The 901,296-nt window shown below is 74.3% G+C and carries 852 protein-coding genes, 3 rRNA genes, 7 pseudogenes and 3 riboswitches (2 of these 865 only partly in view); of the genes and pseudogenes, 436 read left to right on the forward strand and 426 right to left on the reverse strand.

Annotated features, from left to right (window positions below; genetic code table 11):
- Positions 1–266, reverse strand: the start of a protein-coding gene (locus tag MF672_RS34395; RefSeq protein WP_242377394.1) for an NAD(+)/NADH kinase. 592 nt of this gene lie to the left of the window's left edge; the window shows 266 of its 858 coding nt (coding positions 1–266); the start codon lies at positions 264–266; the stop codon falls past the left edge of the window.
- Between the two features lie 43 nt (positions 267–309).
- Between MF672_RS34395 and MF672_RS34400 the strand changes: the two genes are divergently transcribed.
- Genes MF672_RS34400 through MF672_RS34415 form a run of 4 tightly spaced genes read left to right on the forward strand, consistent with a single transcriptional unit; the run spans position 310 to position 3,052 of the window.
- The gene (locus MF672_RS34400) at positions 310–1,176 is read left to right on the forward strand and encodes a DUF72 domain-containing protein (RefSeq protein WP_242377396.1); all 867 of its coding nucleotides are present in this window, start codon (positions 310–312) and stop codon (positions 1,174–1,176) included.
- Between the two features lie 20 nt (positions 1,177–1,196).
- Positions 1,197–1,646: a hypothetical protein gene (locus MF672_RS34405; protein ID WP_242377398.1), complete on the forward strand. Its 450-nt coding sequence runs from the start codon at positions 1,197–1,199 to the stop codon at positions 1,644–1,646.
- Between the two features lie 37 nt (positions 1,647–1,683).
- Positions 1,684–2,268 carry a hypothetical protein gene (locus MF672_RS34410; protein WP_242377400.1) on the forward strand — a complete coding sequence of 195 codons (585 nt, stop codon included), beginning with the start codon at positions 1,684–1,686 and terminating at the stop codon, positions 2,266–2,268.
- 40 nt (positions 2,269–2,308) lie between these two features.
- Entirely contained in the window at positions 2,309–3,052 is a 744-nt protein-coding gene (locus MF672_RS34415; protein WP_242377402.1) for a DUF427 domain-containing protein, read from the forward strand.
- On the opposite strand, the gene MF672_RS34420 is transcribed toward MF672_RS34415, so the two are convergent.
- Both MF672_RS34420 and MF672_RS34425 read right to left on the reverse strand, forming a co-directional pair.
- Positions 3,049–3,645 (reverse strand): TIGR03086 family metal-binding protein, encoded by a 597-nt coding sequence (locus MF672_RS34420; RefSeq protein ID WP_242377404.1) that lies wholly within the window; start codon positions 3,643–3,645, stop codon positions 3,049–3,051. The two genes, MF672_RS34415 and MF672_RS34420, sit on opposite strands and share 4 nt — an antisense overlap.
- The gene (locus MF672_RS34425) at positions 3,642–4,340 is read right to left on the reverse strand and encodes a TetR/AcrR family transcriptional regulator (protein WP_242377406.1); all 699 of its coding nucleotides are present in this window, start codon (positions 4,338–4,340) and stop codon (positions 3,642–3,644) included. Before MF672_RS34425 ends, MF672_RS34420 begins: the two co-directional genes overlap by 4 nt.
- 97 nt (positions 4,341–4,437) lie before the next feature.
- On the opposite strand from MF672_RS34425, the gene MF672_RS34430 reads away from it, so the two are divergent.
- Entirely contained in the window at positions 4,438–5,904 is a 1,467-nt protein-coding gene (locus tag MF672_RS34430) for an FAD-dependent monooxygenase (RefSeq protein ID WP_242377408.1), read from the forward strand.
- Here MF672_RS34430 and MF672_RS34435 read toward each other — a convergent pair.
- Genes MF672_RS34435 through MF672_RS34445 form a run of 3 tightly spaced genes read right to left on the reverse strand, consistent with a single transcriptional unit; the run spans position 5,894 to position 10,087 of the window.
- Positions 5,894–7,159 carry a M20/M25/M40 family metallo-hydrolase gene (locus tag MF672_RS34435; protein ID WP_242377410.1) on the reverse strand — a complete coding sequence of 422 codons (1,266 nt, stop codon included), beginning with the start codon at positions 7,157–7,159 and terminating at the stop codon, positions 5,894–5,896. The genes MF672_RS34430 and MF672_RS34435 overlap by 11 nt on opposite strands.
- Positions 7,156–9,033 carry a dipeptidyl-peptidase 5 gene (locus MF672_RS34440; RefSeq protein ID WP_242377412.1) on the reverse strand — a complete coding sequence of 626 codons (1,878 nt, stop codon included), beginning with the start codon at positions 9,031–9,033 and terminating at the stop codon, positions 7,156–7,158. The genes MF672_RS34435 and MF672_RS34440 overlap by 4 nt, the downstream gene beginning before the upstream one ends.
- Before the next feature lie 4 nt (positions 9,034–9,037).
- Positions 9,038–10,087: a C39 family peptidase gene (locus tag MF672_RS34445; protein WP_242377414.1), complete on the reverse strand. Its 1,050-nt coding sequence runs from the start codon at positions 10,085–10,087 to the stop codon at positions 9,038–9,040.
- A 101-nt stretch (positions 10,088–10,188) separates the two neighbouring features.
- On the opposite strand from MF672_RS34445, the gene MF672_RS34450 reads away from it, so the two are divergent.
- A complete protein-coding gene (locus MF672_RS34450; protein ID WP_242377416.1) occupies positions 10,189–11,550 on the forward strand; it encodes an SWIM zinc finger family protein in 1,362 nt (453 codons plus the stop codon).
- A gap of 236 nt (positions 11,551–11,786) precedes the next feature.
- Entirely contained in the window at positions 11,787–14,318 is a 2,532-nt protein-coding gene (locus tag MF672_RS34455; protein ID WP_242377418.1) for a DUF7824 domain-containing protein, read from the forward strand.
- Between the two features lie 167 nt (positions 14,319–14,485).
- On the opposite strand, the gene MF672_RS34460 is transcribed toward MF672_RS34455, so the two are convergent.
- Together MF672_RS34460 and MF672_RS34465 are read right to left on the reverse strand one after the other, a co-directional pair.
- Positions 14,486–15,595, reverse strand: coding sequence for a DUF5925 domain-containing protein (locus MF672_RS34460; RefSeq protein ID WP_242377420.1), 1,110 nt, complete (start codon positions 15,593–15,595; stop codon positions 14,486–14,488).
- A gap of 58 nt (positions 15,596–15,653) precedes the next feature.
- Complete coding sequence (locus MF672_RS34465; protein ID WP_242377423.1) at positions 15,654–17,111, reverse strand: serine/threonine protein kinase; 1,458 nt, start codon at positions 17,109–17,111, stop codon at positions 15,654–15,656.
- A 95-nt stretch (positions 17,112–17,206) separates the two neighbouring features.
- Here MF672_RS34465 and MF672_RS34470 point away from each other — a divergent pair, with 95 nt between their 5' ends.
- The 5 genes from MF672_RS34470 to scpA all read left to right on the forward strand — a co-directional run bounded on the left by MF672_RS34470 (position 17,207) and on the right by scpA (position 24,827).
- Complete coding sequence (locus MF672_RS34470) at positions 17,207–19,075, forward strand: CASTOR/POLLUX-related putative ion channel (RefSeq protein ID WP_242377425.1); 1,869 nt, start codon at positions 17,207–17,209, stop codon at positions 19,073–19,075.
- Between the two features lie 32 nt (positions 19,076–19,107).
- Entirely contained in the window at positions 19,108–20,046 is a 939-nt protein-coding gene (gene mtnA, locus MF672_RS34475) for an S-methyl-5-thioribose-1-phosphate isomerase (RefSeq protein ID WP_242377427.1), read from the forward strand.
- 84 nt (positions 20,047–20,130) lie between these two features.
- Entirely contained in the window at positions 20,131–20,907 is a 777-nt protein-coding gene (locus tag MF672_RS34480) for a peptidoglycan recognition protein family protein (protein ID WP_242377429.1), read from the forward strand.
- 57 nt (positions 20,908–20,964) lie between these two features.
- Positions 20,965–22,677 (forward strand): methylmalonyl-CoA mutase subunit beta, encoded by a 1,713-nt coding sequence (locus MF672_RS34485; RefSeq protein ID WP_242377431.1) that lies wholly within the window; start codon positions 20,965–20,967, stop codon positions 22,675–22,677.
- Positions 22,674–24,827 carry a methylmalonyl-CoA mutase gene (scpA, locus tag MF672_RS34490; RefSeq protein WP_242377434.1) on the forward strand — a complete coding sequence of 718 codons (2,154 nt, stop codon included), beginning with the start codon at positions 22,674–22,676 and terminating at the stop codon, positions 24,825–24,827. The genes MF672_RS34485 and scpA overlap by 4 nt, the downstream gene beginning before the upstream one ends.
- Here scpA and MF672_RS34495 read toward each other — a convergent pair.
- Both MF672_RS34495 and MF672_RS34500 read right to left on the reverse strand, forming a co-directional pair.
- Entirely contained in the window at positions 24,805–25,863 is a 1,059-nt protein-coding gene (locus MF672_RS34495) for a hypothetical protein (RefSeq protein WP_242377436.1), read from the reverse strand. The genes scpA and MF672_RS34495 overlap by 23 nt on opposite strands.
- Before the next feature lie 4 nt (positions 25,864–25,867).
- A complete protein-coding gene (locus tag MF672_RS34500; RefSeq protein WP_247815562.1) occupies positions 25,868–27,229 on the reverse strand; it encodes a serine/threonine-protein kinase in 1,362 nt (453 codons plus the stop codon).
- Between the two features lie 112 nt (positions 27,230–27,341).
- On the opposite strand from MF672_RS34500, the gene meaB reads away from it, so the two are divergent.
- The 5 genes from meaB (at position 27,342) to MF672_RS34525 (ending at position 32,503) form a co-directional block, all read left to right on the forward strand.
- The gene (gene meaB / locus MF672_RS34505) at positions 27,342–28,340 is read left to right on the forward strand and encodes a methylmalonyl Co-A mutase-associated GTPase MeaB (protein ID WP_242384093.1); all 999 of its coding nucleotides are present in this window, start codon (positions 27,342–27,344) and stop codon (positions 28,338–28,340) included.
- 108 nt (positions 28,341–28,448) lie between these two features.
- Entirely contained in the window at positions 28,449–28,991 is a 543-nt protein-coding gene (locus MF672_RS34510; protein ID WP_247815563.1) for a hypothetical protein, read from the forward strand.
- Positions 28,877–30,748: a CehA/McbA family metallohydrolase gene (locus MF672_RS34515; protein WP_247815564.1), complete on the forward strand. Its 1,872-nt coding sequence runs from the start codon at positions 28,877–28,879 to the stop codon at positions 30,746–30,748. The genes MF672_RS34510 and MF672_RS34515 overlap by 115 nt, the downstream gene beginning before the upstream one ends.
- 49 nt (positions 30,749–30,797) lie before the next feature.
- The gene (locus MF672_RS34520) at positions 30,798–31,418 is read left to right on the forward strand and encodes a TetR/AcrR family transcriptional regulator (RefSeq protein ID WP_242380219.1); all 621 of its coding nucleotides are present in this window, start codon (positions 30,798–30,800) and stop codon (positions 31,416–31,418) included.
- Positions 31,415–32,503, forward strand: a complete 1,089-nt coding sequence (locus tag MF672_RS34525) for an acyltransferase family protein (RefSeq protein WP_242380218.1) — start codon at positions 31,415–31,417, stop codon at positions 32,501–32,503. The genes MF672_RS34520 and MF672_RS34525 overlap by 4 nt, the downstream gene beginning before the upstream one ends.
- A 4-nt stretch (positions 32,504–32,507) precedes the next feature.
- Here MF672_RS34525 and MF672_RS34530 read toward each other — a convergent pair whose 3' ends face one another.
- Together MF672_RS34530 and MF672_RS34535 are read right to left on the reverse strand one after the other, a co-directional pair.
- Positions 32,508–34,265, reverse strand: coding sequence for an AMP-dependent synthetase/ligase (locus tag MF672_RS34530; protein ID WP_242380217.1), 1,758 nt, complete (start codon positions 34,263–34,265; stop codon positions 32,508–32,510).
- A 50-nt stretch (positions 34,266–34,315) separates the two neighbouring features.
- Positions 34,316–34,480: a hypothetical protein gene (locus tag MF672_RS34535; RefSeq protein ID WP_242380216.1), complete on the reverse strand. Its 165-nt coding sequence runs from the start codon at positions 34,478–34,480 to the stop codon at positions 34,316–34,318.
- Between the two features lie 327 nt (positions 34,481–34,807).
- Between MF672_RS34535 and MF672_RS34540 the strand changes: the two genes are divergently transcribed.
- Positions 34,808–36,406 (forward strand): ABC-F family ATP-binding cassette domain-containing protein, encoded by a 1,599-nt coding sequence (locus MF672_RS34540; protein ID WP_242380215.1) that lies wholly within the window; start codon positions 34,808–34,810, stop codon positions 36,404–36,406.
- Positions 36,407–36,474: 68 nt separating this feature from the next.
- Positions 36,475–37,431, forward strand: coding sequence for a hypothetical protein (locus MF672_RS34545; RefSeq protein ID WP_242380214.1), 957 nt, complete (start codon positions 36,475–36,477; stop codon positions 37,429–37,431).
- Positions 37,432–37,497: 66 nt separating this feature from the next.
- Here MF672_RS34545 and MF672_RS34550 read toward each other — a convergent pair whose 3' ends face one another.
- Both MF672_RS34550 and MF672_RS34555 read right to left on the reverse strand, forming a co-directional pair.
- A complete protein-coding gene (locus tag MF672_RS34550) occupies positions 37,498–37,758 on the reverse strand; it encodes a TFIIB-type zinc ribbon-containing protein (RefSeq protein ID WP_242380213.1) in 261 nt (86 codons plus the stop codon).
- 58 nt (positions 37,759–37,816) lie between these two features.
- Positions 37,817–38,671: a phosphotransferase gene (locus MF672_RS34555; RefSeq protein WP_242380212.1), complete on the reverse strand. Its 855-nt coding sequence runs from the start codon at positions 38,669–38,671 to the stop codon at positions 37,817–37,819.
- A 111-nt stretch (positions 38,672–38,782) separates the two neighbouring features.
- Here MF672_RS34555 and MF672_RS34560 point away from each other — a divergent pair, with 111 nt between their 5' ends.
- Complete coding sequence (locus MF672_RS34560; protein WP_242380211.1) at positions 38,783–39,676, forward strand: TIGR03619 family F420-dependent LLM class oxidoreductase; 894 nt, start codon at positions 38,783–38,785, stop codon at positions 39,674–39,676.
- Between the two features lie 45 nt (positions 39,677–39,721).
- On the opposite strand, the gene MF672_RS34565 is transcribed toward MF672_RS34560, so the two are convergent.
- Complete coding sequence (locus MF672_RS34565; protein ID WP_242380210.1) at positions 39,722–40,384, reverse strand: CGNR zinc finger domain-containing protein; 663 nt, start codon at positions 40,382–40,384, stop codon at positions 39,722–39,724.
- Positions 40,385–40,426: 42 nt separating this feature from the next.
- On the opposite strand from MF672_RS34565, the gene MF672_RS34570 reads away from it, so the two are divergent.
- The gene (locus tag MF672_RS34570) at positions 40,427–41,452 is read left to right on the forward strand and encodes a methyltransferase (RefSeq protein WP_242380209.1); all 1,026 of its coding nucleotides are present in this window, start codon (positions 40,427–40,429) and stop codon (positions 41,450–41,452) included.
- An 11-nt stretch (positions 41,453–41,463) separates the two neighbouring features.
- On the opposite strand, the gene MF672_RS34575 is transcribed toward MF672_RS34570, so the two are convergent.
- A complete protein-coding gene (locus tag MF672_RS34575; RefSeq protein WP_242380207.1) occupies positions 41,464–42,513 on the reverse strand; it encodes a serine hydrolase domain-containing protein in 1,050 nt (349 codons plus the stop codon).
- Positions 42,514–42,595: 82 nt separating this feature from the next.
- Positions 42,596–43,495, reverse strand: coding sequence for an N-acetylmuramic acid 6-phosphate etherase (murQ, locus tag MF672_RS34580; protein WP_242380206.1), 900 nt, complete (start codon positions 43,493–43,495; stop codon positions 42,596–42,598).
- A gap of 58 nt (positions 43,496–43,553) precedes the next feature.
- Here murQ and MF672_RS34585 point away from each other — a divergent pair, with 58 nt between their 5' ends.
- Positions 43,554–44,657, forward strand: coding sequence for an exo-beta-N-acetylmuramidase NamZ family protein (locus MF672_RS34585; RefSeq protein WP_242380205.1), 1,104 nt, complete (start codon positions 43,554–43,556; stop codon positions 44,655–44,657).
- Between the two features lie 2 nt (positions 44,658–44,659).
- Here the strand turns inward: MF672_RS34585 and MF672_RS34590 are convergent, their stop codons facing one another.
- From MF672_RS34590 to MF672_RS34625, 8 genes are all read right to left on the reverse strand, one after another.
- Entirely contained in the window at positions 44,660–45,520 is an 861-nt protein-coding gene (locus MF672_RS34590) for a GNAT family N-acetyltransferase (protein WP_242380204.1), read from the reverse strand.
- On the reverse strand, positions 45,517–46,542 hold the full coding sequence (locus tag MF672_RS34595) for an ABC transporter ATP-binding protein (RefSeq protein ID WP_242380203.1): 1,026 nt from the start codon (positions 46,540–46,542) through the stop codon (positions 45,517–45,519). The genes MF672_RS34590 and MF672_RS34595 overlap by 4 nt, the downstream gene beginning before the upstream one ends.
- Complete coding sequence (locus tag MF672_RS34600) at positions 46,539–47,555, reverse strand: ABC transporter ATP-binding protein (protein ID WP_242380201.1); 1,017 nt, start codon at positions 47,553–47,555, stop codon at positions 46,539–46,541. The genes MF672_RS34595 and MF672_RS34600 overlap by 4 nt, the downstream gene beginning before the upstream one ends.
- 5 nt (positions 47,556–47,560) lie before the next feature.
- Positions 47,561–48,466 carry an ABC transporter permease gene (locus MF672_RS34605; protein ID WP_242380200.1) on the reverse strand — a complete coding sequence of 302 codons (906 nt, stop codon included), beginning with the start codon at positions 48,464–48,466 and terminating at the stop codon, positions 47,561–47,563.
- Positions 48,463–49,470: an ABC transporter permease gene (locus tag MF672_RS34610; RefSeq protein WP_242380199.1), complete on the reverse strand. Its 1,008-nt coding sequence runs from the start codon at positions 49,468–49,470 to the stop codon at positions 48,463–48,465. Before MF672_RS34610 ends, MF672_RS34605 begins: the two co-directional genes overlap by 4 nt.
- Before the next feature lie 3 nt (positions 49,471–49,473).
- Positions 49,474–51,303, reverse strand: coding sequence for an ABC transporter substrate-binding protein (locus tag MF672_RS34615; RefSeq protein ID WP_242380197.1), 1,830 nt, complete (start codon positions 51,301–51,303; stop codon positions 49,474–49,476).
- A 145-nt stretch (positions 51,304–51,448) separates the two neighbouring features.
- On the reverse strand, positions 51,449–52,414 hold the full coding sequence (locus MF672_RS34620; RefSeq protein ID WP_242380195.1) for a zinc-dependent alcohol dehydrogenase family protein: 966 nt from the start codon (positions 52,412–52,414) through the stop codon (positions 51,449–51,451).
- A complete protein-coding gene (locus MF672_RS34625; protein ID WP_242380193.1) occupies positions 52,411–53,604 on the reverse strand; it encodes a M20 metallopeptidase family protein in 1,194 nt (397 codons plus the stop codon). Before MF672_RS34625 ends, MF672_RS34620 begins: the two co-directional genes overlap by 4 nt.
- 60 nt (positions 53,605–53,664) lie before the next feature.
- Here MF672_RS34625 and MF672_RS34630 point away from each other — a divergent pair, with 60 nt between their 5' ends.
- From MF672_RS34630 to MF672_RS34655, 6 genes are all read left to right on the forward strand, one after another.
- Positions 53,665–54,444 (forward strand): HAD-IIA family hydrolase, encoded by a 780-nt coding sequence (locus MF672_RS34630; protein WP_407654787.1) that lies wholly within the window; start codon positions 53,665–53,667, stop codon positions 54,442–54,444.
- 43 nt (positions 54,445–54,487) lie between these two features.
- Positions 54,488–55,111 carry a hypothetical protein gene (locus MF672_RS34635; protein ID WP_242380191.1) on the forward strand — a complete coding sequence of 208 codons (624 nt, stop codon included), beginning with the start codon at positions 54,488–54,490 and terminating at the stop codon, positions 55,109–55,111.
- 148 nt (positions 55,112–55,259) lie between these two features.
- On the forward strand, positions 55,260–55,718 hold the full coding sequence (locus tag MF672_RS34640; RefSeq protein ID WP_242380189.1) for a hypothetical protein: 459 nt from the start codon (positions 55,260–55,262) through the stop codon (positions 55,716–55,718).
- A gap of 131 nt (positions 55,719–55,849) precedes the next feature.
- On the forward strand, positions 55,850–56,776 hold the full coding sequence (locus tag MF672_RS34645) for an acyl-ACP desaturase (RefSeq protein ID WP_407654788.1): 927 nt from the start codon (positions 55,850–55,852) through the stop codon (positions 56,774–56,776).
- A gap of 63 nt (positions 56,777–56,839) precedes the next feature.
- Positions 56,840–58,903: an ABC1 kinase family protein gene (locus MF672_RS34650; protein ID WP_242380184.1), complete on the forward strand. Its 2,064-nt coding sequence runs from the start codon at positions 56,840–56,842 to the stop codon at positions 58,901–58,903.
- Between the two features lie 118 nt (positions 58,904–59,021).
- Positions 59,022–59,732 (forward strand): NADPH-dependent FMN reductase, encoded by a 711-nt coding sequence (locus MF672_RS34655; protein ID WP_242380182.1) that lies wholly within the window; start codon positions 59,022–59,024, stop codon positions 59,730–59,732.
- A 24-nt stretch (positions 59,733–59,756) separates the two neighbouring features.
- Here the strand turns inward: MF672_RS34655 and arfB are convergent, their stop codons facing one another.
- Complete coding sequence (gene arfB, locus MF672_RS34660; protein WP_242380180.1) at positions 59,757–60,164, reverse strand: alternative ribosome rescue aminoacyl-tRNA hydrolase ArfB; 408 nt, start codon at positions 60,162–60,164, stop codon at positions 59,757–59,759.
- 145 nt (positions 60,165–60,309) lie between these two features.
- Between arfB and MF672_RS34665 the strand changes: the two genes are divergently transcribed.
- Entirely contained in the window at positions 60,310–61,083 is a 774-nt protein-coding gene (locus MF672_RS34665; protein ID WP_242380178.1) for a hypothetical protein, read from the forward strand.
- Positions 61,084–61,117: 34 nt separating this feature from the next.
- Here MF672_RS34665 and MF672_RS34670 read toward each other — a convergent pair whose 3' ends face one another.
- Complete coding sequence (locus MF672_RS34670; protein WP_242380175.1) at positions 61,118–61,390, reverse strand: helix-turn-helix domain-containing protein; 273 nt, start codon at positions 61,388–61,390, stop codon at positions 61,118–61,120.
- Positions 61,391–61,548: 158 nt separating this feature from the next.
- On the opposite strand from MF672_RS34670, the gene MF672_RS34675 reads away from it, so the two are divergent.
- The 3 genes from MF672_RS34675 to MF672_RS34685 all read left to right on the forward strand — a co-directional run bounded on the left by MF672_RS34675 (position 61,549) and on the right by MF672_RS34685 (position 64,632).
- Entirely contained in the window at positions 61,549–62,364 is an 816-nt protein-coding gene (locus MF672_RS34675; protein WP_242380173.1) for a hypothetical protein, read from the forward strand.
- A complete protein-coding gene (locus tag MF672_RS34680) occupies positions 62,361–62,954 on the forward strand; it encodes an HAD family hydrolase (protein WP_242380171.1) in 594 nt (197 codons plus the stop codon). Before MF672_RS34675 ends, MF672_RS34680 begins: the two co-directional genes overlap by 4 nt.
- A 112-nt stretch (positions 62,955–63,066) precedes the next feature.
- Positions 63,067–64,632, forward strand: coding sequence for an alkaline phosphatase D family protein (locus tag MF672_RS34685; protein ID WP_242380169.1), 1,566 nt, complete (start codon positions 63,067–63,069; stop codon positions 64,630–64,632).
- Between the two features lie 179 nt (positions 64,633–64,811).
- On the opposite strand, the gene MF672_RS34690 is transcribed toward MF672_RS34685, so the two are convergent.
- Positions 64,812–66,113: an efflux RND transporter periplasmic adaptor subunit gene (locus tag MF672_RS34690; RefSeq protein WP_247815565.1), complete on the reverse strand. Its 1,302-nt coding sequence runs from the start codon at positions 66,111–66,113 to the stop codon at positions 64,812–64,814.
- A 1,087-nt stretch (positions 66,114–67,200) separates the two neighbouring features.
- On the opposite strand from MF672_RS34690, the gene MF672_RS34695 reads away from it, so the two are divergent.
- The 6 genes from MF672_RS34695 to MF672_RS34720 are packed head-to-tail and all read left to right on the forward strand — an operon-like array spanning position 67,201 to position 73,119.
- Positions 67,201–68,328: an efflux RND transporter periplasmic adaptor subunit gene (locus tag MF672_RS34695; RefSeq protein ID WP_247815566.1), complete on the forward strand. Its 1,128-nt coding sequence runs from the start codon at positions 67,201–67,203 to the stop codon at positions 68,326–68,328.
- Entirely contained in the window at positions 68,325–69,077 is a 753-nt protein-coding gene (locus MF672_RS34700) for an ABC transporter ATP-binding protein (RefSeq protein WP_242381018.1), read from the forward strand. Before MF672_RS34695 ends, MF672_RS34700 begins: the two co-directional genes overlap by 4 nt.
- Positions 69,074–70,330 carry an ABC transporter permease gene (locus tag MF672_RS34705; protein WP_242381017.1) on the forward strand — a complete coding sequence of 419 codons (1,257 nt, stop codon included), beginning with the start codon at positions 69,074–69,076 and terminating at the stop codon, positions 70,328–70,330. The genes MF672_RS34700 and MF672_RS34705 overlap by 4 nt, the downstream gene beginning before the upstream one ends.
- Positions 70,331–70,340: 10 nt before the next feature.
- The gene (locus tag MF672_RS34710; protein WP_242381016.1) at positions 70,341–70,904 is read left to right on the forward strand and encodes a hypothetical protein; all 564 of its coding nucleotides are present in this window, start codon (positions 70,341–70,343) and stop codon (positions 70,902–70,904) included.
- On the forward strand, positions 70,901–71,602 hold the full coding sequence (locus MF672_RS34715; protein ID WP_242381015.1) for a response regulator transcription factor: 702 nt from the start codon (positions 70,901–70,903) through the stop codon (positions 71,600–71,602). Before MF672_RS34710 ends, MF672_RS34715 begins: the two co-directional genes overlap by 4 nt.
- Before the next feature lie 41 nt (positions 71,603–71,643).
- Positions 71,644–73,119 carry a sensor histidine kinase gene (locus tag MF672_RS34720; RefSeq protein ID WP_242381014.1) on the forward strand — a complete coding sequence of 492 codons (1,476 nt, stop codon included), beginning with the start codon at positions 71,644–71,646 and terminating at the stop codon, positions 73,117–73,119.
- A gap of 24 nt (positions 73,120–73,143) precedes the next feature.
- Here MF672_RS34720 and MF672_RS34725 read toward each other — a convergent pair whose 3' ends face one another.
- Positions 73,144–74,526, reverse strand: coding sequence for an FG-GAP and VCBS repeat-containing protein (locus tag MF672_RS34725; protein WP_242381013.1), 1,383 nt, complete (start codon positions 74,524–74,526; stop codon positions 73,144–73,146).
- A 67-nt stretch (positions 74,527–74,593) separates the two neighbouring features.
- Between MF672_RS34725 and MF672_RS34730 the strand changes: the two genes are divergently transcribed.
- Positions 74,594–75,823: a cytochrome P450 gene (locus MF672_RS34730; protein ID WP_242381012.1), complete on the forward strand. Its 1,230-nt coding sequence runs from the start codon at positions 74,594–74,596 to the stop codon at positions 75,821–75,823.
- Between the two features lie 28 nt (positions 75,824–75,851).
- Here MF672_RS34730 and MF672_RS34735 read toward each other — a convergent pair whose 3' ends face one another.
- Entirely contained in the window at positions 75,852–77,246 is a 1,395-nt protein-coding gene (locus tag MF672_RS34735) for an MFS transporter (RefSeq protein WP_242381011.1), read from the reverse strand.
- Positions 77,247–77,409: 163 nt separating this feature from the next.
- Positions 77,410–78,018 carry a TetR/AcrR family transcriptional regulator gene (locus MF672_RS34740; RefSeq protein WP_242381010.1) on the reverse strand — a complete coding sequence of 203 codons (609 nt, stop codon included), beginning with the start codon at positions 78,016–78,018 and terminating at the stop codon, positions 77,410–77,412.
- Between the two features lie 84 nt (positions 78,019–78,102).
- On the opposite strand from MF672_RS34740, the pseudogene MF672_RS34745 reads away from it, so the two are divergent.
- From MF672_RS34745 to MF672_RS34755, 3 genes and pseudogenes are all read left to right on the forward strand, one after another.
- Positions 78,103–78,327 (forward strand): annotated as a pseudogene (locus tag MF672_RS34745) (Fic family protein); the annotation flags it as partial.
- Positions 78,328–78,431: 104 nt separating this feature from the next.
- Entirely contained in the window at positions 78,432–78,608 is a 177-nt protein-coding gene (locus MF672_RS34750) for an autophagy-related protein 27 (protein WP_242381024.1), read from the forward strand.
- A gap of 15 nt (positions 78,609–78,623) precedes the next feature.
- On the forward strand, positions 78,624–78,890 hold the full coding sequence (locus MF672_RS34755; RefSeq protein ID WP_242381023.1) for a hypothetical protein: 267 nt from the start codon (positions 78,624–78,626) through the stop codon (positions 78,888–78,890).
- Between the two features lie 217 nt (positions 78,891–79,107).
- Here the strand turns inward: MF672_RS34755 and MF672_RS34760 are convergent, their stop codons facing one another.
- The 4 genes from MF672_RS34760 to MF672_RS34775 all read right to left on the reverse strand — a co-directional run bounded on the left by MF672_RS34760 (position 79,108) and on the right by MF672_RS34775 (position 83,974).
- Complete coding sequence (locus MF672_RS34760; protein ID WP_242381009.1) at positions 79,108–79,758, reverse strand: biliverdin-producing heme oxygenase; 651 nt, start codon at positions 79,756–79,758, stop codon at positions 79,108–79,110.
- Between the two features lie 157 nt (positions 79,759–79,915).
- Complete coding sequence (locus MF672_RS34765; protein WP_242381008.1) at positions 79,916–81,277, reverse strand: phenylacetate--CoA ligase family protein; 1,362 nt, start codon at positions 81,275–81,277, stop codon at positions 79,916–79,918.
- A 417-nt stretch (positions 81,278–81,694) separates the two neighbouring features.
- Positions 81,695–82,360 carry a response regulator gene (locus tag MF672_RS34770; RefSeq protein ID WP_242381007.1) on the reverse strand — a complete coding sequence of 222 codons (666 nt, stop codon included), beginning with the start codon at positions 82,358–82,360 and terminating at the stop codon, positions 81,695–81,697.
- 42 nt (positions 82,361–82,402) lie between these two features.
- Positions 82,403–83,974 (reverse strand): sensor histidine kinase, encoded by a 1,572-nt coding sequence (locus tag MF672_RS34775; protein ID WP_242381022.1) that lies wholly within the window; start codon positions 83,972–83,974, stop codon positions 82,403–82,405.
- Positions 83,975–84,153: 179 nt separating this feature from the next.
- Between MF672_RS34775 and lon the strand changes: the two genes are divergently transcribed.
- The gene (gene lon / locus MF672_RS34780; RefSeq protein ID WP_242381006.1) at positions 84,154–86,511 is read left to right on the forward strand and encodes an endopeptidase La; all 2,358 of its coding nucleotides are present in this window, start codon (positions 84,154–84,156) and stop codon (positions 86,509–86,511) included.
- Positions 86,512–86,658: 147 nt separating this feature from the next.
- Here lon and MF672_RS34785 read toward each other — a convergent pair whose 3' ends face one another.
- Entirely contained in the window at positions 86,659–87,093 is a 435-nt protein-coding gene (locus tag MF672_RS34785) for a MarR family transcriptional regulator (protein ID WP_242381005.1), read from the reverse strand.
- A 40-nt stretch (positions 87,094–87,133) separates the two neighbouring features.
- Here MF672_RS34785 and MF672_RS34790 point away from each other — a divergent pair, with 40 nt between their 5' ends.
- The 6 genes from MF672_RS34790 (at position 87,134) to MF672_RS34815 (ending at position 93,952) form a co-directional block, all read left to right on the forward strand.
- Complete coding sequence (locus MF672_RS34790; protein WP_242381004.1) at positions 87,134–87,925, forward strand: SAM-dependent methyltransferase; 792 nt, start codon at positions 87,134–87,136, stop codon at positions 87,923–87,925.
- Positions 87,926–88,324: 399 nt separating this feature from the next.
- Positions 88,325–89,278: a methionine ABC transporter ATP-binding protein gene (locus MF672_RS34795; protein WP_242381003.1), complete on the forward strand. Its 954-nt coding sequence runs from the start codon at positions 88,325–88,327 to the stop codon at positions 89,276–89,278.
- The gene (locus MF672_RS34800) at positions 89,275–89,931 is read left to right on the forward strand and encodes a methionine ABC transporter permease (protein WP_242381002.1); all 657 of its coding nucleotides are present in this window, start codon (positions 89,275–89,277) and stop codon (positions 89,929–89,931) included. Before MF672_RS34795 ends, MF672_RS34800 begins: the two co-directional genes overlap by 4 nt.
- Positions 89,932–89,939: 8 nt before the next feature.
- Positions 89,940–90,776 (forward strand): MetQ/NlpA family ABC transporter substrate-binding protein, encoded by an 837-nt coding sequence (locus MF672_RS34805; RefSeq protein ID WP_242381001.1) that lies wholly within the window; start codon positions 89,940–89,942, stop codon positions 90,774–90,776.
- Between the two features lie 63 nt (positions 90,777–90,839).
- Positions 90,840–92,375 (forward strand): AMP-binding protein, encoded by a 1,536-nt coding sequence (locus MF672_RS34810; protein WP_242381000.1) that lies wholly within the window; start codon positions 90,840–90,842, stop codon positions 92,373–92,375.
- A gap of 335 nt (positions 92,376–92,710) precedes the next feature.
- The gene (locus MF672_RS34815; protein WP_302893328.1) at positions 92,711–93,952 is read left to right on the forward strand and encodes a S1C family serine protease; all 1,242 of its coding nucleotides are present in this window, start codon (positions 92,711–92,713) and stop codon (positions 93,950–93,952) included.
- A 68-nt stretch (positions 93,953–94,020) separates the two neighbouring features.
- On the opposite strand, the gene MF672_RS34820 is transcribed toward MF672_RS34815, so the two are convergent.
- The 8 genes from MF672_RS34820 to MF672_RS34855 form a co-directional block, all read right to left on the reverse strand.
- Entirely contained in the window at positions 94,021–94,761 is a 741-nt protein-coding gene (locus tag MF672_RS34820) for an ABC transporter permease (RefSeq protein WP_242380999.1), read from the reverse strand.
- Positions 94,754–95,644: an ABC transporter ATP-binding protein gene (locus tag MF672_RS34825; protein ID WP_242380998.1), complete on the reverse strand. Its 891-nt coding sequence runs from the start codon at positions 95,642–95,644 to the stop codon at positions 94,754–94,756. The genes MF672_RS34820 and MF672_RS34825 overlap by 8 nt, the downstream gene beginning before the upstream one ends.
- The gene (locus tag MF672_RS34830) at positions 95,641–95,967 is read right to left on the reverse strand and encodes a transcriptional regulator (protein WP_242380997.1); all 327 of its coding nucleotides are present in this window, start codon (positions 95,965–95,967) and stop codon (positions 95,641–95,643) included. The genes MF672_RS34825 and MF672_RS34830 overlap by 4 nt, the downstream gene beginning before the upstream one ends.
- Positions 95,964–96,587, reverse strand: coding sequence for a hypothetical protein (locus MF672_RS34835; RefSeq protein WP_242380996.1), 624 nt, complete (start codon positions 96,585–96,587; stop codon positions 95,964–95,966). Before MF672_RS34835 ends, MF672_RS34830 begins: the two co-directional genes overlap by 4 nt.
- 82 nt (positions 96,588–96,669) lie before the next feature.
- Positions 96,670–98,355: a thiol reductant ABC exporter subunit CydC gene (gene cydC, locus MF672_RS34840; protein WP_247815568.1), complete on the reverse strand. Its 1,686-nt coding sequence runs from the start codon at positions 98,353–98,355 to the stop codon at positions 96,670–96,672.
- On the reverse strand, positions 98,352–100,139 hold the full coding sequence (gene cydD / locus MF672_RS34845; RefSeq protein ID WP_242382724.1) for a thiol reductant ABC exporter subunit CydD: 1,788 nt from the start codon (positions 100,137–100,139) through the stop codon (positions 98,352–98,354). The genes cydC and cydD overlap by 4 nt, the downstream gene beginning before the upstream one ends.
- Positions 100,140–100,145: 6 nt before the next feature.
- A complete protein-coding gene (locus MF672_RS34850) occupies positions 100,146–100,910 on the reverse strand; it encodes a cytochrome d ubiquinol oxidase subunit II (protein WP_242382726.1) in 765 nt (254 codons plus the stop codon).
- A gap of 10 nt (positions 100,911–100,920) precedes the next feature.
- Entirely contained in the window at positions 100,921–102,087 is a 1,167-nt protein-coding gene (locus MF672_RS34855) for a cytochrome ubiquinol oxidase subunit I (RefSeq protein WP_242382728.1), read from the reverse strand.
- Between the two features lie 97 nt (positions 102,088–102,184).
- Between MF672_RS34855 and MF672_RS34860 the strand changes: the two genes are divergently transcribed.
- Entirely contained in the window at positions 102,185–102,508 is a 324-nt protein-coding gene (locus MF672_RS34860; protein WP_242382730.1) for a helix-turn-helix transcriptional regulator, read from the forward strand.
- 4 nt (positions 102,509–102,512) lie between these two features.
- Here the strand turns inward: MF672_RS34860 and MF672_RS34865 are convergent, their stop codons facing one another.
- Positions 102,513–103,181, reverse strand: coding sequence for a permease prefix domain 1-containing protein (locus tag MF672_RS34865; protein WP_242382732.1), 669 nt, complete (start codon positions 103,179–103,181; stop codon positions 102,513–102,515).
- Positions 103,182–103,284: 103 nt separating this feature from the next.
- Between MF672_RS34865 and MF672_RS34870 the strand changes: the two genes are divergently transcribed.
- From MF672_RS34870 to MF672_RS34880, 3 genes are read left to right on the forward strand one after another with little or no spacing between them, the layout of a single operon-like run.
- Positions 103,285–103,638 carry a VOC family protein gene (locus MF672_RS34870; RefSeq protein WP_242382733.1) on the forward strand — a complete coding sequence of 118 codons (354 nt, stop codon included), beginning with the start codon at positions 103,285–103,287 and terminating at the stop codon, positions 103,636–103,638.
- Complete coding sequence (locus tag MF672_RS34875) at positions 103,635–104,000, forward strand: ArsR/SmtB family transcription factor (protein ID WP_242382734.1); 366 nt, start codon at positions 103,635–103,637, stop codon at positions 103,998–104,000. Before MF672_RS34870 ends, MF672_RS34875 begins: the two co-directional genes overlap by 4 nt.
- Positions 103,975–104,424, forward strand: a complete 450-nt coding sequence (locus MF672_RS34880) for an SRPBCC family protein (RefSeq protein ID WP_242382735.1) — start codon at positions 103,975–103,977, stop codon at positions 104,422–104,424. Before MF672_RS34875 ends, MF672_RS34880 begins: the two co-directional genes overlap by 26 nt.
- Before the next feature lie 16 nt (positions 104,425–104,440).
- Here MF672_RS34880 and MF672_RS34885 read toward each other — a convergent pair whose 3' ends face one another.
- Positions 104,441–105,799: a pentapeptide repeat-containing protein gene (locus MF672_RS34885; RefSeq protein WP_242382737.1), complete on the reverse strand. Its 1,359-nt coding sequence runs from the start codon at positions 105,797–105,799 to the stop codon at positions 104,441–104,443.
- Between the two features lie 183 nt (positions 105,800–105,982).
- Here MF672_RS34885 and trxA point away from each other — a divergent pair, with 183 nt between their 5' ends.
- On the forward strand, positions 105,983–106,357 hold the full coding sequence (gene trxA / locus MF672_RS34890) for a thioredoxin (RefSeq protein WP_242382739.1): 375 nt from the start codon (positions 105,983–105,985) through the stop codon (positions 106,355–106,357).
- Positions 106,358–106,460: 103 nt separating this feature from the next.
- Here trxA and MF672_RS34895 read toward each other — a convergent pair whose 3' ends face one another.
- The 3 genes from MF672_RS34895 to MF672_RS34905 form a co-directional block, all read right to left on the reverse strand.
- On the reverse strand, positions 106,461–107,228 hold the full coding sequence (locus tag MF672_RS34895; protein WP_242382741.1) for an SAM-dependent methyltransferase: 768 nt from the start codon (positions 107,226–107,228) through the stop codon (positions 106,461–106,463).
- A gap of 168 nt (positions 107,229–107,396) precedes the next feature.
- Positions 107,397–108,734 carry a class II 3-deoxy-7-phosphoheptulonate synthase gene (locus MF672_RS34900; protein ID WP_242382742.1) on the reverse strand — a complete coding sequence of 446 codons (1,338 nt, stop codon included), beginning with the start codon at positions 108,732–108,734 and terminating at the stop codon, positions 107,397–107,399.
- 71 nt (positions 108,735–108,805) lie between these two features.
- Complete coding sequence (locus MF672_RS34905; RefSeq protein ID WP_242382744.1) at positions 108,806–110,023, reverse strand: FAD-dependent oxidoreductase; 1,218 nt, start codon at positions 110,021–110,023, stop codon at positions 108,806–108,808.
- Positions 110,024–110,144: 121 nt separating this feature from the next.
- Here MF672_RS34905 and MF672_RS34910 point away from each other — a divergent pair, with 121 nt between their 5' ends.
- A complete protein-coding gene (locus tag MF672_RS34910) occupies positions 110,145–111,212 on the forward strand; it encodes an anti-sigma factor (RefSeq protein ID WP_247815569.1) in 1,068 nt (355 codons plus the stop codon).
- 46 nt (positions 111,213–111,258) lie between these two features.
- Complete coding sequence (locus MF672_RS34915; RefSeq protein ID WP_242381205.1) at positions 111,259–113,502, forward strand: M64 family metallopeptidase; 2,244 nt, start codon at positions 111,259–111,261, stop codon at positions 113,500–113,502.
- On the opposite strand, the gene MF672_RS34920 is transcribed toward MF672_RS34915, so the two are convergent.
- The 7 genes from MF672_RS34920 to MF672_RS34950 all read right to left on the reverse strand — a co-directional run bounded on the left by MF672_RS34920 (position 113,446) and on the right by MF672_RS34950 (position 121,240).
- Positions 113,446–114,453 carry a phosphotransferase family protein gene (locus tag MF672_RS34920; RefSeq protein ID WP_242381206.1) on the reverse strand — a complete coding sequence of 336 codons (1,008 nt, stop codon included), beginning with the start codon at positions 114,451–114,453 and terminating at the stop codon, positions 113,446–113,448. The two genes, MF672_RS34915 and MF672_RS34920, sit on opposite strands and share 57 nt — an antisense overlap.
- Before the next feature lie 17 nt (positions 114,454–114,470).
- A complete protein-coding gene (locus MF672_RS34925) occupies positions 114,471–115,469 on the reverse strand; it encodes a LacI family DNA-binding transcriptional regulator (RefSeq protein WP_242381207.1) in 999 nt (332 codons plus the stop codon).
- A complete protein-coding gene (locus MF672_RS34930; RefSeq protein WP_242381208.1) occupies positions 115,450–116,859 on the reverse strand; it encodes a GH1 family beta-glucosidase in 1,410 nt (469 codons plus the stop codon). Before MF672_RS34930 ends, MF672_RS34925 begins: the two co-directional genes overlap by 20 nt.
- Positions 116,856–117,686 (reverse strand): carbohydrate ABC transporter permease, encoded by an 831-nt coding sequence (locus MF672_RS34935; protein WP_242381209.1) that lies wholly within the window; start codon positions 117,684–117,686, stop codon positions 116,856–116,858. Before MF672_RS34935 ends, MF672_RS34930 begins: the two co-directional genes overlap by 4 nt.
- Positions 117,683–118,639, reverse strand: coding sequence for a carbohydrate ABC transporter permease (locus tag MF672_RS34940; protein ID WP_242381210.1), 957 nt, complete (start codon positions 118,637–118,639; stop codon positions 117,683–117,685). Before MF672_RS34940 ends, MF672_RS34935 begins: the two co-directional genes overlap by 4 nt.
- Before the next feature lie 57 nt (positions 118,640–118,696).
- On the reverse strand, positions 118,697–120,037 hold the full coding sequence (locus MF672_RS34945) for an extracellular solute-binding protein (protein WP_242381211.1): 1,341 nt from the start codon (positions 120,035–120,037) through the stop codon (positions 118,697–118,699).
- 504 nt (positions 120,038–120,541) lie between these two features.
- Positions 120,542–121,240, reverse strand: a complete 699-nt coding sequence (locus MF672_RS34950; protein ID WP_242381212.1) for a GNAT family N-acetyltransferase — start codon at positions 121,238–121,240, stop codon at positions 120,542–120,544.
- A 177-nt stretch (positions 121,241–121,417) separates the two neighbouring features.
- Here MF672_RS34950 and MF672_RS34955 point away from each other — a divergent pair, with 177 nt between their 5' ends.
- Complete coding sequence (locus tag MF672_RS34955; RefSeq protein WP_242381213.1) at positions 121,418–122,329, forward strand: MBL fold metallo-hydrolase; 912 nt, start codon at positions 121,418–121,420, stop codon at positions 122,327–122,329.
- On the opposite strand, the gene MF672_RS34960 is transcribed toward MF672_RS34955, so the two are convergent.
- Both MF672_RS34960 and MF672_RS34965 read right to left on the reverse strand, forming a co-directional pair.
- On the reverse strand, positions 122,224–122,589 hold the full coding sequence (locus tag MF672_RS34960; protein WP_308210595.1) for an ArsR/SmtB family transcription factor: 366 nt from the start codon (positions 122,587–122,589) through the stop codon (positions 122,224–122,226). The two genes, MF672_RS34955 and MF672_RS34960, sit on opposite strands and share 106 nt — an antisense overlap.
- Complete coding sequence (locus MF672_RS34965; RefSeq protein ID WP_242381214.1) at positions 122,586–122,810, reverse strand: hypothetical protein; 225 nt, start codon at positions 122,808–122,810, stop codon at positions 122,586–122,588. Before MF672_RS34965 ends, MF672_RS34960 begins: the two co-directional genes overlap by 4 nt.
- Before the next feature lie 213 nt (positions 122,811–123,023).
- Between MF672_RS34965 and MF672_RS34970 the strand changes: the two genes are divergently transcribed.
- From MF672_RS34970 to MF672_RS35090, 25 genes are all read left to right on the forward strand, one after another.
- A complete protein-coding gene (locus tag MF672_RS34970) occupies positions 123,024–123,440 on the forward strand; it encodes an Hsp20/alpha crystallin family protein (RefSeq protein WP_242381215.1) in 417 nt (138 codons plus the stop codon).
- Positions 123,441–123,546: 106 nt separating this feature from the next.
- Positions 123,547–124,662: a universal stress protein gene (locus tag MF672_RS34975; protein ID WP_242381216.1), complete on the forward strand. Its 1,116-nt coding sequence runs from the start codon at positions 123,547–123,549 to the stop codon at positions 124,660–124,662.
- Positions 124,659–124,856 (forward strand): PLD nuclease N-terminal domain-containing protein, encoded by a 198-nt coding sequence (locus MF672_RS34980; RefSeq protein WP_242381217.1) that lies wholly within the window; start codon positions 124,659–124,661, stop codon positions 124,854–124,856. Before MF672_RS34975 ends, MF672_RS34980 begins: the two co-directional genes overlap by 4 nt.
- Positions 124,853–125,755 carry an ABC transporter ATP-binding protein gene (locus MF672_RS34985; protein ID WP_242381218.1) on the forward strand — a complete coding sequence of 301 codons (903 nt, stop codon included), beginning with the start codon at positions 124,853–124,855 and terminating at the stop codon, positions 125,753–125,755. Before MF672_RS34980 ends, MF672_RS34985 begins: the two co-directional genes overlap by 4 nt.
- Complete coding sequence (locus MF672_RS34990; protein ID WP_242381219.1) at positions 125,752–126,504, forward strand: hypothetical protein; 753 nt, start codon at positions 125,752–125,754, stop codon at positions 126,502–126,504. Before MF672_RS34985 ends, MF672_RS34990 begins: the two co-directional genes overlap by 4 nt.
- A 396-nt stretch (positions 126,505–126,900) precedes the next feature.
- Positions 126,901–128,043 (forward strand): site-2 protease family protein, encoded by a 1,143-nt coding sequence (locus MF672_RS34995; RefSeq protein ID WP_242381220.1) that lies wholly within the window; start codon positions 126,901–126,903, stop codon positions 128,041–128,043.
- Positions 128,044–128,156: 113 nt separating this feature from the next.
- Positions 128,157–128,981: a 2-oxo acid dehydrogenase subunit E2 gene (locus tag MF672_RS35000; RefSeq protein WP_242381221.1), complete on the forward strand. Its 825-nt coding sequence runs from the start codon at positions 128,157–128,159 to the stop codon at positions 128,979–128,981.
- 293 nt (positions 128,982–129,274) lie between these two features.
- Complete coding sequence (locus MF672_RS35005) at positions 129,275–129,799, forward strand: flavin reductase family protein (RefSeq protein ID WP_242381222.1); 525 nt, start codon at positions 129,275–129,277, stop codon at positions 129,797–129,799.
- A gap of 12 nt (positions 129,800–129,811) precedes the next feature.
- On the forward strand, positions 129,812–130,723 hold the full coding sequence (locus MF672_RS35010; protein ID WP_242381223.1) for a glutathione S-transferase C-terminal domain-containing protein: 912 nt from the start codon (positions 129,812–129,814) through the stop codon (positions 130,721–130,723).
- Positions 130,720–132,039, forward strand: coding sequence for an NtaA/DmoA family FMN-dependent monooxygenase (locus MF672_RS35015; RefSeq protein ID WP_242381224.1), 1,320 nt, complete (start codon positions 130,720–130,722; stop codon positions 132,037–132,039). The genes MF672_RS35010 and MF672_RS35015 overlap by 4 nt, the downstream gene beginning before the upstream one ends.
- Entirely contained in the window at positions 132,036–133,214 is a 1,179-nt protein-coding gene (locus MF672_RS35020; RefSeq protein WP_242381225.1) for an LLM class flavin-dependent oxidoreductase, read from the forward strand. Before MF672_RS35015 ends, MF672_RS35020 begins: the two co-directional genes overlap by 4 nt.
- A complete protein-coding gene (locus MF672_RS35025) occupies positions 133,211–134,251 on the forward strand; it encodes an LLM class flavin-dependent oxidoreductase (RefSeq protein WP_242381226.1) in 1,041 nt (346 codons plus the stop codon). The genes MF672_RS35020 and MF672_RS35025 overlap by 4 nt, the downstream gene beginning before the upstream one ends.
- The gene (locus MF672_RS35030) at positions 134,248–135,342 is read left to right on the forward strand and encodes an MsnO8 family LLM class oxidoreductase (protein WP_242381227.1); all 1,095 of its coding nucleotides are present in this window, start codon (positions 134,248–134,250) and stop codon (positions 135,340–135,342) included. The genes MF672_RS35025 and MF672_RS35030 overlap by 4 nt, the downstream gene beginning before the upstream one ends.
- Positions 135,339–136,940 carry an ABC transporter substrate-binding protein gene (locus MF672_RS35035; RefSeq protein ID WP_242381228.1) on the forward strand — a complete coding sequence of 534 codons (1,602 nt, stop codon included), beginning with the start codon at positions 135,339–135,341 and terminating at the stop codon, positions 136,938–136,940. The genes MF672_RS35030 and MF672_RS35035 overlap by 4 nt, the downstream gene beginning before the upstream one ends.
- Positions 136,937–137,842: an ABC transporter permease gene (locus tag MF672_RS35040; protein WP_242381229.1), complete on the forward strand. Its 906-nt coding sequence runs from the start codon at positions 136,937–136,939 to the stop codon at positions 137,840–137,842. The genes MF672_RS35035 and MF672_RS35040 overlap by 4 nt, the downstream gene beginning before the upstream one ends.
- Positions 137,843–137,849: 7 nt before the next feature.
- Complete coding sequence (locus MF672_RS35045; protein WP_247815570.1) at positions 137,850–138,740, forward strand: ABC transporter permease; 891 nt, start codon at positions 137,850–137,852, stop codon at positions 138,738–138,740.
- Positions 138,737–140,365, forward strand: coding sequence for a dipeptide ABC transporter ATP-binding protein (locus MF672_RS35050; protein ID WP_247815571.1), 1,629 nt, complete (start codon positions 138,737–138,739; stop codon positions 140,363–140,365). Before MF672_RS35045 ends, MF672_RS35050 begins: the two co-directional genes overlap by 4 nt.
- Positions 140,356–140,625, forward strand: coding sequence for a metal-sensitive transcriptional regulator (locus tag MF672_RS35055; RefSeq protein WP_242383922.1), 270 nt, complete (start codon positions 140,356–140,358; stop codon positions 140,623–140,625). Before MF672_RS35050 ends, MF672_RS35055 begins: the two co-directional genes overlap by 10 nt.
- 55 nt (positions 140,626–140,680) lie before the next feature.
- Positions 140,681–142,015, forward strand: a complete 1,335-nt coding sequence (locus MF672_RS35060) for a rhodanese-like domain-containing protein (RefSeq protein ID WP_247815572.1) — start codon at positions 140,681–140,683, stop codon at positions 142,013–142,015.
- Between the two features lie 91 nt (positions 142,016–142,106).
- Complete coding sequence (locus tag MF672_RS35065) at positions 142,107–143,297, forward strand: carboxylate-amine ligase (RefSeq protein ID WP_247815573.1); 1,191 nt, start codon at positions 142,107–142,109, stop codon at positions 143,295–143,297.
- A gap of 103 nt (positions 143,298–143,400) precedes the next feature.
- Complete coding sequence (locus MF672_RS35070) at positions 143,401–143,589, forward strand: hypothetical protein (RefSeq protein ID WP_242384188.1); 189 nt, start codon at positions 143,401–143,403, stop codon at positions 143,587–143,589.
- A 131-nt stretch (positions 143,590–143,720) separates the two neighbouring features.
- On the forward strand, positions 143,721–143,912 hold the full coding sequence (locus MF672_RS35075) for a DUF1918 domain-containing protein (protein WP_242384189.1): 192 nt from the start codon (positions 143,721–143,723) through the stop codon (positions 143,910–143,912).
- Complete coding sequence (locus tag MF672_RS35080) at positions 143,909–144,640, forward strand: wax ester/triacylglycerol synthase domain-containing protein (RefSeq protein WP_247815574.1); 732 nt, start codon at positions 143,909–143,911, stop codon at positions 144,638–144,640. The genes MF672_RS35075 and MF672_RS35080 overlap by 4 nt, the downstream gene beginning before the upstream one ends.
- Positions 144,641–144,727: 87 nt before the next feature.
- Positions 144,728–145,360 carry a WS/DGAT domain-containing protein gene (locus tag MF672_RS35085; protein ID WP_247815575.1) on the forward strand — a complete coding sequence of 211 codons (633 nt, stop codon included), beginning with the start codon at positions 144,728–144,730 and terminating at the stop codon, positions 145,358–145,360.
- Between the two features lie 129 nt (positions 145,361–145,489).
- Positions 145,490–146,329 carry a universal stress protein gene (locus tag MF672_RS35090; RefSeq protein WP_242381837.1) on the forward strand — a complete coding sequence of 280 codons (840 nt, stop codon included), beginning with the start codon at positions 145,490–145,492 and terminating at the stop codon, positions 146,327–146,329.
- Positions 146,330–146,401: 72 nt separating this feature from the next.
- On the opposite strand, the gene MF672_RS35095 is transcribed toward MF672_RS35090, so the two are convergent.
- From MF672_RS35095 to MF672_RS35105, 3 genes are all read right to left on the reverse strand, one after another.
- The gene (locus MF672_RS35095) at positions 146,402–146,794 is read right to left on the reverse strand and encodes a DUF4342 domain-containing protein (protein ID WP_242381836.1); all 393 of its coding nucleotides are present in this window, start codon (positions 146,792–146,794) and stop codon (positions 146,402–146,404) included.
- A gap of 127 nt (positions 146,795–146,921) precedes the next feature.
- Positions 146,922–147,545 carry a chemotaxis protein CheB gene (locus MF672_RS35100; RefSeq protein ID WP_242381835.1) on the reverse strand — a complete coding sequence of 208 codons (624 nt, stop codon included), beginning with the start codon at positions 147,543–147,545 and terminating at the stop codon, positions 146,922–146,924.
- A 74-nt stretch (positions 147,546–147,619) separates the two neighbouring features.
- A complete protein-coding gene (locus MF672_RS35105; protein ID WP_242381834.1) occupies positions 147,620–148,579 on the reverse strand; it encodes an Acg family FMN-binding oxidoreductase in 960 nt (319 codons plus the stop codon).
- A 187-nt stretch (positions 148,580–148,766) separates the two neighbouring features.
- Here MF672_RS35105 and MF672_RS35110 point away from each other — a divergent pair, with 187 nt between their 5' ends.
- Positions 148,767–149,807 carry an NAD(P)/FAD-dependent oxidoreductase gene (locus MF672_RS35110; protein WP_242381833.1) on the forward strand — a complete coding sequence of 347 codons (1,041 nt, stop codon included), beginning with the start codon at positions 148,767–148,769 and terminating at the stop codon, positions 149,805–149,807.
- A gap of 20 nt (positions 149,808–149,827) precedes the next feature.
- Entirely contained in the window at positions 149,828–150,940 is a 1,113-nt protein-coding gene (locus MF672_RS35115; RefSeq protein ID WP_242381832.1) for a Glu/Leu/Phe/Val family dehydrogenase, read from the forward strand.
- A 394-nt stretch (positions 150,941–151,334) separates the two neighbouring features.
- Here MF672_RS35115 and MF672_RS35120 read toward each other — a convergent pair.
- From MF672_RS35120 to MF672_RS35135, 4 genes and pseudogenes are all read right to left on the reverse strand, one after another.
- Positions 151,335–152,207 (reverse strand): annotated as a pseudogene (locus MF672_RS35120) (cysteine--tRNA ligase); the annotation flags it as partial.
- A gap of 11 nt (positions 152,208–152,218) precedes the next feature.
- Positions 152,219–152,689 carry an OsmC family protein gene (locus MF672_RS35125; protein ID WP_242381830.1) on the reverse strand — a complete coding sequence of 157 codons (471 nt, stop codon included), beginning with the start codon at positions 152,687–152,689 and terminating at the stop codon, positions 152,219–152,221.
- Between the two features lie 184 nt (positions 152,690–152,873).
- Positions 152,874–153,248, reverse strand: coding sequence for an STAS domain-containing protein (locus tag MF672_RS35130; RefSeq protein WP_242381829.1), 375 nt, complete (start codon positions 153,246–153,248; stop codon positions 152,874–152,876).
- 119 nt (positions 153,249–153,367) lie between these two features.
- Positions 153,368–154,651: an ArsB/NhaD family transporter gene (locus MF672_RS35135; RefSeq protein WP_242381828.1), complete on the reverse strand. Its 1,284-nt coding sequence runs from the start codon at positions 154,649–154,651 to the stop codon at positions 153,368–153,370.
- 159 nt (positions 154,652–154,810) lie between these two features.
- Between MF672_RS35135 and MF672_RS35140 the strand changes: the two genes are divergently transcribed.
- Positions 154,811–155,353 carry a hypothetical protein gene (locus MF672_RS35140; RefSeq protein WP_242381827.1) on the forward strand — a complete coding sequence of 181 codons (543 nt, stop codon included), beginning with the start codon at positions 154,811–154,813 and terminating at the stop codon, positions 155,351–155,353.
- 1 nt (position 155,354) lies between these two features.
- On the opposite strand, the gene MF672_RS35145 is transcribed toward MF672_RS35140, so the two are convergent.
- The 3 genes from MF672_RS35145 to MF672_RS35155 all read right to left on the reverse strand — a co-directional run bounded on the left by MF672_RS35145 (position 155,355) and on the right by MF672_RS35155 (position 160,836).
- Positions 155,355–156,380 (reverse strand): LacI family DNA-binding transcriptional regulator, encoded by a 1,026-nt coding sequence (locus MF672_RS35145; protein ID WP_242381826.1) that lies wholly within the window; start codon positions 156,378–156,380, stop codon positions 155,355–155,357.
- A gap of 230 nt (positions 156,381–156,610) precedes the next feature.
- On the reverse strand, positions 156,611–158,350 hold the full coding sequence (locus tag MF672_RS35150; RefSeq protein ID WP_242381825.1) for a carboxylesterase/lipase family protein: 1,740 nt from the start codon (positions 158,348–158,350) through the stop codon (positions 156,611–156,613).
- Complete coding sequence (locus MF672_RS35155) at positions 158,347–160,836, reverse strand: beta-glucosidase family protein (protein ID WP_242381824.1); 2,490 nt, start codon at positions 160,834–160,836, stop codon at positions 158,347–158,349. The genes MF672_RS35150 and MF672_RS35155 overlap by 4 nt, the downstream gene beginning before the upstream one ends.
- Before the next feature lie 218 nt (positions 160,837–161,054).
- Here MF672_RS35155 and MF672_RS35160 point away from each other — a divergent pair, with 218 nt between their 5' ends.
- The gene (locus MF672_RS35160) at positions 161,055–161,891 is read left to right on the forward strand and encodes an IclR family transcriptional regulator (RefSeq protein ID WP_242381823.1); all 837 of its coding nucleotides are present in this window, start codon (positions 161,055–161,057) and stop codon (positions 161,889–161,891) included.
- Positions 161,892–161,963: 72 nt separating this feature from the next.
- Here the strand turns inward: MF672_RS35160 and MF672_RS35165 are convergent, their stop codons facing one another.
- Positions 161,964–162,938: an aldo/keto reductase gene (locus MF672_RS35165; RefSeq protein ID WP_242381822.1), complete on the reverse strand. Its 975-nt coding sequence runs from the start codon at positions 162,936–162,938 to the stop codon at positions 161,964–161,966.
- Between the two features lie 129 nt (positions 162,939–163,067).
- On the opposite strand from MF672_RS35165, the gene MF672_RS35170 reads away from it, so the two are divergent.
- Positions 163,068–163,814 (forward strand): phytanoyl-CoA dioxygenase family protein, encoded by a 747-nt coding sequence (locus MF672_RS35170; protein WP_242381821.1) that lies wholly within the window; start codon positions 163,068–163,070, stop codon positions 163,812–163,814.
- Between the two features lie 10 nt (positions 163,815–163,824).
- On the opposite strand, the gene MF672_RS35175 is transcribed toward MF672_RS35170, so the two are convergent.
- The 6 genes from MF672_RS35175 to MF672_RS35200 all read right to left on the reverse strand — a co-directional run bounded on the left by MF672_RS35175 (position 163,825) and on the right by MF672_RS35200 (position 175,498).
- Entirely contained in the window at positions 163,825–166,239 is a 2,415-nt protein-coding gene (locus MF672_RS35175; RefSeq protein ID WP_247815576.1) for a SpoIIE family protein phosphatase, read from the reverse strand.
- A gap of 10 nt (positions 166,240–166,249) precedes the next feature.
- Complete coding sequence (locus MF672_RS35180) at positions 166,250–170,215, reverse strand: HAMP domain-containing hybrid sensor histidine kinase/response regulator (RefSeq protein WP_247815577.1); 3,966 nt, start codon at positions 170,213–170,215, stop codon at positions 166,250–166,252.
- 101 nt (positions 170,216–170,316) lie between these two features.
- Complete coding sequence (locus MF672_RS51545; protein WP_302893329.1) at positions 170,317–172,389, reverse strand: glycoside hydrolase family 2 protein; 2,073 nt, start codon at positions 172,387–172,389, stop codon at positions 170,317–170,319.
- 24 nt (positions 172,390–172,413) lie between these two features.
- Positions 172,414–173,256 carry a carbohydrate ABC transporter permease gene (locus tag MF672_RS35190; RefSeq protein ID WP_242381976.1) on the reverse strand — a complete coding sequence of 281 codons (843 nt, stop codon included), beginning with the start codon at positions 173,254–173,256 and terminating at the stop codon, positions 172,414–172,416.
- The gene (locus tag MF672_RS35195) at positions 173,256–174,119 is read right to left on the reverse strand and encodes a carbohydrate ABC transporter permease (protein WP_242381975.1); all 864 of its coding nucleotides are present in this window, start codon (positions 174,117–174,119) and stop codon (positions 173,256–173,258) included. The genes MF672_RS35190 and MF672_RS35195 overlap by 1 nt, the downstream gene beginning before the upstream one ends.
- The gene (locus tag MF672_RS35200) at positions 174,116–175,498 is read right to left on the reverse strand and encodes an ABC transporter substrate-binding protein (RefSeq protein WP_242381974.1); all 1,383 of its coding nucleotides are present in this window, start codon (positions 175,496–175,498) and stop codon (positions 174,116–174,118) included. Before MF672_RS35200 ends, MF672_RS35195 begins: the two co-directional genes overlap by 4 nt.
- 127 nt (positions 175,499–175,625) lie before the next feature.
- On the opposite strand from MF672_RS35200, the gene MF672_RS35205 reads away from it, so the two are divergent.
- Positions 175,626–176,645 (forward strand): LacI family DNA-binding transcriptional regulator, encoded by a 1,020-nt coding sequence (locus MF672_RS35205; RefSeq protein ID WP_242381973.1) that lies wholly within the window; start codon positions 175,626–175,628, stop codon positions 176,643–176,645.
- Between the two features lie 10 nt (positions 176,646–176,655).
- Here MF672_RS35205 and MF672_RS35210 read toward each other — a convergent pair whose 3' ends face one another.
- From MF672_RS35210 to MF672_RS35220, 3 genes are all read right to left on the reverse strand, one after another.
- Positions 176,656–177,021: an STAS domain-containing protein gene (locus MF672_RS35210; RefSeq protein ID WP_242381972.1), complete on the reverse strand. Its 366-nt coding sequence runs from the start codon at positions 177,019–177,021 to the stop codon at positions 176,656–176,658.
- 151 nt (positions 177,022–177,172) lie between these two features.
- Positions 177,173–178,642, reverse strand: coding sequence for an MFS transporter (locus MF672_RS35215; RefSeq protein WP_242381971.1), 1,470 nt, complete (start codon positions 178,640–178,642; stop codon positions 177,173–177,175).
- A 129-nt stretch (positions 178,643–178,771) separates the two neighbouring features.
- Entirely contained in the window at positions 178,772–179,365 is a 594-nt protein-coding gene (locus MF672_RS35220) for a TetR/AcrR family transcriptional regulator (protein ID WP_242381970.1), read from the reverse strand.
- An 89-nt stretch (positions 179,366–179,454) separates the two neighbouring features.
- Here MF672_RS35220 and MF672_RS35225 point away from each other — a divergent pair, with 89 nt between their 5' ends.
- Complete coding sequence (locus tag MF672_RS35225) at positions 179,455–180,186, forward strand: MerR family transcriptional regulator (protein WP_242381969.1); 732 nt, start codon at positions 179,455–179,457, stop codon at positions 180,184–180,186.
- 85 nt (positions 180,187–180,271) lie between these two features.
- Here the strand turns inward: MF672_RS35225 and MF672_RS35230 are convergent, their stop codons facing one another.
- The 6 genes from MF672_RS35230 to MF672_RS35255 form a co-directional block, all read right to left on the reverse strand.
- Positions 180,272–180,718: a CBS domain-containing protein gene (locus MF672_RS35230; RefSeq protein WP_242381968.1), complete on the reverse strand. Its 447-nt coding sequence runs from the start codon at positions 180,716–180,718 to the stop codon at positions 180,272–180,274.
- A 59-nt stretch (positions 180,719–180,777) separates the two neighbouring features.
- Entirely contained in the window at positions 180,778–181,440 is a 663-nt protein-coding gene (locus MF672_RS35235; RefSeq protein WP_242381967.1) for a potassium channel family protein, read from the reverse strand.
- Entirely contained in the window at positions 181,433–182,785 is a 1,353-nt protein-coding gene (locus MF672_RS35240; protein WP_242381966.1) for a TrkH family potassium uptake protein, read from the reverse strand. Before MF672_RS35240 ends, MF672_RS35235 begins: the two co-directional genes overlap by 8 nt.
- A gap of 176 nt (positions 182,786–182,961) precedes the next feature.
- On the reverse strand, positions 182,962–183,303 hold the full coding sequence (locus tag MF672_RS35245; RefSeq protein WP_242381965.1) for a DUF3140 domain-containing protein: 342 nt from the start codon (positions 183,301–183,303) through the stop codon (positions 182,962–182,964).
- Positions 183,300–183,536, reverse strand: a complete 237-nt coding sequence (locus MF672_RS35250) for a hypervirulence associated TUDOR domain-containing protein (RefSeq protein ID WP_242381964.1) — start codon at positions 183,534–183,536, stop codon at positions 183,300–183,302. The genes MF672_RS35245 and MF672_RS35250 overlap by 4 nt, the downstream gene beginning before the upstream one ends.
- A 58-nt stretch (positions 183,537–183,594) precedes the next feature.
- On the reverse strand, positions 183,595–184,749 hold the full coding sequence (locus tag MF672_RS35255) for an epoxide hydrolase family protein (protein ID WP_242381963.1): 1,155 nt from the start codon (positions 184,747–184,749) through the stop codon (positions 183,595–183,597).
- A gap of 63 nt (positions 184,750–184,812) precedes the next feature.
- On the opposite strand from MF672_RS35255, the pseudogene MF672_RS35260 reads away from it, so the two are divergent.
- Positions 184,813–185,802 (forward strand): annotated as a pseudogene (locus MF672_RS35260) (helix-turn-helix transcriptional regulator); the annotation flags it as partial.
- 146 nt (positions 185,803–185,948) lie between these two features.
- Positions 185,949–186,485, forward strand: coding sequence for a riboflavin biosynthesis intermediates N-glycosidase (gene ybiA / locus MF672_RS35270; RefSeq protein WP_242380754.1), 537 nt, complete (start codon positions 185,949–185,951; stop codon positions 186,483–186,485).
- An 88-nt stretch (positions 186,486–186,573) separates the two neighbouring features.
- Here ybiA and recD2 read toward each other — a convergent pair whose 3' ends face one another.
- The 3 genes from recD2 to MF672_RS35285 are packed head-to-tail and all read right to left on the reverse strand — an operon-like array spanning position 186,574 to position 191,016.
- Entirely contained in the window at positions 186,574–188,718 is a 2,145-nt protein-coding gene (gene recD2 / locus MF672_RS35275; RefSeq protein ID WP_242380755.1) for an SF1B family DNA helicase RecD2, read from the reverse strand.
- A 37-nt stretch (positions 188,719–188,755) separates the two neighbouring features.
- Positions 188,756–189,877: an erythromycin esterase family protein gene (locus MF672_RS35280; RefSeq protein ID WP_242380756.1), complete on the reverse strand. Its 1,122-nt coding sequence runs from the start codon at positions 189,875–189,877 to the stop codon at positions 188,756–188,758.
- Positions 189,874–191,016, reverse strand: a complete 1,143-nt coding sequence (locus MF672_RS35285) for an acetate/propionate family kinase (RefSeq protein WP_242380757.1) — start codon at positions 191,014–191,016, stop codon at positions 189,874–189,876. Before MF672_RS35285 ends, MF672_RS35280 begins: the two co-directional genes overlap by 4 nt.
- Before the next feature lie 114 nt (positions 191,017–191,130).
- Between MF672_RS35285 and MF672_RS35290 the strand changes: the two genes are divergently transcribed.
- The 4 genes from MF672_RS35290 to MF672_RS35305 all read left to right on the forward strand — a co-directional run bounded on the left by MF672_RS35290 (position 191,131) and on the right by MF672_RS35305 (position 195,262).
- Positions 191,131–191,631, forward strand: coding sequence for a (2Fe-2S)-binding protein (locus tag MF672_RS35290; RefSeq protein ID WP_242380758.1), 501 nt, complete (start codon positions 191,131–191,133; stop codon positions 191,629–191,631).
- The gene (locus MF672_RS35295) at positions 191,628–192,599 is read left to right on the forward strand and encodes an FAD binding domain-containing protein (protein WP_242380759.1); all 972 of its coding nucleotides are present in this window, start codon (positions 191,628–191,630) and stop codon (positions 192,597–192,599) included. Before MF672_RS35290 ends, MF672_RS35295 begins: the two co-directional genes overlap by 4 nt.
- On the forward strand, positions 192,596–194,626 hold the full coding sequence (locus tag MF672_RS35300) for a xanthine dehydrogenase family protein molybdopterin-binding subunit (protein WP_242380760.1): 2,031 nt from the start codon (positions 192,596–192,598) through the stop codon (positions 194,624–194,626). The genes MF672_RS35295 and MF672_RS35300 overlap by 4 nt, the downstream gene beginning before the upstream one ends.
- A gap of 63 nt (positions 194,627–194,689) precedes the next feature.
- Complete coding sequence (locus MF672_RS35305; protein ID WP_242380761.1) at positions 194,690–195,262, forward strand: DUF6328 family protein; 573 nt, start codon at positions 194,690–194,692, stop codon at positions 195,260–195,262.
- Here the strand turns inward: MF672_RS35305 and MF672_RS35310 are convergent.
- From MF672_RS35310 to MF672_RS35340, 7 genes are all read right to left on the reverse strand, one after another.
- The gene (locus tag MF672_RS35310) at positions 195,151–195,528 is read right to left on the reverse strand and encodes a cation:proton antiporter (RefSeq protein ID WP_242380762.1); all 378 of its coding nucleotides are present in this window, start codon (positions 195,526–195,528) and stop codon (positions 195,151–195,153) included. The two genes, MF672_RS35305 and MF672_RS35310, sit on opposite strands and share 112 nt — an antisense overlap.
- Positions 195,525–195,803, reverse strand: a complete 279-nt coding sequence (locus MF672_RS35315; protein WP_242380763.1) for an MrpF/PhaF family protein — start codon at positions 195,801–195,803, stop codon at positions 195,525–195,527. The genes MF672_RS35310 and MF672_RS35315 overlap by 4 nt, the downstream gene beginning before the upstream one ends.
- Positions 195,800–196,345, reverse strand: a complete 546-nt coding sequence (locus tag MF672_RS35320; protein ID WP_242380764.1) for a Na+/H+ antiporter subunit E — start codon at positions 196,343–196,345, stop codon at positions 195,800–195,802. Before MF672_RS35320 ends, MF672_RS35315 begins: the two co-directional genes overlap by 4 nt.
- On the reverse strand, positions 196,342–197,907 hold the full coding sequence (locus tag MF672_RS35325; protein WP_242380765.1) for a Na+/H+ antiporter subunit D: 1,566 nt from the start codon (positions 197,905–197,907) through the stop codon (positions 196,342–196,344). Before MF672_RS35325 ends, MF672_RS35320 begins: the two co-directional genes overlap by 4 nt.
- Before the next feature lie 133 nt (positions 197,908–198,040).
- Positions 198,041–198,850, reverse strand: coding sequence for a Na(+)/H(+) antiporter subunit C (locus MF672_RS35330; protein WP_242380766.1), 810 nt, complete (start codon positions 198,848–198,850; stop codon positions 198,041–198,043).
- Complete coding sequence (locus tag MF672_RS35335; protein ID WP_242380767.1) at positions 198,847–201,651, reverse strand: Na+/H+ antiporter subunit A; 2,805 nt, start codon at positions 201,649–201,651, stop codon at positions 198,847–198,849. The genes MF672_RS35330 and MF672_RS35335 overlap by 4 nt, the downstream gene beginning before the upstream one ends.
- Before the next feature lie 124 nt (positions 201,652–201,775).
- Positions 201,776–203,128 carry an alpha/beta hydrolase gene (locus MF672_RS35340; protein ID WP_242380768.1) on the reverse strand — a complete coding sequence of 451 codons (1,353 nt, stop codon included), beginning with the start codon at positions 203,126–203,128 and terminating at the stop codon, positions 201,776–201,778.
- A 157-nt stretch (positions 203,129–203,285) separates the two neighbouring features.
- On the opposite strand from MF672_RS35340, the gene MF672_RS35345 reads away from it, so the two are divergent.
- A complete protein-coding gene (locus tag MF672_RS35345) occupies positions 203,286–203,654 on the forward strand; it encodes a hypothetical protein (RefSeq protein ID WP_242380769.1) in 369 nt (122 codons plus the stop codon).
- Between the two features lie 15 nt (positions 203,655–203,669).
- Here MF672_RS35345 and MF672_RS35350 read toward each other — a convergent pair whose 3' ends face one another.
- Complete coding sequence (locus tag MF672_RS35350) at positions 203,670–204,230, reverse strand: AAA family ATPase (RefSeq protein WP_242380770.1); 561 nt, start codon at positions 204,228–204,230, stop codon at positions 203,670–203,672.
- Between the two features lie 714 nt (positions 204,231–204,944).
- On the opposite strand from MF672_RS35350, the pseudogene MF672_RS35355 reads away from it, so the two are divergent.
- From MF672_RS35355 to MF672_RS35365, 3 genes and pseudogenes are all read left to right on the forward strand, one after another.
- Positions 204,945–205,124 (forward strand): annotated as a pseudogene (locus tag MF672_RS35355) (hypothetical protein); the annotation flags it as partial.
- The gene (locus MF672_RS35360; RefSeq protein WP_242380772.1) at positions 205,121–205,468 is read left to right on the forward strand and encodes a helix-turn-helix domain-containing protein; all 348 of its coding nucleotides are present in this window, start codon (positions 205,121–205,123) and stop codon (positions 205,466–205,468) included. The pseudogene MF672_RS35355 and the gene MF672_RS35360, both read left to right, overlap by 4 nt.
- Positions 205,468–205,716, forward strand: a complete 249-nt coding sequence (locus tag MF672_RS35365; RefSeq protein WP_242380773.1) for a hypothetical protein — start codon at positions 205,468–205,470, stop codon at positions 205,714–205,716. The genes MF672_RS35360 and MF672_RS35365 overlap by 1 nt, the downstream gene beginning before the upstream one ends.
- Here MF672_RS35365 and MF672_RS35370 read toward each other — a convergent pair.
- Positions 205,688–205,891, reverse strand: a complete 204-nt coding sequence (locus tag MF672_RS35370; RefSeq protein WP_242380774.1) for a hypothetical protein — start codon at positions 205,889–205,891, stop codon at positions 205,688–205,690. The two genes, MF672_RS35365 and MF672_RS35370, sit on opposite strands and share 29 nt — an antisense overlap.
- Positions 205,892–206,866: 975 nt before the next feature.
- Between MF672_RS35370 and MF672_RS35375 the strand changes: the two genes are divergently transcribed.
- Together MF672_RS35375 and MF672_RS35380 are read left to right on the forward strand one after the other, a co-directional pair.
- Complete coding sequence (locus MF672_RS35375) at positions 206,867–207,451, forward strand: TetR/AcrR family transcriptional regulator (RefSeq protein WP_242380775.1); 585 nt, start codon at positions 206,867–206,869, stop codon at positions 207,449–207,451.
- On the forward strand, positions 207,448–208,209 hold the full coding sequence (locus MF672_RS35380; RefSeq protein WP_242380776.1) for an alpha/beta fold hydrolase: 762 nt from the start codon (positions 207,448–207,450) through the stop codon (positions 208,207–208,209). The genes MF672_RS35375 and MF672_RS35380 overlap by 4 nt, the downstream gene beginning before the upstream one ends.
- A 130-nt stretch (positions 208,210–208,339) precedes the next feature.
- On the opposite strand, the gene MF672_RS35385 is transcribed toward MF672_RS35380, so the two are convergent.
- Entirely contained in the window at positions 208,340–208,537 is a 198-nt protein-coding gene (locus MF672_RS35385) for a hypothetical protein (RefSeq protein ID WP_242380777.1), read from the reverse strand.
- Between the two features lie 212 nt (positions 208,538–208,749).
- The gene (locus tag MF672_RS35390) at positions 208,750–209,169 is read right to left on the reverse strand and encodes an SRPBCC family protein (protein WP_302893330.1); all 420 of its coding nucleotides are present in this window, start codon (positions 209,167–209,169) and stop codon (positions 208,750–208,752) included.
- Between the two features lie 139 nt (positions 209,170–209,308).
- Here MF672_RS35390 and MF672_RS35395 point away from each other — a divergent pair, with 139 nt between their 5' ends.
- Genes MF672_RS35395 through MF672_RS35405 form a run of 3 tightly spaced genes read left to right on the forward strand, consistent with a single transcriptional unit; the run spans position 209,309 to position 216,746 of the window.
- A complete protein-coding gene (locus MF672_RS35395) occupies positions 209,309–210,961 on the forward strand; it encodes a TIGR02677 family protein (RefSeq protein WP_242380779.1) in 1,653 nt (550 codons plus the stop codon).
- Positions 210,958–212,175, forward strand: a complete 1,218-nt coding sequence (locus tag MF672_RS35400; RefSeq protein ID WP_242380780.1) for a TIGR02678 family protein — start codon at positions 210,958–210,960, stop codon at positions 212,173–212,175. The genes MF672_RS35395 and MF672_RS35400 overlap by 4 nt, the downstream gene beginning before the upstream one ends.
- Positions 212,172–216,746, forward strand: coding sequence for a TIGR02680 family protein (locus MF672_RS35405; RefSeq protein WP_242380781.1), 4,575 nt, complete (start codon positions 212,172–212,174; stop codon positions 216,744–216,746). Before MF672_RS35400 ends, MF672_RS35405 begins: the two co-directional genes overlap by 4 nt.
- Positions 216,747–216,780: 34 nt before the next feature.
- Here the strand turns inward: MF672_RS35405 and MF672_RS35410 are convergent, their stop codons facing one another.
- Together MF672_RS35410 and MF672_RS35415 are read right to left on the reverse strand one after the other, a co-directional pair.
- A complete protein-coding gene (locus MF672_RS35410; RefSeq protein WP_247815578.1) occupies positions 216,781–219,921 on the reverse strand; it encodes a hypothetical protein in 3,141 nt (1,046 codons plus the stop codon).
- Between the two features lie 63 nt (positions 219,922–219,984).
- A complete protein-coding gene (locus MF672_RS35415; RefSeq protein WP_242383644.1) occupies positions 219,985–221,025 on the reverse strand; it encodes a carbohydrate kinase family protein in 1,041 nt (346 codons plus the stop codon).
- Between the two features lie 98 nt (positions 221,026–221,123).
- Between MF672_RS35415 and MF672_RS35420 the strand changes: the two genes are divergently transcribed.
- The 5 genes from MF672_RS35420 to MF672_RS35440 all read left to right on the forward strand — a co-directional run bounded on the left by MF672_RS35420 (position 221,124) and on the right by MF672_RS35440 (position 225,806).
- Positions 221,124–222,110 (forward strand): sugar ABC transporter substrate-binding protein, encoded by a 987-nt coding sequence (locus tag MF672_RS35420; protein WP_242383645.1) that lies wholly within the window; start codon positions 221,124–221,126, stop codon positions 222,108–222,110.
- Position 222,111: 1 nt separating this feature from the next.
- Positions 222,112–223,092 carry an ABC transporter permease gene (locus tag MF672_RS35425; RefSeq protein WP_242383646.1) on the forward strand — a complete coding sequence of 327 codons (981 nt, stop codon included), beginning with the start codon at positions 222,112–222,114 and terminating at the stop codon, positions 223,090–223,092.
- The gene (locus MF672_RS35430; RefSeq protein ID WP_242383647.1) at positions 223,089–223,910 is read left to right on the forward strand and encodes an ATP-binding cassette domain-containing protein; all 822 of its coding nucleotides are present in this window, start codon (positions 223,089–223,091) and stop codon (positions 223,908–223,910) included. Before MF672_RS35425 ends, MF672_RS35430 begins: the two co-directional genes overlap by 4 nt.
- A 43-nt stretch (positions 223,911–223,953) precedes the next feature.
- Complete coding sequence (locus MF672_RS35435) at positions 223,954–224,973, forward strand: LacI family DNA-binding transcriptional regulator (RefSeq protein WP_242383648.1); 1,020 nt, start codon at positions 223,954–223,956, stop codon at positions 224,971–224,973.
- A 113-nt stretch (positions 224,974–225,086) separates the two neighbouring features.
- Positions 225,087–225,806 (forward strand): dienelactone hydrolase family protein, encoded by a 720-nt coding sequence (locus tag MF672_RS35440; RefSeq protein ID WP_242383649.1) that lies wholly within the window; start codon positions 225,087–225,089, stop codon positions 225,804–225,806.
- Here the strand turns inward: MF672_RS35440 and MF672_RS35445 are convergent.
- The 6 genes from MF672_RS35445 to MF672_RS35470 form a co-directional block, all read right to left on the reverse strand.
- Positions 225,799–226,743, reverse strand: coding sequence for an alpha/beta fold hydrolase (locus MF672_RS35445; protein WP_247815579.1), 945 nt, complete (start codon positions 226,741–226,743; stop codon positions 225,799–225,801). The genes MF672_RS35440 and MF672_RS35445 overlap by 8 nt on opposite strands.
- A gap of 7 nt (positions 226,744–226,750) precedes the next feature.
- Positions 226,751–227,104 (reverse strand): VOC family protein, encoded by a 354-nt coding sequence (locus tag MF672_RS35450; protein WP_242384022.1) that lies wholly within the window; start codon positions 227,102–227,104, stop codon positions 226,751–226,753.
- A gap of 60 nt (positions 227,105–227,164) precedes the next feature.
- Positions 227,165–227,437, reverse strand: coding sequence for a DUF1876 domain-containing protein (locus tag MF672_RS35455; protein WP_242384021.1), 273 nt, complete (start codon positions 227,435–227,437; stop codon positions 227,165–227,167).
- A gap of 422 nt (positions 227,438–227,859) precedes the next feature.
- Complete coding sequence (locus tag MF672_RS35460) at positions 227,860–228,684, reverse strand: PIG-L family deacetylase (RefSeq protein ID WP_242384020.1); 825 nt, start codon at positions 228,682–228,684, stop codon at positions 227,860–227,862.
- Between the two features lie 157 nt (positions 228,685–228,841).
- Positions 228,842–230,257 carry a tyrosine-type recombinase/integrase gene (locus MF672_RS35465; protein WP_247815580.1) on the reverse strand — a complete coding sequence of 472 codons (1,416 nt, stop codon included), beginning with the start codon at positions 230,255–230,257 and terminating at the stop codon, positions 228,842–228,844.
- Between the two features lie 278 nt (positions 230,258–230,535).
- On the reverse strand, positions 230,536–231,927 hold the full coding sequence (locus tag MF672_RS35470; protein WP_242383382.1) for a tetratricopeptide repeat protein: 1,392 nt from the start codon (positions 231,925–231,927) through the stop codon (positions 230,536–230,538).
- A 93-nt stretch (positions 231,928–232,020) separates the two neighbouring features.
- Between MF672_RS35470 and MF672_RS35475 the strand changes: the two genes are divergently transcribed.
- Positions 232,021–232,830: a DUF1206 domain-containing protein gene (locus MF672_RS35475; RefSeq protein WP_242383383.1), complete on the forward strand. Its 810-nt coding sequence runs from the start codon at positions 232,021–232,023 to the stop codon at positions 232,828–232,830.
- A gap of 27 nt (positions 232,831–232,857) precedes the next feature.
- On the opposite strand, the gene MF672_RS35480 is transcribed toward MF672_RS35475, so the two are convergent.
- Positions 232,858–233,949, reverse strand: coding sequence for a glycerophosphodiester phosphodiesterase (locus MF672_RS35480; RefSeq protein WP_242383384.1), 1,092 nt, complete (start codon positions 233,947–233,949; stop codon positions 232,858–232,860).
- A 173-nt stretch (positions 233,950–234,122) separates the two neighbouring features.
- On the opposite strand from MF672_RS35480, the gene MF672_RS35485 reads away from it, so the two are divergent.
- Positions 234,123–235,481: an OFA family MFS transporter gene (locus tag MF672_RS35485; protein WP_242383385.1), complete on the forward strand. Its 1,359-nt coding sequence runs from the start codon at positions 234,123–234,125 to the stop codon at positions 235,479–235,481.
- Positions 235,478–235,585: an MFS transporter small subunit gene (locus MF672_RS52465; RefSeq protein WP_444861115.1), complete on the forward strand. Its 108-nt coding sequence runs from the start codon at positions 235,478–235,480 to the stop codon at positions 235,583–235,585. The genes MF672_RS35485 and MF672_RS52465 overlap by 4 nt, the downstream gene beginning before the upstream one ends.
- Before the next feature lie 3 nt (positions 235,586–235,588).
- Here MF672_RS52465 and MF672_RS35490 read toward each other — a convergent pair whose 3' ends face one another.
- The 4 genes from MF672_RS35490 to MF672_RS35505 are packed head-to-tail and all read right to left on the reverse strand — an operon-like array spanning position 235,589 to position 239,785.
- Entirely contained in the window at positions 235,589–236,434 is an 846-nt protein-coding gene (locus MF672_RS35490) for a carbohydrate ABC transporter permease (protein WP_242383386.1), read from the reverse strand.
- The gene (locus MF672_RS35495; protein WP_242383387.1) at positions 236,431–237,465 is read right to left on the reverse strand and encodes a carbohydrate ABC transporter permease; all 1,035 of its coding nucleotides are present in this window, start codon (positions 237,463–237,465) and stop codon (positions 236,431–236,433) included. Before MF672_RS35495 ends, MF672_RS35490 begins: the two co-directional genes overlap by 4 nt.
- Entirely contained in the window at positions 237,462–238,709 is a 1,248-nt protein-coding gene (locus MF672_RS35500) for a sugar ABC transporter substrate-binding protein (RefSeq protein WP_242383388.1), read from the reverse strand. The genes MF672_RS35495 and MF672_RS35500 overlap by 4 nt, the downstream gene beginning before the upstream one ends.
- A 29-nt stretch (positions 238,710–238,738) precedes the next feature.
- The gene (locus tag MF672_RS35505) at positions 238,739–239,785 is read right to left on the reverse strand and encodes a LacI family DNA-binding transcriptional regulator (RefSeq protein ID WP_247815581.1); all 1,047 of its coding nucleotides are present in this window, start codon (positions 239,783–239,785) and stop codon (positions 238,739–238,741) included.
- 123 nt (positions 239,786–239,908) lie between these two features.
- On the opposite strand from MF672_RS35505, the gene MF672_RS35510 reads away from it, so the two are divergent.
- Positions 239,909–241,960, forward strand: coding sequence for an amylo-alpha-1,6-glucosidase (locus tag MF672_RS35510; protein ID WP_242382541.1), 2,052 nt, complete (start codon positions 239,909–239,911; stop codon positions 241,958–241,960).
- Positions 241,961–242,056: 96 nt separating this feature from the next.
- Positions 242,057–244,147 carry an ATP-binding protein gene (locus MF672_RS35515; protein WP_242382539.1) on the forward strand — a complete coding sequence of 697 codons (2,091 nt, stop codon included), beginning with the start codon at positions 242,057–242,059 and terminating at the stop codon, positions 244,145–244,147.
- Here MF672_RS35515 and MF672_RS35520 read toward each other — a convergent pair.
- From MF672_RS35520 to MF672_RS35550, 7 genes are all read right to left on the reverse strand, one after another.
- Positions 244,125–245,492, reverse strand: a complete 1,368-nt coding sequence (locus tag MF672_RS35520; protein WP_242382538.1) for an amidase — start codon at positions 245,490–245,492, stop codon at positions 244,125–244,127. The genes MF672_RS35515 and MF672_RS35520 overlap by 23 nt on opposite strands.
- A 76-nt stretch (positions 245,493–245,568) precedes the next feature.
- On the reverse strand, positions 245,569–246,363 hold the full coding sequence (locus tag MF672_RS35525; RefSeq protein ID WP_242382536.1) for an amino acid ABC transporter permease: 795 nt from the start codon (positions 246,361–246,363) through the stop codon (positions 245,569–245,571).
- A complete protein-coding gene (locus MF672_RS35530) occupies positions 246,360–247,028 on the reverse strand; it encodes an amino acid ABC transporter permease (protein ID WP_242382535.1) in 669 nt (222 codons plus the stop codon). Before MF672_RS35530 ends, MF672_RS35525 begins: the two co-directional genes overlap by 4 nt.
- A 4-nt stretch (positions 247,029–247,032) precedes the next feature.
- Positions 247,033–247,860 carry a glutamate ABC transporter substrate-binding protein gene (locus tag MF672_RS35535; protein ID WP_242382534.1) on the reverse strand — a complete coding sequence of 276 codons (828 nt, stop codon included), beginning with the start codon at positions 247,858–247,860 and terminating at the stop codon, positions 247,033–247,035.
- A 25-nt stretch (positions 247,861–247,885) separates the two neighbouring features.
- Positions 247,886–248,629 (reverse strand): amino acid ABC transporter ATP-binding protein, encoded by a 744-nt coding sequence (locus tag MF672_RS35540; protein WP_302893331.1) that lies wholly within the window; start codon positions 248,627–248,629, stop codon positions 247,886–247,888.
- Positions 248,630–248,721: 92 nt separating this feature from the next.
- The gene (locus MF672_RS35545) at positions 248,722–249,582 is read right to left on the reverse strand and encodes a glutamate ABC transporter substrate-binding protein (RefSeq protein WP_242382533.1); all 861 of its coding nucleotides are present in this window, start codon (positions 249,580–249,582) and stop codon (positions 248,722–248,724) included.
- Positions 249,579–250,265: a response regulator gene (locus tag MF672_RS35550; protein WP_242382532.1), complete on the reverse strand. Its 687-nt coding sequence runs from the start codon at positions 250,263–250,265 to the stop codon at positions 249,579–249,581. The genes MF672_RS35545 and MF672_RS35550 overlap by 4 nt, the downstream gene beginning before the upstream one ends.
- A gap of 157 nt (positions 250,266–250,422) precedes the next feature.
- Between MF672_RS35550 and MF672_RS35555 the strand changes: the two genes are divergently transcribed.
- Complete coding sequence (locus MF672_RS35555; protein ID WP_242382531.1) at positions 250,423–253,302, forward strand: hybrid sensor histidine kinase/response regulator; 2,880 nt, start codon at positions 250,423–250,425, stop codon at positions 253,300–253,302.
- 66 nt (positions 253,303–253,368) lie between these two features.
- Here MF672_RS35555 and MF672_RS35560 read toward each other — a convergent pair whose 3' ends face one another.
- Positions 253,369–254,115: a hypothetical protein gene (locus tag MF672_RS35560; protein ID WP_247815582.1), complete on the reverse strand. Its 747-nt coding sequence runs from the start codon at positions 254,113–254,115 to the stop codon at positions 253,369–253,371.
- A 507-nt stretch (positions 254,116–254,622) separates the two neighbouring features.
- Between MF672_RS35560 and MF672_RS35565 the strand changes: the two genes are divergently transcribed.
- The 4 genes from MF672_RS35565 to MF672_RS35580 all read left to right on the forward strand — a co-directional run bounded on the left by MF672_RS35565 (position 254,623) and on the right by MF672_RS35580 (position 258,410).
- Positions 254,623–255,537, forward strand: coding sequence for an ABC transporter ATP-binding protein (locus tag MF672_RS35565; protein WP_242384111.1), 915 nt, complete (start codon positions 254,623–254,625; stop codon positions 255,535–255,537).
- 20 nt (positions 255,538–255,557) lie between these two features.
- Positions 255,558–256,427, forward strand: coding sequence for an ABC transporter permease (locus tag MF672_RS35570; RefSeq protein WP_247815583.1), 870 nt, complete (start codon positions 255,558–255,560; stop codon positions 256,425–256,427).
- Between the two features lie 76 nt (positions 256,428–256,503).
- The gene (locus MF672_RS35575; protein ID WP_247815584.1) at positions 256,504–257,775 is read left to right on the forward strand and encodes a sensor histidine kinase; all 1,272 of its coding nucleotides are present in this window, start codon (positions 256,504–256,506) and stop codon (positions 257,773–257,775) included.
- Positions 257,766–258,410, forward strand: coding sequence for a response regulator (locus tag MF672_RS35580; RefSeq protein WP_242383895.1), 645 nt, complete (start codon positions 257,766–257,768; stop codon positions 258,408–258,410). Before MF672_RS35575 ends, MF672_RS35580 begins: the two co-directional genes overlap by 10 nt.
- Here MF672_RS35580 and MF672_RS35585 read toward each other — a convergent pair.
- Together MF672_RS35585 and MF672_RS35590 are read right to left on the reverse strand one after the other, a co-directional pair.
- Positions 258,395–259,123, reverse strand: coding sequence for a sulfotransferase family protein (locus tag MF672_RS35585; protein WP_242383896.1), 729 nt, complete (start codon positions 259,121–259,123; stop codon positions 258,395–258,397). The genes MF672_RS35580 and MF672_RS35585 overlap by 16 nt on opposite strands.
- 91 nt (positions 259,124–259,214) lie before the next feature.
- Positions 259,215–259,979, reverse strand: coding sequence for a maleylpyruvate isomerase family mycothiol-dependent enzyme (locus tag MF672_RS35590; RefSeq protein WP_242383897.1), 765 nt, complete (start codon positions 259,977–259,979; stop codon positions 259,215–259,217).
- A gap of 68 nt (positions 259,980–260,047) precedes the next feature.
- On the opposite strand from MF672_RS35590, the gene MF672_RS35595 reads away from it, so the two are divergent.
- Together MF672_RS35595 and MF672_RS35600 are read left to right on the forward strand one after the other, a co-directional pair.
- Entirely contained in the window at positions 260,048–260,971 is a 924-nt protein-coding gene (locus tag MF672_RS35595; protein ID WP_242383898.1) for a MerR family transcriptional regulator, read from the forward strand.
- Positions 260,972–261,059: 88 nt separating this feature from the next.
- Positions 261,060–261,875 carry a transglutaminase family protein gene (locus tag MF672_RS35600; RefSeq protein ID WP_247815585.1) on the forward strand — a complete coding sequence of 272 codons (816 nt, stop codon included), beginning with the start codon at positions 261,060–261,062 and terminating at the stop codon, positions 261,873–261,875.
- Here MF672_RS35600 and MF672_RS35605 read toward each other — a convergent pair.
- Positions 261,853–262,755, reverse strand: a complete 903-nt coding sequence (locus MF672_RS35605) for a LysR family transcriptional regulator (RefSeq protein ID WP_247815586.1) — start codon at positions 262,753–262,755, stop codon at positions 261,853–261,855. The genes MF672_RS35600 and MF672_RS35605 overlap by 23 nt on opposite strands.
- 96 nt (positions 262,756–262,851) lie before the next feature.
- Between MF672_RS35605 and MF672_RS35610 the strand changes: the two genes are divergently transcribed.
- Positions 262,852–263,214, forward strand: a complete 363-nt coding sequence (locus MF672_RS35610) for a YybH family protein (protein ID WP_242376284.1) — start codon at positions 262,852–262,854, stop codon at positions 263,212–263,214.
- A 161-nt stretch (positions 263,215–263,375) separates the two neighbouring features.
- Positions 263,376–263,807 (forward strand): hypothetical protein, encoded by a 432-nt coding sequence (locus MF672_RS35615; protein ID WP_247815587.1) that lies wholly within the window; start codon positions 263,376–263,378, stop codon positions 263,805–263,807.
- Here MF672_RS35615 and MF672_RS35620 read toward each other — a convergent pair.
- A complete protein-coding gene (locus MF672_RS35620; RefSeq protein ID WP_242376286.1) occupies positions 263,761–265,143 on the reverse strand; it encodes an MFS transporter in 1,383 nt (460 codons plus the stop codon). The two genes, MF672_RS35615 and MF672_RS35620, sit on opposite strands and share 47 nt — an antisense overlap.
- A gap of 63 nt (positions 265,144–265,206) precedes the next feature.
- Between MF672_RS35620 and MF672_RS35625 the strand changes: the two genes are divergently transcribed.
- The 3 genes from MF672_RS35625 to MF672_RS35635 all read left to right on the forward strand — a co-directional run bounded on the left by MF672_RS35625 (position 265,207) and on the right by MF672_RS35635 (position 268,269).
- Entirely contained in the window at positions 265,207–266,193 is a 987-nt protein-coding gene (locus MF672_RS35625; protein ID WP_242376287.1) for a LysR family transcriptional regulator, read from the forward strand.
- Positions 266,190–266,525, forward strand: a complete 336-nt coding sequence (locus MF672_RS35630) for a hypothetical protein (RefSeq protein WP_242376288.1) — start codon at positions 266,190–266,192, stop codon at positions 266,523–266,525. The genes MF672_RS35625 and MF672_RS35630 overlap by 4 nt, the downstream gene beginning before the upstream one ends.
- Before the next feature lie 184 nt (positions 266,526–266,709).
- Entirely contained in the window at positions 266,710–268,269 is a 1,560-nt protein-coding gene (locus tag MF672_RS35635) for a benzoate-CoA ligase family protein (protein WP_242376289.1), read from the forward strand.
- Between the two features lie 55 nt (positions 268,270–268,324).
- Here the strand turns inward: MF672_RS35635 and MF672_RS35640 are convergent, their stop codons facing one another.
- The 6 genes from MF672_RS35640 to MF672_RS35665 all read right to left on the reverse strand — a co-directional run bounded on the left by MF672_RS35640 (position 268,325) and on the right by MF672_RS35665 (position 273,972).
- Entirely contained in the window at positions 268,325–268,969 is a 645-nt protein-coding gene (locus tag MF672_RS35640) for a class I SAM-dependent methyltransferase (RefSeq protein WP_242376290.1), read from the reverse strand.
- Between the two features lie 123 nt (positions 268,970–269,092).
- A complete protein-coding gene (locus tag MF672_RS35645; RefSeq protein ID WP_242376291.1) occupies positions 269,093–270,610 on the reverse strand; it encodes an acyl-CoA synthetase in 1,518 nt (505 codons plus the stop codon).
- Positions 270,611–270,673: 63 nt separating this feature from the next.
- On the reverse strand, positions 270,674–271,690 hold the full coding sequence (locus tag MF672_RS35650) for a hypothetical protein (RefSeq protein WP_242376292.1): 1,017 nt from the start codon (positions 271,688–271,690) through the stop codon (positions 270,674–270,676).
- Positions 271,687–272,166, reverse strand: coding sequence for a SigE family RNA polymerase sigma factor (locus tag MF672_RS35655; RefSeq protein WP_242376293.1), 480 nt, complete (start codon positions 272,164–272,166; stop codon positions 271,687–271,689). The genes MF672_RS35650 and MF672_RS35655 overlap by 4 nt, the downstream gene beginning before the upstream one ends.
- 73 nt (positions 272,167–272,239) lie before the next feature.
- Positions 272,240–273,199 (reverse strand): adenylate/guanylate cyclase domain-containing protein, encoded by a 960-nt coding sequence (locus MF672_RS35660; RefSeq protein WP_242376294.1) that lies wholly within the window; start codon positions 273,197–273,199, stop codon positions 272,240–272,242.
- A 29-nt stretch (positions 273,200–273,228) separates the two neighbouring features.
- Entirely contained in the window at positions 273,229–273,972 is a 744-nt protein-coding gene (locus MF672_RS35665; protein ID WP_242376295.1) for a FadR/GntR family transcriptional regulator, read from the reverse strand.
- Between the two features lie 88 nt (positions 273,973–274,060).
- Between MF672_RS35665 and MF672_RS35670 the strand changes: the two genes are divergently transcribed.
- The 8 genes from MF672_RS35670 to MF672_RS35705 are packed head-to-tail and all read left to right on the forward strand — an operon-like array spanning position 274,061 to position 282,762.
- Entirely contained in the window at positions 274,061–275,551 is a 1,491-nt protein-coding gene (locus MF672_RS35670; RefSeq protein WP_242376296.1) for an ABC transporter substrate-binding protein, read from the forward strand.
- 7 nt (positions 275,552–275,558) lie between these two features.
- Positions 275,559–276,506 (forward strand): ABC transporter permease, encoded by a 948-nt coding sequence (locus MF672_RS35675; protein WP_242376297.1) that lies wholly within the window; start codon positions 275,559–275,561, stop codon positions 276,504–276,506.
- Positions 276,503–277,336, forward strand: a complete 834-nt coding sequence (locus tag MF672_RS35680; protein ID WP_242376298.1) for an ABC transporter permease — start codon at positions 276,503–276,505, stop codon at positions 277,334–277,336. The genes MF672_RS35675 and MF672_RS35680 overlap by 4 nt, the downstream gene beginning before the upstream one ends.
- Positions 277,323–278,249, forward strand: a complete 927-nt coding sequence (locus MF672_RS35685) for an ABC transporter ATP-binding protein (RefSeq protein WP_242376299.1) — start codon at positions 277,323–277,325, stop codon at positions 278,247–278,249. Before MF672_RS35680 ends, MF672_RS35685 begins: the two co-directional genes overlap by 14 nt.
- Positions 278,218–279,018 (forward strand): ATP-binding cassette domain-containing protein, encoded by an 801-nt coding sequence (locus tag MF672_RS35690; protein ID WP_242376300.1) that lies wholly within the window; start codon positions 278,218–278,220, stop codon positions 279,016–279,018. The genes MF672_RS35685 and MF672_RS35690 overlap by 32 nt, the downstream gene beginning before the upstream one ends.
- Positions 279,015–280,217: a M20 family metallopeptidase gene (locus MF672_RS35695; RefSeq protein WP_242376301.1), complete on the forward strand. Its 1,203-nt coding sequence runs from the start codon at positions 279,015–279,017 to the stop codon at positions 280,215–280,217. Before MF672_RS35690 ends, MF672_RS35695 begins: the two co-directional genes overlap by 4 nt.
- Positions 280,217–281,338 carry a P1 family peptidase gene (locus MF672_RS35700; RefSeq protein WP_242376302.1) on the forward strand — a complete coding sequence of 374 codons (1,122 nt, stop codon included), beginning with the start codon at positions 280,217–280,219 and terminating at the stop codon, positions 281,336–281,338. The genes MF672_RS35695 and MF672_RS35700 overlap by 1 nt, the downstream gene beginning before the upstream one ends.
- Positions 281,335–282,762 carry an aldehyde dehydrogenase family protein gene (locus tag MF672_RS35705; RefSeq protein WP_242376303.1) on the forward strand — a complete coding sequence of 476 codons (1,428 nt, stop codon included), beginning with the start codon at positions 281,335–281,337 and terminating at the stop codon, positions 282,760–282,762. Before MF672_RS35700 ends, MF672_RS35705 begins: the two co-directional genes overlap by 4 nt.
- Before the next feature lie 105 nt (positions 282,763–282,867).
- Here the strand turns inward: MF672_RS35705 and MF672_RS35710 are convergent, their stop codons facing one another.
- Together MF672_RS35710 and MF672_RS35715 are read right to left on the reverse strand one after the other, a co-directional pair.
- Positions 282,868–283,431, reverse strand: coding sequence for a DUF4142 domain-containing protein (locus tag MF672_RS35710; RefSeq protein ID WP_242376304.1), 564 nt, complete (start codon positions 283,429–283,431; stop codon positions 282,868–282,870).
- Between the two features lie 62 nt (positions 283,432–283,493).
- A complete protein-coding gene (locus tag MF672_RS35715) occupies positions 283,494–284,255 on the reverse strand; it encodes an SDR family NAD(P)-dependent oxidoreductase (protein ID WP_242376305.1) in 762 nt (253 codons plus the stop codon).
- Between the two features lie 95 nt (positions 284,256–284,350).
- Here MF672_RS35715 and MF672_RS35720 point away from each other — a divergent pair, with 95 nt between their 5' ends.
- Positions 284,351–284,989: a class I SAM-dependent methyltransferase gene (locus tag MF672_RS35720; protein WP_242376306.1), complete on the forward strand. Its 639-nt coding sequence runs from the start codon at positions 284,351–284,353 to the stop codon at positions 284,987–284,989.
- A 64-nt stretch (positions 284,990–285,053) separates the two neighbouring features.
- Here the strand turns inward: MF672_RS35720 and MF672_RS35725 are convergent, their stop codons facing one another.
- Complete coding sequence (locus tag MF672_RS35725; RefSeq protein ID WP_242376307.1) at positions 285,054–285,641, reverse strand: GNAT family N-acetyltransferase; 588 nt, start codon at positions 285,639–285,641, stop codon at positions 285,054–285,056.
- A 169-nt stretch (positions 285,642–285,810) separates the two neighbouring features.
- Here MF672_RS35725 and MF672_RS35730 point away from each other — a divergent pair, with 169 nt between their 5' ends.
- Complete coding sequence (locus MF672_RS35730) at positions 285,811–286,005, forward strand: DUF1918 domain-containing protein (RefSeq protein ID WP_242376308.1); 195 nt, start codon at positions 285,811–285,813, stop codon at positions 286,003–286,005.
- Here MF672_RS35730 and MF672_RS35735 read toward each other — a convergent pair.
- Positions 285,957–286,541, reverse strand: a complete 585-nt coding sequence (locus tag MF672_RS35735) for a type II toxin-antitoxin system prevent-host-death family antitoxin (RefSeq protein WP_242376309.1) — start codon at positions 286,539–286,541, stop codon at positions 285,957–285,959. The genes MF672_RS35730 and MF672_RS35735 overlap by 49 nt on opposite strands.
- Before the next feature lie 127 nt (positions 286,542–286,668).
- On the opposite strand from MF672_RS35735, the gene MF672_RS35740 reads away from it, so the two are divergent.
- Positions 286,669–287,175: a methyltransferase family protein gene (locus MF672_RS35740; protein ID WP_242376310.1), complete on the forward strand. Its 507-nt coding sequence runs from the start codon at positions 286,669–286,671 to the stop codon at positions 287,173–287,175.
- Between the two features lie 67 nt (positions 287,176–287,242).
- On the opposite strand, the gene MF672_RS35745 is transcribed toward MF672_RS35740, so the two are convergent.
- Positions 287,243–288,268 carry a DUF2207 domain-containing protein gene (locus tag MF672_RS35745; protein WP_242376311.1) on the reverse strand — a complete coding sequence of 342 codons (1,026 nt, stop codon included), beginning with the start codon at positions 288,266–288,268 and terminating at the stop codon, positions 287,243–287,245.
- Between the two features lie 166 nt (positions 288,269–288,434).
- On the opposite strand from MF672_RS35745, the gene MF672_RS35750 reads away from it, so the two are divergent.
- Positions 288,435–288,830 (forward strand): DUF3052 family protein, encoded by a 396-nt coding sequence (locus MF672_RS35750; RefSeq protein ID WP_242376312.1) that lies wholly within the window; start codon positions 288,435–288,437, stop codon positions 288,828–288,830.
- Between the two features lie 115 nt (positions 288,831–288,945).
- On the opposite strand, the gene MF672_RS35755 is transcribed toward MF672_RS35750, so the two are convergent.
- Entirely contained in the window at positions 288,946–289,221 is a 276-nt protein-coding gene (locus tag MF672_RS35755) for a hypothetical protein (RefSeq protein ID WP_242376313.1), read from the reverse strand.
- Between the two features lie 146 nt (positions 289,222–289,367).
- Here MF672_RS35755 and MF672_RS35760 point away from each other — a divergent pair, with 146 nt between their 5' ends.
- Positions 289,368–290,354, forward strand: a complete 987-nt coding sequence (locus MF672_RS35760) for an acetylxylan esterase (RefSeq protein WP_242376314.1) — start codon at positions 289,368–289,370, stop codon at positions 290,352–290,354.
- Between the two features lie 45 nt (positions 290,355–290,399).
- Here MF672_RS35760 and MF672_RS35765 read toward each other — a convergent pair whose 3' ends face one another.
- The gene (locus MF672_RS35765; protein ID WP_242376315.1) at positions 290,400–290,687 is read right to left on the reverse strand and encodes a Fe-S cluster assembly protein HesB; all 288 of its coding nucleotides are present in this window, start codon (positions 290,685–290,687) and stop codon (positions 290,400–290,402) included.
- Between the two features lie 150 nt (positions 290,688–290,837).
- Here MF672_RS35765 and MF672_RS35770 point away from each other — a divergent pair, with 150 nt between their 5' ends.
- The 5 genes from MF672_RS35770 to MF672_RS35790 all read left to right on the forward strand — a co-directional run bounded on the left by MF672_RS35770 (position 290,838) and on the right by MF672_RS35790 (position 295,115).
- On the forward strand, positions 290,838–292,007 hold the full coding sequence (locus tag MF672_RS35770) for a methyltransferase domain-containing protein (RefSeq protein WP_242376316.1): 1,170 nt from the start codon (positions 290,838–290,840) through the stop codon (positions 292,005–292,007).
- A gap of 108 nt (positions 292,008–292,115) precedes the next feature.
- Positions 292,116–293,360: an erythromycin esterase family protein gene (locus tag MF672_RS35775; protein ID WP_242376317.1), complete on the forward strand. Its 1,245-nt coding sequence runs from the start codon at positions 292,116–292,118 to the stop codon at positions 293,358–293,360.
- A 107-nt stretch (positions 293,361–293,467) separates the two neighbouring features.
- Complete coding sequence (locus MF672_RS35780; protein WP_242376318.1) at positions 293,468–293,998, forward strand: DUF4142 domain-containing protein; 531 nt, start codon at positions 293,468–293,470, stop codon at positions 293,996–293,998.
- Positions 293,988–294,623 carry a hypothetical protein gene (locus MF672_RS35785; RefSeq protein ID WP_242376319.1) on the forward strand — a complete coding sequence of 212 codons (636 nt, stop codon included), beginning with the start codon at positions 293,988–293,990 and terminating at the stop codon, positions 294,621–294,623. Before MF672_RS35780 ends, MF672_RS35785 begins: the two co-directional genes overlap by 11 nt.
- A 126-nt stretch (positions 294,624–294,749) precedes the next feature.
- A complete protein-coding gene (locus MF672_RS35790) occupies positions 294,750–295,115 on the forward strand; it encodes a PRC-barrel domain-containing protein (RefSeq protein ID WP_242376320.1) in 366 nt (121 codons plus the stop codon).
- Positions 295,116–295,148: 33 nt separating this feature from the next.
- Here MF672_RS35790 and MF672_RS35795 read toward each other — a convergent pair whose 3' ends face one another.
- Positions 295,149–296,876: a sialidase family protein gene (locus tag MF672_RS35795; protein WP_242376321.1), complete on the reverse strand. Its 1,728-nt coding sequence runs from the start codon at positions 296,874–296,876 to the stop codon at positions 295,149–295,151.
- Positions 296,877–297,169: 293 nt separating this feature from the next.
- Between MF672_RS35795 and MF672_RS35800 the strand changes: the two genes are divergently transcribed.
- From MF672_RS35800 to MF672_RS35820, 5 genes are all read left to right on the forward strand, one after another.
- Positions 297,170–298,090 (forward strand): hypothetical protein, encoded by a 921-nt coding sequence (locus tag MF672_RS35800; protein ID WP_247815588.1) that lies wholly within the window; start codon positions 297,170–297,172, stop codon positions 298,088–298,090.
- Positions 298,091–298,164: 74 nt separating this feature from the next.
- The gene (locus MF672_RS35805) at positions 298,165–298,413 is read left to right on the forward strand and encodes a hypothetical protein (protein WP_242376323.1); all 249 of its coding nucleotides are present in this window, start codon (positions 298,165–298,167) and stop codon (positions 298,411–298,413) included.
- Positions 298,414–298,439: 26 nt separating this feature from the next.
- A complete protein-coding gene (locus tag MF672_RS35810) occupies positions 298,440–299,831 on the forward strand; it encodes an FAD-binding oxidoreductase (RefSeq protein WP_242376324.1) in 1,392 nt (463 codons plus the stop codon).
- 153 nt (positions 299,832–299,984) lie between these two features.
- Positions 299,985–301,511: an MFS transporter gene (locus MF672_RS35815; RefSeq protein WP_242376325.1), complete on the forward strand. Its 1,527-nt coding sequence runs from the start codon at positions 299,985–299,987 to the stop codon at positions 301,509–301,511.
- Positions 301,512–301,540: 29 nt separating this feature from the next.
- Positions 301,541–302,683, forward strand: a complete 1,143-nt coding sequence (locus tag MF672_RS35820) for an FAD-dependent oxidoreductase (protein WP_242376326.1) — start codon at positions 301,541–301,543, stop codon at positions 302,681–302,683.
- A 133-nt stretch (positions 302,684–302,816) separates the two neighbouring features.
- On the opposite strand, the gene MF672_RS35825 is transcribed toward MF672_RS35820, so the two are convergent.
- The 3 genes from MF672_RS35825 to MF672_RS35835 form a co-directional block, all read right to left on the reverse strand.
- Positions 302,817–303,107: a hypothetical protein gene (locus tag MF672_RS35825; RefSeq protein WP_242376327.1), complete on the reverse strand. Its 291-nt coding sequence runs from the start codon at positions 303,105–303,107 to the stop codon at positions 302,817–302,819.
- Positions 303,108–303,216: 109 nt separating this feature from the next.
- Positions 303,217–304,203: an aldo/keto reductase gene (locus tag MF672_RS35830; RefSeq protein WP_242376343.1), complete on the reverse strand. Its 987-nt coding sequence runs from the start codon at positions 304,201–304,203 to the stop codon at positions 303,217–303,219.
- Positions 304,204–304,223: 20 nt separating this feature from the next.
- A complete protein-coding gene (locus tag MF672_RS35835) occupies positions 304,224–304,820 on the reverse strand; it encodes an NADPH-dependent FMN reductase (RefSeq protein WP_242376328.1) in 597 nt (198 codons plus the stop codon).
- A 102-nt stretch (positions 304,821–304,922) separates the two neighbouring features.
- Here MF672_RS35835 and MF672_RS35840 point away from each other — a divergent pair, with 102 nt between their 5' ends.
- Positions 304,923–305,783: a helix-turn-helix domain-containing protein gene (locus tag MF672_RS35840; RefSeq protein WP_242376329.1), complete on the forward strand. Its 861-nt coding sequence runs from the start codon at positions 304,923–304,925 to the stop codon at positions 305,781–305,783.
- An 11-nt stretch (positions 305,784–305,794) separates the two neighbouring features.
- Here the strand turns inward: MF672_RS35840 and MF672_RS35845 are convergent, their stop codons facing one another.
- The 3 genes from MF672_RS35845 to MF672_RS35855 are packed head-to-tail and all read right to left on the reverse strand — an operon-like array spanning position 305,795 to position 308,083.
- The gene (locus tag MF672_RS35845) at positions 305,795–306,403 is read right to left on the reverse strand and encodes a pentapeptide repeat-containing protein (protein WP_242376330.1); all 609 of its coding nucleotides are present in this window, start codon (positions 306,401–306,403) and stop codon (positions 305,795–305,797) included.
- 17 nt (positions 306,404–306,420) lie between these two features.
- Positions 306,421–307,581, reverse strand: a complete 1,161-nt coding sequence (locus MF672_RS35850) for a cation:proton antiporter (protein ID WP_242376331.1) — start codon at positions 307,579–307,581, stop codon at positions 306,421–306,423.
- Between the two features lie 10 nt (positions 307,582–307,591).
- Entirely contained in the window at positions 307,592–308,083 is a 492-nt protein-coding gene (locus MF672_RS35855; protein ID WP_444861117.1) for a cation:proton antiporter regulatory subunit, read from the reverse strand.
- A gap of 163 nt (positions 308,084–308,246) precedes the next feature.
- Here MF672_RS35855 and MF672_RS35860 point away from each other — a divergent pair, with 163 nt between their 5' ends.
- From MF672_RS35860 to MF672_RS35870, 3 genes are all read left to right on the forward strand, one after another.
- Positions 308,247–308,891: a response regulator transcription factor gene (locus MF672_RS35860; RefSeq protein ID WP_242376332.1), complete on the forward strand. Its 645-nt coding sequence runs from the start codon at positions 308,247–308,249 to the stop codon at positions 308,889–308,891.
- A 147-nt stretch (positions 308,892–309,038) separates the two neighbouring features.
- A complete protein-coding gene (locus MF672_RS35865; RefSeq protein WP_242376333.1) occupies positions 309,039–309,440 on the forward strand; it encodes an ATP-binding protein in 402 nt (133 codons plus the stop codon).
- A 66-nt stretch (positions 309,441–309,506) separates the two neighbouring features.
- The gene (locus MF672_RS35870) at positions 309,507–310,556 is read left to right on the forward strand and encodes a PAS domain-containing sensor histidine kinase (protein ID WP_242376334.1); all 1,050 of its coding nucleotides are present in this window, start codon (positions 309,507–309,509) and stop codon (positions 310,554–310,556) included.
- 71 nt (positions 310,557–310,627) lie between these two features.
- Here MF672_RS35870 and MF672_RS35875 read toward each other — a convergent pair whose 3' ends face one another.
- Together MF672_RS35875 and MF672_RS35880 are read right to left on the reverse strand one after the other, a co-directional pair.
- Positions 310,628–311,806 carry an acetate/propionate family kinase gene (locus tag MF672_RS35875; RefSeq protein ID WP_242376335.1) on the reverse strand — a complete coding sequence of 393 codons (1,179 nt, stop codon included), beginning with the start codon at positions 311,804–311,806 and terminating at the stop codon, positions 310,628–310,630.
- Positions 311,782–314,085 carry a phosphoketolase family protein gene (locus tag MF672_RS35880; RefSeq protein WP_242376336.1) on the reverse strand — a complete coding sequence of 768 codons (2,304 nt, stop codon included), beginning with the start codon at positions 314,083–314,085 and terminating at the stop codon, positions 311,782–311,784. Before MF672_RS35880 ends, MF672_RS35875 begins: the two co-directional genes overlap by 25 nt.
- 218 nt (positions 314,086–314,303) lie before the next feature.
- Between MF672_RS35880 and pgi the strand changes: the two genes are divergently transcribed.
- The 3 genes from pgi to MF672_RS35895 all read left to right on the forward strand — a co-directional run bounded on the left by pgi (position 314,304) and on the right by MF672_RS35895 (position 317,042).
- On the forward strand, positions 314,304–315,935 hold the full coding sequence (gene pgi / locus MF672_RS35885; protein ID WP_242376337.1) for a glucose-6-phosphate isomerase: 1,632 nt from the start codon (positions 314,304–314,306) through the stop codon (positions 315,933–315,935).
- Between the two features lie 33 nt (positions 315,936–315,968).
- Positions 315,969–316,322 (forward strand): spore germination protein GerW family protein, encoded by a 354-nt coding sequence (locus MF672_RS35890; RefSeq protein WP_242376338.1) that lies wholly within the window; start codon positions 315,969–315,971, stop codon positions 316,320–316,322.
- A gap of 84 nt (positions 316,323–316,406) precedes the next feature.
- Positions 316,407–317,042: a LysE family translocator gene (locus tag MF672_RS35895; RefSeq protein WP_242376339.1), complete on the forward strand. Its 636-nt coding sequence runs from the start codon at positions 316,407–316,409 to the stop codon at positions 317,040–317,042.
- A 184-nt stretch (positions 317,043–317,226) separates the two neighbouring features.
- Here the strand turns inward: MF672_RS35895 and MF672_RS35900 are convergent, their stop codons facing one another.
- The 3 genes from MF672_RS35900 to pulA form a co-directional block, all read right to left on the reverse strand.
- A complete protein-coding gene (locus tag MF672_RS35900; RefSeq protein ID WP_242376340.1) occupies positions 317,227–317,952 on the reverse strand; it encodes a VIT1/CCC1 transporter family protein in 726 nt (241 codons plus the stop codon).
- Positions 317,953–318,510: 558 nt separating this feature from the next.
- Complete coding sequence (locus MF672_RS35905; RefSeq protein ID WP_242376341.1) at positions 318,511–319,122, reverse strand: hypothetical protein; 612 nt, start codon at positions 319,120–319,122, stop codon at positions 318,511–318,513.
- Between the two features lie 210 nt (positions 319,123–319,332).
- Positions 319,333–323,004: a pullulanase-type alpha-1,6-glucosidase gene (gene pulA / locus MF672_RS35910; protein WP_247815589.1), complete on the reverse strand. Its 3,672-nt coding sequence runs from the start codon at positions 323,002–323,004 to the stop codon at positions 319,333–319,335.
- A gap of 199 nt (positions 323,005–323,203) precedes the next feature.
- On the opposite strand from pulA, the gene MF672_RS35915 reads away from it, so the two are divergent.
- The 9 genes from MF672_RS35915 to MF672_RS35955 all read left to right on the forward strand — a co-directional run bounded on the left by MF672_RS35915 (position 323,204) and on the right by MF672_RS35955 (position 338,175).
- On the forward strand, positions 323,204–324,493 hold the full coding sequence (locus MF672_RS35915) for an extracellular solute-binding protein (RefSeq protein ID WP_242383760.1): 1,290 nt from the start codon (positions 323,204–323,206) through the stop codon (positions 324,491–324,493).
- A 3-nt stretch (positions 324,494–324,496) separates the two neighbouring features.
- Complete coding sequence (locus MF672_RS35920) at positions 324,497–325,486, forward strand: carbohydrate ABC transporter permease (RefSeq protein ID WP_242383761.1); 990 nt, start codon at positions 324,497–324,499, stop codon at positions 325,484–325,486.
- A complete protein-coding gene (locus MF672_RS35925) occupies positions 325,483–326,331 on the forward strand; it encodes a sugar ABC transporter permease (protein WP_242383762.1) in 849 nt (282 codons plus the stop codon). The genes MF672_RS35920 and MF672_RS35925 overlap by 4 nt, the downstream gene beginning before the upstream one ends.
- Before the next feature lie 68 nt (positions 326,332–326,399).
- Positions 326,400–328,136 carry an ABC transporter ATP-binding protein gene (locus MF672_RS35930; RefSeq protein ID WP_242383763.1) on the forward strand — a complete coding sequence of 579 codons (1,737 nt, stop codon included), beginning with the start codon at positions 326,400–326,402 and terminating at the stop codon, positions 328,134–328,136.
- 583 nt (positions 328,137–328,719) lie between these two features.
- Entirely contained in the window at positions 328,720–329,265 is a 546-nt protein-coding gene (locus MF672_RS35935; protein WP_247815590.1) for a hypothetical protein, read from the forward strand.
- A gap of 14 nt (positions 329,266–329,279) precedes the next feature.
- Complete coding sequence (locus MF672_RS35940) at positions 329,280–330,491, forward strand: hypothetical protein (RefSeq protein WP_247815591.1); 1,212 nt, start codon at positions 329,280–329,282, stop codon at positions 330,489–330,491.
- A 62-nt stretch (positions 330,492–330,553) separates the two neighbouring features.
- The gene (locus tag MF672_RS35945) at positions 330,554–333,958 is read left to right on the forward strand and encodes a phosphodiester glycosidase family protein (RefSeq protein WP_242383447.1); all 3,405 of its coding nucleotides are present in this window, start codon (positions 330,554–330,556) and stop codon (positions 333,956–333,958) included.
- A gap of 100 nt (positions 333,959–334,058) precedes the next feature.
- Positions 334,059–335,252: an amidohydrolase family protein gene (locus tag MF672_RS35950; RefSeq protein WP_247815592.1), complete on the forward strand. Its 1,194-nt coding sequence runs from the start codon at positions 334,059–334,061 to the stop codon at positions 335,250–335,252.
- Between the two features lie 34 nt (positions 335,253–335,286).
- Positions 335,287–338,175 (forward strand): glycoside hydrolase family 2 TIM barrel-domain containing protein, encoded by a 2,889-nt coding sequence (locus MF672_RS35955; protein WP_242383449.1) that lies wholly within the window; start codon positions 335,287–335,289, stop codon positions 338,173–338,175.
- Between the two features lie 129 nt (positions 338,176–338,304).
- On the opposite strand, the gene tuf is transcribed toward MF672_RS35955, so the two are convergent.
- The 14 genes from tuf to MF672_RS36020 all read right to left on the reverse strand — a co-directional run bounded on the left by tuf (position 338,305) and on the right by MF672_RS36020 (position 351,912).
- On the reverse strand, positions 338,305–339,465 hold the full coding sequence (gene tuf, locus MF672_RS35960; protein WP_242383545.1) for an elongation factor Tu: 1,161 nt from the start codon (positions 339,463–339,465) through the stop codon (positions 338,305–338,307).
- 211 nt (positions 339,466–339,676) lie between these two features.
- Complete coding sequence (locus MF672_RS35965; RefSeq protein WP_242383544.1) at positions 339,677–340,021, reverse strand: putative quinol monooxygenase; 345 nt, start codon at positions 340,019–340,021, stop codon at positions 339,677–339,679.
- Positions 340,022–340,061: 40 nt separating this feature from the next.
- Entirely contained in the window at positions 340,062–341,909 is a 1,848-nt protein-coding gene (gene menC, locus MF672_RS52470) for an o-succinylbenzoate synthase (RefSeq protein WP_247815593.1), read from the reverse strand.
- Positions 341,910–341,949: 40 nt separating this feature from the next.
- Entirely contained in the window at positions 341,950–342,573 is a 624-nt protein-coding gene (locus tag MF672_RS35975) for an acyclic terpene utilization AtuA family protein (RefSeq protein ID WP_247815594.1), read from the reverse strand.
- Between the two features lie 45 nt (positions 342,574–342,618).
- On the reverse strand, positions 342,619–343,848 hold the full coding sequence (locus MF672_RS35980) for a cation:proton antiporter (protein ID WP_328517133.1): 1,230 nt from the start codon (positions 343,846–343,848) through the stop codon (positions 342,619–342,621).
- Complete coding sequence (locus tag MF672_RS51985) at positions 343,740–344,204, reverse strand: cation:proton antiporter domain-containing protein (RefSeq protein ID WP_328517129.1); 465 nt, start codon at positions 344,202–344,204, stop codon at positions 343,740–343,742. Before MF672_RS51985 ends, MF672_RS35980 begins: the two co-directional genes overlap by 109 nt.
- A 45-nt stretch (positions 344,205–344,249) precedes the next feature.
- Positions 344,250–344,882: a vitamin K epoxide reductase family protein gene (locus MF672_RS35985; RefSeq protein ID WP_242383538.1), complete on the reverse strand. Its 633-nt coding sequence runs from the start codon at positions 344,880–344,882 to the stop codon at positions 344,250–344,252.
- Positions 344,879–345,640 carry a DsbA family protein gene (locus MF672_RS35990; RefSeq protein WP_242383537.1) on the reverse strand — a complete coding sequence of 254 codons (762 nt, stop codon included), beginning with the start codon at positions 345,638–345,640 and terminating at the stop codon, positions 344,879–344,881. Before MF672_RS35990 ends, MF672_RS35985 begins: the two co-directional genes overlap by 4 nt.
- Positions 345,641–345,754: 114 nt before the next feature.
- Positions 345,755–346,747 carry a M24 family metallopeptidase gene (locus tag MF672_RS35995; protein ID WP_247815595.1) on the reverse strand — a complete coding sequence of 331 codons (993 nt, stop codon included), beginning with the start codon at positions 346,745–346,747 and terminating at the stop codon, positions 345,755–345,757.
- Entirely contained in the window at positions 346,744–347,655 is a 912-nt protein-coding gene (locus MF672_RS36000) for an ABC transporter ATP-binding protein (RefSeq protein WP_242383781.1), read from the reverse strand. Before MF672_RS36000 ends, MF672_RS35995 begins: the two co-directional genes overlap by 4 nt.
- Complete coding sequence (locus MF672_RS36005; RefSeq protein WP_242383782.1) at positions 347,652–348,428, reverse strand: ABC transporter ATP-binding protein; 777 nt, start codon at positions 348,426–348,428, stop codon at positions 347,652–347,654. The genes MF672_RS36000 and MF672_RS36005 overlap by 4 nt, the downstream gene beginning before the upstream one ends.
- Complete coding sequence (locus tag MF672_RS36010) at positions 348,425–349,285, reverse strand: ABC transporter permease (RefSeq protein WP_242383783.1); 861 nt, start codon at positions 349,283–349,285, stop codon at positions 348,425–348,427. The genes MF672_RS36005 and MF672_RS36010 overlap by 4 nt, the downstream gene beginning before the upstream one ends.
- A complete protein-coding gene (locus MF672_RS36015; protein ID WP_242383784.1) occupies positions 349,282–350,331 on the reverse strand; it encodes an ABC transporter permease in 1,050 nt (349 codons plus the stop codon). The genes MF672_RS36010 and MF672_RS36015 overlap by 4 nt, the downstream gene beginning before the upstream one ends.
- A complete protein-coding gene (locus tag MF672_RS36020; RefSeq protein WP_242383785.1) occupies positions 350,332–351,912 on the reverse strand; it encodes an ABC transporter substrate-binding protein in 1,581 nt (526 codons plus the stop codon). It abuts the gene before it with no gap.
- Positions 351,913–352,023: 111 nt separating this feature from the next.
- Here MF672_RS36020 and MF672_RS36025 point away from each other — a divergent pair, with 111 nt between their 5' ends.
- Positions 352,024–352,662, forward strand: a complete 639-nt coding sequence (locus MF672_RS36025) for an Lrp/AsnC family transcriptional regulator (protein ID WP_242383786.1) — start codon at positions 352,024–352,026, stop codon at positions 352,660–352,662.
- 19 nt (positions 352,663–352,681) lie between these two features.
- On the opposite strand, the gene MF672_RS36030 is transcribed toward MF672_RS36025, so the two are convergent.
- Both MF672_RS36030 and MF672_RS51555 read right to left on the reverse strand, forming a co-directional pair.
- Positions 352,682–353,053, reverse strand: coding sequence for an avidin-fold protein (locus tag MF672_RS36030; protein ID WP_507161381.1), 372 nt, complete (start codon positions 353,051–353,053; stop codon positions 352,682–352,684).
- A gap of 76 nt (positions 353,054–353,129) precedes the next feature.
- Positions 353,130–355,865: a helix-turn-helix transcriptional regulator gene (locus MF672_RS51555; protein WP_302893332.1), complete on the reverse strand. Its 2,736-nt coding sequence runs from the start codon at positions 355,863–355,865 to the stop codon at positions 353,130–353,132.
- 178 nt (positions 355,866–356,043) lie between these two features.
- Here MF672_RS51555 and MF672_RS36050 point away from each other — a divergent pair, with 178 nt between their 5' ends.
- The 14 genes from MF672_RS36050 (at position 356,044) to MF672_RS36125 (ending at position 372,389) form a co-directional block, all read left to right on the forward strand.
- Positions 356,044–356,202, forward strand: a complete 159-nt coding sequence (locus MF672_RS36050) for a hypothetical protein (protein ID WP_242384043.1) — start codon at positions 356,044–356,046, stop codon at positions 356,200–356,202.
- Positions 356,203–356,579: 377 nt separating this feature from the next.
- Positions 356,580–357,347, forward strand: coding sequence for a bestrophin-like domain (locus MF672_RS36055; protein WP_242384044.1), 768 nt, complete (start codon positions 356,580–356,582; stop codon positions 357,345–357,347).
- 191 nt (positions 357,348–357,538) lie between these two features.
- Positions 357,539–358,300, forward strand: coding sequence for a hypothetical protein (locus tag MF672_RS36060; RefSeq protein ID WP_247815596.1), 762 nt, complete (start codon positions 357,539–357,541; stop codon positions 358,298–358,300).
- Positions 358,301–358,438: 138 nt separating this feature from the next.
- Positions 358,439–359,215 (forward strand): phosphotransferase enzyme family protein, encoded by a 777-nt coding sequence (locus tag MF672_RS36065; protein ID WP_242383956.1) that lies wholly within the window; start codon positions 358,439–358,441, stop codon positions 359,213–359,215.
- A gap of 499 nt (positions 359,216–359,714) precedes the next feature.
- Complete coding sequence (locus tag MF672_RS36070) at positions 359,715–360,809, forward strand: alpha/beta fold hydrolase (RefSeq protein WP_242383957.1); 1,095 nt, start codon at positions 359,715–359,717, stop codon at positions 360,807–360,809.
- Between the two features lies 1 nt (position 360,810).
- Positions 360,811–362,211, forward strand: coding sequence for an FAD-binding oxidoreductase (locus MF672_RS36075; RefSeq protein WP_242383958.1), 1,401 nt, complete (start codon positions 360,811–360,813; stop codon positions 362,209–362,211).
- A 907-nt stretch (positions 362,212–363,118) separates the two neighbouring features.
- Positions 363,119–363,706 (forward strand): hypothetical protein, encoded by a 588-nt coding sequence (locus MF672_RS36085; protein ID WP_242383994.1) that lies wholly within the window; start codon positions 363,119–363,121, stop codon positions 363,704–363,706.
- Between the two features lie 25 nt (positions 363,707–363,731).
- Positions 363,732–364,766 carry an NAD-dependent epimerase/dehydratase family protein gene (locus MF672_RS36090; protein ID WP_242383993.1) on the forward strand — a complete coding sequence of 345 codons (1,035 nt, stop codon included), beginning with the start codon at positions 363,732–363,734 and terminating at the stop codon, positions 364,764–364,766.
- Positions 364,763–366,526 (forward strand): GMC oxidoreductase, encoded by a 1,764-nt coding sequence (locus MF672_RS36095; RefSeq protein ID WP_247815597.1) that lies wholly within the window; start codon positions 364,763–364,765, stop codon positions 366,524–366,526. Before MF672_RS36090 ends, MF672_RS36095 begins: the two co-directional genes overlap by 4 nt.
- A gap of 13 nt (positions 366,527–366,539) precedes the next feature.
- Positions 366,540–367,631 (forward strand): hypothetical protein, encoded by a 1,092-nt coding sequence (locus MF672_RS36100; RefSeq protein ID WP_247815598.1) that lies wholly within the window; start codon positions 366,540–366,542, stop codon positions 367,629–367,631.
- A gap of 122 nt (positions 367,632–367,753) precedes the next feature.
- On the forward strand, positions 367,754–369,409 hold the full coding sequence (locus tag MF672_RS51560) for a serine/threonine-protein kinase (protein ID WP_302893333.1): 1,656 nt from the start codon (positions 367,754–367,756) through the stop codon (positions 369,407–369,409).
- Between the two features lie 91 nt (positions 369,410–369,500).
- Positions 369,501–370,535, forward strand: coding sequence for a coiled-coil domain-containing protein (locus MF672_RS36115; protein ID WP_242383696.1), 1,035 nt, complete (start codon positions 369,501–369,503; stop codon positions 370,533–370,535).
- A 207-nt stretch (positions 370,536–370,742) separates the two neighbouring features.
- Complete coding sequence (locus tag MF672_RS36120) at positions 370,743–371,183, forward strand: hypothetical protein (protein ID WP_242383695.1); 441 nt, start codon at positions 370,743–370,745, stop codon at positions 371,181–371,183.
- A 45-nt stretch (positions 371,184–371,228) separates the two neighbouring features.
- Positions 371,229–372,389, forward strand: coding sequence for an amidohydrolase family protein (locus MF672_RS36125; protein WP_242383694.1), 1,161 nt, complete (start codon positions 371,229–371,231; stop codon positions 372,387–372,389).
- Positions 372,390–372,477: 88 nt separating this feature from the next.
- On the opposite strand, the gene MF672_RS36130 is transcribed toward MF672_RS36125, so the two are convergent.
- The 7 genes from MF672_RS36130 to MF672_RS36160 all read right to left on the reverse strand — a co-directional run bounded on the left by MF672_RS36130 (position 372,478) and on the right by MF672_RS36160 (position 380,553).
- On the reverse strand, positions 372,478–373,392 hold the full coding sequence (locus MF672_RS36130; RefSeq protein WP_242383693.1) for a pirin family protein: 915 nt from the start codon (positions 373,390–373,392) through the stop codon (positions 372,478–372,480).
- 67 nt (positions 373,393–373,459) lie between these two features.
- Positions 373,460–374,572 (reverse strand): MBL fold metallo-hydrolase, encoded by a 1,113-nt coding sequence (locus MF672_RS36135; protein WP_242383692.1) that lies wholly within the window; start codon positions 374,570–374,572, stop codon positions 373,460–373,462.
- A gap of 125 nt (positions 374,573–374,697) precedes the next feature.
- Complete coding sequence (locus tag MF672_RS36140) at positions 374,698–376,149, reverse strand: carboxylesterase/lipase family protein (RefSeq protein ID WP_242383691.1); 1,452 nt, start codon at positions 376,147–376,149, stop codon at positions 374,698–374,700.
- 12 nt (positions 376,150–376,161) lie between these two features.
- Positions 376,162–376,908 carry a DUF3152 domain-containing protein gene (locus tag MF672_RS36145; RefSeq protein WP_247815599.1) on the reverse strand — a complete coding sequence of 249 codons (747 nt, stop codon included), beginning with the start codon at positions 376,906–376,908 and terminating at the stop codon, positions 376,162–376,164.
- 143 nt (positions 376,909–377,051) lie between these two features.
- Positions 377,052–378,416 (reverse strand): NAD(P)/FAD-dependent oxidoreductase, encoded by a 1,365-nt coding sequence (locus MF672_RS36150; protein ID WP_247815600.1) that lies wholly within the window; start codon positions 378,414–378,416, stop codon positions 377,052–377,054.
- Between the two features lie 311 nt (positions 378,417–378,727).
- Positions 378,728–379,165 carry a type II toxin-antitoxin system PemK/MazF family toxin gene (locus MF672_RS36155; protein ID WP_242375102.1) on the reverse strand — a complete coding sequence of 146 codons (438 nt, stop codon included), beginning with the start codon at positions 379,163–379,165 and terminating at the stop codon, positions 378,728–378,730.
- A gap of 68 nt (positions 379,166–379,233) precedes the next feature.
- Complete coding sequence (locus MF672_RS36160) at positions 379,234–380,553, reverse strand: helix-turn-helix domain-containing protein (protein WP_247815601.1); 1,320 nt, start codon at positions 380,551–380,553, stop codon at positions 379,234–379,236.
- A 203-nt stretch (positions 380,554–380,756) separates the two neighbouring features.
- On the opposite strand from MF672_RS36160, the gene MF672_RS36165 reads away from it, so the two are divergent.
- Positions 380,757–381,116 (forward strand): VOC family protein, encoded by a 360-nt coding sequence (locus MF672_RS36165; protein ID WP_242375101.1) that lies wholly within the window; start codon positions 380,757–380,759, stop codon positions 381,114–381,116.
- A 93-nt stretch (positions 381,117–381,209) separates the two neighbouring features.
- Positions 381,210–381,989, forward strand: a complete 780-nt coding sequence (locus tag MF672_RS36170; protein ID WP_242375100.1) for an acyl-CoA thioesterase domain-containing protein — start codon at positions 381,210–381,212, stop codon at positions 381,987–381,989.
- A gap of 30 nt (positions 381,990–382,019) precedes the next feature.
- Here the strand turns inward: MF672_RS36170 and gnd are convergent, their stop codons facing one another.
- Together gnd and MF672_RS36180 are read right to left on the reverse strand one after the other, a co-directional pair.
- Entirely contained in the window at positions 382,020–383,444 is a 1,425-nt protein-coding gene (gnd, locus tag MF672_RS36175) for an NADP-dependent phosphogluconate dehydrogenase (protein WP_242375099.1), read from the reverse strand.
- A 65-nt stretch (positions 383,445–383,509) separates the two neighbouring features.
- On the reverse strand, positions 383,510–384,202 hold the full coding sequence (locus MF672_RS36180; RefSeq protein ID WP_242375098.1) for an HAD family hydrolase: 693 nt from the start codon (positions 384,200–384,202) through the stop codon (positions 383,510–383,512).
- Between the two features lie 22 nt (positions 384,203–384,224).
- Here MF672_RS36180 and MF672_RS36185 point away from each other — a divergent pair, with 22 nt between their 5' ends.
- The 3 genes from MF672_RS36185 to MF672_RS36195 all read left to right on the forward strand — a co-directional run bounded on the left by MF672_RS36185 (position 384,225) and on the right by MF672_RS36195 (position 388,511).
- Positions 384,225–384,866 carry an SDR family oxidoreductase gene (locus MF672_RS36185; protein ID WP_242375097.1) on the forward strand — a complete coding sequence of 214 codons (642 nt, stop codon included), beginning with the start codon at positions 384,225–384,227 and terminating at the stop codon, positions 384,864–384,866.
- Positions 384,867–384,871: 5 nt separating this feature from the next.
- Positions 384,872–385,906 carry an aldo/keto reductase gene (locus tag MF672_RS36190; protein WP_302893334.1) on the forward strand — a complete coding sequence of 345 codons (1,035 nt, stop codon included), beginning with the start codon at positions 384,872–384,874 and terminating at the stop codon, positions 385,904–385,906.
- Positions 385,907–386,000: 94 nt separating this feature from the next.
- Positions 386,001–388,511, forward strand: coding sequence for an ATP-dependent Clp protease ATP-binding subunit (locus MF672_RS36195; protein ID WP_242375096.1), 2,511 nt, complete (start codon positions 386,001–386,003; stop codon positions 388,509–388,511).
- A 37-nt stretch (positions 388,512–388,548) separates the two neighbouring features.
- On the opposite strand, the gene ptsP is transcribed toward MF672_RS36195, so the two are convergent.
- The 8 genes from ptsP to MF672_RS36235 form a co-directional block, all read right to left on the reverse strand.
- Positions 388,549–390,276, reverse strand: a complete 1,728-nt coding sequence (gene ptsP / locus MF672_RS36200; RefSeq protein ID WP_242375095.1) for a phosphoenolpyruvate--protein phosphotransferase — start codon at positions 390,274–390,276, stop codon at positions 388,549–388,551.
- Entirely contained in the window at positions 390,269–390,556 is a 288-nt protein-coding gene (locus MF672_RS36205; protein WP_242375094.1) for an HPr family phosphocarrier protein, read from the reverse strand. Before MF672_RS36205 ends, ptsP begins: the two co-directional genes overlap by 8 nt.
- 19 nt (positions 390,557–390,575) lie before the next feature.
- Positions 390,576–391,580 carry a zinc-dependent dehydrogenase gene (locus MF672_RS36210; protein WP_242375093.1) on the reverse strand — a complete coding sequence of 335 codons (1,005 nt, stop codon included), beginning with the start codon at positions 391,578–391,580 and terminating at the stop codon, positions 390,576–390,578.
- Positions 391,577–392,005 carry a PTS mannitol transporter subunit IIA gene (locus MF672_RS36215; protein WP_242375092.1) on the reverse strand — a complete coding sequence of 143 codons (429 nt, stop codon included), beginning with the start codon at positions 392,003–392,005 and terminating at the stop codon, positions 391,577–391,579. The genes MF672_RS36210 and MF672_RS36215 overlap by 4 nt, the downstream gene beginning before the upstream one ends.
- The gene (locus tag MF672_RS36220; RefSeq protein WP_242375091.1) at positions 391,998–392,306 is read right to left on the reverse strand and encodes a PTS sugar transporter subunit IIBC family protein; all 309 of its coding nucleotides are present in this window, start codon (positions 392,304–392,306) and stop codon (positions 391,998–392,000) included. The genes MF672_RS36215 and MF672_RS36220 overlap by 8 nt, the downstream gene beginning before the upstream one ends.
- Before the next feature lie 3 nt (positions 392,307–392,309).
- Complete coding sequence (mtlA, locus tag MF672_RS36225; protein WP_242375090.1) at positions 392,310–393,431, reverse strand: mannitol-specific PTS transporter subunit IIC; 1,122 nt, start codon at positions 393,429–393,431, stop codon at positions 392,310–392,312.
- A gap of 121 nt (positions 393,432–393,552) precedes the next feature.
- Positions 393,553–394,692 (reverse strand): 1-phosphofructokinase family hexose kinase, encoded by a 1,140-nt coding sequence (locus tag MF672_RS36230; protein ID WP_242375089.1) that lies wholly within the window; start codon positions 394,690–394,692, stop codon positions 393,553–393,555.
- Entirely contained in the window at positions 394,689–395,450 is a 762-nt protein-coding gene (locus MF672_RS36235; RefSeq protein ID WP_242375088.1) for a DeoR/GlpR family DNA-binding transcription regulator, read from the reverse strand. Before MF672_RS36235 ends, MF672_RS36230 begins: the two co-directional genes overlap by 4 nt.
- A 102-nt stretch (positions 395,451–395,552) precedes the next feature.
- On the opposite strand from MF672_RS36235, the gene MF672_RS36240 reads away from it, so the two are divergent.
- Both MF672_RS36240 and MF672_RS36245 read left to right on the forward strand, forming a co-directional pair.
- Positions 395,553–396,419, forward strand: coding sequence for a serine hydrolase (locus MF672_RS36240; protein WP_242375087.1), 867 nt, complete (start codon positions 395,553–395,555; stop codon positions 396,417–396,419).
- Positions 396,420–396,486: 67 nt separating this feature from the next.
- Complete coding sequence (locus MF672_RS36245) at positions 396,487–397,380, forward strand: hypothetical protein (protein ID WP_242375086.1); 894 nt, start codon at positions 396,487–396,489, stop codon at positions 397,378–397,380.
- 84 nt (positions 397,381–397,464) lie between these two features.
- Here MF672_RS36245 and MF672_RS36250 read toward each other — a convergent pair whose 3' ends face one another.
- The 4 genes from MF672_RS36250 to MF672_RS36265 form a co-directional block, all read right to left on the reverse strand.
- The gene (locus tag MF672_RS36250) at positions 397,465–397,827 is read right to left on the reverse strand and encodes an MmcQ/YjbR family DNA-binding protein (protein WP_242375085.1); all 363 of its coding nucleotides are present in this window, start codon (positions 397,825–397,827) and stop codon (positions 397,465–397,467) included.
- A gap of 58 nt (positions 397,828–397,885) precedes the next feature.
- Positions 397,886–398,302: a CBS domain-containing protein gene (locus MF672_RS36255; protein WP_242375084.1), complete on the reverse strand. Its 417-nt coding sequence runs from the start codon at positions 398,300–398,302 to the stop codon at positions 397,886–397,888.
- Between the two features lie 71 nt (positions 398,303–398,373).
- A complete protein-coding gene (locus MF672_RS36260; protein WP_242375083.1) occupies positions 398,374–399,777 on the reverse strand; it encodes a pyridoxal phosphate-dependent decarboxylase family protein in 1,404 nt (467 codons plus the stop codon).
- Positions 399,778–399,823: 46 nt separating this feature from the next.
- Complete coding sequence (locus MF672_RS36265) at positions 399,824–400,447, reverse strand: helix-turn-helix domain-containing protein (RefSeq protein ID WP_242375082.1); 624 nt, start codon at positions 400,445–400,447, stop codon at positions 399,824–399,826.
- A gap of 147 nt (positions 400,448–400,594) precedes the next feature.
- Between MF672_RS36265 and MF672_RS36270 the strand changes: the two genes are divergently transcribed.
- Positions 400,595–401,401, forward strand: a complete 807-nt coding sequence (locus MF672_RS36270; protein WP_242375081.1) for a class I SAM-dependent methyltransferase — start codon at positions 400,595–400,597, stop codon at positions 401,399–401,401.
- A 73-nt stretch (positions 401,402–401,474) separates the two neighbouring features.
- Here the strand turns inward: MF672_RS36270 and MF672_RS36275 are convergent, their stop codons facing one another.
- Together MF672_RS36275 and MF672_RS36280 are read right to left on the reverse strand one after the other, a co-directional pair.
- A complete protein-coding gene (locus tag MF672_RS36275; protein ID WP_242375080.1) occupies positions 401,475–401,990 on the reverse strand; it encodes a hypothetical protein in 516 nt (171 codons plus the stop codon).
- 67 nt (positions 401,991–402,057) lie between these two features.
- Entirely contained in the window at positions 402,058–402,987 is a 930-nt protein-coding gene (locus tag MF672_RS36280; protein ID WP_242375079.1) for a hypothetical protein, read from the reverse strand.
- Positions 402,988–403,077: 90 nt separating this feature from the next.
- Here MF672_RS36280 and MF672_RS36285 point away from each other — a divergent pair, with 90 nt between their 5' ends.
- Positions 403,078–404,019 (forward strand): GNAT family N-acetyltransferase, encoded by a 942-nt coding sequence (locus tag MF672_RS36285; protein WP_242375078.1) that lies wholly within the window; start codon positions 403,078–403,080, stop codon positions 404,017–404,019.
- 36 nt (positions 404,020–404,055) lie between these two features.
- On the forward strand, positions 404,056–404,838 hold the full coding sequence (locus MF672_RS36290) for an arylamine N-acetyltransferase family protein (RefSeq protein ID WP_242375077.1): 783 nt from the start codon (positions 404,056–404,058) through the stop codon (positions 404,836–404,838).
- Here MF672_RS36290 and MF672_RS36295 read toward each other — a convergent pair.
- Together MF672_RS36295 and MF672_RS36300 are read right to left on the reverse strand one after the other, a co-directional pair.
- Entirely contained in the window at positions 404,828–405,577 is a 750-nt protein-coding gene (locus MF672_RS36295; protein ID WP_242375076.1) for a nucleotidyltransferase domain-containing protein, read from the reverse strand. The genes MF672_RS36290 and MF672_RS36295 overlap by 11 nt on opposite strands.
- A complete protein-coding gene (locus MF672_RS36300) occupies positions 405,574–406,215 on the reverse strand; it encodes a nucleotidyltransferase domain-containing protein (RefSeq protein ID WP_242375075.1) in 642 nt (213 codons plus the stop codon). Before MF672_RS36300 ends, MF672_RS36295 begins: the two co-directional genes overlap by 4 nt.
- 45 nt (positions 406,216–406,260) lie before the next feature.
- On the opposite strand from MF672_RS36300, the gene MF672_RS36305 reads away from it, so the two are divergent.
- The 5 genes from MF672_RS36305 (at position 406,261) to MF672_RS36325 (ending at position 414,017) form a co-directional block, all read left to right on the forward strand.
- Positions 406,261–408,153: a propionyl-CoA synthetase gene (locus tag MF672_RS36305; protein ID WP_242375074.1), complete on the forward strand. Its 1,893-nt coding sequence runs from the start codon at positions 406,261–406,263 to the stop codon at positions 408,151–408,153.
- A gap of 106 nt (positions 408,154–408,259) precedes the next feature.
- Complete coding sequence (locus MF672_RS36310; protein ID WP_242375073.1) at positions 408,260–411,130, forward strand: NACHT domain-containing protein; 2,871 nt, start codon at positions 408,260–408,262, stop codon at positions 411,128–411,130.
- A 106-nt stretch (positions 411,131–411,236) separates the two neighbouring features.
- Complete coding sequence (locus MF672_RS36315) at positions 411,237–412,130, forward strand: hypothetical protein (protein WP_242375072.1); 894 nt, start codon at positions 411,237–411,239, stop codon at positions 412,128–412,130.
- A gap of 24 nt (positions 412,131–412,154) precedes the next feature.
- Entirely contained in the window at positions 412,155–413,063 is a 909-nt protein-coding gene (locus MF672_RS36320) for a hypothetical protein (RefSeq protein ID WP_242375071.1), read from the forward strand.
- 21 nt (positions 413,064–413,084) lie between these two features.
- Positions 413,085–414,017: an AAA family ATPase gene (locus tag MF672_RS36325; protein ID WP_242375070.1), complete on the forward strand. Its 933-nt coding sequence runs from the start codon at positions 413,085–413,087 to the stop codon at positions 414,015–414,017.
- On the opposite strand, the gene MF672_RS36330 is transcribed toward MF672_RS36325, so the two are convergent.
- Both MF672_RS36330 and MF672_RS36335 read right to left on the reverse strand, forming a co-directional pair.
- Complete coding sequence (locus tag MF672_RS36330; protein WP_242375069.1) at positions 413,963–415,240, reverse strand: UDP-N-acetylglucosamine--N-acetylmuramyl-(pentapeptide) pyrophosphoryl-undecaprenol N-acetylglucosamine transferase; 1,278 nt, start codon at positions 415,238–415,240, stop codon at positions 413,963–413,965. The two genes, MF672_RS36325 and MF672_RS36330, sit on opposite strands and share 55 nt — an antisense overlap.
- A gap of 4 nt (positions 415,241–415,244) precedes the next feature.
- Positions 415,245–416,060 (reverse strand): formylglycine-generating enzyme family protein, encoded by an 816-nt coding sequence (locus tag MF672_RS36335; RefSeq protein ID WP_242375105.1) that lies wholly within the window; start codon positions 416,058–416,060, stop codon positions 415,245–415,247.
- A 144-nt stretch (positions 416,061–416,204) separates the two neighbouring features.
- Between MF672_RS36335 and MF672_RS36340 the strand changes: the two genes are divergently transcribed.
- From MF672_RS36340 to MF672_RS36350, 3 genes are all read left to right on the forward strand, one after another.
- Entirely contained in the window at positions 416,205–417,428 is a 1,224-nt protein-coding gene (locus MF672_RS36340; protein ID WP_242375068.1) for a cytochrome P450 family protein, read from the forward strand.
- Between the two features lie 9 nt (positions 417,429–417,437).
- Positions 417,438–418,397 (forward strand): Ppx/GppA family phosphatase, encoded by a 960-nt coding sequence (locus MF672_RS36345; protein WP_242375067.1) that lies wholly within the window; start codon positions 417,438–417,440, stop codon positions 418,395–418,397.
- A gap of 72 nt (positions 418,398–418,469) precedes the next feature.
- Positions 418,470–418,775 (forward strand): hypothetical protein, encoded by a 306-nt coding sequence (locus MF672_RS36350; RefSeq protein WP_242375066.1) that lies wholly within the window; start codon positions 418,470–418,472, stop codon positions 418,773–418,775.
- 189 nt (positions 418,776–418,964) lie between these two features.
- On the opposite strand, the gene MF672_RS36355 is transcribed toward MF672_RS36350, so the two are convergent.
- Positions 418,965–419,414 (reverse strand): ATP-binding protein, encoded by a 450-nt coding sequence (locus MF672_RS36355; protein ID WP_242375065.1) that lies wholly within the window; start codon positions 419,412–419,414, stop codon positions 418,965–418,967.
- Positions 419,415–419,499: 85 nt separating this feature from the next.
- On the reverse strand, positions 419,500–420,045 hold the full coding sequence (locus MF672_RS36360) for a TetR/AcrR family transcriptional regulator (protein ID WP_242375064.1): 546 nt from the start codon (positions 420,043–420,045) through the stop codon (positions 419,500–419,502).
- A gap of 97 nt (positions 420,046–420,142) precedes the next feature.
- On the opposite strand from MF672_RS36360, the gene MF672_RS36365 reads away from it, so the two are divergent.
- Positions 420,143–421,717, forward strand: a complete 1,575-nt coding sequence (locus tag MF672_RS36365; protein ID WP_242375063.1) for an MDR family MFS transporter — start codon at positions 420,143–420,145, stop codon at positions 421,715–421,717.
- Here the strand turns inward: MF672_RS36365 and MF672_RS36370 are convergent.
- On the reverse strand, positions 421,698–422,018 hold the full coding sequence (locus tag MF672_RS36370; protein ID WP_242375062.1) for an STAS domain-containing protein: 321 nt from the start codon (positions 422,016–422,018) through the stop codon (positions 421,698–421,700). The genes MF672_RS36365 and MF672_RS36370 overlap by 20 nt on opposite strands.
- Before the next feature lie 68 nt (positions 422,019–422,086).
- On the opposite strand from MF672_RS36370, the gene MF672_RS36375 reads away from it, so the two are divergent.
- Positions 422,087–423,016 carry a GNAT family N-acetyltransferase gene (locus tag MF672_RS36375; protein WP_242375061.1) on the forward strand — a complete coding sequence of 310 codons (930 nt, stop codon included), beginning with the start codon at positions 422,087–422,089 and terminating at the stop codon, positions 423,014–423,016.
- Positions 423,017–423,020: 4 nt separating this feature from the next.
- Here the strand turns inward: MF672_RS36375 and MF672_RS36380 are convergent, their stop codons facing one another.
- The 5 genes from MF672_RS36380 to MF672_RS36400 are packed head-to-tail and all read right to left on the reverse strand — an operon-like array spanning position 423,021 to position 428,429.
- Positions 423,021–424,307: a DEAD/DEAH box helicase family protein gene (locus tag MF672_RS36380; protein WP_242375060.1), complete on the reverse strand. Its 1,287-nt coding sequence runs from the start codon at positions 424,305–424,307 to the stop codon at positions 423,021–423,023.
- A complete protein-coding gene (locus MF672_RS36385) occupies positions 424,304–425,731 on the reverse strand; it encodes a serine/threonine-protein kinase (protein ID WP_242375059.1) in 1,428 nt (475 codons plus the stop codon). The genes MF672_RS36380 and MF672_RS36385 overlap by 4 nt, the downstream gene beginning before the upstream one ends.
- Positions 425,732–425,734: 3 nt before the next feature.
- Complete coding sequence (locus MF672_RS36390; RefSeq protein WP_242375058.1) at positions 425,735–426,895, reverse strand: hypothetical protein; 1,161 nt, start codon at positions 426,893–426,895, stop codon at positions 425,735–425,737.
- Entirely contained in the window at positions 426,892–427,668 is a 777-nt protein-coding gene (locus MF672_RS36395) for a hypothetical protein (protein ID WP_242375057.1), read from the reverse strand. The genes MF672_RS36390 and MF672_RS36395 overlap by 4 nt, the downstream gene beginning before the upstream one ends.
- Positions 427,669–427,727: 59 nt before the next feature.
- Positions 427,728–428,429 carry a class I SAM-dependent methyltransferase gene (locus MF672_RS36400; protein ID WP_242375056.1) on the reverse strand — a complete coding sequence of 234 codons (702 nt, stop codon included), beginning with the start codon at positions 428,427–428,429 and terminating at the stop codon, positions 427,728–427,730.
- 134 nt (positions 428,430–428,563) lie between these two features.
- Here MF672_RS36400 and MF672_RS36405 point away from each other — a divergent pair, with 134 nt between their 5' ends.
- A complete protein-coding gene (locus tag MF672_RS36405; RefSeq protein ID WP_247815602.1) occupies positions 428,564–428,926 on the forward strand; it encodes a hypothetical protein in 363 nt (120 codons plus the stop codon).
- Positions 428,927–429,005: 79 nt separating this feature from the next.
- Positions 429,006–429,620, forward strand: coding sequence for a TetR family transcriptional regulator (locus tag MF672_RS36410; RefSeq protein WP_242375054.1), 615 nt, complete (start codon positions 429,006–429,008; stop codon positions 429,618–429,620).
- Here the strand turns inward: MF672_RS36410 and MF672_RS36415 are convergent.
- From MF672_RS36415 to MF672_RS36435, 5 genes are all read right to left on the reverse strand, one after another.
- Complete coding sequence (locus tag MF672_RS36415; RefSeq protein WP_242375053.1) at positions 429,574–430,404, reverse strand: ABC transporter permease; 831 nt, start codon at positions 430,402–430,404, stop codon at positions 429,574–429,576. The two genes, MF672_RS36410 and MF672_RS36415, sit on opposite strands and share 47 nt — an antisense overlap.
- Positions 430,401–431,120: an ABC transporter ATP-binding protein gene (locus MF672_RS36420; RefSeq protein WP_242375052.1), complete on the reverse strand. Its 720-nt coding sequence runs from the start codon at positions 431,118–431,120 to the stop codon at positions 430,401–430,403. Before MF672_RS36420 ends, MF672_RS36415 begins: the two co-directional genes overlap by 4 nt.
- Positions 431,121–431,189: 69 nt before the next feature.
- Entirely contained in the window at positions 431,190–432,179 is a 990-nt protein-coding gene (locus MF672_RS36425) for a phosphotransferase family protein (protein WP_242375051.1), read from the reverse strand.
- Positions 432,176–433,366 (reverse strand): acyl-CoA dehydrogenase family protein, encoded by a 1,191-nt coding sequence (locus MF672_RS36430; protein ID WP_242375050.1) that lies wholly within the window; start codon positions 433,364–433,366, stop codon positions 432,176–432,178. The genes MF672_RS36425 and MF672_RS36430 overlap by 4 nt, the downstream gene beginning before the upstream one ends.
- Before the next feature lie 53 nt (positions 433,367–433,419).
- Entirely contained in the window at positions 433,420–434,202 is a 783-nt protein-coding gene (locus MF672_RS36435; RefSeq protein ID WP_242375049.1) for a CPBP family intramembrane glutamic endopeptidase, read from the reverse strand.
- 80 nt (positions 434,203–434,282) lie between these two features.
- Here MF672_RS36435 and MF672_RS36440 point away from each other — a divergent pair, with 80 nt between their 5' ends.
- The gene (locus tag MF672_RS36440) at positions 434,283–434,663 is read left to right on the forward strand and encodes a DUF6285 domain-containing protein (RefSeq protein ID WP_242375048.1); all 381 of its coding nucleotides are present in this window, start codon (positions 434,283–434,285) and stop codon (positions 434,661–434,663) included.
- 4 nt (positions 434,664–434,667) lie between these two features.
- Here MF672_RS36440 and mctP read toward each other — a convergent pair whose 3' ends face one another.
- The 4 genes from mctP to MF672_RS36460 form a co-directional block, all read right to left on the reverse strand.
- Complete coding sequence (gene mctP, locus MF672_RS36445) at positions 434,668–436,278, reverse strand: monocarboxylate uptake permease MctP (RefSeq protein WP_302893335.1); 1,611 nt, start codon at positions 436,276–436,278, stop codon at positions 434,668–434,670.
- The gene (locus MF672_RS36450; RefSeq protein ID WP_020539859.1) at positions 436,275–436,484 is read right to left on the reverse strand and encodes a DUF3311 domain-containing protein; all 210 of its coding nucleotides are present in this window, start codon (positions 436,482–436,484) and stop codon (positions 436,275–436,277) included. Before MF672_RS36450 ends, mctP begins: the two co-directional genes overlap by 4 nt.
- 238 nt (positions 436,485–436,722) lie before the next feature.
- The gene (locus MF672_RS36455) at positions 436,723–437,352 is read right to left on the reverse strand and encodes a carboxymuconolactone decarboxylase family protein (protein ID WP_242375047.1); all 630 of its coding nucleotides are present in this window, start codon (positions 437,350–437,352) and stop codon (positions 436,723–436,725) included.
- Positions 437,352–437,900, reverse strand: coding sequence for a VOC family protein (locus tag MF672_RS36460; protein WP_242375046.1), 549 nt, complete (start codon positions 437,898–437,900; stop codon positions 437,352–437,354). The genes MF672_RS36455 and MF672_RS36460 overlap by 1 nt, the downstream gene beginning before the upstream one ends.
- Before the next feature lie 78 nt (positions 437,901–437,978).
- Here MF672_RS36460 and MF672_RS36465 point away from each other — a divergent pair, with 78 nt between their 5' ends.
- Complete coding sequence (locus MF672_RS36465) at positions 437,979–438,869, forward strand: SDR family oxidoreductase (protein ID WP_242375045.1); 891 nt, start codon at positions 437,979–437,981, stop codon at positions 438,867–438,869.
- On the opposite strand, the gene MF672_RS36470 is transcribed toward MF672_RS36465, so the two are convergent.
- From MF672_RS36470 to MF672_RS36495, 6 genes are all read right to left on the reverse strand, one after another.
- On the reverse strand, positions 438,860–439,822 hold the full coding sequence (locus tag MF672_RS36470; protein WP_242375044.1) for a helix-turn-helix transcriptional regulator: 963 nt from the start codon (positions 439,820–439,822) through the stop codon (positions 438,860–438,862). The two genes, MF672_RS36465 and MF672_RS36470, sit on opposite strands and share 10 nt — an antisense overlap.
- Positions 439,804–441,381 (reverse strand): CocE/NonD family hydrolase, encoded by a 1,578-nt coding sequence (locus tag MF672_RS36475; protein ID WP_242375043.1) that lies wholly within the window; start codon positions 441,379–441,381, stop codon positions 439,804–439,806. Before MF672_RS36475 ends, MF672_RS36470 begins: the two co-directional genes overlap by 19 nt.
- Positions 441,382–441,462: 81 nt before the next feature.
- Positions 441,463–444,966 (reverse strand): S8 family serine peptidase, encoded by a 3,504-nt coding sequence (locus MF672_RS36480; RefSeq protein ID WP_242375042.1) that lies wholly within the window; start codon positions 444,964–444,966, stop codon positions 441,463–441,465.
- A gap of 126 nt (positions 444,967–445,092) precedes the next feature.
- Complete coding sequence (locus MF672_RS36485) at positions 445,093–446,535, reverse strand: glycosyltransferase family 39 protein (protein ID WP_242375041.1); 1,443 nt, start codon at positions 446,533–446,535, stop codon at positions 445,093–445,095.
- A gap of 56 nt (positions 446,536–446,591) precedes the next feature.
- On the reverse strand, positions 446,592–447,272 hold the full coding sequence (locus tag MF672_RS36490) for a TetR/AcrR family transcriptional regulator (RefSeq protein WP_242375040.1): 681 nt from the start codon (positions 447,270–447,272) through the stop codon (positions 446,592–446,594).
- 37 nt (positions 447,273–447,309) lie between these two features.
- The gene (locus MF672_RS36495) at positions 447,310–448,497 is read right to left on the reverse strand and encodes a cytochrome P450 (protein ID WP_242375039.1); all 1,188 of its coding nucleotides are present in this window, start codon (positions 448,495–448,497) and stop codon (positions 447,310–447,312) included.
- 259 nt (positions 448,498–448,756) lie between these two features.
- Here MF672_RS36495 and MF672_RS36500 point away from each other — a divergent pair, with 259 nt between their 5' ends.
- The 3 genes from MF672_RS36500 (at position 448,757) to thyX (ending at position 454,052) form a co-directional block, all read left to right on the forward strand.
- Entirely contained in the window at positions 448,757–450,883 is a 2,127-nt protein-coding gene (locus tag MF672_RS36500; protein WP_242375038.1) for an anthranilate synthase component I, read from the forward strand.
- A 313-nt stretch (positions 450,884–451,196) separates the two neighbouring features.
- Complete coding sequence (locus MF672_RS36505) at positions 451,197–453,182, forward strand: hypothetical protein (RefSeq protein WP_247815603.1); 1,986 nt, start codon at positions 451,197–451,199, stop codon at positions 453,180–453,182.
- A gap of 87 nt (positions 453,183–453,269) precedes the next feature.
- Positions 453,270–454,052: an FAD-dependent thymidylate synthase gene (gene thyX, locus MF672_RS36510; protein WP_242376718.1), complete on the forward strand. Its 783-nt coding sequence runs from the start codon at positions 453,270–453,272 to the stop codon at positions 454,050–454,052.
- 36 nt (positions 454,053–454,088) lie between these two features.
- On the opposite strand, the gene MF672_RS36515 is transcribed toward thyX, so the two are convergent.
- Positions 454,089–454,397 (reverse strand): ubiquitin family protein, encoded by a 309-nt coding sequence (locus tag MF672_RS36515; RefSeq protein WP_242376719.1) that lies wholly within the window; start codon positions 454,395–454,397, stop codon positions 454,089–454,091.
- 3 nt (positions 454,398–454,400) lie between these two features.
- On the reverse strand, positions 454,401–455,480 hold the full coding sequence (locus tag MF672_RS36520) for a WD40/YVTN/BNR-like repeat-containing protein (RefSeq protein WP_242376720.1): 1,080 nt from the start codon (positions 455,478–455,480) through the stop codon (positions 454,401–454,403).
- Positions 455,481–455,662: 182 nt separating this feature from the next.
- On the opposite strand from MF672_RS36520, the gene MF672_RS36525 reads away from it, so the two are divergent.
- Together MF672_RS36525 and MF672_RS36530 are read left to right on the forward strand one after the other, a co-directional pair.
- The gene (locus MF672_RS36525; RefSeq protein WP_247815604.1) at positions 455,663–460,897 is read left to right on the forward strand and encodes a tetratricopeptide repeat protein; all 5,235 of its coding nucleotides are present in this window, start codon (positions 455,663–455,665) and stop codon (positions 460,895–460,897) included.
- Between the two features lie 82 nt (positions 460,898–460,979).
- The gene (locus MF672_RS36530; RefSeq protein WP_242376721.1) at positions 460,980–461,777 is read left to right on the forward strand and encodes a helix-turn-helix domain-containing protein; all 798 of its coding nucleotides are present in this window, start codon (positions 460,980–460,982) and stop codon (positions 461,775–461,777) included.
- Positions 461,778–461,792: 15 nt separating this feature from the next.
- On the opposite strand, the gene MF672_RS36535 is transcribed toward MF672_RS36530, so the two are convergent.
- The 3 genes from MF672_RS36535 to MF672_RS36545 all read right to left on the reverse strand — a co-directional run bounded on the left by MF672_RS36535 (position 461,793) and on the right by MF672_RS36545 (position 466,531).
- Complete coding sequence (locus MF672_RS36535) at positions 461,793–463,289, reverse strand: sialidase family protein (RefSeq protein WP_242376722.1); 1,497 nt, start codon at positions 463,287–463,289, stop codon at positions 461,793–461,795.
- A gap of 66 nt (positions 463,290–463,355) precedes the next feature.
- Positions 463,356–465,245, reverse strand: a complete 1,890-nt coding sequence (locus MF672_RS36540; protein WP_242376723.1) for a sialidase family protein — start codon at positions 465,243–465,245, stop codon at positions 463,356–463,358.
- Positions 465,246–465,412: 167 nt separating this feature from the next.
- The gene (locus MF672_RS36545; protein WP_242376724.1) at positions 465,413–466,531 is read right to left on the reverse strand and encodes a globin domain-containing protein; all 1,119 of its coding nucleotides are present in this window, start codon (positions 466,529–466,531) and stop codon (positions 465,413–465,415) included.
- A 261-nt stretch (positions 466,532–466,792) separates the two neighbouring features.
- Here MF672_RS36545 and MF672_RS36550 point away from each other — a divergent pair, with 261 nt between their 5' ends.
- From MF672_RS36550 to MF672_RS36565, 4 genes are all read left to right on the forward strand, one after another.
- Complete coding sequence (locus MF672_RS36550; RefSeq protein WP_242376725.1) at positions 466,793–467,089, forward strand: hypothetical protein; 297 nt, start codon at positions 466,793–466,795, stop codon at positions 467,087–467,089.
- 189 nt (positions 467,090–467,278) lie between these two features.
- Positions 467,279–467,962 carry a gamma-glutamyl-gamma-aminobutyrate hydrolase family protein gene (locus MF672_RS36555; protein ID WP_242376726.1) on the forward strand — a complete coding sequence of 228 codons (684 nt, stop codon included), beginning with the start codon at positions 467,279–467,281 and terminating at the stop codon, positions 467,960–467,962.
- A 9-nt stretch (positions 467,963–467,971) separates the two neighbouring features.
- The gene (locus MF672_RS36560) at positions 467,972–468,901 is read left to right on the forward strand and encodes an alpha/beta hydrolase (RefSeq protein ID WP_242376727.1); all 930 of its coding nucleotides are present in this window, start codon (positions 467,972–467,974) and stop codon (positions 468,899–468,901) included.
- 24 nt (positions 468,902–468,925) lie between these two features.
- Positions 468,926–469,723, forward strand: a complete 798-nt coding sequence (locus MF672_RS36565) for an enoyl-CoA hydratase/isomerase family protein (RefSeq protein ID WP_242376728.1) — start codon at positions 468,926–468,928, stop codon at positions 469,721–469,723.
- A 420-nt stretch (positions 469,724–470,143) separates the two neighbouring features.
- Here the strand turns inward: MF672_RS36565 and MF672_RS36570 are convergent, their stop codons facing one another.
- Positions 470,144–470,734, reverse strand: a complete 591-nt coding sequence (locus tag MF672_RS36570) for a class I SAM-dependent methyltransferase (protein WP_242376729.1) — start codon at positions 470,732–470,734, stop codon at positions 470,144–470,146.
- Between the two features lie 128 nt (positions 470,735–470,862).
- On the opposite strand from MF672_RS36570, the gene MF672_RS36575 reads away from it, so the two are divergent.
- The 13 genes from MF672_RS36575 (at position 470,863) to MF672_RS36635 (ending at position 485,278) form a co-directional block, all read left to right on the forward strand.
- The gene (locus tag MF672_RS36575) at positions 470,863–472,455 is read left to right on the forward strand and encodes a sensor histidine kinase (RefSeq protein ID WP_242376730.1); all 1,593 of its coding nucleotides are present in this window, start codon (positions 470,863–470,865) and stop codon (positions 472,453–472,455) included.
- A complete protein-coding gene (locus MF672_RS36580; RefSeq protein WP_242376731.1) occupies positions 472,452–473,123 on the forward strand; it encodes a response regulator in 672 nt (223 codons plus the stop codon). Before MF672_RS36575 ends, MF672_RS36580 begins: the two co-directional genes overlap by 4 nt.
- Positions 473,124–473,253: 130 nt before the next feature.
- A complete protein-coding gene (locus MF672_RS36585) occupies positions 473,254–473,649 on the forward strand; it encodes a hypothetical protein (RefSeq protein ID WP_242376732.1) in 396 nt (131 codons plus the stop codon).
- A 10-nt stretch (positions 473,650–473,659) separates the two neighbouring features.
- Positions 473,660–474,253, forward strand: a complete 594-nt coding sequence (locus tag MF672_RS36590) for a phosphoribosylanthranilate isomerase (protein WP_242376734.1) — start codon at positions 473,660–473,662, stop codon at positions 474,251–474,253.
- An 81-nt stretch (positions 474,254–474,334) separates the two neighbouring features.
- Entirely contained in the window at positions 474,335–475,150 is an 816-nt protein-coding gene (locus MF672_RS36595) for a GNAT family N-acetyltransferase (protein WP_242376736.1), read from the forward strand.
- Positions 475,151–475,216: 66 nt separating this feature from the next.
- Positions 475,217–475,798, forward strand: coding sequence for a cardiolipin synthase ClsA (clsA, locus tag MF672_RS36600; protein WP_242376738.1), 582 nt, complete (start codon positions 475,217–475,219; stop codon positions 475,796–475,798).
- Positions 475,799–475,802: 4 nt separating this feature from the next.
- Positions 475,803–478,307, forward strand: coding sequence for a mannose-1-phosphate guanyltransferase (locus MF672_RS36605; protein ID WP_242376740.1), 2,505 nt, complete (start codon positions 475,803–475,805; stop codon positions 478,305–478,307).
- A gap of 281 nt (positions 478,308–478,588) precedes the next feature.
- Positions 478,589–479,101, forward strand: a complete 513-nt coding sequence (locus tag MF672_RS36610; RefSeq protein ID WP_242376742.1) for a double zinc ribbon and FHA domain-containing protein — start codon at positions 478,589–478,591, stop codon at positions 479,099–479,101.
- Positions 479,098–479,751 carry a transcriptional regulator FtsR gene (gene ftsR, locus MF672_RS36615; protein WP_242376744.1) on the forward strand — a complete coding sequence of 218 codons (654 nt, stop codon included), beginning with the start codon at positions 479,098–479,100 and terminating at the stop codon, positions 479,749–479,751. The genes MF672_RS36610 and ftsR overlap by 4 nt, the downstream gene beginning before the upstream one ends.
- A 130-nt stretch (positions 479,752–479,881) precedes the next feature.
- Positions 479,882–480,352, forward strand: a complete 471-nt coding sequence (locus MF672_RS36620; protein WP_242376746.1) for a bifunctional nuclease family protein — start codon at positions 479,882–479,884, stop codon at positions 480,350–480,352.
- A 147-nt stretch (positions 480,353–480,499) separates the two neighbouring features.
- The gene (locus MF672_RS36625) at positions 480,500–481,120 is read left to right on the forward strand and encodes a MerR family transcriptional regulator (RefSeq protein WP_242376748.1); all 621 of its coding nucleotides are present in this window, start codon (positions 480,500–480,502) and stop codon (positions 481,118–481,120) included.
- A 49-nt stretch (positions 481,121–481,169) separates the two neighbouring features.
- A riboswitch (glycine riboswitch) is annotated at positions 481,170–481,270 on the forward strand.
- Positions 481,271–481,382: riboswitch (glycine riboswitch) on the forward strand.
- 57 nt (positions 481,383–481,439) lie between these two features.
- Complete coding sequence (gene gcvP, locus MF672_RS36630; RefSeq protein WP_242376750.1) at positions 481,440–484,376, forward strand: aminomethyl-transferring glycine dehydrogenase; 2,937 nt, start codon at positions 481,440–481,442, stop codon at positions 484,374–484,376.
- 113 nt (positions 484,377–484,489) lie between these two features.
- Entirely contained in the window at positions 484,490–485,278 is a 789-nt protein-coding gene (locus tag MF672_RS36635; protein WP_242376752.1) for a tetratricopeptide repeat protein, read from the forward strand.
- Between the two features lie 321 nt (positions 485,279–485,599).
- On the opposite strand, the gene MF672_RS36640 is transcribed toward MF672_RS36635, so the two are convergent.
- On the reverse strand, positions 485,600–485,959 hold the full coding sequence (locus MF672_RS36640; protein WP_242376754.1) for a hypothetical protein: 360 nt from the start codon (positions 485,957–485,959) through the stop codon (positions 485,600–485,602).
- Between the two features lie 81 nt (positions 485,960–486,040).
- On the opposite strand from MF672_RS36640, the gene MF672_RS36645 reads away from it, so the two are divergent.
- The gene (locus tag MF672_RS36645; protein ID WP_242376756.1) at positions 486,041–486,640 is read left to right on the forward strand and encodes an alpha/beta hydrolase family protein; all 600 of its coding nucleotides are present in this window, start codon (positions 486,041–486,043) and stop codon (positions 486,638–486,640) included.
- A gap of 179 nt (positions 486,641–486,819) precedes the next feature.
- Here the strand turns inward: MF672_RS36645 and MF672_RS36650 are convergent, their stop codons facing one another.
- A complete protein-coding gene (locus MF672_RS36650; RefSeq protein WP_242376759.1) occupies positions 486,820–487,005 on the reverse strand; it encodes a DUF5999 family protein in 186 nt (61 codons plus the stop codon).
- Positions 487,006–487,203: 198 nt separating this feature from the next.
- Positions 487,204–487,764: a TetR/AcrR family transcriptional regulator C-terminal domain-containing protein gene (locus tag MF672_RS36655; protein WP_242376761.1), complete on the reverse strand. Its 561-nt coding sequence runs from the start codon at positions 487,762–487,764 to the stop codon at positions 487,204–487,206.
- Between the two features lie 213 nt (positions 487,765–487,977).
- Here MF672_RS36655 and MF672_RS51565 point away from each other — a divergent pair, with 213 nt between their 5' ends.
- Positions 487,978–490,950 carry a BTAD domain-containing putative transcriptional regulator gene (locus tag MF672_RS51565; protein WP_302893336.1) on the forward strand — a complete coding sequence of 991 codons (2,973 nt, stop codon included), beginning with the start codon at positions 487,978–487,980 and terminating at the stop codon, positions 490,948–490,950.
- Positions 490,951–490,965: 15 nt separating this feature from the next.
- Here MF672_RS51565 and MF672_RS36670 read toward each other — a convergent pair whose 3' ends face one another.
- Genes MF672_RS36670 through MF672_RS36680 form a run of 3 tightly spaced genes read right to left on the reverse strand, consistent with a single transcriptional unit; the run spans position 490,966 to position 494,794 of the window.
- A complete protein-coding gene (locus MF672_RS36670; protein WP_242376763.1) occupies positions 490,966–493,602 on the reverse strand; it encodes a S8 family serine peptidase in 2,637 nt (878 codons plus the stop codon).
- Between the two features lie 3 nt (positions 493,603–493,605).
- Positions 493,606–493,881, reverse strand: coding sequence for a hypothetical protein (locus MF672_RS36675; RefSeq protein WP_242376765.1), 276 nt, complete (start codon positions 493,879–493,881; stop codon positions 493,606–493,608).
- Positions 493,882–493,897: 16 nt separating this feature from the next.
- The gene (locus MF672_RS36680; RefSeq protein WP_242376768.1) at positions 493,898–494,794 is read right to left on the reverse strand and encodes a hypothetical protein; all 897 of its coding nucleotides are present in this window, start codon (positions 494,792–494,794) and stop codon (positions 493,898–493,900) included.
- A gap of 228 nt (positions 494,795–495,022) precedes the next feature.
- On the opposite strand from MF672_RS36680, the gene MF672_RS36685 reads away from it, so the two are divergent.
- Positions 495,023–495,421, forward strand: a complete 399-nt coding sequence (locus tag MF672_RS36685) for a hypothetical protein (RefSeq protein ID WP_242376770.1) — start codon at positions 495,023–495,025, stop codon at positions 495,419–495,421.
- A gap of 87 nt (positions 495,422–495,508) precedes the next feature.
- On the opposite strand, the gene MF672_RS36690 is transcribed toward MF672_RS36685, so the two are convergent.
- The 3 genes from MF672_RS36690 to MF672_RS36700 all read right to left on the reverse strand — a co-directional run bounded on the left by MF672_RS36690 (position 495,509) and on the right by MF672_RS36700 (position 498,617).
- Positions 495,509–496,918 (reverse strand): RNA polymerase sigma factor, encoded by a 1,410-nt coding sequence (locus tag MF672_RS36690; RefSeq protein ID WP_242376772.1) that lies wholly within the window; start codon positions 496,916–496,918, stop codon positions 495,509–495,511.
- 174 nt (positions 496,919–497,092) lie between these two features.
- Entirely contained in the window at positions 497,093–497,425 is a 333-nt protein-coding gene (locus MF672_RS36695; RefSeq protein ID WP_242376774.1) for a hypothetical protein, read from the reverse strand.
- A 43-nt stretch (positions 497,426–497,468) separates the two neighbouring features.
- On the reverse strand, positions 497,469–498,617 hold the full coding sequence (locus tag MF672_RS36700) for an AMP-binding protein (RefSeq protein WP_242376776.1): 1,149 nt from the start codon (positions 498,615–498,617) through the stop codon (positions 497,469–497,471).
- Between the two features lie 100 nt (positions 498,618–498,717).
- Between MF672_RS36700 and MF672_RS36705 the strand changes: the two genes are divergently transcribed.
- Entirely contained in the window at positions 498,718–499,611 is an 894-nt protein-coding gene (locus tag MF672_RS36705) for an o-succinylbenzoate synthase (RefSeq protein WP_242376778.1), read from the forward strand.
- Complete coding sequence (gene menD / locus MF672_RS36710) at positions 499,608–501,269, forward strand: 2-succinyl-5-enolpyruvyl-6-hydroxy-3-cyclohexene-1-carboxylic-acid synthase (protein ID WP_242376780.1); 1,662 nt, start codon at positions 499,608–499,610, stop codon at positions 501,267–501,269. Before MF672_RS36705 ends, menD begins: the two co-directional genes overlap by 4 nt.
- Before the next feature lie 32 nt (positions 501,270–501,301).
- Here the strand turns inward: menD and MF672_RS36715 are convergent, their stop codons facing one another.
- Positions 501,302–502,198, reverse strand: a complete 897-nt coding sequence (locus MF672_RS36715; RefSeq protein WP_242376793.1) for a 5'-3' exonuclease — start codon at positions 502,196–502,198, stop codon at positions 501,302–501,304.
- Positions 502,199–502,203: 5 nt separating this feature from the next.
- A complete protein-coding gene (locus tag MF672_RS36720; RefSeq protein WP_242376782.1) occupies positions 502,204–503,406 on the reverse strand; it encodes a PP2C family protein-serine/threonine phosphatase in 1,203 nt (400 codons plus the stop codon).
- Positions 503,407–503,546: 140 nt separating this feature from the next.
- On the opposite strand from MF672_RS36720, the gene MF672_RS36725 reads away from it, so the two are divergent.
- From MF672_RS36725 to MF672_RS36775, 10 genes are all read left to right on the forward strand, one after another.
- A complete protein-coding gene (locus MF672_RS36725) occupies positions 503,547–504,656 on the forward strand; it encodes a M24 family metallopeptidase (protein WP_242376785.1) in 1,110 nt (369 codons plus the stop codon).
- A 39-nt stretch (positions 504,657–504,695) separates the two neighbouring features.
- Entirely contained in the window at positions 504,696–505,469 is a 774-nt protein-coding gene (locus MF672_RS36730; protein WP_242376787.1) for a protein phosphatase 2C domain-containing protein, read from the forward strand.
- An 85-nt stretch (positions 505,470–505,554) separates the two neighbouring features.
- Positions 505,555–507,771, forward strand: coding sequence for an AAA family ATPase (locus tag MF672_RS51570; RefSeq protein WP_302893337.1), 2,217 nt, complete (start codon positions 505,555–505,557; stop codon positions 507,769–507,771).
- Positions 507,723–508,706, forward strand: a complete 984-nt coding sequence (locus MF672_RS36745) for a helix-turn-helix transcriptional regulator (RefSeq protein ID WP_247815606.1) — start codon at positions 507,723–507,725, stop codon at positions 508,704–508,706. Before MF672_RS51570 ends, MF672_RS36745 begins: the two co-directional genes overlap by 49 nt.
- 169 nt (positions 508,707–508,875) lie before the next feature.
- On the forward strand, positions 508,876–509,742 hold the full coding sequence (locus MF672_RS36750; RefSeq protein WP_242384040.1) for a terpene synthase family protein: 867 nt from the start codon (positions 508,876–508,878) through the stop codon (positions 509,740–509,742).
- A gap of 256 nt (positions 509,743–509,998) precedes the next feature.
- On the forward strand, positions 509,999–510,592 hold the full coding sequence (locus MF672_RS36755; RefSeq protein WP_242384039.1) for a GTP-binding protein: 594 nt from the start codon (positions 509,999–510,001) through the stop codon (positions 510,590–510,592).
- Between the two features lie 24 nt (positions 510,593–510,616).
- Positions 510,617–511,090, forward strand: a complete 474-nt coding sequence (locus tag MF672_RS36760; protein WP_242384038.1) for an Lrp/AsnC family transcriptional regulator — start codon at positions 510,617–510,619, stop codon at positions 511,088–511,090.
- A 179-nt stretch (positions 511,091–511,269) separates the two neighbouring features.
- The gene (locus MF672_RS36765; RefSeq protein WP_247815607.1) at positions 511,270–512,664 is read left to right on the forward strand and encodes a glycosyltransferase 87 family protein; all 1,395 of its coding nucleotides are present in this window, start codon (positions 511,270–511,272) and stop codon (positions 512,662–512,664) included.
- On the forward strand, positions 512,661–513,788 hold the full coding sequence (locus tag MF672_RS36770) for an L-talarate/galactarate dehydratase (protein ID WP_242379367.1): 1,128 nt from the start codon (positions 512,661–512,663) through the stop codon (positions 513,786–513,788). The genes MF672_RS36765 and MF672_RS36770 overlap by 4 nt, the downstream gene beginning before the upstream one ends.
- Positions 513,785–514,450: a FadR/GntR family transcriptional regulator gene (locus MF672_RS36775; protein WP_242379366.1), complete on the forward strand. Its 666-nt coding sequence runs from the start codon at positions 513,785–513,787 to the stop codon at positions 514,448–514,450. Before MF672_RS36770 ends, MF672_RS36775 begins: the two co-directional genes overlap by 4 nt.
- Positions 514,451–514,484: 34 nt before the next feature.
- Here the strand turns inward: MF672_RS36775 and MF672_RS36780 are convergent, their stop codons facing one another.
- From MF672_RS36780 to MF672_RS36805, 6 genes are read right to left on the reverse strand one after another with little or no spacing between them, the layout of a single operon-like run.
- Positions 514,485–515,537 carry an N-acetylglucosamine kinase gene (locus MF672_RS36780; protein WP_242379364.1) on the reverse strand — a complete coding sequence of 351 codons (1,053 nt, stop codon included), beginning with the start codon at positions 515,535–515,537 and terminating at the stop codon, positions 514,485–514,487.
- Positions 515,534–516,808, reverse strand: coding sequence for a family 4 glycosyl hydrolase (locus MF672_RS36785; RefSeq protein WP_242379363.1), 1,275 nt, complete (start codon positions 516,806–516,808; stop codon positions 515,534–515,536). Before MF672_RS36785 ends, MF672_RS36780 begins: the two co-directional genes overlap by 4 nt.
- The gene (locus MF672_RS36790) at positions 516,805–517,638 is read right to left on the reverse strand and encodes a carbohydrate ABC transporter permease (RefSeq protein WP_242379362.1); all 834 of its coding nucleotides are present in this window, start codon (positions 517,636–517,638) and stop codon (positions 516,805–516,807) included. Before MF672_RS36790 ends, MF672_RS36785 begins: the two co-directional genes overlap by 4 nt.
- On the reverse strand, positions 517,635–518,573 hold the full coding sequence (locus tag MF672_RS36795; protein ID WP_242379361.1) for a carbohydrate ABC transporter permease: 939 nt from the start codon (positions 518,571–518,573) through the stop codon (positions 517,635–517,637). The genes MF672_RS36790 and MF672_RS36795 overlap by 4 nt, the downstream gene beginning before the upstream one ends.
- A 2-nt stretch (positions 518,574–518,575) precedes the next feature.
- Complete coding sequence (locus MF672_RS36800; protein ID WP_242379360.1) at positions 518,576–519,916, reverse strand: ABC transporter substrate-binding protein; 1,341 nt, start codon at positions 519,914–519,916, stop codon at positions 518,576–518,578.
- 41 nt (positions 519,917–519,957) lie between these two features.
- Positions 519,958–521,157 carry an ROK family transcriptional regulator gene (locus MF672_RS36805; protein ID WP_242379359.1) on the reverse strand — a complete coding sequence of 400 codons (1,200 nt, stop codon included), beginning with the start codon at positions 521,155–521,157 and terminating at the stop codon, positions 519,958–519,960.
- A 204-nt stretch (positions 521,158–521,361) separates the two neighbouring features.
- Between MF672_RS36805 and MF672_RS36810 the strand changes: the two genes are divergently transcribed.
- From MF672_RS36810 to MF672_RS36835, 6 genes are all read left to right on the forward strand, one after another.
- Positions 521,362–523,692 carry a HelD family protein gene (locus MF672_RS36810; RefSeq protein WP_507161385.1) on the forward strand — a complete coding sequence of 777 codons (2,331 nt, stop codon included), beginning with the start codon at positions 521,362–521,364 and terminating at the stop codon, positions 523,690–523,692.
- A 519-nt stretch (positions 523,693–524,211) separates the two neighbouring features.
- Entirely contained in the window at positions 524,212–526,176 is a 1,965-nt protein-coding gene (gene lnt / locus MF672_RS36815) for an apolipoprotein N-acyltransferase (RefSeq protein ID WP_242379357.1), read from the forward strand.
- Positions 526,169–526,939, forward strand: a complete 771-nt coding sequence (locus MF672_RS36820) for a polyprenol monophosphomannose synthase (protein ID WP_407654789.1) — start codon at positions 526,169–526,171, stop codon at positions 526,937–526,939. Before lnt ends, MF672_RS36820 begins: the two co-directional genes overlap by 8 nt.
- 62 nt (positions 526,940–527,001) lie before the next feature.
- Positions 527,002–527,490: an FxsA family protein gene (locus MF672_RS36825; RefSeq protein ID WP_242379356.1), complete on the forward strand. Its 489-nt coding sequence runs from the start codon at positions 527,002–527,004 to the stop codon at positions 527,488–527,490.
- A gap of 64 nt (positions 527,491–527,554) precedes the next feature.
- The gene (locus MF672_RS36830) at positions 527,555–530,008 is read left to right on the forward strand and encodes a molybdopterin oxidoreductase family protein (protein ID WP_242379355.1); all 2,454 of its coding nucleotides are present in this window, start codon (positions 527,555–527,557) and stop codon (positions 530,006–530,008) included.
- Positions 530,005–530,487: a hypothetical protein gene (locus tag MF672_RS36835; RefSeq protein ID WP_242379354.1), complete on the forward strand. Its 483-nt coding sequence runs from the start codon at positions 530,005–530,007 to the stop codon at positions 530,485–530,487. The genes MF672_RS36830 and MF672_RS36835 overlap by 4 nt, the downstream gene beginning before the upstream one ends.
- Before the next feature lie 55 nt (positions 530,488–530,542).
- On the opposite strand, the gene MF672_RS36840 is transcribed toward MF672_RS36835, so the two are convergent.
- From MF672_RS36840 to MF672_RS36880, 9 genes are all read right to left on the reverse strand, one after another.
- A complete protein-coding gene (locus MF672_RS36840) occupies positions 530,543–530,887 on the reverse strand; it encodes an RNA polymerase-binding protein RbpA (protein ID WP_125637410.1) in 345 nt (114 codons plus the stop codon).
- Positions 530,888–531,009: 122 nt separating this feature from the next.
- On the reverse strand, positions 531,010–531,630 hold the full coding sequence (locus MF672_RS36845; protein ID WP_242379353.1) for a hypothetical protein: 621 nt from the start codon (positions 531,628–531,630) through the stop codon (positions 531,010–531,012).
- A gap of 117 nt (positions 531,631–531,747) precedes the next feature.
- On the reverse strand, positions 531,748–533,181 hold the full coding sequence (locus MF672_RS36850; RefSeq protein WP_242379352.1) for an MFS transporter: 1,434 nt from the start codon (positions 533,179–533,181) through the stop codon (positions 531,748–531,750).
- Positions 533,182–533,245: 64 nt separating this feature from the next.
- Positions 533,246–534,046 carry a glycerophosphodiester phosphodiesterase family protein gene (locus MF672_RS36855; RefSeq protein ID WP_242379351.1) on the reverse strand — a complete coding sequence of 267 codons (801 nt, stop codon included), beginning with the start codon at positions 534,044–534,046 and terminating at the stop codon, positions 533,246–533,248.
- A 36-nt stretch (positions 534,047–534,082) separates the two neighbouring features.
- A complete protein-coding gene (locus MF672_RS36860; protein ID WP_242379350.1) occupies positions 534,083–534,622 on the reverse strand; it encodes a TrmH family RNA methyltransferase in 540 nt (179 codons plus the stop codon).
- Positions 534,619–535,209 carry a class I SAM-dependent methyltransferase gene (locus tag MF672_RS36865; protein ID WP_242379348.1) on the reverse strand — a complete coding sequence of 197 codons (591 nt, stop codon included), beginning with the start codon at positions 535,207–535,209 and terminating at the stop codon, positions 534,619–534,621. The genes MF672_RS36860 and MF672_RS36865 overlap by 4 nt, the downstream gene beginning before the upstream one ends.
- An 11-nt stretch (positions 535,210–535,220) precedes the next feature.
- Positions 535,221–536,168: a VWA domain-containing protein gene (locus tag MF672_RS36870; protein ID WP_242379347.1), complete on the reverse strand. Its 948-nt coding sequence runs from the start codon at positions 536,166–536,168 to the stop codon at positions 535,221–535,223.
- Positions 536,165–537,112 carry a DUF58 domain-containing protein gene (locus MF672_RS36875; protein WP_242379346.1) on the reverse strand — a complete coding sequence of 316 codons (948 nt, stop codon included), beginning with the start codon at positions 537,110–537,112 and terminating at the stop codon, positions 536,165–536,167. The genes MF672_RS36870 and MF672_RS36875 overlap by 4 nt, the downstream gene beginning before the upstream one ends.
- Complete coding sequence (locus MF672_RS36880) at positions 537,109–538,110, reverse strand: AAA family ATPase (protein ID WP_242379345.1); 1,002 nt, start codon at positions 538,108–538,110, stop codon at positions 537,109–537,111. Before MF672_RS36880 ends, MF672_RS36875 begins: the two co-directional genes overlap by 4 nt.
- A 55-nt stretch (positions 538,111–538,165) precedes the next feature.
- Between MF672_RS36880 and MF672_RS36885 the strand changes: the two genes are divergently transcribed.
- Positions 538,166–538,948, forward strand: coding sequence for a hypothetical protein (locus MF672_RS36885; protein ID WP_242379344.1), 783 nt, complete (start codon positions 538,166–538,168; stop codon positions 538,946–538,948).
- Between the two features lie 43 nt (positions 538,949–538,991).
- Positions 538,992–539,852, forward strand: a complete 861-nt coding sequence (locus tag MF672_RS36890; RefSeq protein ID WP_242379342.1) for a DUF2268 domain-containing putative Zn-dependent protease — start codon at positions 538,992–538,994, stop codon at positions 539,850–539,852.
- Between the two features lie 17 nt (positions 539,853–539,869).
- Here MF672_RS36890 and MF672_RS36895 read toward each other — a convergent pair whose 3' ends face one another.
- Complete coding sequence (locus MF672_RS36895) at positions 539,870–540,520, reverse strand: response regulator transcription factor (protein WP_242379340.1); 651 nt, start codon at positions 540,518–540,520, stop codon at positions 539,870–539,872.
- Positions 540,517–542,346 carry a histidine kinase gene (locus tag MF672_RS36900; protein ID WP_242379338.1) on the reverse strand — a complete coding sequence of 610 codons (1,830 nt, stop codon included), beginning with the start codon at positions 542,344–542,346 and terminating at the stop codon, positions 540,517–540,519. Before MF672_RS36900 ends, MF672_RS36895 begins: the two co-directional genes overlap by 4 nt.
- A 144-nt stretch (positions 542,347–542,490) precedes the next feature.
- Between MF672_RS36900 and MF672_RS36905 the strand changes: the two genes are divergently transcribed.
- From MF672_RS36905 to MF672_RS36930, 6 genes are all read left to right on the forward strand, one after another.
- Positions 542,491–543,054: a ClpP family protease gene (locus tag MF672_RS36905; protein WP_242379336.1), complete on the forward strand. Its 564-nt coding sequence runs from the start codon at positions 542,491–542,493 to the stop codon at positions 543,052–543,054.
- A gap of 1 nt (position 543,055) precedes the next feature.
- Positions 543,056–543,673 carry an ATP-dependent Clp protease proteolytic subunit gene (locus MF672_RS36910; protein ID WP_242379333.1) on the forward strand — a complete coding sequence of 206 codons (618 nt, stop codon included), beginning with the start codon at positions 543,056–543,058 and terminating at the stop codon, positions 543,671–543,673.
- 316 nt (positions 543,674–543,989) lie between these two features.
- Entirely contained in the window at positions 543,990–544,880 is an 891-nt protein-coding gene (locus tag MF672_RS36915) for a polysaccharide deacetylase family protein (protein WP_242379332.1), read from the forward strand.
- Positions 544,877–545,260, forward strand: coding sequence for a ketopantoate reductase family protein (locus tag MF672_RS36920; protein ID WP_242379331.1), 384 nt, complete (start codon positions 544,877–544,879; stop codon positions 545,258–545,260). Before MF672_RS36915 ends, MF672_RS36920 begins: the two co-directional genes overlap by 4 nt.
- Positions 545,257–546,516 (forward strand): M20 family metallopeptidase, encoded by a 1,260-nt coding sequence (locus tag MF672_RS36925; RefSeq protein ID WP_242379330.1) that lies wholly within the window; start codon positions 545,257–545,259, stop codon positions 546,514–546,516. The genes MF672_RS36920 and MF672_RS36925 overlap by 4 nt, the downstream gene beginning before the upstream one ends.
- 75 nt (positions 546,517–546,591) lie before the next feature.
- Positions 546,592–547,356, forward strand: coding sequence for a sulfite exporter TauE/SafE family protein (locus MF672_RS36930; protein WP_242379329.1), 765 nt, complete (start codon positions 546,592–546,594; stop codon positions 547,354–547,356).
- Positions 547,357–547,364: 8 nt separating this feature from the next.
- Here MF672_RS36930 and MF672_RS36935 read toward each other — a convergent pair whose 3' ends face one another.
- Both MF672_RS36935 and MF672_RS36940 read right to left on the reverse strand, forming a co-directional pair.
- A complete protein-coding gene (locus tag MF672_RS36935; RefSeq protein WP_242379328.1) occupies positions 547,365–548,510 on the reverse strand; it encodes an MFS transporter in 1,146 nt (381 codons plus the stop codon).
- Positions 548,507–549,340 carry a DeoR/GlpR family DNA-binding transcription regulator gene (locus MF672_RS36940; protein WP_302893338.1) on the reverse strand — a complete coding sequence of 278 codons (834 nt, stop codon included), beginning with the start codon at positions 549,338–549,340 and terminating at the stop codon, positions 548,507–548,509. The genes MF672_RS36935 and MF672_RS36940 overlap by 4 nt, the downstream gene beginning before the upstream one ends.
- Before the next feature lie 44 nt (positions 549,341–549,384).
- Between MF672_RS36940 and MF672_RS36945 the strand changes: the two genes are divergently transcribed.
- The 3 genes from MF672_RS36945 to MF672_RS36955 are packed head-to-tail and all read left to right on the forward strand — an operon-like array spanning position 549,385 to position 551,263.
- Positions 549,385–550,356 carry a helix-turn-helix transcriptional regulator gene (locus MF672_RS36945; RefSeq protein ID WP_242379325.1) on the forward strand — a complete coding sequence of 324 codons (972 nt, stop codon included), beginning with the start codon at positions 549,385–549,387 and terminating at the stop codon, positions 550,354–550,356.
- 44 nt (positions 550,357–550,400) lie between these two features.
- The gene (locus MF672_RS36950; RefSeq protein ID WP_242379324.1) at positions 550,401–551,024 is read left to right on the forward strand and encodes a LysE family translocator; all 624 of its coding nucleotides are present in this window, start codon (positions 550,401–550,403) and stop codon (positions 551,022–551,024) included.
- 26 nt (positions 551,025–551,050) lie between these two features.
- Positions 551,051–551,263: a hypothetical protein gene (locus MF672_RS36955; RefSeq protein ID WP_242379323.1), complete on the forward strand. Its 213-nt coding sequence runs from the start codon at positions 551,051–551,053 to the stop codon at positions 551,261–551,263.
- 151 nt (positions 551,264–551,414) lie between these two features.
- Here the strand turns inward: MF672_RS36955 and MF672_RS36960 are convergent, their stop codons facing one another.
- From MF672_RS36960 to MF672_RS37000, 9 genes are all read right to left on the reverse strand, one after another.
- Entirely contained in the window at positions 551,415–551,774 is a 360-nt protein-coding gene (locus tag MF672_RS36960) for a spore germination protein GerW family protein (protein ID WP_242381738.1), read from the reverse strand.
- Positions 551,775–551,902: 128 nt separating this feature from the next.
- Positions 551,903–554,053, reverse strand: coding sequence for a peptidase domain-containing ABC transporter (locus tag MF672_RS36965; RefSeq protein ID WP_242381737.1), 2,151 nt, complete (start codon positions 554,051–554,053; stop codon positions 551,903–551,905).
- Positions 554,050–554,547, reverse strand: coding sequence for a hypothetical protein (locus tag MF672_RS36970; RefSeq protein ID WP_242381736.1), 498 nt, complete (start codon positions 554,545–554,547; stop codon positions 554,050–554,052). The genes MF672_RS36965 and MF672_RS36970 overlap by 4 nt, the downstream gene beginning before the upstream one ends.
- Positions 554,532–555,542: a TIGR04500 family putative peptide maturation system protein gene (locus MF672_RS36975; RefSeq protein ID WP_242381735.1), complete on the reverse strand. Its 1,011-nt coding sequence runs from the start codon at positions 555,540–555,542 to the stop codon at positions 554,532–554,534. Before MF672_RS36975 ends, MF672_RS36970 begins: the two co-directional genes overlap by 16 nt.
- Positions 555,539–556,561, reverse strand: coding sequence for an MvdC/MvdD family ATP grasp protein (locus MF672_RS36980; protein ID WP_242381734.1), 1,023 nt, complete (start codon positions 556,559–556,561; stop codon positions 555,539–555,541). Before MF672_RS36980 ends, MF672_RS36975 begins: the two co-directional genes overlap by 4 nt.
- A gap of 90 nt (positions 556,562–556,651) precedes the next feature.
- Complete coding sequence (locus MF672_RS36985; RefSeq protein WP_242381733.1) at positions 556,652–556,801, reverse strand: putative ATP-grasp target RiPP; 150 nt, start codon at positions 556,799–556,801, stop codon at positions 556,652–556,654.
- 149 nt (positions 556,802–556,950) lie between these two features.
- Positions 556,951–557,916, reverse strand: coding sequence for a GlxA family transcriptional regulator (locus tag MF672_RS36990; protein WP_242381732.1), 966 nt, complete (start codon positions 557,914–557,916; stop codon positions 556,951–556,953).
- A 160-nt stretch (positions 557,917–558,076) separates the two neighbouring features.
- Entirely contained in the window at positions 558,077–558,487 is a 411-nt protein-coding gene (locus MF672_RS36995; protein WP_242381731.1) for a transglutaminase domain-containing protein, read from the reverse strand.
- Between the two features lie 9 nt (positions 558,488–558,496).
- A complete protein-coding gene (locus tag MF672_RS37000) occupies positions 558,497–560,731 on the reverse strand; it encodes an MMPL family transporter (RefSeq protein WP_242381730.1) in 2,235 nt (744 codons plus the stop codon).
- Between the two features lie 75 nt (positions 560,732–560,806).
- On the opposite strand from MF672_RS37000, the gene MF672_RS37005 reads away from it, so the two are divergent.
- From MF672_RS37005 to MF672_RS37015, 3 genes are read left to right on the forward strand one after another with little or no spacing between them, the layout of a single operon-like run.
- Positions 560,807–561,295, forward strand: a complete 489-nt coding sequence (locus MF672_RS37005; RefSeq protein WP_242381729.1) for a MarR family winged helix-turn-helix transcriptional regulator — start codon at positions 560,807–560,809, stop codon at positions 561,293–561,295.
- 37 nt (positions 561,296–561,332) lie between these two features.
- On the forward strand, positions 561,333–561,851 hold the full coding sequence (locus MF672_RS37010) for an amino acid transporter (protein ID WP_242381728.1): 519 nt from the start codon (positions 561,333–561,335) through the stop codon (positions 561,849–561,851).
- 54 nt (positions 561,852–561,905) lie between these two features.
- Complete coding sequence (locus MF672_RS37015) at positions 561,906–562,367, forward strand: pyridoxamine 5'-phosphate oxidase family protein (RefSeq protein WP_242381727.1); 462 nt, start codon at positions 561,906–561,908, stop codon at positions 562,365–562,367.
- 40 nt (positions 562,368–562,407) lie between these two features.
- Here MF672_RS37015 and MF672_RS37020 read toward each other — a convergent pair whose 3' ends face one another.
- Complete coding sequence (locus MF672_RS37020) at positions 562,408–563,250, reverse strand: helix-turn-helix domain-containing protein (RefSeq protein WP_242381726.1); 843 nt, start codon at positions 563,248–563,250, stop codon at positions 562,408–562,410.
- Between the two features lie 103 nt (positions 563,251–563,353).
- Between MF672_RS37020 and MF672_RS37025 the strand changes: the two genes are divergently transcribed.
- The 6 genes from MF672_RS37025 (at position 563,354) to MF672_RS37050 (ending at position 570,323) form a co-directional block, all read left to right on the forward strand.
- Positions 563,354–564,061: an SDR family oxidoreductase gene (locus MF672_RS37025; protein ID WP_242381725.1), complete on the forward strand. Its 708-nt coding sequence runs from the start codon at positions 563,354–563,356 to the stop codon at positions 564,059–564,061.
- A gap of 418 nt (positions 564,062–564,479) precedes the next feature.
- Entirely contained in the window at positions 564,480–566,312 is a 1,833-nt protein-coding gene (locus MF672_RS37030; protein ID WP_242381724.1) for an ABC transporter substrate-binding protein, read from the forward strand.
- 57 nt (positions 566,313–566,369) lie between these two features.
- Positions 566,370–567,398 (forward strand): ABC transporter ATP-binding protein, encoded by a 1,029-nt coding sequence (locus tag MF672_RS37035; protein ID WP_242381723.1) that lies wholly within the window; start codon positions 566,370–566,372, stop codon positions 567,396–567,398.
- On the forward strand, positions 567,398–568,396 hold the full coding sequence (locus MF672_RS37040; RefSeq protein WP_242381739.1) for an ABC transporter ATP-binding protein: 999 nt from the start codon (positions 567,398–567,400) through the stop codon (positions 568,394–568,396). Before MF672_RS37035 ends, MF672_RS37040 begins: the two co-directional genes overlap by 1 nt.
- Positions 568,393–569,361, forward strand: a complete 969-nt coding sequence (locus MF672_RS37045) for an ABC transporter permease (protein WP_242381722.1) — start codon at positions 568,393–568,395, stop codon at positions 569,359–569,361. The genes MF672_RS37040 and MF672_RS37045 overlap by 4 nt, the downstream gene beginning before the upstream one ends.
- Positions 569,361–570,323, forward strand: coding sequence for an ABC transporter permease (locus MF672_RS37050; RefSeq protein WP_242381721.1), 963 nt, complete (start codon positions 569,361–569,363; stop codon positions 570,321–570,323). The genes MF672_RS37045 and MF672_RS37050 overlap by 1 nt, the downstream gene beginning before the upstream one ends.
- A gap of 14 nt (positions 570,324–570,337) precedes the next feature.
- Here the strand turns inward: MF672_RS37050 and MF672_RS37055 are convergent, their stop codons facing one another.
- The 5 genes from MF672_RS37055 to MF672_RS37075 form a co-directional block, all read right to left on the reverse strand.
- Positions 570,338–570,874, reverse strand: a complete 537-nt coding sequence (locus MF672_RS37055; RefSeq protein WP_242381720.1) for a hypothetical protein — start codon at positions 570,872–570,874, stop codon at positions 570,338–570,340.
- Between the two features lie 84 nt (positions 570,875–570,958).
- Entirely contained in the window at positions 570,959–571,399 is a 441-nt protein-coding gene (locus MF672_RS37060; protein WP_247815766.1) for a beta-class carbonic anhydrase, read from the reverse strand.
- 33 nt (positions 571,400–571,432) lie between these two features.
- Positions 571,433–572,227, reverse strand: a complete 795-nt coding sequence (locus tag MF672_RS37065; RefSeq protein ID WP_242381719.1) for a DUF1206 domain-containing protein — start codon at positions 572,225–572,227, stop codon at positions 571,433–571,435.
- A gap of 488 nt (positions 572,228–572,715) precedes the next feature.
- Positions 572,716–574,671 (reverse strand): SDR family oxidoreductase, encoded by a 1,956-nt coding sequence (locus MF672_RS52475; RefSeq protein ID WP_247815608.1) that lies wholly within the window; start codon positions 574,669–574,671, stop codon positions 572,716–572,718.
- A 2-nt stretch (positions 574,672–574,673) separates the two neighbouring features.
- Entirely contained in the window at positions 574,674–575,246 is a 573-nt protein-coding gene (locus tag MF672_RS37075) for a TetR/AcrR family transcriptional regulator (RefSeq protein WP_247815609.1), read from the reverse strand.
- A gap of 130 nt (positions 575,247–575,376) precedes the next feature.
- Here MF672_RS37075 and MF672_RS37080 point away from each other — a divergent pair, with 130 nt between their 5' ends.
- On the forward strand, positions 575,377–576,648 hold the full coding sequence (locus MF672_RS37080) for an NAD(P)/FAD-dependent oxidoreductase (RefSeq protein WP_247815610.1): 1,272 nt from the start codon (positions 575,377–575,379) through the stop codon (positions 576,646–576,648).
- 112 nt (positions 576,649–576,760) lie between these two features.
- Here MF672_RS37080 and MF672_RS37085 read toward each other — a convergent pair whose 3' ends face one another.
- On the reverse strand, positions 576,761–577,813 hold the full coding sequence (locus MF672_RS37085) for a hypothetical protein (protein ID WP_247815611.1): 1,053 nt from the start codon (positions 577,811–577,813) through the stop codon (positions 576,761–576,763).
- A 375-nt stretch (positions 577,814–578,188) separates the two neighbouring features.
- Here MF672_RS37085 and MF672_RS37090 point away from each other — a divergent pair, with 375 nt between their 5' ends.
- Entirely contained in the window at positions 578,189–578,410 is a 222-nt protein-coding gene (locus MF672_RS37090) for a hypothetical protein (RefSeq protein WP_247815612.1), read from the forward strand.
- Positions 578,411–578,679: 269 nt separating this feature from the next.
- Positions 578,680–579,126 (forward strand): SRPBCC family protein, encoded by a 447-nt coding sequence (locus MF672_RS37095; protein WP_242383986.1) that lies wholly within the window; start codon positions 578,680–578,682, stop codon positions 579,124–579,126.
- Between the two features lie 56 nt (positions 579,127–579,182).
- Here the strand turns inward: MF672_RS37095 and MF672_RS37100 are convergent, their stop codons facing one another.
- Positions 579,183–579,755 carry an NADPH-dependent FMN reductase gene (locus MF672_RS37100; RefSeq protein ID WP_242383987.1) on the reverse strand — a complete coding sequence of 191 codons (573 nt, stop codon included), beginning with the start codon at positions 579,753–579,755 and terminating at the stop codon, positions 579,183–579,185.
- 118 nt (positions 579,756–579,873) lie between these two features.
- Here MF672_RS37100 and MF672_RS37105 point away from each other — a divergent pair, with 118 nt between their 5' ends.
- The gene (locus MF672_RS37105) at positions 579,874–580,797 is read left to right on the forward strand and encodes an AraC family transcriptional regulator (protein ID WP_242383988.1); all 924 of its coding nucleotides are present in this window, start codon (positions 579,874–579,876) and stop codon (positions 580,795–580,797) included.
- A 24-nt stretch (positions 580,798–580,821) separates the two neighbouring features.
- On the opposite strand, the gene MF672_RS37110 is transcribed toward MF672_RS37105, so the two are convergent.
- Positions 580,822–581,514 (reverse strand): GNAT family N-acetyltransferase, encoded by a 693-nt coding sequence (locus MF672_RS37110; RefSeq protein ID WP_242383989.1) that lies wholly within the window; start codon positions 581,512–581,514, stop codon positions 580,822–580,824.
- A gap of 233 nt (positions 581,515–581,747) precedes the next feature.
- Between MF672_RS37110 and MF672_RS37115 the strand changes: the two genes are divergently transcribed.
- On the forward strand, positions 581,748–582,245 hold the full coding sequence (locus MF672_RS37115) for a hypothetical protein (protein ID WP_247815613.1): 498 nt from the start codon (positions 581,748–581,750) through the stop codon (positions 582,243–582,245).
- Between the two features lie 148 nt (positions 582,246–582,393).
- Here MF672_RS37115 and MF672_RS37120 read toward each other — a convergent pair whose 3' ends face one another.
- The 3 genes from MF672_RS37120 to MF672_RS37130 are packed head-to-tail and all read right to left on the reverse strand — an operon-like array spanning position 582,394 to position 584,248.
- Positions 582,394–583,257, reverse strand: a complete 864-nt coding sequence (locus MF672_RS37120) for an aldo/keto reductase (RefSeq protein WP_308210606.1) — start codon at positions 583,255–583,257, stop codon at positions 582,394–582,396.
- Positions 583,258–583,291: 34 nt separating this feature from the next.
- Positions 583,292–583,702: a hypothetical protein gene (locus MF672_RS37125; RefSeq protein WP_242384010.1), complete on the reverse strand. Its 411-nt coding sequence runs from the start codon at positions 583,700–583,702 to the stop codon at positions 583,292–583,294.
- A 42-nt stretch (positions 583,703–583,744) separates the two neighbouring features.
- Positions 583,745–584,248: a hypothetical protein gene (locus tag MF672_RS37130; protein ID WP_242384013.1), complete on the reverse strand. Its 504-nt coding sequence runs from the start codon at positions 584,246–584,248 to the stop codon at positions 583,745–583,747.
- A 200-nt stretch (positions 584,249–584,448) separates the two neighbouring features.
- On the opposite strand from MF672_RS37130, the gene MF672_RS37135 reads away from it, so the two are divergent.
- On the forward strand, positions 584,449–587,736 hold the full coding sequence (locus MF672_RS37135; RefSeq protein ID WP_247815614.1) for a WD40 repeat domain-containing serine/threonine-protein kinase: 3,288 nt from the start codon (positions 584,449–584,451) through the stop codon (positions 587,734–587,736).
- Positions 587,737–587,839: 103 nt separating this feature from the next.
- Here the strand turns inward: MF672_RS37135 and MF672_RS37140 are convergent, their stop codons facing one another.
- The 3 genes from MF672_RS37140 to MF672_RS37150 all read right to left on the reverse strand — a co-directional run bounded on the left by MF672_RS37140 (position 587,840) and on the right by MF672_RS37150 (position 590,338).
- Positions 587,840–588,349: a nitronate monooxygenase gene (locus MF672_RS37140; RefSeq protein ID WP_247815615.1), complete on the reverse strand. Its 510-nt coding sequence runs from the start codon at positions 588,347–588,349 to the stop codon at positions 587,840–587,842.
- Positions 588,307–588,798 carry a nitronate monooxygenase gene (locus MF672_RS37145; protein WP_247815616.1) on the reverse strand — a complete coding sequence of 164 codons (492 nt, stop codon included), beginning with the start codon at positions 588,796–588,798 and terminating at the stop codon, positions 588,307–588,309. Before MF672_RS37145 ends, MF672_RS37140 begins: the two co-directional genes overlap by 43 nt.
- Before the next feature lie 88 nt (positions 588,799–588,886).
- Positions 588,887–590,338 carry a hypothetical protein gene (locus tag MF672_RS37150; RefSeq protein ID WP_247815617.1) on the reverse strand — a complete coding sequence of 484 codons (1,452 nt, stop codon included), beginning with the start codon at positions 590,336–590,338 and terminating at the stop codon, positions 588,887–588,889.
- Positions 590,339–590,458: 120 nt separating this feature from the next.
- Between MF672_RS37150 and MF672_RS37155 the strand changes: the two genes are divergently transcribed.
- Both MF672_RS37155 and MF672_RS37160 read left to right on the forward strand, forming a co-directional pair.
- Positions 590,459–591,793 carry an NsdA family TPR-like regulatory protein gene (locus tag MF672_RS37155; RefSeq protein WP_247815618.1) on the forward strand — a complete coding sequence of 445 codons (1,335 nt, stop codon included), beginning with the start codon at positions 590,459–590,461 and terminating at the stop codon, positions 591,791–591,793.
- A 57-nt stretch (positions 591,794–591,850) separates the two neighbouring features.
- Positions 591,851–592,762 carry a class I SAM-dependent methyltransferase gene (locus MF672_RS37160; protein ID WP_242383622.1) on the forward strand — a complete coding sequence of 304 codons (912 nt, stop codon included), beginning with the start codon at positions 591,851–591,853 and terminating at the stop codon, positions 592,760–592,762.
- Positions 592,763–592,768: 6 nt separating this feature from the next.
- Here the strand turns inward: MF672_RS37160 and MF672_RS37165 are convergent, their stop codons facing one another.
- The 3 genes from MF672_RS37165 to MF672_RS37175 are packed head-to-tail and all read right to left on the reverse strand — an operon-like array spanning position 592,769 to position 594,851.
- Positions 592,769–593,620 carry a haloalkane dehalogenase gene (locus MF672_RS37165; RefSeq protein WP_247815619.1) on the reverse strand — a complete coding sequence of 284 codons (852 nt, stop codon included), beginning with the start codon at positions 593,618–593,620 and terminating at the stop codon, positions 592,769–592,771.
- Between the two features lie 14 nt (positions 593,621–593,634).
- Entirely contained in the window at positions 593,635–594,021 is a 387-nt protein-coding gene (locus MF672_RS37170; protein ID WP_242383621.1) for a pyridoxamine 5'-phosphate oxidase family protein, read from the reverse strand.
- Between the two features lie 14 nt (positions 594,022–594,035).
- The gene (locus tag MF672_RS37175; protein ID WP_242383620.1) at positions 594,036–594,851 is read right to left on the reverse strand and encodes an NAD(P)H-binding protein; all 816 of its coding nucleotides are present in this window, start codon (positions 594,849–594,851) and stop codon (positions 594,036–594,038) included.
- 86 nt (positions 594,852–594,937) lie between these two features.
- On the opposite strand from MF672_RS37175, the gene MF672_RS37180 reads away from it, so the two are divergent.
- The gene (locus MF672_RS37180) at positions 594,938–595,504 is read left to right on the forward strand and encodes a TetR/AcrR family transcriptional regulator (RefSeq protein ID WP_242383619.1); all 567 of its coding nucleotides are present in this window, start codon (positions 594,938–594,940) and stop codon (positions 595,502–595,504) included.
- Between the two features lie 145 nt (positions 595,505–595,649).
- Entirely contained in the window at positions 595,650–596,624 is a 975-nt protein-coding gene (locus MF672_RS37185) for a TauD/TfdA family dioxygenase (protein WP_242383618.1), read from the forward strand.
- Between the two features lie 10 nt (positions 596,625–596,634).
- Here the strand turns inward: MF672_RS37185 and MF672_RS37190 are convergent, their stop codons facing one another.
- Positions 596,635–597,282 (reverse strand): hypothetical protein, encoded by a 648-nt coding sequence (locus MF672_RS37190; protein WP_242383617.1) that lies wholly within the window; start codon positions 597,280–597,282, stop codon positions 596,635–596,637.
- Positions 597,283–597,324: 42 nt separating this feature from the next.
- Positions 597,325–598,266 (reverse strand): DUF418 domain-containing protein, encoded by a 942-nt coding sequence (locus tag MF672_RS37195; protein ID WP_242383616.1) that lies wholly within the window; start codon positions 598,264–598,266, stop codon positions 597,325–597,327.
- Positions 598,267–598,574: 308 nt separating this feature from the next.
- Here MF672_RS37195 and MF672_RS37200 point away from each other — a divergent pair, with 308 nt between their 5' ends.
- Both MF672_RS37200 and MF672_RS37205 read left to right on the forward strand, forming a co-directional pair.
- A complete protein-coding gene (locus MF672_RS37200) occupies positions 598,575–599,816 on the forward strand; it encodes a sensor histidine kinase (protein ID WP_247815620.1) in 1,242 nt (413 codons plus the stop codon).
- Positions 599,813–600,478 (forward strand): response regulator transcription factor, encoded by a 666-nt coding sequence (locus MF672_RS37205; RefSeq protein ID WP_242383410.1) that lies wholly within the window; start codon positions 599,813–599,815, stop codon positions 600,476–600,478. The genes MF672_RS37200 and MF672_RS37205 overlap by 4 nt, the downstream gene beginning before the upstream one ends.
- A 12-nt stretch (positions 600,479–600,490) precedes the next feature.
- On the opposite strand, the gene MF672_RS37210 is transcribed toward MF672_RS37205, so the two are convergent.
- The 3 genes from MF672_RS37210 to dnaE all read right to left on the reverse strand — a co-directional run bounded on the left by MF672_RS37210 (position 600,491) and on the right by dnaE (position 604,713).
- Entirely contained in the window at positions 600,491–600,736 is a 246-nt protein-coding gene (locus tag MF672_RS37210; RefSeq protein WP_242383411.1) for a hypothetical protein, read from the reverse strand.
- A gap of 81 nt (positions 600,737–600,817) precedes the next feature.
- Positions 600,818–601,168, reverse strand: coding sequence for a DUF6300 family protein (locus tag MF672_RS37215; RefSeq protein WP_302893339.1), 351 nt, complete (start codon positions 601,166–601,168; stop codon positions 600,818–600,820).
- On the reverse strand, positions 601,165–604,713 hold the full coding sequence (gene dnaE / locus MF672_RS37220) for a DNA polymerase III subunit alpha (protein ID WP_302893340.1): 3,549 nt from the start codon (positions 604,711–604,713) through the stop codon (positions 601,165–601,167). The genes MF672_RS37215 and dnaE overlap by 4 nt, the downstream gene beginning before the upstream one ends.
- Before the next feature lie 115 nt (positions 604,714–604,828).
- On the opposite strand from dnaE, the gene MF672_RS37225 reads away from it, so the two are divergent.
- Positions 604,829–605,764 (forward strand): LysR family transcriptional regulator, encoded by a 936-nt coding sequence (locus MF672_RS37225; protein ID WP_242383413.1) that lies wholly within the window; start codon positions 604,829–604,831, stop codon positions 605,762–605,764.
- Here the strand turns inward: MF672_RS37225 and MF672_RS37230 are convergent.
- On the reverse strand, positions 605,745–606,611 hold the full coding sequence (locus MF672_RS37230; protein WP_242383414.1) for a MerR family transcriptional regulator: 867 nt from the start codon (positions 606,609–606,611) through the stop codon (positions 605,745–605,747). The genes MF672_RS37225 and MF672_RS37230 overlap by 20 nt on opposite strands.
- Positions 606,612–606,830: 219 nt before the next feature.
- Between MF672_RS37230 and MF672_RS37235 the strand changes: the two genes are divergently transcribed.
- Positions 606,831–607,241 (forward strand): SDR family NAD(P)-dependent oxidoreductase, encoded by a 411-nt coding sequence (locus tag MF672_RS37235; RefSeq protein ID WP_242383415.1) that lies wholly within the window; start codon positions 606,831–606,833, stop codon positions 607,239–607,241.
- 32 nt (positions 607,242–607,273) lie between these two features.
- Positions 607,274–608,380: an alpha/beta fold hydrolase gene (locus tag MF672_RS37240; protein WP_247815622.1), complete on the forward strand. Its 1,107-nt coding sequence runs from the start codon at positions 607,274–607,276 to the stop codon at positions 608,378–608,380.
- A gap of 50 nt (positions 608,381–608,430) precedes the next feature.
- Here the strand turns inward: MF672_RS37240 and MF672_RS37245 are convergent, their stop codons facing one another.
- Together MF672_RS37245 and MF672_RS37250 are read right to left on the reverse strand one after the other, a co-directional pair.
- Positions 608,431–612,384: a hypothetical protein gene (locus MF672_RS37245; RefSeq protein ID WP_247815623.1), complete on the reverse strand. Its 3,954-nt coding sequence runs from the start codon at positions 612,382–612,384 to the stop codon at positions 608,431–608,433.
- Positions 612,385–612,514: 130 nt separating this feature from the next.
- Positions 612,515–613,096: a CGNR zinc finger domain-containing protein gene (locus tag MF672_RS37250; protein ID WP_242384149.1), complete on the reverse strand. Its 582-nt coding sequence runs from the start codon at positions 613,094–613,096 to the stop codon at positions 612,515–612,517.
- 86 nt (positions 613,097–613,182) lie between these two features.
- Between MF672_RS37250 and MF672_RS37255 the strand changes: the two genes are divergently transcribed.
- From MF672_RS37255 to MF672_RS37285, 7 genes are all read left to right on the forward strand, one after another.
- On the forward strand, positions 613,183–614,043 hold the full coding sequence (locus MF672_RS37255) for an MBL fold metallo-hydrolase (RefSeq protein ID WP_242384150.1): 861 nt from the start codon (positions 613,183–613,185) through the stop codon (positions 614,041–614,043).
- Positions 614,040–615,395, forward strand: coding sequence for an MFS transporter (locus MF672_RS37260; RefSeq protein ID WP_247815624.1), 1,356 nt, complete (start codon positions 614,040–614,042; stop codon positions 615,393–615,395). The genes MF672_RS37255 and MF672_RS37260 overlap by 4 nt, the downstream gene beginning before the upstream one ends.
- 315 nt (positions 615,396–615,710) lie before the next feature.
- Positions 615,711–616,535 carry a nitroreductase/quinone reductase family protein gene (locus tag MF672_RS37265; RefSeq protein ID WP_242383708.1) on the forward strand — a complete coding sequence of 275 codons (825 nt, stop codon included), beginning with the start codon at positions 615,711–615,713 and terminating at the stop codon, positions 616,533–616,535.
- 39 nt (positions 616,536–616,574) lie between these two features.
- Positions 616,575–617,228, forward strand: coding sequence for a TetR/AcrR family transcriptional regulator (locus MF672_RS37270; protein ID WP_242383709.1), 654 nt, complete (start codon positions 616,575–616,577; stop codon positions 617,226–617,228).
- Positions 617,216–617,494 (forward strand): DUF6204 family protein, encoded by a 279-nt coding sequence (locus MF672_RS37275; protein ID WP_242383710.1) that lies wholly within the window; start codon positions 617,216–617,218, stop codon positions 617,492–617,494. The genes MF672_RS37270 and MF672_RS37275 overlap by 13 nt, the downstream gene beginning before the upstream one ends.
- 34 nt (positions 617,495–617,528) lie before the next feature.
- Positions 617,529–618,095: a helix-turn-helix domain-containing protein gene (locus MF672_RS37280; RefSeq protein ID WP_242383711.1), complete on the forward strand. Its 567-nt coding sequence runs from the start codon at positions 617,529–617,531 to the stop codon at positions 618,093–618,095.
- 42 nt (positions 618,096–618,137) lie between these two features.
- The gene (locus tag MF672_RS37285) at positions 618,138–618,713 is read left to right on the forward strand and encodes a GNAT family N-acetyltransferase (protein ID WP_242383712.1); all 576 of its coding nucleotides are present in this window, start codon (positions 618,138–618,140) and stop codon (positions 618,711–618,713) included.
- Here the strand turns inward: MF672_RS37285 and MF672_RS37290 are convergent.
- Entirely contained in the window at positions 618,663–619,514 is an 852-nt protein-coding gene (locus MF672_RS37290; protein ID WP_242383713.1) for a MurR/RpiR family transcriptional regulator, read from the reverse strand. The two genes, MF672_RS37285 and MF672_RS37290, sit on opposite strands and share 51 nt — an antisense overlap.
- A gap of 65 nt (positions 619,515–619,579) precedes the next feature.
- Here MF672_RS37290 and thrC point away from each other — a divergent pair, with 65 nt between their 5' ends.
- From thrC to arsM, 9 genes are all read left to right on the forward strand, one after another.
- Positions 619,580–620,644: a threonine synthase gene (gene thrC, locus MF672_RS37295; protein ID WP_242383714.1), complete on the forward strand. Its 1,065-nt coding sequence runs from the start codon at positions 619,580–619,582 to the stop codon at positions 620,642–620,644.
- Between the two features lie 168 nt (positions 620,645–620,812).
- The gene (locus MF672_RS37300) at positions 620,813–621,517 is read left to right on the forward strand and encodes a DNA/RNA non-specific endonuclease (protein WP_242383715.1); all 705 of its coding nucleotides are present in this window, start codon (positions 620,813–620,815) and stop codon (positions 621,515–621,517) included.
- Positions 621,518–621,582: 65 nt separating this feature from the next.
- Positions 621,583–622,191 (forward strand): biotin transporter BioY, encoded by a 609-nt coding sequence (locus MF672_RS37305; RefSeq protein ID WP_242383716.1) that lies wholly within the window; start codon positions 621,583–621,585, stop codon positions 622,189–622,191.
- 7 nt (positions 622,192–622,198) lie between these two features.
- A complete protein-coding gene (locus tag MF672_RS37310; RefSeq protein WP_247815625.1) occupies positions 622,199–624,748 on the forward strand; it encodes an acetyl-CoA C-acyltransferase in 2,550 nt (849 codons plus the stop codon).
- Entirely contained in the window at positions 624,745–625,419 is a 675-nt protein-coding gene (locus tag MF672_RS37315; RefSeq protein WP_242383126.1) for an energy-coupling factor ABC transporter ATP-binding protein, read from the forward strand. The genes MF672_RS37310 and MF672_RS37315 overlap by 4 nt, the downstream gene beginning before the upstream one ends.
- Positions 625,416–626,021 carry an energy-coupling factor transporter transmembrane component T family protein gene (locus MF672_RS37320; protein ID WP_242383124.1) on the forward strand — a complete coding sequence of 202 codons (606 nt, stop codon included), beginning with the start codon at positions 625,416–625,418 and terminating at the stop codon, positions 626,019–626,021. The genes MF672_RS37315 and MF672_RS37320 overlap by 4 nt, the downstream gene beginning before the upstream one ends.
- Positions 626,022–626,078: 57 nt before the next feature.
- Positions 626,079–626,444, forward strand: coding sequence for an ArsR/SmtB family transcription factor (locus MF672_RS37325; RefSeq protein WP_242383122.1), 366 nt, complete (start codon positions 626,079–626,081; stop codon positions 626,442–626,444).
- Positions 626,431–627,045 (forward strand): SRPBCC family protein, encoded by a 615-nt coding sequence (locus tag MF672_RS37330; protein ID WP_242383120.1) that lies wholly within the window; start codon positions 626,431–626,433, stop codon positions 627,043–627,045. The genes MF672_RS37325 and MF672_RS37330 overlap by 14 nt, the downstream gene beginning before the upstream one ends.
- A 119-nt stretch (positions 627,046–627,164) precedes the next feature.
- Positions 627,165–627,899 carry an arsenite methyltransferase gene (gene arsM / locus MF672_RS37335; RefSeq protein ID WP_242383118.1) on the forward strand — a complete coding sequence of 245 codons (735 nt, stop codon included), beginning with the start codon at positions 627,165–627,167 and terminating at the stop codon, positions 627,897–627,899.
- Here the strand turns inward: arsM and MF672_RS51575 are convergent.
- Both MF672_RS51575 and MF672_RS37345 read right to left on the reverse strand, forming a co-directional pair.
- Positions 627,868–628,425, reverse strand: coding sequence for a ferritin family protein (locus tag MF672_RS51575; RefSeq protein ID WP_302893341.1), 558 nt, complete (start codon positions 628,423–628,425; stop codon positions 627,868–627,870). The two genes, arsM and MF672_RS51575, sit on opposite strands and share 32 nt — an antisense overlap.
- 14 nt (positions 628,426–628,439) lie before the next feature.
- Positions 628,440–629,129, reverse strand: a complete 690-nt coding sequence (locus MF672_RS37345; RefSeq protein WP_242383116.1) for an aquaporin — start codon at positions 629,127–629,129, stop codon at positions 628,440–628,442.
- Positions 629,130–629,261: 132 nt separating this feature from the next.
- On the opposite strand from MF672_RS37345, the gene MF672_RS37350 reads away from it, so the two are divergent.
- Positions 629,262–629,900: an NAD(P)-dependent oxidoreductase gene (locus MF672_RS37350; protein WP_242383115.1), complete on the forward strand. Its 639-nt coding sequence runs from the start codon at positions 629,262–629,264 to the stop codon at positions 629,898–629,900.
- A 24-nt stretch (positions 629,901–629,924) separates the two neighbouring features.
- Here MF672_RS37350 and MF672_RS37355 read toward each other — a convergent pair whose 3' ends face one another.
- The gene (locus tag MF672_RS37355) at positions 629,925–630,272 is read right to left on the reverse strand and encodes a YdeI/OmpD-associated family protein (protein ID WP_242383113.1); all 348 of its coding nucleotides are present in this window, start codon (positions 630,270–630,272) and stop codon (positions 629,925–629,927) included.
- Positions 630,273–630,333: 61 nt separating this feature from the next.
- Here MF672_RS37355 and MF672_RS37360 point away from each other — a divergent pair, with 61 nt between their 5' ends.
- The 7 genes from MF672_RS37360 (at position 630,334) to MF672_RS37395 (ending at position 635,763) form a co-directional block, all read left to right on the forward strand.
- Positions 630,334–631,350 carry a helix-turn-helix transcriptional regulator gene (locus MF672_RS37360; protein WP_242383111.1) on the forward strand — a complete coding sequence of 339 codons (1,017 nt, stop codon included), beginning with the start codon at positions 630,334–630,336 and terminating at the stop codon, positions 631,348–631,350.
- A gap of 70 nt (positions 631,351–631,420) precedes the next feature.
- Positions 631,421–632,038, forward strand: a complete 618-nt coding sequence (locus MF672_RS37365) for a DedA family protein (RefSeq protein WP_242383110.1) — start codon at positions 631,421–631,423, stop codon at positions 632,036–632,038.
- A complete protein-coding gene (locus tag MF672_RS37370) occupies positions 632,022–633,125 on the forward strand; it encodes a sensor histidine kinase (RefSeq protein WP_242383108.1) in 1,104 nt (367 codons plus the stop codon). Before MF672_RS37365 ends, MF672_RS37370 begins: the two co-directional genes overlap by 17 nt.
- Before the next feature lie 80 nt (positions 633,126–633,205).
- Positions 633,206–633,724, forward strand: a complete 519-nt coding sequence (locus MF672_RS37375; protein ID WP_242383106.1) for a pyridoxamine 5'-phosphate oxidase family protein — start codon at positions 633,206–633,208, stop codon at positions 633,722–633,724.
- A gap of 72 nt (positions 633,725–633,796) precedes the next feature.
- Positions 633,797–634,342, forward strand: a complete 546-nt coding sequence (locus tag MF672_RS37380) for a dihydrofolate reductase family protein (protein ID WP_242383104.1) — start codon at positions 633,797–633,799, stop codon at positions 634,340–634,342.
- Positions 634,343–634,344: 2 nt separating this feature from the next.
- Positions 634,345–634,743, forward strand: a complete 399-nt coding sequence (locus MF672_RS37385) for a hypothetical protein (RefSeq protein WP_242383102.1) — start codon at positions 634,345–634,347, stop codon at positions 634,741–634,743.
- A 741-nt stretch (positions 634,744–635,484) separates the two neighbouring features.
- Positions 635,485–635,763, forward strand: coding sequence for a GNAT family N-acetyltransferase (locus tag MF672_RS37395; RefSeq protein ID WP_328517130.1), 279 nt, complete (start codon positions 635,485–635,487; stop codon positions 635,761–635,763).
- Positions 635,764–635,799: 36 nt separating this feature from the next.
- Here MF672_RS37395 and MF672_RS37400 read toward each other — a convergent pair whose 3' ends face one another.
- Complete coding sequence (locus MF672_RS37400) at positions 635,800–636,144, reverse strand: hypothetical protein (protein WP_242382807.1); 345 nt, start codon at positions 636,142–636,144, stop codon at positions 635,800–635,802.
- Between the two features lie 49 nt (positions 636,145–636,193).
- Positions 636,194–636,517 (reverse strand): DMT family transporter, encoded by a 324-nt coding sequence (locus MF672_RS37405; RefSeq protein ID WP_242382806.1) that lies wholly within the window; start codon positions 636,515–636,517, stop codon positions 636,194–636,196.
- A 24-nt stretch (positions 636,518–636,541) separates the two neighbouring features.
- Positions 636,542–636,607, reverse strand: a riboswitch (guanidine-III (ykkC-III) riboswitch).
- A 200-nt stretch (positions 636,608–636,807) separates the two neighbouring features.
- On the opposite strand from MF672_RS37405, the gene MF672_RS37410 reads away from it, so the two are divergent.
- Complete coding sequence (locus tag MF672_RS37410) at positions 636,808–637,764, forward strand: NAD(P)-dependent oxidoreductase (RefSeq protein WP_242382805.1); 957 nt, start codon at positions 636,808–636,810, stop codon at positions 637,762–637,764.
- Here MF672_RS37410 and MF672_RS37415 read toward each other — a convergent pair.
- Positions 637,721–638,557 carry an AraC family transcriptional regulator gene (locus MF672_RS37415; RefSeq protein ID WP_242382803.1) on the reverse strand — a complete coding sequence of 279 codons (837 nt, stop codon included), beginning with the start codon at positions 638,555–638,557 and terminating at the stop codon, positions 637,721–637,723. The genes MF672_RS37410 and MF672_RS37415 overlap by 44 nt on opposite strands.
- Positions 638,558–638,638: 81 nt before the next feature.
- On the opposite strand from MF672_RS37415, the gene MF672_RS37420 reads away from it, so the two are divergent.
- Positions 638,639–639,097 (forward strand): SRPBCC family protein, encoded by a 459-nt coding sequence (locus MF672_RS37420; protein ID WP_242382801.1) that lies wholly within the window; start codon positions 638,639–638,641, stop codon positions 639,095–639,097.
- Between the two features lie 13 nt (positions 639,098–639,110).
- On the opposite strand, the gene MF672_RS37425 is transcribed toward MF672_RS37420, so the two are convergent.
- The gene (locus MF672_RS37425; RefSeq protein ID WP_242382799.1) at positions 639,111–640,154 is read right to left on the reverse strand and encodes a phosphotransferase; all 1,044 of its coding nucleotides are present in this window, start codon (positions 640,152–640,154) and stop codon (positions 639,111–639,113) included.
- Positions 640,155–640,202: 48 nt separating this feature from the next.
- Positions 640,203–640,910 carry a CTP synthase C-terminal region-related (seleno)protein gene (locus MF672_RS37430; protein WP_242382798.1) on the reverse strand — a complete coding sequence of 236 codons (708 nt, stop codon included), beginning with the start codon at positions 640,908–640,910 and terminating at the stop codon, positions 640,203–640,205.
- A gap of 70 nt (positions 640,911–640,980) precedes the next feature.
- On the opposite strand from MF672_RS37430, the gene MF672_RS37435 reads away from it, so the two are divergent.
- The 3 genes from MF672_RS37435 (at position 640,981) to MF672_RS37445 (ending at position 643,742) form a co-directional block, all read left to right on the forward strand.
- Entirely contained in the window at positions 640,981–641,868 is an 888-nt protein-coding gene (locus MF672_RS37435; RefSeq protein ID WP_247815628.1) for a LysR family transcriptional regulator, read from the forward strand.
- Positions 641,869–641,934: 66 nt separating this feature from the next.
- A complete protein-coding gene (locus tag MF672_RS37440; protein ID WP_242382795.1) occupies positions 641,935–642,909 on the forward strand; it encodes an ATP-binding cassette domain-containing protein in 975 nt (324 codons plus the stop codon).
- Positions 642,906–643,742: an ABC transporter permease gene (locus MF672_RS37445; RefSeq protein WP_242382794.1), complete on the forward strand. Its 837-nt coding sequence runs from the start codon at positions 642,906–642,908 to the stop codon at positions 643,740–643,742. The genes MF672_RS37440 and MF672_RS37445 overlap by 4 nt, the downstream gene beginning before the upstream one ends.
- 58 nt (positions 643,743–643,800) lie before the next feature.
- Here the strand turns inward: MF672_RS37445 and MF672_RS37450 are convergent, their stop codons facing one another.
- The gene (locus tag MF672_RS37450; RefSeq protein ID WP_242382792.1) at positions 643,801–644,262 is read right to left on the reverse strand and encodes a carboxymuconolactone decarboxylase family protein; all 462 of its coding nucleotides are present in this window, start codon (positions 644,260–644,262) and stop codon (positions 643,801–643,803) included.
- Positions 644,263–644,299: 37 nt separating this feature from the next.
- Between MF672_RS37450 and MF672_RS37455 the strand changes: the two genes are divergently transcribed.
- A complete protein-coding gene (locus MF672_RS37455; RefSeq protein ID WP_242382790.1) occupies positions 644,300–645,370 on the forward strand; it encodes a hypothetical protein in 1,071 nt (356 codons plus the stop codon).
- Positions 645,371–645,397: 27 nt separating this feature from the next.
- Here MF672_RS37455 and MF672_RS37460 read toward each other — a convergent pair whose 3' ends face one another.
- The 6 genes from MF672_RS37460 to MF672_RS37485 form a co-directional block, all read right to left on the reverse strand.
- Complete coding sequence (locus MF672_RS37460; protein WP_247815629.1) at positions 645,398–648,481, reverse strand: AfsR/SARP family transcriptional regulator; 3,084 nt, start codon at positions 648,479–648,481, stop codon at positions 645,398–645,400.
- A gap of 46 nt (positions 648,482–648,527) precedes the next feature.
- On the reverse strand, positions 648,528–649,859 hold the full coding sequence (locus MF672_RS37465; RefSeq protein WP_242381466.1) for a serine hydrolase domain-containing protein: 1,332 nt from the start codon (positions 649,857–649,859) through the stop codon (positions 648,528–648,530).
- Positions 649,860–649,893: 34 nt separating this feature from the next.
- Entirely contained in the window at positions 649,894–650,886 is a 993-nt protein-coding gene (locus tag MF672_RS37470) for a CE1 family esterase (RefSeq protein WP_242381465.1), read from the reverse strand.
- A 129-nt stretch (positions 650,887–651,015) separates the two neighbouring features.
- Entirely contained in the window at positions 651,016–651,897 is an 882-nt protein-coding gene (locus tag MF672_RS37475) for an SCO6745 family protein (RefSeq protein ID WP_242381464.1), read from the reverse strand.
- 90 nt (positions 651,898–651,987) lie between these two features.
- Positions 651,988–652,242 carry a hypothetical protein gene (locus MF672_RS37480; protein WP_242381463.1) on the reverse strand — a complete coding sequence of 85 codons (255 nt, stop codon included), beginning with the start codon at positions 652,240–652,242 and terminating at the stop codon, positions 651,988–651,990.
- A gap of 75 nt (positions 652,243–652,317) precedes the next feature.
- Positions 652,318–654,171 (reverse strand): rhamnogalacturonan lyase, encoded by a 1,854-nt coding sequence (locus MF672_RS37485; protein ID WP_302893342.1) that lies wholly within the window; start codon positions 654,169–654,171, stop codon positions 652,318–652,320.
- 280 nt (positions 654,172–654,451) lie between these two features.
- Here MF672_RS37485 and MF672_RS37490 point away from each other — a divergent pair, with 280 nt between their 5' ends.
- The 4 genes from MF672_RS37490 to MF672_RS37505 all read left to right on the forward strand — a co-directional run bounded on the left by MF672_RS37490 (position 654,452) and on the right by MF672_RS37505 (position 656,643).
- Positions 654,452–655,312 carry a TIGR03619 family F420-dependent LLM class oxidoreductase gene (locus tag MF672_RS37490; protein WP_242381462.1) on the forward strand — a complete coding sequence of 287 codons (861 nt, stop codon included), beginning with the start codon at positions 654,452–654,454 and terminating at the stop codon, positions 655,310–655,312.
- A gap of 102 nt (positions 655,313–655,414) precedes the next feature.
- Positions 655,415–655,627 (forward strand): PLDc N-terminal domain-containing protein, encoded by a 213-nt coding sequence (locus MF672_RS37495; protein WP_242381461.1) that lies wholly within the window; start codon positions 655,415–655,417, stop codon positions 655,625–655,627.
- Positions 655,624–656,130 (forward strand): universal stress protein, encoded by a 507-nt coding sequence (locus MF672_RS37500; protein WP_302893343.1) that lies wholly within the window; start codon positions 655,624–655,626, stop codon positions 656,128–656,130. Before MF672_RS37495 ends, MF672_RS37500 begins: the two co-directional genes overlap by 4 nt.
- Positions 656,131–656,175: 45 nt before the next feature.
- Positions 656,176–656,643, forward strand: coding sequence for an ATP-binding protein (locus MF672_RS37505; RefSeq protein WP_242381460.1), 468 nt, complete (start codon positions 656,176–656,178; stop codon positions 656,641–656,643).
- Positions 656,644–656,676: 33 nt separating this feature from the next.
- On the opposite strand, the gene MF672_RS37510 is transcribed toward MF672_RS37505, so the two are convergent.
- Positions 656,677–657,375 (reverse strand): CBS domain-containing protein, encoded by a 699-nt coding sequence (locus tag MF672_RS37510; RefSeq protein WP_242381459.1) that lies wholly within the window; start codon positions 657,373–657,375, stop codon positions 656,677–656,679.
- 188 nt (positions 657,376–657,563) lie between these two features.
- On the opposite strand from MF672_RS37510, the gene MF672_RS37515 reads away from it, so the two are divergent.
- Entirely contained in the window at positions 657,564–659,102 is a 1,539-nt protein-coding gene (locus MF672_RS37515) for an AMP-binding protein (RefSeq protein ID WP_242381458.1), read from the forward strand.
- Between the two features lie 2 nt (positions 659,103–659,104).
- Here the strand turns inward: MF672_RS37515 and MF672_RS37520 are convergent, their stop codons facing one another.
- A complete protein-coding gene (locus MF672_RS37520) occupies positions 659,105–659,545 on the reverse strand; it encodes a CBS domain-containing protein (protein WP_242381457.1) in 441 nt (146 codons plus the stop codon).
- A gap of 198 nt (positions 659,546–659,743) precedes the next feature.
- Here MF672_RS37520 and MF672_RS37525 point away from each other — a divergent pair, with 198 nt between their 5' ends.
- Positions 659,744–660,238, forward strand: coding sequence for a flavodoxin domain-containing protein (locus tag MF672_RS37525; protein WP_242381456.1), 495 nt, complete (start codon positions 659,744–659,746; stop codon positions 660,236–660,238).
- A gap of 44 nt (positions 660,239–660,282) precedes the next feature.
- Here MF672_RS37525 and MF672_RS37530 read toward each other — a convergent pair whose 3' ends face one another.
- Complete coding sequence (locus MF672_RS37530; RefSeq protein WP_242381455.1) at positions 660,283–661,173, reverse strand: SGNH/GDSL hydrolase family protein; 891 nt, start codon at positions 661,171–661,173, stop codon at positions 660,283–660,285.
- A 491-nt stretch (positions 661,174–661,664) separates the two neighbouring features.
- On the opposite strand from MF672_RS37530, the gene MF672_RS37535 reads away from it, so the two are divergent.
- The gene (locus MF672_RS37535; protein ID WP_247815630.1) at positions 661,665–663,857 is read left to right on the forward strand and encodes a DUF7824 domain-containing protein; all 2,193 of its coding nucleotides are present in this window, start codon (positions 661,665–661,667) and stop codon (positions 663,855–663,857) included.
- 51 nt (positions 663,858–663,908) lie between these two features.
- On the opposite strand, the gene MF672_RS37540 is transcribed toward MF672_RS37535, so the two are convergent.
- Positions 663,909–665,378: an FAD-dependent monooxygenase gene (locus tag MF672_RS37540; protein ID WP_242381453.1), complete on the reverse strand. Its 1,470-nt coding sequence runs from the start codon at positions 665,376–665,378 to the stop codon at positions 663,909–663,911.
- Between the two features lie 278 nt (positions 665,379–665,656).
- Here MF672_RS37540 and MF672_RS37545 point away from each other — a divergent pair, with 278 nt between their 5' ends.
- From MF672_RS37545 to MF672_RS37560, 3 genes are all read left to right on the forward strand, one after another.
- Positions 665,657–666,685, forward strand: coding sequence for a nuclear transport factor 2 family protein (locus MF672_RS37545; protein WP_242381452.1), 1,029 nt, complete (start codon positions 665,657–665,659; stop codon positions 666,683–666,685).
- A 112-nt stretch (positions 666,686–666,797) separates the two neighbouring features.
- Positions 666,798–669,503 (forward strand): ATP-binding protein, encoded by a 2,706-nt coding sequence (locus tag MF672_RS51580; RefSeq protein WP_302893344.1) that lies wholly within the window; start codon positions 666,798–666,800, stop codon positions 669,501–669,503.
- The gene (locus MF672_RS37560) at positions 669,500–669,775 is read left to right on the forward strand and encodes a hypothetical protein (protein ID WP_242381451.1); all 276 of its coding nucleotides are present in this window, start codon (positions 669,500–669,502) and stop codon (positions 669,773–669,775) included. The genes MF672_RS51580 and MF672_RS37560 overlap by 4 nt, the downstream gene beginning before the upstream one ends.
- Before the next feature lie 61 nt (positions 669,776–669,836).
- Here the strand turns inward: MF672_RS37560 and MF672_RS51585 are convergent, their stop codons facing one another.
- Positions 669,837–671,009, reverse strand: coding sequence for an alpha/beta hydrolase family protein (locus MF672_RS51585; RefSeq protein WP_302893345.1), 1,173 nt, complete (start codon positions 671,007–671,009; stop codon positions 669,837–669,839).
- Positions 671,010–671,079: 70 nt separating this feature from the next.
- Positions 671,080–671,553 (reverse strand): MarR family winged helix-turn-helix transcriptional regulator, encoded by a 474-nt coding sequence (locus MF672_RS37570; RefSeq protein WP_242381450.1) that lies wholly within the window; start codon positions 671,551–671,553, stop codon positions 671,080–671,082.
- Between the two features lie 79 nt (positions 671,554–671,632).
- Between MF672_RS37570 and wrbA the strand changes: the two genes are divergently transcribed.
- From wrbA to MF672_RS37595, 5 genes are all read left to right on the forward strand, one after another.
- Entirely contained in the window at positions 671,633–672,289 is a 657-nt protein-coding gene (wrbA, locus tag MF672_RS37575) for an NAD(P)H:quinone oxidoreductase (RefSeq protein ID WP_242381449.1), read from the forward strand.
- A 23-nt stretch (positions 672,290–672,312) separates the two neighbouring features.
- Entirely contained in the window at positions 672,313–673,740 is a 1,428-nt protein-coding gene (locus MF672_RS37580) for an MFS transporter (protein WP_247815631.1), read from the forward strand.
- Between the two features lie 83 nt (positions 673,741–673,823).
- Positions 673,824–674,618: an alpha/beta fold hydrolase gene (locus MF672_RS37585; RefSeq protein WP_242384081.1), complete on the forward strand. Its 795-nt coding sequence runs from the start codon at positions 673,824–673,826 to the stop codon at positions 674,616–674,618.
- A gap of 18 nt (positions 674,619–674,636) precedes the next feature.
- Complete coding sequence (locus tag MF672_RS37590) at positions 674,637–675,470, forward strand: helix-turn-helix domain-containing protein (protein ID WP_242384080.1); 834 nt, start codon at positions 674,637–674,639, stop codon at positions 675,468–675,470.
- Positions 675,471–675,520: 50 nt separating this feature from the next.
- Positions 675,521–675,694 (forward strand): hypothetical protein, encoded by a 174-nt coding sequence (locus tag MF672_RS37595; RefSeq protein ID WP_247815632.1) that lies wholly within the window; start codon positions 675,521–675,523, stop codon positions 675,692–675,694.
- A 254-nt stretch (positions 675,695–675,948) separates the two neighbouring features.
- Here MF672_RS37595 and MF672_RS37600 read toward each other — a convergent pair whose 3' ends face one another.
- Together MF672_RS37600 and MF672_RS37605 are read right to left on the reverse strand one after the other, a co-directional pair.
- A complete protein-coding gene (locus MF672_RS37600) occupies positions 675,949–676,140 on the reverse strand; it encodes a hypothetical protein (RefSeq protein WP_247815633.1) in 192 nt (63 codons plus the stop codon).
- A gap of 10 nt (positions 676,141–676,150) precedes the next feature.
- On the reverse strand, positions 676,151–676,414 hold the full coding sequence (locus MF672_RS37605; RefSeq protein ID WP_247815634.1) for a hypothetical protein: 264 nt from the start codon (positions 676,412–676,414) through the stop codon (positions 676,151–676,153).
- A 35-nt stretch (positions 676,415–676,449) separates the two neighbouring features.
- Between MF672_RS37605 and MF672_RS37610 the strand changes: the two genes are divergently transcribed.
- Together MF672_RS37610 and MF672_RS37615 are read left to right on the forward strand one after the other, a co-directional pair.
- The gene (locus MF672_RS37610) at positions 676,450–677,430 is read left to right on the forward strand and encodes an FUSC family protein (protein WP_247815635.1); all 981 of its coding nucleotides are present in this window, start codon (positions 676,450–676,452) and stop codon (positions 677,428–677,430) included.
- Between the two features lie 146 nt (positions 677,431–677,576).
- The gene (locus MF672_RS37615) at positions 677,577–678,092 is read left to right on the forward strand and encodes a MarR family winged helix-turn-helix transcriptional regulator (RefSeq protein ID WP_242383979.1); all 516 of its coding nucleotides are present in this window, start codon (positions 677,577–677,579) and stop codon (positions 678,090–678,092) included.
- A 58-nt stretch (positions 678,093–678,150) separates the two neighbouring features.
- Here the strand turns inward: MF672_RS37615 and MF672_RS37620 are convergent, their stop codons facing one another.
- From MF672_RS37620 to MF672_RS37635, 4 genes are all read right to left on the reverse strand, one after another.
- Entirely contained in the window at positions 678,151–678,471 is a 321-nt protein-coding gene (locus MF672_RS37620; RefSeq protein ID WP_247815636.1) for a tetratricopeptide repeat protein, read from the reverse strand.
- Positions 678,472–678,475: 4 nt separating this feature from the next.
- Complete coding sequence (locus MF672_RS37625) at positions 678,476–679,465, reverse strand: pirin family protein (RefSeq protein WP_242383981.1); 990 nt, start codon at positions 679,463–679,465, stop codon at positions 678,476–678,478.
- Positions 679,466–679,569: 104 nt separating this feature from the next.
- Positions 679,570–680,256: a response regulator transcription factor gene (locus MF672_RS37630; RefSeq protein ID WP_242383982.1), complete on the reverse strand. Its 687-nt coding sequence runs from the start codon at positions 680,254–680,256 to the stop codon at positions 679,570–679,572.
- Positions 680,253–681,338: a sensor histidine kinase gene (locus MF672_RS37635; RefSeq protein ID WP_247815637.1), complete on the reverse strand. Its 1,086-nt coding sequence runs from the start codon at positions 681,336–681,338 to the stop codon at positions 680,253–680,255. Before MF672_RS37635 ends, MF672_RS37630 begins: the two co-directional genes overlap by 4 nt.
- A 133-nt stretch (positions 681,339–681,471) precedes the next feature.
- Here MF672_RS37635 and MF672_RS37640 point away from each other — a divergent pair, with 133 nt between their 5' ends.
- The gene (locus MF672_RS37640) at positions 681,472–682,641 is read left to right on the forward strand and encodes a serine hydrolase domain-containing protein (RefSeq protein ID WP_302893346.1); all 1,170 of its coding nucleotides are present in this window, start codon (positions 681,472–681,474) and stop codon (positions 682,639–682,641) included.
- A 216-nt stretch (positions 682,642–682,857) separates the two neighbouring features.
- Here the strand turns inward: MF672_RS37640 and MF672_RS37645 are convergent, their stop codons facing one another.
- The 3 genes from MF672_RS37645 to MF672_RS52535 all read right to left on the reverse strand — a co-directional run bounded on the left by MF672_RS37645 (position 682,858) and on the right by MF672_RS52535 (position 685,853).
- Complete coding sequence (locus MF672_RS37645; RefSeq protein ID WP_247815638.1) at positions 682,858–683,685, reverse strand: DUF4328 domain-containing protein; 828 nt, start codon at positions 683,683–683,685, stop codon at positions 682,858–682,860.
- A gap of 381 nt (positions 683,686–684,066) precedes the next feature.
- Positions 684,067–684,246: a hypothetical protein gene (locus tag MF672_RS37650; RefSeq protein ID WP_247815639.1), complete on the reverse strand. Its 180-nt coding sequence runs from the start codon at positions 684,244–684,246 to the stop codon at positions 684,067–684,069.
- On the reverse strand, positions 684,243–685,853 hold the full coding sequence (locus MF672_RS52535; RefSeq protein ID WP_507161386.1) for an AI-2E family transporter: 1,611 nt from the start codon (positions 685,851–685,853) through the stop codon (positions 684,243–684,245). Before MF672_RS52535 ends, MF672_RS37650 begins: the two co-directional genes overlap by 4 nt.
- Before the next feature lie 455 nt (positions 685,854–686,308).
- Between MF672_RS52535 and MF672_RS37660 the strand changes: the two genes are divergently transcribed.
- The 4 genes from MF672_RS37660 (at position 686,309) to fxsT (MF672_RS37675) (ending at position 696,229) form a co-directional block, all read left to right on the forward strand.
- Positions 686,309–688,064: ribosomal RNA gene (locus MF672_RS37660) — 16S ribosomal RNA — on the forward strand.
- A gap of 298 nt (positions 688,065–688,362) precedes the next feature.
- Positions 688,363–691,467, forward strand: a 23S ribosomal RNA gene (locus MF672_RS37665).
- Between the two features lie 77 nt (positions 691,468–691,544).
- Positions 691,545–691,661 (forward strand): 5S ribosomal RNA (rrf, locus tag MF672_RS37670).
- Together the 16S, 23S and 5S rRNA genes form the textbook arrangement of a ribosomal RNA operon.
- 923 nt (positions 691,662–692,584) lie before the next feature.
- Positions 692,585–696,229: an FxSxx-COOH system tetratricopeptide repeat protein gene (fxsT, locus tag MF672_RS37675; RefSeq protein WP_302893393.1), complete on the forward strand. Its 3,645-nt coding sequence runs from the start codon at positions 692,585–692,587 to the stop codon at positions 696,227–696,229.
- A 43-nt stretch (positions 696,230–696,272) separates the two neighbouring features.
- On the opposite strand, the gene MF672_RS37685 is transcribed toward fxsT (MF672_RS37675), so the two are convergent.
- Positions 696,273–696,896, reverse strand: a complete 624-nt coding sequence (locus tag MF672_RS37685) for a LysE family translocator (protein WP_242382231.1) — start codon at positions 696,894–696,896, stop codon at positions 696,273–696,275.
- A gap of 83 nt (positions 696,897–696,979) precedes the next feature.
- Here MF672_RS37685 and MF672_RS37690 point away from each other — a divergent pair, with 83 nt between their 5' ends.
- Complete coding sequence (locus tag MF672_RS37690) at positions 696,980–697,432, forward strand: Lrp/AsnC family transcriptional regulator (RefSeq protein ID WP_242382230.1); 453 nt, start codon at positions 696,980–696,982, stop codon at positions 697,430–697,432.
- A gap of 2 nt (positions 697,433–697,434) precedes the next feature.
- On the opposite strand, the gene MF672_RS37695 is transcribed toward MF672_RS37690, so the two are convergent.
- Positions 697,435–698,913 (reverse strand): phosphodiester glycosidase family protein, encoded by a 1,479-nt coding sequence (locus MF672_RS37695; RefSeq protein ID WP_242382229.1) that lies wholly within the window; start codon positions 698,911–698,913, stop codon positions 697,435–697,437.
- Between the two features lie 259 nt (positions 698,914–699,172).
- Between MF672_RS37695 and trpS the strand changes: the two genes are divergently transcribed.
- Entirely contained in the window at positions 699,173–700,135 is a 963-nt protein-coding gene (gene trpS / locus MF672_RS37700) for a tryptophan--tRNA ligase (protein ID WP_242382228.1), read from the forward strand.
- A gap of 82 nt (positions 700,136–700,217) precedes the next feature.
- Here trpS and MF672_RS37705 read toward each other — a convergent pair whose 3' ends face one another.
- From MF672_RS37705 to MF672_RS37715, 3 genes are read right to left on the reverse strand one after another with little or no spacing between them, the layout of a single operon-like run.
- The gene (locus MF672_RS37705; RefSeq protein WP_242382227.1) at positions 700,218–701,837 is read right to left on the reverse strand and encodes a PucR family transcriptional regulator; all 1,620 of its coding nucleotides are present in this window, start codon (positions 701,835–701,837) and stop codon (positions 700,218–700,220) included.
- 57 nt (positions 701,838–701,894) lie between these two features.
- Positions 701,895–703,523 carry an AMP-binding protein gene (locus MF672_RS37710; RefSeq protein ID WP_242382226.1) on the reverse strand — a complete coding sequence of 543 codons (1,629 nt, stop codon included), beginning with the start codon at positions 703,521–703,523 and terminating at the stop codon, positions 701,895–701,897.
- A 31-nt stretch (positions 703,524–703,554) separates the two neighbouring features.
- A complete protein-coding gene (locus MF672_RS37715; protein WP_242382225.1) occupies positions 703,555–704,337 on the reverse strand; it encodes a TetR/AcrR family transcriptional regulator in 783 nt (260 codons plus the stop codon).
- Positions 704,338–704,393: 56 nt separating this feature from the next.
- On the opposite strand from MF672_RS37715, the gene MF672_RS37720 reads away from it, so the two are divergent.
- The 4 genes from MF672_RS37720 (at position 704,394) to MF672_RS37735 (ending at position 709,926) form a co-directional block, all read left to right on the forward strand.
- Positions 704,394–705,845 carry an MFS transporter gene (locus MF672_RS37720; RefSeq protein ID WP_242382224.1) on the forward strand — a complete coding sequence of 484 codons (1,452 nt, stop codon included), beginning with the start codon at positions 704,394–704,396 and terminating at the stop codon, positions 705,843–705,845.
- 68 nt (positions 705,846–705,913) lie between these two features.
- Positions 705,914–707,194: an aspartate aminotransferase family protein gene (locus tag MF672_RS37725; protein WP_242382223.1), complete on the forward strand. Its 1,281-nt coding sequence runs from the start codon at positions 705,914–705,916 to the stop codon at positions 707,192–707,194.
- Positions 707,191–708,699 (forward strand): CoA-acylating methylmalonate-semialdehyde dehydrogenase, encoded by a 1,509-nt coding sequence (locus MF672_RS37730; protein WP_242382222.1) that lies wholly within the window; start codon positions 707,191–707,193, stop codon positions 708,697–708,699. Before MF672_RS37725 ends, MF672_RS37730 begins: the two co-directional genes overlap by 4 nt.
- 84 nt (positions 708,700–708,783) lie before the next feature.
- Positions 708,784–709,926: an extracellular solute-binding protein gene (locus tag MF672_RS37735; RefSeq protein ID WP_242382221.1), complete on the forward strand. Its 1,143-nt coding sequence runs from the start codon at positions 708,784–708,786 to the stop codon at positions 709,924–709,926.
- Between the two features lie 24 nt (positions 709,927–709,950).
- Here the strand turns inward: MF672_RS37735 and MF672_RS37740 are convergent, their stop codons facing one another.
- Positions 709,951–710,151 carry a hypothetical protein gene (locus MF672_RS37740; protein WP_242382220.1) on the reverse strand — a complete coding sequence of 67 codons (201 nt, stop codon included), beginning with the start codon at positions 710,149–710,151 and terminating at the stop codon, positions 709,951–709,953.
- 208 nt (positions 710,152–710,359) lie between these two features.
- The gene (gabT, locus tag MF672_RS37745) at positions 710,360–711,688 is read right to left on the reverse strand and encodes a 4-aminobutyrate--2-oxoglutarate transaminase (RefSeq protein WP_242382219.1); all 1,329 of its coding nucleotides are present in this window, start codon (positions 711,686–711,688) and stop codon (positions 710,360–710,362) included.
- A gap of 92 nt (positions 711,689–711,780) precedes the next feature.
- On the opposite strand from gabT, the gene MF672_RS37750 reads away from it, so the two are divergent.
- On the forward strand, positions 711,781–713,553 hold the full coding sequence (locus MF672_RS37750) for a PucR family transcriptional regulator (protein ID WP_247815641.1): 1,773 nt from the start codon (positions 711,781–711,783) through the stop codon (positions 713,551–713,553).
- Here the strand turns inward: MF672_RS37750 and MF672_RS37755 are convergent.
- On the reverse strand, positions 713,513–714,145 hold the full coding sequence (locus MF672_RS37755; RefSeq protein WP_242375373.1) for a TetR/AcrR family transcriptional regulator: 633 nt from the start codon (positions 714,143–714,145) through the stop codon (positions 713,513–713,515). The genes MF672_RS37750 and MF672_RS37755 overlap by 41 nt on opposite strands.
- Before the next feature lie 291 nt (positions 714,146–714,436).
- Here MF672_RS37755 and MF672_RS37760 point away from each other — a divergent pair, with 291 nt between their 5' ends.
- Positions 714,437–715,864, forward strand: coding sequence for an aldehyde dehydrogenase family protein (locus tag MF672_RS37760; RefSeq protein WP_242375374.1), 1,428 nt, complete (start codon positions 714,437–714,439; stop codon positions 715,862–715,864).
- Here MF672_RS37760 and MF672_RS37765 read toward each other — a convergent pair.
- From MF672_RS37765 to dxr, 6 genes are all read right to left on the reverse strand, one after another.
- Entirely contained in the window at positions 715,854–716,297 is a 444-nt protein-coding gene (locus MF672_RS37765; RefSeq protein ID WP_242375375.1) for a nuclear transport factor 2 family protein, read from the reverse strand. The genes MF672_RS37760 and MF672_RS37765 overlap by 11 nt on opposite strands.
- Positions 716,298–716,353: 56 nt before the next feature.
- The gene (locus MF672_RS37770; protein ID WP_242375376.1) at positions 716,354–717,247 is read right to left on the reverse strand and encodes an aminoglycoside phosphotransferase family protein; all 894 of its coding nucleotides are present in this window, start codon (positions 717,245–717,247) and stop codon (positions 716,354–716,356) included.
- Between the two features lie 63 nt (positions 717,248–717,310).
- On the reverse strand, positions 717,311–717,847 hold the full coding sequence (locus tag MF672_RS37775) for a PIN domain-containing protein (RefSeq protein WP_242375377.1): 537 nt from the start codon (positions 717,845–717,847) through the stop codon (positions 717,311–717,313).
- Positions 717,844–718,965 carry a helix-turn-helix domain-containing protein gene (locus tag MF672_RS37780; RefSeq protein ID WP_242375378.1) on the reverse strand — a complete coding sequence of 374 codons (1,122 nt, stop codon included), beginning with the start codon at positions 718,963–718,965 and terminating at the stop codon, positions 717,844–717,846. The genes MF672_RS37775 and MF672_RS37780 overlap by 4 nt, the downstream gene beginning before the upstream one ends.
- 151 nt (positions 718,966–719,116) lie before the next feature.
- Positions 719,117–720,292 (reverse strand): flavodoxin-dependent (E)-4-hydroxy-3-methylbut-2-enyl-diphosphate synthase, encoded by a 1,176-nt coding sequence (ispG, locus tag MF672_RS37785; protein ID WP_242375379.1) that lies wholly within the window; start codon positions 720,290–720,292, stop codon positions 719,117–719,119.
- A gap of 39 nt (positions 720,293–720,331) precedes the next feature.
- Positions 720,332–721,522 (reverse strand): 1-deoxy-D-xylulose-5-phosphate reductoisomerase, encoded by a 1,191-nt coding sequence (gene dxr, locus MF672_RS37790; RefSeq protein ID WP_242375380.1) that lies wholly within the window; start codon positions 721,520–721,522, stop codon positions 720,332–720,334.
- A 196-nt stretch (positions 721,523–721,718) separates the two neighbouring features.
- Between dxr and MF672_RS37795 the strand changes: the two genes are divergently transcribed.
- The 5 genes from MF672_RS37795 (at position 721,719) to MF672_RS37815 (ending at position 727,629) form a co-directional block, all read left to right on the forward strand.
- Positions 721,719–722,684, forward strand: coding sequence for a trypsin-like serine peptidase (locus MF672_RS37795; protein WP_242375381.1), 966 nt, complete (start codon positions 721,719–721,721; stop codon positions 722,682–722,684).
- Positions 722,685–722,745: 61 nt separating this feature from the next.
- The gene (locus MF672_RS51590; RefSeq protein ID WP_302893347.1) at positions 722,746–724,011 is read left to right on the forward strand and encodes a trypsin-like serine peptidase; all 1,266 of its coding nucleotides are present in this window, start codon (positions 722,746–722,748) and stop codon (positions 724,009–724,011) included.
- A 125-nt stretch (positions 724,012–724,136) separates the two neighbouring features.
- The gene (locus MF672_RS37805; protein WP_242375382.1) at positions 724,137–725,840 is read left to right on the forward strand and encodes an alpha/beta hydrolase; all 1,704 of its coding nucleotides are present in this window, start codon (positions 724,137–724,139) and stop codon (positions 725,838–725,840) included.
- Positions 725,841–725,957: 117 nt separating this feature from the next.
- The gene (locus MF672_RS37810) at positions 725,958–726,800 is read left to right on the forward strand and encodes a GNAT family N-acetyltransferase (protein ID WP_242375439.1); all 843 of its coding nucleotides are present in this window, start codon (positions 725,958–725,960) and stop codon (positions 726,798–726,800) included.
- A gap of 10 nt (positions 726,801–726,810) precedes the next feature.
- Positions 726,811–727,629 (forward strand): NAD(P)H-binding protein, encoded by an 819-nt coding sequence (locus MF672_RS37815; protein ID WP_242375383.1) that lies wholly within the window; start codon positions 726,811–726,813, stop codon positions 727,627–727,629.
- Here MF672_RS37815 and MF672_RS37820 read toward each other — a convergent pair.
- From MF672_RS37820 to MF672_RS37835, 4 genes are all read right to left on the reverse strand, one after another.
- Positions 727,626–728,003: a DUF3037 domain-containing protein gene (locus MF672_RS37820; RefSeq protein WP_242375384.1), complete on the reverse strand. Its 378-nt coding sequence runs from the start codon at positions 728,001–728,003 to the stop codon at positions 727,626–727,628. The two genes, MF672_RS37815 and MF672_RS37820, sit on opposite strands and share 4 nt — an antisense overlap.
- A complete protein-coding gene (locus MF672_RS37825) occupies positions 728,000–728,809 on the reverse strand; it encodes a HipA family kinase (protein ID WP_242375385.1) in 810 nt (269 codons plus the stop codon). Before MF672_RS37825 ends, MF672_RS37820 begins: the two co-directional genes overlap by 4 nt.
- Before the next feature lie 87 nt (positions 728,810–728,896).
- A complete protein-coding gene (locus tag MF672_RS37830; protein ID WP_242375386.1) occupies positions 728,897–729,769 on the reverse strand; it encodes a TIGR03619 family F420-dependent LLM class oxidoreductase in 873 nt (290 codons plus the stop codon).
- The gene (locus tag MF672_RS37835) at positions 729,766–731,013 is read right to left on the reverse strand and encodes an LLM class flavin-dependent oxidoreductase (protein WP_242375387.1); all 1,248 of its coding nucleotides are present in this window, start codon (positions 731,011–731,013) and stop codon (positions 729,766–729,768) included. The genes MF672_RS37830 and MF672_RS37835 overlap by 4 nt, the downstream gene beginning before the upstream one ends.
- Positions 731,014–731,101: 88 nt before the next feature.
- On the opposite strand from MF672_RS37835, the gene MF672_RS37840 reads away from it, so the two are divergent.
- The 3 genes from MF672_RS37840 (at position 731,102) to MF672_RS37850 (ending at position 735,570) form a co-directional block, all read left to right on the forward strand.
- Positions 731,102–731,938, forward strand: a complete 837-nt coding sequence (locus MF672_RS37840) for an LLM class F420-dependent oxidoreductase (protein ID WP_242375388.1) — start codon at positions 731,102–731,104, stop codon at positions 731,936–731,938.
- Between the two features lie 9 nt (positions 731,939–731,947).
- Positions 731,948–733,354 (forward strand): serine/threonine-protein kinase, encoded by a 1,407-nt coding sequence (locus MF672_RS51595; RefSeq protein WP_302893348.1) that lies wholly within the window; start codon positions 731,948–731,950, stop codon positions 733,352–733,354.
- A 107-nt stretch (positions 733,355–733,461) separates the two neighbouring features.
- Complete coding sequence (locus tag MF672_RS37850) at positions 733,462–735,570, forward strand: protein kinase domain-containing protein (protein WP_242375389.1); 2,109 nt, start codon at positions 733,462–733,464, stop codon at positions 735,568–735,570.
- A gap of 9 nt (positions 735,571–735,579) precedes the next feature.
- Here MF672_RS37850 and MF672_RS37855 read toward each other — a convergent pair whose 3' ends face one another.
- The 4 genes from MF672_RS37855 to MF672_RS37870 are packed head-to-tail and all read right to left on the reverse strand — an operon-like array spanning position 735,580 to position 739,781.
- The gene (locus tag MF672_RS37855; protein WP_242375390.1) at positions 735,580–736,386 is read right to left on the reverse strand and encodes a carbohydrate ABC transporter permease; all 807 of its coding nucleotides are present in this window, start codon (positions 736,384–736,386) and stop codon (positions 735,580–735,582) included.
- Positions 736,376–737,281 carry a carbohydrate ABC transporter permease gene (locus MF672_RS37860; RefSeq protein WP_242375391.1) on the reverse strand — a complete coding sequence of 302 codons (906 nt, stop codon included), beginning with the start codon at positions 737,279–737,281 and terminating at the stop codon, positions 736,376–736,378. The genes MF672_RS37855 and MF672_RS37860 overlap by 11 nt, the downstream gene beginning before the upstream one ends.
- Positions 737,278–738,534: an ABC transporter substrate-binding protein gene (locus MF672_RS37865; protein ID WP_242375392.1), complete on the reverse strand. Its 1,257-nt coding sequence runs from the start codon at positions 738,532–738,534 to the stop codon at positions 737,278–737,280. Before MF672_RS37865 ends, MF672_RS37860 begins: the two co-directional genes overlap by 4 nt.
- A 26-nt stretch (positions 738,535–738,560) precedes the next feature.
- Positions 738,561–739,781, reverse strand: a complete 1,221-nt coding sequence (locus MF672_RS37870) for a Gfo/Idh/MocA family protein (protein ID WP_242375393.1) — start codon at positions 739,779–739,781, stop codon at positions 738,561–738,563.
- Positions 739,782–739,879: 98 nt separating this feature from the next.
- Here MF672_RS37870 and MF672_RS37875 point away from each other — a divergent pair, with 98 nt between their 5' ends.
- Positions 739,880–740,980: an ROK family transcriptional regulator gene (locus MF672_RS37875; protein WP_242375394.1), complete on the forward strand. Its 1,101-nt coding sequence runs from the start codon at positions 739,880–739,882 to the stop codon at positions 740,978–740,980.
- Here MF672_RS37875 and MF672_RS37880 read toward each other — a convergent pair whose 3' ends face one another.
- Positions 740,981–741,511, reverse strand: a complete 531-nt coding sequence (locus MF672_RS37880) for a TetR/AcrR family transcriptional regulator (RefSeq protein ID WP_242375395.1) — start codon at positions 741,509–741,511, stop codon at positions 740,981–740,983. It abuts the gene before it with no gap.
- Positions 741,512–741,611: 100 nt separating this feature from the next.
- Here MF672_RS37880 and MF672_RS37885 point away from each other — a divergent pair, with 100 nt between their 5' ends.
- Positions 741,612–743,834 (forward strand): MMPL family transporter, encoded by a 2,223-nt coding sequence (locus MF672_RS37885; RefSeq protein WP_242375396.1) that lies wholly within the window; start codon positions 741,612–741,614, stop codon positions 743,832–743,834.
- Positions 743,835–743,855: 21 nt separating this feature from the next.
- Here MF672_RS37885 and MF672_RS37890 read toward each other — a convergent pair whose 3' ends face one another.
- Genes MF672_RS37890 through MF672_RS37910 form a run of 5 tightly spaced genes read right to left on the reverse strand, consistent with a single transcriptional unit; the run spans position 743,856 to position 746,840 of the window.
- Positions 743,856–744,155, reverse strand: coding sequence for a hypothetical protein (locus MF672_RS37890; RefSeq protein WP_242375397.1), 300 nt, complete (start codon positions 744,153–744,155; stop codon positions 743,856–743,858).
- Positions 744,156–744,184: 29 nt separating this feature from the next.
- Complete coding sequence (locus tag MF672_RS37895; RefSeq protein ID WP_242375398.1) at positions 744,185–744,502, reverse strand: hypothetical protein; 318 nt, start codon at positions 744,500–744,502, stop codon at positions 744,185–744,187.
- Positions 744,503–744,555: 53 nt separating this feature from the next.
- On the reverse strand, positions 744,556–745,218 hold the full coding sequence (locus MF672_RS37900) for an ArsR/SmtB family transcription factor (protein WP_242375399.1): 663 nt from the start codon (positions 745,216–745,218) through the stop codon (positions 744,556–744,558).
- Positions 745,218–745,712, reverse strand: a complete 495-nt coding sequence (locus MF672_RS37905) for a cupin domain-containing protein (protein WP_242375400.1) — start codon at positions 745,710–745,712, stop codon at positions 745,218–745,220. Before MF672_RS37905 ends, MF672_RS37900 begins: the two co-directional genes overlap by 1 nt.
- A 39-nt stretch (positions 745,713–745,751) precedes the next feature.
- Entirely contained in the window at positions 745,752–746,840 is a 1,089-nt protein-coding gene (locus MF672_RS37910) for an alcohol dehydrogenase catalytic domain-containing protein (protein ID WP_242375401.1), read from the reverse strand.
- Positions 746,841–746,967: 127 nt separating this feature from the next.
- Here MF672_RS37910 and MF672_RS37915 point away from each other — a divergent pair, with 127 nt between their 5' ends.
- From MF672_RS37915 to MF672_RS37925, 3 genes are read left to right on the forward strand one after another with little or no spacing between them, the layout of a single operon-like run.
- Positions 746,968–748,230: an ABC transporter substrate-binding protein gene (locus MF672_RS37915; RefSeq protein ID WP_242375402.1), complete on the forward strand. Its 1,263-nt coding sequence runs from the start codon at positions 746,968–746,970 to the stop codon at positions 748,228–748,230.
- On the forward strand, positions 748,227–750,833 hold the full coding sequence (locus tag MF672_RS37920; protein ID WP_242375403.1) for an ABC transporter permease subunit: 2,607 nt from the start codon (positions 748,227–748,229) through the stop codon (positions 750,831–750,833). Before MF672_RS37915 ends, MF672_RS37920 begins: the two co-directional genes overlap by 4 nt.
- 1 nt (position 750,834) lies before the next feature.
- Positions 750,835–751,575 carry an ABC transporter ATP-binding protein gene (locus MF672_RS37925; RefSeq protein WP_242375404.1) on the forward strand — a complete coding sequence of 247 codons (741 nt, stop codon included), beginning with the start codon at positions 750,835–750,837 and terminating at the stop codon, positions 751,573–751,575.
- On the opposite strand, the gene MF672_RS37930 is transcribed toward MF672_RS37925, so the two are convergent.
- A complete protein-coding gene (locus tag MF672_RS37930) occupies positions 751,563–752,306 on the reverse strand; it encodes a dienelactone hydrolase family protein (protein ID WP_242375405.1) in 744 nt (247 codons plus the stop codon). The genes MF672_RS37925 and MF672_RS37930 overlap by 13 nt on opposite strands.
- 176 nt (positions 752,307–752,482) lie before the next feature.
- On the opposite strand from MF672_RS37930, the gene MF672_RS37935 reads away from it, so the two are divergent.
- On the forward strand, positions 752,483–753,454 hold the full coding sequence (locus MF672_RS37935; protein WP_242375406.1) for an alpha/beta hydrolase: 972 nt from the start codon (positions 752,483–752,485) through the stop codon (positions 753,452–753,454).
- A gap of 37 nt (positions 753,455–753,491) precedes the next feature.
- Here the strand turns inward: MF672_RS37935 and MF672_RS51600 are convergent, their stop codons facing one another.
- Positions 753,492–754,688: a helix-turn-helix domain-containing protein gene (locus MF672_RS51600; RefSeq protein WP_302893349.1), complete on the reverse strand. Its 1,197-nt coding sequence runs from the start codon at positions 754,686–754,688 to the stop codon at positions 753,492–753,494.
- A 52-nt stretch (positions 754,689–754,740) separates the two neighbouring features.
- Here MF672_RS51600 and MF672_RS37945 point away from each other — a divergent pair, with 52 nt between their 5' ends.
- From MF672_RS37945 to MF672_RS37955, 3 genes are read left to right on the forward strand one after another with little or no spacing between them, the layout of a single operon-like run.
- Positions 754,741–755,847 carry an acyl-CoA dehydrogenase family protein gene (locus tag MF672_RS37945; RefSeq protein ID WP_242375408.1) on the forward strand — a complete coding sequence of 369 codons (1,107 nt, stop codon included), beginning with the start codon at positions 754,741–754,743 and terminating at the stop codon, positions 755,845–755,847.
- The gene (locus MF672_RS37950) at positions 755,844–756,869 is read left to right on the forward strand and encodes an acyl-CoA dehydrogenase family protein (protein WP_242375409.1); all 1,026 of its coding nucleotides are present in this window, start codon (positions 755,844–755,846) and stop codon (positions 756,867–756,869) included. Before MF672_RS37945 ends, MF672_RS37950 begins: the two co-directional genes overlap by 4 nt.
- Positions 756,866–757,684 carry a TIGR03619 family F420-dependent LLM class oxidoreductase gene (locus MF672_RS37955; protein WP_242375410.1) on the forward strand — a complete coding sequence of 273 codons (819 nt, stop codon included), beginning with the start codon at positions 756,866–756,868 and terminating at the stop codon, positions 757,682–757,684. Before MF672_RS37950 ends, MF672_RS37955 begins: the two co-directional genes overlap by 4 nt.
- Positions 757,685–757,739: 55 nt before the next feature.
- Here MF672_RS37955 and MF672_RS37960 read toward each other — a convergent pair whose 3' ends face one another.
- The 7 genes from MF672_RS37960 to MF672_RS37990 form a co-directional block, all read right to left on the reverse strand.
- Positions 757,740–759,884, reverse strand: coding sequence for a CHAP domain-containing protein (locus MF672_RS37960; RefSeq protein WP_242375411.1), 2,145 nt, complete (start codon positions 759,882–759,884; stop codon positions 757,740–757,742).
- A gap of 267 nt (positions 759,885–760,151) precedes the next feature.
- On the reverse strand, positions 760,152–760,901 hold the full coding sequence (locus MF672_RS37965) for a glucose 1-dehydrogenase (protein WP_242375412.1): 750 nt from the start codon (positions 760,899–760,901) through the stop codon (positions 760,152–760,154).
- Positions 760,888–763,026, reverse strand: coding sequence for an acetate--CoA ligase family protein (locus MF672_RS37970; protein ID WP_302893350.1), 2,139 nt, complete (start codon positions 763,024–763,026; stop codon positions 760,888–760,890). The genes MF672_RS37965 and MF672_RS37970 overlap by 14 nt, the downstream gene beginning before the upstream one ends.
- Positions 763,023–764,543: a class I adenylate-forming enzyme family protein gene (locus MF672_RS37975; RefSeq protein ID WP_242375413.1), complete on the reverse strand. Its 1,521-nt coding sequence runs from the start codon at positions 764,541–764,543 to the stop codon at positions 763,023–763,025. Before MF672_RS37975 ends, MF672_RS37970 begins: the two co-directional genes overlap by 4 nt.
- A 37-nt stretch (positions 764,544–764,580) precedes the next feature.
- On the reverse strand, positions 764,581–764,904 hold the full coding sequence (locus MF672_RS37980; protein ID WP_308210610.1) for a VOC family protein: 324 nt from the start codon (positions 764,902–764,904) through the stop codon (positions 764,581–764,583).
- On the reverse strand, positions 764,901–765,287 hold the full coding sequence (locus MF672_RS37985; protein WP_242375414.1) for a Zn-ribbon domain-containing OB-fold protein: 387 nt from the start codon (positions 765,285–765,287) through the stop codon (positions 764,901–764,903). Before MF672_RS37985 ends, MF672_RS37980 begins: the two co-directional genes overlap by 4 nt.
- Before the next feature lie 49 nt (positions 765,288–765,336).
- Positions 765,337–767,232: a serine/threonine-protein kinase gene (locus tag MF672_RS37990; protein WP_242375415.1), complete on the reverse strand. Its 1,896-nt coding sequence runs from the start codon at positions 767,230–767,232 to the stop codon at positions 765,337–765,339.
- A gap of 191 nt (positions 767,233–767,423) precedes the next feature.
- Here MF672_RS37990 and MF672_RS37995 point away from each other — a divergent pair, with 191 nt between their 5' ends.
- Both MF672_RS37995 and MF672_RS38000 read left to right on the forward strand, forming a co-directional pair.
- Positions 767,424–768,014: a cysteine hydrolase family protein gene (locus MF672_RS37995; protein WP_242375416.1), complete on the forward strand. Its 591-nt coding sequence runs from the start codon at positions 767,424–767,426 to the stop codon at positions 768,012–768,014.
- 8 nt (positions 768,015–768,022) lie between these two features.
- Positions 768,023–768,760, forward strand: a complete 738-nt coding sequence (locus MF672_RS38000; RefSeq protein ID WP_242375442.1) for an SDR family NAD(P)-dependent oxidoreductase — start codon at positions 768,023–768,025, stop codon at positions 768,758–768,760.
- A gap of 5 nt (positions 768,761–768,765) precedes the next feature.
- On the opposite strand, the gene MF672_RS38005 is transcribed toward MF672_RS38000, so the two are convergent.
- Entirely contained in the window at positions 768,766–770,004 is a 1,239-nt protein-coding gene (locus tag MF672_RS38005; protein WP_242375417.1) for a serine hydrolase domain-containing protein, read from the reverse strand.
- Positions 770,005–770,033: 29 nt separating this feature from the next.
- Between MF672_RS38005 and MF672_RS38010 the strand changes: the two genes are divergently transcribed.
- Positions 770,034–770,942: a cyclase family protein gene (locus tag MF672_RS38010; RefSeq protein ID WP_242375418.1), complete on the forward strand. Its 909-nt coding sequence runs from the start codon at positions 770,034–770,036 to the stop codon at positions 770,940–770,942.
- Here the strand turns inward: MF672_RS38010 and MF672_RS38015 are convergent.
- Positions 770,939–772,081, reverse strand: coding sequence for a cytochrome P450 (locus MF672_RS38015; protein ID WP_242375419.1), 1,143 nt, complete (start codon positions 772,079–772,081; stop codon positions 770,939–770,941). The two genes, MF672_RS38010 and MF672_RS38015, sit on opposite strands and share 4 nt — an antisense overlap.
- 87 nt (positions 772,082–772,168) lie before the next feature.
- Between MF672_RS38015 and MF672_RS38020 the strand changes: the two genes are divergently transcribed.
- The gene (locus tag MF672_RS38020) at positions 772,169–772,798 is read left to right on the forward strand and encodes a TetR/AcrR family transcriptional regulator (RefSeq protein WP_242375420.1); all 630 of its coding nucleotides are present in this window, start codon (positions 772,169–772,171) and stop codon (positions 772,796–772,798) included.
- On the opposite strand, the gene MF672_RS38025 is transcribed toward MF672_RS38020, so the two are convergent.
- From MF672_RS38025 to MF672_RS38040, 4 genes are all read right to left on the reverse strand, one after another.
- Positions 772,756–774,267: an AMP-binding protein gene (locus tag MF672_RS38025; RefSeq protein ID WP_242375421.1), complete on the reverse strand. Its 1,512-nt coding sequence runs from the start codon at positions 774,265–774,267 to the stop codon at positions 772,756–772,758. The genes MF672_RS38020 and MF672_RS38025 overlap by 43 nt on opposite strands.
- A gap of 25 nt (positions 774,268–774,292) precedes the next feature.
- A complete protein-coding gene (locus MF672_RS38030) occupies positions 774,293–775,348 on the reverse strand; it encodes an LLM class flavin-dependent oxidoreductase (RefSeq protein WP_242375422.1) in 1,056 nt (351 codons plus the stop codon).
- Positions 775,349–775,822: 474 nt separating this feature from the next.
- Positions 775,823–776,047, reverse strand: coding sequence for a DUF397 domain-containing protein (locus MF672_RS38035; protein ID WP_242375423.1), 225 nt, complete (start codon positions 776,045–776,047; stop codon positions 775,823–775,825).
- The gene (locus MF672_RS38040) at positions 776,034–776,855 is read right to left on the reverse strand and encodes a helix-turn-helix domain-containing protein (protein ID WP_302893351.1); all 822 of its coding nucleotides are present in this window, start codon (positions 776,853–776,855) and stop codon (positions 776,034–776,036) included. Before MF672_RS38040 ends, MF672_RS38035 begins: the two co-directional genes overlap by 14 nt.
- 259 nt (positions 776,856–777,114) lie before the next feature.
- On the opposite strand from MF672_RS38040, the gene MF672_RS38045 reads away from it, so the two are divergent.
- Positions 777,115–777,507, forward strand: coding sequence for an ATP-binding protein (locus MF672_RS38045; protein ID WP_242375425.1), 393 nt, complete (start codon positions 777,115–777,117; stop codon positions 777,505–777,507).
- Positions 777,483–777,734: a hypothetical protein gene (locus MF672_RS38050; protein WP_247815642.1), complete on the forward strand. Its 252-nt coding sequence runs from the start codon at positions 777,483–777,485 to the stop codon at positions 777,732–777,734. Before MF672_RS38045 ends, MF672_RS38050 begins: the two co-directional genes overlap by 25 nt.
- Positions 777,735–777,840: 106 nt before the next feature.
- Here MF672_RS38050 and MF672_RS38055 read toward each other — a convergent pair whose 3' ends face one another.
- Positions 777,841–778,377, reverse strand: a complete 537-nt coding sequence (locus MF672_RS38055) for a GNAT family N-acetyltransferase (RefSeq protein WP_242375427.1) — start codon at positions 778,375–778,377, stop codon at positions 777,841–777,843.
- 104 nt (positions 778,378–778,481) lie between these two features.
- Between MF672_RS38055 and MF672_RS52295 the strand changes: the two are divergent.
- Positions 778,482–778,654: pseudogene (locus tag MF672_RS52295) on the forward strand (DUF5131 family protein); the annotation flags it as partial.
- Positions 778,655–778,702: 48 nt separating this feature from the next.
- Entirely contained in the window at positions 778,703–778,945 is a 243-nt protein-coding gene (locus tag MF672_RS38060) for a DUF5131 family protein (RefSeq protein WP_242375428.1), read from the forward strand.
- Between the two features lie 32 nt (positions 778,946–778,977).
- Here the strand turns inward: MF672_RS38060 and MF672_RS38065 are convergent, their stop codons facing one another.
- Positions 778,978–779,988: an effector-associated constant component EACC1 gene (locus MF672_RS38065; protein ID WP_242375429.1), complete on the reverse strand. Its 1,011-nt coding sequence runs from the start codon at positions 779,986–779,988 to the stop codon at positions 778,978–778,980.
- Between the two features lie 216 nt (positions 779,989–780,204).
- A complete protein-coding gene (locus MF672_RS38070; protein ID WP_242375430.1) occupies positions 780,205–780,675 on the reverse strand; it encodes a hypothetical protein in 471 nt (156 codons plus the stop codon).
- A gap of 206 nt (positions 780,676–780,881) precedes the next feature.
- Here MF672_RS38070 and MF672_RS38075 point away from each other — a divergent pair, with 206 nt between their 5' ends.
- Entirely contained in the window at positions 780,882–781,157 is a 276-nt protein-coding gene (locus MF672_RS38075) for a hypothetical protein (protein WP_242375431.1), read from the forward strand.
- Positions 781,158–781,258: 101 nt separating this feature from the next.
- On the opposite strand, the gene MF672_RS38080 is transcribed toward MF672_RS38075, so the two are convergent.
- The 4 genes from MF672_RS38080 to MF672_RS38095 form a co-directional block, all read right to left on the reverse strand.
- The gene (locus tag MF672_RS38080; protein ID WP_242375432.1) at positions 781,259–781,612 is read right to left on the reverse strand and encodes a hypothetical protein; all 354 of its coding nucleotides are present in this window, start codon (positions 781,610–781,612) and stop codon (positions 781,259–781,261) included.
- Between the two features lie 77 nt (positions 781,613–781,689).
- The gene (locus MF672_RS38085; protein ID WP_242375433.1) at positions 781,690–782,889 is read right to left on the reverse strand and encodes a helix-turn-helix domain-containing protein; all 1,200 of its coding nucleotides are present in this window, start codon (positions 782,887–782,889) and stop codon (positions 781,690–781,692) included.
- A 13-nt stretch (positions 782,890–782,902) separates the two neighbouring features.
- Positions 782,903–783,424, reverse strand: a complete 522-nt coding sequence (locus MF672_RS38090) for a flavoprotein (RefSeq protein WP_242375434.1) — start codon at positions 783,422–783,424, stop codon at positions 782,903–782,905.
- Between the two features lie 27 nt (positions 783,425–783,451).
- The gene (locus tag MF672_RS38095; protein WP_242375435.1) at positions 783,452–783,658 is read right to left on the reverse strand and encodes a sunset domain-containing protein; all 207 of its coding nucleotides are present in this window, start codon (positions 783,656–783,658) and stop codon (positions 783,452–783,454) included.
- 81 nt (positions 783,659–783,739) lie between these two features.
- Here MF672_RS38095 and MF672_RS38100 point away from each other — a divergent pair, with 81 nt between their 5' ends.
- Genes MF672_RS38100 through MF672_RS38115 form a run of 4 tightly spaced genes read left to right on the forward strand, consistent with a single transcriptional unit; the run spans position 783,740 to position 788,023 of the window.
- Positions 783,740–784,267, forward strand: coding sequence for a PadR family transcriptional regulator (locus tag MF672_RS38100; protein WP_242375436.1), 528 nt, complete (start codon positions 783,740–783,742; stop codon positions 784,265–784,267).
- On the forward strand, positions 784,264–784,965 hold the full coding sequence (locus tag MF672_RS38105; protein WP_242375437.1) for an ABC transporter ATP-binding protein: 702 nt from the start codon (positions 784,264–784,266) through the stop codon (positions 784,963–784,965). Before MF672_RS38100 ends, MF672_RS38105 begins: the two co-directional genes overlap by 4 nt.
- On the forward strand, positions 784,962–787,184 hold the full coding sequence (locus MF672_RS38110; protein ID WP_247815643.1) for an FtsX-like permease family protein: 2,223 nt from the start codon (positions 784,962–784,964) through the stop codon (positions 787,182–787,184). Before MF672_RS38105 ends, MF672_RS38110 begins: the two co-directional genes overlap by 4 nt.
- A 41-nt stretch (positions 787,185–787,225) precedes the next feature.
- Positions 787,226–788,023: a class I SAM-dependent methyltransferase gene (locus MF672_RS38115; protein ID WP_242382217.1), complete on the forward strand. Its 798-nt coding sequence runs from the start codon at positions 787,226–787,228 to the stop codon at positions 788,021–788,023.
- Here MF672_RS38115 and MF672_RS38120 read toward each other — a convergent pair.
- Positions 787,971–789,203, reverse strand: a complete 1,233-nt coding sequence (locus MF672_RS38120) for an MFS transporter (protein ID WP_242382216.1) — start codon at positions 789,201–789,203, stop codon at positions 787,971–787,973. The two genes, MF672_RS38115 and MF672_RS38120, sit on opposite strands and share 53 nt — an antisense overlap.
- Positions 789,204–789,276: 73 nt before the next feature.
- On the opposite strand from MF672_RS38120, the gene MF672_RS38125 reads away from it, so the two are divergent.
- Complete coding sequence (locus tag MF672_RS38125; protein WP_242382215.1) at positions 789,277–790,305, forward strand: ROK family transcriptional regulator; 1,029 nt, start codon at positions 789,277–789,279, stop codon at positions 790,303–790,305.
- On the opposite strand, the gene MF672_RS38130 is transcribed toward MF672_RS38125, so the two are convergent.
- On the reverse strand, positions 790,280–790,444 hold the full coding sequence (locus MF672_RS38130) for a hypothetical protein (protein WP_242382214.1): 165 nt from the start codon (positions 790,442–790,444) through the stop codon (positions 790,280–790,282). The two genes, MF672_RS38125 and MF672_RS38130, sit on opposite strands and share 26 nt — an antisense overlap.
- A 145-nt stretch (positions 790,445–790,589) precedes the next feature.
- Between MF672_RS38130 and MF672_RS38135 the strand changes: the two genes are divergently transcribed.
- On the forward strand, positions 790,590–790,859 hold the full coding sequence (locus tag MF672_RS38135; RefSeq protein WP_242382213.1) for a hypothetical protein: 270 nt from the start codon (positions 790,590–790,592) through the stop codon (positions 790,857–790,859).
- A gap of 46 nt (positions 790,860–790,905) precedes the next feature.
- On the opposite strand, the gene MF672_RS38140 is transcribed toward MF672_RS38135, so the two are convergent.
- From MF672_RS38140 to MF672_RS38155, 4 genes are all read right to left on the reverse strand, one after another.
- Positions 790,906–791,391: a hypothetical protein gene (locus MF672_RS38140; RefSeq protein WP_242382212.1), complete on the reverse strand. Its 486-nt coding sequence runs from the start codon at positions 791,389–791,391 to the stop codon at positions 790,906–790,908.
- A gap of 103 nt (positions 791,392–791,494) precedes the next feature.
- Positions 791,495–792,037 carry a hypothetical protein gene (locus MF672_RS38145; protein ID WP_242382211.1) on the reverse strand — a complete coding sequence of 181 codons (543 nt, stop codon included), beginning with the start codon at positions 792,035–792,037 and terminating at the stop codon, positions 791,495–791,497.
- 31 nt (positions 792,038–792,068) lie between these two features.
- On the reverse strand, positions 792,069–793,520 hold the full coding sequence (locus MF672_RS38150) for an ATP-binding protein (RefSeq protein ID WP_242382210.1): 1,452 nt from the start codon (positions 793,518–793,520) through the stop codon (positions 792,069–792,071).
- Complete coding sequence (locus tag MF672_RS38155) at positions 793,517–795,166, reverse strand: NAD(P)/FAD-dependent oxidoreductase (protein WP_242382209.1); 1,650 nt, start codon at positions 795,164–795,166, stop codon at positions 793,517–793,519. Before MF672_RS38155 ends, MF672_RS38150 begins: the two co-directional genes overlap by 4 nt.
- Before the next feature lie 85 nt (positions 795,167–795,251).
- Between MF672_RS38155 and MF672_RS38160 the strand changes: the two genes are divergently transcribed.
- Positions 795,252–795,824, forward strand: coding sequence for a TetR/AcrR family transcriptional regulator (locus MF672_RS38160; RefSeq protein WP_242382208.1), 573 nt, complete (start codon positions 795,252–795,254; stop codon positions 795,822–795,824).
- Positions 795,825–795,828: 4 nt separating this feature from the next.
- On the opposite strand, the gene MF672_RS38165 is transcribed toward MF672_RS38160, so the two are convergent.
- Genes MF672_RS38165 through MF672_RS38175 form a run of 3 tightly spaced genes read right to left on the reverse strand, consistent with a single transcriptional unit; the run spans position 795,829 to position 798,360 of the window.
- Positions 795,829–796,590, reverse strand: coding sequence for an SDR family NAD(P)-dependent oxidoreductase (locus MF672_RS38165; protein ID WP_242382207.1), 762 nt, complete (start codon positions 796,588–796,590; stop codon positions 795,829–795,831).
- A gap of 7 nt (positions 796,591–796,597) precedes the next feature.
- The gene (locus MF672_RS38170) at positions 796,598–797,494 is read right to left on the reverse strand and encodes an RNA polymerase sigma-70 factor (protein WP_242382206.1); all 897 of its coding nucleotides are present in this window, start codon (positions 797,492–797,494) and stop codon (positions 796,598–796,600) included.
- A complete protein-coding gene (locus MF672_RS38175; RefSeq protein ID WP_242382205.1) occupies positions 797,491–798,360 on the reverse strand; it encodes an NAD-dependent epimerase/dehydratase family protein in 870 nt (289 codons plus the stop codon). Before MF672_RS38175 ends, MF672_RS38170 begins: the two co-directional genes overlap by 4 nt.
- A 101-nt stretch (positions 798,361–798,461) precedes the next feature.
- Here MF672_RS38175 and MF672_RS38180 point away from each other — a divergent pair, with 101 nt between their 5' ends.
- Positions 798,462–799,136, forward strand: a complete 675-nt coding sequence (locus MF672_RS38180) for a ThuA domain-containing protein (protein ID WP_242382204.1) — start codon at positions 798,462–798,464, stop codon at positions 799,134–799,136.
- Positions 799,137–799,310: 174 nt separating this feature from the next.
- A complete protein-coding gene (locus tag MF672_RS38185; protein ID WP_242382203.1) occupies positions 799,311–800,195 on the forward strand; it encodes a hypothetical protein in 885 nt (294 codons plus the stop codon).
- Positions 800,196–800,203: 8 nt separating this feature from the next.
- Here MF672_RS38185 and MF672_RS38190 read toward each other — a convergent pair whose 3' ends face one another.
- Both MF672_RS38190 and MF672_RS38195 read right to left on the reverse strand, forming a co-directional pair.
- Complete coding sequence (locus tag MF672_RS38190; RefSeq protein WP_242382202.1) at positions 800,204–800,821, reverse strand: MerR family transcriptional regulator; 618 nt, start codon at positions 800,819–800,821, stop codon at positions 800,204–800,206.
- A gap of 15 nt (positions 800,822–800,836) precedes the next feature.
- Positions 800,837–801,685: a LysR family transcriptional regulator gene (locus MF672_RS38195; protein ID WP_242382201.1), complete on the reverse strand. Its 849-nt coding sequence runs from the start codon at positions 801,683–801,685 to the stop codon at positions 800,837–800,839.
- A 268-nt stretch (positions 801,686–801,953) separates the two neighbouring features.
- On the opposite strand from MF672_RS38195, the gene MF672_RS38200 reads away from it, so the two are divergent.
- Entirely contained in the window at positions 801,954–803,033 is a 1,080-nt protein-coding gene (locus MF672_RS38200) for a thiolase C-terminal domain-containing protein (RefSeq protein WP_242382200.1), read from the forward strand.
- Here MF672_RS38200 and MF672_RS38205 read toward each other — a convergent pair.
- Positions 803,023–804,036 (reverse strand): N-acetylglucosamine kinase, encoded by a 1,014-nt coding sequence (locus MF672_RS38205; RefSeq protein WP_247815644.1) that lies wholly within the window; start codon positions 804,034–804,036, stop codon positions 803,023–803,025. The genes MF672_RS38200 and MF672_RS38205 overlap by 11 nt on opposite strands.
- Positions 804,037–804,135: 99 nt before the next feature.
- On the opposite strand from MF672_RS38205, the pseudogene MF672_RS38210 reads away from it, so the two are divergent.
- The 6 genes and pseudogenes from MF672_RS38210 to MF672_RS38235 form a co-directional block, all read left to right on the forward strand.
- Positions 804,136–804,810: pseudogene (locus MF672_RS38210) on the forward strand (MurR/RpiR family transcriptional regulator); the annotation flags it as partial.
- A 151-nt stretch (positions 804,811–804,961) separates the two neighbouring features.
- Complete coding sequence (locus MF672_RS38215; protein ID WP_242383776.1) at positions 804,962–805,708, forward strand: sugar isomerase domain-containing protein; 747 nt, start codon at positions 804,962–804,964, stop codon at positions 805,706–805,708.
- A gap of 25 nt (positions 805,709–805,733) precedes the next feature.
- On the forward strand, positions 805,734–807,095 hold the full coding sequence (locus MF672_RS38220) for a cellulose binding domain-containing protein (RefSeq protein WP_242383777.1): 1,362 nt from the start codon (positions 805,734–805,736) through the stop codon (positions 807,093–807,095).
- A gap of 10 nt (positions 807,096–807,105) precedes the next feature.
- Positions 807,106–808,353 (forward strand): extracellular solute-binding protein, encoded by a 1,248-nt coding sequence (locus MF672_RS38225; RefSeq protein WP_242383778.1) that lies wholly within the window; start codon positions 807,106–807,108, stop codon positions 808,351–808,353.
- Positions 808,353–809,237, forward strand: coding sequence for a carbohydrate ABC transporter permease (locus tag MF672_RS38230; RefSeq protein ID WP_242383779.1), 885 nt, complete (start codon positions 808,353–808,355; stop codon positions 809,235–809,237). The genes MF672_RS38225 and MF672_RS38230 overlap by 1 nt, the downstream gene beginning before the upstream one ends.
- Positions 809,234–810,052, forward strand: coding sequence for a carbohydrate ABC transporter permease (locus MF672_RS38235; protein WP_242383780.1), 819 nt, complete (start codon positions 809,234–809,236; stop codon positions 810,050–810,052). The genes MF672_RS38230 and MF672_RS38235 overlap by 4 nt, the downstream gene beginning before the upstream one ends.
- A 22-nt stretch (positions 810,053–810,074) precedes the next feature.
- Here the strand turns inward: MF672_RS38235 and MF672_RS38240 are convergent, their stop codons facing one another.
- Positions 810,075–811,115, reverse strand: coding sequence for a BadF/BadG/BcrA/BcrD ATPase family protein (locus MF672_RS38240; protein WP_247815645.1), 1,041 nt, complete (start codon positions 811,113–811,115; stop codon positions 810,075–810,077).
- 79 nt (positions 811,116–811,194) lie between these two features.
- Between MF672_RS38240 and MF672_RS38245 the strand changes: the two genes are divergently transcribed.
- The 7 genes from MF672_RS38245 to MF672_RS38275 are packed head-to-tail and all read left to right on the forward strand — an operon-like array spanning position 811,195 to position 817,501.
- A complete protein-coding gene (locus MF672_RS38245; protein ID WP_242380003.1) occupies positions 811,195–812,064 on the forward strand; it encodes a MurR/RpiR family transcriptional regulator in 870 nt (289 codons plus the stop codon).
- Entirely contained in the window at positions 812,065–812,799 is a 735-nt protein-coding gene (locus MF672_RS38250; RefSeq protein WP_242380000.1) for a sugar isomerase domain-containing protein, read from the forward strand.
- 37 nt (positions 812,800–812,836) lie between these two features.
- A complete protein-coding gene (ngcE, locus tag MF672_RS38255; RefSeq protein WP_242379998.1) occupies positions 812,837–814,249 on the forward strand; it encodes an N-acetylglucosamine/diacetylchitobiose ABC transporter substrate-binding protein in 1,413 nt (470 codons plus the stop codon).
- Positions 814,249–815,160: a carbohydrate ABC transporter permease gene (locus tag MF672_RS38260; protein ID WP_242379996.1), complete on the forward strand. Its 912-nt coding sequence runs from the start codon at positions 814,249–814,251 to the stop codon at positions 815,158–815,160. Before ngcE ends, MF672_RS38260 begins: the two co-directional genes overlap by 1 nt.
- Entirely contained in the window at positions 815,160–816,050 is an 891-nt protein-coding gene (locus MF672_RS38265; RefSeq protein WP_242379993.1) for a carbohydrate ABC transporter permease, read from the forward strand. The genes MF672_RS38260 and MF672_RS38265 overlap by 1 nt, the downstream gene beginning before the upstream one ends.
- A 57-nt stretch (positions 816,051–816,107) precedes the next feature.
- Positions 816,108–816,953, forward strand: a complete 846-nt coding sequence (locus tag MF672_RS38270; protein WP_242379991.1) for a phosphotransferase family protein — start codon at positions 816,108–816,110, stop codon at positions 816,951–816,953.
- Positions 816,950–817,501, forward strand: coding sequence for a GNAT family N-acetyltransferase (locus MF672_RS38275; RefSeq protein WP_242379989.1), 552 nt, complete (start codon positions 816,950–816,952; stop codon positions 817,499–817,501). The genes MF672_RS38270 and MF672_RS38275 overlap by 4 nt, the downstream gene beginning before the upstream one ends.
- Here the strand turns inward: MF672_RS38275 and metE are convergent.
- A complete protein-coding gene (gene metE / locus MF672_RS51890) occupies positions 817,492–818,493 on the reverse strand; it encodes a 5-methyltetrahydropteroyltriglutamate--homocysteine S-methyltransferase (RefSeq protein WP_308210654.1) in 1,002 nt (333 codons plus the stop codon). The genes MF672_RS38275 and metE overlap by 10 nt on opposite strands.
- A complete protein-coding gene (locus tag MF672_RS51895) occupies positions 818,403–819,638 on the reverse strand; it encodes a hypothetical protein (RefSeq protein WP_308210611.1) in 1,236 nt (411 codons plus the stop codon). Before MF672_RS51895 ends, metE begins: the two co-directional genes overlap by 91 nt.
- Positions 819,639–819,722: 84 nt before the next feature.
- On the opposite strand from MF672_RS51895, the gene MF672_RS38285 reads away from it, so the two are divergent.
- Positions 819,723–820,562: a LysR family transcriptional regulator gene (locus MF672_RS38285; RefSeq protein ID WP_242380007.1), complete on the forward strand. Its 840-nt coding sequence runs from the start codon at positions 819,723–819,725 to the stop codon at positions 820,560–820,562.
- Here MF672_RS38285 and MF672_RS38290 read toward each other — a convergent pair whose 3' ends face one another.
- The 3 genes from MF672_RS38290 to MF672_RS38300 all read right to left on the reverse strand — a co-directional run bounded on the left by MF672_RS38290 (position 820,563) and on the right by MF672_RS38300 (position 824,026).
- Positions 820,563–821,234 carry a pentapeptide repeat-containing protein gene (locus MF672_RS38290; protein ID WP_242379984.1) on the reverse strand — a complete coding sequence of 224 codons (672 nt, stop codon included), beginning with the start codon at positions 821,232–821,234 and terminating at the stop codon, positions 820,563–820,565.
- Between the two features lie 89 nt (positions 821,235–821,323).
- Positions 821,324–822,802, reverse strand: coding sequence for a glycoside hydrolase family 3 protein (locus MF672_RS38295; RefSeq protein WP_242379982.1), 1,479 nt, complete (start codon positions 822,800–822,802; stop codon positions 821,324–821,326).
- Positions 822,803–822,868: 66 nt separating this feature from the next.
- Entirely contained in the window at positions 822,869–824,026 is a 1,158-nt protein-coding gene (locus tag MF672_RS38300; RefSeq protein ID WP_242379980.1) for an acetyl-CoA C-acetyltransferase, read from the reverse strand.
- Between the two features lie 97 nt (positions 824,027–824,123).
- Between MF672_RS38300 and MF672_RS38305 the strand changes: the two genes are divergently transcribed.
- Positions 824,124–824,792, forward strand: a complete 669-nt coding sequence (locus MF672_RS38305; protein WP_242379978.1) for a TetR/AcrR family transcriptional regulator — start codon at positions 824,124–824,126, stop codon at positions 824,790–824,792.
- Positions 824,789–825,469 (forward strand): DNA alkylation repair protein, encoded by a 681-nt coding sequence (locus MF672_RS38310; protein ID WP_242379976.1) that lies wholly within the window; start codon positions 824,789–824,791, stop codon positions 825,467–825,469. The genes MF672_RS38305 and MF672_RS38310 overlap by 4 nt, the downstream gene beginning before the upstream one ends.
- On the opposite strand, the gene MF672_RS38315 is transcribed toward MF672_RS38310, so the two are convergent.
- Genes MF672_RS38315 through MF672_RS38330 form a run of 4 tightly spaced genes read right to left on the reverse strand, consistent with a single transcriptional unit; the run spans position 825,429 to position 828,697 of the window.
- Positions 825,429–826,475: an NAD(P)H-dependent flavin oxidoreductase gene (locus MF672_RS38315; protein ID WP_242379974.1), complete on the reverse strand. Its 1,047-nt coding sequence runs from the start codon at positions 826,473–826,475 to the stop codon at positions 825,429–825,431. The genes MF672_RS38310 and MF672_RS38315 overlap by 41 nt on opposite strands.
- Positions 826,472–827,194 (reverse strand): CoA-transferase subunit beta, encoded by a 723-nt coding sequence (locus MF672_RS38320; protein WP_242379971.1) that lies wholly within the window; start codon positions 827,192–827,194, stop codon positions 826,472–826,474. The genes MF672_RS38315 and MF672_RS38320 overlap by 4 nt, the downstream gene beginning before the upstream one ends.
- Positions 827,178–827,945, reverse strand: a complete 768-nt coding sequence (locus MF672_RS38325; RefSeq protein ID WP_242380005.1) for a CoA transferase subunit A — start codon at positions 827,943–827,945, stop codon at positions 827,178–827,180. Before MF672_RS38325 ends, MF672_RS38320 begins: the two co-directional genes overlap by 17 nt.
- Positions 827,946–827,968: 23 nt before the next feature.
- On the reverse strand, positions 827,969–828,697 hold the full coding sequence (locus MF672_RS38330; RefSeq protein WP_242379969.1) for an enoyl-CoA hydratase family protein: 729 nt from the start codon (positions 828,695–828,697) through the stop codon (positions 827,969–827,971).
- A 64-nt stretch (positions 828,698–828,761) separates the two neighbouring features.
- Here MF672_RS38330 and MF672_RS38335 point away from each other — a divergent pair, with 64 nt between their 5' ends.
- On the forward strand, positions 828,762–829,496 hold the full coding sequence (locus MF672_RS38335; RefSeq protein WP_242379967.1) for an SDR family oxidoreductase: 735 nt from the start codon (positions 828,762–828,764) through the stop codon (positions 829,494–829,496).
- 16 nt (positions 829,497–829,512) lie between these two features.
- Here the strand turns inward: MF672_RS38335 and MF672_RS38340 are convergent, their stop codons facing one another.
- Positions 829,513–830,175 carry an NIPSNAP family protein gene (locus MF672_RS38340; protein WP_242379965.1) on the reverse strand — a complete coding sequence of 221 codons (663 nt, stop codon included), beginning with the start codon at positions 830,173–830,175 and terminating at the stop codon, positions 829,513–829,515.
- Positions 830,176–830,367: 192 nt separating this feature from the next.
- On the opposite strand from MF672_RS38340, the gene MF672_RS38345 reads away from it, so the two are divergent.
- The 3 genes from MF672_RS38345 to MF672_RS38355 all read left to right on the forward strand — a co-directional run bounded on the left by MF672_RS38345 (position 830,368) and on the right by MF672_RS38355 (position 831,812).
- Positions 830,368–830,643: a hypothetical protein gene (locus tag MF672_RS38345; RefSeq protein WP_242379963.1), complete on the forward strand. Its 276-nt coding sequence runs from the start codon at positions 830,368–830,370 to the stop codon at positions 830,641–830,643.
- Between the two features lie 20 nt (positions 830,644–830,663).
- Positions 830,664–830,924 (forward strand): hypothetical protein, encoded by a 261-nt coding sequence (locus MF672_RS38350; RefSeq protein ID WP_242379961.1) that lies wholly within the window; start codon positions 830,664–830,666, stop codon positions 830,922–830,924.
- Positions 830,925–831,002: 78 nt separating this feature from the next.
- Positions 831,003–831,812 (forward strand): ATP-grasp domain-containing protein, encoded by an 810-nt coding sequence (locus MF672_RS38355; RefSeq protein ID WP_242379959.1) that lies wholly within the window; start codon positions 831,003–831,005, stop codon positions 831,810–831,812.
- On the opposite strand, the gene MF672_RS38360 is transcribed toward MF672_RS38355, so the two are convergent.
- The 5 genes from MF672_RS38360 to MF672_RS38380 form a co-directional block, all read right to left on the reverse strand.
- Complete coding sequence (locus tag MF672_RS38360) at positions 831,813–832,559, reverse strand: SDR family oxidoreductase (protein ID WP_242379957.1); 747 nt, start codon at positions 832,557–832,559, stop codon at positions 831,813–831,815.
- A gap of 31 nt (positions 832,560–832,590) precedes the next feature.
- Positions 832,591–833,886: a DUF2252 domain-containing protein gene (locus tag MF672_RS38365; RefSeq protein ID WP_242379954.1), complete on the reverse strand. Its 1,296-nt coding sequence runs from the start codon at positions 833,884–833,886 to the stop codon at positions 832,591–832,593.
- Positions 833,887–833,949: 63 nt separating this feature from the next.
- Complete coding sequence (locus MF672_RS38370; protein WP_242379952.1) at positions 833,950–834,723, reverse strand: SDR family oxidoreductase; 774 nt, start codon at positions 834,721–834,723, stop codon at positions 833,950–833,952.
- Positions 834,724–834,734: 11 nt separating this feature from the next.
- Positions 834,735–835,868 carry an acyl-CoA dehydrogenase family protein gene (locus MF672_RS38375; protein ID WP_242379950.1) on the reverse strand — a complete coding sequence of 378 codons (1,134 nt, stop codon included), beginning with the start codon at positions 835,866–835,868 and terminating at the stop codon, positions 834,735–834,737.
- Entirely contained in the window at positions 835,865–836,377 is a 513-nt protein-coding gene (locus MF672_RS38380; RefSeq protein ID WP_242379948.1) for a flavin reductase family protein, read from the reverse strand. The genes MF672_RS38375 and MF672_RS38380 overlap by 4 nt, the downstream gene beginning before the upstream one ends.
- A 242-nt stretch (positions 836,378–836,619) precedes the next feature.
- Here MF672_RS38380 and MF672_RS38385 point away from each other — a divergent pair, with 242 nt between their 5' ends.
- The 4 genes from MF672_RS38385 to MF672_RS38400 all read left to right on the forward strand — a co-directional run bounded on the left by MF672_RS38385 (position 836,620) and on the right by MF672_RS38400 (position 840,591).
- Complete coding sequence (locus MF672_RS38385) at positions 836,620–837,789, forward strand: thiolase C-terminal domain-containing protein (protein WP_242379946.1); 1,170 nt, start codon at positions 836,620–836,622, stop codon at positions 837,787–837,789.
- A complete protein-coding gene (locus tag MF672_RS38390; protein WP_242379944.1) occupies positions 837,789–838,181 on the forward strand; it encodes a Zn-ribbon domain-containing OB-fold protein in 393 nt (130 codons plus the stop codon). Before MF672_RS38385 ends, MF672_RS38390 begins: the two co-directional genes overlap by 1 nt.
- 868 nt (positions 838,182–839,049) lie before the next feature.
- Entirely contained in the window at positions 839,050–839,787 is a 738-nt protein-coding gene (locus tag MF672_RS38395; RefSeq protein ID WP_242379942.1) for a GntR family transcriptional regulator, read from the forward strand.
- A gap of 198 nt (positions 839,788–839,985) precedes the next feature.
- Entirely contained in the window at positions 839,986–840,591 is a 606-nt protein-coding gene (locus tag MF672_RS38400) for a GNAT family N-acetyltransferase (protein ID WP_242379940.1), read from the forward strand.
- Between the two features lie 52 nt (positions 840,592–840,643).
- Here MF672_RS38400 and MF672_RS38405 read toward each other — a convergent pair whose 3' ends face one another.
- Positions 840,644–841,309: a helix-turn-helix domain-containing protein gene (locus MF672_RS38405; RefSeq protein WP_242379938.1), complete on the reverse strand. Its 666-nt coding sequence runs from the start codon at positions 841,307–841,309 to the stop codon at positions 840,644–840,646.
- 573 nt (positions 841,310–841,882) lie between these two features.
- On the opposite strand from MF672_RS38405, the gene MF672_RS38410 reads away from it, so the two are divergent.
- Positions 841,883–842,563: a copper homeostasis protein CutC gene (locus MF672_RS38410; RefSeq protein ID WP_242379936.1), complete on the forward strand. Its 681-nt coding sequence runs from the start codon at positions 841,883–841,885 to the stop codon at positions 842,561–842,563.
- A gap of 25 nt (positions 842,564–842,588) precedes the next feature.
- On the opposite strand, the gene MF672_RS38415 is transcribed toward MF672_RS38410, so the two are convergent.
- The 6 genes from MF672_RS38415 to MF672_RS38440 are packed head-to-tail and all read right to left on the reverse strand — an operon-like array spanning position 842,589 to position 849,988.
- Entirely contained in the window at positions 842,589–843,746 is a 1,158-nt protein-coding gene (locus MF672_RS38415) for a DUF6986 family protein (protein WP_242379934.1), read from the reverse strand.
- A complete protein-coding gene (locus MF672_RS38420; RefSeq protein ID WP_242379932.1) occupies positions 843,730–845,034 on the reverse strand; it encodes an FAD-dependent oxidoreductase in 1,305 nt (434 codons plus the stop codon). Before MF672_RS38420 ends, MF672_RS38415 begins: the two co-directional genes overlap by 17 nt.
- Positions 845,035–845,042: 8 nt before the next feature.
- Positions 845,043–846,245: a class I adenylate-forming enzyme family protein gene (locus MF672_RS38425; RefSeq protein ID WP_242379929.1), complete on the reverse strand. Its 1,203-nt coding sequence runs from the start codon at positions 846,243–846,245 to the stop codon at positions 845,043–845,045.
- 49 nt (positions 846,246–846,294) lie between these two features.
- A complete protein-coding gene (locus MF672_RS38430) occupies positions 846,295–847,854 on the reverse strand; it encodes an AMP-binding protein (protein ID WP_242379927.1) in 1,560 nt (519 codons plus the stop codon).
- An 8-nt stretch (positions 847,855–847,862) separates the two neighbouring features.
- The gene (locus MF672_RS38435) at positions 847,863–848,924 is read right to left on the reverse strand and encodes a hypothetical protein (protein ID WP_247815646.1); all 1,062 of its coding nucleotides are present in this window, start codon (positions 848,922–848,924) and stop codon (positions 847,863–847,865) included.
- Positions 848,921–849,988 (reverse strand): LLM class flavin-dependent oxidoreductase, encoded by a 1,068-nt coding sequence (locus tag MF672_RS38440; protein ID WP_242383427.1) that lies wholly within the window; start codon positions 849,986–849,988, stop codon positions 848,921–848,923. The genes MF672_RS38435 and MF672_RS38440 overlap by 4 nt, the downstream gene beginning before the upstream one ends.
- Before the next feature lie 94 nt (positions 849,989–850,082).
- Between MF672_RS38440 and MF672_RS38445 the strand changes: the two genes are divergently transcribed.
- Positions 850,083–850,583 carry a hypothetical protein gene (locus MF672_RS38445; RefSeq protein WP_242383426.1) on the forward strand — a complete coding sequence of 167 codons (501 nt, stop codon included), beginning with the start codon at positions 850,083–850,085 and terminating at the stop codon, positions 850,581–850,583.
- 10 nt (positions 850,584–850,593) lie between these two features.
- Here the strand turns inward: MF672_RS38445 and MF672_RS38450 are convergent, their stop codons facing one another.
- Positions 850,594–851,538, reverse strand: coding sequence for an acyl-CoA dehydrogenase family protein (locus tag MF672_RS38450; RefSeq protein WP_242383425.1), 945 nt, complete (start codon positions 851,536–851,538; stop codon positions 850,594–850,596).
- A 134-nt stretch (positions 851,539–851,672) separates the two neighbouring features.
- On the opposite strand from MF672_RS38450, the gene MF672_RS38455 reads away from it, so the two are divergent.
- Positions 851,673–852,344 (forward strand): hypothetical protein, encoded by a 672-nt coding sequence (locus tag MF672_RS38455; protein WP_242383424.1) that lies wholly within the window; start codon positions 851,673–851,675, stop codon positions 852,342–852,344.
- Positions 852,345–852,419: 75 nt separating this feature from the next.
- Positions 852,420–854,165 carry a proline--tRNA ligase gene (locus tag MF672_RS38460; RefSeq protein WP_242383423.1) on the forward strand — a complete coding sequence of 582 codons (1,746 nt, stop codon included), beginning with the start codon at positions 852,420–852,422 and terminating at the stop codon, positions 854,163–854,165.
- A 151-nt stretch (positions 854,166–854,316) separates the two neighbouring features.
- On the opposite strand, the gene MF672_RS38465 is transcribed toward MF672_RS38460, so the two are convergent.
- A complete protein-coding gene (locus MF672_RS38465) occupies positions 854,317–854,811 on the reverse strand; it encodes a ferritin-like domain-containing protein (RefSeq protein ID WP_242383422.1) in 495 nt (164 codons plus the stop codon).
- Between the two features lie 11 nt (positions 854,812–854,822).
- On the reverse strand, positions 854,823–855,311 hold the full coding sequence (locus MF672_RS38470; RefSeq protein ID WP_242383421.1) for a hypothetical protein: 489 nt from the start codon (positions 855,309–855,311) through the stop codon (positions 854,823–854,825).
- 221 nt (positions 855,312–855,532) lie between these two features.
- On the opposite strand from MF672_RS38470, the gene rimP reads away from it, so the two are divergent.
- From rimP to truB, 8 genes and pseudogenes are all read left to right on the forward strand, one after another.
- Complete coding sequence (rimP, locus tag MF672_RS38475) at positions 855,533–856,018, forward strand: ribosome maturation factor RimP (protein WP_242383420.1); 486 nt, start codon at positions 855,533–855,535, stop codon at positions 856,016–856,018.
- A gap of 12 nt (positions 856,019–856,030) precedes the next feature.
- Positions 856,031–857,035: a transcription termination factor NusA gene (gene nusA, locus MF672_RS38480; RefSeq protein ID WP_242383419.1), complete on the forward strand. Its 1,005-nt coding sequence runs from the start codon at positions 856,031–856,033 to the stop codon at positions 857,033–857,035.
- Positions 857,019–857,330, forward strand: a complete 312-nt coding sequence (locus MF672_RS38485; RefSeq protein WP_242383418.1) for a YlxR family protein — start codon at positions 857,019–857,021, stop codon at positions 857,328–857,330. Before nusA ends, MF672_RS38485 begins: the two co-directional genes overlap by 17 nt.
- A 112-nt stretch (positions 857,331–857,442) precedes the next feature.
- Positions 857,443–860,589: pseudogene (gene infB / locus MF672_RS52300) on the forward strand (translation initiation factor IF-2).
- 120 nt (positions 860,590–860,709) lie between these two features.
- Positions 860,710–861,006, forward strand: a complete 297-nt coding sequence (locus MF672_RS38500; RefSeq protein WP_242382015.1) for a DUF503 domain-containing protein — start codon at positions 860,710–860,712, stop codon at positions 861,004–861,006.
- A 39-nt stretch (positions 861,007–861,045) separates the two neighbouring features.
- Positions 861,046–861,549: a 30S ribosome-binding factor RbfA gene (gene rbfA, locus MF672_RS38505; protein WP_242382014.1), complete on the forward strand. Its 504-nt coding sequence runs from the start codon at positions 861,046–861,048 to the stop codon at positions 861,547–861,549.
- Positions 861,546–862,577 carry a DHH family phosphoesterase gene (locus MF672_RS38510; RefSeq protein WP_242382013.1) on the forward strand — a complete coding sequence of 344 codons (1,032 nt, stop codon included), beginning with the start codon at positions 861,546–861,548 and terminating at the stop codon, positions 862,575–862,577. The genes rbfA and MF672_RS38510 overlap by 4 nt, the downstream gene beginning before the upstream one ends.
- Entirely contained in the window at positions 862,578–863,471 is an 894-nt protein-coding gene (gene truB / locus MF672_RS38515) for a tRNA pseudouridine(55) synthase TruB (protein WP_242382012.1), read from the forward strand.
- On the opposite strand, the gene MF672_RS38520 is transcribed toward truB, so the two are convergent.
- Positions 863,468–864,499 carry a TRM11 family SAM-dependent methyltransferase gene (locus MF672_RS38520; RefSeq protein ID WP_242382011.1) on the reverse strand — a complete coding sequence of 344 codons (1,032 nt, stop codon included), beginning with the start codon at positions 864,497–864,499 and terminating at the stop codon, positions 863,468–863,470. The genes truB and MF672_RS38520 overlap by 4 nt on opposite strands.
- 81 nt (positions 864,500–864,580) lie before the next feature.
- Here MF672_RS38520 and MF672_RS38525 point away from each other — a divergent pair, with 81 nt between their 5' ends.
- The 6 genes from MF672_RS38525 to MF672_RS38550 all read left to right on the forward strand — a co-directional run bounded on the left by MF672_RS38525 (position 864,581) and on the right by MF672_RS38550 (position 871,470).
- A complete protein-coding gene (locus MF672_RS38525; protein ID WP_242382010.1) occupies positions 864,581–865,507 on the forward strand; it encodes a bifunctional riboflavin kinase/FAD synthetase in 927 nt (308 codons plus the stop codon).
- A 223-nt stretch (positions 865,508–865,730) separates the two neighbouring features.
- Positions 865,731–866,000, forward strand: coding sequence for a 30S ribosomal protein S15 (gene rpsO / locus MF672_RS38530; RefSeq protein ID WP_242382009.1), 270 nt, complete (start codon positions 865,731–865,733; stop codon positions 865,998–866,000).
- Positions 866,001–866,294: 294 nt separating this feature from the next.
- Positions 866,295–868,640, forward strand: coding sequence for a polyribonucleotide nucleotidyltransferase (locus MF672_RS38535; RefSeq protein ID WP_242382008.1), 2,346 nt, complete (start codon positions 866,295–866,297; stop codon positions 868,638–868,640).
- Complete coding sequence (locus MF672_RS38540; RefSeq protein ID WP_242382007.1) at positions 868,637–869,947, forward strand: M16 family metallopeptidase; 1,311 nt, start codon at positions 868,637–868,639, stop codon at positions 869,945–869,947. The genes MF672_RS38535 and MF672_RS38540 overlap by 4 nt, the downstream gene beginning before the upstream one ends.
- 67 nt (positions 869,948–870,014) lie before the next feature.
- Positions 870,015–870,752: a 4-hydroxy-tetrahydrodipicolinate reductase gene (dapB, locus tag MF672_RS38545; RefSeq protein ID WP_242382006.1), complete on the forward strand. Its 738-nt coding sequence runs from the start codon at positions 870,015–870,017 to the stop codon at positions 870,750–870,752.
- 175 nt (positions 870,753–870,927) lie between these two features.
- Complete coding sequence (locus MF672_RS38550; RefSeq protein ID WP_242382005.1) at positions 870,928–871,470, forward strand: GNAT family N-acetyltransferase; 543 nt, start codon at positions 870,928–870,930, stop codon at positions 871,468–871,470.
- Here MF672_RS38550 and MF672_RS38555 read toward each other — a convergent pair.
- Positions 871,411–872,160 carry an AAC(3) family N-acetyltransferase gene (locus tag MF672_RS38555; RefSeq protein WP_242382004.1) on the reverse strand — a complete coding sequence of 250 codons (750 nt, stop codon included), beginning with the start codon at positions 872,158–872,160 and terminating at the stop codon, positions 871,411–871,413. The two genes, MF672_RS38550 and MF672_RS38555, sit on opposite strands and share 60 nt — an antisense overlap.
- Before the next feature lie 307 nt (positions 872,161–872,467).
- Here MF672_RS38555 and MF672_RS38560 point away from each other — a divergent pair, with 307 nt between their 5' ends.
- Complete coding sequence (locus MF672_RS38560; protein WP_242382003.1) at positions 872,468–873,931, forward strand: MFS transporter; 1,464 nt, start codon at positions 872,468–872,470, stop codon at positions 873,929–873,931.
- Between the two features lie 22 nt (positions 873,932–873,953).
- On the opposite strand, the gene MF672_RS38565 is transcribed toward MF672_RS38560, so the two are convergent.
- Positions 873,954–874,100, reverse strand: coding sequence for an FxSxx-COOH-like cyclophane-containing RiPP peptide (locus tag MF672_RS38565; protein WP_242382002.1), 147 nt, complete (start codon positions 874,098–874,100; stop codon positions 873,954–873,956).
- Positions 874,101–874,262: 162 nt separating this feature from the next.
- Between MF672_RS38565 and fxsT (MF672_RS38570) the strand changes: the two genes are divergently transcribed.
- On the forward strand, positions 874,263–876,761 hold the full coding sequence (gene fxsT, locus MF672_RS38570; RefSeq protein WP_242382001.1) for an FxSxx-COOH system tetratricopeptide repeat protein: 2,499 nt from the start codon (positions 874,263–874,265) through the stop codon (positions 876,759–876,761).
- Here the strand turns inward: fxsT (MF672_RS38570) and MF672_RS38575 are convergent.
- From MF672_RS38575 to MF672_RS38610, 8 genes are all read right to left on the reverse strand, one after another.
- Positions 876,730–878,010 carry an HEXXH motif domain-containing protein gene (locus MF672_RS38575; RefSeq protein ID WP_247815648.1) on the reverse strand — a complete coding sequence of 427 codons (1,281 nt, stop codon included), beginning with the start codon at positions 878,008–878,010 and terminating at the stop codon, positions 876,730–876,732. The genes fxsT (MF672_RS38570) and MF672_RS38575 overlap by 32 nt on opposite strands.
- Entirely contained in the window at positions 878,007–879,239 is a 1,233-nt protein-coding gene (locus MF672_RS38580) for an FxsB family cyclophane-forming radical SAM/SPASM peptide maturase (RefSeq protein WP_308210612.1), read from the reverse strand. The genes MF672_RS38575 and MF672_RS38580 overlap by 4 nt, the downstream gene beginning before the upstream one ends.
- A gap of 156 nt (positions 879,240–879,395) precedes the next feature.
- Positions 879,396–880,112, reverse strand: a complete 717-nt coding sequence (locus MF672_RS38585) for a GAF and ANTAR domain-containing protein (RefSeq protein ID WP_242375184.1) — start codon at positions 880,110–880,112, stop codon at positions 879,396–879,398.
- Positions 880,113–880,190: 78 nt separating this feature from the next.
- Positions 880,191–881,201 carry an adenosine deaminase gene (gene add / locus MF672_RS38590; RefSeq protein WP_242375185.1) on the reverse strand — a complete coding sequence of 337 codons (1,011 nt, stop codon included), beginning with the start codon at positions 881,199–881,201 and terminating at the stop codon, positions 880,191–880,193.
- Positions 881,202–881,252: 51 nt separating this feature from the next.
- Positions 881,253–882,128 (reverse strand): 1,4-dihydroxy-2-naphthoate polyprenyltransferase, encoded by an 876-nt coding sequence (locus MF672_RS38595; protein WP_242375186.1) that lies wholly within the window; start codon positions 882,126–882,128, stop codon positions 881,253–881,255.
- An 8-nt stretch (positions 882,129–882,136) separates the two neighbouring features.
- Positions 882,137–882,745, reverse strand: coding sequence for a GNAT family N-acetyltransferase (locus MF672_RS38600; RefSeq protein ID WP_242375187.1), 609 nt, complete (start codon positions 882,743–882,745; stop codon positions 882,137–882,139).
- Positions 882,746–882,789: 44 nt separating this feature from the next.
- Positions 882,790–883,320, reverse strand: a complete 531-nt coding sequence (locus MF672_RS38605; RefSeq protein WP_242375188.1) for a CGNR zinc finger domain-containing protein — start codon at positions 883,318–883,320, stop codon at positions 882,790–882,792.
- A 58-nt stretch (positions 883,321–883,378) separates the two neighbouring features.
- On the reverse strand, positions 883,379–884,785 hold the full coding sequence (locus MF672_RS38610) for an aminotransferase-like domain-containing protein (RefSeq protein ID WP_242375189.1): 1,407 nt from the start codon (positions 884,783–884,785) through the stop codon (positions 883,379–883,381).
- Between MF672_RS38610 and MF672_RS38615 the strand changes: the two genes are divergently transcribed.
- Positions 884,784–885,791: a DMT family transporter gene (locus MF672_RS38615; RefSeq protein WP_242375190.1), complete on the forward strand. Its 1,008-nt coding sequence runs from the start codon at positions 884,784–884,786 to the stop codon at positions 885,789–885,791. The genes MF672_RS38610 and MF672_RS38615 overlap by 2 nt on opposite strands.
- A gap of 48 nt (positions 885,792–885,839) precedes the next feature.
- On the forward strand, positions 885,840–886,862 hold the full coding sequence (locus MF672_RS38620) for a hypothetical protein (RefSeq protein ID WP_242375191.1): 1,023 nt from the start codon (positions 885,840–885,842) through the stop codon (positions 886,860–886,862).
- Between the two features lie 185 nt (positions 886,863–887,047).
- Here MF672_RS38620 and MF672_RS38625 read toward each other — a convergent pair whose 3' ends face one another.
- Together MF672_RS38625 and MF672_RS38630 are read right to left on the reverse strand one after the other, a co-directional pair.
- Complete coding sequence (locus MF672_RS38625) at positions 887,048–887,293, reverse strand: winged helix-turn-helix domain-containing protein (protein WP_242375192.1); 246 nt, start codon at positions 887,291–887,293, stop codon at positions 887,048–887,050.
- A 129-nt stretch (positions 887,294–887,422) separates the two neighbouring features.
- Positions 887,423–887,692 carry a GntR family transcriptional regulator gene (locus MF672_RS38630; RefSeq protein WP_242375193.1) on the reverse strand — a complete coding sequence of 90 codons (270 nt, stop codon included), beginning with the start codon at positions 887,690–887,692 and terminating at the stop codon, positions 887,423–887,425.
- A gap of 171 nt (positions 887,693–887,863) precedes the next feature.
- Here MF672_RS38630 and MF672_RS38635 point away from each other — a divergent pair, with 171 nt between their 5' ends.
- The 6 genes from MF672_RS38635 (at position 887,864) to MF672_RS38660 (ending at position 892,587) form a co-directional block, all read left to right on the forward strand.
- Entirely contained in the window at positions 887,864–888,157 is a 294-nt protein-coding gene (locus MF672_RS38635) for a hypothetical protein (RefSeq protein WP_242375194.1), read from the forward strand.
- 109 nt (positions 888,158–888,266) lie between these two features.
- A complete protein-coding gene (locus MF672_RS38640; protein WP_242375195.1) occupies positions 888,267–889,421 on the forward strand; it encodes a hypothetical protein in 1,155 nt (384 codons plus the stop codon).
- On the forward strand, positions 889,418–889,636 hold the full coding sequence (locus MF672_RS38645; protein WP_242375196.1) for a hypothetical protein: 219 nt from the start codon (positions 889,418–889,420) through the stop codon (positions 889,634–889,636). The genes MF672_RS38640 and MF672_RS38645 overlap by 4 nt, the downstream gene beginning before the upstream one ends.
- Positions 889,636–889,950: a hypothetical protein gene (locus MF672_RS38650; protein WP_242375197.1), complete on the forward strand. Its 315-nt coding sequence runs from the start codon at positions 889,636–889,638 to the stop codon at positions 889,948–889,950. Before MF672_RS38645 ends, MF672_RS38650 begins: the two co-directional genes overlap by 1 nt.
- 13 nt (positions 889,951–889,963) lie before the next feature.
- A complete protein-coding gene (locus MF672_RS38655; protein WP_242375198.1) occupies positions 889,964–890,338 on the forward strand; it encodes a hypothetical protein in 375 nt (124 codons plus the stop codon).
- Entirely contained in the window at positions 890,338–892,587 is a 2,250-nt protein-coding gene (locus MF672_RS38660) for a DNA translocase FtsK (RefSeq protein ID WP_242375199.1), read from the forward strand. Before MF672_RS38655 ends, MF672_RS38660 begins: the two co-directional genes overlap by 1 nt.
- A gap of 233 nt (positions 892,588–892,820) precedes the next feature.
- Here the strand turns inward: MF672_RS38660 and MF672_RS38665 are convergent, their stop codons facing one another.
- Both MF672_RS38665 and MF672_RS38670 read right to left on the reverse strand, forming a co-directional pair.
- Positions 892,821–893,372, reverse strand: a complete 552-nt coding sequence (locus tag MF672_RS38665) for a GNAT family N-acetyltransferase (RefSeq protein ID WP_242375200.1) — start codon at positions 893,370–893,372, stop codon at positions 892,821–892,823.
- Between the two features lies 1 nt (position 893,373).
- Positions 893,374–894,708, reverse strand: a complete 1,335-nt coding sequence (locus MF672_RS38670) for a helix-turn-helix domain-containing protein (protein WP_242375201.1) — start codon at positions 894,706–894,708, stop codon at positions 893,374–893,376.
- A gap of 172 nt (positions 894,709–894,880) precedes the next feature.
- On the opposite strand from MF672_RS38670, the gene MF672_RS38675 reads away from it, so the two are divergent.
- From MF672_RS38675 to MF672_RS38695, 5 genes are all read left to right on the forward strand, one after another.
- Positions 894,881–895,210, forward strand: coding sequence for a hypothetical protein (locus tag MF672_RS38675; protein ID WP_242375202.1), 330 nt, complete (start codon positions 894,881–894,883; stop codon positions 895,208–895,210).
- Between the two features lie 165 nt (positions 895,211–895,375).
- Positions 895,376–895,642 (forward strand): hypothetical protein, encoded by a 267-nt coding sequence (locus tag MF672_RS38680; RefSeq protein ID WP_242375203.1) that lies wholly within the window; start codon positions 895,376–895,378, stop codon positions 895,640–895,642.
- 15 nt (positions 895,643–895,657) lie between these two features.
- On the forward strand, positions 895,658–896,128 hold the full coding sequence (locus MF672_RS38685; protein ID WP_242375204.1) for a glycine-rich domain-containing protein: 471 nt from the start codon (positions 895,658–895,660) through the stop codon (positions 896,126–896,128).
- A gap of 44 nt (positions 896,129–896,172) precedes the next feature.
- The gene (locus MF672_RS38690) at positions 896,173–897,033 is read left to right on the forward strand and encodes a phosphotransferase family protein (RefSeq protein WP_242375205.1); all 861 of its coding nucleotides are present in this window, start codon (positions 896,173–896,175) and stop codon (positions 897,031–897,033) included.
- 119 nt (positions 897,034–897,152) lie between these two features.
- Positions 897,153–897,317, forward strand: a complete 165-nt coding sequence (locus tag MF672_RS38695) for a hypothetical protein (RefSeq protein ID WP_242375206.1) — start codon at positions 897,153–897,155, stop codon at positions 897,315–897,317.
- 92 nt (positions 897,318–897,409) lie between these two features.
- On the opposite strand, the gene MF672_RS38700 is transcribed toward MF672_RS38695, so the two are convergent.
- The 5 genes from MF672_RS38700 to MF672_RS38720 form a co-directional block, all read right to left on the reverse strand.
- Complete coding sequence (locus tag MF672_RS38700; RefSeq protein WP_242375207.1) at positions 897,410–897,802, reverse strand: hypothetical protein; 393 nt, start codon at positions 897,800–897,802, stop codon at positions 897,410–897,412.
- Positions 897,803–897,930: 128 nt separating this feature from the next.
- Positions 897,931–898,722, reverse strand: a complete 792-nt coding sequence (locus tag MF672_RS38705; protein ID WP_247815649.1) for an N-acetylmuramoyl-L-alanine amidase — start codon at positions 898,720–898,722, stop codon at positions 897,931–897,933.
- The gene (locus MF672_RS38710) at positions 898,719–899,033 is read right to left on the reverse strand and encodes a putative phage holin (RefSeq protein WP_242375209.1); all 315 of its coding nucleotides are present in this window, start codon (positions 899,031–899,033) and stop codon (positions 898,719–898,721) included. The genes MF672_RS38705 and MF672_RS38710 overlap by 4 nt, the downstream gene beginning before the upstream one ends.
- Positions 899,026–899,235, reverse strand: coding sequence for a DUF7620 family protein (locus MF672_RS38715; protein WP_242375210.1), 210 nt, complete (start codon positions 899,233–899,235; stop codon positions 899,026–899,028). Before MF672_RS38715 ends, MF672_RS38710 begins: the two co-directional genes overlap by 8 nt.
- On the reverse strand, positions 899,232–899,558 hold the full coding sequence (locus tag MF672_RS38720; RefSeq protein WP_242375211.1) for a hypothetical protein: 327 nt from the start codon (positions 899,556–899,558) through the stop codon (positions 899,232–899,234). Before MF672_RS38720 ends, MF672_RS38715 begins: the two co-directional genes overlap by 4 nt.
- A gap of 109 nt (positions 899,559–899,667) precedes the next feature.
- Between MF672_RS38720 and MF672_RS38725 the strand changes: the two genes are divergently transcribed.
- Complete coding sequence (locus MF672_RS38725; RefSeq protein ID WP_242375212.1) at positions 899,668–900,414, forward strand: DUF4352 domain-containing protein; 747 nt, start codon at positions 899,668–899,670, stop codon at positions 900,412–900,414.
- Here the strand turns inward: MF672_RS38725 and MF672_RS38730 are convergent.
- Both MF672_RS38730 and MF672_RS38735 read right to left on the reverse strand, forming a co-directional pair.
- Entirely contained in the window at positions 900,407–900,577 is a 171-nt protein-coding gene (locus tag MF672_RS38730) for a hypothetical protein (protein WP_242375213.1), read from the reverse strand. The two genes, MF672_RS38725 and MF672_RS38730, sit on opposite strands and share 8 nt — an antisense overlap.
- Positions 900,570–901,296 carry the final stretch of a phage tail protein gene (locus tag MF672_RS38735; RefSeq protein ID WP_242375214.1) on the reverse strand. 2,342 nt of this gene lie beyond the right edge of the window, so the window shows 727 of its 3,069 coding nt (coding positions 2,343–3,069); its start codon lies beyond the right edge, outside the window; its stop codon occupies positions 900,570–900,572. Before MF672_RS38735 ends, MF672_RS38730 begins: the two co-directional genes overlap by 8 nt.

Here is a 901,296-nt window from a genome sequence, read left to right on the forward strand (position 1 = left end):
CCCAGGATGGGCGTGGGCCGCCCGGCCAGCAACCGCATGGTGCGCAGCATCGTGCCGTCGCCGCCGAGCCCCACCAGCAGGTCGGACCGTTCGACCAGGGCGTCGGCGTCCACCGGGACGGCGGTGCAGTCGATGCGCCCCACTTCCTCCGGCAGCCCCAGCACGGTGGCGCCCTTGCCGCCGGCCCAGCGCAGGATGGTGTCTATCGCCTTCTTGGAGTCGCGCTGCGGGTGCAACACCAGCCCGACCGTCCCGACCATGCCCATGGGGCCACCTTATGCGGTGGCCTTCCTCCGCTACCGTCGAGGGATGCGGCTTGCTGTGGGATGCGCGATGTGGACGCACGCGAAGTGGCCGGGCCGGTTCCTGCCGCCGCAGCTCCCGGCGGGGGAGCGGCTGCGCGCGTACGCGACCTGGTGCGACGCGGTGGAGGGGAACACGACCTTCTACGCCACCCCGTCGCGTGCGGCGGTGGAGTCGTGGGCGCGGCAGACGCCGCCGGGCTTCCGGTTCGTGGTGAAGCTCCCCAAGACGGTCACGCACGAGCGCCGGCTCGGCCCGGACGCCGACGAGCAGGTACGGGAGCTCCTGGCGGCGGCGGAGCCGCTGGAGTCGCGGGCCCACGCGCTCTGGGTGCAGCTCCCCGGCTCGTTCGGGCCCGCCGACCTGGGCGCGCTCTCGGCCTTCCTGCACCGCATGCCGCGTTCCTTCCGGTACGCGGTGGAGGTGCGGCACCCGGCGTTCTTCACCGACGCCCGCGCGGAGCGGCTGCTGGAGCGGGTGCTGGCTGCCGTGGACGCCGAATGGGTGCCGTTCGACACCACCGCCCTGTTCGCCGCCCCGCCCACCAGCGACGCCGAGCGCGACGCCTGGACGAAGAAGCCGCGCGTGCCGCGCCGCGCCCGGGCCCTGACCGCCCACCCGATCGTGCGCTACCTCGGCAGGGACGCCACGGAGCGGACGGTGGCGGGCTGGCGGCCGTGGGTGGACACGGTCGCCGGCTGGCTGGCCGAGGGACGCTCGCCGACGGTCTTCGTGCACACGCCGGACAACGCCGACGCGCCGGCCCTCGCCCGCCGCTTCCACGACGAGGTCCGGGCCCGGGTGCCCGGCCTGGAGCCGCTGCCCGAGCCGATGCCGCTGCCGGCGGAGGACGAGCCGCTGACCCTCTTCTGACCCTGCCCCTGGAGGCTCCCATGCCGCGCGACTTCTACGCAACCGTCGCCCAGATCCTGCCGGTGCTCCTGCTCGCCTTCGTCTGGGACTCGGGCTACCTGGCGCGGCTGCACGGCGAGCGGCGGTCGCACCGCAGGGCCGATCCGGTCAACGGGGTGCAGTTCTGGACCAAGCGGCGGGTGCGCCGGTACGCGCTGACGGTCACCACCGGCATCCTGCTCGACCTCGGGCTGTGCGCGCTGGTGCTGGCGGGCGCGGTGCCGGACCACGTCGTGGTGCGCGTGCTCGTGCTCGGCGGGCTCGGGCTCGCCCTGGTGACGCTGCTGACCCGGATCTCCGTCGACATCATCGCGGCCACCCAGGACGCGGCCACCCCGGAGGCCGTTCCTCTGGAGGCCCGGGCGGCGCCTGTCGTGTTGCCCGTCGTGACGCCCGCCGTGGCGGGCGAGACACGCGACGAACCTCTTTGATCAGCCCGGCCGCCATGATCGCGTAATCTTTCCTGACATGACGGCCGACTCCCTGGCGAAACGCGTGACGGACCTGCTGGCGCCCCAGGTGCTGGTGATCCTCATGCCGCCCGTCGTCGGCCTCATCGCGCAGGGCTGGGGCGGTGCCGCGTGGGGCCTGGTGGCGTCGGCGCTGTGCGGCGGGATCCCGGCGGCGGTCATCGCGGCCGGGGTGCGGTCGGGGCGGCTGGACTCCCACCACATCGTGGACCGGGCCCGGCGTGCCGGGCCGCTCACGGCGGCGATCGTGGCCGTGCTGGCGGCGCTGCTGCTGCTCGTGCTGCTGGGCGCGCCGCTGCTGCTGGTGGCCACGGTGACGGCGATGCTGGTGGCGCTGGCGGTGACCGTGCCGATCACGTTGCGGTGGAAGATCTCCTTCCACGCGGCCGTGTCGGCGGGCACGGTGGTGGTGCTGGCGTACGTGCTGCCGCCGGTGCCGACGTCGCTCGCCGGGGCGGCGGTCGTGGCGCTGGTGTGCTGGGCGCGGGTGCGGCTGGCGCACCACACGTGGCCGCAGGTCGTCGCGGGCGCGGCGGCGGGGGCGCTGACGACGTGGGCGACCCTGGCCGCGTTCGGGATGTAGTGCCCGGAATAGCCGGGTACGCGGCGGGGTTGCCGCGTTCATGGAAGCTGGAACCCGCGGCCGGGTGCGTGTCGAGCGCACGGCCAAGCGCGTGCGCACCTACCTGGGCGGCCGGGCGGTGGCCGACACCACCTCCGCCCTCCTGGTGTGGGAGGTCCCCTACTACCCCACCTACTACTTCCCCCTGACCGACGTGGACGGGTCCGCGCTGAAGGCGACCGGCGGGACCAGGCACTCGCCGTCGCGGGGCGAGGGCGTCGTGCACACCGTCACGAGCGGCACGGCCGAGGCCAGGGACGCGGCGCTGGTCTACCCGGACTCGCCGCTGGAGGAGATCCGCGGGCACGTGCGCTTCGAGTGGGACGCGATGGACGCCTGGTTCGAGGAGGACGAGGAGGTCTACGTCCACCCGCGCGACCCGTACACGCGGGTGGACATCCTGCCCAGCTCGCGGCACGTGCGGGTGGAGGTGGACGGCGTGACCGTGGCGGACTCGCGCGGCGCGCGCATCCTGTTCGAGACCGGGCTGCCCGCCCGCTACTACCTGCCGAAGACCGACGTCCGGCTCGACCTGCTGGAGCACACCGACACCGTCACCCGCTGCCCGTACAAGGGGACGGCCGAGTACTGGTCCGTCAACGGTGAGAAGGACCTGGCCTGGTCGTACCGGACGCCGCTGCCGGAGAGCGAGCGGATCGCCGGGCTGATCGCGTTCTACAACGAGAAGCTCGACATCTACGTAGACGGCGAGCTGCAGGAGCGGCCGAGGACCAAGTTCTCCTAACGCGTCCAGCGCGGGTCGCGGCCGAGGTAGCGCAGCAGCGCGGCCGCGTCGTCGTCGCCCTGCTCGGGGGCCAGGGCGGCGGCGTAGGCGCCCCAGGCGCGCAACGGCTCGACGATCTCGCGGGCCACCGTCATCAGCGGCCGGGCCAGCTCGGGGGTGAGCGGCGAGGGCGCGCCGGCCGCCATCGCGATGTCCCAGGCGTGCACGCCGGCGTCGAGGGCGCACGCCGCCATGCCGGACCAGGGCGCCATCTTGTGCGGCGGCACCGGGGTGGCGACCTCGGCGGCGTCGCGGTCGACGGCGGCCCAGGCGGCGGCCGAGCGGGTCAGCGCGGCCTCCAGGAACGCCCGCGGGTCGCCGTCGAGGTCGCCGGAGGGGGAGAAGGGGTCGAAGTCGGGGCCGGGCTCGCCGGTGAGGGCGGCGGCGAAGCCGATCTGGTCACCGGCGGCGTGCTGCAGGACGTGGGTGACGCTCCACCCGGCGCACGGCGTCGGCAGGCTCCAGCCGCCGTCGGGCACGGCGGCGACCGCCGCGCGGAGCGCCGCGTGGGCCTCGTCGAGAACGTCCCAGCCGCTGGTGGTGTTGCTGCTCATGGGTGAGCCCCCTTTCGTGGTGACTCCACTCTAGCAGAACGGAATGCTTTATTCCACTCCATCAGGCCGGTGATCACGACATCGAGAGCCTGCCGGAAATCCGCCTCCAGGTCCACCCCCCGCCGCGTGCCGCGCAGCAGCCGGCTGAAGTGCGGCAGCGCCTCCGCGTCCAGCTCGCGGACGTAGGCGTCCACCTGGCGGCTCCCCGCGTGCATGCCGGGGTCGCCGGTGAACCCGCCGGTGGACAGCAGCAGCGTGCCGAACACGACGCCGTTGACCGCGTTCAGCGCCCGCCAGGCGCCCACGTCGTCGAAGCCCGCCCCGTACAGCGCGCCGACCAGCGTGTCCAGCGGCCGGATCGCCCGTAGCGAGGTCGGGTTGACCTGGTCGGTGACCAGCGCGAGCGGCACCACCGGATGGCGGCTGAACGCCTGGTGCATGCTCAGCGCCAGCGCGCGCACCTGCTCGTGCCACGGCAGCCCGGGGTCGGGCGGATCCACCTCGGCGAAGACCCGTTCGACCAGGCCCTCGAGGAGGTCGGCCTTGCCGGCGACGTGGTTGTAGAGCGACATGGCCTCCACGCCGAGGGTCTTGGCCAGCCGCCGCATCGACAGCCCGTCCAGACCTTCGGCGTCGGCCAGCGCCAGGGCCGCGTCCAGGACCTTCTCCCTGTTCAGCGGCTCGCGCCTGGGCATCCGCGCACTCCTTCCCGTTGCCTCGTGTTGACAGAGCTTACGGTGTATGTGCTCTACTTACGACGTAAGCATACGCTGTAAGTAGAGGAGACGGATCATGGACGCGGACGTCCTCGTCGTCGGCGGCGGCCCGGTGGGGCTGCTGCTGGCCTGCGAGCTCAAGCTGGCCGGCGCCGACCCCCTGGTGCTGGAGGCGGCAGGAGCGGAGGAACGGCTCACCCGCAGCCTCGGGCTGCGCTCGCTCAACGCGCGCACCCTCCAGTCGCTCGCCCTGCGCGGCCTCGTCGAGCCCCTGGAACGCGAGCAGCAGGCCCTGCTCGACGCCCTCGCCGGGCAGCGCCCCCCGTCGGGGGAGGGCGCCGACGTCGTCGCCCTCATGACCGAGCTGCTGGGCAAGGGCCTGCTGCGCGGGCACTTCGCCGCGCTGCCGCTGCTCGACGAGAGCGGCGGCGCCGAGTACCTCATGCTCAAGCAGCACCGGCTGGAGGCCGTGCTCGCCGGCCGGGCCGCCGAGCTGGGCGTGCGGGTCCGGCACGCGTGCCCGGTCGCCGACGTCGCCCAGGACGCCGAGGGCGTCACCGCCGTGCTCGCCGGCGGCGGCACGCTGCGCGCGCCCTGGCTGGCGGGCTGCGACGGCGGCCGCAGCCGCGTCCGCAAGCGGGCGGGCTTCGCCTTCGAGGGCACCCCGCCGACCATGACCGGCCGCACCGCCCTGGCCGAGCTGGCCGACCCAGGCGCGCTCACCTCGTCGCTGCGGGGGCCGGGCGGGCTGGTCAACCTGTCGCTGGTGCCGGGCGAGATCGCCACCATCGAGTACGACGGCGGCCCCGACGACCGGGACGGCCCGATGACCGCCGCCGAGCTGGAGGGCAGCCTGCGCCGCGTCACCGGGCTGGAGGTGCGGGTCACGAGCGTGGCGGCCGGCATCCGCTACAGCGACAACACCCGCCACGCGGCCTCGTACCGCGAGGGCCGGATCCTGCTGGCGGGGGACGCCGCGCACGTGCACTCGCCGATCGGCGGTCAGGGCCTCAACCTGGGGCTGCAGGACGCGCTCAACCTCGGCTGGAAGCTGGGCCTGGTGGCCCGGGGCCGCGCGCCCGGGACGCTGCTCGACACCTACACCGCCGAGCGCCACCCGGTCGCCGCGCGGGTGCTGCGCAACACCCGGGCCCAGGTGGCGCTCATGCGCCCGGGAGCGCAGGTGGACGCGCTGCGCGAGGTGATGGCGGAGGTGCTGCGGCTGCCGGAGGCGGCGGCGTTCTTCGGCGCGATGGCCGACGGCACCGAGACCGCGCACGGCGGCGGCTTCCACGCCTACGGGGACCTGGCCCGCCTGCTGCACGACGGGCGCGGCCTGCTGCTCGACCCCGAGTGCGACCCCGGGAACGACGCCGGGAACGACGCCGGCGCGGCGTCCGGCCACCGCGACCGGGTGCGCGTGGCGCCCGGCGACGCCCTGCGGCTGGTGCGGCCGGACGGCTACCTCGCCTGGACGGGGGAGCGCGACGGGCTCGCCGCCGCGCTCACCGCCTGGTTCGGCCCGGCCTCGGTCAGCCGGTGAGCAGCCGGGTCAGGACGCGCACGCCGAACTCCAGGCCCTCCACCGGCACCCGCTCGTCCTTGCCGTGGAACATGCCGAAGTAGTCGAGGTCGGGCCGGAGCATGAGCGGCGCGAAGCCGTAGCCCTTGATGCCGATCCTGGCGAACGACTTGGCGTCGGTGCCGCCCGCCATCACGTACGGCACCGGCCGGGCGAGCGGGTCCTCGGCCGTCAGCGCCCCGGCCAGCTCGTCGAAGAACGGCGACGGGTACGGCGCGTCCGGCGCGTCCTCCAGGTTGACGAACTCGCGGGTGATCTTCGGCCCGAGCAGCTCGTCGATCGTCTCCAGGAACTCCTCCCGCAGCCCCGGCAGGTAACGCCCGTCCACGTGGGCCTCCGCCGTCGAGGGGACGACGTTGACCTTGTAGCCGGCGTCCAGCATGGTCGGGTTGGCGGAGTTGCGGATCTGGCTCTTGAACAGGCTGCCGAGCGGCCCGAGCCGGGCCGCCTCCTCGTCCAGGCGGTCCAGGTCGACCGGCTGCCCGGTGATCTCCGACAGGCTCCTCAGCAGCGCCGCGACCGACGGCGTGAGCCGCACCGGCCAGCGGTGCGAGGCCACCCGCGACAGCGCGTGCACCAGCGTGGCCACCGGGTTGTCCACCGGCGGGCGCGAGCCGTGCCCGGCCACGCCGTGCGCGGTCAGCTTCATCCAGGCGGTGCCGCGCTCGCCCACCGCGATCGGGTACACCCGGTGCCCGCCGGAGGCCACGCTGAAGCCGCCGGACTCGCTGATCGCCTCGCTGACGCCGTCGAACAGCTCGCGGTGCTCGCTCACCGCGTGCCGCGAGCCGTAGTCGCCGGTCGCCTCCTCGTCGGCGAGGAACGCCAGCACCAGGTCCCGCTTGGGACGCGCGCCGCGCGCCGCCAGCTCCAGCACCGCCGCCAGGGTCATCGCGCACGAGCCCTTCATGTCGACCGCGCCGCGGCCGTACACGCACTCGTCCACGATCTCGCCGGAGAACGGGTGCATCCGCCACTCCGCCGGGTCGGCGGGCACCACGTCCAGGTGGCCGTGGATGAGCAGCGCGTCCGGCGAGTCGCCGGCGATCCTCGCCACGACCGTGGTCCGCTTCGGCGCCGACTCGAACACGACCGGCTCCACACCGGCGTCGGCCAGCAGCGTGGCCGCGTACTCGGCCGCCGGGCGCTCGCCCGAACCGGGGTTGGTGGTGTCGAACCTGATCAGATCCGAGCAGATCTCGGCGACGCTCTTCACGCTCTTCCCTTCAGTGTCAGCGGCGGCACCTCGGGCGTCTCCAGGTCGAAGATCAGCCCGTAGAAGGCCAGCTCGGCCTCCAGCACCGCGACGATAGTCTCCTCCCTGCGCCAGCCGTGCTGCTCGCCGGGGAAGGTCAGCAGGGCCCACTCTTTGCCGTGCCTGTCCAGTTCGGCGGTGAAACGCTCGGCCTGGCTCACGTCCACGATGGCGTCCTCCAGGCCGTGCATCATCAGGCACGGGCCCGACGCGCGGTAGGCGTTGAGCAGCGGCGAACGCTCGGCGTAACGCTGCCGGGTCTCCGGCAGCGGCCCCACCAGGCCGTCGAGGTAGCGGGACTCGAAGTCGTGCGTCTCGGCCGCCCAGCTCTCCGGGTCGGTGATCGCGTAGTGGGCGACGCCGCCCGCGAACACGTCGCTGTGCACCAGCGCGGCGACCGTCGTCCAGCCGCCCGCGCTGCCGCCCCTGATCGCCAGCCGGGCGGCGTCGGCGCGGCCCAGCTCGACCAGGCCGCGCGCCACCTTGGCGCAGTCCTGCACGTCCACCACGCCCCACTGGTGGCGCAGCCGCTCCCGGTAGGCGCGGCCGTAGCCGGTCGAGCCGCCGTAGTTGACGACCGCCACGCCGATGCCGCGGCTGGTGAAGTAGGCGATCTCCAGGTCCAGCACGATCGGCATGTGGCCGGTGGGCCCGCCGTGCACGAAGATCACGTACGGGGCCGGGCCGGCCGGCGCGCCTGACGGCGGGTAGAGGTGCGCGTGCACGCCCTCGATCGTCACCGCCTCCGGCGTGGGCAGCAGCGCGCGGTCGGGCAGCGGCTTGGGCGCCGAGACCGCCTCGGCCGCGCCGCCGTCCAGGTCGAGCAGCACGACCTCCAGCGGCGTGTACGGCGTCGCCCGCACCGCGGCGGCCTTGCCGTCCGCCACCGAGATCGTCGAGGCCCAGTGCGTCACGTCCGCGCCGCCCAGCTCGCGCAGCGCGCCGGTGGCCGGGTCCAGCACGCCGAGCCGCCGGCGGTCGGCGGTGCCGTACACGGCGGCGAGCCGGCCGTCCGCCGCGACCGCGAAGAACGTGAGGCCCGGCTTCCAGGCGGCCGCGCCGAACTCCAGCTCCACCGGCGTCAGGTTCGTCGCGGGGGAGCCGTCCAGGGGGACGAGGTGGATGTTCCACCAGCCGCCCGGGTCGGTCACCGCGTACAGGCTCGCGTTGTCGCGCCACTCGGCCTGGGCCACCGACTCCTCGGGGCCGCCGGCCACGACGCGGTGCGGGCCGGCCGTGCCGTCCTCGCGCAGCGGCGCCACGCACAGCTCGGTGCCGTCCCAGGGCATGCTGGGGTGGTCCCAGCCGATCCAGGCCAGGTGCCGGCCGTCGGGCGACAGGCGCGGGTTCATCAGGAAACGCTGGGCCGCCGCCAGCACCCGGACCTCGCCGCCCGCCAGCGGCACCGCCACCAGGTCGCGCGCGTCCTCGACCTCGCGCACCGCCCACACCTCGGCGCGGCCCGGCGGCAGGTACAGGTCGGCGTAGCGGGCCGGGCCGGGCGGCGTGAGCGGCACCGGCTCGGCGTCGCCGTCGCGCCGGTAGAGGCGCTGGTCGGACCAGTTGGTGAAGACCAGGCCGCCGCCGTTCCCGTCGTCCGGCAGCGGGCGCCAGGAGCGGCCGCCGTACTCGACCACCCGGTTGCGGGCGTTCCAGCCGGGCGGCAGCGCGTCCGTACGCGTCCCGTCCGGCAGCCGGCGCACCACGCACCGGCGGCCGCCCTCGTGCGGGCGCGGCTCGTCCCACCACACCTCGACGCCGGCGGGCGTGGCCACCGCCTCCACCCACTGGGGGCCGCCGTCGGTACGGGCCACGTCGATCGGTCGAATGCTCATCAGCTCACCAATTGCCATACATGCTCGGAGGAAGGGGATGACCGGGCGGATGCAGGACGTACGCGATGCCGCCGCTGCCCGAGCCCCGCAGCCACACGTTCTCGAACGCTGCCCGCGGATGCACCCGCCGAACCTCGCCGCCCGGCACTGCGGGGTCGTGCACCACCACGTCGCCGCCGGCCGTGAAGCCGACCACGACGTGGATGTGGCCGTTCGTGGAGTAACCGGCGGCGGGCAGCTCGTGCGCGCGGAACGACTGCGACGTGATCACCGGGACGCCCGCCCGGACGAACGACTCCAGCTCCGCCGCCGACCGCAGCCGCGTCACGAAGCCCGCCAGCCCGTACCGGCCCGCGTAGGCCACGTTGAACGGCCAGTTGCCGGTGCCCTGGTAGCTCTCGTCGTAGGCGCCCATGGCGGCGTGGTCCACGACGGGGGCCGGGTCGTCCGCGCCCACCCACGCCAGCTCCTCCGGGCCGGGGCCGCGGCCCCAGAAGCCGAGCACCATGGCCGTCGAGGCCGGGCCGCACCAGTTGGCGCCGCCGCCGTCGAAACGCGGGTGGTGGCCGGCGTGGGCGTGCTGCCACAGGCGCGGCACCGCCAGCTCCACCGGCTCGGCGGCGAGCGGCGCGCTCGGCGCGACCGGGCGGCGCGGCACGGCCGAGGCCATCACGCCGAGCCCGGTCACCCGCGCCGGGCCGTGCCGGATGACGCGCACCTGGTAGGCGGTCACCGGGCTGCGCGCCACGAACGTGTCCACCGCCACGTCGCCGTGCTCGTCCCCCTGGCCGGGCACCGACGTGCGGGGGCCGCCGTGCTCGGACCAGCGCCCCATCACGTACCACTTGGTTAGGGCCCCTGAGGCGACCCTGGCCCGGAGCGCGACCTCGAGCCACGCGCCCGGCGGGGTGCGCGCGGTCCACGAGGGCACGAGCTGGGTGGCGGGGAAGCCGATCTCGCGCTCGTCGCCGTCCCACACCTCGCCCGCGGCCGGGGGCACGGCGAAGCGGGCGAAGGAGACGCGGGCGAGATCGACGGTGAGCACCAGGCACATTGTGCTTTCGGACCCGTTGTCGCACATCGGACGTTTTACGTACCGCTGCCTCCCTCCGGCGGCCCCCGATTGTGTCGGTGATCATCTCTATGGTTCGGGGCATGACCCAAGCCGTCCAGGCCTACTCCTACGCGGGCCCCTCCACCCTGACCGCCGACGGCAGGCTCGGCCTGTCGACCTCGGGCGGCACGGCGCTGTCCGGCCCGCAGGCGCACCCCCGCTTCTTCAGCGGCCTGCTCACGCACGCCGCCCCGGCCGCCGCCGGGCTGCTGGCCGTCGCCGACGTCGCGCTCACCCGCTACCACCAGCCCCGTCCCGGCTGGACCCGCGACCCGGTGGTGACCTGCGACGGAGACCGGCTCAGGTTCGAGTCGTTCTCCGCCTGCGGCGGCGTCTACGCCCGGCTCGACGTCCTGGAGCTCGACGGCGACGTCCTCGACCGGGGCACCACCAACGTCGACGTCAACGGCCCGCTGCGCGAGTCCCTGGCCAGGGTCGGCGGGCGCGACCCGCTGCACCTCGGCGTCGGCCCCGACGAGCTGACCGTCACCACCCTCGACGGGGCCGTGGTGGAGAAGAAGGTGCCGCTGCCCGAGCGGTGGCTGCGCGGGTTCGCCGAGGTGCAGGTGATCGCGGCCGGGTTCGACCTGCGGGCCGAGCTGGCGGGGCCGCAGGCGGTGCGCTTCCTGCGCTCGCTGCCGCGCGGCGCCAGGACCACCGTCTGGGCCGTCCCCGCCGGCCGCGACCTGCGGCTGTCCTCCGGGCCGGCGCGCGGCGGCGTCGGCCTGTCCGGCACCGGCCGGGTCGCCACCCTGCTGCCGCTGCTGCGCTTCGCGAAGAAGCTGCGCGTGTACGGGCCCGCCGACGGCTCCTCGGCGGCCGGCGCGTGGGAGCTGGAGCTGCCCGGCATGCGCTACACCCTGGCCGTCTCGCCCGAGCCGTGGCGCGGCTTCTCCGGCGAGGGCGCGGTCCTGTCCGACCTGGCCACCGACGAGGCCGCCGCCGACGCCGACGTGGTCGGGATGTTGCTCAACTTCGAGCCGACGGTCGAGCTCGGCCTGCTCGCCGACCGCGCCGGCCTGCCGGTCGAACGCGTCCGCGCCGCGCTCACCCAGCTCGGCACCGCCGGCCGCGTCGGCTACGACCTGCACGAGGCCGCCCACTTCCACCGCGAGCTGCCCTACGACCGCGACCAGGTCGCCCAGCTCAACCCCCGCCTCACCGCCGCCCGCCGGCTCGTGGCGTCGGGCGCGGTCCGCCTCGCGGGCGACACGGCCGAGGTCACCACCGACGGCGGGATGCGCCGGGTGCGCATCGCGTCCGGGGAGTGCACCTGCCCCTGGTGGTACGACCACCGGGGGTCGCGCGGCCCGTGCAAGCACGTCCTCGCCGCCCGCATCGCCGCCCGCCCCTCCTCGGCCGAGCCCGAGGGCGCGGCCCGACAGGGCACAGCGGCCCCATGACGCCCACCCACTCCCCGCCGGAACACGATCCGCCTGAGAGCGAGCGGTCCGGCGAGCCCTCCCATCCACTCACCGACGGGCAGGCCGGCGAGCCGCCTCATCCGTCCATTAGTGGAGGGGCCGTCGAGCCGCTTCATCCGCTCGCGGACGGGCAGGCCGTCGAGCCGCCTCATCCGTCCATAAACGGAGGGGCCGTCGAGCCGCTTCATCCGCTCGCGGACGGGTGGGCCAGCGAGTTGCCCCATCCGCTCGCGGACCAGTGGGCCGGCGAGCCGCCCGACGCCGCCCGGCTGCGCGCTGATCCCCGGCTCGACCACCTCGTCCGGCGGCTGTTTGAGCCCGGCGCGGGGCGCGCCGGCGGACCGCCGCGCGCCGGCCGGGCCGCCCTCGGCGCCTGGCTCACCGCGCTCACGACGCTCGCGGCCGAGGGCAGGATCGGCCGCGACCTGCTGCTCGACGGCTGCGTCCGCCGCTTCCTGCACGGCGGCCACGACGCCGGTCTGCGCTTCTTCGTCCGCCTGCACGAGTCGCTGGAGCCCACCCCCGACGAGGTGCGCGAGCGCGCCGGCGACTACCTGCGCCTGCTCCGCACCGGCTCCGGCTCCAGCCCCGTCGCCGGCCTGGCCTTGCGCCACCTGCGCCGGCTCACCGGGCTCGACGCGCGCGACGTGACGGACGCGGTGCGGGCCCTGCTGTCCCGGCCGGAACGCAAGCTGGTGGCGGCCGGGCTCGCCTGGCTCGACGAACTCGCCCGCACCCACCCGCCCGGCGACCGCGGCGGCAGCCTGGACGCGTTCGCGCCCGGGCTGGCGGCGGCGTTCGGCTGCCCGTCCGGTGACGTGCAAGGGCGCGCGGTACGGCTGGCGATCAAGTACGCGAAGCGGTTCGGCCCGGCGGGCGCTGAGGCCGTGCGCGCCGGGCTAGGCGCCCTGCCGCAGGACCTCGCGGAGACCCTGGCGGCCGCGTTCGGCGGCGAGACGCCCCCTGCCGGCGGCGACCTCGCGCTCGTTCCGCTGCCCGCCCCACGGCGGCTCCGGCCGCTGCCGCCCAGGCCGCGCACGCCCGCCGACCTCGCCCATCCGCCGCGCGGGGACGACTGGCAGGCCGCGGAGCGGTGGCTGGCCGGCGTCGTCCGGCTCCACGCCGAGGACCCCGGCGCGCTGGCCGCGGCCCTGTCCGGCCACGCCACGGCGACCCCCGGCCTGCGCGCCCCCGCTGCCCCTGCCTCGGCGGACCCGCCTGCCGCCCCCGGTCTGCCTGCCGCCTCCGGTCTGCCTGCCTCGGCGGACCCGCGTGCCTCAACCGACCTACGTGCCTCCGGCGACCCGCGTGCCTCAGCGGACCTACGTGCCTCCGCCGACGCGCCTGTCTCGGCCGGCCCGCCTGCCGCCTCCGGTCTGCGCGCTGCCACCGGCCTGCGCGTCCCCGGCGGGGTGCGCGTCCCCGGTGGGGTGCGCGTCCCCGGTGGGGTGCGCGTCCCCGGTGGGGTGCGCGGCGGCGGTGGGGTGCGGGTCGGCGGGGGCGTGCGGGGCGTGGGGGAGTGGGTGCGGCGGATCGTCGGGCTGCTCACCTCGCGCCCGGAACGGACGCCCCACGGCGAGGCGGGACCGGCGCCGCACAGGCTCCTGCTGCGGCGCTGGGCCGAGGTCCACGACGCGCTGCGTGACGGCACGTCGCCGCCGTACCTGCTGGCCGAGCCCACGGAGCCGACCGGGCACCTCGACCCGGCCGAGCTGGTCGCCCGGCTGGCGGGCTACCAGCGGGCGGGCGTCCGGGCGCTGCCCGCCGACCTGCAGCAGGCGCTGCTCCGGTTGCCCCGCGCCGTCCCGCCGGAGGTGGTGACGCGGGCCCGCGCCCTCACCTCGGAGGCGGGACGGGCGGCGGCCCGCTGGATGGACGGCGGCCGCCCCGAGCCGGCCACCACCTGGCCGGGCCGCCTCCGCGTCCGAGCGCGGGCCACCGGCCTGGCGCTGATCGACGACCTGTACGCGGCCCCACCGGCAGGACCGGTGGGGCCGGCGGGCCCGGCGGAGGGCGGGCAGGCCGTGGACCGCGGCGACCCGCCGGGCGACCACGGCGACCCAAGAGGCGACCGCGGCGACCCGCCGGGCGACCACGGCGACCCAAGAGGCGACCACGGTGACCCGCCGGGCGACCGCGGTGACTCGCCGGGCGATCACGGCGGGTCCCTGTCGTGGTGGCCCTACCTGATGCCGTCAGACCGGGAGGTCGTCGCCCGGCACTTCGCGCCCTACCTGCTGCGCCGCCCCGGGCGCGAGCATGTCGGGCCGCGGCAGGCGATCGCGCTCGCGGTGGCCGGGGGGCCGCCCGGTGACGGCGTCGCCCTCGTCCTGGCCCACGTCGTCGCGGACCGGACGGCGGGCGGCGCGGAGCGGCGGGCGGCGCCGGTGGTGGAGCTGGCGGCCCGCGGCGAGCTGGACGGGGCGCGGCTCGGCCGGCAGCTCGGCCTGTTGTCACGCGGGCCGTGGTTCAAGCCCGGCCCGGTGCTGGAGACGCTGGAGGCCGCGGCGGCGCTCGGGGCGCACCGGGAGGTGTGGCAGGTCGTGACCGGGTTCCTGGACGCCTTCCTGCCCGGGCCGGAGGAGCGGGCGACCGCCCGGCACACGCAGGCGCTGACGTTCGCCCTGCGCGCGGCGCGGTGGGCCGGGGCACGCGGCGCGGTGCCGTGCGTCGCGGAGATCGCCGCGCGGCGGGCGTCGAACAACTTCGTGCGTGAGGCGCGGCGGCTGCACACGTACCTCACCTGAGCGGCGGCGGGCGGCGGCGCTCACGGGCACCCCGGGAGCGAGCAGGATTCCGGGCCGCGCTGCCGGGCCGCGTCGCCGGGCAGATCGGTCGTCGGCGGCTCGGTGACCCCCCACGCAGGCCGGCGCGCCCGTGACGGCCTGCGTGGGGGGTCACGGGGTCGGGGGCGTCAGAGGTACAGGCCGGTGGACTCGTCGCCCTGGGCGGGGGTGAACTCGCGGCCGGCGCGCAGCGCGTACAGCTCCGCGAGGGTCGCCCCCGACGGCCCCACGCCGTCGGGCTTGCCGAGCCAGGCGACGGCCTCGTCCCTGCTCAGCGGGCCCACCTCGAGCTGGGTCAGGCAGCGGCCCGGGCGGACGACGGCCGGGTGGAGCCGGGCCAGGTCCTCGTTGGTGGTGATGGCCACCAGCACGTCGCGGCCCTGGCCGAGCAGGCCGTCGGTCAGGTTGAGCAGCCGCGACAGGCCCTGGCCCGCCTGCGCCTTCGCGCCGGAGCTGATCAGCTCGTCGCAGTCCTCCAGGACCAGCAGCCGCCACCGCTGCGTCTCCTCGTCGGTGTCGTAGCCGACGGCCACCTCCATCAGGTAGCCGGGCTCGTTGAACAGGCGCTCGGGGTCGAGGACGCAGTCGACCTGGCACCACTCCCGCCACTGCTTGGCCAGCGTGCGCAGCAGCGTGGTCTTGCCGGTGCCGGGCTGGCCGTGCAGCAGGATCAGGCGGCCGTTGACGTCCGCCGGGGTGATCGCCATCAGCCGGTCGAGGGCGGGACGGACCTTGCCGGAGTAGTTCTGGCTGATCTCCGGCCACGCCTGCGCGGTGATCGGCTTCTCCGAACGGGTGCCGCCGTGCGTGCCCCGCCACCAGAAGCCCATGTCGACGTGGTCGGCCTCGGGCACGGCCTCCTCCGCGCCCTCGATGCTCTCGTGCAGCACGGACTTGGCCAGCTCCTCGTTGACCGCCGTGACGCTGACCGTGGCGGTGCGGTTGCGGTGGCGGACCACGCGCAGCGTCCAGCCGTCGCCGCAGATGAGCCGCGACTCCGAGCCGTCCTCGACGCGGGCCGTGCGCAGCACCCGGCCGCCGGGCGGGGCGAGCGGGGCGTCGGGACGCACGCGCTCCAGGTTGGCCAGCCGGGACCACGGCTGCGCGCCCGTCGCGAACGGCGACAGCGCCAGGGCGTCGATCACGTCGATGGCGGAGTCGGCGTCGTCGATCCAGATGTTCATCGGAAGCTCCGAGGAGTCCGGGCTGGGGAACGGCACCTCCTTAATCACAGACATAACTTCCATGATCTGGTCCGGCGGCCCGGATGTCGAAGGTTTTTGCCTGCCGATCTGGTTAGTTCTTGCTGAGCGAACCCGTCTGGGTGACGAGGTTCAGGCCCGGGTCGTCGCGCCAGGTGTAGCCGAGCGTGCCGTCGGAGCGCAGGTCGAGCCAGATGGTGCCGGCGATGCAGCCGCCCTCGTTCGCGCCCAGGGAGAAGGTGAGCCGGGAGCTTTCGACCTTGGTGAGGGTGATGACGCCCTTGCACTCGGTGTCGTTGTTGTCCTCCCGCCATTCGGCGGTGGACTCGCCCGCCTTCAGGCGGACCCGGTTGTCGGCGCCGTCGCCGTCCATCGGGTTGGTGCTGGTGGTGTGACCCGCCCAGTCGCCCGCGAACGAGGCGGGGATCTTCAGCGCCCCCGCGCTCTTCGGGGTTTCGACGGCGGTGGCGGTGGCGATGGCGGTGGCGATGGCGGTGGCGGACGGGGCGGGCGTCGGGGACCGCATGGTTCCCATCCGGTCGCCGGGCGGGCGGTTCAGCAGGACGGCGGCGGTGCCGGCGGAGGCGGCGAGGACCGCCGCCACGGCGACCGCGCCCATGAGCACCCCCCGTGACCTGGGCCTGGGGCTGCCGGGCCGGGTGTCGGCGGGCGGGGACGGAACGCCGGTGTTCCCGTCGCCGGCGATACGCCGCGGGACCGGGCGCGGGGCCGGCGAGGCCGGTGGGCCGGTGGGGCGGGCGGTGGGGTTGACCAGGGCGACCATCAGTTGCTGAGCCGTCGGCCGCCGCCCCGGCTCCTTCGACAGGCACGCCGCCAGCAACCCCCGTAACCGCTCGGGCAGCGGCGCCAGGTCCGGCTCCGCGTGCAGCACCCGGTGCAGCACCGCCGGGACGGTGTCGGCCCCGAACGGGCTCACCCCCGTGCCCGCGTACACCATGGTGACCGCCCAGGCGAACACGTCGGAGGCGGCCGAGGCGGGCAGCCCGCCGATCTGCTCGGGCGCCAGGTAGGCGGGCGTGCCGATGATGCCGGACGTGAGCGTCGCCGCGCCCTCGGCCCGCGCGATGCCGAAGTCGACCACGCGCGGCCCGTCCGGCCCGAGCAGCACGTTGGCCGGCTTGAAGTCGCGGTGCACGACCCCGGCCGCGTGGATGGCGGCCAGGGCGGTCGCGGTGCCGACGGCCAGGCGTTCCAGCTCGCCGCCGCGCAGCGGGCCGCGCTCGCGCACCCGCTCGGCCAGCGACGGCCCGTCCACGTACTCGCTCACCACGTACGGCCGCGGCCCGTCGGGGGAGGCGTCGAGGACCCGCGCCGTGCAGAACGAGGCGATGCTCTCCAGCGCGTCGAGCTCGCGGGCGAGCCTGGCCCGCGTCTCGGGGTCGCCCGCGCTCAGCAGCTTGACCGCGACCGGCTCGCCGCCCCCCGCCGGACGGGCCAGGTAGACCACGCCCTGCCCGCCCTCGCCGAGCCGCCCGGCCAGCTGGTACCCGCCCAGCGTTCGCGGGTCGTCCGGGGTGAGGGGGCGCACCATGGCGGATACGTTACCGGTCTTCCTGCATCCGGGAAGATCGCCCGGTACCTTGTGTCGTTGGGTCAAATCACTCCTTACACGGAGGTATCGGGGAAGTGTCGAAGGTCACGTTCCGGGAACGGGCGCGGTACTGGTTCGACAACACGATGTCCAAGGGCACCGCCTCGCTCATCGGCTGGCTGGCGGTGGTGTCGGTCGGGCTCATCGTGGTCGTGGCCGCGCTCACCCTGTGGCTGGCGCCGGGGGAGCCGGACGGGGTGGCGCACGGGGGCCAGGTGCTCTGGATCGCCCTGATGCACGCGCTCACCCCGAGCAAGGTGGCCAGCGACAAGGGCTCGATCGCGTACATGACGGTGATGTTCGCCGGCTCGCTCGGCGGCCTGTTCATCGTGAGCATGCTCGTCGGCCTGCTGTCCAACGGGCTCAAGCAGAAGGTCGACCGGCTGCGCAGGGGCCGCTCGCGCATCGTGGAGTCCGGCCACACCGTCGTGCTCGGCTGGTCCGACCAGGTCTTCACGATCGTGGGCGAGCTGGTCAAGGCGCACGCCAGCCAGAAGAACTCGGCCATCGCCATCCTCGCCGACCGCGACAAGCTGGACATGGAGGAGGACATCCGCGAGCACGTCGGCGACCTCGGCCGCACCCGGCTGGTCTGCCGCACCGGCAGGCCCACGGAGCCGCACGACCTCGCGCTGATGAACCTGGCCGCCGCCCGCAGCGTCGTCGTGCTCTCGCCCGAGGGCGAGGACCCGGACGCGCACGTCATCAAGATCCTGCTCGCGCTGGCCAAGCGCGAGGGCGCGCACCCGCCGGTGGTGGCCGCGCTCACCTCCAGCCGCAACCTCGCCGCCGCCCGCCTGGCCGGCGGCCCCGACGTGCACCTGGTGGACTCCGACGACACCGCCGCCCGGCTCATCGTGCAGTCCTCGCGCCAGTCCGGCCTGTCGGTGGTCTGCATGGACCTGCTGAACTTCGACGGCGGCGAGATCTACATGCGCACCCCGAAGAAGCTCGTCGGCGTCACCTACGGCGAGGCGCTGCACGCCTACCAGACGGCCTCCGTCATCGGACTGCGCCGCCCGTCCGGCGTCGTGCTCAACCCGCCCTGCGACACCGTGATCGGCGCGGACGACCAGATCATCGTCATCGCCGCCGACGACTCCCACGTGCGCCTGGCCGCCGGCAAGCCGTCCGTGGACGAGTCCGCCGTGGTCGGGCCCGCCGCCCCGGCCGGCCCCGAGCCCGAGCGCACGCTGCTGCTCAACTGGAACGGCCGGGCCGAGCAGATCGTCCGCCTCCTCGACGCCTACGTGGCGCCCGGGTCGGTGCTGGAGATCGCCGCCGACCACCCGGGCGCGGGCGCCGGGCTGAGCGGGCTGCGCAACCTGACCGTCAACGTCAAGGACTGCGACACCACCGACCGGGTCGCGCTGGAGTCGCTCGGCGTCGGCGTCTTCCAGCACGTCATCGTCCTGTCCGACGACCGCTTCGACCCGCACCACAGCGACACGCGCACGCTCATGACGCTGCTGCAGCTCCGCGACATGCAGAGCGTGCTCGGCGAGCACTACTCGATCGTCAGCGAGATGCACGACGAGAACAACCGCGCCCTGGCCGAGGTCACCGAGGCCGACGACATCGTGATCAGCGACACGGTCATCGGCCTGCTGCTCGCGCAGCTCGCCGAGAACCGTCACCTGGCCGAGGTGTTCGGCTACCTCTTCGACTCGCGCGGCTCGGAGATCTACCCCCGGCCCGCCGGCCAGTACGTCAAACTGGGGACGAAGGTGACGTTCTCCACCGTCATCGAAGCCGCCAGGCGGCGCGGCGAGACCGCGATCGGCTACCGCAGCTCGGCCGGCCGCAACGACCCGCCGCACTACGGCATCGTCCTCAACCCGGGCAAGTCCGACCCGATCAGCTTCGCCGCGGGCGACGCGGTGATCGTTCTGGCCGAACACTGACCGGCGGGCGGGCACCGGCTACCGTGTGTCCCGTGAGGACCATCGACTGGGTGGACGGCGCGATCGAGCTGGTCGACCAGACGCTGCTGCCCGACAAGTGCGTGATGCTCCGCGTCCGCACCGTGGACGAGCTCGTCGAGGCCATCCGCCGGCTCGCCGTGCGCGGCGCGCCCGCGCTCGGCGTGGCGGGCGCGCTCGGCGTCGTGCTCGCCGGCGGCGACCAGGAGCAGATCGCCCGGCTGCGCGCCGCCCGCCCCACCGCGGTCAACCTGGCGAGAGGCGTCGACCGCGCCGCCGCCCGGCTCGGCGAGGGCCGCGCGGCCGTGCTCGCCGAGGCGCTGCGGCTGCGCGACGAGGACATCGCCGCCTGCCACGCCATGGGGGAGCGCGGCGCCGCCCTGCTGGAGGGCGAGCGGCTGCGGATCATGACCGTGTGCAACACCGGCGGGCTGGCCGCGGTCGAGCGCGGCACCGCGCTCGGCGTCGTGCAGACGCTGCACGAGCGCGGCCGGCTGGCCGAGGTGCTCGCGCTGGAGACCCGGCCGCTGCTCCAGGGCGCCCGGCTCACCACGTGGGAGCTGGCCAGGATGGGCGCGCCGCACCGGCTCGTCGCCGACTCGGCGGGGCCGTACCTGCTGGCCAGGGGCGGCGTGGACGCGGTGCTCATCGGCGCCGACCGCATCGCCGCCAACGGCGACACCGCCAACAAGATCGGCTCCTACGCCCTCGCGCTCGGCGCCGAGCGCGCCGGGGTGCCGTTCGTCGTCGTCGCGCCCGAGTCGACCATCGACCAGGACACCCCGACCGGCGAGCACATCGAGATCGAGGACCGCGGCGCCGAGGAGATCGTCGCGGTGCGCGGCGTGCGCCTCGCCCCGGAAGGGACGGACGCGCTCAACCCCGCCTTCGACGTCACCCCGCACGACCTCATCACCGCCATCGTGACCGAGCGCCGGGTGATCCGCCCGTAGCCAAATCCGCGATCTCCGGGACCTGCGGGGGCCTGCCTTGTTACGCTCAGTGTTCCCCGGCAACCGTCCGTCTCGGAGCCCGCCTTGGCCATCGACCTCGTGTTACGGCGCGACTGGAACGCCCGCGCCCCGCGCGGTGACTACACCCAGCTCGACTCCGCCAAAGGTGTCAAAGTGCACTACACCGGCGGCAGGGTCGATCCCGGCATCGTCAGCGACCACGACGAGTGCGTGGCGCTGGTGCGCTCGATCCAGGCGTACCACATGGACGGCAACGGCTGGATCGACATCGGCTACTCCTTCGTCGGCTGCCCGCACCGCAAGGTCTTCGAGGGGCGCGGGCTGCACCACCTGCCCGCCGCGAACGGCCCCGGGCTCAACGCCGGCCACTACGCCGTGCTCGGCCTGGTCGGCAACGCCGGGCTCGTGCAGCCCACCGACCCGATCCTGCACGCCATCCTCGACGCCGTCGACCACGTCCGGGCGCGCGGCGCCGCCGGCAAGGAGATCAAGGGGCACCGCGACGGCTACTCCACCGACTGCCCCGGCGACCCCCTGTACGCCTGGGTGCGCCGGGGCGCGCCGCGGCCCTCGGGCGGCGGCGCCCCGCCCCCGTCCGGTCCTGCCGCGCCGCCGTTCCCCGGCCGGTCGCTGTCCTACCCGCCGGTGATGCGCGGCGACGACGTGCTCACCTGGCAGACGCAGCTGCGCAAGCGTGGCTTCACGCTCGACGCCGACGGCGCCTACGGCCCCGCCTCGCGCGAGGCGTGCCTGGCCTTCCAGCGGCAGCAGGGCGTCACCGCCGACGGCGTCGTCGGCCCGGTCACCTGGCGGCTGACCTGGGAGGCGCCGCTCAGCTGACCGTGTCGGGGCCCCCTAGGGTTATGGCCGCCACCGGGTTCCGCCTACTATCCGAACATGGAACTCGCAGCGGGGTTCGCGCCCGCCACCCGGGACGACTGGAGGCAGCTGGCGGCGGCCGTCCTGCGCAAGTCCGGCATCGAGGCGGGCTCGCCGGAGGAGGCGCTGTCCACCCCCACCTACGACGGGCTGACGATCGCGCCCCTGTACGACCTCGACGACCTGCCCGGCGATCCCGGGCTGCCGGGCGCGCCGCCGTACGTGCGGGGCAGCCGCGCGGTGACCGGCTGGGACGTGCGGCAGCGGCACGCCGTGCCCGACCCCGAGGCGGTGCTGGCCGACCTGGAGAACGGCGTCACCTCGCTCTGGCTGGTCGTCGGCGACGACGCGATCCCGCCGGGCGCGCTGGCGGCCGTGCTGAAGGACGTCCACCTCGACCTCGCGCCGGTGGTGCTCCAGGCGGGCGAGCGGACCCGCGAGGCCGCCGAGGCGCTGCTCGCGCTCGCCGCCGGGCGCGGCGTCTCGCCGACCGGCAACCTGGGCGGCTCCGGCGCGGCGGGGGCGGAGCTGGCGGTGCGGTGCGTGGCCGACCACCCCGGGCTGCGGGCCGTCACGGTCGACGCCACCACCTGGCACGACGCGGGCGGCAGCGACGCCGAGGAGCTGGGCTGCTCGATCGCGCGGGGGGTCGCGGAGCTGCGGGAGCTCACCGGGGCCGGCCTCTCAGTTGAGCAAGCGCTAGGGCAAATCGAGTTCCGGTACGTCGCCACCGACGACCAGTTCGCCACCATCGCCAAGCTCCGCGCCGCCCGGCGGCTGTGGGCCAGGGTCGCCGAGGTCTGCGGCGCCCCCGCGCGCGGCGGCCAGCGGCAGCACGCCGTCACCAGCTCGGCCATGATGACCGCCCGCGACCCGTACGTGAACCTGCTGCGCACCACCGTCGCCTGCTTCGCCGCCGGTGTCGGCGGGGCCGGGGCCGTCACCGTGCAGCCGTTCGACGCCGCGCTGGGGCAGCCCGACGCCTTCTCCCGCCGCATCGCCCGCAACACCCAGTCCCTCCTGCTGGAGGAGGCGCACCTCGGCCGCGTGCTCGACCCGGCCGGCGGCTCCTGGTACGTCGAGCGCCGCACCGCCGACCTCGCCGAGCGCGCCTGGGCCTGGTTCCAGGAGATCGAGGCCGCCGGCGGCGCCGCCGCCGCCGCCGGGCTGATCGCCGGGCGCGTCGAGGCCACCCGCGCCCGCCGCGCCGCCGACATCGCGCACCGCCGCTTCCCGATCACCGGCGTCAGCGAGTTCCCCGACCTGGCGCAGAAGCCCGTCGCACGGCAGGGCGCGGGCCTGCCGGGGCCGCGCTACGCCGCCGAGTTCGAGGCGCTGCGCGACCTCGCCGACGCCCAGCCCGAACGGCCCAAGGTCTTCCTCGCCACCATCGGCCCCGTCGCCGCCCACACCGCGCGGGCCGCGTTCGCCGCCAACCTCTTCCAGGCGGGCGGCCTGGCCACCGAGAGCGCCGGGCCGGGCGCCGACCCCGGGCAGATCGCCACCGCCTTCGCCGTCAGCGGCGCCCGCGTCGCCTGCCTGTGCTCCAGCGACAAGCTGTACGCCGAGCACGCCGCCGCCGTGGCCGCCGCGCTCAGACGGGCCGGCGCCAGAAGGGTCTGGCTGGCCGGCAAGGGCGCCTACGACGGCGTGGACGCCAACCTCTACGCCGGCTGCGACGCGCTCGCCGTCCTGCGCACCACCTACGACGACCTGGAGGTCACCCGATGATCCCGGACTTCTCCGGCGTTCCGCTCAACGGGCTGGCGAAGGAGACCGGGCAGGAGCCCCAGCCCGGCGGCGAGACCTGGGAGACCCCCGAGGGCATCCCGGTCAAACCCCTCTACACCGCCCGCGACCTCGACGGCCTCGACTTCCTGCGCACCTACCCCGGCGCGGCCCCGTACCTGCGCGGGCCCTACCCCACCATGTACGTCAACCAGCCGTGGACCATCCGCCAGTACGCCGGCTTCTCCACCGCCGAGGACTCCAACGCCTTCTACCGCCGCAACCTCGCCGCCGGCCAGAAGGGCCTGTCGGTCGCCTTCGACCTCGCCACCCACCGCGGCTACGACTCCGACCACCCGCGCGTGGCCGGCGACGTCGGCATGGCCGGGGTCGCCATCGACTCCATCTACGACATGCGGATGCTCTTCGACGGCATCCCGCTGGACCGCATGTCGGTGTCGATGACCATGAACGGGGCCGTGCTGCCCGTCCTCGCCCTCTACATCGTGGCCGCCGAGGAGCAGGGCGTCGCGCCGGAGCAGCTCGCCGGGACCATCCAGAACGACATCCTCAAGGAGTTCATGGTCCGCAACACCTACATCTACCCGCCGGCCCCGTCCATGCGGATCATCTCCGACATCTTCGCCTACACCAGCGAGAAGATGCCGAAGTTCAACTCCATCAGCATCTCCGGCTACCACATCCAGGAGGCCGGGGCCACCTGCGACCTGGAGCTCGCCTACACCCTGGCCGACGGCGTGGAGTACCTGCGGGCCGGGGTCGCGGCCGGCATGGACGTGGACCGCTTCGCGCCCCGCCTGTCGTTCTTCTGGTGCATCGGCATGAACTTCTTCATGGAGGTCGCCAAGCTGCGGGCCGCGCGGCTGCTGTGGGCGCGGCTCGTGTCCGGGTTCGGGGCGAAGAACCCCAAGTCGCTGAGCCTGCGCACGCACAGCCAGACCTCCGGCTGGTCGCTCACCGCCCAGGACGTGTTCAACAACGTCGCGCGCACCTGCGTCGAGGCCATGGCCGCCACCCAGGGCCACACCCAGTCGCTGCACACCAACGCCCTGGACGAGGCCCTGGCCCTGCCCACCGACTTCTCCGCCCGCATCGCCCGCAACACCCAGATCCTGCTCCAGCAGGAGTCCGGCACCACCCGCGTCATCGACCCGTGGGGCGGCTCCTACTACGTCGAACGGCTCACCCACGACCTCGCCGAGCGCGCCTGGGCGCACATCGAGGAGGTCGAGGAGGCCGGCGGCATGGCCAGGGCCATCGAGGCCGGGCTGCCCAAGCTGCGCATCGAGGAGGCCGCCGCCCGCACCCAGGCCCGCATCGACTCGGGCCGGCAGCCCGTCATCGGGGTCAACAAGTACCGGGCCACCGGCGACGAGGACATCGAGGTGCTCAAGGTCGACAACAGCGCCGTCCGCGCCCAGCAGCTCGAGAAGCTGGCGCGGCTGCGCGCCGAGCGCGACGGCGACGCCGTGCGGCGCGCCCTCGACGCGCTCACCAAGGCCGCCGAGAACCCCCAGCCGGGCCTGGAGCACAACCTGCTCAAGCTGTCCGTGGACGCCGCCCGCGCCAAGGCCACCGTGGGGGAGATCTCCGAGGCGCTGGAGCGGGTGTTCGGGCGGCACGCCGAGCAGGTCCGTACCATCTCAGGGGTGTACCGCGACGAGTCCGGCCCGGCCGAGAACATCGAACGCGTCCGCCGCGCCTGCGCCGACTTCGAGCGCGCCGAGGGACGCCGGCCGCGCATCCTGGTCGCCAAGATGGGCCAGGACGGGCACGACCGGGGCCAGAAGGTGATCGCCACCGCCTTCGCCGACCTGGGCTTCGACGTGGACGTCGGCCCGCTGTTCCAGACGCCGGAGGAGGTCGCGCGGCAGGCCGTCGAGGCCGACGTGCACATCGTCGGCGTCTCGTCTCTGGCGGCCGGGCACCTGACGCTCGTGCCCGCGCTGCGCCGGGCGCTGGCCGACCTCGACGCCGGCGACGTCATGATCGTGGTCGGCGGCGTCATCCCGCCGGGCGACCACGACGAGCTGCGCGCCGCCGGCGCGTCCGCGATCTTCCCGCCCGGCACCGTGATCGCGGACGCCGCCCTCGGGCTGCTCGATCAGCTCACGCGCCGGCACACAGCGTGACGGTGACGGACCGCTGAACGACCACCGGGGCCGTGATGCGCAACGTCACGCGGTGCGTGGTGCCGCCCGTGCCCGTCGCGTCGCCGGTGCCGTCCTGCTCCTGGCCGGGCGTCGCGAGGTCGTCGGCGAGCCGGTCCGCCACGATGGCGGGCGGGGTCAGGTAGCGCCGGCCGTTCCCGGGGACGAGCGTCGTGGCGGCGGGGCCCGCGGCCGCGCCGTCCACCAGCCACGCGTAACGGATCGTCAGCGGGCCGCCGGTGCGCGCCACCAGGGCCTGGAGGGTGATCCCGCCGCCGGTCCAGCAGCCGCCCGCCCGGGTGCCGACGGGACGCAGCTGCAGGATCCGCAGCCGGGCGGCCGCGTCCTGGCCGCCGGTGGGAACGGCGCTCGGGGTGCCCTCCGACTGCGGGGTCGGGCGGGAGGTGCGGGTGCGGCCGGTCTTCGCGGCGGTCGGCCGGGAGGCGGGGGTGCCGGTGGCGGCGGCGTTCTCGGCCTTCGGGACGGGGTCGGTGGGGGTGAGCCAGACGATCGCGGCGGCCAGGGCCAGCACGGACACGCCCGAGACGGTCGCGATGAGCGCCGTCCTGGCCCGCCGCCCCCGGGCCGTCCCGTTCTTCCCGGCGCCGCCGTTCTTCCCGGTGCCGCCGGTCGCTGGGCCCGTGCCGCCGGTCGCGCCGGGCCCGGACCCGCCCGCCACCAGGATGTCGACGAACGCCGACCGCTGCCCGGCCTCGGCCCGCGCCTCCCCGGCTCCACCGGCCGCACCCGGGCCCTGCGGGGTCGCGTCGTGGAGGTGCGCCGTGCTCGTCGTCCCTTGACCCGCCGTCCGGACGGCGCCCGGCGCGGCGGGACGAGCCGCCCGGACCGGCTGGGCCGGGTCCTGCGGGTGGAACGGCCCGAAGCCCGACTCGGCGCCGAGCCCCGGCGCGGCGGAGGAGCCCCGCGCGGCGGAGGAGCCCGGTGCTGCGGTGGGGCCAGGTGCGGTGGGGCTGGGTGCGGTGAGGCCGGGCGCGGCGGTTGGGTTCGGCGCGGCCATGGGGCTAGGTGTGGTGGCGGGGCCGGGTGCGGCGTTCGGGCTCGGCGTGGTGGCGGGGCGGGCCGGGTGAGTGGCGCGCGGGCTCCGGGCCGGCGGGCGCTCCGCCGAACGGCGGGGCGAGGTCGCCGCGGCGCGGCAGGCGCGCCGGCTCCTCGTGGCGCAGCGGCTCGGCGTGCCAGCCGGCCCCCGGCTCCTCGTGGCGCGGCGACTCCGCGTGCCAGTCGGCCCCCGGCTCCTCGTGGCGCAGCGGCTCGGCGCGCCAGTCGCGCCCCGGCTCCTGGACCCGGCCTCCCGACCGGGAGGGGACGGGGTCGTCGAAGGGGAACGCCGGGAGCGGCGCGGTCCCCTGATCGTGAGGCGCCGCCAGCGGACCCCCGGGAAGCGGGGCGTCCGGGGGCACCGGGTAGGGGAGCGGGGCGGTGGGGAAGGCGGGATCGCGGTCGGCGGCCGGGGTGGCGAAGTCGTCGTCCGGCGGCGGCGCGGGAACGTGCCCCTGAACCACGGGCCCGACCGGGGCCGGGACCGGGACCGGGTGGCCCGGGGATGGGGATGGGGCCGCGGCCGGGTGGCCCGGGGATGGGGCGGGGCCGGCGCCGATGAGGCGGAGGAGCACGTCGCGCATCGCCGGCCGCGCCGCCGGATCCTTGGCCAGGCACGCGGCCACGACCTCCCGCAGCCCCCCGGGCAGCCCCTCCAGCCGCGGCTCGCCCCGCAGGATGCGCTCGATGACGGCGGGCAGCGAGTCGTCCCCGAACGGCGGCGTCCCGGTGGCCGCGAACCCGACGACCGACGCCCACGCGAACACGTCGGCCGGCGCCCCGCAGTCCTGCCCCGCGAGCTGTTCGGGCGCCATGTACGCGGGAGTCCCTGCGATGGCGCCGGTGGCGCTGGCCGCCGCCCCGTACGCCCCGGCGAGCCCGTAGTCGACCACCCGCGCCCCGCCGGCCCCGAGCAGCACGTTGGCCGGCTTGAGCGCCAGGTGCACGACCCCGGCCTGGTGCAGCGCGTCGAGCCCGGTCGCGACCGCGACGGCGAGCCGCGGCAGCTCCGCCGGGGGCGCGGGCGCGGCCTCCTGGAGGGAGGGCCCGTCCACGTACTCGCTCACGATGTACGGCCGCCCGCCGGTCGCCGCGTCGAGCACCCTGGCCAGGCAGAACGGCTGCACCCGCCGCGCCGCCGTCAGCTCCCTGACCAGCCGCTCGCGGTCGGCCGGCCCCTCGCGCAGCAGCTTGACGGCGACGGGGGTGCCGTCGCGGGCCTGGCCGAGGTAGACCACGCCGTGGCCGCCCGCGCCGAGCCGCCCGACCAGCCGGTAGGGTCCCGTCGCCGCCGGGTCGCCCTCGCGCAGGGGTTCGACGTTGGGCATGAGGGGAGTGACTCCTGTGACGGCTGAGAAGAGAACTCCAGCACCCTACTGGCAAAAGTCAAGATTTGTCAGAAGTTAGGCTGATCAACACAGAGAAAGAGAGGATGGCCGGGTGCACTCGCTGGAGGATTACGCCGACGGCGTCCGCGCGGGCTCGCGCACGTGGATCGCGCGGGCGATCACGCTGGTGGAGTCCACCAGGCCCGACCACATGGCCCTGGCCCAGCGCCTGCTGGTCGAGCTCACCCCGCTCACCGGGCACGCGCGCCGCGTCGGCGTGTCGGGCGTGCCGGGCGTGGGCAAGTCCACGTTCATCGACGCGCTCGGCACGATGCTGACCGGGCAGGGGCACAAGGTCGCCGTCCTGGCCGTCGATCCCTCCTCCACCCGCACGGGCGGCAGCATCCTCGGCGACAAGACCCGCATGGCCCGCCTGGCGGCCGACCCGGCGGCCTTCATCCGCCCCTCGCCCACCTCGGGCACGCTGGGCGGCGTCGCCAAGGCCACCAGGGAGGCGATGGTGGTGGTCGAGGCGGCCGGGTACGACGTGGTGCTGGTCGAGACCGTCGGCGTCGGGCAGTCGGAGACCGCCGTGGCCGACATGGTGGACACGTTCCTGCTGCTCACCCTGGCCCGCACCGGCGACCAGCTCCAGGGCATCAAGAAGGGCGTGCTGGAGCTGGCCGACGTCATCGCGGTCAACAAGGCCGACGGCGAGCACCAGCTCCCGGCCAGGAAGGCGGCCCGTGAGCTGGCCGGCGCGCTGCGCATGCTGCGCTCGGACAGCACGCCGCCGCCCGTCCTGACCTGCAGCGGCCAGACCGGCGAGGGCCTGGAGAAGCTGTGGCGGCAGGTCGTGGCGCACCAGGAGTCGGCCGACCTGGGAGCGAAGCGCCGCGCGCAGCAGGTGGGCTGGACCTGGACGCTGGTCCGCGAGCGGCTGCTCGCCGAGCTGCGCGACGACCCCGGGGTGGCCGCGATCAGGGACGAGGTGGAGCACGAGATCCTGGCGGGGACGCTGACCCCGGCCCTCGCCGCTGATCGCCTGCTCTCGGTTTTCACGCGCCCCTGTTCACGCCCCGCCGAAGGTGGCCCTGTCAACCCTGGGTGAAGGCTTCTTCCTCTCGGTGTGGGAGAACCGCCTCCGTACGCGATCTTCCGCTACGGCGGCCCCGTGACCCATGTCACGATGTCGCGGCGTCGAAGGTGGGGGAGGCCCATGAGTGCGGAACCGCTGCTGCCGCGAGAGGTCGCGGGAGCGCTGGAGGAGTACGGCCGGCTGCTGGGCGAGCACGGCATCACCTGGGGCGAGCCGGAGACCCCGTGCGTGAAGTTCTTCGCCCGCAGCCGGGTCCTGCCGCCCGAGCTGGCCGACCGGTTCTGGCGGCTGGTCTTCGACGCGGTCGCCGCGGAGCGGCCGGGCGAGGCCACCGACCGGATCGGCGCCCGCCTCGCCGAGACCGACTACGACATGGTGCTGCGCGACACCCTGGACGGCGAGCTGCCCGGCCACCTGGTCGCCCTCCGCCTCGGGCCGGACGGCCACCTGCTGGAGGGCGCCCCCCGCACGGTCCTGCTGCCGCCGCGGGTGGCCCCGGCCGGCGCCGGGCGGGCCCGGACGGGCCGCCGCGCCGGCCGCGTCCGCTGGTGGCACTGCCCGGCGGCGCCGCCCCCGCGCCCACCGGGACAGCCGCCCCCGCGCCCACTGGGACAGCCGCCCCCGCCCCCGCCGCCACCGGGACGGCCGCGCTGCGGGAGCTGACCGGTCTCCTCGCCCCGGCCGCGCCGCTGCCCGGCCGCGGCGAGGAGCGGATGTCGCTGCTCATCGACTCCGGCCGTGACGCGGACTGCCGGGTCGCCGTCGACGACACCGAGCGCGTGCTCGGCCCGTACGGCGCCTGGCTGGTCGAGGTGGACCACGACAGCATCGTCGTCGTGGACGGCGCCCGCGTCCGCCTGGACGCGCTCCTGCGCCCCACCGAGGCGGCCCGGCTGCGGCTGGTGGCGGGCATGCCGTGCCGGTGGAGCGTGACCGGCGAGGACGGCGCCGGCTGGTTCCCGCCCGACGTCCCGCACCGCCACGACTTCCACGGCCGCCCGTACTTCCACGGCGACGACCTGGTGGTCGACGTCCCCGCGCACCCGCTGACCGTCACCGTGACGCGCGGCATGGAGTACGGCGAGGCCGCCCTCGCGCTCACCCCCGTCCCCGGCGGCGAGCACCTGGTCGAGCTGACCCCGCGCCGCCTGTACGACGCCGCCGTCCGCGGCTGGTACGGCGGCGACCTGCACGCCCACCTCAACCGGGCCGGCGACCTGGTGGGCGTGCCCGCCGACGCCGCCGCCGCGCAGCACGGCGAGGACCTGCACGTGCTCAACCTGCTGGCCGGCAACGTGGCGGGCCGCCGGGTCTACGACCGCGAGGCCCTGGACCGCTGGACCGGCCGCGACCTGCCCTGGTCGGACGGCACGCACGTGGCCAGGATGGGCGTCGAGTACCGCAACGACCTGCTCGGCCACTTCTACGCCTTCGCCCCGCGCGCCGCCCCCGGCCGCTTCCACACCGGCTTCGCCGGCGACGACGACTGGCCGCCCAACGCCGACGGGCTGCGCGAGCTGCGCGGCCTCGGCGCGCTGGTCGGCTACAGCCACCCCTTCCATGCCGCCGCCCCTGACCCGGTGACCGACGGCGGCCCGCCGGCCGGCGTGCTGTCGCCGGTGCCGCGCGACTGCGCGGCCCGCGAGCTGGTCGCCGACGCCGCGCTCGGCCTCGTGGACAGCCTGGACGTGCTCACCCACGCCTCGATCCCGGCCACGGCCGCGGTCTACCGCAGGCTGGTCGGCGCGGGCAACCGGCTGGCGGTGACCGCCGGCACGGACGCGGTCATCTCCTTCACCCGCTCCGGCAGCCGGTCGAACCCGCCCGGCTGGGCCCGCGTCTACGCCCAGGTCGAGGGCGAGCTGACGGCCAGGTCGTTCGCGGCGGCGGTGCGCGCGGGCCGCACGTTCGCGACCACGGGGCCGTGGCTGGAGCTCAGCGTGGACGGCCTCGGCCCCGGCGGCGTCGTGCGCGCCCGCCGGGGGGACACGATCAGCGTCACCGCCACCGCCGTCGGCCCCGAGGTCGCCGCCGTGCGCATCCGCACCGCGGACGGGGTGCGGGCGGGCGCCGAGCGGCTGCCGTCCGGCGGCGGGCGGGCCGGGGCCGGCGACACGCTGACCGTGACGGCCGAGCTGCGCGTGGACGGGCCGACGTACGTGCTGGCCGAGGTGTTGTGCGACCCGCACCCGCGCACCCTCACCACCACCGGCTACGCCCTGACCAGCCCCGTCCACGTCGAGGTGGACGGCCGCCGGGTGGCCAGGCCCGAGGACGTGCGCTGGTGCCTGGACTGGCTGGACCTGCTGGAACGGCTGATCAGGCAGCACGCCCGGCTGGCCGGGCCGTACCAGTTCGGCGACCACGTCTCGCTGCTGGAGCAGGCGCGGGGCGTCTACCGGGCCCGGCTGTCCTGCTGAGTGGCCTCGCCCGCGCGCACCTCCTGGCCGAGTGTGCTAGATTTTGGCCATGCGGTCAGAAATTGGGCCCGACGGCCAGAAGTCGCGATCGTTCATCGAGGACGCCCGTCGCGCCCAGATCGTGGCCGCCGCCGTCGAGGTGATCGCCGAGGTCGGCTTCGCGCAGGCCTCGCTGGCCCGCATCGCCAAGCGGGCCGGCATCAGCAAGGGCCTGATCTCCTACCACTTCGCCGGCAAGGACGAGCTGATGGTCGAGGTGGTGGAGCGCACCTACGGCGCCATCGTCGAGCGCGTCGTCGCCGACATGCAGGGCGTCGAGTCGGCCAGGCAGCTCCTGCGGACCCAGGTCATGTCCGTCGCCGGCTACATGCGCGGCCATCGCAGCGAGCTCAAGGCGCTCGGCGAGATCTTCGGCAACCTGCGCGACGCCGACGGCGGCCTCCACTACGGCATCAAGAGCAACGAGGAGATCTACCGCGCGCTGGAGCAGATCTACCGCTTCGGCCAGTCCACCGGCGAGTTCCGCGAGTTCGACGTCCGGGTCATGGCCGTCACGCACTCCGCCTCGGTGGACGCGATGTTCGGCTACTGGGCCGCCAACCCCGACCACGACCTGGAGGCGCACGCGCGCCACCTGGCCGACCTTCTCGAAAGGGCGTGTGTCACATGAAGACAGAGGCCGCCGGCCTCCCCGTCGTCACCACCCGCATCGCCGCGATCGACAACCTGCGCGTCGTGCTCACCGCGCTGGTCGTCGCCCACCACGCCGCCGTCACCTACTCCCACATCCCGCTCTGGTACTACAACGAGCCGGCCAAGGACCCCTCCGCCGTCGGGCTCGACATCCTCATCACCGTCAACCAGGCGTTCTTCATGGGGTTCTTCTTCCTCATCTCGGGCTTCTTCACCCCAGGCTCCTACGACCGCAAGGGCGCGGGCCCGTTCCTGCGCGACCGGCTGATCCGGCTCGGCATCCCCCTGCTGGCCTACCTCCTGCTGCTGCGCCCGCTGGTCGAGCTCGGCATCTACGCCGAGCACCGCGACGTGCCGTACTGGCGGTTCTACCTCGCCACCTGGGACCCGGGGCCGATGTGGTTCGTCGAGGTGCTGATCGTCCTCGCGCTGGCGTACGCGGGATGGCGGGCGCTGCGGGCGCCGCTCGCCGCCCGCCCGGCCCCGCTGCGCCTCTGGCAGGTCGCGCTGTTCACGCTGGGGCTGGCCGTCGTCTGGTCCCTGTGGCGGATCGCGGTGCCGACCGGCACGTACGTGCCGGTGCTCGGCCTGCCGACGCCCGACTTCCTGCCGCAGTACGCGGCCATGTTCGTGCTCGGCTGCGTCGCCTGGCGGCGCGGCTGGTTCGAGACGCTGCCGAGGCGGGCGATCCCGGTCGCGTTCACCGCGGCCGGGGTCGCCACGCTCGCGCTGCTGCCGCTGGTGACCGGCGGCGGGCCGCTCGCCCAGCCGGCGCTCAGCCTGTGGCACGCCGTCTTCTCCGTCAGCGTGATCATCGGGCTCACGGTGTGGTTCAGGGAGCGGTGGAACCGGCAGGGGCCGCGCGGCCGGTTCCTGTCCCGCAACGCCTACACCGTCTACATCACCCACCCGCTCGTGCTCGTCGCCCTCGGCTGGGCGCTGCGCGGGCTGGCCGCGCCCGCCGCGGTCAAGTTCGCGGTCATGCTGGTGCTCGCGCTGCCCCTGTGCTGGGGGCTGGCCGCCCTCGTCCGGCGGCTGCCGGGCGCCGGGCGGGTGCTGTGAGCGCTCAGCCGTCGTAGAAGGAGTCGAGGGTGCCGCCGTGGCGCTCCTCGACGACCTTGCGGCGGATCTTGAGGCTGGCCGTCAGCTCGCCCGTCTCCACGGCGAAGTCCTCGGCCAGGATCGCGAACTTCTTGACCGTCGCGTAGCTGGCCTCGTCGGCGTTGACCTGGTCGATCGCCTTCTGGATCTCCTCGCGCATGCGCGGATGGCCGCGCAGCGCGTGGGGGTCGGCGGGCAGCGACTCGGCCTGCGCCCACGGCCCGGCCACCTCCATGTCGAGCGTCACCAGGGCGGTGACGAAGTTGCGCCGGTCGCCGTGCACGAACACGTGCGACACGTACGGGCAGGCCGCCTTGATCCGGCCCTCCAGGTAGGTCGGCGCGACGTACTTGCCGCCGGAGGTCTTGATCAGCTCCTTCTTGCGGTCGGTGATGCGCAGCCGGCCGGCCTCGTCCAGCTCGCCGATGTCGCCGGTGTGCAGCCAGCCGTCCTCCAGCGCCGCCGCCGTCTCCTCGGGCAGGCCGTGGTAGCCGCGCATGACGCCGCGTCCGCCGATGAGGATCTCGCCGTCGTCCGCGATGCGCACCTCGGTGCCGGGCAGCGGCGGGCCGACCGTGCCGAAGCGCACCGACCCGGGACGGTTGAGGAAGCTGCCCGCCGACGACTCGGTCAGCCCGTAGCCCTCGAGGATCGTCAGGCCGGCCGCGTCGAAGAACTCGGCGATCTCGGTGTTGAGCGGGGCCGCGCCCGAGATGAAGTACCGCACGCGACCGCCGAAGCGCTCCCTGAGCTTGGCGAAGACCAGGCGGTCGGCCAGGGCGTACTCGGCCCGGGTGGTGGCCGGCAGGCGGACGCCGCGCTGCCGGGCCCGGCTCACCCTGATGCCGGTCGCCCGCGCCCAGGAGAAGATCCGCGCCTTGACGCCGCCCTCGCGCCGCACGGTGGCGACCACGGTGTTGTGGATCTTCTCGAAGATGCGCGGCGCGGCGGCCATGATGGTGGGCCGCACCGCGCCCAGGTTCTCGGCGATCCTGTCGAGCCGGCCGTCGATCGCCGTCGCCACGCCGATGTCGATCATCACGACCTCCAGCAGCTTGCCGAACGAGTGCGACAGCGGCAGCCACAGGAAGTGCAGGTCGGCGGGGGAGAGGAGGTCGATGCGGCGCACCGCGCCGGCGGCGTACAGCCAGTTGTCGTGGGTCAGCTCCACGCCCTTGGGGCGGCCCGTGGTGCCGGAGGTGTAGATGAGGGTGGCCAGGTCGTCCTGGCCGATGGCGTCGACCATGGCGTCGTAGTCGCCCTCGGCGGCCGTCACCGCGTCGAGCCGCATCACCCAGCCGTCGTCGCTGGGTGAGCCGTCCACCACGATCACCTGCGTGACGTCCGGCAGCTCCTTCTGGACCGAGCGCAGCTTGGCCACCTGGTCGTCGTCCTCGGCCACGACGATCGTGCTGCCGGAGTCGGTGATGACGAAGGCCGCCTCGGCCGCCGTGTTGGACGGGTAGATGGTGGTCGTGGCCGCGCCGGTGGCCAGCACGGCGAGGTCGGTGAGGATCCACTCCAGCCGCGTGGAGCACAGGATCGACACCCGGCTGCCCGGCCCGGCCCCCAGCGCCGCGAGGCCGAGGGCCAGCTCGCGGACCCGCTCGCCCACCTCCCGCCAGGTCAGCGACCGCCAGCCGTCGCCGGCGGGCACGCGGTAGGCCTCCGCGTCGGGGGTGGCCGTGATCCGGTCGCGTAACAAGGCGGGAATGCTCGACATGCCTGACCTCCTGGGACGGTGTTGTGCCGACTCTAGGACGGGCGCCGCGCTCAGTCGACGGCCCGGCGGCGGGGCTGGACGGTGGTGACCGTTCCCGGGGTGCGCACCTCCCATGCGCCGCAGGCGCAGCGCAGGTAGGAGATGAGCCCTTCCGAGGTGCGGTGGGAGGAGACGATGGTCAGGGCCAGGGGGTCGTGCAGGTGTCTCGGGTGCATGATTCCAACCTGCTGTAAGGACCTTGTGCAGTACAACACTTACAGGCTGGCCGAATCGGGTTGCCGGACGAGCCGGTGATCGCCTAACCTGAGGAGGTCTTATCGCCGACCCACGGGGGCAGCCGACGTGAGGATCTGAGGCCGCGGGCACCGCGCCGTTCCGCCCTTCCACGGGCTTGCCGTGCGCACACCTGGACTTCAGCGACCTCCGGCGATCTCCTCGCCCCTCTGCCGTGGGCTCCGGCCCGCGCCTCCACGTGTCGCGCGCGTTCGCGGTGATTCCCGCCACGTCACGAAATGTCGACTTTTGTGATGGGGAGCCGCCTCATGTCTTATTTCATCGTCGCCGACCGCGTCAGCTTCTCCTGGCCGGACGGCACCCGGGTGCTCGACGGGCTCGACGCCGCCTTCCCGGCGGGCCGCACCGGCCTCATCGGGGTCAACGGGTCGGGCAAGTCCACCCTGCTGAAGATCATCGCCCGGGAGCTGACGCCGCACTCCGGCACGGTCACCGTCGCCGGCGACGTGGGGTACCTGCCCCAGAACGTGCCGCTCGCCGCCGCCCGCACCGTCTCCGACCTGCTGGAGATCAGCGGGAAGCGGGCCGCGCTGCACGCCGTCGAGCGCGGCGACACCGCCGAGGAGCACTTCGCCGCCATCGCCGACGACTGGGACGTCGAGGAGCGCGCCCGCGCCGAGCTGGACCGGCTCGGCCTCGGCCACGTCGGGCTGGACCGCACCGTCGGCACGCTGTCCGGCGGCGAGACCGTCATGGTCGCCCTCGCCGCCCAGCTCCTCAAGCGGCCCGGCGTGCTGCTGCTCGACGAGCCCACCAACAACCTCGACCTCGACGCGCGCGAGCGGCTCTACGCCGCCGTGTCGGCCTGGCCGGGGGTGCTCGTCGTGGTCAGCCACGACCGGGCGCTGCTGGAGCTCGTCGACCAGGTCGCCGAGCTGCGCGACGGCGTCGTGCGCCTGTACGGGGGCAACCTGACGGCCTACGAGGAGCAGGTCGCCGCCGAGCAGGAGGCCGCGCTGCGCACCGTGCGCAACGCCGAGGGCGAGGTGCGGCGCCAGCACCGCGACCTGGTCGGCTCCAGGGCGCGGGCCGACCGGAGCGTGCGCATCGGCAAGAAGGCCGTCGCCAACAACAAGGTGCCGAAGATCGCGGCGGGCGCCCTCAAGCGCAAGGCCCAGGTGACCGCGGGCAAGCAGCGCGCGCTGCACCTGGAGAAGCTGGAGCAGGCGCGCGACCGGCTCACCGAGGCCGAGCAGGCGGTACGGGACGAGGCGGAGATCCGGATCGAGCTGCCCGGCACCGAGGTGCCGGCCGGCCGCACGGTGCTCACGCTGCCGCTCGGCCAGCCCCCGGCCCCGCGCGAGCCGGAGGAGGGCGGCCGGCCGCCGCTGAGGATGCTGGAGATCCGCGGCCCCGAGCGGATCGCGCTGCTCGGGCCGAACGGCTCGGGCAAGACGACCCTGCTCAAGCGGATCGCCGCCGAGGGCGCCCACGTCCCGGTCGGCTACCTGCCGCAGCGGCTCGACCTGCTGGACGACGCGCTCAGCATCGTGGACAACGTCCGGGCGCTCGCGCCCGCGGCGCCGGTCAACGTGGTGCGGGCCCGGCTGGCGCGCTTCCTGTTCCGGGGCGAGCGGGCGGTCCAGGCGGTCGGCACGCTGTCGGGCGGCGAGCGGTTCCGCGCCACGCTGGCCGCGCTGCTGTCGGCCGAGCCGCCGCCGCAGCTCCTGCTGCTCGACGAGCCCACCAACAACCTCGACCTGGCCAGCGTCCGCCGCCTGTCGGAAGCGCTCGCGGCCTACCGGGGGGCGCTGATCGTGGCCGGTCACGACCTGCCGTTCCTGGAGACGCTCGGCATCACCAGGTGGCTGCGGCAGGACAGGGAGAGGGGGCTGACGGAGATGTGACCTGGCGGGCCGTCAATTGACGGGCGGGGAGCAACCGGGCGATAGTGTGGCAGGTGGCTTCACCCCGGTTGATCCCCTGCGTTCTCGCTCTCGCGACCCTCACCCTCAGCGCCTGCTCCTCCGCCGCGCCGACCCCTGAGGGCGGCTCCTCGACCGTCTCCGGCGTCGCCGGCGGCAAAGGCGGCGTCGGCGGCAGCGGCACGGCCTCGGCCCCGCCGAGCGCGCTCACGCCCGAGGCGTACAAGGCCGAGCTCGACGGCAGGCGCAAGCCCATGGCCGACGCGATCGACGCCCTCGCCGGCGCGCGCGGGGTCAAGACGCTGGGCCAGCGGGTGAGCAAGGCCGAGGAGACGCTGAGCGGGGCGGCCGAGGAGCTGGCCGCCCTCGCCCCGCCCGACGCCGTGCGGGCCCAGCACCAGCAGTACGTCACCAGCCTCCAGGACTTCGCCGCCGCGCTCGGCAGCACCGGCGGCAAGGTGGGCGCGCGCGACCTGTGCAGCTCCTCGGCCGTCCTGACCGACCTGAACGACAAGCTGAAGGCGCTGGACGAGGCGGGCGAGAACCTGCAGCGCGCCGGCGACTACCCGGCCGACGTGGTGGACGTGAAGGCCGGGCGCAAGCAGACCCGGCGGCTCGGCAACGGCTCGTTCGTCCGCAAGGGCTCGCTCGGCGGCCGCAGCTCCCTGGAGATCGACAACGGCGCCACCCGGGACGCGGTGGTGACCGTGATGCGCGGCGGCAGCAAGGCGTTCAGCGTGTACGTCCGCCGCAAGGCCACGTACAAGGTGAAGGGCGTGCGCGACGGCACGTACAAGATCTACTTCACGCACGGGGTGGACTGGGACGGCAAGAGCAAGGCGTTCACCCGCGAGTGCAGCTTCGAGCGGTTCCAGAAGTCGGTGACGTTCAAGACGACCGTCACGGCGACCCAGATCCGCTGGCACGACTGGCGCGTCACGCTGCACGCCATCTCCGGCGGCAACGCCCGCACCTCCGACGTGGACCCCGACAGCTTCCCGTCCTGAGCGCCGCCCCGCGCGGACGGCGGAGTCCGAGGGCCGCGCCCGGGGCGCGGCCCTCGGCGGCCGGAATCAGGTGGAGAACAGCATGCCCACCCAGCTGCGCTGGCGGTGGTGGCCGCCGTGGTGGTAGCCGCCGTGCGAGGGGGCGCCCCAGGCCGGCCCGGGGGCGGGCGGGGGCGGGGGAGCCGCGTGGTACTGCGACTCCATCCGGGTCAGCGTCTCCAGCTCGCCGTAGTCGAGGAAGATCCCGCGGCAGTTGTCGCACTGCTCGATGTGGACGCCGTTGCGCTCGTAGGTCCGCATGTTCCCGCGGCACTTGGGGCACTGCATGTAAGTCGCTCTCCTTGGCTTCAGGTCTCAGGGTGAAACCTACCGCGCGCAACCCCGCCTACGCTCTGACGATTCGGTTGCACGACTCGACCAACGAATGTTCGACCTCGTCGAGTTCCCGGCCCTCCCGCTCGGCGTTGACCACGGCCACGGCGGCCAGCTGGACGGTGAGCGCCCGCGCCGGGACGTCCAGCCGCGACCACGGGTCGGCGCCGCTGCCCAGCGCCGGCCCGCCCGCCCCCAGGTAGGCCCCCAGGAACCGCTCCCACACGGCCGGCTCCAGCAGCCCGGCGGCGTACCAGGCGGCCGGGCGGGCGAGGTCCCACGCCGGGTCGCCGACGCCCAGGTCGTCCACGTCGATCAGCAGCCACCGGTCGCGGCGCACGAGCTGCCCCAGGTGCCAGTCGCCGTGCGTGAGCAGCGCGGGCGCCGGCACCGGCGCGGGCAGCCCCTTGAACGCCCGCCGGATCAGCGCCTCCACCGGCCCGTCGCCGCCCATCCGCTCGACCGCGCGGGCGGCCCGCGCCGGGCCCCCGGCGGCCGGCAGGGCGGGCAGCAGCGTGAGCGGGACGGCGTGCAGCGCGGCCAGCAGCCGCGCCCCCTCCTCCCAGGGCGCGTCGTCGAGGTCGTCCTGCCGGACCGGCCGCCCGGCGGGCCAGACCGTGACCGCGCGGCCCCCGACCGTCAGCACCTCGGGGTCGAGCGGGGCCAGCATGACGGCGCTCACCGCGGGAGAGGCGGCGGCGCGTAACCGGACCCGCAGCTCGCCCGCGTCGTCGCGGGCCGAGTGGGCCTTGACCACCACCTCGCCCCTGCGCAGCACCACGACGTCGGTGCGCGTCGGATGCAACACGGGCGCGCCCGTGCCGCCGTAGGCGGCCGCTATCCCCGCCAGCTCCTCCTCAAGACCCACGCGTACAGCCTATTGTGCGGAAATGGGACCCCGTCCCGGAGACCGCCCGGTTCGCCGGGCTCCGAGGCGGCCGCGGCCGGGGCGGGAGCGGGCGTGGGCCAGACTGGGGGGATGAGAATCGGTTTCGCCGTCCCCCAGTCCGGCCCCTGGGCCACGCCCGAGAACATGCGCCGCGTCGCCACCCGGGCCGAGCAGCTCGGCTACCACGACCTCTGGACGTTCCAGCGCCTGCTCTACCCCGTGGGGCACGAGATGGGGCCGACCTACCGCAGCGTGCACGACCCCGTGGTGACGCTGGCCCACCTGTCGGCCGTGACGCACCGCGTCGGGCTCTGCGTCGCGGTGATCAACGCGTACGTGCAGCCGGTGGTGCTGGCCAAGCAGCTCGCCACGTTGCAGACGCTCTCCGGCGGCCGGCTCACGGCGGGCATCGGGCTCGGCTGGCTGCCGGAGGAGTTCGAGGCGGCCGGCACCGCCTTCGAGCGGCGCGGGCGGCGCGGCGAGGAGTTCGTCGAGGTGTTGCGCAAGGCGTGGCGCGACGACCCGGTGGAGCACGCGGGCCGCTTCTACCGCGTCCCGGCCGCGCACGTGGACCCCAAGCCGGTGCCGGGGCCGCCGCCGATCCTGCTCGGCGGCACCGCCGAGGTCGCGCTGCGCAGGGCGGCCCGGCTGGCCGACGGCTGGGTCAGCTCCAGCAGGGAGGACCTGACGGCGATCGCCGGGCGGGTGGAGCTGATCAAGGCGGAGCTGGCCGCGTCGGGGCGGGAGGCGAGCGGGTTCCGGTTCGTCTGCAGGGGCGTCACGCAGGTGCGCGACAAGCCCGGCGAGCGGCCGCTGACCGGCCCGTACGACAAGATCAGGGCGGACCTGGAGTCGCTGGCCGCGGCCGGGGTCACCGACGTCTTCCACGACCTCAACTTCGACCGCGAGTTCGTCACCCTGGACCCGGGCGAGGCCATGCGCCGCGCCGAGGAGGCCCTGGAGGCGCTGGCCCCGCGGCGCTGAGGGCCCGGCCGGTCCAGCGCCGCCCGTCCAGGAGCGCCGCCCCCTTCAGGAGCGCTGCCGGGCCCGGTAGGCGCTGGCCTTGGCGCGGTTCTGGCACGACAGGTCGCAGAAGCGGCGCGAGGCGTTGCGGGTGGAGTCGAAGAACACCAGGGAGCACCGCCCGGCCTGGCAGGCGCCGAGCCGGGCGGCCTGGCCGACGCCGATGACCATGGCGAGCGCCGTGCCCATGTCGGCCGCCCAGGCGTCGAGGAGCGTCGCGCCGGGCCGGTGGAAGGCGAGCACCGGCGAACGCTCCGCGCCGTCGTGCAGGTGGGGCACCGCCCCGTGGCGCACCAGCAGGTCGTTGAGCCGCGCCGAGGCGGCCCGGATGCCGACGCCATCACCGGACGCCGTCCCGGACGTCGGGCCGGACGTCGGGCCGGACGCTGGGCCGGGCGCTGTGCCGGATGCTGTGCCGAACACCGGGCGCAGGTCGGCGGCGACCTCCGCCAGCCCGGCCGCGTCGGCCTCGCTCGCCGTGACGCCCTCCGGGAGCAGGCCGGCCAGCGCGGCCAGCCGCTCGCGGCCGGTGCGCGGCGGGGTGACCTCCCGGCCATGAGCGGCGGTGACGGCCAGGCGGTTCACCAGCAGCACCGCCCGGTCGACCCAGCGGCCGACGTAGCTGTCTATCTCCTGTTGCCCGGTGATGCGCCAGGGATCTAGTGTCACCGCCACAGCGTACATAGACAGTGAGCATGGGAGAGGACCGTCATGACCGACGAGCGGGCGCCGCGCGTGCAGGACGTGCTGGACGCGTTCACGATGTACTCGGTGCTCCAGGCCGCGGTCCGCCTGTCGGTGCCCGACCTGCTGGCCGCCGGGCCGCGCACGGTGTCCGGGCTGGCCGACGGCGTGGCCGCCGCGACCGAGCACGGCCGGCCCGACGAGCGGCTGCTGGCCCGCCTGTTACGCGCCCTGCACCACCTGCGGCTGGTCGAGCGCGACGAGTCGGGCCGCTACTCGCTCACCGAGGAGGGCGCGCTGCTGACCACCGGCCGCCCCGACTCCCTGGCGCCGCAGACGCTGATCTGGGGCGAGGAGCTGTGGCGCGAGTCGGCCCACCTGCTGCACCGCACGATCGCGACCGGGGAGGCGGCCGCGCTCGGCTCGCTCGGCCACGCCTCGCCGTACGCCTACCTCCAGGCCCGGCCCGCGGCCGCCCGGCTGTTCCAGCGGCTCATGCGGGGCGTCACCGTCACGGTCGCCCGCGCCCTCACCGAGGAGCCGCTGCCGCCGGGCCGCGTCGCCGACATCGGCGGCGGCACCGGCGCGCTGCTGACCACCCTCGCCGCCGCGCACCCGGGCCTGCGGGCCACCCTGTTCGAGCTGCCCGAGGTGGCCGCCCAGGCGCTCGAGACGCTCGGCCAGGAGACGGGGATAGAGGTGGTGGCCGGCGACATGTTCACCGACCCGCTGCCGCAGGCCGGGCTGTACGTGCTCAGCAACGTGCTGCACAACTACGACGACGCGCGGGTGGCGGCGCTGCTGGCCCGGGTCGCGGACGCGATGGCGCCCGGCGGCCTGCTGTGGATCGTGGACGGCGTCCTGGAGGACGACCCGGTCCGCTCGACGACCGCGAGCGCGGCGCTGGACGTCATGATGCTCACGCTCTTCGCCGGCGGGCAGGAACGCACGATCGGGGAGCTGGGGGAGCTGCTGGCCGGCGCCGGGCTCGCCGTCGTCCGGACCCGCCCGCTGCCGCACGGCCGGCACCTGGTGGTCGCCCGCCCGGCCTGACCCGCCGCCCGTCAGCCGGTCGCGGACAGGCGCAGGGCCTCGGCGGCGACCGCGTGGCGGAGGTCGCGGATGCCGTCGCGGCCCCGCACCGGGTGCACGGCGTTGGTCAGCAGCACCACCGTGAGGCGGCGGCCGGGGTCCACGACGAGCGAGGTGCCGGTGAAGCCCGAGTGGCCGTACGAGCCCGTGAACGGCCCGGCGATGGCCGGGTCGCCGAGCCGCACCCCGAGCCCGTGCCGGAAGGGCGCGCCGGTCGCGCCCTGGTCGCGGGTCATCTCGGCCACGCTCTCCGGCCGCAGCACCGGCCCGCCGCCGCGGCGCAGCGTCTCGCCGAAGGCCAGCAGGTCGGCGGCGGTGGCGAACAGGCCCGCGTGCCCGGCCACGCCGCCCAGCGCGTACGCGGTCTCGTCGTGCACCTCGCCGCGCACGCAGCCGGGCCCCGGCCGCTCGGCCTTCCACTCGGTGGCCGCCACCCGGCCGGGGTCCCGGGGGCGGTAGCCGGTGTCGGGCAGGCCGAGCACGGCGGTCACCCGGTCGCGGACCAGCGCGTCGAGCGGCGCGCCCCCGGCCAGCTCGGCGATCCGGCCGGCCAGTACCATGCCGACGTCGCTGTAGAGGTACGGGCCGCCCACCGGGTGCGTGATCGGCGTGGCCGTCATCGCCGCCAGCCGCTCGGCGGCGGACGCGGCCGGCAGCTCCAGGTCGATGCGGCGGGTGGGCGGCAGGCCCGCGGTGTGCGTGAGCAGCCGGCGCGGCGTGATGCGGGCGTCGAGGCCGGGCAGCCAGGCGGCGGCCGGCTCGTCCAGGCCGAGCCGGCCCTCCTCGGCCAGGGAGAGCAGCACGGCCGTGGTGAACAGCTTGCTGACCGAGGCCAGGTCGAAGATCGAGCCGGGGAGCGCGGGCGGCCGGACCGCGGCCAGGGCGCCGGTGGCATCGGCGTAACGCACCAGCTCGCCCGCGGCGGCCGTGGCGGCGACCTCGCCGGCCACGGCGATCATCGCCACCGCGGCCGGGCAGACCCGCGGCACCACCCCCGCGAGGATCGCCGCAAGCCCGTCCATCGGTCCCTTCCCGCCGTCCACCCTCGCCCGTTCCCCTCTCCGGCCCCTCGCCCGTTCCCTGTCCAGCCCCCCGCGCGAGGGCTCAGCCGCTCAGCGCGTCACTCAGGCGCTCGCCGTGCGAGGCCAGCAGGGCGCGGGCGGCGTCGGCGTCGATGCCGTGCCGGATCATCAGGACCGCCACCTTCGTCCGCCCGCCGGCCGCGTCCAGCGCCGCCCCCGCCGTCTCCGGGTCGGCGCCCGTGATGTCGCGGACCATGCGCAGCGCCCGGTCCGCCAGCTTCGCGTTCATCGCCGACATCTCGACCATCTTGTTCCCGTAGGTGCGGCCGAGCTTGACCATGCTGATCGTGGAGATCATGTTGAGCACGAGCTTCTGGGCCGTGCCCGCCTTCAGCCGCGTCGAGCCGGTCACCACCTCGGGTCCCACGACCACCTCGATGGCGTGCTCGGCGGCGGCCGACAGCGGCGCGCCGTCGTTGCACGACAAGCCGACGGTGAGCGCGCCGCGGCCGGCCGCCTCCGCCAGCGCGCCCAGCACGAAAGGGGCTCGTCCGCTGGCGGAGACGCCGACCACGGAGTCCAGCGGGCCCACGTCCAGGTCCTTCAGGGCGGCGGCGCCCGCCTCGGCGTCGTCCTCCGCCCCCTCCACGGAGCGGGTCAGCGCCTCGGGCCCGCCCGCGATGACGCCCTGGACCAGCGACGGGTCCGTGCCGAACGTGGGCGGGCACTCGCTGGCGTCCAGCACGGCCAGGCGTCCCGACGTGCCGGCGCCGACGTAGAGGAGCCGGCCGCCCTGCGCCATGCGGGCGGAGATCGCGTCGACGGCGCCCGAGATCGCCGGGATGGCCACGGCCACGGCCGCCGGCACGGCGGCGTCGGCCTGGTTCATCAGTCGGGCGATCTGCTCCGTCGGCAGCCGGTCGATCTGGCTGTAGCGGGGATCGCTCTGCTCGGTGGACAGCTCGGGTAGCGGCTCAATCATGACGCTAATTTCCACCCTCTTCTTCCATCTTGTAAATATCTTTCACCACAATGGCTTCATGACTCTTGTGCGTACCGGAGCTGAACGGCTGGCGGCGGAACCCGCGCTCGCGGGAGGTACCCGCCTCGGCCTCGTCACGAACCCCACCGGCGTGCTGCCCGACCTGACCCCCACGGCGGAGGCGCTGCTGGCCGCCGGCGCGCCGCTGACCGCCCTGTTCGGCCCCGAGCACGGCCTGCGCGGCACCGCCCAGGCCGACGGCGGCGAGGCCGACGCCGTGGACGAACGCACCGGGCTGCCGGTGCACAACACCTACAAGCTGTCCGGCCGGGAGCTGGACGCGGCCGTGGCCGCCGCCGGCGTGGACACCCTGCTCTTCGACATCGCCGACGTGGGCGCGCGCTTCTACACCTACGTCTGGACGATGTACGACCTGCTGGCCTCGGCGGGCCGGCTCGGCCTGCGCTTCGTGGTGCTGGACCGGCCCAACCCGCTCGGCGGCGCCGTCACCGAGGGTCCGGAGCTGGACCCCGCCTACGCCAGTTTCGTCGGCCGCTTCCCCATCCCGGTGCGGCACGCGCTGACCGCCGGGGAGCTGGCCCGGCTGTTCGGGTTCGACGTGGACCTGACCGTCGTGGAGATGGAGGGCTGGCGGCGCGGCACGCCGTACGAGGCGACCGGCCTGCCCTGGGTGATGCCCTCGGTCAACATGCCGACCCCCGACACCGCCCTCGTCTACCCGGGCACCTGCCTGTTCGAGGGCACGAACTTCTCCGAGGGCCGCGGCACGACCCGGCCGTTCGAGCTGGTCGGGGCCCCGTACGCGGACGCCCGCCTGGCCCCCGCGCTCGCCGCGCTCGGCCTGCCCGGCGTGCGCTTCCGCGAGGTCTGGTTCACCCCCACCTTCCACAAGCACGCCGGGACGCCGGTGCGCGGCGTCCAGCTCCACGTGCACGACCGCGAGGCGTTCCAGCCGGTGCTGACCGGCGTGTCGATGCTGCACGTGGCCCGCGCCCTCTACCCGGACGACCTGCGCCTGCTGCCCACCCTGGACCACCTGTGGGGCTCCGGCGAGCTGACCCGGAGCCTGGAGGCCGGCGAGGACCCGCGCGAGCTGTGCCCCCCGCCGGGCACCCCTCAGGGACCGCTGCTCTACCGGTGACATCACGCCAGATCGCGCCGGTAGAGCCAGAAGACGCGCTCCGCCCGCGCGCCCACGGCCCGCGAGTAGAACCGCAACGGCCCGACCCAGCCGATCTGGGCGTCGGCCTGCCCGGCGGCCCGCTGCTCGGCCAGGCACCTGCGCAGCAGCACCCGGCCGAGCCCGAGCCCCCGGGCGGCCGGCGCGGTGCCCATCGGCCCGAACCAGGCAGGCCGCGCCCCCCAGGCGGCGAAGGCCAGGATCTCCCCGTCGCGCTCGGCGTAGTGCAGCCCGGAGGCGTTGGCCGCCTCCCACGCCCACCGCTCGTTCCAGTGCCGGGCGACGAACGCCGCCACCCGCTCCCGCTCGGCGCCGAGCGCCGCCCGCACCGCCACCCCGGCCCGCTCCAGCCGGGCGAGGTCGTCCTCGGTGCCCAGGTCGCCGGCCAGGTCGGCCGTCATGTTCCAGGCCACGTGGTAGCGCTCGTAGCCGAGGCTCTCGGCCAGGCAGGCGGCGGCGGTGTAGCGGACGTCCACGCCGGGCCAGGCGTAGCAGGGCGGGTTGCCGGCCCAGCGCGCCTCGCGGGCGCCGCGCTCGCGCAACCACTCCTCGGCCGCCCGCACCAGCGCCCGGCCGCGCCCCTCGCCCCGCGCGGACGGGTGCACCGCCAGCAGGTCGAGGTGCCCGGCCGCCGGGTCCTTGTCCGACAGCGACACCATCGCCACGCCGCCGTCCACCACCAGGGCGGTCCACGTGCGGGTGGCCGGCGGCCGGGACAGCCGCCCGACCAGCGCGGCCCCCTGCCCGGGGTCGAGCGTCAGCGCCGCCTCCGCGACCCGGGCCGCCTCCGCGAGCTCCGCGGGCCCCGCCTCGACGGCGATCACAGGGAAGAGCCCGCGGACGAGCTGACGGGACGCGCGATCACGCTGCGCCGCTCGGGGTAGAAGCACGCGTGCTCCTGCGGGATCCCCTCGGTGAGCTGCAGCAGCGGCCGCTCGGCGGTGCACCGCTCGCCGCGGAACGGGCAGCGGCGGGCGAACAGGCAGCCCTCGTCGGCCTGGCTCTCGTCCAGCGACTCCAGCGGCGTCACCGGCTGCTCGCCCGGCTGCTCCAGGCCGTGCAGCACGGGGATGGCCGACAGCAGCGCCTGCGTGTACGGGTGCACCGGGTCGGCGATCACCGTGTCCACCGGGCCGCGCTCGACCACCTGCCCCCGGTAGATCACGTACAGCTCGCCGTCGTCGCCGACGTAACGGGCGGTGGCCACGTCGTGCGTGATGAACAGCACGCTCACGCCCAGCCGCTCGCGCAGGTCCTTCAGCAGCGCCAGGATGCCGAGCCGCAGCGAGACGTCGATCATCGACACGGCCTCGTCGGCGACCAGCATCTCCGGGTCCACCGTCAGCGCCCGCGCGATGACCACCCGCTGCCGCATGCCGCCGGAGAGCTGGTGCGGGTAGCGCGACAGCACCGTGCCCGGGTCCAGCCCGACCAGCGACAGCACCTCGGCCGCCCGCTCCTCCATCCACGCCTTCGACCGGCCGGTCTGCCGCGCCCGCAGGGCGAGCGGCGCGTGCAGCGTCTGGTGGATGGTGCGGGTCGGGTTCAGCGCCGAGTACGGGTCCTGGTGGATCATCTGGATCTTGCGGAAGTGCGGCTGGCGCTGCTTGGGCCGCAGCCCCGACAGCTCGACGCCGTCGATGACGATCTCGCCCTCGTCGTGCGTCTCCAGCCCCGCGATGATCCGCCCCAGCGTGGTCTTGCCGCAGCCGGACTCCCCGATGAACGAGGCCGCCCCGCCCTTGGGGATGGCGAAGTCGACCCCGCGCAGCGCCCGCACCTCGCGGGCGCCGAGCACCTTGCCGCGCTGCTTGAACGTCTTGACGACACCGGTCCCGGTGATCACGCGTGCTCCTTCGTCGCGATGTCCTCGGCCCTCGGGGCGGGCGCGTGCACGGCGTGGCAGGCGACCACGCGCGGCCCGTCGGCGATCGCCTCGGGGTCCACGGTGTCGCACACGTCCATGCGCAGCGGGCAGCGCTCCCTGAACACGCAGCCCTCCTTCGGCACGGTCGCCAGCGTCGGCGGCCGGCCGGGCAGCGCCCGCGCCTCGTCGAGGTCGCCGGTCAGCCGGGGGATGGCCTGGATCAGGCCCCGCGTGTACGGGTGCCGCGGCGCCCCCAGCACCTCCCGCGTCGGCCCCTGCTCGACCAGCCGCCCGCCGTACATGACGGCCAGCCGGTCGGCGACCTCCGCCACCACGCCGATGTCGTGCGTGATGACCAGCGTGGTCAGCCCGCGCTCGGCGTGCACCTCGCGCACGATCTTCAGGATGTTGGCCTGGGTGATCATGTCGAGCGCGGTCGTCGGCTCGTCCAGCACCACCAGGTGGGCGTTGAGCACCAGCGCCAGCATGATGCCGACGCGCTGGCGCATGCCGCCCGACAGCTCGTGCTGGTGCGAGTCGAGCACTCTGGCCCCGTCGAGGCCCATGCGGCTCAGCAGCTCCTTCGCCTCGCGCACCAGGCCGCGCAGGTCGGCCACGCCGTGCGAGCGGCCGAGGTCGAGGAGCTGCTTGCCGACCGTCTTGAGCGGGTTGAGGGAGTTCTGGGCGGCCTGGAAGACGTAGCCGACGTGCGCGCCGCGGGCCTTGCGCAGGTCCTCGCCGCGCAGCCCGACCACGTCGCCGAGCCCGTCGATCTCCACGCTGCCGGCCGCGATCCGGCCGGGCGGCTGCACCGCGTTCAGCAGCGACAGCGCCAGCGTGGACTTGCCCGACCCGGACTCGCCCACGATGCCGGTGATCGAGCCCGGCTCCAGCGTCAGCGTGACGCCCCTGACCGCGGGCAGCTCCCCGGCGGGGGTCTTGTAGACGACCGTGAGGCCGTCGATGCGCACTCCCGGCGCTTGCTTGCTCACCTGCACTACTCCTCGCGCAGCCGGGGGTTGAAGATCTCGTCCATCGCGTCCACGACGAGCACGATGGCCAGCGTCAGCAGCAGGATCGCCAGCAGCGGCCCGAGCAGGTAGCCGATCGCGTTCGGGGTGATCAGCGCGCCCGCCTGGAACACGGCCAGGTTGAGCATGACGCCCCAGTTGTCCGACTCGTACGGCAGCACGCCCAGGAAGAACAGGCCGACCTGCGAGTAGACCGCGCCGGTGACCGCGATGAGCATGTTCATCGCGATGTACGGCGCCATGCTCGGCAGCAGCTCCTTGCCGATGATGTGCGTCGTGGACAGCCCGAGCCCGCGCGCCGCCTCGATGAAGCCGCGCTCGCGCAGCGACAACGTCTGCGAGCGCACCGCCCGCGCCACGCCGCCCCAGCCGAGCAGGCCGAGCACCAGGCCCATCTGCCACGGGCTGCCGAAGCGCCACACGGTGGCCAGCACCAGCAGCAGCGGCAGGCCGGGGATGGTGAGCTTCATGTCGGTCAGCCGCATGAGCACGGTGTCCCAGCGGCCCCGCTTGAAGCCGGAGAACAGGCCGATCGAGGTGCCGGCCACGACGGTGATGAGCGCGGTGATCGCCGCGGTCAGCAGCACGTACCGGGAGCCGGTGACGACCAGCGCGAGCACGTCGCGGCCCTGCGGGTCGGTGCCGAACCAGTGCTCGGCGCTCGGCGGCTGGGTGATCGCCGTGGGGTCGTTGGGCAGCGGGCTCGGCAGCAGCATCGGCCCGAGGACCGCCATGAGCACGAACGCGGCCAGGATGACCACGCCGACCAGGCGGCTCGGCTTGCGCCGCATCACCCGCCACACGCCGCGCCAGAAGTTGCGGCGCAGCGTCGAGGCGGCCGATCCGGTCTCGGGGATGAGCGTCGCGCTCACGAAACCTCCTCCCCGCTGCGCACCCGCGGGTCGATGACCGTGTAGAACAGGTCGGCGACGATGTTGGCGAGAATGGTGCCGACGGTGATGAGCAGGAACGCGCCGCCCATCAGAGCGTAGTCCCGGTCGTTGACGGCGCCGATGAGCAGCCAGCCGAGCCCGGGATAGTTGAAGATCTTCTCGATGAACACCGCGCCGCCGAGCAGCAGGCCCAGCGACAGGGCGAGCATGGTGAACAGCGGCAGGATCGCGTTGCGCGCGATGTAGCGGAAGACGATCGAGCGCTTCATGCCGCGCAGCTCGGCGGCCAGGATGAAGTCGTCGCCGAGCACGGTGACCACCGACGACTTCATCGCCAGGATCCAGCCGCCGTAGGCCGACAGCGCGTAGGTGAGCACCGGCAGCAGGGCGTGCTCGACGAGCGAGCCGAGGTAGCCGGCGTTCCAGCCGGGCTCGTAGAGGATGTCCACCGAGCCGTCCGCGGGCAGCACGCCGAGCAGCGTCGCGAAGATCATCGTGAGCAGCAGCGCCAGCACGTACTGCGGGACGCCGTGCAGCAGCGAGCCCGAGACGGACAGCGCGTCGCCGAGCCGGCCGGTGCGCTTGATCGCGGCGTACACGCCGAGGATGATCCCGACGAGGAAGCTCAGCAGCGTGCCGGCCAGCACGGGTAGAACGGTCCACTTGGCCGCGTCCGTCAGCACGTCGAGCACGGGGGTGCCGGGCCGGCTGACCGAGACGCCGAGGTCGAGGCGGAACAGGCCGCCGATGAACTCGGTGTACTGCTGCCACAGCGTGCCGTCCGGCTGGAAGCCGTACAGCACCTTGACGGCCTGGCGGGCGGCCTCCGGGGCCATGCCGCCCTCGACCAGCTTCTCGTAGCGGGCGGCCATGGGGTCGCCCGGGATGTTGTTGATGATGAAGAAACTGATCGTCGCGACGACCAGGATCATGACGAACCCGCGGGCCAGGTGGCCCGCGAGTCGCCGTGCGATGAGCGTCATAGGCTACTGCTTCGCCTTGATCAGACCTTGCTGGATCCACACGCCGGAGGGCAGCACGCCGGTGCCCATCCGCAGGATGGAGTCGTCGTGCGGCCAGCCGGTGAAGCGGCTGTTGTTGACGAACTGGGTGTTGACGTAGTCCCAGAGCTGGATGACCGGCAGGTCCTGGTTGGCGGCCTGCGCGAGCTGGGCCATGATCGGCTTGGCGGCCGCCTCGTCGGAGGAGTTCAGCTTGGCCGTCAGCTCACCCGGGTTGATCTTCTGGCCGCCGACCTCGATCTCCTCGGGGCCGCCCATCCAGTTGCCGTTCTTGCCGGGCGCGGAGTGCTCCACCTTGCCGGCCACGTTGGCCCAGCCGTTGGAGGCGCCGTAGAGGCGCTGGAAGATGTCGTACGGCGCGGGGCCGAGCGCCATCAGCCAGAAGCCGACCTCGTACTTGCCGGCGTTCAGCTCCTCCAGGTAGAGCGGGTAGTCCGCGGTCGTGACGACCTCGGCGTCCACGCCGGCCTTGACGAGCTGGCTCTTGATGTTCTCCTGCGCCGACAGCCAGTCGGAGAAGCCGGAGGGCGCGTGCATGGAGACCTTCCACGCCGAGCCGTCGGCGAGGGCCCACTTGCCGTCCTTCTTGACCAGGCCGGCCTGCTTGAACTCCGCCTCGGCCTTGGCCACGTCCGGCTTGTACTGCTCCAGCTTGGGCAGCGTGTCCGGGATCCACGCCTGGGCGGCCTTCTGGTGGATGCCGCTCGTGGTGAGCGCCGGGGTGCCGCCCTCGGGCGAGGCGACCTTGGTGACCTGGTCGCGGTCGATGAGGTAGGCCAGGCCGCGGCGCACGTGCACGTTGTCGTACGGCTTCTTGGACTGGTTGAAGGCCATGCCCACGGCGACCGGCGAGTAGCCCTTGATGACCTCGTTGCCGGGCGCCTGCTTGATCCGGTTCATCACGTCGGTCGGCGCGGCCGTGAAGCCGGCGTGGTCGAGCTTGCCGGCGATGAGGTAGTTCCAGATCTGCTCGTTGCCGGTGTAGTTGAGGAACTTCACCTGCGCCGGCGCGACGTTCGCGGCGTTGTAGAAGTACTTGTTCTTGACCAGCAGCGCCTCGGAGGGGTTGACCCGCTCCAGCACGAACGGCCCGGCGGAGACGTCCTTCGGCGGGGCGAAGGCGATGACCTTCTCACCCAGGCCGGTGATCTCCTCGCGGGCCTTCTCGGCGTCGGCGCCCTCGCCGCGGGCGGCCTTCAGCTTGTCCCAGAAGTCGGCCGGCAGCACGCTGCTCCACACGTGCGCGGGCAGGACGGTGGTGTCGAGGACGCCCCGGGCGAACTTGGGGCTCGGGTTGGCCATGTCCTGCGTGACCTTGACGGTCTGCGGGTCCACCACGGTCACCTCGGCGGCGGCGCCGGCCGCGCCGGGCGTGACGGAGAAGGCCGTGCTGCCCTGCGTGTAGGCGATGCCGATCGACAGCTTGACGTCGTCGGCGGTGACGGGCTTGCCGTCGGACCACTTCGCGTTCGGCTGGAGCTTCAGCGTGATGGCGGAGTTGTCGGGGGCGATCTCCCAGCTGGCCGCGATGCCGGGGAGGGCCTGGTTGGGGTCGGTGAGGTGGTTCTTGACCCAGCCGAGCTTCATGGAGCTGTAGCCCGGGAAGGAGTTGCCTTTGGGGTTGTACGGGTTGGCCGGGGCGGAAGCCTCCAGGCCCGGCCGGTTCACGTCGATGGTGGTGAAGAGCCCGCCACCGCCGCCCGTGCCGCCGGACTTGTTGGTCGAACCACCGCTGCACGCCGCTGTCGCGGCGGCAAGGCCCAGCAACGTCACTACCGCTGCCAGTCGCTTCATTTGCCGCTCCGGGGGATGTCTCAAGGGATTGACCGGACCTTACGATCGCGTCCGGAAGGCGTCAATAATCTCCAGAGACTGTGAGGCTAATGTAACTTTCCTTCATGAGTGTACGGAGTGGCGCTAAGCGCCATCAAGTAAAACTTCAGCCGACGAGCAGCACCGCCGCGCCGCTGACCTGGTCGTTCGCCAGATCGGTCAGCGCCCGGTCGGCCGCTTCAAGGGGATAGGGCGCCGTTGTCACGTGCGGCGGGTGCGCCAGCGCCAGCTCCAGGTACGCCCGCCCGTCGGCCCGCGTGTTGGCCGTGACGCTGCGCAGCGTGCGCTCCTGGAACAGGTGCCGCTCGTAGTTCAGCACCGGGATGTCGCTCAGGTGGATGCCGGCCACCGCCAGCGTGCCGCCCCGGTCCAGGGCCTCCAGCGCCGGCGGCACCAGGTCGCCGACCGGCGCGAACAGGATGGCCGCGTCCAGCGGCTCGGGCGGCCGGTCGCCCGCCGAGGCCGCGCCCAGCTCCAGCGCCAGCCGGCGGGAGGCGGCCGACCTGGTCACCGCGTGCACGGTCGCGCCCTGCGCGATGGCCGCCTGCGCCGTCAGGTGCGCCGAGGCGCCGAAGCCGTAGATGCCGAGCCGGCCGCCCGGCGGCAGGTCGCAGCGGGCCAGCGCCCGGTAGCCGATGATGCCCGCGCACAGCAGCGGGGCCAGGCGCTCGGCGGGCACGCCGTCCGGCAGGTCGTAGACGTAGTCCTCGGGCGCGACCAGGTACTCGGCGAACCCGCCGTCGGCGTCCCAGCCGGTGTAGGCGGAGGAGGGGCACAGGTTCTCCATGCCCCGCAGGCAGTAGCGGCACCTGCCGCAGGTGGAGCGGAGCCAGGCCACGCCGACCCGCCGGCCGCTGCCCTCGACCCGGCCCACCGCCTGGTGGCCGGGGGTGGTGCGCGGGCGGCGGGGGAGCAGGTCGCCCTCGGCCAGGTGCAGGTCCGTCCGGCACACGCCGCAGGCCTCCACCCGCACCAGCACCTCGCCGGGGCCCGGCTCGGGCACGTCCCGCTCGACCAGCTCCAGCGGGCCGGACGCCATCGGGCCCGGCTCGCGCACCACCCACGCCCTCATGCCGCGCTCAGCCTCGCCGCCGCCAGGGTGGCGTACAGGGCGGCCCCGTCGGTCAGGACCGCGTCGTCGAAGACCGCCTCGGGGGAGTGGTTGTAGGGGGCGGTGGCCGGGTCCCGGTCCGGCGGGCACGCCCCCAGGAACGTGAACGCGCCCGGTACCCGCTCCAGCACGTACGAGAAGTCCTCCGACCCCATCACCGGCTGCGGCGCGACGAAGTAGCGGCCGGGGCCGAACAGCTCGTCCGCGGTCCGCCCGACGAAGGCGGCCTCGTCGCCGTCGTTCACCGTCACCGGGTAGCCCATGCCGAACGACGTCTCGGCCGTCAGGCCGTGCGCCGCCGCGATCCCCTCGACCACCTCCACCAGCCGTCGCTTGACCAGCGTCCGGTTGTCCTTGCTGAACGTGCGCACGGTCGCCTCGAAGCGGGCCTCGTCCGGGATGACGTTGTCGGCCGAGCCGCCGTGGAAGCTGCCCACCGTCACCACCACGGGGTCGAACACGTCGAACGTCCTGGTCACCATCGTCTGCAGCGCGGTCACCATCTCGCAGCCCGCCTGGATCGGGTCCAGCGCCCGGTGCGGGCTCGACCCGTGGCCGCCGCGCCCCTTCACCGTCACGCAGAACACGTCGGCCGCCGCCATGATCGGCCCAGGCCGGGAGGTGAACAGCCCGGTCGGCAACATCGACGACACCACGTGCATCCCGTACGCCGCCACCGGCCGCGACCCCGCCGCCTCCAGCACGCCCTCGTCGATCATGTACTTGGCGCCCTCGTGGCCCTCCTCGCCCGGCTGGAACATGAAGACCACGTCGCCCGCCAGCTCGTCGCGCCGCGCGCTCAGCAGCCGCGCCGCGCCCGCCAGCATCGCGGTGTGCAGGTCGTGGCCGCAGGCGTGCATCTGGCCGGGCAGCTGGGAGACGTAGGGCAGGTCGTTCTTCTCCGTCACCGGCAGCGCGTCCATGTCGCCCCGCAGCAGCACCGCGGGCCCCGGCCGGCCGCCGCGCAGCACCGCCGTCACCGAGCTGAGCGCCGTGCCGGTCCTGATCTCCAGCGGCAGCCCGTCCAGCGCCGCCAGCACCTTCTCCTGGGTGCGGGGCAGGTGGAGGCCGAGCTCCGGCGTGGTGTGCAGCGAGTGCCTGAGCTGTACGAGTTCGTCCCGCATGTCCTGCGCGGATTCCATGAACGACATGAAGAACATTGTTCACCTACCGGCACGGAAGTCGACAAGGCGCGTCGGTACGATGGGCGGGTGACTCAGCGTAAGCGGATCGATTCCTGGTTGTCCGACATGGACGGCGTCCTCGTCCACGAGGGGCGGCCGGTGCCCGGGGCGGACGTGTTCATCAAGCGGCTCAGCGAGTCCGGCAAGAAGTTCCGGGTGCTGACCAACAACTCGATCTACACGCAGCGCGACCTGTCCGTGCGCCTGGCCGGCGCGGGCCTCGACGTGCCCGCCGAGTCCATCTGGACCTCCGCCCTGGCCACCGCCCAGTTCCTCGACGACCAGCGGCCGGGCGGGTCGGCGTACGTGATCGGCGAGGCGGGGCTCACCACCGCCCTGCACGAGGTCGGCTACGTCCTGACCGACCTCGACCCCGACTACGTCGTGCTCGGCGAGACCCGCACCTACAGCTTCACCCAGATCACCCGGGCCATCCGCCTCATCGAGAACGGCGCCCGCTTCATCGCCACCAACCCCGACCCCATCGGCCCCTCCACCGAGGGCTCCCTGCCCGCCTGCGGCGCGGTCGCCGCCCTCATCACCAAGGCCACCGGCGTCGCCCCCTACTTCGTCGGCAAGCCCAATCCCCGCATGATGCGCAGCGCGCTCAACGACATCGAGGCCCACAGCGAGACCACCGCGATGATCGGCGACCGCATGGACACCGACGTCGTCTCCGGCATGGAGGCGGGGCTCTACACGATCCTCGTCCTCACCGGCGTCACCCAGCGCGACCAGATCGACCGCTACCCCTACCGACCCTCGCTCGTCGTCGACTCGGTCGCCGACCTCATCGACCTCATCTGAACCTGACGGCTTCCGACAGGTACGACCGGCAGGCTGGGGCGTCATGAACCGCGTGTATCTGGAGACCGGCCCCAAGAAGGTGTTCGCCTGCTCGCTCGACTGGCCCGGCTGGGCCCGGGTGGACAAGGGCGAGGAGGCGGCCCTCGACCGCCTGGCGGACTACGCCGCCCGCTACCGCGCCGTCGCCGAGCGGGCCGGCGTGCCGTTCGCGCCGGGGGAGCCGGAGGTGGTGGCCCGGGTGCCGGGCACCCCCACCACCGACTTCGGCGCCCCGGCCGCCGTGCCGGAGCTGGACCTGGAGCCGGTGACCGCCGCCGAGGCCGAGCGGGACGTGGCGCTGATGCGCGCCGCCTGGGAGCTCTTCGACGAGGTCGCCGGCCTCGCCCCGGCGGAGCTGCGCAAGGGCCCGCGCGGCGGCGGGCGCGACCGGGACCGGGTCGTGGACCACGTGGTGGAGGCCGAACGCGCCTACGCGCGCAAGGTGGGGGTGCGGCACAAGCCGTACCGGACGGCGGGCGACCGGGACGCCATGCGCGAGGAGCTGGCCGCCACCCTCGCGCGTCCCTGGGGGCCGCCCCTGGCCACCGGCTGGCCGCCCCGCTACGCCCTGCGCCGCGTCGTCTGGCACGTCCTCGACCACCTCTGGGAGATCGAGGACAAGAGCTGAGCGTTCCCCGCCCGGCCGGGGGCTCCAGCATGTTCGTCCTCGACCCGCCCGATCTGCGGGAACCGGGGCCCGGGGGCGGGAGACGTGGTTACGATCGTTACGGAAAGCGATCGGGCGACCACGGATCCAAGGGAGAAGGCGGACGTGCGTGGATGTGGAGACGGAGATCCTCGACTTGAAGCTCCGTGTTGAGGACCTGGAGGTCGGCCGCGGCGCGCCGGACGCGGACCCGAACCCGGAGCTGGGCCGCCAGGCGGAGCTGCTGCGCGAGATCAACGACAGGACCCGGCACCTCCAGAAGGAGATAGCGGCGCTCCGCGGCCGCATCGGCGTCGTCGGCGCCGAGGTGGGCCAGGACATCGCGGCCCTGCAGACCGAGGTCGAGGGCGTGCGCCGGGCGATCGGCCCGCCCGCGCGGCCGTGCCCGGGCGGGTCCGCAGGCGTGTCCGCCGACGTGTCCGCCGACCTGAACGACCTGCGGACGGACGTGGCCGAAGGGCTCGACGGGGTGCGGGCCGAGATGGCTCAGGAGTTCGCGTCCGTGCGCTCCGAGATGCTCGACCTCGGCATCAAGCTCGACCGGTTACTGCACCGGCACGGCGACTGACCCGGACATGGCGGCACGTGGATGGACATAATTCACACCAAGTCATATACGCCCACCCTCTTTGACCGGTATGTCCTTCGGGTAGCCTAACCTACGGTACCGTAACCTGAAGGAGAAGATCTTTTATGGCGATGACTCAGACGGAACTGCTGCACGAGCTCGAGCCCGTGGTGGCCGGCGAGCTCGACCGCCACGAGAAGACGGCCAAGGAGTGGTTCCCGCACGAGTACATCCCGTGGAGCGAGGGCCGCGACTTCGACGGCATCTACGGGGGCGAGGCGTGGCAGGAAGGCGACTCGAAGATCCCCGAAGCGGCCCGCGTGTCGCTCGTCGTGAACCTCCTGACCGAGGACAACCTCCCCAGCTACCACCATGAGATCGCCACCACGTTCGGCCGCGACGGCGCGTGGGGCACCTGGGTGCACCGCTGGACGGCCGAGGAGGACCGGCACGGCACCGCGATCCGCGACTACCTGACCGTCACCCGCGCCGTCGACCCCGTCGCGCTGGAGCGGGCCAGGATGCACCACATGGCCCAGGGCTTCATCACCGAGTACAACACCATGCTCCAGCAGCTCGCCTACGTCTCCTTCCAGGAGCTGGCCACCCGCATCGCGCACCGCAACACCGGCAGGGCCTCCGGCGACGAGGGCTGCGAGCGGCTGCTCGCCCGCATCGCCGCCGACGAGAACCTGCACATGCTCTTCTACCGCAACCTGCTCAAGGCGGCCTTCGAGCTCGACCCGGGCCAGACGATGCGCGCGGTGACCGACGTCGTCACGACGTTCCAGATGCCGGGACAGGGCATGGAGGGCTTCGCCCGCAAGGCCATGATCATCGCCAACGAGGGCATCTACGACCTGCGGCTCCACCTCGACGACGTGCTCATGCCGGTGCTGCGGCAGTGGTCGGTGTTCGACAAGACCGGCCTCGGCCCCGAGGGGGAGCGGGCCCGCGAGGAGCTGGCCGCGTTCCTGGCCAAGACCGACGCGACGGCCACCAGGTTCGTCGAGCGCCGCGAGGAGCGCCGCGCCCGCCTCGCCGCCCGCCAGGGATGATCGCCCCAAGCCGGCGGCGCCGCGGATGATGGCGGCCGGCCGGACGTGCCATGATCCTGCCTCATGGACGTCCTGGCCCAGTTGTTCATCGCCCTGTCCGCGTTACTGACGATCATCCTGCTGGCCGTGATGGCGCAGCGGCTGCTGGGCGTCAGGTTCGGCGCGCTGCGCACGTTCGTGGCCGCGCTGGCCGCCTTCGCGCTGGCGCAGCCGGTGCTCACGCCGATCCTGGCGGCGTTCAAGGTCCCGGCGGACGGTCGCCTGCCGGACGCCGGGGCGCTGGGCGTCCTGCTGCTCCTCGTGATGGCCATGGTGCTCATCCCGATGGTGCTGCTCGTGCTGGCCGAGGCGCTGGTGCCGCCCGGCTCGGTGCCGGGCCCGGTGGAGCTGCTGCGGTCGGTGCGGGGACGCCTGTCGCGGGCCCGCCGCTACTCGCAGATCACCCGGATCGCCGTCAAGCACGGCCTCGGCCCCTACCTGCGCGGCCGGGGCGAGCGGCTGGACGACCGGCCCGGCAAGGTGCGCCTGGCCAGGTCCCTGCGCCTGGCGCTGGACGAGGGCGGCGTCACGTTCGTCAAGCTCGGCCAGGTCCTGTCCACCCGGCGTGACCTGCTGCCCCCCGAGTTCGTGGAGGAGCTCGGCCGGCTGCAGGACAAGGTCGCCCCGGCGCCGTGGACGCAGATCGAGCCGGTGCTCACCGAGGAGCTGGGCGGGCCGGTCGAGGAGGTCTTCGCCGCCGTCGAGCGGACGCCGCTGGCCGCCGCCTCCATCGGGCAGGTGCACGCCGCCCGGCTGCCCGGCGGCGAGGACGTCGTCGTCAAGGTGCGGCGGCCGGGCATCGAGGCGGCCGTGGGCAAGGACCTGGACATCGTCCGGCGGCTGGCGGCCACGCTGGAGTCCCGTACCCGGTGGGGGCGGTCGCTGGGCCTGCGGGACCTGGCGGAGGGGTTCGCGGCGGCCATCCGCGAGGAGCTGGACTTCCGGGTGGAGGCCGCCAACATGGCCGCCGTCACGACGGCGGCCGGCACGACGGGGGCCGGCACGACGGGGGCCGGCGCGACGGGGGCCCGCACGACGAGTGCCGGCACGACGGCCGCCGGAGCGGCCGGGAGCGCCGGGGACGGCCCGGCCGGCGGCGTCAGGTATCCGGCTCCGGTGCCCGTCCTGTGCACCGAGCGGGTCCTCGTCATGCGCCGCCTGTCCGGCCGCCCCGTCACCGAGGCCCCGCCCGAGGACGGCCCCCGCCTGGCCCGCGACCTGCTCGCCTGCCTGCTCCGCCAGATCCTCGTGGACGGCGTCTTCCACGCCGACCCGCACCCCGGCAACCTCATGCTGCTCGATGACGGCACCCTCGGCCTGCTCGACTTCGGCTCCGTCGGCCGCCTGGACGCCGCCGTCCGCTCGGCCCTGCAACGCTTCCTGCTCGCCATGAACCGCCAGGACCCGCTCGCCGTCACCGACGCCCTGCTGGAGGTCGTGCCCCGCCCCGAGGACATCGACGAGGCCGCCCTGGAACGCGCGCTCGGCCAGTTCATGGCCCGCCACCTCGGGCCCGGCATGGACAGCGTGCAGATGTTCACCGACCTGTTCAGGATCGTCACCGCGTACGGGCTGTCGATCCCGCCCGAGGTGGCCGCCGTCTTCCGGGCGCTGGCCACGCTGGAGGGCACGCTGGTGCGCCTGTCGCCCGGGTTCGACCTCATCGGCGAGGCCCGCGCGTTCGCCGGCCGGCACCTCGCCGAGCGCGCCGAGCCGGCCGCGATCAGGGAGACCGTCACGCAGGAGCTGGCCGCGCTGCTGCCGATGCTGCGCCGCCTGCCCCGCCGCGTCGAGCGCATCGCGAGCGCCGCCGAGCACGGCCGGCTGGCCCTGAACGTGCGGCTGCTGGCCGACGAGCGCGACCGCCGCTACCTGACCGGGCTGCTGCACCAGGTGCTGCTCACGGCGCTGGGGGCGACGGCGGGCGTCATGGCCGTCCTGCTGCTCGGCACCGGCGGCGGGCCGCAGATCATGACCGGCGTCTCGTTGTTCCACCTCATCGGCTACAACCTGCTGATGATCTCCGCGATCCTCGTGCTCCGGGTGCTCGCGCCGATCTTCCGACGTCACAGGAAGTTTGAAGATTAACTTCCGTCCCAGGGGTAGAGCTGCGGCGCGGGAACCACTTTTGACCGGGGCATGGTCTTGGACATCCCCGGCATCGGGCAGGTTTCCCGGTAACACCGGAACCCCTTGGGAGCAGAGGGTGAAAATCATCGGCATCGCCGCCGGCCTGCACGCCGGATCGTTCGTCAACAGGTTGCTGGGAGCGGCGGGCGGTGAGTTGCCCGAGGGCGTCGGATTCGAGGTGTGGTCCGGCCTGCGGCAGATGCCGCCGTACGAGGACGGGCCGGTGCCCGCCACCGCGCCCGCGCCGGTGCGGGAGCTGGCGGCGCTGGTCGCCGCGGCGGACGCGGTGATCGTGACGGCGCCCGAGCACAGCCTGCTGCCGGACGAGCTGATCGACACCCTGGACTGGCTGACGGCACGCGGCGCGCTGGCGGGCAAGCATGTGGCGGTGATGAGCGCGAGCGCCCGGGCGTGCGGGGCGATGTGGGCGCAGGCGGAGCTTTACAAGCGGCTGCAGACGGCCGGGGCGGTGGTGACGGGCGCGGAGCTGGTGATCCTGCCCGGCTGCCGGCATTTCGAGGAGGACGGCCGCCTCGCCGACCCGGTGTTGCGGGAGCAGGTGCGCGGGGTGATCGGGCGGCTGTGCCCGGCCGAGCTGCTGGAGCCCGCCGCCGCCGTCGAGCTGCTGGAACCCGCCGCCGAGCTGCTGGCGCCCGCCGCTGTCGAGCTGCTGGAGCCGGCCTCCGCCGAGGCGCTGGAGCCTGTCCTGGCCGACGTCCTCGAGCCCGCCCTGATGCCGATGCGCGAGCCGGGCCTCAACGTGCGCGAGCCCGCGCTGTCCCGCTGATCGGCAGCCGCCGCGGGCCCGGGATCAGAGGCCACGGCGCAGTCTCTTGACGTCGGAGCGTTGTTTTTTGGCGGCGATGCGGCGCTCGACCGAGCCCCTGCTGGGCTTGGTCGGGCGCCGCCGCTTGGGCGGCGGGGCGATCGCCTCGCGCAGCCGCTGAGCCAGCCGCTGCGTCGCGGCCTCCCGGTTCCTGAGCTGCGAACGGTACTCCGAAGCGGCGATCGTGATCGTGGCCGCGCCCAGCCGGTCGAGCGCCCGCTGCTTCAGCGCGGGCGGCAGCGCCGTGCTGGCCGCCACGTCGAAGGTCAGCTCTACCCGGCTGTCGGTGGTGTTGACACCCTGCCCGCCCGGGCCGGACGAACGCGAGAAGCGCCAGACGAGCTCGGCGTCGGGGATGACGACCGAGTCGTTGACGACCAGCGGGCCGGGCATGCGCGGGACTCCTGTCGGTGTGGATCTGCCTGTCGAAGGTGAATGTCACCGTATCCGGGTGGGATATGCCGTCCGCAACGGCATTTTCAATCACCGCCCCCGCTGCGACTATGGGAAGAACATCGCGGAGGAGGGGCGTATTTCCATGCAGCCTGTCGTCCAGGCGGGCCTCACGGTGGTGCTGGCCGTCGTCTCCGCCGTCGGGTTCCTGCTGCTGCGGTGTCAGGGCAAGGGGCGGCCGTTCGGGCCGGCGGGGTGGCGGCTGGCGCTCGCGATCACCATGCTGACCGGGCTGCTGTCCGCCGGGGTGGCGCTGGTGAGCGGCTGGCTGCTGAACGACTTCCTGGCCACCGCGCTCGGCGCCGCCGGGCCGAGCGGGCTGTGGCTGAGCCAGATGCGCGGCAAGGACGAGGAACGCCGGTCGCTGGGGCGCGAGGCGGCGACGTTCTGGCTGGTGTCGCTGCTGGCCAAGCTGGACCAGGCGATGGCCGAGGACCAGTGGGTGTGGTGCGAGCGCCGGGTCGACGACTCCTGGAACGTCTACGAGCTGAGCCTCGCCGCCCACCGTTACCACGAGCGCATCAACGAGCGCCTCACCCCGGAGGAGCGCCGCCGCGAGCGCATCCACGCCCGGCTGGACGCCATCGAGCGGCGGCTCGACGTGGCCGCGCTGATCGAGGACGGGGCGGCCCGGTCGAAGGTGTCCACCGCGCTCGGCAACTCGCGGCACACCCGGGCGGCCCGGTACGAGCGGTATCTGAACGATCTGCGCAGGCTGCACGGCGTGCTCAAGCACGACGCGGAGAGCGATCTGCTGCGGCTGCTGGCGGCCGGCTACCGGGCCGGCTACCGGTCGCTGCCGGCGTTCACGCCGCCCTCGCGCATCCGCGAGTCGGAGGCCGTCCGGCGGGCGCTCTGAGAGGCCGCGGGCGCTCTGAGAGGCCGCGGAGGCCCTAGGCGCTGGGGAAGGCGTCGGGGGAGCCCTCGGCGTCGCCGAGCGTGAACTCCAGGCGGGCCCCGAGCGCGTCGACCACGGCCCCGAGCGTGCGGAGCGTGAGGTTCTCGTCGCCGGACAGGATCTGGCTCACCCGCCCCGCGGACACGCCCATGGCGGCGGCGAGGTCGGCACGGGAGATCTTGTGCTCCCGCATGTACCAGGTGATCTCATCGACGACCTCTTGGGCGAAGCCGCCCACCTCGTCGCGCGTGCTCTGGCGTGGGGCCATGGCGGTCTCGCTCTCGGGACACCGACGTCTTCAGATGCCTCCACTTTAGCTCTACCTAAACCTTTAGGCAAGACTAAACTCCGACGGCCGCTTGACGGCCGCGTGCAAGCGGCGTAAGCCAGCATCGCGCAAGGACACGGGGACGTGAGGAGGCAAGGGTGGCGGTCATCGTCGGCGTGCACGGCATCGGCAAGTACAACTACTTCCTGGAGGCCGGGTCGGCGGCCGGGGCGGCGGAGGCCATGCGCCTCAAATGGGACCGCTACCTGCACGGGGCCCTCGGCGGCACCGGCGCCGGCACGTACTTCAGCGAGATCGCCTACTTCTCCCACCTGCTGAGCGACGGCCGGGCCAGGGCGGCCCGCTCGCTGGCCGCCCTGGACGCCCCCGCCCAGCAGGTCCTGGTGGAGTGGGCCCGCAACCGAGGGCTGGGCGAGCAGGTCACGGGCGCCCTCAAGACGTTCACCGGCTGGCTGCTCGCCCGGCTCGACGGCCGGTCGGCGGCCTTCGCCCAGCTCTTCGCGCCCGAGGTGGCGGCCTACCTCACCGACGAGGGCAAACGCGAGCGGTGCCGGGCGGCGGTGGCCGCGACGATCCGCCGCAACCGCCCCAAGGTGGTCATCGCACACTCCCTCGGGAGCGTCGTCGCGTACGAGACCCTGTGGGCCAACCCGGACCTGCGGATCGACCTGCTGATCACCCTCGGCAGCCCGCTCGGCATGCGCAACGTCGTCTTCGAACGGCTGCTGCCCGCCCCCATCAACGGCCGCGGCGAGCGGCCCCCCGGCGTGGCCCGCTGGGTCAACATCGCCGACAAGGACGACATCGCCGCCATCCCGCCCGGCCTCGGCGGCTGCTTCACCGGCGTGGACGTCGAGGAGCTGGTCAACCTCGACTGGATCGACTTCCACACCGCCGAGAAATATCTCGGCTGCCCCGCGCTCGACCCGCATCTGCGACCATTCCTGACATGACGTGGATCGTGTTCGACTACGGCGGCGTGTTGTCGCTGCCCCAGCCCGAGTCCGACGCCCGGGAGATGGCGCGCGCGGCGGACGCCGAGTTCGAGGCGTTCATCAGCGGCTACTGGCGGCACCGCCTCGACTACGACCAGGCCGTGCTGACCCCGCACGCCTACTGGTCGGCGGTGCTCGGCCGGCCCGTCACCCACTCCGAGGTCGCCCGCCTGGTCGCCATGGACGTGGCGAGCTGGGCGCACCCCAACGAGGACACCGTCGCCCTGCTCGGCGAGCTGCTGGCCGGCGGCCGCGACGTGGCGCTGCTGTCCAACGCGTCCGTCTGCGTCGGCGACGGCCTGGACGAGCTGCCCTGGATCGCCGCCATCGGCCGCCGCTTCTACAGCGGCCGGATGGGGCTGGTGAAACCGGAGCGGGAGATCTACGTCGAGGTCGCGCGCGAGCTCGGCGTCGCCCCCTCGGAGATCGTCTTCATCGACGACCGGCCCGAGAACGTCGAGGGCGCCGAGCGGGCGGGCCTGACCGGCGTGCACTTCACCGACGCCGCCGCACTCCGCGCCGCACTCCGGGCCGCCCTGCCCGCCTGACCGCTCCGCCGGGGATCGCCCGGATCGGGCGCGTGAGGACGACCGTTGCTGTTCACCGGGCCTTGACTCCCCGGTCACGGGCGAGTCAGCGCGGGCGGACATACCTGGGAACGTGGACCGCAGAGCCTTCCTGACAGCGGCGACAGCCGGCCTCCTCACCTCCCAGACCTGGGCCGCCCCCGCGTCGGCCCGCCCGTCCAGAACCCTCAGAGCCGACCCGTTCACGCTCGGCGTGGCCTCCGGCGACCCCTCAGCCGGCGGCTTCGTGCTGTGGACCCGGCTGGCCGTCGAGCCGCTCAGCGGCGACGGCCGCGGCGGCATGCCCGCCCGCGACGTCGAGGTGGACTGGCAGGTCGCGGCGGACGAGCGCTTCTCGACGATCGTGCGGTCCGGCACCGCGACCGCCCGGGCCCGCGACGCGCACAGCGTGCACGTCGAGCTGGACGGCCTGGAGCCGGGCCGCGACTACTTCTACCGCTTCCGCAGCGAGGGCCGCCTGTCCCCGGAGGGCCGCACCCGCACCACGCCCACCGGCGCGACGACGCCGCTCACCTTCGCCGTCGCCGCGTGCGCGCACTACGAGCACGGCTACTACACCGCCTACCGCCGCCTCGCCGAGCAGGAGCCCGACCTCGTCGTCTTCCTCGGCGACTACATGTACGAGTACGGCCCCAGCGGCTACACCGCGCTGGCCGGCCGCGTCCGCACCCACACGCCCGGCAAGTGCCGCACCCTGGCCGACTACCGCCTGCGGCACGCCCAGTACAAGAGCGACCACGACCTGCAGAAGGCGCACGCCACCGCGCCGTGGCTGGTCGCCTTCGACGACCACGAGATCGAGAACAACTGGGCCGGCTCGGTCTCCAGCACCGGCGAGGCCGATTTCGCCTCCCGCCGGGCGCAGGCCTTCCGCGCCTACTACGAGAACATGCCGCTGCGCCGCGGCAGCCTCCAGGGCGCGGTGCTGCGCGTGAACCGGCGCGTCTCCTGGGGCACGCTGGCCCGCTTCCACCTGCTCGACACCCGGCAGTTCCGCGACGACCAGGCGTGCCTGGACGGGGTCCGGGCCGGCTGCGACGAACGGCTCGCCGACCGGCGCACCCTGCTCGGCGCCGAGCAGTGGCGCTGGCTGGAGGACGGCCTGCGCGGCTCCACCACCCGCTGGAACCTGCTCGGCCAGCAGATCATGGTGGCCCAGCGCGACTACAAGATCGGCCCGGGCCGCGAGGTCAACCTGGACTCCTGGGACGGCTACGCCGCCGAGCGCACCCGCCTCCTGGGCGCCCTGTCCCGCACGCCGAACCCCGTGGTGCTGACCGGTGACGCCCACATGCACCACCTCGCCGAGCTCAAACCCGACTTCGACGACCCGGACTCGCCGGTCGTCGCGCGGGAGCTGGTGGCCTCGTCCGTCGCCAGCGACGGCGACGGCTACCGGGACCGGACGTGGATCGCCGAGGCCCTCCAGGAGAACCCGCACTTCTCCTACATCGACCAGCGCCGCGGCTACCTGATGGGCCGGCTCACCGCGGACGAGCTGTCGGTGGACTTCCGCACCCTCGACTACATCTCCCGGCGCGGCGCCCCGGCCAGGACCTCGCACACGCTCACCCTCCCGGCGGCCGAGGGCGCGCCGGGCGCGGCGCGGGCCGCGGCCGCGGCCCGGCCGGTTTCCTGAACGCCGGCTGGGAACGGGCTGAAGATCCGCTCAACCGGGACAGGAAGGGCCGGGCCGCGACCCAGGGGCAGGTCCACCCCTTTCCCGAGGCCGCGGGGGCGGGGCGGGCCCGGGTCGCGGCCCGGCGTCCGAGGGGCCGGGCGTCGTCGGGTGCCCGGCCAGATCAGGCGGCCGGGTCGTCAGGCGTCCGGCCAGGCGCCGTCGGGGAACTCGCCCGCGCCGCCGCTCGACACCACCACCTGGTCGCGCTCCGTCAGGCCCGAGGTGACCTCGACGTACTGGTCGCCGCGCACCCCGGTCCGCACCACCTTCGCCAGGTCACGGCCGCCGGAGCGGACGGTCACCACCTGCGTGCCGTCCGACCTGCTGCGGATCGCCGCCGCGGGCACGTACACGGCGTCCGCGGCCTCGTCCGTGGTGATCGTCACCGAGGCCGTCTGCCCCAGCATCAGGCCGGCCGGCGGCTCGTCGAAGGCCAGCGTGACCGAGTAGCGGACGAGCTGTCCGTCCGTCGTGGCGGTCGGCGCGATCGCCGTGACCGTGGCCGGGTACCGCTCGGCGCCGCGCGTGGCCAGCGTGACCTGCGCCTGCTGGCCGAGCTTCAGCCGGTTGACGTCGGACTCGGTGACCATGGCCTGGACCTGCAGCTCGTCCAGGTCGCCCAGGCTGACGAAGGTGCCGGTGCCCGCCGTGTCGCCGACTCCGCCCGCCACCGACAGCACCGTCCCCGCCACCGGGGCCACGATGCGGGTGGCCCGTACGGCGTCGGCGGCCTGCTCCACGGCCGCCTCGGCGCGGTCCACGTTCGCGGCGGCCTGCTCCTCGGAGGCGCCCCCGCCGTTCCCGCCGCCGGTCGTGCCGGTGCGGGGCGCGGTGCCGTCGCCGCCGCCGGTGGGGGCGCAGGCGCCCGTGCCCTGGCCGGGACGGGTGGCGCCGGACGACGCCTTCTTCGTCCCGGACGGCTTGGCGGACGGTTTCCCGGACGGTTTCGCCGACGGGCTCCTGGACGGCTGCGCCGACGGGGCCGCGGTGGGGGACGAGCCGCCGCCCGGCTGCGCGCCGCCGGTGGGCGTGCCGTTCCCGGTGCCGCCGTTCCCGGTGCCGCCGTTCCCCGTGCCGCCGTTCCCCGTGCCGCCCGTCGGGGTGGCGGTGACGGTCGCGGTGACCGTGACCGTGGCCGTCACGGTGGCGGTCACCGTCACCGTGGGCCGCGGCCCGGGGGCGGTGGGGCCGGTGGTGGGGCTCGTGGTGGGGCCCGTGGTGGGGCGTCCGGTCCTGGTCGGCGTGCTGGCCGGCGTCCGGGACGGGGCCGGGGCGGGGGTCGTGGCGACGCCGCGAGCCGCCGCGCGGGGCCCCGAAGGAGACGCGGAGGGGGACGCTGTGGGGGTCGCGGTGGGGGTCGCGGTGGGCGAGACCGACGGGCCGAGCAGCCCGCCCGCCGCGCCCCTGGCGGACGGCCCGGTCGTCGCGACGGCGTCCACGGTGCCGCCGGAGGGCCCGCCGCCGGTGGCCGCACTCCCGGTGGCCGCACTCCCGGTGGCCGCACTCCCGGAGGTCGCGCCCCCGGAGGTCGCGCCCCCGGAGGTCGCGCCCCCGGAGGAGGTGCCCCCGGAGGAGGTGCCCCCGGTGGGGGCGCCTTCGGTGGCCGCACGTCCGGTCGGCGGGTCGGCGGTGGTGCCGCCGTTGGCGACGGTGCCGTTGCCGGTGCTGGCGGTCGAGCCGCTGGTCGGGGCCTGGCCGCGGTGCCGGTGGGCGCGCCCGACGCGCCGCCGGTCGGCGCGGCGCTGCCCGTCGGCCGGCCGGAGGCGGCCCCGCTCGGCGCGGCGGACGCCCCACCGCCGGGAGCACAGGCAGCACCGCCGGTGCCGCCCGTTCCGCCCGTCGCGCCCGTTCCGCCCGTCGCGCCCGTTCCGCCGGTCCTGGCGGTGCCGCCCGTCGCGGAGGTGCCCGGTGAAGTGGCGCCGGTCGAAGTGGTGCCCGTGGAGGTGGTGCCCGTGGGAGTGGTGGTGCTCGCGGACGACGCCTTGTCCAGGGCCTCTTCCGCGGCCGCCAGGTCCGCCTTGGCCGCCTCGTACGCCTCCCGCGCCGCCCGCCCGTCGATCCGCGCCAGGACCTGGCCCTTCTTCACCTTGGTGCCCGCCTTGACGTACACCTTGGTCACGGTGCCGGAGGAGCCGAAGGCCAGGTCGCGGCGGGAGCCGTCCACGGTGTTGCCCGCGGCGCTCACCACCGCCGTGACCTGCCCGCGCCGCGCGGCGGCCAGCCGTACCTGCACGGCGGCCGGGGCGTCGTCGCGCAGCGCGAGCACGGCCACGCCCGACCCGGCGGCGAGCACGGCCAGGGCGAGCCCGCCCAGCGCGAATGTCCGTCTCATGGTGGATCATCCTGGCGAAGCAGGTTCGCGGCACGCTGCGAGGAGCCTCAGAGTTCTCTGTGTGCCCGCTCCGGCCCGCCCGCTGTCAGCGAACGTTCAGCTTGCTCGCGGCTGCGGCGCAGCCTTCTGTGCAAGGGTCACGGCTCGTGAAGGTGTCGAACAGGCGCAGATCGCGCAAGAGCCGCGGCGCGCTGATGACCAACGGAGCACTGGCGGTGCTCCTGCTGGGCGGGGCCGCGTTCGCCTACGCCCAGCTCGGTACGGGGGACGAGGCGGCGGGCGCGAGCGCCGTCCGGACGGTGACCGCGGGCCGCGGCACCGTCGTGGCCTCCGTGTCGGCCACGGGCGCGGTGGAGAGCGCCAAGTCCCGCGCCCTGTCCTTCGGCACGTCCGGCACGGTCGAGAAGATCTACGTCAAGGCCGGCGACAAGGTGGACAAGGGCGAGATCCTGGCCCGCCTGGACGACGACGCCGCCCAGGAGAGCCTGTCGGCCGCCAAGGCGAGCTACGACAGCGCCGTGGCCGACGGCACGGACACGGCCCAGCTGTACGCCGCCTACATCAAGGCCCGCAACACCTACCGCGACGCGCAGCGCACGGTCGCCGCGACCGTGCTGAAGGCCCCCTTCAGCGGCACGGTCACCGCCGTCAACGGCTCGGTGGGCGGCACGAGCAGCGGCAGCGCGAGCGGCGGCGGCAGCTCGGGCACAGGCCAGAGCGGCGGCCAGGCCCAGAGCACCGCCTCGTCCGGCTCCGGCTCCGCCTCCAGCGGCTTCGTCGAGCTCGCCGACACCGGGAAGCTGCAGCTCGTCGGCACCTTCACCGAGTCCGACGTGGGCAAGCTGAAGAAGGGCCAGAGCGCGACGATCACGTTCGACGCGCTGCCCGGTGTGACCGCCACCGGCGAGGTCACCCAGATCGAGCCGGTCGCCTCCACCAGCAACAACGTCGTGCAGTACCCGGTCACGGTGACCTTCACCGAGGTGCCGGACGAGGTCCGGCTGGGCCAGACCGCCACGGTCGAGGTCGTCACCGGCCGCGCCGAGAACGTCGTCACCGTCCCGTCCACCGCGATCTCCACCAGTGGCGGCCAGACCACCGTCACCGTGCTGAAGGACGGCCGCCAGAGCCGGACCCCGGTGGAGGTCGGCGTGCAGGGCACGACCTTGACCGAGATCAGGTCGGGCGTCTCCGAGGGCGACCAGATCGTGCCTCCGGTCTCCTCGTCCGGCACCACCCAGGGCGGCAACCAGCGCTTCGGCGGCGGCTTCCCCGGCGGCGGGATGCCGGGCGGCGGCGGCGTGCCGGGAGGCGGGCGATGACGGCCACCGAGCTGCGCGTGGTGGGCAAACCGCCGGTCCTGCGGGTGCGGAACCTGGTGAAGGAGTACGGCGAGGGCGACGCCCGGGTGCGCGCCCTGCGCGGCATCAGCCTGGACGTGGAGCAGGGCGACTACGTGGCCATCATGGGCGCCTCCGGCTCCGGCAAGTCGACGCTGATGAACATCCTCGGCTGCCTCGACGTGCCGACCTCCGGCACGTACCTGATCGACGGCGCCGACGTCGGCCGGCTGGACGAGCGGCAGCTCGCAATCCTGCGCAACCGCCGGGTCGGGTTCGTCTTCCAGTCCTTCAACCTCATCCCGCGCATGACCGCGCTGGCCAACGTCGAGCTGCCGCTCGTGTACGGCGGCGTCGGCCCGGCCGACCGGCGCGCCCGCGCGCTGGCCGCGCTGGAGCAGGTCGGCCTGAGCGACCGCGTGCACCACGAGCCGAACCAGCTCTCCGGCGGCCAGCAGCAGCGCGTCGCCGTGGCCAGGGCGCTGGTCACCGCGCCCGCCCTGCTGCTGGCCGACGAGCCCACCGGCAACCTGGACACCGCCTCCACCGGAGACGTGCTGCAGATCCTCGACCGGCTCAGCGACACCGGCCGCACGATCGTCCTCATCACCCACGAGGACGACGTGGCCGCGCACGCCAAGCGGGTGATCCGCCTGGTGGACGGCGAGATCGTCGAGGACCGGCGGCAGGCGCCGGTGGACGGCCCGCCCCCGAAGGCGGCCGTCAGATGAACCAGCTCGAGATCCTCCGCTTCGCGCTGCGCGGCCTGCTGGCCAACAAGATGCGCAGCGCGCTGACCACGCTCGGCATCCTCATCGGCGTCGCGGCGGTCATCCTGCTGGTCGCGGTCGGCGAGGGCTCCTCCCGCTCGATCCAGCAGAACATCCAGCGGCTCGGCGCGAACACGCTGACGATCTCCCCGTCGTTCTCCGGCGGCGGCGGAGGCGGCGGCGGGTTCCGGGGCGCGCCGGGCGGCGGCGGCAACACCGGCCCGCGCACCCAGGCCAGGCAGCTCAGCCTGGCCGACGCCAAGGCGCTGACCGACCGGACGCTCGCGCCGTCGGTCAAGAGCGTCTCGCCGGTGGTGACCGCCTCCTCCTCGACGGCCACGTACGGCCCCGCCAGCCACGCGATCGCCCAGTTCGTCGGCACCTACCCCAGCTACTTCGAGGCCGTGAACAAGCCCGTCGCCAAGGGCACCTACTTCTTCAACGACGACGTGCTGGCCGCCAGGAAGGTCGTGGTGCTCGGCCAGACCGTCGTGGAGGAGCTGTTCGGCGCGGTGGACCCGATCGGCAAGCAGGTCAGCGTGTCGGGCGTGCCGTTCACCGTGGTCGGCGTGCTGAAGGAGGCCGGCTCGACCGGCATGCAGGACGCCGACGACATCGCCGTGGCCCCGCTGCCGGCGGTGCAGCAGAGCCTCAGCGGGTTCGGCTCGTTGTCGCAGATCGTCGTCCAGGCGACCGGCGCCGGCACCACCACGACGGCGCAGTCCGAGGTCACGGCTATCCTCAACCAACGACACGGCATCACCAACAACAACCCCGACTACCGCGTGCTGAACCAGGCCACGTTGCAGGAGACCGTCAGTGAGGCGACCGGCACCTTCACCGTGCTGCTCGGCGCCGTCGCCGCGATCTCGCTGCTGGTCGGCGGCATCGGCATCACCAACATCATGCTGGTGACCGTCACCGAGCGCACCCGCGAGATCGGCATCCGCAAGGCGATCGGCGCCCCGCGGAGCGCGATCCTGGGCCAGTTCCTCATGGAGGCGACCCTGCTGAGCCTCGTGGGCGGGTTGTCCGGCGTGCTGGTGGCCTTCCTCGGCACCAGGCTCACCATCGCCGGCATCGAGCCGGTCCTCGTGCCGTCGTCGGTGGCGCTCGCCCTCGGCGTGTCGGTGGGGATCGGGTTGTTCTTCGGCAGTTATCCGGCGAACCGGGCGGCCAAGCTCCGGCCGATCCAGGCTCTGCGCCACGAATAAGGAGAGTCACATGTCGCAGCAGCTCGACTCCTCGCCGTTCCCCGACGACCTGGGCGAGGAACTGTCCGCCCAGCCCCGCCAGGGCATGTCGAAGCTCACGATGGCGCTGGCCGCCGGGGTGGTGCTGGTGGCCGGGATCCTCATCGGCATCCAGGCCGGCAAGCTGTTCGGCGGTGACGACGCCGGCGCCGCCGCCGCCGCGCCGGGCCAGCGCGCCATGGGCGGCGGGTACGCCCAGCAGCAGGGCGGCGCGCCGCCCGGGTACGGCCAGCGCGGGCAGAACGGCGGCTTCGGCGGCCAGGGCCAGCGCATGGGCGGCATGGGCGGCGGCACGTTCGGCACCGTCGAGAAGGTCGAGGACGGCAAGGTCTACGTCAAGACCATGGACGGCGCCACGGTCACCGTCACCACCACCGACCAGACCACCGTCCAGATCGCCAAGCCCGGCAAGGTCACCGACCTGGAGAAGGGCGGCAACGTCACGGTCCGCGGCCAGCAGGGCGGCGACGGCTCGGTGACGGCGACCTCGATCACCCAGGGCGGCCAGCAGTTCCCGGGAGGCGGCCCGCGATGAGCCGCCCCGAGCCCGAGGCCAGGCTGCTGGTGGTCGACGACGAGCCCAACATCAGGGAGCTGTTCTCGGCCAGCCTGCGCATGGCCGGGTTCGAGGTGCTGACCGCCGCCGACGGGCGGGAGGCGCTGCGGGTGGCCGAGGAGAGCACGCCCGACCTGGTGATGCTCGACGTCATGCTGCCCGACCTGGACGGCCTGACGGTCGCGGGCAGGCTGCGGTCCCGCGGCCGCCGGGTCCCGGTCCTGTTCGTGACCGCGAAGGACACGCCGGAGGACCGCCTCGCCGGGCTCGGCCTCGGCGAGGACTACGTCACCAAGCCGTTCAGCCTGGAGGAGGTCATCGCCCGCATCAGGGCCGTGCTGCGCCGCACCCGGCGCGGCACCCCGCCGCCCAACCGGTTGCGCGTCGCCGACCTGGAGCTGGACGAGGAGACCCACGAGGTGTGGCGCGACGGCCTGCCGGTGAAGCTGTCGCCGACGGAGTTCCGGCTGCTGCAGTACTTCATGCTCAACGCGGGACGGGTGCTGTCGAAGACCCAGATCCTCGACCACGTCTGGAACGGCGACTGGCGGACCGACGTCGGCCTCGTCGAGTCGTACGTCTCCTACCTGCGCCGCAAGGTGGACACCGGCGAGCGCAAGTACCTGCACACCCTCCGGGGCGTCGGCTACATCCTGCGCCCGCCGCGCGGCCTGTGAGCGGCGTACGGCCGGCGCGCCGCCCGCCCTGGGTGCGCGGCGTGCGCAAGCACCTGGCCAGGACGCCGCTGTGGGCCAGGCTGGTGTCGGCGACCCTGCTGCTGGTCACGCTGGCGATCACGCTGACCGGCCTGTTCGCCGTGCGGCTGCTGCGCGGCTACCTCGTCGAGCGGGTGGACCAGCAGCTCCACGCCGCCACCGGGCCGCGCGACACACCGCCGCCGCCGCCCGAGCCGCGGCCCGTGGGCAGCCGCCCGCAACGTTTCCTCGGCCTGTTCCACGTCGTGGTGCTGGACGCGAACGGCGTCCCGATCCGCACGCTCAGCGAGTCGACGGCCGCGCACACGCCCGCCCTGCCCCGGCTGGCCGCCGGCGACGTGGCCGCGCTGCGGGGCCGGCCGTTCACCGTCGAGTCGCGCGACCCCGGCGGCCCGAGCTGGCGGGTCGTCGCCGTCCCCGGGCGCGAGAACGAGAGCCGGGTGGTCGCCATCAACCTGGGCGACGTGGACGACACCGTCTCCCAGCTCGCCCTCATCGTGGCGGTGGGCGGCGGCGGCACCGTCGTGGTGCTCGGCTTCGCCTGCTGGTGGCTGGTGCGCCGCAGCCTGCGTCCGCTGCAGGAGATCTCCCGCACCGCCAACGACATCGCGGGCGGCGACCTGTCGCGCCGCGTCCCCCTCTGGCCCGGCACCACGGAGGTCGGCAAGCTCGGCCGTTCGCTCAACACCATGCTGGCCCGCATCGAGGACGCCGTGCGCGAGCGCGAGGAGGCCGCCGAGTCGGCCCGCCGCTCCGCGACCGCGGCCCGCCGCTCGGAGGAGCTGATGCGCCGCTTCATGGCCGACGCCTCGCACGAGCTGCGCACGCCGCTGACCTCGATCAGGGGGTTCGCCGAGCTGTACCGGCTGGCGGAGGAGAAGGACCTGGAGGAGGCGGTGCGGCTGCTCGGCCGCATCGAGGGGCAGGCGGCCCGGATGGGCCTGCTGGTGGAGGACATGCTGCTGCTGGCCCGCCTCGACCAGCGGCGCGCGCTGGCCACCCGGCCGGTCGACCTGCTCAGCCTGGCCGCCACCGCGGTCATCGACGCCCAGACGCTGGCGCCGGAGCGGCGTATCGAGCTGGTGCGGCTGTTCGACGGGGACGGCGACGTGCTCGTGACCGGGGACGAGACGCGCCTGGCGCAGGTGCTGGGCAACCTCGTCACCAACGCGCTCACCCACACGCCCGCGGGCACGCCGTTCCAGGTGCGCGTCGGGCTGGACGGCGACCAGGCCGTGGTGGAGGTCGCCGACGAGGGGCCCGGGTTCCCGCCCGAGGTGGCCGAGCGGGTGTTCGAGCGGTTCTACCGGGCCGATCCGGCGCGCAGCACGGGCGGGTCGGGGCTCGGGCTGTCCATCGCGGCGACGCTGGTGGAGGCGCACGGCGGGGTGATCGTGGCCGAGAGCGAGCCGGGCAAGGGGGCGCTGTTCCGGGTGATCCTGCCGGTGGACCCGCCGGCGCGCGAGCCCGTCACGTAGCCGCCACGGGCCTGGTGATGGGGGTCAGCCGAAGGCGTAGCCGTACAGGCCGGTGCCCTTGGCCAGCTCGCGGATCCTGCCGAGCCGCAGCCCCGCCTGGCGCGAGCCCGGCGCGTACAGCACCAGCCCCTGGTCGGGCGCGGCCACCACGAGCCCGTCGAGCGGCCGGCCCCGCTCCAGGGTGCGGAAGCGCCCGCCGCCGGGCAGCGCCGCCAGCGCGGCCCCGAAGTCGCGTCCCGAGCCCTTGAGCAGCAGGTTGCCCTCGCGGGTCAGCCCGCCGGCGGCGCGGCCCGCGAGCACCTGCACGGCGCGCTCGCCGGGCACGCCGATCGCCAGCTCGTCGCGGCCGTCGCCGTTGAAGTCGCCGGCGGCCAGCGCCGCGCCGAAGCGGTCGTAGTAGCGGGGCCTGCCCTCCAGGGTGTTCTGCGACCACGCCTCGCTCCGGCCGGTACGCAGGCCGGCGCGGGAGCCGTACAGGACGTCCACCGTGCCGTCGCCGTAGTCCATGGCCCGCTGGTTCGCGCTCAGGCCCTCGCCCGGGACGCCGATGGCGAGGTCGGCGCGGCCGTCGCCGTTGAAGTCGCCGGTGGCGAGCGCGGCGCCGAAGGCGTCCCACTTCTCGGCGGCGCCCTTGATGCCGGGGCTGCTCTGGGTGAGCTGCCTGGAGCGGCGGGCGCGCACGTCCAGCACCGTGACCGAGCCCTGGCCGTCCTGCGTGACGCTGTCGGCGGGGGCGCCGACGACCAGCTCGTCCTTGCCGTCGCCGTCGAAGTCGCCGGTGGCGAGCGCGGCGCCCCACTGGTCGGTGACGTGCGCGCTCTGCCGCACCCACGAGGTCTTCTGGGTGATCTGGTACGGCTTGCGGCCCTTCATCCAGTACACCGTGACCGAGCCGCCGGAGCGCTGGCTGGGCGCGCCGACGACCAGCTCGTCCTTGCCGTCGCCGTCGAGGTCCCCGGCGGTGAGCGCGGCCCCGAACCGGTCGCTGGACGGCTTGGCGAGCCGCAGCTCCTCGCCCTTGACCAGGCCGCCGGTGGTGCCGCGGAAGAGCTGGACGACGCCGTTGCCGTCGCCTCCCGGGACGCGCTCGCCGGTGAACTCCTCCGACACCCCGACGGCGAGGTCGGCGCACTCGTCCCCGTCGAAGTCGCCGACGGCGAGGGCGGAGCCGAAGGAGTCGCCCGGCTCCGCGCCCTCACCCTGCGTAAGGGTAGCCCTGACGCCGGAGCCGTACATGACGGTCACCGAGCCGGCCCGGTCGCGGTCGTAGGGGGCGGCGACGGCGAGGTCCGCGCGGCCGTCGCCGTCGAAGTCGAGCGGGTGCCCGCCGCACGAGCGGGCGGCGCCGCCGGCGAGCGGGTCGGCGGTGAGGGGGAGGACCAGGCAGGCGGCGAGCAGCGCGTTCATACCGCTAGTGATGTCCGCCCGGTGCGAACCTGGATTTAACGCCGCGGGAACGTGCCAGGATAGTCGGGTGGACATCGACCTCGCGGACTTGGACTTCTGGCGCAGACCGCTCAAGGAGCGCAACGAGGCGTTCGCCCGGCTCCGGCAGCTGGAGCATCCGGTGTTCTTCCCGGAGAAGAAAGTGCCCTTCCTGCGCTCGGGCAAGGGCTTCTACGCCCTGGTGCGGCACGCCGACGTGGTCGAGGCCAGCCGCAACGCCAAGGTCTTCTCCAGCGAGCCCGCGGTCACCAATCCCGAGCCGCCCGGCTGGGTGAAGCAGGTGTTCGGCGAGTCGATGGTCAACATGGACGACCCGCGCCACGCCCGGCTGCGCCGCATCGTGACCCGCTCGTTCAGCCCGAAGATGCTGGCCGGGCTGCAGAGCGACATCGAGGCCGCCTGCGCCCGCATCGTCGACGACGTCGTCAGGGACGGCCCCCGCGACTTCGTCCAGCAGGTCGCCGCCCGCCTGCCCATCCACGTCATCTGCGACATGCTGAACATTCCGCAGGAGTTGCGGGAGAAGGTCCACCAGCACGTCGACATCTCCACCGCCTACACCGGCGTGCGCCCCAGCCTGGCCCGCAGCGTCCAGATGGCCGGCCAGAACATGCTGGCCCTGCTCGCCCTCCAGCGCATGGTGATCAAGCTCGGCCACGAGCGCGTCGCCGAGCCCACGGGCGACCTCGTCTCGCTGCTGGTCAACGCCAACGTCGACGGCGAGAAGCTGACCGACAAGGAGCTCGGCTCGTTCTTCTCGCTGCTGCTCGTGGCGGGCAACGAGACCGCGCGCAACACCATGGCCCACGGCATCAAGCTCCTCACCGACAACCCGGCGCAGCGCGAGCTGCTGATGAGCGACTTCGACGCGCACATCGGCAACACCATCGAGGAGATGGTCCGCTACGTCTCGCCGATCATGCAGTTCCGCCGCACGGTCACCGAGGACTACACGCTGCGCGGGCTGGAGCTGAAGAAGGGCGACAAGGTCGTGCTCTTCTACGGCTCCGCCAACCGGGACGAGTCGGTCTTCCCCCACGCCGACACCTTCGACATCACCCGCGAGACCAAGCCGCACGTCGGCTTCGGCGGCCCCGGGCCGCACTTCTGCCTCGGCGCAAACCTCGCGCGGCAGGAGATGCGCACCATGTTCCGCGAGCTGCTGACCCGGCTGCCGGAGATCCGCTCGGTGGGCGAGCCGGAGCTGCTGCTGTCCAACTTCGACAACAGCGTCCGCAGCCAGCCCTTCACCTTCTGACGACGCGCCCCCCGCCGCGACCCGGCGGTCAGTCCGCGGCGAGCACGTTCGTCCTGATGGTGAGGAACGTGACCAGCGCCGACACCGCCATCATCGCCGCGCTGACCAGCATCGCGCTGCGGAAGCCCGCGTCGAACACCGGCGGGTTCTCGAACGCCTCGCCCACCAGCCCCACCAGCGGCGGCACGGCGGCCACCGCCAGCAGGCCGCCGGTGCGGGCCACCGCGTTGTTGACGCCGCTGGCGGTCCCCGCGTACCGCTCGTCGGCGGTGGCCAGCACGGTCGCCGTCAGCGGCGCCACCGCCGCCGACAGCCCGAGCCCGAACAAGGTCACCGCCGGCAGCACCTGCAGCGGGTACGACGCGCCGAACCCGATCGTGCTCATCGCCACGAACCCCGCCCCCGCCAGCAGGATGCCGAGCGTCATCGGCCAGCGGGGGCCGTACCGCTTGGCGACGTCCCCGGCCTTCGCCGACAGCAGCAGCATCAGCACCGTGGCCGGCAACATCGCCAGCCCCGCCGCGATCGGCGAGAAGCCCGACACCACCTGCAACTGCACGACCAGCAGGAAGAACACCACGCCCATGGCGGCGTACATGACGAGCGTCACGACGTTGACGGCCGTGAACACGTGGTTCCTGAACAGCCCGACCGGCACCAGCGCCTCCGGCGAGCGGCGCACCTCGACCGCCACGAACGCCGCCGCCAGCACCAGCCCGGCCGCCAGCGGCAGCGGCGCGCCCTTCTGGATCAGCCCGTACGTGATGCCCGCCAGCGCCAGGGCCGCCAGCGCCGAGCCCAGCACGTCGAACCGGCCGGCCGCCTGCTCGTCCCTGCTCTCCGGCACGTGCCGCAGCGCCACGAGCACCACGAGCGCCGCGAACGGCAGGTTGACCAGGAACGCCCACCGCCAGCCCACGCTCTGCACCAGCCAGCCGCCGAGCAGCGGCCCCGCCGCGCTGGCCACCCCGCCGAGCCCCGACCACGCCCCGACCGCCTTCGGCCGGTCCTCGCGCGCGAACGACGCCTGGATGATCGCCAGCGAGCCCGGCGTCAGCAGCGCGCCGCCGACGCCCTGGAGCGCGCGGGCGGCGATCAGGAACTCGATGTTCGGCGACAGGCCGCACAGCGCCGAGGCCACGGCGAACCAAACCGTGCCGATGACGAAGACGTTGCGCCGCCCGTACCGGTCGCCGAGCGAGCCGCCCAGCAGGATCAGCCCCGCCAGCGTCAACGTGTAGGCGTTGACCGTCCACTGCAGCCCGTCCATGCCCGCGTCCAGCTCGCGCCCCAGGAACGGCAGCGCGACGTTGACGACGGTGCTGTCGAGCAGGGCCAGCCCGGAGCCGAGCACGGTCGCGAGCAGCACCCACCGGCCGCGCGCCGACCCGAGCGCCAGATGTCCCCCCAAATCGGACGTCATGCGCCCAATCCTGTCACCACCCCCACCCCTGACGATCACCCACCCCCGCCACCCACCCGCTGCGACTCGCCGACGGCCGACGGGCCGACGGGCCGACGGGCCGACGGGCCGACGGGCCGGCTCACTGCCCGGGCGACTGCCGGGTGGCGACCTGCGACCTGGCTCAGTCCGCCGCCGACCGGCTGCCGAGCGCCCGCAGCACGAAGTCGCTCACCAGCCCCGCCGCCTCCTCGACCGACACGTTCCCGCTGATCAGCGGCACCCGCTCCGCCCCGATCACCGCCAGGATCATCCGCGCCGTGGCCGCCACGTCCACCACCCGGAAGTCCCCCGCGGCGGCCCCGCTCTCTAGGATCGCCACCAGCACCCGCTGCATGGGCGCGACGTGCTCGGCGAGCTGCTGGTAGGCGTCCGGCCCGAGCGCCGCGCTGAGATCGGCCGCCCCCGGATGCGGGTGCGCCAGCAGCCCTTCGAGCTGCAGCCGCACGTACCCCCGCAGCCGATCGGCCGGCGCGGCGTCCCCGGGCAGCTCCCGCTCCAAGCTGTCGATGAAGTAACGCGTCACCTGCTCGGTGAACGCCAGCAGCAGCGCCGCCTTGTCCGGGAAGTAGTTGTACAGCACGGTACGGGTGATGCCGGCCTCGCCCGCGACGTCGGTCATGGAGATCGCGTCGATGCCCTGTGTCCTGGACAGGCGCGCGACGGCCTGGAGGATGCGGTCGCGCGTCTGAGCACGATGCTCACCGATGGTGGCGGCCGAGATCCGGGGCATAAGCCCATGGTAGGCCCGCCCCCCTCCACGCCGCGGTCACCGATCCACTGGACAGATCCAGGTGGATGCTCCGGCCGTGCTTACATGAGCCATGCGGCGCCTGCCTTCCGCTACGACCTCGGCGTGCTCAAAGTGCGGCCTGGCAGCATCCATGTCCGGGACGCGTCGTCGGGGGCCGTGGTCTACGAGGGGCCCGACGCCGAAGCCGTACCCGCCCTCATGGACGAACTGGTCGGCTGGCTCAACGAAGGCGACCTCGACGCGCCGAGTTACGTGCGGGCCGCGATGGCGCACTTCAACCTGGTGAGCATCCACCCATGGCGGGACGGGAACGGCCGCATGTCGCGCGCGCTGCAGACCCTCATCCTCGGCCGTGACCAGATCCTGACACCGGAGTTCTCCTCCATCGAGGAATGGCTGGGGAGCAGCGCACCACGATCGAGTACTACGACGTCCTCGGCGCGGTGGGCGGCCGGGGGTGGGATCCCCACGGCGACACGCTCGACTGGGTGCGCTTCTGTCTCAAGGCGCATCACCTGCAGGCGCAGAGGGTCCGGCGCCGGTTGTCGGAGGCGGGGGAGATCTGGTGACTGCTGGAGGAGCAGGTGGACGGCGACGGGCTCAACACGCGCGCCTTGTACGAGGCGTTCGTCAGCCGCCGCCTGCGTCGCAGCCGCTACCATGCCGACGAGGACCTGAGCCAAGGCCAGGCGGCCCGCGACCTGCGCGACCTCACCGCCACGCGATGGCTCCAGCCGTACGGCGAGACGAAGGGCCGTCACTACGAGGCGGGGCGGCCGCGGCTGGGCCGGCTCAAAGCCGAGTTCGCCGAGCGCGTCACACCCCTGCGGGACCCGTACCGCGAGCTGTAGCGACCAGCGCCGCGCTGCCTCGCCGCCCCGATTCCCGTAGGACCGATGACGCGGCACCTGGCAAGCACGGCCGGGCGTCGGCTCAGGCCAGTGCCACGCCCAGGGATGTCCCGTACGCCCGGTCCCGTACGCCCTGTCCTGCCCGCGACTGCCGGCTGCTTGTCGCATACCGCCGCCCGATCGGGCGCGGGCCGCTCACCCGGGGGTCGTGGATGCGTCAGGCGGCGGTCCGGACGACGTGCAGCAGTTCGGTCAGGACTTCCGTGTTGAGCTGGTACGCCAGCTTGACCTCGCGGATCATCCGGCGGCGTTCGCGCTCGTCCAGGTCGAGGCCGAGGGTGTCCAGGCGGGCGCGGTACTCGTTCTTGAAGCGGGGGAGGCTGCCCAGCTCGTCGAAGAAGTAGAAGTCGACGCCGCCGCCCTTGCCGTAGCCGTAGATCTTCTGGAGCTCCATGCGGATGAACTGGCCGCCGGACAGGTCGCCGAGGTAGCGGGTGTAGTGGTGGGCGACGTAGCCGCAGGGCCAGTCGGCCACCTGCTGGATGCGGGCCACGAGGGTGCGCGTGGACTTGGAAGGGCTTATGCGGTCACGCCAGGACGGGCCGTAGATGGTCGACAGGTCACGTTCCAGCGCGGGCTCGCGGTACAGCTCGGGGAAGACGAACGCGCCGGCGACCGGGTGGTCGGCCAGGGCGCGGGACACACCGTCGAGGGCGACGTACGCGAAGTAGTGCTGGGCCACCATCTCGCCGTATTCGTGCTCCGTCAGGCGGCCGGCCATGAGCTCGCTGAGGTAGCCCTCGGACTCCGCTGACTGGTGGTCTCCCCAGGTGGCGTTCTTCAAGGTTTCGGAGAACGGCGTTGTCACGGTCCACCCTCAATCGCACAGTACTTTCATGACGAAGTGTCACAAACACGCGGATAACACGTCAACCCTTTGATGACACCATGTCATCAAAACCTACCTCCCTCTCCCTGTACCCGCTGACGTGGTCACTAGCTGGGGCGATCCGGTGGCGGAGCGGTCAGCGGGTGTAGCGGTGCTTGGCGCCCGGCGGGAAGTACTCCGGGTCGCCGCTCTCGCGCAGCCGGACGAACGGCATCTGCTGGGGCGCCGGCACGTACGCGGCGAACTCGCTGTTCAGACGCAGGAGCTGGGCCAGGATCGACTGGCCGACGGCCTGCGCGACCTCGTCGGACGGCTTCTCGCCCGGCATCAGCTCCACGGTGACGGTCAGATGCCGGTCGCGGCGGGCGTCCTCCGCCACCTCCACGACGAACTTGCCGGTCACCGCCCCCGCCACCTCCGGCTGCTCCAGGCCCACCGCGATGTTCTCCGGGTACACGTTCGCGCCGTAGTAGGAGACCGTGAAGTGGCTGCGGCCGAAGACGTACACGAAGGGCCGCTCGGCGCCGGGCGCCGACGGCTCGAACCCGTGGTCGCGGGCGAAGCCGAGCATGCGCGCGTACGGGAGCACGCCGCCCTGGTCGGCGATGTGATAGCGGATGAGCGGAATGCCGTTGTCGCCGGAGAACAGCAGCGTGCCCTCGTGCTCCTCGAAGAAGCGCACCTGCGGGTCGTACTGGAGGAGGGACGGCAGCCGGGACTCGCCGAACAGCTCCCTCGCCACATCGGGACGGGCCGCCAGGAAACGGCGCAACTCGACCGACAGCGGGGTCTCGTTGCCGAGGACACCCGCGTCGGCGGTGCCGTACAGGGAGGCGATCCCGCGCAGCGGGTCGGCGATGCCGGCGCGCTCGCACACCAGCGTGCGCCACTCCTCGCTGAAGACCTCGCCCGCCGTGACCAGCTTGAGGTTCCACTCAGGCCAGGGCAGGTCCTCGGTGTCGACGACGTTCTTCAGGAACGGCGGATAGCCGAGCAGGACGACCTGGTCGAAGTGCGGAGCCAGCTCGGGCAGCACCCGGGCGATCTCCCTGCGGTCGGTGCCGGGCGCGACGACCGTGATCGGGTAGCCGCGCTCGGCCAGGTGGCGGCAGCAGTTCACGGTGAACAGGCCGCCCACCCAGGTGCCGAGGGCGAAGCAGACCACGGCGAGCGTACGGCGTTCGGCGGCGGCGAAGGAGTCGCGGAAGACCTCCTCGAAGCGCGCGGCGATGACCCGCTCGTCGGACGCCGAACGCGGCCAGAACGACGGGACACCGGTCGAACCGGACGACACGGCGATCATGTCGCCGATCACGCCGTCCCGGCACAGGTCGGGCAGCGGGTGGCGGCGGACGTAGCCGTCCTTCGTGGTCATCGGCAGGCGCCGGAAGTCCTGCAGCGTCCGGACGCGGGCGGGGTCGACGCCGTGCTCGGCGAGGAACGCGCCGTAGGCGGGGACCGTTGTCGCCACGTGGTGGAAGAGCTCAACCGGATCCATCAGCCGACTGTACGACCCCTCCTCCCACCCCGCACCCACCTCCACCGCGAGCTCCCACCTCTCTCTCACGCTCCCGACCGCCCACCTCACGCTCCCCATCGCGTCGGCCCACTCACTGCTTCGACCGGATTCCCCATTGCTCCGGCCGGGCTTCCGTCTGTCCTGGCTGGGCTTCCGACGGCCCCAGCTGGATTTCCCACTGCCCAGCGGCGGTGTGGGATTCCGGGGCCTTGTCCGGCTGACAAGCCCCGGTCCGGGGGCATGGCCCGGCCGTCGTCCCGTCGTCCCGTCGTCCCGGCGGCCTGGGTGCCACGGCCCGGCTTACGGCGCTCAACATCGCCGTTGGCGCTCACCGCCGTTCGGTGTGTCCCGTCGTACTGCGCTCCGCCTCCGTTGGCTGCTGTCGGCTCCGGACGGTCATTCGCCGGGGCGCACCAGGCCGTTCTCGTACGCCCAGACGATGGCCTGTGCTCGGTCACGCAGCCCCAGCTTCATCAGCACGCGCCCCACATGCGTCTTCACCGTCTGCTCGGCCACGAAGAGCTTGCCGGCGATCTCCTGGTTGGACAGTGCCTGTGCGACCAGCGTGAGCACTTCCGTCTCCCGCTCGGTCAGCTCGGCCAGCCTGCGCCCGGCCGCCGTCGGGCGCGGTGCGCCCAGGCGGGCGAACTCGTGGATCAGCCGCCTGGTGATCTGCGGGGCGAGCAACGCGTCGCCGGCCGCCACCACCCGCACCGCCTCGGCGAGCTGCGCCGCCGAGGCGTCCTTCAGCAGGAAGCCGCTCGCTCCCGCGCGCAGCGCCTCGTACACGTAGTCGTCGAGGTCGAACGTCGTCAGGATCAGCACTTTCGGCGCGGACCGCGCGCGGCTCGACAACAGCTCCCTGGTGGCCTCAAGGCCGTTCATGACCGGCATCCGCACGTCCATGAGCACGACGTCCGGGGCGAGTTCGGCCGCGCGGCGGACGGCCTCCCGGCCGTCGGCCGCCTCGCCCACGACCTCGATGTCCGGCTGCCCGCTCAGGAACACCGTGAACCCGGTGCGCACCATGCCCTGGTCGTCAGCGATCAACACGCGGATCACCCGCGCCTCCCTCTTCCCGGTCAGGCCGTGCAAGCTTCGTCGTCATCGTGAAGACTCCTCCGTGACGGGGAGTCTCGCTCTCACCTCGAACCCTCCACCCGGCGCCGGGCCCGCCTCCAGGGCGCCGCCCAGCAGGGCCGCCCGTTCGCGCATGCCCACCAGGCCCTGCCCGGCGCCCGGCGGGCCGCCCGGCGCCGTTCCTGGGCCGTTGGCGACGCGTAACCGCAGCTCCTCGCCCTCACGGGCGAGCTCGATGGCCACGGCCGCGCCGGGTGCGTGCCGCATGACGTTGCTCAGCGACTCCTGGACGATCCGGTACGCCGACAGCCCCACCGCCGGGCCGAGCCCGTCCAGCGGGCCCGACCGTTTGACGACAACGGCCAGCCCGGCGGAGCGGGCGTTGGCGACCAGCTCGTCGACGCGGCCGAGCCCCGGCTGCGGCGTGGTCTCGGCACGGCCCTCCCCGTCGCGCAGGACCCCCAGCACCTGCCGCAGCTCGGCGATGGCCTCCAGCGACAGGTGCCTGATCTCCGCCAGGCCCGCCTCCAGCTGCGCCGGGTCGCCCTTGGCCTTGAGCGGGACGGCCTCCGCCTGGATCGCGATCACCGACATGTGGTGGGCGACCACGTCGTGCAGCTCGCGGGCGATGCGGGCGCGCTCCTGCAGCGCCGCCTGCGCGTCCTGTGCGAGCCGGCTGCGCCGCTCCTCCTCGGCGAGGCGGGAGGTGGCGGTGCGCCGCACCCGCACGTTGTGGCCGAACAGCACGACCACGGTCACCGCGACCGTGACGATCACCATCGAGTCGGGCTGCACGATCCACGCCGTCAGCACCGTGAGGACCCAGACCGCCAGCGTGATCCGCCGGTCGCAGCGTACGGCGACCGAGTAGAGCACGAGCAGGTAGGACAGGACCGTGGGCGCCGAGTACGGCGGATCGTTGGCGCCCGCCCGGATGCTGGTCCACAGGGCGACGGGCAGCAGCGCGAACGCCGTCCGCCAGGCGGCGAGGGGCCAGCGGTCGCGCAGCGCGATCGGCAGGGCGGCCGCGACGGCGTTGACGTAGGCGAACAGCTCCGCGATCGGGCCAGGGCCGGACGAGGGGACCGAGCCTCGCAGGATCAAGTCGAGCACCATCGACTGCGTGGCGCCGAACATCGCCAGGGCCAGTGCCAGCTCCGCCAGCTGCACGAGGCTGACGGTCTGAAGCGGGATGAGGCCCGTCAGAGAGGGAGGCACGGTGAGTGAGAGGCGGCGGGAGCGGGGTGGGGGCGGGTCGGCGTCGCCTCGGAACAGGGCGAGGGCGAAGGGGCGGATGGTCGCCGAGGTCAGCTTGTGCCAGCGGGAAGGGGGCGCTTCCTTCGGCCGGTCGCCGCCTGGCCGCTCGCGCCCCGGCTGGTTGCTGCCCGGCTGGTCGGAGTCCGGCCCGTCGCTGCCCGGCCCGTCGCTGTCCGGCCCGTCGCTGCCCGGTCCGCTGGAATCCGGTGCGCCGGAGTCCGGTTCGTTGAGGTCTGGTTCGTCGGGGCCTGGGGTGCCGTCGTCGGGGGCTGAGGAGGCTGTGGGGGTGGCGTCCGTGGGCGGTGGTGGGGGGTTGCGGGGGTGCCGCCGGAGGGACATCACGGGTCAAGGCTACGGACGCCGCACCTGCCCGTCGTCACCCCTTGGTTTGATTCCGTTCCTCAACCCGAGGTACTGCTTACATGATTACGATCGCCCTGAGCGAACATCACCAAGGAAGGGAACAACAGCAGGCTCCAATTGATTGAGTCGGTATAACTCAACCCTTTGGAGTTCGCATGAGTGAGAGCTTGACCCTCCCGGTCCTGCCGCTGGACGACGAGGTGGTCCTGCCGGGCATGGTGGTCCCGCTGGACCTGTCCGACTCCGAGGTGCGCGCTGCCATCGACGCGGCTCGTGCATCCGGTGGCAACAAGCCGCGGGTGCTCCTCGTTCCCCGCATCGACGGCCGCTACGGCGCCATCGGCGTCCGCGCCGTGGTGGAGCAGGTCGGGAGGCTGCCGGGCGGCGAGCCCGCCGCGGTCGTCCGCGGCGTGGACCGCGTCCGCGTGGGCACCGGCACGACCGGCCCCGGCGCCGCCCTCTGGGTCGAGGCGCACACGATCGACGCCGTCCCGGCGAGCGAGCGCGCGCACGAGCTGGCCAAGGAGTACAAGGCCCTGGCCACCACGATCTTGCAGAAGCGCGGCGCCTGGCAGGTGGTCGACCAGGTCAACCAGATCGACGACCCGTCGGTCCTGGCCGACAGCTCCGGCTACACCCCCTGGCTGTCCACGGCGCAGAAGGTCGAGCTGCTGGAGGCCGGCGACCCCGCCGACCGGCTGGCCAAGCTGATCGAGTGGTCCCGCGACCACCTCGCCGAGCTGGACGTCGCCGAGACGATCCGCAAGGACGTCCAGGAGGGCATGGAGAAGCAGCAGCGCGAGTTCCTGCTGCGCCAGCAGCTCGCCGCCGTCCGCAAGGAGCTCAAGGAGCTCAACGGCGACGCCGAGACCGAGGAGGAGGACTACCGGTCCCGCGTCGAGGCCGCCGACCTGCCCGAGAAGGTGCGCGAGGCCGCGCTCAAGGAGGTCGACAAGCTCGAGCGCACGCCCGACCAGTCGCCCGAGACCGGTTGGATCCGTACCTGGCTGGACACCGTCCTCGACATGCCGTGGAACGTCCGTACCGAGGACAACTACGACATCACCGGCGCGCGGGCCGTGCTCGACGCGGACCACACCGGCCTGAAGGACGTCAAGGACCGCATCATCGAGCACCTGGCCGTGCGCAAGCGCCGCCAGGACCGCGGCCTCGGCGTCGTCGGCGGCCGGCGCAGCGGCGCCGTGCTGGCCCTGGCCGGCCCTCCCGGAGTCGGCAAGACCTCGCTGGGCGAGTCCGTGGCCCGCGCGATGGGCCGCAAGTTCGTCCGCGTCGCGCTCGGCGGCGTCCGCGACGAGGCGGAGATCCGCGGCCACCGTCGCACGTACGTCGGCGCGCTGCCCGGCCGCATCGTCCGCGCGATCCGCGAGGCCGGCTCGATGAACCCGGTCGTCCTGCTCGACGAGGTCGACAAGGTCGGCGCCGACTACCGCGGCGACCCGACGGCCGCGCTGCTGGAGGTGCTCGACCCGGCGCAGAACCACACCTTCCGCGACCACTACCTGGAGGTCGAGCTCGACCTGTCGGACGTGCTCTTCCTGGCCACGGCCAACGTCCTGGAGGCCATCCCCGGCCCGCTGCTGGACCGCATGGAGATCGTCACCCTCGACGGCTACACCGAGGACGAGAAGGTGGCCATCGCCCGCGACCACCTGCTGCCGCGTCAGCGGGAGCTGGCCGGACTGACGGCCGAGGAGGTCGTGGTCGAGGAGGGCGCGCTGCGCAGGCTCGCCGCCGAGTACACCCGCGAGGCCGGCGTGCGCTCCCTGGAGCGGGCGGTCGGCCGGGTGCTGCGCAAGGTCGCGGCCAAGGACGAGCTGCCCGTCACCGTCGGCGAGGCCGACCTGGTCGAGTACCTCGGCAGGCCGCGGTTCGTGCCGGAGTCGTCGCTGCCGGAGACCGTCCAGCGCACCTCGGTGCCGGGCGTCGCGACGGGCCTGGCCGTCACCGGCGCCGGCGGCGACGTCCTGTACGTGGAGGCGTCGCTGGCCTACCCGGAGACCGGCGAGACCGGGCTCACGCTCACCGGCCAGCTCGGCGACGTGATGAAGGAGTCGGCCAGGATCGCGCTGTCCTACCTGCGCTCGCACGGCGCGGAGCTGGAGCTGCCGGTCACCGCGCTGAAGGACCGGTCGGTGCACGTGCACTTCCCGGCGGGCGCCGTCCCCAAGGACGGGCCGTCGGCGGGCGTGACGCTGACGACCGCGCTGGCCTCGCTGCTGTCCGGGCGGCTGGTCCGCAGCGACGTGGCCATGACCGGTGAGATCTCGCTGACCGGGCGGGTCCTGCCGATCGGCGGCGTCAAGCAGAAGCTGCTGGCCGCGCACCGGGCGGGCATCACCACCGTCCTCATCCCGGCCCGCAACGAGCCGGACCTGGACGACGTGCCCGAGGAGGTGCGCAACGAGCTGACCATCCACCCGGTCAGCGACGTGCGCGAGGTCCTGGACATCGCGCTCGCCCCGGCTCAGGTCGAGACGACTGTCGCGGCCTGACCCGCAGCAGCGGGATGGGTGCCCGAGCTGCCCGTCGTCCGAGGAGGACGGCGGGCAGCGGCATGTCGGCGGACGGGGGCGCGGCGGAGTCAAGGGAGGGGCGAGGCGGCCCCGGAGGGCGGTCTCCGGGGCCGGGTTCGCGGTGGGTCAGCCTTCGCCGTGGGAGTCGTCGGTGATCAGCAGGGACTCCAGCTCTGTCAGCAACGCCACCGCCCGCCCGGCGTCCGCCGGGTCGCGCAGCGCCTCGCGCAGTACCTCGTCCACCGGCGTGGTGGCCCGCCGGAAGAGCGCGTGCATGGCGACGTCGGCCACCTTGACCTGCGTCCGCCGCCCGTCCTCCGGGTCCTGGCCGGTCTCCAGGATGCCGCGCTCGCGCATCCGCGCCACCGACGCCGACACGTGGCTCTGGGCGAAGCCGGTGCGGGCCTGGATGTCCCGGACCGCGCTGCCCGGGTGCCGCAGCACGTCGACGAAGACGGCCTCCTCGCCGGGGGTGAGCACGGGCCGGCCCGTTCCGGTGTCCGTCGCCTTGGCCAGCTCCACCAGCCGCCGGCCCAGCCGGCGCATCCTCGCGATGTTCATGCCTGGCATATTACATCTCTAGCGATGTATCGTTGCCGATATGACTGAGCTTCCGGACGTGGCGAGGACGGCGATCGGCGCGGCCCGCCTCCGCGCGCAGGAGAGCGAGCGGCCCGACCGGCTCTTCGACGACCCCTACGCCAAGGCGTTCGCGACGGGCGAGGGACCGGTGCGCGAGCTGTTCGCCGACCATCTCGCCTTCCGCACCCGCTTCTTCGACGACCACCTCCTCGGCGCCGGCCTGAGCCAGGTGGTGCTGGTGGCCGCCGGGCTCGACAGCCGCGCCTACCGGCTGCCCTGGCCGCCCGGCCTGCGGCTGTTCGAGCTGGACCTGCCCGAGCTGCTGGCGTACAAGGACGGCGTGCTCGCCCGGCTGGGCGCCGAGCCGCGGTGCGAGCGCGTCCCCGTGCCCGTGGACCTGCGCGAGGACTGGCCGGCGGCGTTGCGCGCGGCCGGGTTCGACCCGGCGGTCCCGGCCGCCTGGCTGGCCGAGGGGCTGCTCATCTACCTGAGCGCGGCGGAGGCGGGGGAGCTGCTGACCCGGATCGGGGCCCTGGCCGCGCCCGGCAGCAGCCTGGCCTTCGAGCACGACGCCGGCGGCGCCGCCCGCCTGATGGCGGCGGCCCGCACCAGGCCGGCCATGGGCCGGCTGGCCGAGCTGTGGAAGGGCGGCCTCGGCGAGGACGCCCCCGCCTGGCTCGCCGCCCGCGGCTGGCGCCCGCGCACCGTCGGGCGGGCCGAGCTGGCCGAACGCTACGGCCGCCGCTGGGAGGGCGCCGGCGGCTTCCTCACCGCCCTGAGGCAGGGCCCGGCGGGTTCCCCGCCGCTCTGAGGCGGGTGCGGGCGGCTTCCTCGCCGTCCTGAGGCGAGGTCGGCGGCCTTCTCGCCGTCCTGAGGATCGGCCGGCGTGACGGAGATCACGCGAAGGGTGCGGAATAGGGGAATCTTCCCTGACCGTTAGCAACGGCGTGAACGAGGCATACGCGATCGACCACGGCGCCCGCCGGGCCGCCACGTGTTGTCGCATGCGTATGGGGCGAATGCCGGCCCGTTAGACGAGACCCGCCCGCCCGTTCCCCTCGATGTCGAAGGTCACCATGATCGCACCCGCTTTCGTGCTGCGCAGGCTGAGCCACCTGCCGTTCCACCCGGGCACCCGCTGACACCGGCCCCTTCTCCGGTGATGTCCGTCCACGCGGCCCCGGCCGCCCTCAGTCGTGGGGTCCTTCCAATGATCCAGGCTTCCGGCCTGCGCAAACAGTACGGCGACGTCGTCGCGCTCGACGGCGTCGACCTGACCGTGCGCGAAGGCGAGATCTTCGGCGTGCTCGGCCAGAGCGGCGCCGGCAAGAGCACGCTGCTGCGCTGCGTCAACCTGCTCGAACGCCCCGACGCGGGCACCGTCACCGTCGCCGGCCAGGACCTGACCGCGCTCCGTGACGCCGAGCTCAACCGCGCCCGCCGCCGCATCGGCATGATCCACCAGCACTTCGCGCTGCTGTCCTCGCGCACGGTCGCCGGCAACGTGGCCTTCCCCCTGGAGATCATGGGCGTGCCCAAGGCCGAGCGGGAGCGGCGGGTCGGCGAGCTGCTGGAGCTGGTCGGGCTGGAGGGCCGCGGCGGGCACCGCCCGCACCAGCTCTCCGGCGGCCAGAAGCAGCGCGTCGGCATCGCCAGGGCGCTGGCCGGCAACCCGTCGGTGCTGCTGTCGGACGAGGCCACCTCCGCGCTCGACCCGGCCACCACGCAGTCGATCCTGGCCCTGCTCAAGCGGCTCAACGCCGAGCTGGGCCTGACGATCCTGCTCATCACCCACGAGATGAACGTGGTCAAGAGCGTCTGCGACTCGGTCGCCATCATGACGGGCGGCCGCATCGAGGAGTCCGGCACCATCGCCGAGCTGGTCGCGACCCCCGGCTCCCGGCTGACCAGGGAGATCTTCCCGCTGCCCGAGCCGGCCCCGGCCGGTTCGGTGACGCTGACGTTCGCCGGTGACGCGGGCCGGCCCGTGGTGTCGGAGGTCGTGCGCGCGTTCGACGTGGACCTCAGCATCCTGGGCGGCTCGATCGAAGAGCTCGCCGGCGGCTCGGTCGGCCGGCTGCGGATCGCGCTGGAGGGCGCGGAGGCGGAGGCCGCGCTGGCGCACCTGCGCGCGTCCGGCGTGATCGTGGAGGAGGCCGCGTGAGCTGGGAGGAGATGCTGCCGCTGCTGTGGCCGGCGACGGTGGAGACGGCCCAGATGGTGGGCTGGTCCACGCTGTTCACCGTGCTGCTCGGGCTGCCGCTGGGGGTGGCGCTGGTGGTGCTCGACCGGGGCGGGCTGCGGCCGGCGCCCGCCGCGCGGGCGGCGCTGGGGTTCGTGGTCAACGTCGGGCGGTCGCTGCCGTTCATCGTGCTGATGATCGCGATCATCCCGTTCACCCGGCTCGTCGTCGGCACCACCATCGGGACGGCGGCCTTCGTCGTGCCGCTCACCGTCGGGGCGGTGCCGTTCTTCGCCCGCCTGGTGGAGACCGCGCTGCGCGAGGTCGGGACGGACGTCGTGCAGGCCGCCCAGGCCATGGGCGCGAGCCGGGCCGCCATCGTGCGCAAGGTGCTGCTGCCCGAGGCGCTGCCCGGCCTGGTCGCGGGGCTCACCGTGACCGTCGTCGCGCTGATCGGCTACTCCGCCATGGCCGGCACCCTCGGCGGCGGCGGCCTCGGCGACCTGGCCGTCCGCTACGGCTACCAGCGCTTCGAGACGCTGCTGATGATCGTCACCGTCGTGCTGCTGGTCGTCATCGTGCAACTGCTGCAGAGCCTGGGCGACTGGGTCGCCCGGCGCCTATCGCACAAGTAAGGAAAATCATGAGATTTCGCTATATCGCGGGTGCGGTCGCTCTGACCCTGTCGCTCGCCGCATGCGGCACGTCGCAGTCCGCGACGGGCGAGGCCGGCGCCAAGACCGCCGAGTCCGCCGACACCGTGCTCAAGGTGGGCGCCAGCCCCGTGCCGCACGCGGAGATCCTCAACTTCGTCAAGGAGAACCTGGCCCCCGCCGCCGGGATCAAGCTGGAGGTCGTCGAGTTCACCGACTACGTCCAGCCGAACGTGCAGCTCGACGAGGGGCAGCTCACCGCCAACTTCTTCCAGCACAAGCCCTACCTGGACGACTTCAACGCCTCCAAGGGCACCAAGCTGAGCTTCGTCACCCCGGTGCACCTGGAGCCGCTGGGCCTGTACTCCAGGAAGGTCACCGCGCTGTCCGCGCTGGCGAGCGGCGCCACCGTCGCGCTGCCCAACGACGCCACCAACCTCGGCCGGGCGCTCAAGCTGCTCGCCGACAACGGCGTGGTCACGCTCAAGGACGGCGTCGGCACCGCCGCCACCGAGCGCGACGTGACGGGCAACCCGAAGAACCTGCAGTTCAAGCCGCTGGAGGCGGCCCAGCTCCCGCGCTCGCTCGACGACGTGGACGCCGCCGTGATCAACGGCAACTACGCCCTGGAGGCCGGGCTCAAGCCCGCGAGCCAGGCGCTGGCGCTGGAGAAGACCGAGGGCAACCCGTACGTCAACGGCCTGGTCGTGCAGGCCGGCCACGAGAAGGACGCCAACATCGTCACCCTCGGCAAGCTGCTGCGGGACCCGAAGGTCAAGGAGTTCATCCAGCAGAAGTACCAGGGCTCGGTCATCCCCGCGCAGTGACGGCGGGCGGGCGGACCCGTCGCGTGCTGGCGGGCCGCCCGCTTACCGAATATCGTTCGGGTCATGCATCCGGGAGCCATCGCAGCCGTCACCCCCGACAAGCCCGCTGTGATCATGGCGGGCTCCGGACGGATCGTCACCTACCGCGAGCTGGACGAGGAGTCGAACCGGCTGGCGCACCTGTTCCGCGACGCCGGGCTGCGGCCCGGAGACCACGTCGCCTTCATGCTCGCCAACCACCCCCTCTTCCTGGCCGTGGCCTGGGCGGCGCACCGCTCGGGCCTCTACTACACGCCCATCAGCTCCCGGCTGCAGACCGACGAGCTGGCCTACATCGTCGACAACTGCGGCGCCCGCGTCTTCATCTCCAGCGCCGACCTCGCCCCCGTCGCCACCTCGATCACCGGCGCCACGCCAGGGGTCGAGCTGCGCCTGATGATCGACGGCACCGCCGAGGGCTTCCGCTCGTACGAGGAGGCGGTCGCCGACCGGCCCGTCACCCCCGTCGAGGACGAGTGCACCGGCGCCGACATGCTCTACTCCTCCGGCACCACCGGCCGCCCCAAGGGCGTCAAGCTGCCCGCCCCGCACGGGCCGCTGGAGGAGCCGGGCATGTTGTTCAAGCTGATCGAGGCGCTGTTCGCCCCGTCCGCCGACAGCGTGTACCTCTCGCCCGCGCCCCTCTACCACGCCGCGCCGCTGCGCTACTGCATGACCTTCCAGCGCCTCGGCGCCACGGTCGTGGTGATGGAGCGCTTCGACCCCGAGCAGTACCTGGCGCAGGTGGAGCGGCACAGGGTCACGCACTCGCAGCTCGTGCCGACCATGTTCATCAAGATGCTGAAGCTGCCGGAGGAGACCCGGCGCCGCTACGACCTGTCCTCGCTCAGGTACGCCATCCACGCCGCCGCCCCCTGCCCGGTGCCGGTCAAGGAGCAGATGATCGACTGGTGGGGCCCGATCATCCACGAGTACTACGCCGGCACCGAGGGCAACGGCTTCCTCTACGTCGGCCCCGAGGACTGGCTCAAGCACAAGGGCACGGTCGGCCGCTCGCTGCTCGGCGTCGTGCACATCTGTGACGAGAACGGCGACGACCTCCCGCCCGGCGAGCACGGCACCATCTTCTTCGAGAACGGCGGCCGCTTCGAGTACTACGGCGACCCGGCCAAGACCCGCTCCGCGCAGGACCCCAAGGGCCGCGGCTGGACCACCCTCGGCGACATCGGCTACCTGGACGAGGACGGCTTCCTCTACCTGACCGACCGCCGCTCGTACATGATCATCTCCGGCGGGGTGAACATCTACCCGCAGGAGGCCGAGAACGTGCTCTCGGTGCACCCCAAGGTCGCCGACGTGGCCGTCTTCGGGGTGCCGGACGAGGAGATGGGGGAGCAGGTCAAGGCCGTGGTGGAGCCGGTGTCCATGGCGGAGGCGGGGCCCGGGCTGGAGGCCGAGCTGATCGCGTACTGCCGGGACCGGCTGGCCCACTACAAGTGCCCCAGGTCCGTCGACTTCCGGCCCGAGCTGCCCCGGCACCCGACCGGCAAGCTCTACAAGCGGCTGCTCCGCGACGAGTACTGGCCGGCCCGCTCCTGACCTCCCGCCGCCCGGCCGGCTCCTGCCGCACAATGGGATCATGGGGAAGGACAGGATCGACAGGAGCCGGCTCAAGGTCACCAGCCGCGCGCAGATCGCCCGGTTACGCGTCCAGCGCGTCCGGGAGCGGGAGCGGCGCGAGGTCCCGTGACGGCGGGAGATCGCGCGTCGGCCGGACAGGCCCGCGCGAGCACGCTACAATGTGCGGCCGAAGCGGTTGCGACCAGCGCCGATAAGGTCGTCGTCAGCCTTCTCATCGAGTTCTGATCACCGGCTTAACCAGGTCTTACGCGCCCCTTGGCACTCTTGGGTGAGAGAACTCGAGGAGATGACAGATGGACGCGAACGAGCCTCGCGAGCAGGGCACCGGTTGGAGCCAGTTCGGCACCACCCCGCCGGCCGCCGGGGGCTTCCCCCGGCGGGACACGATCATCATGGAGCAGCCGCCCCCGCCGCCCCCCGCGCCGCCGAAGAAGCCCTTCTACGGCGGCAAGGCCGTCGCCGGGCTCGCCCTGGCGGCCGCGGCCATCGGCGGCGGCGTCGTGGGCGGCCTGGTCAGCAACGCGTTCCAGCCCGACCCCGTCTCCGTCACGACCACCACCAACCCCGGCACGCCCAGCCCCGTCTTCAAGACCACCTCCAGCGAGCTGACCGTCGCCCAGGTGGCGGCGAAGGTGCAGCCCAGCGTGGTGATGATCCAGGGGCAGACCGGTGAGGGCTCCGGCGTGGTGCTGTCGGAGGACGGCCTCATCCTGACCAACAACCACGTCGTCGTGGGGGCCGGGCAGGGCGGCGGGCAGATGACGGTCAAGTTCAGCGACGGCAGGACCGCCAAGGCCACCGTGGTCGGCACCGACCCGGCCACCGACCTCGCCGTCATCCGCGCCGAGGGCGTCTCCGGGCTCACCAAGGCCACGCTCGGCAACAGCGACCTGCTCAAGGTCGGCGACGACGTGCTGGCCATCGGCAGCCCGCTCGGCCTGGACGGCTCCGTCACCAAGGGCATCGTCAGCGCGCTCGACCGCACGCTCACCGTCGGCGGCGAGCAGCGCCAGCAGGTGCCGCCCGGCTGGGGCCAGGACCAGCAGACCCCCAGCGAGGAGCCGACGACGATCGGCGGCGCCATCCAGACCGACGCCTCCATCAACCCCGGCAACTCCGGCGGCGCCCTGGTCAACGCGGCCGGCGAGCTCGTCGGCATCAACACCGCCATCGCCTCCGAGGCGGCGGGCGGCGGCGTCGGCTTCGCCATCCCGGTCAACACCGCCAAGCAGGTGTCCGACCAGCTCATCAGCTCCGGCAAGGTCACCCACGCCTTCCTCGGCGTGAGCGTGACGGACGCGACCGGCGACGTCCCCGGCGCCCTGATCAGGGAGATCACCGCCGGAAGCCCCGCCGAGAAGGCCGGTCTGCGGCAGGGCGACGTCATCACCAAAATCAACGACAAGGCGGTTGACGGGGGCGATACGGTTGTCGGACAGGTCAGAGGTTTCAAACCCGGTCAAGCGGTCAAGATCACATATATGAGGGACGGGCAGGCGCACGACGCCACCGTCACCCTCGTCGAGAAGAAATAACAGGACCCCCTCTTGGACGGGTGTGCCGTTGAGATCGCTGCGGACTCGGCGGCACACCCCCCCGATCGTCAGGAGAAGCGCCGGCCCTCGTCGCGCCGGTAGGCCCAGGCCGCGGCCGCCGCGGTGGCGAGCGTCCACACCGCCAGCATGACCAGCGCCACCACGTCCGGGCGGGTGCCCGCGATGGCCCACCAGATCAGCTCGGCCGCGCCCCTGGTCGGCACGTACGGCGAGACGACGTTGATGAAGTCCGGCAGCACCTGCGGCGGCATCAGCAGCCCGCCCACGATCGCCATCGGGAAGAACAGCACCTGCGAGACCGCCATCGCGGCCTTCGACGACAGCGTGAACCCGATGAACAGCCCCATCAGCATGAACGGCACGCTGCCCGCCACCAGCGCGGCCAGCCCGAGCGCCAGCCGCCCCGGCGTGATCGTCGCCTCGGTGAACAGCGCGCCGACCGCGAGCACCGGCAGCACCGACACCAGCATGACGGCCAGGCGCGCCAGCATCCGCCCGGCGAAGCGGGGCAGCGGGCCGGCGGGCAGGGTGCGCAGGTACGGGTTCCACGGCAGCTCGCGATCCTGCGACACCGTCATGGCGAGCCCGATGAGCGCCGACGACATCGCCCCGAAGAACATCAGCCCGCCCGTGGCCGTGGTCGCGAGCGCCGGGTCCTGCCCGGTGAACGGCACCACGAACGCCACCATCGAGATGGCCGGGAACAACGCGCTGGCCAGCAGCCCTATCGGCACCCTGATCTCCTCGAGCAGGAGGTAGCGGGTGTGCGCGGCGACCAGGCTAGACATGGGCGATCTCCTCGGGGTTCGCGGTGAGGGTGAGGAAGGCTTCCTCCAGGGTGGTGGGCCTGATCTCCAGGCCGGAGAACGCGGCGCCGCTCCGCACCAGCTCGACGACCAGCCGGTCGGGGTCGGTGGTGAGCAGGTCCACGCGGCCGTCGTCGTGGCGCTCGGCGCTCAGCACGCCGGGCAGCTCGGGCAGGCCGGCGGCGGTGAGGGACACCTTGCGCACGCCCACCACGTCGCGCACGGCCGCGACCGTGTCGTCGGCCAGCACCCGTCCGTGGCCGACGACCACGACCCGCTCGGCCAGGGCCTCGATCTCCTCCAGGTAGTGGCTGGTCAGCAGCACGGTGCCGCCCTCGTCGTGGAAGGACCTGATGCCGTCCCACAACGTGCGCCGCGCCTCGACGTCGAGGCCGGTCGTGGGCTCGTCCAGGAACACCAGGCGGGGCCGGCCGACGAACGCCAGCGCCACGGCCAGCCGCCGCCGCTGCCCGCCGGACAGGCCGCCGACCTGCCGCCGCGCCAGGTCCTCCAGCCCGAACCTGGCCAGCAGCTCCGCCCGCGCCAGCGGCTCGGGGAAGTGCGCGCGGACGAAGTCGACGATCTCGCCGACGCGTAAGGTCTCGGGCAGCCCGGTCTCCTGCGGCGTGACGCCGATGCCGCGCCGCCGCGCCGGGTCGAGCGGGGAGCCGCCGAGCAGCTCCACCGTGCCCGAGGACGGCCTGCGCAGCCCGGCGAACAGGCTGATCAGCGTGGACTTGCCGGCGCCGTTCGGGCCGAGCAGGCCGACCAGCTCGCCCGCCCGGATGTCGAGCGAGACGCGGTCGAGGGCCAGGACGTCGCCGTAGCGGCGGGTCACCTCGCTGGCTCTGGCGAGGACCGTCATGTCGTTCCTTTCGTCGTGGGGTCGAGCAGGGCGCGGATGGCCCTGGTGTAGTCCTCGAAGGCCAGCCGCCCGCGCCGGGTCAGCGCCACGTACGTGACCGGCGTGCGGCCTCTGTGGGTCTTGGTGATGCGGACGTACTCCGCCTCCTCCAGCTTCGTCAGGTGCACCGACAGGTTGCCCGCCGTCATGCCGAGCAGGTCCTTCAGCGCGCCGAAGGTCATCTCGTCGCCGTCGCCGATGACGTTGAGCGCGGCGACCACCCGCAGCCTGGCCTGCGCGTGGATCACCGGGTCGAGCTCGGGCAGCGCTCCGTCCGCCGTCATGAGCGGCGCCTCCACCACAGGCCCGCGACGATGAACCCGCCGCCCAGCAGCACCGCGGTCAGCAGCGCGTGCCAGCCGGCGCCGAGCAGGACGCCGGCCACGTTGACGACGGCGGCCCAGACGCCGGCCAGGAACATCTGGCGGCTGTACCACAGGGCGCCGCCCACCATGTAGAGCACCGCGACGACGGTCAGCATGGAGCCGCCCCACAGCAGGTGGCTCTCCTCGGGCGGCAGCAGGGGCGCGAGCCGCACGTCGAGGACGGCGGTCACCATGATCCCGGCGAACCACGCCCAGCCGTACATCGAGCCCTTGGCCCGGGTGTCGCCGCGGAGCTGCCGGCTCATGCGGCCGAGGCCGTAGAAGGTCAGGAAGCCCGCGCCGACCTGGGCGATCGTCAGCACCAGCACCGCCTGCTGCTGGCTGATCGGCGCGTATGGCCGCGCGTCCAGGCCGAAGTGCAGGAACAGCGCCGTGAAGCCGATCAGCCAGGCGACGCCCCACGGCAGGTAGAGCAGGAGCGGGTCGACGTAGATGTGCCGGGCCGCGGCGGCCTGCTGCTCCTCGATGACGCGGAGCGTCTCCTCGGGGGTGGGGGCCCGCTCGTCGTCCTCCAGCATGCAAACTCCTCGGTCGTCCAAACTGGTTTGAATCGTAAACCTAATGGCGACGCAAACACAAGCCTGGACGGACGGAAGGGGCTTACCGCCGGGTGAGGACCTCGGACTCCCACAGGTCGCGGTAGTAGCCGGGGACGGCCACCAGCTCGTCGTGCCGGCCCCGCTGCGTGACGCGGCCCTCCTCCAGCACCACGACCTCGTCGACCGTCTCCAGGCCCTTCAGGCGGTGCGTGACCAGGAGCGTCGTGCGGTCGCTGGTGACGTCGAGCAGGTCGGCCATGAGGCGGTCGGCGGTCTCCTCGTCGAGGGCCTCGGCGGGCTCGTCGAGCAGGAGCACCGGCGGGTCGTACAGCAGGGCCCTGGCCAGCGCAAGCCGCTGGAGCTGGCCGCCGGAGACGGTCCTGCCGTCCTCGCCCAGCTCCGCGTCCCAGCCGGTGCGGGCCACCCAGTCGCCGAGGCGGGCGTCGTCCAGGGCCTGGCGCAGCCGCTCGTCGCCGGCGTCGGGGCCGGCCAGGCGGAGGTTGTCGCGCAGGGTGGTGCGGAAGATGTACGGGTCCTGGGTGAGGCCGGTCATGAGCGTGCGCACGTCGTCGCCGGCCAGGTCGCGGACGTCCACGCCGTTGACCGCGACACGCCCGGACTCCGGCTCCACGAGCCGCATCAGCGCCGCGAGCAGCGTGCTCTTGCCCGCGCCGCTCGGCCCGACGACGGCCACCCGCCGGCCGGGGGTCAGCCGCAGCGAGACGCCGTCCAGCGCGGCCCGCGCGCCCGGCTCGGCGGAGTGGCGGACGACCAGGTCCGTCACCTCGACGGTCAGCGGGGACCCCGGCAGGGGCGCGGGGACGGCGGGCTCGGCGACCGCCGGGGTCGCCGCGCGGACCTCGCGCAGGCGGCGCAGCGCCGCCGTGACGCCCGCCAGCCGCTCGCCCGCCGCCGCCAGCGGCAGCACCGGCTCGAACGCGACCAGCGAGGTCAGCGCGAGCACCGCCGTGCCCACCGAGCCGGCCCCCGCGGCCTGGGCGAGCAGCACCACGGCGGCCACGGTCAGGCCCTGGACGAGCGTGCCGCCGGCCAGCGCGGCCGCGTGGACGCGGGTCTGGCGGCGCTCCAGCCCGGCCAGCGCCTCGTCGGCGGCCTCCGCGCGGCGCAGCGCCGCCTCGTCCGCCCCGTACGCGGCCAGGTCCGCCGAGCCGTGCACCAGGTCGGCGACCCGGCCGGCCAGCTCGGCGCGGGCCGGTGCGATCCGCGCCGACCAGCGGCGGGCCGCGGCCGCGGTCGCCGCCGGCAGCGCGAGCCCGGCCAGCGCCAGCCCGGCCACCAGCGAGTCGCCCGCCACCGGCAGCACGGCGAGCCCGATCGCGACGGCGGCCAGCCCGGTCACGGCCGCCGCGGCGGCGGGCAGCAGGCAGCGCACCAGCAGGTCCTGCACCGCCTCGGTGTCGTCCACCATGCGGCTCAGCAGGTCGGCGCCGCCGTGACGGGGCCGCTGCGGCGGGATCAGCGCCTCGTACAGGTCCTCGCGGGTGCCCGCCTGGGCGCGCAGCGCCATGTCGTGGCCGGTGAGGCGTTCGGCGTAGCGGAAGACGCCCTTGCCGGTGGCGAAGGCCCGGGTCGCCACGATCGCCACGCTCAGCGCGGCCAGCGGCGGCTGCTGGGCGGCCCGGGTGATCAGCCAGGCCGCGGCGGCGATGAGGCCGAGCCCGGCCAGGTCCGCCGCCGCGCCCGCCAGCACGGCCCACAGCAGCCGCTTGCCCATGACGCGCCTCATGCCTCGCCCCCGCTCTCGGCCCGCACGGCCCCGCTTTCGGCCCGCACGGCCCCGCTTTCGGCCCGCACGGCCCCGCTCTCGGCCCGCACGGCCCCGGCCTGCTCCGGCTCCGCACCGCCCGGCCCCTCGTCCGGGGGGCCCGCGGTGTCGGCGACGACGCGGCCCGCGTGCAGGCGCACCACCCGGTCCGCCAGGTCGATCATGGCCGGCCGGTGCGCGACGATGATCGCCGTACGGCCCCTCGCCAGCTCGGCGGTCCCCGCCACCACGGCCGCCTCGCTCCGCCCGTCCAGCCGCGCCGTGGGCTCGTCCAGGAGCAGCACGGACGCCCCGGGCCGGCAGAAGGCGCGGGCCAGCGCCACGCGCTGGCGCTGCCCCGCCGACAGGTTCGCGCCCCGCTCGCCCAGCACCGTGCCGAAGCCCCGCGGGAGCGCGTCCACGAAGTCGGCGTGCGCCGCCGCGGCGGCCCGCCGCACGTCCTCGTCGGAGGCGGCCGGCGCGCCGAGGCGGATGTTGTCCGCGACCGACGCCGCGAACAGGTGCGGCCGCTGCGCCACGAACGCCAGCCGGGCCCGCCAGCCGGCCAGGTCCAGCTCGCGCAGGTCGGCGCCGTCCACGAGCACCCGGCCCGCGTCCGGCTCGACGAAGCCGAGCAGCAGGTGCAGCAGCGTGCTCTTGCCCCCGCCGCTCTCGCCCACCAGCGCGACCCGCTCGCCGGGCCGGACGGTCAGCGTGACGTCCTCCAGCGCGGCCGCGTCGCGTCCCGGGTAGCGGACGGTGACGTGCTCCAGCCGGATCTCCGGCGCCCCGGCGGCGGGCACGCCGCCGCGCCCGGCGGGGCGCGGCGGGTCGCCGGCGGTGTCCAGCACGGCGAAGGCCGCGTCGGCCGCCGCCACGCCCTCCATGGACGCGTGGAAGCGCGTCCCCATGGCCCGCAGCGGCAGGTACGCCTCCGGCGCCAGCAGCAGCACCAGCAGCCCGGTCGTGAGGTCCAGCGACCCGCCGAGCAGCCGCAGCCCGATCGGCACCGCCACCAGCGCCAGCGACAACGACGCGCACAGCTCCAGCACCAGCGACGACAGGAACGCCACCCGCAGCGTGCGCATCGTGGCGCTGCGATGGGCGTCGGCCACCTGCCGGATGACGCCGGCCTGGTAGCGGGCCCGGCCGAAGGCGCGCAGCGTGGGCAGCCCGCGCACCACGTCGAGGAAGTGCCCGCCGAGCCGCGCCAGCGCGCGGTACTGGCGCTCGGTGACGGCCTTGGTCGTCATGCCCACCAGGGCGCCGAAGACCGGGATGAGCGGCAGCGTGACCAGCACGATGACCGCGCTGGCGAGGTCGGCGGCGAACAGCCGGACCAGCACGGCCACCGGCACCACCGCGGCGACGGCGATCGACGGCAGGTAGCCGGTCAGGTAGGCGTCGAGGCCGTCGAGCCCGCGCCCGGCCAGCGTGACCAGCTCGCCCGAGCGGTGCGCGGCCAGCCGCCCGGGCCCCAGCTCGCGCAGCCGGGCCAGCAGCCGGTGGCGCAGCGCCGACTTCACGCCGGTGGCGGTGCGGCCCGCGAAGACGCCCTGCGTCCAGGCCAGCAGCGCCCGCACGCCGACGACGGCCGCCAGCGCGCCCAGCGCGGCGGCGGTGAACCGGCCGGACAGCACCCCGGCCAGCAGCTCGGCCTGCGCGAGCACGAGCAGCCCGGCCAGCACGGCCGCCGCCAGCGTGACGGCGAGGTGGCGGCGTACCGACCGCTCGGCCCGCATGAGCCGCAGGAGATCCTTGTGCACGTGCCCTCAGAAGAACGACGGGAGCCGGAAGGCGTCCTTGCCTGGCCGGAAAGTGCGCCATACCCATACTTGCGCGCCCAGCATGATGGGTGCGAACGGCAGGACCATGAGACTGAGCACATTCAACGTAGCCGCCGGCGCTGAGTGCTCGACCAGGTACGGCATCGCCCCCGCCAGCACCCCCGCCGCCGGCAGCGCCGCCGCCGCCCCGGACACCAGCAGCGCCCGCCCCGGCCGGGCCGCCCCGAAGCCGCCGGGGGCCCGCCAGGCCAGGAACGTCCACCCGTGCCAGGCGAACAGCAGCGTCACCACCACGCCCAGCATCAGCCCCACCGGGTTCACCGGCGAGGCGGCGAACCCGGTGGCGGCCGCGTACAGGGCCATGCCCCAGCCGAACGACAGGCCGAGCGAGCCGAACGCGATCAGGCCGTCCCACAGGCCGCGCCAGCGCGGCCCGTCGACCCGCCGGCGGAACCACAGCCCGGCGTCGCGCAGGATCCAGCTCAGCAGCATCGCCACCACGACCGGGTACAGCCCGAACAGCACCTTCCCCTCCAGCGCCGGGTAGGCGCCGAACAACGTCCCGGCCACGGCCACCAGCCACACCTCGTTGGCCAGCACGTACGGGGCGATCGCCGCCACCATGCGGTCGCGCCCCTCCCGGGTGCGTCCCAGCACCGGCAGCAGCAGCCCCACCCCGAGGTCGAAGCCCTCCAGCGCGAAGTAGCCGATCAGCAGCAGCGCGAAGAAGGCGAACCAGACGACGTCCATCACAGTCCTCCTAGAAGCTGAGCGCGGGAGCGCGCGTCTCGCCGGGCGCCCCGGCGCCGAGGTCGAGGTCGCGCGGCCCGCGCCGGATCACCCGCGCGATGAGCACGTAGTCGACGACCGCGAGCAGCCCCAGCACGCCCGCGAACCCGGCCAGCGAGGCGGCCACCATGCCCGGGGTCAGGCCGGGGGACAGGGCGTCGGCGACGGTGAGCCGGCCCCAGATCATCCACGGCTGCCGGCCGACCTCCCTGGCCACCCATCCGGCGATGGCCAGCACGAACGGCAGCGGCGTCATCGCGATCAGCAGCGGGTGCGTCCAGCGCCAGCGCGGCAGCCAGCGGATCACCGGCAGCAGGAAGAGCAGCACGACCAGCCCGAGCAGCTGCCCGATCTCCATCATGAGGGCCAGCCCGAGCGCCGCCCCGGTGTTGTCGAACTTGCCCTCCTGCACCCCGGCGAACTGCGCGTAGCCGAAGCCCATGGTGAACACGATGCCGATCGCGGCCGTCACCACGCCGAGCCGCATCGAGCGGGCGAAGAAGTCCTGGTGCTCGGTGCGCCGCCGCAGCTGGTAGGCGCTGGCGCCGATGAGCACCGTCCCGCCGGTGAACAGCCCGGCCGCCACGACGTGCGGGAAGGAGAAGACCAGCGCCTTGTTGGTCAGCAGGGCGCCGAAGTCCACCAGCTCCAGCCGGCCGCCGCGGGCCACGGCGCCCGCCGGGTTCTGCAGGAAGGAGTTGGCCATCATGATGAAGAAGGCGCTCGCGTACGCGGTCAGCGTCACGAGCCAGATGCACGCCAGGTGCAGCCACCGCGGCAGCCGCCCCCAGCCGAAGATCCACAGCCCGAGGAACGTGGACTCCAGGAAGAACGCCACCAGCGTCTCCATGGCGAGCGGTGCGCCGAACACGTCCCCCGCGTAGTGGGACAGGCCGCTCCACGCCAGCCCGAACTGGAACTCCATCACCAGCCCGGTCACGATGCCGAGCGCGTAGTTGATGACGTAGATCTGCCCCCAGAAGCGGGTCATCGCTTCGTGGCGCGGGCCGCCCGTCAGGGCCCAGCGGGTGTGCATGATCGCCACCAGCGGCGCCATCCCCAGCGTGAGCACGACGAACAGGAAGTGCAGCCCGCCGGTCACCGCGAACTGCGTGCGCGCCAGGTCGAGTACATCCATCACGACTCCGGTCGAGGTCGGTTGTTGTGTCTACCTACATATAGACAGCCTACATGTAGACTAGCTACATGCCGACCAGTTGCCTAAGATCTGAGACATGAATCCGGACGCGCTGCGCGGGCACATGGACGCGCTGCTGCTCTCAGTGCTGGAGCGGGAGCCGCTGCACGGCTACGCCATCATCGAGGCGCTGCAGGAACGCAGCGGGGGCGCGCTCAGCGTGCCGACGGGCACGGTCTACCCGGCGCTGCGCAGGCTGGAGCGCATCGGCCACCTGTCGAGCGAGTGGGCGACCGTGGGCGGGCGCAAGCGCCGCACCTACCGGCTGACGGAGTCGGGCAGGAAGCAGCTCGAAGGGGAGCGGTCGGCCTGGCGCGAGTTCGCCGCCGTGATCGGCGGCGTGCTGCGGCCCGAGACCTGAGCTCTCAGCAGGGGACGACCGTTGTGCGCGTGAGGCGCAGGCAGCGCGACGCCCCGTACATCTGGACGCCCCACAGCGCGGCGGTCACCAGGTTGGCCAGCAGCGCGGGCAGCGCCGCGAGCGTGTTGGGGTGGTCGGCGCCGTAGGTGAGCAGCAGGCCGAGCCCGGCCGTGACCGGCAGCGAGGCCCAGACGACCAGCGCCAGCGACCGGGTGAGCAGGCGGGGGCGGCGGATCCAGCGGGCGCCCCGGCCGAGCGCGAGCAGCACCAGCCCGCCGTAGAGGCCGACGCCGAGCTGGACGGCGTCGAGCAGCCGGGAGACCGGGCCGTACCAGTGGGGCTGGCGCAGCCAGGACGTCTCCGTCGCCGGGTAGATGCGCCACAGCACCGACCACATGAGCACCGTGACGGGCACGCTGATGAACAGCAGCACGCCGAGCCGGCGTCCCGCGGCGCAGGTCAGCTCGGCCTGGTAGCCCGGCGCGACCTCGGCGACCGGGCCGAACTCGGTCACCGCCGCCCGCTCCGCCTCGGCCCGGGGCAGGCCCTCGGCCTCCAGGGCGTCGGCGGTGTCGGTCAGGCTGTCGCGCGCCTCGACGACGAGGTCCCGCTTGGGCCCGGGCGGGCCGGCGAGAGCGCGGTCCAGCTCGGCCACGTAGTCGTCGATGCGCATGATCCTCATTCTACGGAGCGGCGGCTCGCCGGTCACTCCGGGGATCCCCTGATTTCCCGAAACCGGTTGTCATGTAGGAAAAAACCTACGTATAGTGTGCGACATGCTGATTTCCTCCATCGACACCGTCACCGTGCCCGTCGCCGACCAGGAGCGCGCGCTGGAGTTCTACGCCGGCGTGCTCGGGTTCGAGGTGCGCGCCGACAACCCGTTCCCCATGGGCCGCTGGCTCACCGTCGCCCCGAAGGGCGCCGCCACCGCGCTCCTGCTCGCCTCCTGGTTCCCGGACATGGCCCCGATCGGCGGCCTCGTCGTGGCCGCGCCCGACCTCGACGCGCTCGCCGCCCGGCTGCGCGAGCACGGCCTCGCCGCCGACGGCCCGAGCGACCAGCCCTGGGGACGGCAGCTGCTCTTCCACGACCCCTTCGGCAACGGCTTCGTCGCCTCGCAGGCATGAGCGCCGACCACGTCTTCGCCGCTCTGGCCAGCCCCGCCCGGCGCGAGCTGCTGCGCCTGCTGCTGGAGGAGGGCGGCCAGCCCGCCGGCCGGCTGGCCGAGCGGTTCGACATGAGCAGGCCCAGCGTGTCGGAGCACCTGAAGGTGCTCAAGGACGCCGGGCTGGTGGCCGAGACCCGCAAGGGCAGGGAGCGGCGCTACCGGCTGGAGCCGGCGCCGCTCATGGAGGTCCGCGACTGGCTCAGCCCCTACGAACGCTTCTGGCGCGAGCGCCTGAGCGCACTGAACACCCTGCTGGACGAGATGGAGGAGCTGGACGAGATGGAGGACGACGCCGATGCCGGCCCGGAGGAAGACCGATGAGGACCTGCGCGCGATCAGGCTCGACCAGTTCGTCGCGCACCCGCCCGCCAAGGTCTGGCGGGCGCTGACCGAGCCCGACCTGATCGCCAAGTGGCTGATGCCGGGCGACTTCAAGCCGGAGGTCGGGCACCGCTTCACCTTCACCACCACCCCGAGGAAGGCCGTCGGCTTCGACGGCGTCGTGCACTGCGAGGTGCTGGAGCTGGAGCCGGAGCGGCTGGTCAAGCTGAGCTGGAGCGACGGCGGGCGGGCCGACTGGACCGTCACCTGGCGCCTGGAGCCCGAGGGCCGGGGCACCCGGCTCTTCCTCGACCACGAGGGCTTCGACCCGGACGACGAGCTGCAGCAGATGTCGCGCCGGATCATGGGCGGCGGCTGGCGCTCCATGCCGGACCGGATCGCCGAGGTCGCCGCGACGCTCTGACCCCGGGCGGCCCGCGCTACCGGTGGACCACCGCGGCGTGACCGGTCGACGTCCACAACACGGCGACCGCGGCGATGGCGGCCAGCGTGGCGAACCAGCCGACCGTGCGCCCGAGGCGCAGGCCGTAGCCGAACAGCAGCCACGACACCGGCAGCCACCAGTGGTGACCGGCCCGGCGGCGCATCTCCATCGCGGCGAAGGCGAAGTCGGCGGAGGTGGCCCGGTCGCTGGGCCGCAGGCCGGCGTAGAGCACGGCCAGGTTGTCGGGCGTGACGCCGGCCCTGCCGGGGGCGGGCCCGCCGTCCCCGCCAGGCCCGGCGTACCGGTCGTACTCGTCGGCGAGGGCGCTGCGCCGGGAGAACCAGCGCAGCACCGGCCAGCGCAGGCTCACCCGCACCCCGCGCGGCGTGAGCGCGAACGTGCAGTCCTTGACCCGGACACCCGACGGGTGGGTGAGCCCGGCGAAGCGGCACGCCGACAGGTCCAGCCCGTGCAGCGCCAGGTCGGCGGCGTCCACCTGGCGCAGCGAGCTGAGCCCCGACCGGCCCCGGCCGCTCACCACGGCCGGGCCGCGCAGCACCGCGCCCTCCAGGTCGGCCGAGGAGTCGGTCAGCTTGACCGCGGTGGCGCCGGTGACCTCCACGCCGCGCAGGTCGAGGCCGCAGCGCGCCACCGACACGTCCAGCAGGCCGTCGGCGCGGGCGCGGGCCAGCGACAGCCGCGCGGTGGCCGACAGGTACGCGTCGGCCGCGAAGTGCGCCGCCTCGAACCCGGCCGTGCCGCTGACCTTGCGGAAGGACAGGGTGCGGCCGAAGCGCGCGCCGCGGAAGGCCGCCCCGTCGCCGAGCCGGGCGCCGTCGAAGGTGGCGTAGCCGTCGAACCTGGCCCGCTCGCACGACAGCCCGCGCCCGAAGACGGCCTGGCTGAACAGCGCGTCCCTGGACATGACGGCCCGGTCGAGCGAGACGTGGCCGCGCACGGCGACCCCGTGGAAGGACAGCTCGCGGGTGAAGCGGGCCCCGGCCAGCGAGACGTTGCCGTCGAAGCGGGCGCCGAAGAACGAGGCCAGCCGGTCGAACCTGGCCTCGTCGAGCGAGACGTCGCCGGTGAAGGTGACGCCCGACAGGCGGACGTCGCCGGTGAACCTGGCCCGGTCCAGCCGGGTGCGCCCCGGCCGGCCGCCGGCGGCCTCCAGGACCCTGGCCAGCAGGTCGCTGGTGATCGTCGTGCCGCGCAGGTCGAGCAGGCGGCCGGGAGCCAGGCAGGCGAGCGCCTCGGCCAGTTGTTCCGGTGACAGGTGGGCGAGGCAGAGGCCGGACGGCCGGTTAGCGATTCCGGTGCAGGCAGCCGAATACGCGCAGGTGACCCAGTCCATGCACTGCTCATACCCGCGTGCGCCGATGTCAAGGTTCGTCCTTTTATTGTTCTAACCACATTTACCTGGAAATATGCGGTCGAAAACCCTCCTGCCTGGCCTGGGGTGCGCGCATGGAATGCCAGGGACGGGTACGTGGTTGTGTGGGAAGCACAGCCTTCAACACAGAGCGAGGAGCCTTTTGTGGCGACCATCGAAGTAACCGAGAAGAACTTCAACGACATCGCCGACAAGGGGATCGTGCTGCTCGACTTCTGGGCGACCTGGTGCCCGCCGTGCAGGAAGTTCGGGCCGATCTTCGAGCAGGCCTCCGAGCAGCACTCCGACATCACGTTCGGCAAGATCGACACCGACGCCGAGCAGGCGCTCGCGCAGGGTTTCGACATCACCTCGATCCCCACGCTCATGGCCATCCGTGACGGCATCGTGGTCTTCGCCCAGGCCGGCGCCATCCCGGCCCCGGCGCTGGAGGACCTCATCCGGCAGGTCCGCGCCCTTGACATGGACGCCATCCGGGCCGAGCTCAGCGAGGAGCTGAAGAAGGCCGAGCAGAACTGACGCCGTCGGCGAGAACGAGAAAGCCCCGCCCTGAGGCGGGGCTTTTCCTGTGCGGCGCCGGGCCGGTTGCGGCGGCGGGCCGATCAGAGGCGTGCCGGGCCGGTCAGGGCTTGCGGCCGACGCCCACGTAGCCGAAGTCGACGCCGTTGCCCGGCGCCATCGGGTCGTCGGGACGCCAGCCCGCCGGGTACGTCAGCCCCGGCTCGACCAGCTCGTAACCTTCGAAGAAGCGCAGGACGCCGTCGCGGTCGCGCAGGTTGAGCGCGGCCGTGGCCTTGCGGTAGATCTCCAGCGCCTGCTCCGTGGTGTCCGGCGTGGCGTCCACGGCGTGGCTGATCACCAGGTGGCTGCCCGGGACGCTCGCCTCGCGCAGCTTCGCCACCACGTCGTAGGCCGGCTCGTCGGGGATGAAGTGCAGGATCGCCAGCGCCAGGAACGCCACTGGCTGCTTGAAGTCGACCAGCCCGGCGAGCTTGTCGAGCAGCGCGTCGGCCTCGCGCACGTCGGCCTGGAGGAAGTCGACGTTGTCCTTCCTGGCCAGCAGCGCCCGCCCGTGCACGCACACGACCGAGTCGTAGTCCACGTAGACGACGCGGGCCTCGGGGGCGATCTCATGGGTGTTGCCCTGGGTGGGCAGGCCGGCGCCCAGGTCGACGATCTGCCGCACGCCCTGGTCCACGAGATGACGGACCGCGCGGCGCAGGAACGCCCGGTTGGCGCGGGCCCCCTCCTTGGTGTGCGGGAAGTTCTTCAGGATCTGTTCCGCGGCCGCCCGGTCCGCCGCGAAGTTGTCCTTGCCGTCGAGGTAGTAGTCGTACATGCGCGCGACGTTGGGGACGTTGGGGTCCACCCCCTCCGGGGCACTGTCCACGATTGCTCCCATGCTTTCGCCTCTTTCGGGGCGATCATAGCCGCGCGGCCCCGTGGTCCACTCGAATATCGTTCGGCAACAGGGGGCAGTGAGACGTAGATCACCCTTGACCCGGCGCCCCGGCGGCGGCCCGGACCGGGCCCGCCGCCGGGGGAGTGAGCGCCCGGGTCAGCCGCGGTAGAGCTCCGCGACGCGGAAGGCGAGGTCGAGGGACTGGCTGCGGTTGAGGCGGGGGTCGCAGGCCGTCTCGTAGCGGGTGGCGAGGTCGGTCTCGACGATGCCGTGGCCACCGCCCACGCACTCGGTGACGTCGTCGCCGGTGAACTCGATGTGGATGCCGCCCGGGTGGGTGCCGAGCGAGCGGTGCACCTCGAAGAAGCCCGCCACCTCGTCGAGCACGTCGTCGAGCCGCCGCGTCTTGTGCCCGCTCGGCGCCTCGAACGTGTTGCCGTGCATCGGGTCGCAGATCCACGCCACCTGCGCCCCGGCCGCCGTGACCTCCTTGACCAGCGCGGGCAGGTGCTCGCGGATCTTGGTGGCGCCCATCCGGGTGATGAACGTGAGCCGCCCCGGCTCGTTGGCCGGGTTGAGCCGCTCGACCAGCGCCAGGGCCTCCTGCGGCGTCGTCGTCGGCCCGAGCTTGACGCCGATGGGGTTGCGGATGCGGGCGAAGAAGTCGACGTGCGCGCCGTCGAGCTGCCGGGTGCGCTCGCCGATCCAGACCATGTGCGCCGACACGTCGTACGGCAGCCCCGTGCGCGAGTCGATGCGGGTGAGCGCCCGGTCGTAGTCGAGGATCAGCGCCTCGTGCGAGGAGTAGAACTCGACCGTGTGGAACTCCTCCGGGTCGGCCCCGCAGGCCCGCATGAAGGCCAGCGCCTGGTCGATCTCCCTGGCCAGCTGCTCGTAGCGGCGGCCGGCCGGCGAGCCGGCCACGAAGTCCTGGTTCCAGGCGTGCACCTGCCGCAGGTCGGCGTAGCCGCCCTTGGTGAAGGCGCGCGCCAGGTTGAGCGTCACGGCCGAGGAGTGGTACGCCTTGAGCAGCCGCCACGGATCGGGCCTGCGGGACTCGGCGGTGAAGTCGAAGCCGTTGACCATGTCGCCGCGGTAGGCGGGCAGCTCGACGCCGTCGCGCACCTCCGTCGGCTTGGAGCGCGGCTTGGCGAACTGCCCGGCCACGCGGCCGATCTTGACGACCGGCACCTTGCCCGCGTAGGTCAGCACGATCGCCATCTGCAGCAACGTCTTCAGCTTGTTGCGGACGTTGTCGGCGGTCGCGCCGGAGAAGGTCTCGGCGCAGTCGCCGCCCTGCAGGACGAACGCCTCGCCGCGGGCGACGGCGGCCAGCTGGTCCTTCAGCTGGTCGCACTCGCCGGCGAACACCAAGGGAGGCAGGCCGCCGAGCTCGGCGACGACCTTGTCGAGCTCGCTGCGATCGGGCCAGTCGGGCTGCTGGGCCGCGGGGAGGGCTCGCCAGGAATCGAGATCCAGTAGATTGCTGCTCACGAGATACGAGGGTATTCCACGGAGCCGGTCGCTACCGACCCTGTTGTCCACGTTTTGGCCATCGCCTTGGCTCAGCGTTCGCCGGGCGCGGGCGCGACCTCCGGGGTCTCCACGTGCTCGGGCCGCACCCCCATCCCGACCAGGCGCGGCGCCAGCCGGTTGAGCAGCGGCACCCGCGTCACGTCGCGCGGCAGGGCGGAGGCGTCGAACCGGCCGCCCAGGGCCCGCCTGATGAGCAGGCGCTGGGCCACCCGCTGGGCCGTCTGCGTGATCACCGTGGCCGGCATGCGCCGCCGCTGCAGCCGGTGCAGCAGCGACTCGGGGATCGGCGCGCCGGCCCTCAGCGGGGCGGCGAGCAGGTTGGCGGTGGCCACCGCGTCCTGGACGGCGAGGTTGATCCCGACCCCGAACACCGGCGACATCGCGTGCGCGGCGTCGCCGATGCACAGGAAGCCGGGCCGGTGCCAGCGGCGCAGCCGGTCGACGGCCACGGTGAGCACGCTGACGTCGTCGTAGCCCTGGAGCTGCCCGACGCGGCCGGCGAGGAAGGGCAGCAGCCGCGCGACGGGCCGGCGCAGCGCCTCGATGCCGGCGGCCGTCAGCCGGTCGTAGCCGCCCTTAGGGATGAGGTAGGCGAGCTGCCAGTAGTCGACCCGGTTGATGCCGACCATCATGTGGCCGGGGGAGACGCGCAGGAACGTGTCCTCGGGGTCGCCGTCCGCGAAGGGCAGCCGGAACCACACCACGTCCATCGGCGCGCCCAGCTCCTTGGGGGCCAGGCCGGCCCGGCGGCGCAGCGCCGAGTGCCGGCCGTCGGCGGCCACCGTCAGGTCGGCGCGCAGCTCGTGCTCGCCGGAGTCGTCGCGGTAGCGCAGCCCGCGCACCGCGCCGCCCTCGCGGATCAGGTCGTACGCCTCGGCCCGCATCAGCAGCCGGAAGCCGGGGTAGCGGGCGGCCGCCGACGTGACGATGTTCAGGAAGTCCCACTGCGGGACGAAGGCGATGTAGTCGTAGGGCGGCGGCAGCCGGCGCAGGGACGCCAGCCTGATCGTGCCCTGGTCGGTGCGCAGCCCGAGGTCGCGCACCTTGCGGTGGGGCAGTTTCAGCAGCTCGCCGGCGAGCCCCAGCTCGTCGAGCACGCGCAGGGTCGAGGGGTGGATCGTGTCGCCGCGGAAGTCCCGCAGGAAGTCGGCGTGCTTCTCCAGGAGCGTGACCGGCACGCCCGCTCTGGCCAGCAGCAGGGCGAGCATCGCGCCCGCCGGGCCGCCGCCCGCTATCACGCATGTCATAATTCATCACCCGATGAGATTGTCGCAACGCCGGCGCGAAGAAGCAAGGGCCCCGTGCCATCCGGCGTGCCCGAGCGGCCGAAGTACATGCGTGAGCCGCCTCTCGCCTCGGAAGTGGACCATGAACGACGACCTCCACGCCCTCTCCGGCCCCTACGCCGTGCACGCGCTGCCGTACGGGGAGTGGGTGCTGTTCGAGGAGCACCTGCGCGGCTGCGGGACGTGCGGGACGGAGGTGCGGCGGCTGCGGGAGACGGCCGCGCGGCTGGCGGAGGCGGTGGCCGCGCCGCCGCCCCCGCCGCTGCGGACCCGCCTGCTCACCGCCGCCTACCGCCGCCGGCCCTGGCCGCCCGGCCTGCATGCAACGCCCGGGACCCCCTCCAGGCCCGCCCCCCGGCCCGTCCCCGGCCCCGACACGAGCCCCGACGCGAGCCCCGACGCGAGCCCGGACACCGGCCAGGGCGAGGCGAGGGCGGAGGCGCGAGAGCCGGGTGACGCCGACGCGGCGACGGTCGTCGAGTTGCCCCGCACGGCGGTCATGGCGAGGGCGCCTCAGGGGGCGGCGGCGCCGCGCGTGGAGGGGACGGCGGGCGCGGCCGGGGCGGTGCGGGCCCGGGGGCGGGCCTACCGGGCGGTGGCCGGGCTGGCGGCGGCGTGCGCGGCGGTCGCCGTCGGCCTCGGCGCGCTCGCCCTGGACGCCCGCCGCGACGCCGCCGGCCTCGCCGCCGTCAACCACCGGCTCAGCGACGCCAACGACCGCCTCATCGCGGCCAACGACCGGCTGAGCGCCGTCAACGAGCGCCTCACCGGCGTCAACGACCGCCTCGGCGCCGCCGGCCGGCAGGTCGTCGCCGTGTTGTCCGCGCCGGACGCGAGGACGGTCCGCCATCCGGCCACCTCGGGCGGCACCGCCACCCTGGTGCTCTCGCGCTCGGCGGCCCGCCTGCTGTTCACCACCTCCGGCCTGCCCGAGCTGCCCGCCTCGAAGGGCTACGAGCTGTGGCTGACGGGCCGGGACGGGCCGCGCCCGGCCGGGCTCCTGGGCCGCGCCGAGGAGGGCGTCACCGCGCCCGTGGTGGTCACGCCGCGTCCCGGCGAGGCGCGGGTGGCGCTCACGGTCGAGCCCGCGCGCGGCTCGCGGCGGCCGACCACCGCGCCGGTCCTGCTGGCGGACCTGCCCGGCGCGTGAAGGAGGACCCTGGGCAAAGATCGCTTTTCACGAGATAGTGCGAGACATGCGTAGATCAGCGGCCCTGCTCCCGGCCGTCGTCCTGCTGTGCGCGGCGCTGTCCCCGGCCCCGGCCGCCGCCGCGGAGCCCGGCGCCGCGACGGTCGTGCCCGTGCAGGTCACCGGCCCGCCGGCCAAGCGGTTCAACCTCATCGTCATGGGCGACGGCTACACCGAGGCCGACCAGGCGAAGTTCCGGGCCGACGTGGACCGGCACCTCAACGTCATGTGGTCGATCGAGCCGTTCAAGTCCTACCGGAACTACGTCAACGTCTACCGGATCGACATCGTCTCCGGCGAGTCCGGCGTCAGCTGCGACCCCGGCCTCGACGCCCCGCGCCGCACCACCCCGCTGAGCATGGGCTTCTGGGGCCGCTGCAACCCGGCGAGCGTCCAGCGCCTCATCACCATGGACAACGCCGCCGCCACCCGCTACGCCGACCTGGTGACCGGCGCCACGTCCGGCAACCGGCAGATCCTCGCCCTGGCCAACAGCGGCACCTACGGCGGCGCCGGCGGCTCGTACGCCACCGCCTCGGGCAGCAACAGCATGTCGGCCCTGATCAGCCCGCACGAGCTGGGCCACTCGCTGGGCGGCCTGCAGGACGAGTACGACTACTACCAGCGCGGCGTCCCCGGCGGCGCCTACACCGGCCCCGAGCCGGCCAGCGCCCACCACACCCTGCTCACCGAGCAACAGCTCCGCGACCAGCGGCGCAAGTGGTGGCGCTGGCTGGGCGAGCCGAGCGAGTCCGGCGGCCCGATCGGCCGCTACGAGGGCGGCCTCTACTACACGAGCGGCGTGTGGCGGCCGAGCGCGCACTCGATGATGAAGACCCTCGGCTACTACTACGACCAGGTCGCCCGCGAGGTGATGACGCAGCGCATCACCGCCAAGACCGCCGTCGTCCAGGACGCGACGCCGGCCGGCGCGCCCGTCGGGGCCGACCGGGTCCTGTGGGTGGAGCCGATGCGCCCGGTCAGCCACTCGCTGACGACCACCTGGAGCGTGGACGGCCGCGTCCTGCCCGGCGACCGCGACGCGCTCGACCTGCGCACGCTGGGTCTCGCGCCGGGCACGCACACGGTCACGGCCACCGTCGCCGACCCGACCGGCTTCGTCCGCGACCCGGCGATCAGGGCCGCGCTCACCGGCACCCGCACCTGGAGCGTGGACACCGCGCTCACCACCCCGCCCGACGGGACCGAGCCCGCCGTCGTCTCCTCGACGCCCACGGACCGGCCGCTCGGCCGCGCCGACGTCGTCCACGTCGAGACCACCCACCCCGCCGCGGAGATCCCCCGGATCACCTGGACGCTCGACGGGAAGGAGACCGAGGGCGGCACCGAGCTGGACCTCGGCGCGCTCGGCCTGGCGGCGGGCGGCCACACCCTCACCGCGTCGCTCGGCGGGCGCACGCTCACCTGGCAGGTCGACGCCGAGCCGCCGGTCACGGCGTACGAGCTGTCGCAGCCGCTGGCCCGCGCCGGCGACACCTACGTCTACAACGGCCCCTTCACCATGCGGCTCACCGGCGCCGACGACCGCGCCGGCCACGTGGTCGCGGAGTCGCGGGTGGACGGCGACGGCTGGTTCAACTACTTCGGCTGGCCCACCTCCTCCGAGCTGCCGTGGACGTTCTCCGAGCAGGGCACTGTCATCGACTCGCTGGTGTACGGCAAGCTGCCGCGCGGCCGCCACACGGTCGAGTACCGCTCGATCGACGCGGCCGGCAACACGGGCGCGGCGAGGAGCTTCACCGTCACCACGATCGCCCCGCCGCCCGCCTGCACCCGCACGCTCACCGGCGAGCACCGGGGCCCGCTGGCCGCCGCCGCCGGCGTCACCTGCCTCGACCACGCGCAGGTCACCGGCCCGGTCACGGTCCGCCCCGGCGCGTCGCTGGTGGCCACCGGCGGGCGCGTCACGGGCGCGCTGGCCGCCGCGGACCCGGCCGCCGTGCACCTGCTCGGCGCCCGCGTCGAGGGCGCGCTGACCGTCTCGGGGGCCGGGGAGCTGGTGGTCGTGGGAGCCGAGGTGCGCGGCGCGGCGCTGCTGACCGGCAACACCGCGCCGGTCCTGTCCGGCACCACGGTCAGGGGCGCGCTCGCCTGCTCGGGCAACACCGCCGCCCCCGCCGACCTCGGCGTCCCGAACGACCTGGCCGGCGCCGGGGCCGGGCAGTGCGGCCGGCTATCCCACGGCGTCCAGGGAGGGGCGTACGAGGCGGTCCAGCACCTGGGACAGTGAGCTGAAGGCCGCGTCGCGCAGCCTGGCGTACTCCTCCTCGGGATACTGGCGGGGCCCGTTCTCGGCCAGCAGGATCAGCGACAGGTAGGCCCGGTAGAGGTCGAGCCGGGTCAGCGCAGCGGGCGTCAGCTCCAGCGGCGTCACCTCGCGGTAGCCCGCCAGCAGCGGATCGTCCTCGCGCAGCTCGCCGAAGATGGTCGGCGTGACGAACTCGGCGACCGGGTCGCCCCAGAACGCCCGCTCGTGGTCGATGAGGGCCTGGATGCGGGGCGTGCCGCGCAGGTCGAGGAAGACGTTGCCCACCCACACGTCGAAGTGCACCAGGTGGGGGACCGTGACCTCGTCCAGCACGGGCGCGGCGGCCTCGAACACGGCCATGATCTGCGCGGCCGGCCGGGGCAGCGGAGTCGGCCAGCGCCCGGTGTCGGCGAGCAGCGCCCGCACCATCGCCAGGAACGCCTCCCGCCAGGTGGCGCCGGTGATGCCGGCGTGCGGGTAGCCGAACACCTCGCCGGTCACCCCGTTGAACCTGGCCAGCAGGCGGCCCAGCTCGCGGCGCAGCTCGGCGCCGCGGCCGGGGTCGACGGACTCCTGGGCCAGGTTCCACGAGACCCCGTCGAGCGCGGCCAGCATGAGGTAGTCGCCGCCGAGCACCGGGTCGTCGAACCCGGCGTGCAGCAGCCCGGCCACCGGCACGCCGGCGCCGGCCGCCAGCGCGATGGCGTCGGCCTCCGTGCGCAGCAGGTTGCGCTCGTAGCTGAGCTGCTCCAGCTCGGGCGGCGGGGCCACCTTCAGCACCACCTCGCGCCCGTCCAGCAGGGCCAGCCGCCACACCGCGTTGGCGTAGCCGTCGGTCAGCTCGGTGGCCGACGCGACGCCGGCGCCGAGGGCCCGCCGGGCCAGGGCGTCGAGCTCGGCGGGCGATAACCGGCGTTTGGTCCTGCTGTCCACGGGGCTCCTTCAGGGGGTCAGGCGGACTCCCGCCGGACGAGGTGGGTGTCGAGGATGACGACGGGCTGGCGCAGCTCCTCGCCGTTGATGCGGGCGACCAGGAGCTGCGCCATCTGCCGGCCCATGGCCTCCGTCGGCTGGTGGACGGTGGTGAGCGGCGGGTCGGCGTGCAGCGCGGCCTTGGAGTCGTCGAAGCCGATCACCGCGACGTCGTGCGGGATGCTGCGGCCCTCGGCCTTCAGCACCCGCATCGCGCCGAGCGCCATCGGGTCGGAGGCGGCGAAGACCGCGTCCAGCTCGGGATGGCGATGCAGCAGCTCCGCCATCGCCGCCGCGCCGCTCTGCTCCGAGAAGTCGCCGAAGGCGACCAGCTCGGACAGGCCCGAGGGCAGCAGCGCGTCGCGGTAGCCGGCCAGACGGTCGACGCCCACGCCCATGTCCTGGGGGCCGGCGATGGCCGCGATCGCGCCGCGGCCGAGGCTGAGCAGGTGCTTGACCGCCTGCCTGGCCCCGGCCCTGTTGTCCATGTCGACGTAGCTGTACGGATCGAGGCCGACGGGGCGGCCGCCGAGCACGGTCGGCACGCCCATCGCCTCCAGCCGGCCCGGCAGCGGATCGGCGCCGTGCAGCGACAGCAGCAGCACGCCGTCGACGTGCTGCCCCGTCAGGTAGTGCTCCAGCCGCGCGTGCTCCTCCGGGGTGCGCGCCATCGCCAGGATGAGCTGCAACCCGGTCTCGGCCAGCGCCGAGCCGATGCCGCGGATGGTGCCGGCGAAGTACGGCTCGTCGAACACCCTGAGCTGCGACTCCGACACCACCAGCGCCACCGTGTCCGTGCGGCGCGTCACCAGCGCGCGCGCCGCACGGTTGGGCACGTAGCCCAGCTCGCGAATGGCCAGCTCGACGGCCTCACGGGCCTTGGCGCTGACGTTCGGCGAGCCGTTGATGACCCTCGACACCGTGCCCCGGCCTACACCTGCCCGGGCCGCTACGGCCTCAAGAGTCGGTCGGTTCATGGGTTCTATTCTGCCGGATGATCTCCGCGTACCAGAGCGCGCTGTCCTTGAGCAGCCTCTCCTGGCTGTCGAAGTCCACGTGGACCAGGCCGAACCGCTTGCCGTAGCCCCACGCCCACTCGAAGTTGTCCATCAGCGACCAGGCGAAATACCCCTCCAGGGGCACGCCGGCGTCGATGGCCGCCTTGCACGCGCCGAGGTGCGCCTCGAAGTACGCGGTCCGCTGCGGGTCGTGCACGCGGCCGTCCTCGATGACGTCGTCGAACGCGGCGCCGTTCTCGGAGACCACCATCGGGACGCGCGGGTAGTCCCGCGCGACCCGGGTGAGGATCTCGACCAGGCCGCCCTCGTCGATCTCCCAGCCCATCGCCGTCACCGGGCGGCCCCCGTTGACGAACGACACGTGCTCGCTGCCGACCCACGGGGAACCCGAGTCCGTGGGGGCCGCCGCCGCCGACTGCCGGCCGCCTGGTGCTCCCGAGACCGTGAAGCGGCTGTAGTAGTTGACGAGCAGCACGTCGATGGGCGCGTTGATGGTCTTGAGGTCGCCCGGCCTGAGCCAGTCGAGGTCGCCGGGCAGGTCGGCCAGTACGTCCTCGGGGTAGCGGCCGAGCAGCAGCGCGTCCAGGAAGAAGCGGTTCTGCAGGCCGTCGATGCGGCGGGCCGCGTCCAGGTCCTCCGGGCTGTCGGTCTGCGGGCTGATCGCGTACAGGTTGACGCAGCCGCCGACGCGGCGCGCGCCCATCGCCTGCACGGCCAGGCCGTGCGCCAGGTTGAGGTGGTGCGCGCCCCTGATCGCGTTCTCGGGCTCGCGCCGGCCGGGGGCGTGCTCCCCGGAGGCGTAGCCGAGGAACGCGGCGCACCATGGCTCGTTGACGGTGCTGAAGGTGTGGACGTGGTCCTTCAGCGCCTCGTGGACGGTCGCGGCGTAGTCGGCGAAGCAGTGCGCGACGTCCCGGTTGGGCCAGCCGCCCTTGTCCTCCAGCTCCTGCGGCAGGTCCCAGTGGTAGAGGGTCAGCCACGGGTCGATGCCGTGCTCGCGCAGCTCGTCGCACAGGCGCTTGTAGAAGTCCAAGCCCTTCTGGTTGACCGGGCCCGAGCCGGTGGGCTGGATGCGCGGCCACGACACCGAGAAGCGGTAGGCGGTCAGGCCCAGGTCCGCCATGATCCCGACGTCCTCGCGGAAGCGGTGGTAGTGGTCGATCGCCACGTCCGCGTTGTGCCCGTTGAGGATCTTGCCCGGCGTCGCGGTGAAGGTGTCCCAGATCGAGGCGCCCCGCCCGTCCTCGGCGACGGCCCCTTCGATCTGGTACGCGGAGGTCGCCGCGCCGAACGCGAAGCCCGTGGGGAAGCGGAGCCCGGAACGCGTCTGTTCCTCTTGTGTCGTCACGCCTTGACCGCACCTTCCATGAGTCCGCCCACGATCTGACGGCCGAATGCGATGAATACTGCGACTAGCGGGATGATGGACAGCGCCGTGCCCGCGAAGATCAACGTGTAGTTCGTGGAGAACCGCGCGTTGAGCGAGGTGATCGCGATCTGCACGGTGGGGTTGTCCGGGGTGAGCACGATCAGCGGCCACATGAAGTCGTTCCACATGAGCATGAACGTGTTGATGCCGAGCACCGCCATGCCCGGCCGCACGGCCGGCAGCACGACGTTCCACCAGATGCGCAGCGTCGCCGCGCCGTCCACCCTGGCCGCCTCGACCAGCTCCATCGGCACGGCCTGGCGCGTGTACTGCGTCATGAGGAACACGCCGAACCCGTTGAGCAGGTACGGCAGGATGACCGCCTTGAGCGTGCCGGTCCACTCCAGGCTCACCATGAGCCGGTAGAGCGGCACCACGCCCATCTGCTGCAGCGGCACGGCCATCGTCAGCAGCACCAGCACGAGCAGCACGTTGCGGCCCTTGAAGGTCAGGTTCGCGAACGAGAAGCCGGCGAGGGTGGAGATGATGACGACGGAGACCGTCACCGTGGCGGCGACGATGAACGAGTTCGTCAGGCCCAGCAGGAACTTGGCGTCCTCGTTGTTGAGCACCGCGATGATGTTGTCGCCCAGGTTGCCGCCCGGCAGGAACGGCGGGGGCACCGCCACCGCGTCGGCGTTCGTGCGCGAGGCGATGACCAGCATCCAGTACAGCGGGAACGCCGACAGGACGATGGCCAGCGCCAGCATGACCCTGGTGAAGACGGTCGGAGACCAGTTGGTCATTTCGTGCCTCCGATCCTGCGCACGAACAGGAAGTTGATCGCGGCACCGATGAGGATGAGCAGGAACAGCAGCCAGGCGGCCGCGGCGGCGTAGCCGTAGTCGAACTCGCGGAAGCCCTGCTTGACGATGAACATGGCGACCGTCTGGAACTGGCCCTGCGAGCCGCCGTCGACGTTGCCGCCGTAGAAGGTGGTCGGCTCGGAGAACAGCGTCAGGCCGCCGATGGTGGAGTTCAGCACCACGAAGATGAGGGTCGGGCGCAGCATCGGCAGCGTGATCTGCCAGAACTGGCGGCGGCGCGAGGCGCCGTCGATCGCGGCGGCCTCGTACAGGTCGCGCGGGATCGTCTGCATGCCGGCCAGGAAGATGATCGCGTTGTAGCCGGTCCAGCGCCAGTCGACCATGGTGGCGATGGCCAGCCAGGACGGGACGCGCTCGGCCCGCCAGTTGACGGCGTCCACGCCGAACCAGCTCAGGATCCAGTTCACCAGGCCCCAGTCGCGGGCGAAGAGCTGGGTGAACACGACGGCGACCGCGACGACCGAGGTCACCAGCGGCAGCAGCACGCTCATGCGGATCGCGAGGCGGAACTTGAAGCGCTTGTTGAGCGCGTTGGCCAGGAACAGCGCGAACAGCATCTGCGGCACCGTGGCGATGAAGAACATGGCGACGGTGTTGACCACCGCGCGCCAGAAGTCCTCGTCGCCGAGCAGCGCGGTGTAGTTGCCCAGCCCGGTCCACTCGGTGGTGCCGGCCAGGTCGTAGTCGTAGAGCGAGTAGTAGAGCGTGAAGGCCAGCGGGAAGAGCCCGAAGGCGGCGAACAGCAGGAAGTACGGGGACACCAGGAAGTACGGCATCGCCTTGACGTCGAATCGCGAGCGCCAGCGGCGGCGGGCCGGGCGGGCACGGCGGCGGTGGCTCCGTGACCCGTCCCACGGGGTGTCGAGGCTCATAACAGACCTTTCAGCGGCAACATGCCCGGCCCGCTCGTGGCGGGCCGGGCGGGAGGATCAGCCCGCGGCCTTGACCGCGTCGTCGACCAGCTGCTGCCAGGCCTTGTCGTAGGGGACGGAGCCGTCGTCCATGCCCTGGATGACGGACTCGATGGCGTTCTTGACCTGGGCGTGCTTGACGCCGAGGAAGACCGGCTGGAGGGAGGCGGCGGACTTGGCGAAGATCTCACCGATGGGGGCGTCGTTGAAGAACTCGTTCTTCGCGCCCTGGACGGCCGGGTCCTGCTGGGCCTTGGTGTTGCTCGGCATGTTGCCGAAGTCGGTGAAGATGCTGGCCTCGGTCTGCGCCTGGGTCAGGTAGTCGGCCACCATGGCCGCTTCCTTCGGGTGCTTGGACTGCTTGGGCACGGCCAGCCAGGAGCCGCCCCAGTTGCCGCCGCCGCCGGGCACGGCCGCGACGTCCCACTTGCCCTTGCCGCCGTCGCCGGCGTTGCCGCTGACCACGCCGAGCATCCAGGACGGGCAGCCGACCGTGGCGAAGGCGCCCTTCTGGGTGCCCGCGGCCCACTCGTCGGTGAAGTTGCGCAGCTTGGCGGTCAGGCCCTGCTGGCTCATCTTCGAGGCGAAGTCGAAGGCGTTCTTGACCGCCGGGTTCTTGTCGACGATCAGGTTGTTCTGCTGGTCGAAGTAGGTGACGTTGCCGTTCTTGGCGGCCTCCTGGTACAGGTACACCTGGTACAGGGTGTTGGTGCCGTCAGTCCACTTCGTGTCCTTGACCTTGCCCTGGAACTGCTGGCCGACCTTGATGAACTCGTCCCACGTCGGCCACAGGGCGCTGACCTTGTCGCGCTCGCTCGGCAGGCCGGCCTTCTTGAACAGGTCGGCGCGGTAGCACAGGCTCATGCCGCCGATGTCGGTGCCGAGACCGAACACCTTGCCGTCAGCGGTGACGCCGTTCTCCCACTTCCAGGCGGGGAAGTCGGCCTTGCGGGAGTCCAGGCCGTACTCCTTCAGGTCGGCCCACCACTCGGGGTGCGCCTTGGCCAGGCCCATGCCGCCCTCGTCGATGCCGACCACGTCGCCCGCGCCCGTGCCGGACGTGAGCCACTGAATCATCTGCGGCCAGTACTGCTGCTCGAACTGGTCCGTCAGGTGCTCTTCCTTGATCTGGATGTCCTTGTGCTCGGCGTTCCACTTCGTGATGGCGTTCTTGTAGCCGAAGTTGCTGCCGCCGCCGAACGTCTGCACGCGGATGGTGACCGGTTCGGCCGCCCCGGACGAGGCGGGAGCGCTGGACTGCGAAGTGCCGCCGCCGCCGGAGCTGCAGGACGCCACGGTCAGCGCCGCCGCGGCGAGCACCGAGGCCGCGGTCAGACCGCGCCGCTTGCTGATCATCATGGTGGACCCCTTCTCGGGTGAATGTTGGGGGAGTGCACCGCGGCACGCGCTCCGCCGCGGTGGGAGTCTTTGGGAGCGCTCCCACAAAGGGTGCACTTGCCGTCGTTGCCCGTCAATCCACCGAAACGCAACCGTTACCTCTGGGGCGGTTTGTGACGGTGAAACGGGATTCGAGGGCGATAAGCACGCAAAAGGCGGATTGGGAGCGCTCCCATCACAACAGACACGTTTCGTGTCGGATGAAGGGCATGTCGCCCGTACGCAGGGCACTTGCTGCCCGTCACCCCGCCAGTCATCCACGTCGGACGGGCGGTTCCAACCGGGTCGCAACGAAGATCCAAGTCACTTGCAGCCGGCCGGTGGTGGAATCGCTGGCGGTTGCGGCGAAGGCGGCGCGGTCGGCTCGGGGTCCTCGGAGCGACGGCCGCGCCGGGGCCGCGTGAAACCGCTCACACGGGAACGCCCGGCCGTCCGGACCTCGCGCCGGGCGTTCCCCGAGGGGCGTCAGGACCGTCCACGCTCCTGTGGCGCGTCGCCGGAGGAGTGTCGAAGGTGCCGGTGGTCGCGGTCGAGCGCGATCGCCACCTCCGCGAGGCCCTGCCTGATCTGCGCCCGGCCGCCCGCGGCGCCGTCACCGCTCCCGTCGCCGGTCTCGTCGCCGGTCTCGTCGCCGGTCTCGTCGCCGGTCCCGTCGCCGGTCTCGCTGCCGGCCACCAGCGCCGCCACCGGCAGGTTGTCGGCCAGGTAGAGCGCGGTGAACGTGTCGTAGCCGCGGTCCAGCGCCGCCGTGGCCAGCAGCTCCACCAGGGCCGTCGCCAGGCCCGCCCGCCGCCACAGCGGATCCACGGCCACCGCCACCTCCGCCGTGCGGCCCGCCACCGGTTCGTAGCGCGCGATGGCCACGCCCCCGCCGGTCGCCGGGTCGAAGCCGACCAGCGCCAGCCGCCGGACGTAGTCCACCTCCGTCAGGTGCCGCAGCAGCCGCTCGGTCAGGGGCGGCGGGGAGCCCAGGAAGCGGCTGCGCAGCGTCTCGCCGTCCGCCTGCCGGATGGCCGTGGCCAGCGCGGGGGCGTCGCCCGGCACGATGGGCCGGACGAACACCGCCCTGCCGTCCGCCAGCGTGACCGTCCGCTCCAGAGCGCGCGGGTAACCGGGCGGACGGGTGCCGAGGGCAGCGTTCGGGGAACGATCCGTGGTTCTCATGGCGCACCTCCCTCACCGCCACTGTCCCGGGAGGCGGGACGCGGCGGGCAGGGACGTACGGGCCAGGACCGCAGGGACCTTCGCCCTCTCGTCGGGGCCGCCGCCGGATCGGGACCAACGGCCCTTCCCGTCGCCCGCTCCCGCGCCGATGGTGGGAGCACAGGAAGGGGGTGCGCGATGGCGGCAGCGTGTCCGCGCCCGGTGGAGATCGCCCCGGGCGTGCACCGGCTGGAGACCGGCCGGGGGCTCATGGAGGCGAACGTCTACCTCGTCCACTCCTCCGCCGGCGGCCTCGTCGTGGTCGACACGGCGTGGGCGGGCCGCGCGCCCGCCGTCCGCCGCGCCGCCGAGGCGGTCGCCCGGGGCCGGACGGAGGCCGTCCTGCTGACGCACGTCCACCCGGACCACTCGGGGGCGGCGGCGGCGCTGGCCCGGGCCTGGCGCGTGCCGGTGTACCTGCATCCGGAGGAGCTGCGCTTCGCGCCCGGCCGGTACCTGCCCGAGTTCGCGCACCCGCTGGACCGGCGCGTCGTCGCGCCCCTGATGCGGCTCGTGCCGGGCCGGCTGCGGGAGGCGGCCCGGGTCGAGGGCAGCCTGGAAGGGCTCGCCGTCGCGTACGAGCCGGGGCGGGGCGTGCCGTTCCTGCCCGGCTGGCGCTGCGTGCCGACGCCCGGCCACACGCCCGGCCACGTGGCGTTCTTCCGTCCTGAGGACGGGCTGCTGATCAGCGGCGACGCCGTCGTCACGGTCGAGCTGAACGCGCCGCTCCGCTTCCTGCGCGAGACCCGCGAGCTGTCCGGGCCGCCGCGCTGGACCACCTGGGACTGGGCGCGGGCGGCGGCCTCGGTCCGGGCGCTGGCGGCGCTACCGGTGCGGACGCTCGCCCCCGGCCACGGCCGCCCGCTCGCCCTCGACGGGGCCGCCCGCCTGCTCGCGCTCGCCGACCGGATGGAACGCGGCCGCCGGGCCCGCGTCCGGGCCGCTCACGACACCGGCTCCGGGCACAGGGTGACGGTGTGGCCGGTGGCGGCCAGCAGCTCCTCGGCGGAGGCGAGCAGGCCCATCAGCTCGGGCCGGGTCAGCGAGTAGAACGACTGCCGCCCTTCGGCCCGGTAGCCGACCAGGCCGCAGCCCCGCAGGCAGGCCAGGTGCTTGGAGACCGTGGACTGGGGCAGGCCGAGCCGGGCGGTCAGGTCGACGACGCGGGCCTCGCCCCGCGCCAGGGTCTGCAGGATGCGCAGGCGGGTCTCGTCGGACAACGAGTGGAAGAGCGCGGCGGCGGGCGACAGACCGGGCGCGGCGCGGGCGCCGGGACACCGGCCGCCGCCGGGATCGGCCGTCCGGTTCACGGCCGGCTCGTCCGCTCCGCCATCACCACGGTCAGCGGGTTGCGCACCGGGCCGAGGGCGCGGGCCGCCATGGGCGTCAGGATCACCACCAGGACCTCCGAGGGCAGCGTCGCCCACGCTAGCCGCACCGCCTCCGGCGTGTCGGCGGGCACCACGACCGCCCCCGCCAGCCCGAAGTCCAGCACCCTGGCCGACTCACCGAGCACCGCGATCCGACCCATCACGCCCTCCCGACGAGGAAGCCCCCGACCACCGGCCCGCCCCCGGCGGCGCCGCCGCCGAGGGACAGAGGTTGCCTACATGGGACCCCGCCGACCGCCGCCGGGACAGTGCCGAAGGGCCCTGGCGGATGGGGCCATCGTCCTCTTGGGCGGCCGGATCGCGGTGTGTGTGCTGGAGGTGAGGGTTCAGCGTCGAAGCGGGAGGAGGCCGCGATGAACCTGCCTGAGCGGAGGGACATGATGAGGTTCCCCTTCCCTGAGCTGTTCGAATGGCTGGAGCACCCGATGTTCGGGTTCCGGCCGTTCGGTCAGGTCGTGCGGATCGAGGACTACGTCGCCGACGGGCGCTACTTCGTACGGGCCGAGATGCCCGGGATCGACCCCGACAAGGACGTGGAGATCACCGTCCACGACGGGGTGCTGCACATCCGGGCCGAGAAGACGCACAAGGCCGCCGAGCCGCGTCGCTCGGAGTTCTCCTACGGCTCGCTCTACCGGGCGGTCACCCTGCCCGCCGGGGCCAAGGAGGACGACGTCAAGGCCACCTACAAGGGCGGGATCCTGGAGGTCAGCGTCGGGCTGGCCGAGAGCAGGAAGGCCGAGGGCCGGCGGATCGCCGTCGAGCACTGAGGCCGTACGGGAGCGCGGGCGGGGACCGGGACGAGCCCCTGCCCGCGCTCGCGTCGCCGGGGGCCGGGAAGCGGCCGCGCGGCGGTTCGTGGAGAGGAGGCCGGCGATGAGGATTCCGACGAGAGACCCGGCGGTCCGCCGACGGGTCGTGGCCGGCGTGGACGGCTCGGACGCGGCGAACCTGGCGCTGGACTGGGCGGCCGACGACGCCGCCAGGCGCGGGCTCGGTCTGCGGGTCGTGCACGTACGTGAGCCGTGGGCGGCCGAGCACCCCGTGACCGCCGCCTGGGCCCACCAGACGAGGACCGCCCAGGGCGAGGCGCTGCTGCACGCGGCCGTGGAGCGGGCCAGGGCACGCGTCCCCGGGCTGGAGCCGGAGAGCGTGCTGATCACCGGCGCGGTCCTCGAACGCCTGCGCACCGAGGCGGACACCGCCGACACCCTGGTGCTGGGCAGCTACGGGCTGGGCGGCCTGGCCGGGCTCGTGACGGGCTCGGCCGGCAACGCGCTGGCGGGCCACGTGCCCTGCCCGGTGGTGATCGTCAGGCAGCCGGACGGCTCGGCCGGCGACAAGGTCGTCGTGACCGGTGACAGGATCGTCGCGGGCCGGGGCGGCATGGCCGGAGGCGAGGTCGTCGCGGGCCGGGGCGGCGCGGCCGGTGGCGAGGTCGTCGCGGGCCGGGGCGGCATGGCCGGAGGCGAGGTGACCGGGGCCCGGGGCGGCATGGCCGGAGGCGAGGTCGTCGCGGGCTACGACGGGTCGGCCGACGCCGAGGCGGCGCTCGCCTACGCCGTGACGCAGGCCCGGGCGCGCGGTGTCCGGGTGCGCGCGGTCCACGCGGAGCAGGCGCTCGCGCTCGTCACGCCCTCGCTCGGCCGCCGGCCCGCGCCGCACCGCACGCTGTCGGCCACCCTGGAGGACCTGCTCGCGCCGTGGCGGGCCCGGCACCCCGACGTCGAGATCGTCGAGTCGCTGGTCGCCGGGCCGCCCGTGCAGGCCCTCGCCCGCGCCTCGCGCGGGGCCGCGCTGCTCGTGGTCGGCTGCCGCGGCCTCGGCGGGCTGTCGTCGGCGCTGCGCGGCTCGGTCAGCACGGGCCTGCTGCACCGGGCGCGCTGCCCGCTCGCCGTGGTCCGGGCGCCCCGTGCGGAGGATCAGGCGGAGGGCCGGGCGGAGGGCCGGGCGGAGGGCCGGGCGGCCTCGTCCGGAGGAGGCCGGCCATGAACCGCCTCGACATCCCGGTCGCGGCGCTCGCGCCGCTGGTCGTCGTCCTCGGGCTGTTCCTCGCCTACTGCCTGGTGGACCTGGCCCGGTCCCGGGTGCGTTACCTGCCCAAGTGGGCGTGGGCGCTGATCTGCGTCGCGTCCGTGCCGCTCGGCGGGATCGTCTACCTCCTCGTCGGGAGGGAGCCCCGGTGACGGGCCCCCGGGAGACGGCCGCCGTCGCGACGCACGGCCTGGACAAACGGTACGGGCCGCACGTCGCGCTGGCCGGGGTCGAGCTGGCCGTGCCCGAGGGCGCCGTCTACGGGCTCGTCGGCCCGAACGGAGCCGGCAAGACCACGCTGCTGGCCGTGCTGGCCGGGCTGCGCAGGCCGTCCGCCGGCCGGGTCGACCTCGCCGTGCCGCGCGGACGGGTGGCGTTGCTGCCCGACACGCCGCAGTTCGAGCCGTGGCTGACCGGCCGCGAGGTGGTGGCGCTGGCCCGGCGCCTCACCGCCCCCGGCGAGCCCGCGGGCCGCGAGGACGAGGTGCTGGCCGACGCCGAGCTGACCGCGGCGGCCGACCGGCGCGTCGGCGGCTACTCGCGCGGCATGCTGCAACGGCTCGGCCTGGCCGCCACCGTCGTCGGCCGGCCCGGGCTGCTGCTGCTCGACGAGCCCGCCTCCGCGCTCGACCCGGCGGGCCGGCGGGAGGTGCTCGACCTCATCGCGAACCTGCGCGGCAAGGCCACCGTGGTCCTGTCCAGCCACATCCTGGCCGACGTGCAGGAGGTGTGCGACACGGTCGGCATCCTGCGGGAGGGCCGGCTGCTGTTCCAGGGGCCGCTGGCCGAGCTGCTGGTGGGCCGGGCGGTGCCCGCCTACCTGGTGCGGTTGCGCCCGCCGGCCGCGCCCGCCGCCGCCGCGCTGCGCGGCCTCGGCTGGGTGCGCGGCGTCGAGGCGCTGGACGGGCAGCGGCTGCGCGTGACCGTCCGCAGCCTGGAGGAGGCGGAACGGCGGCTGCCCGGCGCGCTCGCGGACTGCGGCGCCCGCGTGGTGAGCCTCGCGCCCCAGGCCGCCGACCTGGAGGACGTGTTCCTGGAGCTGACGTCATGACCCTGTGGCGGCTGGAATGGCTGCGGCTGATCCGCACCCGGCGGCTGGTCGCCGTCCTCGGCGCGTACGTGTTCTTCGGCCTCACCGGCCCGCTGACCGCCCGCTACCTCAGCGAGATCCTGGGCCGGCTCGGCACCGGGGGCGTGCGGGTGGAGTTCCCGCCGCCCACGCCCGCCGACGGCGTCGCCCAGTTCACCGCGAACGCCTCCCAGATCGGCCTGCTGGTCGTGGTGCTGGTGGCCGCCGCGGCGCTGGCGTTCGACGCCCGCCGCGAGATGGCGGTCTTCCTGCGCACCCGGGTACGCGGCGCGGCCCCCATCCTGCTGCCCGCCTACCTGGTCACGACCGGGGCCGCCGCGGCGGGCCTGGTCCTCGGCGCGCTGGCCGCCTGGTACGAGACCGCCGTGCTCATCGGCCCCCTGCCGGCCGGGCCGATGCTGGCCGGGATGGCGTGCGGGGCGCTGTTCCTGGCGTTCGCGGTGGCGCTCACCGCGCTGGCCGCCGCGCTGACCCGGGGCGTGCTCGCCACGGCCGGCGCGACGCTGGCGGTCCTGCTCGCCGTGGCCGCCGTGGACGGGCTGACCGGCGCTCCCTGGCTGCCGACCCGGCTGGCGGGCGCGATGGAGGAGCTGGTGCGCGGCGGGCCGGGCGCGGGGCTGGGGCTGCTGCCGTGCGCCGGGCTGACGGCGGCCCTGGCGGCGGGCGCGCTCACCGGCGCGGTCCTGCTGGCCACCCGCCGCGAGATCTGACGGCCGCGCCCCGCCTCCCACCTCCCCACCTCCCCACCTCCGGACCTCGCACCCGCGCGCGGGAACGGGCCTCCCCGGCGGCCTCTTCGTGCCGCGCCAGGACGGCCGGCGTCTCCGCCCCAGGGGCGGTCGGCGCGAGGGTGAGTGGCGCGGGGGTGAGTGGCGCGGGGGTGAGTGGCGCGGGGGTGAGTGGCGCGGGGGTGAGTGGCGCGGGGGTGAGTGGCGCGGGGGTGAGTAGCGCGAGGGTGAGTGGCGCGAGGGTGAGTGGCGCGAGGGCGAGCGGCGCCAGGGTGAGTGGCGCCAGGGTGAGCGGCGCGGGCCCTGGGGCGAAAGTCCCGTCGGGGGTGGGCGGAACGCCTCTGGATCGGCTCGCCGGCCCCGGCCGATCATCGGCTCATGAGGCAGAGCCTGCGCCTCGGCCGGGTGGCCGGCGTCCCGGTCGGCGCTCACTGGTCCGCGCTCGGCGTCGTCCTGCTGGTGGCGGGGGTCCTCGGCGGCGTGGTGCTGCCGGCCGTCGCGCCCGGGTCAGGGCCGGCGGCGGACTGGGCCGCCGGCGTCGCGACCGGCCTGCTGCTGATGGCCTCGCTGCTGGCGCACGAGCTGGCCCACGCCCTGGTGGCGCGGCGTCGCGGCCTGGAGGTGGTGTCCGTCACGCTGTGGGTGCTGGGCGGCGTCACCGAGTTCCGCGGCGAGCCGCCGACGCCCAGGATCGAGCTGGAGACGGCCGTCGCCGGGCCCGTCACGAGCCTCGCGCTGGGCGGCCTCGCGCTCGCGGGCGGGACCCTGCTGCCCGCGACGGGGCCGGCGGGCCCCGCCGTGTCCTGGCTGGCGGCGATGAACCTGCTGATCGGCGCGTTCAACCTGCTGCCGGGCAGCCCGCTCGACGGCGGGCGGGTGCTGCACGCCCTGCTGTGGCGGCACTACGGCGACCGCGGGCGCGCGGACGCCGCCACGGCCCGCGCGGGCTACGGGCTCGGCGCCGGCCTGTCGCTGCTGGCGTTCGCCGCCATGTGGGCCTGGAACTGGCTCGCCGGCCTGTGGCTGCTGGTCACCGGCTGGTACATCATGACCGCGGCCAGGGGCGAGGCGACGGGCCGGGCCGCCCGGCAGGGGCTCGGCGGGGTGCTCGTCAGGGACGTGATGACGGCCGATCCCGATCTGGCGCCGTCCTGGATGAGCGTGCAGGACCTGGTCACCGGCGTGGTGCTCGGCTCCCGCCAGTCGGTCTTCCCCGTCGTCGGGTTCGCGGGGACGCCGGTCGGGGCCCTCTCGCTGGAGACGCTGCTCGCCGTGCCCCCGGCTCGCCGGGCCGCCACCCGGGTCGGGACGCTGACGGGCGGCCGGCCGGCGCCCCGGGTCGTGTCCCCGGACGACGCGGCCGTGACCCTCCTGGAGAGCGCCGGGCCGGCCGGGACGCGGGGCGGCCCGCTGCCGGCCGTGGTCGTCGAGGGCGGGCGGGTGGTCGGCATGGTCACCGCCGCCGACCTCGGGCGCATGGTCCAGCAGGCGCTGCTCAAGCCCCTCACCGCGATCCCCTGACCCGCGCGACCGCGTCCCCGGCCCAGGGCGGACGGCAGCAGGGGGCGGAGGTCCCGGGGGAGGGGGGACGTTCGGCCGGTGCGCGGCGCGTCCCCGCGGACTGCCATGGAGGTATGTCCCCACGCCTGAGCGGCTGGCGGCGGCTGGCGATGGCCGGCTGGCGCCCGCCCCGCGACCCCCAGTTCTACGGCGAGCTGGACCTGGACGCCACGCCCCTGCTCGCCTTCCAGGAGGACGTCAGGCAGGCGACGGGCGTGCGCGTCACGATGACGCACCTGGCCGGGCGGGCGGTGGCGCACGCCTTGGCGGCCGTCCCCGAGCTGCGCGTCCGCCTGGCCCGCGGCCGGCTGCGCCCGCGCGAGAGCGTGGACGTGTTCTTCATCGTGGCGACCGGCGGCGGCCACGAGCTGACCGGGCTGAAGGTCCGCGACGCCGACCGCAAGCCGGTCACCGCCGTCGCCGGGGAGCTGAGCGCCCGCCGCTCCAGGCTGGCCGAGGGCGTGGACCCCGAGCTGGGCCCGGCCAAGTCGCTGATGGCCCGCGTGCCGCGGTGGCTGCTGCGCCCGGCGCTGCTGCTGTCCGCCTGGCTCACCTCCGATCTCGACCTGGACCTGTCCCGGCTCGGCCTGCCCCGCCAGCCGTTCGGCGGCGCGATGGTCACGTCGGTGGGCATGTGGGGGATCGACCGCGCCTTCTCGCCGCTCGGCGACTTCTACCGGATCCCGGTGCTGGTGCTGGTCGGCGCGGTGCGGGAGCGGCCGGTGGCGGTGGCGGGCGAGGTCGTCGCCCGCCCGGTGCTGACGCTCACCGCGACCTTCGATCACCGCTACACCGACGGCTTCCACGCGGCCCGCTTCGCCGCCGCCGTCCAGGAGTACTGCGCGGATCCGGCCCGCTTCGAGCCACCAATTCCCGTTAAAACCAGTAGGGAATATTGACTTACGGCCGGGCGCGATCTAACGTCGAGGACATGAGCCAGGGCATCCTCCTGACCAGGCGCCCCCACGTGGACCACGGCCACGTCGCCAGCGCCCAGTGTCGCTGATCACGGACTCCGTCACCGCCCACCCACCCTCGTGCTCCGGCGTGGCCACCGCCGCCCACGCCCAGTCGCCAGGCGACGCCCACCGCGACCCGCGCCTGCCTCCCATGAGGAACCATCCGTGAGGAACCTTCTCGTGACCCAGCCTCCGACCATGTCCAGCGGCACGTCCCCGGCGGGGACGCGCGCATGACCCACACCCTGCCGGACGCCCGCACCGGCCGCCCCGTCACCGCCGACGACTTCCGGGAGGCCCTGGCCGTCCACGCCAGCGGCGTCGTCGTCATCACCGCCCAGCACGCCGGCGCCCCCGTCGGCCTGACCGCCACCTCCTTCTCCTCCGTCAGCCTCGACCCCCCGCTCGTCTCCTTCTACGTCGACCGCGCCTCCACCACCTGGCCGCGGCTCGGCGCCGCCGACCACTTCGCGGTCAACATCCTGGCCAGCGACCAGGCCGAGCTGGCCACCCGCTTCGCCCGCAAGGGCGTGGACCGCTTCGCCGAGCCCACCCGCTGGCGGGCCGGCCCGCTCGGCGCCCCGCTGCTGCAGGACGTCTCCGCCCACCTCATCTGCCTGCCGTACGAGACCGCCGACGTCGGCGACCACGTGCTGGTCGTGGGCCTGGTCGCCGAGGCCCGCGTGCACGGCGCCGGCCGGCCGCTGCTCTACCACCAGGGCCGCTTCGGCCGCTTCCTGGCCCACCCCGCATCCTGACCTGGAGCACGAGTGACCACCACCCTCCGGCAGCCGGTCTACGCCGGCCCCGTCGACCACGTCGCCTACGGCCACTACGGCCCCGGCCGCCTGCACCTGTCACCCGACTGGAACCGCCCCCTCTACCCCTTCCAGGGCCGCGTCACCGCCGACGGGTCGAGCGGCTTCCGCGCCGAGCCGGGCCGCTACCACCTCTACGTCGCCTGGGTCTGCCCGTACGCGCACCGCGCCGCCATCGTCCGCAAGCTCAAGGGCCTGGAGGACGTCGTGTCGCTGTCGTACGTGGACGACGAGCGCGACGGCCGCGGCTGGGCGTTCAGGGAACGCCGCGGCCCCGACCCGGTCAACGGCTTCACCCTGCTCGAACAGGCCTACGACGCCACCGAGAAGGGCTACGGCGGGCACATCTCGGTGCCCGTCCTGTGGGACCGGCACACCGGCGGCATCGTCAGCAACAACTTCCCCGACATCACGCTCGACCTCGCCACCCAGTTCGAGCGGTGGGCGGACACCTCGGTCGACCTGTACCCGGACGCCCTCCGTCCCGAGATCAACACCCTCAACGGCTGGATCTACCACGACGTGAACACCGGCGTCACCCGCGTGGCCCGCGCCGCCACCGAGGACGAGCGCGAGACCGAGCGCCACCGCGTCGTGGCCGCCCTGGAACGCCTCGACGAGCGCCTGGCCGAGCACCGCTTCCTGACCGGCGCCACCATCACCGAGGCCGACGTGCGGCTGTGGGTGACGCTGGCCAGGTTCGACGCCGAGCACAACCGCGGCCACCTGGTCAGCGAGCGCGAGCTGCGCGACTTCGAGCACCTGTGGCCCTACGCCCGCGACCTCTACCAGCGTCCCGCCTTCCGCGAGACGACCGAGGGCCTGCCCGCCGCCTGGGACCAGCCGCACGGGCGCGGCGCATGACCCGCCGCCGCGTGCACCTGGCCGCCCACTTCCCCGGCGTCAACAACACCACCGTCTGGGCCGACCCCCGCTCCGGCAGCCAGATCGCCTTCTCCTCCTTCGCCCACCTGGCGCGGACGGCCGAGCGCGGCGGGTTCGACTTCTTCTTCCTGGCCGAGGGGCTGCGGCTGCGCGAGCTGAAGGGCCGCATCCACGACCTGGACGTGGCCGGCCGCCCCGAGTCGCTGACCGTGCTCAGCGCGCTCGCCGCCGTGACCGACCGGCTCGGCCTCGCCGGCACCGTCAACGCCACCTTCAACGAGCCGTACGAGCTGGCCCGCCGCCTGGCCACGCTCGACCACCTGAGCGGCGGCCGGGCCGGGTGGAACGTGGTCACCACCTCCGACGCCTTCACCGGCGCGAACTTCCGCCGCGGCGGCTTCCTGGACCACGCCGACCGCTACGAGCGGGCGGCCGAGTTCGTGCGCCTGGCCCGCCGCCTGTGGGACTCCTGGGAGCCGGACGCGGTCGCCGCCGACCGGGAGGCCGGCGTGTTCGTCCGGCCCGGCTCGATCGGCGAGGTCGAGCACCGCGGCCGGCACTTCTCGATCCGCGGCCGGTTCACCCTGCCGCGCAGCCCGCAGGGCCGGCCGGTGATCATCCAGGCGGGCGACTCCGACGAGGGCAGGGAGTTCGCCGCCGCCGAGGCCGACGTCGTCTTCAGCAGGCACGGCGGCCTGGCCGAGGGCAAGGCGTTCTACGCCGACGTCAAGGCCCGCCTGGCCAGGTACGGCAGGAAGCCGCACCAGCTCAAGATCATGCCGGCGGCGACGTACGCGCTGGGCGACACCGAGGCGGAGGCCGCCGAGAACGCCGCCGTCATCCGCCGGCAGCAGGTGAGCCCCCAGACCGCGATCGCCTTCCTCGAGCAGGTGTGGGGCCGCGACCTGTCCGGCCACGACCCCGATGGACCGTTCCCCGCCGTCGAGCCCGACCTGTCCAGCGACCTCTCCCAGGGCCGGGTCGCGATCAAGGACCGGGCCGGGGTCGCCGCCCGCTGGCGGGCGCTCGCCGAGGAGAAGAAGCTCAGCATCCGCGAGCTGGTGATCGAGGTGACCGGCCGGCAGACGTTCGTCGGCACCCCGCAGAGCGTGGCCAGGCAGATCGACGAGCACGTCCAGGCCGGCGCCGCCGACGGCTTCATCCTGGTGCCCCACCTGACCCCCGGCGGTCTCGACGACTTCGTGGACCGCGTGGTGCCGCTGCTGCGCGAGCGCGGCGCCGTCCGCGCCGGCTACACCGGCACCACCCTGCGCGAACACCTGGAGCTGGAATGACCCTGCACCTCGCCGTGGCGCTGGACGGCGCGGGCTGGCACCCCGCCGCGTGGCGCGAGTCGCCGGCGGACGTCTTCTCCCCGGCCCACTGGGCGGGGCTGCTGGCCGAGGCCGAGCGCGGCCTGCTCGACCTCGTCACCATCGAGGACGCCCTCGGCCTGCAGTCCACCCTGCCCGACGGCCCCGACGACCGCACCGACCAGGTGCGCGGCCGGTTCGACGCGGTGCTGCTGGCCGCCCGGCTGGCCCCGCTCACCACCCGGATCGGGCTGGTGCCGACCGCCACCACCACGCACACCGAGCCGTTCCACGTCGCGATCGGCATCGCCACGCTCGACCACGTCAGCGGCGGCCGGGCCGGCTGGCGGCCCCAGGTCTCGCCCCGCGCGAGCGAGGCCGCGCACTTCGGCCGCCGCGAGTTCCCGCCGCTCGACCAGGTGCTGAACCGGCCCGGCGGCGCGGACCTGTCCGCCGACCCGCACGTGCGCGACCTGTTCGCCGAGGCGGCCGACGCCGTCGAGGTGGCCAGGCGGCTCTGGGACTCCTGGGAGGACGACGCCGAGATCCGCGACGTGGCCACCGGCCGCTTCCTGGACCGCGGCAAGCTGCACTACGCCGACTTCGCCGGGCGCTTCTTCTCCGTCAAGGGCCCCTCCATCACCCCCAGGCCGCCGCAGGGCCAGCCGGTGGTGGCCGCGCTGGCGCACGCGCGGCTGCCGTACGAGTTCGCCGCCCGCGCCGCGGACGTCGTCCTCGTCACGCCGCACTCCGCCGGGCAGGCCCGCGCCATCGTCGAGGAGGTCCGGGCCCTGTCGCCCGACCTGAAGATCTTCGCCGACCTGCTGGTGTTCCTCGACGAGGACGGCCAGGCCGCCCGCCGCCGCAAGGCCCGGCTCGACGAGCTCGACGGGGCCGAGCTCGCCTCCGACGCCGCGATCTTCACCGGCACCCCCGCCGAGCTGGCCGAGGTGCTGCTGGAGTGGCGGCGGACCGGGATCGAGGGCTTCCGGCTGCGGCCCGGCGCGCTGCCGCACGACCTGTTCCGCATCACCCGCGGGCTGACCGCCGAGCTGCGCCGCCGCGGCGCGTTCCGGCACGCCTACGAGGCCGCCACGCTGCGCGGCCTGCTCGGCCTGCCCCGCCCCGCCGGCAGGTACGCGGAGACGGCGCCGTGAAGTTCCTCGCCATCACCCTGATCGCGCACCACGACGACCGCTCGCCCACCGAACGCCTCCGCGAGGTCGTCGGCCACGCGGTGCTGGCCGAGGAGCTGGGCTTCGACGGGTTCGGGGTGGGGGAGCGGCACGAGCGGCCGTTCCTGTCCTCCTCGCCGCCGGTCGTGCTCAGCCACATCGCGGCCCGCACGTCCAGGATCCGGCTGTTCACCGCGGTCACGACGCTGAGCCTGCTCGACCCGGTGCGCGCCTTCGAGGACTACGCGACGCTCGACCACCTGTCCGGCGGCCGGCTGGAGCTGATCATCGGCAAGGGCAACGGGGCCGCGCAGGCGAAGCTGTTCGGCGTCACGCCCGAGGACCAGTGGGAGCGCAACCGGGAGGGCTACGAGCTGTTCCGCCGCCTGTGGCGGGAGGACCGGGTGACCTGGAGCGGCCGGTTCCGCCCGCCGCTGAGCGAGGCCGAGGCGCTGCCGCGCCCGCTCCAGCGGCCGATCCGGGTCTGGCACGGCAGCGCCACCAGCAGGGAGTCGGTCGACCTGGCCGCCCGCCACGGCGACCCGCTGTTCTCGGCCAACGTCACCCACCCCGTCGGCCCCTACGCCGAGCTGGTCGAGCACTACCGCGAACGCTGGGCCCACTACGGCCACGACCCCGCCGCCGCGCTGGTCGGCGCCGGCAGCGCCGGCTACTACGCGGCCCGCACGTCCCAGGAGGCGATCGCCACGTACCGGCCCGTCTTCGACGCCCGGGTGGCGCTGCAGCGCCGGCTCGGCCTGCCGGTGGTCTTCCCCACCCTGGAGGACGCCGTCCGGCGCGGCTCGATCCTGGTCGGCAGCCCGCAGCAGATCGTGGACAAGGTGCTGCGCTACCACAAGCGGCTCGGCCACGAGGTCATGCACCTGCCCGCCGACGCCGACGGGCTCACCCCCGGGCAGCACCGCGACGCGCTGGAGCTGTTCCAGGCCGAGATCGCGCCCGTGCTGCGCGCGGAGATCCCGAGCAGGCCCTTCCCCGGAGCCGGAGGCACGCCATGACCCTGTCCGTCCTCGACCTCGCCCCCGTCCCCTCCGGCGGGACCGTCGCCGGCGCGCTGCGCAACACCCTCGACCTGGCCAGGCACGCCGAACGGCTCGGCTACCGCCGCTACTGGGTGGCCGAGCACCACTTCGCGCCCGGCGTGGCCAGCTCGGCGCCGGCCGTGCTGGCGGCGCTGATCGCCGCCGCCACCACTCGCATCCGCGTCGGGTCGGGGGCGGTGCAGCTCGGCCACCAGACGCCGCTGTCGGCCGTCGAGCAGTTCGGCCTCATCGACGCGCTGCACCCCGGCCGGGTCGACCTCGGCATCGGCCGCTCCGGCCAGCGCCGCGCCGAGCTGGCCGCCGCCAATCCCGCGCTGGAGCGGCGGGACGCCAGGATCGTGGACGGGCTGCTCATCCCGCCGCCGTTCGACTGGTCCCGCCTGGCCAGGCACCCCCGCCTCGCCCACCAGGCCACGCTGCTCCAGCAGCCGGGCGCCCGCACGCCGGACTTCGCCGACCAGATCGACGAGGTCCTCGCCTTCCTGTCCGGCACCCACCAGGCCCGCGCGGTGCCCGGCGAGGGCGCCGACCTCCAGGTCTGGGTGCTCGGCAGCAGCGGCGGGCAGAGCGCCCGGGTGGCGGGGGAGCGGGGGCTGCCGTTCGCGGCCAACTACCACGTCAGCCCCTCCAGCGTGCTGGAGGCCGTGGACGCCTACCGCGAGGCGTTCAAGCCGTCCGCCGGGCTGGCCGAGCCGTACGTTGTCGTCTCGGCCGACGCCGTCGTGGCCGCCACCGAGGAGCGGGCCCGCGAGCTGGCCCGCCCGTACGGGCTGTGGGTGCGCAGCATCCGCAGCGGCGCCGGGGCCATCCCCTACCCGACGCCCGAGGAGGCCGCCGCGCACGTCTGGACCGACGCCGACCGCGAGCTGGTCAAGGACCGGCTCGACACCCAGTTCGTCGGCACGCCCGAGCAGGTCGCCGACGGGCTGCGGGTGCTGCGCCGGGTGACCGGGGCCGACGAGCTGCTGGTCACCACCATCACCCACGACCACGACGACCGCGTGCGCTCCTACGAGCTGCTCGCCGGAGCCTGGGAGCGGCCGTGAGACGCCTGATCGCCGCCGCGCTCCTGCTGCTGCCGCTCGCGGCCTGCGGGGCCCAGGCCGCGCCCGGGGCCGCCGCCGCGAGCCTCGTCTGGGCGATCGAGACCCAGCCGATCACCCTCAACCCGCAGCAGTGGGCGCAGAACAAGGTCCGGCTGCTGGTGTTCAACCAGTTCGACGCGCTGCTGTCGCGCGCCGCCGACGGCTCCTTCCACCCGTGGCTGGCCAAGGCGTGGCAGGTGTCGGCCGACGGCCGGACGTACACGCTGGACCTGCGCGAGGACGTCACCTTCCACGACGGCACCAGGTTCGACGCCGCCGCGGTCAAGGCCAACCTCGACCAGTTCCAGGTGCCCGGCTACAACGCCGCCGTCGCCGCGATCCAGCTCCACGCCTTCGACCGGGCCGAGGTGACCGGGCCGTACCGGCTGCGGATCACGCTCAAGGAGCCGGACGCGCTGTTCCTCGACTTCCTCGCCTCCCCCTACGCGGGCCAGGTGTCGCCGAAGTCGCTCAAGAACGCCAAGGACCTCAAGTTCGGCGGCCCCGACCTGGTCGGCACCGGGCCGTTCATCCTGGACCGGTACGTGCAGGGCCAGGAGATCCACTACCGCCGCAACCCCGCCTACGCCTGGCCGCCCGCCGGGGCCGCCCACCAGGGCCCCGCGCACCTCGCCGAGATCACCTACCGGTTCCTGGGCGAGGCCGCCGTCCGGGTGGGCGCGCTCACCTCCGGCCAGGTGCAGGTCATCGAGGGCGTCCCCGCCACCGAGGTGGCGCTGATCCGGAAGGACCCGCGGCTGACGCTCAAGACCTCGCTCAACTCCGGCACCGCCTACTCCTACTACTTCAACACCGATCACCCGCCCTTCGACGACCGGCGGGTCAGGGAGGCCTTCCGCGCGGCCGTGGACGTGGACGCCGTGCTCAAGGCCGTCTACCAGGGCACCGCCACCCGGGCGTGGAGCATCGTCGGGCAGAAGAGCCCCTTCTACGACGCCTCGCTCGAAGGCTCGTTCGGCGGCGACGCGGCCAAGGCCAACGCCCTGCTGGACGCGGCCGGCTGGACCGGGCGCGACGCCGAGGGCTACCGCACCAAGGACGGCAGGCGGCTGACCGTGCGCGAGGTCGCCTCGGCGCCGTTCGTCCGCGACCGCCGCGACGTGTTGTCCCAGGCCGTGCAGGCCCAGGTCAAGCAGCGCGCCGGCATCGACTTCCAGGTGCGGATCCTGGACCAGGGCGCCGCGCAGAAGGCCCTCGACGACGGCGCGTACGAGCTGTTCGGCAACTCCCGCGGCGACTCCGACGCCGGCGCCGCGCTCAACCTCATCCTCCCGGCCGGGGCCGCCATCAACCGCACCCACTTCAAGGACCCCCGGGTGGACAGGTGGCTCGCCGCCGCCTCCGCCACCTCCGACCAGGCCGAGCGCAAGGACCTCTACGTCAAGGCGCAGCGGGCCGCGGTGCGGGAGAACGCCGTCGTCTTCCCGCTGTACGTGCCCGCCGACCAGATCGCCGCCCACGGCAGCGTGCAGGGGCTCGGCTTCGACCCGGCCTCCGGCACCCCCGCGAGCGCGTACGACGTGCGGACCGGCACATGATCAAGCGGCTGGCCACCGGGCTCGGCGTGCTCTGGGCGGCGGCCACGGCCGCGTACCTGGCGCTGCTGCTCGCCCCCGGCGACACCGTGGACATCCTGGTCGGCGACGGTCCCGACACGCCGGAGATCCGGGCCCGGATCGTCGCCGAGTGGGGGCTCGACCGGCCCGAGATCGTCCAGTACCTGTCCTACCTGTGGCGGCTGCTGCACGGCGACCTCGGCCGCTCCTACCAGCTCCAGCGCGGCGTCGGCGAGATCCTGGCCGGGCAGGCCGGGCCCACCGCGCAGCTCACGCTGGCCGCGGCGGGCGCGGGGATCCTGCTGGCGGGGATCGTCGCGGTCGGCACGGCGGGCCGCGGCCGGTGGTGGCGCGGCGCGGCCTCGGCGGCCGAACTGGTGTCGGTGTCGGTGCCGCCGTTCCTCATCGGGATCGTGCTGCTGACGGTGTTCTCCTTCACGCTCGGCTGGTTCCCCGTCTCGGGCGCGGAGGGGGTACGGGCGCTGGTGCTGCCCGCGCTCGCGCTCGGGCTGCCCCTGGCGGGCGTGCTCGGGCAGGTGCTGCGCGGCGGGCTGGAACGGGCGCTGGAGCAGCCGTTCGCGGTGACGGCGCGGGCGCGCGGGCTCACCGAGCGGGCGCTGGTCGTCCGGCACGCGCTCCGGCACGCGCTCATCCCGGCCGTGACCATGGCGGGCTGGTTCATCGGGACGCTGCTGGGCGGGGCGGTGATCACCGAGGTGCTGTTCGGGCGGCCGGGGCTGGGCCAGGTGGCGACCCAGGCCGTGTCCGGGCGGGACCTGCCGGTGGTGATGGCGGTCGTGCTGCTGTCGGCCGTCGTGTACGTCGCCGTCAGCACCCTGCTCGACCTCGCCTACCGGCTCATCGACCCGCGGATCAGGGGGTGAGCCGCGGATGACCGCCCCTACCCGCGACACTCCCGCTTCCGACCCCCAGGTCACCCTCAGCCCTCCCGGCGTCGTCCGGCGGCGTGGCGGGGGCGGGCGGGGGCCGGGGTTCTGGGCGGCGGTGGCGTTCCTGGCGGTCCTGGGGGCGGCCGTGGCGGCGCCCGGGCTGCTGGCGGGGCAGGACCCGCTGGCCGCCGACCCCCTGGCCGCGCTCGCCCCGCCCGGCCCCGGCCACTGGCTCGGCGCCGACCATCTCGGCCGCGACGTGCTCGCGAGGGTCGTGCACGGCGCCCGCCACTCGCTCGGCATCGGCGCGGCGGCCACCGCGCTCGCCGTGTCGGCGGGCGTGCTGCTCGGCCTGGCCGCCGGGCTGGCCCCGGCCTGGCTGGACGAGACGCTGGCCCGGGCGTTCGACGTCCTGTCCACGCTGCCGGAGCTGCTGCTCGCCCTCCTCGTCGTGGCGATCACCGGCCCGGGCAGCGCCAACGTGGTCCTCGCGATCGCGGTCGCGCAGATCCCGGCCTACGCCCGCGTGATCCGCGCCCAGACCTTCGTCGTGCGCCGCGCCGGCTACGTCGAGCAGGCCGTCACCTTCGGCCGCCCCCGCCTGGCCGTCGTCCTCGGGCACGTGCTGCCGAACGTGCTCGGCCCGATCCCCGTCCTCGCCACGATCGGGCTCGGCACCGCCGTCATCGCCGGCTCCGGCCTCAGCTTCCTCGGCATGGGCCCGCAGCCGCCGGCCGCCGAGTGGGGCGCGATGCTCTCCGAGGCCCGCAACTACCTGCGGGTCGCCTGGTGGGAGGCGCTGTTCCCGGGCCTGGCGATCACGCTCACCGTCGCCTGCCTGACCGTCGCCGGGCGGCGCCTGCAACGCCGTTTCGAAGGGAGGACGCCATGACGGGCGCCCTGGTGTCCGTGGAGGACCTGCGCGTGGGCTTCGGCGGGCGCGAGGTCGTGCGCGGCGTGTCGCTGTCGGTCGCGCCCGGCGAGTGCGTGGCGGTCGTCGGCGAGTCGGGCTCGGGCAAGAGCGTCACCGCGCGCACGCTGCTCGGCCTGGCGGGGCCGGGGGCGGAGGTGCGGGCCGCGGCGTTCACCGTGGGCGGCCGGGACGCGCGCGCCTTCGGCCCCGGCGACTGGCGGCGGCTGCGCGGCCGCTTCGCCGGGCTCGTGCTCCAGGACGCGCTGGTCTCGCTCGACCCGCTGCGCACCGCCGGCGCGGAGATCGCGGAGGTGCTGGCCACGCACGGCGTCACGGCCAGGTCCGGCCGCGCCGCCCGCGTGCTGGAGCTGCTGGAGGCCGTCGGCGTGCCCGAGCCGGAGCTGCGCGCCGGGCAGCGGCCCCACCAGCTCTCCGGCGGGCTGCGGCAGCGCGTGCTCATCGCCTCGGCCGTCGCCGCCGACCCGGCCCTCATCATCGCCGACGAGCCCACGACCGCGCTCGACGTGACCGTGCAGGCCCAGATCCTGCGGCTGCTGGCCGAGCGCAAGGCCGCCGGCACCGCGCTGCTGCTGATCAGCCACGACCTCGCCGTGGTCGCCTCGATCGCCGACCGCGTCCTCGTCATGAAGGACGGCCGGGTCGTGGAGGCGGGCCGGGCGGCGGACGTGCTGGCCGCGCCCGCGCACGAGTACACCAGGTCGCTGCTGGCCGCCGTGCCGTCCGCGGCCTCGCGCGGCACCCGGCTGGCGACCGGCGGCCCGCTGCCGCGTCCCGCTCCCCGCGACGGCGCCGCGCCGGTGCTGGCCGGGACCGGGCTGGTCCGCTCGTACGGGCCGCGCCGGGCCGTGGACGAGGTCTCCTTCGCGCTGCGTCCCGGCGAGACCCTGGGCGTGGTCGGCGAGTCCGGCTCCGGCAAGACCACGCTCGCCCGGCTCGCGCTCGCCCTGCTCGAACCCGACCGCGGCGCGGTCACCCTGGACGGCGGGCCCTGGAGCGGCCTGCGGGAGAGCCGCCGCCGCCCGTCGCGGCCCCGCGTCCAGCTCGTCTCGCAGAACCCCCTGGACTCCTTCGACCCCCGGCACACCGTCGGCCGGCTGGTCGCCGAGCCGCTGCGGCTGCCGCGCCGCGAGCGCCGCGCCCGCGTGCTCGGCCTGCTGGAGCGGGTGGGCCTGCCGGCGGGGACCGCCGCCCGGCACCCGCGCGAGCTGTCCGGCGGGCAGCGTCAGCGCGTCGCCGTCGCGCGCGCCCTCGGCCCGCGCCCGGACGTGCTCGTCTGCGACGAGCCGGTGTCCGCGCTGGACGTCTCGGTGCAGGCCCAGGTGCTCGACCTGCTGGCGGACGTGCAGGCCGAGTACGGCACCGCGATGGTGTTCATCTCGCACGACCTGGGCGTGGTGCACCACGTCGCGGACCGGGTGCTGGTCATGAAGGACGGGCGGGTGGTGGAGGAGGGGGACGTGCGGGAGGTGTTCGCCGGGCCGCGGCACCCGTACACGCGGGAGCTGGTCGCCGCGGTGCCGCGCCTGCCCGCCCCCGCTTTGCTTCCCGATACCCCCAGGGGTACTGTGGAGGCATGGAGCTGAACGAGGGCATGGTGGGTGACGCGCTGACCCGGCTCAAGCGCGCCCACGGTCAACTGGCCGGCGTGATCGCGATGATCGAGGCGGGGGAGGACTGCACGAAGGTGCTCACCCAGCTCGCCGCCGTCTCCAAGGCCCTGGACCGGGCCGGCTTCAAGATCGTCGCCACCGGCCTGCGGCACTGCCAGGACGCCGAGCGGCAGGGCGGCGAGCCGCCCATGAGCGTCGCCGAGCTGGAGAAGCTGTTCCTGGCGCTCGCCTGACCCGCCGGACGGCCGTCCTGCGGGTAGGTGCCCGGGCATGGAGAGGAGCACGCGCATGGACGTCACGTCCTTCCGCACCCCCGGCCTGGGCGACCAGTCCCACCTGCTGACCCACGAGGGCGCCGGCGTCCTCGTCGACCCGCAGCGCGACGTCGGCCGTTTCCTGGACGCCGCCGCCGAGCGCGACGTCGAGCTGCGGTTCGTGCTGGAGACCCACCTGCACAACGACTACCTGTCCGGTGCCGCGGAGGCCGCCCGGCGCACCGGCGCCGAGCTGGTCCTGCCGGCCGCCGCGGCCCCCGCCTACCGGCACACGCCCGCCTTCCACCTGGAGGACCTCGACGGCGGCGCGGGCCTGACCGTCCGGCCCGTGCACACCCCCGGCCACACGCCCGAGCACACCAGCTACGTCGTGCTGGTCGACGGCGAGCCGGTCGCGGTCTTCTCCGGCGGCAGCCTGCTCGTCGCCACCGCCGGGCGGCCCGACCTGCTCGGCCCCGAACGGGCCCGCTCCCTCGCCCGCCTCCAGCACCTCTCGCTGCGCCGGCTGGCCGCCCTGCCGCCCGCGACGGAGCTGTACCCGACGCACGGCGCGGGCTCGTTCTGCACGGCGAGCGACGCCGGCCGCCACACCTCCACCATCGGGGCCGAGCTGAAGGACAACCCGCTGCTCGGCGTCGCCGACGCCGAGGAGTTCGCCGACCGGCTGCTGGCCGACCCCATGCCGATCCCGGCCTTCTACCGGCACATGGGGCCGGCCAACACGCTCGGCGTGCCTCCCATGCCGTCCGTCGCGGTGCCCGAGCTGGCCGAGCCGGCGCCCGGCAGCCACGTCGTGGACCTGCGGCCCCGCTCGTCGCAGGCGCGCGGCCGGCTGCCCGGCTCGTACGGCATCGAGCTGGACGACGACTTCGGCAGCTGGGCCGGCTGGCTGCTGCCGTACGGGGAGCCGGTCACGCTCGTGGCCGAGCCCGGCCAGGACACCGCCGAGGCCGTCACCCAGCTCGCCAGGATCGGCTTCGACGACGTGCGCGGCGTCGTGCGGCTGCCCGCCGGGGCGGGCGCGCCCGCGTACGAGCTGGCCGGGTTGCGGGACTTCGCGGAGCGGCTGCGGCGGCCCGGGGCGCAGCTCCTCGACGTGCGGATGCCGGGCGAGCGCGAGCAGGTCCGCGTCGAGGGGGCCGTCGAGCGGTTCCTGCCCGAGCTGTTCACCGAAGGCGTCCCCGACGCGCTCGACCCGGCGCGGCCCGTCCTCGTCGCCTGCGCCACCGGCCGCCGGGCGAGCATCGCCGCCGCCGAGCTGACCCGCCGGGGCTACCGGCCGGTCGTGCTCACCGGCGCCGGGATCGCCGAGCTCGCCGAGACCCTGCGGGTCTCCCCGGCCCCCTGACGCGGCCTCGCCGGCCGGTGGGCGAAAACCGCAGTTCAGCGGCGTAACCGGGACCTTCGCCCCTGCCCGCGCCACGCCGTACCGTCGCACGATGGGCGCACGAGGAAACGTTCCCGTTTTCCGCAGGGGAGGCGCGATGGACGCGGGCGGCACGTTCACCGCCGCGACGGCCACCGGCCCGTCGCGGCCCCGGGGCCCGCGGGCCGCGCGGCGGCTGACGCTCGGCGTGGAGGAGGAGTTCGTACTGCTCGGCCGGGCCGACGGCGCGCCCGCCCTGCGCGCCCCGGAGGTCCTGGCGCTGCTGGACGGCGACCCCCGGGTCAAGCACGAGCTCATGCGCTACCAGCTCGAAACCGTCACCGGCGTGTGCGAGAGCCTGGAGCAGGTGGGGGAGGAGCTGACCGCCATGCGGCTGCTGGCCGCCCGCGCGGCGGCCGAGGTGGGCTGCCACCTCGCCGCCACCGGGGTCGCGCCCCGGACGCCGCCCGGCCTGCCCGCCGTCACGCCCGACCCCCGCTACGCGGTGCTGGTCGAGCGCAGCAGGCCGCTGGCCGGCAGCTTCGGCACCTGCGGCTGCCACGTGCACGTCGGCATGCCCTCGCGCGAGCTGGGCGTGCGGATCCTCGCCCGGCTCCGGCCGCACCTGGCGACCCTGCTGGCCGTCAGCGCCAACTCGCCCGTCCAGGCCGACCGGGACACCGGCTGGGCCAGCCGCCGCTACCGCCTGTGGAGCCGCTTCCCGTCGGCCCGGCCGCCCGGGGTGTGGTGGTCGGCCGCCGACTACGACGCCGCCGTGGACCGCCTCCTGCGCACCGGCCGGGCCCTGGACGAGCGCGGCGTCTACTTCCACGCCCGCCTGTCGCCCCGCTACCCGACGATCGAGCTGCGCGTCATGGACACCTGCCTGTCGGCCGCCGACGCCGTCCTCGTCGCCGGGCTCGCCCGCGCGCTCGTCGCCCTCGCCATCGAGGACGAGGAGCGCGGCCTGCCCCTGCCCGCCCCGCGCCAGCACCGCGTCGTGCGGCAGCTGCGCGCCGCCGCCCGGCACGGGCTCGGCGCCCGCGCGCTGGACCCGTCCACCGGCCGCCCGGCCACCCACCGCCGGCTGCTCGCCGCCCTCGCCGACCGGCTGCCCGACCCCGACCCGGTGGCCCGGCTGCTCGACCGGCTCGCCCTGCACGGCACCGGCGCCGACCGCCAGCGCGCCCTGCTGGCCCGCGCCGCCGGGCCCGCCGACTTCGCCCGGCTGCTCGCCGGGGAGACCGTCCGGCAGGGCCGGTGACTTAGGTCACAGCGGGCGAGGTCGTTCGCCTCCGGTGACGAGAGGCCCGGAGGGGGAACCTGAACAGGTAGAGGAAGCACATGAGCGAACGAAGGTGATCGAGATGGCCGTCCTTCTTGGCATCGCGCCGGCCGGCACCGACTGTCTGAGCGAGTCCTATTTCGAACGGGCCGCCCGCGCGCTGGACGAGCACCAGGTCTCCCCGGGGCACGCGTGCGTCTCCTGCGGCGCCGCCTGGCCGTGCGGTCCCGCGCTGGGCGCCGCGTTCGTGCTGGAGATGCACGCCGCGTGAAGGCCGAAGGTCCCTCGCGGACAGGGAAGTCCGGCCCTGCCGGGCGGCCGCCCGCGACGGCACCGTGGCATTGACGGCCGTGGCATTGACGGCACGCGGCATTGAGGAAGCGGAGACGAGGAGGTCTCGTGATGAAGGCCAGTGCGGGAGACCGGCTCATCGTGGAGGGCACCTACGGAGGCGACGTCCGCAAGGAAGGGCTGATCATCCAGGTGGAGCACGCCGACGGCTCGCCGCCGTACCTGGTGCGGTGGCTGGAGGACGGGCACGAGAGCCTGGTGTATCCCGGTCCCGACGCCCGGATCGTCGCCGCGGCCCGATGAGGACCGCGCCGCGCCGCGCCCCCCGGCCGGGTGGGGCGCGGGCCGGGATCGACCGGGCGAGCTCCGGTGACCTGGCGATGCGGGCGGTGTCGGCCGGCGGGCGGGTGCCCGAGCAGTTCGGCGTGATCCTGCCGCTCGACGGCGCCCCCGACGCCGGACGGGTGTGCGCGGTGCTGGCCGAGCGGGTGCCGCTCGTGCCCCGGCTCCGGCAGCGGCTGGTGCGGGTGCCGTTCGGGTGCGGACGTCCGGTGTGGGTGGACGATCCGGGCTTCGACGTACGCGACCGGGTGCGGCGGCGCGCCTGCCCGCCGCCCGGCGACGAGCGGGCGCTGCTGGACCTGGCCGCCGAGCTGGCCGTCACGCCGCTGTCCCCGCCGGGCTGGGCCGCCACCGTGGTCACCGGGGTGGCGGGCGCGGCCACGGCGCTGATCATCGTTCTCGACCACGTCCTGGCGGACGGCGTCGGCGGCCTGGCCATCCTCGCGGCCCTCGTCGACCCCGCCCCGCCTGACGCCCCCGACGCCTCTGGCGCTCGCCCTGGCGTCCCGGAGGCGCCCGGCGCCCGCCCTGGCGTCCCGGAGGCACCGGGCGCGCGCCCTGATGCCCCGCGCGCCGCCGTGGCGTCCGGCGGGTGTTCCCAGGCGGCCGCCGTCGCGTCGGAGCCTGGCCGCCGAGGCGTTCGCCGAGCGGGCGCGGGTGGCCCGCCGCCTGGTCCGGTCCTGGCATGACGTGCACGGCGCCGTCACCGCCGCCCGGGCCGGCCGCGCCGCCCCTGCTCGCTGCTCGGCCCCACCGGCCCCCGGCGGCGGCTGGCCGTGGTCCGCGCCGACCTGGAGCAGGTGCGCGCGGCGGCGCACCGCTCGGCGGGCACCGTCAACGACGCCCTGCTCACGGCCGTCACCGGTGCCCTGCGCCGGCTGCTTGAGCGGCGCGGCGAGCACGTCACCACCCTGAACGTGCTGCTCCCCACGGCGGTGCGCGCCACCGCGGCCACCACGGAGTCGCTCGGCAACGAGCTGGCCGCGATCGTGGCGCCCCTGCCCGTCACCGGCGCGCCCCGCGACCGCCTGGCCCGGGTCGCCGACGTGATGGCCGCCCGCAAGCGCCTGCCCGCCGGCCCGCTCGCCAGGGACGTGGTCGCCCCGCTGTTCCGCCTGATGGCCGGCCTCGGCCTGCACAACAGGTACCTGCGCCGCCAGCGCCGCTTCCACACCCTGCTCAGCAACGTGCGCGGCCCGGCGACGGCCCTGTCCTTCGCCGGGGCGCGGATCACCGGCGCCGTCCCCGTCGCCGTGGGCGAGAGCGGCAACGTCACCGTCAGCTTCGGCGCCCTCTCCTACGCGGGCGTGCTCACCGTCGCCTGCGTCGCCGACCCCGCCCGCGTCCCGGAGCTGGACGAGCTCGCCGCCCTGGTCGGCGACGAGCTCGCCCGGCTCACCGCGGGCTGAGCGGCCGCGGGCGTCGTGCCCGGCGGGGCCGGGCGGACGGGACCAAGGACCCGCGTATCCGGGACCTCGTCCCCGGGCCGCCGGGCGCGCGCCGCGCGAGCCTGGAAGGGAGAGCGGAGGAGGTACGTGATGACCAGGCACATCATGGTCGGCGTGGACGGTTCCGCACCCGCGACGGCCGCCGTGGACTGGGCCGTGGCCGACGCCGGCGGCAGGGGGCTCGCGCTGCGCCTCGTGCACGTGTGCGAGCAGTGGCCCTACGGCCCGGACAGCATCGAGTACTGCGAGGGCACGCTGGCCGCGGCCGGCGACCGGGCCCGCGCCCTGGACCGCGGCGTCCAGGTGACGACCGACCTGCTGCCCGGCAACGTCATCGAGACCCTGATCAAGGAGTCGGCGGCGGCGGACACCGTGGTGCTGGGCAGCCGGGGCCTCGGCGGGTTCGCCGGGCTGATCCTCGGCTCGGTCGGCATGGGGCTGGCCGGGCACGCCGCCGGGCCGGTGGTGATCGTGCGCGGGCCCGCGCGGGCACGGCACGACCTGGTGGTCGTCGGCGACGACGGGTCGGAGCACTCGGCGGTGGCCGTGGAGTACGCGATCGAGCAGGCGCGGGCCCGCAACGCCGCGCTGCACGTGGTCTACGCCTGGCAGTCGCCGCTGATGTCGCCGTACGCGGCGGCGTACAACAGCCTGCTGGAGGAGGACTTCCAGCAGGCGGCGCGGGCGGCGGCCGAGCGGGTGGCGCCGTGGCGGGAGAAGAACCCCGACGTGCGGATCACCGACGAGCAGCTTCCCGGGCACCCGGTGAACGCCCTGATCAAGACGGGCGCGACCGCGGACCTGGTGGTCGTGGGCTCGCGCGGCCGGGGCGGTTTCGCCTCGGCGGTGCTCGGCTCCGTCAGCCACGCGGTGCTGCACCACGTGACCTGCCCGGTCGCGGTGATCAGGCCGCGCCACGACGGCAGGTGAGCGGCGGGCGCACGCGGACGCGCGCCGGGGCGGGTTCGTGGGCCCGTCCCGGCGCGCGTTCTTCCCGGGCCGTCAGGCCTGAGTGGCGCCGGCCTTGGCCGCCGGCTTGGCGGCCTGCACCGGCTTGGGGGTCTTCGGCTTCGGGGGCTCCGCCTTCGGGATCTCCGCCTTCGGAAGCTCGGCCGGGACCGTGGGGGCGGCCGGGGGCGCGGGCTCGTCCGGCTCGGCGGCCCGCTCGATCTGCAGCTTCCACTCGGCGGCCACGGCGGCCAGCGCGGCCGCGGCGGTCACGACGGGCGCCGCGACGAACGCCACCACGCCGAACGTCACCGGGACCTCCAGCACGGTCCGCCCGTGGGAGTCCTTCACGATCACGCGGCGGACGTTGCCCTCGTGGAGCAGGTGCTTGATCCGGCCGGCGAGCTCAGAGCCGCGTACTTTGACCTCTTCCTTCGTGACGGTCATCGTCGTGCTCCCCTTTCTTGTCTCACCCTTCCAGCCTCCGTCCGCCACGCCCGTACCGGAGGGGGCGAAGGACCCGACTCCGTGGCCCGGTGGTCCCGAACCGGGCACCGGGGGTCGGTGGGCGGGGTCAGAGCGCGGGGGCGCGCACCAGGGCCGACAGCAGCGCCGCCATGTCGCTCACCGCCAGCACGTGGTCCACGATGTCGTCCCGGCTGATCACGGCCTGCGGCATGGAGAAGTAGTCGCTGGAGGCGGCGTCGCTGGCGACGACCGTGCCGCCGAAACGGTGCACGGCCGTGGCCCCGGTCGCGCCGTCGGTGCCGTGCCCGGACAGGACCACCGCGATGGCGTCCGGGCCGCAGGCCAGCGCCAGGCTGGTCAGCAGCAGGTCGGCGGAGGGGCGGGGCGGCGGGGTCGGGCCCGACTCGATGAGCGCGAGCCGCCGGTCGGCGGTGACGAGCAGGTGGTGGCCGGGCGGCGCGACCACGACCCGGCCGGGTTCGAGCGGTTCGCCGTCCAGCGCCTGGGCCACGGGCAGGGCGGTGTGGCGGCGCAGGATCTCCGGCAGGAGGCTGGGGTAGGTGGGCGAGATGTGCTGCAGCACGATGACGGCGGCGGGCAGGCCGGCCGGCAGCCCGGCCAGGACCAGGCCCGTCGCGGCCAGGCCCCCGGCCGAGGACACGATGGCGACGACGGGGAACCTGCCGGGACGCGGCCGTCCGTTCTCCGGATGGACGGTTCCGGGCAGCATGCCAGCACCCCTCTCCTCCTTCGCCATTCTGCTCACCGCTCATCTCAGGCGGTAGGGCCGTAGGTCCTGAGGCGTCAGCCCGTCTCCGCCACGAGGTCGCCCGCCGGCCGCCGGGGCGCGCGGGCCACCACCGGCCCGTACCCGAGCCGTATGATCATCTGCGGGTGCCCGTGCCGGGTGCGCGGGTCCGCGCGCCGCCGCATGTCCCGCAGGTCCAGCGGCTGGTTCAGGAACGACGCCGACACCTGGTGCCCGGCCGCCACGAGCAGCACCCGCTGCAGCGCCTGCCCCGCCCGCAGCCAGTCCGGCGGCTCGTCCCCGGAGGTCGCCAGCACCGCGAGCTGCGGGCGCGGCTCGAACGCCGCCCCGCCCGAGCGGCGGCCGAAGTCCCGCACCGGGTCCATCACGGTGGTGGCCGCCGGGCCCTGCACGTACGAGGGCACGCCGTGCCCGCCGGTCCACGCCCGCAGCTCCGCCAGGTACTCCTTGTCGCGGGCCAGCTCGTCCTGGGCGATCGCGGCGTAGTCGAGCATGTCCATGGCCGAGCGCCGGTCCAGGACGATCAGCCTGGCCCGTTCGAGCGCCGCGGCCGTGCGCAGCTCCGACAGCACCGGCGCCGGGATCAGCCGCTCGGCGTACGGCCTGCGGCTGGTCCGCCGTACCGGGATGAGCTCGTACAGCTGCCTGGCCTCGGCGGAGGCCCGTACCCGCGTGCCGATCCGCACGGCGGCCAGCAGGTCCGGCCGCTCACGGGGGTCGGGCAGCAGCCGCACGGCGGGCGCGCGCCCGGCCGCCCGCGCCGCCATGCGCAGGTTGAACAGCGCGGCCCCGCAGCTCACGTGCAGGGAACGGCCGCGCGGGTCGCTCACCCGCAGCCAGCGGTCCCAGTCGGCCAGCAGCTCGACCAGCTCGCCGTGGAGCACCCGGAACCGCCACGGCTGCGTGTTGTTCACCGAGGGCGCCTGCCCGGCCGCCACGATCAGCCGCCTGATCGCGAGGTCGGCGGGGCGCGGAGTGGGATGTGACGTGAACATGACCTACCTCCCTGTTCCCACGCTGGTCATCGCGGCCGGCGGGGGACAGAGCCGGAGGTCCTGCCGAAGGTCCCGCCCCTTGGACGGGGACCAACGCCGCCGCGCCCGGGGACCTTCGCCCCGTTGCGGCGCGGCCCCCGCTTGGGAGGCTGGAAGCGGGGACGCCCGCCGGAAGGTCGTGATCGAGATGCGCGAGAAGGTCCTCGTACTGGGCGGCGGATTCGGCGGGCTCACCGCCGCGCTCCGCGTCAAGCGCGCGCTGGGGCAGGACGCCGACGTCACCGTGGTCTCGGCCGCCGACCGGTTCCTGTACACGCCGTCGCTCGCCCGGCTCCCGTTCGGCCGGCGGCGGCCGGAGGAGCTGGGCTTCCCGCTGGCGCCGACGTTGTGGATGCGCGAGGTGCGGTTCGCGCAGGCGACGGTGACCGCGATCGACCCGGCCGCCCGGCTGGTGCGGACCACGGCCGGCGAGCACCCCTACGACCACCTCGTCGTCGCCACCGGCTGCCGCGACGACCTCGCCGCCCTGCCGGGCCTGGCGGAGGCCGACGGCGCCTGGTCGGTCACGACCCTGGAGGGCGCCCTGCGGGCGGGGGAGGGCTGGCGGGCCTTCCTCGACGATCCCGGGCCCGTCGTGGTCGGCGCCGCGCAGGGCGCGTGCTGCCCCGGGCTCGCCCGCGCCTTCCTCGCCGCCCTGACGGCGGAGCTGCGGCGGGCCGGGCTGCGCGAGCGGACGCCCATCGCGTACGTGACCGCCGGCGGTGAGCGGCGGCTCGCGGCCGCGCTGGAGCGCCAGGGCGTGCAGGCCGTCACCGGCGCCGTCATGACCGAGGCCGCCCCCGGCAAGCTGCGGCTGGCCGACGGGACGACGCTGGCCTACGCGTACGCGATGATCGTGCCGCCCTCGGCCGGCCAGGACGTCGTGCGCGCCGTGCCCGGCCTGACCGACGCCAGGGGCTTCGTGCCCGTTCTGGACACCTGCCGGTCACGCGCCCACCCCGGCCTGTACGCCGTCGGCACGGCCACCGGCCCCGGGGCGGGGCCGCACGCCACCGCCCAGGCGCGCGTGGCGGCGGTCAACATCGCCGCCGCGATCCGCGGCGAGCCGCCCGCCGCCTACCGGCCGGGCCTCGCCGTCCCGGCGCCGCCGCGCTCGCGCGCCGCCGGAGCCCTGTTCGAGAAGTACTACCTCTGGAAGGCCAGGCACGGCTACGTACGGCTGCCGTGACGGCGGAGAAGGTGAGGGACTTGGTACGCGAGATCACAGCCGCGTGGCAGGCGGACGAGCTGGGACCGGCGAAGGTGGTGTTCCTGCGGCCGATGCCGCGGATGGCCGCCGTCGTCGTGATCGACAACGTCACGCTCGGGCCCGCGATCGGCGGGGTGCGGATGACGCCCACGGTGTCCGTCGCCGAGGTGGCCCGGCTGGCGCGGGCGATGACGCTGAAGAACGCCGCGGCGGGGCTGCCGCACGGGGGCGGCAAGTCGGGCATCTACCTCGCGCCCAGCATGGACGGCGCGCCGCGCGAGCGCGAGATGCGCGCCTTCGCCCGCGCCATCGAGCAGCTCACCGACTACATCCCCGGCCCCGACATGGGCACCGACGAGAGCTGCATGGCCGCCGTGCACGACGAGATCGGGCGCGCGGTGGGGCTGCCCGCGGTGCTCGGCGGCATCCCGCTCGACGAGCTGGGCGCCACCGGCCACGGCCTGGCCTGCTGCGCCGACGCGCTGGCCGCCGACAAGGTCCTGGAGCTGGACGGCGCCCGCGTGGTCGTGCAGGGGTTCGGCGCGGTCGGCGCGCACGCGGCGCGCTTCCTCGCCGAGCGCGGCGCGCGGGTGATCGCCGTGTCCGACGTGCTCGGGGCGACGTACCGGGCGAGCGGGCTGGACGTGCCCGCCCTGCTGGACGCCAAGCGGGCGGGGGAGCCGGTCGGCTCCTTCCGCGGCGGGGTGCGCTGCGAGCGCGACGACATCCTGTGGCTGGAGTGCGAGATCCTCGTCCCCGCCGCCGGGCCCGACGTCCTGACCGCGCACAACGCGGGACGGGTGCGCGCCAGGACCGTGCTGCAGGGGGCCAACATCCCGGCCACCGCCGAGGCGGAGCGCATCCTGCACCAGCGCGGGGTGCTGTGCGTGCCGGACATCATCGCCAACGCCGGGGGCGTCATCTGCGCGGCCGTCGAGCAGCGGGGCGGCGGCCGGGCGCAGGCGTTCGGCACCATCGAGGAGAAGATCCGGGCGAACACCGCCGAGCTGCTGGACCGGCTCGCGGCGGCCGACGTCGCGCCGCGCGAGGCGGCGACGGCGATGGCGCTGGACCGGCTGCGCACCGCCGCCGCCTACCGCCGCCACTTCTGACGGCCCCGGCGCCGCCCCTGCCCGCACCACGCCCGCCCTCGCCCGGCACCACCCGCGCCCGCACCAGGCCCGCCCTCGCCCGGCACCACCGCCTCGGCCGGCCGGGCTCGCGCTGCCGGGCTCGCGCTGCCGGGCTCGCGCGGTCAGGTGAGGGCGAGCACGCCGAGGACGGTACGGGCGGCGAGTCCGCCCTCGTCCTCGGCGATCGCCAGCGCCGCGGGCACGTCCCGGTCGTCCAGCAGGGCGCGGACCGCCGCCGCGCGGGCCGCCTCCGACGAGCCGGGCCGCCCGCCGCCGTGTGCAGCCGGTCCAGCCGGGCGGCGGCCGCCTCGGCCGCGCCCGGCGCGTAGTCCCAGTCCTGCCGCCATGGGTGGCCGAGCAGCATCAGGCGCAGCGCCGCCGCCGGATGGCGGGCCAGCAGGTCGGCGGTGAAGACCAGGTTCCCCGCCGACTTGGCCATCTTGGCGCCGTCCACCCGCACCACGCCGACGTGCAGCCAGGCCCGCGCGAACGGCCGCACCCCGGTCACCGCCTCGGCCATCGCCGCCTCGTAGGCGTGGTGGGGGAAGCGCAGGTCGCCGCCGCCGGCGTGCACGTCCAGCGCCGGGCCGAACGTGGTCAGCGCCATGGCCGCGCACTCCGCGTGCCAGCCCGGCCGGCCCGGCCCCCAGGGGCTCGGCCAGGCGGGGCCGTTGTCCCGGGACGGCAGCCAGACTGTCACGTCCAGCGGGTCCTTCTTGCCCGGGTCGTCCGGGTGGTCGCCGTACTCGGCCAGCAGCGGCAGCGCCGCCTCCCTGCCGAGCCCGGCCCGCTCGGGCACGCCCGCGCCCCGGAAACGCACGCCGCCGTCGCTGACGTAGGCGTGCCCGGCGTCCACCAGCGCGGCGGCCAGCGCGATGACCTGGGGGACGTGGTTGTGGGCGCGCGGCTCGTACGTCACCGGGGCCACGCCCAGCGCCGCCATGTCGTGCTCGAAGTGGAACTGCTGGACCGCGGCGAAGCTGTCGTACGGGCTGCCGGCCCGCCGCGCGGCGCTGGTCAGCACGTCGTCCACGTCGGTGACGTTGCGGCACACCTCGACGCGCACGCCCGCGTGCCGCAGCACCCGCGCCGCCGCGTCGGCCCACACGAACGTCCTGGCGTGCCCGAGATGCGTGGTGTCGTACGGGGTGATGCCGCACACGTACATGCGGGCCCGCCCGACGAGCGGCAGCCGCCGGCCGCCGAGCACCGGGGGCGGGCTGACGGGGCCGGTGAGGTGGGACATCCCGCTCCCCCTCACGCGTCCGCGCCGGTCAGCTCGACGACGACCTCGGGTGGCTGGTGCAGCGTGTTGTGCACGGTGCAGCGCGAGATCACGGCCAGGAACGCGGGCCGCCGCTCGGCCGGCAGCCCGGGCGCGGCCACCCGCAGCCGCACGGCGGCGACCCGGGCGGGCCGGTCGGCGGCCAGGCCGAAGTCGGCCGTCACCCGCAGCCCGTCCCGCGCCGCCCCGTGGCGGGACAGGAAGCGCCCGGCGTAGTACGCCACGCACGAGGCCAGGGAGGCGACGAACAGCTCGGTCGGCGTCGGGCCGCGGTCCGTCCCGCCGTCGCGGACCGGCTGGTCGGCCGTCAGCGTGTGGTCCCGCACAGTGATCGAGTAGGACTCGCCGCCGGTGTGCGCCACCTCGACCCGTCCGGGCGGCGCCTGGGCGGGCCGGGGCGGCGCGGGGGCCTGGGGGAGGGTCGTGGCGTTGCGGGCGTCCATGGTGATCTCCTTCGTTCGCCAGGGAACACGCGGTGACCCTTCAGGTGTAGGCCGGAGGAGGGGAGATGGGGAGGGCCCAAAGCCCTCACCGGCGCGCCTTCGGGCCCCCGCCCGCCCGCTCGCGGGCTCGCGGGGATCGGCGGGCCGGCCCGCCGGGTCAGCCGGGCGGGTCGGGCCCGTCAGGTCAGCCGGGCGGGTCCGGCGTGGTCAGGGCGGCGAGGCCCGCCTCGATCGTGGGCCGGTGCTCCAGGCCGGGCGCCCCGCCCGCGCCGAGCAGCGCGGCGCCGCCGGTGACCACCAGGCGGCCGCCCGCCCGCCGGGCCTCGCCGGTGGCCCAGCGCAGCACCTCGCAGCCCGGCTCGTCCAGCCCGGTCAGCCCGCCGAGGTCCACCACGACCGCCGGGACGGCCTGCGTGGCCAGCGTCTTCATCAGGTACATCCGGGTGATCTCCACCGGCGCGCCGGACAGCGGCCCGCCGAGCTCGATCAGCAGGATCTCCCCGCGGCTGCGGATCCTGATCGAGAAGTCGCCGGGGTCGTCGGGTGCGGTAGGTGCCATCGGTCAGGGCTCTCCAGGGGTCGGCGAAGACGTCGCCGACCAGACTTCCCGGCACACCCGCGACGACCATACCGGGCCCAGGCGGGAGACAGCAGCCGGATACCGGGTGAAGGCGCTCGTCACAGAAGGTAGCGCACCCACAGGTAGGGCGCGACCAGGGCGATGGTGACCACCGTCACGATGAGCCCGTATTTGGTGAACTGCCAGAAGCTGATCGGGGTGCCGTTGCGGGCGGCGATGCCGAGCACCACCACGTTGGCCGCCGCGCCGACGGCGGTGGCGTTGCCGCCCAGGTCGGCGCCGAAGGCCAGCGCCCACCACAGCGCCTGGTGCCCGCCCGGCGCGTGGACGAGCTGCTCCACGATCGGGCTCATCGTGGCGACGTACGGGATGTTGTCCACGATCGCCGACAGCACGCCCGACACGCCGAGCAGCCCCATCGTGGCCAGCTCGGGGCGGCCGGCGGTCGCCGACACGGCGGCCTGCGACAGCGCGCCGATCACCCCGGTCTCCACCAGGGACCCGACCATGACGAACAGCCCGGCGAAGAACACCAGCGTGGGCCACTCCACCTCGGCGATGGCCTGCTCGGTCGTCACCTTCGTGACCGCGACCAGCACGCCCGCGCCGAGCAGCGCGACGACGGACGGCTCATAGTGCAGCACCGGGTGCAGCACGAACGCCGCCATCACCAGCGCCAGCACCACCAGCGACTGCCACAGCAGCCGCCGGTCGCCGAGCGCCTCCCGCTCGTCCAGCTCCATGATCTCCGCCGCCCGCCCCGGGTCGTAGCGGAGGTGCCGGCCGAACATCAGCCGGCACAGCCCGACGAACACCGCCACCAGCACCACGACCATCGGCGCCATGTGCACGAGGAAGTCGTTGAACGTCAGGCCGCCCCGGCTGGCGATGATGATGTTCGGCGGGTCGCCGACCAGCGTCGCCGCGCCGCCGATGTTGGAGGCCATCGCCTCGGCGATGAGGAACGGCGCGGCGGGCAGCGCCAGCCGCTCGCACACCAGGAACGTCACCGGCGCGATGAGCAGCACGGTGGTCACGTTGTCGAGCAGCGCCGAGGCCGAAGCCGTGATGATCACGAGCAGCGCCATCAGCCGGAACGGCCGCCCGCGCGCCCGTTTGGCGGCCCAGATCGCCAGGAACTCGAAGACACCGGTCTCCTTCAGCACCCCGACGATGATCATCATGCCGAGCAGCAGGAAGATGACATTCCAGTCGACGCCGGTCTCCTGCGAGAAGAACGCCGGCCCGGCCGCGGTGGCGTGGATCAGCAGCATGATCCCCGCCCCGCCGAGCGCGGCCGCGACCCGGTGCACCTTCTCGGTGGCGATCAGCGCGTACGCGGCCAGGAAGACCGCCACGCTCACCCAGGAGAGCGCGCTCACGCGGCGAGCCGGTCACGGAACTGCACAGGCACATCCCTCTGCTCATAACGGACAAAGGACTCGCCGACCAGACTTCCCGGCACACCTCCCCTCAACCTATCAAGGAACGCCACCCCGGCGGGGCGTGGCAGCATGGGGGCGGGGGGAGGAGGGCGGGGCATGGCATTCGGGGTGCGCCAGTTCGAGCTGGCGCTGATGCATCGCATGCGCGACCTCGGCGCCGCCCGCGTCGAGGACGCGCTCCGGGCCATGGGCGTCACCCGCGCCGAGCTGCGGCAGGCGCACGCGCAGTGGACGGCGATGGCCCACTCGCCGCGGGCGCCCAAGGGGTGGCGGGCCTTCCGCGCGGTGCTCGGGCCGCCCGCGTACGAGGGGGCCCGGCGGGCCGGCAGCCTCACCTGCGACGTGGCCCGCTGGGCGCTGCCGTCGTGGCCGGACCTGCAGTTCGAGGTCCTGGCCGGGCCCGGCGGCGAGGTGTTGAACCAGTGGTTCGTGCGGCCCGGCGGCGGGCGGGCGCCGGCGTTCGCCGAGCTGACGCCGTGGAGCTGCGTGGTCGCCGACGTCGAGGCCGGCTTCGCCGACGTCTCCCACCTCGAGGGCCCGGCCCCCCACCACTGGACGGTCGGCTTCACGCACGAGGGCACGCGCTACCGCGCCCGCTTCGTCCACGGCCTCTACCAGCGCCTCGACCGCGCCGGCTGACTCACCCCGCCGGCGGGGCCGCGGCGCGGGCCGCCGTGGAGGTGCGCTCGACCAGCTCCGGCTGGAAGATCACGTGCCGGTGCTGGTGCCCCGAGGTCTGGTCGGCCTCCTCCAGCAGCATCAGCGTCGCGCTGTGCCCGATCTGCTCGCGCGGCTGCCGGATCGACGACAGCGGCACGGCGGCCGCGGCGGCGAAGTCGATGTCGTCGTAGCCGAGGATCGCCACGTCGTCGGGCACCCGCAGCCCGCGCTGCGTCAGCTCCTGCAGCACCCCCAGCGCCACCAGGTCGTTGCCGCAGAACACCGCCGTCGGCCGGGCCGCCGGCGACAGCTCGGCGATCTCGCGGCCCGCGGTGCGGCCGGTGGCGACGTTGAGGTCGGGCAGCCGGATGACGGTCAGCCGGGCCCGCTCGCCCAGCTCGCCCGCCAGCCCGTCGCGCCGGTCCTCCACCTGCCGCACGCTGAACGGGCCGCCCGCGTACGCGATGTGCCGGTGCCCCCGCTCCAGCAGGTGCCGCCCGGCCAGCCGGCCGCCGAGCACGTCGTCCACCGCGACCGCGCAGCCGTGGCTGACCCGCGAGGAGTTGTCGAACACCACGACCGGGATGCCGCGCGACACCAGCCGGTCCAGCCGCTCCCGCTGCCCCCGGTCGTTGACCGGCGTGATGAGCACGCCGAGCGGCCGCTGCTCCTCCAGCTCCTCCAGCAGCCGCTCCTCCCGCTCGGCGTCCTTGCTGCTGTTGAACACCATCACGGTCAGCTTGTCGCGCTGCGCGGCCGTCTCGACGCCGCTGAGCACGTCGATGAAGAACGGGTTGGCCAGGTCGAGCGCCACGACGGCGAGCGTGCGGCTGCGGCCCGCCCGCAACTGCCGGGCCGAGCCGTTGCGGACGTAGCCGAGCTGAGCGATCGCGGCCTGCACGCGCTCCCGGGTGTCGGGAGCCACCATGTCGGGACGGTTGAGCACGTTGCTCACGGTGCCGACGGAGACCCCGGCGAGGCGGGCGACCTCTTTGATGCTCGACATCGTTCCTCAGGTCGGGTGGGCGGGGGCACGGGCGACACGCCACCGGCGGACGGCCCTGACAGGCGGGGTTGAATCGTGTCAACGTGTGGAGTCGTCCGGAGCCTCACCTGGTTACCGCATCCACCGGCCTGATCATAGCTTATGTGATCGCGGCGGTGCTGAATCGTTTTACCCCGCTGCCCCGGCGGGCGGGGCGGGGCGGGGAACGGGGTTCGAGCATAGCGGGCCGGTCAGCGGCCGGCCCAGAGGTCACAGTGGTGCTCGGCGGACATGACGGACATCGGGACCGGGACCGAGCGGCCGCCCGCGCGCAGGGACAGCACCAGGGACGTCCCGTTCAGCGGCGGCCAGGGGGAGGAGCCCGCCGCGCGCGGCGCGCCGGCGCGGGTGAAGGAGCCCCAGTAGCCCACCATGTCCCGGGACAGCCGCCGCTCGGCCGCGTCGAACAGCGGCGCGATCGGGGTGCCGTTGTCGAAGCTCGGCCACAGGTACGCCAGCTCCGCCGCGTGCCCCGCCCCCCACACGTACCCGGCGGGCTCCGGCGACAGGCCCGGCCCGGTGCGGTGGTCGAAGCGGTAGGCGTGCACCCGCGTGTAGGCGGTCAGCTCCCCGGCCAGGCGCAGCGCCGGGCAGCCGCCGATGCCGGCCAGCAGCCCGGCGTCGGTGGCGATCGCGCCCGTCAGGTACGCGCCGGTGAACCGGTCCGGCCGGGCCGGCCACGGATAGCGGGCCAGGACGTCGGCCGCCCGGTCGCCGAACCCGGCCCGGACCCACTGCTCGTACTGCTCCCCGGTCCAGTCCAGGTTGCCCTGCGTGAAGGTGCGGCCCTCGTCCCGGTTGTAGCCGATCAGCAGCGGCACCCGCTGGAACCGGCCCGCCCGGACCGCCGTGTCGGGGTTCTCCGGCAGCGCCGGGGTGCCGTACAGGAAGGAGGCGTACTGCGGGCCGTCCACCAGCCGGGCCGGGCTCAGCGCGCGCAGGCACGCGGCGGCGGCCGCCGCGTCCGGGCAGCCCAGCGTGGCCGCGATCGACAGGCCCGCCTGCTCGCCGTCGGCGTAGGGGCGGGCCGGGCAGGAACCGCTCTGCAGGGCGGCCCGCTCGTACCGGCCGGCCGAGCCCGGCGCGGTGAGGTGGGCGCACACGGAGAAGGCGCCCGCCGACTCGCCGTCGATCGTCACGCGGCCGGGGTCGCCGCCGAACGCCGCGATGTCGCGGCGCACCCAGCGCAGCGCGGCCTGCTGGTCGAGCAGGCCGTAGTTCCCCGACCCACCCGCCTCGGCGGCCAGGGCCGGGTGGGCGAGGAAGCCGAAGACGCCGAGCCGGTAGTTGACGCTCACCACGACGACGTTCGCCCGCCGGGCGATCAGGCTGCCGTCATGCTGGTCGGCCGAGCCGTTCAGCAGGCCGCCGCCGTGGATCCAGAAGAGCACCGGCAGCCGCCGCCCGGGGCTCGTCGGCGCGGGGCTGAACACGTTGAGGTAGAGGCAGTCCTCGGTCTCGGAGCGGGGGCCGTTGCTGCTGGCGGCGGCGGGGCAGCGGGCGCCCCACGCGGCGGCGTCGCGCACGCCCGGCCAGGACGCGGCCGGCTGCGGCGCGCGCCAGCGCAGCCCGCCGACGGGCGGGGCGGCGTACGGCAGGGCGAGGAAACGGTCCACACCGCCGTCCCGCACCCCCCGCACCACCCCGCCCTCCACCCGCACCACCGGCCGTCCCGCACCCGAGCCGGTGGCCGTGTAGGAGCCGGTGGCCGTGTAGGAGGCGGTGGCCGTGTAGGAGGCGGTGGCCGTGTAGGAGGCGGTGCTCGCGTAGGGGGCGGTGCTCGTGTAGGGGGCGGTGCTCGTGTAGGAGACGGCGCTCGCGTCTGGGACGGCGCTCGCGGCTGGGACGGCGCTCGCGGCGGCCGGTAACGCGGGGAGCGGCAGGAGCGCCAGGGCGGCCGTCGCGAGCGCGATCGCGGGTGCCCGCCTCATCGCACCGTCACCTCCTGCCGCAGCCGCAGGTCCCGCGAGGACGCCCCGACCTCGACCGCGCGTCGCCCGGCGGCGCGCACCCACCGCCCGTCCCCCCAGTACCGCAGCGCCCGCCCCGGCACGGTCACCGTGACCCGCCGCCGCTCCCCGGGGGCGAGCCGGACCCGGGCGAAGGCCGCGAGCTGCCGCGGCGGCATGGGCACGGGCGGGCCCGCGGGCGGCGTCAGGTACACCTGCGCCACCTCGACGCCCTCCCGGCGTCCGGTGTTGGCCAGGGTGAAGGAGACGCTCAGCCCGTCACCGGCGGGCCGCACCGACAGCCCCGAGTAGCCGAAGCGGGTGTACGACAGCCCGTGCCCGAACGGGAACAGCGGCTCGATGCCGTGCGCGTCGTAGTGCCGGTACCCGACGAACACGCCCTCGCTGTAGAGCGCCGTGCCGTTCACGCCGGGATAGCGCTCCTGCGGGGCGGTCGGCGCGTCCTCGGCCCGCGCGGGGAACGTCACCGGCAGCTTCCCGCCCGGGACCGCCGCGCCCAGCAGCAGCTTCGCGGTCGCGTCCGCGCCCTCCTGCCCCGGGTACCACAGCTGCAGCACCGCCGGCACCCGCGCCAGCCACGGCATGAGCACCGGGTCGCCGGTGTTGAGCACGACGGCGGTGCGGGGGTTGGCCGCCGCGACCGCCTCGACGACCGGGTCCTGCGCCTTCGGCAGGGCGAGGCTCGCCCGGTCGGCGCCCTCCGTCCCCTCGTTGAAGGCGAACACGACCGCCGCCCGCGCCCCGCGCGCCAGCGCCGCCGCCTCCTCCAGGGCCTCCTGCCGCCGCTCGGGCGTGATCCAGGCCAGCCGGACCTGCAGCGGCGTCCCCGCCGTGCCGGCGGCGGTGACGCGGATCGCCGTGGCGCGCCCGCCCTCCAGCCGGACGGCCGCGCCGGCGTTGGCGAGCCCGTCCGTGGTCGCGATGAGGCTGCTGTTGCCGCCGAACAGCGCCCCGGCCGAGCCGATCCTGACGCCGTCCACGGTGAGCGTGATCGAGCCGCCGAACGACGGCGCGCCGCCCGCGCCCTGGACGCGCAGGTCGTAGTCGCCGCTCGCGGGAGCGGTGATCGTGCCGGTCCAGGTCCAGGACGAGTCGGCGGGCAGCGCGGCGTCGCCGGTGTGGTCCACCTGGGCGACGCTCTCCGGGTCGCCGCCCTGCTGGGTGCGCTGCAGCGACAGGGCGCTCGCCGGGACGGGCACGCCTTGGAGGTCGACGCCGGTGGCGAAGCGCACCTGCGCGCCGTGGCGGCGCAGCGCGGCGAGCGGGCTCTCCGCCGCCGCCGGGATCACGTGGGCGCTGCCGCCCCCGCCGACCAGCGGGCTCGCCGCGGTGGGGCCGATGACGGCCAGGTCCGCCGCGTCGGCCCGGCCGAGCGGCAGCAGGTCGCGCTCGTTGCGCAACAGCACCGCGCCGGCCAGCGCGACCTCCCGCGCCGTCGCCGCCCCCGCCGCCGGGTCGAACGCCGGTCGCGGCCGGCCCGCGCCGAGCAGCCCGAACCGGTCGAGCTGCAGCAGGACGCGGCGCACCGCCCGGTCCACGACGGACTCGGCGAGCCGCCCCGAGGCGACGGCGGCGACCAGGGCCGAGAAGTGCGTGCCGGAGGGCATCTCCATGTCGAGCCCGGCGGTGATCGCGGGCACGTCGCTGTGCGTGCCGCCCCAGTCGGACATCACCCAGCCGGGGAAACGCCAGTCGCCGCGCAGGATCTCGGTGAGCAGGCGCGGGTTCTCCGAGCAGTACAGGCCGTTGACGCGGTTGTAGGCGGCCATGACCGCGCCGGCGCCGGCCGCCATGGCCGCCTCGAACGCCGGCAGGTAGATCTCGCGCAGCGTGCGCTCGTCCACGCGCGCGTCCACGTTCTGGCGGCCGTTCTCGAAGTTGTTGGCCGCGTAGTGCTTGACGGTGGCGATCAGCCCCTCGCCCTGGATGCCGCGCACCTCGGCGGACACCATCGCGGCCGCCAGCACCGGGTCCTCGCCGAGGGTCTCGAAGTTGCGGCCCGCCTGGGGGACGCGCACGATGTTCGTCATCGGCGACAGCAGGACGTCCATGCCGAGGGCCCGGCCCTCCCGCCCGACGGCCGCGCCGAACCGGCGGGCGAGGTCCGGGGCGAACGTCGCGGCGAGCGCGACCGGCGCGGGCATCGCCGTGGCGCGCGCGGTGACCCGCACCCCGGCCGGGCCGTCGGACAGGCGAAGCTCGGGGATGCCGAGGCGGGGCACGCCGGGCACGTACCCGGCCTGGCCCTTGGAGGCGGGGTCGGTGGCGCCGTGCAGCAGCGACACCTTCTCCTCCAGCGTGAGCTGCCGCAGCAGGGCGTCCACGCCGGGCCGCCGCCCGGGGGCGCGGCCGGGCGCGGCCGGTGCGACGAGGGCGACGGCGGCGGCTCCGGCCAGCAGGCGGGCCGCGTCGCGGCGCGTCAGCGCGGGGTTGAGCGCTACAGCCATGGGACAGCTCCTTCGAGGGTGGGCTGACAGGCTCGGTTGCGCCCCGAAACATATGAGGGTGGCGGGGGCCTGGATACCGCTCTCTCCGTTGAACGGAAGACTTTCCGGCCGGACTTTTACCTGCGGCGCGGGGCTGGACCCGCACGGCGTGCCGGTTTACCGTGCCGCCAGAACCGGAGAAACCGGGCGAAGCGGTCGATCCCGGGAAGGCGACGACCATGACGACACCAGGGACCACACCCGGCAAGCGGGAAGACAGTGCCCCGGCCAAGGTCCACCGGGGGATGCGGCCGGCCGGGGAGCTGCCCGGGCCCGGCGGGCGGAGCGTCACCAGCCGGGTCCTCAGCGTGCTGGACGCCTTCTCCGGTGAGCGGCGCCGGATGTCCCTGTCCGACATCAGCCGGCGCACCGCGATGCCCTTGACGACCGCGTACCGGCTGGTCAGCGAGCTGGTGGCGTGGGGCGCGCTGGAGCGCGACCGGGACGGCCGCTACCAGATCGGGCTGCGCCTGTGGGAGGTGGCCGCGCTCGCGCCGCGCGGTCCTGGGCTGCGCGAGGCCGCGATGCCGTTCCTGGAGGACCTGTACGAGGCCACGCACCAGCACGTCCAGCTCGCCGTGCTGGACGGCGCCGACGTCGTGGTGCTGGAGCGGATCTCCGGGCGCGGCTCGGTCGGGGTGCGGGGCCGGGTGGGCGGCCGGCTGCCCGCGCACGCCACCGGGGTCGGGCTGGTGCTGCTCGCCTACGCGCCGCCCGAGGCGCAGGAGCGGTACCTCGCGGGGCCGCTGGTGGCCCTCACCGAGCGGACCGTCGCCGACCCCGGGCGGCTGCGGGCGGTGCTGGCCGGGGTGCGGCGCGACGGCTACGCGATCAGCGACCGGCAGGTCCAGCTGGACGCGGTGTCGGTGGCGGCGCCGGTGCGGGACGCGGCCGAAGGGGTGGTGGCGGCGCTGTCGGTCGTCGTCCGCGCCGGTGACCCGCAGCCGGGCGTCCTGGTGCCGCCCGTGGTCGCCGCCGCCCGCGGCGTCTCCCGCCGCCTCTCCTCCCGCGCCTGACCGTGCCCGTCCCTGACCGTGCCCGTCCCTGACCCCGCTCGCCCCTCGCCGCCCCTGGCCGCGCCCGCCCGGTCAGGCCGGGATGCCGGCCTCCTTCGCCGCGTGGTCGATGGCGGCGAGCTCGTCGTCGGTGAAGCCGAGCCGGTCCACGGCGGAGACGTTGGCCTCCAGCTGCTCGGGGCTGGACGCGCCGACCAGGACCGAGGTGACGCGCGGGTCGCGCAGCGCCCAGGCCAGCGCGAGCTGCGCGACCGTCTGCCCCCGCCCGGCCGCGATTCCCGCCAGCGCCCGCACGAACGCCAGCACCTCCGGCGTCACCCGGTCGGGCGTCAGGAAGCGCCCCTCGGCCGCGCGCGAGCCGGCCGGGATGCCGTCGAGGTAGCGGTCGGTGAGCAGCCCCTGCGCCAGCGGCGAGTACACCACGCAGCCCACGCCCTCGCTCTCCAGCACGCCGAGCAGCCGCTCCTCGATGCCGCGCTGGAGCAGCGAGTACGGCGGCTGGTGCACCAGCAGCGGGGTGCCGAGGCCGCGCAGCAGCCGGGCGATCTCCGCGGTGCGCTCGGGGGAGAAGTTGGACACGCCGGCGTAGAGGGCGCGGCCGGTGCGCACCATGTGGTCGAGCGTGGCGGCCTGCTCCTCCAGCGGCGTGTCCTCGTCGTCGCGGTGCAGGTAGAAGATGTCCACGTGGTCGAGGCCGAGGCGGGCCAGCGAGCGGTCGAGGGTGGCCAGCAGGTGCTTGCGGGAGTTGCCCTTGCCGTAGGGGCCGTCCCACATGGGGTTGCTGCCCTTGGTGGTGACGACCACCTCGTCCCGCAGCGACCTGGGGAAGATGCGGCCGAACGCGGCCTCGGCGGCGCCGATCGGCGGGCCGTACCTGTCGGCGATGTCGAAGTGGGTGATGCCCAGGTCCAGCGCCTTGTGCAGGATCGCGCGCTGGCTCTCGACGGGCTTGCCCTCGCCGAAGTTGTGCCACAGGCCGAGCGAGACGGCGGGCAGCAGCAGCCCGCTGCGACCGCACCTGCGGTACGGCTGGCGTTCGTAGTCCACGGTGACCCTTCCGCATGATCGCGATGAATCGTTTTACCAGCCACGTTACCGCAGGCCCTTCCTGGACGGAAAGCGCTTGCCAAGCTGGCGGGTCCCCCCATCCGCCGCCCCGGCTGGCATCCTTGAGCCATGACCGGACCGCCGTCACCGGCACGGCTCTACCACGATCAAGGCTACGTCCTGGTCAAGGGCCTGCTCAGCGCCGGCGAGGCGGAGACGTACCGGCAGGAGTGCCACGCGGTGCTGGCGCGGCTGCGCGGCGGCGACCCCACCTGGGGCAGCGCCCGCGCGCTCGCCGGCCGCCCCACCGAGCTGCGGCACTGCCACGACGCGCAGTTCCGCTCGGCGGCCTTCTCCCGGCTCATGCTCGACCCGCGCTTCACCGGCCTCGCGGCGGCCCTGATCGGCTCGGAGAACGTCCAGCTCCACCACACCAAGATCTTCGTCAAGCCGGCGTCGAACGGCTCGCCGTTCCCCCTGCACCAGGACTTCGCGCACTTCCCGCACACCCGGCACACGGTCGCCGCCGCCATCTTCCACTTCGACGACGCGCCCGAGGAGAAGGGCTGCGTCCGGGTGGTGCCGGGCAGCCACAAGGGCGGCCCGCTGCCGCACGTCGAGGAGGGCGGCTGGCACCTGCCGCCCGCGCGGTGGCCGCTGGAGGCCGCCGTGCCGGTCGAGGCCGAGGCCGGCGACGTGCTGTTCCTGTCCTACCTCACCGTGCACGGCTCCGGCGTCAACCGCTCGCCGGAGCCGCGCACGACCCTGCTCATCCAGTTCCGCGACCCCGAGGACCGGCCCGCCGACGACGTGCACCGCTCGCGCGGGCAGGGCATGATGCTGCGCGGCGTCGACCCGGCCGGGCCCGCGGGGTGAGCCGCGGCGTTCAGTGGAGCTGCACGCCGATGAGGCAGGTGTCGTCGTCGGTGTCGGAGTTGCAGTGGATGAGCAGGTCGTCCAGGCGGTGGTCCAGGGTGGCGGCGCCGCGGGCGGCGATGGCGAGCAGGCGGTCCTGGGCGTGGCGGAGGTTGTGGTCGCGCCGCTCGATGAGCCCGTCGGTGTAGAGCAGCAGGGTGTCCTCGGCGCGCAGGTCCAGGCGTCCCTCCTCGTAGACGGCGTCGGTGAACGCCCCCAGCAGCGGGCCCTTGATCATCGGCAGCTCGGAGCCGTCCGTGCCCCGCAGCAGGATCGGCGGCAGGTGCCCGGCCCTGGCCCAGGACAGGACCCGGCCCACCGGGTCGTACAGGCCGCACACCGCCGTGGCGGTCAGCCGGCCGGCGAGGTGGTGGGCGACGAGGTTGAGCCACGACATGAGCTGGGCGGGCCCGGCGCCGGTGGCGGCCAGCCCGCGCATGGCGTTGCGCAGCACCACCATGCCGGTGGCGGCCTCGACCCCGTGCCCGGCCACGTCGCCCACCGACAGCAGGATCTGCCGGGACGGCAGCTCGACCACGTCGTACCAGTCGCCGCCCACCAGGTGGTCCTTCTGCGCGGGCCGGTAGCGCACCGCGATGTGCAGCCCCGCCGAGTTCACCGTGCCGTGCGACGGCGGCATGATCGCGTGCTGGAGCTGCAGCGCCAGCCGGTTGCGCTCGGCCGACTGCTGCTCGGTGTGCGCGAGCTGGTCCCGGGTGACGGCCAGCGCCACCTCCGTCCAGTGCTGGGAGGAGATGTCCTGGTACGCGCCCCGCACCGCCATGAGCCGCCCGTCCGGCCCGAACACCGGCTCGGCGACCACCCGCATGTGCCGGGCCATGCCGTCCAGCCGCCGCAGCCGGAACGCGGCGGCGGCGAAGCGCCGGTGGTGCAGCACGGTCCGCAGGAAACGGCCGACGGCCACCTCGTCGTCGGGATGGGCGTGGTCGCGCAGCCGCTCCAGCGGCACCGGCGGCTCGCCCGGCGACAGGCCGTACAACGAGTAGAGCTGCGCGTTCCAGGTGATCTCGCCGGTGATCGCGTTCTCCTCGAACCCGCCGATGCGGCCGAGCCGCTGCGCGTGCTCCAGCAGCCCGGCCAGGCGGGCGTCCTCGTCGTGGTCGCGCCACACCAGCAGCACGCTCGCGCCGTGCCGGGTGATGCTGACGTCGGCGACGCCCGTCATGCTGAGCGGCAGCGGCATGCGCTCGGACCGGAACGGCTCGCCGGTCGCGTGCACCTGCTCGACCCGCCCGAACAGCCCGCCCGCCGCCAGCGGGAACGCCTCCAGCAGCAGCCCCCCGGCCTTGAACGGGTACGCCTCCAGCGCCTGCGCCCCCTCCAGCCGCCGGTTGACGTGCTGCACCCGGAAGTCGGCCGGCGCGCCCCGGCCGTCCAGGTGGGGCCGCAGCACCAGCGCCGGGTCCGGCAGCGCGTCGGCCAGGTCCACCAGCTCCGACAGCGCCGCGACGGCCTTGCCCGGCGGCTCGGCCGGCGGGTCCAGGGTGTGCGCGCACAGCTCGGCCAGCGCCTCGATCTGCCGCTCGATGCGGCGCGGCCCGGCCGGCAGCTCGTACGGCCAGCACAGCTCCAGCACGCCCAGCACCCGCCCGCCCGCGAGCATCGGCGCGGTCACCCGGCCGCCGCGCGACGGGCCGTGCCGGCCGATCGACGGCAGCGCGCCGCCGGCGTGCCAGATCGTGCGCCGCTCGGTCAGCGACCGCCCGGCCGGGGTCGCGACGCCGGGCGGCACGTGGTGCCAGCGCCGGGCCTCCTCCACGCCGAAGCCCGCGTACCCGGCCAGCGACAGCGAGGCGTCCGGCCCGGCCGCCCACACCGCGACCGCCGTCGCGCCGAGCGGCGGCAGCGCGTGCTCCAGCAGGGAGCGGGCCACGGCCTGGGTGTCGCCCGCGCCGAGCGCGGCGCTCTCGGCGGCGCGCAGCGGCACCGACGCCTCGGGCTCGTCCTTGGCGGCCTCGGTGATGCGGTCGCGGGCCGCCTGGTTGACCACGTCGGCGGCCAGCTCGACCTGTGACACGCCGCTCCTGCCCGCCAGCGTGGCCAGCTGCTCGGCCGCCTGCGCGGGGCCGCAGCGCAGCCGCTCGACCAGCACGCCCTTGGCCAGCTCGACCAGGGCGCGGTCGTCGGCGGCGCGGCGGGAGTCGGCCAGCTCGCGCCGCAGCCGCTCCACCGTGGCGGCCAGCCGGGCCAGGTCGCCGCCGTCGCCGTCGCCGTCGCCGTCGCGGTCGCGGTCGCTGTCGCCCTCACGGTCGCCGTCACGGTCGCCGTCCCCGGACTGGACCTCCTCGGGCGCCGCGTCCTCCGGGCCCACGTCCACGCCGTCGTTCACGCGGTCGTTCACGCGGTCGTTCACGCCGTCGTTCACGCTGTCCTCCTCATGAGGTCGCGGCCGGGTCCAGCCAGTACTGGATGCGGTCGATGAGATGGTCGGCGTCCACCGGCTTGGTGACGTAGTCGCTCGCCCCGGCGGCCAGGCTCTTCTCCTGGTCGCCGGGCATGGCCTTGGCCGTGACCGCGATGATGGGCAGGTCGGCGTACCGGGTCATGGACCGGATCGTCTCGGTCGCGGTGTAGCCGTCCATCTCCGGCATCATCACGTCCATGAGGATCAGGTCGGTCTCGGGGTGCGCGGTCAGGGTGTCGATGCCCTTGCGGCCGTTCTCGGCGTGCAGCACGTTGATGCCGTGGATCTCCAGCATGCTGGTGAGCGCGAAGAGGTTGCGGGCGTCGTCGTCGATGACCAGCACCGTACGGCCGGCCAGGGTGTTGTCGATCTCGCGGCCGGCCGCCGTCTCGACCGTCCCCGGCCGCACCAGCGGCAGCACGTCGCCCGGCTGGGCGGCGGTCAGGTGCAGGGCGATGCGCTCGCGCAGCTCGTCCAGGCTGGACAGCAGCTCCAGCGGCTGGTTGGCCAGGTGCACCTCGCGCTGCGGGTGCGAGCGCCAGTTGTTGTAGGCCAGCACCGGCACCCCCTCCAGGTGCGGCTCGCCGTCCATGCCCTCCAGCAGCCGGTACGCCGACAGGTCCGGCAGGTCGAGGTCGAGCACCACGCAGTGGCAACGCTCGTCGGCGAGCAGCCCCCGCGCCTCCTCGGCCCCGGCGGCCGTGACCAGCTCGAACGGCCCGCCCGCGCCCTGCGCGTTGGCGAGGTCGCCCATCACGCTCTCCACGACCAGCGCCAGCAGCCCGTGCCGGCGCTCCTCGACGACGACGAGCCGCCGCCGGCCCACCGGGGCCTCCACCTCGACGGGCGGCGACTGGCCCGCGTCGGGGGCGGGCACCGCGTCGAAGCCCGGCCGCGCCACCGGCAGGTACAACGTGAACACGCTGCCCTGCCCCGGCGTGCTCTGCACGGTGACCGCGCCGCCCAGCAGGTAGGCGATCTCGCGGGAGATCGACAGGCCGAGCCCGGTGCCGCCGTACTTGCGGCTGGTGGTGCCGTCGGCCTGCTGGAACGCCCCGAAGATGACTTCGAGCTGCTGCTCGGGGATGCCGACGCCGGTGTCGACGACCCGCAGCGCGAGCGCGGGCCCGTTGGCCCGGACCGAGACCGGCAGCTCGGCCGGCGAGGCCGGCTCGATGCGCAGCTCCACGCCGCCGGTCTCGGTGAACTTGACCGCGTTCGACAGCAGATTGCGCAGCACCTGGCGCAGCCGGGAGTCGTCGGTCAGCAGCTCGGCCGGCACGCCCGGCGCGGTGGTGACCCGGAAGTCCAGGCTCTTCTGGCTGGTCATCGGCCGGAAGGTGGCCTCGACGTAGTCGAGCAGCCGCCGCAGCGGCACCCATTCGGGGTTGACGTCCATCTTGCCCGCCTCGACCTTCGACAGGTCGAGGATGTCGTTGATGAGCTGCAGCAGGTCGGAGCCGGCCGAATGGATGATGCCGGCGTACTCGACCTGCTTGGAGGTGAGGTTGCGGGTGTGGTTCTGGGCGAGGAGCTGGGCCAGGATGAGCAGCGAGTTGAGCGGGGTGCGCAGCTCGTGGCTCATGTTGGCCAGGAACTCGCTCTTGTAGGTGGAGGCCAGCGAGAGCTGGTGCGCGCGGGTCTCCAGCTCCTGCCGGGCCTGCTCGATCTCCAGGTTCTTGGCCTCGATGTCCTGGTTCTGGCTGGCCAGCAGCCGGGCCTTCTCCTCCAGCTCGGCGTTGGAGCGTTGCAGCTCCTCCTGCTGGCTCTGCAGCTCCTCCGAGCGGGCCTGCAGCTCGGCGGCCAGGCGCTGCGACTCCTTCAGCAGCTCGTCGGTGCGGGCGTTGGCGACGATCGTGTTGAGGTTGACCCCGATCGTCTCCATGAGCTGTTCCAGGAACGCCAGGTGCACGGGCGTGAACTCCTGCACCGACGCCAGCTCGATCACGCCGAGCACCTGCTCCTCGACCACGATCGGCAGCACGATCACCGAGGCCGGGTCGGTGCGGCCGAGCCCGGAGGAGATGGTGATGTAGCCGTTCGGCAGGTCGCTCATGGCGATCGTGCGGCGGCTGCGGGCGGCCTGCCCGACCAGGGCCTCGCCCAGCCGGAAGCGGACCGGCCGGCCGGGGTCGGCGGGGTAGCCGTAGGCGCTGATGAGCTTCAGCTCGCTCTCCTCGGCCAGGAAGAACGCGCCGTACTGGGCCGAGACGAGCGGCGCCAGCTCGCTCATGACGAGCTCGGCGACGGTGGCGAGGTCGCGGTGGCCCTGCATGAGACGGGACATGCGGGCGAGGTTGGACTTCAGCCAGTCCTGCTGCTCGTTGGCCGTGGTGGTCTCGCGCAGCGACTTGACCATCGAGTTGATGTTGTCCTTGAGGTCGGCCAGCTCGCCCTCGGCGTCCACGGTGATCGAGCGGGTCAGGTCGCCCGAGGTGACCGCGCTGGTCACCTCGGCGATCGCGCGGACCTGCCGGGTCAGGTTGCCGGCCAGCTCGTTGACGTTCTCGGTCAGCCGCTTCCAGGTGCCCGAGACGCCCTCCACCTCGGCCTGGCCGCCGAGGCGGCCCTCCGAGCCGACCTCGCGCGCCACCCGGGTCACCTCGGCGGCGAACGACGACAGCTGGTCGACCATCGTGTTGATGGTGGTCTTCAGCTCCAGGATCTCGCCGCGCGCGTCCACGTCGATCTTGCGGGTCAGGTCGCCGCGCGCGACCGCGGTGGTGACCTGCGCGATGCTGCGCACCTGGTTGGTCAGGTTGTCGGCCATCGAGTTGACGTTGTCGGTCAGGTTCTTCCAGGTGCCGGCCACGTTCGGCACCCGGGCCTGGCCGCCGAGCTGGCCCTCGGTGCCGACCTCGCGGGCCACCCGGGTCACCTCGTCGGCGAACGCGCCGAGCGTGTCGACCATCGTGTTGATCGTCTGCGCCAGCGCGGCGACCTCGCCCTTGGCCTCGACGGTGATCTTCTGCGACAGGTCGCCGCGCGCCACCGCCGTGGCCACCTGCGCGATGCTCCGCACCTGGTTCGTCAGGTTGGAGGCCATGACGTTGACGTTCTCCGTCAGGTCCTTCCACGTCCCCGACACGCCCCGCACGGTTGCCTGGCCGCCCAGGTTGCCCTCGGTGCCGACCTCGCGCGCCACCCGGGTCACCTCGTCGGCGAACGACGAGAGCTGGTCGACCATCGTGTTGAGGGTGTTCTTCAGCTCCAGGATCTCGCCGCGCGCCGAGACCGTGATGCGCTGCGACAGGTCGCCGCGCGCGACGGCCGTGGCCACCTGCGAGATGTTGCGCACCTGGTCGGTGAGGTTGCCGGCCATGAAGTTCACCGAGTCGGTCAGCGCCCGCCAGGTGCCCGCTACCCCCTTGACGTCCGCCTGGCCGCCGAGCTGGCCCTCCGTGCCGACCTCGCGGGCGACCCTGGTCACCTCCTCGGCGAACGACGAGAGCTGGTCGACCATCGTGTTGACGGTGTTCTTCAGCTCCAGGATCTCGCCCCGGGCGTGCACGGTGATCTTCTGCGACAGGTCGCCCTGCGCCACCGCCGTGGTGACCTGGGCGATGCTGCGCACCTGGTCGGTGAGGTTGCCCGCCATGGCGTTGACCGACTCGGTGAGGTCCTTCCAGGTGCCCGACACCGCCGGCACGTCGGCCTGGCCGCCGAGCCGGCCCTCGGTGCCGACCTCGCGGGCCACCCGGGTGACCTCCGAGGTGAACAGCGAGAGCTGGTCCACCATGCCGTTGAACACCGAGGCGATCTCGCCGAGCAGCCCGTCGGCGTCGTCCTCGGGGAGCCGGGTGCGGAAGTCGCCGTCCCTGACCGCCGTCAGGCCCGCGAGGAGGCGCCGCAGGTCGGGCTCACCGACCTCGCCAGGGCCTCGGGCGCGCTTGCCGCGCGTGGTCGAACGGGACGTGCCGACGGTGGGGTCGCTCATGACCACTCCTCCGTAGTCGCCCGGGGCCTATACCTCAGGTGACGGAGAGACTAGCCGTAGTGGCCCCTCCCGCGGGCTAACCGCACGTTGTCATCCCCGTATCACACCCCGTGCATGTTCCCTGTGCGGGCGATCGCGACCGGATCGTCCCCGATGACCGGGTCGGTGCGGGTGTCCACGTCCACCGCCGAGCGGGCCAGCACCTCGCCGCCCGGGCCGGTCAGCGCCAGGTGCAGCCGCCCGCTCGGCCACCCGTCCGGCAGCGCGGCGCGGACCTCGGCGGGCGCGCCGAGCAGGAACGGCTTCGCCTCCGCGCGCGGCCCGTCCCGCCAGGCGGCCTCCGGGCCGGGGGCCGGGCCGAAGACCGGCGTCCAGGCGGTGCGCAGCCGCCCGCTGACCGGGCCGTCGCCGTGGTGCGACACCCGGACCGGCACCACGACCTCGCCCGACGCGCTCAGCAGGTCACGGCCGGGCGCCACCGGGACGACGTCCAGCACCAGCGTGGTCACGGCGTTGACCGCGGCCGGGTCCACGCCCGCCAGGTCCTTGGCCCGGCGCTCGAAGTCCAGCAGGCCCGCCGACTCGTGCTCGATGTCGTACAGCTCGGTGTAGACGTAGCCGGCCAGCCGGTCGTGGCGGCGCAGCTCCTGGGTCTGCCAGCGCAGGTGCCAGGCCCGTTCGACGCAGGTGAAGCCGCCGCCGTACTCGCTGTTGAGGTTGGGCAGGCCGCGCAGGGGCAGCCCGGGGACGCCGGCCAGCTTCTTGCGCACCACGAAGTCGGGGCCCAGCCGGACCGGGAAGTCGTCCTGCCCGCCGTCCAGCAGCGCGGCCACCGTGCGGCCCCAGGAGGCGGCCGACTCGTCGTAGTAGTGCCAGTCCAGCAGGTCCGTCCGCACGTGCGTCCAGCCGGAGTTGTCCACCGCGGGCCGACTCGGGTCGAGCGCCTTCAGCACCTCGTACGCCCGCGCCACCGCCTCCTGCTTGGCCGGGTCGCCCGGGACGTCCCAGTCCAGGCCCCACTCCTCGTTGTAGAGCCCCCAGATGACGATCGCGGGGGAGTTGCCGTCCCGCTCGACCATCGGCGCGATCTGCTCCTCGAACGCCGCCGCCGACCCCGCCGAGAACCGGCCGGTCGAGGCGGGCTCGGCCCACACCAGCATGCCGAGCACGTCGGCGTGGTAGGCGAAACGCGGGTCCTCCAGCTTCAGGTGCTTGCGCACCAGGTTGTAGCCGGCCGCGCGGGCCAGTTCGAGGTCGTGCCGGAGCGCGTCGTCGCTGGGCGCGGAGATGCCGGTGCGCGGCCAGTAGCCCTGGTCCAGCACGCCCCGCACGTACAGGCGGCGGCCGTTGAGGTACAGGTCCTCGCCGATCGCCTCCACGCGCCGCAGGCCGGTGTGGCAGGCCACCTCGTCCACGCCGTCGGCGGAGGTGAGGCGGGCGTCCACGTGGTAGAGGTGGGGGTCCTCCGGCGACCACAGGCGCGGCGCGGCGACCGGCAGCACGGCCCGCGCCACGCCGTCCTCGACCGGCACCTCCACCTCCGTGCCGGTGCCGCGCACCGTCAGCCGCAGCACGGCCGGCGACGGGCCCGCCACCCGCGCCTCCGCCTCGATCGCGTCCAGCCCCTCGGCGGGCCGCAGCCGCAGCGCGGCCAGGTGCGTGGCGGGCCTGGCCTCCAGCCAGACGCTCTGCCAGATGCCCGACGACGGGGTGAAGCAGACGCCGTCGTAGTCGTCGCGCGGCACGCTGCGCTGCTTGCCGTGCGGGATGTCCCGCTTGTCCGGCGGGGCCGAGACCCGCACCACGACCTCCTGCGGGCCGTCGCCGCGCAGCGCGCCGGTGACGTCGGCCTCGAACGGGGTGTAGCCGCCCCGGTGCGCCGCCACCTCGGCGCCGTTCACCCACACCGTGGCCTCGTGGTGGACGGCGCCGAAGTGCAGCACCACCCGCCGGCCCGCCCATCCCTCCGGCACCTCGAAGCGGCGGCGGTACCAGGCCACCGGCAGCCAGTGGGCCTCGATGCCCGAGGCCGGGGTCTCCCAGGCGAAGGGCACGGTGATGGTCCGGTCCCAGCCCGGCTCGGCGTCGGCCCGGAAGTCCCAGTCGCCGTTGAGGCTCGACCAGGAGTGCGACCGGTCGAAATGGGGCCGGGGATATTCCGCACGCGGCGTCATGATGCTCTCTTTCGTGACGGCGGGTCAGCCCTTGACGCTGCCCGCGAGGATGCCGTTGATGAAGTGGCGCTGCAGCAGCACGAAGATCACCAGCAGCGGCAGCATGGCGACGCTGCCGGCGGCCAGCAGCTCGCCCCACACGGTGGCGAAGTCCGCGCCGATGCGGTTGCCGGTGATGTTCTGCGCCAGGGTGGACAGCACCACCTGGAGGGTCTGGTGGGAGGTGTCGTTGACGGCGACGACCGGCCAGACGAAGTCGTTGTAGACGTTCATCGTGGTCAGCACGGCCAGCGCGGCCAGGCCGGGCCGGATCACCGGCAGCACGACCCTGGCGAAGATGCCGAACTCGCCCGCCCCGTCCACCCGGCCCGCGTCGATCAGCTCGTCCGGGATGGCGGCGATGGTCTGCCGCATCCAGAAGATGCTGAACGCGTCGATGCTGCCCGGCAGGATCAGCGCCCGGTAGGTGTTCACCCAGCCGAGCGCGCTCATCTCCAGCAGCAGCGGGATGATCAGCACCAGGGTCGGCAGCATCAGCGTCAGCAGCACCACGCCGAACAGCGCGTTCTTGCCGGGGAAGTCGTACTTGGCGAAGGCGTAGCCGGCCAGCGGGCAGAAGAACATCGTCATCGCGCCGCGCACCACCAGCACCAGCGCCGTGTTGGCGAACCCGGTGCCGATCGGCACGTCGGCGAACATCGCCCGGTAGTTGTCCAGGGTCAGCGCCCCGATCGACAGCGGATCGGTGATGATGTCGGCCGCCGGCTTCAGCGAGGAGCTGACCGCCCACCAGATCGGGTACAGGAACACGATCGCGAGCAGCGCCAGCACCGCGTACTGCAGGGGGCCGGGCCGGTTCTGGTTCATCAGGTCCCGTCCTTCGCGCGCAGCAGCCTGACCGAGACCAGCGACAGGCCGAAGACCAGCAGGACCAGCAGGAACGAGTTCGCGGCGCCGGTGCCGAGGTCGGAGGCGGTGATGTGCTTGTACAGGTAGAGGCCGGCGGTGGTGGTGGAGCCGTACGGGCCGCCCTCGGTGACCACGAACGGCTCGGCGAACATCTGGAAGACCGCCAGCGTCTGCACGACCACCAGGAACGCCGTGCTCCGCCGCACCAGCGGCACGGTGATCGACCAGAACTGGCGCCAGCGGGAGGCGCCGTCGAGGGCGGCGGCCTCGTACACGCCGCCGGGGACGGCCTGCAGCCCGGCCAGCAGGATGATGATCGCGAACCCGGTGGTCTTCCACAGGAACAGCAGCGCCAGCGTCGGCTTGGCCCACGCCGTGGAGGTCAGCCACTCCACGCCGGGCAGGCCGGCCAGGCCGAGCAGGTGGTTGACCAGGCCGTGGTCCTGGTCGAAGACCACGATCCACACCTGCGCCATGGCCACCAGCGGGGTCACGAACGGCGCGATGAACGCCACCCGGAACAACGCCCGCAGCCGCAGCCTGGCGTTGGCCAGCAGCACCGCGCCGCCCAGCCCGGCGACGACCTGGACCGGCACGATGAGCAGCCACATGACCGCGCTGTTGCCGAGCGAGGCCCAGAAGTCCGGGCTGGTCAGCAGGTACAGGTAGTTGCCCGCGCCGACCCAGTGGGCCTCGCCCGCGCCCCGCCAGCGCATGAAGCTGAGCTGGAGCGCGTAGCTCAGCGGGTAGAGCCCGAACGCCGCGAACACCACGAAGAACGGGGCGATGAACAGGTACGGCGACAGCCGGAAGGACCTCATGAGCGGTCGATGAGGTTCCGCTGGATCTTCTCGACCGACTCCGTGATCACCTGGTCGGGGGACATCCGGCCGGACATCAGGCGCTGGAGGTTGTCGCCGAGGTAGTCCACGGACTGCGCCCACCACCCGGGGATCGGCGCGGCGGCCGGGATCGTGGCCGCCGCCTCGACGGCGACCTTCCACAGGTCCTGGCCGCCGAGCGCCTCGATCGGCCGGAACAGCGGCTTGTCCGGGTCGAGCGCCGGGGTGTAGCTGGGGATCGAGGTGGACAGGCCGCCGGGGTAGACGTCGTTGGGGCCGTAGACGGCGGTGTAGCCGGGCTCCTTGAAACACAGGAACTCGTACAGCAGCCAGGCCAGCTCCGGGTTCCTGGCCTTGGCGGGGATGACGAAGCTGCTGCCGCCCATGGCGCCGCTGCGCGCGCCGCCGGGCGTCCAGGCGGGCAGCGGGGCCGCCCGCCACCTGCCCTTGGTGGCCTTGAGGAGCTGCTGCGGCGCGAACGACCACCAGATCGCCCACGGCACGAACACCTGCTGCCCGCCGTCGAGGGCGCTGATGTCGGCCGGCTCCAGGTAGGGGGCGTGGGTGACCAGGCCGTCGTCCACGGCCGAGCGGACCCAGGTGAGGATGCGCCGGTACTCGGGGGAGTCGAGGCGCAGCCTGCCCTGGGCGTCGGTGAGGCTCGTCCCCTGCTGGTTGGCCAGCATCTCCAGCCACAGCTGGCTGAGGAACGGGGTCTTCTCCAGGTGGATGGGGCGGGTCCTCGGGTCCTTCTCCTTGACCGTGCGGGCGGCCGTCAGCAGGTCGTCGTACGTGGCCAGGCCCGCCGGGTCCACGCCCGCGCTCTCCAGCACGTCCTCGCGGTACCACAGCAGGCCCGGGTCCAGGTCCCACGGCACCCCGTAGATGCGGCCGCCCACGGTGTTGACCGACAGCTTGTACGCCGACGTCCGCTCCCGGTAGGGCGCGATCAGGTCGGTCAGGTCGTACAGGTGCTCGGCCTGCCCGCCGATCCTCGCGTCGTCCCAGAAGCTGCCGTCGGGCACGTCCGTGCCGCTGATCAGGGTGTTGGCCAGCTTGGCGTCGATGTCCACCGCCTGGTGCCGCACCGTCACGTTCGGATAGGCCTGGCGGAACCTGCCGATGGCCGCGTCGAAGACCTTGAACAGGTCGCCGGACCGGTTCCAGACGGTGATCTCGCCCTTGACCGACGACGCCGAGGCGGTCGGCCTGGCCAGCTTGCTCGGCTGCGCGCCCGCGCCGCCGGCTCCAGGGGCTCCGGGGGCGCACGCCGCCAGCGCGCCGCCCGTGGCCGCCAGCGCGGCGGCGCCCAGGCCGCCCTTGAGGAAACCGCGGCGGCCAATGGGGGTTGGGGACATCCTCTACTCCTCAGCCAACGCTGTGAGGGTTCTGCAACGATGCAGACATCATGCATACTCCTCTGCAACGATGCAAGAGTTGGTTTAGGATCTTCCCAGTTCCCCCCGCTGGAGGTATAGGAGTCCCATGGCCGGTCCCACCCTGCGCGACGTCGCCAAGCGGGCGAACGTGTCCATCCGCACGGTCTCCAACGTGGTCAACGGGTACGCCCCCGTCTCCGCCGAGCTCAAGGCCCGGGTGCAGGCCGCGCTCGACGAGCTCGACTACCGTCCCAACCTGATCGCGCGCAACCTGAAGCAGGGCCGCACCGGGATGATCGCGCTGGTCGTGCCCGAGCTGGACGTGCCGTACTTCGCCGAGCTGGCCCGCCAGGTGATCACCGCCGCCCGCGCCCACGGCTACGTGGTGATGGTCGACCAGACCGACGGCGACGGCGAACGGGAGCGCGAGCTGCTGGGGCGCGACTCGCGGGCCACCATGTTCGACGGCCTGCTGCTCAGCCCGCTGACGATCACCGCCGACGAGCTACGCGCCCGCGGCAACCGCATTCCGGTCGTGCTGCTCGGCGAGCACATCGGCGGCGGCGGCTTCCACCACGTGGCCATCGACAACGTCGCCGCCGCCCGCGAGGCCACCGCCCACCTGCTGGGCCTCGGCCGCCGCCGGGTGGCCGCGATCGGCGACCAGCCGTACGCGACGGGGGAGACCGCGCAGCTCCGCACCGCCGGCTACCGGCAGGCGCACGCCCGCGCCGGACTGGAGGTGGACGAACGGCTCATCGTCCCGACCCCGCGCTTCCACCGCGCGCTCGGCGCCGAGGCCATGGAGGGCCTGCTCGCCCTGCCCGAGCCCCCCGACGCCGTCTTCTGCTACAACGACCTGCTCGCCATGGGCGCGATGCGGGCCCTGACCCGGGCCGGTCGCCGCGTCCCCGACGACGTGGCGGTGGTCGGCGTGGACGACATCGAGGAGGGCCAGTACAGCACTCCCGCCCTGACCACGGTGGCCCCGGACAAGGGCGAGATCGCCCGCCGGGCGGTGGAGGCGCTGCTGGGGCTGATCGGCGGCTCGCCGGCCCCGCCGCACGACATCGTCATCCCGCACCGGCTGATCGTCCGCGAGAGCACGGGGGCGCCCGCCGCCTGACGGGCGCCGCCTAAACGGAACGTTCCGCCGAGGCCAGCGCCTCCGCCACCGCCGCCTCCACGGTGGGGTGCACCGGCACGTGCGCCAGCACGCCGGTGATCTCCAGCAGGCGGGCCGGCAGCGGCTGCACGGCGGCCAGGCGCACCGCCCCGCCGCCGCGCAGGCAGGCCGTCGCGCACATGAGCAGGACGTGCAGGCCGGAGCTGTCCATGAACGGCACCCGGGACAGGTCGAAGACGAGCTGGCCGCAGGGGGAGCCGAGGGTGTCGGTGACGTAGGCCTCGAGCTGACCGCGGTTGGTGGCGTCCATCTCGCCGCTCACGGCGATCACGGTGACACCCGGCAGGCGCTCGTGAGCCAGCGTCAAAGACGGCATCTACCTCGTCACCGCTCTCGCCGGCAGTTCGTGACCATCAATGAAGGATAGTCCGCCGGAGTCGTCCGCGATATCCCAGTCTAACGGCCGGGAATCGTCCGAAAACCCGGCCCGATCAGTGGCCCGATCAGTGGCCCGATCAGTGGCCCGGTCAGTGGCCGTGGCCGTGACCGTGGCCCACGGCGGCGGGCCGGCCGGGCGGCACCAGCCCCAGCGAGACCAGCGCCGCCGCGCCCGCCGTCACCGCGCACACCGTGAGCCCCGCGACGAGCCCGCCGGTCCCCGCGGGGCCGTCCGCCGGGCCGCCCGCCAGGCTCGGCGCGGCCACGGCGGAGGCCACCGCCACGCCGATCGAGCCGCCCAGCTCGTGGAAGGTGTTGAGCACGCCCGAGGCGACGCCGTTCTCGCCGGGCGGGACGTTGGCCATGGTCGTGGTCGTCGCCGCCACGAACGCCGGCCCGATCCCGAACGCGGCCAGCGCGAACCCGGGCAGCAGCGTCGCGTACGGGCTCGCGCCGGGGGAGATCCCGGTCATCAGCGCCGCCCCGGCCGCCGTCAGCACGAACGCCGCCACCGCCACCGGCCGCCCGCCCACGCGGGGGATGAGACGCCCGCCGGCCTGCGCGCCGGCCGTGATCGCGACCGCCACCGGCAGGAAGAGCAGTCCGGTCTCCAGGGCGCCGAAGCCCCTGACGTGCTGGAGATAGAGCGAGGAGAGGAAGAACAGGGCCAGCATGAGCCCGGTGGCGGTCAGCATCACGAAGATCCCGGAGATCACCGGCCGCCGGGCCAGGGTCGCGGCGCGCATGAGCGGCGTCCGCACGACCCGCTCCACCGCCACGAACAGCGCGTAGAGCAGCGCGGCCCCGGTGAGCGGGAGCAGCGTCGGGGCCGCGCCCCAGCCGGCGTCGCCCGCCGTGACCAGGCCGTAGATCAGCAGGGCCGTCGCCGCGGTGACGAGCACCGCGCCGGGCACGTCCACCCGTCCGGGAGCGGCGGCCCCCGCTCTGGCCGGCCCTGTGGTGGTCTGCCCTGTGGTGGGCCGCACCGCGGTCGCCACGGCGGCCAGCACCAGCACGCCGATCGGCACGTTCACGACGAACACCCAGGCCCAGCCAGGGCCGGCGGTCAGGAGCCCGCCGAGGAGGACGCCGAACGCGGCGCCGGTGCCGCCGACGGCCGCCCACACGCCGAGCGCGCGCCCGCGCCGCTCGCCGTGGTAGACGGTGGTGATGACGGCCAGCGCGGCGGGGGAGAGCAGCGCCGCGCCGACCCCTTGCAGCGCCCGGCCCGCGATCAGCACCGCGCCGCTTCCGGCCAGCGCGCACAGCAGCGAGGCCGCGGTGAACAGGCCGAGCCCGGCCAGCAGCGTCCGGCGGGCGCCGAGGGTGTCGGCGAGCCGCCCGCCGAGCACCATGAGGCCGCCGAAGCACAGGGTGTAGGCGGTCACCACCCAGGTCAGCGCCGCGCGGCCGAGCGCCAGGTCCGTCCCGATGGACGGCAGCGCGACCTGCACCACCGTGATGTCGACGACCAGCATGAACTGGGCCAGGCAGAGCAGCGTCAGCAGGCCCCAGCCGCCCGGCCGGCGCACCTTCGCGCGTGAGGTGTCGGGTCTCAAGGGAATCTCCTTAACTTGAACACGGGTGTTCAAGTTAACACGCGTGAACGGTACCCCGGTAGGGTGAAGGAGGAGCCGGACCCGGCCGAGGCCGGACGGTCGGGCGTCCGGGCGAGGCTCAGGAGGACGTTAGGAGGACGTCAGGAGCGACGTCATCGTGGCGACCAGCACCCGCTCCACGTCCTCGGGCGCCAGCCGTCCCGCCGCGCGCTCCTGGGCGGCGCTGTGGATGATCGAGAAGAACGTCGTGACCAGCCACGGCAACGGCAGGTCCGTACGGAAGTCGCCGTCCCGCCGCCCGCGCTCGATCAGCCGCTCCACCCGCCGCAGCGGGCGCTCGTGGTGCTCCCTGATGCGCTCGGTGGCCATGACCCGGTCGGCGGCCACGAACAGCCGCCGGTGCCGGTCGAGCACCTCCCACGACGAGCGCAGCAGCCGCGCCAGCGCCTCCGGCGCCGGGAGCCGGTCGAGGGCGGGGTCGTCCAGGACCGCGTCCGCCAGGCCGACCGCGTGCCGCATCACCGCGTCCACCAGCGCCTCCCGCGACGGGAAGTGCCCGTACAGGGTCACCCTGCCCACCCCGGCCGCCTTCGCGACGTCGGCGACGCTGGCCGACGGGTCGGCGCTGAGCAGCCGCGTGGCGGCCTCCAGGATGGCGGCGACGTTGCGCTCCGCGTCGGCCCTGCGGGCGGGCCCGGGCTGCCGGGGCGCGGCTCTGACCATGCCACCACCCTACGACCCCGCCCCTGCCCGCCGCCCCAGTCCGCCCGTCCTTGCATCGGACGCGGCGTCAGGGCCTAGCGTCGTCGGATGTGAACGCAAGACGCTGGAGGATCGGCGAGCTCGCCGCCGCGACGGGCGTGACCGTGCGGACCCTGCGCCACTTCGACCAGATCGGCCTGCTGCGTCCCGCCGAGCGCTCGCCCGCCGGGCACCGCGTCTACACCGGCGACGACGTCCGCAGGCTCTACCGGATCCTGGCGCTGCGGGAGCTGCGGCTGCCGCTGGCCGAGATCCGGCGGTCGCTGGAGGCGGGGGCCGACCTGCGGGCCACCCTCGACCGGCAGCTCGACCAGGTGGAGCGGCAGCTCGCCGGGCAGCACGCGCTGCGCCGGCGGCTGCTCGGCCTGGCCGCGGCGCTCGACCGGGCCGGCCGTCCGTCGATCGACCAGCTCATCGACACCATGGAGGCGATGATGCAGGCCAGGCACTTCACCCCGGAACAACTCGCCCGCTTCGAGGAACGGCACCGCGAGCTCGGCCAGGACGGCCTCGCCCGCCGGATGCGGGAGCTGGACGGGCTGGCCGCCGAGGCCCGGGAGCACGCCGGACGCGGCACCGACCCGGCCGACCCGGCGGTCCAGGACCTCGCCCGCCGCTGGACGGCCGCCGTGGCCGGGCTCGCGGGCGGCGACCGGAACGCCATGTCGGCCATCTACGGCAAGATCGAGGCCCGCGGGCCGGAGGCGGCCACCAAGGGCATGCTGAGCGAGGACGCCTGGAGCCTGCTCAGGCGCGCCTTCGCCGTCGGCTTCCCCGTCTGAACCACCGCCGGCGCCCAAGACCGCATCCGGGCCGAGGCCGCGTCCGACCTGCGGCCGTGCCGGGTCCGAGGCCGCGCCCTGCGGCTCAGAGCTGCAGGGCGTGGTCCACCAGGCACTGCAGCGTGACCGCGCCCGTCAGCCGCTTGTCGGCGTCGACGACCGCGACCAGGGGGCTGCGGGTGCGGGCCATGAGCGCGGCCAGCTCCAGCACGGTCGCCTTCGCGTCGGCGACCGGCAGCTCGCGCGGCTGCTCGGGCAGGCACTCGCGGACCGTCTTCTCGCCCAGCCTGCGCAGGAACAGGTCGGCGTGGGCCTCGTCCACGACCCGCGCGAGCGCGGGATCGTCCTGGCAGTACGGCGGCACCGCCAGGCGCAGCACCTGGGTGCCCGGCAGGATGCTGAGCGGCCGGGCGTCGTCGTCGACGATGATGAGGCCCGGCAGGTCCCGCTCCGCCAGCAGCCTGGCCGCCTCCAGCGCGGGGGTGTCCAGGGTGACCGTCGGGAAGTCGACGGCGAGATCGCGTGCGCGCATCAGTGTCCTCCGACCGACAGCCTAGCCAACCGCCCGCACCCCGGATCCCTGTGCCGGGCTCAGGGCAGCTCGGCGAACCGCTCGACCTGCTCAGTGCGCCCCGACACCAGGATGACGTCGCCGTAGGACAGCTCGGTCTCGGCGGTCGCGTACGTGAACGGCTCGCCCGGCGGCTTGACCGCGACGATCGTGACGCCGCGCTTGCGCCGCAGGTTGGACTCGCCGAGCGGCACGCCCACGTACTCCTTCGGCGGCCTGATCTTGGCGAGCGCGAAGTCGCCGTCCACCTGCATGAAGTCCAGCATCCGCCCGCTGACCAGGTGCGCGACCCGCTCGCCCATGTCATGCTCGGGGAAGACGACGTGGTGCGCGCCGACGCGGTCGAGGATGCGGCCGTGCTGGGAGCTGACGGCCTTGGCCCAGATGTCGTTGATCTCCAGCTCGACCAGCAGCGACGTGGCCAGGATGCTGGCCTCGATGTCGCTGCCGACGGCCACCACCGCCCGGTAGAAGTCGGGCACGCCGAGCTGCCGCAGCGCCTCCATGTCGGTGGCGTCGGCGGTGGCGATCTGGGTGATCTGCCCGGCCAGCGCCTGCGTGATCTTGGGCCGGTGGTCGATGGCCAGGACCTCGGTGCCGCGCCGGGTCAGCTCCAGCGCCAGCGAGGTGCCGAAGCGGCCCAGCCCGATGACGACCACCGGGTTGCTCTTGTGCTCAGCCAACGATGACTCGCTCCTCGGGTAGCTCGTAACGGCGGGTGCGCCGGTTGAGCGCCAGCGCGGAGCCCAGCGTGAGCGGGCCGATCCGCCCGATGAACATCAGCACCGCCAGCAGGACGTGCCCCGCGACGCCGACGTCGGCGGTGATGCCGGTGGACAGCCCGGCCGTGCCGAACGCCGAGATCACCTCGAACAGCACCTGGTCCAGCCCGTGCGGGGTGAGCGCGAGCAGCGCGTACGTCGAGACCGCGACGAGCGTCACCCCCAGCACCGTGATCGTGACGACCTGCCGCTGCGTGGCCTCGGGCAGCCGCCGGCGGCCGATGTTGACCCGGCTCTCGCCCCGCAGCTCGGCCCAGACGATGAAGGCGAGCATCCCGAACGTCGTCACCTTGATGCCGCCCGCGGTGCCCGCGCTGCCGCCGCCGACGAACATCAGCAGGTCGGTCACCAGCCAGCTCGACGGGTACATCTGCGCGATGTCCAGGACGTTGAACCCGGCCGAGCGCGGCATGACGGCGGTGAAGAAGGCCGCCATCACCTTGGTGCCGCCGTCGAGCGGGCCGAGCGTCGCGGGGTTGCGCCACTCGGTGACCAGGAACAGCAGGGTGCCGAGCACCAGCAGGAAGGCGCTGGTCCCGACGGTGATCCTGGTCAGCACCGTCCACCTGCGCGGCTGCCGCCAGTGGCGGGCCAGCTCGAACACCACGGGGAACCCCAGGCCGCCGACGACGGCCGCGGCCGCCACGGTCAGGCAGATCCACGGATCGGTGACGAAGCGCATGAGGCTGTCGGGCCACAACGCGAACCCGGCGCTGTTGAACGCGGTGACCGCGTGGAAGACGCCCAGGTAGAGGGCCCGGCCGAACGGCTCGCCGTAGCCGGCGAGGAACCGGCCGGTGAGCACGGCGGCGGTCGCCGCCTCGCAGACCAGGCTGAACACGACCACCTTGAGCACGAGGCGGCGGACGTCGCTCATGCTCAGCGTCTTGGTCTCCGCCTGCGCGGCGATCCTCGCCCGCAGCCCGAGCCGGCCCGACACGAGCAGCGTGAACACGGTGGCCAGCGTCATGATGCCGAGGCCGCCCACCTGGGCCAGCGCGGCGATGACCACCTCACCGAAGACCGACCAGTGGGACTCGGTGTCGACCAGCACCAGCCCAGTGACGCACACCGCGGAGGCGGCGGTGAACACGGCCGCCGCCCAGCCGGCCGACACGCCCTCGGTGGTGGCGACCGGGAGCACCAGCAGCGCGGCGCCGAGCCCGATCGCGACGGCGAACCCGGCGGCGACGACCTGCGCGGGATGCCCGAAACGGGCTAAGAGGGCGGGCGCGGCACGCATCATCGACCCCCGCCGTGACTCCAGCGCATCGCGCAACGCCCCCCGGAAAGCTCGGCCGACAGTCCAAGCCGACCAGACTTCCCGGCGCACCGGGCCCTACGATACCGGCCCGCCGGAACGCCCGCGCGACGGGCGCGGCCCCGGGTCACCAGAGCGGCCCGGTCACCTGAGCGGCCGGGTCACTTGAGCGGGTCGTGCCCCCAGTTCATCAGCGAGTACCGCCAGCGCGTCTCCTTGACGTCGCCGGAGGGCCGCTGGGCGAGGTGCCGGTGGACGTACCCGATGACCTTCTTCATGTGGGCGTAGTCGTCGTCGTCCCACTCGGTCTTCTTCTCGTGCAGCAGCGCCACGAGCCGCCGTCCCGACCCGTGCCCGACCGACTCCCCGCCGTGCCCGTCGTCGTCGTCCTTCTGGCCGACCGACTTCGACTCCTCCGTCGTCAGCCAGTGCTCCAGCTCCTTGGCCGTCATGTTCACGGCCCGCCCGAACTCGGCGGCGATCTCCCGCCGGTCGTCGCTCACTTCTTCTTCCGCTTCTTCAGCGCCGACGCCTTGTGCACCGCCTCGCCGCCGCTCTTGTCGCTGCGCACCAGGTACTGGGGCTCCTCCGGTGAGGCGTCGACGGTCCGCTTGGCGGCTTTCGTCCGCTTGGTGATCTTCTTCTCGACCTTGCCCTCGGCGGTGCCGCCGTGGCTGCGCCAGGTGACCTCGTCGCCCTTGGACAGCGCGTCCTTCTTGTCGTCCTTCTTCGGCATGCCCCTGCGGCTACCCCGGCCGGGACGGCGTAGCCGCAGGTCAAAGCCTGATCTCCCGTCACCTGAGCGAGCGCTGGAACGCCCGCAGCTCGGCCACCAGGACGTCCGGGGCCTCCAGCGCGGCGAAGTGGCCGCCCCGGTCGAACTCCGACCACCGCACCACGTTGTGCGCCTGCTCGGCCAGCGGCCGCACGGAGAAGTCGGTCGGGAAGACCGCCACCGCCGTCGGCACGGTGCCGCGCGGCTTCGGCGCCCAGGCGGCGGCGTCGTTGAACCGCTCGTAGTAGGTGTGGGCCGCCGGACCCGCCGTCCCGGTGAACCAGTAGACGCTCACGTCGGTGAGGAGGCGGTCGCGGTCCACCGCGTCCTCGGGCAGCTTGGCCGCCGGGTCCGTCCAGTCCTTGAACTTCTCCACGATCCAGGCGAGCTGCCCGGCGGGGGAGTCGTGCAGCGCCGCCGCGATCGTCTGCGGACGGGTGCCCTGGAGGTTCATGTACGCCCCCAGCTCCCGCTGCCACTTCTCCATGCCGGCCAGCCGGCCGCGCTCGGCCTCGCTCAGCCCGGCCATCACCGCCGGGTCGCCGGTCGGGAACGTCAGCAGGGCGTTGACGTGCACTCCTGCCACGTGCTCCGGCGCGGCCCGGCCGATCAGCGGCGCGATGAAGGCGCCCACGTCGCCGCCCTGCACGAGGTAGCGGTCGTGACCGAGCCGCGCCATCAGCTCGGCCAGCGCGGCGGCGGTGCGGCCGTCGGTCCAGCCGGGGCCGGGCAGCGGGCCGGAGAAGCCGTAGCCCGGCAGCGACGGGATCACCAGGTGGAAGGCGTCGGCCGGTGTGCCGCCGTGCGCGACCGGGTCGGTGAGCGGCCCGATGAGGTCCAGGAACTCCACCACCGACCCCGGCCACCCGTGCAGGAGCAGCAGCGGCACGGCGGCCGGCTCGGCCGAGCGCACGTGCAGGAAGTGCACGTTCGCCCCGTCGATCGTGGTGGTGAACTGCGGATAGGCGTTCAGCGCCGCCTCCTGGGCGCGCCAGTCGAAGCCGTCGGCCCAGTACGCGGCCCGCTCCCGCAGGTAGGCGGTCGGCACGCCGCGCTCCCAGCCCGTGCCGGGCAGGTCGGGCGCCCAGCGGGTGCGGCGGAGGCGGTCGCGCAGGTCGTCCAGCGCGGTCTGGGGGACGTCGATGCGGTACGGCGCGATGCGCGGGTTGTTCATGCCTCCGACGGTAGGAGTGAATGGTGACAGGTTCCGGCACCGATGCGCGGCACAATGGCGGTCATGTTGGAGACCTCGGCGCGGCTGCTCCGCCTGCTGTCCCTGCTGCAGTCCCGCGCCGACTGGACGGGCGCCGAGCTGGCCGGCCGCCTCGGCGTCGGCCTGCGCACGGTGCGGCGCGACGTCGAGCGGCTGCGCGAGCTGGGCTACCCGGTGGACGCCACCCCCGGCGTCGCGGGCGGCTACCGGCTCGGCGTGGGCGCGGCCCTGCCGCCGCTGCTGCTCGACGACGAGGAGGCCGTCGCCGTCGCGATCAGCCTGCGCACCGCCGCCACCGGCAGCGTCGCCGGGCTGGAGGAGGCCGCGCTGCGGGCGCTGGCCAAGCTGCGGCAGGTGCTGCCGTCGCGGCTGCGGCACCGGGTGGCCGCGTTCCAGGCCGCGACCGTCCCGCTGGCCGGGGCCGCCGCGCCCGGCGTCGGCGCCGACCTGCTCACCGCCGTCGCCGCCGCCTGCCGCGACCACCGCCGGCTGCGCCTCCGCTACCGGGGCCGCGACGGGGTGAGCGAGCGGGAGGTGGAGCCGCACCGGCTGGTCCACACGCCGCGCCGCTGGTACCTGCTGGCGTGGGACCTCGGCCGGCGCGACTGGCGGACGTTCCGCCTGGACCGCGTGGAGGAGCCCCTGGGCCTGCCGGGCGCCCGGTTCACGCCGCGCACGCCGCCCGAGCAGGACGTGGCCGCCTACGTCTCGCACGCCATCACCTCCGCCCCCTACCGCTACCGGGCGCGCGTCCTGTTCCACGCCCCGCTGGCGGCCGTCGCGCCCCGCACCTCGCCGGGGGCCGGGCGGCTGGAGGCCCTGGACGACGGGCGCTGCCTGTTCCTGGCCGGCTCCGACTCCCTCGACGAGCTGGCCCTGCACGTGGCCGCCAAGGGCTTCGAGTTCGAGGTGCTCGACCCGCCCGAGCTGGCCGACGCGCTGCGCGAGAACGCCGCCCGCCTGCTGCGCGCCGCCGCCCGATCCGTGGCATCCTCGGACCCGTGCCCCCCGGACCCCGCCCCTCCGCCCCCCAGCCCGCCGACCCTCAGCCCTCCGCAGAGCCCCAGCCCGCCGACCCTCAGCCCTCCGCAGAGCCCCGGCCCGCCGACCCCCACCCCTCCGCAGAGCCCCAGCCCATCGGCTCCGGGCCCGCGCTTCCCTTGAGCGTCGAGGAGGCCGTCGCGGCCGAGCGCGCCGGCCGCCGGCTCAAGTACCTCCGCTTCTGGGGCCACCGCCCGCCCAGGGGCGGCGGCGTCGGCCCCGGTTGCCTCAGCCAGTGGTGGCCGGCCGCGTTCACCGAGGACGGGCACCGCTACGCCTCCGCCGAGCACTACATGATGGCGCACAAGGCGTGGCTGTTCGGCGACGACGAGACCGCCCGGCGCGTCCTCGCCGCCCCGGGCCCGGCGCAGGCCAAGAACCTCGGCCGGCTGGTGCGCGGCTTCGACGAGGCCACCTGGGAGGCGCACCGCTTCGCCATCGTGGTGCGCGGCAGCGCCGCCAAGTTCGGGCAGCATCCCGAGCTGCGGGCGTACCTGCTGGGCACCGCCGGGCGCGTGCTGGTGGAGGCCAGCCCGCTGGATCGCGTGTGGGGCATCGGCCTGGCCGCCGACGACGAGCGCGCCACCTCCCCGGCCCGCTGGCGCGGCCTCAACCTGCTCGGCTTCGCCCTGATGTCCGCCCGCGCCACCCTCTGACCGGACGCGCCCGCGCCCCTTCGAGCGGCGCGGCCGGGCGGCCGAGCCGCCCGCTCCACCGGCACCGAGTGCCCCTGGCCGGCCCTCCTCAGGACTCCATGCTCAGGGACAGCCGCCGCGCCAGGCCGGTGTTGCGGCGGGCGCCGACGCGGTGCACGGCCAGCTCCAGCGCCTCGCGCTGCCCCACCAGCACCACCCAAGCCCTGGCCCGCGTGACCAGCGTGTAGAGCAGCTTGCGGCGCAGCATGACGCCGCCCGACTCCGCGACGATCGGCGCGACCACGAACGGGTACTCGCTGCCCTGCGAGCGGTGCACGCTGATCGCGTAGGCGTGGGTGAGGTCGTCGAGCTCGTCGAAGCCGTACTCGACGCTCTCGCCGTCGTCGGTGCGCACGGTGAGCGTGCGCTCGGACGGCGTCACCGCCGTCACCGTGCCCGTCTCGCCGTTGAAGACGCCCTTGTCGTAGTTGTTGCGGATCGGCATCACCCGGTCGCCGACCCGGAACACGGTGACCCCCGACCAGTGCTCGTCCTTGCCGTCGGCGGCCGGGTTGAGCTGCTCCTGGATGAGCCGGCCGAGCGCGGTCGCGCCGGTCTCGCCCTTGCGCATCGGGCACAGCACCTGCACCTGGCCGGGCTCGACGCCCTGCTTGCGCGGGATCGCGACCATGGCCAGGTGGGCGACCCGGCGGGCCACCTGCTCGGGGTCGTCGAGCTCCTCGAACCAGAAGCCGCCCCGGCCCGGCGTCAGCGGCATGCGCCCGGCCCTGATGCGGTGGGCGGCCTCGACGATGCCGCTGCCGCCCGCCTGCCGGAAGACGTGGGTGAGCTGGACGCGCGGCACGGCGGGCACCCGCAGCAGGTCGGCCAGCACGTCGCCGGGGCCGATGCTGGGGAGCTGGTCGCTGTCGCCGAGGAACAGCAGGTGGCTGCCCGCGGGCACGGCCGCGACCAGCCGGGTGGCGAGGTGCAGGTCGAGCATGGACGCCTCGTCGACCACGACGAGGTCGGCGTGCGCGGGCCGCTCGTCGAACAACGTCTCGGGGTCGGGGTCGGGCTGCTGGGCCAGCATGCGGTGGACGGTCATCGCCGGCAGGCCGGTCAGCTCCGACAGCCGCTTGGCCGCCTTGCCGGTGGGCGCGCAGAGCGTGACCGTGCCGCCCGCCTGCCGCACCACGGTCGCGATGGCCCGGACCGTGTGGCTCTTGCCCACCCCCGGACCGCCGGTGATCACCGAGACCGTGCTGGTCAGCGCCATGGTGACGGCCGCCCGCTGGTCGTCGTGCAGCGACGGGTCCTCCTCGAAGGCGCGCAGCGGCAGCGTGGAGCGGGCCCCGGCCAGCCGGGCGAGCTGGGCGGCCAGCGCCTGCTCGCGGGCGTGCACGTGCTTGAGGTAGGCGACGAGCTGCCCGGGCTGCGCCGGCGAGGTCTCGACCACCACGCGGCGCTCGGCGACCAGCGCGTCGATCATCGGGCGCACCAGGTCAGGGTCCTGCTCGATCAGCTCGGCGGTCTCGCGCACCAGGGCGGCCACCGGGACGTAGCAGTGGCCGTCGCGGCTGCCGGCCGCCTCCAGCCGGTCGAGCAGCGCCGCCTGGACCCGCTGCGGGCTGCGCTCGGGCACGCCGGACTGCAGCGCGATGCGGTCGGCCACCCGGAAGCCGATGCCGCGCACCCGCCCGATCAGCCGGTACGGGTCGCTCGCCAGCACCTCGTCGGCGTCCTTGCCGAACACCTGGTAGATCTTGGCCGCCAGCAGCGGGCTCACCCCGAGCCCCTGCAACGTCACCATCAGCGCGGCGATCGCCTTCTGCTCGCGCCACGCCTCCACGATCTGCGCCTGCCGCAGCGGCCCGATGTTGACCACCTCGGTCAGCCGCTCGGGCTCGGCGTCGATCACCTTGAGCGTGGCCTCGCCGAAGTGGTCGACGATCGCGTACGCCAGCCGCGGCCCGATGCCCCGGACCAGCCCCGACCCGAGGTAGACGCGGATCGCCCGCACCGACGACGGCGCCACCCGCTCGCACCCGGACACCGCGAAACGCCGCCCGTAGCGGGCGTGCCGGCCCCACTCGCCGTGCAGCAGCAGCGTCTCGCCCGGCTGCACCCCGGCCAGCGCGCGCCCGGTCGCCACGAAGCCGGGCACGCCGTCGGCGCTCATGCGCGCGACGGTGTACGCGTCCTCGCGGACGTAGACGAGCTGCTCGACCGACGCCTCCACATCGACGATCAAACCATCCCGCACCGACAGTCCGGCCCGCGCGGACGGCTCACACGGCGCTCGGGTACGTCTCCGGCTCGGTGTCGCCCCACGGCTCGCCGTGCAGCGGGTGCAGGGCGGTGGTGCGGTCGAGCCACAGGAAGGCGTCGTAGCGGCGGCCGGTCTCCGTCGGCACGTAGTTGTCCCACCGCTCCCGATCCGGCCGGTACACCACGCCGATCGCCCGGTGGTCCAGGCGCTCGTCGTACCAGCCCGGGCGGGGCCCGTCCGGCACCACGAACAGCGCCCGCGGCCGGTCGGGCAGGGCCTCGTGCAGCAGCGCCTCCAGCGACCCCGGCCGGGCCGGCGGCACCGGCATGACGTGGTGCCGCCCGCCCCACCGGTCCCCGGCGACCACCGACCCGCGGTGGCCGCCGAACCCGACGAGCACGGCGTCGCCGCCGTGCCGCTCCCCGGCGAGCCGGACGTTCCAGGCGTCGGGCCCGCCGCGCACCATGGCCCGGTAGTAGCGCTCGGCCCCGGCCACGACCTCGGCGTTCTGCCGCACCGCGAGGTCGCGGGGCGCGGCCCGGAGCACCGCTGACAGCAGGCCCACGACCTCCTCCTCGCAGCTCTCCGGGACCAGGCGGACCGCGGCGGCGGCGTAGCGCTGGGGGTCGTGCCCGAAGGACTCGAAGCAGTGCAGGGCGTCCATGACGGCGTCCAGCTCGGCCGGCAGGTGGGCGGCGGCGTAGCGGCGGACCGCGCGCAGCGAGTCCCGCAGGCTGTAGACGTCCAGGCCGTGGAAGCCGCAGCGGGCGCCGGGCGGGCGGCCGGCGTTCCAGCTGCGCAGCCAGCGGCAGAACAGCGCGACCTCCTCGTTGGCCCACATGAACGCCGGCCAGCGCATGAACGCGTACAACGCCTGGAACGGGTCGGCGTCCCCGGTGACGGCCCGGTTCACCCGCTCGCAGTCCGGCCAGTCGCCCTCGACGGCGACGAGGCCGAAGCCCTTCTCGGCGATCAGCCGCCGGGTCAGCGCGTCGCGCCAGGCGTAGAAGTCGTGCGTGCCGTGGCTGGCCTCGCCGATCAGCACGAACCGGGCCTCGCCGATCCGGTCGAGCAGCGGGTCCAGGTCCTCGGGGCGGTCCAGCGGCAGCGCCTCGCGGCGGATCCCGTCCAGGTCCGTCATGCGTCCTCCTCGGCGAGCGCCCGCAGGCACTCGCGGGCGAGCTGCAGCTCCTCGCGGACCTGCACCACCAGGACGGGGACGGCGGCCCCGGCCGCGCTGACCGGCCCGTCGTCGGAGCGTTCGCCGAGCGCCGGCGGCTCGACGCCGAGCAGCCCGAGCCGCCGGCACACGGCCTCGCGCACCTCGGGCTGGTCCCAGCCGATCTCGCCGGTGAACACCAGCGCGTCAAGGCGCGGCAGCGACGTGGCCGCCGCGGCGATCTCGCGCGCCACCCGGTGGGCGAACACGCGCAGCGCGAGGGCGGCGTCCTCGTCGCCCTTGCGCTCGGCGGCGACCAGCTCGCGGGTGTCGCCGGACGTGCCGGACAGGCCGAGCAGCCCGGAGCGCCGCTCCAGGCCCTCGCTCAGCTCCGCGACGCCGAGCCCGCCCGCCGACAGCAGCCAGGTCAGCAGCCCCGGATCGACGCTGCCCGAGCGCTTGCTCATGGGCATGCCCTCCAGCGGCGTGAAGCCCATCGAGGTGTCCACGCTGCGCCCGCCCGACAGCGCGCACACCGAGCAGCCGCCGCCCAGGTGCGTGATCAGCAGCTCCAGCTCGGCGAGCGGCCGGCCCAGCAGGTCGGCCACCCGGTCGGCGGCCCAGGCGTAGGACAGGCCGTGGAAGCCGTAGCGGCGCAGGCCGTGCCGCTCGCGCCACTCGCGCGGCAGCGGGTACGTGGCCGCCTCCTCCGGCAGCCCCGCGTGGAAGGCGGTGTCCGGGCAGAGCACGTGCGGCACCGCGGGAAGCTGCTCGCGGGCGGCCTCCAGCAGCGCCAGCGCGGGCGGCAGGTGCAGCGGGGCGAGGCTCGTCACGCCGCGGAGCGCCGCCACGGTCTCGTCGTCGGCCAGGGCGGGGGCGCGCACCACCTCGCCGCCGTGCACCAGGCGGTGCGCCACCGCCCGCACGTCCCGGTCGAAGTGCCCGCCGAGGAAGCGCGCCAGCTCCTCCCGCGCCGAGGACGGGTCGACGGCCCGCTCGGCGTGCGCGCTGTCCAGCACCGCGCCGCCCTGCACCAGGTCGAGACGCAGGCTGGAGGAGCCCGCGTTGACGGTCAACACCGCCGCCGATTCCGTCATCCGCTCGTCGAACGCCAGGCCCATGCCGCCCGGCTACCCCCCACCGCCCGCGCAAAACGGACGCTGCGGGACGAACGACCGGGCCGCTTTACCGTCCCCGGGGGTTGCCCGGCGATCAGCTCGGGTAGGCGAGCGCCTATGGACATCACCCTTCAGGTGAACGGCCGGCCGCACACGGCCGACGTGGACCCGCGCATGTCGCTGCTGGACCTGCTGCGCGAGCGGCTGGGGCTGATCGGCTCGAAGAAGGGATGCGACCACGGGCAGTGCGGCGCCTGCACCGTGCTCATCGACGGGCGGCGCGCCAACTCCTGCCTGGCCCTGGCGGTCGCCATGGACGGCCGCGCCGTCACCACCGTCGAGGGGCTGGCCGATGGCGAGGAACTGCACCCCCTGCAGGCCGCCTTCATCGAGCACGACGCCTTCCAGTGCGGCTACTGCACCCCCGGCCAGCTCTGCTCGGCGGCCGGCATGCTGGGCGAGCCCGGCCCGAGCGCGGTCACCGGCGACCTCATGGCCGACCCCGAGCTGACCCCGCACGAGATCAGGGAGCGCATGAGCGGCAACCTGTGCCGCTGCGGCGCCTACGTCAACATCGTCAGCGCCATCTCCAGCGTCGTCCCCGGGGCGGCCCGGTGAGGCCCTTCGACTACGCCCGCGCCGACAGCGCCGCCGACGCCGTGCGCCGCTACCGTCCCGGCACCATGTACCTGGGCGGCGGCACCAACCTCGTCGACCTGATGCGCCTCGGCGTCGCCCGCCCCGAGCACCTGGTCGACGTCAGCCTGCTGCCGCTGGACGCCGTGGAGGAGGTCCGCGGCCGGCTGCGCGTCGGGGCCGCGGTCCGCAACACCGACCTCGCCGCCCACCCCCTGGTGCGGGCCCGCTACCCGATGCTGGCCCGCGCGGTGCTCACCGGCGCCTCCGGCCAGATCCGCAACATGGCGACCGTCGCCGGCAACCTGCTGCAGCGCACCCGGTGCGCCTACTTCCAGGACGTCAGCAGGCCGTGCAACAAGCGCCGCCCCGGCTCCGGCTGCCCGGCCATCGAGGGCGACCACTCCAACCTGGCGGTGCTCGGCCACTCCCGCGCCTGCGTGGCCACGCACCCGTCCGACATGGCGGTGGCGCTGGCCGCGCTGGAGGCCGAGGTGCACGTCACCGGCCCGGGCGGCGACCGCGTCGTCCCCATGCCGGGCCTGCACCGCCTGCCCGGCGACGCGCCCGAGCGCGACACCGTGCTCGACCCCGGCGACCTCATCACCGCCGTCGAGCTGCCCCCGCCGCCGCCCGGCCGCTCCGTCTACCGCAAGGTGCGCGAGCGCGCCTCGTTCGCCTTCGCGCTGGTGTCCATCGCGGCCGTGCTCGACGTCGGCGCCGACGGGACGGTGACCGGCTGCCGCATCGCGCTCGGCGGCGTCGCGCACGCCCCCTGGCGGGCCGGACGCGCCGAGCGGGCGCTCGTCGGCGGCCCGGCGACCGGCGCGGCGTTCCTCGCCGCCGCCGAGGCCGAGCTGGAGCAGGCCGAGCCGCTGCCGCGCAACGCCTACAAGGTGCCGCTGGCCCGCAACCTGATCGTCGAGACGCTGGAGGAGCTGGCACCGTGAACCGCGTCGAGGGCCGCGTCAAGGTCACCGGGCTCGCCACCTACGCCGCCGAATACCCGGTCGAGGGCGTCGCCTACGCCTACCCCGTCCAGTCGCTCATCGCCAAGGGCCGCATCGCCCGCGTGGACGCCGCCGGCGCCCTCGCCATGCCCGGCGTGCTCGCCGTGCTGTCCGTCGCCGACCCGCCCGGCCTGGCCGAGGACGCCGACGCCGAGCTGGCCCTGTTCCAGCACCGCGAGGTCGCCTACCGGGGCCAGCTCGTCGCCGCCGCCGTCGCCGGCACCTACGACGAGGCCCGCGCCGCCGCCGACGCCGTCCGCGTCGAGTACGAGCCGGCCGACCACGACGTCAGCCTCCGCGCCGACCACCCCGGCCTGTACCGGCCGGAACGGGTCAACCCGAACTTCCCGTCCGACACCGAGCAGGGCGATTTGGAGGCCGGGCTGGCCGCCGCGGCGACCGCGATCGACGTGACGTACACGACGCCGGTCCTGCACAACAACCCGATGGAGCCACACGCCGCGCTCGCCCTGTGGGACGCCGAGGGCCGGCTGCTGGTCTACGACTCCACGCAGGGCGCCAGCAGCGACCGCGACACGATCGCCAGGACGCTCGGCCTGCCGCCCGGCCGGGTCCGGGTGGTCTCGCGGCACGTCGGCGGCGGCTTCGGCTCGAAGGGCACCACCCGCCCGCACGCCGTGCTGGCCGCCCTCGCCTCCCGGGCCGTCGGCCGCCCGGTCAAGGTGGCGCTGACCCGGCAGCAGATGTTCGACGTGACCGGCTACCGCACCCCCACCATCCAGCGGCTGCGCCTCGGCGCCGACGGCGAGGGCCGGCTGACCGCGCTGGAGCACGTCGCCTACGAGCAGAGCTCCACGCTGAAGGAGTTCGCCGAGCAGACCGCCGTGCCGACCCGCGTCATGTACGCCGCGCCCGCCCTGCGCACCGCGCACCGCCTGGTCCGGCTGGACGTGGCCACGCCGTCCTGGATGCGGGCCCCCGGCGAGTGCCCCGGCATGTACGCCCTGGAGTCCGCCATGGACGAGCTGGCCTGCGCCGCCGGGATCGACCCGGTCGAGCTGCGGATCCGCAACGAGCCCGAGGTCGAGCCGGACAGCGGCCTGCCCTTCAGCTCCCGCGACCTGGTCGGCTGCCTGCGCGAGGGGGCCCGCCGCTTCGGCTGGGACCGGCGCGACCCGCGCCCCGGCGTCCGGCGCGAGGGGGAGTGGCTGGTCGGCACCGGCGTCGCGGCCTCCACCTACCCGGCCAGGCGGCGGCCGTGCCAGGCCGTGGCCCGGGTGCGCGACGGCGGCTTCCTCGTCCAGGTGGCCGCCGCCGACATCGGCACCGGCGCGCGCACCGCGCTGACCAGGATCGCCGCCGAGACGCTCGGCGTCGCCCCCGGCCGGGTGCACGTCGAGGTCGGCGACAGCGACCTGCCGTACGCGCCCGTCGCGGGCGGCTCGATGGGCACCGCCTCCTGGGGGTCGGCCGTCGTGCGGGCCTGCGAGGAGCTGAAGAAGGACGGCACGGAGGGCCGCGCCGACACCACCGAGGAGATCAAGCAGGACTCCGAGCTGGCCCGGCACGCCTTCGGCGCCCAGTTCGCCGAGGTCCGGGTGAGCGCGGTGACCGGCGAGGTGCGCGTGTCGCGGCTGCTCGGCGTGTTCGCCGCCGGGCGGATCGTGGACGCCAGGCTCGCCCGCTCGCAGTTCATCGGCGGCATGACGATGGGCCTCGGCATGGCGCTGATGGAGGAGACGCTCACCGACGAGGAGTTCGGCGGCTTCCTGCGCCGCGACCTCGCCCAGTATCACATCCCGGTCTGCGCCGACGTCCCGGACGTCGAGGCGGTCTGGCTGGACGAGCACGACGACCGGCTCAACCCGATGGGCAGCAAAGGCGTCGGCGAGATCGGCATCGTCGGCACCGCCGCCGCCGTCGGCAACGCCGTGCACCACGCCACCGGCCACCGCGTCCGCGAGCTGCCGATCACCCCGGCCAGACTCCTGACCGCCATGTTTTGACCTCCCTTTACGTGGAAGAAGAGCCCTCTTCATGCCTTGTTAACCGTGGTCAGGGGAGGGCTTGTGAGCCGGGAGTCGGACAAGGAGCGGGCGGACCGCAATTTCGTGGAGCTCCTGCAAGGGGCCCGCGTCGCGGTCACCGGCGTGCAGGTGCTGTTCGCCTTCCTGCTGACCGTGCCGTTCTCGCAGCAGTTCGACCGGCTCGACCTGGCCGACCGGTGGTTGTTCTTCGCGGCGCTGATCGGCGCGGCGGTGGCCTCGATCTGCTACATCGCGCCCACCGCGCAGCACCGGGTGCTGTTCCGGCAGGGTCGCAAGGAGCTGCTGGTGCGCCGCTCCAACTTCTACGGCATCCTGGGCGCGCTGGCGCTGGTGGTGTCGATGACGGCGGCCACCGGCCTGGTGATCGACTACCTGTTCGGGCCCACGCTGGCCTGGCCGGTCGCCGGGGCGATCGCGGCGCTGGCCCTGTGGACGTGGTTCGGCCAGGCGGCGCTCGACCGGGCGGGCGCCGACGACGACGATCAGGAGGACCCGCTCGACCCGGAGGAGTCGTCGGACGAGTCCTCGGGCGGGTCCTCGGGCGGCAGGGCCGTCCCGTCGTCCTCGTCCTCGCGGGAGCAGTCGCGGGCGTAGGCGGCCCGCGCCACCATGTACGCCGCCACCGCCACGGTGATCACCTGCGACGTCGCGACCAGCGCGAGCGGCCCGGCGTTCCCCCAGGTCGGCCGGTGCAGCCACATGGCCAGCAGCACCAGCAGCACCCCCGCCACCTGGGGCTTGGTGCCGGCGTGCATGCGCTCCAGAGTGTGCCGGAACCGCACCAGGCCCGCCCCCGCCGACAACGCCAGCCCCGCCCCCAGCAGCAGGCAGGCCCCCGCCGCCGGGTCCAGCGCGCTCACCGCGCGCCCCGGCCGCCGCCGGAACGGCCGGCGAAGAAGCGGGCCAGCGACACCGACCCGACGAACCCCAGCAGCGACAGCACCAGCAGGATCGGCAGGTCCGAGTAGTCGTCCCTGGCGACCGCGAACGCGCCCACGCCGCACATCGACAACGACGTCATGACGTCCAGCGACACCGCCCGGTCCAGCATCGACGGGCCGCGCGCCGCCCGGTAGAGGGTCAGCATCCCCGCCACCCCAAGCAGCGTCAGCGTCAGCGCGTACACCAGCGTCATGCCTGGCCCAGCTCCTCCCGGTCCGCGCGGGTGCCGAACGCGGCCACCACCCGCGACTCCAGCGCCGCCACGTCGGCGCGCACCTTGCCGGCCGCGTCCCCGGGGATGCCGAGGACGTGCAGCATCAGGCACCGCTCGGCGACGTACGCCTCCACGATGATGCTGCCCGGCACGTTCGACAGCGCCGTCATCACCAGCACCGTCATCGACTCCGACGACGTGCGCAGCTCCACCCGCACCAGCTCCACCGGCGGCGGCCCCGGCCGGAACACGTAGAACACCACCCGCGCCGTCGAGATCGCCATGTCCCAGCCGAACACCAGCAGGAAACGCGCGAGCGCGAGCGGCCGCACCCGGATGCCGGGGTCGAGGACGGGCAGCGGCAGCAGCCACGTCACCGCCACGCCGGCCGCGAGGCCGCCCAGCACGTTGCCCGGCGACACCTCGCCCCACAACGTCACCCACACCAGCGCCAGCCAGGCCACCATCGGCAGCGGCACCCGGCGGCCCAGCACGCTCGGCGCCAGCAGCCGCCCGGTCACCGCCGCCCTCCCAGCACCGCCGCGATGTACGGCTCGCGCGCCATCAGCTCGGCCGCCGTCCGCCCGGTCAGCGCCGACAGCGGCCCCGCCAGCACCGTGAACGCCAGTGCCAGCAGCACCAGCGCCGCCACCGGCCCCGACAGCGCCATCGGCAGCGTGACCGTGGTGACCGTCGGCTCCTCGCCGGTGTCCTCCTCGCTCTCCACCACCGTGCCGGCGACCGCCGGCCGCGGGGCCCGCCAGAACGCCTTCCCCCACGTCTTGGCGACGGCGTACAGGGTGAGCAGGCTCGTCACCAGCCCGCCCGCCACCAGCGCCACCGGCAGCGGCCCGCCGCGCGCCAGCCCCGCCTGCACCAGCATCAGCTTGCCGAGGAAGCCCGACATGGGCGGGATGCCGGACAGGTTCATCGCGGGCACGAAGAACAGCACCGCGATCAGCGGCGCGGCCTTCATCAGGCCGCCCAGCCGGCTCACCGACGTCGTGCCCGCCCGCCGCTCGATCAGCCCCGTCACCAGGAACAGGCTGGTCTGCACGGTGATGTGGTGCACCACGTAGAAGATCGCGCCCGCCATGCCCGCCACCGTGGACAGCGCCACCCCGAACACCATGTACCCGATGTGGCTGACCAGCGTGAAGGAGAGCATCCGCTTGATGTCGGTCTGCGCCACCGCGCCCAGCACGCCGGTCAGCATCGTCGCCAGCGCCACCCACATCAGCAGCGTCGAGACCGGCCCGCCGGGGAACAGCAGCGCCTCCAGCCGGATGATGGCGTACACGCCCACCTTGGTGAGCAGCCCGGCGAAGACCGCCGTGGCCGGCGCGGGCGCGGTGGGGTAGGAGTCCGGCAGCCACGCCGACAGCGGGAACAGCGCCGCCTTGATCGCGAACACCAGCAGCAGCGTCAGCTCCACCAGCAGCTTCACCTGGCCGGGCAGGGTGGCGAACCGCTCGGCGAGCTGCGCCATCGACAGGGTGCCGGTCGCGGCGTAGGTGATGGCCAGCGCGATCAGGAACAACATCGACGAGGCCAGTGCCATCAGCGTGTACGTCGCGCCCGCCCGGATCCTGGCCTCGGTGCCGCCGAAGGTCAGCAGCACGTACGAGCCGCTCAGCAGCAGCTCGAACGCCACGAACAGGTTGAACAGGTCGCCCGACAGGAACGCGTCGGCCACCCCCGCCACCATCACCAGGAACGCCGGATGGAAGATCGCCATCGGGGCGTCGTGCTCCTGCTCGTCGTAGGCGTTGGCGACCGAGTACACCATGACGCACAACGTCACCGCCGACGACACCACCAGCACCAGCGTGGAGAGCCGGTCGGCCACCAGGCAGATCCCGACCGGCGAGGACCAGCCGCCCAGCTCCGCCACCAGCGGCCCGCCCGAGTCGGCCGCCACCAGCAGCAGCGCCGCCACCGCCAGCGACACGCTCATCGTGCCGATGCTCAGCAGCGCCTGCAGGTGCCGCAGCCGCCCGGCCGTGGCCAGCTTCACCCCGGCCGCCAGCAGCGGCAGCAGCACGGGCACGCACACCAGCCCCTCCAGCAGCGCCCTGCTCACCACCCCTCACCCCGGCCCGTGCCCCTCGCCCGGCCCGTGCTCCCCACCCGGCCCGTGCCCCTCGCCCGGCCCGTGCTCCCCACCCGGCCCGTGCCCCTCGCCCGGCCCGTGCTTCCCAGCCGGCCTGCGCTCCTCACGACTCCTCGCCCTCCAGCTCCGGGTCCTGCGCCAGCGCCTGCCGCTCCAGCTCGCGGCGGATGGCGGCGCGCAGCTCGCGCCGCGCCTCCCGCTGCCGCGCCTTGAGCTGCCTGCGCAGCTCCCGCTGGCCGGCCGCCTGCGCGGCGCGGCGGCGCTCGTGCTCCTCCCGCAGCTCCTCGATGCGCAGCGCGTTGTCCACGCCGGGCTCCTCGCGCTGCCCGACCTCCTCCAGCCGCCGCTGCAGCTCCTCGTCCGTCACGCCCTGCTGGTGCAGGTCGCGGGTCCACTGCTCCAGCTCGACGTGCACCCGGGCGATGCGCCGCTCCAGGTCCGCCTCCTCCAGCCGCTCCCGCTCGGCCTGCTCGGCCTCCAGCCGGGTCAGCTCGGCGCGCTGCTCGGCGACCAGCCGCCGGTAGGCCTCGCGGCGGCCCCGTACGGCCTGGCTCAGCTCGCCGCGCTGCGCGCGCAGCCGCACCCGGCGGTCCTCGGTGTCGTCCTGCACCTCGTCGCTGCCGGTGAGCTGCCACGAGCGGTGCACCATGGCCAGCAGGAACGCCGTCACGCCCAGCGTGATGACGATCGCCGTCAGCACCATGGCCTGCGGCAGCGGGTCGGCCATCCCGGCCGCCCCGACGAACGGCGGAGCGCCCGCGCCGCCGCCCGCCGTCACGATGAGCAGGTTCACCCCGTTGCCCAGCATGATCACCCCGGCCAGCACCCGGACCAGGCTGCGCTCCAGCAGCAGCGTCACCCCGGCCGCGATCAGCGCGCAGCAGGCGGCCAAGGGCAGCAGCGGCACGCTCACCGGCTCTCCCCGGCGCCGGCCCCGGCCCGCCGCTCCGGCTCGGTGCTCTCGCCGGCGTCGATCTGCCGGTCCAGCTCGGCGCCGAGGCCGCGCAGCACGTCCTGCACCATGCCGATCACCGACAGGTACACGCCGACGTCGAACAGCAGCCCCGTCGACAGGTGCGCGTGCCCCAGGACGGGGAGCGCCACGTCCGCGGCCAGCATGTCCAGCGCCGCCCGCCCGAACAGCAGCCCCGCCAGCGCCGTCGCCGTGGACAGCGTCAGCCCGATCCCCTTGAGCACGCCCGCGTGCACCGGCACCGCCGCGGCCAGCTCGTTGCGCCCGCCCGCCAGGTAGCGCACGGTGATCGCCAGCCCGGCCACGATGCCGCCCGCGAACCCGCCGCCCACCCCGCTGTGCCCGATGAACAGCAGGAACACCGACAGCATCAGCACCGTGTGGAAGGTCAGCCGGGCCGCCACCTCGAACGCGATCACCCGCTGCCCGCGCGGCAGCGCCGCGGCCAGCCAGTGCGTGCGCTCGGCGGACGGCGCCTCGCCCCGCTCGATCCGGTACGACCGGCGCCGCAGGAACACCAGGCTCGTCACGCCCAGCGTCAGCACCACCAGCACCGTGCTCTCGCCCATCGTGTCCCAGGCCCGGATGTCGAGGATGAGGGCGCTGACGATGTTGCCGATGCCGGCCTCCCGCGCCGCCGCCTCCATGAGCCCGCCCACCGGCGCGGTGCCGCGGGCGCTCATCGCCACCATGGCGGCGCCGGTCGCGACCACGCCCACAGCCAGGCCGAGGCCGGCGCGCAGCGGCATCGGCAGCCGCCCCTTCACCGGGTCGATCGGCAGCCGCCGCAGCACCAGCGCGAAGATCACCAGGCTGAGCGTCTCGGCCAGGAACTGGGTGAGCGCCAGGTCGGGCGAGCCGTGCGCGAGGAACAGCAGCGCCGTCCCGTACCCGGTGAGGCCGACCGTGAGGGCCAGGAAGATGTAGGCGCGGGCGAACAGCGCCACCAGCGCCGCCGCCACCGTCAGCACGGCGATGACCGGCTGCTCCGGCCGCTGCCACCACACCAGCGGCGCCTGGAGGCGGGGCGGGCCGCCGTAGGTGACCGAGAACGCGCCGACGCCGACCGTGGCGACCAGCGCGAGCAGCAGGTAGTCCGGCACCGAGCCGCGCTGGATCATGCCGGTGACCTGCGTCGCCACCCGGTCGAGGCGGCGGACCAGCGACCAGAAGACCTGCCCCGAGTCCACCAGGTGCAGCCTCGCGCCCATCCGGGCGACCGGCTCCCGCGCCAGGAACAGCGCCACGCCCCCGGCCAGCGCCGCCGCCGACAGCAGCAGCGGCAGGCCGAACCCGCTCCACACCGCCAGGTGCGCCTCGTGCCCCGGGTCGCGCAGCAGGGCCGCGTACCCGGCGTCCATGGCGTGGCCGTACCAGGACGCGAACGGCACCACGGCGAGCCCCAGCGCGGCCAGCAGCGCCGCGGGCGCGAACATCGCCGCCGGCGGCCGGTGCGGCGCGCGCGGCGCGACGCCCGGCTTGCCGGCGAACGCCCCCCACAGGAAACGCAGCGTGTACGCCGCCGTCAGCGCCGACCCCGCCACCACCCCCGCCAGCGCGACCGGGCTGCCGCGCAGCGCCTCGAACGCCGCCTCCTTGCCGACGAACCCCGCCAGCGGCGGCACCCCCGCCATCGACGCCCCGGCCAGCACCGCCGCCCCGCACACCCACGGCATCGCCCGCCCGAGGCCGCTCAGCTCCCGCAGGTCCCGCGTGCCGGCCGCGTGGTCCACCACCCCGACCAGCAGGAACAGCGCCGCCTTGAACAGCGCGTGGGCGAGCAGCATGCCCGCCCCCGCCAGCGCCGCGCCCCGCGTGCCCGAGCCGAACAACGCCACCAGGAAACCGAGCTGGCTGACCGTGCCGTAGGCCAGCAGCCGCTTCAGGTCGCTCTCGCGCAGCGCCCGCCAGCCGCCGAGCAGCATCGTCAGCACGCCGAGCGGCACCGTCACCGCCCGCCACGCCGGCACGTCCCCGGCCACCGGCCCCAGCCGGGCGACCAGGTACACGCCCGCCTTCACCATCGCCGCCGCGTGCAGGTACGCCGACACCGGCGTCGGCGCGGCCATCGCGGCGGGCAGCCACGTGCTGAACGGGAAGACCGCCGACTTCGCCAGCGCCCCGGCCAGGATCAGCACGATCGCGGCCGTCCCGAGGTCGCCCGGCCCGAGCTGCGAGATCCGGTACGTGCCCGCCGCCTGCCCCGCCAGCACGAACCCGGCCAGCATCGCCAGCCCGCCGAACGTCGTGACGGCCAGCGCCTTCATCGCCGCCTGCCGGCTCAGCCGGCTCTCCGGGTCGTGCCCGATGAGCAGGTAGGAGAAGACGGTGGTCAGCTCCCAGAAGACGTACAGCAGGAGCAGGTCGTCGGCGGCCACCAGGCCCAGCATCGACCCGGCGAAGGCCGTCATCACGCCGCCGTAGCGGCCGAGCCCGTCGTCGTCGGCGCGGAAGTAGCGGGCACTGTAGAGCAGCACCAGCACGCCGACGCCGGTGACCAGCGCCATCATGAGCAGCGCCAGCGCGTCCGCCCGGAAGGCCAGCGCCAGGCCCAGCGCCGGCGCCCACCGGGTGACCGCCGTCTCCGGGACCCGCCCGCTCAGCCCCAGCCACACCGTGTAGCCGAACCCGGCCGCCGGCGCGAGCGCCAGCACCGGCAGGGCGCGGCGCCCGCCCACGCGCCGGGCCAGCCAGGGCGCGCACGCCGCCGCCACCGCGTGCAGGATCAGCAGCGACTCCATGGGCTCCTCGGGCGGCGGCGGGCATACCGGTCTGGTCCGCCCAATCTCGCCCACGCCGCAACCCCGGCCGCGCAGGCACGGCCGGGGTTGACCAGTCCCTCACCAGCGGGAGGGGCTGGCGGCATCAGGCCTTGGGAGAAGCGTGGCAGGCGTCGCGGGCGGGCGCGCGGCCCGTGACCAGGTAGCGGTCCACCTGGCGCTCCACGCAGGACGAGCCGCCGTGGTAGGCCGTGTGGCCGTCGCCGTCGTTGGTCAGCAGCACGCCGTGCCTGAGCTGGGCGGCCAGCGACCTGGCCAGCGCGTACGGGGTGGCCGGGTCACGGGTCGTGCCCACCACCACGATCGGCGGCGAGCCGGCCGCCGTCACCTTCTTGGTGAACCGCTTGCCCTTCACCGGCCAGTACGGGCACGGCGTCTCGGGGTGGTCCAGGCAGCTGATCGCCTGGTGGGCGAACGTCTCGTTGTCGTAGGTGCCGTCCTGGCGCCGGCCGTTGTAGAAGTCGGACAGGAACAGCAGGGTCGTGCCGTCGCCCTGGAACGCGGCGGTCAGCGCGCCGCGCAGCACCTTCCACGAGTCCGTCGAGTACAGGGCGGCGATGATGCCGGTGCGCACGATCGACTCGCTCACCTGCCGCCCGTCCGCCGTGTTGCGCAGCGGGGCGCGGTCGGCCCGTCGGAGCAGCGTGTCGAGGCGCTTGCCCGCGGCGGTCAGCGTGTGCTTCCTGAACGGGCAGTCCTTGTGCTTGAAGCAGTCGCGCAGGAACGAGTTCAGCGCCACCTGGAAGCCCTGGTTCTGCGCCTTCTGGAACTCCGCCCCGGTCTGCTGGGGGTCCTCGGCGCCGTCCAGCACCATGGCGCGGATCCGGCCCGGGTACAGGTCGGCGTAGCGGGCGCCCAGGTAGGTGCCGTAGGACCAGCCGAGGTAGGTCAGGCGGGAGTCGCCCAGCGCCGAGCGCATGAGGTCCAGGTCGCGGGCGGCCTCGCCGGTGCTGACGTGCGCCAGCAGCTCCTTGCCCGAGTTGGCGGCGCAGGCCTGGGCGAGTGTCTTGCCCCACTGCTTGAGCGCGGCCCGCTCGCTCCTGTCGTCTGGGGTGGCGTCGGCGGCGAGGTAGGCGTCCATGCCGAGGGTGCCGAAGCAGCGCACCGGGGCCGAGCGGCCGACGCCGCGCGGGTCGAAGGAGACCACGTCGAACCGCTGCCGCAGCGTCGCCGAGACGGTCGTCCTGGCCGCGCGCAGGCTGTCCACGCCGGAAACGCCGGGGCCGCCGAAGTTCAGCACCAGTGAGCCGATCTTCTTTCCGGTCGCCGGCAGTTTTATCAGGCTGATCTTGATCTGCCTGCCGCGCGGCTTCGAATAGTCGAGCGGCACCCGCAAGGTGGCGCACTGGAAGCCACCACCGCAGGACGACCAGGCCGGACGCTGGCCGTAATACGTGGGCGCGGTGGTGGCTCCCGCCGTGCCCGCGAGGGCGATCAAACATGAGATGACCGCGGAAATGACAATGAATGAGCGTCGCATGCCTAAACGCTGAACCGGAAAGCTTGCGACGCCCTTTAATCGGGCTGTATTAGATCATTTGCAAGAACGGGGTAACGACTGGGAAGAATCCCGACGAGCAGGGGGAGCACGTCCCATGTCGCACCACAACCGTCCCGTGCAGGGCGACCACAAATACGAGCAGGAGATCTCCTCGACGGAGGAGCACGAGGAGCGTCCCGGCCGCAGCCTCGTCACCACCGACCACGACGTGATCCGCCAGTGGGCCGAGGAGCGCGAGGCCCGCCCCGCCACCGTGCCGGGCACCGAGCACGAGGGCCACGCCGGCGTGCTGCGCTTCGACTTCCCCGGCTACGGCGGCGGCGACCTGGAGGAGATCTCCTGGGACGACTGGTTCCGCACCTTCGACGAGCGCAACCTCAACTTCATCTACCAGGAGCACCGCAAGGACGGCAAGCCGAGCAACTTCTTCCGCCTGGAGAACCCGGACCGCGAGGACGCCTGAGGCCCGCCCGCCCGCCTACCGCGCTCCGGCGGCGGCGTCACCCGCCTCGTGGTCCGCGGCCTCCTGCCGGCCGCCCGCCGCCGGCAGGAGGCCGGTCTCGCCGAGCACGAGGCGGACGGTCTCCGCCAGCGTGCTGGCCTCCGGCACGACCGTCTCCAGCCCGCCGGGCAGCAGGTCGCGCCGCCGGTACCACGGGCGCATGTCGTCGGGGGTGAACGCGGTGCGCTGCGGGCGGGTGGCGTGCCGGCGCACGGTCTCCTCCCAGGACACGTCCAGGTAGTAGCAGCGGGTGGCGCCCCGGTGGTCGCGGCACAGCGCGCCCAGCATGTCGCCGTACCGGCTCGCGGCCAGGATGCCCTCGAGGATCACGTGGTGGCCGGCGTCCAGGACGTGGCGGCACATCACGTCCAGCAGGCCGATGTTGACGGCGCCCGGCCGGTCCTCCTCGCGCAGGAGGTCGCGGCGGACCACGTCCTGGGGCACGACGGCGAGGCCGCGGCGGCCGTACGCCTCGCGCGCGGCCCGGGCGACGCTCGACTTGCCCGAGCCGGAGTTGCCGCGGATGATGATCAGCACGGTGGAACCCGACGAATTGCATCTGATGCTCGTCGGGACATCGCTCAGCTGGTCGGACACGGCGTTGAAGGTAGCACCTTCAGCATCGTGAGTGGCCAGTTTCAGCAGGAGGGATGCGAACCTACTCGCATCTGATGCGTGAATCATGCGTCTGATGGCGGGAGGCGTTCGATGGGCGAAGGCGAAGAGCTGCTTCCAGGATCGGCTCGTCTTGAGCTGGTCGTCGGTGATCTATCGGTTCGTCGACTTCAGCGGCGAGTATCCGTGGAACTGGACCGCGGGCGGGGGCGCTACGCCTGTTCTGCGACTACATCACCTCACCGCACTACGGCTGGCCGGCTCGGTGCGAGGCCCTGTTCGGCACGCATCCGGTGCAGGTATGCCACGAATGGAACACCGCCGCGCACCTGACTGGCGCGCTCGCCGCCTACCGGGACGCCACCGTGTTCAAGACGATCTACGGCTGGGGGTTGCGGTGCGCTGACTTCTACCGCAATCCAGCGGCCCCTGAGCTGGGGCGCTACGGGAACGCGAACGTCCGCTGGGGCAAGGGCTCACGAGGGTCGGGGCCGCGCCGCCGCATGCTCGCCAGCGTCATGCCCTGGGCGGCGGACGCGCTGGAGGACTACCTGATCGACATCCGGCCCCGGTTCCGCAACCCTTACGGTCCGAAGGCGGTGTGGCTGACCGAACGCGGCGGGCGCCTTCCGCCACGCCTACGTCACGCATCTGGTGGAGGACGGCGTCGACCCGAAGTTCGTCCAGGACCAGGTCGGCCACCGGTTCGCCTCGACCACGGCGATCTACACGGGCGTGAGCACGGACTTCCTGAACACGATGATGCGCAAGGCCCTGGACCGAGCCTTCGACCACGCGGAGCGGGAGAGAAGATGACCGCCAAGCTGGACTACCAGTGGCACCTGCGCGAGGTCATGGCGACCCGCGGCATGTTCTCCACCACCGACCTGCGGCCGCTGCTGCTGGAGCGGGGCGTGAATCTGTCATCGAGCCAGATCTACCGGCTGGTCGCCGAAAAGCCCGAACGGCTGAGCATGAAGACCTTGATGGCGCTGCTGGACATCCTCGGCTGTCGAATGGAAGAGCTGATCGAACCGATCCGGGAGACTGGCCGCCGCCGCAAGACCGCCTCAGCCGAGCAGCCCGAGGAGACGGCCGGCCCGGAGCCTGGGGTCGGGGACTTTCGTCCGCGACGGGCGCGCGTAACCCCTGAGCCCTGATGACGACGCCCTCCCGGGTGCTGACCGCGCCCCGCGAGCTGATCATCGAAGCCGTGGCCGCAGTGGAACCCGCCCTCGACGTCAGCGTGATCACGGCGGCGGTCGACCGGGTCGCCGAAACCCGGGCGAAGCTCCGGCGGTTGGCCGCTGCGCTGGCGGTGGACCCCGACCTCCTCACCACGGGCCGACCAGAAGGCCCGCGCCTGATCGAGCTGCTGATCAGAGAGCTCCAGCCGCTGGCTGTGTGACCTCTTCGCCGACCCCGACGGAGCCATCCGTCCCGACCTCGAAGGCATCATCCGTGCCCTCACCTCTGGCCGTCCCCTGCCGCTGCTCAACCTCTTGGAGAGGACCAGCAAACGCGAGCAGCTCCAGCGACTCCGCACCGCTGATGGCGGCCTCGACCACGACTTCCTCGACCATCTCGGTACTTCTCGCGACGTGGCCAGCCTCCGGGCAGCGCTCGTCGCCGCGGGCCTCCTGCCGCCACGCGATGAATACCTCGTCGCATTCGAGGCCTGGCTAATAAGCTCGTCCGCAGCTTCGGCACCTGGTCGGTCCTTCGGCAACTGCGCCGGGCCCCAGCTCGCAAGCCCCTGAGCTACGGCCAGGTCGCCCCGCCGCGAACCGCCCAAGCAACGCCACCTCAGCGCCGTCACCTTCCCCAACACCGACCGCTCACGCCGAGGCCGGACCGCCATTGAGGACGACGAACGCTGGAGCATCGTCCACCGGCTCCTGCACGACGACAGCCTCGACACCCGTATCCGCGTAGCCGGCTGCCTCGTCCTGCTCTACGGCCAGACCATCAGCCGAATCGCGTCCCTGACCGCCGACCAGGTCATCGCCAGCCCCGGTCAGACGCGCCTCCGACTCGGCACCGCTGGCTCTTCCCGGCCAGAGCGCGCAGTCGCCCCGGACGCAGCACCGCGCTGATGGACCTCGCCTCGCAACTGCCCGCCGTTGTCGTCAGCAAGCTTCTCGGCCTGCACATCTCCACGGCTACCGAATGGACCCAAGCCGCTGGGAACACCCGTCATGGCTACGCGGCTACCGTCGCTCGCAGACGGCGACAACCTCAGGGGGCAATGGTATGACGCTCCTCTGCTTGGGCCACGACGCGAGAGGCAAGAGGGTCGAGACTGGAGCCCAGACAGTGCGCCGTCACCAGAGCGCAGCCCGGAAGGCATGGGGTGTTGCAGCCGCTCAGCCATGTGCACCGACCCATGGAACAGCGCTCGCCCTGGACGCGTCCGGCCGGAGGCGCTGTTCATCAGGTCGTCGCTCGCGAAACAGGACGCCGCACCCATCCCGGCATGGCCCGGGCGCGGACGACATCGCCTGCCTATCGAGAGCTATGCTATGAACAAAAAACTAATCTGTTCAAATGAAGGCAACATGCCGTCGGCGTTCGCCGAGGAAGAGCGGTTGCGGATCATCGAGCAGTTGCTGGACACCGCCACCCACCTCTTCTCGACCCAGGGGCTACGCAAGACATCCCTGGAAGAGTTGACCGCTCCCGCGGGCATCGCCAAGTCCTCGCTGTATGCCTTCTTCGACTCCAAGGAGGACCTGTACTTCGAGGCATTGCTGCGCCAGAGCGAGCAGGTCCGGCGCCGGGTGATCGACGAGGGCCTCAACCGCGGCGCCGACACGCGCGACGCGCTGCGCCGCTTCCTGCGCGCCACAGTCGCCGAACTCGACAGCAATCCGCTCTACCGGCGGCTGATGTCGCACCCTCAGGAGATGGCCGCGGTCACCGCCAAGCTCACCCCCGAGCGCATGGCCGCAGCGACGGACGGCCCGATGGCCGATGTGCTCCAGTTCCTCAGCACCCATCTGAAAGACGATCCGCAGGTCCTGCTCGGCGTGCTGCGCGCGGTCCTGCTGACCCCGCTGCACGCCGACCACCTAGGCACCGAGATCTATCCGGCCGTGATGAACCGTCTGATCGACGCGGTCACAGAAGGGATCACCCCATGATGAACGGCCTGCCGTACCTGTCGGCCGGTGCGGGAGCACCCTTGGTCGTCCTGCTCTACACCCCGCAAGCGGCCAACCCGACGGGCCTGGCACGCTGGTCCACGATGCGGATGGTGCGACCGTTCACCAAACACTTCACCGTCTATGTCGTCAACCGGCCACCCGGGCTGCCGTCAACCACGACGATGGCCGACCTCGCCGCCCTCTACGCGCAAGCGATCAAAGCCACCTTCGAGGGTCCGGTGAACATCCTGGCCATCTCCACCGGTGGCTCCATCGCCCTGCAACTTGCCGCCGACCATCCCGGCCTGGTCGACCGCCTGGTCCTGGGGGGCACGGCCTGCGCTCTCGGCCCTGTCGGCAAGCGAGCCCAACGTAACTACATCGAACGCGCACGCCAAGGCAGGCGGCCCAGTCCCGCCCTGGCCGAGATCGTTACCGGATCAGCGATCGGCCAGAGACTGCTCCGATGCCTGCTGTGGCTGTCGGACAGCGGCCACAAGGACCACAGCGACGCCGTCACCGTGCTGAACGCCGAAGACGGCTTCGACCTGCGCGGTCGGCTGCACGACATCAAGGCGGCCACGCTGCTGATCCAGGGTGGTAAGGACCTCGTCTACCCGCTGGAACTGGCCCGGTACACGGTCGAGGGCATCCCCGACGCCCAACTCCTCGTCTACCCAGGCCGCAGCCACAGCGGCACATTCACCGATAAGCGCTTCACCTCCGACGCACTGGCCTTCCTGACAGACGCGTGATCAAACTCAGCGGCCGCCTGGGTGCGCCGGATACATCATCCACACCGGCGCAACCAAGTCGCCTGGCGACCGGCATGAGCGCCTGCGCCGAAAAGTCGGCCGACCTGCGCGACGGGCACGCCACCCTCGCTTAGGCAGCCGGCGCCTTCCTGACCACCCCACACACGGCCGCCCCCAACACCCACTGCCCTGCACCCGCCTTGGCCGCGATCGGCTGCTGGTCGAGATCGCCGATGTCAAGATCGGCCAAGTGCTCGCCGAGCTGTGGGGCAAGCGCGCCGCCGACGTAGAACCGCAGCCGCACTGCCGTCGCCTCCTGGCTGATCAAGTGCCGCGTCAAGAGGCATTGAGCGCGCCGTCGGGTCGGGCCGACGCAGAACGCCGTGAGGAAACTGCCGCCGAGACAGCGCGGTCGCCAAGCGGTCCCTGCGATGAGGCCTCGAGAGAACAGCTCCCGCCTCATTCGGCTGGTGGTGATAGCGGGGACTACCGGTGCCGGAGGAGCCGGTGCGCACCCGGCGACCATGGCGGACGGACGGGTCAGGAGGCGTCGTCGACGCGCCGGCCCACCTCGTCGGCCAGCCGGTCGAGGGAGCGGTCGAGCAGCTCGCGGACCTCGTCGGCCCGCTCGCCCGAGCCGGGCTCGTCCAGCAGCGAGATGTGGACGGTGACCTCGCTCGTGCCGCTCGCCGAGTCGGACACCTGGAGCCAGCCGGCGTAGTCGGGGTGGTCGCGCCCGCCCCACTCCACCCGCAGCTGGTCCTCCTGGGCGCGGAACAGCCCCTCGTGGCTGCCGTCGCCGGGCACCAGGTCGCCCTCGGCCTCCACCTTGTCGGGGCCGGCGTCGGAGACGTGCAGGCCCTGCGGCAGCCAGCGGTCCATCACGGTCACGTCGGAGGCGACGCCGAACACGAGCGTGCTGTCGGCCGGCATGCCCCGAGTTGCTTCGAATTCCGCCATTTCGACCCCCCGATGCTGGTGACTGGGCTGCTTCCAATGTGCCGCCGTACCCGTGTGATCTGCTCGCAAACCGCGGCCTCCCGGCGCGGGTTCCCCGCTACGGTGGCGTGGGTCGGAGTTACCCGGGAGGGGGTGGGCGATGGCTGAGCCGCCATGGGCGCCGGCCGAGCTGTTCCGGTTCGCCGCGTTGGAGCGGGCGGACCTGCACAGCGCGATCCTGCGCGCCTTCGCCGAGTCCGCCGCCCGCCTCGAACCGCCCCTCACGGCCGCCGGCCTCCACGCCCGCCTCCCGGCCGCGGGGGAGCGCGACCTCGGCGCGGCCCTCCGCCGGCTCACCACGTGGGGGCTGCTCGAGGTCGTCCCCGACCCGGCCGGCTTCGCCACGGCCGAGGAACTGGGGCGCTCGACCTCCCGCTACGCGCTGACCGGGCGCGGCGAGGCCGCCGTCGCGGGGCTGCGGCGCGCGGCGACGGCGGCGGCGTCCCCGGGCGCCCAGGTGACGGCCGTTCTGGACGCCATCGCCGACCGCCTCCACGAGCTCGACACCCTCCTCAGCGACCCCGACCCGGCCCGCGACCGCCGCATCCTGACGGCGGTGCGCGAGCTGGAATGCCACCTGGACGACCTCCGCGCCGCCGCCCCCCGCTGCACCGCCACCCCGCACCCCCACCTCGCCCCGCACCCCCACGCCGGCCCGCACCCCCACCCTGGCCCGCACCCCCACGCCGGCCCGCACCTCCACCCCGACGCGACGCTTGCCGCGCACCAGGCCGCCACCCTCGACCACCTCCAGGACCTCGTCACCGGCCTGGACCGGCGCCACCACGACATCGCCCACGCCCTGGACGCCGTGGCGCGGCACGACGTGCGCGTCCTGCACGCCCGCGCCCTGGCCGCCGCCGGCCACCCGCCGCCCGCCGCCCTCGCGGCCGACCCCGCCGGCGCCTGGCTGGGGGAGCGAGCGGCGCGGTGGGAGGAACTGCGGTCCTGGTTCGCCCCCCAGGACGGCGGCGAGCCGCTGGTGCGGCGGCTCCAGGACGCGGCCCGCCAGGCCGTGACCGCGCTCCTGCGGGAGGCCGGCCGGCTCGCCGAGGCCGGGCGCCGCCCGTCGAGCCCCGCCGCCGACTTCCGCGCGCTGGCCCGCTGGTTCGCCGCCGCCCCCACCGAGGAGGACGCCCACCGCCTGTGGGACGCCGCGTTCGGGCTGGGCCCGTCCAGGCACGCGCACCTCGGCCACGCCGACGCCGAGCACGTCCCGGCCGGGGTGCCGTGGCGGGAGGCGGCGCCGGTCGAGGTGTCGGCCCTGCTCCGCTCGCGCGGGCGTACCGAGCGGATGGGCCGCACCGGCCGCGTCCGCGACGTGTCGGCCCTGCGCGCCGAGCGCCGCGCCCGCGCCGCCCGGGAACGAGCCGCGCTCGAAGCCGCCTGGTCCTCCCTGACCACCACCCCGGCCGACCTCGACGCCTCCCTCCCCGGAGGCCGCGCGATGCGGCTGTCGCAGCTCGGCGAGCTGGACCGCGACACCCTGGCCCGCCTGCTCGACCTCCTCGGACGAGCCCTCGCCCAGCCCCGCGACCCCGCCGGCCTCCGCCGCGCCGCGACCTCCGACGGCCGCGCCGAGATCGTCCTGCGCGACCCGGAGGACGGCGCGGTGACGCGGCTCCGCACGTCCGAGGGCTGGCTCCGCGCCCCCGACTACCTCATCGGCCTCCGGCCGGCCCCCGGCCACGCCCGTCCAGGACCGGCGGCGGATGGCAGGGCGGCGGATGGCAGGGCGGCGGTGGGCCGATGAGCAGCCGTGCCAACCAGCTCGCCCGGGCCGAGAAGGAGGAGATCGCCCGCGCCGTCCGGGCGCTGCTCGCCCGCCCGCTGGTGGCCCGGCGGTCCGACCCGGCCGCGTTCGACCTGGTCAGGAAGCGGCGCGGGCCGCTCGTCCAGTGGTTCGACTACTTCTGCGGCTGGCGGCTGGTCGTCGAGCCCCGGCAGGGCTACGCCCGGCTCGTGAAGGTCGCCGCCCGCGCCGACGCCACCCGCCCGGCCCGCCGCCCGCGCGGGGCCCCGTTCGACCGCCGCCGCTACACGCTGCTGTGCCTGTGCGCGGCCGAGCTGCTCGCCGTGCCGGTCACCACGATCGGCGACCTGATGCGGCGGGTGACGCAGGCCGCCGCCGTCGAGCCCGGCGTGCCCGCGTTCGACCCGGCCCGGGGGGACGAGCGAGCGGCGTTCGCCGACGCGCTGAAGCTCCTGGAGCACTACGGCGCCCTCACCCCCGCGACGGACTCCCCGCCCGGCGGCGAGGACGCCCCGGTCCTCTACCACGTGGACACCACCCTGCTGATCCGCCTGCTCGCCACCCCCACCCCGCCCTCCCGCAGCCTCACCCCCTCCTGCCCCGCCCCCTCCTGGCCCGCCGCCTCCTGCCCTGTCCCCACCTGGCCCGACCTCGCCGCGCTCCTCACCGAGCCCCGCCACGGCGGTGACGACCCGACCCCGACCCAGGCCACCCTCCGGGCCCGCCATACCCTCCTCCGCCGCCTCCTTGACGAGCCCGTCGTCTACCGCGACGAGCTGACCCCCGAGCAGTCGGCCTACGCCGCCTCCTCCGCCGGCCGCCGCACGATCCGCCGCGCCGCCGAGGAGGCCGGCCTCGTCCTGGAGGAACGCGCGGAGGGCTTCCTGCTCGTCGACCCCGACGGCACCGCCACGGACACCCGGTTCCCCGACGACGGCAGCCCCGCCAAGGTCGCCGCCCTGCTCCTGCTCGACCCGCTCCTCACGGCCGGCCCGCTCACCACGGCGCGGCTGGAGGAGGAGGCCGCCGGCCTGCTGGGCCGCTTCCCCCGATGGGCCAGGTCGTACCGGTCCGACGACGGGGCGGCCCGCCTCGCCGCCGACGCGCTCGAGGTGCTGGCGCTGTTCGGGCTGGCCCGCCGTACGGGCGACCGGGTCGCCGCGCTGCCCGCCGCCGCCCGCTACCGGGTCGCCGACCTCGTGGAGGACGCATGACCGTCACCGACCTGACCACGGCGCGCACCGCGCCCGCCGGGCGGCCCCGCTGGACGCCGACGCGGGCCGGCATCCTCAACGTCTGGCGTTACTACGACGAGGTGTTCGAGTTCCACCGGGGCCGGCTGCTGCTGCGCGGCCCCAACGGCAGCGGCAAGTCCAAGGTGCTGGAGCTGCTGCTGCCGTACGTGCTGGACGCCAGCCTCAAGCCGAGCCGGCTGTCCACGTTCGGCGGCACCGAGCGGACCATGCACTGGAACCTCATGGGCGACGGCGCGAGCGGCGTCACCCGGGTCGGGTACGTGTGGCTGGAGTTCCAGCACGCCGACGGCCGCTGGTTCACCTGCGGAGCCCGCCTCCAGGCCACCGTCCACACGAAGAACGTCACCGCCGCCTACTTCACCCTCACCGGGACGCGCGTCGGCGTGCCGGACGGCCTCCGCCTCACCGGCGACGCCGGCCAGCCGCTCACCCGGGCCCAGCTCGCGGAGGCGCTGCGCGGGACGGGAACGGTCCACGACTCCCCGGAGGCGTACCGCGACGTCGTGCGCCGGACCCTCTACCCAGGGCTGAACGAGCAGCGCTACGACTGCCTCCTCACCGCGTTGCGCCAGCTCCGCACCCCCAAGCTGTCCGAACGCCTGGACCCCGGGCTGCTGTCCGACCTGCTGTCCAGCGCGCTGCCGCCGCTCGACGAGAACGAGGTCCACGGCGTCGCCGAAGGGTTCGAACGGCTGGACCGGCAGCGCGAGGAGCTGCGGCGGCTCGACCAGGACGTCGAGGAGGCCGACCGGCTCGCCGAGCGGCAGCGGGTCTACGCCCAGCGCGTCCTGCGCGCCTCGGCCGCCGCCGTCCGCACGGCTTCGGACGCCGGGTCGGCGGCGTCGGCCGCGGCCGGGGCCGCGCGGGCGTCCGTGCGGGAGGCGGAGGAGGACCTGCGGGCGGCGACGCTGCGGCTGGGGCAGGAGGAGGCGCAGGAACTCGCGCTCGCGGCCCAGCTCGACGGGCTCAAGGAGAGCCAGGCGTACCAGGCCGGGCACGGGCTGCACCGGCTGCGCGCGGAGGCCCGGCGCGCCCACGAGACGGCCGCCGCCCTCCGCGACCAGGCCGCGGACACGGCCCGGACGGCGGCCGCCAAGGAACAGCTCGCCCTGCGCGCCGATACGGCGGCCCGCACCGCCGCGGCCCTCGCCGACCACGCCCGCACCGCGGCCCACCACACCGCCACCCGCGCCGGCCTCCCAACCCCGCCCACCCCTCACCAAGCCCCGCTCACCCCTCATCAAGCCCCGCCCACCCACCAGGCCCCGGCCGCTCACGGAGCCCCGCCCACCCGCCAGGCCCCGCCCGCTCACGGAGCCCCGCCCACCCGCCAGGCCTCGCCCATCCACCAGGCCCCGCCCGCTCACGGAGCCGCGCGCGCGAACGGGGCCGCCTCGATCAACGGGGCCGCGCTCCCGATCGGGGCCGCGCCCGCCACCGGAGCGAAGCGCACCGACGCGACAAACCCCGTCCCCGTCCCCGGCACCGCACCCGCCGACGGGGCCACGCTCGCCCCGGCCACCCCCGCCCCGCCGCCACCGGACGCGAGCACGACCGCCGCCGCCCCCACATCGCCCGCACCCGACGCCCTCACACCCGCCCGGGCCCTCCTGCGCGTCGCCGTGACCAGCCGCTCCGCCCAGATCCGCGACGTCCGAGCCGCCGCGCACGCCCACGAACGAGCCCTCGACCGGCGCACCACCGCCGAGCAGGACCGCGACCACACCCGGCAAGCCCTGGACACCGCCCACGAAGCCCGCGAACGAGCCGCCCGCCTGCGCGACGAACGCCTGCGGGACCTGGCGTCCGCCCTCGCCGAGTGGGCCGCCGGCTGCCTCCACCTCCGCCTCGACCCCGATCACCTCGCGGCCCTCGCCGATGCTCCCGTCCAGGCCGACGAGGCGGTGACCGAGGCCAGGATCGCGGCATCCGTCCGGATGGCGGCCCGCGAACAACAGCTCACCACCCTCCGCGCGACCCTGACCAAGGAACAGGCGGCGCTGGACGCGGAACGCCGCAACCTCGACGGACAAGCGCTCGTCGAGCCTCGCCCCTCCCGCATCTCGGCATCCCGCCGCGAGGGCCGCCGCGGGATGCCGCTGTGGCGTGCGGTGGGGTTCCGTCCCGGCGTGGACACCGCCGTACAAGCCGGGGTGGAAGCCGCGCTGGAGTCGGCCGGACTGCTGGACCTGTGGCTGTACCCCGACGGCGAGGCGACGGCGGGCGAACACGATCTCTTCGCCATCGCGACGTTGCGCCCCGCGCCCGGCCAGAGCCTGGCCGACGTCCTGCTCGCCGAGCCCGGCGCTCCCGCGTCGACGGGCACCGTCCTGGCCGCCATCGCCTTCGCCCCCACCGCACCCGCCCCCACGCCCCGCGACTCAGAGCACCAGGCGGAGACGGCCCGCCCGACCGCCGGCCATCCGCCCGGGTCCACCCGCGCGTCCACCGCCGCCGACCCGGCCGAGGCTGATCGCCATCCGGCTGCAGTGGGTGCGGACGGCACCTGGCGGCTGGGCCCCGCCGCCGGCCGCTGGAGCAAGCCCGAGCCCTCCTACCTCGGCACCGCCGCCCGCGAACGCGCCCGCCGTCGCCGGACAGCCGAGCTGGACGAGCGGCTGAGCGACGTCGCGGGTCTCGTCGCCGAGTGCGACCACCTGCTCGCCGTTCTCGCGGGCGACCGCGACACGCTGGCGACCGAGCTGCGGCGCAGACCCGGCCGCGGCCCGTACGACGAGGCGGCGCAGGCGCTCGACGCCGCCGTCGCGAAGATCGCGCTGCTGGAGGACCGGCTCCGGGCATGTGAGGAACGCCTGCGCGAGCGCGAGCGGGACGCCGTCCACTGCCGGCGCAGGCTCACCGAGCAGGCGGCAGCGCACGGCCTGCCCACGACCCTGCCCGCGCTGGACGCCTTGGAGGAGGCGCTGCGCGCCGCCGAGACGGCCGCCACCGTCTGGCACGAACGCCTGGCCGCCGCCCAGGCCGCCCGCGAGCGGGCCGGGCACGCCGCCGAGAGCGCCCGCGAGTACGAGAACCTGGCGGTCCGGGCGGTCGAACGGGCGGAGGAGGCCGCGGCCACGGCCGTCGTGCTCGCCGAGCGGCTGACCGCCGTCGAGTCCGCGGCCGACACCGAGCATCTGCGCGTGCTCGAACGCCTCCACGAGGCCGAGACCGCCCATCGATCCTGCCGCCGCCTCATCAGGACGATCCACGACGACATCGCCGCACTCAACGCCCGTCTGGGACGCCTCCAGAGCGAGCTCGCCGTCGCCGAGGACGCCCAAGCGGCAGCGGAGCGGGCGTACGCGACGGCCTGCGGGCGCTTCCACCACCTCACGACCGGCCACCTCCCCGCCGACGCCGGCCTGACCCTCGCCACGGCCCCCACCGCCGCCCGGGCAGCCGCGGACAGCGACAACCCGCCGAAGCAGCCGCTCCCGGGTCCGAGCCCGAGGCCAGGAGCCGAGACGCCCGCCGGCACGGTCCCAGACACGGTCCCGGATACGGTCTCAAATACGGTCCCTGACACCGTCACCATGACGGCCGCTCAGCTCAGCGCCGTCCCGTACGACGCGCATCACCTCAGGGAGGCCGAGGCGCGCCTCCAGGACGCCTTCCACCGCTCCCGCGAAGCCCTCGCCCACCGGACAGACCTGGAACTGGCCCCTGACGGCGACGTCCACCTCCTGACCGCCACGGTAGGCGGCCTGCGCACGGGGACGGTCGCGCTGGCCGAGGCGTTGCGCCGCGAGCGCGACCAGCGCAGGTCGGGCAGCACGGCGGCGGAGCGGGACCTGTTCGACCGGACGCTCGCCGGCAGCACCCGCCGCCACCTGGCCGAGCGCATCAGGCAGGCGAGCGCCCTGGTCGAGGACATGAACCAGCGTCTCGAACGCGTCCGCACCGCCTCCGGGCTCGCCGTTCGGCTGGCCTGGCAGGTGGACCCCGCCCAGCCCGCCGGCACCCGCGCCGCCCGCGACCTGCTGCTCCGCGACCCGGCCACGCTCGACGAGGCCGGCCGTGAGGCCCTGTACGCCTTCTTCCGCGACCGTGTGGAGCACGCGCGGGCCGGCGACTCCTCGGCGAGCTGGGAGGACCAGCTCATGCGGGTGCTCGACTACACCGCCTGGCACCGCTTCGTGGTGCACCTCGATCGCGGGGACGGCCAGGGCTGGCAGGACCTCACGAGGAAGCTGCACGGGGCGCTGTCGGGCGGGGAGAAGGCGATCGCGCTGCACCTGCCGCTGTTCGCCGCCGTGGCCGCGCACTACCAGACCGATCCGGAGTGTCCCCGGTTCATCCTGCTGGACGAGGTGTTCGTGGGCGTGGACCGGACGAACCGGGGGCAGGTGTTCGACCTGCTGGTGGACCTGGAGCTGGACCTCGTGCTCACCTCCGACCACGAATGGTGCGAATACCGCGAGCTCGACGGCATCGCCATCCACCAGCTCATCACCGGCGACGGGGACGACGCGGTGACGACGGCGCGCTTCGTCTGGAACGGCCACCGCACCACCCTCACCGACTGAACAACGGCCCCCTTCCTGACCCCCGCCCGAGGTGTCAGCCCCCGAGCTGACGGTGCAGGCGACGGGCTTCGTGCAGCAGGAGGCTGGAGCCCTTGCGGGCGGCCAGTTCCGCCACCCCCGCCACTTCCGTACGGGCCCCGGCGAGGGCGGCGGCGTCCGCGGCGACCCCGAGAAGTTCACCCAGCCCGCTCCGAGGCCGCGGCCGAGATGGGGGCGGGTCGCCGCGAGCGGCCAGGAGTGGTGGCAGGGCCTCGGCCAGCGCGGCCCACACCTCGGCGTGCGCGCCCATCGCCGTGAGCTCGGCCAGCGCGCCGGCGACCCGCTGCAGCTTGACCAGTCCCGCCCCGGCCAGCCGCGCCAGGATGCGGCCGAGCTCCGCCGCCGGGAGCTGCCCGCGCGCGGCCAGCGTGATCAGCGCGTCGATGGCCGACGCCCGCTGCTCCGGATGCCGGTGCCCCAGCCCGAGGACGATCGTGCTCACCGTGGCCGGGCCCACCGGCCCGTCACCGTGCGCCAGAGCCGCCACGAACTCCACCAGGCCGTCCCTGCTGTCGAGCCGTAACGGAAGGCGGAGCAGGAGATGCGCGGCGACCACCTCGCGATGCGAAGGCAGCACGTACGGCAGCCACCTCTCCTCCGAAGCCCGGTCGCGCAGCGGGTCCACGCGGCACACGCCGGCCACCGGCTGCGGCAGCCCGGGGCCGGGCTCCACCCGGGCGTGCACCTCCAGCCGCTCCGAGACGGCCCAGCCCGGACCGGCGCTGTGCTTCACCGTCTCAAGGCTCCACGTCACCGCCGGGTCAGGCAGGCCGCCGCCGCGCAGCCACTCCGCCACCGTGCGCCCGGCCCGTACGGGCAACCGCTCCGCCCGCACGGCGACCTCCGGGCCCACTTCGCGCGGCAGCCGTAACAACGCCTGCTGGAGGTCGGTCGCGAGAGGCTCCCGCGCACCGAGCCGTTCCATCCGGTCGAGGAGAGCCTCGGGATCGACGTGACCGGTCGGCGAGGTGGGCGTGGCCAGCAGCACGGGCACGGTGGCGGCGCGTCCCTCGAATGTCGCCACGACCTCGCGCAGGCGCTGCTGGACGAACCGGTCGACCCGCGCGTCGATCGGCGGGGACACCCGCCGGTACTCGGCCAGTGACGCGGTCAGCGCGAGACTGTCGGAGGGGGAGACGATCGCCAGCGCGCAGCGGGCCAGCAGCGAGCCGGGGTCGGCGTCGTAGCCGCTGATGCCGTAGGTGTACAGGCGCGGGTCGAACGGCTCCCGCCAGTGTCTGCGCCGCCAGCCCGCCAGGGCCGCCGCCAGCCCGTCGCGATCGCGGAAGGCCAGCTCGACCAGCGCGGCGAGAAGGCGTTCGAGCTCCAGGGGCTCCCTGGGGCGCCCGGCCATCTCCAGCTCGACGGCCAGCTCGGCCGCGCCGGTGACGGCCGGGGCGAGGGCGGGCAGCGGCGTCGCGTGCAGCGCCGGGACGGCCGGCGGCTCCTCCGGTGCCGCGGTCACCAGGCCGTAGCCGGCCGACACCAGCGCGCGCAGGTCGGCGGGCAGGCGGACGGCCGCCTCGCGGACGGCCGCACGGCCGGCGTCGTCCGCGTACGGGGCGAGCTTGACCGCCAGCCGGGCCGCGCGTTCCCGCACCGCGGGCTGCCCCGCGTCGAACGCGGCGGCGAGCGCGTCCAGGGCCGTCGCGCTCCGCGCGGGCGGGCCGGCCGCCAGCCACCGCACCGCGTTCGCCACGTGCTTGTGCTCGGGCCGGAACACCAGCGCCCGCACAGCCTCGGCGAACAGCTCCGCGGGCACGCCGCCCGCCGCGTCGGCGCGCCGCAGCTCCTCCACCGCGACCTGCGCGACCGGGGAGGGCGCCGACGGCAGCAGCCGGACGAAGTCACGCACCGGCACCTCGTCCGGCCCCGGCCGCAGCCGCCGCCACAGCGCCACGAACGGGGCCGCCTCCGCCGCGTCACCGCCTGCCGCCAGGAACCGCGCGGCACAGCCGTCGATCAGCGTGCGGCGCGGTGTCGTGCCCGTCGTCTCCAGTGCGGCCAGCTCGGCGACGATCGTGGGGGAGCGCCAGATGAGCCGCCAGTACGCCGCGGCCGGCCCGTTCCCGGCGAGCCCGCTGAAGAGGTACGGGACGACGTGCCGCAGCAGCGGGTCGGCGGGGAGGCGGGCGTAGTGGGGCAGGCCCTCCGGGGCGAGCAGCGGGGAAAGGGCGTGCAGCCGCTCCCTCATGGCCCGCCACATCGCCCATCCCACCGCGAACCCCTCACCGAGCCCACACCCGTCGTGATCGTGCCCACAGTCGTCGGGCTGAGGGCGGTCGGCCTCGCCATCGGGCGCAGGGCCATCCGGTACGGGGCCAGCGGGCGCAGGGCCAGCGGGTGCAGGGGCAGCGGGCGTGGGGCCAGCGGGCGTGGGGCCAGCGGGTGCAGGGGCAGGGGCCGTGGGGACACTCGCCGTAGGGTCGTGGAGCGCGCTGCGGCCGTCGAGGGTGCCGGGGCCGTGGTCGGGTGCGGCGCTGCCGCCCCCACCGGGTACGTGGCTGGCAGGGCACTCGCCGGGAGGCTCGATCTGTGTCTCCAGGACGAGCGCGGCCGCGAGGTCCCAGTTCGGCCGGTCGCCCCAGCCGTCGGCGCTGAGCATGGCCGAGGTGTCCAGGCCGCGCGCCAGACGTACGGCCAGTTCGGCCCGCCATCGCACCGGCCGGGTGGACAGGAGGGACAGAAGGCGGGCGGCGTCCGTTCTGGCCGAGGTGGGGAAGCGGCGCAGCTCGGCGCGGCCGAGCCAGTCGGCCACCTCCGCCGCGCTCTCCAGGCAGGCCGCTCCCGCCAGCCGGTAGCTGCTCGCCCTCTCCTCCACATGGCGGCGTGGGCATCGGCTCAGGTGGCCGGGGAGCCGCCGGGCGACCTCCCGCCTGGCCTCGGCGTCGAGCCCGGCGTCGAGCCCGGCGTCGAGCCTGGCGTCGAGTCGGGCCGAGGGCCCGGCGTCGAGTCCGGCCGAGGGCCCGGCCATGGGCCCGGCCGAGGGCCCAGCCATGGGTTCAGCCATGGACGCGGCTCTGGGCCCCGCCACAGCCCTGGTCAGCGACGCGGCCAGGCGCCGGTCGTCTCCTGCTTCGATGAGGTCGAAGACCTGCTGCCAGGCATCGCTGGGCGTCCGCGCGGATCCGAGCATGGCCCGGACTCTAGCCAGCGGCCCCGACAATTCCGCGCCCCCCGCGCGGCGGCGGGGGCCCGCTCAGCCCGGCTGTCCGGGCGGCGTGCCGAGACGGGCCGCCCAGGGCGGGTCGGCGCCGGGGACCGCGCAGGTCAGCGCCGACACGCGGGCCGCGAAGGCCGCCGCCTCGGCCGCCGTCCCCAGGTCGAGCCCGTCCAGGCGGCCGCCGAGGAACCCCCGCGCGTGCAGGTGGTGCAGCAGGCCGGCGGTGAAGGCGTCGCCCGCGCCGACGGTGTCCACGACCTCGGTCGGCGCGGCCGGAACGGTGGCGCGCTCGCCGTTCAGCGAGACCAGCGCGCCCGCCGCCCCCCGGGTGACGACGACGAGCCGGGCGCCGGCGTCGTGCCAGGTGTCGCAGGCGTGTTCCGGCGGCACACCCGGCAGCAGGAACTCCAGGTCGTCGTCGCTGAGCTTGACGATGTCGGCCCACTCGCACCAGCGGGCCACCTGGTAGTCGTCCTTGCCCGCGAGGCTGGGGCGGACGTTGGGGTCGATCGAGATCGTCGCGTGCGCGGACGCCGCCCGCGCGAACTCCTCGATCGCGGCCCGGCCCGGCTTCCTGACCAGGGCGAGCGAGCCGGTGTGCAGGCAGGCGGCCGGGCCGAGCCGGGACGGGGCCAGCTCGTCGGCGGTCCACGCCCAGTCGGCGGCGCCCTCGGCGTAGAAGGTGTAGGCGGCGTGCCCGGCCGCGTCCAGGGCGGCGACGGCGAGGGTGCTCGGCTCGGCGGCCTCGACGCAGGCCGACAGGTCCACGCCGGAGGACGCCAGGTGTTCGCGGAAGAGGTCGCCGAAGACGTCCTGGGAGATGCGGCCGAGGAAGCGGGCCCGCGTGCCGAGCCGGGCCAGCGCCACCGCCGTGTTCGCGGGCCCGCCCCCTGGCAGCACCCGCAGCCCGAGCGCCCCACCCGCCCCTGTCCCGCTATCGGCCGTCGCGCTCCCGGACGGCGGCAGCGGGGCGGTCGTGAAGGCGTCGGCCACGCACTCGCCCAGGACCGCGATCATCACGCCCGCCTCTCCAGAACGCTCACCGCCGCCGCCCCGCGCGTCACGGCGCAGCCCCATTGACGTCCCCCTGAACCGCGCTCATTATCGCAGCACAGCCCATGTCAACGTTGACATGTGTCATCGATGACATGGCCTCCTCCCCGATAGGAACCGCCATGATCGCCAGAATCCCGGCCGGTCTCCTCGTCACCGCGCTCCTCGTCGCGGGCTGCGGCAGCGGCGGAGGCGGGCAGTCCGCCCCCGGCGCCCCCAAGGTCGGCCTGATCACCAAGACCGAGACCAACCCGTTCTTCGTCAAGATGAAGGAAGGCGCCCAGAAGTCGGCCCAGGCGAACGGCCTGGAGCTGATGAGCGCCGCCGGCAGGTTCGACGGCGACAACGCCTCCCAGATCACCGCCATCGAGAACATGGTCGCCGCCGGGGTGAAGGGCATCCTCATCACGCCCAGCGACACCAAGGCCATCGTCCCCGCGATCAGGAAGGCCCGCGACGCGGGCGTCCTGGTGATCGCCCTGGACACCCCGACCGACCCGCAGGACGCCACCGACGCGCTGTTCGCCACCGACAACCTCAAGGCGGGCGAGCTGATCGGCCGGTACGCCAGGGCCGCGATGGCGGGCAGGCCCGCCAGGATCGCCACCCTCGACCTGGCCCCCGGCATCACCGTCGGCAAGCTCCGCCACGACGGCTTCCTCAAGGGCTACGGCATCCAGGACGACGACCCGTCCGTCGTCTGCTCCCAGGACACCCGCGGCGACCAGGCCAAAGGCCAGACCGCGATGGAGAACTGCCTGCAGAAGGCCCCCGGCATCAACGTCGTCTACACCATCAACGAGCCCGCCGCGCTCGGCGCGTACACGGCGCTGAAGGCCAAGGGCCGCGACAAGGACGTGCTGATCGTCTCCGTGGACGGCGGCTGCACCGGGACGAAAGCCGTCCAGTCAGGACAGATCGCCGCCACCAGCCAGCAGTACCCGCTCAAGATGGCCGAGGACGGCGTCAAGGCCGTCGCCGAGTTCGCCAGGACCGGCAAGAAGGCCACCGGCTACACCGACACCGGCGTCACCCTCATCACTGACCGGGCCGTCCCCGGGGTCGAGGCCAAGGACACCGCCTTCGGCCTGGCCAACTGCTGGGGCTGAGATGGCCGACGCAGCCACGCTCCGGGCGGCGCCCGCCCGCCGCCTGCTCGCCGCCCCGGTCGCCGGGCCCGCGCTCGCGCTCGTGCTGGCCTGCCTGTTCTTCGGCCTGAACTCCGGCCAGTTCTTCACCGGCCCCAACTTCTCCCTCATCATCCAGCAGGTCATGGTGGTCGGCACGCTGGCCATCGGGCAGACGCTGATCATCCTGACCGCGGGCATCGACCTCGCCTGCGGCGCGATCATGGCGTTCGGCGGCATCGTGATGACCCGGCTGGCCGTGGGCGCCGGGCTGCCGCCGCTGCTCGCCGTCGCCGCCGGGCTCGCCGTGTGCGCCGCGTTCGGGCTGGTCAACGGGCTGCTGGTGACGCGGATCTCGCTGCCGCCGTTCATCGTGACGCTCGGCATGCTGAACGTGGTCTTCGCGCTCACCCACATCTACTCCGAGGAGCAGACGGTGACCGGGCTGCCGCCGCTGCTGACGTTCCTGGGGCAGACCTTCGACCTCGGCCAGACCAGGGTCACCTACGGCTCGCTGCTGACGATCCTGCTGTTCCTGCTGTTCGCGTACCTGCTGGGCTCGACCGCGTGGGGCCGCCACGTGTACGCGCTCGGCAACAGTCCCGAGGTGGCCCGCCTGACCGGCATCAGGACCCGGCGGCTGACCGTCGGCGTCTACACCCTCGCCGGGTTCGTCTACGGCATCGCCGCGCTGCTGCTGGTCTCCCGCACGGGCGTCGGCGACCCGCAGGCCGGCCAGAGCGAGAACCTCGACAGCATCACCGCGGTCGTGCTCGGCGGCACGAGCCTGTTCGGCGGGCGCGGCCTGGTGATCGGCACGCTGGTGGGCGCGCTGATCGTCGGGGTGTTCCGCAACGGCCTGCAGCTCATGGGCGTGCCGTCGATCTACCAGACCCTCATCACCGGCGTCCTGGTGATCCTGGCCGTCGCCGTCGACCAGCTCTCCCGCAGGAGGAACCGATGACGCGGACCGCTCCCGTGCTCCAGGCCCGCGGCCTGGTCAAGCGGTACGGGCACGTCACCGCCCTGGACGGCGCCGACTTCGACCTGCTGCCCGGCGAGGTGCTGGCCGTCATCGGCGACAACGGCGCCGGCAAGACCAGCCTCATCAAGGCCCTCACCGGCGCGCTCCAGCCCGACGCCGGCGAGATCCGGCTGGACGGCGAGCCGGTCCGCCTCCGCGACCCCCTCGACGCCCGCCGGCACGGCATCGAGACCGTCTACCAGGACCTCGCGGTGGCCGCCTCGCTCGACGTCGCCACCAACATGTTCCTCGGCCGCGAGCTGCGCAAGCCGGGCGTGCTCGGCCGCGTCCTCCGCATGCTGGACAAACGGCGCATGCGCGAGGAGTCGGCCCGGCACATGGCCGCGCTCAAGATCGGGCTGAACTCGCTCACCCAGCCGGTCGAGACGTTGTCGGGCGGCCAGCGGCAGGGCGTGGCCGTGGCGCGGGCGGTCGCCTGGGCCACCCGCGTCGTCGTCATGGACGAGCCGACGGCCGCGCTCGGCGTCAAGGAGTCGGGGCAGGTGCTCGACCTGATCAGGCGGGTCCGCGACGGCGGCACCCCGGTCGTGCTGATCAGCCACAACATGCCGCACGTCTTCGAGATCGCCGACCGCATCCACGTCCAGCGGCTCGGCCGCCGGGTCGCCCAGCTCAAGGCGGGCGACCACGCGATGGCCGAGGTGGTGGCCATCATGACCGGCGCGCTGCGGGTCGCGGACGACGGCGCGGCCGTGGTCGACGACCAGGGCGCCGCCAGGGCCATCGGCCTGTCCTGACGCGGTCACGGGTCCGGGCATGGGCGGGCGGCGGCGTCCCACGATGGCCGACGTGGCCCGCGAGGCCGGGGTCGCGGCGAAGACCGTCTCCCGGGTGCTGAACGGCGAGGGCCCCGTCGCCGCCGGCACCCGCGAGCGGGTGCTGGCGGTGGTCGGCAGGCTCGGCTACCGGCCCAACCTGATGGCCCGCAACATGCGGGTCGGCGCCGCCGACGCCACGGTCGGGCTGGTCGTGCCCGAGCTGGGCAACCCGTTCTTCGGCGCCGTCGCGGGCGGCGTCGAGCGCGTGGTGCGGGCCCGCGGCCTGACCCTCGTCCTGGGCTGCTCCAGCGAGACGGCCGCGCTGGAGCAGGCGCTGATCGCGACGTTCCTGGCCCGCCGGGTGAGCGCGCTCATGATCGTCCCGTCGGCCGCCGCCGAGCACCGGCACCTGCGCGCCGAACGCGCCGCCGGGCTGCCGATCGTCTTCCTCGACCGGCCGGCCGCCGGCCTGACCGCCGACTGCGTGGTGAGCGCCAACCGGCAGGGCGCGCGGACCGGCGTCGCCCACCTCCTCGCGCACGGCCACCGCCGCGTCGGCTTCATCGGCGACCGGCCCGCCGGCCTCCACCCCCGTCGCGAACGCTTCCAGGGCTACCGCGACGCGCTGGAGGAGGCGGGCCTGCCCGCCGACCGGGCCCTGGTGGCGACCGGCCACGACCGGGAGGCCGCCGCGGCCGCCGCCCGCCGCCTCCTCGCCCTGCCCGACCCGCCGACCGCCCTGTTCACCGGCGACGACCTGGCCACGACCGGGGCCGTGGTGGCGCTGTCGGGCGCCGGGCGCCGCGACGTCGCGCTGGTCGGCTTCGACGACCCGCCCCTGGCCGAATGCCTGGACCCGCCGCTGACGGCCGTCGCCCAGGACCCGGCGGGAATGGGGGTGGCCGCGGCGGAGCTGGCCCTGTCCCGCCTGGACGGCGACCGCTCCCGCGCCCGCCGCACGGTCATCCCCACCCGCCTGGTCGTCCGCGGCTCCGGCGAGCTGCGCCCGGCACCCGGCGCGCCGCGTCCCGCCCCGTCCTGACAGGGCCGCTGTACGGGACCGCGGAGGTGGCGCACACTGGCCCCACACGCCCACGGCGACCACGGCACCACGGGACCACGGGACCACGGGACCACGGGACCACGGGAGGGACGATGAGCGAGGTCGAGATCCAGGCGTCCCGCGGCGCCATGCCCGCCTACCTGGCCGTCCCCGACCGGCCGGGGCCGTGGCCGGGCGTCGTCGTCGTCCACGACGCCCTCGGCATGAGCCAGGACCTGCGCGACCAGGCCGGCTGGCTGGCGGGCGAGGGCTTCCTCGCCGTCGCGCCGGACCTGTACTACTGGGGCGGCCGGCTCGCCTGCCTGCGGGCCATCGCCAGGGACTTCCGGTCCAGGCGCGGCCCGGCGTTCGACGACATCGAGGCCGCCCGCGCCTACCTGGCCGCGCGCGAGGACTGCACCGGCCGCATCGGGATCATCGGCTTCTGCATGGGCGGCGGCTTCGCGCTCGTGCTGGCCCCCGGGCACGGCTTCGAGGTCTCCGGCGTCAACTACGGCACCTCCACCGCCAGGGACTTCACCGCCAGCGCGCTCACCGGTGCCTGCCCCATCGTCGCCAGCTACGGCGCCAAGGACCTCCCCAACCGCAGGTCCGCCGCCCGGCTGGAGCGCGTGCTGACCGAGCTGGGCGTCGAGCACGACGTCAAGGAGTACCCCGACGCGGGCCACGCCTTCCTCAACGACCACAGCCGCGACCACGTGCCGCCGCTGTTCGCCGTCCTGGCCAGGCTGTCCGGCTCCCGCTACCACGAGCCGTCCGCGCGCGACGCCCGGCAGCGCATCGCCGCGTTCTTCACCAAGCACCTCACGTAGCGGCGGCGCGGGCCTCCTCCGCCAGCGCGGCCAGGAGCTCGCCCGCCCGTCCGAACCCCACCAGGTGGCCCTCGCCGGGGAAAGCGGTCAGGCGGGCGCGGGGCAGCGCCGCGGCCAGGGCCTCGGCGTGGGCGAGCGGCACGAGCCCGTCGAGCGCCCCGTGGAAGATCCGCACCGGCGCCTCGACGTCGCCGGGCCGGAAACCCCACGGCATGGCCAGCACCGCCCAGTCCCGCACCTGCCCGGCCGTGCCCTGGCGGAAGGCCAGCGCGTACGACTCCAGCAGGCTGCGCCGCACCTCCGGCCGGGCCGCCACCCGCCGGTCCGGCTCCGGCAGCGCGTCCAGCAGCCGCTGGAACGCGGTCAGCGGGTGGGCCCGCGCGCCCGCCACCACCAGGCGGGCCAGGCCCGGGGCGCGCCGCGACAGCCGTACCAGCCGCCGCGGCTCCGGCCCCAGGCCCGCCAGGGACTCCGGCCGCTCCAGCGGGCCGACGCCGCTGACCAGCGCGACCGCGCTCACCCGGTCGGCCAGCGCCCAGGCGCAGGCCAGCGCGTACGGCGCCCCCGCCGCGCCCCCGAGCACCGCGAACCGCCCCAGCCCCAGATGATCGGCCAGCCGCCGGACGTCGTGCGGCCAGTCCAGCAGGATGCGCCCCGGCTGCGGCGCGGACCCGCCGAGCCCCGGCCGGTCCGCCGACACCCACAGGATGCCCCGCTCACGCAGGAACGCCGCCGGCACGACGGCCGCCCGGCGCGCCCCCGGCAGGCCGGGGAACTCCAGCACCGGCGTGCCCCGCGGGTCGCCCCGCCACGCGTACGCCAGCACCCGCCCGCCCGGCAGGACCAGCGTCCCCTCCGCGCCCTGCCCGGGCGCGCCCGCGCCGGGGTCCGTCAGCGCGGGGCGGCCCGTCCGCTCCGGGACGAGGTGCGCGGCCATCGCCGGCTCACCTGCTCCCGGCGCCCGACAGCAGGCCGACGACGTTGCCCATCGGATCGGCGAACATCGCGAACCGCAGCTCCGCCGAGATCTCCGTCGGCGGCACCACGCGGGAGCCGCCCAGCTCGGCGGCCCGGGCGAGCGCGGCCTCCAGGTCCTCGACCTGGACGTAGATCGTGACGTACGGCGGCATGCCGCCCTTCGTCCGCATGATCCCGCCGCTGGGGCCCTCGCCGGGTTCGAGCAGCGCGTACTCGGGGCCGGCCTCCTCGGCCTTCCAGCCGAACAGGTCGGCGTAGAAGTCCCGCAGGGCTTCCTTGTCCGGTCCGCCGATCTCCCAGTGCACTACAGGATGTGACATGACGGGCTCCTCTCCCCGCAGCCTCCTCACGATCACGGCCGTCTCAGCTGGACGGCCGGCTCACCAGGACCGGCTCTCGGCCTCCGCCGGGCCGGCCGACACGGCGACGTCCTGCCAGCCGATGGCGGCCAGCTTGCGCGCCAGGTCGGTGAGCGCCCGCGAGGCGGCCAGCTCGTCGCCGATCTCCGGCACCGCCGGGTCGTCCGGGTTGCGGCGGGCCCGTCCCGAGCCCTCCACGCGCGAGCCGTCACGTGTCGTCAGCACGGCCCGGGCGCTGGTGTCGTCGCCCTCCTCGGCCAGGTACACCTGCACCGTCCACTGCTTGGCTTCCATGGCGACCTCCTCACCCTCCATGGCACCGGGCCGCGCACGCGCGGGCCAGGGACCAAGGCCCCAAGACCCACCTGCCGAACGACCCTGCGGGCAGGGCCTTGCGGACCTGCCCGCGCCCGGCCGCCCGGCGCAGGCTGGTGAACCACAACCGGACCGACCAGAGGAGGGACGAGGATCATGGGACGCGTGCGGATCGCCCTTCGGCCACGGCCACGACGCCGGCCGCAGCAGCTGGACCTGCGGACCCCCTCCGGACGGCCCCTGCCGTACTGAGCGGAACCCCGCCGACCCCCCGAGAACGCCGGCCCCCAGAACGCCGGCTCGCTGACCTCGCCGGCCCCCGACCCCGCCCGGGGCCCCACCTCGCCGGCCCTGTCAGGCGGGCCCGACGCGGCCGAGAGGCCCGGACCGGCGGACGGGCGTCAGCCGCGCAGGCCCGCGAACAGGTCCTCCTCGTGAGCCGGGGCCTGCACCTTGGACAGCACCCGCTCGAACGCCTCGTGCGAGAACGCCTGCTGCTGAGCCTCCTCCGGCATGCGCAGCAGGAAGATGTTGTCGCCCTGGCTCTCGTGCGCCCGCAGCGCCTTGAGCTTGCGCTCGGTGTAGGCGGCGACGTCGATGACGGTCGTGACGCGCTCGTCGGGGGTGCCGAAGTCGTCGGACGGCTCGAAACCGCCGAGATCGACCCCGTTGTCGCGCATCAGCTCGAACATCCGCTTGATCGCCGAACGCGGCATGGCCGTGTAGTAGAACTTGTCGGGAATGCCGGTCGCCTCCACGGCCGCGGCCGTGATGCGGTGCGTCTGCACGTGGTCGGGGTGGCCGTAGCCGCCCCCGCCCGTCTCGTCGTAGGTCACCACGACCTGGGGCCGGTAGCGCTCCATCAGCTCGCCGAGCCTGGCCGCCGCCTCCTCCACGGGGACGTTGGCGAACGCGTCCGGATGCCCGTTGCCCGCCCAGCCGTCCATGCCGGAGTCGCGGTAGCCGAGCAGCTCCAGGTGGTCGATGCCCAGGTGGGCGACCGACTCGCGCAGCTCGCCCAGGCGGCGCGCCGCCACCGCCTCGTCGTCGTGCCCCTCGTCGCCCGGTTTGCGGCCGTCCTGGTCGTCGCCCTGCTCGCCGTTGGTGCAGGTGACCAGGACGGTGCGGACGCCCTCCTCGGTGTAGCGGGCCAGGATGCCGCCGGTGCTGAGACATTCGTCGTCGGGGTGGGCGTGGACGACCATGAGGGTGAGTTCCCGATCCATGTGCCGAAACCCTACCCGCCCGCACCGACAATCTTCGCCCCGGTCGTGCCCGCCGCCCTTCGGCTTGAGCCGGGCTCACGGAGGGGCCGTGGCGGGCGGACGGCCGGGGGGAGCGGGCCTGCGCCGCATCGGCAAGGTCCGAGGTGGCGCAGGGGGGTCAGCCGCGGGTGGAGGGGGGTGGGAAGGAGCCCTGGTCGTTCAGGAGGTCGGTGACGTCGGTGGCGCGGAGCATGGCGGGGGTGAGCAGCCGGGCGCGCTCCTCCGGGACGCCGCCGGCGAGGGCGGCCTCGGTGAGGGCGGAGCCGAGCCACCCGGCGTCCAGGGCGCGTCCGTCCGGGCGGCGCAGCAGCGGCTCGCCCAGCGGGCGGCTCGTGCACAGGATGCGCAGCAGCGGCCGCACCAGCGGGCTGACCAGGAAGGCGGTGACGTCGTCGCGGCCGTGGTTGACCGTGACGACGACCGGCTGGCTGGTGGGGCCGTCGGGCACGCTGCGGACGTCCTGCCGGGTGAGGCCGGCCAGCGCCTCGACCGCCGCGCCCGTCAGCTCCAGCAACGCGACCGCCGCCGCCTCCGTCGTCCGGCCGTCCGCGTGCAGGCGGGCGACGCCCTTGCGGAGCAGCCGCCGCTCGTCGGCGCCGAGCGTCCGCGCGGTGCCGGGACGGCGGGCCCTGGTGATCCTCGGGCCGGCGACCTGGTTGTGCCGGACGACGCCGCACCGCCAGGCGAAGGAGTAGAACGACAGCAGCGCGGCCCGCTTGCGGCTCACCGTCTTGCTGGTCAGCGGCCGGCCGGGAGTGCGGGCGATGGAGCCGCGGCGGGCCGCCTCGCAGAACGCCTCCAGGTGCGCCCCGGTGACGGCCAGCAGCTCGACGTCCGGCTCGGCCTCGGGCAGCCAGCGCAGGAACGACGCCATCACCTGCAGGGCGACCTGGCGGGTGGCGGCGGACGGCTTGTCGTGCAGCCACGCGGCCACGACGCGCCAGGTCTGCGGGTCGAGGGCGTCCACCAGGTCGACGTCGGCGGCGGGCGCCTCGCCGCCGTCGCGCGGCTTGCGGCGCGGCCGCAGCCCCGGGAGGTCGCCGACGCTCGTGACGCCGCTCGGCAGGGCGGGGGTCGCGGGGGTCGCGTCGCCGCCGGAGGGCTCGGGCGCCCGGGGGCCGGGGTGCGCCTGCGGGCCGGGGGCATCCGACGCCCGGGAGGGGGAGCGGGGACGGGTGCCGGTCGGTGGGTGGGGGCGGAGGGGCGTGGGGTCGTCCTCGGGAGTGGGGGGCCAGGGCTCAGCGGGGGCCGGCGGACCGGCGGGCCTGGGCGCGGTGGGGGCCGCGGGCATGGCTGGGGCGGGGGCCGGTAACCGGTGGTCGGGGGCTGGGGACGGGCGGTTGTGCTCGCTCGCGTCGTGCGGCCGCGCTGGTGCGGGGGTGGTGCCGCGGACGGTCTCGCGCCTCGGCAGGCGGAACTCCTTCCGCTCCTGGCCGTGGTCGTCCCGCTCCTGCCCGTGGTCGTCGGTGCCGGGCCGCGGGTCTTCCTGGCCGCCCGGGAGGGCAGGCTCGGTACGGGGGTCGCCTTCGCGCATGGTCAGCATGGCACCGGGGCCGGGCAGGCGGGCGGGAACCCGCCGCGGACGCCGGCGACGGCAGGCGTCCGGGAGGCGGGGGGAGTCAGAGGGGTCCGGGGGCACGGTACGAGGAACACGGGGGTGGCCGTCGCGGCGGCATGGCGCGTGCGACGACCCGAGCCTGGCAGACCGATCATGATCTCGATCTTCTCACGAACACTGCCCCCAGAAGACCTCGACAGTCCGATCAGTCCCACCCGAATCGGGGGTTACAGCACTTTTGGCTGAGCGGCGGCTCAGGTGGCGCCGGCGAGGGCGCCGGCGCGCTCCCTGGCGGCCGCCGCCGCGGCCCGCTCGCCGAACGCCTCGGCCACCGCCGCCTGCTTCAGCCAGTTGTACGGGCTGCACGGCCGCACCCCGATCCGCTCGCTCACCAGCGTCCGCGCCAGATCCCGGGCCCCGGACCGCAGCGCGGCCTCCAGCAGCGTCCGCTGCACGGCGTCACGCTGGGCGTGGCTGCCGCCGAACTCGTTGACCCGGTGCCGGATCGGGTGCAGCAGCTCCACCACGGCCCGGTGGTCGCCCCGCCCGAACGCCACCAGCGCCCGGCACACCGGCAGCCCGACCCGCAGCGTCATGGCCACGTTGGTGACCCCGGGGCGCCCTTCGGCCACGTACGCCTCCCGCGAGGCGATCAGCTTCTCGGCGTCCCCGATGCGCCCCGCCCCCACGTACGACATGACCGCGTGCATGTCGTTGAAGGCGTAGAACGGCTCGGCCACCCGCGCCGGCCAGGCGTCGGCCAGCGCCCGCCACCGCGCGGGCTGCTCGGCGCCCTCCAGGTGCAGCCGCCACAGCAGCGCCGCCGCGTCCAGCAGCTCCATGGACGACTGCCCGTCGGCCAGCGCCGCGTCGTAGATCGCCAGCACCCGGGGCACGTCCCCGGCCTCCAGCGCGAACAGGCAGTAGTGCCACCAGGAGTGCACGCTGAAGAACGTCCCCGACGACCAGTCGGGCACCCGCGCGTCGAGGTAGCGCAGCCCGTCGCCGAAGCGGCCCTGCATCTCGTACGTGTGCGCCACCGCGTGGATGCCCCACACGTCGCGCGCGTTGAGCTCGACCGCGCGCAGCCCGACCTCCTCCGAGCGGTCGTAGTGACCGGCCTCCTCCAGGCCGAAGGCGTACATGCCGAGCACGTGCCCGTAGTGCGGGTCGTCGGGCCGCCAGGCGGTGAGCGCGCCGCCGACGCGGTCGCGCAGCGCGCGGGCGTCGCCGGTGAGGAAGTCGATCTGGTGCCCGGCGATCAGCGCGAGCGCGTCGCGCGGGTGCGCGGCGGTGATCTCGCCGAGCAGCGCGCCGCAGGTCAGGAAGTCGCCGTCGAGCAGCGCCCGCACGGCCGCCAGGTGCGCCCGCTCGCGGGGCGGCAGGGACGCCTCGTCGACGCGGCGGAGGAAGGCGCCGAAGCGGGCCCGCGCCGTCCGCGCGTCCTCGACCTCGGTGGTCAGCAGCCCGAGGTAGGCGGCGAGGACGTTGCCCATCGGGAAGTCGGGCGACTCCGCGAGCGCCGCGTTCGCCTCGGCGTCGACCTCGGCCCGGAAGTGCAGCAGCTCGTCGATCGCGCGGTCGTAGTGGCGCGTCGCGGCGGCGCTCGCGCCGCTGACGGCGAGTCCGTGCTGGTCGGTGCTCACCGGATCACTGTAACCGGCGCCGCCGCCCCCGTCCGAGGCCTAGAACGCCGTTTCCCGGGCACTTCGGAGGTCCCTGGAACCCCTGGAGGAATGATGAGCACGGCGGGACGTGAGGTGCGGGGCGCGGCGCGGCGGGCGGCCCGCAGCCCGGTGATGGACGTGGCCACGCGGATCGGCCTGGCCTGCCGTGGCGTGCTGTACGCGCTGGTCGGCGCGGTCGCGGTGCAGGTCGGCCTGGGCGAGCGGTCGAAGGAGGCCGACAAGGCGGGCGCCATCGAGACGGTCGCCGAGCTGCCCTTCGGCGCGGGCCTGCTGTGGATCATGACGCTCGGGTTCGTGGCGCTGGCGTTGTGGCAGACCTCGGAGGCGCTGTTCGGGCACGGGGAGGCGATCGAGCGGGTCGAGGCCGTCGCCCGGGTCGCGGTGTACGCGCTGGTCGTCGCGACCCTGCTGAGCGTGCTGACCAAGGGCAAGGCGTCGTCCGACGACGAGAAGTCCCGCGACCTGACCGCCAAGCTCCTCGACCTGCCCGGCGGGCAGGTCATCGTGGGCGCGGTCGGGCTCGGGCTGGTCGTGCTGGGCGTGTACTGGGTGCGCCAGGGCCTCACCAAGGGCTTCAGGAAGGAGCTCGACCAGGGCTCGATGCCGGCGCCGACCCGCGCCGTGATGGACCGGCTCGGCGTCGGCGGGTTCGTGGCGCGGGGCGCGGTCGCCGCGCTGGCCGGGATCCTCGTCGGCCAGGCGGCGATCACGTTCGACCCGGACAAGGCGGGCGGCATCGACACGGCGCTGCGCGAGTTCGCCGACACGCCCGCCGGTCCTCTGCTGCTCGTGGTGGTGGCGCTGGGGCTGCTGCTGTTCGCGGCCTACTGCTTCGGCGAGGCCCGCTGGCGCCGCACCTGAGTACCGGGCAGGGCCCAGCGGGAGGGCTCAGCGGGAGCGCTGGGCGATCACCGCGCGGCCCGTCCCCGGGTCGTCGCAGAACGCGCCGTCGACGCCCAGGTCGAGCAGCTTCGCCAGCCAGCCCGTGACGTTCCCGGTCGCGCGCGGGTAGACCGGGCTCGCCGGGTCCCCCATCCGGTAGTCGGTCGGGAGCTGGGAGTTCTCGTTGCGGACGGTCCACACGTGCACGTCCAGGCCCCTGCGGTGGGCGTCGGCGACGAGCGTCGTGGGCGGCAGCGTCCGGCCGGCGGCGTCCTGCGGCACCACCCGGCGGGTGTCCACGCCGATGCCGTCGGCGTAGCGGGCGACCTCGCGCAGCCCGTCCGGGGTGACCATGTCGTCGTAGGTGCGGGTGCCGCCGGCGGCGACCCAGTCGTACGGGGCGCCGCCGAAGGTGATGAGCTGGATCAGCGGCAGCTTGGTGCGGCCGCTCAGCTCGCGCAGGTTCGCCGTCTCGAACGACTGGATGTACGCCTTGCGCACCCGGTACCTGTCCAGCACCTCCAGCAGCGGCTCCTCCAGCGACAGCCCGATGGAGTCGAAGTACGTCGGGTGCTTGGTCTCGGGATAGACGCCGACGCCGGCCCGCAGCGCGAGCTGCACGACCTCCTCGAACGTCGGGATCTCCGCCAGCCCGTCGAAGGCGGTGTTGCCCGGCCGCAGGTCGGGCACGCGCTCCTTGGCGCGCAGCGTCTTCAGCTCGGCCAGCGTGAAGTCCTCGGTGAACCAGCCGGTGACCGGCCGGCCGTCCACGGTCTTGGTGGTGCGCCGGTCGGCGAACTCCGGGTGCGCGGCCACGTCGGTGGTGCCGGAGATCTCGTTCTCGTGCCGGGCCACCAGCACGTGGTCCTTGGTGGAGACCAGGTCGGGCTCGATGTAGTCGGCGCCGAGGGCGATGGCCGTCTCGTAGGACAGGAGGGTGTGCTCGGGCCGGTGGGCGCTGGCGCCCCGGTGCCCGATCACGACGGGTTCGTGGCCGCGGCGCTCGGCCGTGGCGGGCGGTGTCTGGATCACGAGGGCGACCGTACCGGCGGCCAGGACCCCGGCCAGCACGCTCGCGAGTAACCTGCGCGTCGTCATGCGCGCACCGTAGACCGCCGAGGTGGACCGCGAGTTACGGGTGGGCGCACGGCGAGGGACGGGTCCGCTGGGCCCGATGGGACGGCCGGATCTCGCCGACCGTTCGGCGACGGGATCTGACCGTTCGCCGTAAAGATCGAGCGCATGCGAGATACCGCATACAGTATGGCCCTGTGGCAGGTTTCCTCAGCCGTTCCCGAACCGTCGCCGACCCCTCCTGGAGCCGCTGGCTGGTGCCGCCCGCGGCCCTCTCGGTGCACCTGGCCATCGGGCAGGCCTACGCCTGGAGCGTCTTCAAGCCGCCGCTGGAGTCCGCGCTCGGCCTGACCGGCACGCAGAGCGCGCTGCCGTTCCAGCTCGGCATCGTCATGCTGGGCCTGTCGGCCGCCTTCGGCGGCACGCTGGTCGAGCGCAACGGCCCGCGCTGGGCCATGTTCGTCTCGATGACCTGCTTCTCCTCCGGCTTCCTGCTGTCCGCGCTCGGCGTGGCGACCCGGCAGTACTGGCTCGTCGTGCTCGGCTACGGCGTGGTCGGCGGCGTCGGGCTCGGCATCGGCTACATCTCGCCCGTCTCCACGCTGATCAAGTGGTTCCCGGACCGGCCCGGCATGGCGACCGGCATCGCGATCATGGGGTTCGGCGGGGGAGCGCTCATCGCCTCGCCCTGGTCGGCGCAGATGCTCACCGCGTTCGGCCCGTCCACCGGCGGCATCGCGCTGACCTTCCTCGTGCACGGCGTCGTCTACGCGGCGTTCATGACGATGGGCGTGCTGCTGGTCCGCATCCCGCCCGAGGGCTGGTTCCCGCGGAACTGGACGCCGCCCGCCGCGGCCCGCCGCCCGCTCGTCACCGACGCCGACGTCTCGGCCCGCAACGCCATCCGCACCCCGCAGTTCTACTGCCTGTGGGTGGTGCTGTGCTGCAACGTCACCGCGGGCATCGGCATCCTGGAGAAGGCCGCGCCGATGATCACCGACTTCTTCGCCGGCACGCCCGCGGCCGTCGCGGCGGGCGCGGCGGCCGGGTTCGTCGCGCTGCTGTCGCTCGCCAACATGACCGGCCGCTTCGTCTGGTCCTCCACCTCCGACCTGATCGGGCGCAAGAACATGTACCGCGTCTACCTGGGCGCCGGCGCGCTGCTCTACCTCGCCATCGCGCTGCTCGGCGACGGCTCGAAACCGCTGTTCATCGGGTGCGCGCTCGGCATCCTGTCCTTCTACGGCGGCGGCTTCGCGACCGTCCCCGCCTACCTGAAGGACCTGTTCGGCACCTACCAGGTGGGCGCCATCCACGGCCGGCTGCTGACCGCCTGGTCCACCGCCGGCGTGCTGGGCCCGCTCATCGTCAACGCCGTCGCCGACGCCGGCAAGGCCGCCGGGCGCTCCGGCCCGGCCCTCTACACGACCTCCCTGTACGTCATGATCGGCCTGCTCGCCGTCGGCTTCGCCGCCAACGAGCTGATCCGGCCGGTGCACGACAGGTACCACGAGCACCCGGCCGGCGGCCTCGCCGGGAAGGAGCAGACCGTATGAGCGGGCGCACCGCGCTCATGGCGCTGGCCTGGGCCTGGGTCGCCCTGCCCTTCGCCTACGGCGTCTACAACCTGCTGCTGAAGCTCGCCCAGCTCTTCGGGTGAGGCTCAGCCCTTCTCCGACCCCTCGTTGGCGCCCCGCACGAAGTAACGCTGGAACACCACGAACACCACCGCCACCGGGATCGTGGCCAGCAGCGCCGCGCCCAGCTTGACCGGGTACTGGGTGCCCTTGCCGAGCGACCCGCTCACCAGGTCCGCCAGGCCCCGGGGCAGCGTGAACAGCTCCGGGCTCTGCACCGCGACCAGGGTGTGCGGGAACTCGTTCCAGGCGCCCTGGAAGGAGATGACGGTCAGCGTGATCAGCGCGGGCCGCGCCATCGGCAGCACCACCGACCAGAACGTGCGGAAGATCCCGGCCCCGTCCACCCGGGCCGCCTCCTCCACGGTGGGCGGGACCGAGACGAAGAACTGCCGCATGATGAACACCCCGGCCGCGTCGCAGATCACCGGCAGGACGAGCGCGGTGTAGCTGTCGTAGAGCCCGAGCTGGTTCAGCACCAGGAACTTCGGGATGAACAGCACCACCCCCGGCACCGCCATGATCGCCACGATGCCCGCCGCGATCGCCCGCCGGCCGCGGAAGCGCAGCCGGGCCAGCGCGTAGCCGGCCATCGAGTCCAGCAGCACCCGGCCCACCGTGAGGACGACCGTCACCAGCAGCGAGTTGCCCAGCCACAGCGGCAGGTCGGTGTGCGCGAAGACCCGCTCGTAGCCCGCCAGGGACAGCGGGGAGGGGACCGGCGACAGCGGGTGCGCCGCCGCGTCCGGCTCGCTCTTCAGCGAGGTCGCGATCTGGATGACGAACGGGTACAGGAACACCAGCGCGAAGAACACCAGCACGAAGTAGCCGGCGAAGGCCGAGGCCAGCGCGCGCGGGCCGCGCGGCTTCACGACGCCCTCCGATCCCGCATGACCAGGCGCTGCAGCAGGGTCAGCAGCACGATCACGGCGAACAGCACGAACGAGATGGCCGTCCCCGAGCCGTAGTCGAAGCTGCGGAAGGCCGTCTGGTACGACAGGAACGCGGGCGTCAGGGTGGTCTTGGCCGGGTTGCCCTGGCTCATCACGTAGATCTGGTCGAACACCTGCCAGGTCGCGATCAGCCCCAGCGTCACCACCAGGAACGTCGTCGGCCGCAGCAGCGGCAGCGTCACGTGCCGGAACACGCCCCACCGCCCGGCCCCGTCCAGCATCGCGGCCTCCTCGAGCGTCACCGGGACGTCCTGCAGCGCCGCGAGGAACATGAGCATGAACGTGCCGGACGTCGTCCACACGACCAGCATGATGATCGTCGTCATGGCCACGCTCGGCCCCGACAGCCACTCCCACCACGACAGCCCGAACGGCCCGCCGCCGGTCAGCGCCGCCGGCGGCGCGTCCGGGTCCACCAGGCCGGTCGCGCCCAGCAGCAGGTGCAGCAGGCCGCGCGAGTCGGCGAACCACTGCGGCCCGTCCACGCCGAACAGCGCCAGCAGCCCGTTGACCGCGCCCGAGTTGGCGAAGACGAACAGGAACACCACGCTGATCGCGACGGAGCTGGTCACCGACGGGAAGAAGAACGCGGCGCGGAAGAACGTCCGGCCGCGCAGCAGCCGGGCGTTGACCACCAGCGCCAGCCCGAGCGCCAGCACGGTCTGCAGCGGCACGACGATCGCCACGTAGTAGGCGTTGTTGCGCACGCTCGTCATGAAGTCGCGCCGGGCCAGCCCCTCCTCGGTGAACAGCCTGGTGTAGTTGTCCGCCCCGACGAACGGCACCCCGGCGCGGAACGGGCTGCCCTGCCCGTTCCAGCCGGTCAGGCTCACCCACAGCGCCATGAGGATGGGCGCCACCATGAACAGGCCCAGGATGACCACCACGGGCGCCACGAACAGCCAGCCGGCGAGCTGCTCGCGCGCCGCGCCGGGCCGCCGCCCGGTCATGACCCGCCGAGCGCGGCCTGCGCGTTCTGCTGCACCCGCCGCAGCAGCGCCTCGGGCGACTGCGTGGCGAGCTGCTGCAGGCCGGTGTCGAGGTCGGCGAGGACGCTGTCCATCTTGGGCGCGTTGACCGGGCCCTGCGCGTACGCGGCGCCGTCCACGAACGGCGTGTCGGCGGGGAAGGCGGCGGTGTAGGCGCTCCTGGCCGACTGGCGCGAGGGCATGACGCCGAACGCCTTGGCGAAGGCCATCTGCTGCTCGGCCCCGGTCATCGCCTCGACGAACGAGATCGCCTGCTGCTTGAAGCGGCTCTTGGCCGAGACGCCCCAGCAGGTGGTGAACGACAGCGTGCCCTTGCCCTCCGGCCCGGCGGGCAGCTCGTACACCTTGTAGGAGACGTCGGGGAAGTCGGCCTTCAGCGCGCCCTTGATCCAGTTGCCCTCGATCGTCATGGCGGCCTTGCCCTTGCCGAACGCCTCGCCGCCCCAGCCCGCGTCGAGCTGGGCCGGGTAGCGGGCCAGGCCGTCCTTCAGCAGCGAGCGCACGTACCGCAGCGCGGCCAGGTTCTGCGGGCTGTCGGCGGTGGCCCGCTTGCCGTCGGGACTGGTGATCCAGCCGCCGGCCTGCACCATGAACGCGCCGATCCGGTCGCGCGTGTCGCCGAGCGCGAGCGGCGTGACGCCCTTCGCCTTCAGCCTCCTCGCGACCGAGGTGAGCTGCTCCCAGGTCTTCGGCACGTCGGCGCCGGTCAGGCCGGCCTTGGCCCACAGGTCCTCGTTGACGATCAGGGCGAGGGTGGAGAAGTCCTTGGGCGCGCAGTAGAACCTGCCGTCGCGGGTGAACGCGGCGCGCAGGGCCGGGTAGAAGTCGTCGGGGGAGCTGATCCTGTCGCCGTACGGCTCAAGCGCGCCGACGCTGGCGTAGTCGGCGAAGCGGACCGCGTCCACGTAGAACACGTCCGGCGGGTTGCCGCCGGCGAAGGCCTGGCCGAGCTGCTGCTGCAGGTCCTGGGCGGGCGTCACGGCCGCGGTGGCGCCGGAGGCGGCGGCCCACTTCTGGGCGGCCTGCCTGACGGCGGCGGTCTCGGCCTCGCCGGAGGAGCCGATGAGGATCTGCAGGCTCGCCGGGCCCGAGCTCTGCTGCGCGGGCGCGCCGGGGCCGTCGTCGAAGCCGCGGCCGCAGGCGGCCGTCAGGAGCAGGGCGGTGCAGGCGAGGCCGGTCGCGGCCCGGCGGGTTCGTGGCGTCATCGGGGGGTTCCTGTTCTCGCTAGCGGGGGTCATGCCGACCGCCTCAGGGTCAGGGTGGGCTCCAGCAGCACGTGCTCGGCCGGCCGGGGGGCCTGGCCCAGGGTGCGGGTCAGCAGGTCGACGCAGACGCCGGCGGCCTCGGCGAGCGGCTGGCGGACACTGGTCAGCCCGACCGCCCGGGCCACCGGCGTGTCGTCGAAGCCGATCACGGCGGTGCGGCCCGCGCCCGCCACGCCGGGGTCGCCGCCGAGGTGGCCAGGGCCGTCCGCGCCGAGCGCGCCGAGGGCCAGGGAGTCGCTGGCGCACACCAGGGCGGTCACCCCGGCGCCGGTGGCGAGCAGGTCGCGGGCCGCCGCGGCGCCGCTGTCCACGCCGTCCTCGACGGCCCGGCTCAGCCCCTCGCCGGGCAGGCCGCGCTCGGCCAGCGCCCGCGCCCAGCCCGCGCGCCGGTCGTCGCCCACGCCGGACCCGGCCGGCCAGCCGATGAAGCCGATGCGGCGGTGCCCGGCCGCCAGCAGGTGCCGGGTGGCCGCGGCGGTGCCGGCCGCGCCGTCCACGTCCACCCAGGAGTGGCGGGCCCCGTCCGGGTCGCTCGTGCCGTCCGGGTCGCTCCACGGGCGGCCGAACGCCACGAACGGCAGCCCCCGCTCCAGCAGCCACGCCGTGCGCAGGTCGCCGTGGTGGGTCGCGGTCAGCACGAAGGCGTCCGGCTCGTAGGAGCCGAGCAGGTCCTCGAACGTGGCGATCTCGCCGCGGTCGTCGGCGGCGGTGTAGAGCAGCACCCGGTAGCCCGCGCGGGCGGCCGACTCGGTGAGGCCGTGCAGGAAGGCGTCCATGACGGTGCCGCTGATGCCGTCGCCGCCCGGGTCGATGCGGATGGCGATGAGCCTGGAGCGGCCGGTGCGCATCTGGCGGGCGGCCTGGTTGGCGCGGTAGCCGAGCCGCTCGACCACCTCCAGGACGTGGCGGCGGGTCTCCTCACGGACGACCTCGGGGCTGTTGAGCGTGTTCGACACCGTCTGCCGGGACACGCCGGCCACCCGGGCCACGTCCATGATGGTCACCTTTTCCGCCATTTTGCGCCTTTCGAGAGGTTGAACGTTCAAAGCGGCGTGCTGCATAATTTGATCGTTCAAAACGATGCGGAATGTTACGCAATCTGCACCGCCGACACGCTTTCTGTCAAGAGGGAGTCCACGTTGCCGCAACCGCTGCTGCACGACCTGGTCAGCACGGTCCTGGCCCCCGCCAGCGCGCTCAGCGGGGCCGACGGCCAGATCCGGCAGACCGGCGTGCAGGGTCTCTTCCGGGCCGACCGCCGGGTGCTGTCGCTGGCCCGGCTGCTCGTCGACGGCCGCGAGCCCGAGGCCGTCCAGTACGTCCCCGCCGGGGCCGGGCGCACCCGCTTCGTCTCCCTGGCCCGCTGGCTGGGCGACCCGGGCGCCGACCCGACCGTCCGCGTCACCCGCGTCCGCGAGCTGACCCCCGACGGCATGCGCGAGCGCCTGGAGCTCGCCTCCACCGCCGCCGGGCCGGTGACCGCCACCGTGACCGTCGAGCTGGCCTGCGACTTCGCCGCCATCGAGGACGTCAAGTCCGGCCGCGCCACCACCCCGCCCGCCCCCGCCGCCGCGCCCGGCGCGGACCGCCTGGCGTGGCGCTCCGACGGCCTCCGCGTCACCGCCACCGGGCCGGGCGCGCGGGCGTCGGCGGCCGGCACACCCACCCTGGCCTGGGACGTCGCCCTGCCACCGCGCGGCCGGGCGGCCCTGGAGTGGAGCCTCGCCGTCGAGGACCCCGCCGCCGTCGTCGTGGCCGCCGCCGCCCCCCTGGAATGGGGCCAGGTCCGCGTCGCCGCCGACGACCGGCGCATCACCCGCCTCGTCGAGCGCTCGCTCGCCGACCTGCGCTCGCTGCGCCTGGCCGAGCCCGCCGCGCCCGGCGACACCTTCCTCGGCGCGGGCGTGCCCTGGTTCCTCACCCTGTTCGGCCGCGACAGCATCTGGGCCGCCCGCATGCTCCTCCCGCTCGGCACCCGGCTGGCCGCCGGCACCCTGCGCGTCCTGGCCCGCCGCCAGGGCGCCCGGCTCGACCCGGCCACCGGCGAGGCGCCCGGCAAGATCATGCACGAGCTGCGGCGCGAGGCGTTCCCGCTGGGCGAGAGCGGCCGGCGGCTGCCCGCCGCCTACTACGGCACCATCGACGCCACCCCGTTGTGGATCAGCCTCCTGCACGACGCCTGGCGCTGGGGCCTGCCCGAGCCCGAGGTCGCCGCGCTGCTGCCGCACCTGGAGGCCGCGCTCGGCTGGCTCGCCGGCCCCGCCGACCCCGACGGCGACGGCTTCGTGGAGTACGTCGACACCAGCGGCCACGGCCTGGCCAACCAGGGCTGGAAGGACTCCGGCGACGCCGTCCGCTTCCACCACGGCGGCCAGGCCGAGCCGCCCATCGCGCTCGCCGAGGTGCAGGGCTACGCCCACCGGGCCGCGCTCGACGCCGCCGCGCTGCTCGACGCCTTCGGCCGGCCCGGCGCCGACCGCTGGCGCGCGCACGCCGCCGCCCTGAACGAGCGCTTCCGCGCCGCCTTCTGGGTGGACGGCGAGCACGGCCCCTTCCCCGCCCTGGCCCTCGACCGCGACAAGCGGCCGGTGGACGCCCTCACCAGCAACGCCGGCCACCTCCTCGGCACCGGCCTGCTCACGCCCGGCGAGTCGGCCAGGGTCGCCGCGCTGCTGGCCGGGCCCGGCCTGGCCGAGGGCTACGGGCTGCGCACGATGTCGGCGCGGGACGAGGGGTTCAGCCCGCTGTCCTACCACTGCGGCTCGATCTGGCCGCACGACACCGCGATCGTCCTCGCCGCGCTGGCCCGCGAGGGCTTCGCCGCCGAGGCCGCCGGGCTCGCCGAGGGCCTGCTGGCCGCCGCCGAGTCCTTCGGCTACCGCCTGCCCGAGCTGTACGGCGGCGACGCCCGCGACCCGGCCGGCGGGCCCGTCCCCTACCCGGCCGCCTGCCGCCCCCAGGCATGGTCGGCCGCCGCCGCGCTCACCGTCGCCCACGCCGCGCTCGGCCTCTACCCCGACGTGCCCGGGCGCCGGGTCCTGCTGCGGCCCCTCACCGGGGCGCCGCTCGGCGCGCTGCGCGCCGAAGGGCTGCGGGTCGCCGGCCGCGAGGTCGCGGTGAGCGTCGGGCACGACGGGCGGGCCGCCGTCACAGGGTTGCCTGAAGGATTGCTCGTCCATACCGACGAGTAGTCACTTTCTCACTTTTCGTGGCGGATCCGCGCCCGGTACGGCAAGCTGTCGGCTACCGAGGACGGTGCGGGCTGATCCGATCGGATGAAGAGGCGCATGACGAACATGAGGCAGGTGGGCAACCTCCCGCCGGAGCCGACCAGCCTTGTCGGACGCCGTACGGAGCTGAGCCGCATCCGGCGGGCCTGCGAGCGCTCCGGGCTGGTCACCCTGACCGGCGTCGGCGGGGTCGGCAAGACCCGGCTCGCCCTGCGGGCCGCCGCCGACCTGCAGTTCGGCTACCCCGACGGCGCCTGGCTGGTCGAGCTGTCCGCGCTCGACCAGGCCATCCTGCTGCCGCACACCATCGCCGAGGCGCTGCCGCTGGCCGACCGCACCACCCGCGCCATGGGCGAGGTGCTGGCCGAATACCTGGCCGAGCGGCGGCTCCTGCTCGTCCTCGACACCTGCGAGCACCTGATCGACGCCTGCGCCCGCGTCGTGACGGCCATGCTGGAGGCCGCCCCCGGCCTGACCGTGCTCGCCACCAGCCGCCGCCCGCTCGGCCTGCCCGAGGAGCAGGTGCTGGTCATCGACCCGCTGCCGGTGCCCGCCGCCGGCGGCGACGGGCCCCAGGACGCCGTCCTGCTGCTGGCCGAGCGCACCGCCGCCGCCGTCCCCGGCTTCGCCGTCACCGCCGGCAACCGGGCCGACGTCGTCCGGCTGTGCCGCAGGCTGGAGGGGCTGCCGCTGGCCATCGAGCTGGCCGCCGCCCGGCTGCGGGAGCTGTCCGTGGCGGAGCTGTGCGACCGGCTGGAGGACCGCTTCGCCGCCCTCGGCGACAGCGAGAACGAGGTCGCCGGCGCCGACCCGCCCTGGCACCAGGCGCTGCGCACCGCGATCGGCTGGAGCCACGAGCTGTGCACGCCGGGGGAGCGGCTGCTGTGGGCGCGCGCGTCGGTCTTCTCCGGCAGCTTCGACGACGAGGCCGTCACCCAGGTCTGCGGCGACGCCCGGCTGCCCGCCGAGGACATCCCCGCCCTGCTCGACGGGCTGGTCGCCAAGTCCATCCTCAGCTGGGCGCCGACCGGCGGCGGCGAGCGCTACCGGATGCTCGACACCATCCGCGAGTACGGCGCCCTGTGGCTGCGCGACCTCGGCGAGCAGGAGCACCTGCGCGCCCGCCACCGCGACTTCTACCTCGCCCTGGCCCGCCGGGGCGACGCCGCCTGGTTCGGCCCCGACCAGATCTCCTGGAACGACCGCACCACCGCCGAGCACGACAACCTCCGCGCCGCCCTGGAGTACAGCCTCGCCCACCCCGCCGACCACCTCGCGGTCGAGCTGGCCGCCGCGCTGTGGTTCTTCTGGTACCCCTGCGGCTTCCTCAAGGAGGGCCAGCACTACCTCGAACGCGCCCTGCGCTCCGACGACACGCCGAGCCGGGTGCGCAACCGGGCGCTGTGGGTGTGCAGCCTGACCCTCGTCGTCCAGGGCGACGCGGCCGGCGGCATGGCCTGGGCCACCGAGTGCGACGAGAGCGCCGGCCGGCTCGGCGACGGCGAGGCGGCGGTGGCCGCCCGCGCCATGATCATGGCGGCGGCGGTGCTGCGCGGCGACCTGGCGCTGGCCACGGCGCTGGCCGAGGCGATGCTGGCGGTGTACCGGCCCGAGGAGGGGCTGACGCTGCCCGCCCTGCTGGCCTGGCTCGCGCTCAGCCACGTGCACACGGCGGGCGGCCGCGTCGAGGAGGCGCTGAAGGCGCTGGAGGACATGAGCGCCGAGTGCGACCGGCACGGCGAGCGCTGGATGCGCACCTACGCCGACCTGTTCAGGAGCATGGCGGAGCTGGAGCTCGGCCGGTTCGACGCCGCCGAGGAGCACGCCAGGAGCGCACTCGGGGTCAAGCACCGGCTGCACGACAGCATCGGCGTCGCACTCGCCCTCGACGTGCTGTCCTGCGCCGCCGCCGCCAACGGGCGGGGCGAGCACGCCGCCCGCCTGCTCGGCATGGGGCAGCAGCTCTGGGGCGAGATCGGGCAGGCGCAGCTCGGCATCGCGGCGTGGGTGGCCGCGCGGGAGACCTCCGAACGGCAGGCCCGCGCCGCCATCGGCGAGGAGGCGTTCCTCGCCGCCTTCCGGGCCGGCTACCGGACCAGCCTCGACGTCGGCATCGTCTACGCCCTCACGCCGGCCCCCCGCCCCTGACCGCCGGGCCGCACCTGCCGCCCCGCACCTGCCGGGCCGCCGCGAACAGGGCCGCCTCGCCGCCGGGCCGGGCGACCAGTTGCAGGCCCACCGGCAGCCCGTCCACCGTCCCCGCGGGCACGGTCAGCGCGGGCCGGCCGAGCACGTTCCACGGGCTGGTCATGGCCAGCAGCGCGGCCCGCACCTGCACCCGCGCGCCGCCTGCCGTCACCTCCCTGGCGCCGATCGGCGGCGCGAGGATCGGCACCGCCGGCATCGCCAGCACGTCGTGCCCGCCGAACAGCGCCTCGGCGTGCTCCTCCAGCGCCCGCCGCGCCTCCAGGGCCCGCACGTAGCGCCAGCCGGGCAGCTCGGCGGCCAGGCGGAGCCGGTCGAGCACCTCGGGGTCGAACAGGCCGGGTGCGGCGGCCAGCCGGCCGGCGTGCACGGCCGCCGTCTCGCAGCTCTGGATCGCCAGGTACGTCTCCCTGAACAGCTCCGCGACCTCCGCCGGCATCCGCACCTCCGCCCGCACGTCCCCGGCCGCCGCCCGCGCCGCCGCCGTGACCCGCGGATCGCCGGGGAACAGGCTCTCCGGCTCCAGCCACGCCACCGCCGGCGCGGACGCGGCGGGCGGCGGCGCGACGGCCAGGCAGCCGTAGGCGAGCAGGCAGTCCTCCGGGGTGGCCGCGAGCACGCCGACGTGGTCCAGCGTGCGCGACAGCGGGAAGACGCCGTCCGCCGGGATCGCCCCGTAGGCGGGCTTGAAGCCGGACACCCCGCACAACGCGGCCGGGATGCGGACGGACCCGCCGGTGTCGGTGCCGAGGGCCAGCGGCACCAGGCCGGCCGCGACCGCCGCGCCGCTGCCCGCGCTGGAGCCGCCCGTCATGCGGGACGGGTCCCACGGGTTGCGGGCGGGCCCGCCGGCCGAGCGGTCGCCGGTCGGGCCGTAGGCGAACTCGTGCGTCGTGGTCGTCCCGACGACGACCGCCCCCGCGCGGCGCAGCAGGGCCACGCACGCGGCGTCCGTGCCGGGGACGTGCCCGGCGAAGTGCCGCGACCCCATGGTCACCGGCAGCCCGGCGATCATGATGAGGTCCTTCACCGCGACCGGCATCCCGTGCAGCGGCCCCCGGTCCTCGCCGGCCGCCAGCTCGGCGTCGGCGCGCCGGGCCGCCTCCGCCGCGCCGGCGGCGTCCACAGTGACGAACGCGTTCAGCCCGGGGTCGTGCGCGGCGATCGCGTCGAGGGCGAGGGCGGTCAGCTCGGCGGCGCTCGTGCGCCCTTCGCGCAGGTCACGGCCGAGGCCGGCGAGGGTACGGCCGGAGAACGGGCCGGTGACGGGACCGGGGGAGGGGATCATGGGGCCTATTGTGGCCCCTCACGGTTCACAGCGGCGGGGGGCCGGGATACGGCCCGCCCGCCGCCGGGATCGTGGATCAGGCCGCGCCCAGCCGGTGGGCCAGGCGGTCCAGCGAGGTGTTGATCGCGATGAAGATCGCCGCGATGAGGATCGCGGCCGGGATGACGTTGGAGAAGTTCGCCGCGATGCCGTTCAGGCCCCGGTCCACCAGCTCGTCGTAGCCGACGATGAGCCCGAGCGCCGAGTCCTTCAGCAGCACGATGAACTGGCTGACCAGCGCGGGCAGCATCGCCCGCACGCCCTGCGGCAGCAGCACCAGCCGCATGACCTGGCTCTTGCGCATGCCGACGGCGTACGCCGCCTCGCGCTGCCCCTTCGGCAGGCTCTGCACCCCGGCCCGGACGATCTCGGCGATCACCGAGCCGTTGTAGAGCGTCAGCCCGAAGACCACCGCGGCGAACGCCGAGATGTTCACCCCGATGACCATGTACGAGCCGAAGAACGCGAAGAAGATCAGCAGCAGCAGCGGCACCGAGCGGAAGAACTCCACCACGGCCGCCGCCGGCACCCGGATCCACCGGTGCTCCGACATCCTGGCCACCGCGAAGACCAGCCCGAACAGCCCGGCCAGCAGCACCCCGGCCACCGCCGCGCCGAGCGTGCCGGCCAGGCCCGGCAGGATGAAGGTGCCCCACACGTCGGCCCGCAGCAGCGGCAGCCACTTCTCGGCCGCCCACTGGTCCTTGGCGTCGAAGCGCACGTACACGACGGCGGCGACGGCGAGCAGGACGAGGAGGACGGCCCCGGCCAGCAGCCGGTTGCGGCGCACCCCGCGCGGCCCGGGCGCCTCGTAGAGGTTGGCGTAGCTCATCGGGCCACCGCCAGCCGCCGCGACAACCAGCCGAACAGCAGCCCCATCGGCAGGCACAGCAGCACGAACCCGGCCGCGAAGCCGAGGAAGATCTCGATCACCTGGTCGCCGTACGTCTCGATCATCTCCCGCATCCGCACCGACGCCTCGCTCACGCCCACGACCAGCGCGATCGTGGTGTTCTTGGTCAGCGCGATGAGGATGCTGCCGAGCGGCGCCACCACCGCGCGGAACGCCTGCGGCAGCGTGATCAGCCGCAACGTCCGCACGAAGCCCAGCCCGAGCGAGCGGGCCGCCTCCGCCTGCCCGACCGGCACCGTGTTGAGGCCGGAGCGCAGCGCCTCGCACACGAACGCCGAGGTGTAGGCGGTCAGCCCGATGCAGGCCAGCCAGAAGTTGTTGGTCGCGATGTCGTCCGACAGCTCGACGCCCAGGTTCGCGCCGACGCCGAGACCGGTGAACAGCAGCACCAGCGTGAGCGGCGTGTTGCGGGCCACCGACACGTACGTGCTCGCGGCGGCCCGCAGCGAGGCGAGCGGCGCGACCCGCATGGCGGTCAGCAGCGTCCCCAGCACCAGCGAGCCGAGCGCGCTGACCGCCGTCAGCCTGATCGTCATCCAGAACGCGGCGAGGATCGTCTCGCGTTCGGTCAGCAGGGCCTCCATACGATCAGTACCGCTCCAGCGCCGGGGCCTGCGGCAGCGCGAAACCGGACGCGCCGACGCTGGCCTGCAGCGCCTTGGTCCAGCTCCCGTCGGCGAACATCTTCTCCAGCGCGTCGTTGACCGCCTTGCGGCCGGCCGTGTCGTCCTTCTTCAGGCCGATGCCGTACTTCTCGGTGCTGAACGTCTTGCCGACGACCTTGAGCTTGCCGGCGTGCTGCGCCGCGTAGCCGGCGAGGATCACGTTGTCGGTGGTGATGGCGTCGAGCTGGCCGCCGAGCACCCGGTCCACGCACGCCGAGTACGTCCGCTCCTCCTGGAGCTGCACCTCCTTGGCGTACTCCGACTTGACCTTCTGCGCCGGGGTCGAGCCGGCGACCGAGCACAGCTTCTTGCCGTTCAGCGTCTCCGGGCCGGTCAGCGCCGTGTCGTCGGCGCGCACCAGCAGGTCCTGCCCGGCCACGAAGTACGGCCCGGCGAAGGACACCTTCTGCTTGCGGGCGTCGGTGATCGAGTACGTGGCCACCACCAGGTCCACCTGGCCCTGCTCGAGGAACGCCTCCCGGTTGGCCGACACGGTCTCCTTGAACGTGATGCCGGCCGGCTCCACGCCGAGCTGCTTGGCCACGTACTTGGCGACCTCGATGTCGAAACCGGTGAACGTGCCGTCCGGCGTGCGCAGCCCCAGCCCCGGCTGGTCCGCCTTCACGCCGATCACCAGCTTCTTGTCGTTCTTGGCCTTGTCCACGACGGAGGCGTGGCTCTCCTGCCCGCCGCCGCAGGCGGTGGCGAGGACCATGACGGCGAACACCGCGTAGAGGGACCTACCGAACATGACGTGCGCTCCTTAGGGGGTGTGCTCAGTGCGTGAGGATCTTGGCGAGGAAGGACTGGGCGCGCTCGCTGCTCGGCGCGCCGAAGAAGCCGTCGGGGGTGTCCTGCTCGACGATCTCGCCGTCGGCCATGAAGACCACCCGGTCGGCGGCCCGCCGGGCGAAGCCCATCTCGTGGGTGACGACGACCATGGTCATGCCGTCGCGCGCCAGCGAGGTCATGACCTCCAGGACCTCGTTGACCATCTCCGGGTCGAGCGCCGAGGTCGGCTCGTCGAACAGGATCACCTTCGGGTCCATGGCCAGGGCGCGGGCGATGGCCACCCGCTGCTGCTGGCCGCCGGAGAGCTGGGCGGGGAACTTGGCCGCCTGGCCGCCGATCCCCACCCGCTCCAGCAGCTCGCGGGCCTTGCGCTCGGCGGCGTCCTTCGGCCTCTTCAGCACGTGCACCTGGCCCAGGACGACGTTGTCCAGGACGCTCTTGTGCGCGAAGAGGTTGAAGGACTGGAAGACCATGCCGACCTCGGCCCGCAGCCTCGCGAGGGCCTTGCCCTCGGCGGGCAGCGGGGTGCCGTCCACGCTGATCGTCCCCGAGTCGACGGTCTCCAGCCGGTTGATCGCACGGCACAGGGTCGACTTGCCCGCCCCGGACGGGCCGATGATCACGACGACCTCGCCCTGGCGGACGGTCAGGTTCACGTCCTTCAGCACGTGGTGGTCGCCGTAGCGCTTGTTGACCCGGTCCAGGACGATCAGGTCCTCCTGTGTCATGCGTCACGCTCCTTGTCTCGGTCCGCGTTGGCGTAACCGTAGGAGCCGCATGTTCGGCGGGAGGGCTTGTGATCTTTCTGCTCAGGAACCGGTCAGCGGACGGCCGGCTTGGAGCTCTCCGACGTCGCCCCGGACACGCCGATCGTGTCCCGGTAGGCGCGGTCCCACTCGCCGTCGGCCAGCCAGCGGGCGATCAGCCCGTTGAGGTAGTCGCGGAAGACCAGGTCGTCCTTGCGCACGCCGATCCCGTACGGCTCGCGCCCGAACGGCTTGCCGACGACGCGGAGCGCGTCCGGGTGCTGGGCCTGCAGGCCGAGCAGGATGGTGTCGTCGGTGCTGAGCGCGTCCACGCGGCCGGACAGCAGGGCCGGCACGCAGACGCTGTAGCCGTCCACGATCTCCAGGCGGGCGCCGGAGACCTCGGTGCGCAGCCGTTCGACGGAGGTGGAGCCGATGGCCGTGCAGACGGTCTTGCCGTCGAGGTCGGAGACGTCGTGGATGCGCGTGTCGGCGGCGCGCACCAGCAGGTCCTGGCCGGCGTAGTAGTACGGGTCGGTGAAGGTGACCAGGCGGGCGCGGGCCGGGGTGATCGAGTAGGTGGCGATGACCAGGTCCACGATCTGCTGGGAGATGAAGTTCTCGCGCTGCCGCGAGACGGTCTCGACGAAGCGGATGTTGCGCTCGCTGCCGGTCAGGTCTCTCGCCACCAGCCGGGCCATCTCGGCGTCGAAGCCGGTGACGCGCCCGGTGGCCGGGTCCTTGTAGCCGAACATCGGCTGGTCGAACTTGATCCCCACCACCAGCACGCCGCGGTCCCTGATGCGGGCCATCGTCGAGCCCTCGGGGAAGGCCTCCTCCGCGCCGCAGCCGGCCGGTAACAGGCACAGCAGCCCGGCGAGCAGCACCGGGAGCACCACCCTGACGCCCGCGGCGCGCCGCGACAGGGGGGTCACCGGGCGCGGTACCGGTGCTGGGGGCGGCCGGTCGGCCCGTACCTCGGCCGGGTCTCCACCAGGCCCCGGTCGGCCAGGTGCTCCAGGTAGCGGCGGGCGGTGGCGCGGCTGACGCCGATGCTGGCGGCCAGCTCGTGCGCCGAGACGTCCTCCTCGACCTCGGCCAGCGCGTCCAGCACCGCCTGCTCGGTGGCGGCGGAGATGCTCTTCGGGCGGAACGGCTGGTCGGTGTGCAGGGAGCGGAAGATGCGGTCGATCTCCTGCTGCTCGGCGAAGCGGCCGCTCGCCTCCAGCTGCTGGGAGGTGGCCGCGTAGCGCAGCAGCGTCTGCTCCAGCGTCCCCGTGCGGGTGGGCTTGACCAGGTAGTAGAGCGCGCCGCGCTGGATGGCGGCGCGGACCGTCGCCGACTCCTTGCGGCCGGAGATCACGATCACGTCGGCGGGCGGCTGCTCCGGCCGCCGCAGCCGGTGGGCCACCTCCAGGCCCGGCAGGTCGGGCAGGTGGAGGTCGAGCAGGACCAGCCGCGGCGCGAACCGGGCGGCGGCGGCCAGCGCGGCGTGCCCGCTGTGGGCGATGCCCACCACTCTGAACCCGAGCACCCGGTTGACCTGCGCCTGCAACGCGGCGGTCACGACCGGGTCGTCGTCCACGATGAGAACGGTGATGTCCCTGGGCTGAGGCACCGCACGCTCCTCGCTTCATCTGACAGAGGTTCAGTGCAGCTTAGGTGGCTTTTGTTAAATAAGATCGACTTTAGCGCATTCTGCTCAGGCCGATCCTCCCACGGACCCCCGACTCCTCCTAGTCTGGACGCGGGCCCAGGGGAGGAGACGGACGCCGGTGAGATGGCTGCTCGCGGTGACGGCTCTGTGGACCCTGCTCGGCCTGCTGCCCCTGGCGCTGCTGACCTCCTCCAGCATCGGCCTGTCGGAGCAGGCGGTCCGCAGCGAGGTCACCGACCGCGTCAAGACCACCGCCTCGGTCAGCCGGGTCGTCGTGGAGCAGCAGATGGGCTCGCTCAAGCAGCTCGTCATCGCCTTCGCCGAGCAGCCCCGGGTGCGCGAGGCCGTCGAGACGGCCACCGCCGGCTCCGACAGCGTCGCCGACGCCAGGACCACCGAGGACGTCACCGCGCAGACCCTGCGCGGCTACCTCGGCGAGCTGAAGCGCATGCGCGACGACGGCGTCAGCGGCCTCATCCTCACCTCGCCGGAGGCCGACATGCTGGGCGCCGAGCCGCCCAGCGCCCTGCCCCAGGACCTCGGCAACACCGACTGGTACCGCGCGGTGCGCGACCGCCGGCAGGCGCACGTGTCGCAGGCGTACACGCCGACCATGAAGGACGTCTCCCGCGCCGTCGCCGTGGCCGCGCCCATCCCCAGCGCCGACGGCAAGCGCATGGTCGGCATCCTCACCGTCGTCTACAGCCTGGACGCCATCCAGCGCTTCGCCAGGGAGGCCGCCGAGGCCCAGGACATCCGGCTGCTCATCACCGACCGCGCCGGCGTGCTCGTCGCCGACCCCGGCCGGCAGCTCTACGCCCTGACCTCGCTGCGGGAGGACCCGCGCGTGGACGCCGCCCTCGCCGGCCGCACCTGGAACGGCGAGTTCCGCGGCATCGACGGCACCGTCCTGTCCGCCTCCGAGCCCATCCCCAGCATCGGCTGGACGGTGACCGCCGAGGTCTCGGCGTCCGAGGCGCTGGCCTCCGCCGAGAAGCTGCGCGCCAACGTCGCCACCGTCGCGGCCCTGCTCGCCCTGCTCATCCTCATCGGCCTCGGCATCCAGATCCACACCACCCGGGGCCGCCGCCGCGCCCAGGCCACGCTCGCCCGCTACGCCGCCGAGCTGGCCGCCGCCCGCGACGAGGCGGTCAGCGCCTCCAGCGCCAAGTCCGAGTTCCTGGCCAAGATCAGCCACGAGATCCGCACCCCGATCAACGGCGTGCTCGGCATGAACTCCCTGCTCATGGGCACCCGCCTGGACGACGAGCAGCGCCACTACGCCACCACCGCCCAGGAGTCGGCGCAGAACGTGCTGCGCCTGCTCGACGACTTCCTCGACCTGTCCAGGATCGAGGCCGGCCACCTCCAGGTCGAGGACACGCCGTTCGACCTGCCCCGCCTGTGCGACGAGGTGGTGGCGCCGCTCGCGCCGCTCGCCTACGAGCAGGGCCTGTGGCTGACGCTCCGCCTGGACGAGAACGTGCCCCGCCAGGTCGCCGGCGACCCGGCGCGGCTGCGCCAGATCCTCGTCAACCTGGTCGGCAACGCGCTGAAGTTCACCGTCCAGGGCGGCGTCGACCTGCACGTCAGCCTGGAGGAGGGCGGCCAGGGCGAGCCGCGCGTGACGCTGCGCTTCGCCGTCTCCGACACCGGCGTCGGCGTCCCGCCCGACGACCGCGAGCGCGTCTTCGGCGTCTTCCGCCAGGTCGACTCGCCCATCACCCGCCGCACCGGCGGCAGCGGCCTCGGCCTCGCCATCGCCAGGCAGCTCACCGAGCTGATGGGCGGCGAGATCGGGCTCGACAGCGTGGAGGGCGTGGGCAGCCGGTTCTGGGTGCGGCTGCCGCTGGACGTGCTCACCTGGTCCGAGCCCGGCGCCGGGGCGCTGGAGGGGCGGCGGGCGCTGGTCGCCGACGCCCGGCCCGAGGACCGGGCGCTGGCCGGGCGCTACCTGTCCGAGGCGGGCCTCGCCGTGGAGGAGACCAGAGACGCCCGCTCGGCGCTGGTCCTGCTGCGCACGGCCGCGGCCGGCGGGAACCCGTACGAGCTGGCCGTCGTCGCCCTCGACCTCGGTGCCGACAGCGGCTCACTCGCCCACGCCATCCTCAGCGACCCGCTGCTCCAGGGCACCAGCGTGGTCGTGGTCGTCACCCCGGGCCGGGCGCGCTTCGCCTGGCCGGCCGCCGCGGGGGAACGGGCCGTGCAGTCGATCACCCGTCCGCTCAGCCGGCGCCGCCTGCTCGCCGCCGTCGAGAACGCCCTCGGCGTCGCCGAGGGCCACCCCGGCGAGGCGCGCGAGCCGGTCCAGGACGCCGCCGGCGAGCACGGCGGCGCGCGCATCCTGGTCGCCGAGGACGACGAGGTCAGCCGCCAGGTCGCCATGCTCGTGCTGCGGCAGGCCGGGCACGAGGTCGACACCGTCGACGACGGCGCGCAGGCGGTGCGGGCCGTGCTGTCCGGCGGGTACGACCTGGTGTTCATGGACTGCCAGCTCCCCGTGCTCGACGGCCTGGCCGCCACCGCCGAGATCCGCCGGCGCGAGGAGGCGCGCACCCCCATCATCGCGATGACCGCCGCCGCCATGCCGGAGGACCGCATCCGCTGCCTGGAGGCCGGCATGGACGACCACCTGGCCAAGCCGGTGGACTGGCCGCGGGTGCTGGCCCGCGTCCCGGAGTGGGCGTCCTTCGGCGACGTGCCGGCCGAGCTGGCGGGGCTGTCGCCGGAGGCGGTCGCGGACGTGGCGGCGGCGTACCTGGCGACCGCGCGGCGGACGTTCGACGACCTGCTGGCGGCGGCCGACGCCGGCGACCTCGCCCAGGTGGCGGCGCTGGCGCACCGGCTCAAGGGGAGCTGCGCGACCGTGGGGGCCGCGCGGGAGGCGGAGCTGTGCCGGCAGGTCGAGGACCTGGCGCGGGTGGGGGCGGTCGAGCGGGAGGCCATCGAGGAGCTGGACGAGCTGCTCAAGGAGACGCCGCAATGGATGCACGGCTGACCCCCGGCCTCGCGGTCCTCCCCGGCCTCGCGGTCCTCCCCGGCCTCGCAGGGCGTCTCGGCGGGGTCAGTCGCACCCCGAGCAGCAGTCGCAGCAGTTGCCGCAATTGCAGCAGTTACCGCACTCGCAGCAGCTCCCGTCGCCGAAGTAGCAGCGGTCCTCGCACGGCCGGCCGGCCCTCCTGCTCCACCGCGGCCGCCACAGCCCGCAGGTGAGGAAGGTGCCGATCCCGGCGGCCGACTTCCTGACCCAGCCCGGCCGCTCGTAGGAGGCCGTCTCGGCGGCGGCGAAGGCGCGGCCGATCGCGCGCCGCACCTCGGCGCCGAGCAGCACGTCCACCAGGTGCCGGTCCGCGAGGTCGGCCTCGCGCAGCGCCAGGTCGAGGCCGTGGGCCGCGTCCTCGCACAGCCGCCGGGCCTCCTCGCGCGAGGTGCCGGTCGCGGCCAGCGGGTTGAACGCGCCGCGCGCCGCGTCGCCGTCGCCGTCCTCGACCGCGTCCAGCAGGTGCGCGAGCCGGCCGAAGAAGCGGCCCGCCTCGGCCAGCGGGGCGGCGTTGCCCGGCCGCCCGGCCAGCGTCGCGGTGTGCGCGAACGCCGCCGCCACCGCCTCCTCCGTGGGCGCCGTCAGCGCCAGCAGGCCGGTGCCGGGCCCGGCGGACCGTTCCACGTCGAGCTGGCGCTCCACCGTCTCGGCGGTCAGCGCGGCGGCGTCGAAGCCCACCCCCGCCGCCAGCCGGGCGCCGCCCTCCTGCCAGCGGGCGGCCAGCGCGCGCCGCGCCGTGACCGTGCCGAACGCGGCCTCGCCGTCGGCCACGTGGTCGCAGCTTCCCGGCCGCCAGCACCAGCGACACCGCCGCCGCCAGCCGCGCCCCGGCCGCCCGCGCGTCCACGACCTCGGCGGGACGGAACCCGCGCAGCGCGCACGGCCCGGCCGTCCTGCGCGGCCCGCCCTGCGGGAGCTGCGCCTCGGTGAGGACGGACACCACCAGCGTGTCGTAGTTGGTGGCCAGCCGGGCGGCCTGCCCCTGCCCGTCGCGCAACGTCAGGCACAGCCCGCACAGGTGCGCCCGCCAGGCCCGCATCAGCGACGGGCAGCCGTGGGCGGCGCACGGGCGGAGGATTCCGAACACGAGGACCTCACTCGGGGGGTGAACACAAGGGCTGGCGCGCATCGTAGGACCTGCCGCCGCGCGGGCGCACGCCGCCCCCCGCTCTGGCCGTCCCCGTTCGCTCCCGGCCCCGCCATGGGGGTTTTCCGCCATCGAGGTCGGCGGTCCGCCCCCATGGCCGCCGGGCGCCCGCCCGCCTAGCGTGGTGCGGCGTGATCAGCTTGACGGGTTTGAGCAAACGGTACGGCGACCGCCTCGCCCTCGACGACGTGACCCTCGACGTGCGGCCCGGCGCCGTGACCGGCTTCCTCGGGCCGAACGGCGCGGGCAAGTCGACGACGATGCGCCTGATCCTGGGCCTCGACCGGCCCACGGCGGGGACGGCCCTGATCGGCGGCGTCCCGTACCACCGGCTGCGCGACCCCCTGCGCTCGGTGGGCGCGCTGCTGGACGCGCGGGCGCTGCACCCGGGCCGCACCGGCGAGGCCCACCTGATCGCGCTGGCCCGCAGCAACGGCATCCCGCGCCGGCGGGTGGCCGAGGTACTGGAGACCGTCGGCCTCGCGGGCGCGGCGCGCAGGCGGGCCGGGACGTTGTCGCTCGGCATGGCCCAGCGGCTCGGCATCGCGGCGGCGCTGCTCGGCGACCCCGGGGTGCTGCTGTTCGACGAGCCGGTCAACGGGCTCGACCCGGACGGGGTGCGGTGGGTGCGGGGGCTGATGCGGTCGCTGGCCGCCGAGGGCCGGACGGTGTTCGTCTCCAGCCACCTCATGAGCGAGATGCAGCTCACCGCCGACCACCTGGTGGTGATCGGGCAGGGCCGGCTCATCGCGGACGCGCCGCTGGCCGAGGTCATCGCGGGCAGCTCGCTGACGGCCGTGGTCGTCCGCACCCCGCACGCCCGCGAGCTGGCCGCCCGGCTGCGCGCCGCCGGGGTCGAGGTGACCCGGTCCGGCGAGAACGAGCTGGTCGCGACGGGCGCGCCCATCGAGCGGGTGGGCGACCTGGCGCACGAGGCGGGCGTCAGGCTGCACGGGCTGCGGACCCGGGAGGCGTCCCTGGAGCAGGCCTATCACGAGCTGACCGAGCAGAGCGTCGAGTACGGCGCGGGGAGGGCGAAGGGATGAGCGCGGGGATGAACGCGGGGATGAGCGCGGACAGGGGAACGGACAGGGGCGCGGGCATGGGCGCGGGCGCCGGGTGGGGGCCGGTGCGGAGCCTGTGGCAGGCGGCGGTGGCCGAGTGGGGGAAGCTGTGGTCGGTGCGTTCCACCTGGTGGTGCCTGGCGGGCGCGGCCGCGCTCATGGTGCTCGCCGCCGTGACCCTCGGCGGCGCGTCGGCCACGGACGCCCTGCGCGCGGCCCGCGAGCCGGGCGCGCCGCCCGCGGCACCGGTCGTGGCCGGCGAGCCGGTGGTCTCGGCGACCATCTTCGCCCAGTTCGCCCTGGTGGCGCTGGCCATGCTGACGGTCACCGCCGAGTACGCCACCGGCTCCGTCCGCGTCACCCTCCAGGCCGTCCCGGTGCGCGGCGTGATGCTGGCGGCCAAGGCGCTCGTGCTGGCGCCGGTGATGTTCGCGGCGGGCGTGCTGTCGGGCGCGGTGGCGGTGGCGGCCGTCTACGCGCTGCTGTCGGCGGACGTGTTCGGCGGCCTGGTGGTCGCGCCGCCCGGCGAGGTCGCGCGCGACCTGCTCGGCGTCGGCGTGTTCTTCGCGCTGGTGGCGGTGCTGACGCTGGGCGCCGGGGCGGCGCTGCGCAGCGCGGCCGGGACGCTGACCGTCGTGTTCCTGCTGCTCATGGGCCTGCCGCTGATGCTGCTGATGACCGGCAGCCAGGTGGCGGTGGAGCTGTCGCTGCGGATGCCGATGTTCGCCGGGCTGGCGTTCATGGGCAGCGCGGACAACCTGACCGGCGGGCCGATCCCGTACCCGGCGGTGGAGGGCCTGGCCTGGCTGGTGGCCTGGACGGCGGCGGCGCTCGCCGCCGGGCACGCGGTCCTGCGCCGCCGGGACGCCTAGACTGCGCCCGCGGCGGCCGTACCGCGGGGAGCGCGGGGAGCGCGGCGCGAGCCGCGCGGAGCGTGAGGAGAGCGACATGAGCACCGCCGGCCGGGCACAGTCGGGCCGGGCACAGTCGGGCCGGGCACAGTCGGAACGGGCACAGTCGGGCCGGGTCTTGGCGGCGCGGGCGCCGGCCGGGCGGGCATCGGCGGGCGTGCTGCTCGGGGCCGCGCTCGGCGTGGCCGAGCTGGCGGCCGTCTGCCTGGCCGGGCCCGCGCTGCTCGTCCCCGCCGCGAGGCCCGCCGCGGCGCGGCTCGTCGCCCGGCTGGTCGCGCTGGACCGCGCCCGCCTCGCCCGCTTCCACGGCCACGACGGCGCGGGCGAGGGCGGGCTCGGCTTCCTCGCCGCGCGGGGCGCGCTCGGCGTGGCCGCCGGGTACGCCTGCGCCTCAGCCCTGTTCCTCACGGCGCTGCTGATGGGCGGCGGGCTGTGGGACCTGGCGCGCGGCGGCTCGGAGCCGGTGCCGGTCACCCTGCCCGGGGTGCGGATCGTCACCAGCAGCGGCGCGCTCGGCCTGGCCGGCGGCCTCACCATGGCGGGGCTGACCGCCCTGCTGATCCTGGCCGCCGCCGCGCTCGAACGGCTGCTCGCCGCCCGTCTCCTCGGCCCCGACCGGCAGGAGCGCATGCGCCGCCGCATCGCCGAGCTGACCGCGACCCGGTCCGGCATCGTCCGGGCCGTGGACGACGAGCGCCGCCGCATCGAGCGCGACCTGCACGACGGCGTCCAGCAGCGCGGCGTCGCCCTGGCCATGCTGCTCGGCCGCGCCCGGCACCAGGCGGCCACAGCCGCCACAGCCGCCCGCGGGGACGAGAGCGCGGCGGCGCAGGCCCGCGTCGCCGACCTGGTCGCGCAGGCCTACGCCGAGTCGCGCCGGCTGCTCGACGAGCTGCGCAGCGTCGCCTGGCGCGTCTACCCGACCGCGCTGGACGAGCTGGGCCTGCACGCCGCCCTCGACGGCGCCGCCGAGCGGGCCGGCGTGCCCGTCACCGTCCACTACGGCCTGACCGCCCGCCCCGCCTCGGAGATCGAGACCGCCCTGTACTTCGTGGCCCGCGAGGCGATCACCAACGCGGTCAAGCACGCCGGCGCCCATGACATTCTGGTCGTGCTGAGCGAGGACGAGCGGACGGTGAGCGTGGTCATCTCGGACGACGGCAGGGGCGGCGCCGACCCGGCGGGCGGCGGCCTGGCCGGCCTGGCCAGGCGGGTGCTGGCCCTGGACGGCGACTTCCGCGTCGACAGCCCGCCCGGCGGCCCCACCAGGGTCGCCGCCCGGCTGCCGAAGGAGCCGCCGTGCGGGTGATCCTGGCCGACGACTCCGTGCTGCTGCGCGAGGGGCTGACGCGGCTGCTCGACGAGGCGGGCCACGAGGTGGTGGCCGCCGTCGCCGACGCGCCCGCGCTGCTCGACGCCGTCGCCCGGCACCGTCCCGACGTGGCCGTGGTCGACGTGCGCATGCCGCCCACCCACCGCGACGAGGGGCTGCGGGCGGCGCTGGAGATCCGTGAGCGCCACCCGGGCGTCGGCGTGCTGGTCCTGTCGCAGTACGTCGAGCAGCACTACGCCGCCCGGCTGCTGGCCGGCGCCGCCGAAGGGCTCGGCTACCTGCTGAAGGACCGGGTGTCGGAGGTCGCCGAGTTCCTCGGCTCGCTGGAGCGGGTGCACGCGGGCGGCACCGCCCTGGACCCGGAGGTCGTCCGCAGCCTCATGGCGCGCGCCGCCCACGCCGACCCGCTGTCGCGGCTCAGCCCGCGCGAGAGCGAGGTGCTGCGCCACCTCGCTCAGGGCCTGACCAACGCCGCCGTGGCCGAGCGCCTGCACGTCTCGCTCAGCACCGTCGAGAAGCACGTCAACGCCGTCATGGACAAGCTCGACCTGCCCCGCGACCCCGGCTACAGCCGCCGCGTGCTGGCCGTCCTGCGCTACCTCGGCGGCTGAGCGCCGCTCCCCGGCGGCAGGAACGACGGGGAGTCGAACGAGCCGAGGCGCCACAGCCGGTCCAGCGTGGCCCGCAGCGAGGCCGCGTCGTTGAGGTGCGGGAACGGCTCGTCCGGCACGTCCGCCTCCAGGAACCGGCACAGCGGCTCCCACCCCTCCCGCACGTCGAACACCAGCAGCCGGTCCGGCGGCAGGCTCTCGCGCACCTCCGCCACGTGCCGCTCGAACACCGCGACCGACTCCGCCACGTCCGGCATGCCCTCGCGGAAGATCTGCTCGCCGCCGAACACGGACGCGCTGATCCGGCCCAGCACCGGCCGCAGGCGCAGCATGCCGTGCAGGAGCGTGGCGCCGTCCTCGGGCGCGTCCTCCGGCAGGAACCGGGCCGGGCCGCTGGTGATGAGCGTCTGCATGCTGGCGTGCCAGTCGCCCGGGTCGCGCACGGTGAGGACGACCTTCGCCTCCGGGTACGCCTCCGCCTGCTCCCGCCACCAGTGCGAGGCGGGCCAGTCCTGCGTGGAGCGGAAGCCGGCCAGGACGTGGTCCCAGTCCACGTCCTCGCCGTCGGCGAGCGGGAGCCACCGGTCCACGCGGGCCGGGTCGGTCATGATGTCGAACATGTGATGGCACGGCCCGAACCCGAGCCGCTCCAGCGCCGCCTTCATCGAGCTGGTGCCGGTGCGCGGGAAACCCGCGCCTATCACCGTCAGCACGTCATGCCTCCAGGGGATCGGGGTGCCGATTCCGGCCGGTTCGCTCCGATGGTCGCCGAGACCGGCCGGTTCGCCAAGCGCCCGGCGGGTCTCACAACGCCAGACGGCCCACCCAGTGCTCGATCAGCGGCCGGTCGCCGGAGACCCGTACCCGGCCCTCGTCCAGGGGCAGCCGGCGGGCGCACACCAGCATGAGGTCCGCCGCCGTCCCCGCCAGGACCGCGTCGGCCTCGCCCGCCCCGCGCCGGAACCGCATCCCGTCCGGCGTCCTGGTGACGAGCCAGCCGTCCAGGCCGTCGGGCCGGACGGCGATCCGCTCGCCCCGGCCGCGCAGCTCGGCCAGGTCCGGCTTGAACGCCGCCATGCCGGGGTCGGTCAGCGCCTCCAGGAGCTCGTCGATCACGTCCGCCGCGCGGTCATCGGGGATCGCGAACGCCGCCCCCGTGGTGGCGGCCGCGTCGTAGTGGTGCACGCACGTCTCGTTGAGCATCCGCCGCAGCAGGGCGACGGTCGGCCGCGGCCCGAAGAACGTGCGCATCTCGGTGTCCGGCCCGGCCTCGGCCACCTCGGCGACCAGCTCCTCGGCCCCCGCCCGCAGCCACGCGGCCCAGCCCCGCGGCGGGCCGGGCTCGGCCTGCCAGGGGTCGGGCGGCGGCATGACGTCCCGCTTGCGCACCAGCTCGGCCGCCCACCGCACGGACTGCCCCATGTGGCCCACCAGCACGCGCAGCGGCCAGTCCGGGCAGGTCGGCACCCGCGCCTCCGGGTCGCCGCCCGCCGCCGCGCGGCCGAGCGCGTCCGTGCGCTCCCGCAGCGCCGCGGCGAGCGAGGCGAAGCCCAGCGTCGTCTCCGTCATGATCGTCCCTCCGGGTCGTCGTCCGGCATCGCCGCTACCGTAGGAACTCCAGTCAGGTGGAGGTTCAAGTGCCTTTGCGCGACGAGACGCTCGGCATCGGCGAGCTGGCCCGGCTCACCGGCGTGCCCGTGCGCACCATCCGCTTCTACTGCGACGAAGGGCTCATCGAGTCCGTGCGCAGCGTGGGCGGCCACCGCAGGTTCGCCCCGGCCGCCGCCGACCGGCTCGCCCTGGTCAGGCGGCTGCGCGGGCTCGGGCTCGGGCTGGTGTCCGTGCGGCACGTCCTCGACGGCGAACGGTCGGTGGGCGAGGTCGTCGCGGCCGAGCGGGCCGCGCTCGACGTGCGGCTGGCCGGCCTGGCCTGGCGGCGGGCCGCGCTGCGGGCCGTCGAGGAGGCCGCGCCCGCCGACCGGGCCGCCCGGCTGGAGCTGCTGGCCGCCGCCGAGAACGGCCCGGCCGCGCGCGACGCGCTGATCGGGTTCTGGCGGCGCTCGATGGTGGTGCCCGTCTCCGACGAGCTGTTCACCGGGTTCGTCACGATGGCCGTGCCGCAGCCGCCGTTCGAGCCGACGCCGCTCCAGGTCGTCGCCTACGCCGAGCTGGTCGCCCTGGTCGGCGACCTGACGCTGCCGCACGCCCTGGAGGCGCGGGCCCGCCGCGAGGCCGGGAGCATCCTCGACGAGGACGCGCTGCTGACCGGCGTCGGCGAGGCGTGCTCGCTGGCCGAGCCCCTCGTCCTGGCGGGGGAGCCGCCCCGCGGGGGGCTCGCGCTCGACCGGTACGTGGCCGCGCACGCCGAGGTCCGCCGGGCCGGCGACACCCCGGCCTTCCGGCGGCGGCTGCTGGCCAGTGTGGCTCCCGACCGCGACGCCCGGATGCGCCGCTACTGGCGGCTGGTGGGCGAGGTCAGCGGCGAGGCCGTCACGATCGGCTCGGCGCACCTGTGGCTGACCGACGCCCTGGAACGCTCGCTCACCCCGCCCCACGCGTGACGCGGCGGTTGTAACACGCGGCGCGTCCCGCCGAAACATGCCTCTCCTACATTCCGGCCAGGCGCACTTCGCACAGAGAGGCGATGGCATGGGCTGGCGATTACAGGTCTCCCACGTGACCCGCGTGGAGTACGACGGCGAAGCCCGCTCCTCCTACAACGAGGTCAGGATGACGCCGGCGCACAACGTGCTCTCCAGCAGGGTCACTGTGACCCCGTCCGTCCCGGTCTTCACCTACCCGGACTACTGGGGGACGACGGTGACCTCGTTCGACGTGATGGAGCCGCACTCCTCGCTGACGGTCGAGGCCGTCAGCCGGGTCGAGACGAGCGCGCCGCGCCGCCCCCGGCGGGCCGCGGCCGAGCCGGACCCATCGCTGGAGGAGCTGCGCCGCCGCACCCCGTTGACGGCCGTCGGCCCCGAGCTGGAGGAGCTGGCCAGGGCCCAGGCGCGCGGCCGCGACCCGCACGAGACGGCCGGGGCGATCTGCGAGCTGGTGGCGGCGCGGGTGGCGTACCTGCCGGGCCGGGCCGGCGTGCGCGCCTCCGCGCAGGAGGCGTGGGACCTGGGCGAGGGCGCCTGCCAGGACCTGGCGCACCTGACGGCGGGCCTGCTGCGGGCCGCCGGGCTGCCCGCCCGCTACGTCTCCGGCTACCTGCACCCGCGGCCCGGCGCCGAGGTCGGCGAGCCGGTGGACGGGCAGAGCCACGCCTGGGTGGAGTACTGGGCGGGGGAGTGGCTGCCGCTCGACCCCACCGACCGCACCTACGTCCCGGAGGCGCACGTCGTGGTGGCGCGCGGCCGGGACCACTCCGACGTGCCCCCGCTCAAGGGCGTCCACCAGGGCCCGGCCGGCAGCCGCCAGGAGATCACGGTCACCGTCACCCGGCTGGCGCCGGCCTAGGCTCCACGGCGAAGGCGCGGCGGCAGCACCGCAGCGCCTCGCGCACCGCGGGGCTCGCCGGGCTCCGCCAGACCAGCGCGAGCAGCGCCGGGGCGGTGGCGTCGGCGATGGGCAGGGCGGTCAGCCGGTCGCGGTGGCGCTCGGCCATCGACGCGGTGAGCACCGCCACCCCGAGCCCCCGCGCGGCGAGGTCGGCGAGCGCGTCGGCGGCGCCGGCCTGCACCACGACCGCCGGGCGGGCGCCGCGCGCCGCGCACGCCTCGTCGAACACCGCGCGCAGCCCGGTGCCGGCGGGCATGCACGCGACCGGGAGGCCGTCCAGGTCGCGCAGCCGGATCCGGCCGCGCGCCGCGAGCGGGTGACCGGGCGGGACCGCCGCCACGATCGGCTCGCTGACGACCGTCATCGCCTCCAGCCCCTCGGGCGCGGCGGTCGCGGTGCCGGCGAGCGCCAGGTCGAGCGAGCCGTCGCGGACGCGGTCCAGCAGCCGGTCGGAGCCGTCCTCCAGCAGTTCGACCGCCACGCCGGGGTGCGCCGCGTGGAAGGCGGCCAGCGCCTCGAACAGCGGCGTGAGCGTGCAGCCGGCCACCATGCCGACCGTCAGCCGGCCGCGGACGAGCCCGGTCACCTCCTCCACCGCCCGCCCCACCGCGCCGGCGGCGGCGAGCGCGGCCCTGGCGGGCCCGAGCGCCGCCCGGCCCGCGGCGGTGAGCCGGGCGGCGCGGGCCGACCGGTCGAACAGCTCGGCGCCGAGCTCGCGTTCGAGCTGCCGGATCTGCGCGCTGACGCCGGACTGGCTGATGTGCACGCGCTCGGCCGCGCGGGTGAAGCTCCGCGTCTCGGCGACCGCGACGAAGTACTCGAGCTGCCGCAGTTCCATAACCGCAGATTCTAGTTCGCAGAAAAACCATCTGTTGGACTTCTGGAAGCTGGCCCGGCAGGCTGGAGGACGAGCACCACAAGGGGAGGAAGGACCATGACCGGCCACGAGAAGGCCATGCGGCCCGAGGACATCACCCGCCTGTTCGTCGAGCGGTCCAACGCCGGCGACGCCGCCGGGGTCGCGGCCCTGTACGAGGAGGACGCGGTGCTGGCGTACCCGCCGGGCAGCCGGACCGTGGGGCGCGCCGCCATCCAGGCGCTGTGGGAGAAGGTGCTGGCCGGGCGGCCGCACTTCGAGCCCGAGACGCCGCTGCCCACGCTGATCAGCGGCGACCTCGCGCTCACCTCGACCCCGCCCAGGGACGGCGCGGGGGCGCGGGCGCAGGTCGTGCGCCGCCAGCCCGACGGGAGCTGGCTGCGCGTGCTGGACCAGCCCGAGTTCGTCACCCCGGCCTGACCGGCCCCGCCCGCGACCTCGGCCCCGCCCGCGACCTCGGCCCCGCCCGCGACCCCGGCCCGGCTCCTGGCTGCACGGCGGCTCAACGCATCCTCAACACGCCCCTCCGCACACTGGTCCCAGTCCCGCCGGGGAGCGGGGGAGGCGTCGAGGGGGTCACGATGACCGGCACCACCAGGATCGAGACGGCGGCCCGCGGCGGCGGGCTCGCGGAGAAGCTGCGGGCCTGCCTGGAGGGGTGGTCGCGGCGCACCGGCATCACGGTCGAGACGTGGGCGCTGCCGCCCGGCGACGTGCCGCCGGCGGCCCGCGCCGTGCTGGCCGGGCTGCGGGAGTCGCTGGCGATGGCCGAGCGGCGCGGGGGCGTCGCCGTCGTGGCCGTCGCCGTGACGGCCGGCGCCGGCGGGCTGCGGATGACCGTCAGCGACGACGGCCCCGGCCTGCCGGAGGAGGCCGCGGGGACGGGCGGCCGCGCCATGCGGGCGGCGTTCGCCGCGGCGGGCGGCACGGTCGCGGTGCACGGCGTGCCGGGCGAGGGCACGACCGTCACCGGCGTGGTCCGCTGGAGCGGGCGGCCAGGACCAGGACGGTGAGGGCGGCCACCAGCAGCCAGGCCGTGGTCAGCGCGATCAGCCACGGCCAGCCGGCCCGGCCGTACACCACGCTGCCCGCCGTGCCGCCCGCCCCGCTGCCCAGGTAGTAGCAGAGCGTGTAGAGGCCCGCCGCCCGGCCACGGGAGCGGGGGGACGCCTGCGCGGTCACCCAGGCGTTGGCGACGGCGTGCGCCGCGAAGAACCCGGCCGTCAGCACGGCGAACCCCGCCGCGATCACCGGCAGCGCGTGATGCAGGGTCAGCGCGGACCCGGCCACGGTGACGAGCAGCGCGCCCACCACGGTCGCCGTCCGCCCGAACCGGCCCGCGAGCCGCCCGGCCGCCGCCGAGGAGGCCGTGCCCATGGCGTAGGACAGGAACACGAGGGACGCGGCGGCCGGCGCCAGGGACAGCGGCGGGGCCGCCAGCCGGAACCCGGCCGCGTTGTAGAGCGCCACGAACGCCCCCATGGCCAGCGCCCCCACCGCACACGGCACCCACACCCCCGCCCCGAACCACCCCGTCCCGCCCCCGCCCCTTTCCGGCCGTCTCCCGGACGCCCCGCCTCTCTCCGCCCGCCTCCCGGCCGCCGGGCCTCCCTCCGGCCCCCGCTCGGACGCCGCGTGCTCCTGCGGCTGCTTGCCGGACGCCGGGCCCGCTTCGGGCTTCGCGGTGGCGCGGCCGGCCGCGACCGTACCGGCCCCGCCCCTGGGCAGGGTCAGGGCCGCGAACAGGCCGCACGCCAGCGAGACGGCCGCCACCACGGCCAGGGCCCCGTGCCAGCCGAGCGGCCCGGCGGCGAATCCGGTGCCGAGCCGGCCGAGCATGCCGCCCACCGAGTTCCCGGCGATCATCGCGCCCACCGCCGCCGCGAGCCGCCTCGTCCCCAACTCGTCGGCCAGGTACGCCGCCGCCACCCCCGCGAACCCGGCGATCGCCACCCCCTGCGCCCCCCGCATCACGAGCAGCGCCGGGAAGCTCGGCGCGAGCGGCAGCAGCAGCCCCAGCACCGCCGACACGAGCACCGACCACACGATCACCCGCCGCCGCCCGACCCGCTCGGCCAGCGCCGCCACCGGCAGCACCGCCACGGCCAGCGCCCCGGTGGCGACGCCGATGGCGAGCGACGCGCTGCCCGGGTCCAGCCGGAAGGCGTCGGCGAGCTGCGGCAGCACGGGCTGGGGCGCGTACAGCAGCGCGAACGACGACAGCCCGCCCGCCGCGACGGCCACGCTCACCCGCCCCGTGCCACCGCCGCCCGCCGTGCCCGCCGTGCCTGTCGTGCCTGTCGTGCCGGACTCGACCCTGCCAGGAGCCTGCTGACCTTGAAAGACCACCCCATCAACGCTAAGCAAAGCTAATAAATGCGTCCAATACCGCTATCAGCGATAATTCATACCGTGACGCATGAATCCCCGGAAGCGGCCGACGACCGGCTGGCCGCCCGCCTCGCGCCCGCCCTCGCCCTGCTGGCCGCCGTCGGCGAGACCGGCCACGTGACCCGCGCCGCCGAGCTGCTCGGCATCCCGCAGCCCACGGCCAGCCGCCGCCTCGCCGCCCTGTCCGAGCTGGTCGGCACGCCGCTGGCGCTGCCGTCCGGGCGCGGCATCCGGCTCACCCGGGCGGGCCGCACGCTGGCCGCCGCCTCCGGGCGCGCGCTCGGGGCCGTCGCCGTGGCCGCCCGCGAGGTGCGCGAGGAGATCGACCCGGCCAGCGGCCGCGTCGTGCTGGGCTTCCTGCACCTGCTCGGCCGTACGCTCGTGCCGTCGCTCATCCGCCTGTTCCGCGAGCGCAACCCCGGCGTGCGCTTCAGCCTGGCGCAGGGCTCGCGCCAGGACATGCTGCGCGCCCTGCGGGAGGGCGACATCGACCTGGTGTTCGTCGCCCCCATGCCGCTCGGCGACCCCGACCTCGACAGCCGGCCCATCGCCGAGCAGGAGCTGGTGCTGTCCGTGCCGCCCGGGCACCGCCTCGCCGGACGCGCCCGGGTGCGGGCGGCGGAGCTGGAGGGGGAGGAGCTGGTGACCCTGGAGCACGGGTACGGGCTGCGGCAGATCACCGACGACCTGTGTGCGGCGGCGGGGTTCGAGCCGCGGATCGCCTTCGAGGGGCAGGAGTCGGAGACCGTGCGGGGCCTGGTCGCGGCGGGCCTCGGCGTGGCCGTCCTGCCCCGCACCGACCCGGGCCCGGCCGCGCCCGGCTCCGCCGTCGTGGACATCCCGCTGTCGCCGCCCCTGCGCCGGACGATCGGGGTGAGCTGGGTGGCCGGTGAACGGCTGACCCCGGCCGCGCGCGCCTTCCGCGACCACGCGTGCGCGGCCGGGGCCGACTTCGGCCCTGGTTTCCGCCCGCCCGCCCCCGCCCGCACGCCAGACTTGCTCCCATGACGCATGACGGGGACGCCGGGGTGCCGGGCTCGATGGCGGTGGTGCTCGCCGACGTGGCGGCCGAGCGGGCCGCGCAGGACGCGCGGTTCGGCATGCAGGAGCTGCCCGACGGCACGGGCGGCGACGGCGTGGCGGTCCGCCGCGACTCGGCGCGCGACGAGACCGACGCGGCGGCCCGCGAGGGCGGCCTGACCTGGCGGCACATCCTGGCCGAAGAGGTGCTGGAGGCGTTCGCCGAGACTGATCCCGCGCGGCTGCGGGCCGAGCTGGTGCAGGTCGCCGCGGTCGCCGTCAAATGGGCCCAGGCCCTCGACCGCCGCCCCGCGCCCTGACCCGCCGTCCCGCGCCCTCGACCGCCGTCCCGCGCCCTGACCCGCCGTCCCGCGCCCTGACCCGCCGTCCCGCGCCCTGACCCGCCGTCCCGCGCCCTGACCCGCCGTCCCGCGCCCTGACCCGCCGTCCGCCTTCGTGCTCCAGGCGGTTGACGGGGCTCGGCGCCTGTGCGGAGGATGCGCCATGGCGTCCGAGTCGTTCAATGCCGCCGCGCATCTCGTGGACCGTCAGGTGGAGGCCGGGCTCGGCGACCGCGTCGCGCTGACGGGCCCGGCGGGCACGCTCACCTACGCCCGGCTCGCCGCCGAGGTCGCCGCCCTGGCCGGCGGGCTGCGCGAGCTCGGCGTCCGGCCGGAGGAGCGGGTGCTGATCGTGATGTCCGACCGTCCCGAGACGGTGGTCACGATCCTCGCGGTCATGCGCGCGGGCGCGGTCGCCGTGCCGGTCAGCACCATGTACCACGCCGCCGAGCTGGCCGCGTTGTTCCGCGACTCGCGGGGCCGGGTCGTGGCCGCCACGCCCGAGTTCGCGCCCGCCGTCCGCGCGGCCGTGGCCGGCGCCCCCGAGGTCACCACGCTCGTGCTCACCGGCCCGCCCGCCGACGGGGCCGTGGCCTGGGACGACCTGCTCGCGGCCACGCCCGCGCCGCCGTACGACAGCTGGCGCGACTCGCCCGCGCTGTGGCTCTACACCTCCGGCACCACCGGCGCGCCCAAGGCCGCGATGCACCGCCACGGCGCGATCCAGGACGTCCACGAGACCTACGGCCGCCAGGTGCTCGGCGTCCGGCCCGGCGACCGCTGCCTGTCCGTCGCCCGGCTGTTCTTCGCCTACGGCCTCGGCAACTCGATGATCTTCCCGCTGGCCGCCGGCGCGACCGCCGTCCTCGACCCGGCCCCGCCCACCCCCGCCGGGGTGCTCGCCCGGGTGGCCGAGCACCGGCCGACGCTGTTCTTCGCCGGTCCCGCCTTCTACGCGGCGCTGCTGGCCGCCGGCGCCCCGTCCGATGCCCCGTCCGATGCCTTCGCCTCGGTACGCCTCGGCGTCTCGGCCGGGGAGGCGCTGCCCGCCGGCATCCACCGCCGCTTCACCGCCCGCTTCGGCGTGGACGTCCTCGACGGCCTCGGCTCCACCGAGGCCCTGCACATCTTCATCAGCAACCGCCCCGGCCAGGCCCGCCCCGGCACCTCCGGCACGGTCGTCCCCGGGTACGAGGCCCGCCTCCTCGACGAGCAGGGCGCGCCCGCCGCCGACGGCGAGCCCGGCCACCTGTACGTGCGCGGCGAGTCCATCGCCACCGGCTACTGGTGCCGCGCCGCCGCCACCCGCCAGGTCTTCCAGGGCGAGTGGCTGCGCACCGGCGACACCTACGTCCGCGAGCCCGACGGCTTCTACCGCTGCCTCGGCCGCTCCAACGACCTGATCAAGGCGGGCGGCATCTGGGTCTCGCCGATGGAGGTCGAGGCGCGGCTCCTGGAGCATCCGTCGGTCGGCGAGTGCGCGGTCGTCGCCAACCTCGACGCCGACGGCCTCGAACGTCCCGTCGCCTGCGTCGTGCCCGCGCCCGGCCGCGTCGTGGACGCCGCCGAGCTGGTCGCCTTCTGCCGCGACGGCCTGGCCGCCTTCAAGCGCCCCCGCGAGGTGCTGGTCGTGGCGGAGCTGCCGAAGACCGCCACCGGCAAGATCCGGCGCGGGGTGGTCCGCGGGCTCGCCGCCGACCTGCTGGGCAAGCCGGCGCCGTAGACCGCGGCGCCGGGCATGGGGCCGTCAGGCCGGGCCGGCAACGGGCATGGGGCCGTCAGGCCGGGCCGGCGCCGTAGACGGCGACCGCGAACGGCCGCCACGTCGCCGTGTACACCTCCTGGCCGAGCCGCGGCAGCGACGTGTCGAGGTGCCGGTGCAGCCGGGCCGCCTCCGGCCACGGGTGCACCGCCACCAGCACGCCGCCGGGTTCGAGCAGCTCCCGCAGCCGCGCCGAGGCGGCCCGCAGCCGGTCGCCGCGCCCCAGGTAGTACAACGTCTCGGAGCAGAACACCAGGTCGAAGCGCTGCGCGGGGCGGTGCGTGAGCAGGTCGGCCTGGACGAAGCGCACCCGGCCGGCGTCCGGCACCCGCTCGCGCGCCCGCTCCAGCGCCCGCCCGGACACGTCCACCCCGACGATCTCCGCCTCCGGGTAGGCCGCCGCCAGCGTGCTGGTGAACACGCCCTCCGCGCACCCCACCTCGATGATCCGCCGGTACGGCCGCGGCGGCAGGTGCCGCAGCGTGGACAGGTACTTGTGCTGCTCGTAGCCGTCGGTGGCGAGCCGCCAGGGGTCGGGCACCCGGTGCCGCCAGTCGAAGTAGCGGCGCAGGAGCCTGCCCTGCCCTCCCGGCGACAGCAGGGACACCGTACGAAAGAACGCGCGATGCATCATCTCGGGCAGATCCGGCTTCACGGTCATCGGCCTCTCTGGGGGCGGGACGTGAGGGGGGTCCCGTGGCTGGAGGTGCGTCCGTCTGCCGGAGTGCATGCCCGCCCGCGGCCACTGATCAACCAGGGCCGGGCGCCCCGAGGGGCCGGGCGCTCAGAAGGAGTCGCGCAGCTCCCGCTTCAGCACCTTGCCCGAGGCGTTCTTGGGCAGCGCGCTCACGAACGCCACCCGCTTCGGCGTCTTGAACGGCGCCAGCCGCTCCCGCAGGAACGCGATGAGCTGGTCCTCGGTCATCACGGCCCCCTCCCGCAGCACCACGGCGGCCGTCACCGCCTCGATCCACCGCTCGTCCGGCACCCCGAACACGGCCGCCTCCGCCACCGCCGGATGCTGGTAGACGGCCTCCTCCACCTCGCGGCTGGCCACGTTCTCGCCGCCGGTCTTGATCATGTCCTTCTTGCGGTCCACCACCGACAGGTAGCCGTCCTCGTCCATGACGCCGAGGTCGCCGCTGTGGAACCAGCCGCCGCGGAACGCCTCGGCGGTCCGGTCCGGGTCGTTCCAGTAGCCGAGCATGGCGTGCGGGCTGCGGTGCACGATCTCGCCCACCACGCCGGGCGGCACCGGCCGGTCCTCCTCGTCCACGATCCTGGTCTCGACGTTGAGCGCGGGCCGGCCCGCCGAGCCGAGCCGGGTGAGCTGCTCCTCCGGGCCGAGGATCGTGGCGACCGGCGCCATCTCGGTCTGGCCGTAGAAGTTGAACAGCCGCACGCCGGGCAGCCGCGCCGCGATCTCCTTCAGCACCTCCACCGGCATGATCGAGGCGCCGTAGTAGCCCTTGCGCAGCGACGACAGGTCGCGCTGGTCGAAGTCGGGGTGGCGCAGCAGGCCGATCCAGACGGTCGGCGGGCAGAACAGCTTGGTGGCCCGCTCGGCCTCGACGGCGGCCAGGATCGCGCCCGGGTCGGCGCCGGGCAGCACGACGTTCGTCGCGCCCAGGTAGATCCCCGGCGTCAGGAAGCAGTGGAGCTGGGCGCAGTGGTAGAGCGGCAGCGCGTGCACCTCGACGTCGTCGTGCGTCATCTGCCCGTCGATCACGCACGTCACGTACTGGGCGATGAGGCTGCGGCTGGACAACGTGGCGCCCTTGGGCCGCGACTCGGTGCCGCTGGTGTACATGAGCTGGATCGGGTCGTCGTCGGCGATCTCGGCCCGCGGCTCGGCGTCGTCGCCGTGCGTGGCCCACTCCGCGAACGGCTCCCACCCCTCGTACGCGCCGATCACCCCGCGCACCCTGACCCGCTCGCTCGCCGCCGCCGCGGCCACCGGGGCGAGCGCCTCCTCCACGAGCATGCCCGTCGCGCCGGAGTGCTCCAGGATGAAGCCGACCTCGTCGGAGCGCAGCATGAAGTTGATCGGCACCGAGACGGCCCCCAGCCGGGCCAGCGCGAAGAACGCCACCACGAACGCGTCGTTGTTGTGGCTGAGCACGGCGAACCGGTCGCTCTTGCCGACGCCCCGCGCGGCCAGCGCGTTGGCGACCCGGTTCACCGTGCGGTCGAGCTCGGCGTAGCTCTGCCGCACCTCGCCGTGGACGAGGGCGGTCTTGCCGGGGTAGCGGGCGGCCGAGCGCCGCAGCAGGTCACCGATGGCGTGCTGACGAGTGGTCAAGGGGGCACCCCTCACTGCGCAGAATGATGTTCGGTGATCCTAGCCCGAAAGGCCGGCCCCCGGTCAGTCCTCCGCGTAGACGCCGGCGCTCCAGCGGACCGGGCGGTTGGTGAGCGGCCCCCACGCGCCCACCCGGCCGGTGATCGTCACCTGCCGGCCCGCCGGCACCGGCACCTCCATCAGGTCGTTCACGGCCGGCTCGCCGCCGCCGGCCAGGACGGGGCAGCTCGTGGTGACGGAGCTCGCGCCGTCGACCAGGTAGCTGAACCACAGCCGCCCGCTCAGCTCGCCCGCGCAGAGCTGCTGGAGCCGGACGTGCCCGTCGCGGCTGCGCACCCGGACGGTGAAGGCGCCGGCGGCCGCCGGGCCGGCGAGGGTCCCGGTGGCGGAGCCGGCCAGCCGCAGGCCGCCGACCCGGCGCGGGAGGTGCCCCACCGGGCCGGGATCGACCGGCCGGGCGGGCGGCGTCCAGGTGTAGACGGCCAGGTCCCAGGCGCCGGCCGGGCCGCGGCCGGGCGCGCAGCCGCCGCCGGCGGACCGGCAGTCCAGCGGCCGCGCGCTCTGGTCGAAGGTGACGGTGACCTCGGTGACGCCGGCCGGCACGGTCAGGGGGACGGTCCTGACGCCGGTGCCGCACAGCAGCGGCGCTGCCTGGGTCACCGGCCTGCCGTTCATCAGGACGCGCGGCGGGGCGGTCGTGAGAGACCCCTCGCACACCCCGGCCACGTCCAGCGGCCCGCCGGTGGCCGGCACCGTGACCGACGCCGTCGCCGGGCCTCCCGGCCGCAGCGCCGCCGCGGCCAGCCGGCGGTAGACGGCGCCGTCCCCCGACGTGTACGACCCCGGCAGCCGCTCCCCGGCCGTCGCGGTCGTCGTCTCCTCCGGCCCCCGCTCGGCACCGGGCAGCAGCGCCATGGCCAGCACGGCCGCCGCCGCGCCCGCGGTCACCGTCGCCGCCGCCCTCCTGCGTCGCCTGGCGCGGCTGATGCGGGCGCGGACCTGGTCGTGGCGCAGCGGGTTGCCCGGCGAGGGCGCCCCGGCCCGCTCCCGCAGGACCTCGCGCAGGTCGTGCACGGTCATGGGTGCAGCTCCTTCGTGATCGTCTCGTCCGTCCGCAGCCTGGCGAGGGCCTTGGCGGTCTGGCTCTTGACCGTCCCCTCGTGGCAGCCGAGCACCTCGGCGACCTCGGCCACCGGCAGGTCCTCGTAGAAGCGCAGCACGATGACCGCGCGCTGCCGGGCGGGCAGCCGGCCCACCGCCCGCCACAGCTCGTCGCCGGCGCCCGGCGGGTCGTGCGCGCCCCGGTCCGGCAGGTCGTCGCTCGGCAGCTCCCGGCGCCACCTGCGCCGCCACCAGGACGTGTACGTCGTCACGAGCACCTTGCGCACGTACGCCTCGGGCTCGTCGATGCCCGGCCAGGCGAACCACGCCTTGGCCAGGGCCTCCTGCAGCAGGTCCTCGGCCACGCCCCAGTCGCGCGCCAGCAGGTACGCGGTGCGCAGCAGCCGGTCGGACCGCGACACCACGAAGTCCTGGAAGATCGCCCTGTCCGCCACGTCCGAAGCTTCCCGTCCACGCGCTGCCGACGGAAGTGACGCATCGGACCGGGCGGCGGGTTGCCCGCCGCGGCTAGGTGGCGCCGCGCGTCACCGTGAACGGCGCCAGCTCGCCCAGCCCCCGCACCGACAGCCGGTTGACCTCGCGCAGCAGGAACGCCCGGTCGCCCTCCAGCTCCTCGGCCATCTCCGGGCCGGCGAGGATCGTTCCAGGCAGCGCCAGCGCGGTCAGCCGGCTGGCCAGGTTGACCGTCGTGCCGAACACGTCGCCCATCCGCCAGATCACCGGCCCCGAGGCCAGCCCCACGCGCAGCTCCGGCATGCCCTTGGCGCGCGGCGTCTCCACCAGCCGCAGCGCGATCTCGGCCGCCACGTGCGCCTTGTCGGCCACGAACAACACCGAGTCGCCGAGCGTCTTGACCACCCGCCCGCCGGTGGAGGTGACGATGTCGGCCGAGCGGCCCTCGAACCGGTCGATCAGCCGGGCCAGCTCGCTGCCGGTGATCTGCCGGCTCAGCCGGGTGAAGGCCACCAGGTCGGCGAAGCCCACCGACAGCCGCACCGCGCTCATGTCCTGCTCGGCGATGCGGCCCGCCGCCGCGGCGAGCTGCCGCTGCCAGGCGTAGACCAGCAGCCGGGCCAGGTCGGGCACCACCCGCTCGGCCCGCCGCCGCCACGCTCTCGGCCGGTCGGCGAGCGGCACGCCCGCCTGGTCCAGCTCCTCCACGCCCAGCTCGGCCTGCGACTCGGCGAGGCGCGCCGTGGCCCGCCCCAGCGAGCGGGCCATGAGCAGCACGTGCTCCTCGTCGTAGACGCCGGAGCTGACCATGCCGATCATCGTCCGCAGCGCCTCGACGTCGGAGTCGGTGAACTCGACCGCGTCGTCGGCCACGTTCGCGAAGCCGAGCGCACGCCAGAAGCGCCGCGCGCGGTACACCGGGACCCCCGCCATCTCGGCGACCTGGTGACTGGTGTAGCGGCGCGGCTCGCGCAGAAACGCCTCGGTCAGCCCGTCCCCATCCACGCGCGCCACCCGGGAAACATAACACCCTGTGGGGCAAATCACTCCAGAAGTGCCCGGAGGGCGGCGCGTTCCTCGGCGGGCAGGTGACCCGCGTAGTAGTCGTACATGGACTGGCGGGTCAGGCGGGCCGCCAGCGGGCCGTCGCCGGCGCGCAGGGCGGCGATGACGTCCTCGTGGTGGGCGATGCTGCGCAGCATCAGCGCCTCCCGGTCGGGGGCCCGCGCGATGCGGTCCTCGATGAGGCCGACCACGACCGCGCGCACCACGTCCGTGCAGACCTGGATGAGCTTGTTGCCGCAGGCCCGCGCGATCGCGTCGTGGAAGGCCACGTCGGCGGCGCCGAAGCCGTCGCCGCCGGCGCTCCGCATCGCCTCGACCGCCGCCGTCATCTCCGCCAGGTGCTCCTCGGTGCGCTGCCGCGCCGCGAGCAGCACGGCCGCCGCGTCCAGCACCATGCGGAACTGCACCAGCTCGCCCAGCGACAGCTCCGACACCCGGGCCAGCGTGGTCATCGACTTCTGTAAGGCGACGGGGGAGAAGGCCAGCACCTCCGCGCCGTTCGGGTCGCCGGGCCGCGAGCGGACCAGGCCGCGCGCCTGCAGCACCCGCAGCGCCTCGCGCACGGTGGAGCGGCTGACGGAGAACTGCGTCATCAGCTCGCGCTCGCTCGGCAGCCGCGCGCCGGGGGACAGCGCCCCGCTCTCCACGGCCTCCTCGATCTGCTCCACCACGCGCTCGTAGGCCCGCACGGCACGCACCGGCTCGAACCGCGCACCACCCATGGACGCCCCCTTGACCCGAACCGCCGCAGACTGGCAGTGTGCGTAGCCTACTGGTCCGACCAGTACACTAGCCAGGAGGCTGCGAGACATGAGGCGCATCGGGATCTGGATCGCCGTGGGCGGTCTCCTGCTGGGCACGGCCGCCTGCGGCGGCGGCTCCCCGGGCGGCTCCGGGAGCACCCCCAAGGCCCGGACGCTGTCGGTCGGCGCGGTCGCCGAGCCCGCCAACCTCGACTTCACCTCCACCGAGGGCGCCGCGATCCCGCAGGCGCTGCTCGTCAACGTCTACGAGGGCCTGGTCAAGCTCCAGCAGGACGGCCGGATCGTGCCGCTGCTGGCCGAGAAGTGGGACGTCTCCGCCGACCGGAAGACCTACACCTTCACCCTGCGCGAGAACGTGAAGTTCAGCAGCGGCGCCCCCTTCACCGCCGACGACGTGGTCTTCTCCCTCGACCGGGTCAGGAGCGACTGGAAGCTCAAGATCAAGTCGCAGCTCGACGTCGTCGACAAGGTCGAGAAGAAGGACGACTCCACCGCCGTCGTCACCCTCAAGCGCCCCAGCAACGGCTTCCTGTACTCCATGGCCACCAGGCTCGGCGCCATGTTCAGCCGCACCGGCGTCGCCGACCTCGCCAACAAGCCCGTCGGCACCGGCCCGTACGTGCTCGGCGCGTGGCGGCGCGGCGACTCGCTCCGGCTCGACGCCAACCCCTCCTACTGGGGGACCAAGCCGGCCCTGTCGTCGGTCACGCTGAAGTACTTCAAGGACGCCACGGCCATGAACAACGCGCTGCTCACCGGCGGCATCGACGTCATCTCCAGCGTCCAGGCCCCCGAGTCGCTGCAGCAGTTCGCCGACCAGAGCCGCTTCCAGGTCATCGAGGGCACCACCAACGGCGAGGTCGTGCTGTCGATGAACAACGCCCGCCCGCCGTTCAGCGACAAGAAGGTCCGCCAGGCCGTCCGGCACGCCATCGACCACAAGGCGCTGCTCGACACCGCCTGGGCCGGGCGCGGCCAGCTCATCGGCTCGATGGTGCCGCCCACCGACCCCTGGTACGAGGACCGCACCGGCGACTACCCCTACGACCCGGCCAAGGCCAAGGAACTGCTCGGCGGCAAGACCTACACCGTCAAGATGCGCATCCCCAACCTGCCGTACGCGGTGGCGAGCGCCCAGGTCGTCAAGTCGCAGCTCGCCCAGGTCGGCATCACCGCCGACATCGAGCCGCTGGAGTTCCCCGCCCGCTGGCTCGACCAGGTGTTCAGCAAGGGCGACTACGACCTGTCCATCATCAACCACGTCGAACCCCGCGACATGGGCATCTTCGCCGACAAGTCGTACTACTTCCACTACGACAACCCCGAGTTCGGCAAGCTCCTCACCGCCGCCGACGAGGGCACCGAGCAGCAGCAGACCGACGACCTCAAGCAGGCCGCCAAGCTGCTGTCCGACGACGCCGCCGCCGACTGGCTGTTCCTGTTCCCCAACCTGATCGTGGCCAGGAAGGGCGTCACCGGGCTGCCGCAGAACGCCATCGCCGAGTCCTTCGACTTCACCGCGCTCGCCAAGCAGTGACCCCCGCATGACGCTCTACCTGGTCAAACGCCTGGCGGTGCTGGTGGCGAGCACCGCCGTGGCCGGGGTCGTGGTGTTCGCGTTCATGGCGCTGCTGCCCGGCGACCCGGCCGAGATCGCGCTCGGCGTCAACGCCACCCCCGAGGCCGTCGCGCAGCTCCGCGCGCAGTTCGGCACCGACCGGCCGCCGGTCGCGCAGTTCCTCGACTGGTTCGGCGGGCTCGCCCAGGGCGACTTCGGCACCTCCTACGTCACCAGCGCCCCCATCGGCCCGCAGATCTCCGACCGGCTCGGCGTCACCGCCGTGCTCGTGCTCGGCGGCATGGTCGTGGCGCTGGTCATCGCGGTGCCGCTCGGCACGTTCGCCGCCGTCCACCACCGCAACCCGCTCGGCGCGGCCATCAGCGCGGCGAGCCAGGCCGGCATCGCCGTCCCCGCGTTCCTGGCCGGCATCCTGCTGGTGTTCGTCTTCGCCGTGCGGGCCCAGGTGCTGCCCTCCGGCGGGTACGTGCCCCTCGCCGAGGACCCGGCGCAGTGGCTGCGGGGCCTGCTGCTGCCGTGGGCGTCGCTCGGCCTGGTGCAGGGCGCCGTCCTGACCCGGTACGTGCGCAGCGCCGTCCTCGACGTCATGCGCGAGGACTACCTGCGCACCGCCCGCGCCAAGGGCCGCGGCCGCACCGGCGCCCTGTGGCGGCACGGCCTGCGCAACGCCGCCGTCCCCGTCGTCACCGTGCTCGGCCTGCAACTGGCCACGCTGCTGATCGGCGCGGTCGTGGTCGAGCGCGTCTTCGTCATCCCCGGCCTCGGCGACCTGCTGCTCAACGGCGTCGCCGGGCGCGACCTGCTGCTCGTGCAGGGCGTGGTGATGGTGCTGGTCGTGGCCGTCCTGCTGATCAACTTCGTGGTGGACGTCGCCTACCACGTGCTCGACCCGAGAATGCGGAGTCTGCGATGAGGGGGCGGCTCAACGCCGGGCTCGTCGCCGGCGGCGCGCTCGTCGCGCTCGTCGTGCTGGCGGCGCTGGTGTCGTTCGTGTGGACGCCGCACGACCCCACCCTCGTCGACGCGGCGGCCAAGCTGCGCGAACCCGGCGGCGGCTACCTGCTCGGCGCCGACAAGTTCGGCCGCGACACCCTCAGCCAGCTCATGGTCGGCGCCCGCACCACCCTCTACGTCGGCATCGTCGCCGTCGGCATCGCCGCCCTGCTCGGCACCCCGCTCGGCGTGCTGGCCGGGATGACGCCGCGCGGCTGGCTGGCCGAGCTGGTGATGCGGGCCAACGACCTCGTCTTCGCCTTCCCCGCCCTGCTGCTGGCCGTCATGCTCGGCGCGGTCTACGGAGCCGGCACGCTGACCGCGATGATCGCCATCGGGGTGGCCACCGTGCCCGCCTTCGCCCGGGTGGCCCGCGCCGCCACGCTCCAGGTCATGGTCACCGACTACGTCCTGGCCGCGCGCGCCGCCGGCCGCCGCGGGCCCGCCATCGCGCTGCGGCACGTGCTGCCCAACATCGGCTCGGTGCTCATCGTCCAGGCGTCGGTGTCGTTCGCCATCGCCATCCTGGCCGAGGCGGCGCTGTCGTTCCTCGGCTTCGGCACCCGCCCGCCCACCCCGTCGTGGGGGCGGATGCTGCAGGAGTCGCAGGAGCTGCTGTTCTCCACCCCGCGCCTGGCGCTGTGGCCCGGCCTCGCCATCGCGCTCGCCGTGCTCGGCTTCAACCTGCTCGGCGACGGGCTGCGCGACTTCCTCGACCCCAAGCTGAGGAGGATCCGTGCTGAAGGTTGAGGGCCTCAGCGTGCGGGCGGACGCCGTCGAGCTGGTGCGCGAGGTGTCGTTCGCGATCGGGCCGGGCGAACGGGTCGGGCTCATCGGCGAGTCCGGGTCCGGCAAGTCGCTGACCGCGCTGTCGCTCATGGGGCTGCTGCCCGAGGGCGTCACCGCCACCGGGAAGGCCACCTTCGGCGGGCACGAGCTGGTCGGCGTACCCGAAGGACGGCTCAAGCGGCTGCGCGGCCGTGAGCTGTCCATGGTCTTCCAGGAGCCGATGACCGCGCTCAACCCGCTCATGCGGGTCGGCGCCCAGGTCGCCGAGGTCATGACCCTGCACGGACGGGGCCGCCGCGAGGCCCGCGCCCGCGCCGTCGAGCTGCTGGACCGGGTGCGGCTGCCCGAGCCGGAGCACGTGGCCCGCGCCTACCCCCACCAGCTCTCCGGCGGGCAGCGGCAGCGCGTCATGCTCGCCATCGCCCTGGCCAACGAGCCCGGCCTGCTCATCTGCGACGAGCCCACCACCGCGCTCGACGTCACCGTGCAGAAGCAGATGCTCGACCTGATCGCCGAGGTCGCGCCCGCGCTGCTGTTCATCACCCACGACCTCGCCGTGGTCGCGGCCGTGTGCGAGCGGGTCCTCGTCATGTACGGCGGGCGCGTCGTCGAGTCCGGCCCCATCCGCGAGGTGTTCGCCCGGCCCCGCCACCGCTACACCGAGGGCCTGCTGGCCGCCTCCCGGCTCACCCCGCGCGGCACCAGGCTCCCCACGATCAGCGGCAGCGTCCCCGCCGCCGGCCGCTTCCCCGACGGCTGCGTGTTCAGGAACCGCTGCCCGCACGCCGACGAGCAGTGCGCCACCCTCCCGGCGCTGGTGGGAGACGGAACAGGAGACGGCCATGCCCACGCCTGCCGGCACCCCGCTCATTGAGGTGCGCGGCCTCAGCCGCGTCTACCGCCGCCCCCGCACCTCGCTGCTGCGGCCCGCCGCCGCCGTCCACGCGCTGCGCGAGGTGTCGCTCACCGTCCACAGGGGCGAGCGGTACGGCATCGTCGGCGAGTCCGGCTCCGGCAAGTCCACGCTGCTGCGCCTGCTGTGCGCCCTCGACCAGCCCACCGCCGGCACCATCACCTTCGACGGGCGCCCGATCACCGGCCGTCCCGAGCGGAGCCTGCGTTTCCTGCGCGAGAACCTGCAGATCGTCTTCCAGGACCCGATGAGCTCCCTCGACCCGCGCATGCGGGTGCGCGACCTCGTCGCCGAGCCGCTCACCGCCCTCGGCCTGCCGGTCGGCGGCCGGGTCGCCGAGCTGCTGGACGCGGTCGGCCTGCCCGCCGACGCCGCGGGACGCTACCCGCACCAGTTCTCCGGCGGGCAGCGGCAGCGCATCGCCATCGCCCGCGCCCTCGCCCCCCGCCCGAAGGTGCTGGTCGCCGACGAGCCCGTCAGCGCCCTGGACGTCTCCGTGCGGGGGCAGATACTCAACCTGCTGGCCGACCTCGCCGACGAGCTCGGGCTGACGCTCGTGTTCGTCTCGCACGACCTGTCCGTGGTGCGGCACGTGTGCGAGACGGTCGCGGTCATGAACCGCGGCGAGATCGTCGAGACCGGCCCGGTGGACGAGGTGTGGGCCGCGCCCGCGCACCCCTACACGCGGGCGCTGCTGGAGGCCGTACCGACGCTGGAGGGATGGCAGTGAGCGACAGGGCAGTGAGCGACAGGCCGGTGATCGACGTCGACGCCGGCGGAGTGGTGGAGTTCACCCGCGCGCTGGTGCGCGTCCCCAGCACCAACGACCCGGGGCGGCGCGAGCGCGCCGCCGCCGAGCTGGTGGCCGCCAGGATGCGCGAGTGGGGCTGGGAGCCCGCCTGGTACGAGGTGGAGCCGGACCGGCCCAACGTCGTGGCCGTGGTCGAGGGCGGTGGCGGCGACGGGCCGACGCTGATGTTCGAGGGCCACACCGACGTCGTCACCGAGGGCGACCTGGCGGAGTGGACCGTGGACCCGTTCGGCGGCGAGATCCGCGACGGCCGGCTGTGGGGGAGGGGCAGCGCCGACATGAAGTCCGGCCTGGCCGCCACCCTGTACGCCACCCGCGCCCTCCAGCTCGCCGGCCCGTTCCCCGGCCGGATCAAGGTGTGCGCGCTGGCCGACGAGGAAGGGCTCATGATCGGCGCCCACCACTTCGTCGCCGAAGGGCTCGCCGCCGGCGTGGACGGCGCGATCGTCGCCGAGCCGGAGGCGGGCGAGATCTGCGCCGTCGCCAAAGGCGCGCTGCGGCTGCGCGTCGACCTGACCGGCAAGATGGCGCACGGCGCGATGCCGCAGCACGGCCGCAACCCCATCGCCGCCGTCGGCCCGCTGCTCGTCGGCCTCGCCGAGCTGCAGGACGAGCTGCAACGCCGGCACCCCGCCCACGAGCACCTGGGCGAGGTGTACGTCACCCCGACCGTGCTGCGGGCCGGCTCGCGCGAGCAGGTCAACGTCATCCCGGCCACCGCCTCCGTGTACGTGGACGTGCGCACCGTGCCCGGCGTCGAGCACAAGGACGTCGCCGACCGGGTCGCGGCGCTCGCCGCCCGCGACGGGATCGCCGCCGAGGTCACGGTGCTGGTGGACCGGCCGCCCGTGGACGTGCCCGTCTCCGACCCGGTGGTGGCCGCGCTGGCCGCCGCGCACCGGACGGTCACCGGGGAGGAACCGGTGTACGGCGGGGTGCCCGGCACCACCGACGGCACCGTGCTCACGCACTGGGGCGGCGTCCCGTCCGTCGTGTACGGGCCGGGCGGCAAGTGGATCGCCCACCAGGCGGACGAGTACGTCGAGGTCGAGGACATCGTCCGCTGCACCCGGGTCTTCGCCGAGGCGGCGCGGCGCTTCCTGAACGGCGACTTCTGATGCGTCCCGGCGCCACGAACTCGCTGGCGGACGTGGCCGGGCTGCGGGTCGGGCACGCCCACCGGGTCGGCGGCGGCTGGCGCACCGGCACCACCGTCGTCCTCGCCCCGCCCGGCGGCGCCGTCGCCGGGGTGGACGTGCGCGGGGCCGCGCCCGGCACCCGCGAGACCGAGCTGCTCGACCCGCGCAACCTGGTCGAGCGGGTGCACGCCGTGGTGCTGTCGGGCGGGAGCGCGTACGGGCTGAGCGCGGCCTGCGGGGTGATGGACCGGCTGGCGGAGGCGGGGGTGGGGTTCCCCGTCGAGGGCGGGGTGGTGCCGATCGTGCCGGCGGCGGTCATCTTCGACCTGGGCCGGGGCGGCGCCTTCCGCGCCACCCCGGACGCCACCTTCGGCGCCGCCGCCCACGCCTTCGGCGCCCCTGCCCCACCCTCCCCCCAGCTCTCCCGAGGGACGGAGACCCACGTCGGCGGGAGAGCCGCCGCACCTCCGCACCCCGGCCGCCCGCCCTTCGCCACCGCACCCCCGCACGCCAGCGGTTCCATCGGCGCGGGCACCGGCGCGGTCGCGGGCGGCCTGGCCGGCGGCGTGGGCACCGCCAGCGTCGTCCTCCCCGGCGCCGTTCTCCCCGGCGGCGCCACCGTGGCGGCCCTGGCCGTGGCCAACCCGGCGGGCTCCGTCCTCGACCCGCACGACGCGACCCTCGCCGGCGCCCGCTACGGCCTGCCCGGCGAGTTCGCCCACCTCCGCCCCCCGTCCCGCGCGGAGGCCGAAGCCTGGCGCCCGCCCGCCAGGCCCGCCTTCAACACCACGATCGGCGTCGTCGCCACCGACCGCACGCTGACCAAGGCCCAGTGCGGCAAGCTGGCCGCCGTCGCTCACGACGGCCTGGCCCGGGCCATCCGCCCCGCCCACACCATGACCGACGGCGACACGATCTTCGCCCTGGCCACCTGCGCCGGGCCCGCGCCCGGGCGGGGCGAGTTCCAGGAGATCCTGGCCGCCGCCGCGGACGCCTTCGCCCGCGCCGTGGCCCACGCCGTCCTCGCCGCGACCGGCCGCGAGGACGCGCCCGCCTACCTCGACGTGTTCCCGAGCGCCACGACAGGGGGAATCTCATGACCTTCGACCCCGCCTGGCCGGCCGGCCTGCCCGTCGGTGACGGCTGGACCACCACCGAGGGCACCGCCGGCGTCACGTTCCCGTACGACGGCAGCCTGGTCGCCACGGCCCCGCTCGGCACGCCCGGGCACGCCGCCCGCGCCCTGGACGCGGCCCTGGCCGTGGCCCCCGCCATGGCCGCGCTCCCGTCCCACGCCCGCCGCGCCGCCCTCGTCGGGGCATGCGCCGCCGTCGAGGAACGCCGCGAGGAGTTCGAGCGGCTGCTCGTCCTGGAGACCGGCAAGCCGCTGGCCGACTGCAGGGTGGAGGTCGCGCGCACGCTGGTCACCCTGACCACGGCCGCCGAGGAGGTGGCCCGCCTGCACGGCGAGACCGTCCCGCTCGACCTGCTGCCCTCCGGTGAGGGGCTGATCGGGTTCTGGACGCGCCGGCCGGTCGGCGTGGTCGTCGGCATCACCGGCTTCAACTATCCGCTGCTGCTGGCCGCCCACAAGATCGCGCCCGCGGTCGCGGCCGGCTGCCCGGTGATCGTCAAGCCCGCGCCGGCCACCCCGCTGGCCACGCTCTGGCTGGTGCACCTGCTGCGCTCCACCGGCGCGCTGCCGGCCGCGGCCGTGCAGCTCGTCACCGGGGACGTCGAGGTCGGCCGGCGGCTGGTCGAGGACCGGCGGATCGGCGCGGTGTCGTTCACCGGCTCGGCCGCGGCCGGGCACGCCATCGCCCGCGCGGCCGCGCCCACGAAGGTCCTGCTGGAGCTGGGCTCGAACGCGGCGCTGCTCGTCGCCGCGGACGCCGACCTGGAGGCCGCCGCCGACGCGGTCGTCCGGGGCGGCTACTACGCCTCCGGGCAGGCGTGCATCTCGGTGCAGCGGGTGCTGGTGGAGGAGCCGGTGGCGGGGGAGTTCACGGCCCTGCTGGCCGAGCGGGTCAAGGACGTCGCCGTCGGCGACCCGCGGCTGCCCGGCACGCGGGTGGCGCCGCTCATCGGAGAGGCGGCGACGGAACGCGTCCTGGACTGGATCGCCGGCTCCGGCGCGCGCGTCGTCACCGGCGGGCACCGCGACGGGCGGGCCATCGCGCCGACCGTGCTCGCGGACGTCCCGGACGGGGCCGCCGCGTGGGACGAGGAGATCTTCGGGCCGGTGGTGTGCGTGCGCCAGGTGCCCGACCTGGAGGCCGGCTTCGCCGCCGTCAACCGCTCCCGGTACGGCCTGCACGCGGCGGTCTTCACCCGCTCGCTGGCCACGGCGTTCGCGGCGATCGAGCGGATCGAGGCCGGGGGCGTGGTGGTGAACGACGTGCCGGGGTTCCGGGCGGACAACATGCCGTACGGCGGCGTCAAGGACTCCGGCATCGGACGGGAGGGGCCGCGCTTCGCCATCGAGGAGCTGACCGTCACCCGGATGGCCGTCATCCGCCCCTGACGGCGTCCGTTCGCATGGGGGCGGCCACGACCCCGTCGACAGGGCCGCGGCCGCCGGGAAGTGCGCCGTCACCGCGGCCCGGGCCGCGGATCGGCTGCCTCTCGGCTAGCGTTCGGCGCGGATCGCCCGCAGGTGGTGCCGGACCACGGGGGCGGCGTCGTCCGCCAGGTCCTTCACCCACCTGGAGTGACCGTCGCGCAGCTCACGCCTGATGAGCTGCAGCGTCTGGACGTGCGCGTCCTCCTGCAGCCGCAGCCAGGCGCGGTCGAAGCGGCGCCCGTCGCGCTTCTGCACGTGCCACAGGTCGGCGCGCTGCGCGGCGCTCGGCCGGTCCGGCAGGCTGACGTGCAGCCGGCGCGCGACCTCGCGCAGCCGGGCGTCCAGCTTGCCGTGGTCCTGGACGAGCCGCCAGGCGATCGCGCGCACGCCCTTGTCGCGCGACTCGCGGAGCGCGGCCTTGCCGGCCGCGATCTCGGCCAGGTTGCCCTGGTGCGCCTGCCGCAGGAACCACTTGTCCTGGGCGGAGGCGTGCCGGCCCGCCGCCGCGACGGAGCTCGCGGAGCCGGCGGGGATCGGGGTGGCGGTGGTCTGGGCCTGCGCGGCCGGGGCGATGGTCAACGCCAGCACGGCCGCGATACCCGCGGGCGCTAACTTCCGTGCTGTACTCATGAACAGATCCTTCCTTTCGTGGGACCTGTGCCCGCTGCCCCGTTACGGCAGGGATATTCGACTCAATTCGGTGGGTCGAAACGGCCGTCCACGGCGGTCCAGCCGCCGTCCACGTACAACACCGAGCCCGTGACGAAGCTCGCGGCGTCGCCGGCCAGGTAGACCACGGCGCCCGCCATCTCCTCCGCCGACGCCCACCGGCCGAGCGCGGACTTGGCGGCGTAGGCGGCGTACCAGCCCGGGTTCTCCTTGATCTGGCGGGTCAGCGGCGTCTCGACGACGCCGGGGGCGACGGCGTTGACGCGCACGCCGTACGGGCCGAACTCGGCGGCGGCCGTCCGCAGGAGCTGCACCAGCCCCGCCTTCGTGGCCGCGTACGCGCTCTGCCCCGGCTCGGTCACCGACGCCCGGATGGAGGCGAACCCGACGATGGAGCCGCGCCGCCGCTCCACCATGCCCGCTCCGAAGGCCCGCACCACGTCGAACGACGCCCGCAGGTTGAGGCCCACCACCCGGTCGAACTCCTCGCCGGTGTAGTCGAGCAGCCGCTTGCGCACGTTCGTCGCGGCCGTGAACACCAGCACGTCGGCCGGCTCCTCCGCCGCGGCGGCGCGCACCGCGTCGGTGTCGAGCACGTCCAGCAGCCGCGCCGTGCCGCCGCACGCGGCCGCGGTCCGCTCGGCGGCGGGCAGGTCGCGGTCGGCGCACACCACGGACGCGCCCTGCGCGGCCAGCGCCAGCGCCGCCTCCCTGCCGATGCCGCTCCCGGCCCCGATCACCACGGCATGCCGCCCGTCCAGGCGGAACAGCGCCTCGTAGTCCATGAAGGCACCCTAGCGACTGGTCTGACCAGTACACCAGGTGCTGCCTCCTTCCCTCCGTCCGCGAATTGTCGGTGGCCGCTGACAGCATGACGTCCATGCCGAACCTCGCCGCCCACTGGGACGCCGCCGCCGACACCTTCGACGAGGAGGCCGACCACGGCCTGCGCGACCCCGCCGTGCGGGCCGCCTGGGCCGCCCGCCTCGCCACCTGGCTGCCACCCGCCGCCGGGCGCCGGCCCGACGCGCTCGACCTGGGGTGCGGCACCGGGTCGCTGTCGCTGCTGCTCGCCGAGGCCGGGCACCGCGTGACGGGCGTCGACCTCGCGCCGCGCATGGTGGAGCGGGCGCGCGAGAAACTCGCGGGCACGGACGCCACCGTGACGGTCGGCGACGCCTCCCGACCGCCGGTGGGGGAGCGGCGCTTCGACGTCGTCCTGACCCGGCACGTCGTGTGGGCCCTGCCCGACCCGGAGCGGGCGCTGGCCCGCTGGGCCGCCCTCCTGCGCCCGGGCGGCCGGCTCGTCCTGGTGGAGGGCCGCTGGAGCAGCGTGCCACGGCGCGACGACATGCCGTGGGACGGCGGGATAACGGCGGAGGAGCTGGTTGCGGCGCTGCGGCGGCTTCCGGTGCGGTTCGCCGACCTGCGGGTCGACCGGCTCACGGAGCCGGTGCTGTGGGGCAAGGAGATCGACGACGAACGCTACGCCGTCGTGGCCGCCACCCCGGCCACGTAACGGATCGCCGACCCGCCCGGTCCGTGTCCACGCACGGCAGGGAGCGGGCCCGCCGGCGACGGAGTCAGGAGGAGGCCGAGGTCGAGGTCGAGGTCGAGGTCGAGGTGGAGGCGCGACGGCGCGCCAGCCAGTCCTCACGCCGCACCTCGTACTCCACCTCGCCCTCCTCCGCCCCGTCGATCGGATCCGCCCAGTCCTCGAAGAACGTCCGCACGTACCGCAGCCCGCACTTCTCCATCACCCGCCGCGACCCCAGGTTCACCGCCATCGTCTGCGCGAACACCCGCCGCGCCCCCAGCTCCCCGAACGCCTTGTCGATCAGCGCGAGCGAGCCCTCCGTCGCGTACCCCCGCCCCCACGCGGCCTTGTGCAGCCGGTAGCCCAGCTCGGGCTCGTCGGCCGGCCCGCCCTCGGGCGGGCGCAGCAGGAACCAGCCGAGGAAGTCTCCGGCAGGCTTGCCGAAGGCCGCGAAGAAGCCGGAGCGGATGAAACGCGGCAGCGTCTCCTCGACGATCTGCTCCCGGGGGACGGGCTTGCCGCCGTTGAGGTAGCGCATGACGTCGGGGTCGTTGTGCAGGGCGAACAGCAGGTCCGCGTCCTGCTCGGTGAAGCGGCGCAGAACCAGCCGCTCGGTCTCGAGGTAGGTGTGCACCCGGACACGGTAGTCACCGGCGCGCGGCCGCCTCGACGGGTTTTCGCCGCGTGCACGCCCTCGGCCCCGTTCGCGGTGCCGCCTTCCCGGGACGGCTCCGCTGGTGCACTGTGGGGTGAGCACCTGCATCCGTCCGCATCCGTTCGCGTCCGACCGGGAGGAACCGCTCATGCAGGCGAACGTCGGTGACATCTTGCTCGTGCACGGCAACGTCGTCGGCCAGGCCGACCGCAAGGCCGTGATCGTGGAGGTACGCGGGGCCGACGGGGCGCCGCCTTACGTCGTGCGCTTCGACGACGGGCACACGCAGTTCGTCTACCCGGGCCCCGACGCCGTGGTCCTGCCCGGCGAGGCGTCCGGCTGACCCGGCGGCGGCTCGGCGAGTGAGCGCAGGGCCTGCGCGACGCCGCGCCCCGACCCGGCGGCGACCTGCTGGCCGTCCCCGTCGCGGGCGATGGCGACGACCAGGCCGCCCACCGGGTCGCGGGCCAGCGTGATCGTGTGGCCCTCGGCCAGCAGCGCGTCGGCGTCCGGGCGGCGCGGCGAGGCCGGCGGCTCCAGCAGCAGGCGGGCCGCGATCAGCGCGGCGACCGGCGTGCGGTGGCGGGTGAGCAGCACGGGCTCGTCGTCGTACGGGTCGGCCACCTGCCGCACGAGGTCGCCGAGCTTGGAGCGGGCCGTCGACAGCGACACGACCGGCAGGCCGGTCAGCACGCCGGCCACCCGTGACAGCGGCACCAGGGCCGCCCACTCCCAGCGTTCGCGGGTGATCAGGCTGACCCGGCCGCGGCCGGCGGCGTCCACGAGCGAGCCCCAGCGGGCGCGCGCGTCCTCGACGGGGACCGGCGTGCCGAGCCGGGCGACCAGTTCCTCGTACGAGGGCCGCTCCAGGTTGATCACGTACAAATCGTAAGGTCCCTTACGGAATCCCGACAACCCGCGGGCGGCCCTGGCGCGGGCGTTGACGGTGTCCGGCCGCGGTTCCTAAACTCATCACATAGTGAATTTCGTGGTGAGGAGCGTACCCATGCGCAGGACCCCCGCGGCACTCGTCAGCTCCCTCTTCTTCGCCGCCGCGCCCGGCACCGTCGCCGTCCTCGTGCCGTACTGGATCAGCGGCTGGCAGGCCCGCGACCCGTTCCCGGCCCCGGTCATGATCCCGCTGCGGGCGGCCGGGGCCGTCCTGGCGGTGGCGGGGCTGGCGGTGCTGGTCAGCGCGTTCGTCCGGTTCGTGGTGGAGGGGCTCGGCACGCCGCTGCCGGCCGCGCCGCCCGAACGACTGGTCGTCGGCGGCCTCTACCGCTACGTCCGCAACCCGATGTACGTCGCGGTCCTCGCCGCCGTGGCCGGGCAGGCCATGATCTTCGGCGACGCCGCGCTGCTTCTCTACGCGGCGGTCGTCGCCGTGCCCGTGTGGTCGTTCGTGCACTGGTACGAGGAGCCGCACCTGCGCAGGCAGTTCGGCGCGGCGTACGAGGAGTACTGCGCGCACGTGCCCGGCTGGCTGCCGCGCCTGCGCCCGTACCACTCCTGAGCCGTCCCGGGGGAAGCCCCGACGCCGGCCCGCGGCCCCTCGTCGCCCGGCCTGTGGTCCGCGCCGGTCACCAGGCCCCGCCGCCACCGCCTCCTCCGCTGGTGCCGCTGCCTCCGCCGGCGCCTCCGCCGTACGAGCCGGTGCTCGCGGAGCTGCCGTACGAGGAGGAGACGGAACGGCCACCGGTGGCGCCCGCGCGGCGGCGGGCGCGTCCTTCACGTACCTCGGCGATCACGGCGACGACGAAGAACCCCACCATGCCCAGCACCAGGACGGCCAGGACGATGACCCCCACCGCACGAGCGGGGTCGCTCCACAGGAGATCGAACCAGCCCTTGCCCACGGCCGGCTCGGCACGCAACCCCGCCAGCCTGGGAGCGCCGCTGCCCGGGGCCGTCGCGGCCGAGGCCGGGCGCCCGTCCAGCAGGCCCGTCGGGAAGGCCAGCTCGACGGTGCGGGAACGGCCGGGGCCTATGCCGCGCTCGGTCATCGCGGCCGTCCGCGCGGTGGCGTCCACCTTGAGCGCGGGATCCTTGGCGCTCTCCAGCACCCCCTGGCCGGGGCCGCCGCCGCCGGGCAGCCGGATCTCGACGCGCAGCGCGTCGAGGGTCTGCGGCCAGTGCTCACCCCAGACGGGCAGCCGCAGGAACGCCTGGTCCGAATAGAGGGTGACGGCTCCCCGCACGGTGTAGCGGACGGTGAACGTGCGCGTGGTGCCGGCGGCGGCGGAGAAGTACCAGGTCACCCGCTGCCGGGCGGCCGCGCAACAAGCCGTGCCGTACGTCCCGGCCGGACGGTCCGCCCCGACGGCGGCGTCCGGCCCCCGGCGGTAGGCGGTGCCCGCCTCGCTGACCGTGATGTCGTCCACGCGTACGCCGGCCGTCAGCGGGATGTCGAGATAGGCCCCGTGGCCCTGCTGCCGCCAGGTGAAGGTGTGGTTCTCGGTCACCTCGACCCGGCCGTCCCTGCCGACCTCCGCCAGCACGGACGTGCCGGGGAGCGTGTAGATCGGGTCGTCGGCCGCGGCCGCGGGTGTCGTGAGCGCGCCGTACAGCAGCGGCAGCATGGAGATCGACGACAGCAGTTTCCGCACGGCGCCCCCTCACGCGTACTTCTTCCGGCACATCCCCCTTGCCCGGAGCGTACGCAACCCCGGTGCGTCGCCGACCGGACATTTCACATGTCCGGTGAGAGGGAGGCGCGGGGTTGGCGTAGCGTTGCCGGTTGCGGTCAGGGAAGCGAGGAAAGGTCAGAAGCTCATGAAGGACGAGGCCGCCGACCGGCTCGGCGTCCATCCGGGAACCGTGGTGCAGACGCGGAACTGGCCGCTCGCCGCCGGTTCGTTCCTGGACGGCGTCCGGGCCGCCGCCGCGGCGCGGAGCGGCGGTGAGGTGCTGGACGAGAGCGCGGACGAGATCGCCGACGTCGTGCTGCTGCGCTGGCGCGCGGGGGACGGCGACCTGGTGGACGCCCTCATGGACGCGGCGGGCCCGCTCGCCCACGGCGGCCGGATCTGGCTCGTGGCCCCGGCCCCCGGCTGCGACGGGCGGATCGAGCCGGGCGAGCTCGCCGAGTGCGTGCGGACCGCGGGGCTGGTCCAGGTCGCGGACGTCGATCTCGGCGACGGCTGGCGGGCGGCCGGGCTCAGGTTGTAGCCCGCGCGGCGGCCAGGCGACCTCCCGGCCGGAGAAGCCGGCGCCTCCAGTTCCGGGCAGAGTCTCCGGGGCGGGAAAGCTCGGGTCTCCTGGGCAGGGGGCCGGGGCTTCGGGGTCAGGGGAGGGAGCGGCCGAGGCGGAGGCGGAGGCGGTCGCCGTGGCGGGCGGTCTCGCGGACGCTCCACAGTCGTTCGTCGATCACCGTCCCCCGGGCGGTCATGTAGCCGCCGACCCGCAGCACCGGCCGGCCGGCCTCGTCGCGCATGAGCTGCGCCCGCGACTCGGTGTCGTCGCCGAACAGGACGAGGAAGTCGTCGGTGTCCGCCGGCGCGTCCAGGATCAGGCCGGGATACAGGTGCGAGTAGGGAATCTCGATCACGTATTCGCTCACGTGATCGTTCCTACCCAGACAAACAGGGACAAGGCACGTCGAGTAGGCTGCGGCCCGGCCGAGGAGAGGGCGAAGAAGGTGGGATAGCGCTTTCCGACGCGATGAGGTGAAATATCAGCATCGTTCTACCAGGTATTGGAGCATCCGTGCCACTGTTCGACCTGCCGCTCGAGGAGCTTCGCTCCTACCTCCCCGACCGCGACGAGCCCGCCGACTTCGACGCCTTCTGGTCCCGCACCCTGGCCGAGGCCCGGCAGCACGACCTGGCGGCCGAGTACACGCCGTACGACCTGCCGCTCGCCGGCGTCGAGGTGTACGAGGCGTCGTTCGCGGGCTGGGGCGGCCACCGCATCAACGGCTGGTTCCTGCTGCCGCACGGCGCCACGGACCCCGTGCCGTGCGTCATGCACTACATCGGCTACAGCGGCGGGCGCGGCTTCCCCAAGGACCACCTGCTGTGGCCCGCGGCCGGGTACGCCGTGTTCGTCATGGAGACCCGCGGCCACGGCGGCGCCAACGTCGGCAGCCCCGGCACCACCCCCGACCCGCACGGCGGCGCCAACCCGCAGGCCCCCGGCATGATGACCCGCGGCATCCTCGACCCCGAGGACTACTACTACCGGCGCGTCTTCACCGACGCCGTCCGCGCCGTGGACGCCGCGCTGGAGCACCCGGCGGTCGACGGGAGCCGGATCGTGGTCTCCGGCGGCAGCCAGGGCGGCGGCATCGCGCAGGCCACGGCCGCGCTGCACCCGGCGGTCAAGGCGGCGCTGGTGGACGTGCCGTTCCTGACGCACTTCCGGCGCGCCGTGGAGATCACCGGACGGGACCCGTACCAGGAGCTGGTCAGGTTCATGGCCACCCGCAGGGACAGCGCCGAGCAGGTGTTCCGCACCCTGGCGTACTTCGACGGGATGAACTTCGCGGCGCGGGGCCGCGTGCCCGCGCTCTACTCGGTGGCGCTGATGGACGACGTGTGCCCGCCGTCCACGGTGTTCGCCGCCTACAACCACTGGCAGGGCCCGAAGGAGATCGTCGTGTGGCCCTGGAACAACCACGAGGGCGGCGGCGGGTACCAGAGCGAGGAGCAGGTGCGCTACCTGCACAAGCTGCTGGCGGACGCCGACGCCTAGGTGAGACCCCCGCCGGGCCCGGGAAGGGGCCCGGCGGGGCAGGCCTCAGGTCGTGCGCTCGGTGACCAGGAACGACACGCTGCCCTGGTCATCGGCTCCGGCGTCGAGTGACTTGTCGTCCAGGACGGTCGCAGCCACGGGGTCCAGGTAGACCCGCGCGCCCTCCGACTCCACGATCGCGTCCGCCGGCTCCGGCGCGGTGGCCAGCGACAGGGTGAGCGCGTTGGCGCTCTCCCCCTCCGACGAGATGCGGATCCCGCTCTGCGCGGGCTCCGGCGCGGTCGCGGTGAGATCGCGGATCGCCTGGGCTGCGTTGGCTGTCAGGGTGAGCACTACGGCTCCTCCTCACGGTCGACGTTCAGGAGTTGGCCACCCTTCCCCCTCGATCCGCGCTCAACCCTCCGTCCCCGGATCTTTACCCGGAACGCCCGCCCGGCGCGGCCACAATGGGGCATGGACTTCGCGACGCACAGGGAAGCCTTGGTGACGCTGCTGCGGGAGCGCCAGGACGTGGGCGAGCCGGTCGCCGCCGCGTTCCTGGCGGTGCCGCGCCACCTGTTCGTGCCGGGGACGGACCCGGCCGGCGCCTACCGCGACGAGCCGATCGTCACCAAGCGCGACGCGGCCGGGCAGCCCATCAGCTCCTCCTCGCAGCCCGCCATCATGGCCACCATGCTCGGCCAGCTCGCCGTCGCGCCCGGTCACCGGGTGCTGGAGATCGGCGCGGGCACCGGCTACAACGCGGCGCTGCTGGCCCGGCTCGCCGCCCCCGGCGGGCACGTGGTCAGCGTGGACATCGACGAGGACACCGCGGCCCGCGCCCGCGAGCACCTGGCGGTGGCCGGCGTGTCCGGCGTGGAGGTGGTGTGCGGCGACGGGGGAGAGGGCCACGCGGCGGGCGCGCCGTACGACCGGCTGATCGCGACCGTCGGCGTGTGGGACCTGCCGCCCGCCTGGCCGGCGCAGCTCCGCCCGGACGGGCGGCTGGTCGTCCCGCTCGACCTGCGCGGCGTGCAGGTGTCGGTGGCGTTCGAACGCGACCCCGGAGGTGACGGCGAGGGCGGGCGGTGGGTGAGCAGGTCGGTGCGGCCGTGCGGGTTCATGCGCATGCGCGGCCCGCACGCCGGGCCCGAGGCCCTCGTCCCGCTGCGCGCCGGCGACGCCGGGCTGACGCTGAGGCTGCCGGAGCCGCGCGAGCTGGGCGACCTCGGCGCCGCGCTGGCGGCCCGCCCCACCGGGATCCGCACCGAGGTCCGCACCGGGCCCGCCGGGCCCGAGGGCACGGCCGTGATCGCGACGAGCGTGGCGCTGTGGCTCGCCCTGCACGAGCCGCGCTGGTGCGTGCTCAGCGGGTACGGCGCGGAGCGGGGCGGCCGGCCCACGATCACCGCCGGGCTCGCCGAGGCCGGCGGCCTCGCGGTGCTCGCCGCCGAGGACGCCGGACCCGGCGAGGACGTCCTGGTCGCCCGCGGGTACGGCGAGGACGCCCCCCGGCTGGCCGCCGAACTGGCCGGGCACGTCGCCGCCTGGGACGCGGCGGGCCGCCCGCACGCCGGCCGCCTCCGCGTGACCGCGCACCCCGGCCCCCGCGCGCCCGCCGCCGGCACCGTCATCCGCAAGCGCCACACCACCTTGGAGCTCGCCTTCACCTGACGCGCGACGGGCCACGCCCTCTCCACGTCGTTTGAGACTTTCGGTGCCGCAGGCCGCCGTTACGCGCGTCAAGGTTTCACTCGGATGTTCAACGATACCGTCGAAGGTATGGAAACCGACCTCAAGGACCACGTCCGCGGCGCCGACGCCGCGGCCGTCATGGCGCTGCTGCCCGGCCGCCCGCGTCTGCTCGCCCTGGGCGAGCCCACCCACGGCGAGGACACCCTCCTCACGCTCCGCAACGAGCTGTTCCGGCAGCTCGTCGAGCAGCACGGCTACCGCACGATCGTGCTGGAGAGCCACTGCCTGCGCGCCCTGGTCGTGGACGACTACGTCACCGGCGGCGACGGCGACCTCGACGAGGTGATGGAACGCGGGTTCAGCCACGGCTGGGGCGCGGCCCCCGGCAACCGCGAGCTCGTCGCCTGGCTGCGCGCCCACAACGAGGGGCGGCCGGCCGCCGAGCGGGTGCGCTTCGCCGGCATGGACGGCCCCATGGAGATCACCCACGCCGAGAGCCCCCGGCAGGCGCTCACCGAGCTGTACGCCCACCTCGCGGCCGCCCTGGACGCCGTGCTGCTGCCCTGCACCGCCGGGACGCTCGACCGCCTGCTCGGCCCCGACGAGGCGTGGGCCGAGCCCGCCGCCATGCGGGACCCGTCCCGGTCGATCGGGCGCTCGCCCGCCGCCACGGAGCTGCGGCTGCTCGCCGACGAGCTGGTGACGCTGCTCGACGCGCACGCGCCGCGCCTGATCGCGGCGTCCTCGCGCGAGGAGTGGGAGCGGGCCCGCCTGTACGGCCGGGCCGCCACCGGCCTGCTGCGCTACCACCACGCGATGGCCGGCGACGGCCCGGCCCGCTTCGCCCGGCTGTCGAGCCTGCGCGACACGCTGATGGCCGGCCACCTGCTCGCCCTGACCGAGCAGGTGACCGGGCAGGTGACCGGGCAGGCGGCCGGGCGCGGCCCGGTGCTGGTCCACGCGCACAACCTGCACCTGCAGCGGCACGCCGGCACCATGCGGATGGACGGCCACACGCTGGAGTGGTGGGGCGCGGGCGCCATCGCCGCCGCCCACCTCGGCCCGGACTACGCCTTCCTGGCCACGGCCCTCGGCACCATCCGCCACCAGGGCGTGGACACGCCGCCGCCGGACACCGTCGAAGGGCTGCTGTACGGGCTGCCGGACGACCCCCTGGTGGTCGACGGCCGGCGGCTGGCCGCCTCCCTCGCCGCCGCGCCGCCCGCCCCCCGCGAGTCGCCCTGGTTCGGCTACTTCCCGCTGGAGGCCGCCCACCTGACCACGAGCGACGGCATCGTGTTCGTCAAGGACATGCCGGACCGCCAGCCGTAGTCATCACGAGCGCCGGGACGCGCCGGGCCGCGCGAATGCGGAGCATCCCTGCCCTGGGCGGTTACTGTGCGTAGTGGATCAGTGTCGCCCTTGTCATAGGAATGCTCATGCGTACTCGCCTGACCGTTTTGCTGGCCGCCGCAGCCCTCGCGGGCTGCGGCACCGCCCCGACGAACACCGCGGCCGTCGCGCCGCACACCGACGCGCAGCCGTCCGAGCAGGACAAGACCTGGCTGCGCACCATCCACGAGGGCAACATGGCCGAGATCCAGGTCGGCCGCCTGGCGGAGGGCAAAGGCTCGGCGAAGGAGGTAAAGTCGATCGGCAAGATGCTGATCGACGACCACACCGCGCTCGACCAGAAGGTCACCCAGGCTGCCACGCAGCTCGGCGTCGACCTGCCCACCTCGCCCTCCGCCGACCAGCGCGCGCTGTCCGACAAGCTGCGCGAGACCACCGGCGCCGACTTCGACCAGGACTTCCTGGCCGGCATGACGAAGTCGCACAACGCCGCGATCAAGGCCACCAAGAAGCAGATCTCCGACGGCTCGTCCCAGGCCGTCGTGGCGCTGGCCAAGGAGGCCCAGCCCAAGCTGGAGGAGCATCTGGCGGCGCTGAAGAAGGCGCATGGCGGCTGACCCGGCTCCGCCTCTCGCCCGCCTGGCCGCGCGGCTGGGGGCCCGGCTGCGGCGCGGCCGGGCCCTGCACCCGCGCGGCCTGCTGCTGCGGGGCACGCTCACCGTCGAGGCCGCCCGGCTCGGTGAGCCCGGCGACCACGAGGTGCCCGTGCGCCTGTCCAAGGGCGCCTCGCTGCCCGGCCGCCTGCCCGACGTGCTGGGCCTGGCCGTCCGGCTGCCGAACGGCGTGGACCTGCTGCTGTCCACCGCGCTGGGGCCGCTGCCCTGGCCCCGGCCGGGCTTCACCGCCGGCCCCTACTCCAGCATCGCCAAGTACGTGTACGGCACCTGCCGCCACCTCCTGGTGGCCCGCCCCGAGGGCCCGCCGGTGCCCGCCGACCCCGCGCTGCTGCCCCGGGCCCTGACGCGCGGCCCGCTGGTGTTCCACCTGTGGGCGGGCGGCCGCTACCTCGGCCGGCTCCGCGTCCACACCGCGCTGCCGGGGCAGGACCTCACCTTCGACCCCGTGCTCAACAGCCGGCCCGACCTGCGTCCGGCGCCCCGCTGGCTGGGACGGTTGCGGCAGGCCGCGTACGAGGGGTCACGCGAGGGCCGCGACGCCTCCCTGGCCCGCACCTCGGACTAGCCCGCGCCTCGGACCAGCCCGCACCTTGGACCAGGACGAAAAACTCCGCCCGCGGAGGTGTGCCTCGGCGGTGATATGGGGTATTTGTCCAGTTTGAACCAAGGTCGCCACCTCGGGGGGAAGCTCGTGGCCACGCAGACGGAGATCCGCACCCTGCTCGAATGCCACGTCGTCGGCTGCGACGGCGAGCCGCTCGGCCGGGTCGGGCAGGTGTATCTCAACGACCACACCGGCCGCGCCGAATGGGTCACCGTGCGCGGGGGATTCCTCGGCATGCGGCAGACTTTCGTGCCGCTCGCCGGCAGTCATCGCACGGCGGGCGAAATCGTCCTCGCCTTCGACGGCGAGAAAGTCAGGACAGCGCCGGGCGTCGCCGTGGACGGCCTGCTGACCGCGCCGGAGGAGGTCGCCCTTTATCGTCATTACGGCCTGGGCCCGGCCGTCCCGGCGCCGCGCACCGGCCGCCATGACCGGCTCGGCCTGGACATCTGACCAAATTTTCCGACAAGGCGGAAATGTTGGAGTTCAGTCGGCATAAAGCTCGACCTCGTTCAGCATTGCGCACCTCGGGCCGATTTCCGGCTCGCAGTCCCGCGACGGCGTGAGCACGATTTTCACGTGCCGCCCCGTTTCCGCCACCCGCTCATAACGCATCGCGTAATCCGTGCGGTCCTTGACGGTGAGCACCGGTTCGCCCCACGCCCGCCCGTCCCGCGAGACGTACACGCGGGCGCCCGCCGGATGCCCGGGGCGCAGGCTCAGGCCGACCAGGCCGAGCCGGTACTGCCGGTCCAGGTGCAGCACGTACCTGGCCGGCCGGGCCCGCGGGCCGCCCGCGCGCGCGTCGCGCATGACCGCGCTCGACCAGTAGGCGGTGCTGCCGTCCAGCGCGGCCGACGGGCGGGTGCGCGGCCGGTCGGGGGCGCCCCAGCGCAGCGTGGTGGAGACCCGCAGGCCGCCGCGCCGGTGCATCGCGGCCAGGTCCAGGCGGCCGGGCGCGGGCGGGGCCAGGTCGAACAGCCGGCGCTTGACCGCGTACCAGCCGCCCTCCTCGAAGCGGCCGTGCGCGGGGCAGGCCGTCTCGTCGAGCAGCCCGTCCGCCCCCACCCCGGCCAGCTTGCAGTTGTCGAACACCTGGATCAGCCGGTGCGGGCCGAGCGCCGCCACGCCGGTGTAGCCGGAGGAGCCGTGCGTGTCCCACACCCCGTCCCGGTTGTGGTACGTCACCTGCGGCTCCCGCCACTCGTAGCCGAGCCCGTTCGGCGAGAAGGCGAGCCAGTCGTCCGGCCGCCCCGCGCTCAGCACGAGCATCCCGCCCGGCATGAGCAGCAGTCGCGGCGCCACGCCGCGCACCACGCAGTCCATCCCGGCCAGGCGCAGGTCGCTCACCGCGGTCCAGGTGCGGCCGCCGTCCACCGAGCGGGCCTGGTGCAGCGTCGAGAAGCGGCCGCCGTCGCGGCGGACCACCGCGAGCAGGGTGCCGTCCGCGACCTGCGCAAGCGCGGCCTCGTTGTAGGCGAACCCCTGCTCGGGGCGGGCGATCACGCCGCGCCGGGCGAAGGTGCGGCCGCCGTCGCGGCTGGCGTACACCTCGGCCTGGTAGGTGCCGGTGTCCTGGTAACGGGCGTAGACGGTGATCAGGATCGTGCCGTCGGCGAGCTGCACCGGCACGCCGTGCGCGGCCCCGCCGGGCAGCAGCTCGCCCGGCGTGCTCAGCGCCGCCTCCGCGCGCACCCAGTCCTCGGCCTCGGCGGAGGACGAGGTCAGCACGCCCAGCAGCGCCGTGTGCGGCCCGGTCCGCCGCAGGTAGTACTCCGTGGCGAAGTACCGGCCGTCCAGCAGCTCGACCGGCGACTCGCGCAGCGGCGTCGCCCCGGACGGGCCGAACGTCACGCCGCCGTCCATGGACACGGCGGCCTCGCTGGTGAGGGTGACCACCTTGTCGACGTTCGTGGTGAACGTGGTGATCACCTTCTGCGCGGGCCGGCCGCGCCGGTCCACCACGTCCAGGGCCGAGACGTTGGGGAAGCCCGCGAAGTCCAGCCGCTCGGGCTCGGCCGGCTCGCGCTCGGCGGGCGGCGGATTCGGATGAATCCAGTCTGGTGAGGAAGCACTGGCGATCAGGTTAGGGGCCGACGTCGGGGAGTGATCCGGTAGCAGGCAGTAGCCGCCTCCTGCCTGCGCCGCGTCCACGGCCACGGGCACGGCGGAGGCGGCCACCACGGCCGCGACCACGGCTCTGGGCACCGGCACGGTTCGGCTCCTCGGATGTTCTCCCACACTTGCGCGACCGTTCGGACTCTAGATCACCCGGCGCCGGTAACCCGGGATTCACCTGCGCGAAGCATGGCCGCGCGGCGCGTACCTGATCCGCGCCCGGGCAAACATACTCGATCAGTTAAGTGCCAGTTGACAGAAAAGCTCCCCATGCCCACGATCAGAGCGGCACTATTAAGTGTGAATTTACAGAGCAACGATCCGGCCCGTGGGTCAGGAGGTGGCCTCAGATGAGCGTCGAGCCAAGGGCGGAAGTGGCCCCACAGCGAATGCCGCCCCTCTGGGACGGCACGGTGCCCGTGGCGCCCGAGACGGCGGCGCAGCAACGCGTCGTCCACCGCATCTGCGCCAGGGTCGCGCCCGAGGGACTGGAGATCGGCGTCGGCGAGCTGCCGCCCGGCGGCCTGCAGGTGTGGATCGACAGCCCCGTGCCGCCCGCCGAGCAGGAGGCCTGGGTGCTGCACCACCGCATGGCCCGCGAGGTCTCCCTGGTCGGCTGGCACTGCGAGGCCGACCAGGACCGGCTGCTCGTGCTCGGCTGGAGCGCCGCCTGCCTGCACAACCGGGTCCGGCTGCTGCAGAGCGGCCTGCGCCGCCTCACCGGCTTCGAGCAGACCGCCCAGCGGGCCGTCCAGATCGAGGGCCAGGACCCCGCCGCCGCCCCCGCCACCGAGATCGTCGCCGCGACCTGCGCCTCGATCGAGCGCCGGCTCCGCTGGCCCGAGCGGCTGGCCGAGCTCGGCGGCTACGAGCGCAGCTCCGGCCTGGCCCACCTCCAGCTCCTGCTGGCCCAGGTCATCGGCCTGGAGGCGAAGGTCGCCGCCGCCTGCGAGGAACACCTCGTCATGGCGCGCGTGCTCGCCCGCGCGGTGTGCGAGCACCACGCCCGCCACGGCGACCTGCGCCGCGCCCAGCGCGAGGTGCTGGCCGAGACCCGCCGCTGGGTCCACGCCAGCTCCATGATCCGCGGCTCGGCCGCCCGGCCCGTCCCCGCCGGCGGCCGTCCCCACATGGGGCTCGCCGAGCGCCGCATCGCCGCGAGCGTCATCAACCACAGCGTCGCCGGGCACGGCTTACCCGGGCTCGTCGATCTCGATCCCGCCGACCACGGCGTCACGCGGGCGACCCCCGCGACCGCCGCCGCCGCTCCCCGGGCCGGGCACGCCGGCCGCGAGGAGGGCGCGAGCTGACCCAGACGCCGCTCAACGGCGAGCGGCCGACCCCGGAAGAACCCCGCCCCACATCCGGTGAGAAAGGCCCCGTCATGCGAACCCCCCCGCACCTGCCCGGCCGCGCCCGGCACGAGTCCCTCGACGGCGACGCCCCCCGCCCCCGCCGTCACCCGTACGCCCTGCGCGAGTTCCCCGTGCAGACGCCGCCCCCCGGCACGCTCGACCTGCCCGAGCTGAGCGCCGCTCCCGACCTGTTCACCGAGCAGCGCCTGCTCGAGATCAGGGAGATGTCACACCAGGCCATCGGCTCCATCGACGACCTGCTCCAGCACACCGCCTGAAAGGAACCGAGACCACCATGCAGGAGTTGACGCGAGTCGAGCTGATGCCGCGTGACGTCGGAGGCCACCAGCCACGCTCCATCGCCGGCACCGAGTCCCCGCGCACCCTCGACGAGGTCCGCGCCCTCGTCCGCGCCGCCAGCGCCAGCCGGCACCGGCTCTACCCCATCAGCACCGGCAAGAACTGGGGCATGGGCTCGGCCATGCCGGTCACCGACGACAACGTCGTGGTGAACCTCAGCGGCATGAACCGCATCCGCGGCATCGACCTGGAGACCGGCTTCGCGATCATCGAGCCGGGCGTGACGCAGCGGCAGCTCGCCGAGGCGCTGCGGGACACCCCCTGGATGCTGAACGTCACCAACTCCTGCGCCGACACCTCCGTGGTGGGCAACGCCCTCGACCGCGGCGACGGCACCTTCCGCTCCCGCGTCCACGACGTGGCCGGGCTGGAGGCCGTGCTCGCCGACGGCAGCGTCGTCACCACCGGCGGGCTCGACCCGGCCGGGCGCTACCACGGCCGCGTCGCCGGGCCCGACCTGACGGCCGCGTTCGTGCAGCACAACCTCGGCATCGTCACCGCCATGGCGGTCGCGCTGGTGCCGCGCCCCGAGACCATCGGCATGGTCTACGGCCGGCTGCCGCGCCACCAGGCCGCCGTCGCGCTCGACGCGGTCGCCGGGTTCGTGCGCCGCGGCAACCCCGCCGACGGCATGCTGCGGGTCCGCGAGCTGGCGCTGACCCCGGTGGACGGCGGCCACCGGCTGCCCGCCGGCGTCGACCTGGACACCTTCGCCGTCATGGGGCCGCTGCTCGGCAGCTCCGCCGCGGTCGAGCTGGCCGAGGAGCTGCTGCGCAAGGCGCTGGCCGAGGTCGAGGGCGCGGAGGCGCTGCAGGTGCTGGACCCGGCCGAGGTCAAGCCCGGCGACCCGCTCCACCCGCGGGCCCTGATGTCGCAGGGCATCCCCACCTGCATGGGCGTGCGCAAGGCGCTCGGCGTCGCCTCCTGCGACCTCATCGACGAGGGCGGCCTCGGCTTCCTCGCCCTGATGCCGCTGATGCCGACCGACGCCCGCCGCACCGGGCGCATCCTGGACGCCCTGCAGAGCGCCGTGAACGCCCACGGCACCGCCCTCATGGCCGAGTGGAACGTCGTCGGCCGGCACCTGGCCAACGGCGTCATCCAGATCTTCTTCGACCGCGGCGCCCCCGGCGGCCCGCACCGGGCCCACCAGCTCCGCAACGACGGCAACTGCCTGCTGCGCGCCCACGGCTGCGCCATCTACCGCTCCGACATCGACCACGCCGCGGCCGACGTCTGGTCCGAGACCAGCACCGCCAGCCTCGGCATGCTGCACCGGCTCAAGACGGCGCTCGACCCCGACGGCCTGCTCTCGCCCGGCCGCTACGGCGCCTGAGCCCCGCCACCATCGACCAGTCCCATCCCCGCCGCCGCGCAGCCGGAGCGCGCGGCCGGCGCGGACCGACCATAGCTAGCTGGAGGTGACCACGTGCGTCCGTCACCGGCACGGGGGACGAGCACGACCGTCCTGAACCGCCGCCAAGGCGTCATGCTGCGCCTGGTCGGCGCGGGTGTCATGCTGACCGTGATGGCCGACACCACGGCCACCACCCTGGCCGTCGGGGTGCTGCGGTACACGCCGGCGGGCGCCGGCATGCCGCTCGGCGACCTCGTCTGGCTGACCAGCGCGGCGTTCATCCCGATCGCGGCGCTGCTGGCCACGGCCGGCCGCTGGGCCGACCTGTTCGGCCGCCGCCGGGTGCTGGCCGTCGGCCTGGTGGTGTTCGTGCTCGGCGGCATCGCCACCGTCAGCGTGGACTCCTGGTCGCTCGTCCTCGGCGCCCGGGCCGTCCAGGGCGCGGGCGCCGCGGCGATGATCCCCGCCAGCCTCGGGCTGCTGCTCGGCGAGCTGCCGGAGCACGAGCGGCGCGGCGCGATCGCGCTGTGGAGCTCGGCCTCCGGGCTCGGCTGCCTGCTCATGCAGGCCGGCGGCGGCTGGCTGGCCGCCACCGTCGACTGGCGGGCGCTGTTCGTCCCCGACGTCGTCATCGGCGTCGCGCTGCTGGTCGCCTGCGCCGCGCTGCCGCCGGGCCGGCGGGCCGCCGCCAAGGGCCTGCCGGACGTGCTCGGCGCGTGGCTGCTGGCCGCCGGCATCGCGGTCGTCGTCCTCGCCATCTCCAAGGCCATGGCCTGGGGGATGGACGTGGCCTGGCTCGGGCTGGCCGCCCTGCTGCTGATCGGCGGGGCGCTCGCCCAGGCCCGCCACCACCGGCTGCCCGCCATCGACCTCGCGCTGTGGCGCCGGCCCAGGTTCGTCTGGGGCTGGCTGGCCACCTGGGGGTTCGGGGCGCTGTCGTACGGGCTGCTGACCGTGCAGCCGCTCTACCTGCTCCACCTCGGCTACCCCATGCTCGAGGTGGCCATGTGGCTGACCCCCACGTCCGTGGCCGTCGTCGTGACGAGCTTCCTGGCCGGAAAGCTCGTCAAGCGGATCGGCGCCTACGGGCTCATCTACGCCGGGTCGCTGCTCTGCGGCGGCGCGTGCGTGCTCGTCCTGACCCAGGTCGGTCCCACCGTGTGGGGCCTGATCGCGAGCGTGGTCGTGGGCATGGGCGTCGGCGCGCTGGCGCCCGGCACCTCGGTCGCGACCACCCTGGCCGCGCGCCCCCACCAGTACGCCTCCGCCGTCGGCGCGGCCACCATGGCCCGCATGGTCGGCGGGGCCGTCGGCGTCGCCGTCGTCTCGCTCGTCATCGACCACCCTGCCCTCATCGGCGGGTTCGGCGGCCTGGCCGGCGCGATCGCGATGTGCGTCGCCATCTCGGTGCTCATCGGCGCGCTGGCCCTCACCAAGATCACCCGGCTGCGGCCCGACCCCGGCGACGTCATGATCAAGGTGCCGCGCCGGATGCTGCTGGAGCTGCGCATGACCCTCGCCACCGTCGCGGCGGAGGCGGACGCGCTGCTGCCTGCCGAGACCCGCACCCTCCCCGCGAACCCCCCCAAGGACGCCGTCCCGCGGCAGCGGGCGGCCGAATCCGGCCCGCTCGCCGGCACCCGCGGGAATCCGAACTAGTTCCAGAACCACCAGAAGGGCTCCTCGTCATGGCAACCACATCGTGCGACGTAGCCATCGTCGGCGCCGGTCTCGGCGGCTGCTTCCTCGCCCTCCTCCTGCGCCGCCGCGGGCACAACGTCGTCGTCATCGAACAGGGACCGTCCATCCCCAGCGCGGGCGCGGACTTCCTCAAGCCTCCCGGACTCCGGGTGCTGGCCCGGCACGGGCTGGCGGACCTCGTCGGGCGCCATGGCCTCAGGCGTGACCTCATCCGCTACTACCACGACGGCGACCCGATCCAGGACTGCCGCTTCCCCGGCGGCGGGTTCGTCATCCGCCCCTACCGGGAGCTGGTCGAGCTCATTTACACCTGCTGCGCGATGGAAGGCGTGGAGTTCTGGTTCGACGCCGGGATCGGCGACATCGCCGTCGGCGGGCGCGGGGTGGAGGAATTGACGCTGGCCGACGGACGCCGGCTGCGGGCGGGGGTGGTGATCGGCGCCGACGGCACCAGGTCGGCCGTGCGCCAGGCGCTCGGCATCGAGCAGGTGACGCTCCCGTACGAACGCTTGATCATGCGCGTGGCGACCGTGCCGCTGACGCCCGGCGTCGCCCGCCTCAACCGGCTGTACTTCAGCTCCGAGGGCTGGCTCGCCTACTTCTACCCGCTCAGCCGGGAGCAGGCCAGGGTGTTCGTCGGCCTGCCGCCCGAGTGCGACCAGGAGGTCTTCCAGGACGGCATCCCGGCCCTGGTGGACGAGCTGAAGAAGTTCGTCAGCGAGAGCTCCGACGTCTTCGACAGCCTCCAGCCCGCCACCTGGCAGCGGATCAAGGTCTCGGCCATGCGGGTGGCGGCCTACCACAGCGGCAACGCCGCCCTGCTGGGCTCGGCCGCCTTCGCCTGCCACCCCATGACCGGGATGGGGATGAGCTACACCCTGCGCGACGCGGAGATCCTGGCCGAGGTCATCTGCGCGGCCGGCGGCGACCCCGAGCAGCTGGACCGCCTGATGCACGCCCGCTACGAGCCGCGCAGGGCGGCCCACCGCCGCCTGATCGACTACGGCGACGCCCTCGCCGCGACCTTCCACGACCGTGACGCCTACCTCGCGGCCTTCCGCGAGGAGCTGCACACCCAGGGCGAGGACGCCGAGCCGCCCGCCCGCACGCCCGCCCTCCAGCTCATCTGACCCCCAGGACCACGACGCCCCCGCCGCTCGCCATTCCCACCGGAAGGCCGGCCCGCGCCACGCTACCCGCGTGGCGGGCAGCCCCGAACACCCAGGCGGCGGGGGCGTCGTCGTGCCCGCCCCGGCCCGGCCCTCACGCGGTGATGACCAGCTCCGTGCCGCCCAGGTCCTCGCTCACCTGGTGTCCCGCGCGGATCAGGACCGTGCGCAGCGCCAGCCTCACCGCCGTGCGCACCGTCGCGTACTTCACCAGGTGGTCCGCCGCGGTGCCCCACGCGACGATCACGCCGCGCGCGGGGTCGTGCCAGACGCCCAGCCCGCCGTCGGCCGACAGCAGGGACGGCTCGACGGTGAATCCCGCCTCCGTCAGCTCCCGGCGGATCACCCGTTCCAGGTCGGGGCCCGCGTTCGAGGCGTAGTCCATGCCCAACCGCTGCCCGTGGCGGGCGGGCGCGAACGCCGGGTGAGGCGGGTGTCCCGCGCGGGCATGGACGTTGTGTCCCCCGGGCCACGGCCACCCCCCGGGGGCGCGCTCAGCGGCCGTCGAGGCGGTCCGCCGCGTCGCCGTAGACGTCCGGGCTGCGGTCGGCCGCCTCCACGAAGTCGCGCGGGAAGCCGAGCCGGAACTCCACCGCCGACTCCAGCCGCCGCACCGCCTCCTCCGGCAGCTCCAGCCCGCACGCCCCCAGGTTCTCGGCGAGCTGGGCGGCCCGGCTCACGCCGACGATCGGATGCGTGCCGCGCCGGAGCGCCCAGGCCAGCGCCACCTGGGCCGCCGGCACGCCCAGCCCGGCCGCGACCTCGGCCGTCACCCTCGCCATCGTGCGCTCCCGCTCGCCCAGCGACCCGGGGGAGACGCGCGAGGCGGGCGCGCCGGGGTCGTTGTAGCGGCCGGACAGGACGCCGCGCTCCAGCGTCCCCCACGCCGCCACGCTCATCCCGTACGCCTGCGCCATCGGCAGCAGCTCCCGCTCCACGTCGCGCGACAGCAGGCTGTAGGGCACCTGGAGCCCGGCGAACGGCGTCCAGCCGCGCCACTCCGCCAGCGTGTTCGCCCGGCTCACCACCCACGCCGGGGCGTCGGAGACCCCCACGTAGAGGACCTTGCCCGCGGCGACCAGGTCGTCCAGCGCCCGCATCGTCTCCTCGACCGGCGTGTGCCGGTCCCACACGTGCACCCACAGCAGGTCCACGTAGCCGGTGCGCAGCCGCCGCAGGCTCCGCTCCAGCGAGGCGACCAGGTTCTTGCGGTGGTTGCCCGCCGCGTTGGGGTCGGCGCGGTCGCGGGTGGCGGTGTACTTGGTGGCCAGCACGAACCGGTCGCGCCGGCCGGTCAGGAGCTCGCCGACGACCTCCTCGCTGGGGCCGTACATGGAGGCGGTGTCCACGACGTTGCCGCCGGCGTCGGCGTAGACGTCCAGCACCTCCCGTGTCTCCGGCGTGACGGCGCGGAACGTCATCGCGCCGAGGAACAGCTCCGACACCCGCAGCCCGGTGCGGCCGAGCAGCCGGTAACGCATGCCCGTGCTCATGCCCGTGCTCACGCCACGTACGGGGTGGCGGCGCGGGCGTCGCGCAGCACCCGGCTCCACCAGCCGAGCTGGTCCAGCAGCGCCTTGGCCGCCGCCTCGGGGCCCGCCGGCTCCAGCAGCCGGCCCTCGCCGTCGAAGCGCGCCCAGGGCTGGTCGAAGGTGATCGTGTGGCGGATCGTCACCGCGTGCAGCTCGGCGAAGACCTGCCGCAGGTGCTCGGCCGCGCGCACGCCGCCGCCGAAGCCGCCGTAGGAGATCAGCGCCACCGGCTTGGCCTGCCACTCGGTGGGATGCCAGTCGAGGAGCTGCTTCAGTGCGGCCGGATAGCTGTGGTTGTACTCCGGCGTCACGACCGCGAAGGCGTCGGCGGCGGCCAGCCGCGCCGACAGGCCGCGCAGCTCCTCCGGCCGGGCGGCCACGTCGAACAGGTGCTCCGCCGACGGCGGCAGCGCGGCGGGCAGCGGGTGGCCGGCCAGGTCCACCACGTCCAGGCCGAACAGGCCGTGCCGCCGGGCCTGGCCTGCGAACCAGGACGAGATCGTGGGGCCGAAGCGGCCGTCCCGGACGCTGCCGGTGATCAGGGCGAGTCTCATGGTGTCCGTCATGGCCGCCAATCTGCCGCCCGGCGCCCGGGCGAGGGAGGCCGGGCCGAGACTGGCCCTGGCAGGGCCACGATGACGGCGGCCGGCGCCCGTAGACTCGCCCGGGTGAGCGACAACGAGCTGGGGGCGTACCTGCGGGCGCGCCGCGAGGCGGTCCGGCCGTCCGACGTGGGGCTGCCCGACGGGCCGCGCCGGCGCACGCCGGGGCTGCGCAGGTCGGAGCTGGCGACGCTGGCCGGGGTCAGCGTCGAATACCTCACCAGGCTGGAGCAGGGGCGCGACCGCCACCCGTCGATGCAGGTGCTCGGCGCGCTCGGCGACGCCCTGCGCATGACCCCCGAGGAACGCGTCCACCTGCGCAACCTCGCCAAGATCAGCAGCGGCGCGTACGCGATGTGCCCCAGCGCCGAGCAGTTCCCCGCCCGCACCGTGCGGGCGGGCGTGCGGGCCGTGCTCGACCGGCTGGAGCCCACGCCCGCCGCGCTGCTCAACCGGCTCGGCGAGGTGGTCGCGCACACCGCCGGGTTCGGGCGGCTGTACGGCCCGCTCGGGCTGCCGGCCGCCGGCGACCCGCCCAACCTGCACCGCTACGTCTTCACCGACGTGCGCGCCAGGATCGCCTACCCCGAATGGGACCGCGTCGCCGACGAGCACGCCGCCGCGCTGCGGCTGGAGGCCGGCCAGGGCGACCGGTTCGCCGCCGAGCTGGCCGAGGAGCTGGAGTTCGCGGCGGGCGAGGCGTTCGCCGAGCGCATGGCCCGGCCGCCCGCGCCGCCGCGCCCCGCGCCCGTGCAGCGGCTCGCGCACCCGGAGGCGGGGGAGCTGCGGCTGGCCCGCGAGTGGCTCGACGTCGACGGCGGGGAGCAGCGCCTCGTCGTGTTCCTGCCCGCCGACGCCGCCACCGCCGCCGCCCTCGAGCGGCTCGCCGGCCGCCGGCCGGGCGCGCTGCGCGCCGTCACCGCCTGAGCGGCCCGCCCCTACGCGCGCACGACCAGGCCCAGGGCGGTCGCGACGGCGATCGCCTGCACCGGGTCGATGATCGCGCCCTTGAGCGTCACCTCGGCCGGGTCGAGCCCGCCGAGGTCGCTGCCGCGCAGGTCGCACTTGGTGAGGTCGGCCCCGCGCAGCCACGCCCCCGACAGGTCGCAGCGGCGCAGCGTCGCGCCCGTCAGCCGGGCGCCGCCGAGGTCCGCCTCGCGCAGCCGCACCCCGCCGATCGTGCTGCCCTTCAGGTCGCTGTCCTGGAGCTGCGCGTACGACCAGTCGCCGCCGGTCACCTTGAGCAGCCCGAACGTGCACGACTCGAACACGCCGCCGACCACCTTGCAGCCGGTGAACGTCGCGTCGAAGAACGAACAGCGGATGAAGTGGCAGTTGAGGAAGCTCGCGTCGGTGTGCTCGGAGACGTTGAAGCGCACGTTGCCGAACGTGCACTCCTCGAACGACGCGCCGTGGTCGACCAGCTCCGTCATGTCCACGTCCTGGAACAGCACGCGCCGGAACTCCTCGCCCGCCAGCTCCAGCACGTCCCAGTCGGCCGCCCCGATCGTCCGCTCCACCGGGTACGCCGTTCTCCTGTTGGCCATGCGAACAAACTAGCGGATCAGGCCCGTTTCGCGATGGCCGTGATGAACGGCTGCACCAGCTTGGCCGCGAGCGGGCCGAACGCCGCCAGGATGAGCACGTACGCCGCCGCCAGCGCCCCCAGGTCGGGGTGCGCGCCCGCGCCGACCGCGAGCCCGGCGATGACGATGTTGAACTCGCCGCGCGGGATGAGCGCGATGCCCGCCCGCGCCTGGCCGGCCTTGCCGATGCCCGCCCGGCGGGCCGCGTACGCGCCGGTCAGCAGCTTGGTCACCATGCTGGCCAGCGCCAGCAGCGCGGCCAGCCCGGCCACCGGCAGGATCTTCGCCGGGTCGGTCTGCAGGCCGAAGAAGACGAAGAACACCGCCGCGAACAGGTCCCGCAGCGGCGCCAGCAGCGCCTGCGCGTCCTCGGCCAGCTCGCCCGACAGGGCGATCCCGACGAGGAACGCGCCCACCGCCGCCGACACCTGGAGCTGCTGCGCCAGCCCGGCGACCAGCAGCGCCAGCCCGACCACCTTCAGCAGCAGCACCTCGGAGTTCGGGCTGGAGACGAACGCCTCGATGAAGCGCCCGAACCGCAGCGCCACGACCAGCACGACGCTCACCGTCACTAGCGCGATGCCGACCGCGACGGCGCCGCTGAGCAGGCTCAGCCCGGCCAGCATGGTGGTCAGCACCGGCAGGTAGATCGCCATCGTCAGGTCCTCGAAGACCAGCAGCGACAGCACGGTCGGCGTCTCCCTGTTGCCGATCCAGCCGAGGTCCGACAGCACCTTGGCGGTGATGCCGGAGGAGGTGGCGTAGGTGACGCCCGCCATCGCCACGGCGGCGACCGGGCCCCAGCCGAGCAGCAGCGCGCAGATCGCGCCCGGCGCGGCGTTGAGCACCAGGTCCACGAGGCCGGCGCGGGCGTTGCCGGTCAGGCTCGTCACCAGCTCGTCGGCGTTGTACTCCAGGCCCAGGGTGAGCAGCAGCAGCACGACGCCCAGCTCGGCGCCGACGGAGATGAACTCCTCGCTGGTCGCCAGCGGCAGCACGCCGCCCGTCCCGAACGCCAGGCCGGCGATCAGGTAGAGGGGGATGGGGGAGATGCCGACGCGCAGCGCGAGCGCGCCGAGCACCCCGAGACCGAGAAGGACCGCACCGAACTCCAGGAAGAGGATCGCGGTTTCGTGCAAACCCGCGGCCCTACCCTTGTGCCAGGATGTCGGCCACCTCGGAGGTGCTGTCCTCGCTGCCCACGACCACCACGACGTCGCCCGCCCGGAAGACGAACTCCGGGCCGGGGCTGGCGAACACCTGGCCGCCGCGCGCGACGGCCACGATGGAGGCGCTGGTGCGGGTGCGCACCCGGGCCTCGCCCATGGGGCGGCCCGCGTACGGGGAGCCGTCGGGGATCGGCAGCTGCACGCTGACCAGGCCCTCGACCTGCTGGTGGAGCTGGTTGAGCCGCTGCACGATGCGCGGCGCGCCGAGGAGCTCGGCCAGGGCGTCGGCTTCCTCGTCGTTCAGCTTGACCGTCTGGCAGGCGCGGTCGGGATCGTCCTTGTCGTAGATCACCAGGTCACGGCGACCCGTCCGGTGCGACACGACGCCCACGCGCTGGCCCGCGCGGGTGGTGAAGTCGTGTCTCAGCCCGATTCCCGGCAGCGCTGTCTGCTCGACCTCCACCTGTCCCACCCGTTCAGATCCGTATATTTCCGGACAACCCTACCAATCGCGCGCCCCCTCGCGCCCCGCCCTCGCGGGTGGCAGGACGTGCGGGGACGTGGAAAGGTTGGGGGTGACGTCCGGCGATCGAGCAGTCCGCACGACGAGCCTGAGCCGAGGAAGCAGCACGCCCATGCCGCCCGCCCCCCTGATCCGGCTGGTGCTGGTCGAGGATCACGCCATGGTCGCCGAGGCCATCGGCCTGGCGCTCGGCCGCGCCGCCGACATCGACGTGGCCGCCCACGCCAGCACGATCGCCGCCGCCCTGACGGAGACGGCCCGGGTCCAGCCCGACGTGGTGGTGCTCGACCGCCGCCTGCCCGACGGCGACGGCATCGCCGTCATCGGGCGGCTCGCCGCCGCCGCGCCGCGGACGCGGGTGCTGGTGCTGACCGGCGAGGCGACCGCGTCCATGGCCGCGCGGGTGGTGCAGTCGGGCGGGGCCGGGCTGCTGGTGAAGTCCTCGCGGCTGGGGGAGCTGGAGTCGGCGGTGCGGGAGGTCGCGGCGGGCGGGGTGGTGTTCCCGCCGGCGCTGCTGCCCGGCGTGTTCGACCGTCTGACGGGACGGGTAGGACACCTGGGAGCCCAGCTCACCGCGCGCGAGCGCGAGACCCTGCTCCTCCTGGCCGAGGGGGCCAGCACGGACGAGATCAGCGAGCGCCTCGGCGTGGCCAGGAACACCGCCCGCAACCACGTCCAGCACGTGCTGGAGAAACTGGGGGCCAGGTCGAAGCTGGAGGCCGTGGCCGTCGCCCGCCGCGAAGGGCTGCTCGACTGACGCAGCTGCACCAGAGCGCGTCCCACAGCCGCATCAGGGCGGCTGGTGCGTCCGCCTCTCGTGGGGGCCGCGCCGCTGCCGGACAGTGGAGAGGTGGGCACCGAGGCGGCGGGGTCGCACCGAGTCGACACCTCTTTGCCGCGTGAGATGGACAGCATCACGGCCGCGCGGCGGCTCGCCCAGGACGTGCTGTCCGCCTGCGGCTACCGCGGGCGCAGGGAGGACGTGCTGCTGGTGGTGTCGGAGCTGGTGACCAACGCGATCCTGCACGGCGACGGCCCGCCGGTCCTCCGCATCAGCGGCGACGCCGACCGGCTGCGCGTCGAGGTCAGCGACGACGGCCCCGGCCTGCCCGAGCTGCGCGAGCCGGGCCCGTCGAGCGGCTGGGGCCTGCACGTGGTGCGGCTGCTGGCGGCGAGCTGGGGGATCACCGGCGAGCGTGCGGACGGCGACGGCGAAGGAGGCGCGGAGGGGAAGGGGGGCAAGGTCGTGTGGTGCGAGCTGGCGGCGGACGTCGTCCCGCTGCACGCACGCCCCGCCGGCGCCTGACCCCCGCGCCTGACCCGGGCCCGCTCGGGCGGTTCCGGTTTCCCGCCGGCCGTGAAAGGCTGCGTTATGCCCGAGCGCGACCGCACCGCCGAGGACCTGCGGCTGCTCGTCCAGAGCATCCGCGACTGCGCGATCCTCATGCTCGACCCCCAGGGCAGGATCGTCAGCTGGAACACCGGCGCCCAGCGCATCAAGGGGTACGCCGCCGAGGAGGTCATCGGCAGGCACTTCTCGCTCTCCCACCCGCCCGAGGACGTCGCCGCGGGCACGCCGGCCATGGAGCTGGCGGCCGCCGCCGCCGACGGCCAGTGGGCGGCGGAGGGCTGGCGGGTCCGCAAGGACGGCACCCGCTTCCGGGCCGCCGTCGTCCTGACCGCCCTGCGCGATGAGCACGGCGGCCTGCGCGGCTTCGGCGAGGTCACCCGCGACGTCACCGGGCAGCGCGCCCCCGCCCTGGACGAGCGCGCCACCCTGCTGGCCCGCCTCGTCGAGGCGCAGGAGCGCGAGCGCCGCCGCATCGCCAACGACGTGCACGGCGACACCATCCAGGCCATGGTGGCGGTCGGCATGCGGCTGCGCATGCTGGAGCCGCGGCTGCCGCGCGAGCACGCCGAGGCCGTGCGCGGCATCGACGACGCGGTCAACGGCGCCGTCGAGCGGCTGCGCGAGCTCGCCTTCCGCCTGCGCCCGCCGGTGGAGGGCCTGGTGGCGGGCCTGGCCGCGTACATGGAGACCGCGATGGCGGGCACCGGGCTGACCTACGAGCTGGCGCACGACCTCGACGCGGAGCCGCCGGCCGAGGCGGCGACCACCGTGTTCCGCATCTGCCAGGAGGCGCTGACCAACGTGGCCAGGCACGCGGGCGCGGCCTCGGTCACGGTGTCGGTGGTCTCGCTCGACCGGGGCGTGCACGTGCGGGTGCACGACGACGGAGTCGGCCTGGCCCGGCCGGCCGCCGGGCCGGCCCGGCAGCCCGCGGCGCTCGGGCACTTCGGGCTGATCGAGATGCGGGAGCGGGCCGAGACGGCGGGCGGCTGGTGGGACATCCAGGGCGACCAGGGGACGGGCACGACGGTCGAGTTCTGGGTCCCCGCCGTGCCCCGCCGCCTGTCCTGACGCCTGTCCTGACGCCTGTCCTGACGCCTGTCCTGACGCCTGTCCTGACGCGCCGTGCCGGCGGCCGCGCGTCAGCCGATCAGGCCGAGCGCCTGGCTGGCGATCTCCCACTCCTCGTCCGTGGGCACGACCAGCACCGGCACCTCCGCGCCCGGCGGGGAGACCGGCCGCTCGCCGCCGGCCGCCCCGTTCAGCGCCGGGTCCACGACGATGCCGAGGCGGTCGAGCCCGGCCAATGACTCGGCGCGGGTGGCGGCGTCGTGCTCGCCCACCCCGCCGGTGAACACGATCGCGTCCACCCGGCCGAGCAGCGCGTAGTAGGCGCCCACGTACTTGCGGATGCGCCGGGTGTAGACCTGGAGGGCCAGCCGGGCCTCGGCGTCGTCCCGGGCGCGGGCGCGCACCTCGCGCATGTCGAGCGTGCCCGCCAGGGCCAGCAGGCCGCCGCGATGGCTGAGGTCGTGCTCGACCCGCTGCGGGTCGGCGCCCCGCACCCGGGCGAGGAAACCGGCCAGGGCCGGGTCCACGTCGCCGCTGCGGGTGCCCATGACCAGGCCCTCCAGCGGGGTCAGGCCCATGGAGGTGTCGACGCTGCGCCCGCCGGAGACCGCGGTGGCGCTGGCGCCGTTGCCGAGGTGCAGCACGATCAGGTTGAGCCCGGCCAGGTCGCGGCCGAGCAGGGCGGCGGCGCGGCGGGAGACGTACGCGCAGGAGGTGCCGTGGAAGCCGAAGCGCCGCACGCCGAGCTCCTCGCGCCACTCGCGCGGCACCGCGTACGTGTACGCCTCCGGCGGCAGCGTCCGGTGGAACGCCGTGTCGAACACGGCCACCTGCGGCACCGCGGGGAACGCCTTGCGCGCCACCCGGATGCCCGCCAGGTTGACCGGGTTGTGCAGCGGGGCGAGCGGGGCCAGCTCCTCGATGGCCGCCATCACCTCGTCGTCCACCAGGACCGGCCCGTCGAAGCGGGTGCCGCCGTGCACGACCCGGTGCCCGACCGCGATCGGGTCCAGCGCGGGGCCGGCCGCAGCGAACGCCTCCATCATCGCCTCGAGCCCCTCGCCGTGGCCGGGGAAGAGGCGTTCGCGCACGTACGGCTCCCCGTCCCCGGCGCGGTGGGTGAGGCGTCCGGACTCCTCGCCGATGCGCTCGACCAGCCCTCTGGCCGGGCGCTCGTGGGTCCGGACGTCCACCAGCTCGTACTTGATCGATGAGGATCCCGTGTTCAGGACGAGAATGTGGCCGGCCATGTCCAGGAGCTTATTTCGGCCGGGTCCTCCCCGTGCTCCCGGGTGTACGCGCGGGCCCGCAGCCGGGCGTCGCTCATCCGCTGCCGCAGGTGGGCGGCCTTCGAGCCGAGCCCGGGCACCCGGTCGACGACGTCCATGACGAGGTGGTAGCGGTCGATGTCGTTGAGCATCGCCATGTCGAACGGCGTCGTCGTGGTGCCCTCCTCCTTGTAGCCGCGCACGTGGATGTTGGCGTGGCCGTGGCGGCGGTAGGTGAGCTGGTGGATCAGCGACGGGTAGCCGTGGAAGTTGAACACGACCGGCCGGTCCACCGTGAACAGCGTGTCGAACTCGGCGTCCGGCATGCCGTGCGGGTGCTCCGACCGCGGCTGGAGCCGCATGAGGTCCACCACGTTGATCACCCGCACCCGCAGCTCGGGCAGGTGCTCGCGCAGCAGCGCCGCGGCGGCCAGCGTCTCCTGCGTCGGGACGTCGCCCGCGCAGGCCAGCACCACGTCCGGCTCGGTGCCCTCGTCCGTGGAGGCCCACGGCAGGATGCCGAGGCCGCGGGTGTTGTGCGCGATCGCCTCGTCCATGGTGAACAGGTCCAGCACCGGCTGCTTGCCCGCCACGATCACGTTGACGTAGTCGCGCGAGCGCAGGCAGTGGTCGGCGACCGAGAGCAGCGTGTTGGCGTCCGGCGGCAGGTAGACCCGCACCACCGACGCCTTCTTGTTGACGACCACGTCCAGGAAGCCCGGGTCCTGGTGGCTGAAGCCGTTGTGGTCCTGGCGCCACACGTGCGACGACAGCAGGTACGTCAGCGACGCCACCGGCCGCCGCCACGGGATCTTCTGCGAGGACTCCAGCCACTTGGCGTGCTGGTTGAACATGGCGTCCACGATGTGGATGAACGCCTCGTAGCAGTTGAACAGCCCGTGCCGGCCGGTCAGCAGGTAGCCCTCCAGCCAGCCCTGGCACAGGTGCTCGCTCAGCACCTCCATCACCCGCCCGCCGGCGCCCAGGTTCTCGTCCGTGGGCAGCAGCTCGGCGTCCCAGGCCCGGTCCGTCGTCTCGAACACGGCCTGCAGCCGGTTGGAGGCCGTCTCGTCCGGGCCCATCAGCCGGAACGTGCGCGGGTTGGCCGCGATCACGTCCCGCAGCAGCTCGCCGAGCACCCGCGTCGGCTCGGTCTGCTGCGCGGCCGGGGCCTTCACCTCGATCGCGTGCTTGCGGAAGTCGGGCAGGCGCAGCGGCTCCAGCAGCTCGCCGCCGTTGGCGTGCGGGTTGGCGCTCATCCGCAGCGGGCCGGCCGGCACCGACTCGCGGATCGCGGCGACGGGGCGGCCGTCCGAGCCGAACAGCTCCTCCGGCCGGTAGGAGCGCATCCACTCCTCCAGCTGGGCCAGGTGGGCCGGGTTCTCCCTGACCTTGGCCAGCGGCACCTGGTGGGAGCGCCAGGTGCCCTCGACGGGCTTGCCGTCCACCTCCTTGGGCCCGGTCCAGCCCTTCGGGGTGCGCAGGATGATCATCGGCAGGCGGTCGGCGTCGCCGGCCTTGTAGGCGGCCATCTCGTCCCAGCACAGGTCGAGGGTGGCGGCCATCTCCTCGTGGTCGGGGCCGACCAGGTGCGGGCGGTAGCCGTACCCCTCCATGAGCCTGGTCAGCTCGTCCGCGGGGATGCGGGCCAGGACCGTCGGGTTGGCGATCTTGTAGCCGTTGAGGTGCAGGATCGGCAGCACGACGCCGTCGCGCGCGCGGTCCAGGAACTTGTTGGAGTGCCAGCTCGCGGCGAGCGGGCCGGTCTCGGCCTCGCCGTCGCCGATGACGCACGCCACCACCAGGTCGGGGTTGTCGAACGCGGCCCCGTAGGCGTGCGCGAGGGAGTAGCCCAGCTCGCCGCCCTCGTGGATCGAGCCCGGCGTCTCCGGGGCCACGTGGCTCGGGATGCCGCCGGGGAAGCTGAACTGCCGGAACAGCGCCTTCATGCCCTGCACGTCCTGGGTGATGTCGGGGTAGCGCTCGGTGTACGTCCCCTCCAGCCAGGCGTGCGCCACCGCGGCCGGGCCGCCGTGGCCCGGGCCGGCGATGTAGATCATGTCCTGGTCCCGCTCCTTGATCACCCGGTTGAGGTGCGCGAAGCAGAAGTTCAGGCCCGGCGTGGTGCCCCAGTGACCGAGCAGGCGGGGCTTGATGTGCTCCGGCCGCAGCGGCTCGGCCAGCAACGGGTTGTCCAGCAGGTAGATCTGCCCCACCGACAGGTAGTTGGCCGCGCGCCAGTACGCGTCTATATGCTCCATGCCCTGCCCATTCCTCCAGAAAAGCCGCTGAACCCCCGGCCGGGTGCGGAATATGGCGCTCAGGAGATTCCGCCGCGGCCCTCGGCGCCGCCGGACGATGCCGCCGGGCTGGCAAAGACACGGCTCCGCCGTGCGCGGAATCGACCTCGGTGGGTACGGGGTTACGGGACGATGGACCCTGAAGGCTTGATCGGTTTGGCGACACGAGGAGGAGCCAGGTGAACGGCGACATCACCCAGAGCCAGGAGTGGGCGGCGCTGGGCAAGCACCAGGAGGAGCTGTCCGGCAGGCATCTGCGCGAGCTGTTCGCGGCGGACCCGGGCCGGGCCGGGCGCATGACGGTGACCGCCGGCGACCTCTACCTCGACTACGCCAAGCACCGCGCCACCGAGGAGACCATCGGCCTGCTGGTGTCCCTGGCCGAGCGGGCGGGCCTGCGTGAGCGCATCGAGGCCATGTTCGGCGGCGAGCACATCAACGTCAGCGAGGACCGCGCCGTGCTGCACGTCGCGCTGCGCATGCCGCGCGAGGAGGAGCTGACGGTCGACGGCCAGGACGTCCCGGCCGACGTGCACGCCGTGCTCGACAAGATGAGCGCCTTCGCCGAGCGGGTGCGCTCCAAGGAGTGGAAGGGCGCCACCGGCCGGCCCATCGAGACCGTCGTCAACATCGGCATCGGCGGCTCCGACCTCGGCCCCGCCATGGCCTACGAGGCGCTGCGCGACTACGCCGACGCCGGCGTGACGGCCCGCTTCGTCTCCAACATCGACCCCGCCGACATCGTCGGCAACCTGCGCGACCTCGACCCCGAGACCACGCTGTTCGTGGTCAGCTCCAAGACCTTCACCACCCTGGAGACGCTCACCAACGCCCGCGTCGCGCGTCGCTGGCTGGTCGAGGCGCTCGGCGACGACGCGGTCTCCAAGCACTTCGTCGCCGTCTCCACCAACGCCGAGAAGGTCGCCGAGTTCGGCATCGACACCGCCAACATGTTCGGCTTCTGGGACTGGGTGGGCGGCCGCTACTCCTACGACGGCGCCATCGGCCTGTCGCTGATGATCGCCGTCGGGCCGGAGCGCTTCCGCGAGATGCTGGCCGGCTTCCGCGTCATGGACGAGCACTTCCGCACCGCGCCGTTCGAGCGGAACATGCCGGTGATCATGGGCCTGCTCGGCATCTGGTACAACGACTTCTTCGGCGCCGAGACCCGCGCCGTGCTGCCCTACAGCCAGCGGCTGCACCGCTTCCCGGCCTACCTGCAGCAGCTCACCATGGAGTCCAACGGCAAGTCGGTGCGCGCCGACGGCACCCCCGTCACCGTCCAGACCGGCGAGATCTTCTGGGGCGAGCCGGGCACCAACGGCCAGCACGCCTTCTACCAGCTCCTCCACCAGGGCACCCGGCTCGTCCCCGCCGACTTCATCGGCTTCGCCGAGCCGTACGACGACCGCGAGGGCATGCACGACCAGCTCACCGCCAACCTGCTGGCGCAGACCTCGGCGCTGGCGTTCGGCAAGACGGCCGAGGAGATCGCGGCCGAGGGCACCGCGGCCGGCATCGTCCCCCACAAGGTCATGCCCGGCAACCGGCCCACCTCCACGATCCTCGCGCCGAAGCTGACGCCGTCCACGCTGGGGCAGCTCGTCGCCCTGTACGAGCACATCGTGTTCGTCGAGGGCACCATCTGGGGCGTCGACTCCTTCGACCAGTGGGGCGTCGAGCTGGGCAAGAAGATGGCCCTCGACCTGGCCCCCGCCCTCACCTCCGACGAGCCGCCCGCCACCTTCCCCGACCCGTCGACCGAGCGCCTGGTCCGCCGCTACCGCGAGCTGCGCGGCCGGCGCGCGTAGCAGACCGGCGGCTCCTGGGCGAGGATGGTCCCCATGGACATCATGGAACTCGTCGAACGCTCGAAGGACGCCGCCACCGTGCAGCGCGTCTTCGGCGAGCCGATCCACCACGGCGACGTCGTCGTCATCCCCGTCGCCCGCATCGCGCAGGGCGGCGGGATCGGCCAGGGGCAGGGCAAGAACGACAAGGAGGAGGGCGGCGGCAGCGGCCTCGGCTTCGGCCACGGCGCGACGCCCGCCGGCGTGTTCGTGATCAAGGACGGCGAGGTGAGGTGGCAGCCCGCCGTGGACGTCAACCGCATCGTCCTCGGCGGTCAGGTCGTCGCCGTCGTGCTGCTGCTGATGCTGCGCGCGATCTTCAAGGGCTGGGGGCGCCGCAAGCGCTGACCCTTGCCGCGCCGCGTCCTTGCCGCGTCCTTCAAGGGCGGGCCCTCGGCGATGCCTGTCGGGCGGGCCCTCTAGGGTGGCGGCATGACCACAATGACACAGATCGCGGCGTTCGGCGGAGTCGTCCTGCTCGGGGCCATGTCGCCGGGCCCGGACTTCGCGGTGGTCGTGCGCCGCTCGGCCGTCTCCGGCCGCGGCTACGGCATGGCGGCCGCGCTCGGGATCTCGGTGGGCGTGTTCGCCTGGGTGGTGGCCGCGGCCACCGGCGTGGCGGCGCTGCTGGCCGCCTCGGCGCTGGCGTTCACGGTGGTCAAGGTGGTGGGCGCGGCCTACCTGCTCTACCTCGGGGCCAAGGCGCTGCGCGCGGCCCTGCGCCGGGGCGGTGAGCTGCGGCTCGACCTGCCCGACCCGGCGCGGCGCAGCGCGTGGGCGGCGTTCTCCGAGGGCCTGCTCACCAACGCGCTCAACCCGAAGGCGGCGCTGTTCTTCGTGGCGCTGGTGCCGCAGTTCGTCAGCGCGGGCGCGTCGCTGTCCGGCACGCTCGCGCTGTCGCTGGTGGCGCTGGCGGGGACGGTCGCCTGGTTCCTGGTGGTCGCCACCGTCGTCGGCACCCTGCGCAAGCTCTTCGCCCGCCCGGCCGTCCGCCGCACCCTGGACGGCCTGACCGGGCTGGCCCTGATCACCCTCGGCGTCAAACTCGCCACCACCACCCGCCCCTGACCCCCGCCGCCCGCCCTGGCCCCGTCCCCAGGACGTAGCCGATCGGGAGGCCCTTCTCCCGCGAGCTCCCCTCCGGGACGCGGCCGAGCGGCCGCGCCGCTGGACTTGACTCGCCCCCGGCCGGTACCCCGCCGGGCGGGGCGGGTGCGGGTTTTAGGAGTGCGGGTTCTAGGAGTGCGGGTTTCTAGGAGACCGCGACGCCGAGCAGGTGGCCGAGGCCGAAGGTCACGGTGGCCGCGCCGACGCCGAGCGCGAGCTGCCGCAGCCCGCCGACCCACCAGGGCCGCGCCGTCATGGTCGCCACCGCCGCCCCGAACCCGAACAGCCCGAGCACGCTCAGCACCACGGCGAGCGTCAGCCCGGAGGCCCCGAACAGGAACGGCGCCAGCGGCACCAGCGCCCCGGCGGCGAAGGCGAGGAACGACGAACCCGCCGCCAGGTACGGCGAGGGCAGGTCGTCGGGATCGACCCCCAGCTCCTCGCGTACGTGCACGCGCAACGCCTGCTCCGGGTCGGCCGACAGGCCGTCGGCCACCTGGCGCGCCAGGTCCGGGTCCAGGCCGCGCGACTCGTAGAGCGCGGCCAGCTCCGCCCGCTCGCCCTCAGGGTTGCGGGCCAGCTCGCGCCGCTCCACGGCGATCTCGGCGCGCATCAGCTCGGTCTGCGACTTCACCGAGGTGTACTCGCCGGCCGCCATGGAGAACGCCCCGGCCGCCAGCCCGGCGAACCCGGCCAGCACCGCGGCCTTCCCGCCGGTGCCCGCCGCGCCCACGACGCCGGCGATCAGCGCGAAGTTCGACACCAGCCCGTCCATCGCCCCGAACACCGCCGGACGCAACCAGCCGCCGGTCACGTCGCGGTGGCTGTGGTGCCGCTCGGGGGAGTACGGCTGGGCGAGCTCGATGGTCATGGAAAAACCTCCACTTACGGGTGTCTCGTCCAGAAATGTATGGTTCTTGAACAAGATCCGCAACGAAGGAAAGGCTTGCCTGAGCTGCGAAAAGACCGCTCCGGCAGGCACCGGTCACGCCAGGTGATCAGACTCGCCTGTTGATCGAACCCGGCCTGTCGATCGGGCCCGGCCTGCTGGTCCGGTCTGCTGGCCCTGTCAGGCGGGGACCCGTCACGCGCGGGTTGGCCAAAGGCGAAGCTGACAGGCGCGAGCCCGACAGTCGCGCCTGGCTAGAGGCGCGTCCACGCGAAGGCGGGTCCACGCGAAGGCGGGTCCACGCGAAGGCGGGTCCACGCGAAGGCGGGTCCACGCGAAGGCGGGTCCACGCGAAGGCGGGTCCACGCGAAGGCGCGCCCGTGCGAAGGCGCGCCCGTGCGAAGGCGCGCCCGTGCGAAGGCGCGCCCGATCGGAGGCGTGCCCGATTCGGGGCGTGCCCGATTGAAGGCGCGCGAAATCGGAGGCGCGTCGGATCGAGGCGCGTCCGGGGCGGGTGCGGATCGGTTGGGTGGGAGGTGGTCAGACGCGGGCTGGTGTTTCCGAGAGTTGCGGGAGGGGGGCCGGGGCGGGCTCGGTGGTGGCCGGGCCTTCGATCATGGCGGCGCAGTCGGCGATCGTCTCCTCCAGCAGACGCCGCAGCAGCGCGTCCGGGTCGGCGATGCACGCCTGTACGATGCCGACGACCGCGAGCTGCACCGCGTTCGGTGCCGCGTACCGGCGGAAGCCCTTCTCGGTGATCTTGGCGGCCCGGCTGAAGCGCCTGGCCTGCTCGGCCGCGTGCGGGACCTCCTCCAGGGCCCGCCGGCTCGCCTCGCTCAGCCGTCCCGGCGGCGCGCCGTCCAGCCTGGCGAGCATCTCCTCGGCCGCGAGCACCGACACCGCCAGCGCGAGCTGGCGCTCGGCCGCGGCCACGGGCAGCGCGGTCGTGGCGCAGCGCAGCGCGATGCGCGCGTCCACGCGCAGGTCGTCGCTGGCCAGGCCGATGATCGACGGGACGAGCGGGACCAGCCGGGCCCGGCTCTCGTCGCCGACGTTGTCGTTGACCAGGCGGGCGAGGGCGGCCAGCAGCGGGTGCGTGCAGGCCGGATGGTCGCTCCACCGTTCTCCGGCAAGGTAGGAGGCCAGTTCCATGAAACAGGCACCGCGTTTCGGGTTGCGGTGTCTGCCGCGGGACAGGACCGGCATGTGATCAAGGTGATTGTCCACGGATGCTCCACTGCTCCACGCGATCGCCGTCTATCCAGTCTGCGCGCTCGTTCCCGGCATTTCCAGCGCTTTGTCAGGGACGTGAGCCTTTCGTCCTCTCCTGCGCCCGCTGCCCGGAGCCGCCCGGCCGAAACGTCACCCCCCGACGAACACCGCGACCGTCCGCCCGGGCACGACGAGCGTGCCGCTGCCGCGCTCGGCGGCCGACGCCCGGACCACCGGGTCCGCCGAGCCGGCCTGCACCGGGTGCAACGCGACCTCCCGCCCCACGAGCGCGGGCACCGGCTGCCTCCGCTCGGCCGGCGTGGCGTTGAAGACCACGGTGACCGAGCGCCAGCGCTCGTCCAGGCCGGCGGTGTCCACGTGCATGGCGATCACGCCCTCGGGCGAGGCGGGGAACGTCAGCCGCCGCCGCACCTCCTCCGCCGACCCGAGCGCGAACGCCGGCGTCGAGGCGCGGATCCGCAGCAGCTCCCCGAAACGCGCCCGCGCCGCCTCGATCGCCGGGCAGCCGGGACGCAGCGCCGGGTCGGCCAGCAGCGGCCGGGCGTAGGCCCAGCGCGCCTCGTTGTCGGCCCTGGGCGGCAGACCGCCGCCGAAGCCGTTGCCCGCCGAGCAGTCCCACAGCAGCCGGTTGAACCAGTCGCCGGAGTCGTAGGAGTTGCGGTCGAAGGACTTCGAGCGCAGCCGTTCGCTGCCCGCGTGCACGAACGCCGCCCCCTGCGACAGCAGGGCCAGGGCCAGCGACAGCACGTGCATGCGCACCCGGTCGGCCATCGGGGTGCGTGGCGGCAGCTTGTAGGCCAGCGCGTCGAACAACGTCTCGTTGTCGTGCGCGTCCACGTACAGGACGGCCTCGCCGGGCGCGGCGGTGTAGCCGGCGGGCGAGCCGTTGTGGCGCAGGTCGGCGGCGGTGCGGCCGGAGGGCAGCAGGTAGTCGCGCAGATTGCCCGTCAGGCCCACCCTGATGAGGTCGGCGTAGTGGGCCAGCCGGGCCCGCTGCTGCTCCGGGCCGCCGTTGGCGGGGCTGCCGTTGGGCGATCCGGCGAGGCCCGAGCCGAAGCCCTGCACCCGCGGGTCCGCGTCGAACGGCCCGCCGCCGCGCACCGCGTCGCGCAGCCCGTCGGCGAACGTGGCGACGCCCGTCCCGGCCAGGTTGGCCTGGGTGGCCTGCTCGAAGCGGGCGTCGTCGGCGACCTCGCCGAAGTTCCAGCCCTCGCCGTACAGGATGATCGAGCGGCCGTCCACGCCGTCGGCCTCGGGCGTGAGCGCGTCGAGCGCGCGGCGTACGGCGAGGATGTTGTCCTTCGGGTGGTGGCCCATCAGGTCGAACCGGAACCCGTCGATCTTGTAGTGCCGGGCCCAGGTGACGACGGAGTCGACGACCAGGCGGCCCATCATGAGGTGTTCGGGCGCGGTGTTGGCGCAGCAGGTGGAGGTGGCGACCGAGCCGTCCTCCAGCAGGCGGTGGTAGTAGCCGGGGACGATCGGGTCGAGCACCGACTCGGAGTGGGCGTGGTTGTAGACGACGTCCATGACGACGCGGAGACCGGCCTGGTTGAGCGCGGCGACCATGGCGCGGAACTGCCGGATCCGGTCGTCGGGGTCGGTCGCGTACGAACCCTCCGGCACCGTGTAGTGCAGCGGGTCGTAGCCCCAGTTGAAGGAGTCCCTGGCGGCGGTGCGGAGGACGTGCTCCTGCTGCAGCTCGGAGTCGGGCGGCAGGGCGGCGAGGTCGGCGGTGGGCTCGGCGCGGTCGGCGCGCCGCTCCGGGACGGTCGCCAGGTCGAAGACGGGCAGCAGGTGCACGTGCGTGACGCCGTCGCGGGCCAGCTCGCGCAGCTCCCGCATGCCGGCCGAGTCGAGGCCGAAGGCCGCGTACGTGCCGCGCAGCTCCGCCGGCACCGTGCTGTCGGAGGCGGAGAAGTCGCGCACGTGCAGCTCGTAGATCGCGGCCTGGTGCGGGGGGACGGGGGCGGGCTTGACCAGGTCGTCCCAGCCGGGCGGCTTGGTGGCGGCGGCCTCCAGGCGGGTCAGGCGGCTGCGGACGCCGTCGGGGGCGGTGGCCAGGCTGTAGGGGTCGGTGACCTCGCTGGTGACCATTGCGCCGGCGGCGGGGGAGTAGGCGGTGACGAGGAAGGTGTAGTCGCGGCCCGCCCAGCCGGGGGAGCCGTGGGCGGACCAGACGCCGGTCCGGCCGTCGCGCCGCATCCGGTGCACGGCCCGCCTCCCGCCACCGTCCTCACCGGCCCGTCCGGCGTCGCGTTCGTCTCCGTGGAGGACGAGCTCGACGGTGCGGGCGGTCGGGGCCCACAGGGCGAGGCGCGGGAGGAGGCGGCCGGTGGGGCCGAGGGTGGCGGTGGCCGCCGCCGCGTACAGGTCGTCCAGGACACCCGGCAGCTGCACGCCCGTCGCCGCGACCAGCCCGCCGTCGGCGTCCCGCGCCACCGCCACCACCTGGCCGCGCAGGGCCGCGCGGGCCTGCCGGGCGTCGCGCGGGTCCACCTTGAGCACGGTGTACCCGGCCAGGTGCGGCCACTTGCGCCGCTGCCTCCCGGTCAGCTCGCCGGGGAGGCCGAGAGCCGCCCCGCCGCCGCCCGCGCCGCCGCCCCCGCCGCCGCCCCCGCCGTCCCCGCCGCCGTCCTCGCCGCCGTCCTCGCCGCGGACGCGCCCGGCGCGGGCGGGGTCGCCGTCGAGGTCGTGGCCGTCGAAGGTGATGGCGGCGTCCGGGTCGAAGGCCAGGACGTGCCGCAGCGAGCGCGGCACCTGCCACAGGACGGTGTCCCGGTCGATCCAGTGCGCCCGGCAGTGCCGCAGGTCGGCGTCCGGCCGCGGCGGCCGGGGCAGGACGTGCCCCGCCGCGCCGGCCACCCGCCACACCTCGTGCCCGGACAGGACCGTCTCCAGCGTCACCTCACCCACCGGATCCCGCCCGTCGCCTCGCCCGCCACCGTCCCGCCCGTCGTCGTCGCGCCCCAGGCCGTCGCGCCTGTCGCCGCCCCGCCCGTCGCCGTCGCGCAGGTCGTAGGTGAGGCTCGGCGCGCCGGCGGCCAGCGGCACCCGGAACACGGCCCCGAAGGCGTCCCGTCCGGCGGGCGGCAGCGGGCGGCCGGGCTCGGCCGCGCCGCCGCCCGGGTGCAGCTCCCAGCCGTCGTGGTCGCCGTCCGGCCGCCGGTAGTGCAGCACGATCACGCCGTCGGCGGCGGCCCTGGTCGGGTGGGCGATCGGCGAGCCGGAGTTCACGTACGCCTCCGGCTGCCGCGCCGGGACGATCCGCTGGTCCGGCCCGGGGTCCTTGGCCGCGCCGGCGTGCACGACGAACCCCAGCTCGCGCTCCGGGTCGCGCAGCGGCACCCGCCAGTACACGCCGAAGGAGTCGGCCCCGTCCGGCGGGCGCGGGCGCGTCCAGCGGGTGACGGCCCCGTCGGCGACCGCCTCGCCCCAGACGTGCAGGCCCCACCCGTCGTACGCCCCGTCCGCCCGCCGGTAGCGGATGACCGCGTGCCCCTCGGCGGCGGCCCGCGAGGCGAACACGTCCTCGCGGCCCTCGGTGAGCCAGATCTCCGGGGTCCGTGACGGGTCCACGACGCGGTCGCCGCCGTCCTTGACGTCGCCGCGATGCGGCAGGACGCCGACCGCGCGGGCGCCGGGCGTCAGCGGGATCCACGCGAAGCGCCCGTAGGAGTCCTCGCCCACGGGGATCAGCGGCGTCCGCCACCCGGTCGGGCGGGCCACGTCGCCCCACACGTGCAGCCCCCAGCCGTCGTGGTCCGCGCGCCGGTAATGCACCACCAGCAGGTCCTTCATCCCTGCCTTGCTTACGCGATTTTCGCCCGCCGGGCCAGACCTTCCACGCCCTCTGTAAGTCTTTCGAGAAATTTCTGAAATGCGAGGCCGAACCGATGTAACAACTTGCAGAATCCTTACGAACGCCACTACCCGACGGCGTCACGTCGGCGTAACCTCCGGCTTACTCCCCTCCGATCCGAGCTGTGAGGAGAAGGACATGCGACGACTCTTACCTGCCGCGACCGTCCTTGCGGGCCTGACACTGGCGGTCGCCGCCTGCGGCGGAGGCGGGGGCGCGCCGGCCTCGCCCGCCCCATCGGCCGCCGACCCCACGAAGATCACCGGCGAGGTGACCTGGTGGGACACGACCCGGCCCGACAGTGAGGGCCCGGCCTTCCAGGCCCTGATCAAGGAGTTCGAGACCGCCTACCCCGGCATCAAGGTCAAATATGTGAACGTGCCGTCGGACCAGGCCCAGAACCAGTTCCAGACCGCCGCCCAGGCGGGCAGCGGCGCACCGGACGTGATCCGCTCGGAGGTCGCCTGGACCTCCCAGTTCGCCTCCCTCGGCTACCTGCAGCCGCTGGACGGCACCCGCGCGGTGGACAAACCCGACGACTTCCTGCCCGGCCCGCTGAGCAGCACCAAGTACAACGGCAAGACCTACGCCGTCCCCCAGGTGACCGACACCCTCGCGCTGATCTACAACAAGCGGCTGCTGAAGGAGGCCGGCCACGAGGAGCCGCCGAAGACCGTCGCCGAGCTGAAGCAGACCGCGCTCGACGTCAAGGCCAAGACCGGCGCCGCGGGGCTGGCGCTCAACGTCGACTCCTACTTCCTGCTGCCCTTCATGTACGGCGAGGGCGGCGACCTGCTCGACGTCCAGAACAAGAAGATCGTCGTCGACTCCCCGGCCAACGTGAAGGCCATGCAGACCGTCGCCGACCTGATCAGCTCCGGCGCCGCGCCGAAGCCCGCGACCACCGACAGCTACGCCAACGCCATGACCGCGCTCAAGGACGGCAAGGCCGCGATGATCTACAACGGCCCGTGGGCGCTGTCGGAGATCTACCAGGGCAAGGAGTTCAAGGACAAGCAGAACCTCGGCATCGCTCCCGTCCCGGCCGGCTCGGTCAAGGCCGCGGCCCCCACCGGCGGCTGGAACCTCGCCATCTACGCGGGCTCCAGGAACATCCCGGCCGCCTACGAGTTCGTCCGCTTCATGACCACCCAGAAGGCCCAGGCCGACATCGCCAAGAAGATCAGCCTGCTGCCCACCCGCGCCTCGGCCTACTCCGACCCGGCGGTGCAGGGCAACCGGGACGTGGCGGTGTTCCAGCCGATCATGGACACGGCGGTGCCGCGGCCGTGGATCCCGGAGGGCGGCCAGCTCTTCCAGCCGCTGCTGGAGGGCTACCAGGACCTCGTCGGCGGCAAGTCCCCGCCCGCGGACATGCTGAAGAAGGTCAGCGACCAGTACCACGGCATCATGAAGGACTGGAGCTGACCGGTGACGGTCTCGACCGGGAACGCGACGGCCGCGCGGCAGGAGCCCCGCGGCCGCCGCCGTGAGAGGCCGGGCCGGCTGCGGCGCTCCTTCGGCGCCCACTGGTACGCCTGGGCGATGGTCGCGCCGGTGCTGGCCGTGATGCTGGTGCTGATCGGCTGGCCGCTGGCGCGCGGGGTGTACCTGTCGCTGACCGACGCCACCGAGGCCAACATCGGCCGCACCATCGGTGTGAACGTCATCCCGTCCACCTACGAGTTCGTCGGCCTGGACAACTACCTGCAGATCCTCACCAGCGCCGTGTTCTGGGACAAGCTGCTGTGGACGGTGATCTGGACCGTCGTCTGCGTGGCCGCGCACTACGGCATCGGCCTGGCCCTCGCCGTCATGCTCAACAGGAGGATGCGCTTGCGCTCGCTCTACCGGGTGCTGCTGATCCTGCCCTGGGCGGTGCCCGCGTTCGTGGCGGCCTTCATCTGGCGCTACCTCTACAACAGCGACTACGGGGTGATCAACGGCATGCTCAAGCTGGCCGGCCTGGCCCCGGTCGGCTGGCTGGACGACCCGACCACGGCCAAGGCCGCGGTGATCGCGGTGAACGTGTGGATCGGCGTGCCGTTCATGATGGTGGCCCTGCTCGGCGGCCTGCAGTCGATCCCGTCGGAGCTGTACGAGGCCGCCGAGGTGGACGGGGCCGGCCCCTGGCAGCGCTTCCGCGCGATCACCCTGCCCGGCCTGCGCCGGGTGTCGTCCACCGTGATCCTGCTCGGCACGATCTGGACCTTCAACATGTTCCCCATCATCTTCCTCGTCACCCGGGGCGGCCCCGGCAGCGAGACCGAGATCCTGGTCACCTACGCCTTCCGCGAGGCGTTCACCGGCGTCCGCAACTACTCCGGCTCGGCCGCCTGGGGAGTGATCATCCTGCTGATGCTGGTCGTGCTCGCCGTCGGCTACCGCAGGACGCTGCGCGCGCAGGGAGACCCCTGGTGAGCGGGCGCCGGCCGCGCGGCGAGCGCGGCCCGCTCGCCTCGGTCGGCCTGCACGCCGGTCTGCTGCTCGCCGTGGCGATCAGCCTGTTCCCGGTGGTGTGGCTGGTGCTCACCTCGCTCAAGCCGCGCGACGGCTGGCTGTCGAGCGAGCTGCGTCTGTTCGACGACTCCTCGCTGGACAACTACGCCCGGGTGCTGACCGCCACCGAGTTCCCCCGCTGGCTGCTCAACAGCGTGCTGACCGCCGGGCTCACCATGGTCGCCGGGGTGTTCCTGGCCGCCACCACCGGGTACGCGGTCAGCCGCTTCCGCTTCCCCGGCCACCGCGGCGTGATGTGGCTGCTGCTGGTCACGCAGATGTTCCCGGTGGCGATCCTCATCGTCCCGCTCTACAACCTCATGGCGGGGCTCGGGCTGCTCAACCAGATCCCGGGGCTGGTGATCGCGTACATGACGATCGCGGTGCCGTTCTGCGCCTGGATGATGAAGAGCTACTTCGACACCGTGCCGATCGAGATCGACCAGGCGGGGCTGGTGGACGGGCTGACGCCGTTCGGGGTGTTCCGGCGGGTGGTGCTGCCGCTCGCCCGGCCCGGCATCGCGGTGACCGCGTTCTACTGCTTCATGACCGCGTGGGGCGAGGTCGGCTACGCCACGGTGTTCATGTCGCAGGAGGACAAGCGCACGCTCGGCGTCGGCCTGCAGCAGTTCGTCGGCCAGCACTGGTCGGACTGGGGGCTGATGACCGCCTCGGCGGTGCTCATCGCCATCCCGGCCGGGGCCGTGTTCCTGCTCGTGCAGCGGCATCTCGTCACCGGGCTGACCGCGGGGGCCACCAAGGCATAGCCCGACATACGGCCGAAATCCGCCTCAGGAGATGATATTGGGCGGTTTTCGGCCGTATTGGGGGATCAGTGGTCAACGCTCTGGATCATCAGTACCGCGGCGAGCATCCCGTCCGCACCCTCGCCTACCTCTTCCGCCAGGACCGCGGCCGGCTCGCCGCGGCCGTCCTCGCCTTCCTGGTCAAGCACAGCCCCACCTGGCTGCTGCCGCTCATCACCGCCAACGTCATCGACCTCGTGGTCGCCCACGGCCCCGTCGCCGAGCTGTGGGCGAACGCCGCCGTCCTGCTCGCGCTGCTCCTGCTCAACCTGCCCTTCCACCTGCTGTACGTGCGCTGCATGCACGGCGCGATCCGCCGCGTCGGCACCGGCCTGCGCTCGGCGCTGTGCCGCCGCATGCAGCAGCTGTCCATCGGCTACCACTCGCGGGTCAGCGCCTCGGTGCTGCAGACCAAGGTCATCCGGGACGTGGAGAGCGTCGAGCAGAGCGCCCAGCAGGCGAGCGACCTCGGCCTGAGCGCCCTCGCCCAGCTCGCCGGCGGCCTGGCGGTGATCGCCTGGCGGGTGCCGTGGGCCGTCCCCGTCTTCCTGGTCGTCGTCCCGGCCGCCGCGCTGCTCGTCGTCCGGCTGCGGCACCGGCTGCGCGAGGACAACGAGAGCTTCCGCCGCGAGATCGAGCGCCTGTCCACCCGCGTCGGCGAGATGACCACGCTCATCCCCATCACCCGCGCCCACGGCCTGGAGCAGGACGCCCTGCACCGCGTGGACGGCACCCTCACCCGCGTGCTGCGCACCGGCCTGCGCCTCGACCTGCTCAACGGCCGCTTCGGCGCGCTGGCCTGGATCCTTCTCAACGCGCTCGGCGTGACCTTCCTCGCCGGCTCCGCGCTGGTCGCCTACTACCAGGTGCTGCCGGTCACCGCCGGGGACGTCGTCATGCTGACGACCTTCTTCACCACCCTCACCTCGTCGGTGACCGCGCTGCTCGGCCTCACCCCGGTCATCAGCAAGGGGCTGGCCTCCGTCCGCTCCATCGGCGAGGTGCTGCAGGCCCCCGACCTGGAGCAGAACGCGGGCAAGGCCGAGGTCGCCGCCGTCCGCGGCGAGGTCGAGTTCCAGGACGTGCACTTCTCCTACGGCGAGGGGGCGGCCGTCAGGGACCTCAGCCTGAAGGTCCGCCCCGGCGAGACGATCGCGCTGGTCGGCGCGTCCGGCGCGGGCAAGTCGACCGTGCTCAACCTCGTCATCGGCTTCCTGCGCCCCACCGCCGGCCGCATCCTGCTCGACGGCCGCGACATGGAGGAACTGGACCTGCGCAGCTACCGCCGCTTCCTGTCGGTGGTGCCGCAGGAGTCCATCCTGTTCGAGGGCAGCATCCGCGAGAACGTCACCTACGGCATGAGCGACGTGGACGACGAGCGGGTGCGCCGCGCGCTGCGCGACGCCAACGCGCTGGAGTTCATCGACCGCCTGCCCGACGGCCTCGACACCGTGGTGGGGGAGCGCGGCGCGCGGCTGTCCGGCGGCCAGCGCCAGCGCCTCGCGATCGCCCGCGCCCTGATCCGCGACCCGCGCGTGCTCGTCCTCGACGAGGCGACCTCCGCCCTGGACACCCGCTCGGAACGCCTCATCCAGCAGGCGCTCGGCCGCCTCGTGCGCGGCCGGACCGTCTTCGTCGTCGCCCACCGCCTGTCCACCATCAGGAACGCCGACCGCATCGTGGTCATGCACGAGGGCCGCGTCGCCGAGACCGGCACCCACGAGGAGCTGATGGCCCGCCGCGGCGCCTACGCCGCGCTCGCCTGAGCCCCGCCGCGGCCGGGCCGGATGCATAACGTCATGGAATAGTCACTGTACGTGATACAGCCAGTACAGGATGCTGGTGACATGGACGGGTTCCTCGACGACACCTGCGGCGGCCTCACCGAGCTGCGCGTGCACGGCGTGTCCGGCACGCCGCCGCAGATCACCTTGCACCACCCCCACCCCTGGCGCGTGGCGGGCGACGGCGTCACCGGGTTCTACCGCCGCTGGTGGCCGGAGGGCCGACCGGCCGGCGGCGACGCCGACGTGCCGGGCGTGCGCCACCGGGAGGCCTACGCGTGGGGCGGGCTCACCTCCGGCGGCCGCACCGTCGCGCTGTGGCTGCCGCTGCTGCCGTTCTCGCTGGTCAACCTGACCTACTTCATGCTGCCAAGGCCGGCGCGCGGCCGGTGGCTGCGGCGCCTGGCCGAGGCCGCCCTGCGGCTGTTCGCGCTGCTGCTGACCGGCGCGCTGGTCGGCGCGGTCACCCGGGCGAGCGTCGACCTGCTCGGCTGGCAGTGCACCGCCCCGGCCGCGCCTGCACGCGGCCCGGCGCGCCCGGCTGGGCGCGCTGGCTGGCCGAGACGTGGGCGGCCGAGCCGTCGCGGCGTGCTGGCCGTCAGCTCCGCGCTCGCGCCGCTGCTGGTGGTGGCGGTGCTGTTCCTCGGGGCGCACCTGGCGGCGCGACGAGCAGACCACCGCGCCGCCCGCCGCGTCCTTCGACGGCGGGCCGCGCGCCCGGCTGCCGCTGGCCCAGGCCCGGCTGTGGCACGGCGGCGCGCCGGTGTGGCGGCTGCGCGTGGTGCACGTGTCCTTCGCCACCGCCTCGGTCGGGCTGGCCGTGGCCGGGCCGTTCGCCGGCACCCGGCCCGGGCTCGTGCTGACCGCCGCCAACGCCGCCGTCCAGGCCGCCGCCGCCGTGCTGGTCGTGCTGCCGTGGATCGGCCGCCGCCTCGACCCGCACGCCGGGGCCGCCGTCCCCGCCTGGCTCGGCCTGGCCTGCCGGGCGCTGCGGCTCGCGGCCGGGCTGGCGCTGGCCGCCACCGCCGGGGCGGCGCTGGCCGGGCTGGGCCCCGGCGAGCCGGGCGGCAGCTGCCCGGCGTCGGCGCCGGCGCCGTCCAGTACGCGCTGACCATCGGGCTCGGGGTGTTCCTGCTGGCCGCCATCGGCGTGCTCGCCGTGCTCGACCGGCCGCGCCGCGGCGCCGGCCCGATCGAACGGCGGGCGCTCGGCGGCCTGGCCGGGTGGGTCGCCCTCATGCTCGCCGCCGGCACGGCCAACGTCCTGTCGCTCGGCCTGCTGTTCTGGACCGCCGCCTACCTGGGGGAGCCGGGCGCGCTCGCCGAGCCCGCGCCCCTGGCCGCCAAGCTCTACCTCGACGACGCCGTCTGGTGGACCGCCGCCCTGGTGCCCCTGCTGGCGCTCGGCGCGCTCGCCGTCGCCGGGCTCCTGTGGCGGGCCCGCCGGGCCGAGGCCGCCCGGCTGGCCCCGCGCCTGGCCCACTACTACGGCCAGCGCAACGCCCGCACGGTCGCCGGCGTCTGGGCGCTCGCCGCGATCACCGACCGCGCCGGGCTCGTGCTGGGCGTGCTCACCGGCGTCGGCGTGGCCGGCTTCGCGGCGGCGACCGCGATCCACCTGTCCGGGCTGTTCCCGCCCGTGGGCGGGATCGCCGGAGTGCTCTCCTCGGCCGGCAGCTGGGCGCTGGTCGCCGTCGTGGTGGCGCTGGCGCTGATCGGGCGGCGCACGTACGGCGACACCCGGTTGCGCAGGACGGTCGGCATCCTGTGGGACATCTCGACCTTCTGGCCGCGCGCCGTCCACCCGCTCGGCCCGCCCTGCTACGCCGAGCGGGTCGTCCCCGAGCTGGTCGCCCGGGTCGGCCGGCTCGCCCGCACCGAGCACGACCAGGTGATCCTGTCCGGCCACAGCCAGGGCAGCGTCATCGCCGCCGCCGTGGTCCTCCAGCTGCGGCCCGAGCTGCGGCGGCGGGTCGCGCTGCTGACCCACGGCGCGCCGCTGCGCCGCCTGTACGCGGCCTTCTTCCCCGCCTGGTTCGGCACCGACGGGCTGGCGGGGGTACGCGCCGCGGTGCCCTGGTACAACCTGTACCGGCTGAGCGACCCCATCGGCGGGCCGGTCTTCCGGCACGTCGACCCGTTCGGGCCGGCCGGCAAGGGCGCGGCGGGCGACCCGGTGGACCGGTTCTGCTGGGACCCGCGCCGCCCCGCGCCCGGCGAGCCGCTGCCCGAGGCCCGCTGGCACTCCGACTACTGGCTCGAACCGTCCTACGACGTGGCCTTCGACAAGCTGGTGCGGGTGAAGACCCGCGGTATGACGGCACCTGTCAAGATCTGAAATTTTCTTTTAGTTCACCCTTCGGTCTTGAAAGTTATATCCGCGAGCGATTGAGTTCGGTCGTGCAGACCCTCCGAATGCTGGCCGCCGCGGCGCTCACGTTAGGCCCCCTGGCCCTGACGGCCGTCCCCGCGCAGGCCGACCCCGCACCACCCGCAGAGGACGCGCTCCAGGCGTCGTCCTACCCGCCGCCCTCCACGCTGCTGACCCGCGCCGCCGCCGGGCAGCAGCGGCTGGAGACCGCCAAGCGCACCCGGCCGGTCGCGCCCGGCATCTCGCTCACCTCGTTCGACACCTACGACGCGCTCGGCTGGCTGCGCGCCGACGCCCTCACCGCCGAGCTCGGCGGCTCCGGCAACCGGGCCGACTACGTCTTCTCCGGCGAGGTCACCAAGACCGAGCCGCTGTCCGGCCCCGCCAACCGCTCCCACGCCGTCGCCGCCGTCAACGGCGACTTCTTCGACATCAACAACTCCGGCGCCGCCCAGGGCATCGGGGTGCAGGACGGCACGCTCGTCCAGTCGCCCGTCGCCGGCCACGAGAACGCCGTCGCGATCACCGGCGACGGCGTCGGCCGCGTGCTCAAGATGTACTTCGAGGGCACCGCCACCCCGGCCGGCGCGCCGCCGATCGCGCTCACCCAGTTCAACCAGATCGTGCAGCGCGACGGCACCGGCCTGTTCACGCCGCTGTGGGGCTCCTACACCCGGGCCCGCGCCGTCGAGGGCGCCACCGCCGTCGCCGAGGCCGTCCTCGTGGACGGCGTCGTCACCGAGGTCAGGAACGCCGCCGGCACCGGGCCCATCCCGGCCGGCACCACGATCCTGCTCGGCCGCGACGCCGGGGCCGCCGCCGTCGCGGCGCTCAAGGCCGGCGACCGCGTGGACGTCGCCTACCGGCCCAAGCCCGCCGACGGCGGCGACGTCAAGGCCGCCGTCGGCGGCAACTGGGTGCTGGTCAAGGACGGCGTCGCGCAGAACAGCACCGACCCCGCAGCCCACCCGCGCACCGCCGTCGGGTTCTCCGCCGACGGCCGCACCATGCACCTGCTCACCGTGGACGGCCGCCAGGCCGACAGCCGCGGCGTCACGCTCAACGAGCTGGCCGCCATGATGATCGACCTCGGCGCCGCCAACGCGATCAACCTCGACGGCGGCGGCTCCTCCACCCTGCTCGCCCGCGAGCCCGGCGCCGCCGAGGTGCAGGTCGAGAACAGCCCCTCCGACGGCGGCGAACGGCACGTGCCCAACGGCCTGGCCCTGTACGCCCCCGAGGGCAGCGGCAAGCTCAAGGGCTTCTGGCTGGAGACCGCGAGCGACCCGGCCAAGGCGCCCGGCGTCGGCCCCGTCGCCGGCGGCCGCCCCGACCGCGTCTTCCCCGGCCTGACCCGCAGGCTCACCGCCGCCGGGTACGACGAGACCTACGGCCCCGCCGCCGGCACCCCGTCCTGGCGGGCCGAGCCGGCCGTGCACGGCGTCGTCCGCGACGGCCGGTTCCACGCTCTCGTGCCCGGCCAGACCACCGTCACCGCCGCGCGCGGCGCGGCCAAGGGCAGCATCGGGCTGACCGTGCTCCAGCCGCTGCGGAGCCTCGGCGCCACCGCCGACCGGCTCGGCATCCCCGGCGCGGACGGCACCGCCACCTTCGGCGTCGTCGGCTACGACCGCAACGGCAACTCCGCGCCGATCGAGCCCGCCGACCTCACCCTCGACTACGACCGCGACCTGCTGGAGGTCACCGCGGCCGAGCACGGCTACTTCACCGTCAAGGCCAAGCGGGCCACCGGCTCCGGGCTCGTCACCGCCAAGGTCGGCAAGATCAGCACGGCCGTGCCGGTGACCGTCGGGTTCGAGGAGAAGCCGGTCGCCGACTTCGAGGACGCCGCGAAGTGGACGTTCGCCGCGGCCCGCGCCACCGGCTCGTTGTCGGCCGCGCCCGGCCAGAGCGGCGGCGGCCTCAAGCTGTCCTACGACTTCACCACCTCCACCGCCACCCGCGCCGCCTACGCCAGCCCGCCGCAGCAGATCGTCGTCGACGGGCAGCCGCAGGCGTTCGGCCTGTGGATCAACTCCACCGGCAAGGGCGAGTGGCCGAGCCTGGAGTTCTACGACGCGCTCGGGCAGTCGCAGATCCTGCGCGGCCCGTACCTGACGTGGACCGGCTGGAAGTACGTCGAGTTCCCGGTGCCCGCGGGCGTCAACTACCCGCTGAAGCTGCGGCGCTTCTACGTGGCCGAGACCAAGGCGGACGCGAAGTACACCGACGACATCCTCATCGACGGGCTGGTCGCCAAGGTGCCGCCGTCGGTGTCCGCGCCCGCCGCGCCCAAGGCCGCCGACCCCGTCGTCAAGGCGTCGGTGGCGGACATGCCGTGGCGCTTCGCGGTCATGTCGGACGCGCAGTTCGTGGCCCGCGACCCCGACAGCGACATCGTCAGGAACGCCCGCCGCACGCTGCGCGAGATCAAGGCCGCCCGGCCCGACTTCCTCGTCATCAACGGCGACCTGGTGGACGAGGCGTCGCCGGAGGACTTCGCGCTGGCCAGAAAGGTGCTCGACGAGGAGCTGGGCGGCGAGCTGCCCTACTACTACGTGCCCGGCAACCACGAGGTCATGGGCGGCGCGATCACCAACTTCACCAGCGCCTTCGGGGAGACCTACCGGACCTTCGACCACAAGGGCACCCGTTTCATTACCCTCGACACCTCCCGGCTGACCCTGCGGGGCGGCGGCTACGACCAGGTCGCGATGCTCCGCGCCGAGCTGGACAAGGCGGCGAAGGACGGCTCCGTCGGCTCCGTCGCGGTGCTGTTCCACGTGCCGCCGCGCGACCCCACGCCCGGCAAGGGCAGCCAGCTCGGCGACCGCAAGGAGGCCGCGCTGGTCGAGGGCTGGCTGGCCGACTTCCAGCGCGAGACCGGCAAGGGCGCCGCCTACATCGGGGCGCACGTCGGCACCTTCCACGCCTCCCACGTGGACGCGGTGCCGTACTTCATCAACGGCAACTCCGGCAAGAACCCCGCCACCGCCGCCGACGACGGCGGGTTCACCGGCTGGTCGTTGTGGGGCGTGGACCCGGTGACCAAGGCCGAGGCCGCGAAGGTGCGGCTCAACTGGTTCGTGGACGCGCCCGACTGGATCGGCACGCAGGTCCGGCCGCACGTGGACGAGCTCGTCCTCACCGCGCCCGCCTCGGTCGCGGTCGGCGTGCCCGCGCAGGTGCGCGCCGAGGTCAGGCAGGCCACGCGGACGGTGCCCGCCGCCTACCCGGTGTCGGCGTCGTGGTCCGGCTCGCCGAACCTGCACATCGGGTCGCGGGCCACGGCCCGGCCGCGCGACGTCGCCGTCCTCGACCCGGCCACCGGGACGCTGACGGCGCTGCGGCCCGGGCAGGTGACGGTCGCCGTCACCGTCAACGGCGTCACCCGCCAGGCCGCGGTGGCCCTCACCGCCAAGGCCGCCGCCTGACCCGCTGAACGGGCCGGCGCCCCGGCCGGCGAGCCCCCGCCGTCGGGCGGGGGCTCGCCTATGCTGGCCGGACGGCCGGCCCGCCCACGGAGGAGCGCCGATGTCCCTCACACCCGATCCCGCCCCTGACCTCGTGCCCGCCGGGCTCGCGCGGGCCATCGCGGAGCTGCCGCTGGTGGACCACCACGTGCACGGCGCCACGCACCGCGACCTGTCGCGCCGCGCGTTCGAGGAGCTGATCACCGAGTCCGACCGGCCGGTGCCCGAGTGGATGACCTCGTTCGACTCCCAGGCCGGGTACGCCGTCCTTCGCCACTGCGCCCCCATCCTCGGCCTCGCCCCGCACTGCTCCCCCGAGGAGTACCTCGCCCGCCGCGCCCGGCTCGGCGCGGCCGAGGTCAACCGCCGCCTGCTGGCCGCCTCCGGCATCGCCCACTTCCTCGTCGAGACCGGCTACCGGGGCGAGGAGGTGCTGGGGCCGTCCGGGATGGCCGAGGCGAGCGGCGTCCCCGCCGACGAGGTCGTGCGGCTGGAGACGGTGGCCGAGCAGGTGGCCGCGGACGGGTGCCCGGCGGAGGCGTTCGCCGGCCGGTTCGAGGAGGCGCTGTGGGAGCGCAGCCGCACCGCGCGCGGGCTCAAGACGGTCGCCGCCTACCGGTGCGGCCTCGATCTCGACCCGGCCAGGCCCGCCGCCGGCGAGGTGGCCGAGGCGGCCGGCCGCTGGTTCGCGGCGGGCGGCCGGCTGGCCGACCCCGTGCTGGCGCGGCACCTGATCTGGGCCGGGCTGGACCGGGGGCTGCCGCTGCAGTTCCACATCGGCTTCGGCGACCCCGACGTGGACCTGCGCCGCGCCGACCCGCTGCTGCTGCGCGGGCTGATCGAGCTGGCCGAGCCCACCGGGGTGCCGCTGCTGCTGCTCCACTGCTATCCCTACCAGCGGCACGCCGGGTTCCTGGCGCACGCCTACCCGCACGTGTTCTTCGACGTCGGGCTCGGCGTGACCTTCAGCGGGGCGCGGGCCGCCGCCCTGGTGGCGGAGAGCCTGGAGGTGGCGCCGTTCGCGAAGATCCTGTTCTCCTCCGACGCGTGGGGGCCCGCCGAGCTGCACCACCTCGGGGCGGAGCTGTGGCGGCGGGCGACGGCGCGGGTGCTCGGCGGGTTCGTCGCGGAGGGGGAGTGGTCGCCCGGGCAGGCGCTCCGGGTGGCCGCCATGATCGGCTCGGGCAACGCCCGCCGCGTCTACGGCCTCCCGCCCCTCGATCCCCGGGGGCATGGACAGACGACCCACGACTGACGAAACCGGTCGTGACGTTCTAGGCTCGGCGTCGATGGATCTCGAGACTTTCGCCCCCGGCTCCGGACTGCTCGCCCCCCGGGCGGCCCTTCACTCCGACGCGCCCGCCCTCGACCTCAACGGCACGTGGCGCTTCCGCCTGTCACCGCACGCCGATGTCCCCGAGGACTTCGCCGACCCCGGCTACGACGACACCGGCTGGGACGAGCTGCCGGTGCCCTCCCACTGGCCGCTGCACGGCCACGGCGCGCCCGCCTACACCAACGTCTCCTACCCGTTCCCCGTCGACCCGCCGCACGTCCCCGACGAGAACCCGACCGGCGACCACCGCCGCGTGTTCGACCTGCCCGAGGGCTGGAGCGGCGGCCGGCTGCGCTTCGAGGGGGCCGACTCGCTGGCCCGGGTCTGGCTCAACGGCCACGAGCTGGGCTTCTGGACCGGCAGCCGGCTGCCCGCCGAGTTCGACGCGGGCCCCTGGCTGCGGCCCGGCCGCAACGTGCTGGCCGTGCGGGTGCACCAGTGGTCGGCCGCCAGCTACCTGGAGGACCAGGACATGTGGTGGCTGCCCGGCATCTTCCGGGACGTCACGCTCACCCAGTCCACGGCCGACGTCTTCGTGCGCGCCACGCACGACGGCCGGCTCAGCTTCGACGGCCCGGGCGGCCGGCTCGACCTGCCCGAGCTGGGCGTCGCCGGCCTGGAGCCGGGCGTCGAGGTGCGGGTCGCGGCCGAGCCGTGGACGGCCGAGACGCCCCGCCTGTACGACGCGACCGTAACCTTCCCCGGCGAGACGGTGCGGCTGCGCGTCGGCTTCCGCACGATCTCCATCGAGGACGGCGTGCTGCTCGCCAACGGCCGCCCGCTGCTGCTCAAGGGCGTCAACCGGCACGAGTTCCACCCCGCGCGCGGCCGCGCGGTCACCCGCGAGACCATGCGCGAGGACGTGCTGCTGATGAAGCGGCACAACGTCAACGCCGTCCGCACCAGCCACTACCCGCCCCACCCCGCCTTCCTCGACCTGTGCGACGAGCTGGGCCTGTGGGTGGTCGACGAGTGCGACCTGGAGACGCACGGCTTCGGCCAGGTCGGCTGGCGCGGCAACCCCACCGACGACCCCCGCTACGAGGCCGCCCTGCTCGACCGAATGCGCCGCATGGTCGAACGCGACAAGAACCACCCGAGCGTCGTCATGTGGTCGCTCGGCAACGAGGCGGGCGTCGGCCGCAACCTCGCCGTCATGGCCGGCTGGGCCCGCGACCGCGACCCGTCCCGGCCCCTCCACTACGAGGGCGACTGGTCCTGCGCCCACACCGACGTCTACTCCCGCATGTACGCCTCCCACGCCGAGGTCGAGGCCATCGGCCGCCGCGCCGAGGACCCGCTGGACGACCCCGCGCTGGACGCGCGGCGGCGGGCGATGCCGTTCCTGCAGTGCGAGTACGCCCACGCCATGGGCAACGGGCCCGGCGGCCTCGCCGAGTACCAGGAGCTGTTCGAGCGCCACCCGAGGCTGGCCGGCGGCTTCGTCTGGGAGTGGATCGACCACGGCCTCGCGCACCCCGCCCTCGGCTACGCCTACGGCGGCGACTTCGGCGAGCCGCTGCACGACGCGAACTTCGTCATCGACGGGCTCGTGTTCCCCGACCGCACGCCGTCGCCCGGCCTGGACGACCTGAAGAAGGTGTTCGAGCCGGTCCGGTTCTCCTTCGCGGACGGGACGGTGCGGATCGTCAACGGGCACGGCTTCCGCGACCTGTCCCACCTGCGGTTCGTCGCCACGGTCGAGGTGGAGGGGGAGGTCGTCGCCGAGCACCGGCTGGAGGTGCCGGCGGACGGCGGCGAGGTGAAGCTGCCCGATCCGGCGTACGGCGCGGCGAACCCGCGGGCGGAGCGCTGGCTGACGGTGCGCGCCCTGCTGGCGGGCGACGAGCCGTGGGCGGCGGCGGGCCACGAGGTCGCCTGGTCCCAGACCCGGCTGTCCCCGTCCCCGGCCACCGACACGCCCGCCACCGACCTGCCGGCCACCGACACGCCTCCCACCGGCACCCCGATCATCGACGGCGGCGTCCCGGCGTCCCCGGCCGCGCCCGAGACGGCCGTGCCGCAGGCCGTCGCGCTGGTCCGCGACGGCGACGAGCTGACCGCGCCCGGCGGGTCGGCGTTCGACGCCCGGACCGGGCGGCTGGTGCGGCTGTTCGGCCTGGACGTGACGGGCCCGCGCCTCGACCTGTGGCGCGCGCCCACCGACAACGACCGCTACGGCGGGCTCGAGGCCCGCTGGCGCGCCCTGGGCCTGCACCGCCTCACCCACCGCACGGACGCCGCCGAGCCGGACGGCGACACGCTCACCGTCCGCACCCGCGTCGCCCCCGCCGCCTCCGACCTCGGGATGCGGGCGACGTACCGGTGGACCGCCGGCGCGGACGGCGGACTGCTGCTGCGGGTGGAGATCGAGCCCGAGGGCGACTGGCCCGGCCCGATCCCGCGCCTCGGCCTCAGCATGACCCTGCCCGGCACGGCCGTGGACCGGGTCACCTGGTTCGGGCGCGGCCCCGGCGAGGCGTACCCGGACACCGGCCTCGCCGCCCGGGTCGGCCGCTGGACCGCCACCCTCGACGAGCTGCAGACCCCGTACGTCCACCCGCAGGAGAACGGCCACCGCGCCGAGGTGCGCTGGGCGGACTTCGGGCCGTTCCTGGTCTCCGGCGACCCGGTGTTCGGGATGACGGCCCGCCGCTGGGGCACCGAGGAGCTGGCCGCCGCGCGGCACCGTCCGGACCTGGTGCCGGGGGACCGCGTGCACCTGCACCTGGACCTCGCCCACCAGGGCATCGGCACGGCCACCTGCGGCCCCGGCACGCTGCCCGCCTACGACCTGCACGCCCGCCCCGCCACGTTCACCCTCCGCTTCACCCCCGCCTGAGGGGCGCGAAGGCCGGGCCCCGCCGCACGAGCGGGGCCCGGCCTCCCGGACGCGCCGCCCTCCTGCCGGGCCCGGCCTCCCGGACGCGCCGCCCTCCTGCCGGGCCCGCCGCGCGCGGCGGGCTCCGGCTCAGGCGGTGAGGATCGTGCCCGCGCCGACCGTCAGCCCGCCCTCGCGGATCGCGAACCCGAGCCCCGGCTCCAGCGCCACCGGCCGGCCCAGCTCCACCGCCGCCTCGACGGTCTCGCCCGGCTGCGCGGGCCCGTCCAGGCGCAGCTCGCCGGGCACGTCGGTGGTGCGCAGGTAGAACTGCGGCCGGTACCCGGAGACGACCGGCCGCCGCCGGCCGCCCTCCTCCGGCGTCAGCAGGTAGACGCGCGCGGTGAACGCCGCCCGCTCGCGCTGGCTGCCCGGCTCGGCCAGCACCATGCCGCGCCGCACCTGCTCGCGGCGCACCCCGCGCAGCAGCACGGCCGCGTTGTCGCCGGCCTCGCCCCGCTCCATCGTCTTGCCGAACGTCTCGACGCCCGTCACGACCGCGCCGAACCCGCCGCCGAACCCGACCGCCTCGACCTGGTCGCCGACCCGCACCGAGCCGCGTTCGATGGCCCCGGTGACGACCGTGCCGCGGCCGGTGACCGTCAGCACGTTCTCGACCGGCATGAGGAACGGCGCGTCCACGTACCTGACCGGCACCGGGACGTGCTCGTCCACCGCCCGCAGCAGCGCCTCGACCGACGCCGTCCAGACCGGGTCGCCCTCCAGCGCCCGCAGCCCGGACACCCGGACCATCGGCGCGTCGCCGTAGCCGTGCGCGGCCAGCAGGTCCGCCAGCTCCAGCTCCACCAGGTCGGTCAGCTCCGGGTCGGCGCCGTCGGCCTTGTTGACGGCCACCACCAGGTGCTCGACGCCGACCCGCCGGGCCAGCAGCACGTGCTCGCGGGTCTGCGGCATGATGCCGTCGTGCGCGGACACGACGAGGATCGCGCCGTCGAGCTGCGCCGCCCCCGTGATCATGTTCTTCACGTAGTCGGCGTGGCCCGGCATGTCCACGTGGGCGTAGTGGCGGGTGTCGGTCTCGTACTCGACGTGCGAGATGTTGATCGTGATGCCCCTGGAGGCCTCCTCCGGGGTGCGGTCGATCCGCTCGAACGGCGTGTACGTGGCCTGGCCGCGCTCGGCCAGCACCTTCGTGATGGCCGCGGTCAGCGTGGTCTTGCCGTGGTCGACGTGCCCCATCGTGCCGATGTTGAGATGCGGCTTGTTGCGTACGTAGGCCTGCTTGGCCATGGTTCCTTCCTCGACTGCCCGGTGTCCGTGTGACCCGTCCCAGGGGCTCCGACCTCCCCCCGCCGGGTCACCTCAGGACTCACGGGAAGAGGTCAGCGCTCCAGGCCGCCGAAGGCACGCTCGCGGGCGCCCGGCAGTGCGGGCGTCGCGGGGCGAGCGTGCAGGAACATGAGGACCATGATGCGGTCGCGTCCGCCCGGCCGCAACGCATTTATCCGCCCGGCCGGACCTCCGGGAAGGCGGTGACCTGCGGATGCGACTCCACCCACTCCCGCAGCTCGGGCCCGGCGGAGCCGTACACCTCGGCGAAGACCAGGTCCGCGCACTGCGCCACCCGCGCCAGCGGCTCGGCGCCGCGCTGGTTGTGCGCGAGGGCCGCCGCCGCGTCGGCGTACTCCTCGATCACCAGGTAGCCGCCGGGCCCGTCGGCGAACCAGCGGTAGGCCAGCGTGCCCGGCTCCTCCTCGGCCTGTGCGCGCAGGGCCCGCACCGCCTCCTCGAACTCCGGCCGGCGTTCGTCGCGCACGTCGAAGCGCGCCCTTACGTAGAAGCTCATACCGGCATTCGACCAGACGCCGGCCCGCCGCGCCGCGGCGTCACAGCGCGATCCACTCCGTGGCCGTGGTGACCTCCGCCAGCACCTCGGGCAGCGGCTCGACGCCGAGCCCCGGCCCGGACGGCACCCGCAGGTGCCCGTCCGCCAGCTCGAACGGCTCCGTCACGTCCGTCGCGTAGTAGCGCCGCGACCCGGAGGTGTCGCCCGGCAGCGTGAAGCCGGGCAGCGCGGCGAGCGCCACGTTCGCCGCCCGGCCAAGGCCGGTCTCCAGCATGCCGCCGCACCACACCGCGACCCCGTGCGCCCGGCACAGGTCGTGCACCCGCCGCGCCTCCAGGTAGCCGCCCAGCCGGCCCGGCTTGATGTTGACGATCGAGCAGGAGCCGAGCTCGATCGCGGCGGCGGCGTGCGCGGCCGACTCGATCGACTCGTCCAGGCAGATCGGGGTGCGCAGCAGCCGGGCGAGCCTGGCGTGCTGCACCAGGTCGTCGTTGGCGAGGGGCTGCTCGACGAGCAGCAGGTCGAAGGCGTCCAGCTTGGCCAGACGGGGCGCGTCGGCCAGGGTGTAGGCGGCGTTGGCGTCAACCTGGAGCAGCACGTCGTCGCCGAACCGCTCGCGGACCGCGCGCACCGGCTCGACGTCCCAGCCGGGCTCGATCTTCAGCTTGATCCGCACGTACCCCTCGTCGAGGTAGCCCGCGACGGCGTCGAGGAGCTGCGGGATCGTGTCCATGATGCCGACCGACACCCCGCACGGCACCCGCGTGCGGGCGGCGCCGAGGAACCGGCCGAACGACTCGCCGGCGGCCCTGAGCTGCGCGTCCAGGACGGCGGTCTCCAGCGCCGCCTTGGCCATGCGGTGCCCCTTGACCGGCTCCAGCGCGCGGCCGACGGCCTCGGCGTCCAGGGCGGGCGGCAGGGCGGGCAGCAGGAAGCGGCGGATCACGTCGGCGGCGCCGTCGACGTACTCGGGGGAGTAGTGCGGCTCGGACATGGCCACGCACTCGCCCCAGCCCTCGGCCTCCGGCGTCACGACCCGCACGAGCAGGACGTCGCGGGCGGTCTCGGTGCCGAACGAGGTCCGGAACGGCGCGACCAGCGGCATCGCGATGCGCCGCAGCTCGACTCCAGTGATCTTCACGCCTTCTTCTCCACAACGTAGCAGGACTTGCTGGAGAACCCGGTGACGACCCGGCCCTCGGCCATGAGCCCGCCGAGCACGTCCCGTACGGCGTGCCGCCAGGCGCGGGCCGCGCCCGGGTCGGCGCCGCGCAGCCGCTCGACGTCGGCGGGGACCGCCACCAGCACCGTATCGTCGCGCGGCCGCCCGGCCGGGCACCGGCCGGCCGCCGTCGTCGGCGAGCGCCACCGCCGCCCCGCGCGGGCAGCCCGGCGCGGGAACGGGCGCGGGGCCGGGCGCCGTCGGCCATTCGGTCAGCAGCCGGTCGGACTCCTCACCGAGGCCGATCGCGTCACCCGTCACGCCGTAGAAGTCCGGCAGGTACGCCACCGGCCGCGCCCCCAGCTTGGCCAGGCTGAAGTGCGCGTCGCGGCGCACCAGCGGGTCGAAGGTCCAGGTGACGCGCGCCAGCCCGCGCTGCCGCGCCCAGCTCCGCTGGTGCAGCTTGAGCGCGTGCCCCGCGCCGGGCACGACCGCGCCGGTGACGTGCGAGCGCAGCGCGTCGCCGGCCGCCAGGAACCCGACCGACGCCCCCACCAGCCGGTCGCCGTCGAACGCGCCGGCCGCGTACCCGCCGGCGTGCGTCAGCGCCCGCATCAGCTCCACCGTGACGGGCGGCGCCGCGTCGCCGAAGCGCCAGATGGCCTCGAACAGCGCGTAGACCTGCTCGAACTCCGCGATCGCGCGCAGCTCCCTGACCCCGAACACCCTCGCCGCCCTTCCCGCGCGGCCCGCCCGCGCGGGCCCGTCAAGGCGACGCTATGCCATGGCGGGGCCGCGCCGATCCGTGCCGCACCACCGGGCGTCCGTCGCCGCGGCCTACGGGACGCCGGCGCAGGGAGCGATGAGCACCCGGCTCGGGGCCTCCTGGCTGAGCCGGACCGACTCCAGCGGCACCGTCACCTGCGGCGTGTGGTAGCGGCCGCCGGAGAAGCGGTCGGCGAGCCCCGCCCGCACCGCCGCCGCCGACACGTGCCCGTCGAGGGCCGCGGCCGTCGCGGCCGATCTCGACCGCGCACGGGCCGGGCTGCGCGGCCAGCGCCAGCCCCGCCACCGCCGCGCCCGCCAGCGCGCCGAGGTCGGCGCCGGTCCAGCCGTAGTGCCACATGCCGGCCGCCATCACCGGCGCGGCCGGGCACGAGCCGGGCTCGATGAGCACGACGTCCATGCCGCGCAGGAGCTGCCCGGCGATCTCCTCGGCGCCCCTCGCCACCCTGGTGCCGGCGCGCAGCCCGGGCAGGTCGGGCAGCCGGCCGCCGGTGGAGAAGATGAGCTTGATGCCCGGCTCGGCCGGGCCCGGGCTGCTGTCGCGCCACCCGCAGGCGACGAGGTCGATCGTGTCGGCCGACCTCCATGTGCCGATGCGCAGCATGATGGATGACTACCCTGCGACGCGGCCGGTGACACACGGTCACGCCTATCGCAGGCTGCGGGCGTCCAGGCGGCGCAGCACCCGCGAGACGACGGCCGGGTCGGCGTAGGGGTCGCGGCGGGCGTCGAGCACCGCCTGGCGGGCGGCCGACAACATCTCGCCCTGCACCCGGCGCACCAGCCGGACGCGCCGCGCCCGCGCCTCGTACGCCTCCCGCCGCTCCTCCTCGCCCGCCTCCGGGCTGATCCACAGCCCGAACCCCATCATGCGGCGGGCGAGCTGCTCGACGACCTCCTCCGGCAGGTCCTCGGCCGCGTCGATCTCCCGTAGCCGCCGCTTGGCCGCCCGCGCGGCGGCGACGGCCAGGCGTTTCTCCAGCTCCCGCTCGGCCGCCGTGTCCGCCTTGACGCCGAGCCGGCCGACCAGCCACGGCAGCGTCAGCCCCTGCGCGAGCAGCGTCACCAGCACGACGGCGAACGCGATGAACACGATCACCGCCCGCTCGGGGAACGGGGAGCCGTCGGCCAGCGTCAGCGGGATGGCGAGGACGAGCGCCACCGACGCCACCCCGCGCATGCCCGCCCACCACATGACGACGGTCTCGCGCCAGCTCAGCGGGATCTCGGTGTCGGCGCGCCGCGCCCCGCCCGTCCTCTTGGCCAGCCACGCCGCGGGCAGCAGCCACAGCAGCCGGACCAGCACCACGACCGCGACGACGGCGCCGCCCCAGGCCAGCAGCGGCCGGAGCCGGCCTTGCTCGGTGCCGAGCACGGCGTGCAGCTCCAGCCCGATCAGCCCGAACGCGACGCCCGTCACCAGCGTCTCCACGACCTGCCAGAACGTGCCCGCGGCGAACCTGCCGAGCACGTCGTCGGCGTCGGCCGTGCGGTCGCCCAGGTAGAAGGAGGTGGTCAGCACGGCCAGCACGCCCGAGCCGTGCAGCTCGTCGGCCAGGGCGTAGCTGACGAACGGCACCAGCAGCGACAGCCCGACCTGCAGCGTGGCGTCGCCGAGCAGGTCCATCAGCCGCGCGCTCAGCCAGCCGAGCCCGAACCCGACGAGCACGGCCACCACCGCCGACAGCGCGAACTCCGCCAGCGCCCCCGGCCAGGAGAACGCGCCGGTCACCGCGGCCACGATCGCGACGTGGTAGAGCACGATGGCCGTCACGTCGTTGAACAGCCCCTCGCCCTCCAGCAGCGACACCATGCGCCGCGGCAGCCCGAGCCGCCCGGCCACGGCCGGGGCCGCGACCGGGTCGGGCGGCGCGACCAGGGCGCCGAGCGCCACGGCGGCGGCCGGCGGCAGCCCGGCACGAGCGCGTGCGCGACCGCCGCCACGGCCGCCGTCGTGACGAACACCAGCGCCACGGCCAGCAGGAAGATCGGCCGCCAGTTGGCCGCGAACTCCCGCCACGAGGTGCGCCGCGCCGCCGCGTACAGCAGCGGCGGCAGCAGCAGGGGCAGGACGATGCCGGGCGGCACGTCCACGTTCGGCACGAACGGCAGGACGGCCAGCAGGATGCCGAGCAGGGTCATGAGCACGGGCGCGGGCAGCCCCAGCCGCTCGCCGAGCGGCACGGTGATCAGCGCGCCCAGCAGCACCAGCACGAGCAGCACGAACTGGCCCACGACACCCCCCGATGATCGCCCGCGACCCAGGGTAGCCGAGCCGGGTCAGCCGAACAGCGCGGCCCCGTACCGCAGCACGATCAGCAGGGCGAGCGCGAGCAGCCAGATCGTCACCGCCAGCGCGTCCAGGTCGGCGGCGATGGCCGCGCGGAGCGCCGCCTGCGCCCGGCGGGGCAGGAACAGGTTGCCGTCGCGGATGTTGACGTGCGTCAGCGTGGACCAGACCAGCGTGGTCGAGACCGTCACCAGCAGGCACCACGGGCACAGCGCGCCGATCACGTACATCGACTGCGACAGCAGCCAGTACGCGAACACCAGCCCGAGCGTGTACACCACCTGCGCCGCGAACATGAACCACCGGGGGAAGCGCGTCCCGCCGAGCCCCGCCGTCGCGATCGTGATCACGACCGGCTCGCACATCAGCCCGAGGAAGGCGTTGGGGAAGCCGAACAGGTGCGCCTGCCACGAGCTGCCCACCGTGCCGCAGCTCACCACGCTGTTGAGGTTGCACGACAGGTCGGCGGCCGGGTCGGCGGCCAGCGCCAGCGCGTCCACCGACAGCACGAACGACGCGGTCAGGCTGAGGCACGCCGACAGCAGCATGGTGCCGAAGATCCAGCCGTCGGAGTGGCGCAGGGCGTGCAGGCGGGGCAGGACGCCCGCCGCGGGACGGGTCACCGCGCGCCCTTCGCCGCCGCCGTCACCGCGTCCGTGAAGGGGCCGGTCGTGTAGAGGTCGCCCTTGAACGGCGTCCCGCCGATCTTGACGGTGGGGGTGCCGGTGATGCCGGAGGCGAACGCCCGCTGGGTCGCGGCGGCCGCCCACGCCTCGAAGGAGCGCCCGGCGAAGGCGTCCACGACGGCGGCGGGCACCCCGGACTCGCGGGCCAGCGCCGCGATCCGCGCGTCGCTCAGCCCCTGGGAGCCCTCGGCGGGCTGGTGGGCGTACAGGGCGGCGGTGAAGGGCAGGACCTTGTCCGGGGCGCGGTCGGCGACGGTGGCGACGGCGTTCGCGGCCCGCGTGGAGTACCTGGTGCCGCCGCTCGCCTGGTCGAGGAAGGCCAGCGGGTGCAGCTCCAGCCGCACGGTGCCGGCGGCGACCAGCCGCGCGATCTCGCCGCCGTTGGCCGCCTCGAAGCGCCCGCAGTACGGGCACATGTAGTCGAGGTAGACCTCCACGGTGACCGGCGCGCCGGCCCGGCCGAGGGCGAGGGCCCCGCCCGCGGTCGCGATCGCCGGGGCCCGGCCCGGGGCAGCCGCGGGGGAGGGCCTGCCGCCCGCCGCGTTGACCAGGGCGATCACGATGGCGGCGACCAGTCCCACGACGATCAGCCCGCCGCCCGCCGCGATCAGGCGGATCCGCTTCCTCCTGCGCCGCTCCGCGGCGGCGCGGGCGTCGCGCAGCGCGCGCGACCTGCCTCGTGCCTCGGTGCTCATGGCCCCTCAGCCTGCGGCATCGGGCCGCCCGCGCACCCGGGTCCAAGGTCCCGACCTCGCGGCCCTTGGTCCCGGATCGGACGATCATGCCCGCGCGGCCGCCAGGTGGCCGGTTCAGCGTTCCAGGACGTGCAGCGGCGGCGGCCCGCCGGTCAGCACCAGCGGCCCGTCCTGCGTGCAGGCCACCACGTCCGCCACCCGCGCCCCGAACAGGTCGGCCACGTAGATGGCCGGCTCCAGGCAGAACGTCATGCCGGGCGCGAGCGGCGTGTCCTCGCCCAGCCACGGCCCCTCCTCCGGCCCGAGGCCGACGCCGCGCCCGGCGTGGGCGGCGGCGAAGCGGCCGTAGCCGCTGGCGTCGATGACCTCGGCGGCGGCCGCGGCGACGGCCCGGGCGGGGGCGGGCGGCCGGGCCGCGGCCAGGGCGGCGCGGTGGGCGGCCAGCACCACCGTGTACATGGCCTCGTAGTCCTCCGGCGGCTCGGCCACCGCGAACACCCGGGCCACCTCGGCGCACCAGCCGCCCCACCGCCCGCACACCGACACCAGCAGCGCGTCCCCGGGGTTGATCACCCGGTCGCCGGGCCGGTGCTCCGGCCGGGCCGTGTGCTCGCCGGCGGCCACCCGCAGCGCCAGCACCTCCTCGCAGCCCGACTCCAGCGCCAGCAGCCGCAGCCGGCCGGCCATCGCCCGCTCGCTCGCGCCGAACCAGGCCAGCTCGCGCGCCTGCCGCAGCACCTCCTCGGCCCGCAGCGCGGCCCGCTCGACGGCGGCCACCTCGGGCGGCTCCTTGCGCAGCCGCAGCGGCGCCAGCACCGCCGAGGCGGGCACCAGCTCGGCCGCGATCGCCATGCCGAACAGCTCGCGCACCCGCATCTCCGGGTCCACCCCGACCCGCCGCGCGCCCGGCGGCACCAGCGCGGCCGGGTCGCCGGTCTCGACGGCCGCGTCCCCGGTGACGACCAGGTAGCCGGCGCCGTCCCGGCCGCCGAGGAAGCGGAAGTCCGGCGAGGGCCGCAGCACCAGCGCGTCCACCCCGGCCGCGGCCATCGCGGCGCGGGCCGCGGCCAGGCGCGCCGCGCGCCCGGCCGCCGGCAGCGGCGTCACCGCGGCTCGTGCAGCCAGCAGGCGACCGGGCCGAACGCGGGATCCTCGTCCCGGCACCGGTCCATGACCAGCGGGCAGCGCGGGTGGAAGCGGCAGCCGGCGGGCGGCGCGGCCGGGTCGGGCACGTCGCCGGGCAGCTCGGCGGGCAGCACGCCCATCCCGTCCGGGCGGGGGATGGCCTGCAGCAGCGCCCTGGTGTACGGGTGCCGCGGCTCGGCCCACACCTCCTCGGTGCGCCCGGTCTCGACGATCCGGCCCAGGTACATGACGGCCACCCGGTCGGCGATCAGCCGCACCACGGACAGGTCGTGGCTGATGAACAGCAGCCCGGCGCCCGACTCGACGGCGAGGTCGCGCATGAGCCTGGCCACCTGCGCCTGCGCGGAGGCGTCCAGCGCGGAGATCGGCTCGTCGCCGATGAGCAGCCGCGGCCGGGCGGCCAGCGCCCGCGCGATGGCCACGCGCTGCCGCTGCCCGCCGGAGAACTCGTGCGGGTGCCGGCCGGCGAACTCGCGCGGCAGGCCCACGCGTTCCAGCAGGTCGGCGGGGGAGGCGGTGGTGTCGCGGGAGGCCCGCAGCCCGTCGGCGATCTGGTCGCCGACCCGGCGGCGCGGGTTCAGCGACGTGTACGGGTCCTGGAACACCATCTGGACGCCCGTCTGCCGCCTGCGCCGCAGCCCGAGCGGCATGACCGGCTCGCCCTCGAAGGCGATCGTCCCCGCGGTGACCGGGTTCAGCCCGCACACCGCGCGGGCCAGCGTCGACTTGCCGCACCCGGACTCGCCGACCAGCCCCACGACCTCGCCGGGGCCGACCCGCAGGCTCGCGCCGGCCACGGCCCGCACCGGCGGCCGGCCGGGGGAGCGGTGCTCGACGACCAGGTCGTCCACCGTCAGAAGGGCAGTCATCGGACCTCCGCGTCGGGCAGGGACTCCAGCAGGGAGCGGGTGTAGGCGTGCGCCGGCTCGCGCAGCACCCGGCCGCGCGGCCCGGACTCCACGACCAGGCCGTCCTTCATCACGCTCACCTCGTCGGCGACCGCCGACATCACGCCGAGGTCGTGGGTGACCAGCAGCACCGCGAGGCCCAACTCGTCGCACAGGCCGCGCAGCAGCCGCAGCACGCCGGCCTGGACGGTCACGTCGAGGGCGGTCGTCGGCTCGTCGGCGATGAGCACCTTCGGCGAGCAGGCCAGCGCGACGGCGATGGCGATGCGCTGCCGCATGCCGCCGGAGAACTGGTGGGGGTAGCGCCGGTACGCCTCCGCGGCGCCCGGGATGCGTACCTTGCCCAGCAGCTCCACGGCCCGCTCCCGGGCCTCGGCCTTGCCCAGCCCGAGGTGGTGGCGCATGTGCTCGGTGAGCTGGCGGCCGACGGTCAGCATGGGGTGCAGGCTGGTCGCCGGGTCCTGGAAGACCATGGCGACCTCGCCGCCGCGCACCTTGTTGAGCTCCTTGGCCGGCAGCGTGAGCAGGTCCCGGCCGCCGAGCCGGATCGCGCCCGTGGCGCGGGAGCCGTGCGGCAGCAGCCCCAGCACGGCGAGGCCGGTCATGGTCTTGCCCGAGCCGCTCTCGCCGGCCAGGCCGTGCACCTTGCCGGGCTCCAGCCGCAGGTCCACGCCGCGCAGCACGTCCCGGCCGCCGATCGTCACCTTCAGCCCGGCGATGTCGAGGGCCGTCACAGGGCACGCTCCTTGATCGCGCGGGCGGTGCGCGGGTCGAGCGCGTCGCGCAGGGTGTCGCCGAGGAAGTTGAACGCCAGCACCACCGTCAGGATCGCCAGGCCGGGGAACGTCGCCACCCACCAGCTGTCGAACACCTCGACGCCGGAGGCGACCATCGCCCCCCACTCCGGGGACGGCGGCTTGGCCCCGAGCCCCAGGAACGACAGCCCCGACAGCAGCAGCAGCGCGGTGCCGATGTCCAGGGTGGCCAGCACCAGCACGGGGCCGGTGATGTTGGGCAGCACGTCCACCCGCAGCGAGCGCCACACCGAGAAGCCGAGCAGCCGCCCGCTCAGCACGAACTCCCGCTCGCGCACCCCCAGCACCAGCCCGCGGGTGACGCGGGCATAGGAGGGCCAGGCGACCACCAGCACCGCCAGCACCGCGTTGGCCAGGCTCGCGCCGAGCGCCGCGGCCACCACCATGGCGAGGATCACCGTCGGGAACGCGAACACCAGGTCCGCCACCCGCATGATCGTCTCGTCCGCCCAGCGGCCGAAGTAGCCGGCGACCGCGCCCAGCAGGCCGCCGATCAGCACCGACAGCGCCACCAGCAGCAGCGTCAGCGGGATCGACACCCGCGCGCCGTACAGGACGCGGCTGAGGATGTCGCGGCCGAGCTGATCCGTGCCGAACCAGTGCCCCGGCCCCGGCGGGGCCAGCCGCGGCAGGTCCTGCGCGAGCGGGTCGTGCGGGGCCAGCACCGGCGCGGCCAGCACGACCACCAGCCAGGCCGCCGCGAGCACCGCGCCGCTGACGGCGAGCGGCTGCCGCCACGCCTCGGGAAGCCTGCCCAGCAGGCCGGCGCCTCTCATTGCAACCTCACTCGGGGGTCGATGACGCCGTACAGGACGTCCACGACCAGGTTGATGACCAGGTAGACGATGCCCACGACCAGGCCGACGCCCATGACGGCGGGCAGGTCGAGGCTGGTGGCGCTCTTGTACGCGTACTGCCCGATGCCCGGCCAGGCGAAGATCGCCTCCACCAGGACGGTGCCGGACAGCAGGCTGCCGAAGGCGAGGCCGGCGACCGTGATGATGGGCACCAGCGCCGAGCGGAGCACGTACCGGAACAGCACCGTCCGGCCGGGCAGGCCCTTGGCCCGGGCGGCGCGCACGTAGTCCTGCCCCAGCACCTCCAGCACCGCCGAGCGGGTGAAGCGGGTCAGCAGGCCGATCGTGTAGAGCGCCAGCACCAGCGCGGGCGTGACCAGGTGGCCGGCGGCGGAGACGAAGATGTCCCAGCGGCCGGCGATCAGCGCGTCCACGGTCTGCAGGCCGGTGACCGGCGGGGCGGAGCCGAGCGCCACGTCCACCCGGCCGCTGCCCGGGGTGAGCTGCAGCCGGTAGAAGAACACGTAGAACGCCACCAGCGCCAGCCAGAACGTCGGCACCGAGATGCCGATGAGGCTGAGCAGCCGCAGCGCGTGGTCGGCCAGGCGGTCGCGGCGCAGCGCGGCGACCACGCCGAAGGCCACGCCCAGCACCAGCGACACCAGGATCGCCGCCCCGGCCAGCTCCAGCGTGGCCGGCACGAACTCGGCCAGGTCCGCGCTCACCGGCCGGTGGCTCTGCTGGCTGACGCCGAGGTCGCCGTGCAGCAGGCCCTGCAGGTGCAGGAGGTACTGCTGCCACAGCGGCTTGTCCAGGCCGTGCTCGGCCCGCCACTGCGCGACGATGGCCGGGTCGCCGAGCGCCCGCTGGCCCAGGTTGGCCGCCACCGGGTCGCCCGGCACCAGGTTCGTCAGCACGAACGTGACGAGCGTGATCCCCCACGCCATGAGCACGGCGAGCAGCACCCGCCGGACCAGGAACCGGGCCAGCGGGGGAACCCGCCGCCCGGACACCTGCTGCTTCATCTACTTGACGCCGAGGTCGGCGATGTCGACCGTCCACACCGGGTGGTACTCCAGCCCGGTCACCGAGGCGGCCGTCACGATGTTCTGCGACGGCTGGACCAGCGTGACGAACGGCCCGGAGGCGTTCAGCTTGGTCTGCAGGTCGGCGTAGGCGGCCTTGCGGGCCTCGTCGCCGACCGCCGTCGCGGCCTTCTCGCCGGCGGCCTCGATCTCCTTGGCCGCGCCCGCCTTCCAGCCGGCCCGCAGGCCGACCGTCTTGCCGGGCAGGAAGGCCAGGTAGTCGCTCGGGTCCGGGTAGTCAGGGCCCCAGTACCACAGGCCCATCTCCTCCTTGCCGTTGCGGTAGTTGTCGAGCGCGGTCGTCACCGGCGCGGGCTGCAGGTCCACCGTGATGCCGACCTCCTTGAGGTTGGCCTGGATGCGCTCGGCGAACGGCTGGAACGGCAGGCCGTTCACGGTCAGCTCGCTCGGGTACTCCAGCTTCACCGAGGGGTTGGCCAGGCCGCTCGCGGCCAGCGCCGCCTTGGCGCCCTCGACGTCCCGCTTGGCGGCCTGCTCGGCCGGCAGCGCGCCGAGGAGCTGCGACGGGATCACGCCCGGCGCCTGCGCCGCGCCCTCGCCGGCCAGCTCCAGCAGGCCCGCGTAGTCGACGCCCTTGCGCACGGCCTCGACGAACTTGGGGTTCGAGGTGACCTTGCTGACGCCGGTGTCCTGGTTGGCGAGGAGGAAGAGCACGTTGGCCGAGGCGGTCTTCTTCACCTGCAGGGTGGCGGGCATGCCGTTCACCTGGTCGCCGGACAGGTTGAGCGCGATCTGGCTGTCGCCGCGCTGCACGTTCAGCTTCTGCGTGGCCGCCTCGACGTTGCGCAGCACGACCTTGTCGTAGGCGGGCTTGGTCCCGTGGTACTTCGGGTTGGCCTTGAGCGTGACCTGGCTGCTGACGTTGAAGGACTCGATCGTGTACGGGCCCGACCCGGCCCCGGTGGAGTTCAGCCACTGCTCGGCCTTGTCCTGCGGGTCGGTGGTGGCGCCGTGCTGCTGGGCGAGCTTGCTGTTGATGATGCCGAGCGCCGGGTTCGGCAGGATGTACGGCAGCGCCGGGTTGGCCGCCTTCGACGTCAGCGTGATCGTCGTGTCGTCGGTCTTGGCCACCTCGACGCCGTCCAGCAGGAACGACGGGGTGCCCTTCATGTCGCGCACCCGGGTCAGGGAGAACACCACGTCGTCGGCGGTCACCGGCGCGCCGTCGGCGAAGGTCGCGCCCTGCTTGAGCTTCAGCGTGAGGGTCTTGCCGTCCTCGCTCAGCTCGTAGGACTCGGCGAGCGAGGGCACCGGCTTGGTCACGTCGGAGCCGTCGAAGGTGAGCAGCGTCTCGTAGACGGCCTTGTCGACGACGAGGCCGGTCGGCTCGTAGGTGCGGCCGGGGTCGGCCGTCTTCAGGTCGAAGGACGTGTCGATGACCAGCGTCCGGCCGCCACCGCCGCCCGCGGGGGCCTGTGACGACGTGCCGCCGCTACCGCAGGCGGCAAGGGTGAGCGCACCGGCGAGCAGCACAGCCGCCGTCTGCGAGCGGGTCGCCATGGAGGTCCTCCAAGATCTGGACGTTCAGCAGAGAGATGCCGAGAAGTGTGCGGCAGAACGTCCAGGTACTGTGCGCTCCGTAAGACGTATATAAAGGTCGATGAGGCAATGATGAGTGATATTTCTAGGAATGGCGTCAGCGGTGGCGGTCAGCCTGGACGGATCGGCATCGGTCTGGAGCTGGACGACATCCACCTGAAGATCCTTGAGGTCCTGCGCGAGAACGGCCGCATCTCGGTCGCCGCGCTGGCCGAACGCGTCGGCATCTCGCGGGCCAACGCCTACACCCGCTTCGAGGCGCTGCGCGCGGACGGCGCGATCAAGCGCTTCACCGCCGAGATCGACCACGGGCGGGCCGGGCTCGGCATCACCGCGCTGATCTTCGTGACCGTGCGGCAGCAGATGTGGAAGCAGTTCAGGGCCGAGCTGGCCCGGATGCCGGAGGTCGAGTACTGCGCCATCACCACCGGCCAGCACGACGCGATGATCCAGGTCAGGGTGGCCGACGTGGCCGCGGTGCACACCATGGTCACCGACCGGCTGGCCAACATCCCCGCCGTCAAGGCCACCGAGACCGTGTTCATCCTGGACGAGGTGCTGCGGCGGCCGTACGTGCTGCCCGGCGACGGCCGCCAGCGCGCCACGGCGGCCCGCCGCCCCGCCACGGAGGAGCGGGGCGACGTGCCGCTCGGCAAGATGCGCTTCGTCGGCGCCGCCGAGGGCCGCGCCGCCCTGCGCAAGGACGACTGACGGGCCTACCGCGCCCGGCTCACCCGGCCACTTCGGCGCACACGCTGACGTGCGGCGTGTCGTCGCCGTCGAAGCTGAACTCCTCCACCAGCCGCAGCAGGCCGTCCTCGCCGGTCTCGACCCGGCTGCTGCTGCGGCCGGCCGCCGTGCCGCCCGCCTTCAGCGCGTGCACGTACGAGATCAGGACCTGCTCGCCCTCCCGGGTGCCCACGAAGCGCCCCTGGATCACGGTGTCGCCCGTGTAGCTGCCCCACACCAGCCCGTCGGACTCCCAGTACTCGAACTCCGTCGGGCTGTCCGGGTCCACCGCGCTCGCGGTAGAGCTCACCATCACGAATTTACGGCCGTTGAGATTCACGGCCCCATGCTCCACACATTTCCGGCATCTCACTTCACGGCTGGACGAATGGTCAGCACGTCCCGTCATGCCCCGGAAATCCGTCCAGCCGCCGCCTCCCCGCGGCCCCTCACCGCAGGAGCTTGGTCGTCAGCCCCACCCGCGAGTTCACCCCCAGCTTGGCGTAGGCGTTGCCCAGGTGGTACTCGATGGTCTTCACGCTCAGCACCAGCTCCCTCGCCACCTGCCGGTTCGTCATCCCGGTCGCCACCAGCCGCGCCACCGCCTGCTCCTGCGGCGTCAGCCGCAGCAGCGGCGAGGAGCCCGGCTCCGGGCGCGGCGCGCCGCACGCCCCCAGCTCCCGCTCGCACCGGTCCGCGTACGGCGCCGCGCCCAGCCGGGCGAACAGCCCGAGCGCCAGGTCGAGCTGCGCCTGCGCCTGCCGCCGCCGGCCCAGCCTGCGCAGGAACCGGCCGTAGGCCAGCCGCAGCCGCGCCTCCTCGAACGGCAGCCCGGCCGCCGCCGCGTGCTCCAGGCCCCCCGTGAACGCCGCCTCCGCCGGCTCGTTCTCGTGCCGGGCCGCGTGCAGGCCGCCCCGGCTGCGGGCCGCCGCGGCCAGCGCCGAGTGCCGGCCGCGCCGCGCCGCCAGCCACTCCGCGCCCGCCAGGTGCGTCTCGGCGCGCTCCGCCTCGCCGAGCGCCACCAGCGCGTCCACCAGCAGGTCCAGCCACTGCACCACGCCCGGCACGTACACGACGTCGTGCACCCGCCCCGCCAGCAGCGGCTCCAGCGCCGCCCCCGTCCCCGCGTGGTCGCCCCGCGCGGCGGCCAGGTGCGCGGCGGCGGCGCAGGCGCGCGAGCGCCGCGACCGCGCCCGCCTGTTGCCCTCCAGCGCCGCCGCCACGTGCGCCTCCGCCGCCGCCCAGTCGCCGCGCGCCGCCGGCACCAGCGCGGCCAGCCCGTGGCAGACCGGCGACAACCACCGCTGGTCGGCGTCGTCGGCCACCGACGCGGCCGTCTCGGTGTGCAGCGAGGCGTCGTCCCAGCGGCCCGCCCGGTACTCCGCCTGCCCCAGCATCGCCATCGCCAGCATCCGGAACGGCACCGACCGCTCCCCGCACGCCGCCACCGTGCCCGCCAGGTCCGCCATCGCGCCCGGCAGGTCGTCCCGGTAGGTGCGCAGCAGGCCGCGGCCGAGCAGCGCGTCCAGCTCGGCGATCGTCGCCGAGGCCGGGGCGGGCAGGTCGCGGGCCAGCTCCAGCGCCGTCTCGGCCGCCCCGGACACCGCCAGGCCGGTCAGCTGGGTGTAACGGTTGTAGTCGGTGCTGAAGCGGTAGCCGGGCGCGTGCCGGGCCCGCTCCGCCCACCGGGCCGCCTGCCTCCCCTCCGCCTTGACCAGGCTGAGCAGCGCGAGCTGCTGCGCCGCCCGCGCCGCGAGGCCCGACCCGGCGAGCTCCGGCGAGCCGCCGCGCTCCCAGGCGGTGATCAGGTGCGCGCGGGCCTCCTCCACCTGGCCGCGCACCACCGCCAGGTGACCGAGCGCGTACCCGCGCACCGCCGGGTGCGCCCGCTCCGGCAGCGCCGCGGTCAGCGCCGCGGCCTCCTCCACCCGCCCGTCCAGCAGCAGCGCCTCCACCGCCTCGGCGGCGAGCGGCGCGGGATCGGCCGACAGCTCGGCCGCCGCTTTCAGGTGCTCGGCCGCGCTGCCGAACGCGCCGAGCCGCGCCTGCGCCCGGCCCAGCTCCGCCAGCTCGGCCGCCAGCTCCGGGCTCGGGCCCGCCACCGCCTCCACCCGGTGCCGCAGCCGCGCCTGCCCGCCCTCGGCGACCAGCGCCGCCCGCGCGTGCAGCGCCGCCCGGTGCGCCGGGCCCAGGTCCTGGTAGACGGCCGCCCGGGTCAGCGGGTGGGCGAACGCCGCCACCGGCCCGCGGGCGGAGGACCGTTCCAGGAGCACGCCGGCCCGCACGGCCTCCTCCAGCGCGTGCAACGGCTCGTCGATCGCGGCCACCCGGGCCGCCAGGTGCAGCGGGCACGCCTGGCCCAGCACGCTCACGGCGCTGACCAGCTCCCGCGCCGCCGGCGCGCACCTGGCCACCTTCGCCAGCACCAGCAGCGCGTACGAACGGGGTGCCGGCAGCGGCCGGGCCACGTCGTCCAGCGCCTCCGGCGGCACCTCCTCCAGCAGTGCCCGCAGGTGCAGCGGCACGCCCTCGGTGTGCGCCACCAGCCGGGCCGCCGCCCGCCGCGACAGTCCGCGCGCCCCCGCCGTCTCGGCGAGCGGCCCCGCCATCGCCTCCACCTCGGGCACGCCCAGCCCGGCCAGCCGGAGCCGGCGCGTGCCGTCCGCGCCGAGCAGCCGCAGCAGCCCCTCCGGGCCGGGCAGCGCGGCCACCTCGCGCAGCAGCAGCACCGTGAGCACCCGGTCGGCGCGCAGCCGGCGCAGGCAGAAGGTCAGGGCGCGCAGGGTCGGGCCGTCCGCCCAGTGCAGGTCGTCCACCACCAGGCAGAGCGGCGGCTCGCGCTGCTGCCGCTCGCTGACCACCTCCAGCAGCGCCGCGCCCACCGCCAGCGGGTCCGCCCCGCCGAGCGGCCCGAGCGCGGCCAGCGGCCCCGGCAGGTCGCCGCCGAACAGCCCGGTCAGCGTCCCGTACGGGAGCAGCGCCTCGCCCTCGTCGCCGTCGCCGAGCAGCACGTTGCCCGTGCCGCAGGCGGCCAGGAACCGCTGCACCAGCGTCGTCTTGCCCATGCCCGCCGCGCCCTCGACCACCACCAGGCGCGGCAGCCCGGCGCGGGCGCGCGTGAACTCCTCGCCGAGGCAGCGCAGCTCGCGCTCGCGCCCGACGAAGGTCGCACCACGCTCGACCACGGCGGCCTCCGCACGTCCCAGGTCTCCAACGTGACGCGCCCCCGCGGGCGGCTCAAGTGACACTTGCCTGACCCTTTGTCCAGACCTCGCCAGGAAAACCAGGGGTTATCCCCGGGTACGGCCCCAAGGCGCCGACGGCACATCCTCCATACGCTCGACGGATGGCCTGGGAGGCGTGATGCGCTTCATCGTGGATCTCGAGTACGGCGCGGACGGCGTCCACGGACGACTCACCCGGGAGGGCTCGGACCGGGCGGAGCCCTTCCACGGCTGGCTGGAGCTGCTGCGCCTGCTCGAACGCCCCGATCCCCGGGGAAATCCCCGGGGCCGCCCCTGAAGCGCCCGCCGGGCGCAGGAGCGATCATGTGAGGCGTCCCCCGCAGGAAGGGCGCGGCAACGGAGCCGGCGGGTCGTTCGCGGAGGGACGACCCGAGGCTCCGCGCGACGGGCGGACGTGCCGCGGGCTCCTCGTGGCCGGGCGCCACGACAGTCGCCGGTCCGCCATGCCGGCGCCGGGCCCAGCGGTGACAACGGGGCGGCCGTGCGTACCCATCCGCCGGCCGCCCCGGCTCACCCGCGCCCTCTTCCCGCCGTCTTTGCGCCGTCGCGGTCCTGCGCGTATTGCCACGCCTTTACCTTTCCGGGCCTGACGCCATCATTGCACAGTGTGATAGTAATGTGACACTACGTATCCGAAGTGTTTCGGGAGATCATATGGTGGCGTACGCGCTCTCGATCCTCGCGGCGGGCGGTGTGGTGCTGCTCGCCGCGCTGCTGTTCCGGATGGTCCGCCGGGCCGAGGACGACCGCGATCCCGGCGGCCCTTCCGCCGCCCACGCCGGGGCGATGTTGTCGGCCCTGTTCCTGCTGGTGTTCGCGATCGCGATCATCGTGCCCTGGACCACCGCCGACGCCGCCCGGCAGAACACCCATGCCGAGAGCCAGGCCGCGATCGACGCCTACTGGGCCGCCGACGCGCTGCCCGCTGACGACGCCCGCCAGGTCCGCGCCGCCCTGCGCGACTACGTCACGTTCGTCGTCCGCGACGAGTGGCCGCTCATGGCGCAGGGCCGCATGGACCCGGTCGGCGGCGCCCGCATGGACGCCCTGCGGGCCCGCGCCGGCGAGCTCAAGGTCAGCGGCACCACGCAGGAGGACGCCAAGTCCGACCTGCTCGAACACCTGAGCGCCGTCTCCACCGCCCGCGCCCAGCGCGCCGCCGACGCCCTGGCCACGCCGCCCGACGGGCTGCTGCTCCTGACCGTGCTCACCGGCCTGGTGGTCGTCGTCTTCCCCTTCCTGGCGGGGGCCAGGCCGCGCGGGCTCACCCTGCTGCCGATGCTCGCCATGGCCGGGCTGCTCGGCTTCGGCGTCTACCTCACCTGGGACATCTCGCACGCCTTCGACGGGCCACTGGCCGTGGGGCCGGAGGCGTTCAAGGGGGCGCTGCAGGAGTTCGCCCGGATCGGCGGGGGCATGTGAGCGTGCGGGACGCCAAGCCCGCCCGCCCGGCGGGCGGCCCTGAGGAAGCGACGGCGGCCGGGCATGCGGCCGGGCATGCGGCCAGGGATGTGGCCGGGCATGCCGCCGGGGATGCGACTGGGCATGCGGCGAGGTGCGCTGGGGGGAGGGTTGCCGGGCGTGTTCCCGGGCGTGCGGCGGGGTGTCGCGTCGTGTCGCTGGTGCTGCTGGCCGTCGCCTTGCTCGCCGTCGCGGTGGCCGGGCCCGCGGTCGCCGAGCAGCCGCGTCCCGGGCCGTCGTCGCCGCCCGCGGTGCTGCCCAAGGTGTCGGTACGACCGCCCGCGCCCCCGCGCGGCCTCCCGAGAGGCGGGCCCGCCGCCGGCAGGAAGGGCCACGGAAGCGGCCTCGTGCCGGGCGGGCACAGGGTCCCGGGAGGGGGCCCGGTGTCGAGGGGCCGTGCGGTCCCGGGAGGGGGCTCGGGGTCGAAGGGGCACAAGGTCCCGGGCGGCGGTCCGGTGCCGGTGGTGGGCGCGGGCAAGGTGTCGAAGGACGGCTCCGTGCCGGGCGTGCGGGTGCGGCGGTCGCCGGAGCCCTGGGTGTCCATCAAGGGCCGTCCCGGCGCGCGGCGGCCCGCGCCCGAGGTCACGGTGCCCGGCATGACGATCTACCCGCGGGCGGTGTGCGGCGGCAGCGTGCAGGTGGGGGAGTGCCGGCGGCGCCCGGCCCCGCCGCCGTCGCCCCGGCCGCCCGCGCCCCGTCCCGCCGTCCCGGTCCGCGCCGCGGTGCCGGCGGCGACGCCCCCGCCGCCTCCCTCCCCGTCCCCGGCCCCGCGCCTCACCCCGCCGGCCCGGGTCAGGCAGGCGGCCGTCCCGCCGTCCCGCCGCAAGAGTCCCCTGGGGTCCGTGCTGGTCCTGGTCGTGCTGGTGACGACGATCGCGTCCACGACCGCCGTCGCCTTCGGCGCCCGCCGCTGACCGCCCGCCCCTGACCGCCGCTGACCGGCCCTGGCCGCCTCCGGAGCGGGCCGCGCCGGGAGAAAAGGGCGCGCGACCGCCCCCGCCCGCGTGGCACACTGGCCGGCGAGCTTGATCGTCGGCGGTGGGAGGGTTTCGGTGGAGGAGCGGCTCGACGGGCGGGTGAACGAGGTCGTCCGGGTCGGCGCCACCGTACGGCGGCTCACCGGCCCCTGGACGCCCGCCGTCCACGCCCTGCTCGACCACCTGGCCGGGCAGGGCTTCACCGGCGCGCCGCGCGCCCACGGCACCGACCCGCAGGGGCGCGAGGTGCTCGACCACCTGCCCGGCGACGTGCCCGACTACCCGCTGCCCGGCTGGGCGCGGGCGGACGCCGTCCTGGCGGACGTGGCGCGGCTGCTGCGCGCCTATCACGACGCCACCGCCGGCTTCCCCGCCGATCCCGCCCGCGAGTGGTACTTCCCGCCGCGGAACCCGGTCGAGGTGATCTGCCACGGCGACGTGGCCCCGTACAACACCGTGTTCCGGGAGGGGCGGCCGGTGGCGTTCATCGACTTCGACACCGCCCACCCCGGCCCGCGCGTCTGGGACGTGGCCTACGCCGCCTACCGCTTCGTCCCGCTGTCCGACCCCCGCCAGCTTCCCGGGTTCCCGGTGGACGGCCAGGCCCGCAGGCTGCGGCTGTTCGCCGACGCGTACGGGCTCGACCGGCCCGGCCGCGAGGCGCTGCCCGACACCGTCCGTGACCGCCTCGCCCACCTGGTCGCGCACATGCGCGAGCAGGCCGCGGCCGGCCACCCCGGCTTCGCGCACCACCTCGAACGCGGCGACGACCGCTTCTACCTGACCGACGACGAGCACCTGGCCCGGCACCGCGACACCTTCCGCGCCGCCCTCCTGACGCCGCGGGTGTGAACTGCGCCACATCCGCGCCCGTCCCCGGCCCCCTTCCCGCGCCCGCCGCCGTCGTCGGCCGTGACCTGCGCCGCCGCTCCCGCGAACCCGCCCGGGCGGCCGCGTTTCGGCTCGCGGAATTCCGCCCATCGGGCGTCGGCGGAAAAGCGCGGGAATGATCCCTTCTCTCGCCGGGTGATCGCCGGAAAACGCACGGTGTTGACGCGTCCCAAAGCCGGATGTACGTTCTCGACCGGAAGTAGTGGGCGGGAGGACAAATGACGCCTCGATGGCGGGCCGACGGGCAAAAGCCGAGGTAGAACCGGCTGCCACGAGGTCAGAGGCGGAAATAAGAGTTCGCTGGTAATCCCGGCCGGGCTGAATTCCGGGACAACGACGATAAGCCCGCACTTCACCATGCGCCCACCCTTGGCGCACCTCGCCCATAGGTAATTCGCCGACCTGTCGGATCGCTGAGGAAAAGGCGGGCGCCGCACGCGCGCCGCCGCGGAGATCAGTCATGACGCGCACCGTTCCGTTGTTCACGCTCGACGGCGTCCCCGACGCCCGCACGAGCACCCATCCGTTCAGCACCCAGGACGGCCTGGGCCTGAGCCTGCTGAGATTCCTGCGAGAGCCGGCCGGGGACGTGGTCCTCGTCGTCCACGGCCTGACGACCTCCAGCGACATGTTCATCATGCCGGAGCACGTCAACCTGGTCCGCTACCTGCTCGACAACGGCTACACCGACGTGTGGACGCTCGACTACCGGATGAGCAACCGGCACCCGTACAACCGCTCGATGCACCGCCACACCATGGACGACATCGCGTTGTACGACTACCCGGCCGCGCTGCGCGCCCTGCGCGCCGAGGTGGGAGACCGGCGGGTGCACGTCATCGCGCACTGCCTGGGCTCGGTGTCGTTCCTGATGAGCCTGTTCGGCGGCGCGGTCGACGGCGTCACCAGCGTGATCGCCAACAGCGCCGGCCTCACCCCGAGGGTGCCCGCCTGGTCGCGGCTCAAGCTGACCGTCGCCCCGGCGTTCATGGAGTACGTGCTCGGCTTCCCCTACCTCGACCCCCGCTGGAGCGAGGAGCCGCCGTTCACCCGCGGCCGGCTGTTCTCCCGCGTCGTGGACGCCTTCCACCCCGAGTGCGACCAGCCCGCCTGCCACATGCTGAGCCTCATGTGGGGCACCGGGTGGCCCGCGCTGTACGGCCACGACAAGCTGCACGCCGTCACCCACGCCCGCAGCGGCGACCTGTACGGCGCGACCGGCTTCCACTACTACCGGCACGTCCTGAAGATGGTGCGGGCCGGCCGCGCCGTGAAGTACGACCCCGGCGACGCCCGCCTGCGCGCCCTGCCCGACGACTACCTGGCCGGCGCCGCCGCGATCACCACCCCGGTGCTGCTGACCACGGGCGACCGCAACCACGTCTTCGCCGACTCCAACATCGTCTGCCACGACCGGCTCAACGCGATCGCGCCCGGCCGCCACGAGCTGGTCGTCTACCCCGGCTACGGCCACCAGGACGTCTTCATGGGCAGGAACTGCCACCAGGACGTCTTCCCCTCCATGATCGACTTCCTCAAGCGCCAGGGGGCGTGACGTGTCCCAGAAGTACGTTCCGACCAGCCACGAGGCCTACCCCCACGACACGCTGCTCAGCCTCGCCTACGACTGGGAGCGCGTCGCCGACCCCGGCATCCCGCCGCGCTGGCCGTTCCGCGTCTACCTGCCGCGCGGCACCGACGACGTGGTCAGGGCCGTCAACGAGACCCGCGAGCGCGGCGAGCGGCTCATCGTGCGCGGCCACGCCCACTCCAGCAACAACCTCGTCACCGGCGAGGGCGCCTCCGTCCTGCTCACCGACCGCATGAACCAGATCATCGACGTGGACGAACGCGCCGAGACCTGCACGATCCAGTCCGGCGCGATCCTCGCCCAGGTCGACGCCCACCTCGCCAGGCGCGGCTGGGGCCTGTCGATCATCGGCGACCACGACCACATCACCGCCGGCGGCTTCGCCTCCGTCGGCGGCATCAGCCCCGCCTCGCACCGCTTCGGCCTGTTCGTCGACACCGTCACCGAGCTGGAGTACGTGGACTGGGACGGGCAGACGCACACCTGCGGGCGCGAGCGCGACCCCGATCGTTTCCACCGCGTGCTCGCCGGCACCGGCCGGCAGGGCGTGATCACCTGGATGACGGTCGCGATCGTCCGCGTCGACAAGTACCGCACCATCCTGCGCAACCACCGCCTCATCACCACCAGCCTGGACGACTACATCCGGCGCACCGCCGCCCTCATCCGCGACCCCGGCGACGCGCTCATGGAGCGGGGCGTCTGGGCCGACTTCCCGGTCCCCGGCGGCCGGGTGCGCCTCGGCCAGTTCTCCTCCTACCACCGCACGCCGCAGAACCCGCTGAAGTCGCTGGCGAACTCCGTCGCCTACGGCTACCAGCAGTTCCTCGGCTACTGGGCGGGCCGGCTGCCGGCCGCCGTGGACCAGGCGGTCAAGTACATGGGCATGGCCGCGATCATGTTCAGCCCCCTGTACGCCAACGGCAAGAACATCGAGCGCTTCACCGACCAGGTGCTCGACGCCACGGTCGGCGACCCGACCCGCATGCTCGTCGTCCTGGCCCCGGCCGACCAGTACGAGCCCCTGTTCCGGCGGCTGTACGAGACGGCGGTCGAGGAGCGGCGCACCAGCGGCGGCATCACGTTCATCTCGGTGTACGTCAAGGCGATCCGGTCGGCGTACCTGTCGCGCGGCGACGACAGCAGGCGGCACTGCGAGCTGATGCTGTACTTCGGCGTCAACCCCGAGCAGATGACGGAGAAGATCCTCGAACGCCTGGTGGAGCGGGTGGACGACCTCGTCATCGAGCACGGCGGCTTCCGCTACATGCACTCGCGCACCTCCAGCGACCCCGACCGGCGCAAGCTGGTCGACCCGAACCACCTGTACGCCGAGGACGCCGCGACCCCGCCGCGGAAGAGGTGAGGCGGCCATGGACGACACCACCTCCTCCCCGAAGGGCCCGCGCGGCACCCGCGCCCGCGCCGCCGGCGCCCCTGGCCCCCTGATCCCACCCCAACCCCCGACCGCTCCCGCCAACGGGGCCATCGGGAGGTCTCCCGGCGGGACCATCGCCGGGTCCACCAGGCCCGCCGGCTCTGCCGCCGGATCTGTCACCGGTCCCGCTACCGGTTCCGCTACCGGGCCTGACACCCCGCCCGTCGCCCCGCCTATCGCCCAGTCCGCGGCCCGATCCGCGGTCCCGTCCGCGGCGCGGTCCGGCGCTCGGTCTGCCGCCTCGTCCGCGGCGACGGCGACGACACGGCAGACGCGCCCGTCGACCGCCCGGGAGACTCCGTCCCGGGAGACTCCGTCCCGGGAGACTCCGTCCCGGGAGACTCCGTCCCGGGAGACTCCGTCCCGGGAGACCCCAGCGCGGGAGACCGCGTCCCGGGCGACGCCAGCGCGGGAGACCGCGTCCCGGGCGACGCCAGCGCGGGAGACCGCGTCCCGAGCGACCCCGGCCCGAGCGACCCCGGCCCGAGCGACCCCGGCCCGAGCCACCCCGGCCCGAGCGACCCCGGCCCGAGCCACCCCAGCGCGGGGGACGTCCGCGCGCGCGACGTCGGCCCGGGCGACGCCGGCCCGGGCGTCCGGGCGGGCGGCTTCGGGGCAGGCGGGGGCCGCCGCCGCGTCCTCGGCCGCTGTGTCGTCCGCCTCCGTGGCGGCCACCCCGGTGCCGACGGCCCGAGCGACGTCCGGATCGTCCGGATCGTCCGGGCCGTCCAGGTCGGCCACGACGGCCACGACGGCCAGGTCGGCCGGGTCGGTGCGTCCGGTTCAGCCGGGGCCGGGGCTCACGTTCGACGAGAAGATGTCCGGATATTTCGCGATGGGTTACACAGACCCACGCGACGGCGCCCGAGTCGGCCGCCGCACCCGCTGGCGGCTCACCCTCCGCGCCACCGTCACCGTCGACGACATCGACGCCTTCGTACGGGACCCGTTCCACCCCGGCACCCTGCGCGGCGAGATCGAGCTGCCCGGCGTCGAGAACCGGGTCCCGTTCCACGACGGGCTGTTCCGGCTGTTCGCCCCGTCCGGCGAGCCGGACCTCACGCTGCTGGTGTACGAGGCGCCCTTCGTCCACGACGGGCAGGCGTACTACCTGGCCGGGCGCAAGGACGTCCGCGACGACCTGGGGTTCGACCTGTGGCCGGACACCACCACACTGGAGGTGCGGCTGCACCGCGGCCCGGACGCGCGCGGCGAGGTCGTCGGGGCCGGGGTGCTGCGGCTCGGGGTGGCCGACCTGGCGGCGCTGCTGATGTCGATGCGGGCCAGGAACGCGTCCTCGCCGCTGGAGGCGGCGCGCGTGTTCGGCCGGTTCGGCGCGTTGTTCGCGCGCAACCTGCGCGACAGCTACCTGCAGCGGCCGCGCGCCTTCCTGCGGGCCCTGGCCGCCCGCGCGGACCACTGACAGCCTGACGCGGAGGGGGTGACAGGTGGACGTGTTCGTGACGGGCGGGTCCGGCTTCATCGGCCGGCACCTGCTGCGCGCGCTCACCGAGGCCGGGCACCGGGTACGGGCCCTGGCCCGCTCGGACGCCGCCGCGGCCGTGGTGGAGAAGGGCGGCGCCGAGGCGGTCCGCGGTGACCTGCTGGACCGGGACGCGCTGCGCGCCGGCATGGCGGGCTGCGCGGCGGTCGTGCACGCGGCGGCGGTGACCGACCAGTGGGGGCCGCCCTCGCGGTTCCTGCGGGTCAACGTGGACGGCACCCGGGCGGTGCTGGACGCCGCCCGCGAGGCGGGAGCGGGGCGGCTGGTGCTGGTCAGCACGGAGGCGGTGCTCGCCGACGGCGGCCCCTTGGTCCGGGTGGACGAGTCCCGCCCCCGGCCGGCCCGCCCGGCCGGCTGGTACGCCCGCTCGAAGGCCCTCGCCGAGGACCTGGTCCTCACCGCCTCCGAGCGCGATGCGAGCCGGGCCGGCAGCGGCCCGGACGGGCTGGTCGCGATGGCGGTCAGGCCGCGGCTGGTGTGGGGGCCGGGGGACACGACCGTCCTGCCGGAGATCGTCAAGGCCGCCCGCGCCGGCCGTTTCGCCTGGGTGGACGGCGGCCGCTACCTGACCTCCACCTGCCACGTCGGCAACGCCTGCCACGGCATCCTGTGCGCGCTGGAACGCGGCCGCGGCGGGCGGGCGTACTTCCTCACCGACGGCGAGCCGGTGGAGCTGCGCGCCTTCCTCACCGCCCTGGCCGCGACCGCGGGCGTCCGGCTGCCCGGCCGGTCGCTGCCGCGCGGCCTGCTGCGCGCCGTCGCCGCCGCCGGCGAGGCGGCGTGGCGGGGGCTGCCGCTGCCCGGCGCGCCGCCGGTCACGCGGACGTTCCTCGCCCTGTCCGCGCAGGAGATGACCGTGGACGACACCCGTGCCAGGACCGAGCTCGGCTACCGGCCGCTCCTCACCCGCGAGCAGGGGCTGGCCGAGCTGGCCGCCGGGTTCGCGGCCGGTGACCGTCGAGAGGATGGAACACGATGAGCGAGCACGTCGACGCCGTGGTCGTCGGCTCCGGGTTCGGCGGGTCGGTGTCGGCCTACCGGCTGGCGGAGGCCGGGCTGCGGGTGATCGTCCTGGAGCGCGGCAAGGCGTACCCGCCGGGGAGCTTCGCCCGCACCCCGCACGAGATGGGCAGGAACTTCTGGGACCCCAGCGAGGGGCTGCACGGGCTGTTCGACGTCTGGACGTTCAACGGCTTCGACTCCATCGTCAGCAGCGGCCTCGGCGGCGGCTCGCTGATCTACGCGAACGTGCTGCTCAGGAAGGAGGAGCGGTGGTTCGTGCAGCGGGAGAGCCTGCCCGGCGGCGGGTACGAGACCTGGCCGGTCACCCGGGCCGAGCTCGACCCGCACTACGACGCGGTCGAGCACATGCTGGGCGCCACCCGTTACCCCCTCCACGCCCCCGCCTACGCGGGCACCCCCAAGACCGAGGCGATGCGGGTGGCCGCCAAGAACCTGGGCCTGGAGTGGGAGCTGCCGCCGCTCGCGGTCAGCTTCTCGCCGGCCCCGCAGGAGCCGCCCGGCCTCGGCCTGCCGATCAAGGACCCGGAGTACGGCAACCTGCACGGCCGGCCCCGCCGTACCTGCCGGCTGTGCGGCGAGTGCGACCTCGGCTGCAACGACGGCGCCAAGAACACCCTGGACCACACGTACCTGTCGGCCGCCAAGGCCGCCGGGGCCGACCTCCGCACCCGGCACGAGGTCCGCGGCCTGCGCGCCCGCGACGGCGGCGGCTACGAGGTCACCTACGTCGAGCACGACCCGGCGAACGAGGGCCGCCGCACCGCGACCGGCCGCCTGCCGCTCCGCTCGATCACCTGCGACCTGCTGATCCTCGCCGCGGGCACGTACGGGACGACGTTCCTGCTGCTGCGCAACCGCGCCGGCCTGCCCGGGCTCAACCGGCCCGTCCTCGGCCGCCGCTTCTCCGGCAACGGCGACCTGCTCACCTTCCTGCTGCCGCGGCGCGGCGGCGACCGGGGGCTGGACGCCAGCCGCGGCCCGGTGATCACCAGCTCGATGACCGTCCCCGACCACCTGGACCGGCCCGACGTGCTCGGCCGCGGCTTCCACGTGCAGGACGGCGGCTACGCCGGGTTCGTGGACTGGCTGGTCGAGAACACCGACCTGACCCGGTCGGTGTTCCGCACCGCCGAGTTCCTGGTGCGGGCGGCGCTGGCGCGGCTGTCCGGCACGCCCGACACCAGCCTGAGCGCCGAGCTGGCCCGGCTGCTCGGCGACGGCACGCTGTCGGCGGGGTCGCTGCCGCTGCTCGGCATCGGCCGGGACGTGCCCGACGGCGTGATGAGCCTGCGCGGCGACCGGCTGACCGTGGACTGGACGACCGCGACGAGCAAGGCGTACTTCGCCCGGATGCGGCGCACCATGCGCGACATCGCCGACGTGCTCGACACGCGGTACGTGGACAACCCGCTGTGGTTCTTCCGCAAGGTCGTCACCGTGCACCCGCTGGGCGGCGCGCCGATCGGGCGCACCCGGTCCGAGGGCGTGTGCGGCCCGTACGGGGAGGCGTTCGACCTGCCCGGCCTGTACGTCGCCGACGGCGCGGCCATGCCCGGCCCGGTGGGGCCGAACCCGTCGCTCACCATCGCGGCGCTGGCCGACCGCATGTGCACCCGCCTGCTGGAGTCCCGCCGCGCCCGCCCGTCCCGCCGCCGCCCCAGGCCCGCCCTCCGCCCCGTCCCGGCCCCGGACGACGGGCCGGGCGACGTTCAGTGAGAGGAGACGCCCCGTGAACCGGATCGCCGTGGCGATCGTGCACGGTGTCGAGATCGCCGACCCCGGCTTCGCCCGCACCCCGGCCCGGCTGCTGCGCCGCGCCTTCGCCCGCGCCTCCGGCCTCAGCCCGCTGGAGGCCGACAACGCGCTGGTCATCGAGCCGGTCTACTGGGCGCCGCACATCGAGGAGCGCCAGCGCGCGCTGTTCGCCCGCATGTACGCCGCCGACGCCGCCCGCGACCCCGACGCCGCCCGCGACCCCGACGCCGCCCGCGACCCTGCCGCCCGCGACCCCGCCGCGCCGGGCGACGGCGGCGGCCCCAGCGCCGGCGAACGCCTGGACGAGCACCTGCAACGCCTGGTCAAGCGCGCCAACGCCGGCTCCGACGCCTCACTGCCCGCGCTGGTCGCCGCGCTGGCCCGGCGCACCATGCCGGGGCTCGCCTCGCTGCACTACCCGACGGGCCGCTGGATGATGCTGCACTTCGCGGGCGACATCATCGCCTACGACCGCAGGTTCAACGAGGACAACTACGCCGCGGCCCACCAGGAGCTGGCCCGGGCGCTGGCCCGGCTGGCCGACCAGGCGGGCGACGAGGCCCCGCTGTGCGTGCTCGCCCACTCCTTCGGCACGGTGCTGGTCAGCGACTACGTCTACGACCAGCAGGAGACGCTGCGCGGACGCAAGCTGGTGCTCGACCAGGTGCGGGCGGTCATGGGCACCTCGCCGCTGGCCAGGGCCGAGACCCTGGCCTGGTTGTACACGATGGGCAGCCCGCTGGCCCTGTGGAGCCTGCGCGACCCCGGCGCGCGGCTGGAGCGGCCCATCGACTTCCCCGGCCCCGCCGTCGCCGCCCGCCGCAACCGGCTCAACAGCGAGTGGGTCAACTTCTACGACCGCGACGACGTGGTGGCCTACCCGATGCGGCCGCTCGGCCCGGCGTACGAGGAGCGGGTGACGATGGACCGGGCGGTGTCCGTGGGCGGGGCGTCACCGCTGTACGCCACCCCGCTGGTGCACCCGTTCTACTGGAGCGACCGGCGGGTGATCGAGCCGATCGCGCGCTCGCTGGCCGCCGGCTGGCGGGAGCTGAACCCCGCGTGAGGGCGCGTCGGCGGGAGTCATGCGCAAAGGGTCGCGGTTACTGCGCAGAAGGGGGTCGACACCGGGAGTGACGCCGCGTTAGCGTCCTGACATAAGGATCTATGTCCAGTCAGGAGGCTTCCATGAGTGTTCCCGGCTACACGGAGATCCGGGAACTCGGCCGCGGCGGGACGGGCCGCGTGATGCTCGCCGTGCGCGAGTCCGACGGCCTGGAGGTGGCGATCAAGCACCTGGCGCCGTCGTTGCGCGAGGACCCGGAGTTCGCCGCGCGCTTCCGGGACGAGGCCCGGCTCCTCGGCGAGATCGACAGCCCGCACGTCGCCCGCCTGCTGGACCACGACGAGCGGCCCGGCGCCGCCGTCATCGTGATGGAGCTGGTCAACGGCGTCACGCTGCGGCGGCTGCTGGAGCGCGAGGGCCGCACCGGCGCCGAGGCCGCGCTCGCGGTGCTCAAGGGCGCGCTGCTCGGCCTCGCCGAGGCTCACCGGCGCGGCGTCGTGCACCGCGACTTCAAGCCGGAGAACGTGCTCGTCACCCCGGACGGCGACAGCAAGCTCGTCGACTTCGGCGTGGCGGCCCGCTCGGGCGCGCAGGGCTCGTTGGCGGGGACGCCGCCGTACATGGCGCCCGAGCTGTGGGACGACGCCCCCGCCGGGCCCGCCGGCGACGTGTACGCCGCCACGCTGGTGTTCTTCGAGTGCCTGACCGGCCACCGCCCCTTCCGGGCGGGCAGCGCCGCCGCCCTCGCCTTCCAGCACCGGCACGCCGCGCTCCCGCTGGAGGACGTCGAGGAGCCGCTGCGCCCGCTCATCCGGCACGGCCTGGCCAAGGACCCCGCCGCCCGGCCCGCCTCGGCCGAGGCGTTCCTCGCCGAGCTGGAGGAGACCGCCGCGGCCGAGTACGGCGACGACTGGGAGGAGCGCGGGCGCGCCGGGCTCGGCATCCTCACCCTGCCGCTGGCCGCGCTGCTGCCGCGCGGGGCGCAGCCGCCCGGCACGACCACCGGTCTGGCCGACGGCGCGCTCACCCCCGGGCGCCGGCTCGCCGTGACCGGCGGGCTGGTGCTGGCCACGGCGGCGGCGGTGGCGTCGGCGTTCGTGTTGTTACGCGAGCCGCCCGGCCCCGGGGACGGCGCCGCCCTCCCGCCGGCCACCGCGGCGCCCGTACCGACCGGCACGCCGCCCGCGATCCCCACCCTGCCACCCCGACCGCCCCGGCGACGCCCGCCACCACCCAGCCCGCCACCACCCAGCCCGCCGCGCCGCGCCACCCCCGTGGTGGCGCTGCCCGCCGACCGCCGGACCGCACCGGCGACGCCCCGGGACGCACGCCCACCGCCACCGCCCCCGCCACCGTGCCGCCGCGCGACCCGTTCCGCAGGCCCCGCCCCACCGCGGCCCCACCACCACCGCGCCCCGCGCGACCGCCAAGGCCCCCGCCACCAAGGCCCCCGCCACCAAGGCCCCCGCCACCACCGGGCCCGCCGAACCGGCCCCCACCAAAGCCCCCACCAAAGCCCCTGCCGAAGCCCCCAGCAAGGAGCCGGTGAAGGCCCCGGTGACCACCGCCGCCGCGCCCGCCCGCGAGCCGGGCCCGCTGCTGTCGGTCTCGGTCGGGGTCTCGCTCGGCGTGCCGCTGCTCAAGGGCGGCGACAAACTGCTGGACGCCGACGTCGGCGTCGGCCTGGGCTCCAGCCTCCTCGGCCTGGTCGTGGTGCCGGGCTCGGTGCTCGCCGGACGGCAGATCGTGGTGCGCAGAACCCGCCGCTCCCGCGATAACGGCAACCCGAAACCGTCATAAGGTGCATACCGCCGTCCGTGATCGTCTACGATCGTGCGTCGTACACCCCGGTCCCGGACAAGGAGAAGTGTGGCGGCTCCCCCCACCGCTGCGCGGTCGCGCGCCGGACGCCCCTCAGCGCGGCGGCGGCCGGCCCTCGCCGCCCTCGCTGTCGCCCTCACCGCCGTCCTCACCGCCGTCCTCGCCGCCGTCCTGCCGGCCCCGGCGCACGCCGAGCCCAGACCCACGGTCGCCCAGCTCAAGAAGGAGCTGGCCGCCCTGCAGAAGGACTCCGACCGGCTGATCACCGACTACTACGGCAGCCGCATCGCCCACCAGAAGGCCGAGCAGGCCGAGAAGGCGGCCCGCGAGCGGCTGGCCGCCGCCCAGGAGGTCTTCGACCGGCACTCCACCGAGCTGCGCGCCCTGGCCGTCGCCCACTACACCGGCGCCGAGCCGAACCAGGCCACCCTGCTCGCCTCCGGCGGCGACCCAGGGGCGCTGCTCAACCGGCTGGCCCTCGTCCAGCACCTGGTGGCCCTCCAGGACGCCAAGCTCAAGGGCTTCGCCGCGGTCCGCGACGAGCGGCAGCGGGCGCAGGAGGAGGCCACGGCCCGCGCCGGGGAGCTCGGCCGCACCCTCGGCGAGCTGGAGAAACGCAAGGACAAGGCCGAGAAGCAGATCGAGCGCGTCAAGGACAAGATCGACCAGCTCTACCGGGCGCCCGGCCTGCGGCCCGACGGCACCTTCGTCCCGCAGCTCCCGCAGGGGCCGGACAACATCACGCCGCGCATGGCGCTGGTGAAGCAGCTCGTGAGGGAACGCTTCGAGGTGCCGTTCGGGATCGGCTGCTACCGCGCCATCCAGGATGGCGGCGAGCACCCGCTCGGCCGGGCCTGCGACTTCATGCTGAGCCGCGGCGGCGCGATGCCGTCGCCCGCCGAGCGCGCCCGCGGCGACCGCATCGCGGCCTGGGCCATCAAGAACGCCAGACGGCTCGGCATCATGTACATCATCTACCGCCAGCGCATCTGGCACGTCCGCACCGGCGCCTGGCGCGTCATGACCGACCGCGGCGGCACCACCGCCAACCACTACGACCACCCGCACATCTCCGTCTACTGAGCGGACCTGTGCCTCATGCCTGGTCGCCTCGTGACGTGGCCGACGCCCGACTGCGCTGCCCGATGAGGGAACTCGGGCTGAACGGCATTCGTTCCTGGACCGGGGGCCACATCGCTTACGGGCGGAGACGCGAGCGTGGCGAACGAAGGCTGCACATCTGGTTGTCTCAAGGGGTGCCTGACCGCTCTCGCTGTCACGATGGCGCCGGTGTCCATCGTGATCGGGATAATGCTCGGGGTCGTGGCCGTCCCAGGTCTGCAACTCGAACTACGAGCGGCGCGAGGCGAGGGGCGGTCCGGCGTTTTCGTCGCCGAACAACTCACGTGCGGGGTCCGCGGCGGTTGTCAGTGGCGAGGATCCTATCGATCCGACGACGGGAAGATCGAACGACGGAATGCCTGGATCTACGGCTATGGTGAGTTCGAATTGTCCGAGGGCGACCGCGTACCGGCCCTCGACGTCGGCCACGACGTCAAGCTCTACAAGCCCGGATCTCTGCCGCTCCCCGACATCATCGCTGTCTCCTTGGTCCTCCTTCTTGCGGCAGTTCTTGTGCTTTGGCCCTGCTGCCTGCTTCTCCGCCGCGTGCGGAACGAAGGCGGAGCCGGCTCCCGCGGTCTGCCCAGCGGAGGCGGGCGAAGTGAGTAGGGGGATACTCAGGCGCGCCCGGCGCCCGTGCGTCACGCTGTCGGCATGCTCGCCCTACGCGCCCCCCGCCTCTTCGACGGCCACGACCTGCACCACGACCGCGTGGTGCTCACCGCGAACGGCCGCGTCACCGCCGTCGTGTCCGGCGACCCGGAGGACGCGCCCCGCGTCCCCGGCGAACCCCTCACCGTCGTGGACCTGGGGGAGGACGCCACGCTGCTGCCCGGCCTCATCGACTGCCACGTGCACCTCGCGTTCGACGCGAGCCCCGACGTCGTGGCCGCGCTGGAGCGGCCGGGGCTGGCCGGGCGGATGCGCGAGGCCGCGCGGGCGCACCTCGCGGCCGGCGTCACCACCGTCCGCGACCTCGGCGACCGCGGCCACCTCGCGCTGGAGCTCGGGCTGGGGCTGGACGGGCCGGAGATCCTCGCCGCCGGGCCGCCCATCACCACGCCCCGCGGCCACTGCTGGTTCCTCGGCGGCGAGGCGGCCGGCGAGCAGGGCGTCCGCGAGGCGGTGCGGGAGCGGGCCGCCCGCGGCGCGCACGTGGTCAAGATGATGGTGACCGGCGGCGAGATGACGCCCGGCAGCCACTCCCACCTGCTGCAGTACGGCCCCGCCGAGCTGAAGGCGGCCGTGGACGAGGCCCACGCGCACGGCCTGCCGATCACTGCGCACGCCCACTGCGCCGAGGGCGTCGCGCACGCCCTGGACGCCGGGTTCGACTCGATCGAGCACTGCTCGTTCTTCACCGAGGACGGCTACGAGGTGGACCACGCGCTGATCCGGCGGCTGGCCTCCTCCGGCGTCGTCGTCTCCCTCACCGCGGGCCTGGTGCCGTCGGCCGTCCCGCCGCCGCCGCGCATCCGGGCCAGGATGGCCGGGATCAGCGAGGCGGTACGCGCCTTCTACGCCGCCGGGGTGCGCTTCGTCATCGGCACGGACGCCGGGATCGGGCCGCCCAAGCCGCACGGCGTGCTGCCGTACGGGGCCGAGATGCTGGTCGAGCACGGGTACGCGCCCGTGGACGTGCTGCGCGCGATCACCTCGGTCGCGGCCGGCGCCTGCCGCGTGGCGGGCCGCAAGGGCGCGATCGCCCCCGGCCACGACGCCGACCTGCTGGTCGTCTCCGGCGACCCGCTCACCGACATCACGGCCCTGCGCCGCCCCCTCGCCGTGTACCGGATGGGCCGCTTCGTGACCTGACGCTCGGTCGCCACGTACGGCGGCGAGTGGCACGCGGCCGGCGCGGCCGGCCGCCAGGCCGCCGGCTGGACGGCCCCGCCCGCGCGGCTCAGCGGACCCGCCCGCGCGGCTTGAGCCGGATGGCGGGCAGGACGGGCGCGGGGAGCGGATCTCCGTCGAACCCCTCGACGACGCCGAACCCCTCGCCCTCGGCCCACTCCTTCCTGAAGGCCGCGATCTCGTCGTGCGTGCGGCCCACGAAGTTCCACCACATGACGATCTCCTCCTCGAACGGCGCGCCGCCGATGAGCAGCACCCGCCCGCGCCCCGACAGCCGGACCCCCGGCCGTCCCGGCGGCAGGTACGCCAGCGGCCCCGGCTCCAGCCCCTCGACCTCGCCGTCGAGCAGCAGCAGCCCGTGCTCGAACCCGGGGTCGAGCGGCACCTCGCCCGCGCCGTCCACCGCGATCTCCGCCCCGACGAGCGGGGTGCGGGCGGTGGCGGGGGAGACCGCCCCGCCGAGCGTCCCCATGAGCACGGTGGCGGCGAAGCCCGGGCCGTCCAGCACCGGCAGCGCCTCGTGGTGCTCGAAGGCGGGCGCGTCGTGGCGGTGCGCCGCGGGCAGCGCCACCCAGAGCTGCACGCCGTGCAGCACCTCCACGGCCGACTCCTCGGAGTGGGAGATGCCGCGGCCGGCGGTCATGAGGTTGAGCTGCCCGGGGCGTACCCGCTGGAGGCTGCCCAGGCTGTCGCGGTGCAGCACCTCGCCCGCGAGCAGCCACGTCACGGTCTGCAGGCCGGTGTGCGGGTGGGGCGGCACGCGCATGGCCGTGCGCTCGGGGCCGTAGGCGTCCAGGAAGCACCAGGCGCCGATCATGCGCCGGTGCACGCCGGGGAGGGTCCTGCTCACCGCCATGGCGCGCGGGCCGCCCAGCGGGACCGCGCGGCCGGCCAGCAGCTCGCCGGCCGCGCCCTGCTCCGCGCCGCAGCGGATCTCCTGCGGCGCACGCTCCAGGTTGCTCACCCTGGCACTGTACGGCCCCGCGCGGGCCGGCCGTCAGCCGAGGGCCGGTCCCCGCGCGGGCCGGCCGTCAGCCCAGGGTCTCCCACCAGCCGTCGGGCGCCGGGGCCGCCGCGGCGTCCACGGCCTCGCCCGGCCGCGGCACCACGATGTCCACCTCGCGCGCCTTGGCCTCCCGCCACAGCCGGTCCACCGGCTCCGCCCACGGGTGCAGCGCCAGCGTGAACGTCGCCCAGTGCACCGGCAGCAGCAGCTTCCCGCCGAGGTCGAGGTGGGCGTTGACGGCCTCCTCGGGGTTCATGTGGATGTCCGGCCAGGCGGGGCTGTAGGCGCCGATGGGCATGAGCGTCAGGTCGAACGGCCCGTGCGCCGCCCCGATGCCGCGGTACCCCTCGAAGTAGCCCGAGTCGCCCGCGTAGAAGACCCGCTTGGCCGCGCCCGCGACCACCCACGAGCCCCACAGCGTGTCGTTGCGGCGCAGGGACCGTCCGGAGAAGTGCCGCGCCGCGGTGGCGACGAAGCGCAGCCCGGCGACCTCGGCCTCCTCCTCCCAGTCCAGCTCGATGATCCGGTACGCCGGCACGCCCCACCGCTCCAGGTGCGCCCCGATGCCCAGCGGCACCAGGAACGGCGCCTTCTGCGTCCGGACCAGCGCGCGCACGGTCGCGAGGTCGAGGTGGTCGTAGTGGTCGTGGGAGATCGCGACGGCGTCCACCGGCGGCAGCTCGCTGATCGCGACCGGCAGCGGGTGGTGCCGCTTGGGCCCGACGAGCTGCGACGGCGAGACCCGCTCGCTCCACACCGGGTCGAACAGCACCCGCCTGCCCTCGATCTCCACCAGCGTCGAGGCGTGGCCGTACCAGACGGCGCGCAGCCCGTCGGCGGGCGCGGGGCCCGCGGGCGGCACGCGCATCGGCACGGGGCCGGCCGGGCGGCGCTGCTCCTTGTTGCGCGCCAGCTCGCCGAGCAGGCTCACCGGCGGCGTGTTCATCACATGGGTCGGCTCGGGCATCGAGTTGTAGAAGGAGCCGTCCTTGAACTGGCTGGAGCGGCGCACCCGCGCGGCCCGCTCCGGGCCCGAGTCCAGCGGCCGCGCCCCCAGCTCCGCCGGCACGTCGCGCAACGCCCAGCCGGCCGCGGCCAGGGCGGCCCCGCCCGCCAGGATCCGCCGTGCCGTACGCATTCCCGCCATCGCCCACTCTCCCCTGGAAGTCCGTTCAATCCGGTAACCGGGACGGGAGTCCCGGTGTTCCCAAGCGTACGATATATCGCGATACGTCAACGCGTGGGCCCCCGGGGAAGCGGGCGTCAGGCGGCGGGGTGGCCGATCGGCGGGAACCCCGCCTTGGCCCAGAGCGCGTGCGAGGCCGCCTCCGGGTCGTCCACGTCCGACGGGACGACGTCGAACAGGTGGGTCGTGGCGGTCGCGCTGTCGTAGCGGGGCCAGCCCGGGTCGCCGGTCGCGGCGAACGCCGTCCAGGCCGTGCGCACCTGCTCCGACAGCGCGGGCAGGTCGGGGGAGCCGCCGGTCAGCATCCGCGCCATGTCGTCGTCGTCGATCACGCCGAACGTCAGCGGCACGTCCAGCGCGTGGCAGGCCCGCAGCTCCGGGGTGGGGGACCAGGTCAGCTCGTAGGCGTGGGTGACGCCGGTGTGGGCGTCGGCGAGCAGGGTGCTCGGCATCCGGAACATCCAGTCCGACATGAGCGTCACGTACAGGTCCTCGTCCGAGGCGCCCGGGTGCGCGGCGCGGTAGGCGTCCTCCGCGTAAGGCGGGGCCAGCGTCCGCAGGGCCCCCTCCAGGTCCGGGGCCGGGTTGCCGCCGGACATGGCGTGGAACAGGCGGAACTCGTCCCGGTTGTACCCGGCGATCAGGGCCACGTCGCGGGCCGCGCCCGCCGCGAGGGCGTTCCACGGCGTGTCCGGCAGCACCTCGCCGTCCACGACCGGGGCGAACGCGATCGACTCGTACGCCATCGGCCCCCACCGGCCCACGTCCCCGCGCATCTCCTCGGTCGCGACCGCCTCCCCGGCCGCCACCAGCGCCTCCGGCGCGCTCTCCGCGAGCGGCACCCCGCCGAGCCGCCGCTCGACCGCGTCCGTCACCCGGGCGGCGAAGGCCGGGGTGAACGTCATGCCCGGCACGCTCTGCGCGATCGCCCGGCCGAACAGGCCGCGCGCCGACGGCATCGCCAGCAGGCAGGCGATCGCGCCCGCGCCCGCCGACTCGCCGAACACCGTCACGTTGCCCGGGTCGCCGCCGAAGGCCGCGACGTTCTCCCGCACCCAGCGCAGCGCCGCCACCTGGTCCAGCAGGGCCCGGTTCGCGGGACGGCCCGGCACGTGCCCGTAGCCCTCGAAGCCGACGCGGTGGTTGAACGTCACCACCACCACGCCCTGCCGGGCCAGTCGCGCGCCGTCGTAGGCGGGCAGGTCGGCGTAGCCGGACCGGTACGCGCCGCCGTAGATCCACACCATCACCGGCAGGCCGGCGCCGCCCGGGTCGGGCGTCCAGACGTTGAGGGACAGGCAGTCGAGGCCGCCGTCCGGGCTCCACGGCGGCAGGCCCGGCATCATCGGCGGCTGCGGCGGGCGCGGGCCGAACCTGGTGGCCTCCAGCACGCCGTCCCACGGCTCCGGCGGCTCCGGGGCGGCGAACCTGAGCCGTCCGAACGGGGCCTTCGCGAACGGGACGCCCTTGAAGACCGCGATCTCGCCGTCCTGGCCGCCGGTCAGCCTGCCCGTGCCGATGCGGATCATGCCCGTCCCCTCTCATGGTCTCCTGTCCCCAGTCTGCGGCTCCCGCGTGCCGGGCGCGCGGTCCGGGAACGGCCACGGGTTCGGCCGGCAGCGGCCCAGCGACTTCGACTGCTGCGTCATGACCGGGGCGAGCCGGCCCGGGCCGGGGCAGGAGCGGTGACCGTGGCCGAGCCCGTGGCCGACCTCGTGGCTGATGAGGTAGCTGCGGTAGGCGGCCAGGTCGCCCTCGTACTGCGGGACGCCGACCGCCCAGCGCAGCGCGTTGATGATCGAACGTCTGCCGTTCCAGCAGGACAGCTCGCCGCCGGTGCGCAGCGGACGGCACTGGCGGATTGTCGTGCCCGGGCTCGACAGGGCCACCCGGACCCGGACCGGGCCGCGGTCCACCCGCTGGAAGCGGGCCCAGCCGCGGCCGTCGTTCAGGATGCGGTGCACCTGGGCGGCGAACTCGCCGGGCTCGAACGGCAGGCCCCGCTCCACCTCCACCAGGTACCGCACCGGCCGGCCCGGGCCGGGACGCGCCGGCGCGGTGCCGGGGACGACGGCGTACCGGCCGGAGGCGGCGTACGGCACCTGGACGGCGGGCGGCCGGACCTCGGGTTGCGGGCGCGCGGGGCGCGGCGCCCTGGGCGGGCCCGGCGCGATCGGCCGCCGCGACGGCGCCGCCCCAGGGCCGACCGGGGGTCCGGCCGTGGGATCCGCGCCGCACCCGGCGGCGAGCAGGAGCACGACCAGCATGAACGGTGCGAAGCGCGGCACATCGGCCTCCCCACGGGCGCGACGGTGGGGAGGAAACCGATCATACGCTGGGCAAACGGACAGACCGCGAGGGGGTCCCCTCTTGCCTGGCCGGTGTCAGGGTGGCGTCAGGGCCGGCGTCCGGGCCGGCGTCCGGGCCGGCGTCAGGGCCGTGGCAGCGCGTAGGCGGTGACGTCGATGGGCGGCCGCTCGCCGAGCGCCAGGGCCGCGGCGATCCGGCCCGCGAAGGGGCCCGCAGTCAGCCCGTACGCGCTGAGCCCGGTCGCCACCACCACCCGCGAGGTGAGCTCACCGATCAGCGGCTTCCCTGGGGCGTACACCGGGCGCAGCCCCACCCGCGTCTCCGCCACCGTCGCCCCGGCCAGCCCCGGCGCGACGCGCAGCCCCGCCTGGAGTACCTCCTCCAGCCCGCCCATGGTCACCCGCGGCGCGAAACCGACGTCCTCCACCGTCGCCCCGATCACCACCCGCGACCCGGGGAACCCCAGCAGGTACGGCCCCACGCTCGGCAGCACGATCGGCCACCACGCGGTGTCGACGCCTTCGAGGGTGGCGTGCAGGATCTGGCCGCGCCTGGGGAACACGGGCAGCTCGGCGCCGAGCGCCCGGCACACCTCACCCGTCCACGCCCCGGCCGCGACGATCACCGCATCCCCCTCCACCGGAAGCCCACCGCCCGCGCCGCCCATGCCGTCCGCGCCGCCCGCGCCGCCTCCAGCGACCCGGCCGCGCGGGGCGCCCCCGCCGTCCGCCCCGGACGCCGCCACGGAACCGGCCGACGCCGCTCCCGCCGCTCCCGCCGCTCCCGCCGCTCCCGCGCCATCCGCTTCGCCGAGCGGCACCGCCTGCCGCCACGACCCGTCCCTCCCGGACCGGCCCTCCTCACCCGCACCGCCCGCGCCGTGCTCGCGGGGCCCGGCCGCCACCCCCCTCGTCCCCGGAACGCCGAGCCCGCCGCCCGTCGCCCCGTGGACGAGCACCTGACCGTCCGGAGTGAGGGTCGCGGTGCCGGCGTGCAGCCGGGCGCCCCGCGCCACTGCGGCCTGGAGCAGCGCGTCCCGGACCGAGCGACCGTCCACGCGGGCCGCCCCCGGCACCAGGAGCGCGCTCAAGGTGTCCGACAGCGGCGGGAACAGCTCGGCCGGAGCCGCCACCTCGGTGACCTCGCCCATCTCCGGCGCCTCCGCCCGACGCCGCCGCAGCAGGGAGTGCACCGGCTCCAGCTCCGCCGGGTCCTCGGACACCAGCAGCGCGCCCACCTTGGCGTACCCGAAGTCCTCGCCCAGCGCCTCCACCAGCCCCGGGTAGCAGCGGGCCCCCTCGCGGGTCAGCCGGTACCAGTCGTCGTCCTCGGGATGGTCCACCCACGGGCACACGATGCCCGCGCCGGCCTGCGTCGCCTCGCCCTGGTAGCCGCCGTCCACGACGGTCACGGACGCGCCCCGGTCCGTCAGGTAGTAGGCCGCGCTGGCGCCGACGATGCCGCTTCCGATCACCACAACACGCATACGGCAATGATCGCAGCCCGCCTGACCTGCGCCGATGACCGGGTCACCGCGATCCGCAGCCCGACGAGGACAACGGGCGGCACGCTGTCACGGATCCCCCCAACACTCGGGATGGGGACGCGGAGCCGCTGGACCCACCGCGACGACCGCCGCCGGAACGGCGTCCGTCGTCAGGCACTGCGGCCCCTGGAACCAGCAGTGGTGGCGCTGACCCCAAGTCACCTCTCCACAGGCCCGGGCCCTCCGGCGCCCCGGGCTCTCCGGCAGACCGGGCGTGATCGCGCCCGGTCTGCCGGAGTCCGGGCGGGGCCTCAGCTCCGGCGGGCGGCGCTCCAGCCGTGCGTCTTCATGAGGCGGGCCGCCACCCGGGCGAACCGGTCGGCGTCGAGGACCGCGCCCTCGCGCCGCAGGTCGTCCTCGTCCAGCACGAAGACCCGGTCCAGCCGCAGGTACGAGTCCCGCCCGTCACGCCCCCACGGGCCGATCGGCAGCCACTCCGGGCCGTCGTCGCCCTTGCTGGAGAGCATCATGCCCAGCAGCCGGCGTCCGGTGCGGCCCACGACCAGCAGCGGGCGGTCCTTGCCGCGCGAGGGGTCCTCCTCGTACGGCACCCACGCCCAGACGATCTCGCCGGGATCGGCCAGGCCGTCGAGGTCGGGGGAGTAGGCCAGCGTCGCGGTGCCGTCGAGGGCGTGGATCTCGCGTACCGCGCCCCGGACGGGCCGGGGGTCCTCACCTAGATCGCGCATTGAGGGAGCCTATGGCCGGTGGCGGGCGAAATCCAGTTGATCATCCCCGTGCGGCGTGACGGCCGGCGTCAGGGAGCGCGGCCGGTGCCGGGGGACAGGAGGCGGCGCAGGACGGCAGGGGTGTGGCCGGCGTGCCGGCGGATCGTGCGGGTCATGTGCGCCTGGTCGGCGAAGCCGAGGTCGGCGGCCAGCTCCGCGAGGCCGGTGTCGCCGCCCTCCAGCCGGTCGAGCGCCCGGCCGACCCGCACGCGGTTGCGGTAGTGGGTCAGGGAGACGCCCAGCTCCTGGGTGAAGGCCCTGCTGAGCCGGTACGGCGAGACCTCCAGCAGGGCCGCCAGGGACAGCAGGCCGGCGGCGGCGGGATGGTCGGCGGCGATCGCCTCCCGGGCGGCGACGACGACCGCCTCCGTCCCGCCCCCACCACGGGACGGGACACGCCCCCGCCCCCCGCCTCCGCCCCCACCACGGATAACGAGGCGACCCCCGCCTCCGGTAGCGGAGTGACCCCCGCCTCCGGTAGCGGAGTGACCCCCGCCCTCGTCACGGGCAGCGAAGTAGCCAACGCCCTCGTCACGGGCAGCGAAGTGGCCTCCGCCCTCGCCACGAGTCGCAGGACGGTTCTGGCCGTCCCTTCCGCTGCGGGCAGGAACGCGGTTCCCGCTCTCGCCGCGGGTCGCCAGGCGGTCTTGGCCCTCGTTCCCGCTGCGGGTAGTGACGCGGTTCCCGCCCTCACCGTGGGTCGCCGGGCGTTCCTGGCCCTCGCTCCCGCCACGGGAAGCAACGTGGTCGCCGCCCTCGCCACCGATCGGCAGGCGGTCCCGGGCTTCGGTCTTGCCGCGGGTGGGGAGGTGGCGGCCGGGTTCCTCGCCGCCGGCCGGCCCGTGAGCCCGGACGGCGGCTCCCATGCCGGCCGGTCTCCCGGAGCCGGGCGAGGGGGCGTCGGTCACCTGGGAGAGGGCGGCGGCGATCAGCGGGAGCAGGGACTCGGTGAGGGCGAAGGCCGCGTCGCCCGTGCGGGCGGCGGCGAGGACGCGGCGGTGTGCCAGGTCGAGGCGGGCGTCCACGTACAGGGCCGAGCGGACGGGACGGACGTCGCCCGCGAGCGTGCGCCACAGCCCCGGCGTCAGCGCCAGCGAGGTGCAGACGTCGCCACCGCCCGCCGGGTGGGCGAAGTGCTCCTCCTCGCCGGGCAGGCCCAGGTACGCCACCGTCTGGTCCACCACGGCCACCCGCCCCTCGACCCGGCGGTGGAAGGTGCCGCGCCGCGCCAGCACCACCCGGTGCCGGTCGCTCAGCTCGGCCGCGGACCAGCCCCGGTGGTCGTCGACGCACGTGACGGCGTCGAGGGCGAACCCGGGCCCGGCGGCGAGACGGACGGACGAACGCATGCCCCGCACGGTACGCGACGCCCCCGACAGTTCCCGGTCCGCCGAAGATCCGCCGAGGACCCGCCGAAGCGACCGCAGTCCCGCGAGGCCCAGCGAGGGCCCCAAGGTCCCCGCGAGGTCCCCGCGAGGGTCCCGCGAGGTCCCGCGAGGCCCTGCAAGGATGTTCAAGACGCCCCCGCCCCTCCACCGGCAGCCTGGCAGCCATGACCACGACAACAACCATCGCCACGGTCGTCATCGACTGCGCCGACCCGCGCGCCCTCGCCGCCTTCTACGCCCGCCTCACCGGCTGGACGCCGTCCGGCGACGACCCCGGCTTCGTCACCCTGGAGGGCGGCCCGGTGATGCTCGCCTTCCAGCGCGTCGACGGCTACCGGGGGCCGGGCTGGCCGGGCCCGGCCAAGCACGCGCACCTCGACCTCGCCGTCCCCGACGTCGAGTCGGCGGTGCGGCGAATCGCCGAGCTGGGCGGCGCGATACCGGCCGAGCAGCCGGGCGGCGGCGAGTGGACGGTCGCGCTCGACCCGGAGGGCCACCCGTTCTGCCTGACAAGGGCTGCCTGACGCGGGCTGCGTGACGAGGGCTCCCTGACGCGGGGCTGAAAGCAGGGGCGGGGCGCACCGCGTCCCGCCCGCACTCCTCTAGAATCTGATTCTGTGCCGTCGACGACAGCGTTCTTCACCCAGAAGCAGGGCGAGCTGGTGCCCGCACCCCACGCCCGCGGCCCCTGGTCGCCCGACATGCTCCACGGCCGCCTCCTCGGCGGGCTGGCCGCCCGTGCCCTGGAGGAGCGCCACGCCGAGCCCGGCCTGCACTTCGCCCGGCTGACGGTCGACCTGTTCCGCAACAGCCCGCTGCTGCCGGTCGCCGTCGAGACCACCCTGGTCAGGGACGGGCGCAGGATCCGCGTCGCCGACGCCGTGATCTCCACCGACCAGGGCGTGATCGGCCGGGCCAGCGCCGTCCTGCTGCGGCAGAGCGAGCAGCCCGGCGGCGAGCAGAGCATCGTCACGCCCGCCTGGGACGCGGCACCGCCCGAGGGCGAGCCGGTCACCTCCGAGGGCTGGAAGCCGCCCTTCGACCTGTGGCGGCTCACCGAGTGGGGCGCCCCCGGCCCCGGGCGGGTGTGGCTGCGCGAGACGTACCCGCTGGTGGACGACGAGCCGGTGACGCCGTTCGTGCGCGCCGCGCTGGCCGCCGACTTCGCCAGCCCGCTCAGCAACGTCGGCACGAACGGCCTCGGCTTCATCAACGCCGACTACACGCTGACCCTGGCCCGCCTGCCCGAGGGCGAGCTGATCGGCGTGGAGGCGACCGGCCACCTCAGCGCGGGCGGCGTCGCGACCGGGCAGGTCACCGTGCACGACACGGCGGGGCCGTTCGGCTTCTGCGCCGTGACGGCGGTGGCCAACCCGATCGCCCTGATCAGCCGCTAGCGCACGGGGTCAGGCGGCTAGCGCACGGGGTCAGGCGGGCCGCTCGGCGCGGTCGCCGGACCAGTCGACGTGGAAGGCGCCGTCGCGGTCCACGCGCCGGTAGGTGTGCGCGCCGAAGTAGTCGCGCAGCCCCTGCACCAGCGCGGCCGGCAGCCGGTCGCGGCGCAGCCCGTCGTAGTAGGCGAGCGCCGAGGAGAAGCCGGGCGTCGGCACGCCGATCTGCACCGCCGTCGTGACCACCCGCCGCCACGCCTCCTGCGCCGCCTCCAGCGCGGCGGCGAACGTCGGGTCGGCCAGCAGCGTCGGCAGCTGCCGGTCGGCGTCGTACGCGGCCCGGATGCGGTCCAGGAACTTGGCCCGGATGATGCAGCCGCCCCGCCAGATGGTCGCCATCGCGCCCAGGTCGAGGTCCCAGCCGTACTCCTTCGACGCCGCCGCCATCTGGTCGAAGCCCTGCGCGTACGCCACGATCTTGGACGCGTACAGCGCCTGCCGCACGTCCTCGACGAGCTCGCGCCCGCCGACCCCGGACAGCTTCGGCCCGGCCAGCGACGCGGCGGCGGCCCGCTGCTCCGGATGGCCGGAAAGGGCCCGCGCGAACGTCGCCTCGGCGATGCCCGTGACCGGCACGCCGAGGTCGAGGGCGCTCTGCACGGTCCAGCGGCCGGTGCCCTTCTGCTCGGCCTGGTCCACCACGACGTCCACGAACGGCTTGCCGGTCGCGGCGTCCACCTGCTCCAGCACCTCGGCGGTGATCTCGATCAGGTAGGAGTCGAGGTCGCCCCGGTTCCACTCGCGGAACACCTCGGCCAGCTCGGCCGGGGTCGCGCCGAGCGCCTGGCGCAGCAGGTCGTAGGACTCGGCGATGAGCTGCATGTCGGAGTACTCGATGCCGTTGTGCACCATCTTGACGAAGTGCCCGGCGCCGTCCGGGCCGACGTGCACGCAGCACGGCACGCCGTCCACCTTGGCCGCGATGTCCTGCAGGATCGGCCCCAGGGCCTCCCACGACTCCGGGGACCCGCCGGGCATGATGCTCGGCCCGAGCAGGGCGCCCTCCTCGCCGCCCGAGATGCCGGTGCCGACGAAGTGCAGGCCGCGCTCGCGCAGCGCGGCCTCGCGCCGCCGGGTGTCGGCGTAGTGGGCGTTGCCGCCGTCGACGATCATGTCGCCGGGCTCCATCAGCTCGGCGAGCTGGTCGATGACGGCGTCGGTGCCCGCGCCCGCCTTGACCATGATGATCGCCCGGCGCGGCCGCTTGAGGGAGGCCACGAAGCCGGCCAGGTCCTCCGACGGGACGAACGTGCCCTCCCCGCCGAACTCCTTGACCAGCGCCTGCGTGCGGCCGTGCGAGCGGTTGTGCACCGCGACGGCGTAGCCGTGCCGGGCGAGGTTGCGGGCGAGGTTGCGCCCCATGGTGGCCAGGCCGGTGACGCCGATGTCTGCCAAGTCCATACTCAAGCTCCTCTACGGGGAATACGCATGATCCAGCTTGGGAGTTCGACAGGATATTCCGGTACCTAATCGTCGAGCCGCACGCCGAGCTCGTCGAGCCGGCCCAGCATGTCGGCCGGGTCGGCGTAGACCCTGAACGCCCCCGACCGCTCCAGCTCGTCCCGTCCGTACCCGCCCGACAGCAGTCCGATGCCGAGCGCGCCGGCCCGGCGGGCGGCCAGCAGGTCCCAGACGCTGTCGCCCACCACCATGGCATGCGCCGGATCCGCCTCCACCAGCGCCGCACCGGCGAGGAACAGGTCGGGGTCCGGCTTGGCCCGGCGCACCAGGTCGCGGGTGACCATCGGGGTGTCCTCGGGCAGCCCCAGCAGGCCCAGCGCGAGCCGCGCGGTGCGGGCGTAGCCGCTGGTGGCGATGGCCCACGGCACGCCGCGCGAGGTCAGCTCGGCCAGCAGCTCGGGCGCGCCGGGCAGCGGCCGCACCGAGTCGGCCTGCCGCTCGTACGCCTCCATGTGCGCCACCTGCAGCCGCTCGATCTGCTCGCGCGTCAGCTTCAGCCCGGTCTCGCGCAGCAACGCGCTGACGAACAACCCGCCGCTCATGCCGATGCGCCGGTGGATGCGCCACACCGACAGGTCGATGCCCATCCCCGCCAGCGCCTGCCGCCAGGCGATCACGTGCTGGTAGACGCTGTCGATCAAGGTGCCGTCGAGGTCGAACAGAAACGCCGGTACGGGGGCGTGCGGGTACTCCGTCATGGTCCCATGACACCATGGCGGCATGCGGATCATCATCGCGGGCGGCCACGGGAAGATCGCGCTGCGCCTGGCCGCGCGGCTCAAGGACGGCGCGGTCGGCCTGGTGCGCAACCCGGCGCACGTCGCCGACGTCGAGGCCACCGGCGCGCGGGCCGTCGTGTGCGACCTGGAGCGGGCCTCCGTCGACGAGGTCGCCGGGATCGTGCGCGGCGCCGACGCCGTCGTCTTCGCGGCCGGCGCCGGGCCGGGCAGCGGCGCGGCCCGCAAGGACACCGTCGACCGGGGGGCGTCCGTGCTCATGGCCGACGCCGCCGAGCGCGCCGGGGTCGGGCGCTTCGTCCAGATCTCGTCCATGGGCGCGGGCAAGCCGCCCGCGCCCGGCCGCGACGAGGTGTGGGCCGCCTACATCGACGCCAAGACCGCCGCCGAGGACGACCTGCGCCGCCGCGACCTGGCCTGGACCATCCTGCGCCCCGGCCGCCTCACCGACGAGCCCGGCACCGGGCTGGTCCGGCTCGCGCCCGAGGTGCCGCCGGGCTCGGTGCCGCGCGACGACGTGGCCGCCGTGATCATGGCGCTGCTGGACAACCCGGGCACCGCGCGGCGCACGTACGAACTCGTCTCCGGTGACACTCCCGTCATCGACCTCGTTGCGACAGAGTGAGAGCCGTGACTGAATATCGCGTACTCGGACGTACCGGTCTCAAGGTCAGCCCGCTGTGCCTCGGCGCGATGATGTTCGGCTGGTGGGGCGAGCCCGACCCGGGCGAGTCCGCCCGCATCATCGGCCGCGCGCTCGACGCGGGCGTCAACTTCATCGACACCGCCGACGTCTACTCCCAGGGCCAGTCGGAGGAGTACGTCGGCCAGGCCCTCGCCAAGTCCGGCCGGCGGGACGAGGTCGTGCTGGCGACCAAGTGCCACGGCGTGATGGGCGAGGGCCCCAACCAGCGGGGCAACTCCCGCCGCTGGATCTTCCAGGCCGTCGAGAACTCGCTGCGCCGGCTCGGCACCGACTGGATCGACCTGTACCAGATCCACCGCCCCGACCCCGACACCGACGTCGAGGAGACCCTGGGCGCGCTCACCGACCTCGTCAGGCAGGGCAAGGTCCGCTACCTCGGCAGCTCCACCTTCCCCGCCCACCAGATCGTCGAGGCCCAGTGGGCGGCGGAGCGGCGGGGGCTGGAGCGCTTCGTGTGCGAGCAGCCGCCGTACTCGGCGCTGGCGCGCGGCATCGAGGCCGACGTGCTGCCCGTCGCCGAGCGCTACGGCATGGGCGTCATCGTCTGGAGCCCGCTGGCCGGCGGCTGGCTGAGCGGCCGCTACCGCAAGGGCCAGGACCTCCCGCGCACCCGCCGCGCCGACCGGCTGCCCGGCCGCTACGACCTGTCCATCGCGGCCAACCAGCGCAAGCTGGACGCCGCCGAGGAGCTGGCGCGGCTGGCGGAGGAGTCCGGGCACACCCTGATCGAGCTGGCGATCGCGTTCACGCTCAGGCACCGGGCGGTCACCTCCGCCATCATCGGGCCGCGCACCATGGACCACCTGGAGAGCCAGCTCGGCGCCGCCGAGGTGCGGCTGAGCGACGACGTGCTCGACCGGATCGACGCGATCGTGCCGCCCGGCGTCACGCTCAACCCGGCCGACGCGGGCTGGCAGCCGCCGCAACTCGCCGACCCGTCCCTGCGCCGCCGCCCCTGAACGGACGCGCCGCCGCGCAACCTTTGCCGAACGCTGGCATTGGCTCGCGGCCTCGCTGGCTAGGTGTCCCCTCGGAGCGTGAGAGGGGACATCCATGGCGGACATGCCGTTCGGGTCGTTTTTCGGCGGGGACCCGTTCCGAGGGTTCGAGGAACTGACGGGCCGGGTGTTCGGCGGCATGGAGGGCTGGCCGCCGTCCCGGCCCGGCGTCCAGCGGGTGGACGTCGGCCGGCTGCTCAGCGCCTCGGCCAGGGAGGCGCTGCAACGCGCCGTCGAGGGGGCGGGGCAGCGCGGCGCGCCCGACCTCGACGCGCTCGACCTGCTCGACGCCCTGATCGACACCGACGCCACCCGCGCGCTGCTGACCGCCGCCGGCGTGGACGCCGACCGGCTGCGCGACCGCATCGACGACCTCGCCGGGCCGGGCGAGGCCGCCGAGCCGCCGACCACGCTCTCGCCGGCAGCCAAGCGCGCCGTCCTGGACGCCCAGCGCATCTCGCGCGCGCTCGGCTCCTCCTACATCGGGCCCGAGCACCTGCTGCTCGCGCTGGCCGCCAACCCCGACTCCGGCGCCGCCCGTCTCCTGCGCGAGCAGGGCGTCTCCGCCAACGAGCTGCAGGAGGCCGTGCTGTCCGGCGCGGCCGCGCACCGCGCCGGAGGCGACGCCGCCCGCCGCACGGGCGACACCCCCTCGCTCGACGAGTACGGCCGCGACCTCACCGAGGAGGCCCGCCAGGGCCGCGTGGACCCGGTCGTCGGCCGCGAGGACGAGATCGAGCAGTCCATCGAGGTGCTCTCGCGCCGCACCAAGAACAACCCGTGCCTGATCGGCGAGCCCGGCGTCGGCAAGACCGCGATCGTCGAGGGCATCGCCCAGCGCATCGTGAACGGCAGCGTCCCCGACACGCTGAAGGACCGGCGGGTCATCGCGCTCGACCTGACCGGCATGGTGGCCGGGTCGAAGTACCGGGGCGAGTTCGAGGAGCGGATCAAGAAGGTCATCGACGAGGTCCGCGCGCACGCCGACGAGATCATCGTCTTCATCGACGAGGTGCACACGCTCGTCGGCGCCGGCTCGGCCGAGGGCGGCATGGACGCCGCCAACATCCTCAAGCCCGCCCTGGCGCGCGGCGAGCTGCACGTCATCGCCGCCACCACCATCGACGAGTACCGCAAGAACATCGAGAAGGACGCCGCCCTCGAACGCCGCTTCCAGCCGATCCTGGTCGCCGAGCCGACCGTGGAGCAGACGGTCGAGATCCTGGCCGGGCTGCGCGACGCCTACGAGGCCCACCACCAGGTCCGCATCACCGACGAGGCCCTGGACGCCGCCGCCAACCTCTCGGCCCGCTACATCACCGACCGCTTCCTGCCCGACAAGGCCATCGACCTGATGGACCAGGCCGCCGCCCGCGTCCGGCTGCGCGCCCGCACGCCCGGCAGCGACGTGCGCGAGCTGGAGGAACGCCTGGAGTCGCTGCGCCGCGACAAGGACCAGGCCGTCGCCTCCGACGACTTCGACCGGGCCAAGGAGCTGACCGGCCAGATCGACAAGCTCCGCCCCGAGCTGGAGCGCGCCCGGCACGGCAGCGACACCGTCCCGCAGGTCATGGTGGAGGACATCGCCGAGGTCGTCTCGCGCCGCACCGGCATCCCCGTCACCCAGCTCACCGAGCAGGAGCGCGACCGGCTCATGCGGCTGGAGGAGCACCTGCACGAGCGCGTCATCGGCCAGGACGAGGCCGTCACCGCCATCGCCGAGGCCGTCCGCCGCGCCCGCGCGGGCCTGTCGGACCCGAACCGGCCCATCGGCAGCTTCCTGTTCCTCGGCCCGACCGGCGTCGGCAAGACGGAGCTGGCCAGGGCGCTGGCCGCCGCGCTGTTCGGCGGCGAGGACCACATGGTCCGCATCGACATGAGCGAGTTCCAGGAGCGGCACACCGTCTCGCGGCTCATCGGCGCGCCGCCCGGCTACGTCGGCTACGAGGAGGCGGGACAGCTCACCGAGGCCGTGCGCCGCCGCCCGCACTGCGTGATCCTGCTCGACGAGATCGAGAAGGCCCACCCCGACGTGATGAACATCCTGCTGCAGATGCTCGACGACGGGCGCCTCACCGACGGCCAGGGCCGCACCGTCGACTTCACCAACGCCATCGTCATCATGACCAGCAACATCGGCGCCGAGATCATCCTGGCGGCCACCGGCGACGCCGCCGCGCTGGAGGACCGGCTCATGGACCTGCTGCGCCGCTCGCTCCGTCCCGAGCTGCTGAACCGCATCGACGAGACGATCATCTTCAAGCGCCTCGAACGCGACCAGCTCCGCCAGATCGTCGACCTGCTGCTGGAGCGCACCCGGCAGCGGCTGCGCGGCCAGGGCATCACCCTGGAGGTCAGCGACGCCGCCAAGGACTGGCTCGCCGAGCGCGGTCACCAGCCGGAGTTCGGCGCCCGCCCGCTGCGCCGCACCGTCCAGCGCGAGCTGGACAACCGGCTGTCGGCCATGCTGCTCACCGGGGAGGTCACCGAGGGCGGCAAGGTCACGGTGGACGTCGAGGGCGGCACGCTCCGGCTCAGGGCGCACAACCCCGAGCCGGCCGCCTGACCCGCCCGCCTGACCCGCCCGCCTGACCTGCCCGTCCTCAACCCAGCGCGGCCGCCGCCCGCTCCTCGCACTCCGCCAGCGTGAGGCCCGCCAGCGCCTCACGCACCAAAGGCACGCAGGACGGCGCCATGGACAGGCTCGTCACCCCGAGGCCCACCAGCAGCGGGGCGACGGCCGGGTCACCCGCCGCCTCGCCGCACACGCCGACCTGCTTGCCCGCCTCGCGGCCCGCGCGGGCGCACATCCCGACCAGCTCCAGCAGGGCGGGCTGGCGCGGGTCGAGCAGGTCGGCCAGCCCCGGGTGCTGGCGGTCGGCGGCGAAGGCGTACTGGGCCAGGTCGTTGGTGCCGACGCTGAGGAAGTCCACCTCGCGCAGCAGCGCGGCGGCCCGCAGCGCGGCGGCCGGCACCTCCACCATCACGCCCGCCCGGGCGAGACCGGCGGCCCGGGCGCGGGCCGCGAACCCGGCGGCCTCCGCCACCGTCGTCACCATGGGCGCCATGACCCGCACGTCCGCGCCGGTCGCGCGGGCCGCCTCGGCGATCGCGGCGAGCTGGTCGTCCAGAACGCCGGGCCGCACGCGGTCCACCCGCAGGCCGCGGACGCCGAGCGCCGGGTTCGGCTCCTCCGGCAGGCCGAGGAAGGGGAGGGGCTTGTCGGTGCCGGCGTCCAGGGTCCGGACGATCACCGGGCCCCCGGCCCGCCCGAACACCTCGGCGTAGGCGGTCACCTGCTCCTGCCGCGACGGCGGCTGCCGGCGGCCGAGGAACAGGAACTCGGTGCGGAACAGCCCCACGCCCTCCGCGCCGGGACGCAGGTCGGCGGCCGAGCCGACGTTGAGCAGCAGCCGCACCGGGTGGCCGTCGGCGGTGCGGCCGGGGCCGGCGCTCGCGGCCAGGCGGGCCCGCTCCTCGCGGTCCCGCGCCACGACCTCGGCCGCCTGCTCCCGGGTCAGGCCGACGGTGACCTCGCCGGTGGCGCCGTCCACGCCGACGAGCGTGCCGTCGGGGACGTCCGCGATCGCGGGGCAGGCGACCACGGCGGGCAGGCCGCGGGCGCGGGCCAGGATCGCCGTGTGGCTGGTCGGGCCGCCGCGCTCGGTGACCAGCGCCAGCACGTCCGGGCCGAGACCGGCGGTGTCGGCGGGGGAGAGGTCGGCGGCGGCCAGCACGTACGGGTGACCGGGGGCGGGCAGGCCCGGCATCGGCAGGCCGAGGACGGCGGCCACCGCGCGGTGCCGGAGGTCGTCGAGGTCGGCGGCCCGCTCGGCCAGGTAGCCGCCGAGGGCGGCCAGGGTCTCGCGGTGGCCGGTGAAGGCGGCGTCCAGGGCGTGGGCGGCGTCCTGGCCGCCCCTGGCGCGGGACTCGGCCTCCTCGCGGAGCATCGGGTCGTCGGCGATCATCGCGAGCGCTTCCAGGATCTCGGCGGCCTCGGCGCCGGCCCGCGCCGCGACGTCCGTGTCGTCCGTGTCGTCCGCGGTGCCCGCCCGCGCGCCGTCCCCGGTCGTGCCGCCGGCCGTCTCAACAGGGGCCGGGGCCGGCGAGCGGGCGGCGGCGGCGCGCCGCGTGAGGTCCGCCGTCACCGCCTCCAGGGCCTTGACGACGGCGGCGGCCTCGGCGTCCGGGTCGGTGACCGGCCGGGGCCCGGGCAGGCGCGGCGGCTCGGCCATGCGCACCAGCGGCCCCGCCGCCCGGCCCTGGCTCACCCCGAGCCCGGACAGCCGCCCCCCGCCGTGCGTCGTGACCTGGCCGGTGCCGTCAGGCATCGAGGGCCTCTTCGGCGTCCAGGTCGCGCGACAGCAGCGCCACCAGCGCGTCCAGGGCCTCCTCGGCCCCCGGCCCGTCCGGCGCCTCCAGCGTCACGACCGTGCCCTGCACGGCCCCCAGGGACAACACCCCCAGCATGCTCCGCGCTGGCACGGCCTTCTCGCCGAGCCGCACCGTCACCGGCACCCCCAGCCGCGCCGCCTCCTGCACGAACAGCTTGGCGGGACGGGCGTGCAGCCCGCTGGCCGAGGCGACGGCCACCGTTCGCTGTGCTGCCATGACGACAACCTCCAGGATGTCAGGGTTCGATGGTGACCTTGATGGCCGCGCCCCGGCTGACGAGGTCGATCCCGTCGAGCACGTCCGGCAGCGGCAGCCGGTGGGTGATCAGGTCGGCCACCGGCACCGCGCCCTCCGACACCAGCCGCAGGGCGGCCGCGTTGTGCGCCGGGCTGGAGCCGTTCGCGCCGACGATGGTCAGCTCGCGGTAGTGCACGAGGTTGGAGTCCAGCGCGATGACCGGGTCGTCCTTCGGCAGGCCGCCGAAGAAGCTGACGCGGCCCTGCCGCGCCGCCATCCGCGTCGCCTGCTCCTGGGCCGCGCCGGACGCCGCCGCCGTGATCACGACGTCCGCGCCCCGGCCGCCGGTCAGCCTGAGCACCTCCGCGACCGGGTCGGAGTCGATCGCGGCGTCCGGGCGCACCAGCTCGGCGGCCATCGCCAGCCGCTGCGCGTTGACGTCCACGAGGAAGACGCGGGCCGCGCCGCGCGCCCGCGCCAGCCGGACGTGCAGGCAGCCGATCGGGCCCGCGCCCATCACGACCACGTCGTCGCCCGCGCCGACGCCGGCCAGCTCCTGCCCGTTGAGCACGCAGGCCAGCGGCTCGGCGACGGACGCCTCGGCGAAGCCGACGTTCTCGGGGATGGCGTTGACCCCGTCCACCGCCAGCACCTTCGCCGGGACGACCAGGTACTCGGCGAACCCGCCGTCGTAGTGGTAGCCCATCGACTCCTGGTTCGGGCAGACGGTGCGGCGGCCCCGCAGGCACTCCGCGCACGTCCCGCACGGGATCGCGGCGATCACCTGCACCCGGGCGCCGCTGTCCACGACCTCGCCGGCGATCTCGTGGCCCATCACCCGGGGCGGCACGATGTGGTGGTGCCCGAACTTGTAGATCTTGGCGTCGGTGCCGCACGTCGAGCAGTTGCGCACCCGGATCTTCAGCTCGCCGGGCCCGGCGACGGGCTCGGGCGCCTCCTCGATCCTGATGTCGCCCGGGGCGTGGAACCTGGCGACCTTCATGACGTCAGCTCCTTGATCACGTCTTCCGCCGCGGTGGCCTCGCGCAGGGCGCGGGCCCGGTCCGGGTCGAGCAGGATCTCGGCCAGCGCCGCCAGCAGGGGAACGTGCCCGCCGTCGCGGGCGGCTATGCCGACGCACACCGTGACCTGCTCGCCGTCCCAGTCCACGCCGTACGGGAAGCGCACGAAGCAGAGCGCGTCGCGGAGGATGTCGTTCTTCGAGGCGTTCGTCCCGTGCGGGATGGCGACCCCCTCGCCGACGTAGGTCGACAGGGAGCGCTCGCGCTCCAGCATCGCCGCCACGTACGGCTCCGCGACCGCCCCCACCTCGACCAGCGCCCGGCCGCAGCGGCGCACGGCCGACTCGCGGTCCGGGGCGCTCTCGTGCAGCAGCACCGCCCGCGGGTCGAGCAGGTCCTCACGCATCGACGACGCCGCCGTTCCTGATGGTGTCGACCAGCCGGGTCACGGCCGGGTCGCCGAGGAAGATCTGGAACGGCACCAGCACCTTCCCGGGGGCGGCGGCCTGGGCGCGGGCGGCCAGGCCGGCGTGGCAGAGCACCACGTCGGCGTCGTCCGGGATGGAGTTGACCGGGGTGTGCTCGACGGTGACGCCGCTGTCCCTGAGCTGCTTGCGGAGCTGGGAGGCGAGCATGACGCTGCTGCCCATCCCGGCGTCGCAGGCGACGATGATCTTGTGGATGTCCTTGCTGTCGATGCCGGCCATGGCTCAGGCCTCCTTGGTGGTGACGGGTTCCGCGGTGGTGACCCCGGTGGTGTCCGGCGTGTCCTCGTCCTGCTTCTTCTCGCCCCTGCCGAAGCCCAGCAGGACGGCGGCGACGAAGAACGTCACGGCGGCGGCCACCAGGATGCCCAGGCTGGAGGCCAGCCAGCCGCCCCTGGGCGTGACCGCGAGGTAGGCGAAGATGCTGCCCGGCGACGGGGTGGCGACCAGGCCCGCCCCGGTGACCATGAACGTGAACACCCCGGCCGCGCCGCCCAGGATGACGGCCGCGATCAGGCGGGGCTTCATGAGCACGTACGGGAAGTAGATCTCGTGGATGCCGCCGAAGAAGTGGATGATCATCGCGGCGGGCGTGCTCGGACGCAGCGCGCGCGGGCCGAACAGCAGGTACGCCAGCAGCAGCCCCAGGCCGGGGCCGGGGTTCGACTCCAGCATGAACAGGATCGACTTGCCGTGCTGGGCGGCCTCGGTCACGCCGAGCGGGCTGAGCACCCCGTGGTTGATGGCGTTGTTGAGGAACAGCACCTTGGCCGGCTCGATGAGCAGCGAGGCCACCGGGAGCAGGCTGTGGGTGATCAGCCACGCGACGGCGTCGCCCGCGGCCGTGGTGATCGTCTGGACGACGGGCCCGATGGCGAGGAAGCCGACCACGGCCATCGCGGCGCCGACGATGCCGGCGGAGAAGTTGTCGACCAGCATCTCGAAGCCGGCCTTGGTGCGCGCCTCCGTGAACTTGTCCACATATTTCAGGATCAGGGCGGTGAGCGGGCCGATGATCATGGCGCCGAGGAACATCGGCGCCTCCGTGCCCACCACGACGCCCATCACCGCCACCGCGCCGACCACCGCGCCACGCTGCCCGTGCACCATCCGGCCGCCCGTGTAGGCGATGAGGACCGGCAGCAGGGTCGAGATGATCGGGCCGACCATCTTGGCGAGGGTCTCGTTGGGCAGCCAGCCGGTCGGGATGAACAGCGCGGTGATCAGGCCCCAGGCGATGAACGCCCCGATGTTGGGCATGATCATCCCGGCCAGGTGGCCGCCGATGCGCTGGATGGTGGCCTTGACGCCGGTGCCGGTGACCGCGGGTGTGTAGGTGTCGGCCATGGACTTGCTCCTTCGGGGGGTTGAGCAGGTGTTCGACCGCCCGCCCGCACCCGGTGCGGCGGACCGGGCCGGGGCGAGGGGGGCCAGGGCAGAGGAGCGGGGTGCTGTCGGAGGTCGCGGGTCAGGGGAGGGAAGCGGGTGCGGCCGGGGCGGGCGGCAGGTGGGGGACGGTGAGCGGGCACGCGAGGTCGGGCGGGCCGACCGCCACGGGCGCGGGGTCGATGTCGGCGGGCCCCGGCAGGCGGCTGCCCGGCAGGCGGACCGCGGCCGCGCCCCAGGCCAGCGCCCGCGCCAGCGCCTCCGGGCCGCACCCGCCGGCGGCGAGGAAACCGGCCAGCATGGCGTCACCCGCGCCGACCGAGCTGCGGGGCCCGGCGACCGGCGCGCGGCCGTACCAGACGCCGCCGTCCTCGACGAGCACGGCCCCGTCGGCGCCCAGGCTGGCCAGGACCCTGCGCGCCCCCGCCGCCCGCAACACCCCGGCCGCCTCCACCACGTCGCCGAGCCGCAGCAGGGGACGGCCGGTGACCTGGCCCAGCTCCTCCAGGTTCGGCTTGACCAGGGCGGGCGCCGCGCCGACCGCGCACGACAGGGCCGGGCCGCTGGTGTCCACGGCCACCTGGATGCCGGCGCCGGCGAAGCGGCGGCACAGGCGGGCGTAGACGTCGGCGGGCACCTCGGGCGGCAGGCTCCCCGACGCCACCACCCAATCCGCCCCCCGCCCGCCACCTGAACCGTCACCGCGACTCGCTCCGGGACCGTCGTCCAGGCTGCGACGGAGGCCGTCACTCCGGCCGGGGCTGAGGCCGTCACTCCGGTCGTCACGGGGGCCGTCACTTCGGCCATCACCGGGGCCGCCGCCGCCCGCGAGCGCCTGGCCGTGGGCGGCGGCGAGGACGGCGTCGGCGATCGTGTCCAGCTCGACGGCCGACAGGGCGGTGCCCGGCTCGTTGATCTTCGTGACGGTCCCGTCCGGCTCGGCCAGCGTGACGTTGGACCGGGTCCGCCCGGTCACCGGCACGGTCACCATGTCCAGGCCCTCGGCGGCCAGCAGGCGCACGAGCTGGCGCCCCTCGTCCCCGCCGAACGGCACCACCGCCCGCGAGGCCACGCCGTTGGCCAGCAGCGCCCGCGAGACGTTCACGCCCTTGCCGCCGGGGTCGAGGCGGGCGGCGGCGGCGCGGATCACCGCGCCCCGGTCCAGCGCGGCGATCTCGATCGTACGGTCGAGGCTCGGGTTGAGCGTCAGCGTGAGGATCACGCGCGGATCACCTCCGGCCCGGCCGCCGCCAGGTCGGCGGCGAGCGTGACGTCCAGCCCCGTGTCGCTGACCACCACGTCGATCTCGCCCAGCTCGGCGAACGTGGCCAGGTAGGTGTTGGAGAACTTGGTGTGGTCGGCCAGCAGCACGCTGCGCTGCGCGGCCCTGACCATGGCCCGCTTGATCGCCGCCTCGGCCGGGTCGGGCGTGGTCAGGCCCCGGTCCAGCGAGCAGCCGTTGGTGCCCATGAACGCGACGTCCACGTTCAGGTGCTCCAGCGGGCGCAGCGCCCAGTCGTCCACGGTGGCGAGGGTCTTGCCGCGCAGCCGCCCGCCGAGCACGATCACGTGCAGGTTGGCGCGGGCGGCGAGGGCCGTGGCCAGCGGCGGCGAGTTGACCACGACGGTCAGCTCGCGGTCGGCGGGCAGCACCTGCACCAGGCGGCCCGTGGTGGTGCCGGCGTCGATGATGACCGAGCCGTCCTCGGGCAGCTCGGCCAGCGCCGCCTTCGCGATGCGCTCCTTCTCGGCCGTCATCACCTCGTCGCGGGCGGACAGCGCGGGCTCGAACCCGAGCCGTTCGACGGGGATCGCGCCGCCGTGCACCCGGCGCAGCACGCCCGCCCGCTCCAGCGCCGTGAGGTCGCGGCGGATCGTCTCGGTGGTCACGTCGAGCTCGGCGGCCAGCGTCACCACGTCGACGCGGCCGGCGGCGCGCGCTCTCCGCAGGATCTCCTGCTGCCGCTCCTCGGCGTACATGATGTTGGTTCACCGCCGTTTCGATTTGGTTTCTCCTGTGTTTATACCCGCTTTCGTTGGGTGGTCAAGAGTGTGTCGGGGAGATCTGGTAGTTATAGGCGGATGCGCATCAAGCCCCTCGCGGCCGCGGTGGCGGCCGTCCCCCTGCTCGCCGTCCTCGCCCCGCCCGCCCGGGCGGCGGCGGCCCCGCCCCGGGTGCCCGCGGGGACCACGGCGGCGTGGGTGGTCTTCGACCGGCAGGCGGGCAGGTTCGTCGCGGCGCGCAACGCCCACCGCAAGTACCGCTCGGCGTCCGTGGTGAAGATCCTCATCGCCATCGACTACCTCGAACGCCGCAAGAGCGTGCCGAAGGCCGACGCCGAGCTGCTGAAGGTCATGCTGCGGGCCAGCGACGACGACGCGGCCTCGGCCTTCTGGGACCGCGGCGGCAAGGGGCAGATCATCGTGCGGGTCGCGCGCAGGCTCGGCCTCGCCGACACCGCGCCGCCGCCCGCCTCGCAGCCCGGCTTCTGGGGCTACACCTCGCTCAGCGCGTACGACATCGTCCGCACCTACCGCTACCTGCTCGACCGGGCCGACGCCCGGGTCCGCGACACCATCCTCGGCCACCTCCGCAAGGCCGCCTCCTGCGGCACCGACGGCTTCGACCAGACCTTCGGCATCCCCAGCGCGGTGCCCAGGCCGTACGCGGTCAAGCAGGGCTGGTCCGGGTTCGGCACGACGCCGCCCACCCGGTGCCGCGAGGCCAGGGCGATCGGCGCGCCCGTCTCGTGGATCGCCCGGCGCGCCACCGGCTCCGGCGTCCCCGACTACGGCCGTCCGGTGCTGCACACGACGGGCCTGGTGGGCAAGGGGGAGCGGTACGTCATGGCGGTGCTGACCGCGCATCCGGCGGGCAGCGCGTGGAGCGCCTCCGTCCAGCGGATCACCGCCATCGCCAAGGGCCTGTACCGCGACGTGTCCTCCTGATCCCTCCCGCTCCGGCCCGGCGGAAAAGCGTTCGCGGGGCCGGGCGGTGCTCCGATAGGCATGGGGGATGACGAAGCGAGCGAGCGCCCTGGACCGCGTCCTGCGGCAGGCGGGCGGCCCCGAAATCCTCGACGTGCTGGCGAAGCGGCTGCCCGGGGCCGATCTCACCACGTTGCTGCTGGAGGTCATGCGGCGGCGGGCCGGCGCGCTCGCGCCCGCCGACGTGCTGCGCCGCTACGGCCAGGACCGCTTCGCCGCGCCGTCGCCGGTGCCGTTCCGCGAGCTGCGGCGGGCCGAGGACGCCGCACTGTCGGCGCTCCCGCCTGACTTCGAGCCGGTCACGCTGTCGCCGGTCGCGCCGCTCGGCACCTGCTCGGTCCTCGCCACCGTGGACCAGAACAAGGTGGTCTCCACCGTCAGGAACGGCGAGGTCGCCGCGGACCCCACCAACGCCCTCGCCCTGGAGGCGGCACTGCGCCGCCGCACGGCGGGCGACGGGGCGGGGGGACGGGCTGAGCCGGTGCGGCTGGCCGCCGTGCAGCGCGTCGTGCGCGCCCAGCACGTCGAAGGGGCCGCCCGGTACGCGCACTTCACCCTGTTCGCCCTGGTCACCGCGGGGCGCGACACCGGCGGCCTGGCCTTCGAACGGCAGCACGCGGCCGAGCACCTGGCCGTCCTGGCCGACGCGGTGCGCGCGTGCGGGGCCGGGGAGCCCGAGCTGCGGGTCACCGTCCTGGACGAGCGGTTCGACGCCGTGGCGGACGGCCTCGGCGGGACACCCGACCCGGACCGGCAGAGCGGCCGGGGGTACTACACCGGGCTGTGCTTCAAGGTGTACGCGCGCGGGGTGGAGGTCGGGGACGGCGGCTTCACCGGCTGGACGGCCGGCTTGCTCGGCGACCGCAAGGAGCGCCTGCTGATCAGCGCCCTCGGCCTGGACCGGCTCGCCATGCCGGAGTGAGGCACGGCCGCGCGAGGACCGCCGGGTCAGCGTGTGCCCCGGCAGGGGGCGGGTGTCGGGGAGCGGGTGTCGGGGGGCGGGGCGTCAGGGGGCGGGGCGGAGAAGGGCGAGGCGTTCCTGCTCGGCGCGCACCTTCTTCGGGACGCACATCCGCCACGCCTCCAGCACCAGCTCCCGCATCTCCGCCACGTCCAGCGCCGCCGTCCGCGCCTCCACCCAGTGGAAGCGCAGGTCGGACTCGCGCGGCAGCAGGAACTTCGCCGGCTCCGACGCCACCAGGGCCTCGCGCTCCTCCTTCGGGAACCCGAAGCCCATGAGCGTCTCGTCGCGGGAGAAGGCCACGTACACGATCCGGCCCACGCGGAACTTGACGCGGTCGCGGATCAGGTGCTCCGACGACCGCGGAAGGGTGCTCGCGAACCGCCGCACGTCCTCGACTGTGATCATGCGGCCACGGTAACGCGCGCCACCGACAGTTCCGCGCGGGGCGCGGGCGCGGAAGGCGTCAGCGGTTGCCCTCGGCGGCCGAGATGTCGGCGAGCGCCGAGTCCGGGTCGCGCTCCATCGCCAGGTCGCCGATGCTCACCATGCCCACCGCGCGGCCGTCCTCGACGACCGGCAGCCGGCGCACCGCGTGCGTACGCATGAGCTGGACGGCCTGCTCGATGCTGGTGTCCGGCCCGACGGCCTCCACCGAGGCGCTGCACGCCTCGCGGACCGGCGTCTGCGGGCCCTTGTCGTCGGCCACCACCCGCACCGCGATGTCGCGGTCGGTGACGATGCCCCGCATGCGCCCGTTGTCGTTGACGATGACGGCGCCCGCGTCGTTGTCGCGCATCAGCGCCGCCGCGACGGACACCGGCTGCTCGGCCTCGACCGCCGCCGGGTGTCTCGTCATCACGTCTGCCACGGTCCTCGCCATGGGAATCTCCTTCTTCGTCCGGTGATTCCCCCGGCCCCTACCCGGGCAGGGCGGGCGCTCACGCGGCCCGCTCAGAGCGCCTTGGCCGCCAGGCGGATCTCGTCCAGCAGGATCTCCAGGTCACGCTCGGTGGTGTCCGGGTGCAGGAAGCAGGCCCGCAGCGCGTCGCGGCCGCCGAGCCGGGTGCCGGTCAGGAACGCGTTCCCCCGCGCCTGCACCGCGAACGGGATCGCCCGGTTGAGCGCGTCCAGCCCCTCGGCGCGCGGCGTGTGCCGGAAGGCGGTGATCGACGTCGTCACCGGCGCCAGCAGCTCGAAGTCGGGCGCCCGCTCCACCATCGCGCCCAGCGTCCTGGCCAGGCCCGTCGTGTGCTCGACCAGGCGGACGACCCCGGACCGGCCGAGGGACGACAGCGTCGCCCACGTCTTCAGCGCCCGGAACGGGCGGGTCTGCTCCGGCCCGTACTCGGCGAACCAGCCGAGGTCGCCCGCGTTGTCGTCCACCAGGTATGACGGCACCAGGCTGAACGCGGCCCGCGCCGCCCCCGGCTCGCGCAGCAGCGCGCACCCGCAGCCGACCGGCACGCCGAGCCACTTGTGCGGGTCCAGGGCGAGCGAGTCGGCCCGCTCCAGGCCCGCGTAGTGCGGGCGGGCCTGGCCGTCGAGCACGCCGAGCGCCCCGTAAGCCCCGTCCACGTGGAACCACAGCCCGAACTCGGCCGCCACGTCCGCGATCGCGTCCAGGGGGTCGACCGCGCCGGAGTTCACGGTGCCGGCGCTGCCCGCCACGCAGAACGGCCGCAGCCCCGCCGCGACGTCCTCGGCGACCATGGCGCGCAGCGCGGCCACGTCCATCCGGTACGCCGCGTCCACCGGCACCGCGCGCACGTTCCGCGCGCCGAGGCCGAGGAGCTGGGCCGCCTTGTGCAGGCAGCTGTGGCCCTCCTCGGTGACGTACATGACCATCGGCGGGCGACCGGCCAGCCCCTCCTCGCGGGCGTCCCACCCGTCGGCGAGCGCGGCCCGCTGCCGCGCGCTGGCCAGGCAGACGATGGTGGCCATGGACGCCCCGCTGGTCAGCAGCCCGCCGCCGGGCGGGTGCGGGAACCCGGCCAGCCCGGCCAGCCACCGCACCACCGCCCGTTCCAGGTGCGGCCCGGCGTGGTCGCCGCCCGCGCAGCTCGGGTTGAGCGCGGCGGCCAGCGGCTCGACGAGCACGCCCGCCGGGTTGGGCGGGGAGTTGACCCAGCCGAAGAAGCGCGGGTGGCCGTTGCCCATGGGGTGCGGCAGCACGTGCGCGCGGACGTCGTCGAGCAGGTCGTCGAGGGGCCGCCCGTCCTCGGGCAGCTCCTGGCCGCTCAGCCAGGCGCGCTCGGCGTCGGGGACGGGCCGCCACACCGGGCCGCCGGGCACGTCCGCGAGATGGCCGGCCATGAGGGCGGCGGCCCGCTCACCGGCGGCGCGCAGGTCAGTCATCGAGCTGTTCCTTCCGTGGTTCGCACCGCGCGGGCGGTGGGTCGTGCTATGCGGATGGGGGGTGGTGGCGGGCGGTCTCGTGGCCGCCGGCGGCGCCGAGCTCCATCGCGAGGTAGTACACGCAGTCGGTGGCGCCGTCGTTGGCGTAGGCGTGCCGGCAGTCGCCCGGGTAGTAGATCGAGTCGCCGGGGTCCAGCACGTACGGCCGCCCGTTGATGGTCAGCCGCAGGCTGCCGCGCTCGACCGCCAGGTACTCGCGCGAGCCCGGCGCGTGCGGCGCGAACTCGCCCGCGTCCACGCCCGGCCCGATGGTGGTGCGCATGAACTCGAACTCCACGTCGCCGAGCACCGGCGACAGCACCCGCCGCTCCCAGCCCGAGGGGTCGCGCAGCACCCGCTGCTCGGCGTGGCGCAGCACCCGCAGCGCGCTGTGCGCCGGCTCGTCGAGCAGCCGGGCGATGGACGTGCCGAGCGCCGTGGCCAGCCGGTCGAGCACGAGCACGGTGGGCGTCTTGGCGCCCCGCTCGACCTCGGAGACCATGCTGCGGCTGATGCCGCTCAGCTCGGCCAGCCGCTCGATCGACAGCCCGCGCGCGCGGCGCTCGCCGCGGACCCGCTGCCCCAGCTCGGCCATGGACAGCCCGCTGGACAGCACCCCTTCGCCCGTCATTCCTCCACTATAGCGATGAAATGTCCGCTATGGCGGATCGGTCGCACGCACCCGCCGTCCTGCGTCTCATGATACAAGACGTTCTCTCTTGAATGGTGAGACCCGCGCTAGGCTCCAGCCATCCGAGGCGAACGAAGGAGTTCTGCGATGGACCGTCCGGCAACCGCCGTCTACACCCACGGCCACCACGAGTCGGTGCTGCGCTCGCACCGCTGGCGCACCGCCGGGAACTCGGCCGCGTACCTGCTGCCCCACCTCAAGCCGCACATGACGGTGCTGGACGTGGGCAGCGGCCCCGGCACCATCACCGCCGACCTGGCCGGCCTGGTGGCGCACGTGACGGCGGCCGAGGTCACGGCGGAGGCGCTGGAGCTGTCCCGGGCCGAGCTGGCCGCGCGCGGCGTGCGCAACGCCGACTTCGCCGTCGCCGACGCGCACGACCTGCCCTTCCCGGACGACACCTTCTGCGTGGTGCACGCCCACCAGGTGCTGCAGCACGTCGGCGACCCCGTGCGGGCGCTGCGCGAGATGCGCCGGGTCGCCAAGCCGGGCGGGTACGTCGCCGCCCGCGACAGCGACTACGCCGCCTTCGCCTGGTGGCCCCGGCTGCCCGAGCTGGACGAGTGGCTGGCGCTGTACCAGCGGGTCGCGCGGGGCAACGGCGGCGAGCCGGACGCCGGGCGCAGGCTGCTGTCGTGGGCCCGCGCCGCCGGCTTCGAGGACGTCACCCCCACCTCCTCCACCTGGTGCTTCGCCACCCCGGACGACCGGGCATGGTGGGGCGGCATGTGGGCCGAGCGCATCCTCGGCTCCGACATGGCCCGCAAGGCCCTCGCCACCGGCGCGGCCACCGAGGCCGACCTGCGCCGCATCTCCGACGGCTGGCGGGCGTGGGCGGCGGCCGAGGACGGCTGGCTGTCCGTGCTGCACGGCGAGATCATCTGCCGCGCCTAGCAGCGTGGCCGCGCGGGCGGGCCGGATGCCCAGGGCGGGTCAGACGCGCGGGTGGGTCAATTGCGCGCGCGGGTCAGAGGCCCAGGGTGCGGGCGCGCTGCCACTGCGGGTCGCGGTAGAGCACCATGTCGGTGCCCAGCATCTCGTCCGGCGCCGACAACATGGTGATCTCGCCCGCGGCCTGGAGCTGGAGCAGCAGGTCGCGGACCCGCGGCCCCACCGGCAGCCGCCCGGCGGGCAGGCCGAGCCCGGCCCGCACGGTGTCGGCGATCTCCGACAGGTGGAACGGCCCGTCGAAGCGGGCCACGATCCCGCGCACCACGCTCATCGTGATCAGGTGCTCGGCCTCGGCGTGCGCGAGCTGCCAGGTGACCTGCTCCTTGCGCCGCCCGCTGCCCGCGCACGACGTGCAGCCGCGCGTCAGGCCCGGCGCGACCTCCTCCTCGGCCGAGCCCAGGCAGGCCGAGCAGAGGTTGTTCTCGGCCGCGTGCAGCTCGGCGGTCATCCGGCCGCCCAGGATGACGCCGCAGTCGCAGGCGAACGCCTCACCGAGGATGCTGTTCTGCGGGGAGATCGTATGCTTCGTCACCGAGCCGACTTTACCGTGATCGGCGGGAGGCCGATCACGGCGCGGTCACGACGCGAGGAGGACCCGCTCAGGGACGCAGGTCCGACAGGCCGCGCAGCCGCCGCAGCGCCTTCCGCGCCGCCGCCGCGATCCGGTCGTCCGGATGATGGTCGATGAAGACCTGGAGCACCCGCCCGGTCCACGGGTGGTCGCCGAAGGCGAGGATCGCGATCGTCCCGGCCTGCTCCTCGGAGTTCATGCCCATGGCGATCGACTTGATCACCTCGTCCGGCGAGTCGCCGAACTCCAGCAGCGCCGCCGCCATGTCCACCAGCACCCAGGCGATCTCCTCCGGCACCGGCTGCCGCTGCGGGTTCGCCGTCCTGGCCGCGATCACCGCGCCCAGCTTGGGCTCCTCCAGCAGCCGCAGCAGCGCGTGCCGGCCCTCGTCGCCGAAGTCCGACGACAGCACCTCGACGCCGACCGCCCGGCTCAGCGGGCTCACCGTGCCGAGCGCCGCGGCCAGCTCGGCGATGGCCTCGCCCCGCTCGCGGCCCATCAGCCAGCCCGCCAGCTCCTCCTCGCGTTCGGCCTCGGGGTAGGAGCGCAGGCCGTGCAGCAGCTCCGATGCGTCGGCGTCGGCGAGCGACCCCATGACGGGGATCTCCTGCCCGGTGGTGTCGGCGATGATCAGCCGCGCCGCCCACAGGCCGAGCCAGCTCAGCGTGTACGGCTCCGCCGTCCGCACCAGCCCGAGCCCCGCCAGCACCTCGGGCGTCTCGCCCTTGACCGGCTCGCGCGACAGGAACAGCCGGATCAGCTCCACCAGCAGCCCCTCGTCGGCGGCCAGCCGCTCGCGGCAGTGGTCGGCCCAGGCGGCCAGCACCTCGGCGTCGCCGCCCGCCGGTTCCAGCTCCCCGGCCAGCGGGGCGGCGCGGACGGCGGCGGCCAGCGTGGCCTCGTCGGGCAGCCGGATGGGCGGCTGCAGGGGCAGCGTCTCGTCGTCGTAGGACCTCACGGGCCCATCCTCGCGCGTTCTCTGCGCTACAGTGCCCGCTGCCGCTTAAAAGTAGAAAGAATCCCTCTTTCCCCAGTTCCCGGAGGATCTGTGCGTTTTCGTCCCGCGTCGAGCGACGATCTGGACAACCTGCTCGGCTGCGTCGTCGACGAGTCCGTGAGCTGGGCCCACCCCGAACGGCTGCGGTCGTTCCTGGAGAGCGGACACTACCGCTACGACCGCATCTGGGTCGGCGAGGACGAGGACACCGGCGACCTCCTGGCCCGCGCCGTCTGGTGGGGCTTCCCGGACAGCCGGCCGCTCGCCCTCGACTGCGTCCACGTGCACCCGTCGGTGCCCGACCGGGTCGCCACCGCCGCCGAGCTGCTGGAGCACGCCCACGCCGCGTTCGGCGACCGGCCCGCCTACCACGTGTTCCTGCCCAGCGGCTGGCGCGAGGACGCCGGGGTCGCCGCCGGCCTCACCTGGCGCAAGGAGGCCGCCGCCCGCGCCGGGCTCACCGGCGAGCTGGAACGCCTGCGCTACGAGTGGACCGACGACGTGCCGGTGCCCGAGCCGTCCGGCCGCCTCGTGCTGCGCCCCGAGGACGACGACGAGGCGTTCGCCGAGGCGTTCCGGCGGGTGGCCGAGGGCACCCTCGACCACGCCACCCGGCTCGCCCTGCGCACCACGGACCCCCTGGAGCAGGCCCGCCAGGACGTCGCCGGCTACAAGGAGATGCCGGGGGACCGGTCGTGGTGGCGGCTGGCGTACTCGGCGGCCGACGGCTCGCTGGCGGGCGTCGCGCTGCCGTCGGCCAACAACGCCGGCCCCGTCGTCGGCTATCTCGGCGTGGTGCCCGAGCACCGCGGCCACGGCTACGTGGACGACCTGCTCGCCGAGATCACCCGCTTCCACGCCGAACGGGGCGAGCGCCGGGTCGTCGCCGACACCGACCTCGGCAACACGCCGATGGCCAGGGCGTTCGAGCGGGCCGGCTACCGCGTCTTCGCCGTCCGGCTCGTCCTGTCGGCGGAACAGGGCACCCCGTGACCCGCGCGGCCCGCCGCGGGCGGCATCGTTGATCACATGACTTGGGACATCGAGAAGCTCGACCTGAACGCCTACCTGGCGCGGATCCGGCACGACGGCCCGCGCGCCCCGACGGCCGCCACGCTGCGCGCCGTGCACCGGGCGCACGTCCAGGCGATCCCGTTCGAGAACCTGGACGTGGTGCTCGGCCGCGGCGTCCGCCTCGACCTCGGCAGTCTGCAGGACAAGCTGGTGACCGGCGGGCGCGGCGGTTACTGCCACGAGCACAACCTGCTGTTCGCCGCCGCGCTCGAACGGCTCGGCTTCGGCGTGACCCGCCACCTGGCCAGGATCCGGGTCGGCGGGCGGCGCCACCTGCCGCGCACGCACGCCACGCTCACCGTGCGGGCCGAGGGCCGCACCTGGCTGGCAGACGTGGGGTTCGGCGGCGACGGGCTGGTGGAGCCGATGCCGTTCGAGGACGGCGCCACGCTGGAGGCGGACGGCCGGCGCTGGCGCCTGGCCCGCGACGGCGGCTACCACGTCCTGCACGCGGGCGCCGCCGGGCAGGACGCCGAGCTGTACGCCTTCCGCCCCGGCGAGCCGTTCCTGCCGAGCGACTTCGAGGTGGCCAACTTCTACGTCGCCCACCACCCGCGGTCGCCCTTCCGCCACCACGTGCTCCTGCAGCGCGTCACCGCCGCGGGCGAGCGGCTGCGCCTGGAGGACCAGCCGCCGCCCGCGACCGCGGAGGACCTGCGGGCCCTCCTCGACGGCGCCTTCGGCATCACCGTCACCGCGGCCGACGCCGGCGCCCTGCTGCCCCTGATCACGGGCTGACGCCGCCGGCCAGGCGGGCGCGCAGCACCAGGTCGTGCAGCGCGTCCGCCGCCGTCGCCCGCTCCGGCAGCGGCGAGGCGTCGCGCGCCGCCTCCAGCTCGGCCGTCATCCGCTCCACGTCCGCCTCCAGGCCGAGGACCGACGGCGAGTGCCCGTGCTCGGCCTCGGCCTTCAGCGCCACCAGCTCCGGCAGGTACGCCGGCCCGTAGCCGTACAGCCGGGTCAGGTCGGCCACCAGCTCGCCGGTGCGCATGAGGTGGATGCCGGAGGCCAGCACCCGGAACGTGTAGAGCAGCGGCTTCAGCTCCAGTGTCCGGGTGAAGAGCCGCCATTGCGTGCGCGCGAACCCCAGGTAGTGGTGCGCGTGGTGCCGCGTCACGCACCCGGGCGCCAGCGCCGTCAGCTCCTCGTGCACCGGCGACGAGGCCACCACCAGCGGCGAGAGCACCTGCTCCAGCACGTAGCCGTTGCGGCTCAGCAGCAGCCGGCAGAACTTGGCCAGGTCGTGCGTGACCAGGTCCATCTCCACGCCGTCGCGGGTCCAGGCCCGCTCCAGCGTCTCCGGGCCGTGCCGCAGGCCCGCCACCTCCGCGACCGGCAGCACGTGCGCGCCCCGCAGGTCCACGTCGGAGTCGGCGGACGGGAAACCGTACAGGTGCGCCCCGCTGACCGTCGCGAACGCCAGCGGGTACGGCTGCTCGGCCACCACCTCGCCCAGGAAGCCCGGCAGCCCGGTCACAGGTTCTCCCTCCGCACGCCGACCAGGAACTCCTCCACCCGCGCCCGGTCCGGCTCGGCGGGCAGCACGCCGCCGGGCTCGGCGTCCAGCTCGGCCACCAGGGCGGCCCGCCAGGCGTCCACCTCGGCCCACGGCACCTCGCCCCGCCGGACCGCCAGCAGCCGCTCGCGGTGCGCCCCCACCTCGACCAGGGGCTCGCCGTGCCGCACCAGGTGCAGGCCGCTGAGCAGCAGCCGCAGCATGTGCATGGCCTGCTTCCACTTCGGCGCGGTCACGTCCAGGCGGCGGAACTGGTCGTCGGCGTACCCGGCGAAGGTGCGCCGGGCCCGCGCCGACACGAACGCCCCGCGCAGTTCGCGCAACCGCTGCCCGGCCGGGGTGACGACCTCCACGATCGGCGACCACAGCACCTCCAGCACGGTCGGGTTCGCCTCCAGCGCGAGCCGGCAGAAGCGCTCGACCTCCCAGGAGAACTGCTCGGGCAGCGGCCCGTCGCGGTGCGTGGGCGGCTTGTCCAGCCGCCAGAAGGCCGCCGTCGGCGCGGCGAACACGCCCCGCCGGTCGGTGTCGGAGGCGCCGGTGTGCAGCCCGTACGCCCGCGACCCCGTCACGACGGAAAGGATCAGGTCATCGTCCACCCGAACATCTTGCGCCATGGGGCGGGTGGCTGGTCTGATCGATAAGTGGGCGGTTATGACGAGGCTTACCGGCGAAGCATCCGGCACCCCGAGGAGTTCTGGGCCGAGGCGGCCCGCGGCATCGACTGGGACGTGCCCCCGGGCGAGGGGGCCGGCGAGGGGGCCGGCGCGATCCTCGGCGGCGACGGCCGCTGGTTCCCCGGCGCGCGGCTCAACACCTGCCACAACGCGCTCGACCGGCACGTGGCGGCGGGCCGCGGCGGGCAGCCGGCGCTGATCCACGACAGCCCGGTTACCGGCGCCGTCCGGGTCCACACCTACGAGGAGCTGCTCGGCGAGGTGGCGCGCGCCGCGGGCATGCTGCGCGACCTCGGCGTGGGCGCGGGCGACACCGTGGTGATCTACATGCCGATGGTGCCCGAGGCCGTGATCGCGATGCTGGCCTGCGCGCGGCTCGGCGCGGTGCACTCGGTGGTCTTCGGCGGGTTCGCCGCCCGCGAGCTGGCCGTGCGCATCGACCACGCCCGGCCCAAGGTCATCCTGTCCGCCTCGTGCGGCATCGAGCCGAACCGGGTGGTGGAGTACAAACCGTTGCTGGACGCGGCGCTGGAGCAGGCCGCGCACCGGCCGGAGCGGTGCGTCGTCCTGCAGCGCCCGCAGTGCCCGGCCGAGCTGCGCGAGGGCCGCGACCTCGACTGGGCCGAGACGGTGCGGGCCGCCGCGCCCGCCGCCTGCGTGAGCGTGGCCGCCACCGACCCGCTCTACGTCCTCTACACCTCCGGCACCACCGGCTCGCCCAAGGGCGTCGTGCGCGACAACGGCGGCCACGCCGTCGCGCTGCACTGGAGCATGGCCAACGTGTACGGCGCCGCGCCCGGCGAGGTCTTCTGGGCCGCCTCCGACGTCGGCTGGGTCGTCGGCCACTCCTACATCGTCTACGCCCCGCTGCTGGCCGGCTGCACGAGCGTGCTGTACGAGGGCAAGCCCGTCGGCACGCCCGACCCGGGGGCGTTCTGGCGGGTGGTGGCGACGCACGGCGTGCGGACGTTGTTCACCGCGCCGACCGCGATCCGCGCCATCAAAAAAGAGGACCCTTCGGGAAATTTCGCCAAAAAGTATGACCTGTCCCCGCTGCGGCACCTCTTCCTCGCCGGCGAACGCCTCGACCCCGACACCTACCACTGGGCCGCCGATCTGCTCGGCATCCCCGTCATCGACCACTGGTGGCAGACCGAGACCGGCTGGCCCATCGCCGCCAACTGCGTCGGCATCGAGACCCTGCCCGTCAAGCCCGGCTCCCCGACCAAGCCCGTCCCCGGCTGGGACGTGCACGTGCTGGACGCCGCCGGCGACGACTGCCCGCCCGGCGCCGAGGGCTCGGTCACGGTCAAGCTGCCGCTGCCGCCCGGCGCCCTGCCCACTCTCTACCGCGACGAGGCCCGCTTCCGCTCCTCCTACCTGGAGCGCTACCCCGGCCACTACCTCACCGGCGACGGCGGCCACCTCGACGCCGACGGCTACCTCTACGTCATGGGCCGCATCGACGACGTCATCAACGTCGCCGGGCACCGGCTGTCCACCGGCTCCATGGAGGAGGTGCTGGCCGCCCACCCCGACGTCGCCGAGTGCGCCGTGATCGGCGTGGCCGACGAGGTCAAGGGGCAGGTCCCGGTCGGCTTCGTGGTGCTCAAGGCCGGCTGCGAGCGCGACCCCGAGGAGCTGCGGCGCGAGCTGGTCGCCCTGGTGCGCGAGCGCATCGGCCCGGTCGCCGCCTTCCGCCGCGCGGTCGTGGTCGCCCGGCTGCCGAAGACCCGCTCGGGCAAGATCCTGCGCGGCACCATGCGCGACATCGCCGACGGCCGCTCGTACGCCACCCCGTCCACGATCGAGGACCCCACCGCGCTGCCGGAGATCGCCGAGGCCGTGAAAGGGCCGTGAAAGGGCCGTGAAAGGAGAGTGACCGGCGGGTGACTTCCGTCCAGGACGCCTGCGCGAACGCCGCGTACAGCGCATGATGGGACATCCCAGTCCCCAGGAGAAGGCCATGATCGAGACCCCGAGCTACGCCGACGCCCTGAGGATCCTCGGATGCAAGGACGGGCGGCTGGCCAAGGTGATCGGCTTCGCCGCCGCGGCCGAGCGCAGCGGCTGGCCGCTGGCCGGCGCCGGGCAGCTCGTGATGGGCGTCGCCGACATGCGCGCCTCCGTGGTCCGCTACGGCGAGGACGTCGTCGGCCGGCTGCCCGAGCTGCGCGGCGGCGTCGACCGGCACACCCGCACCCAGCGCCTGGCCGCCGCGCACGCCGTCATCGTGGTCTCGGCGTACTTCGAGGCGCTCGGCGAGGCCAAGCTGCCGTTCACGCTGGAACAGCTCGACCGCACCGACCGGATCTCCCGCGGCGTGCCCACCCCCGAGCGGTTCGCCCGGCTCATGGCCGCCCTCATGCTGGAGCGCCTGCCCACCCCCGAGCCGCACCTCCCGTACGGCGAGACCCGCCAGGCGGTGGAACGTGCCTACCTGCGCATGTCGGAGGCGGTGGCCGAGTACGCCGCCGGCCTGCCGGTCTGGGACGAGCTGAGCCACGACGACCAGCTCCTGCTGCCCCGGATGCTCGCCGAGGGCCCGCCCGCCCACGCCCTGCGCGGCTACGACGAGAACTACCGGTCGTTGTCGCTGGACAGCCACGAGTTCGGCGTGCGCAGCCTGGTCACCGAGCGCCCGCAGCCGGCCACGGCGCTGTCCCGGGTGGCCTGGCTGCTGGCCGAGCTGGCGCCGCCCCGCGTCGGCGACCGCCCCATGGTCCACCTGGCCAGGATGGCCGCCAACCTCCTCGACCAGCCGCTCCTGCTGGCCGGCAAGCTGCCCGAGGACGTCTACCTGCCGCTGCTCGGCGAGGGCTACCTGACGCCGCGCTGCCGGGTGGCCGAGCTGACCCGCGACGCCTCGCCCGCGCTCGACGGCTGGTGGGAGGACCAGCGGCTGCTGCCCGACACCGAGGCCTTCCTCGTCGGGCACCTCACCTCGCTGCGCGCCACCCAGGCGCCGCTGCTGGTGCTCGGCGACCCCGGCTCGGGCAAGACGAAGCTGACCGAGGTGCTGGCCGCCCGCCTGGCCCGCTCGGAGTTCCTGCCGATCCGGGTGGACCTGCAGGGCGTCCCGCCGCGCGCGGAGGTGACCGAGCAGGTCGAGCAGGCCATCGCGACCGTCCTGGAGGAGCGCGTCCCCTACGGCGACCTGGTGGAGGCGGCCGGCGGGGCGCTGCCGGTGATCCTCCTCGACGGGCTGGACGAGCTGCTGCTGGGCGGCGCGGGCCGCTACGACTACCTGGCCAGGGTGCAGGAGTTCCAGCGCCGCGAGGCCGGGCTCGGCCGGCCGGCCGTGGTCATCGTGACCAGCCGCACGGTGGTCTCCGAGCGGCTGCGCTTCCCCGAGGGGCTGCTGGCGCTGCGGCTGGAGCCGTTCGAGGACGACCAGGTGCGCCAGTGGCTGGAGATCTGGGACCAGGCCAACCGCGCCCTGCTGGCCCGCCGCGACCTCAGGCCGCTGCCCGCCGAGGCCGCGCTCGCCCACGGCGCGATGGCCCGCCGGCCGCTGCTGCTGCTCCTGCTCGCCCTCTACGACGCGGCCGGCAACGCCCTCCAGCACGACGACCCGCAGCGCGGCGGCGGCGTGCCGCTCAAGCACTCCCGGCTGTACGAGGTGCTGCTGCGCGACTTCACCGAGCGCGAGACCGGCGGCGCCCGCCGGGTGCTCATCGACCAGGAGCTGGTGCTGCTGGGCGCGGCGGCGCTGTCCATGCTGGCGCGGGGCCGGCAGATCATCACCGACGCCGCGCTCGCCCGCGACCTGCCCGCGCTGTGCCACGGCGGCGAGGACGACCCGGCCGACCCGGCCGGCCCGCCGGGCGGCGGGCCGGCTGATGACGGCGAGGACCGCACCGACTGGGCGCGCAAGGCCACCGAGCGCTTCTTCTTCGTCCGCCGCGGCGGCCACGCCTTCCTGCACGCCACCTTCGGCGAGTTCCTGGTCGCCTGGCTCGCCGTGTACGCGCTGCGCGACCTCGACCGCAGGCGCCGCCACGCCGGGGACGAGCCGCTGGCGCTGGTGCAGAGCGTCGACGACGACCTGCTCTACGCCGTCACCTCGCACTCCTGCCTGGCCGAGCGCGAGCCGATCGTCGGGTTCGTCGCCGAGCTGCTGGACGACGTGCCGGCCGGGGTGCGGGCGCGCTGCGTCGAGCAGTTGTCCGGGCTGCTGCGGCGCTCGCTGCACGAGCGCGGGCGGCGGCACTTCACCGGCTTCCGCCCGGTGCGGCACACCCTGACGCGGCGGCTGGCGGCGTACTCGGCGAACCTCGCGCTGCTCATCGTGGCCGCCGCCGACGAGCCGGTGCGGGTCTCCGCGCTGCTGCCCGGCCCCGACGCGCTGGAGCGCTGGTCCTCCTTCACCCACCTGTGGAAGGGCCAGCTCGGCGAGGAGGGATGGACCGGGCTGGTCGCCGCCCTGTCGGCGCGGCGGGTGGTCGAGGACGGCGTGGAGGACGTCATCCTCGGCGCCGAGGACCCCACCGGCATGGGGGACGCGGTCGTCGCCGTCGCCACCGGGCAGGGCCCGCGCCATCGCCGCCTGCTCGACCTGCTGCTGCGGGCGCTGGGGGAGGGGCGGGCGCTGCCGTTCCGGGACCGGGCGGCGATCCTGGAGGAGCTGGTGCGCACCGCCGCGGTCCGCTCGCCGGCGATGTACCAGGCGCTCGGCGCGTTGTGGGCGGAGGGCGGCGCCGACCACGCCCGGCTGCGGCCCCTGCTGCGCGCGATGCTCGCCGACCCCCGCGACCGGCGGGCCACCTGGGAGCTCCTGGTCAAGGCGGGCATCCCGGAGACGGCGTTGTGGGAGATCCAGCAGAGCGGCGACTGAAATCCGACGAAAGTGAAGAAAATTCGAGGCTGACACGCAAGCGGATTGTTACGTAATATCCACACACAACACGAGCTTGGGGGGCGCCAGGGTGCCAGGACAGAGCGTGGGTGTGGTGGTCGATCCGGGAGTGCCGGCCGAAGTCGCCGGGCTGTTACGGGCCAACGCCTCGCTGCTGTCCCGGGTGCGCGCCGGATGGGCGCCCCACACCGTCGCGCAGGCCCGTCACCGGCCGCGTCGCGGGCCCTCCAGCGCCCTGCTGCTGGCGGCCACGCCGGTGGTGATCGCGCTCATGGCCGTCCTGCTGGACTCCCCGCTCGCCCCGGCCGGGTTCGTGCTGCTCGGCACGTACGTCTTCGTCGTCCTGGTCAAGATCGCCTCGATGAGCGAGGCGCCCGAGGACGAGCGCCCGCACGAGCGCCACGTCTACGAGCAGGCCCGCTGGTACGACGGCCGCTACCTGCTGGGCGAGGACTTCGACCAGGAGGCGCGGCTCGTGCTGGGCCGCGCGCAGCGCGCGGTCGGCGCGGTGCTGCGCTCCCACGTCAACGCCGAGGGCCTGCTCGACGACGCCAGCAACGCCGTGATGCTGCCCGCCCAGGAGTGGGAGATCGCCCGCCTGCTGGCCAAGCTGTCGGAGCTCCGCCGCGAGCACCGCGACCTCGTGCAGCGCGGCCTCGCGCCGGAGGTCGCCCCCGTCCTGGAACCCCTCAAACGCGCCCTGGCCGCCAGCGAGGCCGCGGTCGTCGCCCGCGTCGAGGCGCTGGAACGTTACGCCGCCCGCGTCGCCGAGGCCGAGCGCGCCTACCACGCGCACGCCCAGATCGAGGAGCTGCGGGCCCGGCTGCCCCGCTACGAGGAGCTGCTGGCCGAGTCGGGCGCTGACCGCCTCGCGCTGGCGGAGATCGGCAAGCTGTCGGAGGACGCCGACACGCTGGAGCGCTCGCTGCGGCGCAGCGTGGAGTCCGCACATGAGGCCTTCCGGTATCTGGAAAGCTGACCCGCGATCCCTATGCTCGATAACGTGCCCGGCCGTCACCCGAAGGTCATCGTCGATCCGGCGGTCCCTCATGAGGCGGCCGACCTGCTGCGCGCCAACCGCACGCTGCTGGCCCGCCTCCACACCGGCTGGCGCCCGCCGCCCAAGCGGGCCCACCCGATGCTGGGCACGATCGCCGCGGGCACGGCCGGCGTGGTCGCGGCGGTGGCCGCCGTGTACGGGCTGACCTTGTTCGTGGCCGAGCAGTACCCCTCCTTCGTGGTGATCATGACGGGGGCCGCGCTGCTGACCGTCGCCGTCCTGCTGCGGCCGCGCACCGACGCCGAGACCGAGCGCCGCCGCGCCCTGGAACGCGACGTCTACGAGCACAGCCGCGCCTACGGCGGCCGTTACGTGCTCCACGAGCACCTCGACGAGGCCGCCCGCGCCCTGCTGGCCCGCGCCGGCACCGCCGTCGAGCAGGTCATGGCCTCCCGCGTCAACGCCGAGGGCCTGCTGGACGACGTCCGCAACGCCGTGATGCTGCCCGCCCAGGAGTGGGAGATCGCCCGCCTGCTGGCCAAGCTGTCGGAGCTGCGCGCCGAGCACCGGCAGGTCGTCGCCGAAGGCGTCACGCCCGAGGTGGCGGCCGTGGCCGGCCCGCTCGCCGAGGCCCTCGACAGCAGCGAGGCGGCGGTGCTCGCCCGCGTCGAGGCGCTGGAACGCTACGCCGGGCACGTCGCCGACGCCGAGCGCGCCTACCGGGCCCGGCGGCAGATCGAGCGCCTCAGCGCCCGCCTGTCCCGCTACGAGGAACTGCTCGCGGAGTCGGGCGCCGACGGCGCGGCCGTCCCCGAGCTGAACGAATTGACCGACGACGCCGGCCGTCTTGAGCAGGCGTTACGCGACAGCGTCAGCTCGGCCCATGAGGCTTTTCGCCATTTAAGGGGGTGACTTGGCTTAGTATCCGAATCTGTGGCGGATGTGGTGGTAGACCCCGGAGTACCGCCGGACGACGCGCACGTGCTCAGGGCGAGCCGGCGGGTGCTCATCAAGATGCGCCAGGGCTGGGCCCCGCAGCCGCGCAAGGTCCTGTCGAACGCCCACACGCGCATGGTCGGCGCCTTCGCCACGGTGGCCTTCTTCGGGCTGCTGCTCGGCGTCGGCGCCGCCGGCAGAGGGCTCGGCCTGCTCATGCTCGTGCTGTTCGGCATCCCCCTGATGATCGTGCTGTTCGTCCGCAAGGACCTGCCGGGCGGCGAGGACGAGGAGCGCGACGACGCCGAGCGCGAGGCGTACGAGCTGCTGCGCTGGCACGAGGGCCGGTACGTGCTCACCGACGACCTCGACGAGTCGGCCCGCCGGCTGCTGACCCGCGCGCAGCGCGCCGTCGCGACCGTGACCGGCTCCCGCGTCAACGCCGAGGGCCTGCTGGACGAGGCCCGCAACGCGGTCATGCTGCCCGCGGAGGAGTGGGAGATCGCCCGCCTGCTGGCCAAGCTGTCGGCGCTGCGCACCAAGCACCGCGAGACGGTCTCGCGCGGCCTGACGCCCGAGGTCGAGGCCGTGGCCGAGCCGCTGGCCCGCGCGCTGGACGGCAGCGAGGCGGCGGTGCTCGCCCGCGTCGAGGCGCTGGAACGTTACGCGGCCAACGTCACCGAGGCCGAGCGCGCCTACCGCGCCCACCAGCAGGTGGAGGAGCTGCGGGGGCGGCTGCACCAGTACGAGGAGCTGGTCGCCGAGACCGGCGCGGACGGCCTGGCCGGGCCCGAGCTGGACCGGCTGGCCGACGACGCCGCGCACCTGGAGCAGGCGCTCGGGCGGAGCGTGCGCTCCGCCCGCGAGGCCTTCCGCTACCTGGAGCCGGGCGCGCCGAAAGAGGTCCCCGGCACCCCGGACGACGCCTGACCGCCGGGAGCCTCCGGATGCCCGGAAGCCGCCTGATGCCCGGGAGCCGCGTGGGCGCCCGGCGCGGGCCCGGCGGCGGGCGGCGGGGGAGCGGCCTGGCCCGCGGCGACCTCCAGCAGCAGGTCGCACAGCGCGTCGGCGGCGTCCACCCGGCCCAGCCCGGCCGCCGCCTGCCCCATCGAGGCCCGCAGCGCCGGATCGGCCAGCAGCGGCATCAGCTCGCCGAGGAGCTGGTCGGCCGTCGGGTGCGGCTCCAGCAATGCCCGCGCGGCCCCCGCCGAGGCCAGGTAGCCCGCGTTCTTGCGCTGCTCGTCGCCGCCGGTCGGGATGAGCGGGATCAGCACGGCCGGCTTGCCGATCGCGGTCAGCTCCGACACCGTCCCGGCGCCGCTGCGCGCGATCACCACGTCGGCCGCGGCGAACAGGTCGGCCAGCTCCGCCCCCACATACGGCACCGGGTGGTAGCGCTCGGCCAGCTCGGCGGGCACCGGCACCGCCCGCATCTGCTCGATCCAGGCGGGCCCGCACTGGTGCACGACCTGCGCGTGCGGCAGCAGCCGGGGCAGGATCTCGGCGATCAGCGTGTTGATCTGCTTGCTGCCCTGCGCGCCGCCCGTCACGTAGATCAGCGGCACCTCGAACGTCAGCCCGAACAGGTCGTAGGCCGCCGCCCGGTTGCCCGCCAGCAGCTCCGGCCGCACCGGGTTGCCCGTCACCACGGCCTTGGCGCGGGCGGCCGCGGGCAGGTGCTCGAGCGACGACTCGTGCGACAGCGCGATGCGGGTGGCCAGGCGCGACAGGATGCGGTTGGCCAGCCCCACCACGGTGGTCTGCTCGTGCATGACCAGCGGCCGGCGGATCAGCTTGGCCGCCACGCCGATCGGCACCGCCACGTACCCTCCGGTCGACAGCACCACGTCGGGCAGGTAGCGGGCGGCGTGCCCGATCGCCTGGAACACCCCGACCGGGATGCGGAACACGTCCGCGATGTTGGTGCCCAGCTCCCTGATGTTCGGGCGGCGGCGCAGCTTGCCCGTCGTGATCGCCTTGAACGGGATGCCGTGCTCGGCCGTGATCCTGGCCTCCAGGCCGCTCGCGGTGCCGACCCAGAGCACGTCGTGCGGCACCCGGCGGCGCTGCAGGGCTGACAGGGTCGTCAGGGCCGGATAGGTGTGACCACCGGTGCCGCCGCCGGTGATCAGCAGTCGCAGGGTTCGTGACATGCGATCAGAGTATGGCCGCGCAGCGGAAACCGGTGTGCCCGGTGGCGGAGTCGGGAGTGTTGGAGGTGCGCGCCGCCACCCGGTAGCGGTTGCAGTAGGAGTCGTGGCACAGGTACGAGCCGCCGCGGATCACCTTCGCGCCGCCCTCGGCCGGGCCGGTAGGGTTGTCCGCGTACGGCTCCCACGCCGTGCCCCACCAGTCGGCCGTCCACTCCCACACGTTGCCGGAGACGTTGTAGAGCCCGTACCCGTTGGGCTGGAACGACTTGACCGGCATCGTCCCCTTGCTCGGCGCGGTGGGGAAGCGGCCCTGCCAGATGTTGCACCGCTGCCGCCCGTTCGGCGTCAGCTCGTCGCCCCACGGGTAGCGCTTGCGCTCCAGGCCGCCGCGGGCCGCCATCTCCCACTCCGCCTCGGTCGGCAGCCGCTTGCCCGCCCACGCGGCGTAGGCGCCGGCGTCGTTCCAGGAGACGTGCACGACGGGGTGGTTCTGGCGGTGGCCGATCGACGAGCCGGGACCCTCCGGGGTGCGCCACGCGGCCCCCTCGACGCCCGCCCACCACGGCGCGCCCGGCACGGTGGCCTCCATCACCCCGGCCGTGGCGAACTGGCGGAACACGAACGACCAGCCGATCCGCTCGGCCTCGGTGACGTACCCCGTCTCCTTGACGAACGTGGCGAACTGCGCGTTCGTCACGCACGCCGGGTCGATCAGGAACGGGTCCAGCCGCACCTCGCGGACCGGCCCCTCGCCGTCCTCGGGACGGCCGTCCGGGTCGTCGCCGCCCATGAGGAAGGTGCCGCCCGGGATGCGCACCATGCCGCGCGGCGGCGCCGACCGGCGCACGGTCAGGACGGCGGGCGGCGCGGCCGCGCCGGCGGCGTCGTCCCTGCTCGGGCCACAACAAGCGCTCAAAGTCCCCCCAAACGTGTCATGCCACCAACGAAGGGTAGTCCCTGGAACATGCCCACGATCACGCGGCTGCCGGTGGTCACCCCTGCCCAGTCGCTCGCGCTGGCGGCCACGCTGGTGCTGCCGACCGTGGCGCAGGGCACGGTCATCCGCCGCCCGGCGGCGGTGCGCCTGGCCGGCATGGCCGACACCGACGCCCGCGCGATCGGGCTGCTCAGACGGCTGCGCGCGCGGTACGGGGACGGGCCGCTGCTGGCCCGCGTGCCGGGCCGCGGGCTCGCCATGCTGCCGCTCGCCGCCGCGGACGTGCGGCGCGTGCTGGAGGACCCCGCCTTCACCCCCGCCACCGAGGAGAAGCGCGGCGCGCTGGCGCACTTCGAGCCCGACGCCGTGCTCGTCACCCGCGACCCGGAGCTGCGCGAACGGCGGCGCGAGCTCAACGAGCGGGTGCTGTGCGCCGGCACCGCCGCCCACGCCCGGGTGGCCGAGGAGGAGAGCGCCGCCCTGCCCCGGGAGGGGACGCTGACCTGGCCGCAGTGGCACGCGGTCCACTGGCGCGTCGCCCGCCGCGTGGTGCTCGGCGACGCCGCCCGCGACGACGTGCTGCTCACCACCCTGCTCGACCGGCTGCGCCGCGACGCCAACTGGTCGTACCTGCGGGGCCGGCGCACCGACGTCCGTGACGCCTTCCGCCGCCGCCTGGCCGCGCACCTGGAACGTGCCGAGCCGGGCAGCCTCGCGGGCGCCCTCGCCGCGGCGCACGCCGGGCCCGAGGTGCACCCCGAAGGGCAGGCCCCGCACTGGCTGTTCTCCTTCGACGCCGCCGCGGTCGCCGGCTACCGGGCGCTGGCGCTGCTCACCGCGTTCCCCGGGCCGCGCGACGAGGCGCACCTGCGGGCCGCGGCGCTGGAGTCGCTGCGGCTCTGGCCCACCACGCTCGCCATCCTGCGCGAGGCCGCCGGCCCCAACCCCTGGGACCTGCCGCCGGGCACGCTGGTGGTGGTCTACAGCCCGTACGTCAACCGCGCCGAGCCCGGCGACAACTACCGTCCCGGCCTGTGGCTGGACGGCGGCGAGAGCTGGGCCGGGGTGCCGTTCAGCGCCGGGTTCGCCCGGTGCCCGGGACGCGACCTGGTCCTCACCACCACCGCGGCCCTCCTGCGGGCGTTCCTGCGCGAGCGCTCAGCGGTCCCCTCGCTCACCTTGGAGGATCCCCTGCCTGCCGCCCTCGACCACATACGGCTGCGTTTCACCGTGAATCCGGCGGAACGGTAGCGTCTTCCCATGCGACTCGGCGTGCTGGACATCGGCTCGAACACCGTGCATCTCCTCGTCGTGGACGCCCACCGCGGCGCCCGGCCCATCCCCGCGTACTCGCACAAGGAGGGGCTCCGCCTGACGGAGTACCTCGGCGAGGACAACCGGCTCGCCGAGCGGGGCATCGAGCGGCTGTGCTCCTTCGTCAAGGAGGCCGTCGAGCTGGCCGAGGACAAGGGCGTGGAGGACCTGCTGGCTTTCGCCACCTCCGCCGTCCGCGACGCGGCCAACGGCGAGGAGGTGCTGGCCCGCGTCGAGGACGGCTGCGGCGTGCACATCGAGGTGCTGTCCGGCCGCGACGAGGCCCGGCTGACCTTCCTCGCGGTGCGCCGCTGGTTCGGCTGGTCGTCGGGACGGCTGCTCGCCTTCGACATCGGCGGCGGCTCCCTGGAGATCGCGGCCGGGGTGGACGAGGAGCCCGACGTGGCCGTCTCGCTGCCGCTCGGCGCGGGCCGGCTGACCCGCGACTGGTTCACCGCCGACCCGCCGCCCGCCGACGAGGTGCGGCGGCTGCGCCGGCACGTGCGCACCGAGATCGCCCGCACCGTCGGCTCCGTCGTGCGCTACGGCGAGCCCGACCGCGCGGTCGCCACCTCCAAGACCTTCAAGCAGCTGGCCAGGATCGCCGGGGCCGCACCCACCAGCGAGGGCCTGTACGTGCCGCGCTGGCTCACCCGGCAGGACATGGCCGAGTGGGTCGTCAAGCTCACCACCATGGGCTCGGCCGAGCGGGCGCAGCTGTCGGGCGTGTCCGAGGGGCGGGCGGCGCAGCTCGCGGCGGGGGCGCTGGTCGCGGACGCGGCGATGGACCTGTTCGAGGTGGACCGGCTGGAGGTGTGCCCGTGGGCGCTGCGCGAGGGCGTGATCCTGCGCCGGCTCGACCTGCTGCCGGGGCGCCTCGACCCTTCGGGGCTGGTCATCGACTGAGCGCGCCGAAGTAAGGTCGATCTATCCGCGTGATCGCGCATAACCCGCTGGCGTGCGGGCATCTTTCGGCAAATGTTGGACGTCCTCGGCACCATCGGGTCCCTGCTGGTCGTGCTGCTGCTCCTCGCCGGCGCGATCGCCCTCATCGCCGTGCTCGCCCTGGTCGTGCTCGCGGCCCTGGCCGGCACGATGGTCGACTGGCGGCGGACGTGGCGGCGGCTCACCGGCCGGGACAGACGGCTCACCGTCAAGCTGAGCGGCGAACGCGTCCCCGAACGGCTCCGCGGCGAGCTCACCCGCGCCACCCCCCGCCTCCGCCGCCGTTTCCCCCTCACCCACACCCCCACCCGCCGCCACCACACCCTCGAACCCCACTGACCACCGCCCATGGCTGGTGTTCTTGGGGCGGGGGCGACGGACTGACCACCGCCTGTGGCGGGTGTTCCTGGGGTGAGGGCGACGGGCGGGTGCCCCTTGCGACGCTTCTGGCCCCCTGACAGAGCCGGCCCGCCGCCCCTGCAAGCCGGGGGACACAGCGCGAAGGGGCATCGGCCCGTGCGGCCGGGGTCAGTGGGAGGAGTGCCCGTCGCTGGCCATGAGGTGCGGCCCCGCCGCCCCCGGCGCGTACCGCAGCCGCTTCTCCAGGCACACCACGGCGCCGTTCTCCCGCTTGTTGGTGAAGCGGATGTCGTCGGCGAGCGCCCGCATGATCTGCAGCCCCCGCCCGTGCTCGGCCCCGGGCTTGGGCTCCTCCAGCTTGGCCGGGTCGAAGCCGCCCCCGGTGTCGACGACGCGGATGAAGCAGCGGTCGTCGTGGACGGTGGCGCTGACGGTGTACTCGTCGCTGGGCGCGGCGTGCCGGATGACGTTGGAGCAGGCCTCGGTCAGCATGAGCTCGATGTCCTCGCGGATCGGGTCCTCCACGCCGAGCGAGCGCAGCGTGCCGTCCAGCATCTGCCGGATCAGCGGGACGCTCGCGGCATCCCTGGGCAGCCGGAGCGCTATCGAGGCCTCCACGGTCTCTCCTCCCTTGCGGACGGGGTGGCTGCCCCTCTGCCCGAGATCTTGCGTCCCAATCGTCACGGGTGATCCGGCCGGCCGGCTACTCCTCCAGCAGCCGCAGCGCCACTTCCATGGACGCCTTGGCGATCTCGTCCTCGGTGAGGTCGTCCTGCTGCGTCATCCATTTGCCCGCGTGCAGCGCGAACAGCGCCAGCGCGCGGCTGACCCGCTGCACCGGCGTGGCGCCCGGCTCGCTCAGCTCGGCGGTCAGCGCGAGCATGGCCTCGCGCATCTTCATGAGCTTGGGGTGGGCGCGCAGCGCGGTCTGGTTGCGCTCCAGGAAGCGGGTGACCTCGAGGTAGCGGGGCCGGACGAGGTATTCGGCGTAGCGGCGCACCAGCTCGCGGCGCGTCTCCGGAGTCTTGGGCTGGGAGCGCACCCACTGCAGCAGCTCCTCCAGCTCGGCCACCCGCAGGTCGACCAGGCTGGCGACGATGTCGTCCTTGGTCTTGAAGTGGTAGTAAAGGGCGGCTTTGGTGACGCCGAGCTCCTCGGCGATCTCCCGCAACGACGTCGCCTCGTACCCTTGCTCGGTGAAGAGCCGCAGCGCGACCTCCTGAATCCGGGTACGCGTGTCTTCCCGCACTTTGCACCTATTTCGACTTGACGGCCGGTAAGTAGCTCTCTACCTTATCTTATGCTTGCCGGGCGGCAAGTAAGCAAGATCGTTCAGGGGGTTCGATATGGCGGAGAGCGGGGGCCGGCGCCGCGAGGTCATGGTGGTCCTGCCGGGGCTGATGCTGGCGATGGTGCTGGCGATGCTGGACAACATGATCGTGGGCACCGCGATGCCACGCATCGTCGGCGAGCTGGGCGGCCTGACGCACCTGTCCTGGGTGGTCACGGCGTACGTGCTGGGCACCACCGTCTCGACCCCCATCTGGGGCAAGATCGGCGACCTGTACGGCCGCAAGACCATCTTCCTCGTCTCGATCGTCATCTTCATGATCGGCTCCGCGCTGTGCGGCATGGCCGGCTCGGCGATGCTCGGCGGCCCGGACGGCGGCATGGCCGAGCTGATCGCCTTCCGCGCGGTCCAGGGCCTCGGCGCGGGCGGCCTGATGGTGAACGTCATGGCGATCATCGGCGACCTGGTGCCTCCCCGCGAGCGCGGCCAGTACCAGGGCATCATGGCCGGCGTCATGTCGCTGGCGATGATCGCCGGCCCGCTGGTCGGCGGGTTCATCACCGACCACCTCGACTGGCGCTGGGCCTTCTATGTCAACCTGCCGGTCGGCGCGGTCGCGCTGCTGCTCATCGCGGCCCGGCTGCACCTGCCCAGCGTGCACCACCGGGTGCGCATCGACTGGGCGGGCGCGATCCTGCTGTCGGTCGGCATCACCGCGCTGGTGCTCATCACCACCTGGGGCGGCAACGAGTACGCCTGGGGCTCCTGGCAGATCCTCGTCCTGGCCGCCGTCGCCGTCGTGTCGATCGCCGCGTTCGTGCCGGTGGAGCGCCGCGCCGCCGAGCCGATCATGCCGCTGCAGCTCTTCCGCATCCGCAACTTCACGCTGATCTCCGGCGTCGGCTTCCTGCTCGGCTTCGCGATGTTCGGCGCGATCAACTTCCTGCCGCTGTTCCAGCAGACCGTGCAGGGCGCCAGCGCCACCAACTCCGGCCTGCTGCTGCTGCCGATGATGGCGGCGTCCATGGTGGTGTCGCTGTTCGTGGGCAAGGCGATCACCGCGACCGGCAAGTACAAGATCTACCCGGTGATCGGCGGCGTCGGCATGGCGGTGGGCATGTGGCTGCTGTCCACGATGGACGTCGGCACGCCGTCCTGGCTGACCGGCCTCTACATCGCGGTGCTCGGCCTCGGCATGGGCTTCCTCATGCAGACCACGCTGCTCATCGCGCAGAACAGCGTCGAGCAGCGCGACCTCGGCGTCTCCAGCAGCGCCGCCACGTTCTTCCGCTCGATCGGCGGCTCGTTCGGGGTGTCGGTGTTCGGCGCGGTCTTCAACAACCACCTCACCTCCGAGCTGACCGGCCGGTTCGGCGCGCAGGCGGCCGAGCGCATCGCCAAGGGCGGCGGGCGCATGGACCCGGCGGCGCTCGCCCAGATGCCCGCGCAGCAGCGCACCGGGCTGCTGGAGGCGCTGGCCACGTCCATCTCGGGCGTCTTCTGGTGGGCCATCGCGTTCGCGGTGGCGGTGCCGGTGCTCGCCGCCTTCATCAAGGAGATCCCGCTGCGCGGCGGCGCGCCGCAGGCGGGGGCGGAGCAGGCCGAGCAGGTCAACCAGGTGGCAAAGTGAACAACTGGTCGACCGCGGTCATCTTGAGCAGGCCCCGCAGGTAGGGCGTCAGCGCCACCAGGTTGACGACGGCGTGGGCGTCGGCCGCCCGCTGCTGCAGCCGCACCAGCGCGGCCAGGCCGGAGGAGTCGATGAAGGTCAGCGCCGACAGGTCGACGTCGATGCGCCGGTAGCCCTCGGCGAACGTCAGCGCGGCGAGCTGCGCCACCGAGACGTGGTCGAGGTCGCCGCTGAGCGCGAGCGCGACGGTCGTCGCGTCCGGCGCGGCGACCTCGATGTGCAGCGGCATGCCCTCGAACACGCACACAGCTTAACCGCGCCCCGGAAAAGGAGAGGTGCCTGGTGGGTGTTTTGTGGACAATTGCCCACATGCACGCTTTCCGACGGCCACGTCTGGACGACGCCGCCGCCCTGTACGACCTCATCTCGGCCTACGAGACCTCGGTGCTCGGCGCCCCTGACATGACCCTCCAGGACGTCGAGGACGAACTCGTCGAGCCCGACTTCGACCGGGACAGGGACGGCTGGGTGGCCGAGGAGCCGGGCGGCCGCCTGCTCGCCTCGGCCTGGGCCTGCCAGGTCGGCGACAGCGACCTGGTGGACGTGGACGTCATCGTCCGCCCCGGCGCGGAGGAGCTGACCGGGCCGCTCTGGGAGAAGGTGCTCGGCCGCGCCCGCGAGCAGGCCGCCGCGCACGGCCACGACGGCGCCACCGTGCAGATCGGCGTCCACCGCGCCGACGCGGGCAAGCAGGCCCTGGTCAAGGAGCGCGGCTTCGAGCCCGGCACCAGCTTCCACCGCATGCGCATCGACTTCACCGGCCCCGTCGAGGCCCCGCCCGCGCCCGCCGGGCTCACCCTGCACTCGGGGGAGAGCGAGCAGGTGCGGCGCGAGGCGCACCGCGTCCACCAGGAGGGCTTCGCCGAGCACTTCGGCTTCGTCCCGCTCCCGTACGAGCACTGGTACGAGCGCCGCCAGGCGCAGAGCGTCCACGACTGGAGCCAGCTCGCCCTGGCCAGGATCGACGGCCGCCCGGCCGGGGTGGTCATCGGCAACGACCAGTTCCTGCCCGACCAGGGCTGCGGCTACGTCGCCACGCTCGCCGTGCTGCCGGAGTTCCGCGGGCGCGGGCTCGGCCGCTTCCTGCTGCGGCACGCCTTCGCCGCCGACTTCGCGCGCGGCCGCAAGGGCACGATCCTGCACGTCGACTCCAACAACACCACCCCGGCGCTCGGCCTGTACGAGTCGGCCGGCATGCGCCGGGTCATGGCCATCGACGTCTGGCGCCGCAGGAGCTGACCCGCTACCCGGCGGCGATCCGGTGCCGGGCCAGGTGCTCCAGCACCGCCTGGTTCGCCTCCCACCCGTCGGGGAACTTCACCGGCACGCCGAGCTGCACCGGCTCCGCCGACGGGTGGGCGTCCAGCAGCTCGGCGATGCCGGCCCTGGCCACCACTACGCAGGCGTGCCGGTGCCGGGAGGCCAGCACGCACAGCCGCCCCGACTCCAGGTGGAAGGCCGTCGCGTCGCGCCGCCCGGACAGCGGGTGCAGCACGATCGTCACGTCGTACTCGCGGCCCTGGAGCCGGTTGGCGGTGTCCACGGTGACCTCCGGCGGCAGGCCCGCCGCCCGGATCGCCGCCACCTGGTCGCGGTGCGCGGCCCCGACCGCGATCCGGTCGGCCGTCACCGGCCGCTCGCCCTGCTCCGAGCCCGCCACCGCGCCGCGCTGCAGCAGCCGCGCGGCCAGCAGCGCCACCGCCCGCACCGCCTCGCCGTCGGTGCGCACGGTGTGCCGGCTGGGCAGCTCCAGCAGCGCCCACCCGGAGCGGGCCGCCTCCTCCAGCGCCCGGTCGTGCGCGGTGCCCATGCCGCCGGTGACCAGCTCCAGCCGCCGCTCGCCCGGCCCGGTGCCGGAGCGGAACCCGGTGAACGGGTAGAACGCCCGCGACACCACCGGCGCGGCCGTGGCCGGCAGCCGCCACGACACCGGCAGCCGGTGCACCGGCAGGTCCGGGTTGTGCCGCAGCAGCACCGACACCGCGCTCTGCAACGGGTCCCACGACAGGCCGGACCAGCGGTCGCCGTCCACGACGGAGAACGGGTCGAGCTGCCCGGGGTCGCCCACGAACAGCGCCCGCTCGAACAGGCCCGCGATGCGCAGCAGCTTGTCCGAGCGCATCTGGTACGCCTCGTCCACGATCGCCCACGGCCAGCGGCGCTCGCCGATCCACGCCCACTTGTCGGCGGTGGCGATCACGATGTCGGGGTCGCCGAGGTCCTGCACGCGGGTGCCGACGCGGACGCCGGACAGCTGCAGCAGGCGCGGCGGGGGAGCGTACCCGCCCGCCGACAGCCGCCCCACCGTCAGGTGCGGATGCTTGTCGCAGATGCGCACCACCAGGTCGTCGACCTGCTCGTTGGTCTGGGCGACGATCATCAGCGGCTCGCCGGTGGCCGCGATGTGCCCCGCCGCGCGCACCACCAGCGTGGACTTGCCCGCGCCCGGCGGGGAGTCGACCACCACGCCGCGGTGCCGGGGCAGGTCGGCCAGCACGTCCGCGATCACCTGCTCCGGGCTGCCGGTCACGACCACTCCTCCTGCGCGTCCTCGTCGTCGGGCACGTACTGCTGGGGCGGGCCGCCGTGCGTCCACGGGGTGGCCTCGGCGTCGGGCAGCGCGGGCGAGCCCTGGAAGTCGCCGGTGAGCGAGGTGTAGCAGACCCGCTCGCCGACGTCCGGCACCGAGCCGGGGGCGGGCGTCCTGCCGCGCCCCATCCCCTTGGTGATCTTGATGGTGACCAGGCCCTCGTGCGCCTCCACCAGCTCCGCGCCCTGGGCGCGGCGCTGCGGGGTGCCGAGCGCGGTGCCGGGCACGAGCAGCACCGGGTCGTCGGTCTTGATCACCACCAGCGGGCGCAGCTTGCGCGAGCGGCCCTCGCCCTCGGCGTTGTCCGGGACGGTCTCGATCACCTCGCCCGCGAACGCCTCCCCGGTCAGCCGGTACTCGGCCATCACCAGCGGGTCGTCGTAGGCGCGCTGCACCTCGAAGGCGGCCTGGGCGCGCTCCATACGGGCCAGCCGGGCCGCCGCCGCGACCGCGCCGTCCCTGCGGGGCTGCGGCGGCCCGCCCTCGGCGACGCTCTCGGCCATCGCGCTGAACGAGCCGCGGTCCTGCTCCCACCGCTGCGCCACGCTCGCCCCCGGCTCCAGCCCCGCCAGCAGGTCGATCGCCCGCCACACCAGCCGCCAGGTCGGCTCGAGCTGGGTGCGCAGCGCCTCGGTGACGCGCTCGGCCGAGCCGCTCTCGATCGCCGGGGCCAGCACCTCCGCGTCGAACCCCGGGTCCGTCGCCGGCCCCGCGGGCGGCCAGACGAGCGGGTCCTCGGCCTCCTCCGACGGGCCCTCGGTGATCCAGCCGACCAGCGCGGCCAGGTTGCCGTCCTCCAGCCCGCTCTGCCCGCTCGCCCAGTGCCGGCCCAGCTCCTGCGTCGCGGCCAGCATGAGCGACGAGCCCGGGTACGCCGCCCGCTCGGCGAAGTACGTCAGCCACCGCCCGAGCAGCGGCACCGAGGCGGGCACCGGGTAGGGGCCGTCGGCGCGGCGGAAGCGGGTGGAGCGGCCGAGCAGCCGGGTGAAGGCCACGCCGCCGGTGTTGGGCACGACCAGCTGCGGCGCGTCCAGAGCCCGCTGGTAGGGGTCGCCGCCGCGCCGCTCGACCGTCTCGGTGGCCGCGGTGAAGCCCTCGACGTACGGCAGCAGCACCTCGGCCAGCTCGGCCGCCCAGGCGAAACGCAGGTCGCGGTTGCGCGGCTGCGGCACCACGAGCAGCCGCGGCCGGTCGCGGTCGTCGCCGAGCATCGCCGCGAGCGGCGCGGCGGCCTCGCCGGACAGCCGCAGCGGCACGAACACCATCGGCCGCGCCGACAGGTGGCAGTGCCGGACGGTCGCGACCGGCTGGGCGATGCCCTCGTCCAGGGCCCGCAGCCGGGCCAGCGAGGTCAGCAGGCTCACAGGTCACACACTCCCGAGGCACTCCCTGCGCAGGCGTTCGGCGCTGCGCAGCAGCCGCGCGATCTCCTCCTGGCCCTCGGCCGGGTCGCGGGTGCCGTCGGCGAGGCCCAGGGCCTCGGCCACCGACGCCACGCCGCCGAGCTCGTCGCGGACCTGGCGGCCCAGCAGGTCGGAGGCGCCCTCCTGGCGGGCCTCGTCGCGGCAGAACAGGCACAGGTCGCAGGTGGACAGGCACTCGGGCGCGTAGCGGGCGGTGGTGCGGCGCAGCGCGTCGGCCAGCTCGGCGACCGGGCGGGTGGGGCGGCCGTCCTCGCCGGGACGCAGGTCGAAGGTGAGGTCGTCGGGCAGGCCGTCGAGCAGCCGGTCCAGGGCCGTCATGCGGGCGAGCTGGCGGCGCAGCACCGCGAGCTGGCGGCGCACGTCCACGAGGGTCGCGACCGGCCGGTTGGCGAAGTTCTCCGGGCAGACCAGGACCACCTCGTGGGAGACCCGCAGCGGGTCGTGGCCCAGCTCCTCCAGCAGGGAGCGCAGCGCGAGCACGTACACCGCGGCCTGCCGGGCCGCGCCCGCCACCGCCGACGGCTCGGCCTGCCCGTCGATCACCGCGAACGACTTGATCTCCACGACGTGGAAGCGCCCGCCGAGCTGGAAGGCCACCACGTCGGGCTCCAGGTAGGCGGCGTGCCCGGCGATGCTCAGCGACAGCAGCGGATGGTCGTAGAGCGTGCCGGCGTCGTGCTCGCCGCGCGCCGCCCGGTCGATCAGCGCCCGGGTGTGCGCGTGGCGCAGGTGGGCGCCGGCGCGCGCGTCGGCGTCCGCGCCGACGTTCGCCACGTCGTGGTAGGCGACCTCGGCGACCGGCAGCTCCAGCAGCTCGCGGAGCATCCGCAGCAGCTCGGCGCAGCCGTCGGCCTTGACCAGCGCCTCGAACGCGTTGCCCCGGGTGATCGCGAACGGCGACTGCCCGAACGGGGCGGGGAAGCCGAGGTGGCGGGCGGCGGCGTCCTTGTCGAGCCCGGCGCCGTCCATGAGGGCGCGGCGGGCGCAGCCCGGGTTGGCGGCCAGGGCCGCGATGGCGCGGGCGTCGTGCGGCCGCGGCGGCGTCGTGCCGCGCAGCGCCTCCAGCCGGTGCGCGGGATCGCCCTCGCGCTTCAAGCCGCTCACGTGACGTACTCCTTCTTGATCGTGCTCAGCGTAGCGGCGCCGAACAGGCGGGCCACGTCATCGAGCTGCCGGGCGGCGCGCCGCGCCAGCTCGGCGCGGTCACGGGTGTCGCGCTCGGCGTGCACGGCCAGCTCGGCGCGGGCCGCCGCGACCACCCGCTCGGGGTCGGGCGGGACGAGGGAGCCGCCGGTCGCGCCGGGGATGTTCCTGGCCATGCGGAGGAGTAACCGGGCCGCCCGCGGGTCCGCGCACTCCCGCCCGGCCACGGCGATGGCGCAGGTCAGGAAGTCGACACGGGGGCTGAGCGGCCCGACCACGCGCCGCTCCAGCGGCCAGGTGCTCAGCGTGAGCAGGCCGCGGGCGGCCGAGAGGCGGTCGGTCAGCGCGGCGCACAGGTAGTACGGCCGCCCGTACGGCGAGGAGCGGAACGAGCGCTCCTCGTCCCGGCGCAGGCTGGTGAGCTGGGCGCTGCGGATCGTGCCGCCGAGGAACGCCTCGCTGACCGCCACCACCAGCCGGGGCTGGGCGGCGGCCCCGAGCAGCCGGAGCCCCTGGTGCACCTGCTCGCGGACGGTGACCAGCGGGGGCGCCTGCGCCGCGGCCCGCTCCTCCGGCTGCTCGCCGCCGACCAGGGCGTCCCAGGCCCGCTCGGCGGCGCGCAGCTCGGCGCGCAGCCCGCGGGCGGCGGCGCCGTCCCTGGCGCGCACGGCCCTGCGCACCCCGGCCCGCAGCTCGGCGATCCGCCGCTCGAGATCGTCCAGCCGGTCACTCATGGCCGCGAGCGTACCAACAGTCCCAGCATTTTCCAGTAATTTCGCGGCGTTTCCGAAATCTACCTTGTAAAGGGGCGAGCCGCGACCCAGGTGCGGTCCTCGGTGAGGAACAGGTCCAGCCGCAGCCCGGCGGCCGCGAGGTCGGCGGCGAGGGCGTCGTCGGTGAGCCGCCTGGAGGAGAACGACTGACTCCACACGCGCGTCCCGCCCTCGCCCTCGCTCTCGTACGTGTACCGCATGGTCGCCTCGAACACCCCGGGCGAGACCTCCTCGACCGCCGCCATCGTGATCGTCACGTCGCCCTCGGCCCGCCCCTGGCCCACGTGCCAGCGGTCGTGCGCCTCGGCCGGCATCCACTGCAGCAGCACGGAGCCGCCCGGCGCCACGTGCCGGGCGCAGGTGTCGAGCAGCGCCCGCCGGACCGCGTCGTCCACGGTGTTGACCAGCTGCGAGGCCATGACGACGGTGTCGAAGCGCCGCTCCAGCCGTAGCCCCTCCACGCGGGCGAGCACCGTCTCGGCGCCGCGCACGTACGCCAGCATCTCGGGGGACTCGTCCACGGCCACCACCCGGAAGCCGCGCTCGACGAGCGGATGCGTCACCCGGCCCACGCCCGCGCCGAGCTCCAGCACGGTGCCGCCGGGCGGGGTGACCTGGGCGATGATGTCGGGCTCGGCGCGGGCGCCGAGGTGCCGGTAGAACTCGACCGGGGATCCGTCGCGGGTGATGGGCCCTGGGCCCGTACCGGTGTTGTCCATCATGATCCGACGCTAACCCACGGCCGGGCGAATCCCTACAGACCGCCCCAACCTGCGCGAACGCCCGCTGTCCTGCTCCGGTCAAGCGCGCGTAAGGAAGCGGTCAGGCGGGGAGACTGGGCCGTGTGAGCCGTGGCATGCGTCATCTGCTGGGCGCCGCCGCCGGGCTGGCGGCGCTCGTCCCCGTCTACTACCTCACCGAGGCGGGCGCGCGCGCCCTGCGGGAGGGCACGGCCGCGGCCGGCCCGTCGCCCGCCGGCCTCGGCTGCCTCATGGCGGTCGCGGCCCTCGTCGCGCTGCTGGCCGCCTGGCCCGCCGCGGCCCTGGCCTGCGGCCTGCCGCTGGCGGCGGCGGCGCGCTGTTCGCGCTCGACGCCGCCGACGCGGTCGCCGCCGCGGCCACCCTGCCCTATGCTGCCTCCGGCGGGCTGCCCTGGTCGCGGCCGGGCGCCGCGCCGTGGGCCGAGCTGGCCGAGCCGCCCGGCACGCTCGCCGGCCTGACCGGCCTGTACGCGCTCATCGGCGTCGTCCTGGTGCTCTCGGCGCTGCTGCCGCGCGGCCGGCGATCTATCCTGGGGCGGTGAGCGGACGCGACCCCGACCGGCGCAGGGCGCTGCTCGACGCCGCCGACCGGGTGATCGCCGCCGAGGGCCCCGACGTGTCAATGGCCGCCATCGCGGCCGCCGCCGGCGTCACCAAGCCCATCCTCTACCGCCACTTCGGCGACCGAAGCGGCCTGTACGAGGCCATCGCCGACCGCCACGTGCGCACGGTGATCGCGCAGCTCCGCCTGCGCTTCGCCGAGCCGGGCGCCGGCCTGCGCGCCCGCGCCAGGGCCACCGTCTCGGCCTACCTCGACCTCGTCTCCGCCAACCTCAACCTCTACCGCTTCCTGTTCCACCGGGCCGGCGCCGAGGACGCCCGCACCCGCTCCCGCACCGCCTCGCTGGTGCGCAGCCTCGGCGAGGAGCTGGGCGGCGTGCTGGCCGCCGAGGGCCTGGCCGGCGACCCGGTGCGGGCGCAGGTGCTGGGGCAGGCGTTCGTCGGCATGGTGCGCACCACCGGCGACTGGTGGCTGGAGCATCCCGAGGTCGACCGCGAGCAGGTGGTGGAGGGGCTGGTGGAGGTGATCACGGCCGCGCTGGAGGTCACTCCCCGAAACGCGACAGCTTCCCGCGCCGGCGGGCGTGCGTGAGCGCCCAGGCGAACAGCCCCAGCGTCGCCGCCAGGTAGAGCACGTCGAGCCCGGCCGCCCAGGCCAGCCGGTCCCACGGCACCGCGCCGCCGTTCATGACAGCGCGCATGCCCTCGAACACGTGCGAGGCGGGCAGGAACCACGACACCGCCCGCAACGGCGCGGGCAGCACCGCCACCGGGTAGAAGATCCCGGCCAGCGGCTGCACCATGAACACCAGCGACCAGGCGATGACCTGCGCGTTCTCGCCGAAGCGGAGCACCGCCGCGATGCCGACCAGCCCGAGCGACCAGCCGAGCACGAGCAGCACCGCCATGAACGGCACCAGGCCGGGCCCCATGCTCGTCACGCCGAAGCCGTACAGGCCGAGCGCGAGCGCCGCCATGACGGCCAGCGCCACCACCACCTTGCCCAGCGAGAACAGCACCAGCCCCGCCAGGTACTCGGCGCTGGACAGCGGGCTGACCTGCACGTTGAGCAGGTTGCGCGACCAGATGTCCTCCAGGAAGGCGATCGAGATCTCGTTGCTGGCCTTCTGCAGCACCTGCCACAGCAGCACCGCCCCCAGCAGGAACGACACCGCGAACGGCACCCGCTGCGCCTGCAGGAACACCGTCATGAACCCCCACAGCACCAGCTCCACGGTGGGCCAGAAGAGGATCTCGAACATCCGCACGGGGCTGCGCCGCAGCGCCGCGAAGTCGCGCCGCACCACGCCGAGCACGCGGGTGCGCCGGGCCGCGAGGCTCAGCGGCGGCAGGGTCAGGGGGGAGGTGAGGGTCATCCGCGGGCCACCTTCAAGAACACCTCTTCCAGGTCCTCGGCCCCGTAGTGGCCGGCCAGCTCGGCCGCGGTGCCGGTGGCGACGATCACGCCGTCGGCCATGAAGTGCACGCGGTCGCACATGCGTTCGACCTCGCGCATGTTGTGCGAGGTGACGAGCATGGCGCTGCCGTTCTCGGCGGCCACGCGGGTCAGCAGGCCGCGCACGCGGTCGCCGGCGTCGGGGTCGAGGTGCGCCGTCGGCTCGTCGAGCACCAGCAGCCGGGGCGCGTTGAGCAGCGCCTTGGCCAGCTGCACGCGGGTGCGCTGGCCCGACGACAGCGCCATGACCTGCCGTTTGACGAGCGGGCCCAGCTCGAACAGCTCGACCATCTCGGCGACCCGCTCGCGCGGGCGGCGCAGGGCGTACAGGCGGGCGAAGGCGTCGAGCACCTCGCGCACCCGCAGCACGCCGGGCAGGTCGACGTAGCCGGCCGCGAAGTTGAGCAGGCTCAGCGCCTCGGTGCGGTGCCGGGCCAGCTCCAGGCCGAACAGCTCGACCCGGCCGGCGTCCGGCGTGATGAGGCCCAGCAGCATGTGCAGGGTGGTCGACTTGCCGGCGCCGTTGGGGCCGAGCAGCCCGACGACCTCGCCCTCGCCGACGGTGAGGCTCAGGTCGCGGACGGCCGTGACGGGCCCGAACCGCTTGACCAGATGGGACGCCCGCAGGATGGACACCGCTCAAGCGTGCGGCCCGCGCCGGGGCCCCGGCAACGCATTTTCCGGCCGCCCGCGGTCAGGCCGCCGTCACGGGGCGTCCCGGAGCATGCGGAGCAGGTCCCACTCGGTCTCGCATACGCGCCGCCCGATCGCCGCCAGCTCCACCGAGCGGGCCCCGCCGCGCAGGTGCCGCATCGTCTGCATGACGCAGATGACGCCCCACTTGAGCACGCCGAACGTCTCCCACCAGCGCAGCGCGCCGCGGTCCACCTTGGTGCCGCCCGCCTCCTCGTAGGCGTTGATCAGCTCGTCGTAGCCGCCGAACCCGCCGACGGGCAGCGGCGAGCCGAACCGCCACGCCTTCGCGCACAACCACCCCAGGTCCTCCAGGGGGTCGCCGGCGTGCGCCAGCTCCCAGTCCAGCACCGCCCGCACGCCCTCCGGGCCGACGATGAGGTTGCCGTTGCGGAAGTCGCCGTGCACCACCGCCGGCCGACCGGGCGCGGGCGGCCGGGACCCGGCCAGCCGGCGCAGCGCCAGCTCGAACACCGGGTGCGGCTCGCCGAGCAGGTCGAGCACGTCGCGCCAGCGCCGCAGCGGGTCCTCGGCGGCGCCGGCGGCGGCCTCGGGCGGCAGGGCGGCGAGCGGCATGCGGTGGATCGCGGCCAGCGCCCGGCCGCACTGCGCGGCCAGCAGGGGACGGGCGGCGGCGTAGGCGTCGTCGCGCAGGATCTTGCGCGGGATGGTCTCGCCGGCCACCCGCTCCATGAGAACGAAGGGCACGTCTCCGCCGGGCGTGTCGTCGGCCGCGACGACGCGCGGGACCGGCACCCCGGCCTCGGCCGCCGCGCGCATGAGCCGCGCCTCGGCGGCCAGTGTGGCACCCGCCTCGCCGGCGCCGCCGGGGGAGTCCAGCCGCAGCACCAGCTCGTGCCGCCGGCCGCCGGGCGTGACGACGTCCAGCGCCCACGTCTCCCGTGACGCGCCGCCGGGCAGCCGCACCCGGTGGGGGAGCGCCGCCTCCGGCCCGAACACCTCTGCCACGATCCCGGCGACGTCGTCGTCCGCGCCGCTCATCGCAGCCCGAACTCCCAGTTGCCGCCCGCCGCGTACGCGCCGAGGACGCGCCGGCCCACCGAGTCGACGTGCACCTCGTCGGGGTCGTCGTGGATGCGCCCGGCGCGGGCGTGCCGGTACATGCGGTCTAGCGGCGTGTCCGGCGTCAGCCCGGCCGCGCCGTGCACCTGGATCGCCCGGTCGATGACGTTGTGCAGCATCCGCGCCCCGACGACCTTGATCACGCCGATCTCGACGCGCGCGTCGGAGCCGGCGTCGATGGCCTCGGCGGCGTTGAGCGTGAGCAGCCGGGCGGCCTGGATCTCGGCGAAGGAGTCGAACACGTGCTGGCGCATGAGCTGCTTGCCGGCCAGGGGCTCGCCGAAGGCGGTGCGCTCGTGCAGCCGCCGGCACATCAGGTCGAAGGCCCGCTGCGCCTGCCCGAGCCAGCGCATGCAGTGGAAGACGCGGCCGGGGCCGAGCCGCTTCTGCGCGATGACGAACCCGCGCCCGCGCTCGCCCAGCAGGTTGGCGGCGGGCACCCGGACGTCGTCGTAGCGGACCTCGCAGTGCGCCCCGTCCAGCCCGAGCACGGGCGTCTCGCGCACGATCCGGTACCCGGGCGTGCCGGTCGGCACCAGGATCATGGAGAAGGCCAGGTGCGGCGGCGCGTCGGGCTCGGTGCGGCACATCACGGTCGTGTACGCGGCCCGCGACGCCCCGGTGGTGAACCACTTGTGCCCGTTGATCACCCATTCGTCGCCGTCGAGCACGGCGGAGGTGCGGATCTGGGTGGGGTCGGAGCTGGAGACGTCCGGCTCGGTCATCGCGAAGCTCGGCGAGATGTCGCCCCGCACCAGCGGCTCCAGGTAGCGCTCGCGCTGCTCGGGCGAGGCGTGCTCGTGCAGCATGAGGGAGTCCTGGAGGGTGTAGGTGCCGAGCGCGAGCTGGCCGAACTCGCTGCGTCCCTGCACCTCGTTGACGTAGACGTAGTCGAGGAACGGCAGCCCGCCCCCGCCCAGCTCGCGCGGGTGGCCGAGGGCCCACAGGCCCTCCTTCTTCGCCTCGGCGCGCAGCTCCTGCAGGGCGGCCGCCGCGGCGGGGCCGCCCTCGTGCAGCACCGATTCGGCGGGCTCGACCCGCTCGGTCATGAACGCGTGGACGGCGTCGCGGATCGGCCGGACGCCGGCGGGCACGGCGAAGCTCATGCAAGGATCTCAGCCGAGAATCGTTGCCGGGTCAACGGGTTACCGAATCCCGTTCAGGGCAGCCAGCTCACCCGGCCGCGCAGGAACGCGTACCCGACGAAGGCCACCGCGTCGATCAGCGTGTGCGCCACGACGAGCGGCGCGGTCCGCCCCCACCGCTGGTAGGCCCGCCCGAACACGACGCCCATCACCACGTTCCCGGCGAACCCGCCGAAGCCCTGATACAGGTGGTACGACCCCCGCAGCAGCGACGACACGACCACCGCCCGCCACGGCGACCAGCCGGCCTGCCCCAGCCGGTGCAGCAGGTACCCGGCGACCAGCACCTCCTCCAGCACCCCGTTCTGCGCCGCGGCCAGCAGCAGCACCGGCACCTGCCACCAGACCTCGGGCAGCGCGCCGGGCACGACGGTGAGGTTGACGCCGGAGGCCCACACCGCCAGGTAGAACGCGAGCCCGCTGCCGCCGATCAGGGCCGCGAGCAGCACGCCGCGCAGCAGGTCCCGGCGGGGCTCGCGCAGGTCGGCGCCGATCGTGCGCAGCGACTCCCCGGAGCGCGCCAGCAGGTAGGCCACCAGCCCGACCGGCGCGACCGCCACCGCGATCTGGGAGAGCTGCAGCGACAGGTCCAGCCACGGCCGCCCCGGCGCCATGGAGCCGACCAGCACCGCGTGCTGGCTCTTCAGCTCCTTCGGCGCGGTGAGCGCCCCGATCAGCCGGATGAGCGCGATCAGGCCGCTCGCGCCGAGCGAGACCGACATCACGACGAAGATCTCGGCGCCGATGAGCCGGCGCGAGAGCGCGGGCACGGCGGCGGGCGGCGACTCAGTGCTCATGAGCGCAGATTAGCCGCACCCATGGTCGGAACCGGATAAAGGGCCCGGACGGCGGAGCCGGCGTGTGCTAGAGAGGAGCCATGACGCAGACCGGCCCGCACGACGTCCCGACCGCCGCGCAGCTCGTGGCCGCGGTGCGCGACTTCCTCCGCTCGGACGTGCTGCCGGCCGTCGAGGGCCGCACGCGCTTCCACACCCGGGTCGCGATCAACGTGCTCGGCATGGTGGAGCGGGAGATCGAGCTGGGCCCCGCCCAGGCGGCCGAGCACGCCGCCCGCCTGGCCGCCCTGGGCGTGCGCGACGACGCCGAGCTGGCCGCCGCCGTCCGCGACGGCGGCCTGCCCGACGACCTGCCCGGCGACCTGCCCGACGACCAGGCGCTGGTCGCCGCCCTGGAGCAGGCGGTGCGGGCGAAGCTGGCGGTCGCCAACCCCGCCTACCTGCGTTCCGAGGACGGCTGAGCGGTCAGTGCGAGGCGCTGAGGTCGAGGTCCTTGACCCGCGGGTCGCCCTCGTCCACGAAGTAGTGCTCGCGCTTGGTCACGTCCGCCCCGTCGGCGACCTTGAACGCCCGGAACGCCAGCGTGCCGAGCGCCGCCACCACCAGGTTGACGATCAGCGCCAGGAACCCGGCGTAGATCGTCATCTTGGTGTCGAACCCGAGGTTGGCCAGGCCGAACGCCGAGCCGCCGAAGTGCGCCTTGCCGTTGGCCGGGTTCGGGATGAGGTAGAGCATCCACATGCCGGCGGCGAGGCCGGCCGCCCAGCCCGCGAGCAGGCCGCCCTTGTGGAACCAGCGCGTGTAGAGGCCGAGCGCGACCGCCGGCAGCGTCTGCAGGATGATCACGCCGCCGATGAGCTGGAGGTCGATCGAGAACTGCGGGTCCAGCAGCAGGATGCACAGCACCGCGCCCACCTTGACCAGCAGCGACGTGATCTTGGAGACCTTGGCCTCCTGGGCGTCGGTGGCGTGCTTGTTCAGGTACTCGCGGTAGATGTTGCGGGTGAACAGGTTGGCCGCCGCGATCGACATGATGGCGGCCGGGACGAGCGCGCCGATGCCGATGGCCGCGTAGGCGACGCCGGTGAACCAGTCGGGGAAGAGCTGGTCGAACAGCATCGGCACGATCGTGTTGGTGTCGGCCTTGCCGTTGGCGCCGACGACCGGCTTGGTGCCGGCCGCGATCGCCATGAAGCCGAGCAGCGCGATCAGGCCGAGCACGAGGCTGTAGGCGGGCAGGGCCGACATGTTCCGCTTGATGACGTTGCGGTTCTTGGAGGCCAGCACGCCGGTGAGGCTGTGCGGGTAGAGGAACAGCGCCAGCGCCGAGCCGAAGGCCAGCGTCACGTACTGGAGCTGGTTGGTGGAGGTCAGCGTGATGCCGTCGGCCGGGTTGGGCGTGGCGGCGAACTTCTTCGCGGCCGCGTCGAAGATGGTGCCCCAGCCGCCCAGCTTGGCCGGGATGTAGAGGACGGCGACCAGGATCACGATGTAGATGAGCGCGTCCTTGACGAACGCGATCAGCGCGGGCGCGCGCAGCCCCGACTGGTAGGTGTAGGCCGCCAGGATCGCGAAGGCGATGATGATCGGCAGGTGGCCGGTGATCCCCATCGACTTCAGCACGGCCTCGATGCCGACGAGCTGGAGCGCGATGTACGGCATCGTGGCCACCAGGCCGGTGATCGCGATGGCGAGGGCCAGCGTCGGCGAGCCGAACCTGGCCCGCACGAAGTCGGCCGGCGTCACGAAGCCGTGCACGTGCGAGACCGACCACATCCGGGTCAGCACCAGGAACACCAGCGGGTAGACCACCACGGTGTAGGGCAGCGCGTAGAAGCCGAGCGCGCCCGCCCCGAACACCAGCGCCGGCACCGCGACGAAGGTGTAGGCGGTGTAGAGGTCGCCGCCCACCAGGAACCAGGTGATCCAGGAGCCGAAGTTGCGCCCGCCGAGACCCCACTCGTGCAGGCTTTCGATGGACTCCGGCCGGCGCCAGCGGGCCGCGACGAAGCCCATGGCGCTCACGACGAGGAACAGGACGACGAAGACGACCAGCTCGGTCGTGTGCCCGCTCACTTGGTCATCCTGTAGACGATCGTGGTGCACGTGACGCCGACCGCGATGAAGGCGATCTGCAGCCAGTAGAACAGCGGGAAGCCGAGCAGGCGCGGCTCGTCCGCGTTGAACAGGAAGGTCAGCAGCGGCAGCACGATCGGCAGGACCAGCAGCCAGTTCCAGGGGCTGCGGTCGGTGCGTGGCTGTCCGGGTTCCCCGGTAGTCATCGGCCCTCCGATGGCGAAGGTCAGGGGCCGGCGATGACCGCCCCTGACAGGTAGCGTCAACGGAGGGACATTAGCTTTACGGCGGTATTAAACCCAATGTCGGAGACATTACGGTTTGGCCTAAATGTCGGGACGTTGTCTCAACATCCGGGACGAACGCCGGTGAAGCCGCAGGTCCTGGCCTCGCACTCTAGTTACCGGCGGGTCGCGTGCCTCCCGGTGATCGGCGAATGGTCGGTTACTCGCGCCGAACGGTCAGCTCGTCGGCGATGTCCCGGGTGCCGTAGCCCTCGGGAGCGGGCACCTCGGCGACCGGGTCCGGCCGGTCGTCGAACTCCAGGCGCAGCGCCCGCGCCATCGTGGCGTGCATCTCGTACATGCACGTCACGTACGTCAGCTCCAGGATCTGCTCGTCCGGCAGGTGCCGCTGGAGCACGGCGAACACCTCGTCCGGCACCCGGCCGCCGTCCAGCACCAGCGCGTCGGCGTAGGCCAGCACCGCCCGCTCCAGCTCGCCGAACAGGTCGCTCACCGGCCAGCAGGAGACGGCCGCCACCTTCTCCTCCGGCACGCCGAGCGCCCTGAGCTGCTTGCAGTGCTGGGAGTAGACGAACCGGCTCTGCCGCGCCCACCCGGCCCGCACCTGGCCCAGCTCGCGCAGCACCGGGTCCAGCGCCGACTCCCGGTAGAGCTGGAAGCCCTTGACGCAGTGCCGGAAGATGCGCGGCTCCAGCGCGAAGACCTCCCACCAGTCGCCCGGCGAGCCCGTCGCGGTGCCCTCCCGGCCCGGGGCGAACAGCCGGTCGTGGAAGAACGTGACCACCGGGTCGGTCATCTCCTCGCGCGGCACCCGGCGCAGGCGCGGCATCAGACGGTCCGATCGGCGGCCGTCTTCGGCTCGTGGCGCACGTCGCCGGGCCGGCCCACCTCGCGAGTCCAGGCGGCGAACTCGACCAGCACGCCGTCGGGGTCCTTGAAGTAGATCGAGCGGACGAACACCCCGTCGTGCATCTCGGGCGCCACGCCGAACTCGCTGTCGTCGTGGTTGAGCAGCACGCCGACGTCGATGCCCTTGGCGACGAGCCGGTCGCGGTACTCCTCGATCCGCTCCGGCGGCACGTCGAAGGCGATGTGGTTCATGGAGCCGACGGCCGACAGCAGCTCGCCCCGGTCGGGCAGGTTGCGCGGCGCGGACACGCCGGGCACGCCCTCGGGCGCGTCGGGGAACCAGAAGAAGGCCAGGGCGTTCCCGCCGCCGCAGTCGAAGAAGAAGTGCTGGCCCCAGCCCATCGGCAGCTCGATGGTCTTGATCAGCGGCATGCCCAGCACGCCGGAGTAGAAGTCGACCGTCTGCTTCATGTCCGAGCAGACCAGCGCGACGTGGTTGACGCCGCGGAGCTCGAATTCGCTGTTCATGGTAACTCCGTACTTATCACAGGGGCGCGGCATAAAACATGACATGAGGTGTCCTCTTTCGCGGCCAGCATCGTCGTCATGATTGCTTTGGTTGCGGGAGCGACCCGCGGGACGGGACGGGGCATCGCGGTGGCCCTGGGCGAGATCGGCGCGACCGTCTACTGCACCGGCCGCAGCACCCGGGAGCGGCGCTCGGAGATCGACCGGCCGGAGACCATCGAGGAGACCGCCGAGCTGGTGACGGCGGCCGGCGGCACCGGCATCCCGGTCCGCGCCGACCACCTCGAACCCGGCGAGGTGGCCGCGCTCGCCGAGCGCGTGGACCGCGAGCAGGGCCGGCTCGACGTGCTGGTCAACGACGTGTGGGGGAGCGACCACCTGTGGTCGTGGGACACCCCGGTCTGGAAGCACGACCTGGACAAGGGGCTGCGGCTGCTGCGCCTCGCGGTCGACACCCACATCATCACCAGCAGGTTCCTGCTGCCGCTGCTCATCAGGAACGAGGGCGGGCTGGCCGTCGAGGTCACCGACGGCACCTGGGAGTTCAACCAGACCCGCTACCGGGAGAACGTCTACTACGACCTGGCCAAGATGTCGGTGAACCGGCTCGCGTTCGCCTGGTCGAAGGAGCTGCGCCCGCACGGCGGCACGGCGGTGGCGATCACGCCGGGCTTCCTGCGCTCGGAGGCCATGCTGGACGGCTTCGGCGTCACCGAGGACACCTGGCGCGAGGCCAAGGCCGACCCCGCCTGGCTGGTGTCGGAGACGCCCGCCTACGCGGGCCGGGCCGTCGCCGCGCTCGCCGCCGACCCGGACCGGAGCCGCTGGTCGGGCCGGTCGCTGACGAGCGGCGAGCTGGCCGAGGCGTACGGCTTCACCGACGTGGACGGCAGCCGCCCCCAGGTGTGGCGCTTCATCACCGAGGTCGTCGAGACGGGAGGGGAGGGCGACCCGGCGGCCTACCGCTGACCCTCGTACGGGGCGGCGTACAGGGCGGCGGTGCGGGCGGCGGCCGCGGCGACCATCGCCCGCAGCTCCGGCGGCTCCAGCACCTCCGCCTCCGGCCCGAACCGCAGCACCTGGGAGAAGGCCACCTCCAGCGACTCGACCGCGAGGCGCACCGTCCCGTCCGGCCGCAGCGAGGCGAGCGCGCCGGCCAGCGCGGCCGGGTCGGCGACGTGCCGCAGCAGGCGCCGGCCGCGCTCGCTGAGCCGCAGCGTGATCTCCTCGCGCAGCAGCGAGCGGCTGAACTCGGCCGACTGCGCCGCCCAGAACCCGGCCAGGTCGAAGCCGGGGTCGCGCTCGAAGGTCTCGGGCAGCACGTCCACCTCGCCGAACCGGTGCACCCGGAAGATCAGGAACCGGCCGCCGAGCCGCGCCGCCAGGTACCAGGCGCCGGCCTTGAGTACCAGCCCGTACGGCTCCAGCGCGCGCGGCCGGTCCTTGTACACGGCCCGCACCCGCCGGTCGTTCCACACCGCCCTGGCCAGCGGCGCGAGGGCGGCCGGCGGCGGGTCGCCGACGGCGAACCAGCCGGGCGCGTCCAGGTGGAAGCGTTGCGCGGCGGTCGCCGGGGCGTCGCGCAGCCCGGGGGACAGGGCGGCCGCGGCCTTCAGCCGGGCCGTGGCCGCGACGTCCTGCAGGCCCATCTCGCGCAGCGCGGCCGGCACGCCGGACAGGAACAGCGCCTCGGCCTCGGCCCGGTCCAGGCCGGTCAGCCGGGTGCGGTAGCCGTCCAGCAGCCGGTAGCCGCCGCCGCGCCCCCGGTCGGCGTAGACCGGCACGCCGGCCTCGGCCAGCGCGAGCACGTCGCGGTGCACGGTGCGCTCGGAGACCTCCAGCTCCTTGGCCAGCTCGGCCGCCGTCATCCCGCCCCGGCCCTGCAGCAGCAGGACCAGCGACATCAGCCGCGCGGCGCGCACAGCGGCAGCACCACGGCCGACGGCAGCCCGGGGGAGTGGAACACCTCGACCTCGGCGGGCACCATCGGCCCGCCGTGCGCGAGGGGATGACCGGTGCCCGGGTTGCGGGCGATCGTCGGGTACGCCCCGGCCGCCACGTGCACCCGGACCCGGTGGCCGCGCCGGAAGCGGTGCGCCATCGGCCACAGGTCCACCTGGACCCGCCGCACGCCCTCCGGCGCCGGACCGAGCCGGCGCACGCCCTCGCACACGTTCAGCGAGCGCCCGTCCGGCGCCACGTCGCAGACCCGCACCACGACGTCAACGTACGGCGTGCTGGAGCGCACGAACAAATCGGCGCGCACGGGGCCGATCATCTCCACGCCCGCCTCCAGCGCGGGCGAGCTGTAGACCAGCACGTCGCGGCGCTCCTCCAGCCTGCGCTGGTCGCGCGGCCGGGAGTCGCCGAGCAGCGTCGGGCCGCCGATCACCGGCGTCGGGCGGGCCGGGTCGTAGCGGAAGCGGTCGGGGCCGGACTCCAGCGGGCCGTCCACGCCGAGCCCGAAGCCGTGCTGCAGGTGCCAGCGCTGCTCGCGCACGCCCGGCACCGGCCAGTCGGGGTAGTCGCGCCACTCCTCCGCCCCCGTCACGTACACGCGCACCGGGTCCGGCCGCAGCCGCGACGGGTCGCCCATGAGGTGCGCGCGGAACCAGGCCGACGCCTCGGCCATGGTGGGGCGGGCGTGCCGGGCGTCGATGTGGTACCAGGGGCCGATCGTCAGGTGCGGGCGGCGGCCCGCCCGGCGCATCGCCGCGTAGTCCTGGAGCTGCCACGGCAGGAACACGTCGTACCAGCCGCCCAGCATGGTGACGGCCGCGTCCACCTCGCCCACCTTCGGCGAGAAGTCCCGCTTGTCCCAGTACGGCACCGCCGGGTCGGCGTGGTGCGTCACCAGGTCCCGGAAGAACGGCAGCGGCCGGCCCGCCGACAGCAGGTCCAGCTCGTGCACCGGCCGCCCCGACAGCACCGCCCGGCGGGTCAGGCGCGGCGCGGTCAGCACCGCCGCCCCGCCGAAGCGGCGCGACATGCCATCGGTCAGCGTCGTCCAGCTCAGCGCCGACTCCAGCGCGAACGCGCCGCCCACGTAGGCGGCGTCGCGGAACTGGGAGGCGGTGATCTGGGTCGCCATGGCCTTCAGGTCCGGCCCGGCGTAGGGGGCGACGGCCCACTGCGTGTAGCCGAGGTAGGAGGGGCCGAACATGGCGAACGAGCCGCCGTACCAGGGCTGCGCGCGCAGCCAGGCGACGGTGGCCAGGCCGTCCTCGTGCTCGTCGCCGAGCGGGTCCAGGGTGCCGCCGGAGCCGAAGCCGCCCCGGCAGCTCTGGATGACGACGTGGAAGCCCTGCCGGGCGAACCCCCGGCCGTACAGCAGCCCGAACAGGCCGCGCCGCCCGTACGGGGAGCGGATCAGGACGACGGGCGCCCGCCGCGCCCCCGCCGGGGCGTAGTGGTCGGCCAGCAGCCGCACTCCGTCGGGCATCGGCACCGGGAGGTCGCGCTGGAGCCGGACACGTCTCATGTACCTACCAGTAACATGTGCCGGCCCGGCCGCGGTAGCCCCGGGCAGGGCCACTCAGGGACCCGCCCGGGGACGCGACCGTCACGGCGCCGCGCGGTCCGGCCGCTCGGAGATCCGGATCGCGTTCACGACCGGCGACCCCTGCCGGACGGCGAAGCGCACGTTGAGCTGCCCGTCGCTCACCCGGACCGTGTACTGCCTGGCCACGGCCGTGTACGTGCCCGCCTCCAGCGCCAGGTCCAGCGCCGGGATCGCGAGCTGCCCCTCGACGAGCACGTCGAACACGCGCTTGCCCATCTGCGTGTTCCGCACCTCGGCGAAGTCCAGCTCCACCGTGTACGTCCCGGCCGGCACCCCGTCGAAGCGGTACTCCAGCATGCCCTCGCGGGCGGTCCTGAACAGCGCCTGGTCGTCGGTGCCGGCGATGGTCCTGGACGTGCTCGCCGTGCGGTTCACGGTGCCGACCCAGCCGTAGGAACCCTGGGCGTACTTGCGGTCCGGCGTCCAGGAGTCACCGGCGGCGTCGGTCGCGGCCCTGGTGCCGCCCGCGTCGATCGCCACCTGCAGCTTGGGCACCACGACCGTCACCTTCACCTCGATGGTCGGCTGCCGCCCGCTGGCCGACCTGACCAGGATCCGCCCCGCGCGCGTCGTGCCCGGCGCGACCCCGGCGCTGGACACCGCCACCTTCAGCGTCGCCTGCTGCCCGGTGGCCAGGTCGCCGGCGGCGGGCGTCACCGCCGCCCACGTCTCGCCGGTCGCCGTGTACGGCGTCGGCGCCCCCAGGTTCGTGATCGTCAGCGTCCGGGTGCGGGTGGCGTCGGCCGGCATGACCACGGTCAGCTCCGCCGCCGACGCGCTCACCCGCCCGGTGACCAGCTCGGTGTCGATCCGCGTCACCGAGCCCGGCGCGATCGAGACGGCCTGGGTGAAGGTGCCGTAGTGCTCCTTGGCGACCACCACGTCGTAGTCGCCGGCCAGCACCTGGCCGTAGAAGGAGCCGTCCGCGCCGGTGGTGAACGTCGCCACGTCGCCCACCTTGACGGTCGCGCCCGCGATCGGGTCGCCGTCGTTGGCGTCGGTGACCGCGCCGGTGACCAGGCCGTGCCGGCTCGCGGCGAACGTCACGCCCTGCCCGGAGGCCAGCGCCGCCTCCTCGTAGGAGTACAGCAGCGCGTCGGTGCCGGTCGCGTTCTCGATGCCGGTCGTGGCGCTGGTGCCGCGGGCCCGCTCGCTGCCGAGGTCCCGGTAGCGGAAGGCGATCGAGCCGTCCTCGCCCAGCAGCGCCGCGAACGAGATCCGCTGCGCCGCGTCGTTGTAGAAGCCCACGTTGCGCCACTCCACCACGAACTGCCGGTGCGGGGCCGTGCCGGTCACCGCCGTGTACACGCCGGCCTGCGCGTCCACGACCAGGTCGTCCCAGTACGGGTACACCGCGTTGTTCGGCGTGCCGGAGGTGGGCAGCCGGCCGTTGCTCGCGGTGACCACCCGGTCGGGGGCGAAGGTGAGGAAGCCGTTCGTGGCGATCCACGCCTTGCCCTGGCCCGCGCCGTAGAACGGCACCGGGAACGGCAGCGTCACCTGCACGGCCTCGTCGTCGCCGGTCAGCGCCAGCTTCTCGGTCCCGGCCGGGAACGGCTGCGCGCCGGCCCGGCAGGTGTAGCCGAACCCGTCGCCGCGCAGCGGCAGCTCGACGTCCTTCGTCACGTCCCCGGACACGGTGATCTCGGCGGACGCCGGGCTGGAGCAGCGGGAGGCCGGGGTGACGGTCAGCTCGTAGCCGCCCGCGGGCAGGGTGAGGCTGTAGCGGCCGGCCGCGTCGGTGACGGCGCTGACCGGCGTCCCCGTGGCGGCGACGGTCGCGCCCGCCTCGGGCGTGCCGGCCGTGGTGACCGTGCCGGACACCGTGCCCGTGGCCTTGCGCGTCATCGGCACGGCGGCGGTCGCGGCCTGCCCGGCGGTGATCGTCACCGGCACGGTCGCGGTGTCGTAGCCGAACTTCACGGCGGTGATCTCGTAGTCGCCGGCCGGCAGGCGCGGGACGGCGTACGCGCCGTCCGCGCCCGTGGTCACCGTGCGGCGCACCGCGCCCGCCACGGTGACCGTGACCCCGGCCAGCGGCGCGCCGCCGGAGGTGACCGTGCCGCTCAGGTCGCCGGTCCCGCCCGTGGGGGCGGCGCGGACGGCGGCGTAGGCGTCGAGCCGGCCCTCGCCCCACACGTTGTTGTCGGCCGCGGTGCCGCCGCAGCTCGTGTCGTCCACGTCCACGGCGGTGGAGTCCAGCAGCGGGCGGGTGGCCGCCACGTCGCCCTGCAACGCCGGCGCCGCCGACCAGATCAGCGCCACCGTGGCCGCCACGTGCGGCGAGGCCATCGAGGTGCCGGTGTAGCTGTCGTAGCCGCCGCCGGGGACGGAGGAGCGCACGTTGACGCCGGGCGCGGCGATGTTCGGCTTGGTCTCGCCGCCCTCGCCCTCGCCCTTGCTGGAGCGGGCGTACAGGGCGTTGCCGACGTCGAAGCCGCCCGCGCTGTAGCTGATGGCGTACTGGCCGGGGGAGCCGGAGGTGTCGCAGGCCGGGCCCTCGTTGCCGTTGGCGAAGGCCGGGAAGATGCCGGCCGCCACCCACGCCTCGACGGTCTCCTTGTACCAGGGGTCGAACCCGTCGCCGCCCCAGGAGTTGTTGACGATGTCGGGCGCGAGGTCCGGGCGCGGGTTGCCGCCCGACAGGTCCGTGGGCGCCAGGATCCACTGCCCGGCCGCCAGCAGGGACGCGTCGGTGCAGGTGTTCAGCTCGCAGCCCTTGGCGGCGATCCAGCGGGCGCCGGGGGCGACGCCGATGCCGTTCGCGCCGACCATGGTGCCCATCACGTGGGTGCCGTGCCCGTTGTTGTCGCACGGCGCCGACGTCGGGCAGACCCGGGCCGGGTCGAACCAGTTGTAGTCGTGCGTCACCGTGCCGTCCGGGTTCCTGCCCCGGTAGCTCGCGGCCAGCTCGGGATGGTCGAACTGGGCGCCGGAGTCGATCGTGGCGACCACGATGCCCTCGCCCCGGTCGCCCGTCTCGCTCCACACGCGCGGCGCGCCGATCCGGTCGATGTTCCACTCGACCGCGTTCACCCGAGCCTCGGCCCTGCCCTGCACCGGCTTCGGCAGGCTGAGCGTGCGGACCGGCGAGATGGCCTCGACCTCGGGCAGCTTGGCGATCTCGGTGGCGAGCTTCTCGTCGGCGGTCACCCGCACCGCGTTGACGATCCAGTACGAGGTGTAGTCGGCGGCGCGGGCGTCCAGCAGCTTGCGCAGGCCCTGCTGGGAGCTGTCGGCGCGCTCGGTCTTGGCCTCCAGGACCAGCTCGGCCTTGGCCTGCTTGGTGGCGGCCCGGCGGGCGCCGCTCAGGTCGGCCGCGCCCTTCATCCGGACCCAGAAGGTGGCCTTGCCGTCCTGCTCCAGCGTCGCCTGGACAGCGCTGTCGATCTTGCCGGGGTCAGGTGCGGCCTGCGCCACGGCCTGCGGAGCGGCCTGACTGGCTAACAGGGCGGCGGTGACGAGCCCGGCGAGGGCCGCCCGCCGGCGGGGGGTGATGAGCACACGCTCTCCTTCACGGCGTCGGGGGGAGAAGTGATCTTTCCGCCTCTGTCGAGAAGAGTGAAGCGCGCATGTCGGGAAAGCAAGGCTTGCGGTAAACCGTGACGTGACGGAGAGAAACCTTTTCGGTCAGCTGAAATGCCGCCAGCGCGGCCAGCTCACCGACCAGGGAGTACGCAGCCCGCGGCACAGCCACACACCGAGGCCCTGCTCCTCGTTCTCCAGACCGGCGCCGTTGTCGACGGTGGCCCGCTGCTCGCACGAGCCGAACTGGGCGCGCGCCCGCGGCCCCACGTTGACCAGGACCGCCGTGGTGCCGGTGTCCGGCGGCGGGCCGTACAGCCAGAGCTGGTTGTGCCCCGAGTACACGCGCGGCACCCCGGCCCGCACCAGCGCGCCGTGCTCGCCGTAGCTGCCGGTGAACACCACCGCCGTCGCCTGCTCGGCCGGCGGGATCGCGCGCCGCGCCTCCTGCACGGCCGCCACGAACGCCGGCCAGCCGACGGACTCGCGCGCGACCTCGTTCAGGCCCGGCACCGGCGTCGCCGCCAGGTCCGCCACCGGCACCAGCGGCAGCGCCAGCACCGCCGAGCACAGCCCGCTCGCCGCGAGCCCCGCCACCGCCCACCACCGCGCCCGCCGGGCCGCCGCGCCCACCGTGACGCACCCGGCGGCGAACAGCAGCAGGATCAGCCCCCCCGTGTAGTCGAAGCGGCCCCCGCTGAGCAGCGTCAGCGCCGCCGCCACCGGGTAGGCCACCGCCAGCGCCCGCACCCGCCGGTCGCGCCACAGCCGCACGAACCCGAACACCGCGATCACCGACACCGCCGGCCCGAACAGCGTGAGCTGCATCGGCACGAACAGCACCCGCAGCTCCGCGCCCTTGTCCGCGCTGAGCGCCGCCGCCATCTTGAGCTGCGGCCAGTCGTTGGTCACCTGGTAGAGGAGGTTCGGCACGGCGAGCGCGAGCGCCAGCGCCGCCCCCGCCCACAGCCACGGGCTGCGCAGCGCCCGGCGCGGCCCGGCGAGCAGCAGCCCGGCGGCCAGCCCGAGCACCAGCAGCGCGATGAGGTGCTTGTTGTAGGTGGCCAGGCCGATGACCGCGCCCGCGGCCAGCCACCAGCGCGGCTCCTGCTCGCGCAGCAGCGCCTTCAGCAGGAACAGGATCGCCGCCGCCCACAGCGGCAGGTCGAAGCTGAGCGTCAGCAGCGTGTGCCCGGCGATCAGCGTGTACGCCCCCGTCGCCGTGCCCGCCGCCGCCACCGCCTGGGCCAGCCGGCCGCCGTCCAGCTCGCGCGTGATGAGCGCCACCAGCCAGACCAGGACCGCCACGGCCAGGGCGGGGAACACCCGGATGCCGGTCACCGTGTCGCCGAACAGGCCGACGCCGGCCCCGGCCAGCAGCGGCGTCAGCGGCGGCTGGTCCACGTAGCCCCAGGCGGGGTGCTCCGACAGCACGCGGAAGTACAGCTCGTCGCGGTGGTAGCCGTACCAGGGGCTCAGCGCCAGCAGCGCCCCGAACAGCAGGACCGCGATCACCGTGACCGACCGCCACGCCAAGGGCCGCTCCATGAACGCCCAAGCTAGATCCTCTGACCCCGCTTTGTCACGACCCCTAGCAGGCCCTATCACGACCCCTGGGGAGCCTCCGGCGTTCCGGCCGGGTCATAACCCAGCGCCCGCAGAAGGGCCAGGAAATACGCCTTGATCTCGGCGGCGCTCTCGTCGTCGTCGTGCATGCCGACGTGGTTGAGCACCGCCGCCGTCAGCGCCTCCTCCACCACGTCGAGGTCGGTCGCGGCGGGCAGCCGGCCGAGGTCGCGGGCGCGGGCCAGCGTCGCGCGCACCATCGCCCGGCGGCGGCCGCCGTTGACCGCGCGGTAGGCCGCGCCGAGCGCCGGGTAGTCGTCGCGGGCGGCGTACAGGCGGCGCAGCAGCCGGCGGTGGCGCGGCTCCTCCAGGTACGCCGCCCAGTCGCCGACCATGTGGCCGAGGTCGCGCCAGCCGGTGAAGGACGGGTCGTGGTCGTGGTTGGCCCACTCCAGGGCGCGCACCAGCAGCTCGGTCTTGCCCGCATAGCGGCGGTAGACCGTCGCCCGGGTGACGCCGGCCCGCCGGGCGACCTGCTCGATGCTGGTCTGCTCGGCGCCCACCTCGATCAGCAGGTCCAGCGCCGCGGCCAGGATGGCCAGGTCGGCCTCCTGGCTGCGCGGCCGCCCCGCCCTGCCTCGCGCGCCGTCCTGTGCGCCGTCCTGTGCGCTGCCCGCGTCGCCCGGCGCGCCGGCCGGGCGCGGCGCTCTCGTCGTCATGCCTGTCGCGTCCTCCGGGCATGAGTCTATTGACCCCTCACGGCTTCTCGTCCCAGGTGACCGGCAGGCTGTGCAGGCCGTGGATGGCGGTCTCGGTGCGCAGCGGCACCTCGCCGGGGGCGGCGGCCAGGCGCAGCGACGGGAAACGGGCGAACAGCGCGGGCAGCGCCGCCCGCAGCTCGACCCGGGCGAGCTGCTGGCCGAGGCACTGGTGCACGCCGTGGCCGAAGCCGAGGTGGCCGGTGGCGTCGCGGTCCACGTCCAGGACGTCGGGGGAGGGGAAGCGGCCGGGGTCGCGGCCGGCGGCCGGCAGCGAGATCGTGACCGTCTCACCCGCCCGGACGACCTCGCCGCCCAGCTCCACGTCCTCCAGCGCGGTGCGCACCAGGAACGGGATGATGCCGAGGTAGCGCAGCAGCTCCTCCACGGCCCGCCCGGCCCGCTCCGGGCCCGCGCGCAGCGCGTCCTGCGCGCCCGGGTGCGTCAGCAGCGCGAACGTCCCGAGGGCGAGCACGTTGGCGGTGGTGTCGAGTCCCGCGCCGAGCAGCATGAAGGCGATGTTGGCCAGCTCCTCGTCGGACAGGCCGGCGCGGGTCAGGCCGCTCAGCAGGTCGTCGGCCGGGGCCGCCCGCTTGGCCGTCACCAGCTCCCGGAGCTGCCCCTGGATCGCCAGGAACGCGGCCAGCTTCTCCTCCTGCGGCAGGGCGGCCTGCGACAGCCGGGCGGCCTGCGCGGTGAAGCCCGGCCTGGCCTGCTCGGGGACGCCCAGCAGCTCGCAGATCACCACTGCGGGGACCGGCGCGGCGAACGTCTCCACCAGGTCGGCGGGCGGGCCCTTGCGCTCCATGGCGTCCAGGTGCTCCCGGGTGATCTCCTCGACCCGCTCCGTCAGCAGCCGCATCCGCCGCACCGTGAACTCGCCGGTCAGCAGGTGCCGGTAGCGGGTGTGCTCGGGCGGGTCGGCCACCAGGAACACGCCGGGCGGCGCGGGGGGCGGGGCGGGCTCGTCCGGCCGGCCGACGGGCAGGTGGCGCAGCTCGGGCCGGACGCTGAAGCGCCGGTCGGCCAGCACCTGGCGGGCGAGGGCCCAGCCGGTCACCAGCCAGCCGAGGTGGCCGTCGGGGTAGGCCAGGCGGGACAGCGGGCCGCGCTCGCGCAGGCCCTCGGGCGGGTCGAAGGGGTTGGGCCGCTCGACGGGCAGCGGGGCCGCCGGGGTTTCGGGCATGGACGACGTCCTCCTCGGGATCGTGCCGAATAGGAATACAGTACAGCTCTGTATTGGAAATGGTCCACGGCGGGTCGCGTTGCGCGATCTTGATAGGACGGTTAACCTGTCGGCATGCGAAACAGCGCTCAGCTCCAGTGGTGGCGCCGCTCCTAGGCGGCGCGAGTTTCGCATTCCTCATCGGACGGCCGCCCCGGAAGGCGGCCTTTCTCGTGTCCGCCCCCGGGGCTCGATCATGTGACGTGGTAAGGGGCAGCAAGTGGAGACGAGCGGATATACCACCGCCGGGGGGATCGGCGTCGAGCGCGAGGCCCGCGAGGTCGACGAGGCGGCGCTCGAAGAGATCGTGACCGCCCTGGGAGAGCGCCGCGGCGGCGCCTTCTCCTCGGGCATGGACTACCCGGGCCGCTACAGCCGATGGGCCTTCGGCTACGTGGACCCGTGCCTCGAGCTGACCGCGCGAGGCCGCACCATCGCGGCCACCGCGCTCAACGAACGCGGCCGCGTCGTGCTGCCGGCCGTCGCCTCCTGCCTGCTGGCCGCCGGCAAGCCGGTCACCGAGCCGACCGCCGACCGCGTCGAGGTGCACGTCCCCGAGTCGGAGGACCTGCTGCCCGAGGAGCTGCGCAGCCGCCGGCCCACCGTGTTCACCGCCATCCGCGAGGTCATCGCCGCCTTCCGCGGCGACGACCCGCACCTCGGCCTGTACGGCGCCTTCGGCTACGACCTGGCCTTCCAGTTCGAGCCCATCAGGCAGCAGCTCGTACGCCCCGACGACCAGCGCGACCTGGTGCTCCACCTGCCGGACCGGCTCGTCGTCATCGACCGCCAGCGCGAGACCAGCGTCGAGTACCGCTACGAGTTCACCGTCGACGGCGCCACCACGCGCGGGCTGGAGCGCACCGGCTCCGCCACCCCGCTCCGCGAGCCCGGCGAGCTGCCGCCCGACCCGGTCAAGGGCGAGTACGCCAAGGTCGTCGCCGCCGCCAAGGAGAAGTTCAAGCGCGGCGACCTGTTCGAGGTCGTGCCCGGCCAGGTCTTCCACGCCGCCTGCACCGACCCGGCCTCCTTCTACCGGAGCCTGCGCCACAGCAACCCGGCCCCGTACGAGTTCATCATCAGCCTCGGCCAGGGCGAGCACCTGGTCGGCGCCTCGCCCGAGATGTACGTCCGGGTCAGCGGCGACCGCGTCGAGACCTGCCCCATCTCCGGCACCATCGCGCGCGGCAGCAACCCGGTCGAGGACGCCGAGGCCATCCGCACCCTCCTGTCCAGCGTCAAGGAGGAGTCGGAGCTGACCATGTGCACCGACGTCGACCGCAACGACAAGTCGCGCATCTGCGTCCCCGGCACGGTCAAGGTCATCGGCCGCCGCCAGATCGAGCTCTACTCCCGCCTCATCCACACCGTCGACCACATCGAGGGCCGCCTGCGCCCCGAGTTCGACGCCCTCGACGCCTTCCTCACCCACATGTGGGCCGTCACCGTCACCGGCGCGCCCAAGACCTGGGCCATGCAGTTCATCGAGGACCACGAGGCCACCACCCGCCGCTGGTACGGCGGCGCCATCGGCTTCATCGGCTTCGACGGCTCCATGAACACCGGCCTCACCCTGCGCACCGCCCAGATCAAGAACGGCGTGGCCACCGTGCGCGCCGGGGCGACCCTGCTGTTCGACTCCGACCCCGAGGCCGAGGAGCGCGAGACCGAGCTCAAGGCCAGCGCCCTGCTCGGCGCGCTCGCCGCGGTCAACTCGCCCGGCTCCGTCCCGGCCGCCGAGCCCAGGCCGCAGCCGGGGCAGGGCATGAAGGTGCTGCTCGTCGACCACGAGGACTCCTTCGTCAACACCCTGGCCGACTACTTCCGCCAGGAGGGCGCCGACGTCGTGACCCTGCGCCACGGCTTTCCCGTGCACGTGATCGACGACATCGCGCCCGACCTCGTCGTCCTGTCGCCCGGGCCCGGCTGGCCGAGCGACTTCGGCATGTCCGCCCTGCTCGACCAGGTCTACGCCCGCGACCTGCCGGTCTTCGGCGTCTGCCTGGGGCTGCAGGCCATGGTCGAGCACGCCGGGGGCACCCTCGAACTGCTCGGCTACCCCGAGCACGGCAAGCGCGGCCAGGTCGGCCGGCTCGGCGACAGCGCGCTGCTCGACGGCCTGCCCGAGCAGTTCACCGCCGCCCGCTACCACTCGCTGCACGCCAAGCAGCCGGGGGTGGTCGGCTTCACCGCGACCGCGCTCACGCCCGACGGCAACGTCATGGCCATCGAGGACACCGAACGGCGCCGCTTCGCCGTCCAGTTCCACCCGGAGTCCATCCTGACGCAGGAAGGCGGGGCCGGCGCCAAGATCATCGCGAACGTCCTGCGCCTCTGCCGCCGCTGACCCCGCCCCGCCGCCTCCCCTGAGCCCCGGCCCACGCGACGCCGCCACCACGCGGCGCCGCAGGGCCGGGGCTCGTGAGGCCCCGCTGTGAGGCCGCCCGATCGCCCGTTCGCTCGTGCCGCCGGTGGATGCTCGCCACCGGTGGCCGGAAGGGCGATGACCGCTGGTAGCGGCGTCCCGTCCGCCGCCGGCCGCCGGCTCGGCCGTCCGTCCGTGGCCGCCGGACGCGGGCGGGTTCTCGCGCCGTCTCCCGCACTCCTCGCGTTCGCAAAAACCGGCGCGGGAGCGTGCGGGGCTCCCCTAGAGTCTCCGCATGCTCCCCGTAGATCTGCCCGCCACGCTGCGTGACGCGCTGCTGGCCCCGCTCGTGGACCACCACTGCCACGGGGTGCGGCGGGACGACCTCACCCGGGCCCGGTTCGAACTGCTCATCAGCGAAGGCGGGGCTCCGGCGCCTCCCGGCACCACGCACTTCGACACCCCGTACGGGCTGGCGTTGCGGCGCTGGTGCGCCCCCTTGCTCGACCTGGAGCCGCATGCCCCGCCCGCCGTCTACCTGGCCCGCCGGACCGACCTCGGGGCCACGGAGGTCAACCGGCGGCTGCTGGCCGCCGCCGGCGTGGTCGCCTTCCTCGTCGACACCGGCCCCGAGGACCTCGACCTGCTGTCGGCCGCCGAGATGGGCCGCCACGGCGGCGCGGCCGCCGACGAGCTGGTCCGCATCGAGCAGATCGAGCAGGACGTCGCCGAGACCTCCGCGCTCGCCGTCGACTACCTGGACACGCTCGCCGAGGAGCTGGCGGCGCGCGCCGCCCGTGCCGTCGGGCTGAAGACCGTCATCGCGACCCGGTGCGGGCTCGACTTCGACCCGGCCCGGCCGAGCCGCGGCTCGGTGATCGCCGCCGCCAACCGCCGCCTGGCCGCGCCGAAGGAGCCGCTCACCGACCCGGTGCTGCTGCGCCACCTGCTGTGGAGCGCCGTGGACGTCGCCAGGGAACGCGGCCTCCCCCTCCAGTTCCACACCGGCTTCCCCACCTCCACCGCCCCCACCCCCCGCCCTGCCGTCAGGGACGAGTACGCGACCGGCAGCGGCGCGGGCCCGGGCGGCTCCCGGGCGTCCCGCCCGGCCGGCCCCACGTCCGGCCTCGGCGCTGAGATCGGCCTGGGCGGCGGCTTCGACGCGTTCCTCCCTGGCCCCACCCGCCTCAACGGCTTCCCTGTGGGCGAGGGGCACACCGTCGGGCCCGGCAGCCGCGCCGACGCCGAGCCCGGCATGGCCGGCCCCCGCTGGGACGCGGAGCCAGGCACGAGCGCCCCAGGCCGTGACGCAGCCCCGGACGCGCCCACCGGCGACCCCGCCGGCAGGAGCGGCCACAGCAGCGGGAGCGGGAGCGGGCGCGGGAGTGAGGAAGCCGGCAGCGAGCGCCGCGGCGTACGCGAGCGTGGCGGGGAGAGCGAGAGCAGCGGCGGGATCGGAAGCGGCGGGATCGAAAGCGGGAGCGCCGGCGCCGCGAACGGGAGCGGCAGCGGGAGCGCCGGCGCCGCGAACGGGAGCGGCAGCGGGAGCGCCGGCGCCGCGAACGGGAGCGCCGGAGCCGGAAGCCGGGGCACCGGGCCCGCGAGCGGTGGGGCTGGGCCCGCGAGCGGTGGGGCTGGGCCCGCGAGCGGAGGCGCCGGGATCGTGAGCGGTGGAGCTGGGATCGTGAGCGGGAGCGCCAGGACCGGGAGCGGGAGCGGTGGGACCGGGAGCGGGATCGCTGGGGCTGGAAATGGGGGCTCCGGGGCCGGGAGTGGGAGCGGTGGGGTCGGGAGCGGGGGCAGAGGGGCCGGGGTGAGTGCGTCCGAGCTGCTCCGCAACGGCCTCAGCACACCCCCCGAGCCCCCCGCCCCCCACCGCACCGACCCCGCCCGCCTGAGCGCCTTCATCACCGCACTCCAGCCCCTGGGCCTGCCGCTGATCCTGCTCGGCTGCTACCCCTTCCACCGCGAGGCCGCCTACCTCGCCGCGGTCCACCCCCACGTCTACGTGGACGTCGGCCTGGCCCTGCCGCACAGCGCCGCGGCCGCGGCCCGCGTCATGGAGGACCTGCTGGAGCTGGCCCCCTTCCACAAGCAGCTCTTCAGCTCCGGCTCGCGCGGCCTGGCCGAGAGCTGCCTCCTGGGCGCGCTGTACTACCGCCGCGCCCTCGGCGCCGCGCTGGCGGCCCGCGTCCGCGACGGCGAGTGGAGCGTCGCGGACGCCGCCCGCATCGCCCACATGATCGGCTCGGGCAACGCCCGCCGCATCTACCGCCTCTGACGAGCCCCGTTTCCCAAACAGCCCCCCACCTGGTTGGATGCATGACTGCCGTCACCACGTACCCAACCGAGCGGGGGCTCCAGAGAAATGCGCAGTGTCGAACCCGAGGTCTTCATCGTGGCCCGTCCGTCGCTCGACTACGACGAGCTGGCCCGCTACCTGGCCGAGGTCGGCGGTGAGAGCTGGCTGGAGCGGCTCGACCGCGGCGACCTCGACGCGCAGAACCTGGCCGAGTTCGCCGGCCGCCTCTGCTACCGCTCCTTCGAGCCGGGTCTCAACCCGAACGTCGTGCGCATCAGGGAGAACCAGGACGACTACCTGCGCAACATCCTGGCCAGCGCGCACGGCTCGGTCCTGGAGCACGTCAGCTTCAGCTTCGTGCTGCACAACGTCAGCCGGGTGCTCACCCACGAGCTCGTCCGGCACCGTCCTGGGGTGGCGATCTCGCAGGAGTCGCTGCGCTTCGTCCGCCTGGACGAGCTGCCGTTCTGGTTCCCCGAGTGGGCGCAGGCGGACGAGGAGCTGATGAAGCGCGCCACGGCCGTGCTGGAGCAGCTTGAGCAGTTCCAGCTCTGGATGGCCGGCCACTTCGGGCTCGACGAGGAGGGCGTGCCGTTCTCGGAGAAGAAGCACCGCACCTCGTTCATGCGCCGGTTCGCCCCGGAGGGCCTGGCGACGGGGCTGGTGTGGACGGCGAACGTGCGCACGCTGCGGCACACGATCGAGGCCCGCACCGCCGCCGGCGCGGAGGAGGAGATCCGCCTGCTGTTCCAGCGCATCGGCGAGCTCATGCGCAAGGAGGCCCCCGCCCTCTTCGGCGACTACGTCGTCGAGGACGGGGCCTGGGTCCCGGGCTGGCGCAAGGTCTGACCCCCGCCGCCGGGGCACGGAGACGGGGCCCGCCGCTCAGGCGAGGGCGGGCATCACGTAGACCTCCGCCCCCGGGGGCAGGGCGCAGTCGAGGCCGCCCAGCCCCCGGGCGTTCTCGCCGCACACGAACAGGCTGATGTGCCGGCGGATGCGCCCGTAGTCGTCACGCAGCCGCTCCTCCAGCAGCGGATGCGTACGGCGCAGCGTGTCCAGGGCCGAGCCCAGGGTGGGCGGCGAGTCGTGGTCGGCGCCCACGGCGAACACCTTGACCTCGGCCCGCCCGCTCACCCACCGCCGCAACGTGCTGGGCAGCACGAAGACGACCATCGTCACGGATCTCGACATGGGTCACAGCACCGCCGCGCGCACGGTCAGGACGTCGGGCAGGTGCCGCGCCACCAGCGTCCAGCTCTCGCCGTCGTCGCGGGAGAAGTGGACCTCCCCGTCGCGGGTGCCGAAGAACAGCCCGGCCTCCGACATGCTCATCGCGTCGCGCAGCACGGTGGCGTGCACCGGCCCCTCCGGCAGGCCCTGGTCGAACGCCCGCCAGGTGCCGCCCGCGTCGTCGCTGCGGTGGACGCGGTAGCGGTGGCCGACCGGCGTGCGGTCCATGTCGGCGTGCAGCGGCAGCACGTAGACCGTGCCGGGCCGGGTGGGGTGGGCGGCGACGGGGAAGCCGAAGTCGGACGGGAGCGAAGCGCCGATCTCCTGCCAGCTGCCGCCGAAGTCGTCGCTGCGGTAGACGCCGAAGTGGTGCTGCAGGTAGAGCCGGTCGGGACGGCCGGCGTCGCGCGCCACCTTGTGCACGCACTGCCCGAACTCGGGGAACTGCTGCCCCTCCGGCAGGAACGGGGCGCGGATGCCCTGGTTGGCGGCCTCCCACGACAGGCCGCCGTCGGCGGTGCGGTAGAAGCCGCCCGTGGAGATCGCCACGCCCATCACCCGGGGGTCGGTGGGGTGGCAGACGATGGTGTGCAGGCACAGGCCGCCGCCGCCCGGCACCCAGCGCGGCCGGTGCGGGTGCTCCCACAACCCCTCCACCATCTCGTACGTCACCCCGCCGTCCTCGGAGCGGAACAACGCGCCCGGCTCGACCCCCGCCCACACCACGCCGGGCTCCGACGGGGAGGGCGTGAGCTGCCACACCCGGGTCAGCGTGGCCTCGGTCTTCTCCGGGAAGGCGATCGGCGGCCGCTCGGCCTCGCTCCAGGTGCGGCCCAGGTCGTCGCTGTACATGACGGACGGGCCGAAGTGGCCGTACTCGATGCCGGCCAGCAGCCGGGGGGTGGGCCCCCGCGTGTCGACGGCCACGGAGGGGACCGCGACCGTGGAGAACTGGATGGGCTCGACCTCGAACGGCCCGCCGCCGTGCGAGCGGGCGAGGAACAGGCCCTTGCGGGTGCCGATCGCGAGCACTGCGTCATTCATGGTGTCGCTCCCATGTTCGCTGTGGCGCCCATCGTGCCACGCGGCACCGACAAGTTCCGAGGACTGGGAGATTCGCCCCGGCACGTCCGAAGCCCCCCGCTTGTCGGGCTTCCTGTCATCTGAAAGCCGCGGCGACCGGCTCTCTTGTGCCCGCCACCGCTTCGTAGTGTGCTGGTACGGCGATGGCCAGGCGGCACTGCTCGAAGGCGGTTGGCTTGACTGTGGTCCCACAACGTGCCGGCGGCGGCGACGTGACAGAGCCGGCCCGGCTTGTCGACGTCCTCAGGCGATCCTGTGAGTGGACTCTCGCGGAGACCGCCGCCCGCCGGTACGTCTCGGCCTCTCCTGAGAGCGCCGACCCGTGGATCGCGCTGGGCCGCGTACTGCTCGATTCCGGTCGTGAGGAGGAGGCGCGGCAGGTCTTCGAGGAGGCGGAGCGGCGCTTCCCCCAGGACGACCGCCCAGCCGGGTGGATCGTGGCCGCTCTGTCGCGCGGACGCGACTTCGCCGCGGCCGAGCAGAAGGGGCGAGAGGCGGCCAGGCGCTTCCCGCACAGTCATGCGATCCGCATCTCGCTCGGGAGGCTGTACGCGGACAGCTCACGCCCGGTGGAGGCGCTGACCCTGTTCGAGGAGGCTGCGGCGCTCGCTCCCGGGAACAGCCGGGCCCTTGGCTGGAAGGCCACAGGACTGGCGCGTCTCCATCGATGGACGGAGGCTCACGCGTGCCTGGACGACGCGCCCCGCCCGCTCGCGGAACCGGTCGTCCTGACGAGCGCACGGGGCCGCGTCCTCCTCATGGAGAAGCGCTGCGACGAGGCCATCGCGTGTTTCGAACAGGTGCTGAGCATGGATCCGCACCAGGTCGCCGCCTGGCTCAACCTGGCCAGGGCGCTGCGACTGGCGCGCCGCCACGAGTCGGCGACGGCCCGCATCGAGGGCGCGATCGACCTGTTCCCGAAAGTCCCGGCTCTGCTGGTCGAACGTGGCTGGACAAGCAGCCACCAATATCGCGACGCCGACGCGGTCGTGTGGGCCGAGCGCGCTCTGGCGCTCGACCCGCGGCATTCCTGGGCGCTGCGCAGCCGGGTCGACTTCCTGATCTGGGGACGGCGTTTCGGTGAGGCGGAGCGGGCCGCGGCGGAGGCGGCCGAGCTGCGTCCTGACGATCCCGACGTGCACGTCACCGGCGCCTGGGTGTTCAGCAGCCAGGATCGGGAGGACGAGGCGGTGGTGTGGGCGGAGCGCGCTCTGGCGCTCGACCCGCGGCATTCCTGGGCGCTGCGCAGCCGCATCGACTTCCTCCGCTGGCAGCGGCGTTTCGATGAGGCGGAGCGGGCCGCGGCCGAGGCGGCCGAGCTGCGTCCTGACGACCCCGACGTGCACGTCACCGGCGCCTGGGTCCTCAGCGACCAGGATCGATACGACGAGGCGCTCTCCCGTGCCGAGCGCGCCCTGGCGATCGACCCGCGCCACCGCTCCGCTTTGCAGAGCCGTATCGACTTCCTGCGGCGGCAGCGGCGTTTCGGTGAGGCGGAGCGGGCCGCGGCGGAGGCGGCCGAGCTGCGTCCTGACGAGCCCGACGTGCACGTCACCGGCGCTTGGCTGTTCAGTGACCAGGGCCGGGAGGACGAGGCGGTGGTGTGGGCGGAGCGGGCGCTGGCGCTCGATCCCCGGCATTCCTGGGCGCTGCGCAGCCGTATCGACTTCCTGCGGCAGCGCCGGCGTTTCGGCGAGGCGGAGCGGGCCGCGGCGGAGGCGGCCGAGCTGCGTCCTGACGACCCCGACGTGCACGTCACCGGCGCCTGGGTGTTCAGCAATCAGGATCGGGAGGACGAGGCGGTGGTGTGGGCCGATCGGGCGCTGGCGCTCGACCCGCGGGACTCCTGGGCGCTGCGCAGCCGCATCGACTTCCTCCGCTGGGCACGGCGTTTCGGTGAGGCGGAGCGGGCCGCGGCGGAGGCGGCCGAGCTGCGTCCTGACGACCCCGACGTGCACGTCACCGGCGCCTGGGTCTTCAACGACCAGGATCGGGAGGACGAGGCGGTGGTGTGGGCCGAGCGCGCGCTGGCGCTCGACCCGCGGCATACCCTGGCGCTGCGCAGCCGCATCGACTTCCTGCGGCAGCGCCGCCGTTTCGGCGAGGCGGAGCGGGCGGCGGCCGAGGCGGTGGCGCTGCGCCCGGATCATCCCGGCCTTCTGATGGCGGGTGCCTGGGTCTTCAGCGACCAGGACCGGGAGGACGAGGCGGTGGTGTGGGCCGAGCGGGCGCTGGCGCTCGACCCGCGGGACCCCTGGGCGCTGCGCAGCCGTATCGACTTCCTCCGCTGGGGACGGCGTCCCGGCGAGGCGGAGCAAGCCGCGGCCGAGGCGCTCGAACTGCGTCCTGACGATCCGGACCTCCACGTGAGGTCGGCGTATCTGGCCAACGCGCAGGATCTCCATGACGAGGCGTTCTCCCGGCTCGGGCGGGCGCTGGCGCTCGACCCGCGGCATTCCTGGGCGCTGCGCAGCCGCATCGACTTCCTGCGGCGGCAGCGGCGTTTCGGCGAGGCGGAGCGGGCCGCGGCCGATGCGGCCGAGCTGCGTCCTGACGACCCCGACGTGCATGTGACGGGTGCCTGGGTGTTCAGCGACCAGGATCGGGAGGACGAGGCGGTGGTGTGGGCCGAGCGCGCGCTGGCGCTCGACCCGCGGCATTCCGCGGCGCTGCGCAGCCGCATCGACTTCCTGCGGCAGCGTCGCCGTTTCGGTGAGGCGGAGCGGGCCGCGGCCGAGGCGGCCGAGCTGCGTCCTGACGACCCCGACGTGCACGTCACCGGCGCCTGGGTCTTCAGCGACCAGGACCGGGAGGACGAGGCGGTGGTGTGGGCCGAGCGGGCGCTGGCGCTCGACCCGCGGGACTCCTGGGCGCTGCGCAGCCGCATCCACTTCCTCACCTGGGATGGGCGTCTCGGCGAGGCTGAGCGGGCGCTGGCCGAGGCGGTGGCGCTACGGCCGGATGATCCCGACCTTCTGGTGACGGGCGCCTGGGTCTTCAGCAACCAGGACCGGGAGGACGAGGCGGTGGTGTGGGCGGAGCGGGCGCTGGCGCTCGACCCGCGGGACCCCTGGGCGCTGCGCAGCCGTATCGACTTCCTCGGCTGGGGACGGCGTTTCGCTGAGGCGGAGCGGGCGTTGACCGAGGCGGTCCGGCTTCGTCCCGACGACCCCGACATCTACGTCTCGGGGGCGCACGCATTCAGCGACCAGGACCGGCACGACGAAGCGCTGGCCCTTGTCGAGCGGGCCTTGGCCATCAGCCCCCGCTACTCCCGCGCGTTGCAGAGCCGGATCGGGTTCCTGCGCTGGGGGCGGCGTTTCGGCGAGGCGGAGCGGGCCGCGGCCGAGGCGCTGAAACTCCGTCCCGACGACCCCGACCTCCACATGACCAGCGCGCAGGTGTGCAGTGACCAGGATCGCTTCGAAGAGGCTCTGGCCTTCGCCGACCGAGCCTTGGAGATCGACCCGCGCCATTCCCTGGCGCTGCAGAGCCGCATCGATCACCTGCGCTGGGAGAAGCGTTTCGAGCAGGCGGAACAGGCCGCGGCCGAGGCGCTGACCCGGCGTCCGGGCGACGCCGGCGTCCACGTGGCCGTCGGGCGCCTGCGCCTGGACCAGCTCCAGGACGCGGCGGCACTGACCAGTTTCAGGAAGGCCCTGGAGTGCGATCCGTACAACAGCGAGGCGCTCGAATGGCACATCTGGGTACTGCGCAGACTCCGGCGCTTCGACGACGCCGCGCAGGCCGCGAGCGCAGCCCTGCGGCGTCGCCCAGGGAATCTGGACATCCAGCTCGAACGCGCCTGTCTGCATGATGACCAGCGTGCCTTCGAAGCGGCCCTGACCTGCTTCGCGACGGTCCTGGACCGTGACCCCGGCCATGTCAAGGCGCATACGGGCAGGTCCGCCGTGCTCCGCACGCTGCGCCGGGCCCGTGAGGCCGAGCGGGAGATCCTGCGGGCACTCACGCTCCGCCCGGGCAACCGGGCGCTGAAAGCCGAACTGGCCTGGATACATCACGACGAGCGCCGCTTCCTCGACGCCCGCCGAGGGTTCCAGGAATTGCTGGCCTCCGCCGTCAACAGCCGTGAACGTGCGGAAGCGCAGCACGGCCTGGGCTGGGTCGCCTTCGCCGAGGCCGGGTACGTCAGAGCCGCGGAGCATTTCAGGGCGGCGGTGGACAGCCGGGCCGACCAGGACGAGTACGAGCTGGGCCTGGCATGGGCGCTCGTCCGGCAGGACCGCCGGCCGGCGTGGCAGGAGGCCGAGGACCTCGTCTTCGAGATCCTCAGGCGCCGCCCGCAGGAGCCGGCCGCGCATGTGTGCCTGGGGATCCTCGCTCACAAGTACGGCAGCCTGGCGTCGGCGGAGTCCCACCTGAAAGCCGCGCTCGAGATCGACCCGCATTACGGCAGCCGCACCGATCTGGGCGCTCTGTACGTCCAGATGGCGCGTTACGAGGAGGCGGAGACCCAGTTGCGCGCCGCCGTCGAGCGGGACCGGTACGACACCGCCGCACACACGGAGCTGGGCAACCTGTTCCTGCAGCTGGGCGATGACCGCCTCCTCGACGCGGAGCGCGAGTTCCGCCAGGCGCTCGCCGTCGAGGCCGGGTCCGGCGCCGCCACGATAGGGCTGGCGCAGACTCTGGCACGAGCGGGCAACGACAACGAGGCGGAGGCGGTCCTCCGGGAGGCCCTGGCGTGCCAGGAGCTGAGGGAGAAGTGGCGGACACATCTGGCGCTCGCCCGGCTCCTCGTGCAGAAGGGGGACAAGCAGCAGAACCCCGACCTCCACGCGGAGGCCTACGCCGAGGCGCAGCGTTCGGTCGGCCTCGCGCCCGACCGGCAGGCGGATCCCCACTTCGTGGCCGGCGTCGCCCAGCACAAGATGGGATCGCTCGCGATAGAGGCGCGTGGCCGCTTCGCCTACCGGCGTCGTGCCAGGCATCATCTTCGCGAGTGCCTGAAGCGCGACCAGGGGCACGTCGAGGCCCAGCGCAGCCTCCAGATCCTCGAGCGGGAGATGAAGATGGCGGCGCCCGCCCTCTGGGGCGGGATGGCCGTCGCCACCCTGTCCTTCGTCCTCCTGGCCACCACCTGGGTGATGTTCTTCGTCTCCGACAAGGTGACGCCTGTGATGGTGTCCGTGACGACGCCTGTGCTGGTCGGGCTGTTCACCGTCTCGATGCTCCTGCCGGCGCTCATCCGGCTGAAGCTGCCCGGCTTCGAGGCGGACCTGCAGGCCGGCGACAGTCTCATCTCTCCCGGGCCGACCGGCGACGTCACCTTCGGCCCCGGCCGCTTCACCGTTGCCGTCGGACCCATGGGTCAGCTTCCGCGACGGAGGATCGTCGAGAAGACACCGTCCGCCTGACGCACGCGGGAGGCCGCGCGACGGCTCCGCATTACCTGGCGGGTAATCGTGACGCTTCCCCCGTAGCGGTAGGTTTTGCCGCATGGGAGCGGTAGCCGTACATGAGGAGACCTTCGGTGAGCTGCTGCGGTCGTGGCGGCAGCGGCGGCGGGTGAGCCAGCTCGACCTCGCCATCGAGGCCGACGTGTCGGCCCGGCACGTCAGCTTCCTGGAGACCGGGCGGGCCCGGCCGAGCCGTGAGATGGTGATGAAGCTGGCCGAGGAGCTGGAGGTGCCGTTGCGGGAGCGCAACCGGCTGCTGGTGGCGGCCGGGTTCGCGCCGGTCTATCCGGAGCGGGAGGTGCGGGCGCCCGAGATGGGGGTCGTGCGGCAGGCGCTCGACCGCATCCTGGCCGGGCACGAGCCGTACCCGGCCGTCGTGGTGGACGCGGCCTGGAACCTGGTGGCGGCCAACGGGGCGGCGGGGATGTTCATGGAGGGCGTGCCCGGGGAGCTGCTGCGGGAGCCGGTCAACGTGATGCGGCTGTCGCTGCACCCGCAGGCCATGGGCGGGCGGCTGCTCAACCTGGCGGAGGTGCGCGCCCACCTGCTGCACCAGCTCCGGCGGCAGGGCGAGACGTCGGGCGACCGGCGCCTGGCCGAGCTGTACGAGGAGCTGTCCTCCTACGTCTACCCGGGCGTCGACCTCAACGTGGCGCACGTGCCCGGGCCGGCCGACATCCTCATCCCGCTGCGGATCGCGGCCGGTGACCGGGTGCTGTCGATGTTCACCACGATCGCGACGTTCGGGACGCCGCTGGACGTCACGGTGTCGGAGCTGGCGATCGAGACGTTCTGGCCGGCCGACGAGGAGACCGCCGCCGCGTTCCGGCGGCCGTGAACCCCGTGGCGAGGGTCAGCGGACGGGGAGGGGGCCGGTGAGCGGGGGCTCGCCGGTCGCGACGGGGACCTCCAGGGAGAGCGTCGCGGGGCCGCCGCCGGTGATCGGCAGGCCGCCCGTGACCGTGTAGGCCCGCACGTCATAAGCCCGCACATCGTGCCCCCGCACGTCGGAGACGCCTGCCGGAGGGGCGACGGCGGCGGCGAAGGCCGGGAAGGCGTTGCCGCCGGGCACGACCGAGGTGGAGATGTAGTCGCCCGCCGTCCACCCCTGCCCGGTGCCCGGCAGCCACGCCGGGTCCATCGGCCCGCGCAGCTCCAAGGGCGGCGACCAGGTGCGCCCGCCGTTCGCCGAGGAGGTGTAGGCGACCGTCAGGCGGCAGGCCGGGGCGGCGCAGGCGGCGTCGGGGTAGCGGTAGTAGGCGACGGCCAGGCGGGCCGTGCCGCCCGAGGAGGCCCGGTCCACGCCGAGCCCGGGAACGAAGTGGTCGCCCGCGTCGGACGTCACCCGCACGACCGGCCCCCACCGGCCGCCGTCCGCGGAGGCGGCCAGCACGACGTCGTTGCCGCCGCACAGGTACTGGAAGCGGCAGTCGTGCCAGGCCACGTACACGGTGCCGGCGGCGTCCGCCTCGGCCGACGGCAGCGGCAGCGCCCGTACGCCGCCCGCGACCAGGTGCCGCTGCACGGCCGTGACCAGCGTGTCGCCGCCCCAGGTGGCCCCGCCGTCGCGGGAGCGGAACGCCCGGATCGCGCCGTCGCGGCCCAGGTACGGCACCACGACCGACCCGTCGGGGCGCACCACGGGCTGCGCGCCGGTCCCGGAGGCCGGCGTGCCGGTCGCCGTCCAGGTCAGCCCGCCGTCGGAGGAGCGCGCCATGCTGATCGCGCCGTCCGCCGCGAGGTCGGCGAAGGCGACGTGGCAGCGGCCGTGGAAGGGGCTGGCGGGCGTGTCGTCGCAGGCGATCCACGGCTTGTCGAGATCGGCGTCCCGGCCCGCCTCCTGGGGCGGGACGGCCACCTGCACGGGGGCGTCCCAGGTGCGGCCGCCGTCGGCGGAACGGCTGGCCAGCACGGCCGCGCCGGTGATCCCGCCGGTGTCGGTGATCGCCAGGGAGGCGATCAGCCAGACGCCGTGCCAGGCGTCGTAGGCCACGGACGGGTCGCTGACCCGCTGGTACGGCCCCCCGCCGAACACGGTGATCCCCGGCAGCGCGCCGCTCTCCCAGGTGCGGCCGCCGTCGCCGGAGACGGCGTAGGCGATGCCCGAGGCCCCGCCGTCGAAGAAGCGGCCGGACTGCTGGGCGGTCACGACGGTGTCGCCCCACTGGTAGGTGTCGGGGCCGGTCTGGGTGGCGTGCCTGCTGGTGGCGTTGACGTACGGGTCGGCGCCGAGCGCGGTGAGCGGGACGTCCGCGGCGCCGGGTGCCGAGGCGGACGCGGGAGGCAGAAGGGGCCGGAAGGGGACGAGGGCCAGGAGGAGGGCCAGGAGAAGGGGCAAGGGGACGGGCACCGGCGACCTCCCTAGGGGCGTCGCCTTCCACTTGGCACCGTCCCGCGCCACCTGTCAACCACCCGATCAGGACACCGCCCGCCGCGCCGTGTAGACCTCCTGCTCGTTGGCCGGGTCCGCCTGCGGCGCGGGCGCCGTGCAGGTGCGCGGCGGCACGCCGGGGACGCCGGTGCCCGGGCACAGGAACAGCGCGGCCTGCCGGGTGTCCATCCACAGCGGCAGCACCCCGCCCGCGCCCGCGGTGATCTGGATGTAGTCGCCGTAGAACACGCCGCCGAACTGGGTGGGCGGCGGCATGCTGGAGGAGGTCACCCGCTGCGTGGCGTACCCGGCGCCGGTCCGCGCCGACAGCGACACGTCGGAGAAGCCGGTCGCGGACGCGTCGCCGTACTGCCGGTCGAAGTAGCCCACGACGAACCGGCCGGCCGGCGTGTAGGCCGCGCCGTGCCAGAACTGGTCGGTGGTGCGCTGCGCGGGCCGGTCGGTGGCCGACGGCAGGGCGCGCACGTCCGTGGCGCCGCCGGCGAAGCTCGCGCCGCCGTCCGCGGACTCCGACACCACGATGTCGTTGTTGCAGGGGCCCTTGACGCCGGTGTAGAGCGGGTTGCCGAGCGGCCCGGTGAAGCCGGCCGGGACGCAGCCGGTCGCCTCGCGCGAGTTGCGGTTGACGTAGGAGCCGTAGGAGACCGTCACCTGGGCGGCGTTCCTCGGGTTGACGCTGATGTAGGGGTAGTTGGTGGCCCGGAAGACGGAGTTCGCCGTCGCGCCCTTCTCGGGGACGCAGGAGCGGCCGGGGTCCGCGCCGCCCTGGTAGGTCGCGCAGTCCGGCAGGTCGTAGAAGTCGCCCGCCTTGACCGGGGCCGAGAAGCTCGCCCCGCCGTCGGCCGACCTGGCGACCAGCATCTGCAGGTGGTTGTCGCCGGCGCCGGTGGGGACGGTGTTGTAGTTGGCCCACACGACGTAGAGCGCGCCGTCGGGGCCCACGGCCGGCTGCGAGAACTGGTTGACCGTGCAGCGGCCCTGCGGCGCCGGGATGCCGAAGCCGCCGGCGCACAGCGCCGTGTCGCCGCTGACCAGCACGGGCGCGCCGAACGTCTCGCCGTAGTCGAGCGAGCGGGCGGCGTAGATGTAGGCGGTGCCGTCGTCGGCGAACGTCGTCCACGTCACGTACACCCGGTCCCGGTACGGGCTGGAGACGTAGTGGTCGACGGCCATGAGCGGTTTGTCCAGCAGGAAGTCGCCGGCGCCCGCCGTGTCGTCGTGCTCGGCGACCGGGCGGCCGGTGAAGTTCCACGACGCGCCGCCGGTGCCGGTGGAGCGGAAGACGTAGATGCCGCTGGACTGGTCGGGGTTCGGGCTGACCGCGGCGCCCCGGTTGAAGGCCAGGCAGGTCAGGTACACGTTGCCGCGGCTGTCCCACTCCACGGACGGGTCGCCGCCGCCCTGCCAGTACTCGCGGGGCGCGCCGCCGAAGGCGGTGCCGCGGGTGAACTGGTTCGGCACGGTCGCGTCGGCCCAGGCGTCGCCGCCGTCGCGCGAGTACGACACGCCGCACGTGCCGTCGCCGCGCCGGTAGTCGTTGTAGGCGGCCACGACCCGGCGGGCGTCGTACGGGTCGGCCGCGATCCACGTCTCGTTCTGCGCCTGGGAGCGCCCCTGCAGGTCGGGGTCGGTGACGTTGGCGCAGTTGACGTTGACCTTGACGTTGTCGCCGCGCCGCGCCGCGCAGCCGGGGGCGGAGGCCCGGAAGCCGGACGGGGCGAGCCGGGCCGCGGCCGGCGCGGCCAGGGCCTCCGTCAGCGCGCCCGAGGCCAGGCGCCGCTGCCACGGCTTGAGGCTCTGGTAGCCGAACGCCTCGGCGCCGGCCGGCGGGGCGGGCAGGGAGGCGGACAGCGAGGCGGCGGCGAGTACGAGGGTGCCCGCGGCGGCCAGGTTCAGGGCATGGCGGAGACGCATCCTGCCTCCAGAGGGACGAAGGGTGCCGGTCCCGGGTTCTCCCCGAGCCGGTCGCTCCGTCCGTCAGGAGGACCCGGGAACTGGACGGTAAGCCCGTTCCCGGCCCGCGCCAAGCCTTCCCCGCGACTTCGCCGTGACCACATGCGGACAGGCGGGCCACGCGCGCCTCAGGTCTCGCCGTGCGCGACGTCGCGGTGGATGCGCGCCAGGGGGACGCCGCCCGCCTGCAGGCGGCGCACGGTGTCGTTGACCATGGAGGACGGGCCGCACACGTACACGTCGTGCTCGGCCCAGGAGTGGAAGCGCTGGGTCACCTCGGGCAGCTCGCCGCGCATCCCGTCCCAGGACGGGTCTCCGGAGACGACGGGCAGCACCCGCAGCCACGGGAACGCGGCGGCCATCCGCAGCAGGTCGGGCAGGTCGTAGAGCTGGTCGGCGGTGCGGGCGCCGTACAGCAGGTGGATGTTGGGCCGCCGGCCGGAGGCGATGACGTGCTCGACGATCGCCTTGAGCGGCGCGAGGCCGGTGCCGCCCGCCACGCACAGCAGGTCGCGCGCGCTGTGCTCGCGCGGCGTCATCGTGCCCATGGCCGGTCCCAGCATGACCGTGTCGCCGACGGCGGTGTGCCGGGTCAGCGCGGTGGACACCCATCCGCCGGGCACCGAGCGCACGTGCAGCCGGACGGTGTGGTCCAGGCGGGGCGCGTTGGCGATGGAGAACGTGCGCCACACCCGCGGCCAGCGCGCGGTCTGCACGTTGACGTACTGGCCCGGCAGGTACGGCAGCCGCTGCGCCGGCCGCAGCGTGAGGACGGCGATGTCGCGGTGGCGCCGCTCGTGGCCGACGACCTCGGCCGGCCACCAGGCGGGGGAGACGCCGGCGTCGGCCTCGGCCGCGCCGATCATCAGGTTGGCGGCGGCGGTGTAGGCCGACACCCAGGCCGCCTCGATCTCGTGGTCCCACACGTCGGCCGCGAAGCGGCGGACCGTGGCCAGCAGGGCGTTGCCGACGGCGGTGTAGTGCTCGGCGAGCACGCCGTACTTGCGGTGGTCCCTGCCGAGCTGCTCCAGGTACGCCGACAGCCCGCCGGGGCTGTCGAGGCTCCAGACGATCCGGGTCAGCGCGCTGAACAGCCGGTCGCGCTGGACGTCCATCGCGGGCGGGAACATCGCCCGCAGATGCGGGCTCTCGGCGAACAGCCGGCCGTAGAAATAGGCGGTGGCCCGTTCTGCGTGCGGCTCGACGACGGAGAAACTCTCCTTGACCAGGCGCGGATTCAACGACATGTACGCAACCCCACTTCGCCGGACCGGAGCGGTGTTCCGGTCCTCGTCGTTCCACCTCCCTGACGGCTCCGGGTGGTGAGCGGCGCGGCCAGCCCCGGCTCCCGCGCGCTCGGAAAGGAGTCTTACATCACGCCTGACCCGTCACCACCGTTTCGCCGTAATACGGTGCGAATTTCGCCGCATTCGCATTTCTTTTTTCGGCAATTAACGTGAATAAAAGTTATATTCGCGAAATTGCCGGATCGGGCGTACCATCCGGCCATGCCAGCCTTCCATCCCCGGCGAGTGGCCTGGGAAGGCGCCCTGGCCTTCGTGTACGCGGCCGCCACGGACGCCTACTGGTGGCTGAGCGAGGCGGTCGGGCACTACCTCGGCCTCATGTACCAGCTCGAGCTCTGCGAGACGCGGCTGCGGCTCCAGGCCGACGAGGAGGTGTTCTACGGCGAGGCAGGGGCGTGGCGGGCCCGCCTGGACGAGCTCGTCGACACCCGGCCGGCCGCCGTGCCCGTCCTCGCCCAGATCATCTCGGAGACCTCCGCCCGTATGCCCGCCTACTGACGGGCGGGCATACGGCCCGTCACCTGACAACCCCCGGTGAAGAGGGCGAACGGCCGAAGTCCGATGTGGTGGGATCTTTCGGAGAGGTGCCATAGCGGAAAGCCGTTAGGCCATGATGGGCAGTCAAGCCGTCGGCGCGGACGGGCCCGGCGGCGGCACGACTCCACCCTGCCCCCCGGGAGAGAGCGCATGTCCCGACCGCTGATCGGCATCACCGCCTACTACGAGGCCGCCCGCTGGGGCGACTGGGTCAGGGAGGCGGTCCTGTCGCCGCCCTCCTACGCCAAGGCGGTGGTCCGGGCGGGCGGCGCCCCCGTGGTCCTGCCGCCCGTCGGCCCGCACGCCGTCGAGGACTACGTACGGGGGCTGAACGGCCTGGTGCTGGCCGGCGGCGTCGAGCTGGGCGCCGAGTCGTACCAGGGCGAGCAGGACGCCCGGGTGCCCGGCCCGCAGCCCCACCGCGACCGCTTCGAGCTGGCCCTGGCGCGCGCCGCCGTCCGCGCCGACGTGCCCGTCCTCGCCGTCGCCCGCGGCATGCACGTGCTGAACGTGGCCCAGGGCGGCACCCTGATCCCGTGGCTGCCCGCCGCGCTCGACAGCGACCGCCACGCCGCGCCCGGCGCCCACACGATCCAGGTCAGCGTGACCAGCAGGCTCGGCAAGGCGATCGGCGACCGGGTGGAGGTGGTCGCGCCGCACCACCAGTCCGTCCGCCGCCTCGGCACCGGGCTGCTGGCCGTGGCCTGGGCCGAGGACCAGATCGTCGAGGCCGTCGAGCTGCAGGGCCACCGCTTCGGCGTCGGCGTGCAGTGGCACCCCGAGCGCGGCGAGGACGGGCGGCTCTTCGATGCGTTCATGGAGGCGGCCCGCTAGGCTGCGATCATGCCGCTGCACCCCCAGGCGCGGGAGTTCCTCGCCACCGCCGGGTCCGACGAGGGCGCCGGCCCCGGCTCGGCCAGGGGTCCGATGACGCCGGCTGACATCCTGAGCATGCGCGCGGCCCCCGACAGGTACGCGCTGCACCGCGGCCCGCTGACCACGCTGCCCTTCGTCCGGGACGAGGTGGCCGAAGAGGTGCCGATCCGCATCTACCGGGCCGACCCGGGCGACGCCCTGCTGCCGGTCGTGGTCTACTTCCACGACGGCGGCTTCGTCCGGGGCTCGGTCAAGCGCTCCGACGCGATGGGCCGCTTCCTGGCCGTGCGCACCGGCGCGGTGGTGGTGTCGGCCGGCTACCGGCTCGCGCCCGAGCACCCGTTCCCCGCCGCCGCCGACGACGCCTGGACCGTCGTGCGCGACATCTTCGCCCGGCCCGCCTTCTACCAGAGCAACGGCAGCGTGGCCGTGGCCGGCGAGGGCGCGGGCGGCAACCTCGCGGCCGTCGCCGCCTGGCAGGCGCGCGACGCCGGCCTGCGCCTGGCCCACCAGGCGCTCGCCTGCCCCGTCCTCGACGCCGCGATGGAGCTGCCCAGCCACCGCGACTACGCCAAGGGGTACGCGCTGCCCGCCGCCGAGCTGGCCTGGCTGCTGGACACGTACGCTCCCGGCGCCGATCCCGCCGACCCCCGCCTGTCGCCGCTGCGGCTGCCCGACGCCGCCGGCCTGCCGCCCGCCACCGTCGTCACCGCCGAGTACGACGTGGTGCGCGACGAGGGCGAGGCGTACGCCCGCCGCCTGGAGGAGGCCGGCGTGCCGGTCGAGTGCCGCCGCTGGGACGGCGCCCTGCACGGCTTCACCGCGCTGCCCGGCCTGTTCGACCAGGGCGCCGAGGCCCGCGACTACCTGGCCGCCCGCCTGAAGGAAGCCCTGTGAGGGGGACGCCGTGAGGGAGACGACTTGAAGAACGGCCATTACGACAAGTACGAGAAGCTGCGTCTCGACAGCCCCGCCGACGGCGTGCTGCGCGTCACGATCAGCGAGCCGGCCCGCCTCAACGCCGTCGACGCCGTCGCCCACCGCGAGCTGGGCGAGATCTGGCGCGACGCCGACCGCGACGACAGCGTGCGGTCGATCCTGGTCAGGGGCGAGGGCCGGGCGTTCTCCGCGGGCGGCGACCTGTCGATGATCGAGGAGATGATGGCCGACCACGCCACCCGGCTGCGGGTGTTCGCCGAGGCCCGCGACATCGTCTACAACGTCCTCAACTGCGCCAAGCCGGTCGTCTCGGCCATTCAGGGGCCGGCCGTCGGCGCGGGGCTGGCGGTGGCGCTGCTCGCCGACGTCTCCGTCGCCGGCCGCACCGCCCGCATCATCGACGGCCACACCCGCCTCGGCGTCGCGGCCGGCGACCACGCCGCCATCGTCTGGCCGCTGCTGTGCGGCCTGGCCAAGGCCAAGTACCACCTGCTGCTGTGCGAGCCGGTCACCGGCGAGCAGGCCGAGCGCATGGGGCTGGTCAGTCTCTGCGTCGACGACGACGAGGTGCACGACAAGGCGCTGGAGGTCGCCGTCCGGCTGGCCGCCGGCGCGCAGGAGGCGATCCGGCTCACCAAGTACGCGCTCAACAACTGGCTGCGGATGGCCGGGCCGTCCTTCGACGCCTCGCTGGCGATGGAGTTCCTCGGTTTCACCGGTCCCGACGTCGCCGAGGGCGTCCGGGCGCTGCGCGAGAAGCGGCCTCCGGCGTTCGGCTGAACCGGCGCGTGTGCTTGCCCGCCCTCCGGGTAGGCGCAGATCATGACACGGATCCGCCCGGCGAGGCCGAGAACGCAGCCCCGCGGACGGGCCGGGAAGATGGCGACCGGCGCGGCAGCCTGCCGCGCGCGGTACGAGAAGGAGGGGTTCGTGTACGCGCAGGCGGCCACCGGGGGGACTCGGGCCGCCGAGGCGATGACGCCCCGCGCACCCGCCCGCCGGGGCCGGGACGGCGCCGTACGACCCTGCCGGCGGGCCCGCCCGTCGCGGACACGCATGGGGCCCGAGCGTGATCCGCGAGGAGATGGGCAGGCAGGGCCGATCGGCTCCCGGGCGATGCGCGGGTGACGCACCTGGGCGTGAGGTGGTTGAGCCAGAGCCTCCTCCGTCACGGGTGCGCCCTCGCCCCCTCCCCGCACCTCACACCCGCGGCCTGCGGGCGTGGAAGACGAACGCCGGGGGAGCGTTGCGCCACACGGTGCGGCCCGGCACGACCTCCTCGAACCGCTCCGCCAGCAGCGCGCGGAAGCGCCGTGCCGAGCTGAGCGGGATGGCGTGGATGTAGGAGAACGTGGTGAACGCGGCGCCCTGAGCCATGGCCGCCGTCACCGCCCCCAGCAGGTCCCGCTGCAACCCGTCGGGGAAGGCCGCCCACGGCAGGCCGCTGACCACGACGTCCGCCTGCCGCAGCCCGCGCTCGCGCAGCAGCTCGCCGAGCCGCGAGGCGTCCGCGTGCGCCACGTCCACGGCCGGGTACCGGCCGGCCAGCAGCCGCGCCATCGGCTCGTTCAGCTCCACCGCCAGGTGGTGGCCGCGCCCGGCCAGCCGCTGCTGGATCTCCGCGGTGAACGGCCCCGTGCCCGGTCCCAGCTCGACGACGACGGGCTCGCCGCGCTCCGGGATCGGCGCGCACACGGCGGCGGCCAGCCGGCGCGAGCTGGGGGCGACCGCTCCGATCACGGCGGGGGAGCGCAGGAACTGGCCGAGAAAAAGTGCGGTGTCGTGGGACATGCGTCGAAATTAGGGCCGAGATCCGTTCTGTCCGCTCCGCCCACCGGACGCACCTGCGGCCAGTAGGAGGAGGCGGCCTCCTCCGACCGGAGGAGCAGCCCGCCACGCTGGGCCGATAGCGTGAGTGCATGCGTTGGCGCGGTGTGCCGCTGGATGTCCTGCTGGCGGTCTCGGGAGTGGCACTCGACCTGGTCACCACGGCCCACGCGGGCGACACCCGCTTCCTCCCCGCGGCGGCGAACATCCCGATGGGGCTGCTGGCGGGCCTGCCCATGGGCCTCGTCCGGCACCGGCCGGTGCCCGTCACCCTCTACCTCGCCCTGCTGCTCGTCGTCACCGACCAGCTCGGCTCGTTCACCTCCAACACGGTGCAGATCCTCGTCTGCGTCGCGCTCGGCGTGACCGGCTTCCGCGCCGGGCGGCGCGCCACCGCCGTCACGGTGGCCGTCACCATCGCCGCGACCGCGGTCAACATCGCCGACCCCGGCATCGCGTTCACGGCCAACACCTGGATGTACTCCGTCCTGCTGCCGGTCTTTCCCGCCGTGCTCGGCGCGTACCTGCGCAGCTCGGCCGGCCGGCTGGAGGAGTGCGACGTCACGCCCGACGCGCTGCTGGCCGCCGCCGGCGTCGCCATCAGCGTGCTCAGCACCTGGACCACCTGGCACTCCGGCAGCCAGCCCGTCTGGATGGTCGGCCTGCTGGCCGTGGTCGGCGGCCTGTCGCTGGGCGTGGCCCGGCGACTGCCCGGCCTGGTCTTCCTGGGCCAGGCCGTGCTGCTGGTGTGCGCCGACACCTATCTCAACGACGCCGTCAACACCTGCGTGATCCTCACGCTGATCGCCGTCGGCGTGTTCGCCATGCGGGTGGAGTCCTGGGCCTGGACGGTGCTCGCCTACCTCGCCGGCTGCCTGCTGACCGCCATCGCCGTCGTCGGCGACGGCACCGAGGTCACGCCCTTCCGCGTCGGCGTGCTCATGACGCTGGTCGCCACGCCCATCGCGATCGGCCGCTACCTCGGCATGCGGCAGGCCGCCGCCGCGGCCGAGCGGCGGCGCGCCGAGGAGGCGGCCCGCGCCGCCGTCGCCCAGGTGCGGGCCGACCAGCTCGCCGAGCGCGAGCGCATCGCCCGCGACGTGCACGACATCGTCGCCCACCACGTCGGCGCCATGGTGCTGCGGGCCGGCGCCGCCCGCTACGCCGCCCCCGACGGCCCCGTCGCCGACGCGCTCTCCGACATCCGTGAGACCGGCCACCAGGTGCTCCAGGACCTGCGCGACCTGCTCGACCTGCTGCGCGAGCCCGGGCGCGAGCCCCACCTGCTGGCCGACCCCGGCGACGTCGTCCGCGAGTCGGCCGAACGCATGGCCGCCGCCGGGCTCGTCGTCGACCTCGACCTCGACCCGGCCACCGACCACGCCCCGCTCACCGCCCGCGCCAGCGCGGCCCGCATCGTCCAGGAAGGACTCACGAACGTGCTCAAACACGCCGGCCCAGGCACCCGGGTCCGCGTCACCGTCGCCCCCGCAGGAGAGGGGCTGTCGGTGGAGATCCGCAACGGCCGCCCGCCCACCGCCATCGAACGCCTGCCCTCCTCCGGCCGCGGCCTGGCCGGCATGCGCGAGCGGGTGCGCGCGCTCGGCGGCACCCTCAGCGCCGGCCCCGACGGCGAGGGCGGCTGGCTGCTGGCCGCCAGCCTGCCCGCGCGGGGCGGCGCGTGATCCGCGTGCTGGTGGCCGACGACCAGGCGCTCGTCCGCGCGGGCGTGCGCATGCTGCTGCAGGCCACGGGCGACATGGAGGTCGTGGGGGAGGCCGAGGACGGCGCCGAGGCGGTGCGCCTGGCCGAGCGGCACCTGCCCGACGTGATCCTCATGGACCTGCGCATGCCCCGCGTGGACGGCCTGGAGGCGATCAGGCGGGTGCTGGCCGCCCGGCCGGGCGCCAGGATCGTCGTGCTCACCACGTTCGCCGAGGACGCCAACGTCTACGCGGCCCTCCGCGCCGGGGCGGTCGGGTTCCTGGTCAAGGACGACGAGCCGGAGCGCATGGTCGACGCCGTGCGCCGGGCCGCGGCGGGGGAGCAGCTGCTCGCGCCGTCGGTGCTGCGCCGCGTCGTCGAGCGGTTCCTCGCCGCCGAGGAGCAGGCCGCCGCGCCGCCGCCGGCCGGGCTCACCGAGCGCGAGCTGGAGGTGCTCGCGCTGGTCGGCACCGGCCTGTCCAACGCCGAGATCGCCGAGGAGCTGCACGTCGGCGTCACCACGGTCAAGACCCACATCGGCGCCGCCATGGACAAGCTGGGGCTGCGCAACCGCATCCAGGCCGCCGTGGTCGCGCACCGCGCCGGCCTCGTGGACGCCTCCTTCCGTCCTGTCCGCCGCGGCCCGTGACCGGCTCCGCCCCGGGGCGGACCGGCTCTCATCCCGGCGGCTGACGACGCCCGGCACGGCGCGCGGCCACCATCGAGGTCACTCACCGATCCAGGAAAGGACCTCTCCCACCATGGACAGAACCGCGGTCATGAGCAGCCCCGCAGCCACCCGGCAGGTCCCGGCCGGCCTGCTGTACGCGCTGCGCGTGGCGATCATCGCCCAGGCCGCCGCGCTGCTGGTGGCCGCCTCGTTCGCCGGGCAGGCGGTGCAGTCGCAGCCGCTGGCCGAGACCCACGTCATGGCCGGGATGGTGGTCCACCTCGTGGCCCTGGTGCAGCTCGTGCTCGCCGTGCTCGTGTGGCGGCCGGGCCGCGGCGCGGGCTGGCCCGCCCTGGCCAGCCTGGCGCTGCTGATCGTCGGCATGGCCCAGCACTTCACCTGGGAGGCCCTGGGGGCGCACGTCCCCAACGGCGTGCTGCTGTTCGGGCTGATCGCCGCGCTGCTGGTCTGGTCCTGGTCACCGGCGGCCGCCCGGCGCCGCTAGTGTCTACGGTGTGTACGTCAAGATCTGCGGCCTGAGCGAGCCCGCCCACGTGGCCGCCGCCGTCGAGGCCGGGGCCGACGCCGTCGGGTTCGTCATGACCCGCAGCACCCGCCGGGTGAGCCCCGGGCGGGCCGCCGAGCTCGCCGCCCTGGTGCCGGCGCACGTCCTGACCGTCGGCGTCTTCCGCGGCGAGGACCCAGAGACGGTCCGGGCCGCGGCGCTGGCCTCCGGGGTGCGGGCCGTGCAGCTCCACGGCCGCCACCCGCACGCCGACTTCGTCGCGCTGAAGGACCTCGGGGTCACCCTGCTGCGGGCCGTCGACTCCACCGCCGACCTGCGCTGCGGCGCCTACGACGAGGACCTGCTCCTGGTCGACGCCCCGCACGCCGGCTCCGGGCAGCCGTGGGACTGGGCGGCCGTGCGCGGCCGGCCCTCGGGCCGCTGGCTGCTGGCCGGCGGCCTCGCGCCCGGCAACGTGGCCGAGGCGATCGCCGCCGCCGGCCCGTGGGGGGTCGACGTCTCCAGCGGCGTGGAGTCCGCGCCCGGCGTCAAGGACCCGGCCCTCATCGAGGCGTTCCTCAAGGCGGTCCGCGGTGCCGCCTGACGAGCACCCCCGCAGCCGTCCCCGCCGTCGTTCCTGCCGCCGTCCCCGCTGCCGTCCCCGCTGCCGTCCGGGGCGCGCGTGATGGACGACTTCGCGCACCTGCCCGCCGTCCGGCGCGAGAGCGCCGCGGCCGACCTGGAGCGGGCGCTCGCCTTCATGCGCGGCTTCGCCCGCCGCAAGGCGCCGCGCGAGGTGCCCGTGCCCGGCGGGGTGGCCGTGCTCGACGAGCGCTACCCCGGCTCCCACGACGACAACTGCCTGCTGATCTGGGAGCCCGCCGAGCCCGGGGAGGTGCTGCGGGCCGCCGACGAGGCGCTGGCCGGCCGCGCCCACCGGCTGGTGACGGTCGACGACGACCGCCTCGGCCAGCGGTTCGCGCCGGTCTTCGCCCAGGCCGGCTACGCCCACGACGTCAACCTCGTGATGGCCTTCCGCGGCGCCCTGCCCGCCGATCCGCCCGCCGATCCGCCCGCCGATCCGCCCGCGGCCGAGCCGCTGGCCGCGGACGAGCTGCTGGAGGTGCTGCGCCGCGACTGGCGCCGCACGCTGCCCGACGCCGGCGACGACGTGATCGAGACGCTGGCCAGGCGCGTCGAGAACCGTCCGGCCGGGGCCGACCTGGTCGCCTTCCGCGCCGTGCGCACGCCCGGCGGCGCGATCGCGGCCCGCGCCGAGCTCTACGTCCACGGCGGCGTCGCCCAGATCGAGAACGTCTTCACCGCCGAGGAGCACCGCGGCAGGGGCCACGCCCGCGCCCTGATGACCGCGCTGCTGGCCGAGGCGGCCGGCGCCGAGCTGATCTTCCTGGTGGCCGACGACGGCGACTGGCCGAAGGACTTCTACGCCCGGCTGGGCTTCGCCGGGATCGGCCGCACCCACTCCTTCCTGCGCACCTGAGCGGCCGCTCAGGCCGGGCCGGGCCTGACCCGCTGCGCAGGAGCTCCACGCAGTAGGGTCTCCTGCGTGAGCGAAACTTCCGCCGAGAACCGGATCTGGACGGTTCCCAACCTGCTGAGCTTCCTGCGCCTTCTCGGCGTGCCGGTGTTCCTGTGGCTGGTTCTCGGGCCGAAGGCGGACGGGTGGGCCATCGCGGTGCTCGCCTTCGCCGGTTTCACCGACTGGCTCGACGGAAAGATCGCCCGCGCCTTCAACCAGACGAGCAGGCTCGGCCGGCTCATCGACCCGGCGGCCGACAAGCTCTACGTCTTCGCCACGATCCTGGCGCTGCTGCTGCGCGGGGTCATCCCGTGGTGGCTGGTGGCGATCATCCTGGGGCGGGAACTCTTCGTCGCGAGTTTCATCCCCGTACTCCGCAGGCACGGCTACCGGGCACTTCAGGTGCATTTCCTGGGCAAAGCCGCGATGTTCAACCTGATGTACGCCTTCCCCCTCCTCTTCCTTGCCTCCCACTCCGGGTGGTATGCCGATATAGCCCGAATTGTCGGCTGGGCCTTCGCCCTCTGGGGGACGGGCCTGTACTGGTGGGCGGGGGCGCTGTACGTGATCCAGGTGCGCCGGCTCGTAACCTCGGCCAAGAAGGAGTGAACGGGTGAAGGCGGTCGTCATGGCGGGCGGGGAGGGCACTCGGCTGCGACCCATGACCGCCAACCAGCCCAAGCCCCTCCTCCCGGTGGTCAACCGCCCGATCATGGAGCACGTCCTGCGCCTGCTCAAGCGGCACGGCATCACCGAGACGGTGGTCACGGTGCAGTTCCTCGCGGCGCTGGTGCGCAACTACTTCGGCGACGGCGACGAGCTGGGCATGCACCTGCAGTACGCCACCGAGGACGTGCCGCTCGGCACCGCCGGCAGCGTCAAGAACGCCGCCGACCGGCTGCGCGACGACCGCTTCCTGGTGATCTCCGGAGACGCCCTGACGGATATCGATTTATCCGACATGATCCGATTTCATCGGGAAAATTCCGCGCTTATCACCATCGGCCTGAAACGCGTTCCCAACCCGCTCGAATTCGGGATCATCATCGTCGACGAGAGCGGCCGCGTGCAGCGCTTCCTGGAGAAGCCCACCTGGGGCCAGGTCTTCTCCGACACCGTCAACACCGGCGTCTACGTCATGGAGCCCGAGGTCCTCGACGCCGTCGCGCCCGGCGAGCCCGTCGACTGGTCCGGCGACGTCTTCCCCGCCCTGCTGGAGCGCGGCGCCGCCATCTACGGCTACGTCGCCGACGGCTACTGGGAGGACGTAGGCACCCACGACAGCTACCTCAAGGCCCAGGCCGACGCCCTGTCCGGCAAGGTCGGCCTGGACATCGGCGGCTTCGAGCTCTCACCCGGCGTCTGGGTGGCCGAGTCGGCCTCGGTGGACCCCGACGCCGTGCTGAAGGGCCCCTTGCTCATCGGCGACTACGCCAAGGTCGAGGCGGGCGCCGAGCTGCGCGAGTACACCGTGCTCGGCAGCAACGTCGTGGTGCGCGAGGGCGCCTTCCTGCACCGCGCGATCGTGCACGACAACGTCTACCTCGGCCCCGCCGCCCACCTGCGCGGCTGCGTGATCGGCAAGAGTACGGACGTCATGGCCGGGGCTCGCATCGAGGAGAACGCGGTCATCGGCGACGAGTGCGTCATCGAGTCCGAGGCCTACGTCTCCAGCGGCGTCAAGGTCTACCCGTTCAAGACCATCGAGGCCGGCGCGGTCGTCAACACCAGCGTCATCTGGGAGTCGCGCGGCCAGCGCAGCCTGTTCGGCCCGCGCGGGGTCAGCGGCCTGGTCAACGTCGAGATCACCGCCGAGCTGTGCGTGCGCCTGGCCAGCGCCTACGCCACCACCCTGAAGAAGGGCGAGTACGTCGTCACCGCCCGCGACTGCTCGCTCGCCGCCCGCGCCCTCAAGCGGGCCGTCAACGGCGCCCTGACGGCCGGGGCGATCAACGTCCTGGACCTGGAGGCGGCCCCGCTGCCGGTGGCCCGCTTCCACACCGGCCGCGAGGGCGCGGCCGGCGGCATCGCGCTCCGCACCACGCCCGGCGACCCGCAGAGCGTGGACATCGTCATCATGGACGGCCGCGGCGCCGACCTCGCCCCCGGCGCGCAGCGCAAGCTGGAGCGGGTCTTCTCCCGCCAGGAGTTCCGCCGCGCCTTCCCCGGCGAGATCGCCGAGCTGGCGCACCCCGCCCGCGCCATCGAGGACTACACCCACGAGCTGCTGCGCCACGTCGGCGTCGGCGACGTCCGGGACATGAAGGTCGTCGTGGACTGCGCGGGCGGCACCTCCTCGCTGGTGCTGCCCACCCTGCTCGGCCGGGTCGGCGTGGACGTGCTCACCGTCAACGCCCGCCTCGACGACGTCTCGCCCACCGAGACGCTGGCCGAGCGCCGCCGCGACCTGCAACGCCTGTCGGAGCTGGTCAGCTCCTCGCGGGCGGCCTTCGGGGTGCGCTTCGACCCGGTCGGCGAGCGCATCGCCCTGGTCGACGAGATGGGCCAGCTCATCAACGAGGAACGCGCCCTGCTCGTCGTGCTCGACCTGGTCGCCGCCGAGCGCCGCGGCGGCCAGGTGGCGCTGCCGGTCACCACGACCCGCGTGGCCGAGCAGGTCTGCCGCTTCCACGGCGTGCAGGTGCAGTGGACCTCCACCTCGCTGGACGCGCTCACCGCGGCCGCCGCCGGCCCCGACATGATCTTCGCGGCGGACGGGCGCGGCGGGTTCGTGGTGCCCGAGTTCAGCCCGGCCATCGACGGGCTGGCCGCGTTCATGCGCCTGCTCGGGCTGGTGGCCCGCACCCGGCTCTCGCTCAGCCAGATCGACGCCCGCATCCCCGAGGTCAGGCTGCTGCGCCGCACGGTGCCGACCCCGTGGGCGGCCAAGGGCTCGGTCATGCGCTCGGTCCTGGAGGCCGCCGAGAACGAGCCCGAGGGCTACCGCATCGACACCACCGACGGGGTGCGGGTGGCCCGCGACGACGGGAGCTGGGTGCTGGTGCTGCCCGCCGCCACCGAGCCCGTCACGGACCTGTGGGCCGAGGCCCCCGACATGGACGGCGCCCAGGCCCTGCTGGAGCGCTGGGCGCGGGTGGTCGAGCAGGCCGCCGGGTGACGGGCGGTCACGCGGCGTGACGGGCGGTCCGGCGGAAGGCCGCGGGGACCCGCGTGCGCACGCGCTCCCGCAAGATCGTAATGTAGAAACGCGCGGCGGCATGGACCACGGGGCGGGCGCGGCGGTAACTTTGTCTGCGTCCAAACCACCGTCCAGCGCCCCGAGTTGACCTTTGCCGCTGATCAGCGTATGTTGCGGCATTCGCAAACTTGAAAAAAGCGAAGCGAGGCGCGCCCTGAGCACCGTCGCCGCGTCTTCGCGGTAGGAGGCCGAGCCGATCGATGCCGAGCGTCTACTGCACGCAGTGCGGGCACGCCAACCCCGAGGATGCCCGTTTCTGTTCCCGTTGCGGGTCACCGCTGACCAGAGTCGAGGTCTCCGGGGACACCACATCGACGATCTCCGTCGCGGGAATCGAGGCGTACGAGGCTGAGACAGGCGACATGCTCCTGCAGGAGCGGGCTCTGGTGGAGCAGCTCCCGCACGGCACGGCGTTGCTCACGGTGACGAGGGGCCCCAACCAGGGCAGCCGGTTCCGGCTGGACAAGGACCTCACCACCACCGGGCGCCACCCGGAGAGCGACATCTTCCTCGACGACATCACCGTCTCCCGTCGCCACGTCGAGTTCTACCGCCACCGCGGCGGCCAGTTCTCCGTGCGCGACGTGGGCAGCCTCAACGGCACCTACGTCAACCGGGAGCGCATCGAAGAGGTTCCCCTGCACTCGGGTGACGAGGTGCAAATCGGTAAATTCCGCCTGGTCTTCCTCATGCGAGGCAATCACAGCGCATGACTTCCCAGGCGGCCCGCTCGCACATGAGCATCGGGGAGGTGCTCGCCCTGCTGCAGGGCGAGTTCCCCGATGTGACGATCTCCAAGATCAGGTTCTTGGAGGGCGAGGGGCTCATCGAGCCCGAGCGCAGCCCCTCCGGCTTCCGCAAGTTCACCCACCTGCACGTCGAGCAGCTGCGCTTCATCCTCACCGAGCAGCGCGACCACTACCTGCCGCTGCGGGTCATCAAGGACCGGATGGCCGAGAGCTTCGGCCGTCCCCGGGCCGTGCCCGACAAGCAGGAGGTCCGGCTCAGCCGCGGCGAGCTGCTGGAGGCCGCGGGCATCGACGAGGAGACCCTCGCCGAGTGCGAGGACTACGGCCTGCTGGCCCCGGTGGCCCGGCGCTACGACGAGGAGGCGCTCAAGGTCGCCCGCACCGTCGGCGCGCTGGCCCGCTTCGGCCTGGGCGCCCGGCACCTGCGGGCGGTCCGGGCCGCCGCCGAGCGCGAGTGCGGCCTGGTCGAGCAGAGCGTCGCGCCGGTGCTGAAACGGCGCTCCCCGGGCGCGATCGGCGAGGCCGAGGAGACCGCCAGAGAGCTGTCCAACCTTCTGCTCGACCTGCACGCGTCGCTGGTGCGCACAGGGGTGCGTGCGGTCCTGGGACGCTGATGCGACCCGGCCGCGGCCCGGAGGAGCAAACGGGGCCTCCCGGGTGTTACGTTGAATTGAAGTAGCGAGTCAGCAGAAGCGACGAACCAAGAGCTGTGCCGGGTCACCGGTCAGGAATACGGAGCAGCCCGTGTTGCAGATGGAGGTCGTGGGCGTAAGAGTTGAAATGCCCACTAATCAACCGATCGTCTTGCTCAAGGAGGCACACGGGGAACGGTTCCTGCCGATCTGGATCGGCATGACCGAGGCGACGGCCATCGCCCTGGCCCAGGCCGAGGAGCCGCCGCCGCGGCCGCTCACCCACGACCTGTTCCGCGACGTGCTGAGCGCCCTCGGCGTCGGGCTGCGCGCGGTCAACATCGTCGCCCTGCGCGACGGCATCTTCTTCGCCGATCTCGTCTTCTCCAACGGCGTGGAGGTGAGCGCGCGGCCCTCCGACTCCATCGCGCTCGCCCTGCGCACCGGAGCCCGCATCTTCGCCAGCGAGGAGGTGGTCCAGGAGGCCGGCGTGGTCATCCCCGACGACCAGGAGGACGAGGTGGAGAAGTTCAGGGAGTTCCTTGACACGATCTCTCCCGAGGACTTCGGCAGGGCGGGGTAGGTATTTCGGTGCATTTACGCTTCACGACGCGCCGAGCCGGATCGTTGACTGAGCATGGTCACGGTCCTACGGTGCAAGTGAAACCCGCGGTCGCCCTATATGAACCCCCAGATCAGGCCGCGGGATGAGAGAAAGCCGGAGGTCCGCGTGGCGGTCAGCAGCGGCGAGGGAAAGACGGCCGGCCAGGAAGATCCGGTGCGGCGCGAGGACGCGCGGCAGCGTGCCGGGGAGCAGGGCCTGCTCTTCGACGAGCAGCCGGCGGCGCTGCCGGACGACATCGGATACCGCGGGCCCACGGCCTGCGCCGCGGCCGGCATCACCTACAGGCAGCTCGACTACTGGGCGCGCACGGGCCTGGTGGAGCCGACCATCCGGGCCGCGCACGGCTCGGGCTCCCAGCGGCTCTACAGCTTCCGCGACATCCTGGTGCTCAAGGTCGTCAAGCGGCTCCTCGACACCGGGGTGTCCCTGCAGCAGATCCGCACGGCCGTGCAGCACCTGCGTGATCGCGGGGTCGCCGACCTCGCCCAGATCACGCTCATGAGCGACGGCGTCAGCGTCTACGAGTGCACCTCGGCCGACGAGGTGATAGACCTCCTGCAGGGCGGCCAGGGCGTGTTCGGCATCGCGCTCGGCCGGGTCTGGCGAGAGGTCGAGGGAAGCCTCGCGGAGCTGCCGGGGGAACGCGCGGCGGTCGAGGACACCGTCCCGGCCGACCACCCCGCTGACGAACTCGCCCGGCGCCGGCGCGCCCGACGCCTAGGGTAGTAATTCGCCCGTAACGTCCAGGGTAGTAATCTAGGACAGGCAAGGCTGACGACCCCGTGCGGGAGAGTCCCCGGGCACCACGCGGTCCCGGGGCGCCGAAGGAGCAACCCTCCCCGGAATCTCTCAGGCAACCTGTACCGCTCGGGCGAGGCAACTCTGGAAAGCAGGCACGCCCGCCAGGCGCGCCTCACCGACGGTGCAAGCCTCTTCGGGGGTGAAGCTCTCAGGTCGCGGTGACGCCCGCGCTGACAGAGGGGGAGACCCGGCATCCGCCCGCGCCCCGGCGCCGGTCTCCGCAAAGCCTCGGGAGGCACCGTCCATGTCCGATCCGTCAGCATCCCAGCAGGACCCCGCAGCCACGCCGGCGTCCCCGCCTGTCTCTGGGCCTCTTTCCGAGACCCTGCCCACGGCTCCGCCGCCGTCCACCCCCTCGCTGGACGCGCCGCCGTTCGCCGCCCGGCACATCGGCCCCTCCGAGGCCGAGCAGCAGCGCATGCTGGAGGCCGTCGGCTTCGAGTCCGTGGCCGACCTGGTGGCCGTGGCGGTGCCCGAGGCCATCAGGGCCAAGGACCGCCTCGCGCTGCCCGCCGCCGCCGGCGAGGCCGAGACCATCGCCGAGCTGCGCGCCCTCGCCGGGCGCAACCGGGTGCTCACCTCCATGATCGGCCAGGGCTACCACGACACGGTCACGCCCGCCGTCATCCGCCGCAACCTGCTGGAGAACCCCGGCTGGTACACCGCGTACACGCCGTACCAGCCGGAGATCTCGCAGGGACGGCTGGAGGCGCTGCTCAACTTCCAGACCGTCGTCTCCGACCTGACCGGCCTGCCCGTCGCCGGCGCGTCCCTGCTGGACGAGGCCACCGCCGCCGCCGAGGCCATGACCCTGGCCCGGCGCGGCGGCAAGTCCAAGAGCAACGTGTTCGTGGTCGACGCCGACGCGCTGCCGCAGACCAAGCGGGTGCTGGCCACCCGCGCCGAGCCGCTCGGCATCGAGCTGGTCGAGCACGACCTGGACGGCGAGCTGCCCGAGTGCTTCGGCGTGCTCGTCCAGTACCCCGGCGCCTCCGGCCGGCTGCGCGACCTCCGCGCCACCGCCGCCGCCGCGCACCAGGCCGGGGCGCTCGTCGTGGCCGCCGCCGACCTGCTCGCGCTCACCCTCGTGGCCGCGCCCGGCGAGCTCGGCGCCGACATCGCGATCGGCTCCTCCCAGCGCTTCGGCGTGCCGCTCGGCTTCGGCGGGCCGCACGCCGCCTACATGTCCGTCCGCGAAGGGCTGCAGCGCCAGCTCCCCGGCCGCCTGGTCGGCGTGTCCGTCGACGCCGACGGCGACCCCGCCTACCGGCTCGCCCTGCAGACCCGCGAGCAGCACATCCGGCGCGAGAAGGCCACCAGCAACATCTGCACCGCCCAGGTCCTGCTGGCCGTCATCGCCGGCATGTACGCCGTCTACCACGGGCCCGAGGGCCTGCGCCGCATCGCGCTGCGCGTGCACCGGCACGCCGCCGCCCTCGCCGGGGCGCTGCGCGCCGGCGGGCTGGAGGTCGTGCACGAGACGTTCTTCGACACCGTCCTCGTCCGGGTGCCCGGCCGGGCCGCCGAGGTGGTCGCCGCGGCGGCCGAACGCGGCGTCAACCTGTGGCGGACCGGCGACGACCACGTCTCCGTCGCCTGCGACGAGAAGACCGGCGCGGCCGAGCTCCAGGCCGTCCTGGCCGCGTTCGGCCTGCCCGGACGTGAGGCGCGCGCCGAGACCGCCGCCGACGCGCTGCCCGCCGAGCTGCTGCGCGAGTCCGGCTACCTCACCCACCCCGTCTTCCACAGCCACCGCTCCGAGACCGCGATGCTGCGCTACCTGCGCCGCCTCCAGGACAAGGACATCGCGCTGGACCGCTCGATGATCCCGCTCGGCTCCTGCACGATGAAGCTCAACGCCAGCACCGAGATGGAGCCGATCACCTGGCCCGAGTTCGCCGGCATCCACCCGTACGCGCCCGCCGAGCAGGCCGAGGGCTACCTGGAGCTGATCGGCACGCTGGAGCGCTGGCTGGCCGAGGTGACCGGCTACGACGCCGTCTCGCTGCAGCCCAACGCCGGCTCGCAGGGCGAGTTCGCCGGGCTGCTGGCCATCCGCGCCTACCACCGCGACCACGGCCAGGAGGGGCGCGACGTGTGCCTCATCCCGTCCTCCGCGCACGGCACCAACGCCGCCAGCGCCGTCATGGCCGGATTGCGGGTCGTGGTCGTCGCCTGCGACGCCGAAGGCAACATCGACCTCGCCGACCTCGACGCCAAGATCGCCAAGCACCGCGACCAGCTCGCCGCGATCATGGTGACGTACCCGTCCACGCACGGCGTCTACGAGGAGAGCATCACCGAGGTCTGCGCCAAGGTGCACGAGGCCGGCGGCCAGGTCTACGTGGACGGCGCCAACCTCAACGCCCTGGTCGGGCTGGCCAAGCCGGGCGAGTTCGGGGCCGACGTGTCCCACCTCAACCTGCACAAGACCTTCTGCATCCCGCACGGCGGCGGCGGCCCCGGCGTCGGCCCGGTCGCGGTCCGCGGCCACCTGGCCGCCTACCTGCCCGGCCACCCGCTGCACAACGGCACGCCGGTCGGCCCGGTCTCGGCCGCCCCGTACGGCTCGGCGGGCATCCTGCCGATCTCGTGGGCCTACATCAGGATGATGGGCGCCGACGGCCTCACCGCCGCCACCGAGCAGGCCATCCTGTCGGCCAACTACCTGGCCCGCCGGCTGGCCCCGCACTACCCGGTGCTCTACACCGGCCGCGGCGGGCTGGTCGCCCACGAGTGCATCATCGACCTGCGGCAGATCACCAAGGAGACCGGCGTCACCGTGGACGACGTGGCCAAGCGCCTCATCGACTACGGCTTCCACGCCCCGACGATGTCGTTCCCGGTGGCCGGCACGCTCATGATCGAGCCCACCGAGAGCGAGGACCTCGCCGAGCTGGACCGGTTCGTCGAAGCCATGATCTCCATCCGCGCCGAGATCGCCAAGGTCGCCTCCGGCGCGTACGACAGGAACGACAACCCGCTGCGCAACGCCCCGCACACGGCCGAGTCCGTCACCGCCGACGAATGGCCGCACCCCTACAGCCGGAGCGAGGCGGCCTACCCGCTGCCGTCGCTGCGCGAGGGCAAGTACTGGGTGCCGGTGCGCCGCATCGACCAGGCCTACGGCGACCGCAACCTGGTGTGCTCGTGCCCGCCCCTGGAGGCGTACGAGGACTGAGCGAGCCCGGCGGGGGATCCAGTCCCGCATCGTCAAGTGAGCAGACATGATCGCCGGAAGTCGTTAGGCTTCGGTGCGACCCCAGGCCGCGCGAGGCGCCAGAAGGAGCCCTCTTGACGTCCTCAGAGCTGGAGACCCCGCCCCTCGACATCGCCCGCCGTCTCGCCGAGAACGGCGACCTCGACGGCGCCGCCGCCATCCTGCGCAGGCTCGTCGCCGACCCCGAGGGCCCCGACCGGGCGCAGGCGGCGGTCGGCCTCGCCGTGGTGCTGGAGGAGCGCGGCGACGTCGAGGCCGCGCGGGCCGCCGCCCGCACCGCGCTCGCCACCGGCCACCCCGAGTACGCCGCGCAGGCCGCCTGCCACCTCGCGCAGGGCTTCGAACGCGAGGGACGCTCCGAGCAGGCCAGGGCCGCCTGGCAGGCCGTGCTGGGCGTCGGCACCCCCGCCTACCTGCCGCACGCCCACCTCGCGCTGGCCCGCCTGGCCGAAACCCTCGGCGACGCCGAGAAGTCGCTGCGCGACGCCATGACCGCCGGCGACGAGCAGGTGGCGGCGCTGGCCGCGCGCGAGCTGGCCGACCTGCTACTGGAGCACGGCGAGCCGGGCGCGGCGGCCGACGTGCTGCTGGAGGCCCTGGAGGCGGCCCCGGAGGAGGAGGTGCCGGGGCTGCGGGTGCGGCTCGGCATCGCGCACCTGGAGCTGGCCTGCGCCGAGTTCGCCGGGACCGTGGAAGGCGGGGCCGACGCCCCGACCAGCGCCCTGGCCATCGAACTGCTGGCCCGCACACTGCCGCTACGAGGCCGGCCCGAGGACGCCGACCAGGTGTGGACGTACGGGCTGGAACACGCCGACGAGGCGGTGGCCGCCGAGGTACGCCTCCGCTACCAGCGCGAGCCCTGACACCTGCACCATCGACCGCGACCCGCGACTTACGCCTGCACTGTCGACGGCGACCCGCGACTTACGCCTGCACTGTCGACGGCGACCCGCGACTTACGCCTGCACTGTCGACGGCGACCCGCGACTCACGCCTGCACTGTCGACGGCGACCCGCGACTCACGCCTGCACTGTCGACGGCGACCCGCGACTCACGCCTGCACTGCTCAGTGCGAGCCGTGACGAGACATGAGGCCTTCGTTACCAGCGCGAGCCCTCATGCATGCGCGGCCGAGCGCGAGACGCCATGCTCTGGCTGGTCTACGCGAGCGCAGGCGCCCGCGTTACTGGTGCGAGCCCTGGCGCATGATGGCGGCCGCCGCGGCCACGTTGATGACGACGATGGCGATCCAGGAGATGGTGAGGCCCACTAAACCGGCGTTGCTGGAGGCGATGGCGGTCAGCGGGATGCCGATGCCGAGCGAGCCCAGCGCGATGGGGATCATCGTGGCGCCCGGGCTCTTCTGCCTGGGGTGCGGGCCGGCTCCCTGCCGGCCCAGCTCGGCCCGTACGCGGGTGGCGATCGCCTCGTCGAGGCGGTCCATGAAGGACTCGACGAGGGCGTTCTCGTAGTCGGGGCCGAGGTCGCGGCGGGCGTCGAGGGTGGCCTTCAGGTCCTCGCGAAGAGGGCGGTCGTGCTGCATGAGGCCATCATGCTCCTCGCGCGGCGCGCCGTCATCAGACCTAGGTCCTAACGTCGCATCCTCCCCAGGTACGGTGCTGCCATGAAGATCGTCACCCCGTGGGGCCCCGCTCTGGTGGAGCTGGAGGAGGCGGCCGAGCCGCGGCTGCTGCTGGTGCTCACGCACGGCTCGGCCGGGGGAGTGGACGCCCCCGACCTGCTGGCGGTGCGTGACGCCGCGCTGCGGGCGGGCTTCAGCGTGGCCCGGGTGACGCAGCCGTTCCGGCTGGCGGGGGCGCGGGCCCCGGGCTCGCCGGCGCGGCAGGACGAGGCGTGGGAGGCTGTCCTGGCGGAGCTGCGGGCGCGCCGGCCCGGCCTGCCCCTCGTGCAGGGCGGGCGGAGCAACGGGGCGCGGGTGGCCTGCCGTACGGCGGTGGCGGTGGGCGCGGCGGCGGTGGTGGCGCTGGCCTTCCCGCTGCACCCGCCCGGCAAGCCCGACAGGTCCAGGGCCGGCGAGCTGCGCGGGGCCGGGGTGGACGTGCTGGTCGTCAACGGCGACCGCGATCCCTTCGGCGTCCCCGACGCGGCGGACGCGGCGCGCCTGGTGGTGCTGCCCGGCGAGGGGCACGACCTCAAACGGGACCCCGCCCGGGTGGGCGAGATCGTGGCCGAGTGGCTGGGCCACTACGCGCCGGCGCGCTAGGTCGCGGCGTTTCCGGCGTCGACGGCTCGGGTCGGCCGCTCAGGGTCGGCCGCTCAGGGTCGGCCGCTCGGTCCGGTCGGTTGCTGGTCAGACGATGGCCGGTCGGACGGGAGCCGGGTGGACGGTGAGCGGTCGCACGAGGCCTGCCCGACAGGGCCGGTCGGGCGGGCGGGGGCCGGTCAGACGGCGACGGGGCGGTGGGGCTCGATCGTGGCGCCGCTGGGCAGGAGCTCCCCGGTGTCCTCGAACAGGACGACGCCGTTGCAGAGCAGGCTCCATCCCTGCTCGGGATGGCAGGCGAGGGTGCGCGCCGCCTCGCGGTCGGGCGCCTCTGCATCCGGACAGGCCGGGACGTGCGGGCACATCGGCGTGCCTCCGATATCTCGTGGGTTGCTCCCGTGTGTGGGGCGGGAGCGGCTCGGGTTGTTCACTTGGCAAGTGTGCGACGGCGTCACGCGTTGCGACCCGGCCCGTGCGGGCTGTCGCAGGAGGGTCCCCCGTAACGTGTGACCTTCGACACAGGGTGCCTTATGCAGGATAACGGGCCAAGCGTGACACGCGCATCACGTTTGCAAACCCTTGAGAAGAGCGTCGAGTCCGCGCTCGAAGTCCGCATCCGCACGTTCGTCCCGTCTGACCCATTCGTCCACTTCTGGGTCGGCCCACCCCGACTGCTGCACCTCGACCGCCACGCTGCCGTACACGAACGCGCGCAGCGCACGCACCGCCTCCGGGGCGTCGTCCAGGCCGCCGTCCGCCAGCTGCTCGGTCTGCTCGCGCAGGGCGAGCAGCGTGGAGCCCTTCGGCGGCTTGGTGAGCGCCAGCGCCAGCACGCCCGGGTGCTCGCGCAGCAGCTCCCGCTCCGCCCGGCACCACGCCTTGGCCGTCTCCTGCCAGGTGGCGCGCTGCTCCACGTGGACGGTGGTGACGTGCTCGGCCAGGGCGTCCATCAGCGCCTCCTTGCCGCGCGGCAGGTGATGGTAGATGGCCATGGCCTCGACCTGCAGCGCGTCGCCCAGCCGGCGCATGGTGAGCCGGCGCAGGCCCTGGCTGTCGGCGATGTGCAGCGCGGCCTCGATGATGCGCTCGCGGGAGAGGGGGACCGGTGGTCTCTTGGCGGGCATGAAGATCATCCTAGTCTCCGACCTGCTCCTCGTCCCGGACCTCGCCGGATCCCGCCGCGCCCTCCGCCGGCCTCACCGGGCGGCGACCCTGGCCGGGACGGCGGCGCGGGCTAGGGAAAACCCGGGGACGCTCCCCGATTCGCGTCCCCCGGGGTCTTCCTATCGTGTGGTGTCCCCCTCCGACGGCGGTCCCCCGGCCTGAAAGGTATGAGGATGCTCCTCGCCCGAATCGCCGCCCCACTGCCCGATCTGAGGTGGCCCGCCCAGTTCCCGCCCGGGACGCTGACGGCCGCGGCGTCGCGGAGCCCCGCCGGGGTGTCCCGCTCGCGCCTGCTCGCGCCCGAGGGGTACCTCCTAGAAGGACGCCTGTCGGCGGACCTCCTGAGCGGCGGGAGCGGGCTCGGATGGGTGCGGCCCGAGCCGTACGAGCTGACGCCGCCCGCCCTGCACCGGCTGCTCGCCGCGGGCGGGCCCGCCGCCACCGTGGTCATCCAGCCCGCCGCGGGCTGCGACCTGCCCGACCTGCCCGACCTGCCCGACCTGCCCGACCTGCCCGGCCTGCCCGGCCTGCCCGGCCTGCCCGGTTCGGTCGGCCTGCCTGGCCTGGCTGGCCTGCCCGGTTCGGTCGGCCTGCCTGGCCCGGCCGGCCTGCCTGGCCCGGCCGGCCTGCCCGGTTCGGCCGGCCTGCCTGGCCGGGCAGGCGGCTGGACCGGGTCGCTGCCCGGCAACGAGGTCGTCCTCGTCGCCCCCAGCGGTGGCGACGGCGGGCTGCGCGCCGACGTGACGGCTGCCGCGGCGGCGGCCGGGGAGCTCGGGGCCCCGCTGTCGCGGCAGGGACTCGTCCGGCTCGTCGCGGTCACCGGCGGCCGGGCGGCCGTGATCGACTCGGTGCTGCGCGCCGCCCGCCTGGACCGTTCCGACCGGCTGGACGACTGCGTCGCGCGCGCCGGCGGCCTGCCCGACCTGGTCGCCGCCGTCGTGCTGCGGATGCTGCGCGCCGCGAGCCCCGACCGCCTGCAGGCCCTCGTCCTCGCCGCCCGGCTGGGGTACGCCCACGAGCGGCTGTCCGCGCTGCGGCCCGCCCTCCGCGAGCCCGCCGCCGAGCCCTGGTGGCAGCCGCTCACCGGCGGCTGGTACCGGATGCTGCCGTTGTGGTCCACGGCGCTGTGCGCGCTGCGCCTGCCGCGGTCCGACGCCTTCCGGCAGCGGCTCACCCGGCTCGCGGGCGAGCTCGAAGGGGAGGACGCGGTGGCGGAGGCGGCCGAGCTGTGCGTACGCGCCGGCGATCCGGTGCTCGCCGCCCGGCTTCTCGCCGACTCGGGCCAGAGGGGAGGGACGACGGGCCGGCCCCCGGGCGACCCGCGAGAGACGGAGTGGGGCCCGGGAGGCGTTCGCGACGCGGGGAGGACCGGGTGGAACGGCGGGCGGCGGGGACAGGGCGACGCGGGGGAGGCGTGGCGGCGGGGACAGGGTGACGCGGGGGAGGCGTGGCGGCGGGGACAGGGTGACGCGGGGGAGGCGTGGCGGCGGGGACAGGGTGACGCGGGGGAGGCGTGGCGGCGGGCGCGGGCCGCGCTTGCCGCCGGACTCCTGTCCGAGGCGCTGGACCAGGGCCGCAGGGCCCGCCGCCTGGCCGCCGCCGAGCCGGACACGGCCCGTCGGATCGGCCAGGTGCTGCGCCTGGTGCGCGCCGCGGCCCGCGCGCGGCGGCCGGGCACCCGGATGACGCGGCTGCTACGGGCCCTGGAGCAGGCGTCCACGCTCTCGATCGGTGAGGTGCCAGGTGCGGGCGGGATACGGAGGGGCGGCTCATCCGCAGGTGGGGCGGGGCCGGTCGTCACGGGGCCGGAGGCGGTTCCAGGAGCGCCGACGATGACCGCGCCCAGGGAGGCGGGCGAAGTGCCGCCCGAGCGGGAGGCGGCGTCCGTGCCCGGGACGGCGGCTTCTGCGGGGGAGGCAGCGGCGGCGCTACCTGCGGAGAGGGACGTCCCGGAGGCGGAGGCGGCGAGGGCTCCAGCGGCGGAGACGGTCCCGGAGCGGGGAGGGAGCCACGGGCAGGGGCCGGGTCAGAGGCAAGGGGCGGTCCCTGAGCAAAGGGCGGTTCAGGAGATGGCGGACGGCTCGGAGGCCGGGGCGCTCACTGATCCGGGAGCAGGGACGGGAGCAGGGACGGGAGCAGGGACGGGAGCAGGGACGGGAGTGGTGGCGGGAGCGGGAGTGGTGGCGGGGGTGGTGGCGGGAGCGGGGGTGGTGGCGGCGCTGGGACAGGAGGACGGGGCGGAGCAGGAGGTGGCGCAGGGGCCTGGCCCGCAGGTGGAAGAGGACGCCGCCGGTGGATGGGGGATCGCCGGCGAGGGGGACGGGGCTTCGCCGGGGGTGGCCGGAGCGGTGTCGCCGGTCGTGGGCGTGCCGGCGGGCGGGGCCGACGTCGAGGCGTGGTTGCTGGGGGATTTCCGGGTGCGGGTCGCGGGGCGGGAGGTCACCGGGTGGTCGGGCAACCTCGGCCGCTCCGTGCTGATGTACCTGCTCCTCCGCCACCCCAAGCCGGTCCGCCGCGACCTGCTGATCGACCTCATCTGGCAGGGCGTCCCCGAGGGGGCGGCGCGCAACCGGCTCAACGCCGCCGTCCACTCCCTGCGCGTGGACCTGCGCAAGGCGGCCCCGGGCCGGCACGTCGTCGTCTACCGGCGCGAGTGCTACGCCCTGGCCCCCGACCTGACGGTGTGGCTGGACACCGACGTGTTCACCCGGGGCTGCGCCGCCGCCCAGCAGCGGGCGGAGGGCGCGGACGGCTTGCGGGAGGTGATCCGCGCGCACGAGGCGACGCTCGCGCTCTACCGGGGCGACCTGCTGGAGGACGCCCCGTACCTCGACTGGGTGGTCCCCGAGCGGGAACGGCTCAGCGCCGCCCACCTCGACTTGCTGGAGACGCTGGCCGCCCGCTACCTGGAGGCCGGCGCGCACGCCAAGTGCGTGGACGCCTGCCGCCGCATCCTGGTCAGGGACTCCTGCAGGGAACGCACCCACCGCCTGCTGATGCGCTGCTACGCCCGCCAGAACCAGCCGCACAAGGCCGCCGCCCAGTTCGAGACCTGCCGGCGGGAGCTGGAGGCGGTGCTCGGGCTGACGCCCGACCCGGTGACGGCGCGCCTGTACGAGGCGATCCGCCGCCACCTGGCCGTGTGAACGACCCCGGGCGGGCTAGCCCTGCGCGGGCGGCCCGGCGTCGTCCGCCGGGCCGCCGCCGGACAGGCGCAGCCCGCCGCGTTCCTCGATGAACGCCTCCAGGGCGCCCACGTCCCAGCTCCGCAGCCGCTGGGCGTCGTCGGTCCCGTGGTGGCGGATCTCGCAGCCCACGGCGAGCCCGGTGGCGGTGTCGGCCGTCACGGTCAGCGTGAACGAGTGCCGCTCCAGCGTCGCGCCCCCGGCGCCGCCCGTCCCGGCCGCCTCCCGCGCGGCGTCCTCCTCGGCCGCGAGCAGCGCGGCGCGTTCGGCCAGCCCCATGCGGGCCAGGCGTTCGCCGCTCATCCCCGCCGGTTGCAGGACGACCGCCAGCTCGTCCGGCGGCGTGCCGGCGAGCTGCCGGAACGTGGTGATCCCGTGCTCGGCCAGCAGCCGGGCGATCACCGGGCCGACGCCCTTGACCCGCCGCAGGTCGTCGCCACCGGCTTCGACGGCGGGCTCGGCGGGCCGGGCCGGGCCGGGTACGCGCACCGGGTGGCCGCCGCCCGCGTTGTCGTCCCTCGTCCACAGGCCGGAGGGCGCGGTGACCAGGATCTCGCACACGTAGTCCCCGGCCGGGAGGCCGGTCAGGTCGGCGGCGTGCTCGCGGGCCGGCGCCGGGTCGCCCAGCGTCCGCAGGGCCTGCCCGATGGACAGCCGCCCGGCGTCGGTGTGGCAGCGCAGCTCCCAGGAGCAGGGCACGTCGGTCTCCCAGGACAGCCGCCCGCCGTCCGCCCGCACGTTCAGCACCTGGGGGAAGGCGGCGACGGCGGCGGCCTCGACGGCGGCGGAGACGTCGAGCCGCCCGGCTCCCCAAGCGTCGTCCGGCCCGGACCCGGCGGGGCGGGCGGTGTCGCGCAGCAGTTGCCCGACCTGCTCGCCGCTCAGCGGCGGCAGGCCCGCGGCGGCGCGGGCCGCCAGGACGACGGCGGCGGCGCCGCACACGTGCGGGGCCGCCATGCTGGTGCCGGCCATGAGCGTGTGGGCGGCGTCCGGGCGGGGCGGCTGGGCGCTGCCGGCGCAGCGCGCGGAGGCGATCCACTCGCCGGGCGCGGCGAGGTCGGGCTTGCGCGCGCCGGTCCGCGACGGCCCCCGGCTGCTGAAGGACGACAGCTCGCCGAGGCCGGTCCACCAGCTCGCGGGCCGGGTCGCGTAGGAGCCGACGGTGATCACCCGGCGGGCGGTGCCGGGCACCGAGATCGTCCGGGTCGGGTCCGCGCTCGCCGCCGAGAACGTGGTCTGCTCCGGCGCGCCGTCGCCGCCGCGCGGCGCCCGCTCGATCCACGCGTCGTAGCGGCCCCTCGGGACGGCGTCACCGCGCAGCAGCAGCCGCCAGGTGCCGGGCTCGACGCCGGCGCCCCGCCCGCGCGAGAGGATGACGGTGACGGCGGTGTCGCCGCTGCCCGAGCAGTCGGTCTCGCTGTCGATGGTGACCCGGTCGCCGGCCGCCGTGGTGAAGAGGCGCTCCTCGCCCGGCGGGGTGAAGGGCGAGCGCGGGCCGCTGGGCGGCGCGACGCCGACGCTGATCGTGTCCTCGCCGCCGAACCAGATCTCGATCACGTCGTCCTCGACGTCACCCGGCCGCACCAGGAGCTCCAGCTCGGCGGTGGCGCCCTCGGCCAGCGTGCCGCCGGCGTGGATGTTCCACTCCTGCTCGTTGCCCGCCGACTTCACGATGGCGACGCCGGGACGCGCGGCCAGGGCGTCCAGGGCCCGCTCGACCAGGGACTCGCCGCCGTGGCCGCCGCCGTTCATGCCCTGGCTGAGGTTGACCGCCACCGGCAGCCCCTCGGCGCGCCGCACCGCGTAGGCGGCGGCGTCCACGAGCTGGGTGGAGCGGCCCAGGGTGACGCCGGGCTCCCCGGACAGCGCCACCACGATGAGCCCGGCGCGCGGCGCGATGCCCGTGTACTCGCCGCCGAGCCGACTGTCGTCGCCGGCCGCGATCCCGGCGACGTGCGTGCCGTGGCCGAGCTCGTCGTCGGCGTGCGGGACGACGGCCGCCGGGTCGGCGGCGTCGAGCGCCTTGTCGAGGTCCTCCTTGCGGTACTCCCGGCCGTACGGCGTCGAGGCCTCGGGCGCGCCGGGGGCGTTCTGGTCCCACAGGCACAGGATGCGCGAGCCCCCGACGGCGTCCCTGAAGGCCGGATGGGTGTAGTCGACGCCCGAGTCGATGATCGCCACGACGGCGCCCTCGCCGGCGCCGGGGCCGCCGCCCGGGGCGGGGGCGCGGACCTCGGGACGGGAGACGTTCAGCTCGGGGAAGAGCGGGCGCGAGGACTCGATCCGCAGGACGGAGTCGTGCCCGGCCAGCCGCTCCAGGGCGTTCACGGGCACCCGGGCCGTGTAGAGGCCGCCGTCCTGCCAGGGCCCGCCGCCGCTGGCGTCCGGCCGGGCCGCCGTGGCCGGCGCCACCCGCTCGGCCAGGCCGGGCAGGTCGCCGAGCCAGCGGTCGTCGGTGCAGCTCAGCAGCACGTCCACGGCGCCGTTGCCGGGGCCGGGCAGCCAGCCGACGCGCTCGGCGAACAACGAGCCGGCGAACAACGAGTCCGCGACGGCGGCCCGGCCGCGGGTGCGCCTGACGAGGTGCCGCAGGCGCGCGTCCAGCGTTCTCATGCCTCACTCCGGATGGGTCTGCCGGGACAGCTCGATCCGCGAGACGAAGGGGAGCTCGGCCACCTGCCGCAGCGAGGCGACGCCGTCCACGGTCCCGGTCAGAACGTTCCCGGCGCTCGAGTGCGCGTGCATGCCCGCCCGCGCCAGCTCGTCGAGCTGGGCGGGCGTCGGCGGCGCGGCGGTGAGCAGGAGCAGGTCGAGGGCGCCAGGGCCGCCCGCGGCGGCGGCGGTCAGCCGCCGGCCGCGGGCGTCGAGCTTGTCGCGCCAGTCCCCGCTCACCCCGCGCCCTCTCGGTTCAGCTGTAGATCAGCACCCGGACCGGCGTCTCCTGGACGATCCCGGGCGGGATGCCGGGGAAGCCGGGGAACGGCGGCTGGTTCTCGGGGTTCTGCCACTGGGTGGCGAACGCGGCGAACGGCGGCAGGCCGGGCCCGATGCCGAGGACGTCCGCGGTGACGTGGATCTCCAGCAGCCGCGGGTTGCCGTCGGGCGGGGCCGGCGTGGTCGGGATGAGCATCGGGACGATGTTGAAGAAGCCGGGCCCGAACGCGGCCGGCATCGGGGTCATCGCCGGGCCGGCGGTGACCGTGTTGATGTTGATGGTCAGTCCGCGGACCTGGTGGAACAGCGGCGCCATGACCGCGGCCGCGGACGGGCCGCCGCCGATCGGCAGCGGGTTGCGCCACAGCAGCGCGAGCAGGAGCGCCTGCTCGCCGGTCCGGTAGATGCGGCCGGGCTCCCAGGACATGCCGTTGAACTTGAAGGGGCCGACGGCGGCCATGTCGAACCAGAGGTACGGCAGGGCCGGGCTGAGGATCCCGACCTCGGAGGAGGACTCGCCGGGCCGCCGGCGGGAACGCTGCTCGGCCTGCTCGCTGCGTTCGCGGTGGGCGTCCATGTACTGCTGGGTGTAGTACCTGATGCGGTTCTCGACCCGCTTGACGCAGTCCTGGACCGTGTGGTCGGCCAGGAGGGCGGCGGTCTCGTCGTCGAGCCGCGGCTCGGCCGGCACGCGGGACTGCCCGAGGGCCTGGCCCGTGGTCCGTACGGAGCCCTGCGCGCCCATCTGGCCGGGCGTCTGGCCGGGCGCCTGCCCTTGGAGCTGCCCTTGGAGCTGCCCGGGGAGCTGCATGGACGGCTGCGACGACGTCTGCATCGACGTCTGGGCCGACATGGGATCGTTGATCGTCATCGGTCTGCCTCGCCGGAGTCAGGGCGGGCCTGATCGTCCCGCCTGCGCCGCAACCTGGCACGTCGCGCTTAGCGAGCGCTTAGGAGCGGGCCGCGCCGCCGCTTAGTTCTCGCTTGCCGTCCGGTGAGCGGGCGGGGGCGCTTGCGAGCGGGGTGATGTCGGGCCGGGCGGCGGAACGGCGTACCCTTGGGCCTGGAACGAGTACCGGCTGGTGAAAGGGCAGGGTCGATGGCGTTTTTCCGTCCGCGGGTGAGCCGGGAGGCCGAGGTTCGCTACCACGCGGACCAGGAGATCTCCAGGAGCTTCCCCGAGCTGCTCGAGCGCGCCCGGCAGGCCGAGCAGACGGTGAGGGAGCTGCGGGCCGCGGCGGCCGACGAGATCGAGCTGCTGGCCGCGGGGCAGGCGTTCGACAAGGCGCTGACGGAGGCGCTGCGGGCCGCCGAGGCGGGCCAGCGGGCCACGTTCGGCGTCAAGGCCTACGACGACCGCATCGCGCGCCGCAAGGCCAAGGCGACGCCGGCGGGGCGGGAGTGGACGGCCGAGGTCGACCGGCTGCGCACGCTGCGCGAGGAGAACCGCATGTGGGGCATCCCACGCGTCCCGCGCCCGGTGCCGGCCGCCCGCTGACCTCCTCAAGCACGGCAGAGCCCCGACGCACGGCGAAGCCCCGGCGCACCTGAGGTGCGGCCGGGGCTCCGGCGTGCCCGTGTCCGGTCAGCTCGCCCAGTCGAGCAGCGGGCGGGTGTTGCTCGGGTGGCGCAGCTTGGACAGCGACTCCTTCTCCAGCTGGCGGATCCGCTCCCGGGTCAGGCCCAGGTGCTTGCCGATCTCGTCCAGGGTGTGCGGCTTGCCGTCCACCAGGCCGAAGCGCAGCGCCATGATCTTCGCCTCGCGCGGCGAGAGGTTGTCGAGCACGCCGCGGAGCTGGTCGCCCAGCAGCTGGCGGTCGACGATCTCCGACGCCTCGGGGGAGTCGACGTCCTCGATGAGGTCGCCGATCGTGGTCTCGCCGTCCTCGCCGATCGTCGCGTTCAGCGAGATCGGCTGGCGGCTGGTGCGCAGCAGCTCCTCGATCTGGTCGGGGGTCTTGTCCAGCTCGACGGCCAGCTCCTCGGGCGTGGGCTCGCGCCCCAGGCGCTGGTGCATGTCACGCTCGATGCGCGACAGCTTGGAGAGCATCTCCAGCACGTGCACGGGCAGCCGGATCGTGCGGGCCGAGTCGGCGAAGCCGCGCTGGATGGCCTGCCGGATCCACCACATCGCGTACGTGGAGAACTTGAACCCCTTGGTGTAGTCGAACTTCTCCACGGCCCGGATCAGGCCCAGGTTGCCCTCCTGGACCACGTCCAGCAGCGACATGCCGCGGTCGGTGTACTTCTTGGCCACCGACACCACCAGCCGGAGGTTGGCCTCCAGCATGTGGTCCTTGGCGCGCCGGCCGTCCTCGATGACCAGGTGCAGGTCGTCCTGCGCCTCGGGCGAGAGGTTCGGCTGGGTCTCCAGCTTGTACTCGGCGTACAGCCCGGCCTCGATCCGCCGGGCCAGCTCGACCTCCTGGGCGGCGGTCAGCAGGGTGCGGCGGCCGATCGACTTCAGGTACGTGTGCACCGAGTCGCCCATGACCGACTGCGTGTCGTCCAGGTCGATCTGCTCGCTCTCCAGCTCGGCCTCGTCGAGCACGAGATCGTCGGGGACGTCCTCCTCGTGCTCCGGCTTGGGGTCGGCCGGCACCAGGGTCTTCACGTCCGCGGACGCGCCGGTTTTTGCCTTGCCCGCCTTGCGGCCGGTAGCCTTGGGTCGCGAGGTCGAAGCCTTCGTCGGAGCACCTTCCTCTTGCTCCGCTGCGGGCTTCGGCGCGGTCGTCCTGGTGGTGGTCGTCCTGGTGGTGGTTCTGCGGGTGGTCTTCCTGGGGGCGGTCCTGCTGAGAGACGGCTCGTTCTCCGCGGCCAGGCTCACGCCGGCCTCGGACAGCTCGCGCAGGATCGTACGGCCCTCTGAAGGGCTGACGCCGGCCTCGGCGAACGCGTCACGCAGTTCCGCCAGAGAAAGGTGACCCTGGGAACGTCCTCGTTCGATCAGTTGGTCAAGAGTCGCGGGTGGGGTCGCCACGGCGGTTCTGGGCATGAGGACACCTCCTCCGTACGGAGTAAGAAGCGATCAGGCAGGTTGTGGCGGGGCGGCTTCGCTGTCCGCACGGCGCACCAGTATCAATAACGCCAATCTCCGCCATTTGTTCCCGAGGGGACGAAATACCGGAAAAGGGGCAGATGTCGTGTGCCGGCATCGGGGCCCGGGCGGTCACTCCGTGATGTGGAACGTCCCGCTCTCCGTGACCACCGGCATCGGCATGGGCTCCGCGCCCTCCATGCGGTCGTCGCTCCAGTAGCGGAGCACCTCGTCGGGATCGGGGTTGACCTCCTCGGAGACGACGACGCCGTCGTCCGTGCCGCTCGGGGTCGCGGCGGGCTGCCCGGGCGCGCCGGACGGCGACGTGCCGCCCACCACCGCCCTGGTCTGCTCGCTCACCCGGTCGAGCCTGCCCGCCGAGGCGGCCGCCGCGATGGACACGCCGCCGGCCACGATCACGCCGACCACGGCCGCGGATGCCCACATCTTGCGGGTCTGGTCCATTCGAGGTCCCTCCTTCTCCCCACTATGACGCAGCGGCACTCCGTCAGGTTCCGGCCTTCAGCCTGACCAGATCGGTCTTGCCGTTCGGCAGGAGGGGCAGCGCGGCGACAAGGCGCAGCTCGCGGGGGGCGGCATGAGGAGGCAGCCTATCGCGGGAATATGCCCGCAATTGCTCAAGCGTGGGCGGCGTGTTGGGATCGGCGGGGACCACGACGGCGGTGACCCGTTCGCCCCACTCCTGATCGGGCACGCCGATCACGGCGACGTCGGCGACCTCCGGGTGGGTGCCCAGCACGGCGGCCACGGCGGCGGCCACGACCTTCTCGCCGCCGGTGTTGATCACGTCGTCGGCCCGGCCCAGCACCCGCAGCCGCCCGCCGGCCAGCTCGCCGAGGTCGGAGGTGACGAACCAGCCGCCGTCGAAGGGCGCGGGCTCGCCGGAGCGGTAGCCGGAGAACAGCACGGGGCCGGCGATCCTGATCAGGCCGTCCGCGCCGATCTTGAGATCTACATTGTAAAGGGGCTGGCCGTCGTACACGCAGCCGCCGCTGGTCTCGCTGCTGCCGTACGACATCACCACCCGCGCGCCGAGGTCCCTGGCACGCTCCACCAGGCCGGGACGGGGCGCGGCGCCGCCCAGCAGGATCGTCCTGAACACCGACAGGTCGGTCTCCAGCTCCACCAGCCGGTGGAGCTGCGTGGGCACCAGCGAGACGTGCTGCGCCCCCGACTCCAGCACCGCGCGCGCGTCGAAGCCCGCGTGGATGATCGGCTCGCTGCCCGACAGCAGCGCGCGCACCAGCACCTGGAGGCCGGAGACGTGCGCGACCGGCAGGCAGCACAGCCAGCGCTCGCCCTTGGACGCCTCCAGGCGGCGCAGCGAGGACGCCGCGGAGGCGCGCAGCGCGGTGGCCGACAACATGACGCCCTTGGGCGCGCCGGTGCTGCCGCTGGTGGCGATCACGACGGCGACGTCCTCCGGCACGCCCTGCCCGCCTTCGTACGGCTCGCCGTCCACGTGGGTGGGCCGCAGCGCGGCGACGACGGCGGCGGCGGAGGGCCCGGGCGCGAGCGGCAGCACCGCCGGGCCGCTGCCGTCGAGCGCCCGCCGGACGGCCGTGAACAGGGCAGGCCCCGGAGGCTGCACAATGGCATGCAGCGGGCGGTCCGGATGCGACGGGTTCCTCCACATGCTCGTAAGGTTAATGGCGACAGGTCGGACAGGTGCGCAGGGAAAGCGGGGGAGGGTCGTGGCGCGTTCTCCCGAGGCCCCCGTGGTCTTCAGGATCCCGATGCGGACACGGTTCCGGGGGCAGACCGTCAGGGAGGGCGTGCTGCTGCGCGGCCCGGCCGGATGGGGCGAGTTCTCGCCGTTCCCCGAGTACGGCCCGCGCGAGTGCGCCCGGTGGCTGGCCTGCGCCCGCGAGGCGGCCTTCGAGGGCTGGCCGGCGCCGGTGCGCGAGCGGGTGCCGGTCAACGCCACCGTCCCGGCCGTGGACCCCGAGGAGGCGCACGCCATCGTGCGGCGCTCCGGCTGCGGCACGGCCAAGGTCAAGGTGGCCGAGCGCGGGCAGACGTTCGACGACGACGTGGCGAGGGTGGAGGCGGTGCGCGACGCGCTCGGCCCGTCCGGGCGGCTGCGGGTCGACGTCAACGGCGCCTGGAGCGTCGACGAGGCGGTCTCCCGGCTGAAGCGCCTGGACAAGTACGAGCTGGAGTACGCCGAGCAGCCGTGCGCCACGCTGGAGGAGCTGGCCGCGGTGCGGCGGGCCTGCGACGTGCCGATCGCGGCCGACGAGTCGATCCGGCGCGCCGAGGACCCGCTGCGGGTGCGCGCGGCCGAGGCGGCCGACGTGGCGGTGGTCAAGGTGCAGCCGCTCGGCGGAGTGCGTGAGGCGCTGCGCGTGGTGGAGGCGTGCGGGCTGCCGGCCGTGGTCTCCAGCGCCGTGGAGACGTCCGTGGGGCTGGCGGCGGGGCTGGCGCTGGCCGCGGCGCTGCCGTCGCTGCCGTACGCGTGCGGGCTCGGCACGATGGCGCTGCTGAGCGGCGACGTCGTGGACGACTCGCTGGTGCCCGTCGGCGGCGAGCTGACGGTCCGCCGTCCCGAGGTGAATTTTCAGCTTTTGTCGGCATTCGAAATTGACTCTCCCCAGTGGCTCCGCCGGATGCAGGAGGCATCACGTTGAACCCCGCGACCGCGCTGGCCACCGTGCTGGTCGACGAGCTGGTGCGCTGCGGCCTGACCGACGTGGTGCTCGCGCCCGGCTCGCGCTCGGCCCCGCTGGCGCTGGCGCTGCACGCCGAGTCGCGGGTGCGCCTGCACGTGCGCATCGACGAGCGCTCGGCGTCGTACCTGGCGCTGGGGCTGGCCAAGCGGGCCGAGCGGCCGGTGGCGCTGATCTGCTCCTCCGGCACCGCCACCGCCAACTTCCACCCGGCCGTGATCGAGGCCGCCGAGTCCGGCGTCCCGCTGCTGGTGCTCACCGCCGACCGGCCGCCCGAGCTGCGCGGCACCGGCGCCAACCAGACGATCGACCAGATCAAGGTGTACGGCGGCGCGGTGCGCTGGTTCGCCGAGGTCGGCGCGCCCGAGGACCGCCCCGGCCAGGTCGCCTACTGGCGGTCGCTGGCCTGCCGCGCCTACCAGCGCGCCGCCGGCCCGGCCGGCGCCGGCCCCGTCCACCTCAACCTGGCCTTCCGCGAGCCGCTCATCCCCGACGGCGACAACGACTGGTGCGAGCCGCTGGACGGCGGCGCGGCCGGCCCCTGGGTGCGGGCCCGCGTCGCGCCGCCGCCCATCGCCCTGCACATCCCGCCCACCCGGCGCGGCGTGCTCGTCGTCGGCGACGGCGCCGCCAACGTGCGCCGCTACGTCGCCGCCGCCGGCATGGCCGGCTGGCCGGTGCTGTCGGAGCCCAACGGCGGCGCCCGCTACGGCGACCACGCCGTCTCCACCTACCACTACCTGCTCGGCACGCCCGAGTTCGCCGACGCCCACCGGCCCGACGTGGTCGTCACGCTCGGCCGGCCCGGGCTGTCGCGGCCGCTGCTGTCGTGGCTGCGGCGGGCCGGCGAGCACATCGTGGTCGCCCCCGACCTCGACCGCTGGCCCGACCCGACCCGCTCGGCCACCCAGGTCGCGCAGGCCGTCGAGATCCCGGTCGCGGCCGGCGACGACAGCTGGCTGCACGCCTGGCGGCACGCCGACCAGGCGGCGCGGGCCGCCGTCGACGAGGTGCTCGACGCCTCCGGGCTGAGCGAGCCGCGCCTCGCCCGCGACCTCGTCGACGCCCTGCCGAACGGGGCGCTGCTGTTCTGCGGCTCCTCCATGCCGATCCGCGACCTCGACCAGGCGATGCGGCCGCGGCGCGGCATCCGGCTCATGGCCAACCGGGGCGCCTCCGGCATCGACGGGCTGGTCTCCACGGCGATGGGGGCGGCGCTGGCGCACAACGGGCCGTCGTACGCGCTGCTCGGCGACCTGACGTTCCTGCACGACCAGAACGGCCTGATCCTCGGCCCCCGCGAGCCGCGGCCCGACCTGTGCCTGGTCGTGGTCAACAACGACGGGGGCGGCATCTTCTCGCTGCTGCCGCAGGCCGCGGTGCGCGACCCGTTCGAGCGGGTCTTCGGCACGCCGCACGGGGTCGACCTCGGGTACGTGGCGGCTGCCACCGGGACGCCGTACACGCTGGTGTCGGACCTCGCGGACCTGCCGAAGGCGCTGCGCGGCGAAGGGCCCCGGGTGGTCGAGGTGCGCACCGACCGCGAGGAGAACGTGCTGGTGCACGCCCGCCTGCGCGACGCCGCGCAGGAGGCCGTGCGCGCCGCCCTGGCCGCCTGAGCCGCCCTATCCCCGGCTGTCGGCCTGTCGGCCTACCGGCCGAGGACCGTCAGCAGGCGGTTGAGCGGGCCGTCCAGGCCCCAGCGGTCGGCCAGCGCCACCAGCGCCTCCGGGTCGCGCGGCTTGGCCGGCAGCGTGAGGTCGGCGTCGGGGAGCGGCGCGTCGTGCGCCACCTTCACCACGGCGGGCGCGGCGCGCAGGTAGTCGCGGGCGGCGGCCAGCTTGGTGCGGCTGCCCGCCGGGAAGCCGTCGGACTCGCCCGCGTCCAGGGCCGCCAGCATCGCCGGCAGCGAGCCGAAACGGGTGATGAGGGCGGCGGCGGTCTTCTCGCCGACGCCCGCCACGCCCGGCAGGCCGTCGCTGGGATCGCCGCGCAGGGTGGCGAAGTCGGCGTAGGCGCGGCCCGGGACGCCGTACTTGCCGGTGACGAACTCCTCGTCCACGATCTGCAGGTTGCGGATGCCGCGGGCGGTGTAGAGCACCCGGACCGGGCGGGCGTCGTCCACGAGCTGGAACAGGTCGCGGTCGCCGGTGACGATGTCGACCGCGCCGCGGCCCGCCCGGTGGGTGAGGGTGCCGATCACGTCGTCGGCCTCGTACCCGGGCGACTCCAGGCGGGCGACGCCGAGCGCGTCCAGCACCTCGTTGATGATCGCGACCTGCGGCACCAGCGTCTCCGGCACCTCCTCCGCCTCGCCCTGGGCGACCCGATGGGCCTTGTACGTCGGGATCGCCGCCACCCGGAACGCCGGCCGCCAGTCGGCGTCCATCGTGGCCACCAGCTCGGCGGGCGCGTGGTCGCGCACCAGCGTGGCGATCATGTCGATGAGGCCGCGGACCGCGTTGACGGGCGTGCCGTCCGGCGCCTTGATGGTCTCCGGCACGCCGAAGAAGGCGCGGAAGTAGAGGGACGGGGTGTCCAGAAGCATCAGCACTACCCCAGTATGCCGACCCCCAGCAGGCACGCGTCGTCCTCCGGGTTGGGGCCGCCGATGTCGGCCAGCAGCTTGTCCAGCCCGGGCTCCAGGTCGCGGCCCGGCACGTCGCGGGCGGCGGCCAGCACCAGGTCGAGACCGACGTCGAGGTCGCGGGTGCGCCGCTCCACCAGCCCGTCGGTGAACATCAGCAGCACGTCGCCCGGCAGCAGCCGCGTCATGGCCAGCTCGTACGGCCGCCCGGCCGCGGCCCCCAGCAGCACCCCGCGCGGCGGGTCCAGCCGGGTCGCCTTCCCCTCGCGCACCAGGACCGGCGCCAGGTGCCCCGCCTGGCCCCAGGCGAACACCCTCGTGCGCGCGTCGAGATGGCCGATGACGGCCGTGGCGGTGGTGTCCCTGAACTGGTGCAGCACCAGCTCGTTCAGCCAGTCGAGCAGCCGGTGCGCGGGCCGGCCCGTCATGGCCAGCCCCACCAGGGCGTGCCGGAGCTGCGCCATGTGGGCGATGGCGGGCAGGCCGTGGCCGGAGACGTCGCCGACGGCCAGCAGCAGCCGGCCGTCGGGGGCCGGGGCCGCCTCGAACCAGTCGCCGCCCAGGTTCGCGGTCTTCTCGGCGGGCACGTACCGCACCGCCACCCGCAGGTCCGGCAGGGCCGGCGGGCAGGTGGGGTCGGGCAGGATCGCCTCGCGCAGCGCCAGCATCACGTGGCGCTCCTCGGCGGCCCGCTCGCGCGCCTCCAGGAGCTGGCGGCGCGACTCCGACATCATCCGCTCGGCGCGGCGGCGGCCGGTGATGTCCTGGATGACGCCGTGCAGGCCGACCGGGCCGCCGCCGCTCATCAGCGGCTCCAGCACCACGCGCACGTCGCGGAGGTCGCTCCAGTTGCCGCCGCGGCGGATGCGCAGCTCGGCCTGGACCGGCTCCGCCCCGCGCAGCGCGGACCACAGCAGCCGGTCCAGCGCCGCCACATCGGCCGGATCGACGTGCTCGGCCAGCCGGGGCAGCGCGATCGGGCCCTCGCCCGGGTCGCGGCCGAAGATCGTGTAGACCTGGTCGGACCAGGTCGTCTCGCCGGTGTGGAAGTGCCACTCGGCCCAGCCCATGTTGCCGAGCCGCTGCGCGTGGGCCAGCCGCACGGCCAGCATCTCCGCGTCGGTGTCCGGCCCGAGCAGCGCCGCCGCGCTCATGACGTCGACCATCATCTCACTCTCAAAGCGCAGTGGATCTGGACAATTGTTCCCACACTACGTGATCGGCAAGGAACGGAGTGTAGCGATGCCGGAAGGTCTGGCGAGAGCTTTCCGCGGATTTTAGGCGGGCCGGGCGCGAGTAGATTGGGCCTGTGACGTCCTCAGACCTGTATCCCGTGTCCCGGCTGGCCGCCGTCCAGGAGGCGACGGCCAAGGGCGGCCTCGACGCGCTGCTCCTCACTCCCGGCCCTGACCTCCGCTACGTCAGCGGCTACGACGCCAAGCCACTGGAGCGGCTGACCTGCCTCGTGGTGCCCGCGGCCGGCGAGCCGTACATGCTGGTGCCCCGGCTGGAGCTGCCCGCCGCCGAGGCCTCGCCCGCCTCGCGGCTCGGCCTGGAGTTCGTGGCCTGGGACGAGACCGACGACCCCTACGCGATCGCCGCCGCCCGGCTCGGCCTGCCGGCGAAGGTGGGCCTCGCCGACCGCATGTGGGCCATGTCGTCGCTGCGGTTCCGCGAGGTGCTGCCCGGTGCCGAGCAGGTGCTGGCCGGCAGCGTGCTGCGGGAGCTGCGGATGCGCAAGTCACCGGCCGAGGTGGCCGCGCTGCGCGAGGCGGGGGAGGCCATCGACGCCGTCCACCGCCAGGTGCCCGGGCTGCTGCGGGCCGGGCGCACCGAGCGCGAGGTGGCGCGCGACATCGCCGAGGCCATCCTCGCCGCGGGCCACGCCACGGTCGACTTCGTGATCGTCGCCTCCGGCCCCAACGGCGCGAGCCCGCACCACGACGTCTCCGACCGCGTCATCCAGGCCGGCGAGCCCGTCGTGGTCGACATCGGCGGCCAGCTCCACAACGGCTACTGCTCCGACTCCACCCGCGTCTACAGCGTCGGCGAGCCGCCCGCCGGCTTCGCCGCCTACTACGAGGTGCTGCGCCAGGCGCAGGAGGCCGCCTGCGCGGCCGTGCGGCCCGGCGTGACCTGCGAGTCCGTCGACGCCGCCGCCCGCGACCTCATCGCGGCGGCCGGGCACGGCGAGCACTTCGTGCACCGCACCGGGCACGGCATCGGCATCGAGACGCACGAGGAGCCGTACATCGTGGCGGGCAACCGCGAGCCGCTGGAGCCCGGGCACGCCTTCTCCGTCGAGCCCGGCATCTACCTGCCCGGGCGGCACGGCGCGCGCATCGAGGACATCGTCGTGTGCACCGAGACCGGCGGCGAGCGGCTCAACAACACCACCCGCGAGCTGGTGGTCGTCTGAGCCGCGCCACCCTGTCGCCCGTCCTTCGCCGTGGCCCGGATGTTCGCTGAGGTCTCCTGCGCCAGCGCGCCAGGGTCCGCCGGCCGGCCCAACGAGGACCTGGTGATCGCCGGGCCCTCGTGGGCGGTCGTGCTCGACGGGGCCACGGCGCCGGCCGGGGTGGACAGCGGGTGCGCGCACGACGTCCCGTGGCTGGTGGCGCGGCTCGGCGGGGCGCTCGCCGCGCGGCTGTCGGCCGGGCCGCGCACGGGCACGCCGCTGACCGGGGTGCTGGAGGAGGCCATCGCCGCCACCATGGGCGCGCACGGCTCCGGCTGCGACCTCGGCAACCCCGACTCGCCGTCGGCGACCGTGGCCCTGGCCCGGGTGGCGGGCGGGCGGCTGGAGTACCTGGTGCTGGGCGACTCGCCGGTGCTGCTCGCGACGGCGGGCGGCGGCGTGCGGGTGGTGGCCGACGACCGGCTGGAGCGGCTGCCGGGCGGGCGGCCGTACTCGCTGGAGCTGGTGCGGAGCCTGCGCAACACGCCTGAGGGGTTCTGGGTGGCCGCCGCCCGGCCCGAGGCCGCCCGCCAGGCCGTCACCGGCAGCGTGCCCCTGCGGGAGCTGCGCGCGGCCGGCCTGTGCACCGACGGCGTCACCCGGCTCGTCGACCGGTACGGCTGGAGCTGGGACACCCTCGCCGCCGAGCTGGAGTCCCGGGGCCCGCGGGCGGTCATCGACGAGGTGCGGGCACTGGAGGCCGGGAGCGGCGTGGTGCGGGGCAAGCTCCACGACGACGCGACCGCCGTGTGGGCGCGGGTGACCGTTCCGTGACCGGAGCGCGACGTTGCGCACGTATCTGGCCGCGCCGCCGCCGCTCTTCCCTTGCGTACGCGGCCCGCGGCGGAGGGAGTGCGCCATGTTCGTCGGGCGGACGGCGGAGCTCGCCCTGCTGCGCGCCGAACTGCGCGCGGCGGCCGGCGGCCGGACCAGGACGGCGGTGGTCGAAGGACCCGAAGGCATCGGCAAAACGGCCCTCGTCCGGCAACTGACGCAAACCGAGCTCCGGGACCGGGCAGCGGCCGCCGATGAGGAGGCCGGGCCCGGGGACCGGCCGGCGGCGGTCGGCGAAGAAGCTGAGCGGCCGTTGCGGGTGGGGGCGGTCGGCGTGGTCGGCGCGGTCGGCGGAGAGGCTGAGCGGCCGTTGCGGGCCGGCGCGGCCGGGGCAGTCGGGGCGCTCGGCGCGGAGGGCGAGGGGCCGGTGCGGGTGGTGGCGGTCGCCGGGGAGGAGAGCGAGCGCGGCCTGTGGCTGGGCGTCGCACGGCAGCTCGCCGACGAGGCGGAACGGCAGCTCGCCCCGGCGGGCGGGCGCACCACCACCCAGAGCCCGCCCCACCGCCAGCCCGCCCCGGACGGACCCGGCTCTACTGCGGCAGAGCCCGGCGAGGCTGCTCCGGCAGCAAGGCCCGGCGCCACCACCCTCCCGGCTGGAGCCGCGCGCCCGGTGGCGGGGCCCGGTGCCGTCACGCTCCCGGCTGGAGCCGCGCCGCCGGTGGCGGAGCCGGACGGGGTCGCTCTCCCGGCCGGGGCCGGGTTCCCCGCGGCGGGACCCCACGCGGCGGGGGAGGCGATCTGCGGGATCATCACCGCGGCGCAGAAGACCGGCGGGCCGGTGGTCCTGGTGATCGACGACGCGCAGTGGGCAGACCTGCCGTCCCTGCACACCCTCGCGTACGTGCTGCGCCGCCTCCGCACCGCGCGGGTGCTCGTCCTCGTGCTCTGCCGCGACCTGGCCGGCCCGTGGCTGCCCGACGGCCTGCGCCGCCTCCTGACCGCCGACGGCGCCCTCCACCTGCCCCTCGGCGGTCTCACCGCCGCCGACCTGGCCGAACTAGCCGCCGCCCGTTCTGCGCCCGACACGGACACAGGGCAGCCCCGTCCCTTCGGCCCCGCCCCGGGGCGGCCGGACCCCGAGGATCCCGCGCCGAGCCGGCCGTACGCGGACGTGCTGAGCGAGGAGGCCGCCGAACGCCTGCGCGACCACACCCTCGGCAACCCCCTGCACGCCGGCGCCCTGCTGGACGCCGTCCCGCCGCCCGTCCTGCGGGACCTCGGCGCGCGCCTGCCCGCCCCCGCCACCTACGCCCGCCCCTTCGCCCGCCGCCTGGCCGGCCTCGCCCCCGGCGCCAGGCGGCTCGTCACGGCCTGCGCGGTCCTCGGCGACGCCTGCCCGCTGCACACGGCCGCCGCCGTCGCGGGCGGGCTGCCCGACCCACTGAACGACCTGGAGGAGGCCGTCACCGCCGGGCTCCTGCGGGAGCTGCCCGGCCACCTCGTCGCCTTCCCCGACCCGCTCGCCCGCGCCGCCGCCTACGACGGCCTCGGCGCCGGCACCCGGGCGCGGCTGCACCTGGCCGCCGCCGCGGCGGCCGGCGACACCGGCACGGCCCTGCGGCACCGGGCCGCCGCGTCCGCCGGGCCGGACGACGACCTGGCGGACGAGCTGGCCGGGTACGCGGCCAAGATCGCCCAGCACGGCCAGTGGCGGGAGGCCGCCGCCCACCTGGAGCTGGCCGCCGGCCTCACCGACCCGGCGCTCGCCCCCGCCCGCCGGGACGCGCTGCGCACCGCCGCCGTCGAGCACGTCCTGCTGAGCGGCGACGCCCGCCACGCGGCCCGGCTCGCCGCCCTCCTGCGCGACGCCGCTGGGCGTGACGCCCTCATGGGCGACGCCGCCGGGCGGGGCGGGGCCGACGCCGTTGCGGCGCGCTCGTACGTGCTGGGCCGGCTCGCCCTCGTCACCGCCCGCTTCGACGAGGCGGCGGACCTGCTGGACGCGGCCTGGCACCACCGCGAGCCCGGCCTCGCCGCCGACGTCGCCGAGCAGCTGGCCTGGCTCCACCTCCTCACCGGCGACCCGGCCGGTGCCGCCCGCTGGGCCCGCCGGGCGCTCGACGAGCCCATCCAGAGCGCGATCGCCCGGCCGCGCGACGTCCTGGCCCTGGTGTCACCCGCGAGCGCCGACCCGGAGGAGGGCGGCCTGGCGGCGGCGGTGGCGTGGCTCGGGAGGGGCGAGCCCGAGCGGGCGTGCGACGTCCTGCGGCACGTGGTGACCGAGGCGGGCGGGCCGGGCTGACCCACCACCGGCTGACGGCCACCGGGCTGCTCGCCGCCGCCGAGCACGGCGCCGCCGACCGCGAGACCCGCGCGGCCGCGCGGCGCGCCCTGGCCGAGGCGGCGGCGCTCGGGCAACGCTGGCTCCTGCCCACCCTGGAGGCCGTCCGCGTGGCCCCGCTCGCCGCCCAGGGACACCACGACCGCGCCCTCGCCCACGCCCGCGCCGCCATGAGCGCGGCCCGCCATCTGCGGCACGCCCTCGGCGAGGTCCAGGCGGCGCAGGCCCTGGCGCTGCTCGGCGCCGAGGACGCGCCGCCGGGCGACGGCACCGCCGTCCCCTTCGTGCCCGACGCGCGCCCGCGCCGCGTCGAGGCGCTGATCGCCGCCGGGCGCCTGACCGAGGCGGCGCACGTCCTGGCCGCTATGGACGACGGGCAGGGCCGCCGCGCGGGACGTGCCGAGCGGCTCAGGCTCGAAGGGGTGCTGCTGGCGGCCAGGAACGTTCCAAAGGAGGCGGAGCAGAGCCTCCTGCGGGCTCTCGGGCTGGTGGAGGGCGGGGCGCGTCCGCTGGAGGAGGCGCGGGTGCTGCTGGACCTGGGGCGGCTGCTGCGGCGGACCGGACGCCGGCGGGCGGCTGCCGGGCGCCTCGCCGCCGCGCGCGTCGTCTTCGCCCGGCTGGGGGCGCGTCCGCTGGCCGAACGCTGCGACCGCGAGCTCGCGGCGTGCGGGCTGGAGCCGCAGGCGACGGCCCGCCTCGGGCTCACCCCGCAGGAGCTCAGCACCGCGACCCTGGTGGCCCACGGCCTGACCAACCGGCAGATCGCCACCGAGCTGCTGATCAGCGTCAAGACCGTCGAGTACCACATCGGCAAGATCTACACCAAGCTCGGCATCGGCTCGCGGGCCGCCCTCGCCGCCAGGGTCACCGCGGAGGGAGGAGAGGCGGCGCGGTGAGGGCGGCGTGTTCCGTCGTGACCGAATCGCGGTGGAGGAGGTGGAGGTCCTTGCGCGCAATCCGGGTGCCCGATGCGGCAATCGCGGGGCCGTTATCCGCCGCCCGCCCTCCAGGGGACACGGACGGAGGCATCGCCCATGCCCAGCGAGCCCATCGAGCGGCCCTAGGATGCCATACGGCGAGCTGGACGAGGCGTTCGAGCTCGGCAGGACGTGCGCGCTGGCCGCCGAGTGCGGCAGGGACCTGCGCGGCTGCGCCCAGATGTACCGGCCGCTGTTCCCGCCGGCCGCCTTCGGCGCGGGGCGGTACGACGCCCTGACCCTCGCCACCGCCTTCAGCGCCCCCTGGGCCACGGCCGACCGGCTGAAGGTCGCCAACCGGGCCGCCCTGTGGGTGCTGGCCGTGGACCGGCTGGTGGACCACACCGCCAACACCCGCGAGCAGGTCGACCGCCTGACCCGCGAGTGCCTGTCGGTCGCCGACGGCGCGGTGCCGCGCACGGCCGCCGCCCGCTTCCTCGCCGACCTGCGCGACGAGCTGGCCACCGTCAAGGAGTTCGGCGAGCTGCGGTGGCTCTGGCGCGACCAGCTAGCGCGGACGTCGCACGGCATGGCCCGCAACTGGGTGTGGCGCGACACGGGGGCCTCGCCGCCGCTGGGCGGCTACCTCGGCAACGCCGACAGCCGCGGCTCGTGCTTCGTGGACCTGTCCCACTGGATCTACGCCTCCGACGACTGGGCCAGGGCGCACCTGGAGGAGCTGCGCGGGGTCAGCCGCCACGTTCAGCGCTACCTGCACCTGCTCGGCGACGTGGTGTCGTACCGGAAGGACATGAGCTGGGGCGACCTCAACGTCCTGGCGCTCGGCGTCAGCCGCGCCGAGGTGACGGAGGCGATGGCGCGGCTGGCCGGCGAGGCGCTCGCGCTGCTGGAGCCGCTGCGGGAGCACAGCCCCCGCACCGCCGTCCACCTGCGGCGGCGGCTCGGCTTCCAGGCCGGTTTCCACGGCTTTTCGGACTACGGACGCAGCGCGTAAAGGTCCTGTCGGATCGCCTGACACCCTTCCTTGACTGGACAGGCGTCAGCGCGGCGAATAATGGGGCCGTGCGCTACAAACCGTGACATTTGGTTTCTTGTAAAAACTTGCGGCTTGAGTGGAAAATGTGGCGTTGCTAGGGTGTCTCGATGCCAGGCATGTGGATCGGCCTTCTCAACACACCTTGACAGGTACCACTGACCACGGCACCTCAGGGCGGGCCGCGCATGCGCGGGAGATGTACGGGCGGTGCTGGATGGAATTCGGTCGCTCTGACCATTGGCGACTGCCGACAGCGATCAAGATCTTGATCGCCGGGGGATTCGGCGCGGGCAAGACCACCATGGTGGGCGCCGTCTCCGAGACCCGGCCACTGCGCACCGAGGAGGCGCTGACCCAGGTCGGCACCGACGTGGACGATCTGTCCGGTGTCGAGCGCAAGCTCACCACCACGGTCGCCATGGACTTCGGCCGCATCACGATCCGCAACGACTACATGCTGTACCTGTTCGGCACCCCCGGCCAGGAACGCTTCTTCTTCGTCTGGGACGAGCTGGCCATGGGCGCGCTCGGCGCGGTCGTCCTGGCCGACACCCGCCGCCTGGACGACTGCTTCCCCTCCGTCGACTACTTCGAGAAGCGCGGCCAGCCGTTCGTCGTGGCGCTCAACTGCTTCGAGGGCACCCAGCACTTCACCGTCGGCGAGGTGCGCGACGCGATCGGCCTGGAGCCCGACATCCCCATCGTGCGCTGCGACGCACGCCGCCGCGACTCCGGCAGGGAGGTCCTCATCACGCTCGTGGAGCACGCGATGCGCCGGGGCGTCTCCCCGGTCGGGACCATGTCGTGACCATGACCGGCTACCTTTGATCCGATGGAGGAGATCGACCGCCGGATCATCACGCTGCTGGCCCGCGACGGCCGCATGAGCTTCACCGACCTGGCCAGGGAGACCGGGCTCTCGGTCTCGGCCGTGCATCAGCGGGTGCGCCGCCTGGAGAAGCGCGGCGTCGTGCGCGGCTACGCCGCGATCGTCGACCACGACGCGATCGGGCTGCCGCTGACCGCCTTCGTGTCGATCAAGCCGATCGACCCCGCCGCGCCCGACGACGCCCCCGACCGGCTCGCCCACCTGAGCGCCATCGAGGCGTGCCACAGCGTGGCGGGCGACGAGAGCTACATCCTCAAGGTGCGGGTGGCCTCGCCGGTGGCTCTGGAGGACCTGCTGCAGCAGATCCGGGCCGCGGCGCACGTCTCGACGCGGACGACCGTGGTGCTGAGCACGCCGTACGAGCACCGGCCGCCGGAGGTCGCCCCCGACCCCGACCCGGCCCCCGACACCCCCTGACGGGCCAGGCCCGCCGGCCCGCCTGAGCCCCTTCAAGGCCCGCTCGAGCCCCTTCGAGGGGAGCGCGCGGGGTCCGCCTGACGCCTTCGACGGGAGCGCGCCGGAACGGTTCTTACGGAGTGCGGACGGATCGGCCGCCCGCCGCCCCGGCGCCGCGTCCGGGTGCGACGCTGCACCTCATGACGCCCGCCGACCCGGCCCGGCCCGCCGCCGAGGCCGCACCCGCCGCATCCCCGCCCGCCGACGCCCGCCCGGGGCCGCCGTCCCGGGCGGGGCGGTTGCGGGTGGTGGCCGCGGCCGCGCCGGTGGCCGGTCTGGTGGTGGTGATGGCCGTCGTGTTCCGCGCCGCCCCCGCTGCCCTTCCCTGGTGGTACGCGCTGGCGTGGGGGCTGTTCGCGGCGGCCGTGCGGGCCCTGGGCCGCGTGCCCGCCCCGGCCGCCGGGCGGCTGGTGGCGGCGGGCGGTCTGGCGGTGATCGCCACCGGCCTTCTCGCCCCGCCCGCCACCAGCACCGACTCCTTCCGCTACGCCTGGGACGGCCGCGTCCAGTCCGCCGGCCTCTCCCCGTACGACCGCGCCCCCGCCGACCCCGCGCTCGCCCGCCTGCGCGACCCCTGGCTCTTCCCCGGCTGCGCCGAGGGCCGCCTCTACCCCTTGCCGGACGGCGGCTGCACCCGCATCAACCGGCCCACCGTCCACACCGTCTACCCGCCGCTCGCCGAGGCGTACTTCCTCCTGGTGGACCGGCTCTCGCCCGCCGGGGCGCGGCACAAGCCGCTGCAGGTGGGCGGCGCGCTGCTGGCCGCCGCCACCGCGGCGGCCCTGCTGGCCGTCCTGCGGCGGCGCGGCGACGTGCGCGGGGCGGCGCTGTGGGCGTGGTGCCCGGCCGTCCCGATGGAGGCGGTGAACAACGCGCACGTGGACGTGCTCGCCGTCGCCGCCGTCGTGGTCGCGCTCGGCCTCCGGGCCGGGAGCCGGTGGCGGGCGGCGGGGCTGGGGGCACTGCTCGGGGCGGCGGTGGCGGTGAAACTCATCCCGGCCCTGGTCGGGCCCGCCGTCCTCGGAGGAAACGGGCGCGGGCGCGCGGGGTGGGTGATGGCGGGGGCAGGGACGGCCGTGGTTCTCGCCTACCTGCCCTACGTGCTCGGCTCCCGCGCGTCCGTCCTCGGCTACCTGTCCGGCTACCTGGCCGAGGAGGGCTACGACGAGGCCGCGAACGGCGGGCGCTACGCCCTGCTCCGCCTCCTCCTGCCCGACGCCTGGGCGCCGCCCGCCGCCCTGGCGGTCCTCGCCGCCGTGCTCGTGCACGTCCTCCTGCGCGGCGACCCGGCCCGCCCGTGGCGCGGCGCGCTCCTGGCGGCCGGCACGGCCTTCCTCGTCCTGACCCCCGGCTACCCCTGGTACGCCCTCCTGGTCGCGGGCCTGGCGGCGCTCGACGGGCGACGGGAATGGCTCGGCGTGCCCCTCGCGGGCGCGGCCGCGTACCTGACGCCCTTCGGCGCGCCCGCCTACGCGGCCGCCGCGGCGGGGGTGCTCGCCGCCGCAGTCGTACGACGACTTACCATGTCGTCATGATGACTTCAGCGGACCGCGTCGCCCGCGTCCGGCTCTCGTCCGTCTGCCTCCCTCTCGGCACCCCCGTCAGCGACGCGAAGGTGCTGACCGGCCGCCAGCGCCCGATGACCGAGATCGCGTTCCTGTTCGCCGAGATCGAGAGCGAGCAGGGCCACGAGGGCGTCGGCTTCGCCTACTCCAAGCGCGCGGGCGGCCCCGGCCAGTACGCCCACGCCAAGGAGATCGCGGGCGAGCTGATCGGCGAGGACCCCAGCGACATCCCGCGCATCTGGGACAAGCTGTGCTGGGCGGGCGCGTCCGTCGGCCGCAGCGGCCTGGCCGTGCAGGCCATCGCCGCCTTCGACGTCGCCCTGTGGGACCTGAAGGCCAAGCGCGCCGGCCTGCCCCTGGCCAAGCTGCTCGGCGCCCACCGCGACTCCGTGCGCTGCTACAACACCTCGGGCGGCTTCCTGCACGCCCCGATCGAGCAGGTGCTGGAGAACGCCACCGCGGCGCTGGAGCGCGGCATCGGCGGCGTCAAGATCAAGGTCGGGCAGCCGGACACCCGCGCCGACCTGGCCCGGGTGCGGGCCGTGCGCGAGCACCTGGGCGACCACGTCCCCCTGATGGTGGACGCCAACCAGCAGTGGGACCGCCCGGCCGCCGCCCGCATGGGCCGCGCGCTGGAGGAGTTCGGCCTGGTCTGGATCGAGGAGCCGCTGGACGCCTACGACCACGCCGGGCACGCCGCCCTGGCCGCCGCGCTCGACACCCCGATCGCCACCGGCGAGATGCTGACCAGCGTCGCCGAGCACGCCGAGCTCATCAGGGCCGGCGGCGCGGACGTCGTCCAGCCCGACGCGCCCCGCATCGGCGGCATCACCCCGTTCCTGCGGCTGGCCGCCCTGGCCGGGCACGAACGCCTCCAGCTCGCCCCCCACTTCGCCATGGAGATCCACCTCCACCTGGCGGCCGCGTACCCGCTGGAGCCCTGGGTGGAGCACTTCGAGTGGCTGGAGCCGCTGTTCGAGGAGCGGCTGGAGATCCGCGACGGCCGCATGCTGCTGCCCGACCGGCCCGGGATCGGCGTCACGCTGAGCGAGCAGGCCGCCCGGTGGACCACCGCACGCCACGAGGTCTCGTGACCAGCCGCACCCAGCAGCTCGTCGACACGCTGACCGCGCGCATCCAGGAGGGCGTGATCCGGCCCGGCGAGCGGCTGCCGACCGAGAGCGACCTGGTGGACGCGTACGGGGTCAGCCGCACGGTCGTGCGCGAGGCCATGGCCAGGCTCAAGGCCGCCGGGCTGGTCGAGACCCAGCACGGCCGGGGCAGCTTCGTGCTGGCCAGGCCGAGCACCACCGGCTTCGGCCCGGCACCCGCCAGGACCCGGCAGGACGTGCTCGACCTGCTGGACTTCCGCATGGGGGTCGAGGTCGAGGCGGCCGGGCTGGCCGCCGCCCGGCGCACGGACGCGGCACTCGCCGGGCTGCGCGAGGCCCTGGAGGCGTTCGCGGCGGCGGCCGGCAACCCGGGCGCGGCGGTGCACGCCGACTACCTGTTCCACCTGCGCGTCGCCCTGGCCACCGGCAACCGGTACTACGGCGACCTGCTCGCCTCGCTCGGCCCGTCCATGATCATCGTGCCGCGCGACCGGCTCCGGGCGGACCGCCCCGACTTCGCCGGGATCGTGGCCGAGCACGACGCCGTCCACGCCGCCATCGAACGGCGGGACGCCGAGGCGGCCCGCGCGGCCGTCCGCGTCCACCTGTCCGCCAGCCGCGCCCGCCTCCTCCGCGACCCCTGACCCGCGACCCCCAGCCCGGGGCCCCAGGTAGGGCTCAGGGGCACGCGGAGGCCGCCGCCGGACCCGGCACCCCGTAATGGGCGCGGAGCCGCGCCTTGGCCTCCTCAGGAGCGCCCAGGCGGTCCAGGCCGAGCAGGGCCGCCCCCAGCACCGGCGGCACGTCGGCCACCACCGGCTCCGCGCGCGGCGCCCGCACCGCGAACTCGCCCTCCAGCAGCGACGTCAGCAGCGGGTCCCGGGCCGTCAGCAGGCCGCCGCCGAGCACCACCTCGGCCGGCGTGTCCAGCAGGCCGAGCCGCCGCAGGCACACCTCGGCCAGCACCGCCACCTCCTCGGCCTGCCGCTGCACCAGCGACGTCGCCACCGCGTCGCCGGCCGAGGCGGCCGCCAGCACGCCGGGCGCCAGCTCGTGCAGCCGTCCCTCGTCCAGCCGGCCCAGGTGCAGCGCGAGGACGAGCTCCTCGACGGTCGGCGTCCCGAAGTGCGCGGTGACCAGGCCGGCGAGGGCGGTCGGGACGCCCCGGCCGTCCTCGGCGCGGGCCGCGTGCCACAGCGCCTCCTCGCCGAGGCAGTGCCCGCCGCCCCAGTCGCCGCTGAGGCGGCCCAGCGCCGGGAAGCGGGCCACCGCGCCGCCGGGCGCGACGCCGACGGCGTTGATGCCCGCCCCGCACACCACCGCCACCCCCCACGGCGCGGACGCCCCCGCCCGCAGCAGCGCGAACGTGTCGTTCCGCACCACCACCTCGGCGCCGAGGCCCCGCGCGGCGAGCTCGCGCGCCAGCGCCGCCTCCTCCACCGGCAGGTCGGCCCCGGCCAGGCACGCCGACACGTGCTCGAACCCGCCGCCGAACCGGCCGTCGAACCGCCCGCCGAGCCTGCCGTCGATTCCGCCGCCGATCCCGCCGCCGGCGCCGGCGGGGGACAGCGCCGCGACCGCCGCCGCCACCACGTCCACAGCCGCCGCCACGCCCTCGCGCTGCGGCGCGAACGCCCCCGCCCGCCCGGCCGCCAGCACCCGGCCGTCCTCCGCGACGACGGCCACGTCCGTCTTGCTGTTGCCGCCGTCCACGGCCAGGACGAGCCTCACCCGCCCACCGCCCCTGAGGCGGCCCACGGCAGGTGCGCGCGGCCCGCCTCCAGCAGCAGGCCCGTCAGCTCCTCCGCGACCTCGTCCTGCCCGACGAGGGGGTGGGCGAGCAGCGCGTCCCGCACCCGGTCCGCGCCGCCGCGCAGCGCCGCCTCCAGCGCCAGCGTCTCGTACGCCGACACGTGCCCGATCAGCCCCGCGTACAGCGGCTCCACCGGCGGCACCGGCAGCGGCGCCGCGCCCGAAGCCCCCACCGCCGCCGGCACCTCCACGACCGCCTCCGGCGGCAGGAACGGCAGCGTGCCGCCGTTGCGCACGTTCACCACCTGCACGTCCCCCCGGTCGCCGAGCAGCGAGGCGATCAGCGCCACCGCCGCCTCGGAGTAGAACGCCCCGCCGCGCCCGGCCAGCAGCTCCGGCTTGGTCACCACGGCCGGGTCGGCGTACAGCTCCAGCAGCCGCGCCTCCAGCGCCGCGACCTGCGAGGCGCGCGTCGGCGCGTCCCGCTGCTCGCGCACCACGGCGTCGTGGGCGTAGAAGTAACGCAGGTAGTACGACGGCACCGCGCCCAGCCGCGCCAGCAGGCCCGGCCGCAGCCCCGCCATCCCGGCCAGCTCCGCGCCGCGCTCCTTCAGCAGCCGGGGCAGCACGTCGGCCCCGTCCAGGTACACCGCCCGCTCCCACGACAGGTGGTTGAGCCCGACGTGCCCGAGCGACACCCGCGACGGCTCGACGCCGAGCCAGGAGGCGAAGCGCCGCTGGAAGCCGATCGCCACGTTGCACAGGCCGATCGCGCGGTGCCCGGCGTCCAGCAGCGCCCGGGTGACGATGCCGACCGGGTTGGTGAAGTCCACGATCCACGCCTCCGGCGCGTGCTCGCGCACGGTCTCCGCGATCGACAGCACCACCGGGACCGTGCGCAGCGCCTTGGCGAGGCCGCCCGCGCCCGTCGTCTCCTGCCCCACGCAGCCGCACCGGAGCGGCACCGTCTCGTCCAGCTCGCGCGCCGCCTGCCCGCCGACCCGGAGCTGGAACAGCACCACCGCCGCCCCCGCCACGCCCTCGGCGGCCGAGGCGGTCGCGAGCACCCGCGCCGGGTGCCCCGCGTGCGCGAGCATCCGCCGCGCCATGCCCGCCACCAGCTCCAGCCGGGACGGGTCCGGGTCGATCAGTGCGATCTCCGACACCGGCAGCTCCTCGCGCAGCCGCGCGAACCCGTCGATGAGCTCCGGCGTGTACGTCGAGCCGCCCCCGACCACGGCCAGCTTCACCCTTTCACCCCCGTCAAGGTCACGCCCTCGATGAACACCCGCTGGGCGAGGAAGAACACGACGATCACCGGCGCCGTCACCAGCAGCGTGGCGGCCATGGTGAGGTTCCACTGCACGCTGTGGAAGGCCTTGAAGGTGGCCAGGCCCAGCGACAGCGTCAGGTGGTCCTGCTGCACCCCGGCGTACAGCAGCGGCCCGTAGTAGTCGTTCCAGCAGTAGAAGAACTGGAACAGCGCGACCGCCGCCACCGCCGGGCGCGCCATCGGCAGCACCACCCGCAGCAGCGTGCGCAGGTCGGAGCAGCCGTCCACCTTCGCCGCGTCGGTGTAGTCGCGCGGGATCGTGACCAGGAACTGGCGCAGCAGGAAGATCGAGAACGCGTCCCCGAGCAGCAGCGGCAGGATCAGCGGCCACAGCGTGTCGGTCAGCCCGGCCCGCGCCCACACCAGGTAGATCGGCACCGCCACCACCTGCGGCGGCAGCATCATCGTGGTGACCACCACGAGGAACGCCGTCCGCCGCCCCCTGAACCGGAACCGGGCCAGGGCGTAGGCGACCGGCACCGACGACACCACCGTGAACAGCGTGCCGAGCACCGCGTACATCAGCGTGTTGCCCGCCCACCGCAGCAGCAGCGACCGGTCGAACACCGCGGCGAAGTTGGCCCAGTTCCAGCTCCGCGGCCACAGGTCGCTGGTCAGCGCCTGCTCGTCGGTCATCAGCGCGGTCAGCGCCATGAACACCACCGGCGCCAGGAACATCAGCGCCAGCGCGACCGCCAGCGCGTGCGTGGCGATCCACAGCAGCACCCGCCGCCGCCGGGCGCTCACGAGCCCTCCCCGGCCTCGGCCCCGCGGAACTGCCGCAGCAGGATCAGCGTGAAGATCATCGAGACGGCGAACAGCAGCAGCGCCAGCACGCAGGCGTACCCCATCGAGTAGTCGCGGAAGCCGGTCTGGAACAGCCACTGCGGCAGCGTCAGCAGCGACTCCTCCGGGTAGCCGGGCGAGAACGAGCTGCCCGGCGAGTCCGTCACGCCCGAGGCGACCCGGGAGGCGACCATCGCCTGGGAGAAGTACTGCAGGGCGTAGATGACGTTCGTCACCAGCGCGAACATCAGCACCGGCGCGATCACCGGCAGCGTCACGCTGCGGAACTGCCGCCAAGGGCCCGCGCCGTCGATCGCGGCGGCCTCGTACAGGTGGCGCGGCACGTCCAGCAGCGCCGCCATGAAGATCACCATGAGCTGGCCGCAGCCCCACAACGACAGCAGCGTCAGGCTCGGCTTCGACCAGTCCGGGTCGCCGAACCAGTCCGGCCCGCGCACCCCCAGCAGCGACAGCAGGTGGTCGACCGGGCCGGTGCCGGGGTTGAGCAGGAAGACGAACGTGATCGTGCCGGCCGTCATCGGCACCAGCGACGGCAGGTAGAACACCGTCCGCAGCAGCCCGGCCCCGGCCTTGAGCCGGGTCACGAGCTGCGCCAGGGCCAGCGAGAACAGCACGGTCGCCGGGACCATGAACGCCACCAGCCACAACGTGTTGCGCGCCGAGACGCCCACCCTGGGGTCGTGCAGCAGGTAGCGGTAGTTGTCCAGCCCGGCGAACTCCAGCGTGTACATGTCGTAGCGGTGGAAGGAGAAGTACACGGTCGACAGCAGCGGGTAGACGAAGAAGACGGCCACCCCGGCGAGCCACGGCGACAGCCAGAGCAGGGCGCGCAGGCCCTCCCCTCGCGGCCGCCGCGAGGTCGGCGCGAAGCTCACCCTCAGCCTCCGGACAGCTTGAGCTTGTCGTCGATCTGCTTGTCCACGCCCTTCAGCCCGGCCGCCAGGTCGGTCACCGAACCGCTCTCCCACTTGGCGACGAACGCGGCGAACGCCTCCTGGTTGAACACGCTGTTCACGCTGGCCGGCAGCGTCGAGGTGCGCGGGTGGGCGAAGATGTCGAGGAAGGTCTGGAAACGGGCGTCCTTCACCAGGTCGGGCGACTCCATCGCGGCCTTCGTCGTGGGCACGTTGCGCAGCGCGTTCGACAACGTCACCAGCGAGCCGGTGTCCGTGGTCAGGTACTTCACCAGCTCCCACGCCTGCTGCGGGTGCGCCGCGCCCTTGGGCACGCCGATCACGGTCCCGGCGGTGAAGCCGCTGCCGTACAGCTCGGGACGGCTGTCGGAGACGGGCAGGGGAGCGGTGCCGTAGTCCAGGTCCTTCGCCTCGCCCGCGATCATGGCGGTGCGCCACTCGCCGTCCAGGATCATCGCGACCTTGCCCTTGTAGAACGGGTGCTCGGCGCTCCACTCGTCGCCGAGGCCCTTCCTGAACTTCTCCAGCTTGTCGCGGCCGTACCAGTCGATCAGCTCCTTCTGCCAGGTCAGCAGCTCGCGCCAGGCCGGGTCGGAGCCGATGGCCGAGGTGCCGTCGGCGTTGTACCACTTCGCGCCCACCATCGGGCCGAGGTGGCTCGGGCTGTTCTCGTAGTACTGGACGCTCGGGACGAACCCGGCGACCTTGATCGTGCCGTCGGCGTCCCGGACCGTGAGCTTCTTGGCCAGGTCGGCCAGCTCGCTCAGCGTCCGGGGCGGCTGGTGGCCCTTCATCAGGGCCTTGTTGTAGTAGAGGCCGTAGGCGTCGGCCAGCAGCGGCAGCGTGCACTGGCGGCCGGCGAAGGCGGTGTAGGAGCGCGCGACGGCCGGCAGCACCGACAGGTCGATCCCGTCCTGCCTGATCACGGGCGTCAGGTCCTGGAACGCTCCCGACCTGCACCACTGGGCGACGTTGTCGGTGGTGAACGAGGCGGCCACGTCGGGCGGGTTGCCGCCGCGGACGGCCTGGGTGATCTGGTCGTCCTGGACGCCCTTGGTGGCCTTGACGGTGATCTGCGGGTACTTCTGGTTGAACCGGGCGATGGCGTCCTCGAACGCCTTGACCTCGGCGTCGGTCGAGAAGCCGTGCCACAGCTCGACGGTGGCGGCCGGAAGCGCCTGCGAGGCGGATCCGGAGGGACGGGGAGCGCCGAGCGAGGGCCCGGCCTCCTTGCCGGCGGTGCAGGCGGTCAGCGCCGCGGAGCACAGCAGTGCCGCGGCGGCCGCCAGGGGGACGAGACGCACGGGGGGTGCCTCCTGCCAGTCGCGGGGGGAGTCATGGGGTCTCAGGGGCGGACGGTGGAGCCGAACACCTCCTCCCGCACGGTGCCGAGCGCCTGGTCGAGCGCGCCGGCCAGGACCGGGTTGCCCTCGACGGTGGACAGCCGCACCCGCGGGCGGGGGATCGTCAGCGCGTGCAGCTCGTGCTCCACCAGCTCGCGCAGGGTCTCGCCGCCGGACAGCACGACGCCGCCGGTCAGCACGATCAGGGCGGGGTCGAGGACGGAGGTGATGGCGGCCAGGCCGACCGCCAGGCGGGCGGCGATGTCGCGCAGCCCGGCGCGGGCGTCGTCGGCCCGCTGGCCCGAGCCCTCCGCCAGGCGCACGGCCGCGGCGACCGCCTGCCGGAAGTCGCCGCCGCGCACGCCGTACGAGCGCAGCAGCTTGAGCACCGCAGGGCCGCCGGTCAGCGCCTGGTAGCCGTGGCTGGCGTAGCGGCCGGCCTCGCGGGCCGTCGGCGCGCCCGGCGTCGGCATGTAGCCGACCTCGCCCGCGCCGCCCGTCGCGCCCCGGTGCAGCCGCCCGCCGAGCACGACCGCCGAGCCGATGCCCTCGTCGGCCCACAGCAGCACGAAGTCGCCGCCGTCGCGGGCCGCGCCGTGGGCCTGCTCGGCCAGGGCGACGAGGTTGACGTTGTTCTCGACGTCCACCGGCACGCCCAGGCCGGCGGACAGGGTGGGCACCAGGTCGGGGAGCTGCCAGCCGGGGACGTCCTTGGCCGCGGCGTACCCCAGCCGGCCGGTGCCCGGGTCGACCGCCGCCTGCACGCCGATCACCACCCGGCGCGGCTTGTCCGGCGGGTTCGCGCCGGCCAGCGCCGCGTTCAGCCGGTCGACCAGCTCGCCGGCCGGCCGCCGGCGCGGGGTGGGCAGCGTGTGCTCGCCCACGACCGTGCCGGTGAGGTCGGCGATCCTGGCCTCGATGCGGTCAGGGGTGACGTCCAGGGCGCCCGCGTACGCCGCCGCCGGGTTGATCCGGTACACCTCGGCGGTCCGTCCCGGCAGGCCCTCCCTGACGCCGTCCAGGACCACCAGGCCCGCCTCCTGGAGCCGGGCGAGGAGCTGGGAGGCGGTGGGCTTGGACAGGCCGGTGAGCGCGCCGATCTCGGGGCGGGTGAGCGGGCCGCGGTCGAGGAGGGCCTGCAGGGCCGCGCGGTCGTTGATGGCGCGTAGCAGACTGGGGGTCCCCGGCACCGGACCGCTCACGGCGTCTCCTTGCTTAAGGGTTAGGAAACTTTCCTAACTCAGCATGAACATAAGGAGGCCAGAAGGGAAGGTCAAGTGCCGAGACGAAGACGTAACGAAGGCGCGGGAGGGAAGGAAAAGCGGGCGGAGTGCCGTCGCCGACATGCTAATGTCGTCGTTTGTCGTAACAACAAGCAGAATGGCCTGGAGTGTCCCATTAACCACATTAATGGTCAGGCGGCAACACGTCAAACGGAGCTCGCCAAGGAGCAGGAGTACGTCACCGCTCTCTACGACCGCCTCGACACCCTGCGTGAGCGCACCCAGCGTCAGCTCAAGGACGTGCTGGCCTCGGGAGCCGTCGGCACCATGCAGAACAGGTCCGAGCGCGACACCTTCGCGGAGATGTACGCCACCCGCCTCGCCCGGCTGTGGGCGGTCGAGCGCGGCCTGGTCTTCGGCCGGCTCGACCACCTGGAGGAAGGCCGGCTCTACATCGGCAAGCTCGGCCTCACCGACGACGACCAGACCCGCCTGCTCATCGACTGGCGCGCCCCTGTGGCGCAGCCGTTCTACCGCGCCACCCCGGCCGCCCCCATGGGCGTCACCCGCCGCCGCCACCTGCAGACCAAGGGCCGCGCGGTGGTCGGCGTGGACGACGACCTGCTCGACCTCGACGCGCTCAGCGACGCCGACCGCGCCACGCTCAACGGCGAGGCCGCGCTGCTGGCCGCGCTCGACGAGCGGCGCACCGGCCGCATGCGCGACATCGTCGCCACCATCCAGGCCGAGCAGGACCGGGTCATCCGCGGCGACCTGAACGGCGTCCTGGTCGTCCAGGGCGGCCCCGGCACCGGCAAGACCGTCGTCGCCCTGCACCGCGCCGCCTACCTGCTCTACACCCACCGCGAGCGGCTGGAGCGCCGCGGCGTGCTCATCCTCGGCCCCAACCTGACCTTCCTGCGCTACATCGAGCAGGTCCTGCCCTCGCTCGGCGAGACCGACGTGCTGCTGTCCACCGTCGGCGAGCTCTACCCCGGCGTGACCGCCACCGCCAGGGAGCGTCCCGAGGTGGCCGCGATCAAGGGCGACCCGCGCATGGCCGAGGTCATCGCCAGGGCCGTGCGCGACCGGCAGAAGATGCCGCGCAAGCCCGTCGAGATCCCCCTCGGCCGGCTCACGCTCACCATCGACCGCGCCATGCTCGACTCCGCCAGGAACAAGGCCGCCCGCTCGCGCCGCCCGCACAACCAGGCGCGCGCGGTGTTCGTCCGCTCGCTGCTCAACGCCCTGGCCAGGCAGCAGGCGCGCAAGCTCGGCAAGGGCCTCATCGACGAGGACGAGCTGGGCGACCTGCGCGAGGAGCTGCGCACCGAGCCCGCCGTCAAGGCCGCGCTCAACCGGCTGTGGCCGTACCTGACGCCCCAACGGCTGCTGCTGGGCCTCTACGGCTCGCCCGAGCGGCTGGAGTACGCCGCGGGGCAGCTCAGCCCCGCCGAGCGGGCGCTGCTGCGCCGCGACGCGGCCCGCGCCGGCGAGTGGACCGAGTCCGACGTGCCGCTCCTGGACGAGGCCGCCGAGCTGCTCGGCGACATCGACGAGCAGGTGCTGCGCGCCACCGCCATGCAGGCCGAGGAGGAGCTGGCCGCCGCCCGCCAGGCCGAGGAGCGCGAGCGCGAGGCCGAGCTCGCCTACGCCCGCGAGGTGCTGGAGCTGACCGGCCTGTCCGACGTCATGGAGGCCGAGCGGCTGGCCGAGCGGCAGCGCGGCGAGGGCCCCTACCTGACCACCGCCGAGCGCGCCGCCGCCGACCGCACCTGGGCCTACGGGCACGTCATCGTGGACGAGGCCCAGGAGCTGTCGCCGATGGCGTGGCGGGCCGTCATGCGCCGCTGCCCCACCCGGTCCATGACGATCGTCGGCGACATCGCCCAGACCGGCTCGGCCGCCGGGGCGCGCTCGTGGGCCGAGGTGCTCGACCCGTACGTGGCCGGGCGCTGGCGGCAGGAGCGGCTCACCGTCAACTACCGCACGCCGGTCGAGCTGATGGCGGTGGCCGCCCGCGTCCTGGCCGCCATCGACCCGGCGCTGGAGGCGCCCGCGTCGGTCCGCGAGAGCGGCGCCGAGCCGTGGTCCGCCCCGCTGGCGGCGCTGCCCGAGCTGGTCAAGGCCGAGGTCGGCGAGGGCGGCAAGGTCGCCGTGGTGGTGCCCGACGCGCTGCTGGACCGGCTCGGCGCGCAGGTCGCCGCGGCGGTGCCGGGCGCGGTCGTGGTCACGGCGGGGGCCGGGCGGGCCAAGGGGGCCGAGGCGCTGGACGCGCCCGTCGCCGTCCTCGGGGTGAGCGACGCCAAGGGGCTGGAGTTCGACTCGGTCATCGTGGCCGAACCGGACCTCATCGCCGTTCAGTCGCCACGAGGGCTCAGCGACCTGTATGTTGCTCTCACGCGCGCCACACAACGGCTCGGCGTTGTCCACGCGCAGCCGCTCTCCGGGGCGCTGCAGGGGGCCCTCCGGGCCCTGCCGGGCAGGTCGCAAACACCCTCCCAGGGGCTTTGATCTGCTTTGCCGCGGCCGGCCCCGCATGTCCCACCTGCGGAAACTTGATGTTCCCGCTGATCGGGACACGGTTGACATCTGAGGTGGAGTCGGTAGTTTGCTGCGCAGTCCAGCACGGGACTTGGCCGGTTGGCCGTCTCTGACATCGTCGGATCCTGCGTCCGTGACGGAGCGTGACTCCGTCCACACAGCCAGGTGCAGGGCCGTCGGTCCGTCGAGTCGGGGCACCCCAACCGGGCGGGGGGTTGGACCCGGGACGGGTCCGGGAGCCCAGTAGACAACGGAATTCCGCGCTCGCCGCCGACGAGACGGGTCCGGTCCGAAGGGTTTCCGGGCCCTCTTCCCGCTCTCGTGCGCCGGACCTGCGAGTGCGCCGGGTGGTCCCGTCGGCCGCGGGATCACCCTGCCGCCGCCCGTCGCCTCCGCCGATCCTCCCCCCACCGCGCCGTCCTGAGCGCGGTGCGGGGGCGGTAGCGTTTTCGCAGAGCAGGCGTCCGACGGTGGCTGAGGAGACCCGGAGTGGTGCAGGAACGAACGAGCCCGCCGCCCCCGAGCGGCCCGGCCCCCACCGCCGACCACCCATCCGCCCCCGCCCCCGCTTCGGACGTGCCCGCTTCGGACGTGCCCGGGCAGGGCGCGTCCGCCGGCGGTGACGGTCCCGCCTCCGCGGCCCTCGCGGACGGCCTCGCCGCCGCCCCTTCCGCCCTCCCTTCGGACGACTCGCTGGTGACGGCGGCCGTGACGCCTCCGGAGGACGGCCCGAGCGTGCCGGACGGGCCGCCCGCCAACGAGCCGGTGGACGGGACGGCGGGCCTCGGGCCGGTGGACGGGACGGCGGACGGGCCGGCGGACGGGTCGGCGGACGGGTCGGCGGACCGCGGCTCGGTGGACCGGGAGCCGCCCGCGGGCGGGCCGGCGGCCGGTGCGGGAGGGGCGGTCGTGGACCGGACGCCGGCGTCCCGGGGGAGCGGGCGGGAGCCGCGGGTGCGGCTGCTGGGGCGGGTCGCGGCGGCCGCGCTGGGCGGGCTGGCGCTGTTCGTGGCGTTCCCGCCGCTCGGCTGGTGGCCGTGCGCCCCTCTCGGCATCGCGCTCGTCGTCGCCTCCCTGTACGGCGCCCGCCCCCGCCGCGCGGCCTGGCTGGGGGGCCTGGGCGCGGCGGTGTTCCTGTTCCCGGCCCTCGCCTGGGTCCGGACCATCGGCGACGACGTCTGGGTCATGCTGGTGGTGACGGAGTGCGTCTTCTACGCCGTCATGGCCGCCCTGGCGGCGCCGGTGTTCCGGCTGCGCGGCTGGCCGCTGTGGTTCGCCGGGTTGTGGGTGGCGATGGAGTGGGCCCGCGGCCTGGTGCCCATCGGCGGCTTCCCGTGGGCGCGGGCGGCCTTCAGCCAGGGCGAGTCGTTGTTCACCGAGTACGCCGCGCTCGGCGGCGCTCCGCTGGTGTCGTTCGCCGTGGCCCTGTGCGGCGCCCTGCTGGCCCGCGCCGTCCTGGTCCGGCCCCCGGCGCGGCGCCCCTGGCTGCGGGCGGCTCCGGCGGTCCTGGCGCTCGCCGTGCCCCTCCTGACGCTCGCCGTGCCGCGTCCCGGCGACGAGGGCCGCTCGATCAACGTCGGCGTCGTCCAGGGCAACGTCCCGGGCCGGGGCATGTACGTGCTCGGCGACGAGCCGGCCGTCGTGCTGAAGAACCACGCCAACGAGACCAAGCGCCTGGCCGAGGCCGTCCGGGAGGGCCGGCTGCCGCGGCCCGACATCGTCGTCCTGCCGGAGAACTCCACCGACATCGACCCCTACCGGGACGAGTACGCCCGCGCGATCATCCAGGACTCGGTCAGCGACGTCGGCGTGCCGACGCTCGTCGGCGCGGTCGTGGCCATCGGCGACGAGCACCGCGCCACCCGCAGCCTCACCTGGGACCCGGTGACCGGCCCGGGCGCCTACTACGACAAGCAGAACCTCGTGCCGTTCGGCGAGTACACGCCGTTCAAGGACCTGGTGCTGGCCTTCTGGGAACGGGCGAGCCTGGTGGGCCGCCAGTCGGTCCCCGGCGACCGGCCGGGCGACCTCAGGCTCGGCCCGGTCACGATCGGCGCGGTCAACTGCTACGAGGTGGCCTACGACGCCACCGTGCGCGGCACGGTCCGGGCCGGCGGCACGCCCCTGGTGGTGCAGACCAACAACGCCAGCTACGCCCTGTCGAACCTGCCGCCGCAGCAGCTCGCCATGTCCCAGCTGCGCGCGGTCGAGCACAACAGGGCCGTGGTGACCGCCGCCACGACCGGGATCTCCGCATTTGTCACGCCTGACGGTAAGGTCTCCTGGCAGACCCGCGAACTGGTCGCGGACATGAACGTGGTGAAGGTGCCCGTCCGCACCCAGGAGACGCTCGCCACCAAGGTGGGCGCCTGGCCGGAATGGGCATTGATGGTGATGGGAGTCGCGGCGGCCGGCGCCGCCGCATGGCGCGGCAGGCGGCGAGGCGATGGGTGAGGGGCGGCTGGACATGGAGGCTCTGGGCAGGGTGCTCGTCGTCGTCCCCACCTACAACGAGCGCGACAACCTGCCCTCCATCGTCGAGCGCATCCGCGCGGCCGTGCCGGAGGCCCACGTGCTGGTGGCCGACGACGCCAGCCCCGACGGCACCGGCGAGGTCGCCGACGGGCTGGCCGCCGGCGACGAGCAGGTGCACGTCCTGCACCGGCCCGGCAAGCAGGGCCTCGGCGCGGCCTACATCGCGGGCTTCCGCTGGGGCCTGGACGAGGGCTTCGACGTGCTGGTCGAGATGGACGCCGACGGCTCGCACCAGCCCGAGGAGCTGCCGAGGCTGCTGGCGGCGCTGGGCGAGGGCGCCGACCTCGCGATCGGCTCCCGATACGTCCCCGGCGGGCGGATCGTCAACTGGCCGCAGCGCCGCGAGCTGCTGTCCAAGGGCGCGAACGTCTACACCCGCGTCATGCTCGGCCTGCCGGTGCGCGACGCGACCGCCGGCTTCCGCGCCTACCGCGCCGCCACGCTGGAGAAGGTGGGTCTGGCGGGCGTCGAGTCGCAGGGCTACTGCTTCCAGGTCGACCTCACGCTGCGCACCGCCCGGCACGGGCTGCGGGTGGTGGAGGTCCCGATCACGTTCGTCGAGCGGACGGTCGGGAAGAGCAAGATGAGCGGCAAGATCATGTCCGAGGCGTTGTGGCGCATCGGCCTGTGGGGCGTGACGGGCCTGCCGAGACGGCTGCGCCGCGACGGCGGGCGCGGCTAGGAACGCATCCGGCCCGCCGGACGTTGTGCCTGACGTACGCGTGCGCGGAATCGAGGGAAACGATGCGGCTCCTGCTGTTCCTGGCCTTCCTGGTCGTCCCGGTGCTGGAGATCTGGCTGCTCATCCAGGTCGGGTCCGTGATCGGCGGCCCGGCGACGGTGGCCCTGCTGATCGCCGACAGCCTGCTCGGCGCGTGGATCGTGCGCCGCGAGGGGCGGCGGGCCTGGCGCGCGCTGCAGGAGGCGCTGCGGGCCGGCCGGATGCCCGAGCGTGAGCTGGCCGACGGCGCCCTGGTGCTGGTGGGCGGCGCGCTGCTGCTGACGCCGGGCTTCTTCACCGACGTGTTCGGCTTCGCCTGCCTGCTGCCGGTCACCCGGCCGCTGATGCGGCGGCTCGGGGCGTGGTTCTTCGAGCGGCGGGTCAAGCGCATGGCCGCCGCCTCCCCGTACGCCGGCCTCTTCCCCTCCCGGCAGGACCCGGCGGCCCCGCACGGCGCCGGCCGCGTGGTGACCGGCGAGGTCATCAAGGAAGAAGAGCGCGAGACCCGCTAGGACGTATGGGCGGCGGCGCGCGGGGAAGCGGACCCGGATCGGTCCGACGACCCCGGGAGGACGCATGCCGCAGGTGGACAGGATCGCCGAGCCGTGGGGGACGCGGACGCCGTACGGGCCGGGTGACCCCTGGCCGGTCCGGGTGGACGCCTTCCTCGAGGCGGGCCTGCGCGAGCAGGACGTGGAGCGCTGGGTGCAGAGCGCGTCGATCCTGCACAGCAACGGCGACGCCATGGACATCGCCGTGCGCGCGGGCCGCGTGGTGGGGGTGCGCGGGCGCGCCGCCGACCGCGTCAACCACGGCCGGCTCGACCCCAAGGACCTGTACGGCTGGCAGGCCGGAAACGCCGCCGACCGCCTGACGCGCCCGCTGGTGCGCGAGGGCGGCCGGCTGGTGGAGAGCGACTGGGACACCGCCATGGAGCGGGTCACGGGCCGCCTGAAGGAGCTGCTGGCCGAGCAGGGCCCGAGCGCGGCCGGCTTCTACACCACCGGCCAGCTGTTCCTGGAGGAGTACTACACCCTCGCCCTCATCGCGCACGGCGGCATCGGCACCAACCACGTGGACGGCAACACCCGCCTGTGCACGGCCACGGCCGCGGCGGCGCTGAAGGAGTCGTTCGGCTGCGACGGCCAGCCCGGCTCCTACACCGACGTGGACCACGCCGACGTCATCGCCCTGTACGGCCACAACGTCGCCGAGACCCAGAGCGTGCTGTGGAGCCGCGTCCTGGACCGGCTGGCCGGCCCCAACCCGCCCGCCCTGGTGTGCGTGGACCCGCGCGAGACCGAGGTCGCCCGCGCCGCCGCCGTGCACCTGGCCCCCCGCCCCGGCACGAACGTCGCCCTGATGAACGGCCTGCTGCACGAGATCGTCGCGAACGGCTGGACCGACGAGGCGTACCTGCGCGACCACGTGGTCGGCTTCGAGGAGCTGCGCGAGCGCGTCGCGAACTGGCCGGCCGAGGAGGCCGCCCGCGTCTGCGACGTGCCGGTCGCGGACCTGCGCGAGGCGGCGCGGCTGATCGGCACCGCCGAGCGGCTGCTGTCCACCGTCCTGCAGGGCTTCTACCAGTCGCACCAGGCCACCGCCGCGGCCGTCCAGGTCAACAACGTGCACCTGGTGCGCGGCATGCTGGGCCGGCCCGGCTGCGGGGTGCTGCAGATGAACGGCCAGCCGACCGCGCAGAACACCCGCGAGTGCGGCGCCGACGGCGACCTGCCGGGCTTCCGCAACTGGGCGAACGACGCGCACGTCCAGGACCTGGCGCGCGTCTGGAACATCGACCCGCTGGACATCCCGCACTACTCGCCGCCCACCCACGCGATGCAGATGTTCCGCTACGCCGAGGAGGGCTCGATCAGGTTCCTGTACGTGATCGGCACCAACCCGGCCGTGTCGCTGCCAGAGCTGCGCCGCGTCCGCTCGATCCTGCGCCGCGAGGGCCTGTTCCTGGTCGTGCAGGACATCTTTCTGTCGGAGACCGCGCAGCTCGCCGACGTGGTGCTGCCCGCCGCGACCTGGGGCGAGAAGACCGGCACGTTCACCAACGCCGACCGCACCGTGCACCTGTCGGACAAGGCCGTGGAGCCGCCCGGCGAGGCCCGTCCCGACCTCGACATCTTCCTCGACCTGGCGCGCCGGCTGGACCTGCGCGACAAGGACGGCGCGCCGCTGGTGAAGTGGCACGACGCCGAGGGCGCGTTCGAGGGGTGGAAGGAGTGCTCGCGCGGCCGGCCGTGCGACTACAGCGGGCTCACCTACGACAGGCTGCGCGGCGGCAGCGGCGTGCAGTGGCCGTGCGACGACGAGCACCCGGACGGCACCGAGCGCCTGTACGCCGGCGGCCGCTTCTTCAGCGACCCCGCCTGCTGCGAGGACTACGGGCGCGACCTGGTGACCGGGGCGCCGCTGTCCGGCACCGAGTACAGGGCGCTCAACCCGGACGGCAAGGCGATCATCAAGGCCGCCGAGTACGTCCCGCCGCACGAGCAGCCCGGTGAGGAGTTCCCGCTGTGGCTGACCACCGGCCGCACCCTCTACCACTTCCACACCCGCACCAAGACGGGCCGCACCCCGCAGCTCCGGAGGGCCGCGCCGGAGCCGTGGGCGGAGCTGTCGCCCGGCGAGGCCGCCCGCAACGGGCTGGCCGAGGGCGACCTGGTGGAGATCGCCACCCCGCGCGGCTCGGTGCGGGCCCGGCTGCGGGTGACCGGCATGCGGGACGGCGTGGTGTTCCTGCCCTTCCACTACGGCTACTGGGACGAGCCCGGCGGGTCGGGGCCGGAGGACGGGGAGAGCGGCCGGGCGGCCAACGAGCTGACCCTCACCGACTGGGACCCGGTCTCCAAGCAGCCCATCTTCAAGACCGCCGCGGCCCGGGTCACGCTGGTCAAGGCGGGCGACGGCGAGCCGTCCCCGGCGCCGACGACGGGCGCGTCCCGGCCGGCCGCGCCGGGCGTGCCGCCGACCGAAGGAGGCCGGGCGGCCCTGGCCGAGGAAGGGGACGCCGCGTGAAGCTGGACCTGGTGCTGAAGGAGCTGCACCGCGCCGAGAACGAGCTGGGCCACCTGCTGCTGCGGCTGTCCGAGCGGCACAAGGCCGACCACGAGACCTACCACGTGGCCCGCGACCTGGCCGTGTGGTGCCAGGACCACGTGCGGCTGCTGGCCGAGGCCGGCGACGCCTACGGGCTGAGCCTGGACCCCTCGCCGGCGGGGGAGCCCGGGCCGGTGGAGCGGGTGCGCGAGAAGGCCGCGGAATGGCTCGGCCGCCGTCCGGAGCCCGGCCTGCTGCTGCTGGCCGACCTGCGTCACCTGTACCGGACGGCCTCGGGGGTGTCGCTGGACTGGGAGCTGCTGGCCCAGGCCGCGCAGGGCGCCCGCCGCCGCGGCCTGCTGGAGCTCGCCGGGCGCTGCCACCCGCAGACGCTGCGCCAGCTCCGCTGGGCCGAGGCCAGGCTCAAGGAGTCGGCCACGCAGGTGCTGGTGAGCTGAGGGCACGAAGAAACCCCCGGACCGGGCGGCCCGGGGGTTTCACCGTGAGAGGAGGTCAGGCGCTCTTGCGGCGCTGGGCCCGCAGGACCGCCAGCCGCTCGTTGAGCACCTCCTCAAGGTCCTCGATGGATCGGCGTTCCAGGAGCATGTCCCAGTGCGTCCTCGGGGGCTTCGTCTTCTTCGACTCCGGCTGCTCGCCGTCCACCCGCACCGCTGTGACGCCGCACATGCGGCACTCCCAGGTGGCGGGGATCTCGGCCTCGGCGGCAAGCGGAACCTCGAAGCGATGGCCCTTAGGACAGGTGTAGGACACCTCCTGGCGTGGGGCCAGATCCGTGTTACGGTCGTTCTCGTAGCTGGTTGCCCCGAGCCGGGTGCCACGAAGCGCGCGCTCGCCCATGTCTCAATGCCTCCTACAGGGCCCCCATGCGTGGGGGGTCTGTCTCCCACGGTGTCTAACGCTTGGTACCGTGATGGGATTCCCACCCTCGGGGTGATCCAATCGCGTCAGGGGCCTCGGGTTCACGCGATCGCCTCCCTGATGGCCGGCGTCCCCCTCCTGATCAGGGCTCCCGCCAGCCACAACGCGCCCGCGAGAAGGAGCGCGCCGTGTGCGATCCGCAGCGGGTACGGGCCGAAGAACTGCGGGATGAACAGCGCGAACCCGGCCGCCAGCGCGCTGCCGCACCAGCGGGGCAGCGCTCCCGAGCGGGCCACCGCGACCGCCGCCATGATCGTCCCGGCGGCCAGCAGGAGGAGTCCCGCGGCGAACATGCCCATCGCGACCGGCCCGTAGCGGAACTCGGCGGCCAGCTCCATGAGCGCGGGCGCGCCGTCGCGCAGGGAGCGGCGGGCGATGACGTTCAGCCCGAAGTCCTCGGCCCCGTAGTACGGCAGCGTCAGGCCCGCGCCGAGCCACGTCACCGCGGCCGCGCGCAGCGACAGCCGGTCGCCGAGCACCTGGTGCAGCCCGAGCAGCGCGAGGCCGAGCAGCACGAACCCGGCCATGGCGGCCGCGTGCCCGGCGACCCACCCCGCGGAGGCCATCGCCGCGGCGTCGTCCGTGGACGGGCGCAGCAGCGGATAGAGCAGGAACAGCACGCCGGACGCGGCGAAGGTGGCGGCGGTGAGACGGGTGGGCATGACGGCGCTCCTCGAAAATGTGCATCGCTCTCTGGCGAGAGCAATGCTCTCGCAGAGCGGTGCCGCGAGTCAAGAGCAGTGCTCTCGCTTGTGAGCGATGCCGCCGCGTGGCGGGGCTCAGATGCACTGCGGCACCTCGTTGCCCGCGTCGCGGATCGCCTTGGGCAGGTTCGTCATGACCAGCAGCACGAAGCCGATCACGAAGAAGATCACCATCGAGACGATGGCGACGCGGTAGCTGTTGGTGAGCTGCAGCGCCACGGTGACCGTCAGCGAGCCGATGAACGCCGACCCCTTGTCGCTGATCTGCAGCAGGCTGAAGTACTCCGCCTCCCGCCCCTTCGGGATCACCTGCGAGAACAGCGAGCGCGACAGCGCCTGCGTGCCGCCCAGCACGATCGCGATCGCGAACGCCATCAGGTAGAACTGCACCGCCTGCCCCTCGCCCACGAACACCGCCGTCGCCACGATCGCCGTCCACAGCACCAGGCTCGCCAGCACCGTCCGCTTGGTGCCGATCAGCCGCGCCAGCCACCCCATCGCCAGCGCCCCGAAGAACGCCACGAACTGCACCATGAGGATCGCCGTGATCTGCACCGTCTTGTCCAGCTTGAGCGCCTCGGAGGCGAACGCCGCACTGTTGCCGATCACGGTCTGCACGCCGTCGTTGTAGACCAGGTACGCCAGCAGGAACAGCAGCGTCTCGGGGTACCTGCCCAGCTCGGCGATCGTGCGCCCGAGCTGCCGGAAGCTGCCGCCGACCGAGCGCAGCGCCGTCGTCTCGTGCGCGGGCACCGGCCGGTTGCGCAGCCGCAGCAGCGGCACGACGGTGAACGTCGCCCACCACAGCCCGGCCGACATCATGCAGATCCGCACCGCCGCGCCCTCGCCCAGCCCCAGGCTCTCGTGCTGGAGGTACAGCACCAGGTTGAGGGCCAGCAGCAGCCCGCCGCCGAGGTAGCCGATCGCCCACCCGCGCGAGGACACCCCGTCGCGCTCCTCCGGCGTGGAGATCTGCGGCAGGAACGAGTCGTAGACCACGACCGAGCAGCCGTAGGCCAGGTTGGCCAGCACGAACAGCACGCCGCCGAGCAGGTAGCGGTCGCCCTCGACGAAGAACAGCCCCATCGTGGCCAGCGCGCCGACGTAGGCGAAGCCGCCCAGCAGCTCCCGCTTGCGGCCGGTGTGGTCGGCCAGCGCGCCCGCCACCGGCAGCACCACGATCTGCAGGAACACCGCGACCGTGGTGATCAGGCCGAAGAACGCGGCCGGCCGGATGTCGGCGCCGAGCACGTCCACGTAGCCGAGGCCGGGGTTGGCGGCGACCAGGTTGTCGAAGTCGGCCGAGCACCGCTCGGCCGGCACACCGGGGAAGTCCTTCGCGCAGGCCGCGGTCCGCGCCACCGGGATCAGGTACGGGCCGAGGAAGACCGAGATGATCGTGGTGTAGAAGGCCGAGTTGGCCCAGTCGTAGATGTACCAGCCGCGCTGCTCGCGCCGGCGCGCTGCGGGGGAGTCGTCCAGCGCCGCGGGGGGTGCGGGTACGGGCATGATGTCTCGTCGCTCCTAGCGCCGGCCGGTCCGCCGGCCGGGGGTCAGAAGGGCTGCGGGGGGTTCAGGCCGCCAGGCTGCCGGGGTGCCACTGGCCGCGCCGCGTCAGCACCTCGCGCAGGCCGGTGACGTTGTCGGTCATGACGCCGTCCACGCCGAGGTCGAGCAGCTGCTCCATGCGGGCGGTGTCGTTGATCGTCCACACGTGCACCTGCATGCCGATGGCGTGCGCGGTGCGCACCAGGGCGCGGGTGGTGACGCGCAGCCCGCGAAAGCCCACCGGCACCTGGGCGCAGGGCACGCCGGCGCGCGACAGGCGGGCCAGCAGCCGCCCGTAGCCGGAGGTGGCGGCCGCGGTGCGCAGCGCGGCGATGCCGCGCGGCCCGAGCGCCGAGCACACCTCGCGGCCCAGCGCCGCCTTGGCCAGCACCAGCCGCTCGTCGGAGAAGGAGGTCAGGCAGACGCGGTCGTAGGCGTTGGTGCGCCGGACCGCCTCGGCCAGCGGGGCGATCGCCGCGGCCTCCTTGACGTCGATGTTGAAGCGGATCTCCGGCCAGGTGCCGAGAAGGTCCTCCAGCAGGGGGATCTCGTGCACGCCGCCGATGCGGGCCCGCCGCACCGCCCGGTAGGGCAGCTCGGAGATGCGGCCGCGCCGGTCGGTCACCCGGTCGAGGGTGTGGTCGTGGAAGGCCAGCAGCACGCCGTCGGCCGTGGCGTGCGCGTCGGTCTCCAGGTAGGTGTAGCCGAGCCCGACCGCCCGTTCGAAGGCGGCCACGGAGTTCTCCGCGCCCTCCGCGGCGCCCCCGCGATGGGCGAAGGCGAGCGGGCCCGGGTGGTCGAGAAAGGCGAATCGGCGGCTCAGCACGTCCTGAAGTATGCCCTTCCTGGATGAACGCTGCGGTTACGAATCGGGGAGATTCTGCCACTCCTGGCGGCGTGCCTCCGACAGCGCGATGGCGGCCGCCACCGCCACGTTGAACGAGCCCACCCGGCCGACCTGGGGGATGTAGCAGGCGCCGTCGACGGCGTCGAGCAGGGCGGGGGAGCAGCCGTGGTCCTCGCTGCCGACCACCAGGCACACGTCGCGGCCGAGGTCGGCGCGGTGCAGCGGCACCGCCTCCTCGGTCAGCTCGATCGCGAGCACCGCGTAGCCCGCCTCGCGGGCGGCCTTGACCGCCTCGGTGGCGGGCACCGCCTCGTGCCAGGTGACCAGCCGCTCGGTGCCGAGCGCGGTCTTGCCCGCCTTGGGGTTGGTGGGCGGGGTGGCGTTGCCGGCCAGCCAGACCTCCTCCACGCCGAACGCGGCGGCGCTGCGGAAGATCGAGCCGATGTTGAACGGGCCGGTGACCGACTCGATGATCAGGCCGAGCCGGTTGCCGGTGTTCCTGCGCCAGGTGCGGTTGAGCCGCTTGACGTCGGTGGGGCGCAGCTGCCTTCTCACGGGGTCACCTTCAGGATGCGGTAGGCGGCCCGGCTGGCCTCTCGGGAGGCCTGCCAGCCCTGCTCGCCGAGCCAGCGCTGCAGGGAGTCGGAGCCGAGGTGTCTCTGGACGACCAGGTAGGCGACGCCGTCGGGGGTGAGCCGGGTCAGCCACCTGGTGAGCATGTCGTGCAGGGCCTGCTTGCCGATGCGGATGGCGGGGTTGGACCAGATCGCCCGGAAGCGGACGTCGTCCGGCACCTCGTCCACATGCACCGACCTTACTTTGTCAAGGCGGGCGGCCTGAGCGTTCCTGGCGGTCAGCTCCACGCTGCGCCGGTTCACGTCGACGGCCCAGACCGTCGCCCGCGGGGCACGGGCGGCCATGGTCAGCGCGATCGGGCCGTAGCCGCAGCCCAGGTCGAGCAGGTCGCCCTCCTGCGGCGGCGGCGGGACGCTCTCCAGCAGCACCCGCGTGCCCACGTCGACCCGCTCGGGCGAGAACACCCCGCTGTCGGTCTCCAGCCGCAGGTGCAGGTCGGGCAGGACGAGGTCGACCGCGCCGGGCCGGCTCGCGGCGCCCGGCCGCTCGGTGAAGTAGTGGGCCACGTGGTGAAACGTTACGGGATCCGCGAACCGAACATGACCGCGGCGCCCGCCACCAGCAGCCCGGCCAGGATCGCGGCCACGATGAACCACTGGGTGATCTCCTGGTTGACCAGCTTGTAGCCGAGCGAGGTGCCGATCTGCTCGTAGACCTCGCGCAGCTCGGCGCCGGACTCGGCGGTGTAGGCGCGGCCGGCGGTGCCGTCGGACAACGACTGGAGGGTCTGCTTGTTGACCGGGACGTTCACCGGGCGGCCGTCGATGTCGACGGTGCCCTCCTGGGTGCCGTAGGCGATGGTGGAGACCGGGACGTGGGACTGCTGGGCGGCCTCGATGGCCTCGTTGACCGAGCGGCCCGAGGTGTTGTCGCCGTCGGACAGCAGCACGATCGCGGCGGGCGGCGGGTCGGTGGCGGCCTGCTGGTCGAAGGAGCGCAGCGAGTCGAGGGAGTTGAAGACGGCCTCCCCGATGGCGGTGCCCGGGCGGGTGGTGAGGGTGCCGATGGCGGTGATGACGGCCTGGTGGTCGGTGGTGGGGGAGATGACGACGTTGGCCGAGCGGGCGAAGGAGACCACGCCGACGTTGAAGCGGTCGGGCAGCTCGCGGGCGAAGTTCTGGGCGGCGGCCTTGGCGGCGGCGATGCGGTTGGGCTGGACGTCGTCGGCGTCCATGGACAGGGAGACGTCCAGGGCGATCATGATGGTGGCCCGGTCGCGGGGGACGCGTACCTGGTCGGCGGGTTTGGCCGCGCCGAGGACCAGCAGCGTCATCATGGCGAGGAACAGGCCGGGGGCGACGTGCCGGCGCCAGCCGGGGCCGGCGGGGGCGACCAGGTCGAGCAGGGCCAGGTTGGTGAAGCGCACGGTGTAGCGGCGGCGGGCGAACATCGCCGCGACGTAGCCGGCCACCAGCAGCGCCACCAGCACGAACAGCCACAGCCAGGCGGGGGCGAGGAACGTCATGTCACCTTCCCGTGGGCTTTGCGGGCGACGTGGCTCATGCGGCGCTGGCGCAGCACGAACTGCGCGACGTCGAAGACCCAGTCGCGGTCGGTGCGCAGCACCAGGTGGGCGATGCCGGCGCGGCGCAGCGCCCGGCGGGTGCCCTCGCGCTGGAGTTCCGCGGCTTCGGCGTAGGCTTGGCGGACTTTGGGCGTCAGGTGCACCTCGCGTACGTTCCCGGTCTCGGGGTCGGCGAACGCGACCCGGCCGACGTCGGGCAGCTCCAGCTCGCGGGGGTCGATGACCTCGACGGCCAGGACCTGGTGGCGGGCGGCCAGCCGCCTGATGGGGCGTTCCCAGGGGCGTTCGGCGTCGGGGTCGAGGTCGGGGCGGGCGTCCAGGAAGTCGGAGACGATCAGCCGCATGCCGCGCCGGCGGCGGGTGGCGGTGAGCACCTCGATGCCCTCGGCCAGGTCGGGCGCGTCGGGGACGGCCTCGCCGCGCGGGGCGTCCATGAGGGAGTGCAGCAGCCCGTACAGGGCGGGGCGGCCGGTGCGGGCGGGCATGCGGTGGACGTACGCGTCGTGCAGGACCAGCGCGCCGAACCGGTCGCCCATGCGGCTGGACAGGAACCCGATGGCGCCGACGGCGGCGATCACCAGGTCGCGCTTGTCGGTGTCGGCGGTGCCGAAGTCCATGCTGGGCGACAGGTCGGCGAGGGCCCAGGTCTCCAGCTCGCGGTCGGCGATGAGGTCGCGGACGTGGGGGACGGTGGTGCGGGCGGTGACGTTCCAGTCCATGCGGCGCACGTCGTCCTCGCCGGGGACGTAGACGCGGCTGTCGCCTGCCTCGCTGCCGGTGCCGGGCAGCAGCCCCTGGTGGGCGCCGTGGAGCAGGCCGTCCAGCCGCCGCGTGACGGTCAGCTCCAGCTTGCGCAGCGCCTGCTCGGCGGTGGAGGCGCTCAACGGTTCTGGTTCCAGACGACGAGGGGCGGGGGCACGGCGTGCAGGATCTGCCTGACGACCTGCTCGGGGTCGACGCCGTCGGCCAGGGCGTCGAAGGTGAGCATGAGGCGGTGGGCCATGACGTCCACGGCGACGTCGCGGACGTCGTCGGGCAGCAGGTAGTCGCGGCCGCGCAGCAGCGCCATGGCGCGGCCGGCGGAGACCAGGCCGAGGGTGGCGCGGGGGCTGACGCCGATCTCGATGGTCTCGGCGAGGTCGGCCAGGCCGTACTCGGCGGGGGCGCGGGTGGCCATGACCAGGCGCACCACGTAGTCGGCGACGAGCTGGTGGACCGAGACCTCCTCGGCGGCCTGCTGGAGGGCGAGCAGCTTGTCCGGTTCGAGCACGCGCTCGGGGACGGGCGGCGTGACGCTCATCCGCTGCAGGATCTCCAGCTCCTCGTGCGCGGTGGGGTGGGGGACGCGCACCCGGAACAGGAAGCGGTCGCGCTGCACCTCGGGCAGGGGGTAGACGCCCTCGGACTCGATCGGGTTCTGGGTGGCCAGCACGATGAACGGCTTGGGCAGCGGGTGCGTGACGCCGGCCAGCGTGACCTGGCGCTCGGCCATCACCTCCAGCAGGGCGGACTGCACCTTGGCCGGGGCGCGGTTGATCTCGTCGGCGAGCAGGAAGTTGACGAAGACGGGGCCGAGCTCGACGTCGAACTTCTCGTTGGAGGGGTGGTAGACGCGGGTGCCGACGATGTCGCTCGGCACGAGGTCGGGGGTGAACTGGATCCGGGCGAACGTGCCGCCGACGACCGTGGCCAGGGTCGAGGCGGCGAGGGTCTTGGCGACGCCCGGCACCCCTTCCAGCAGGCAGTGGCCACGGGCGAGCAGGGCCACGATGAGCCTTTCGACCATGTGCTCCTGCCCGACGATGACCCGCCGGACCTCGTCGAGACTCTGACGCAGCAGGGCCGCGTCGGTTCCGCCTGGTGACTCTTCGGCGACGCTCATGACGCCATTCCACCAAACGCGCCGCAAACGTGCACGACGCCACGTCTGTGCTTTCATGGCAAACGTGGCAAGTCCCCTGCAGTACGGTGATCCGCCCCGGTTGGGACCCTTCGTCGTGCAGGCGCGCCTGCACCAGGCGCCGGCCGGTTTCGTGTACCTGGGCCAGGCGTCCGACGGGCGCGCGGTGTCGCTGGCCGTGCTGACGCGGGGGGCCGCCTTCGACGCCGCGGCGCGCGAGCGGTTCGTCACCGCGATCAGGGAGGCGGGGGGCGAGCGGGCGGGCCGGCGCGGCTGGTTCGGGCGCACGGGCCGGCAGCGGGGCACGGCCGCCGGGGCCGTGCTGGACGGGGCTCCCGAGGTGCTGGACAGCGATCTGGGGAACGCGCCGTGGGTGGCGGTGCCGTACGTGCCGGGGCGGCCGGGCGCCGAATGGTTCCTGGAGCCGGTCATGGTGGGCGGGACGCTCATCGGGCAGGCGCACGGGCCGGACTTCGTGCCGTACTGGCTGACCGACCGCGCGCCCGCGCTGCCCGGCCCGGTGAGGCGCCGGCTGCCGCTGACCGAGACGCGGCGGCGGGTGCTGCTGGCCGCGCTGGCGCTGGCGCTGCTGCTGGCGCTGGTGGCGGCGATCCTGCTGCTGCTGGTGTTCGGGCGCAACGACAGCGAGCCGCAGCCGCGGCAGCTGCCGCCGACGGTGTTCGTGCCGACGGCCCCGCCGACGCCGGAGACGACCGAGCCGCGGCCCTCGCCGTCGCAGTCGTCGTCGCCGACGCAGACCGGGCCGGCCACGCCGGGCACCTCTCCCGGCGACGACGGCGGCGAGGGCGGGCCGCTGTAAAGGGCTTGAGCCTCACGTGGCGTGAGGCTCTAGCGTCCTCGCCATGGAATTCATCGTGCACGACACCTTGACGGCGATGGCCGCCCTCCTGCGGCGGCCCCTGGACGAGCGGCCCGACGCGATCCGGGACATGCTGGGCCCGATGCGGCAGGCGATCCCGATGCCCGGCGACCTGGTGGACATCCACCACCAGGCGGGCGGCTTCCGCGTGGACGCCGACGACCCGCGTTACCTGCCCGCCGTGGAGCGGATGATCGAGGCCGACGTGCTCGGCCAGGTCCGGCGCGAGCTGGAGCGCGCCTCGCGGCGGCTCGGCGACGCCCGGCAGCGCGACGCGCTGCAGGTCATGTTCGTGCTCGGCAACCCCGACGACGAGCACCTGATGAAGCGCAGCGGCGGCTACTACGGGATGGGCGGCTCGCCCGGCTGGCTGTTCCTGCTGGCCTGGCCCGGTGAGGAGGTGATCGGCCGGATCGCGCACTGCGCGGTGCACGAGTTCCACCACAACGTGCGCTTCACCAACGTCGAATGGGACCCGGTGGCCGTGACCGTCGGGGAGCACGTGGTGGCCGAGGGGCTGGCCGAGGCGTTCGTCAGGGAGCTGTCCGGGCCGGAGGCGATGGGGCCGTGGTCGGCGATGGTGACCGGCGAGGAGTTCGACCGGGCGTACGAGCTGATCATGAAGGACTTCGACCTGGCGGGGATGCAGCACACCTCGGCGTACGTGCTGGGCGACGGCGCCATGCGGGCCTTCGGCCAGGAGCCGCGCGGCATTCCCGACATGGCCGGCTACGCGGTGGGCCTGCGGCTGGTGGACCGGGCGCTGGCCGCGACCGGGCTGACGGCGACCGAGGCGACGCTGCTCCCGGCCGCCGAGCTGATGCGCCGCGCCGGCATCCGCTGACCTCCCCGCGGGCCAGGTCAGCCCGGGGAGACGAAACCGGACTCGTAGGCGGCGATCACGGCCTGGGTGCGGTCGCGCGCGCCGAGCTTGGCCAGGACGTTGCCCACGTGCGTCTTGACCGTCTCCTGGCCGACGGACAGCTCGGCCGCGATCTCCGTGTTGGACAGCCCCCTCGCCATCAGGCGCAGCACGTCGCCCTCGCGGCCGGTGAGCCGGTCGATGCCGGGCACCCGCCCGCCCCGGCCCGCGGGGCGGCGGCCCGCCAGGGCCCGGATCGCGGCCGGGAACAGCAGCGACTCGCCCGCCGCCACCAGCCTGATGGCCTGCACCAGGTCGTCGGGGCGGGTGCGCTTGAGCAGGAACCTGCTGGCACCGGCGCGCAGGGCGTCGTAGACGTGGTCGTCGTTCTCGAACGTGGTGACCACCAGGACCTTGGGCGGGTGGTCCAGGGCCAGCAGGCGGGCGGTGGCCTGGATGCCGTCCAGGGCGGGCATGCGGACGTCCATCAGCACGACGTCGGGGCGTTCGCGGCGCACCACGGGGAGCACGGCCGCGCCGTCGGCCGCCTCGCCGACGACGGTGAGGCCGGGCTCGGAGTCGATGATGATGCGCAGGCCGGCGCGGACGAGGTCCTCGTCGTCGGCGATCACGACGGTGAGCGGCGTCATGGCGCCGACCGTAACGGCACCCGCACCACCACCCGCCACCCACCCCCATCGGACGCTTCCTGTCCCGGTCCGGCCGGTCGGGGGGCGGGGTGGGGCGCGGACGGGCCGGCCTCGAACTCGCCCCGGAGCAGCCGCACCCGCTCCCGCATCCCCGCCAGGCCCCTGCCCCCGACGCCCCCGCCGCCGACGCCTCCGACGCCGCGCCCGTCGCGCGGAGCGGCGGTCGCGTTGACGACCTCCAGCCGCAGAACGCCGTCCCGGACGCCGGCCGACAGCCGCACCGGGCCCCGGCCGTGCTTGATGGCGTTGGTCAGCGCCTCCTGCAGGATCCGGTACGCCTCGCGCGAGACGACGGCGGGCACCCCGGACAGGTCGCCGACGTCCTGCCGCACGATCGCCCCGGAAGCCGCGACCAACGCCCCGACGTCAGCCAACGTCGGCGCCACCCCCCACCCCGCCCCCGCTGACGCCGCCTCCTGCGACGTCCCCGCCGTCATCGACTCCCGCGCCCCTTCGACCGGCGCCCCTCTGCGTGAGACCGCCCCCAGCGACCTCTCCCGCGACGCCCCCTCCGAGGGCGTCCCCTCGCGATGTCCTCCCGACGTCGCTCCTTGGGACGTCGCTTCCCGGCGCGTGACGGCCCGGAGCGTCGGTTCCTGGGGCGTCGCTTCCCAGGACGTCGCTTCCCATGACGTGGGGCCCGCACCTTCGGCGGGCTCTCGACCCGGCTCCCCTGCTGCGCTCGCGAGGGCGCCGCGTGGCCGGGAGGGGGAGGGGCCGGCCGGGTCGCCGCCCTGACGGGAGGGGTTAGGCGGGCCGTCGTCCTGGCGGGAGGGGCCAGGCGGGCCGTCGTCCTGGCGGGAGGGGCCAGGCGGGCCGCCGCTCTGGCGGGCGTCCACCTGGTCGGCAGGCACGGCGACGACCGAGCCGTGGGTCGGGCCGTCGTGGGTTCGGCCGTCGTGGGTTCGGCCGTTGCCTGGGCGGCCGTTGCCTGGGCGGCCGTTGCCTGGGCGGTGGTCGTCGTCGCGGAGGAGGCCCAGGACGTGGTCCAGGTCCTCAAGGGCGGCGCGGGCCGACCGTTCGATGGCCGACAGCGCCGTGCGGGCGGTCTCCGGGTCGCGGTCGAGGACGCGTCCGGCCGCCGCGGCCTGGAGCGTGACGACGCTCAGCGCGTGCCCGACCGAGTCGTGCAGCTCCCGCGCCAGCCGGTTGCGTTCGGCGAGGACGCGGGCGTGCTCCTCGGCGGCGGCCAGCCGTTCGGCCGGCGTCGGCCCCAGCAGGACGGGCGCCAGCCGCGCCAGCCCCTCCCCGGCCCCCGCGACCAGCCCGGTCAGCGCGCCCAGCAGCGCCACCCCGCCCGCCGCCCACGCCACCGCCGGCCATCCCGGCGCGATGTGGAGGCCGACGACCTGCTCGGCCCCGCCCGTGACCGGCAGCGCCAGCGTGTAGGCGGTGAACGGCACGACGGCGAGCGTGCACCCGCTCAGCACCCCGCCCACCCCCAGGTGCACGGTGAACCACGCGGCGGTGCGGCGGCGCTCCTGCCAGGACCGCCGCCCCTGCCGCGCCGGCGGCGTCTCGATGCGCGCGCCCAGCAGGCTCTGGGCCGCGTTGACCATGAGCCCCCGCACGGGCAGGAACAGCCCGGTCGCCGCCACCACGGGCAGCACCGCCGCGAACACCCCGACCTCGACCGGCAGCATCAGATCAGCCGTGCCCCGGCCGCGGGTCAGGCCCGCGACCAGCACCCCGGCCATCATGTACGGCATCAGCAGCGCGCCCCCCAGCACGAGGCACGCCCATCGCCGGAACAGGGCCCTTCTCACACCCGCGATTATATGTCGAGAAAAATTCGCTGAGGGTGGAATGCGCTTTTAGAGAAATGCGCCGCCAGCGAAAAGATTCCTTATCCGACGGCGATCGGGACTAGCGTTTTTTGCGCAATTACCCGCACCAGAAAGGCGACCGTCATGACGGAGACCAAGCACGCGGCCTGGCCTGACCAGCTCAGCCAGCGCCTGCTGAAGGAGCGCATCGTCGTTCTCGGCCAGGAGGTCGACGACGAGATTTGCAACCGGCTCTGCGGGGAGCTGCTCCTGCTGGCGGCCGAGGACCCGAAACGCGACATCACTCTTTACATCAATTCGCCAGGCGGTTCGGTGCAGGCCGGGCTCGCGCTCTACGACATGATGCAGTTCATTCCGTGCGACGTCGCGACGGTGGCGATGGGCTTCGCCGCGTCCATGGGCCAGGTGATCCTGTCGGCGGGGGCGAAGGGCAAGCGGTTCGCCATGCCCAACGCCCGCGTCGTCATGCACCAGCCGCTCGGCGGCATCGGCGGCTCGGCCACCGACATCCAGATCCAGGCCGACAACATGATCTACACCAAGCGGCGGATGGCCGAGATCATCGCCCACCACACGGGCCAGCCGCTGGAGCGCATCCAGGCCGACTCCGACCGCGACCGCTGGTTCACCGCGCAGGAGGCCCTGGAGTACGGGATCGTCGACCACATCGCCGAAGGGACGAACTGAGATGAGCGGGCGTTACGTGCTGCCGTCGTTCACCGAGCGCACCTCGTACGGGATGAAGGAGATGAACCCGTACAACAAGCTGTTCGAGGACCGCATCATCTTCCTCGGCGCGCCGATCGACGACACCGTGGCCAACGACGTGATGGCGCAGCTCCTGACGCTGGAGTCGCTCGACCCCGACCAGGACGTCAGCCTGTACATCAACTCGCCGGGCGGCTCGTTCACCTCGATGGCCGCGATCTACGACACGATGCAGTTCATCCGGCCGGAGGTGCAGACGGTCTGCATCGGCGAGGCGGCCTCGGCGGCGGCCGTGCTGCTGGCGGCCGGCGCGCCGGGCAAGCGGGCGGCGCTGCCGCACGCGCGGGTGCTGCTGCACGAGCCGCACACCGAGGGCGGGCGCGGGCAGGGCAGCGACCTGGAGATCCACGCCAGGGAGATCCTGCGCATGCGCGACCAGCAGGAGGAGATCCTGGCCCGGCACACGGGGCGGTCGCCGCTGGAGATCCGCAAGGACATCGAGCGCGACCGCATCTTCACGGCCGAGCAGGCGCGCACGTACCGGCTGGTGGACGACATCTTCGCATCGAGGAAGCGCACCCTCGCCCCCGCCCGCTAGCTGGAGCCGCTCGCCGCCCTCCGCCTGAGCTGCTCCCCCCATCGACCCGACCTCCCCCATCGACCGACCCGACCTCCCTCATCGAGGCGGCGTGCCCTTCTCGGGTGCGCCGCCTTTTCCGCGCCCGGGCCCGACCGGGTAGATCTTTCCATCAGAAGGAGCCCCATTTCTGGGGATAGCGTCATAGAGGGGTTGATTTCGGAGGATTCCGCCAGTAGGCGTGGTGCGCATGCAAGAAGGCGTCGAAGTGGACGAGCTGGACCGGGCGCGCCTGGGTCCCCACGCCCGCCGCCCGAACCCCGACGGAGAAGCCCTCATGACCGAACAGCAGCCCTGGCAGTGGGACGAGCGGACCTGGCGCGGCCACGTCGCCCGGGTGCGCGCCGGCCGCAGCCTGCGCCCCGCGTCCTGGCCGGGCGGCGCCCGCGCCGCCGTCGCCCTGTCCTTCGACTCCGACCACGAGACCATCCCCCTCCGCGACGGCGAGACCCGGCCGGGCAAGCTCTCCCAGGGCGAGTACGGCTCCCGCGTCGGCGCCCCGCGCGTGCTGCGCCTGCTGGAGCGGCACGGCGTCCCCGCCTCGTTCTTCATGCCGGCCGTCTCCGCCCTGCTGCACCCCGGCGAGGTGCGCGACTACGTCGCCGCCGGCCACGAGGTCGCCATGCACGGCTGGATCCACGAGCGCAACATGCTGCTCACCCCCGCCGACGAGCGCGAGCTGGCGCTGCGCGCCGCCGACACGCTGGAGAAGCTGTCCGGCAGCCGCCCGGCCGGGATCCGCACCCCGTCGTGGGACTTCTCCGACCACACCCTGGCCATCACCCGCGAGCTCGGCCTCAGCTACGACTCCTCGCTGATGGCCGACGACGAGCCGTACGAGCTGCTCGCCGACGGCGAGCCGACCGGCATCGTGGAGATCCCCGTGGAGTGGATCAGGGACGACGCCCCCTACCTGACGATGGACCGTTACACCGCGGTGCGGCCGTACACGCCGCCGCGCGAGGTCGCCGGGATCTGGCGCGACGAGTTCGACGCCGCCTACGCCGAGGGCGGGCTGTTCCAGCTCACCCTGCACCCCCACGTCATCGGCCACCGCTCGCGCATGACGGCCCTGTCGGAGCTGCTCGACCACATCGCCGGCCACCAGGGCGTCTGGTACGCCACCCACGCCCAGGTCGCCGAGTACGTCAGGGAGCACGCCCCATGATCACCGCCGCGACCCCCGCGGTGGCCGGGCGGATGGGGCTGCGGCTGGAGCCGTTCGACGCCTTCGAGCCCGCCGCGTACGTTCCCGGGCGCGCCGATCTTTCCGAAGCCGCTGAGCGGGTACGTGAAGAGGCGACGGACCGTCTGACGGCATGGCTGCGCACGCAGCCGAAGGACCGCAGCGGCATCTGGCGCGACATCGCCGTCCGCCACCGTCCCGTCGAGGTTCACGACCACTACCGCGCCGTCCTCGCCGAGGCCGAGGCCCGGCAGGTGGACACGCCGCTGCTGCGCGGCGTGCTCGCCCGCCTGGCCGACGTCGAGGCCGGACGCGCGCCGATGAGCGAGGAGCACCTCGCCGCGCTGGAGGGCGCCCGATGACGACACAGGACGAGACAGGGCAGAACGGGGCGGCGGACGACGCGAGCAACCGGGCGGGCGGCGGCCGGGGCGGCGTCGCCGGGGAGTTGCACGCCTGGCTCGGCCGGCATCGCGAGGAGATGCTGGCCGACCTGGCCGCGTACGTCTCGCTGGAGACGCCCAGCAACGACAGGACTCTGCTGGACGCGGCCCTGAAGTGGCTGGACGGCTGGCTGGCGGCCCGGCTGGGGCCGCCCGCCGCGACCCGCCTGGTGGACGGCGGCACGCGCGGCGAGGCCGGCGGGCGCGGCGAGCCCGCCGTCTACGGCGACGTCCGGCTCAACGACTACGCGGGCCTCGGCGAGGTGCCGGTGCTGCTGCTGGCCCACTACGACACCGTCTGGCCCGCGGGGACGCTGGCCGCCTGGCCGTTCACCGTGGACGGCGACCTCGCCACCGGCCCCGGCGTCTTCGACATGAAGGCCGGGCTGGTCCAGCTCGTGTGGGCGGTGCGCGCGCTGGAGGCCGCCGGGCTGCCGCGCCCGCCGCTGCGGCTGCTGCTCAACGGCGACGAGGAGATCGGCAGCCCGCTGTCGCGCCCGCTCATCGAGGAGGCGGCCGAGAGCTCGGCGGCGGTGCTGGTCTTCGAGGCCAGCGCGGACGGCGCGCTGAAGACCGCCCGCAAGGGCGTCGGCATCTTCCAGGTCGCCATCACCGGCGTCGAGGCGCACGCCGGCCTCGAACCGGCCAAGGGCGCCAGCGCCATCGACGAGCTGGCCCGGGCCGTGCGCCACCTGCACGACCTCGCCGACCCGGCGGCCGGCACCACGCTCAACGTCGGCGTGGTCCGCGGCGGCACGGGCTCCAACGTCGTCGCCGGCGCGGCCCACGCCGAGGTGGACGTCCGGGTGGCGAGCCAGGCCGAGGCCGACCGGATCGCCGCCGCCCTCGCCGCGCTGCGGCCGCACGACGAGCGGGCCGCCATCGAGGTGCGGGGCGGCTGGAACCGGCCGGTCATGGAGCGCGGGCCCGGCACCGCCCGGCTGTTCGCGCTGGCCCGCGACGTGGCCGCCGGCCTCGGCGTGGAGCTGGAGGAGTGCTCGGTGGGCGGGGCCAGCGACGGCAACTTCGCCGCCGCGCTCGGCCTGCCCGTCCTGGACGGCCTCGGCGCGGTGGGCGCCGGGGCGCACGCCCGGCACGAGCACGTCAGCGTGCGCGGCATGGTGGAACGCTCCGCTCTGACGGCGGCCCTGCTCAACGCGCTGACGGGACCCTGAGCACCCGCCGCCGGGCGACCTGAGAGGCACTTGTACACTTCTGAGGTTTCTTGGGGGAAATCGGGGGAGTGGCGCGTGCCGCTGGAGCAGGTCCTGGTGTTGCTGGCCGCGGCGGCGGGCGCCGGCTGGATCGACGCCGTCGTGGGTGGCGGCGGGCTGGTCCAGCTCCCCGCCCTCATGATGACGGGGCTGCCGACCGTCGAGGCGATGGGCACGAACAAGCTGTCGTCGGTGTTCGGGACCGCCTCGGCGGCCGTGGCCTACGCCCGCTCGGCCAAGTTCGACCGGCAGGTGGCGCTGCCGGGCGCCGGGCTCGCGGTGCTGAGCGCGGGCCTCGGCGCCGCCGCGGCCGCCGCGATCTCCACCGAGGTGCTGCGGCCGGCCGTGATGGTGGTGCTGCTCGGGGTGGCGGCGTTCGTGACGCTGCGGCCGTCGCTCGGGGCGGTGCCGCAGCCGCAGCTCCGGACCGGGCGGCGGGTGGTGGCCGCCGTCGCGGTGGCCGGGGTCGGCATCGCCTTCTACGACGGCGTCATGGGGCCGGGGACGGGAACGTTCCTCATCATCGCCTTCACCACCATCCTCGGGCTGGACTTCGTCTCGGCCTCCGCCTCGGCGAAGATCATCAACGTGGGGACGAACGTCGGCGCGCTGCTGGTCTTCGGCGCGCAGGGGCACCTGCAGTGGGGGCTCGGGCTCGGCATGGCGGTGTGCAACATCGCCGGCGCCCAGCTCGGCGCGCGGATGGCGCTCAAGCGGGGCGCGGCGTTCGTCCGGATCGTGCTGTTGTGCGTGGTGGTCGCCCTGGTGGCCAGGCTGGGCTGGCAGCAGTTCGCCGGCTGACCCGGAGGTCACCCGCGGACCGGCTCGCCGGCGCGCGGGCGCAGGGCGGTGGCGGCCAGCGCCACGAACGCGGCCAGCACCGCCGGGACGGCCAGCGCCCGCGGCAGCCCGGCCAGCTCCCCGGCCGCGCCGATGAGCACCGGCCCCGACAGGAACCCCAGGTACCCGATCGAGGCGACGCGCGCCAGCGCCCGCCCCGCGAACGCCGGGTCGCGCCGCCCGGCGGCCGAGAACACCTGCGGCACGATGCACGACAGGCCCGCCCCGAAGCACCCGAACCCGGCCACGCCCGCCACCGGATGCCCGGCCAGCAGCGCCAGCCCCAGCCCGGCGGCGGCCAGCAGCCCGCAGCAGCGCACCAGCGGCACCGCGCCGAACCGGGCCGCCAGCCGGTCGCCGGCGAGCCGCCCCGCCGTCATCATGATCGAGAACGCCGCGTACCCGGCCGCCGCGAACCCCGGCGCCGCGCCCAGGTCCTCGCGCAGGTACACCGAGCTCCAGTCGGCCGCCGCCCCCTCGCCCACCAGGCAGCAGAACGCCAGCACGCCGAGGAACAACGTCCCCTTCGGCAGCCCGCCCCGGCCGGGACGCCCCGCCTCCGGCTCCGGCGGCGGGCGCAGCGCCCACCGGGCCGCCCACAGCGCCAGCGCCGCGATGACCGTCCCGGCCGCCCAGAACGTCGTCGCCGGCGACAGCCCCGCGTGCGCCGACAGCCCGCCGAGGCCCGACCCGGCGAAGCCGCCGATGCTGAACACCGCGTGGAACGACGACATGACCGGCCGGCCGTGCGCCCGCTCGACGGCGACCGCGTTGGCGTTCATGGCCACGTCCAGGACGCCGTGCGCGACCCCGAACACCAGCAGCGACCCGGCCAGCGCGGGCAGGCTCCCCGCGTAGGCGGCGGGGACCAGCGCGAGCCCCTGCACCAGGGCCGCGGGGATCATCACCCGGTAGCTGCCGTGCCGGTCCACCAGCCGCCCGACCGCCGTCATCCCGATCACCGCCCCGGCGGCGATGGCCAGCAGCGCCAGGCTGAACTGGCCCTCGCCGAGGCCGAGCCGCTCCTTGACGGCGGGGATGCGCGCGGTCCACGTCCCGACGGCCGCGCCGGCCAGGAAGAACAGCAGGTGGACGGCCGTGCGCTCGCGCCTCACGCGAGCCGCTCCCCACCCCTGGACGCCCCGCCCCCGTGCGCCCCGCCTGGCGGCGTCTCGCCTGACGGTGTCTCGCCCGATGGCACCTCGCGCACGGTGACGCCGGCCGCCACCAGCGCGTCGCGCTCCTCGCGCGGGATGCCGGAGTCGGTCACCACCACGTCCAGCCGCCCGATCGGGCACACCGCGCCGAACGCCGTGCGCGCGAACTTGCCCGAGTCGCACACCACGACCACCCGCCGCGCGGAGGCGATCGCGGCCTGCTTGATCGCCACCTCCGGCAGGTCGTGCGCGGTCAGGCCGTGCTCGGCCGACAGACCGCAGCAGCCGATCACCGCCGTGTCGAAGCGCAGCGCCCGCAGCGAGCTCTCGGCGAGCGGGCCCATGACGTTCAGCTCGCCGGAGCGCACCTCGCCGCCGGGCAGCACCAGCCGCACCCGGGGCGCGTGCGCCAGCAGCGCCACCGCCTGCAGCGCCAGCGGCAGCACGGTCAGCCGGCGGGCGGTGAGGGCGCGGGCCACCTCCAGCGCGGTCGTGCCGCCGTCCAGCACCACGGCCTCGCCGTCGGCGATCAGCCCGGCCACCTCGGCGCCGATGAGCCGCTTGGCCTCGACCGCCTCCCGCTCCCGCACGCCGAACGGCGGCTCCTCGCCGCGCAGCAGCAGCGACAGCGCGCCGCCCCTGACCCGGCGCACCACGCCCTGCTGGGCCAGCTCGTCGAGGTCGCGCCTGATCGTCATCTCCGACACGCCGTGCTCGGCGGCCAGCTCGGCGACCGAGACGCTGTCGTGGGTCCTTAACGCGCTCATGATGGCATGCAAACGATCCATATGTTCATACAAACACGACGTATGTGCGCAATACAATGGGGGTCATGCGTGCCAGCCGGTTGCTCTCCCTGCTCCTGCTCCTGCAGACGCGGGGCCGCATGACCGCGCCCGAGCTGGCCGCCGAGCTGGAGGTGTCGGTCCGCACCGTCTACCGCGACGTCGAGGCGCTGTCGGCGGCCGGCGTGCCGGTCTACGCCGACCGCGGCCCAACCGGCGGCTACCAGCTCCTGGACGGCTACCGCACCCGGCTCACCGGGCTCACCGCCGAGGAGGCGTCCTCGCTGTTCCTGGCCGGCCTGCCCGGACCGGCCGCCGAGCTGGGGCTCGCCGAGGTCGCCGCCACCGCCGAGCTGAAGCTGCTGGCCGCGCTGCCGCCCGAGCCGCGCTCGCACGCCTCGCGCATGCGCGAGCGCTTCCTGCTGGACGTGCCCGGCTGGTACCGCTCCGGCGACGACGTGCCCCACCTCACCGAGGTCGCCGAGGCGGTGTGGGAGCAGCGGCCCCTCCACATGACCTACCGGCGGTGGGGGCAGCAGGTGGTCGAGCGGGTGGTGCACCCGTACGGGCTGGTGCTCAAGGGCGGCTCCTGGTACCTGGTGGCCGCGCCGCCCGACGGCGCGCCCCGCACCTACCGGGTGGCGCGCGTGCTGACCGCCGAGACGCTGCCCGGCCGCTTCCCCCGGCCGGCGGACTTCGACCTGGCCGCCTTCTGGCAGGCCTACGCCACCGAGTTCCGCGAGCGGATGTACACCGCCGAGTGCGTGGTCAAGCTCGCGCCCGGCCGGGAGGACCTGCTGGCGTACACGGTGGGGAAGGACGTCGTGGAGGCCGCCGTCGCCGCCGCCGGGCCGCCCGACCCCGAGGGCTGGCGCACGCTCACCCTGCCGGTGGAGTCGATCACGCACGCCCGCTGGCTGCTGCTGCGCATGGGCGCCGACGTCGAGGTGCTGGAGCCGCCCGAGCTGCGCGCCCTCATGCGCGAGGCCGTCGCCGAGCTGGCCAAGCTCTACACCTGAAAACCGGAGGCGGCGGACGGCCCCGCTCTGCCACGATGCCCGCCATGTACCTTCTCGCCTTCGCCGGCGCGTGCGTCCTGATCGCCATGGTCCCGGGCGTCAGCACCGCCATCATCCTGCGCCAGACCCTCCGCTCCGGCCGCCGCGGCGGGCTGGCCGCCACGCTCGGCAACGAGACCGGCATCCTGCTGTGGGGCCTGGCCGCCGCGTTCGGGCTGTCGGCCCTGCTGGTGGCCTCCCAGCTCGCCTACGACGTGATGCGCGTCGTGGGCGCTGTCGTGCTGGTCGTGATGGGCGCCCAGTCGCTGTGGCAGGCCCGCAAGGCCGGCCGCGCGGCGGACGGCGTCCCCGAGCCCGCAGCCGCCCCGAGTGACCGGGCCGCCTACCTGGCCGGGGTCGGCACGTGCCTGGCCAACCCCAAGGCGGCGGTGTTCGCGATGTCGTTCCTGCCGCAGTTCGTCCCCGCCGGGCAGGACGTGCCCGCCACGCTCGTCACCCTGGCCGTGGTGTGGGTGCTCATCGACCTGCTCTGGTACGCCCTGCTCATCTGGGCCGTCGCCAAGGCGAAGGACTGGCTCGGCCGGCCCGCCGTGCGCCGCCGGCTGGAGCAGGTCTCCGGCGTGGTGCTTATCGGGCTGGGGGTGCGCCTGGTGGTGGAGTCCCGGTGACGACCGGGCTGGATTACCGTTGGGGCATGACGAACGATCTCGCGAGCCTGATGCGGCAGGCGCAGGACGACGACCCCCTGCTGGCCCTGCACGCCACCACCGCGCTGCGCCGCGAGATCGAGCGCCTGGAGGCGGTCCAGGTGCGGCGCGCGCGGGTGGCCGGGCTCGCCTGGGCGCAGATCGCCGACGCGATCGGCGTCAGCAAGCAGGCCGTCCACAAGAAGTACGGCCGCCGCTGACCCGCCCCGCGGTCACGGCGGCGTCCCGGCGAGCCCCGTGGGCCCGCCGGGACGCGAGCCCGCCGGAACGCGGGCCTCGCCGGGCGAGCCCGCCGGAACGCGGGCCTCGCCGGGCACGAGCCCGCCGGGACGCGGGCCCCGACGGGCCGGGTCAGTGACGCCTGCGGCCGCGGGCGGCCAAGCGCATGCGGGCCACGGCCCGCACGGTCAGCAGGGCCACCACCGCGACGACCTGCCCACCAGCGATGATCTTGTTGATGTCGACGGCCGGCCGCCAGCGCACGTCGCCGTCCTTGATGACGTACACGCCCGCCGGGCTCGCGCCGAGCCCGAACCCGCCGCCGGCGCCCTCACCGGGCCGCTCGCCCTCCTGCTTGCCGCTGCCCGCGCCGCCACCGCCGCCGATCCGGGCGACGGGGATCACGGTGACGCCGTCCTGCACGGTCGGCTCGCCGAAGACCCGCCGCACCGTCGCGACGTCCTTGACCGTGCCGCTCACGTCGATGTCCATCACAGCTCCTTCCCGACCACATCGTGGGCGGCCGGACCGGGCCGGGGGTAGGGGCGAAGGTCCCGCGTGCCCTCGCTGTGCCCTCGTCGCGCCCTCGTCGTGCCCTCGCCGGCGTGCGGGCGCCCAGGTCAGCTCGCGCGGCCCGCGCCGGCGGTCTGCGCGGCGATCAGGCGCGCGTACCTGCCGCGCAGCGCCAGCAGCTCCTCGTGGGTGCCGCGCTCCACCACGCGGCCCTCGTCGACCACCAGGATGAGGTCCGCGTCGCGGACCGTGCTCAGGCGGTGCGCGATGACGATCCTGGTCTGCGCCAGGCGGGAGAGGTTCGCCTCGATGGCGGCCTCGGTGGCGCCGTCGAGGTTGCTGGTGGCCTCGTCCAGCAGCAGCACCTTGGGCCGGGGCAGCACCGCGCGGGCCAGGGCCAGGCGCTGGCGCTGCCCGCCGGACAGGCCGCCGCCGTCGGTCAGCATCGTCTCGTAGCCCATCGGCATCGCCATCACCTCCTCGTGCAGCTCGGCCAGCCGGGCCGCGGCCACCACCCGCTCCAGCGGCGCGGCCGGGTCGTTCAGCGCGATGTTCTCCCTGATCGTGCCGCTGAACAGGGACGGGTCCTGGGTGACCACGCCGAACTGGCGGCGCAGCGTCCGCAGGTTCAGCTCACCGGCCGGGACGCCGTCGTAGCGGATCTCGCCCTCCACCGGCGTGTGCAGCGCCAGCAGCAGCCTGGCGAGCGTCGTCTTGCCCGACCCGGACGCCCCCACCAGCGCCACCTTGCGGCCCGGGCCGATGCGCACCGACACGTCCCGCACCGTCCAGGGGCCGCGCGGGTCGTGCCGGAAGCTGACGCCGCGCAGCTCGATCGCGCCGCGCAGCCGCAGCACCTCGATGCCCTCGCTCGGCTCGGGCTCGGAGGCCAGGATGTCCGACAACCGGTCGAAGTGCGCGCCGGCCTGCTGCAGGCTCTGCAGCCCCGTCATCAACGAGCCCAGCGGCGTCAGCGCGGCCAGCGCGATGGCGTTCAGCGCGATGAGCGCGCCCGCCGTGAGCTGCCCGTCGAGCACCCGCCAGGCGCCCAGCCACAGCAGCCCGAGCGGCGCCATCACCCGGATCGCGCCCAGCGACGCCTCCAGCAGCCCCTGGGTGAGCCCGGTGCGCACGTCCGCGGCGAGCTGCCTGCCGAAGTGCGCCGACCACTGCTCGACGGCCCGCCGCTCGGCGCCCGACGCCTTCAGCGTCTCGATCCCGTTGATCGTCTGGATGAGGCTGCCCTGGGACGCCGACAACGCGTTCAGCTCCTGCCGGGTGAGCGCGGCGACCCGCCGGGCGGTGCCCAGCATCAGCGCCGTCTGCGCCGCGGCCACACCCGTCAGCGCCAGCCCGAAGACCGGGTCCCACGCGTAGACCAGCACCAGGTAGCCGACGGCGAGCGGCCCGTCCAGCAACGCCGACACGACCTGGCCGGTCAGGATGCCGCCGAGCTGCGAGACGCTGGCCGCCCGCGTCACCAGGTCCCCCTTGCCGCGCAGCGTGAAGTACCGGTACGGCAGCGCCACCAGATGCTTCACCACCCCCTCGGTCAGCTCCTGGTCGGCCCGCGCCCGCACCGCCACCAGCAGCGCGCTCCGCAGGTACCCGATCACGAGCTGGGCCGCGCCCGCCAGCAGCACCGCACCGCCCAGCAGCGACAGCACCTCGACGCCCCGCGACGGCACGATCCGGTCCAGCAGCAGCTGCGAGAACATCGGCAGCGCCAGCCCGAGCAGCTGCAGCAGCAGCGAGGCGGCCACGATCTGCGCCAGCAGCCCCTTGCGCCGCCGGAACAACGTGCGCACGAACTCCCTGCGCCACGCGCTCGCCATCGACGTCGAACCCCGCTCGAAGCCCTCGCCCGGCTCGAACACCAGCAGCACGCCGGTGAACCCGGCGCCGAACTCCTCGGCGGTCAGCCGGCGGCGGCCCTCGGCCGGGTCGACCACGTCCACGCGGTCCGGGGACCAGCGCTCCACCACCACGAAGTGGTTGAACTCCCAGTGCGCGACGGCCGGCAGCGGCACCCGGGCCAGGTCCTCGGGCGCCAGGGAGAAGGCGCGGGCCTTCAGGCCGTGCTCGCGGGCGCCGTCCACGACGGCCTTGGCGCTCAGGCCGTCCCTGCCGACCTGGAGGCGTTCGGAGACCTGGTGCAGGGTGGTGCGGCGGCCGTGGTGGCACAGCACCATCGCCAGGCAGGCGGCGCCGCACTCGGTGACGGCGTTCTGCAGGATGACGGGCAGGCGGCGGATCACGCGGCGGCCCCGGCGGCGCGCAGGGCCAGCGAGGTCACGACGAGCGCCGCGGCGAGGATCGCCATCACGACCAGCCACAACACCAGGAACGACGGGCCGCGGATCACCAGCGGGACGCGGGCGGGCTCCCGGGCCGCGGCCCGGCTGCGCAACGCCTGCTCCCGATAGATCCCCCGCCCCGGCCCCGCAGCCCGCCCCGGCCCCGCAGCCCGCTCCGGCCCCGCAACCCGCTCCGGCCCCGCATCCCGCTCTGGTCCCGAAGGGCGGGCCGGGTTCTCGGGCGGGGGTGGGGCGGTGTGACGGGGGCGGGGGAGCGGTCGCGTCGGCCCATACGGACCGGCCTCGGTCCGGGCCTGCCTGGACTCGCGGGTCTGGTCGGGAGGGCGGGCCTGGTCGTGCGGACGGGCGGGGTTGTACGGGCGGGTCTGGTCGTACCTGCGGATCTGGTCATGCGGGCTGGTCTGGTCGTAGGGGTCGTTCACGAGCGGTGCCATTCCACCTCGGCGGCCGCCCGCCGCTCCGCCAGCCACGCCCCGAACGCCGCCCGCCCCGCCTCGGCCAGCGTCCCGGCGTCGGCCACGGCCTCCGTCCTGGACAGCACGGCCCCCGTCAGGAAGCCGCCGCCCGGCGCCGACGCCGGCCCCACGACGTCCCCGGCCGCCGCGCCGCGCAACATCTCGGGCAGCTCGTGCTCCCACCGCGTCCCGACCGTCACCACGGCCTCCCCGTACGCTGCCTCCCCGTGCGCCGCCGCCCCGCCCAGCAGCTCGCCGGGCGTGCCCGCGACCACCCGCTCAGGGCCGGTGACCCACACCGCCCGCACCCGCGCGAAGTCCGCCAGGTGCGCCGCCAGGTACGCCGGCGCCAGCTCGGCCTCCTTGCCCAGCCGGAACCGCCGCCGCCGCGCGATCGCGCCGATGTAGGACTCGAACTGCTCGCCCGACAGGCCCGCCGCCGTCATCCAGGCGAGCGTGGCCGCCCGGTCGTGCAGCCCGCGGCCCCGCCGGAACTCGTCCGCCGTGGCCTGCAGCTCCGCCGCCGTCGGCGGCGTGGCGTCGTCGCCCGCCTCCTCCAGGGCCGCGGCCAGCAGGCACTGGTCCACGATCTCCTGGTACGGCGACCCGCCGCCCTTCGACAACGTCCGCAACATGGTCAGCGCCTGCGACACCGACACGTGCACGCCGTCCACGCTGACCAGGTGCCCGGCCGCCCAGTGCGTCGAATGGTCGACCAGCCACGGCACCCCGTCCTCGGCCGGCGCGGTCACCGCGACCGTGCCGCCGCCCGGATGGTCGAACAGCAGGTCGTAGTCCACCACCGGCGTGCCGGGACGCTCGTCCACGACGAGCTGCGCACCGACCCCCGGATGGCGCGCCGCCCAGTCCCGGGCCGCCGCGCGGGCGGCGGGCACGGCCGAGCGCCGGCGGGGCAGTGAGCGCAGCAGCTCCACCCCCGACTCCAGGGCCTGCGCGAACACGCTTGCGGTCACGGTCTTCCTCCGTCCATCAGCCAGGCCGCGATCGCGTCGCTGACCGGCAGCCCGGCCCACAGCTCGACGAACCCCCACGCGCCGTTGGAGTTCAGCTCCAGGAACACGTACTCGCCGCCGGGCGTGACGATGAGGTCCAGGGCGGCGTAGGTGAGGCCGACGTCGGCGACCAGCCGGGCGCAGCGCCGCGCCACGCCGGCGGGCAGCTCGTGCGGGCCGTAGCGGACGCGGTCGTTGTCGTAGTGCCGCCAGTCGTGCCTGGCCGCGGCCGAGGCCGACGCGTCGATCTCGGCGGCGAGCACCTGCTCGCCGACCACGATCACCCGCAGCTCGACGGCCTTGTCCACGTACGGCTGCAGGATCACCGGCTCGTGCCGCAGCCGGTGCCGCGAGGTCAGGTGCCGGCGTTCCACCAGCGTCGTGTACGCCCGGTGCGGCTCCCCTTCGACGCGGAACCGCTCGGCCGCGATCTGCTTGGCCACCAGCCGCCCGCCCGCGGCCTCGTAGGCGGGCGCCAGCCGCGCCGGGTCGTTGGTGAAGAGCGTGTCCGGCACGGTGAAGCCCAGCTCGGCGGCGCGCGCCAGGTGCAGGACCTTGTTGTGCGCGCGGAGCTCGTCGGCGCGGGTGCCGGGCAGCCAGCGCGCCCCGAGCAGGCTGAACACGCCGTCGAGCATGACCTCGGCCTGCAGCCTGGCGTGCGCCTGGTGGCTCGGCTCGGCCACCTCCGGCGCCGGGCGCGGGCCGCTCGGCCGGCTCCGCCACACCGCGCTCACCCGCGACAGGTCCACGGTGTGCGTGCCGGTGTCGAGCAGCAGCCGCCGCCGGCCGCCGGCGAACTCGGCGGTGATCCGGCTCTCGCCGGGGAAGGCGCCGTTGTCCCACCACAGCACGGGCACACCCGGCCCGCCGGGCGCACCGTCGGGCGCGCTGCCGGGCCCGGCGTCGCCGAGCCGCCGGGCGCCGCGCCGCAGCAGCGCCGCCAGCACCCGCTCGGCCGCGCCGTCCCCGGGCGCGCTCATGATCACTATCACTGCCGGTCCCGTCTCATGAGAGCGCGGCGGGACGTCGCCGTCCCACCGCGCGGTTCAGCTATCGGCTCGCGCCGGGTCTCAGATCAGCCACCACTCGTAGGGCACGTCGTCGAGCGTCCAGGCGCTTGCGACCCACTCCTTGCGCCGGCCGCCGGCCACCTCGCCCAGCTCGGCCTGCGACAGCTCGGCCCCCTCGAACGACAGATCGTCGATCTTGATCTTCGACATGACTCACTCTCCCGGGCCGCGTCCCCCGCGGCCCCCGTCGGTCGCCGGGTGGTTCAGCCCCCCGGTCGTGGTGAACGTTAGGGACGGCGACTTGGAAGAGACTTGTGATCGGCTTCGGCGCGGCTCCAAGCCCGGCGCAAGGCGGGGCTTCAGTGGCCCCCGTGGGCCTGCCGGTAGCGGGAGGGGGCGATGCCGTACCTGCTGGTGAAGGCCTGACGCAGGGTCTCGGCCGAGCCGAAGCCGCAGCGCGCCGCGACGGCCGGCATCGGCAGGGACGTGCCGGCCAGCAGGTGCGCGGCGGCCTCCAGACGGGCCTGCTTGACGAACTGCGCGGGCGTGCGCCCGAGATGGGTCAGGAACAGCCGGGTCAGGTGCCGGACGCTGATCCCCGCGTGGGCGGCGAGCGCGGCGGCGGACAGGTCGCCGTCCAGACCGGCGTGAACGTGCTCGACCAGGCCGCGCACCACGTCGTTGCCGGGCGGCGGGGCGGCGGTGAAGATGCTCATCTGCGCCTGGTTGCCGGGCCGCTGCAGGTAGATCACCAGGTGCCGGGCGACGAGCCGGGCCATGTCGGGGCCGTGGTCCTCCTCGATCAGCGCCACCGACAGGTCGAGGGCGCTGGTGACGCCCGCCGAGGTGATGAGGTTGCCGTCGCGGATGTAGATGGGGTCGGGGTCGACGATCACGTCGGGGTGGCGGGCCGCCATGTCGCCGGCGTAACGCCAGTGGGTGGTGACGCGCCTGCCGTCCAGCAGGCCGGCGGCGGCCAGGACGCCCGCGCCGGTGCAGATGGAGGCGACGCGGCGGCTCTCGCGCGCCAGCCGCCGCACGTGCGCGACGATCAGCGGGTTGGCGGCGGCCTCCTCGTGGCCGAGGCCGCCCGCGACGAGCAGCGTGTCGAACGGGCCCGTCGCGCGCTCCAGCGGATGGCCGCCCAGCAGGGCGAGCCCCGTGGGCAGGCTGATCGGGCGGCCCCCCGGGGTCAGCAGGCGGGTACGGTACGGCACGCGGGCGCAGCCGTACTTGTTCGCCATGCCGAGGCTCGTGGTGACGCAGGCGATGTCGATCAGTTCGGCGCCGTCGTAGCCGACGACCGCGACCAGCCGCTCGTCCATGGGACGAATCTAGTTCCCTTTCGCGCCGGAAGCGGCATACCGGCTCAGGACGGGGTCCGCCACGGCCCGGGCCGGGCGGCACACCGTCTGCCCGTGCTCCCGGAACAGCGCGTCCCGCGAGGGGAACCGGCCGAGGTCGGCCAGCACGTGACCGGACAGGTCACAGGCCGCGCCCCCGCCGCCGTCCCGGGCGCAGCAGCGGCAGGCGGGCGTGCCAGAACCGGCCGGCCACCAGCAGGCCCCTGACGCGGGTCGGGATCCCGCAGGCGCGGGCCGCCGCCTCCAGCACCGCGAGCCGCTGGCTGCACGAGCCGCGCCCCCGCCGCAGCGTCCGGGACGCGGGCTGCCCCTCCTCCAGGGCGTACACCGGCCGCACCCGGGCGGCGACCAGGCGGTGGGCCGCGACCAGCAGGTGCCGTCCCGGTCCCGCGGCGGCGGCGCGGGCGTCGGCGGCGAGGGCGAGCACCCGCGGGTGCGCCAGGTCGAGGATCGGCGTCGCGCCGAGCCCGTCCCGCCCCGGCCAGGTGGTGGCGGCGGGCCGGCCGAGCCCGTCACGCGGAGGTGGCGTCATGGCGGCAGGCTAGTCACCGCCGGGCCGGCGCTTCTCGCCGGGCCGGGCCAGCGCGGCGACCTTCTCCGGCCGCTCCCGGCCGGCGGCGGCCTCGCGGCCGAGCCGGCTCGGCCACCAGGCGCGCCCGCCGAGGTCCCGCACCAGCGCCGGGACCAGCAGCGACCGCACCACCAGGGTGTCGAGCAGCACCCCGAGCGCGACGATGAAGGCGATCTGCACGAGGAAGGCCAGCGGGATCACCACCAGCGCGGCGAAGGTGGCGGCCAGCACCACCCCGGCCGAGGTGATCACGCCGCCGGTGGTGACCAGGCCGCGCAGCATCCCCTCCCTGGCCCCGTGGCGCGCGGTCTCCTCGCGGACCCGCGACATCAGGAAGATGTTGTAGTCCACGCCCAGCGCCACCAGGAAGACGAAGCCGTACAGGGGGACCGACGCGTCGCTGCCGGTGAAGCCGAGCACGTGCTCGAAGACCAGCGTCGAGACGCCGAGCGTGGCCAGGAAGTTCAGCGCCACCGTGGCCACCAGGAGCACCGGCATCGCCAGGGAGCGCAGCAGCACGACCAGGATGAGCAGGATGATCGCCAGCACCACCGGGACGATGAGCAGCGTGTCGTGCCTGGCGGTCCGCGTCGTGTCGTAGCGCTGGGCGCTGTAGCCGCCGACCAGCGTGCCCTGCCCGGCGTCGAACGCGGCCCGCAGCCGGGCGACCGTGTCCTGCGCGGCGTCCCCGTCCGGGGCGTCGCGCAGCGTGGCCTCGACGAGCACCCGGCCGTCCACCACCTTCGGGGCGTCGCCCGGCCTGCCGCTCGCGCTCACCGGCGCGGCGTCCGCGACGCCCTCGACGCGGCGGGCCGCCGCGGCCACGGCATCGGCCCGCTCCGCCGGGGCGACGATGACGGCCGGCTGCCCGGACCCGCCGGGGAAGTGCCGGCCCAGCGTCTCCTGGGCGGCCACCGACGGCGCGCCGCCCACGAACGTCTCCTCCAGCGGCACGCCACGCGCGTCGAGGCTGGGCGCGAACAGGGCGAGCGCGGCCAGGGGCAGCACGGTGAGCGCCCACAGGCGGCGCGGCCGCCGGTCCACCCACCCGGCCACCCGCCCCCACACCCCGACCGCCGCGCCACCCGCACCCGTTCCCGCCGCATCCGTTCCCGCCGTGCCCGTCACCGCCGTGCCTGTTCCCGCCGCACCCGCGCCGGCCGCACCCGCGCCGGCCGGGCCCGCGCCGGTCGCCTTGGGCTTGGCGGGCCAGAGCGCGGCGCGTCCCAGCAGGACGAGCACCGCGGGCAGGAACGTCAGCGCGCTCAGCGCGGCGCACGCGATGCCGACCGCCCCCACCGGCCCGAGCGCCCGGTTGTTGGTCAGGCCGCTGAGCAGCAGCGCCAGCAGCCCCAGGGCGACGGTGGCGGCGCTGGCCAGGATCGGCTCGACCGAGCGCCGCAGCGCCACCCGGCCCGCGGCGAAGCGGTCGCGGCCCGCCGCCAGCTCCTCGCGGAAGCGGGCGGTCAGCAGCAGCGCGTAGTCCGTGGCCGCGCCGATCACCAGGATGAACAGGATGCCCTGCACCTGCCCGTCCACCCGGACGACGTCGTGGCCGGCCAGGACGTACACCACGGCGCAGGCCAGCCCGAGCGCGAACACCGCGCCGAGGATGATCACCAGCGGCAGCAGCACGCTCCGGTACACCGCGAGCAGGATCACCAGCACCGCCGCGAGCGCCACCGCGAGCAGCAGCCCGTCGATGCCGGCGAAGGCCCCGGCGAGGTCGGCCCGGGTGGCGGCGGGCCCGGCGAGCTGCGCCCGCAGCCCGTCCACGGCGACCGCCGCGCCGACGCGGTCGAGGGCGTCGCCGAGCTCGTCGCCCGGCAGGCCGGGGTCGAGCTGGACGACGCCCCGCAGCGCCAGCTTGTCGTCGGAGGGCAGGGCGGGGGAGGGCGTGCCGGTGACGTGCGGCGTGCCGCGCAGCGCGGCCAGGGCCTCGGTGGCGGCGGCGCGCTGCGCGTCCGTGACGGTCCTGCCGCCCGCCGTCCAGACGACGATCACCGGTTGGGCCTCGCCCTGCCGGAACCGCTCCTGGACCTCCAGCACGCGTGTCGACTCGGCGCTCCGGGGCAGGAACGCCGCCTGGTCGTTGGTGGCCACCTCGCCGAGCTTGCCCGCGAAGGGCCCGAGACCGCCGCCCACGGCGAGCCAGACCAGGACGAGCAGCGCGGGGACGAGCCGGCGGACCGGTCGCGGGTTCACGACATCACCTCTCCGTCACCTAAGATAGCTCGATCATAAACAATCTTAATCATTGAGTTAATGTAGCATGGTCACATGGACGGCGGCAGCGGGGAGGGCACCCGCGCGGAGGATCTCGGCCTGCACGCCTTCGCCGCGCGGCTGCGCCGGATGACCGCCGAGTTCAACCGGATCGCCCACGAGTTCGCGAGCGAGCACGGCCTGCACACCACCGACGTGCAGGCGCTCGTCATGATCTTCGACTCGCCCACGCCGCTCACCCCGAGCCGCCTGCGCGAGGAGCTCAACCTCACCTCCGGCGCGGTCACCGCGTGCCTCGACCGCCTGGAGCGGGCCGGGCACATCCGCCGTGTCCGCGAGGCGCACGACCGCCGCGTGGTCCACCTCCACTACCTCGACGCGGCGAAGGAGTTCGCCGCCGCGTTCTTCCGCCCGGTCGGCCGCAGCACCGCCAACGCGCTCGACCGCTTCAGCCAGGACGAGCTCCGCACGGTCGCCGCCTTCCTCGACGCGCTCAACGAGGAGCTGGGCGTGCTGCGCGCCGCGCCCCGTTCCTCCTCCTGACCTTGTCTTCGGTCCGGGCACCGGCGACGGTTGCGTCATGACGCGCATCGAGACCCCGTGGGGTCCCTGGGAGGCCGCGCCGCTCGGCGAGCACGGCGACGTGGACGTCGGCCTGCTGCGCCGCGACCAGCTCGCCGCCCGCCGCCTCCTGGACGGCTGGGACGTGCACGCGGCCGTCGTGCCGGGCGTCCTGCGCCCGTGGCCGGCGGGGGAGACCCTGCCCGCCACGGCCCACGACGTCTGGGTGCGGGAGCGCCCGGGCGGCCCGTGGCGTTTCCAGCTCATGCTGGACGAGGCCGACGGCGGCGACTGGGTCTACCGCCGCGACCCGCGGGTGCGCCGCCCGCTCGCCGGGCTGACCGCCGGGGAGGACGGCTTCCGCCGCCTCGCCCCCGAGGTGCAGCTCCTCTACAAGGCCATGGGCACCCGGCCCAAGGACGCGGCCGACGTCGAGACGGTGCTGCCGCTGCTCACCGGCGAGCAGCGGCGCTGGCTGGCCGGCGCCCTCGCGACCGCCCACCCGTCCTGCCCCTGGCGCGCCCGGCTCGGCCGCTGAGCGAGAAGGCGTGTCCGGAGGGCCGGCGGGCGTGGGGCGTGCGAGGATGCCGTCATGGAGCCGTGGGGAACGCGAAGCGCCCGCGAGGGCCACCTGGAGCCCCTCGACCGTGACACCTGCCTGGCGCTGCTGCCCACCGCCGCCATCGGCCGCCTGTCCTGGCCCGCGCCCGGCGGCCGGCCGGAGGTCGTGCCGGTCAACTTCCTGCTGGACGGCGGCGACCTGGTGTTCCGCACCTCCCGGCACGGCGGCGAGGTGGTGGCGGTGGAGCACGGGGTGCCCCTGTCATTCGAGGTCGACGACGTGGAGCCGGCGCTGCGCGTGGGCTGGAGCGTGCTGGTCAGCGGCCGGGCGGAGATCGTGACCGACCCGGCGGAGGTCGCCCGGCTGGAGGAGCTGGCGGAGGCGCCGTGGGTGGCGCTGGCCGAGCCGGTGTTCGTCCGGCTGCGGCCCGCCGAGATCATCGGCCGCCGGCTGCCCCTGCACCCCGGCGGCGTCACCGTCGCGCCGCCCTGACCCGCCGCCCCGCTCTGAACGGACGCCGGACCGGGAGCCGTCAGCCGACGAGGGACTGCGTGCCGAGGACGGTGATCAGGGCCAGGCGCTCGGCGTCCGTGGTGCCCGGCTCGGCCGTGTAGATCATGATGCGCAGGTCGTTGCCCGCCACCGTCAGCACGTCGCAGTCGAGCGTCACCGGCCCGGCCTGCGGATGGACGATGGTCTTGTGGCCGCTCTCGTGCCGGCCGACCACGCCGGAGTCCCAGAGCTCGGCGAAGCGGGCGCTGCCCGCCCGCAGCTCGCTCACCAGGCGCCGCAGCCGCGGGTCGGCCGGGTAGCGGTCGGCGGCGGCGCGCAGGTCGCCGACCACCGCCTCCTCGAACGCGCGCAGCGACTCCGGCGTGTGCCGGGTGCGGCCGGCCGCGCCGCCGAGGAAGTGCCGCCACACGCCGTTGCGCTCGTGGCCGCGCCAGGCGGACGGGTCGCCCATCAGCGCCACGTACGGGGTGTTGGCCAGCAGCAGGGTCCAGGTCGCGTCGTGGACCGCGACGGGGGTGCCGGTCAGCCGGTCCAGCAGCCGGTGCACGCTCGGCGGGATGTGGCCGGGCACCGACCCGGGCCCCGGCGGGGCCAGCCCGGCCAGCCGGAACAGCCGCGCCCGTTCGTCCGCCGACAGCCGCAGCGCCCGCGCCAGCGCCTCGACGACCTGCGCCGACGGGTGCGCGGCCCGGCCCTGTTCGAGGCGGGTGACGTACTCGACGGAGATGCCGGCCAGCAGGGCCAGCTCCTCGCGGCGCAGCCCGGCCGCCCGCCGCCGCCCGTTCGCGGGCAGCCCGGCCGCCTCGGGTGGGACCCGGTCCCGCCACCGCCGCACCGCCTGCCCCAGTTCCCCCGCAGCCATGTGCCCCAGTCTGCCCTACCCCAGGGTGTTTTGCCTGGTACCGGCAGTCCCAGGACATCGGGTGGCATGGTTGCGCCGGCCGTCCCGGCGGGAGGGTGAAGGCATGACGACGACACTCATCACCGGAGCCAACAAGGGGCTCGGCCACGAGACCGCGCGCCGGCTCGTGGCCGCCGGCCACACCGTCTACGCGGGCAGCCGCGACCCGGAGCGCGGCCGGCGGGCCGCCGGCGAGCTGGGCGCCCGCCTCGTCCTCATCGACGTGACCGACGACGCATCCGTGGCCGCCGCGGTCAAGGAGATCGAGGCGGGCGGCGGCCTCGACGTGCTGGTCAACAACGCCGGCATCGAGGCGCGCGGGCCCGGCAACGCGGTGGCCGGCGCCGGGGAGACGACCGCGGAGCTGATGCGGGAGGTGTTCGAGACCAACGTCTTCGGGCTGGTCCGGGTCACCCACGCGTTCCTGCCGCTGCTGCGGCGCTCGGCCGCGCCGGTCGTGGTGAACGTCAGCAGCGGGCTGGCCTCGCTGGCCACGGTCTCCACGCCCGGCTCGCCCGCCCACGCCTATCCGGGAGTGGCCTACCCGGCGTCGAAGGCGGCGGTCAACATGATCACCGTGCAGTACGCCAAGGCGTTCCCCGGGATGCGGATCAACGCGGTCGAGCCGGGCTTCACCGCGACCGACCTCAACGGCCACGCCGGCACGCAGACCGTGGAGGAGGGAGCCGAGATCATCGTCAGGATGGCGTGCCTCGGCCCCGACGGCCCGACCGGCGGCTACTTCGACGCCGAGGGCCCTCTTCCCTGGTGACCCCGTCCTACCGGGAGCGGCGGCCCCGGACGAGCAGCAAGACCACGACGACCGCCAGCCCGGCCAGGGCGAGCAGCACGAAGAAGCCCAGAATGATGATGATCTCAGGTGCGCCGATGTTCATGCCGGGAAAGGTAGCGGCGGGTTGTTGAGGATTTGTGAAGCTTCGATCAACCCCGGCCCGCCGCGCCCCCCGACCAGCGCCTTTCACTCGCGTGTCGCGATTTCCCGACATCACCGGGACGAAATCCGCATCACCGGCTGATCGCGCGTGTTCAACGTTTGCGTAACCGTGCTCGACAGGGGCGCGCCCGCGAGGGTTGCTGGAAGCAGCAAACGTGGGGCGCGCCCCGCGGCCACGGCGCGCGCCCCACCTCGCCGACCACATGGATCCCCATCTCGGCACGAGGGAGGGCAGATGGCCAGCTTGCGCCATCTCAGCATGATCGTGGCGGCGGCGGCAACCTTGATCGCCACCACCGTCTCCTGCGCGACGGAAACCGGATCGAAGGGATCCGCGCCCCCGTCCTCCACCCAAGGCGCGGGCAAGCCCGTGACCGGCGGCACGCTGCGGCTCGTCGGCAGCGGCGACGTCGACCATCTGGACCCGACCAGCGCCTACTACACCGTCACCAACGGCATCATCCGCGGCTACGCCCGCCAGCTGTTCGCGCTGCGCGGGGTGCCCGCCGGCACGGACACGACCAAGGGCTTCGACCTGGTCGCCGACGTCGCCGCCGAGCTGCCCACCGCGGAGAACGGCGGGCTGAGCGCCGACAAGCTCACCTACACGATCAAGCTGCGCGACGGCGTGCAGTGGGACACCCAGCCGCCGAGGCAGGTGACCGCGGGCGACTTCGTGCGCGGGTTCAAGCGGCTGTGCAACCCGGTCGCGGGGGCCGGGGCGCCCGGCTACTACACCAGCACGATCAAGGGCATGGCCGGCTACTGCGACGCCTACACCGCCGCGTTCAAGAAGGCCAAGCCCACCGCGCAGGCCCTCGCCGCCTTCCAGAACGGCCACGACATCGCCGGCGTCCAGGCCAAGGACGACAAGACGCTCGTCTTCACCCTCAACCAGCCCGCCGGCGACTTCCTCAACATCCTGTCGCTGAACTTCTCCTCGGCCGCCCCGGCCGAGTACGACCAGTACGTCCCCGACGACGCCACCTTCCGCCAGCACGTGATCTCCGACGGCCCCTACAAGATCACCTCGTACGTGGCCACCAAGTCGATCAGACTGGAGCGCAACCCGGCGTGGAAGCAGGAGTCGGACCCGATCCGGCACCAGTACGTCAACGCCGTCGAGGTCAAGATGGGCGTCGCCGAGCCCGACGCCGTCCAGCAGCAGCTGGAGGCGGGCAGCGCCGACCTGGCCTGGGACCTGCCGGTGCCCACCTCGCAGATCCCGCGCCTGAAGTCCGGCGACCCGAACTTCCACATCTTCCCCGGCGCCGTCACCAACCCGTACCTGGTGTTCAACCTGCAGAGCAAGAACGAGAACGGCGCGATGGGCAAGCTCAAGGTGCGCCAGGCCATCGAGTACGCCATCAACAAGACCGCCATCGCCAAGATCTACGGCGGCGCGGACGTGGCGGTGCCGCTGCACACCGCGATCCCGCCGGGCAACATCGGCTACCAGGAGTACAACCCGTACCCGACGCCGAACGACCAGGGCGACCCGGCCAAGTGCAAGCAGCTGCTGTCCGAGGCGGGCTACCCGAACGGCCTCACCCTGATCGGCGCCTTCCGCAACGCGGGCAACCACCCGGCCAACTTCCAGTCCTACTCGGCCGACCTCAAGGCGTGCGGCATCACGGTCAAGGGCCTGCCGGTCCGCCAGGGCGACTACTACGGCGCGTTCCTGCAGAACCCGTCCATCGCCAAGGACAGCAAGTGGGACATCTCGGCCCCCGGCTGGGTCCCCGACTGGTACGGCAACAACGGCCGCGCCACCATGCAGCCGCTGTTCCAGACCAACTGCAACCCGGGCACCAGCAACTACGGCTGCTACAGCAACCCGAAGGTGGACGACCTGATGAAGCAGGCGCTCGCCGAGACCGACACCGCGAAGGCGACGGCGCTGTGGCACCAGGCCGACCAGGCGGTGATGGCCGACGCCGTGATCGTGCCGTTCAACAACCAGAACACGCCGATCTACCACAGCAAGCGGGTGCAGAACGCCCTGTACCTGCCGGCGTTCCAGCTCTACGACATCACCAACCTCTGGCTCCAGCCGAACACCCCGTGACCGGCGACGGCCGGCGGCCGCCCGCGGGCGGCCCGCCGGCCGTGGCGAGGGAGACACATGAGCCTGCTCGAGGTGACGGACCTCCAGGTGTCCTTCCCCACGTCGGACGGCGTGGTGCAGGCCGTCAGGGGGCTGTCGTTCAGCATCGACCGCGGCCGGACGCTGGCCATCGTCGGCGAGTCCGGCAGCGGCAAGACCGTGAGCACCCAGGCCGTCCTCGGCCTCACCCCGGGTGCCGACATATCCGGAACCGCCCTGTTCGAGGGCGTCGACTTGCTCAAGCTCGACGCCGAGCAGCTCCGCCGCGTCCGCGGCGCCGAGATCAGCGTGGTCTTCCAGGACCCGCTGACCAGCCTGCACCCGCTCTACAAGGTCGGCTGGCAGATCGAGGAGCTGATCCGGGTGCACCGGCCGGAGGTCTCCAAGGCCGCGGCCCGGGCCCGCGCGGTGGAGCTGCTCGGCCTGGTCGGCATCCCCCGGCCGGACCGGCGGGTGGACGACTACCCGCACCAGTTCTCCGGCGGGATGCGCCAGCGCGCCATGATCGCCATGGCGCTCGCGCTCAACCCCAAGCTCATCGTGGCCGACGAGCCGACCACCGCGCTCGACGCCACCGTCCAGGCGCAGATCCTCGAGCTCATCGCCCGGGTGCAGGCCGAGTTCGACATCGCGCTCATCCTCATCACCCACGACCTCGGCGTGGTGGCCGGCATCGCCGACGAGGTCCTCGTCATGTACGCGGGCCTCGTCGTGGAGCGCGCCGACCGGCGCACGCTCTACTACCGCCCGCACCACCCCTACACCAAGGGCCTGCTGGAGTCGCTGCCGGGCAGCACCGGCGACCGCGGCGGGCGGCTGCGGCCCATCCCGGGCTCGCCGCCCAGCCTCATCGCGGTCCCGGCCGGCTGCGCCTTCCACCCGCGCTGCGCGTACGCGATGCCGGTCTGCGTGGCCGAGCGCCCGCCGCTGGCCCCGGTCACCGGCGGCGGGCGGGGGCACGCCTCGGCCTGCTGGCTGCCGCATCAGGCGGTCGGGCTCGGCGCGGAGGCGGAGGCGCTGCGGGCGAAGGCGAAGGAGGACGCGTGATGCTGCTCGAAGTGGACGGCCTGGTCAAGCACTTCCCGATCACCACCGGCGCGATCGTCAAGCGCACGGTCGGCCAGGTGCGGGCCGTGGACGGCGTCACCCTGGCCCTGACCGCGGGCGAGACGCTGGGCCTGGTCGGCGAGACCGGCTGCGGCAAGTCCACGCTGGCCCGGTGCGTGGCCGGGCTGTACCCGGTCACGGCCGGCACGGTGCGCTTCGACGGCCAGGACATCACGAACCTGCCCCGGCGGCGCATGCGCCCCTACCGCCGCGACATCCAGGTCATCTTCCAGGACCCGTACGGCTCGCTGAACCCGCGCCGCCGGGTCGGCTCGATCATCGCCGACCCGCTCGTCATCCACGGCGTGATGAGCGGCGACGAGCTGCGCCGCACGGTGCAGGAGCTGATGGAGCGGGTCGGGCTCAACCCCGAGCACTACAACCGCTTCCCCGCCGAGTTCTCCGGCGGCCAGCGGCAGCGCATCGGCGTGGCCAGGGCGCTCGCGCTGCGGCCCCGGCTGATCATCTGCGACGAGCCGGTCTCGGCCCTGGACGTCTCCATCCAGGCGCAGATCCTCAACCTGCTGACGGACCTCCAGGACGACTTCGGGCTGACGTACCTGTTCATCGCGCACGACCTGTCGGTGGTGCGGCACATCAGCGACCGCATCGCCGTCATGTACCTGGGCAAGATCGTCGAGCTGGCGGGGGCGGAGGAGCTGCACGAGTCGCCGCGGCACCCGTACACGGCGGCGCTGCTGTCGGCGACCGCCGTCGCCGACCCCGACGAGGCCGAGCGGCGCCGGCGCGTCATCCTCACCGGGGACGTGCCCTCGCCCATCGACCCGCCCTCCGGCTGCCGCTTCCACCCGCGCTGCCCCAAGGCGCAGGAGGTGTGCGCGCGCGAGGAGCCCCCGCTCGAACGCAAGGGACACCTCGTCGCCTGCCACTTCCCCGTCACGGCCGGCGAGGACCTGACCGCTGGGAGGCCCGCATGACCCTCACCGAGCTGCGGCCGGACATCGTCACCGACCGCGCCATCGCCGGCCGCAGCCCCTGGCAGCTCGCCTGGCGGCGCATCAGGACCGACCGGGTGGCGCTGGTCTCCGGCGTCGTCGTGCTCCTGCTCGGCGCGCTCGCGCTGGCCGCGCCGCTCATCGCCGCCTGGAACGGCCACGACCCCGACGTGCAGTTCCGCGACACCGGCATCACCGACGAGGGGCTGCCGGTCGCGCCGAACGGCGCGTTCTGGTTCGGCACCGACCGGCTCGGCCGCGACCTGTTCGTCCGGGTCCTGTACGGGGCGCGCGTCTCGCTGCTGGTCGGCGTGGTCGCCACCGGCCTCGCGGCGCTGGTCGGCGTCGTCGTCGGGCTGCTGGCCGGCTACTACGGCGGCGTCGTCGACACGATCCTGTCCCGGCTGATGGACGTGGTGCTGTCGTTCCCGTACCTGATCTTCGCGATCGCGGTGGTGTCCATCGCCGGGCCGTCGCTGAGCGCCACGATCGGGGTGATCGCGTTCTACTCGTGGGCGGCCATCGCCCGCGTGGTGCGCGGGCAGACGTTGTCGCAGAAGGAACGCGAGTACGTCGAGGCCGCCAGGTCCATGGGCGCCGGCGACTTCCGGATCATGTTCGTGGACATCCTGCCGAACCTGCTCGCGCCCGTCATCGTGCTCACCACCCTGCTGGTGCCGGTCGCCATCGTCTTCGAGTCGACGCTGTCGTACCTGGGGCTCGGCATCACCCCGCCCACCCCGTCCTGGGGCAACCTGCTCAGCGAGGCGCAGGGCTTCTACCGGGTCGCCTGGTGGTACCTCGGCTTCCCCGCCGCCGCGCTGCTGATCACCACGCTCGCGTTCAACCTGCTCGGCGACGGCGTCAGGGACGCCCTCGACCCCCGTACCGAGCGCCTGTTCAGCCGGCGCGGCAAGCGCCGCAAGGCCGCCCCCGGGGAGGCGTGATGCTGCGCGCGTTCCTGCTGCGCCGGGCGCTGCTCGGCCTGCTGGTGCTCTGGCTGGTGACGCTGGGCACGTTCCTGCTGTTCTTCGTCGCCCCCGGCGACCCGGCCCGCACCCTCGCCGGCCGGCAGGCCACGCCCGAGCAGGTCGAGCTGGTGCGCCACAACCTCGGCCTCGACCGGCCGGTGCTGCTGCAGTACGTGGACTTCCTCGGCCGGCTGGTGCGCGGCGACCTCGGCAAGTCGTACTTCTCCGGCGAGTCGGTCGGCAAGCTGCTGGCCCAGGACTTCCCGCCGACGTTCTCGCTCGTGCTCGGCGGGGCCGTGCTGTGGCTGGCGCTCGGCATCGGCAGCGGCGTGCTCAGCGCCACCCGGGCGCGCAGCCTGCTGGACCGGGCGCTGACCGTCTTCGCGCTGGCCGGGGTGTCGATGCCGACGTTCGTGGTCGGGCTGCTGCTGCTGTACTTCCTGTTCTTCCAGCTCTCCATGGCGGGGGCGCCGATCCTGCCGCCCGACTCGTACGTCCCGTTCTCGCAGAGCCCGGGGGAGTGGGCCCGGCACCTCGTCCTGCCCTGGATCACGCTCGCCTTCGTGCAGGCCGCCTCCTACACCCGGCTCACCCGCGGCTCCCTGCTGGACATCCTCGGCGAGGACTACATCCGCACCGCCCGCGCCAAGGGCGTGCCGGAGCGGCGGGTGATCTACCGGCACGGGCTGCGGGCCGCGCTCACGCCCGTGGTGACCCAGCTCGGCGTGGACGTGGGCACGCTCATCGGCGGCGTCGTGGTGACCGAGTCGGTGTTCGGGCTCGGCGGGGTGGGGCAGGCGGTGGTGCAGGCGTTCGTCAGCGGGGACCTGCCGGTCATCATGGGCGTGGTCATCCTCGCCACGACCGCCGTCGTCGTCGCCAACCTGCTGGTGGACATCGCCTACGGCCTGCTGGACCCGCGCATCCGCCTGGCCTGAACCGCGTTCGCGGGTCAGCGCGGCACGAGGGGGCGGGCCGCCTGCGGGCGGACGCGCCTGGCCCGGTGCGCCGCCAGCTCCCTGACGGTGCCCGCCCGCGCCCGCTGCCCGCCGTCCCTGCCGTCGGCGCCGCCCACCAGGAGGCGGACATCCACGCCGCCGGCCGTGAGCCGGACGTCGGCGCCGCCGGCCATGAGCTCGGCGTACAGGCGGCGGCCCATGCGCCGTACGCGCTCCGCGTGCGCGGCGTCGACCAGGTCCAGCAGGGCCGCGCCGAGCATCCACCGCGACCGCCACCGCGCCACCGCCAGGCCGCGCTCGGCGGGCGTCGCGGCGGCGTGCAGGTCGGCGCGCAGGTCGGCGACGGCGGTGACGAGGTCCAGGGTGGCCCGGCGGGCCTGCTCCACCCGCGCGGCGTGCGACCTGCTCCGCCAGCCGATCGCCGCCGTGCACACCGCCAGCGCCGTCATGCCCGCCAGGACGCCGGCCACGATGCCCGCCAGGACGGCCGCCGCCGGCAGGCCGTCCGCCCAGGTGAAGTCTGCACGCATGTTCGGAACCTACGGCCTGGGGCCTCAACGTTGGATCAAGCGCACGTGCGAAAACGATCAAGTTCCCCGGGTCCGGCCGGTCCGCTACGGCTTGACCTCGTGGAGCTGCCCGGTGCGCACGTCGTAGACGAACCCGCGGATCGCCTCCTTGTGCGGGATCGAGGTGTCGGCCCTGACCCGGCGGATCGACTGGACGACGTCCTCCTCCAGCTCGTGGAACGCCTCGGCCGCCCAGTCGGGCCGGATGCCGGTGTCGCGCAGGACGTCCTGCTTGAAGGCGTCGTCGGTGAAGGTCAGCATGCCGCAGTCGGTGTGGTGGATCAGCATGATCTCGCGGGTGCCCAGCAGGCGCTGGCTGATGGCCAGGCTGCGCCGCGTGTCGGCCGTGACGACGCCGCCCGCGTTGCGGAGCACGTGCGCGTCGCCCAGCTTGAGCCCCAGCATCGCGTAGACGTCGATCCGGGCGTCCATGCAGGTCACCACGGCCAGCCGCTTGGCGGGCGGCAGTGCCGGCCCGCCCCGGATCGGGGGGGGCGGGCCGGTGAGCCGCCCGCCGGCTCAGGTGCGCCGCCAGCGGGCCTCGCCCAGGCAGTACACCGCGAACAGCAGCAACCCCAGGGCCACCACGACCAGCAGCCAGGGCCCGGCCGGGGTGTCGGCGAAGCGCCGCAGCGTGGCGTCGATGCCGCCCGCCTTGTCGGGGTCGAACGTGATGGCCGCCTGCACGACGAAGACCCCCGCCAGGGCGGCGATCAGGCCGCGGGCCAGGTACCCGGCCAGGCCGAGCCGGCTCATCATCGCGCTCGCCTTCGGCGGCATCGGCTTCAGGTGCTCGCGGAACTTCTTCTTGACGCCGTAACGCATCCAGTAGACGCCGAGGGCGACGATGCCGAGCCCGATCGCGCCGACGAGGAGCTGGCCGCCGGGCAGGTCGAGCAGCTTGCCCGTCACGTCCCTGGACCGCTGGTCGTCCGAGCCGGTGTGCCCGGTCAGCAGCATGGTCAGCAACGCCGTGCAGATGAAGGCGTACACCACCACCCGGCTGATCGGCTCGACCCGGTCCTTGAGCCGGTGCGCCTTGAACAGCGCCTCACCCGCCTGCCAGACGATCAGGGCGGCGAACCCCACCACCATGATCCATAAGAGCACGATCCCGAACGGCAGCGACGCCACCTGGCTGATCGCCCCGTTCTTGTCGGCCTGGCGGCCGCCGTTGCCACTGAAGGCGATCTGGATCGCCAGCACGCCGATCAGGCCGTACAGCACCGCGCGGCAGACCAGGCCGACGCGCGTGAGCCTGTCCATCGCCGGGCTGTCGGTCGCCCGGCGCGCCATGGCCTCCGTCTCGCTCATGGAATCCTCCGGTACTCCGTGTGAAGACCATCGAAGTGCCCCGCCAGACGATTCCTAGACCTTCGCCAGGTCAGGGGCGGGTGTGAGCACCGTCACCACCATGATCGCGCGGCACGCGGCGGCGGCCCGGCGGACGTAGGATCGGCGTCACGACGTCCGCCTGAGGGAGCCCGCATGACCGTGACCCCCGCGCAGCTGCGCGCCCTCGCGAGCCGCGCCGAGGCGCTCTCCGCCGAGGTGCGCGACCTGCTCAGGAGCGCCCCCGCGGGCACGCCGGAGCACGAGCACCTCGGGGCCGCCCGGCAGGCCGCCGACCGCCTGGCCCAGGCGGGCGACGCCCTGCAGAGCGCGGCCGGCGAGCTGGCCCGGCTCCGCGTCCAGCCGTGCGGCATGCCGTGGGGCGTCTGCCCCGAGCACGGCAACACCCTGTCCACCCGCGGCGGCGTCTCGGAGTGCCGCGTCTGCCGCCGCCAGTGGAACCACGACCGCTACGGCCGCCCCTGCCAGGAGCCGGTCACCTGGAAGGTCATCGACCGGTCGGGCACGGAGACCCGCATGTGCGACGGGCACGTGCTGGGCGCGCGGGCGGCGGCCGCCGGCGCCACCTTCGTCCGCCTGGAGGACGCCGACGCCCGCTCCTGACCGGGGTTCAGCGTCCGCCGCCGGCCTGTTGCCGGACGATGGAGGCGAGCCGGTCCGGGTGGGTGAGCTGGGGGTGGTGGCCCGCGCCCGGGATGACGGTCAGGGTGGCGTGGGGGAGGGTGGCCAGGAGGTCGTGGTCGTCCGGGGTGAGCGGGTCGTGTTCGCCGATGATCACGTGCAGCGGGCCCTCGTGGCGGCGCAGCCGGTCCCGTAGCGCCGCGCGCCACCGCCGGCCGCCGGCCGCGGTCAGGGCGCGCGGCGGTCGCGGCGACGCCCGGGCGGCGCAGGTCGGCGACGCTCGTGCGGAGCGCGGCGGCGTGCGCCGGGTCGCCGGTGAGCCGGCGGGCCAGCGCCTCCGGGCTCACGCGGCGCAGGTACAGGCGGGTCGCGGGCGTCCAGGACGGCGTGCGCGCCTGGAGGAAGAACGGCGCGACGAGGGTGAGGCGCCCGGTGCGCGGGCTCGCCTCCAGCGCCAGTGCCGCGCCGAGGGAGTGGCCCACCACGTGCTCGATCTGCTCCGCCGCGAGCAGCGCGGCCAGCCAGGACGGCCAGTCGGCGGGTCCGCCGCCGCTGAGGCCCAGCCCCGGCAGGTCCGCCACCCGCGTGCCCGGCAGGCCCACCGCGGCCCAGGTGTCGGCGTTGACCGGCAGGCCGGGCAGCACGACGGCCGGCGCGCCCGCCGGGCCGGTCTCGAACGTCCGCACCCCGCCCACCACCCGGAACCGCCGCCCGCCCGCCGGCGCGGCACCGGGCCGGTCGCCGCTGCCCGGCGCCGGCCGGTCCGCGGGTTCCGGGGCCTCGCCGAAGCGGTGGGCGGCGAGGTCGTCGGCCCAGGCCAGGATCGTGGCGGCGGTGTCCGGCCGGGCGAGGCCGTGCCGGGCGGCCAGCTCCGCCGCCGGCCCGGTCGGGTAACGCTCCTCCGACAGGAACGTCAGCGTCTCGGGGTCGGTCCTGGTCAGCCGCGGCGGCAGCCGCCTGATCAGCGCGACCGGCGCGCGCAGCCGCGGCACGGGCACCTCGTAATGCCGGGCGACCAGCGTGAGCAGGTCGGGCAGCGCGGGCGTCCGCTCGTCCAGCACCCAGTACGCCCGCCGCGCCGTCGCCGGGTCCTCCGGCAGCAGCGCCATGAACCGCGCCAGGTACCCGGCCTCGACCACCGGCACGAACGTCCGCGCGCCGCCCGGCAGTGCCGCCAGCCGGCCCAGCCACAGCTCTTTGAGGGTCGCCGCCAGGCCCACGTACTGGCCGGCCCCGCCGATCACGCTCGACGGGTTGACGATCGACCAGGGCACGCCCCGCTCGTCCGCGGCCGCCTGCAGCACGGCGTCCGCCTCGGCCTTGGACGCCTCGTACGCGCCGAGCGCGGCGTACGCCGCCCGCCGCCGCTGCCCGTCCCAGGCCGCCGGGTCCTGGCCGCCCACCCGGTACCCCGACACGTGGACCAGCCGCCGCAGCCGGGGCAGGGCCGCCGCGAAGGCGACGACGGCGCGCACGCTGTCCACGTTGCCGCGGCGGGCCTCCTCCTCCGTCATCCCGAACCGGTAGGCTCCGGCGCAGTTGTAGATCTCGGTGACGTCCGCCGTGCTCGCGTCGTCGATCAGCGCCGGCGACGCGAAGTCCGCCCGGACGTCGGCCGGGGCGTCCTCGTGGCCGTGCGCGGCCAGCCACCGGGCCAGCCGTTCGTACGACTCCCGTCCGCGCGCCGCCACGCTCACCCGCACCCCCGCCCGCCCCAGCTCCAGGACCAGGCTCCGCCCCACGTACCCCGCCGCGCCGAACACCAGCGCGTGCCGCTCGCCCATGCTCACGCCTCCAGCAGCGCGGCGAGGGCGCGGGCGGCGCAGCGCAGCGGCTCGGCCGACCGCCGGGCCCGCGAGACGATCATGGCGCCTTCGATGGTGCTCACCACGGCGGTGGCCAGCGTCGCCGCCTCCTCGGGGGCGCGGCCCCGGGAGGTCAGCAAGGCGGCGACCGCCTCGATCCACGTCTCGAAGGCCCGCGCGCACGCCTGCCGCAGCCGCTCGCTCTGCCCGCCCATCTCCAGGGTGACGACCGAGACCGGGCAGCCGAGCCGGAACCCGGACTCGGTGAGCATCCCGGCCAGCACGTCCACCACCTGGCCGAGCACCTCGCCGGGCGGGCCGTCGGCCGCCGGGTCCAGCAGGGCGCGGAAGCGCTCGGCGGCCAGCTCGACGGCCTTCTCGCCGAGCGCCTCCTTGCCCTCGGGGAAGTGGAAGTAGAGCGAGCCCTTGGGGGCCCGCGCGTGCTCGGTCACGGTGGCGAGGCCCGTGCCGCTGTAGCCGTGCGCCTGGATGAGCTCCAGCATCGACTCGGCCAGCCTGGCGCTCGTCGCCGCGCCCTTGGCCCGATTCATCATGCGGTCGATAATAGACCGGTCTATATATTCTTTGGCAAGAGGCGGCTGAGGCGGCGACGCCTCCCGCCGGCGTCCCGGACCGGGGTGGAGCGGGCGGCCTGAACCGCGAGGCCCGGGGTAGGGCGACCCCATGAGCAGTGAACGGGGGGCGAGCGTCATCGTCGTCGGCGCCGGCATGGCGGGGCTGGCCTGCGCGGTCCACCTGCACGAGGCCGGCGTCGCGGTACGGGTGCTTGAGGCGTCCGACGGGGTCGGCGGCCGGGTGCGGACCGACGTGGTGCGAGGGTTCCGGCTCGACCGGGGCTTCCAGGTGTTCAACACCGGGTACCCCGAGGTCCGCCGCGTCCTCGACACCGCCGCGCTGGACGTGCGGCCGTTCGCCTCGGGCCTGCTCGTGCACGGCGAACGCGGCCGGTCCCGGGTGATGCTGCCGTGGCGGCACCCCCGGCACGCGCTCAGCGGCCTGCTCGCGGCCGTCGGCGGGCCGCGCGACAAGGCCGTGCTCGCCGCCGTCACCGCCCGCGACCTGCTCTTCCCCGCCTCCCGGCTGCGCCGCGGCCGCGACCGCCGCACCCTGGACGAGCTGCGCGCCTGGGGCATGTCCGACCGGATGATCGACGGCCTGCTGCGGCCCTTCCTCGCCGGCGTCCTGCTCGAACGCGACCTGGAGACCTCCAGCCGCGTCTTCCACCTCATCTGGCGCTCCTTCGCGCGCGGCACCATCGGCGTGCCCGCGTTCGGGATGGGGCAGATCCCGCGGCAGCTCGCCGACCGGCTGCCACCGGGGACCGTCACCCTGGGCGCCCGCGTCGCCCGCGTCGCGCCCGGCGAGGTCGAGCTCGACGGCGGCGGCACGACCGGCGGCCAGGCCGTGGTGGTGGCCGCCGACCCCGAGACGGCCGGCCGGCTGGTGGACGGGATCGAGGTGCCCGCGATGCGCCCGGTCACCACCTTCTACCACGCCGCGCCGCGCTCGCCGCTGCGCGAGGCCATCCAGGTCATCGACGCCACCGGCGTGGTCACCGACACGATCGTGCTCACCGACGCCGCCCCGACCTACGCCGCCGACGGGCGGGCGCTGATCTCCACGTCGGTGCTCGGCGTGACGCAGGACGAGCGTCCGGTGCGCGAGCGGCTCACGCAGATCTACGGCGACACCTCGTCCTGGGAGCACCTGGCCACGTACGTGGTGCCGGCGGCGCTGCCCGCGATGCCGCCGCCGCACCCGCTGCGCAGCCCGGTCCGGATGCGCGCCGGGCTGTACGTGTGCGGCGACCACCGCGACACCGGCTCCCTGCAGGGCGCGCTGGTGTCGGGGCGGCGCGCCGCCGAGGCGGTGCTGGCCGACCTCGGCGCCCCGGCCGCCCGCCGCCCCGGGCAACGCGCCCGCGCCGACGGCTGAGCACCGGCCGGCGCGTCCGCGCCGACGGCTGAGACCGGGCAGCGCGCCCGCGCCGAGGACCGGACACCGGCCGGCGAGCGCCGAGGACCGGACACCGGCCGGCGAGCGCCGTTCAGCGCAGGACCTCGACCTTCTCGCCCAGCTCGTTGACCGCCGACAGCTCCGGGTCGCGCTCGCGCGCCTCCGCGTACGTGCCCGGCACCGCCCGCCCGCCGAGCGTGATCCGCACCACCCGCCTGCTCCCGGCCGCGACGTAGTAGTGCCTGCCGGACGGCGCCCGCCACCACGCCCCGGCCACCACGTCGCGCCGCAGCCGGCTGCAGTCCCAGGTGCCGGAGCGGCCGCCGGTCTGCTGGGCGGTGGTGCGCCCGCCGTGCGTGCCGAACAGCACGCCCCGCACCAGGCTGCCGCCCTCCACGTCGGTCAGCCGCAGGCAGATCCACCGGCCCCGCACCCCCTCAGGGAGGGTCCCGCTCCAGAACTCCCACGCCGTCGCGGCCTCGTACTCGCCGTGCGGCCGGTCGATCGCGCAGCCGAGCCCCTTCCACGCGGTGAACCCGCCGGGCACCACGTCCAGCTCGCTCGGCCCGTACCGGTTGATCTCGGCGGGCGGCGGCGGCTGGTAGTAGGCGTTGGCGAGCGACAGGTCGCCGAGGTCGAGCATCGTGTACGGCATGCCGTGCGCGATCTCCGGGGCCCGCAGCCGCAGCACCGGCCCCTGCCAGCACCGCGCGCCCGCCGCCGCCTTGACCGGCGCGGTCACGCCGCCCTTGACCGCCACCCGCCGCCAGGCGGGCGCCGCTCCGGCCAGCGGCGCGGCCGACACCTCGCGCACCCACGGCGGCAGCAGGTAGCGGCTGCCCGCCGCGGTGGTGCGCAGCTTGAGCGGGCTGGTGCCGTCCGGCTTGGTGCGCGGCGCGGGGAACACCTCCAGCCGGCCCGGCCCGCCCGCCTCGGTGTAGCGGGCGACCTGCCGGCCGTCGCGCACCAGCACCACGGCCGCGCCGTCCACCTTCCCCGCGTACAGGAGCTGCCCCGCGGCCCGGCCCCATGCCCGCAGCGCGCGCCCGACCAGCGCCGAGTCGCGTGAGGCGCCGCGCGCGGCCCACGTGGACAGGTCCAGCTCGGTGCTGCCGCGCCAGGCGCCGGGCGCGGCGGACGCCACCGCCGGCCGGCCGTCCGGACGCGCGGGAGCCCGGCCGCCGACGGCGACGACCTCGGGGTGTCCAGCAGCAGCGGCACGGCGACCGCCGCCGTCAGCGCCGCCACGGCCCCGCCCGCGACCAGCCCGGCCCGCAGCCGCCCGCCGGACAGCCGTCCGTAGCAGCGGGCCAGCGTCGGGTCGGAGGCGGGCCGGAACATCGCCGCGGCCCCGTCGCCGAAGCGCGCCTCCAGCGCCGCGACCTCCGCCAGCGCCCCGGGCGGGTCGGGCACGCCGGCCCCGGCCAGGAGGTCGGCCACCTCGCCGGCGGGCCGCCCCTCCAGGCGCAGCAGCGCGTACGCGCCCCGCGCCGCCGGCCGCAACGCCATCAGCTCCTCGGTGAACGCGGTGTCGGTGCCCCGGGTGACGGCGGGCACCGCCTCCAGCCGGGCGAGCCGCCCGGACCACGGCATGACCCGCGCCCGCAACGCCCTGCGCAGCAGCGCCTGCCGCAGCCGCGCCTGGTCGCGGCCGTGGTGCCGGGCCAGCTCCGCCGCGGCCAGCCGGTGCGCGAGCACCAGCCGGCGCTCCTCCCCGGCGGACGGGGGCAGGACCAGGTAGGCGAGCCACACCAGGTCGCGGTACGGCCGCGCCAGGCTCCTGCTGCCTCTGATGGACCGTCGCACGGCCACTCCTCACCATGGGTGACGGCGTGATTGCACATCGCGACAGCAGGGTAGTGGCCGTTGTTTCCGTCCATGAGGCGGATGCCGAAAATCGTCCAGGACGTCAGGGGTCGCGGCGGGCGACCGTCAGCAGGCGGGCGTCCCTGGACAGGCGATCGCCGCGTCCGCCAAGCTTGACACCCCTTCCCCGAGCCGAGGTGAGCGGTGCCCGAGACCCTGCTGCGCAACACCTTCCACGTGCCCGCCCCGCCCGCCGCGGTGCTGGCGCACCTTAGCGAGCCGGCCAGTTACGTCGGCCTGTCGCCGCTGGTGGTGGAGGTGCGCGAGGTGCGGCGCGAGCCGGACGGCGTCCGCTACACCTGCGTCGAGCGCTTCCGCTTCCTCGGCCTGCTCCGCTACGACAACCACATCGAGGTCACCCTGCGGCCCACCAGGGACGGGGTGGCGGGCGAGGTGGACAGCCCCGGCGGGGTGCGGCTCGCCTACCGGTTCGCGCTGTCCGGCCGTGACGGCGGCACCGAGGTGCGGGACGAGCTGCGGGTGCGGGCGGCGTTCGGCCCGCTGCTGCGCTACGCCGCGCGCAAGGCCCGCGAGGTGCAGCTCGCCCGCGCCGGCGTCCTCGCCGCCCGGGCCCCCGCGCTCCGCGCCTGACGGCCCCCGGCACACCGCGCCTGACGGGCCTCGCGCTCCGCGCCTGACGGTGGGGCTCAGACCCCGGCCGGCTGGGACGGGACCCGGAGCGTGCGCAGCGCCGTGCCCCAGGCGAGCACCTGGTCGAGGACGACGCCGAGCCGGTCCTCGTGCATGCCCGCCGGGTGGAAGCCGTCCAGGAAGTCGGTGTGGATCGACAGGCCCACCTGGTTCGACACGGTGGCGACGCCGAGCAGGCCGAGGACGTGCCGCAGGTGCGAGATCGCCCGGGGCGCGCCGTCCACGCCGTAGCCGACGAAGCCGGCCGCCTTGTTCGTCCACTCGGCGTACAGGTGGTCCAGGGCGTTCTTCAGCGCGCCCGGGTAGGAGTTGTTGTACTCCGGGGTCACGATCACGAACGCGTCCAGGGCCGCGATCCGCGCCGACCACCGCTTGGTGTTCTCGTTGCGGTAGTTGCCCGTGGACGGGTGCTCGGGCTCGTCCAGGTTGCCCAGGTCGTAGTCCTTCAGGTCGACGATCTCGTAGTCGGCGTCGCCCCGCTTGGCCGCCACGTCGTGCACCCACCGCGCCACCGCCTCGCCGTTGCGGCCAGGACGGGTGCTGCCCACGATGATGCCCACGTTCAACATGATGGTGCTCCTTCGCTCAGTTCGGTTACCTGAACTACCGTAAGGAGACCTGCTGAGATACTGAATGCGTCACTGTCCACCATTTATACGCGACCGTCTCAGGCCCTAGACTTCGCTCATGGACGTGCTCAGCGATGTGATGGCCTTCGTGCGGTGCGGGCGCCCCGTCTCCGCCCGCGTCTCCTGGCGGGCGCCCTGGGGCGTGGCCTTCCGCTCGTCGCCCGGGTCGGCGGGCTTCCAGGTGGTGCTGCGCGGGTCCTGCTGGCTGCTGCCCCCGGACGGCGGGCCCGTGCCGCTGAGCGTCGGCGACGTGGTGTTCCTGCCGCACGGCGACCGGTTCGGGCTGGCCGACGACCCGTCCAGGCCGCTCGCCGAGTCCGACTGCGGCGCGCACTCCGAGCTGTTCACCAGCGCCGGGCTCGGCGGCGCCGGGGCGGAGACCGTCATCCTCTCCTGCGGCTACCGGCTCGACCTCGACAGGACCCACCCCATCCTCGGCGCGCTGCCCCCGGTGATCCACCTGCCCGCGACGCTCGGCAGCCACCCCGAGCTGCGCGCCGCCGTCGAGCTGCTGGCCGCCGAGATCGAGGCCCCGCGGCCCGGCACCGACACCGTCGTGTCGTCCCTGCTCGACATGCTGCAGCTCTACGTCCTGCGCGCCTGGTTCGACACCCGGGACGAGCCGTGCACGCTGTCCGGCTGGGCCGCCGCGCTGGCCGACCCCGCCATCGGCCGCGCGCTCGACGCCCTGCACCGCGACCCGGCCCGCCGCTGGACCGTCGAGTCGCTCGGCGCGCACGCCGGCCTGTCGCGGGCCGGCTTCGCCCGCCGCTTCACCGCGCTGGTCGGGCAGCCGCCGCTGGCGTACCTGACCTGGTGGCGGCTGATGAGCGCGGCCCGTCTGCTGCGCGAGACCGACGCGCCGGTCGCGCAGGTGGCCGGGCGGGTCGGCTACGGGTCCGAGTTCGCCTTCTCCAACGCCTTCAAACGCGAGTTCGGCGTGGCGCCCGGCCGCTTCCGCCGCCAGGCCGCGACATCCTGACCCGCCCCGCGGCGCCGGCCCTGGTCACTGCGGGGTGCGGAAGCCGCGGAAGGTCACCCGTCCGCGCGTCTCGAACCCGAGCCGCTCGTACAGCGCGAGCGCGCCCGTGTTGGCCTCGGCCACGTGCAGGAAGGCCCGCTCGCCGCGCGCCGCGATGCCCGCCATCAGCGCGCCGACCAGCCGGGCGGCGTGGCCTCGGCCGCGCGCCTCGGGGGCGGTGCAGACGGCGCTGATCTCGGTCCAGCCCGGCGGCCGGAGGCGTTCGCCCGCCATCGCCACCAGCCTGCCCCGCTCGCGGACGCCCAGGTAGGTGCCGAGCTCTCGGGTGCGCGGCCGGAACGGGCCGGGCTTCGCCCGCGCGACCAGGTCGAGCATCTCGGGCACGTCGTCCTGGCCCAGCTCGATCACGTCCGCGCCGGTGTCCATGGGCGGGCGGACGGGCCCGACGAGCTGGCGCCCGTCGAGGACGAAGACCGGCTCCCAGTCCGGCGGCGGCACGGCCGCGCAGCTGAACAGGTCGGCGAACGCGCCCCGTCCCAGCAGCCGGGCGAGGTCGGCCCACTCGCGCGGCCCCGGGTCGGCGCCCGGCGAGCAGAACGTCGCCACCTCAGGGAGGTAGGTGGCGGCCCGGCCGAGCCGGCGGGCGAGGTGCGCGTGCCGGCCGCGCAGGGACGCGTCCACCGGGTGGTCCAGTGCGGCGGCCTCGCCGTTCAGCATCGGCTGGTGCCTTTCGTCCGGAGAAGTACGGTTTGTGCGAGGACAGCATGCCGCACGGCCGCCCACCGCCCGCACCCAGGTCACCTCCCGGACCCGCGCCCGCCCAGGCACAGCGGTGCCCGACCCGGCACCTCGGCCCGCACACGCGGGGGCCGCGCCGGTGCGCGGACGGCCGCCCTACCGAGCCGGGACGGCGATCGTCCCGTGATGTGCGCCTGCCACGATCCGGCGTCATGACCCGTCACCTGACCGCGGCGGCCGTCCTCGCGGGCGTCCTCGTGAGCGTCCTCGCGGGTGCGCTCGCGGGGTGCGCCGCCGCCGCCCCCGCGCCGCCGGAGCCCGGGGCGGCGCCCGCGCCCGGTCCCGCCGCGACGGCCGCCGCGCGGCCGGGCGCGCAGCAGTACCACGCCTCGGAGCTGCGGCCCGGCGACTGCATCGCGCCGCTTCCGGTGGACTTCGCCGTGACGGTGGTGTCGTGCTCGGTGCCGCACGCGGCGGAGTACGCGACCTCGTACGTGGTGCCCGAGCAGCCGTGGCCGGGCGAGGAGACGGTGTCCCTGCTGGCCCGCGAGGGATGCGCGCCCCTGATGCGGTACGTGCCGTCGCGGCGGCCGGGGCTCGACGTGGTCGCGATCATCCCGGCGCAGGGGGACTGGCCGCGGTACCGCACGGCGTACTGCCTGGCGGTGGCGGCGGACGGCGGCGACCTGGTCGGCCGCGTCATCCTGTGACGGGCGCCGGGGCCGCCCCGGCCGATGACGGGGGCGGCGAGGCCGTGGCCGGAGCGGGCCGGCCAGGTGAGCTGCGGGCCGCCCGCCCCCATCGCGCCGCACGACGGTCAGCGGCGGCGTGACGTCGCCGGTGACCGCCGCGACCAGCTCAGCCGAGCCGGGCCAGCTCGTCCTCGGTGAGCCGCAGCCCGGCGGCGGCGACCGAGTCCAGGATGGTCTCGGGGCGGCTGGCCCCCGGGATCGGGATGACGACCGGGCTGCGGGCCAGCTCCCACGCCAGGCAGACCTGCTGCGGCGAGACGCCCCGCTCGCCGGCGATCTCGTTGAAGGCGGCGTTGCGGCTCAGCTCGCCGGTGCGCCCGATGCCGCCGAGCGGCGACCACGGCAGGAAGGCCAGGCCCAGCTCGGCGCACACGTCGATCTCGGGCTCGCTGGTGCGGAACCGCGGCGAGTACTCGTTCTGCACGCTGACCAGCCGGTCGCCGAGGATGTCGTGGGCGAGCCTGATCTGCCCGGGGTCGGCGTTCGAGATGCCGGCGAACTGGATCTTGCCGGCGTCGTGCAGGTCCTTCAGCGCGCCGATCGTCTCCTCGTAGGGCACCTTCGGGTCGGGCCGGTGGTGCTGGTAGAGGCCGATGCTGTCCACGCCGAGCGCCTTCAGCGAGCGGTCGCAGGCCTGCTTGAGGTACGCCGGGCTGCCGTCGACGTCCCAGCCGCCCGGCGTGCGCGTGTGGCCGCCCTTGGTCGCGACGAGCACGGCCCCCGCGTCGCCCGGCCACAGGGACAGGGCGCGCGCGACCAGTCGCTCGTTGTGGCCCACGTCCGTGTGGGACGGGGTGTAGGCGTCGGCGGTGTCGATCAGCGTGACGCCGGCGTCCAGGGCGGCGTGGATCGTGCGGATCGACTGGTCCTCGTCCGGCATGTGCCCGGCCACCGACATGGGCATGGCCCCCAGCCCGATGGCCCCTACCTGCCGGTTACCGATGGTGCGGGTCGTCATGGCGTTGTGCATGGGAACAACCCTGCCCCCTGGAGCGCGCTCCAGGTCAACCTCGGCGCGCGGGATGCCGCAACGCGTCGAGGAGCCGGGCCGGCTCCTCGACGGTGACCGTCAGCGCCGGGTGCCGCAGCAGGCCCAGGGGCTCGCCGCCCCCCACCGGCCGGCGGAAGCGGACGCACACCCCCTGCCGGGTGCTGCTGCCGAACGTGAGGCCCCGGTCCGCCAGGGACAGGTGCACGCCGATCGCCTTCAGCGGCGAGTACGGCCCCGACAGCTCCGCCCCCGTCACGTTGCCGCGCGGCGACAGCACCAGCCACGGCCCGAACCGCACCCGCAGCACCTCGCCGGTCAGTGTCAGCTCGCACGTCTCGGGCCTGATGCCCAGCAGGCGCAGCAGCGGCCGGTACCGGTCGTCGAAGGCGAAGCCGAACCGCCGCGTCTCCCCGTCGTGTTCCACGCCCCAGCGGCTACCCGGGGACGCCGGCCGCACACCCCGGGCCTACTTGGACAGGTAGAGGGTCTTCCAGGTGCCGGCGTACAGGCAGTTCAGGGACGGCTTGGCGGCCTTGGCGCCCGAGCAGACCTTCAGCTCGACCTGGTAGACGTCGCGGTACTTGAAGGAGAAGCGCTTCGGCGAGCCGTAGGAGCAGTCGAGGACGGCGCGGTTCTTGTTCGGCAGGTTCGAGCCGGAGCGGTAGGTGATGCGGAAGACGGCCCAGCCGCAGGAGGAGGACTTGGTGGCGTCCTGGATCGTGCCGGTGACCTTGACGACGTCGGCGGTGGGCAAATCGGCGTGGTCCTCGCCGGTGGCGGTCAGCGCGCCGGCGGCCTTCGCGGCGTGGCCGGGGGCGTACACCGGGCCCCAGGCGACGGGGGCCGAGGCGGTGGCGGCCTGCGCGGCCGGGGCCGACAGGGCGGCGGTGGTGACGGCGAACGCGCCGGCGGCGGTGAGGGTGGCGGTGAGGGTGGCGGTGAGGGTGGCGAGGGTGCGGGCGGCGGTCATGGGGGGCGTCCTTCCGTGGTCCGGTGCGATGACCACAGAGTGCGCCGGAGCGATTTCAACCCGCTTGCCACAATGATCCGCTGCCTGCGAACGCCTTGATCCTGACTAGAACCGGGTGGTCGTGAGTGGGGGCTGGAGCGTTCCCGGGGGCTGGTCTACCGTGGCGGGTGGCTCCTGTCGCCGGGTGGTGGAGGTCCGCGATGGCCCGCGTCCCGCTCACGGCGCAGGATCCCGTCCGGGTCGGGGGCTACTGGCTGGCGGGGCGGCTTGGGCGGTCGGAGGTGTACGAGGGGTACGGCGAGGACGGCGTCCGCGTGGTGGTCAGGCTGCTGACCGGCGGCGGGCGTCCGGAGGCGGGGGTCTTGCCCTGCGTGGCGGCGGTGCTGGCGTCCGGGGAGCAGGACGGGCGGGCGTACGTCGTCACCGAGTACGTCGAGGGCCCCTCGCTGCGGACGCTCGTCGACCGGCTCGGCCCGCTGCCCGGCGGCGACCTGCGGCGGCTGGCGATCGGCGCGGCCACCGCGCTGGCGGCCCTCCACGACGCCGGGACCCCGCACGGCGGCCTGACCCCCGGCGCGGTGCTCCTCGGCCGGGACGGGCCGCGCGTCACCGGCCACCCGGCCGCCGAGCTGGGCGGGGGCCAGGACCCGGGCTGGGCGGCGGATGTGCGGGCCTGGGCCGAGCTGGTCCTGTTCGCCGCCACCGGCCGCCGTGCCGAGGGGCCGGGCCAGGACGGCCCGCCGCTGGACGCGCTCCCGCCGGCCCTGCGGCCGTCTGTCGAGGCGGCGCTCTCCGCCCACCCGGAGGACCGTCCGACGGCCCGCGCGCTGCTCCGGCACCTGCTCGCCCACCGCGACCCGCCCCCGAGCGGCGACCAGCCTGACCGGCTTCCCGCCCACCGCGACCCGCCCCCGGAGGGTCGCGACCTCGACCGGCTTCTCGACCGGGGGAGCGCAGTGGCGGGCGGCCTCCGCCCGCCCTGGCACCTGACCCGGGGGCCGGCAGTCCGGGACGTCGCTGAGCCGATCCCGGACGAGCAGCGCGCCCTGACCCCCACAGCCCGGGCGGGAGCCGCCGGCCGCGACCGGCCGCGCCGTCCCGGCGGGCGCCACGCCGCCCTGGTCGCGGCGGTGGCCGTGCTGGTGGTGGTCGCGTCGGTCCTGTTCGTCCGCGTCACGACCACCGCCGCCGAGCGCGACCGCGCCGCCGCCGCCCGCGACGCCGCGCTGAGCCGCGCCCTGATGGCCGAGAGCGAGAGCCTGGCCGCGGCCGACCCGCGGACGGCCCGGCTGCTCGCCGTCGCCGCCGCCCGGGTCGTCCCGCCGTCGCCGTGGACGCGCGCGGCCGTCCGCGCCGCCGTGGCCCGCCCCGAGCTGGCGGTGCTGCGCGGCTTCCCGTCCGTGGCGGACGCCGTGACGTTCAGCCCGGACGGCCGGACGGTCGCCGCCAGCGGCCAGAACGCCCTGCTGCGCGTCTGGGACACCAGGACCCTCGCGCCCGTGTCCTGGCCGGTCACCGACGACGACGGCGCGAGCGGCACCGCGATCGCCTACCGCCCCGACGGCCGCGAGCTGGCCGTGGCCGACACCTGGGGACGCGTGCACTTCTGGGACACCGCCACCCGCGCCCACCGCATCGGCGGCGGCACCCGGCCGTGGTCCCGCTCGTGGGCCGCGTACAACCCGGACGGCACGCTGCTCGCCACCACGCGCGCGCTCTTCGAGGAGTCCCGGCTGTGGGACCCGGCGACGGCCGCCCCGGTCGCCACCCTGCGCACGCTGGAGGGCGTGCCGGGGCCGGTCGCGTTCAGCCCGGACGGCCGGCTGCTCGCCGTCGCCTACTTCGGCGGCCCGATCCGGATCTTCGACGCCGCGTCCGGCCTGCTGACCGGCGACCCGCTGGCCCCCGGCCCCGAGGCGGTGGACGGCGGGGCGGCGGCGCTCGCCTTCAGCCCGGACGGCCGGCTGCTGGCCGGCACCACCGGCGGCGAGCAGGTCAGGCTGTGGGACGTCGCCACCCGCCGTCCCGCCGGGCGCCCGCTCGCCGGGCACGCCGCGCTCGTCACGGGGGCCGCCTTCAGCCCGGACGGCGCGGTCCTGGCCACCGCCGCCCAGGACCGCACGGTCCGGCTCTGGGACGTCGCCACCGGCGCGCCCCTCGGCGACCCGCTGACCGGCCCCGCCGACACCGTCACCGCCGTGGCCTTCAGCCCGGACGGCGCCACGCTGGCCGGCGCGAGCGCGGACACGACCGTGAGGCTGTGGCGGGTCCCGCGCGGCCGGGCCCGCCCGCTGGCCCTGCCCGCCCCGGACGGCGGCCCGGACAGTGGTCCGGACGGCGGCCCGGACGGCCGCGCGGACAGTGGCCCGGACGGCGGCGCGGACAGTGGCCCGGACGGCGGCGCGGACGTGCCCGCCGACCGGCCCGTGCCCGCGCCCGGCGCGCCGGACACCTCCCGCGCGGTGCTGAGCGGCGACGGGACCCGGCTCGTGGTCCAGCCGTACGACGCCACCCGCCCCGGCCCGGGCCGCCTCTGGTCCTGGTCCGGCACCGGGCGCGCGGGCACGGGCCCCCTGACCGGGCGGCGGCTCGCGATCCGCCGCGACCAGCCCGTGAACGCCCTGGCCGTCAGCCGCGACGGCCGCATGCTGGCCGCCTCCGGCCGCGACGACGACGGCCACGGCCGGGACGTCACGATCCGCGGCGGCCCGCCGGGCACGCCCCCGGTCCGCGGCCGGCCGCTGGCGTTCAGCCCGGACGGCCGCCTGCTGGCCACGGCGGTCTCGGCCCCTGCGGTCTCGGCCCCTGCGGTCCGGATCCGGCCGCTGGGCGCGGGCGGGCCGGCGGTCGCGGGAGGGCCGCTGGCGGGGGAGGGGGAGCCGGCCGCGGCGGCCTTCAGCGGCGACGGCCGCCTGCTCGCCGTGGGCACCTCGACCGGCCCGATCCTGGTGTGGGACGTCGCCACCGGCGCCCGCCGCGCCCGCCTGCCCGGCCATCCGGGCGGGGTCACCGCCCTGGCGTTCGGCGGCGGCCGGCTCCTGGCGTCCGGCGGCGCGGACCGGACGGCCCGCCTGTGGGACGTGACGACGGGCGGCGGCCGGCCCCTCACCGGGCCCCTTACCGGGCACACCGGCCCGGTGGACGCCGTCGCGTTCGCCCCGGGCGGGACGCTCCTCGCCACCGGGAGCACCGACCGCACGGTCCGGCTGTGGGACGTCCCCACCGGGCGTCCCCTGGGCCCGCCGCTGGGCGGGCACGGGGGAGCGGTCGCCGCCCTGGCCTTCGCGCCCGGCGGGAGGACCCTCGTCGCCGTGGCCGCCGACCGCGCCCAGGTCCGGGGCGACGCCTACGCGGTGTGGCACTGGGACACCTCCGCGTTCGCCGCCGACCCGGCCACGACCGCCTGCGCCCAGGCGGCCCGCACCCTGACCGGCGCCGAGTGGTCGTCCCGCCTGCCGGGCCTCCCCTACCGCGATCCCTGCCGCTGACCGCCCGCCCGACGTCCCCTGCCGCGACCCCTGCCGCTGACCATCCGCCCGACGTCCCCTGCCGCGACCCCTGCCGCCGATCGCCCGCTGTCCTCCGCGCGGGCTACGGGCGGCGGCCGAAGCGGGACAGGAGCCTGTCCACGCCGGCGAAGCCCGCCACCACGTCGGCGGCCGTGCGCTCGCGGTCCACCAGCCCCACCCCCTGCCCGGCGTAGACGTAGGCGGCGTCGTAGTCGCCGTCCCTGCGGGCGGCCGCCAGCTCGGCCCGCGCGCCCTCGTCCCCGGCCAGCTCCTCCTCCCTGCCGTGCCAGCGGTCGAAGAAGGCGTTGCGCAGGGCCCGCCCGCCGAACTCCGGCGGCCAGGCCAGGCGCTGCGCCACGTCGAAGACCCGGCCGTAGGCGGTGCCGGTCTCCGGGGCGTCCAGCACGCGCCGCCGCGCCGGGCCGGGCAGGGTGGTCTCGGCGCAGCCGAGGAACGCCGTCCCCGCCCAGCCGCCCTCGGCGCCCGCCGCGAGCACGGCGGCCAGGCCGCGCGCCGTGACGATGCCGCCCGCCGCCAGCACCGGCACGGTCACCGCGTCCAGGACGCCCTGGAGCAGCGGCAGCGTGGCCACCTCGGCGCGGCCGTGGCCGCCGCCCCGCCGCCGCGCGCCACGATCACGTCCACGCCGGCCCGCTCGGCGGCCCGCGCCTCCTCGGTGGTGCCCGCCTGGGTGGCGACGACGACGCCCGCCCGGCGCAGCGGCTCGACGTAGGGGGCGAAGTCGCCGTAGCTGACCGCGACCAGGGCCGGCCGCGCGGCCAGCACCGCCTCGAGCTGGCCCGGGGCGCCGGGCAGGGCCCAGGCCATCAGCCCGATCCCGTACGGCCGGCCGCTGCCCGCCGCGACGGCGGCCTGCTCGGCCACCCACGTGCCCGGCGCGTCCGCCGGCACCCCGAACATGCCGAGCGCCCCCGCCGCGGAGACGGCCGCCGCCAGCCTCCCGTCGCTCACCCCCGCCATGGGCGCGCCGACCAGCGGCACGTCGAGCCCGAACCGGTCCGTCAGCCAGGTACGCGGCATTCCTCTGCTCCTTCGCTCACCGGGACACGCACGCGGACGGCCAGCCATGATGCCACCACGGCCGCCCACGGGCGCAACCGCCGCACCCCTACGGCCGTTCCCACGGCACCAGGAGCCCGCCGACGGCCGCCAGGACCTTCCGGGTGAACGGCGACACGCTCGCCGGCCCGTGGAAGGGCGGCACCCCGCCCCCGGTGACCCCCTCCAGCGTCCCCAGGTCGGCCCCCGGGTGGCAGGCCACGTCCGGGCCCGGCAGGTCCGCCAGCAGGAACTCGCCCTCGTCGGCCGGCGCCTGCGACGGGTGCGCGGCCCGCCGCACCCACCGGGCCCGCCCGTCCCGGTCCAGCCGGTAGACGCCGGAGCCCTGCCCTGCCGCGACCCGCACCGGCGGCCCCTCGGCCAGGCGCAGCCGCACCGCGAACGGCCCGCCGGGCCGCGTCGCGCGCAGCAGCGTGAGCTGGTTGAACTCCCCGGGCTCGCCCAGCCAGCCGACCGGCCGGCCCAGCATCACCGCCAGGTGCCCGAGCACGAACGGGGGCAGCCCCGCGGCCTGCTGGTTGACCGCCTGCACCTCGTCGCGCCGCTGCCGCCGCCAGCGCAGCGCGGTCAGGTGGACGCGCTCGTCCGGCGTGAGGATGCCCTCCACCCCGAACATCCCGGCGGCCCCGTACCGGCGCCAGGCCCACAGCGCCACCCGCTCGGCGCACTCGATGAGCAGCGCGGCGGCCGGCGCGGGCCACGGCCGCGACCAGTCGGCCCCGGCGGCGCCCAGCGGCCCGACGGACGGCTCGGTGACGCCGGTGGTGAGGTGCGCGGGCCGGTCGGCGTACACGCCGACGCCGCCCGTCCCGTCGGGCACGCTGAGCACGGTGATCGCGACCGGCCAGCCCGCCACGTACGCCGCCACCCGGTACGGCCCGAGCAGCCGCGCCGCGCGGCCCATGTCGCCCTCCCCGGCCACGATCACCGTGCCGCTCCCGGCGCCCGGGCCGCCCGCCTGCACGACGACCCGTTCCGCCCCGACCGCGCGGCGCAGCTCGGCCGGCGACGGCAGCCGGTCCACGTGCACGGCGGGCACCCGCGCCACGGCCGGCACGCCGGCGGCGCGCAGCAGGTCGTCCAGCAGCGGCTTGGCCTCCAGCGTGGCCCGCACGCCCGGGTCGATCGCGGCGAGCGTGCAGCCGGGCCCGGCCAGCTCCTCCAGCCGGGCGTCCGCGCAGCCGGTGACGACGACCGGCGGGCGCTCCAGCTTCACCAGGTGCCGGGCGGCCTCGTGGCGCACCCGGCGCGGCCAGCCGTGGCGCTCGGCCACCGACCGGACGCGGGTGCGGTCCTCGGCGGCCACGACCAGGTCCGCCAGGGCGGGGTCCCAGGCGGCGTAGCAGCCGATGGCGAGCGCGGGCCGCAGCGCCCCGGCGGCGGCCGGGCCGGTGTAGCCGGTGCGCAGCGCCGTGCTGTGCCGGTCCACGACCACCAGCGGCCGGTCGCCCAGCACCTCCTCCCGCTCCGGGCCGGTGTCCCCTCGCGACTGTCCGCTCATGTCGCCGCACCTGCCATAAGTCCTCCTAAGGACCGCTCTGTCACCGTCCGCACTATTGACGGTGCTCTGCGTGGAGCGCAGAGTCGAGGCCACCAGGATGTGAAGCGATGTGAAGATGCGATGCCGCCCCGCCGCACCCGCCCCGTCGCCAACCGGGCGCTGGCCGCCCTCCTCGAACAGGCCGCCTGGACGCACGCCGACCTCGCCCGGCACGTCAACGCCGCCGCCGCGGGCAACGGCGCCCGCCTGCACTACGACCGCTCCGCCGTCGGGCACTGGCTCACCGGGACCGTCCCCCGCGCCGAGGGGGTCGCTGCGGCGGTGGAGGCGTTCCGGCGGCGGCTCGGCCGGCCCGGGCTGACCGCCGCGCACCTCGGCTGGCCGGACCCCGGGCTCCCGTCCGCCGACGACCCCTGGCGCGGCGACCCCGTCGCCCGCCTGGCGATGCTGGGGGAGGACGACCTGCTCAACCGGCGGACCGTCCTCACGGCGGGCACGTTCACGCTGGCCGCCCTCTCGGGCCTGGCGGCGCGCGGCGGGGGCGCGGGGCGGGCCGCCGCCGCGCGGGCGGGGGCGGCCGACGTGACCAGGATCCGCGCCGCGACCGCCTGCTTCGCCGACCTCGACGACCAGTACGGCGGCGGCCACGCCCGCGCCGCCGTGACCGCCTACCTGGCGCGGGAGGTCACGCCGCTGCTGCACGGCACGACCGGCCGCCACCGCCCCGACCTGTTCGGGGCCGCGGCCGAGCTGGGCTACCTGGCGGCGTACATGGCCATGGACGCGGGCGCGAACGCCCTGGCCCAGCGCTACTACATCAGCACCGTCCGGCTCGCCGACGAGGCGGGCGACCTCGTGCTGCGCGCGACCGCCCTGCGCAGCATGGCCGTGCAGGCCGCCGAGCTGGGCCACGACCGGGAGGCGCTGGCGCTGGCCGAGGCCGCCGCCTCCGCGCTCGGCGGCCACGGCCCGCCCCGCACGCAGGCGTGGGTCACCGGCATGCGCGCCGAGGCGCACGCCGGCGCCGGCGCCCGCCACGACGCCCTCACCCTGTTGCGCCGCACCGAGACGCAGCTCGAACGCGCCGACTCCCGTCCCGAGTCGGAATGGACCGGCAACTACCGGCGCGAGTCGCTGGAGCACCAGATCGGGCTGACGCTGACCCGGCTCGGCGACCACGCCGGGGCCGCCCGCCACTTCGCCGCCTCCATGGACGCCCGCCGCCCGGCCGAGCGGCGCACCCGCGCCCTGATCGGGCTGCGCGCCGCGCACGCGTTCCTGCGCGCCGGGGACGTCGGGCGGGCCGCGGCGACCGCCCTCGGGCTGAGCGCGGACGTGCGGCTGGTGACCTCGGCCCGCGTACGCGGGGAGCTGCGGGGCCTGCGCGCGGCCTGGCAGCCGTACCGGGGGGACGCCCTGGTCGCGGAGGCGGACCGGGCCGTCCGGCTCGCCTGATCGCCGCGCCGGAAAACGCGTGGCAGCCGCGTCGCGTCCCTCGCTAACCTGGCGTCGATGATCTACGAGCACCCTCTGGCGTACGTTCTCGGCCTGGAGGGCGTCGCCCTGCTGCGCGCCTTCACCGGGCACCACGACCGCGCGTTCGTCGAGGCCCGGCTGGCCGAGATCCGCGGGCTCCTCGACGACGACCGCCTCGCCTCCGACGGCGTCGAGGTGGCGCGGGTGGACACCGTCGAGGGCTACCGCATCTGGTCGGCGACCTACGACGGCCCCAACGCGACCTTCGCGCTCGACGAGCCCGTCGTCGCCGCGATCCTGGACGAGCTGCCCACCGGCGTCGCCCTCGACGCCGGGTGCGGCACCGGCCGCGTCGCCGCCGCCCTGGCCGCCCGGGGCCACCGGGTGATCGGCGTGGACAGCTCGCCCGACATGCTGGACCGGGCCCGCGCCCGGGTCCCCGGCGGCGACTTCCGGCTCGGCGACCTGCGCCGGCTGCCCCTTCCCGACGGCGCCGCCGACCTGGTCGTCTGCTCGCTGGCGCTGACCCACGTGCCCGCGCTGGGGCCGGTGCTGGCCGAGTTCGCGCGGGTGCTGCGGCCGGGCGGGCACGTCGTGGTCTCCGACGTGCATCCGGAGGGGGTGGCGCGCGGGGTGGTCCCGCCCGTGCGGCGCGCCGACGGCGCGCCGGCCCGCGTCGCGACGTACCGGCACCCGATCGGCGACTACGTGCGGGCCGCGCTCGCGGCGGGGCTGCGGGTACGGCGCTGCGAGGAACCCCCGCTGCCCGACCCGGGCCCGGCCGCCGAGGCCGATCCGGGCCCGCCCGCCGGGGCCGGCGCGGGACGGGAGCCGGGGCCGTGGGACACCTGGCCGTGGAGCCTGGCCGGCCTGGTGCCCGAGGCGGCCAGGGCGGCCCTGGCCGGCACGCCGGCCGTGGTCGTGTGGCACCTCCAGCGGGAGACCTGACGCCGGTCAGCGGGCCACGGCCGCCCAGGACGCCACGTCCGCCGCGATGACCGAGGGATGGTCCTCCGGCGTGTGGTGCCCGGCGACCTCGTCGTGCTCGCGCACCTCCAGCGCCGCCATGGTGTCCGCGCACCACTTGACCGTCTCCGGCGTCCACATCGACCCGGGCCCCGGACGGAAGCCGATCAGCAGCTTCGGCACCTCCGGGCTGTCCGCCGCCCACCGCCCGAACGCCTCGAACCTGGCCACCACGTCCGCCGGCTCCCCGCCGAGCGGCATCGAACGCGCCCACCGCAGCAGCGGCAGCCGGCTCTCCCGCGTCGGGTACGGCCGCAGGTAGACCTCCAGGTCCTCGTCCGGCGGCGGCGTGGCCACGGTGGCGGAGAAGCCGCGCAGGAAGGCGTTGTCGTCGAGCATCATGGCCTCGCCCACGCCGTCCGTCTTGATCGCGCGGAACAGCTCCCGGCCGCCCTCCGGGAACTCCTCCCAGGTCATGGGCTTGATGACGGCCTCGGTGAAGGCGATGCCGCGCACCCGTCCGGGGTGGCGGGCGGCCCAGTCGAAGGCCAGCGCGCCGCCCCAGTCGTGCCCGACGAGCAGCACGTCGTCGAGGCGCAGGGCGTCGAACCAGGCGTCGAGGTAGCGGGCGTGGTCGGCGAAGGTGTAGTCGATGGGCGGTTTGCCCGACTCGCCCATGCCGATGAGGTCGGGGGCCAAGCGGCGGCCGGGCCCGGCGGCGGGCATGACGTGCCGCCACAGGTGGGAGCTGGTGGGGTTGCCGTGCAGGAAGACGATCGGCGCGCCGGAGCCCAGCTCGCGGTAGGCGATGGCGGAGTCGAGGACGTTCTGGATGGGCATGGGAGGGATCCTTCTCAGAGGTTGAGGGTCAGGACGCGGCTCACCGCGAGTTCGATGACCACCCGGCCGGGCGGGGCGGGCGGCGGGGAGCCGTAGCGGAGGGCGTAGCGGCGGGCGGCCTCGGCCACGCGCCGCGGATCGGCGGACACCGTCGCCGTGCCCTCCAGGCTCGCCCAGCGGAAGCCGTCCACCTGGCAGAGGGCGGCGTGCGGGGAGGCGGCGAGGTTGCGGGCCTTGCGGGCGCGGGCGACGGTCAGGACGCGGGCCAGGCCAGCGCCGGGGTCCCAGGTGAAGCGCACGGCCGTCACGTGGGGGGTGCCGTCGGGGCGCAGCGTGGTCAGCGTGGCGACGTCCGGCCCGGCGAGGAAGTCGGACAGCGAACGCGGCGCGGGGCGTCGCATCGGGTGCCGGCCGGTCAGCGGAAGGCGGCGGCGTTGCGGGCGGCCCAGCCGGCGAACGTGCCCGCCGGCCGGCCCAGCACCCGCTCCACGTCCGGGCTGACCCGCCGCTCGGCCTCGGTGGGCGCGCCGAGGATGGCGAGCGTCGCCTCCACGACCGGCTCCGGCATGAACGCCAGCATCTGCTGCCGCGCCTCCTCGCGGGTCTGCTCGGCGAAGCGCACCTCCGTCCCGAGCGCCGCCCCGATGGCCGCCGCCCGCTCGCGCGGGCTGATCGCAGCCAGCCCGGTCAGCTCGTACGTGTGCCCGGCGTGCCCGTCCTCGCGCAACGTCACGGCGGCCACCTCCGCGAGGTCGGCCGGGTCGACGACGGGCAGCGCGACGTCGGCGAAGGGCGCGGCGGCCGTGCGGTGGGCGCGGATCGGCCCGGCCCAGGCCAGCGCGTTCGAGGCGAACCCGCCGGGCCGCAGGATCGTCCACTCCAGCCCCGAGGCGCGCACCGCCTCCTCGAAGGCGGCCGGGTGGGCGTAGGCGTGCGGCCGGGTGCCGGCGCCCTGCGAGGACAGCAGCACCACCCGGCGGACCCCGCCCGCCGCCGCCGCGTCCAGCACCGCCCCCGGCTCCTGGCCCGCGACCAGCAGGAACAGCGCGTCGGCGCCGGCGAGGGCGGCCTTGAGCCCGGCCGGGTCGCCGAGGTCGCCCCGATGGTGCCGGACGCCCTCGGGCAGCGGCCCGGCGTTCCGCGAGACGGCCGTCACCTGCTCGCCGGCGTCGGTCAGGAGCCTGACGAGCTGGCCGCCCACGTTGCCGGTCGCACCTGTCACCACGATCATGTCTGTTCTCCATCGGGTCTTAGTTAGTTGACTGACTTACTGCGAGACCATAGCGCCCGCCGACTGCCGTGTCTATAGTGAGTTGGGTGACTAACTCAACGAGGGCGGGCAAGCGCGAACGGCTCGCCGGCGCCGCCGCCCGGATCCTCCACGAGCAGGGCGTCGAGAAGACCACGCTCGCCGACATCGCCCGCGCCGCCGACGTCCCGGTCGGCAACGTCTACTACTACTTCAAGACGAAGGACCAGCTCATCGAGGCCGCCATCGACACGCACGGCCATGAGCTGGACTCCCTCATCGACCGCCTCGACCGGCTCCCCGCGCCCCAGGACCGGCTCAAGGCCCTCGTCGGCGGCTGGGTCGGCCAGAGCCACGTGGCCGCCCAGTACGGCTGCCCCACCGGCACCCTCGCCTCCGAGCTGGACAAGCGCGACGACGGCCTCGACCGGGCCATCGCCAAGGTCATGGGCAGGCTGCTCGACTGGATGGAGCGGCAGTTCGCCGCGATGGGCCGCGCCGACGCCCGCGAGCTGGCGGTCGCCCTGCTCGCCGCCTACCAGGGCATCTCGCTGCTCACCAACACCTTCCGCGACCCCGCGCTGATGGAGGCGGAAGGCCGCCGCCTGGAGGGCTGGATCGACTCCCTGGCCTGACTCCCCGCCCGGCCCGGCCGCCGCCTTCCGCTCTCGGTGAAGCCGCTTCGCCCTGGGCGATGACCGGTCCAGCCGGGCCGTCCCGGCGGGCACAGTGGGCCGGGAGGGGGCCACGACGGGCCTGATCGCGGAAGGCGGGTGCGCGGTGACGGCGGTGACAGAGGCCCGGGGGCCGGGGGAGTGGCTGGGCGAGCAGCTCCGCGACGGCGGCGGCGCCGGGTGGCGGGTCCGGCTGGAGGAGGAGCAGCGGGAGGAGCTGCTGACGGCGGTCCGCGCGGCCGAGTCGGCGGGCCTGACCCCGTCCGACGTCGCCCGCACCGGCTTGCCCCGGCCCGGCTCCCCGGGCGGGGCCGGATCGCCGCCGCGCGCCTTCCTGCCGGACGCCGGGGCGCGGGTGCGTGGGCTGCTCCTCGACGGCCCGGGCTTCGCCCTGCTCCAGGGCGTGCCCGTGGACGGGATGAGCGACCGGCAGCGGGAGCTGGCCGCGCTCGGCCTGGCCCGTCTCGTGGGCGGCCTCGTCCCGCAGGGGCCGGGCGCCGAGCCGCTCATGCACGTCCGCGACACCGGCGCCGACCCGTCCGGGCCGCGCACCCGCAGCTACGAGCACCGCGGCCCGCTCGGCTACCACAGCGACCCCACCGACGCGGTGGCCCTGCTGTGCCTGCGCCCGGCCAGGTCCGGCGGCATCAGCACCATCGTCGGCTCCGTCGCGCTGCACAACGAGCTCGTCCGCACCCGGCCCGACCTGGCCGGCCTGCTCTACGAGCCGTGGTGGCACGACCTGCGCCGCGGCGACGGCCCCGACAGCTTCGCCGCCAAGCCGCTCTGCGTGCGCCGCCCCGGCGGCGGCATCTCCTTCGCCTACGGCCCCGACTACCTGCGCTCGGCGCTGCGCGGCGCGCACGTCCCCCCGTTCACGCCCGCGCAGGAGGAGGTGATGGCCCTGCTGGACCGCCTCGCCGCCGACCCCCGCTTCGCCCTCGCCATGGACCTGCGGGAGGGCGACATGCAGTTCCTCGACAACCGCGTCGTCCTGCACGGCCGCACGGCCTACGCCGACCACCCCGAGCCGCGGCTCCGCCGCCACCTCATGCGCCTCTGGCTCACCCTGGACGCCTGATCCCGCGCGGCTACGCCGTCGCGGCGGCCCGCCGCCGCAGGGCCCGCCCCCGCCAGATCGGGTACGCGATCGCCGTCACCGCGAAGAACAACGGCGCCGGGTGCCCGAGCACGACCGCGCCCAGCACGAAGTCCAGCACGGGCACGGCCAGCACGTACGGGAGCAGCCAGCGAGGCGGCTCGACGGTGGCCGCCCGGCCGGCGGGCGGCCGGCGGTCCGCCCAGCGGGTGCGTCTCCACGGCTTGGCCACCGAGAGCCACGCCTGGAACGCGATGGCCGAGGCCATGAGCAGCGTGCCGCCCAGCAGGGGAGGGTCGGCCGTGCGGGCCCCGGAGGCCAGCTCCGCCAGCCGGGGCCCCAGCAGGAAGATCCCCGCGTAGAGCTGCACCAGCGTGATCACGAACTTGACCAGCACCCACCAGTAACGGAAGAACCCCCACCTGGTCATGGCCGCGAGCATGATCCCGGTGAACGCCGAGGCGTTGGCGAAGTGCGCCAGCAGGCCGCCGTCCAGCAGCTCGGCCATCCGGTAGCCCGCGAGGTCCCCGGTGAGCGCGCTGTGCAGGTTGAGCGCGAACAGCGCCAGCGCCTGGCTCATCCAGGCCACGGACGTCACGACGTGCAGCCAGACGAGCAGATGGCGCCAGGACGGCGACATGCCACCTCCACACGATGCATAGACACTCTACATGTAGAGAGTCTACCTATCGCTGACGCGGAGCGGAGGCCGCCGGGCCCAGGTCGCCCACCGCCACAACCACTCCAGCGGCCCCTGCCGGAAGCGCCGCAGCCAGAGCGTCGACCACACCCACTGCAGGGCGAGGATGCCGCCCGCGATCACCAGCACCGTCCCGGTGGACCAGCCCTCCGCCGGGCCGCCCAGCAGACGGGCGATCAGCAGGACGAGAGCGGTGGCGCTCAGGTAATTCGTCAGCGCCATCCGGCCGAGCGGGGCGAACAGCACCCGCAGCGACGACCGCAGCGGGGTGCGGAGCAGCAGGAGCACGCCGCAGATGCACGCGCCCGCGGTGAGCAGCCCGGCGAGCGCCATCGCCTTCGGGTTCCCGGTGTCCTGCTGCACCCACGCGACCGGCAGCGCCGCCGCGGCGAACACCAGGAACAGCAACGCCGGGCCGCGGGCCCCGCTCTCGATCCTGGCGATCACGCCGTACCTGGTCAGCGCCGAGCCCAGCAGGAACAGGCCGGGCACCAGCCCGTACGAACCGGCCCCGATCACCAGGGCGGCCACGATGAGCACGCCCGCCAGCCCGGCCACCGCCCAGCGCGGCAACCAGGACGACGGCAGCAGCACCACCAGTCCGACCACGGCGTAGACGGTGAGGATGTCGCCGAACCACAGCAGGAACATGTGCGCCAGGCCCAGCGCCAGCAGCGTCAGGAGCCGCCGCAGCAGGAGCAGCCGCGGCCGGCCGGTCCGCCGCCCGGCCGATTCGAGCAGCAGGGAGAACCCGACGCCGAACAGGAGGGAGAAGATGGGGAAGAACCGCTGGTGGACCAGGAGCCCGAGCCAGGTCTCCGCGCCGTCGCCTCCGCCGGTCCTGGCGACCAGGGCGTCCCCGACGTGGGCGATCGGCTGCACGTTGGCGACCAGGATGCCGCACAGCGCGAGCCCGCGGATCACGTCGAGCGCGACGATCCGCGGCCGCGCGGCCCCTTGCGGCCCGGCCTCTTGCGGCCCGGCCCCTTGCGGCCCAGCCGGGTGCGGCCCGACCTGGTGGGATGGGGCCTGATGAGGTGCGGTCCGGTGCGGTGGGCCGTAGGCGGGGCCGCCGGCGGGCGGCCGGTGGGGGAGTTGTTCAGGTGACATGGCTCTTCATCCTGGGCGCGGGCGTGGCCGGCGGCACGGGTCGAAAGCAGGGTTCGGGCCGGGCGGGAGTCATACTTTCGGCCGGTACCTCCGGAAGGGCCGGCGCTCCTAGCCTGGGCGGCGTGAGTGTGCGAGACCGTCCGGCGGAGGGCGGCGGAACGGCGGCGGACGGCGGAGGCGGATCGGCGAGGCGGTGGGCGGTGGACGCCGGGCTCGGCGCGGTCCTCGCGGTCGTCCTGGCGTTCTGGGCGTACCGGGTGGCGATCAGCTGGGGGCCCGGCTACTGGGAGTTCGGATGCGCCGCCGGGGCGGTGGTGTGCGCGATCGCGCTGGCGCGGCGGCGGCAGCGGTCCTGGGCGGCGGTCGCCGGGCAGGCGGTGGCGCTGACCGCCGTCCTGGCGTCCGCGTTCGCCGGGCTGCCCGCCGAGCCGGGGCCCGCGACCGCGCTGGCCCTGGGCGTGCTCGCCGGCTCGGCGGTGCGCGTCCTCCCGCCCCGCGCGGCCTGCGCGGTCGCCGCGGCCGGGCTCGCCGTGGCCGCGAGCGGCCTGCTCGCGGAACGCTCCGCCGGCGGCGCCCTCCTCGCGCCGCCCGTCACGGTCCTGAACGCCGGCACCTGGCTGGCCGGGGTCCTCGCCGGTCTCGGCGCGCGGGCGCTGGCGCTCCGCCGTGCGGCGATGGCCGAGACCGTACGCCGCCAGGAACGCCTCCAGCTCGCCCGCGAGCTGCACGACGTCGTCGCGCACCACGTCACCGGCATCGTCCTGCAGTCGCAGGCCGCGCAGGTGCTGTCGCGCAGGCAGCCCGAGCGGGTGAGCGGCGCCCTGACCGGCATCGAGACGGCGGGCACCGACGCGCTGGCCGCGATGCGCCGCCTCGTCGGGCTGCTGCGCGACGCCGCTGCGCCGGCGCCGCCCCGCGAGAGCCTCGCCGGCCTCGTCGGGCGCTTCGACGGGCCGGCCGTCCGCCTGCGGCTCCCGGACGCCGGCGAGGACGAGACCACCTGGCCGCCCGAGGTGGCCGGCACCGTGTACCGGGTCGTCCGCGAGTCCCTGACGAACGTCTCCCGCCATGCCAGGGACGCCCGCTCCGTCGAGGTGACGGTCGCCCGCGAGGGTGCCGCCGTGACGGTGGAGGTCGCCGACGACGCCCCGCCCGTCCCGGCGCGCGCCCCGCACCGCCGCCGGCGCGGCTCCGGAGCCGGGGCGGGGTACCGGCACGGCGGCGGTTACGGCCTGCTCGGCATGCGCGAACGCGTCGAGGCCCTGGGCGGCACCCTGCACGCCGGCCCGCGGCGGGAAGCGCCGGGCTGGTCCGTGCGCGCGGTGCTCCCCCTGCCGCCGGCGAGAGGCGGGGAGGGGCGATGAGCATCAGGGTGCTGCTCGCCGACGACCAGGCGCTCGTCCGGGCCAGCCTCCGGGTCATCCTGGAGGACCAGCCGGACATCGCCGTCGTCGGCGAGGCCGCCGACGGCGACGAGGCCGTCGCGCTGGCCCGCCGGCTCCGCCCGGACGTGTGCCTGGTCGACGTGCAGATGCCGCGCCTGGACGGCATCGAGGTGACCCGCGTCCTCGCCGGCCCCGGCGTGCCGTCGCCGCTGCGGGTGGTCGTGGTCACCACCTTCGACCTCGACGAGTACGTCTACGGCGCGCTGCGCGGCGGGGCCGTCGGCTTCGTGCTGAAGGACGCGGGCCCGGCCCTGCTGGTCGAGGCGGTGCGGGCGGCCGCCGCCGGGGACGCCCTGATCTCCCCGTCGGTCACCCTGCGGCTGCTGCGCCACGTCACGGGCGGCCGCGGGCGGGCGCGGGGCGCCGGGCGTCCCGCGCAGCCGCTGTCGGAGCGCGAGGTGGAGGTGGTCCGGGCCGTCGCGCTGGGGCGTACCAATCAGGAGATCGCCGCGGAGCTCTTCATCTCCGTCAGCACCGTCAAGGGGCACATCTCCGGCATCCAGAGCAAGCTGGGCGTCCGGAACCGGGTGGGGATCGCCTCCTGGGCCTGGGAGAACCGGCTGATGGAGGACGAGCCGTAGCGGCGGCGGGAGTCAGCCGGTGACCTGGCGGAACACCACGGTCGCCCGGTACTCGCCGTCGTGGTCCAGCTTCTCCACGTCGGCGCTGAGGACGGTGACGCCCGCGTGCTCGGCCTGCCCGCCGTAGAAGCTGCGGGCCTCGTCGAGTGCCCGGGCGCGCAGGTCGGCCGGGGTGCGGCCGACGACGGTCACGTGCAGGTCCATCGAGAACGTGCTGGAGTCGTCGCCAGGCCAGACATGCGTCCCTAAGGGCGGCATGCTCATATGAAAGTCCCTTCGGTGGGATTTGTCCGGAATTTGGGTCTCCTTCCCGCTGTCCGCCGCCGATAACGTCCGGCGTCACAGGTCACCGCGCCGCCACGCCTCCGCCTCGGCCCGCAACACGTCCTCGTCGGGGCCCGGCGGCGGCGCGGCCCGGCCCAGCCAGCCGCGCAGCAGGCGGGCGGCCTCCCCGGCGGCGGCCGGCGTCACCGCGCCGAGCAGGAAGGCCGCGGCCGGGTCGGCGGCGTCGCACCGCCCGCACAGCACCACCTCCGCCGTCCCCCGCACCCACGCACCGGCCGCGTTCGCCCACCCGTGCGGGACGCGGGCCACGGCCAGCACCGCCGACGCCGCACCGCAGCGGGGACAGACCGCCCCCTCCCGCCCCTGACCGGTCGCCCCCTCCCGCCCCGGACCGGCCCCGCTCACGCCGGCCCGCCGATCGCGCCCAGCCCGAGCAGGGCCTTGACGTCGCCGTAGAAGGCCGGCTCCGCGGCCACCCGGAACGGCTCCAGCTCCACCAGCACCCCCTTGCGCCCGGCCCGCCGCACCCGCAGGTGGACCGGCGCGTGCCCGGGATGCGCGGCCAGGACGTTCCTGAACTCGCGCACCAGGCGGGCGGTCAGGTGCGACTCCTGGACGGTGATCACCACCGGCGGCTCGGCACCGGGCGCGGCGACGGTGAGCGGGACGACGTCCTCGGCGTGGACGCTCATGGTCTCGTCGCGGACGTTGATCCGGCCGCGCACCGCGATCACCCGGTCCTCGGCCAGCGCCTCCCCGTACAGGGCGTAGCTCTTGGGGAAGACCAGGCACTCGACGGAGGCGTCGTGGTCCTCCAGCGTGACGATCGCCCACGGGCTGCCCTGCTTGGTGACCTTGCGCTGCAGCCCGGAGACGATGCCGCTCAGCCGCACGCCGCCCTCCTGCCGGCCGGAGGCGAGCAGGCCCGCGATCGTGGTGTCCCGGTTGGCCCGCAGGACGTGCTCGGCGCCGTCCAGCGGATGGGCGGAGACGTACAGGCCGAGCATCTCGCGCTCGAAGGCGAGCAGCGTCGCCTTGTCCCACTCCGGCGCGTCGGGCACGGCCACCGCCGGCGGCGTGCCCTCGGCGACGTCGCCGAACAGCGAATCCTGGCCGCGCGCCGCGTTGCGCTTGACGTCCACGACCGCGTCCACGGCCTGCTCGTGCACCGCCACCAGCGCGGCCCGCCGGTGCCCGAGCCCGTCGAACGCGCCCGCCTTGGCCAGCGACTCGATCACCCGCTTGTTGCACACCACCAGCGGCACCCTGGCCAGGAAGTCGGTGAAGTCCCGGTAGCGGCCCCCGGCGGCGCGGGCGGCGACGATCGCCTCCACGACGTTCGCGCCGACGTTGCGCACCGCGCCAAGGCCGAAGCGGATGTCCGCGCCGACGGCGGCGAAGTCCAGGCCGCCGGCGTTGACGTCGGGCGGCAGCACCCGGATGCCGAGCCGGCGGCAGTCCGACAGGTAGACGGCCATCTTGTCCTTGTCGTCGCCGACCGAGGTGAGCAGCGCCGCCAGGTACTCCTGCGGGTGGTTGGCCTTCAGGTACGCCGTCCAGTACGACACCAGGCCGTACCCGGCGGTGTGCGACTTGTTGAACCCGTAACCGCTGAACGGCACCAGCACGTCCCAGACGGCCTTGATCGCCGCCTCGGAGCAGCCGCGCTCGCGCATGCCCGCCGAGAAGCGGTCCCACTCGGCGTCCAGGACCTCTTTCTTCTTCTTGCCCATGGCCCTGCGCAGCATGTCGGCGGCGCCCAGCGAGTACCCGGCGAGCTGCTGCGCGATGGCCATGACCTGCTCCTGGAAGACGACCAGGTGGTAGGTGTCGCCGAGGATGGGCTCCAGGGCCTCGGCCAGCTCGGGATGGATGGGCTCGACCGGCTGGCGGCCGGTCTTGCGCAGCGCGTAGTTGGTGTGGGCGTTCATCTCCATCGGGCCCGGGCGGTAAAGCGCGTTCACGGCGGCGATGTCGGTGAACGTCGTCGGCCGCATCAGCCGCAGCAGCACCCGCATGCCGCCGCTGTCGAGCTGGAACACGCCGAGCGTGTCGCCCCGGGCCAGCAGCTCGTACGTCGCCGCGTCGTCCAGCGGCACGTCCAGGATGTCGATCTCCACGCCCTTGTTGGCGCGCACGTTCGCGATGGCGTCCTGGATGACGGTGAGGTTGCGCAGCCCGAGGAAGTCCATCTTGAGCAGGCCCATGTCCTCGGCCTGGGTGAACGGGAACCCGGTGATCACCGGCCCGTCGGCCTTCGGCCTGACCAGCGGCAGCACGTCCAGCAGCGGCTCGGCGGACAGGATCACCCCGGCCGCGTGGATCCCGGTGCCGCGGGTCAGGCCCTCGACGCCGGTCGCGGTGTCGATCACCCGGCGCACGTCCGGGTCCTGCTCGTACATGGCGCGCAGCTCGGCGGCCTCGCCGTGGCGCGGGTGGCCGGGGTCGTGGATGGCCGACAGCGGGATCTCCTGGCCGCCGACGGCCGCCGGGAACGCCTTGGTGATGCGGTCGCCCAGCGCGTACGGCAGCCCGAGCACGCGGCAGGAGTCCTTGACCGCGGCCTTCGCCTTGATGGTGCCGAACGTGACGATCTGGCACACCCGGTCCGCGCCGTACTTGCGGGTGACGTAGTCGATCATCTCGTCCCGGCGGCGGTCGTCGAAGTCGAGGTCCACGTCCGGCATCGTGATGCGCTCGGGGTTGAGGAACCGCTCGAAGATCAGCTTGTGCTCGATCGGGTCCAGCTCGGTGATGCCCGTGCAGTACGCGACCATCGAGCCCGTGGCCGAGCCGCGTCCGGGGCCGAGGCCGATGCCCTGCTCGCGGGCGTGCCGGCAGATGTCGGAGACCACCAGGAAGTAGCCGGGGAAACCCATCATGTCGATCACCGACAGCTCGTAATCGATGCGCTCCAGCACCTGCCGGGGCGGCTCGCCGCCGTAGCGGCGGCGCGCGCCGCGCAGCGTCTCGGCGCGGAGCCAGCTCGACTCGCTCTCGCCCTCCGGCACCGGGAACCGCGGCGTCAGGTCGCGGTGTGCGAACACCTCGCCGTAGTCGCCGATCCGCTCGGCCACGGCGAGGGTGTTGTCGCACGCGCCCGGCACCTCGGCGTCCCACAGGGCGCGCATCTCGGCGGCCGTCTTCAGGTAGTAGCCACTGCCGGAGAAGCGGAAGCGGTCGGCGTCGGCCAGGCGCTTGCCGGTGCCGACGCACAGCAGCGCGTCGTGCGCCCCGGCCTGGTCCTCGGTGACGTAGTGCGAGTCGTTGGTGGCCAGCGGCGGCAGGCCGAGGGCGCGGCCGAGGCGCAGCAGGTCCTCGCGGACGCGGCGCTCGACGGCCAGGCCGTGGTCCATCAGCTCCAGGTAGTAGTTGCCGGGGCCGAACAGGTCGCGGTAGCGGGCGGCGGCCGCGAGCGCGCGGTCGTACTGGCCGAGGCGCAGCCGGGTCTGCACCTCGCCGGACGGACAGCCGGTGGTGGCGATGATGCCCTGGCCGTGCTCGGCCAGCAGCTCATCGTCCATCCGCGGATATTTCTGGACGTGTCCTTCGAGCCAGGCCCGCGACTGCAACCGGAACAGGTTCCGCAGCCCGTCCGCGCCGGCCGCCCACATCGTCATGTGCGTGTACAGGCCGCGCCCCGACACGTCGCCGCCCGCCCCGGTCACGTCGTCCGACCTGCGCAGGGTCAGGTCGTCGCTGTAGAACACCGGCCGCCGGTCCCGCCGCGGGCCGGGCGCCACGTACGCCTCGATGCCGATCACCGGCTTGACGCCCGCCGCGCGGGCCTTGCCGTAGAACTCGTACGCGCCGTGCACGTTGCCGTGGTCGCTCATCGCCACCGCCGGCATGCCCTGCCGCGCCACCTCCGCCACCAGCGGGCCCACCTTGGCCGCGCCGTCGAGCATGCTGTACTCCGTGTGCACGTGCAGATGCACGAAAGACCCCACCGGCGTCCACTCCCCATGGTTGTAAGCTTCGTCCGCAGCCCGAGCATTGGACCCGAGGCCGGGCGGCGATGTCCAACAAGCGACACGCGGGATCGTCACAACCGTCGGTGGTGAGATGGAGCTGGATCTGGGCGCGGTGCGGGCGTTCGTCGCCATCGCCGAGGAGCGCTCCTTCGGCGAGGCCGCGGCCCGCCTCGGCATCAGCCAGCAGGCCGTCTCCAAGCGCATCGCGCGCCTGGAGACCGACCTGGAGACCGTGCTGTTCTACCGCTCGCGCGCCGGCGCCGGCCTGACCGGGGACGGGCGGGCGTTCCTGCCGCACGCCCGTTCCCTGGTCGGCCTCGCCGACCAGGCCGTCGAGCTGCTGCGCGGACGGCGGCGCGCGCTTCGCGTGGACGTGCTCGACACCCGCCTCGCCTCGATCGACCTGGTACGCGGCTTCCACGACGCCGGGGGCGCCGACGTCGAGCTGATCACCTCCGACGGGCTGCGCAGCGGCCGCGTCGCGCTGGCCACGGGAGCCGTGGACGCCGTGCTCTGCCGCCTGACGGGCCCGCTCGACGACGCGCTCACCGCCGAACCCGTCCACCTGGAGCCCCTGCACGTGCTGGTGGGGCGGCGGCACCCGCTCGCCCGGCGGGAGCGGGTGTCGCTCGCGGAGCTGGCGGGGGAGACGTTCTGGATGCCGGGCAACGTCGAGGGCAGCGAGTGGGAGGAGTTCTACCGGCTGCTGGGCGAGGAGTTCGGGCTGCGGATGGACACCTCGGGGCCCGACTTCGGCTACGAGCACTACGTGGAGACGGTCGCCGCCGGGCGGGCCAGCCTCGCCGGCGACGCGACCCGGCTGCCGTGGCACCCCGGCCTCGTGCGGGTGCCGATCACGCCGCCGGTGCCCGCCTACCCGTGGTGGCTGCTGCGGCACCGGCAGAACCGGCACCCGGCGCTGGCCGCCTTCACCCGCCACCTCGCCGCCCGCCGCCCCGCCTTCGACCCGGCGCGCCTCTGGCTCCCCGAGAGCGACCGCCCCGCCTTCACCGCGCCTCCGCGATGAGCCGCACCGCCTGCCGCACCACCGCCGCCTGCGCCGGCGCGAGCCCGTCGAGGACCGGCTCCACCGCCGCCGCGTCCCACCCCGCCGCGTCCCACCCCGCCGCGTCCCACCCCGCCGCGTCCCACCCCGCCGCCTCCGGTCCCGCCGCCTCTGATCCCGCCGTTTCCGATTCCGCCGTTTCCGATTCCGCCGGGCCGCTCGGGAACGCGGGCAGCAGGTGCCGGAGGCTGTAGTCGGCCAGCTCGGCCGCCAGCGGACCCACCCGCGGGTCGTCCGGCCCGGCCTCGGCCAACTCGTCCAGCCGCCGGTAGAACGCGTGCCCGGCGGCCGCCGCCACGGGATCGGCGGCGAGGCCGTCCAGCAGCGCGAGCGCCCGCCCCCGCTCGGGCGCCCCGCTGACGGTGTCCATCAGCAGCAGCAGCTCCCGGTCCCAGGCCGCCGCCCCCGAGGCGGGCAGCTCGACGGCCCGCAGGAAGTCCAGCAGCCCGGGGGAGGCGGTGTCCGCCGGCCCCAACGTCCCGGCCTCGGCCCGGCGCAGCACCTCGGCCAGCCGTCTGCGCCGCTCCCCGATCTCCCGCTCCTGCCGCGCCAGGTCCGCGTCGATCTCGGCCAGGATCTCCGGCAGCTCCCGCGACCGGTCCTCGGCGACGACGTCCCGCGCCTCGTCCAGGCTGAGCCCGAGCGACACCAGCCGCCGCACCCGGGCCAGCGCGACGGCGTCCCGCATGCCGTACTCCCGGTAGCCGTTGGCCAGCCGCGGCGGCTCCGGCAGCACGCCCTGGTGGTGGTAGTGCCGCACGGTCCGGGTGGACACCCCGAGCAGCGCGGCCAGCTCTCCGATCCGCATGCCCCCAGTCAACACGCTGCCGCCACGTCAAGGTCAACGCCACCGAAGCGAGACGAGACGATCCGTCTTGACAGGAGCGACGGGCGTTCGCGGAGGCCGCCCTCGCGGCCGGTGACCGCGTGGTCGGCGTGGCCCGCAATGTGGAGCCGCTGGCCGGGCTGGCGGAGAAGCACCCGGGCGACCTGGTGCGGATGACGCCACCTCCTGCAGTTCACGACGATGGGCACGGGCGGCGGCGTCGCCTCGGCCGGCTTCTACGCGGGCGGCAAGTCCGCGCTCGACTCCATCAGCCAGGCCCTCGCGATGGAGGTCGCGCCGTTCGGGGTGAAGGTGACGATCGTGCAGCCCGGCGGGTACGACACCGGCCTGTTCACCGCCGGCACCACCATGACCGAGCCCGACCCCGCCTACGAGCCGCTGCGCGCCCGGCTGGCCGGGATGTGGGGCGACGACGCCGACCCCTCCCCGGCCACCGCCGCGCCCGTCGTGATGGAGCTCGTCGACCTGCCGGAGCCCCCGCTGCGGCTGGTCGTCGGCGCCGCCTCCTTCGACCTGGTGCAGGAGATGGACCGGGCGAGGACCGCCGAGTACCGCGCCTGGGAGCGGCTCAGCCGGCTGGCTCCGGGCTGACGGGGGACCGGACGGCCCGATAACGTCCCTTTGTGGCGTCATGGGGCAGGATCGCCCGGCGGGCGGCGGCGGGCGCGGCGGTGCTGGCGCTCTCGCCGGTCGCCGGGCTGGCCGCGCTCGCCGGGACGGCCATGGTCGGCCTGCCTCCCGGGGTGTTCACGGCGGCGGGGCTGGCGGTGTTCGCGTCGGTGTGCTTCCTGGGGCTGCTGTTGTGCGTGCCGCGGCCCCGGCGGCCGTGGGCGCGCTGGGTGCGGGCGCTGGCCGTCCTGGGCACGGCGGGCCTGGTGGTGTGGCAGACGGCCGGGGTGACGCTGCGCCCGCCGTCCCCGGCGCCGCCGGGAGCCTCGGGCAAGGTGCCCGGGCAGCGCGAGTGGCGCCTGCCGACCGGCTCCCGGCTCGCGTACGTGCGGCTCGCGCCCCGCAAGGCCGTCCGGCCCGAGCCGGTGGTGTTCCTGCACGGCGCGCCCGGCCTGTCCGACCTGGCCGCCGACGCGCGCTTCTACGGCCGGCTGACGGCCGACGGCCACCAGGTGTACGTCTACGACCGGGCCGGCACCGGCCGCTCGGCCCGGCTGGCCGACCCGCGCGGCTACGGCCTGGCACGCGACGTCGCCGACCTGGAGGCCATCAGGCGGGAGGTGGGGGCCGACCGGCTGAACCTGGTCGCCCGCGACGAGGGCGCCCGGCTGGCCGTGGCCTACCTGGCCGCGTACCCGGGGCGGGTGGCCGGCGCGGTCCTGTACGCGCCCGCCGCCCTCACCCCCGGCCGGGCCACGGCCGCCGCGGCGCTGCTGACGGGCCAGGAGCCGCCGGGCCCGCGCCTGCTCGCCGTGTACACGCTGCTGCGGGTGGACCCGCGGGCGGCGCAGTCCTTCGCCGGGGACGCGGAGCTGGACGCCTACCTGGCGCGGGCCCGCCTCCGCGCCTGGCGTCCTGCGCGGGCCCGGCGCCGGCGGCCGGCTCGGCCGGGTCCGCGGCGCTGGGCGCCGCCGGGCCGGTCGAGGAGCCGGCCGGCGTGCCGGCGCCCGTCCTGGTGGTCGAGGGGGCCTGCGGCGAGCGGGACGGCGCGGCGGCCGGGTACCGGAAGGCGCTGCCGTCGGCCCGCTTCACGCGGGTGCCCGACACGGCGGCGTACCTGAAGGCGGTGCGCGCCTTCCTCGCCGGCCGCCAGGACCCCGGCCCCGCCTAGCTAGCGGGACGCCGGGCGCCGCCCGCAGCCGCCGGCGTCGGCCCCCGACACCTGCCAGTCCGCCCCGGGGAACGGGCTCATGAACGAGGCGAGCAGGTCCACCGCGTAGTCCGGCGCCTGCCCGCCCAGATCGAGCAGGGAGACGAGCTGCGGCCCGTCGGCGCCGCGCAGCGTGACGCGGCCGTCGCCGGCGGCGGCGAAGCCGGGCCGGGCGGCCACGCGCACGCAGGCCAGGCCGATCCCGGCCGCCTCGATCTCCTGCCGCGCCCCGATGCCGCGCATCCGTTGGTCGTAGCGGCGCAGCGCCAGCCGCCCGGCCGGGGTCAGCCGCACGGAGTCGTGGAAGACGTCCGCCCCGGCCGCCCTGCTCAGCCGGACGTCGAGGGCGACGTCGGGGCGCAGGTCCACGTCCCTGGCGGTGACGGTGACGGTGCCGTAGGAGCCCTCGAAGGCGGGCGCGACGTACCCGAGCGCCGGGGACGCCGTCAGCCCGAACGGGATCCGGCCCGGCCGGATCCGCAGCCGCTCCACCCGCCGCTCCGACAGCCCGACGTCGCCGACCGCGCTGCGCCCGAGCCCGAACCACCCCTCGACCCGGTAGGCCAGGAACCCGCCCGTGTACGGCACCTCCTTGCGCACCGCGAGCCGCTGCCGGGCGACGGGATCCAGCCGCAGCCCGGCGTGCAGGACGACGCGCCCGGTCGGCACCGGCCGGGACACCAGGTCGACCGACTGGTCGGGGTTCACCAGGACGGTGGTGTCGGCGGCCAGGTCCTCGACGGCGAGCGACACCTCGCCCAGCCGCCCGCCGGGATCGACCAGCCCGCCCTCGACGCGGAGCCGCCCGTCGAGAGTGCTGAGGCCGTCCTCCGCCCGGTACGTGACGGCGGGCACGCCGAGAGCGGCGCCGGAGGCGTCGGCGTCCACGGCGAACCGGGCGGGCACGTCCGACAGGCGCAGCCCGCCGCTGCCCCTGCCGGGCACGGTGACCTCGGCCGACAGGCGCTCGACGGCCGCGGAGTTCCGCACGCGGACGCGGGTCCGCGCGCCGTAGGCGCCCTGGACGTCCACCGCGGCCGGCACCGGGTCGAGCGCGACGTGGCCGCGCACGCCGCCCGCCTCGGCCAGCACGTCGAGCGAGCCCAGCGTGGCGGCCGGCTCGATCCGGTACGCGGCCCGCACGGCGTTGCCCGGCGCGACCCCGATGGGCCCCACCGACAGTCCGGTGATGGCCGCCGGCAGCCCGGTCAGGGTGGCGCGCGCCTTGACCGGCACCGGCGACAGGACGCTGCTGGCCAGGTAGACGCCCAGGCTGCGGACCCTGGGGCGGAACCCGGCGAAGGCGAACGTCCCGGCCGCCGGGTCCACCGTCACCCGCTCCGGCAGGCCGCGGACGTCGATGTCGCCCCGCAGGCCGAAGCAGCCGCGCGACGGCAGGCAGAACGCCCCCGGCGCGCAGCCCCGCGTCCCGGCCGCGCAGCCGCCGTCCACCAGCGACACGCCGCCCGGCACGGCGGGGGCGGGCGGGGTGCGGTCGAGCGCGGCGGCCGTGCCGAGCCAGGCGCGGGCGCGGAGGTCGAGGCGGGAGCCGGTGTAGGTGAGCCGGCCCCCGTCGGAGGTGACGGACAGGCGGCCGGGCGCCGGGCCGAGCGTGCCGGACAGGCCGAACCGGTCGTCGCCGCGGGTGACGTCGGCGTCCACGGCCAGCTTCTGGCCGGCGGCTCGGAAGCCGGCCGTGAACCCTCCCGGCGAGGCGCTGAGCTCCACCTGCGACAGGCCCTCGACCAGCACGCTGGCGTCGAGGTCGCCGGTGGCCTCGCGGTAGTGAGCGGCCAGGTGCGGCCCGGCGGGGGCGGTCGCGCCGTCATGGTTGGCGAACGCCAGCGCCGCCGAGCCGACGGGCCCGGAAAGGCCCCGGAAGCGGTAGGCGGAGGCGTCCCAGGAGGCGTCGAAGCGGGCGGGGACGCCGCGCACCTCGGCGGCGGCCCGGACGTACCGGCCGCCGAGCGTGGCCCTGGCCAGCGCGGACACCTTCGGCACCGGCGCGCCTGCGGTCCAGGTGAGGGTCTTCGCGCCGGTGTCGGCGACCAGCTCGGCCCGCTCGCGCACGCCCTCCACGGTGACCTGGAGGTCCTCGCCGGTGCGGCGGGTCACGTGCGCCCGGTTGGCGTAGATCCGCACCCGGTCGATGCGGGAGCCGGTCGAGACCGTCGCGGCCGAGCGCGCGCCGAGCCGCCAGGACGCCGTCACGTCGTCGCGCACGCCCAGCACCGTGGCGTCGACCGTGGGCCCCGACCTGGTGTCCGTGTACGCCGCGCGCACCCTCCTGACGGCGCCGCCGGCCCGGTAGGCGGCCCGGCCGGCGGCGGGGTCGAGGCCGACGTCCACCGTGGCGGGCAGGCCGGAGACCTCAAGCCGGGCCAGGCGCGTCCCGTCGACGCTCGCCGCGCCCAGGAACGACCGGCCGGGGGAGCCGGTCTCCAGGCGGGCGCGCGGCGCGGCCCCGTACCTGACGTCCAGCCCCGACAGGCCCGACAGCAGCGCCGACACGCCGGTGGCGTCCCCGTCCTTGATCAGGGTCAGGTGGTCGCCGCGCGGGCTCGCGATCGCGCCGCCGTTGCGCTGCAGCAGCACGGCGAGCCGGCCGATGGGCGAGCTGGTGGTCAGCGTGACGCGGTTGGCGGCGAGGTCGCCGGCCAGGCGCACCCTGGCGGGCAGGCCGGTCAGCTCGGCTCTGATCACGGTGCGCGCGGCGGCCCGGTCGAAGAAGGTCAGGGTGCCCGAGGGCGCCCGGCCGCGGCCGGCGTCCACGGCGAGCGTCTGCGCGCGGCCGGTCGAGGCGAACGCGGCGCGGAACGACGCCGGCACCCGCGACACCTCCGCGAGGACGGCCCGGTCCAGGCGGCCGTCGCGGTAGGCGAAGTGCCGCACCTGGGCGCGGGCGACCGGCGACGAGCCGGTGAAGCGCACCTCGCCGCCGGACAGGCGCACCCGGGCGCGGGCGGGCATGCGGTCGAGCACGGCCTCGGTGAACCGGTCGCCGGTCACGGCCAGCGCCTCGACCGTGGCCGGCCGGGACGCGGCGAGGTCGAGGACGGGCGGGTCGAGGGCCGCCTCGATCGTCAGGCGGGCGGTGGCCGGGGTCTGGCGGAGGCGCACCGCGCCGCGGCCGGCGAGCCCGGCGACGATCGCGGCGGAGGCCCCGGGCCCGGAGCGCTCGACCGTGGCCGTGACGCGCCTGCCGGTGCGGTCGACGGTGAAGGTGCCCCGGTCGGAGTCCGACAGCGACCCGCCGCCGAGGCCGTCGAAGCCGACCGACACCCTGCCGTCGTACTCGGCCCACACCCGCGCCTGGACGCGCGCCTTCCCCGTCCGCCGCACGGCGAAGCGCAGGCCGATGGTCCCGTCTGCGGCCCCGGCGGCGGGTGTCAGGTCGGCGGCCAGGTCGGGCACCGCGTCGCCGGTGACGTCGGCGGCCACCGGCGTGCCGACGGGACGGCGGAGCGAGCAGGAGACCGGCACGTCGGCGCTCTCCACGCACAGCCGGTAGAACACGCCCGGCACGCCCCGGCCGCCGGACCCGCCGATCGGGACCGGCGTCAGCGGCCGCGCCCGCGAGCTGTCGGGCAGCACCCCGCGCACGTCAGGGGCCTGCCGGCCGAGCCCCTGCCGTTCCTGGACGGCGGCGGCCGCGGCGGCGACCTCACCCGCCAGGCGGGCGCCGGCGGGCGTGGTGACCGGCGGCAGGTCCGGGCCGACCGGCGCGTCGCCCACCGGCCGGACGGCGAGCGACGGCCGCGCCGGCACGCTCGTCGCGGCCGGCGGCGGCTCCTGGACGGCGGGCACCGGCGGCAGCGGCCGCGCGTGCGCCACGGCGGCAGCGGGCGGCGTGCCCACCAGGACCGCGCCCGCGACGGACGTCGCGGTGAGCACGCGTAGGAGAGCGGGCGGCATGGAACTTTCCCCCGGACCGGTGTAAATCATCCCATCAGAAACAATGGTCACGAGATGACCACAGATCCTTACCAAGGGTCAAACCCGATCCGACATGGGGCTCCGACTTCCGGGCCGGCGACGGGACCGGTCAGGAAGGCGGCGGCTGCGTGCGGCGGGCGTAGGCGCGGGCGGCGCGGGCGCGGTCGCCGCACCGCGTGGAGCACCAGTGGCGGCGGCCGTGCCGCAGCAGGTAGCGGTTGCAGGGGGCGGACCCGCAGGCGGTCAGGCGTTCGGCGTCGGGGCCGGTGAGCAGGTCGGCGGTGCCGGCCGCCAGGGTGGCGAGGGCGCGGTCGAGTATCTCGTCGGTGGGGCACGGCGACGCCCGGTAGGGGCCGGTCTTCTCGTCCCAGTACAGCAGGTCCGCCGAGGGGGCCCTGCTCAGCGCGTCGTTGACGGCGGACAGGGCCGCGGGCAGGGCGGGCAGCCCGGCGACGCGGGCCGCGAACAGCGACCTGACGTGCTCGCGCAGCGAGCGGAGCTGCGTAGCGCACATCTCCTGCACCCCGGCGTCGGCGGGGGCGAGGCCGCGTTCGGCGAGCCAGCGGTTCGTCGCCTCCGGCGTGCCGAGGAGGTCGATGAAGTGCCCTCCCGGCAGCGCGACGGCGCTGTTGACGAAGTCGAGGGCGAGGTGGTCCTCCGCGCCCGGCGCGGGCGGCAGCGCGTCGCTCATGCCTCTCATGGTACGGCTTGCGCCAGTCCGTGAGACACCGCTACCGTCATCACGGATATTCCACTAATCATCCGTGAGGTTCTTGCGTGCCCAGCTCCCGTGACCAGCAGTTCCCCGTCCGCGTCCTCGGCGGCCCCACCGCCCTGTTCGACTACGGCGGCCTGCGCTTCCTCACCGACCCGACCTTCGACCCGCCGCGCGACTACCACGTGCCGGGCGGCAGGCTGACCAAGACCGCGCCCCCCGCCGCCGCGCCCGCCGGCCTCGGCCGGATCGACGTGGTCCTGCTCTCCCACGACGAACACCCCGACAACCTGGACGACTCCGGCCGGGCGCTGCTCGCCGCCGTCCCGCTCACGCTCACCACGCCCGGAGGCGCCCGGCGCCTCGGCGAGGGGGCCAAGGGGCTGGCCGACTGGGAGCGGGCCGAGCTGGACCGGCCCGGCGGCGGCACGATCACCGTCACCGGCGTGCCCGCCGTGCACGGGCCCGGCCCGCGCGAGCAGGTCGAACCCGTCACCGGCGAGGTCGTCGGGTTCGTCCTGACGGGGGACGGCCTGCCCACGGTCTACGTCAGCGGCGACAACGCCTCGCTCGACGCGGTCAGGCGGATCGCCGGCCGCTTCGGCCCCGTGGACACCGCCATCCTCTTCGCCGGCGCGCCCCGCTTCGACGTGCTCTTCGACGGCGAGCTGATCGTCCTCGACAGCGCGCAGACCGCCGAGGCGGCCCGGATCCTCGGCGCCCGCCGGGTCGTGCCCGTCCACTACGACGGCTGGGCCCACTTCACCGAGGGCCGCGACGCGCTGGTGGCCGCCTTCGCCGACGGCGGGCTGCTCGACCGCCTGGACCTGGACGGCCTCGGCAACGCCCCCGATGGCGACCCCGGCGGCGATCCTGGCGGCGATCCTGGCAGCGGACTCGGCAGCGGAAGGGCCTCCGCGTGACGCCTGACGTGCTCGCCAGGGCCGGGGACGCCCCGCGGCTCCGCGCGCAGCGCCGCGCCCTGACCGTCCTGGTCGCCGCCCAGGTGCTCAGCGGCGTCGGCCTGGCGGCCGGCGTGACCGTCGGCGCCCTGCTCGCGCAGGACCTGCTCGGCTCCACCGGGCTCGCGGGCCTGCCCAGCGCCGTGGGCACGGCCGGCTCGGCGCTGGCGGCCGTCGCCGTCGGGCGCCTGTCCCAGGCCCGCGGCCGCCGTCCCGGCCTCGCCGCCGGGTACCTGGCCGGGGCCGCCGGCAGCGCCGGCGTCCTCGCGGCCGCCGTCGCCGGCAGTCCCGTCCTGCTGTTCCTCGCCCTGTTCCTGTACGGCGCCGGCACCGCCACCACCCTCCAGGCCCGTTACGCCGGGGCCGACCTGGCCGCCCCGGCGGGCCGGGCCCGCGCCGTGTCCGTCGTGCTGGTCGCCACCACGCTGGGCGGCGTGGCCGGGCCCAACCTGGCCGCGCCCACCGGCGGCCTCGCCCGCGCGCTCGGCATCCCGTACCTGGCCGGGCCGTTCCTGCTGGCGGGGGTGGCGTACGCGCTGGCCGCGCTGGTCCTGGCCGGCTGGCTGCGCCCCGACCCGCTGCTGCTGGCCCGCACCCTGGAGACCGCCCCGCCCGCCCCGCCGCCCGCCCCCACCCGCCGGCCGGACGGGCCCCGGGGGCGTCCGAACGTGCCCGGCGACCGGCTGGACGGGTCTGGGGATCGGCCGGGCGGGCCTGGGGGCCGGTCGCGTGGGGCCGGTGGCGGCGGGCGAGGGGCCGGGGTGCCGGTCGGGGTGCCGGTCGGGGTGCTCGTCATGGTGCTCACCCAGCTCGTCATGGTCGCGATCATGACGATGACGCCCGTCCACATGGCCGCCCACGGCCACGGCACAGCCGCCTCCGGCCTGGTCATCGCCGTGCACATCGGCGCCATGTACCTGCCCTCGCCCCTGACCGGCTGGCTCGCCGACCGTCACGGCCGCCCGGCGGCGGCCGCCGCCTCCGGGGTGGCGCTGCTCGCCGCCGGGCTCGTCGCCGCCGCCGCTCCCGGCGACTCGGCCGGCTGGTTCGCGGTGGCGCTCGCGCTGCTGGGGCTGGGCTGGAACCTCGGCCTCGTCACCGGCACCGCGATCATCACCGACGCCGCCCCGGCGGCCACCCGCGCCAGGACCCAGGGCTCGGTGGACGTCGCCGTCGCGGTCGCGGGCGCCGCCGGCGGGCTGCTCTCGGGCCTCGTCGTGGCCGTCGCCGGCTTCCCCGTCCTCGCCGCCGGCGGCGGCCTGCTGGCGCTGGCCGTCGTCCCGGCGGCGGTCGCGGCGGGACGCAGACGGTGAACGTCCGCTCCGGGAAGTCCTGGTGGCCGCCCCGCTCCGGTAACGGCTTGACAAGATCAGCGGCAGGCGCGTGTAATGGCCGTCGCGTCGCGTGACGCCGGCCGCGTGGACGGCGGCGGCATGGAGGCGCCGATTCAAGGGGGATGACACCGTGGCCACTCGCACATTCGGTCGTGCCTGACCGCCGGATCCCCGCGCGTCACCCCATGCCGTGGGCGGTGTAGTCGGCCCGCCCTTCCCTCGTTTCTCCTTCCCGGCATGCCGTGCGGGTTCTCACCAGCCCGACATCTTTCGTACCTGAGGTGACGAAACCGCATGCCCATGGACTTCAACCAGCAGATCATCGACGAGTTCCGCGCCAACGGCGGCCGGGTCGGCGGCCCCTTCGAAGGGGCCAGGCTGCTCCTGCTGACCACCACCGGCGCCCGGAGCGGCGCGCCCCACACGGTCCCGGTGGCGTACCTGCCCGACGGCGACCGCGTCCTCGTGATCGCCTCGGCGGGCGGCTCGCCGCGGCACCCGGCCTGGTACCACAACCTGCGCGCCCATCCGCGCGTCACCGTCGAGGACGGCACGTTCACCTACCAGGCCGAGGCGGTGGTGCTGACCGGCGAGGAACGGGAGCGGCTGTTCGCCCGCGCCGTCGAGCAGAGCCCCGGCTGGGCCGACTACGAGACGAGGTCGGGCCGCGTGCTGCCGGTGGTCGCGCTCGTCGCCGCCGACGCCGGGCCGCCCGCCGGGCCGATGGGGGACGGGCTCAGGCGCCTGCACGACGCCTTCCGCCGCGAGCTGGCCCTCATCCGCGCCGAGGTCGCCGCCTCCGGCCCGCGCGTGGCGGCGCAGCTCAGGGTCAACTGCCTGACCCTGTGCCAGGGGCTGCACGTCCATCACTCGCGCGAGGACGAGCACCTGTTCCCCGCCCTCGGGAGCCGCCACCCCGAGCTGGGGCCGGCGCTGGAGCGGCTGCGGGCCGAGCACGTCACCGTCGCGCGGCTCCTGGAGGAGCTGGGCACGCTGCTCGCCGCCGACGACGTCGCCCCTGAGGAGCTGGCGGCCGGGGTGGACCGGCTGACCGGCGACCTGGAGGCGCACCTCGACTACGAGGAGGAGCAGCTCGTCGTGCTGCTCAACGGCGGCTGAAAAGTGCAGTGGACTGAAATTTCGCAGTAGACTGCAGGAATGTCAGAAGGGCTCCGGGAGCGCAAGAAGCGGCAGACCCGGCGGCGCATCTCCGACGTCGCGCTCGGCCTGTTCGTGGAGCGCGGCTTCGACGCGGTCACGATCGCCGAGGTGGCCGCCGCCGCCGAGGTGTCGGTCAACACCGTCTACAACTACTTCGACGCCAAGGAGGACCTGGTCCTGCCGCCGGAGGAGGCCTCGCCGCAGCGGCTGGCCGACATCGTCAGGCGGCGGCCGGCGGGCCGGTCGGCGGCGGAGGCGGTGCTGGCGCGGCTGCGCGAGGAGGTGCGGGGCCGCGAGCGGCGGGTCGGGCTGAGCGCCGGGTTCGGGCGGGTGCTGGAGATGATGCGCGCCGCCCCGACGCTCACCGCCCGGCTGGAGTCGCTGGCCGCCGAGATGACCGACGCGCTGGCCGCGCTGCTCGCCGAGGAGACCGGCGCGGCCCCCGGCGACCCGCTGCCCCGGGCGGTGGCCTGGCAGCTCGGGTCGGTGCACGCGCTGGTGCTGTCGGAGATCGGCCGGCGCACCGCCGCCGGGCAGCACCCGGACGCCGTCGCCGAGGCGGTGCTGGAGCTGCTGGACGTCGTGGAAGGGCTGCTGGGGGAGCGGGTGCTCGCCTATGCCGTGCGGGAGGAGGAGCTGTGTTCAGGGTGACGATCAGGGGCAAGTTCAAGGGGCTGGACGAGGCGGGCCGGGCCGCGGTGCTGGCGGTGAGCGGGGCCGCGTACACCGAGGCCGGGACGTTCACCCACGACGCCGGCCTGTCGGTGTTCACCTTCCGCTGCCAGACGCCCGGCGAGGACCAGGACGAGGCGGCGCTGCGGGCCATGACGGCGCTGGACGCGTACGCGGTGCCGTACGAGATCCTGCACCTCGCGGCCACCGACCTGCGCGACGTCAAGATCCGGCGGCCCCGCTGACGCGGTGTCCCAGATGTGAGATAGCATCCCGGATGTGAGAAACGCCGAGGAGCTGGACACGCGGCTCGCCGAGCGGCTGGCGCGGCTGCGCGTCGACCGCGGCTGGTCCCTGGACGAGCTGGCCCGCCGCGCCGGCGTCAGCCGCTCCACCCTGTCCCGTCTCGAACGCGGCGAGATCAGCCCCACCGCCTCCCTGCTCAACAAGCTGTGCGCCGTGCACGGCCGCACGATGTCGCGGCTGCTCGCCGAGGTCGAGGCCGAGCCGCCGCAGCTCCTCCGGGCCGGCGAGCAGCCGGTGTGGCGGGACGAGGAGTCCGGCTTCACCCGCCGGTCGGTCTCGCCGCCGCACCCCGGGCTGCGCGGCGAGGTCGTCGAGGGCACGCTGCGGCCCGGCGCGGACATCGCCTACGACGTGCCGCCGGTGCCCGGCCTGGAGCAGCACATCTGGGTGCTGGAGGGCGCCGTCGAGATCGCCGCCGACGGCCGCGCGCACCTGCTGGCGGCGGGCGACTGCCTGCGCTTCCGGCTGTGGGGGGCCTCCCGGTTCCGCTGCCCCGGCCCCGGCCCGGCCCGCTACGTCCTGCTCGTCGTCCTGCCCTGACCCGCGACCCGGCCCACGACCCCGAGAGGAACGAGCCCGCGCATGTACGCCATCGACCCGCTGCCCGCCGAGGAGTTCGACGCCGCCGTCAAGGGCCTCGCCGTCCTGCTGGCCGACGCCGTGGACGACGGCGCCTCCGTGGGCTTCCTGACGCCGTTCGGCGTCGAGGAGGCCGCCGCGTGGTGGCGGGCGCAGGCCCCGGCCGTGGCCGCCGGCCGCCTGCTCGTCTGGGTCGCCCGTGACGAGTCCGGCGTCGCCGGCACGGTCAGCCTCGCGCCGGCCGCCAAGCCCAACTCCCGGCACCGCGCCGAGATCGTCAAGCTCATGGTGCACCGCGACGCCCGCGGGCGCGGCCTGTCGCGCGCGCTGCTGGCCGCCGCCGAACGCGCGGCGCTCGCCGCGGGCGTGGACCTGCTGATGCTCGACACCGAGTCCGGCAGCACCGCCGAGCACGTCTACCTCACCGGCGGCTGGACCCGCTACGGCGTCGTCCCGGACTACGCCGCCTCCCCGGACGGCACGCTCAGCGCCTGCAGCTTCTTCTACAAGCGCCTCACGCCGCCCGCTTCACAGGGTGCGGGCGATCGCGTCGAGGTCGGCGAGCCGTCCGGCCGGTGACAGCCGGGCGGCCGCCGCCACCAGCAGCAGCTCGGTGACCGCGATCTCGTGGGCGAGCGGCGCGATCGGCCCGGCCGCCTCGCGCGGCAGGCGTACCAGCAGCTCGGCCTCCGGGGCGAGCGGCGACTCCCAGGCGTCGGTGATCAGGACGAGCCGCGCCCCCCGCGCCCGGGCGGCCCCGGCGAAGCGGGCGGTCGCGGGGGAGTAGCGGCGGAAGTCGTAGGCGGCGAGCACGTCCTGCGGCCCGAGGTCGAGGACGGCGCGGGCGCGGGCCTGCGGGTCGCCCGGCACCCGGTGCACCCCGGGCCGCAGGCTGGCGAGCTGGCGCACGAGGTATTCGGCGGCCAGCTCGCTGAGCGGCCCGCCGAGCGCCCACACCGTACGCGCCCCGGCGAGCAGGCCCGCCGCCGCCTCCAGCAGCGGCTCGGTGACGGCGGCGAGCGTGCTGTCGAGCCCCGCCCGCAGCTCGTCGGCCGCCCGCCGCACCTCCACCGCCCCGCCCGTCGCCTCGCCCGCCGCCGCCCGTTCCGGCCCCGGCTGGACGAACTCCAGCAGCCGCGACCGCTCCCGCGCCCCCTTCCTGACCGCGTTCTGGAAGTCGGCGAACCCGCGATACCCGAGCCGGTCGAACAGCCGTGACGCCGTCGGCGGGCTGACCCCCGCCCGCTCGGCCAGCGCCCGCAGCGACCCGAGCGCCGCGAACGGCCAGTCGTCCAGCAGCACCCGCACGATCGCCCGTTCCCCGGGCGGCAACGTGGCGTAGACCTCGCCCAGCCGGTCCTCCACCGCATCCGTCTCCATGCTGACAAATGTTACATCACATTCCATCGACCCATATGTCCGGAACAAGTGTTACGGTGCGGGACATGACCCCTTGGAACGGACTGATCGAAAGCCCCTACCGCCGCTGGCTGCCGCTCGCCCCCGGCACCCCGGCCGTCTCGCTCAACGAGGGCAACACCCCGCTGCTCCGCTCCGCCCACCTGTCGGCGCTGACCGGCTGCGAGGTGTGGCTGAAGGTCGAGGGCGCGAACCCGACGGGCTCGTTCAAGGACCGGGGGATGACCGTCGCCATCAGCGGCGCCGCCGCCCGCGGCGCGCGCACCGTCATCTGCGCCTCCACCGGCAACACCAGCGCCTCGGCCGCCGCCTACGCCGCCCGCGCGGGCCTGGACGCCGCTGTGCTCGTGCCCCGGGGCCACGTGGTGCCCGGCAAGCTCGGCCAGGCCGTCCGGTACGGCGCCCGCGTCGTCGAGATCGGCGGCACCTTCGACGACTGCCTGCGCGTCGCCCGCGAGCTGGCCGCCGGCCACCCGGTCGCGCTGGTCAACTCGGTCGGCAACGAGCTGCGCCTGTCGGGGCAGCGCACCGTCGCCTACGAGATCGCCGACGCCCTCGGCGACGCGCCCGACGTGCACTGCCTGCCCGTCGGCAACGGCGGCAACATCACCGCCACCTGGGGCGGCTACGTCGCCTACCGCGCGGCGGGACGCACCACCCGGCTGCCCCGGATGTGGGGCTTCCAGGCGGCGGGCGCGGCCCCGCTCGTGCGCGGCGCGCCCGTGGCCGCCCCGCGCACCGACGCGAGCGCCATCCGCATCGGCAACCCCGCCACCTGGGACGGCGCGATCGCCGCCAGGGACGACTCCGGCGGCCTCATCGGCGCCGTGACCGACGAGCAGATCTTCGCCGCCTACCGGGAGCTGGCCCGCCGCGACGGCGTCTTCGCCGAGCCCGCCTCGGCGGCCGGCGTGGCCGGGCTGCTCGACCGGCACGCGCGCGGCCTGCTGGAGCCCGGCCTGCGCGTCGTGATCACGCTCAGCGGCAACGGGCTGAAGGATCCGGAGGCGTCCCTGCGCGGCGGCCACGCCGCCACCGAGACCTCGGCCTTGACCGCGGACGTGGCCCGCGCCCTGAACCTGGCCGCATGACCCTACCTGCGAAAACTACGTGAAGTAACTATAGCGATACGTTATGTAGCCTTGACTACGGGCACGAATGTCCCAACAAAGCCGACGAGGCGGCCGATAGGGCGATACGCCCTTTCGCTGCGCTGACGCCCGACCGGCGAACCTCCACCCCCCGGAAGGACATTCACCATGCCCGGAGCCCGATTCTCGCCTGCCCTGAAACGCTCGGCCGCCGCCGGCGCGCTGCTGGCCGCAGCCGCCGCGTCGGCCGTGCTCACCACCACCACCCACGAGCACCACACCGGCGGCGGCACCGGAAACAGCACCGCCGACAGCACCGCCGACAGCGCGCCCTGCGAGCGCTACCTCCAGCCCGGCCACACCTACCGCGCCGGGCCGGGCACCTTCACCACCGACGGCCAGGGCCGCCCGCAGGAGGCCGTCGCCAAGACCCTCACCCAGGCCAAGGGCGAGCGCACCGGATGCGAGTCCACCGTCGGCAACTGGGCCGGCTCCGGCGACTGGAACGGCGGCCACCTCATCGCCGCCTCCTTCGGCGGGGTCAGCAGGCGGTACAACCTCGTCCCGATGCGCGGCCGGCAGATCAACCAGGGCCTGATGAAACGCGTCGAGGACGGCGCCCGCGCCTGCCTCGACGGCCGCGGCGCCGTCACCGGCTACCGGGTCCGCCTGCACTACCCCGACGCCAGGAACATCGTCCCCGACGGCATCGCCATGAGCCTGACGCCGTCGGTGTCCGGCAGGTCGCGGCAGCTCGGCTTCACCCTGCCGAACAAGACGCTGCCCGCGAGCGAGGTCAAGGCCAAGGAGGCGGAGATCGACAAGGAGTTCGAGGCCGCGGGCTGCCGGAAGGTATCCTCTGCCCGCAGATGATCGCCCGGAAAGTTGTGGGAACCCGCCATGCCTGAAGCACGCCGTTCTGGTGTGAGATCGACCTCATGAAGAATGCAGGCAAGCCGCGCAGGTTCCCCACCGGCGACCTCGCGCGGGTGGCGGTGTTCGCCGCGCTGATCGCGGTGCTCGGGCTGCCGGGCTCGGTCAACGTCTTCGGCAACCTGGTCCCCATCACGCTCCAGACCCTCGGCGTCATGCTGGCCGGCGTGATCCTCGGCTCGTGGCGGGCCGCGCTGGCGGTCGCGGTGCTGCTGGTGCTGGTGGCCGCCGGGCTGCCGCTGCTGGCCGGCGGCCGCGGCGGGCTCGGCGTCTTCGCCGGGCCCTCGGCCGGGTTCCTCGTCGGCTGGCTGCCGGGCGCGGCCGTCACCGGCTGGCTCACCGAGCGGGCCGGCCACCGGCCCGGCCTGACGCAGCTCGCCGGCGCGTGCCTGGTGGGCGGCGTGGGCGTGATCTACCTGTTCGGCATCCCGGTGCAGGCGCTGGTCACCGGGATGTCGCTGCCGGCCGCGGCGCTGCTCAGCGCGACCTTCCTGCCCGGCGACCTGATCAAGGCGCTGCTGGCCGCCGCCGTCGCCCGGGGCGCCCAGCGGGCCTACCCGGACGCGGTGCCCGCCGTGCACCGCGACCGGACGCGGTCCGGCGAGGGGCGCTGAGCCGTCCATGCCGGTAGCCGGACCCGTCCTGCGGCACGCCGCCGCCCGTCCCGGCGCGGTGGCGCTGCGCGGGCCGCGCGGCGCGCTGACCTACGCCGCGCTCGCCGCCGATGCCGGGGAGGGGGCGCGGCACCTGCTGCGCCGCGGCGTGCGGCGCGGCTCGCTCGTCGCGATCGGGCTCGCCGACCCGGCCGCGCTGCTCACCGCCGTGCTCGCCGCGGACCTGGCCGGAGCCGTCCCCCTGGTGGGCGACCCGGCGTGGGACCGGGAGAGGTGGGCCCGCATGACCGGCGCCGCCCGCCCGCGCCTGCTGGTGGACACCCCCCTCCCGGCAGCCGCCGGCCCGTCCGCGGCCGGCCCCGCCCTCCCGTACGTGCCCGCAGGGAGCGACCTGGCGTGGGCCTGCTTCAGCTCCGGCAGCACCGGACGCCCGCGCGCCGTCGTCCGCACCCGCGCCTCCTGGACCGGCTCGTTCCCGCACCTGTCGGCCCTGGCCGGGATGAGCGCCGACGACGTGGTGCTGGTGCCCGGCCCGCTGTGGTCCTCCCTGTACGCCTTCGCCGCCGTGCACGCCCTGGCGATCGGCGCGACCGCCGTCGTCCCCGGCCGCATGCCTCCCGGCGGCGGCCCCCAGGGCCTCGCCGCCCTCTGCGCCGGGGCCACGGTCGCGCACCTGGTCCCGCACCTGCTGCCGGCCGTGCTCGCCGACCCGGGACGGGTGCGCGCCGCCGTGGTCGGCGGGGCCGCGCTCGCCCCTGAGATGCGGGCCGCGGCCGAGCGGGCCGGGGTGCGGGTCGTGGCCTACTACGGGGCCACCGAGCTGTCGTTCGTCGCCGCCGACGCCGACGGGACGGGGCTGCGCCCGTTCCCCGAGGTCGAGATCGAGGTCCGGCCGGGCGCGGGCGCGCTGGGCGAGGTGTGGGCCCGCTCCCCGTGGCTGGCCGAGGGCTACCTGGGCGGCGCGGCCGGGCCGCTGCGCCGCGACGGCGCCGGCTGGATGAGCGTGGGCGACGTCGCCCGCCCGTACCGGGAGGGGGAGCGGCTGCGGCTGCGCGGGCGCGGCGACGGCGCGATCCAGACCGGCGGCGCGACCGTCGTGCCCGAGGACGTCGAGGAGGTGCTGCGGAAGGTGCCCGGCGTGGGCGACATCGTGGTGATCGGCTCGCCGCACCCGTCCCTGGGGTCGGTGGTGACCGCCGTGGTCGAGGGCGACGGGGGAGCGCCGCCGCCGCGGGCGCTGCTGGAGGCCGTCGCGCGCGGCGGCCTGGACGCGGCGCAGCGGCCCCGCCGCTGGTACGCGGTGCCGAGCCTGCCCCGCACCGGCACCGGCAAGCCCGCCCGAGCCCTGGTCGCGGCCCGGCTCGCCGACGGCGACCCCGGCATCCGGCGCCTCCGTGACCGGCGCCGACGCCCCGTCGTCGTCGCGGCGCGCCGCACGCCCATCGGCACCGCGGGGCACGCCTTCAAGGACCTCGCCGTGGACGGGCTGGCCGCGCCCGTCCTCGCCGCCGTGGCCCGCGACCTGGCCGCGCAGGGCGTCGCCGGCCCGCCCGACGACGTCGTGCTCGGCAACTGCATGGGCCCGGGCGGCAACGTGGCCCGCGTCGCCGCGCTGGCCGCCGGGTTCGGCCACGGCGTGCCCGGCCTCACCGTCGACCGTCAGTGCGGCAGCGGCCTGGCCGCGATCCTGGTGGCGGCGCAGGCCGTCCGCGCGGGCGAGGCCGGGCTGGTGCTCGCGGGCGGCGCCGAGAGCGCCTCGACCGCCCCGCTCCGCACCCGTCGCGGCGCGAGCGAGCCCTACGCCCGCGCGCCGTTCGCCCCCGGCGGTTACCCCGACCCCGACATGGGCCCCGCCGCCGAGGCGCTGGCCGCCGCGCGCGGCATCACCCGCGAGCGCCAGGACGCCTACGCCGCCCGCAGCCACGCCGCCGCCCTGGCCGCCCGCGAGCGGGGCGTCTTCGGTGGGGAGATCGTCCCCGTCGGCGGCCGGCACGACGACCAGCGGCCCCGCCCGCTGCGCGCGGCGACGCTGGCCCGGCTGCCGGCCGCGTTCGCGGCGGGCGGTACAGTGACGGCCGGCAACTCCTCCCCGGTCAGCGACGGCGCGGCGGCCGTGGCCGTGGTGCCCGAGCGGCTGCGCGCGGGCCTGCCGGGGCTGCGGCTGGTGTCCGGGGCCGTGGTCGGCTGCGATCCCGCGCTGCCCGGGTGGGGGCCGGTGCCCGCCGTGCGGCGGGTCCTGGCCCGCGCCGGGGCCGACCTGGGGCGGGTGGCCGCGGTGGAGGTCGTGGAGGCGTTCGCGGCCCAGGTGCTGGCCGTCACCGACGCGCTCGGGCTCGACCCGCTGGGGGCCGACGCGGGCCGCGTCTGCCCCGACGGGGGCGCGCTGGCGCTGGGGCACCCGTGGGGCGCGACCGGCGCGGTCGTGGTGACCAGGCTGTTCACCCGGCTGGTCCGGGGCGGCGCCCCGGCGGGGACGCTGGGCCTGGCCGCGGCGGCCGTCGGCGGCGGCCTCGGCGTGGCCGCGCTGTTCGAGGTGGTGCGAGGGGGAGCGACGTGATCGAGTTCGCGGACGTGCACGTCCGGCTCGGCGAGCGGGACGTGCTGCGCGGTGTCACCGCCTCGCTGGCCGAGCGCCGCGTCGGCGTGATCGGCGCCAACGGCTCGGGCAAGAGCACGCTCGCGCGCCTGATCAACGGCCTGGCGCGGCCGACGTCCGGCGCGGTCACCGTCCTCGGCCTGGACACCCGCCGGCACGCCGCCGAGATCAGGCGCGGCGTCGGCTTCCTGTTCACCGACCCGGACGCCCAGATCGTCATGCCCACCGTGGCCGAGGACGTCGCCTTCTCGCTGCGCCGCCACCGCCTGCCCCGCGCCGAGGTGGACCGGCGGGTGGCCGAGGTCCTCGGCCGCTACGGCCTGGCCGGGCACGCCGACCATCCGGCGCACCACCTGTCCGGCGGGCAGAAGCAGCTCCTCGCGCTGTGCTCGGTGATGGTGCTGGAGCCCAAGGTCCTGGTCATGGACGAGCCCACCACGCTGCTCGACCTGCGCCACTCGCGCCAGGTCGGCGAGCTGCTGCGGGAGATGCCGCAGCAGGTGGTGGTGGTCACCCACGACCTGCCGCTGCTGACCGGCTTCGACCGGGTGCTGGTGCTCGACGAGGGCCGGGTGGTCGCCGACGGCGCGCCGGGCGAGGCCGTCGCGCACTACAGGAAGCTCATGTCGTGAACGGCCTGACCGGCGCGTACGTCCCGAAGGACTCGCCGATGCACCGGCTGCCCGCCGGGGCGAAGCTGGCCGGGCTCGCGGTCGCCTGCACGGTGGTGGTGCTGCTGCGCTCGCCGTTCGCGCTGGCCGGGGCGGCGGCGGTGACCGCGGTCCTGTACGCGTTGTCGCGGGTCGGCCCGGCGGCGGCCTGGGCGCAGGTGCGGCCGGTGCGCTGGTTCGCGGCGGCGCTGCTGGCGGTGCAGTGGGTGGTGGCCGGGCCGGAGGCGGCGGCCGTCACGACGACGCGCGTGGTGCTGGCGGTGGCGCTGGCCGGGCTGGTCACGCTCACCACGCGCACCTCCGAGCTGATGGCCGCGCTGGAGCGGCTGCTGGCGCCGGCGCGGCTGGCCGGGCTGGACCCGTTCCGGCTGTCGCTGCTGCTGTCGCTCACGGTCCGTACGGTGCCGGTGCTGGCCGCGCTGGCCGGCCGCGTCAGGGACGCGCAGCGCGCCCGCGGGGTGGAGCGCAGCCTGCGGGCCTTCGCGGTGCCGCTGGTGGTCAGCGCGCTGCGGCACGCCGACGCGCTGGGCGAGGCGCTGAGCGCCCGTGGCCTGGACGACTGACCCGCCCCTCTTACCTCAGGTTTGACTTATATAAGTGGTCCTTGAAATACTCGGGACGTGCACGCATTCGACGTCCTCGGCGATCCGGTCCGGCGCCGGATCCTGGAGCTCCTCGCCGGCGGTGAGCAGAGCTCCGGCGAGGTCACCGCCGTCATCCAGCACGAGTTCGGCATCTCGCAGCCGGCCGTCTCGCAGCACCTCCGGGTGCTGCGCGACAACGGGTTCGCCAGCGTGCGGGCCGAGGGCACCCGGCGGCTCTACGCCGTCGAGGCCGGCCCGCTGCGGGAGGTCGACGTGTGGCTGGAGCGCTTCCGTGGCTTCTGGGACCAGCGCCTCGACGCGCTGGCCACCGAGCTCGCGCGCGGCAAGCGCGAACGCCGCCTGACCGCTGAGAGGAAGGACCCCACCGATGGACATGGTTGACGAGATCGCCCGGGCGCACCGGGAGCTGATCGACGGCGAGCGCAAGGTCGCCGTCCTGCGCCGGCGCTACGACGCCGAGATCGAGGACGTGTGGGACGCCTGCACCGACGCCGGCCGGCTCAAGCGCTGGTTCCTGCCCGTCACGGGCGACCTGCGGCTCGGCGGCCGCTACCAGTTCGAGGGCAACGCGGGCGGCGAGATCCTGGAGTGCGAGCCGCCCCGCCGGTTCAAGGTGAGCTGGGTGATGGGCGACGCCCCCGGCCTGTCGGAGGTCGAGGTCGAGCTGACCCCCGACGGCGACGGCACCCGGTTCGAGCTGCGCCACACCGCCGAGGTGCCGCCGGAGATGTGGGACGGCTTCGGCCCCGGCGCGGTCGGCGTGGGCTGGGACCTCGCCGTGCTCGGCCTGGGCCTGCACCTGGCGGGCGGCGAGCAGGTGGACGAGGCGACCTTCCATCTGACCGAGGAGGGGCGGCGGGTCATCACCGCCGCGGCGGCGGCCTGGGGCAGGGCCTCGGAGGCCGCGGGCGTCCCGCCGGAGCGCGCCGCCGCGCACGTCGCCGCGGTCACCGCCTTCTACGCCCCCGAGCCCGAGGCGTAGCCCGCCCCTCGCTGGATTGACAGATATCTAATCAGGGGAGAAGCTTGATTCGATAGCCATCGATTCAAGCGCCGCCCCGCCGCGGATCGCGCGACCCAGGGCGGCGGAAGGAGCGCGTGATGAGCGACCAGCGGTCCGCGCGGCTGCGCGAAGAGGTCAGGCAGCACTACGCCGCCGCCGCCCGGGCGGTGCACGACGGCGGCGGCGGCTGCGGCGCCTCGCTCTACGACCCGGACGAGCGCCGCGCCCTGCCCGCCGAGGCGATCGCCGCCTCCCTGGGCTGCGGCAACCCCACCGCCGTGGCCGGGCTGCGCGCCGGCGAGCGCGTGCTCGACCTCGGCTCCGGCGGCGGCATCGACGTCCTGCTGTCGGCCGGCCGGGTCGGGCCGGAGGGGAAGGCGTACGGGCTGGACATGACCGACGAGATGCTCGACCTGGCCCGCGCCAACGCGGCCAGGGCGGGCGCGGCCAACGTCGAGTTCCTGAAGGGCACGATCGAGGCGATCCCGCTGCCGGACGCCGCCGTGGACGTGATCGTCTCCAACTGCGTCGTCAACCTGTCGGTGGACAAGGACGCCGTCTTCGCCGAGGCCTTCCGCGTCCTGGCCCCCGGCGGCCGGCTGGCCGTGGCCGACATCGTCGCCGACGACTCCCTCACCCCCGCCGACCGGGCCGCCCGCGGCGACTACAGCGCCTGCGTCGCCGGCGCCCTGTCCTTCACCGAGTACCGCGAGGGGCTGGCCGCGGCCGGGTTCACCGGCATCACGATCACGCCGACGGGCGGAGTGGCCGACCGCCTCCACTCCGCCCTCGTCCGGGCGGTCAAGCCCCCTGCGGCCCCGGCAGCCGGCTGAGGTACGGCGAGCGGCCGCGGAAGCCCCGCTGGAAGCGCCCCGGCGGGCCGAGGCCGGCGATCTCCCGCAGCCACGCCTCGTGCTCCAGCTTCTCGTGCCGGACGGCCGCGACCAGCTCGTACGTCCAGACGTCCCGGCCCTCGGTCAGCTCGCACAGCGCCGCGTACGGGGCGGCGTCCGCGGCCGCGGCGCCGGCGAGCACGGCCGCCGGGTCGCGCCCGCCGGACAGCAGCTCCTCCAGCACCGCGTCCCCCGCCTCGCCGAGGAACCGCCCCGCGCTCGCCGGGAATGCCCCCTCCAGCTCGCACACCCGGCGGGCCAGCGCCTCGAAGTGGCGGCGTACCTCGCCGCGGATGTCCTCCAGCACCTGCCGCAGCCCCTCGCCGGCGAAGGCGAGCGGCCCGGAGCTCAGGACCGTGTACCGGTACAGGGCCCGCAGCTCGGCCCTGGCCGCCGCGGACAGCGCCTCGACCAGGGCGTCCACGTCGAGTCCGGAACGCCCGGCGATCTCACGCGCGGTGGGCATGGCGTGCCGCGCGATCAACCGGCCGGGGCCTCGGCCCGCGGCTTCGCCGGCGCCGGGGCGGGGGCGCGGTCGGCCGGGTTGAGCGCGAGGAAGGCCGCGCCGGCGAGCGCGCCGCCCGCCAGGTCGGCCAGCAGCCACACCCAGATCTTGGACCAGGCGAACAGCCCCATGCCCGCCGCGCCGAGCGCGACCGCGGGGTTGAAGGCGCCCCCCGAGATCCCGCCCACCGCGAACGCCCCGGCCGCCACCGTGAACCCGATGGCCAGGCCGTAGAAGCTGTTGCCCGGGTGGTCGCTGCTGGTGGCGGCGTTGAGCACCACGTACGCCAGCGCGAACGTGAACAGCGCCTCCGCCAGCAGCGCGACCCACAGCTCCCGCCCGGACGGCGCCAGCGGCGGCCCGCCCGCCTGCCCGCCCGCCGGCCCGGCCACGTAGACCGCGGTGACGGCGGCGGCCGCGCCCCCGGCGAGCTGGGCAGCCCAGTACGCGAGCGCGTCGCCCGGCCCGATCCGGCCGCGGACCAGCACTGCGAGCGTGACCGCCGGGTTGTAGTGCGCCCCCGAGACGTGGCCGCCCGCGTAGACCATGACCATGAGGATCGCCCCGATGGCCACCGGCGCGAGCGGCGCCTTGGCCAGGACCGTGGCGCCGACCGTGAAGACGAGGAAGAAGGTCCCGATGAACTCCGTGACATACCTGCGCACGTTGTCCTCCCATGTGTCGGTGGGCCCCCGATGCCCGCACAACGGGTCCCGGGGGCGCGCGGTTCAGTGGTCCACCGGGTAAGGTCGTGAGTGAATGCTTACTCACCCCCGCAGGAGTGGAAGGGGAGGCTCATGAGGCTTGCCGTCCTCGGAGCGACCGGCGGCATCGGCGGCGAACTGGTCCGCCAGGGGCTCGACCGGGGCCACGAGATCACCGCCGTGGTGCGGGACGCGTCCCGGCTGGCCGCCGAGGTGCGCGACCGGGTGGACGTCGTCGAGGCCGACGTCATGGACCCGGCCGCCGTCGCCCCCGCCGTCAAGGGCCGCGACGCCGTGCTCAGCGCCATGGGCAGCCGCGAGCGGGGGCCCACCACCGTCCACTCGGGCAGCGTCGCCGCCATCACCGAGGCCATGCGCCGCACGGGCGTGCGCCGCGTCCTGACGGTCGGCGCGGCCGGCGCGGTGGCCGACGCGGGCGACGCCCCCTTCACCCGGTACGTGCTCAAGCCGCTCATCGTGCAGCGGCTCTTCCGCGACTCCTACGCCGACCTCGCCGCCTCCGAGGACCTGCTGCGCCGCTCCGGCCTCGACTGGACGATCGTCCGGCCCGGCAGGCTCAGCGACGACGGCCCGACCGGCCGCTACCGCACCTCCTGGGACCGCAACCTGCGGGGCGGCCACCGCACCACCCGCGCCGACACGGCCGACTGCATGCTCACCCTGCTGGACGACCCCGCGTCGGCCGGCCACGTCGTCTACGTGCTCTCCTGAGCCCGCCGGGCCGGGCCGGGCGCGTCAGGCGGGCCAGCGGCCGTCGGCTCGCGCGCGTTCGACGGCGGCGAGCCCGGCCGGGCGCATCCGCCCCTCGCGCGTCAGCCGCGCCACCCGTTCGACGTTCGACCGCGACCACCCGCTCCGCGCCCGCCTCGGCGTGTAACGCTGCAGGTACGTGCCCGCGTCCCGGGAGCGCGTCAGGCCGTCGATCCAGCCGTGGCACAGCGCCTCCTCCAGCGCCTCCAGGTACGTCAGGGAGGTCGGCTCGGTGGTGCCCTTCTTGGCGAGCACGACCCACGCCTCGCTCGCCTCGGCGTGGTGGCGCTCCAGCCAGTCCCGCCACGCGGCGGCGTCCTCGAAGATCTGCATGTCCCCATTCTCCCGCCCAAAGCGCTCATCTCCTGAGCACTTTCTCTGCGACCATGGACCCATGCGCGCCGACCGGCTCGTCGCCGCCCTCCTCCTGCTCCAGGGCCGCGGCCGCGTGACCGCCGCCGAACTCGCCGAGGAGCTGGAGACCTCCGTCGCGACCGCCCGCCGCGACCTGGAGGCGCTGTCGGCCGCGGGCATCCCCGTCTACCCGCAGCCGGGCCGCGGTGGCGGCTGGTCGCTGGTGGGCGGCGCGCGCACCGACCTGACCGGGCTCACCGCCGCCGAGGCACAGGCCCTGTTCCTGCTGCTCGGCCCGGCCACCGGCACCACGACCGGCACCAGCGGCACCAGCGGCGCGCAGGACCGTTCGCCGGCCCTGACGTCGGCGCTGCGCAAGCTCGTGCGGGCCCTGCCGAGCACGTTCCGGGCCGGCGCCGAGGCCGCGTCGCGGGCGGTGGTGTCCGACCCGGCCCGCTGGGGGGAGGCGGGACGCGAGCCGCCCGCCCTGGTCCGGACGCTCCAGGACGCGGTCGTGGCCGGGCGCAAGCTGCGCCTGACGTACGCCCGCCCGGGCCGCGAGCCGGCCGAGCGCCTGGCCGACCCGCTCGGCCTGGTCGACAAGGACGGCGTGTGGTACCTGGTGGCGGGCACCGAGGCGGGGCGGCGGACCTACCGGGTGGACCGGATCACCGGCGTCGAGGCCACCGGCCTGCCCGCCGAGCGGCCCGACGGCTTCGACCTGGCGGCGGAGTGGGAGCGCGTCGTCGGCGAGGTCGAGCGGCGCCGCTCGCTGGTGCCGGCGGTGGTGCTGGTCGCCGAGCGGCACGTGGCGGTGCTGCGCGGGCAGTTCGGCCGCCACTGCGAGGTGCTGGGGCGCGAGCCGGACGGCCGCGCCCGGGTGCGGGTGGCCGCGCCGATGGCCCTGTCGATCGCCGAGCACCTGGCCGGCTGGGGCGCGCAGGTGGAGGTCGTCGAGCCGGAGGCGGTCCGCGCCGAGCTGGCGAGGATCGGCGCCGAACTGGTCGCCCGCTACGGCCCCGACGCCTCCGTACGCCGTACGGCCGGCGGGGGCTGAGGTTTACCACAGGTAGGCTCGGGCACCAGCCTCATTTCAGGCATATCCGATCTTCCCTAGCCTTAGGCCTATGACTGACTGGCTCGTTGGACTGATGGAGACGCTGGGGGCCCCGGGGGCGGGCCTCGCGATCGCGTTGGAGAACCTCTTCCCGCCCCTGCCCAGCGAGGTCGTCCTGCCCCTGGCCGGGTTCACCGCCAGCAGGGGCGAGATGGACCTGCTGGACGTGCTGGTGTTCACCACCCTGGGCTCCGTGGTCGGCGCGCTGGCGCTGTACTGGGTGGGCGCGCTGCTCGGGCGCGAGCGGGTGCTCGCCCTGGCGGCCAAGCTGCCGCTGGTGAAGACGTCCGACATCGAGAAGACCGAGGCGTTCTTCCAGCGTCACGGCCGCAAGACGGTGTTCTTCGGGCGCATGATCCCCATCTTCCGCAGCCTCATCTCGATCCCGGCGGGCGTCGAGCGCATGCCGCTGCCCATGTTCCTGTTCCTCACGACCGCCGGCAGCCTGATCTGGAACACCATCTTCGTGATGGCCGGCTACCTCCTCGGCGAGCAGTGGCACCTCGTCGAGACCTACGTCGGCGTGGGCACGAACGTCGTGATCGGGCTCGTGGTGCTGGCGGTGCTGGTCTTCGTCGGCGTCCGGCTGGCCGAGCGGCGCAAGGGGAGGCATGCGGCTCGCCGCTGAGGGCCTGCGCCTGCTCGGCGCGGTGACGCTGGGCGCGCTCACCGCACTCGCCGAGCTGGTGTTCGTCCTGCTCGCGCTGCCTGTCTCCGGCAACAGGCGAGCCGGCGCGGCGGCCCGCCGGCTGGCCGCGCTGGAGGCCCGCCGCCTGCGGCTGGACCCGGCCGCCCTGGACGCGCTGGAGCCGGGCGGCGAGGCCCGCGCCTTCCGCTACCTGGCCGCCCGCGTGCCGGTCGGCGTGCTGGGCGGGCTGGTGGTCGCGCTGCTCGTGCTCGGGGCGCGCATGGCGGTGCTCGCCGCCCTGGCGTGGGGGCGGGGGGAGGCGTTCGACGGGATGGCCCCGTCGCCGCCGCTCGTGACGTACCTGCTGGTGGCGGGGATCGTGCTGCTGTTCCTCGACCTGTCGGGGGTGGCCGGCGCGCACCTGCTGGAACGCGCCCTGGCCGGGCGCCTGCTCGGCCCGGGCCGCACCGAGCGGCTGGAACGCAGGATCGCCGAGCTGGCCGAGAGCCGCGCGAACGTCGTCGCCGCCGTCGACGCCGAACGGCGGCGCATCGAACGCGACCTGCACGACGGCCTCCAGCAACGCCTGGTCGCCCTGTCGATGCTGGTCGGCCGCGCCCGCCGGGGCCGGCCCGAGCTGCTGGAGCAGGCGCACCAGGAGGCGCAGCAGGCCCTCGCCGAGCTGCGCGAGGTGGCCTGGCGGGTCTACCCGAGCGGGCTGGACGCGCTCGGGCTGGGCGAGGCGCTGGCGGGCGTGGCCGAGCGGTCCGGCGTCCCGGTCAAGGTGGCCTGCGAGCTGCCCCGCCGGCCGCCGCGCGCGGTGGAGACGGCGGCGTACTTCGTCATGTGCGAGGCCGTCACGAACGCCGCCAAGCACGCGCGGGCCGGCCTCATCGTGGTCGAGGTGCACGAGGAGGACGGCGCGGTCGTGGTGCGGGTGCGCGACGACGGCCGGGGCGGCGCCGACGCCGCGGGCGGCGGCCTGACCGGGCTGGCCGGGCGGGTGGCGGCGCTGGACGGGCGCTTCGAGGTGGACAGCCCCGCCGGCGGCCCGACGACGATCACGGCGGTGCTGCCGGCGCCCTGATCTCCCCGAAAACATGCCACAAGGTGTCGGCTTTCGCGCCGAGCATGGTTCCCGTAGGACCGACACACCTAAGGAATTCCATGCGCGAAACGCCGGAGCAGCTCAAGGAGCTTCAGGCTCTCCTCGATGCCTCGCTCTCCCGCTCCACCTCTCACCTCCGCTCGATCGTCACCGATCGCACCGCGACCGCCGAGCAGCTCACCCGGATCCTGGTCGGCATGTGCACGCTCGCCCTGTCCACCGTCACGGCGAAGGGCGAGCCGCGGATCAGCGGCGCCGACGGGCACTTCCTGCACGGCCGGTGGTGCTTCGGCACGGCGCGCACCGCCGCCAAGGCCCGCCACCTGGCCGCCCGTCCCGCGGCCAGCGTCGCGCACCTGCGCGGGGAGGACCTGGGGGTGTTCGCGCACGGCACGGTGGAGGTCCTGAACCCGCGGGACGGGGAGCCGGCCGCGGACTGGCCGTACCTGCTGGCGTACTTCAAGGACTTCTACGGCGCCGACGCCTTCGACTGGGACGAGGAGGTCGTCTACTACCGGCTCCACCCGCACTGGATGACGGTCTACGCCCCCGACCTTGACCAGCTCCTCCGACAATAGAACCTGCCTTGACAATTTAATTATTCGGTGCCAGGGTTGGGGCATTCCACCGAACGGACGAGGAGCCCGACCATGAGGAAGATCGTCGCGGGGCTGTTCATCTCACTCGACGGCGTCGTCGAAGCCCCCGAGACCTGGCACTTCCCCTACTTCAACGAGGAGATGGGGGAGGAGGTCGGCCGCCAGATGCAGGCGTCGGACGTCCTGCTGCTGGGGCGGCGCACGTACGAGGAGTTCGCCGCCCACTGGCCCCACCAGGACCCGGAGAAGGACCCGATGGCCGCCCGGCTCAACGCCGTCGACAAGTACGTCGTCTCCGCCACCCTCACTACCCCGACCTGGCAGAACACCACCGTCATCACCGGCGACGTCACCGCCGAGCTGGCCCGGCTCAAGGAGCGGCCCGGCGGTGACATCTCGATCACCGGCAGCCCCACCCTGGTCACCGCCCTGCTGCGCGACGGCCTGCTGGACGAGCTCAACCTGCTGCTGCACCCGATCGTCGTCGGCGCCGGCAAGCGCTTGTTCGACGGCGACCCCGGCCGCGTCCCGCTGACGCTCACCCGCTCCGCCACCTTCGCCACCGGCGTCCTGAACCTGACCTACACGAGGAGCTGACCGTGACCGCCAAGACCGCCGCCGCCAAGCTGCTCGTCAAGCCGGGCACCGCCGTCTGGGTGTCCGACGCCGCGCACCGCCCGCTGGTCGAGCCGCTGCCCGAGGGCGCCCGCCACGCCGAGGACCTGGCGGAGGCCGGGGTCGCGGTCGTCTTCGCCGCCGACGCCGCCGCGGCCCGCGACCTGCTCGGCCGCCACCGCGCCGGCCTCGCCGCGCCCGGGGTGCTGTGGGTGGCCTACCCCAAGGGCAACCGCTCCGACATCAACCGCGACACGCTGTGGCCCATCGCCGGCGAGTACGGCCTGCGGCCCAACGGCCAGGTCGCGATCGACGAGGTGTGGTCGGCGCTGCGCTTCCGGCCGCTCAAGGAGGGCGAGGCCCCGTTCACCGGCGGCCGGTGACGCCGCCTTGCGCCCTGCGGATCGGGAGTTGCCCCGCGTCGCCGGGTGTGCCACAGTGACCTTGGCCGTGCCCGTCCGGCGCGTGGTCACCCATGATGCGAAGGATCTGAAGTCCATGGTCTCGGCGTCCCGCAGCGGCCGCCGCCGGCACTGACCCGCCTGCCCTGCCATCCCGGCCGGCAGGCGTCACGTGCCGCGCCCGTCTCCTCACGGCGGCCCCACGTTGATCTTCCCCTGAATCAGCACTCATTGACGTGAGGACATCATCACCTTGGGCACCGACGTCCAGAGCTTCGCCATCGCCAACCTCCGCCGCCGTCCCGTGGTCATCGAGACCGGTGGCTTCGTCGCGGGCATCGACCCCGGCACCGACAGCCCGTTCGTCAACTACGCCACCCCGCTGCGCGGCGCCCGGCCCACCCCGGCGGACGTCGCCGCGCTGGTCGCCGTCTTCCGCGAACGGGGGCTCAGGCCCAGGCTGGAGTTCGCCCCCGACGCCGCGCCCGGCGTGGCGGACGCCCTGCGCGCCGCCGGGTTCGGCGTGGAGGCCGAGCACTCCTACCTGGTCTGCGCCCCGGCCGAGCTGACCCCGCCCCGCACCGGGCACGTCGCCGAGGTCCCGGACACGGACGAGGACTACCTCGCCGTCGACGCGGCCCTGTCGGAGGCGTTCGGCGGCGAGTTCCCGCCCTCGCCCGCCGGCGCCGCCCGGCTGCGGCGCACCCAGGACAGCGGCGGGCGGTGCGCTTCGTCCGCGCGCCCGGCGGCGGCTGCGCGGGCGCGGCCTCCTGCTCGCCGCCCGCCGCCGGCACCGCCGAGCTCGCCGGGGTGGGCACCCGGCCTGCCTGGCGCGCCCGCGGCATCGCCGCCGCGGTCACCGCCGCCGTGACCGCGGCCATGTTCGGCCAGGGCGCGGAGACGGTCTGGCTGGAGTACGGGGGCGACGGCTCGCGCCGCGTCTACGAACGCCTCGGCTTCGCGCCCCGGGGCACCCGCCTGTACATGTCGCTGGAGACGTGACGGCCACGTCACCGTACGGCCGGGCCGGCGTCCGCGTCAGGCCGCGTGACCCGCGGGCGGGCGCCAGTCCGAGCGGCGGGGCCTGATCGCGCCGCGCAGGTAGAGGCCGAGGGCGACCCGCCGGGCCAGGACGTCGAGCTGGGAGTCCAGCAGCGGCACGGGCGCCTCGGCCAGCTCCGCCCGGACGAGCCGCACCAGGTGCTCGGGCAGCGGCAGCTCGGCGGGGTCGGCGGCCGGCTCGGGCGCGATCTCGTCCCGGTGCAGGCCGGGACGGCGCGGGTCCGGCTCGCCGCCGCACACGCGGCACTCCTCGGCGGCGTCCGGGTCGTCGGGGTCGGTCCAGGGCACGTAACGGTGCGGCAGCACGGGTGGCTCGAACATGGGCGAATCACCTCATGCCCAGGGTAAGCCGTGACGCCCCGCGTACGCGTCAGTGGCCGGCCCCGGCCAGGTTGAGGCCGACGACGCCGCAGAGGATCAGCCCGATCGAGACCAGCTTCAGCGGGGACGCGCTCTCGCCCAGCACGATCATGCCGACGGCGGCGGTGCCGACCGCCCCGATGCCGGTCCAGACGGCGTAGGCGGTGCCGACCTCCAGGTTCTTCAGCGCCAGCGCCAGCAGCCCGAACGACAGCACGGCCGCGACGCCGAACGCCACGCTCGGCCACAGCGCGGAGAACCCGTCGCTGAGCTTGAGCGAGTAGGCCATGGCGACCTCGAACAGACCGGCCGCGACAATGAGCACCCAGGCCATGACGGCTCCTCTCTTCGTCAAGGGGGAGCGTCGTCTTCGCAGGCCGGGTACGGCGCGTCTCGTCCGGACGGACCCCGGGCCGGGGACCGCATCCGGGCCAACGGCCTTCCTGCCCCCTCTATTCCGGCCTTCCCGCCCGCCCGAGTCCCGGCGTCCGGCCCGGCCTCCTCCCCCTCCCGGGCCGGGCAGCCGCCGGTGCGGTCACAACCGTTCAAGACGGCGGCCCGCCTTCTCCGCTACAACGGACGTCCCGGTCACCCGGCCGGGACGGGCGGCGGGAGGGGCAGGGCATGACGGCGGTGGCGGGGTTCATCGGGCTGGGGATCATGGGGCGGCCGATGGCGCTCAACCTGGCCAGGGCGGGCACCCCGCTGGTCGTGTGGAACCGCACCCCGGGCCGCGCCGGCGAGCTGCGGGCGGCCGGGGCGAGGGTGGCGGCGAGCCCGGCCGAGGTGTTCCGGCAGGCCGGGGTGGTGCTGCTCATGCTGGCCGACGAGGCGGCAATGGACGCCGTGCTGGACCGCGGCGCCCCGGGCTTCGCCGCCCGCGTGGCCGGCCGGGTCGTGGTGCACATGGGGACGACCTCGCCCGCGTACTCGTCGGGCCTGGCCGCCGACGTGCGGACGGCGGGCGGCCGGTACGTGGAGGCGCCCGTGTCGGGCTCGCGCGGCCCCGCCGAGGCCGGCCGGCTGGTGGCCATGCTGGCGGGCGAGCCCGACACGGTGGCGGAGGTGCGGCCCCTGCTGGCCCCCATGTGCGCCCGTACGGTGCCGTGCGGGCCGGTGCCGGGCGCGCTGCTGATGAAGCTGGCGGTGAACCTGTTCCTCGTCACGATGGTCGGCGGCCTGTCCGAGGCGGTGCACTTCGCCGCCGGGCACGGCCTGGACCTGGACACCTTCGCGCAGGTGCTCGACGCCGGCCCGATGGCCAGCGAGGTGTCGCGGGTCAAGACGCGCAAGCTGGCCGAGGGCGAGCACACCGCGCAGGCGGCGATCGCCGACGTGCTGAAGAACAACCGGCTCATCGCCGAGGCGGCGCGGGCCCGCGGCCTGGCGTCACCGCTGCTGGACGTCTGCCACGAGCTGTTCGCCGAGACGCTGGCGCTCGGGCACGGCGGGCTCGACATGGTGGCCGTGATCCGCGCGATCGAGGCCAGGACGGCGGCGTCCGCAGGAGCGGAGGCCGCCGGAGGGGACGCGGCGGCTACCCGGTCCCGGCCTGGGCGGCCAGCCACCGGCCGGGGGTGAGGCCGTAGGCGCGCCGGAACATCCGCGTCATGTGGCTCTGGTCGGCGAACCCCGCCCCCAGCGCCGCCTCCGGCAGCGGCGTGCCGCGCCGCAGCGCGTCCCGCACCAGGTCGAGCTGCCGCATCGTACGGAACCGGGTCGGGCTGGTGCCGAACGCGGCCCGGAACTGCCGGGCCAGCGTCCACCGGTCGAGCCCGGACACCCGCTCCAGCTCCGCCACCGTCCGCCGCACGGCCGGATCGGCGGCGATCAGCTCGCGCGCCCGCGCCAGCGCCGCCGACGCCAGCGGCCCCCGCGCGGGCACCGCCGTGACTCCCGAGTGCCGGCGCAACGCGGCGGCCACCAGCAGCGCCACCTCCAGCCGCGCGAGCTCCTCCAGCGGCTCGTCCATCCGGCGCAGGCACTCCAGCAGCGACGGGTGCATCCCCGACGGCCGCACGATCGGGTCGGCCACGAACGGCAGCGGCCCCCCGCCCAGCGCCTCCCGCACCAGGTGCGGATCCACGTACAGGATCCGGTACCCGAACCCCTCGTCGGTGCCCGCCGCGCCGTCGTGCGGCTCGTCCGGGTGCAGGACGTGCCACTCGCCCGGCAGGCAGTGCCGCCGCTCGCCCCGGTACCGGAACGTCTGCACGCCGCTCAGCGTCACGCCGACGGCGTAGGTGTCGTGGCGGTGCGTGCCGAACGCCACCCCGGTGAGACTGGCCTCCAGGCGTTCGATGCCCGGGGCGCCCTGGCCGAACCGCAACCGCTGCCCGGGGACCGGCCGCAGATGCCTGCTCGGGTCGTCCACGGACGGCACGGTAGCAGGACGGCCCGCGATCAGGTCCCGGCGGAGCGGGTAGGAGGGGGGACGGGACAGGCAGGGGGCGCAGTGGGCAGAGCCGTGTACGTGGGGGCCGCCGTCGAGGTGGCGGCGCCGCAGGAGCAGGTGTTCGCGCTGATGACCGACTGGTCCCGGCAGCGGGAGTGGATGTTCCTGACCACGACGCGCGAGGTGGGCCCGGACGCGGTCGAGGCGTACACCGGGGTGTGGCCGTTCGGGGTGCTGGACACGATGACAGTCACCCGGTGGGAGCCGCCCGAGCTGGTCGTCATGGAGCACACCGGGCGGGTGGTGCGCGGCCGGGGCGCGTTCCGGGTGCGGGCGCGCCCGGGCGGGAGCCGGGTGATCTGGGCGGAGGAGCTGCTGCTGCCGTTCGGGGCGGCGGGCCGGGCGGGGTGGCCGCTGGTGCGTCCGCCGGCGACGGCCGTGTTCCGGCACAGCCTGCGCAAGCTGGCCGCGCTCGCCGCCCGCGAGGCCCCGGCGGCGCGGGACGTCACCCGCGCCTGAACCCGCGCCGGGCTCACGCCCGCCGAGGGGCCCCCTGATGCGTCGTCGAAGGGGCGTCCGGGACGCCGTGCGCGACCCAGCGGCGGATCTCCTCGGCCGCCCGCTCCACCACCACGTTCGTCCGGGCCCGTGTCACCAGGTCGCTGAGGGCGAACATGTCCAGCACCCGCCCCAGGTACGCCCAGTCACGATCGGGCGGCAGGTCGGCCGGCAGCCCGGCGGCGAAGGCGGCGCGGAACCCGGCCACGAACGGCGCCGGGTAGTCGGCCGCGAACCGCAGCATGTTCGCCGCGTCCCCGTACGGGCTCCCCGCGTAGGCGAACTCCCAGTCCAGCAGCGCGCTGACCCGCCAGCCCCCGCCCGGCGCGCGGCTGACCAGGATGTTCTTGGGGTTGGCGTCCGCGTGCGCGAGCCGGCTGTGCCGCTCGACCCGGGCGAGCGCGGGCGCGTGCGCGGCGCACAGCGCGGCCCAGCCCCGCCGCGTGGCGGCGTCCAGCCGTCCCAGGACGGGCTCGGCGGCCATGCAGGAGGCCGCGAAGCTGGGGAGCTGCGCCGACCACGGCTGCTCCATCCCGGGCGTCAGCGCCTCGCCGGTGAAGAACCCCGGCCGCTCGAACCGCACGCCCCCGACGGCCGCCACCACCCGTCCCACCTCGGCCCCGAGCCCGCGCAACTCCTCGCCGCCCACGTCCCCGGCGCCGCCGCGGCCGTCAGCCCGGCCGTCAGCCCGGCCGTCAGCCCGGACGTCGCCGAGGGTGTGGTCGAGGACGTCGCCGAGCGGCGTGCCGGCGACGTGCTCCAGCAGCATGACCGCCCGGCAGCCGGGCGCGGCGGGCAGCACCGTCAGCACCTCCGGCACGGGCACCACGGCCCGCGCCCGCGCCATGACCGCGGCCTCCACCGCCGGATCCGGCCCGCCGAGCCGCGCGACGACCGCGTCCCGCCCGGACAGGGTCAGCAGGCAGGTCTCGTGGGAGTAACCACCGGCCAGCGTCCGCACCGCCGTCACCTCGGCGCGCAGCGCGCCGCCCACCCGCCTGATCTCCTCCGCCCGCATGCGATCACGCTACCGCCCCGTCGGGGAGAGGCCCGCCGCGTCGCGGGGTCAGACGCGGGCCGCGGCGGCGTGCCGGGCGACGGCCGCCGCGAACGCCGAGATGACCGGGTGCGGCCGGTCGCGCCGCTCGGCCAGCTCCGGCTGGAACAGCGTGGCCAGGAAGAACGGGTGGCCGGGCAGCTCGGCGACGCGGGCGGTGCCGTCGTCGGCGGCGTGACCGGAGAACACCAGCCCGCCGGCGGTCAGCGCCTCCTTGTACGCCTCGTTCAGCCCGTAGGAGCAGACGTAGGACTCCATGGTCTCGCGCGCCGCCACGATCCGTCCGGCGAGGGTGCCGGGGGAGAGGCGGACCAGGCTCTCGTGGCCGGCCAGGGAGCAGGCCAGCGGGGTGAGCAGAAAGTCGCGGGCGCCGCCCGGCTCGTTCTCGGCGTGCGCCACGTCCAGGCCGCACACGTGGCGCGCGTACTCCAGGAGCATGTGCTGGAACCCGGCGCAGGTGCCGAGGAACGGCACGCCGCCCTCCCGGGCCGCGCGGACGGCCTCGATCGCGCCCGCCTCGTCCCGGTACGGGCTGCCGGGCAGCAGCCAGACGCCGTCGAAGCCGTCGAGAGCGTCCAGGCCGGCGACGTCGGTGGTCGGGATCCAGTACGGGTCGAGGGCGATGCCGTCGTGCTCCCGTACGGCCTGCATGACGAGGGGGACGCGGACGTGCGAACGGACGCTCGGGGAGCGGTCCCCGACGAGGGCGATTCTCATGCCCCCATCGTGGCGTCCCCTACTGGTTAAGCGCCAACGATGATTCCTGCATCTGATATAAGCGGTGCTGATGGACCCGCATCTGCTGACGACGTTCGTGACCGTGGCGCGGCACGGCTCGTTCTCGGCCGCCGCCGCCGAGCTCGGCTACACCCAGTCGGCGATCTCCCAGCAGATCGCCGCGCTGGAGGCCGACCTCGGGCTGCCGCTGCTGAGCCGCCGTCCCGTGGAGCCGACCCCGGCGGGGCGGCGGCTGCTGGAGCACGCCGAGCCGCTGCTGCTGCGCCTGCGCGCGGCCCGCGCCGACGTGCTGCGGGCCGCCGGCGGGCCACGCCACCGGCTGACGCTGGCCGCGAGCCCGCTCGGCGTCAACGCCACGCTGGCCGGCCGGCTGGCGCGGGCGCGGGCCGCGCAGCCGCGCCTGGAGGTGACAGTGGTGACGTGCGGGCGCGAGCGGGTCGCGGCGATGGTCGCCGGGGGAGGCGGACCTGGGGCTGGTGGACGGCATCGCCGCGCCCAGCGACCCGCTGCGGCCCCGGACGCCGGCCCGCTCACCACGATCGGGGCGGGTGAGGAGGACCTGGTCGTGGCGCTGCCCGCGGACCACCCGCTGGCCCGGCGGGCGGCGCTGCGGCTGGCCGACCTGGTCGACGCGCGCTGGCTGCAGACGCCGCTGTGCCCGCTGCCGCGGCTGCGCGACCTGGTGGGGGACGGCTTCCCCACGGGGCTGGAGCACCGGGGCGACGACGTGCGGACCGTGGTCGCGCTCGTCGCCGCGGGCCACGGCCTCACCCTGCTGCCCGCCTCGGCCCTGCCGCCGCGGCCACCCGCCGCACCGGCGGAAGGGCCGGTCGGGGTGCCGGTGGGGGCGCCGCGGCTCGTCCACCGCGTCGAGCTCCTGCACGGCGCCCTCCCGCCCGGCCCGGCGGCCGACCTGGCCCGCGCGCTCACCGCCTGACAGGCGGGCGGCGGCCTGACAGCGATCTGTGCGGGAGATGCCAGCGCCGCCCGCCACCATGGCCGCATGAACGCCTTCGAAGCCGAGGGCCTGGTCAAACGCTTCGGCAGGACCACGGCCCTCGACGGCATCTCCTTGTCCGCCCCGCCCGGCACCGTCCTCGGCGTCCTCGGACCCAACGGCGCCGGCAAGACCACGGCCGTGCGCGTGCTGGCCACGCTGCTGCGTCCCGACGCCGGCCGGGCGGCCGTCGGCGGCCTGGACGTCGTCCGCCACCCCGCCCGCGTCCGCCGCCTCATCGGCCTGACCGGCCAGTACGCCTCCGTCGACGAGGACCTGACCGGCGCGGAGAACCTGGTCCTCGTCGGCCGCCTGCTCGACCTGACCGCCCGCGAGGCCAAGGCCCGCGCCGCTGCGCTGCTGGCGGACTTCGGCCTGGCCGAGGCCGCCGGCCGGCGCGCCGGCACCTACTCGGGCGGCATGCGCCGCCGCCTCGACCTGGCCGCGAGCCTCGTCGGCCGCCCCGACGTGATCTTCCTGGACGAGCCCACCACGGGCCTGGACCCGGCCAAGCGGGAGGACGTGTGGGCGATCGTCCGCCGCCTGGTCGCCGACGGGGTCACCATCCTGCTGACCACCCAGTACCTGGAGGAGGCCGACGCCCTGGCCGACGCCATCTCGGTCGTCGACCACGGCCGGGTGATCGCGCACGGCACCGCCGCCGAGCTCAAGCGGGTCGTCGGCGGCCAGACCGTGCTGGTGCGCCCGGCGGACCCGTCCCGGCTGGCCGAGGCGGCGGCGATCGCCGAGGCCGTCGCGGGCCGCCCCGCCGAGTCGCCGGGCCGGGACGTCGTGACCGTGCCGGTGCCCGGCGACGCCGCCTTCACCGAGATCGTCCGCAGGCTGGACGCGGCCGGCGTCGCCGTCACCGAGCTGTCGCTCCGGCTGCCCAGCCTGGACGAGGTGTTCTTCACCCTCACCGGCCACCGCGCCGACGAGCAGCCGGAGCAGCGGCGCGACGAGCAGGAGGACGCGGCATGACCGCCACGAGGACACCCGGCACCGCCGGCGCCGTGGCGCGCGCCGTTCCCCGCCCCGGCCGGGCGGGCGGGCGCCTGGTCGCCCTGGCCCGGCACAGCCTGGCGCTGGCCGGCCGCAGCGTCCGCAAGACCCTGCGCACCCCCGAGCAGCTGCTGGACGTCACCCTGCAGCCGATCGTGTTCGTCGTCATCTACGTGTTCCTGCTCGGCGGCGCGGTCGCCGGCTCGACGGGCGACTACCTGCAGTTCCTGCTGCCCGCGATCATGGTGCAGACCGTGCTGTTCGGCGGCATGGCCACCGGCGTCAGCCTCAACACCGACATCAAGAAGGGCGTCTTCGACCGGTTCCGCAGCCTGCCGATCAGCCGCGCCGCGCCGCTCATCGGCTCGGTGCTCGGCGACCTCATCCGGTACGTCGTCGCGGTCGTGGTGCTGCTCGGCTTCGGCTACGCGCTGGGCTTCCGGGCGCGGACGGGAGTGGTGCCCGTGGTGGCGGCCTGCCTGCTGGCGATCTTCCTGGCGTTCTGCGTGAGCTGGGCGTTCGTGCTGCTGGGCATGCTGATGCGGGAGCCGGGCGGCGTGCAGGGGACGGCGTTCCTGGTGTTGTTCCCGCTGACGTTCGGCACCAGCATGATCACGCCGAAGGACACGCTGCCCGGCTGGCTGCAGACCTGGGTCTCGATCAACCCGGTCAACCACGCCATGGACGCAGCCCGCGCCCTCATGCTGGGCGGCGAGGCCGCCACCGGCGTGTGGTGGACACTGGCGTCGGGCGTGCTGATGCTGGCCGTGTTCGCGCCGCTCGCGGTCGCCGCCTACCGCCGCCGCGCCTGACCGCCCGGTCCGCCGGGGCGGCCCGGGCCGCGTGGGTTGCCCAGCGGGGGCGGGGCGGTCAGCCGGCGGCGGCGACCGGGGGCGCGCCGCTGCCCTCCAGGCGGGTGGCGATCGCGATGCGGTTGTGGGCGTTGATCACGGTCGCGGCCCAGATCAGCGCCGCGAGCTGGGTCTCGTCGAAGACGCGGGCCGCCTCGGCGTACACGCTGTCGGGGACCTGGCCGGCGAAGACCAGCGTGATCGCCTCGGTGAGCGACAGCGCGGCCTGCTCCCGGCGGGTCAGCACCTTGCTGTTGCGCCAGGCCCGCACGTCGCGCAGGCGCTGCTCGCTCTGGCCGGCCGCCCGCGCGGCCCGCGTGTGGCGGGCCAGCGACGACGAGCAGCCGTTGATCTGGGACGCGCGGATCTTGATCAGCTGGAGCAGCTCCGGCTCGACGCCCGCCGCGTCGGCCGCGGTGAAGGCGGCCTCGTGCAGGGCGCTCATCGCGCTGGAGACGTCCGGGGTCACGTTCTTGATCACAATCCGCGCGGCAGGCGCGGCCGTCGACCACGGCAATGTGGGTTCCCCTCCCCGCCGGGCCGTCCCGCCTCCGGGCGTCTTCCTCGCCGACGAGCGCGCCGTCGCGGTCAGCATCGTCCTCGCCGCCCGCATGCGGCTGTCCTGGCTCGGCGCGGCCGGCCTGGCCCGCGTCGTCGCCCGCGGCGGCCGGCTGGCCGGGCTGATCGCCACCGGCGGGCACTTCATGGCCGCCGCCGGCGCGACCCGGCTCGGGCCGGTCAGCCGCCGCTTCGAACTGTTCTCGGTGCACCGGCCGCTGCCGGAGCTGGTCGCCGCGCTCAACCGGTACCGGCCCGCGGTCCTGCTCGGCTACGGCAGCGTCATCGCGCTGCTGGCCGCCGAGCAGGCGGCCGGACGGCTGCGCATCGACCCCGTCCTCGTGGAGCCCGCCGGGGAGAGCCTGAGCGCGGGCGAGCACGGGCGCATCGCCGCCGCCTTCCCCGACGCCCTGATCCGCGCCCCGTACGGAGGCACCGAGTGCACGTTCCTCAGCGACGGCTGCGCCGAGGGCTGGTACCACGTCAACACCGACTGGGCGGTGCTGGAGCCGGTCGACGCCGGGCACCGGCCCACGCCGCCCGGCGAGTACTCCCACACCGTCCTGCTCAGCAACCTCGCCAACCGCGTCCAGCCGATCCTCCGCTACGACCTCGGCGACTCCGTGCTGATGCGGCCCGGCCCGTGCCCGTGCGGCGACCTGCGGCCCGCGCTGCGCGTCCAGGGACGGGCGGCCGACGTGCTCACCTTCCCCGGCGCGGACGGCGGGCAGGTCTCCGTCGCGCCGCTGGCCCTCGCCACGCTGGCCGACCGCACGCCCGGCGTCGAGCAGTACCAGGTCGTGCAGAGCGGGCCGGCGGCGCTCCAGGTGCGGCTGCGGCCCGCGGCGGGAGCCGACCCCGAGACGGTGTGGCAGGCCGTGCGCGACGGGCTCACCGGCCTGCTGGCCGCGCAGGGGCTCGCGCACGTCACCGTCGAACGGGCCGCCGAGCCGCCACGGCAGTCGGCCGGCGGCAAGTACCGCACGGTGATCCCCCTCACCGCCGGCCCGGTCCCGGCCGCCCGCCCCTGACCGCCCGGCCCCGGCCGGTCGACCGGCTCAGCCCCTCGGGGTGGGCTCGGGGGTCGTCGCGGCGCGGACCAGGGACAGCGCCTCGGCCGGCGGCAACGCGTGCCCGCGGGCGAAGGCGGCGGCGTACCCGGCCTCGCCCAGGCTCTCGCGCAGCCGCGACACCAGCCGCACCACGTCCGGGTTGCCCACGTCGGGCGCGCCGCGCAGCCGCTCCGCCGCGCCCGCCAGCGTCGCCGCCCGCTCCGGCTCGCCCAGCGCGTCCCGCAGCCCGGCCGCGGCGACGGCGACCCTGGCCAGCACCGGCATGTCCCTGGCCTGCAACGTCAGCTCCACCGCCGCCACCAGGTGCCCCGCCGCCGCCTCCGGCGTCCCCCGCTCCATCGCCAGGTGCGCCCGGCCGGCCTCGACCAGGGCCCGGAACTGCGGCGCGACCGCGTACGTCGCCTCCAGCAGCTCCGCGGCCCGCTCGTACGACCGCTCCGCCCCCGCCAGGTCGCCCTCCAGCCGGGCCAGGTCGCCCAGCCCGAGATGGGCGAAGGCCACGTCGCGGTCCGGCGGGTCGCCGCCGGGCTCCAGCATCGCGCGCAGCTCGGCCCGCGCCCGCTCCACGTCGCCCATCCGGATCCGGATCAGCGCCTTCCAGCCCTGCTGGTGCAGCAGGCCGGCCTCCGGGTTCAGCTCCCGCAGCAGCGTCATGGCCTCGTCCATGGCCGCGAGCGCCGCCTCGAACGCGCCGAACACCGCGTGCGTCTCGGCCAGCGACGTCAGCGCCATCGACAGCCCCCACCGCTCGCCGGCCAGCCGGAGCTGCGCGCACCCGGCCAGCAGGTCGTCGCGCGAGCCCGCCATGTCGCCGTCGTTCTCCTTCAGCGCGGCCCGCACCACGTACAGCATGCCGCGCGTCCACGGGTCGGGATGGCCGAGCCGCCGCTCGACCACTTTCATGCCGAGCGCCGAGTCGTCGGTGAACAGGGCCAGCGCCGGCTGCAACATCGCCAGCACCGGGTGCTCGGTCAGCGGGTCCACCGCGGCGGCGGCGCGGCGCAGCTCCCGCAGCGCGGACTCGATCCTGGTGTGCCCGCCGGCCAGCGCCCCGTTGATCAGGTAGACGGCGGTGGCGATCAGGCGGGCCTCGTCCGGGGCCCGGCCCGGCATGGCGAGCGCGCGTTCCAGCCAGGCCATCGACTCGACGCCGAAGCCGCGGATCACCCAGAACGTGCCCATCGCGGCGGCCAGCCGCAGCGCGGTCGCGGCGTCGCCGGTGTCGGCGGCGTGGTGCAGGGCGGCCAGGACGTTGTCGTGCTCGGCCAGCAGCCGGTCGATCCAGGCGAGCTGCTCCTGACCGCGCAGATGCGGCTCGGCCTCCTCGGCCAGGTCACGGTAGTAGGCGGCGTGCCGGGCCCGCGCCTCGGCCAGGCGGCCGGCCGACGACAGCCGCTCCAGCCCGTACTCCCTGATCGTCTCCAGCATGCGGTAGCGGCCGTGCCCGGCCGGCTGCACGAGGGACTTGCCGACCAGGGCGGCGAGCTGGTCGAGCGTGCCGCCGGCGCGCTCGGCGGCGGCCAGCCCGAAGCCGCCCGCGAAGACGGCCAGCTGCTCGGCCAGGGCGCGCTCGCCGTCGTCGAGCAGGTCCCAGCTCCAGGCGACGACGGCGCGCAGCGTCTGGTGGCGGGGCAGCGCGGTGCGGCTGCCGCCGGTCAGCAGCAGGAAACGGTCGTCCAGCCGGTCGGCCAGCTCGCGCGGGGTCAGGGCGCGCAGCCGCGCCGCGGCCAGCTCGATGGCGAGCGGCAGGCCGTCCAGGCGGCGGCAGATCTCGGCGGCGACCTCCGGATCGAGGACGAGGCCGGGCTCGACGGCGGCGGCGCGGTCGGCCAGCAGCCGCACGGCGGGCTCCGGCGGCAGCGGCGGGACGGGGCTCAGCGCCTCGCCGAGGATGTTGAGCGGCTCGCGGCCGGTGGCCAGCACCTTCAGCCGCGGGCAGCGGCCCAGCAGCTCCTCGGCCAGCCGGGCGGCGGCCTCGACGACGTGCTCGCAGTTGTCCAGCACCAGCAGGACACGGCCGGGCGCCAGCACCTCGGCCAGCGTCTCCACCGTGCCGGCCGGGCCCGCCGGGCGGCCCGCGGGCAGTTGGTCGCCGAGCACGGACAGCACCGCCTGCGGCACGTCGCCCGGGTCGGTGACCGCGGCCAGCTCCACCAGCCACACCGCCGTGTGCTCCGGCAGCAGCGCCGCGGCGGCCGTGGTCGCCAGCCGGGTCTTGCCCGCGCCGCCGGGCCCGACCAGCGTGACCAGGCGGCCGGCGCGCAGCCGGTCGCGGACCCGGGCCAGCTCGGCGTCGCGGCCGACGAAGCTGGTCAGCGGGGCGCGCAGGTTGGTGCGCCGCGGGCGGGGCGGCTCGGCCCGCAGCACCGCCAGGTGGGCCTCGCGCAGCTCGGGGCCTGGATCGGCGCCCAGCTCGGCGGCCAGGGCGCGGCGGCACTCCTCGTACGCCGCCAGCGCCTCGGCGCGGCGGCCGGCCGCGTGCAGGGCCCGGACCCGCAGGGCGTGCAGGCGCTCGCGCAGGGGGTGCCGGGCGGCCTGCCCGCCCAGCTCGCCGGCCAGCCCGGCGAGGACGTCGTCCAGCCCTCCCGCGTGGCTGTCGAGGAGCGCTTCGGCGCGGTCCTCGACGGCCGCCAGCCGGGCCTCCTCCAGCCGGACGGCGTGACCCACGAGGGACGGGTGCCCGGCCACCTCGCCCAGGGCCGGCCCCCGCCACAGCGCCAGCGCCTCGCCCAGCAGCCGCGCCCGCCCGGCCGGGTCGGCGAGGCGGCGCGCCTCGGCGGTGAGCCGTTCGAACGCCCCGGCGTCGGTCGCGGCGTCCAGCCGGTAGCCGCCGGGCACCGACGCCAGGGCCCCGGCGCCGGGCAGCGCCCGCCGCAGGCGCGAGACCAGCGACTGCAGCGCGTTGCCCGGGTCGGCGGGCGGCTCCTCCGGCCACAGGCAGCCGGTCAGCTCCTCGGCGGTGACCGGGCGCCCGGCGGCCAGGGCCAGCCGCGCCACGAGCAGGCGCAGCCGGGCGCCGCCGACGGCTCTCGACTCGACCTCTACCGGCCCCAGGATCCCGACGCGCACACGACCATGCTGCCACCGCCGCGGCGCGCGCCGTCCGGGACGCCGCTCAGCCGTGCCACCCGGCGACGCCGCCGGGGACCGGCGCGGCCGGGTCGTACGGCTCGCGGGTGAAGACGAACGTGTTGAGGTCCAGGTGGCCGGGGGAGACGCGCAACGTCTCGCCCGCGTAGTAGCCGTCCAGGCCCAGCCACGTCCCGTCGTCCTGCGGCACGAACCGCGAGGCCCGCCCGCCCCCGTTCAGCGGCTCCAGCGACAGGCCCCGCTCCGGCAGCAGCCGCAGCGCGTACGGCTTCGGGCCCCAGTGCCACAGGCCGGTCAGCGCCAGCAGGTCCGGGTCGGCCGCGACGGGGTGCCACTCGTCGGGCAGCCGCGGCTCGTGCTCGTCCAGGAGGTCGAGCAGGTCCGTGAGCAGCCGCCCGCTCAGCCCGCTCGTGGTGTTGGCCATGAACAGCACTCCCACGCTCTCGGCGGGGTCCGCCCACACGGTGGCGAGGAAGCCCGGCATCGACCCGGTGTGCCCGGCCAGGCGCCGCCCGCCGGCGCGGGCGAGCTGCAGGCCGAGGCCGTAGCCGCCGGTCCAGGCGTCGCCGTCGTCCACGCCGGCCGGCTCGCGCATCTCGGCCAGGGTGTCCGGGCACAGCACGCCGCCGGTGTCGCCGCACAGGAACGCCGCCCACCTGGCCAGGTCGTGCGGCGTGGACCAGAGCTGCCCGGCCGGCCCCATCGCGGCGGCGTCGTGCTCGGGCTCGGCCAGCACCACGTCCGCCCAGGGGTGCACGGCGTAGCCGGTGGCGTGCGGGGCGCGGGGCCGCGGCGTGGTGGCGTCCATGCCGAGCGGCGCCAGCACCTCGCCGCGCACCGCCTCCCACCACGTGCCGCCGCGCAGCCGGGCGACCAGCTCGCCGAGCAGCGCGAAGCCGACGTTGGAGTAGTGGAAACGCCGGCCGGGACGGTGCTTGGCCTCCCCGGGCCCGAGCCGCCCGAGCAGGTCGTCCACCGGCACGCCCGGGGTGCGCTCCCACCAGTCCGTGGGCGGCTCGGCGCTCAGCCCCGCGGTGTGCGACAACAACTGGGCGACGGTGAGCTGCCCGTGCGGCGCGCCGGGCAGGTGGGCGTCCAGGCGGTCGTTGAGGTCGAGCGCGCCCTCGTCGCGCAGCCGCATCACCACCACCGCCACCATCGACTTGGTGATCGAGCCGAGCCGGTACTGCGTGGCGGGGGTCGGCGGCCCGTCGCCGACCCGGCCGCGCCCGCCGAACCACGCCGTCCGCCCGTCGCGGACGATCGCCGCCGTGAGCGAGGGCACCCTGCATTCGGCCTGTTCGACGGCGAGCCGGCGCAGCAGGGCGCGGGCCGTCACGTGTCCCACCTGAGTCATGGGCGACAAGGGTAGCCGCTGGGCCGGGCCCGGCTCAGCGGGCGGGAGCGCGGTCGAAGGCGTCGAGGATGAGCGCGGTGGCGTCCAGGGCGCGGGAGGTGACGCCCAGCCGGGCCACCTGGACGGCGCCCGGCCAGGTGTGGCCGCCCCCGTCCACCGTGTACAGCGCCAGCGCCGTCCTCCCCGGGCACGACGTCCAGGCCCGCAGCCGCACCCCGGCGGCGGGACGGGAGGCGGTGCGGCCGGTGCAGCCGAACGCCCGCGCCCAGTCGTCCACGGCCCGCTCCACCGGCGGCAGCACCACCAGGTCGGCCAGGGCGCGCAGGGTGCCGGTGGCGTCGGGGAACGGGTGCCCGCCCCGGTACGGGACCGCGCGGTCGGCCGTGCCGTGGAAGGCGAGCAGCGTGGCCGGGCGCGGGTGCGCGCAGGGCCGGGCGACGCTGATGCCGCCCACGGCCGCCGCGCCCGCCAGCCGGCCGTCCAGGGCGCAGACCAGCGCGGCGGACATGGCGGCCCCGTACGACATGCCGGCCGCGAACTCGCGCCGCCGGTCCACGCACAGGCCCTGCTCCAGCCGGTCGAGCAGGGCGGCGAGGAAGCCGGCGTCGTCCGGGCCCGACGTGCCGGGCAGCGTCCAGCCCATCCGGCCCTCGGCGGCCTGCGGGGTGGCCACGACGTAGCCGCGGCGCGGCCCCTCCACGGCCAGGCGGCTGTAGGCGGCCTCCTCGGCCGCGCTGGAGCCGAGACCGTGCAGGTCCAGCAGCACCGGGTGCGGGCCCTCGCCGTCGGGGACGGACAGCAGGAACGTCCTGCGCAGGCCGTCGTGCGTCATCGTGTGCCGGCCGGGCCGCAGCGGGCGGGCGGCGGCGCACCCGTTCTCCCGCGCCTGCCCGCCCGGCGCGGACCCGCTCGCCGACGGAGGCGGGGGAGACAGGGAAGACGGGGGAGACGGGGGAGCGGGCGCGCCCGCGCAGCCGGCGGCCAGCAGCGCCGCCAGCGCGATCGTCAACGCCGTCCTCCCGGTCAACGCCCCTCCTCAGGCAGTCGGGCCCGTGCGCCCGGCCGGTGCGGCGGGACGCGTCGTCCGGCGGCGCGACCTCCAGCGTAGGCGACCTCCAGCGTAGGCGACCTCGACGGAACGGCCAGGCCGGGACGGTCAGTCGGGGGCCTTGACGGTGGCGATGCCGAGCGTGCTGGTCATCGGCAGCAGGCCCGCCTCGAAGACCGCGCCGAGGAGTGGCGCGCCGAGCCGGGCCAGCCGGTCGGCGCGGTCCTGCCCGAGCAGCCGCCACGGCCCGGCCGCCAGGTCGTCGGTCATCCGCTCGACCTGGTCGCGCAGGGCCCGGCCGCGCTCGGTGGCCTGGCCGGCGGCGTCCACCAGCCCTCGCGCGGCCAGGCGGTCGCGGGCGGCGGCCCACTCCTGCTCGCTCCAGCCGCGGCCCTCGAACGCCTCCACCGGCGCGGCCCCGATCGCCGCGAACGACACCAGCGCCTCGCAGCCGTCCAGCTCCGCGGCCTGCAGGGCCGCGAGGTGGCCGTCGCCGCGGTGCTCGCGCAGCACGGTCGCCGCCTGCCACAGCGCCAGGTGCGGCTCCTCCGGCCAGGGCAGGTCCAGGTTGGCGGCGGCGAACGGGCGCCCCTCCACGCCCGCGCCCTCGGCCGCCCGGCGGGCCAGCTCGGCCGCCTCCCGCACCTCCGGCCCGCTCAGCCACTCCTGATCGGCCAGGCTCTGGTACGTGCGGTCCACGGCCGTCAGCCGCGCGTCCAGCACCTGCCCGGGGGTGGCGACCGCCCATACGGCGGGCACCTGCCCGGCGATCGCCGCCGGGCTGAAGCTGTAGTACGTCGCCGTCGCCAGGCGGGTGCCGATCGGGCCGAGCGGGGCCGTGCGGTAGGCGAAGTAGCTCGGCCAGCGCGACTCCACGTCGTACCCGAGGGCGGCGGCCGCCTCGAACGCCTGGGGGGAGAAGTACAGGACCGCGTGCAGGGGCTCAAGCTGGTGCCACATGCGGCGGGCCAGCCGGGACGTCTCGCTCATGCCGAACCTCACTGTCTAGTCTGCGTACGCCAGTGACGATAGACCCTCCGCGCATCACTGGTCAATGCGAGATAGACAGTTATGTGTGGGTCAGTCGGTGGGCTCGGCGCCCGGGTCTCCGTCCCCGCCGCCCGTCTCCTCCCCGCCGTCGGCGGCCACCTCCCGCCGCTCCTCCTCGACCGCCTGCTCCGGGTCGGGCGGCGACTCGACCGGCTCGGCGGGGATCGGGCGCGGGGTCCGCCGCACCTCCACGCCGGCCCGCGCGACCAGCGTGTCGGACTCGCCGTTGACCTGCCCGACCGCGGGCGGCATCTCCTCGGGGCGCTTCTCGTCCTGTCCGTCCATGACCGCCACCTTCCCTCACCATGACCTTCTGAACGAGGCGGCGCCGGGGGACGGGCGCGTCCCCCGGCGGAGCGGTCAGCGGACGTAGATGTCGGGGCGCGGCGGCGTGGGCATGCGGTCGCCGAGGAAGAAGCCGGTGTGCGGCGGCTGGTTGTAGGCGGTGTTCTGCCAGGCGACCGACACCCGGTACAGCGGGTCGTGCATGAGGGTGTAGAGGCGGCGGTCGGTCGGGACGGTGGTGGAGTAGACGCGCAGCGCGCGGTTGTCGGTGGTGGGCCAGACGACCTCCTCGCGCCAGTCGCCGAACAGGTCGGCCGACAGCGACGGGGTGGCCTTGGTGCCGTTGTTGGAGTGCACGCCCGAGGCGGTCAGCAGGCGGGTGTCGGCGTCCGTGCCGTACTTGTCGATGCGGGTCTGGTCGAGCAGCTCGCGCACCGGGTCGCCGTCCCACCAGACGAGGAAGTTGACCGAGGACGGCTTGCGCCCGGCGGTGTTGCCGGTGACGCTGCGCAGGTTGCCGTCGGCGGCGGACCAGAACTCCGAGGCGACCCGGACGGTCGAGATGTCGCCCGCCACGCCGCGCCCGTTGTCGGAGCCGGAGGCCGTCTGCCACAGGATCTGGCCGGTGCGCGGGTCGATGTACAACGAGCCGGGCTGGCTCGTGCCCTCGCTGACCTTGAAGTACTCGAGGCCCGCCCGCGCCGGGTCGAAGTCGCCGAGGTGCTGGGCGTCGCCGTGGCCGGTGCGGGTGCTCCACAGGCCGGTGCCGTTGTCGTTGACGGCCATCGCGCCGTAGACGATCTCGTCGCGGCCGTCGCCGTCCACGTCGCCGACGGACAGGCTGTGGCTGCCCTGGCCGGCGTACTGCGAGCCGGCCGAGTTGCTGTCGAACGTCCACCGCTTGGTGAGCGTGCCGTTGCGGAAGTCCCAGGCGGCGATCACGCTGCGGGTGTAGTAGCCGCGCGCCATGATCAGCGACGGGCGCTCGCCGTCGAGGTAGGCGGTGCCGGCCAGGAAGCGGTCCACCCGGTTGCCGTAGCTGTCGCCCCAGGAGGAGACGGTGCCGCGCGGCGGGTCGTAGCTCACGGTGGACATGGCGGCGCCGGTCAGGCCGTTGAACATGGTCAGGTACTCGGGGCCGGACAGGACGTAGCCGCTGGAGTTGCGGTAGTCGGCGCCGGAGCTGCCGATGACCGTGCCGGCGCCGTCCCTGGTGCCGTCGGCGGTCTTCATGGCGACCTCGGCGCGGCCGTCGCCGTCGTAGTCGTAGACCTGGAACTGGGTGTAGTGCGCGCCGGCCCGGATGTTGCGGCCGAGGTCGATGCGCCACAGGCGGGTGCCGTTGAGCCGGTAGGCGTCGACGAAGACGTTGCCGGTGTAGCCGGACTGGGAGTTGTCCTTGGAGTTGGACGGGTCCCATTTGAGGACCAGCTCGTACTGGCCGTCGCCGTCCAGGTCGCCGACGCCGGCGTCGTTGGCGCTGTAGGTGTAGGCGACGCCGTCGGGGGTGGTGCCGCCGGACGGGGGCTGGATGGGCACGTCCAGGTACGCGCCGCCGGTGAAGCGCAGCGAGGCGGGGGAGGCGGCCTGCTCGGCGCCGCCCACCACGGCCCTGACGGTGTAGGAGGCGTCGGCGGCGGCGCCGTTGTCCAGGTAGTTCGTGGCGGCGGTGAGGCCGGCGGCGATCCTGGTGGAGCCGCGGTAGAGGTTGAAGGAGACGCCGTCGGGGTCGGTGCCGAGCAGCCGCCAGGAGACGAGGTTGCCGGAGCCGGAGCGGACGCTGATCAGCCCGCGGTCGAGGTCCTCCATCTGCTTGGTCGGCGGGGCGGCGCCGGCGGGGGCGGTGACCAGCGCGCTTGTCACCAGAGTGGTCGGCAGGGCGGTCGACAGGGTGGCGGCCAGGGCGAGGGCGGCCTTGCGTAACCGCATCGCGGGTCCTTTCTGCGGTGGATGGAAAGCGCTTTCCCGATAGGCGAAAAAGAAACTTTCACGGGCACGTGACGGCCGGCCCCCGTCCGCCGGGCGCCGGAAGGCGGTGCGGGCCTGCGGCGACGTTCATGCGGGCTCCTCGGGTGGGGCGGCCGGATCTCGGCGTATTAAAGCCGCCGCGTCACCGGCCCGCAAGAGATCGCGCGGCCCGCCGGTTGCCTTGACGCCGGTGTCAGGGTCCTAGCCTGTCGGCGACCGCTGTGAGCAGTGAGGAGTGACGGTGAAGTTCGGGATCAGCTACAACACGGCCCACTTCGGCATGGATCCGGAGCGGGTGGTGGAGTTCGCCAGGCTTGTCGAGGAGTGCGGGTTCGAGTCCCTGTACGTCCCTGAGCACGTCGTGCTGTACCCGGGCGCCAGGGTCGGCCCGTTCGAGCTGCCGCCGACGCTGCCGTACGCCGACCCCCTGGACCTGCTGGCCTTCGTCGCCGCCGCGACCCGGCGCGTCCTGCTGGGCACGGCGGTGCTGCTCCTGCCGTACCACCATCCCGTGCTCCTGGCCAAGCGGCTGGCCACCGTCGATGTGTTGTCCGGCGGCCGGATGCGGCTGCTCACCGTGGGGGTGGGCGCGCTGCCGGGGGAGGCGTGCGCGGTGGGGGTGGACTTCACCACCCGCGGGCGGCGCGCCGACGAGGCCGTCGACGTGCTGCGCCTGCTGTGGTCGGGGGAGGAGGAGGGCGTCGGCTTCGCCGGCCGGTTCTTCGCCTTCGACAGCCTGTGCAGCTACCCGAAGCCGCTCGGCGGCGCGGGCCTGCCGATCCACGTCGGCGGCTCCAGCAGGGCCGCGGCGCGCCGGGCCGGCCTGCGGGGCGACGGCTACTTCCCGGGCGGCCGGCTCGACGCGCGGGAGCGGGCCGAGCAGTGGGACCTGGCGCGCGCCACGGCCGCCGCGGCGGGACGCGACCCCGAGGCCCTGGAGTACACCCGCTGGGGCACGATCGACATGACGGAGGACGACATCGAGGCGATGGCCGCGCAGGGGGTGACCCGGCTGGTCGTCAGCCCCGCCACCGCCGAGCCGGGGACGCAGCGGGAGGAGCTGGAGGCGTTCGCGCGGCGGTTCGGTCTCCACCCTTCCTGATCTACTTTGTAAAGGCGTCGGGTTCGGGACCTCCTGCCCTGGCGACCAAGAAAACCCGCGGCGAGGATGGGAGCGCGACGCGAGGAGGAAGGCGGGCAAGTCATGCGATGGAATGAGATGTCCAGGCCGCGCCGCCGCATGCTCGTGCTGGCGGCGGCGACCGAGCTGGTGCTGACCTCGGCCGCGGCGGCGGACCTGTGGTCGCGGCCGCGGGCGGCGGTGCGGGGGCGCAAGGCGCTGTGGTGGCCGGCGATCTTCGTGCAGCCGCTGGGGCCGGTCGTCTACCTGGTGTGGGGACGGCGCAGGCAGCCATGACGGGGCGCCTGGTCGTGGCCGGCGTGGACGGCACGCCGGCCGCCGAGCCCGCCCTGTTGTGGGCCGCCGCGGAGGCGGGGCCCGGTGGGCGGTTGCTGATCGTGCACGCGTGGGAGCCGATCGTGGCGTACCACGCCCTGTACGCCCGCCAGTGCGCGCCGGGTGATCTGCTGGAGCGGCGGTTGTCCGCGCTGCGGGTGCTGGACCGGGCGGCCGGGCTGGTGCGGAAGACCTGCCCGGGGGTGGCGGTGGAGTGCCGGCTGGTGCCGGGGCGTGCGGAGACGGCGCTGCCGGCCGCCGCCGAGGGCGCTGATCTGCTGGTGCTGGGGTCGCTGGCGCAGCGGCGGGGTGACGGGCGGCTGGGCGCGGTGCTGTTGTCGTGCCTGCGCTGGCCGCCGGGGTGCCCGGTGGTGGTGGTGCCCGGTATGCCTGCTGGGGGCGGGCGGGCGGTGTCCGTGCCCGCCGAGGCGGTGGCGGGACCTTTGGGTGGCCCGTCGTTGTGACCTTAGGCACTGTCCCGGTCGCGGGTCGTCGCCGACAGTGGGGACATGGAGCTGCTCAGGGTGGAGTTCGACGAGGGCTGCCTGGTGCGTACCCGCCGGGCGGTCCTGGCGTGTGCCCGCGTCCAGGGGGTGGCCGGTGAGCGGCTGGGTGATTTCCTGGCGGCGGTCAACGAGTGCATGATCAACGCGGTGGAGCACGGGGGCGGGCGGGGCCGGTTACGGGTGTGGCGGGAGGACGCCGGGCCGGGAGAGGGGCCGGTGGCCGGCCGGCTGGTGTGCGAGGTGGCCGACGACGGCGGCGGCATTCCCGGCGGGGTGCTGGAGCGCGAGGCGTTGCCGGCGCCGTCGGCGGCGGGCGGGCGGGGCATCTGGCTGATGCGGCGCCTGTCGGACGAGGTGGTCTTCGTGACCGGTCCCGCGGGCACCCGTGTGCGGCTGGTCCTGGAGCTGTTCGCGCCGGCGGAGCGGCCGGGGGTGGTCAGGGCGGCGCGCGCCCGTCCCGCTGCCCGGTGAGGACGGGCGCGGGCGTCGGGCGCATCCGGCGTATCACCATTTGTCCCATTTGGTGTCGTCGTGCTTCCAGGTGAGCTTGTCGATGACGTCCACGACGCCGTTGACACGGGCGACCATGCGCACGGCGATGGCGGCCTCGCTGCGCCGGTCCATCCAGCCGCTGAGGGTGACGATGCCCTGCCGTACGGCGACCTCGACGCCGAGCGTCTCCACCCACAGCGAGCGTTCCAGGACGTCCTCGCGGATCTCCCTGGCGATGTCGGCGTCGGCGCGGACGAACACCTTGAGCAGGTCGCGGCGGCTGACGACGCCTTCGACGCGGCCGTCGCCGTCCACCACGACCAGCCGCTTGACGCCGTGCTCGTCCATGCGGCGGGCGGCCACGACGGTCGAGGCGGTGGCGGCCACGGTGACGGGCGGCGCGGTCATCAGCTCCGCCGCGGTGTCGCCGGCGGCCTTGCGCCGCCCGCCGCCGTGCTCCTCCGACAGGCGGTGGCGGAGCCGGGCGCGCAGCGGCGGCTGGTAGTCGTCGCCGTAGTAGCGCTCGCGGAACTCCTCCTTGGGCAGCAGGTCCGCCTCGGACACGACGCCGACCGCGCGGCCGGCGTCGTCGAGCACGGGCACGGCGCTGACGCCGTGGGCGATGAGCGCCTCGGCGACGTCCTTGAAGGACGCGTCCGCGGGGACCGAGGCGATCTGCGAGGTCATGACGTCTTTGACTGTGGCGCGCATGGGGGATGCCTCCTTCGGTGCTGCTTCCATGGCAGCGCGGAACGGGGCGGGGCCGTAGGGGCGGAGGTCCCGTGGCGGCCGGTCCTTGGTCAACCGCCGGGCCGTGCGCGGGTTCCGGAGGGGGCCGGCGGGGTACACGTACGATCTCCGTTTCTGGATCCGTCCGTGGGAAGGGCTTCGGTGCGCCGATGATCGGAAGGCTGGTCGAGCTGGGCGGCTTCGGGGTGGAGGCGGCGCTCACCCTGACCCGTAACGGGCTGCTGGGGGCGGTGCCGCCCGCCGCGCTGGCCCGCGTGGTGGAGGCGTACCGGCATTTCCATGTCACCCCGGCGGCGGGGCTGGCGATCGCGGCGGCGCGCTGGCCGGACCGGACGGCGGTGGTGGACGAGGCGGGGTCGGTGACGTTCGCGGAGCTGGACGCGCGGGCGGCGGGGCTGGCGGCGGAGCTGCGGCGGCGGCACGGCGTGGGGCCGGGCCGGACGGTGGCGGTGATGTGGCCCAACGACCGCGGCTTCCCGCTGGCGATCGCGGCGGTGTCGCGGCTGGGGGCGGACCTGCTGCTGCTCAACACCGGGCTGGCCGGGCCGCGGCTGCGCGAGGTGCTGGAGCGGGAGGGCGTGGACGTGCTGATCGCGGCGCCGGACCTGCCGCCGGTGGGGTTCGACGGGCCGCGTGTGACGGAGCTCGACGCGCCCGCCGGGGTGCTCCCGGTGGAGCCGCCGCGCCGGCCGGGGCGGCTGGTGCTGCTGACCTCCGGCACGACGGGCGCGCCGAAGGGCGCGCCGCGGCGGTTGTCGCTGACGGCGCTGGCCGAGCCGTTCGTGTCGATGCTGACGACGGTGCCGTTGCGCGGTGGCGAGCCGATGCTCATCGCGCCGCCGCTGTTCCACGGCCTCGGGCTGCTCTGGTACGCCGCGGCGCTGGTGCTGGGCTGCCCGGTGGTGCTGGTGCGCAGGTTCGACGCCGAGGCCGTGCTGGACGCGCTGGCCGTGGAGCGGGCGGCGTCGCTGGTGGCGGTGCCGATCATGCTGCGGCGGCTGCTGGCCCGCCCGCCGCGCCGCCTGCCGGACCTGCGGGTGGTGATCTCGGGCGGTTCGGCGCTTCCGCCGGACCTGGCGGCCTCGTTCATGAACGCCTACGGCGACGTCCTGTACAACCTGTACGGCTCGACCGAGGCCGGCTGGGCGGCGCTGGCCACGCCCGCCGAGCTGCGCGCCGCGCCCGGCACGGTGGGCCGCCCGCCGCGGGGCGCGACGGTCCGCGTGGCGGGCCCGGACGGCGCCGAGCAGCCGCCCGGCGAGGTGGGCCGGGTGCTGGTGAGCGGCGGGCTGACGTTCACCGGCGCGGCCGACGGGCTGCTGCCCACCGGCGACCTCGGGCATCGCGACCGCGACGGGCTGCTGTTCATCGACGGCCGCGACGACGACATGATCGTCTCCGGTGGGGAGAACGTGTTCCCGCAGGAGGTGGAGCACCTGCTGGCCCGGCAGCCGGGCGTGGCCGATGTGGCGGTGCTGGGCGTGCCCGACGACGAGTACGGCCAGCGCCTGGCCGCGTACGTGGTGGCCGAGGGCGACGCGCCGCCGTCGGCCGAGGAGCTGAAGCGGGCGGTCAAGGCGGAGCTGGCCGCGTACAAGGTGCCGCGCGAGGTGGTGTTCGTGCCGTCGGTGCCGCGCAACCAGACCGGCAAGGTCGACCGGGTGAAGCTGGCGGAGCAGGGCGTCTGAGCTCAGCTCGCGCCGTGGCGCGGGTGCTGCGGCTCGGAGATCTCGGCCACCACGGGCTTGAGCAGGTCGCCGCCCACCTGGTGCAGGTGCAGGAGCAGGTCGTCCAGGGTGAGCATGCCGATGACCTGGCCGTCCTCGACGACCGGCAGGCGGCGGAAGGCGTTGCGCCGGAACACCTCGAATGCCAGGTCCAGCTCGTCGCCCGGGCGGGCGGTGACCGGGGCGGGCGTCATCACCTCGGCGACGGGCGTGTCGGCGGGCAGGCCGGGGGCCAGGGCCCGCAGCACCAGGTCGCGGTCGGTGACCACGCCGAGGGCGGATTGACCGTCGGTCACCAGCACGCAGCCGACGCCCGAGTAGTCCATGTGCTTGGCGACGTCCCTGACGGTGGAGGCGGGCGGCACCGCCACCACGGGCGCCGACATCACGTCTTTGACCTTCACGGCTCCCCCTACGTACGGATCGCGGGTCTGGGACCCACCATCGGCCGTGCCGGGGTCCCGCCGTCAGGGCCGGAGGTCCCGGACGGGACGGACCAACGTCAGCAGGTGCCCTCCGCGGGCGGGCGCGGGGACCTTCGGCCCTGCCCGCGGCCGGCCCCGGGCGCCGACACTGCAGGCGACGAGAGGGGAGGAACGCAGATGAGCACGTCGAAGGTCCTGGTGGCGTATGGCACCAAGAACGGCTCGACGGCGGGCATCGCCGACATGATCGCCGCCACGCTCATGCGTGAGGGCGTCGAGGCGGAGGCGCGGCCGGCCGGCACGGTGCGGGACGTGACGCCGTACCGGGCCGTGGTGCTGGGCGGCGCGCTGTACTCGGGCCGCTGGCACGGCCAGGCGCGCAGGTTCGCCCGGCGGCACGCGGCGGCGTTGCGTGAGCGGCCGGTGTGGCTGTTCAGCAGCGGCCCGCTGAGCGAGGCGGCCGACTCCGCGGACGTCCCGCCGGTGCGGGCCGCGGCCGAGGCGGCGCGGCTGCTGGGGGCGCGCGAGCACGTCACGTTCGGGGGGCGGCTGACGGCCGAGTCCGGCGGGTTCGTGGCGCGGGCGATGCTGCGCAACGGGCGCGCCGGTGACTGGCGCAACCCCGAGCGGATCGCGGAGTGGGCCGGGAAGATCGCCGCCGAGCTGCGGTGACACCGGCTCGGACGGGACGGCCCGGGCCATCGGGGCCCGGGCCGTCACGGGTGGGTGCGGAGGTGCTCCACGACCAGTCCGGCGACGGCCGTCATGCCCGCCTGGGTCGGGTGGTACGGCACCGCCGCCTTCCGCCGCAGCGGCGAGCCTTGGTAGCCGGTCACCCACGGCTCGGGTGACAGCGGGCCGTGGCCGAGGCTCGCCGCCGAGGCGCGGACCAGCTCGGCCCCGCTGCGTCCGGCGGCGGCGGCGAACGCCTCGGCCAGCAGCTCGGCCGTGCGGGCGGCCTGGCGCAGCTCGGCGGGCGTGAGCGGCAGCAGGGGCGCGGGTACGGCCGCCGCCTGCTCGCAGCTCCCCACGATCGTGAGGTAGTCCACGAACAGCACCCGCGCGGCCGGCGCCCGCCGCCGCACGGCCTCGCCGACGGCCGTCATGGCCCGCTCGGCGGCCTCCACACGGTCGCCGTCCACCTCCAGGGACACGCGGTCGCGCACCCAGCGGGCGGCCCGGCGCGAGAGGCGGCGGGCGATGGCGGCGGCGAGCCCGGCCTTGATCAGGCCGCCGATGTAGCCGAGGTCGTTGCCGCCCACGGTGATCGTGACGAGCGCCGTGCCTTCCGTGACGGCGTCGACCTGCGGCGGCACCCGGCGCCGGCCCTCCAGGACGTCGGCCGTCGTCGCCCCTGAGCGGGTGACGTCCGTCAGGCGCAGGCCGAGGGCGTCGGCGACCTGGTGGGGGTAGTTGCGGCCGGACCTGCCCGCCCGGCGCTCGACGACGGGCGGGATGCCGGGTCCGGCGGCGAACGAGCTGCCGATCGCGACGTAGTGCGCGCCCTCGGCGATGCGCCGCGCGGGCCCCTCGCCCGCCCCCGTGCCCACTGCTGGGTATCGGGCCGCGTCCGGTCCCGGGCCCGTCCCGTCGTCCGCCGTCGCCATGCGTCCTCCCTCGTCGTCGCGTCCGCCACACCCTGCCCTGGACCGCCTCCCGTCGGCAAGATCGCGGCCGGAGTTCTGGCCGGAGTTCTGGCCGGAGTTCTGTCGGAGGCGGCGGCTAAAGTCGCCGACCATGACGACCGGCTATCGCACGGAGGTTCGAATCGTGACCACTTGGGACGACCTGGCCAAGCACGTGCGGGCGGGTGACGTGACGGGCACGGTCCGCCTGGTCGGGGAGCTGAGCCCGGCCGGGCGCCGGGCGGTCGCCGCCGAGCCCGCGCGGTGCCTCGCCCGGCGGCGTGCCGACGGGATCGCGTGGTGGGAGCGGCGCGGCGAGCTGCTGGCGCTGCTCGTGGCGGGGGCGGGTGTCATCGGCGGCGCGGCGGCGGTGGCCGGTGGGTGCTGCGGCGCGAGTTCCGCACTCGACGGCGGCAAGGCCGTCCCGCACCTGCTCGCCGGCTGCGGAGCGGCCCGCGAGCCTGCGGGCCGGCGTGGCGGTGCGGCTGGCCGCGCGGCTGCGGCTGGAGGAGCGGTGGCCGTGGGAGGTGGCGGCGGCGCTGGTGCGCGAGACGGGTGTGCGGCCGCCGGGCGACGACGCTTTCATGACCGGCTGGCTGCGCGCGCTGCAGGTGGAGCGGGTGGCGGGCGACCCGCTGTTCGCCGCGTACGGGCCGCGGCTGTTCGAGATCGACGGGCTGCGCGCGTTGCCGCTGTGGGAGCTGGTGGAGAAGGTCCACCGGCTGGTCGAGCGCGGGTCGCTGGAGCGGGCGGCCGTGCTGGACGGGCTGGTGCGGCGGCTGCTGCGCGACGGGCCCGCCGCCCTGGCCCCGCTCGCGGGCCTGCACGACCGGCTCGACCCCGACCTCGACGAGGCCGCGCGGCACGCCCGCGACTATGTCGCGCTGTTGCCGGCCGGTCCGGTGGCGGTGGCCGATGTGGCGTTGGCGCAGGTGCGGCGGCTGGAGGAGGGGGGCCGGCTGCCGGAGGAGGCGTTCGCCGAGGCGCTGGAGGCGCTGGTGTCGCGGCCGGAGCGCAAGCTGCTGCGGGCGGCGGTGAGCTGGGCGGGCGAGGCGGTGGCGCGCGAGGCGGGCCGGGCGGGCGTGGTGCTGCGGGCGGCGGCGGCGCTGTTCGGGCAGGACACCTTGGCGTTGCAGGAGCGGGCGGTGCGGCTGGCGGTGCGGCTCGCCCCGCTGGCCGACGCGGCCGCGCGGGAGGAGGTCAGGCGGGCCGCAGCGGGGCTGCCCGAGGAGCTGCTGGAGAAGGTCGCGGCGGCGTACGGGGGCGGCATCGAGGCGTGGGAGCCGGTGGCGGCGCCCCTGCCGTCGGCGTGGGACGAGCGGCGGCTGCCCGAGCCGTACGGGTCGGCGGAGGAGCTGGTGCGTGGCCTGGCGGCCGTCACGTGGATGGACGATCCCCACGAGTTCGAACGCCTGCTGGCGGGGCTGGCCACCTGGTCGGCGCGCGACCGCGGCGGGCTGCGGGAGGCGTTGCGTCCGTGGTGGGAGCCGCTGGACGAGGAGTTCTTCGGCTGCTGGAACGGCGAGCCGTACGACGACGTGACGTCGGCGCTGCGGCGGGCGTTCCTGGCCGCGGCCGCGCCGGAGACGGCCCAGGCTTTGTCCGGGGGCTCGCGTGCGGGGGCGCGGCGGGCGGTGTTCGACGAGCTGCCGGGCCGCCGGTGCGCCGAGTTGCACGCCCACCTCGCGGCCGGCGGGCGCTACCCGGTGGTGCTGGCCACGCCGACGGCGGTCACGGGTCATGTCGAGCCCGGCGTGCTGCTCGACCGGCTGGCACGGCTGGAGGCCGACGGGGTGGCGGCCCTGCCCGCCGACCTGAGCCAGGCGTTGCTGCGCCTGCCGCGCGACATCCCGGCCGCCGACGTGGCCCGGGCGGCGCGGCTGACGTCGCAAGCGGGACGGGCCTGCGCCGCCTGGATGGGGGGCGACCGGCTCGGCGACCCTCAGGTGACCGTCGCCTATCACCGCAGCCCGGCCGGCGGCGGTGGCCGGGAGTCGCTGCGGGCCTCCGTCAGCACGCCTCCCGGCACGCCCGCCCACCTCCAGGAACTGCTGCGGACGACCTCTTTCCCTTCGTGGAGCCTGGCCTGGTGGCCCTTGGTGCTGCCCTCGCACCGGGAGATCGTGGCCGCCCACCTGGCGTCGCGGTTGTGCGAGAGCGCGGAGAGCGGGGAGAGCCAGGCCCGCGTGCTCGCCGGCCTCGTCCACGGCGAGGGGCCGCTCGGTCCGGGCATGGCGCACGCGCTGGCCTGCGGGATGGGGCAGGCGCAGGCGGCCGGCCGGGCGGCGGCGACGGACACGCTGCTGAGGCTGGCGGCGGCCGGCGAGGTGCCCGCCGCCGACCTGGCCGCCGCGGTCACCGGCCTGGTCAGGGCGGAGCTCGTCAAGCTGAACCGGGTGGTGGCGGTGCTGGACGATGCCACGCAGGCGGGGGCGCACGAGGCGGTGTGGGAGGTCGTGGTGCGGCTGTTGCCGGGGTTATTGCCGCAGGAGGGCGAGCGGGCGCGCACGGGGCTGGCGGACCTGCTGGCGGCGGGGGCGCGGGCGGCCAGGATCGGCCGGGTACGGGCGGAGCTGCCGGAGGTGGGGGCGGTCGCGGCGCGTGGTGGCTCGTCCCGCCTGGTGCAGGAAGCCCGCCGCCTCCAGCAGCTCGTCCGCGCTTATTGATCTACTTTGTAAAGGCGTCAGGCTTTTACAGCCCTATACCCTCCAAAACCATCAAAACCTCCCGACAACAGAGGAGGGCTCGCCGAACCAGCGCGAGAGCTGGCCGTCCAGGTCCTGCTGATCGTCGCCGATCCAGGCGACGTGGCCGTCCGGACGGAGCAGGACGGCCGGGGCGTCCAGGTCGGCGGCGGGATCGGCGAGGTGGTCGACCCGGTCTGACCAGCCGCCGGTGGTGAGGCGTGCGGTGCGGTCGAGCAGGAGGCCGCGGCCGTGGTGCAGCCGGTCGTAGAGGTGGCCTTGGTTGAGGTCGATGTCGCGGAGGCGGCGGCCGAGGAGGTCGGGGCCGTCGCCGAAGTCGTAGCGGATGTCGATGGCGGCGATCTTCTCGATGAGGTGGCGGTTGACCTCGTTGATGGCCATGAGTTCGGTGAGGAGTCTGCGGACGGCTTGGGGGCCTGGTTCGGTGGACAGGAGTTCTTTCTGGGCGCGGGTGTTGTCCAGGACGTTCGCGGCGACGGGGTGGCGTTCGGTGTGGTAGGTGTCCAGGAGTGTTGGCGGGGCCCAGCCGTGGAGGTGTGCGGCGAGTTTCCAGCCGAGGTTGATGGCGTCCTGGATGCCGAGGTTGAGTCCTTGTCCGCCGATGGGTGGGTGGATGTGTGCGGCGTCGCCGGCGAGGAGGGCTCGGTCGAGTCGGTAGCGTTCGGCGAGGCGGGTGGCGTCGCCGAAGCGGGAGAGCCAGCGTGGGGAGTGGATGCCGAAGTCGGTGCCGGCGATGGTGTGAAGTGCTTGTTTGAAGTCGTCGAGGGTGGGTGGTTCGGCGCGGTCGGTGACGTGGGTGGCGGGGACCAGGATGCTGTGTTTTCCTTCGCCGGTGGGCCGGATCCAGAACGGGTGGTGGGATTGGCCGATTGGGGGGACTTTGGCGTTGATTTCCGCTTGGGGTGCGGTTACTTCCATTTCGCCCATGAGGGTGTCGTTGCGGGAGGGTTCGCCGGGGAAGGCGATGCCGAGGAGTTTGCGTACTGTGCTGCGGGCGCCGTCGCAGCCGATGAGGTAGCGCGATCGTAGGTGCCGGCCGTCGGCGAGTTCGACGGTGACGCCTTCGTCGTCCTGCTGGAGGCCGGTCACGGTGTGGCCGTGCCGGATCTGTGCGCCGAGTTGCGTGGCGTGTTCTTGCAGGAGGCGTTCGATGACCGGCTGGGGGATGCCCAGGAGGTAGGGGTGGGTCGAGTCGAGGCCTTGGGGCACGGGTTTGTCGATGGCGGCGAAGAAGCCGGCGGCGGGGCGCTTCCTGCCGTGCTGGAGCAGGCGGTCGAGCAGTCCGCGCATGGCCATGAGTTCGAGGCTGCGCATGTGGAGGCCGACGATGCGGATGAAGGATTTGGGCTGGGTTTCCTTCTCGAGCACGAGGACGCGCACGTCGTGGAGTCGGAGTTCGGCGGCGAGGGTGGCGCCGGTGGGGCCGCATCCGGCGATGATGACGTCGTGCTCGGGTGGTTCGGTGGGGGCCTGGGGCCGCATGGGTGTTGCCTTTCGGGGAGTGCCTTGTGGGAGGGGGCACTCCTGGCGACACCTACGTCGATCGCCTGATCGTGACGGTGAGGGGGAGCACCCACGTCGATACAGCGTTCATGGGTCTCACCTCCTCGGGCGGTGTCACGATCATGGGCAAGTTACCGGGCTGGGCTTCGTTGCGTCCAGTTGTTTTCCTGGGGTCGTGGGGTGTGCGTTCCGCTACCGTCACGAGTACCTAATCGTGACAGATGCCCGCTATGGGCGTTTTCTCTAGTTTCATGGTCATGAAGACCACCCCACGAGTCCTGGCCACCACCCTGCTGAGCACCCTGGCCCTCACCTCGCTCGCCGCTCCCGCGTCGGCACGACAGTCCGACGCCCCGGTGATCGAGGGGCGGGTCAGCCCTGCGGCGCAGACCTTCATCGACCGGCAGACCCGCTTCGGCGCCATGCCCACGAGCCCCGAGCGTGTCGACGCCTACGGTGAGATCTTCGCCGACGACGCCACCCTGTGGGAGGCCGCCGGCAACGTCATCAACGGCAGGGCCGCCATCAAGCAGTCCATCGCGGCCTCGCTCAAGCTGGTGCCGCAGTTCGGGTTCACGCCGCGGCGCCTCGCCGCCGGCGGCGACACCGTGATGTACGGCGCGCACAACGTGGCCGTCATCGGCGGCACGACAGTCGAGTACCCCGCCATCTACCGCGTGGTCATCGACCAGGCGGGCGATGTGGTGCAGGGGCGGCGCTACTACGACCGGTACACCTGGTTCGCCCCCATCGCCACCGGGGAGCTGAAGCTGGACAACCTCTTCGCGGGCATCGCCGACGCCCCGGCCGCCGCGGCGGGCGCGCCGGCCGGTGAGCCTGCCGCGCGGGTGCGGGCAGCGACGCTGGGTCCGGGTCTGCTCGGCAGGGCCGCTGCCTGGAACGCCAGGAACGCCCGCGCCCTGGTCGCCGCCTCCGGCCGGGCGCCGCTGACCGGCCCGGGGCTGGAGGGCCGCAAGCTGTACACCAAGGCGGCCAAGCTCGCCTACCTCGACCGGCTGCTGGGCAGTTTCGACGACGACGAGCAGGGCCGCAATCCCACCGCGCTGCGCCCGGGGAAGGCCGTCCACACTCGTGAGGCCACCTATCAGGAGTGGTACGGCACCGTCCGCAGCCAGGGCAGGGAGATCAGCTACGGCGTCATCGAGCGGTTCGGTTACCGCGACGGCAGGGTCGCCGACTGGAGCCTGACCTTCGACACCTTGCCGCTCATCGCCGACGCCGGCAAGATCACGCAGCTGTACGGCCTGCTGAGCCGCCCTGCGTGAGCCCGTCCTCGGCGCGGGCATGCGGGAGGTGTGCCGGCCCGTCACGGGCGGCCCTGGTCGTCCTTCGATGGCAGACCGTGGGGTGAGTGCACGTTCCGCTAGGTTTTCAGCCATGTTGTACGGGCGGGCCGCGGAGCAGGCGCGGATGGATCGGCTGCTGGCGGACGCGCGATCCGGCCGCAGCGGTGTGCTGGTGATGCGTGGCCAGCCGGGCATCGGGAAGTCCGCTCTGCTCGGTCATCTGGCCGGGCGCGCCGCGGGAGTGCGGGTGCTGCACGGGGTCGGTATCGAGTCCGAGGCGGAGCTGCCGTACGCCGCTCTGCATCTGCTCCTGCGTGCCGAGCTGGGCCGGATCGACGCGCTGCCCGGGCCGCAGGCGGCGGCGTTGCGGGGTGCGCTGGGGCTGGACGCGGCGGCCGCGGCGGACCGGTTCCTCGTCGGGCTGGCGGTGCTCAGCCTCCTGGCCGAGATCGCGGGTGACGGGCCGCTGCTGTGCCTGGTCGACGACGCGCAGTGGTTCGACAGGGCGTCGCTGGACGCCTTGTTGTTCGTGGCGCGGCGGCTGGAGGCCGAAGGCGTCGCGCTGGTGTTCGCGGGCAGGGAGGAGTTCCGGCCGCAGGGGCTGCCCGAGCTGTGGCTGGACGGCGTGGACCGCGAAGCGGCGCTCGCGTTGCTGGCGGAGTCGGCCGGGGATCTGCCGCCGAGGGTGCGTGACCGTGTCCTGGCGGAGGCGCGCGGCAATCCGCTCGCGCTGCTCGAACTGCCGTCCTCGTTCACCGCGGAGCAGCGGGGGCGGCAGGGGCCGCAGGGGGAGCTCAGCCCGTTCACCGCGATCCCGGTCGCGGGGCGGGTGCTGGAGGCGTTCCAGCGGCAGATCGGGGCGCTTGCCGGCACGGCGCGGACGCTGCTGGCGGTGCTCGCCGCCGACGACACGGGTGACCTCGGCATCGTGCTGCGCGCCGCGCGGTCCTTCTCCGCCCGGCTCACGGATCTGGAAGCGGCCGAGCAGGCCAAGCTGGTGCTGGTGAACGGGTCCACGGTGACCTTCAGGCATCCGCTCATCAGGGCCGCGGCCTATCAGAGTGTGCCGCTGACGTCGCGGCTGGCCGTGCATCGCGCGCTCGCGGAGGTGCTCGACGGCGGCGAGCACGCCGATCGCCGGGCCTGGCACCTGGCCGCGGCGACGACCACGCCTGACGAGGACGTGGCGCGCGAGCTGGAATCGGCCGCGGAGCGGGCGCGTACCCGTTCCGGTTACGCGGCCATGGCGGCGGCCTACGAACGAGCCGCCGAGCTCACTCCCGACGCCGGCAGGCGGTCGGTGCGGCTGGCCGCCGCGGCTGTCGCGGCCAGCGACGCGGGCCGGCTCACGCGCGCGGACGCGCTGGCCGATCGGGTCGGCGCGGAGATCCAGGCTCCGTCGGCCCTCGCGCACCTGGTCCAGGTGCGTGCTCATCGGGAGTTCGAGCAGGGCAGCCCGGCCAAGGCCGCTGAGCTCGTCATCGCCGGTGCGGAGCGGGTCGCTCCCCTCGATGCCGAGCGGGCGGCCTACCTGCTGGTGGAGGCGGTGCGTTGTGCGTGGTACGCGGGCGCCCCGGACCTGGCGGGGCGGGCGGCGAAGCTGCTCAGGGCGTTGCCCGAGGTGGGTTCGCCGCTGGTGGGCGGCGCGCTCGGGCTGGCCGCGCTGGTCGACGGCGAGCTGCCGGACGCCGTCGCGCTCGTGCGGGGGCTGGTGCTCGCGCCGGATCTGTCCGGGCTGCAGGTGCCGGGCCTGCTGTTCATGGCTCAGGTGTGCGCGCCGATCGGGCACTACGGCCGGGCCGAGGCCGTCGCGGCGCGGGTCGAGGCCGAGTGCATGACCCACGACATGCGCGGCTGGCTGACCGTCGCGGTGGAGACCCGGATGCAGGCGCAGATGTTGCTCGGCCGGTATCGGGAGGCGGCGTCCCGGCTGGAGGAGAGCGTTCCCGTGGTGGGCGATCTGGGGCAGCGGAACGGGGCCGTCGCGCTGACCGCGCTGCTGGCGCTGGCGCGCGGCGAGCTGGGCGACGAGGACGGTTGCCGGGCGGCGGCCGGGGCGGCTTTGGAGCAGGCGAGGGCGCACGGGCTGCGTGCTGCTGAGGCGGTCGCGGTGGCCGGGCTCGGGCGGCTGGAGCTCGCGCTGGGCCGTCCGGAGGCGTCGCTGAGGATCTTGGAGGGGAACGCGGCCGCCGGCCCGCCCATGTCCGTCTTCTCCGCGCCGGACCGGGTCGAGGCCGCGGTGCGGGCCAGGGAGCCCGGAAGGGCGGAGGAGCCGCTGGCGTACTACCTGGGCTGGGCCGCCCGGGTGGGGGTGCCGTCGGCCGAGGCGGTCGCGCTGCGCTGCCGTGCGCTCGTCGAGGACGACGAGGAGCTGTACGTCCAGGCGGTGCGGGCGCATCAGCGGGGCGAGCAGCCGCAGGAGCAGGCCCGTACGGCGCTGCTCTACGGCGAGTGGCTGCGGCGGGCGCGCAGGCGTGCCGCGGCCCGGGCGCAGTTGCGTGCCGCGTTGGAGGCCTTCGACCGGCTCGGCATGTCGTTGTGGGCCGAGCGGGCCCGCGCGGAGCTGCGGGCCACCGGTGACGTGCCCGCGGCGCCGCGCCGGGCGGACGATCCGCTCAGCGTCCTGACGGCGCAGGAGAGGCAGGTGGTACGGCTGGCCGCCACGGGCGCGTCCAACCGCGACATCGCGGCTCAGCTGTACCTCAGTCCGCGCACTGTCGGTTACCACCTCTACAAGGCCTTTCCCAAGCTGGGGATCTCCTCGCGGGCGGAGCTGGCCAGGGTGTGCGGGACTTGATCCGCGTTCGACGGATGCCGTTTCGCTTGGGCGAAGGCGTTCGCCTGGGCGAAGGCGCCGACGTCATCAAGCCCGAGCTCAACGATCCCCGCAACCCGCAGCGCCTGTTCGGCCACCTGGAGCAGGAGCACGCCTGCCTGACCTTCACCGCCTCCTCCGACGCCCCCGGAGGACCTGTGGCACCTGGCCGCCCTCAACGTGACGGTGACCGGCGCCGACAACTCGACGTTGGCGGCGGCGGGACCGGGTCGGTCGGGCCCATGGTGAGGTGACGGGGACGAGCAGTCCGGCAGGCCGGAGCCGCCCCCCGGCCGGCCGCTGCGGGCCCGGGTTTCAGGGGTTGTGGAAGGTCACTTCGGGGTTGGCGGTGGAGGGGCCGTCGAGGAGGGGCTGGGGCCGGTCGCGGAGGTGCTGGTCGAAGAAGGCGCCCACGTACGCGGTGGTGATCTCGCCCGATCGCTTGCCGGGCAGGGGTGCGCTGGGGTCGGTGATGCCGGCCTGGGCGCCCAGGACGGGCAGGTCGATGAAGGTGAAGTGGCCGGCGTCGGCGACGGTGAGCCAGCGTTTCCAGCCGTTGAGGCGGGGCCAGTCGCGTGACCAGGTGGTGTCGGCGGAGCCGGGGGAGTGCTGGGCTTTCGTGCCGAGCATGAGGAAGGGCCGTTCGCCGAGCCCGCCGGGCGGGACCGGGGCGAAGAACGAGCCGTCCAGGTCGGCTCCGGCGCGGACGCGCCGGTCGGCGGCCATGACGCTCGCCGCGGCGTTGCCGCCGAGGGAGTGTCCGGCGGCGCCGATGCGGCGCGGGTCGATCAGGCGGGAGTGTTTCCAGGCGGGTGCGGATCGGCGGGTGAGCTGGTCGATGACGAAGGACAGGTCGGCGGCCCGGACGGTGGCGGCCTTGCCGAGGAGTTCCTTCTCCGCCTGGTCGGTGGGGGCGTTCTCGATCGTCTCGCAGGCCAGGCAGGTGAGGGTGCGGCCGCCGGGGAACGTCGTGCCGAACGATTCGTGGGCGTGGTCCACCAGGGCGACGACGTAGCCCCTGGAGGCGAGGTCCTCGGCGAGGGTGGTGAGGGTGGCGCGGTTGAGGCTGAAGCCGGGGGAGAGCATCACGAGGGGGTGCCGGCCGCCGATGGGGCGGGCGTTTTGGCGGGCGTTGGTGGTGACGCCGGCGAGTTGTTCGGGCTCCAGGACGGTGTCGAGCCGTTGTCCTTGGAGGAGAGCGCGGGCTTCGTCGACGGTCATGTACGGGGCGGGGCTCCCGCCGGTGCGGGCCGGGTAGTACAGGGAGACCATCAGCTCGCGTGCGGTCGTGGGGACCCAGGGGTCGGGGCGGCCGGTGTCGACGAGGTGGAGGGTGTCGCGCCCGACGTGGTACAGGCCGGTGGGGCGCGGGATCGCGAACCGCACATCGGCGACGACAGCGGTGGCGGGGACGGCGGCCGCGGCGGACGCGGTGAGGGCGGCGGCGGCGAGGAGGAGGGCTGTGGGGGTGCGTCGAGCTCTGATCATGCAGAGCACTGTAGGAACGCCACCACCTCGCCCGGCATGCCGGAAAGACCAGCTCGAACCCCTACTTTCGTCAGGTCCCGTCGTGGGCCGGGCCGGTCCGGCGCCTGTGGGGGCGTCTGGTGTCGACGTTGCCCGCCATGGTCCTGAGGAGGGCGGGCAGTCGCGCCGCTGTCTCGGCGTCCAGGCCGGTGACGGTTTCCTGCGCGAGGGTGCGCCAGAGCTGTTTGACCTGGTCGGTGAGGGCCCGGCCGGCGTCGGTGAGTTCGACGACAGTGGCGCGCTGGTCGTCGGGGGCGGGGGTGCGCCGGATGTGGCCGGCGGTTTCGAGCTTGCGGGCCATGAGGGTGACGCTGGGCCGTTCGACGCCGAGGGCGTCGCTGAGCTGGGCCTGGATCATGGGGCCGGTGCGGGCGAGCTCGAGCAGGAGCGCTTCTTGCCCGGGGTGCAGCCCGAGGGGGGCCAGGAGTTCGGCGATCCTGGCGCGGTGGCGCAGGCTGAGCAGGCGGACGGCCTGGTTGATGCTGTCGGCCTGGTCGAAGTCCATGGGGCCTCCCCTTGACAGATTTGTTAGCCGCATAACTATTATGCGGCTAACAAATCATAGCCGACGACGGGAAGCCGACATGACCGCGAAGATCGCCGTCATCTACTACAGCGCGACAGGCACCGTGCACGCCCTCGCCCAGGCCGTCGCCGACGGCGCCGCCTCCGCCGGGGCCCAGGTGCGGCTGCGGCGGGTCGCCGAGCTGGCGTCCGCCACCGCGATCGCCCGCAACCCGCGGTGGCGGCGGCACGCCGAGGCCACCGCGGCGATCGCCGAGGCCTCGCTCGAGGACCTGGCCTGGGCCGACGCGTACGCGTTCGGGACGCCGACCCGGTTCGGCGCGCCGGCCGCGCAGCTCAAGCAGTTCATCGACCAGGCGGACGGGCTGTGGCAGGAAGGCGGCCTGGCCGACAAGCCGGTCACCGCCTTCACCTCGGCCTACCACCGGCACGGCGGCAACGAGGCCACGATCCTGTCGCTGGGCAACGTGTTCTACCACTGGGGCGCGCTGATCGTCCCGCCCGGGTTCACCGGCCCGGCCGTGCACGCCGCCGGCGGCAACCCCTACGGCGCCTCCGCCGTGACCGGCCCCACCGGGGACGACCTGGCGAGCGCGGCACTGGAGGCCGCCCGCCACCAGGGACGGCGGCTGGCCGCCGTCACGGCCCGGCTGCTGGCGGGCGGCCACGCCACCGGCAACGCCACTGGGCTCGAGACGGCCGCGCGCGGCGCGTGATGATCCCACTCAGGAGACCTCTCGTGACTTCCCGACCCACCACGGCGATCCACGCCCGCCCGCGCACCGGCCCCGCCCGGATGACGCTGGCGCTGGTGTCCGCCTGCCAGTTCATGGTGATCCTGGACTCCTCCATCGTGAACGTCGCGCTGCCCTCGATCGACCGGGAGCTCGGCTTCGCCTCCACCGGCCTGGCCTGGGTGGTGAACGGCTACCTGCTCACCTTCGCCGGTCTGATGCTGCTGGGCGGGCGCGCCGCCGACCTGTTCGGCCGGCGCCGGGCCCTGACCGCCGGGCTGGTGCTGTTCACCGCGTCCAGCCTGGCCGCCGGCCTGGCGGCCGTCCCCGCGGTGCTGGTGGCGGCCCGCCTCACGCAGGGCGTGGGAGCGGCGCTGCTGGCCCCGGCGACCCTGGCCGTGATCAACACCGGCTTCGCCGAGGGCCGCGAACGCGCCCGCGCGCTCGGCGCGTGGTCGGCCGCGGGTGGCGTCGGCGGCATGGCCGGCGCCCTCGCGGGCGGCGCCCTGACCACCGGCCTGTCGTGGCGGTGGGTCTTCCTGATCAACGTGCCGGTCGGCGTGGCACTGATCGCCACGGCGGTGCGGGCGCTGCCGGGCACCAGGACCGCCGGGCGGGAAGGGCTCGACCTGGCCGGCGCGGTCACCGGCACGGCGGGGCTGGCCGCGCTGATCTACGGGATCATGCACGGCGCCGGGCACGGCTGGACGTCGGCGCCGGTGCTCGCGCCGGTCGCGGCGGGCCTGCTCCTGCTCGCCGTCTTCGCCGTGGTCGAGGCGCGGTTCGCGGCCCAGCCGATGATGCCGCCGCGGCTGCTGCGCTCGCGCGGGGTGGCCGCCGGCACCGGCTCGCTGCTGCTGTTCGGCGGGATCACCATCGCCATGTGGTACTTCACCTCGCTGTTCCTGCAGAACGTGCTCGGCTACGGCGCGTTGCGGGCGGGGCTCGGGCAGACGCCCGCGGCGGTGACGTTCATGGTGGTCGCGCGGGCGGCCGGCGTCCTGCTGCCGCGCGCCGGCGTGCGGCCGCTGATCCTGGCGGGCGGCGCCTGCTTCGTGGCCGGGTTCGGCTGGCTCGCCCAGGCCGGCGCCGGCAGCGGCTACCTCACCGCCGTCCTCGGCCCGACCCTGCTCGTCGCCACCGGGATCGGGCTGGTCTTCCCCACCCTCATGGCCGCCACCACCGCCGGCGCGCCGGGTGGCGACGCCGGCGCCGCCGGCGGCCTGGCCCAGACCGCCGGGCAGGCGGGCGGATCGCTGGGGCTGGCGGTGCTCGCCACCGCCGCGACCCAGGCGTCGGCCGGCGGGAGCTCCCCGGCGGCCCTCGCCGCCGGCTACGACCGGGTCTTCCTCATCGCGGCCGGGCTCGGTGCGGCCGTCGCGGCGGCCGGCCTGCTGCTGCCACGCCGGCCGCCGCCCCCCGCGCAGCGCTGACGACCCGTCCGAATGCCCTGGATCGCGGCCGTCGCGACATTCGTGCAAGACGGGCGGGCGGCCGGCGGCGCATGCTCTCGTGCATGAGTGACGACTTTCTGCTGCATGTGGTCCAGGACGGCCCGCCTGAGGCGCCGCCGCTGCTGCTCGTTCACGGGTCGGGGGCGTCGGGGGCCTGCTGGGAGCCGGTCGTCGCGGCGCTGGCGGAGCGGCGGCGGGTGATCCGGGTCGATCTGCCGGGCTGTGGCCAGTCGCCGCCGGCGTCCTCGTACGGGGTGCCCGAGCAGGCGGGCGAGGTGGCGGCGGCGCTGGACGGCCTGGGGGCCGGGGCCGTGGACGTGGTGGGGCACTCCAGCGGCGGGTACGTCGCGACGGCGCTGGCGGAGCGGCGGCGCGATCTGGTGCGGTCGCTGGTGCTGGTCAGCACCGGTCCGGTGCCGGAGGCGCTGTCGCCGCAGCCGTTGCTGCTGCGGGCGCTGCTGGCCCCGCCCTTCGGGCCGCTGGTGTGGCGGGTGCGTTCGGCGGCGATGATCCGGCGGGGGATCAGCGTGACGGCGGCCGGCCCGGTGCGGGTCCCTGAGGGGCTGGTGGCCGATGTGCGCGGGATGTCGTACCGGACGATGAGGGCGGTGCTGCGCGGCAACGGGGCCTACATCGCGGCGAAGGGAGTGCCTGAACGGCTGGCCGGGCTGGGGGTGCCGGTGCTGGTGGTGTTCGGCGCGGCCGATCCCCGGTGGGATCCGGTGTCGGCGCGCCGCTACGAGGTGGTGCCGGGCGCCCGGGTGGAGATGTTGCCCGGCGTCGGGCACATGCCGATGCTGGAGGCGCCGGAGAAGGTGGCCGGGCTGGTGCTGGGGTTCGTGGCGCCGGGCCGTTGAGAGGGGTGGGGGTGCGTCATGCCGGTGGCGGCGTCGTGGGACTGGGCGCGGGTGGAGGTGGCGGTCCCGGGCGCGGGGGTCCGGTTGCCTGGGGTCGCCATGGCGGGGTTCCGGCAGCGGGTGGCGTCGGCGGCGGAGCTGGCGATGGTGGCGCACCCGTCCGTGACGGTGCTGGTGGACCTGAGCGACGACGGGGCCGTGGTGTTCGAGTCGGGCGGGCGGCGGGTGCGCGGCAGCGCGGTGATCGGGTTGCTGCCCGGGCAGGTGCGGGCGGCCGGGCCCGGGACCGGTGACTGCCTGCAGGTGCGGCTTGAGCCCGCAGTGGCGGCCGCGGTGCTGGGCGGGGCGGCGGAGCTGAGCGGGTCGGTGGTCCCGCTGGAGGAGGTGTGGGGACACGACGCCGCGCGGCTGCGGGAACGGTTGCGCGCGGCGAGTTCGTGGCAGGCCAGGTTCGTCGTCGTAGCGGAGCTGCTGGCCCGGCGGCTGGAGGCGGGCCCGGCGGTGGACGCCGAGGTGGGGCACGTGTGGGGGCGGTTGCTGCGCAGCCGGGGGCGGCTGCGGGTCGACGGGCTGGCGCAGGAGGTGGGGTGGAGCCGCCAGCGGCTGTGGTCGCGGTTCCGGGCACAGGTGGGCCTCTCACCGAAACGGGCGGCGCGGCTGGTGCGCTTCGATCGCGCGGCTCGCCTGCTGGCGGCGGGCCGCCCCCCGGCGGGGGTGGCCGCGCACGCCGGGTACGTCGACCAGTCGCACCTGCATCGGGAGGTGCGGACGTTCACGGGACTGACGCCGGCGGAGGTGGCGGCGGCGCCGTGGCTGGGGATCGACGAGGTGGCGTGGCCGGCGACACCTTGAACCCCGCGGGGCCAGGTCGCGCGGGCGCTGCGGAGATCCTGCCCGAGGCGGTGCGGGGCAACCCGGACGTGGTGGCGGTAGGCCGGCTGGCCGAGGCGGCCGAAGACCTGGAGACGCTGGACGCCTACCGCTCGACCGGGTCGCCGCGGCGGGCCGCGGGCGCGGGTCGCGCTCGCCGCGTGGCGGCTGCTCGACGGCTGACCACCCACCAACTATTTCACTAGTAAAACATCTGATAAGCTTTGGGTATGCCCACGTCACCCGCCTCGCCGGCCCATGCCCTCCACCTGCCCGTACGCCTGCCCGTCCGGTCGGCGCTGCGGCTGGCGCCGCTCGGCGACGTATGGCACAAGCCCGCGCTCGGCTCGGTCGCCGCGATGGCCGTGGTACTGGCCACGCTGCTGGCCGCCGACCGGCTCGACCTGGTGCTGTACGCCGCCGCCGGAGCCATGTGCGCCCTGTACGGCCACGGCCTGCCCTACCGCGCCCGCGCCAGGGCGCTGGCCTGGGTGGTGGCCGGCTCGCTCGCCGGCACCGGCACCGCGCTGCTGGCCGCTGCCCTGACGGACGCGACCGCCGTCCGGGTCGCGGTGGCGGCGCTGCTGGCCGGGCTGCACAAGGCCGTCTGCGACGCCACCCGGATCGGGCCGCCCGGCAACGTCGTGCTCACCTTCATCGCCTCAAGCGCCGCGTTCGCGCCGCAACGCCTGGCCGACGTGCCGCCGCACCTGGGCGTCGCCCTGCTGGGCGGGCTCGTGGCCTGGGCGGTGGGCATGGCGCCGGCCCTGCGGCGGCCCGACGGCCCCGAACGCGTCGCGGTGGCCCGCGCGCTGGAGGCCACCGCCCGCCTGGCCAAGGCCACCACCGAGAAAGCCACCACCGGACCGGCCGCGCCCCGCCGCCCGCACGACGGGCGCCACGACGAGCGCCCCGACGGGCACCACGACGTCCACAACGAGGGGCGCCGACGGCCGGACGGGTGCACCGCGCCCGCCACGCCGCCGCCGCGGCCGTCAACGCCGCCTGGCAGACCCTCCTGCGCGCCGGCAACGGCCGCCCGGAGCTGCGCCGCCTGCTGGCCAGGGCCGAGTCCGCCGCCGCCCGCGCCCCGCGCGGCACCCAGGCGGACCAGCTCGCGGCATGGGCGCGCGACCTGCGCAAGGGACACCCGGTGCCCGTCCCGCCCGCCGCCGGCCCGTCGGCCACAGCCGCCGAGCTGGCCGAGCTGGCCGGCGTCGCCGCCGAGCAGCACATCCCGGACGGCGCCCGCACCGCCCGGGACGTGCTGCGGGACGTGGCGGGGCGGTGGCGGGTGCTGCTCATGGTGTTCGCCGGCGCGGCGGCCGCCGGGTGGGCGTCGACCGCGCTCGGCGTGGGCCGGCCGTACTGGGCGGTGGTGACGGCGGCCGCGGTGTTCGCGGCCAACACCACCATGTCCTGGAGCCGGGCCGTGCAGCGGACGGTCGGCAACCTGCTCGGGGTGGCGCTGTTCACGCTGCTGGCGCCGGTGGCCGGGCTCGGCGCGGTGGCGCTGGTGGCGGCGGTGCTGGCGCTGCAGTTCGTGACGGAGGCGGCGATCACCCGTAACTACTGGCTGGGCAGCGTGTTCGTCACCCCCATGGCGATCTTGATGACGGAGTTCGCGGGGACACGGCCGGTGCCCGTGCTGGTGGCCGACCGCTGGCTGGACAGCTGTCTCGGCGCGGCGGCCGGTCTCGCGGCATGCGTGCTGCTGCGCGACCGGCGGGCGGCGGGCCGCGTCCACGACGGCCTGCGACGGCTGGAACGCCTGGTCGCCGAGCCCCGTCCGGCCGCCGACCGGCTGCGCGGCGCGCTGGTGGAGCTGCGCGAGGCCGCCGACCTCGCGGCGGGCGAGTGGCGCGGCGCGCCGCTGCCGGAGGAACGCATCGCCGCGGCCGAACGGGCCGGGCACCGCCGCCTGGCCGAGCTCACCATCTGACCGAAGCCGCGCTCCGGGCGCGTCACCTGTGACCCCCGCGCGTCCGGCGGCGGGCGGACGCGGCGGCCCCGCGGACGCGTACGATCGATTGGCCGGCCGCACCGGCAAGCCGCACGCGAAAGAGGGGCGAGCACGTGGAGGACGCCGTGAACGACGTCGGGGAGGACGTCGTGGCGGTCGCCCTGCGGCAGTGGCGGCAGGTCCTGCCCGACGCCGACCTCGGCGCCATCGCCGTCATCGGCCGGCTCAACCGGTGCGCGGCGCTGCTGCAGCAGGCCACCGACGCGCCGCTCGGCCGGGCCGGCGTCAACCGCGCCGAGTACGACCTGCTGTGCGCGCTGCTGCGGGTCGGCGGCGAGCTGACCCCTGGGCGGCTGGCCCGCGAGACGTTCGCCTCCGGCGCGGCGGTCACCAAGCGGGTGCGGCGGCTGGAGGAGCTCGGGCTGGTGGCGCGGCGCGTCGACGAGCGCGACCGGCGGGTGGCGCACCTGTCGCTGACCGAGGCCGGGCGGGCGTTCATCATGCGGCTGATGCCCGAGCAGCTGGAGTACGAGAACGCACTGCTGGCCGGCCTGCCGCCCGGGCGGGAGGACGAGCTGGCCGGCCGGCTCGGCGAGCTGCTGCTCATGCTGGAGGGACGGCTGGGCGGCATGCTCGGCTGAGCACACCGCCCACCAGGCCGCCCGCATGAGGCCGCCCGGGGAGGGCGGCCGGGGAGGGTCAGGTGCCGGTCATCGCGGCGTGCAGCCGCAGGTAGGGTGCGGCCTCCCGCGGCCGGCTGCGCCGCTCCAGCGTGCGTCCCAGCAGCAGGTACGCGTACGCCTCACCGGGATCGCGCGCCAGCACCTCCCGCAGCTCGGCCTCGGCCCGCCCGAGCTGCGCGGAGTGGTAGTAGGCGCGCGCCAGCAGCAGCCGCGCCGCCACGTCGCCCGGCGCCTCGGCCACCACCTGCGCCAGGGCGCGCGCGGCCTCGATGTAGTCCTTCAGCTCGAAGAACATCCGCCCGCGCGCGTAGGTGCGGGCCAGCGTCTCGCTCGCCATCTCCTCACTCCTTCCCCGGGACCGGGCCGTCGGCGTGCGGCACCCGCTCGGCGGGGACCACGCCCAGGCGGCCCGCCCGGTAGTCCTCCATGGCCTGGACGATCTCGGCGCGCGTGTTCATCACGAACGGCCCGTAGTGCACGACCGGCTCGCGGATGGGCCGCCCGCCCAGCAGCAGCACCTCCAGGTTCGGCTCGGCCTGCGGCTGGGCGGTGTCGGCGGCCAGGCTGAGCGACCCGCCCTCGCCGTAGACGGCCAGCCGCCCCTTGCTCACCGGCCGCCGCTCGGCGCCCGCCGTGCCCCGGCCGGCCAGCACGTAGGCCAGGGCGTTGAAGCCGGGGTTCCACGGCAGCTCCAGCCGGGCGCCGGGGGCGAGGGTGGCGTGCACCATCGTGATCGGCGTGAACGTGACGCCCGGCCCGGCGTGCCCGTCCAGGTCGCCGGCGATGACGCGCAGCAGCGCGCCGCCGTCGGAGGAGGCCAGCAGCGCCGACTGCCGGCCCCGGATGTCCTGGTAGCGGGGCTGGTGGAACTTGTGGGCGCGCGGCAGGTTGACCCACAGCTGCACGCCGTGGAACAGCCCGCCCGAGACCACCAGGTGCTCCGGCGGCTTCTCGATGTGCAGCAGTCCGCTGCCGGCGGTCATCCACTGGGTGTCGCCGTCGGTGATCGTGCCGCCGCCGCCGACCGAGTCCTGGTGCTCGAAGATGCCGTCGATGATGTAGGTGACGGTCTCGAAGCCGCGGTGCGGGTGCCAGGGTGTGCCCTTCGGCTCGCCGGGGGCGTAGTCGACCTCGCCCATCTGGTCCATGTGGATGAAGGGGTCCAGCAGCTCGTGCGGCACGCCCGCGAACGCGCGCCGGACGGGGAAGCCCTCGCCCTCGAAGCCGCTGGGCGCGGTCGTCACCGAGCGCACGGGGCGCGGCCGGGCGGCGGCCGGGTCGGGGGTGGCGACGCGGGGGAGCGTCAGGGTGTCTGCGGTGACGGCGGGCATGACACGCCTTCCTGTTGAAGTTTCAACTTCTTGTGCCGTGCAACCACACCACCCCGCCCGGCATTCCCGGGCCCGGGACAACGGCGGCAGGCCCTTCGGTCGGGTCAGGGCCGGGTGCGCCGAGCCGGTGCGACCAGGGCGTTGTCGTAGGCGGCGATGACGAGCTGGGTGCGGTCGCGCAGCCCCAGCTTGTTGATCATGTTGGTGACGTGCGTCTTGACGGTGTGCGGGCTGATGAACAGGCGGGCGGCGATGTCGCCGTTCGGCAGGCCCTCCGCCACCAGGCGCAGCACCTCGTGCTCGCGCGGCGTCAGGCCGGGCAGCCGGCCCCCGGGCGGCGGCGGCGGCCGGTGCGCGAACCGCTCGATCACCCGCCGCGTCACCCCCGGCGCCAGCAGCGCGTCGCCGGCCGCGACCGTGCGCACGGCCGCCCGCAGCTCCTCGCCGCGCACCTCCTTGGTCAGGAACCCGGCCGCGCCCACCCGCAGCGCGCGGAAGACGTGCTCGTCGGTGTCGAACGTGGTCACCACCACCACGCGGGTCGCCGGCAGGGCGGCCAGGACCCGTTCGGCGGCGGTCAGGCCGTCGAGGCCGGGCATGTGGATGTCCATGAGCACGACGTCCGGCCGCTCGCGCAGGGCCGCGCGCACCGCCTCGTCGCCGGTGGCGGCCTCGGCCGTGACCCGGATGTCGCGCGAACGCGACAGCAGGGCCCGGAAACCGGCCCGCACGAGAGCCTGGTCGTCGGCGATCAGCACAGTGATCGGGGTAGTGATCGGGGTGTCGTTCACGGGACGGCTCCGATCGGCGTGGCGGGGATGACCGCCTCCACGGTGAAGCCGGCCGCCGTGGGACGCGCGGTGAGGGTGCCGCCCAGCCGGGCGACCCGTTCCCGCATCCCCGCCAGGCCGAACCCGCCCCCCTCGCCCCGCCGCCCTCCGTCGTCCCCGGCCGGAGCGGGGACGTCGCCGGCGTCGGTGACGGTGAGGCGGACCGCGTCCCGGCCGTAGTCGACGCGCACCTCCACCGCGCCGGCCGGCCGGCCGTGCTTGACCGCGTTGGTGAGCGACTCTTGCACGACGCGGTAGACCGCCCAGGCCACCGGCCCCGGCACGGCGGCGGCGCGCCCGCTCTGCCGCAGGACGACCTCCAGCCCGCAGCCGCGCATCCGCTCGGCCAGAGCGGCCAGAGCGGCGAGGTCACGCTCCGGCCCGCAGCCCGGCCCGCAGCCCGGCCCGGAGGCGGCGTCCGTGCCGAGCGCGCCGATCAGCGACCGCAGCTCGGCCGCCGCCTGCCCGCGCACCAGCCGAGCCGTCTCCAGCGCCCGCCCGGCCCCGTCCGGGTCGTCGGGCAGCGCGTCCTCGGCGACGGCGAGCTGCACCCCGAGCACCGCCAGCGTGTGCGCGACGACGTCGTGCACGTCGGCGGCCAGCGCCACCCGGTCCGCGGCCGCAGCCGCCCGCGCCGCTCCTGCTCCAGCCGCCGCCGCGCCGCCAGGCCACCGCCACGGCCAGCACCGCCGCCAGCCACAGCGCCTCGCCCGCGAGCGGCCGCGCCTCAGGGCGGACCCGGCCACCAGGCAGGCCGCCCGATCCCCGCCGCCCGCCCCGCCCGGCCGGCCAGCCGCCCGCCCGTACAGCGCCGCGCCCGGCCACGCAGGCGCCCGCGCCAGCCCGGCGCCGAGCCCGGCGAGCACGGCCGCGCCCGCCGCGAGCGCCGCCACCGGACGGCGTCCGCGGCCAGGCCGAGGCCCGCCAGGCACACCGCCATCGGCGCCGCCCCCCCACGACGGCGCGACGCCGGTGACGACCGGCAGCGCCGCGACGGCGAGCACACCCGCCAGAGCCGTGAAAAGGTCGAGCCGTCCGCTCACCCCCCGAACGGTAGCGACCCCGGCCCGGCCGGAACATACGCCAGAGGATGAGATCCTCACCCGCAGGCGCAGCGCCCGGCCCGTCCCGCGCGGCGATGCGCGCGGCCGGGCCGCCGTCCTAGCGTCGGCGGCCATGAGAGTCCTCATCGCCCTGACCCTGACGGCCGCGCTGGCCCCCGCCCCCGCCCCCGCCACCGCCACCGCCATGGCCCCTGCCACGGCCCCCGCCCCCGCCGCTGCCCCCGCCACCCCCTACCAGGCCGCGGTGGACGCGGTCGTCCGCGCGGGCGCGCCCGCCGCCGTCCTCGCCGTACGCCAGGACGGCCGCCTGCGCGAGACCGCCTCCGGGGTCGCCGACCTGCGCACCGGCCGCCTGGCCGGCGCCGCCGACCGCTACCGCGTGGCCAGCATCACCAAGACCTTCACCGCCGTGACGGTGCTGCGGCTGGTGGCCGAGGGCAGGCTCGCGCTGTCGGACCCGATCGGCCGCTGGCTGCCGCAGGTGCCTCACGCCGACGCGATCACGGTACGCGACCTGCTGCGCCACACCAGCGGCCTGCCCGACTTCTACGACGCGCTCGGCCTGCGCAGCTCCGCCGACTGGCAACGCCACCGCCTGGACCGGCTCACCGACGAGCGCCGCCTGGCCCTGGCCCGCACGCTGCCCGCCGGCCCGCCCGGCGCCGCGGCGGCGGCCTACGCCAACACCAACTACGTGGTGCTCGGCCTGCTCGCCGAACGCCTCACCGGCGAGCCGTACGAGCGGCTGCTACAGCGTGGCCTGATCGGCCCGCTGCACCTGACCGGCACCGCCTACCCCGACGGGCGGCCCGCGATTTCCGGCCCCCACCTGCACGGATACATGCCCGGCGACCTGCCCGGCCGGCCCGACGCCGACTTCGCGCACCTGGTGGACTTCACCGCGCAGACCGTCAACCAGAGCGGCCCGGCCGGCTCGGTCACCTCCACCGTGGCGGACCTGACGGCGCTGTACCGGGCGCTGTTCACCGGCAGGCTGCTGCCGGCGGCGCTGATGCGCGAGCTGACCACGACCGTTCCCGTCGCCGGCGAGCAGTTCCCGTGGCTGCGCGGCTTCGGGCTGGGCGTGCACCGCTACGACCTCGGCTGCGGCCCGCTCTACGGCCACATCGGCGGCGTGCGCGGCTACACCGGCCTGGTCGTCTCCACCCTGGACGGGCGGCGGCAGGCGGCGATCGCCGTCACCCTCAACCCCAACCCCCCGGCCGTCATGACGGCCGCGCTCGCCGCTGTCACCCGCGCCGTCTGCGGCCCGCCGGACTGAACCCTCTCGCTAAGGGAACGAGCCGCCGGCTCGACGGCGCGTTCCGGGGCAAGGCGGGCGTCCTGCGGGAAGCGGCGGCCGAGCCCGTCCGCGGCGCCGACGAGATGGGCGTGGCGACGGGGCGACGAGGGGATGGGCGAGGTCCGCCCTCACCCGGCCGGGAGGCGCGGACCACCGCGCCTCGCAGGAAGCACGGCCGTACGCGGGAAGGCCGCCCTACGACGCCGCCGCCGGCGCCGGACCAGCCGCCGCCGGCGCCGGACCAGCGGGCGCCGGACCAGCGGGCGCGTCGCCGAGCGGCGCAGGATCGAGCGGCGCGGGACTCAGCGGCGCGGGACTCAGCGGGGCGCCGCCGAGGGGCGCGGGACTCAGCGGGGCGTCGCCGAGGGGCGCGGGGCCGGCCGGGCCCGGCCGGCGCAGCGCCTCCTGCACGCCGGTGACCCTGCGCACCACCGCGACCGCCAGCACCGCCGCCACCAGCATCAGCCCGATCCCGGCCACGTCCAGCCTCAGCAGGAGGGCCGTTCCCGCCGGGTCCTCGGTGAGCCCGGTCAGCACCCAGCTCGTCCGCGACACCATGTGCGCGACCAGCCAGGCCGCCCACCAGAGGTTGATCAGCGCCAGGCCGCGCGCGGCCGGCGGCGCCGAGGCGCGCCAGACGTCGTGCACGACGTGCCGCGGGATCCAGAACCAGCCGATCGGCATCACCCACCCCGCGACCACCCAGAACCGGCCGTAGCGGTGCCCGTCCGGCGACAGCCGCACCGCGTTGGCCCGGACGCGCGCCAGCCACGCCAGGAACGCCGCCGCGGCCGCCAGGAAGACCAGGACGCGCGCGGCCTGCGACGCCGACACGAGCAGGTCCCCGGCCCGCAGCTCGGCCGGGGCGACCAGGCCGGGATCGGTGACCAGGCGGTCGGCGAGCGCCGCGTAGGACAGGTCGACGCCCGCCCTGGCGACCGCCACGACGGAGTCGAGGACGAGGCCCGCGATCGCGACGCGCGCGAGGCCGGCGACCGGACGTACGGGAGAGGGATGCGACATCTGGACGCCTTCGATCGAAGATCAAGGGGACGTACCAGTATGCAACGGGACACGACCCGGGAGGCCGCCCCGCGTTCCGTTCTCGTGATGGATGATCACGCTTCAGCCCCTCCATGCGAACCGTTCACCCGGGCCCACCAGGGTGTGTCCGCCCATCAGGGCGCATGCACGCACGGAAGGACTGCACCTGATGCAGAAGTTATTGGGTGGCCGGGGCCGCCTGGTCACCGCCGCGGCGCTCGCCGTGGTCCTGGCCGGCGGCCTGGTGACGGCGGCCCACGCCGATCCCACGCCCGGCTCGCAGGACCGGGGCCGCCCCACCCCCGCGCCCACCCCCACCGCGAGCCCGGGCCCGCCGGCGCTGACCCCGGCGACCGGCTCCTACCTGGAGGGCACGGTCAAGGTCGCCGCGACCCCCGTCGCCGCCGGCGACAGCGTCACCGGGCTCGCGATCGACGGCCAGGCCGTCCAGGCCGCCCCCACGTACGGCCTGGCCAGGCTCGCCTTCGACGTCGGCTCCAACTCCACCGAGGCGCAGTACCACAGCCACATCCTCGTCAACGGCGCCACCGCCGGCATCGGCGTTTCCCGATCAGCACCCACGCTGGCAGCTGGCCTTGCAGCGGCGCGCCGACATGGCGACCGCCGACATCGGCGACCACGTCAGCGAGCGCGCCACCATGGACGTGCCCAGCGAGCACCTGGTCAAGGGCGAGAACACGGTCGAGATCGTGGTCGGCGCCATCGCGTCCTCCTGCGGCCAGAACTACGACGACTTCGTGCTGTCCGACGTCGGCCTGGAGCTGCTCGGCGAGGTCGCCGACGGCGAGGACAACCCCTACACGCTGTCGTTCGGCGACGGCAGCTGCGGCACCAACACCACCCTGCTCAAGCGGGTGACGCTGACGTTCTTCCTGCGGTCCGACCCCAAGGCCACCACCGGCCTGGCCGCCGACGTCGACACCACGGCCCTGTCCAACGGCGAGCACGTCCTGACCGCCGCCACCGCCTCCGGCGCCGCCGCCAGGAACACGGTGACGGTCAACAACGCCCCGGCCGGCGCGCCCCGCGTCCTGCCCGTGGACGGCACGCTCGCCTCCGGCGTCGAACCGGTCTTCGCCCACGTGCCGGCCGCCGGCGACGGCGGCGTGCGGTCCCTGACCGTGGACGACGCCGAACCGCCCGCCAGGGCCACCCTCGGCACCGGCGCGGCCCTGCTGAGCTTCGACGTCGGCGCCGACGGCATCGAGGACAAGTACGACGACCACCTGCTGGTCAACGGCAAGCGCGTCGACCTCGGCGGCACCTACACCGGCCGCCGCGTCACCGTCGCGATCCCGGCCCGCCACCTGGTGCCCGGCGACAACGTGATCAAGCTCGTCGCCGGCGACTACAAGGACTCCTGCGGCGTCAACCGCGACGACTTCACCGTCTCGGGCCTCGCTCTGGTCCTCGACGGCGCCACCGTCACCGGCCAGGACGTGCGGGAGGCGTACCGGATGGGCGACGGCGCCTGCGGCGACGACCAGGCCGCGCTGCGCGAGGCCGAGCTGCGCTGGACGATCGACGCCCCGCCGGTGCGGGTCGGCCCGACCCTCGGCTCCGGCGACGCCACGCTCAGCTTCACCGTCGGCAGCAACTCCATCGAGGCCCGCTACCAGAACTACGTGCTGGTCAACGGCCAGAAGATCGTGCTGGACGGCGACTTCGTCTCGCGCCGCGTCGACCTGACCGATCAGGCTCCCCAGCAGGCTCTGCGCCACCCCCAGCAGCCGGGTCGGGTCGAACGTCTGCAGCGTCCTGCTGAGCACGTCGTTCCCGAGCCCGTACGAGGCCGCCCACTTCTGCGCGTCCACGAGCAACCGCTGGAACTGGTCGGTGTACGTGGGCAGCAACGAGGCGAGCTGCGTGACCGAGATGGTCAGGATGCCCACCATGCCCAGCAGTACCAGAACGACGATGAGGAAGGGCACCGCGACCTGCAGCCAGCCCGGCGCCCCCTTGGCGGCGAGCCAGCCGCGCACGGGCGCGACGGCGATCACCAGGACCAGGGCCAGCACCACCGGGCCGACGATCGAGCTGACCTCACGCAGGCCGAACAGGGCGACCACCGCGCCGGCGATGCCGACCAGGATGATGAGCGCCCGGGGAAGGGGTTGATCTCGCACCCCCGGTTCCTACCCCGTGCACGCGGGGGGAGCCGTCGATTTGACGGTTCCCGGGACCGTACATAGAGTTCACCAGTCCCGCGAGAACGGCAGTGATCGCCGGCCTCACTTCGGGGACGACCTCCTGACACCTCCACTTCGGTGGCGTTCGCAAGCATGCGAAACGGCTGGTAAGTTAGAGGGGTTGCCCCGGAAACGGGGCGCGGATTAATTCCAGCAGGTCGAGCAGGGCCGGTCAATTTGACAGCCACCTGAACGACTGAAAGAATTAGGACACAACGAAAGACCGAAACGAAACGCCTCCGACGCAAGGCTTGAAAGCCTGGCTGACGATGTACGCGTCCGTTTCTTGAGAACTCAACAGTGTGTTAAAAGCCAGTGCATGTGCATCACACATGTATCACCCCGTCATTCATGACGGATTCTTGCTTGGACAGTACTGTCCGAACAGTCATTGTTTGGAGAGTTTGATCCTGGCTCAGGACGAACGCTGGCGGCGTGCTTAACACATGCAAGTCGAGCGGAAAGGCCCTTCGGGGTACTCGAGCGGCGAACGGGTGAGTAACACGTGAGCAACCTGCCCCTGACTCTGGGATAAGCCCGGGAAACTGGGTCTAATACCGGATATGACCGCCTCCGGCATCGGATGGTGGTGGAAAGTTTTTCGGTCGGGGATGGGCTCGCGGCCTATCAGCTTGTTGGTGGGGTAGTGGCCTACCAAGGCGACGACGGGTAGCCGGCCTGAGAGGGCGACCGGCCACACTGGGACTGAGACACGGCCCAGACTCCTACGGGAGGCAGCAGTGGGGAATATTGCGCAATGGGCGGAAGCCTGACGCAGCGACGCCGCGTGGGGGATGACGGCCTTCGGGTTGTAAACCTCTTTCAGCAGGGACGAAGTTGACGTGTACCTGCAGAAGAAGCGCCGGCTAACTACGTGCCAGCAGCCGCGGTAATACGTAGGGCGCAAGCGTTGTCCGGAATTATTGGGCGTAAAGAGCTCGTAGGCGGCTGGTCGCGTCTGCCGTGAAAGCCCGCAGCTTAACTGCGGGTCTGCGGTGGATACGGGCCGGCTAGAGGTAGGTAGGGGCAAGTGGAATTCCTGGTGTAGCGGTGAAATGCGCAGATATCAGGAGGAACACCGGTGGCGAAGGCGGCTTGCTGGGCCTTACCTGACGCTGAGGAGCGAAAGCGTGGGGAGCGAACAGGATTAGATACCCTGGTAGTCCACGCTGTAAACGTTGGGCGCTAGGTGTGGGACCCTTCCACGGGTTCCGTGCCGGAGCTAACGCATTAAGCGCCCCGCCTGGGGAGTACGGCCGCAAGGCTAAAACTCAAAGGAATTGACGGGCCCACCAGTGCCGCGGCGCTTGCTGTCTTGAGGAGGGCAAAGAGTGAGTGCAGGTGGAAAAAAAAGACGAGCAGGTCGAGTATGTGTGAAAAAACCCGGTAGTGTGAGAGAAAAGGTTTGCTCAGAGCTGTACAGTGTGCATGGTTTGTACCTCCTCCTTCCTTCCTTCTTCTTCTCCTTTTCTCTTCCTTCTTTCTTCCTCTTTTCTCTCGCTTTTTTCCTCCTTCTTCTTCGGGGCCTTCTTCTTCTTCGCTTCTTGTTTTTTCTTTTTTTTCAACGCGAAGAACCTTACCAAGGTTTGACATCACCCGGACCGCCTCAGAGATGGGGTTTCCCTTTTGGGCTGGGTGACAGGTGGTGCATGGCTGTCGTCAGCTCGTGTCGTGAGATGTTGGGTTAAGTCCCGCAACGAGCGCAACCCTTGCTCCATGTTGCCAGCACGCCGTTCGCGGTGGTGGGGACTCATGGGGGACTGCCGGGGTCAACTCGGAGGAAGGTGGGGATGACGTCAAGTCATCATGCCCCTTATGTCTTGGGCTGCAAACATGCTACAATGGCCGGTACAGAGGGTTGCGATACCGTGAGGTGGAGCGAATCCCTAAAAGCCGGTCTCAGTTCGGATTGGGGTCTGCAACTCGACCCCATGAAGTCGGAGTCGCTAGTAATCGCAGATCAGCAACGCTGCGGTGAATACGTTCCCGGGCCTTGTACACACCGCCCGTCACGTCACGAAAGTCGGCAACACCCGAAGCCCGTGGCCCAACCCGTAAGGGGGGGAGCGGTCGAAGGTGGGGCTGGCGATTGGGACGAAGTCGTAACAAGGTAGCCGTACCGGAAGGTGCGGCTGGATCACCTCCTTTCTAAGGAGCATCTTCACCCGTCACCGGCGCACGATCGGTGGGGTGACAGCTCACTAGTGGAGCACTGGCTACTCAACCTGGCCTGGTTGTCCGCGTGCTGGTACCGCCCTTCGGGGAGTGGGAACGCGCGGGGGAGGGCCGGCTTCGGTTGGACACACTGTTGGGTCCTGAAGGAACGGGCAGCGCGAGCTGGTCGTCTTCTTCGGTGCACAGGACCAGCGAACGACCTGTTGATCGGGTCGGGAGCTGGTTGCTGTTTGTTGTTTGAGATTTGCATAGTGGACGCGAGCATCTTTGTGGCCAAGTTTTTTAGGGCACACGGTGGATGCCTTGGCATCAGGAGCCGATGAAGGACGTGGGAGGCTGCGTTAAGCCTCGGGGAGTCGCCAACCAGACGTTGATCCGGGGATGTCCGAATGGGGAAACCTAGCACCAGTCATGTGGTGTTGCCTCCGCCTGAATGTATAGGGCGGTTGGTGGTAACGCGGGGAAGTGAAACATCTCAGTACCCGTAGGAAGAGAAAACAACAGTGATTCCGTGAGTAGTGGTGAGCGAAAGCGGATGAGGCTAAACCGGGCGTGTGTGATAGCCGGCAGGCGTTGCATGTCCGGGGTCGTGGGACCCTCTTGGGATGGCTGCCGCCGTCTCGGGCAGTGATAAATCGGTGGGGTAGTCGAAGCCTCTGGGAAGGGGCGCCGTAGACCGTGAGAGCCGGGTAGGCGAAACCTTGTCGACTGCTGGAGGGGATCCCAAGTAGCACGGGGCTCGAGGAATCCTGTGTGAATCTGCCAGGACCACCTGGTAAGCCTAAATACTCCCTGATGACCGATAGTGCACGAGTACCGTGAGGGAAAGGTGAAAAGTGCCCCGGTGAGGGGTCGTGAAATAGTACCTGAAACCGTGTGCCTACAAGCCGTAGGAGCTTACACCGGCTTTGCTGGTGTGTGATGTGACTGCGTGCCTTTTGAAGAATGAGCCTGCGAGTTATGGTGTGTGGCGAGGTTAACCCGTGTGGGGGAGCCGTAGCGAAAGCGAGTCTGAAGAGGGCGTTTGAGTCGCATGCTGTAGACCCGAAGCGGGGTGATCTACGCATGGGCAGGTTGAAGCTCAGGTAAGACTGGGTGGAGGACCGAACCCACCAGGGTTGAAAACCTGGGGGATGACCTGTGTGTAGGGGTGAAAGGCCAATCAAACTCCGTGATAGCTGGTTCTCCCCGAAATGCATTTAGGTGCAGCGTCGCGTGTTTCTTGCCGGAGGTAGAGCACTGGATGGCCGATGGGCCCGACAAGGTTACTGACGTCAGCCAAACTCCGAATGCCGGTAAGTGAGAGCGTGGCAGTGAGACTGCGGGCGATAAGGTTCGTAGTCGAGAGGGAAACAGCCCAGATCACCGACTAAGGCCCCTAAGCGTGTGCTAAGTGGGAAAGGATGTGGAGTCGCAGAGACAACCAGGAGGTTGGCTTAGAAGCAGCCACCCTTGAAAGAGTGCGTAATAGCTCACTGGTCAAGTGATTCTGCGCCGACAATGTAGCGGGGCTCAAGCACACCGCCGAAGTCGTGGCACTGACAGCGTCTTGTTGTTGGTGGGTAGGGGAGCGTCGTGCGGCCGGTGAAGCGGCAGAGTGATCTAGCCGTGGAGGCCGTGCGAGTGAGAATGCAGGCATGAGTAGCGAATCGAGGGTGAGAAACCCTCGCGCCGGATGACCAAGGGTTCCTGGGGCAGGCTAATCCGCCCAGGGTAAGTCGGGACCTAAGGCGAGGCCGACAGGCGTAGTCGATGGACAACGGGTTGATATTCCCGTACCCGCTTCAATGCGCCCATATCGAACCTCGTGATGCTAAGAGTCCTTAAGTCAGCTGTCTCTTCGGAGACGGTGTTAGGCCGAACGCTCGATCCGATCGGGTAGTAGGTAAGCGATGGGGTGACGCAGGAAGGTAGTCCAGCCCAGGCGATGGTTGTCCTGGGGTAAGCATGTAGGGAGCGAGGTAGGCAAATCCGCCTCGTATGTATCCTGAGATGTGATGCCGAGCCGATTGTGGTGAAGTGGATGATCCTATGCTGCCGAGAAAAGCCTCTAGTGAGTGTTGTGGCGGCCCGTACCCTAAACCGACTCAGGTGGTCAGGTAGAGAATACTAAGGCGATCGGGTGAACTGTGGTTAAGGAACTCGGCAAATTGCCCCCGTAACTTCGGGAGAAGGGGGACCTCTGCTGGTGATGAGTTTTGCACTCGGAGCTGGTGGGGGTCGCAGTGGCCAGGGGGAAGCGACTGTTTACTAAAAACACAGGTCCGTGCGAAGTCGTAAGACGATGTATACGGACTGACGCCTGCCCGGTGCCGGAACGTTAAGGGGACCGCTTAGCTCCACTTGTGGGGCGAAGGTGAGAACTTAAGCGCCGGTAAACGGCGGTGGTAACTATAACCATCCTAAGGTAGCGAAATTCCTTGTCGGGTAAGTTCCGACCTGCACGAATGGCGTAACGACTTCCCCGCTGTCTCAACCGCAGACCCGGCGAAATTGCACTACGAGTAAAGATGCTCGTTTCGCGCAGCAGGACGGAAAGACCCCGGGACCTTCACTACAGCTTGACATTGGCGTTTGGAGCGTCTTGTGTAGGATAGGTGGGAGACTGGGAAGCTCGGACGCTAGTTCGGGTGGAGTCATTGGTGAAATACCACTCTGGTCGTTTTGAACGTCTAACTCTGGTCCGTGATCCGGATCGGGGACAGTGTCTGGTGGGTAGTTTAACTGGGGCGGTTGCCTCCTAAAGGGTAACGGAGGCGCCCAAAGGTTCCCTCAGCCTGGTTGGCAATCAGGTGTTGAGTGTAAGTGCACAAGGGAGCTTGACTGTGAGACTGACGGGTCGAGCAGGAGCGAAAGCTGGGACTAGTGATCCGGCATCGGCGTGTGGAAGCGGTGTCGCTCAACGGCTAAAAGGTACCCCGGGGATAACAGGCTGATCTTCCCCAAGAGTCCATATCGACGGGATGGTTTGGCACCTCGATGTCGGCTCGTCGCATCCTGGGGCTGGAGTAGGTCCCAAGGGTTGGGCTGTTCGCCCATTAAAGCGGTACGCGAGCTGGGTTTAGAACGTCGCGAGACAGTTCGGTCCCTATCCGCTGCGCGCGCAGGAGACTTGAAAGGGGCTGTCCCTAGTACGAGAGGACCGGGACGGACGAACCTCTGGTGTGCCAGTTGTACCGCCAGGTGCACGGCTGGTTGGCTACGTTCGGAAGGGATAACCGCTGAAAGCATCTAAGCGGGAAGCTCGCCTTGAGATGAGGTCTCCCACCCTGTGAGGGGGTAAGGCTCCCGATAGACGATCGGGTTGATAGGCCGGAGGTGGAAGCGCGGTAACGTGTGGAGCTGACCGGTACTAATAGGCCGAGGACTTGACCACAAAGCATCTTGCTCGCGTCCACTACGCAATTCTGAGACAGCAAACACGCCTGTGTGTGTTTGGTTGTTTCTCAGGGTTACGGCGGTTATGGCGGGAAGGAAACACCCGGTTACATTCCGAACCCGGAAGTTAAGCTTCTCTGCGCCGATGGTACTGCACTCGGGAGGGTGTGGGAGAGTAGGTCACCGCCGGACAATCTTTAGGGAAAGGCCCCGACGCCTAGCGTCGGGGCCTTTCTTGTTTTGCCAGGTCATTGCCTGGGATGAAGCGGGACACATCACCTTTCGGGTGGCGTGCTCGCAGGTCACCCCGTCACTCTGGGTAGGTGATGGTCTCTTCCCCCTCAGGGCAGACCTCCCTACCAGTGCGGCGCTCTCTCGGTGATTCGGTAAAGGTGCCGAATGTGATGAACACGCGTATCGGGCTGATTCGCGTGTTCAGGAGAGCCGGCCGGCTGCTGGTGGCGGGGGCATGGGTGTTGTTCGCGCGGTGGCGTTCCGAGGAACAGCCGCCTTCCGATGATGGCGGCGGAGAGGAGGCGGCGGACGAGGCGGGGCGCAGTCGGGGACCCGGCTTGGGAGAAGACGGGACTCAGGTGCAGGGGCCGAGCTCGCCGTCGGGTGCGGGCCAAGGCGAAGGTCGAGGGTCGGAGGAGGAGCCGCTGTCGGCTGGTTCTCATGAGGACGGCGATCAGGAACCAGGCCCGGTGGGCGGACAAGGACCGGGCTCGGGGACGAGCCATGCGCAGGACTCAGGCTTGGAATCTGAGCCGGGTCAGCGGCGGAGCCGGGTCAGAGGGCGGAGGCGCGTAGGTCGGCGGGGTGAGGATGTGATGCCGGAGGGCTTCGTCGAGGGCGGCGGCGGTGGTGCTGCTGCTCGCGGGGAGCGGGGCATCGCTGTCGGGGGGAGCAACCTCGGGGTGGCGATGACCGGGGACGGGGCTACGGCCGTCACCGGGGAGCACGTTGAGGTCGATGTCGAGGTGGTCGGGGACGTGCACCTGCAGCCTCGGCCGCAGGTCCCTACCCGGCCGGTGCAGCTCAAGCCGCGGCCGCCGCTGCTCATCGGGCGGGAAGAGGTCGTCCGGGAGCTGCGGGAGCGGCTGACGACCGGGCGGATGCCGACGCGTACCGGGCAGGCGGGTGCGCAGGAAGTCGGCAGGGCGGCCGCGGGCGTGCGGGCGGGGGCGGAGACGGCGGCTGGGGAGGCCCGCCCGAGTGACGGGCGTCAAGGGGAAGCCCGTCCAGGTGATGGGCGTCGAGTCGGGGGTGGCGCCGCCTGTCCCACGGGTGTGCCGTTGGCCGCTCCGGAGGTGGGGGAAGGCGTCGGTGGGGAGCATCAGGCGTCGGTCGCTCCTGCCGTGGTGGAGGCCGGGGGTGCGGTGGAACCCAGGTGGGAGGGGAGCGCCGGATCGGAGGGGTCGGAGGAGGCGAATGCCAGAGGGGCGGCGAGCGCCGAACGAGGCCCAGGCGGTGAACCAGATGTTGAGGCAGCGGGTGTGCGGTCCGGTTCTTCGCGGTCTACGGCGGGGGCGGCACCGGGTTCTGCGGACGGTCTGGCGGGAGGTTCGGCGGCGGACTCGACGGACGGCTGGACGGGCAACTCGACGGCCGGCTCGGCGGGTGGCTCGGCGGAAGGTTCGGTGGCGGGGGAGGCCGCGGGGGCCGTGGGGGGCGAGGGGCGGCCTCGGGTTGTGGTGGTGCATGGGCTTGGAGGGGTGGGGAAGACCAGCGTCGCGTTGGAGTACGCGCATCGGTTCCTGAGTGGCTACCAACTGGTGTGGCAGTTCCCGGCGGAGGAGCCGGCGGTGTTGTCGGCGGCGTTCGGGAGGCTGGCGGCGCTGCTCGGCCTGGGGGAGGCGGTGCAGGGGGCGGATCCGGTGGATCAGGTGCACGCCGCGCTGGCCGCCCGTACCGAGCCGTGGTTGCTGATCTTCGACAACGCGCCCGAGGCGGACGTCGTGCGGCCGTTCCTGCCGCCGGCGGGGCCGGGGCATGTGCTGGTGACCAGCCGGTCCGGGAACTGGCCGCGGGAGCAGGGGCTGGAGCTGCCGGTTCTGGAGCCGTCGGCGGCGGCGGAGCTGGTGCTGGCGCGGGCCGGTCAGGAGGACGCGCGGGCGGCGGCCCAGGTGGCGGGGGAGCTGGGCGCGTTGCCGCTGGCGCTGGAGCAGGCCGGGGCGTTCATGGCGGAGACCGGGCTGACCATCGCCGGGTATCTCGACCTGCTGCACCGGCAGCGGGCCGAGCTGCTGGCGCAGGGGCAGGCGTGGGGGTACCGGGAGCAGGTCACGACGACGTGGCAGCTCGCGTTCGAGAACTTGGAGCGTTCCAACCGGTCGGCGATCGCGTTGTTGCGGGTGCTGGCCTGTTACGCGCACGAGGCGATCCCGTACCGGCTGCTGCTGGGGCAGGTGGAGCGGCGCTCGGCGCTGGAGCTGTTCCGGATGGATCTGCGGCGGCGGCAGGTGTACGGGCGGGTGCCGGTCACGCGGGTACGGCTGCTGCGGCAGGCGCGGCGGCGGCTGGGCGGCGTCCTGACGATGCAGGAGCTGCCGCGCGACGCGGTCGCGGTCAACGCGGCGATCGGGGCGTTGCGGCGGCACAGCCTGGTCGCGCAGCCGGTGGACGGCACCGTGTCGGTGCACCGGCTGGTGCAGGCCGTGACGCTGGACCAGCTTCCGTCGCGGCAGCAGCGCCGCTGGCGGGAGGTCGCGGCGGTGCTGCTGGAGAGCGTGCTGCCGGAGGATCCGGCGCGGCCGGAGAGCTGGCCGCGTTACGCCCGGCTGCTGCCGCACATCCGCACCGTGCTCGGGGCGTCCTCGCCCGGCATGGACAAGACGGCCCGCTACCTGGGCGCGAGCGGCGACCATCGTACGGCGAGGGCGTTGTTCCTGGAGATCTGCGAGGCGCTGACGGCGGTGCTCGGCCCGGAGCACCCCTCGACGCTGACGGCGCGACACGAGCTGGCCCGCTGGACGGGCGAGCTGGGCGACGCGGCGGCGGCCCGCGGCCAGTACGCGGTGCTGCTGCCGTTGCGCGAACGGGTGCAGGGGCCGGAGCATCCCGACACGCTGGCGGTGCGGCACGAGCTGGCCCGGTGGACGGGCGAGGCGGGCGACGCGGCGGCGGCGCTCCGGCAGTACGCGGCGCTGCTGCCGATCCGGGAGCGGGTGCAGGGGCCGGAGCATCCCGACACGCTCACGGCGCGGGCGAACCTGGCGCAGTGGACGGGCCAGGCGGGCAACGCGTCCGCCGCACGCGACCAGTTCGCGGCCTTGCTGCCGATCTGGGAGAGCGTCCACGGGCCCGACCATCCGGCCACCCTCACCGTCCGCGCGAACCTGGCGCAGTGGACCGGCGAGGCGGGCGACCCGGCGGCGGCCCGCGACCAGTACGCGGCGCTGCTGCCCGTCCACGAGCGGGTGCTCGGCCCCGAGCACCCCGACACGCTCACCACCCGGCACAGCCTCGCCCAGTGGACGGGCAAGGCCGGCGACCCGGTGGCGGCGCGCCGGCAGTACGCGCTGCTGCTGCCGGTGCGGCGGCGGGTGTCCGGCGCGGAGCATCCCGACACGCTGATCGCGCAGGCCAACCTGGCGCAGTGGACCGGCCAGGCGGGCGACCCGGCGGCGGCCCGCGACCAGTACGCGGCGCTGCTGCCGGTGCAGGAGCGGGTGCAGGGGCCGGAGCATCCCTCCACGCTGGTCAACCGGCACGAGCTGGCCCGGTGGACGGGCGAGCTGGGGGACGCCCTGGCGGCTCGCGACCAGTACGCGGAGCTGCTCGTGGTCCGCGAGCGGGTGTCCGGGGCGGATCATCCGGACACGCTGACCGTCCGGCACGAGCTGGCGCGGTGGACGGGCGAGCTGGGCGACCCGGCGGCGGCCCGCGACCTGTACGCGGCGCTGCTGCCGATCAGGGAGCGGGTGCAGGGGCCGGACCACCCCGACACGCTCACCGCGCGGGCGAACCTGGCGCAGTGGACGGGGCAGGCGGGCGACCCGGAGGCGGCTCGTGAGCTGTACGCGGCCCTTCTCCCGCACCGGGAGCGGGTGCTGGGGCCCGAGCATCCCGACACGCTGGCCGTGCTGCACGAGCTGGCGCGCTGGACGGGGGAGGCGGGGGACGCGGTGGCGGCCCGGGACCTGTACGCGGCGGTGTTGCCGGTCAGGGAGCGGGTGCAGGGGCCCGACCATCCCGACACGCTGACGACGCGGCACAACCTGGCGTACTGGACGGGGCAGGCCGGCCACCCGGCGGCGGCCCGCGACCAGTACGCCGCCCTGCTGCCGGCCAGAGAGCGGACGCTCGGCCCCGACCACCCGGACACCCTGATCAACCGGCACAACCTCGCCTACTGGACGGGGGAGGCGGGCAACCCGGAGGCGGCCCGTGAGCTGTACGCGGCCCTTCTCCCGCACCGGGAGCGGGTGCTGGGGCCCGAGCATCCCGACACGCTCACGGTCCGGCACGAGCTGGCGCGGTGGACGGGCGAGCTGGGCGACCCGGCGGCGGCCCGCGACCTGTACGCGGCGCTGGTGCCGATCAGGGAGCGGGTGCAGGGGCCGGAGCATCCCGACACGCTCACGGCGCGGGCGAACCTGGCGTACTGGACGGGACGGGCGGGCGACCCGGCGGGGGCGCGGGACCTGTACGCGGCGCTGGTGCCGGTGAGGGAGCGGGTGCTCGGGCCCGATCACCCCGCGTCCCGGGCCACCCGGCAGCAGCTCGCCCGCTGGACCACCGCGGCCGACCGGCGCTGAACGGCGTGGCGGCCGGCGCTGGGTGGAAGGCAGGGGAGGTGGGTCAGTGGGCGGTGAGGGTGGCGGCGGCGACGACCAGCAGGAGCGTGCCGGAGACCGCCGACACCCGCCGCGCGGCCTTCGGCGTGCGGGTCAGCGCGTGCCCGGCGCGCGCCGCGGCCACCGCGATCAGCCCGTACAGCAGGGCGCAGCCGGTCACGTGCAGCAGCCCCAGCACGGCGAGCTGCCCGCCCAGCGGCATCCCGGTCCCGGGCGCGATGAACTGCGGCATCAGCGACACGTACAGCAGCAGCCCCTTCGGGTTGAGCAGCGCCGTCAGCACGCTCTGTCGCAGCACGGCGGTGGACGGCTGGGCGGGCGCGACGGCGAGGCCGCCACGGCGGCGCAACGACACCAGCGTGCGCACCGCGAGGAGGACCAGGTAGGCGGCCCCGGCGTACCGCATCACGGGCAGCGCGCCCGGCACGGCCCGCAGCGCCGCCGCGAGCCCGGCCGCCGCCAGCGCGGTGTGCGCGGTGTAGCCGAAGCAGATGCCCGCCACGGCCATGAGCCCGGTGCGGCGGCCTTGCCCGAGCGCGCGGGCGGTGACGTACAACATGTCCGGCCCGGGCGTGCAGATCAGCAGCAGGTCCATGCCGAGGAAGAGCAGCAGCAGTCCGGCGTCCATGCGACCGACGCTAGTACGAAGGCGTTGGCAGCCGATGGTGGATTGCTGCCGGACGACGGGCTGCAGTGGCAGAATGTTGCGCCGTGGACCGGATCGATCGCATGATTCTGCGGGAGCTGCAGAAGGACGGGCGGCTCAGCAACACCGAGCTGGCCGACCGGGTGGGCCTCACGCCGTCGCCGTGCCTGCGCCGGGTGCGCCACCTGGAGGAGACCGGGGTGATCCGCGGCTACCGGGCGCTGCTCGACGGCGACGCGGTGGGGCGGGGGTTCCAGGCGTTCGTGACCGTGGTCATGCGGTACGAGGACCACGACACGGTCGCCGAGTTCGAGCGGCGGGTGGCCGGGATGCCGGAGGTCGTGGAGGCGCACCGGCTGTTCGGCGACCCCGACTTCCTGCTGCGGGTGGCGGTCGCGGACCTGGCGGCGTACGAGCGCTTCTACTCCGAGACGTTGTCGGGGGTGCCCGGCGTGGCGCAGGTGACCTCGCATCTGGCGATGAAGGCCGTCAAGGCGGACGCCGGGCTTCCCGTCTGAGGTTACTTCGGCAGGATCAGCAGGGAGTCGCCGACGCCGCGCTCCACGCCGTCCGAGGGCCGGTTGACCAGCTTGTCGTTCACCACCATCGCCGTCGAGCCGCCGCCGTCGAGGTTGATCGCCTGGCGGGCGCCGAGCCAGCGCATGAACTGGGCGGCCTCGTGGAAGTTCGCGCCCACGGTGACGCCGGGCTGCCGGCCGTCGATGGTGGCCAGGATGAGGCTGCCGTTGCGGGTGACGCCGAGCAGGGTGCGCGGGTGGCGGCGCAGGATCATGTTGACCGAGTCGTGGCCGTCCCGCTTGGCGGTGATCTTGACCTGGCCGTTGCGGACCAGGCCGACGCTGCCCGCGATGACGTGCAGGTCGGGCGTCAGCTTGAGGGCCTTGCCGGTGCGCAGGTCCTCGACCCTGGTGTCGACCCGGATCGTCCAGTCCTGCCAGGCGTGCTGGTTGAGCCAGTCGGCGGCGAGGCCGTTGCCGTGCAGCACCCGCGTGCCCTTGGCGATGGCGGCGCCCGAGGCGCGCAGGCCCAGCACCTTGCCGGCCGGGTCGAGCACGGCGTCGGTGCCGCCGGCGGGGGTCTTGGCGCCGTACTCCTCGGTGTAGAGGATCAGCTCGTCGGTGGCGGCGGCCCGGTTCACGCCGTTCGCCTTGACCTTCTCGCCGTCCTGGGAGACCACGGTCACGGTGGTGCCGATCTCGGTGATCCTGGCGGTGCGGCCCTGGAGGACGACCGCGCTGCGGCCGGGCACGGCCTCGCTGAGCAGCCGGCCGCCGACCACGGACGCGCCGACCGGCTCGCCGCGCAGGTTCTTGGCGGTGTGGATGTTGAAGAAGCCGCCGTTGACGCCGACGATCGCGCCCGCGGCCTTGGCCATCGAGGAGACCGTCTCGCGCTTGGCGACGCTGGTGCCGAGGGAGGCGGCGTACGAGCCGCGGAACGTCCTGGAGTCGATCATGACGACCTTGACGTCCCACGGGCCGGTGGTCTTCATGCCGTCGTCGCCGAGGTAGTCGACCTTGACCTTGAGCCCGGCCTCCTTGAGCGCCTTGGCGGTCTTGTCGGCCTCCTTCTTGTCCTTGAGCGACCACATGCCGACGCGCACCATGTAGACGGTCTGGGAGGGGGCGTCGGCCACGCTCGGCCGGATCACCTGCTGCACGCTGGGCGTCTCGCCGGCGGCCTCCACCTCGGCGGCCACGTTCTCGGCCGTCGCCTGCGCCCCGTAGTCGCGGCCGCTCGGCATGAGGACGGTCACCGTGTAGCCGTCGGTGGAGCTGCCCGCCTTGACCTGGTAGAAGTCGATGCCCTGCGTCACGGCGGTCATCGTCTTGGTCGGCACCGGCCTGGCGCCCAGCGGGAACCTGGCCGACGGGAACGCCACGGCCACCTGCTCCGCCGCGACCGAGGCGGCGGGCAGCGTGGTGACGGTGACCGCCGCGGCAATGGCCAGGCCGCCGGCGAGGGTACGTCGAGACATGAACTCTCCAGAGGGCACGAAAGGGACGGCACCATAGTGGCGAGATCAAGACCGCGGCGGCAGGAGAACGCGCGAACAGGTCGCAAGGGTTACGGAATCGACACCGGCTGCGGATACAATTCAGGCATGAAGCGCATCTGCATGTGGTGGCGGCCGACAGACGGCCGCTGATCGCACATGCTCGGGCCGTCCTCGGACGGCCCGCACGGGATGCCGCGGAGCCTCTCCTGGGACGGCGAAGACCACCAAGGAGAGGACCATGAACCACGTCGTGCTGACGGGCGACCGCCCGACCGGGCCGCTGCACCTCGGCCATTACTTCGGCTCGCTGGCCAACCGGGTGCGGATGCAGGACGAACACCCCATGTACGTCCTGATCGCCGACTACCAGGTCATCACCGACCGCGACAAGCCCGGCCACATCCAGGCCAACATCACCGACCTGCTGCTCGACTACCTGGCCATCGGGCTCGACCCGGCCAAGGTGACGATCTTCCAGCACAGCGCGGTGCCTGAGCTCAACCAGTTGCTGCTGCCGTTCCTGAGTCTGGTGTCGGTGGCCGAGCTGAGCCGCAACCCCACGGTGAAGGACGAGATCGCGCACAGCTCGCAGGCGGCGGTCAGCGGGCTGATGTTCACCTATCCCGTGCACCAGGCGGCCGACATCCTGTTCTGCAAGGGCACGCTGGTGCCGGTGGGCCGCGACCAGTTGCCGCACGTGGAGGTGACGCGGCTGGTGGCGCGCCGGTTCAACGAGCGTTACGGCGAGGTGTTCCCGCTGCCGGAGGCCGTCATGGGCGAGCGACCCCTGCTGCGGGGCCTGGACGGCGGCAAGATGAGCAAGAGCCGCGGCAACGCGATCGCGCTGAAGGCGAGCGAGGACGAGACGGCCGCGCTCATCAGGAAGGCCCGCACCGACGCCGACCGGACGATCACCTTCGACGAGGAGCGCCGCCCCGAGGTCGCGAACCTGCTCACCCTGGCCGGGCTCTGCCTCGGCCGCAAGCCCGAGGACGTGGCCGCCGAGATCGGCGACGGCGGCGCCGCCGCGCTCAAGGCCCTGGTCACCGCGGCGGTCAACGACTTCCTGCGGCCGATCAGGGCGCGGCGGCGGCAGTGCACGGAGGCGGACGCGCGCCGGGTGCTGGCGGAGGGGAACGCGCGCGCCCGCGAGCGGGCGGTGGACACCCTGCGCGAGGTGCGGCAGGCGATGGGCTTCTAGCGGCTCCCGGGCCGGGCTCCCAGCGGTCCCTGAGGCCGGGCTCCCAGCGGCCCCTGAGGCCGGGCTCGTGACAGCCCCGGCCTCAGGACCGGTTCTCGCGGCGGAAGGACTCGAGGGCCAGGATCGCGACGTGCAGCGACAGGCAGGACTCGACGTCGTCGAGGTCGGTGTCGAGGATGCGTTCCAGCCGCCGCAGCCGGTCGTAGAAGGCGGGCCTGGACAGGTGCGCCTTCTGGGCGGCGACCGCCTTGTTGCGTCCGGAGTCGAGGTAGACGCGCAGGATGCGGGTCAGGTCGCCGCCCCGCTGTGCGTCGTGCGCGAGCAGCGGCCCCAGCTCGCGCTCGGCGAACGTCTGCAGCCGCGCGTCGTCGCGCAGCAGGTGCAGCAGCCCGCGCAGGCGCAGGTCGGGCAGGCGGTAGAAGGCGCGCCCGTCCGGCTGGCGGACGGCCACGTCGGCCACCTGCTCGGCCTCCAGGAAGCTGCGGCGCACGTCACGTACGGACTCGACCACGGACCCGGCGGCCAGCACGAACGCCGCCCCCGGCCGCCACAGCAGGCGCAGCCGCTCGGCGAGCGTGGTGAGCGCGGCCTCGGCCTGGACGCGCGGCGGCAGCGGCAGCAGGACGCCGACCCGCTCCTGGTCCAGCGCGCCGACCAGGGCGGGCAGCCGGGCGTCGCGGCAGGCGCCGGCCGTGGCCTCGGCCAGCTCGCCGAGCTGCGCCTGGCCGTCGAGCGCCTGGTCGGCCGGGTCGGTCGGCCTGATGACGACGCTGACCAGCTTGCGCCCGGTCAGCGGCACGCCGACGGCGCGGGCGCGGGCCGCGGCCTCCTCGGGGTCGGCGTAGGCGTGGGTGAGGATGCCGGTGATGATCGTGCCGTGGGCCTGGCGTTCCAGGGACTCCTGGTGGCGTTCGAGCAGGCGGCCGAGGGCGAGCGTGGTGGCGGCGCGCTCGGCCAGCACCAGGTCGCGCGGCGACGGCGGGGCATTGCAGACCAGGATGAGCCGCCCCCAGTCCTGCCCGCGCGCGCCGACGGTGGTGACCAGCCAGCCCGAGGCCGGGTCGTACGCGGTGCGCCCGGCCGGCGCCACCGCGCGCGACCGGGTCTCCCACCCCGCCAGGAGCGTTCCCGCGTCGCGCCCGGCCGACTCGCAGGCGAGCACCTGGTGGGCCAGGTTCTCCAGCAGCACGGGCCGCCCCGCGAGCCGGGCCACCTGGGCGAGCACCTCGGCCGGCGAGGCCCCCTCGACCGACAGCTCGGTGAAGACCTCGTGGAGCTGCTCGGAGGCCCGCAGCTCCTCCAGCTGGATGTCGATGATCCGCGCGTGCACCGACTCGGTGATCTGCACGAACGGCGTCTCTCTGGTCAGCACGATGACCGGCAGCCCGTGCTCCTCGGCGGACTTCACCACCGCCCGCGGCAGCTCCCGCACGAACCGGCGGCCCAGCTCCACGACCAGCCCGGACGCGCCGACGCCGGCCAGCGCGCCGATGTAGTCGGCCAGCTTCTCCGGGTCTTCAGGCAGCGCGACGCCGGTGGTCAGCACCAGCTCGCCGCCCCGCAGCAGGCCGGCGATGTCGGCGATCTCGCCCACGTGCACCCACCGCACCCGCGTGTCCAGCCGGTCGGCGCCCGCGACCACGCGCGGGCCGCCCCGGCGCACGGTTTCGAGTTCGAGGACATCGGAGATGGTGGGGAGCACGGGGCAGAGCCTAGCCGATCAATCTGTAAGAACGGCTATAGGCCGATTTACGATTTGTCAGGTGTTCAGCTCGTCCTCGCGGTACTCCCGGCGCGGCTCGCGCACCCGCAGCTCGACCCGCCGGATCTTGCCCGAGATCGTCTTGGGCAGCTCGCCGAACTCCAGCCGCCGCACCCGCTTGTACGGCGCCAGCTCCCGCCGGCAGTGCTCGAAGATCGACCGGGCGACGTCCTCGCCGGGCTCGAACCCGGGGGCCAGCGTCACGTACGCCTTCGGCACCGCCAGCCGCACCGGGTCGGGGGCGGGCACCACGGCCGCCTCGGTCACCGCCTCGTGCTCCAGCAGCACGCTCTCCAGCTCGAACGGCGAGATGCGGTAGTCGGAGGCCTTGAAGACGTCGTCGGTGCGGCCCACGTAGGTGATGTAGCCGTCGGCGTCGCGGGTGGCGACGTCGCCGGTGTGGTAGTAGCCGTCGCGCATCGCCTCGGCGGAGCCGCCGACGTAGCCCGCCATCAGGCCGAGCGGGCGGCGGCTGTCCACGGGCAGGCAGATCTCGCCGTCGTCGCCCTCCTCGCCGGTGTGCGGGTCGAGCAGGACGACCTCGTACCCGGGCAGCGGGCGGCCCATCGAGCCGGGCTTGACCCGTTCGTCCGGGACGTTGCCGATCTGGGCGGTCGTCTCGGTCTGGCCGTAGCCGTCCCGGATGGTGATGCCCCACGCCTGCCGGACCTGCTCGATGATCTCCGGGTTCAGCGGCTCACCGGCCGCCACGGCGGCGCGCAGCGGCAGCTTCCACGCCGCCAGGTCCTCCTGGATGAGCATCCGCCAGACGGTCGGCGGCGCGCAGAACGTGCTCACCCGCTCCTCGCGCAGCACCTCCAGCAGCGCCGGGGCGGAGAAACGGCGGTAGTCGTGCACCAGCACGGTGGCCCCGGCGTTCCACGGCGCGAACACGTTGCTCCACGCGTGCTTGGCCCAGCCGGGCGAGGAGACGTTGAGGTGCACCTCGCCGGGCCGGACGCCGATCCAGTACATCGTGGACAGGTGGCCCGCCGGGTAGGAGGCATGCGTGTGCTCCACCAGCTTCGGCTGCGAGGTCGTGCCGGAGGTGAAGTAGAGCAGCAGCGTGTCGCCGGCCCGGGTCGGGCCGTCGGGGGTGAAGCGGTCGTGCGCCTCGTACGCCTCGTGGTACGGCAGCCAGTTGTAGGCGTCGCCGACCGCGATCCTGGTGAACTCGCCGGGCCCGAACTTGCCCGCGTCCGCCGCGTTGGCGATCACGTGCGCGACGCCGCCGCGCTCGATGCGCTCCACCAGGTCCTTGGCCGTGAGCAGGGTCGTGGCCGGGATGACGACCGCGCCCAGCTTCATCGCGGCCAGCAGCGCCTCCCACAGCTCGGCCTGGTTGCCGAGCATGAGCAGGATCCGCTCGCCCCTGCGGACGCCCTGCTCGTGCAGCCAGTTGGCGACCTGGCCGGAGCGGGCGGACAGCTCGGCGAAGGTGTAGCGCGCGGGGTTGTCACCGACGATCTTGAGGGCGACGGCGTCGGGGGTCTCGGCGGCCAGGACCCCGTCGAACCAGTCGAGCGCCCAGTTGAACTCCGTCAGCTCCGGCCAGCGGAAGTCGCTGCGGGCGGTGGCGGGGTCGGCTTGGAGGAGGAAGTCGCGGGCGGCACGGAAACTGCTCATGCCGGGATCCTGCTACGCCACCGGTCGCGGCTCAAGGGCGATCGGGTCGTCCGGCCGGTCGCGGGTCAGGGGCGATCGGGTCGTCCGGCCGCCTCGCGGCCTGGTGTCCCTGGTGGCCGGTGAGCCGGCGTTCGAGGCCGTCGAGCACCGAGACCAGGCCGAAGTCGAAGGCCATCGCCCGCACCAGCCGCGGGTCCTCGTAGTGGGCGGTGTCCGCCGCCTCCAGGAGGTCGGGGTGCTGCGCGGCGACCCTCCTCAGCATGGCCCGCGCCTCGTCGGGGTCGAAGTCGTCGCCCATCGAGGTGTTCCAGGCGATCTCCGGCGTCGTCATGCCGAAGATGAACGCGGTGAGCGTGGCCCCGGCGAAGTCGATGTCCCAGCCGGAGAACCCGGCCAGCCGGAACGTGCGCCGCATGCGGTCGCTGACCTCGATCGCGTGCGGCCCGAGCGCGGGCAGGCGGCCGATCAGGTCGGCCGTCCACGGGTGGCGCAGCATGGCCTGCCGCAGGCTGTGGGCCAGGACGGAGGCGACCTCCCGCCAGTGCGCCTCGTCGGGGTCGGGCACCTTGATCTCGCCCCACACCTCGTCGTAGGCCAGCTCCAGCAGCTCGTCCTTGGTGGCGACGTACCAGTAGAGGCTGGTCGCGCCGGACATCAGCTTCGCGCCGAGCTTGCGCATGCTCAGCCCGTCGAGCCCTTCGGCGTCCAGCAGCTCGACGGCCGCCCTGACGATCTCCTCGCGGCTGCGGCCCGGGGCGGCGCCGGCGGGTCTGCGCGGCTCGCGGGTCCAGACGGAGGTGAAGTGCCTGCTCATGACGTCCAGGATAAATCCACTCGCACAGTGTGCGAGAGTTGTCGTACGCTGTGCGAGTGACCTCGAACACTGTACGAGACCCCCGGCGCTGGTGGATCCTCCTCGTCCTGTGCCTGGCCCTGCTGGTGCTGGTCGTCGACAACACCGTGCTCAACCTGGCGATCCCCTCGCTCAACCAGGAGCTGGGCGCCACCCCGTCGGACATTCAATGGATCATCGACGCCTACGTGCTGGCCTACGCCGGCCTCCTGCTGACCTCCGGCGCGCTGTCCGACCGCTACGGGCGGCGCCGCCTGCTGATCATCGGCCTGGTGTTCTTCGGCGGCGCGTCGCTGCTGGCCGTGCTGGTGTCGGAGCCGTGGCAGCTCATCGCCGCCCGGGCGCTGATGGGCGTCGGCGGCTCGCTCGTCATGCCGTCCACGCTGTCGATCCTGCTGACCGTCTTCGACGAGGAGGAGCGGCGCAAGGCGATGGCCGCCTGGAGCGCGGTGGCGCTGGTCGGCCTGGTGTCCGGCCCGACCCTCGGCGGCTTCCTGCTGGAGCACTACTGGTGGGGCTCGGTCTTCCTGCTGAACGTGCCCATCGCGGCGATCGCCGTCGTGGCCGCCGTGACCCTCATGCCGGAGAGCCGCAGCGAGGGGCGCCGGATCGACCCCGTCGGCGTCGTGCTGTCGATCGCCGGCCTGACCGCCGCCGTCTACGTGATCATCGAGCGGGAGTGGAACCTCCCGGTCATCGCGGTGGCGGTGCTCGCCCTCGCCGCGTTCGTGGTGTGGGAACGCCGCCAGGAGCAGCCGATGCTGCCGCTGCACCTGTTCGCCGACCGCAACTTCGGCGGCGCGTCGTTCTCGATCCTGCTGATGTCCTTCGGCGCGGGCGCGGTGATGCTGATGCTCACCCAGTACCTGCAGTACGTGCTGGGCTACACCGAGATCCAGGCCGGTCTCGCCATGCTGCCCTACGCCGTGGCCGCCGCCGTCTTCAACGGCGTGGGCGCGGGGCTCGGGCAGCGGGTGAGCAACCGGGTGCTGGTGGGCGCGGGGCTGGTGCTCATGGCCGGAGGCTTCGTCGTCATGGCGCTGACCACCGGCTACTGGGGGCTGCTGAGCGGGCTGGTCGTCATGGGCGTCGGCGGCGGCCTGGCCGGCCCGTCGGCCTACGCCTCGCTGATGAACGCGATCCCCGTCGAGCACGCCGGGGTCGGCTCGGCGCTGAACGACACCGTCCAGCAGGTCGGCGTGGCGCTGAGCATCGCGATCCTGGGCAGCGTGCTGGCCGGCCGCTACACCGCCGAGATGCCCGCCGGCCTGCCGGCGGCGGCCAGGGAGTCGGTCGGCGGCGCGCACCTGCTCGGCCTGAACGGGCCCGCCGACGCGGCCTTCACCTCGGCGATGCACCTCGGCGCGTGGGTGGGCGCGGCCTTCTGCGTCGCGGCGGCGCTGCTCGCGGTGTCGGTGCTGCGCCCGGCCAGGCCCGCCGAGCCCGCGCAGCCGGTTTACACCTCGTAACCCTTTTTCTGCGCGGGCCGACAGGTTGCGGGTAGGAGCACGGCGAGCGGGACGGGATACTCGATAACATGTCGGAGCTACTCGCGCGCCACCGGGCAGTGATGCCCAACTGGCTGGCGCTCAACTACACCGAGCCCATCGAGATCGTCAGCGGTAAAGGCAACCGGGTCGTCGACGCCGACGGCAAGAGCTACCTCGACTTCTTCGCCGGCATCCTGACCAACATGATCGGCTACGACGTGCCGGAGGTGCGCGAGGCCGTCGAGCGCCAGCTCGCCACGGGGGTCGTGCACACCAGCACGGTCTACCTGCTGCGCGGCCAGATCGAGCTGGCGGAGAAGATCGCCCGGCTGTCCGGCATCCCCGACGCCAAGGTCTTCTTCACCAACTCCGGCACCGAGGCCAACGAGACGGCGCTGCTGCTGGCGACGTACGCGCGAAAGAGCGACCAGGTGCTCGCCATGCGGCAGAGCTACCACGGCCGCAGCTTCGGCGCCATCAGCGTCACCTCCAACCGCTCGTGGAAGAACAACTCGCTCTCCCCGCTCAACGTGCACTTCCTGCACGGCGCCGACCGGCACCTGACCCAGTTCAAGGGCCTGTCGGACGCCGACTACATCGCCGCGTGCGTGGACGACCTGCGCCACGTCCTGGCCACCGCCGTCTCCGCCGACGTGGCCGCGCTCATCGCCGAGCCGATCCAGGGCGTGGGCGGGTTCACCATGGCGCCCGACGGGCTGTTCGCGGCGTACAAGGAGGTGCTGGACGAGCAGGGCATCCTGTTCATCTCGGACGAGGTGCAGACCGGCTGGGGCCGCACCGGCAGCGCGTTCTTCGGCATCCAGAACCACGGCGTCACCCCCGACATGATCACCTTCGCCAAGGGCCTCGGCAACGGCTTCGCCGTGGGCGGCATCGTGGCGCGCGGCGACCTCATGGACGGCCCCCACGCGGTGGGCCTGTCCACCTTCGGCGGCAACCCGATCTCCATGGCCGCCGCCAACGCCACCCTCGACTACGTGCTCGACCACGACCTCCAGGCCAACGCCGCGCGCACCGGCGCGATCATCATCGACGGCCTCAAGGAGGCCGCCCAGCGCCTGTCCTGCGTCAAGGACGTGCGCGGCAAGGGCCTGATGTTCGCCGTCGAGCTGGAGAGCCCCGCGCAGGCGGCCCGGTTCATGGAGGAGACCAAGCGGGCGGGCCTGCTCGCGGGCAAGGGCGGCCTGTACGGCACCGCCATCCGCATGGCCCCGCCCCTCACGCTCACCGTGGAGGAGGCCGTCGAGGGGCTCGGCATCATCGTCAGCGCGTTGGAGACCATCGACGCGGAGGCGGCGGAGCGGTGAAGTCGGTCGAGCACTGGATCAACGGCGCTCCGGCCGGAGGCGGCTCGGGCCGCTCGGCGGAACTGTTCGACCCGGCCACCGGCGAGGTGTCGGGCCACGTGGCGCTGGCCTCCCCCGCCGACGTGGACGCGGCCGTGGCGGCCGCCGTGGCCGCCTTCCCCGCCTGGCGGGACGCCTCGCTGACCAAGCGCACGCAGGTGTTGTTCCGCTTCCGCGAGCTGATGGTGGCCCACCGCGACGAGCTGGCCGCGCTGATCTCCGCCGAGCACGGCAAGGTGCACGCCGACGCGCTCGGCGAGGTGGCCCGCGGCCTGGAGGTCGTGGAGTTCGCCTGCGGCATCCCGCACCTGCTCAAGGGCGGCTTCAGCGAGGGCGTCTCGACGCGGGTGGACTCGTACTCGTTGCGGCAGCCGCTCGGCGTGGTGGCCGGGATCACCCCGTTCAACTTCCCGGCCATGGTGCCGATGTGGATGTTCCCGCTGGCCGTGGCGTGCGGCAACACGTTCATCCTGAAGCCGTCGGAGAAGGACCCGTCGGCGTCGCTGCTGATGGCGCGGCTGTGGCAGGAGGCCGGGCTGCCCGACGGCGTGTTCAACGTCGTGCAGGGCGACAAGACGGCCGTGGACCGGCTGCTGGAGCACCCCGACGTCAAGGCCGTCTCGTTCGTCGGCTCCACCCCGATCGCCCGCTACGTCTACGGGACCGGCACCGCCCACGGCAAGCGGGTGCAGGCGCTCGGCGGCGCGAAGAACCACATGCTGGTGCTCCCGGACGCGGACCTCGACCTGGTGGCGGACTCGGCGGTGTCGGCCGGGTTCGGCTCGGCGGGGGAGCGGTGCATGGCGATCTCCGTCGTGCTCGCGGTGGAACCGATCGGCGACGACCTGGTCAAGAAGATCACCGAACGGGTGGACAAGCTCGTGGTCGGCCCCGGCGACGACCCCAAGGCCGAGATGGGCCCGCTGGTCACCGCCGCGCACCGCGACAAGGTCGCCTCCTACCTGGACCTCGGCGTCGAGGAGGGCGCGGAGCTGGTCGTGGACGGCCGGCGCACGCCGATCCTGGGCGGCGGCACGGCGGAGGACACGCCGGGCTTCTGGCTCGGCCCCACGGTCCTGGACCGGGTGCCGCCGGGCTCGCGCACGCACCGCGAGGAGATCTTCGGCCCGGTGCTGTCGATCGTGCGCGTGGGCTCGTACGAGGAGGGCCTGGAGCTGATCAACAGCGGCGAGTACGGCAACGGCACCGCCATCTTCACCAACGACGGCGGCGCGGCCCGGCGCTTCCAGAACGAGGTGGAGGTCGGCATGATCGGCGTCAACGTGCCGATCCCGGTGCCGATGGCCTTCTACAGCTTCGGCGGCTGGAAGGCGTCGCTGTTCGGCGACACCCACGTGCACGGCACCGAGGGCGTGCACTTCTACACCCGCGGCAAGGTCGTCACCTCGCGCTGGCTCGACCCCTCGCACGGCGGCGTGAACCTGGGCTTCCCCACGAACAGGTAAGCCCCCGCACCGGCCGGGAAGGACCGCCGTCCTTCCCGGCCGCGTCCCGGTAAGCTCCTAGGGCACCGGACAGAGGGGGACATCGTGCATCGCCGACGTACTTATGCCCTGGCGCTCGCCGCGGCGGCGCTGGTGGCCGGCACGGGCGCGGCGAGCCCGACCCCCGCCCCGGCGTCGTTCGTCAAGCCGAAGGCCACGCCCAGCCCCTCGCCGACGGCCACCCCCACGGCGACCCAGAGCGACGGCACCCTCCAGATCCTCACCTATCGCGGCTACGCCGAGTACGGCGGCGTCAGCCCCCGCTTCAACTGGGTGGGCGACTTCGAGAAGGAGACCGGCTGCCGCATCGCCAAGCTCGACACCGTGCAGACCGCCGAGGACATGATCAAGCAGGTCGGGGCCCGCCCCTACGATCTGATCTCGGCCGGCCCCGCGCTCGCGGGCGGCCTCATCGCGGCCAAGCAGGTGCAGCCCGTCGACCCGGCCAAGGTCGACGGCTACGACGACCTCGGCGAGCGCCTCCGCGACCTGACCACCGTGTCGGGCAAGGTGTACGGGGTGCCGTACCTGTGGGGCTACCACGAGTTCGTCTACGACCCGGCCAGGGTCAAGGGCGAGCTGAAGGAGGCGTTCGCCTCCAGCCGCACGGCGCTCCGCGACAGCCCCATGACCCTCGCCGACGCCGCGCTGGCCGCCGGCAAGGGCGGCGACGACCCGTTCGCGCTCACTCAGGAGCAGCTCGACGCGGCCGTGGGCCTGCTGGAGGGGGCCAAGGAGCGCACGTACTGGAAGAACCCGCTCGACCTGGTCAAGGGCTTCGCGACCGGCGAGCTGGACTACGCGCAGGCCACCCCCTACTACCGGCTGCTGCTGCAGAAGGCCGGTCTCGGGGTCAGGACGGCCGCCGCCCGCGAGACCACCGGCTGGGCCGACTCCTGGATGCTCGGCGCGAACGTGCCCGACACGACGTGCGCCTACCGCTGGCTCAACTGGATGACCGCGCCGAACGCCCAGCGCGACGCCGCGGCCTGGACGGGGCTGGCGCCCGCGAACGCGAAGGCGTGCAAGGGGCGGGCCAGGGAGATCTGCCAGGCGTACGGGGTGGGCGACGCCAAGCGCCTGGAGCGGGTGGCCTTCGCCGAGCGGCCGCCCGCGGGCTGCCGCGAGCAGGACGGCTGCCCCGGCTACGACGCCTGGGCCAAGCTGTGGGACAAGCTGGCCAAGTAGCCCCGCCGGCCTGGGGGCCCGCCGTCAGCGGGAGGGGAACGCGACCACCGTGGCGAGCGGCGCCGGCATGAGCGCCTCCGCGCAGTCGGCGCAGGCCAGCACCGGCGCGTCGTCGGGCAGCCGGCCCACCCGCACGCGGGGGCGCGGCCAGCGCTTGTGGCAGACGACGCAGGCGTCGCCGTCGCGCTGAGCCAAGCTCAGGCCCTCAGGGTCGAACGTCAACATACTCCGCGCCGTTCTTGTCGGACCCCAGTTCATCACGTTCCCAGCAGCCATCGCCCATCCGTATGTCGGATCCGTTATAACCCTGACCGCGGCCATGAGCGTCCTGCTGAGCGTCAAGTCAGGGTGAATTCTCTACCCTCCTGCCGGGCTTTACACCAACAAAATCGGGCATCCAGCCACAAGTTGGATGCCCGAAATCGAGGGATATCTACAGTTCGGCGATGGCTTTCTCAAGGATCCCCAGGCCCTCGTCGAGCAGGTGCTCGGGGATCACCAGCGGGGGCAGGAAACGCAGCACGTTGCCGTACGTGCCGGCGGTCAGCACCAGCAGGCCCTCGGCGTGGCAGCGCTTGACGACCTCCTGCACGGCGGTCGGGTTCGGCTCCTTGGTGCCGGGCTCGACCAGCTCGATCGCGATCATCGCGCCCCGGCCCCGGACGTCGCCGATGACGTCGAAGCGCTCCTTCAGCGCCTCCAGCCGGGGGAGCATGATCTCGCCGATGCGGCGGGCCCGCGCGACCAGGTCCTCCTCCTCGATGGTCTCCAGCACGCCGAGCGCGGCCTCGCAGGCCAGCGGGTTGCCGCCGTACGTGCCGCCGAGCCCGCCCACGTGCACCCGGTCCATGAGCTCCGCGCGGCCGGTCACGGCGGCCAGCGGCAGGCCGCCCGCGATGCCCTTGGCGGTGGTGATGATGTCGGGAACGACGCCCTCGTCCTCGCAGGCGAACAACGTGCCGGTGCGGGCGAAGCCGGTCTGCACCTCGTCGGCCACGAACACGATGCCGTTGGCCCGGCAGAACTCGGCGACGCGCGGCAGGAAGCCCCGGGCGGGCACGATGAAGCCGCCCTCGCCGGCGATCGGCTCGATCACCACGGCGGCCACGTTCTCGGCGCCGATCTGCTTGGTGATCGCGTCGATGGCCTGCTCGGCGGCCTCCTCGGCGCAGTTCTCCGGGCCGGTCGGCCAGCGGAACGGGTAGGCCAGCGGCACCCGGTACACCTCCGGCGCGAACGGGCCGAAGCGGTGCTTGTACGGCATGTTCTTGGCGGTCAGCGTCATCGTCAGCAACGTGCGGCCGTGGTAGCCGTGGTCGAAGACGACGACCGCCTGGCGGCCGGTGGCGTGCCGGGCGATCTTGACGGCGTTCTCGACGGCCTCGGCGCCCGAGTTCACCAGGAACGTGCGCTTCTCGTGGTCGCCCGGGGTCAGCTCGTTCAGCTTCTCGCAGACCCGCACGTACGACTCGTACGGCGTCACCATGAAGCAGGTGTGGGTGAAGTCGGCCACCTGCCGCCGCACGCGCTCCACGACCTTGGGGGCGGCGTTGCCGACGTTCGTCACGGCGATGCCGGAGCCGAAGTCGATCAGCGAGTTGCCGTCGGCGTCCTGCACCACGCCGCCGCCGGCGCGGGTGACGAAGACCGGCAGCGTGGTGCCGATGCCGGGCGGGACGGCGGCCTGCTTGCGGGCCAGCAGCTCCTGGGACTTGGGGCCGGGGATCGCGGTCACGACGCGCCGCTCCTGCGGAATGCTCATGCCTCCGACGCTACGGCCGCCTCCCACCTGCGCCGATACGTCGATATGGCACACTGGGGGTGCTCGTCTTCGCCGGAATGGACAAAACCCGCATGCCGCCTACGCTGCAGACCGTCGTGCGCCGGATGGGCCTGCGGCCGCTGGCCGGCCCCGTGCCGCCGGAGCGCGTGGTGCGCTGGGTGGCGGTGAGCGAGCTGGCCGATCCCACACCGTACCTGGAGGGGGACGAGCTGCTGCTCACCACCGGGCTGCGGATGGAAGGCGACCTGGCCGGATCGGACCTGGCCGGATACGTCGGGCGGCTGGTGGCGCGGGGCGTCGCCGGGCTCGGCTTCGGCGTCGGCGTGTCGCACGAGGAGGTGCCCGGCGCGCTCGTCGCGGCGGCCGGGGAGGCGGGGCTGCCGCTGCTGGAGGTGCCGCGCGAGACGCCGTTCATCGCGATCGGCAAGGCCGTCAGCGAGCTGCTGGCCGCCGAGCAGTACGAGGAGATCACCCGGGCCTTCGCCGCGCAGGGGCGGCTGACCCGGGCGGCGCTGCGGCCCGAGGGCGTGCACGCGGTCATCGACCGGCTGGCCAAGGAGGTCGGCGGGTGGGCGGCGCTGCTCGACGAGACCGGCGCGGTGCGGCACGCCACGCGCGGTGCGCGCGTCGACGCGGTCACGGCCGACCTCGCGCGGCTCCAGGACGCCTCCGCCGAACGCCCGGGGCCCGGGGGGCGGTCGTTCGCGAGCCTGGCGTTGTCCGGGCCGGGGGAGCACATCGTCGTGCAGCCGCTGGGCGGCGGCGGTGGTGGCGGCGGGGCGCGGCCGCGCGGGTTCTTCGCAGTGGGGGCGGCGCGGGCGTTCTCGCCGGTCACCCACACCGTGATCAACGCGGCCGGCTCGCTGCTCACGCTCGCGCTGGAGCAGGGCCGGGCCCAGGCGGCGGCCGGGCGCCGGGTGCGGGCGGCGGTGCTGGACCTGCTGCTGTCCGGGGCGCTGGAGCAGGCGCGGGGGGTGCTGGCCGCGCTCGGCGGACGGCTGCCCGAGCCGCCGCTGCTGGTCCTCGCCACGCGGGCCGACGCTCTCGACGCGCTGGAGCCGCGGGCCTTCGCCGCGCCCGGGCCGGACGGGACGGCGTACGCGCTGGTGGCCGAGCAGGCGGGGCAGCCCGAGCGGGCGGGGGAGGCCGAGCGGGCGGGGAGGCCGAGCGGGCGGCCGCTGGCGGGCGAGGCGGCGAGTGCGGCGGCGCGGAAAGCGGCGGGCGAGGCGGCGAGTGCGGCGGCGCGGAAAGCGGCGGGCGCGGGGGCGGGCGAGGCGGCGGGTGCGGTGGCGGGTGCGGTGGCGGGTGCGGTGGCGGGTGCGGTGGCGCGGGAGGTGGGGGTGGTCGTCGGGGTCAGCCTGCCGGCCACGTACGACCCCGTCTCCCTTTCCACGGCCCTCGACCAGGCCCGGCGCGCCCTGGACGCCGCCGCCCGCCCCCGCGACCCAGTGCGCGGCGAGGACGCCGCCGGCGGCGGCCGGGTGGTCCGGTTCGCGGAGCTGGCCGGGCAGGGGCTGCTGGGGCTGCTGGACCCGGCGGCGGCCCAGGCGTTCGCGACCGCGCTGCTGGCGCCGCTCACCACGTACGGCTCGCGGGCCGACCTGGTGGAGTCGCTGCGCGCGTACCTGGAGAGCAACGGCCACTGGGACGCCGCCGCGCAGCGCCTCGGCATCCACCGCCACACCCTGCGCTACCGCATGAGAAGGGTCGGCGACCTGCTCGGCCGCGACCTCGACGACCCCGGCGTGCGCGCCGAGCTGTGGCTCGCCCTGGAGGCGGCCAGGCGGCACCCGGCCGCCGCCGCTACTTCTTCTGCTTCTGCTCCAGCAGGAAGCTGCAGATGACGGCGGTGGTGACGGTCTCGTACGTGCGCCCGTCGCGCAGGTGCCCGGCCCGCTCCAGGCTGATCGCGCCCTGGGCGGCGGCCCACAGCGCGTCGGCGATCTTGCGGGGCTGGGTCGGCACGAGGTAGCCGGAGGAGATGCAGTCGGCGATCACCCGGTCGAGGATGTTGAGCGCGGCGCGGGCCAGTGTCCTGGCGCGCTCGCTCGGCTCGAACCCGGGGATGGCCCGCTCGAACATGAGGCTGTAGTAGCCCGGCTCGGCCAGGCACGCCTCCCGGTAGGCGGGCCCGAGGGCGTGCAGGTGCTCCAGCGGGTTGCGCCGCTGCGGCACGGTCTCCAGAAAGCGGCGGAAGCGCTCGAACCCCTCCAGATAGAGCGCCTCCGCCAGCCCTTCCCGATTGCCGAACATCGTGTAGATGACGGTCGTCGTGCAGCCGGCCTCGGCGGCGATGCGGCGCATGGTCAGGCTCTCGGGCCCGTCGGTCTCCAGCAGGTTGACCGCCACGTCGAGCAGGCGGGAGCGCAGTTCGTCCTGGCTGGCGCGTTCACCCAGGAGATAGGCGCCCTGCAGCCCCAGCGGCGCCGAAGTCATGAGACCTCCCCGGTGGCCACGGACTTCCTTGTCCTGGTGACCTCACGCTGTTCGGTCACGGGGCCCACGCCTTTCTGATCGGGGGCCCGCCGCGCTTGGAGACCCGCACCCGATGACTTAGCCAAGGCGGAGATCCCTCAAACCCCTCCGCATGGTAAACATCCCGAATTAGGTCTACTTCTGTTACATCCTGGGTATACAACGGAGCTTGTACTTAACGGTGAGCGCTCACGAGGCTCTTGTGCAACGTGGTGTAAATCCCCGAGCCCGGGCTTGGCATAACGTCGTCGTATGGACGTGCGTACCTTCTGGCTGAACGGCAGCCCGGCGACCGGGGACTCCGAGCTCACTGTCACCAACCCCCACGACGGCCGGGAGGTCGGCAGGCACTCCGTGCCCACCGACGCCCAGGTGGAGGAGGCCGTCGCGGGCGCCCACGCGGTGGCCCGGCAGGCCGCCGCGCTGCCCGTGCACGTACGGGCCGAGGCCCTGGCCCACGTCTCGCGCCGGCTGGCCGAACGGGCCGACGAGATCGCCCGCCTCATCACCGCCGAGAACGGCAAGCCCATCCTGTGGGCGCGCGGCGAGGTCGCGCGGGCCGTCGCCACGTTCCGCTTCGCCGCCGAGGAGGCCCGCCGCTGGTCGGGCGACGTGCAGCGGCTCGACACCGAGCCGGCCGCGGCCGGGCGGCTCGCCTACGTCTCGCGCGTGCCCAAGGGCCCGGTGCTGGCGATCACCCCGTTCAACTTCCCGCTGAACCTCGTCGCGCACAAGGTGGCCCCGGCCATCGCCGTCGGCGCGCCGGTCGTCGTCAAGCCCGCCCCGGCCACGCCGCTGTCGGCGCTGCTGCTCGGCGAGATCCTGGCCGAGACCGACCTGCCCGCCGGCATGTTCTCGGTGCTGCCGCTGCCGAACGAGCGCGCCTCCGCCCTGGTCGCCGACCCGCGCCTGCCCGTGGTGTCGTTCACCGGCTCCGCGCCCGTCGGCTACGCCATCGCCGACCAGGTGCCGCGCAAGCACGTCACGCTGGAGCTGGGCGGCAACGCGGCGGCCGTCGTGCTCGCCGACGCCGACCTCGACTGGGCCGCGCAGCGCGTCGCCCTCTACTCCAACTACCAGGCCGGGCAGAGCTGCATCGCCGTCCAGCGGGTGATCGTCGAGCGGCCCGTCCACGACGCGTTCGTCGAGCGGCTGCTGCCCGCCGTGGACGCCCTCGTCACCGGCGACCCGGCCGACGAGAAGACGCAGGTCGGGCCGCTGGTGTCGGAGGCGGCGGCGGAGCGGATCGAGCAGTGGGTGCAGGAGGCCGTCGCGGCCGGGGCCCGCCTGCTGACCGGCGGCACCCGGCAGGGCGCCACGTTCGCGCCGACGGTGCTCGCCGACGTCCCGCGCGAGGCGAAGGTGGCCTGCGAGGAGGTCTTCGGGCCGGTCATGATCCTGCAGCAGGCGGCCTCGATCGACGAGGCGTACGCGATGGTCAATGACTCGCGGTACGGCCTCCAGGCCGGCGTCTTCACCCGTTCCCTCGACGCCGCCTTCCGGGCGAACCGGGAGCTGGAGGTGGGCGGCGTGATCATCGGCGACGTGCCGTCCTACCGGGCCGACCAGATGCCGTACGGCGGGGTCAAGGACTCGGGGATCGGGCGCGAGGGGCTGCGCTCGGCGATGGAGGACCTGACGTACGAGAAGGTCATGGTCCTGACCGGCCTCACCCTCTGACGGCCGCCGCCGGGCCCTCGGCCTCCCGCGCGCCGAGGGCCCGCGCGACCGTCAGGCTGTCCTCGTAGATGTGGTACCGGGTGATCAGCCCGTCCTCGACGGTGAGCCGCAGCGCGAACGGCGAGCGGTAGGCCGCGCCGCCGCGCACCGTCTGCGCGATGTCGCCGAACACCACCGCCTCCGCCCCGTCCACCACGATCTGGGTCACGGTCGTGCCGTTCAGCTCGGGCACGTGGTGCTCCTCCAGCGACCGGAAATGCTCGGCCACGTCGGCGCGGGTGCGGCGGGGCCTGATCCACGGCACCGCCGGATGCCCCTCCTCGGGCCAGTCGAGCCGCCAGTCGACCGGCTCGGCGAACAACGCGGCGGTGCGCCGGTGGTCGCCCTCGCCCATCCTGCGCAGGAACTCTTCTACGATCTCACGGGTGCTCATGCCGTCGAGCCTGCCACCCGGAGGTCATGGCGTCGATTACCTCCCAGGTAACCGGCTCACCCGGCCAGCACCTCGCCGACCACCCGGCGCGCGTCGGCCGCCTCCGCCCGGTCGCCCGACGCGAGAGCGCGGGTCAGCACGAGCAGCGCCTTCCACAACGCCCACCCCTTGGCCCGCGCCCAGGCGCCGTCGTCCTGCCCGGCCGCCTCCCGGAACCCCTTGCGGCTCCCGCCCGCGAACATCGTCCAGGCGATCACCAGGTCGCACGCCGGGTCGCCGACCCCCGACGTGCCGAAGTCGATGACCGCCGTCAGCTTCCCGTCCGCGACCAGCAGGTTGCCGGGCGCGACGTCCCCGTGGAACCACACCGGCGCGCCGCGCCACTCGGCCGCCAGCGCGTCCTCCCACACGGCCCGCGCCCGGCCGGTGTCCACCTGCCCGCCGAGCTCGGCCAGGCAGCGCCGGGTCTCCTCGTCGTAGTGGGCGGGCGAGGCGCCGCGGTAGAAACTGTGCTCCCCGGCCAGCGGCCCGCCGGTGGCGTCGCAGCGCTGCAACGCCCGGACGAACTCCGCCACGTCCACCGCGAACACCACCTCGTCGTCGATGCGCCCCCGGAGCGCCGTCTCGCCCTCGATCCAGCCCCGCACCGACCACGGGAACGGATACCCCTCACCCGGCTCCCCCTTGGCCACGATCTCCGGCACCTGGACCGGCAGCCCCGCCGCCAGCCGCGGCAGCCACTCGTGCTCCTTCTCCACCGCCGGCACGTACCCGGCCGCGGTGGGCAGCCGCACGGTCATCCCCGCGCCCAGCCGGTACGTCCGGTTGTCCCACCCGTCCACCTCGACCGGCGTCACCGGCAGCCCGCTCCACTGCGGGAACTGCGCCGCGATCAGCCGCTTCACCAGCCCGGCGTCGATCCCGGCCCGGCCGTCGTCCCGACTCGTCATCCGATGATGATGACCTTCGCCCTCCGGACGAAGCAACCGATTTGCCCGGCCGAGGCACGACCCCTACTCCAGCAGTCCCTCTGCGCGTGCCCACTCCACGAAACCGGCGCCGTCGCAAGGAAGGAAGGCCTCGTGATCGCTCAGGAGATCAACCACGGCGGCGGCCTCGGCTAACTCCACACAACCGCTCCTGACGCCTTCGCAGAGCAGCTCAAGAGTGCCCGTCACCTTGACGCCGCGCTCCGTCCCATGACGGCGCCCGACCCGGTCGTCGACCACTGCGGCGATATTGTGGAACTCGGCATAGGCCAAAGTCGTGGCCTCGCCGATATTGCGCGGGCCGCGTCCGAGACGTGCGTGGTACTCGGAGAACAGCATCAGGTATCCCAACGAGCTCTCGTCGACCACGATGATCCAGGGCTGGGCCGACGCCTGGTACAACTGCGCGTACTTGGCCCCTCCGCGGAGCAGCTCTTCCTCCACCGCCATGGTGATGAGGCATGTGCTGCCGGCGACGAGCTTGGCCAGGACCGGAAGTTGGCCGGAGCGGGCGAAGTAGTTCAGCGGCGAGCTGTCGATGACCAGCCGGCCCGCGTTCAATGAAGCTCGCCTCGCAACGCTTCCAGCGGTATCTCGTCCCGGATGGGAAGGTCATCGATCTCGATCTCGTCGCGCAGGATCTCCACCACTCGCTCGGCCGAGAGCCGGTGGGTCCGGTACGCCCGGATGGCGGCGGCCGACACCCCTGTCGGGACATAGGGCGGCCGGAGCTCCTCGGTCACCCGCAGATTGCACTCGAGATAGTCCGCGCGCGTAGGGGAGCGCGAATCGAGAGCTTTGTACTCGTCTGTCGAGACCAGCTCGAACTTCCGTAGCTGGCGCAGCGCGGCGGTCCAGCTCACGCGGTACTCGGCGCTTATGGTGATGGCGGACGGGCGGGCCTCGTGACGCTCCCGGAGCTCGTGCCATCGTGGGGTGATGCCGGCGCGCGGGAGCAGGAGGTCGATGGCGAAGGCGTCGATCGCGGCCTCTATGGCGTCGGTGTCCGTCCCCCAGTCCACCGAGTAGGCGTCGCCGAAGAGGTGATGCCCCAGCTCGTGGGCGAGGGTGGAGCGTCTGCGACCGGGATCGATCTCTCCGTTGACCAGTGCCACTCCTATGCCGTCCACCTCCACGTAGGCGCCGTCGGCCGCTTCTTCGCCAAGCGGCAGCGAGTATGGGAACAACCCCACTCGTTCGACCAGGTCGGCCAGGTCGTGGAGAGGCTGGGCGGGGTCGGCGCCGAGGAGCGATCGGGCTTCGGACGCTGCCTCCTCAGCCCGCCGGTCCGCGCCGTCCCGCGGCCTGATCGCGCTCAGGGAACCTCTGGCGGAGTGCGGTGTCAGCACCCGGACGTCGGCGAGGACCGCCACGTCGCGGGCGATGTCCTCGACGGCCAGGTCGCTCCTCTGGTCGCTCCGCCGCCCCGCCACGGCAGCGCGGCGGCTGATGACGGCGTGCGGGGGAAGGGAGACGAACCATTGAAGAGGTCGTTCGAGGACTTCTGACAGGCGGACGAGCTCCAGCGAATTGACCTGCCTGCGACCGGCCTCGATCTTGGTGATGGCGGTGCGGTCGACGCCCAGCTCGCTGGCCAGGTGGTCCTGGCTGTAGCCGCGGGCTTTACGCGCCTCCGCGACGCGGGCGCCGACTTCGAGCCAGCCCTGCTCATCCACCATGGTGCCATTATCGCACATCAGCGCGCTGCCGCCCGGCCGGCCCGTTGTTCGACGGACACCGCGGCAAGGGCCGACGCCGTCCGGCGACCAGGACGCCCGCCGACGACGAAGCGCCGCCGCCTCCGGTCGGAGGCGGCGGCCCGGGTGGGGGTCAGCTCACCGTGACGACGGGGCCGGAGGTGGCGGGGGAGTCGTCGTCGAGGTCGATCTCGACGCCCATCTCCTCGGCCAGGCGCAGCGCCTCCTCGATCAGCGTCTCCACGATCTGCGACTCCGGCACGGTCTTGATGACCTCGCCCTTGACGAAGATCTGGCCCTTGCCGTTGCCGGAGGCGACGCCGAGGTCGGCCTCGCGGGCCTCGCCGGGGCCGTTGACGACGCAGCCCATGACGGCCACCCGGAGCGGGACCTTCAGGCCCTCCAGGCCGGCCTGGACCTGCTCGGCCAGGGTGTAGACGTCGACCTGGGCGCGGCCGCAGGACGGGCAGGAGACGATCTCCAGGCCGCGCTCCCGCAGGCCCAGCGACTCCAGGATCTGGGTGCCGACCTTGACCTCCTCGACCGGCGGCGCGGACAGGGAGACCCGGATCGTGTCGCCGATGCCCTCGGCGAGCAGGGCGCCGAACGCGACGGCCGACTTGATCGTGCCCTGGAAGGCGGGGCCCGCCTCCGTGACGCCGAGGTGCAGCGGGTAGTCGCACTTGGCGGCCAGCAGGCGGTAGGCGTTGATCATGACGACGGGGTCGTTGTGCTTGACCGAGATCTTGATGTCGCGGAAGCCGTGCTCCTCGAACAGCGAGCACTCCCACAGGGCCGACTCCACCAGCGCCTCGGGGGTGGCCTTGCCGTACTTCTGCAGGAGGCGGGGGTCGAGGGAGCCGGCGTTGACGCCGATGCGGATCGGCACGCCGTGGTCGGCGGCGGCCTTGGCGATCTCGCTGACCTTGTCGTCGAACTTCTTGATGTTGCCCGGGTTGACCCGGACGGCGGCGCAGCCGGCCTCGATGGCGGCGAAGACGTACTTCGGCTGGAAGTGGATGTCCGCGATCACCGGGATCTGGGACTTCTTGGCGATGAGGGGGAGCGCGTCCGCGTCGTCCTGCGACGGCACGGCCACGCGCACGATCTGGCAGCCGGACGCGGTCAGCTCCGCGATCTGCTGCAGGGTGGAGTTGACGTCGGCGGTCACCGTGGTCGTCATCGACTGCACCGAGACGGGCGCGTCGCCGCCCACGGGCACGTTGCCGACCATGATCTGGCGGGAGTGACGGCGTTCGGCGAGCGGCTTGGGACGCACCGTCGGGATGCCGAGAGCTACGGAAGACATTTCAACCCTTACTGTGACGACGGTTTCAAGTTTATGTAGCTAGCGGGACTGCCCGGCTGTGAGTTCGGCCGCACGGGCCCGCGCCCACGCGTCGGCCGCCAGCACCTCGTCGACGGACTCGGCGGCGGTGACCTGGTGCTCCTCGACCACCTGGGCCACGGTGTCGACGATCGCCAGGAACGGCAGCCCGCCCCGCATGAACGCCTCCACGCACACCTCGTTGGCGGCGTTGTAGACGGCCGGCGCGGTGCCGCCCTCGGCGCCGACGTGCCTGGCCAGCGCCACCGACGGGAACGCCTTGTCGTCGAGCGGCTCGAAGGTCCAGGTGTGGGCCTCGGTCCAGTCGACGGCCCGGGCCGCGCCGGGGACGCGGCGCGGGTGGCCCAGGGCGAGCGCGATCGGCAGGCGCATGTCGGGCGGGCTGGCCTGGGCCATGGTGGAGCCGTCGACGTACTCGACCATGGAGTGGATGATCGACTGGGGGTGGACGACCACCTCGATGCGGTCGAAGCCCACGTCGAACAGCAGGTGCGCCTCGATCACCTCCAGGCCCTTGTTGACCAGGGTCGCGGAGTTGATGGTGATGACCGGGCCCATGGACCAGGTGGGGTGGGCGAGGGCCATCTCGGGGGTGACCTCGGCCATCTCCTCGCGCCGCCGCCCGCGGAACGGCCCGCCGCTGGCGGTGACGACGAGCCGCCGCACACTCGCCGGGTCGTACGCCCCGGGACCGGCGCCCCACAGGCACTGCTGCAGCGCCGAGTGCTCGGAGTCGACGGGCAGGATCTGCCCGGGCGCGGCCAGCCGCTTGACCAGCGGGCCGCCGATGATGAGGGACTCCTTGTTGGCGAGCGCGAGCGTGCGGCCGGCCTCCAGTGCGACCAGCGTGGAGGTGAGCCCGAGCGCGCCGGTGATGCCGTTGAGCACGGTGTCGCAGCGCCAGGCCGCCGCCTCGGCGACGCCTTCGGGGCCGGCCAGCACCTTGGGCCGGACGCCGTGCCCGGCCAGCGCCTCCTTCAGCGCGGGCACCGCCGCGGGGTCGGCCACCGCCACCGCCTCGACGCCGAACTCGGCCGCCTGCCGGGCCAGCAGCTCGACCTTGCCCCCGCCGGCGGCCAGCGCGACCACCCGGAAGTCGCCGGGGTTGCCGGCGACGACGTCGAGGGCCTGGGTGCCGATCGAGCCGGTGGAGCCGAGCAGGACTACGGAGCGGAGGGTCTGCGCATGCACCCGTCCATTGTCGCCGGTGCGGGACGCGGCCGGGCACGGGACGCAGGACGTCCCGAAATTCGCATACGTATGAGACGGCAGTTGATGGAGCGTATTTGTGTCGGAATATTGCTATATCGGAATGCGCATATCTTGAGAAATCTGGATATTGCGGCGGCTACCTTCCAACCTCACGTCCGGTTTCGGGAGGTACGTAATGCACCGCAGGCTTGCCTTGTTCTCCGTCTTCTCCGTCTTCTCCACCTTCGCCCTCGCCGTGGTCCCGCCCCCCGCGACGGCCCAGGCGCGGCCCAGGCCCGCCCAGCACGCCGCCGCCGACTCGGCCGCCGAGCGCCGCCAGGTCACCCGCTATTGGACGGTGCAGCGCATGGAGGCCGCCGAGCCCCTGGACGCGCCCAACCCCGCCAAGGGCGCGAAGTTGCCGGCCGCCGACACGGGAACCCCCTCCGCCACGCCCCCGACGATCCAAGCCGCGCGGAGCGGCGGCGCCCCCTGGACCGGCGGCGGCGCGGTCACGCGGACCACCGGCCGGATCTTCTTCACCACGCAGGGCCGCAACGCCTCCTGCTCCGGCTCGGCGGTGACCAGCGCGAACAAGAGCGTGGTGCTCACCGCCGGCCACTGCGTCAAGCTGAACGGCGCCTTCCACACCAACTGGGTCTTCGTCCCCGGCTACGACAAGGGCAGCCGCCCGTTCGGCACCTGGGCCGCCACAAAGCTGCTGACCACCCCGCAGTGGAACGCGAGCGAGGACGTCAACTTCGACGTGGCCGCCGCCGTGGTCGCCCCGCTGGACGGCAAGAGCCTGGTGGACGTCGTCGGCGGCCAGGGCGTGGCCTTCAACCAGCAGCGACGCCAGCAGATGTACGCCTTCGGCTACCCGGCGGCGGCCCCGTACGACGGCTCGAAGCTCGTCTACTGCAGCGGCCGCACCTTCGACGACTACCTCGTCTCCGACGACCTCGGCCTGACCTGCGACCAGACCGGCGGCGCGAGCGGCGGCCCCTGGCTGGCCGGCTTCAACGAGTCGACCGGCCTCGGCACGCTCAATTCGGTGAACAGCTTCAAATACAACTTCGCCCCGAACTGGATGTTCGGCCCCTATTTCGGGAACGAGGCCCAGTCCGTCTACCAATCCGCGCAGACCACCGGCGCACTCTGAGCAATTTACCGAAAGTAGTCACAACAACACAGGCAGTGGTGCACACTCGGGGGGCATGACCATGAGCACCCCCCTGCTTGCGGCGGCCCCGCTGCTGGCGGGGCTGATGGGGCCGGCCCTCATCGGCGCGGCCGCCCCCGGCCCGCGGCAGGCCGACCCCACCCCGCCCGGCGCGCCCGCCCACCAGGCCCGGCACCTGAGCGCGGCCCGCGCTCCCGCCCCCCAGCCGGTGGTCGAGCACGTCGCCGCGCGCACCGCGGGCGAGCAGCGCCGCGTGCTCGACTACTGGACGCCCGAGCGCATGGCCAAGGCCCTGCCGATCAACCTGCTCGACCTGGTGACCGGCGGCGACGGGCTGCTCGGCGGCCTCACCGGCCGCCCCGGGCCCGCCGCCCCGCCCGGCCCTCGACCCGCTCCCCAGTCCGCGCCCCAGTCCACTCCCCAGTCCGCGCCCCAGTCAGCCCCCCAATCAGCCCCCCAGTCCGGGCCCCGCCCGGCCGCAGCGTCGGTGCAGGGGGCGGCGCTCGCCGTGCCGCGCCCGCTGCTGTCCAAACTGCCCGTGTCCAGGGCGCCCGTGTCCAAGGCGCCCGTGTCCAAGGCGGGCGCCCCGCGCCCGCAGGCCGCCGCCGCCCCGCGGGCCAGCACGATCGGCTCCCGCTGGGCCGCCGGCGGCGCGGTGGCGCGCACCACCGGGCGGGTGTTCCTGACCCTGAACGGCGCCGACTTCGTCTGCTCGGCCAGCACCGTCAAGAGCGCCAACAAGGACGTCGTCGTCACCGCCGGCCACTGCGTCAAGGACGGCGCCGGCGAGTGGGCCGAGAACTGGACGTTCGTGCCGGGCTACGGCACCCGCGGCGACCAGCCGTACGGCCGCTACGCCGCCCGCCGCATGTTCGTCACCGGCCCGTGGGCGCGCAAGTCGGACGACGACTACGACATCGGCATGGTCGCCCTCGCGACGTCCGCGGGCCGGCACGCGGGCGACGCGGTCGGCGGCCAGGACATCGCCTTCAACGCGCCGCGCGGCGGGCAGGCGTACGGCTTCGGCTACCCGGCGGACCCGCCCTACCGCGGCGACCACCTGGTGTACTGCGCCGGGCGGCTGCGCGACGACCCGTACAAGCAGACCCGCGACCAGGGCCTCGGCTGCGACATGACGGCCGGCTCCAGCGGCGGCCCCTGGCTGACCGGCTTCGACCCGGTCTCCGGCCGGGGCCGGATCACCTCGCTGAGCAGCTTCAAGTACACCGACGACCCGCGCACCATGTACGGCCCGTACTTCGGCGACGCCGTCAGGGCCCTGTTCACCACCGCGCAGCGCGCCTGACCGGCGAGGGCGATCACGATCGGCCATCCGCCGATTACAGAATGGCAAGGTTTTCCCCATACCCTCCGTGGCCGTCCGCACACTCCGCGACCATCACAGGGCCTAAGCACAGAGAAGGGGGCCGGGTGAAGCGGGTAGTTGGGGTCGTCGCCGGAATGGCGGTGCTGGTCGCGTTGGTCGCGAGCGTGGACGAGCCGGCCGCCGCCGGGAACACCGTCACCACGGTGGCCGCGGAGAGCGCGGCGCGGAGCGCGCCGGCGGTGCCGGCCGCGCCGGTGGTGTGGGGGGCCTGCCCCGCGGTGGCGGGCAAGGCGGTCGACGCCGCTCTCGAATGCGCCACCGTACGGGTGCCGCTCGACTACCGCCAGCCCTGGGGCCAGTCGATCAAGGTGGCGATCAACCGGGTCAGGGCCAAGGTGTCCAGGGACGCCGGCCACCTGGGCACGCTGCTGGTCAACCCGGGCGGCCCGGGGGCGTCCGGGCGGGCGCTGACCGAGTACGTGGCCGCCGGCCTGCCGGCCGCCGTCAGCGAGCGCTACGACGTCGTCGGCTTCGACCCGCGCGGCGTCGGCGCCAGCGAGCCGGCGCTGCACTGCGTCGACCCCGAGGTCTACTACCGGGCGCCGCGCCCCGACGCCGTGCCGCACGGCCCCGCCGACGAGCGGGCGCTGCTCGGCCGGGCCGCCGACTACGCCGCCCGCTGCGGCAACCACTGGTCCTGGCTGCTGCCGCACCTCACCACCGAGAACGCGGCCAGGGACCTCGACGTGATCCGCGCCGCCCTCGGCGAGGAGCGGATCAGCTACCTCGGCTTCTCCTACGGCACCTACCTCGGCGCGGTCTACGCCACGCTTTTCCCGAAGCGGGTCAAGCGGCTCGTCATGGACAGCACCGTCGACCCGACCGCCGTCTGGTACCGCTCCAACCTGGCCCAGGACTACTCCTTCGAACGCCGCCACCGGCAGTTCCTCACCTGGACCGCCAAGCACCACGACGTCTACAAGCTGGGCCGCACCCTGCGGCAGACCCAGTTCGCCTACTACGCGATGCGCGACCGGCTGCGCGCCAGGCCGGCGGGCGGCGTCGTCGGGCCGAGCGAGCTGGACGACACCTTCACCATCGCCGGCTACAGCGACCGCATCTGGCCGCAGTTCGCCCAGGCGTGGTCCGGCTACGTCCGGAAAGGCGACACGCAGCCGTTGATGGACCTCTACGACAAGCACGGCAAGAACGACGCCGCCGACGAGAACGGCTACGCCGTCTACCTTGGCGTGCAGTGCCGCGACGCCCGCTGGCCGCGCGACTGGGCCAGGTGGCGGGCCGACATGTCGCGCACGCACCGCCAGGCGCCGTTCCTCACCTGGCCGAACGCCTGGTTCAACGCGCCGTGCATGTACTGGCCGGTGCCGGGCGGCACGCCGGTGGACGTGCACGGGTCGAAGAAGCTGCCGCCGGTCCTGATGCTGCAGTCCCGCGACGACGCCGCGACGCCGTACCAGGGGGCGCTGCGGATGCGGCGGCTCTTCCCGACCGCGCGGATGGTCGTGGACCAGGGCGGCAACCACGGGGTGTCGCTGGCCGGCAACCAGTGCGTCGACCGGCACCTGGCCGCCTACCTGCGCGACGGCACGCTGCCGCGCCGCGACGCGGTGTGCGCCGCGCTGCCCCAGCCCCGCCCCGCCACCGCCACCACCGGCGCCGCCACAGCCGCGGCGACCACCGGCAGGACGGAGCAGGCCGAGCGGATGACCGCCCGGCGGACGGCGCCGCTCGGCGCGGGCGACCTGCTGGGGTTGCTCGGCATGCTGGGGCTGCCGAAGCTGGGCTGACGGGCCGCCGTAACCGGACAAGTCGGGCTGCCGAAAACGGCCCGACGTCAAGAATGGGTCACTGTGGGCTGTGCCGGATGAGCCAATCGGTGACCCTTCGCGTAGTCTGACCATGTGATGCTGCGTACATCGGCGTCGCGCGTGCTGGACGACAGCGACCGGGACGAAGTCCTCGCCCTGCTGGACACCGATCCGGTCGCCAACGTCTTCGTCTCCTCCAGGGTGCGGGCCGTCGGACTCAATCCGGCCAGGCTCGGCGGGCAGATGTGGGGGTTCGGGCCGCGCGGTGCCCTCGTGTCACTCTGCTACGCCGGAGCCAACATGGTGCCGGTCAACGCCGGGCCCGAGGCGGTCCACGCGTTCGCCGACCGCGCCCGCAAGCAGGGGCGGCGCTGCTCGTCCATCGTCGGCCCGGTGGACGCGGTCTCCCTGCTGTGGGAGCGGCTCGAGCCGCACTGGGGGCGGGCGCGGGCCATCCGCTGGGCGCAGCCCGTCATGGCGATCTCGCGCAAGCCGTCCGCGCCGGCCGACCCGCGGGTGCGCCGGGTGCGGCCGGAGGAGTTCGAGGTCCTGCTGCCGGCGTGCGTGGCCATGTTCACCGAGGAAGTGGGCGTCTCGCCCAACCTGGGCGACGGCGGCGCGCTCTACCGCACCCGGGTCGCCGAGCTGATCAGGATCGGCCGCTCCTACGCGCGCATCGAGGACGGCCGGGTCGTCTTCAAGGCGGAGGTCGGGGCGGTCACGCCGCAGGCCTGCCAGATCCAGGGCGTGTGGGTCGACCCCGAGCTGCGCGGGCGCGGCTACGCGGTGGCCGGCATGGCGGCGGTCGTGGAGGCGGCGCGCGAGTGCTTCGCCCCCGTGGTCAGCCTGTACGTCAACGACTACAACCGCTCGGCCCGCGCGGTGTACAAGAAGGTGGGCTTCGCGGAGGTCGACACCTTCATGTCCGTGTTGTTCTAGTCTCGCGTGCATGATCCTTGTCACGGGAGCCACGGGGAACGCGGGCGGCGCGCTGGTGCGGACGCTCGCCGAGCGGGACGCGCCGGTGCGCGCGCTGGTGCGGCGGCAGGGCGATCTGCCCGCCGAGCAGGTGATCGGCGACCTGAACGACCCTGAGTCGGTGGCGGGCGCGCTGGACGGCGTGCGGGGCGTGTTCCTGCTGGCCGGCTACGCCCGCATGGACGAGACGCTGGCCGCGATCGCGCGGGCCGGGGTGGAGCGCGTGGTGCTGCTGTCGGCGAGCGCGGCCGAGGCCGCCGACCTGGCCAACCCGGTCTCGGCCTACCACGTGGAGTCGGAGCGGCTGGTACGGGAGTCGGGCCTGCCCTGGACGATCCTGCGCCCGCGCACGTTCATGTCGAACACGCTGCGCTGGGCCGAGCAGCTCAAGGCCGGGGACGTCGTGCGCGAGGCGTTCCCCGACGTCGCCGTGGCGGCCGTGGACCCGCTCGACATCGGCGCGGTCGCCGCCGAGGCCCTCACCGCGAAGGGCCACGACGGCCAGGTCTACGGCCTGACCGGGCCGGAGCCGCTGCGTCCCGCCGACCGGCTGGGCATCCTGGGCGCGGCGCTCGGCCGTGAGCTGCGCTTCGAGGGGCTGAGCGACGAGGAGGCGCGGACGCGGATGATCGCCGACGGGATGCCGGAGCCGTACGTGGAGGCGTTCATGGGCTTCTTCGCCCGCGGCGAGCTGGACGAGTCGGCGGTGCTGCCCACGGTGGCCCAGGTGACCGGCCGCCCGCCGCGCACCTTCCAGCAGTGGGCGGCGGCCAACGCGAGCAGGTTCTAGAGGCGGACCAGCTTGTCGAACAGGCGGGCCAGCTCGGTGTCGGGGTCGGCGGTGAGGCCCGCGTGCACGGGGCCGGCCTGCACGATCGTGCTGCGGGGGGCGGTCAGCCAGCGGAACCGGCCGCCCAGCGGCTCGTCCGCCAGCGGGCCCGGCCGCTCGCCGCAGGCCAGCTCGTACGCCGACAGCGCCCGGCGCACCGCGTCGACGTCGGCCGCCGGGTCGAGCGCCCGCAGCCGGGCCGGGTCCAGCTCGACCCGGGCGCACAGGTAGCCGCGCGGCTGACAGTAGAGCAGCACGCCCGCGTTGATCTGCTCGCCCCGCTCGACCTTGGGGACCACGCGGATCACCGCGTACTCGTAGACGTCCCTGGTCACCGGCCGCCTCCCCGCCAGAACTCGCCGACCGAGCCCGGGCCGGAGCGGGGCTGCCGCGGCTCGCCGCGCACCAGCCAGTCGGCCGGCCCGTGGGCCCGCGCCAGCAGATGCGCCACGTACGCCTCCCGCACCGCCCCCGGCTCCGCGAAGCCGGGCTCGCCGTCCAGCCACTCGTCGGGCACCAGCGCCGTCACGGACTCCAGCAGCTCGCGGGTGATCCTACCGGCCAGGTCGGCGCCGGCGGCGGCGACGTCGCCCGCGTACGGCGCCAGCACGTGGTCGCCGGCGTCGAAGCGGCGGTGCGGGTCGGCGGTCGGCCAGTTGTGGTGGAACCACAGGGCCGCGCCGTGGTCGATCAGCCAGGTGTCGCGGTGCCAGATGAGCAGGTTGGGGTTGCGCCAGCTCCGGTCGATGTTGTGGATCAGCCCGTCGAACCAGATGACCCGGGCGGCGAACACGGGGTCGGCCACCCACGCCAGCGGCTCGAAGCCGAGCGCGCCCGGCAGGAAGTCGACGGCCAGGTTGAGGCCGGTGCTGGCCTTGAGGAGGTCCTGCACCTCCTCGTCGGGCTCGCGGATGCCGAGCTGCGGGTCGATGTCGATGAGCTTCAGCTCCGGCGTGCGGAACCCGAGCCGGCGGGCCAGCTCGCCCGCGACGATCTCGGCGACCAGCACCCGGCGGCCCTGGCCCGCCTCGCGGAACTTCACCACGTACGTGCCCAGGTCGTCGGCCTCGACGACGCCGGGCAGCGACCCGCCCTCCCGCAGCGGGGTCACGTAACGGGTGGCTGCGATCCTATCCAGCACGAGACGAGGCTATCGCCCATCGGAGGTACTTTCGTCCCCAGGCGTCACAGCTTTCCCCGCGCCCCGCCGTGGCCGGAGCCGCCGTGGTCAGAGCTTGCCGATGACCTCCTCCGCGAAGCGCTCCATGGTGGCGAGCTTCAGCTCCAGCGTGCCCTCGCCGTGCCGGGCCTTCTCCTCCGGCGTGGCGAGCCACCAGGGAGCGGCCAGCGTGCCGGTGACGCCCTTGGCGGCGTAGCGGCGGTAGGTGGCGGCGTCGGGCAGCTCGGCCAGCGGGGCGATGACGTCGAACGGCTCGCCGTCGCGGCCGTTGTCGGCCAGCAGCCGGCGCAGGGTGGCGAGGACGGGGTCGAGCTGCTCCTCGGTGTAGATGCGGTTGCCGATCCAGCCGTCGCCGAGCCGGGCCGCGCGGCGCAGGGCCGCCTCGCTGTCGCCGCCGACGTACACCGGGACGGGCTCGGCCGGGACCGGTGAGATCGACAGCTCGGGCAGGCCGTCCAGCGTCACGCTCTCGCCCGCCCACAACGCGCGCAGCACCGGCAGCATGGCGTCCAGCCGCCGGCCGCGCGTGTGGAAGTCCTGCCCGGTGCCCTGGAACTCCTCCTTGCACCAGCCCACCCCGACCCCGAACGTCACCCGGTCCCGCGACAGCACGGCCGCCGTGGACACCTGCTTGGCCACGGTGAACAGGTCGCGGGCGGGCGCGATGTAGACGTTGGGGGAGAAGCGCAGCCTGGAGGTGAGCGCCGCCATCGCGCCGATCGTCACCCACACGTCCGGCCAGTGCGTCTTGGCGTCCCAGCGGGGGCGGCCGGAGCGGGAGTAGGGGTAGGGCGTGCCGAAGTCGGCGTAGAACAGGTGGTCCGACAGCGTCAGCGTGTCGAACCCGCACCGCTCGGCCGCCCGCGCGAGCTCGGTGAACTGCTCCGTGTCGACGAAGGACGCCGCCAGCCAGATCTTCACCGGAACTCCGGCGCGACCTTGGTGGCGAACAGCTCCAGGTTGCGCTTGACCGTGTCGAGCGGCAGCACGCCCTGCTGGCCCTGCATGTAGAGGCCGAACCACTCCAGGTCCGGCATGCGGTCGAGCATGCGCTGGATGCCGCGCTTGACGTCGTCGGGGGTGCCGAACAGCGCCATCTCCACGTCGTTCATGCGCTTGGCGTCGCCCTTCTCCGGGGAGATGGGCTTGTGCCGCTCGTCCTCCTTCTTGCGCAGCACCTCCAGGTAGCCGAAGGGGCCGAAGAAGGCGGCGAAGTCCTTGGGGATGCTGCGGCCGAAGGTGTTGATGGCCTCCTCGGTGGTGTCCGCGATGCCGACGATCTTGAGGATGCCGGTGTGCTCGCCCAGCCGGTAGTCCCGGCCCTGCCGGGCCGACTCCTCCTGGTAGAGCTTGGCCTTGGCGGCATGGTCGTCGGGGTTGGGGGTGAACATCCACGGCAGGATGTCCTCCTGCGCGGCCCTGATCACCGACCGGTCGGAGATCGTGAACGGCTGCCACAGCTCGGGGTGCGGGTTCTGGTACGGCCGCGGGCAGACGGAGACGGAGACGACCTTGCCGTCCTCGTCCAGCTCGCCGGGCGCGCCGAAGGTCCTCGTCCACTCCTGGGCGGGCCAGCCCTCGATGCCCTCGTACGGGTAGGGCACCTGGTAGTCCAGCACGTCCGACTTGTAACGCAGGGTCTCCTGGGTCCACGCCATCTTCATGATCTTCAGCACCTCGCCGAAGACGTCGAAGTTGCGCGTGTCGGAGGCGGAGCCGTCGGAGCGGGCGGCGGCGGCGTGCCAGCGCTGGCCGAGCACGTTCATCCAGCGGTTCTGGTAGCCGCGGGCCACGCCCAGCCGCAGCCGGCCCTTGCTGAACTGATCGAGCAGCGCCACGTCCTCGGCCGCCCTGATCGGGTCCCAGGCGGGCAGCACCAGGCCGAGCGGGGCGAGCAGGATGCGCTCGGTGCGGGCGGCGAGGTCGGTGAGGAACATCAGCGGGTTGACCGAGAACTCCATGCCCTCGGAGTGGAAGTGGTGCTCGGTCATCATCAGCGCGTCGAAGCCGAGCCGGTCGGCGTGCACCGCTATCTCCCGCACCTCGTGCAGCAGTCTCTGGTACGACTCCGTGTCGCGCCCGATCGGGCGTTTGGCCTTGGCGTTCTCCTCGGCCGCGTATCCAGAGCCTGGAATCTGCGGGTTCAGGAAGATGGAAAACTTCACCGGGGACCTCTTTCCGCGGAGTGTTCCTACGCAAGGTACTCTGGAAATCTTAGCCGAGCAATCGCTTGGTTAACTACGAGGAGGGCCCATGAGGCTGGGCGTCACCATGTTCGCCACCGACCTGGCCATGCCGATCGACGAGCTGGCCCGCGCGGCCGAGGAGCGCGGGTTCTCCTCCCTGTACGTGCCCGAGCACACGCACATCCCCGTCTCGCGTCGCACCCCGTACCCGGGGGCGGCCGGCGGCGAGCTGCCCGAGGAGTACCGGCGCACCCTCGACCCGCTCGTCGCCCTCTCCTTCGCCGCCGCCGCGACCCGCACGCTGCAGGTCGGCACCGGCATCCTGCTCGCCGCCCAGCGCGACCCCATCGTCACCGCCAAGGCCATCGCCTCCCTCGACCACCTGTCCGGCGGCCGGGTGGCGGTCGGCGTCGGGTTCGGCTGGAACGTCGAGGAGATCGAGAACCACGGCGTCCCGTACGCCGCCCGCCGCGACGTCGCCCGGCGCAACGTGCTGGCCATGCGGGCGCTCTGGCGCGACGAGGTCGCCTCCTTCGACGGCCTCCTGGACGGCGTCGAGCCCGCCTGGTCCTGGCCCAAGCCGCGCCGCGTGCCGCCCCTCCACCTCGGCGGGGCGGCAGGGCCGAAGCTGTTCGCGCACGTCGCCGAGTACGCCGACGGCTGGATGCCGATCGGCGGCAAGGGCATCAAGGCCGCGCTGCCCGCGCTCCGCGAGGCGTGCGAGCGGGCGGGCCGGCCGATGGCCCGCGTCATCCCGTTCGGCACGCTGCCGACCGCCGAGAAGCTCGACTACTACGCCGGGCTCGGCATCGACGAGGTCGTCGCCACGCTGCCGAGCGGGCCCGCCGACCGCGTGCTGCCGATCCTCGATCATTACGCCGCGCTGATCCCCGGGGCGGCATAATGCCGATCTATGCCCGAGCTGCGCCCCGATGACCCCCGCCACTTAGGGGAGTACCGGCTGTCGCGGCGGCTCGGGCAGGGCGGGCAGGGCGTCGTCTACCTCGGCCACTCGCCGCAGGGCGCCCAGGTCGCGATCAAGCTGCTGCACGCCAGCCTGTCCGGCGACCCCGTCGTGCGGCGGCGCTTCCTCGGCGAGATCGAGGCCGTGCGGCGGGTGGCCGCCTTCTGCACCGCGCAGCTCCTCGACGCCGACCTCGAAGGCGACCGGCCGTACCTGGTGAGCGAGTACGTCGAGGGGCCGTCGCTGCGCGAGCACGTCGCCGCCAAGGGGCCGCGCCTCGGCGGCTCCCTCGAACGGCTCGCCATCGGCACCGCCACCGCGCTCGGCGCCATCCACCGGGCCGGCGTCGTGCACCGCGACTTCAAGCCGCAGAACGTGCTGCTCGGCCTGGACGGGCCCCGGGTGATCGACTTCGGCGTGTCCCGGCTGGTGGACACCACCGCCACCACCGGGTCGTCGCCCGTGGGGACGCCGTCGTACCTGCCGCCCGAACGCATCAACGGCGAGGCCGCCGGGCCCGCGGCCGACCTGTGGGCCTGGGGGCTGACGGTGGCGTTCACGGCCACGGGGCGGCACGCGTACACGGCGGGCACCTACCAGGAGGTGCTGGCCCGCATCCTGTACGGCAAGCCGGACCTCGGGCCGCTGGGCGGGCGGCTGCGGGAGATCGTCGAGGCGTGCCTCGCGCCCCGGCCGGAGGACCGGCCGGACGCGGAGGAGGTGCTGCGGCGGCTGCTGGGGCAGCCGGCGGCGGGCACGGACGTCCTCACCTCGGGGGCGATGGCCGCTATCGACCCCGCCGCCTCGCGCGCCGGCGCGACCACCGACCCCGACCCCACCACCAGCTTCCCCGCCGTCACCGCCCCGACCGCTCCCGCCGCTCCCACCCCCGCCGTCCCCACCCCCACCCCCGCTCCCGCTCCCGCGGGACCCGCGCCGAAGGCCGGGCGGCGGCTCCGCGCCTGGCAGGTGGTCGTCGGCGTGGCCGGCCTGGCGATGGCGGCGGCCGGTCTCGTCCTCTGGCTGCGGGGCGCCCGCGCCCCCGGCCTGGAGGGCACGTGGACCGGCTCCGCCGAGCACGCGACCGCCCAGCGGGTGTTCCCGGTCGAGCTGCGCCTCGGCGCCGACGGCGGCGGAGCCATGCGCTGGGGCGCCGACCTGCACTGCGCGGGCCGCCTCGGCCGCGCCGGCGACAGCGGGACCGTCTTCGCCCTCGACCAGGTCACCGGCGAGGAGTGCTACCCCGGCACGCTGCGCCTGTTCCCCACCTCCTACGACGGCCAGATGGTCATCAAGGTGACCCGCCAGGGCCAGGAAGAAGTGACGTATTCGGGCACGGTGACCCGCACTTCTTGACGCTCAGTGTCACGTTCCGGTGGCATTGTCCTGCGCGTGGTTGACTGCGGGCGGGCGGTTGCTTCCACTGGTAAGCAGGAACGGGTGGCGGCGAGGGGAGGCACCCGGTGCCAACGGTGCCGACGGCACGGCCGCTCAGGACGGGGGACCCGACCCGCCTCGGCGCGTACGAGCTCTCCGGCCGCCTCGGGGAAGGCGGCCAGGGCGTGGTGTTCCTCGGCTCGCGGGACGGCGAGCCGTACGCGGTCAAGCTGCTGCACGGGCCCGTGGGCGACGAGCGGGCGGCGTTCCTGCGCGAGGTCGAGCTGGCCAAGCACGTGGCGAGGTTCTGCACCGCGCAGGTGATCGACGCCGGGTTCGACGAGGGCCGGCCGTACATCGTGAGCGAGTACGTGGACGGGCCGTCCCTGGCGCGCGAGGTCGCCCTGACCGGGCCGCGGCGCGGCGGCGCGCTGGAGCGGCTCGCGGTCGGCACCGCCACCGCGATCACCGCGATCCACCGGGCGGGCATCGTCCACCGCGACTTCAAGCCCCAGAACGTGCTGCTCGGCTCCGACGGCCCCCGCGTCATCGACTTCGGCCTGGCCCGCGCCCTGGACGCGGCGGCCACGGTCAGCGGCAGGGGCGTGGGGACGCCGGCGTACATGGCGCCCGAGCAGATCACCGCCGCGGCCGTCACCGGCAAGGCGGACGTCTTCGCGTGGGCCGCGACGATGTGCTTCGCCGCCAACGCCACCGCCCCCTTCGGGCAGGACTCCGTGGCTCCGGTCCTGCACCGCATCCTCACCGCGCCGCCCGAGCTGGGCCGGCTGGAGGGACGGCTGCGCACGCTGGTCGAGGCGTGCCTGGACAAGGACGCCAGGAACCGGCCCGGGAGCAGGGAGCTGCTGTTCGAGCTGCTGGGGGAGTCGTCGGCCGACCTGCCCGCCGAGGTCCTCGCCACCCCGCCGCCGCACATCCTGCGGGCCGTGCCGCCGCCCCCTCTGGTGCCCGAGCCGCGCGCCCCGGTCGCCGAACCGGAGGCCACCGGCACACCCGGCGGCTACGTACTCCCCGACAGCGCCCCCGACGCGGCGGACGTCCCCGACTCGGAAGACGTCCCCGATCCGAGCGCCGCCTCCGATCCGAGCGCCGCCTCCGGCCCGAGCGCCGCCTCCGGCCCGCCCGCCCCGCCCCCGTCCGGCACCCCCGGCAGCCCGGCCGCCGGCGCGGAGCCGTCCAACCCCAGGAACGGCGGCTGGCTGAGGGCGGCCCTGGCCGTCTGCGTGGCGCTCCTGGTGACCGCCGCCGTCCTGCTCGCCGCCCTCGTCCCGGCGCTCACCAGGCAGAGCCGGACCGCTCAGGTGGCCGGCGCGCCCGCTCCCGCCGCCTCGCAGCCCGCCTCGTCCCTGCCCGCCTCGTCCCCGTTCGAGAGCGCGGGCCCGCACTCCTCGGCCGACCACCGCACCCGGGCCAACGCCCTCGACAACCCTCCCGCCGACCCGCCCACGGTCGCCCGGCCGGGCACCGGCCCCGCCACCACGCCTCCCGCGACCGCCCCCCTCCTGGTGACGGTCCCGCCGCTGACCGGCCTGGACCGGGCCGCGGCGATCAAGGCGATCAAGCGGGCGGGCCTCGTCCCCGGCCCCGTCACCCAGGTCGACTCGTCGCGGCGGATCGGCCAGGTGCTCTCCAGCAAGCCCGCCGCCGGCACGCAGGCGGCCAAGGGCGGCAAGGTCGCGCTCCAGGTGTCGGCCGGCGTCCCCGTCCCGGCCGTCGTCGGCCTCCAGCGCAAGGCCGCCGAGTCGGCCCTGGCCTCGGCGGGCCTCAGGACGGGGGCGATCACCCGTACCTGCTCGGCGCAGCCGCAGAACCGGGTCCTCGCCGCGCAGCCCAAGCCGGGCGCGCGGGTGGCGGGCGGCGCCGCGGTGGCCCTGACGCTCTCCCGCGAGGGCGTCACCGTCCCCTCGGTGGTCGGCCGCTCCCGCCAGGACGGGCGGGCGGCGCTCCAGAAGGCGGGCCTGACCGTCCAGGTGCGCGGCCAGGTGGTGGACGACCCGTCCCGGGTGGACAGGGTCCTCGCCCAGAGCGTGGCGGCCGGCACCTGCGCGGGGCCGGGCACGTCCGTCGTCCTCACCGTCGGGCTCCAGGGCCAGTCCGGCCCCGACCCCACCGGGCCCACCACCACCCCCACCACCCCGTCCGGCGGCAGCGAAGCCCCCACGACCCCGGCCTGAGGCTCCCGGCTACTTGAGCGCCCCCGCCGTCAGACCTGCCACGATCCGCCGCTGGAAGAGCAGGACCAGGACGACGAGAGGGACGGTGACCAGGACGCCGGCCGCCATCTGCGTGCCGAACGGGGTGTCGAACCTGGCCGCCCCGGTGAACTGCGCGATCCGCACGGTCGCCGTCTGCCGCGACTGGTCGTTGATCATGGTGACCGCGATGATGAACTCGTTCCAGGTCGCGATGAAGGCGAGGATCGCGGTCGTGAAGACGCCGGGCGCGGCCAGGGGCAGCATGACGCGGCGGAAGGCGGCGAACGGCGTGCAGCCGTCGATCATGGCGGCCTGCTCCAGGTCGTACGGCAGCTGCTTGAAGAACGTCGTGAGGTTCCAGATCGTGAGCGGCAGGGCGAAGGACATCGAAGGGACGATCATCGCCTGGTAGCTGTCGATCCAGCCGATCGCGGTGAACAGCTTCAGCAGGGGCACGATCAGCAGCGCGCCGGGGAACATCGAGACCGCGATGACGAGCGCCAGCACCGCGTTCCTGCCGCGGAAGGTCAGCCGGGCCAGGGCGTACGCGGCGAGCGTGCCGACCAGCAGCGTGACCGCCGTGGTGGTGGCGGCCACGATCAGGCTGTTGAGCAGCGCGCCGCCGAAGCCCATGTCGGGGGCGAAGACGGCCTCGTAGCTCTCCAGCGACCACGGGGAGGGGAACGGCGTCTTCGCGTGGATGTCGGCGGTGCGGCGGAAGCTCGACACCACCATCCAGTAGAACGGCACCAGGCAGTAGACGGCGATGCCGATCATCGCGGCCCTACGCCACATTCCGGGCCTCCTTCCGCTGCCGCACGTCGCTCAGCAGGTCGGCCCCGAGGAGCTTGACGAACGCGAACGCGATGACCGCGATGTAGAGGAACAACGCGGTGCCGTAGGCCGAGGCCGGGCCGTAGTGCACCCGGGTGGCCTCGTCCCAGATCAGGCCGGACAACGTCTCGACCGACTGCTTGCGCGGCCCGACCAGCACGTACGGCAGGTCGAAGACGCGCAGCGCGTCCATCAGCCGGAACAGCACGGCCACCAGCAGCGCCGGCCTGACCAGCGGCAGGGTGATGCGCCAGAACGTCTGCCACCGGGCGGCGCCGTCCACCCGCGCGGCCTCGTACACGTCGGCGGGGATGATCTGCAGCCCGGCCAGCACGAGCAGGCCCACGAACGGCGCGGTCTTCCACACGTCGGCGACGACGACCGCGAGCTTGGCCCAGGGGCCGTCGGCGGTCCACAGGATCTCCGTGCCGAGCAGCGCGTTGGCGACGCCGTCCGCCTGGAAGATCCACTTCCACATGAGCCCGGCCACCGCCGTCGGCACCGCCCACGGCACCAGGATGCCGGCCCGCAGGAACGCCCGCCCCCGCAGGGCGCGCCGCATGACCAGCGCCATGGCGACGCCGAGCACGACCTCCACCGCCACCGTCACCACCGTGAACAGGGTGGTGTTGGCGGCCGCGTTGAGGAAGCGCTCGCCGGTCACGCCCGCGTAGTTGGCGAGGCCGGCGAACCATTCGCCCTCCACCACGAACCCGTCGGCGTCCAGGCGCTGCCCGCTGTCGTAGAACGACTCCCGCAGCGCCGACAGCAGCGGGTAGAGGACGACGAGGGCGAGGACGAGGAACGTGGGGGAGAGCATCAGGGCGGCCGCCCGCCCTTCACCGCGCGACCTCACTTGAGCAGCGGGCCGAGGGCCGACTGGAGCTCGGACAGGGCCTGGTCGACGGGCTTGGCGCCGGTGACGATCGCGTACGCCGACTCCTGGATGGCGGCCGTCACGTCGCCGTAGCGGACGGCGGCCGGGCGCGGCCTGGCGGCGAGGACGGCCTCCTTGAGCGCCGGCAGGTACGGGTACTTCTTGATCAGGTCGGGGTCCTCGTAGATCGCGGCGAGCGGCACCGGCATCGAGCTGGTCAGCGCGAAGGCCCTGATCTGGGCGGCGCTCGTCATGAACGCGACGAAGTCCTTCGCCGTGCGCTGGTGCTTGGAGAAGGCGGAGACGGCCAGGTTGTTGCCGCCGAGGGTGCCCGCGCCGGGGCCGTTCAGGCCGGGGATCGGCGCGACGTCGAACTTGCCGGCGACCTTGCTGGAGCCGTCCGTCTTCTGGGCGGCCTCGTAGCCGTAGGCCCAGTTGCGGTAGAAGAGCAGCTTGCCCTCCTGGAAGGCGACCCGGCCCTCCTCCTCCTTGTACGTGACGGCCTCCTTCGGGATCATCCCGCTCCTGAAGCCGTCGGCCAGGAACCGGGCCGCCTGCTTGGCCGGCTCGCTGGTGAGCTGGGGCTGCCCGGAGGCGTCGAGGAGCTGCCCGCCCGCCGAGGCGACGGCCTCGGAGAAGTTGACGGTCAGCCCCTCGTACTTGTCGAACTGGCCGGCGTAGCAGGACATGCCCTTCTGCTCCGGCAGCACCTCGTCGCAGATCTTCTTCATCTCGGCCCAGGTTCTGGGCGGCTGCTTGACCAGGTCGGTGCGGTAGTAGAGCAGGCCGGTGCCGGTGAAGACGGGCATGGCGTACAGCTTGCCGCGGTACTTGCCGGTCTCGACCGTGGTGGGCAGGAAGCCGGACGTGTCCAGGTCGAGCTCGCTCACCCAGCGGTTCGCGGCGAACTCGCTGGTCCACACGGCGTCGAGCAGCATGACGTCGCCGGCGCCGGACTTGGTCTCGGCGTTCTGGATGAGCTTGCGGCGCTGCTCGTCGGCGGCCTCGGGCAGCAGGTTGACGGTGGCCTTCTCCTGCGGGTGCGCGGCGTTCCAGGCGTCCACGATCTTCTGGACGGACTCCGCCTCGAACTTGCCGCCGAGGAACGTGATCGGCCCCCGCCCGCCGTCGTCCTGCGCGGGGGCGGCGGCGGGCGCGGGGGCGGAGGAGCCGCAGGCGGCCGTCCCGAGGCAGAGGGCGGCGGCCCCGGCCAGGAGGTGCAGAGCTCTCATCAGTGGGGGGATCCTTCCGGGGGAGATCAGGAGAGGGTGACGGTCTCGCCGGTCAGCCGCGACCTCTCGGCGGCCCAGGCGATGAGGTGGCTGTGCAGGCTCTCGCCCGGCGAGGACAGGACCGGCGTGCGGTCGCGGGTGGCGACCGCGGTCAGGAACGCCTCGACCAGGGCCTCGTCACCGCCCCCGTGGCCGCCGCGGGCCGTCGCGTCGCCCGTGGGGCGGGTCTCGACGGTCTCGGAGCGGCCGGTGACGAAGTCGTGGACGGTCAGGCGGTCGCCGTCGCCGTCGATGGAGCCGTGCGTGCCGAAGATCCGGGTCTGGCGGTGCAGCGCCGGGGTGAAGGCCGTCATGGTGAACGACGCGGTCGCCCCGCCGTCGAACTCCAGGTTGACGACCTGGTGGTCGACCACGTCGTTGTCGCAGGCGTAGACGCACCTGCCGTACGGGCCGGTGCGGAGGGCCGCGAGCACGCCCTCCTCGGAGACGTCGTCGGTGAGCACCGACACCGGCCAGGCGTCCCGTCCGGCGAGCGGCAGGTAGATGCGCTTGGCCGAGTACGGGCAGCCGGGCTCGGCGGCGCAGTCGAGGCAGCGGTCGGCGGCCCCGTCGGGCCGGTTCTCCGGGCGGAAGTGCTTCAGGCCGCCGAAGGAGGAGACGCGGGAGACCCGCCTGCCGGTCAGGTGCACCAGCCAGTCGAGGTCGTGGCAGGACTTGGCGAGCAGCATGAACGTGGACTCGTCGGCCCGCCGCCAGTTGCCCCGCACGTACGAGTGCGCCTGGTGCCACCAGCCGACCGGCTCCAGGTGCTGGATGCTGACGATCTCGCCGATCCGGCCGGCGTCCAGCAGGGCCTTCAGCGTCCGGGTGTAGCGGGTGTAGCGCAGCACGTGGCAGACGGCGAACACGGCGGACGGCGAGCGCCCGGCGGCGGCGACGATGGCCCGGCAGTCGTCCTCGGAGACCGCCATCGGCTTCTCCAGCAGGATGTCGTAGCCCAGCTCGGCGAAGCGCACGGCGGGCTCGGCGTGGTCGCGGTCCTGGGTGGCGATGATGACCGCGTCGGCCTGGCGGGGCCGGGCGGCCAGTTCCCGCCAGCCGGCGTACTGGGCGGCCGAGGGGAAGCGGGCGCGGCGGCCCTCGCGGGGGTCGGCCACGGCGACCACGCGGCCCCGTCCGGACGCTTCGGCGTGCCGGGCGTAGGCGATGCCGCGCACGCCGGCGCCGACGACGGCGAGGGTGACCATGGCGCCTCCACTTATGTAACCAGTTAACGTATGTCGGCCGATGCTAGGATCCGGGCTGGTAGTCGTCAATAGGGAAGTTATGGGAAAGGGTCTCATAAGTGACCGAGCTCCGGCCGGGTGACGCGTCCCTGCTGCGCAAGGTGAACACCCAGGTCACCCTGCGGGCGCTGCGGCGGGCCGGCGTGGCCACGCTGACGCAGCTCGGCCGCGTCACCGGGCTGTCCCGGCAGACGGTGGAGGCGGTCCTCGACGAGCTGGGCGAGCGCGGCTACGTCCGGGAGGTGCCGCCCGACGAGGGCGCGATGGGGCGGCCCGCGCGGCGCTTCGGGTTCCGCGCCGACGCCGGCTACGTCGTGGGCGTCGAGGTCGGCGGCGAGGCCATGGTGGCGGCGCTGGCCGACCTGAACGGCGAGGTCATCGCCTGGGAGCGGGCCGAGGTCTCCGGCGACGCCGCCGCGCACGTGCGGCTGGAGGCGGCCAGGGAGGCCGCGCTGCGGGTCGTGGACGGCGCGGGCGTGCCCCGCCCGCACGTGTGGGCGGTGGCGGCCGGCACCTCCGGCATCGTGGACCGCACCGGGACGGTGTCGTTGTCGATCACCCTGCCCGGCTGGACCGGCGTGGACCTGGCCGGGCTCGCCGGCCGCTGGTTCGGCTGCGCCGCGCTGGCCGCCAACGACGCCAACCTCGCCGCCCTCGCCGAGCACTGGCGCGGCAGCGCGCAGCACGCCGACGACGTCGTGTACGTGCTGATCGGCCACCGCGCGGGCGCGGGCGTGCTGATCGGCGGCCGGCTGCACCCCGGCCGGCGCGGGGCGGCGGGCGAGATCGGCACGCTGCGCCAGGTCGGCTGGGAGGACGCGGCCCGCGAGCTGGTCAAGGACGCCCCGGCGGGCGAGGTGTTCGCGGCGGCGCTGCGCGGCGAGCGGGACGCGGCGCGCCGCGTGGACCGCTACGCCGAGTCCATCGCCGTCGGCGCCGCCGCGCTGGCCCTGGCCGTGGACCCCGACCTGCTGGTGCTGGGCGGCGGCCACGCGCGGGCGGGCGGCGAGGTGCTGCTCGACCCGCTGCGGCGGCACCTGGCCGAGATGTGCGTGAGCGCGCCCGAGGTGGTGACCTCCACGTTCGGCGACGAGGGGGTGGCGCTCGGCGCGGTCCGGCTGGCGCTGGACCACGTGGAGCGGGAGATGCTGGGCCTGTGATCAGAGCGCTCGGGTGACCTCCAGCAGCACCTGCCTGACCTGCTGCTCCGGCAGGTCCATGGTCTTGGCGACGCCCCACTGCAACGCCCCGAGCAGCGCCCAGCAGCGCACCTTCGTCTCCGGGTCGGGCTCCTGCCCGGCCAGCTTCGCGAAGATGCCGTCGCGGAAGGTGCGGATCGCCGCCGCCTCGGAGTCGGGCGAGACGGGCGAGACCGCGTCGTCGCCCGCCAGGTCCTCCATGAACAGCCGGATCACCGAGCGGTAGCGGGCCGCGAACCCGACCAGCGCCTCGACGAACGCCCGCCGGTCGGCGTACTCGCCGCCGAGCAGCGCCAACATGTCGCCTGCCACCGGCGACAGCAGCTCGGAGGCCAGCCGGTCCTTCGGGTGGAAGTGGTAGGCGACGGCGGTCTTGGTCAGGCCGACGGCGGCGGCGATGTCGGCGAGGGAGGTGGCCGCGTAGCCGCGCTCGGCGAACAGCTCTCTGGCGGCGGCCAGGATGCGGGTGCGCGTGTCGTCCGATGTGGTCATCGTCTCATTTCCCTGGGGGAGACGGCCTTTCCGGAGGTTCCCGTCTTATCGTAGGTCCTGTACGACCGTACAGGACGGGCGTCGAGGTGGGGGCTGAGCGATGACGCGGTGGCTGGGACGGCTGGGCGGCTGGTGCGCGCGCCACGGGAAGATCGTACTCGCGTTATGGGTGGTGGTCGCGGCCGCCCTCATGGGATCGAGCCTCGCCTTCCCCGGGCCCACCAACAACGACGCCAGCATCCCCGGCACCGACGCGCAGCGCGCCCACGACCTCATGAAGGAGGGCTTCGGGCCCGGCTACGACCAGGGCGGCAGCGTCCAGCTCCTGGTGTACTCGCCCGGCGGCCCGCTGCTGGAGGACAAGCGTAAGAAGGCCGTCGAGGACGCGATCGACCGCATCCGCGACGTGCCGCACGTGGAGCAGGTGGACACGCCGTTCCGTCGCGGCGGCATCTCCTCCAACCTCCAGATCGGCATCATCGGCGTCCGCCTCAAGGGCCACGACCCGGACAAGGTGGGCGAGACGACCGAGGCGCTGTCGAAGGCCGCGGAGCCGGCGCGCGCCGCCGGGCTGGAGGTCGTCCCCGCCGACAGCTCCAACCCCGCCAACAAGGAGATCAAGACCGGCCCCAGCGAGATCATCGGCGTGGTGTGCGCCCTGCTGGTGCTGGTGTTCGCGTTCGGGACGCTGGTCGCCGCGATGATCCCGATCTTCGCGGCGCTGGTCAGCGTGGCCTCGGGGCTCGGCGTGATCGGGCTGCTCGGCTGGGTCGTGGACATGCCCAAGCAGGCCGGCATCATGGCCACGATGATCGGCCTCGGCGTCGGCATCGACTACGCGCTGTTCCTGCTCTCGCGCCACCGCCGGCTGCTGGAGCAGGGCGTGCCGGTGGTCGAGTCGGTCCGGCGCACGGTCGCCAGCTCCGGCGGCGCGGTCGTCTTCGCCGGCGGCACGGTGATCATCGCGCTGAGCGCGCTGCTGCTGGCCGGGTTCCCGCTGCTGGCCACGCTCGGCTGGGTCACCGGCATCTCCGTCGTCGCCGCCGTGCTGACCTCGATCACGCTCGTCCCCGCCCTGCTCGGGCTGCTCGGGCACCGCGTCAACGCGCTCAAGGTCCCCGGCCTGCGCGGCGGCGGCACGGCGGGCACCGGCTGGGCCGGGCTCGGCTCGTGGGTGGCGCGCCGGCCGTGGCGGGTGCTGATCGCGAGCGCGCTCGTGCTGGGCGCGCTCGCCGCCCCGGCGCTCGCGCTCAAGCTCGGCGCGCTCGACGAGGGGTACGGCACGCAGGGGTCGGACTCGCGGCGGGCGTACGAGCTGATGGCGACCGCCTTCGGCCCCGGCTCCAACGGCCCGCTCATCGTGGTCGCCGAGCTGCCGGAGAAGGTGAAGGACGCCAAGGACCCGCTGGTCAAGCAGGTCAAGGACGAGATCGCGGACGTCGGCGGCATCGCGCACGTCAGCGACCCCAAGGTCAACGACTCGGGCCGCTCGGTGCTCGTGCAGGCCATCCCCGACTACGCCCCCAGCGACAGCAGGACGGTGGACGTCGTCCACGAGGTCAGGAAGATCGCGCTGCCTGGGGTGCGGGTGCACGTCGGCGGCAAGGTGGCCGGCCTCACCGACGCCGGGGACCGGATGGCCGAGCGCACCCCGCTGGTGATCGGCGTGGTGGTGCTGCTCAGCGCGCTGCTCCTGCTGTTCGCCTTCCGCGCGCCGGTGGTCGCGATCAAGGCGGCGGTGATGAACCTGGTCTCGCTCGGGGCCGCGTTCGGCGCGCTGGCGCTGGTGTTCTCGATCGGGCTCGGCAGCGGGCTGGTGGGCATGGACCCGCCGGTGAACTCCGGCTACCTGCAGACGGTCTTCTTCAGCGTGCCGATCGAGAGCTACGTGCCGCTGATGCTGTTCGCGGTGCTGTTCGGGCTGTCGATGGACTACGAGGTGTTCCTGCTGACGGCGGTGCGGCAGTCGTACGCGCGGCACGGCCGCAACGCCCGGGCCGTGGCCGAGGGGCTGGGCTCGACCGGGCGGGTCATCACCTCGGCCGCGCTGATCATGGTGGCCGTCTTCGTGGCGTTCATCGCCTACCCGGACGCGATGGTCAAGACGTTCGGCGTGGGGCTCGCGGTGGCGATCGCGGTGGACGCCACCGTGATCCGCGGCTTCCTGGTGCCCGCCACGATGGTGCTGCTCGGCCGGGCGAACTGGTGGTGCCCCCGCTGGCTGGACCGGATCCTGCCGAACCTGTCGGTGGAGGGCCACGAGGACGACGAGCAGGACGCGGCCGGGACCGCGCCCCGCCACCGCCAGCCCGTCGGGGTGTAGGCCCCGGCGGGTGGCGGCTGCTCAGCCGATCTGCGTGCAGTCGCGCAGCACGACGTGGTCGGGCACGTCGGCCTGGCCGCCGCCGGTGCAGTGGATGCGCAGCGGGGAGATGCGGATCTGGCCGATGGCCTCTCCGGCGAAGTCGCCGTGGAGGACCGCGCCCGGCGTGGCCTCGCAGTCGCCGACCAGGCGCGTGGTGGCCGGGTCGCCGCCGAGCGTGTGGCAGGTGTAGACGGGGATGCCGGCCGCCTGGGCGGCGGCCGCGGGGACGAGGGCGGCGGTCAGCGCGAGGACGGCCGCGGACGTGACGAGACGGTTCATGGAGATGCCTCCTGTGCCGGGTGGGGGGATCAGTCGGGGTCGGCCAGGTTGCAGGCGGGCACCCAGCCGACGACGCCGGTGGCGAGGTTGCGGCCGTGGTGCCACAGGGTGCTCTCGAACTGGTCGCAGCGGTAGAGCTCGTGCTCCTCGGAGCGGTCGGGCGCGAAGCCCTGCCCCGGGTAGCCGAGCCCGTTGCGGCCTGAGCTCGCCGATGGACCGTTCCAGATGATGACCCCCGGAACGGCGAAGTCGTAGATCCGTGCGGCCTGTGCGGCGGGAACGGTGGCCGGCAGGCCCAGGGCGAGTGCCCCGAGCAGACCGGCCGTGATGGTGCGTACGACGCGCATCGTGCCTCCCTCTGTCGCGATTGCGCTGTTGCTCAGAGTAAAGGCACGTTCACTCAGCGTTCCACTGGTTTTTCGGCGGCCTGTCGCGGGGCGCGCCGCCAGCCGAGCCAGCCGCCGTCCAGCGGGCGGGCGTCGTAGCCGTGCTCGCGCAGCAGGCGCACCGCCTCGGGCGAGACCACGCAGTACGGGCCGCCGCAGTAGGCCACGATCGAGGCGTCGCGGGGCAGCTCGGCCAGCCGCTCGCGCAGCTCGGCCAGCGGCACCGAGATCGCCCCGGGGACGTGCCCCGCCGCGTAGTCGGCGGCGCTGCGCACGTCGAGGACCAGCGTCCCGGGGTCGGCCAGGCGGCCGGCCAGCTCGGCGGCGGTGACGCCCTCCAGCGTGCCGAGCCGGTCGCGCACGGCGTCGCGCAGGTCCGCCAGCCGGTCGTGGGCGAAGCCCTGAAGGTCGCCGAGGAAGCGCGAGACCCGCTCGTCGGCCAGCCGGTAGTAGACCCGCGGCCCGTCCTTCCTGCTGGTCACCAGGTGGGCGGCGCGGAGCTGCTGGAGCTGGGCCGAGGTGTTCTTCAGCGCGATCCCCGACGCCTGGGCCAGCTCCTCGACCGTGCGCTCGCGCTGGTCGAGGACGTCCAGCAGGCGCAGCCGCACCGGGCTGGCCAGAGCCTTGGCCACCCGGGCGAGCTGCTGGTAGATCGGCTCCTCCGGGAAGCCGGACATCAGACCATGTACTGGTCGTGGCGCAGGTACAGGTCGGTCCACTCCTCGGCGGTGAGCTGCCGGCCGCTGGTGGCGAGGTCGGCCAGCTCCTCGAAGTACGCCTCGCGGGGCGCGCCCGGGGTGAACAGGATGAGCATCGAGGCGGGCTCGCCGGACTCGTTGCGGAAGGCGTGCACGCCGCCCTCCGGCACGAACAGGAAGTCGCCGGGGCGGCCGGTGGCCCACGCCTTGCCGTCGAACAGCCGGATCTCGCCGTCCAGGACGTAGAACGACTCGGTCATGGTGCGGTGGAAGTGCGGGCTCGGGCCGGACGGGCCGGGCCCCATCTCCCAGCGGTAGAGGCCGAACGCGCCGTTCGTGGTGCCGCCGGTGCCGAGGTAGTGCACCCGCGTGCCCTTCTCGCCCATCCGGAGGTCGGGGGGCACGTCGCCGGGGCGGAAGACGCCGCTGTGCTCGCCCGTCTCACCGTGGTAACGGACCGGGGGATAGGACATTCCGCCTCCTTCTAACGTTCTAAGGAAGCTTAGAATAGCCTAGAAGGTGATGACCGTGCGCGCGACCGCCCCCTCCCGCACGTGCGCGACGGCCTCGTTGACCGCGTCGAGGGGCAGGCGCTCGGAGACCAGGCCGTCCAGGTCGAGCCGGCCCCGCTGGTACAGCCCGGCCAGCATCGGCAGGTCGCGGTGCGGCGCGGCGTCGCCGCCCTGCGTGCCCATGAGGCGGCGGGAGGCGAACAGCAGCCCTGGGTCCAGCTCCACCGGGCGGCCGGCCGGCGGGCTGCCGACCATGACCGTGGTGCCGCCGGGCTGGGTGGCGGCGAACGCCTGGGCGAGCACGCCGGGCACGCCGGTCACGTCGAAGGCGTAGTCCGCGCCGCCGCGTACCAGCTCGCCGACCTGGCGGGGCAGGTCGGCGGCGAGCAGCGTGTGGGTCGCGCCGAAGCGCTCGGCCAGCTTGAGCTTCTGCTCGGCCACGTCCGCCGCGATGATCGTGGTCGCGCCCGCCAGCACCGCGCCCTGCACCACGTTGAGCCCGACGCCGCCGCAACCCACGACCAGGACCGAGGAGCCGGGCTCCACCCGCGCGACGTTGAGCACCGCGCCGACGCCGGTCACCACGCCGCAGGCCAGCAGGCACAGCGCGGCGCCGGAGGCGGCGCCCCCGGTCCTGACGCACATGGCCTCGGAGACGAGCGCGTACTCGGCGAAGGAGCCGATGCCGATGAAGCGGCGGACCTCCTGGCCCGCCAGCCGCACCCGGGGCGCGCCGCCCATGATCGCCTGCAGCCGGGCCGGGCCCGAGCACAGGTGGAAGCGCCCCGCGCCGCAGTGGCGGCACTGCCCGCAGGGGCCGTTCATGGCGATGACGACGCGGTCGCCCGGCCGGACCGTGGTGACGCCGGGGCCGGTGCTCTCCACCACGCCCGCGCTCTCGTGGCCGAGCACGAACGGCGGCTCGCGCACCACGGGGCTCTTGCCGTCGATGGCCTTGAGGTCGGAGCCGCACACGCCGGACGCCTCGATCCGCACGCGCACCTCGCCGGGGCCGGGGTCGTCGATCTCGACCTCGCGGATCTCCAGGGGGGCGTGGAACCCGGTCAGCACGGCCGCGCGCATCAGCATGCGCCACACGGTAACCGGACGCCCGAATTCGAGCAAGCGCTTGGGAGGGGAGCCGTTGACACCCCCTCCGGGCGAATTTACGCTCACCGCAAACCAAGCGAGCGCTAGGCCAAATCGCGAGGGGACCATGATCGTACGGCGGGGTGCGGCGGCGGCGCTCACGATGGCGCTGCTCACGGGGACGGCGACGGCGGGCTGCGCGGCCCAGCAGCGGACGGCCGCCCAGCAGGAGGGCGGAGCCGTGCCGGGGGTCACCGGCACGACCGTCAAGGTCGGCGGCGTGCTGACCAAGACCAGCGCCAGCGGCTACTCGACCAAGGACGCCGAGATCGGGGCGAAGGCCCGCTTCGAACGCGCCAACGCCGAAGGCGGCGTGCACGGCCGGAAGATCGACTTCCTCGGCGCCGAGGACGACGGCCAGGACGCCGCCAAGGGCGACGCCGCCGCCAAGAAGCTCGTCCAGAAGGACCAGGTCTTCGCCCTCGTGCCGGTGCACGCCCCCAACTTCGGCGGCGCGGCCTTCCTGGAGCAGCAGGGCGTGCCCTGGTTCGGCTGGGCCACCGGGCCTCAGTGGTGCGGCACCAGGACCGGCTTCGGCTACAACGGCTGCCTGGCCCCCAAGCAGGGCGACGGCTCCCAGACCTGGTGGGGCCGGCAGATGGCCGACCTGCTCGGCGGGGCCGCCGGCAAGAGCGTCTACGTCCAGACCACCGACTCCAGCGGCAGCAAGTACGGCGGCACCACCATCTCCCAGTCCTTCACCGCCGCCGGCTTCACCCTCGCCGGCGTCGACTCCGGCCTGCCGGCCGCCGCCCCGCCCCCCGACTGGCTGCCGTACGTCAACAAGATCATGACCTCCGACGCCGGCGGCCCGCCCGACGTGGTGGTCTCGGTGATCGCCGGCACCAAGTTCAACGTCGGCCTCTACGCCGCGCTCAAGCGGGCCGGCTACCAGGGCGTGCTCACCGACGCCACCAGCTACGACGCCGCCATCCTCGACGACCCCGCCGGCGCGAAGGCGCTCGACGGCGTGATCGCGGCCCCCATGTTCGAGCCCTTCGAGTCCACCGCCCCCGAGATCGCCCAGCTCAAGCAGGACGTCGCGAAGGTCGCCCCCGGGCAGCGGCTCACCCAGCACCTCGCGATCGGCTACTGGGCCGCAGACATCTTCCTCGACCTGCTGGACAAGACCGGCAAGGACCTCACCAGGGAGAAGTTCCTGAACACCGCCAACGGCTCGTACGTCTACGAGAACCCCGGCTTCGGCCGCATCGAGTTCCCCAAGGACCACACCGAGCCGAACGGCTGCGGCGCCCTGGTCAAGCTGGCGGGCGGCGCCTTCCGGGTGGCCAGAAGCATGAAGTGCTTCGACAACGTGCCGCTCAAATGATCGTCGGCTACGTCCTCAGCGGCCTGGTCACCGGCGGCGTCTTCGCCATCATGGGGTCCGGCCTGACGCTCTCCTACGCCGCGACCGGCGTGTTCAACTTCGCCCACGGCGCGATCGGCTTCCTCGCCGCCCTGCTGTTCCACGAGCTGAACGCCGCCGCCGGGCTGCCCGCCTGGCTCTCCGCCCTGCTCGCCGCCGGGCTGTTCGCGCCCGCGCTCGGCTACGCGCTGCACCGGGCCATGTTCCAGGGGCTCGCCCAGGCCGGGGAGACCGCGCAGATCGTCGCCACGATCGGGCTGACGATCGCGCTGCCCGCCCTCGGCCTGCTCGTGGTGGAGCTGGCCGAACTGCCGCCCGCGGACGCCACCGCGCTGCCGCGCGGCCTCGGCCCGCACCCGGCCGGGACGGTCGAGGTGCCCGGCGCGCACCTGGACACCGACCAGCTCATCACCTTCGGGTTCGCGGCCGTGACGGCGCTCGGGCTGTGGGCGTTCATGCGGCACACCCCGTACGGGCTGCGCATGCGCGCCTGCGTGGACCGGCGCCGCCTGGCCGCGCTGCGCGGCGTCGACCCCGGCGCGACCTCGGCGCTGGCCTGGATGCTCGGCTCCGGCCTCGCTGGGCTCGCCGGGGTGCTGGCGGTGCCGGTGCTGGGGCTGGACGCGACCGCGTACACGGTGCTGCTGTTCGCCTCGGCCACGGCCGCGGTGTTCGGCCGGCTGCGCTCGGTCCCGTGGACGTTCGCCGCCGGGCTCGCGCTCGGCGTGGTGCAGAACCTGGTCGCCGGCTACACCGACTTCCTCCAGGAGGTCACCGGGCTGCGCACGGCGGTGCCGGTGATCCTGCTGTTCGCCGGTCTCGTGCTGCTGAACCGCTCGCGCGAGCGGGTGGCGGGCAGCGCCGCCGAGGACGTCCCGCCGCCGGACCACCTGGCCGGGCTGCCGCCCTGGCGCCGCCGCCTGCCGTGGGCGGTGGCACTGGCCGCGCTGGCCGTCTTCACGCTGGCCGCGCCCGCGTACTACGTCGGCGTGGCCGCGCAGGGGCTGGTGCTGGCGCTGATCTTCTGCTCGTTCGTGGTGGTGACCGGGATCGGCGGCATGGTGAACCTGGCGCAGGCCGCCTTCGCCGCGATGGCCGCGCTCACCTGCGGGTGGGCGTTCGCCTCGGGGCTGCCGTTCGCCGTCGCGATCGGGCTGGGCGTGCTCGCGGCGGCGGCCGCCGGGCTGCTGGTGGCGCTGCCCGCGCTGCGGCTCGGCGGCCGGGTGCTGACGCTCGCCACGCTCGCCCTCGCGTTGCTGGCCGACCAGGTGCTCTTCCAGGTGGACGCCTTCAGCAACGGCACCATCGGCTGGCCGCTGCCCGCGCTCGGGCTCGGCCTCGCCGACACCGCCGACCCGCGGGTGCTGGTGGCGTTGCTGCTGGTGCTCATCGGGGTCGTCGCGGCGCTGGTGCGCAACCTGGAGCGGTCGGCGTCCGGGCGGGCCATCCTGGCCGTGCGCTCGGCCCCGGCCGCGGCCCTCACCTGCGGGCTGTCGCCGACCCGGGCCAAGATCACGCTGTTCGTGCTGGCGTCCGCGATCGCCGGGCTCGGCGGGGTCCTGTACGCGGTCGCCAAGGGCTCGATCACCGCCACCGACCTGCCGGCGTTCGCCGGCTTCGGCTGGCTGGCCGTGGTGGTGCTGCAAGGGGTGCGCAGGATCGGCGGGGCGGTGCTCGGCGGGCTGGTCGCGGTGACCGTGCCCGAGCTGCTGGCCGCCTGGGGCGTCTCCGCGCACGTCGGGTCCATCCTGTTCGGGCTCGGCGGCATGATCCTGGCCAGGCACCCTGACGGGGTGCTCACCCAGCTCGCCGGGCTGCGCCACCGCCGCCCGCCCCCCGTCGAGGAGCCGCCGCCGCCCGCCTCCAAGGCGCCCGCGCCCGCGGAGGCGCTGTTCCGGCTGGAGGGCGTCGTCGCCGGGTACGCCGACTGCACGGTCCTCCGCGGCGTGGACCTCGCCGTCCGGCCCGGCGAGGTGGTCGCGCTGCTCGGCGCGAACGGCGCCGGCAAGTCCACCGCCTGCGCCGTCGCCGCGGGCGACCTGCGGGCCGCCGGCGGGCGCGTCCTGCTGGACGGCGAGGACGTCACCGCCTGGCCCGCCCACCGCCGCGCCCGGGCCGGCATCCTGCTGGCCCCCGAGGGCCGCGGCGTCTTCCCCGGCCTCACCGTCGAGGAGAACCTGCGCACCTGGCTGCCCGACCCCCGCCCCGTCTACGAGCGGCTGCCGCGCCTCGCCGAGCGCCGCGACGTTCCCGCCGGAGCGCTGTCCGGCGGCGAGCAGCAGCTCCTCACGCTCGCCCCCGCGCTGGTCCGGCCGCCCCGCGTGCTCATCGCCGACGAGCCGTCCCTCGGGCTCGCGCCGCTGGTCGTGCGGCAGGTCTTCGACGTCTTCGCCGAGCTGCGCGAGCGCGGGGTGGCGCTGCTGCTGGTCGAGGAGAAGGCGACCGAGGCGCTGGCCATCGCCGACCGGGTGGCGTTCATGCGGCTCGGCCGCATCACCTGGGCGGGGCCGCGCTCCGAGGTCGACGGCGAGCGGCTGACCGCCGCGTACCTGGGGGTGAGCTGACATGCTCGCCGTCGAGGGCGTGTCGGTGGCCTACGGCGGGGTCCTGGCGCTGGACGAGGTGTCGTTCGAGGTGGCCGAGGGCCGGGTGTGCGGGGTGATCGGGCCGAACGGGGCGGGCAAGACCACGCTGTTCGACGTGCTGTCCGGGCTGCGGCGGCCGGCCGCGGGCCGGGTCCGGCTGGGCGGGCGCGACCTGACCGGGACGCCGCCCGCCGGCCGGGCCAGGGCCGGGCTGCGCCGCACGTTCCAGCGGGCCCAGGTCTTCGGCCGGCTCACCGTCGCCGACAACGTGCTGGCCGCGCTCGACCACCATGGAGGCGGCGGCGGCCTCGCCGCCGACCTGGTCGGCTGGCCGGGCCGGCGGCGGCGCGAACAGGAGCGGCGCGAGCGCGTCGCCGAGGTGCTGGAGCTGTGCGGGCTCACGCCGCTGCGCGAGACGTACGCCGCCGCGCTGCCGGCCGGTCAGCGGCGGCTGGTCGAGCTGGCCAGGGCGCTCGCCGACCGGCCCGCGCTGCTGCTGCTCGACGAGCCCACCTCCGGGCTGGACGCCGCCCAGACCGCCCGGCTCGGCGCCGTCGTCCGGTCGCTGGAGACGACCGTGCTGCTGGTCGAGCACGACATGGGCTTCGTCATGGACGTCTGCGACCAGGTCGTGGCGCTCGACCTCGGCCGGCTCATCGCCGCCGGCCCCCCGGAACAGGTGCGGGACGACCCCGTCGTGCGGGCCGCCTATCTGGGCTGAGCCGCCTGCCCGGCGTGGCGCTCGGTGAAGGACAGGATGCGCCGCCAGGCGTCCTGGCAGGCGTCCTCCCACTCCTTGTACGAGCGGTCGAAGAACGAGTGCGGCGCGCCCTCGTACACGTGCTCCTCGTACGGCGTGCCGGCCCGGTCGAGGGCCGCCTCGTACGCCGCGAACTCCTCCTGCGAGGAGGCGGTGTCCGCGCCGCCGCGCAGCAGCAGGACCGGCGCGCCCGGCCCGGTCTCCGGCGCCTGGATGGCGCGCAGCGCGCCGTAGAAGCCGATGCCGCCCGCGATGCCGTTGCCGCCCTCGTGGGCCTGCCGCCACGAGTGCGCCCCGCCCAGGCAGAAGCCGACGGTGAAGACGGGGCCGGGCAGCGCGTCGGTGGCGGCGCGCACGTCGGCGCGGATGCCGTCGGCGCTGAGCTGCCTGACGTGCGTCATGAAGTCGAAGGCGTCGTCCCGGTCGCCGATGCCGGCCGTGCGGCCGAAGTAGTCGATCGCGATCGTGCGGAAGCCCGCCTCGGCGAAGCGCAGCGCGAGGTCCCGGTAGAACGGGTGCAGCCCGCGCACGTCGGGCATGATGACGACGCTGCGGCCGTTCGGCTCGGCCGGCTCGGCGCGGAAGGCCATGAAGCGGTTGCCGTCGGCGGCGGTCAGCTCGACCTGCTCGTGGGAGGCCACCTCGCCCTGGACGGGCGGCGCGGGCGGCCTGCTGTCGGTGGAATGGCACATGACGGTCAGCATGCCCCGGCCGGTCGGGGATATCCAGGTACCGCGAGGGGCGGGCCCGCCGCCGGACGGCGGGCGCGAGGAGGCCGAACGCCGCCGGATGGCGGTTGTGCCGCCCCGGCCCCGGCTCCGACGATCGGAGGGAGTGACCCATCCCGGCCTGTGGAAAGGTGAACCGCATGGCACTACACCCCAACCTCGACCCCGAGCTGCGGGCCGCCGTCGAGGCGGCGCCCCTGCCCGTCACCGACCTGTCGGCGCTCACCCTTGAGGAGCTGCAGGGGCTGCGCGCCCAGACCAAGGCGTTCGTGGCCGCGTTCCCGCCGCCGCCGCAGACGGGCGTGACCGTCGAGGACCGGCTGATCCCCGGCCCGGAGGGCGCGCCCGAGGTGCGGGTGCGGATCTACCGCCCGGCGGGCGGCGAGGAAGGAGGCCGGCCCGGCCTGTACTGGATCCACGGCGGCGGCATGATCATGGGCGTGCCCGAGATGGACGACGCCCTGATCCTCGACTACGTGGAACGGCTCGGCCTGGTCGCGGTCTCCGTGGACTACCGGCTCGCGCCGGAGCACCCGCACCCCGCGCCGGTCGAGGACTGCTACGCCGGGCTGGTGTGGACCGCCAAGTCCGCCGCCGAGCTCGGCATCGACCCGGCCCGGCTGGCCGTGGGCGGCGCCAGCGCGGGCGGCGGGCTCGCGGCGGCGACCGTGCTGCTGGCCCGCGACCGCGGTGGCCCCGACGTGCTCTTCCAGCTCCTGCTCTGCCCCATGCTGGACGACCGCGACGACACCCCGTCCACCGAGCAGCACGCCGACGCCGTGGTGTGGACCAGGCAGGCCAACCGGTACGGGTGGCGGGCGCTGCTCGGCGACCAGGTGGGCGGCCCGGACGTGTCCCCGTACGCGGCCCCGGCCCGGGCCGCGGACCTGTCGGGGCTGCCGCCCGCGTTCGTGGACGTCGGCGAGATGGAGGTGTTCAGGGACGAGGACATGGACTACGCGCTGCGGCTGGCGCGGGCCGGGGTGTCCACCGAGTTCCACCTGTACCCGGGGGCCTTCCACGGGTTCGACATGATGGTGCCGGACGCGGCGCTGAGCCGGCGGGCGAGGGAGGCCCGGGTGGCGGCGCTCAAGCGGGCTTACGGAGTCTGACCCGCTTCCGGGGGCTCAGCGGGGCTGGGTGCGTGGCTCAGCGGGGCTGGGCGCGGGCGTTGTTGGCGTGCAGGCGGGTCAGGGCCAGCGCCAGGTGGGCGCGCAGGCGGCCCGGCGGGTCGGCGAGGGAGTAGCCGAGCGCGGCCTCGGCGCGGGCGACGCGGGCCGCCATCGAGCTGTGGTGCAGGTGCGCGGCGGCCGCCGCGCCGCGTACCGACCCGGCCAGGCACAACGCCCGCACCGCGGCCACGGCCTCCTCGCCGAGCCGCGCCATCGCCCGGACGTCGGCCAGCTCCGCGATCGCCGCCTCCGGCAGCTCGGCGAACAACGCCAGCGGGCCGAGGTCGGCGTGGCGGACCACCAGGTCGTGGGGGCCGGTGAAGCGCAGCGCCGTGCGGGCGCCGGCCCAGGACTCGGCCGCGCGCGCGGCGGGCAGCTCGGGGCCGACCCCGACCCGGGAGCCCGCAGGCAGCGCGGTGGCGGGCGGGATGGTGGCGGGCGGGATGGTGGCGGCCCTGGTACCGGGCAGGGTGGCGGGCAGGGTGGTGGCCACGAGCACGGCGTCGGTGTCGCCGAAGCGCGCCGCCCGCACCCGGTGGCCCATCGTCCGCAACCCCGCCACCAGGCCGGGGCCGGGCTCGCCGCCCGGACCGGCGGGTGCGGGGCCGCCGCCTGGATCGGCGGCGGGCGTGGGGCCGCCGGTCGGCTCGGCGGCGGGTGCGGGGAGGGCGATGGCGAGGGCCTGGAGCGGGGCGGACGGGGTGAAGCCGAGCAGGCGCAGCGCCCGGGCCCGCTCGGCCTCGCCGGTCTCGGCCGACAGGACCAGCTCGACCAGCGCCGGGTCCTGCCCCTCACGGGCGAGGGCGGCGGCGCGTTCGAGGGTGACCTCGGCCGCGGCGGCGTACCGTTCGAGCACGATCTCGTCGAGCCCGTGCGCGGGGCCCTCGCGCTCCATCCACACCGCGCCGAGCCCGGAGCTGAGCTGCCTGGCCGGCGCCGGCGGCCCGGCGGCCTCCGCGAGCGGCTGGACGGACCCGTCGGGCAGGGCGCGCAGGCGGCGGCCGGAGCCCGCGTCGGACAGCCCGGCCGGGCACTGCGCCAGCCGGGCGGTGGCGGCCAGCAGCGTGGGCACGCTCACGTGGTCGCGCAGCAGCGAGTCGAAGTAGGCGATGACCCGCACTGCGCTCTCGGCGTCGGCGTCCAGCGTGGACAGGCGCAGCAGCAGTCCCTGCACGCCGTCCAGCCTAACCTGGCACGGGCACCAAGCGTGCGCTAGGTTGGTAGGCGTGGATCTCGACTTCTCCCCGGCCGAGCGGGAATTCCGCGCCGAGGTTCGCGCGTGGCTGCACGCGAACGTCCCCGATCCGCCGCTGCCGTCCATGGACACCGCCGAGGGCTTCGCCGCGCACCGCGCGTGGGAGGCGCGGCTGGCCGAGGCCCGCCTGTCGGTCGTCTCCTGGCCCGAGGAGTACGGCGGCCGCGGCGCGTCCCTCATCGACTGGCTGATCTTCGAGGAGGAGTACTGGGCCGCCGCCGCCCCCGCCCGCGTCACCCAGAACGGGATCTTCCTGCTCGCCCCCTGCCTCATGCGCTTCGGCACGCCCCAGCAGCGCGCCCGCTGGCTGCCCCGCATGGCCACCGGCGCGGACGTGTGGGCGCAGGCCTGGTCCGAGCCGGAGGCGGGCAGCGACCTCGCCGCCCTCACCTCGCGGGCCGAGCCCGTCCCCGGCGGCTGGCGGCTGCACGGGCACAAGACGTGGAGCTCGCGGGCCGCGTACGCCACTCACGGCTTCGGCCTCTTCCGCACCTCGGGCGCCCGCCACAAGGGCCTGAGCTACTTCATGTTCCCCCTGGACGAGGTCGCGGTCCGGCCGGTCGCCCAGCTCGACGGGCTGCCCGGCTTCGCCGAGCTGCACTTCGACGGCGTCTTCACCGGCGCGTCGATGCTGCTGGGCGAGCCCGGGGACGGCTGGCGCATCGCCATGGCCACCACGTCCTCCGAACGCGGCCTCACCCTGCGCAGCCCGGGACGCTTCCTCGCCACGGCCGACCGGCTCATGGCGCTGGCCGCCGGGTCGGGCGACCCGGCGGCGGCCGACCGGGCGGCGCGGTGCTGGGCCGAGGCGGAGGCGTACCGGCTGCACACGTTCGCGACCGCCCGCCGCGTCATGGCGGGGGAGGAGGCCGGGGCGGCGGCCAGCCTGGGCAAGATCTTCTGGTCGGAGCTGGACCTGCGCATGCACGCCCTCGCCCTGGACCTGCTGGGCGACCGGGCCGGGGACACGCCGTGGCTGGACGGGTTCCTGTTCTCGCTGGCCGGGCCCATCTACGCGGGCACGAACGAGATCCAGCGCGGCATCGTCGCCGAGCGCGTCCTGGGGCTGCCGCGATGAACTTCGCCTTCACCGACGAGCAGCTCGCGCTCGGCGCGACCGTGCGCGACGTGCTGCGCGACGCCTGCCCGCCGTCCGCGCTCCGGGCGCTGAGCCCGCCGGGGGCGAGCGACCTGCCGGGGCCGGCGGGGCCGCCGGGACCGCCGGGGGGCGGGCGGCGGCCCGGCTGGGGGCCGCTCGCCGGGCTCGGGTTCTTCGGGCTGCTGCTGCCGCCCGAGCACGACGGCCTCGGCCTCGGGCTGGCCGACGTGCTGCCCGCCCTGGAGGAGACCGGGCGGGCCTGCCTGCCGGGGCCGGTCGCGGAGACCGCCGTGGCCGCGCCGTTCCTGGTGGCGGGCGCGCCGAAGCTGGCCTCGGGCGAGGTGAGCGTGAGCGTGCTCGCGCCCGGCCAGGCGTACGCGGCCGACGCCGACCTCGCCGACCTCATCGTCGTCGCCGGGCCGGACGGGACCCGGCTGGTCGCCCGCGAGGCGGCGCGGCTCACGCCCCGGCCGGGCGCCGACCCGTGCCGGCCGCTGTTCGCGGTCGCGTACGAGGAGTCGGAGCCGCTGGACGTGCCGCTCGCGCCCGCGCTGGACCGGCTCACGGTCGCGACCGCCGCGCAGCTCGTCGGGGTCGCGAAGGAGCTGCTGGCGGTGTCGGTGGCCTACGCCCGGGTCAGGACGCAGTTCGGCGCGCCGATCGGCTCGTTCCAGGCGGTCAAGCACCGGCTGGCGGACGTGGCGGTGGCCGTCGAGTTCGCCGCGCCGCTGGTGTGGCGGGCCGCCCTCGCCCTGGACGGCGGCGCGCCCACCGCCCGGCGGGACGTGAGCGCGGCCAAGGCAGCGGCGGGGGAGGCCGCCGTGCTCGCCGCCGGCTGCGCGCTGCAGGTGCACGGCGCCATCGGCTACACCGAGGAGCTGGACCTGCGGTTCTGGCTGGCCCGCGCCTGGTCGCTGGCGGTCGCGTACGGGACGAGCGCCGCCCACCGGGCCCGGCTGCGGGCCGCCCTGCTCGGCGGCGACGTGCGGAGGTGGCCGTGAAGTTCGGCGTGCCGCTCGGGCTGCTGCACCCGGACGCGTGGAAGGACGTCGCGGTGGCGGCCGACGAGCTGGGCTTCGAGTCGGTGTGGCTGCCCGAGCACCTGGTCTTCGCCACCGACCTGTCGCTCGCGGTCTATCCCGGGACCTCCGACCCCGGGATCACGCCTGGGACGCCGCTGTTCGACGCGCCCGCGTACCTGTGCTGGCTGGCCGCGTTCACCAGCAGGGTCAAGCTGGGCACGGCGGTGCAGCTGCTCGCGCTGCGGCACCCGTTCGTGTCGGCGCGCGCCTTCGCCACGCTGGACGTGGTGTCCGGCGGGCGGGCGGTGTGCGGGGTCGGGGCCGGGTGGTACCGGGGGGAGTGGGACGCGGCCGGGATCCCGTTCGAGACGCGCGGGGCGCGGCTGGACGAGGCGATCGCGGTCGTGCGGCGGCTGTGGAGCGAGCCGGTGGTCGCGCACGACGGGCGGTTCTACTCCTTCCCCGAGGTCGCCTTCGAGCCGAAGCCGGTGCAGCGGCGGCTGCCGGTGCTCGCGGGCGGGGAGTCGGCGGCGGCGCTGCGGCGCGCGGCCCGGCTCTGCGACGGGTGGATCAGCATGCCGCACACCCTGGAGTCGATCAAGCCGCAGCTCGACCGGCTGGGGGGAGGGGTGCCGGTGACCGCGCACGCGTACGGGCTGGGCCCGCCCGAGGAGGTGGCCGCCTGGGCGGCGCTCGGGGTGGAGCGGCTGATCGTGCGGCCCTGGACGCGCCGCCGCGACGCGGTCGCCGCCCTGACCGCCTTCGCCGGCCGCTACGGAGTCGGCGGCACCTGACCCCGGCCGGGCACCACCTCCGGCCGGTATCGCGCCGTGGGTCAGGCGCGGCGGGTCAGGCGCGGTGGCGGCCGCGGCGGCGGTGGCCGGTCGAGGTGGCGCTGATCGCGCCGACCAGCTCGCGCTCGTCGTGCCGGGCGTCGTGCCGTACGTCGTACCGGGCGTCGTACCGGGCGTCGTACCGGGCGTCGTACCGGGCGTCGTGCCGGCGGTCCTCGTGGCGCGGCGGGCGGGGGCTCGCCGGGTGGGACGGGCTCGGCGCGGTGGGGTTGGCCGGGCGAGGCGTGCCGCGGTGGCGGCGGCCCCGCGGCATCAGGTCCACCAGGTGCTCCTCGGCGGTCTGCTCCTGGCGGCGGCGACGCCCCCGGTAGCCGGCCGGGACCGGGGTGGGCGCGTCGAGGACGTCGCCGGTCCAGGCCGGGGCGAAGGCGTCGAACGTGCTGGTCGCCTCGGGGATGACGATCCGCTGGAACGGGCCCGTCTCGAAGACGAACGCGCCGGTGTCGGCGGGACCGGCCGCCGGCCGGGCCGGGCCGGCGTCGCGGATGCGCTGCATCGGCCCGGTGTCCCAGCACGGCTCGAACGGCCCGACGTCGACCGGCTCGCCGAAGGCGTCGGCCTCGGCGGGCGTGTACCGGCCGGACGGGTACGGGCGCTCGACGGCGATGCCGGTGCGCGGGTCCGGCTGGGCGGCCCGGCGGCCCCGGGAGCGGCGCAGCGGCGCGGCGTCCGCGAACGGGTCGAACGGCCGGGTGTCCAGGATGCGCCGCACCTGCTCGGCGGCCGGGGCGTCGCTGCCCCTGCCGCCCGCCGCGACGAGGTCGGCCTCGGCCTTGGCCACCAGCTCGGCCTCGGCCGCGCTGACGGGGGAGGTGCCGACGGGGGAGGTGCCGGCGGCGACGATGTCGGCGTCGCCCCGGACGAAGGGGGTCTCGGCGGCGATGAGCTCGGCCGCGGCGAGGCTCGCCTCGGCGGCGGCGAACAGGTCGGCCTCGGTGGTGGCGGCGAGGTTGGCCTCGGCGGCCGCCGCGACCAGCTCGGTGACGGGTTCGAGCACGGGCTCGGCGGTCGGGTCGAGCGTGGGACGGCGGGTCCACAGGGGCGTGACGGCGGGCTTGGCGGCGCCGCGGCGCTTGCGGCGGCGTCCCCGCTGGGCCGGCGCCGGCCGGGGCGCGGGCGTGGCGGCGGCCACCGCGGCGCGGACCCGGTTCTGCCGGGTCTTGGCGACGGCGAGCAGCGCCAGCGCGGCCACGAGGGTGGAGCCGACCAGCGTCGGCGTGGCGATGACCGGGATCGGTCCAGTGGTGGCGGCGTCGGCGTGGGTGGGCAGGGGCTCGGCGGTGGCCGCGGTGGTGTCGGCGGTCGTCGGCTTGGCGTGCTTGCCCAGCTTGGCGGCCTGCCCGGTGGGGGCGGCGGAGGGAGCGGCCGCCGCGCCGATCTTGGTGCCGGTGGTCTGCCCAGCGGTCTGCCCGGTGGTCTGCTCGGCCCTCTTCTTGGGCGACGAGGTGACCTGGTCGGTCTTCCTCGGCGAGGTGCTGCCCTGCGTCTGCTTCTTGGCGGGGGCGGTGGGCCGGGTGGCGAGCGGGGGCCGCTGGCCGGACTGCTGCTCGGGCGTCTGCGGGATCATCGCGCTGAGCGAGCCGTCGGGCAGGTGCAGCACGCCGGTGGGCGGGCCGGCGTCGGGCGGCAGGGAGCCCTCGACCTCGGACTTCTTCTTGGCGGCTTTGGCGTCCAGGCGGGCCTTGAGCACGTCGGGGTAGCCGTAGCCGACGACCTTGCTGGTGTCACGTTCCTTGCGCTTGGCGACGCCGCCGTCGATGTTGCCCTCGATGGTGATGATCCGGTCGCCCTCGACGCGCAGCACCACTCCGACGTGGTCGATGCGGTCGATGCTGTCGGAGCCGCTCCAGTCGTAGAAGACGAACGCTCCCGGCTTGGGCTTCTTGCCCCAGGCGCCCTGCTCCTTGAACCACTTCGCGTGCTCGACGGTCCAGGCGAACTGTCCCATCCACTCCTCGTAGCCGAGCTTGTGCGCGGCCCAGGAGAGGAACATGTCGCACCAGGGGGCGGAGGTGTAGTCGGCGTCGAACTCGACGTTCTTGCCGTACCAGTCGCCGAACTTGGTGTACGCGCCGGCCTTCTCGGCATAGCCGATCTGGCTCTGGAGCAGCTCGAGGAACTTGTGCGTCTCTGGCGTCATGGAAGTATGCGGGCACCTTCCGGGCAAGACCGGTTTCGTCTCACGCAGCACTGGGTAAAGGAGCCACCTGTGACTGGTGTGACAAAACCGGAGGCTTGTCGTCTACCGTGATGAAGCGAGGTTATCGCGTCGTAACCGCAGGGAAAGCACGCTCCAAGGGACGATCAAGCCTGTCTGGCAACGTAATCGCAGGTCAGGATGCTGCCAGAAATGTCCGTACGAGCGCGGTTTAATCCAAAAAGATCTACCTGTCGCAAAGGTTAGGTCTCAGTACCCCGCGCCCGTGAGCAGCCCGCCGTCCACGGTGAACTCGCTGCCCGTGCAGTAGCTGGACCGGTCCGAGGCCAGGAACGCCACCACGTGCGACACCTCCACCGGCTCCGCGAAGCGCTTGATCACCATCGCCTTCACGAACGCCGCCGCGTCCACCTCCCGCGCCAGATCCGGGTCCTGCACCATGGGCGTGTTGATCGCCCCGGGATGCACGGAGTTGACCCGGATGCCGAGCCGGGCCAGCTCCCGCGCCGCCGACTTCGTGACCCCGCGCAGCCCGAACTTCGAGGCCGCGTACGCCGACAGCCCCTCCGCGCCGATGAGGCCCTCGATGGAGGAGATGTTGACGATCGAGCCCCCGCCGGCCGCGCGCATGGGCTCGATCACGGACCTGATCCCCAGCCAGGCGCCCTTGAGGTTGACGCCGAGGATCAGGTCGAAGTCCTCGGGCGGCATGTCGGCGATGCGGCCGTAACGCAGGATGCCGGCGTTGTTGACCAGCACGTCCAGCTGGCCGTGCAGCGCCGTCGCGGTGCCCACGGCCTGCTCCCACGCGGCCGGGTCGCGCACGTCGTGCCGCACGTAGGCGGCCCCGGTCTCCTCGGCCAGCGCCTTGCCCTCCTCGTCCCGCACGTCACCGAAGACCACCCGGGCGCCCTCGGCCAGGAACAGCCGCACGTGCGCCGCCCCCATGCCCCGCGCCCCGCCGGTGATCAGCGCGACCTTGCCGTCAAGCAGCCCCATGACGTCCTCCTGCCGCGACGGCCGCCGCGGCCGCCTCCATCGATCGGTAGAGCGGGATGCCCGCCGCCGTGGCGATCCGGCGGACCTCGTCCTCGACGCCCGGGGGCGCGCACTCGCCGTTCCTGGTGACCAGCGTGAACCTGGTCCGCGGCAGCCCCTCCTGGGCGGCGGCCAGCGCCCGCGCGTAGCCGCGCAGGGCCTCGGGCGCGTCGCCGTAGGTGAAGAACGCCTGCACATTGACGTGCGCCACCACGTCCCGGTACGCCCGGCGCCGCAGGATCGCCGCCACCACGTCCGGCACCAGCCCCGGCCGCCCGCGCGGGCCCACCGGCACCTCCAGCGGGTTGCCGGAGGCCGGCACGCCGAGCTCGCGCAGCTCGCCCGCGACCTCGCCGGGCAGCGGGTCCAGGCGCACCCCGGCGGCGTCGAACGCGTCGGCCGCCAGCACGCTCGCGCCGCCGCTCGGCCCCACCACGAGCACCCCGTCCCCGCCGGGCGCGCGGCCCCCGTGCGCCTGGAGGTAGGCGAGCGCGCCGATGAGGTCGTCCTGGCTGGACACCAGGGCCGCGCCGGCCTGCTCGGCGACCGCCTCCCACACCCGCCGGTCGCTGACCAGGCCGCCCGTGTGCGAGGCGGCGGCGGCCCGGCCCTGCCCGGTGCGCCCGCCGACCAGCAGCACGACCGGCCGGTCCAGCGCGCGCAGCGCCTCGAAGAGCCGCCGCCCGTCGCGCGGGTCCTCCAGGTACAGGCCCACGGCCCGCGTCTCGGGGTCGCCGACCAGCCAGCGCAGCAGCTCGGCGGGGGTGACGTCGGCGGCGTTCCCGACCGTGACGACCCGGCTGAACGCCAGGCCGCGCCGCTCCCCGACCTTGATCACCTCGCCGGCGAGCCCGCCGCTCTGCGAGATCAGCGCCACCGAGCCCGGGGGTCCCATCCCGCCGCCCACGAACGTCTGCCGGCCGCGCGGGCAGTAGACGCCCATGCAGTTCGGCCCGAGCAGGCGCGTCCCGGCCGCGCGGGCGGCGGCGGCCAGCTCCTCCTCCAGCCCGGCGCGGCCCGCCTCGCCGAACCCGCCGCTCATCACCTGGACGAACGGCACGCCCGCCGCCTGCCCGACTACCTCGGCGCAGCGCTCGGCGGGCACCGCGACCAGCGCGTAGTCCACGTCCGCCGCCGCGAGCGAGGGCACGGCCGGGACACCCGCCACCTCCGCCGCCCGCGGGTGCACCGCGACCAGCGGCACCCCGGCGGCCCGGTAGAAGTCGAGGAACATGTTCCCGAAGTTCGGCCGCGTGGCGGAGGCTCCGACGACGGCCACCGCCCGCGGCTCGAACAGCGGCAGGAAATCGGCCGTGACCAGGTCGTGAGAGGGGGGCGGCGCGGCCGTGGGGAGGTACCGGGCGTCGACCGCCGTCACCCCGTCCCCCGTCGCGATCACCGGGTTCAGCTCGAACTCGCCCAGCTCCAGCCGCTCCCAGAGCCCGCCGGCGCCGCCGACCGTCAGCAGCAGCTCGACCAGCGCCGCCACGTCGACCGGCGGCCGGCCCCGGCCCCCGCCGAGCAGCGGTGCCGCGCGCAGCGAGCCCAGCATGGCCCGGGCGTCGCGCTCCGACACCGGGCACAGCCGCAGCGCCGTGTCGCGCAGCGTCTCCGTCCACACCCCGCCCAGCCCGGCGAGCAGCACCGGCCCGAACGCCGGGTCCCGCACCAGGCCCACGATCAGCTCGACCCCGGCCGCCGCCTGCTCCTCCACCAGGAACCCGGCGAGCCCCGGCACCCGCGCCCGCATCCGGGCCGCCGCCGCCGGCAGGTCCGCCGCGCGCAGCCCGAGCTCCACCGCCCCGGCCTCCGACTTGTGCACCAGCCCCGGCCCGAACGCCTTCAGCACCAGCGGCTCGGCCAGCTCCCTCGCGGCCCGGAAGTCCGGCAGGTCGCGCGCGACCACCACGCCGCGCGGCACCGGCACCCCGGCCTCACGCAGCAGCGCCTTCACTTCGTGCTCGTGAACGTGGACCGCGCGGGCCTCGTGGACGCCGGCCCCGTGGACCTCGGCCCCGTGGGCATCGGTCTCGTGGACCTCGGCCCCGTGGGCATCGGTCTCGTGGACGTGCTCGGGCGCGCTCACCCGAGCAGGTGCCCGTACTGGTCGCGGATGGCCTTGCGCAGCAGCTTGCCCGGCCCGCCGCCGGCGTCCTGCGCGTGCGGCAGCTCGTCGGCGACCACGATGCGGTCGGGACGCTGGTGCGCCGGCAGGGTGTCGGCCAGCGCCAGGGCGATCTTCGAGGCGTCCAGCGAGTGCCCGGCGCGCGGCACGACGGCCAGCAGGACGCGCTGCTCGGCGGCCCCCTCCGGCACCCCGACGGCGCCGGCCTCGGCCACGCCGTCCAGCGCGGAGGCGGCCTCCTCGACCGCGACCGGCTGCGTCCACACGCCGCCCTTGAGTATGGCGTCCTCGCGGCGGCCCAGCACCCGCAGCACGCCGTCGGCGGAGACCGTGCCGAGGTCGCCGCCGACGTACCACTCGCCGCGCAGCACCTCCGCCGTCCGCTCCGGCAGGCCGTCGTAGCCCGCCATGCGGTGCGGCCCGGCCAGGTTGATCTCGCCGACCTCGTCGATCACCCGGCGGCCCTGCGGGTCGGTGACACGGACGGCGTTGCCGGTGCGGGCGCGGCCGGAGGAGCCGAGCGGCGTCGAGCCGTCGTCCACCCGGCCCATGCACGTGTAGGGCGCCTCGGTCTGCCCGTAGTAGGCGTACACGCCCGCCTGCGGCAGCCTGGCCTTGATCCGGTCCAGCATGGCGGCGGTCAGCGGCTCGCCGCCCAGCATGATCACCTGGATGGACGACAGGTCCACGTCCTCGTGCTCCGGCGAGCCGAGCAGCGCCGCGTAGAACGACGGGATCTGCGACACGTGCGTGACCCGCTCGCGCGGCACGACGCGCAGGAAGTTCGCCGGCCCCCAGTCCTGCTCCAGCACCAGGCGCATGCCGGCGTACAGGGCGGGGCCGACGATGGCGGGGAAGCCGATGCCCCAGATGATCGCGCCGGTGCCGAACACCGAGTCGGGGCCGCGCGGCACGTCCAGCCAGATCTGCGCGGTGGCCAGCGAGGAGGCGTGCGTGTGCGTCACGGCCTTCGGCAGGCCGGTGGTGCCGGAGGTGTAGTAGAGGGCGAGCGGGTCGTCGTGGAACCCGGCGAGCGGCGGCTCCTCGTCGGAGCCGTGGACCAGCTCGCGGGCGTCGATCCACCGGGTGACGTGCGGCAGCGACCCCTTGATCCGCTCGACCGTCGCGGCCACGGTCGCGTCGTACACGAAGGCCGTGCAGCCGGAGGCGGCGACCACGTCGCGCAGCGTCTCCGCCGTCCAGTACGGGTTCAGCGCCGCCGTCACCGCCCCGATCTTGGCCTGCGCCAGGTAGACCTCGGCCACCAGCAGCGTCTCGTTGAGCAGCGCCGCCACCCGCCGGCCGGGGCCGAGACCGGCCGCGAGCAGGGCGTTGGCGCGGCGGTTGACGTTGCGGTTCAGCTCGTCGTAGGTGAAGCTGCGCTCGCCGCAGTACGTCAGCGCCACCCGGTCGGGGGTGCGCATCGCGGCGGCGGTCAGGATCGCGTGGCCGTAGTTGCCGTACGGTGCTCGTGCCATGGGGGGTGCCTCCACATCAGTAGCGGCTCGGTGCGGCTCAGAGGGGCGAATAGAGCACGAAGACGTTCCCTGAGGGGTCGCGCAGCACGGCCCGCCGCTCGTGCGGCCCGTCCTCGGGCGCCCGCACGACCTCGGCCCCGCGCGCCGCCAGCTCCCGCACGCTCTCCCGCACGTCGGCCACCTTGTACGACGGCGCCGCCCCGGCCGTGACGTGCTCGGCGGGCCCGGCCAGCGCCACCGTGACCCCGCCCCCGTCCAGCGCGGCGAACCGGTCGCCGTCGCGGAACTTGACCGGCAGCCCGTAGAAGGCGATCGCCTCGTCCAGGTCGGCGACCGGGATCAGCACGTTCCCCAGCTTCACGCGGGCCTCCAATGCGGTAACTCGTCCACGAACGTCACCCGTACCGGCATCCCGACGCGGACCTCCTCGGGGGCGCACCCCACGATGTGCCCGAACGCCCGCACGCCCGCCGCCAGGTCCACCCACGCCATCACGTACGGCTCCCGTCCCTGGTAGCCGGGCGCGAACGACCGGTGCACGACGGTGAAGGTGTGCACCTCACCCGTGCCGGCCACCGGCTCGAACGCCAGCTCGCCGCTCCCGCACCACGGGCACGCCGCCTCGGGGAGCTGCACCCACCGGCCGCAGCCCGCGCAGCGCTGCACGACCAGCTCGCCCCGCCGGCAGGCGTCCTGGTACGCGGCCCAGGCGGCGGGCTGGTCGGTGGAGGTGTCGGCGCTCATCGCTTGCCAAGCTAGCGCACGCTTGGTTGCCCGGCAAGGCCGGTCCCGGTCACTCCGCCGGGACCGGCGTCGCGGCGGATCCGGTGCTCGCCGCCTCGACCGGCGGCGCCTCCGTGAGGTCGACGCTGACGTCGGACGGCCCGTCGTCCGGGGGCGGCTCGCTGAGCGCGTGCGAGCTGCCCGGACCCGCCGGGCCCGTCGGCGCCCGGCCGTCGAGGGCCGAGGTCTCGCGGGCCGAGGTCTCCCCGGCCGAGGTCTGCCCGGCCGAGGTCTCCCCGGCCGAGGTCTCGCGGCCGGCGGTCTCGCGGGCGGCCGTCGGGGCGGCGGGGGCCGGGGTCGGCGGGGGCGGTGCGGGGGAGGACGGGGCCGGTTGGGTGGCGGCCGGGGTGGGGCAGGCGGGGCCGTCCACGGCGGCCTCGCTGACCTGCGGCCCGTTGCCCGAGGCGGGCTCGGTCATCACCAGGACGCCGAAGTAGGCGCGCCGGCCGCACGCCACCTCGCCCGGGTCGTGCCCGACCTCGCTGGTGTACCGCGTGCGGCCGCTCAGCACCCGGGCCTCCCGGCGCAGCGTCGTCGCGGCGGCGCTGTCGCCGTCGCGCCGCGTGTACGTCACCAGCAGCCGCACCTGCCCGGGACCGGTCGCCGTGACCTGGACCGCGCCGGCCCGCCCGCTCCACCGCAGGATGGTGGCCGCCTGCACGGCGGCCCGCGGGACGGCGCTGCCGCCCTGCCCCGAGGTGGGCTGGGGCGGCGGGGGCGGCGGCACGGTGGCGGGGGCGGTGGCGGTGGGCGTGCGTCCCGGGGCGGGCGCGCCAGACGTCCTGGCGGGGGTGGCGGCGGCCGTGCGGGACGGGACCGCCCTCGTCATGGCGTCGGCGGGGGAGGGCGCGGGCTCCGACTTCTCCTCGGGCGGCGGCATGAGGATCGCCCCGGGACCGGACGGCAGCCGCCCGCCCGACAGCACGATCCCGATCGCCACCGCCGCGACCAGCGCACCCGTCACCCACAGGTGCGGAGGCAGGCGCGGCATGCGCGCCATCCGGTCGCGGAGGGCGAGCGCGGCCCCGGCGCCCGTGGCGCGCTCCGTCCTGGCGAGGGGGAAGCGGAGGGCGAGCAGGGTGGCCAGCTCGGCCAGGTGGCGCCGGCCGCGCTTCTCCCAGTCGGCGCCGTAGCCGGCGACCGCGTCCTCCTCCAGCTCGGCGGCGAACCGCCGGGCGGAGGCGTACCGTTCGGCCGGGTCCTTGGCGAGGCCGCGCCGCAGCAGGTCGCGCAGCGTGTCGGGGACGACCTCCAGCGGGATGGGCTCCACGAGGTGCCGGTCGCGGGTCGCCGGGACGTCCAGCTCGTCCGTCCCCTCCTTGACGGCGCGAAACGGCGGCCGGCCGCGTACCGCCTCGAACAGGGTGCAGGCGGCGGCGTACAGGTCGGCGGGCGGCCCGGCCTGGTGCCGGGTCCACAGCTCCGGCGCCATGTACGCGGGGCTGCCGGCCGGCACCCCCGGCTCCTCGGCGTGCACCACGACGCCGAAGTCGGCGAGCTTGCTGGTGCCGTCGGCCTGCACCAGGACGTTGTCCGGCTTGACGTCGCGGTGCGCCACGCCCCGCTCGTGCGCGGCGGCCAGGGCGGCGAGCACGCCCTTGAGCACGGTGAGCGCGGCCTCGGGCGTGACGTGGCCGTGCTCGGCCAGCAGGGTCCGCAGGGACACGCCGTCCACCAGCTCCATGACGACGGCCGCGCGGGCCGGGGTCTCGACGTACTCGTAGAGCCGGACGACGTTCGGGTCGTCCAGCTCGACCAGGTGGTGGGTGTCCGACCGGAAGCGCTCCATGAACTCGGCGTCCCTGCGCAGGGTGGCGTTGAGGTACTTGATCGCCACGTACGCGCCGGTCGATTGGTAGGTGGCGAGGAACACGCGGCCGGTGCGGCCGGCGCCGAGCTGGCGCACTTCACGGTAACCAGGGACCAAGTCCTACCCCCATAAGGCAGCCGTCTTCGATTCGACGGTCTCACCCGGGGTTCGGGTTGTCACGAGTGAGGATATTTCGCCCTGCGTTAACCCGGGATGACGGCTGGTGGCGGTGATACCCTCTTTGTGCCAAGCAAGCGCTCGGGTAAGAAGGTGGAAGGGGTGGCCGGGTGGAGGGCGTGGCGGTGCTCGTCATGGAGATGCAGCGGGGCGTCGTCGGTGATCTCACGAAATTTCCCGACCTGGTGGCGGCGTGCGCGCGGCACGACGTCGTCCCCAACACCGCCCGGCTCCTCCGGGCCGCCCGCGCCGCCGCCGTCCCGGTCGTCCACTGCACGGCCGCCTTCCGCGCCGACCGGGCCGGCTCCCACACCGCGAACTGCCCGTTCATCGTCTCCCTCCTCAAGGACCCCGCCCACATGCTGGAGGGCACCCCGGCGGTCGAGGTGCTGCCCGAGCTGCGCGACCCCGGCGACCTGGAGAGCCGCCGCCACCACGGCTTCTCGCCGTTCACCGGCACCTCGCTCGACATGACGCTGCGCTCGCTCGGCGTCTCCACCGTGGTCGCCGCCGGCGTCTCGCTCAACCTCGGCATCCCCGGGCTGGCGCTGGAGGCGGTCAACCTCGGCTACCGGGTCACCGTCGTCACGGACGCGGTGGCCGGCGTCCCCGAGGACTACGCGCGCGCGGTGCTGCGCAACACCCTCGGCCTGCTCGCCACCCGCGTCACCGCCGCCGGCCTGGTGGAGGCGTGGTCGTGAGCCGCGCCATGGACGGCATGGAGCTGGACGGCCGGGTGGCCGTCGTCACCGGGGGAGCGGGCGCGATCGGCGCGGCCATCGCCGCCGACCTGGTCGCGCTCGGCGCCCGGGTGGTGCTCGCCGACGTGGACCGGCCCGGCGCGGAGCGCGTCGCCGCGCGCCTGCCCGGCGCGCGGGCCGCCGCCCTGGACCTGACCGCCCCGCCGTCGGTCGAGGCGTTCGCGGCCGCCGCCGGGGACGTGGACGTGCTCGTCCACAACGCCGGCGTCGCCGTCATCGGCCCGTTCACCGACAGCGACCCCGCCTCCTGGGACCTCATGTGGCAGGTCAACCTGCGCGGCCCCATGCTGCTGACCAAGCTCCTCCTGCCCGGCATGCTGGCCAGGGGCTGGGGGCGGCTGGTCTTCGTCTCCAGCGACGGGGCGCGCGCCGGCTCGGGCGGCGAGGGCGCGTACGCGGCCACCAAGGCGGGCCTGTTCGGGCTGGCCAAGACCCTCGCCAGGGAGGCCGCGCGAGGCCAGGTCACCGCGAACGTGGTCTGCCCCGGCCCGACGGACACGCCGATGCTGCGCCGGGTGTCGGCGGCGGAGCCGGGCCTCGTGGACAGGATCGCGCGCGGCATCCCGCTGCGCCGCCTCGGCGTCCCGTCCGACGTTTCCGGCCTGGTCGCCTTCCTCTGTACGGACCGCGCGGCGTACATCACCGGCCAGACCCTCTCGGTCAGCGGCGGCGTGACGATGCAATGACCCGTTCAGAGCGACTGGTAGACCGCCTCCATCAGCCGGATGCCGCGCAGGTTGCCGGAGACCGCGTTCGCCATCCGGTTCATGACGTAGGCGACGCCGAGCCCGTGCTCCGGGTCGCCGAGCCCGATCGAGCCGCCCGCGCCGCTGTGCCCGAACGCGCTCCTGGACGGCATGAGGAACGTCAGCGACGGCCGCATGTAGCCCAGCCCGAACGCGGTGTCCAGGAGCAGGACGCGGTCGGGGCCGTCGACGCGGGGGCGCACGGCGTCCTGGAGGGTGTCGGGGCGGAGCACGTCCCCGGCGACGAGGGAGCGGTAGAAGCCCGCGAGGCCCCGGGCCGTCGTCACCAGGCCGGCGGCGGGCCAGCCGGCGCGCAGGACGACCGGGTTGTTCGCGCCGCCCTTGAGCAGGTGGATGCCGGGGTTGCCGAGGGCGCGGTTCATCAGGCTCTGCGGGTCGAGCGAGGCCCTCGCCATCTCGGCCAGCACGTCCCGTGGCCGCCCCCCGGCCGTGGCCGCTTCGGCGGGGGCCGACTCCGCCGGAGCGTCGTCGGCGGGGGCCGGGCCGGCGGGGGCGCCGCCGTCCGCGTCGGCCTCGGTGACCTTCATGGGCCGCGCGCGCTCGCCCGCCGTCAGCCGCGCCGCCCGGTCGATGACGTCGTCCGGCGCGCCCACCCACATCTCCAGGCCGAGCGGCCCCGCGATCTCCGCCGCGACCAGCTCGCCCACCGACTTGCCGGTCACCCGCCGGACCACCTCGCCCACCAGGAACCCGTACGTCAGCGCGTGGTAGCCGTGCGCCGACCCCGGCTCCCACAGCGGCTCCTGCGCGGCGAGCCGGGCCGCGATGGCGGGCTGGTCCTCGAACTCCTCCACCGGCACCGGCTCCTCCAGCGCGGGCAGCCCCGCCTGGTGGGTGAGCAGGTGCTCGACGGTGACCGCCGCCTTGCCGCGCGCCGCGAACTCCGGCCACACCTCGGCGACCGGCGCCTGCACGTCCACCAGCCCGCGCTCGGCGAGAAGGTGCAGCACGGTGGCGGTGACCGCCTTGGTGCAGGAGTAGGCGAAGACCGGGGTGTCGCGCTCCCAGCGCCGCCCGGTGTGCCGGTCGGCGACGCCGTCCCACAGGTCCACCACCAGCTCGCCGTGCTGGTAGACGGCGAAGGCCGCGCCCAGCTCCTCGCCGTCGGCGAAGTTGCGTTCGAAGACCTCGCGGACGCGGGAGAAACGCGGATCGCAGTACATCGGACCTCCACGAGAAAGGGAGCGCTTACTTGGTTCACGAGCCTAACAACTGGGGACGGTTCGGCCCAGACGATCAGCGCGGCACCCTGAACCTGCTCACCCCGTCCGTGGTCCTCGACGCCCTCCGCGCCGCCACCACCGGCGAGGTGCTGAGCCTGGCGCTGCCGATCCGCGGCGCGACCTCCTCGCCCGCCCCGACGACCGTGCCCCACCTGCGGAACCGGCCGCTGCCGCAACACTTCATGTCCGTGGACGGCGGCGACTACGCCGCCGGGGCCCGGCCGATCGGCGAGGGCCTGTGCGTCGCGGACGACGCCCTGGTCGTCACCCCGCACGGCACCACCACCCACATGGACGCGCTGTGCCACATGTGGTCGGGCGACCAGGTCTACAACGGCCACCCGGCGGCCCGCGTCCGCTCCTACGGCGCCACCCGCTGCGGCATCGAGCAGGTCGGGGGCGTGGTCGCGCGCGGCGTCCTGTACGACGTGCCCCGGCGGCTCGGCCTGGACCATCTGCCCGCGGACCACCGCGTCGAGCCCGCCCTGCTGGCGGAGATCGCCGTGCCCCGCCCCGGGGACGTCGCGGTGATCCGCACCGGCTGGCCCCGGGTGTGGGAACGCTCGCCGGAGGAGTACTGGTCGGGCCAGCCGGGCCTGTCGGCCGAGGCCGGACGCTGGCTGGCGGCGCACGACGTCGCGGCGGTGGCCGCCGACAACGCCGCCGTCGGCGGGCTCAACGCGCGCGGCACCGCCGACGAGAGCCTGCCCGACGACCTGCACCTCATCCTGCTCCACCGGCACGGCATTCACCTGATCGAGATGTTGTGGCTGGAGGAGCTGGCGGCCCGGGGCCGCACGGAGTTCGTGTTCGTGGCGGCCCCGCTCCGCCTCGAAGGCGGCACCGGCAGCCCCCTCACCCCGCTCGCGATCCTCTAGCCCCAGGTCACCGGGAGGCGGGCGACGCCGTACACCGCGTTGTCCTGGCGGAGCGGGACCTCGGTGGCGGGGACGGCCAGGCGCAGGCCGGGGAAGCGCTCGAACAGCGCGCGGTAGCCGGCGCGCAGCTCGTTCCTGGCGAGCTGCTGGCCGAGGCACTGGTGGACGCCGTGGCCGAAGGCGAGGTGGCGGCGGGCCTCCGGCCGGCCCGGGCGGAGGGCGCCGGGGTCGGGGAAGACGGCCGGGTCGTGGTTGGCCATCGGCAGCGACAGGGCGACCGTCTCGCCCTCGGCGACCAGCACGCCGGCCACCTCGACGTCCTCCAGCGCGGCCCGGCTGGGCGCGCCGAGGTGCAGGATCGACAGCCGGCGCAGCAGCTCCTCCTCCATCCCCTCCTCGTACGCCCGGCCCTCGCGCAGCAGAGCGAAGACGCCGAGGGCGAGCATGTTCGCGGTGGTCTCGTGGCCGGCGACGAGCAGGATCAGGCCGACGTTGGCCAGCTCCTCGTCCGTCAGCTCGCCGGTGAGGCCGCTGAGCAGGTCGTCGGCGGGCTCCTCGCGCTTGCGGCGCACCAGGTCCAGCAGGTACGCGTGCAGCGCGGCGGACGCCGCGCGCGGGTCCCCGTCCGGGGTGACCAGCTCGCGGCTGCGGTCCTGGAAGAAGGCGTGGTCGGCGTACGGGACGCCGAGCAGCTCGCAGATGACCATCGAGGGGATGGGCAGCGCGTACGCGGTCACCAGGTCCGCGGGCGGCCCGGCCGCCGCCATCGCGTCGAGGTGCCCGGCGGCGATCCGCTCGATGCGCGGCTCCAGCAGGCGCATGCGGCGCAGCGTGAACTGGCCGGTGAGCAGCCGGCGGTAGCGCGTGTGCTCGGGCGGGTCGGTGGCGGCGAAGAAGCCCGGCGGCGCGGGCCGGCCGGGCCCGCCGGGCGCGGAGGAGCGTACGGCCGGGTGCTTGAGCTCCTGCCGGGCGCTGAAGCGCGGGTCGGTGAGCACGGCGCGGGCGGCGTCGAGCGTGGTGGCGAGCCAGCCGAGGTGCCCGTCGGCCATCTCCAGGCGGGCCATGGGCGGCAGGCCGCGGAGGCCGGGCGGCGGGTCGAAGGGGTGCCGGGGGTCGCGTTCGATCGGGAGTCTGCGCATACTGGTGAGAGTAGACTCTTATTTGGGAGTTGACTAGCAAAATGCTCCGAGTGGACGTCCGAGCCCGGGCAGCCCGAGAATGCGGGCATGAGCGAGGGACCCGGGCTGCGGGAGCGGAAGAAGGCCAGGACCAGGGCGCTGATCCAGAAGGAGGCGCTGCGGCTGTTCCGGGCGCAGGGCTACGCGGCGACGACCGTCGAGCAGATCGCGGAGGCCGCCGAGGTGGCGCCCAGCACCGTGTTCCGCTATTTCCCGACGAAGGAGGACCTGGTGCTGGTCGACCAGTACCCGCCCTTCGCCGAGGCGCTGCGGGCCGCGCCGCCCGAGCTCAACCCCGTCCAGGCCGTACGGTTCGCGTTGCGCGCCGTGCTCGGGGCGCAGACGCCGGAGGAGCGCGAGGACGGCCTGGAACGGGAACGGCTCATGTTCACCGTGCCCGAGCTGTGGGCGGCGAGCCTGGAGAACATCCGCGGCGTGCTCGCCGGGCTGCGCGCGGAGCTGGCCGCCCGCGAGGGCCGCGACCCCGGCGACCCCGAGCTGCGCAACGTCACCGGGGCGGTGGCCGGCGTGCTGATAGCGTTGTGGTTCGACTGGGCCGCCGACCCCGCCCTGGACGTGCCCGCCGAGTTCGACAGGGCCCTCGCCCACCTCGGCGCGGGCCTGCCGGTCGCCCGTCAGGCCGGGCCGGGGGAGCCGCCGGGGGAGGCGCCGGGGTAGTTGCCGCCGCCGTGGGCGGCGTCGAGCGCGTCGTAGTCCGGGGTGAAGCCGCGCTTCGGGATCTCGTCCGCGAACACCACCTCACGCGGCTTCTTGTACGACGCGACCTGGCCCTTCACGTGCTCGACCAGCTCCGCGGGCGTCGCTGCCGCCCCCTGCCTCAGCACCACGACGGCCTTGACCGCCTGGTGCCAGTCCGGGTCCGGAACGCCGATGACGGCGGCGTCGGCCACCGCCGGGTGCGTCTTGAGGGCGCGCTCGACCTCGGCCGGGTAGACGTTCTCGGCCCCGGACTTGATCATGCGCAGCTTGGGGCCGATGAAGGTGATCGTGCCGTCGGGCTCGCGGCGGCCGAGGTCGCCGGTGTGGTGCCAGCCGTTCCGCAGCTTTTCCGCATTTAAGTCGGGCCGGGCGAAATATCCGGAGAAGAGGGTCTTGCCGCGGGCGCAGATCTCGCCCACCTCGCCCGCCGGCAGCTCGGCGTCGTCCGGCCCCATGATCCGCACCTGCGCCAGCGGCGACGGCCGCCCCGCGAGCCCGGCCCCGCCCTCCGCCAGCCCCAGGAAGGTCAGCATCCCGCCCACCTCGGTCTGCCCGTACCCGCCCATCCTGGACCGGCACCACGGCGAGTCGTCCACCGTGATCATCGCGTTCCACTCGTCGGAGGCGGCTACGAAGCGCAGCGAGGACAGGTCGTACTTGCCGCCCGCGTTCGCCTTCACCACCGCGTCGATCATCGGCCCGAACAGGAACGCCTGCGTCACCTTCTCGGCGTCGACCAGCCGGCACACCTCCTCCGGGTCGAAGGCGGGGGTGAAGACGTTCGTGCCGCCGATCTGCAGGGTCGCCAGGCAGAACATCATCGTCCCGACGTGGAAGAGCGGCCCGTTGTTGAGGAAGGTGAAGCCGGGCTCCATCTGCCGGACGACCAGCAGCGACGTGGCGTGCGCGACCAGCGCGGCGCTGCTGAGCAGGGCCGCGTTCGGGCGACCCGCGAAGGCGGCGGTGTAGAGCGCGAGCACCGGCTCGGTGTCGGCGACCTGCGCGAACTCCCGGACCGGCCCGCCCGCGACGAGCCCCTCGTAGTCCGCCCCGGCCCGGACCCAGCCCGGCCCGGCGAGCGCGGCGACGGTGTCGGAGGGCTCCCAGACGACGAGCGACGGGGCGAGATCGTGGAGCACGAAGCGCAGCTCGTCCGCGGACTGCCGCCAGTTCGCCGGGCAGAAGACGGCGCCGAGGCGGCTGCAGGCGAGCAGCAGCTCCAGGACGGCGTGCGCGTTCTGGCCGAGCCACAACACCCGGTCGCCGGCGCCGACGCCGCGCCCGGCGAGCGCGCTGGCCAGCCTGGTCACGCGGTCGTCCAGCTCCGGGTACGTGAGCCGCACGTCCCCGTCCACCACCGCCGTCGTCTGCGGGCGGCTGCGGGCGTGCTCGGCGAGGACGTCGGACAGGGACAGGCTGTGGATCATCGTCAGCTCCCGGGGGGTGGGGGCGCTACTGGAAGGCGGGCATGACTTCCGCCGCGAAGAACCGCATGACGCGCTTCATGTCCGCGAGCGGCATGGGGCGGGTGCTGCCGAAGTCGCAGAGCAGGTTCGTGAAGCCGGCGTCCCTGAGCAGCGTGACCTGCTCGACGACCCGCGCCGGGTCCCCGATGACCTCCAGCTGCTCCCACCGGAAGTCGGCCGAGACGGCGCCGCCCTTGAGGTAACGGTCCTGGTAGTACTCGAAGCCCTGCGCGGCCCGGCCCGTCCTGGGGTCGATCGGGGCGCTGCGCTCGTTGAAGATGCGCGATCGGTCGAACGACGCCTCGAACCGCGCCTGGTCCTCGCGCGCCTGCTCCAGGGTGGGGGCGACGTACACGCTGCGGGCCACGACCAGCTCGGCCCCGTCCGGGTGCCCGGCCCGCGCCGCCGTCTCCCGCCACGTCTCGGCCGCCTTGACGACCTTCCTGAACGGCGCCGCCGGGTCGGCCAGGATGGGCAGGCCGCGCTCGGCGTACATGGTGACGGTCTCGGGGGAGACCGCCGCGACGTGCAGCGGCGGATGGGGGTCCTGCACGGGCCGCGGCACCAGCGACACCTCGGCCCCGGTCCGGTAGAACTTCCCCTCGTGCTGGTACGCCGCCCGCGTCCAGAGCCCGACGATCACCTCCAGGGCCTCGTTGAACCGGTCGCGCGCCTCGGCCAGGTCGATGCCGAACCCTTCGAACTCGAAGCTCTGGTACCCGCGCCCGATGCCGAGATCCAGCCGCCCGCCGGACAACACGTCCACCTGCGCGGCCTCCTCGGCCACGTGGACGGGGTTGTGCAGGGGCAGGACGACGATCCCGGTGCCGAGCCGCAGCCGCTCGGTGCGGGCGGCGGCGTGGGCGAGCATGGTGAACAGGTTGGGGACGACGCCGTAGTCGCGGAAGTGGTGCTCGGCCAGCCGCACCCCGTCGAACCCCAGCTCCTCGGCCAGCTCGATGAGCTCCAGGTGGTAGTCGTAGACGTCCTTGAAGCTCTGGCCGTCGAAGCGGTGGAAGAGGTGGAAGGTCGAGAACTTCATGCGGCGGCCCCTCGGAGGTAAACCAAGCGCTCGCTTGGGAGCGTATCACGTCGCCGCCTGGAAGCGTGGCCATCCGCCTGGGGCTCCGCCTCCTTCTGCAAGCAACCCACCCGTAGCCCGATCACCGGGTGGGCCGGCTGGAGCCCGCCCTCAAAGGGCCTCGCTGACGCTCGGACGCCCTCCTAGGGGATCGGGGCTCTGCCCCGATCCCCGGGCGAGAGGGCCTGCCGGCCCCCTCGCGCTCCCCCGCGACCTGGGCACTGGGGGCACCGGTGTGCGGAAGGGCCGGTCACAGTCGGCACAGAGTTGCCCGGCGACCGGCGGGGCTTGTCGGGTCAGTGACAACGGGATCGACGTCGTCGTCCAGTGCCCGGCCCGGCGTTCGGGGAGGATCTGTGCCAGGGGCCGCCAGATCTCGGGCCGTCCCGATGGCCCTCCATGAATACTCGAAGGGCTTTCCGGTCGTCGTCTGGGTCAGAAGTCGAACTCGCCGTCCTTGGCGCCGGAGACGAAGGCGCGGAAGACGCTGCCGCGTACCACCCAGGGAGCCAGCTCGGGCTGCTCGGTGTCCCGGATGCCGACACGGTCGCCGCTCAGCGGGGCGACCTCGATGCAGTCGCCGCCGTCTGCGCCGCTGTAGGAGGCTTTCCGCCATTCTGCCTGTCGGAGTTCCGCGGCCAGTTCGTCATCGTTTCTCATGCATCACCATCTTCTCGCGTATCGCTTCGGCGGTCTCGTTCACAGGTCGGGCGTATGACCGTATGGCGTCGAATCTGAGACTAACTCTGCGGACCCGGTCAGCGCGATCCGTCATCTCGCCGTCGGATGCGGTATCCAGATACACCGCATCCGGGCCGTTGAGTTGCTGAGCGATCACGAATCCACCGAGAAAACCGATCGTGGGGACGGCCGCCATCGGAACGACTTGCAGAGTGATGCAGGGGTGTGCCAGGAGCATCAGGAGATGTTCCAGTTGCTCCCGCATCACCTCCGCGCCGCCGATGGGGCGGGCAAGGACGCCTTCGTCGATCACTGCGGCATACAAAGGAGGTTCGGGCCGCTCGAACACCATCTGTCTGCTGAGTCGGCCCTCGGCGATCTCCTCCACCCGTTGATCGGTGATGCCCGGCTGCCCGCGCAGAATCGCGCGCGCATAGTTTCTGGTCTGCAGGAGCCCTGGTACCACGAGCGGTTGCCAGGTGCGCAGGCTGTGGGCGTTGGCCTCGATCCTGGGCCATTGGCGGAACCAGTTGGGTCCCGTTCTCAGTACCAGTGGGAGGAGGCGGAGCAGGTCGCCCTGCAGGCCGAGGAGTCCTTCCACCTGCTCCGTGAAGTCCCACTGCGGAGTGCGTTTGGCATTCTCGATCTGACTGACCAGGCTTTTGCTCACGTGCGTATAGTCCGCGATCGCCTCCTGCGTCACGCCCCTTTCCTCTCTCAGCCTTCTCAACTCGGCTCCGAAAAGCGCGAGAGGGCTTGCTCCTGGATCCAAGTCGCTGGCGCCCATCGACGCATCACCGATCCGTTCACAAGTACACACACATCCGTGAACCCGAGGTGTGCGGCAAGTGTGCTACTCGCCGACTACTAAAAGTAGCCGTCATGGGCCAGCCTGGGAGAGTCTTCGAGCGACATCGCTCGGGCCCAAGTTCACAGCGCGATTGATGCTGTTGACGGCTGGGCGAAAGGGTTCATGAGAGGTGGTGATGCAAATGCCGACTAATGCCGTTTTTCTAGATTCTCGGGTGGTGGGTGTCTGGAGACTCATGACGCTCGGCCGCACTGCTGAGTCCCTGCGACTCGCCCGGGAGACGGTCGGTCTCTGGCTGGCGGATGGTCCTCAGGAGGTCCGGGACGACGCCGCCCTGATCGTCTCGGAACTGGTGACGAACGTGCTCCGGCACGTGCCGGGTGGCGTTCATCGTGACTGGGTGGACGTGCGGCTCGGTCGCGGACGGGGCTTCGTGCGGCTGGAGGTCGTGGATCCAGGTACCGACCTGTCCGGCCCGGAGCTCGGCGAGGACGATCTCCTGTCCGAGTCGGGCCGGGGGCTTCGTCTCGTAGCGGGTCTGGCCGTGCGCTGCGGCACGTGGCGTACCGGTGACGGCTGCCGCGTCGTCCGGGCTGATCTGGCGTGGCCTGGCGCGGGTACGCCGTGACGTACCGCTGGCGACCGTACGTCGCGCGCGGGCTGTTGCGGGTGGTCGAGGCGTCGCGCTGCGAGAGGTACGTCCTGTGCTACGAGGAGGGCGAGTTCTTCGTCCTGCGCCGGGCCGCTGGCACTGCTGTCTGCGAGGAGGCCGTCCGCGGCGGCTTCGCTGCGGCGTCCAGCGCATGGGTGTGGCTGACCAGGGCGTGCTGCCTGATCTGCGGGCCGGGTGGGTGACGCGCGGGCCTGTGAGGGTGAGCGCCGGCCGTCCCCCCGATGCGGGGTGGGATGCTTCGGTTCGTGTCTGAGACTTCTCTGCACCAACAGAACCGTTAGTGCAAGTTCACAGAACCTCATTCTTGAGCAGGGAGCCGACCCATGCATCCACCCGGATTCCTCGGTGGAGAAGTCGCTTCCGGAGCGTGGCCTCCACGGTGAAGCCTGCCTTCTCTGCAACCCGGCGGGAAGCCAGGTTCCCTACTTCAGCTCGCCACTCGATCAGTTCCAAGCCGTGGGCGCGGAAGGCCCATCGACACACGGCTCGCACCGCGTCAGTCGCAACGCCACGTCCGCGCGCTTTCGGATCAACCCAGTATCCGATCTCAGCCGTGCCCGGCGCGCTCAACCCCACCCCCACGCGGCCCAGGCGTTCTCCCGTGGACGCTTCCTCAGCGAGGAACTCCAGACGCTGCCCACTCTGTCCGCCGGCGATGGCCAACTGCTCGACAAAGAAAGCCGCGTCTTCCATGCGGTAGGGCGACGGCAACTCCACGAAGTGCTGCAACGCCGGATCCAGGGACACCTCATGAACCCACGGGATGTCCGCCAGCGTAAACGGTCGCAGGGCAAGCGAGCCTGCTGTGATCACATCTCGTTCCATGGCGCGATCTTCGCCAGCCGACCCACAGGCGCGCAATTCAATAACAGTCGAGGCGAGGGACAGGTGGGCGAGGCGAGCTCGATTCGATGCACTCGGGTCGCGGCATGAGCACCGCGACGAAGATCGAATGGACCGAGGTCACGTGGAACCCGACCACGGGCTGCGACCGGATTTCGCCCGGTTGCGACGACTGCTATGCGTTGACGCTGGCCAAACGGCTCAAGGCGATGGGGCAGGCAAAGTACCAGCGGGACGGTGATCCGCGGACCAGTGGCCCGGGGTTTGACGTCACCCTCCACGAGGACGCGCTCTCCGAGCCGTTGCGGTGGCGGAAGCCGGGGCTCTACCCTCCCTCGACCTCACCGGCATTGACTGGGTCATTGCCGGAGGTGAAAGCGGCCCCGGCCACCGCCCGCTGGACCTCGACTGGGTCCGCGACCTCCGCGACCGCTGCGTCGACCAGGGCGTCAGCTTCTTCTTTAAGCAGGTTGGCGGGCTGACGCCCAAGAGCGGCGGCCGCGAACTGGACGGCCGCACATGGGACGAAATGCCGGGCGATCATTCATGAAATGGACACAATGCCAGGTGTCCCAGTTGCCTTCAGCACAAGGCCGGGGGGCCGTCGCCTTCGCCGATAGGTGCTGGTCCGAGGGCCTCAATGATCCTATCTGGCGAGGTAGCAAGCTGGGGGCTGTGGTTGAGCAGCAGCTGCTGCTTGGCCGTCAACTGGAACACGGTCAAAACCCCGCTCATCTTCACGATCAATATCGCCCCGACCCGGATCACCGCATCCTTGTCACTGCTATTCAAGGCCGCGATGACCGGCCCCAGATTCTGCAGCAACTTTGCAGTGACGTCCGCATCCTGAGCGAGTACCAGGCGTGTTTCGGCGGCGTGTGCCGCGACCAACGCGGCCTCGCGCCCTGCAGGAGAACGCGCGAATTTCTCCGCCACAGCCCGCATTCGGCGGAACCACGATCCGATGACCGGATCGTCACGGTTCTCGATCCGCAAGCCCGCCGCAGCCAACAGATCTTCGACCGTTGCCTCGACCTGCTCGTGGATACTCTCGTCGGACAGGTAGATCGTGACCGGCAACATCGACGAGGCCACGTCCGCAGTGACATCCTGCTGACCCGAAGCGTCGGCTCCGATGGAAGGCCGTGGCCGCACGTTAAAACCATCGGCCTGGCCCTGCACAACATCGGCGACGACATCGCCGCGGGCCGTCCCCGGGCCGCCGACTCGCCCCAGAAACAATTCACCCAGAACTCCCGTGAGGATCCGGCGTATGTCGTGCTCAGTGTGGACCTGCGCCGCCTGGATCTCCACCGTCTGACCACCAGTAGACGTGACCTCGATCGTGATACCCCTGCGGCGAGTCGACAGCCAGGCTACGAGGGTTCTGACGAAGGCCTTGATAACGGAATCGGAGACGAGGCTAACCACCAAGGAAGTCGGCGCAAGTTCCTCTGGCGTCGTTCCGAGCGGGGAGAACACAACGGCCCCCGACAGACCCGGCTCATCATGCAACCACTGCCGAAACGAATCGCGATCTGCTTCGTCGACGTCGCCGACCAGAGCAAGCTGAACCGCCGCACCCTCAGCCATCGAACCCTCCTCCGAAGTCCACGATGCCGACCATCCTCCCGGCTGACGTACAGCTTGGCCACGATCCAGTTCAAGAATGCAAGGCTTGCGAGCCATGTCCAAGATTGCGGCAGCCGGCCAGGCCGTGGGCTACAACGTCAATGCCTTCGCCATCGACTGGGACGCCCGCCAGGCCACCTGCGAGGTGCATCGTGACGCGATCTCCGCGCTTCGGGCTTACAGCGGAATCTCGACCGGACCGAAGTCGCCCTCCGTCGGTCTACGGGCTTCTGCGTAATGATCAGGATCGGCCTTGATCCGGGCGGTGGCCCGCCAGCCCGCGATGACCTCTTGCGTGGTGGTGTCGACGTCCAGTTCGGCGGCGTCGGACAGGGCTTCGACGAGTTCGAGCGTGAAGGACCGGAGTTCGTCCGAGGACAGATGGCGTACCCAGGGGAACACGTCGGGCATGGCGAGGACCAAGGACCGGGCGGTCGAGTCGTGCCGCATGAGGGCGAGCAGCAGCCGGGACGCGGTGGACAACGTCCGGTCGCGCTCCTCCTCGCGGTTCGCGGCGGTCAGGTAGAAGTCGGGGGCGTCACGGTGCGTGATGCGGACGCGTCCCAGCCGGGCCGCACGTTCCGCGACTGCCCGGGGATTTCGCGAGAGGTCAGAAAATGTCACCGCGTCGGCTTGTCCAGTGCTCACGGTGCCCAGCGTATATCAGAATGTGTTCTGAACTCTGGGATCAACCGGATCGGATGTGGTGGGCACTCGACCATATCGCCAGACCAAGATCGTCCAATTGTGTGTGGCCACGACGCCCCACGCGGCCCCGCGCCGCAGCCGGTACGAAGGTGCCCTCGGGCGGCAGGGCCCGAAGTGCCCAGTCAGACGACCGATGCAAAGCTGTCGTGCAGCTCTTCAACCCACGTCGCCCAGCGGATGCCGACACCGTCGCCGCTCAGCGGGGCGACCTCGATGCAGTCGCCGCCGTCTGCGCCGCTTTAGGACGCCTTGCGCCACTGTGCGTGCTGGAGTTCGGCGATCAGTTCGTCATTCCTCATGCGGTCTCGTTGATGGGTAGTGCGTGTCACTTCGCCATCGTTTACGCAATGGGAATGTTGCGCGTCCGGCAGTTGCATCCGCTGTGCGATCACGAATTTCATCCAGTGAACCGATTGCCATGAAGTGTCGTTCGAGAATTACGAGCAACCGCCTTTGGGGCGGGTAATCGAGGCGATCGCTCGCGATGGGCAGACAGCGGAGGGAATCGTCCCCGGGCAGCCCGTCATCGCTCGCCGACGAGGACGATCTCACCGGTGCGCCGGTCGCGCCGGACCCGGATGACCACCCGCCCTCTGATATAGCGCGGTTCCTTCGCCAGCCGGTCCAGCCAGACCCGCCTGACCAGACCTTCGACATCGCCGGTGCCAGTGGTTGTTGCGATGAGCGCCGTGAGGAGGTGCGCGGTGGCGATGTCCCTCCGGCTGGTCACACCGCAGGGGCCTTCACTGCGACTGCCGTGAACGTCCCACAGGTAGAACCCGTCGATGTCACAGTCCGTCCGCCTCGGCTGCGGGGCGCGGAGTGCGGCGGCAAGGTCGGGTGCGGTGACCAGGGCCTTCGGGTCGTTTCGCGTCATGGATCGGGACGGTAGATCGCCGCAGGCGCCGCATCTGGGACGGTTGTGCGGGTAAATGAGCCGTACAACGGTGCGGGTCACACGATGCCTGCCCGGCACGCCAGGCCACGCAGTTGCGGCGTGCTGGGACGATGCTCCCGCTTGACGAGTTGCGCGAGGACGTCCCGCGTGCGCTGGTCGTAGCGGATCAACTGCGGCGAGAGCTGTTCCGCGTTCAGCAGTGTGTTCACCGCGGCGGCGTCCTTGCGCTGCAGGGTGTACGCGCGGGCGAGGTCGAGATGGACCTGGGCGCGGCGACCGAGCAGGCTGACCGGCAGCCGGGACAGGTCGAGGGCTTCGCCCAGCGCAACGGCGAGTTTCGCGTCACCGAAGGCGACCGCTGACGACAGACGGTGGATCCGGATGTTGGTGATGCCGAAGGCGGTCCAGAAATCATTGCGTTCGCGGCCGATGTGGTCGGCGGCGGCGGTGGCCTCGGCAAGATGACTGTCTGTCCCGCCTCGATCGTAGGTGTGCGCGGCGGCCGAGGCGGCGACCAGGTACAGTCCGCCCCGAACCGAGGCCAGGACCGGATTCGTTCGGTGCTCGTCGCCGTGCAGCGACTCAGCGGCCCGCACGGCCAGATCACGGGCCTGCTCCGGGCGGTGCATCTTGATCAGGATGTAGCCCAGCCGGTAGGCGCTGACCGCCGCGAGCAGAGGCCGATCGGCATCCTCCGCTGCGGCCAAGGAACGATCGGCGGCCAGCCACGCGAGCTCGGGCTCGTCCACGCGCGTCAGGACGGTCGCTGCGCACTGGTAGGTCAGAGCTCTCAGCGTGTCGGCTGGACGCCGATGCTTCCGCGGCACGGCCTGCCGACCGTGCTCGACTGCGAGAATCAATCCCGGCAACCGCTGCCCCGCTTCCTCGTACCGGGCGGACTGGTACAAGCGGTTGATCCGGTGCAGCTCGATCCGCAACCGGTGCGGACTCTCCGCTTGGCCTGTGAACGGTGAGAGCATGTCGTAGCGCAGCATGGCTTCCCGGATTCCCTCGCCTGGCCGGTAGCGCGATTCGCCGTCCTGCTGACCGGCATGGGTCAACTCGTGGACGCTCACGCCCAGCACCTGCGCCAGTCGCACTAGCACGCTGTGACTGTCGATACGGCGTACTCCGCGTTCGACCTGGCTGAGCCAGCTCTCCGACCTGCCGATCAGCCCGGCCGCCGCCTGTTGGGACAGGCCACGCCGTCGCCGCTGCCGGGCGATGCGTCCGCCGACCTCGACCTGGTCGTTCATGAGGCCCCTCACCTTAGGCGGACGCGCCGCCCGTCGCCCGCTCCAGCTCGTCCAGCACATCGTCCCAGGCCGGCATGCGTCTCTCATAGGGTGCTGACGGATCGAACAGCAGCCGCACGCCCATCTGGCTCAGCACGCCGAGGCTGGTCCGGAAGGCGAGGTGCTGCGCGAGGGCGGGCTTGAGCATGGGGACGGCGACGATCGGCACGCCGTAGCCGGTCAGCTCGCACAGCAGCCCCACCGCGAAGTTGTCCGTGATCCCCGCAGCCCATTTGTTGATCGTGTTGAAGGTCATCGGTGCCGCTATGACCGCGTCCGCTTTGGGCAGTTCCTTGCCCTCTCCGGGCATCCGGAACTCGCTGCGTACCCGCTCTCCCGTCTGCTGCTCAAGGCGTGCCTGATCGAGGAAGCGCAGGCCCAGGGGCGTGGAGACGACGAACACCTGCCAGCCGGCGGCTTGTGCGCCGGTCACGAGGTCGGTGACAGGGCCGGCATGGGACGGGGCCGCGCTGGTGACGATGTACAGCACGCGCACGCAAGCCAGCGTAGCCCGATCGTGCGGTCAGGGGCTCCAGTGGTGGAAGCCGGCGGCGCGGGCCTCGGACTCGTCGCGGAACAGGTTGGTGTCGAACGGGGTGACGGCGTACGAGGGGTCGCCGGGGACGTCGTACACGTCGGCGGTCGCGAGGGTGGTCGCCGCGAGGATCTCGATCACCAGGAAGGCGCCGTACCAGATCGCCAGCGCGCCGAGGAACGAACGGAGTCTCATCCGGCCCCCTTCGAAGTGGCTCAGGGCCGATTGCAGGCGGCCGTACACCGCGTATATACCCTTGGTGTACAGTCCAGGCGCATGAGCGTTCCCCTTGCCCTGCTGGGCCTCCTGGAGCGGGAGCCGAGCCACGGCTACGACCTGAAGCGCGACTACGACACCTACTTCGGCCGGGGCAAGTCCCTGCCGTTCGGCCAGGTCTACTCCACGCTCGGCCGCCTGGCCAGGGACGGCAAGGTCACGGCGGGGCAGAGCGAGCCGGGCGACGGCCCCGACCGCAAGCGCTACGCCATCACGCCCCTCGGCAGCCAGGAGGTCGAGGCGTGGCTGTCGGAGCCGGTCGCGGCCGAGCCGTACCTGCAGACGGTGCTGTTCACGAAGGTCGTGCTGGCGCTGATGCTGGGGCGCGACGCCGCCGGCTACCTCGACCTGCAGCGGGCCACCCACCTGCGGCGGATGCGCGAGTTCACGCAGGTCAAGCGGGAGGGCTCGCTGGTGGACGCGCTGCTCGCCGACCACGGCATGTTCCATCTGGAGGCCGACCTGCGGTGGATCGACGTCACGCAGGCGCGGCTGGGGGCGCTGGCCGCCATGGTGCGCGAGTCATGATCGTCGAGGCGCGCGGGGTCAGCCGCTCCTTCGGGAGCACGCCCGCGCTGCGCGAGGCCGGCCTGGCGGTGGACGCCGGGGAGATCGTCGCGGTCATGGGGCCCAGCGGCTCGGGCAAGTCGACGCTGCTGCACTGCCTGGCCGGGATCTTCACCCCGGACAGCGGCGAGGTGTGGTTCGACGGGCGGCGGCTGGACACCCTGAGCGACGCCCGGCGCACCGAGCTGCGGCGCACCGCGTTCGGGTTCGTGTTCCAGTTCGGTCAGCTCGTGCCCGAGCTGACCGTCGCCGACAACGTCGCGCTGCCGCTGCTGCTGGGACGGGTCCGGCGCAGGGACGCCTACCCGCGCGCCGACGCCTGGCTGGAGCGGCTGGGGCTGGCGGAGCTGGGCAAGCGGCGGACGGGGGAGCTGTCGGGCGGGCAGGCGCAGCGGGTGGCGATCGCGCGGGCGCTGGTGGGCGGGCCGCGGGTGCTGTTCGCCGACGAGCCGACCGGCTCGCTCGACTCGCTCACCGGCGAGCACGTCATGGACCTCATGGTGGGTCTGGCCCGCGAGGAGGGCACGACCGTGATCGTCGTGACGCACGACGCGCGCGTGGCGGCGTTCGCCGACCGGGAGGTCATCGTCCGCGACGGCCGCGTCACCGATCCCCTCGGCGCGGCCGCGGCCAGGGTGCCGGGCGAGGTCGTGCGGTGATCGGGCTGGGGCTGCGGATGTCGCTGCGCGGCGGCCGGGAGGCGGCGGCCCGGCTGGCGCTGATCGTGGCCGGCGTGGCGGCCGGCGTCCTGGTGCTGCTGACGACGTTGTCGCTGTTCAACGCCTTCCAGGCGACGAACGGCCGCCAGTGCTGGGAGTGCACCACCGGCACCGCACCGAGCGGCAGGCTGCTCGACTCCACCGCCATGGGCGCGTTGTGGAACTACCGCGAGGACTACTACGCGGGCCAGGCGATCAAGCGGCTGGACGCGGCCGCGCTCGGCCCGCGGGCGCCGGTCGTCCCCGGCCTGGCGCGCATGCCGGAGCCGGGCCGCTACTACGTCTCGCCCGCGCTGGCCGCGCTGCTGGCCGCGACCCCGCGCGAGATGCTGGCCGACCGCTTCCCCGGCGCCCGCGCCGGGATCATCGGCGCGGCGGCGCTGTCCGGGCCCGACGAGCTGGCCGTGGTGGTCGGGCGCACGCCGGAGGAGGTGGCCGCCCTGGCCGGCACCCGGCAGGTGGACGCGGTGGAGACCGCGCTCCGGGTGGACGCGAACGCCGACCTGTACCGGTTCGGGTTCGCCGTCGCGGCGGCCGGGCTGACCGTGCCGCTGCTCGTGCTGGTGAACGCCGCCACCCGCCTCGCCGCCGCCCGCCGCGAGGCGCGTTTCGCCGCGATCCGGCTGGCCGGCGGCACCGCCCGCCAGGTGAGCGTGCTCGCCGCCGTGGAGGCCGCGCTCGGCGCGCTGCTGGGGACGCTGCTCGGCGTCGCGCTCTTCCAGCCGGTACGCCCGGCCGTCGCCCTGGTGCGGGTCACCGGCTCCCGCTTCTTCCCCGAGCTGGTCGCTCCGGAGGTCTGGCAGTACGCGGCCGTGCTCGCCGTCGTCCCGGCGCTGGCCGGCGGCACCGCGTTGTGGTCGCTGCGCCGGGTGCGGATCAGCCCGCTCGGCGCGGCCAGGAGGACCCCGCCGCGTCCGCCGCGGGCGTGGCGGCTGATCCCGCTGGTGGCCGGGCTGGGGCTGTTCGCGGGGCCGGTGTTCCGCGACGCCAAGGACGCCGACGCGCCGCCGGCCGTGGCGGGGCTCGTGCTGACCATGGCCGGGCTCGTCCTGGCGGGCCCGTGGCTGACGGCGCTGGCGGCCCGGCTGGCGGCCCGCGCGACCGGCGGCGCGGCGACGCTGCTGGCGGCGCAGCGGCTGGCCGCGGACCCGAAGGCGGCCTTCCGGTCGGTGAGCGGGCTGGTGCTCGCGGTGTTCGTCGGGACGGCGCTCGCGGGCATCGTCCCGGCCGTGGTGTCGGGGCAGCGGGCCGTGGCGGGCGGCACGCTGACCGACGTGCTGCGGGTGCCGCTCGGCCGGGTGCCGGGCGCGGGCGGGCTGCCCGCGCGGGCGGGCGCGGAGCTGCTGGACCGGTTGCGCGCGTTCACGGGGGCCGGCGTGCTGCCGATCTACGCCCTGCCGGAGGGCACGCGCGGCCAGGTGATCGGCCCGGACCGGCCGCCGCCCACCACCGTCGTCGCCTGCGCCGACCTGGCCCGCTACCCCGTGCTCGGCCGGTGCCCGGCGGGCGCGCAGGCGGTGACGGGCTACTTCGACCGCGTCGTCGAGGCCGACAACCCGCTGTCCATCGACCGGCTGCGTCCCTTCACCGGGCCGGCCGGCCGGGCGGTGTCGGTGACCGGGCTGAGCCTGTCCGCGGTCCTGGTCCGCACCGACGGCACGGGCGGCGCGCTGGAACGCGTCAGGACCCTGCTGTCCCGGTACAGCGTGGACGCGCCGATGACCTTCGCCGAGGTGGCCGAGGTCCGGGCGCGGCTGTACACGCAGGCCGAGAACGTGGGGCTGGCCATGGTCGTCCTGACCCTGCTGGCCGGCGGCTGCAGCCTGGTCGTGGCGGTGGGCGGCGGGCTGATGGAGCGCCGGCAGCCGTTCACGCTGCTGCGCCTGGCCGGCACGCCCGCCCGCACGCTGGCCGCGGTGGTGCTGCTGGAGTCGGCGCTGCCGCTCGTCCTGGCCGCCGTCGTCGCCGCCGCGGCCGGGTACGGCGTGGCGGGGCCGTTCGTCGCCGCGCTGGCGATGAAGGGCGCGTCCCTGGCGCTGCCCGGCCCGGTCTACTTCGGGGCGCTCGGCGCGGGGCTGGCCGCGTCCCTGCTGGTGGTCCTCGCCGCGCTGCCGCTGCTGCGGCACCTGACCGCGCCCGACAACGCGCGTTTCGAGTAGGAGACCCCCGCTCCTGATCGCGGAGCTGACAGGATCGCGGCATGCCCCGTGACTTCCCGCTGCGCGCCACCTTCGACCAGGTGGCCGGGTCCTACCAGGACGCCCGCCCCGACTACCCGCCCGGCCTGTACGCCGACCTGCTCGCCGACACCGGCCTCAGGCCGCCCGCGCCCCTGCTGGAGGTCGGCTGCGGCCCGGGCAAGGCCACGCTGCCGCTGGCGCGGGCGGGCTTCCCGATCACCGCGGTCGAGCTGGGCCCCGCCCTGGCGGCCGAGGCGCGGCGGCGGCTCGCCGGGTTCGCCGGCGTCGAGGTGGTGACGTCGTCCTTCGAGTCCTGGGAGCCGCCGCCGGGCGCCCGCTTCGCCCTGGTGTACGCGGCCACGGCCTGGAAGTGGGTGGACCCGGAGGTCAAGTACGCGAAAGCCGCGGACCTGCTCACGCCGGGCGGCCACCTGGCCGTGTGGAACGCCGACCACGCGCTGCCCGCCGGCCACGACCCGTTCTTCACCGAGATCCAGCGCGTCTACGAGGACCTCGGCGAGGGCCATCCCGGCCCGTGGCCGCCGCCCGAGAGCCCGCCCGACCCCACGGCCGACGAGCTGGCGGCCTCGGGACGGTTCGAGGTGACCGGGACGCGGCGCTACCTGTGGGCCCTGCGCTACACGGCGGAGGAGTACATCGCGTTGCTGGAGACGTTCTCCGGTCACATCGCCATGGACCCCGCCAAACGGGAGCACCTGTACGGGGAGATGCGCCGGCTGCTCGCCGCCCGCCCGGACGGGCGGCTCACCCGCCACTGGTCGGTCGTGCTGACGATCGGCAGGGTGCCGCCGGGATGAGTGCGTCCTCCTCGGCGGGCCCGGCCGGGTCGAGCGGGCGCGGCGCGGCCGGCCGCAGGACGGGGGCGAGGAAGGGCAGCAGGAGCACGACGGCGGTGATGAAGGCGAAGGCGGCCGGGTAGCCGAAGGCGCCCGCGAGCCAGCCCGTCACCGCCGGGGCCGTCAGCCCCGACAGGTACGTGATCGTGGCGACGCCCGCCACGCCCTCGCCCGCGGTCGGCCCGGCGTTGCCCGCCGCGGCGAGGGCCAGCGGCATGATGACGGCGACGCCGAGGCCGAGCAGGGCGAAGCCGGCGATGGCGAGCAGCGGGGTGCGGGCGGTGACGACGACGACCCCGCCGGCGACAGCGACGAGACCGCCCGCCCGCACGCAGGTCACCGGGCCGAGCAGGCGGATGATGCGGTCGCCGAGCAGGCGGGTGCCGGCCATGCACAGCATGAGGACGGTGTACGCGGCGGCGGCCAGGCCGGGCCCCGCCTCCGTGACCCTGGTGAGGTAGACGGCCGACCAGTTCGCGCTCGCGCCCTCGGCGAACGTCGCGCAGAAGCCGACCAGGCCGATGAGCAGGATGCCGCGGGCGGGGAGGGCGAAGCGGCGTGGCGGCGCCGCGCCGGCCGGGCGTTGCGCGGCGGTCACATGGTTCGGCAGGAGGCCGCGGCCGGCCGCCGCGCCGAGGGCGAGCAGGGCCAGGGACATCGCGGCCAGGTGCAGCCGGGCGTCCACGCCCGCCTGCGCGGCCAGCGCGCCGAGGCCGGCCGCGCCGAGGCTGCCGACGCTCCACATGCCGTGCAGGCCGGACATGATGGGCCGGTCGAGGTGGCGTTCCAGTTCGACGGCGTGAGCGTTCATGACGACGTCGGACATCCCGGCCGCGCAGCCGAACAGCAGGAACGCCACGAACAGCGCCGCCGGGACCGGGGCGAGGGCGGGCAGGGCGAGGCCGCCGCACCACAGGGCGATCAGCGCGCGGGTGGCGGTGCGGCTGCCGTACCGGAAGGCCAGGCGGCTAGCCACCGGCATGCCCAGGAACGCGCCGATCGACGGGCAGAGCATGGCCAGGCCGAGGGTGGCGGGGCTGAGGTGGAGGTGGTCCTGGATCCAGGGGATGCGGGTGGACAGGGAGCCGGCGACGGCGCCATGGGCGGCGAAGACGGCCGCTATCGCGCGGTGAGGCGTCATGTCTCTTAAATTAACAGGCAGGCTCCCTGATGAAAAGAGGTTTCGGGTAGGGAGCCTGCCTATTATGGGAGGCGTGAAGACCGCGACCCCGTCCATGGCCCGCGCCATCAACGACCGGCTGGCCCTCGACCTGCTGCTGGAGCGCGGCCCGCTGACCGCCCCCCAGCTCCGCGCGCTGACCGGGCTGTCCCGGCCGACCGTGTCCGACCTCATCGAACGGCTCCGGGACAGCGGGCTCATCGAGGTGACCGGCGAGTCCGGCGAGGACCGCCGGGGGCCGAACGCCCGGCTCTACGGCCTGGTCGCCCAGCGGGCCCACGTCGCGGGGGTGGACCTGCGGCGCGACGCCGTCAACGTCGTCGTCGCCGACATCACCGGCGCCACCGCCGGCTCGGCGAGCACCCCCCTGCGGGACGGGGTGCCGCTGGAGGAGCTGATCGAGGGCGTCGTGCGCGAGGCGGCCGGCGGGCGCGCGCTGGACAGCGTCGTCATCGGCGCGCCCGGGCTGGTCGACCCGAGGGACGGCGAGCTGGTGTCGCAGAACGACGTCCCGGGGTGGCGGCGCGGCGTCATGGGGGCGGTCAGGGACCGCCTCGGGCCGGGCGTGCCCGTCGTCCTGGAGAACGAGGTCAACCTCGCCGCCGTCGCCGAGCTGCGCGCCGGCGCGGCCCGGGGCAGCGCGGACTTCGTGCTGCTCTGGCTGGACGACGGCATCGGCGCGGCCGTCGTGCTCGGCGGCCGGCTGCGGCGCGGGGCGTCCGGCGGCGCGGGGGAGGTCGGGTTCCTGGAGGTGGGCGGCAGCAAGTTCTGCGACCTGGTCGCGCCGGAGGTCGCCGGGCGGCTGGAGCGGGCGGAGCTGGCCGGCCGGGTGGCGCTCGGGGTGTCCGCCTTCGTCGCCCTCCTCGACCCCGGCCTGGTCGTGCTCGGCGGGAAACGGGGCCACGAGGGCGGCGACGAGCTGGCCGCCGAGGTCGCCGGGCGGCTGCGCGAGCTGGCCCCCGCGCCGGCGGAGGTGCGGGCCAGCACGGTCGCGGGCAACGCCGTCCTGCAAGGGGCCGTGCTGACGGCCCTCGACCTCACCCGGGACCGGATCTTCGGCTGAGCGGCGCGGGCCGCCGCGACGGGAAGAGCGCGCGGGCGAGCGCGAGGTGAGTGAGCCGGCCGAGCGCGGCCGTGAACAGCGGCGGCCACGCGACCTGGCCGAGCGAGTAGCCGACCGCCACCAGGAGCGGAATCCACACCCGGTTCAGCGCCTGGTGGAGCAGGCCGGGCCGGCGGGTGTGCGCCTGGTCATCGTGCGGACAGCGTACGGGTGGCGGGATGGCATGCTGGACGCCGGAGGCGGCCGGCGAGCGCGCCGCCCCGGCGACGACGAGGAGACCGACGATGAGCGACCCCGCCCTCCGGCGCACCCCCCTGAGCGCCGACGAGCGCGCCCGCGCCGAGGCGAACTTCGTCCCGCTGGTCACCGGGCACCTGCGCGAGAGCGGCCGGTTCCGGATCACGGCCGACAGCGCCGAGACGATGGAGCTGTGGCAGGCGGTCGCCCGCCGGGCGGGCGAGACGCTGCGGCGGCCGGTCGTCAGCTACGCCAACGGCCGCGACATCGTGATCACCTTCGCCGACGCCGCCCCCGCCGCCGAGGTCCTCGGCTAGGGCGCCCGGCCCGCGCGGGGCCGGGAACCCGTCGTCCGGCAGGCGGTCAGTTCTGCACGGAGGAGCAGCGGTGCAGCACGGTGCCGCGCTTGCCGGCCGGGCCGTTCAGCCGGATGAAGGGCTGGACGGTGGTCGTGCCCGCGGCCACGTTGATCACCGCGAACGTCGAGCGGGTCTCGAAGAACTCCTGGTGGTTGGCGAAGTTCGCCGGGCCGAACCCGCCCTCGCTGACCGCCGCGTTGTTGACCGACCAGCCGAGCCGCAGCTCGGCGCCCGCGTCGACCCCGGCGTCCGCGCTGACGTCCGCCCTGATCGTCTGGGCCGAGGAGACCGTGATCGTGCGCGGCGCGGTGAGCGCCAGCCAGCCGAGCGAGGAGTCGAACCCGAACGAGCCGAGGTTGCAGCCCGCCTGCGCCGCGGGCAGCGCCGCGGCCGGCTGGGCGAGCGTGACGGCGGCCGCGAGCAATGCCGCGGCGCCCAGCGCGGCCGCCCCCGCCGCCGTCCGGCCCCGCCTGCTGGTGATGTGTCTCATGGAAATCCCCCTCCGTGGAACGGTCCGGCACCGTCCCGGGACCGGGGCGGCGCCTCGACACCTGGGGCGTGACATCCCGTTCCACGCGGACGCGGGGGGCCGGTCAGGGCTTGGGGGCCGGGGCGGCGCCTTTCGCGGCCTGGTCGTCCTCCTCCTCCACCCGGGCGAAGCCGGCCGAGTAGACGACCAGGCCGAGGACCCCGCCGACCAGGACGGCCACTCCGGCGAGCACCATGATGTGCCAGAGACCGGCGACCACCCCGACGAAGCCGAGCCCGAGTGAGGACTCCCTCGCCACCCGCACCACGACCGACCGCGCCGCCCGCCGCCGGTAGGCCTCGTGCCGGTTCAGCACGATGAGCGCGGCCAGGAGTGGGATGGCCAGCGAGAAGGCGATCACGCAGATCTTGGCGGACAGGTCGAGCGAGGCGGCCCCCGACGTCAGGAACGGCTGCACGAGGACGATCCCGATGGCGATCAGGCCGCTGTACATCAGGTTGTTCTGCCGGAGCAGTTCCTCCCCGTACCCGGACATCCGTCTCGTCCACCAGGCGGCCTGCGCGGCGGCCTGCCGCTCCCACTCCGCCGCCTGCGCCGCGGCGGCCTCCCGCTCGCGGCGCTCCTCGTCGTGCGTGTTGTCGTCCATGGCGACCATTGTGCAGACGCCGGGAGAGGCGTCAGGCCGAGGGGACCGGCTCCCGCAGCGGCAGGCGCACCTCGAACCACGTCTCGCCCGGCACCGACCGGACCTTGATCTCGCCGCCGTGCCGTCCCGCCACGATGCGGTAGGAGATGTCCAGCCCGAGGCCGGTGCCCTCGCCCACGCTCTTCGTGGTGAAGAACGGCTCGAAGATGCGGTCCTTGATCGCCTCGGGCACGCCGTGGCCGGTGTCGCCGATCTCGACGATCGCCTCGTCCTCGTCGTGCGCGGTGCGGACGGTGAGCGTGCCCTCCTCGTCCATCGCGTCGAGCGCGTTGTGGATGAGGTTGGTCCACACCTGGTTGAGCTCGCCCGCGTAGCAGGGGATGGGCGGCAGCGTGCGGTCGTAGTCGGTGACCACGGTGATGCCGGGCGGGATCTTGCCGCGGAAGATCGCGAGCGTGCTGTCCAGCAGCTCGTGCACGTCCACCTGCTGGAACGGCGCCCGGTCCATCTGGGAGTACTGCTTGGCCGAGCGGATCAGCGTGGTGATGCGCTCGGTCGCCTCGCCCACCTCGCTCAGCATCTGCGAGATCTCGATGGCCTCGGCCAGCCAGCGCACCGCCGACGGGGCGTGCTCCTCGCCCACCTTGCCGCGGATCTTCTCCAGGTCCTTCGGCGAGAACTCGGCCTGGACCAGCGCCGGGGCGAGGTCCCAGGCGTCCTCGACGCCCAGCTCCTCCAGCGCCTCGCCCAGCTCGTCCTCGGCGTCGGAGATCTCCAGCGGCGAGCGCTGCGTCTGCTTGCTCGCCAGCTTCGCCGTGCACGCCTCCTGCGCCTCGATGAGCGCGCGCAGCTTCTCCGGCGGGATGCCGTCCTCGGCGAGCTGGGCGAGCTGCAGCCGCGAGTTCTTGATGAGCTGGCGCAGCTCGCCGACGGCCCGCACGGCCGCCGCGGCCGGGTTGTTCAGCTCGTGGGTGAGACCGGCGGTGATCGTGCCGAGCGCGGTGAGCCGCTGCCGCCGGTCGATGATCTCGCGCTGCATGCGCCCGCCCGACAACATGCCGTCCAGCAGGTGCATCGCCATCGGGAACCACTCGGCCACGATGTAGGCGAACTTCCTGGCGGGCAGGATGAACATCCGCGACGGGGCCGTGGCGCGCAGCGTGTGCTGGTAGGTCTGCGGGGCGCGGTCGCCGAGGTAGGCGCTGGTGGCGCCGCCGTACACGCCGGGCTGGGACGTGCGGGGCATGGCCACTGTGCCCGCGCTGACCGTCTCGCTGATCATCTGGATCTCGCCCTCGATCAGCACGGCGAAGCACTCGGCCGGCTCGCCCTGGCGCAGGACGTCCTCGTCGGCCGCGAAGGTGGCCACCCGGCCGCTGTGGGCGAGCTTGGTGAGCTGGGCGTCGTCCAGCCGCTCGAACAGGAACAGCTTGCGCAGCTCGTCGATGTCGATCCGGTCGTCCCTGACGTTGGTCTCGGTCATTGCTTCTCCAAGTAGCGGTGCACCAGGGCGACGGCCATCGCGCCCTCTCCGACGGCGGAGGCCACCCGCTTGATCGACTCGGCGCGGACGTCGCCCGCGGCGAACACCCCGGGCACGTTCGTCTCCAGGTAGTACGGCTCGCGCCGCAGCGGCCAGTTGCGCGGCCGCTTGCCGCCCTGCACCAGGTCGGGGCCGGTCAGGACGAAGCCGCGCGCGTCGCGCTCGACCGTCTCGCCCAGCCAGGAGGTGAACGGCTCGGCGCCGATGAAGACGAACATCCACTGGGCGTCGACCGTGCGCTCCTCGCCCTTGGCCGACAGCGTCAGCCGCTCCAGGTGCCCGGTGCCGCCGCCGCCGACGACCTCGGTCTGGAGGTGCACCTCGATGTTGGGGATCGCGGCGATCTGCTCGATGAGGTAGTGCGACATGGACTTCTCCAAACCATCACTCCTCACCAACAAGTGGACCTTGCTCGCGAATCCCGCCAGGTAGACGGCCGCCTGCCCGGCCGAGTTGGCCGCGCCGACGATGTAGACCTCGGTGTCGGCGCAGGCGGGGGCCTCGGTGAGGGCGGCGCCGTAGAAGACGCCCCGGCCCACGAACTCGTCGAGGCCGGGCGCCTCCAGCCGCCGGTAGGTGACGCCGGTGGCGAGGATCACCGCGTGCGCCGCGATCTCGCCGCCGTCCCTGAAGCCGATCACGCGGGCCTGGCCGCGCGGCTCCAGCAGGGTCACCTTGCGCGCGGCCAGCAGCTCGGCGCCGAACTTCAGCGCCTGCCGCCGCGCCCGGTCGGCGAGCTGCTGGCCGGACACGCCGTCGGGGAAGCCCAGGTAGTTCTCGATGCGGGAGCTCTGGCCCGCCTGCCCGCCGGAGGCGTGCGCCTCGACGAGCACGGTGCGGAGCCCTTCCGAGGCGCCGTAGACGGCCGCGCCGAGCCCGGCCGGGCCGCCGCCGACGACGATGAGGTCGTAGAAGTCGGTGGCCGGCGTGGTCGACAGGCCGACGGCGGTGGCCAGCGTGGCCTGGTCGGGCGACTCCAGCGTGGTGCCGTCGCTGGTGACCACCAGCGGCAGGTGGCAGCCCTCGCCGGCGGCCTTGACGAGCTGCGCGCCCTCCGGGTCCTCGGCCAGCATCCACTGGTACGGCACGTGGTTGCGGGCCAGGAAGTCGCGCACCTGGTACGACTGCGCCGACCACCGGTCGCCGACCACGCGCAGCTCGGTGCGCTCGATGCGCTCGGTGCGCAGCCACGCGTCGAGCTGCCCGTCGATCACGGGGTAGAACTTCTCCTCCGGCGGGTCCCACGGCTTGAGCAGATAGTGGTCGAGGTCCACCACGTTGATCGCCTGGATGGCCGCGTCGGTGTCGGCGTAGGCGGTGAGCAGCACGCGCCGCGCGTACGGGTACATGTCCATCGCGGCTTCGAGGAACTGCACGCCGTTCATCTGCGGCATCCGGTAGTCGGCCAGGATGGCCGCCACGTCGTCGCCGCGCAGGCGCATCTCCTTGACCGCCTCGATGCCGTCACGGGCCGTCTCGGCGCGAACAATCCGGTATTCCTGGCCATAGCGGCGTCTCAGGTCGCGCGCCACCGCGCGCGAGACGCCCGGGTCGTCGTCCACCGTCACGATGACCGGCTTGTCCATGCCCCTACCTTCTCCCAATGGTCCTACACATGAAGGATGTCATGGGCGGGCGAGTGGGCGGGAAACGCGCTCATATCATGGGCCGATGGGCACCCGCGAGCGCATCGTCGACGCCGCCGAGCAGGTCATCCGCGAGTTCGGCATCGCCGGCGCCACCACCAAGCGCATCGCGGCGGCGGCCGGCTGCTCCGAGGCCCTGCTCTACAAGCATTTCCCGGGCAAGGAGAAGCTGCTGCTCGCGGTGCTGCTGGAGCGGCTGCCGGCGCTCGGCCCGGCTCTCACGCGGCTGCGGCTCGCGGCCGGCACCGGCGACGTGGCCGGCAACCTGACCGCGTTCACGCTGGCCGCGCTGGAGTTCTACACGCGGGCGGCGGGCATCGCCGCGGGCGTCATCGCCGACCCGTCGCTGATGGCGGGGTTCCGCGCCATGCTGGCCGCGAGCGGCAGCGGCCCCCACCTGCCGATCCTGGCGCTCGCCGAGGTCATCGCCGACGAGCAGCGCCGCGACCGCGTCGACCGCGAGATCGACCCGGGCGCGGCGGCGTCGATGCTGATGGGGGCCTGCTTCCACCGGGCCAACCTGTCGTACTACGTGGACCCGCCGGGCGACGACGCGGCCTGGGCGGCCACGCTGGTGGACACGCTGCTGAGAAGGTGACGGCTCAGGCGATGACCCGGCTCTCGCCGCCGTCCACCAGCAGCGACACCCCGTTGACGAACGACGCCCGCTCGCTGGCGAGGAACGCCACCGCGTCGCCCACCTCCTCGGGCCGCCCGATCCGGCCGAGCGGCACCGCCCTGGCCCGCTCGGCCAGTCCGTCCTCGCCGCCCGAGGTTTCGCGCAGCCGGTCGGTGTCGATCGGGCCGGGCAGCACGTTGTTGACCAGCACGCCGTCGGCGGCGACCTCGCGGGCCAGGGTGCGCACCACGCCGGCGACGGCCGAGCGGGTGGCGTTGGACAGCGCCAGTCCGTCCAGCGCCTCGCGCGCCGACCGGCTGGTGATCGTCACGATCCGGCCCCAGCCGCGCGAGCGCATCTCGGGCAGCACCGCGTGGATCAGCCGCACGGTGCCGAGCAGGTTGCGCTGCACGGCGACGTCCCAGTCGGCGAGGGTCGCGTCGGTGAAGCGGCCGGGCGGCGGGCCGCCCGCGTTGGCCACCAGGATGTCGACCGGGCCGAGCACGTCGCGGGTCTCCTCGACGATGCGCCGGGCGGCCGACGGGTCCTCCACGTCGGCCAGCACGGCGTGCACGACCTTGCCGAACTCCTGCAGCTCCACCACCGCGTCCGCCAGCCGTTCGGGGCTGCGGCCGACGATGCAGACGTCGCAGCCCTCCCGCGCGAGGCTCCTGGCCGTGGCCAGTCCGATGCCCGCGCTGCCTCCGGTGACCAGGGCGACCTTGCCCGAGATGCCGAGATCCATGGGGCGACTATAGATCGTCCTGGCCCGCCGGGCGGACCCGGACGAGCTTGTCGGGGTTGAGCACGCCGAAGATGTCGTGGATGCGGCCGCCCCTGACGTCGATCATGACGAGCTGGTGGTTGCCGGCGACGCTCGTCCAGACCGCGGGCCGGCCGTTGACGTCCAGCAGGCGGGCTTCGCTGAAGTCGTAGCGGCTGAGCAGGCCGGCCAGGAAGGCCAGGACCTTGCGCCGGCCGACGATCGGGCGCAGCGCCGCGCGCACCTTGCCGCCGCCGTCGTTCCAGGCCACGACGTCCTCGTGGAAGAGGTCCTTGAGCGCGTCGAGGTCGCCGCCCGCCGCGGCCGCCATGAACCTCTTGAGCAGCTTCGTGTGGTCCTCCGGGGAGGGCGTGAACCGGTCGCGGCCCTCGGCCAGCCGCACCGAGGCCCGGCGGTGGAGCTGGCGGGCGTTGGCCACCGACGTCCCGACGATCTCGGCGATCTGCTCGTAGGGCAGCTCGAACGCCTCCCGCAGCACGAACACCGCCCGCTCCGGCGGCGAGAGCCGCTCCATCAGGTGCAGCGTGGCGTAGGAGACGGTGTCGCGCAGCTCGGCGGTGTCGAGCGGCCCGGCCTCCGCCGTCGCGACCGGCTCGGGCAGCCACGGCCCCGGGTACGCCTCCCGCTTGACCCGCGCCGAGCGGAGCTGGTCCAGCGCCAGCCGCGACACCACGGTCACCAGGAACGCGCGCGGCTCCCTGATCCCGCTCCGGTCGGTGCCCTGCCAGCGCAGCCAGGCCTCCTGGACCACGTCCTCGGCGTCCCACATGCTGCCGAGCAGCCGGTAGGCCAGCCCGAGCAGCATCGGCCGGTGCTGCTCGAAGGCCGCGGCGGCGTCCGCTGTCAGCTCCACGTCAGGCATCATGCCGTCTCCTCGAAGAACGAGCCATGCCGGGGCCGCCAGTTCAGCACGAGCCGCGCGCGGCAGTTGTCGGCGCCGCGCAGCCGCGTCATGAACGCCACCCCGAACGGTCCCACGGCGAGCCGGGCCAGGAACGCCGGCACCCGCTTCGGCGGCGGCGCGCCCAGCTGCCGGGCGAAGGCGGGCAGCCACTCGCGCATCGGCGTCGGGGTGTCGTCCACGACGTTGAGCGCGCCGGTGACGTCCCGGTCGAGCGCGGCCACCACGGCGGTGGCGGCGTCGTGCGCGTGGGTGAAGGACAGCACCGAGCCGCCGTCGCCGACGACCGGCATCCGGCCCCTGAGGACGGCCCGCGTGGTCGAGCCGTCCTTGTCGTACGCGGAGCCGGGGCCGGTCAGGTGGCCGAAGCGCAGCACCAGGCCGCCCGCCGCGACCGTCTGCCGCTCCAGCGACTCCAGCGCCGCCACCACCGGCCGGTACACCTTGGGGGCCTCCCGCCACAGCGGCGCGTCCTCGTCGGCGAGGCCGGGCGCGGGCGCGTAGGCGTAGGCGAGGCCCTGGGAGACGATCCGGGCGCCGGGGGCGGCCTCGATGAGGTTGCGGGTGCCCTCGTCGCGCAGCCGGTTCGTCAGCGCGAACTGGCGGTCGATGCGGCGCGGGTCGATGACCGGCGGGATGGCCGTGAGCAGGTGGACCACGGCGTCCGGGCGGGCCCGCCGGACGGCGCGCACGGTCGCCTCGCGGTCCAGCGCGTCCACGGCCAGGTCGCCGTGCCTGGACAGGGTGACCACCTCGTGGCCCACGGCGCGCAGCAGCGGCACGAGCTGCCGCCCGATCACGCCCGTCGCCCCCGCCACCAGAACCTTCATGTCGCCTCCTCGTTCGTGCTCGTGCCGTCAGGACGGGGCAGCGGGCGCGGATGTGACAGTTCCGGGTGGCGAACCCGTCACAACCGTGATGAGCTGGGCGGGTGGCAAGAAACCTGATCCTGTCGGGAGGCGTGTTCCACGACTTCGCCGCCACGTCGGCCGCCCTGGCCGAGGTGCTGGCCGAGGTGGGCGTCGAGTCGGAGATCACCGAGGACATCGCGGGCGCGCTCGCCGAGCCGCCGGAGGTCCAGCTCATCACCGTCAACGCGCTGCGCTGGCGGATGACCCAGGACCGCTTCGCCGACCTGCGCGAGGAGTGGCGCTTCGAGCTGCCCGCCGAGGCCCGCACGGCCGTCCTCGACCACCTCGACCGGGGCGGCGGGCTGCTGTGCATGCACGCGGCGTCGATCTGCTTCGACGACTGGCAGGGCTGGCCGCGGGTGCTCGGCGGCTGCTGGACCTGGCCGAAGTCGCACCACCCGCCGCTCGGCTGGACCAGCGTGCGGGTGCACGGCGGCCACCCGGTGGTGGACGGCCTGCGCGACTTCGACGTGGTGGACGAGGTCTACAGCGACCTCGACGTGCTGCCCGACGTGCGGCCGCTGGCCTCGGCGAACGGCCAGCCGCTGGTGTGGGCGCGGCCGGTGCGGCGCGGCCGGGTGCTCTACGACGCGCTCGGTCACGACACTCGCTCCTACGACAACGAGATCCACCGCACGCTGCTGCGGCGGGCCGCGCTCTGGCTGCTCAAGCGGCCGGTGACGGTGGGGGAGTAGCGCCGGGCCGGGCGCGTTCGAGAACCGGGTGGTGGCGGTGTTCCGGGTGCGCGGCGGGCACGTCGTCTCCTACCGCGACTACGTCAACCCGCTGCCGCTGCTCGCCGTCCTCGGCGCGCGATGACGTCCGGAACGTACAAGACTGCACGTCGCGGCCCCGGGCACGATGGCCCCATGAACGTGAACCTCGACCTGATCCCCGGCTTCCTGGCCACCCACGGCCGGCTGCTCGACCGCCGGCGCCACGAGCTGCTCATGGGCGGCGGCGAGGCGGGCGCGCTGGCCGCGCTGGAGGGCTACCGCAACCCCGACGGCGGCTACGGGTGGGGCCTGGAGCCCGACCTGCGCTCGCCGGAGAGCCAGCCGGGCGCCGCGCTGCACGCCTTCGAGGTGTTCGAGGAGGTCGCGCCGCGCACCTCGCCGGCGGCCGTCGCGCTGTGCGACTGGCTCGAGTCGGTCACGCTGCCGGACGGCGGGCTGCCGTTCGCGCTGCCGCTGACCGTGACCGACGGCACCGCGCCCTGGTGGGCGGGCGCCGACCACGCCACGTCGGCGCTGCAGATCACCAGCGTGTCGGCGGCCGCGGCGCACCGCGTGGCCCGGCACGACCCGGCCGTGGCCGCGCACCCGTGGCTCGCGCGGGCCACCCGCTACAGCCTCGACGCGATCGAGGCGCTGGAGGAGCGGCCGCACGCGTACGTGCTGTCGTTCGCGGTGGGCTTCCTCGACGCCGTGCACGACACCGAGCCCCGCGCGGCCGGCCTGCTCAAGCGGCTCGCCGCGGGCATCCCCGCCGACGGCCGGGTGCCGGTGGAGGGCGGCACGGCGGACGAGACGCTGCGGCCCCTCGACTTCGCGCCGTTCCCCGGCCGGCCGGCGCGCGGCCTGTTCGCGCCCGAGGTGATCGCCGCCGACCTCGTCCGGCTGGCCGGCGAGCAGCAGGACGACGGCGGCTGGACGGTGGACTACGCGCGCATCTCGCCCGCGGGGTCCCTGGAGTGGCGCGGCGCGGCCACCGTGCGGAGCCTGCGGATCCTCCGCGCGAACGGCGTCGTCTGAGGGACGCCTCAGCCCAGCCGGTGGGCGGACTCCGCCTCCTGGGCCATCCGGCGCAGCGCGTCGAACGCCTTGCCGTACAGCACCGACCCCAGCACCAGCGCCTCCACGGCCGCGTCGCGCGGCCCGTCGAACGGGATGGTGCGCATCTCGACCTCGGCGACCAGCTTGCGCGCCGCCTCCACGTACGGCCGCAGGTCGATCCGCACGCCGAGCTGACGCATCCGCACGAGCGTCTGGGCCAGCTCGTCGCGGGTGGGCGCCTCGGGGTGGATGTGCCAGCCCTGCTCCTCGATGAGGGCGTCGACCTGGGCGCGGGCGGCCTGCCACTCCTCGCCGGGCTCGGGCTCGACGGTGGGGCCGAGGGCGTAGTGGGCGGTGCCGAGCATCTCGTGCATGGGCAGCGACTCGTCGTCCACGGCATCGATGATCTTCTTGATCGAGGCCACCGGCAGCTTGCCCACCTCCAGCAGCGCCCGGACCAGGCGGAGCCGGCGCAGGTGGGAGTCGTCGTACTCGGCCCGGGTGGCGGCCGTCTGCTCGCCCTGGCGCAGCAGCCCTTCGCGCAGGTAGTACTTGATGGTGGGGATGGCCACGCCCGAGCGGGTGCTGAGTTCCGAGATGCGCATCGTTGGATAATACCGCTATCCAGTGCGGGCGACGTGGCGGGCCGCGCTGACCAGCTCCGGGATGTCGGCCTGCCGGTTCCACAGGAAGACCACCTCCAGCGGCGGCACGTCCTCCTTGATCGGCAGGAGCACCAGCCCGTCCGGCACCGGCGTGCCCTCGTGCACGCAGAGCGTGTAGCCGGCGCCGCGCTCCACCATCGTGACGGCCAGGTCGTGGGTGGCCGCGGCCGGTCCGAGCCGCGGGTGCAGCCGGTGGCGGACGAAGCCCTCCAGGAAGCGCCGCGCGCCCGCCACCGCGTCCGACTCGGGCATCACCAGCGGCTCGGCGGCCAGGTCCGCCAGCGACACCGCCTCCGCCCCGGCCAGCGCGTGGTCGCGGTGCACCAGCGCGCGCACGGGGAAGCGGTGGACCAGCATCCTGGCCACCCCGCGCGGCAGCGAGCCGGGGGCGTAGCCCAGCCCGGCCTGCAGGGTGCCGTCCACGATGGAGACGATCTGCTCGGCGGTGCTCATCGGGGCCACGCGCAGCCGCAGCCCGTGGAGCTGGGACAACACCCGGGCGGCCACGTCGGCCAGGCCGTCGGCCATGCCGAGCCGGGTGTCCCTGCCGGTGCTCCTGGCCGCCGCCACCGCCCGTTCGAAGGCGTCGACCGCGACCGTGGCCTGCGCGAGGAACGCCTCGCCCGCCTCGGTGAGCTGCACGCCGCTGGAGGAGCGGCTGAACAGCTCGACCCCGATCTCCTTCTCCAGCGCCCGGAGCTGCTCCGACAGCGTGGGCTGCGCGATGTGCAGCGCGGCGGCGGCCCGGCGCAGGCTGCCGGCCCGTGCGATCGCCATGGCGTACCGGACGTAGCGTAGATCCATCGCTCACCTCGGGGTGATGGTGATGGGCTATCGGTAGATCGCACCTCCGTATTACAAGACGGGACAGCTCCCGTGAAGACGCGCAGTCACCAGGGCAGGGTGGCGTTCCCCTGGAGCGGGTCCCGAGCGGCTGGTCGGGGACGTAGTCGCTGGTCGGGGGGCTGAGGGCGGGGTGAAGTTCCGGACGGCGGAGTGCCGGGTTGCGGGCGGCCGGAACGGTGGCGGGATGGCCCTAACAAGCGCTTGGCCGTGTGCTAGCGTGGTGCGGGTGGGGACCCAGGAGTTCGCCGGGCGGGCCGCCGTGGCCGGGATCGGGACGACGGCGCTGACCCGGCGCTCCGGGCGCACCGAGCTGGAGCTCGCCGCCGAGGCGTGCCGCGCCGCCTGCGCCGACGCGGGCCTGGCGCCCGCCGAGGTGGACGCCGTGCTCAGCTACCACCTGAACGACTCCGCGCCCGTCGTCCAGGTGGCCCGCGCCCTCGGCATCGAACGGCTCGGCTGGCACAACGACCTCGCCGGCGGCGGCACCCAGGCCGCCTCGATCCTCGGGGACGCCGCCCTGCTCATCCACGCCGGGCTGGCCAGGCACGTCCTGATCTACCGCGCGCTCAACGGCCGCTCGGGCAGGCGCATGAACACCGTCTCCACCGGGCCGCAGGAAGGCTACACCTACGGGCTGGCCGGCCCCGTCCCGCTGTTCGCGCTAGCCGCCACCCGCTACCTGCACGACACCGGGCTCGGCGCCGAGCACCTGCACGCGGTCGTCGCCCAGTCCAGGGAGAACGCCAAGGCCAACCCCCGGGCGCTGCGCCGCGAGCCCCTGGAGCTCGCCGGCTACCTCGCCCGCCCGTACGTCGCCACGCCGCTCCGCACCGTGGACTGCTGCCAGGAGACCGACGGGGCCTGCGCGCTGCTGGTCAGCGGCGCGCTGGACGGGCCCAGGGTGCGGGCCGTGGTGCGCGGGGGCGGGCCGGGCTGCTCCGCCATGGACCGGGCGGCCGACGTCACCGCGATCTTCTCGGCCCACGTGGCGCCCATGCTCTGGGACGCCTCGGGGATGCGGCCCGGGGACGTGGACGTCTTCCTCGCCTACGACGCGTACTCGTGGCTGGTGCCCCGGCAGCTGGAGGACTTCGGGCTGGCCGAGCGGGGGGAGCTGGGGGCGTACCTGCTGGAGCGCCGCCACGCCTGGGTCAACCCGCACGGCGGGCTGCTGTCGGAGGGGTACGTGCACGGGCTCAACAACACCGTCCAGGCGGTGCGGGAGCTGCGGGGCGGGGCGCACGAGGTCGCCCTGGTGACCGGGTTCGGCGGGAGCTACGGGAGCGCGGCCCTCCTCACGGCCTGACGCTCCCGTCCGCCGGGGGCGCGGTGAAGCGGCGGTGCAGCCGGGCCGCCCGGTGCGGGCCCAGCAGGGGCCGCGCCGCCAGCCACGCGGCCGCCCCGGCCGGGTCACCCGCCACCACCACATCCCCCCGCCCGTCCCGCCGTGCGTTCAGGAGGTCGCGGACCGCGCGGCGCACCGGGCCGTCCGTCGTGAGCACGCCGCCCGCGAGGACGACGGGCAGCCCCGGCTCGCGCACCCGCCCGGCGGTGCGGGCGAGCAGGCGGGCGGCCTCGGCGACGATGGCCAGCGCCGCCGGGTCCCCGGCCTCGGCGGCCCGGCCCACGAGCGGCGCCAGCTCGGCGAGCGCGAGCGGCGCCCGCCCGTACACGGCCGCCGCCAGCTCCTCCGCGCCCAGCTCCTCCGCGCCCAGCTCCGCCGCCCCCAGCTCCACGGCGGCCGGCTCTCCCTCCCCGGCCAGCCGGGTGACGACGAGGCGCGCGAGCGCCCCCAGGGGCCGGGGCCCGTCCAGGGCGCGGACGGCGTGGCGGGCCGCCGCGTGGCCGAGCCAGAACGCGGACCCCTCGTCACCGAGCAGCCACCCGTACCCGTCGGCGGTGGCCGTCACCGCGTGGTCGGTAATTTTTGCCGCGATGGCCCCCGTCCCCGAGATGAGCACCGCCCCGGAGGGCGAGGCGGTGCCGGCGGCGAAGGCGGTCACCACGTCCCCGACGACCCGCACCGGCGGCCCCCCGGGCAGCAGCGCGGCGAACACCTCCCGCGCCAGGGCCAGGCACCGCGCCGGGTTGCCCGCGAGCCCCACCACCACGGCCGACACCTGGTCGGAGGCGTCCCCGAGGGCGGCGCGCACGGCCGCCGTGAGGGCCGCGCGGGCGGCGTCCTGGCCGAGCGTCACGGGGTTCGCCCCGGCGGCCCGCCCGCGCCCGAGCGGCGTCCCGTCCATCGTGAACAGGGCCGCCCGCGACGACGTGCCGCCCGCGTCCACGCCCAGAACCAGCTCCGCCATGTCAAAAATTATTGCCCAAACACCTTGACGGCGCCAGATCCTGTGCATAATTTTCACGGCGTGGAACTCCTCTCCCGCATCCAGGCCGAGCGCCCCGACATGCCCGACGCCCTCCGCAAGGTCGCCGAGGCCATCCTCGCCGCCCCCGCCGAGACCGCCCGGCTCACGATCGTGGACCTCGCCGAGCGGAGCGGGACCTCCACGGCGACCATCACCCGCTTCTGCCGCGCCCTCGGCTTCGCCGGGTACGCCGAGCTGCGCGTCGCCGTCGCCACCGAGACCGGCCGCAAGGCGCAGCAGACCTGGCAGACCGACATCGGCCAGGAGATCCTGCCCGACGACAGCCTCGACAAGGTGCTCGGCGTCGTCTCCGGCAACGACATCCGCCTCATCCAGGAGACCGCCGACCAGCTCGACCTCGCCGTCGTGGACAAGGTGGCGCAGGCGGTCGCGCGGGCGGGGCGGGTGCTGCTGTTCGGGGTGTCGAGCAGCGCGGCGGTCGCCAGCGAGATGGAGTACCGGCTGCAGCGCATGCGGGTGCCGACCTGGAGCAGGTCCGACGCCCACAGCGCGCTGACCGACGCCGCGCTGCTCGGCCAGGGCGACGTGGCGATCGGCATCTCGCACAGCGGCCGCACCCGGGAGGTCATCGAGGTGCTGGCGGAGGCGGGCAGCCACGGCGCGATCACCGTGGCGGTCACCTCGCAGCCGCGCTCGCCGCTGGCGGAGGTGGCCGAGCTGGTGCTGACCACGGCCAGCCGGGCGACGAGCTTCCGGTCGGAGGGGTTCGCCGCGATCCACTCGCAGCTGCTGGTGCTCGACGTCGTGTACGTCTCGGTCGCGCAGCGCACCTACGAGCGCACCAGGCAGGCGTTCGACGTCACCGTCCGCGCCGTCGCCGGACACCGCCTACCCGAAGGGATCCATGACGATAAACCCAGAAGAGTACGCCGACCACGTCGCCGCCCTCGTCCAGGCCATCCCCGCCGACCCCGAGCTGGACCGCGCCGCCGACCTGTTCACCAAGGCGCTCACGGCGGGCGGCGTCATCCAGGCGTTCGGCTCGGGCCACTCCGAGGCCGTCGCCATGGAGATCGCCGGCCGGGCCGGCGGCCTCGTCCCCACCAACCGGCTCGCGCTGCGGGACATCGTCCTTCACGGCGACGCCCCCCGCGCCGAGCTGGACCGCTACGACCTCGAACGCGACCCGGCCGTCGCCCGCACGATCCTCGACCTGGCCCCCGTCCAGCCGCACGACCTGTTCGTGATCATCTCCAACTCGGGCGTCAACGGCGTGGTCGTGGAGCTGGCCACGCTGGTCAAGGAGCGCGGTCACGACCTCATCGCGATCACCTCGCGCGCCCACAGCGACGCCGTCCCCTCCCGCCACCCCTCGGGCCGCCGGCTCGCCGACCTCGCCGACGTCGTCCTCGACAACCGCGCCCCCTACGGCGACGCGGTGCTCCCGCTTCCCGGCGGCGGCGCCGTCGGAGCCGTCTCCACCATCACCTCCGCGCTGCTGGCCCAGCTCGTCGTGGCCCGCACCGTGCGCAACCTGCTCGACGCGGGCGAGACCCCGCCGGTGTACCTCTCCGCGAACGTGCCGGAGGGCGACGCCCACAACCTCAGGCTCGAAGCGCTCTACGCCGGCCGCATCCGGCGCGGCGCCTGATCACTTTCGCAAGGAGACACCCCCCATGTCGCGAAGTGTCGTGAAAATCGTCCTGTCCTTAGCCCTCCCGCTCGTCCTCCTCGTCGGCGCGCTGGTCACCCCCGCCGGCGCCGCCCAGTCCGTACGCCTCCAGTACCGCACCAGCGCCCCCGGCGCGACCACCGCCCAGGCCGAGCCCTGGTTCAAGCTCTTCAACGACGGCACGACCACGATCCCGCTCAACCAGGTCAAGATCCGCTATTACCTGACCGGCACGGAGACCTACCGCTTCGCCTGCTCCTGGGCGGTGGTCAGCTGCTCGACGGTGACCGGCCAGTTCGTCCGGCAGTCGGGCGCGGACCAGTACCTGGAGGTCGGGTTCAGCTCGGGGAGCCTGGCGCCCGGCGCGGACACCGGTGACCTCCAGCTCCGCTTCTACCGGGCCGACTGGCAGCCGTTCACGCAGAGCGACGACTACTCCTACGGCTCCGGCACCGCGTACACGAACTGGGACAAGGTGACGGTGTACGTCAACGGCGCGCTCGCCTGGGGCAAGCCGCACGGCGCCGAGCCCACGCCCACGGTCACGCCAACGGGCACCCCGACCGGCGGCGGCTCCGGCGGCGTGCTGTTCGACGACTTCACCTACTCCGGCTCGTCCGACCCGCTGCTCGCGCAGCGCGGCTGGACCGTCCGGTCCAGCTCGGGCGGCCCCGGCGTGCCCGGCGCGACCTGGTCGCCGTCGGCGCTCTCGTTCCCCGGCGGCCTGCTCACGCTCGACTCCCGCACGGACGGCACCGCCGCCGGCACCGTGCAGACCGAGCTGTCCACCGCGAACCGCAAGTTCTTCGAGGGCACCTACGCCGCCCGCGTGCGCTTCTCCGACGCCCCCACGAGCGGCCCCGACGGCGAGCACGTCGTGCAGACGTTCTTCACCATCACCCCGCTCCGCTACAACCTGGACCCCGACTACGGCGAGCTCGACTTCGAGTACCTGCCGAACGGCGGCTGGGGCGAGCCGTCGAACATCCTCTACACCACGAGCTGGGAGACCTACCAGGGCGACCCCTGGCAGGCCGTCAACACCCACACCGAGGAGCGGACGAGCTTCGCCGGCTGGCACGACCTGGTCATCCAGGTCTCCGGCGGCCGGATCAGGTACTACGTGGACGGGCGGCTGTTCGCCGACCACGGCGACATCTACTACCCCGAGACGCCCATGTGGATCATGTTCAACCAGTGGTTCATCGACCTCCAGGCCGCCACGGGCACCCGTGCCTACCGCCAGCAGGTCGACTGGCTCTACTACAGCAAGAACGAGGTCGTGGCGCCCGCCGAGGTGACCAGCCGCGTCACCGCGTTCCGCGCCGCCGGCACCGCCTTCCGCGACACCGTACCCAACTCCTGAGAGATACGCCGTGAAGAACCGATTCCTGGCGCTGGCGGCCGTGTTCGCGCTGGCCGCCTGCGGCGCCTCGGAGCAGCCCCAGAGCTCCTCCGGCCCCGTCAAGCTGACCGTCTGGATCATGGACGGCAGCGTCACGCAGGACCTGCTGAAGTCGTTCGAGACCGAGTACGAGGCCGCGCACAAGGGCGTGGACCTCGACCTCCAGATCCAGGCCTGGGACGGCATCGGCGAACGCGTCACCGCCGCCCTGGCCAGCACCGACGCCCCCGACGTGATCGAGGTCGGCAACACCCAGGTCGCCCAGTACTCCGCCAGCGGCGGCGTCACCGACCTGACCGGCAGGATCGCCGACCTCAAGGGCGAGGACTGGCTGCCCGGCCTCGCCCAGCCCGGCAACATCGACGGCAAGCAGTACGGCATCCCGTGGTACGCCGCCAACCGCGTCGTCGTCTACAACAAGGACCTGTGGGCCAAGGCCGGCGTCAAGGAGCCGCCGAAAACCCGCGAGGAGTGGCTGGCGGTCACCGCCAAGCTCAACAAGGGCGGCGACCAGGGCATCTACCTGACCGGCCAGACCTGGTACGCCCTGGCCGGCTTCGTCTGGGACGAGGGCGGCGACCTCGCCGTCCAGGAGGGCGGCAAGTGGAAGGGCGCCCTCGACACCCCGCAGGCGCTCGCCGGGATGGACTTCTACAAGCGGCTCCAGGCCCTCGGCAAGGGCCCGAAGGACGCCGACGAGGCCAACCCGCCGCAGCACGAGGTGTTCGCGCAGGGCAAGGTCGGGCAGATCATCGCCGTCCCCGGCGTCGCCGCCCGGGTACTGGAGGTCGAGCCGGGGATGAAGGGCAAGATGGGCTTCTTCCCCATCCCGGGCAAGACCGCCGACCGGCCCGGCACGGTCTTCACCGGCGGCTCCGACCTCGTCATCCCGGCCGCCTCCAAGCGGCAGGAGCAGGCGTACGAGCTGGTCAAGGCCCTGGCCGGGGAGAAGTTCCAGACCGAGCTGGCCAAGACGATGAGCTTCGTGCCCAACCGCACGTCGCTGGCCGGCGTCCTGTCCGGCGACGAGGGCACCGCCGCCATGGCCGCCGGCGCCGCCAACGGCCGCGCCACCCCCAACACCCCCAACTGGGCCGCCGTCGAGGCCACCTCGGTGATCAAGCAGTACATGACCGCCGTGCTCACCGGCGGCGACCCCGCGACGGAGGCGAAGAAGGTGTCGGCGGCCATCACCACCACGCTGAACAGCGGATCCTGATGCGGGAAAGGACGTCCTCCCTCTGGCCCTACCTGCTCATCGCGCCCGCGGTGGCAGGCGGGGCCTTCCTCCTGCTGTATCCGCTGCTCAAGGCGGCGGTGATCTCCTTCCAGCACTTCCGGATGGGCGAGCTGATCAGGGGCGGCGCGACCTTGGCCGGCCTGGACAACTACGCCGAGCTGCTGGCCGGCGACGAGTTCTGGACGGTGCTGGGCCGCACCGCCGCCTGGACCGCGATCAACGTGGTGCTCATCGTGACGCTGTCCACGGGCGTGGCGCTCATGCTGGTGCGGCTCGGCCGCGTGCTGCGCCTGGCCCTGATGAGCGCGCTGGCCCTGGCCTGGGCCACGCCCATCATCGCGGCCACGACCGTCTTCCAGTGGTTGTTCCAGTCGGAGCTGGGCGTGGTCAACTGGCTGCTGGTCACGCTCGGGTTCGACTCCTTCCGCGGCTACACGTGGTTCGCCGACGGCACGGCCACGTTCGCGGTGCTGGTGGTCCTCGTCGTGTGGCAGTCGGTGCCGTTCGCCGCGCTCACCCTCTACGCCGGGCTCACCACGATCCCGGCCGAGCTGTACGAGTCGGCCCGCATCGACGGCGGCACCGGCCCGCAGATCTTCCTCAAGGTCACCCTGCCCATGCTGCGGCAGCTCTTCGCCCTGGTCGCCTCGCTGGAGGTGATCTGGGTGGCCAAGTGCTTCCCGCAGATCTGGGTGCTCAGCCAGGGCGGCCCGGACGGCGCCACCACCACCCTGCCGGTGTACGCGTTCAAGGTGGCCCGCGTGCTGCACCGCTACGACCTCGGCTCGGCGGTCGCCATGCTCACGGTGGTCATCCTGGCCGTGGCCCTGGTCAGCAACCTGCGAAGGATGGTGCGCCAGTGAGGCGGCTCCTGCTGAACGCGGCGGCGCTCGCCGTGCTGGTGACGACGATCTTCCCGGTGTACTGGATGTTCCTGACGGCGTTCAAGCCGACCAGGGACATCCAGGCGGCCACCCCCACGTTCTGGCCCGAGCACCCGACGCTGGAGCACTTCGTCACCGCCGTCAACGCCCCGGGCTTCTGGACCTACTGGCGCAACAGCCTCGTCGTCACGGTCGCGGCGGTGCTGGTCGCGCTCGTGGTGGCGATACTGGCGGCGTTCGCGGTGGCCCGGATGCGGTGGCGGGGGCGGGCCGGGTTCGTGGTCGCGGTGTTCGCGGCGCAGATGGCGCCGTGGGAGGCGCTGCTGGTGCCGGTGTTCATCATCGCGCGCGACAGCGGGCTGCTGGACTCGCTGGCCATGCTGACCGGCGTCTACTTCATGATCACGCTGCCGTTCACGATCGTGACGCTGCGCGGTTTCCTCGCCGCGATCCCGCTCGAACTGGAGGAGGCGGCGCAGGTGGACGGCTGCTCCCGGCCGGCCGCCTTCCGGCGGGTGGTGTTCCCGCTGCTGGCCCCGGGGCTGATGGCGACGTCGCTGTTCGGGTTCATCACGGCCTGGAACGAGTTCGCCTTCGTCAACGTGCTCATCATCAAGGACCAGGACAAGCGCACCCTGCCGGTGTGGCTGTCGTCCTTCCGCGACGTGTTCGGCACCGACTGGGGGGCCACGATGGCGGCGGCGAGCCTGTTCGCGCTGCCCGCGTTGCTGCTCTTCCTGTTCCTGCAGCGGCGGGTGGGCGCCGGGATGACGGCGGGGGCGGTCAAGGGCTGAGGCCGGCGGGCGGACGGGACGCTCACGGGGCGGCGGCGGTGAACGCGGCGTGCAGCGCCGCCGCCTCGTCCGCCGTCATGAGGGGACGGGCGGCCAGCCAGGCGGCCGCGCCGGCCGCGTCGCCCGCCGTCGTCACCCGCTCGCCCGCCAGCAGCTCCGTCACCGCCCGGCGGACCGGGCCGGCGCTGGTCAGCACGCTGCCGGCGAGCACCACCGGCCCGGACACGTGCACCCGCCGCAGTGTGGCCACCAGGTGCCGGGCGGCCTCGGCGACGATGCCCGCCGCCAGCGGGTCGCCCGCCGCCGCGGCCCGGCCGACCAGCGCGGACAGGGCGGCCAGCCGCATGGGGTCGGCCTGCGCCAGCCGGACGATCCGGTCGGCTACGGCCCGCGGCGCCGGCGGCCGCTCGTCGCCCAGGAAGGCGCGCGCCACGAGCCCGGCGAGCACGCCGGACCCCGCGCCGCCGCGCGTGTCTCCGCCTGGACCTTCGCCTGGGCTTGCGCCCGGGCCGGGCGCGTCGACGGCGGTGACCGGCAGGCCGCGGTCGAAAGCGGCGACGACCGCCTTGGCCGCCGCCCGCCCGATCCAGAACCCCGACCCCGCGTCGCCCAGCAGCCACCCGAGCCCGTCCGCGATCACGTCCAGCTCGAAGCCCTTGATCCGGGCGGCCACCGCGCCCGTGCCGGACAGCAGCAGCGCCCCGTCCGGCTCCGGCGACCCGGCGGCGTACCCGATCGGCACGTCACCGGCGTAGCGCGGCCCCTCGGCGATGCCGTGCGCGGCCCAGACCTTCGCCAGCTCCGCCGCCATCTCGGGCACCTGCCCGGCGACCCCGGCCAGCGACGCCGCGACCCGGCCGCCGTCGTGCCGCCCGAGCGCGGCCGACAGCGCCTCGGCCACGGCCGCCACCGCCTTGGCCAGCCCGTGGGCGGTCGGGTTGCCCGCCCCGGCCCGCGCGTAGCCGACCCGAGTGCCGTCCAGCGCGTGCACGGCGACCCGCGTCGAGGTGGCCCCGGCGTCCACGCCGATCACCAGCGCGCCGGCCACTCGCGATTTCGTCACGGTCCGAGTCTGGGGGTTGACTCCGTCCGGAAGCAAGAATAATTTTCGCCGCAAGGCCGGGTATTCGGAAGGAATATTCGTGACTTCAGGAGCCCTCGGGCGCGTCGAGACGGAACTACCCGGTTTGCCGGAGGCGTTGCGCAGGGTCGGCGAGGTGATCCTCGGCGACCCCGCCGAGGCCGCGCGGTCGACGATCATCGCGCTGGCCGAGCGGGCCGGCAGCTCACCCGCGACCGTCACCAGGTTCTGCCGGGCGTTCGGCTTCTCCGGCTACGCCGAGCTGCGGGTCGCGCTCGCCACCGAGACCGGCCGGGCCGCCCAGGCGGGCTGGGGCGCGGGCGTGGGCCACGAGATCGGTCCCGAGGACCCGCTCGACACCGCCATCGAGGTGATGGCCGCCGCCGACGCCCGCCTCATCCAGGACACCGCCGCCCAGCTCGACCTGGACGTGGTCGCCCGGGTCGCCGACGCCGTCGTGGCCGCGCCCCGGGTGCTGCTGGTGGGCGTGTCCACCAGCGGCGACGTCGCCCGCATGCTGGAGGGGCGGCTGCGCAGGATCGGGATCCCCGGCTGGAGCGCCGGCGACGCGCACGTGGCCCTGTCGGAGGCGGCGCTGCTCAAGGAGGGCGACGTCGCGGTCGGCATCAGCCACCGGGGCCGCACCCGCGAGGTGATGGAGGCGCTGGCCGAGGCCGGCAGCCACGGCGCGCTGACGGTCGCGGTCACCTCCTTCCCGCGCTCGCCGCTGGCCGAGCTGGCCGATCTGGTGCTGACCACCGCCAGCAGGGAGACGACGTTCCGGCTCGGCGGGCTGGCCGCGGTGCACTCACAGGTCTTCGTGCTGGACGCCGTGTACGTCGCCGTCGCCCAGCGCACCTACGAGCGCACGAACGAGGCGTTCGAGCGCACCATCAGCGCCGTGGAGAGCCATCGGGTGGAGAGAGGCTGAATGTCGTACGTCAACGAGGTGCTGGAGCTGGCCCGCCGGGTCGCCGACAGCCAGGCGGAGCAGGTCCGGCGGGCCGCCGCGCTGCTGGTGGCCGCGCTCAAGGCCGGCGGCGTGGTCAACGCCTTCGGCTCGGGCCACTCCGAGGCCATCGCCATGGAGATCGCCGGGCGGGCCGGCGGGCTCGTCCCGAGCAACCGCCTCTCGCCCCGCGACCTGGTCCTGTACGGCGGCCGCCCGCCGAGCGTGCTCACCCCCGAGCTGGAGCGCGACCCGGCGATCGCACACGAGATCTACGCCCTCGCGCCGGTCGCGCCGCAGGACGTGTTCGTGCTGATCTCCAGCTCCGGCGTCAACGGCGCGGTGGTCGAGCTGGCCGGGCTGGTCAAGGAGCGCGGCCACCCGCTGGTCGCCCTCACCTCGGTCGCGCACAGCACCCGCATGACCTCGCGGCACCCGTCGGGGGCCAAGCTCATGGACCTCGCCGACGTCGTGCTCGACAACGGCGCGCCGTACGGGGACGCGATCCTCGACCTGCCGGGCGGCGGCAGCTACGGTGCGGTTTCCACGATCACCTCGGCGCTGCTGGCCCAGATGATGGTCACCGAGGCGGTGGACGAGCTCGTCGCCCTGGGGGAGACGCCCCCGGTCTACCTGTCGGTCAACGTGACCGGCGGCGACGAGCACAACAAAGCCCTGGAGAGCCGCTACCAGGGTCGTATCAGGCGCGGAGCGTGATGATCCGCGGATCATGACAAGTCAGGAGCAATCCGTTATGGCTACCACCCCCCATATCAGCAGGCGCGAACTCCTCCGCGGCGCGGCCCTCGTGCCGGTCGCCGGGGCGCTCGCCGCGTGCGCCACCCCCGCCGCCAAGCCCACCGCGTCCGGCTCGGCCGCCCCGGTCGCGACCAGCGCCGCCAACCCGTTCGGCGTGGACGGCAAGAAGCCGCTGGAGGTGTGGATCTTCGACGGCGGCTTCGGCCAGGACTACGCCAAGAACATCCACGAGCCGCTGTTCAAGAGCAAGTACCCCGGCGCCGAGGTCAAGCACAACGCCACCAAGGAGATCACCAAGGTCCTCCAGCCGCGCTTCGCCGGCGGCAACCCGCCCGAGGTGATCGACAACTCCGGCGCCAACTTCATGGACTTCGGCGCCCTCTCCCAGGACGGCCAGCTCCAGGACCTCACCCCGCTGCTCGACGCGCCGAGCTGGGACGACCCGAACGTCAAGGTCAGGGACACCATCGACCCGTCGGTCGTGGAGATCGGCACCTACGACGGCAAGTTCAGCGTCCTCGGCTACGTCAACTACATCCACGGCATCTGGTACTCCCAGAAGGTCTTCCGCGACAACGGCTGGGAGGTGCCCAAGACCTGGGACGCCTTCCTCAAGCTGTGCGAGACGATCAAGAAGTCCGGCAAGATGGCGCCCTTCACCTACGCCGGCAAGTTCCCCCAGTACCTCTACGAGCCGCTGCTCACCATGGCCGCCAAGGTCGGCGGCAACGAGGTGCTGGTCAACATCGACAACCTGGAGGACGGCGCCTGGACGGCCGAGGCCATGAAGACCGCCGCCACGGCATGGGCCGAGATCGGCGCGAAGTACCTCATGGAGGGCACCACCGGCCTCGACCACGTGCAGACCCAGACCGCCCAGAACAAGTACAAGGTGGCCATGCTGCCCTCCGGCTCCTGGCTGGAGAACGAGCAGAAGACCACCACCCCGCCCGACTTCGAGTACGGCATGTTCCCGATCCCCGACGTCACCGGATCCGACAAGATGCCGTACGGCACCCTGCACACCCAGCCGGGCGAGAACTTCATCGTCTCCGCCAAGAGCCCCAACCCGCAGGCCGGCATGGAGTACCTGCGGGCGATGGTGTCGAAGAAGGCGGCCGGCGAGTTCAGCGAGCTGGTCCGCACGCTGACCGTGGTCAAGGGCGCCACCGAGGGCCGCGACATCTCCCCGGGCGTCACCAGCGCCACCAAGGCCGTCACCGCCGCCGGGTCCAACACCGTCTACTACCGCTGGCACAACTGGTACGGCCCGCTCAAGGACGAGGCGATCGCCGCGACCGGCCAGCTCATGTCCGGCGGCCTCACCCCCGACCAGTACCTGGAGCGCATCCAGAAGAAGGCCGACGAGATCAAGAACGACTCCTCGATCAAGAAGTACAAGCGCTGATGCTGTTCAACAGATATCGCCGCGGGCTGTTCATCACCTCGTTCCTGGCAGCCCCGGTGATTCTCTACCTGGTCTACGTGATCTCCCCGTACGTCCAGGCGTTCTACATCGCGATGACCGACTGGCGCGGCGTCACGGCCACGCCGGCGTTCATCGGCCTGGACAACTTCGTGCGGCTCTTCGGCGACAGCATCTTCTGGAAGGCCGTCACCCACAACCTGGCCCTGCTGGTGCTGCTGCCGTTGATCACCATCGTCCTCGCCCTGTTCTTCGCCTTCCTGCTCAACGTGGGCGGCCCGCAGGGCGTGGGCGGCATCCGCGGCTCCCGCTTCTACCGGGTGGTGTTCTTCTTCCCGCAGGTGCTGGCCGTGGCCGTGGTGGCGGTGCTGTTCCAGCAGGTGTTCCGGCCCGACGGCAGCGGCATGCTCAACGGCCCGCTCATGGCGCTCGGCGCCCGGCCGGTCGGGTTCCTGTCCGACCCCGGCGTGGCGTTCTGGTCGGTGCTGGGCGTGCTCGTGTGGCAGGCCGTCGGCTTCTACGTCGTGCTGTTCTCCGCGGGCCTGGCGAGCATCCCGCGCGACATGTTCGAGGCCGCCCAGATCGACGGCGCCGGCCGGTTCAGCCTGTTCTTCCGCATCACGCTCCCGCTGCTCTGGGACACCGTGCAGGTCGCCTGGGTCTACCTCGGCATCCTGGCGCTGGACGTGTTCGCGATCGTGTGGGTGATGACCGACCAGCACGGCGGCCCCGACTGGTCGACCACGGTGATGGCGGCCGAGATCTACCGCAACGCCTTCCAGTACTTCCGCTTCGGCTACGCCTCCGCCCTCGGCGTCGTCATGTTCTTCTTCACCGTCGGATTCGCCGTCCTGTCGCTGCGCGTCTCGCGCCGCGAACGAATCGAGTACTGATGCTCTCTCGCAAGACCGCCCGCCTGGAGCGCCGGCGGCGGCTCGGGCCGCTCGGCGTCCTCACGCACGTGGCGCTGGTCATCTGGACCCTGCTGGTGATGGTGCCGATCCTGTGGACGTTCCTCGCCTCGGTCAAGAGCGAGGACGAGATCTTCGGCGACGCCTGGTCCCTGCCCGCCACCCCCCACTGGGACAACTTCGCGCGGGCCTGGGAGCAGGCGCACATCGGGCAGTACATGCTCAACAGCGTGATCGTGGTGGCCTTCAGCACGTTCGGGACGATGCTCATCGGCTCGATGGCGGCGTACGTGCTGGCCCGCTACCCCTTCCGCGGCAACCGGGCGGTCTACCTGCTGTTCGTCTCCGGCCTGGCCTTCCCCGTCTACCTGGCGCTGACCCCGCTGTTCTTCGTCGTGCAGAACATGGGCAACGTGCCGGTCGTCGGCCCCCTCATCGGCCTCAACACGCACGCCGGGCTCGTGCTGGTGTACATCGCGTACTCGATGCCGTTCACCGTCTTCTTCCTGTCGGCCTTCTTCCGCACGCTGCCGACGGCGGTGGGGGAGGCCGCCATGGTGGACGGCGCCTCGCACACGCGGGTGTTCTTCCAGATCATGCTGCCGATGGCGCGGCCGGGCATCGTCAGCATCACCATCTTCAACGTGCTGGGCCAGTGGAACCAGTACCAGCTCCCGCTGGTGCTGCTCCAGGAGCGCGACAAGTGGGTGCTCACGCAGGGCATCGCCGACATCTCCACCGCCGCCGGCTACGACCAGGACTGGGCGGCGCTGTTCGCCGCCCTGACGCTGGCCATCCTGCCGATGCTGATCGTCTACACGGTCTTCCAGCGGCAGATCCAGGCCGGTCTGACGTCGGGTGCCCTGAAATGACCTCGGGCGCGCGGAAACGGCTCGCGCGCCCGGCCCGCCCCCTTTAGGGTGCGGGGTGTGACTGGCGACATCCGCGCGTTGCTGGCCCGCCACCTCCCCGGCTACCAGGTCCGCACGATCGTCCCGCTCGGCCAGGGGCTCGACCACACCGTGTCCGAGGTCAACGGCGAGCTGCTGATCAGGCTGCCCAAGGCGGCCGACCCCGAGGCCGTCCGCCAGGAGGCGGCCCGCCTCGCGGCGGTCGCCGAGCTGTCCCCGCTGCCGGTGCCCGAGGTCGTCTTCGCCGACGCCGAGGCGGGCGTCCTCGCCTGCCGCAAGCTCCCCGGCCGGCCGCTCAACGAGCACCCGCCGCCCGACCCGGCCCGCCTGGCCGGGCCGCTCGGCCGCTTCCTCGGCGCCCTGCACGCCGCCGACCCCGGCCGCATGCGTGACCTCGCCCCGCTCGACCTCTACCCGGCCCCGGCCCTGCTGCAGGACGCCGAGCTCGACTACCGCGACGTCGAGGCGCACGTCCCCGTGGACCAGCGGGCCCTGGTCGAGCGCTTCCTCGCCGAGCCGCCGCCCGGCGAGCCCCGCTCGCTGCGCTTCTGCCACAACGACCTCGGCGCCGAGCACATCCTGGTCGACGCCGCCACCGGCACGGTGACCGGCGTCATCGACTGGAGCGACGCCGCCGTCACCGACCCGGCCCACGACTTCGCCCGCCTCTACCGCGACCTCGGGCCCGGGTTCTTCGAGCTGACGGCCGCGCACTACCCCTTCCCCCTCACCGGCGACGACCGCGCCCGCATCCGCTTCCACGCCCGCTGCGCGCTCATCGAGGACCTCGCCTACGGCCTCAGCACCGGCCCCCGGCACTACGCCGACGCCGCGCTCGCCCACCTCGCCCGGACGTTCTCATGAGGTCCATCTGGGTCGGCGAGCGCGTCCGGCTGCGCGCCAGGGAGCCGGCGGACTGGGAGGTCTTCCACGCCTTCGACGAGGACTCCGAGGCGGTGCGCGACGGCTGGCGCCTCCAGCCGCCGCGCTCGGCGGCCCGCGCCCAGAAGGCCGCCGAGGAGGCCGCGGGGGAGGAGCCGGACCTCGACCGGTTCGACCTGGTGATCGCCGAGCTGGGGAGCGGCGCCCCGGTCGGCGCGATCAACACCCACCAGATCGACCGCGACCACGGCACCTTCGCCTACGGCCTCAGCGTCGGCCGGCCCCACCGGCGCAACGGCTACGCCTCCGAGGCCGTCGTGCTCGTGCTGCGGTACATGTTCTTCGAGCGCCGCTTCCAGAAGGCCGAGGCGTGGGTGTACGGCTCCAACGAGCCCTCGCTGGCCCTGCACCGGCGGATGGGCTTCGTCGAGGAGGGCCGCCGCCGCAGGAGCCACTACCACGCCGGCCGCTACGACGACGAGGTGCTGTTCGGCATGACGATCGAGGAGTTCACCGAGCGCTACGCCTGACCGGCCCGCTCCCGCAGGCGGCGGGCGGCCGCGACGACGTTGGCGAGGGCCGCCTCCACCTGCTCGTACGTCCGCGTCTTCAGCCCGCAGTCCGGGTTCACCCAGACCCGCTCGGCGGGCAGCGCGGCCAGCGTCCGCCGCAGCAGCTCCTCGACCTCCGCCGCGGGCGGCACGCGCGGCGAGTGGATGTCGTAGACGCCCGGCCCGAGCCCGCGCCCGAACTCCCGCACCGCGCCCAGAATGCGCGCCCCCGACCGGGCCGACTCGATCGTGGTCACGTCGGCGTCCAGCCCGTCGATCGCGGCGAGGATCTGGTCGGCGTCCGAATAGCACAGGTGCGTGTGGATCTGCGTGCGGTCGGCGACGCCCGAGGTGGCCCGCCGGTACGCCGCGACCGCCCACTCCAGGTACTCCTCCTGCGCCGCCCGCCGCAGCGGCAGCAGCTCGCGCAGCGCCGGCTCGTCCACCTGGATGATCGACGTCCCGGCCGCCTCCAGGTCGGCCACCTCCTCCCTGATGGCCTCCGCGACCTGGAACACCACGTCGCGCAGCGGCAGGTCGTCCCGGCGGAACGACCAGGCCACGATCGTCACGGGGCCGGTCAGCATGCCCTTGACCGGCTGCTCCGTCAGCGACTGCGCGTACCGGGCCCAGCGCACCGTGATCGGCGCCGGCCGGCGCACGTCGCCGTGCAGGATCGGCGGGCGGGTGCAGCGGGAGCCGTACGACTGGACCCAGCCGTTCCTGGTGACGGCGAAGCCGTCGAGGTGCTCGGCGAAGTACTGCACCATGTCGTTGCGCTCGGGCTCGCCGTGCACCAGGACGTCCAGGCCGAGCCGCTCCTGCAGCCGGATCACCCGCTCGATCTCGGCCTCGACGCGGCGCTCGTACTCCCCGGCGCTCAGCGTGCCCGCGGTGACGGCGGCGCGGGCCGCGCGCAGCTCGCCGGTCTGCGGGAACGAGCCGATCGTGGTGGTGGGCAGCGGCGGCAGCCCGAGGTGCGCGGCCTGCGCCGCGGCCCGCACCGGGTACGGCGCGCGGCCTCCGCCGGCACCGGCCCCGGCAGCGCCACGGACGGCCCGGCGGGGACGGCCGCGCCGTCGCGCGGCATCCCGGCCAGGGCCACCACCTCGGCCACCTTCTGCTCGGCGAAGGCCAGCCGGGCCCGCAGCGCCGGGTCCAGGTCCGGCTCGGCCGCCACGTCGTAGGGGACGTGCAGCAGCGAGCACGACGTGCTCACCGTGACCCGGTCGGCGCGGATCGCGGCCAGCGCCGCGAGGGCCGGCTCCGGCGCGGTCCGCCACACGTCGCGCCCGGACACCACGCCCGCGACCACGGTCCTGCCGGTCAGGTCCAGGGCGGGGACGCCGCCGCGCACCAGGTCCAGGCCGATGGCCTCCACCGGCGTGGCGGCCAGCGCGGGCAGCGCCTCGCCGAGGTCGCCGAAGTACGAGGCGACGAACAACCCCGGCCGGGCGGGCAGCGCGCCGAGCCGGTCGTAGGCGGCGCGCACCGCGGCCAGCTCCTCCGGCGTGCGGTCGGCGACCAGCGCGGGCTCGTCGAGCTGCACCCAGGCCACGCCCTCGGCGGCCAGCTCGGCGAGCAGCTCCGCGTAGCAGCCGAGCACGTCCTCCAGCCGGTCCAGCGCCCCCGCCAGCAGCAGGAACGTCACCGGTCCCACGAGCACCGGGCGGGTCTCGTACCCGAGGGCCCGCGCCTCGCGCACCTCGCCGAGCGGCTTGGCGGCGTCCAGCTTGAACACGGTGTCCGGGCCGATCTCGGGGACGATGTAGTGGTAGTTGGTGTCGAACCACTTCGTCATCCGCAGCGGAGCCAGGCCGTCGGTGCCGCGGGCCATCGCGAAGTAGGGGTCGGCGGCCCCCCGGTAGCGCTCCGGCACCGCGCCCAGGAGCACCGCCGTGTCGAGCACGTGGTCGTAGAGCGAGAACGTGTTCGACGGCAGCCCCTCCAGCCCCAGCCCGGCCAGCCGCCGCCAGGTCGCGGCCCGCAGCTCCGCCCCCGTCCGCTCCAGCTCGGCCCGCGTCGAGCGCCCGTCCCAGTACGCCTCCAGGGCCCGCTTCAGCTCCCTGTCCGGCCCGATCCGCGGATATCCCAGCACGGTGGACGTCGGAAACATCTCTTCTTCCTCTCAACAGGTGTGCGGTCGCCTGCGATCGTGCCGATCTTCCGCCGGGTCGTGCACCATGTATTGGTGCTGCTTATGCTCAGAGAGATCCACTGCTTCACCCGGGTCGCCGCCCGGCTGAGCTTCTCGGCCGCCGCCGCCGACCTGGGCATGTCGCAGCCGGCGATGAGCCAGGCCATCACCCGGCTCGAACGCGCCGCCGGCGTCCGGCTCTTCGAGCGCACCGCCCGCGAGGTGCGGCTCACCGCCGCCGGCAAGGCGCTGCTGCCCTATGCCGAGCAGGTGCTGGAGTCGGCCGCCGCGTTCACCGCCGAAGCCGCCCGGCTCGCCCGGCCGACCATTCACCTGGCTTATCCACCGCTCGTCGGCACGCTCGCCGCCCGCGTCGTGCGCCGCCTGGCCGGGCGCAGCCCGTCGATCGGCGTGGAGCTGCGCGCCGCCGGCCGCGCCGCGGCGGCGCAGGCGCTCGCGGCGGGCGAGGTCTCGGCCGCCATCCTCGCCACCCCGGCCCCGGCCGCGTTCGTCACGGCCGCCCGCTTCCACGTGACCGTGGACCACCTGGCCGTCCCGGCCGGCCACCGCCTGGCCGCCCGCCCCCGGCTCACCCCGGACGACCTGGCCGGCCACCTCCTGCTCACCCCGTCCGCCCGCCCGTGGGCGGGCCTGCCCGGCCGCTCGCGCCTGGTCCCCGACGACGACTTCGGCGCCGCGCTCGACCTGGTGGCGGCCGGCGCGGGCCTGCTGCCCATCCCGCAGCTCCTGGTCCGCGCGGTGCGCCGCGACGATGTGCGCTTCGTGCCGCTGGAGGCGGGGGAGCTGCGGATCACCTACGCGCTGGCCTGGTCACGCGACCGGGTCACACCCGAGCTCATGGCCCTGGTGCAGGCCGTCCAGGACGCCCTGTGGACCCGCTGATCACGCCACGGTGATGCCGCGGGCGGCGAGGATGGCGTTGGCCTGGGCCTGGTTGATGACCGCGCCCGCGAACGCGCGCAGCCGGGCGTCGTCGGGCTGCCCGAGGTCGGCGCCCCGCAGGTCGGCCTTCGTGAACGTGGCGCCGAGCAGGCGGGCGCCGAGGAGCCGGCAGTCGTTCAGGGTGGCCTCGGTGAAGTCGCAGCCCGACAGGTCGGCGTCGTCGAAGCGCACGCCCTCGACCAGCGCGCCGCGCAGCGAGCAGCCGCCCAGGTTGGCCAGGGTGAGGTTGGAGCGGGTGAGCGTGAAGCCGGTGCCGCGCGAGGCGGTGAGCGAGGCGCCGATCATGCGGCAGCCGGTGAACGCGGCGTCGGTCAGCAGCGCCCCGGCGAACTGGGCCGAGGACAGGTCGACGTCGGTGAAGGAGGCGTCGATGAGGTCGGCGTCGTTGAAGCGGGTGCGCATGCCGCCTCCGCCCGTGAAGACCGCGCCGTCGAGGTCGGCCCTGCGGAAGTCGGTGCCGTCGAGGACGCAGGACTCGAACCTGGCCCCGCCGAGCGCGGCCCCCCACAGGTCGGCCTCCGTCAGGTCGCAGCCCCGGAACAGGTGCTGCTCGCCGGGCGGCAGCCGGTCGCCCAGCGCCTTGTGGGAAAGGTCCTCGCCGTCGAAGTCCACGGCCGGAAGCCTACCGGCCGCCGGTCCCGAGCCGCCGCGCCGCGGGGGGCAGGGCCGGTCGGTGGTCCGGAGCCGTCGCGCCGCAGAAGTCAGAGCCGGCCGGTCAGCGCCTCCGCCGCCGCCTGCCCGCAGACGCGGGCCGAGCCGTAGGTGGCGACGTGCACCGCGCCGAGGTCGGAGCGGGCGGGCAGGCCCATCTCGACGACGACCGCGTCCGGCCGGGCGCTCAGCAGGTGCCGCAGCGCCTCGCCCTGCCAGGCGTAGCGGTGCGCGTCGCGGACCACGACCACCAGCGCGCGCCCGGCGGCCGCCGCGATCAGCCGCTCCAGGGCCGCGCCGGTCGCCTCCCCGGCGGCCAGGCGGGCGACCGTGGTGCCGGGCAGCAGCCGCGACAGCGGCTCGCCGACGCCCCAGGGCGTGTTCCTGTCGATGGCCAGGTTCATCTCGGGAGCCAGCTCCACGACGGCGGCGGGCCCGGACAACGGCAGCACCGGCGCGGTGGAGCGGCGGGTGACGCGCACGGCGCGGCGGGCCGCGGCCAGGCCGAGCCGGCCGTCGCCCGCCGCCGGGCTGCCCGAGGAGGCGGCCCAGGAGGCCAGCTCGCGGACCCGGCGAGCGGCGTCGGCCAGCCGTTCCTCGGGCAGCAGTCCGTCGGCCACGGCGGCGGCGATCGCGTCCCTGATCCCGGCGGCGGTCGCCTCGTCGGCGCGCTCGCCGCCCACGCAGATCGCGTCCGCGCCGGCGGCTATGGCGCGGGCGGAGGCGCCCCCGATCCCGTACGCCCCCGACACCGCCGCCATCTCGATGCCGTCCGTGATGATCATGCCGTCGAAGCCCAGCTCCTCGCGGAGCAGCCCGGTGAGGACCTTGGGGCTGAGCGTGGCGGGCAGTTCCTCGTCGTACGACGGCACGAGCAGGTGCCCGGTCATGACCGCCTTGACGCCCTCCTTGATCGCCTCGCGGAAGGGCAGCAGGGCGTCCTCGATGCCCTCGCCGGCGACCACGGGCACGCCGTGGTGGGAGTCGACGGAGGTGTCGCCGTGCCCGGGGAAGTGCTTGGCGCAGGCCGCGACGCCGGCCGCCTGGAGGCCGCGGACGAAGGCCCGGGTGTGCCGGGCGACCAGCGCCGGGTCCGCGCCGAAGGCTCGCAGCCCGATGACCGGGTTGTCCGGGTTGGAGTTGACGTCGGCGGAGGGGGCGAAGTCGATCGTGATGCCGGCGCGGGCCAGGTCGGCGCCGAGGTCGCAGGCGACGGCCTCGGTCAGGGCGACGTCGTCCACGACGCCGAGGGCGTAACCGCCGGGGCGGCTGCTGCCCGCCGCGACCTCCAGCCGGGTGACCTCGCCGGACTCCTCGTCGGTGCCGACGAGTACGGCGGGGTTCTCGGCGCGCAGCGCGGCGGTCAGCCGGGCGACCTGCGCCGGGTCGGCGATGTTGCGCGAGAACAGCACCACGCCCGCCAGCCCCTCGCCCAGCCTGCGGCGGAGCCAGTCGGGAGGCGTGTGCCCGGCGAACCCCGGGAAGAGGACGGCGTCGGCAAGGCGAAGCAGGTCACCGCTCTGTGGCATGACCCGAAATCTAATAGGAAAGTTTCCTATTTGCTAGAGGCATTTTCTGACGTCAGTGCGATCCCCTCAGTGCGGAAGGCGTTCGATGACGGTGACGTTCGCCTGGCCGCCCCCTTCGCACATCGTCTGCAGGCCGTACCGGCCGCCGGTCCGCTCCAGCTCGTGCAGCAGCTTGACGGCCAGCACCGCGCCGGTCGCGCCGAGCGGGTGGCCGAGCGCGATCGCGCCGCCGTTGGGGTTGACCCGGGCCGGGTCGGCGCCGCTCTCCTTGATCCAGGCCAGCACGACCGACGCGAACGCCTCGTTGACCTCGATCGCGTCGAAGTCGTCGATGGACATGCCGGTCCTGCCGAGCGCGTGCGCGGTGGCCGGGATGGGCGCGGTGAGCATGGTGATCGGGTCGTCGCCGCGGGCCGACAGGTGGTGGACGCGGGCGCGCGGGGTCAGACCGTGGTCGCGTACCGCGCGGGGGGAGGCGACGAGCAGGGCGGCGGCGCCGTCGGAGATCTGCGAGGCGAGCGCGGCCGTGAGCCGGCCGCCCTCGGTGAGGGGCCTCAGCGCGGCCATCCGCTCGGCGGAGGTGTCGCGGCGGGGGCCCTCGTCGGTGTCGACGCCGGCGCAGGGGACGATCTCGCGCCGGAAATATCCGGCGTCGATGGCGTGCAGGGCCCGCCGGTGCGACTCCAGGGCGTAGCGCTCCATCTCCTCCCGTGACAGGCCCCACCGCTCGGCGATGCGCTCCGCGCCGGCGAACTGGGAGACCTCCTGGGTGCCGTACCGCTCGGCCCAGCCGGCGGAGCCGGTGAACGGGTCGGCGTGCCCGAGCGGCCGGCCGGCGAGCATGGCCGCGCTGATCGGGACCATGCTCATGCTCTGCACGCCGCCCGCCACCACCAGGTCGCTGGTGCCGGACAGCACGGCCTGGGCGGCGAAGTGCAGGGCCTGCTGGGAGGAGCCGCACTGGCGGTCCACCGTGACGCCGGGCACCTCCTCGGGCAGCCCGGCGGCCAGCCAGCAGGTCCGGGCCACGTCGCCGGCCTGCGGCCCGACGGTGTCCACGCAGCCGAGGATCACGTCCTCGACGGCGGAGGGGTCGACGTCCGCGCGGTCCATCAGCTCCCGGAGCACGTGGGCGCCGAGGTCGGCGGGATGGGTGCGGGCCAGGCCGCCGTTCCTGCGCCCGACCGGCGCGCGGACGGCCCCGACGAGGTACGCCTCACTCATCCCGGTATCCTAACAAGCGCTTGGTCTAGTGCGGAATGCCCCATGAGCTGCGCTCGTCAGGTGAACAAGCGATTGTGCGAAGCCTCATAATGGTGACGTGACCACGCGAAAGAACTCCGGCACCGCCACCCCGGCGAAGCGCCAGCGGGCCGCCTCCTCCGGGCCGGCGTCCGAGCGCCGCGACCATCTCGTCAAGCTCGCCGCGGAGCTCTTCGCGCGCAAGGGCTTCCAGGCCACGACCGTACGCGAGATCGCCGACGAGGCGGGCATCCTCTCCGGAAGTCTCTACCACCACTTCGACTCCAAGGAGACGATCGTCGACGAGGTGCTGTCCACCTTCCTCGACGACCTCATCGCCCGCTACCGCGCCGCCGTCGACACCAGCGCCGACCCGCGCACGGTGCTGTCGGAGATGGTCCGCATCGGCTTCGGCACCCTGGAGCCGCACCGGGCGGCCATCACCGTCATGCAGAACGACTGGAACTACCTGCGCCAGTTCGAGCGCTTCAACTACCTGGTCAAGGCCGAGGACGAGGTCGAGCAGATCTGGGTCACCCAGATCAAGGCCGGCCAGGCCGCCGGGCAGTTCCGCGCCGACGTCGACCCCAAGCTGACCTACCGCATGATCCGCGACACCATCTGGGTCGCGGTCCGCTGGTTCCGCCCGGGCGGCAGGCTCAACACCAACGGCCTGGCCGAGCACTACATCACGGTGTTGTTCGACGGTCTCGCCACCGGCGAGCGGACGACGCAGCCCGAGGGATGAGCCTCGGCAAAGCCGTCCGGCTGGCCCTCCAGGAGGTGGCCGAGCCGGACAAGGCGGAGGCGATGCGGGCGTACATGAAGTCCGCCATGCCGTTCCTCGGCGTCCAGGCGGTGCCGCGGCGGGCCGCGCTCCGGCGGGTCTTCGCCGAGCACCGGCTCGGCAGCGCGCCCGAGTGGCGGCGGGCCGTGCTCGCGCTGTGGCGCGAGGCGGAGTACCGCGAGGAGCGCTACGCCGCCGTCGACCTGTCGGGGCACCACTTCTACCGGCGCTTCCAGACCCTCTACACGCTCCCCATGTACGAGGAGATGATCGTCACCGGCGCCTGGTGGGACCTCGTGGACGAGCTGGCCACCCACCGGGTCGGCGGCCTGCTCGCCGCCTACCCCGACTCGATGCGCCCCCTCATGCTGGAGTGGGCCCACGACCGCGACCTCTGGAAGCGCCGCACCGCGATCCTCTGCCAGAACCGCTTCAAGGCCCGCACCGACACCGCCCTGCTGTACGCCTGCATCGAGCCCAGCCTGTCCGACAACGACTTCTTCGCCCGCAAGGCCATCGGCTGGGCGTTACGCGAGTACGCCAAGACCAACCCGGCCGAGGTGCTCCGCTACGTCCGGGCCAAGGGCATCTCCGGCCTCAGCCGCCGGGAGGCGCTGAAGAACCTCCCAGACGCGTGAGCGTGCGCTCCGCCTCCGCCATCACCCGCTCCACCAGCTCCCGGCAGGACGGCAGGTCGTCGAGCAGCGCCACGACCTGCCCCGACGCCATCACCCCGAGGTCCGCCCGCCCCTCCACCATGGCCGCGCGCAGCAGCACCGGCGTGTTGGCCGCCTGCAGCACCTGAGCCCAGGTCAGCTCCCGGCCGCGGCGCATGCGGCGGCCCTCACGCAGCATCGCCGCCCACGACAGCCCCGACAGCCGCTTGAAGCGGGCCCCGTTCAGCACCGCGCGGGCCAGCCGGGCACGTTCGAGCCCGGCCACGAACGGCGTGGCCAGCACCCGGTGTGGCACCCCGTCCACCTTGGTGGTGACCACGGTCTCGCGGGCGGCCAGGTAGGTGTTCTTCACCTCGCCGGGCACGGGCGAGTCGGCGGTGAGCAGGAAGCGGGTGCCCATGGCGATCCCGCAGGCCCCGTACGCCAGGGCGGCCACCAGGCCGCGCCCGTCGAAGAAGCCGCCCGCCGCGATCACCGGGATGTCCACGGCGTCCACGACCTGGGGCAGCAGCAGGGTGGTGGCGAGCGGGCCGGTGTGTCCGCCGCCCTCGCCGCCCTGCACGATGACCGCGTCCACGCCCCACGCGGCCACCTTCTCGGCGTGCCGCCGCGCCCCCACGGACGGGATCGTCACCACGCCGGCGTCCTTCAGCCGGGCGATGAGGTCCCGGCGGGGCGCCTGCGCGAAGGAGGCCACCCGCACGCCCTCGCGCACCAGCACCTCGATCCGCTCGGCGGCGTCGTCGGCGTCGGAGCGCAGGTTGACGCCGAAGGGCTGGTCGGTGCGCTCCTTGACGCGGCGGACGGCCGCGGTCATCTCCGCGACCGACAGCGTGGCCGCGCCGATGACGCCGAGCGCGCCGGCCGACGAGGCCGCGGCCGCCAGCCGGGCGCCCGCGACGTAGCCCATGCCGGTCTGCACGATCGGATGGCGGCAGCCCACCAGGTCGGTGAGCGCGGTCCTCACGCCGCCACCTCGCGCTCGCGGGCCCGGCCGGGGTCGAGCCGGTCGAGGACGCGCAGCTCCCCGGCGGTCGGCTCGCGGGTCACCGGCACCTCGCCGGGGACGGCCAGCTCGAAGCCGGTCGCCGCCACCACGTCCGCCACGCTCACCCCCGGGTGCACGGAGACCAGCCGCATCGTCCCGTCCGGGCCGGCGAAGTCGAGGACGGCCAGGTTCGTCACCACGCGGCGCAGCTCGGCGGCGCCCCGGTCGGTGCCGAGCCCGCTCACCAGGTCCACCTGCGGCACGAACACGCGCGGGCCGTGCCGGGGGATCCAGTAGCTCGTCGGGTCGCACCGGGTGTTGCCCGGCGCGCCGCGCACGCCGAGGAGCTGCGCCTTCGGCCGGGCCCAGTCGCCGATGCAGGAGATGTTGGTGTTGCCGTGCCGGTCGATCTGGCTCGCGCCGAGCATGACGTGCCGCCGCCCGTTCAGCACCAGCCACAGGTGGTCGCGGAACGGCAGCCACCCCTCCACCACCTCCGGCGGCCGCCCCAGCGGGGGCACGTCGCCGGTGAGCAGGCAGCCGCCGTCGTGCGTGAGCAGGTCCGGCTCGAACGTCAGCCGCGCCAGCCGGGCCGCCAGCACCGTGACGGCGCCGCCGATGCCGGCCGCCAGGATCTCGCCGTCGCCGCGGAAGGCCTCCGCGCACGCCACCACGCAGACGTCAGCCCTGGTGCTCATCGCTCCCCGTCTCCGCGTAACGCCGCTGCCGCTCCTCGTCGCGCCCGTAGTCGGGCTCGCACGAGGTGAACCCGGCCCCGCCGGGCGCCTCCACCACGCCGGCCACCATGGACCGGCTGATCAGCAACGACTGCACCGGCCCCTCCTTCAGCAGGTCGGCGGTGTCCACCAGGCGCTCGCAGGAGACGTAGCAGCGGGCCGCCGCCTTGGCGTACAGGTCGTCGAGGTACGGGTCGGGCCCGAGGTACTGGGCGTTGCCCCGGGCGTCGGCGCGGTTGAGGTGCACCAGCGCCACGTCCATGGTGAGCGCGGGCACCGCGACCAGCTCCTCCCCGTCCCCGTACGGCGAGCGCACCGTGCGCAGCTCCGGGTTGACCCGCAGCACGTCCGAGCCCATCCCGGCGCGGGTCGGCAGGAACGGCAGCCGGTGCGCCGCCGCCAGCAGGCCGAACATGAACATGCCCTCGTCGTACTCGGTGAACGCGATCTGCCCGGCCTGCCTGGCCCGGCGGAAGTTCGGCTCCAGGGGGATCGTGTCGAGCGTCACGAACGGGGCGACGACCCGGCGCACCTTCCCGGCCGCGCAGAGCAGGCCGACGTCCGGTCCGCCGTAGGAGATCACGGTCAGGTCGCGGACGGAGGTGCCGAGGACCGCCCGCACCAGGGCCATCGGCTTGCGCCGCGACCCCCAGCCGCCGATCCCGACGGTCATCCCGCTCTCCAGGGTCGCCGCCACCTGCTCGGCGGTCATCACCTTGCCCGCCGGCCCGCCCGTCACCGGAAGCGCTCCCGGTGCCGGTCGCCCGCGCCCATGAGGGTGAGCTCGAAGGTGAAGCCCTGCTCGAAGCGGTAGCTGCGGTGGACGTCCACCGGGTCGATGCCGTTCAGCGACTCCTTGGCGCGGCGGATCACGTACGGGTCCTTGGCCGCGATCTGCCCGGCCACCTCCAGCGCGGCCTCGCGCAGCTTGTCGCGCGGCACGACCTCCAGCACCGAGCCGAACGCGCGCAGCTCGGCCGCCGTGACGTTCCTGCACGTGTAGACCATGGCCCGCACGAGATGTTGAGGCACCAGGCGCGCCAGGTGGGTGGCCGCGCCGAGCGCGCCCCGGTCCACCTCGGGCAGGCCGAAGTAGGCGTCCTCGGCGGCCACCACGACGTCGGCGTTGCCGGCCAGGCCGACGCCGCCGCCCAGGCAGTGCCCGTGCACGGCGGCGATCACCGGCACCGGGCAGTCGTAGACGGCGGCGAAGGCGGCGTGGCAGGCCCGGTTGACGGCGACCAGCCGCTCGTGACCGGCGGCGTCGCGCAGCTCCTTGATGTCCACCCCGGCGTTGAAGCCGCGGCCTTCGGCCCGCAGCACGGCCACCCGGGTCTCCGGGTCGTCCCCGGCCGCCCGCAGGGCCGCCGCCAGCTCCTCCCAGGCCCGCACGCTCAGCGCGTTCACCGGGGGGACGTCCATGACGACCTCGGCGACCGGCCCGGCCCGCAGCGTGATCCCCATCCCGCCGCCCCACCTCCTGGTTGCACCTAACGCTTGCTTGGTCCCGCTTGGTACGGTAGCACCCGTGACCGTCACTTACGACTACACGGGCAGGTCCGTCCTGGTGACCGGCGGCACCAAAGGCATCGGGCTGGGCGTCGCGCGGGCCTTCGCCCGGGCGGGCGCCGACGTCACGGTCTGCGCCCGGCACGCGCCCGAGCGGGCGGAGTTCCGGTTCGTGCCCGCCGACGTGCGGGCGGCGGCGGACGTCGAACGGCTGATGGCCGGGTTCGGGCGGCTCGACGTCGTGGTCAACAACGCGGGCGGGTCGCCGTACGCGCCGCTGGAGGGCACCTCGCCGCGCCTGCACGCCCGGGTGATCGAGCTGAACCTGACGGCGCCGCTCCTCGTCGCCCAGTACGCCCGGCCGCTGCTGGCCGCCTCGCGCGGGGCCGTGGTGATGATCGGCAGCGCGAGCGGCGTCCGGCCCTCGCCCGGCACCTCCGCCTACGGCGCGGCCAAGGCGGGGCTGCACCACCTGGCCCGCTGCCTGGCCGCCGAGTGGGCGCCGGAGGTGCGGGTCAACACGGTCGTCGTCGGCCTCGCCGCCACGGAGGCCGCCGCCCCCCACTACGGCCCGCCAGGACAGGGGGACGGCCCGCTGGGGGCGGCGATCCCGGCCGGCCGCCTGGCCAGGCCCGAGGACGTCGCGGAGGCGTGCCTGTGGCTGGCCGCGCCCGGCTACGTGACGGGCGCGGAGGTCCGGGTGGACGGCGGCGGCGAGATCCCCCTCTGGCGCGACCTCGCCGCGAAGGGCTGAGCGACCGCGGACCGGGTCAGCGCATGGCGGAACGGGCCGTGGGGCGAAGACGCATCCGCTGCGGCGCGCCCGTCAGCCGGTTCTCCACCAGCGGCAGATCCACGGCGGCGAGGCCGGCCCCCGCCCCCGCTTCCGGGAAGCGGGCGAACCAGACGAACACGTTCTCCCCGCTCCGCACCGGCAGCCGCGGGAAGGTGTTCTCGGCGTGCTCGGTGACGAACCGCGCGACCGGCCGAGCCCCAGCCTCCGCCAGCGCCGGCGCGACCACCTCGGCGAAGAACGCGGGAAAGCCGTCCCCCACGGGGTAGACCGTGGCGACGTACTCCGCGGCCGGGAGCGCGCTCGCTCCCACCCCCGGCCGGTCCGCCGCCGGGGGCTCGGTGAGCGCCCGCAGCAGCAGCACGTCGTCGGAGTCCACCAGCGTGGCGTTGGCCGCCTCCCGGTGGGCCAGCCACACCGGCCCCGTGTAGAACGCCTCCAGCGCGGCCCGCCGCGCCTCCATGTCGGGGAAGCTCCGCAGCCAGGTGAAGGTGTCGGGCGCGTCCGGGTCGCGGAAGGTGCCGGAGACGCGCATGCCCGCCGCCTCCTGCGCCTCGACGAACTCCCGCTCGAACAGCGTGATCAGCTCGTCGCGCCGCCCGGGCAGCAGGGTGTACCGCCGTAGTTCGTGGATCGTCATGCGGCGGACGGTAGGGCGAGGTCACTGACACCCCATGTCAGTGTCTTCCCCGAACAATATTCTGAATACTATGAGCTACCTAATTACAACTCTCAGTTATAAGCTCGCCAAGGTAGGCGGAGGCGGAGGGGCGCCTGGGGCCCGTGGTGCCCGCTGTCTCCGGGGGTTCTCCTCGACGGAGAAGGAGCACAGATGATCCGAAGAGTGTGCGCCGCCGCGGCAACGGCGACAGCGGTCGCGGCCGGCGCACTTCTCGCTGTCCCCGCACACGCCGACGTCGTGCCCGACGGCTGGGTCTGGTCCGACAACGGCAGCAGCAACACCGACTCGGAGCAGTCCGGGAACAACTTCGGCGACGTCACCTCGCACAACCACGGCGAGGACACCTCGACGAACGTCAACAACGTCAACGGCATCGCCACCACCGCCACCACCGGCGGCATCGCGGTGACCTACATCTTCGACTGACTCACCGAAAGGACCTCGACATGGTGAACAAGCTCCGGGTGGCCGGCGTGGTCGCGGCGGCCGCGGCCGGCGCCCTCCTGCTGTCGGCTCCCGCCCAGGCCGACACCAACGCCGGCAACACCAGCTCCAACAGCGACGCCTCGCAGTCGGGCAACAACTTCGGCAACGTGGGCAACGTCAACGTCGCCGGCGTCAACGCCACCAGCGTCAACAACGTCAACGGCAACGCCGTGACGACGACCGACGGCAGCGACGCCTACATCGACGACGTGGTCGACTAGCCCGCGAGGGGCGTGAGCCCGCGCGCGTGAGCCAGGCCAGCCGAAATGGCCTGGCTCACGCCGTACTAGCATCGCACGGTGACTACCTGCGCTTATGCCACTTTCGACGACGGCCCGCAACACGACGACGAGCTCGCCCTGGTCCTCGCGGCCTGGCGGGCGGCCGGCATCGAGGGCCGCGCCGAGCGCTGGGACGACCCGGCCGCCGACTGGAGCGCCTACGACGCGGTCGTGGTCCGCTCGGTCTGGGACTACGTGCCCCGGCGCGCGGAGTTCCTGGCCTGGGCGCGCCGCGTGGAACGCTCCGCCCGGCTGCTCAACCCGCTCGCCGTGATCGAGGCCAACACCGACAAGACCTACCTGCGCGACCTGCCCTCGGTGCCCACGCACTGGTCGTCGCGGGGCCTGCCCGACTGGCCGGAGTACGTCGTCAAGCCCGCGATCTCGGCGGGCGCCCGCGACACCGCCCGCACCCGCGACCGCGACGAGGCCGCCGCCCTGGCCGCCGCGCTGGAGGCCGGCGGGCGCACGCCGATGGTGCAGCCGTACCTCGACATGGTGGAGACCGAGGGCGAGACCTCGCTGCTGTACTTCAACCGCCGCTTCAGCCACGCCGTCCGCCGCACGCCGATGCTGTCGGCGGCCGCCACGTCCGCCGACCTCGCCCGCGCCGAGACCCGCACGCCCGCCGCCGACCAGGTCGAGCTGGCCGAGCGGGTGCTCGACACCGTCGCGGGGCCGCTGCTGTACGCCCGGGTCGACCTGGTGCGGCTGCCCGACGGCAGCCCGGCGGTCATCGAGCTGGAGCTGACCGAGCCCTACCTCTACCTGCGGCACGACCCGGGAGCCCCCGCGGCGTTCACCAAGGCCCTGGCCGAGCTGCTCTAGTCAGCAGGAGATCCCGCCGTCCACCGGGATCACCGTGCCCGTCAGGTACGCCCCCGCCCGCGAGGCCAGGAAGATCGCCGTGCCCGCCATGTCGTCGGGCCGGCCGATGCGCCCGAGCGGCACGCCGGTCTCGATGCTCTCCCGCGTGGCGGGGTCGTCGAGCGCGAAGGCCATCATCTTCGACTCGAACGGCCCCGGCGCGATGGCGTTGACCGTGATGTGCTCCTTGGCCAGGTGCCGGGCCAGGTGGCGGGTGAGCATGTGGACGGCGGACTTGGTGGAGGAGTAGGCGTAGGTCGGCAACGCCGGCACCCGGAGGCCGTCGATCGAGCCCACGTTGATCACCCGGGCCGGGTCCTCGGGCCCGGCGGCCTGCCTGAGCTGCGGCAGGAACCGCTGGGTCAGCGCGAAGACGCCCTTGACGTTGATGTTCCAGAGCTTGTCGAAGGCGGACTCGGGATACTCCTCCAGAGGCGCGCCCCAGGTCGCCCCCGCGTTGTTGACCAGCACGTGCAGCGGCCCGTCCACGGCCGCGGCCAGCGCCTCGCGGCCCTCCTCCGTGGACAGGTCGGCCGGCACGGCCGTGCAGCCCAGCTCGGCGGCGGTCTTGCCGACCTCGGCCGCCTTGCGCGCCGATATGCAGACGTTCGCGCCCGCCGCGACGAACCCCTCCGCGATCATGCGGCCGATGCCCCGCGAGCCGCCCGTGACGACGACCGTCTTGCCTTCCACCGAGAACAGAGTCATGTTCCGGAGCATGCCATACCGGCCGGTCGGTTCACACCCCGGGCAGGCCGCCGTTGCGGAACAGGTCCACGAACCGCTGATGGTCCCCGCGGGCCTGCGCCCCGTACCGATGGGCGAACTCCACCAGCATCGCCGCGAACCCCGCCCGGTCGCCGCCGATCACCCCCACGATCGCCTCCTCCGTCGAGAAGTCGACCAGGTCGTGGCTGGACTCGTCGTCGGCCACGGAATGCATGCGCGCCACCGCCCGGCCGAGGTCGCGCATGATCGAGCGCAGCTCGCCCGGCTCGTTGACCTCGTCCCAGTTCAGGTCCGCCGAGTACGGCGAGACCTCGGCGACGAGCTGCCCCGTCCCGTTGAGCGTCGTGTACCCCAGCCACGGGTCGGCGTAGGCCTGCAGCGCCCGCTGCGACTCGGCCGTGCGGTGCCCCTGGTGCAGGAAGTAGGAGGCCACCTTCTCGTCGGTGACGTAGCGCGCCACGGCCGGCGCCGCCGCCTGCTTCATGTAGAGGATGACGTCGTTCTCCAGGGCCTGCGAGCGGCCCTCCAGCAGCAGGTTGTACGACGGCAGCCCCGCCGACCCGATGCCGACGCCCTTGCGCAGCGCCACGTCCTTGACCACGTGCTCGACCGGGCTGCCCGGCTGGGGCAGCGTCGCCAGGTAGCCGGCGAACGCCGCCAGCACCGCCTCCCTGGTCGGGCCGTCCACCGGCTCGCGCCCCTCCATGAGCGCGAAGCGCCGGTCGTAGTCGTCGATCACCGTCTCCACGTCGAGCAGCGCCACCCGCGTGCTGAGCCGGGCGGTCTGGAGCACCCGGTGCAGCACGCCGGAGGTGGTGTCCAGGGTGAGCGAGCCGATCGCGTCGTCCCCGCCGGCCGCGATCGCGCCCAGCTCCTCCAGGTACGCCCCCGCGAAGTCGGACACCAGCCCGCCGATCGCGTCGTCCGACAGCGCCTTGGCGTAGCCGAGCAGCGCCACGCTGGCCGCGAAGCGCTTGAGGTCCCACACGTACGGGCCGACGTAGGCCTCGTCGAAGTCGTTGACGTTGAACACGAGCTGGCCGGAGGCGTTCATGTAGGTGCCGAAGTTCTCGGCGTGCAGGTCGCCGTGGATCCAGACGCGGCCGGTCGGGCCGTCGAGGTAGGCGTCGTCGGCGTACGGGCCGGTCACGTCGGCGTAGAACAGGCACGCGCTGCCCCGGTAGAAGGCGAAGGGGGAGGCCGCCATCTTGCGGAACTTGCGGCGGAAGGCGGCCGGGTCGCGTTTGATCGATTCGCCGAACTCGGTCATGAGGACGTCGAGCAGGAAGGTGGTGCGTGTGCCCATGCAACGCACGGTAGATCGGGAATCCCCGTCCGCCTACCCCGAGATTCCCCTGACAGGGCCAGGTCAGGGATGCTGCGACGACACCGAGACCACTTCGCCCGTCATGTACGAGGAGTAGTCGCTCGCCAGGAAGACGATGACGTTGGCCACCTCCCACGGCTCCGCCGACCGCCCGAACGCCTCCCTGGCCGTCAGCTCCGCCAGCACCTCCTCGCTGGTCACCCTGGCGAGGAACGGGTGCACCGCGAGCGACGGAGCCACGGCGTTGACCCGCACTCCGTGCCCGGCCGCCTCCAGCGCGACGCACCTGGTCAGCGCCATCACCCCGGCCTTGGCGGCGGCGTAGTGGGCCTGCCCGCGCTGCGCCCGCCAGCCCACCACGGAGGCGTTGTTCACGATGACGCCCGAGCCCTGGCCGTACATGTGCCGCAGCGCGGCCCTGGTGCAGCGCATGGTGCCGGTGAGGGTGACGTCGAGCACCGCGTGCCACTGCTCGTCGGTCATCTCCGCCAGCTCCGCCGTCCCGCCGAGGCCGGCGTTGTTGACCACCACGTCGAGCCGGCCGTGCGCCTCGACGACCGCGTCGAACAGCGCGAGCACCTGCGGCTCGGACGTCACGTCGCACGGCACGGCGAGCGGCTTGACGCCGGTCAGCTCGCTCAGCGCCTCGGCGGCCTCGGCCAGGCGGCGCTCGTGCCGGTCGGAGAGGACGATCGTGGCGCCCTCCTCGGCGCAGCGGCGGGCCGTCGCGTAGCCGATGCCCGCGCCGGCGGCCGCCGTCACCAGCGTCACCTTGCCGTCGAGCAGGCCGTGGGCCCTGGGGGGCGCGGGTGGCATCGGCTCTCCCTTCACCGGGGAAGTCCCAGCGTGCGCTCGGCGATGATGTTCCGCTGGATCTCGCTGGAACCGGCATAGATGGTGTCGGCCCGGCTGAACAGGTACAGCCGTTGCAGCTCGTTCAGCTCGCCCACCAGGCCCGCCCGGCCCTGGACGGCCTGCGCCAGCTCGCCCAGCCGCCGGTGCCACTCCGACCAGTACAGCTTGGCGATCGACGCCTCGGGCCCCGGGGCGGGCCCCAGCATCCGCAGCGCGTTGAGCCGCATGACCTCCAGCTCCAGCCAGGCCCGCACCAGGCGGTCGCGCAGCACCGGATCGCCGGCCGCGCCGGTCCGCTTCGCGGTGGCGACGACCTTGGCCAGCTCGCGCCGGAAGCCGATCTGCTGGCCGAGGGTGGAGGCGCCGCGCTCGTGGCCGAGGGTGGCCATGGCGACCTGCCAGCCGTCGCCGGGCGCGCCCAGCACGTTGCCCGCCGCGGTGCGCGCGCCGTCGAAGAACACCTCGTTGAACTCGGAGGTGCCGGTGAGCTGGGTGATCGGCCGTACCGTGACGCCAGGCCCGCGCATCGGCACCAGCAGGTACGACAGCCCGCGATGCCGCTGCGACCCCGGCTCGGTGCGGCACAGGACGAAGCACCAGTCGGCCACGTGCGCCAGCGAGGTCCACACCTTCTGCCCGGTGACCACCCAGTCACCGTCCTCCAGGTGCGCCCTGGTGCGGACGGCGGCGAGGTCGGAGCCGGCCTCGGGCTCGGAGTAGCCCTGGCACCACAGCTCCTCGCCGCGCCGGATCGGCGGCAGGAAGCGCTCCTTCTGCTCCTCCGTGCCGAACTCCAGGATCGTGGGGCCGACCAGGGTCTCGCCGATGTGGCCGACCCGGGCGGGGGCGTCGGCGCGGGCGTACTCCTCGTGGAAGGCGACCTGGTCGGCGAGGCCGGCGCCGCGTCCGCCGTAGCGCTCGGGCCAGCCGAGGCAGGTCCAGCCGTGCGCGCCGAGGTGGCGCTCCCAGGCCAGGCGCAGCTCGTGGCCCTCGTGCTCGCGGCCGGGGCCGCCGAGGCCGCGGGCGGCGGCGAACTCGCCGCCGAGCGCCCGCTCCAGCCAGGCCCGCGCGCGCTCGCGGAATCCGGGGGTCTCCCCAGGGATCAACGGAAGCCGCCGTAGCCGCCCTGGAAGAACACCAGCGGGCCGCCGTCGGCGTGCGTGTCGAGCTGGAGCACCCGGGCCACGACGATGACGTGGTCGCCCGCCGGGTGCTCGGCCTCGACCGAGCAGTCGAGCCAGGCCAGCGCGCCCTCCAGCACCGGGTTGCCGCCGGGGGAGCCGGTCCACTCCAGGCCGGCGAACTTGTCGCCGCCCCTGGTCGCCATCTGCGCGCACACCGCCTGCTGGTGCTCGGCCAGGACGTTCACGGTGAGGACCGCGGAGTTGCGCACCCGGGGCCAGCTCGTGCTGGTGTGCGCCACGCAGAAGGCGACCAGCGGCGGGTCGAGCGAGACGGAGGTGAAGGAGTTGGCCGCCAGGCCGCAGGGGCGCCCGTCCTGCGGGTCGAGCGCGGTGATGGCCACCACGCCGGTCGCGAAGCGGCCGAGGACCTGGCGGAAGCGGCGGCTGTCGAGGTGGCCGTTCGCGCTCTGGTGGGTCGGGCCCGTCGGCATGGTGGCTCCGTTGCGAGTCCTGCGCTGATGGGGCGTCGGAAGGCCGCGGCAGCTTTCCGGCGCGACGAGCCGGGCAGCGTGTGTGCTCATGGGGGTCCGCCTCCTAGTCCACCGGCTGCGCCTAGCATACCAAGCGCTTGCTTGGACGGTAAGGGGAAGCCGGAAAAGGTGTCAAGTCGCTCGACCGGACCCGCGGTGACCCGCGTTGACATGGGTGAAATGTCCGGCCTACCGTGACGATTGTGCCCAAGCGCTTGCTTGATTTCCGCGACGCGACCGCGATCGCCGGCGTCGGCTACACCCCTTTCTCCAAGAACTCCGGGGTCAGCACCCTGACCCTGGCCTGCCGTGCCGTGCTGGCCGCCCTGGACGACGCCGGGCTGAGCGCCGCCGACGTGGACGGCCTGGCCACCCACCGCGTCGGCGACTCGGCCCCGCCCACCCTGGTCGGCCCCGCGCTGGGCCTGACCGGACTGTCCTGGCACCTCGACCAGTTCGGCGGGGGCAGCGTCTCCCACGCCGTCGTCGGCCAGGCGGCGCTGGCGGTGGCGGCCGGGATGGCGGAGACCGTCGTCTGCTACCGGGCGATCAACGCCCGCTCCGAGTTCCGCATGGGCGGCACCGGGCGCGGCCTGCCGGTCAGCCCCGAGGTCCAGTACCAGGCCCCGTACGGGTACGTCGCCCCGCCCCAGCAGTACGCCATGTACGCCCGCGCCCACATGCTCAGGTACGGCACCACGGCCGAGCACTTCGGCGCGCTCGCGGTCACCCAGCGCGCCAACGCGGTCAAGAACCCCCGCGCCCTGATGCGCACCCCCATCACGCTGGAGGACTACCTGGCCAGCAGGTGGATCGCCGAGCCGTTCCGGCTGCTGGACTGCTGCCTGGAGACCGACGGGGCGTGCGCCGTGGTGGTCACGACCGCCGAGCGGGCCCGCGCGCTGCGCCGCCCGCCCGTGCTGATCTCCGCGGCGGCCTGGGGCGGCGGCCAGTCCCACCTGTCCGGCGCGGCCGGCGACCCCACGGTGACGGCCGCGGCCGAGCTGGCCCCGCGCCTGTACGCCCAGGCCGGCCTCGGCCCCGCCGACGTGGACGTGGCCGAGATCTACGACTGCTTCACGTACTCGGTGGTCGTGCAACTGGAGGACTACGGGTTCTGCCCGAAGGGGGAGGGCGGGCCGTACGTGGCCTCCGGGGCCACCGCCCTGGACGGCCCCCTGCCGGTCAACACGCACGGCGGCTTCCTGTCGGAGGGTTACGTGCACGGCGTCAACCACATCGCCGAGGCCGTCTCGCAGCTCCGGGGCGAGGCGGGCGACCGCCAGGTGCCGGGCGCGGAGGTGGCCCTGTCCACGGCGCAGCCGGGGTACGTGCTGCCGGCGACGTCCGCGCTGATCCTGAGGAGGGCGTGATGGCGGGTCACCGTCCCGAGCCGGACCGCGACTCGCGCGAGTGGTGGGAGCGGATCGCCCGGCACGAGTTCGCGGTGCAGCGGTGCGCGGGCTGCGGCGTGGACCGGTTCCCCGCGCGGGCGTTCTGCCCGGCCTGCCGCGGCGAGGAGTGGCGGTGGCGGGCGGTGGAGCCCGAGGGGCGGGTCGAGAGCTGGATCGTCGCGCGCCAGCCGTTCGTGCCGGGGGTCGCGGTGCCGTACGTGGTGGTCATGGTGCGGCTGTCGGCGGTGCCGGACGGCCTGGCGTACGGGAATTGGCGCGGCGGGCGGGAGCCCCGGGCCGGGGAGCGGGTGCGGGGGGTGTACCGGGAGGAGGGGGACGTGACGCTCGTCGACTGGGAGCCCGCCGGTTGAGCCTGGCATAACAAATGGATTCGTACCCACCAATCCCTTCAGTCCCACCATGCCGAAGGTGCCCCCGGTTCCGCCCCGCAGGGTTGATGATGAGGCTGTAGACGTCAACGCGGACGACTCGACCTGGGTGGCGCACGTGAGCGGAGCGGGCTCGGTGGCGACGGCGGCCAAGCGGCCGCCGCTCGCGGTCGCGCCTGCCGCCGGTGCGGGCCGACGGGCCCGGCCGCCGCCGTGCGGGGCGGCGGTCCAGCGGGAGAGAGCAGCCTGTCGGGAGGAAGTGATCCACATGTCGGTCCCTCGGAGGAAAGCGCGCCCTGGCGGGCGTGGGGGACCCGCCAGGACGCGCTTCCTGCCCCGTGAGCGGCGGCGCCAGGACTCCGGCGAGGGATGGAGTCCTAGACCGCGTGATCGCTCACGGAGTCGATGGGGGAGCGTGAGGGCTCCTGCTGCCGGCAACGTGCGGCGATGCGTCGAGCTGCACCGACCGGGTCATCAATGAAGTGCGTGACGGGGGCGCCACCCTCCTCATCAGCGACAAAGGAACCGTCGCCGCACCTCACGGTCAGCTCAGTCAACGCCGAGTGCACGGAGGCGCCATGCCGATCGCCATGGCAGGTGTGGGTGAACCCCTGGCGCGGCAACACGTAACGCAGTAAACGTGTTGCTTCACCGGGGTGATGCCAGGGCAGGTACGGCTTGTCCGTGCTGACCGGCGGCATTGGCCTTCACCCCCTCACCGGCCTTTAGATGGATTTGTACCAACGAATGGATGATGGGCCGCTCAAGGGGGTTCGGTCAAGGGGTTGTGGCCTGCTAGAACCAGATCGTCTAAATTGTTGGAACAAAAGGGGTGAAAGTGGCAAGGTCGGTGCTGTATCAGCAGGTGGCGGCGGAGTTGCGTCGAGCCATCTACTCGGGTGTCCTCGGCCCCGGGGCACAGCTGCCGACCGAGGCACAGCTCATGGAAGACCATGGGGTGAGCAGGAACACCGTCAGGCTGGCCCTCGGTGAGCTCGTCAACGAGGGGCTCGTCACGCGCACGCCGCGACGCGGGACCGTGGTCAGGGACCGGCGGCCGCTGCTCATCTATCCCCAGCGTGAGCTGGAGCCGCAGCCGCGCGGGGAACTGCGCGAGGCCTTCGCCTACGCTGTAGCGCAGGAAGGCCGTGAGCCGAGCCAGTACATCGAGGTGCTGACGGTGTCTCCCGTCGAGGAGATCGCCAGCAGGCTGGAGTTGGCCGATGGGGAGTTGGCCGTGGTGAGACGCCGTCTGCGGTTCGTGGACGGACAGCCGTACAACACCAACGACTCCTACTTCCCGCGTGATCTCGTGGCCGACTCGGAGATCGCCAGGCCCGGCGACATCGCCCGCGGGGCGAACCGGGTCCTGGAGGAACTGGGCCATGCGCAGGTGCGCGTCGTCGACGACATCTGGGCCCGCATGCCCAACCAGGAGGAGGCCGAGCGCCTCCAGCTTGAACTCGGCACACCAGTAATGGTGTACGTCCGAGTGGGGTACGACGGGGCAGACATGCCTGTGCGTGTCGCCATGTCGGTGTTACCAGCCGACAAACATCTGATCAGATACGAGCTCGATCGCCGCTAGGGCTCGGGTAGAAGGGGTGATCCCGCCGGCCGGGTGCAGCGAGAATTAGCCGCCTCGCTGGCCTGGGGGAGTCGTGCATACTCCCCTAAATCGCCTTAAATCCCATATATCGGATTGAGGCCCCAAATCACCCTTACGCGACATTGCGTCATCACCGTGCGCATGCGCGTGTACGCCCAATGCAACGGGAGTTGTACTATGCACACAAACACGCTGCTTCACCCGCTCGCACTTCGCCGCGCAGAACCGGCTGACCTGCCCGGCGTCCTCACGCTGCTCGCCGACACCGCCGAGTGGCTGCACAGGAGGGGAGTGCGGCAGTGGCCCCGCCAGGGTTTCGGGCCTGAGCGGATCATGCCGCTGATCGAGGAGCGCGTGCTGTTCCTGCTGGACGACGAGCTGCGCTACCTCGATCCCGACCTCTCGGCGCCCCCGGTGGCCACGCTGGCCCTCGACGGGCACGCCGATCCCGAGTTCTGGACCCCGGCCGACGACCCGGGCGCGGCGCTCTACGTCCACAAGCTGGCCGTGGCCCGGCCGTGGTCGGGCAGCGGCCTCGGCGACGCCCTCCTGGACTGGGCGGGGGCCGCGGCCTTCGCCTCGGGCCTGCCGTGGGTCCGGCTCGACTGCGCCAAGGCCAACCCGGGGCTCCAGGAGTACTACCGCGGGCGCGGCTTCCGGCACGTCCGGACCGTGGACCTGCCGCACCGCTCCAGCGGCGCCCTCTTCCAGCGGCGCTCCGAGGACCTCGTCACGACGGCCTTCCGTGACCTGACCCTCGCCGAGCTGATCACCGCCGCCTGACCAGCCCCGGCCCGGCCCCCGGACGGGGCCGGGCCGGCCGGTCGCAGGCCGGTCACAGGCCCGGGGGCAGGTCGGCGTCGAGGTCCAGGCCGGCGGTCACCCTCCGTGCGGGCGGGCTCCCCGCCGCGCTCGCGTCGATCCCCGTGTACGGCAGCGCCGGCGAGTCCGCCACCTTGCGGATCTCCTTGGCGTTGAGCAGGGCCAGGGTGGAGTAGCCGGTGTGGACCAGGCCGTCGCGCCGCCAGCGGCACAGGGCGCGCCAGACCGATGACTCGCTGGCCCCGATCCAGGCGGCCAGGTCGGCCTGGGACAACGGGGGAGCGAGGACGTTGAGCCCGCCGCAGCGCCGCTCGCCGAAGCGGTGCAGCAGGGCGAGCAGGAGCCGGGCCAGGCGGACGTCGATGTCGAGCCGCCCGGCGGCGTGCAGGTGGTCGGCGAAACGCTGCCGCTCCGCCTGCAGGTGCTGGACGAGCCGGGAGACGCCGGGCATGTTGCTCAGGGCGATCGGGACGAGTTCGCTCGCCACGTGCAGCACCCGCCCCCTCGTGAGGACGACGGCGTCGCGGTGTAAGACGTGCGCGAGGTCGCCGGGCGCGGCGAGGTCGATCACCCTGCGCGTCGTGGGCGCCGTGCCGGTCTGCAGGCGCACCCAGCAGCCGGCGGTCAGGACGGTCAGGCCGGGGTCCGGCCGGACGGGCAGCCGGTCGCCCCTGAACACGTGGCTCTCGGTCCCCAGGCGGGTCAGCGTCTGACGCTCCCACTGGGACAGGGCCCGCCAGAAGTTGCGCCGGCCGGCCCGTGCGGGAGGCAGGGGGGACCCAATAGTGAAAGTGAATGAGTTTTTCATCTGCCCGCCTCTTTGCCGATTGATCGGGGTCTGGTGTTTGTGGTAGGACCCCGTGCAGGATGACCATAGAGCCAACTCGCCGGAGCGGCCAGCGTTTGCCATGTATTGACGTTTTTGGCCATAAAAAGCGGTCTGACCTGCGCTTTCATGCCGTGATTCAGTCGGCTGACGGCGTTTCCGGGAGACATTTCTGTACCTTCGTGCGGCAGGAGGAATCCGCTGGGTGGAGTTCATTCCCGGCGCTGTTTGTCTCGCCGCCGCGGCCCCGCTTCGATGGGGCGTGCTGATGTCTCACGCCTCTTTGCCGAGCACGGTGAGTTGTCAGTTCTGCCAGGAGGGGGGCGCGGGGGTGGTAGCCCGCGTCCCCCGTCTCCGCCCGTGGCCCGTGTTGAGGAGGGGCAGTTGGGGGCGCAACGGTACAGAGCGCCATATAACCTCTCCTCCATGACCGGATCCCTGCTCGAGGTGATCGCGCTCAACGTGCGCGACGCCGTGGCCGCCGAACAGGGCGGAGCCGACCGGCTGGAGGTCGTCGCCGACATGGCGGCCGACGGGCTGACCCCCTCCCCTGAGACGGTGGCCGCGATCGCGGCCGAGTGCCCGCTGCCCCAGATGGTGATGCTCCGCGCCGAGGCCACCTTCGCCGCCGGGCCCGGCGCGCTCGACCGGCTGGCCAGGGACGCCAAGGCGCTCGCGCAGGCGGGCGCGGCCGGCTTCGTGTTCGGCTTCCTCGACGACGCGGGAGCGGTCGACCTGGCCGCCACCGAGGCGCTGATCCACGCCGTGTCCCCGCTGCCCTGGACGTTCCACCGCGCCGTGGACCACGCGGCCGACGTGCAGGCGGCCTGGCGCGCGGTGCGGCTGCTGCCCAACCTGGCCACCGTCCTCACCTCGGGCGCGCCCACCGGCGTCGGCGACGGCCTGCCGGTGCTGCGGGCCCGGGCGGAGGCGGGCGACGGCTCGATCATCCTGGCCGGCGGCGGGCTGCGCCCGGCCCACGTGCCGGTGCTGCTCGACCAGGGCATCCGCGCCTTCCACGTCGGCTCGGCGGTGCGGGCGAGCTGGAGCGACCCGGTGGAGTGGCGGCTGGTCCGCCAGTGGCGCACGCTGGTCGAGCGCGACTAGCGCGGCTCACCCGGCCGGCGCGGTGCTACGGCAGGGCGTCGTCGGCCCGGCGCAGGGCCTCGGCGAGGGTGCGGACGGTGGCGGGCTCGTCCATGACGCCGCCCCCGGCCTCGCGCCGCTCCTCCCACGCCGCGACCCGCTCCCGGTAGGAGTCGTAGCCGGCCAGGTGGAAGGCGTAGACGGTGGCGAAGCGGCTCACCAGGTGCGACGGGTGCATGTCCCAGCCCTGGTGGAAGCCGTGCCGCAGGGAGTGCCGGACCAGCTCGGCGTGCCGCCGCCACAGCGCGTGCACGTCCTCGGCCCGCCCGGAGGCGGGCGAGGCGGCGAGCGAGCCGTCGGACAGCTCCACCCCCGTGCCCGCGAACGCCGTCTGCATGACGTGCCGGGCGTGGTCGCAGGCCGGATGGTCGAGCCGCTGCTCGTGCGGCGGCAGCCCGAGCGCGGCCGTGTAGTCGAACACGCCGAAGTGCGCCGCCGCCAGCCGCCCGTCCAGCGACCCGGGCAGCTCGGCCCGCAGGAACGACAACGTCTGCGGCGCCTCCACCTGCATCTCGAAGCGCAGCCGGGCGCCGAGCCCGCTCTCCAGCCGGCACAGCACGTCCGCGAACTGCGTGAGGTAGTCCTCCATGAGGACCTTGGGGAAGGTCACCGTGAACCCGGCGGGCAGCTCGCCGGTCCGTTCGACGACGCCCCCGACGAGCCCGGCGAGCGTCCTGATCGAGCGCGCCGGGTCGCCGTCGGCGAACGACTTCACCCGCGGCCCCCAGCGGCGCGGCAGCGTGCCCGCGGCGTGCAGCGCGGCCACGGCCTCGGCGGCCTGCTTGACGTGCCCGTCCTCGACCGGGCCCGGGCGGACGCCGTAGCCGTCCTCGAAGTCGATGCGCACGTCCTCGATCGGCTCGCGGCCGAGCTTGCGCAGCAGCCGGTCGTGCACCCGCGCGGCGAGGGCGGGCGGCACGCCGAACACCTCGGCCAGCTCGTCCGGCCCGGCCAGGTGCGCGTTGACCAGGGACAACGCCGCGTCGCGCCACTCGGCGACGGTGTCCGCGGAGAACTGGTCGGCGGGCACGTACACGGTGTGCACCGGCTGCCAGCCGCCTCGCCCGGGGAAGCGGGCCTGCTGGGCGAGGTAGGCGGCGGCGAACCCCGGCGGGATCGCCGGCAGGTCAGGGACGGCAGGCACGGAGCATGGCCTCCAGCCCGACGAGCTTGACCCGGTCGCCGCGCCCGAGCGACTTGGCCAGCTCGGCCTCGGCCGCCTCGATCGCCTGCCACTCGTCGTAGGTGACCGGCCGCACGCCCCGCTCGGCCAGCAGCGCGTCGATCGTGGCGCCCTCGGGCACCCGCTCGCGGCCCTCCAGGTCGGCCAGCAGCGTGCGCACCGTCTCGGCGGCGTCGGACTTGTTCGTCCCGATGACGCCGGTCGGGCCGCGCTTGAGCCAGCCCGCCACGTACTCGCGCTCGCGCACCCGCCCCGCCTGGTTGGGGACGGTCATGCTCTGCTCGGAGAACGGCACCCCGGGCAGCGGCACGCTCTGGTAGCCCACCGACCGCAGCACCATGCCGACCGGCAGCGTCTCGAACTCCCCGGTGCCCGTCACGCGCCCCTCCGGCGACAGCCGGGTGCGCTCCAGCCGCAGCCCCTCGACCCGCTCGCTGCCCAGGATCTCGACCGGGCGCAGCCAGAAGCGCACGTCGAGACGGCGGGCCCGGCCCACCGGCGGGCGGGCCGCCCACGAGCGGATGACGTCCACGTTGCCCTGGATCTGGCGGGAGAAGCCGGCGCCGCGCACCTCGGCCTCGTCGGGGCGCACCACCACGTCGGCGTTGTCCAGCTCGCCCAGCTCGCGCAGCTCCTTCAGGGTGAACTTGGCGTGCTCGGGCCCGCGCCGGCCGATCATGTGGATGACCTTGACCTGGCTCTCGGCGAGGCGCTGCAGCACGTCGTGGGGCACATCGGTGCGGGCCAGCTCGTCGGCGGTCCTGGCCAGGATGCGCACGACGTCGACCGCCACGTTCCCGACGCCGATCACCGCGACCTCGGGGCTGTCGAGCGTGAACCGGCCGGGGTCGACGTCGGGGTGGCCGCAGTACCAGTTGACGAAGTCGGTGGCGGCCACGCTGCCGGGCAGGTCCTCGCCGGGGATGCCGAGCCGGCGGTCGACCATCGCGCCCGTGCAGTAGACCAGGGCGTCGTAGCGGGTCAGCAGGTCGGCCACCGAGACGTGCTCGCCCAGCGTGACGCCGCCCAGGAAGCGCACCTGGGGCAGCTCCAGCACGCGCTTGAGGTAGTTGGCGATCGACTTGATCGAGGTGTGGTCGGGCGCCACGCCGTACCTCACCAGCCCGTACGGGGTGGGCAGGCGTTCGAGCACGTCGACCTGGACCGGCTCGGCCGCCTGCTTGACCAGCGCCTCGGCCGTGTAGATGCCGGCGGGGCCCGATCCGATGACCGCCACACGCAACGCCACGCTGCCTCCTAAGAACCGGGCGCCCGGGGCACGCGTCCCACCAGATGCAACCGGCCAGTGTGATCGATGTATCCCCGATCGCCAGTGTGGACGAACCCGTCCCTGGCGAAAACCGCTTGATCCGTGTTCCTGCCAACGTAGCCGCTCATGACCGCCGCGGAGCGGAGAAACACCTCGCCGGGCTCGCCTTCCGCGACCGCGCGGCCCCCGGGGTCCCTGATCGAGACGTCCACGCCGGCGCGCGGCCGCCCGACGCTCACCTCGGCGTCCCCGGGCGGGTCGTCAGGACGGGTGCCGAGCCCGAGCCCGGCCTCGGTGCAGACGTAGCGGTTGCAGACGGGGACGCCGTAGCGGGCGCGCAGCGCGGCGACCAGCTCGGGCGGGGCGGGCGCGCCGCTGGACAGCACCAGCCGCAGCGCGGGCAGGTCGGCGTCGCGGGCCAGCAGCTCGGCGAGCTGCCCCGGCTCGCCCTGGAGCACCCGGATGTCGTGCGCGCGCAGCACCCGCAGGGCGGCCTCGGCGCTCCACCGCGGCAGCACGTGACAGGTCCGGCCGGTCTGCAGGAACGCCGGCAGCCGGGTGGCGAACCCGAGCTGCCCGAGCGGGTGCGGCACCAGCCGCGCGTCGCCGGTGCCCCAGCGGCCGCCCGCCCCGTGGGCGCGGATGGCCTCGAGCTGCCGCGCGCCGAACAGCACGGCCTTGGGCGGCCCGGTCCGGCCCGCGGTGAACGTGATCACCACCGGGCGGCCGGGGTCGGGCGGGAACGGCGGCGGCGGGCGCTCGGCCCTGAGCAGCCCGCCCGGCAGGCGCACGCCGTGCTCCCCGGGGTCCCCGTGGTCCTCCCCGTGGTTGTCCCCGTGGTCATTCCGGAGGGTCACCACGTCGAGGCCGGCCGTCCGGGGCAGCACCCCGGGCACGGTGACCACGAGCGCCGGGTCCAGCGGGAACAGCAGCTCCGGCCGGGCGACGCCCACGCCCGCCGTCACCGCGCCGATCTTGGCGGCGGCGACGTAGCAGACCACGAACTCCGGCCCGTCGGGCAGCGCCAGGGCCACGACGTCGCCGATCCGCACCCCGCGGTGCGCGAACCCGGACGCCACCTGGTCGGACAGCCGGTCGAGAGCGGCGAAGGTCAGCGTGGTGGCGCCGGTGACGACGGCCGCGCGCCCCCCGAACCTGCGTGCGGCCTCGCCGGCGAGCAGCCGCAACATGTCAGCCTCCGGGCGACCGGGCGCTCCCTACGGTTTCCGCACCTCCAACCTACTCGCCCGGGCCGCCGGACGCCCGCCTCCGCAGCTCCCTCTTGTCGATCTTGCCGTTGACGTTCGCGGGCAGGGCGTCCACGACGACCACCCGCTTGGGGACCTTGTAGTCGGACATGTTGGCCCGCGCCCACCCGATCAGCTCCTCGGGCACCACGCGCGCCCCCGGCCGCGGCACCACGAACGCGACCCCCGCCTCGCCCGCGGAGGCGTCCGGCACCCCGACCACGGCCACCTGCGCCGGCGACCCCTCGCGCAGCAGCAGCGACTCGACCTCGGCGGGCGAGACGTTGAAGCCGTTGACGATGTAGAGCTCCTTCTTGCGGTCCACGACCGCGAGGTTGCCGTCGGCGTCGAGCACGCCGACGTCGCCGGTGTGCAGCCAGCCGTCGGCGTCCACGACCTCGGCGGTGCGCGCGGGGTCGTCCCAGTAGCCGCGCATCACGCCGTAGCCGCGTTGCAGGATCTCGCCGCGCTCGCCGGGCGCGACCTCCTTGCCGTCGTCGTCCACGACCTTGACCTCGATGCCGGGGACGGGCCTGCCGGTGGTCCGGGCGACCACCTCGATCGGGTCGCCGGCCCGGGTCATCGACACGACCGTGCCCTCCATCAGCCCGTACGCGTTGATCATTCGTTCCAGCCCGACCCGCTCGGCCAGCCGGGTGATGAGCGCCGCGGGCACGGCGGCCGCCCCGCAGATCGCCACGCGCAGCGAGGAGACGTCCCAGGAGCCGCGCTCCAGCTCCTCCAGGATGCGGTGGAAGAGCGTCGGCGGCCCGGCGAGCACGGTGACCCGCTCGCGGGAGATCAGCGACATGAGCGCGTCGGGGCTGAAGGCCGGGACCGGCAGCATCGTGGCCCGGCGCAGCAGGCAGGCGACGAGCCCGGCGTTCAGCCCGAACCCGTGGCTGAACGGGGCGATCACCGGGTAGCGGTCGTGCTCGTCCAGCGTGACGATCTCCGACCAGTCCCAGTAGCCGCGCAGGACCTGGGAGTGGTCCAGCATGACGCCCTTGGGCGCGCCGGTGGTGCCGGAGGTGGACATGATCTCGCACAGGTCGCCGGGCCGGACGGCGAGGGCCCGCTCCTCGGCCTCCCGCTCCGGCACGCGTTCCCCGAGGGCGCGCAGCTCCGCCCCGGGCGGGACGAGCGTGTGCCGCAGGCCGGGCAGCGACGGCGGGGACGGCAGCAGCCCGGCGAGCCGCGTGCCGGCCGGCCCGTCGCCGGTGATCAGCACCTTCGTCCCGGTCCTGGCGATGAGCTCGGCCGCCTCGATGCCCTTGAAGCGCGGCGACAGCGGCACCACGACCGCGCCCGCGTCCCAGACGCCGAGCACGTGCTCCACCCAGTACGCCGAGTTCACGCCCCACAGCGCCACCCGGTCGCCGGGCTCGACGCCGAGCGCGATGAGGCCGCGGGCGACCGCCGAGGCGGCCCGCCGCAGCTCGGCCGGCGTGCCGCGGGCGTCGCCGGCGGCCAGCACCTGGTGGCCGGGGTGCCGTTCGGCCTGGTCGCGCAGCATGCGGGGGAGGGTCCCCCAGTCCGGCATCGGTGCCATGTCCACCCCTAGGTGACGAGCGCCCGGTCCCTGCCCAGATGGTGGCCGCGCAGGTCGGTCACCGTGCCCGGCCGCGGCCCCTCGGCCGCTTCCGGGGCGATCTCCACGCCGATCGAGACGGGCGTCAGCGCCCGCACGGCCTGCTCGATCCGCGAGCGCCACATGGGGTTGCCGATCAGGCTCTCGCGGCCGAACGTCACGGTGAGCACGGCGGTGTCCAGCGTGCCCGGCCGGCTGATCGCGAGGTCCCAGGCGGTCACCCCGTCGATCTTGGCGAGCGCCCTCTCCAGGCGGGGCAGGGCCAGCCACACGCCTCTGACCAGCACGTGGTCGCCCACGGTGTGGGCGGGCGCGGGGATGCCGGCGGCGGCCCGCGCGACCTGGCCGGTCCGCAGCACGGCGTCGCCGAGCGTGGCGTGCCCGTGCGGGGTGACGACCAGCTCGGCCAGGGGCGCGCCGGGGTCGGCGGGGGCGTCCTTGGCGAGGGCGGCCAGGCCGAGCAGGCCGTCCGCGAGCGGCGTGAGCGGGTCCTCCTCGGCCGCCCGCCAGGCGAGCGCGGCGCCGCCGAACGGGCTGGCGTAGACCTCGGTGACCCGGGCGCCGAACTCCTCGGCCAGGTGCCCGAGCGTGCGCTTGGAGGCGATCTCCCCGGTCAGGACGACGGAGGTGAGCCCGAGGTCCAGCGGGTCCAGCAGGAACTCCAGGTGCAGGCGGGCCAGGAGGTCCATCGCGCCCGTCGGGGTGGCGACGAGCGTCGTGGCCCGCAGCGCCGACAGCGCGTGGTGCAGCCGCATCCGGCCGCGCGGCCCCAGGTCGGCGGCGGCCTGGGCGACCTCGGCCGCGGCGGCGGCCCACAACGCGCCGGCCGGCTCGGCGAGGGCGACCGCCACCCGGTCCCGCTCGCCCACGCCGGCCGCCCGCAGCGCCGCCGCGGTCAGCCCGAGCGCGGCCCGCCGGTCCTCGGGGCCCAGCGGGTAGGCGCTGGCGGCGTCGGGGGAGACCAGCAGGAGCCCGGCGGCGGAGCCGGCCGCGGCCCCGAGGTCGTCGCGGGTCAGCCACCGTCCCGTCACCGCGCCACCTCGCTCATGAAGAGCGTCATCGCCTCGCACACCCGCTCGTGGCCGAGCCCGCCGACCTGGGCCTGGATGATGAGGTCGGTGGCCCCCGCCTCGGCGATCCTGGCCAGCGCCTTGCGCGAGCCCTCGACGTCGTCCACCACGACCATGAGGTGCTCGCGCAGGGTGGCCATCGCCTCCTCGGGCGGCAGCCCGGCGGCGAGCTGGCCGAGGACGCGGTGGGTGGCGTGGCGGGCGTCGTAGTAGTCGGGCGGGGTGACCAGGTTGACCTGGCGGCGGATGTACCACAGGACGGCGTCGGCCGCGTCGGCGGTGGCGGCGTCCCTGGTGGGGGCGACGTACCAGGGGATCATCAGGGCGACGCGGCGGGAGGCCGGGTCGAAGCCGTGCTCGGCCAGGCACTCGCGGTAGCGCGCGATGTCGGCGGCCACGTCGTCGATGCCCTTGAGCATGGTCATGCCGAGCAGGTTGTAGCCGTGCCTGGCGGCGGCGAGGTAGCCGTCCAGCGAGGTGGAGGCGACCCACACCGGCGGGTGCGGGCGCTGCGCGGGGCGCGGGTAGACGGCGACGTCGGGGATCTCGAAGTACGCGTTGGAGCGGGTGACCGGCTCGCCGTCGGCGTCCCAGATGGCGAGCACGGCCTCCAGCGAGTCCTCCCAGATGCGCCGGGACTGCTCGAACGGCCGCTGGAAGGCCTGGTACTCCAGCGGGGAGGCGCCGCGGCCGGTGCCGAACTCGACGCGGCCGCGGCTGAGGACGTCCAGGGTGGCGACGCGCTCGGCCGTGCGGATGGGCGACTGGAAGGGCAGCAGCACCACGCCGAGCCCCAGGCGGATGCGCTCGGTGCGCTGGGAGATGGCGGCCAGGACCAGGTCGGGGGCGGAGGAGTGGGAGAAGCCCCTGGTGAAGTGGTGCTCCACGAACCAGGCGGTGTCGAACCCCAGCCGGTCGCCCAGCACGACCTGCTCGACCACGTTGTGGAACGCCTGCTGCTCGACGTCGCGCGTGCGGCCGCGGACCTCCAGTTCGTACCCCAGGCTGATCCGTAGGGTGGTCATCGCGCCTCCGGCACAGTAGGAAACCAAGCGCTCGCTTGGTAGAGCGTATCAGCGGCGAGGACTTGCGGGAAGGGCGCGGGCGCGATCAGAGTGGATGCTCGTGAAGCGAAAGCACGCGCTGAGACGGCCGAAGGACGCCGGCGACCCCGGCTACGACGGCCCCGGCCACGACGGCGGTGACCTCTCGCTCACGAGCGCCCGCCGCTACGAGGCGTTCGGCAGGGTCATGGCCGCGCTGGCGGCCGAGGGCGACTTCATCGAGTCGTGCCGCGACCTGACCTGGTGGCGCGGCGGCGACCACACCTGGCACCTCGAGTGGCGGGAGGGGCCGTACGCGTCGGAGGTGGCCGGCCTGCTGGCCGCGCGCGTCCGCGATCCCGAGCACGACGGGCCGCTCGTCACCGAGGCCGGCCCCGGCGGGGCCGCCACGGCGGTGCTCGACGTCATGGGGGTGCGCGTCGAGCTGCGCGCCATCGACCCGTTAGGACGCTCCACGATGCGGGCCCGGCCGGGCTTCTGGCGGCTGGCCGAAGCCCTCGACACCACCCGCCGCACCAACACCCGCCACCCGTGGGAGGAGCTGCTCGGCGGCTGAGCGGCCGCGCTCAGTCCTCGCCGAACACGGTGGCGGCCAGGCGCGCCCGATGGGCCTGGGGCGGCCCGAAGAGCTGCGCGTCCGAGGTGGCCCGCTTCAGGTACCGGTGCGCGGGATGCTCCCAGGTGATGCCGATCCCGCCGTGCACCTGGATGTTCTCCCCGGCCGCCGTCAGGTAGGCCTCCGTGCAGTACGAGCCCGCGACCGCCGCCGCCACCCCGTCCGCGGCCGCCGCCCGCGCCGCCGACCGGGCCGACTCCACCAGCAGCAGCACGTCGGCCAGCTTGTGCTTGATCGCCTGGAACGCGCCGATCGGCCGGCCGAACTGCACCCGCGTCCTGGCGTGCGCCACCGCCATCTCCAGGCACCGCTGCGCCCCGCCCACCTGCTCGGCGGCCAGCGCCGCGATCCCGAGGTCCCGCACCCGATCGGCCGAGGAGCCGTCGCCGAGCGGGCGCGCGGGCACGTCCTCGAAGGTCAGCCGGGCCAGCGGCCGGCTCTCGTCCATCGTCGGGTACGCCTCCCGCCGCGTCGGCGCGGCCTCCACGAGCCGGCCGCCCGCGTACAGCAGCACCAGCTCGCCGGCCAGCGCGTACGGCACCACGCCGCTCAGCCGCCCGTCCGCGCCCAGCCGCAGCCCGGCGTCCCCCGGCAGCACGACGGTCGCGGTCACCTCGCCGCCGGCGAGCGCCTTGAGCAGGTCGGCGGCCCCGCAGGCGGCCGCCGCGGTCACCGCCATGACGGCCGTCTGGAGGAACGGGTGCGGCGACAGGGCGCGGCCCATCTCCTCGGCCACGGCGGCCAGCTCGGCCGGCCCGCAGCCCGCGCCGCCGTGCTCCTCGGGCACCAGGAGCCCGGACACTCCCACGTCGCGCGCCAGCTCGCCCCAGGACGCGCCGGGGCGGCCGGCGAGGTGGCCGCGGACCGCGGCGGCCAGTTCCTCGGGCAGTGACACCCGCTCATGCTAACCAAGCACTTGCTCGTTTTGGTAGAGGAATGACCGAAATTTGCCTTTTATGTAGGTTCGCATAATCTGAAAAGGGTCAATTCCCGACGTACCCGGGGGAGGGGTTGACCAGGGAAAGGGAGATGAACAACACCACGATCGAATACGCCGACTTCGCCGAGTACGACCGGCGGCAGCGCGGCATCGAGCGCCATCTGGTCGCGGCCTTCCTGGGGGGACTGGCCGTCGGCCTCGTCGGCATGCTCATCTCCGGTCGCGGCCCCGGCTGGGTCGGCCAGCTCTACGAGCCCTACGCCTACCTCGCCCTGTCGCTCGCAGTGGGGGTGACCGCGTCGGGGTTCGGCTGGGCGCTGGTGACCACGTTCCTGGCGGCGGTCTCCACGCTGGTCGCCGCCATGGGCGCCAGCGTCTTCCGGGGCGACCTGGCCTTCGACGTCATCGGTGGCAGCGCCGCCGGGCTCAACTGGACCCTCGCCCTGCTCGTCGGCCTCGGCCTGCTCGCCTACGTCACCCGCAGGGACGACGCCTGGGGCGACCTGGCCGCCGGCGGCGTCGGCGCGGCGCTCATCGCCGACGTCGTGGACCGGGCCACCCCCGGCTTCATCGACACCGAGAGCTCGTTCTGGCCGGTGCCCGCCCTGCTCGTGGGGCTGCTGTCGGTCGTGCTGGTGCTCGCGCTGCGCAGGAACGCCCGCGCCCGGGCGCGCGCGCTCGCCCTGTCGGCGCTGTTCTCCGGGCTGTTCGCGGCGTGCCTGGCGGTGTTCGTGTCCGGCTGGTTCCCGCCCGCCGCGTGATTAAGGCCGAGCGGGCGGCCGTTCCGACTCGATAGCCTGTAGTCCTTCACATCCGGGTTCGAGCAAGGAGTAGCCGTGTTGCTGCGCATGTCGTCGTTGTTTCTTCGCACCCTGCGGGACGACCCGGCAGACGCGGAAGTGCCGAGCCACAAGCTGCTCGTCCGCGCCGGCTACGTCCGCCGCGTGGCCCCCGGCATCTACTCCTGGCTGCCGCTCGGCAAGCTGGTGCTGGAGAACGTCACCAGGATCGTCCGCGAGGAGATGAACCGGATGGGCGCCCAGGAGGTGCTCTTCCCCGCCCTGCTGCCCCGCGAGTACTACGAGGCCACCGGCCGCTGGACCGAGTACGGCGACACGCTCTTCCGCCTCCAGGACCGCAAGGGCGCCGACTACCTCCTCGGCCCCACGCACGAGGAGCTCTTCACCGACATGGTCAAGGGCGAATACTCCTCCTACAAGGACTACCCGGTCACCCTCTACCAGATCCAGACGAAGTACCGCGACGAGGCCCGGCCCAGAGCCGGCATCCTGCGCGGCCGCGAGTTCCTGATGAAGGACTCCTACTCCTTCGACCTCGACGACGACGGCCTCAAGCGCTCCTACGAGCAGCACCGCGAGGCCTACATCCGCACCTTCGACCGGCTCGGCATCCGCTACAAGATCGTCTTCGCGCAGTCGGGCGCCATGGGCGGCTCGGCCTCCGAGGAGTTCCTGGCCCCCACCCCCACCGGCGAGGACACCTTCGTCGCCTGCCACTCCTGCGGCTACGCCGCCAACGCCGAGGCGGTCACCACCACCGCCCCCGCCGCCCGGCCGTACGACGACCTGCCCGCCCTCACGGTCATGGACACCCCCGACACCCCGACCATCGAGTCGCTGGTGTCGCACGTCAACGAGCACCACGGCCTCGGCATCACCGCCGCCGACACGCTCAAGAACGTCGTCGTCAAGGTCACCACCCCCGGCTCCGACAAGGCCGAGACGCTCATCATCGGCGTCCCCGGCGACCGCGAGGTCGACTTCAAGCGCCTGGAGGCCGCCCTCGCCCCCGGCGAGCCCGCCATCTTCGAGGCCGCCGACTTCGCCAGGCACCCCGGCCTCGTCCGCGGCTACATCGGCCCGCAGGTTTTGCGCGAGCTCGGCATCCGCTACCTCGTCGACCCGCGCGTGGTCACCGGCACCTCCTGGGTGACCGGCGCCAACGAGCCCGGCAAGCACGCCGCCAACGTCGTCGCCGGGCGCGACTTCACCCCCGACGGCACCATCGAGGCCGCCGAGGTCCGCGCCGGCGACCCCTGCCCCCGCTGCGGCTCCGAGCTGTCCATCGACCGCGGCATCGAGATCGGCCACATCTTCCAGCTCGGCCGCAAGTACGCCGACGCCGCCGGCCTCGACGCCCTCGGCCCCGACGGCAAGCCCATCCGCATCACCATGGGCTCCTACGGCATCGGCGTCTCGCGCGCCGTGGCCGTCATCGCCGAGCAGGCCCACGACCAGCTCGGCCTCGTCTGGCCGCGCGAGGTCGCGCCCGCCGACGTGCACATCGTCGGCACCGGCAAGGAGCACCAGGTGGAGGCCGCCCTGGAGCTGGCCGGGGAGCTGGAGTCGCGCGGGCTGCGCGTCCTGGTCGACGACCGGCCGCAGGTCTCGCCCGGCGTCAAGTTCAAGGACGCCGAGCTGCTGGGCGTGCCGACCATCGTGGTCGTCGGGCGCGGGCTGTCGCAGGGCGTCGTGGAGCTGCGCGACCGGGTGAGCGGCGAGAAGTCCGAGATCCCCCTCACCGAGGCCGCCGACCGCATCGCCGCCGCCGCCACCGCCTGACCCACCCGCTCCCTGCGCGGGCCCGGAGCGGCCCTGTGCCGCTCCGGGCCGGGCAGTGCCTGGGCGGGAGGCGGCAGGCGGTCCTGCGAGCGTGCGGAAGGGCCCTGCGCCAGGGCGCGTCCGGCCGCCGGCCGTCGCCCGGCCCGCGTGCCTAGCCGCCGCCTTGAGCGGGCGTCGAGGTGGCGGACGTGGGCGGTGCCGGGGCCGGGGGCATGCCGGGGAAGGCGGGCGGCTGGGACGGGCGGAAGCTGTAGGCGCGGGTGACCGCCTGCTGCATGGCCAGCGCGGCGTACCGCCGCAGCTCTGTGTCCTGGGCGGCCGCCAGCTCCAGGTAGGCGGCCGTCACCCCGCCCTCCAGGTACGCCGCCAGCTTGGCCGCCAGCCCCGCGTCCGAGGGAAAGAACGGCAGCGCGTACGACGCCTCGGCCTCCACCGGCTTGCCGCCCCTGCTGGTGATCAGCGCGCGCACCTGGTCGCGCCGCGCCCGGTGGGCGTCGTACGCCGCGCTCATCCGCTCCCGCAGCGACCCGGACGTGCGCGCCCCCAGCAGCCCGTACGCGAACAGCGCCGCGTGCTCGGCCGCCAGCGCCTTGCGCAGCTTGTCGAGATCGTCCCCGGTTCGCGCGACCCGGTCCACCACACTCACAGGCACTCCGCTCACAGGGATTTCGGCAGGGCGACGGCGTGGGCGGCCTCGCAGGCGCCGATGCTGGCGATGAGCTGCGCCATCCCGGGCGAGACGGCCGCGAGCTGCTTCGGCCGCTGCGCCGACGCCTTGCGTTCGAGGTCGCGCAGCCGCGACAGCGACGGCTTCCCGGGCGCGGCCGGCCCAGTGGGCGAACCGGTGGGCGAACCGGTGGGCGAGGGCGGGGCGGCGGGCAGGGTCACGTGTTTGCGCAGCTCGTTCACGTGCGCCTGGTGACGGTCGCGGAAGGGCACCAGCTTCTCGCCCCCGCCGCCGGCGATCAGCGCCGAGTACAGCGCGATCGTCCGCTCCTTCTCCGCGATCAGCTGCTTGACGAGGACGGTCTCCGGCGAATCGGACGCCGGTGCGGAGGGCCGGGACGGCCCCGAGGCGCTGCAGGCGGTGAGAGCGGCCGCTCCGCCCGCCAGCAAGCCTCGCCGGGACAGGTGACGCGGGCGCACGGGCAGGAACCTCCAGTTGTCACTGACGCAGATAGCATCGTACGGTCTGTGCCCGCGATCGCCGCCAGGCGACGCTCCGCCATTCGACCGTGACGAGTGGCGCTCTTTCCGTGCCCTCGTACGGATAGGGTGTCAACTGTCGTCGCTGGCTGAGCGGTCAGGCGGCGGAGAGCCAGTGGCGAGGTCCGCCCGGCTGAGACATGACAATAGGGGAGGTCGATATGGGCAGCGCATCACCCCGCGACCACCTGATGAAGCTCCTGGAGCCCGTGGTCAGCGCGGAGGGCCTCGACCTGGAGGACATCACGGTCACCCAGGCGGGCAGGAGACGCGTCCTGCGCGTCATCGTCGACCGCGACGGCGGCGTGAGCCTCGACGACGTGGCCGACGTGAGCCAGGCCGTCTCGGCGGCGCTGGACGAGGACGACTCGATGGGGCAGGCGGCGTACACGCTGGAGGTCTCCTCGCCGGGCGTCGACCGTCCCCTCACCGAGCCCCGCCACTGGCGGCGCGCGGCCAAGCGCCTGGTGAAGGCGGAGCTGCGGGACGGCACCGTGGTGGAGGGCCGGATCACGGCCGCGGACGACGGCGGCGTCGAGCTCGACGTCGCGGGCGCCGCGCGCCGCATCGAGTACGAGGACCTGGCCCGCGGACGGGTGCAGGTCGAGTTCCGCCGCATCGACGACGTCGACGGCGACGAAGGCTAAGGGGGAGCCGCCGTGGACATCGACATGAGCGTCCTGCGCAGCCTGGAACGCGAGAAGGACATCTCCTTCGACCTGGTGGTCAAGGCGATCGAGGACGCGCTGCTCATCGCGTACTTCCGCACCGAGGGCGCGGCCTCGAAGGCGCGCGCCGAGCTCGACCGGAGCAGCGGGCACGTCACGATCTGGGCCGCCGAGCTGGGCGAGGACGGCGAGGTCGTCAGGGAGTTCGACGACACCCCTGGCAACTTCAGCAGGATCGCCGCCACCACCGCCAAGCAGGTCATCCTGCAGCAGCTCCGCGACGCCGAGGACGAGATCAACTTCGGCGAGTTCGCCAGCCGCGAGGGCGAGCTGGTCTCCGGCGTCATCCAGCAGGGCAAGGACCCGCGCGTGGTGCTGGTCGACCTCGGCAAGATCGAGGCCGTGCTGCCGCACGCCGAGCAGGTCCCCGGCGAGGACTACGTGCACGGCGAGCGCATCCGCGCCTACGTGGTGCAGGTGAAGAAGGGCCACAAGGGCCCGTCGGTCACCCTGTCGCGCACGCATCCCGGCCTGGTGAAGAAGCTGTTCGCGCTGGAGGTGCCGGAGATCGCCGACGGCACCGTGGAGATCGCCGCCGTGGCCCGCGAGGCCGGCCACCGCACCAAGATCGCGGTCAGGTCGCGCAAGCCCGGCGTCAACGCCAAGGGCGCCTGCATCGGCCCCATGGGCTCGCGGGTGCGCAACGTCATGACCGAGCTCCACGGCGAGAAGATCGACATCATCGACTGGTCGGAGGATCCCGCCGATTTCGTGGGGAATGCGCTGTCCCCGGCGCGTGTTTCCCATGTCGAGGTTCTCGATCTCGACGGCCGCGTGGCGCGGGTGACCGTGCCCGACTACCAGCTCTCGCTGGCCATCGGGAAAGAGGGCCAGAACGCCCGGCTCGCGGCGAGGCTCACGGGGTGGCGGATCGACATCCGGCCCGACACACAGGCGGAGGATGCCGCCGGTTCCGTAGATGCGTCAACGCGGTAAGCTGGAATATGGTGGCCCAGGGGTCCCTCAGCGCACGTGTGTGGGCTGCAGGGGCCGCACGGCCAAGTCCGAGCTGCTCCGCCTGGTGCGGGTAGAGGGCCACGTGGTCCCCGACCTGCGAGGACGGCTTCCAGGCCGCGGTGCGTCGCTGCATCCGGCCTTGAGTTGTCTGGAGCTCGCCGAGCGGCGGCGGGCGTTCCCGCGCGCGTTTCGCGTGCCGGGTCCGCTCGACGTCTCGCCCGTGCGGGCACACCTGGAGGAGGAGACCCACATGTCATGTAGGACGCCGAGTTGATGGGCGGAGTCAGATTGCTATGAGCGCCTGATGAGCACGCGGCGATGAAGACGTCAACGTAACGACGGTCCGGACGGCACAGCCAGCCTCCCGGGCCGAGTAAGGGAGTGCAGTGGCGAAGGTCCGGGTATACGAGCTCGCTAAGGAGTTCGGCGTCGAGAGCAAGGTCGTCATGGCCAAGCTCCAGGAGATGGGGGAGTTCGTCCGTTCGGCGTCCTCGACCATCGAGGCGCCGGTGGTCCGCAGGCTCACCGAAGCTTTGGGCGCATCGAAGGGTGGGCCCTCCAGGGGCGGCGGACAGCCGTCCAACAAGCCGCAGCCGCCAAGGGCTGCGCCCCGGCCGGCCGACAGCCAGGCCGGCAACGGCACCGGGCAGTCCCCGGTTCCGGCTCCTCCGCGTCCGGGCCCGCGGCCCGGTCCGCGTCCCGCCCCGCAGAGCGGGCCCCAGGGTCCGCAGGGCCCGCAGACCCCGCAGACCCCGCAGGGCCAGCCCGGTCCTCAGGGTCCCCAGGGCGGCGGCGGCCAGCAGCGCCCGCCGGTGCCCATGCCGCACCAGCCCCAGCAGCCGCAGGCGCCGCGTGAGACGTCCCCTGCTCCGCAGGCGCGTTTCGAGAGCGCGCCCGCGCGGCCGGCCCCCGGGCCGCGTCCCGGTCCGGCTCCGCGTCCGGGTCCCGGCCCCAAGCCGGGCCCGCGTCCCGGCCCGCAGCAGAGCGGCGGCGGCGCGCCCTCCGGTCAGCGTCCGGCCGCGCCGGGCGGCGGCGGCCCGCGTCCCGGCCCCCCGGGTCCCCGCCCGCGTCGCCGGCAACAACCCGTTCTCGTCCAACGCCAGCGGCATGGGCCAGGCGCCCCGGCCGCCGCGTCCGGGCGGTCAGCGTGACGGCGGCGGCCCCGGTCAGCGGGGCGACCGTCGCGACGGCCCGCCGCGTGACGGCGCGATGCCGCGTCCCCGCAGGGCCGCGGCGGCGACCGGCCGACTCCCGGCCCGCGTCCCGGCCCGCCCCCGGCGGCCCGCGTCCGTCCCGGCGCCGGCGCCGGTGGCCCGCGTCCCGGTGGTCCGCGTCCCAACCCGATGATGATGCCGCAGGGCCGTCCTTCCGGTCCCGGCGCCGGCCGCCCCGGTGGCGGTCCCGTTCGCGGTGGCGGTGGCGGCGGTGGCGGCGGCTTCGGTGGCCGTCCCGGCGGCGGTGGCGGCGGCGGTCGTCCCGGCGGCTTCGCCGGTCGTCCCGGTGGCGGTGGCGGCGCTGGTCCGCGTACCGGCACCGGTGGTCCCGGCGGCGGTGGCGGCGGCTTCGGCGGCCGTCCCGGCGGCGGTGGCCGCGGCCGTGGCGGCGGCACCGCGGGAGCCTTCGGGCGTCCCGGCGGCCGTCCGGCCCGCGGGCGCAAGTCGAAGCGGCAGAGGCGCCAGGAGTTCGACAACATGTCGGCGCCGTCGATCGGCGGCGTGCAGGTCGCGCGCGGCAACGGCGCGACGATCCGCCTCCCGCGCGGCGCGTCGCTGTCCGACTTCGCCGACCGCATCGGCGCGAACCCCGCCTCGCTCGTGCAGATCATGCTGCACCTCGGCGAGATGGTGACCGCCACGCAGTCGGTCAACGAGGAGACGCTGCAGCTGCTCGGCGCCGAGCTGGACTACGACATCCAGGTCGTCAGCCCGGAGGAGGAGGACCGCGAGCTGCTCGAGGCCTTCGACATCGAGTTCGGCGAGGACGAGGGCGACGAGGCCGACCTGGCCGCGCGTCCGCCGGTCGTGACCGTCATGGGTCACGTCGACCACGGTAAGACCAAGCTGCTCGACGCCATCCGCAAGACCAACGTGGTCGCGCGGGAGGCGGGTGGCATCACCCAGCACATCGGCGCTTACCAGGTCGCGACCACGCACGAGGGCGAAGAGCGCAAGGTCACCTTCATCGACACCCCGGGTCACGAGGCGTTCACCGCCATGCGTGCCCGAGGCGCCAAGTCCACCGACATCGCGGTGCTGGTGGTCGCGGCCGACGACGGCGTGAAGCCGCAGACGATCGAGGCGCTCAACCACGCCCAGGCGGCCGACGTGCCCGTCGTGGTCGCGGTCAACAAGGTCGACAAGGAGGGCGCCGACCCCAACAAGGTCCGGGCCCAGCTCACCGAGTACGGCCTGGTGGCCGAGGAGTACGGCGGCTCGACGCTGTTCGTCGACATCTCGGCGAAGAACGGCACCGGCATCGACAACCTCCTCGAGGCCATCCTGCTGACCGCCGACGCCGAGCTCGACCTGCGGGCCAACCCGACGATGGACGCCCAGGGCATCGCGATCGAGGCGCACCTCGACAAGGGCCGCGGCCCTGTCGCGACCGTCCTGGTCCAGCGCGGCACGCTGCGCGTCGGCGACTCGATCGTGTGTGGCGAGGCCTTCGGCCGCGTCCGCGCGATGCTCGACGACAACGGCGAGCTGGTCGAGGAGGCCACACCGTCGCGTCCGGTCCAGGTGATGGGTCTGACGGCCGTGCCCGGCGCCGGTGACAACTTCATCGTCGTCACCGACGACCGGATGGCCCGCCAGATCGCCCAGCAGCGCGCGGCGCGCAAGCGCAGCGCCGAGATGGCGAAGTCGAGCCGTCGCCGCACCCTCGAGGAGCTGTTCAGCGACCTCGAGAAGGGCCGCGTCGACGAGCTCAAGCTCATCATCAAGGGTGACGTGTCCGGTTCGGTGGAAGCCCTGGAAGACGCCCTGCTCAAGATCGACGTCGGCGACGAGGTCAGGCTCCGTGTCCTGCACCGCGCGGTCGGCGCCATCACCGAGTACGACGTCAACCTGGCGGTGGCCGACGACAACGCGGTCATCATCGGCTTCAACGTCCGGCCCGAGCCGCGGGCCCGCGACCTCGCCGAGCGCGAGGGCGTTGACATCCGGTACTACTCGGTCATCTACCAGGCGATCGAGGAGATCGAGGCGGCCCTCAAGGGCATGCTCAAGCCGGAGTTCGAAGAGGTCCAGATGGGCACCGCCGAGGTCCGCGAGGTCTTCAAGGTGCCGAGGATCGGCAACGTCGCCGGCTGCCTGGTGCGGTCCGGTGTGATCGTCCGCAACAGCAAGGCCAGGGTGATCCGCGATGGCGTCGTCATCGCCGACAACCTGACCGTCTCGTCGCTGCGCCGGTTCAAGGACGACGCGACCGAGGTCCGCGAGGGCTTCGAGTGCGGTATCGGTGTCGGTTACAACGACATCCGGATCGACGACACGATCGAGACGTTCGAGATGCGGGAGAAGCCGCGCGTGTGACGCACGGCCGGGCGCCCGGCGGGACCTCCGCCGGGCGCCTCTCGCACGCCCTGACCTGGTCCCCACCGCAGCAGAACGGGGGTGCGCTCAGCACACCAGTCCAAGCGGTGGTGACCAACGATGTATGTGGGTGCTCTGACCCTGGACCTCCTGCTCGGCGACGTGCGTTCGCTGAAGCAGAAACGCTCCGTCGTACGGCCGCTGATCGCCGAGGTGCGGCGCCGTTATCCGGCCGTCGCGGTGGCCGAGACCGGGTATCTCGACCTTCATCGCAGGGCTGAGGTCGGCATCGCGGTGGTTTCCGCTTCCGCGGGTAACTGCAAAGAGGTGCTGGACGCCTGCGAGCGGATGGTGGCCTTCCGTCCCGAGGTCGAGCTGCTGTCCGCCAGGCAGCGCCTGTACAACGACGAAGATTGAACGACAGCACGGCCAGGTCGTGCGTGAGGGGGAGCGAACATGGTGGACGCCGCGCGAGCGCGCAAGCTCGCCGACCGCATCCAGCAGATCGTCGCCGAGATGCTGGAGCGCCGGATCAAGGACCCGCGCCTGGGCTTCGTCACCGTCACCGACACCCGCGTCACCGCTGACCTGCGCGACGCGACGGTGTTCTACACGGTGTTCGGCTCCGAGGCCGAGCGGGCCGACAGCGCCGCCGCCCTGGAGAGCGCCAAGGGGATCATCCGCTCCGAGGTGGGCCGGCAGACCGGTGTGCGCTTCGCCCCGACGCTGACGTTCAAGCACGACCCGCTGCCCGACAGCGCCCGTCACCTGGACGACCTGATCAACGCGGCCCGCGCCCGCGACGCCGAGGTGGCCAAGCGGGCGCAGGGCGCGGCCTACGCCGGCGAGCCCGACCCCTACCGCAAGCCGGACGAGGACGACGACGACGCGCCGGCGGACGACCCCGTCCATGACCGGGTGAACGGGTCCGACCGCGCGGCCGGGGACGACCAGGCGTGACGCCCGACGTACGCGACCGGGCGGGCCGGCCGCCCCGGGCGGGTAGCGGCGCCGGCTGCGGCATCCCCGAGGGCACCTGGAACCGGGCCCTGCGGCTGATCGGCGAGGCCGACGAGGTCGCGCTGGCCTGTCACGTCTCGCCCGACGGCGACGCGCTCGGCTCCATGCTGGCGGTGGCGTTCACGCTGCGTTCGATGGGCAAGCGGGTGACGGCCTCCTTCGGCGACCGGCACTTCGCGGTGCCGCGCCTGCTGCGGTTCCTGCCGGGGCAGGAGATGCTGGTGCCGCCGGAGGAGTTCCCGGCCGCGCCCGGCCTGATGATCACCTTCGACTCGTCGACGTTCGAGCGGCTGGGGCTGCTCAGCGACAACGCCGCGCGGGCCGGCGAGGTGATCGTGGTCGACCATCACCCGTCGGGCGCGGGGTTCGGCACGCTGGGGCTGATCGACGCGCACGCCGCGGCCACGGCGATGCTGGCCGAGCAGCTCATCTACCGGCTCGGCGGGCGTCTCGACCGCGACATCGCCCTGTGCCTGTACGCCGGTCTGGTCACCGACACCGGCTCGTTCCGCTACTCCTCGACCACCCCGGCCGTGCACCAGATGGCGGCCCGGCTGGTGGCGACGGGGCTGCGCACCGACGAGATCGCCCGCGAGCTGTGGGACCGCTCGCCGTTCGGCTACCTCAAGGTGCTGGCGGCCGCTCTGGAGCGGGTGACGCTGGAGGACGGCCTGGTCTGGACGTACGTGACGCGGGTGGACCGGGCCGCGCACGGGCTGCCGTACGCGGAGATCGAGGGCATCATCGACGTCGTGCGCCGCACCGACGAGGCCGAGGTGGCGGTCGTGCTCAAGGAGGACGACGAGGGCTCCTGGCAGGTGTCCACCAGGTCCAAGGGCGCCGTCGACGTGGGCGCGGCGTGCGCCGCGCTGGGCGGCGGCGGCCATCACAACGCGGCCGGCTACACCTCGCACGGCACCGTCGAGGACACCATGGCCGCGCTCAGGCGAGAGCTGGGGAAGGCGTAGATGGCCGAGAGCGGTCTGATCATCGTCGACAAGCCGGGCGAGTGGACCTCCCACGACGTGGTGGCCAGGATGCGGCGCCTGGCGGGCACCCGCCGGGTGGGGCACGCGGGCACGCTCGACCCGATGGCGACGGGCGTGCTGGTGGTCGGCGTGGAGAAGGCGACCAGGCTGCTCGGCCACCTGACGCTGACCGAGAAGGTGTACGAGGCGACGATCCGGCTCGGCGTCACGACCAACACCGACGACGCCGAGGGCGAGGTCACCGCCGTCGCGTCGGCGGCCGGCGTGACGCCCGAGGGGATCGGCAAGGGCGTCGAGGCGCTGACCGGCGCCATCATGCAGGTGCCGCCGCAGGTCAGCGCCATCAAGGTCAACGGGCAGCGGGCGTACAAGAAGGCCCGCGCGGGCGAGGAGGTCGAGCTGGCCGCCCGGCCCGTGACGGTGCGCGCGTTCGACGTGCTCGACGTGCGCCCAGCGGGCGATGGGGCGGGCGGCGGGGCGGGCGACGTGATCGACGTGGACGCGGTCGTCACCTGCTCCAGCGGCACCTACATCCGTTCGCTGGCCCGCGACCTCGGCGCCGCGCTCGGCGTCGGCGGCCACCTGACGCGGCTGCGCCGCACCCGCGTCGGCCCGTACGACCTGTCGCAGGCGAGGACGCTCGACCAGCTCGCCGAGGAGTGCGTGATCCTGCCGATCGGCGAGGCGGTGGCGGCGGCCTTCCCGCGCCGCGACGTCACCGCCGAGGAGGCCAGGATCATCGGCCACGGCGGCCGGCTGCCCGCGGCGGGGCTGGGCCAGGGCCCGATCGGCGTGTTCGGCCCGGACGGCGCCCTGCTGGCGCTGGTGGAGGAGCAGGGCCGCACCGCGCGGCCCCTCGCGGTGTTCGTCTAGGCGGGCTTCGCGGCCACGATCACGTCGCGGACGATCGCCTGGTCCACCCAGTGCTCGAAGTCGGGGTAGTCCATGACCTCCAGCCCGGCGGCGGTGAGGACGGCGGCCAGCTCTTCGCTCTTGCCGCCGTAGGTGTTCCAGGCGATGCCCATGGCTCCGCCCGGTCTCAGCAGCTCCGCCCACCCCGGCACCGCGCGGCGCAGCAGCTCCAGCGGGCTGCGCGACAGCCCCGAGCCGCCCTTGCTGCCGTGCTGGACGCCGTAGGGCGCGTCGGTGACCACCAGGTCGAACGAGCGCGGCTTGAAGAACTCCCTGCTGCGCAGCGTGTCGGCGTTGACCACGGTGAGGTGCTGCACGTCGCCCGCCTTGACGGCCTCCTTCGACAGCCCGAACGTGACGTTGAGCCGCCGCCCGGCCAGCGCCCGCTCGCGCCGCACCGGCACGATCTCGGCGGTGTGCTTGAGCCGCTTGTTGCGCAGCCAGGTCTTGACGAAGCCGGTGTAGGCCTCGAAGTCCTTGCCGTCCACGTCGAGGCCGTAGGCGTCGTAGCCGTACATGAGGGCCTGGTTGAGCGTGGTGCCGCGGCCGCACAGCGGGTCGAAGACGGAAAGGCGCTCGCCGAGGCCCTTGCCGGAGGCCAGCGCGGTGACGTTGAGCAGCAGCTTGGTGAAGTGCTCGTTGGTCTTGCCGGCGTACTTCTGGATGGTGATGAGGTCGCTGCTGAGCCGGTCGAGCGGCCGCACGGGCAGCGGGCGCAGCAGCTCGCCCTGGTCGTCGCCCGTCACCTCGAACAGCGCGTAGACCGACGACAGGTTGGACAGCAGCGCGACGTCCGCCGGCTCCAGCGGCGCGGCCGTCTCGAACGTCACGTAGGGCACCCCGCCGAACGTGCTCTCCGCGCTCTCCGCGACCTCGGCCCGCAGCCCCCGCGCGCTGAAGACGGCCAGCTCGGCGCGGGTCAGCCGTACCGCGGCCTCGGCGTAGACGCGGTTGAAGGCAGGCAGGATCAGGAGCGCGTATCGAGGCATGATGGCCGAGTGTAGCCCCCTCGGTTGCGGGTCACGGCCAGGCGCGTGGCAGGCTTGTGTGGTTCGATCCGCGACGAGCGAATGGGGTCCGGCGTGCAGGGTTCGGGTAGGTCTGTCGTCACCGTCGGCGTGTACGACGGGGTGCACCTCGGCCACCGGCGGGTCGTCGAGCGGGCCGTGGCCGTGGCGCGCGAGCGGGGGCTGCCGGTCGTCGCGGTGACCTTCGAGCCGCATCCCGACGAGGTCGTGCTCCCCGGGTCGCACCCGGCGCGGCTGACCGGCTCCCGGCGGCGGGCCGAGCTGCTGCGCGAGCTGGGCGTGGACGAGCTCGAGGTCGTGGAGTTCACGCTGGAGCTGTCGCGGACGAGCGCGGCCGAGTTCGCGCAGGCGGTGCTGGCCGAGCGGCTGCGGGCGGCGGCGGTGGTCGTGGGGGAGGGGTTCGCGTTCGGGCGGGGCGCGAGCGGTGATGTCGAGACTTTGCGGACGCTGGGCGACAAGTACGACTTCACGGTGGAGGCCGTGCCGCCCGTGGCGGGCGTCTCCTCGACCGTCGTCCGCGAGCGCATCGCCGCCGGCGACGTCGAGGGAGCGGCGGCGGCGCTCGGCCGCCCCCACCGCGTCGAGGGCGTGGTCGTGCGCGGCTACCAGCGGGGGCGCCAGCTCGGCTTCCCCACGGCGAACGTCGAGACGCCGCCGCACACCGCGATCCCGGCCGACGGCGTCTACGCCGGCTGGCTGCAGTGCGTGCCGGTCGCCAACCTGCCCGCCGTCTACCCCGGCGAGCGCTGGCCGGCGGCGATCTCGGTCGGCACCAACCCGACGTTCGAGGGGGTGCCGCGCACGGTGGAGGCGTACGCGCTGGACCGCGACGACCTGGAGCTGTACGGCGCGCACGTGGCGGTCGACTTCGCCGCCCGGCTGCGCGGCAACACCCGCTTCGAGTCGATCGAGGCGCTGATCGCCCAGATCCACGCCGACGTCGACGCCACCCGCCGCCTGACGCGCTGACCCGCCGGCCCCGGCCCCTGGCGCCCCTGGCGCGCTGACTTGCCGACCCGCCCGGCGCGGCGAGCCCGAGCACGCGGTGCGGGATGGTAGTCTTGCATGTCGGCTCTGTGACGGCGGCGCTTCCGCGTCCGCCCGGTCGGCCTTCCCCGCGGCGACTGTAGGCACGCACGGTCGTTCGCGCTTCTGTCACATTCGCGCGTGCCCGTAGATCGATAGGAGAGCCGTGTCCCTCGACACCGCTGCCAAGAAGACCATCATCAGCGAGTACGCGACCGGCGAGGGCGACACCGGTTCGCCCGAGGTGCAGATCGCGCTGCTGAGCAAGCGCATCAGCGAGCTGACCGAGCACCTCAAGACGCACAAGCACGACCACCACAGCCGTCGTGGCCTGCTGCTGCTCGTGGGTCGCCGGCGCCGCCTGCTGAAGTACCTGCAGAAGGTCGACATCCAGCGTTACCGTACGCTCATCGAGCGCCTCGGTCTGCGCCGATAACATGGGAAGGGAGCGGCGCGTGCCGCTCCCTTCTTCATATGGGTAGAGCAACACCGTGAGGCGCGTGGCGAGGTTGGAATCAGCCCCGCGCCTGACGTACAACTGAAGATCCGAGACACACAGCCCCCGCGTCCGCTCAGCACCATGCGACCCGCGACGCCTGCGGGCCGGTCCTCGGTAGTGGCTTCCGGTAAGACCAACGTGACCGGGCGCTTCGATCGAAGACCGGCGCTGCACCTAACGAGGGTGCCGGTGAGAAAAGGGCGCGGGAGACCGACCACAAGGAGGTCCCCCGTGGAGGGTGTCCACACCGCTGAAGCCGTCATAGACAACGGCTCTTTCGGCACGCGCACGATCCGGTTCGAGACCGGGCGCCTCGCGCGTCAGGCGGCCGGCTCCGCCGTCGCCTATCTCGACAACGAGACCATGGTCCTGTCGGCCACCACGGCCTCGAAGACCCCCAAGGAGCAGTTCGACTTCTTCCCCCTGACGGTGGACGTCGAGGAGCGCATGTACGCCGCGGGCCGCATCCCCGGCTCGTTCTTCCGCCGTGAGGGCCGTCCCTCCGAGGACGCCATCCTCACCTGCCGCCTGATCGACCGCCCGCTGCGCCCGTCGTTCGTCAAGGGCCTGCGCAACGAGGTGCAGGTCGTCGCCACCATCATGGCGCTGCACCCCGACCACCTCTACGACGTCGTCGCCATCAACGCCGCGTCGCTGTCCACCCAGCTCGCCGGGCTGCCCTTCTCCGGCCCGATCGGCGGCGTGCGCGTCGCGCTGATCGACGGCCAGTGGGTGGCCTTCCCGACCCACCCCGAGCTGGAGCGGGCCACGTTCGACATGGTCGTGGCCGGCCGGGTGCTGGCCGACGGCGACGTCGCCATCATGATGGTCGAGGCCGAGTCCACCAAGGACACCCTGAAGCTGGTCGCCGAGGGCGCGGTCGCCCCCACCGAGGAGGCCGTGGCGCAGGGCCTTGAGGCCGCCAAGCCGTTCATCAAGGTGCTGTGCGAGGCGCAGCAGCGCATCGCGCAGGTCGCGGCCAAGGAGACGGCCGAGTACCCGGTGTTCCTCGACTACCAGGAGGACACCTACAACGCGGTCGAGGCCGCGATCAAGACCGAGCTGGCCGCCGCGCTCACCATCGCCGGCAAGCAGGAGCGCGAGAACGAGCTCGACAAGGTCAAGGCGCTCGCGGCGGAGAAGCTGCTGCCCGAGTTCGAGGGCCGCGAGAAGGAGATCAGCGCCGCCTTCCGCGCCGTGATGAAGAAGCTCATGCGCGCCCGGGTCGTCAACGAGGGCGTGCGCATCGACGGCCGCGGCACCAAGGACATCCGTGAGCTGTCGGCCGAGGTCCACGTGGTGCCGCGGGTGCACGGCTCGGCGCTGTTCGAGCGGGGCGAGACCCAGATCATGGGCATCACCACCCTCAACATGCTGCGCATGGAGCAGGTCATCGACACGCTCAACCCCGACCGCACCAAGCGCTACATGCACAACTACAACTTCCCGCCGTACTCCACCGGCGAGACCGGCCGCGTGGGCTCGCCCAAGCGGCGCGAGATCGGCCACGGCGCGCTGGCCGAGCGGGCGCTGATCCCCGTGCTGCCCACGCGCGAGGAGTTCCCGTACGCCATCCGCCAGGTCTCCGAGGCGCTCGGCTCCAACGGCTCCACCTCGATGGGCTCGGTCTGCGCCTCCACCATGGCGCTGCTGGACGCCGGCGTGCCGCTCAAGGAGATGGTCGCGGGCATCGCGATGGGCCTGATCGGCGAGGGCGACGCCTACGTCACGCTCACCGACATCCTGGGCGCCGAGGACGCCATGGGCGACATGGACTTCAAGGTCGCCGGCACCCGCGACGTCATCACCGCCCTGCAGCTCGACACCAAGCTCGACGGCATCCCCGCCAGCGTGCTGGCCGCCGCGCTCAAGCAGGCCAAGGGCGCCCGCCTGGCGATCCTCGACGTCATGCAGGAGGCCATCGACCGCCCGGCGGAGATGAACCCGACCGCGCCGCGGATCATCACGATCAAGGTCCCGGTCGACAAGATCGGCGAGGTCATCGGCCCGAAGGGCAAGATGATCAACCAGATCCAGGACGACACGGGCGCCGAGATCACCATCGAGGACGACGGCACGATCTACATCGGCGCCACCGACGGCCCGGCCGCCGAGGCCGCCCGGTCGGCGATCAACGCCATCGCCAACCCGCACATGCCGGAGGTCGGCGAGCGCTACCTGGGCACGGTCGTCAAGATCGCCGCCTTCGGCGCGTTCGTCTCGCTGATGCCCGGCAAGGACGGCCTGCTGCACGTCTCGCAGATCCGCAAGCTGCACGGCGGCAAGCGCATCGAGAACGTCGAGGACGTCATGAGCGTCGGCGAGAAGATCCAGGTCGAGATCGCCGAGATCGACGGCCGGGGCAAGCTCTCCCTGGTGCCGGTCGAGGTCATCGAGAAGGAGGCCGCCGAGCGCGAGGCCAAGGGCGCCGCGGACGGCGACGAGGGCGACGGCGAGGCCCCGCAGGCCGCCGAGTCCGCGCCGGCCGACGACCGCTCGGAGCGCCCGCGCCGCACCCGCACCCGCGTGCGCACCCGCGGCACCGGCAACGGCGAGGGGGACGACCGGAACTCGTGAAAACCACCACGCTGCACCCCGGCAAGGACGGAGCCGGGGAAGTCAAGCGCACCGTCCTCCCCGGTGGGCTGCGTGTGGTGACCGAGACCATGCCGACCGTGCGGAGCGTCGCGGTCGGCATGTGGGTCGGCATCGGCTCGCGTGACGAGGCCCCCGAGCACATGGGGGCCACCCATTTCCTCGAACACCTGCTGTTCAAGGGCACGCCGACGCGCGACGCGATGGAGATCTCCGCCTCCATCGAGGGCATCGGCGGTGAGATCAACGCCTTCACCGCCAAGGAGTACACCTGCTACTACGCGCGGGTGCTCGACGAGGACCTGCCGGTCGCGGTGGACGTCCTCGCCGACGTGGTGACCAGCTCGCTGGTGACCGAGGACGACGTGGAGTCGGAGCGCGGCGTGATCCTGGAGGAGATCGCCATGCACGACGACGACCCGTCGGACGTGGTGCACGAGCAGTTCGCCGCCGAGCTGTACGGTGACTCGCCGATCGGCCGGCCCATCCTGGGCACGGTCGAGTCGATCCACGCCCTCGGGCGCGAGCGGATCTCCGAGTACTACCACCGGTACTACCGGCCGCGCCGCACCGTGGTGTCGGTGGCGGGCAACGTCCGGCACGAGGACGTCGTCGAGCTGGTCGCGCGGGCCTACGAGCGGGCCGGCGCGCTGAGCGGCCCCGAGGAGTACGAGCCGCCGCGCACCAGCGGCCCCGGCGCGGCGCCGCGCTCCGGCGTGCGGGTGCTCGACCGGCCGACCGAGCAGGCCAACCTGGTGCTCGGCACGACCGGCCTGGCCCGCACCGACGACCGGCGGTTCGCGCTCGGCGTGCTCAACGCGGCGCTCGGCGGCGGCATGTCGTCGCGGCTGTTCCAGGAGATCAGGGAGAAGCGCGGGCTCGCGTACTCGGCCTACTCCTACACCTCCGCCTACGCCGACACCGGGCAGTTCGGCATCTACGTCGGCTGCCTGCCGTCCAAGATCGACGACGTGCTCAAGATCTGCCGCGACGAGGTGGCCCGGGTGATCGCCGAGGGGCTGACCGAGGAGGAGATCGGGCGCGGCAAGGGCCAGATGCGCGGCGGCCTGGTGCTCGGGCTGGAGGACACCGGCTCGCGCATGTCCAGGATCGGCAAGAACGAGCTCGTCTACGAGGAGCTCATGTCGGTGGACGAGGTGCTGGCGCGCATCGAGGCGGTCACCCCGGAGGAGATCGGGGAGATCGCCAGGGACGTCCTGAACCGGCCGCTCACGCTCGCCGTGATCGGCCCGTACGGTGACAAGGACTTCTCGGACGCGATCCGCTGACCACGGCTCCGCAGGAGGCCCGGTCGCCCACGCGGGGCGGCCGGGCCTCTTGGGATAGGGTTGCCCTGTGATCAGGGTAGGTGTGCTGGGCGCGCGCGGGCGCGTGGGCGTCGAGGTGTGCAAGGCGGTCGAGGCGGCTCCCGACATGGAGCTGGCCGCGGCCCTCGACAAGGACGACCCCATCGAAGGGCTCAAGGGCGCGGAGGTGGTGGTCGACTTCACCCACCCCGACGTCGTCATGGGAAACCTGGAGTGGGCCATCTCCCACGGCATCCACCCGGTGGTGGGCACGACCGGCTTCGACGAGGCCCGGCTGACCACCGTGCGCGGCTGGCTGGCCGACAATCCCGGCACCCACTGCCTCATCGCCCCCAACTTCGGCATCGCCGCCGTGCTCATGATGCGCTTCGCGCAGCAGGCGGCCCGCTGGTTCGAGTCCGTCGAGATCGTCGAGCTGCACCACCCCAACAAGGCCGACGCGCCGTCCGGCACCGCCCGGCGCACCGCCGAGCTGGTGGCCGAGGCCCGCGCCAAGGCCGGGGCCGGCCCGATGCCCGACGCGACCAGCACCTCGCTCGACGGCGCCCGCGGGGCCGACGTCGCCGGCGTGCACGTGCACGCGGTGCGGCTGTCCGGCCTGATCGCGCACCAGGAGGTGCTGCTGGGCGGCGACGGCGAGATCCTGACGATCCGGCACGACACGATGAGCCGTTCGGCGTTCACGCCCGGCGTGCTGCTCGGCGTCCGCCGGGTGCGCGAGCTGCCCGGCCTCACCGTGGGCCTGGAGCCCCTGCTGGAGCTCTGACGCGACGGCTCCGACGCCGAAGGGGCCCCGAAGGCCGCACGACGTGCCCACCGGGTGCGGAGACACCGGTGGGCACGCCGTGAGGAGAGGGCGCCGACTCCGCACAGCCGGGCCTACGATCATCCACACTAATAACGGCAGGCGCCTTCCGCCCGAAACATGAGATCGTGTCGGCATGGTGCGATGGGCCGATCCCCGGGAGCTGCCCGGCCTGGTGGCGGTGGAGCTGGCCGCCGACCGCCTCTTCGAGCAGGTGGGCATCACGTTCCCGCCCGGCACCACGATGATCGAGGAGGCCGCCGACCCGGGCCTGGTCCTGGTCGAGGGCACCCCGCCGGCCGGTTTCGCGCTCATCGGGCCGCTCGACGGCCACCTGCACCTCGACCAGCTCGCCGTGCACCCCGCCGACATGCGCCAGGGCATCGGCGGACGCCTGGTGCGGGCCGTCCTCGACCACGCCCGCGCCACCGGCGCGCCCCGCGTGACGCTGACCACCTATCGCGACGTGCCCTGGAACGCGCCCTGGTACGAGCGGCACGGCTTCACCGTCCTGCCGCCCGGGAAGTGGGGGCCGGAGCTGGCGGCGCTGGTCGCGCACGAACGCTCGCTGGGCCTGGAGGTGGCGCCCCGCGTGGTGATGAGCGCCGGCACGGGCCGGTCAGCCGCGGACGCGCGGCCGGTTGGCGGCGAGCCAGTCCACGGCATAGTCGACCGCTGAGCGCAGCGGGAACAGCCGCGCCCCGGCCGCGCCCACCCGGCCGCGCCGTACGACACCGGTCTCCTCGAACGCCGCGCCGAGCGCGGGGAAGTCGCCCGCGTCCAGGGCCACGTCCTCGAACTCGCACCACCCGCGCCCGTCCCCGTCGTCCACCACCGCCCGGTAGGTACGGCGCGGCGGGTGCGCGGTGCGGCGGTACTCGGCGAGGTGGAAGGCGGTGCACTTGTCGTAGCCGACGCCGAGCAGCAGCACGCGGGCGCCGGCGTCGTACAGGCGGGCGATGGGGGAGCGCTCCCCGAGCAGGCAGTCGCGGGCGTGCCCGCCGGTGATCCGCGCCGCCAGCGGCCCTACGGCGGCCAGCGACGTCTGCGGATGCCCGCTCCGCCGCGCCCCCGGCAACGTCCGCACGTGCTCGGCGATCACCCCCATGCCCTGCGAGGGCGTGGTGGCGGGGTCGAAGGCGGGCATGCGGTCGCGGTAGGCGGCGACCTCCGCCGCCGTCATGCCGGCGACGGCCGCCCGGTAGAGGGGAGAGGTGTCGGAGTTCCCGGAGGTGCCGGTGGGGACGGCGAGCGTGCCGTCGGGGCCGAGCAGCCCCCGCAGCGCCGCCACCACCGTGCCCGCCCCGCCCTCGACCGGGCCGAGACTGCGGAGGGAGGAGTGCAGCAGCACGACCTGACCGAAACCCACGCCCAGCGCGGCAAAATCTCGACTTATTAGGCCAAAATCTGACATTGAGTGCGTGTCGCTCCTTGTGGTTGGAAGGGGAGCTTATTTGGCTCAAGGAGTGCTTGATAGGGTCGTTGTGTCTGATTGAGAGCCTTGATTGTTATGTTGATCATGCAGTATTAAGTTTGGCACCCCCACCGGTATAACGGCGGTCCAGAAAGGGGGTGAATGCGTGGTCTCAGGTCATCTCCTCTATACTGCAACGGGTCGCGACCGGCAGGTGTCCGGCGAATATTTCTGTCCCCCCGAGCAAGAGGCGGGTTGTGTCATGCGCGACCTCGCTGATGACCGACAGGTCGGGCTCGAAAAGGCGGGGGGCGTGGACAAAACGGCTGAACGGCTACAGACCGCGATATCGGCTGTGCCGCTGAGGTTCAGGTTGGCCCGGCTCTGGGCGGCCTCGGCAATCTCCACGGTGGGTGCTCGCACGCTGGGCGTCGCCTACCCCCTTCTCGCCCTGGCGCAGACCGGCTCGCCGGCCGCCGCAGGCTGGGCCGGGTTCGCTCTGACGCTTCCCGTCCTGGTTCTGTATGTTCCGGGCGGATTTCTGGTCGACCGAATCTCGCCTCGCCACGTGATCCTGTGCGCCGAGGCGGGCCGCATGCTCAGCGTGGCCTCCGTGCTGGCGGTGATGCCGTTCGGCGGGCCGTCCCTCGCGCACATCCTCCTGGCGGCGGTCGCCGAGGGTGTCCTGTGGGTGCTCTACACCCTGGCGGAGGCGGCCCTGCTGCCCGTCGTCGTACAACCGGCCATGATGCACCAGGCGGTCGCGAGGAGCGAGGGAGCGGCCCACATCGCCTCCATCGCCGGGCGGCCGCTCGGCGGCTACCTGTTCGGGATCGGGCGCTACGTCCCGTTCGCCGTGAACGCCGTGCTCTTCGCGCTCTCCTGCGCGCTCTTCCTCGGCACGGGACGCGCGGCGGGCCGGCGGCCGGCCCGGCCGTCGAGCCTCCGGGACCTGACCGAGGGCTTCCGCGAGCTCACCCGCCATCCCTTCCTGGGAGGCTCGGTCGCGGTGACCACGTTCACGAACCTCATGGTCAACACCCTGATCATGATCTTCGTGGCCGGATCGGCGGGCATGTCCTCACTCAAGATCGGCATCGTGCTGGCCGCGGGCGGGGTGGGCGGCGTGCTGGGCTCCTTCCTGGCCGCGATCCTGCCGCCGGTGCGGAGAGTGCTCCGGGTCCACCTCTGGATCTGGTCCGGCGCGCTGGGCCTGGCCGCGGTCGGGACCATGGTGGGGCTGCCGTCCTACTTCTTCGCCGTGGCGCTGGTCGCGACGGGCATCGGCGGAGCGCTGAGCAACGTGGCGATCAGGTCGGTCGAGATCCACAAGGTCGACCCGGCGACGCTGGCCCGCGTCGTCGGCGTCTCGCGGCTCTCCTCACACGGGGCGATCTGCCTGTCCGCCCCGCTGGGCGGTTTCATGGTCACCGTCGGCGACGTGACCGGCGGTTCACTGCTGCTGTGCGTGCTCATGGTGCTCGCGGCGGCGGGGAGCGGCTGGGGGCCGGTGCGGGAGAGGCTGACGCCGTCCTTGCCGGCCGACCTGCCGGAACCCGAGCTGTCGGACCTGCTCCAGGGCCTGCGCCGCCGCATCGGCGTGCGGCCGGACTCCGGCTCGCCCGCGCGCGCCGACCTTGAGGGCACGCCGAAGCGTGACTCGCGGCTCATGAGCGTGCACGTCACGGGCCGCGACGTCGCGTGTGCCAACCGCCGTGCCGGTTGAACCGGCCGAAGAGGAGCGGGGGTCAGATGGAATTGGAGAACGCGGCCGTCGACTCCTCGTCGGCGGCCAGGTGCGAAGTCACCGCCGCCTTGAGCGCGGCGCTTTCCAGCTTCGCCAGGTCCCACAGGGAAATGTCGTTGACGTCGATCAACGAGCTCCCGTCACGCATGCGTACTCCTACCATTTTCGGTCACTCCCCCTACGGAGCGACATGCAGGCATGCTCGCTAATATCGCTATTTAGCATTCTGTGACAAACTGGTTCGCTAATCAACCTCTAGGATGAGGTCCTACGGCGTGTGAGGCGGAGGACCGACGTGGCGGAGAATTCCATGCCATCAAAGGGTGCCCAGATCTGGGAGCGCGTCCCCAAGCGCAATCTCAACTTCACCGGCCGCAAGGAGCTCCTGGCGGCGCTGAGAAAGAGCATCAACACCGTCACCGCGGTCGTCGCGCAGCCACAAGCCCTGCAGGGGCTCGGCGGCGTCGGCAAGACGCAGCTGGCGATCGAGTACGCCTGGCAGTACCGCGCCCATTACGACCTGGTGTTGTGGGTCTCGGCCGACCAGCCCTTGCTCGTCCCCTCCGCGCTGGCCGAGCTGGCCCCCAAGCTGGGCCTGCCGACGGCGACGGGCGTCGGCGTGGAGCAGACCACCCAGGCGGTCCTGCGTACGCTGGAGAGCGGCTCCCCCTACCGGAGCTGGCTGGTGATCTTCGACAACGCCGAGGAGCCCGAGTTCATCAAGGACTTCATCCCGCGCGGTCCCGGCCACGTCATCATCACCTCCCGCAACTCGCGTTGGAGCGACCACGAGCCGACGATCCAGGTGGACGTGTTCCGGCGGGAGGAGAGCGTCGCGTTCCTGCGCCGCCGGCTGTCCGACACGATCGGGGAGCGGGAGGCCGATCGGGTGGCCGACAAGCTCGGCGACCTGCCGATCGCCCTGGAGCAGGCGGCCGCGCTGCTGGCACGTACGCTGATGCCGGTCGAGGACTACCTCGACCTGCTGGAGGAGCAGACGAGCCGGCTGCTCGACCTGGAGAAGGCGCCCACCTACCCGCGCTCCATGACGGCGGCCTGGCGGCTGTCGGTCTCGCAGTTGGAGGAACGCGTGCCGGCGGCGGTGGAGGTGCTGCGCTGCTGCGCGTTCTTCGGCCCCGAGCCGATCCCGCGGGACGTCTTCCGCCGCGGCAACCGGGCGGTCGGCCCCCGCCTGACCCCCATCCTCTCCAACCCCATCGAGCTCACCAACGCCCTGAGCAACCTCGAACGCCTGGCCCTGGTCAAGGTCGAGCCGTCCACCCGTACGTTGCAGGTCCACCGGCTCAACCAGGCGCTGCTGCGCGACGAGACCCCGGAGAAGGACCGCGTCGAGCTGCGTCACGAGGTTCACCTCCTGCTGTCGGGCACCGCGCCCGCCGAGCCTGACGACACCGCCAACTGGCCGAGATATGAGGAGCTGGCGGCCCACCTGGAGCCGTCCGGGCTGATCGACTGCACAGTGCCGTCCGTCCGCAGGTTCGCCCTCGACCTCGTCCGCTACCTGTACGTGCGGGGCAGCTACCGGCAGGCCGAGAGCCTGCTGCACGAGTACATCACCAAATGGACCGAGGTCAGCGGCGCCCACCACAAGGATGTGCTGGCGGCCCGGGTCCACCTCGCCAACGTCTATCTGGGGCTGGCCGCGTACGACAGGGCCGAGGAGCTCGCCGCCGACACCTACCGGCTCATGAGCGAGTCTCTCGGCGCCGAGCACACCGAGACCTTGTGGGCCATGACCGGCTACGCCGGAGCCCTTCGCGGCCGCGGGAACTTCATCAAGGCCCGCGAACTCGACGAGAGCGCCGCCACGATCTACGAGCGGGTACGCGGCGACACCGACCCGTTCACCCTGAGAGCCCGGCACAACCTGGCGCTCGACTACACGCTGACCAGCGACTATCACGAGGCCAGCGACATGCTCCAGGACATCTATCTCAAACAGAGCAGCATGGAGGGCATCGGCAGGCGCCTGCTGCTGCTCACCTGGACCAACCTGAGCCGCGCGGTCCGGCTCGACGGCCAGTTCGAGGTGGCCACCGACCTCGCCGAGGAGGCTCACAGCTACGGCGCGATCAACCTCGGCGACGATCACCCGAGCACGCTGCTGGCCGCCAGGGACCTGGCCATCTGCCTGCGCCGCATGGGCCGGCTGCCCGAGGCCCTGCAGCTCATGCGCGACACCCACATCCGCTCCCGCCGCCTGTACGGCGACGCCCACGCCAACACGATGGCCGCGGCCCTCGGGCTGTCCAACGTGCTGCGTGCCGTGGACGAGCGGGAGGAGGCGCTGGAACTGGTGGAACGGGCGCTACGGCACTATCCGGAGGTGTTCGGCGACGACCACCCGTTCACGCACGCCGCCAAGATGAACCTGGCGCTGCTCACCCGCCTCAACGGCGACCCGGAGGCGGCCCGCGACCTCGACGAGAAGGCCCTGGCGGGCCTCGCCGGCCGGGTCGGCCGCGACCACGACTACACGGTGAGCTGCGCGATCAACCTGCAGAACGACCTGGCCGCGCTCGGCAGGCACGACGACGCCCGCGCCCTCGGCCAGGACAACCTGGAGCGCATCCAGGCCCGCTTCTCCGCCGACCACTACCTCAGCCTCATCTGCGCCGCCAACCTCTGCCTCGACCTCCAGGCCACCGGGGCCGACGAGGAGGCCAGGCGGCTGCGGGCCGAGACGACGCTGCGCTTCGAGTCGGTGATGAGCCGCGAGCACCCGGACGCGCTCGGGCTGCTCGCCGGCGAACGCCTCAACTGCGACTTCGACCCTCCAGCCATCTAGCGCCGGCGGGCCCGGCCGCCCAGGCCCGCCGGTGGCCCTCGGCGATCAGGCGGGCCTGCCGCGCCGCGGCCGCGCTCACCGGCTCCTCGAGCCAGAGCGAGAGCCGGTCGCGCAGCGTGGCGACGAAGCGGATGCCCTCCTCCGTCAGCCCCCCGCTGTCCAGGAGGGTGCCGGTGACCTGGTGGGCGGCCTCGCGCCAGCGGGCGAACTCCACCTCGGCGCGCGCCCCGTGGCCGGCGTCCGACAGGTGCCGCCGCCAGAAGGCCGCGACGCCGGCGTGCGCGTACGCGCCGTGCAGCAGCCCTTCCAGCGGGCGCGGGTCGGGGCGCCACGGGGCGTAGAAGCGGCGCCCGTCGTCCGGCCGGGTGAGCGCGACCAGGTCGCTGAGCGCGTACAGCTTGGCGTGTTGCAGCTCGTGCGTCAGCGTGAGCGCCAGGCCGATCCCGTCGAGGGGGTCGGACAGGGCGATGGCGCCGAAGAGGTCGCGGGCCGAGGCGCTGTGCTGCTCCCGCGCGCCTGCCAGGATCGGCGTGAGCACGGAGACCGCCGTGGTGACCTCGGCGGCCACGGTCCGGTGGCTCGCCCGCAGGACGTCCCATGCCTGGCCGAGGCAGGTGCTCCAGTGGTGCCGCCGCGCCTCCGTCAGGCGGCCGTCCACGTCGTCGCCGGGCCACCGGTACGGGTCGAGGTCGTCGACGGTCATCGCCGCGTGCGGGCCGAAGGGGAGGCGGTGCAGGGCCTGCCAGCCGGGACCGTCCCGGCCGGGGACCACGCGGACGGCGAGCGCTCCCACGCGCACGCCGGCGCCGTCGCCGTCCGGCTCGACGGCGGCCATGACCCGGTCCGGGCCGCCGGGCGGCAGGGTCAGCAGGCCCAGCGACGGCAGCATCAGCCGCCCGCCCGCGGGGACCTCCAGCCGGCAGGCGGCGCCCGCCCGTACGGCGGCCGCCAGCGCGACCGCGGCCAGCCTCCCGGGATCGGCCCGCCCCCGGCAGGCCCGCAGCGCCCACGCCCCGACGGCCGGGTGGCGCAGGCAGCGGCTCACCTCCTCGGGCGCGCCGTCCTCCAGCTCCGCCAGCGTCTCGTAGGCGCGCCGGGCGGCCTCCGACTCCTCGGCCAGCAGCCGCACCAGCAGCCGGTGCTTGCTCGCCTGCGCCGCGCACAGCTCGCCCACGGCCGTCGCGCCGCCGCCGCCCGTGGCCAGGGCGGCGAAGGCGGCGTCGGAGACGCGGTGCGCGGCGGGCGTCATCCCGCTCCTCGTAACCGGGCCACGTCGCGTCCGCAGCGCGCGCCGATGTGACTGATCAGCCGGTACAGGTCGGGGCAGTAGACCGAGGGCTCGGCGAAGCCGGTGGCGGGGCTGTAGCGGTGGGCGTACTGGCCGCCGCCGCAGGCCGAGACGAGGTCGCAGGCGCGGCAGGTGGCGTGCAGGGCCATCTCGCCGAGCTGGCGGGCGACGATGGCGGGGTGCAGCAGGGCGTCGTCCAGGGGGTCGCGCAGCACGTGCAGCGGGGTGCGGGTGGCGCCGTGGAAGGCGCTCTTCAGGCTGTCGGACTGCTCGATGCTGCCGTCGGTCTCGATGACGACCATGCGCACCGGGGACAGTCCCACGTTCTCCGCCCGCGAGTGGCCGCCCATGAGCAGCCGCATGATCTCCCTGAACAGCCGCACGTCGGTCTGCAGCACGGGGCTGTCGTACCAGAGGTCGAAGATCTGGATCAGCCAGTCGGCGTACGGCGTGGCGGGCGAGCCGGGCTCGCGGAACGGCGGCGGCTGCGCCCAGTTGCCGTGCGGCAGCAGGAAGTCGATCGCCGGCGGGTCGAACTCCAGCAGCGCCCGGTACGTGTCCACGGGGTCGTTGCGCACGTCGATCGTGCACAGCAGGCCGCTGAACAGGTGATGGTAGGGCCCCTCGCTGAGCCGTCGCAGCGACTCGCTGACCAGGGCGTGGCTGCCGCGTCCGTCGGCGAAGCGGCGGTGGCGGTCCTGGCCCTCGGCGTCGCCGTCCAGGCTGACCCCGACCCGGATCTCCAGCGACTCGAACAGCCGCAGGTACTCCTCGTCCAGCCGGACGCCGTTGGTCTGGATGTGCGCGTTGACCCGGGTGCCGGTGGCCACGGCTCCCCGTACGCCGCGCACGACGCGCGAGATGAGCGCGGGCCCGGCCAGCAGCGGCTCGCCGCCGTGCAGGATGACGTCGATCTCGCCCAGGTCGTGCCGGGAGGCGTGCTCGGCGATGCGCTCGACCGCGCGGTCGGCGACCGCCTCGGACATCCGGCGTGGCTGCTCCCGCCAGCTCTGGTCGGCCATCTCGTACACGTAGCAGTGGCGGCAGGCCAGGTCGCAGCGGCTGTGGACCTTGAGGATGAACTGCTGGAAGGCCAGCGGCCTCCAGCCCCCCGCCAGCAACGCGTCGACGTCGAGGAGGTCCGGGAACCCGATGGTGCGCGTGGGTTCCGGCTCAGGGCTTTCTGACAACGGCTACCTCTTAGCGTCGTGATGCACCCCGGTCCTATCTTTCACGACCGTGGAGCCGAGTCAAGATTGACGACGCCAAAAGCCGAATTACCTCCGGAAATAAGGCAATTCCCGGAAACGCCGATAAATGTCGTGGATTTATAGGCCTATACGTGTTTACCGCACGCGCGGCCGCACCCGCGGCGGCGGGTCCTCGAAGCGGGGCCGCTGCGGCGCCTCCCCGGTCACCTTGCGCACGATGCCGGCCGCCACCTGGTACAGCTTGACGTTCTTGTCCTGGGAGACGTGCCGGAGCATCTCGAACGCCTGCTGCGAGGTGCACCGACGCTGCGCCATGACGATGCCGAGCGCCTGGTCGATGACCGCCCGCGTGTTCAGCGCCTCCTTGAGCTGCGCGGCCACCTCCTTCATCCGGGCCGCGTCCAGCGCCGCGCGGAACAGCAGGCCGATGTGCTCGGCCGTCACCCGCGCGGTCACCCGGGTCGCCTCCGCGAAGCCGCCGCCCTCGCGCGAGTAGAGCGTCAGCACGCCCAGCATCAGGCCCTCCGACTTCAGCGGCTCGGAGTGCAGGCTCTTCAGGCCGGACTCGGCGGTGAAGCGCTGCCAGCGGGCGTCGGAGACCGCGTCGCCCGACGTCACGGGCTCGCCGGTGCCGAGCGCGTCGAGGGACGGGCCCTGCCCGGTGATCGACTGCAGCTCGTCCAGCAGCTCCGCGCGGGCGTGGGAGCAGGCGACCGTGCGCAGGCCGTCCTCGCCGCAGAGTGCGATGCTCACCATGGGGGCGTCGGGCATGGACCGGGTCGCGATGGAGACGCAGTCCGCGAGCGCCCGTTCGAACTCCTCGATGTCCGTGGGGACACTAGGCCGGTTCAACGAAGATCCCTCGCCCTCGGTTGTCCGGACCGTCCGTCAGGTAAGCCTGCCCTGCTGGGAGGCCCCTACGCTACCCTCTCAGGACACCCTTGAGGAGACATATGCGTCGATCTCGGCCAGGTAGGAGTCCTTCAGGCGCCGGGGGAGCCAGGTCACCTCGAACGCGTTGCGCTCCAGCCCCGCCAGCTCCTCCTCGTTGAGCTGCAGGGCCTCGTGCAGGGCGATCAGGTTCTCCTGTACGTAGCCGGCGAAGTAGGCCGGATCGTCGGAGTTGACCGTCACCCGCACGCCCAGGTCCATCAGCTTGCGGATGCCCTCGGCCTTCAGCGAGCCGGTGACGTAGCCGTTCGAGATCGGGCTGCAGGTGAGCCCCATGCCGCGCTCCCGTACCAGCTCGACCAGCCGCTGGTCCTCCAGGATGTTGACGCCGTGGTCGATGCGGTCGACGCCGATGTCCTCGATCGCCTGGCGGATGTGCTCGGCCGCGTCGTCCTGGTCCACGTCGCAGTGCATGGTCAGCAGGTAGCCCTCCGCGCGGGCGCGGGCGTACACCTCGGCGAACTTGAGCGGCGGGTTGCCCTGCTCGTCGGAGTCCAGGCCGACGCCCGCGATCCACTCCTTGTACGGCAACGACTCCAGCAGCGTCGCCATCGCGTACTCGGGCTGGAAGTCGCGCAGGAAGCACATGATGAGCTGCGCGCGCACCCCGAGCCGCGCCTCGGCGTCCAGCAGCGCCCGCCGCAGCCCCCGGATCACCACGTCGAACGGCACCCCGCGCCCGGTGTGCGCCTGGGGATCGAAGAAGATCTCCGCGTAGCGCACGTTCTGCGCCGCCGCCTTGCGCAGGTAGGCCATGGCCAGGTCGTAGAAGTCGGGCTCGGTGCGCAGCACCCGCATGCCCTCGTAGTAGACGGTGAGGAAGGACGGCAGGCTGTCGAACGAGTACGCCGCCCGCATCTCCTCCACCGACCGGTACGGCAGCTCCAGCCCGTTGCGGGCGGCCAGCTCGAACTTGAGCTCGGGCTCCAAGGTGCCCTCGATGTGCAGGTGCAGCTCGCACTTGGGCAGCCCGGCGATGAAGTCCTCCATCGACCCAGCGTAGAAGACTCAGGCCAGAAGACCCAGGCCAGCAGACCCAGGCTAGAAGACCAGGGCGAGCCCCGCCGCGAACAGCACCCCGTAGGCCAGCTGCAGCTTGCCCGTCTGCTGCAGCACGCCGATCAGCGCGGGCCCGACCGCCTTGCCCAGCACCGCCCGGATCGGCGTGATCGCCAGCGGCGCCGCCAGCAGCACCAGCGCCGCCCACGGCGTGATCGGCACCATCGCCAGCGCCACCGCGAACGGCACCACCTGGCAGGCCACGTACAACGCCCGGGTGCGCTCCGGCCCCAGCACGACCGCCAGCGTGCGCTTGCCCGCCTGCCCGTCGGTGCCGACGTCGCGCAGGTTGTTGACCACCAGCATGGAGCACGACAGCAGGCCCACCGGGATCGAGGCGATCAGCGCCGCCCAGCTCAGCGACTCGGTCTGCACGTACGCCGTGCCCACCACCGGCACCACGCCGAAGAACACGAACACGGCCAGCTCGCCCAGCCCCCGGTAGCCGTACGGGCGCTTGCCGCCGGTGTAGAACCAGGCGGCGGCGATGCAGGCCGCGCCGACCAGCAGGATCCACCACGCCCGCGTCACCAGGACCAGCACCAGGCCGAGCACCGCGGCGACCGCGAAGCAGCCCAGCGCGGCCGTCAGCACCGCACGCGGGCTCGCCGCGCGCGAGCCGACCAGCCGCATCGGGCCGACCCGCTCGTCGTCGGTGCCGCGGATGCCGTCGCTGTAGTCGTTGGCGTAGTTGACGCCGATCTGCAGGGCGAGCGCCACGAACAGCGCCAGGACCGCCCGCCACCACACGAAAGAGCCTTCACCGATCGCCACGCCCGTGCCCACCATGACGGGGACGACGGCGTTGGGCAGCGTGCGCGGGCGCGCGCCGGCGATCCACTGGCCGGGGGTTGCCATGTCCTTCCTTAACTGATGTCCGTAGTGAGCCTGACCATGCGGATCGGGCGGCCCATGTCGAGGACGCGCTCGGCCATGTCCTCGCCCCAGCCGGCCGACTCCAGGAAGCCGAGCACCGCGTGGTTGTCGGCGAAGACCCACGTCACGATCTGCCGGAAGCCGTCCTCGCGCAGGTAGTCGACCGTGGCGTTGAGCAGGCGGCTGCCGTGGCCGCGGCGCACGAAGTCGGGGTCGACGAGCAGCGTCAGCATCTCGGCCGTCACGCTGGGGTCGAGGTCGGGGTCCTCGGCGGGGGCGTGCGAGGCCAGGCCGACCACGCGCTCGCCGCCGCGCGGCGTCACGAGCGCGGCGCTGCCGCCCGCGCCGAGCGCCGGGAAGCCCTCGGTGTCGAGGATGGTCTCCACCGCCACCAGCACCCGGTGCATGGGGCTGGGGGGCGCGACGATCGCCTCGTCCCACTGGCGCAGCCACATCTTCTCGGCCGCGGGGCCGGTCATCTGCTCAAGCGGCCCCTCCGGGAGGAAGTCCCGGTAGCCGTAGCGCCAGGCGCGGATCTGACAATTCGCAACCTGGAGCACATCCTCGCGCCGGGCCGCCCGGACGCCTACGTCTGCCATCTCGGCCCGCTCCTTCGCCTGCCGTTCATGCCACAAGGCACGAGTTACACCGTATCGGTGTTTGAGGCTTGGAGACGACGCGAACCCCGCTTCCTCGCCCGGTAAGCCCGTGTCTTGGTGCGGTTTCCGCATACCCGCATCGAACACCACGACCGGGAACGGTTTCTGGACGAGTCGATGAACGCCCATTGACACGTTCCCTCCGCGCACACCTTCAGCCGCTCCCACGTGGCGCCGAGGGTCGCGGCGGCGATCCTGGCCAGCCCGCCCGCGACGCCGTCAGCGGCCGGCACCAGCTCGGGCGCGCCGTCCCGGCCCACGCCGACCCGCAGCGGGAGGGCGGGCAGCGCGAAGGCGGGCAGGGCGGCCGGCTCGCGCCGCAGCGCCGCCCTGATGCCCTCGCGGAGGGCGTGCGCGGTGTGCAGGTCGTCGTCGGTGGCGCGGTCGCGCGCACCGGCCAGGCCGCGCTCGCGCAGCCAGACGGCCAGCTCGGCCGGGGAGGACAGCTCGTCGGTGTCGGACTCGACGTCGTAGGTGTTCACGAAGTCTCGGACGAGCTCCGCGGGGAACGACATGACCACCACTCTACTGGCCGATCATGGTCTCCATGATCGCAGGGGACGTCCGCCCGCGTCACCCGACGTCGTGGAACGCCCGAGCCAGGCGGCGCACCCCCTCGTCCAGCTCGGCCAGGTGCGCGGCGGCGACGTGCGTCAGCCGCAGGCGCGGCCCCGGCGGCTCGGACGGGTAGTACATCCGGCCCGGGCTCACCAGGACGCCGTTGCGCCTGGCGGCCTCCACCAGCGCGTCCTCGTCCAGCTCGGCGGGCAGCCGGAGCCACAGGTGCATGCCGCCGGCGGGCAGCAGGTGCGGTTCGGCCCCGCCGGGCAGCCGGGCGGCGAGCGCGGCGGCCAGGGCGTGCCGGCGGGCGCGCAGCTCGGCGTGCACGGCCGCCAGATGCCGTTGCCAGGCCGGGGACCCGACCAGCTCCAGCGCGGTCTCCTGGAGCGGCCTGGCCACGAAGAACGACTCCACGAGCTGGCCCGCCCGCAGCCGGTGCGCGGCCGGACCGCGGGCGATCACCGCCGCCACCCGCATGCTGGGAGAGAGGATCTTGGTCAGGGACCGGACGTGCACCACCGTGCCGTGCTCGTCCATCGAGGCGAGCGTCGGCGGCGGCTGCTCGGTGAGGTAGTGGGCGTAGTCGTCCTCGATCACGAACGCGCCCGCCGCCCGCGCCACCTCCAGCACCTGCCGGCGGCGGTCGAGGGGAAGGGTGGCGCCGGTGGGGTTGTGCAGGGTGGGCTGGCAGAAGAAGACGCGGGCGCCGGTCACCGCGAACGCCTCGGCCAGCAGCTCGGGGCGCACGCCGTCCCGGTCCATGGGCACGGCGGTCGCGCGCAGCCCGGCCGCCTTCGCCGCGGCCAGCGCGCCCGGGTACGTCGGCGTCTCCACCAGGACCGGCGTCCCCGGGGCGGCGAGCGCCCGGAAGGCGTGCGTGAGCGCCGCCTGGCCGCCGCTGACGATCAGCGCGTCGTTCGCGGTCACGTCGCCGCCCGTCTGGCCGGCGAACCAGCGCCGCAGCTCGGGCAGGCCGGTGAGAGGCGGCTTGCCCCACGCCCCGGGCCGGCGCGCCGCGCGCGCCGCGGCCGCCGCGAGCTGCCGGTCGGGCCGCAGCCCCGGATGCAGGTAACCCCCGGTCAGCGGGACGACGCCGTCGGCCGCCTCGGCCAGCAGCGCCGCGACCGGGCCCTCGTCCACCACGCGGTCACCGAGCGCCACCGTCTGCCAGGACAGGTCCGCGGCCTCCCGGCCGCCGCTCGCGCTGCGGTGCTGGGTCACGAAGGCGCCGGCGCCCGGCCTGGTCACCACCTTGCCCTCGGCGGCGAGCCGGCCGATGGCGCGCGAGACGGTGACGGGGGAGACGTTGTGCCGGCGCATGATCTCGCGACTGGACGGGAGGCGGGCGCCCGGGCCCAGGCGGGCGGCCTCTTCGCGCAGTATCGCGGCGATATGGGCGATACTGCTATCGTTGGTCATGAAGGACCATGATAGCGCTATCGTCGCGGACGGAGTAGCGGTCCCACCCGCCCCTACCGAGCGGGCGACTCCGGTCGCGCGGCCGACCCGCACCGCCGGGTCGCCCTTCTCCACAGCTCGACCGGCGAGAACGGCCGCAGGGGCACAAGGCACCTTCCTCGCCTTCCTCGGCGTCCTGGCCTTCTCCGGCTCCTTCCCCGGCACCGTCTACGCCATGGAGGGCTTCAACCCCTGGCTGGTGGCCATCGGCCGGGCCGCCGTCGCCGGGCTGCTCGCCGTCCTGTGCCTGCGCGCCGCCGGCCGCCCCCTCCTCCCGCCCCGCCGCCTCTGGCGCCCCTACGCTCTGATCTCCCTCGGCGTCGTGTTCGGCTTCCCGGTCTTCAGCGGCCTGGCCCTGGCCCTGGGCTCCAGTACGTCCCACGCCGCCGTGATCACGGCCCTGCTCCCGGCGACCACGGCCGCGTGCGCCGTCCTGCGCGCCGGGGAGCGCCCCCGTCCCCTCTTCTGGGCGGCCTGCCTGGCGGGCGCCGCCGCCATCACCACCTTCACCTTCCTCCAGCAGGGCGACACGCAGGCCGCCGCCTGGCCCGACCTGCTCCTGCTCGCCGCCCTCCTCTCGGCCGCGATCGGCTACACCGAAGGAGGCCGCCTGGCCCGCGACACGCCCGGCTGGCAGGTGATCTCGCACGCCCTCGTCCTGTCGCTGCCGGTCACCCTCCCCGTCGCGGCCGTGCTGGCGGTGCTCACCCCCGTCACTCCGTCCGTGCCGGCTCTCGCGGGCTTCGCCTACGTCGCGGTGATCTCCATGTTCCTGGGCTTCTTCCCGTGGTACGCGGGACTCGCCAAGGGCGGCATCGCCCGCGCCGGCCAGACCCAGCTCACCCAGCCCATCCTGACGCTGGTGTGGGCCTGGTTCCTCATGGGCGAACGATTCGGCCCGGTCACGGTCGCCGCCGCGCTCGCGGTTCTCGTCTGCGTGGCCATCACGCAGCGTGCCCGTACTTGAAAGCCGTGACGCCGCCCCGCAGGATTGAGGGAGGAGGTGTCACAAACTATGGCGGACCTCACGATCCCGGAGGGCGGCTTCTGGCCCGCGCCGGAAATCCCGCAGCCCAACATCTATCCCATGGAGTGGCGCGTCGAGACGGAGAAACTCGCCGCGATCTACGAGAAGTCCAAGCGCATGCTCTGGAACCCGGCCGACCTGCCCTGGGACGGCCTCAAGCCGGAGGACTTCACCCGCGAGCAGCGCCTGGGCATCATGTACTGGTTCGCCGTCCTGGCCAACTTCGACGCCTCGGGCCCGGCCGTCTTCGCCCGCGCCACCATCCAGGCGTTCGAGAAGCACGAGGAGGACCCGGTCCGCAAGTGCTTCTTCTCCATCACCCGCGACGAGATGAACCACGAGGAGTGCTGCCAGCGCACCATCGCCAAGCTCTGGCCCGGCGGCCCCCTTAACTGGACCCCGTCCGACGACCTCGAACGCGCCGCCCACAACAACATCGGCTGGCTCTACCACAACGGCGGTCGCTACTGGAACGGCTACAACGCCGCCGTCGGCAAGTACACGCTGCCGGTCCTGTTCACCAGCTTCATGATGGGCGAGATGGCCGCCTCGACACTGTTCCGCGGCATGTCGTCCGGCACGCAGCATCCGGTCTTCAGCGAGATGTTCCAGCGCATCGGCCGCGACGAGTCCCGCCACCTGCAGATCTGCATGACCATCCTCGACAACGAATGGCCCGGCCTCACCGACGACACCCGCAGCCTCATCACCCGCCAGCTCAGGGCCGGCTTCGTCTTCCTCAGCATGATCCTCTGGGAGCCGCCCGAGGGCTTCTGGGAACTGCCGCCGTACTTCCTCGCCAACCACCGTGTCCTCATGGACCACGCCAGGGAGGCGGGCCTCGGCGTGCTGTCGTACGAGGAGCAGGCGGAGAACTGGCGGGTCGCCATGGCCCGCGTGCGCGCCATCGTCGAACGCTGGGGCATCGCCTTCCCGGCCATTCCCGAGCTGGACCTGGAAGGCGTCGAAGTCGACATCATCGACCCAGAAGACATCATCCCGGTGTTCTGAGCGGGGTGCGGTGATCGAGGTGGGTGTGTCGGTCGTGGCGCTGACCTGCAAAGAGACAACAGGATGCGTCTCTGGGCGTATCAGTGCGTCTCACGACGTCTCAAGATCATGACGCACGGCTGACGCACGCCCACGAAAGCGCCCCGCCACCCGATGGAGCGGCGGGGCGTCGTGCGTCACGTCGGTCAGTCTTCGTCGTCGGGCGGCTCAGGCCCGACGAACGACCCGAGGTTCGGCCGCGTGTAGATCAAGCCGCGATCACGGAGCCCCGCCACAGCCTTCCGCGCGGTGATCTTCGCAACCCCGAACTCCTCGATGATCTGCCGCTCCGTGATCATCCGACCCGGCTGGTACTCGCCCGTGGTGATGCGCCGGCGGATGACCCGGACGATCTGCTCCCAACGCGGGAGATCATCACGCCAGTTGATCATGACGTGTGAGCGTAAGCGCTCACACCCGTCCCCCCGTACGCAGAAGGCCGCATGAGTAGGCGTAGGTGCCTATAGACCGCACTGACCCGGCTCGGTTACCGTAGGTACCCGCTCGACCGTCGCCTGCGACTAGCCCTCGCCGCGACGGTCGGGCACACCCTCCTGCGAACGATCCACCACGAAGGTGCCCCGCGCCTTGACCGTGATCAGCAGACCCTCGTCGCGAAGGATCCCCACAGCCCGCCGGACCGTGTCCCGCCCGAGCTCGTGCATCTGCATCAACCGCTGCTCTGTCGGGATCGGCCGGTTCGGCGGCAGTTCCCCGCTCTTGATCTGCGCCCGCAGCAGATCGGCCAGTTGCTGGTACAGCGGCTCCGGCCCCTCGTGGTCGATCGTCATGGCCACGGACGCTAAATGTCCGCCAACGTGGCCCATCACTCGCCCCTGTTGGCGAACGTAGTCGAACGTTTGCCAACGTTTGGTCTAGTCTCGAAAGAAAAGGGCGGCCCCGGCCTCAGTGCGCGAACACCGAGGGGTTCCGGGGCCTGATCGGACTCTGGAGGTCCGACTATGGAGAATCCTACGAGCGACACCCAGCCGCAGGCACCTGCTTGGCTCCTCCGCTACGACCCGCCCTGGGCGGACGACCTCGGCCACCACGCGACGCTCTCCGACGAGCTGCCCGCCGACGCCATCGCCTACGGCTGCACGCAGACCGTCCACGGGACCACTGAGCTGGAGATGCGCCAGGAGGCCGTGCGCAACCGCATCCGGGTGCAGGCATGGGAAGCCCGAAGGGCTCTCGCCGAGCTCCTGATCGGCCGGCCGGACGACCAGAGCCAGCCCGCGGCCGACGACGCCTAACGCGTCCCGCAAACCATTCAGGACCACCCGCCCGGCGCCAACCGAGCGGGGGCCCTTCCCAGCTCAAGACACCTAACGTCACTAGGAGTCCCGAACCATGCATGACCTTATGACGACGCCCAAGATCGCGCCAGAACCCTCGGACGAAGATCTCACTGCGGGCATGACGCCGGCCGAGGTCCTCTCCGGGCCGGGGCTCACCGCGTTGCGCCGCCGATGGCGGTCCGCGAACGGACGCGACCCGGAGACCGGTCATCCCATCGCCTCCGACGCGCCGCTGGACCAGTCGGCCGGGCCCGATCCGCAGGACCTCGACAACACCCGGAAGGAGCCGAAGGCGCGGCGGATCAACGCCTGGCGTGAGCGGCGCCGCGCCGGCCGTGCCGCGGCGCGGGCCGCTCGCCGCGCGCCCCGGCTGCGGACCACGGACCGGTCCGGCTGGGCGGTCCTGGGTGTCATCGCCCTCGCTCTCCTCGTGCTCGCCATCGTCGGCGTCGGCCTCTACACCGGGCTTGGCGCGTTGCGCGACACCGCGCTCGCCGCGCACATCGAGCCGAGCGCGGCCCGCCTGTGGTGGATCGGCATCGACGGGCTGATCGTGGTGGCCATCGTGGCAGCGATGATCCTGCGGCACGACCCGGCCGCCCGCCGGTACGCGCTCGGCATCGTCGCCCTCTTCACCGCCGCGTCCGGCCTGCTTCAGTTCCTGCACGGGCTGGGCTGGACCGCCCAGGCGGGGCGGTCCGGAGGGCTCGGATCGCTGCCGTGGCAGGTGGTCGCGGTCATCGCGGTCCTGGTGATCGGGACGATCTTCTGCGGGACGCACCTGTTCGTCTACACGCTGCGCCACCTGTTCCCGTCCGCCATGGGTGACCAGCCCCAACACCCTGCCGCCGGTGCTGCGCCGACCCGCCCGGAGGAAGCCGAACCCGGCTCTGTCGATTCGGGCAGCGGGGACGGGCCGGACGAAAGCGACCGGTCCGAGGAGCCTGCGCTCGACCCGGAGGCCGACCGCGAGGTCCGGAAGTGGTTCGCCGCCATCGCCGTCCACATGATCCTCGACGCGGGCGGGAAGCCCGTCCGGTCAAAGATCGCCCGATCGTTCGGGATCGCCGATCGGCAGGCGGGCTACGTCATCGCCGACGTGATCGCCGACCGCGAGGAGGCGGCCGAGCGACAGGCTCAGGAGGACGCCGCCCGCGCCGCCGGCCTCTCGGCTCCGGACCGCGTTGCCGCGGTGAACGGATCGGGGGTCGGCGCGTGATCCGCGCAATGCGCGTGCTGGGCACCGCCGTCCACGCTGTGGTGCTGCTGCTCGGCGCGGCCGACGCGCTCATCACGGCGTGCCTCGGCGTCCCCCCGGTCTTCCCCGCCGTGCGGCGCTGCTTCGTCGGCCTGGCCGTCGAGGTGCGCGACCGGATGGACGGAGTGGCCGCCGCCGACATCGTCGACGACTCCGGCCGGAAGGTGTGGTTGTGATGACGACCCGCAACATCACCGAACTGTCCAGCGTCGAGTTCACCGGCTCGCTCGGCGAGGCGTTCAAGAAGTACGGCGAGGAGCTGACCGCGCTCGCCGACCGGTGGAGCACCGAACTGGACATCGCCGCGGTGGACGCCGAGGCCGCCATGTCGGCAATGAAGGGCCACATGCTGCTGTTCGGGCTGGACACGCGGATCAGGGCGCGCCGGGTGGCCAAGCGGCTGCAGCGCGCCCGCGAGCTCGCCCTTGCGCTCGGCACGCGGGGCGAGGAGTTCCCCCGCAGCTACCGCAAGCACTTCCGGGCTTCGTAGGGGGGCCGAACTCATGGGTACAGGGCAGGCCCGACTCGACGAAATCGCGAAGATCGAGTTTCACGGCCGGGTGGCCGAACAGATCACGGCGTACACGGTGGCCACGCAGCGGCTCGCGCACGACCTGGCGCGCGAGCTGGACGCGGCCACCGCCGCCGCCGAATCGGCGATGGACCAACTCAAAGGCCACCCGCTGCTGATGGGCATCGACGTCCGGCTGCGCGCCTGGTGGGTCGCCCGCCAGCTGGCCGAGGCGCGCGAACTCGCACAAGGCATCTCCGCCGAGGCCGTCAAGTTCAACCTGCAGTTCCGGCGGGAGTTCCTCGACGCCATGCAGAAGAAGCGGCCGGAGCAACGCAAGGACTACAAGGGGAAGGTCGATCTGTGATGCGCAAGACGGCACCGTCCGTGCAGCTCGTCCAGGACGCCTCGCTGGAACGCCTGGTCGTGTCCGTCGTGTCCAAGGTGGGCGTACTGATCCCGCCGTGGATCCTGGTCGCCGTCATCACCGGCGGCGCCGCTCTGTCCAACCTGCTGTGGGGCGAGCTGCCGGCGGTGGCCTGGGCCGCAGTCGGCTGCACCCTCGGCACGGTGGCGCTGACCGCGCTCACCTGGGTCATCACCCACCAGCGGCGCATGCTGGGCCGCCTGCACGCCACCCTCACCACCGCGGCGGCCAGCACGTGGTTCACCACCGCCACCATCACCGGCCTGGGCACGCCCGTCACGTACGGGTCGCTGTTCTTCGGCGGCGCCACCCTGGCCATCTCGTGGAACCTGCGCACCGTGATCCGCATGGCGGCCGGGGACGACGTCGACGCCGGCGGCGGGGACGCGCTCGCCCGCCTGTTCAACAAGGCGCGCGACCAGGCCGGGCTGAAGGGCGCCAAGCTGCGTGCGATCGAGGCCACCGACCACAAGGTGAAGGGGCAGGTGCAGCTCCCGCCCGGCGAGAAGACGGCCGACGACGCCATCAAGGCGACCGACCGCATCGAGTCGGGCATGCAGCTCCCGCTTGGCAGCGTCACCGTTGCGCGCGACGACGACCGGGCGGACCGGGCGTTCCTGACCGTGTCGGACCCGCGGGCAATCCGCAAGCCCGTACCGTGGCCGGGCCCGTCCGCGCCGGGCAAGTCCATCAATCTGCCGCTGCGGATCGCCCTCTACCAGGACGGCGACCACGTCAGATTCCGGTTCGTCGGCTTCCACCTGCAGGTGATGGGCGCGACCGGGTCCGGCAAGAGCATCGGCGGCGCCTGGAACATGTGCGCCGAGATCATGACCAGGCACGACGCGGCCATCTTCTCCATCGACATCTCCAAGGACGACCAGACGATGGGGCCGCTCCGCGAAGGTCTGCACCGCTTCGAGACCAGCAAGGCCGGCGCGGTCGACCTGATCCGCTCCATGCACGCCGCCATCCCCGAGCGCACGAAGTGGCTGGCCGCCCGCGGCTTCACCGACTGGGAGGAGGGGTGCGGCCTCACCTACTGGTACCTGCACATCGAGGAGATCGCCAAGCTGGTCAACGAACTGTCCGCCGAGGACGAGGAGCGCCTGGGCGAGATCCTGAAGGAGATCCGCTCCGCCGGCGGGAGCGTCATCCTGTCGCTGCAGCGTGCCGACTACACGCAGATCCCTACGATCTTCAGGTCGCAGATGGCGAAGATGTGCTTCGGGTTGAAGGACCCCGACGACGTCAAGTTCGGCGTGTCCGCCCGGCAACGCAAGGCCGACGTCGCCCCGCACGAATGGGAGGACCACTACCCCGGGATGGCGCTGCTGGACGCGCGCGGCATCCCGACCACGCATTACGCGATGCCGATGCGCACCTACTCGTGGGGCAGCAACAGCCAGGAGGCGCGCACCGCGATGGCCGCGCACGCCGCCGCTTACCCGGCCGCCGCGAAGAAGGTCGACTCGTTCACGGCGTCGCTGGCCCGGATCGTGTCCGGCCCGGCCCCCGCGCCCGTCCCGGCCGGGACGGAGCACGATGACGGCGAGCAGTTCGCGGCCGACTTCGCCGAGCTGCTCGCCGACGCCGCCCAGCTCATCATCGCCAGCCAGCACGCCACCCCGGCCATGCTGCAGCGCAAGCTCCGCATCGCCTGGGAGGACTGCCTGCGCCTGCTCGAAGCCCTTCAGCGGAAGGGCGTGGTCGGCCCGGCCGGGCAGGACAGCGACGCCCGGCCCGTGCTGGTCGCCGCTGACGACGCCGGCGCGCGCGAGCTGGTTGAGCAGCTGCGCCAAGACGGCGACCCGGTCGCGGCCGTGCTGGCTCGCACGGACGACCCCGAACCGACCATGACGGCCGGGCCGGACGACGTCGTCCAGGAGCCGACCGAGGAGGAGGCGTCCGCCCTGCACGCTGACGGGCCTGAGAAGAAGATGGACCCGGCCGACGCCCGCGCGATGGTGTACGCGTGGCTGCGCCGCCGCTGCGAGGCCGGCAACCCGTCGTTCACCGCCACCGATGATGAGCTGACCGCTGTGCGCCGACGGACCGGGCTCGGCCGCGCATGGGCGTACAAGGTGCTCGACGACCTGGCCGCGCGCGGCGTCCTTCAGGTGTCCAAGGCGGGCAGCTCGAAGACGTTCACGATCGTCGATCTCGGCCCGCTGGATCGCAACGAATGACCGCCCCACCTGCCCGTGACAGTCGTGGTTGTCACGGGCAGGGGTTGGGGTCGGGAGCTACAGGTCAAAGCGTCGTGACAGCCGTGACGGCGGCCCCGTGACATGCCGTGACGCAGTGGTGTGACAACCCCGTGACAAGATCATCGGCGGTTGGTGGTTGCCTCCCACGCGCAGCCGTGCGCGCGAGCGGCGCCCGGGACGCTTCCCCACGCCCGGGCGCCGCGTCGCGAACGCTACCCCCGAATCCCGGCCCCTACGCCAAGCTGGACCACCATCGCATCAGCCACCACCGCATCCGGCGCCGGCCGCACCGTCCCCACCACACGCCAGCCCCACCGCCGATACATGCCGTGCGCCGGCGTGTCCGGCCGGGACAGCAGCGTCGCCCACGGCTCCGTCCGGCCGTCGAGCAGCTCGCCCAGGAGCCGCTTGCCGACACCCAGGCCGCGATGCTCGGGCAGGAGGTCAAGCTCGATCACGGCGAACTTCGGCGCGTCGAGGACTTCGCTCGGCGGCTCCGTCGTCTCGCCGCCCCACCACCGGCCGGCCTCCATCGTCATCCCGAACGCGAACCCCGCCGGCCGCCCGTCGAGCTCGGAGGCGACCAGCTCGAACCCTGGCCGCTCGACCTGCGCCGCGGTGCGCTCGACGAACCGCTCCCGCGAGTAGAGCGGGCCGGCGTTGTACGGCGGCTCCGTCCGGATCGCCAGGTAGATGTCCACGTACGGGTCCGACAGGACCGCGCGGGCGCTCGCGCCGGTCATGTGGTGGAACACGAACCCCACATCAGGTCCTCTCACCCGGGGGCAGCTGCAGGTACTCCTTGTACTCAACAGCAGGCGGCCGGGCCCGATCAACAGCAGGCACCGACTCCAGCACCGCGCCCGCCACGTACCGGATGTACCGCGTCCGGCCATCAACCGGCAGCCCGCCGAGAGCCGCCTGGGCCATGCTGATCCCCTCGGCAACGTCGCCACGCCGCACCGCGGTGATCGCGCGATGCATCTGCACCTGTGCGACCTGCCGGGCCAGCGCCGCCGGCCGCGGCTGCGCGCTCGGGTACGCCTGCACCGCCTCCTCCTGCGCGCCGTCGGCACCCAGGTCGTTCAGCAGCGTGAGGACGAGCGACCTGGTGTGCAGTAGACGAGCCTCGGGCCAACCGAACACCGACAGCTCGTCCCTGACAACCTCGTCTGGCAGCTGCTCCGCGATGCGCGCCTGCTCGGCGAGCGCGGCCAGAGCGCTGGCGCGGTCGCCGCTCATGGCCGCGATGTGCGCCTGGGCGCCGTAGGCGCTGGCAGTCCCGCGGCACGGACGTCCCTGCGCCGCCGTCAGGGCGGCGTCGATGCGGGTCTGGATGAGCGGCAGGGGCCGCTGCTCGTAGAGCGCCTGGATCGCCTCGACCGCGTTGACGGCGGCCAGCAGGTCGCCCTCGTCGGCGCGGGCGGCGGAGCGGCGGGCGGACGCCCACCAGCGGCGGCTCTCGCGCTCGTTGCCGGCGTTGCCGAGGGCGTAGGCGAGAAGCATGGTCATGCGGGCGTTGACGCGCTCCCAGCCGCGGGCCTCGGCGGCGGGTGCGGCCATGGCGAGGCGTTGGACGGCGAGCAGGTCCTGAGAGAGGTCGGCGATGATGTCGGTGCGGGAGCGCACGGTGAGGGCGTACTCCCAGGCAAGCTCTTCCCATTCGGCGAGCTGGCTGGTGCCGACTCTGGCGTCCACGAGGTTTCTGAGGCTGTCGAGGCCGCCGAGGAGGTCGGTTGCTGGTCCTACGGTTCCGAGTGCTACGAGCCCGCTGAGGAGCTGCCGGCGTATGGCGTCCATGTCCCCGTCGCTGACTGAAATGGCCGATGTGACGCTGCAGGTGCGCAACTCGGTCAATTCTGACAAGTAGGCATGCAGCTTCGTCAACCGGCCATTGGCGTCCAATATGCTGTCGATCTTGCTGACGGCATCCCGTGGCGGCCGGTGCTGACCACGTTCCCATTTCCCCAAATGCGAAAAATCGGTCGGAATAGCAGCCGCGAGCGGCCTTAGAGTCATTCCGGCCTTTTCGCGCTCAAGGCGCATGATCGCCCCGAACAAGCCCCACACGGATGCGTCTGACGACGATGGTATGCCCACGTGTGTCCTCGCAATCCGTGGCGTCTGTGGCGTGCTGCTTCACGCCACGCCGCCACTCTGGCGGCGCCTCTCCGCTGCTGCCCACTATGGCATCACCACGCGTTACCACTCCGTCGCATTTAAACGCTTCGAGCGCGGTGATCGGTAGTCCCATAAACCACAGGAGGCGGCAATGATCGGTAGCGATGTATATATCCTTCTGAACGCCGCCGATCACAATGTCCGCCGCTTCATGGCCCAGGCCGCGGCGCTGCAGGACTGGACGGACCGCCAGCTCTCCGTGCTGCGCAACACCTACCCCACGTGGGGCATCGAGCTGGCCAGAGACGGCGCCGGCTACGTCTGGTGGACCGCACGCCTGCGCCAGCTGGTCACGGTCGAGATGGTCGCCGCCGGCATCCGGCAGTACGTCTACGCTGCCGACGCCATCGCCCTGGCCGCGACGCTCGCCGAGCAGACCTCGCTCGTCTCCTGGTGGCAGGCACGCAGCGGCCACCTCTAGATCTCCCCGAAGCCCACCGTGGACGCTCCAGGTCAGCGGTGGGCCGAGGGGGTCCAACCCCGGGAGTCGCAACCCCCTGTGGCTCCCGGGCCCCCGAGAGCAGGCGCGCCGGTGGTCCAGGCCCCTACCCTCCAGGTCCCGCCGGCGCGCCACCCGAAAGCGAACATGACCGAACACCACCGCTGGGAACCCTACATCCCAGCCAGGACTCGCCTACGCGTCATCGAGGCGTCGTGCTGCGAAGCGTTCATCCTCGCCTACGAAGAGGGCGACTTCTTCGTCTGGCGCCATGCCGCCGCAGGCCGATTCGAGCAGACCGCCCGCGGCCCCTACAGGCTCGCGTTCCTCGCCTGGATGGCACTGATCACCACCCACCCCAAGCACAACCGGGAGGTGACACCCGAACACCTCGCGACCGCACCGCAAGCATGACCTGATGGGAGCACCATGAACATCACGACGGACGGCCCCGACCGCGCCGACGTCCTCCCCTCCGACCTGATCGACGACGACCTGTTCGCTCAGCTCACCGACCGCATCGCCCGCGACCACGACCAGCCGCACGAGTACGCCGGCCGCATCCTGGAGCAGACACTGCTGTTCCTGTACGCCTGCGCCCGCAACCCGGGCGCCGGCCGCACCCCATCGCCCGAGGTGGACCTCGGGTGGCACGCGTTCATCCTCGACACCCACCACTACGGCGAGTTCTGCCAGCGCATCGCCGGCCGCTTCATCCATCATCGACCCGAGGAGCCCAACGGCAAGGCGGCCTTCGCCGCTCGGCTCGGCGACACCATGCAGGCCATGCGCGCCCTGGGCCTGGCCGTGGACGCCGAGCTGTGGCTGACGCCCGCCGAGTGCAGCCAGTGCTACCAGGGCTGCGTCGATGACCCCGCCCCGATCGGAGGAACCCAATGACAGCCCGCCCCGCACGCCCCACCTGGGAGGACCTGCCCGATGGCGTGACCCGCCTCGTACAGAGGGAGATCGGCAACGTGATCAAGGCCGAGACCGTAGGCGGCGGCATCATGCCCGGCCTCGCAGCCCGCCTCGACGTAGAGGACGGCCCGCCCGTGTTCCTCAAGGCCATCGACCGCGGCAGCCCGGCAGCGGGGCTGCATCTGCGGGAGCGGTGGGCCGGCCGCAGCCTGCCGGGTGACACGCCCGCCCCGCGCCTCATCTGGTTCGGCACGGTCGCGCAGTGGCACGTCATGGCGATGGAGTGGATCGACCACGCCCGCCACGCCGATCTGACCCCGGGGTCGCCGGACGTACTGCCGGTGATCGACACGATCGCCACGCTCGGCGCGGTCCTGACGCCGTGCCCGTCCGGGGCGATGCCGATCTCCGAGAACGTCGGCCCGCTCCTGGCCAAGGGCAGGCACCTGCTCGCCAAGCCCGAGGACCTGCCGGACCGCGACCGGTTCGAGGCCGCGCTCGACCGGCTCGACCCGAACACGCTGCGCGGCAACACGCTCGTGCACTACGACCTCAGCTCGACCAACATGCTGGTCACCGCCGAGGGCGAGGTGCGGGTGGTGGACTGGTCGTTCGCCGCTCGCGGAGCGGCCTGGCTCGACGCCGCGATGATCGCGCCTCGCCTGGTCCAGGCAGGCCACAGCCCGGAGGCCGCGGACCTGCTGCTGTCCACGCTGCCGAACTGGCACGCCGCACCCCGAACCGCGCTCGTGGGGCTCGCCGCCGGGTGGACCCTGTTCCGGCTCTACAAGGCCCGGTACGGTCCGGAGGAGGTGCGTGAAGCCCGGGCGGAGGCGGCTGAGGCTGGCCGCGCGTGGATGGAGTATCAGCTCGACAAGGGCTGATCGCAGAGACGTGCCCGGCGGCGTGCCCCCGTGACGGCGCCGGGCACCCGGCCTGTCTCATACCGGGACGTACCGAGGATGTCGGGGCGGTCGGCCGCGCGGCCGTCGAGGATGGCGGCATGGACGACGAGAGCGGGCACTGCCCGGACCCGGAGCTGGCCGAGGTGTGGGACGGGATGGCGCCGGAGGAGCGGCTACATCTGCTGCTGGTGGCAGGTCAGGACCCGCCGGCCGAGCTGACCGACACGGTGAGATGCCTGTACGACCAGCACCGTCCGGGGTAGCTCCTCCCGGGGCATGCGAAAAGGGCCCCCGCCCTCCCAAGGAGAGCGGGGGCCGTCCCAAGCTCACGCTACGCCGCAGCGCATCGCAAGGGCTACAGTCCAGCCAGGTCCCTCCCAGCATGCACGCCCTTCTCCGCAGCTCCTGCCGGAGCCGACGTCTGCCGGATGAACACGCCCGTGGCCATCGTCACGAACAGCATCAGCGCCGCTGTCTGTTTGTCGGTCGCGTGCCAGCCGAACACCATGGCCAGGTTGATCAGCGCCTGGCCGGCGCCCAGGATCGCACCCTTGATCGAGCCGCCGTTGTCGACCGCCTTCGTGCGAAGGGCGACCCACACGCCGAAGAGCGCGGCGATCGCAGCGTTGACGATCGCAACCGTCTCGTCGTTCCACGGCAGGAAGAACGCCGCGGCGAGTTGCACGGCGCCGGATGCGAGGCCGTACCAGAGCGCCGGCTCGCCGGTGAGCTCGTTGGTGGTGGACATGTGCCCCTCCTTCTGGGAGCGACCGCTCTCAACTGAGGGCGGAAAACAGGAACCCGCCGCGGTGTGCGGCGGGTGAGGGGTGGCCCGTGCCGTCCCAAGCATCAGGTACAACCGGACCAAGTCATCGATCACGTCACGCGCAAGAGCGCGGGCCAGGTGTTCGGCCCGACCCAGCCGTCCACACCGAGGCCCTCAGCGCGCTGGAACTCGCGCACCAGCTCGACGAGTTCGGGATCCATGGCGGTGCGGTTCAGCCACGCCTCCAGCCCCGCGTCGCTGTAGAGCGCCTGCGGAACGCGGCCTCGGGCGAACAGACAGCCCCTGATCGTCTTCACGTCGTAGCTGTCGGCCTTGGGGCCGACCGTGGGCAGGTCCTTCACCAGCTTCTCCGTCCACGAGTCCTCGACTGGCGTGCCGCCGCGCACCAGCTCCATGAAGTACGGCCACGGGAATCCGGTGCCGGGGTCGCTGTGGTCGGTCTGGCCGAACGCCCTGGACACGTCCACGTGACCGCAGATGCCGCGCGCGCCCGCCTTCACCTGGGTTACCGTCAGCTTCTTCAGCGGCACCTCCCAGCGGGCCGCGATCTGCCTCACCAGCGCCGCTGCGCGACGCAGCATCGCCTCGTGCTCGTCGTCTCCCCAGCGGGCGCTTGGCCCCTTCTGTGGGTCGCACAGCTCCACACCGATGCTGCCGGTGTTCGGCGGCGCGTGGAAGGCCACCACTGTCTCCTTCACGCAGGCCACCGTCTCGCCCGGGTCAACGATGTAGTGCGCGCTCCCGCCCGCCGAGCTCGACTGGAAGTAGCGGGCCACGTTCCGCGCGCCGCCGACCTCGCAGGGCGAGACGGTGGCGTGGATCACGATCCTCTTCACCCCGGTCTGGGTGCCGCCGTGCTTGGCGGCCTGGACGAACTTCACGACGACCTCCTGCTCCGGCGGTTGCGCCGCCACGTCTGCACGATCACGATCAGCCGCCACGCCAGCACCACCGGCACCAACGCGAACGCGGCCAGGCGGACAGCGAGAAACCAGTCACCTTCCGGCACCGCCAGCCGGACCGCCCACAGCGTGAGCGAAAGAGCGAGGACGGCCTCGAAACTGAATGCATGCCGCCCGGCCGGCGTACGCCACCAGCGCGCCAGCATCTGGTGCGCCACCACTGCCGCGAGGGCCAGCAACGCGGAGATCGTGATGAGGATGCTGCCTACGGCCTGGGCCAGGTCAGCCACGGCCACCACCCCCGAACGCCTCCTCGAACAACGCGGCGAATCCGTTCTCCTCGCGCAATCTGCGCAAGCGCTCGGCGAGTGAGTATCGGCGGCGGGCTCGTTCCTCTGCCCTGCTCATGTCATGCTCGGACTGTCGCTGTGAGGCCTCGACAAGGGCGCGCGCTTCGTCGAGGTCTGGCAGGTCCTCGCGCTCGTCGGTCATGAGCCCGCCCCGATCTGGCGTGCGCGGATCTCCTGGAGCAGCGCAGCGGCGATCTGGGCGCCTTCGTTGCTGGCCGCGAGTGCGGCGCCGCGCTCGGTGGCGTACGCCTTGCGGGTGAGCTCGTGCGCCTGACACTCGCTGATGTAGAGCTGCCGCCATTCGTCGGCGTCGGCGCTGGCCTCGGCCACGCGGGCGTCACGGTCCGCGCGGACGTCGTCGAGCGTCGCGCGAGGCACGAGGTGCCCGCGGAACACCATCCACAGCACGCCGAGCAGGACACCTAACGCCCCGAGCTGGACGATGGGGAGTTGGGCCCATTCCACGTACCGCCGCCTTCCTTGATGTCCGCAGTCGGTCGTGCACTCCCGGTAAACCAAGCGCATGCTGTAGGCGTCACACGTCCGTCCCCCCGCACGCGTATCTGGAGTCGCAATGGGCTACCCGCCCCAGCCGCAGGACCCCTACGGCCAGCAGCCGCCGTACGGCTCAGGCCCGCAGCACCCCCAGCAGTCGTATGGCTCCGGGCCTCAGCGGCCATACGGGTATGGCTATCAGCAGCCCAAGCCACCGCCGCCCAAGCGCAGCAACACGGGCCTGATCGTGCTTCTGGCCGTCGGTATCCCGCTGCTGCTCCTCGGCGGATGCGCCGCCATCGTCGCCATTCTCGGCGACAGCACCAGCAGGGACAGGATCGTCACCCAGCCGGACTCGCCCAACGCCGTGCCGTCGAAGCAGACCTCCGCTCCGCCTTCTCCAGCGGAGCCGTCCACCGCGAACGTCGGCGGGGCGATCACCTTAGAAGGCTTCGAGGGGGTGAAGATGTCGGTCACCCTCACCAAGCTGGTCGATCCAGCCACCGCCGGTCAGTACACCACCGCGAAAGCCGGCCACCGGCTCGTCGCCGTCCAGCTCACCCTCAAGAACATCGGCCAGGCGGTCTACAGCGACTCGCCGACGAACGGCGCCTACCTGATTGACGCGGACGACCAGCAGTATTCGTCGTCGTACCAGGATGTTCGGGAAGGGCAGAGCTTCGGCGGCCAGGCCACGATCAACACCGGGGACAGTCGGAAGGGTGTGATCGTGTTCGAGGTGCCGAAGAATGCGAAGCTGAGCAAGTTCCAGTTCGGGCTGAACAGCGGTTTCGCCGACCAGAAGGGCGAGTGGACGCTCAGCTGACGTCGGCTCGGAGCTTTTCCACTTCGGCGGCGAGCTGGTCTCGCTCGGCCTTGAGCTGCATGGCGAGCGCCTGCCACTGGGCGGCCTGGTCCAGCGCGGCGTTGCGCTGGTCGGCGAGGATCGGGGCGACGGCTTCGATGGGGACGGAGAGCTGGCTATCCACGGGCGGGCTCCTTGATCGTGTAGTAGCGGTAGGGTCCGTCGCCGCGCACGGTCACCTCGTCGCGGCGGGGTTCGACGAGCAGCGGCGGCACGTCCTTCCTGATCGCCTTGACGAGCCAGGAGACGCGTTGGCCGGGGACGCCGTGCACCTCGAATCGGCCCTGCTCGGGGTAGGTGGCTGTGGGCGCGTACAGGCTGTCGTGCAGTCCCGTGAGGAGGACGGCGCGGCCATCGTGCGCGGTGAGGACCTCGAAGTAGTCGGGCAGCGCAACGTCGGCCACGCCGAGGTCGTCGAGCACCACGGTGCCCCAGTACTCGACGCCGTTGTGCGGGCTCTCCGTCGTCGCGTGGACCAGCCATCGGTCACGGTCGAGCGGGTGGTCGATGACGAACGTCTTGGTGCTGCCGTTGACCGTGAACGAGCCGCCGCCTGTGCTGATGTCCACGCCGGAGCTGTTCAGGGTGATGGTTCGCGCTCCCGAGCCTGGGTTGTAGTGCACCTGAACGCCGTCGGACTGCGCGACCATACCGTTCGCGAACCCCGAAACGTTGGGGTAGTGCCACAGCCGGATCGAATTGGGCCAGCACTGCACGGTCGCTTGCTGGCTGGTCCAGACGCTGGACTCCATCGTCATGCCGATGTAGTCCGCGTTGGTGTCCACCGTGGCCACGATCCGCCCGAACTGGCTGCCCGAGGTAGGAGTGAACCTGATCTCGGGC

The organism is Actinomadura luzonensis (genome assembly GCF_022664455.2).
In the GTDB taxonomy this organism is placed as follows: domain Bacteria; phylum Actinomycetota; class Actinomycetes; order Streptosporangiales; family Streptosporangiaceae; genus Nonomuraea; species Nonomuraea luzonensis.

Bases quoted from the DNA above. Each gene is read 5' to 3' on its own strand.
- MF672_RS34400 (WP_242377396.1), top strand. From the start codon at position 310: ATGCGGCTTGCTGTGGGATGCGCGATGTGGACGCACGCGAAGTGGCCG.
- MF672_RS34405 (WP_242377398.1), top strand. From the start codon at position 1,197: ATGCCGCGCGACTTCTACGCAACCGTCGCCCAGATCCTGCCGGTGCTC.
- MF672_RS34410 (WP_242377400.1), top strand. From the start codon at position 1,684: ATGACGGCCGACTCCCTGGCGAAACGCGTGACGGACCTGCTGGCGCCC.
- MF672_RS34415 (WP_242377402.1), top strand. From the start codon at position 2,309: ATGGAAGCTGGAACCCGCGGCCGGGTGCGTGTCGAGCGCACGGCCAAG.
- MF672_RS34420 (WP_242377404.1), bottom strand. From the start codon at position 3,645: ATGAGCAGCAACACCACCAGCGGCTGGGACGTTCTCGACGAGGCCCAC.
- MF672_RS34425 (WP_242377406.1), bottom strand. From the start codon at position 4,340: ATGCCCAGGCGCGAGCCGCTGAACAGGGAGAAGGTCCTGGACGCGGCC.
- MF672_RS34430 (WP_242377408.1), top strand. From the start codon at position 4,438: ATGGACGCGGACGTCCTCGTCGTCGGCGGCGGCCCGGTGGGGCTGCTG.
- MF672_RS34440 (WP_242377412.1), bottom strand. From the start codon at position 9,033: ATGAGCATTCGACCGATCGACGTGGCCCGTACCGACGGCGGCCCCCAG.
- MF672_RS34445 (WP_242377414.1), bottom strand. From the start codon at position 10,087: ATGTGCCTGGTGCTCACCGTCGATCTCGCCCGCGTCTCCTTCGCCCGC.
- MF672_RS34450 (WP_242377416.1), top strand. From the start codon at position 10,189: ATGACCCAAGCCGTCCAGGCCTACTCCTACGCGGGCCCCTCCACCCTG.
- MF672_RS34460 (WP_242377420.1), bottom strand. From the start codon at position 15,595: ATGTCTGTGATTAAGGAGGTGCCGTTCCCCAGCCCGGACTCCTCGGAG.
- MF672_RS34465 (WP_242377423.1), bottom strand. From the start codon at position 17,111: ATGGTGCGCCCCCTCACCCCGGACGACCCGCGAACGCTGGGCGGGTAC.
- MF672_RS34485 (WP_242377431.1), top strand. From the start codon at position 20,965: ATGGAACTCGCAGCGGGGTTCGCGCCCGCCACCCGGGACGACTGGAGG.
- scpA (WP_242377434.1), top strand. From the start codon at position 22,674: ATGATCCCGGACTTCTCCGGCGTTCCGCTCAACGGGCTGGCGAAGGAG.
- MF672_RS34495 (WP_242377436.1), bottom strand. From the start codon at position 25,863: ATGGCCGCGCCGAACCCAACCGCCGCGCCCGGCCTCACCGCACCCAGC.
- MF672_RS34500 (WP_247815562.1), bottom strand. From the start codon at position 27,229: ATGCCCAACGTCGAACCCCTGCGCGAGGGCGACCCGGCGGCGACGGGA.
- MF672_RS34510 (WP_247815563.1), top strand. From the start codon at position 28,449: ATGAGTGCGGAACCGCTGCTGCCGCGAGAGGTCGCGGGAGCGCTGGAG.
- MF672_RS34520 (WP_242380219.1), top strand. From the start codon at position 30,798: ATGCGGTCAGAAATTGGGCCCGACGGCCAGAAGTCGCGATCGTTCATC.
- MF672_RS34525 (WP_242380218.1), top strand. From the start codon at position 31,415: ATGAAGACAGAGGCCGCCGGCCTCCCCGTCGTCACCACCCGCATCGCC.
- MF672_RS34530 (WP_242380217.1), bottom strand. From the start codon at position 34,265: ATGTCGAGCATTCCCGCCTTGTTACGCGACCGGATCACGGCCACCCCC.
- MF672_RS34535 (WP_242380216.1), bottom strand. From the start codon at position 34,480: ATGCACCCGAGACACCTGCACGACCCCCTGGCCCTGACCATCGTCTCC.
- MF672_RS34540 (WP_242380215.1), top strand. From the start codon at position 34,808: ATGTCTTATTTCATCGTCGCCGACCGCGTCAGCTTCTCCTGGCCGGAC.
- MF672_RS34550 (WP_242380213.1), bottom strand. From the start codon at position 37,758: ATGCAGTGCCCCAAGTGCCGCGGGAACATGCGGACCTACGAGCGCAAC.
- MF672_RS34560 (WP_242380211.1), top strand. From the start codon at position 38,783: ATGAGAATCGGTTTCGCCGTCCCCCAGTCCGGCCCCTGGGCCACGCCC.
- MF672_RS34570 (WP_242380209.1), top strand. From the start codon at position 40,427: ATGACCGACGAGCGGGCGCCGCGCGTGCAGGACGTGCTGGACGCGTTC.
- MF672_RS34575 (WP_242380207.1), bottom strand. From the start codon at position 42,513: ATGGACGGGCTTGCGGCGATCCTCGCGGGGGTGGTGCCGCGGGTCTGC.
- murQ (WP_242380206.1), bottom strand. From the start codon at position 43,495: ATGATTGAGCCGCTACCCGAGCTGTCCACCGAGCAGAGCGATCCCCGC.
- MF672_RS34585 (WP_242380205.1), top strand. From the start codon at position 43,554: ATGACTCTTGTGCGTACCGGAGCTGAACGGCTGGCGGCGGAACCCGCG.
- MF672_RS34610 (WP_242380199.1), bottom strand. From the start codon at position 49,470: ATGACGCTCATCGCACGGCGACTCGCGGGCCACCTGGCCCGCGGGTTC.
- MF672_RS34615 (WP_242380197.1), bottom strand. From the start codon at position 51,303: ATGAAGCGACTGGCAGCGGTAGTGACGTTGCTGGGCCTTGCCGCCGCG.
- MF672_RS34620 (WP_242380195.1), bottom strand. From the start codon at position 52,414: ATGAGGGCGTGGGTGGTGCGCGAGCCGGGCCCGATGGCGTCCGGCCCG.
- MF672_RS34625 (WP_242380193.1), bottom strand. From the start codon at position 53,604: ATGTCGTTCATGGAATCCGCGCAGGACATGCGGGACGAACTCGTACAG.
- MF672_RS34635 (WP_242380191.1), top strand. From the start codon at position 54,488: ATGAACCGCGTGTATCTGGAGACCGGCCCCAAGAAGGTGTTCGCCTGC.
- MF672_RS34645 (WP_407654788.1), top strand. From the start codon at position 55,850: ATGACTCAGACGGAACTGCTGCACGAGCTCGAGCCCGTGGTGGCCGGC.
- MF672_RS34650 (WP_242380184.1), top strand. From the start codon at position 56,840: ATGGACGTCCTGGCCCAGTTGTTCATCGCCCTGTCCGCGTTACTGACG.
- arfB (WP_242380180.1), bottom strand. From the start codon at position 60,164: ATGCCCGGCCCGCTGGTCGTCAACGACTCGGTCGTCATCCCCGACGCC.
- MF672_RS34665 (WP_242380178.1), top strand. From the start codon at position 60,310: ATGCAGCCTGTCGTCCAGGCGGGCCTCACGGTGGTGCTGGCCGTCGTC.
- MF672_RS34670 (WP_242380175.1), bottom strand. From the start codon at position 61,390: ATGGCCCCACGCCAGAGCACGCGCGACGAGGTGGGCGGCTTCGCCCAA.
- MF672_RS34680 (WP_242380171.1), top strand. From the start codon at position 62,361: ATGACGTGGATCGTGTTCGACTACGGCGGCGTGTTGTCGCTGCCCCAG.
- MF672_RS34695 (WP_247815566.1), top strand. From the start codon at position 67,201: ATGACCAACGGAGCACTGGCGGTGCTCCTGCTGGGCGGGGCCGCGTTC.
- MF672_RS34700 (WP_242381018.1), top strand. From the start codon at position 68,325: ATGACGGCCACCGAGCTGCGCGTGGTGGGCAAACCGCCGGTCCTGCGG.
- MF672_RS34705 (WP_242381017.1), top strand. From the start codon at position 69,074: ATGAACCAGCTCGAGATCCTCCGCTTCGCGCTGCGCGGCCTGCTGGCC.
- MF672_RS34710 (WP_242381016.1), top strand. From the start codon at position 70,341: ATGTCGCAGCAGCTCGACTCCTCGCCGTTCCCCGACGACCTGGGCGAG.
- MF672_RS34715 (WP_242381015.1), top strand. From the start codon at position 70,901: ATGAGCCGCCCCGAGCCCGAGGCCAGGCTGCTGGTGGTCGACGACGAG.
- MF672_RS34725 (WP_242381013.1), bottom strand. From the start codon at position 74,526: ATGAACGCGCTGCTCGCCGCCTGCCTGGTCCTCCCCCTCACCGCCGAC.
- MF672_RS34735 (WP_242381011.1), bottom strand. From the start codon at position 77,246: ATGACGTCCGATTTGGGGGGACATCTGGCGCTCGGGTCGGCGCGCGGC.
- MF672_RS34740 (WP_242381010.1), bottom strand. From the start codon at position 78,018: ATGCCCCGGATCTCGGCCGCCACCATCGGTGAGCATCGTGCTCAGACG.
- MF672_RS34750 (WP_242381024.1), top strand. From the start codon at position 78,432: ATGGCTGGGGAGCAGCGCACCACGATCGAGTACTACGACGTCCTCGGC.
- MF672_RS34765 (WP_242381008.1), bottom strand. From the start codon at position 81,277: ATGGATCCGGTTGAGCTCTTCCACCACGTGGCGACAACGGTCCCCGCC.
- MF672_RS34775 (WP_242381022.1), bottom strand. From the start codon at position 83,974: ATGTCCCTCCGGCGGCACCCCCGCAACCCCCCACCACCGCCCACGGAC.
- lon (WP_242381006.1), top strand. From the start codon at position 84,154: ATGAGTGAGAGCTTGACCCTCCCGGTCCTGCCGCTGGACGACGAGGTG.
- MF672_RS34785 (WP_242381005.1), bottom strand. From the start codon at position 87,093: ATGAACATCGCGAGGATGCGCCGGCTGGGCCGGCGGCTGGTGGAGCTG.
- MF672_RS34790 (WP_242381004.1), top strand. From the start codon at position 87,134: ATGACTGAGCTTCCGGACGTGGCGAGGACGGCGATCGGCGCGGCCCGC.
- MF672_RS34795 (WP_242381003.1), top strand. From the start codon at position 88,325: ATGATCCAGGCTTCCGGCCTGCGCAAACAGTACGGCGACGTCGTCGCG.
- MF672_RS34805 (WP_242381001.1), top strand. From the start codon at position 89,940: ATGAGATTTCGCTATATCGCGGGTGCGGTCGCTCTGACCCTGTCGCTC.
- MF672_RS34810 (WP_242381000.1), top strand. From the start codon at position 90,840: ATGCATCCGGGAGCCATCGCAGCCGTCACCCCCGACAAGCCCGCTGTG.
- MF672_RS34815 (WP_302893328.1), top strand. From the start codon at position 92,711: ATGGACGCGAACGAGCCTCGCGAGCAGGGCACCGGTTGGAGCCAGTTC.
- MF672_RS34820 (WP_242380999.1), bottom strand. From the start codon at position 94,761: ATGTCTAGCCTGGTCGCCGCGCACACCCGCTACCTCCTGCTCGAGGAG.
- MF672_RS34825 (WP_242380998.1), bottom strand. From the start codon at position 95,644: ATGACGGTCCTCGCCAGAGCCAGCGAGGTGACCCGCCGCTACGGCGAC.
- MF672_RS34830 (WP_242380997.1), bottom strand. From the start codon at position 95,967: ATGACGGCGGACGGAGCGCTGCCCGAGCTCGACCCGGTGATCCACGCG.
- MF672_RS34835 (WP_242380996.1), bottom strand. From the start codon at position 96,587: ATGCTGGAGGACGACGAGCGGGCCCCCACCCCCGAGGAGACGCTCCGC.
- cydC (WP_247815568.1), bottom strand. From the start codon at position 98,355: ATGAGGCGCGTCATGGGCAAGCGGCTGCTGTGGGCCGTGCTGGCGGGC.
- MF672_RS34850 (WP_242382726.1), bottom strand. From the start codon at position 100,910: ATGGACGTCGTCTGGTTCGCCTTCTTCGCGCTGCTGCTGATCGGCTAC.
- MF672_RS34855 (WP_242382728.1), bottom strand. From the start codon at position 102,087: ATGGATGTACTCGACCTGGCGCGCACGCAGTTCGCGGTGACCGGCGGG.
- MF672_RS34860 (WP_242382730.1), top strand. From the start codon at position 102,185: ATGAATCCGGACGCGCTGCGCGGGCACATGGACGCGCTGCTGCTCTCA.
- MF672_RS34865 (WP_242382732.1), bottom strand. From the start codon at position 103,181: ATGCGCATCGACGACTACGTGGCCGAGCTGGACCGCGCTCTCGCCGGC.
- MF672_RS34870 (WP_242382733.1), top strand. From the start codon at position 103,285: ATGCTGATTTCCTCCATCGACACCGTCACCGTGCCCGTCGCCGACCAG.
- MF672_RS34875 (WP_242382734.1), top strand. From the start codon at position 103,635: ATGAGCGCCGACCACGTCTTCGCCGCTCTGGCCAGCCCCGCCCGGCGC.
- MF672_RS34880 (WP_242382735.1), top strand. From the start codon at position 103,975: ATGCCGGCCCGGAGGAAGACCGATGAGGACCTGCGCGCGATCAGGCTC.
- MF672_RS34885 (WP_242382737.1), bottom strand. From the start codon at position 105,799: ATGGACTGGGTCACCTGCGCGTATTCGGCTGCCTGCACCGGAATCGCT.
- MF672_RS34905 (WP_242382744.1), bottom strand. From the start codon at position 110,023: ATGACATGCGTGATAGCGGGCGGCGGCCCGGCGGGCGCGATGCTCGCC.
- MF672_RS34910 (WP_247815569.1), top strand. From the start codon at position 110,145: ATGAACGACGACCTCCACGCCCTCTCCGGCCCCTACGCCGTGCACGCG.
- MF672_RS34915 (WP_242381205.1), top strand. From the start codon at position 111,259: ATGCGTAGATCAGCGGCCCTGCTCCCGGCCGTCGTCCTGCTGTGCGCG.
- MF672_RS34925 (WP_242381207.1), bottom strand. From the start codon at position 115,469: ATGAACCGACCGACTCTTGAGGCCGTAGCGGCCCGGGCAGGTGTAGGC.
- MF672_RS34935 (WP_242381209.1), bottom strand. From the start codon at position 117,686: ATGACCAACTGGTCTCCGACCGTCTTCACCAGGGTCATGCTGGCGCTG.
- MF672_RS34940 (WP_242381210.1), bottom strand. From the start codon at position 118,639: ATGAGCCTCGACACCCCGTGGGACGGGTCACGGAGCCACCGCCGCCGT.
- MF672_RS34945 (WP_242381211.1), bottom strand. From the start codon at position 120,037: ATGATGATCAGCAAGCGGCGCGGTCTGACCGCGGCCTCGGTGCTCGCC.
- MF672_RS34950 (WP_242381212.1), bottom strand. From the start codon at position 121,240: ATGAGAACCACGGATCGTTCCCCGAACGCTGCCCTCGGCACCCGTCCG.
- MF672_RS34955 (WP_242381213.1), top strand. From the start codon at position 121,418: ATGGCGGCAGCGTGTCCGCGCCCGGTGGAGATCGCCCCGGGCGTGCAC.
- MF672_RS34965 (WP_242381214.1), bottom strand. From the start codon at position 122,810: ATGGGTCGGATCGCGGTGCTCGGTGAGTCGGCCAGGGTGCTGGACTTC.
- MF672_RS34970 (WP_242381215.1), top strand. From the start codon at position 123,024: ATGAACCTGCCTGAGCGGAGGGACATGATGAGGTTCCCCTTCCCTGAG.
- MF672_RS34975 (WP_242381216.1), top strand. From the start codon at position 123,547: ATGAGGATTCCGACGAGAGACCCGGCGGTCCGCCGACGGGTCGTGGCC.
- MF672_RS34980 (WP_242381217.1), top strand. From the start codon at position 124,659: ATGAACCGCCTCGACATCCCGGTCGCGGCGCTCGCGCCGCTGGTCGTC.
- MF672_RS34990 (WP_242381219.1), top strand. From the start codon at position 125,752: ATGACCCTGTGGCGGCTGGAATGGCTGCGGCTGATCCGCACCCGGCGG.
- MF672_RS34995 (WP_242381220.1), top strand. From the start codon at position 126,901: ATGAGGCAGAGCCTGCGCCTCGGCCGGGTGGCCGGCGTCCCGGTCGGC.
- MF672_RS35000 (WP_242381221.1), top strand. From the start codon at position 128,157: ATGTCCCCACGCCTGAGCGGCTGGCGGCGGCTGGCGATGGCCGGCTGG.
- MF672_RS35005 (WP_242381222.1), top strand. From the start codon at position 129,275: ATGACCCACACCCTGCCGGACGCCCGCACCGGCCGCCCCGTCACCGCC.
- MF672_RS35015 (WP_242381224.1), top strand. From the start codon at position 130,720: ATGACCCGCCGCCGCGTGCACCTGGCCGCCCACTTCCCCGGCGTCAAC.
- MF672_RS35020 (WP_242381225.1), top strand. From the start codon at position 132,036: ATGACCCTGCACCTCGCCGTGGCGCTGGACGGCGCGGGCTGGCACCCC.
- MF672_RS35030 (WP_242381227.1), top strand. From the start codon at position 134,248: ATGACCCTGTCCGTCCTCGACCTCGCCCCCGTCCCCTCCGGCGGGACC.
- MF672_RS35040 (WP_242381229.1), top strand. From the start codon at position 136,937: ATGATCAAGCGGCTGGCCACCGGGCTCGGCGTGCTCTGGGCGGCGGCC.
- MF672_RS35045 (WP_247815570.1), top strand. From the start codon at position 137,850: ATGACCGCCCCTACCCGCGACACTCCCGCTTCCGACCCCCAGGTCACC.
- MF672_RS35050 (WP_247815571.1), top strand. From the start codon at position 138,737: ATGACGGGCGCCCTGGTGTCCGTGGAGGACCTGCGCGTGGGCTTCGGC.
- MF672_RS35055 (WP_242383922.1), top strand. From the start codon at position 140,356: ATGGAGCTGAACGAGGGCATGGTGGGTGACGCGCTGACCCGGCTCAAG.
- MF672_RS35060 (WP_247815572.1), top strand. From the start codon at position 140,681: ATGGACGTCACGTCCTTCCGCACCCCCGGCCTGGGCGACCAGTCCCAC.
- MF672_RS35065 (WP_247815573.1), top strand. From the start codon at position 142,107: ATGGGCGCACGAGGAAACGTTCCCGTTTTCCGCAGGGGAGGCGCGATG.
- MF672_RS35070 (WP_242384188.1), top strand. From the start codon at position 143,401: ATGGCCGTCCTTCTTGGCATCGCGCCGGCCGGCACCGACTGTCTGAGC.
- MF672_RS35075 (WP_242384189.1), top strand. From the start codon at position 143,721: ATGAAGGCCAGTGCGGGAGACCGGCTCATCGTGGAGGGCACCTACGGA.
- MF672_RS35080 (WP_247815574.1), top strand. From the start codon at position 143,909: ATGAGGACCGCGCCGCGCCGCGCCCCCCGGCCGGGTGGGGCGCGGGCC.
- MF672_RS35090 (WP_242381837.1), top strand. From the start codon at position 145,490: ATGACCAGGCACATCATGGTCGGCGTGGACGGTTCCGCACCCGCGACG.
- MF672_RS35095 (WP_242381836.1), bottom strand. From the start codon at position 146,794: ATGACCGTCACGAAGGAAGAGGTCAAAGTACGCGGCTCTGAGCTCGCC.
- MF672_RS35100 (WP_242381835.1), bottom strand. From the start codon at position 147,545: ATGCTGCCCGGAACCGTCCATCCGGAGAACGGACGGCCGCGTCCCGGC.
- MF672_RS35105 (WP_242381834.1), bottom strand. From the start codon at position 148,579: ATGTTCACGTCACATCCCACTCCGCGCCCCGCCGACCTCGCGATCAGG.
- MF672_RS35110 (WP_242381833.1), top strand. From the start codon at position 148,767: ATGCGCGAGAAGGTCCTCGTACTGGGCGGCGGATTCGGCGGGCTCACC.
- MF672_RS35125 (WP_242381830.1), bottom strand. From the start codon at position 152,689: ATGGACGCCCGCAACGCCACGACCCTCCCCCAGGCCCCCGCGCCGCCC.
- MF672_RS35130 (WP_242381829.1), bottom strand. From the start codon at position 153,248: ATGGCACCTACCGCACCCGACGACCCCGGCGACTTCTCGATCAGGATC.
- MF672_RS35140 (WP_242381827.1), top strand. From the start codon at position 154,811: ATGGCATTCGGGGTGCGCCAGTTCGAGCTGGCGCTGATGCATCGCATG.
- MF672_RS35145 (WP_242381826.1), bottom strand. From the start codon at position 156,380: ATGTCGAGCATCAAAGAGGTCGCCCGCCTCGCCGGGGTCTCCGTCGGC.
- MF672_RS35150 (WP_242381825.1), bottom strand. From the start codon at position 158,350: ATGAGGCGGGCACCCGCGATCGCGCTCGCGACGGCCGCCCTGGCGCTC.
- MF672_RS35155 (WP_242381824.1), bottom strand. From the start codon at position 160,836: ATGGCTGTAGCGCTCAACCCCGCGCTGACGCGCCGCGACGCGGCCCGC.
- MF672_RS35160 (WP_242381823.1), top strand. From the start codon at position 161,055: ATGACGACACCAGGGACCACACCCGGCAAGCGGGAAGACAGTGCCCCG.
- MF672_RS35170 (WP_242381821.1), top strand. From the start codon at position 163,068: ATGACCGGACCGCCGTCACCGGCACGGCTCTACCACGATCAAGGCTAC.
- MF672_RS35180 (WP_247815577.1), bottom strand. From the start codon at position 170,215: ATGAGCGACCCCACCGTCGGCACGTCCCGTTCGACCACGCGCGGCAAG.
- MF672_RS51545 (WP_302893329.1), bottom strand. From the start codon at position 172,389: ATGACGCCGCGTGCGGAATATCCCCGGCCCCATTTCGACCGGTCGCAC.
- MF672_RS35190 (WP_242381976.1), bottom strand. From the start codon at position 173,256: ATGAACCAGAACCGGCCCGGCCCCCTGCAGTACGCGGTGCTGGCGCTG.
- MF672_RS35195 (WP_242381975.1), bottom strand. From the start codon at position 174,119: ATGAGGTCCTTCCGGCTGTCGCCGTACCTGTTCATCGCCCCGTTCTTC.
- MF672_RS35200 (WP_242381974.1), bottom strand. From the start codon at position 175,498: ATGTCCCCAACCCCCATTGGCCGCCGCGGTTTCCTCAAGGGCGGCCTG.
- MF672_RS35205 (WP_242381973.1), top strand. From the start codon at position 175,626: ATGGCCGGTCCCACCCTGCGCGACGTCGCCAAGCGGGCGAACGTGTCC.
- MF672_RS35210 (WP_242381972.1), bottom strand. From the start codon at position 177,021: ATGCCGTCTTTGACGCTGGCTCACGAGCGCCTGCCGGGTGTCACCGTG.
- MF672_RS35220 (WP_242381970.1), bottom strand. From the start codon at position 179,365: ATGGTCAGAGCCGCGCCCCGGCAGCCCGGGCCCGCCCGCAGGGCCGAC.
- MF672_RS35230 (WP_242381968.1), bottom strand. From the start codon at position 180,718: ATGCGCGCACGCGATCTCGCCGTCGACTTCCCGACGGTCACCCTGGAC.
- MF672_RS35240 (WP_242381966.1), bottom strand. From the start codon at position 182,785: ATGATGCGTGCCGCGCCCGCCCTCTTAGCCCGTTTCGGGCATCCCGCG.
- MF672_RS35250 (WP_242381964.1), bottom strand. From the start codon at position 183,536: ATGCCGAAGAAGGACGACAAGAAGGACGCGCTGTCCAAGGGCGACGAG.
- MF672_RS35255 (WP_242381963.1), bottom strand. From the start codon at position 184,749: ATGAACAACCCGCGCATCGCGCCGTACCGCATCGACGTCCCCCAGACC.
- MF672_RS35280 (WP_242380756.1), bottom strand. From the start codon at position 189,877: ATGACGGACCTGGACGGGATCCGCCGCGAGGCGCTGCCGCTGGACCGC.
- MF672_RS35285 (WP_242380757.1), bottom strand. From the start codon at position 191,016: ATGGGCCTGGCGTTCGACGAGCGGATGACGGAATCGGCGGCGGTGTTG.
- MF672_RS35290 (WP_242380758.1), top strand. From the start codon at position 191,131: ATGGACATCACCCTTCAGGTGAACGGCCGGCCGCACACGGCCGACGTG.
- MF672_RS35315 (WP_242380763.1), bottom strand. From the start codon at position 195,803: ATGACGCTGGTGTACGCGCTGACGCTGACGCTGCTTGGGGTGGCGGGG.
- MF672_RS35335 (WP_242380767.1), bottom strand. From the start codon at position 201,651: ATGGAGTCGCTGCTGATCCTGCACGCGGTGGCGGCGGCGTGCGCGCCC.
- MF672_RS35345 (WP_242380769.1), top strand. From the start codon at position 203,286: ATGTCGCACCACAACCGTCCCGTGCAGGGCGACCACAAATACGAGCAG.
- MF672_RS35360 (WP_242380772.1), top strand. From the start codon at position 205,121: ATGACCGCCAAGCTGGACTACCAGTGGCACCTGCGCGAGGTCATGGCG.
- MF672_RS35365 (WP_242380773.1), top strand. From the start codon at position 205,468: ATGACGACGCCCTCCCGGGTGCTGACCGCGCCCCGCGAGCTGATCATC.
- MF672_RS35370 (WP_242380774.1), bottom strand. From the start codon at position 205,891: ATGGTCGAGGAAGTCGTGGTCGAGGCCGCCATCAGCGGTGCGGAGTCG.
- MF672_RS35375 (WP_242380775.1), top strand. From the start codon at position 206,867: ATGCCGTCGGCGTTCGCCGAGGAAGAGCGGTTGCGGATCATCGAGCAG.
- MF672_RS35380 (WP_242380776.1), top strand. From the start codon at position 207,448: ATGATGAACGGCCTGCCGTACCTGTCGGCCGGTGCGGGAGCACCCTTG.
- MF672_RS35390 (WP_302893330.1), bottom strand. From the start codon at position 209,169: ATGGCGGAATTCGAAGCAACTCGGGGCATGCCGGCCGACAGCACGCTC.
- MF672_RS35395 (WP_242380779.1), top strand. From the start codon at position 209,309: ATGGCTGAGCCGCCATGGGCGCCGGCCGAGCTGTTCCGGTTCGCCGCG.
- MF672_RS35400 (WP_242380780.1), top strand. From the start codon at position 210,958: ATGAGCAGCCGTGCCAACCAGCTCGCCCGGGCCGAGAAGGAGGAGATC.
- MF672_RS35405 (WP_242380781.1), top strand. From the start codon at position 212,172: ATGACCGTCACCGACCTGACCACGGCGCGCACCGCGCCCGCCGGGCGG.
- MF672_RS35410 (WP_247815578.1), bottom strand. From the start codon at position 219,921: ATGCTCGGATCCGCGCGGACGCCCAGCGATGCCTGGCAGCAGGTCTTC.
- MF672_RS35415 (WP_242383644.1), bottom strand. From the start codon at position 221,025: ATGGGGCTGCGCCGTGACGCGCGGGGCGGCGGCGGTGAGCGTTCTGGA.
- MF672_RS35420 (WP_242383645.1), top strand. From the start codon at position 221,124: ATGATCGCCAGAATCCCGGCCGGTCTCCTCGTCACCGCGCTCCTCGTC.
- MF672_RS35425 (WP_242383646.1), top strand. From the start codon at position 222,112: ATGGCCGACGCAGCCACGCTCCGGGCGGCGCCCGCCCGCCGCCTGCTC.
- MF672_RS35430 (WP_242383647.1), top strand. From the start codon at position 223,089: ATGACGCGGACCGCTCCCGTGCTCCAGGCCCGCGGCCTGGTCAAGCGG.
- MF672_RS35435 (WP_242383648.1), top strand. From the start codon at position 223,954: ATGGCCGACGTGGCCCGCGAGGCCGGGGTCGCGGCGAAGACCGTCTCC.
- MF672_RS35440 (WP_242383649.1), top strand. From the start codon at position 225,087: ATGAGCGAGGTCGAGATCCAGGCGTCCCGCGGCGCCATGCCCGCCTAC.
- MF672_RS35445 (WP_247815579.1), bottom strand. From the start codon at position 226,743: ATGGCCGCGCACCTCGTCCCGGAGCGGACGGGCCGCCCCGCGCTGACG.
- MF672_RS35450 (WP_242384022.1), bottom strand. From the start codon at position 227,104: ATGTCACATCCTGTAGTGCACTGGGAGATCGGCGGACCGGACAAGGAA.
- MF672_RS35455 (WP_242384021.1), bottom strand. From the start codon at position 227,437: ATGGAAGCCAAGCAGTGGACGGTGCAGGTGTACCTGGCCGAGGAGGGC.
- MF672_RS35460 (WP_242384020.1), bottom strand. From the start codon at position 228,684: ATGGATCGGGAACTCACCCTCATGGTCGTCCACGCCCACCCCGACGAC.
- MF672_RS35465 (WP_247815580.1), bottom strand. From the start codon at position 230,257: ATGCGCGAAGGCGACCCCCGTACCGAGCCTGCCCTCCCGGGCGGCCAG.
- MF672_RS35475 (WP_242383383.1), top strand. From the start codon at position 232,021: ATGAGCACGGCGGGACGTGAGGTGCGGGGCGCGGCGCGGCGGGCGGCC.
- MF672_RS35480 (WP_242383384.1), bottom strand. From the start codon at position 233,949: ATGACGACGCGCAGGTTACTCGCGAGCGTGCTGGCCGGGGTCCTGGCC.
- MF672_RS52465 (WP_444861115.1), top strand. From the start codon at position 235,478: ATGAGCGGGCGCACCGCGCTCATGGCGCTGGCCTGGGCCTGGGTCGCC.
- MF672_RS35495 (WP_242383387.1), bottom strand. From the start codon at position 237,465: ATGACCGGGCGGCGGCCCGGCGCGGCGCGCGAGCAGCTCGCCGGCTGG.
- MF672_RS35500 (WP_242383388.1), bottom strand. From the start codon at position 238,709: ATGACGCCACGAACCCGCCGGGCCGCGACCGGCCTCGCCTGCACCGCC.
- MF672_RS35505 (WP_247815581.1), bottom strand. From the start codon at position 239,785: ATGGCGGAAAAGGTGACCATCATGGACGTGGCCCGGGTGGCCGGCGTG.
- MF672_RS35515 (WP_242382539.1), top strand. From the start codon at position 242,057: ATGACGAACATGAGGCAGGTGGGCAACCTCCCGCCGGAGCCGACCAGC.
- MF672_RS35520 (WP_242382538.1), bottom strand. From the start codon at position 245,492: ATGATCCCCTCCCCCGGTCCCGTCACCGGCCCGTTCTCCGGCCGTACC.
- MF672_RS35525 (WP_242382536.1), bottom strand. From the start codon at position 246,363: ATGAGCTACGCCAACCTCTACGAGGCGCCCGGGCCGCGCGGGGTGCGC.
- MF672_RS35530 (WP_242382535.1), bottom strand. From the start codon at position 247,028: ATGGAGGCCCTGCTGACCGAACGCGAGACGATCCTCGCCGCGTTCTGG.
- MF672_RS35535 (WP_242382534.1), bottom strand. From the start codon at position 247,860: ATGTTCGGTAGGTCCCTCTACGCGGTGTTCGCCGTCATGGTCCTCGCC.
- MF672_RS35540 (WP_302893331.1), bottom strand. From the start codon at position 248,629: ATGACACAGGAGGACCTGATCGTCCTGGACCGGGTCAACAAGCGCTAC.
- MF672_RS35570 (WP_247815583.1), top strand. From the start codon at position 255,558: ATGAGCGCGGACAGGGGAACGGACAGGGGCGCGGGCATGGGCGCGGGC.
- MF672_RS35575 (WP_247815584.1), top strand. From the start codon at position 256,504: ATGAGCACCGCCGGCCGGGCACAGTCGGGCCGGGCACAGTCGGGCCGG.
- MF672_RS35590 (WP_242383897.1), bottom strand. From the start codon at position 259,979: ATGACGGAGACGACGCTGGGCTTCGCCTCGCTCGCCGCGGCGCTGCGG.
- MF672_RS35600 (WP_247815585.1), top strand. From the start codon at position 261,060: ATGGGCTGGCGATTACAGGTCTCCCACGTGACCCGCGTGGAGTACGAC.
- MF672_RS35605 (WP_247815586.1), bottom strand. From the start codon at position 262,755: ATGGAACTGCGGCAGCTCGAGTACTTCGTCGCGGTCGCCGAGACGCGG.
- MF672_RS35610 (WP_242376284.1), top strand. From the start codon at position 262,852: ATGACCGGCCACGAGAAGGCCATGCGGCCCGAGGACATCACCCGCCTG.
- MF672_RS35615 (WP_247815587.1), top strand. From the start codon at position 263,376: ATGACCGGCACCACCAGGATCGAGACGGCGGCCCGCGGCGGCGGGCTC.
- MF672_RS35630 (WP_242376288.1), top strand. From the start codon at position 266,190: ATGACGCATGACGGGGACGCCGGGGTGCCGGGCTCGATGGCGGTGGTG.
- MF672_RS35635 (WP_242376289.1), top strand. From the start codon at position 266,710: ATGGCGTCCGAGTCGTTCAATGCCGCCGCGCATCTCGTGGACCGTCAG.
- MF672_RS35640 (WP_242376290.1), bottom strand. From the start codon at position 268,969: ATGACCGTGAAGCCGGATCTGCCCGAGATGATGCATCGCGCGTTCTTT.
- MF672_RS35650 (WP_242376292.1), bottom strand. From the start codon at position 271,690: ATGACCGTGCACGACCTGCGCGAGGTCCTGCGGGAGCGGGCCGGGGCG.
- MF672_RS35665 (WP_242376295.1), bottom strand. From the start codon at position 273,972: ATGGGTGGTGCGCGGTTCGAGCCGGTGCGTGCCGTGCGGGCCTACGAG.
- MF672_RS35670 (WP_242376296.1), top strand. From the start codon at position 274,061: ATGAGGCGCATCGGGATCTGGATCGCCGTGGGCGGTCTCCTGCTGGGC.
- MF672_RS35675 (WP_242376297.1), top strand. From the start codon at position 275,559: ATGACGCTCTACCTGGTCAAACGCCTGGCGGTGCTGGTGGCGAGCACC.
- MF672_RS35680 (WP_242376298.1), top strand. From the start codon at position 276,503: ATGAGGGGGCGGCTCAACGCCGGGCTCGTCGCCGGCGGCGCGCTCGTC.
- MF672_RS35690 (WP_242376300.1), top strand. From the start codon at position 278,218: ATGCCCACGCCTGCCGGCACCCCGCTCATTGAGGTGCGCGGCCTCAGC.
- MF672_RS35700 (WP_242376302.1), top strand. From the start codon at position 280,217: ATGCGTCCCGGCGCCACGAACTCGCTGGCGGACGTGGCCGGGCTGCGG.
- MF672_RS35705 (WP_242376303.1), top strand. From the start codon at position 281,335: ATGACCTTCGACCCCGCCTGGCCGGCCGGCCTGCCCGTCGGTGACGGC.
- MF672_RS35710 (WP_242376304.1), bottom strand. From the start codon at position 283,431: ATGAGTACAGCACGGAAGTTAGCGCCCGCGGGTATCGCGGCCGTGCTG.
- MF672_RS35715 (WP_242376305.1), bottom strand. From the start codon at position 284,255: ATGGACTACGAGGCGCTGTTCCGCCTGGACGGGCGGCATGCCGTGGTG.
- MF672_RS35720 (WP_242376306.1), top strand. From the start codon at position 284,351: ATGCCGAACCTCGCCGCCCACTGGGACGCCGCCGCCGACACCTTCGAC.
- MF672_RS35730 (WP_242376308.1), top strand. From the start codon at position 285,811: ATGCAGGCGAACGTCGGTGACATCTTGCTCGTGCACGGCAACGTCGTC.
- MF672_RS35740 (WP_242376310.1), top strand. From the start codon at position 286,669: ATGCGCAGGACCCCCGCGGCACTCGTCAGCTCCCTCTTCTTCGCCGCC.
- MF672_RS35750 (WP_242376312.1), top strand. From the start codon at position 288,435: ATGAAGGACGAGGCCGCCGACCGGCTCGGCGTCCATCCGGGAACCGTG.
- MF672_RS35775 (WP_242376317.1), top strand. From the start codon at position 292,116: ATGGAAACCGACCTCAAGGACCACGTCCGCGGCGCCGACGCCGCGGCC.
- MF672_RS35780 (WP_242376318.1), top strand. From the start codon at position 293,468: ATGCGTACTCGCCTGACCGTTTTGCTGGCCGCCGCAGCCCTCGCGGGC.
- MF672_RS35785 (WP_242376319.1), top strand. From the start codon at position 293,988: ATGGCGGCTGACCCGGCTCCGCCTCTCGCCCGCCTGGCCGCGCGGCTG.
- MF672_RS35800 (WP_247815588.1), top strand. From the start codon at position 297,170: ATGCCGCCCCTCTGGGACGGCACGGTGCCCGTGGCGCCCGAGACGGCG.
- MF672_RS35805 (WP_242376323.1), top strand. From the start codon at position 298,165: ATGCGAACCCCCCCGCACCTGCCCGGCCGCGCCCGGCACGAGTCCCTC.
- MF672_RS35815 (WP_242376325.1), top strand. From the start codon at position 299,985: ATGCTGCGCCTGGTCGGCGCGGGTGTCATGCTGACCGTGATGGCCGAC.
- MF672_RS35820 (WP_242376326.1), top strand. From the start codon at position 301,541: ATGGCAACCACATCGTGCGACGTAGCCATCGTCGGCGCCGGTCTCGGC.
- MF672_RS35825 (WP_242376327.1), bottom strand. From the start codon at position 303,107: ATGGACTACGCCTCGAACGCGGGCCCCGACCTGGAACGGGTGATCCGC.
- MF672_RS35830 (WP_242376343.1), bottom strand. From the start codon at position 304,203: ATGCGTTACCGGCTGCTCGGCCGCACCGGGCTGCGGGTGTCGGAGCTG.
- MF672_RS35835 (WP_242376328.1), bottom strand. From the start codon at position 304,820: ATGACGGACACCATGAGACTCGCCCTGATCACCGGCAGCGTCCGGGAC.
- MF672_RS35845 (WP_242376330.1), bottom strand. From the start codon at position 306,403: ATGGCCAACAGGAGAACGGCGTACCCGGTGGAGCGGACGATCGGGGCG.
- MF672_RS35860 (WP_242376332.1), top strand. From the start codon at position 308,247: ATGCCGCCCGCCCCCCTGATCCGGCTGGTGCTGGTCGAGGATCACGCC.
- MF672_RS35865 (WP_242376333.1), top strand. From the start codon at position 309,039: ATGGACAGCATCACGGCCGCGCGGCGGCTCGCCCAGGACGTGCTGTCC.
- MF672_RS35870 (WP_242376334.1), top strand. From the start codon at position 309,507: ATGCCCGAGCGCGACCGCACCGCCGAGGACCTGCGGCTGCTCGTCCAG.
- MF672_RS35875 (WP_242376335.1), bottom strand. From the start codon at position 311,806: ATGGCCGGCCACATTCTCGTCCTGAACACGGGATCCTCATCGATCAAG.
- MF672_RS35880 (WP_242376336.1), bottom strand. From the start codon at position 314,085: ATGGAGCATATAGACGCGTACTGGCGCGCGGCCAACTACCTGTCGGTG.
- MF672_RS35890 (WP_242376338.1), top strand. From the start codon at position 315,969: ATGGACATCATGGAACTCGTCGAACGCTCGAAGGACGCCGCCACCGTG.
- MF672_RS35895 (WP_242376339.1), top strand. From the start codon at position 316,407: ATGACCACAATGACACAGATCGCGGCGTTCGGCGGAGTCGTCCTGCTC.
- MF672_RS35900 (WP_242376340.1), bottom strand. From the start codon at position 317,952: ATGACCATCGAGCTCGCCCAGCCGTACTCCCCCGAGCGGCACCACAGC.
- MF672_RS35905 (WP_242376341.1), bottom strand. From the start codon at position 319,122: ATGGAACTGGCCTCCTACCTTGCCGGAGAACGGTGGAGCGACCATCCG.
- pulA (WP_247815589.1), bottom strand. From the start codon at position 323,004: ATGAAGGACCTGCTGGTGGTGCATTACCGGCGCGCGGACCACGACGGC.
- MF672_RS35915 (WP_242383760.1), top strand. From the start codon at position 323,204: ATGCGACGACTCTTACCTGCCGCGACCGTCCTTGCGGGCCTGACACTG.
- MF672_RS35950 (WP_247815592.1), top strand. From the start codon at position 334,059: ATGTCCCTCACACCCGATCCCGCCCCTGACCTCGTGCCCGCCGGGCTC.
- MF672_RS35955 (WP_242383449.1), top strand. From the start codon at position 335,287: ATGGATCTCGAGACTTTCGCCCCCGGCTCCGGACTGCTCGCCCCCCGG.
- tuf (WP_242383545.1), bottom strand. From the start codon at position 339,465: ATGGCCAAGCAGGCCTACGTACGCAACAAGCCGCATCTCAACATCGGC.
- MF672_RS35965 (WP_242383544.1), bottom strand. From the start codon at position 340,021: ATGAGCTTCTACGTAAGGGCGCGCTTCGACGTGCGCGACGAACGCCGG.
- MF672_RS35975 (WP_247815594.1), bottom strand. From the start codon at position 342,573: ATGCTGCGCATCGGCACATGGAGGTCGGCCGACACGATCGACCTCGTC.
- MF672_RS35990 (WP_242383537.1), bottom strand. From the start codon at position 345,640: ATGAGCACCGAGGCACGAGGCAGGTCGCGCGCGCTGCGCGACGCCCGC.
- MF672_RS36000 (WP_242383781.1), bottom strand. From the start codon at position 347,655: ATGACTGCCCTTCTGACGGTGGACGACCTGGTCGTCGAGCACCGCTCC.
- MF672_RS36010 (WP_242383783.1), bottom strand. From the start codon at position 349,285: ATGAGAGGCGCCGGCCTGCTGGGCAGGCTTCCCGAGGCGTGGCGGCAG.
- MF672_RS36015 (WP_242383784.1), bottom strand. From the start codon at position 350,331: ATGAAGCAGCAGGTGTCCGGGCGGCGGGTTCCCCCGCTGGCCCGGTTC.
- MF672_RS36020 (WP_242383785.1), bottom strand. From the start codon at position 351,912: ATGGCGACCCGCTCGCAGACGGCGGCTGTGCTGCTCGCCGGTGCGCTC.
- MF672_RS36025 (WP_242383786.1), top strand. From the start codon at position 352,024: ATGAGTGATATTTCTAGGAATGGCGTCAGCGGTGGCGGTCAGCCTGGA.
- MF672_RS36050 (WP_242384043.1), top strand. From the start codon at position 356,044: ATGCGCTTCATCGTGGATCTCGAGTACGGCGCGGACGGCGTCCACGGA.
- MF672_RS36055 (WP_242384044.1), top strand. From the start codon at position 356,580: ATGGTGGCGTACGCGCTCTCGATCCTCGCGGCGGGCGGTGTGGTGCTG.
- MF672_RS36070 (WP_242383957.1), top strand. From the start codon at position 359,715: ATGACGCGCACCGTTCCGTTGTTCACGCTCGACGGCGTCCCCGACGCC.
- MF672_RS36085 (WP_242383994.1), top strand. From the start codon at position 363,119: ATGGGTTACACAGACCCACGCGACGGCGCCCGAGTCGGCCGCCGCACC.
- MF672_RS36095 (WP_247815597.1), top strand. From the start codon at position 364,763: ATGAGCGAGCACGTCGACGCCGTGGTCGTCGGCTCCGGGTTCGGCGGG.
- MF672_RS51560 (WP_302893333.1), top strand. From the start codon at position 367,754: ATGAGTGTTCCCGGCTACACGGAGATCCGGGAACTCGGCCGCGGCGGG.
- MF672_RS36125 (WP_242383694.1), top strand. From the start codon at position 371,229: ATGCTCGCCCTACGCGCCCCCCGCCTCTTCGACGGCCACGACCTGCAC.
- MF672_RS36135 (WP_242383692.1), bottom strand. From the start codon at position 374,572: ATGCGTACGGCACGGCGGATCCTGGCGGGCGGGGCCGCCCTGGCCGCG.
- MF672_RS36140 (WP_242383691.1), bottom strand. From the start codon at position 376,149: ATGATCCGCATCGGCACGGGCAGGCTGACCGGCGGCCAGGACGGCGAG.
- MF672_RS36150 (WP_247815600.1), bottom strand. From the start codon at position 378,416: ATGCGTGTTGTGGTGATCGGAAGCGGCATCGTCGGCGCCAGCGCGGCC.
- MF672_RS36155 (WP_242375102.1), bottom strand. From the start codon at position 379,165: ATGCGCGATCTAGGTGAGGACCCCCGGCCCGTCCGGGGCGCGGTACGC.
- MF672_RS36160 (WP_247815601.1), bottom strand. From the start codon at position 380,553: ATGCGTTCGTCCGTCCGTCTCGCCGCCGGGCCCGGGTTCGCCCTCGAC.
- MF672_RS36165 (WP_242375101.1), top strand. From the start codon at position 380,757: ATGACCACGACAACAACCATCGCCACGGTCGTCATCGACTGCGCCGAC.
- gnd (WP_242375099.1), bottom strand. From the start codon at position 383,444: ATGGACTTGGCAGACATCGGCGTCACCGGCCTGGCCACCATGGGGCGC.
- MF672_RS36180 (WP_242375098.1), bottom strand. From the start codon at position 384,202: ATGACGGAGTACCCGCACGCCCCCGTACCGGCGTTTCTGTTCGACCTC.
- MF672_RS36185 (WP_242375097.1), top strand. From the start codon at position 384,225: ATGCGGATCATCATCGCGGGCGGCCACGGGAAGATCGCGCTGCGCCTG.
- MF672_RS36195 (WP_242375096.1), top strand. From the start codon at position 386,001: ATGGCGGACATGCCGTTCGGGTCGTTTTTCGGCGGGGACCCGTTCCGA.
- ptsP (WP_242375095.1), bottom strand. From the start codon at position 390,276: ATGCCTGACGGCACCGGCCAGGTCACGACGCACGGCGGGGGGCGGCTG.
- MF672_RS36205 (WP_242375094.1), bottom strand. From the start codon at position 390,556: ATGGCAGCACAGCGAACGGTGGCCGTCGCCTCGGCCAGCGGGCTGCAC.
- MF672_RS36210 (WP_242375093.1), bottom strand. From the start codon at position 391,580: ATGAAGGTCGCCAGGTTCCACGCCCCGGGCGACATCAGGATCGAGGAG.
- MF672_RS36215 (WP_242375092.1), bottom strand. From the start codon at position 392,005: ATGCGTGAGGACCTGCTCGACCCGCGGGCGGTGCTGCTGCACGAGAGC.
- MF672_RS36220 (WP_242375091.1), bottom strand. From the start codon at position 392,306: ATGGCCGGCATCGACAGCAAGGACATCCACAAGATCATCGTCGCCTGC.
- mtlA (WP_242375090.1), bottom strand. From the start codon at position 393,431: ATGGCCGACACCTACACACCCGCGGTCACCGGCACCGGCGTCAAGGCC.
- MF672_RS36235 (WP_242375088.1), bottom strand. From the start codon at position 395,450: ATGTACGCCGAGGAGCGGCAGCAGGAGATCCTGCGGAGAGCGCGCGCC.
- MF672_RS36240 (WP_242375087.1), top strand. From the start codon at position 395,553: ATGCGCATCAAGCCCCTCGCGGCCGCGGTGGCGGCCGTCCCCCTGCTC.
- MF672_RS36245 (WP_242375086.1), top strand. From the start codon at position 396,487: ATGACGAAGCGAGCGAGCGCCCTGGACCGCGTCCTGCGGCAGGCGGGC.
- MF672_RS36250 (WP_242375085.1), bottom strand. From the start codon at position 397,827: ATGATCACAGTCGAGGACGTGCGGCGGTTCGCGAGCACCCTTCCGCGG.
- MF672_RS36255 (WP_242375084.1), bottom strand. From the start codon at position 398,302: ATGGCGAGGACCGTGGCAGACGTGATGACGAGACACCCGGCGGCGGTC.
- MF672_RS36260 (WP_242375083.1), bottom strand. From the start codon at position 399,777: ATGACTGACCTGCGCGCCGCCGGTGAGCGGGCCGCCGCCCTCATGGCC.
- MF672_RS36265 (WP_242375082.1), bottom strand. From the start codon at position 400,447: ATGACGGGCGAAGGGGTGCTGTCCAGCGGGCTGTCCATGGCCGAGCTG.
- MF672_RS36270 (WP_242375081.1), top strand. From the start codon at position 400,595: ATGGACCGTCCGGCAACCGCCGTCTACACCCACGGCCACCACGAGTCG.
- MF672_RS36290 (WP_242375077.1), top strand. From the start codon at position 404,056: ATGACTTGGGACATCGAGAAGCTCGACCTGAACGCCTACCTGGCGCGG.
- MF672_RS36310 (WP_242375073.1), top strand. From the start codon at position 408,260: ATGATCGAGACCCCGAGCTACGCCGACGCCCTGAGGATCCTCGGATGC.
- MF672_RS36330 (WP_242375069.1), bottom strand. From the start codon at position 415,240: ATGTCACGAACCCTGCGACTGCTGATCACCGGCGGCGGCACCGGTGGT.
- MF672_RS36335 (WP_242375105.1), bottom strand. From the start codon at position 416,060: ATGGTGCGCATCCCGGGCGGCACCTTCCTCATGGGCGGCGACGACCCG.
- MF672_RS36340 (WP_242375068.1), top strand. From the start codon at position 416,205: ATGCCCACGATCACGCGGCTGCCGGTGGTCACCCCTGCCCAGTCGCTC.
- MF672_RS36345 (WP_242375067.1), top strand. From the start codon at position 417,438: ATGCGACTCGGCGTGCTGGACATCGGCTCGAACACCGTGCATCTCCTC.
- MF672_RS36350 (WP_242375066.1), top strand. From the start codon at position 418,470: ATGTTGGACGTCCTCGGCACCATCGGGTCCCTGCTGGTCGTGCTGCTG.
- MF672_RS36365 (WP_242375063.1), top strand. From the start codon at position 420,143: ATGGCGGAGAGCGGGGGCCGGCGCCGCGAGGTCATGGTGGTCCTGCCG.
- MF672_RS36375 (WP_242375061.1), top strand. From the start codon at position 422,087: ATGCACGCTTTCCGACGGCCACGTCTGGACGACGCCGCCGCCCTGTAC.
- MF672_RS36395 (WP_242375057.1), bottom strand. From the start codon at position 427,668: ATGAGTGACCGGCTGGACGATCTCGAGCGGCGGATCGCCGAGCTGCGG.
- MF672_RS36400 (WP_242375056.1), bottom strand. From the start codon at position 428,429: ATGATGGACAACACCGGTACGGGCCCAGGGCCCATCACCCGCGACGGA.
- MF672_RS36405 (WP_247815602.1), top strand. From the start codon at position 428,564: ATGCGTCATCTGCTGGGCGCCGCCGCCGGGCTGGCGGCGCTCGTCCCC.
- MF672_RS36415 (WP_242375053.1), bottom strand. From the start codon at position 430,404: ATGACCCTCACCTCCCCCCTGACCCTGCCGCCGCTGAGCCTCGCGGCC.
- MF672_RS36425 (WP_242375051.1), bottom strand. From the start codon at position 432,179: ATGAGCGGCGCGGACGACGACGTCGCCGGGATCGTGGCAGAGGTGTTC.
- MF672_RS36430 (WP_242375050.1), bottom strand. From the start codon at position 433,366: ATGAGCTTCGCCGTGCCCGCCGGCGTCCGGCCGATCCGCGACGCCGTC.
- MF672_RS36435 (WP_242375049.1), bottom strand. From the start codon at position 434,202: ATGAGCACTGAGTCGCCGCCCGCCGCCGTGCCCGCGCTCTCGCGCCGG.
- MF672_RS36440 (WP_242375048.1), top strand. From the start codon at position 434,283: ATGACGCAGACCGGCCCGCACGACGTCCCGACCGCCGCGCAGCTCGTG.
- MF672_RS36450 (WP_020539859.1), bottom strand. From the start codon at position 436,484: ATGACTACCGGGGAACCCGGACAGCCACGCACCGACCGCAGCCCCTGG.
- MF672_RS36455 (WP_242375047.1), bottom strand. From the start codon at position 437,352: ATGCCGCGCCTGCGCCGGGTGCCGCGCGAGGAGATGACCGACCCGGTG.
- MF672_RS36460 (WP_242375046.1), bottom strand. From the start codon at position 437,900: ATGAACAGCGAATTCGAGCTCCGCGGCGTCAACCACGTCGCGCTGGTC.
- MF672_RS36465 (WP_242375045.1), top strand. From the start codon at position 437,979: ATGATTGCTTTGGTTGCGGGAGCGACCCGCGGGACGGGACGGGGCATC.
- MF672_RS36475 (WP_242375043.1), bottom strand. From the start codon at position 441,381: ATGAGACGTGTCCGGCTCCAGCGCGACCTCCCGGTGCCGATGCCCGAC.
- MF672_RS36485 (WP_242375041.1), bottom strand. From the start codon at position 446,535: ATGGAGCGGCCCTTGGCGTGGCGGTCGGTCACGGTGATCGCGGTCCTG.
- MF672_RS36490 (WP_242375040.1), bottom strand. From the start codon at position 447,272: ATGACGACGAGAGCGCCGCGCCCGGCCGGCGCGCCGGGCGACGCGGGC.
- MF672_RS36495 (WP_242375039.1), bottom strand. From the start codon at position 448,497: ATGCCCGAAACCCCGGCGGCCCCGCTGCCCGTCGAGCGGCCCAACCCC.
- MF672_RS36505 (WP_247815603.1), top strand. From the start codon at position 451,197: ATGCTCCCCGTAGATCTGCCCGCCACGCTGCGTGACGCGCTGCTGGCC.
- thyX (WP_242376718.1), top strand. From the start codon at position 453,270: ATGCGCAGTGTCGAACCCGAGGTCTTCATCGTGGCCCGTCCGTCGCTC.
- MF672_RS36515 (WP_242376719.1), bottom strand. From the start codon at position 454,397: ATGTCGAGATCCGTGACGATGGTCGTCTTCGTGCTGCCCAGCACGTTG.
- MF672_RS36520 (WP_242376720.1), bottom strand. From the start codon at position 455,480: ATGAATGACGCAGTGCTCGCGATCGGCACCCGCAAGGGCCTGTTCCTC.
- MF672_RS36525 (WP_247815604.1), top strand. From the start codon at position 455,663: ATGGCCAGGCGGCACTGCTCGAAGGCGGTTGGCTTGACTGTGGTCCCA.
- MF672_RS36530 (WP_242376721.1), top strand. From the start codon at position 460,980: ATGGGAGCGGTAGCCGTACATGAGGAGACCTTCGGTGAGCTGCTGCGG.
- MF672_RS36540 (WP_242376723.1), bottom strand. From the start codon at position 465,245: ATGCGTCTCCGCCATGCCCTGAACCTGGCCGCCGCGGGCACCCTCGTA.
- MF672_RS36545 (WP_242376724.1), bottom strand. From the start codon at position 466,531: ATGTCGTTGAATCCGCGCCTGGTCAAGGAGAGTTTCTCCGTCGTCGAG.
- MF672_RS36550 (WP_242376725.1), top strand. From the start codon at position 466,793: ATGCCAGCCTTCCATCCCCGGCGAGTGGCCTGGGAAGGCGCCCTGGCC.
- MF672_RS36555 (WP_242376726.1), top strand. From the start codon at position 467,279: ATGTCCCGACCGCTGATCGGCATCACCGCCTACTACGAGGCCGCCCGC.
- MF672_RS36560 (WP_242376727.1), top strand. From the start codon at position 467,972: ATGCCGCTGCACCCCCAGGCGCGGGAGTTCCTCGCCACCGCCGGGTCC.
- MF672_RS36570 (WP_242376729.1), bottom strand. From the start codon at position 470,734: ATGTCCCACGACACCGCACTTTTTCTCGGCCAGTTCCTGCGCTCCCCC.
- MF672_RS36575 (WP_242376730.1), top strand. From the start codon at position 470,863: ATGCGTTGGCGCGGTGTGCCGCTGGATGTCCTGCTGGCGGTCTCGGGA.
- MF672_RS36585 (WP_242376732.1), top strand. From the start codon at position 473,254: ATGAGCAGCCCCGCAGCCACCCGGCAGGTCCCGGCCGGCCTGCTGTAC.
- MF672_RS36595 (WP_242376736.1), top strand. From the start codon at position 474,335: ATGGACGACTTCGCGCACCTGCCCGCCGTCCGGCGCGAGAGCGCCGCG.
- MF672_RS36610 (WP_242376742.1), top strand. From the start codon at position 478,589: ATGCCGAGCGTCTACTGCACGCAGTGCGGGCACGCCAACCCCGAGGAT.
- ftsR (WP_242376744.1), top strand. From the start codon at position 479,098: ATGACTTCCCAGGCGGCCCGCTCGCACATGAGCATCGGGGAGGTGCTC.
- gcvP (WP_242376750.1), top strand. From the start codon at position 481,440: ATGTCCGATCCGTCAGCATCCCAGCAGGACCCCGCAGCCACGCCGGCG.
- MF672_RS36640 (WP_242376754.1), bottom strand. From the start codon at position 485,959: ATGCAGCACGACCGCCCTCTTCGCGAGGACCTGAAGGCCACCCTCGAC.
- MF672_RS36645 (WP_242376756.1), top strand. From the start codon at position 486,041: ATGAAGATCGTCACCCCGTGGGGCCCCGCTCTGGTGGAGCTGGAGGAG.
- MF672_RS36650 (WP_242376759.1), bottom strand. From the start codon at position 487,005: ATGTGCCCGCACGTCCCGGCCTGTCCGGATGCAGAGGCGCCCGACCGC.
- MF672_RS36655 (WP_242376761.1), bottom strand. From the start codon at position 487,764: ATGCCCGCCAAGAGACCACCGGTCCCCCTCTCCCGCGAGCGCATCATC.
- MF672_RS51565 (WP_302893336.1), top strand. From the start codon at position 487,978: ATGCTCCTCGCCCGAATCGCCGCCCCACTGCCCGATCTGAGGTGGCCC.
- MF672_RS36670 (WP_242376763.1), bottom strand. From the start codon at position 493,602: ATGAGAACGCTGGACGCGCGCCTGCGGCACCTCGTCAGGCGCACCCGC.
- MF672_RS36680 (WP_242376768.1), bottom strand. From the start codon at position 494,794: ATGACGATCAACGATCCCATGTCGGCCCAGACGTCGATGCAGACGTCG.
- MF672_RS36685 (WP_242376770.1), top strand. From the start codon at position 495,023: ATGGCGTTTTTCCGTCCGCGGGTGAGCCGGGAGGCCGAGGTTCGCTAC.
- MF672_RS36690 (WP_242376772.1), bottom strand. From the start codon at position 496,918: ATGCCCAGAACCGCCGTGGCGACCCCACCCGCGACTCTTGACCAACTG.
- MF672_RS36695 (WP_242376774.1), bottom strand. From the start codon at position 497,425: ATGGACCAGACCCGCAAGATGTGGGCATCCGCGGCCGTGGTCGGCGTG.
- MF672_RS36700 (WP_242376776.1), bottom strand. From the start codon at position 498,617: ATGTGGAGGAACCCGTCGCATCCGGACCGCCCGCTGCATGCCATTGTG.
- MF672_RS36705 (WP_242376778.1), top strand. From the start codon at position 498,718: ATGCGGACACGGTTCCGGGGGCAGACCGTCAGGGAGGGCGTGCTGCTG.
- MF672_RS36715 (WP_242376793.1), bottom strand. From the start codon at position 502,198: ATGCTTCTGGACACCCCGTCCCTCTACTTCCGCGCCTTCTTCGGCGTG.
- MF672_RS36720 (WP_242376782.1), bottom strand. From the start codon at position 503,406: ATGATGGTCGACGTCATGAGCGCGGCGGCGCTGCTCGGGCCGGACACC.
- MF672_RS36730 (WP_242376787.1), top strand. From the start codon at position 504,696: ATGTTCGCTGAGGTCTCCTGCGCCAGCGCGCCAGGGTCCGCCGGCCGG.
- MF672_RS51570 (WP_302893337.1), top strand. From the start codon at position 505,555: ATGTTCGTCGGGCGGACGGCGGAGCTCGCCCTGCTGCGCGCCGAACTG.
- MF672_RS36750 (WP_242384040.1), top strand. From the start codon at position 508,876: ATGCCATACGGCGAGCTGGACGAGGCGTTCGAGCTCGGCAGGACGTGC.
- MF672_RS36755 (WP_242384039.1), top strand. From the start codon at position 509,999: ATGGAATTCGGTCGCTCTGACCATTGGCGACTGCCGACAGCGATCAAG.
- MF672_RS36760 (WP_242384038.1), top strand. From the start codon at position 510,617: ATGGAGGAGATCGACCGCCGGATCATCACGCTGCTGGCCCGCGACGGC.
- MF672_RS36765 (WP_247815607.1), top strand. From the start codon at position 511,270: ATGACGCCCGCCGACCCGGCCCGGCCCGCCGCCGAGGCCGCACCCGCC.
- MF672_RS36770 (WP_242379367.1), top strand. From the start codon at position 512,661: ATGATGACTTCAGCGGACCGCGTCGCCCGCGTCCGGCTCTCGTCCGTC.
- MF672_RS36820 (WP_407654789.1), top strand. From the start codon at position 526,169: ATGGGTGAGGGGCGGCTGGACATGGAGGCTCTGGGCAGGGTGCTCGTC.
- MF672_RS36825 (WP_242379356.1), top strand. From the start codon at position 527,002: ATGCGGCTCCTGCTGTTCCTGGCCTTCCTGGTCGTCCCGGTGCTGGAG.
- MF672_RS36830 (WP_242379355.1), top strand. From the start codon at position 527,555: ATGCCGCAGGTGGACAGGATCGCCGAGCCGTGGGGGACGCGGACGCCG.
- MF672_RS36840 (WP_125637410.1), bottom strand. From the start codon at position 530,887: ATGGGCGAGCGCGCGCTTCGTGGCACCCGGCTCGGGGCAACCAGCTAC.
- MF672_RS36845 (WP_242379353.1), bottom strand. From the start codon at position 531,630: ATGCCCACCCGTCTCACCGCCGCCACCTTCGCCGCGTCCGGCGTGCTG.
- MF672_RS36850 (WP_242379352.1), bottom strand. From the start codon at position 533,181: ATGCCCGTACCCGCACCCCCCGCGGCGCTGGACGACTCCCCCGCAGCG.
- MF672_RS36870 (WP_242379347.1), bottom strand. From the start codon at position 536,168: ATGACGTTCCTCGCCCCCGCCTGGCTGTGGCTGTTCGTGCTGGTGGCG.
- MF672_RS36880 (WP_242379345.1), bottom strand. From the start codon at position 538,110: ATGAGCGTCGCCGAAGAGTCACCAGGCGGAACCGACGCGGCCCTGCTG.
- MF672_RS36885 (WP_242379344.1), top strand. From the start codon at position 538,166: ATGGCAAACGTGGCAAGTCCCCTGCAGTACGGTGATCCGCCCCGGTTG.
- MF672_RS36890 (WP_242379342.1), top strand. From the start codon at position 538,992: ATGGAATTCATCGTGCACGACACCTTGACGGCGATGGCCGCCCTCCTG.
- MF672_RS36895 (WP_242379340.1), bottom strand. From the start codon at position 540,520: ATGACGCCGCTCACCGTCGTGATCGCCGACGACGAGGACCTCGTCCGC.
- MF672_RS36905 (WP_242379336.1), top strand. From the start codon at position 542,491: ATGACGGAGACCAAGCACGCGGCCTGGCCTGACCAGCTCAGCCAGCGC.
- MF672_RS36910 (WP_242379333.1), top strand. From the start codon at position 543,056: ATGAGCGGGCGTTACGTGCTGCCGTCGTTCACCGAGCGCACCTCGTAC.
- MF672_RS36915 (WP_242379332.1), top strand. From the start codon at position 543,990: ATGACCGAACAGCAGCCCTGGCAGTGGGACGAGCGGACCTGGCGCGGC.
- MF672_RS36920 (WP_242379331.1), top strand. From the start codon at position 544,877: ATGATCACCGCCGCGACCCCCGCGGTGGCCGGGCGGATGGGGCTGCGG.
- MF672_RS36925 (WP_242379330.1), top strand. From the start codon at position 545,257: ATGACGACACAGGACGAGACAGGGCAGAACGGGGCGGCGGACGACGCG.
- MF672_RS36940 (WP_302893338.1), bottom strand. From the start codon at position 549,340: ATGGATCGTTTGCATGCCATCATGAGCGCGTTAAGGACCCACGACAGC.
- MF672_RS36945 (WP_242379325.1), top strand. From the start codon at position 549,385: ATGCGTGCCAGCCGGTTGCTCTCCCTGCTCCTGCTCCTGCAGACGCGG.
- MF672_RS36950 (WP_242379324.1), top strand. From the start codon at position 550,401: ATGTACCTTCTCGCCTTCGCCGGCGCGTGCGTCCTGATCGCCATGGTC.
- MF672_RS36955 (WP_242379323.1), top strand. From the start codon at position 551,051: ATGACGAACGATCTCGCGAGCCTGATGCGGCAGGCGCAGGACGACGAC.
- MF672_RS36960 (WP_242381738.1), bottom strand. From the start codon at position 551,774: ATGGACATCGACGTGAGCGGCACGGTCAAGGACGTCGCGACGGTGCGG.
- MF672_RS36970 (WP_242381736.1), bottom strand. From the start codon at position 554,547: ATGGCACCGCTCGTGAACGACCCCTACGACCAGACCAGCCCGCATGAC.
- MF672_RS36980 (WP_242381734.1), bottom strand. From the start codon at position 556,561: ATGAGCGCGCCCGGGGACGGCGCGGCCGAGCGGGTGCTGGCGGCGCTG.
- MF672_RS36985 (WP_242381733.1), bottom strand. From the start codon at position 556,801: ATGTCGAAGATCAAGATCGACGATCTGTCGTTCGAGGGGGCCGAGCTG.
- MF672_RS36990 (WP_242381732.1), bottom strand. From the start codon at position 557,916: ATGGACGAGCGGCTGGTCGCGGTCGTCGGCTACGACGGCGCCGAACTG.
- MF672_RS36995 (WP_242381731.1), bottom strand. From the start codon at position 558,487: ATGACGCCACCTCCGCGTGACGGGCTCGGCCGGCCCGCCGCCACCACC.
- MF672_RS37005 (WP_242381729.1), top strand. From the start codon at position 560,807: ATGGACGGCGGCAGCGGGGAGGGCACCCGCGCGGAGGATCTCGGCCTG.
- MF672_RS37010 (WP_242381728.1), top strand. From the start codon at position 561,333: ATGACGCGCATCGAGACCCCGTGGGGTCCCTGGGAGGCCGCGCCGCTC.
- MF672_RS37015 (WP_242381727.1), top strand. From the start codon at position 561,906: ATGGAGCCGTGGGGAACGCGAAGCGCCCGCGAGGGCCACCTGGAGCCC.
- MF672_RS37020 (WP_242381726.1), bottom strand. From the start codon at position 563,250: ATGGCTGCGGGGGAACTGGGGCAGGCGGTGCGGCGGTGGCGGGACCGG.
- MF672_RS37025 (WP_242381725.1), top strand. From the start codon at position 563,354: ATGACGACGACACTCATCACCGGAGCCAACAAGGGGCTCGGCCACGAG.
- MF672_RS37030 (WP_242381724.1), top strand. From the start codon at position 564,480: ATGGCCAGCTTGCGCCATCTCAGCATGATCGTGGCGGCGGCGGCAACC.
- MF672_RS37035 (WP_242381723.1), top strand. From the start codon at position 566,370: ATGAGCCTGCTCGAGGTGACGGACCTCCAGGTGTCCTTCCCCACGTCG.
- MF672_RS37040 (WP_242381739.1), top strand. From the start codon at position 567,398: ATGCTGCTCGAAGTGGACGGCCTGGTCAAGCACTTCCCGATCACCACC.
- MF672_RS37045 (WP_242381722.1), top strand. From the start codon at position 568,393: ATGACCCTCACCGAGCTGCGGCCGGACATCGTCACCGACCGCGCCATC.
- MF672_RS37050 (WP_242381721.1), top strand. From the start codon at position 569,361: ATGCTGCGCGCGTTCCTGCTGCGCCGGGCGCTGCTCGGCCTGCTGGTG.
- MF672_RS37055 (WP_242381720.1), bottom strand. From the start codon at position 570,874: ATGCGTGCAGACTTCACCTGGGCGGACGGCCTGCCGGCGGCGGCCGTC.
- MF672_RS37065 (WP_242381719.1), bottom strand. From the start codon at position 572,227: ATGAGCGAGACGGAGGCCATGGCGCGCCGGGCGACCGACAGCCCGGCG.
- MF672_RS52475 (WP_247815608.1), bottom strand. From the start codon at position 574,671: ATGGGCGAGCGGCACGCGCTGGTGTTCGGCGCGGCGGGGTACGTGGGG.
- MF672_RS37075 (WP_247815609.1), bottom strand. From the start codon at position 575,246: ATGATGAATCGGGCCAAGGGCGCGGCGACGAGCGCCAGGCTGGCCGAG.
- MF672_RS37080 (WP_247815610.1), top strand. From the start codon at position 575,377: ATGAGCAGTGAACGGGGGGCGAGCGTCATCGTCGTCGGCGCCGGCATG.
- MF672_RS37100 (WP_242383987.1), bottom strand. From the start codon at position 579,755: ATGTTGAACGTGGGCATCATCGTGGGCAGCACCCGTCCTGGCCGCAAC.
- MF672_RS37105 (WP_242383988.1), top strand. From the start codon at position 579,874: ATGGACGTGCTCAGCGATGTGATGGCCTTCGTGCGGTGCGGGCGCCCC.
- MF672_RS37110 (WP_242383989.1), bottom strand. From the start codon at position 581,514: ATGCTGAACGGCGAGGCCGCCGCACTGGACCACCCGGTGGACGCGTCC.
- MF672_RS37115 (WP_247815613.1), top strand. From the start codon at position 581,748: ATGACCCGTCACCTGACCGCGGCGGCCGTCCTCGCGGGCGTCCTCGTG.
- MF672_RS37120 (WP_308210606.1), bottom strand. From the start codon at position 583,257: ATGCACAACGCCATGACGACCCGCACCATCGGTAACCGGCAGGTAGGG.
- MF672_RS37130 (WP_242384013.1), bottom strand. From the start codon at position 584,248: ATGACCGCCGCCCGCACCCTCGCCACCCTCACCGCCACCCTCACCGCC.
- MF672_RS37135 (WP_247815614.1), top strand. From the start codon at position 584,449: ATGGCCCGCGTCCCGCTCACGGCGCAGGATCCCGTCCGGGTCGGGGGC.
- MF672_RS37145 (WP_247815616.1), bottom strand. From the start codon at position 588,798: ATGCCGCGTACCTGGCTGACGGACCGGTTCGGGCTCGACGTGCCGCTG.
- MF672_RS37150 (WP_247815617.1), bottom strand. From the start codon at position 590,338: ATGAGCGGACAGTCGCGAGGGGACACCGGCCCGGAGCGGGAGGAGGTG.
- MF672_RS37155 (WP_247815618.1), top strand. From the start codon at position 590,459: ATGCCGCCCCGCCGCACCCGCCCCGTCGCCAACCGGGCGCTGGCCGCC.
- MF672_RS37160 (WP_242383622.1), top strand. From the start codon at position 591,851: ATGATCTACGAGCACCCTCTGGCGTACGTTCTCGGCCTGGAGGGCGTC.
- MF672_RS37165 (WP_247815619.1), bottom strand. From the start codon at position 593,620: ATGCCCATCCAGAACGTCCTCGACTCCGCCATCGCCTACCGCGAGCTG.
- MF672_RS37170 (WP_242383621.1), bottom strand. From the start codon at position 594,021: ATGCGACGCCCCGCGCCGCGTTCGCTGTCCGACTTCCTCGCCGGGCCG.
- MF672_RS37175 (WP_242383620.1), bottom strand. From the start codon at position 594,851: ATGATCGTGGTGACAGGTGCGACCGGCAACGTGGGCGGCCAGCTCGTC.
- MF672_RS37190 (WP_242383617.1), bottom strand. From the start codon at position 597,282: ATGTCGCCGTCCTGGCGCCATCTGCTCGTCTGGCTGCACGTCGTGACG.
- MF672_RS37205 (WP_242383410.1), top strand. From the start codon at position 599,813: ATGAGCATCAGGGTGCTGCTCGCCGACGACCAGGCGCTCGTCCGGGCC.
- MF672_RS37210 (WP_242383411.1), bottom strand. From the start codon at position 600,736: ATGCCGCCCTTAGGGACGCATGTCTGGCCTGGCGACGACTCCAGCACG.
- MF672_RS37225 (WP_242383413.1), top strand. From the start codon at position 604,829: ATGGAGCTGGATCTGGGCGCGGTGCGGGCGTTCGTCGCCATCGCCGAG.
- MF672_RS37230 (WP_242383414.1), bottom strand. From the start codon at position 606,611: ATGCGGATCGGAGAGCTGGCCGCGCTGCTCGGGGTGTCCACCCGGACC.
- MF672_RS37235 (WP_242383415.1), top strand. From the start codon at position 606,831: ATGGGCACGGGCGGCGGCGTCGCCTCGGCCGGCTTCTACGCGGGCGGC.
- MF672_RS37245 (WP_247815623.1), bottom strand. From the start codon at position 612,384: ATGCCGCCCGCTCTCCTACGCGTGCTCACCGCGACGTCCGTCGCGGGC.
- MF672_RS37250 (WP_242384149.1), bottom strand. From the start codon at position 613,096: ATGAGCGACGCGCTGCCGCCCGCGCCGGGCGCGGAGGACCACCTCGCC.
- MF672_RS37265 (WP_242383708.1), top strand. From the start codon at position 615,711: ATGCCCATGGACTTCAACCAGCAGATCATCGACGAGTTCCGCGCCAAC.
- MF672_RS37270 (WP_242383709.1), top strand. From the start codon at position 616,575: ATGTCAGAAGGGCTCCGGGAGCGCAAGAAGCGGCAGACCCGGCGGCGC.
- MF672_RS37285 (WP_242383712.1), top strand. From the start codon at position 618,138: ATGTACGCCATCGACCCGCTGCCCGCCGAGGAGTTCGACGCCGCCGTC.
- MF672_RS37290 (WP_242383713.1), bottom strand. From the start codon at position 619,514: ATGGAGACGGATGCGGTGGAGGACCGGCTGGGCGAGGTCTACGCCACG.
- thrC (WP_242383714.1), top strand. From the start codon at position 619,580: ATGACCCCTTGGAACGGACTGATCGAAAGCCCCTACCGCCGCTGGCTG.
- MF672_RS37300 (WP_242383715.1), top strand. From the start codon at position 620,813: ATGCCCGGAGCCCGATTCTCGCCTGCCCTGAAACGCTCGGCCGCCGCC.
- MF672_RS37305 (WP_242383716.1), top strand. From the start codon at position 621,583: ATGAAGAATGCAGGCAAGCCGCGCAGGTTCCCCACCGGCGACCTCGCG.
- MF672_RS37310 (WP_247815625.1), top strand. From the start codon at position 622,199: ATGCCGGTAGCCGGACCCGTCCTGCGGCACGCCGCCGCCCGTCCCGGC.
- MF672_RS37330 (WP_242383120.1), top strand. From the start codon at position 626,431: ATGGACATGGTTGACGAGATCGCCCGGGCGCACCGGGAGCTGATCGAC.
- arsM (WP_242383118.1), top strand. From the start codon at position 627,165: ATGAGCGACCAGCGGTCCGCGCGGCTGCGCGAAGAGGTCAGGCAGCAC.
- MF672_RS51575 (WP_302893341.1), bottom strand. From the start codon at position 628,425: ATGCCCACCGCGCGTGAGATCGCCGGGCGTTCCGGACTCGACGTGGAC.
- MF672_RS37350 (WP_242383115.1), top strand. From the start codon at position 629,262: ATGAGGCTTGCCGTCCTCGGAGCGACCGGCGGCATCGGCGGCGAACTG.
- MF672_RS37355 (WP_242383113.1), bottom strand. From the start codon at position 630,272: ATGCAGATCTTCGAGGACGCCGCCGCGTGGCGGGACTGGCTGGAGCGC.
- MF672_RS37360 (WP_242383111.1), top strand. From the start codon at position 630,334: ATGCGCGCCGACCGGCTCGTCGCCGCCCTCCTCCTGCTCCAGGGCCGC.
- MF672_RS37365 (WP_242383110.1), top strand. From the start codon at position 631,421: ATGACTGACTGGCTCGTTGGACTGATGGAGACGCTGGGGGCCCCGGGG.
- MF672_RS37370 (WP_242383108.1), top strand. From the start codon at position 632,022: ATGCGGCTCGCCGCTGAGGGCCTGCGCCTGCTCGGCGCGGTGACGCTG.
- MF672_RS37375 (WP_242383106.1), top strand. From the start codon at position 633,206: ATGCGCGAAACGCCGGAGCAGCTCAAGGAGCTTCAGGCTCTCCTCGAT.
- MF672_RS37380 (WP_242383104.1), top strand. From the start codon at position 633,797: ATGAGGAAGATCGTCGCGGGGCTGTTCATCTCACTCGACGGCGTCGTC.
- MF672_RS37400 (WP_242382807.1), bottom strand. From the start codon at position 636,144: ATGTTCGAGCCACCCGTGCTGCCGCACCGTTACGTGCCCTGGACCGAC.
- MF672_RS37405 (WP_242382806.1), bottom strand. From the start codon at position 636,517: ATGGCCTGGGTGCTCATTGTCGCGGCCGGTCTGTTCGAGGTCGCCATG.
- MF672_RS37410 (WP_242382805.1), top strand. From the start codon at position 636,808: ATGACGGCGGTGGCGGGGTTCATCGGGCTGGGGATCATGGGGCGGCCG.
- MF672_RS37425 (WP_242382799.1), bottom strand. From the start codon at position 640,154: ATGCGGGCGGAGGAGATCAGGCGGGTGGGCGGCGCGCTGCGCGCCGAG.
- MF672_RS37430 (WP_242382798.1), bottom strand. From the start codon at position 640,910: ATGAGAATCGCCCTCGTCGGGGACCGCTCCCCGAGCGTCCGTTCGCAC.
- MF672_RS37435 (WP_247815628.1), top strand. From the start codon at position 640,981: ATGGACCCGCATCTGCTGACGACGTTCGTGACCGTGGCGCGGCACGGC.
- MF672_RS37440 (WP_242382795.1), top strand. From the start codon at position 641,935: ATGAACGCCTTCGAAGCCGAGGGCCTGGTCAAACGCTTCGGCAGGACC.
- MF672_RS37445 (WP_242382794.1), top strand. From the start codon at position 642,906: ATGACCGCCACGAGGACACCCGGCACCGCCGGCGCCGTGGCGCGCGCC.
- MF672_RS37465 (WP_242381466.1), bottom strand. From the start codon at position 649,859: ATGACTCAGGTGGGACACGTGACGGCCCGCGCCCTGCTGCGCCGGCTC.
- MF672_RS37475 (WP_242381464.1), bottom strand. From the start codon at position 651,897: ATGAGCGAGACGTCCCGGCTGGCCCGCCGCATGTGGCACCAGCTTGAG.
- MF672_RS37480 (WP_242381463.1), bottom strand. From the start codon at position 652,242: ATGGACGGACAGGACGAGAAGCGCCCCGAGGAGATGCCGCCCGCGGTC.
- MF672_RS37485 (WP_302893342.1), bottom strand. From the start codon at position 654,171: ATGCGGTTACGCAAGGCCGCCCTCGCCCTGGCCGCCACCCTGTCGACC.
- MF672_RS37495 (WP_242381461.1), top strand. From the start codon at position 655,415: ATGCGATGGAATGAGATGTCCAGGCCGCGCCGCCGCATGCTCGTGCTG.
- MF672_RS37500 (WP_302893343.1), top strand. From the start codon at position 655,624: ATGACGGGGCGCCTGGTCGTGGCCGGCGTGGACGGCACGCCGGCCGCC.
- MF672_RS37505 (WP_242381460.1), top strand. From the start codon at position 656,176: ATGGAGCTGCTCAGGGTGGAGTTCGACGAGGGCTGCCTGGTGCGTACC.
- MF672_RS37510 (WP_242381459.1), bottom strand. From the start codon at position 657,375: ATGCGCGCCACAGTCAAAGACGTCATGACCTCGCAGATCGCCTCGGTC.
- MF672_RS37515 (WP_242381458.1), top strand. From the start codon at position 657,564: ATGATCGGAAGGCTGGTCGAGCTGGGCGGCTTCGGGGTGGAGGCGGCG.
- MF672_RS37525 (WP_242381456.1), top strand. From the start codon at position 659,744: ATGAGCACGTCGAAGGTCCTGGTGGCGTATGGCACCAAGAACGGCTCG.
- MF672_RS37530 (WP_242381455.1), bottom strand. From the start codon at position 661,173: ATGGCGACGGCGGACGACGGGACGGGCCCGGGACCGGACGCGGCCCGA.
- MF672_RS37540 (WP_242381453.1), bottom strand. From the start codon at position 665,378: ATGCGGCCCCAGGCCCCCACCGAACCACCCGAGCACGACGTCATCATC.
- MF672_RS37545 (WP_242381452.1), top strand. From the start codon at position 665,657: ATGAAGACCACCCCACGAGTCCTGGCCACCACCCTGCTGAGCACCCTG.
- MF672_RS51580 (WP_302893344.1), top strand. From the start codon at position 666,798: ATGTTGTACGGGCGGGCCGCGGAGCAGGCGCGGATGGATCGGCTGCTG.
- MF672_RS51585 (WP_302893345.1), bottom strand. From the start codon at position 671,009: ATGATCAGAGCTCGACGCACCCCCACAGCCCTCCTCCTCGCCGCCGCC.
- MF672_RS37570 (WP_242381450.1), bottom strand. From the start codon at position 671,553: ATGGACTTCGACCAGGCCGACAGCATCAACCAGGCCGTCCGCCTGCTC.
- wrbA (WP_242381449.1), top strand. From the start codon at position 671,633: ATGACCGCGAAGATCGCCGTCATCTACTACAGCGCGACAGGCACCGTG.
- MF672_RS37585 (WP_242384081.1), top strand. From the start codon at position 673,824: ATGAGTGACGACTTTCTGCTGCATGTGGTCCAGGACGGCCCGCCTGAG.
- MF672_RS37590 (WP_242384080.1), top strand. From the start codon at position 674,637: ATGCCGGTGGCGGCGTCGTGGGACTGGGCGCGGGTGGAGGTGGCGGTC.
- MF672_RS37620 (WP_247815636.1), bottom strand. From the start codon at position 678,471: ATGGCGAGCGAGACGCTGGCCCGCACCTACGCGCGCGGGCGGATGTTC.
- MF672_RS37625 (WP_242383981.1), bottom strand. From the start codon at position 679,465: ATGCCCGCCGTCACCGCAGACACCCTGACGCTCCCCCGCGTCGCCACC.
- MF672_RS37640 (WP_302893346.1), top strand. From the start codon at position 681,472: ATGAGAGTCCTCATCGCCCTGACCCTGACGGCCGCGCTGGCCCCCGCC.
- MF672_RS37645 (WP_247815638.1), bottom strand. From the start codon at position 683,685: ATGTCGCATCCCTCTCCCGTACGTCCGGTCGCCGGCCTCGCGCGCGTC.
- fxsT (WP_302893393.1), top strand. From the start codon at position 692,585: ATGCCGACGCGTACCGGGCAGGCGGGTGCGCAGGAAGTCGGCAGGGCG.
- MF672_RS37685 (WP_242382231.1), bottom strand. From the start codon at position 696,896: ATGGACGCCGGACTGCTGCTGCTCTTCCTCGGCATGGACCTGCTGCTG.
- MF672_RS37695 (WP_242382229.1), bottom strand. From the start codon at position 698,913: ATGTCTCGACGTACCCTCGCCGGCGGCCTGGCCATTGCCGCGGCGGTC.
- trpS (WP_242382228.1), top strand. From the start codon at position 699,173: ATGAACCACGTCGTGCTGACGGGCGACCGCCCGACCGGGCCGCTGCAC.
- MF672_RS37710 (WP_242382226.1), bottom strand. From the start codon at position 703,523: ATGAGCAGTTTCCGTGCCGCCCGCGACTTCCTCCTCCAAGCCGACCCC.
- MF672_RS37715 (WP_242382225.1), bottom strand. From the start codon at position 704,337: ATGAGCAGGCACTTCACCTCCGTCTGGACCCGCGAGCCGCGCAGACCC.
- MF672_RS37725 (WP_242382223.1), top strand. From the start codon at position 705,914: ATGTCGGAGCTACTCGCGCGCCACCGGGCAGTGATGCCCAACTGGCTG.
- MF672_RS37740 (WP_242382220.1), bottom strand. From the start codon at position 710,151: ATGTTGACGTTCGACCCTGAGGGCCTGAGCTTGGCTCAGCGCGACGGC.
- gabT (WP_242382219.1), bottom strand. From the start codon at position 711,688: ATGAGCATTCCGCAGGAGCGGCGCGTCGTGACCGCGATCCCCGGCCCC.
- MF672_RS37750 (WP_247815641.1), top strand. From the start codon at position 711,781: ATGCCGCCTACGCTGCAGACCGTCGTGCGCCGGATGGGCCTGCGGCCG.
- MF672_RS37755 (WP_242375373.1), bottom strand. From the start codon at position 714,145: ATGACTTCGGCGCCGCTGGGGCTGCAGGGCGCCTATCTCCTGGGTGAA.
- MF672_RS37760 (WP_242375374.1), top strand. From the start codon at position 714,437: ATGGACGTGCGTACCTTCTGGCTGAACGGCAGCCCGGCGACCGGGGAC.
- MF672_RS37765 (WP_242375375.1), bottom strand. From the start codon at position 716,297: ATGAGCACCCGTGAGATCGTAGAAGAGTTCCTGCGCAGGATGGGCGAG.
- MF672_RS37770 (WP_242375376.1), bottom strand. From the start codon at position 717,247: ATGACGAGTCGGGACGACGGCCGGGCCGGGATCGACGCCGGGCTGGTG.
- MF672_RS37780 (WP_242375378.1), bottom strand. From the start codon at position 718,965: ATGGTGGATGAGCAGGGCTGGCTCGAAGTCGGCGCCCGCGTCGCGGAG.
- ispG (WP_242375379.1), bottom strand. From the start codon at position 720,292: ATGTCTTCCGTAGCTCTCGGCATCCCGACGGTGCGTCCCAAGCCGCTC.
- MF672_RS37795 (WP_242375381.1), top strand. From the start codon at position 721,719: ATGCACCGCAGGCTTGCCTTGTTCTCCGTCTTCTCCGTCTTCTCCACC.
- MF672_RS51590 (WP_302893347.1), top strand. From the start codon at position 722,746: ATGAGCACCCCCCTGCTTGCGGCGGCCCCGCTGCTGGCGGGGCTGATG.
- MF672_RS37810 (WP_242375439.1), top strand. From the start codon at position 725,958: ATGCTGCGTACATCGGCGTCGCGCGTGCTGGACGACAGCGACCGGGAC.
- MF672_RS37815 (WP_242375383.1), top strand. From the start codon at position 726,811: ATGATCCTTGTCACGGGAGCCACGGGGAACGCGGGCGGCGCGCTGGTG.
- MF672_RS37840 (WP_242375388.1), top strand. From the start codon at position 731,102: ATGAGGCTGGGCGTCACCATGTTCGCCACCGACCTGGCCATGCCGATC.
- MF672_RS51595 (WP_302893348.1), top strand. From the start codon at position 731,948: ATGCCCGAGCTGCGCCCCGATGACCCCCGCCACTTAGGGGAGTACCGG.
- MF672_RS37855 (WP_242375390.1), bottom strand. From the start codon at position 736,386: ATGTGGCGTAGGGCCGCGATGATCGGCATCGCCGTCTACTGCCTGGTG.
- MF672_RS37865 (WP_242375392.1), bottom strand. From the start codon at position 738,534: ATGAGAGCTCTGCACCTCCTGGCCGGGGCCGCCGCCCTCTGCCTCGGG.
- MF672_RS37870 (WP_242375393.1), bottom strand. From the start codon at position 739,781: ATGGTCACCCTCGCCGTCGTCGGCGCCGGCGTGCGCGGCATCGCCTAC.
- MF672_RS37880 (WP_242375395.1), bottom strand. From the start codon at position 741,511: ATGACCACATCGGACGACACGCGCACCCGCATCCTGGCCGCCGCCAGA.
- MF672_RS37885 (WP_242375396.1), top strand. From the start codon at position 741,612: ATGACGCGGTGGCTGGGACGGCTGGGCGGCTGGTGCGCGCGCCACGGG.
- MF672_RS37890 (WP_242375397.1), bottom strand. From the start codon at position 744,155: ATGAACCGTCTCGTCACGTCCGCGGCCGTCCTCGCGCTGACCGCCGCC.
- MF672_RS37895 (WP_242375398.1), bottom strand. From the start codon at position 744,502: ATGCGCGTCGTACGCACCATCACGGCCGGTCTGCTCGGGGCACTCGCC.
- MF672_RS37900 (WP_242375399.1), bottom strand. From the start codon at position 745,218: ATGTCCGGCTTCCCGGAGGAGCCGATCTACCAGCAGCTCGCCCGGGTG.
- MF672_RS37905 (WP_242375400.1), bottom strand. From the start codon at position 745,712: ATGTCCTATCCCCCGGTCCGTTACCACGGTGAGACGGGCGAGCACAGC.
- MF672_RS37910 (WP_242375401.1), bottom strand. From the start codon at position 746,840: ATGCTGATGCGCGCGGCCGTGCTGACCGGGTTCCACGCCCCCCTGGAG.
- MF672_RS37915 (WP_242375402.1), top strand. From the start codon at position 746,968: ATGATCGTACGGCGGGGTGCGGCGGCGGCGCTCACGATGGCGCTGCTC.
- MF672_RS37920 (WP_242375403.1), top strand. From the start codon at position 748,227: ATGATCGTCGGCTACGTCCTCAGCGGCCTGGTCACCGGCGGCGTCTTC.
- MF672_RS37925 (WP_242375404.1), top strand. From the start codon at position 750,835: ATGCTCGCCGTCGAGGGCGTGTCGGTGGCCTACGGCGGGGTCCTGGCG.
- MF672_RS37930 (WP_242375405.1), bottom strand. From the start codon at position 752,306: ATGTGCCATTCCACCGACAGCAGGCCGCCCGCGCCGCCCGTCCAGGGC.
- MF672_RS37935 (WP_242375406.1), top strand. From the start codon at position 752,483: ATGGCACTACACCCCAACCTCGACCCCGAGCTGCGGGCCGCCGTCGAG.
- MF672_RS37950 (WP_242375409.1), top strand. From the start codon at position 755,844: ATGAACTTCGCCTTCACCGACGAGCAGCTCGCGCTCGGCGCGACCGTG.
- MF672_RS37960 (WP_242375411.1), bottom strand. From the start codon at position 759,884: ATGACGCCAGAGACGCACAAGTTCCTCGAGCTGCTCCAGAGCCAGATC.
- MF672_RS37965 (WP_242375412.1), bottom strand. From the start codon at position 760,901: ATGGGGCTGCTTGACGGCAAGGTCGCGCTGATCACCGGCGGGGCGCGG.
- MF672_RS37975 (WP_242375413.1), bottom strand. From the start codon at position 764,543: ATGGCACGAGCACCGTACGGCAACTACGGCCACGCGATCCTGACCGCC.
- MF672_RS37985 (WP_242375414.1), bottom strand. From the start codon at position 765,287: ATGAGCGCCGACACCTCCACCGACCAGCCCGCCGCCTGGGCCGCGTAC.
- MF672_RS38000 (WP_242375442.1), top strand. From the start codon at position 768,023: ATGGACGGCATGGAGCTGGACGGCCGGGTGGCCGTCGTCACCGGGGGA.
- MF672_RS38005 (WP_242375417.1), bottom strand. From the start codon at position 770,004: ATGTACTGCGATCCGCGTTTCTCCCGCGTCCGCGAGGTCTTCGAACGC.
- MF672_RS38015 (WP_242375419.1), bottom strand. From the start codon at position 772,081: ATGCGCAGACTCCCGATCGAACGCGACCCCCGGCACCCCTTCGACCCG.
- MF672_RS38020 (WP_242375420.1), top strand. From the start codon at position 772,169: ATGAGCGAGGGACCCGGGCTGCGGGAGCGGAAGAAGGCCAGGACCAGG.
- MF672_RS38025 (WP_242375421.1), bottom strand. From the start codon at position 774,267: ATGATCCACAGCCTGTCCCTGTCCGACGTCCTCGCCGAGCACGCCCGC.
- MF672_RS38030 (WP_242375422.1), bottom strand. From the start codon at position 775,348: ATGAAGTTCTCGACCTTCCACCTCTTCCACCGCTTCGACGGCCAGAGC.
- MF672_RS38035 (WP_242375423.1), bottom strand. From the start codon at position 776,047: ATGAGAAACGATGACGAACTGGCCGCGGAACTCCGACAGGCAGAATGG.
- MF672_RS38040 (WP_302893351.1), bottom strand. From the start codon at position 776,855: ATGGGCGCCAGCGACTTGGATCCAGGAGCAAGCCCTCTCGCGCTTTTC.
- MF672_RS38045 (WP_242375425.1), top strand. From the start codon at position 777,115: ATGACGCTCGGCCGCACTGCTGAGTCCCTGCGACTCGCCCGGGAGACG.
- MF672_RS38055 (WP_242375427.1), bottom strand. From the start codon at position 778,377: ATGGAACGAGATGTGATCACAGCAGGCTCGCTTGCCCTGCGACCGTTT.
- MF672_RS38065 (WP_242375429.1), bottom strand. From the start codon at position 779,988: ATGGCTGAGGGTGCGGCGGTTCAGCTTGCTCTGGTCGGCGACGTCGAC.
- MF672_RS38080 (WP_242375432.1), bottom strand. From the start codon at position 781,612: ATGACGCGAAACGACCCGAAGGCCCTGGTCACCGCACCCGACCTTGCC.
- MF672_RS38085 (WP_242375433.1), bottom strand. From the start codon at position 782,889: ATGAACGACCAGGTCGAGGTCGGCGGACGCATCGCCCGGCAGCGGCGA.
- MF672_RS38095 (WP_242375435.1), bottom strand. From the start codon at position 783,658: ATGAGACTCCGTTCGTTCCTCGGCGCGCTGGCGATCTGGTACGGCGCC.
- MF672_RS38100 (WP_242375436.1), top strand. From the start codon at position 783,740: ATGAGCGTTCCCCTTGCCCTGCTGGGCCTCCTGGAGCGGGAGCCGAGC.
- MF672_RS38105 (WP_242375437.1), top strand. From the start codon at position 784,264: ATGATCGTCGAGGCGCGCGGGGTCAGCCGCTCCTTCGGGAGCACGCCC.
- MF672_RS38115 (WP_242382217.1), top strand. From the start codon at position 787,226: ATGCCCCGTGACTTCCCGCTGCGCGCCACCTTCGACCAGGTGGCCGGG.
- MF672_RS38120 (WP_242382216.1), bottom strand. From the start codon at position 789,203: ATGACGCCTCACCGCGCGATAGCGGCCGTCTTCGCCGCCCATGGCGCC.
- MF672_RS38135 (WP_242382213.1), top strand. From the start codon at position 790,590: ATGAGCGACCCCGCCCTCCGGCGCACCCCCCTGAGCGCCGACGAGCGC.
- MF672_RS38140 (WP_242382212.1), bottom strand. From the start codon at position 791,391: ATGAGACACATCACCAGCAGGCGGGGCCGGACGGCGGCGGGGGCGGCC.
- MF672_RS38145 (WP_242382211.1), bottom strand. From the start codon at position 792,037: ATGGACGACAACACGCACGACGAGGAGCGCCGCGAGCGGGAGGCCGCC.
- MF672_RS38150 (WP_242382210.1), bottom strand. From the start codon at position 793,520: ATGACCGAGACCAACGTCAGGGACGACCGGATCGACATCGACGAGCTG.
- MF672_RS38155 (WP_242382209.1), bottom strand. From the start codon at position 795,166: ATGGACAAGCCGGTCATCGTGACGGTGGACGACGACCCGGGCGTCTCG.
- MF672_RS38160 (WP_242382208.1), top strand. From the start codon at position 795,252: ATGGGCACCCGCGAGCGCATCGTCGACGCCGCCGAGCAGGTCATCCGC.
- MF672_RS38165 (WP_242382207.1), bottom strand. From the start codon at position 796,590: ATGGATCTCGGCATCTCGGGCAAGGTCGCCCTGGTCACCGGAGGCAGC.
- MF672_RS38170 (WP_242382206.1), bottom strand. From the start codon at position 797,494: ATGATGCCTGACGTGGAGCTGACAGCGGACGCCGCCGCGGCCTTCGAG.
- MF672_RS38175 (WP_242382205.1), bottom strand. From the start codon at position 798,360: ATGAAGGTTCTGGTGGCGGGGGCGACGGGCGTGATCGGGCGGCAGCTC.
- MF672_RS38185 (WP_242382203.1), top strand. From the start codon at position 799,311: ATGAACGTGAACCTCGACCTGATCCCCGGCTTCCTGGCCACCCACGGC.
- MF672_RS38190 (WP_242382202.1), bottom strand. From the start codon at position 800,821: ATGCGCATCTCGGAACTCAGCACCCGCTCGGGCGTGGCCATCCCCACC.
- MF672_RS38195 (WP_242382201.1), bottom strand. From the start codon at position 801,685: ATGGATCTACGCTACGTCCGGTACGCCATGGCGATCGCACGGGCCGGC.
- MF672_RS38205 (WP_247815644.1), bottom strand. From the start codon at position 804,036: ATGGCGGAGCTGGTTCTGGGCGTGGACGCGGGCGGCACGTCGTCGCGG.
- MF672_RS38215 (WP_242383776.1), top strand. From the start codon at position 804,962: ATGACGATAAACCCAGAAGAGTACGCCGACCACGTCGCCGCCCTCGTC.
- MF672_RS38220 (WP_242383777.1), top strand. From the start codon at position 805,734: ATGTCGCGAAGTGTCGTGAAAATCGTCCTGTCCTTAGCCCTCCCGCTC.
- MF672_RS38230 (WP_242383779.1), top strand. From the start codon at position 808,353: ATGCGGGAAAGGACGTCCTCCCTCTGGCCCTACCTGCTCATCGCGCCC.
- MF672_RS38250 (WP_242380000.1), top strand. From the start codon at position 812,065: ATGTCGTACGTCAACGAGGTGCTGGAGCTGGCCCGCCGGGTCGCCGAC.
- ngcE (WP_242379998.1), top strand. From the start codon at position 812,837: ATGGCTACCACCCCCCATATCAGCAGGCGCGAACTCCTCCGCGGCGCG.
- MF672_RS38260 (WP_242379996.1), top strand. From the start codon at position 814,249: ATGCTGTTCAACAGATATCGCCGCGGGCTGTTCATCACCTCGTTCCTG.
- MF672_RS38265 (WP_242379993.1), top strand. From the start codon at position 815,160: ATGCTCTCTCGCAAGACCGCCCGCCTGGAGCGCCGGCGGCGGCTCGGG.
- MF672_RS38275 (WP_242379989.1), top strand. From the start codon at position 816,950: ATGAGGTCCATCTGGGTCGGCGAGCGCGTCCGGCTGCGCGCCAGGGAG.
- MF672_RS51895 (WP_308210611.1), bottom strand. From the start codon at position 819,638: ATGTTTCCGACGTCCACCGTGCTGGGATATCCGCGGATCGGGCCGGAC.
- MF672_RS38285 (WP_242380007.1), top strand. From the start codon at position 819,723: ATGCTCAGAGAGATCCACTGCTTCACCCGGGTCGCCGCCCGGCTGAGC.
- MF672_RS38295 (WP_242379982.1), bottom strand. From the start codon at position 822,802: ATGCCACAGAGCGGTGACCTGCTTCGCCTTGCCGACGCCGTCCTCTTC.
- MF672_RS38300 (WP_242379980.1), bottom strand. From the start codon at position 824,026: ATGAGTGAGGCGTACCTCGTCGGGGCCGTCCGCGCGCCGGTCGGGCGC.
- MF672_RS38310 (WP_242379976.1), top strand. From the start codon at position 824,789: ATGAGCCTCGGCAAAGCCGTCCGGCTGGCCCTCCAGGAGGTGGCCGAG.
- MF672_RS38320 (WP_242379971.1), bottom strand. From the start codon at position 827,194: ATGAGCACCAGGGCTGACGTCTGCGTGGTGGCGTGCGCGGAGGCCTTC.
- MF672_RS38325 (WP_242380005.1), bottom strand. From the start codon at position 827,945: ATGACCGCCGAGCAGGTGGCGGCGACCCTGGAGAGCGGGATGACCGTC.
- MF672_RS38330 (WP_242379969.1), bottom strand. From the start codon at position 828,697: ATGGGGATCACGCTGCGGGCCGGGCCGGTCGCCGAGGTCGTCATGGAC.
- MF672_RS38340 (WP_242379965.1), bottom strand. From the start codon at position 830,175: ATGACGATCCACGAACTACGGCGGTACACCCTGCTGCCCGGGCGGCGC.
- MF672_RS38345 (WP_242379963.1), top strand. From the start codon at position 830,368: ATGATCCGAAGAGTGTGCGCCGCCGCGGCAACGGCGACAGCGGTCGCG.
- MF672_RS38350 (WP_242379961.1), top strand. From the start codon at position 830,664: ATGGTGAACAAGCTCCGGGTGGCCGGCGTGGTCGCGGCGGCCGCGGCC.
- MF672_RS38360 (WP_242379957.1), bottom strand. From the start codon at position 832,559: ATGACTCTGTTCTCGGTGGAAGGCAAGACGGTCGTCGTCACGGGCGGC.
- MF672_RS38365 (WP_242379954.1), bottom strand. From the start codon at position 833,886: ATGGGCACACGCACCACCTTCCTGCTCGACGTCCTCATGACCGAGTTC.
- MF672_RS38370 (WP_242379952.1), bottom strand. From the start codon at position 834,723: ATGCCACCCGCGCCCCCCAGGGCCCACGGCCTGCTCGACGGCAAGGTG.
- MF672_RS38380 (WP_242379948.1), bottom strand. From the start codon at position 836,377: ATGCCGACGGGCCCGACCCACCAGAGCGCGAACGGCCACCTCGACAGC.
- MF672_RS38390 (WP_242379944.1), top strand. From the start codon at position 837,789: ATGGCGGGTCACCGTCCCGAGCCGGACCGCGACTCGCGCGAGTGGTGG.
- MF672_RS38400 (WP_242379940.1), top strand. From the start codon at position 839,986: ATGCACACAAACACGCTGCTTCACCCGCTCGCACTTCGCCGCGCAGAA.
- MF672_RS38410 (WP_242379936.1), top strand. From the start codon at position 841,883: ATGACCGGATCCCTGCTCGAGGTGATCGCGCTCAACGTGCGCGACGCC.
- MF672_RS38425 (WP_242379929.1), bottom strand. From the start codon at position 846,245: ATGTTGCGGCTGCTCGCCGGCGAGGCCGCACGCAGGTTCGGGGGGCGC.
- MF672_RS38430 (WP_242379927.1), bottom strand. From the start codon at position 847,854: ATGGCACCGATGCCGGACTGGGGGACCCTCCCCCGCATGCTGCGCGAC.
- MF672_RS38440 (WP_242383427.1), bottom strand. From the start codon at position 849,988: ATGACCACCCTACGGATCAGCCTGGGGTACGAACTGGAGGTCCGCGGC.
- MF672_RS38445 (WP_242383426.1), top strand. From the start codon at position 850,083: ATGCTCGTGAAGCGAAAGCACGCGCTGAGACGGCCGAAGGACGCCGGC.
- MF672_RS38455 (WP_242383424.1), top strand. From the start codon at position 851,673: ATGAACAACACCACGATCGAATACGCCGACTTCGCCGAGTACGACCGG.
- rimP (WP_242383420.1), top strand. From the start codon at position 855,533: ATGGGCAGCGCATCACCCCGCGACCACCTGATGAAGCTCCTGGAGCCC.
- MF672_RS38485 (WP_242383418.1), top strand. From the start codon at position 857,019: ATGCGTCAACGCGGTAAGCTGGAATATGGTGGCCCAGGGGTCCCTCAG.
- MF672_RS38500 (WP_242382015.1), top strand. From the start codon at position 860,710: ATGTATGTGGGTGCTCTGACCCTGGACCTCCTGCTCGGCGACGTGCGT.
- rbfA (WP_242382014.1), top strand. From the start codon at position 861,046: ATGGTGGACGCCGCGCGAGCGCGCAAGCTCGCCGACCGCATCCAGCAG.
- truB (WP_242382012.1), top strand. From the start codon at position 862,578: ATGGCCGAGAGCGGTCTGATCATCGTCGACAAGCCGGGCGAGTGGACC.
- MF672_RS38520 (WP_242382011.1), bottom strand. From the start codon at position 864,499: ATGCCTCGATACGCGCTCCTGATCCTGCCTGCCTTCAACCGCGTCTAC.
- MF672_RS38525 (WP_242382010.1), top strand. From the start codon at position 864,581: ATGGGGTCCGGCGTGCAGGGTTCGGGTAGGTCTGTCGTCACCGTCGGC.
- MF672_RS38550 (WP_242382005.1), top strand. From the start codon at position 870,928: ATGGTGCGATGGGCCGATCCCCGGGAGCTGCCCGGCCTGGTGGCGGTG.
- MF672_RS38560 (WP_242382003.1), top strand. From the start codon at position 872,468: ATGCGCGACCTCGCTGATGACCGACAGGTCGGGCTCGAAAAGGCGGGG.
- MF672_RS38565 (WP_242382002.1), bottom strand. From the start codon at position 874,100: ATGCGTGACGGGAGCTCGTTGATCGACGTCAACGACATTTCCCTGTGG.
- fxsT (WP_242382001.1), top strand. From the start codon at position 874,263: ATGCCATCAAAGGGTGCCCAGATCTGGGAGCGCGTCCCCAAGCGCAAT.
- MF672_RS38575 (WP_247815648.1), bottom strand. From the start codon at position 878,010: ATGACGCCCGCCGCGCACCGCGTCTCCGACGCCGCCTTCGCCGCCCTG.
- add (WP_242375185.1), bottom strand. From the start codon at position 881,201: ATGGAGGACTTCATCGCCGGGCTGCCCAAGTGCGAGCTGCACCTGCAC.
- MF672_RS38595 (WP_242375186.1), bottom strand. From the start codon at position 882,128: ATGGCAACCCCCGGCCAGTGGATCGCCGGCGCGCGCCCGCGCACGCTG.
- MF672_RS38600 (WP_242375187.1), bottom strand. From the start codon at position 882,745: ATGGCAGACGTAGGCGTCCGGGCGGCCCGGCGCGAGGATGTGCTCCAG.
- MF672_RS38605 (WP_242375188.1), bottom strand. From the start codon at position 883,320: ATGTCGTTCCCCGCGGAGCTCGTCCGAGACTTCGTGAACACCTACGAC.
- MF672_RS38615 (WP_242375190.1), top strand. From the start codon at position 884,784: ATGAAGGACCATGATAGCGCTATCGTCGCGGACGGAGTAGCGGTCCCA.
- MF672_RS38610 (WP_242375189.1), bottom strand. From the start codon at position 884,785: ATGACCAACGATAGCAGTATCGCCCATATCGCCGCGATACTGCGCGAA.
- MF672_RS38620 (WP_242375191.1), top strand. From the start codon at position 885,840: ATGGCGGACCTCACGATCCCGGAGGGCGGCTTCTGGCCCGCGCCGGAA.
- MF672_RS38625 (WP_242375192.1), bottom strand. From the start codon at position 887,293: ATGATCAACTGGCGTGATGATCTCCCGCGTTGGGAGCAGATCGTCCGG.
- MF672_RS38630 (WP_242375193.1), bottom strand. From the start codon at position 887,692: ATGACGATCGACCACGAGGGGCCGGAGCCGCTGTACCAGCAACTGGCC.
- MF672_RS38635 (WP_242375194.1), top strand. From the start codon at position 887,864: ATGGAGAATCCTACGAGCGACACCCAGCCGCAGGCACCTGCTTGGCTC.
- MF672_RS38640 (WP_242375195.1), top strand. From the start codon at position 888,267: ATGACGACGCCCAAGATCGCGCCAGAACCCTCGGACGAAGATCTCACT.
- MF672_RS38650 (WP_242375197.1), top strand. From the start codon at position 889,636: ATGACGACCCGCAACATCACCGAACTGTCCAGCGTCGAGTTCACCGGC.
- MF672_RS38655 (WP_242375198.1), top strand. From the start codon at position 889,964: ATGGGTACAGGGCAGGCCCGACTCGACGAAATCGCGAAGATCGAGTTT.
- MF672_RS38660 (WP_242375199.1), top strand. From the start codon at position 890,338: ATGCGCAAGACGGCACCGTCCGTGCAGCTCGTCCAGGACGCCTCGCTG.
- MF672_RS38675 (WP_242375202.1), top strand. From the start codon at position 894,881: ATGATCGGTAGCGATGTATATATCCTTCTGAACGCCGCCGATCACAAT.
- MF672_RS38680 (WP_242375203.1), top strand. From the start codon at position 895,376: ATGACCGAACACCACCGCTGGGAACCCTACATCCCAGCCAGGACTCGC.
- MF672_RS38685 (WP_242375204.1), top strand. From the start codon at position 895,658: ATGAACATCACGACGGACGGCCCCGACCGCGCCGACGTCCTCCCCTCC.
- MF672_RS38695 (WP_242375206.1), top strand. From the start codon at position 897,153: ATGGACGACGAGAGCGGGCACTGCCCGGACCCGGAGCTGGCCGAGGTG.
- MF672_RS38700 (WP_242375207.1), bottom strand. From the start codon at position 897,802: ATGTCCACCACCAACGAGCTCACCGGCGAGCCGGCGCTCTGGTACGGC.
- MF672_RS38715 (WP_242375210.1), bottom strand. From the start codon at position 899,235: ATGACCGACGAGCGCGAGGACCTGCCAGACCTCGACGAAGCGCGCGCC.
- MF672_RS38725 (WP_242375212.1), top strand. From the start codon at position 899,668: ATGGGCTACCCGCCCCAGCCGCAGGACCCCTACGGCCAGCAGCCGCCG.